Source organism: Paraburkholderia sp. FW306-02-B (assembly GCF_058782725.1).
This window is the reverse complement of the sequence record NZ_JBYSXZ010000002.1, coordinates 1-922,746: the sequence shown is the minus strand read 5'-3', so window position 1 is coordinate 922,746 and position 922,746 is coordinate 1. Positions and strand designations below refer to the sequence as shown.

Annotated in this window: 815 protein-coding genes, 4 tRNA genes, 3 rRNA genes, 44 pseudogenes and 1 riboswitch (1 of these 867 only partly in view); of the genes and pseudogenes, 367 read left to right on the top strand and 499 right to left on the bottom strand. The window is 61.1% G+C overall.

What is annotated here, in order from left to right; translation table 11 throughout:
* A protein-coding gene (locus AC3WOG_RS25195) for a LysR family transcriptional regulator (protein WP_492580606.1) crosses the window boundary here: on the bottom strand, positions 1 to 101 show its start. Its footprint begins 865 nt before the window's first position; the window shows 101 of its 966 coding nt (coding positions 1-101); it begins with the start codon at positions 99 to 101; its stop codon lies off the left edge, out of view.
* A gap of 186 nt (positions 102 to 287) precedes the next feature.
* Here AC3WOG_RS25195 and AC3WOG_RS25190 point away from each other — a divergent pair, with 186 nt between their 5' ends.
* From AC3WOG_RS25190 to AC3WOG_RS25175, 4 genes are all read left to right on the top strand, one after another.
* A complete protein-coding gene (locus AC3WOG_RS25190) occupies positions 288 to 1,475 on the top strand; it encodes an NAD(P)/FAD-dependent oxidoreductase (protein ID WP_492580605.1) in 1,188 nt (395 codons plus the stop codon).
* 31 nt (positions 1,476 to 1,506) lie between these two features.
* Positions 1,507 to 2,280 carry an electron transfer flavoprotein subunit beta/FixA family protein gene (locus AC3WOG_RS25185; protein WP_492582443.1) on the top strand — a complete coding sequence of 258 codons (774 nt, stop codon included), beginning with the start codon at positions 1,507 to 1,509 and terminating at the stop codon, positions 2,278 to 2,280.
* Positions 2,277 to 3,218, top strand: a complete 942-nt coding sequence (locus tag AC3WOG_RS25180; protein WP_492580604.1) for an electron transfer flavoprotein subunit alpha/FixB family protein — start codon at positions 2,277 to 2,279, stop codon at positions 3,216 to 3,218. Before AC3WOG_RS25185 ends, AC3WOG_RS25180 begins: the two co-directional genes overlap by 4 nt.
* Before the next feature lie 89 nt (positions 3,219 to 3,307).
* Entirely contained in the window at positions 3,308 to 4,981 is a 1,674-nt protein-coding gene (locus AC3WOG_RS25175) for an electron transfer flavoprotein-ubiquinone oxidoreductase (protein ID WP_492580603.1), read from the top strand.
* Between the two features lie 75 nt (positions 4,982 to 5,056).
* On the opposite strand, the gene AC3WOG_RS25170 is transcribed toward AC3WOG_RS25175, so the two are convergent.
* From AC3WOG_RS25170 to AC3WOG_RS25115, 12 genes are all read right to left on the bottom strand, one after another.
* Positions 5,057 to 5,983 carry a flavin reductase gene (locus AC3WOG_RS25170; RefSeq protein WP_492580602.1) on the bottom strand — a complete coding sequence of 309 codons (927 nt, stop codon included), beginning with the start codon at positions 5,981 to 5,983 and terminating at the stop codon, positions 5,057 to 5,059.
* A gap of 50 nt (positions 5,984 to 6,033) precedes the next feature.
* Positions 6,034 to 6,855, bottom strand: coding sequence for an alpha/beta fold hydrolase (locus AC3WOG_RS25165; protein WP_492580601.1), 822 nt, complete (start codon positions 6,853 to 6,855; stop codon positions 6,034 to 6,036).
* On the bottom strand, positions 6,845 to 7,432 hold the full coding sequence (locus AC3WOG_RS25160) for an amino acid synthesis family protein (protein ID WP_492580600.1): 588 nt from the start codon (positions 7,430 to 7,432) through the stop codon (positions 6,845 to 6,847). Before AC3WOG_RS25160 ends, AC3WOG_RS25165 begins: the two co-directional genes overlap by 11 nt.
* Before the next feature lie 201 nt (positions 7,433 to 7,633).
* On the bottom strand, positions 7,634 to 8,317 hold the full coding sequence (locus AC3WOG_RS25155) for a GntR family transcriptional regulator (RefSeq protein WP_492582442.1): 684 nt from the start codon (positions 8,315 to 8,317) through the stop codon (positions 7,634 to 7,636).
* Positions 8,318 to 8,418: 101 nt separating this feature from the next.
* Positions 8,419 to 9,501, bottom strand: a complete 1,083-nt coding sequence (locus AC3WOG_RS25150) for an ABC transporter ATP-binding protein (protein WP_492580599.1) — start codon at positions 9,499 to 9,501, stop codon at positions 8,419 to 8,421.
* Positions 9,498 to 10,295 carry an ABC transporter permease gene (locus AC3WOG_RS25145; RefSeq protein ID WP_492580598.1) on the bottom strand — a complete coding sequence of 266 codons (798 nt, stop codon included), beginning with the start codon at positions 10,293 to 10,295 and terminating at the stop codon, positions 9,498 to 9,500. Before AC3WOG_RS25145 ends, AC3WOG_RS25150 begins: the two co-directional genes overlap by 4 nt.
* A gap of 1 nt (position 10,296) precedes the next feature.
* Positions 10,297 to 11,181: an ABC transporter permease gene (locus AC3WOG_RS25140; protein ID WP_492580597.1), complete on the bottom strand. Its 885-nt coding sequence runs from the start codon at positions 11,179 to 11,181 to the stop codon at positions 10,297 to 10,299.
* Between the two features lie 35 nt (positions 11,182 to 11,216).
* On the bottom strand, positions 11,217 to 12,251 hold the full coding sequence (locus tag AC3WOG_RS25135; protein ID WP_492582441.1) for an ABC transporter substrate-binding protein: 1,035 nt from the start codon (positions 12,249 to 12,251) through the stop codon (positions 11,217 to 11,219).
* Positions 12,252 to 12,321: 70 nt separating this feature from the next.
* Entirely contained in the window at positions 12,322 to 12,636 is a 315-nt protein-coding gene (locus tag AC3WOG_RS25130; RefSeq protein ID WP_492580596.1) for an NIPSNAP family protein, read from the bottom strand.
* Positions 12,637 to 12,646: 10 nt separating this feature from the next.
* On the bottom strand, positions 12,647 to 14,119 hold the full coding sequence (locus AC3WOG_RS25125) for an aldehyde dehydrogenase (protein WP_492580595.1): 1,473 nt from the start codon (positions 14,117 to 14,119) through the stop codon (positions 12,647 to 12,649).
* 47 nt (positions 14,120 to 14,166) lie between these two features.
* Positions 14,167 to 15,213 (bottom strand): LLM class flavin-dependent oxidoreductase, encoded by a 1,047-nt coding sequence (locus tag AC3WOG_RS25120; protein WP_492580594.1) that lies wholly within the window; start codon positions 15,211 to 15,213, stop codon positions 14,167 to 14,169.
* 296 nt (positions 15,214 to 15,509) lie between these two features.
* Entirely contained in the window at positions 15,510 to 16,409 is a 900-nt protein-coding gene (locus AC3WOG_RS25115) for a LysR family transcriptional regulator (protein WP_492580593.1), read from the bottom strand.
* A gap of 107 nt (positions 16,410 to 16,516) precedes the next feature.
* On the opposite strand from AC3WOG_RS25115, the gene AC3WOG_RS25110 reads away from it, so the two are divergent.
* Positions 16,517 to 17,812, top strand: coding sequence for an MFS transporter (locus tag AC3WOG_RS25110; protein WP_492580592.1), 1,296 nt, complete (start codon positions 16,517 to 16,519; stop codon positions 17,810 to 17,812).
* Here AC3WOG_RS25110 and AC3WOG_RS25105 read toward each other — a convergent pair.
* The 3 genes from AC3WOG_RS25105 to AC3WOG_RS25095 all read right to left on the bottom strand — a co-directional run bounded on the left by AC3WOG_RS25105 (position 17,809) and on the right by AC3WOG_RS25095 (position 20,327).
* Positions 17,809 to 18,954 (bottom strand): porin, encoded by a 1,146-nt coding sequence (locus AC3WOG_RS25105; RefSeq protein ID WP_492580591.1) that lies wholly within the window; start codon positions 18,952 to 18,954, stop codon positions 17,809 to 17,811. The genes AC3WOG_RS25110 and AC3WOG_RS25105 overlap by 4 nt on opposite strands.
* A gap of 117 nt (positions 18,955 to 19,071) precedes the next feature.
* Positions 19,072 to 20,040 carry a LysR family transcriptional regulator gene (locus tag AC3WOG_RS25100; RefSeq protein WP_492580590.1) on the bottom strand — a complete coding sequence of 323 codons (969 nt, stop codon included), beginning with the start codon at positions 20,038 to 20,040 and terminating at the stop codon, positions 19,072 to 19,074.
* Positions 20,040 to 20,327: a DUF4148 domain-containing protein gene (locus AC3WOG_RS25095; RefSeq protein ID WP_492580589.1), complete on the bottom strand. Its 288-nt coding sequence runs from the start codon at positions 20,325 to 20,327 to the stop codon at positions 20,040 to 20,042. Before AC3WOG_RS25095 ends, AC3WOG_RS25100 begins: the two co-directional genes overlap by 1 nt.
* Before the next feature lie 392 nt (positions 20,328 to 20,719).
* On the opposite strand from AC3WOG_RS25095, the gene AC3WOG_RS25090 reads away from it, so the two are divergent.
* Positions 20,720 to 21,586 (top strand): hypothetical protein, encoded by an 867-nt coding sequence (locus AC3WOG_RS25090; protein WP_492580588.1) that lies wholly within the window; start codon positions 20,720 to 20,722, stop codon positions 21,584 to 21,586.
* Positions 21,587 to 21,607: 21 nt separating this feature from the next.
* Here AC3WOG_RS25090 and AC3WOG_RS25085 read toward each other — a convergent pair whose 3' ends face one another.
* Positions 21,608 to 22,024 carry a universal stress protein gene (locus AC3WOG_RS25085; RefSeq protein ID WP_492580587.1) on the bottom strand — a complete coding sequence of 139 codons (417 nt, stop codon included), beginning with the start codon at positions 22,022 to 22,024 and terminating at the stop codon, positions 21,608 to 21,610.
* A 268-nt stretch (positions 22,025 to 22,292) separates the two neighbouring features.
* Here AC3WOG_RS25085 and AC3WOG_RS25080 point away from each other — a divergent pair, with 268 nt between their 5' ends.
* Complete coding sequence (locus AC3WOG_RS25080; RefSeq protein ID WP_492580586.1) at positions 22,293 to 22,595, top strand: hypothetical protein; 303 nt, start codon at positions 22,293 to 22,295, stop codon at positions 22,593 to 22,595.
* 262 nt (positions 22,596 to 22,857) lie between these two features.
* On the opposite strand, the gene kdpC is transcribed toward AC3WOG_RS25080, so the two are convergent.
* From kdpC to AC3WOG_RS25025, 11 genes and pseudogenes are all read right to left on the bottom strand, one after another.
* Positions 22,858 to 23,439, bottom strand: a complete 582-nt coding sequence (gene kdpC, locus AC3WOG_RS25075; RefSeq protein WP_492580585.1) for a potassium-transporting ATPase subunit KdpC — start codon at positions 23,437 to 23,439, stop codon at positions 22,858 to 22,860.
* 18 nt (positions 23,440 to 23,457) lie between these two features.
* On the bottom strand, positions 23,458 to 25,521 hold the full coding sequence (gene kdpB / locus AC3WOG_RS25070) for a potassium-transporting ATPase subunit KdpB (protein WP_492582440.1): 2,064 nt from the start codon (positions 25,519 to 25,521) through the stop codon (positions 23,458 to 23,460).
* An 85-nt stretch (positions 25,522 to 25,606) separates the two neighbouring features.
* Positions 25,607 to 27,415 (bottom strand): potassium-transporting ATPase subunit KdpA, encoded by a 1,809-nt coding sequence (gene kdpA / locus AC3WOG_RS25065; protein ID WP_492580584.1) that lies wholly within the window; start codon positions 27,413 to 27,415, stop codon positions 25,607 to 25,609.
* Positions 27,412 to 27,507: a potassium-transporting ATPase subunit F gene (locus tag AC3WOG_RS25060; RefSeq protein ID WP_492580583.1), complete on the bottom strand. Its 96-nt coding sequence runs from the start codon at positions 27,505 to 27,507 to the stop codon at positions 27,412 to 27,414. Before AC3WOG_RS25060 ends, kdpA begins: the two co-directional genes overlap by 4 nt.
* The gene (locus AC3WOG_RS25055; RefSeq protein ID WP_492580582.1) at positions 27,504 to 27,608 is read right to left on the bottom strand and encodes a potassium ABC transporter ATPase; all 105 of its coding nucleotides are present in this window, start codon (positions 27,606 to 27,608) and stop codon (positions 27,504 to 27,506) included. The genes AC3WOG_RS25060 and AC3WOG_RS25055 overlap by 4 nt, the downstream gene beginning before the upstream one ends.
* A 183-nt stretch (positions 27,609 to 27,791) precedes the next feature.
* Positions 27,792 to 27,992 (bottom strand): DUF2905 domain-containing protein, encoded by a 201-nt coding sequence (locus AC3WOG_RS25050; protein ID WP_492580581.1) that lies wholly within the window; start codon positions 27,990 to 27,992, stop codon positions 27,792 to 27,794.
* Between the two features lie 224 nt (positions 27,993 to 28,216).
* Positions 28,217 to 28,669 (bottom strand): annotated as a pseudogene (locus AC3WOG_RS25045) (transporter substrate-binding domain-containing protein); the annotation flags it as partial.
* Between the two features lie 38 nt (positions 28,670 to 28,707).
* Positions 28,708 to 29,175, bottom strand: a complete 468-nt coding sequence (locus AC3WOG_RS25040; protein ID WP_492580580.1) for a hypothetical protein — start codon at positions 29,173 to 29,175, stop codon at positions 28,708 to 28,710.
* A gap of 513 nt (positions 29,176 to 29,688) precedes the next feature.
* Positions 29,689 to 30,606, bottom strand: a complete 918-nt coding sequence (locus tag AC3WOG_RS25035; RefSeq protein WP_492580579.1) for an NAD-dependent epimerase/dehydratase family protein — start codon at positions 30,604 to 30,606, stop codon at positions 29,689 to 29,691.
* A gap of 57 nt (positions 30,607 to 30,663) precedes the next feature.
* A pseudogene (locus AC3WOG_RS25030) lies at positions 30,664 to 30,810 on the bottom strand (carboxymuconolactone decarboxylase family protein); the annotation flags it as partial.
* Between the two features lie 42 nt (positions 30,811 to 30,852).
* Complete coding sequence (locus AC3WOG_RS25025) at positions 30,853 to 31,269, bottom strand: cupin domain-containing protein (protein WP_492580578.1); 417 nt, start codon at positions 31,267 to 31,269, stop codon at positions 30,853 to 30,855.
* A gap of 93 nt (positions 31,270 to 31,362) precedes the next feature.
* On the opposite strand from AC3WOG_RS25025, the gene pdxR (AC3WOG_RS25020) reads away from it, so the two are divergent.
* Positions 31,363 to 32,769 carry a MocR-like pyridoxine biosynthesis transcription factor PdxR gene (pdxR, locus tag AC3WOG_RS25020; RefSeq protein WP_492580577.1) on the top strand — a complete coding sequence of 469 codons (1,407 nt, stop codon included), beginning with the start codon at positions 31,363 to 31,365 and terminating at the stop codon, positions 32,767 to 32,769.
* 278 nt (positions 32,770 to 33,047) lie between these two features.
* Here the strand turns inward: pdxR (AC3WOG_RS25020) and AC3WOG_RS25015 are convergent, their stop codons facing one another.
* The gene (locus tag AC3WOG_RS25015) at positions 33,048 to 33,512 is read right to left on the bottom strand and encodes an Lrp/AsnC family transcriptional regulator (RefSeq protein WP_492580576.1); all 465 of its coding nucleotides are present in this window, start codon (positions 33,510 to 33,512) and stop codon (positions 33,048 to 33,050) included.
* Between the two features lie 103 nt (positions 33,513 to 33,615).
* Here AC3WOG_RS25015 and hppD point away from each other — a divergent pair, with 103 nt between their 5' ends.
* Together hppD and AC3WOG_RS25005 are read left to right on the top strand one after the other, a co-directional pair.
* The gene (gene hppD, locus AC3WOG_RS25010; RefSeq protein WP_492580575.1) at positions 33,616 to 34,656 is read left to right on the top strand and encodes a 4-hydroxyphenylpyruvate dioxygenase; all 1,041 of its coding nucleotides are present in this window, start codon (positions 33,616 to 33,618) and stop codon (positions 34,654 to 34,656) included.
* Between the two features lie 38 nt (positions 34,657 to 34,694).
* On the top strand, positions 34,695 to 35,114 hold the full coding sequence (locus AC3WOG_RS25005; protein ID WP_492580574.1) for a RidA family protein: 420 nt from the start codon (positions 34,695 to 34,697) through the stop codon (positions 35,112 to 35,114).
* Positions 35,115 to 35,329: 215 nt separating this feature from the next.
* On the opposite strand, the gene AC3WOG_RS25000 is transcribed toward AC3WOG_RS25005, so the two are convergent.
* Positions 35,330 to 36,028: an immunity protein Imm33 domain-containing protein gene (locus tag AC3WOG_RS25000; protein ID WP_492580573.1), complete on the bottom strand. Its 699-nt coding sequence runs from the start codon at positions 36,026 to 36,028 to the stop codon at positions 35,330 to 35,332.
* A gap of 286 nt (positions 36,029 to 36,314) precedes the next feature.
* Positions 36,315 to 36,881, bottom strand: coding sequence for a hypothetical protein (locus AC3WOG_RS24995; protein ID WP_492580572.1), 567 nt, complete (start codon positions 36,879 to 36,881; stop codon positions 36,315 to 36,317).
* 941 nt (positions 36,882 to 37,822) lie between these two features.
* On the opposite strand from AC3WOG_RS24995, the gene AC3WOG_RS24990 reads away from it, so the two are divergent.
* Both AC3WOG_RS24990 and AC3WOG_RS24985 read left to right on the top strand, forming a co-directional pair.
* Complete coding sequence (locus AC3WOG_RS24990; protein WP_492580571.1) at positions 37,823 to 39,793, top strand: lytic transglycosylase domain-containing protein; 1,971 nt, start codon at positions 37,823 to 37,825, stop codon at positions 39,791 to 39,793.
* Between the two features lie 956 nt (positions 39,794 to 40,749).
* On the top strand, positions 40,750 to 40,938 hold the full coding sequence (locus AC3WOG_RS24985; protein WP_102636823.1) for a hypothetical protein: 189 nt from the start codon (positions 40,750 to 40,752) through the stop codon (positions 40,936 to 40,938).
* A gap of 431 nt (positions 40,939 to 41,369) precedes the next feature.
* Here the strand turns inward: AC3WOG_RS24985 and AC3WOG_RS24980 are convergent, their stop codons facing one another.
* On the bottom strand, positions 41,370 to 41,759 hold the full coding sequence (locus AC3WOG_RS24980) for a VOC family protein (protein ID WP_492580570.1): 390 nt from the start codon (positions 41,757 to 41,759) through the stop codon (positions 41,370 to 41,372).
* Positions 41,760 to 42,089: 330 nt separating this feature from the next.
* Between AC3WOG_RS24980 and AC3WOG_RS24975 the strand changes: the two genes are divergently transcribed.
* The 10 genes from AC3WOG_RS24975 to AC3WOG_RS24930 all read left to right on the top strand — a co-directional run bounded on the left by AC3WOG_RS24975 (position 42,090) and on the right by AC3WOG_RS24930 (position 51,777).
* Complete coding sequence (locus AC3WOG_RS24975; RefSeq protein ID WP_492580569.1) at positions 42,090 to 42,362, top strand: hypothetical protein; 273 nt, start codon at positions 42,090 to 42,092, stop codon at positions 42,360 to 42,362.
* A 34-nt stretch (positions 42,363 to 42,396) separates the two neighbouring features.
* Positions 42,397 to 43,278: a M28 family peptidase gene (locus AC3WOG_RS24970; RefSeq protein WP_492580568.1), complete on the top strand. Its 882-nt coding sequence runs from the start codon at positions 42,397 to 42,399 to the stop codon at positions 43,276 to 43,278.
* A gap of 132 nt (positions 43,279 to 43,410) precedes the next feature.
* Positions 43,411 to 43,803, top strand: a complete 393-nt coding sequence (locus AC3WOG_RS24965; RefSeq protein WP_492580567.1) for a hypothetical protein — start codon at positions 43,411 to 43,413, stop codon at positions 43,801 to 43,803.
* Positions 43,804 to 44,328: 525 nt separating this feature from the next.
* Positions 44,329 to 44,682, top strand: coding sequence for an SH3-like domain-containing protein (locus AC3WOG_RS24960; RefSeq protein ID WP_492580566.1), 354 nt, complete (start codon positions 44,329 to 44,331; stop codon positions 44,680 to 44,682).
* Between the two features lie 193 nt (positions 44,683 to 44,875).
* On the top strand, positions 44,876 to 45,607 hold the full coding sequence (locus tag AC3WOG_RS24955) for a protein-L-isoaspartate(D-aspartate) O-methyltransferase (protein ID WP_492580565.1): 732 nt from the start codon (positions 44,876 to 44,878) through the stop codon (positions 45,605 to 45,607).
* Between the two features lie 108 nt (positions 45,608 to 45,715).
* Positions 45,716 to 48,217 (top strand): spermine/spermidine synthase domain-containing protein, encoded by a 2,502-nt coding sequence (locus AC3WOG_RS24950; RefSeq protein WP_492582439.1) that lies wholly within the window; start codon positions 45,716 to 45,718, stop codon positions 48,215 to 48,217.
* Positions 48,218 to 48,715: 498 nt separating this feature from the next.
* On the top strand, positions 48,716 to 49,936 hold the full coding sequence (locus AC3WOG_RS24945) for an RtcB family protein (protein ID WP_492580564.1): 1,221 nt from the start codon (positions 48,716 to 48,718) through the stop codon (positions 49,934 to 49,936).
* Between the two features lie 45 nt (positions 49,937 to 49,981).
* A complete protein-coding gene (locus AC3WOG_RS24940) occupies positions 49,982 to 50,197 on the top strand; it encodes a CDGSH iron-sulfur domain-containing protein (RefSeq protein ID WP_492580563.1) in 216 nt (71 codons plus the stop codon).
* Between the two features lie 496 nt (positions 50,198 to 50,693).
* On the top strand, positions 50,694 to 51,086 hold the full coding sequence (locus AC3WOG_RS24935; RefSeq protein WP_492580562.1) for a cupin domain-containing protein: 393 nt from the start codon (positions 50,694 to 50,696) through the stop codon (positions 51,084 to 51,086).
* Positions 51,087 to 51,291: 205 nt separating this feature from the next.
* Positions 51,292 to 51,777: a RidA family protein gene (locus AC3WOG_RS24930; protein ID WP_492580561.1), complete on the top strand. Its 486-nt coding sequence runs from the start codon at positions 51,292 to 51,294 to the stop codon at positions 51,775 to 51,777.
* Between the two features lie 115 nt (positions 51,778 to 51,892).
* Here the strand turns inward: AC3WOG_RS24930 and AC3WOG_RS24925 are convergent, their stop codons facing one another.
* The gene (locus tag AC3WOG_RS24925; protein ID WP_492580560.1) at positions 51,893 to 53,050 is read right to left on the bottom strand and encodes a pyridoxal phosphate-dependent aminotransferase; all 1,158 of its coding nucleotides are present in this window, start codon (positions 53,048 to 53,050) and stop codon (positions 51,893 to 51,895) included.
* Between the two features lie 506 nt (positions 53,051 to 53,556).
* Between AC3WOG_RS24925 and AC3WOG_RS24920 the strand changes: the two genes are divergently transcribed.
* Positions 53,557 to 53,778 carry a dodecin family protein gene (locus AC3WOG_RS24920; RefSeq protein ID WP_492580559.1) on the top strand — a complete coding sequence of 74 codons (222 nt, stop codon included), beginning with the start codon at positions 53,557 to 53,559 and terminating at the stop codon, positions 53,776 to 53,778.
* A gap of 146 nt (positions 53,779 to 53,924) precedes the next feature.
* Here the strand turns inward: AC3WOG_RS24920 and AC3WOG_RS24915 are convergent, their stop codons facing one another.
* From AC3WOG_RS24915 to AC3WOG_RS24905, 3 genes are all read right to left on the bottom strand, one after another.
* Positions 53,925 to 54,215: a hypothetical protein gene (locus AC3WOG_RS24915; RefSeq protein WP_492580558.1), complete on the bottom strand. Its 291-nt coding sequence runs from the start codon at positions 54,213 to 54,215 to the stop codon at positions 53,925 to 53,927.
* Between the two features lie 387 nt (positions 54,216 to 54,602).
* A complete protein-coding gene (locus AC3WOG_RS24910; RefSeq protein ID WP_492580557.1) occupies positions 54,603 to 54,986 on the bottom strand; it encodes a VOC family protein in 384 nt (127 codons plus the stop codon).
* A 265-nt stretch (positions 54,987 to 55,251) separates the two neighbouring features.
* A complete protein-coding gene (locus AC3WOG_RS24905) occupies positions 55,252 to 56,016 on the bottom strand; it encodes an SDR family oxidoreductase (protein ID WP_492582438.1) in 765 nt (254 codons plus the stop codon).
* A gap of 139 nt (positions 56,017 to 56,155) precedes the next feature.
* Here AC3WOG_RS24905 and AC3WOG_RS24900 point away from each other — a divergent pair, with 139 nt between their 5' ends.
* The gene (locus AC3WOG_RS24900) at positions 56,156 to 57,073 is read left to right on the top strand and encodes a LysR family transcriptional regulator (RefSeq protein WP_492580556.1); all 918 of its coding nucleotides are present in this window, start codon (positions 56,156 to 56,158) and stop codon (positions 57,071 to 57,073) included.
* Positions 57,074 to 57,538: 465 nt separating this feature from the next.
* Here AC3WOG_RS24900 and AC3WOG_RS24895 read toward each other — a convergent pair whose 3' ends face one another.
* Positions 57,539 to 58,042 carry a DUF1993 domain-containing protein gene (locus AC3WOG_RS24895; protein WP_492580555.1) on the bottom strand — a complete coding sequence of 168 codons (504 nt, stop codon included), beginning with the start codon at positions 58,040 to 58,042 and terminating at the stop codon, positions 57,539 to 57,541.
* A 276-nt stretch (positions 58,043 to 58,318) separates the two neighbouring features.
* Here AC3WOG_RS24895 and AC3WOG_RS24890 point away from each other — a divergent pair, with 276 nt between their 5' ends.
* A complete protein-coding gene (locus AC3WOG_RS24890) occupies positions 58,319 to 59,221 on the top strand; it encodes a LysR family transcriptional regulator (protein WP_492580554.1) in 903 nt (300 codons plus the stop codon).
* Positions 59,222 to 59,296: 75 nt separating this feature from the next.
* On the opposite strand, the gene AC3WOG_RS24885 is transcribed toward AC3WOG_RS24890, so the two are convergent.
* A complete protein-coding gene (locus tag AC3WOG_RS24885; protein WP_492580553.1) occupies positions 59,297 to 59,815 on the bottom strand; it encodes a winged helix-turn-helix transcriptional regulator in 519 nt (172 codons plus the stop codon).
* A 274-nt stretch (positions 59,816 to 60,089) separates the two neighbouring features.
* On the opposite strand from AC3WOG_RS24885, the gene AC3WOG_RS24880 reads away from it, so the two are divergent.
* The 6 genes from AC3WOG_RS24880 (at position 60,090) to AC3WOG_RS24855 (ending at position 69,023) form a co-directional block, all read left to right on the top strand.
* Positions 60,090 to 61,340 (top strand): efflux RND transporter periplasmic adaptor subunit, encoded by a 1,251-nt coding sequence (locus tag AC3WOG_RS24880; protein ID WP_492580552.1) that lies wholly within the window; start codon positions 60,090 to 60,092, stop codon positions 61,338 to 61,340.
* A complete protein-coding gene (locus tag AC3WOG_RS24875) occupies positions 61,337 to 64,528 on the top strand; it encodes an efflux RND transporter permease subunit (protein ID WP_492580551.1) in 3,192 nt (1,063 codons plus the stop codon). The genes AC3WOG_RS24880 and AC3WOG_RS24875 overlap by 4 nt, the downstream gene beginning before the upstream one ends.
* Positions 64,525 to 66,003: an efflux transporter outer membrane subunit gene (locus AC3WOG_RS24870; RefSeq protein WP_492580550.1), complete on the top strand. Its 1,479-nt coding sequence runs from the start codon at positions 64,525 to 64,527 to the stop codon at positions 66,001 to 66,003. Before AC3WOG_RS24875 ends, AC3WOG_RS24870 begins: the two co-directional genes overlap by 4 nt.
* A gap of 118 nt (positions 66,004 to 66,121) precedes the next feature.
* On the top strand, positions 66,122 to 67,297 hold the full coding sequence (locus tag AC3WOG_RS24865) for an MFS transporter (protein ID WP_492580549.1): 1,176 nt from the start codon (positions 66,122 to 66,124) through the stop codon (positions 67,295 to 67,297).
* A 42-nt stretch (positions 67,298 to 67,339) separates the two neighbouring features.
* The gene (locus AC3WOG_RS24860) at positions 67,340 to 68,137 is read left to right on the top strand and encodes an isocitrate lyase/PEP mutase family protein (protein ID WP_492580548.1); all 798 of its coding nucleotides are present in this window, start codon (positions 67,340 to 67,342) and stop codon (positions 68,135 to 68,137) included.
* Positions 68,138 to 68,282: 145 nt separating this feature from the next.
* Positions 68,283 to 69,023 carry an SDR family oxidoreductase gene (locus AC3WOG_RS24855; RefSeq protein WP_492580547.1) on the top strand — a complete coding sequence of 247 codons (741 nt, stop codon included), beginning with the start codon at positions 68,283 to 68,285 and terminating at the stop codon, positions 69,021 to 69,023.
* A gap of 360 nt (positions 69,024 to 69,383) precedes the next feature.
* Here AC3WOG_RS24855 and AC3WOG_RS24850 read toward each other — a convergent pair whose 3' ends face one another.
* The 3 genes from AC3WOG_RS24850 to AC3WOG_RS24840 form a co-directional block, all read right to left on the bottom strand.
* Entirely contained in the window at positions 69,384 to 71,072 is a 1,689-nt protein-coding gene (locus AC3WOG_RS24850) for a long-chain-fatty-acid--CoA ligase (protein WP_492580546.1), read from the bottom strand.
* Positions 71,073 to 71,908: 836 nt separating this feature from the next.
* Positions 71,909 to 72,556, bottom strand: a complete 648-nt coding sequence (locus AC3WOG_RS24845) for a DUF6675 family protein (protein ID WP_492580545.1) — start codon at positions 72,554 to 72,556, stop codon at positions 71,909 to 71,911.
* Positions 72,557 to 72,714: 158 nt separating this feature from the next.
* Positions 72,715 to 72,954, bottom strand: a complete 240-nt coding sequence (locus AC3WOG_RS24840) for a hypothetical protein (protein ID WP_492580544.1) — start codon at positions 72,952 to 72,954, stop codon at positions 72,715 to 72,717.
* A gap of 514 nt (positions 72,955 to 73,468) precedes the next feature.
* On the opposite strand from AC3WOG_RS24840, the gene AC3WOG_RS24835 reads away from it, so the two are divergent.
* Positions 73,469 to 73,993 carry a ferredoxin reductase domain-containing protein gene (locus tag AC3WOG_RS24835; protein ID WP_492580543.1) on the top strand — a complete coding sequence of 175 codons (525 nt, stop codon included), beginning with the start codon at positions 73,469 to 73,471 and terminating at the stop codon, positions 73,991 to 73,993.
* Between the two features lie 748 nt (positions 73,994 to 74,741).
* On the opposite strand, the gene AC3WOG_RS24830 is transcribed toward AC3WOG_RS24835, so the two are convergent.
* Positions 74,742 to 76,430, bottom strand: a complete 1,689-nt coding sequence (locus AC3WOG_RS24830; protein WP_492580542.1) for a sialidase family protein — start codon at positions 76,428 to 76,430, stop codon at positions 74,742 to 74,744.
* A gap of 803 nt (positions 76,431 to 77,233) precedes the next feature.
* Positions 77,234 to 78,700 (bottom strand): hypothetical protein, encoded by a 1,467-nt coding sequence (locus tag AC3WOG_RS24825; RefSeq protein WP_492580541.1) that lies wholly within the window; start codon positions 78,698 to 78,700, stop codon positions 77,234 to 77,236.
* 672 nt (positions 78,701 to 79,372) lie between these two features.
* Here AC3WOG_RS24825 and AC3WOG_RS24820 point away from each other — a divergent pair.
* A pseudogene (locus tag AC3WOG_RS24820) lies at positions 79,373 to 79,515 on the top strand (IS66 family transposase); the annotation flags it as partial.
* Between the two features lie 274 nt (positions 79,516 to 79,789).
* On the opposite strand, the gene pdxR (AC3WOG_RS24815) reads toward AC3WOG_RS24820, so the two are convergent.
* Positions 79,790 to 81,319 carry a MocR-like pyridoxine biosynthesis transcription factor PdxR gene (gene pdxR, locus AC3WOG_RS24815; RefSeq protein WP_492580540.1) on the bottom strand — a complete coding sequence of 510 codons (1,530 nt, stop codon included), beginning with the start codon at positions 81,317 to 81,319 and terminating at the stop codon, positions 79,790 to 79,792.
* 189 nt (positions 81,320 to 81,508) lie between these two features.
* On the opposite strand from pdxR (AC3WOG_RS24815), the gene AC3WOG_RS24810 reads away from it, so the two are divergent.
* Together AC3WOG_RS24810 and AC3WOG_RS24805 are read left to right on the top strand one after the other, a co-directional pair.
* Entirely contained in the window at positions 81,509 to 82,261 is a 753-nt protein-coding gene (locus AC3WOG_RS24810; RefSeq protein ID WP_492580539.1) for an SDR family oxidoreductase, read from the top strand.
* 104 nt (positions 82,262 to 82,365) lie between these two features.
* Positions 82,366 to 83,076: an SDR family NAD(P)-dependent oxidoreductase gene (locus AC3WOG_RS24805; protein WP_492580538.1), complete on the top strand. Its 711-nt coding sequence runs from the start codon at positions 82,366 to 82,368 to the stop codon at positions 83,074 to 83,076.
* Positions 83,077 to 83,348: 272 nt separating this feature from the next.
* On the opposite strand, the gene AC3WOG_RS24800 is transcribed toward AC3WOG_RS24805, so the two are convergent.
* Positions 83,349 to 83,582, bottom strand: coding sequence for a hypothetical protein (locus tag AC3WOG_RS24800; RefSeq protein WP_492580537.1), 234 nt, complete (start codon positions 83,580 to 83,582; stop codon positions 83,349 to 83,351).
* Positions 83,583 to 83,796: 214 nt separating this feature from the next.
* A pseudogene (locus AC3WOG_RS24795) lies at positions 83,797 to 84,087 on the bottom strand (alpha-hydroxy acid oxidase); the annotation flags it as partial.
* A 49-nt stretch (positions 84,088 to 84,136) separates the two neighbouring features.
* Here AC3WOG_RS24795 and AC3WOG_RS24790 point away from each other — a divergent pair.
* A complete protein-coding gene (locus AC3WOG_RS24790; RefSeq protein WP_492582561.1) occupies positions 84,137 to 84,262 on the top strand; it encodes a hypothetical protein in 126 nt (41 codons plus the stop codon).
* A gap of 28 nt (positions 84,263 to 84,290) precedes the next feature.
* Here the strand turns inward: AC3WOG_RS24790 and AC3WOG_RS24785 are convergent, their stop codons facing one another.
* The gene (locus AC3WOG_RS24785; protein ID WP_492580536.1) at positions 84,291 to 85,211 is read right to left on the bottom strand and encodes a LysR family transcriptional regulator; all 921 of its coding nucleotides are present in this window, start codon (positions 85,209 to 85,211) and stop codon (positions 84,291 to 84,293) included.
* Positions 85,212 to 85,460: 249 nt separating this feature from the next.
* On the opposite strand from AC3WOG_RS24785, the gene AC3WOG_RS24780 reads away from it, so the two are divergent.
* Positions 85,461 to 86,234, top strand: coding sequence for an SDR family oxidoreductase (locus AC3WOG_RS24780; RefSeq protein ID WP_492580535.1), 774 nt, complete (start codon positions 85,461 to 85,463; stop codon positions 86,232 to 86,234).
* A gap of 144 nt (positions 86,235 to 86,378) precedes the next feature.
* Here the strand turns inward: AC3WOG_RS24780 and AC3WOG_RS24775 are convergent, their stop codons facing one another.
* Positions 86,379 to 86,753 (bottom strand): VOC family protein, encoded by a 375-nt coding sequence (locus AC3WOG_RS24775; RefSeq protein WP_492580534.1) that lies wholly within the window; start codon positions 86,751 to 86,753, stop codon positions 86,379 to 86,381.
* An 80-nt stretch (positions 86,754 to 86,833) separates the two neighbouring features.
* Between AC3WOG_RS24775 and AC3WOG_RS24770 the strand changes: the two are divergent.
* A pseudogene (locus tag AC3WOG_RS24770) lies at positions 86,834 to 86,980 on the top strand (tyrosine-type recombinase/integrase); the annotation flags it as partial.
* Between the two features lie 207 nt (positions 86,981 to 87,187).
* Here AC3WOG_RS24770 and AC3WOG_RS24765 read toward each other — a convergent pair.
* The 5 genes from AC3WOG_RS24765 to AC3WOG_RS24745 all read right to left on the bottom strand — a co-directional run bounded on the left by AC3WOG_RS24765 (position 87,188) and on the right by AC3WOG_RS24745 (position 90,992).
* The gene (locus AC3WOG_RS24765; protein ID WP_492580533.1) at positions 87,188 to 87,883 is read right to left on the bottom strand and encodes a phosphatase PAP2 family protein; all 696 of its coding nucleotides are present in this window, start codon (positions 87,881 to 87,883) and stop codon (positions 87,188 to 87,190) included.
* 419 nt (positions 87,884 to 88,302) lie between these two features.
* Entirely contained in the window at positions 88,303 to 88,872 is a 570-nt protein-coding gene (locus AC3WOG_RS24760) for a glycine zipper 2TM domain-containing protein (protein WP_492580532.1), read from the bottom strand.
* Between the two features lie 325 nt (positions 88,873 to 89,197).
* Positions 89,198 to 89,410: a zinc-binding dehydrogenase gene (locus AC3WOG_RS24755; protein ID WP_492582437.1), complete on the bottom strand. Its 213-nt coding sequence runs from the start codon at positions 89,408 to 89,410 to the stop codon at positions 89,198 to 89,200.
* A 117-nt stretch (positions 89,411 to 89,527) separates the two neighbouring features.
* Entirely contained in the window at positions 89,528 to 89,809 is a 282-nt protein-coding gene (locus AC3WOG_RS24750) for a hypothetical protein (RefSeq protein ID WP_492580531.1), read from the bottom strand.
* A gap of 364 nt (positions 89,810 to 90,173) precedes the next feature.
* On the bottom strand, positions 90,174 to 90,992 hold the full coding sequence (locus tag AC3WOG_RS24745; RefSeq protein ID WP_341316587.1) for an IclR family transcriptional regulator: 819 nt from the start codon (positions 90,990 to 90,992) through the stop codon (positions 90,174 to 90,176).
* Positions 90,993 to 91,145: 153 nt separating this feature from the next.
* On the opposite strand from AC3WOG_RS24745, the gene AC3WOG_RS24740 reads away from it, so the two are divergent.
* Genes AC3WOG_RS24740 through AC3WOG_RS24725 form a run of 4 tightly spaced genes read left to right on the top strand, consistent with a single transcriptional unit; the run spans position 91,146 to position 94,643 of the window.
* A complete protein-coding gene (locus tag AC3WOG_RS24740; RefSeq protein WP_492580530.1) occupies positions 91,146 to 91,910 on the top strand; it encodes a substrate-binding periplasmic protein in 765 nt (254 codons plus the stop codon).
* A 29-nt stretch (positions 91,911 to 91,939) separates the two neighbouring features.
* Positions 91,940 to 92,596: an amino acid ABC transporter permease gene (locus tag AC3WOG_RS24735; RefSeq protein WP_492580529.1), complete on the top strand. Its 657-nt coding sequence runs from the start codon at positions 91,940 to 91,942 to the stop codon at positions 92,594 to 92,596.
* Complete coding sequence (locus AC3WOG_RS24730; protein WP_492580528.1) at positions 92,593 to 93,342, top strand: amino acid ABC transporter ATP-binding protein; 750 nt, start codon at positions 92,593 to 92,595, stop codon at positions 93,340 to 93,342. The genes AC3WOG_RS24735 and AC3WOG_RS24730 overlap by 4 nt, the downstream gene beginning before the upstream one ends.
* Before the next feature lie 8 nt (positions 93,343 to 93,350).
* Positions 93,351 to 94,643 carry an NAD(P)/FAD-dependent oxidoreductase gene (locus tag AC3WOG_RS24725; RefSeq protein WP_492580527.1) on the top strand — a complete coding sequence of 431 codons (1,293 nt, stop codon included), beginning with the start codon at positions 93,351 to 93,353 and terminating at the stop codon, positions 94,641 to 94,643.
* A 21-nt stretch (positions 94,644 to 94,664) separates the two neighbouring features.
* On the opposite strand, the gene AC3WOG_RS24720 is transcribed toward AC3WOG_RS24725, so the two are convergent.
* Complete coding sequence (locus AC3WOG_RS24720; RefSeq protein WP_492580526.1) at positions 94,665 to 95,312, bottom strand: helix-turn-helix domain-containing protein; 648 nt, start codon at positions 95,310 to 95,312, stop codon at positions 94,665 to 94,667.
* Positions 95,313 to 95,415: 103 nt separating this feature from the next.
* On the opposite strand from AC3WOG_RS24720, the gene AC3WOG_RS24715 reads away from it, so the two are divergent.
* Genes AC3WOG_RS24715 through AC3WOG_RS24705 form a run of 3 tightly spaced genes read left to right on the top strand, consistent with a single transcriptional unit; the run spans position 95,416 to position 99,496 of the window.
* Positions 95,416 to 96,702: an MFS transporter gene (locus AC3WOG_RS24715; RefSeq protein WP_492580525.1), complete on the top strand. Its 1,287-nt coding sequence runs from the start codon at positions 95,416 to 95,418 to the stop codon at positions 96,700 to 96,702.
* Between the two features lie 15 nt (positions 96,703 to 96,717).
* Positions 96,718 to 98,244, top strand: coding sequence for an amidase (locus AC3WOG_RS24710; RefSeq protein ID WP_492580524.1), 1,527 nt, complete (start codon positions 96,718 to 96,720; stop codon positions 98,242 to 98,244).
* Positions 98,245 to 98,263: 19 nt separating this feature from the next.
* Positions 98,264 to 99,496, top strand: a complete 1,233-nt coding sequence (locus AC3WOG_RS24705; RefSeq protein WP_492580523.1) for an NAD(P)/FAD-dependent oxidoreductase — start codon at positions 98,264 to 98,266, stop codon at positions 99,494 to 99,496.
* A 67-nt stretch (positions 99,497 to 99,563) separates the two neighbouring features.
* Here AC3WOG_RS24705 and AC3WOG_RS24700 read toward each other — a convergent pair whose 3' ends face one another.
* The 3 genes from AC3WOG_RS24700 to AC3WOG_RS24690 form a co-directional block, all read right to left on the bottom strand.
* Positions 99,564 to 99,932, bottom strand: a complete 369-nt coding sequence (locus AC3WOG_RS24700; RefSeq protein ID WP_492580522.1) for a DUF190 domain-containing protein — start codon at positions 99,930 to 99,932, stop codon at positions 99,564 to 99,566.
* 165 nt (positions 99,933 to 100,097) lie between these two features.
* Positions 100,098 to 100,427, bottom strand: coding sequence for a DUF190 domain-containing protein (locus AC3WOG_RS24695; RefSeq protein WP_492580521.1), 330 nt, complete (start codon positions 100,425 to 100,427; stop codon positions 100,098 to 100,100).
* 93 nt (positions 100,428 to 100,520) lie between these two features.
* Positions 100,521 to 101,000, bottom strand: coding sequence for a GNAT family N-acetyltransferase (locus AC3WOG_RS24690; RefSeq protein WP_492580520.1), 480 nt, complete (start codon positions 100,998 to 101,000; stop codon positions 100,521 to 100,523).
* A gap of 48 nt (positions 101,001 to 101,048) precedes the next feature.
* Here AC3WOG_RS24690 and AC3WOG_RS24685 point away from each other — a divergent pair, with 48 nt between their 5' ends.
* The 5 genes from AC3WOG_RS24685 to AC3WOG_RS24665 all read left to right on the top strand — a co-directional run bounded on the left by AC3WOG_RS24685 (position 101,049) and on the right by AC3WOG_RS24665 (position 105,013).
* Entirely contained in the window at positions 101,049 to 101,474 is a 426-nt protein-coding gene (locus AC3WOG_RS24685) for a hypothetical protein (protein WP_492582436.1), read from the top strand.
* Positions 101,475 to 101,656: 182 nt separating this feature from the next.
* The gene (locus AC3WOG_RS24680; protein WP_492580519.1) at positions 101,657 to 101,860 is read left to right on the top strand and encodes a hypothetical protein; all 204 of its coding nucleotides are present in this window, start codon (positions 101,657 to 101,659) and stop codon (positions 101,858 to 101,860) included.
* 205 nt (positions 101,861 to 102,065) lie between these two features.
* The gene (locus tag AC3WOG_RS24675) at positions 102,066 to 103,004 is read left to right on the top strand and encodes a S1C family serine protease (RefSeq protein ID WP_492580518.1); all 939 of its coding nucleotides are present in this window, start codon (positions 102,066 to 102,068) and stop codon (positions 103,002 to 103,004) included.
* Positions 103,005 to 103,022: 18 nt separating this feature from the next.
* Positions 103,023 to 103,691 (top strand): response regulator transcription factor, encoded by a 669-nt coding sequence (locus tag AC3WOG_RS24670; RefSeq protein WP_492580517.1) that lies wholly within the window; start codon positions 103,023 to 103,025, stop codon positions 103,689 to 103,691.
* A gap of 176 nt (positions 103,692 to 103,867) precedes the next feature.
* On the top strand, positions 103,868 to 105,013 hold the full coding sequence (locus AC3WOG_RS24665) for an alpha-hydroxy acid oxidase (protein ID WP_492580516.1): 1,146 nt from the start codon (positions 103,868 to 103,870) through the stop codon (positions 105,011 to 105,013).
* 40 nt (positions 105,014 to 105,053) lie between these two features.
* Here the strand turns inward: AC3WOG_RS24665 and otsA are convergent, their stop codons facing one another.
* Both otsA and AC3WOG_RS24655 read right to left on the bottom strand, forming a co-directional pair.
* Complete coding sequence (otsA, locus tag AC3WOG_RS24660; protein ID WP_492580515.1) at positions 105,054 to 106,481, bottom strand: alpha,alpha-trehalose-phosphate synthase (UDP-forming); 1,428 nt, start codon at positions 106,479 to 106,481, stop codon at positions 105,054 to 105,056.
* A 286-nt stretch (positions 106,482 to 106,767) separates the two neighbouring features.
* Positions 106,768 to 106,932: an FmdB family zinc ribbon protein gene (locus AC3WOG_RS24655; protein WP_492580514.1), complete on the bottom strand. Its 165-nt coding sequence runs from the start codon at positions 106,930 to 106,932 to the stop codon at positions 106,768 to 106,770.
* A gap of 342 nt (positions 106,933 to 107,274) precedes the next feature.
* On the opposite strand from AC3WOG_RS24655, the gene AC3WOG_RS24650 reads away from it, so the two are divergent.
* Positions 107,275 to 107,760: an adenosine-specific kinase gene (locus AC3WOG_RS24650; RefSeq protein WP_492582435.1), complete on the top strand. Its 486-nt coding sequence runs from the start codon at positions 107,275 to 107,277 to the stop codon at positions 107,758 to 107,760.
* A gap of 77 nt (positions 107,761 to 107,837) precedes the next feature.
* Positions 107,838 to 108,758, top strand: a complete 921-nt coding sequence (locus tag AC3WOG_RS24645) for an ATP adenylyltransferase family protein (RefSeq protein WP_492580513.1) — start codon at positions 107,838 to 107,840, stop codon at positions 108,756 to 108,758.
* 149 nt (positions 108,759 to 108,907) lie between these two features.
* On the opposite strand, the gene AC3WOG_RS24640 is transcribed toward AC3WOG_RS24645, so the two are convergent.
* Positions 108,908 to 109,225: a hypothetical protein gene (locus tag AC3WOG_RS24640; RefSeq protein WP_492580512.1), complete on the bottom strand. Its 318-nt coding sequence runs from the start codon at positions 109,223 to 109,225 to the stop codon at positions 108,908 to 108,910.
* 172 nt (positions 109,226 to 109,397) lie between these two features.
* Between AC3WOG_RS24640 and AC3WOG_RS24635 the strand changes: the two genes are divergently transcribed.
* Positions 109,398 to 109,556: a hypothetical protein gene (locus tag AC3WOG_RS24635; protein WP_492580511.1), complete on the top strand. Its 159-nt coding sequence runs from the start codon at positions 109,398 to 109,400 to the stop codon at positions 109,554 to 109,556.
* A 216-nt stretch (positions 109,557 to 109,772) separates the two neighbouring features.
* Here the strand turns inward: AC3WOG_RS24635 and AC3WOG_RS24630 are convergent, their stop codons facing one another.
* Positions 109,773 to 110,126, bottom strand: coding sequence for a DUF1428 domain-containing protein (locus tag AC3WOG_RS24630; RefSeq protein ID WP_492580510.1), 354 nt, complete (start codon positions 110,124 to 110,126; stop codon positions 109,773 to 109,775).
* Between the two features lie 278 nt (positions 110,127 to 110,404).
* Between AC3WOG_RS24630 and AC3WOG_RS24625 the strand changes: the two genes are divergently transcribed.
* The 4 genes from AC3WOG_RS24625 to AC3WOG_RS24610 all read left to right on the top strand — a co-directional run bounded on the left by AC3WOG_RS24625 (position 110,405) and on the right by AC3WOG_RS24610 (position 114,746).
* A complete protein-coding gene (locus AC3WOG_RS24625) occupies positions 110,405 to 111,277 on the top strand; it encodes a M24 family metallopeptidase (protein WP_492580509.1) in 873 nt (290 codons plus the stop codon).
* Positions 111,274 to 113,088 (top strand): SDR family oxidoreductase, encoded by a 1,815-nt coding sequence (locus tag AC3WOG_RS24620; RefSeq protein ID WP_492580508.1) that lies wholly within the window; start codon positions 111,274 to 111,276, stop codon positions 113,086 to 113,088. The genes AC3WOG_RS24625 and AC3WOG_RS24620 overlap by 4 nt, the downstream gene beginning before the upstream one ends.
* A gap of 28 nt (positions 113,089 to 113,116) precedes the next feature.
* Positions 113,117 to 114,019 (top strand): metal-dependent hydrolase, encoded by a 903-nt coding sequence (locus AC3WOG_RS24615; protein ID WP_492580507.1) that lies wholly within the window; start codon positions 113,117 to 113,119, stop codon positions 114,017 to 114,019.
* 103 nt (positions 114,020 to 114,122) lie between these two features.
* Positions 114,123 to 114,746, top strand: a complete 624-nt coding sequence (locus AC3WOG_RS24610) for an ABC transporter ATP-binding protein (RefSeq protein ID WP_492580506.1) — start codon at positions 114,123 to 114,125, stop codon at positions 114,744 to 114,746.
* Positions 114,747 to 114,772: 26 nt separating this feature from the next.
* Here the strand turns inward: AC3WOG_RS24610 and AC3WOG_RS24605 are convergent, their stop codons facing one another.
* Positions 114,773 to 115,351 (bottom strand): TetR/AcrR family transcriptional regulator, encoded by a 579-nt coding sequence (locus tag AC3WOG_RS24605; protein ID WP_492580505.1) that lies wholly within the window; start codon positions 115,349 to 115,351, stop codon positions 114,773 to 114,775.
* 203 nt (positions 115,352 to 115,554) lie between these two features.
* Here AC3WOG_RS24605 and AC3WOG_RS24600 point away from each other — a divergent pair, with 203 nt between their 5' ends.
* Positions 115,555 to 116,331, top strand: coding sequence for an SDR family NAD(P)-dependent oxidoreductase (locus AC3WOG_RS24600; protein ID WP_492580504.1), 777 nt, complete (start codon positions 115,555 to 115,557; stop codon positions 116,329 to 116,331).
* Between the two features lie 132 nt (positions 116,332 to 116,463).
* On the opposite strand, the gene hpaI is transcribed toward AC3WOG_RS24600, so the two are convergent.
* Genes hpaI through AC3WOG_RS24585 form a run of 3 tightly spaced genes read right to left on the bottom strand, consistent with a single transcriptional unit; the run spans position 116,464 to position 120,178 of the window.
* Positions 116,464 to 117,240 (bottom strand): 4-hydroxy-2-oxoheptanedioate aldolase, encoded by a 777-nt coding sequence (gene hpaI, locus AC3WOG_RS24595; protein WP_492582434.1) that lies wholly within the window; start codon positions 117,238 to 117,240, stop codon positions 116,464 to 116,466.
* Positions 117,227 to 118,570 carry an MFS transporter gene (locus tag AC3WOG_RS24590; RefSeq protein WP_492580503.1) on the bottom strand — a complete coding sequence of 448 codons (1,344 nt, stop codon included), beginning with the start codon at positions 118,568 to 118,570 and terminating at the stop codon, positions 117,227 to 117,229. Before AC3WOG_RS24590 ends, hpaI begins: the two co-directional genes overlap by 14 nt.
* A gap of 60 nt (positions 118,571 to 118,630) precedes the next feature.
* Positions 118,631 to 120,178, bottom strand: coding sequence for a UxaA family hydrolase (locus AC3WOG_RS24585; RefSeq protein WP_492580502.1), 1,548 nt, complete (start codon positions 120,176 to 120,178; stop codon positions 118,631 to 118,633).
* A gap of 310 nt (positions 120,179 to 120,488) precedes the next feature.
* Between AC3WOG_RS24585 and AC3WOG_RS24580 the strand changes: the two genes are divergently transcribed.
* Complete coding sequence (locus AC3WOG_RS24580; RefSeq protein ID WP_492582433.1) at positions 120,489 to 121,457, top strand: LacI family DNA-binding transcriptional regulator; 969 nt, start codon at positions 120,489 to 120,491, stop codon at positions 121,455 to 121,457.
* Between the two features lie 19 nt (positions 121,458 to 121,476).
* Here the strand turns inward: AC3WOG_RS24580 and AC3WOG_RS24575 are convergent, their stop codons facing one another.
* From AC3WOG_RS24575 to AC3WOG_RS24530, 10 genes are all read right to left on the bottom strand, one after another.
* Complete coding sequence (locus AC3WOG_RS24575) at positions 121,477 to 122,172, bottom strand: SDR family NAD(P)-dependent oxidoreductase (protein ID WP_492580501.1); 696 nt, start codon at positions 122,170 to 122,172, stop codon at positions 121,477 to 121,479.
* A 45-nt stretch (positions 122,173 to 122,217) separates the two neighbouring features.
* On the bottom strand, positions 122,218 to 122,985 hold the full coding sequence (locus tag AC3WOG_RS24570) for a DeoR/GlpR family DNA-binding transcription regulator (RefSeq protein ID WP_492580500.1): 768 nt from the start codon (positions 122,983 to 122,985) through the stop codon (positions 122,218 to 122,220).
* 136 nt (positions 122,986 to 123,121) lie between these two features.
* Positions 123,122 to 124,309 carry a sialidase family protein gene (locus AC3WOG_RS24565; RefSeq protein WP_492580499.1) on the bottom strand — a complete coding sequence of 396 codons (1,188 nt, stop codon included), beginning with the start codon at positions 124,307 to 124,309 and terminating at the stop codon, positions 123,122 to 123,124.
* A 25-nt stretch (positions 124,310 to 124,334) separates the two neighbouring features.
* The gene (locus AC3WOG_RS24560) at positions 124,335 to 125,759 is read right to left on the bottom strand and encodes a sodium:solute symporter family protein (RefSeq protein ID WP_492580498.1); all 1,425 of its coding nucleotides are present in this window, start codon (positions 125,757 to 125,759) and stop codon (positions 124,335 to 124,337) included.
* A gap of 132 nt (positions 125,760 to 125,891) precedes the next feature.
* Positions 125,892 to 128,213 carry a 4-hydroxythreonine-4-phosphate dehydrogenase PdxA gene (gene pdxA / locus AC3WOG_RS24555; RefSeq protein ID WP_492580497.1) on the bottom strand — a complete coding sequence of 774 codons (2,322 nt, stop codon included), beginning with the start codon at positions 128,211 to 128,213 and terminating at the stop codon, positions 125,892 to 125,894.
* Positions 128,210 to 129,379: an iron-containing alcohol dehydrogenase gene (locus AC3WOG_RS24550; protein WP_492580496.1), complete on the bottom strand. Its 1,170-nt coding sequence runs from the start codon at positions 129,377 to 129,379 to the stop codon at positions 128,210 to 128,212. Before AC3WOG_RS24550 ends, pdxA begins: the two co-directional genes overlap by 4 nt.
* Before the next feature lie 54 nt (positions 129,380 to 129,433).
* Complete coding sequence (gene dapA, locus AC3WOG_RS24545) at positions 129,434 to 130,321, bottom strand: 4-hydroxy-tetrahydrodipicolinate synthase (RefSeq protein ID WP_492580495.1); 888 nt, start codon at positions 130,319 to 130,321, stop codon at positions 129,434 to 129,436.
* 70 nt (positions 130,322 to 130,391) lie between these two features.
* Entirely contained in the window at positions 130,392 to 131,552 is a 1,161-nt protein-coding gene (locus AC3WOG_RS24540; RefSeq protein ID WP_492580494.1) for a porin, read from the bottom strand.
* Between the two features lie 252 nt (positions 131,553 to 131,804).
* Positions 131,805 to 132,149, bottom strand: coding sequence for a hypothetical protein (locus tag AC3WOG_RS24535; RefSeq protein ID WP_492580493.1), 345 nt, complete (start codon positions 132,147 to 132,149; stop codon positions 131,805 to 131,807).
* 237 nt (positions 132,150 to 132,386) lie between these two features.
* Positions 132,387 to 132,611, bottom strand: a complete 225-nt coding sequence (locus AC3WOG_RS24530; protein WP_492580492.1) for a CDGSH iron-sulfur domain-containing protein — start codon at positions 132,609 to 132,611, stop codon at positions 132,387 to 132,389.
* 176 nt (positions 132,612 to 132,787) lie between these two features.
* On the opposite strand from AC3WOG_RS24530, the gene AC3WOG_RS24525 reads away from it, so the two are divergent.
* A complete protein-coding gene (locus AC3WOG_RS24525) occupies positions 132,788 to 133,171 on the top strand; it encodes a DUF2784 domain-containing protein (protein ID WP_492580491.1) in 384 nt (127 codons plus the stop codon).
* A gap of 28 nt (positions 133,172 to 133,199) precedes the next feature.
* Here AC3WOG_RS24525 and AC3WOG_RS24520 read toward each other — a convergent pair whose 3' ends face one another.
* Together AC3WOG_RS24520 and AC3WOG_RS24515 are read right to left on the bottom strand one after the other, a co-directional pair.
* On the bottom strand, positions 133,200 to 133,937 hold the full coding sequence (locus AC3WOG_RS24520; protein ID WP_492580490.1) for a BON domain-containing protein: 738 nt from the start codon (positions 133,935 to 133,937) through the stop codon (positions 133,200 to 133,202).
* Between the two features lie 82 nt (positions 133,938 to 134,019).
* Positions 134,020 to 134,505 (bottom strand): aminoacyl-tRNA deacylase, encoded by a 486-nt coding sequence (locus tag AC3WOG_RS24515; protein ID WP_492580489.1) that lies wholly within the window; start codon positions 134,503 to 134,505, stop codon positions 134,020 to 134,022.
* Between the two features lie 208 nt (positions 134,506 to 134,713).
* On the opposite strand from AC3WOG_RS24515, the gene fusA reads away from it, so the two are divergent.
* Positions 134,714 to 136,765, top strand: a complete 2,052-nt coding sequence (fusA, locus tag AC3WOG_RS24510; protein WP_492580488.1) for an elongation factor G — start codon at positions 134,714 to 134,716, stop codon at positions 136,763 to 136,765.
* Positions 136,766 to 136,822: 57 nt separating this feature from the next.
* Here fusA and AC3WOG_RS24505 read toward each other — a convergent pair whose 3' ends face one another.
* The 5 genes from AC3WOG_RS24505 to AC3WOG_RS24485 all read right to left on the bottom strand — a co-directional run bounded on the left by AC3WOG_RS24505 (position 136,823) and on the right by AC3WOG_RS24485 (position 143,246).
* Positions 136,823 to 137,674, bottom strand: a complete 852-nt coding sequence (locus AC3WOG_RS24505; RefSeq protein ID WP_492580487.1) for a carbohydrate ABC transporter permease — start codon at positions 137,672 to 137,674, stop codon at positions 136,823 to 136,825.
* A 10-nt stretch (positions 137,675 to 137,684) separates the two neighbouring features.
* Positions 137,685 to 138,683 carry a carbohydrate ABC transporter permease gene (locus tag AC3WOG_RS24500; RefSeq protein WP_492580486.1) on the bottom strand — a complete coding sequence of 333 codons (999 nt, stop codon included), beginning with the start codon at positions 138,681 to 138,683 and terminating at the stop codon, positions 137,685 to 137,687.
* Between the two features lie 65 nt (positions 138,684 to 138,748).
* Complete coding sequence (locus AC3WOG_RS24495; RefSeq protein WP_492580485.1) at positions 138,749 to 140,002, bottom strand: ABC transporter substrate-binding protein; 1,254 nt, start codon at positions 140,000 to 140,002, stop codon at positions 138,749 to 138,751.
* Between the two features lie 74 nt (positions 140,003 to 140,076).
* Positions 140,077 to 142,062 (bottom strand): beta-galactosidase, encoded by a 1,986-nt coding sequence (locus AC3WOG_RS24490; protein WP_492580484.1) that lies wholly within the window; start codon positions 142,060 to 142,062, stop codon positions 140,077 to 140,079.
* A gap of 11 nt (positions 142,063 to 142,073) precedes the next feature.
* Entirely contained in the window at positions 142,074 to 143,246 is a 1,173-nt protein-coding gene (locus tag AC3WOG_RS24485; RefSeq protein WP_492580483.1) for an ABC transporter ATP-binding protein, read from the bottom strand.
* A 192-nt stretch (positions 143,247 to 143,438) separates the two neighbouring features.
* Between AC3WOG_RS24485 and AC3WOG_RS24480 the strand changes: the two genes are divergently transcribed.
* Positions 143,439 to 144,479, top strand: a complete 1,041-nt coding sequence (locus AC3WOG_RS24480) for a LacI family DNA-binding transcriptional regulator (RefSeq protein ID WP_492580482.1) — start codon at positions 143,439 to 143,441, stop codon at positions 144,477 to 144,479.
* Here the strand turns inward: AC3WOG_RS24480 and AC3WOG_RS24475 are convergent.
* The 4 genes from AC3WOG_RS24475 to AC3WOG_RS24460 form a co-directional block, all read right to left on the bottom strand.
* On the bottom strand, positions 144,430 to 145,245 hold the full coding sequence (locus AC3WOG_RS24475) for a hypothetical protein (protein ID WP_492580481.1): 816 nt from the start codon (positions 145,243 to 145,245) through the stop codon (positions 144,430 to 144,432). The genes AC3WOG_RS24480 and AC3WOG_RS24475 overlap by 50 nt on opposite strands.
* A gap of 35 nt (positions 145,246 to 145,280) precedes the next feature.
* Positions 145,281 to 147,395, bottom strand: coding sequence for a TonB-dependent siderophore receptor (locus tag AC3WOG_RS24470; protein ID WP_492580480.1), 2,115 nt, complete (start codon positions 147,393 to 147,395; stop codon positions 145,281 to 145,283).
* 220 nt (positions 147,396 to 147,615) lie between these two features.
* Positions 147,616 to 148,272 carry an NrsF family protein gene (locus tag AC3WOG_RS24465; protein WP_492580479.1) on the bottom strand — a complete coding sequence of 219 codons (657 nt, stop codon included), beginning with the start codon at positions 148,270 to 148,272 and terminating at the stop codon, positions 147,616 to 147,618.
* Positions 148,269 to 148,796 carry an RNA polymerase sigma factor gene (locus AC3WOG_RS24460; protein ID WP_492582432.1) on the bottom strand — a complete coding sequence of 176 codons (528 nt, stop codon included), beginning with the start codon at positions 148,794 to 148,796 and terminating at the stop codon, positions 148,269 to 148,271. The genes AC3WOG_RS24465 and AC3WOG_RS24460 overlap by 4 nt, the downstream gene beginning before the upstream one ends.
* Before the next feature lie 291 nt (positions 148,797 to 149,087).
* On the opposite strand from AC3WOG_RS24460, the gene AC3WOG_RS24455 reads away from it, so the two are divergent.
* The 4 genes from AC3WOG_RS24455 (at position 149,088) to AC3WOG_RS24440 (ending at position 152,662) form a co-directional block, all read left to right on the top strand.
* On the top strand, positions 149,088 to 149,393 hold the full coding sequence (locus AC3WOG_RS24455; RefSeq protein WP_492582431.1) for a BufA1 family periplasmic bufferin-type metallophore: 306 nt from the start codon (positions 149,088 to 149,090) through the stop codon (positions 149,391 to 149,393).
* 104 nt (positions 149,394 to 149,497) lie between these two features.
* Positions 149,498 to 149,878 carry a hypothetical protein gene (locus AC3WOG_RS24450; protein ID WP_492580478.1) on the top strand — a complete coding sequence of 127 codons (381 nt, stop codon included), beginning with the start codon at positions 149,498 to 149,500 and terminating at the stop codon, positions 149,876 to 149,878.
* A gap of 329 nt (positions 149,879 to 150,207) precedes the next feature.
* Positions 150,208 to 152,124, top strand: a complete 1,917-nt coding sequence (locus tag AC3WOG_RS24445) for an SMP-30/gluconolactonase/LRE family protein (protein ID WP_492580477.1) — start codon at positions 150,208 to 150,210, stop codon at positions 152,122 to 152,124.
* A gap of 394 nt (positions 152,125 to 152,518) precedes the next feature.
* Positions 152,519 to 152,662 (top strand): hypothetical protein, encoded by a 144-nt coding sequence (locus AC3WOG_RS24440; protein WP_492580476.1) that lies wholly within the window; start codon positions 152,519 to 152,521, stop codon positions 152,660 to 152,662.
* Positions 152,663 to 152,711: 49 nt separating this feature from the next.
* Here the strand turns inward: AC3WOG_RS24440 and AC3WOG_RS24435 are convergent, their stop codons facing one another.
* Positions 152,712 to 153,692: a LysR family transcriptional regulator gene (locus AC3WOG_RS24435; protein WP_492582430.1), complete on the bottom strand. Its 981-nt coding sequence runs from the start codon at positions 153,690 to 153,692 to the stop codon at positions 152,712 to 152,714.
* Positions 153,693 to 153,992: 300 nt separating this feature from the next.
* On the opposite strand from AC3WOG_RS24435, the gene AC3WOG_RS24430 reads away from it, so the two are divergent.
* On the top strand, positions 153,993 to 155,420 hold the full coding sequence (locus tag AC3WOG_RS24430) for an aminotransferase-like domain-containing protein (RefSeq protein ID WP_492580475.1): 1,428 nt from the start codon (positions 153,993 to 153,995) through the stop codon (positions 155,418 to 155,420).
* Here AC3WOG_RS24430 and AC3WOG_RS24425 read toward each other — a convergent pair.
* From AC3WOG_RS24425 to AC3WOG_RS24395, 7 genes and pseudogenes are all read right to left on the bottom strand, one after another.
* Positions 155,404 to 155,643 (bottom strand): hypothetical protein, encoded by a 240-nt coding sequence (locus AC3WOG_RS24425; RefSeq protein WP_492580474.1) that lies wholly within the window; start codon positions 155,641 to 155,643, stop codon positions 155,404 to 155,406. The two genes, AC3WOG_RS24430 and AC3WOG_RS24425, sit on opposite strands and share 17 nt — an antisense overlap.
* Positions 155,644 to 155,688: 45 nt before the next feature.
* The gene (gene moaA / locus AC3WOG_RS24420; protein ID WP_492580473.1) at positions 155,689 to 156,792 is read right to left on the bottom strand and encodes a GTP 3',8-cyclase MoaA; all 1,104 of its coding nucleotides are present in this window, start codon (positions 156,790 to 156,792) and stop codon (positions 155,689 to 155,691) included.
* A 244-nt stretch (positions 156,793 to 157,036) separates the two neighbouring features.
* Positions 157,037 to 157,948 carry a bestrophin family protein gene (locus tag AC3WOG_RS24415; protein WP_492580472.1) on the bottom strand — a complete coding sequence of 304 codons (912 nt, stop codon included), beginning with the start codon at positions 157,946 to 157,948 and terminating at the stop codon, positions 157,037 to 157,039.
* 38 nt (positions 157,949 to 157,986) lie between these two features.
* Entirely contained in the window at positions 157,987 to 158,994 is a 1,008-nt protein-coding gene (gene cydB / locus AC3WOG_RS24410; protein WP_492580471.1) for a cytochrome d ubiquinol oxidase subunit II, read from the bottom strand.
* Between the two features lie 4 nt (positions 158,995 to 158,998).
* Complete coding sequence (locus tag AC3WOG_RS24405; RefSeq protein WP_492580470.1) at positions 158,999 to 160,387, bottom strand: cytochrome ubiquinol oxidase subunit I; 1,389 nt, start codon at positions 160,385 to 160,387, stop codon at positions 158,999 to 159,001.
* A 35-nt stretch (positions 160,388 to 160,422) separates the two neighbouring features.
* A complete protein-coding gene (locus AC3WOG_RS24400; RefSeq protein WP_492580469.1) occupies positions 160,423 to 162,699 on the bottom strand; it encodes an FdhF/YdeP family oxidoreductase in 2,277 nt (758 codons plus the stop codon).
* 193 nt (positions 162,700 to 162,892) lie between these two features.
* Positions 162,893 to 163,123 (bottom strand): annotated as a pseudogene (locus AC3WOG_RS24395) (encapsulin); the annotation flags it as partial.
* Between the two features lie 397 nt (positions 163,124 to 163,520).
* Here AC3WOG_RS24395 and AC3WOG_RS24390 point away from each other — a divergent pair.
* On the top strand, positions 163,521 to 164,195 hold the full coding sequence (locus tag AC3WOG_RS24390; RefSeq protein ID WP_492580468.1) for an HAD family hydrolase: 675 nt from the start codon (positions 163,521 to 163,523) through the stop codon (positions 164,193 to 164,195).
* On the opposite strand, the gene AC3WOG_RS24385 is transcribed toward AC3WOG_RS24390, so the two are convergent.
* Positions 164,192 to 164,569: a TraR/DksA family transcriptional regulator gene (locus tag AC3WOG_RS24385; RefSeq protein WP_492580467.1), complete on the bottom strand. Its 378-nt coding sequence runs from the start codon at positions 164,567 to 164,569 to the stop codon at positions 164,192 to 164,194. The two genes, AC3WOG_RS24390 and AC3WOG_RS24385, sit on opposite strands and share 4 nt — an antisense overlap.
* Positions 164,570 to 164,821: 252 nt before the next feature.
* On the opposite strand from AC3WOG_RS24385, the gene AC3WOG_RS24380 reads away from it, so the two are divergent.
* Positions 164,822 to 165,268, top strand: a complete 447-nt coding sequence (locus AC3WOG_RS24380; protein ID WP_492580466.1) for an SRPBCC family protein — start codon at positions 164,822 to 164,824, stop codon at positions 165,266 to 165,268.
* Between the two features lie 322 nt (positions 165,269 to 165,590).
* On the opposite strand, the gene AC3WOG_RS24375 is transcribed toward AC3WOG_RS24380, so the two are convergent.
* The 5 genes and pseudogenes from AC3WOG_RS24375 to AC3WOG_RS24355 form a co-directional block, all read right to left on the bottom strand.
* On the bottom strand, positions 165,591 to 166,577 hold the full coding sequence (locus tag AC3WOG_RS24375) for a M14 family metallopeptidase (RefSeq protein ID WP_492580465.1): 987 nt from the start codon (positions 166,575 to 166,577) through the stop codon (positions 165,591 to 165,593).
* A gap of 31 nt (positions 166,578 to 166,608) precedes the next feature.
* The gene (locus AC3WOG_RS24370) at positions 166,609 to 167,955 is read right to left on the bottom strand and encodes an MFS transporter (RefSeq protein WP_492582429.1); all 1,347 of its coding nucleotides are present in this window, start codon (positions 167,953 to 167,955) and stop codon (positions 166,609 to 166,611) included.
* A gap of 179 nt (positions 167,956 to 168,134) precedes the next feature.
* Positions 168,135 to 169,043, bottom strand: coding sequence for a LysR substrate-binding domain-containing protein (locus AC3WOG_RS24365; protein WP_492580464.1), 909 nt, complete (start codon positions 169,041 to 169,043; stop codon positions 168,135 to 168,137).
* 117 nt (positions 169,044 to 169,160) lie between these two features.
* Positions 169,161 to 169,267: pseudogene (locus tag AC3WOG_RS24360) on the bottom strand (IS110 family transposase); the annotation flags it as partial.
* Positions 169,268 to 169,485: 218 nt separating this feature from the next.
* On the bottom strand, positions 169,486 to 170,319 hold the full coding sequence (locus AC3WOG_RS24355) for an SMP-30/gluconolactonase/LRE family protein (RefSeq protein ID WP_492580463.1): 834 nt from the start codon (positions 170,317 to 170,319) through the stop codon (positions 169,486 to 169,488).
* Between AC3WOG_RS24355 and AC3WOG_RS24350 the strand changes: the two genes are divergently transcribed.
* Entirely contained in the window at positions 170,318 to 170,509 is a 192-nt protein-coding gene (locus tag AC3WOG_RS24350; RefSeq protein WP_492580462.1) for a hypothetical protein, read from the top strand. The genes AC3WOG_RS24355 and AC3WOG_RS24350 overlap by 2 nt on opposite strands.
* Before the next feature lie 142 nt (positions 170,510 to 170,651).
* On the opposite strand, the gene AC3WOG_RS24345 is transcribed toward AC3WOG_RS24350, so the two are convergent.
* Positions 170,652 to 171,881 (bottom strand): LysR family transcriptional regulator, encoded by a 1,230-nt coding sequence (locus tag AC3WOG_RS24345; RefSeq protein WP_492580461.1) that lies wholly within the window; start codon positions 171,879 to 171,881, stop codon positions 170,652 to 170,654.
* A gap of 143 nt (positions 171,882 to 172,024) precedes the next feature.
* On the opposite strand from AC3WOG_RS24345, the gene AC3WOG_RS24340 reads away from it, so the two are divergent.
* The 4 genes from AC3WOG_RS24340 to AC3WOG_RS24325 all read left to right on the top strand — a co-directional run bounded on the left by AC3WOG_RS24340 (position 172,025) and on the right by AC3WOG_RS24325 (position 176,480).
* Positions 172,025 to 172,876 (top strand): amidohydrolase family protein, encoded by an 852-nt coding sequence (locus tag AC3WOG_RS24340; protein WP_492580460.1) that lies wholly within the window; start codon positions 172,025 to 172,027, stop codon positions 172,874 to 172,876.
* Positions 172,877 to 172,911: 35 nt separating this feature from the next.
* On the top strand, positions 172,912 to 173,823 hold the full coding sequence (locus AC3WOG_RS24335; RefSeq protein WP_492580459.1) for a substrate-binding domain-containing protein: 912 nt from the start codon (positions 172,912 to 172,914) through the stop codon (positions 173,821 to 173,823).
* A 67-nt stretch (positions 173,824 to 173,890) separates the two neighbouring features.
* Positions 173,891 to 175,249: a C4-dicarboxylate transporter DctA gene (gene dctA / locus AC3WOG_RS24330; RefSeq protein ID WP_492580458.1), complete on the top strand. Its 1,359-nt coding sequence runs from the start codon at positions 173,891 to 173,893 to the stop codon at positions 175,247 to 175,249.
* A gap of 190 nt (positions 175,250 to 175,439) precedes the next feature.
* Positions 175,440 to 176,480: a porin gene (locus tag AC3WOG_RS24325; RefSeq protein ID WP_492580457.1), complete on the top strand. Its 1,041-nt coding sequence runs from the start codon at positions 175,440 to 175,442 to the stop codon at positions 176,478 to 176,480.
* Positions 176,481 to 176,675: 195 nt separating this feature from the next.
* Here AC3WOG_RS24325 and AC3WOG_RS24320 read toward each other — a convergent pair whose 3' ends face one another.
* The 20 genes from AC3WOG_RS24320 to AC3WOG_RS24225 form a co-directional block, all read right to left on the bottom strand.
* Positions 176,676 to 177,116 (bottom strand): SET domain-containing protein, encoded by a 441-nt coding sequence (locus AC3WOG_RS24320; RefSeq protein WP_492582428.1) that lies wholly within the window; start codon positions 177,114 to 177,116, stop codon positions 176,676 to 176,678.
* Between the two features lie 157 nt (positions 177,117 to 177,273).
* Complete coding sequence (locus tag AC3WOG_RS24315; protein ID WP_492580456.1) at positions 177,274 to 177,894, bottom strand: ANTAR domain-containing response regulator; 621 nt, start codon at positions 177,892 to 177,894, stop codon at positions 177,274 to 177,276.
* Positions 177,891 to 179,066: a transporter substrate-binding domain-containing protein gene (locus AC3WOG_RS24310; protein WP_492580455.1), complete on the bottom strand. Its 1,176-nt coding sequence runs from the start codon at positions 179,064 to 179,066 to the stop codon at positions 177,891 to 177,893. Before AC3WOG_RS24310 ends, AC3WOG_RS24315 begins: the two co-directional genes overlap by 4 nt.
* A 32-nt stretch (positions 179,067 to 179,098) precedes the next feature.
* Positions 179,099 to 180,397 carry an amidase gene (locus tag AC3WOG_RS24305; RefSeq protein WP_492580454.1) on the bottom strand — a complete coding sequence of 433 codons (1,299 nt, stop codon included), beginning with the start codon at positions 180,395 to 180,397 and terminating at the stop codon, positions 179,099 to 179,101.
* 33 nt (positions 180,398 to 180,430) lie between these two features.
* The gene (locus AC3WOG_RS24300; protein WP_492580453.1) at positions 180,431 to 181,138 is read right to left on the bottom strand and encodes a branched-chain amino acid ABC transporter ATP-binding protein; all 708 of its coding nucleotides are present in this window, start codon (positions 181,136 to 181,138) and stop codon (positions 180,431 to 180,433) included.
* Positions 181,135 to 182,997, bottom strand: coding sequence for an ABC transporter permease subunit (locus tag AC3WOG_RS24295; protein WP_492580452.1), 1,863 nt, complete (start codon positions 182,995 to 182,997; stop codon positions 181,135 to 181,137). The genes AC3WOG_RS24300 and AC3WOG_RS24295 overlap by 4 nt, the downstream gene beginning before the upstream one ends.
* Entirely contained in the window at positions 182,990 to 183,823 is an 834-nt protein-coding gene (locus AC3WOG_RS24290) for a branched-chain amino acid ABC transporter permease (RefSeq protein WP_492580451.1), read from the bottom strand. Before AC3WOG_RS24290 ends, AC3WOG_RS24295 begins: the two co-directional genes overlap by 8 nt.
* Before the next feature lie 75 nt (positions 183,824 to 183,898).
* Positions 183,899 to 185,068 (bottom strand): substrate-binding protein, encoded by a 1,170-nt coding sequence (locus AC3WOG_RS24285; protein WP_492580450.1) that lies wholly within the window; start codon positions 185,066 to 185,068, stop codon positions 183,899 to 183,901.
* 63 nt (positions 185,069 to 185,131) lie between these two features.
* Entirely contained in the window at positions 185,132 to 186,028 is an 897-nt protein-coding gene (locus AC3WOG_RS24280; protein WP_492580449.1) for a nitrilase family protein, read from the bottom strand.
* A gap of 917 nt (positions 186,029 to 186,945) precedes the next feature.
* Positions 186,946 to 188,034, bottom strand: coding sequence for a YncE family protein (locus AC3WOG_RS24275; protein ID WP_492580448.1), 1,089 nt, complete (start codon positions 188,032 to 188,034; stop codon positions 186,946 to 186,948).
* A 117-nt stretch (positions 188,035 to 188,151) separates the two neighbouring features.
* Positions 188,152 to 188,688 carry a hypothetical protein gene (locus tag AC3WOG_RS24270; protein ID WP_492580447.1) on the bottom strand — a complete coding sequence of 179 codons (537 nt, stop codon included), beginning with the start codon at positions 188,686 to 188,688 and terminating at the stop codon, positions 188,152 to 188,154.
* Between the two features lie 247 nt (positions 188,689 to 188,935).
* Positions 188,936 to 189,400 (bottom strand): hypothetical protein, encoded by a 465-nt coding sequence (locus AC3WOG_RS24265; protein ID WP_492580446.1) that lies wholly within the window; start codon positions 189,398 to 189,400, stop codon positions 188,936 to 188,938.
* A 6-nt stretch (positions 189,401 to 189,406) separates the two neighbouring features.
* Positions 189,407 to 190,627: a PstS family phosphate ABC transporter substrate-binding protein gene (locus AC3WOG_RS24260; protein ID WP_492580445.1), complete on the bottom strand. Its 1,221-nt coding sequence runs from the start codon at positions 190,625 to 190,627 to the stop codon at positions 189,407 to 189,409.
* 58 nt (positions 190,628 to 190,685) lie between these two features.
* On the bottom strand, positions 190,686 to 191,915 hold the full coding sequence (locus tag AC3WOG_RS24255; protein WP_492580444.1) for a PstS family phosphate ABC transporter substrate-binding protein: 1,230 nt from the start codon (positions 191,913 to 191,915) through the stop codon (positions 190,686 to 190,688).
* A 9-nt stretch (positions 191,916 to 191,924) separates the two neighbouring features.
* Complete coding sequence (locus tag AC3WOG_RS24250) at positions 191,925 to 193,109, bottom strand: PstS family phosphate ABC transporter substrate-binding protein (protein ID WP_492580443.1); 1,185 nt, start codon at positions 193,107 to 193,109, stop codon at positions 191,925 to 191,927.
* Between the two features lie 3 nt (positions 193,110 to 193,112).
* Positions 193,113 to 194,156 carry a PstS family phosphate ABC transporter substrate-binding protein gene (locus tag AC3WOG_RS24245; RefSeq protein WP_492580442.1) on the bottom strand — a complete coding sequence of 348 codons (1,044 nt, stop codon included), beginning with the start codon at positions 194,154 to 194,156 and terminating at the stop codon, positions 193,113 to 193,115.
* Positions 194,157 to 194,171: 15 nt separating this feature from the next.
* On the bottom strand, positions 194,172 to 195,170 hold the full coding sequence (locus tag AC3WOG_RS24240; RefSeq protein ID WP_492580441.1) for a PstS family phosphate ABC transporter substrate-binding protein: 999 nt from the start codon (positions 195,168 to 195,170) through the stop codon (positions 194,172 to 194,174).
* A gap of 10 nt (positions 195,171 to 195,180) precedes the next feature.
* Positions 195,181 to 196,314: a PstS family phosphate ABC transporter substrate-binding protein gene (locus AC3WOG_RS24235; RefSeq protein ID WP_492580440.1), complete on the bottom strand. Its 1,134-nt coding sequence runs from the start codon at positions 196,312 to 196,314 to the stop codon at positions 195,181 to 195,183.
* 73 nt (positions 196,315 to 196,387) lie between these two features.
* Complete coding sequence (locus tag AC3WOG_RS24230) at positions 196,388 to 197,554, bottom strand: PstS family phosphate ABC transporter substrate-binding protein (protein WP_492580439.1); 1,167 nt, start codon at positions 197,552 to 197,554, stop codon at positions 196,388 to 196,390.
* A gap of 102 nt (positions 197,555 to 197,656) precedes the next feature.
* A complete protein-coding gene (locus AC3WOG_RS24225; protein ID WP_492580438.1) occupies positions 197,657 to 199,783 on the bottom strand; it encodes a TonB-dependent siderophore receptor in 2,127 nt (708 codons plus the stop codon).
* Positions 199,784 to 200,566: 783 nt separating this feature from the next.
* On the opposite strand from AC3WOG_RS24225, the gene AC3WOG_RS24220 reads away from it, so the two are divergent.
* The 4 genes from AC3WOG_RS24220 to AC3WOG_RS24205 all read left to right on the top strand — a co-directional run bounded on the left by AC3WOG_RS24220 (position 200,567) and on the right by AC3WOG_RS24205 (position 204,263).
* On the top strand, positions 200,567 to 201,577 hold the full coding sequence (locus tag AC3WOG_RS24220; protein WP_492580437.1) for an ABC transporter substrate-binding protein: 1,011 nt from the start codon (positions 200,567 to 200,569) through the stop codon (positions 201,575 to 201,577).
* Between the two features lie 11 nt (positions 201,578 to 201,588).
* Positions 201,589 to 202,410: an ABC transporter ATP-binding protein gene (locus AC3WOG_RS24215; protein ID WP_492580436.1), complete on the top strand. Its 822-nt coding sequence runs from the start codon at positions 201,589 to 201,591 to the stop codon at positions 202,408 to 202,410.
* Positions 202,411 to 202,436: 26 nt separating this feature from the next.
* A complete protein-coding gene (locus AC3WOG_RS24210) occupies positions 202,437 to 203,306 on the top strand; it encodes an ABC transporter permease (RefSeq protein WP_492580435.1) in 870 nt (289 codons plus the stop codon).
* 81 nt (positions 203,307 to 203,387) lie between these two features.
* Entirely contained in the window at positions 203,388 to 204,263 is an 876-nt protein-coding gene (locus tag AC3WOG_RS24205; protein WP_492580434.1) for a transporter family protein, read from the top strand.
* Between the two features lie 23 nt (positions 204,264 to 204,286).
* Here the strand turns inward: AC3WOG_RS24205 and AC3WOG_RS24200 are convergent, their stop codons facing one another.
* Together AC3WOG_RS24200 and AC3WOG_RS24195 are read right to left on the bottom strand one after the other, a co-directional pair.
* Positions 204,287 to 205,663, bottom strand: a complete 1,377-nt coding sequence (locus AC3WOG_RS24200; RefSeq protein WP_492580433.1) for an ATP-binding protein — start codon at positions 205,661 to 205,663, stop codon at positions 204,287 to 204,289.
* The gene (locus AC3WOG_RS24195; protein ID WP_492580432.1) at positions 205,660 to 206,325 is read right to left on the bottom strand and encodes a response regulator transcription factor; all 666 of its coding nucleotides are present in this window, start codon (positions 206,323 to 206,325) and stop codon (positions 205,660 to 205,662) included. Before AC3WOG_RS24195 ends, AC3WOG_RS24200 begins: the two co-directional genes overlap by 4 nt.
* A 218-nt stretch (positions 206,326 to 206,543) precedes the next feature.
* Between AC3WOG_RS24195 and AC3WOG_RS24190 the strand changes: the two genes are divergently transcribed.
* Positions 206,544 to 207,698, top strand: a complete 1,155-nt coding sequence (locus AC3WOG_RS24190; protein ID WP_492580431.1) for a PepSY-associated TM helix domain-containing protein — start codon at positions 206,544 to 206,546, stop codon at positions 207,696 to 207,698.
* Positions 207,699 to 207,902: 204 nt separating this feature from the next.
* Here AC3WOG_RS24190 and AC3WOG_RS24185 read toward each other — a convergent pair.
* A pseudogene (locus AC3WOG_RS24185) lies at positions 207,903 to 208,118 on the bottom strand (ISKra4-like element ISBte2 family transposase); the annotation flags it as partial.
* Positions 208,114 to 208,233 (bottom strand): annotated as a pseudogene (locus AC3WOG_RS24180) (IS6 family transposase); the annotation flags it as partial. The pseudogenes AC3WOG_RS24185 and AC3WOG_RS24180, both read right to left, overlap by 5 nt.
* On the opposite strand from AC3WOG_RS24180, the gene AC3WOG_RS24175 reads away from it, so the two are divergent.
* From AC3WOG_RS24175 to mdcH, 9 genes are all read left to right on the top strand, one after another.
* Complete coding sequence (locus tag AC3WOG_RS24175) at positions 208,174 to 208,341, top strand: hypothetical protein (RefSeq protein WP_492582560.1); 168 nt, start codon at positions 208,174 to 208,176, stop codon at positions 208,339 to 208,341. The pseudogene AC3WOG_RS24180 and the gene AC3WOG_RS24175 overlap by 60 nt on opposite strands.
* A 151-nt stretch (positions 208,342 to 208,492) precedes the next feature.
* On the top strand, positions 208,493 to 210,148 hold the full coding sequence (gene mdcA, locus AC3WOG_RS24170) for a malonate decarboxylase subunit alpha (protein ID WP_492580430.1): 1,656 nt from the start codon (positions 208,493 to 208,495) through the stop codon (positions 210,146 to 210,148).
* Entirely contained in the window at positions 210,148 to 211,050 is a 903-nt protein-coding gene (locus AC3WOG_RS24165) for a triphosphoribosyl-dephospho-CoA synthase (RefSeq protein WP_492580429.1), read from the top strand. Before mdcA ends, AC3WOG_RS24165 begins: the two co-directional genes overlap by 1 nt.
* An 8-nt stretch (positions 211,051 to 211,058) precedes the next feature.
* Positions 211,059 to 211,367: a malonate decarboxylase subunit delta gene (locus AC3WOG_RS24160; RefSeq protein WP_429260136.1), complete on the top strand. Its 309-nt coding sequence runs from the start codon at positions 211,059 to 211,061 to the stop codon at positions 211,365 to 211,367.
* Between the two features lie 5 nt (positions 211,368 to 211,372).
* Positions 211,373 to 212,224 carry a biotin-independent malonate decarboxylase subunit beta gene (locus AC3WOG_RS24155; protein ID WP_492580428.1) on the top strand — a complete coding sequence of 284 codons (852 nt, stop codon included), beginning with the start codon at positions 211,373 to 211,375 and terminating at the stop codon, positions 212,222 to 212,224.
* The gene (gene mdcE, locus AC3WOG_RS24150) at positions 212,221 to 213,048 is read left to right on the top strand and encodes a biotin-independent malonate decarboxylase subunit gamma (RefSeq protein WP_492580427.1); all 828 of its coding nucleotides are present in this window, start codon (positions 212,221 to 212,223) and stop codon (positions 213,046 to 213,048) included. Before AC3WOG_RS24155 ends, mdcE begins: the two co-directional genes overlap by 4 nt.
* 90 nt (positions 213,049 to 213,138) lie before the next feature.
* Complete coding sequence (madL, locus tag AC3WOG_RS24145; protein ID WP_429260133.1) at positions 213,139 to 213,534, top strand: malonate transporter subunit MadL; 396 nt, start codon at positions 213,139 to 213,141, stop codon at positions 213,532 to 213,534.
* 14 nt (positions 213,535 to 213,548) lie between these two features.
* Entirely contained in the window at positions 213,549 to 214,316 is a 768-nt protein-coding gene (gene madM, locus AC3WOG_RS24140) for a malonate transporter subunit MadM (protein ID WP_492580426.1), read from the top strand.
* A 122-nt stretch (positions 214,317 to 214,438) separates the two neighbouring features.
* Entirely contained in the window at positions 214,439 to 215,368 is a 930-nt protein-coding gene (gene mdcH / locus AC3WOG_RS24135; protein WP_492580425.1) for a malonate decarboxylase subunit epsilon, read from the top strand.
* A gap of 21 nt (positions 215,369 to 215,389) precedes the next feature.
* Here the strand turns inward: mdcH and AC3WOG_RS24130 are convergent, their stop codons facing one another.
* The 7 genes and pseudogenes from AC3WOG_RS24130 to AC3WOG_RS24100 form a co-directional block, all read right to left on the bottom strand.
* The gene (locus AC3WOG_RS24130; protein ID WP_492580424.1) at positions 215,390 to 216,304 is read right to left on the bottom strand and encodes a LysR family transcriptional regulator; all 915 of its coding nucleotides are present in this window, start codon (positions 216,302 to 216,304) and stop codon (positions 215,390 to 215,392) included.
* 78 nt (positions 216,305 to 216,382) lie between these two features.
* Entirely contained in the window at positions 216,383 to 218,389 is a 2,007-nt protein-coding gene (gene acs / locus AC3WOG_RS24125) for an acetate--CoA ligase (protein ID WP_492580423.1), read from the bottom strand.
* 212 nt (positions 218,390 to 218,601) lie between these two features.
* Positions 218,602 to 218,814: a hypothetical protein gene (locus tag AC3WOG_RS24120; protein ID WP_492582559.1), complete on the bottom strand. Its 213-nt coding sequence runs from the start codon at positions 218,812 to 218,814 to the stop codon at positions 218,602 to 218,604.
* Positions 218,815 to 218,993: 179 nt separating this feature from the next.
* A complete protein-coding gene (locus AC3WOG_RS24115; RefSeq protein ID WP_492580422.1) occupies positions 218,994 to 220,223 on the bottom strand; it encodes a hypothetical protein in 1,230 nt (409 codons plus the stop codon).
* Between the two features lie 668 nt (positions 220,224 to 220,891).
* Positions 220,892 to 221,053 (bottom strand): transposase, encoded by a 162-nt coding sequence (locus tag AC3WOG_RS24110; protein WP_492580421.1) that lies wholly within the window; start codon positions 221,051 to 221,053, stop codon positions 220,892 to 220,894.
* A 214-nt stretch (positions 221,054 to 221,267) separates the two neighbouring features.
* Positions 221,268 to 221,348 (bottom strand): annotated as a pseudogene (locus AC3WOG_RS24105) (hypothetical protein); the annotation flags it as partial.
* 52 nt (positions 221,349 to 221,400) lie between these two features.
* Positions 221,401 to 221,799, bottom strand: a complete 399-nt coding sequence (locus AC3WOG_RS24100) for a nuclear transport factor 2 family protein (protein ID WP_492580420.1) — start codon at positions 221,797 to 221,799, stop codon at positions 221,401 to 221,403.
* Between the two features lie 80 nt (positions 221,800 to 221,879).
* On the opposite strand from AC3WOG_RS24100, the gene AC3WOG_RS24095 reads away from it, so the two are divergent.
* The gene (locus AC3WOG_RS24095) at positions 221,880 to 222,821 is read left to right on the top strand and encodes a LysR substrate-binding domain-containing protein (RefSeq protein ID WP_492582427.1); all 942 of its coding nucleotides are present in this window, start codon (positions 221,880 to 221,882) and stop codon (positions 222,819 to 222,821) included.
* Positions 222,822 to 222,901: 80 nt separating this feature from the next.
* Positions 222,902 to 222,991: pseudogene (locus AC3WOG_RS24090) on the top strand (transposase); the annotation flags it as partial.
* A gap of 41 nt (positions 222,992 to 223,032) precedes the next feature.
* Here AC3WOG_RS24090 and panB read toward each other — a convergent pair.
* From panB to AC3WOG_RS24045, 9 genes and pseudogenes are all read right to left on the bottom strand, one after another.
* Complete coding sequence (gene panB, locus AC3WOG_RS24085) at positions 223,033 to 223,947, bottom strand: 3-methyl-2-oxobutanoate hydroxymethyltransferase (protein ID WP_492580419.1); 915 nt, start codon at positions 223,945 to 223,947, stop codon at positions 223,033 to 223,035.
* Positions 223,948 to 224,269: 322 nt separating this feature from the next.
* A pseudogene (locus AC3WOG_RS24080) lies at positions 224,270 to 224,494 on the bottom strand (DDE-type integrase/transposase/recombinase); the annotation flags it as partial.
* Positions 224,495 to 224,859: 365 nt separating this feature from the next.
* Entirely contained in the window at positions 224,860 to 225,642 is a 783-nt protein-coding gene (locus AC3WOG_RS24075) for a class II aldolase/adducin family protein (protein ID WP_492580418.1), read from the bottom strand.
* A 104-nt stretch (positions 225,643 to 225,746) separates the two neighbouring features.
* Positions 225,747 to 226,679 (bottom strand): electron transfer flavoprotein subunit alpha/FixB family protein, encoded by a 933-nt coding sequence (locus AC3WOG_RS24070; protein WP_492580417.1) that lies wholly within the window; start codon positions 226,677 to 226,679, stop codon positions 225,747 to 225,749.
* Between the two features lie 22 nt (positions 226,680 to 226,701).
* Positions 226,702 to 227,451: an electron transfer flavoprotein subunit beta/FixA family protein gene (locus AC3WOG_RS24065; RefSeq protein WP_492580416.1), complete on the bottom strand. Its 750-nt coding sequence runs from the start codon at positions 227,449 to 227,451 to the stop codon at positions 226,702 to 226,704.
* A 94-nt stretch (positions 227,452 to 227,545) separates the two neighbouring features.
* Positions 227,546 to 228,262 (bottom strand): ABC transporter ATP-binding protein, encoded by a 717-nt coding sequence (locus AC3WOG_RS24060; RefSeq protein ID WP_341314510.1) that lies wholly within the window; start codon positions 228,260 to 228,262, stop codon positions 227,546 to 227,548.
* On the bottom strand, positions 228,262 to 229,035 hold the full coding sequence (locus AC3WOG_RS24055; RefSeq protein WP_492580415.1) for an ABC transporter ATP-binding protein: 774 nt from the start codon (positions 229,033 to 229,035) through the stop codon (positions 228,262 to 228,264). The genes AC3WOG_RS24060 and AC3WOG_RS24055 overlap by 1 nt, the downstream gene beginning before the upstream one ends.
* Positions 229,036 to 229,076: 41 nt before the next feature.
* Positions 229,077 to 230,246 (bottom strand): ABC transporter permease subunit, encoded by a 1,170-nt coding sequence (locus AC3WOG_RS24050; protein WP_492580414.1) that lies wholly within the window; start codon positions 230,244 to 230,246, stop codon positions 229,077 to 229,079.
* Positions 230,247 to 230,265: 19 nt separating this feature from the next.
* Complete coding sequence (locus AC3WOG_RS24045; protein WP_492580413.1) at positions 230,266 to 231,216, bottom strand: branched-chain amino acid ABC transporter permease; 951 nt, start codon at positions 231,214 to 231,216, stop codon at positions 230,266 to 230,268.
* 521 nt (positions 231,217 to 231,737) lie between these two features.
* On the opposite strand from AC3WOG_RS24045, the gene AC3WOG_RS24040 reads away from it, so the two are divergent.
* The 7 genes from AC3WOG_RS24040 to AC3WOG_RS24010 all read left to right on the top strand — a co-directional run bounded on the left by AC3WOG_RS24040 (position 231,738) and on the right by AC3WOG_RS24010 (position 240,092).
* Positions 231,738 to 233,837 carry a hydantoinase/oxoprolinase family protein gene (locus tag AC3WOG_RS24040; protein ID WP_492580412.1) on the top strand — a complete coding sequence of 700 codons (2,100 nt, stop codon included), beginning with the start codon at positions 231,738 to 231,740 and terminating at the stop codon, positions 233,835 to 233,837.
* Between the two features lie 14 nt (positions 233,838 to 233,851).
* Positions 233,852 to 235,534, top strand: coding sequence for a hydantoinase B/oxoprolinase family protein (locus AC3WOG_RS24035; RefSeq protein WP_492580411.1), 1,683 nt, complete (start codon positions 233,852 to 233,854; stop codon positions 235,532 to 235,534).
* A gap of 10 nt (positions 235,535 to 235,544) precedes the next feature.
* Positions 235,545 to 236,375 carry an NAD-dependent epimerase/dehydratase family protein gene (locus tag AC3WOG_RS24030; RefSeq protein WP_492582426.1) on the top strand — a complete coding sequence of 277 codons (831 nt, stop codon included), beginning with the start codon at positions 235,545 to 235,547 and terminating at the stop codon, positions 236,373 to 236,375.
* Positions 236,376 to 236,413: 38 nt separating this feature from the next.
* Positions 236,414 to 237,610, top strand: coding sequence for an NAD(P)/FAD-dependent oxidoreductase (locus AC3WOG_RS24025; protein WP_492580410.1), 1,197 nt, complete (start codon positions 236,414 to 236,416; stop codon positions 237,608 to 237,610).
* 35 nt (positions 237,611 to 237,645) lie between these two features.
* Positions 237,646 to 238,386 (top strand): SDR family oxidoreductase, encoded by a 741-nt coding sequence (locus tag AC3WOG_RS24020; protein ID WP_492580409.1) that lies wholly within the window; start codon positions 237,646 to 237,648, stop codon positions 238,384 to 238,386.
* Positions 238,387 to 238,410: 24 nt separating this feature from the next.
* Positions 238,411 to 239,163, top strand: coding sequence for an SDR family NAD(P)-dependent oxidoreductase (locus AC3WOG_RS24015; RefSeq protein ID WP_492580408.1), 753 nt, complete (start codon positions 238,411 to 238,413; stop codon positions 239,161 to 239,163).
* A gap of 176 nt (positions 239,164 to 239,339) precedes the next feature.
* Positions 239,340 to 240,092 carry a FadR/GntR family transcriptional regulator gene (locus AC3WOG_RS24010; protein WP_492580407.1) on the top strand — a complete coding sequence of 251 codons (753 nt, stop codon included), beginning with the start codon at positions 239,340 to 239,342 and terminating at the stop codon, positions 240,090 to 240,092.
* Between the two features lie 215 nt (positions 240,093 to 240,307).
* Here the strand turns inward: AC3WOG_RS24010 and AC3WOG_RS24005 are convergent, their stop codons facing one another.
* Together AC3WOG_RS24005 and AC3WOG_RS24000 are read right to left on the bottom strand one after the other, a co-directional pair.
* Positions 240,308 to 241,444, bottom strand: coding sequence for a porin (locus tag AC3WOG_RS24005; RefSeq protein ID WP_492580406.1), 1,137 nt, complete (start codon positions 241,442 to 241,444; stop codon positions 240,308 to 240,310).
* 131 nt (positions 241,445 to 241,575) lie between these two features.
* On the bottom strand, positions 241,576 to 242,748 hold the full coding sequence (locus AC3WOG_RS24000; protein ID WP_492580405.1) for a branched-chain amino acid ABC transporter substrate-binding protein: 1,173 nt from the start codon (positions 242,746 to 242,748) through the stop codon (positions 241,576 to 241,578).
* A gap of 375 nt (positions 242,749 to 243,123) precedes the next feature.
* Here AC3WOG_RS24000 and AC3WOG_RS23995 point away from each other — a divergent pair.
* Positions 243,124 to 243,354 (top strand): annotated as a pseudogene (locus tag AC3WOG_RS23995) (IS6 family transposase); the annotation flags it as partial.
* A gap of 266 nt (positions 243,355 to 243,620) precedes the next feature.
* Here AC3WOG_RS23995 and AC3WOG_RS23990 read toward each other — a convergent pair.
* The 7 genes and pseudogenes from AC3WOG_RS23990 to AC3WOG_RS23960 form a co-directional block, all read right to left on the bottom strand.
* Positions 243,621 to 243,713, bottom strand: a tRNA-Sec gene (locus AC3WOG_RS23990).
* 27 nt (positions 243,714 to 243,740) lie between these two features.
* Positions 243,741 to 245,654, bottom strand: a complete 1,914-nt coding sequence (gene selB / locus AC3WOG_RS23985; protein WP_492580404.1) for a selenocysteine-specific translation elongation factor — start codon at positions 245,652 to 245,654, stop codon at positions 243,741 to 243,743.
* Positions 245,651 to 247,102 carry an L-seryl-tRNA(Sec) selenium transferase gene (gene selA, locus AC3WOG_RS23980; RefSeq protein WP_492580403.1) on the bottom strand — a complete coding sequence of 484 codons (1,452 nt, stop codon included), beginning with the start codon at positions 247,100 to 247,102 and terminating at the stop codon, positions 245,651 to 245,653. Before selA ends, selB begins: the two co-directional genes overlap by 4 nt.
* A 14-nt stretch (positions 247,103 to 247,116) precedes the next feature.
* Positions 247,117 to 248,112 (bottom strand): formate dehydrogenase accessory protein FdhE, encoded by a 996-nt coding sequence (fdhE, locus tag AC3WOG_RS23975; RefSeq protein WP_492580402.1) that lies wholly within the window; start codon positions 248,110 to 248,112, stop codon positions 247,117 to 247,119.
* A 90-nt stretch (positions 248,113 to 248,202) separates the two neighbouring features.
* Positions 248,203 to 248,850, bottom strand: a complete 648-nt coding sequence (locus AC3WOG_RS23970) for a formate dehydrogenase subunit gamma (protein ID WP_492580401.1) — start codon at positions 248,848 to 248,850, stop codon at positions 248,203 to 248,205.
* Positions 248,850 to 249,590, bottom strand: a pseudogene (gene fdxH, locus AC3WOG_RS23965) (formate dehydrogenase subunit beta); the annotation flags it as partial. The gene AC3WOG_RS23970 and the pseudogene fdxH, both read right to left, overlap by 1 nt.
* A 5-nt stretch (positions 249,591 to 249,595) precedes the next feature.
* Positions 249,596 to 250,785, bottom strand: a pseudogene (locus AC3WOG_RS23960) (molybdopterin-binding domain-containing protein); the annotation flags it as partial.
* A 79-nt stretch (positions 250,786 to 250,864) separates the two neighbouring features.
* On the opposite strand from AC3WOG_RS23960, the gene selD reads away from it, so the two are divergent.
* From selD to AC3WOG_RS23940, 4 genes are all read left to right on the top strand, one after another.
* Positions 250,865 to 251,929: a selenide, water dikinase SelD gene (gene selD / locus AC3WOG_RS23955; RefSeq protein ID WP_492580400.1), complete on the top strand. Its 1,065-nt coding sequence runs from the start codon at positions 250,865 to 250,867 to the stop codon at positions 251,927 to 251,929.
* A 126-nt stretch (positions 251,930 to 252,055) separates the two neighbouring features.
* Positions 252,056 to 253,123: a tRNA 2-selenouridine(34) synthase MnmH gene (gene mnmH / locus AC3WOG_RS23950; RefSeq protein ID WP_492580399.1), complete on the top strand. Its 1,068-nt coding sequence runs from the start codon at positions 252,056 to 252,058 to the stop codon at positions 253,121 to 253,123.
* Between the two features lie 23 nt (positions 253,124 to 253,146).
* A complete protein-coding gene (locus AC3WOG_RS23945) occupies positions 253,147 to 254,202 on the top strand; it encodes a permease (RefSeq protein ID WP_492580398.1) in 1,056 nt (351 codons plus the stop codon).
* Positions 254,203 to 254,367: 165 nt separating this feature from the next.
* On the top strand, positions 254,368 to 254,502 hold the full coding sequence (locus tag AC3WOG_RS23940) for a hypothetical protein (RefSeq protein WP_492580397.1): 135 nt from the start codon (positions 254,368 to 254,370) through the stop codon (positions 254,500 to 254,502).
* A gap of 132 nt (positions 254,503 to 254,634) precedes the next feature.
* Here AC3WOG_RS23940 and AC3WOG_RS23935 read toward each other — a convergent pair whose 3' ends face one another.
* The 7 genes from AC3WOG_RS23935 to garD all read right to left on the bottom strand — a co-directional run bounded on the left by AC3WOG_RS23935 (position 254,635) and on the right by garD (position 263,084).
* The gene (locus AC3WOG_RS23935; RefSeq protein ID WP_492580396.1) at positions 254,635 to 255,834 is read right to left on the bottom strand and encodes a porin; all 1,200 of its coding nucleotides are present in this window, start codon (positions 255,832 to 255,834) and stop codon (positions 254,635 to 254,637) included.
* A gap of 73 nt (positions 255,835 to 255,907) precedes the next feature.
* Positions 255,908 to 257,260, bottom strand: a complete 1,353-nt coding sequence (locus AC3WOG_RS23930; RefSeq protein WP_492580395.1) for a TRAP transporter large permease — start codon at positions 257,258 to 257,260, stop codon at positions 255,908 to 255,910.
* A gap of 6 nt (positions 257,261 to 257,266) precedes the next feature.
* Complete coding sequence (locus tag AC3WOG_RS23925) at positions 257,267 to 257,737, bottom strand: TRAP transporter small permease (RefSeq protein WP_492580394.1); 471 nt, start codon at positions 257,735 to 257,737, stop codon at positions 257,267 to 257,269.
* A 145-nt stretch (positions 257,738 to 257,882) separates the two neighbouring features.
* Entirely contained in the window at positions 257,883 to 258,875 is a 993-nt protein-coding gene (locus tag AC3WOG_RS23920; protein WP_492580393.1) for a TRAP transporter substrate-binding protein, read from the bottom strand.
* Between the two features lie 728 nt (positions 258,876 to 259,603).
* Positions 259,604 to 260,524, bottom strand: a complete 921-nt coding sequence (locus tag AC3WOG_RS23915) for an SMP-30/gluconolactonase/LRE family protein (protein WP_492580392.1) — start codon at positions 260,522 to 260,524, stop codon at positions 259,604 to 259,606.
* A 5-nt stretch (positions 260,525 to 260,529) separates the two neighbouring features.
* Positions 260,530 to 261,372, bottom strand: a complete 843-nt coding sequence (locus AC3WOG_RS23910; RefSeq protein WP_492580391.1) for an NAD-dependent epimerase/dehydratase family protein — start codon at positions 261,370 to 261,372, stop codon at positions 260,530 to 260,532.
* Positions 261,373 to 261,494: 122 nt separating this feature from the next.
* Positions 261,495 to 263,084, bottom strand: coding sequence for a galactarate dehydratase (garD, locus tag AC3WOG_RS23905; protein ID WP_492580390.1), 1,590 nt, complete (start codon positions 263,082 to 263,084; stop codon positions 261,495 to 261,497).
* A gap of 203 nt (positions 263,085 to 263,287) precedes the next feature.
* Between garD and kdgD the strand changes: the two genes are divergently transcribed.
* The 3 genes from kdgD to AC3WOG_RS23890 all read left to right on the top strand — a co-directional run bounded on the left by kdgD (position 263,288) and on the right by AC3WOG_RS23890 (position 266,636).
* The gene (gene kdgD / locus AC3WOG_RS23900) at positions 263,288 to 264,205 is read left to right on the top strand and encodes a 5-dehydro-4-deoxyglucarate dehydratase (protein WP_492580389.1); all 918 of its coding nucleotides are present in this window, start codon (positions 263,288 to 263,290) and stop codon (positions 264,203 to 264,205) included.
* A 205-nt stretch (positions 264,206 to 264,410) separates the two neighbouring features.
* The gene (locus tag AC3WOG_RS23895) at positions 264,411 to 265,760 is read left to right on the top strand and encodes an MFS transporter (protein WP_492580388.1); all 1,350 of its coding nucleotides are present in this window, start codon (positions 264,411 to 264,413) and stop codon (positions 265,758 to 265,760) included.
* 132 nt (positions 265,761 to 265,892) lie between these two features.
* Positions 265,893 to 266,636 carry a FadR/GntR family transcriptional regulator gene (locus AC3WOG_RS23890; protein WP_492580387.1) on the top strand — a complete coding sequence of 248 codons (744 nt, stop codon included), beginning with the start codon at positions 265,893 to 265,895 and terminating at the stop codon, positions 266,634 to 266,636.
* Between the two features lie 75 nt (positions 266,637 to 266,711).
* On the opposite strand, the gene AC3WOG_RS23885 is transcribed toward AC3WOG_RS23890, so the two are convergent.
* Positions 266,712 to 268,295, bottom strand: a complete 1,584-nt coding sequence (locus tag AC3WOG_RS23885; protein WP_492580386.1) for an aldehyde dehydrogenase (NADP(+)) — start codon at positions 268,293 to 268,295, stop codon at positions 266,712 to 266,714.
* Between the two features lie 237 nt (positions 268,296 to 268,532).
* Here AC3WOG_RS23885 and garL point away from each other — a divergent pair, with 237 nt between their 5' ends.
* The 3 genes from garL (at position 268,533) to AC3WOG_RS23870 (ending at position 272,543) form a co-directional block, all read left to right on the top strand.
* Entirely contained in the window at positions 268,533 to 269,318 is a 786-nt protein-coding gene (gene garL, locus AC3WOG_RS23880) for a 2-dehydro-3-deoxyglucarate aldolase (RefSeq protein WP_492580385.1), read from the top strand.
* Positions 269,319 to 269,341: 23 nt separating this feature from the next.
* Positions 269,342 to 270,256, top strand: coding sequence for a 2-hydroxy-3-oxopropionate reductase (locus tag AC3WOG_RS23875; RefSeq protein WP_492580384.1), 915 nt, complete (start codon positions 269,342 to 269,344; stop codon positions 270,254 to 270,256).
* Between the two features lie 256 nt (positions 270,257 to 270,512).
* Positions 270,513 to 272,543 (top strand): glycoside hydrolase family 28 protein, encoded by a 2,031-nt coding sequence (locus AC3WOG_RS23870; RefSeq protein WP_492580383.1) that lies wholly within the window; start codon positions 270,513 to 270,515, stop codon positions 272,541 to 272,543.
* Positions 272,544 to 272,715: 172 nt separating this feature from the next.
* Here AC3WOG_RS23870 and AC3WOG_RS23865 read toward each other — a convergent pair whose 3' ends face one another.
* Positions 272,716 to 274,008: an MFS transporter gene (locus AC3WOG_RS23865; RefSeq protein ID WP_492580382.1), complete on the bottom strand. Its 1,293-nt coding sequence runs from the start codon at positions 274,006 to 274,008 to the stop codon at positions 272,716 to 272,718.
* Positions 274,009 to 274,037: 29 nt separating this feature from the next.
* Positions 274,038 to 274,874 (bottom strand): NAD-dependent epimerase/dehydratase family protein, encoded by an 837-nt coding sequence (locus AC3WOG_RS23860; protein ID WP_492580381.1) that lies wholly within the window; start codon positions 274,872 to 274,874, stop codon positions 274,038 to 274,040.
* 248 nt (positions 274,875 to 275,122) lie between these two features.
* Here AC3WOG_RS23860 and AC3WOG_RS23855 point away from each other — a divergent pair, with 248 nt between their 5' ends.
* From AC3WOG_RS23855 to AC3WOG_RS23845, 3 genes and pseudogenes are all read left to right on the top strand, one after another.
* Positions 275,123 to 275,323: a 3-hydroxyacyl-CoA dehydrogenase NAD-binding domain-containing protein gene (locus AC3WOG_RS23855; RefSeq protein ID WP_492580380.1), complete on the top strand. Its 201-nt coding sequence runs from the start codon at positions 275,123 to 275,125 to the stop codon at positions 275,321 to 275,323.
* A 9-nt stretch (positions 275,324 to 275,332) separates the two neighbouring features.
* Positions 275,333 to 275,476, top strand: a pseudogene (locus AC3WOG_RS23850) (muconolactone Delta-isomerase family protein); the annotation flags it as partial.
* A 12-nt stretch (positions 275,477 to 275,488) separates the two neighbouring features.
* Positions 275,489 to 275,785, top strand: coding sequence for a YciI family protein (locus AC3WOG_RS23845; protein WP_492580379.1), 297 nt, complete (start codon positions 275,489 to 275,491; stop codon positions 275,783 to 275,785).
* A gap of 21 nt (positions 275,786 to 275,806) precedes the next feature.
* On the opposite strand, the gene AC3WOG_RS23840 is transcribed toward AC3WOG_RS23845, so the two are convergent.
* The 9 genes from AC3WOG_RS23840 to AC3WOG_RS23800 all read right to left on the bottom strand — a co-directional run bounded on the left by AC3WOG_RS23840 (position 275,807) and on the right by AC3WOG_RS23800 (position 284,423).
* A complete protein-coding gene (locus AC3WOG_RS23840) occupies positions 275,807 to 276,598 on the bottom strand; it encodes an SDR family NAD(P)-dependent oxidoreductase (protein ID WP_492580378.1) in 792 nt (263 codons plus the stop codon).
* A 234-nt stretch (positions 276,599 to 276,832) separates the two neighbouring features.
* Positions 276,833 to 276,909: transfer RNA gene (locus AC3WOG_RS23835), tRNA-Val, on the bottom strand.
* 74 nt (positions 276,910 to 276,983) lie between these two features.
* On the bottom strand, positions 276,984 to 278,474 hold the full coding sequence (locus AC3WOG_RS23830) for a M81 family metallopeptidase (protein ID WP_492580377.1): 1,491 nt from the start codon (positions 278,472 to 278,474) through the stop codon (positions 276,984 to 276,986).
* The gene (locus AC3WOG_RS23825; RefSeq protein WP_492580376.1) at positions 278,471 to 279,751 is read right to left on the bottom strand and encodes a Zn-dependent hydrolase; all 1,281 of its coding nucleotides are present in this window, start codon (positions 279,749 to 279,751) and stop codon (positions 278,471 to 278,473) included. The genes AC3WOG_RS23830 and AC3WOG_RS23825 overlap by 4 nt, the downstream gene beginning before the upstream one ends.
* A gap of 33 nt (positions 279,752 to 279,784) precedes the next feature.
* Positions 279,785 to 280,486, bottom strand: coding sequence for an ABC transporter ATP-binding protein (locus tag AC3WOG_RS23820; protein WP_492580375.1), 702 nt, complete (start codon positions 280,484 to 280,486; stop codon positions 279,785 to 279,787).
* Positions 280,483 to 281,250 carry an ABC transporter ATP-binding protein gene (locus AC3WOG_RS23815; RefSeq protein ID WP_492580374.1) on the bottom strand — a complete coding sequence of 256 codons (768 nt, stop codon included), beginning with the start codon at positions 281,248 to 281,250 and terminating at the stop codon, positions 280,483 to 280,485. The genes AC3WOG_RS23820 and AC3WOG_RS23815 overlap by 4 nt, the downstream gene beginning before the upstream one ends.
* On the bottom strand, positions 281,247 to 282,290 hold the full coding sequence (locus tag AC3WOG_RS23810; RefSeq protein ID WP_492580373.1) for a branched-chain amino acid ABC transporter permease: 1,044 nt from the start codon (positions 282,288 to 282,290) through the stop codon (positions 281,247 to 281,249). Before AC3WOG_RS23810 ends, AC3WOG_RS23815 begins: the two co-directional genes overlap by 4 nt.
* A complete protein-coding gene (locus tag AC3WOG_RS23805; protein WP_492580372.1) occupies positions 282,287 to 283,147 on the bottom strand; it encodes a branched-chain amino acid ABC transporter permease in 861 nt (286 codons plus the stop codon). Before AC3WOG_RS23805 ends, AC3WOG_RS23810 begins: the two co-directional genes overlap by 4 nt.
* A 67-nt stretch (positions 283,148 to 283,214) precedes the next feature.
* On the bottom strand, positions 283,215 to 284,423 hold the full coding sequence (locus tag AC3WOG_RS23800; protein ID WP_492580371.1) for an ABC transporter substrate-binding protein: 1,209 nt from the start codon (positions 284,421 to 284,423) through the stop codon (positions 283,215 to 283,217).
* Between the two features lie 276 nt (positions 284,424 to 284,699).
* Here AC3WOG_RS23800 and AC3WOG_RS23795 point away from each other — a divergent pair, with 276 nt between their 5' ends.
* Both AC3WOG_RS23795 and AC3WOG_RS23790 read left to right on the top strand, forming a co-directional pair.
* Positions 284,700 to 285,545, top strand: a complete 846-nt coding sequence (locus AC3WOG_RS23795) for a FadR/GntR family transcriptional regulator (RefSeq protein ID WP_492582425.1) — start codon at positions 284,700 to 284,702, stop codon at positions 285,543 to 285,545.
* Between the two features lie 354 nt (positions 285,546 to 285,899).
* Positions 285,900 to 286,364: a hypothetical protein gene (locus AC3WOG_RS23790; protein ID WP_492580370.1), complete on the top strand. Its 465-nt coding sequence runs from the start codon at positions 285,900 to 285,902 to the stop codon at positions 286,362 to 286,364.
* 181 nt (positions 286,365 to 286,545) lie between these two features.
* On the opposite strand, the gene rrf is transcribed toward AC3WOG_RS23790, so the two are convergent.
* The 5 genes from rrf to AC3WOG_RS23765 all read right to left on the bottom strand — a co-directional run bounded on the left by rrf (position 286,546) and on the right by AC3WOG_RS23765 (position 291,965).
* Positions 286,546 to 286,658: ribosomal RNA gene (rrf, locus tag AC3WOG_RS23785) — 5S ribosomal RNA — on the bottom strand.
* 270 nt (positions 286,659 to 286,928) lie between these two features.
* Positions 286,929 to 289,810, bottom strand: a 23S ribosomal RNA gene (locus tag AC3WOG_RS23780).
* 324 nt (positions 289,811 to 290,134) lie between these two features.
* Positions 290,135 to 290,210, bottom strand: a tRNA-Ala gene (locus AC3WOG_RS23775).
* A gap of 70 nt (positions 290,211 to 290,280) precedes the next feature.
* Positions 290,281 to 290,357, bottom strand: a tRNA-Ile gene (locus AC3WOG_RS23770).
* A gap of 78 nt (positions 290,358 to 290,435) precedes the next feature.
* Positions 290,436 to 291,965 (bottom strand): 16S ribosomal RNA (locus tag AC3WOG_RS23765).
* Together the 16S, 23S and 5S rRNA genes with 2 tRNA genes alongside form the textbook arrangement of a ribosomal RNA operon.
* Positions 291,966 to 292,775: 810 nt before the next feature.
* Between AC3WOG_RS23765 and rpoD the strand changes: the two genes are divergently transcribed.
* Together rpoD and AC3WOG_RS23755 are read left to right on the top strand one after the other, a co-directional pair.
* Positions 292,776 to 294,770, top strand: coding sequence for an RNA polymerase sigma factor RpoD (gene rpoD, locus AC3WOG_RS23760; protein WP_492580369.1), 1,995 nt, complete (start codon positions 292,776 to 292,778; stop codon positions 294,768 to 294,770).
* A 262-nt stretch (positions 294,771 to 295,032) separates the two neighbouring features.
* Positions 295,033 to 296,079, top strand: a complete 1,047-nt coding sequence (locus AC3WOG_RS23755; protein ID WP_492580368.1) for a VTT domain-containing protein — start codon at positions 295,033 to 295,035, stop codon at positions 296,077 to 296,079.
* Between the two features lie 79 nt (positions 296,080 to 296,158).
* Here the strand turns inward: AC3WOG_RS23755 and AC3WOG_RS23750 are convergent.
* Together AC3WOG_RS23750 and AC3WOG_RS23745 are read right to left on the bottom strand one after the other, a co-directional pair.
* Positions 296,159 to 296,727: pseudogene (locus AC3WOG_RS23750) on the bottom strand (diguanylate cyclase); the annotation flags it as partial.
* A gap of 59 nt (positions 296,728 to 296,786) precedes the next feature.
* On the bottom strand, positions 296,787 to 297,680 hold the full coding sequence (locus AC3WOG_RS23745; protein ID WP_492580367.1) for a CHAD domain-containing protein: 894 nt from the start codon (positions 297,678 to 297,680) through the stop codon (positions 296,787 to 296,789).
* A gap of 347 nt (positions 297,681 to 298,027) precedes the next feature.
* Between AC3WOG_RS23745 and AC3WOG_RS23740 the strand changes: the two genes are divergently transcribed.
* Together AC3WOG_RS23740 and AC3WOG_RS23735 are read left to right on the top strand one after the other, a co-directional pair.
* On the top strand, positions 298,028 to 299,614 hold the full coding sequence (locus AC3WOG_RS23740; protein ID WP_492580366.1) for an inorganic phosphate transporter: 1,587 nt from the start codon (positions 298,028 to 298,030) through the stop codon (positions 299,612 to 299,614).
* Between the two features lie 37 nt (positions 299,615 to 299,651).
* Positions 299,652 to 299,804: pseudogene (locus AC3WOG_RS23735) on the top strand (VOC family protein); the annotation flags it as partial.
* Between the two features lie 30 nt (positions 299,805 to 299,834).
* Here AC3WOG_RS23735 and ppk2 read toward each other — a convergent pair.
* A complete protein-coding gene (gene ppk2, locus AC3WOG_RS23730) occupies positions 299,835 to 300,761 on the bottom strand; it encodes a polyphosphate kinase 2 (protein ID WP_492580365.1) in 927 nt (308 codons plus the stop codon).
* Between the two features lie 194 nt (positions 300,762 to 300,955).
* Positions 300,956 to 301,354, bottom strand: a complete 399-nt coding sequence (locus tag AC3WOG_RS23725; protein WP_492580364.1) for a VOC family protein — start codon at positions 301,352 to 301,354, stop codon at positions 300,956 to 300,958.
* A 183-nt stretch (positions 301,355 to 301,537) separates the two neighbouring features.
* On the opposite strand from AC3WOG_RS23725, the gene AC3WOG_RS23720 reads away from it, so the two are divergent.
* Entirely contained in the window at positions 301,538 to 302,575 is a 1,038-nt protein-coding gene (locus AC3WOG_RS23720; RefSeq protein WP_492580363.1) for a S1C family serine protease, read from the top strand.
* A gap of 107 nt (positions 302,576 to 302,682) precedes the next feature.
* Here the strand turns inward: AC3WOG_RS23720 and ggt are convergent, their stop codons facing one another.
* The 9 genes from ggt to ehuR all read right to left on the bottom strand — a co-directional run bounded on the left by ggt (position 302,683) and on the right by ehuR (position 313,985).
* A complete protein-coding gene (gene ggt / locus AC3WOG_RS23715) occupies positions 302,683 to 304,416 on the bottom strand; it encodes a gamma-glutamyltransferase (protein ID WP_492580362.1) in 1,734 nt (577 codons plus the stop codon).
* Between the two features lie 138 nt (positions 304,417 to 304,554).
* On the bottom strand, positions 304,555 to 305,952 hold the full coding sequence (locus AC3WOG_RS23710; protein ID WP_492580361.1) for an aspartate aminotransferase family protein: 1,398 nt from the start codon (positions 305,950 to 305,952) through the stop codon (positions 304,555 to 304,557).
* Positions 305,953 to 305,993: 41 nt separating this feature from the next.
* Entirely contained in the window at positions 305,994 to 307,514 is a 1,521-nt protein-coding gene (locus tag AC3WOG_RS23705) for an NAD-dependent succinate-semialdehyde dehydrogenase (protein WP_492580360.1), read from the bottom strand.
* A 145-nt stretch (positions 307,515 to 307,659) separates the two neighbouring features.
* Positions 307,660 to 308,151 carry an Lrp/AsnC family transcriptional regulator gene (locus AC3WOG_RS23700; RefSeq protein WP_492580359.1) on the bottom strand — a complete coding sequence of 164 codons (492 nt, stop codon included), beginning with the start codon at positions 308,149 to 308,151 and terminating at the stop codon, positions 307,660 to 307,662.
* Between the two features lie 7 nt (positions 308,152 to 308,158).
* Positions 308,159 to 309,184, bottom strand: coding sequence for a N(2)-acetyl-L-2,4-diaminobutanoate deacetylase DoeB (gene doeB, locus AC3WOG_RS23695; protein ID WP_492580358.1), 1,026 nt, complete (start codon positions 309,182 to 309,184; stop codon positions 308,159 to 308,161).
* A 5-nt stretch (positions 309,185 to 309,189) separates the two neighbouring features.
* A complete protein-coding gene (doeA, locus tag AC3WOG_RS23690) occupies positions 309,190 to 310,422 on the bottom strand; it encodes an ectoine hydrolase DoeA (protein WP_492580357.1) in 1,233 nt (410 codons plus the stop codon).
* A 9-nt stretch (positions 310,423 to 310,431) separates the two neighbouring features.
* Positions 310,432 to 311,433, bottom strand: a complete 1,002-nt coding sequence (locus AC3WOG_RS23685; RefSeq protein WP_492580356.1) for a cyclodeaminase — start codon at positions 311,431 to 311,433, stop codon at positions 310,432 to 310,434.
* On the bottom strand, positions 311,430 to 312,434 hold the full coding sequence (gene eutB, locus AC3WOG_RS23680; RefSeq protein WP_492580355.1) for a hydroxyectoine utilization dehydratase EutB: 1,005 nt from the start codon (positions 312,432 to 312,434) through the stop codon (positions 311,430 to 311,432). Before eutB ends, AC3WOG_RS23685 begins: the two co-directional genes overlap by 4 nt.
* Positions 312,435 to 312,587: 153 nt before the next feature.
* A complete protein-coding gene (gene ehuR, locus AC3WOG_RS23675; protein WP_492580354.1) occupies positions 312,588 to 313,985 on the bottom strand; it encodes a MocR-like ectoine utilization transcription factor EhuR in 1,398 nt (465 codons plus the stop codon).
* A gap of 210 nt (positions 313,986 to 314,195) precedes the next feature.
* Between ehuR and ehuB the strand changes: the two genes are divergently transcribed.
* From ehuB to ehuA, 4 genes are all read left to right on the top strand, one after another.
* Entirely contained in the window at positions 314,196 to 315,050 is an 855-nt protein-coding gene (gene ehuB / locus AC3WOG_RS23670) for an ectoine/hydroxyectoine ABC transporter substrate-binding protein EhuB (RefSeq protein ID WP_492580353.1), read from the top strand.
* A gap of 100 nt (positions 315,051 to 315,150) precedes the next feature.
* Entirely contained in the window at positions 315,151 to 315,810 is a 660-nt protein-coding gene (gene ehuC, locus AC3WOG_RS23665; RefSeq protein ID WP_492580352.1) for an ectoine/hydroxyectoine ABC transporter permease subunit EhuC, read from the top strand.
* Entirely contained in the window at positions 315,807 to 316,466 is a 660-nt protein-coding gene (gene ehuD, locus AC3WOG_RS23660; protein ID WP_492580351.1) for an ectoine/hydroxyectoine ABC transporter permease subunit EhuD, read from the top strand. The genes ehuC and ehuD overlap by 4 nt, the downstream gene beginning before the upstream one ends.
* 62 nt (positions 316,467 to 316,528) lie before the next feature.
* A complete protein-coding gene (gene ehuA / locus AC3WOG_RS23655; RefSeq protein ID WP_492580350.1) occupies positions 316,529 to 317,356 on the top strand; it encodes an ectoine/hydroxyectoine ABC transporter ATP-binding protein EhuA in 828 nt (275 codons plus the stop codon).
* Between the two features lie 82 nt (positions 317,357 to 317,438).
* Here ehuA and AC3WOG_RS23650 read toward each other — a convergent pair whose 3' ends face one another.
* The 5 genes from AC3WOG_RS23650 to AC3WOG_RS23630 form a co-directional block, all read right to left on the bottom strand.
* The gene (locus AC3WOG_RS23650) at positions 317,439 to 318,842 is read right to left on the bottom strand and encodes an MFS transporter (protein WP_492580349.1); all 1,404 of its coding nucleotides are present in this window, start codon (positions 318,840 to 318,842) and stop codon (positions 317,439 to 317,441) included.
* Between the two features lie 194 nt (positions 318,843 to 319,036).
* Positions 319,037 to 319,801, bottom strand: coding sequence for a phosphocholine cytidylyltransferase family protein (locus AC3WOG_RS23645; protein WP_492580348.1), 765 nt, complete (start codon positions 319,799 to 319,801; stop codon positions 319,037 to 319,039).
* Between the two features lie 25 nt (positions 319,802 to 319,826).
* Positions 319,827 to 320,846: a flippase-like domain-containing protein gene (locus AC3WOG_RS23640; protein ID WP_492580347.1), complete on the bottom strand. Its 1,020-nt coding sequence runs from the start codon at positions 320,844 to 320,846 to the stop codon at positions 319,827 to 319,829.
* The gene (locus AC3WOG_RS23635; RefSeq protein ID WP_492580346.1) at positions 320,843 to 321,664 is read right to left on the bottom strand and encodes a HalD/BesD family halogenase; all 822 of its coding nucleotides are present in this window, start codon (positions 321,662 to 321,664) and stop codon (positions 320,843 to 320,845) included. Before AC3WOG_RS23635 ends, AC3WOG_RS23640 begins: the two co-directional genes overlap by 4 nt.
* Positions 321,661 to 322,365: a CDP-alcohol phosphatidyltransferase family protein gene (locus AC3WOG_RS23630; RefSeq protein WP_492580345.1), complete on the bottom strand. Its 705-nt coding sequence runs from the start codon at positions 322,363 to 322,365 to the stop codon at positions 321,661 to 321,663. The genes AC3WOG_RS23635 and AC3WOG_RS23630 overlap by 4 nt, the downstream gene beginning before the upstream one ends.
* A gap of 236 nt (positions 322,366 to 322,601) precedes the next feature.
* Between AC3WOG_RS23630 and AC3WOG_RS23625 the strand changes: the two genes are divergently transcribed.
* Entirely contained in the window at positions 322,602 to 323,036 is a 435-nt protein-coding gene (locus AC3WOG_RS23625; RefSeq protein WP_492582424.1) for a hypothetical protein, read from the top strand.
* A 193-nt stretch (positions 323,037 to 323,229) separates the two neighbouring features.
* Here AC3WOG_RS23625 and AC3WOG_RS23620 read toward each other — a convergent pair whose 3' ends face one another.
* Entirely contained in the window at positions 323,230 to 323,766 is a 537-nt protein-coding gene (locus AC3WOG_RS23620; protein WP_492580344.1) for a hypothetical protein, read from the bottom strand.
* 627 nt (positions 323,767 to 324,393) lie between these two features.
* Here AC3WOG_RS23620 and AC3WOG_RS23615 point away from each other — a divergent pair.
* The 3 genes from AC3WOG_RS23615 to AC3WOG_RS23605 all read left to right on the top strand — a co-directional run bounded on the left by AC3WOG_RS23615 (position 324,394) and on the right by AC3WOG_RS23605 (position 326,854).
* Positions 324,394 to 325,545, top strand: a complete 1,152-nt coding sequence (locus AC3WOG_RS23615; protein WP_492580343.1) for a porin — start codon at positions 324,394 to 324,396, stop codon at positions 325,543 to 325,545.
* 148 nt (positions 325,546 to 325,693) lie between these two features.
* Positions 325,694 to 326,191 (top strand): hypothetical protein, encoded by a 498-nt coding sequence (locus tag AC3WOG_RS23610; protein WP_492580342.1) that lies wholly within the window; start codon positions 325,694 to 325,696, stop codon positions 326,189 to 326,191.
* A 156-nt stretch (positions 326,192 to 326,347) separates the two neighbouring features.
* Positions 326,348 to 326,854, top strand: coding sequence for a metal-dependent hydrolase (locus AC3WOG_RS23605; RefSeq protein ID WP_492580341.1), 507 nt, complete (start codon positions 326,348 to 326,350; stop codon positions 326,852 to 326,854).
* Between the two features lie 1,171 nt (positions 326,855 to 328,025).
* On the opposite strand, the gene AC3WOG_RS23600 is transcribed toward AC3WOG_RS23605, so the two are convergent.
* The 10 genes from AC3WOG_RS23600 to AC3WOG_RS23555 all read right to left on the bottom strand — a co-directional run bounded on the left by AC3WOG_RS23600 (position 328,026) and on the right by AC3WOG_RS23555 (position 344,883).
* Entirely contained in the window at positions 328,026 to 328,832 is an 807-nt protein-coding gene (locus AC3WOG_RS23600; RefSeq protein ID WP_492580340.1) for a YfaP family protein, read from the bottom strand.
* A gap of 22 nt (positions 328,833 to 328,854) precedes the next feature.
* On the bottom strand, positions 328,855 to 329,634 hold the full coding sequence (locus AC3WOG_RS23595; RefSeq protein ID WP_492582423.1) for a YfaP family protein: 780 nt from the start codon (positions 329,632 to 329,634) through the stop codon (positions 328,855 to 328,857).
* A gap of 110 nt (positions 329,635 to 329,744) precedes the next feature.
* Entirely contained in the window at positions 329,745 to 331,508 is a 1,764-nt protein-coding gene (locus AC3WOG_RS23590; protein ID WP_492580339.1) for a DUF2300 domain-containing protein, read from the bottom strand.
* Positions 331,509 to 331,519: 11 nt separating this feature from the next.
* Positions 331,520 to 336,346, bottom strand: coding sequence for an alpha-2-macroglobulin family protein (locus tag AC3WOG_RS23585; protein WP_492580338.1), 4,827 nt, complete (start codon positions 336,344 to 336,346; stop codon positions 331,520 to 331,522).
* On the bottom strand, positions 336,343 to 337,053 hold the full coding sequence (locus AC3WOG_RS23580; RefSeq protein ID WP_492582422.1) for a DUF1175 domain-containing protein: 711 nt from the start codon (positions 337,051 to 337,053) through the stop codon (positions 336,343 to 336,345). The genes AC3WOG_RS23585 and AC3WOG_RS23580 overlap by 4 nt, the downstream gene beginning before the upstream one ends.
* A 90-nt stretch (positions 337,054 to 337,143) precedes the next feature.
* Positions 337,144 to 338,952: a DUF2138 domain-containing protein gene (locus AC3WOG_RS23575; protein WP_492580337.1), complete on the bottom strand. Its 1,809-nt coding sequence runs from the start codon at positions 338,950 to 338,952 to the stop codon at positions 337,144 to 337,146.
* 467 nt (positions 338,953 to 339,419) lie between these two features.
* Complete coding sequence (locus AC3WOG_RS23570; RefSeq protein ID WP_492582421.1) at positions 339,420 to 340,616, bottom strand: aminotransferase-like domain-containing protein; 1,197 nt, start codon at positions 340,614 to 340,616, stop codon at positions 339,420 to 339,422.
* 133 nt (positions 340,617 to 340,749) lie between these two features.
* Complete coding sequence (locus AC3WOG_RS23565) at positions 340,750 to 341,922, bottom strand: NAD(P)/FAD-dependent oxidoreductase (protein WP_492580336.1); 1,173 nt, start codon at positions 341,920 to 341,922, stop codon at positions 340,750 to 340,752.
* A gap of 133 nt (positions 341,923 to 342,055) precedes the next feature.
* Entirely contained in the window at positions 342,056 to 343,555 is a 1,500-nt protein-coding gene (gene amaB, locus AC3WOG_RS23560; RefSeq protein ID WP_492580335.1) for an L-piperidine-6-carboxylate dehydrogenase, read from the bottom strand.
* A gap of 440 nt (positions 343,556 to 343,995) precedes the next feature.
* Complete coding sequence (locus tag AC3WOG_RS23555) at positions 343,996 to 344,883, bottom strand: LysR family transcriptional regulator (protein ID WP_492580334.1); 888 nt, start codon at positions 344,881 to 344,883, stop codon at positions 343,996 to 343,998.
* A 172-nt stretch (positions 344,884 to 345,055) separates the two neighbouring features.
* Here AC3WOG_RS23555 and AC3WOG_RS23550 point away from each other — a divergent pair, with 172 nt between their 5' ends.
* Both AC3WOG_RS23550 and AC3WOG_RS23545 read left to right on the top strand, forming a co-directional pair.
* Complete coding sequence (locus AC3WOG_RS23550) at positions 345,056 to 345,805, top strand: electron transfer flavoprotein subunit beta/FixA family protein (RefSeq protein ID WP_492582420.1); 750 nt, start codon at positions 345,056 to 345,058, stop codon at positions 345,803 to 345,805.
* A 22-nt stretch (positions 345,806 to 345,827) separates the two neighbouring features.
* A complete protein-coding gene (locus tag AC3WOG_RS23545) occupies positions 345,828 to 346,763 on the top strand; it encodes an electron transfer flavoprotein subunit alpha/FixB family protein (RefSeq protein ID WP_492580333.1) in 936 nt (311 codons plus the stop codon).
* A 445-nt stretch (positions 346,764 to 347,208) separates the two neighbouring features.
* Here AC3WOG_RS23545 and AC3WOG_RS23540 read toward each other — a convergent pair whose 3' ends face one another.
* Entirely contained in the window at positions 347,209 to 348,588 is a 1,380-nt protein-coding gene (locus tag AC3WOG_RS23540) for an MFS transporter (protein WP_492580332.1), read from the bottom strand.
* Between the two features lie 586 nt (positions 348,589 to 349,174).
* Here AC3WOG_RS23540 and tnpC point away from each other — a divergent pair.
* Positions 349,175 to 350,593: an IS66 family transposase gene (gene tnpC, locus AC3WOG_RS23535; RefSeq protein WP_492577202.1), complete on the top strand. Its 1,419-nt coding sequence runs from the start codon at positions 349,175 to 349,177 to the stop codon at positions 350,591 to 350,593.
* A 130-nt stretch (positions 350,594 to 350,723) separates the two neighbouring features.
* On the opposite strand, the gene AC3WOG_RS23530 is transcribed toward tnpC, so the two are convergent.
* The 13 genes from AC3WOG_RS23530 to AC3WOG_RS23470 all read right to left on the bottom strand — a co-directional run bounded on the left by AC3WOG_RS23530 (position 350,724) and on the right by AC3WOG_RS23470 (position 364,647).
* Positions 350,724 to 351,536: an HpcH/HpaI aldolase/citrate lyase family protein gene (locus tag AC3WOG_RS23530; protein WP_492580331.1), complete on the bottom strand. Its 813-nt coding sequence runs from the start codon at positions 351,534 to 351,536 to the stop codon at positions 350,724 to 350,726.
* Positions 351,533 to 352,909 (bottom strand): MmgE/PrpD family protein, encoded by a 1,377-nt coding sequence (locus AC3WOG_RS23525; RefSeq protein ID WP_492580330.1) that lies wholly within the window; start codon positions 352,907 to 352,909, stop codon positions 351,533 to 351,535. Before AC3WOG_RS23525 ends, AC3WOG_RS23530 begins: the two co-directional genes overlap by 4 nt.
* 82 nt (positions 352,910 to 352,991) lie before the next feature.
* Positions 352,992 to 354,170, bottom strand: a complete 1,179-nt coding sequence (locus tag AC3WOG_RS23520; RefSeq protein WP_492580329.1) for a CaiB/BaiF CoA transferase family protein — start codon at positions 354,168 to 354,170, stop codon at positions 352,992 to 352,994.
* Positions 354,171 to 354,189: 19 nt separating this feature from the next.
* Positions 354,190 to 355,353, bottom strand: coding sequence for an acyl-CoA dehydrogenase family protein (locus tag AC3WOG_RS23515; protein WP_492580328.1), 1,164 nt, complete (start codon positions 355,351 to 355,353; stop codon positions 354,190 to 354,192).
* An 18-nt stretch (positions 355,354 to 355,371) separates the two neighbouring features.
* Positions 355,372 to 356,214, bottom strand: coding sequence for an HTD2 family dehydratase (locus tag AC3WOG_RS23510; RefSeq protein ID WP_492580327.1), 843 nt, complete (start codon positions 356,212 to 356,214; stop codon positions 355,372 to 355,374).
* A 135-nt stretch (positions 356,215 to 356,349) separates the two neighbouring features.
* On the bottom strand, positions 356,350 to 357,138 hold the full coding sequence (locus AC3WOG_RS23505; RefSeq protein ID WP_492580326.1) for a citryl-CoA lyase: 789 nt from the start codon (positions 357,136 to 357,138) through the stop codon (positions 356,350 to 356,352).
* Between the two features lie 56 nt (positions 357,139 to 357,194).
* Positions 357,195 to 358,064: a MaoC/PaaZ C-terminal domain-containing protein gene (locus tag AC3WOG_RS23500; RefSeq protein WP_492580325.1), complete on the bottom strand. Its 870-nt coding sequence runs from the start codon at positions 358,062 to 358,064 to the stop codon at positions 357,195 to 357,197.
* Positions 358,065 to 358,079: 15 nt separating this feature from the next.
* Positions 358,080 to 358,871, bottom strand: coding sequence for an enoyl-CoA hydratase/isomerase family protein (locus AC3WOG_RS23495; RefSeq protein WP_492580324.1), 792 nt, complete (start codon positions 358,869 to 358,871; stop codon positions 358,080 to 358,082).
* Positions 358,868 to 359,998: a lipoate--protein ligase family protein gene (locus AC3WOG_RS23490; protein ID WP_492580323.1), complete on the bottom strand. Its 1,131-nt coding sequence runs from the start codon at positions 359,996 to 359,998 to the stop codon at positions 358,868 to 358,870. The genes AC3WOG_RS23495 and AC3WOG_RS23490 overlap by 4 nt, the downstream gene beginning before the upstream one ends.
* Positions 359,995 to 361,167: a phenylacetate--CoA ligase family protein gene (locus AC3WOG_RS23485; protein WP_492580322.1), complete on the bottom strand. Its 1,173-nt coding sequence runs from the start codon at positions 361,165 to 361,167 to the stop codon at positions 359,995 to 359,997. The genes AC3WOG_RS23490 and AC3WOG_RS23485 overlap by 4 nt, the downstream gene beginning before the upstream one ends.
* Positions 361,168 to 361,225: 58 nt before the next feature.
* Complete coding sequence (locus AC3WOG_RS23480; protein WP_492580321.1) at positions 361,226 to 362,422, bottom strand: acetyl-CoA C-acetyltransferase; 1,197 nt, start codon at positions 362,420 to 362,422, stop codon at positions 361,226 to 361,228.
* 27 nt (positions 362,423 to 362,449) lie between these two features.
* On the bottom strand, positions 362,450 to 363,739 hold the full coding sequence (locus AC3WOG_RS23475; protein ID WP_492582419.1) for an acetyl-CoA hydrolase/transferase family protein: 1,290 nt from the start codon (positions 363,737 to 363,739) through the stop codon (positions 362,450 to 362,452).
* 2 nt (positions 363,740 to 363,741) lie between these two features.
* Positions 363,742 to 364,647 carry an SDR family NAD(P)-dependent oxidoreductase gene (locus AC3WOG_RS23470; protein ID WP_492582418.1) on the bottom strand — a complete coding sequence of 302 codons (906 nt, stop codon included), beginning with the start codon at positions 364,645 to 364,647 and terminating at the stop codon, positions 363,742 to 363,744.
* A gap of 211 nt (positions 364,648 to 364,858) precedes the next feature.
* Here AC3WOG_RS23470 and AC3WOG_RS23465 point away from each other — a divergent pair, with 211 nt between their 5' ends.
* On the top strand, positions 364,859 to 365,761 hold the full coding sequence (locus tag AC3WOG_RS23465; protein ID WP_492580320.1) for a LysR substrate-binding domain-containing protein: 903 nt from the start codon (positions 364,859 to 364,861) through the stop codon (positions 365,759 to 365,761).
* A gap of 20 nt (positions 365,762 to 365,781) precedes the next feature.
* Here AC3WOG_RS23465 and AC3WOG_RS23460 read toward each other — a convergent pair whose 3' ends face one another.
* The 8 genes from AC3WOG_RS23460 to AC3WOG_RS23425 all read right to left on the bottom strand — a co-directional run bounded on the left by AC3WOG_RS23460 (position 365,782) and on the right by AC3WOG_RS23425 (position 374,352).
* Entirely contained in the window at positions 365,782 to 366,483 is a 702-nt protein-coding gene (locus AC3WOG_RS23460; RefSeq protein ID WP_492580319.1) for an ABC transporter ATP-binding protein, read from the bottom strand.
* The gene (locus AC3WOG_RS23455) at positions 366,476 to 367,204 is read right to left on the bottom strand and encodes an ABC transporter ATP-binding protein (RefSeq protein WP_492580318.1); all 729 of its coding nucleotides are present in this window, start codon (positions 367,202 to 367,204) and stop codon (positions 366,476 to 366,478) included. The genes AC3WOG_RS23460 and AC3WOG_RS23455 overlap by 8 nt, the downstream gene beginning before the upstream one ends.
* Positions 367,191 to 368,147 carry a branched-chain amino acid ABC transporter permease gene (locus AC3WOG_RS23450; RefSeq protein WP_492580317.1) on the bottom strand — a complete coding sequence of 319 codons (957 nt, stop codon included), beginning with the start codon at positions 368,145 to 368,147 and terminating at the stop codon, positions 367,191 to 367,193. The genes AC3WOG_RS23455 and AC3WOG_RS23450 overlap by 14 nt, the downstream gene beginning before the upstream one ends.
* Entirely contained in the window at positions 368,144 to 369,016 is an 873-nt protein-coding gene (locus AC3WOG_RS23445; protein ID WP_492580316.1) for a branched-chain amino acid ABC transporter permease, read from the bottom strand. Before AC3WOG_RS23445 ends, AC3WOG_RS23450 begins: the two co-directional genes overlap by 4 nt.
* Before the next feature lie 61 nt (positions 369,017 to 369,077).
* Complete coding sequence (locus tag AC3WOG_RS23440) at positions 369,078 to 370,262, bottom strand: ABC transporter substrate-binding protein (protein ID WP_492580315.1); 1,185 nt, start codon at positions 370,260 to 370,262, stop codon at positions 369,078 to 369,080.
* A 59-nt stretch (positions 370,263 to 370,321) separates the two neighbouring features.
* Positions 370,322 to 371,476, bottom strand: a complete 1,155-nt coding sequence (locus AC3WOG_RS23435; RefSeq protein WP_492580314.1) for an acyl-CoA dehydrogenase family protein — start codon at positions 371,474 to 371,476, stop codon at positions 370,322 to 370,324.
* Between the two features lie 46 nt (positions 371,477 to 371,522).
* Entirely contained in the window at positions 371,523 to 372,713 is a 1,191-nt protein-coding gene (locus AC3WOG_RS23430; protein ID WP_492580313.1) for an ABC transporter substrate-binding protein, read from the bottom strand.
* A 100-nt stretch (positions 372,714 to 372,813) separates the two neighbouring features.
* Positions 372,814 to 374,352: a class I adenylate-forming enzyme family protein gene (locus tag AC3WOG_RS23425; RefSeq protein WP_492580312.1), complete on the bottom strand. Its 1,539-nt coding sequence runs from the start codon at positions 374,350 to 374,352 to the stop codon at positions 372,814 to 372,816.
* Positions 374,353 to 374,609: 257 nt separating this feature from the next.
* On the opposite strand from AC3WOG_RS23425, the gene AC3WOG_RS23420 reads away from it, so the two are divergent.
* Both AC3WOG_RS23420 and AC3WOG_RS23415 read left to right on the top strand, forming a co-directional pair.
* The gene (locus AC3WOG_RS23420; protein WP_492580311.1) at positions 374,610 to 375,398 is read left to right on the top strand and encodes a 2OG-Fe(II) oxygenase; all 789 of its coding nucleotides are present in this window, start codon (positions 374,610 to 374,612) and stop codon (positions 375,396 to 375,398) included.
* 358 nt (positions 375,399 to 375,756) lie between these two features.
* A complete protein-coding gene (locus AC3WOG_RS23415; RefSeq protein WP_492580310.1) occupies positions 375,757 to 377,667 on the top strand; it encodes an FUSC family protein in 1,911 nt (636 codons plus the stop codon).
* Between the two features lie 1,175 nt (positions 377,668 to 378,842).
* Here AC3WOG_RS23415 and AC3WOG_RS23410 read toward each other — a convergent pair.
* Together AC3WOG_RS23410 and AC3WOG_RS23405 are read right to left on the bottom strand one after the other, a co-directional pair.
* On the bottom strand, positions 378,843 to 379,592 hold the full coding sequence (locus tag AC3WOG_RS23410; protein ID WP_492580309.1) for a CbtA family protein: 750 nt from the start codon (positions 379,590 to 379,592) through the stop codon (positions 378,843 to 378,845).
* An 11-nt stretch (positions 379,593 to 379,603) separates the two neighbouring features.
* The gene (locus tag AC3WOG_RS23405) at positions 379,604 to 379,825 is read right to left on the bottom strand and encodes a CbtB domain-containing protein (RefSeq protein WP_492580308.1); all 222 of its coding nucleotides are present in this window, start codon (positions 379,823 to 379,825) and stop codon (positions 379,604 to 379,606) included.
* Positions 379,812 to 380,017: riboswitch (cobalamin riboswitch) on the bottom strand. It overlaps the preceding gene by 14 nt.
* A 46-nt stretch (positions 380,018 to 380,063) precedes the next feature.
* On the opposite strand from AC3WOG_RS23405, the gene AC3WOG_RS23400 reads away from it, so the two are divergent.
* Positions 380,064 to 380,642, top strand: a complete 579-nt coding sequence (locus AC3WOG_RS23400) for a histidine phosphatase family protein (RefSeq protein ID WP_492580307.1) — start codon at positions 380,064 to 380,066, stop codon at positions 380,640 to 380,642.
* 27 nt (positions 380,643 to 380,669) lie between these two features.
* On the opposite strand, the gene AC3WOG_RS23395 is transcribed toward AC3WOG_RS23400, so the two are convergent.
* Positions 380,670 to 381,110 carry a hypothetical protein gene (locus AC3WOG_RS23395; RefSeq protein ID WP_492580306.1) on the bottom strand — a complete coding sequence of 147 codons (441 nt, stop codon included), beginning with the start codon at positions 381,108 to 381,110 and terminating at the stop codon, positions 380,670 to 380,672.
* 126 nt (positions 381,111 to 381,236) lie between these two features.
* Positions 381,237 to 382,313, bottom strand: coding sequence for an alpha/beta hydrolase (locus AC3WOG_RS23390; protein ID WP_492580305.1), 1,077 nt, complete (start codon positions 382,311 to 382,313; stop codon positions 381,237 to 381,239).
* Positions 382,314 to 382,776: 463 nt separating this feature from the next.
* On the opposite strand from AC3WOG_RS23390, the gene AC3WOG_RS23385 reads away from it, so the two are divergent.
* Genes AC3WOG_RS23385 through AC3WOG_RS23365 form a run of 5 tightly spaced genes read left to right on the top strand, consistent with a single transcriptional unit; the run spans position 382,777 to position 388,208 of the window.
* Positions 382,777 to 383,337: a MarR family winged helix-turn-helix transcriptional regulator gene (locus AC3WOG_RS23385; RefSeq protein ID WP_492580304.1), complete on the top strand. Its 561-nt coding sequence runs from the start codon at positions 382,777 to 382,779 to the stop codon at positions 383,335 to 383,337.
* A 6-nt stretch (positions 383,338 to 383,343) separates the two neighbouring features.
* A complete protein-coding gene (locus AC3WOG_RS23380; RefSeq protein ID WP_492580303.1) occupies positions 383,344 to 385,446 on the top strand; it encodes an FUSC family protein in 2,103 nt (700 codons plus the stop codon).
* A gap of 46 nt (positions 385,447 to 385,492) precedes the next feature.
* Entirely contained in the window at positions 385,493 to 385,702 is a 210-nt protein-coding gene (locus AC3WOG_RS23375) for a DUF1656 domain-containing protein (RefSeq protein ID WP_007176114.1), read from the top strand.
* Positions 385,699 to 386,712 (top strand): efflux RND transporter periplasmic adaptor subunit, encoded by a 1,014-nt coding sequence (locus AC3WOG_RS23370; RefSeq protein WP_492580302.1) that lies wholly within the window; start codon positions 385,699 to 385,701, stop codon positions 386,710 to 386,712. Before AC3WOG_RS23375 ends, AC3WOG_RS23370 begins: the two co-directional genes overlap by 4 nt.
* The gene (locus AC3WOG_RS23365) at positions 386,709 to 388,208 is read left to right on the top strand and encodes an efflux transporter outer membrane subunit (protein ID WP_492580301.1); all 1,500 of its coding nucleotides are present in this window, start codon (positions 386,709 to 386,711) and stop codon (positions 388,206 to 388,208) included. Before AC3WOG_RS23370 ends, AC3WOG_RS23365 begins: the two co-directional genes overlap by 4 nt.
* Before the next feature lie 280 nt (positions 388,209 to 388,488).
* On the opposite strand, the gene AC3WOG_RS23360 is transcribed toward AC3WOG_RS23365, so the two are convergent.
* The gene (locus tag AC3WOG_RS23360; RefSeq protein ID WP_492580300.1) at positions 388,489 to 388,950 is read right to left on the bottom strand and encodes a (2Fe-2S)-binding protein; all 462 of its coding nucleotides are present in this window, start codon (positions 388,948 to 388,950) and stop codon (positions 388,489 to 388,491) included.
* Between the two features lie 38 nt (positions 388,951 to 388,988).
* Entirely contained in the window at positions 388,989 to 391,259 is a 2,271-nt protein-coding gene (locus AC3WOG_RS23355) for a xanthine dehydrogenase family protein molybdopterin-binding subunit (RefSeq protein ID WP_492580299.1), read from the bottom strand.
* 495 nt (positions 391,260 to 391,754) lie between these two features.
* Here AC3WOG_RS23355 and AC3WOG_RS23350 point away from each other — a divergent pair.
* A pseudogene (locus tag AC3WOG_RS23350) lies at positions 391,755 to 392,860 on the top strand (TIGR03118 family protein).
* A 58-nt stretch (positions 392,861 to 392,918) separates the two neighbouring features.
* Here the strand turns inward: AC3WOG_RS23350 and AC3WOG_RS23345 are convergent.
* Positions 392,919 to 393,806: a LysR family transcriptional regulator gene (locus AC3WOG_RS23345; protein WP_492580298.1), complete on the bottom strand. Its 888-nt coding sequence runs from the start codon at positions 393,804 to 393,806 to the stop codon at positions 392,919 to 392,921.
* 104 nt (positions 393,807 to 393,910) lie between these two features.
* Between AC3WOG_RS23345 and AC3WOG_RS23340 the strand changes: the two genes are divergently transcribed.
* Complete coding sequence (locus AC3WOG_RS23340; RefSeq protein WP_492580297.1) at positions 393,911 to 395,353, top strand: aldehyde dehydrogenase family protein; 1,443 nt, start codon at positions 393,911 to 393,913, stop codon at positions 395,351 to 395,353.
* 24 nt (positions 395,354 to 395,377) lie between these two features.
* On the opposite strand, the gene AC3WOG_RS23335 is transcribed toward AC3WOG_RS23340, so the two are convergent.
* The 4 genes from AC3WOG_RS23335 to xylA all read right to left on the bottom strand — a co-directional run bounded on the left by AC3WOG_RS23335 (position 395,378) and on the right by xylA (position 400,748).
* Positions 395,378 to 396,577 carry a sugar ABC transporter permease gene (locus AC3WOG_RS23335; RefSeq protein ID WP_492580296.1) on the bottom strand — a complete coding sequence of 400 codons (1,200 nt, stop codon included), beginning with the start codon at positions 396,575 to 396,577 and terminating at the stop codon, positions 395,378 to 395,380.
* Positions 396,574 to 398,142, bottom strand: a complete 1,569-nt coding sequence (xylG, locus tag AC3WOG_RS23330; RefSeq protein ID WP_492580295.1) for a D-xylose ABC transporter ATP-binding protein — start codon at positions 398,140 to 398,142, stop codon at positions 396,574 to 396,576. Before xylG ends, AC3WOG_RS23335 begins: the two co-directional genes overlap by 4 nt.
* Positions 398,143 to 398,221: 79 nt before the next feature.
* The gene (gene xylF, locus AC3WOG_RS23325) at positions 398,222 to 399,250 is read right to left on the bottom strand and encodes a D-xylose ABC transporter substrate-binding protein (RefSeq protein WP_492580294.1); all 1,029 of its coding nucleotides are present in this window, start codon (positions 399,248 to 399,250) and stop codon (positions 398,222 to 398,224) included.
* Between the two features lie 175 nt (positions 399,251 to 399,425).
* Positions 399,426 to 400,748, bottom strand: a complete 1,323-nt coding sequence (gene xylA / locus AC3WOG_RS23320) for a xylose isomerase (protein WP_492580293.1) — start codon at positions 400,746 to 400,748, stop codon at positions 399,426 to 399,428.
* A gap of 311 nt (positions 400,749 to 401,059) precedes the next feature.
* Between xylA and AC3WOG_RS23315 the strand changes: the two genes are divergently transcribed.
* The 5 genes from AC3WOG_RS23315 to AC3WOG_RS23295 all read left to right on the top strand — a co-directional run bounded on the left by AC3WOG_RS23315 (position 401,060) and on the right by AC3WOG_RS23295 (position 406,219).
* Positions 401,060 to 402,277, top strand: a complete 1,218-nt coding sequence (locus AC3WOG_RS23315) for a XylR family transcriptional regulator (protein ID WP_492580292.1) — start codon at positions 401,060 to 401,062, stop codon at positions 402,275 to 402,277.
* 32 nt (positions 402,278 to 402,309) lie between these two features.
* Positions 402,310 to 403,380: an aldose epimerase family protein gene (locus AC3WOG_RS23310; protein WP_492580291.1), complete on the top strand. Its 1,071-nt coding sequence runs from the start codon at positions 402,310 to 402,312 to the stop codon at positions 403,378 to 403,380.
* A 175-nt stretch (positions 403,381 to 403,555) separates the two neighbouring features.
* Complete coding sequence (locus AC3WOG_RS23305; RefSeq protein WP_492580290.1) at positions 403,556 to 403,885, top strand: DUF4148 domain-containing protein; 330 nt, start codon at positions 403,556 to 403,558, stop codon at positions 403,883 to 403,885.
* A gap of 768 nt (positions 403,886 to 404,653) precedes the next feature.
* A complete protein-coding gene (locus tag AC3WOG_RS23300; protein WP_492582417.1) occupies positions 404,654 to 405,730 on the top strand; it encodes a polyamine ABC transporter substrate-binding protein in 1,077 nt (358 codons plus the stop codon).
* Between the two features lie 48 nt (positions 405,731 to 405,778).
* On the top strand, positions 405,779 to 406,219 hold the full coding sequence (locus AC3WOG_RS23295) for a cupin domain-containing protein (RefSeq protein WP_492582416.1): 441 nt from the start codon (positions 405,779 to 405,781) through the stop codon (positions 406,217 to 406,219).
* Between the two features lie 108 nt (positions 406,220 to 406,327).
* Here the strand turns inward: AC3WOG_RS23295 and AC3WOG_RS23290 are convergent, their stop codons facing one another.
* The 5 genes from AC3WOG_RS23290 to AC3WOG_RS23270 form a co-directional block, all read right to left on the bottom strand.
* On the bottom strand, positions 406,328 to 406,792 hold the full coding sequence (locus AC3WOG_RS23290) for a hypothetical protein (RefSeq protein ID WP_492580289.1): 465 nt from the start codon (positions 406,790 to 406,792) through the stop codon (positions 406,328 to 406,330).
* A gap of 840 nt (positions 406,793 to 407,632) precedes the next feature.
* Positions 407,633 to 408,289 (bottom strand): MAE_28990/MAE_18760 family HEPN-like nuclease, encoded by a 657-nt coding sequence (locus AC3WOG_RS23285; protein ID WP_492580288.1) that lies wholly within the window; start codon positions 408,287 to 408,289, stop codon positions 407,633 to 407,635.
* 11 nt (positions 408,290 to 408,300) lie between these two features.
* Positions 408,301 to 409,407: a GmrSD restriction endonuclease domain-containing protein gene (locus tag AC3WOG_RS23280; RefSeq protein WP_492580287.1), complete on the bottom strand. Its 1,107-nt coding sequence runs from the start codon at positions 409,405 to 409,407 to the stop codon at positions 408,301 to 408,303.
* A gap of 637 nt (positions 409,408 to 410,044) precedes the next feature.
* Positions 410,045 to 412,495 carry a P-loop NTPase gene (locus AC3WOG_RS23275; RefSeq protein ID WP_492580286.1) on the bottom strand — a complete coding sequence of 817 codons (2,451 nt, stop codon included), beginning with the start codon at positions 412,493 to 412,495 and terminating at the stop codon, positions 410,045 to 410,047.
* A gap of 863 nt (positions 412,496 to 413,358) precedes the next feature.
* On the bottom strand, positions 413,359 to 414,591 hold the full coding sequence (locus AC3WOG_RS23270) for a hypothetical protein (protein WP_492580285.1): 1,233 nt from the start codon (positions 414,589 to 414,591) through the stop codon (positions 413,359 to 413,361).
* Between the two features lie 1,176 nt (positions 414,592 to 415,767).
* On the opposite strand from AC3WOG_RS23270, the gene AC3WOG_RS23265 reads away from it, so the two are divergent.
* Genes AC3WOG_RS23265 through AC3WOG_RS23255 form a run of 3 tightly spaced genes read left to right on the top strand, consistent with a single transcriptional unit; the run spans position 415,768 to position 419,664 of the window.
* A complete protein-coding gene (locus tag AC3WOG_RS23265; RefSeq protein WP_492580284.1) occupies positions 415,768 to 417,237 on the top strand; it encodes an OmpA family protein in 1,470 nt (489 codons plus the stop codon).
* A gap of 20 nt (positions 417,238 to 417,257) precedes the next feature.
* Positions 417,258 to 418,799 carry a hypothetical protein gene (locus tag AC3WOG_RS23260; protein WP_492580283.1) on the top strand — a complete coding sequence of 514 codons (1,542 nt, stop codon included), beginning with the start codon at positions 417,258 to 417,260 and terminating at the stop codon, positions 418,797 to 418,799.
* A gap of 10 nt (positions 418,800 to 418,809) precedes the next feature.
* Positions 418,810 to 419,664, top strand: a complete 855-nt coding sequence (locus tag AC3WOG_RS23255) for a hypothetical protein (RefSeq protein WP_492580282.1) — start codon at positions 418,810 to 418,812, stop codon at positions 419,662 to 419,664.
* A 214-nt stretch (positions 419,665 to 419,878) separates the two neighbouring features.
* Here the strand turns inward: AC3WOG_RS23255 and AC3WOG_RS23250 are convergent, their stop codons facing one another.
* The 6 genes from AC3WOG_RS23250 to AC3WOG_RS23225 all read right to left on the bottom strand — a co-directional run bounded on the left by AC3WOG_RS23250 (position 419,879) and on the right by AC3WOG_RS23225 (position 426,466).
* Positions 419,879 to 420,427, bottom strand: coding sequence for a hypothetical protein (locus AC3WOG_RS23250; protein ID WP_492582415.1), 549 nt, complete (start codon positions 420,425 to 420,427; stop codon positions 419,879 to 419,881).
* A gap of 544 nt (positions 420,428 to 420,971) precedes the next feature.
* The gene (locus AC3WOG_RS23245; protein WP_492580281.1) at positions 420,972 to 421,235 is read right to left on the bottom strand and encodes a DUF4148 domain-containing protein; all 264 of its coding nucleotides are present in this window, start codon (positions 421,233 to 421,235) and stop codon (positions 420,972 to 420,974) included.
* Between the two features lie 344 nt (positions 421,236 to 421,579).
* Positions 421,580 to 422,764 (bottom strand): phosphate ABC transporter substrate-binding protein PstS, encoded by a 1,185-nt coding sequence (gene pstS / locus AC3WOG_RS23240; RefSeq protein WP_492580280.1) that lies wholly within the window; start codon positions 422,762 to 422,764, stop codon positions 421,580 to 421,582.
* Between the two features lie 168 nt (positions 422,765 to 422,932).
* A complete protein-coding gene (locus AC3WOG_RS23235; RefSeq protein WP_492580279.1) occupies positions 422,933 to 423,598 on the bottom strand; it encodes a response regulator in 666 nt (221 codons plus the stop codon).
* Positions 423,579 to 425,249 carry an MASE1 domain-containing protein gene (locus tag AC3WOG_RS23230; RefSeq protein WP_492580278.1) on the bottom strand — a complete coding sequence of 557 codons (1,671 nt, stop codon included), beginning with the start codon at positions 425,247 to 425,249 and terminating at the stop codon, positions 423,579 to 423,581. The genes AC3WOG_RS23235 and AC3WOG_RS23230 overlap by 20 nt, the downstream gene beginning before the upstream one ends.
* A gap of 578 nt (positions 425,250 to 425,827) precedes the next feature.
* Entirely contained in the window at positions 425,828 to 426,466 is a 639-nt protein-coding gene (locus AC3WOG_RS23225) for a TetR/AcrR family transcriptional regulator (protein ID WP_492580277.1), read from the bottom strand.
* A gap of 228 nt (positions 426,467 to 426,694) precedes the next feature.
* Here AC3WOG_RS23225 and AC3WOG_RS23220 point away from each other — a divergent pair, with 228 nt between their 5' ends.
* Both AC3WOG_RS23220 and AC3WOG_RS23215 read left to right on the top strand, forming a co-directional pair.
* A complete protein-coding gene (locus AC3WOG_RS23220; RefSeq protein ID WP_492580276.1) occupies positions 426,695 to 427,096 on the top strand; it encodes a nuclear transport factor 2 family protein in 402 nt (133 codons plus the stop codon).
* Between the two features lie 43 nt (positions 427,097 to 427,139).
* Positions 427,140 to 427,895 (top strand): SDR family oxidoreductase, encoded by a 756-nt coding sequence (locus AC3WOG_RS23215; RefSeq protein WP_492580275.1) that lies wholly within the window; start codon positions 427,140 to 427,142, stop codon positions 427,893 to 427,895.
* A gap of 742 nt (positions 427,896 to 428,637) precedes the next feature.
* Here AC3WOG_RS23215 and AC3WOG_RS23210 read toward each other — a convergent pair.
* Positions 428,638 to 429,681 carry an acyltransferase family protein gene (locus AC3WOG_RS23210; protein WP_492580274.1) on the bottom strand — a complete coding sequence of 348 codons (1,044 nt, stop codon included), beginning with the start codon at positions 429,679 to 429,681 and terminating at the stop codon, positions 428,638 to 428,640.
* 465 nt (positions 429,682 to 430,146) lie between these two features.
* Here AC3WOG_RS23210 and AC3WOG_RS23205 point away from each other — a divergent pair.
* A pseudogene (locus AC3WOG_RS23205) lies at positions 430,147 to 430,361 on the top strand (VOC family protein); the annotation flags it as partial.
* Positions 430,362 to 430,475: 114 nt separating this feature from the next.
* Here the strand turns inward: AC3WOG_RS23205 and AC3WOG_RS23200 are convergent.
* Together AC3WOG_RS23200 and AC3WOG_RS23195 are read right to left on the bottom strand one after the other, a co-directional pair.
* Positions 430,476 to 431,213: a hypothetical protein gene (locus tag AC3WOG_RS23200; RefSeq protein ID WP_492580273.1), complete on the bottom strand. Its 738-nt coding sequence runs from the start codon at positions 431,211 to 431,213 to the stop codon at positions 430,476 to 430,478.
* Between the two features lie 37 nt (positions 431,214 to 431,250).
* Complete coding sequence (locus tag AC3WOG_RS23195) at positions 431,251 to 431,532, bottom strand: DUF3303 domain-containing protein (RefSeq protein ID WP_492580272.1); 282 nt, start codon at positions 431,530 to 431,532, stop codon at positions 431,251 to 431,253.
* Positions 431,533 to 431,679: 147 nt separating this feature from the next.
* On the opposite strand from AC3WOG_RS23195, the gene AC3WOG_RS23190 reads away from it, so the two are divergent.
* Positions 431,680 to 431,907, top strand: a complete 228-nt coding sequence (locus AC3WOG_RS23190; RefSeq protein ID WP_492580271.1) for a hypothetical protein — start codon at positions 431,680 to 431,682, stop codon at positions 431,905 to 431,907.
* A 178-nt stretch (positions 431,908 to 432,085) separates the two neighbouring features.
* On the opposite strand, the gene AC3WOG_RS23185 is transcribed toward AC3WOG_RS23190, so the two are convergent.
* The 4 genes from AC3WOG_RS23185 to AC3WOG_RS23170 form a co-directional block, all read right to left on the bottom strand.
* Positions 432,086 to 432,913 carry an SDR family oxidoreductase gene (locus AC3WOG_RS23185; RefSeq protein ID WP_492580270.1) on the bottom strand — a complete coding sequence of 276 codons (828 nt, stop codon included), beginning with the start codon at positions 432,911 to 432,913 and terminating at the stop codon, positions 432,086 to 432,088.
* 205 nt (positions 432,914 to 433,118) lie between these two features.
* Complete coding sequence (locus AC3WOG_RS23180; protein ID WP_492580269.1) at positions 433,119 to 434,090, bottom strand: LysR family transcriptional regulator; 972 nt, start codon at positions 434,088 to 434,090, stop codon at positions 433,119 to 433,121.
* 242 nt (positions 434,091 to 434,332) lie between these two features.
* Positions 434,333 to 435,025, bottom strand: a complete 693-nt coding sequence (locus AC3WOG_RS23175) for a phosphatase PAP2 family protein (RefSeq protein ID WP_492580268.1) — start codon at positions 435,023 to 435,025, stop codon at positions 434,333 to 434,335.
* Between the two features lie 188 nt (positions 435,026 to 435,213).
* Positions 435,214 to 435,501, bottom strand: coding sequence for a hypothetical protein (locus AC3WOG_RS23170; protein ID WP_492580267.1), 288 nt, complete (start codon positions 435,499 to 435,501; stop codon positions 435,214 to 435,216).
* A gap of 654 nt (positions 435,502 to 436,155) precedes the next feature.
* Here AC3WOG_RS23170 and AC3WOG_RS23165 point away from each other — a divergent pair.
* Positions 436,156 to 436,419, top strand: a complete 264-nt coding sequence (locus AC3WOG_RS23165) for a hypothetical protein (protein ID WP_492580266.1) — start codon at positions 436,156 to 436,158, stop codon at positions 436,417 to 436,419.
* Between the two features lie 419 nt (positions 436,420 to 436,838).
* Here the strand turns inward: AC3WOG_RS23165 and xylB are convergent, their stop codons facing one another.
* From xylB to AC3WOG_RS23130, 7 genes are all read right to left on the bottom strand, one after another.
* Entirely contained in the window at positions 436,839 to 438,299 is a 1,461-nt protein-coding gene (gene xylB, locus AC3WOG_RS23160) for a xylulokinase (protein WP_492580265.1), read from the bottom strand.
* A 49-nt stretch (positions 438,300 to 438,348) separates the two neighbouring features.
* On the bottom strand, positions 438,349 to 439,227 hold the full coding sequence (locus AC3WOG_RS23155) for an AraC family transcriptional regulator (RefSeq protein ID WP_492580264.1): 879 nt from the start codon (positions 439,225 to 439,227) through the stop codon (positions 438,349 to 438,351).
* 44 nt (positions 439,228 to 439,271) lie between these two features.
* Positions 439,272 to 440,447 (bottom strand): ABC transporter ATP-binding protein, encoded by a 1,176-nt coding sequence (locus tag AC3WOG_RS23150; protein WP_492580263.1) that lies wholly within the window; start codon positions 440,445 to 440,447, stop codon positions 439,272 to 439,274.
* A 3-nt stretch (positions 440,448 to 440,450) separates the two neighbouring features.
* Complete coding sequence (locus AC3WOG_RS23145) at positions 440,451 to 441,485, bottom strand: NAD(P)-dependent alcohol dehydrogenase (protein ID WP_492580262.1); 1,035 nt, start codon at positions 441,483 to 441,485, stop codon at positions 440,451 to 440,453.
* A 10-nt stretch (positions 441,486 to 441,495) separates the two neighbouring features.
* Positions 441,496 to 442,308 carry a carbohydrate ABC transporter permease gene (locus tag AC3WOG_RS23140; RefSeq protein ID WP_492580261.1) on the bottom strand — a complete coding sequence of 271 codons (813 nt, stop codon included), beginning with the start codon at positions 442,306 to 442,308 and terminating at the stop codon, positions 441,496 to 441,498.
* Positions 442,296 to 443,174: a carbohydrate ABC transporter permease gene (locus AC3WOG_RS23135; protein ID WP_492580260.1), complete on the bottom strand. Its 879-nt coding sequence runs from the start codon at positions 443,172 to 443,174 to the stop codon at positions 442,296 to 442,298. The genes AC3WOG_RS23140 and AC3WOG_RS23135 overlap by 13 nt, the downstream gene beginning before the upstream one ends.
* 107 nt (positions 443,175 to 443,281) lie before the next feature.
* Positions 443,282 to 444,502 (bottom strand): ABC transporter substrate-binding protein, encoded by a 1,221-nt coding sequence (locus tag AC3WOG_RS23130; RefSeq protein WP_492582414.1) that lies wholly within the window; start codon positions 444,500 to 444,502, stop codon positions 443,282 to 443,284.
* Positions 444,503 to 445,354: 852 nt separating this feature from the next.
* On the opposite strand from AC3WOG_RS23130, the gene AC3WOG_RS23125 reads away from it, so the two are divergent.
* Together AC3WOG_RS23125 and AC3WOG_RS23120 are read left to right on the top strand one after the other, a co-directional pair.
* Positions 445,355 to 445,489: an entericidin A/B family lipoprotein gene (locus AC3WOG_RS23125; RefSeq protein ID WP_492580259.1), complete on the top strand. Its 135-nt coding sequence runs from the start codon at positions 445,355 to 445,357 to the stop codon at positions 445,487 to 445,489.
* Between the two features lie 138 nt (positions 445,490 to 445,627).
* A pseudogene (locus AC3WOG_RS23120) lies at positions 445,628 to 446,043 on the top strand (DJ-1/PfpI family protein); the annotation flags it as partial.
* An 18-nt stretch (positions 446,044 to 446,061) separates the two neighbouring features.
* Here AC3WOG_RS23120 and AC3WOG_RS23115 read toward each other — a convergent pair.
* Complete coding sequence (locus AC3WOG_RS23115; protein ID WP_492580258.1) at positions 446,062 to 446,964, bottom strand: LysR substrate-binding domain-containing protein; 903 nt, start codon at positions 446,962 to 446,964, stop codon at positions 446,062 to 446,064.
* Between the two features lie 139 nt (positions 446,965 to 447,103).
* Here AC3WOG_RS23115 and AC3WOG_RS23110 point away from each other — a divergent pair, with 139 nt between their 5' ends.
* The 7 genes from AC3WOG_RS23110 to AC3WOG_RS23080 all read left to right on the top strand — a co-directional run bounded on the left by AC3WOG_RS23110 (position 447,104) and on the right by AC3WOG_RS23080 (position 453,058).
* Positions 447,104 to 448,426 (top strand): NAD(P)/FAD-dependent oxidoreductase, encoded by a 1,323-nt coding sequence (locus AC3WOG_RS23110; protein ID WP_492580257.1) that lies wholly within the window; start codon positions 447,104 to 447,106, stop codon positions 448,424 to 448,426.
* 94 nt (positions 448,427 to 448,520) lie between these two features.
* Positions 448,521 to 449,285, top strand: a complete 765-nt coding sequence (locus AC3WOG_RS23105; protein WP_492582413.1) for a substrate-binding periplasmic protein — start codon at positions 448,521 to 448,523, stop codon at positions 449,283 to 449,285.
* Between the two features lie 64 nt (positions 449,286 to 449,349).
* Positions 449,350 to 450,156, top strand: coding sequence for an amino acid ABC transporter permease (locus AC3WOG_RS23100; RefSeq protein ID WP_492580256.1), 807 nt, complete (start codon positions 449,350 to 449,352; stop codon positions 450,154 to 450,156).
* Between the two features lie 26 nt (positions 450,157 to 450,182).
* The gene (locus AC3WOG_RS23095) at positions 450,183 to 451,520 is read left to right on the top strand and encodes an NAD(P)/FAD-dependent oxidoreductase (protein ID WP_492580255.1); all 1,338 of its coding nucleotides are present in this window, start codon (positions 450,183 to 450,185) and stop codon (positions 451,518 to 451,520) included.
* A gap of 24 nt (positions 451,521 to 451,544) precedes the next feature.
* Entirely contained in the window at positions 451,545 to 451,682 is a 138-nt protein-coding gene (locus tag AC3WOG_RS23090) for a hypothetical protein (RefSeq protein WP_492580254.1), read from the top strand.
* A 57-nt stretch (positions 451,683 to 451,739) separates the two neighbouring features.
* Positions 451,740 to 452,204, top strand: coding sequence for a GNAT family N-acetyltransferase (locus AC3WOG_RS23085; protein WP_492580253.1), 465 nt, complete (start codon positions 451,740 to 451,742; stop codon positions 452,202 to 452,204).
* Between the two features lie 161 nt (positions 452,205 to 452,365).
* Positions 452,366 to 453,058, top strand: a complete 693-nt coding sequence (locus tag AC3WOG_RS23080; RefSeq protein WP_492580252.1) for a hypothetical protein — start codon at positions 452,366 to 452,368, stop codon at positions 453,056 to 453,058.
* A 216-nt stretch (positions 453,059 to 453,274) separates the two neighbouring features.
* Here the strand turns inward: AC3WOG_RS23080 and AC3WOG_RS23075 are convergent, their stop codons facing one another.
* Positions 453,275 to 455,089: a methyl-accepting chemotaxis protein gene (locus AC3WOG_RS23075; RefSeq protein ID WP_492580251.1), complete on the bottom strand. Its 1,815-nt coding sequence runs from the start codon at positions 455,087 to 455,089 to the stop codon at positions 453,275 to 453,277.
* 495 nt (positions 455,090 to 455,584) lie between these two features.
* Positions 455,585 to 456,208, bottom strand: a complete 624-nt coding sequence (locus tag AC3WOG_RS23070; RefSeq protein ID WP_492580250.1) for a TetR/AcrR family transcriptional regulator — start codon at positions 456,206 to 456,208, stop codon at positions 455,585 to 455,587.
* 134 nt (positions 456,209 to 456,342) lie between these two features.
* On the opposite strand from AC3WOG_RS23070, the gene AC3WOG_RS23065 reads away from it, so the two are divergent.
* Positions 456,343 to 456,828 carry a DinB family protein gene (locus tag AC3WOG_RS23065; protein WP_492580249.1) on the top strand — a complete coding sequence of 162 codons (486 nt, stop codon included), beginning with the start codon at positions 456,343 to 456,345 and terminating at the stop codon, positions 456,826 to 456,828.
* Between the two features lie 202 nt (positions 456,829 to 457,030).
* On the opposite strand, the gene AC3WOG_RS23060 is transcribed toward AC3WOG_RS23065, so the two are convergent.
* Positions 457,031 to 457,426: a hypothetical protein gene (locus AC3WOG_RS23060; protein WP_492580248.1), complete on the bottom strand. Its 396-nt coding sequence runs from the start codon at positions 457,424 to 457,426 to the stop codon at positions 457,031 to 457,033.
* Between the two features lie 846 nt (positions 457,427 to 458,272).
* Between AC3WOG_RS23060 and AC3WOG_RS23055 the strand changes: the two genes are divergently transcribed.
* Positions 458,273 to 458,860, top strand: coding sequence for a hypothetical protein (locus tag AC3WOG_RS23055; protein ID WP_492580247.1), 588 nt, complete (start codon positions 458,273 to 458,275; stop codon positions 458,858 to 458,860).
* A gap of 24 nt (positions 458,861 to 458,884) precedes the next feature.
* A pseudogene (locus tag AC3WOG_RS23050) lies at positions 458,885 to 459,681 on the top strand (IS3 family transposase); the annotation flags it as partial.
* Positions 459,682 to 459,810: 129 nt separating this feature from the next.
* Here AC3WOG_RS23050 and AC3WOG_RS23045 read toward each other — a convergent pair.
* Positions 459,811 to 461,184, bottom strand: coding sequence for a hypothetical protein (locus AC3WOG_RS23045; protein ID WP_492580246.1), 1,374 nt, complete (start codon positions 461,182 to 461,184; stop codon positions 459,811 to 459,813).
* A 557-nt stretch (positions 461,185 to 461,741) separates the two neighbouring features.
* Between AC3WOG_RS23045 and AC3WOG_RS23040 the strand changes: the two genes are divergently transcribed.
* The gene (locus AC3WOG_RS23040) at positions 461,742 to 462,377 is read left to right on the top strand and encodes a cytochrome b (protein WP_492580245.1); all 636 of its coding nucleotides are present in this window, start codon (positions 461,742 to 461,744) and stop codon (positions 462,375 to 462,377) included.
* A gap of 98 nt (positions 462,378 to 462,475) precedes the next feature.
* Here the strand turns inward: AC3WOG_RS23040 and AC3WOG_RS23035 are convergent, their stop codons facing one another.
* The gene (locus AC3WOG_RS23035; protein ID WP_492580244.1) at positions 462,476 to 463,348 is read right to left on the bottom strand and encodes a transcriptional regulator GcvA; all 873 of its coding nucleotides are present in this window, start codon (positions 463,346 to 463,348) and stop codon (positions 462,476 to 462,478) included.
* Between the two features lie 134 nt (positions 463,349 to 463,482).
* On the opposite strand from AC3WOG_RS23035, the gene AC3WOG_RS23030 reads away from it, so the two are divergent.
* The 7 genes from AC3WOG_RS23030 to AC3WOG_RS23000 all read left to right on the top strand — a co-directional run bounded on the left by AC3WOG_RS23030 (position 463,483) and on the right by AC3WOG_RS23000 (position 468,467).
* Positions 463,483 to 464,091: a LysE family translocator gene (locus AC3WOG_RS23030; protein ID WP_492580243.1), complete on the top strand. Its 609-nt coding sequence runs from the start codon at positions 463,483 to 463,485 to the stop codon at positions 464,089 to 464,091.
* A gap of 267 nt (positions 464,092 to 464,358) precedes the next feature.
* The gene (locus AC3WOG_RS23025) at positions 464,359 to 465,072 is read left to right on the top strand and encodes a hypothetical protein (protein ID WP_492580242.1); all 714 of its coding nucleotides are present in this window, start codon (positions 464,359 to 464,361) and stop codon (positions 465,070 to 465,072) included.
* Between the two features lie 192 nt (positions 465,073 to 465,264).
* Positions 465,265 to 465,585, top strand: a complete 321-nt coding sequence (ppnP, locus tag AC3WOG_RS23020; protein ID WP_492580241.1) for a pyrimidine/purine nucleoside phosphorylase — start codon at positions 465,265 to 465,267, stop codon at positions 465,583 to 465,585.
* A 352-nt stretch (positions 465,586 to 465,937) separates the two neighbouring features.
* Positions 465,938 to 466,447 carry a DUF1993 domain-containing protein gene (locus AC3WOG_RS23015; protein WP_341317844.1) on the top strand — a complete coding sequence of 170 codons (510 nt, stop codon included), beginning with the start codon at positions 465,938 to 465,940 and terminating at the stop codon, positions 466,445 to 466,447.
* Between the two features lie 304 nt (positions 466,448 to 466,751).
* Positions 466,752 to 467,426 carry a nitrile hydratase subunit alpha gene (gene nthA, locus AC3WOG_RS23010; protein WP_492580240.1) on the top strand — a complete coding sequence of 225 codons (675 nt, stop codon included), beginning with the start codon at positions 466,752 to 466,754 and terminating at the stop codon, positions 467,424 to 467,426.
* A complete protein-coding gene (gene nthB, locus AC3WOG_RS23005; protein ID WP_492580239.1) occupies positions 467,423 to 468,094 on the top strand; it encodes a nitrile hydratase subunit beta in 672 nt (223 codons plus the stop codon). The genes nthA and nthB overlap by 4 nt, the downstream gene beginning before the upstream one ends.
* Positions 468,066 to 468,467: a nitrile hydratase accessory protein gene (locus tag AC3WOG_RS23000; RefSeq protein WP_492580238.1), complete on the top strand. Its 402-nt coding sequence runs from the start codon at positions 468,066 to 468,068 to the stop codon at positions 468,465 to 468,467. Before nthB ends, AC3WOG_RS23000 begins: the two co-directional genes overlap by 29 nt.
* A gap of 216 nt (positions 468,468 to 468,683) precedes the next feature.
* Here AC3WOG_RS23000 and AC3WOG_RS22995 read toward each other — a convergent pair whose 3' ends face one another.
* The 3 genes from AC3WOG_RS22995 to AC3WOG_RS22985 are packed head-to-tail and all read right to left on the bottom strand — an operon-like array spanning position 468,684 to position 469,877.
* Positions 468,684 to 469,109: a DUF6691 family protein gene (locus AC3WOG_RS22995; protein ID WP_492580237.1), complete on the bottom strand. Its 426-nt coding sequence runs from the start codon at positions 469,107 to 469,109 to the stop codon at positions 468,684 to 468,686.
* Position 469,110: 1 nt separating this feature from the next.
* Entirely contained in the window at positions 469,111 to 469,545 is a 435-nt protein-coding gene (locus tag AC3WOG_RS22990) for a YeeE/YedE family protein (protein WP_492580236.1), read from the bottom strand.
* Positions 469,542 to 469,877 (bottom strand): ArsR/SmtB family transcription factor, encoded by a 336-nt coding sequence (locus AC3WOG_RS22985; protein WP_492580235.1) that lies wholly within the window; start codon positions 469,875 to 469,877, stop codon positions 469,542 to 469,544. The genes AC3WOG_RS22990 and AC3WOG_RS22985 overlap by 4 nt, the downstream gene beginning before the upstream one ends.
* A gap of 87 nt (positions 469,878 to 469,964) precedes the next feature.
* Between AC3WOG_RS22985 and AC3WOG_RS22980 the strand changes: the two genes are divergently transcribed.
* Positions 469,965 to 470,825 carry an MBL fold metallo-hydrolase gene (locus AC3WOG_RS22980; protein WP_492580234.1) on the top strand — a complete coding sequence of 287 codons (861 nt, stop codon included), beginning with the start codon at positions 469,965 to 469,967 and terminating at the stop codon, positions 470,823 to 470,825.
* A gap of 130 nt (positions 470,826 to 470,955) precedes the next feature.
* Positions 470,956 to 471,072, top strand: a pseudogene (locus AC3WOG_RS22975) (AraC family transcriptional regulator); the annotation flags it as partial.
* Between the two features lie 26 nt (positions 471,073 to 471,098).
* Here the strand turns inward: AC3WOG_RS22975 and AC3WOG_RS22970 are convergent.
* The 6 genes from AC3WOG_RS22970 to oxlT (AC3WOG_RS22945) all read right to left on the bottom strand — a co-directional run bounded on the left by AC3WOG_RS22970 (position 471,099) and on the right by oxlT (AC3WOG_RS22945) (position 477,692).
* On the bottom strand, positions 471,099 to 471,341 hold the full coding sequence (locus tag AC3WOG_RS22970; protein ID WP_492580233.1) for a hypothetical protein: 243 nt from the start codon (positions 471,339 to 471,341) through the stop codon (positions 471,099 to 471,101).
* Positions 471,342 to 471,363: 22 nt separating this feature from the next.
* Entirely contained in the window at positions 471,364 to 471,795 is a 432-nt protein-coding gene (locus tag AC3WOG_RS22965; RefSeq protein ID WP_492580232.1) for a PAS domain-containing protein, read from the bottom strand.
* 107 nt (positions 471,796 to 471,902) lie between these two features.
* A complete protein-coding gene (gene frc, locus AC3WOG_RS22960) occupies positions 471,903 to 473,153 on the bottom strand; it encodes a formyl-CoA transferase (RefSeq protein WP_492580231.1) in 1,251 nt (416 codons plus the stop codon).
* Between the two features lie 26 nt (positions 473,154 to 473,179).
* Entirely contained in the window at positions 473,180 to 474,922 is a 1,743-nt protein-coding gene (gene oxc / locus AC3WOG_RS22955) for an oxalyl-CoA decarboxylase (protein ID WP_492580230.1), read from the bottom strand.
* A gap of 402 nt (positions 474,923 to 475,324) precedes the next feature.
* Positions 475,325 to 476,041, bottom strand: a complete 717-nt coding sequence (locus AC3WOG_RS22950) for a GntR family transcriptional regulator (RefSeq protein ID WP_492580229.1) — start codon at positions 476,039 to 476,041, stop codon at positions 475,325 to 475,327.
* A gap of 316 nt (positions 476,042 to 476,357) precedes the next feature.
* The gene (gene oxlT, locus AC3WOG_RS22945) at positions 476,358 to 477,692 is read right to left on the bottom strand and encodes an oxalate/formate MFS antiporter (protein WP_492580228.1); all 1,335 of its coding nucleotides are present in this window, start codon (positions 477,690 to 477,692) and stop codon (positions 476,358 to 476,360) included.
* A gap of 296 nt (positions 477,693 to 477,988) precedes the next feature.
* Here oxlT (AC3WOG_RS22945) and AC3WOG_RS22940 point away from each other — a divergent pair, with 296 nt between their 5' ends.
* Positions 477,989 to 478,957: a LysR family transcriptional regulator gene (locus AC3WOG_RS22940; protein WP_492580227.1), complete on the top strand. Its 969-nt coding sequence runs from the start codon at positions 477,989 to 477,991 to the stop codon at positions 478,955 to 478,957.
* A gap of 144 nt (positions 478,958 to 479,101) precedes the next feature.
* Positions 479,102 to 479,491 carry a hypothetical protein gene (locus tag AC3WOG_RS22935; RefSeq protein WP_492580226.1) on the top strand — a complete coding sequence of 130 codons (390 nt, stop codon included), beginning with the start codon at positions 479,102 to 479,104 and terminating at the stop codon, positions 479,489 to 479,491.
* 150 nt (positions 479,492 to 479,641) lie between these two features.
* On the opposite strand, the gene AC3WOG_RS22930 is transcribed toward AC3WOG_RS22935, so the two are convergent.
* Positions 479,642 to 481,876 carry a LamG-like jellyroll fold domain-containing protein gene (locus tag AC3WOG_RS22930; protein WP_492580225.1) on the bottom strand — a complete coding sequence of 745 codons (2,235 nt, stop codon included), beginning with the start codon at positions 481,874 to 481,876 and terminating at the stop codon, positions 479,642 to 479,644.
* A 299-nt stretch (positions 481,877 to 482,175) separates the two neighbouring features.
* Here AC3WOG_RS22930 and AC3WOG_RS22925 point away from each other — a divergent pair, with 299 nt between their 5' ends.
* Together AC3WOG_RS22925 and AC3WOG_RS22920 are read left to right on the top strand one after the other, a co-directional pair.
* Entirely contained in the window at positions 482,176 to 482,403 is a 228-nt protein-coding gene (locus AC3WOG_RS22925; protein WP_492580224.1) for a hypothetical protein, read from the top strand.
* Between the two features lie 303 nt (positions 482,404 to 482,706).
* Positions 482,707 to 483,342, top strand: a complete 636-nt coding sequence (locus AC3WOG_RS22920; RefSeq protein WP_492580223.1) for a helix-turn-helix domain-containing protein — start codon at positions 482,707 to 482,709, stop codon at positions 483,340 to 483,342.
* 31 nt (positions 483,343 to 483,373) lie between these two features.
* On the opposite strand, the gene AC3WOG_RS22915 is transcribed toward AC3WOG_RS22920, so the two are convergent.
* Together AC3WOG_RS22915 and AC3WOG_RS22910 are read right to left on the bottom strand one after the other, a co-directional pair.
* A complete protein-coding gene (locus AC3WOG_RS22915) occupies positions 483,374 to 486,376 on the bottom strand; it encodes an FAD-binding and (Fe-S)-binding domain-containing protein (protein ID WP_492580222.1) in 3,003 nt (1,000 codons plus the stop codon).
* A 47-nt stretch (positions 486,377 to 486,423) separates the two neighbouring features.
* On the bottom strand, positions 486,424 to 487,461 hold the full coding sequence (locus tag AC3WOG_RS22910; RefSeq protein ID WP_492580221.1) for a DUF1338 domain-containing protein: 1,038 nt from the start codon (positions 487,459 to 487,461) through the stop codon (positions 486,424 to 486,426).
* 164 nt (positions 487,462 to 487,625) lie between these two features.
* Here AC3WOG_RS22910 and AC3WOG_RS22905 point away from each other — a divergent pair, with 164 nt between their 5' ends.
* Positions 487,626 to 488,558 (top strand): LysR substrate-binding domain-containing protein, encoded by a 933-nt coding sequence (locus AC3WOG_RS22905; protein ID WP_492580220.1) that lies wholly within the window; start codon positions 487,626 to 487,628, stop codon positions 488,556 to 488,558.
* Here the strand turns inward: AC3WOG_RS22905 and AC3WOG_RS22900 are convergent.
* Positions 488,555 to 489,688 carry a 4-hydroxyphenylpyruvate dioxygenase family protein gene (locus AC3WOG_RS22900; RefSeq protein WP_492580219.1) on the bottom strand — a complete coding sequence of 378 codons (1,134 nt, stop codon included), beginning with the start codon at positions 489,686 to 489,688 and terminating at the stop codon, positions 488,555 to 488,557. The genes AC3WOG_RS22905 and AC3WOG_RS22900 overlap by 4 nt on opposite strands.
* 224 nt (positions 489,689 to 489,912) lie before the next feature.
* Complete coding sequence (gene pcaQ / locus AC3WOG_RS22895) at positions 489,913 to 490,905, bottom strand: pca operon transcription factor PcaQ (protein WP_492580218.1); 993 nt, start codon at positions 490,903 to 490,905, stop codon at positions 489,913 to 489,915.
* Positions 490,906 to 491,012: 107 nt separating this feature from the next.
* Between pcaQ and pcaH the strand changes: the two genes are divergently transcribed.
* Together pcaH and pcaG are read left to right on the top strand one after the other, a co-directional pair.
* A complete protein-coding gene (gene pcaH / locus AC3WOG_RS22890) occupies positions 491,013 to 491,717 on the top strand; it encodes a protocatechuate 3,4-dioxygenase subunit beta (protein ID WP_492580217.1) in 705 nt (234 codons plus the stop codon).
* A 3-nt stretch (positions 491,718 to 491,720) separates the two neighbouring features.
* Entirely contained in the window at positions 491,721 to 492,308 is a 588-nt protein-coding gene (pcaG, locus tag AC3WOG_RS22885) for a protocatechuate 3,4-dioxygenase subunit alpha (RefSeq protein WP_492580216.1), read from the top strand.
* Positions 492,309 to 492,463: 155 nt separating this feature from the next.
* Here the strand turns inward: pcaG and AC3WOG_RS22880 are convergent, their stop codons facing one another.
* Positions 492,464 to 492,742, bottom strand: coding sequence for a DUF971 domain-containing protein (locus tag AC3WOG_RS22880; RefSeq protein WP_492580215.1), 279 nt, complete (start codon positions 492,740 to 492,742; stop codon positions 492,464 to 492,466).
* A complete protein-coding gene (locus AC3WOG_RS22875) occupies positions 492,739 to 492,909 on the bottom strand; it encodes a HEAT repeat domain-containing protein (RefSeq protein WP_492580214.1) in 171 nt (56 codons plus the stop codon). The genes AC3WOG_RS22880 and AC3WOG_RS22875 overlap by 4 nt, the downstream gene beginning before the upstream one ends.
* A 544-nt stretch (positions 492,910 to 493,453) precedes the next feature.
* On the opposite strand from AC3WOG_RS22875, the gene AC3WOG_RS22870 reads away from it, so the two are divergent.
* The 3 genes from AC3WOG_RS22870 to AC3WOG_RS22860 all read left to right on the top strand — a co-directional run bounded on the left by AC3WOG_RS22870 (position 493,454) and on the right by AC3WOG_RS22860 (position 495,096).
* Positions 493,454 to 494,089: a LysE family translocator gene (locus AC3WOG_RS22870; RefSeq protein ID WP_492580213.1), complete on the top strand. Its 636-nt coding sequence runs from the start codon at positions 493,454 to 493,456 to the stop codon at positions 494,087 to 494,089.
* 298 nt (positions 494,090 to 494,387) lie between these two features.
* Positions 494,388 to 494,591 carry a cold-shock protein gene (locus AC3WOG_RS22865; protein ID WP_012428559.1) on the top strand — a complete coding sequence of 68 codons (204 nt, stop codon included), beginning with the start codon at positions 494,388 to 494,390 and terminating at the stop codon, positions 494,589 to 494,591.
* Positions 494,592 to 494,871: 280 nt separating this feature from the next.
* On the top strand, positions 494,872 to 495,096 hold the full coding sequence (locus tag AC3WOG_RS22860) for a hypothetical protein (protein WP_492580212.1): 225 nt from the start codon (positions 494,872 to 494,874) through the stop codon (positions 495,094 to 495,096).
* Between the two features lie 64 nt (positions 495,097 to 495,160).
* On the opposite strand, the gene AC3WOG_RS22855 is transcribed toward AC3WOG_RS22860, so the two are convergent.
* Entirely contained in the window at positions 495,161 to 496,792 is a 1,632-nt protein-coding gene (locus AC3WOG_RS22855) for an acyl-CoA synthetase (RefSeq protein ID WP_492580211.1), read from the bottom strand.
* Positions 496,793 to 497,017: 225 nt separating this feature from the next.
* Between AC3WOG_RS22855 and AC3WOG_RS22850 the strand changes: the two genes are divergently transcribed.
* On the top strand, positions 497,018 to 497,764 hold the full coding sequence (locus AC3WOG_RS22850) for a Crp/Fnr family transcriptional regulator (protein ID WP_492580210.1): 747 nt from the start codon (positions 497,018 to 497,020) through the stop codon (positions 497,762 to 497,764).
* 182 nt (positions 497,765 to 497,946) lie between these two features.
* The gene (locus AC3WOG_RS22845; RefSeq protein ID WP_492580209.1) at positions 497,947 to 499,506 is read left to right on the top strand and encodes a methyl-accepting chemotaxis protein; all 1,560 of its coding nucleotides are present in this window, start codon (positions 497,947 to 497,949) and stop codon (positions 499,504 to 499,506) included.
* Between the two features lie 82 nt (positions 499,507 to 499,588).
* Here the strand turns inward: AC3WOG_RS22845 and AC3WOG_RS22840 are convergent, their stop codons facing one another.
* On the bottom strand, positions 499,589 to 499,942 hold the full coding sequence (locus tag AC3WOG_RS22840) for a transposase (RefSeq protein ID WP_492580208.1): 354 nt from the start codon (positions 499,940 to 499,942) through the stop codon (positions 499,589 to 499,591).
* Positions 499,943 to 500,246: 304 nt separating this feature from the next.
* A complete protein-coding gene (locus tag AC3WOG_RS22835) occupies positions 500,247 to 501,380 on the bottom strand; it encodes a porin (protein ID WP_492580207.1) in 1,134 nt (377 codons plus the stop codon).
* A gap of 1,102 nt (positions 501,381 to 502,482) precedes the next feature.
* Between AC3WOG_RS22835 and AC3WOG_RS22830 the strand changes: the two genes are divergently transcribed.
* The 6 genes from AC3WOG_RS22830 (at position 502,483) to AC3WOG_RS22805 (ending at position 509,545) form a co-directional block, all read left to right on the top strand.
* Entirely contained in the window at positions 502,483 to 503,394 is a 912-nt protein-coding gene (locus AC3WOG_RS22830) for a LysR family transcriptional regulator (protein WP_492580206.1), read from the top strand.
* Between the two features lie 281 nt (positions 503,395 to 503,675).
* Complete coding sequence (locus AC3WOG_RS22825; protein ID WP_492580205.1) at positions 503,676 to 504,884, top strand: CaiB/BaiF CoA transferase family protein; 1,209 nt, start codon at positions 503,676 to 503,678, stop codon at positions 504,882 to 504,884.
* 309 nt (positions 504,885 to 505,193) lie between these two features.
* Positions 505,194 to 505,511 (top strand): DUF485 domain-containing protein, encoded by a 318-nt coding sequence (locus tag AC3WOG_RS22820; RefSeq protein ID WP_492580204.1) that lies wholly within the window; start codon positions 505,194 to 505,196, stop codon positions 505,509 to 505,511.
* 3 nt (positions 505,512 to 505,514) lie between these two features.
* Positions 505,515 to 507,200 carry a cation acetate symporter gene (locus AC3WOG_RS22815; RefSeq protein WP_492580203.1) on the top strand — a complete coding sequence of 562 codons (1,686 nt, stop codon included), beginning with the start codon at positions 505,515 to 505,517 and terminating at the stop codon, positions 507,198 to 507,200.
* Between the two features lie 373 nt (positions 507,201 to 507,573).
* A complete protein-coding gene (locus tag AC3WOG_RS22810; RefSeq protein WP_492580202.1) occupies positions 507,574 to 509,031 on the top strand; it encodes an NCS1 family nucleobase:cation symporter-1 in 1,458 nt (485 codons plus the stop codon).
* 130 nt (positions 509,032 to 509,161) lie between these two features.
* A complete protein-coding gene (locus AC3WOG_RS22805; RefSeq protein WP_492580201.1) occupies positions 509,162 to 509,545 on the top strand; it encodes a hypothetical protein in 384 nt (127 codons plus the stop codon).
* 223 nt (positions 509,546 to 509,768) lie between these two features.
* On the opposite strand, the gene AC3WOG_RS22800 is transcribed toward AC3WOG_RS22805, so the two are convergent.
* Positions 509,769 to 510,227 carry a hypothetical protein gene (locus AC3WOG_RS22800; protein ID WP_492580200.1) on the bottom strand — a complete coding sequence of 153 codons (459 nt, stop codon included), beginning with the start codon at positions 510,225 to 510,227 and terminating at the stop codon, positions 509,769 to 509,771.
* Between the two features lie 287 nt (positions 510,228 to 510,514).
* Positions 510,515 to 510,884, bottom strand: a pseudogene (locus tag AC3WOG_RS22795) (LysR family transcriptional regulator); the annotation flags it as partial.
* Positions 510,885 to 511,177: 293 nt separating this feature from the next.
* Between AC3WOG_RS22795 and oxlT (AC3WOG_RS22790) the strand changes: the two are divergent.
* From oxlT (AC3WOG_RS22790) to AC3WOG_RS22770, 5 genes and pseudogenes are all read left to right on the top strand, one after another.
* Positions 511,178 to 512,476: an oxalate/formate MFS antiporter gene (gene oxlT, locus AC3WOG_RS22790; protein WP_492580199.1), complete on the top strand. Its 1,299-nt coding sequence runs from the start codon at positions 511,178 to 511,180 to the stop codon at positions 512,474 to 512,476.
* A gap of 291 nt (positions 512,477 to 512,767) precedes the next feature.
* Entirely contained in the window at positions 512,768 to 514,324 is a 1,557-nt protein-coding gene (locus AC3WOG_RS22785) for a porin (protein ID WP_492580198.1), read from the top strand.
* Between the two features lie 113 nt (positions 514,325 to 514,437).
* Positions 514,438 to 514,631, top strand: a pseudogene (locus AC3WOG_RS22780) (hypothetical protein); the annotation flags it as partial.
* A gap of 884 nt (positions 514,632 to 515,515) precedes the next feature.
* Positions 515,516 to 516,028: a DUF3455 domain-containing protein gene (locus AC3WOG_RS22775; protein WP_492580197.1), complete on the top strand. Its 513-nt coding sequence runs from the start codon at positions 515,516 to 515,518 to the stop codon at positions 516,026 to 516,028.
* A 60-nt stretch (positions 516,029 to 516,088) separates the two neighbouring features.
* Positions 516,089 to 516,232 (top strand): annotated as a pseudogene (locus AC3WOG_RS22770) (aminotransferase class V-fold PLP-dependent enzyme); the annotation flags it as partial.
* Positions 516,233 to 516,272: 40 nt separating this feature from the next.
* On the opposite strand, the gene AC3WOG_RS22765 reads toward AC3WOG_RS22770, so the two are convergent.
* Positions 516,273 to 517,958, bottom strand: a complete 1,686-nt coding sequence (locus AC3WOG_RS22765) for a purple acid phosphatase family protein (RefSeq protein WP_492580196.1) — start codon at positions 517,956 to 517,958, stop codon at positions 516,273 to 516,275.
* 259 nt (positions 517,959 to 518,217) lie between these two features.
* Here AC3WOG_RS22765 and AC3WOG_RS22760 point away from each other — a divergent pair.
* Positions 518,218 to 518,445: pseudogene (locus tag AC3WOG_RS22760) on the top strand (phosphate acyltransferase); the annotation flags it as partial.
* 90 nt (positions 518,446 to 518,535) lie between these two features.
* On the opposite strand, the gene AC3WOG_RS22755 reads toward AC3WOG_RS22760, so the two are convergent.
* Positions 518,536 to 518,775: a hypothetical protein gene (locus AC3WOG_RS22755; protein WP_492582412.1), complete on the bottom strand. Its 240-nt coding sequence runs from the start codon at positions 518,773 to 518,775 to the stop codon at positions 518,536 to 518,538.
* A gap of 288 nt (positions 518,776 to 519,063) precedes the next feature.
* On the opposite strand from AC3WOG_RS22755, the gene AC3WOG_RS22750 reads away from it, so the two are divergent.
* Positions 519,064 to 519,342: a hypothetical protein gene (locus AC3WOG_RS22750; RefSeq protein WP_492580195.1), complete on the top strand. Its 279-nt coding sequence runs from the start codon at positions 519,064 to 519,066 to the stop codon at positions 519,340 to 519,342.
* A gap of 178 nt (positions 519,343 to 519,520) precedes the next feature.
* Here AC3WOG_RS22750 and AC3WOG_RS22745 read toward each other — a convergent pair whose 3' ends face one another.
* From AC3WOG_RS22745 to AC3WOG_RS22720, 6 genes are all read right to left on the bottom strand, one after another.
* The gene (locus AC3WOG_RS22745) at positions 519,521 to 519,766 is read right to left on the bottom strand and encodes a hypothetical protein (RefSeq protein ID WP_492580194.1); all 246 of its coding nucleotides are present in this window, start codon (positions 519,764 to 519,766) and stop codon (positions 519,521 to 519,523) included.
* A 594-nt stretch (positions 519,767 to 520,360) separates the two neighbouring features.
* Positions 520,361 to 521,362, bottom strand: a complete 1,002-nt coding sequence (locus AC3WOG_RS22740) for an NADP-dependent oxidoreductase (RefSeq protein ID WP_492580193.1) — start codon at positions 521,360 to 521,362, stop codon at positions 520,361 to 520,363.
* A 149-nt stretch (positions 521,363 to 521,511) separates the two neighbouring features.
* Complete coding sequence (locus AC3WOG_RS22735) at positions 521,512 to 522,321, bottom strand: oxidoreductase (RefSeq protein ID WP_492580192.1); 810 nt, start codon at positions 522,319 to 522,321, stop codon at positions 521,512 to 521,514.
* 115 nt (positions 522,322 to 522,436) lie between these two features.
* Entirely contained in the window at positions 522,437 to 523,045 is a 609-nt protein-coding gene (locus AC3WOG_RS22730) for a TetR/AcrR family transcriptional regulator (protein ID WP_492580191.1), read from the bottom strand.
* Between the two features lie 645 nt (positions 523,046 to 523,690).
* Entirely contained in the window at positions 523,691 to 523,957 is a 267-nt protein-coding gene (locus tag AC3WOG_RS22725; RefSeq protein ID WP_492582411.1) for a hypothetical protein, read from the bottom strand.
* Between the two features lie 5 nt (positions 523,958 to 523,962).
* Positions 523,963 to 524,190 carry a hypothetical protein gene (locus AC3WOG_RS22720; protein WP_492582558.1) on the bottom strand — a complete coding sequence of 76 codons (228 nt, stop codon included), beginning with the start codon at positions 524,188 to 524,190 and terminating at the stop codon, positions 523,963 to 523,965.
* 174 nt (positions 524,191 to 524,364) lie between these two features.
* Here AC3WOG_RS22720 and AC3WOG_RS22715 point away from each other — a divergent pair, with 174 nt between their 5' ends.
* Positions 524,365 to 524,733, top strand: coding sequence for a hypothetical protein (locus AC3WOG_RS22715; RefSeq protein WP_492580190.1), 369 nt, complete (start codon positions 524,365 to 524,367; stop codon positions 524,731 to 524,733).
* A gap of 1,181 nt (positions 524,734 to 525,914) precedes the next feature.
* On the opposite strand, the gene AC3WOG_RS22710 is transcribed toward AC3WOG_RS22715, so the two are convergent.
* Entirely contained in the window at positions 525,915 to 526,166 is a 252-nt protein-coding gene (locus AC3WOG_RS22710) for a hypothetical protein (protein WP_492580189.1), read from the bottom strand.
* 153 nt (positions 526,167 to 526,319) lie between these two features.
* Between AC3WOG_RS22710 and AC3WOG_RS22705 the strand changes: the two are divergent.
* Both AC3WOG_RS22705 and AC3WOG_RS22700 read left to right on the top strand, forming a co-directional pair.
* Positions 526,320 to 526,475, top strand: a pseudogene (locus tag AC3WOG_RS22705) (hypothetical protein); the annotation flags it as partial.
* Complete coding sequence (locus tag AC3WOG_RS22700) at positions 526,465 to 528,234, top strand: glycoside hydrolase family protein (protein WP_492580188.1); 1,770 nt, start codon at positions 526,465 to 526,467, stop codon at positions 528,232 to 528,234. The pseudogene AC3WOG_RS22705 and the gene AC3WOG_RS22700, both read left to right, overlap by 11 nt.
* Positions 528,235 to 528,333: 99 nt before the next feature.
* Here AC3WOG_RS22700 and AC3WOG_RS22695 read toward each other — a convergent pair whose 3' ends face one another.
* From AC3WOG_RS22695 to AC3WOG_RS22675, 5 genes are all read right to left on the bottom strand, one after another.
* Complete coding sequence (locus AC3WOG_RS22695) at positions 528,334 to 529,497, bottom strand: patatin-like phospholipase family protein (protein WP_492580187.1); 1,164 nt, start codon at positions 529,495 to 529,497, stop codon at positions 528,334 to 528,336.
* Between the two features lie 263 nt (positions 529,498 to 529,760).
* Positions 529,761 to 530,243, bottom strand: a complete 483-nt coding sequence (locus AC3WOG_RS22690) for a cupin domain-containing protein (protein ID WP_492580186.1) — start codon at positions 530,241 to 530,243, stop codon at positions 529,761 to 529,763.
* A 79-nt stretch (positions 530,244 to 530,322) separates the two neighbouring features.
* Positions 530,323 to 531,210, bottom strand: coding sequence for a DMT family transporter (locus tag AC3WOG_RS22685; protein WP_492580185.1), 888 nt, complete (start codon positions 531,208 to 531,210; stop codon positions 530,323 to 530,325).
* Positions 531,203 to 532,018, bottom strand: a complete 816-nt coding sequence (locus tag AC3WOG_RS22680; protein ID WP_492580184.1) for a DUF2182 domain-containing protein — start codon at positions 532,016 to 532,018, stop codon at positions 531,203 to 531,205. The genes AC3WOG_RS22685 and AC3WOG_RS22680 overlap by 8 nt, the downstream gene beginning before the upstream one ends.
* Complete coding sequence (locus AC3WOG_RS22675; protein ID WP_492580183.1) at positions 532,015 to 532,617, bottom strand: DUF1326 domain-containing protein; 603 nt, start codon at positions 532,615 to 532,617, stop codon at positions 532,015 to 532,017. The genes AC3WOG_RS22680 and AC3WOG_RS22675 overlap by 4 nt, the downstream gene beginning before the upstream one ends.
* A gap of 348 nt (positions 532,618 to 532,965) precedes the next feature.
* On the opposite strand from AC3WOG_RS22675, the gene pdhA reads away from it, so the two are divergent.
* From pdhA to AC3WOG_RS22660, 3 genes are read left to right on the top strand one after another with little or no spacing between them, the layout of a single operon-like run.
* Positions 532,966 to 534,054, top strand: a complete 1,089-nt coding sequence (gene pdhA, locus AC3WOG_RS22670; protein ID WP_492580182.1) for a pyruvate dehydrogenase (acetyl-transferring) E1 component subunit alpha — start codon at positions 532,966 to 532,968, stop codon at positions 534,052 to 534,054.
* The gene (locus AC3WOG_RS22665) at positions 534,047 to 535,027 is read left to right on the top strand and encodes an alpha-ketoacid dehydrogenase subunit beta (RefSeq protein WP_492580181.1); all 981 of its coding nucleotides are present in this window, start codon (positions 534,047 to 534,049) and stop codon (positions 535,025 to 535,027) included. The genes pdhA and AC3WOG_RS22665 overlap by 8 nt, the downstream gene beginning before the upstream one ends.
* Before the next feature lie 4 nt (positions 535,028 to 535,031).
* Positions 535,032 to 536,147 (top strand): dihydrolipoamide acetyltransferase family protein, encoded by a 1,116-nt coding sequence (locus AC3WOG_RS22660; protein WP_492580180.1) that lies wholly within the window; start codon positions 535,032 to 535,034, stop codon positions 536,145 to 536,147.
* A 155-nt stretch (positions 536,148 to 536,302) separates the two neighbouring features.
* Here AC3WOG_RS22660 and AC3WOG_RS22655 read toward each other — a convergent pair whose 3' ends face one another.
* Positions 536,303 to 537,127 (bottom strand): DUF2182 domain-containing protein, encoded by an 825-nt coding sequence (locus AC3WOG_RS22655; protein WP_492580179.1) that lies wholly within the window; start codon positions 537,125 to 537,127, stop codon positions 536,303 to 536,305.
* 8 nt (positions 537,128 to 537,135) lie between these two features.
* Positions 537,136 to 537,903: a DUF899 domain-containing protein gene (locus AC3WOG_RS22650; RefSeq protein WP_492582410.1), complete on the bottom strand. Its 768-nt coding sequence runs from the start codon at positions 537,901 to 537,903 to the stop codon at positions 537,136 to 537,138.
* A 133-nt stretch (positions 537,904 to 538,036) separates the two neighbouring features.
* On the opposite strand from AC3WOG_RS22650, the gene AC3WOG_RS22645 reads away from it, so the two are divergent.
* Together AC3WOG_RS22645 and AC3WOG_RS22640 are read left to right on the top strand one after the other, a co-directional pair.
* The gene (locus tag AC3WOG_RS22645; RefSeq protein ID WP_492580178.1) at positions 538,037 to 539,257 is read left to right on the top strand and encodes a helix-turn-helix domain-containing protein; all 1,221 of its coding nucleotides are present in this window, start codon (positions 538,037 to 538,039) and stop codon (positions 539,255 to 539,257) included.
* Between the two features lie 45 nt (positions 539,258 to 539,302).
* The gene (locus AC3WOG_RS22640; RefSeq protein WP_492580177.1) at positions 539,303 to 539,935 is read left to right on the top strand and encodes a Vgb family protein; all 633 of its coding nucleotides are present in this window, start codon (positions 539,303 to 539,305) and stop codon (positions 539,933 to 539,935) included.
* 54 nt (positions 539,936 to 539,989) lie between these two features.
* Here AC3WOG_RS22640 and AC3WOG_RS22635 read toward each other — a convergent pair whose 3' ends face one another.
* The 11 genes from AC3WOG_RS22635 to AC3WOG_RS22585 form a co-directional block, all read right to left on the bottom strand.
* On the bottom strand, positions 539,990 to 540,574 hold the full coding sequence (locus AC3WOG_RS22635; protein WP_492580176.1) for a PqiC family protein: 585 nt from the start codon (positions 540,572 to 540,574) through the stop codon (positions 539,990 to 539,992).
* Positions 540,574 to 542,193, bottom strand: a complete 1,620-nt coding sequence (locus AC3WOG_RS22630; RefSeq protein WP_492580175.1) for a PqiB family protein — start codon at positions 542,191 to 542,193, stop codon at positions 540,574 to 540,576. The genes AC3WOG_RS22635 and AC3WOG_RS22630 overlap by 1 nt, the downstream gene beginning before the upstream one ends.
* A complete protein-coding gene (locus AC3WOG_RS22625; RefSeq protein ID WP_492580174.1) occupies positions 542,186 to 543,475 on the bottom strand; it encodes a paraquat-inducible protein A in 1,290 nt (429 codons plus the stop codon). The genes AC3WOG_RS22630 and AC3WOG_RS22625 overlap by 8 nt, the downstream gene beginning before the upstream one ends.
* Positions 543,472 to 544,962, bottom strand: a complete 1,491-nt coding sequence (locus tag AC3WOG_RS22620; protein WP_492580173.1) for an efflux transporter outer membrane subunit — start codon at positions 544,960 to 544,962, stop codon at positions 543,472 to 543,474. The genes AC3WOG_RS22625 and AC3WOG_RS22620 overlap by 4 nt, the downstream gene beginning before the upstream one ends.
* A gap of 1 nt (position 544,963) precedes the next feature.
* Positions 544,964 to 548,191: an efflux RND transporter permease subunit gene (locus AC3WOG_RS22615; protein ID WP_492580172.1), complete on the bottom strand. Its 3,228-nt coding sequence runs from the start codon at positions 548,189 to 548,191 to the stop codon at positions 544,964 to 544,966.
* Positions 548,192 to 548,204: 13 nt separating this feature from the next.
* Positions 548,205 to 549,422, bottom strand: a complete 1,218-nt coding sequence (locus AC3WOG_RS22610; protein WP_492580171.1) for an efflux RND transporter periplasmic adaptor subunit — start codon at positions 549,420 to 549,422, stop codon at positions 548,205 to 548,207.
* A gap of 27 nt (positions 549,423 to 549,449) precedes the next feature.
* Positions 549,450 to 549,923, bottom strand: coding sequence for a glycine zipper family protein (locus tag AC3WOG_RS22605; RefSeq protein ID WP_492580170.1), 474 nt, complete (start codon positions 549,921 to 549,923; stop codon positions 549,450 to 549,452).
* Between the two features lie 192 nt (positions 549,924 to 550,115).
* Positions 550,116 to 550,676, bottom strand: coding sequence for a lipid-binding SYLF domain-containing protein (locus tag AC3WOG_RS22600; protein WP_492580169.1), 561 nt, complete (start codon positions 550,674 to 550,676; stop codon positions 550,116 to 550,118).
* A gap of 152 nt (positions 550,677 to 550,828) precedes the next feature.
* Positions 550,829 to 551,215, bottom strand: a complete 387-nt coding sequence (locus AC3WOG_RS22595) for a response regulator transcription factor (protein WP_492580168.1) — start codon at positions 551,213 to 551,215, stop codon at positions 550,829 to 550,831.
* A 161-nt stretch (positions 551,216 to 551,376) separates the two neighbouring features.
* A complete protein-coding gene (locus AC3WOG_RS22590) occupies positions 551,377 to 552,012 on the bottom strand; it encodes a response regulator transcription factor (protein WP_492580167.1) in 636 nt (211 codons plus the stop codon).
* Positions 552,009 to 553,583, bottom strand: coding sequence for a sensor histidine kinase (locus tag AC3WOG_RS22585; RefSeq protein WP_492580166.1), 1,575 nt, complete (start codon positions 553,581 to 553,583; stop codon positions 552,009 to 552,011). The genes AC3WOG_RS22590 and AC3WOG_RS22585 overlap by 4 nt, the downstream gene beginning before the upstream one ends.
* 639 nt (positions 553,584 to 554,222) lie before the next feature.
* On the opposite strand from AC3WOG_RS22585, the gene AC3WOG_RS22580 reads away from it, so the two are divergent.
* Together AC3WOG_RS22580 and AC3WOG_RS22575 are read left to right on the top strand one after the other, a co-directional pair.
* Positions 554,223 to 555,371 carry a patatin-like phospholipase family protein gene (locus tag AC3WOG_RS22580; RefSeq protein WP_492580165.1) on the top strand — a complete coding sequence of 383 codons (1,149 nt, stop codon included), beginning with the start codon at positions 554,223 to 554,225 and terminating at the stop codon, positions 555,369 to 555,371.
* 39 nt (positions 555,372 to 555,410) lie between these two features.
* Positions 555,411 to 556,151: an acetoacetate decarboxylase gene (locus AC3WOG_RS22575; protein ID WP_492580164.1), complete on the top strand. Its 741-nt coding sequence runs from the start codon at positions 555,411 to 555,413 to the stop codon at positions 556,149 to 556,151.
* Positions 556,152 to 556,269: 118 nt separating this feature from the next.
* On the opposite strand, the gene AC3WOG_RS22570 is transcribed toward AC3WOG_RS22575, so the two are convergent.
* Positions 556,270 to 556,575, bottom strand: coding sequence for a hypothetical protein (locus tag AC3WOG_RS22570; protein ID WP_492580163.1), 306 nt, complete (start codon positions 556,573 to 556,575; stop codon positions 556,270 to 556,272).
* 292 nt (positions 556,576 to 556,867) lie between these two features.
* Between AC3WOG_RS22570 and AC3WOG_RS22565 the strand changes: the two genes are divergently transcribed.
* The gene (locus tag AC3WOG_RS22565) at positions 556,868 to 557,704 is read left to right on the top strand and encodes a transporter (RefSeq protein ID WP_492580162.1); all 837 of its coding nucleotides are present in this window, start codon (positions 556,868 to 556,870) and stop codon (positions 557,702 to 557,704) included.
* Between the two features lie 50 nt (positions 557,705 to 557,754).
* Here AC3WOG_RS22565 and AC3WOG_RS22560 read toward each other — a convergent pair whose 3' ends face one another.
* Entirely contained in the window at positions 557,755 to 558,516 is a 762-nt protein-coding gene (locus AC3WOG_RS22560) for a bestrophin-like domain (RefSeq protein ID WP_492580161.1), read from the bottom strand.
* Positions 558,517 to 558,876: 360 nt separating this feature from the next.
* On the opposite strand from AC3WOG_RS22560, the gene AC3WOG_RS22555 reads away from it, so the two are divergent.
* Both AC3WOG_RS22555 and AC3WOG_RS22550 read left to right on the top strand, forming a co-directional pair.
* Positions 558,877 to 561,402 carry a hypothetical protein gene (locus AC3WOG_RS22555; RefSeq protein ID WP_492580160.1) on the top strand — a complete coding sequence of 842 codons (2,526 nt, stop codon included), beginning with the start codon at positions 558,877 to 558,879 and terminating at the stop codon, positions 561,400 to 561,402.
* A 118-nt stretch (positions 561,403 to 561,520) separates the two neighbouring features.
* Positions 561,521 to 564,826 carry a mechanosensitive ion channel domain-containing protein gene (locus tag AC3WOG_RS22550; RefSeq protein ID WP_492580159.1) on the top strand — a complete coding sequence of 1,102 codons (3,306 nt, stop codon included), beginning with the start codon at positions 561,521 to 561,523 and terminating at the stop codon, positions 564,824 to 564,826.
* 82 nt (positions 564,827 to 564,908) lie between these two features.
* Here the strand turns inward: AC3WOG_RS22550 and AC3WOG_RS22545 are convergent, their stop codons facing one another.
* Entirely contained in the window at positions 564,909 to 565,319 is a 411-nt protein-coding gene (locus AC3WOG_RS22545) for a hypothetical protein (protein WP_492582409.1), read from the bottom strand.
* Positions 565,320 to 565,608: 289 nt separating this feature from the next.
* On the opposite strand from AC3WOG_RS22545, the gene AC3WOG_RS22540 reads away from it, so the two are divergent.
* Entirely contained in the window at positions 565,609 to 566,253 is a 645-nt protein-coding gene (locus tag AC3WOG_RS22540) for a hypothetical protein (RefSeq protein ID WP_492580158.1), read from the top strand.
* 32 nt (positions 566,254 to 566,285) lie between these two features.
* Here the strand turns inward: AC3WOG_RS22540 and gltS are convergent, their stop codons facing one another.
* The 5 genes from gltS to AC3WOG_RS22515 all read right to left on the bottom strand — a co-directional run bounded on the left by gltS (position 566,286) and on the right by AC3WOG_RS22515 (position 572,477).
* Entirely contained in the window at positions 566,286 to 567,485 is a 1,200-nt protein-coding gene (gltS, locus tag AC3WOG_RS22535) for a sodium/glutamate symporter (RefSeq protein WP_492580157.1), read from the bottom strand.
* A 454-nt stretch (positions 567,486 to 567,939) separates the two neighbouring features.
* The gene (locus AC3WOG_RS22530) at positions 567,940 to 570,054 is read right to left on the bottom strand and encodes a phosphocholine-specific phospholipase C (protein ID WP_492580156.1); all 2,115 of its coding nucleotides are present in this window, start codon (positions 570,052 to 570,054) and stop codon (positions 567,940 to 567,942) included.
* 27 nt (positions 570,055 to 570,081) lie between these two features.
* Positions 570,082 to 570,261: a hypothetical protein gene (locus AC3WOG_RS22525; protein WP_492580155.1), complete on the bottom strand. Its 180-nt coding sequence runs from the start codon at positions 570,259 to 570,261 to the stop codon at positions 570,082 to 570,084.
* 326 nt (positions 570,262 to 570,587) lie between these two features.
* Positions 570,588 to 571,088 carry a lysozyme inhibitor LprI family protein gene (locus AC3WOG_RS22520; protein ID WP_492580154.1) on the bottom strand — a complete coding sequence of 167 codons (501 nt, stop codon included), beginning with the start codon at positions 571,086 to 571,088 and terminating at the stop codon, positions 570,588 to 570,590.
* A 306-nt stretch (positions 571,089 to 571,394) separates the two neighbouring features.
* Positions 571,395 to 572,477 (bottom strand): LacI family DNA-binding transcriptional regulator, encoded by a 1,083-nt coding sequence (locus AC3WOG_RS22515; protein ID WP_492580153.1) that lies wholly within the window; start codon positions 572,475 to 572,477, stop codon positions 571,395 to 571,397.
* A 117-nt stretch (positions 572,478 to 572,594) separates the two neighbouring features.
* Between AC3WOG_RS22515 and AC3WOG_RS22510 the strand changes: the two genes are divergently transcribed.
* The 13 genes from AC3WOG_RS22510 (at position 572,595) to AC3WOG_RS22450 (ending at position 587,626) form a co-directional block, all read left to right on the top strand.
* Complete coding sequence (locus tag AC3WOG_RS22510; protein WP_492580152.1) at positions 572,595 to 573,611, top strand: Gfo/Idh/MocA family protein; 1,017 nt, start codon at positions 572,595 to 572,597, stop codon at positions 573,609 to 573,611.
* 21 nt (positions 573,612 to 573,632) lie between these two features.
* The gene (locus tag AC3WOG_RS22505; protein ID WP_492580151.1) at positions 573,633 to 575,225 is read left to right on the top strand and encodes an acyl CoA:acetate/3-ketoacid CoA transferase; all 1,593 of its coding nucleotides are present in this window, start codon (positions 573,633 to 573,635) and stop codon (positions 575,223 to 575,225) included.
* Positions 575,218 to 576,000: an enoyl-CoA hydratase/isomerase family protein gene (locus AC3WOG_RS22500; RefSeq protein ID WP_492580150.1), complete on the top strand. Its 783-nt coding sequence runs from the start codon at positions 575,218 to 575,220 to the stop codon at positions 575,998 to 576,000. The genes AC3WOG_RS22505 and AC3WOG_RS22500 overlap by 8 nt, the downstream gene beginning before the upstream one ends.
* Position 576,001: 1 nt before the next feature.
* A complete protein-coding gene (locus AC3WOG_RS22495; protein WP_492580149.1) occupies positions 576,002 to 577,552 on the top strand; it encodes an aldehyde dehydrogenase family protein in 1,551 nt (516 codons plus the stop codon).
* A 91-nt stretch (positions 577,553 to 577,643) separates the two neighbouring features.
* Positions 577,644 to 578,900: an ABC transporter substrate-binding protein gene (locus tag AC3WOG_RS22490; protein WP_492582408.1), complete on the top strand. Its 1,257-nt coding sequence runs from the start codon at positions 577,644 to 577,646 to the stop codon at positions 578,898 to 578,900.
* Positions 578,901 to 578,976: 76 nt separating this feature from the next.
* Entirely contained in the window at positions 578,977 to 579,945 is a 969-nt protein-coding gene (locus tag AC3WOG_RS22485) for a carbohydrate ABC transporter permease (RefSeq protein ID WP_492580148.1), read from the top strand.
* Between the two features lie 72 nt (positions 579,946 to 580,017).
* Positions 580,018 to 580,881, top strand: a complete 864-nt coding sequence (locus tag AC3WOG_RS22480; protein WP_492582407.1) for a carbohydrate ABC transporter permease — start codon at positions 580,018 to 580,020, stop codon at positions 580,879 to 580,881.
* A gap of 3 nt (positions 580,882 to 580,884) precedes the next feature.
* Complete coding sequence (locus AC3WOG_RS22475) at positions 580,885 to 581,991, top strand: ABC transporter ATP-binding protein (protein WP_492580147.1); 1,107 nt, start codon at positions 580,885 to 580,887, stop codon at positions 581,989 to 581,991.
* Positions 581,992 to 582,039: 48 nt separating this feature from the next.
* Positions 582,040 to 582,819, top strand: coding sequence for a 3-ketoacyl-ACP reductase (locus AC3WOG_RS22470; RefSeq protein WP_492580146.1), 780 nt, complete (start codon positions 582,040 to 582,042; stop codon positions 582,817 to 582,819).
* 11 nt (positions 582,820 to 582,830) lie between these two features.
* The gene (locus AC3WOG_RS22465; RefSeq protein ID WP_492580145.1) at positions 582,831 to 584,453 is read left to right on the top strand and encodes a GMC family oxidoreductase; all 1,623 of its coding nucleotides are present in this window, start codon (positions 582,831 to 582,833) and stop codon (positions 584,451 to 584,453) included.
* 11 nt (positions 584,454 to 584,464) lie between these two features.
* Positions 584,465 to 585,649, top strand: a complete 1,185-nt coding sequence (locus tag AC3WOG_RS22460; RefSeq protein ID WP_492580144.1) for a dihydrodipicolinate synthase family protein — start codon at positions 584,465 to 584,467, stop codon at positions 585,647 to 585,649.
* Positions 585,646 to 586,278: a heme-binding protein gene (locus tag AC3WOG_RS22455; RefSeq protein ID WP_492580143.1), complete on the top strand. Its 633-nt coding sequence runs from the start codon at positions 585,646 to 585,648 to the stop codon at positions 586,276 to 586,278. The genes AC3WOG_RS22460 and AC3WOG_RS22455 overlap by 4 nt, the downstream gene beginning before the upstream one ends.
* Before the next feature lie 16 nt (positions 586,279 to 586,294).
* The gene (locus AC3WOG_RS22450; protein WP_492580142.1) at positions 586,295 to 587,626 is read left to right on the top strand and encodes an MFS transporter; all 1,332 of its coding nucleotides are present in this window, start codon (positions 586,295 to 586,297) and stop codon (positions 587,624 to 587,626) included.
* Between the two features lie 168 nt (positions 587,627 to 587,794).
* Here AC3WOG_RS22450 and AC3WOG_RS22445 read toward each other — a convergent pair whose 3' ends face one another.
* The 6 genes and pseudogenes from AC3WOG_RS22445 to AC3WOG_RS22420 form a co-directional block, all read right to left on the bottom strand.
* On the bottom strand, positions 587,795 to 588,832 hold the full coding sequence (locus AC3WOG_RS22445) for a ribonuclease Z (protein WP_492580141.1): 1,038 nt from the start codon (positions 588,830 to 588,832) through the stop codon (positions 587,795 to 587,797).
* Between the two features lie 551 nt (positions 588,833 to 589,383).
* Complete coding sequence (locus AC3WOG_RS22440; RefSeq protein ID WP_492580140.1) at positions 589,384 to 589,872, bottom strand: SRPBCC family protein; 489 nt, start codon at positions 589,870 to 589,872, stop codon at positions 589,384 to 589,386.
* A gap of 543 nt (positions 589,873 to 590,415) precedes the next feature.
* Positions 590,416 to 590,487, bottom strand: a pseudogene (locus tag AC3WOG_RS22435) (hypothetical protein); the annotation flags it as partial.
* A 117-nt stretch (positions 590,488 to 590,604) separates the two neighbouring features.
* On the bottom strand, positions 590,605 to 591,375 hold the full coding sequence (locus AC3WOG_RS22430) for an SDR family NAD(P)-dependent oxidoreductase (RefSeq protein WP_492580139.1): 771 nt from the start codon (positions 591,373 to 591,375) through the stop codon (positions 590,605 to 590,607).
* Between the two features lie 95 nt (positions 591,376 to 591,470).
* Entirely contained in the window at positions 591,471 to 592,655 is a 1,185-nt protein-coding gene (locus AC3WOG_RS22425; protein ID WP_492580138.1) for an acetyl-CoA C-acyltransferase family protein, read from the bottom strand.
* Between the two features lie 139 nt (positions 592,656 to 592,794).
* Positions 592,795 to 593,046 carry an enoyl-CoA hydratase/isomerase family protein gene (locus tag AC3WOG_RS22420; protein WP_492580137.1) on the bottom strand — a complete coding sequence of 84 codons (252 nt, stop codon included), beginning with the start codon at positions 593,044 to 593,046 and terminating at the stop codon, positions 592,795 to 592,797.
* 377 nt (positions 593,047 to 593,423) lie between these two features.
* Here AC3WOG_RS22420 and AC3WOG_RS22415 point away from each other — a divergent pair, with 377 nt between their 5' ends.
* Both AC3WOG_RS22415 and AC3WOG_RS22410 read left to right on the top strand, forming a co-directional pair.
* Complete coding sequence (locus AC3WOG_RS22415; protein ID WP_492580136.1) at positions 593,424 to 594,065, top strand: TetR/AcrR family transcriptional regulator; 642 nt, start codon at positions 593,424 to 593,426, stop codon at positions 594,063 to 594,065.
* An 80-nt stretch (positions 594,066 to 594,145) separates the two neighbouring features.
* Positions 594,146 to 594,337: a hypothetical protein gene (locus AC3WOG_RS22410; RefSeq protein ID WP_492580135.1), complete on the top strand. Its 192-nt coding sequence runs from the start codon at positions 594,146 to 594,148 to the stop codon at positions 594,335 to 594,337.
* A 223-nt stretch (positions 594,338 to 594,560) separates the two neighbouring features.
* On the opposite strand, the pseudogene AC3WOG_RS22405 reads toward AC3WOG_RS22410, so the two are convergent.
* The 6 genes and pseudogenes from AC3WOG_RS22405 to AC3WOG_RS22380 all read right to left on the bottom strand — a co-directional run bounded on the left by AC3WOG_RS22405 (position 594,561) and on the right by AC3WOG_RS22380 (position 601,559).
* Positions 594,561 to 595,352: pseudogene (locus AC3WOG_RS22405) on the bottom strand (enoyl-CoA hydratase/isomerase family protein).
* A gap of 484 nt (positions 595,353 to 595,836) precedes the next feature.
* The gene (locus AC3WOG_RS22400; RefSeq protein WP_492580134.1) at positions 595,837 to 596,982 is read right to left on the bottom strand and encodes a porin; all 1,146 of its coding nucleotides are present in this window, start codon (positions 596,980 to 596,982) and stop codon (positions 595,837 to 595,839) included.
* Positions 596,983 to 597,883: 901 nt separating this feature from the next.
* Positions 597,884 to 598,828: a nuclear transport factor 2 family protein gene (locus AC3WOG_RS22395; RefSeq protein WP_492580133.1), complete on the bottom strand. Its 945-nt coding sequence runs from the start codon at positions 598,826 to 598,828 to the stop codon at positions 597,884 to 597,886.
* 274 nt (positions 598,829 to 599,102) lie between these two features.
* On the bottom strand, positions 599,103 to 599,495 hold the full coding sequence (locus AC3WOG_RS22390; RefSeq protein ID WP_492580132.1) for a YciI family protein: 393 nt from the start codon (positions 599,493 to 599,495) through the stop codon (positions 599,103 to 599,105).
* Positions 599,496 to 599,709: 214 nt separating this feature from the next.
* Positions 599,710 to 600,651, bottom strand: a complete 942-nt coding sequence (locus tag AC3WOG_RS22385; RefSeq protein ID WP_492580131.1) for a quinone oxidoreductase family protein — start codon at positions 600,649 to 600,651, stop codon at positions 599,710 to 599,712.
* Positions 600,648 to 601,559, bottom strand: a complete 912-nt coding sequence (locus AC3WOG_RS22380; RefSeq protein ID WP_172175093.1) for a beta-keto acid cleavage family enzyme — start codon at positions 601,557 to 601,559, stop codon at positions 600,648 to 600,650. Before AC3WOG_RS22380 ends, AC3WOG_RS22385 begins: the two co-directional genes overlap by 4 nt.
* Before the next feature lie 547 nt (positions 601,560 to 602,106).
* On the opposite strand from AC3WOG_RS22380, the gene AC3WOG_RS22375 reads away from it, so the two are divergent.
* The 4 genes from AC3WOG_RS22375 to AC3WOG_RS22360 all read left to right on the top strand — a co-directional run bounded on the left by AC3WOG_RS22375 (position 602,107) and on the right by AC3WOG_RS22360 (position 603,888).
* The gene (locus AC3WOG_RS22375) at positions 602,107 to 603,054 is read left to right on the top strand and encodes a LysR family transcriptional regulator (RefSeq protein ID WP_492580130.1); all 948 of its coding nucleotides are present in this window, start codon (positions 602,107 to 602,109) and stop codon (positions 603,052 to 603,054) included.
* 91 nt (positions 603,055 to 603,145) lie between these two features.
* Positions 603,146 to 603,364: a helix-turn-helix domain-containing protein gene (locus tag AC3WOG_RS22370; RefSeq protein ID WP_492580129.1), complete on the top strand. Its 219-nt coding sequence runs from the start codon at positions 603,146 to 603,148 to the stop codon at positions 603,362 to 603,364.
* Between the two features lie 32 nt (positions 603,365 to 603,396).
* A complete protein-coding gene (locus AC3WOG_RS22365; RefSeq protein WP_492580128.1) occupies positions 603,397 to 603,627 on the top strand; it encodes a hypothetical protein in 231 nt (76 codons plus the stop codon).
* A 27-nt stretch (positions 603,628 to 603,654) separates the two neighbouring features.
* Positions 603,655 to 603,888 (top strand): hypothetical protein, encoded by a 234-nt coding sequence (locus AC3WOG_RS22360; RefSeq protein ID WP_492580127.1) that lies wholly within the window; start codon positions 603,655 to 603,657, stop codon positions 603,886 to 603,888.
* 105 nt (positions 603,889 to 603,993) lie between these two features.
* On the opposite strand, the gene kce is transcribed toward AC3WOG_RS22360, so the two are convergent.
* The 4 genes and pseudogenes from kce to AC3WOG_RS22340 form a co-directional block, all read right to left on the bottom strand.
* Positions 603,994 to 604,920 (bottom strand): 3,5-dioxohexanoate:acetyl-CoA acetone transferase, encoded by a 927-nt coding sequence (gene kce, locus AC3WOG_RS22355; protein ID WP_492580126.1) that lies wholly within the window; start codon positions 604,918 to 604,920, stop codon positions 603,994 to 603,996.
* A 14-nt stretch (positions 604,921 to 604,934) separates the two neighbouring features.
* Positions 604,935 to 605,975, bottom strand: a complete 1,041-nt coding sequence (locus AC3WOG_RS22350) for a VOC family protein (protein ID WP_492580125.1) — start codon at positions 605,973 to 605,975, stop codon at positions 604,935 to 604,937.
* 33 nt (positions 605,976 to 606,008) lie between these two features.
* The gene (locus AC3WOG_RS22345) at positions 606,009 to 606,980 is read right to left on the bottom strand and encodes a fumarylacetoacetate hydrolase family protein (RefSeq protein ID WP_492580124.1); all 972 of its coding nucleotides are present in this window, start codon (positions 606,978 to 606,980) and stop codon (positions 606,009 to 606,011) included.
* Between the two features lie 632 nt (positions 606,981 to 607,612).
* Positions 607,613 to 607,738, bottom strand: a pseudogene (locus AC3WOG_RS22340) (IS3-like element ISKpn18 family transposase); the annotation flags it as partial.
* Positions 607,739 to 607,898: 160 nt separating this feature from the next.
* Here AC3WOG_RS22340 and AC3WOG_RS22335 point away from each other — a divergent pair.
* Positions 607,899 to 608,990, top strand: a complete 1,092-nt coding sequence (locus AC3WOG_RS22335; RefSeq protein WP_492580123.1) for an integrase core domain-containing protein — start codon at positions 607,899 to 607,901, stop codon at positions 608,988 to 608,990.
* Between the two features lie 151 nt (positions 608,991 to 609,141).
* On the opposite strand, the gene AC3WOG_RS22330 is transcribed toward AC3WOG_RS22335, so the two are convergent.
* The 3 genes from AC3WOG_RS22330 to AC3WOG_RS22320 form a co-directional block, all read right to left on the bottom strand.
* Positions 609,142 to 609,756 (bottom strand): tyrosine-type recombinase/integrase, encoded by a 615-nt coding sequence (locus AC3WOG_RS22330; protein ID WP_492580122.1) that lies wholly within the window; start codon positions 609,754 to 609,756, stop codon positions 609,142 to 609,144.
* Positions 609,757 to 609,969: 213 nt separating this feature from the next.
* Positions 609,970 to 610,275 (bottom strand): hypothetical protein, encoded by a 306-nt coding sequence (locus tag AC3WOG_RS22325; RefSeq protein WP_492582406.1) that lies wholly within the window; start codon positions 610,273 to 610,275, stop codon positions 609,970 to 609,972.
* A gap of 68 nt (positions 610,276 to 610,343) precedes the next feature.
* A complete protein-coding gene (locus AC3WOG_RS22320) occupies positions 610,344 to 610,754 on the bottom strand; it encodes a hypothetical protein (protein ID WP_492580121.1) in 411 nt (136 codons plus the stop codon).
* Between the two features lie 233 nt (positions 610,755 to 610,987).
* Here AC3WOG_RS22320 and AC3WOG_RS22315 point away from each other — a divergent pair, with 233 nt between their 5' ends.
* From AC3WOG_RS22315 to AC3WOG_RS22305, 3 genes are read left to right on the top strand one after another with little or no spacing between them, the layout of a single operon-like run.
* Positions 610,988 to 612,442: a 2-hydroxymuconic semialdehyde dehydrogenase gene (locus tag AC3WOG_RS22315; RefSeq protein ID WP_492580120.1), complete on the top strand. Its 1,455-nt coding sequence runs from the start codon at positions 610,988 to 610,990 to the stop codon at positions 612,440 to 612,442.
* An 8-nt stretch (positions 612,443 to 612,450) separates the two neighbouring features.
* Entirely contained in the window at positions 612,451 to 613,260 is an 810-nt protein-coding gene (gene dmpE, locus AC3WOG_RS22310; protein WP_492580119.1) for a 2-oxopent-4-enoate hydratase, read from the top strand.
* Positions 613,245 to 613,757 (top strand): FAA hydrolase family protein, encoded by a 513-nt coding sequence (locus tag AC3WOG_RS22305; protein WP_492580118.1) that lies wholly within the window; start codon positions 613,245 to 613,247, stop codon positions 613,755 to 613,757. Before dmpE ends, AC3WOG_RS22305 begins: the two co-directional genes overlap by 16 nt.
* 48 nt (positions 613,758 to 613,805) lie before the next feature.
* On the opposite strand, the pseudogene AC3WOG_RS22300 reads toward AC3WOG_RS22305, so the two are convergent.
* Positions 613,806 to 614,021: pseudogene (locus tag AC3WOG_RS22300) on the bottom strand (acetaldehyde dehydrogenase (acetylating)); the annotation flags it as partial.
* On the opposite strand from AC3WOG_RS22300, the pseudogene dmpG reads away from it, so the two are divergent.
* From dmpG to AC3WOG_RS22200, 20 genes and pseudogenes are all read left to right on the top strand, one after another.
* Positions 614,011 to 614,580 (top strand): annotated as a pseudogene (gene dmpG, locus AC3WOG_RS22295) (4-hydroxy-2-oxovalerate aldolase); the annotation flags it as partial. The pseudogenes AC3WOG_RS22300 and dmpG overlap by 11 nt on opposite strands.
* Before the next feature lie 3 nt (positions 614,581 to 614,583).
* Entirely contained in the window at positions 614,584 to 614,775 is a 192-nt protein-coding gene (gene thmT, locus AC3WOG_RS22290; RefSeq protein WP_492580117.1) for a 2-hydroxymuconate tautomerase, read from the top strand.
* Positions 614,776 to 614,848: 73 nt separating this feature from the next.
* Positions 614,849 to 615,715, top strand: coding sequence for a VOC family protein (locus AC3WOG_RS22285; RefSeq protein ID WP_492582405.1), 867 nt, complete (start codon positions 614,849 to 614,851; stop codon positions 615,713 to 615,715).
* 91 nt (positions 615,716 to 615,806) lie between these two features.
* Positions 615,807 to 616,817: a CDP-6-deoxy-delta-3,4-glucoseen reductase gene (locus tag AC3WOG_RS22280; RefSeq protein ID WP_492580116.1), complete on the top strand. Its 1,011-nt coding sequence runs from the start codon at positions 615,807 to 615,809 to the stop codon at positions 616,815 to 616,817.
* A 77-nt stretch (positions 616,818 to 616,894) separates the two neighbouring features.
* A complete protein-coding gene (locus tag AC3WOG_RS22275) occupies positions 616,895 to 617,368 on the top strand; it encodes a VOC family protein (RefSeq protein ID WP_492580115.1) in 474 nt (157 codons plus the stop codon).
* A gap of 44 nt (positions 617,369 to 617,412) precedes the next feature.
* Complete coding sequence (locus AC3WOG_RS22270) at positions 617,413 to 618,375, top strand: fumarylacetoacetate hydrolase family protein (RefSeq protein ID WP_492580114.1); 963 nt, start codon at positions 617,413 to 617,415, stop codon at positions 618,373 to 618,375.
* Between the two features lie 133 nt (positions 618,376 to 618,508).
* A complete protein-coding gene (locus AC3WOG_RS22265; RefSeq protein WP_172175147.1) occupies positions 618,509 to 619,201 on the top strand; it encodes a class II aldolase/adducin family protein in 693 nt (230 codons plus the stop codon).
* Between the two features lie 189 nt (positions 619,202 to 619,390).
* Positions 619,391 to 620,344, top strand: a complete 954-nt coding sequence (locus AC3WOG_RS22260) for a LysR family transcriptional regulator (protein WP_492580113.1) — start codon at positions 619,391 to 619,393, stop codon at positions 620,342 to 620,344.
* A 520-nt stretch (positions 620,345 to 620,864) separates the two neighbouring features.
* Positions 620,865 to 621,881, top strand: coding sequence for a SphA family protein (locus tag AC3WOG_RS22255; RefSeq protein WP_492580112.1), 1,017 nt, complete (start codon positions 620,865 to 620,867; stop codon positions 621,879 to 621,881).
* 57 nt (positions 621,882 to 621,938) lie between these two features.
* Positions 621,939 to 622,403: pseudogene (locus AC3WOG_RS22250) on the top strand (transposase); the annotation flags it as partial.
* 409 nt (positions 622,404 to 622,812) lie between these two features.
* Positions 622,813 to 623,796, top strand: a complete 984-nt coding sequence (locus AC3WOG_RS22245) for an NAD-dependent epimerase/dehydratase family protein (RefSeq protein WP_492580111.1) — start codon at positions 622,813 to 622,815, stop codon at positions 623,794 to 623,796.
* 332 nt (positions 623,797 to 624,128) lie between these two features.
* Positions 624,129 to 624,542 (top strand): cupin domain-containing protein, encoded by a 414-nt coding sequence (locus AC3WOG_RS22240; protein WP_492580110.1) that lies wholly within the window; start codon positions 624,129 to 624,131, stop codon positions 624,540 to 624,542.
* A gap of 366 nt (positions 624,543 to 624,908) precedes the next feature.
* Complete coding sequence (locus AC3WOG_RS22235) at positions 624,909 to 626,339, top strand: IS1182 family transposase (RefSeq protein WP_492580109.1); 1,431 nt, start codon at positions 624,909 to 624,911, stop codon at positions 626,337 to 626,339.
* Between the two features lie 405 nt (positions 626,340 to 626,744).
* Entirely contained in the window at positions 626,745 to 627,197 is a 453-nt protein-coding gene (locus AC3WOG_RS22230; RefSeq protein WP_492580108.1) for a DUF2000 domain-containing protein, read from the top strand.
* A complete protein-coding gene (locus AC3WOG_RS22225) occupies positions 627,194 to 627,928 on the top strand; it encodes an enoyl-CoA hydratase-related protein (RefSeq protein WP_492580107.1) in 735 nt (244 codons plus the stop codon). The genes AC3WOG_RS22230 and AC3WOG_RS22225 overlap by 4 nt, the downstream gene beginning before the upstream one ends.
* Positions 627,921 to 628,643 carry an NAD(P)H-dependent oxidoreductase gene (locus tag AC3WOG_RS22220; RefSeq protein ID WP_492580106.1) on the top strand — a complete coding sequence of 241 codons (723 nt, stop codon included), beginning with the start codon at positions 627,921 to 627,923 and terminating at the stop codon, positions 628,641 to 628,643. The genes AC3WOG_RS22225 and AC3WOG_RS22220 overlap by 8 nt, the downstream gene beginning before the upstream one ends.
* Positions 628,644 to 628,693: 50 nt before the next feature.
* Positions 628,694 to 629,473 (top strand): AraC family transcriptional regulator, encoded by a 780-nt coding sequence (locus AC3WOG_RS22215; RefSeq protein ID WP_492580105.1) that lies wholly within the window; start codon positions 628,694 to 628,696, stop codon positions 629,471 to 629,473.
* 27 nt (positions 629,474 to 629,500) lie between these two features.
* Positions 629,501 to 629,643, top strand: a pseudogene (locus AC3WOG_RS22210) (ABC transporter substrate-binding protein); the annotation flags it as partial.
* 161 nt (positions 629,644 to 629,804) lie between these two features.
* Positions 629,805 to 630,710, top strand: a complete 906-nt coding sequence (locus AC3WOG_RS22205) for an SDR family oxidoreductase (protein ID WP_492580104.1) — start codon at positions 629,805 to 629,807, stop codon at positions 630,708 to 630,710.
* Between the two features lie 32 nt (positions 630,711 to 630,742).
* Positions 630,743 to 632,383, top strand: coding sequence for an acyl-CoA synthetase (locus AC3WOG_RS22200; RefSeq protein WP_492580103.1), 1,641 nt, complete (start codon positions 630,743 to 630,745; stop codon positions 632,381 to 632,383).
* 493 nt (positions 632,384 to 632,876) lie between these two features.
* On the opposite strand, the gene AC3WOG_RS22195 is transcribed toward AC3WOG_RS22200, so the two are convergent.
* Together AC3WOG_RS22195 and AC3WOG_RS22190 are read right to left on the bottom strand one after the other, a co-directional pair.
* A complete protein-coding gene (locus AC3WOG_RS22195; RefSeq protein ID WP_492580102.1) occupies positions 632,877 to 633,170 on the bottom strand; it encodes a hypothetical protein in 294 nt (97 codons plus the stop codon).
* Positions 633,171 to 633,449: 279 nt separating this feature from the next.
* Positions 633,450 to 634,244 (bottom strand): LysR family transcriptional regulator, encoded by a 795-nt coding sequence (locus AC3WOG_RS22190; RefSeq protein WP_492580101.1) that lies wholly within the window; start codon positions 634,242 to 634,244, stop codon positions 633,450 to 633,452.
* Between the two features lie 80 nt (positions 634,245 to 634,324).
* Here AC3WOG_RS22190 and AC3WOG_RS22185 point away from each other — a divergent pair, with 80 nt between their 5' ends.
* From AC3WOG_RS22185 to AC3WOG_RS22170, 4 genes are all read left to right on the top strand, one after another.
* On the top strand, positions 634,325 to 635,992 hold the full coding sequence (locus AC3WOG_RS22185; RefSeq protein WP_492580100.1) for an alpha-keto acid decarboxylase family protein: 1,668 nt from the start codon (positions 634,325 to 634,327) through the stop codon (positions 635,990 to 635,992).
* Between the two features lie 39 nt (positions 635,993 to 636,031).
* Positions 636,032 to 637,468, top strand: a complete 1,437-nt coding sequence (locus AC3WOG_RS22180; protein ID WP_492580099.1) for a coniferyl aldehyde dehydrogenase — start codon at positions 636,032 to 636,034, stop codon at positions 637,466 to 637,468.
* Between the two features lie 1,058 nt (positions 637,469 to 638,526).
* A complete protein-coding gene (locus AC3WOG_RS22175) occupies positions 638,527 to 640,851 on the top strand; it encodes a sialidase family protein (protein ID WP_492580098.1) in 2,325 nt (774 codons plus the stop codon).
* 246 nt (positions 640,852 to 641,097) lie between these two features.
* A complete protein-coding gene (locus AC3WOG_RS22170; RefSeq protein WP_492580097.1) occupies positions 641,098 to 642,633 on the top strand; it encodes a sialidase family protein in 1,536 nt (511 codons plus the stop codon).
* A 513-nt stretch (positions 642,634 to 643,146) separates the two neighbouring features.
* Here the strand turns inward: AC3WOG_RS22170 and AC3WOG_RS22165 are convergent.
* The 17 genes from AC3WOG_RS22165 to nac all read right to left on the bottom strand — a co-directional run bounded on the left by AC3WOG_RS22165 (position 643,147) and on the right by nac (position 658,761).
* Entirely contained in the window at positions 643,147 to 644,166 is a 1,020-nt protein-coding gene (locus tag AC3WOG_RS22165; protein ID WP_492582404.1) for a D-cysteine desulfhydrase family protein, read from the bottom strand.
* A 263-nt stretch (positions 644,167 to 644,429) separates the two neighbouring features.
* Positions 644,430 to 645,284, bottom strand: a complete 855-nt coding sequence (locus AC3WOG_RS22160) for an urea carboxylase-associated family protein (RefSeq protein WP_492580096.1) — start codon at positions 645,282 to 645,284, stop codon at positions 644,430 to 644,432.
* Between the two features lie 308 nt (positions 645,285 to 645,592).
* Positions 645,593 to 645,985, bottom strand: coding sequence for a GntR family transcriptional regulator (locus AC3WOG_RS22155; RefSeq protein WP_492580095.1), 393 nt, complete (start codon positions 645,983 to 645,985; stop codon positions 645,593 to 645,595).
* A 260-nt stretch (positions 645,986 to 646,245) separates the two neighbouring features.
* On the bottom strand, positions 646,246 to 647,001 hold the full coding sequence (locus AC3WOG_RS22150) for a glucose 1-dehydrogenase (protein WP_492582403.1): 756 nt from the start codon (positions 646,999 to 647,001) through the stop codon (positions 646,246 to 646,248).
* Between the two features lie 112 nt (positions 647,002 to 647,113).
* Positions 647,114 to 647,962, bottom strand: coding sequence for a transporter substrate-binding domain-containing protein (locus AC3WOG_RS22145; RefSeq protein ID WP_492580094.1), 849 nt, complete (start codon positions 647,960 to 647,962; stop codon positions 647,114 to 647,116).
* Between the two features lie 86 nt (positions 647,963 to 648,048).
* The gene (locus AC3WOG_RS22140) at positions 648,049 to 648,777 is read right to left on the bottom strand and encodes an amino acid ABC transporter ATP-binding protein (RefSeq protein WP_492580093.1); all 729 of its coding nucleotides are present in this window, start codon (positions 648,775 to 648,777) and stop codon (positions 648,049 to 648,051) included.
* A gap of 27 nt (positions 648,778 to 648,804) precedes the next feature.
* Entirely contained in the window at positions 648,805 to 649,554 is a 750-nt protein-coding gene (locus AC3WOG_RS22135; protein WP_492580092.1) for an amino acid ABC transporter permease, read from the bottom strand.
* A 1-nt stretch (position 649,555) separates the two neighbouring features.
* Entirely contained in the window at positions 649,556 to 650,257 is a 702-nt protein-coding gene (locus tag AC3WOG_RS22130) for an amino acid ABC transporter permease (RefSeq protein WP_492580091.1), read from the bottom strand.
* 336 nt (positions 650,258 to 650,593) lie between these two features.
* Positions 650,594 to 651,604 carry a 2-hydroxyacid dehydrogenase gene (locus AC3WOG_RS22125; protein ID WP_492580090.1) on the bottom strand — a complete coding sequence of 337 codons (1,011 nt, stop codon included), beginning with the start codon at positions 651,602 to 651,604 and terminating at the stop codon, positions 650,594 to 650,596.
* A 170-nt stretch (positions 651,605 to 651,774) separates the two neighbouring features.
* On the bottom strand, positions 651,775 to 652,533 hold the full coding sequence (locus tag AC3WOG_RS22120) for an SDR family oxidoreductase (RefSeq protein WP_341317691.1): 759 nt from the start codon (positions 652,531 to 652,533) through the stop codon (positions 651,775 to 651,777).
* A gap of 145 nt (positions 652,534 to 652,678) precedes the next feature.
* Positions 652,679 to 653,446, bottom strand: coding sequence for a LamB/YcsF family protein (locus tag AC3WOG_RS22115; RefSeq protein ID WP_492580089.1), 768 nt, complete (start codon positions 653,444 to 653,446; stop codon positions 652,679 to 652,681).
* A gap of 84 nt (positions 653,447 to 653,530) precedes the next feature.
* Positions 653,531 to 653,998 (bottom strand): biotin/lipoyl-containing protein, encoded by a 468-nt coding sequence (locus AC3WOG_RS22110; protein ID WP_492580088.1) that lies wholly within the window; start codon positions 653,996 to 653,998, stop codon positions 653,531 to 653,533.
* A gap of 3 nt (positions 653,999 to 654,001) precedes the next feature.
* On the bottom strand, positions 654,002 to 655,009 hold the full coding sequence (locus AC3WOG_RS22105) for a 5-oxoprolinase subunit C family protein (protein WP_492580087.1): 1,008 nt from the start codon (positions 655,007 to 655,009) through the stop codon (positions 654,002 to 654,004).
* Positions 655,006 to 655,677, bottom strand: coding sequence for a 5-oxoprolinase subunit PxpB (gene pxpB, locus AC3WOG_RS22100; protein WP_492582402.1), 672 nt, complete (start codon positions 655,675 to 655,677; stop codon positions 655,006 to 655,008). The genes AC3WOG_RS22105 and pxpB overlap by 4 nt, the downstream gene beginning before the upstream one ends.
* An 83-nt stretch (positions 655,678 to 655,760) precedes the next feature.
* Positions 655,761 to 657,113 carry an acetyl-CoA carboxylase biotin carboxylase subunit gene (gene accC, locus AC3WOG_RS22095; protein ID WP_492580086.1) on the bottom strand — a complete coding sequence of 451 codons (1,353 nt, stop codon included), beginning with the start codon at positions 657,111 to 657,113 and terminating at the stop codon, positions 655,761 to 655,763.
* A gap of 6 nt (positions 657,114 to 657,119) precedes the next feature.
* Positions 657,120 to 657,608, bottom strand: a complete 489-nt coding sequence (gene accB, locus AC3WOG_RS22090; RefSeq protein WP_492580085.1) for an acetyl-CoA carboxylase biotin carboxyl carrier protein — start codon at positions 657,606 to 657,608, stop codon at positions 657,120 to 657,122.
* Positions 657,609 to 657,834: 226 nt separating this feature from the next.
* Positions 657,835 to 658,761: a nitrogen assimilation transcriptional regulator NAC gene (gene nac, locus AC3WOG_RS22085; protein WP_492580084.1), complete on the bottom strand. Its 927-nt coding sequence runs from the start codon at positions 658,759 to 658,761 to the stop codon at positions 657,835 to 657,837.
* Between the two features lie 274 nt (positions 658,762 to 659,035).
* Here nac and AC3WOG_RS22080 point away from each other — a divergent pair, with 274 nt between their 5' ends.
* The 3 genes from AC3WOG_RS22080 (at position 659,036) to AC3WOG_RS22070 (ending at position 662,668) form a co-directional block, all read left to right on the top strand.
* Complete coding sequence (locus AC3WOG_RS22080) at positions 659,036 to 660,244, top strand: aspartate transaminase (protein ID WP_492580083.1); 1,209 nt, start codon at positions 659,036 to 659,038, stop codon at positions 660,242 to 660,244.
* Positions 660,245 to 660,367: 123 nt separating this feature from the next.
* Positions 660,368 to 661,477 (top strand): porin, encoded by a 1,110-nt coding sequence (locus tag AC3WOG_RS22075; RefSeq protein ID WP_492580082.1) that lies wholly within the window; start codon positions 660,368 to 660,370, stop codon positions 661,475 to 661,477.
* 156 nt (positions 661,478 to 661,633) lie between these two features.
* Positions 661,634 to 662,668: an L-idonate 5-dehydrogenase gene (locus tag AC3WOG_RS22070; RefSeq protein ID WP_492580081.1), complete on the top strand. Its 1,035-nt coding sequence runs from the start codon at positions 661,634 to 661,636 to the stop codon at positions 662,666 to 662,668.
* A gap of 162 nt (positions 662,669 to 662,830) precedes the next feature.
* On the opposite strand, the gene AC3WOG_RS22065 is transcribed toward AC3WOG_RS22070, so the two are convergent.
* Both AC3WOG_RS22065 and AC3WOG_RS22060 read right to left on the bottom strand, forming a co-directional pair.
* A complete protein-coding gene (locus AC3WOG_RS22065; RefSeq protein WP_492580080.1) occupies positions 662,831 to 663,499 on the bottom strand; it encodes an RraA family protein in 669 nt (222 codons plus the stop codon).
* A 306-nt stretch (positions 663,500 to 663,805) separates the two neighbouring features.
* On the bottom strand, positions 663,806 to 664,471 hold the full coding sequence (locus AC3WOG_RS22060; RefSeq protein WP_492580079.1) for an SDR family NAD(P)-dependent oxidoreductase: 666 nt from the start codon (positions 664,469 to 664,471) through the stop codon (positions 663,806 to 663,808).
* A gap of 213 nt (positions 664,472 to 664,684) precedes the next feature.
* Between AC3WOG_RS22060 and AC3WOG_RS22055 the strand changes: the two genes are divergently transcribed.
* Positions 664,685 to 665,617: a LysR family transcriptional regulator gene (locus tag AC3WOG_RS22055; protein WP_492580078.1), complete on the top strand. Its 933-nt coding sequence runs from the start codon at positions 664,685 to 664,687 to the stop codon at positions 665,615 to 665,617.
* A 145-nt stretch (positions 665,618 to 665,762) separates the two neighbouring features.
* Here AC3WOG_RS22055 and AC3WOG_RS22050 read toward each other — a convergent pair whose 3' ends face one another.
* Complete coding sequence (locus tag AC3WOG_RS22050; RefSeq protein WP_492580077.1) at positions 665,763 to 666,704, bottom strand: AraC family transcriptional regulator; 942 nt, start codon at positions 666,702 to 666,704, stop codon at positions 665,763 to 665,765.
* A gap of 267 nt (positions 666,705 to 666,971) precedes the next feature.
* On the opposite strand from AC3WOG_RS22050, the gene AC3WOG_RS22045 reads away from it, so the two are divergent.
* The 4 genes from AC3WOG_RS22045 (at position 666,972) to AC3WOG_RS22030 (ending at position 671,326) form a co-directional block, all read left to right on the top strand.
* Complete coding sequence (locus AC3WOG_RS22045; protein WP_492580076.1) at positions 666,972 to 667,712, top strand: SDR family oxidoreductase; 741 nt, start codon at positions 666,972 to 666,974, stop codon at positions 667,710 to 667,712.
* Positions 667,713 to 667,741: 29 nt separating this feature from the next.
* Complete coding sequence (locus AC3WOG_RS22040; RefSeq protein WP_492580075.1) at positions 667,742 to 668,503, top strand: SDR family NAD(P)-dependent oxidoreductase; 762 nt, start codon at positions 667,742 to 667,744, stop codon at positions 668,501 to 668,503.
* Between the two features lie 71 nt (positions 668,504 to 668,574).
* Positions 668,575 to 669,423 carry an SDR family oxidoreductase gene (locus AC3WOG_RS22035; RefSeq protein ID WP_492580074.1) on the top strand — a complete coding sequence of 283 codons (849 nt, stop codon included), beginning with the start codon at positions 668,575 to 668,577 and terminating at the stop codon, positions 669,421 to 669,423.
* 229 nt (positions 669,424 to 669,652) lie between these two features.
* Positions 669,653 to 671,326 (top strand): FAD-dependent oxidoreductase, encoded by a 1,674-nt coding sequence (locus AC3WOG_RS22030; protein WP_492580073.1) that lies wholly within the window; start codon positions 669,653 to 669,655, stop codon positions 671,324 to 671,326.
* Between the two features lie 290 nt (positions 671,327 to 671,616).
* Here AC3WOG_RS22030 and AC3WOG_RS22025 read toward each other — a convergent pair whose 3' ends face one another.
* The 3 genes from AC3WOG_RS22025 to AC3WOG_RS22015 all read right to left on the bottom strand — a co-directional run bounded on the left by AC3WOG_RS22025 (position 671,617) and on the right by AC3WOG_RS22015 (position 674,442).
* A complete protein-coding gene (locus AC3WOG_RS22025; RefSeq protein ID WP_492580072.1) occupies positions 671,617 to 672,216 on the bottom strand; it encodes an NADPH-dependent F420 reductase in 600 nt (199 codons plus the stop codon).
* A 76-nt stretch (positions 672,217 to 672,292) separates the two neighbouring features.
* Complete coding sequence (locus tag AC3WOG_RS22020) at positions 672,293 to 673,270, bottom strand: zinc-dependent alcohol dehydrogenase family protein (RefSeq protein WP_492580071.1); 978 nt, start codon at positions 673,268 to 673,270, stop codon at positions 672,293 to 672,295.
* Positions 673,271 to 673,425: 155 nt separating this feature from the next.
* Positions 673,426 to 674,442, bottom strand: a complete 1,017-nt coding sequence (locus tag AC3WOG_RS22015; RefSeq protein ID WP_492580070.1) for a zinc-binding dehydrogenase — start codon at positions 674,440 to 674,442, stop codon at positions 673,426 to 673,428.
* A gap of 180 nt (positions 674,443 to 674,622) precedes the next feature.
* On the opposite strand from AC3WOG_RS22015, the gene AC3WOG_RS22010 reads away from it, so the two are divergent.
* The 3 genes from AC3WOG_RS22010 to AC3WOG_RS22000 all read left to right on the top strand — a co-directional run bounded on the left by AC3WOG_RS22010 (position 674,623) and on the right by AC3WOG_RS22000 (position 676,627).
* The gene (locus AC3WOG_RS22010) at positions 674,623 to 675,207 is read left to right on the top strand and encodes a TetR/AcrR family transcriptional regulator (protein WP_492580069.1); all 585 of its coding nucleotides are present in this window, start codon (positions 674,623 to 674,625) and stop codon (positions 675,205 to 675,207) included.
* Positions 675,208 to 675,367: 160 nt separating this feature from the next.
* On the top strand, positions 675,368 to 675,499 hold the full coding sequence (locus tag AC3WOG_RS22005) for a hypothetical protein (RefSeq protein WP_454743288.1): 132 nt from the start codon (positions 675,368 to 675,370) through the stop codon (positions 675,497 to 675,499).
* Between the two features lie 771 nt (positions 675,500 to 676,270).
* Positions 676,271 to 676,627 (top strand): septal ring lytic transglycosylase RlpA family protein, encoded by a 357-nt coding sequence (locus AC3WOG_RS22000; RefSeq protein ID WP_429358717.1) that lies wholly within the window; start codon positions 676,271 to 676,273, stop codon positions 676,625 to 676,627.
* Positions 676,628 to 677,046: 419 nt separating this feature from the next.
* On the opposite strand, the gene AC3WOG_RS21995 is transcribed toward AC3WOG_RS22000, so the two are convergent.
* Complete coding sequence (locus AC3WOG_RS21995; protein WP_492580068.1) at positions 677,047 to 677,535, bottom strand: NUDIX domain-containing protein; 489 nt, start codon at positions 677,533 to 677,535, stop codon at positions 677,047 to 677,049.
* Positions 677,536 to 677,934: 399 nt separating this feature from the next.
* Between AC3WOG_RS21995 and AC3WOG_RS21990 the strand changes: the two genes are divergently transcribed.
* Positions 677,935 to 678,567: a LysE family translocator gene (locus AC3WOG_RS21990; RefSeq protein ID WP_492582401.1), complete on the top strand. Its 633-nt coding sequence runs from the start codon at positions 677,935 to 677,937 to the stop codon at positions 678,565 to 678,567.
* 186 nt (positions 678,568 to 678,753) lie between these two features.
* On the opposite strand, the gene AC3WOG_RS21985 is transcribed toward AC3WOG_RS21990, so the two are convergent.
* The 5 genes from AC3WOG_RS21985 to AC3WOG_RS21965 form a co-directional block, all read right to left on the bottom strand.
* Complete coding sequence (locus AC3WOG_RS21985) at positions 678,754 to 680,463, bottom strand: tetratricopeptide repeat protein (RefSeq protein ID WP_492580067.1); 1,710 nt, start codon at positions 680,461 to 680,463, stop codon at positions 678,754 to 678,756.
* A 58-nt stretch (positions 680,464 to 680,521) separates the two neighbouring features.
* Positions 680,522 to 680,722 carry a BON domain-containing protein gene (locus tag AC3WOG_RS21980; protein WP_492580066.1) on the bottom strand — a complete coding sequence of 67 codons (201 nt, stop codon included), beginning with the start codon at positions 680,720 to 680,722 and terminating at the stop codon, positions 680,522 to 680,524.
* A gap of 82 nt (positions 680,723 to 680,804) precedes the next feature.
* Positions 680,805 to 681,290, bottom strand: a complete 486-nt coding sequence (locus AC3WOG_RS21975; protein WP_492580065.1) for an aminoacyl-tRNA deacylase — start codon at positions 681,288 to 681,290, stop codon at positions 680,805 to 680,807.
* A gap of 406 nt (positions 681,291 to 681,696) precedes the next feature.
* Entirely contained in the window at positions 681,697 to 682,719 is a 1,023-nt protein-coding gene (locus AC3WOG_RS21970) for an SGNH/GDSL hydrolase family protein (protein ID WP_492580064.1), read from the bottom strand.
* A gap of 475 nt (positions 682,720 to 683,194) precedes the next feature.
* Positions 683,195 to 684,379: an NHL repeat-containing protein gene (locus AC3WOG_RS21965; RefSeq protein ID WP_492580063.1), complete on the bottom strand. Its 1,185-nt coding sequence runs from the start codon at positions 684,377 to 684,379 to the stop codon at positions 683,195 to 683,197.
* A gap of 884 nt (positions 684,380 to 685,263) precedes the next feature.
* Between AC3WOG_RS21965 and AC3WOG_RS21960 the strand changes: the two genes are divergently transcribed.
* Complete coding sequence (locus AC3WOG_RS21960) at positions 685,264 to 685,536, top strand: hypothetical protein (protein ID WP_492580062.1); 273 nt, start codon at positions 685,264 to 685,266, stop codon at positions 685,534 to 685,536.
* Between the two features lie 329 nt (positions 685,537 to 685,865).
* Here AC3WOG_RS21960 and AC3WOG_RS21955 read toward each other — a convergent pair whose 3' ends face one another.
* Positions 685,866 to 686,000 (bottom strand): entericidin A/B family lipoprotein, encoded by a 135-nt coding sequence (locus tag AC3WOG_RS21955; protein WP_492580061.1) that lies wholly within the window; start codon positions 685,998 to 686,000, stop codon positions 685,866 to 685,868.
* A 544-nt stretch (positions 686,001 to 686,544) separates the two neighbouring features.
* On the opposite strand from AC3WOG_RS21955, the gene AC3WOG_RS21950 reads away from it, so the two are divergent.
* The 8 genes and pseudogenes from AC3WOG_RS21950 to AC3WOG_RS21915 all read left to right on the top strand — a co-directional run bounded on the left by AC3WOG_RS21950 (position 686,545) and on the right by AC3WOG_RS21915 (position 692,899).
* Positions 686,545 to 686,748: a hypothetical protein gene (locus tag AC3WOG_RS21950; RefSeq protein WP_492580060.1), complete on the top strand. Its 204-nt coding sequence runs from the start codon at positions 686,545 to 686,547 to the stop codon at positions 686,746 to 686,748.
* Positions 686,749 to 686,887: 139 nt separating this feature from the next.
* Positions 686,888 to 687,178 (top strand): hypothetical protein, encoded by a 291-nt coding sequence (locus AC3WOG_RS21945; RefSeq protein ID WP_492580059.1) that lies wholly within the window; start codon positions 686,888 to 686,890, stop codon positions 687,176 to 687,178.
* A gap of 532 nt (positions 687,179 to 687,710) precedes the next feature.
* Positions 687,711 to 687,998 carry a hypothetical protein gene (locus AC3WOG_RS21940; protein ID WP_492580058.1) on the top strand — a complete coding sequence of 96 codons (288 nt, stop codon included), beginning with the start codon at positions 687,711 to 687,713 and terminating at the stop codon, positions 687,996 to 687,998.
* 135 nt (positions 687,999 to 688,133) lie between these two features.
* Positions 688,134 to 688,259: pseudogene (locus tag AC3WOG_RS21935) on the top strand (TIGR03118 family protein); the annotation flags it as partial.
* A 136-nt stretch (positions 688,260 to 688,395) separates the two neighbouring features.
* Positions 688,396 to 688,688: pseudogene (locus AC3WOG_RS21930) on the top strand (IS5/IS1182 family transposase); the annotation flags it as partial.
* A gap of 192 nt (positions 688,689 to 688,880) precedes the next feature.
* Positions 688,881 to 690,371 (top strand): DUF4331 domain-containing protein, encoded by a 1,491-nt coding sequence (locus AC3WOG_RS21925; RefSeq protein ID WP_492580057.1) that lies wholly within the window; start codon positions 688,881 to 688,883, stop codon positions 690,369 to 690,371.
* Between the two features lie 267 nt (positions 690,372 to 690,638).
* Entirely contained in the window at positions 690,639 to 691,769 is a 1,131-nt protein-coding gene (locus tag AC3WOG_RS21920) for a tetratricopeptide repeat protein (RefSeq protein ID WP_492580056.1), read from the top strand.
* A complete protein-coding gene (locus AC3WOG_RS21915; protein ID WP_492580055.1) occupies positions 691,766 to 692,899 on the top strand; it encodes a HupE/UreJ family protein in 1,134 nt (377 codons plus the stop codon). The genes AC3WOG_RS21920 and AC3WOG_RS21915 overlap by 4 nt, the downstream gene beginning before the upstream one ends.
* A 26-nt stretch (positions 692,900 to 692,925) precedes the next feature.
* Here AC3WOG_RS21915 and AC3WOG_RS21910 read toward each other — a convergent pair whose 3' ends face one another.
* From AC3WOG_RS21910 to AC3WOG_RS21890, 5 genes are all read right to left on the bottom strand, one after another.
* Positions 692,926 to 693,552: a HupE/UreJ family protein gene (locus AC3WOG_RS21910; protein WP_492580054.1), complete on the bottom strand. Its 627-nt coding sequence runs from the start codon at positions 693,550 to 693,552 to the stop codon at positions 692,926 to 692,928.
* Positions 693,553 to 693,555: 3 nt separating this feature from the next.
* Positions 693,556 to 694,170, bottom strand: coding sequence for a HupE/UreJ family protein (locus tag AC3WOG_RS21905; RefSeq protein WP_492580053.1), 615 nt, complete (start codon positions 694,168 to 694,170; stop codon positions 693,556 to 693,558).
* A gap of 355 nt (positions 694,171 to 694,525) precedes the next feature.
* A complete protein-coding gene (locus AC3WOG_RS21900; RefSeq protein ID WP_492580052.1) occupies positions 694,526 to 695,212 on the bottom strand; it encodes a c-type cytochrome in 687 nt (228 codons plus the stop codon).
* 178 nt (positions 695,213 to 695,390) lie between these two features.
* Complete coding sequence (locus AC3WOG_RS21895; protein ID WP_492580051.1) at positions 695,391 to 695,720, bottom strand: hypothetical protein; 330 nt, start codon at positions 695,718 to 695,720, stop codon at positions 695,391 to 695,393.
* Positions 695,721 to 696,340: 620 nt separating this feature from the next.
* A complete protein-coding gene (locus tag AC3WOG_RS21890) occupies positions 696,341 to 697,525 on the bottom strand; it encodes an NHL repeat-containing protein (protein ID WP_492580050.1) in 1,185 nt (394 codons plus the stop codon).
* A gap of 609 nt (positions 697,526 to 698,134) precedes the next feature.
* On the opposite strand from AC3WOG_RS21890, the gene AC3WOG_RS21885 reads away from it, so the two are divergent.
* Positions 698,135 to 700,507, top strand: a complete 2,373-nt coding sequence (locus tag AC3WOG_RS21885; RefSeq protein ID WP_492582400.1) for a putative bifunctional diguanylate cyclase/phosphodiesterase — start codon at positions 698,135 to 698,137, stop codon at positions 700,505 to 700,507.
* Between the two features lie 107 nt (positions 700,508 to 700,614).
* Here the strand turns inward: AC3WOG_RS21885 and AC3WOG_RS21880 are convergent, their stop codons facing one another.
* Positions 700,615 to 701,034 (bottom strand): cupredoxin domain-containing protein, encoded by a 420-nt coding sequence (locus AC3WOG_RS21880; RefSeq protein WP_492580049.1) that lies wholly within the window; start codon positions 701,032 to 701,034, stop codon positions 700,615 to 700,617.
* A 1,198-nt stretch (positions 701,035 to 702,232) separates the two neighbouring features.
* On the opposite strand from AC3WOG_RS21880, the gene AC3WOG_RS21875 reads away from it, so the two are divergent.
* Entirely contained in the window at positions 702,233 to 703,060 is an 828-nt protein-coding gene (locus AC3WOG_RS21875) for an MlaD family protein (RefSeq protein WP_492580048.1), read from the top strand.
* Positions 703,057 to 703,665: an ABC-type transport auxiliary lipoprotein family protein gene (locus AC3WOG_RS21870; protein WP_492580047.1), complete on the top strand. Its 609-nt coding sequence runs from the start codon at positions 703,057 to 703,059 to the stop codon at positions 703,663 to 703,665. Before AC3WOG_RS21875 ends, AC3WOG_RS21870 begins: the two co-directional genes overlap by 4 nt.
* Here AC3WOG_RS21870 and AC3WOG_RS21865 read toward each other — a convergent pair.
* The 13 genes from AC3WOG_RS21865 to AC3WOG_RS21805 form a co-directional block, all read right to left on the bottom strand.
* Positions 703,662 to 704,213: a cytochrome b gene (locus AC3WOG_RS21865; RefSeq protein WP_492580046.1), complete on the bottom strand. Its 552-nt coding sequence runs from the start codon at positions 704,211 to 704,213 to the stop codon at positions 703,662 to 703,664. The genes AC3WOG_RS21870 and AC3WOG_RS21865 overlap by 4 nt on opposite strands.
* A gap of 373 nt (positions 704,214 to 704,586) precedes the next feature.
* A complete protein-coding gene (locus AC3WOG_RS21860) occupies positions 704,587 to 704,838 on the bottom strand; it encodes a hypothetical protein (RefSeq protein WP_492580045.1) in 252 nt (83 codons plus the stop codon).
* A 303-nt stretch (positions 704,839 to 705,141) separates the two neighbouring features.
* Entirely contained in the window at positions 705,142 to 706,587 is a 1,446-nt protein-coding gene (locus AC3WOG_RS21855) for a YihY/virulence factor BrkB family protein (protein WP_492580044.1), read from the bottom strand.
* Positions 706,588 to 706,827: 240 nt separating this feature from the next.
* Positions 706,828 to 709,206, bottom strand: a complete 2,379-nt coding sequence (locus AC3WOG_RS21850) for an AsmA family protein (RefSeq protein ID WP_492580043.1) — start codon at positions 709,204 to 709,206, stop codon at positions 706,828 to 706,830.
* A gap of 173 nt (positions 709,207 to 709,379) precedes the next feature.
* Positions 709,380 to 710,843, bottom strand: coding sequence for a mechanosensitive ion channel (locus tag AC3WOG_RS21845; RefSeq protein WP_492580042.1), 1,464 nt, complete (start codon positions 710,841 to 710,843; stop codon positions 709,380 to 709,382).
* 833 nt (positions 710,844 to 711,676) lie between these two features.
* The gene (locus AC3WOG_RS21840) at positions 711,677 to 712,069 is read right to left on the bottom strand and encodes a DUF1801 domain-containing protein (RefSeq protein WP_492580041.1); all 393 of its coding nucleotides are present in this window, start codon (positions 712,067 to 712,069) and stop codon (positions 711,677 to 711,679) included.
* Positions 712,066 to 712,323 carry a hypothetical protein gene (locus AC3WOG_RS21835; RefSeq protein ID WP_492580040.1) on the bottom strand — a complete coding sequence of 86 codons (258 nt, stop codon included), beginning with the start codon at positions 712,321 to 712,323 and terminating at the stop codon, positions 712,066 to 712,068. Before AC3WOG_RS21835 ends, AC3WOG_RS21840 begins: the two co-directional genes overlap by 4 nt.
* Positions 712,320 to 712,736 carry a VOC family protein gene (locus AC3WOG_RS21830; protein WP_492580039.1) on the bottom strand — a complete coding sequence of 139 codons (417 nt, stop codon included), beginning with the start codon at positions 712,734 to 712,736 and terminating at the stop codon, positions 712,320 to 712,322. The genes AC3WOG_RS21835 and AC3WOG_RS21830 overlap by 4 nt, the downstream gene beginning before the upstream one ends.
* Positions 712,733 to 713,275, bottom strand: a complete 543-nt coding sequence (locus AC3WOG_RS21825; protein WP_492580038.1) for a helix-turn-helix domain-containing protein — start codon at positions 713,273 to 713,275, stop codon at positions 712,733 to 712,735. The genes AC3WOG_RS21830 and AC3WOG_RS21825 overlap by 4 nt, the downstream gene beginning before the upstream one ends.
* Positions 713,276 to 713,549: 274 nt before the next feature.
* A complete protein-coding gene (locus AC3WOG_RS21820; RefSeq protein ID WP_492580037.1) occupies positions 713,550 to 714,620 on the bottom strand; it encodes a substrate-binding domain-containing protein in 1,071 nt (356 codons plus the stop codon).
* Positions 714,621 to 714,669: 49 nt separating this feature from the next.
* Positions 714,670 to 716,052, bottom strand: coding sequence for an LLM class flavin-dependent oxidoreductase (locus tag AC3WOG_RS21815; protein WP_492580036.1), 1,383 nt, complete (start codon positions 716,050 to 716,052; stop codon positions 714,670 to 714,672).
* A 93-nt stretch (positions 716,053 to 716,145) separates the two neighbouring features.
* Positions 716,146 to 717,366, bottom strand: a complete 1,221-nt coding sequence (locus AC3WOG_RS21810; protein WP_492580035.1) for an SfnB family sulfur acquisition oxidoreductase — start codon at positions 717,364 to 717,366, stop codon at positions 716,146 to 716,148.
* Between the two features lie 4 nt (positions 717,367 to 717,370).
* Positions 717,371 to 718,609 (bottom strand): SfnB family sulfur acquisition oxidoreductase, encoded by a 1,239-nt coding sequence (locus AC3WOG_RS21805; RefSeq protein ID WP_492580034.1) that lies wholly within the window; start codon positions 718,607 to 718,609, stop codon positions 717,371 to 717,373.
* Between the two features lie 246 nt (positions 718,610 to 718,855).
* Between AC3WOG_RS21805 and AC3WOG_RS21800 the strand changes: the two genes are divergently transcribed.
* Genes AC3WOG_RS21800 through AC3WOG_RS21785 form a run of 4 tightly spaced genes read left to right on the top strand, consistent with a single transcriptional unit; the run spans position 718,856 to position 723,411 of the window.
* Positions 718,856 to 719,869: a sugar ABC transporter substrate-binding protein gene (locus AC3WOG_RS21800; protein WP_492580033.1), complete on the top strand. Its 1,014-nt coding sequence runs from the start codon at positions 718,856 to 718,858 to the stop codon at positions 719,867 to 719,869.
* The gene (locus tag AC3WOG_RS21795; protein ID WP_492580032.1) at positions 719,866 to 721,434 is read left to right on the top strand and encodes a sugar ABC transporter ATP-binding protein; all 1,569 of its coding nucleotides are present in this window, start codon (positions 719,866 to 719,868) and stop codon (positions 721,432 to 721,434) included. The genes AC3WOG_RS21800 and AC3WOG_RS21795 overlap by 4 nt, the downstream gene beginning before the upstream one ends.
* Complete coding sequence (locus AC3WOG_RS21790; RefSeq protein ID WP_492580031.1) at positions 721,431 to 722,459, top strand: ABC transporter permease; 1,029 nt, start codon at positions 721,431 to 721,433, stop codon at positions 722,457 to 722,459. Before AC3WOG_RS21795 ends, AC3WOG_RS21790 begins: the two co-directional genes overlap by 4 nt.
* Entirely contained in the window at positions 722,452 to 723,411 is a 960-nt protein-coding gene (locus tag AC3WOG_RS21785) for an ABC transporter permease (RefSeq protein WP_492580030.1), read from the top strand. The genes AC3WOG_RS21790 and AC3WOG_RS21785 overlap by 8 nt, the downstream gene beginning before the upstream one ends.
* Positions 723,412 to 723,426: 15 nt before the next feature.
* Here the strand turns inward: AC3WOG_RS21785 and AC3WOG_RS21780 are convergent, their stop codons facing one another.
* Together AC3WOG_RS21780 and AC3WOG_RS21775 are read right to left on the bottom strand one after the other, a co-directional pair.
* Positions 723,427 to 724,482: an ABC transporter permease gene (locus AC3WOG_RS21780; RefSeq protein WP_492580029.1), complete on the bottom strand. Its 1,056-nt coding sequence runs from the start codon at positions 724,480 to 724,482 to the stop codon at positions 723,427 to 723,429.
* Positions 724,479 to 725,966: a sugar ABC transporter ATP-binding protein gene (locus AC3WOG_RS21775; protein WP_492582399.1), complete on the bottom strand. Its 1,488-nt coding sequence runs from the start codon at positions 725,964 to 725,966 to the stop codon at positions 724,479 to 724,481. The genes AC3WOG_RS21780 and AC3WOG_RS21775 overlap by 4 nt, the downstream gene beginning before the upstream one ends.
* A gap of 454 nt (positions 725,967 to 726,420) precedes the next feature.
* Between AC3WOG_RS21775 and AC3WOG_RS21770 the strand changes: the two genes are divergently transcribed.
* Positions 726,421 to 726,699: a hypothetical protein gene (locus tag AC3WOG_RS21770; RefSeq protein WP_492580028.1), complete on the top strand. Its 279-nt coding sequence runs from the start codon at positions 726,421 to 726,423 to the stop codon at positions 726,697 to 726,699.
* Between the two features lie 139 nt (positions 726,700 to 726,838).
* Positions 726,839 to 727,120, top strand: a complete 282-nt coding sequence (locus AC3WOG_RS21765; protein ID WP_492580027.1) for a hypothetical protein — start codon at positions 726,839 to 726,841, stop codon at positions 727,118 to 727,120.
* Positions 727,121 to 727,305: 185 nt separating this feature from the next.
* Here the strand turns inward: AC3WOG_RS21765 and AC3WOG_RS21760 are convergent, their stop codons facing one another.
* Positions 727,306 to 727,464 (bottom strand): hypothetical protein, encoded by a 159-nt coding sequence (locus AC3WOG_RS21760; protein WP_492580026.1) that lies wholly within the window; start codon positions 727,462 to 727,464, stop codon positions 727,306 to 727,308.
* Positions 727,465 to 727,690: 226 nt separating this feature from the next.
* On the opposite strand from AC3WOG_RS21760, the gene AC3WOG_RS21755 reads away from it, so the two are divergent.
* The 3 genes and pseudogenes from AC3WOG_RS21755 to AC3WOG_RS21745 form a co-directional block, all read left to right on the top strand.
* Complete coding sequence (locus AC3WOG_RS21755; RefSeq protein WP_492580025.1) at positions 727,691 to 728,524, top strand: RNase A-like domain-containing protein; 834 nt, start codon at positions 727,691 to 727,693, stop codon at positions 728,522 to 728,524.
* Between the two features lie 8 nt (positions 728,525 to 728,532).
* The gene (locus tag AC3WOG_RS21750) at positions 728,533 to 728,823 is read left to right on the top strand and encodes a contact-dependent growth inhibition system immunity protein (protein WP_492580024.1); all 291 of its coding nucleotides are present in this window, start codon (positions 728,533 to 728,535) and stop codon (positions 728,821 to 728,823) included.
* 111 nt (positions 728,824 to 728,934) lie between these two features.
* Positions 728,935 to 729,132: pseudogene (locus AC3WOG_RS21745) on the top strand (transposase); the annotation flags it as partial.
* 94 nt (positions 729,133 to 729,226) lie between these two features.
* On the opposite strand, the gene AC3WOG_RS21740 reads toward AC3WOG_RS21745, so the two are convergent.
* Positions 729,227 to 729,571 carry a transposase gene (locus tag AC3WOG_RS21740; RefSeq protein ID WP_492582398.1) on the bottom strand — a complete coding sequence of 115 codons (345 nt, stop codon included), beginning with the start codon at positions 729,569 to 729,571 and terminating at the stop codon, positions 729,227 to 729,229.
* Between the two features lie 1,614 nt (positions 729,572 to 731,185).
* On the opposite strand from AC3WOG_RS21740, the gene AC3WOG_RS21735 reads away from it, so the two are divergent.
* Positions 731,186 to 731,443 carry a DUF4148 domain-containing protein gene (locus AC3WOG_RS21735; RefSeq protein WP_492580023.1) on the top strand — a complete coding sequence of 86 codons (258 nt, stop codon included), beginning with the start codon at positions 731,186 to 731,188 and terminating at the stop codon, positions 731,441 to 731,443.
* A gap of 204 nt (positions 731,444 to 731,647) precedes the next feature.
* Here the strand turns inward: AC3WOG_RS21735 and AC3WOG_RS21730 are convergent.
* A pseudogene (locus AC3WOG_RS21730) lies at positions 731,648 to 731,833 on the bottom strand (hypothetical protein); the annotation flags it as partial.
* Between the two features lie 50 nt (positions 731,834 to 731,883).
* Between AC3WOG_RS21730 and AC3WOG_RS21725 the strand changes: the two are divergent.
* Together AC3WOG_RS21725 and AC3WOG_RS21720 are read left to right on the top strand one after the other, a co-directional pair.
* Entirely contained in the window at positions 731,884 to 732,201 is a 318-nt protein-coding gene (locus tag AC3WOG_RS21725) for a P-II family nitrogen regulator (protein ID WP_492580022.1), read from the top strand.
* 275 nt (positions 732,202 to 732,476) lie between these two features.
* Positions 732,477 to 732,815: a hypothetical protein gene (locus AC3WOG_RS21720; protein WP_492580021.1), complete on the top strand. Its 339-nt coding sequence runs from the start codon at positions 732,477 to 732,479 to the stop codon at positions 732,813 to 732,815.
* Between the two features lie 87 nt (positions 732,816 to 732,902).
* On the opposite strand, the gene AC3WOG_RS21715 is transcribed toward AC3WOG_RS21720, so the two are convergent.
* Positions 732,903 to 735,764 (bottom strand): hypothetical protein, encoded by a 2,862-nt coding sequence (locus AC3WOG_RS21715; RefSeq protein WP_492580020.1) that lies wholly within the window; start codon positions 735,762 to 735,764, stop codon positions 732,903 to 732,905.
* A 676-nt stretch (positions 735,765 to 736,440) separates the two neighbouring features.
* Between AC3WOG_RS21715 and AC3WOG_RS21710 the strand changes: the two genes are divergently transcribed.
* Positions 736,441 to 738,654 carry a beta-glucosidase family protein gene (locus AC3WOG_RS21710; protein ID WP_492580019.1) on the top strand — a complete coding sequence of 738 codons (2,214 nt, stop codon included), beginning with the start codon at positions 736,441 to 736,443 and terminating at the stop codon, positions 738,652 to 738,654.
* Between the two features lie 114 nt (positions 738,655 to 738,768).
* Here the strand turns inward: AC3WOG_RS21710 and AC3WOG_RS21705 are convergent, their stop codons facing one another.
* Complete coding sequence (locus AC3WOG_RS21705) at positions 738,769 to 738,894, bottom strand: hypothetical protein (RefSeq protein ID WP_492580018.1); 126 nt, start codon at positions 738,892 to 738,894, stop codon at positions 738,769 to 738,771.
* A gap of 97 nt (positions 738,895 to 738,991) precedes the next feature.
* Positions 738,992 to 739,432 (bottom strand): annotated as a pseudogene (locus tag AC3WOG_RS21700) (transposase); the annotation flags it as partial.
* A gap of 222 nt (positions 739,433 to 739,654) precedes the next feature.
* Here AC3WOG_RS21700 and AC3WOG_RS21695 point away from each other — a divergent pair.
* From AC3WOG_RS21695 to AC3WOG_RS21685, 3 genes and pseudogenes are all read left to right on the top strand, one after another.
* Positions 739,655 to 739,780: pseudogene (locus AC3WOG_RS21695) on the top strand (ISL3 family transposase); the annotation flags it as partial.
* 178 nt (positions 739,781 to 739,958) lie between these two features.
* Positions 739,959 to 740,174, top strand: a complete 216-nt coding sequence (locus AC3WOG_RS21690) for a hypothetical protein (protein ID WP_492580017.1) — start codon at positions 739,959 to 739,961, stop codon at positions 740,172 to 740,174.
* A gap of 336 nt (positions 740,175 to 740,510) precedes the next feature.
* Positions 740,511 to 740,846, top strand: a complete 336-nt coding sequence (locus tag AC3WOG_RS21685) for an EthD domain-containing protein (protein WP_492580016.1) — start codon at positions 740,511 to 740,513, stop codon at positions 740,844 to 740,846.
* A gap of 87 nt (positions 740,847 to 740,933) precedes the next feature.
* Here the strand turns inward: AC3WOG_RS21685 and AC3WOG_RS21680 are convergent, their stop codons facing one another.
* Entirely contained in the window at positions 740,934 to 741,890 is a 957-nt protein-coding gene (locus AC3WOG_RS21680; RefSeq protein ID WP_492580015.1) for an AraC-like ligand-binding domain-containing protein, read from the bottom strand.
* A 437-nt stretch (positions 741,891 to 742,327) separates the two neighbouring features.
* Between AC3WOG_RS21680 and AC3WOG_RS21675 the strand changes: the two genes are divergently transcribed.
* The 6 genes from AC3WOG_RS21675 to AC3WOG_RS21650 all read left to right on the top strand — a co-directional run bounded on the left by AC3WOG_RS21675 (position 742,328) and on the right by AC3WOG_RS21650 (position 749,157).
* Positions 742,328 to 743,482 (top strand): porin, encoded by a 1,155-nt coding sequence (locus AC3WOG_RS21675; protein ID WP_492580014.1) that lies wholly within the window; start codon positions 742,328 to 742,330, stop codon positions 743,480 to 743,482.
* 13 nt (positions 743,483 to 743,495) lie between these two features.
* Complete coding sequence (locus AC3WOG_RS21670; RefSeq protein ID WP_492580013.1) at positions 743,496 to 744,494, top strand: sugar ABC transporter substrate-binding protein; 999 nt, start codon at positions 743,496 to 743,498, stop codon at positions 744,492 to 744,494.
* Between the two features lie 72 nt (positions 744,495 to 744,566).
* Positions 744,567 to 746,075 (top strand): sugar ABC transporter ATP-binding protein, encoded by a 1,509-nt coding sequence (locus AC3WOG_RS21665; RefSeq protein WP_492580012.1) that lies wholly within the window; start codon positions 744,567 to 744,569, stop codon positions 746,073 to 746,075.
* Positions 746,076 to 746,188: 113 nt separating this feature from the next.
* The gene (locus AC3WOG_RS21660; protein ID WP_492580011.1) at positions 746,189 to 747,079 is read left to right on the top strand and encodes an ABC transporter permease; all 891 of its coding nucleotides are present in this window, start codon (positions 746,189 to 746,191) and stop codon (positions 747,077 to 747,079) included.
* 25 nt (positions 747,080 to 747,104) lie between these two features.
* The gene (locus AC3WOG_RS21655; RefSeq protein WP_492580010.1) at positions 747,105 to 748,067 is read left to right on the top strand and encodes an ABC transporter permease; all 963 of its coding nucleotides are present in this window, start codon (positions 747,105 to 747,107) and stop codon (positions 748,065 to 748,067) included.
* A 127-nt stretch (positions 748,068 to 748,194) separates the two neighbouring features.
* Positions 748,195 to 749,157: an arginase family protein gene (locus AC3WOG_RS21650; RefSeq protein WP_492580009.1), complete on the top strand. Its 963-nt coding sequence runs from the start codon at positions 748,195 to 748,197 to the stop codon at positions 749,155 to 749,157.
* Between the two features lie 75 nt (positions 749,158 to 749,232).
* On the opposite strand, the gene AC3WOG_RS21645 is transcribed toward AC3WOG_RS21650, so the two are convergent.
* The 7 genes from AC3WOG_RS21645 to AC3WOG_RS21615 all read right to left on the bottom strand — a co-directional run bounded on the left by AC3WOG_RS21645 (position 749,233) and on the right by AC3WOG_RS21615 (position 756,318).
* On the bottom strand, positions 749,233 to 750,327 hold the full coding sequence (locus tag AC3WOG_RS21645) for an alkene reductase (protein ID WP_492580008.1): 1,095 nt from the start codon (positions 750,325 to 750,327) through the stop codon (positions 749,233 to 749,235).
* A 119-nt stretch (positions 750,328 to 750,446) separates the two neighbouring features.
* The gene (locus AC3WOG_RS21640) at positions 750,447 to 751,796 is read right to left on the bottom strand and encodes an MFS transporter (RefSeq protein ID WP_492580007.1); all 1,350 of its coding nucleotides are present in this window, start codon (positions 751,794 to 751,796) and stop codon (positions 750,447 to 750,449) included.
* An 81-nt stretch (positions 751,797 to 751,877) separates the two neighbouring features.
* Complete coding sequence (locus AC3WOG_RS21635) at positions 751,878 to 752,321, bottom strand: nuclear transport factor 2 family protein (protein ID WP_492580006.1); 444 nt, start codon at positions 752,319 to 752,321, stop codon at positions 751,878 to 751,880.
* 81 nt (positions 752,322 to 752,402) lie between these two features.
* Complete coding sequence (locus AC3WOG_RS21630) at positions 752,403 to 752,837, bottom strand: nuclear transport factor 2 family protein (protein ID WP_492580005.1); 435 nt, start codon at positions 752,835 to 752,837, stop codon at positions 752,403 to 752,405.
* An 86-nt stretch (positions 752,838 to 752,923) separates the two neighbouring features.
* On the bottom strand, positions 752,924 to 753,364 hold the full coding sequence (locus AC3WOG_RS21625) for a nuclear transport factor 2 family protein (RefSeq protein ID WP_492580004.1): 441 nt from the start codon (positions 753,362 to 753,364) through the stop codon (positions 752,924 to 752,926).
* A gap of 31 nt (positions 753,365 to 753,395) precedes the next feature.
* On the bottom strand, positions 753,396 to 755,045 hold the full coding sequence (locus tag AC3WOG_RS21620; RefSeq protein WP_492580003.1) for a GMC family oxidoreductase: 1,650 nt from the start codon (positions 755,043 to 755,045) through the stop codon (positions 753,396 to 753,398).
* Positions 755,046 to 755,271: 226 nt separating this feature from the next.
* Positions 755,272 to 756,318, bottom strand: a complete 1,047-nt coding sequence (locus AC3WOG_RS21615; RefSeq protein ID WP_492580002.1) for an oxidoreductase — start codon at positions 756,316 to 756,318, stop codon at positions 755,272 to 755,274.
* Positions 756,319 to 756,579: 261 nt separating this feature from the next.
* Here AC3WOG_RS21615 and AC3WOG_RS21610 point away from each other — a divergent pair, with 261 nt between their 5' ends.
* Positions 756,580 to 757,515, top strand: a complete 936-nt coding sequence (locus tag AC3WOG_RS21610) for a helix-turn-helix domain-containing protein (protein ID WP_492580001.1) — start codon at positions 756,580 to 756,582, stop codon at positions 757,513 to 757,515.
* Positions 757,516 to 757,721: 206 nt separating this feature from the next.
* On the opposite strand, the gene AC3WOG_RS21605 is transcribed toward AC3WOG_RS21610, so the two are convergent.
* Positions 757,722 to 758,069 carry an alcohol dehydrogenase catalytic domain-containing protein gene (locus AC3WOG_RS21605; RefSeq protein WP_492580000.1) on the bottom strand — a complete coding sequence of 116 codons (348 nt, stop codon included), beginning with the start codon at positions 758,067 to 758,069 and terminating at the stop codon, positions 757,722 to 757,724.
* A gap of 494 nt (positions 758,070 to 758,563) precedes the next feature.
* Between AC3WOG_RS21605 and AC3WOG_RS21600 the strand changes: the two genes are divergently transcribed.
* Positions 758,564 to 760,054 carry a purine-cytosine permease family protein gene (locus tag AC3WOG_RS21600; RefSeq protein WP_492579999.1) on the top strand — a complete coding sequence of 497 codons (1,491 nt, stop codon included), beginning with the start codon at positions 758,564 to 758,566 and terminating at the stop codon, positions 760,052 to 760,054.
* 121 nt (positions 760,055 to 760,175) lie between these two features.
* A complete protein-coding gene (locus AC3WOG_RS21595; protein WP_492579998.1) occupies positions 760,176 to 761,399 on the top strand; it encodes a porin in 1,224 nt (407 codons plus the stop codon).
* Between the two features lie 70 nt (positions 761,400 to 761,469).
* Here AC3WOG_RS21595 and AC3WOG_RS21590 read toward each other — a convergent pair whose 3' ends face one another.
* Complete coding sequence (locus AC3WOG_RS21590) at positions 761,470 to 762,417, bottom strand: AraC-like ligand-binding domain-containing protein (RefSeq protein ID WP_492579997.1); 948 nt, start codon at positions 762,415 to 762,417, stop codon at positions 761,470 to 761,472.
* Positions 762,418 to 763,456: 1,039 nt separating this feature from the next.
* Here AC3WOG_RS21590 and AC3WOG_RS21585 point away from each other — a divergent pair.
* From AC3WOG_RS21585 to AC3WOG_RS21535, 11 genes are all read left to right on the top strand, one after another.
* Complete coding sequence (locus tag AC3WOG_RS21585; RefSeq protein ID WP_492579996.1) at positions 763,457 to 765,829, top strand: bifunctional salicylyl-CoA 5-hydroxylase/oxidoreductase; 2,373 nt, start codon at positions 763,457 to 763,459, stop codon at positions 765,827 to 765,829.
* Entirely contained in the window at positions 765,826 to 766,599 is a 774-nt protein-coding gene (locus AC3WOG_RS21580) for an SDR family NAD(P)-dependent oxidoreductase (RefSeq protein WP_492579995.1), read from the top strand. The genes AC3WOG_RS21585 and AC3WOG_RS21580 overlap by 4 nt, the downstream gene beginning before the upstream one ends.
* Entirely contained in the window at positions 766,596 to 767,153 is a 558-nt protein-coding gene (locus AC3WOG_RS21575) for a MarR family winged helix-turn-helix transcriptional regulator (RefSeq protein WP_492579994.1), read from the top strand. The genes AC3WOG_RS21580 and AC3WOG_RS21575 overlap by 4 nt, the downstream gene beginning before the upstream one ends.
* 136 nt (positions 767,154 to 767,289) lie before the next feature.
* Positions 767,290 to 768,141 (top strand): enoyl-CoA hydratase family protein, encoded by an 852-nt coding sequence (locus AC3WOG_RS21570; RefSeq protein ID WP_492579993.1) that lies wholly within the window; start codon positions 767,290 to 767,292, stop codon positions 768,139 to 768,141.
* Position 768,142: 1 nt separating this feature from the next.
* Positions 768,143 to 769,357, top strand: coding sequence for an acyl-CoA dehydrogenase family protein (locus AC3WOG_RS21565; protein WP_492579992.1), 1,215 nt, complete (start codon positions 768,143 to 768,145; stop codon positions 769,355 to 769,357).
* Positions 769,354 to 769,797 (top strand): acyl-CoA thioesterase, encoded by a 444-nt coding sequence (locus tag AC3WOG_RS21560; protein WP_492579991.1) that lies wholly within the window; start codon positions 769,354 to 769,356, stop codon positions 769,795 to 769,797. The genes AC3WOG_RS21565 and AC3WOG_RS21560 overlap by 4 nt, the downstream gene beginning before the upstream one ends.
* Positions 769,794 to 770,189 carry a RidA family protein gene (locus AC3WOG_RS21555; RefSeq protein ID WP_492579990.1) on the top strand — a complete coding sequence of 132 codons (396 nt, stop codon included), beginning with the start codon at positions 769,794 to 769,796 and terminating at the stop codon, positions 770,187 to 770,189. Before AC3WOG_RS21560 ends, AC3WOG_RS21555 begins: the two co-directional genes overlap by 4 nt.
* Before the next feature lie 54 nt (positions 770,190 to 770,243).
* On the top strand, positions 770,244 to 771,884 hold the full coding sequence (locus AC3WOG_RS21550) for an AMP-binding protein (RefSeq protein ID WP_492582397.1): 1,641 nt from the start codon (positions 770,244 to 770,246) through the stop codon (positions 771,882 to 771,884).
* Positions 771,885 to 771,923: 39 nt separating this feature from the next.
* Positions 771,924 to 773,147, top strand: a complete 1,224-nt coding sequence (locus AC3WOG_RS21545) for a dienelactone hydrolase family protein (RefSeq protein ID WP_492579989.1) — start codon at positions 771,924 to 771,926, stop codon at positions 773,145 to 773,147.
* A 73-nt stretch (positions 773,148 to 773,220) separates the two neighbouring features.
* Positions 773,221 to 773,892 carry a glutathione S-transferase gene (locus AC3WOG_RS21540; protein WP_492579988.1) on the top strand — a complete coding sequence of 224 codons (672 nt, stop codon included), beginning with the start codon at positions 773,221 to 773,223 and terminating at the stop codon, positions 773,890 to 773,892.
* A 177-nt stretch (positions 773,893 to 774,069) separates the two neighbouring features.
* A complete protein-coding gene (locus AC3WOG_RS21535) occupies positions 774,070 to 775,575 on the top strand; it encodes a DHA2 family efflux MFS transporter permease subunit (RefSeq protein WP_492579987.1) in 1,506 nt (501 codons plus the stop codon).
* A gap of 40 nt (positions 775,576 to 775,615) precedes the next feature.
* Here AC3WOG_RS21535 and AC3WOG_RS21530 read toward each other — a convergent pair.
* Positions 775,616 to 775,797, bottom strand: a pseudogene (locus AC3WOG_RS21530) (hypothetical protein); the annotation flags it as partial.
* A gap of 97 nt (positions 775,798 to 775,894) precedes the next feature.
* Here AC3WOG_RS21530 and AC3WOG_RS21525 point away from each other — a divergent pair.
* Both AC3WOG_RS21525 and AC3WOG_RS21520 read left to right on the top strand, forming a co-directional pair.
* Positions 775,895 to 776,728 (top strand): AraC family transcriptional regulator, encoded by an 834-nt coding sequence (locus AC3WOG_RS21525; protein WP_492579986.1) that lies wholly within the window; start codon positions 775,895 to 775,897, stop codon positions 776,726 to 776,728.
* Positions 776,729 to 776,910: 182 nt separating this feature from the next.
* Positions 776,911 to 777,972 (top strand): cache domain-containing protein, encoded by a 1,062-nt coding sequence (locus AC3WOG_RS21520; RefSeq protein ID WP_492582396.1) that lies wholly within the window; start codon positions 776,911 to 776,913, stop codon positions 777,970 to 777,972.
* Between the two features lie 132 nt (positions 777,973 to 778,104).
* Here the strand turns inward: AC3WOG_RS21520 and AC3WOG_RS21515 are convergent, their stop codons facing one another.
* The 12 genes and pseudogenes from AC3WOG_RS21515 to thrS all read right to left on the bottom strand — a co-directional run bounded on the left by AC3WOG_RS21515 (position 778,105) and on the right by thrS (position 798,129).
* Positions 778,105 to 778,773, bottom strand: a complete 669-nt coding sequence (locus tag AC3WOG_RS21515) for a DUF799 domain-containing protein (RefSeq protein WP_492579985.1) — start codon at positions 778,771 to 778,773, stop codon at positions 778,105 to 778,107.
* 13 nt (positions 778,774 to 778,786) lie between these two features.
* Positions 778,787 to 779,149: a DUF4810 domain-containing protein gene (locus AC3WOG_RS21510; protein ID WP_492582395.1), complete on the bottom strand. Its 363-nt coding sequence runs from the start codon at positions 779,147 to 779,149 to the stop codon at positions 778,787 to 778,789.
* A gap of 47 nt (positions 779,150 to 779,196) precedes the next feature.
* Complete coding sequence (locus tag AC3WOG_RS21505; protein WP_492579984.1) at positions 779,197 to 779,880, bottom strand: CsgG/HfaB family protein; 684 nt, start codon at positions 779,878 to 779,880, stop codon at positions 779,197 to 779,199.
* Between the two features lie 111 nt (positions 779,881 to 779,991).
* Positions 779,992 to 781,749: pseudogene (locus AC3WOG_RS21500) on the bottom strand (ShlB/FhaC/HecB family hemolysin secretion/activation protein).
* A gap of 14 nt (positions 781,750 to 781,763) precedes the next feature.
* The gene (locus AC3WOG_RS21495; protein ID WP_492579983.1) at positions 781,764 to 782,099 is read right to left on the bottom strand and encodes an EamA family transporter; all 336 of its coding nucleotides are present in this window, start codon (positions 782,097 to 782,099) and stop codon (positions 781,764 to 781,766) included.
* Positions 782,100 to 782,101: 2 nt separating this feature from the next.
* Positions 782,102 to 783,271 (bottom strand): hypothetical protein, encoded by a 1,170-nt coding sequence (locus tag AC3WOG_RS21490; protein ID WP_492579982.1) that lies wholly within the window; start codon positions 783,269 to 783,271, stop codon positions 782,102 to 782,104.
* 15 nt (positions 783,272 to 783,286) lie between these two features.
* Complete coding sequence (locus AC3WOG_RS21485; protein ID WP_492579981.1) at positions 783,287 to 784,750, bottom strand: UbiA family prenyltransferase; 1,464 nt, start codon at positions 784,748 to 784,750, stop codon at positions 783,287 to 783,289.
* 397 nt (positions 784,751 to 785,147) lie between these two features.
* Positions 785,148 to 785,582: pseudogene (locus AC3WOG_RS21480) on the bottom strand (transposase); the annotation flags it as partial.
* A 98-nt stretch (positions 785,583 to 785,680) separates the two neighbouring features.
* Positions 785,681 to 786,079: a hypothetical protein gene (locus AC3WOG_RS21475; RefSeq protein WP_492579980.1), complete on the bottom strand. Its 399-nt coding sequence runs from the start codon at positions 786,077 to 786,079 to the stop codon at positions 785,681 to 785,683.
* 674 nt (positions 786,080 to 786,753) lie between these two features.
* Positions 786,754 to 787,182, bottom strand: coding sequence for a hypothetical protein (locus tag AC3WOG_RS21470; RefSeq protein ID WP_492579979.1), 429 nt, complete (start codon positions 787,180 to 787,182; stop codon positions 786,754 to 786,756).
* Positions 787,183 to 787,463: 281 nt separating this feature from the next.
* Complete coding sequence (locus AC3WOG_RS21465) at positions 787,464 to 796,625, bottom strand: hemagglutinin repeat-containing protein (RefSeq protein WP_492579978.1); 9,162 nt, start codon at positions 796,623 to 796,625, stop codon at positions 787,464 to 787,466.
* Between the two features lie 289 nt (positions 796,626 to 796,914).
* Complete coding sequence (thrS, locus tag AC3WOG_RS21460) at positions 796,915 to 798,129, bottom strand: threonine--tRNA ligase (protein ID WP_492579977.1); 1,215 nt, start codon at positions 798,127 to 798,129, stop codon at positions 796,915 to 796,917.
* Positions 798,130 to 798,526: 397 nt separating this feature from the next.
* On the opposite strand from thrS, the gene AC3WOG_RS21455 reads away from it, so the two are divergent.
* Together AC3WOG_RS21455 and AC3WOG_RS21450 are read left to right on the top strand one after the other, a co-directional pair.
* On the top strand, positions 798,527 to 799,012 hold the full coding sequence (locus AC3WOG_RS21455) for a GNAT family N-acetyltransferase (RefSeq protein WP_492579976.1): 486 nt from the start codon (positions 798,527 to 798,529) through the stop codon (positions 799,010 to 799,012).
* A 56-nt stretch (positions 799,013 to 799,068) separates the two neighbouring features.
* Positions 799,069 to 799,398, top strand: a complete 330-nt coding sequence (locus tag AC3WOG_RS21450) for a low molecular weight protein tyrosine phosphatase family protein (protein ID WP_492579975.1) — start codon at positions 799,069 to 799,071, stop codon at positions 799,396 to 799,398.
* A 43-nt stretch (positions 799,399 to 799,441) separates the two neighbouring features.
* On the opposite strand, the gene AC3WOG_RS21445 is transcribed toward AC3WOG_RS21450, so the two are convergent.
* The gene (locus tag AC3WOG_RS21445) at positions 799,442 to 800,026 is read right to left on the bottom strand and encodes a flavin reductase family protein (protein ID WP_492579974.1); all 585 of its coding nucleotides are present in this window, start codon (positions 800,024 to 800,026) and stop codon (positions 799,442 to 799,444) included.
* A 185-nt stretch (positions 800,027 to 800,211) separates the two neighbouring features.
* Here AC3WOG_RS21445 and AC3WOG_RS21440 point away from each other — a divergent pair, with 185 nt between their 5' ends.
* Together AC3WOG_RS21440 and AC3WOG_RS21435 are read left to right on the top strand one after the other, a co-directional pair.
* Positions 800,212 to 800,868, top strand: coding sequence for an aspartate/glutamate racemase family protein (locus AC3WOG_RS21440; RefSeq protein ID WP_492579973.1), 657 nt, complete (start codon positions 800,212 to 800,214; stop codon positions 800,866 to 800,868).
* Between the two features lie 6 nt (positions 800,869 to 800,874).
* Complete coding sequence (locus tag AC3WOG_RS21435; RefSeq protein ID WP_492579972.1) at positions 800,875 to 801,678, top strand: aminoglycoside phosphotransferase family protein; 804 nt, start codon at positions 800,875 to 800,877, stop codon at positions 801,676 to 801,678.
* Between the two features lie 51 nt (positions 801,679 to 801,729).
* On the opposite strand, the gene AC3WOG_RS21430 is transcribed toward AC3WOG_RS21435, so the two are convergent.
* Both AC3WOG_RS21430 and pdxR (AC3WOG_RS21425) read right to left on the bottom strand, forming a co-directional pair.
* A complete protein-coding gene (locus tag AC3WOG_RS21430; protein ID WP_492579971.1) occupies positions 801,730 to 802,065 on the bottom strand; it encodes a hypothetical protein in 336 nt (111 codons plus the stop codon).
* Positions 802,066 to 802,286: 221 nt separating this feature from the next.
* Positions 802,287 to 803,798 (bottom strand): MocR-like pyridoxine biosynthesis transcription factor PdxR, encoded by a 1,512-nt coding sequence (pdxR, locus tag AC3WOG_RS21425; RefSeq protein ID WP_492579970.1) that lies wholly within the window; start codon positions 803,796 to 803,798, stop codon positions 802,287 to 802,289.
* 105 nt (positions 803,799 to 803,903) lie between these two features.
* Between pdxR (AC3WOG_RS21425) and AC3WOG_RS21420 the strand changes: the two genes are divergently transcribed.
* The gene (locus AC3WOG_RS21420; RefSeq protein ID WP_492579969.1) at positions 803,904 to 804,644 is read left to right on the top strand and encodes a GNAT family N-acetyltransferase; all 741 of its coding nucleotides are present in this window, start codon (positions 803,904 to 803,906) and stop codon (positions 804,642 to 804,644) included.
* Positions 804,645 to 804,689: 45 nt separating this feature from the next.
* Here AC3WOG_RS21420 and AC3WOG_RS21415 read toward each other — a convergent pair whose 3' ends face one another.
* On the bottom strand, positions 804,690 to 805,223 hold the full coding sequence (locus AC3WOG_RS21415) for a GNAT family N-acetyltransferase (protein WP_492579968.1): 534 nt from the start codon (positions 805,221 to 805,223) through the stop codon (positions 804,690 to 804,692).
* 326 nt (positions 805,224 to 805,549) lie between these two features.
* Here AC3WOG_RS21415 and AC3WOG_RS21410 point away from each other — a divergent pair, with 326 nt between their 5' ends.
* The 3 genes from AC3WOG_RS21410 (at position 805,550) to AC3WOG_RS21400 (ending at position 807,696) form a co-directional block, all read left to right on the top strand.
* On the top strand, positions 805,550 to 806,512 hold the full coding sequence (locus tag AC3WOG_RS21410) for a quinone oxidoreductase family protein (protein ID WP_492579967.1): 963 nt from the start codon (positions 805,550 to 805,552) through the stop codon (positions 806,510 to 806,512).
* A 218-nt stretch (positions 806,513 to 806,730) separates the two neighbouring features.
* Positions 806,731 to 807,309 (top strand): DUF4337 domain-containing protein, encoded by a 579-nt coding sequence (locus AC3WOG_RS21405; protein ID WP_492579966.1) that lies wholly within the window; start codon positions 806,731 to 806,733, stop codon positions 807,307 to 807,309.
* 60 nt (positions 807,310 to 807,369) lie between these two features.
* A complete protein-coding gene (locus tag AC3WOG_RS21400) occupies positions 807,370 to 807,696 on the top strand; it encodes a LysE family transporter (protein WP_492579965.1) in 327 nt (108 codons plus the stop codon).
* 24 nt (positions 807,697 to 807,720) lie between these two features.
* On the opposite strand, the gene AC3WOG_RS21395 is transcribed toward AC3WOG_RS21400, so the two are convergent.
* From AC3WOG_RS21395 to AC3WOG_RS21320, 16 genes are all read right to left on the bottom strand, one after another.
* Complete coding sequence (locus AC3WOG_RS21395; protein WP_492579964.1) at positions 807,721 to 808,995, bottom strand: RNA polymerase sigma factor; 1,275 nt, start codon at positions 808,993 to 808,995, stop codon at positions 807,721 to 807,723.
* A gap of 4 nt (positions 808,996 to 808,999) precedes the next feature.
* Positions 809,000 to 809,407 (bottom strand): VOC family protein, encoded by a 408-nt coding sequence (locus AC3WOG_RS21390; protein WP_492579963.1) that lies wholly within the window; start codon positions 809,405 to 809,407, stop codon positions 809,000 to 809,002.
* 69 nt (positions 809,408 to 809,476) lie between these two features.
* Positions 809,477 to 810,004 carry an SRPBCC family protein gene (locus AC3WOG_RS21385; protein WP_492579962.1) on the bottom strand — a complete coding sequence of 176 codons (528 nt, stop codon included), beginning with the start codon at positions 810,002 to 810,004 and terminating at the stop codon, positions 809,477 to 809,479.
* Positions 810,005 to 810,053: 49 nt separating this feature from the next.
* Positions 810,054 to 810,467, bottom strand: coding sequence for a YciI family protein (locus tag AC3WOG_RS21380; protein WP_492579961.1), 414 nt, complete (start codon positions 810,465 to 810,467; stop codon positions 810,054 to 810,056).
* A gap of 153 nt (positions 810,468 to 810,620) precedes the next feature.
* Positions 810,621 to 810,974, bottom strand: coding sequence for a YciI family protein (locus AC3WOG_RS21375; RefSeq protein ID WP_410835475.1), 354 nt, complete (start codon positions 810,972 to 810,974; stop codon positions 810,621 to 810,623).
* A gap of 234 nt (positions 810,975 to 811,208) precedes the next feature.
* The gene (locus AC3WOG_RS21370) at positions 811,209 to 813,458 is read right to left on the bottom strand and encodes a copper-transporting P-type ATPase (protein WP_492579960.1); all 2,250 of its coding nucleotides are present in this window, start codon (positions 813,456 to 813,458) and stop codon (positions 811,209 to 811,211) included.
* 127 nt (positions 813,459 to 813,585) lie between these two features.
* Complete coding sequence (locus AC3WOG_RS21365; RefSeq protein WP_492579959.1) at positions 813,586 to 813,885, bottom strand: MerR family DNA-binding protein; 300 nt, start codon at positions 813,883 to 813,885, stop codon at positions 813,586 to 813,588.
* 209 nt (positions 813,886 to 814,094) lie between these two features.
* Positions 814,095 to 814,343 carry a DUF2933 domain-containing protein gene (locus AC3WOG_RS21360; RefSeq protein WP_492579958.1) on the bottom strand — a complete coding sequence of 83 codons (249 nt, stop codon included), beginning with the start codon at positions 814,341 to 814,343 and terminating at the stop codon, positions 814,095 to 814,097.
* A 55-nt stretch (positions 814,344 to 814,398) separates the two neighbouring features.
* Complete coding sequence (locus tag AC3WOG_RS21355) at positions 814,399 to 814,626, bottom strand: hypothetical protein (RefSeq protein WP_492579957.1); 228 nt, start codon at positions 814,624 to 814,626, stop codon at positions 814,399 to 814,401.
* 677 nt (positions 814,627 to 815,303) lie between these two features.
* Complete coding sequence (gene cueR / locus AC3WOG_RS21350; protein WP_492579956.1) at positions 815,304 to 815,750, bottom strand: Cu(I)-responsive transcriptional regulator; 447 nt, start codon at positions 815,748 to 815,750, stop codon at positions 815,304 to 815,306.
* 333 nt (positions 815,751 to 816,083) lie between these two features.
* Positions 816,084 to 817,943 (bottom strand): protein-disulfide reductase DsbD, encoded by a 1,860-nt coding sequence (gene dsbD, locus AC3WOG_RS21345; RefSeq protein WP_492579955.1) that lies wholly within the window; start codon positions 817,941 to 817,943, stop codon positions 816,084 to 816,086.
* A gap of 91 nt (positions 817,944 to 818,034) precedes the next feature.
* Positions 818,035 to 818,391, bottom strand: coding sequence for a copper-binding protein (locus tag AC3WOG_RS21340; RefSeq protein WP_492579954.1), 357 nt, complete (start codon positions 818,389 to 818,391; stop codon positions 818,035 to 818,037).
* Positions 818,388 to 821,594 carry an efflux RND transporter permease subunit gene (locus AC3WOG_RS21335; RefSeq protein ID WP_492579953.1) on the bottom strand — a complete coding sequence of 1,069 codons (3,207 nt, stop codon included), beginning with the start codon at positions 821,592 to 821,594 and terminating at the stop codon, positions 818,388 to 818,390. Before AC3WOG_RS21335 ends, AC3WOG_RS21340 begins: the two co-directional genes overlap by 4 nt.
* Positions 821,591 to 823,129: an efflux RND transporter periplasmic adaptor subunit gene (locus AC3WOG_RS21330; protein WP_492579952.1), complete on the bottom strand. Its 1,539-nt coding sequence runs from the start codon at positions 823,127 to 823,129 to the stop codon at positions 821,591 to 821,593. The genes AC3WOG_RS21335 and AC3WOG_RS21330 overlap by 4 nt, the downstream gene beginning before the upstream one ends.
* A gap of 11 nt (positions 823,130 to 823,140) precedes the next feature.
* Entirely contained in the window at positions 823,141 to 824,433 is a 1,293-nt protein-coding gene (locus AC3WOG_RS21325; RefSeq protein WP_492579951.1) for a TolC family protein, read from the bottom strand.
* A gap of 92 nt (positions 824,434 to 824,525) precedes the next feature.
* Positions 824,526 to 824,888, bottom strand: a complete 363-nt coding sequence (locus AC3WOG_RS21320; protein WP_492579950.1) for a hypothetical protein — start codon at positions 824,886 to 824,888, stop codon at positions 824,526 to 824,528.
* Between the two features lie 784 nt (positions 824,889 to 825,672).
* On the opposite strand from AC3WOG_RS21320, the gene AC3WOG_RS21315 reads away from it, so the two are divergent.
* On the top strand, positions 825,673 to 827,358 hold the full coding sequence (locus tag AC3WOG_RS21315; protein ID WP_492579949.1) for a phospholipase C: 1,686 nt from the start codon (positions 825,673 to 825,675) through the stop codon (positions 827,356 to 827,358).
* Positions 827,359 to 827,475: 117 nt separating this feature from the next.
* Entirely contained in the window at positions 827,476 to 828,912 is a 1,437-nt protein-coding gene (locus AC3WOG_RS21310) for a cytochrome-c peroxidase (RefSeq protein WP_492579948.1), read from the top strand.
* Positions 828,913 to 829,004: 92 nt separating this feature from the next.
* Here the strand turns inward: AC3WOG_RS21310 and AC3WOG_RS21305 are convergent, their stop codons facing one another.
* Complete coding sequence (locus AC3WOG_RS21305; protein ID WP_492579947.1) at positions 829,005 to 829,478, bottom strand: hypothetical protein; 474 nt, start codon at positions 829,476 to 829,478, stop codon at positions 829,005 to 829,007.
* 864 nt (positions 829,479 to 830,342) lie between these two features.
* Between AC3WOG_RS21305 and AC3WOG_RS21300 the strand changes: the two genes are divergently transcribed.
* Together AC3WOG_RS21300 and AC3WOG_RS21295 are read left to right on the top strand one after the other, a co-directional pair.
* Complete coding sequence (locus AC3WOG_RS21300; protein WP_492579946.1) at positions 830,343 to 830,816, top strand: GNAT family N-acetyltransferase; 474 nt, start codon at positions 830,343 to 830,345, stop codon at positions 830,814 to 830,816.
* Between the two features lie 36 nt (positions 830,817 to 830,852).
* Positions 830,853 to 831,203, top strand: coding sequence for a DOPA 4,5-dioxygenase family protein (locus tag AC3WOG_RS21295; protein ID WP_492579945.1), 351 nt, complete (start codon positions 830,853 to 830,855; stop codon positions 831,201 to 831,203).
* A gap of 31 nt (positions 831,204 to 831,234) precedes the next feature.
* Here AC3WOG_RS21295 and AC3WOG_RS21290 read toward each other — a convergent pair whose 3' ends face one another.
* From AC3WOG_RS21290 to AC3WOG_RS21260, 7 genes are all read right to left on the bottom strand, one after another.
* Positions 831,235 to 831,546, bottom strand: coding sequence for a high-potential iron-sulfur protein (locus tag AC3WOG_RS21290; RefSeq protein ID WP_492579944.1), 312 nt, complete (start codon positions 831,544 to 831,546; stop codon positions 831,235 to 831,237).
* A gap of 59 nt (positions 831,547 to 831,605) precedes the next feature.
* Positions 831,606 to 832,295, bottom strand: coding sequence for a nitroreductase (locus tag AC3WOG_RS21285; protein WP_492579943.1), 690 nt, complete (start codon positions 832,293 to 832,295; stop codon positions 831,606 to 831,608).
* 1,149 nt (positions 832,296 to 833,444) lie between these two features.
* Complete coding sequence (locus AC3WOG_RS21280) at positions 833,445 to 834,245, bottom strand: ROK family protein (protein WP_492579942.1); 801 nt, start codon at positions 834,243 to 834,245, stop codon at positions 833,445 to 833,447.
* A 35-nt stretch (positions 834,246 to 834,280) separates the two neighbouring features.
* A complete protein-coding gene (gene zwf / locus AC3WOG_RS21275; protein ID WP_492579941.1) occupies positions 834,281 to 835,906 on the bottom strand; it encodes a glucose-6-phosphate dehydrogenase in 1,626 nt (541 codons plus the stop codon).
* A gap of 140 nt (positions 835,907 to 836,046) precedes the next feature.
* Entirely contained in the window at positions 836,047 to 838,812 is a 2,766-nt protein-coding gene (locus AC3WOG_RS21270; protein WP_492579940.1) for an MGH1-like glycoside hydrolase domain-containing protein, read from the bottom strand.
* A 51-nt stretch (positions 838,813 to 838,863) separates the two neighbouring features.
* Positions 838,864 to 840,843, bottom strand: coding sequence for an amylo-alpha-1,6-glucosidase (locus tag AC3WOG_RS21265; RefSeq protein WP_492579939.1), 1,980 nt, complete (start codon positions 840,841 to 840,843; stop codon positions 838,864 to 838,866).
* 167 nt (positions 840,844 to 841,010) lie between these two features.
* Positions 841,011 to 842,126, bottom strand: coding sequence for a succinylglutamate desuccinylase/aspartoacylase family protein (locus AC3WOG_RS21260; RefSeq protein WP_492579938.1), 1,116 nt, complete (start codon positions 842,124 to 842,126; stop codon positions 841,011 to 841,013).
* A 251-nt stretch (positions 842,127 to 842,377) separates the two neighbouring features.
* On the opposite strand from AC3WOG_RS21260, the gene AC3WOG_RS21255 reads away from it, so the two are divergent.
* Complete coding sequence (locus tag AC3WOG_RS21255; RefSeq protein WP_492579937.1) at positions 842,378 to 843,298, top strand: LysR substrate-binding domain-containing protein; 921 nt, start codon at positions 842,378 to 842,380, stop codon at positions 843,296 to 843,298.
* A 64-nt stretch (positions 843,299 to 843,362) separates the two neighbouring features.
* Here the strand turns inward: AC3WOG_RS21255 and lysA are convergent, their stop codons facing one another.
* Complete coding sequence (gene lysA / locus AC3WOG_RS21250; protein ID WP_492579936.1) at positions 843,363 to 844,631, bottom strand: diaminopimelate decarboxylase; 1,269 nt, start codon at positions 844,629 to 844,631, stop codon at positions 843,363 to 843,365.
* Between the two features lie 85 nt (positions 844,632 to 844,716).
* On the opposite strand from lysA, the gene AC3WOG_RS21245 reads away from it, so the two are divergent.
* Positions 844,717 to 845,646 (top strand): LysR family transcriptional regulator, encoded by a 930-nt coding sequence (locus tag AC3WOG_RS21245; RefSeq protein ID WP_492579935.1) that lies wholly within the window; start codon positions 844,717 to 844,719, stop codon positions 845,644 to 845,646.
* A gap of 109 nt (positions 845,647 to 845,755) precedes the next feature.
* On the opposite strand, the gene AC3WOG_RS21240 is transcribed toward AC3WOG_RS21245, so the two are convergent.
* The 8 genes from AC3WOG_RS21240 to AC3WOG_RS21205 all read right to left on the bottom strand — a co-directional run bounded on the left by AC3WOG_RS21240 (position 845,756) and on the right by AC3WOG_RS21205 (position 854,487).
* Positions 845,756 to 846,172, bottom strand: coding sequence for a rubredoxin (locus tag AC3WOG_RS21240; protein ID WP_492579934.1), 417 nt, complete (start codon positions 846,170 to 846,172; stop codon positions 845,756 to 845,758).
* Between the two features lie 370 nt (positions 846,173 to 846,542).
* Positions 846,543 to 847,532 carry an alpha/beta hydrolase gene (locus AC3WOG_RS21235; protein ID WP_492579933.1) on the bottom strand — a complete coding sequence of 330 codons (990 nt, stop codon included), beginning with the start codon at positions 847,530 to 847,532 and terminating at the stop codon, positions 846,543 to 846,545.
* A gap of 160 nt (positions 847,533 to 847,692) precedes the next feature.
* Positions 847,693 to 848,931, bottom strand: a complete 1,239-nt coding sequence (locus AC3WOG_RS21230; protein WP_492579932.1) for a Rieske 2Fe-2S domain-containing protein — start codon at positions 848,929 to 848,931, stop codon at positions 847,693 to 847,695.
* 191 nt (positions 848,932 to 849,122) lie between these two features.
* Positions 849,123 to 850,574 carry a glycosyltransferase family 2 protein gene (locus AC3WOG_RS21225; protein WP_492579931.1) on the bottom strand — a complete coding sequence of 484 codons (1,452 nt, stop codon included), beginning with the start codon at positions 850,572 to 850,574 and terminating at the stop codon, positions 849,123 to 849,125.
* Positions 850,575 to 850,633: 59 nt separating this feature from the next.
* Positions 850,634 to 851,233, bottom strand: a complete 600-nt coding sequence (locus tag AC3WOG_RS21220; protein ID WP_492579930.1) for a cytochrome b — start codon at positions 851,231 to 851,233, stop codon at positions 850,634 to 850,636.
* Between the two features lie 327 nt (positions 851,234 to 851,560).
* On the bottom strand, positions 851,561 to 852,160 hold the full coding sequence (locus tag AC3WOG_RS21215) for a uracil-DNA glycosylase family protein (protein ID WP_492579929.1): 600 nt from the start codon (positions 852,158 to 852,160) through the stop codon (positions 851,561 to 851,563).
* A 15-nt stretch (positions 852,161 to 852,175) separates the two neighbouring features.
* The gene (locus tag AC3WOG_RS21210) at positions 852,176 to 852,718 is read right to left on the bottom strand and encodes a DUF488 domain-containing protein (RefSeq protein ID WP_492579928.1); all 543 of its coding nucleotides are present in this window, start codon (positions 852,716 to 852,718) and stop codon (positions 852,176 to 852,178) included.
* 212 nt (positions 852,719 to 852,930) lie between these two features.
* Positions 852,931 to 854,487: an MFS transporter gene (locus tag AC3WOG_RS21205; protein WP_492579927.1), complete on the bottom strand. Its 1,557-nt coding sequence runs from the start codon at positions 854,485 to 854,487 to the stop codon at positions 852,931 to 852,933.
* 107 nt (positions 854,488 to 854,594) lie between these two features.
* Between AC3WOG_RS21205 and AC3WOG_RS21200 the strand changes: the two genes are divergently transcribed.
* The 4 genes from AC3WOG_RS21200 to AC3WOG_RS21185 all read left to right on the top strand — a co-directional run bounded on the left by AC3WOG_RS21200 (position 854,595) and on the right by AC3WOG_RS21185 (position 858,252).
* A complete protein-coding gene (locus AC3WOG_RS21200; RefSeq protein WP_492582394.1) occupies positions 854,595 to 855,500 on the top strand; it encodes a LysR family transcriptional regulator in 906 nt (301 codons plus the stop codon).
* A gap of 44 nt (positions 855,501 to 855,544) precedes the next feature.
* Positions 855,545 to 856,609, top strand: a complete 1,065-nt coding sequence (locus AC3WOG_RS21195; RefSeq protein ID WP_492579926.1) for a DMT family transporter — start codon at positions 855,545 to 855,547, stop codon at positions 856,607 to 856,609.
* Between the two features lie 164 nt (positions 856,610 to 856,773).
* Positions 856,774 to 856,980, top strand: coding sequence for a DUF3562 domain-containing protein (locus AC3WOG_RS21190; protein ID WP_492579925.1), 207 nt, complete (start codon positions 856,774 to 856,776; stop codon positions 856,978 to 856,980).
* A gap of 168 nt (positions 856,981 to 857,148) precedes the next feature.
* Positions 857,149 to 858,252: an NAD(P)/FAD-dependent oxidoreductase gene (locus AC3WOG_RS21185; protein WP_492579924.1), complete on the top strand. Its 1,104-nt coding sequence runs from the start codon at positions 857,149 to 857,151 to the stop codon at positions 858,250 to 858,252.
* 29 nt (positions 858,253 to 858,281) lie between these two features.
* On the opposite strand, the gene pdxR (AC3WOG_RS21180) is transcribed toward AC3WOG_RS21185, so the two are convergent.
* Entirely contained in the window at positions 858,282 to 859,772 is a 1,491-nt protein-coding gene (pdxR, locus tag AC3WOG_RS21180) for a MocR-like pyridoxine biosynthesis transcription factor PdxR (protein WP_492579923.1), read from the bottom strand.
* 114 nt (positions 859,773 to 859,886) lie between these two features.
* On the opposite strand from pdxR (AC3WOG_RS21180), the gene AC3WOG_RS21175 reads away from it, so the two are divergent.
* Both AC3WOG_RS21175 and AC3WOG_RS21170 read left to right on the top strand, forming a co-directional pair.
* Positions 859,887 to 860,144 (top strand): hypothetical protein, encoded by a 258-nt coding sequence (locus AC3WOG_RS21175; protein WP_492579922.1) that lies wholly within the window; start codon positions 859,887 to 859,889, stop codon positions 860,142 to 860,144.
* Positions 860,145 to 860,194: 50 nt separating this feature from the next.
* A complete protein-coding gene (locus tag AC3WOG_RS21170; RefSeq protein WP_492579921.1) occupies positions 860,195 to 860,656 on the top strand; it encodes a GNAT family N-acetyltransferase in 462 nt (153 codons plus the stop codon).
* Positions 860,657 to 860,745: 89 nt separating this feature from the next.
* Here the strand turns inward: AC3WOG_RS21170 and AC3WOG_RS21165 are convergent, their stop codons facing one another.
* The 14 genes from AC3WOG_RS21165 to AC3WOG_RS21100 are packed head-to-tail and all read right to left on the bottom strand — an operon-like array spanning position 860,746 to position 874,107.
* Positions 860,746 to 862,149: an MFS transporter gene (locus tag AC3WOG_RS21165; protein WP_492579920.1), complete on the bottom strand. Its 1,404-nt coding sequence runs from the start codon at positions 862,147 to 862,149 to the stop codon at positions 860,746 to 860,748.
* 25 nt (positions 862,150 to 862,174) lie between these two features.
* Positions 862,175 to 863,440 (bottom strand): NAD(P)/FAD-dependent oxidoreductase, encoded by a 1,266-nt coding sequence (locus tag AC3WOG_RS21160; RefSeq protein ID WP_492579919.1) that lies wholly within the window; start codon positions 863,438 to 863,440, stop codon positions 862,175 to 862,177.
* Entirely contained in the window at positions 863,433 to 864,398 is a 966-nt protein-coding gene (locus AC3WOG_RS21155; protein WP_492579918.1) for a VOC family protein, read from the bottom strand. Before AC3WOG_RS21155 ends, AC3WOG_RS21160 begins: the two co-directional genes overlap by 8 nt.
* A 14-nt stretch (positions 864,399 to 864,412) precedes the next feature.
* Positions 864,413 to 865,903 carry an aldehyde dehydrogenase gene (locus tag AC3WOG_RS21150; RefSeq protein WP_492579917.1) on the bottom strand — a complete coding sequence of 497 codons (1,491 nt, stop codon included), beginning with the start codon at positions 865,901 to 865,903 and terminating at the stop codon, positions 864,413 to 864,415.
* A 44-nt stretch (positions 865,904 to 865,947) separates the two neighbouring features.
* A complete protein-coding gene (locus AC3WOG_RS21145; RefSeq protein WP_492579916.1) occupies positions 865,948 to 866,778 on the bottom strand; it encodes an aspartate dehydrogenase in 831 nt (276 codons plus the stop codon).
* Complete coding sequence (locus AC3WOG_RS21140; RefSeq protein WP_492579915.1) at positions 866,771 to 868,429, bottom strand: thiamine pyrophosphate-binding protein; 1,659 nt, start codon at positions 868,427 to 868,429, stop codon at positions 866,771 to 866,773. The genes AC3WOG_RS21145 and AC3WOG_RS21140 overlap by 8 nt, the downstream gene beginning before the upstream one ends.
* Positions 868,422 to 869,231, bottom strand: a complete 810-nt coding sequence (locus tag AC3WOG_RS21135; RefSeq protein WP_492579914.1) for an SDR family oxidoreductase — start codon at positions 869,229 to 869,231, stop codon at positions 868,422 to 868,424. Before AC3WOG_RS21135 ends, AC3WOG_RS21140 begins: the two co-directional genes overlap by 8 nt.
* Entirely contained in the window at positions 869,231 to 870,091 is an 861-nt protein-coding gene (locus AC3WOG_RS21130; protein WP_341317337.1) for an IclR family transcriptional regulator, read from the bottom strand. The genes AC3WOG_RS21135 and AC3WOG_RS21130 overlap by 1 nt, the downstream gene beginning before the upstream one ends.
* Positions 870,092 to 870,982 carry an alpha/beta fold hydrolase gene (locus AC3WOG_RS21125; protein ID WP_492579913.1) on the bottom strand — a complete coding sequence of 297 codons (891 nt, stop codon included), beginning with the start codon at positions 870,980 to 870,982 and terminating at the stop codon, positions 870,092 to 870,094.
* Between the two features lie 36 nt (positions 870,983 to 871,018).
* The gene (locus AC3WOG_RS21120; protein ID WP_492579912.1) at positions 871,019 to 871,546 is read right to left on the bottom strand and encodes a cupin domain-containing protein; all 528 of its coding nucleotides are present in this window, start codon (positions 871,544 to 871,546) and stop codon (positions 871,019 to 871,021) included.
* Between the two features lie 26 nt (positions 871,547 to 871,572).
* The gene (locus AC3WOG_RS21115) at positions 871,573 to 872,349 is read right to left on the bottom strand and encodes an SDR family oxidoreductase (RefSeq protein WP_492579911.1); all 777 of its coding nucleotides are present in this window, start codon (positions 872,347 to 872,349) and stop codon (positions 871,573 to 871,575) included.
* A complete protein-coding gene (locus tag AC3WOG_RS21110) occupies positions 872,342 to 873,430 on the bottom strand; it encodes an aromatic ring-hydroxylating dioxygenase subunit alpha (RefSeq protein WP_492579910.1) in 1,089 nt (362 codons plus the stop codon). Before AC3WOG_RS21110 ends, AC3WOG_RS21115 begins: the two co-directional genes overlap by 8 nt.
* Positions 873,431 to 873,479: 49 nt before the next feature.
* On the bottom strand, positions 873,480 to 873,791 hold the full coding sequence (locus AC3WOG_RS21105; protein WP_492579909.1) for a recombinase-like helix-turn-helix domain-containing protein: 312 nt from the start codon (positions 873,789 to 873,791) through the stop codon (positions 873,480 to 873,482).
* Between the two features lies 1 nt (position 873,792).
* Entirely contained in the window at positions 873,793 to 874,107 is a 315-nt protein-coding gene (locus tag AC3WOG_RS21100; protein WP_179711263.1) for a non-heme iron oxygenase ferredoxin subunit, read from the bottom strand.
* A gap of 441 nt (positions 874,108 to 874,548) precedes the next feature.
* Here AC3WOG_RS21100 and AC3WOG_RS21095 point away from each other — a divergent pair, with 441 nt between their 5' ends.
* Positions 874,549 to 875,622, top strand: a complete 1,074-nt coding sequence (locus AC3WOG_RS21095; RefSeq protein ID WP_492579908.1) for a porin — start codon at positions 874,549 to 874,551, stop codon at positions 875,620 to 875,622.
* A gap of 79 nt (positions 875,623 to 875,701) precedes the next feature.
* On the opposite strand, the gene AC3WOG_RS21090 is transcribed toward AC3WOG_RS21095, so the two are convergent.
* Positions 875,702 to 876,673 carry an IclR family transcriptional regulator gene (locus AC3WOG_RS21090; RefSeq protein WP_492579907.1) on the bottom strand — a complete coding sequence of 324 codons (972 nt, stop codon included), beginning with the start codon at positions 876,671 to 876,673 and terminating at the stop codon, positions 875,702 to 875,704.
* Between the two features lie 236 nt (positions 876,674 to 876,909).
* Here AC3WOG_RS21090 and AC3WOG_RS21085 point away from each other — a divergent pair, with 236 nt between their 5' ends.
* From AC3WOG_RS21085 to AC3WOG_RS21055, 7 genes are all read left to right on the top strand, one after another.
* The gene (locus tag AC3WOG_RS21085) at positions 876,910 to 877,197 is read left to right on the top strand and encodes a hypothetical protein (protein WP_492579906.1); all 288 of its coding nucleotides are present in this window, start codon (positions 876,910 to 876,912) and stop codon (positions 877,195 to 877,197) included.
* A gap of 111 nt (positions 877,198 to 877,308) precedes the next feature.
* Positions 877,309 to 878,997, top strand: a complete 1,689-nt coding sequence (locus tag AC3WOG_RS21080) for an acid phosphatase (RefSeq protein WP_492579905.1) — start codon at positions 877,309 to 877,311, stop codon at positions 878,995 to 878,997.
* Between the two features lie 1,355 nt (positions 878,998 to 880,352).
* The gene (locus tag AC3WOG_RS21075; RefSeq protein WP_492579904.1) at positions 880,353 to 880,712 is read left to right on the top strand and encodes a DUF3564 domain-containing protein; all 360 of its coding nucleotides are present in this window, start codon (positions 880,353 to 880,355) and stop codon (positions 880,710 to 880,712) included.
* Between the two features lie 335 nt (positions 880,713 to 881,047).
* The gene (locus tag AC3WOG_RS21070; protein ID WP_492579903.1) at positions 881,048 to 881,797 is read left to right on the top strand and encodes a DNA/RNA non-specific endonuclease; all 750 of its coding nucleotides are present in this window, start codon (positions 881,048 to 881,050) and stop codon (positions 881,795 to 881,797) included.
* Positions 881,790 to 882,050, top strand: a complete 261-nt coding sequence (locus AC3WOG_RS21065; RefSeq protein ID WP_341317324.1) for a hypothetical protein — start codon at positions 881,790 to 881,792, stop codon at positions 882,048 to 882,050. The genes AC3WOG_RS21070 and AC3WOG_RS21065 overlap by 8 nt, the downstream gene beginning before the upstream one ends.
* 229 nt (positions 882,051 to 882,279) lie before the next feature.
* Entirely contained in the window at positions 882,280 to 882,657 is a 378-nt protein-coding gene (locus AC3WOG_RS21060; RefSeq protein ID WP_492579902.1) for a hypothetical protein, read from the top strand.
* Positions 882,658 to 882,904: 247 nt separating this feature from the next.
* Positions 882,905 to 883,246: a hypothetical protein gene (locus AC3WOG_RS21055; protein ID WP_492579901.1), complete on the top strand. Its 342-nt coding sequence runs from the start codon at positions 882,905 to 882,907 to the stop codon at positions 883,244 to 883,246.
* A 141-nt stretch (positions 883,247 to 883,387) separates the two neighbouring features.
* On the opposite strand, the gene AC3WOG_RS21050 is transcribed toward AC3WOG_RS21055, so the two are convergent.
* Positions 883,388 to 884,101, bottom strand: a complete 714-nt coding sequence (locus AC3WOG_RS21050) for a Crp/Fnr family transcriptional regulator (protein ID WP_492579900.1) — start codon at positions 884,099 to 884,101, stop codon at positions 883,388 to 883,390.
* Positions 884,102 to 884,203: 102 nt separating this feature from the next.
* Here AC3WOG_RS21050 and AC3WOG_RS21045 point away from each other — a divergent pair, with 102 nt between their 5' ends.
* Positions 884,204 to 884,743 (top strand): Mpo1 family 2-hydroxy fatty acid dioxygenase, encoded by a 540-nt coding sequence (locus AC3WOG_RS21045; RefSeq protein ID WP_492579899.1) that lies wholly within the window; start codon positions 884,204 to 884,206, stop codon positions 884,741 to 884,743.
* A 29-nt stretch (positions 884,744 to 884,772) separates the two neighbouring features.
* On the opposite strand, the gene rarD is transcribed toward AC3WOG_RS21045, so the two are convergent.
* On the bottom strand, positions 884,773 to 885,669 hold the full coding sequence (rarD, locus tag AC3WOG_RS21040; protein WP_492579898.1) for an EamA family transporter RarD: 897 nt from the start codon (positions 885,667 to 885,669) through the stop codon (positions 884,773 to 884,775).
* A gap of 485 nt (positions 885,670 to 886,154) precedes the next feature.
* Here rarD and egtD point away from each other — a divergent pair, with 485 nt between their 5' ends.
* Positions 886,155 to 887,135, top strand: a complete 981-nt coding sequence (gene egtD / locus AC3WOG_RS21035; RefSeq protein WP_492579897.1) for an L-histidine N(alpha)-methyltransferase — start codon at positions 886,155 to 886,157, stop codon at positions 887,133 to 887,135.
* A gap of 115 nt (positions 887,136 to 887,250) precedes the next feature.
* Here the strand turns inward: egtD and AC3WOG_RS21030 are convergent, their stop codons facing one another.
* Positions 887,251 to 887,544 (bottom strand): acylphosphatase, encoded by a 294-nt coding sequence (locus AC3WOG_RS21030; RefSeq protein WP_492579896.1) that lies wholly within the window; start codon positions 887,542 to 887,544, stop codon positions 887,251 to 887,253.
* Between the two features lie 266 nt (positions 887,545 to 887,810).
* Here AC3WOG_RS21030 and hpnA point away from each other — a divergent pair, with 266 nt between their 5' ends.
* Positions 887,811 to 888,821 (top strand): hopanoid-associated sugar epimerase, encoded by a 1,011-nt coding sequence (gene hpnA / locus AC3WOG_RS21025; protein WP_492579895.1) that lies wholly within the window; start codon positions 887,811 to 887,813, stop codon positions 888,819 to 888,821.
* Positions 888,822 to 888,958: 137 nt separating this feature from the next.
* Positions 888,959 to 889,510 carry a hypothetical protein gene (locus AC3WOG_RS21020; RefSeq protein ID WP_492579894.1) on the top strand — a complete coding sequence of 184 codons (552 nt, stop codon included), beginning with the start codon at positions 888,959 to 888,961 and terminating at the stop codon, positions 889,508 to 889,510.
* A 94-nt stretch (positions 889,511 to 889,604) separates the two neighbouring features.
* Here AC3WOG_RS21020 and AC3WOG_RS21015 read toward each other — a convergent pair whose 3' ends face one another.
* Together AC3WOG_RS21015 and hpnC are read right to left on the bottom strand one after the other, a co-directional pair.
* Entirely contained in the window at positions 889,605 to 890,777 is a 1,173-nt protein-coding gene (locus AC3WOG_RS21015) for a glycosyltransferase (protein ID WP_492579893.1), read from the bottom strand.
* Positions 890,777 to 891,643 (bottom strand): squalene synthase HpnC, encoded by an 867-nt coding sequence (gene hpnC / locus AC3WOG_RS21010; protein ID WP_492579892.1) that lies wholly within the window; start codon positions 891,641 to 891,643, stop codon positions 890,777 to 890,779. The genes AC3WOG_RS21015 and hpnC overlap by 1 nt, the downstream gene beginning before the upstream one ends.
* 335 nt (positions 891,644 to 891,978) lie before the next feature.
* On the opposite strand from hpnC, the gene ispH reads away from it, so the two are divergent.
* Together ispH and hpnH are read left to right on the top strand one after the other, a co-directional pair.
* Entirely contained in the window at positions 891,979 to 892,923 is a 945-nt protein-coding gene (ispH, locus tag AC3WOG_RS21005; RefSeq protein ID WP_492579891.1) for a 4-hydroxy-3-methylbut-2-enyl diphosphate reductase, read from the top strand.
* Positions 892,924 to 892,933: 10 nt separating this feature from the next.
* On the top strand, positions 892,934 to 894,085 hold the full coding sequence (hpnH, locus tag AC3WOG_RS21000) for an adenosyl-hopene transferase HpnH (RefSeq protein ID WP_492579890.1): 1,152 nt from the start codon (positions 892,934 to 892,936) through the stop codon (positions 894,083 to 894,085).
* Positions 894,086 to 894,679: 594 nt separating this feature from the next.
* Here the strand turns inward: hpnH and AC3WOG_RS20995 are convergent.
* Both AC3WOG_RS20995 and AC3WOG_RS20990 read right to left on the bottom strand, forming a co-directional pair.
* Positions 894,680 to 895,810 (bottom strand): IS110 family RNA-guided transposase, encoded by a 1,131-nt coding sequence (locus tag AC3WOG_RS20995; protein ID WP_492579889.1) that lies wholly within the window; start codon positions 895,808 to 895,810, stop codon positions 894,680 to 894,682.
* Positions 895,811 to 896,663: 853 nt separating this feature from the next.
* Positions 896,664 to 897,269: an MlaC/ttg2D family ABC transporter substrate-binding protein gene (locus AC3WOG_RS20990; protein ID WP_492579888.1), complete on the bottom strand. Its 606-nt coding sequence runs from the start codon at positions 897,267 to 897,269 to the stop codon at positions 896,664 to 896,666.
* 214 nt (positions 897,270 to 897,483) lie between these two features.
* Here AC3WOG_RS20990 and hpnN point away from each other — a divergent pair, with 214 nt between their 5' ends.
* Together hpnN and AC3WOG_RS20980 are read left to right on the top strand one after the other, a co-directional pair.
* Entirely contained in the window at positions 897,484 to 900,099 is a 2,616-nt protein-coding gene (hpnN, locus tag AC3WOG_RS20985) for a hopanoid transporter HpnN (RefSeq protein WP_492579887.1), read from the top strand.
* Positions 900,100 to 900,101: 2 nt separating this feature from the next.
* On the top strand, positions 900,102 to 901,103 hold the full coding sequence (locus AC3WOG_RS20980) for an MlaA family lipoprotein (protein ID WP_492579886.1): 1,002 nt from the start codon (positions 900,102 to 900,104) through the stop codon (positions 901,101 to 901,103).
* Positions 901,104 to 901,495: 392 nt separating this feature from the next.
* On the opposite strand, the gene AC3WOG_RS20975 is transcribed toward AC3WOG_RS20980, so the two are convergent.
* The 7 genes from AC3WOG_RS20975 to AC3WOG_RS20945 form a co-directional block, all read right to left on the bottom strand.
* Positions 901,496 to 902,224 (bottom strand): phosphorylase, encoded by a 729-nt coding sequence (locus AC3WOG_RS20975; RefSeq protein WP_492579885.1) that lies wholly within the window; start codon positions 902,222 to 902,224, stop codon positions 901,496 to 901,498.
* Between the two features lie 3 nt (positions 902,225 to 902,227).
* Positions 902,228 to 904,252, bottom strand: a complete 2,025-nt coding sequence (gene shc, locus AC3WOG_RS20970; RefSeq protein WP_492579884.1) for a squalene--hopene cyclase — start codon at positions 904,250 to 904,252, stop codon at positions 902,228 to 902,230.
* Complete coding sequence (gene hpnE, locus AC3WOG_RS20965) at positions 904,249 to 905,514, bottom strand: hydroxysqualene dehydroxylase HpnE (RefSeq protein ID WP_492579883.1); 1,266 nt, start codon at positions 905,512 to 905,514, stop codon at positions 904,249 to 904,251. The genes shc and hpnE overlap by 4 nt, the downstream gene beginning before the upstream one ends.
* A gap of 4 nt (positions 905,515 to 905,518) precedes the next feature.
* Positions 905,519 to 906,367 (bottom strand): presqualene diphosphate synthase HpnD, encoded by an 849-nt coding sequence (hpnD, locus tag AC3WOG_RS20960; RefSeq protein WP_492579882.1) that lies wholly within the window; start codon positions 906,365 to 906,367, stop codon positions 905,519 to 905,521.
* Between the two features lie 252 nt (positions 906,368 to 906,619).
* Positions 906,620 to 907,558 (bottom strand): sensor domain-containing diguanylate cyclase, encoded by a 939-nt coding sequence (locus tag AC3WOG_RS20955; RefSeq protein ID WP_492579881.1) that lies wholly within the window; start codon positions 907,556 to 907,558, stop codon positions 906,620 to 906,622.
* The gene (locus tag AC3WOG_RS20950; protein WP_492579880.1) at positions 907,555 to 908,178 is read right to left on the bottom strand and encodes a chemotaxis protein CheC; all 624 of its coding nucleotides are present in this window, start codon (positions 908,176 to 908,178) and stop codon (positions 907,555 to 907,557) included. The genes AC3WOG_RS20955 and AC3WOG_RS20950 overlap by 4 nt, the downstream gene beginning before the upstream one ends.
* Entirely contained in the window at positions 908,171 to 908,539 is a 369-nt protein-coding gene (locus tag AC3WOG_RS20945) for a response regulator (RefSeq protein WP_492579879.1), read from the bottom strand. The genes AC3WOG_RS20950 and AC3WOG_RS20945 overlap by 8 nt, the downstream gene beginning before the upstream one ends.
* Positions 908,540 to 908,787: 248 nt before the next feature.
* On the opposite strand from AC3WOG_RS20945, the gene AC3WOG_RS20940 reads away from it, so the two are divergent.
* From AC3WOG_RS20940 to AC3WOG_RS20930, 3 genes are all read left to right on the top strand, one after another.
* A complete protein-coding gene (locus AC3WOG_RS20940) occupies positions 908,788 to 909,099 on the top strand; it encodes a hypothetical protein (protein WP_492579878.1) in 312 nt (103 codons plus the stop codon).
* A 131-nt stretch (positions 909,100 to 909,230) separates the two neighbouring features.
* On the top strand, positions 909,231 to 911,513 hold the full coding sequence (locus tag AC3WOG_RS20935) for a hybrid sensor histidine kinase/response regulator (protein ID WP_492579877.1): 2,283 nt from the start codon (positions 909,231 to 909,233) through the stop codon (positions 911,511 to 911,513).
* 200 nt (positions 911,514 to 911,713) lie between these two features.
* Positions 911,714 to 912,721 (top strand): hypothetical protein, encoded by a 1,008-nt coding sequence (locus AC3WOG_RS20930; protein ID WP_492579876.1) that lies wholly within the window; start codon positions 911,714 to 911,716, stop codon positions 912,719 to 912,721.
* Positions 912,722 to 912,807: 86 nt separating this feature from the next.
* Here the strand turns inward: AC3WOG_RS20930 and AC3WOG_RS20925 are convergent, their stop codons facing one another.
* The 4 genes from AC3WOG_RS20925 to AC3WOG_RS20910 form a co-directional block, all read right to left on the bottom strand.
* The gene (locus tag AC3WOG_RS20925) at positions 912,808 to 913,362 is read right to left on the bottom strand and encodes an NADPH-dependent FMN reductase (RefSeq protein WP_492579875.1); all 555 of its coding nucleotides are present in this window, start codon (positions 913,360 to 913,362) and stop codon (positions 912,808 to 912,810) included.
* 433 nt (positions 913,363 to 913,795) lie between these two features.
* Positions 913,796 to 914,065, bottom strand: a complete 270-nt coding sequence (locus AC3WOG_RS20920) for a DUF6723 family protein (RefSeq protein ID WP_492579874.1) — start codon at positions 914,063 to 914,065, stop codon at positions 913,796 to 913,798.
* A gap of 11 nt (positions 914,066 to 914,076) precedes the next feature.
* Complete coding sequence (locus AC3WOG_RS20915) at positions 914,077 to 914,361, bottom strand: hypothetical protein (protein WP_492579873.1); 285 nt, start codon at positions 914,359 to 914,361, stop codon at positions 914,077 to 914,079.
* 533 nt (positions 914,362 to 914,894) lie between these two features.
* Positions 914,895 to 915,026 (bottom strand): hypothetical protein, encoded by a 132-nt coding sequence (locus AC3WOG_RS20910; RefSeq protein WP_492579872.1) that lies wholly within the window; start codon positions 915,024 to 915,026, stop codon positions 914,895 to 914,897.
* Positions 915,027 to 915,475: 449 nt separating this feature from the next.
* Between AC3WOG_RS20910 and AC3WOG_RS20905 the strand changes: the two genes are divergently transcribed.
* On the top strand, positions 915,476 to 916,084 hold the full coding sequence (locus AC3WOG_RS20905; RefSeq protein WP_492579871.1) for an RNA polymerase factor sigma-70: 609 nt from the start codon (positions 915,476 to 915,478) through the stop codon (positions 916,082 to 916,084).
* Positions 916,071 to 916,274, top strand: coding sequence for a zf-HC2 domain-containing protein (locus AC3WOG_RS20900; protein ID WP_492579870.1), 204 nt, complete (start codon positions 916,071 to 916,073; stop codon positions 916,272 to 916,274). The genes AC3WOG_RS20905 and AC3WOG_RS20900 overlap by 14 nt, the downstream gene beginning before the upstream one ends.
* A gap of 49 nt (positions 916,275 to 916,323) precedes the next feature.
* Here the strand turns inward: AC3WOG_RS20900 and AC3WOG_RS20895 are convergent, their stop codons facing one another.
* A complete protein-coding gene (locus AC3WOG_RS20895; protein WP_492579869.1) occupies positions 916,324 to 916,614 on the bottom strand; it encodes a DUF1272 domain-containing protein in 291 nt (96 codons plus the stop codon).
* A gap of 385 nt (positions 916,615 to 916,999) precedes the next feature.
* On the opposite strand from AC3WOG_RS20895, the gene AC3WOG_RS20890 reads away from it, so the two are divergent.
* Positions 917,000 to 917,983, top strand: coding sequence for a sulfonate ABC transporter substrate-binding protein (locus AC3WOG_RS20890; protein ID WP_492579868.1), 984 nt, complete (start codon positions 917,000 to 917,002; stop codon positions 917,981 to 917,983).
* 18 nt (positions 917,984 to 918,001) lie between these two features.
* Here the strand turns inward: AC3WOG_RS20890 and arsC are convergent, their stop codons facing one another.
* Complete coding sequence (gene arsC / locus AC3WOG_RS20885) at positions 918,002 to 918,361, bottom strand: arsenate reductase (glutaredoxin) (protein ID WP_492579867.1); 360 nt, start codon at positions 918,359 to 918,361, stop codon at positions 918,002 to 918,004.
* 1,240 nt (positions 918,362 to 919,601) lie between these two features.
* Between arsC and parA the strand changes: the two genes are divergently transcribed.
* Positions 919,602 to 920,264, top strand: coding sequence for a ParA family partition ATPase (gene parA, locus AC3WOG_RS20880; RefSeq protein WP_492579866.1), 663 nt, complete (start codon positions 919,602 to 919,604; stop codon positions 920,262 to 920,264).
* A 24-nt stretch (positions 920,265 to 920,288) separates the two neighbouring features.
* Complete coding sequence (locus tag AC3WOG_RS20875; protein ID WP_492579865.1) at positions 920,289 to 921,344, top strand: ParB/RepB/Spo0J family partition protein; 1,056 nt, start codon at positions 920,289 to 920,291, stop codon at positions 921,342 to 921,344.
* A 52-nt stretch (positions 921,345 to 921,396) separates the two neighbouring features.
* On the opposite strand, the gene AC3WOG_RS20870 is transcribed toward AC3WOG_RS20875, so the two are convergent.
* A partial coding sequence (locus tag AC3WOG_RS20870; protein WP_341317286.1) for a replication initiation protein occupies positions 921,397 to 922,746 on the bottom strand: 1,350 nt, incomplete at its 5' end.

Genomic DNA, 922,746 nt, shown 5'->3' with positions numbered 1-922,746 from the left:
ACGCCCAGCTGCTTCGCGGCGCCGGTCATCGAGCCACTGTCGCAGACGGCGACGAATGCCTGCAGCGCGCGCAGATCGATCGGGGTCGGGGTTCGTCTCATGGCATGCTCCGCTCGCGTCGGTGACTTGCCGGTCATCCTGTGCGGCACGAAAGCATGGTGCCGATATTTGCAGGGCCGGTGTTCAGGATGAGAAATTGCATTGGATCGCCATAAGTTTGCCTAATACAAAATTCGCGCGCCCGGCGTTTTCCTAGAATTCGCCTCATTGCCCACACAGAGGTCCACATGAGCCACTACGATTTCATCGTGATCGGCGCTGGTGTCATCGGCGCGTCGGTCGCCCATCATCTCGCCGCACAAGGCGCGCGGAGCGTGCTGGTCATCGAGCAGGGCACGATCGGCGCGGGCACCACTTCGCAGTCGTCCGGCCTGCTGCGCACGCATTATTCGGTGCGCCAGAATGTGGAGCTCGCGCGCTCGTCCTGGTGGGCGTTCAATAACTTCGCCGACTATGTCGGCGACGACGAAGCGTCCTGCGGCCTCGTCAAATGCGGTTATCTGATCTGCTCGCCCGAGGGCGACAAGCTGGAGCCGCTGCGCGCCTCGCTCGCCGCGCAGCAGGACATGGGCATCGAAGTGCAGTTGCTCGACAAGGGTGAGGCGCACGAGCGCCTGCCGATCGCAAGCTTCGACGACGCCGCGCTGATCGGCTTCGAACCGGAAGCGGGTTTTGCCGACGCCTATCTGGTCGCCACCGGCTTTGCCCGTTCGGCGCGCCGGCGCGGCGTCAAGATCATGGAAGGCGTCACGGTAACGGGCCTCATCCGCGAAGGACGCCGGATCACCGGCGTCGAGACGAGCGCCGGAAACTTCGGTTGCGGCACCCTCATCAGCACGCAGAATATCTGGACGCCGGAACTCGCCGGCTGGATCGGCGTCCCGCTGCCGGTCAAGCCGGAGCGTCACACGGTGCTCGCGCTCGAATGCGACGGCGCCGCGTACTCGTTCAAGATGCCGGCGTTCAAGGACCTGGGCTCGGCCGGCATGCTCTATTACCGCAGCTATGGCGGCAGCCAGATGCTCGTGTCCGAAGGCGTGGTCGGCGAAACGCTGAACTCGCCGGAAACGGAACAGGGCGATATCTCGCTCGACTATGTCGCTGAGGTCGGCGCGCAGGTTGCCGAACGCTTCCCTGCTTACGAAGCCGCGGGTCTGGCTTCGTCATGGACCGGCGTCTATGACGTGACACCCGACTGGAATCCGGTGTTGGGCAAGGTCGCCGATATCGAGGGACTCGTGGTCGGCTTCGGCTTCTCCGGGCACGGCTTCAAGCTGTCGCCGGGCATCGGCAAGATCCTCGCCCAGCACGCACTCGGTCAGCCCACCGACGTTTCTCTTGCGCCCTATGCGCTCGACCGGTTCGCCAGCGGCGCGCTGCTGGTGGGTAAATACGGTTCCGGCGCGGTCTCCTGATTTCCGATCGATGGATGATCCAGTCATGACAATCAATATTCTGGTTCCAGTCAAACGTGTGGTGGACGCGAATGTGCGCGTACGGGTCGCCGCAAACGGTTCGATCGACACCACCGGTCTCAAGATGTCGCTCAATCCGTTCGACGAATGCGCGGTCGAAAAGGCATTGCAACTTAGGGAAGCCGGCACCGCATCGAAAGTGACGGTGATCACCTGCGGCACGCAAGCCAGTCAGGACGTTTTGCGCACGGCGCTGGCAATGGGTGCTGACGATGCCGTACTGATCGATACAGCGACTGCGACTTCCACGTTGGATTCGCTGGCCGTCGCCCGCCTGCTGAACGCCCACATGGCGACTCGCGCATACGGCCTCGTGCTGTGCGGCAAGCAGGCGATCGACGGCGATATCGGCGGCGTCGCCGCGATGCTCGCCGCCCTGCTCGACTGGCCGCAGGCGTTGAACGCCAGCGCACTCTCAGCGGATGGCACAGGCTGGTCCGTCACGTGCGGCGACGACACCGGCACGGCGACGTGGCTGCTCGACGGTCCGGCTGTCGTCAGCGCCGATCTGCGCCTCGCCGAGCCGCGCCGCGTAACCTTGCCGAGCATCGTCAAGGCGAAGCAGAAGCCGCTCGCGATCGTCGATGCCGCCACGCTGGCCATCGACTTGACGCCGCACAGCCATATCGTGAAGCTCAACGACCCGCCGGTTCGTCAGCCCGGCATCAAGGTCGCCGACAGCGCCGCACTGATCGCCGCGCTCACGGAACGGCGCGTGTTCGACCAGGCAGGAGTCCCCGCATGAGAAGCCTTGTCGTAGCCGAAAGCGAAAACGGCCGCGTGGCCGACGCGACGCTTCGCGTTATCACCGCGGTGATGCAACGCGGTCTGCCGGTGGATGTGTTCTTGCCGGATGCCGCGCTTGCCTCCACGGTCGAAAAGATCGCCGGGATCGAGCGCGTTCTCATGATGGCAGGCGCAGCGAGCGAGTACATCGTGCCTGAAACGCTCGCCGCACAACTGCGTGCGATGCACGGGCCGTATTCACTGATCGCCGCGAGTCATCGGACGCTCGGCCGCAGCGCCCTGCCACGCGCGGCGGCGCTGGTGGGTGGCGCGTTCATTCCGGATGTGATCGCGGTAGAAGGCGAAGGCTCTTTTGTGCGCAGCCTCTACGCGGGAAGCGTCGTCGCTAACGTGAGCACGGCGAGCGCCGTGACGTTCGCGACATTTCGGGCATCGTCGTTCGCACCTGCTGCCGACAGCGGCGGCAACGGCCAGCGTGTGATCGCCGAACCAATCGCCGGCTTTGACAGGACGAAGCTCGTCGAACGCCAGGCCTCGGCACAGACCGGCCGCGAATTGCCCGACGCGCGGATCGTCGTCGCGGGCGGGCGCGGTCTGGCATCGAAGGACAACATGGAGCGGCTCGGCGAACTGGCGGAAAAGATGGGCGCGGCGCTCGGTGCATCGCGGGCCGCGGTGGATGCCGGCTACGCGCCGAATACCGCACAGGTCGGGCAAACCGGCAAGATGGTCGCACCCGACGTCTACCTTGCATTCGGCATCTCCGGTGCGATTCAGCATCTGGCCGGGATGAAGGACTCGAAGACCATCGTCGCGATCAATAAAGATCCGGACGCACCGATTTTTTCGGTCGCGGACATTGGGCTCGTAGGCGATCTGTTCGAGGTAGTGGGCGAGATCGAAGCGCATGTCGGCGCGGGAGGCACGAGCCGATGACACTTCATCTGTCTCTCAGTCCGCTTGGACCGGCGGCAAAACTGCTGTCGATTGCGATCGAACCGCTGGCGGACCGCTAAGAGAACCCTATGGCAAGCAACGCATTGATCGAGCAGTACGGCCCGCGCGAGTCGATGGAATACGACGTGGTGATCGTCGGCGGCGGCCCGGCTGGCCTGTCCGCGGCGATCCGCCTGAAGCAGCTGGCGCAGGAAAAAGGCGTTGAAATTGGCGTCTGCGTACTGGAAAAAGGCTCGGAGATCGGGGCGCACATCCTCTCCGGCGCGGTGATGGACCCCCGCGCGCTGAACGAACTGATCCCCGACTGGAAGGAAAAAGGCGCGCCGCTGACCGTGGACGTGACCGAAGACCGCTTCCTGTTCCTGACCGAGACCGGCTCGAAGCGCGTGCCGACGTGGGCGCTGCCGGATAACTTCAGGAATCACGGCAACTATGTGATCAGCCTCGCGAACGTGACGCGCTGGCTGGGACAGCAGGCCGAGGCGGCGGGTGTCGAGATTTTCCCGGGTTTTCCCGCAGCCGAAGTGCTGTACAACGACGACGGCTCGGTCAAAGGCGTCGCGACCGGTAACCTCGGCATCGGCAAGGATGGCCAGCCGACCGAGAATTTCCAGCTCGGCATGGAGCTGCACGCGAAGTACACGCTGTTCTGCGAAGGCGCGCGCGGGCACCTCGGCCGCCAGCTGAACGACAGATTCAGGCTGCGCGAAGGCGTCGATCCGCAGGTCTACGGTATCGGCATCAAGGAGCTGTGGGAAATCGATCCGGCGAAGCACAAGCCGGGTCTGGTGATGCACACCGCCGGCTGGCCGCTCGAGAACGACACGTACGGCGGCTCGTTCCTGTACCACATGGACAACAACCAGGTGGTGGTGGGCTTCGTGGTCGGCCTCGGTTATACGAACCCGTACCTGTCGCCGTTCGAGGAATTCCAGCGTTACAAGACGCATCCGGCGATCCGCGCGATTCTGGACGGCGGCAAGCGCGTGTCGTATGGCGCGCGGGCAATCACGGCGGGCGGCCTGCTGTCGCTGCCGAAGCTGGTGTTCCCGGGTGGCGCGCTGGTCGGCGACGAGGCGGGGTTCCTGAACGCATCGCGGATCAAGGGTAGCCATGCGGCGATCAAGACCGGCATGCTGGCCGCTGAAGCGGCTTTTGATGCAGTGCAGGCCGGGCGTCAATCCGATGAACTGGCGGCTTATCCGGAAGCGTTCAAGACTTCGTGGCTGCATACCGAGCTGCATCGGGCGCGCAATTTCAAGCAGTGGATGAGCAAGGGGTTGTACCTCGGTACGTTGATGGTGGGTGTCGAGCAGAAGGTGTTGGGCGGCAATGTGCCGTGGACACTGCATCATCGGCATTCCGATCACGAGATGCTGAAGCCTGCTTCGCAGTGCAAGCCGATTGTTTATCCGAAGCCGGATGGGAAGCTGACTTTTGACCGGCTGTCTTCGGTTTTTATCTCGAACACCAATCATGAAGAGAATCAGCCGGCGCACCTCACGCTGAAGGATCCTTCAGTGCCGGTGAATGTGAACCTTCAGACTTACGCTGGGCCTGAGGCTCGGTACTGCCCTGCTGCGGTGTATGAGTTCGTCAAGAACGATGATGGTAGCGAGCGGTTGGTCATCAACGCGCAGAATTGCGTGCACTGCAAGACATGCGACATCAAGGACCCGACGCAAAACATCGTATGGGTCACGCCCGAGGGCGGTGGCGGTCCCAATTATGCAAACATGTGACCTATCCCCTTCAACACAACGAAACTACACGGAACACGCACATTCTGGAAGCCGGCGCATCCCGCTCGCCCTCCCCTACACACTCGCGAGCAGCGACTGCACCGTACCCGATTCGACATCGCCGACGTAGATACCGAACGCATCTTCGGTACGCTCCTTCACATAGCGGCACAACATCGACCGAACAGCCGGATCGCGAATCTCATCCCAAGGTATTTCGCCGAGTGGGACGTAACGGATCGCGCCGGCGGCAGGCGCCTCATCGACAATACGGCCGCGATAATAGATGTACGTGACGCCTTTATCCTCGAAGACCGCGAACAGGAAATCCAGATTTGCATTCAGGCGGTAGCCGCCAAGCACACCGCGCAGACTCGCTGCATCGGAGGCCGGTTCGAGGCGCGTGCCGGTCGGCAACTGTAGCCCCGCCACCGTTGCAACCAGTATCAGCCCGCGTGGATGTTCGAGAATCGCCCCGACCTGAGCACGCTGCGCGGTCGCGGCGAGCGCCTCCTGGGACAGACTGAAGTCCACATACGCGCCCCGGCAGTAGCCCAGCGGCGTCGCGCTCGTATTCGTGAAGTCCACCACACGGCCAATCAGAATGATGTGGTCCCCTGCATCCACCACCTGATGGGTCTCGCAATCGAAACTCGCCGCCGCGCCGTCCATCACGGGGCTTCCGGTCCTGCGCGCGTGCCAGGCGACCTGCGCGAACTTGTCCGCGCGCTTCGAGGCGAACACACCCGAGACGGGCCGCTGATCTTCGGCCAGCACGCTTACCGCGAAGCGCTGCGTTTGCGAAAATACCGGATAGCTCGACGCGGTCCTGGCGATGCATACGAGGATCAGCGCGGGGTCGAGCGAGACCGACGTAAATGAGTTCGCGGTAAACCCGCGCGGCAAGCCATCAGGCTGAATGGTCGTCACGACGGTCACACCGGTCACGAAGGCGCCCAGCGCCCGGCGGAATTCAGAAACATCGAAAGCAGATTCGCCCATGCTCTTGCTCCTCAGGATAAACAGCCCAGCTTCGGGCCGGGTCACTCGATTCACTTCACTTCGCTGAAAAAACGCAGGAGCCGCTGATTCACCACCGACGGCGCCGTCACGTTCATCATGTGCCGTTGGTCCGCGACGATCTCGGCGCGCGCGTTGGGCGCGGCGGCCGCCATCGATTGCGACATCGCCGGACTTGAGTTCGGATCGCACTCGCCGGTCATGAAAAGCGCCGGCACGGTGAGTTGCGGCAAACGGCCAACATGTGCCCGATCGGAACTGGCAAAGAGCCGGTAGGTTCGCGCATAGCCCTCCGGATTGACCGACTCCAGCAACGAACGCACCAACTCCGCGACTTCGGCGAGATGCCCGGGCACCGGATCGTCGAACCAGCGTGCGATCGTCGCGTCGATGCTCGGCTGTTCGATGCCGCCGGTTTCAAGCGACGCCGCTCGCTGCATGACTGCGGCCCGCTGCGTCGGCGTGCGGTCGTAGACCGCATTGAGCGCAACGACACTCGACACCCGCGCGGGATAACGCAACGCGAATTCCAACGCGATCAGCGATCCCATCGAATGACCGACCACGTGCGCCGACCCGATCTGTAAATAGTCGAGCAGCGCGGCCAGTTGCGCGGCGTATTCGTCGAGGGTCGGCTCGGCCGCCGGCAGACGGCTCGCACCATGTCCCAGCACGTCGTAGGACACCACCCGAAAGTGCGCCTGCAACCCGGCCACTTGCGGCGCCCACACGCTGCGGTTCATGCCTACGCCGTGAATCAGCACGAGTGCGGCACCCTCGCCTGCCACGTTGTATGCCGTGCCGTCGAACGTCCCGCTCGTCGACGCACGCTCGACGACGGTTTCATGCTTCATTGGATCCCAGCTCCTTCAGATCCTGATAACGATCGCCGATGCGGTGATGCGGCCGGCCGCCGATCGATGCGCCCAGCGCGATCACGAGTTCGTCGGGCGCGGGTGCATCGACGATCGAGAACTGGACAGTGAGGTAATGCGAGCGCATGCCTTCGTCGCCCTTGTGCATCAGCGGGATCGTCACCGGACAATTGGGGCCGCCGCGCAGATTCGTAAAGCTCAGATAGCTCTTCGCGCCGACAGCCTCACGGAACCTGTTGCCGAAGCGCAGCGTATGGATCAGCGCCGACGCATGTTCGACCTCGCCCGACGTGCCGACGATCGCCGCCTTCCCATAGCCTTCCACCGCTGCACCGGACCCGGCGATGCGCAGGATCTCGGCCGTCAGGATCTCGCCCAGTTGCGGAGCGAGCCCATGAATCTCCGGCTTCAGGTCTTCGACAAAACCGCGTCCCGCCCAGGGATTGCGCAGCACGGCGGCAGCGGCGAAGAGCTTCAGCGGCTTCGAAGCCGCTTTACCACCTTCGATAAACGTATCTTCCACATAGGTGACCAGCTTGCGAATCTCGAGCTTCATCAGACTTTCTCCGTGGGCAAATGCGCCATGGCCTCATGCGATAGCGCCTTGCATATATTATGGTATTCCATATTACTGTACGCAAGAATTTTCAGGCATCGACGGGGTTTACGCGGGGGATTGACGAGAAGGCGACGCGATTCGCGGGCGAAAAAAAGCCGTCGGAATCGACGGCTTTTTTCCCTACGGCAGGACTGCGGATCAGTCGCTTGTCGCGGCTTCCTTTTCGGCGAGCGCCGCCATGGCGATACCGGCGGTACGTCTCACGTGTTCAAGCGACGCGGCAGCCGCCGCGTCGCCATCTTTTCTGGCGATGGCGGCGAGCAACCTGTTCATCTCGCGATTCGAATCCGTACCTCGCCCAGGCGATGAAATCGTCATCGAGCGAAGCTGGTTGATTCGCGCGTTCAGCGACTTGACCACCTGATGCATCATCAGCTTCTGGCCACCGGTGAACATCGTTTCGTAGAAACGCTCGGTGTAGAGCAACACGCGTTTGAAATCCGCTTTATCGAAAGCGTCCTCGATCTCCTTGCGGATGTCGCGCAGTTGCTTCACCAGCGCTGGCGTGGCGCGCTCGGCACAAGCACGCGCGGCTTCCGACTCCAGCAACGCTCGGATTTCGTAGATTTCCTCGACCTGCGCCGGATCGAGTCTTGCGACGATCGGACCGGAATGCGAGCCGGTTTCGACCAGCCCCTCCGTTTCGAGGTGGCGTAAGACCTCGCGCACTACCGTGCGGCTCACGCCGAGTTGATCGCACAGCGTACGCTCGATCAAGCGGTCGCCGGGTCGATAGAAGCCCTGAGAAATGGCTTCGCGCAATTTCTCAAGCGTCAGTTCGCGCAACGTCGGCGCACTGCGGTCGACACGCATTTGATCCATCATGGCTCTCTCTCGTCTCCGGGCGACATCCGGATATAGTGGTTTTTGGAATCCCATAGTATCGCACAGGCGACACCTGGCAAATCCGTAGCTCGCGCTGCTCAGACGGGAAAGACCCGGGCGCTCACGCTATCCCAGTCGAGCCATGCTTGCGCACCCACCGCCAGGCTCGCTTCCCGCAAACTGGCCGGCGCGCGTACCGCGATCTCCTGTGCCCACGGCGTCGCCACCGAATAATGCAACGTATCGCCCAGATAGGTGACGTCACGCACCGTCACCGGCAGACTGCCGTCGGCGCTTTGCACGGGCTGCGCGCGAATCTTTATCTGTTCGGGACGCAGCATCAACGCGCCGTTGCTGCCGGCACTCAGCGTGCGATCGAAACTGCCCACCTGTACCGGCTTTCCGTTAGGGAACACCGCGTGCGACCCGCCATTGCTGCGGGCCAGCGTGACCGGCAGAAAATTCGAATTGCCGATGAAACTCGCGACGAAGCGCGACGCCGGCTGCGCGTAAAGATCTTCGCCGGTTCCGATCTGCTCGATACGCCCTTTGTTGAACACCGCAATCCGGTCGGACAGACGCAAGGCCTCTTCCTGATCGTGGGTCACGTAGAGGATCGTCACGCCGGTTTGCTGATGAATGCGGCGCAGCTCGGTCTGCAATTCCTCGCGCAGCTTCTTATCCAGCGCGGAAAGCGGCTCGTCCATCAACAGCACCGGCGGGTCGTAGGCCAACGCGCGGGCGATCGCCACGCGCTGCTGCATCCCGCCCGACAGCTGACCCGGCATGCGGTCGCGGCAATCGCCTAGATGCACGAGCTTGAGCATCTGTTCGACCTTCGAGTTCACCTGAGCATCAGGCAGGCGCCGCACGCGCAGCGGAAACGCCACGTTTTCGCCGACGCTCAGATGCGGGAACAGCGTGTAGCGCTGAAACACCATGCCGATGTTGCGTCGATTCGGCGCGACCGACAACAACGATTTGCCGTCGAGCAGCACGCGCCCCTCGGTGGGCGACTGGAAGCCCGCGACAATATAAAGCGTCGTACTCTTGCCCGAACCCGACGGTCCGAGAAAAGTCATGAACTCGCCTTTCTTGATGTCGAGCGAGACTTGATCGATGGCCACGACCTGATCGTAGGTCTTGCGAAGCCGTTGAATCTGCAGAAACGGGGAGCTCACGATTTACCTCGCTTGAGTACAAGTCCTAGCAACATCAACACGACGGTCAGTCCGACCAGCAGCGACGATGCAGCGGCAATCACCGGCGTCAGGTCTTGCCGCAACGTGCTCCAGATTCGCACGGGCAGCGTCTGCAGCGTCGGGCTTGCCATGAAAACGGACACCACCACCTCATCCCAGGAAGCGAGGAACGAGAAGATCGCCGCCGCGAACAGGCCGAGACGAATAGCGGGCAGCGTGACGCGCCATTTCACTTCGAACGGCCCCGCTCCGCAAATCAGCGCGGCATCTTCGAGCGTGGTGTCGAAGCTTTCCAGCGAGTTGCCGATCGCGATGATCGAAAACGGCAGCGCGATGATCAGATGCCCGATCACGAAGCCGACCAATGTACCGGTCAAGCCGATACGCAGAAAGAACGCGTACAGCGCGACCGCGAGCACGACGACCGGCAACACCATCGGCGTGAGAAAAAATGCCTTGAGCAGCGCCCTCCCGCGGAAATCGCCGCGCGTCAGCGCGAGCGAAGCGAACAGACCTAGCGTGACCGACAACACCATCACGACGAGGCCCAGCTCGACGCTGGTCATCAGCGAATCGAGCCAGCCGGGATCGGTGAGCAATAGGCGATACCACTGGAGGGTCCAGCCAGGCGGCGGAAACATCAGCCATTGCGAATTGCCGAACGACAACGCGACGATGAACAGCACAGGCAACAACAGGAATAGCGACACCGACACGCCAATGGTCAGGAGCAGCCAGCGCAGCGGTCCGAGACGGTCGAAATCGAGCAGCATGTCAGTGGACTCCTGAAGCACCGGCCGCACGCTCGGAAAAGCGCAATTGCAGTGCATAGAGCGAAAGCGTGACGAGCAGCAGGACAAAGGCCGCGGCGCCCGCGAGACCCCAGTTCAGCAATTGCTGCACGAGTTGCGCGATCAGTTCGGCGAGCATCATGTATTCCGGGCCGCCCAGCAACGCGGGGGTGACGAAGTACCCGAGCGCCATCACGAACACCATCAGCGCCCCGCTCGCAATGCCCGGCATCGCGAGCGGCACCAGCACCCGCCAGAAGGCTTGCCAGCGGCTCGCCCCGCAGATGGCGGCGGCCCGCAGCGTGGTGGGATCGATCGCGCGCAGGGTGGCGTGCAGCGGCATCACGAGAAACGGCAGCATGATGTAGGTCATGCCGATCGTGACGCCGGTCAGGTTATTGACCAGCGTAAGCGGCGCATCGATCACCCCAAGCCACATCAGCAGACGGTTGATCGGCCCGGTTTGCTGCAGCAGCACCATCCATGCAAACGTGCGCGCCAGCAGGTTGGTCCACATCGAAAGCAGCAGGATCGCGAACACCAGCTTGCCGATCCAGCGCGGCGCGATGGCCAGCAACCATGCAGTCGGAATGCCGATCACAAGAGTCACCGCCGTCACTACCGTGGCCACGAAGAACGTGTTGCCGAACACTCTCAGGTAAGTCGTCGAGCCGAACAGCTGCGTATAGTTCTGCAAGCCCGGGCTTGGTTCCAGCACGCTGTGAAGCAGCAACGACAGCACCGGCAACAGAAAGAACACCACCAGCAGCAGCACGGCCGGCAACACCAGCCGGGCGGTCCTGAATCCGGCGCCTAGCTGCAGCTTGCCCACCGCGGGCTCGGCGACGGTACTCAATGCATTCGACATGACGACTCCCTCGATGTGTTCGACCGGCAACCGCCTTATTTCGATTGCCACGCATACCAGCGCTTCGCAATCTCGTCGCGATGGTCGGCCCAGTACTTCATGTCGAGGTTGATTTGCGTTGCCTTGTACTGATCAGGCTGCGTTTTGGCGACATCGGCGGGCAGCAGCGCCGCCGATTTCAGATTGACCGGCGCGTAACCCGTTTCAGCGGCGAACTTTGCCTGCGCCTGCGGGCCGGTTGCGCTCGCGAGGAACTTCATCGCCTCAGCCTTGTGCTTCGCGCCTTTCGGCACCACCAGCATATCGGCGGCTGTCAGGTTCTGATTCCACGACACGCCGACATCCACGCCGGTCTGCTGCAGCGCATGCAGACGACCGTTCCAGAACACGCCGATCGGTGCTTCGCCCGAGGCCATCAGTTGTTGCGACTGCGCGCCGCCGCTCCACCAGACAATCTGGCTTTTGATCGTGTCGAGCTTCTTGAACGCGCGATCGAGATCGAGCGGATAGAGCTTGTTCGGCGGGACGCCGTCGGCCAGCAAGGCGACTTCGAGCACGCCCGGCGCCGACCACTTGTAGAAAGTGCGCTTGCCGGGGAAACGCGTGGTATCGAACAGGTCCGCATAGTTGGCCGGGCTGCCGCTCTTGAACGCCGCCTTGTTGTAGCCGAGCACGAACGAATAGTAGAAGCTGCCCACCGCCCCCGCCGACGTGAAGCGCGGATCCAGGTCGCTCTTGTTTACCACGGAATAATCGATCGGTTCGACGAGTCCGTCGCGCAGCGCCGCATAGGCGAAATCGCCTTCCACGTCGACCACATCCCATTGCACGTTGCCGCTATCGACCATCGCCTTGAGCTTGCCGTAGTCTGTCGGGCCATCCATCAGCACCTGCACGCCGGACGCCAGGGTATACGGCTGTGCCCAATTCTTCTGCTGCGCGGATTGCGTCGTGCCGCCCCAACTGGCGAACACGATCGGCGCATCGGCGGCGAAAACGGACGCGGCGGCCGAGACGATGGCCGTCACCGCGACTGCGCGGGCAAGACCAAGGGCTCGCCAACGTAGCATTTCTTTCATGAGGATTACTCCTTAAAGTGAAAACGCCGTCTCCGGAAAGGATCGACAGCGAACGGCTTTTTTATTTGAGCGGTGAGAACGAGGCGGGCTTCATGATCTTGCTCTCCATCGTTTCCAGCAGCGCCTGGATCTTCGGTGAGAACGCCTGCCACGCCGGATCTTCGGCGAGGCGCTGACGGCGCGCCTCGCGTTCGTCGAGACTCGGATAGGCCCACATATGAACGATCTGGTTCAGCGGCCCGATCTCCGAAAAAAAATAACCCACCAGTTCGCCGAGATGGTGCTTCTGCAACTCGATGCCCTCTTCCTCGACGAGTTTCAGATAGGCCGGAACGGCGCCGGTCCTGATCTTGTAAGTGCGGATTTCGTAATACATCGTGCCCTCTTCAGCGCATGACGAAAGGATCCGCGATCGGCTCGTCCGAAGTTCGGATCCAGACGGATTTGGTGCGGGTGTAGTCGAGTACCGCGTCGAGCCCGCCTTCGCGGCCCAACCCGCTCAGCCCGTAGCCGCCGAACGGGACGATCGGCGAGACGGCGCGGTAGGTGTTCACCCAGACAATGCCCGCGCGCAACCGGCGCGTGAGACGGTGCGCGCGAGTGAGATCGCACGTGAACACGCCCGCGGCGAGCCCGTACTTCGTGTCGTTGGCCAGCGCGACGGCGTCGGCTTCCGTGTCGAAGCTCATCACGCTCAGCACCGGTCCGAACAGCTCCTGCGCCACGCTCGGCACCGTGGAGTCAGGACAGTCGACGATTGTCGGCTCGAAGAAAAAGCCTTTCTCGTGCGCTGACGGGCGAGCGCCGCCGGTCAGCAGCGTGGCGCCCGCAGCGAGGCTGGCGGCAAGCACCGCCTCGATATGGTCGCGCTGCCTGAGCGTGGCAAGCGGTCCCATCTCGGTGGCCACATCCTGCGGATCGCCGATTTTGACGGCTTGAGCTTTCTCGACGAGACGAGCCACCAGACGATCACGAATGCCGCGTTGAACCAGGAGCCGCGAGCCCGCGACACAACTCTGACCCGTCGCCGCGAAAATCCCGGCGATCACGGCGTTGCTGACACTTTCCACGCTGGCGTCATCGAAGACCAGCACCGGCGACTTGCCGCCCAGTTCGAGCGAAGTCGCGGCCAGGTTTTCCGCCGAATTGCGCACAATATGACGCGCCGTTTCCGGACCACCGGTGAACGCGATCTTCGCCACCAGCGGATGACTCGTGAGCGCACGGCCGCAGTCCGCACCGAAGCCCGTCAGGATGTTCACCACGCCCGCCGGAAAACCGGCCTGATGCACGAGCCGTGCAAAAGCGAGAAGCGGCGCGGGGCCCTCCTCGGACGCCTTGATCACGATCGTGCAGCCCGCTGCGAGCGCCGGACCGATCTTCACCGCCGAGAGAAACAGTTGCGAATTCCACGGCACGATGCCCGCGACCACACCGACCGGTTCGCGGCGCAGAAACACGTCCATGTCGGGCTTGTCGACCGGCAAGCAGGCCCCGTGAATCTTGTCGGCGATGCCGGCGTAATAACGGTAGTACTCGGCGACATAACCGATCTGGCTGCGCGTCTCACGGATGATCTTGCCGGTATCGGTCGTTTCGAGTTCCGCGAGCGCCTGCGCGTTTGCCGCGACGAGGTCGGCGAGCCGGTACAGCAGCTTGCCGCGCTGACTCGCGCTCAGGCCGGCCCATTCCGGCGCGAACAACGCGCGGTCGGCGGCCTGCACGGCGCGATCGACGTCGGCTGCGCTCGCCGCGGGCATCGTTGCCCACACGTCGCCGGTGGCCGGGTTGATGCTCCCGAAGGTCTCGGCGGCGTCGCTGAACTCGCCGTCGATGTAATGCTGGAAAGACTTCAACATGGAATCGGCTCCTCGTGGCTGGATGTCGTAGCGAAAAACATCCGCCTTCAGCCGCGGGCCTCGAACGCGGGCATCACGTCCGAGATGAACAGTTCGAGCGACTTGCGCTTGCGCTCGAAGCTCATATTGCTGTCGAGCCAGAAGCTGTATTGATCGAAGCCGAGTTCTTCATACTGTTTCAGCCGCTCGACGACAGCCGCCGGCTGACCGATCACGAGGTTCTTGCGAATCTGTTCCGGTGCGTATTGCGGGAACGATGCGATGTCCTCTGCCGTAAGCGATTCGATGAAGCCTTGCTCGACCGGTCGCTCGTTTTTGAACCACTTGCTGAAATAACAATAGAAGCGGCTCAGATCTTCCACGGCGGCGTCCACTTCGGCCGGATCCGCGCCCACAAAGGTGTGCATCAGCATCATGATCCGCGGCCGCGGCACCTCGGGATTTGCCTTGCAGGCCGCGTTGAAGCGCTCCATCAGGCTGACCACTTCGCCATCGCCCGCTGCCAGCGACGTGACCTGCACGTTGCAGCCGTTGCGGACCGCGAACTCGTGCGAATTCGGATCGCGGGCCGCGAGCCACATCGGCGGAATGGGTTGCTGGACCGGGCGCGGCACCGGCGTGGTGGACGGCCATGACCAGAATTCGCCTTGATGCGCGTAGTCCCCTTTGAACAACTGCCGCAGCGCGGGCACTAGTTCACGCATCCGGGCGCCTGCGCCGAATGCATCGAGGCCCGGCAGCAGACGTTCATATTCGAAGGAGTAGGCGCCGCGCGCGATGCCGAGGTCCAGCCGCCCATTGCTTGCGACGTCCACCATGCCAGCCTCCCCGGCGAGACGAATCGGATGCCAGAAGGGGGCGATGACCGTCCCGGTGCCGAGCCGAATGGTTTGGGTGCGCGCCGCGAGATACGAAAGATTGAGGAACGGATTGGGCGCGATCGTGAATTCCATCGCGTGATGTTCGCCTATCCAGGCGGTCTCGAACCCGCCTTTCTCCGCGATCCGGACCAGCTCGGTGAGCTCATCGAAGAGTTGCCGGTGCGGTGTTGCCGCGTTGTACCGCTCCATGTGCAGAAACAACGAGAATTTCATGATCGACCCTGTATGCAGGAAAACGACGAATCTGTCGTGCTGCGGGCGCTGTGGACCTACGCGCCCCGCTTCGTGTCGACCGCTAGAATGTCGCGGTTGGTATTACGGTATTCCACCAAATGGCCAGGCGCAAGCATTTCAATATTATGGTATTCCATAATATTGATGGTGGATGTCTGCTGATCTGGCACCGTTAGAGTGGCTGCCCCGCGGTGGGAGTGGAATCGGGTCGGGCGTCAGTGGCGGGAGCACGTGGACAAGATTTGCACTCCGGATCAATCACCCGCGTGAAGAGGTCATCCCGGACCGATCTCGCCCGCAAGCTCAGCGAACAACGCCTCCTGCGGCGACAGTTCACCGGCGCGCAATACCAGCCACATCGCGGAGCGCGCGCCCTTCTCGCGCAGCGGCCGGTACGCCACGCCATTGACGTTGATGCTGCGCAGGGACGCCGGCACAAGCGCAACGCCAAGGCCGGCCGCCACCAAGCCTACGATTGTGGGCGCCTCCCGCGCTTCCTGCGCAACCTGCGGCGCAAAACCTGACTGTCGGCAAAGGGCGATGATCTGGTCATACACGCCGGTCCCGCTCGCGCGTGGATACATGACGAACGCCTCATGCTTCAGCGCGCCCACGGAAAGCGCCGCCCGGCTCGAAGCCAGCGGGTGTTGCGGCGGCAGCACCGCCACCAGGGAGTCTTCGAAAAGACGTGTCGCCTGTAGCGTCGGCGGCAGGTCCGGCCGTTCCGTGCCGCGCACGAACGCGACTTCCAGCCGCCGTTCGAGCATCGCCGTCAATTGCTGCCGAGTGGTCAACTCTTCCAGCCGCAAGTGCATCCCCGGCAAACGACGCCGGTACTCAAAAATCAGTTGCGGAATGATGGTGCTGAATGCGGCCGAGCCGGTGAATCCCACCCGGAGCTCGCCGAGTTCGCCACGCTGGGCGCGCTGCGTCACGATGCCGGCCCGCTCCGCCTGCGCAACCAGTGCGCGTGCTTCAGGCAGCAGTGCCTTGCCCGCCGCTGTCAACTCCACGTGCCGGTTATTGCGGTCGAAAAGCCGTGCGCCCAACTCCTCCTCGAGCACACGAATCTGCTGGCTGAGCGGGGGCTGCGCCATGTTCAGACGCACGGCTGCGCGGCCGAAATGCAACTCCTCGGACAGCACAATGAAATAGCGGATGCGGCGTAGATCCATGATATGAATTATGTATCATTTCCCGCGAAATCGATATTGGACGCCGGTATAACGAGGTTCGATCATTCATGCTTGAAAGCAACTTTTTCAGTCGGAGTGATCGAGTCATGCAACAGCAGAGCGTCGATACGGTGGAGGCGGTGATCAAGGCAGCCGGGTCCATACCGCGCGAGGTGGCCGAAAAAATCGAACATGGCACGCCCGCATTCCGGCGCACCAATTTCTCCCTGTTTGCCGCCGGCTTCGCGACCTTCGCCCTGCTCTACTGTGTGCAGCCGCTGATGCCGCTGTTCTCCGCGGATTTCGGCGTGAGCGCCGCGGGCGCCAGCCTGGCCCTGTCGTTGACGACCGGGTTTCTGGCGGTTTCGATGCTGGCCGCGGGCGTGCTGTCGGAAGCCTGGGGCCGAAAGCCGATCATGGTGGTTTCGCTGCTGCTCTCGGGTGTTCTCACGGTCGTCTGCGCCGTGCTGCCGCACTGGCCGACGCTGCTCGTCGTCCGCGCGCTAATGGGCGTGGCGCTTAGCGGATTGCCGGCGGTGGCGATGGCTTATGTCGGCGAAGAAATGCACCCGCGTTCGCTGGGTCTGGCGATGGGGCTGTACGTCGGCGGCACGGGTCTTGGCGGAATGGCAGGCCGTCTGCTGACGGGTGTGATCACCGATATCTGGGGCTGGCGAGCCGCGGTGACGGTAATCGGCGTACTCGGCGTACTGTGCGCCGCGATCCTCTGGCGCTACCTGCCGGCATCGCGTCACTTCACGCGGCGCGAGCTTCGCCTCGCGCCGCTGTCACGGGCATTCAGCACCCACTTGCGCGACGGCATCCTGCCGCTGCTGTTCGTGGAGGGCTTCCTGCTGATGGGCGCCTTCGTGACGGTGTACAACTATGTCGGCTACCGGTTGATCGCGCCGCCTTTCTCGCTTAGCCAGACAAAAATTGGCCTGATCTTCGCGGTCTATCTGTGCGGCATCGTCAGCTCGGCGTGGATGGGCAGCCTGTCGGGATGGCTTGGCCGCCGCGCCGTGCTGCCGGTCACATTGGCGCTGATGCTGGCCGGAACGCTGATCACGCTGTCCGGCGAGCTCTGGTTGATCGTCATCGGCATTGCCGTGCTGACCATCGGATTCTTCGGCACGCATTCGGTCGCGAGTGCGTGGGTCGGCGCCCGCGCGCAGACGGGCAAGGCACAGGCGTCGTCGCTCTATCTGTTTGCCTACTACCTCGGATCGAGCGTGGTCGGCTCGCTCGGCGGCGTGTTCTGGAACCTGTGCGGCTGGCATGGGGTGATCGCAATGACAAGCGCGCTGCTGCTGGCGGCACTTGCCATTGCGCTGTGGCTGCGCGCGGTCAGCGTAAGGCTCGTCGAAGCCGGCACCCGCGCCCATCCACCCCAACGACTTTAGAACTGGTGTCGAATACCCACGCGCGCGATGACCTGATTCGCCGTCGATGACGGGGCATCCGCACCCGTGATAAACGCGGTGTTAAGCGGCGCAGCGGAAGCGGCGCCTCCCGCGAGGTGTTGATACATGCCCTGCACGTACACGTCGGTGCGCAACGACAGGTTGTAGTCCGCCATCAGGCCGACTTGATGCCACTTCGGTTTGGAGTCGCCAGCCGCGCTATTGAAGTGCCCTAGCGTGTAGTTGTACATCGCGCCGACGTAGGCGTTCTTCGCAAACTGGTACTTCGCATTCAACTCGAAATTGTCGAACTTCAAGCTGCTCGCGGTATTCGCGAAGTTGCCGACATACACGGATCCCGTTGCGTTGTTAAGTGTCGTGTGGCTGTACACAAAGCCGAGCACTGTCGAGCCGATCGTATAGTTGATACCCGCTCCCCAGACCTGCTCACGGCCAGCGAAGAAGTCCGTGTCGTCGGCGGCGAGCGAACCGCCGGCGTTTCCACCAGGATTGTTGATCTGCATATACGCCGCGGCAACCGAAACCGAACTGCCGACGTATTGTGCACCGAGGCTATACGAGCGGTTGTTCGCAAAGCCGCCAGCCTGATTGCTGAAACCGTAAAGGCCGCCGAATGAAAATCCGCCGTAGGTGTTGCTCGTGTACTTGACGCTGTTGTTCAGGCGAAACGAATTGTCAGTGTTGTCGTTGTCATACGGATGCGACATCAGATAACCCGCCCAATTGCCGTTCGCGGTGAGCGGTGCGAGAAAGTCGACGACAGAATCGTATTGGCGCCCCATCGTCAACGTTCCGAATTGGGCCGAGCTCAAGCCGACATAGGCCTGCCGGCCAAACATCCGCGAACCTTGCCCAAGCGCGCCCGAATTGACGTCGAAGCCGTTCTCCAACTGAAAGACCGCCTTGGTTCCGCCGCCCAGATCTTCGGTGCCTTTCAGACCCCACCGGCTGCCTTGTGCAAAACCGCTTTCCATCTGCACAGCGGAATGACCTTTGGTGTTGTTCGTGTAGTTCAGACCTTCGTCGATCAGGCCATACAGTGTGACGCTGCTTTGTGCCATAGCCGCCATCGGAGCAATAGCACAACCGAGCGCTGCACCCGTAATGAGAAGTCGCTTCATGAATGTAGCTTCCTAAATGTGTGTAAGTACCGCACCGGCATCCCGATCGCGCGACGGCGCGAATGACTGAATGTCCGGCGACAGGTGTTCGCACTTTAGGACCTACAAAAAACGGCTCTACAGCAACTCTGTATTTCCAAAATGGTGTTGTACCCGTCCCACGGGTGCCAGGATCTTCCCCTTGTTTTCCGCCGCCCTTTGGCGGTAGCGTTCGACCACGAAGTCGACAAAACTTCTAAGCGCAAGCGCCATGTGCGGCTGTCCGGAATAAAGAAGCCATACGGTGCGCTCATCGGCGCACAATTCGACATGCGTGAGCAGCGGCCGCAATGTGCCGTCCGACAACTCGCTTTGAATCAGCGACGTTGACAGGCGCGCTATGCCGAGGCCTGCCTGCACCGCGCGCTTCACCAGAAGCGGGCTCTGCATGTTCAGGATAGGCCGCACGACCACACGGTGCGTGCCGTGCATGTCGCGGAACTCCCAGTAACGGCTAGGGGCGTCCGAGGCCACGAGTACATCATGCGAAGCGAGCTCCGCCGGTGTGCCCGGCGGGCGACGGCTCGACAGGTATGCCGGGCTCGCGACAATCACATCCCGTGTGTGCGCGAGCGGACGGCAAATCAGCGAGGAGTCGCGCAAGCGACGCTCGGCGCTGAAGCAAAGGTCGAAGTCCGTCGCGGTGACATCTGCCATGTTGTCGAATACCGTCAACTCGAACTGCATGCGCGGCTCTTGCAGCCGGTAAGCCGCCAGCACCTCCGGCAAATCGGTCGTGGCATAAGAAGACGACGACGCGATACGTAGCAATCCTCCCGGTTGGCTTGCGGTCGTTGCCACGCACTCGTCCATCGCGACAAGTTGCTTTAGCAATTCTGCGCAATGCGCCCAGTACAGTTGGCCCGCCGGCGTAAGCGACACGCGACGCGTGGTCCGGTTAATCAGGCGAACACTGAGATGTTGCTCAAGCACCGCCACGCTGCGCGTGGCGACCGAGCTCGAGATGCCGAGCTGTTTGGCCGCCTCAGCGAAGTTCAAACACTCGGCGATCCTGGCGAATATACGAATTGCCGCGAGCTGATTCATCATTCTGCAGCCGAACCATCAGAAGTCCGCGGCGCGCTCGTCGCGGCAGAAGAAGTGCTACCGCTCTGCTGGTGCCGGATAGCGTAGAGTTCCCGGTTGTGCGCGACAGTCTGAGCGCTTGGCGGATAGTCGTTTTTGAGTGCAGGAACCAACCCGTCCGCTTCAGCTTCGACGAGCTGCGCGTGAACTTCGGCGCGCGTGAGACCGGATGTCGAGGTTTGCGCGAACGCATTGGCACCGAACGGCAGACTGAGTGCCGCAAGGGCGACGGCGGTAAGCAATTTCATGATGCTTCTCCTAAGAATCGTGACGAAACGCTCTTGTTACGATTCCCATTGTTGTAGACGCACCTTGACCCGACTCTTACCCCAGGATTACGTTTTCGTTATCTTGGCAACGCGCTGACACCAGGCGTTTTCGCGGAAAGACACTTCCTTTCAGAATGTCGGCTTCGCGAGCCCCGGGTATCGCCCACTGGCCGACAGCGCCAAACTGGCCTACATTTTTCTCGATCAAAAGTTGCTAACCGCGGGAATCTTCGCTAAGTGTCACTAACCCGGCACGCGGTCACCGGCACACGCGGTCACGCTCGCATGCCTGTTCAGACCGGGAGGGGACATGGCCACCTTCGAGAGCATTTGGCGTCTGATTTTCGGTCGGCTTCGATGCGTTTTTCAGCTTGCTGCCGGTGAACGCACAGGCGTTCAAGCTCGCGACCGAATTGACGCTCATTGTTCTAATGACAGGTCTCAACCTTCGCGGCATGCGCGAATCGATCATGGTGTTGTTGCCGATTTTCCTCGGCTTCGTCGTGCTGCATCTCGGACTCATCATTTACGGAGTAGCCGCGCACGGCGATCATCTGGCCGCCGTCGTTCCAGGCGCTGTCGGGGAGGCACGCGGCATGTCGCACGCTCTCGGCCCGCTCGTCGTGGCCGTACTGGTGACGAGCGCGGTCGTGGCACTGTGTTTTCTCATCAAACGGCATTACAGCTCAACGCGTGCGCAGCTCGCGAAGGAAGATGCACTGTTTGCCGGCACGCCGCCAGAGGCAGGCAATGTGCCGGTCGCAGACAAGCCGGACCCATCGCTGCCGACGGCCATCCTGCTCGTGGGAAAGCACCGCGGCGCAAGCATGCACGCGCTGCTGTGGGTGAACCGGCTGTTTCCGGATCACTTCAAAAACATGATATTTCTTGCTGTCGGCGAAGTGGATGCACAAAGCTATGAAGGCACCGAGCACCTGGAGCGTTTGCGGCAAACGATATCGTCGTCACTCGACTATTACGTGGCGCATTGCCGCCGGCATGGCATCGCCGCCGAATACCGAATAGCCTTCGGTACGCATCCGGTTGGCGAGTTTATGAAACTGGCCGATTCCACGATGGACGATTATCCGAACAGCGTGTGCTTCGCCAGCAAGTTGATCTTCAAACAGGTCAATTTTCTGACTGCGTGGCTGCACAATCAAACGCCGGTCGAGATACAGACTCGTCTGCATTCACAAGGGCGGCAGATGGTACTGCTGCCGATGAACGTCGGATAGGGATCCCGAACCCGAACCGTCCTAGTGAACCATCGTCACCGGTGTGATCGTCCACCTCGATAGGCCGGCAAGCATCGCCAGTCTTCGAAAGAATCCCATATGACTGGCGTCGATCACCATCACGTCCGGCTGGGTCCTGGCAACGTAGGCGGCCACTGCCTTTGTGCTGTGTCCGAATACCCGCTTCCATTTGTACGGGACGCCGGCTTCTTCGAGAATCGCGCGCGCGTCGATCAGCGCGCTTAGCATGGCCTGCTTTTCATGGCGCACCAGCGAACTGCGAGTGTGAAAGGCTGCCGCGCGCCCTTGATCGACGGGCTCGAGCACTTCCAGCAATTCGACCTCGGTCACGCAACGCTCCAGAAACATGAACGCTGCAAAGCGCGCGGCCTGCACCGCGCCGCCGCGGTCGAGAACAGGAATCAGCATCCGTAACATCGAGAGCTCCTATCCTGTGTGCCAAACGAATACGATGCTTTCATTCTAATCTCTCTGCTGTGAATGCGCGGCCGCAACAACTCGTTGAACGACTGTCGCACGCCGCGTTTGTGCCGTCCTTCATCTACCTTGAGGGTAGCCAAAGCCGTGTTAACGTGGCGTAAAATTTGCGGCGAAAAGTAGCTGCATGTGATCGACCGGCAACGGCAAATCCGGCGGCGACGAAACCGTGCCGCTACGCGCGGATCGCCGAGGGATTCAGTTCAATATGCAAAATCACGAGCCACCGCTTCGGGCAGTTGTCGGCGATCTGCAAGCTCTGACTCTTGTCGCTGGCCACCTTCACGAAGCCCTTTTCACGCGCGACGCCAAACGCGCGCCGCGCATCGGACTGAAGCCAAAGCGTCAGCAATCCGCACGTTACGCAGCTAAAAATCCAGATCGTTTCGTGAGGAAGCGCTGCATCGAGCTGCTGCGCGACGTACGTAAAAATGGTCGTGAGAACCTGGTTGATCACGAAGGCGATGGCAACGACTTTGCACATCCCTCTGAACATCATGGCTTGCCTTGAGGCTGTCATCGGGCTACCTGTTTGACTGATCTGGGGACGTTAGTGGGGCTGGGATTTTTCTCGCGGCGCAACGCCAGCCTCAAAATATACGGATCGTCCGGTAAAGGCCGCGAAACGATTTGCCGAGCCGTTATAAAAATTCTGTGAAAATCACCGCACGCCAACCAGCCTGTAACCCACGCCAAAGCGCGCGCTCCATCGATTACGGGACAAACACACGCTCCTTGCACGCGCCTGCGAAAAAGCGACCGCGCAGCCACGGTCAACGCATCGGCTTGAGATCGTCCAATGCGAGATTGAGCTTCAGCACGTTCACGCGCGCCTCGCCGAAAATACCGAACTGCCGCCCGGACGTATTGCTGGCGACAAGGTTGGCGACCTGATCGGCCGTCAGGCCGCGCGCTTGCGCGACGCGGGCGATCTGATAGGCGGCGGCAGCCGGGCTGATCTCGGGGTCGAGCCCACTACCTGAGGACGTCACCAGGTCCACCGGCACCGGTTTCGACATGTCGGTACCGGCTGCTTTCAACGCGTCGATGCGGCCTTTGATTTCGTCAGCCAGCGCCCGGTTGGTCGGGCCGAGGTTCGAACCGCCCGAGTTCTGCGCGTTGTACGGCATCGGCGATGTGGCCGACAGCCGCCCCCAGAAATAGTACGGTGCGTCGAACTGCTGGCCGATCAGCGCAGAGCCGACTGGCTTGCCGTTTTTCTCGATCAGACTGCCGCTTGCCTGCCGCGCGAATGCGGCATGGCCGATTGCAGTCACGACGACCGGATAGATCACCCCGCATATCACGGTCATCAGGACGAACAGCACGAGTACGGGACGAATCAGCGTTTTCACGATGTTTACCCAGTCTGGTCAAACCCAGCCAAAGACGTTTAGAACCATGTCGATCAGCTTGATGAACGGGAATGGCAGCAGGATCCCGCCCAGCCCGTAGACCAGCAGATTGCGGCGTAGCAGCGACGCCGCGCCGAGCGGCCGATACTTCACACCTTTAAGCGCAAGCGGGATCAGCGCGACGATGATCAGCGCATTGAAAATCACCGCGGACAGAATCGCCGACGAAGGCGAACTCAGATGCATCACATCGAGCACGCGCAGCTGCGGATAGGCGGTCGCGAACGCGGCCGGAATGATCGCGAAGTACTTGGCGACGTCGTTGGCAATCGAGAACGTCGTGAGCGAGCCGCGCGTCATCAGCATCTGCTTGCCGATCTCGACGATCTCGATCAGCTTGGTCGGATTCGAATCGAGGTCGACCATGTTGCCGGCTTCCTTCGCCGCCTGCGTGCCGGTGTTCATCGCGACCGCGACGTCGGCCTGCGCGAGCGCCGGGGCGTCGTTGGTGCCGTCGCCGGTCATCGCGACCAGCCGCCCTTCGGCCTGATGGGCGCGGATCGTCGTCAGCTTCGCCTCCGGCGTGACTTCGGCAAGAAAGTCGTCGACACCTGCTTCTGCAGCAATCGCTGCGGCGGTCAGACGGTTATCGCCCGTCACCATGATGGTTTTAATGCCCATCTTGCGCAGTTCGGCGAAGCGTTCCTTGATGCCGCCCTTGACGATGTCTTTCAGCTCGATCACGCCGAGCACGCGTGCGTCACTTCCGCCCGCGTCATGTTCCGCGACCACGAGCGGCGTGCTGCCGCGGCGCGCGATGTCCGCGACCGCGGTCGTCGATTCCGTGGGGAAATGGCCGCCGTGCGCCTCGACATAGTGTTTGATCGAATCGGCTGCGCCTTTGCGAATCTGGCGGTCGGGCAGATCGACACCGCTCATGCGCGACTGCGCACTAAACGAAAGGAACGTGGCGTGCAGCGAGTGCAATTCGCGTTCGCGGATATTAAAGCGTTGCTTGGCGAGCACAACGATGCTGCGGCCTTCAGGCGTTTCGTCAGCCAGAGAAGACAATTGGGCCGCGTCGGCGAGCAGTTCTTCGGTGACGCCCGGAGCCGGCGTGAAGGCCGACGCCTGGCGGTTGCCGAGCGTGATCGTGCCGGTCTTGTCGAGCAACAGCACGTCGACGTCGCCCGCGGCTTCCACAGCACGGCCCGAGGTCGCGATCACGTTGGCCTGCATCATCCGGCTCATGCCGGCCACGCCGATTGCCGATAGCAGCCCGCCGATGGTGGTCGGGATCAGGCAGACGAGCAGCGCGACGAGTGCCGTGATTGTCACCGCGTGCCCCGCCTTCATCGAGGCGACCGCGAACAGCGAGAAAGGCAGCAAGGTCGCGGTAGCGAAAAGCAGAACGAGCGTCAACGCGACCAGCAGGATCGTCAGCGCGATTTCGTTAGGCGTCTTCTGACGCTTCGCGCCTTCGACCATCGCGATCATCCGGTCAAGGAAGGCCTCGCCCGGGTTGACGCCGACTCGCACCACGATCCAGTCCGACAGCACGCGCGTGCCACCCGTTACCGACGAAAAATCGCCACCCGACTCGCGGATCACCGGCGCGGATTCTCCCGTGATCGCCGACTCGTCAACCGACGCGACACCTTCCACCACTTCGCCGTCCGCCGGAATCACGTCGCCCGTCTCGACCAGCACGACATCGCCTTTGCGCAGATCGGTCGCTGTGGTGATGCGGATCGGCGACTTCGGGTGCGCCTCCTGGAGTTTTTTCGCCATCACATCGCGCTTCGCGCTGCGCAGCGACGCCGCCTGCGCTTTCGAGCGGCCTTCGGCGAGGGCCTCCGCAAAATTGGCAAACAGCACGGTGAACCAGAGCCAGAGCGCGATCGCCAGGATGAAACCAGCGGGCGCCTCAGCCTGTCCGGACAGTGCGGCTATCCAGAGGACGGTCGTCAGGATGCTGCCGATGTAGACGCAGAACATCACCGGATTGCGCAACTGATGACGCGGCGCGAGCTTCCTGAACGAATCGACCAGCGCCGGCCGGGCAATGGCCGGATCGAACATTGAACGCGCCGCGTTGCGTGCCTGACCGATGTTGCCAGGTTGATGAACCGGCGGTTGGATGCGGTTGCTCATGCTGTCCTCGCAATCAATGGCTCGCGACCATCATCAGATGTTCGACAACGGGGCCGAGCGCCAGCGCCGGCACATAGGTCAGCGCGCCGACCAGCACCACCGTGCCGAGCAGCAGCACGACGAATAGCGGGCCATGCGTTGGCAGCGTCCCTGCGGTGGCCGATATGCGTTTCTTCGCCGCAAGCGATCCGGCGATGGCGAGCACCGGCACGATCGAACCGAAACGACCGAACCACATGGCGATTGCCAGCGTCGAGTTGTAGAACGGCGTATTGACCGACAGGCCGGCAAAAGCGCTACCGTTGTTATTGGCCGCCGAACTATAGGCGTAGAGGATTTCGGAAAATCCGTGCGGCCCGGGATTCGCGATCCCCGCCGTGCCGGCGGCCGTCAACACGCCGATCGACGCGCCGACCAGCACGAGCAGCGGCGTCAGCAGCACGGCGATCGAAACCATCTTCATCTCATACGACTCGATCTTCTTGCCGATGTACTCGGGCGTTCGCCCGATCATCAGGCCGGCGACGAATACGGCGAGCAGCGCGAAGACGAGCATGCCGTAGAGACCGGAGCCGACGCCGCCGAAGATCACTTCGCCAAGCTCGATCAGCAGGAGCGGAATGAAGCCTCCCATCGGCGTCAGCGAATCGTGCGCGTTGTTGACGGCGCCGCAAGACGCGGACGTGGTCGCCACGGTAAAGATGCCGGATTGCGCGATGCCGAAGCGGGTTTCCTTGCCTTCCATGTTGCCGCCTGCCTGCAAGGCGGACGCGGTTTGATCGACATGTAGCGACGTAAACAGCGGATTGCCGCTTTGCTCGGCAGAAATTTCGCCCCAACCGCCGATTGCGAATGCGATCGTCATCGCGGCGAGTACCGCATAGCCCTGACGCCGGTCGCCGACCATCCGGCCAAACACGAGGCACAACGCTGCCGGGATGACCAGCATCGCAATCATCTGAACAAAGTTCGCGAACGGCGTCGGATTCTCGTACGGATGCGCGGAGTTGCCGTTAAAGAAGCCACCGCCGTTGGTGCCGAGCATCTTGATGGCTTCCTGCGACGCAGCCGGTCCCATTGCTATGGTCTGCTTGTCGGCCTTGTTGTCCACCATCACCGGGTTGCCCTTCGCGTCTTTGACGGGATTGCCCTGGGCATCGGTTTTCGGCGCCCGATACGTTGTCACCTGTACCGTTGCGACGTCCTTATACGATTCGAAGTTCTGGATCACGCCCTGACTGATGAACACGAGAGCGATGACAGTCGCGAGCGGCGCGAGAATATACAGCGTGATGCGCGTCAGGTCGACCCAGAAATTGCCGATCGTCGCCGCCGTATGGCGCGCAAAACCGCGAATCAACGCGACTACGACCGCAATGCCCGTAGCGGCCGAAAGGAAGTTTTGCACGCTGAGCGCGGTCATCTGCGTCAGGTAGCTGACAGTCGATTCCGGTGTGTAGTCCTGCCAGTTCGTGTTGGTCACGAAGCTGACTGCCGTATTGAACGCGGCGTCGGGCGTCATGGGGCCGAAGCCCTGCGGATTCGCCGGCAACCATTGTTGCAAGCGCAAAAATCCATACACCACGAGCACGCCGAAGGTATTGAAGGCAAGTACGGCCAGCGCATAGTGCTTCCATGACATTTCAGCATCGGGGTTCACACCGGCGAGTTTGTACAGCACGGTTTCAACCGGCCGGCCGACGCGACGAACTACGACCGATGAGCCATCCAGCACAGCGGTCATGTAGCGGCCGAGCGGGATGGCAAGCGCGATCAGCACGACGATATACAGGCCGGGCTGAAACAGGTTATTGACGTTCATTCGAGGGCCTCCGCGCGCAGCAACGCATACACGAGGTAGGCGAACAGAATCAGCGCCGAGGCCGCCGCGAGCCACGTCATCCAGGTCGTCATGGCCGGCCCCCTGGGGCACGGCGCAGCTTGTCGCAACCCACCACGAACGCCGCGACAAGACCGCCGAACGTTGCGATTGCGATGAGGTAGAGCAGATCCATGGCTTCGTCTCCCACAACGGACTCCCGCACCATGGAATTTAGGAAAGGCCGCGTAAACGCAGCGTTAAGACTTGGCGGATTCTTGTAAAAAATGAGGGTGTGGTCCGCGACAGTGTGAGATGAGCGTCGGCTGGAAGCGGGCAAACCTGACCGACGCTCTATGGCTCTGACGCGGAGCCGCGCTCAACGCCGCAAGAACCACAACAGCGCGGATACCACGACCGAAATCACGATACATGTGACGATCGGGAAGTGAAAGTTGAATCCGTCCCGGACGATATGGATGTCGCCAGGCAGCCGGCCGAACGGGATGCGCGCGAGCCAGTGCCACCCGAGGCCGGTAAGAATGCACAGCATGCCAACAACGATGAGGAAACGGTTCATGGGGCGCAGTCACTCACGGTAGCCGATGGGGTCATCATAGGCCCACTCAGGCGGACCGGCCAGAGCCCGCTGGGGCAGCGTGTACGCGGCGACGAATATCTGTTCCCGGGCGACACGACCGGCTCTCGACGACGCTTTTCTGCCGTCAACTGCCCGAGGCGTCCGTCCGCAACTGGCCGAACTCAGTCCGACGTCTGGAAGCCTTCTGGCAGCCGTGCGACTCAGCCCCCGGGCTTCGCTTCTATTGCGTCGGACTGCTGATCGAAGATGACGATCTGCTCCTCGCCCACGCCTGACGCTCTGGCCGACTCGTGTTGCACCTGCCCGGCAATAATGCCTAGCCGGGCATCATGGCGTTTCGCGAGTAAGCCATAGCTATTGAGCGCTTTCGGATTTCCTGCCCGGACCAGAAAACCATCGCCGATCGCCCACACGGGCAAACTGAACGCAACCTGGCTGGCCCGTTCAGGCGTAACGAAGAGTGGCACGTTCATATCCCAGCGGCCCGCCTCGACGCCGGGCAGCAGTTCGCTGAACGTAGTCAGGTGATGCTCGATATGGGTGACGCCGATCGCCCGAAGGACGGCTTCCGCCAACTCAATGTCCGCTCCCGCCGCCTGATTTGATTCTGTCCAGCCGAATGGGGGTTCTTCGATGTACGCGATCGCTACCTTCATTGCTTCGCCTCGCTAAAAGGGAACATGACGATCGATGCTTATTTGAAGGGAGCCTTTTCCGGTTCGGCGGCATACTTGTCCCGGATCGCGTTCACGCAGGTGGTGAACCGCGTGCGGAAACCGACGGGATCGGTGCTCGGCGGTGTGAGTCCGTCCGAAGTAACTTTCCATCCGTCGGACGCACGGGTGACATCAAGATCGAAGGAAGCGCCCGGCTCGTCCTCGAGAATCACCGTCACGCGCACGTCGCGGCCCTCGGAGCGGATGATCGCCTGGCATCCCTGGTGAAGCCGGCCCGCGGTATGAGCGCTGCTGCCCGGGGCGATGCTATCCGGGGCGGCGCCGTACATCCGCAGTGCTTCGAATTGGGGCGGCGTCCCGGCGGTAACGAATGCGACGTCAGCCTCTGACATCCCGTCGCTACAGCCGGTTACCAAGCTGGTAATCGCAGCCAGCAGGATGCCGGCGAAAGCGCGTCGGAGACTCGATGTGTCGTGGCGTAGCATGGTTGGCCCAGGAATTCGCGGTGCGTGGTGGTAAGCGTCATGTCAGGTGCTGGCCCTACACGTCGGCCTGTCAGTTGTCAGCCGAAGTCAAAACCCGGCCACCTGGAAGCGGAGAGCCGTGAATGTCCCGGTGTATTGACGTCACTGAGGTTTTATTGGCACGGTGCGGAGGCCGGAATCCTCGACGGCATATATGCGGGCATCTCGCCTCTACACCGTCCATTGCGGCAGTAAGGATATCCGATAGTGATGTCAATGATCTAGCCGCCGATGTCGAATGACCGGGTGTGGCCGCACCGAGACGGATGGGTGACCGTCTCGGGTCGACCCTGAGCAGCCACTCGCGACCACTGAGTGATTGACCGTTCCCGTGCAAAAAGCCGTCGCATGTTGCTGGATGATCGATCCAGGCGTTCTCCCGCAAAGCGGGCGTGACGCAAAGCCCTGAGGCGGATGTTTCTGATACGCAGCGATGCTGTGGCTGACGAATTGGCGATCGAATGTCGCGAGTACCTAAGCTGCGCAATTCTTCCAGAGGAGCGGTCGTGGTGTGAACCCCAGTTTCGCCTTGGCCCGGCTGTTCGAAGCCCCGGTCAAGCGCGTGTGGTAATAGACGGCTTCCTCGCCAGCTACCTTCAGCGCGTCTTCTACGCCGAGTCGTGGCGGCCGCGGTGCATCGACCCAACGGGCGAAGGCCGGCAGCCATTCAGCAACGGGCAGAGGATCGTCATCGACGACGTTGTAGACTCCTGGATCGGACGTCAGCGCAGCGACTGTCGCCGCGATTGCGTCATCGATATGAATGAACGACCAGACGGCATTGCCTTCGCCGATGATCACTGCCTCGCCCTTGCGCACCTGATCCGCAATGGCGCCGCCGGGCCGGTACCAGGTGCCGGGACCATAGAAGAAGCCGTAGCGCAGGACGACGCCATCGAGTGACCGAGAGGCAAGTACCTTGTCCTCATACTCGCCGATGGTACGCGCACTGTCACCGATTTCGCCAGGAGCGTCGTACCGGAGCCTGGCTGTCTCGTCTGCGAGCTGTCCCGCCGGAGCATCCAGGTAAAATCCGCGAGATTGCACGATGTAGCGGCCGACACCCAACTCCTGGGCTGCCGTGAGCAGGCTTGCGCCTCCCTCGCGATGAAGGCGGGTGTCGTTGGGCATCGACTTGATAATGTCAGCGGGGCTGGCGGGAAGCCAGGTCAACTGGTCGATTACCACGTCTGGCGACGCCGCCTCGATAGCGGACCGTACCGCCCTGGCGTCAAAGGCATCGGCACAAGACGGGACCGCACCGAGCTCCCGTAGACGGTCCACGCCTGCGCCCGCCCGAGTCATGCCGGTCACCTGATGGCCGAGTGCACACAATACGCGCACGAGCGGCAAGCCTACGGCGCCCGTAGCGCCTGCAATGAAAATCTTCATGAGTCTCTCCTTGCTACAGCACTTCAACTCAAACGCCGTGGAATGTATCACCGAGTCTCACTGCCCCAGCGCAGCCTGAGGCGTGTTCCGAAAGCTGATTGCCATACGGTTATAAGTGTTCATCAGGCTGATTGCGATCGTGAGATCCACGAGTTCCCGCTCATCGAACACTACACGGGCTGCTTCGTAGGCCTCATCGGGTAGTCGAGACGCTTGCTCACATGTTTGCTCCTTGAAGCACTTGATTTACTTGACCGGTGTGGTCAGGGCCTTGTCGTTGGTATCCACCACGAACACCGCAAGCAGTTTCGCGGGCCTGGTCTTGCTCACATTGCGACTCACACGGTGAAGGGAACCCGGCTCCTCGTCGAAGCTTTCACCGGCGTGATAGATCCGCTTCGTGCCATCATTCACTTGTGACTCAATGGCACCTGAGACAACATAGGCATAGATAAAAGCCGACTTTGCGTGCTCGTGTGAGGGCGACGCTCCGCCGCGGGCATAGTCGACAACCACGGCGGTCAATGACTTGCCAGGAATGTTGGGGATGGCGTGCTCGAAGTTGGGTGTGACTGTTTCACCGGTCCCATGCGCAGTAGCAGGTATTGAGATGGTGAAGGCAACGGCTGAGCACGCAGCACCGAGGACAGATCGAATGTTCATGAGGACGTTTCTCCTTATGGCCCTTGTATTGTGGCTGCGCGCTGGGCCACAAGAAAGTACCAGAAACGAACATTTTTTATGTACCAGCAAACAATGACCAAGCCGCTGCAAATACAACTCGATCGGTCAGCGAAGACGCCATTGGCCGAGCAGATCCGCAAAGCAATCGGCACTGCAATTGAGAGTGGGGTGCTTGCGGCGGGAGCACGTCTGCCGTCATGGTTGGACCTCGCAGCCCAACTTGGCGTTGCCAGGGGCACAGTGCGCCTGGCATACGATCGACTTGCCGACGCTCAACTCATCGTTGCTTCCCGGGCGACCGGAACCCGGGTGGCGGATCGGCCGCCCGCTCCCGTTCTGGTGGAAGAACGGCCTGATCCGGGTTCGTTCATGGAGATGTACGGGGAACTAACCGCCGGCCCGGCGATTTTCCAGATGGGCGTGCCCGCGCAGGAAACGCTACCTGCCAAACTTTTCACAAAAGTTCGCTCATTCGCTCTGCGCGCGGAGTCCAGCGCCTCAGTCGTTTATCCCGATCCTCGCGGCGAACTGGAACTTCGGCGCGAAATAGCTGCCTACCTGGCCATTGCGCGCGGCATCTCGTGCTCACCCGCCCAGGTCTTCATCACTAGCGGGTTTAGCGGTGGACTCGGACTGGCGCTACGCGTACTTGGCCTCGAGGAAAGAAAGGCCTGGGTGGAGAACCCGGGTTTTCCGTTCACCCGACACGGGTTGGAACTCGCGAATATGTCACTTTCGCCCATACCCGTAGATGCGGAAGGGATCAATATCGATTACGGCCTTCAACATGAGCCGAATACGGATCTGGTCGTCCTAACCCCCGGGCAGCAGGCACCGCTCGGTCCGACGCTCTCGCTCGACAGGCGTCTGCGCCTTCTCGACTGGGCTGCGAAAGAAGGAGTCTGGGTCATTGAAGACGACTATCTGAGCGAGCTACAACTGACGGCACGTGCCGCGCCGGCGCTCGCGTCGCTTGATCGTGGCCAGCGCGTTATTCATATCGGCTCCTTCAGCAAAACGATCAGCCCGGCACTGCGATTGGGATTCGTTGTCGCGCCCATGCCGCTGGTGTCCCGGTTTGCAGAGGTGGCAGCTTGCCTCGCTCCGGCACCTTGGCCGTCTGTGCAACTTGCTATGGCGCAATTCATGCGCGACGGACACTACATGCGCCATCTTCGACGCATGAAGCGCCTTTATTCCACTCAACGCGACGCGTTGCTCAAATGCCTAGAGCAGCGCGCTTTCGAGACAATGACTGCTGGTCTGGCCGTACTCGTGCAATTGCCTGACGGCGTCTCGGACATCTCCATCGCGAGAGAGTTGTTAGCGTTCGGATTGGGTCCCGCACCGCTGTCACCCTGGTATACGTCGCCGGCCTCTGCGAGATCAGGACTTCTGTTGGGTGTCGCGACCTCACCGGAGAGAAACCTCGCCAGAAACTGCGACCGGCTGTATGAGGTGATAAGACGCTACGCATGAAGCAGCGGCATTGCTGCGTCAGAGCCGAATGCGCCAGCGGCCGTTTTTCGACCTGTTTCCGACATCCGCGATATTCACACCACCGACAGCAAGTGGCCCTACTCCGGCCGTTCCGGCTGGCGCGAGATCAATGGCGACTTCCAGGTGCGGATTCAACCGGTGGATGCAACAAATTGATGAAATCGTTCGGCGGACGTCCCGGCTTTTCGTCGCGCGCCGCCAGGCAGCTATCAACTGGGCAGCCGCTTGATCACCTTGCTAGTCAGCCTAAAGCAGGCCTACAGCACATCGCTTATGCGTTCGGCCGCAGGCACGGGTATCGAGAGCACAAGGGAAGTGGTGATTGTGCCAAAGCTGCCGATCCTATCGATGACAGCCTCCAGTTCCACGCTTGACCGGGCCAGCACCTCGAGGATGTAGCTGTCCGACCCGGTTACCCGTAGTACCTCCACGACGTTTGGCGTCTCGCGAAACGTCTTTAAAAGACTCGCGCCTCTCTCGGCTGAAGCGCCGATCCGGATCACCGCGTTGATAGGGAAGCCAAGGCGCGTCCAGTCCACTTCGGCGCGATACCCCTTTATGACCCCCCGCTCCTTCAGGCGGCGGACCCGCTCAGCGCACGCCGGGGCCGTGAGCCCGACCTCGGCTGCAAGCGACTTGTAGGGCGCCCTGCCGTCACGCAGCAGAATCTTGACCAGCTTCAGGTCCGTCGCATCGAGAAAGTTTCGGTCAGCGTTTTCCATGAAAAAATAAGAACAAATACATGCATGCTTTCGATTCTAAAGCATGGACCGAGTCAATATGAAGCAAACTTGATCCATTGCTAACTTATTTGCGGACGGTCGTATGCGGAACGTCACTACTTCGGGATTTGCCTTCGTTGAGTTTGTGGGCCCAGGCCAGGAGGCGCTCGTTTCCCTGTTTGAGAAATTCGGGTTCAGGGTGCTCGGGCAACATGAGCGGACAGGCGCCGTTCTTCTGCGTCAGAACGAGGCTGTCTTCATCGTGAATCCCACGCCAAACCCGTTCCGCAATGTCCACGGCGCATCAGCGCGTGCGATCGGGATCAAGGTGGATAGCGCGGCGAATGCGTTGGCGCAGGCCCTCGAGGGTGGGGCGCGTTTGGCGACGCCCGCCGATTTTGGCGAGTACGTCGTCGACTCGCCTGCCATTGTGGGTATCGGCGACAGCCTGGTCTACTTTGTCGACCACGACTTCATGTCAGAGTTTTCGGTTCCGGATCGGCCAAGCCAATCTGGAGCGGTTGTGGACACTGCGATCGAAGCGATCGACCACACTTCGAATATCGTGCGGCCAGAGAACCTCGATCGGTGGGCCGGCTTCTATAAGGATACCTTCACATTTGTCCAGAAGCAGTATCTGGATGTGAGGGGCAGGCAAACCGGTATGCGGGCCAGGTCGATGGTCAGCCCCTGCGGGAAGGTATCAATCCCAATTGCCGCTGCCGCACATGACCAGCCCGGCGTGTTGAATCAGAACGACGAGTTCATCCGCGACTACCACGGAGAGGGCATTCAGCACATTGCTCTTCTGTCCTCGAACATCGAGCTGACGATCGAGGCTTTGGAAGCGGCGGGAATCGAGTTCATGGACGCACCCCCGAAGGCATATTACCAAAGCCTCGACGCACGGGTTCCTGGCCACGGGCAGAAGCTGGCCAGCATCGAACGCCGAGGGATCCTTCTGGACGGCAAGGGGGATGGAAGGATCTTGCTGCAACGGTTCACGCGACGCCAGATCGGACCGATCTTCTTCGAGATTATCGAGCGACGTGGCGAGGACGGCTTCGGCGAGGGCAATTTCAAGGCGCTCTTCGAATCGCAGGAGCAGGACCAGGTTCGTCGCGGATTACTTAACGCCTCGTAGGTCAGCCAATACTCTTGTTCCTCTCCAAGGTACTCATCATGCACCCTTCCAAGACCAGCTTCGTCCTTTCGAATCCCCATCCGGTTCTCGGCAGCACCGAGGTTTTCAAGACGTTCAACTACGCTCCCGCTGTTGCCGCAGGTGGTCTGCTGTTCGTCGCCGGCCAGATTGGGATCCGGGCTGACGGGGCTATTCCCACAAACGTCGAAGAACAGATCGATCTCGCATTTCAGCGGCTGGGCGCGATCCTGCAAGAAGCGGGGCTTGGCTTCGATGATCTCGTTGAGCTCGTCAGCTATCACGTCGGTGTTGACAGGCAGCTAGCGGCATTTCGCGAGATCAAGGACCGCTACATCAAGGAGAACGCTCCGGCATGGACCATTCTCGGGGTGGCGGCATTGGCCAGGCCAACCCTCTTCGTGGAGATTAAGGCGGTTGCTGCGATACGCAGCGTGTGAGCGGTCGAGAAAAATGCACTAGCCGTTGATACGACCGCGACTCTCGCGATGGCGCAGGATCTCATTGCCAGGATTCGCGGCGTGTTGTCGGCCTGCCGAACGGCTGCTTACTGGCGCGAAGCAGGCGCCCGAGCGTCCGTGTGCGGATACAGACGAATGACCGTATATGGCCGTTGGCCGCATCCTGCCCGATGCTCAACCGGAAATGTGCCGAGTCAATTTCCGCCTTGGGTCATGCGGCGATTCAATTCACCGAGATATGACCCGGGAATCAGGGAAAGCGCTCCGTTCGGGCCAGAGACGCGCGTTCGATGATTGTCTATCGAGACTTCCAGCATCGGCGGCAACGCGAAAAATTTGATCAGTTCTGGCCTGTCCATGCCCAACTGATATAGCGATGTCGTCAGGAACCGCGCCGGGTCGCGCAAGCCAGCCGAATCCTCCGCGTCCGTGATAACCCAGCCGGAGCTTGCCCCTTCCGCCACTTTCCGCGTCAGCGAGACGGAGGTCGCGTGTTTGTAGTTGACGTGGACGACAGCACTTTGCACTAGCGATGGGAAATACGAATCGATTGCCGGGAACAGGCTTCGAACTACGTCGTTTTGGTTTCGCAAATGGACCAGCGTACGATCTACGGAATCGATAAAGTTAACCGGGAAGCTTTTCATATCCGGCTCAGTTAATCGCAGCGATCCTGCCTGGCCTTCCTCGACGCGCCCAAGCATCCATCCAACCTGCATGGTTTCACCGATGTTTAGGCGGGCGCCGGATGCGATGTAACTCTCGATAAAGCCAAGAAGCCAGGTAACGTCTACTTCGGGAATCGCGGGATTTGACACGCGAATCTCGCATTCCGGATGATCGAAGCGCTTACAGCCGGTTGTTGAATGTATTGTTGCCACGGTGTCTACCACGCTATCGTTTTCGGCCAATCAAGCTGTTAAGAATTCCACAGGTCCGGCGCCGATTGTCGACGAACAACGCCGCGATGTCGAATGGCCGCTCGGGGCCGGTCATGGTCCGATGCAACCGTCGCGAACGGTCACGATTCAGCGCGGCTCGCGGTCGGCAGCACCCGACCTGGAGCGGTCTTCCGCGTCCTTCAAAACCAGACATTCGTCCCAAGGAATTCGCCGCTGCGGTCGTGGTACCCGAAGAGAGTTCGACAATCAACACCGAAATCTTCCTCCTGCGAAGACCCTAGTGAAACACGATTGCGCCATTGTTCGAGCACATCTCAAAGGCCTTCATCCAGTCACTGTAAGACTCGTAAAAGTATTTATCAGGTACTTGGGCCGCCTGATTGCGATACTGGACGAAATCCTGGTAGACCTTTCGGCACACCTCTGGGCCGATCACGCCTTCCGAGTCAGAGAAATCGATTAGCTCCCAAAATGGTCCATGATTGTCTTTCCATGCCGTTTCGTCGTATCTCACTTCGATGGCTTTGTTCCGAAACGACACGCTTGGCGGATATCCGGCGAGCTTGGCCAGTTCATTTCGCCAAATGTTGTAGCCGGAATAGGAGCCAGCTCTGAAGTCGAAAGACGACCCGAACTGGTACACCTTGCCACTCTCGAGTCCGCGGAACCGGTCAGGGAAATCGACTGGAGACAGAATGACCTGATTCTTTGCTTGCGGCCATCCGTCGGATGACAGGACCGGCGAATCAACCACAGTCAACCCACTGTACGCGGTGACATCGAGTCCAGCGTGTGCCACCGAGGTGAACAGGAACAGAATCGGGGAGAATAGCGCTCGCTTCATGACTTAGCCAAAATATCTGTGAACGGGCACTTGCCCGCCAAACTATTATCGGCACGGAAAGGCGATTCCTGAGCAATTTGATGGTGTTCAGTGTCAGCGCGCTCGTTGCTGGCGAAGTAATCTCGACTGTCAACGATTCACCGAACGTTGTCGAACGACTCAAATTGGCCGGGTGCCGCGTCATGCAACAGGCATACGCAGCTTGATCCCCGCAAGGCTGCGATCGGCAGCACGCGACCCTTCTCTGCCGCTCGACGCTCGGCCGTCTCAATGTCTCTTACCAAAGCTGAACCGCCGGTCGAATGACCTCGCGCCGACGAGAGCGAACTGCTGCAATTGGCCGTCTATCGTCGCAGACTACCGTGTTCCGCTAAATACCGACGCAGCGCGCAAAGCGGTCGTATAAAGACTTGCTTCGAACGTCACGGCCTTTGACGATGTAGATCACAAACTCGGCCACGTTCGTCGATCTCGACTTCCCTCCGACTAGCCAAGGTCTCGGCCGTGCCCCCCCGCGCTCGCTGCCTGGCTACCGTGGTTGGGTCCAACAACCACCTCACTCGCAGCACTCGTGAGCTCTAGCCGCGCCGGTCAGTCAAGAGTCTTTCTCGACATAAGCGGAGGAATCTCCACCCAGGTGGGTGCCCGTTTCATTTAGTCCTCGCCGCTCTTTGACGACCCTCCGCTCCCCCCCCCAGAAGCGAGCATCCCGGCCAGAACGACCAACACCGCGTTCAAGACCTTCTGGATCGCATTGCCGAATCCAGCTCCCGGCCCACGCTACGAAACAGCGGACATGCAAGTGCCGATGTGACCCAGGCATCCGGCTCGCAAAGAGCTGAATTGCGGGTTGAATCCTGTGTTTTTCGAAGCTTCGCTTCGCCGGGTAGCGGCCTAAGCTTTGGTTCAATGTTCTGCACTGAAACAACGAGAAAACAGCGATGTCCACACGACTTCACCGGGTGTCTCGCACGGTCGGCCTTGCCCTTGCCGCCGTGACATTGGTCATGTCTGGCACGGTGCTAGCCAGACATCCCACCCCGTTCACCTCGTTATCCGCCGACGATCAGATTTTCATCAAGTTGCATGACGCTGCACGCGACAACGATCCCGCGCGCGCAGCGCACCTGGCAAGCTTGATTCCGAATTATCCGGCGCCGGCTTATCTCAGCTATTTCCAGATCAAGCCGCGTCTGTTCAACGGCGCGGGGCATGCGAATCTCGACGCGCCGGACGCACCGGTGCTGTCATTTCTGCAACGCTACGACGGACAGGCGATTGCCGACCGTCTGCGCAACGACTACCTTCGCGTGCTCGGGGCGCGCCACGACTGGCACGATTTCGATTCGCAATATTCAAAGTTCGTCCTGGACGACGACACGCAGGTGAAGTGCTATGCGCTCGAGTCCCGTGCCACGCGAGGCGAAAATGTGGCCGACGCGGCGCGGGCGCTGCTCGTCGAGCCGAACTGGTACGGTGACGGCTGCGTCGATCTGATCACCGCGCTCGACCGTAACCAGCAGTTCACTCCGGACGATGGGTGGCAGCTGATTCGCCAGGCCTATGAACAGGGCGCGAGGACGACGGGCGGCAGACTGGTCGATGCGCTGGGCGCGGCGCGCCCGGATCAGCTGCTCCTCGAGCAGGCGACGAACCAGCCACGCCTGTTGCTCGCGAAAGGCATCCAGCTGGACGCAGCGTCCCATCAACTCGCGCTGCTCGCCATCACACAGTTGGCGGTCGGCGATCCGGAGGCCGCCGAGGCCACCTTCACCGTAATCGCACCGTCGCTCACCCTGGCAGAACGGGCTATCGGTTGGGGCACGATCGCCTATCAGGCGGTGCTCAGGCAGCTACCGGGCGCGGTGAACTGGTACCGGCTGTCGGCGAACGCGCCCCTGTCGAGTCAGGCCTACGAGTGGCGCACGCGCAGCGCGCTGCTGGCCGGGGATTGGACAATGGTGCGCTGGTCGATCGAGCAGATGCCGGCCGCGCTGCGCGCACAGCCAGCATGGGTCTACTGGTACGCGCGCGCGTTGAAGCAGAGCAGCGAGGTGGCGGCAGCCGACCAGGAATTCCGAACGATCGCGGGTAACTACACCTTCTATGGCCAGTTGGCCTCCGAGGCGCTCGGCCGGCAGATCGTGATCCCGCCGCAGACCAAGGTGACCGACGAAGAAGTTGAGCGGGCTGGCCGGACACCAGGCTTCGAGCTGGCAGAACGCTTTTACGCGCTGCACCTGCGTACGGAAGGCAACCGTGAGTGGAACTGGCAGCTGCGCGGCATGACTGACCGACAACTGCTCGCAGTCGCCGAGTACGCGCGTCGCATCGAGCTTTATGACCGGGCTGTGAGCACTGCCGACAGGACGCAGACGGAACATGATTTTTCGCTGCGCTACCTGGCGCCATTCCGCACGATTGTCGAGCGCGATGCGCGGTCCACCGGGTTCGACGTCGGATGGGCGTATGGCCTCATTCGCCAGGAGTCGCGCTTCATTATCAATGCGCGCTCGGAGGTTGGCGCGGGCGGCCTGATGCAGGTGATGCCGAACACCGCTGAGATGGTCGCGAGGAAGATCGGGCTCGGTACGATCTCGCGGGCCAGGATGAACGACATCGACACGAACATCCTGCTTGGCACGTACTATCTATCGATGATTTACAACCAGCTTGACCGTTCTGCCGTGCTCGCGACCGCCGGCTACAACGCCGGCCCTGGGCGCCCGCGTAAGTGGCAGGCCAACCTGCCGCGACCGGTGGAAGGCGCGATTTTCGCGGAGACAATTCCATTTAACGAAACCCGCGACTACGTCAAGAATGTATTGTCGAACACGGTTTACTACGCGGCGCTGTTTGATGGCCACCCGCAATCGCTGACGGAGCGGCTTGGCCAAATCGAGCCCCGATGATATCGTCCGCAACGCTGATCCGCGGATCGCTCGGGTGCAGTAAGTGCGGCTGCATACGCGACACTGTATAACGATCCTTCTATCTCTGGATGACCTCTCAACACGGAACCGAGAAGGTGAAGCTGAATTTCGCCAGCCGCGATTTAGCGACACGATACACATACTGAAGTCATGCATGTATGTCATGTCAACGTTCGCCAACGGTTTTTATATCAAACGGCCACACCCGACTCGCCCTCCTGCCTCGCCCGTGATGCCCGCTGATCGGCCGAAGCAGCCGTTCAGCAACCATTCCGACGACGACCGAAATGGGTCTAGAGTACGCATTCGCTCAAAGCGAGTGCGACATTCGCCAGCACGGGCATGCGAATGTCGCAAATGTAACTTGGAGCTACCTCACAAACGCCGACAGCCGAACGGCGGCTTTGGCCGACGTGCTCGCGTTGGCTGTCAGCAGGGAAACGCCCGCCGAAAAATCGCCCGATCCTGCTGTAAAACGACTGTGCTATTTTCATCGCACTAGAAACACCTCAAGCTCACGCGGTGCGCAGGCGCAGTTTGTTAGCAACGACCCACAGCAGCAGTGACGTCGACGAAATCTACACCATGGTCAGCGATGTCTGCGATGACGACTTCGTAAAGGGGCGGAGTACCTCGAGTCGACGCGCTTATCTGAACGGTAGAAGTGGGTCCGTCAACCGCCTATCGCTGAGCTTTCCCTTTGGCGCGCGACGGAGAGCCTCTAACGTAATTGCGATAACGGGGGATGCCGAATCGTCCGGAACTGGATTTGCGAAATTTGACTGCCGGGTTGCGTACTGAATCGCAGAATGACGCACGGACAATCGAGGCGTGAGTGCATTCGGGGAGGCATTACGGGAAGGACTCAGCGAACCGCCCGCAACCCTTCCCGCCTGCTAGACTGGAAGCTACCCATGCAAACCATGGAGGGTGACATGATGTCCGTCTACGTGGTGAAGACCGGTGAGCAGTTCCTATGCACCGCCGAGGACGGCGACATCGGCATGGCATCGGCGATTGAAAATGCCACGTCCTTTCTTTCGTATGAGGAAGCGGAAAAAGCGGCAAACGAGCACGCCGACCCCGGATACGAAATCGTGGCCGTCTGCGTTATCAGACACTGACGCGGAGTCCGCTGGCGGGCGCTCAGCGAGGGAGGCCACTACCAATCTCTCTAGCCACGCGATATGGTGCTCCGGTTGACAGCATCCGAAATCATCTGCGAATGGGCCTGCCTTGCGCATTGAGATTCGCACGGCGGTCAACGCGCGCGTTGATCGCCTTCATCACAGGCTCATGCCCGCCGAACGAGGAACCGTCTTCCGCGAAAGCTCCCAAAAGCACGGCAAGCCCTCCATAACTTGCGGTACCGAATGGGGCGCATGGAGACCCGTCACCCTTGCTATTCACCCAACACCCTACCGCGGTTTCCGTGGTGTGATGAATACCGCCACTGGGTGGCCGCCACGGTCTCGCGCGCCTCTTGAGCATGGCGCTGCTTTGTCTCAGTGCGGCCGATTCTGTTTGAAAAACTCTCCGAGAATCTACGGGCCTGTCACGGCGAAATGTCGCTGCTGTATGGGCGCGTAATGATCTCGAGATTGTGGCCGCTCGGGTCCTGGAAGTAGACGCCTCGGCCGCCGTCGCTCATATTGATTTCGCCCAGCCGGCGATGAACGGGATCGGCCCAGTACGGCAACCCGCGACGCTGGATGCGGCCCAGAATTTCGTCGAATGCCGGTTCGCCCACTAGAAACGCGTAGTGCTGCGACTCAACCTCACGACCGGCCCCGTAAAAGTCGAGCGTGACGTCGTTACCGAGTCGCACCGCAAGGAACGAGCCGAACGGAGTCGCGTCGGGAAGGCCGAAGATCTCCGTGAAGAATTTCGCCGCGGCGTCCCGGTCGCGCGAGTGCACGATGGTGTGATTCAGCATGATGCTCATGTCCGCGATCCTCCTTGCGCCGGCTATCCGGCGGGACAGGATCAGCATTGCACGTTTCGACTTCGAGCACCAGCCAACGAACTACGCGGCTCCGATCGGCTTCAGCATGTTGCTTTGCGGGAAACGTGAGCCGGCACGGAAACGCCAACGCAAATCGCGTCACGCCTTCGCTGCTGTTTGCGCGCCAGGTTTCGCCGTGCAGCGACACGATGCTGCGAACGATCGATAATCACGCGACGGTTTCAACGCGAAGGACAGCCTGTCAGATCACACGCGCAACGATTCGGTCGATAATGAAGTTCCGTAGCGATCGTCAAGGCCGCCACAGGTATGAAGGAATCGCCCTATCCCGGCCGTTACTGGCACTTTCTGAACGACGGACGCATCGAGTGCGACCTGTGTCCGCGCAACTGCCGCCTGCACGCCGGACAGCGCGGCGCCTGCTTCGTGCGCCAGCGCGTCGATGACCGCATGATTCTGACCGCTTATGGCCGCTCATCGGGATTCTGCGTCGATCCGATCGAAAAGAAGCCGCTGAACCATTTCTATCCCGGCACCAGTCCATTCGGTCCGCGGCGAATCCCCATCCGCATCGACATCTAGCGCGCGGATCGCGTTCGACAGAGGAGTGAAACGCATGCTGACACTGGACGTCTCCGACTTGCCCGCAGGATTGGAGCGTCACGTAAGAGTTCTGGCCGGCGAAATCGGCGAACGCAATGTGTTCCGGCCTGGTGCGCTCCACGCGGCAGCCGACTATATCGAACGGCAATGGACTGCTTATGGCTGCACAGCGACGCGTCAGGAATATAGGGTACGCGGTGTCCCCTGCGCGAATATCCAAGTCGAGACCGCGGGCAGCGTTCAGCCTGACGAACTGATCGTGCTGGGCGCGCACTACGACACCGTTCGGAACAGCCCCGGAGCTGACGATAACGCCAGCGGTATCGCGGCGCTGCTCGAGATCGCCAGGATGCTCCGGACACTCTCGCCTCCGTATACCGTGCGCTGCGTCGCGTTTGTGAACGAAGAGGCGCCGTTTTTCTTCCGCGGCGACATGGGCAGCCTCAGATACGCGCGCGCCGCGCGGCTGCGTGGGGATCGCATTCGCCTGATGCTTTCGCTCGAAATGCTTGGCTACTACCGGGACGAGCCTGGCACTCAAAGGTATCCGCCTCTGCTGCGTTACTTCTATCCAGCCCAGGGCAACTTTATCGGCTTTGTGTCGAATCTACGCTCGGCGCGTCAGCTGCGATGGCTTGTCGACGCATTCGAAGCCTCGTCCAGTTTTCCGCTTGAAGCAGTGTCACTGCCGTGGTGGGTGCCGGGCGTCGCATTGAGCGACCACTCGTCTTTCTGGCGCCAGGGTTACCCCGCCGTGATGGTGACGGACACTGCTTACCTGCGCAATCCGCACTACCACACCGCGCAGGATGTCCCGACGACGCTTGATTTTCGTCGCCTGAGCGAAGTGACGCTCGGATTGGCCGCGAGCGTCGTGTCGCTGTCGCCTTGGTAGCAAGCAGCCACGAAATATGCGGCGGCGCGTAGAGCGCAGGCGCGTACGACGCACGCCAGCAGCTCGCAGTGCCGCGATGTCGGGAAGTCCGTCGACCGCCATAAGCAGATCCGCCGTCTCGCTTTCGGCAGCATGGATTACCAGACCGAACTCCAGTTGCCGCCGGAAGAAATGGTGGGCTTGATCTATCCAAGCTCAAGAATGGTCATCGCTTCCCGTGCCGCCGGTCTGTCCGCCCCTATCTCGGGTGCGACTGAAAACATCGCCGACATGGAGGTATTCGAACGCTCAACGCGCTTCGAGCGAAATCTCGGGTTCCTTGGAAAGCTATGTGTGCATCCCACACAGCTCACCGCAGCTCGTAGGATTTTTGCTCCTTCGGCGGCTGAAATCGAGTGGGCCAAACAAGTAATCGAAGCAACGCGCGATTCACATGCGGTCATGACGGACGGACGCATGATCGATAGGCCCGTCATCGACCGAGCAAAAATAATCTTGAGTCGCGCCGGCATGACGCCGCGCTGAGCCACTTGATTACTCCCCTTGTCGGACAGCTTCGTGCTCCAGACGCCCAGTCGAGGAAACTTCGCTTCCACCCAATGGGGTCACTGATCGGCCTATGTTTGGACGTTGCGTAAGTAGCGCAGGGCTCGTCTTCTCTTTCACAACGTTGACAGTGTTCGTCGACGTGCACATACAAGCTCGTCGTCGTTTGCGACGCATGACCGAGTTCGACCCACTCCGGTCGGTAGCGCGAGACCACCAATCGGCCGCTATCGGACCGACACGAGACAGTCGCGACAAGCGCATCGGTAATCCGCTGTTCGGCCCTTATAGCGGCCATTGGCCACACTGCTGGAGAAGCGCCGCTGGCATGCTAGAGCGGGACTGGTCCTAGGACTGGGCAGGCGTGCTCAAAACGCATTTCTGGTCGCCGGCATAGTAATGACGCAGACGTTGCCCTTCGTCGATGCCCCGTTCTTGAGTATGTATGAGCAGGTCGAGCGGGCGGTATATGCAGGCTGACTGACTCGGCAAGTTGCCATTGGGATGCTGGCGCATCCGTTGCATCCATTTACGCATACGCGACTGCCGCGCTATTGCCGCGGCAAACGAGGAAGGATTATCGCCGTGGATGGCGCGCACGTCTTTCCTGATACCAACGCGATCGGGCTGGGGCAAGCGACGCACCTCCCATTCATCGGGCCAAACACGATACGCCTGGCAGTGGCAACGGTAGCTCTCGTCAAATCAACAACTTACGCTTGGGCACGGACATGGGACAAGGAGCACCCATGCTGCCCTGCAAAAGATGCAAGGCTCAAAGCGGAAGACCCGGATATTTTCCGCCGCATCCCGATCTGGTGTCGAGCGCGGTGCTGCCGGCTGGGCAATGCGGGATGAGTTACACAGGACGTGCGGCTGCGCCATGGTACTTCAATCACTCAGCGCGGAGGATGCGGACGTTTGCCAGTTCGGAAATGGCGAGAGGCCGGCCTGATGCATGACAGGCCGCCGGACGTGTTTGACGCGAAGCCAGCCCGCGCATGAGCGTAGAATTAAGGTAGGTCAGGCAACAGGGACCATTGTGAAACCGATGACGCTCTGGCTGCGCATCCTGATTCCGGCAATTGCATTGGTGTGGCTGTATTCCGGTGTTCACGCCGCCGACGATTTTGCGCTACGCCGGGAGAGAATGGTCAAGGAGATCGCAGCACTGACTGCTGACACCGGCACCGAAACCGGCAGGCATGCCATCGATGCGCGCGTGATGGCGGCCATGGAACAGGTGCCTCGCCACAAGTTTGTTCCGCCCGAGCAGGAGCACAACGCATACGAGAACAGGCCGCTTCCCATCGGCTATGGTCAGACAATCTCGCAGCCTTACATTGTTGCCCTGATGACCGACCTGATGATGGTTAAGCCCACTGATGTTGTGCTCGAGGTCGGCACCGGCTCCGGCTACCAGGCGGCAATCCTGGCAGGTCTGGCACGAGCGGTATATACGATCGAGATCGTCGAGCCCTTGGGAACGCAAGCGCAGGAGCGTCTGCAACGGCTCGCGTACAAGCAAGTGGAAACCAAGGTGGGCGACGGCTATTACGGGTGGGAAGCCCACGCGCCCTACGACGCCATCATCGTCACCGCCGCTGCCAGCCATGTCCCTCCCCCCCTCATGCGGCAATTGAAGCCGGGCGGCAGAATGGTTATTCCGGTGGGCGCGCAGTTTCTGACCCAGTACCTGCTGCTGATCGAAAAATCGGACGACGGAACGGTTTCCACCAAACAGATCTTGCCCGTCAGATTCGTGCCATTGGCCGGGCACTGATTCAGGGATGAGATGTGACAGGGCGAATGGACATGACGATCCCGTGCACCTGCCTTGTCTCTGGTCGAGCGCTTCCTTTGTGCCACATCCATTCCAATTCACGCGATCATGCCCGCTGCGCCTTTGCTCGCCCTCTCCCTGCTCTCGGCCGCAGCGCTCGGCTACGAGATCCTGTTGATGCGCCTGTTTTCCATCATCCTTTGGCACCACTTCGCCTATATGATGATCAGTGTCGCCCTGCTGGGATACGGTGCAGCCGGTGCGATGGTGGCGTTAGCGCAGCGCTGGTTGGCGCCCAGGTTTGTGGCCGTGTTCGCTGGCGGCGCCATTCTGTTCGGCGTTTCCTCGGTCGCCTCTTTCGCGCTCGCCCAGCGCGTCGCGTTCAACCCCCTGGAGATTTTGTGGGATCCGCAGCAGCCGCTGCGCCTGCTCCTGATTTATCTGCTCCTGTTCGTCCCTTTCTTTTGCGCCGCGACCAGTGTCTGTCTCACCTTCACACGGTTCAATGATCAGATTCCCCACATTTACAGTTTTGATATTGTGGGAGCCGGATTAGGCAGCCTAGCCATCATCGTTGCGCTATTTGTCCTTGCTCCGCTGGATGCGCTCCGACTTCTGGGCGGTGTGGGTCTGGCGGCAGCGGCGCTGGCATGCATCGAGTGCCGCTGGCATCGACCCTGGTTGCCGGTGCTGTTGGTGGGAGCCGCGGCCATTTTGCCGACCATCCTGCCACGCGACTGGGTCGCGCTACGGCCGTCCGAGTACAAGGAATTGAGCCAGACCCTGCGCATCAAAGACGCACACGTGGTCGCTGAAAGCTCGAGCCCACTGGGTCTCATCACGGTAGTGGAAAGCCCTTTGATTCCTTTCCGCCACGCACCGGGGCTAAGCCTCAACGCGACCATGGAGCCGCCGCCACAGTTGGGAGTGTTTACTGATGGTGACGGGCTATCCGCGCTCAATCGCTATGACGGACAGCGCGAGCCGCTCAGTTATCTGGACTACCTCACCTCCGCGCTTCCCTACCACTTACTGGAGCGCCCCAGAGTCTTGGTACTTGGCAGCGGCGCCGGGGCCGATGTGTTGCAGGCGCTTTACCACCAGGCGAGCGCAATCGACGCGGTGGAACTGAATCCGCAGGTGATCGACGCGGTGCAAGGCCGCTTTGCCGACTTCTCCGGCAAGCCTTACAGCGCACCCAACGTTCACGTCTTTACAGGCGAAGCACGCAGCTTCATCGCTGGGCACGGCGAGCGCTATGATCTCATCCAGGTCGCGCTGCTGGATTCGTTCAGCGCCTCGTCGGCCGGTCTTTACGCGCTTTCCGAGAGCTATTTGTACACGGTGCAAGCGTTCCAGGACTATCTTCGCCATCTCAACCCTGGCGGCATGCTGGCAATTACGCGCTGGGTCACGCTGCCGCCACGTGACATCCTGAAATTGTTTGCGACGGGGATGCTAGCCATGGAGGGCGTCGGCGTGGCGCAACCCTCCCGCCGGCTCGTGCTGATCCGCGGCTGGAAGACTACGACGCTGCTGGTCAAGAACGGGGAGTTCAGTGGCGCGGAAATCGTCGCACTGCGGGGCTTCTGCCGTGCCCGCTCATTCGACGTCGGGTACTACCCCGGGATGCAGGCCGCGGAAGCGAATCGCTACAACGTGCTTGAAACGCCATACTTCTTCGAAGCCGCGCAAGCCTTGCTGAGCCCCGATCGCGACAAGTTCTGGGCACGCTACAAGTTCGATGTTCGACCCGCCACGGACGACAAACCGTACTTCTTTCACTTCTTCAAATGGCGTTCGCTGCCCGAACTCCTCGCCTTGAAGGAGCAAGGCGGCATGCCTTTGCTGGAATGGGGCTACCCGGTGCTGATCGCAACCCTGCTTCAGGCCACGTTGGCAGCTTTGATATTGATCCTCTTTCCGCTCTGGATGATAAGGCGCCGCCAACGCTTGGCTCACAGTTCGCCACCGTCAACGACAACCCTTGTCGGCGACGCCACTGCATCAGCGGCCTTATCCGGGCGGCGAGTTGCTATCTATTTCCTCGCGATTGGTTTCGCCTTCATGTTCGTCGAAATCGCGTTTATCCAAAAGTTGATCCTGTTCTTGGGTCACCCTCTCTATGCTGTCGCGGTGGTGCTATGCGCGTTCCTTTCGTTTGCCGGACTGGGGAGCCGATATTCGCAGCGCCTGCAAGGGGGCGGAGCGCATCTACCCAGCCCTGCGCCAGGGTCGCGCTGGAATAGAGGTCGCCGGTCCCTGCTGGCAAGGGCCGCCTTCGCGATCTCCCTTATCTCCCTGCTCTACCTAGCCATCCTCCCCACCCTGTTCCGGCTGCTGATTTCCCTACCCGATCCAGCCAAGATCGCCATCTCCGCGCTGTTCGTCGCACCGCTCGCGTTTGCGATGGGAATGCCCTTCCCACTGGGACTCGGGCGCGTTGCCGCCAGCGCCGAAGCGCTCGTGCCCTGGGCGTGGGGCATCAACGCCTGTGCTTCCGTAGTGGCTGCGGTTCTGGCAACGGTGTTGGCGATCCATCTTGGATTTACCGCAGTGGTAATGATAGCGCTCTTGCTATATGTCGCGGCGGCGGCCGTTTGTCCCTAATTCCGCTCTGAACGAGCCTACCCCGATGTCGACCGCGACCGCTGCCAAAGCCGCGCATGCGGCCAAACTCCACAGCCGTCGGCGTAGCCGACCGAGCTCCGTCCCTGGCCAAAATCCAATCGGCATTGAAGAACGGCCGCTCATGAAACTTGGGCAGTGGGTTGTTCTTGGTTTTCGGCCGGTAAGCTAACTCGTTCGGGTCAGGCATCGTCGTCATGCTTATCGCTTAGTGTTGCGCGAGCAGCCTTCGAGACGACGAATCCCCGTCCCTTTCTAATTGACGTCTGAACGGGTCCCGCCTCGAAACGCGCAGAGCGAAAAAGCAGGTGACAGAGGCCGGATTAAATACCGAAACGCCACCAGAGACTTCTTGTCGACCCTTTATGAAGATGCGTGTGACGTGCAGGTTGTCGAACCGGAAAAACCGGCTCACGCTAACGTCATACGCCGCGCACTGACACCCGTGCCGATGAGCGAAACTGACGAAGGGACAGATACATGAGTCTGGTCGATTATCAACTGATGGAAGTGGCAAGCGGCAAGGCAGTGAAGATGTGGACACAGGGCGTTGCGATTGAGGAGGCGGCTCGCCGGCAACTGAGAAACACGGCCCGCATGCCGTTCGTGTTCAGGCACCTTGCCGTGATGCCGGACGTGCACGTGGGCAAGGGGTCGACGATCGGCAGCGTGATTCCGACAGAAGGCGCGATCATCCCGGCGGCGGTGGGCGTGGATATCGGCTGCGGCATGATGGCGGTTCGCACGACTCTGACGACCGCGGACCTGCCCGATTCGCTCTCGGGCGTGCGCGGCGCGATCGAGCGCGCGGTGCCCCACGGCAGCGCGCCGAGGCGACGCGACCCGGGCGCATGGTCGCGTCCGCCGCCGGCCGTCGACGAGGCCTGGAAACTGCTGGCGCCCGGTTTTCAGCGCATCGTCGACAAGTATCCTTCCCTCGCGCGCACGAACAACCACACGCACGTCGGCACGCTCGGAACCGGCAATCACTTCATCGAGGTATGCCTCGACGAAGATGACGGCGTCTGGTTCATGCTGCACAGCGGATCGCGCGGCGTGGGCAACGCGATCGGGAGCCTCTTCATCGAGCTGGCTCAGGCCGACATGCGTCAACACCTTGCGAATCTTCCGGACAAAGACCTCGCGTACTTCAAGGAAGGCAGCCGGCACTTCGACGACTATGTGGAGGCGGTCGGCTGGGCACAGGACTATGCGCGCCGCAACCGCGAGATCATGATGAATGCCGTGATCGGCGCGGTGCGCACGACTATCGGCAAACCCTTCACCATCGACAAGCACGCGGTGAACTGCCACCACAATTATGTGCAGAAGGAACGGCACTTCGGCGCCGACGTGTTCGTGACGCGTAAAGGGGCGGTGTCGGCGCGAGCGGGCGAGCTCGGTATCATTCCGGGTTCGATGGGCGCGAAGAGCTTCATCGTGCGCGGCCTCGGCAACGAAGAGAGCTTCTGCTCATGCAGTCACGGCGCCGGGCGCGCGATGAGCCGGAAGGAGGCCAAACGGCGCTTCACGGTCCAGGATCAAATCAGGGCGACGGCGCACGTCGAATGCCGAAAGGATGCGGGAGTCGTCGATGAAATTCCGATGGCCTATAAGGACATCGACGCCGTGATGGTCGCGCAGCGGAGCTTGGTCGAGGTGGTTCATACGCTGCGGCAGGTGGTCTGTGTGAAGGGTTAGGCTCTGATTGGCTTGCGACGGTCAGTCGATTCGTGGGAAGTGGATATGGCAACGGCAATCATCACCCCGAGGAATAACGGTCCGTCTGACATTAAAGGTGATTTCACGATCACGACGCAAGGGGGCAGGCAGATTCAAATCGAGAAAGATGAGGTCTGGCTCTACCGCCGCGGGCATTCGAATAACAAGCCGTTTTGCGACGGGTCGCATTGGAAGGTGGAGTTTAAGAGTGGTCTGGATGAGGGGGCGCGTAAGCAATAGATTTGCACCGTCGCGAATCTCGTTGACGTGCGGGGTGGCGTACTATCGCAGCGGATCGTGCCAGGGCGCGCATTTGTAACCGGGTGACCCGCGCGCTACCCGGCGCGGGATGAACGTGAATGACTCTTTTCAGCGCCATCGAAGGACTCTTCCCGACCCATTGCGGCCCGTCGACCCAGCGCGACATCTACGGCGGCTTTCAAGGTACAACGGCCGTTCGTCGACTCGCATAAGGAGACGGGAGTTCGGCCATTCCGGTCATCCGCACCTCATCCGGTTCCACGCGCAGCGAATGGCCGCTTCCATGGTAGGTCTAAGACCGGTATCGGACCCGTTGCGGCCCTTCGCGTCCCATCGAAGCGGACACTCTTGGACGTCGCCGGACTTCCATAACTGCTCGGTGAAACCCGGCTGTTTGACGTGCCAAGGGGACGGGCGTATGCTTTTTTTCTATGTTTCCCGGAGGGGGTCAGATGGAAACTACGACGAACAATAAGTGCGGACGCGTCGTATCCGGGTCTGCCAGTTATGTGAGCAGACAGGGATCAGAATACGCCCCAGGCATCAGTCAAGAGACAGTCGGATCGCAAGTACTGCTTCTTGGAATGGTGACGATCCCCCCGAAGGACGAACCAAGGCACACATTCACGAACACCACGAGTCAGCGTTCTATATGCTGAGCGGCGACGAAGTCGAGCTGTGGACAGGCGACGCGCTGGAACACCGCGAGGTCGCGCATCGCGGGGACTATCTCTACATCCCCGCAGGCATTCCGCACGTGGCAGTGAATCGCGGCAAGACACCGGCAGTCTTTATCGGCGTGCGCAATGAACCGACAGCCCAGGAAAGCGTGGTGATGTATCCCGAGCTGGATGCCCGAGTGCCTTGATGCGCTTCATGGGCAAGGCGTGAAGCCGTTGGCAATGAAGCCAGCCTTCATCCGGCAACTGATCATGCCACGCGGTGCTGACCGTTCGCCAGACGCATGGCAACCGATATACCTGGTCATCGGCGTTGTCTGTCACGGTCGATTGCGTGCGCGCACGCTGCACGCGAATAATGGAAGGCATCCGATACCCGAGGAGGATGTCCCCATGGCAAGGATTGAATCAAAGCTCGCGGAAATGGGACTGGTATTACCTCAACCGCTTCAGATGCCGCCAGACATTCGAATGCCGTTCGCCTGGGTCCGCGTCCGAGGGAATCGCGCATTCATTTCTGGGCATATTCCGCAGAATCCGGATGGCACCGTTGCGCAGCCACTCGGGAAGGTAGGGGCGGAGGTCTCTCCAGAACAGGGCTATCATGCCGCCCGGCTCGTGGCGCTCGCTCATTTGGGAAGTCTGAAGCGAGCGCTCGGCGACCTGGATCGAATCACCGCCTGGCTTCGAGTCTTTGCAATGGTCAATGTCGCACCCGGTTTCAACGAGACACCGCGCGTGACTAATGGCTACTCCGATCTCATTCTTGAACTTTATGGCCATGAGGCAGGCATGCATGCCCGCTCGTCGATTGGTATGATGATCCCGCTCAACGCACCTGTGAATTGTGAGGCCGAGGTAGAGATCGATGGGCGCTGAAGCGCCCCACATCAGGGTGCTGGGCAGGGGAAGTCGATCATCAGCGGATGCCCGCAGGAGTTAATTGATATACGGAGCGAAGCTCGCGAGTAGCCTTTCATCCTACCTGTACGTATCAAAGCTCCCAGGACAGGCGAATCCGCTCGCGAATTTCGGCCAGGCGCTGGACGGGCTCGTTTGCAAATACAAAGCGCAGGTATCGACTGCCGCTTGGCCCCCAGTTGTCCATCGGTGTGGCGGCCACCTCGCCTCGCGCGAGCAAGCGCCTTGACGCTTCGGCTGGTTCAAGACCAAGCCGCTGCGTATCGATCAGCAGCGACCACCCGCCGTGCGGTCGCATCACGGGGAGGTCCGCCAGCGCGGTCAGTAGCGCATTGCGGCGGGCTTCCCACTCCGCAGTCGCCGCGGCCACGCCATCGTCGTCGGCATTCAGTGCGGCCGTGGCGCCCGGCATGGCGATGCCGACCTGACAAACGACGTTTGACAAGCTGGTCAGTCGCACATCGGCCATAAGCTGTGCTGGCCCGACTATCCAACCGACTCGCCAACCGATCATCCGATATTCCTTGGAAACCGAGCCCACGGTGATGGTCCGCTCGCGCATACCAGGCAGGGAAACAGGGTGGACGACCTTCCGGCCGTCAAACAGGATTCTCTCCATGGCAGCGTCATAGACCAGCCACGCACCGGCGCGCTCGCAATGCCGGGCGATCTCATCCCATTCCGCCGCCGACACGACGAAACCAGTCGGCATCGAAGGCGACATGATGAGCAAGGCCCGTGTGCGATGACTGATCACGCTCGCCAGGCTCTCCAAGTCGAGTCGCCATCCGTCGACTCCCGGCGCGAGCTGTGCGAATCTCGGCACGCCACCTGCCAGATACACGCGATTGATCAGGCCAGCGTAAGTCGGATCGGTAATTACAACCTCGTCCCCGGCTTCAAGCGTCGATAACAGGACATTCAGGATCCCTGCCAGCCCACCCGCAGAGATAATGCACTCGGTATCCGGGTCATAGACGACGCCGGAAAACCGTCGGACCCGCTCGACTGCGGCTTCGCGCAGCGCACGCTGACCCATGAACGGCAAATAGCTGTTGGCGGCATCGTCGTCGATTGCTTCGTGCGTGCGCCGGATCGCCGCGGGTGGCGGCCGCAGGTCGGTGTCAAGATTCTCGAGCCGCAGGATGTTGGCATTGCGCATCGAGTCCGCGGTTTCGGCCATCCTGTCGACCCCGATACCTGGGATGTTCTGCAAGCGTGTGACGGCCATACTGTTCTCCTTGTCCATACCAGTCCATTAAAGCGCGAAAAGCTCCCCAGTGGAAAGGTCTGCCATGCGTCAGCCGTGGCACGTCTGGGCGAACGGGATCCTGGCGTTCAATTCAACACTTTCACGAAGCCGCACCAATCCGCATCGCTACGGCAATGTGAACCCCTGGCAGCAGGCTGCCAAGCTGTGGAGCGCCGCAGCGAGAGCGCTGCGCCGCCGCCGGGCGCTGTTTGTCCGCTTTCGGGCGCGAGGGCCAACGTCCGAAAGTGGCCGGTTGTTGCCCGTCGCGACATGACGAAATCGTGCCGAAGGCGACGCCCGTACTCGCGCAACTTGATAAACAGGGGTGCGCCCTGCGGTTAAGCTAGCGTCCATCTCTCGATTGACGAAGCGCAGGCGAAAACCAACGTCCACTGCGAATTCAAGCGACGCCTGCCACGCAGACGGCCTATGATCAAATCATCGAGCGGCGTCACTTGCGCCTCTTATCCCACAGGAGCGAGAACATGGCCAAGAAGAAGACCGAATCCGTTTACCGTGTCACGGAAATCATTGGCACGAGTTCGGTTTCGTGGGAGGACGCGGCAAAAATGGCTGTGGAGACGGCCGCCAAGACTCTGCGTGATTTGCGCGTCGCCGAAGTCAGCAAGCTCGACATGAAGGTCGATAGCGGCAAGGTCGTTGAATACCGGGCGCGAGTGTCTTTGTCGTTCAAGTATGAAGCCTGAACCGATGACTCACCGTGGCAAAGCACCACAGGCCGTCGCGGCCGAACAGCTTGAGCATGCCGAGAACGCAAAGGGCGTCCTCACGGTTACGTATCTGCCAGTCCGGTCGCTGAACTCACGCGCTGCCATTCCCCAGCCGAAGTTCCTTACTTCAGGTGAATGAGGACTGATCCCTCCGATATTTCCGGCCCGGTCGTGCCGGTGTCTCCGGCGTTTTTGGCGATCCAGTCCTTCGCCTTTTGCACGCTTTCATCAATACCTGCCTTGTCCTGGCAAACAGTCACCGAGAATCCGCCATCGCCGCTGCGTGCGAGGGTGTAGCCGACAAAGCCTTTGACCGAACGCATCAGTTCTTCGACGTCAGCCGTTTTCTTCTCCAGTAGATCGAATAACTCCTTTGCACCCTTTCCGGAATACCGCCTTATAACAGTCTGCATGATTGGGTCCTCCTGTTTGATGGACCAACGGGACGAGTACCCCGCACAAACAATGTGTGCGGGCTCTAACTGCTCTTTCCGAGAGCGTGGAGTGCGCGCAACTCATTGAGACGGCCGCGCACCGGATATCCGCGACCCTTACCAACCTTACTAAGTGTAGTAACTCTGCCGTCGTAGTAAACCGGGCAAGCGGTGCAAAATCCTGGTGCATTCAGCCAGTCCGCAATTGGCCCGGCCTCTGCCTGTCGGCCACTGGCGGCACGCAGACGCGGACCGGCCAGATCATTCAGCGGAAAGCAGCCATTCAACGTTTGAGCTCGGAGCCCGTTAAAAGCCAACACGTCCGCCACGAAGTGTGGGCGCCGATCCCCGTTGAACTTCAATCCGCTAGGCGCCAATCTTATAAGGGCGGGTCATGACCTCAAGAAAATGACCGTCAGGATCGTCGAAATACAGTCCCCGGCCGCCGTTGTGCAGATACGTTTCGCCGGCACGCTGCTTGCTGGGATCTGCCCAGTACTGAAGTCCTCTGTCACGAATACGAGCGAAGACCCGCTCGAACTCGTCCTCACTGATCAGAAACGCGTAATGCTGCATGGAAATCGCGCTGTCGCTTTCGAAGTAGTCGAGCGAGACGCCATTTTCCAGTTGAACGACCAGCATCTGCCCGAACTCAATGGGACTCGGAAGCCCCAGGATGTCCATGAGGAACCTTGTCGACTTCTGCTTATCGCTGCACCAGACGATAGTGTGGTTTAGCTGTACGCCCATTGCGACCCTCACTGAATGTGGCCGAGTATGCCCTTCTGGCCAAGACGGGGCTCTTGTCTCGCCATGGATCCAACATAGCCGACGCCTGATGGCATTCAAGTGAAATGTAACTACGACCGGCAGATGATGGCCCGACAACTGCCGGACGCAGTCGGTGGCAGCAATCAATACTAGCGGCCATTCATGCCAACACTCGACTCAAGACGTTGACGTCGACGAAATCTTAATGCGAAGTGTCTTGAACGTCAGACTCCACCAAGGGCGTTCACGTACGCGTAATCGATGCGCCGCCATCGACTAGCGAAGCGGTACCGGTCACGAAGGACGAGTCATCGGACGCGAGATAAAGCACCGAGCGGGCGAGTTCTTCCGGCCGTGCGACCCGCTTGAGCGCATGCAATCCGGTCACGAAGGCCTGCGACTCGGCGGTGTCGTTCATGCTGCGATACATCGGTGTGTCCACCGCGCCGGGCAGAATGGCGTTGACGCGCACACCTTGCGGTCCGTACTCGGCAGCGAGCGCCTGCGTCAGCCCTATCAACCCGGCCTTGCTCGCAGCGTATGCTGCGGTGCCCGGGAAAGCGAATGAATAACCGACGAACGTCGACGTGAAGATGATTGATCCACCGCCTTGCTTCAGCATTTCGGGGATTTGATGCTTCGCACCCAAAAAGGCGCTCGTCAGATTGGTCGCCAATGCGGCCGACCAGCCAGCCTCCGACACGCCCGTGGTCGGGCCCATTTCGCCCAGGGTGCCGGCGTTGTTATAGGCGATGTCAAGACGGCCGAAGCGGCTGACTGCGAGCGCGACCAGCGCTTTCGCAAAGTCCTCTGACTGCACGTCGCCCGCGAGAAACGCGGCCTCACCGCCTGCGCTAACGATCTCGGCAACGAGCGTTTCAAGTTCAGCTTCGCGGCGCGCCGCGATCACCACTTTTGCGCCTTCTGCGGCGAACAGTTTTGCGGTGGCACGGCCAATTCCCGCACTGGCGCCAGTCACGATCGCTACTTTTCCTGTCAAGCGTTGCATGTTCAATCTCCTGCTGCAGTTTGTTGGCCAGTGCCTAATGCCTTGGTCCGTGACAAGCAATATAGGCTTCAGCCCCGAATGCAAAAAGGCATAAAACATGGGTATATCATTCAGCATTTGTGAATGATCGAGGAAGCACATGGATCGGCTGCGCGCTTTTGAAGTCTTCGTGACCGTGGTGAGCCGCGGCAGCTTCACGCGCGCAGCCGATGCGCTCGAGACGTCGCCCGCCAACGTGACCCGCTACGTGAATGAGTTGGAAGCGCATCTGGGCACACGCCTGCTGAATCGCACCTCACGCACACTTTCTCTCACCGAGGGCGGCGAGACCCTCTATGCCCGCTGCAAGTCCATCCTCGACGACGTCGCCGAAACCGAGGGGCTCGTGTCATCTGCGTCGGTCGAACCGCGCGGACGGCTGCGCATCAATGCGCCTGTGAGCTTTGGGATTCTGCATCTGGCGCCGCTATGGCCCGAATTCATGCGCAAGTATCCGCGAGTGGAACTCGACGTTGCGCTGATTGACCGCGTCGTCGACATCGTCGATGAAGGCTACGACCTCGCCATTCGCATCTCACGCGCCGGTTCAACCAACCAGGCAGCCCGCAAGCTGGCGACATCGAGAAATATCCTGTGTGCGTCGCCAGCCTATCTGGCGCGTTGCGGATACCCCGCTGCGCCAGCGGACCTGATCGAGCATCGATGCATCGGCTACTCGTACGCTGCCACCGGCGACGAGTGGCAACTGATCGACAGTGACAGCAAGGCTCACGCCGTGAAGGTCAACTGTCACATGCATAGCAACAATGGCGATACGGCACGCGCAGCGGCGCTCGCTGGGCAAGGCGTGATCTGGCAACCCACGTTTCTGGTCGGCAACGACCTACGCCTCGGCAAGCTCGTTCAGATATTGCCCGAGTATCGCTTGCCCGACATCGACGTACTTGCGTTGTACCCGAGTCGCCGGCACCTGAGTGCAAAGATACGCGCAATGGTCGATTTCCTGGTCGATGCGTTCGGCGGTGTGCCGCCGTGGGATCGGGCTGACGGAGGTTGAGCGGATGTCACGCCGGCTCCGAGCTGAAGGCGCTTTCAAAACTGCGTCAAGCGCGCTCCAACAGTGCGGTTCGAGCCGCGAGGGATCTGTCCGCGGTGCCGGTCCGCCTCCGCCCAACCGCGACTGCCTGGAAAGGCCGAAAGATGATGGGACGACCTTATTCGATACGTGACGGTCAGCAATATGGGCAGGATCCGACGTTCGAGTGGCTCGTACACTGATTGGACGAACGGCTGCAGATGGCCGAACCCAGTCCAACGCAGACCTCGATCGATCGCTGATCGCACCAGGTATGCGAAAGGCATAAACCGACCCGGAGCGGACAGTCGTCTTCTGGAAGTCAAAGTCCGCTTTCGATTGACAGGCGGTCGCTCATCGTACTGAGATCATTAACAGATCATCTTCGAGGAAAGCTGACGCTTTCCTCGGTCCGCATCTTGAGCAACGACTCGGGCCGCCCGCTACTCAGGCGTCGAAGGCATTGACTGGCCCAATGAAGTCCATCTTTCCAACGTCGATTCCATTCGTACGCAAAATCGCATAAGCCATTGCTACATGGAAGTAGACATTCGGAATCACGATCTGCAGCAAATAGTTTTCTCCAGTTAGCTTACCCTGCACCCAGGACACTTTTACGATTTGATTGGCTGCTTCGGCGTACCGGTCTACCGACACGCTTTCAACGAAGTCGACCGTCTTACGAATGCGCGTACGCGCTTCGTCAAGCGTTTGCTCATTGTCTTCATGTCGCGGTGGCTGCTGTCCTGAAAGCCAGGCGGCCCCACCCTTCAAATAGTCGCAAGCGCTTTGTATCTGATAGAGCAACCCTCTCATGTCGGGAGCTAGACGCGTCGACAACAGAACGGCAACGTCGAACTCCTTCGCATTCGCAAAGCGCTCCGCCTTGTCGAGATAAGTCTCCATTGCTCTTACTGCTTGCACGCATTGCGCGATAGCCTGTGCATACATCGGCGTCTCCAGGGACATGTGTTGCCGTGAACTCACGCTACGACATGACACCGCGAAGGATCGGCTTCGGGTCATTGCGTGGCGAAAGATACTCGCTCTCAATCTTGCATTTTGCTTTCAATTCTGTTTTCCAGCGCGGCCATCCATATCGATTCCGCAGCGGCGCGCTCCCCACGATGCGTGGGCGCTTGGGGATCAAGCTTCTGCGCGGCCATTTCCCATACAATACTGCGACCTGATCTTACGTGAGCAAACGCGTTGGACCGACTAGAAGCCATGGAAATGTTGCTGACCGCGGTGGACGGGGGAAGCCTGTCGGCGGCAGCTCGTGAACTGAAGATTCCTGTTAGCACGCTCACTCGCAAGGTTGCCGATCTCGAGGAGATGCTTGGAACCCGGTTGCTGATACGAACCACGCGAAAGCTGACATTGACCGACGCGGGCATGTCATACGTCGCGGCGGCGCGGCGCATCCTTGACCTCGTGCGGGAACAGGAGCATGAAGCCACGGGTGAGTTTGCGACAGCAAGAGGAGAACTGGTCGTTACCGCACCTGTGCAGCTTGGTCGTCTGCATGTTCTGCCTGTCATCAATCAGTTCCTCGCACAGTATCCGGACATCACAGTTCGACTCCTTCTCTCCGACCGAAACATCGACCTCATTGATTCGCACGCCGATCTCGCAGTGCGGATCGGAGAGCTCCCGGACAGCAATATGATCGCCACGCGCATCGGTTCATTGCGGCCGATCGTCTGCGCAAGCCCGGCGTTCCTCACCAAATACACGCCTCCGCGCGAACCCGACGACCTCGTGCAGTACTCATGCGTCGTCTTCAACAGCCCGTATCTGTCGCCGTGGCGCTTCCGTCTTCCCACGAGCAACAAGATGTATATGCTCGAAGTGAAGCCCCGGCTCGAGGTCACTTCGCCCGACGCTGCAGTCAGCGCCGCAGTGGACAACGCAGGCATCACATTCGTCTTCGAACACGATGCCGATGAAGCGATTCGGAACGGACAGCTCGAGATACTCCTGCCAAAGTTTGAGATTGAACCAGTGCCAGTCCATCTGGTTCACGTGTCGAGAAATCTCATGCCCATAAAACTGCGGCATTTCATCGATTTTGCGGCTCCCAAACTCAGGGAATCGCTGTCCAGATTCGGCAAGCAAAAGCAGCGCTAGCGCTTTTCCGCTTCCCTAAGCGTACCGTCACGCTCGGGCCACCCGCTGCGACGATCTGCCGACAGCCGTCGGCTCTTACGACTCCTCGGTCTGTTTACCAAGTACCCGATCGTTCCGGTTCTCGATGACGTCTCGCGTCGTCTTCGTGGCGCCCGGACCGGCAGCAAATCGAACGTCCTGGTACGTCAGCGCCTGCCCGCTCGTTGTGCGAACCACCACGACTTCTACTGGACGCCCACTCGCATGCTCCACCAATTTGATGGGCGGCTTGTCGTTCGGTCTGAGCCACTTGTCTCCCCATTGCATGAGCGCGACCAGGACCGGGTATAAGTCCGTTCCTTTCGAGGTTAACCGGTAACCGAACGTGTTTGCGCGTTCCGCGATCGGGAAGCGTTCGAGAATGTCCAGTTCGATCAACCGCTCCAGTCGTGCGGCAAGGATATTACGGGCGATACCGAGCCCGCTCTGGAACTCGTCGAAGCGCCTGCTGCCCTGCGTACATTCGCGCACGATCAGCAGCGTCCACCACTCGCCCACCTCGTCGAGGGCGCGAGCAATCGAGCAGTCCATTCCATCGAAGCGTTTTCTATACATGATGGAACGGATCCTAACTCAAGTTTCGTCACGCAACTTAACCAGTTTGCGGGGAACAGCTTCCCGGTTTCGGCCAGTAGCGTGACGCAACGGTGTTCCCTATAGTTGCGTCACGAAACTTAGCCGACAGTTCCCCGGGAAAGTCACCCCGGATCGCTGCCACATTCTGGATTACCGCGCTGTCTGCACACGAGACAGCAACGATTGATCACCTGACGGGCGAGCTGGGACACATCTCATCTTCGCACAGCCTTTCAACATACTTAGGAATGCCATGAATAACCGAATTGACCAAACCGAGGCAGGAGTGACCACTCCCACACGCCTGGCGAGATCCGGCTCCGTTCGATGGGTCGGTAAAGGTGTTGCTACCGTTGTGATTGCCGCCGTGGCTGCGACGGCGTTTCACATGCACTGGTCGAGTGCCGCGCGCGTTGTCGCACCGCCCCCGCCATCGGTCACCATCAGCGCGCCTTTGCAGCGCGATATCGAGGGCCGGCTCGGCTTCCTCGGCCAGTTCTCGGCCGTAAATCGTGTCGAATTGCGCGCCCAGGTCGGTGGCACGCTTACCCAGATCCACTTCAAGGACGGCGATATAGTTCACAAAGGTGATCTGCTGTTTGAAATCGACCCGGAACCCTATCAGATCAAGTTGAGCGAAGCGACAGCCGAGCTCGAATCTGCAAACGCACGGCTGGTACTTGCCACGCGGGAGCTTGCCCGGGCGCAGGAACTCCAGCGCTCCGAGGCCGGCACAGTTGAAAACGTCGACCAGAAAGTGGCTGAGCAGCGTGCTGCTGAGGCGGCTGTAGACAATGCAAATGCGCTGGTGCGTGACGCCCGATTCGACCTGGATCGCTGCAAGATCACGGCGCCGTTTACCGGCCGCATTGGCACACATCTCGTCTCGACCGGCAATCTGGTGTCCGGCAGCCGCGCCGGCAGCGGCCCAACGACGCTGCTTGCGACCATCGTCTCGCTCGACCCGCTCTATCTGGACTTCGACATCAGCGAAAACGACTACGCCGCTTTCCAGCGTTCCCGTGAAAGCCAGAACGGGCCGTTGGCCGACACAGTGAACATTTCACCGACTGGCGACGGTGGGTTTGGACGCACAGGCACGCTCAATTTCATCGACAACACGCTCGATCGTGCGAGCGGGACGATTCATGCGCGTGCAACGATTCCCAATAGCGACCTGTCACTCACGCCCGGTGGCTTCGCTCGCATCCGGTTGGCAACGACTGCACCGCAACCGGCCTTGCTCGTCCCCGATGCGGCCGTGCTCGACGATCAAACCGACCATATGGTGTACGTCGTTGGAGACGACGACGTGGTCAGCCCTAGAAAAGTAGAGATTGGCGACCTTCGCGGCGGTCTGCGGGTGATTCGATCGGGACTTTCCTCGACCGACCGGGTCGTGATCGACGGCATTCCCGCTGTCCGCCCCGGTTCAAAGATTTCCCCCCACGCTGGAACGATTCAGTTCTCGGCTGAGCAGGGTGAAGAAGGAGCAAAATCATGAAACTGACGCACTTCTTCATTGAGCACCCGCGCTTTGCAGCGGTGCTCAACATATTTGTTGTTCTCGTGGGCCTGGCAACCATGGTGTCGCTGCCAGTCGCTCAATATCCGAACATCGTTCCCACGACCATTCAGATCACGACCTCGTATCCGGGTGCGTCGGCCGATACGATTGCACGCACCGTGGCAACGCCACTTGAGCAGTCGGTCAATGGCGTCGAGAACATGGATTACATTTCGAGCCAGTCGACCAGCAATGGCGAGCTGACGATCACGGTGATCTTCAAGGTCGGCACCGATCCAAATACGGCTCTCCTGCTGACGCGCAGCCGTGTGGAAGACACCTTGTCACGCCTGCCTGTCGAGGTGCAATTGCAGGGGGTGCAGGTGAAGAAGACCATCCAGGCGCTGCTGCTGGGCGTTCACGTCTATTCACCCGATGGCTCCCGTAGTCCCGAATACCTGTCGAACTACATGCTCAAGGTTCGCGATCAGATCGCGCGCTTGCCGGGCGTGTCGGACTTTCAGTTGTTCGGCGAGCGGCAGTACGCGATGCGAATCTGGATTGATCCGGACAAAGCGGCTTCGTACAACATCAGCGCCAGCGAAATACTTGCTGCGCTCCGCGCGCAGAACGCCGCCGTTTCCGCAGGCGTGCTCAATCAGCCTCCTGTCTCGAACAATGGTACGGGTGCCTACCAGATCAACGTCGACGCGCTTGGCCGTCTCAGTACGCCCGAACAGTTTGGCGATGTCGTCGTCAAGTCGGATTCGCAGGGGCGTGTCACGCGCATTCGCGATATCGGCCGTGTCGAGCTCGGCTCTGTTGACGACGGCTCCAAGGCTTATGCGGACAAATACGCCGCAACCCCATGGTTCGTGATTGCCACGCCCGATGCGAACGTGGTGAAAGTCGAGCATGACGTCTGGGCCAAAATGGCCGAGTTGAAAAAGAGCTTCCCGTCCGGTGTCGACTACATCAAGATTTACGACCCGACCACGTTTGTTTCGCAGTCGATCCACGAAGTCGCCAAGACCATCATCATCGCCATTCTGCTGGTGGTGGGTGTGGTGTACCTCTTCCTGCAGAACTGGCGCGCCACGATCATCCCGGTTGTCGCCATCCCGGTGTCGCTGGTTGGAACGTTTACCATCCTTTCGCTGTTCGGCGCGTCGATCAATAACCTTTCGTTATTCGGATTGGTGCTGGCCGTCGGGATTATGGTGGACGATGCCATCGTGGTGGTCGAGAATGTCGAACGAAACATGGCGCTCGGCATGTCGCCGCGAGAGGCTGCACATCAGACGATGAACGAGGTCTCGACGGCCATCATTGCAATCGCGCTCACGTTGTGTGCGGTGTTCGGGCCCACCGCATTGATGTCCGGCATCTCGGGGCTGTTCTTCAAGCAGTTCGCCATCACGATCGCGGCATCCACCGTCATCTCATGCTTCGTCTCTCTCACGCTGAGCCCTGCCCTGTGCGCGGTGCTGCTCAAGCCCCACGAGATGGAGAAGTCTCATCGTGGATCGACTGCGCTGGGCCGCCTGCATCACGCGGTGTTCGGCAGATTCAACGCGTCGTTCGAATGGCTGTCGTCGCGGTACGGAAAGATGACTGGCCGGTTCGTGCGCACGACGTCTGTCATGCTGATCGTCTATGCCGGCCTGATTGGGGCCACTGCATTGCAGATGTCGAGAATGCCCACGGGTTTCATTCCGGATCAGGACATCGGCTATCAGGCTGTCATTGCTTTCCTCCCTCCTGGGTCCAGTCTCGAGCGCACCGACAGGGTGGTCCGCGAGATCAACGACATCGTGCTCACCACGCCCGGACTTAAAGGCGTGACTCACACGTCCCCTGTGTCCGGCTTTGATGTCACCACCGGCACGATTGCACCTAACGTAGGGACACTTTTCTACGGACTGCCTTCGCTGTATGGCAAACATGTGCCTGGCGTCAATGCAGCGTCGATGCTGGTCGAACTGCGCAAGCGTGTTGCCGGCGTCAAGGACGCGGTGGTCGTCGTGATCAATCCGCCGCCCGTGCAGGGACTGGGCTCAGCGGGCGGCTTCAAGCTGATGCTCGAAGACCGTGGCGGGCTGGGACCGCAGGCACTCGCCAATGCAGCGCACACGCTCGTGACCGCTGCCAACGAGGACAAGACGTTCGGGGGTGTTTTCACGCTGTATAACGCCGGCGCACCGTCGGTCTATGCGGACATTGACCGCCTCAAAGCGGAAAAGATCGGCCTCACTCCGACCGATGTGTTTTCGACGATGGAGCTGTACCTGGGCTCGCAGTACGTGAATGACTTCAATTTCATGGGCCGGACGTATCAGGTGCGGGTTCAGGGCGATGAAGCATTCCGGCAGACACCGGAAGACATTGGAAGGCTCAAGGTGCGCAATGCGACCGGCGACATGGTGCCGATCAGCAGTGTGGCGACGTTCAAAAACACCACCCAGCCGTATCGCGTGCCGCGCTACAACATGTATCCCGCAGCGGAAATCATGGGCGCGGCCGGCCCGGGGTTCTCATCGGGAGAAGCCATTCAACGGATGGAACAGCTCGCTGATCAGGTTCTTCCAAACGGCATCACGTATGAGTGGACTGACCTTGCTCACCAGCAGAAAGAGCAGACCATGTCGCCGCTCGTGATCTTTGCTGCTTCGGCGCTGTTCGTGTTCCTCGTGCTCGCTGCTCAGTACGAAAGCTGGAAAACGCCGCTCGCAATCGTGCTGATCGTGCCGATGTGTCTGCTCGCGGCGGCGATAGGCCTGAATGTGCGAGGCATGCCGATCGACATTCTTGCCCAAATCGGCTTCGTGGTGCTCGTGGGGCTTGCTGCCAAGAACGCCATTCTCATCGTCGAGTTCGCCAAGCAGAGGCAGGAGGAAGACGGAGTCAACGCGGAAGACGCCGCTACCCATGCGGCGCACGTGCGGCTGCGGCCCATTCTGATGACGTCGTTCGCTTTTATAGCAGGCGTGGCGCCACTCGCCATTGCCAGCGGCGCCGGCTCGGAAATGCGGCAGTCGCTCGGCACAACCGTGTTCTTCGGCATGCTCGGCGTGACGATCTTCGGGCTCGCCTTCACCCCAGCGTTTTATGCCTTCGTTCGCAAGATCGGTATCAGTGACATGCGCGCCCTGCCCCGCAAACTCGGTAGTGGAGAAGCAAAATGAACGACTTCTTATCCCAGACTTCGAAAGCGATCGCGGGTAGCCTATTCGTCAGCGCATTCCTGGCGGCCTGTGCGGTTGGGCCGAACTATGTGGCGCCCGACACCCAGATGGAACCGTTCCACAACGCGAAGGTCGTCGCGGACCGGCAAACCACGCTGCCGGCCCCGAACCTCGATAACTGGTGGACCGGTTTCAATGATCCAGAGCTGGTTAAGGTGGTGCAGCGGGCGCTGGATCAGAACCTGAGTCTTCAGGCGGCAATTGCACGCGTCGCCCAATCGCGTGCCGCAGCTCAGGCGGCAGGTGCCCAGTTGCTTCCGACGGTCGATGCCAATGCGTCATATACGGCAGAACATCAGAGCGTGCAGAGTCCCCTGGGCGCGATTGCGAGCGCATTTCCCAATTACAGTCGCGACCAGAAGCAGTATGTCGCGGGTGCGACGGCAAGCTGGGAAATCGATGTGGCCGGCGGCCTGAGACGCGCACACGCGCAAGCCACGGACGAGGAACAGGCCGCCGAGGCCGCCCAGCTAGGAACACGCGTGACGGTTGCCGCTGACGCTGCCGACGCTTACCTGCAGATTAGGGGGCTGCAGTCGGAGCTGGCCGTCACCCAGGATCAGGTGAATACGGACGCGCGTCTGCTGGAACTCGTGAAAGCGCGCAAGCAGGCTGGTGCGTCTGACGAACGCGAAGTGGCTCAGGCGGAAGCCCTGTTGCGTGGGGCGCGCGCCACCGTTCCAACCTTGCGCGTAGGGCTCGAAGCACAGCTGAACCGACTCGATGTGCTGATGGGCGCGCAGCCTGGGACGTATGCAGCAGAACTCGGAAATCAGGCCAGTGCCGTTCCGGACGTGCCTGCAATTGGCAGCGGCGATCAGCCCGTGGACGTTCTGCGCCGCCGCCCGGACATCATTGCGGCGGAGCGCCACCTGGCGGCTTCCAATGAGGCAATCGGCGTGGCACTGGCCGACTACTATCCAAAGATTTCACTCGCCGGCGCACTGGGATTCGACAGCGTCACAGGCAGTCATTTCCTGAGCGCGAAGTCATTCGAACCAGTCGGGACAGGTGCGCTGCATTGGCGGTTGTTTGATTTCGGCAAGGTGGACGCCGAAGTCAAAAATGCGCGCGGGTCGTACGCGGAAGCACTGGCGCAGTATCGGGAGGCTGCGCTCAAAGCGACGGAAGACGTCGAAGACGCCTTTATGGCGCTCTCGCAAACGGAAATTCGAGCGCAGGAAATCCAGCAGGAAGTCGACTCGTTGACGAAGGCACGGGATCTCTCGGAGAAAGCGTATCGCGCGGGTTCGATCACGTTGACCGATGTCCTCGACGCCGATCGGCAACTGCTCGAGTCGCGCGACGATCTCGATGCGACGAAGGCCGACGCTGCGCGCGCCGCAGTGCGAACGTTCCGTGCATTGGGAGGCGGATGGGATGCCCCGCAGCAGCAGGTTGCCCAGAAAGACTGACCCGACTTATCCAGTTTATGGGGAACAGCTTCCCACTTCCGGTCGGTAGTGCGATCTACCCCGCTTCCCTATAGTTTCGTCAAGAAACTCAACTCGCCATCCTTACGGAGAAGTCCACATGGATCGCCGCCTTTTAACGCTCGCACTTGGTATGTTTGCGCTCGGCACCGATAGCTTCGTTTTCGCGGGCATCCTGCCTGAAATCGCCCACTCGTTTGGCGTGAGCATCGGAGCGGCGGGCCAGCTGATTAGCGTCTATGCCCTGAGCTATGCCTTGCTTGGCCCGACCATCGCAGCGCTTGCCGCGAACGTTGCGCGAAAGCGTCTGCTGCTCAGCGGCATTGGACTGTTTGTCATTGCCAATCTCGGTACCATCGTGGCTCCGAACCTCGGCATCGCATTGGCCACCCGCGCTTTCGCGGGTCTTGGCGCGGCCATGTTCTCACCGACTGCCAGCGGAACCGGTGCGTCACTGGTGCCGCCAGAGCGTCGCGGATATGCCTTGTCCATCATTGTAGCGGGTTTGACTACTGCTACCGCGCTGGGTTCGCCCATTGGTGCCGTGATTGGCGGGCTCGCAAGCTGGCACTGGACCTTGGTTCTCGTCGCTGTGCTCGGTGCAGGCGCATTCGCCGGTATCCTGGCGTTCTTGCCCGAAGTGCCGTTGCCGCTACCCATCTCGCTCACCAGGCGTCTGTCTCCGCTCAACGATTCTCGCGTCGGACTCACGCTCGTCACGACCGTGCTTGCCCAGATCGGCACCTTCATCATTTTTAGCTACTTCTCCGTCGTGTTTGATCGTGCTACTGGCCACCGCGCCATGGTGCTGGGTGGACTCCTGGTGCTATGGGGCCTGGCGGGAACCTGCTCGAATCTGCTGACTGGACGAATTCTCGACAGGATCGGTACGCACAAGGTAGTGCGCATCAAGCTTGCCATCGTCGCAATCGTCATGCTCACTATGCCGATCACAGGCGCACACCTTTGGAGTGCTGCGATCGCGGTCACGATCTGGGGGGCGTGTGCATGGGGCGTTCTGGTGCCACAACAGTTCCGCCTCGCGAGCCTTAATCCGCCGATGACCGCGGTGCTGGTCGGTCTGAACACCTCAGCGACCTATATTGGTGTGTCCATCGCTGGCGCCCTCGGCGCTGCAATGATCCCGGTCATCGGCAGCCACAGCCTGGGCTACCTCGCCAGCATTCCCGTGGTCATCGCGATCCTTGTCTCCGAGCTCGCGACTCGCCGCATTGCATCGTTCGCAAATACAGCAAAACGCGTTGTAGCGGCGTAGCGCTATGCACGTCTCCTCCAATCCCGATATGAGAAAAAGTCAATGTCTAACGCAAGCACATTCCATCAGCTACACGTCAATTCAACACCGCTCCGGTTGCCGAATGTCTGGGATGCCGGTAGTGCACGTCTCGTCGAGGCGTTGGGCGCCCAGGCGATCGCCACGACAAGCGCAGGTTTTGCGTGGGCATTAGGTTATCCAGACGGGCGCATTCTTCCTTTCGATGAGGTTGTTGCCTCTGTCCGACGGATCATCCGCGTTCTGAACGTGCCCTTGTCGGTCGACATCGAGAATGGCTATTCCGATGACCCAAAGACCGTTGCGGGACATGTCATGCAACTGGTGGATCTCGGCATCGCCGGCATCAATATTGAAGACGGCTCAGACGCAGCGTCACTTCTCGCCTTGAAGATCGAGGCGATCAAGGATGCCGTTGTGAGATCGGGTTCGGACCTCTTCGTCAACGCACGCAGCGACGTGTTTCTTGCAAGTCTGGTTGAAAAATCGAAGCAGCCGGAAGAGTCGATTGCTCGAGGCAATCTGTACGCATCGGCGGGCACGGATGGTCTTTTCCTTCCGGCTCTTGTGCAGCCATCCGATATTGAAATGATTGTCGGCGCAATCCGGCTACCTGTTAACGTCATGGCGGTTCCGGGGCTCGCCGATGCAGCGACACTCGGGAAGCAGGGGGTTCGTCGACTCAGTGCCGGCAGCGGCATCTCGCAAGTCGTGCTCGGCAAGGCGAAGGCCATCGCGCGAGATTTTCTGGAGAATGGTCGCTCTGAATTGCTCAATGACAAGCCCTTGCCGTATTGCGAGATTCAGGGCCTTTTCGCTTAACTGACGAACCCGCCAGGGGCAGGATGCCCCGAAGCTTCGATTGCCGCTCAAATGCCAATATATTCGGTGATCGACATTCAACTTTATTTAGGTATGCTGATGTCAATTCATAACTGTCTGTATCGATTCACACACAAAGGAGATTGTGATGATGCTTAGTGGCAAACGCGCCCTGGTTACCGGGGCAAGCAGGGGTATCGGGGCTGCAATCGCGAAGGCTTTGGCAGCTGCCGGCGCCGATGTGGCGATCACGTATGAAAAGTCGGCGGAACAGGCCGCCAGCGTCGTGAAGGCGATCGAAGCAGAAGGCCGGCGCGGTATTGCAATCCAGGCCGATAGCGCAAGTGCAACGGCCGTTCAAGCGTCCGTGCAGAAGACTGTCGAAGCACTGGGCGGGCTCGATATCCTGGTGAACAACGCCGGCATTCTTCGGATGGGCGATGTAAAGGATATTTCAATCGAAGACATCGACGCGACGCTTAACGTCAATGTGCGTGCGCCGATTGTGGCCGCAAAAGCCGCGATTCCCCATCTCAGGACGGGGGGGCGGATTATTTCAATCGGCAGCTACTTTGCCGATCGCGTCCCGGCCTCGATGCTCGGTGTATACGCTGGCTCCAAGTCCGCTCTCGTCGCGTTCACCCAAGGCCTCGCGAGAGAACTCGGCCCACAAGGGATTACGGCAAATCTCGTCCAACCTGGTTCCATCAACACAGACATGAACCCGGTCGAAGGTCCGTTCGCATCGACATTGAAATCGCTGACGGCCACGGGCGACTACGGCAAAGGCGAGGACATCGCACAAGCAGTGGTCTTCCTTGCGAGCGCCAGCGCCAGTTACGTCACCGGCGCCACGCTTACCGTTGATGGTGGTGCCAACGCTTAAGACACAACACCTGCGTCGGCGCGGGCGACATTCGCGCGAGTAGAGCTTCGTTCTCGAAAGCGCGTGGTGCAGGCGCTAGAGAGATATCACGGGCGAAAGCGCTGCCTGCGAGTTGTGCTCGGTCGCGCCATCTCGCTGCTGAATGGCCATCCTTGAAAGTCTGATAAACGCGACGAAGCGGTCGTTGGCAGGTGAATCTTGAGCGGCCCCTATTGGCCGAACGCGGTCCGACGTCGAACAGGCGGCGTGGTCCCCCGTTGATCGATCCGCATCGGGCAGCAGTCGACCCGGTTCGGCCGTTCGACACGCCGCAACATAAACGGCAGCTTTCAAGGTACAACGGCCCTCCGCGTGGTCACGTTAGCTGGCGAGTAAGGGGGACGCATTTTCCCGCTCCTGCAGCAGCCGCCATTGAACCTTTCCGCTGCCCGTTCGGGGCAGCCCCAGAACGAATTCGACGATCTGGGGTACCTTGTACGACGCCATATGCTCGTGTGCCCATTCAATGATCTGCATCGCTGATACATCGGCGCCGGCGCGTAGGACCACGAATGCCTTCACGATCTCACCCTTGCGCGCATCGCGTGCTGCAACGACACATGCTTCCTGAATCGCAGGGTGTCCAAACAGCAAAGTCTCGACTTCCGCAGGCCATACCTTATAACCGGACACATTAATCATTCGCTTTAGCCGGTCGACGAAAAAGAAATATCCGTCCTCGTCGATATAGCCGAGGTCACCAGTGCGCAGATAACGTATCCCGGCAACCTCGACGAAGGCGTCGCGCGTGGCCTCAGGACGTCCCCAATAGCCCGTGAACACCTGCGGTCCGCCGACCAGAATTTCACCCGTTACACCCGGATCGAGGACCTCGAACGTTTTGGGATCGACCACAATCGATTCCGTGTCCTGAATCGGTATGCCCAAACACTGCTGCTTGCAGCGCTGCGGAGGGTTGAGATGGGTCGCACCAATTGTCTCGGACAACCCATAGCCCTCCACATAGGGAACGGCCAAACGTGCTGCCATGCGCTGCGCCAGTGCCCTCGGCATTGCAGCGCCACCGCCACCCACGATCTCGATGGAGCTTAGGTCGAAACGGTCGAGATCGGGCACGCTCATGAAGTCAATCATCATCGTCGAAATGGCGCTCCAATAACTTATGCGGTAGCGTTCAATCAATTGCGCGGCACAGTGACTGTCCCAACGTGTCATCACGACCATGGTCGCCCCGAGGAAGAGCGCCAAATTCATGGTGTGTTGCATCCCGCTGACATGAAACATCGGCATCGAGCATAAGATGACTGAGTCCTGCGACAGACCACACCATTGCGCAGACGCGGCGACAACATGATTTGCGCTTCGATTCGTATGCATGCATCCTTTCGGGGCAGCGGTGGTGCCCGACGTGTAGGGGATTACCGCGAGGTCCTCGGGCGATGCGACGTACGGCGACGGCTGCTGAGCGGCCGCAAGTGCGGCACGCCAGCGCACGGCTCTCGGCGCGATAGCTACGGAGAACTCGGGGTGGACATCGAGCTCGGGGACGGCCTCAGTCAGCACAGCCGGCAGCGGCAGGTCGGTGCTGTCAGAAAGATAGTCGGCATAGCGCGCCACGATCACATGGCTGATCGCGTCGCCGAGAAGGGGCCGGGCATTCTCGTAGAGCTCCTCACCCAGCAGAGCAACCTTGGCACCGCAGTCCACAATGATGTGCCGAAGTTCGGCAGTAGTGTTCATCGGATTCACGGGCACCACCACTGCATCGGCTCGCAAGATTGCGTAGTAGCCGATGAGATATTGTGGGCTGTTCTGCATATACAGCGCCACGCGATCGCCACGCGCGATGCCGCATTGACGCTGCAGAAAGCCTGCCAGCGCCTCTACTTCTTGCCGCAATTGCGCGTAACTCAACGCCCCGCCGTAGTAGTGAAGCGCCGTCTTCCCGGGATATCGGCCGGCAGAGGTTTCGAGGTTTTCGTACAGTGAAGGCTGCGGCGATGGCAGGTGATGCGCAAGGCTGTCGGGCCAGTATGGCGAATAGTTCACGTTTCCCTCCTTTAAGGGGGCGCTCCTGTTGCCTTCAATGGTTGATGCCGTTGAGTCGGCACCTTTGCCGTGGCATTCGTTATGTGCGACTGGGAATGCCAACTGCGTTATAGAGCTTCATTTGTGCGTTCGAGTCCGTCTTAAGCTTAGTACGCCAGTGACCATGCGACACAATGTCGACGGCTGTCTTGCGAGCGCCTTCAGTGTGGGAGGAGGTATCGCACGGAGCAGCGCTACGGCGACGCCCGGGGCTTTCCGTAGCTGTTTAATGGGTGCCTTTACGATGCAGTAGCCGTGTGGAGACGTGCCCTCTGCTTCGGATCGGCCGTGCATTGCACGCATGCCGCAGCTGTGGCGGGAGTTCCAGAAGGTAGCAGTATCAGGAGGAAACGACGATCAGCAATGCCGTCATCATACGAATGACAGTTCAGGCGTGCGTGCTGATCAGCTCAGAACAAAAAAAGGAGGTAGTCGAGTCCGCTATCTAATGCGAAGCTGACGTTCGAATGTCCAGCTGAGGGCGCGCGCGAACGGCCGAAGCTGGCCGGGTGCTGCCGTACGTAGAGAACAGCGGCCGATACGCGCCGTTAGCGCGAACTGCTCGTAGTCGGACGTGGGAATTCCGTAGCCCCTGGTCAGAAAATGGGTGGGAGAAAATGAGTTCGCACAAGCGGGGATTATTGTGAGCTACTGACAGTTTTCGACCCAGACGAACAACACCGGGAAATGTGAAACCGTACACCGCGGCCGCGGCCGCGTACTGCAGGAAAGCGCGCGAGAGCGCCGCAGCAGGCGTTTGACGCATCGACGAGGGGCCTGTTGCGTCACGACCCAAGTCATCGCACGGCCGGTGGTTCCGCGTCGGTCGGGACGCCGGCCAGGTACCGGAACAGTGCCAGCGCCCGGTTCGCCGTAGAGGCCTCGTGCCCGCTCGCAATGAAACTGCTGGCTTGCCGGTCGATGCGCGCGAGAATATACAGGCCCCATACGTCGTTCGTCTGGCGCTGTGCGAACACCACCGTCTGCAGCGCAGCCGGCTGAAACAGTGTCAGTCCGAAGGCACGGACCGGCGACACATTTTCCTCGGCCAGCGCCATCCGCTGCGGGCTGTGCTCCAGCACCCGCATCCGGTACACCAGGGGGCCGGAGCGGCTGTCGCGCACCCAGAAGTACAAGGTTCGACCGGCTTGCAGTTCAGACGGACGGAAATCACCCCGCCGGTCCCCGCCCTCGGCGGGTCCGGCCAGCGCTGCGGCATCCAGGAACAAGGGACGCCACGTCTTGTCGGTTGTGGACCAGTAGCGCATGCTGCGCAGGGTGGAGACCGCCCCGGCACGTGCCAACAGCGTCTCGGGACCGCCAGCGACGTGGACCAGCCCTGCGACCGCGACGACAACCCGGGAGCGGGACGCGGCAGGCCATCCGGTACACGAGGACGGCCGCCACACACTCGCATCGAGCTCCTCGGCGCCCAGGATCGCCATTGCTGGTTGCACGCCCAGCGACGCGTAGGCCGGCACCGGCGGTGTCCCGCACGGCGGCGTTGGCAACGGGGTTGCCACGGCGAAGCCGGCGGCAGCCGCCAGCGGTGCGCAGCGGGCGGCTGCCTTCAGGCAATACGATCCGCGAGGACGCGCAACGTTCATCTGGGCTTGCCTCCCAGCAGCGGCTCGGTCAGGAACTTGACGACGTAAATCGATGCGGCTCCGATGTTGAAATACCTCAGCGCGACGTAGCGGCGCATCAAGGGGCGAAAGATCCCAAAGCCTACATCCGAGATCGCCCCGGCAAGTCGTTCGTTCGCCGGCATCCCTTTGACGTTCAGGTCCTCCATAACCACCGCTTGGTTCTCGCGGCAGAGCCGAGTCGTGAGCTTGTGCATGAAATCCGCTCTGACGTGCGCGATGCGTGGGCAGCCTTGCCAAGGATACAGCTGTCTTCATCTATTGACGACGGCGAAAACGATTCCTCGCTCGCCTGTCTGCAGTGGTCGAACGTGACGCCTCGTTGCGGGTCGACAGGCCTTGTACAGCGGACGGGAAGCTATAGTGCCTTCTCCCGCCCACAAGATAAAGTTGAAGTTTCTTATCGTGTGCATTAGCGATCGTGCATGGATCGGTGTGAAAGCAGCAGCATTGCCTTGTCACCCTTGATGGACATACCGTTCCCAAGTGCATTTACTATGCTATGCCAAGTATCGTCAACGTGATGTAATCGATAATCAAAAAGTACGTTCTGGAAATACCATCCTTGCACTAATCGCTCAACGCCTTTAACCACGCGGGTTTCGACGCCCGATCATCACTGCGGATTCGCTACAACCCGGCTCCCCTCTCCATCCCTTACGCGGTATCGGCTAGAGTTCCACCTGTGAAGCAGGTCCTATTGGAGAAGACATGCGCGACAACCTGATTCCCGTCATCGTGGGCCGAAAATGGCAAATTGCTAAGGGGTACCATGCCGTTGAACTTCGAACAATGTCCAAATCGGCGCTTCCGCCGTTTAACGATGGGTCGTGCGTCACTCTCTTTCTGAATAGCGCTGGCGACAAGCAAAGAATCTATCCTTTGCTCGGTGTTTCGTCCCTGTCCGATGGTTACGTGGTAGGCATGAGACAAGAAGGTGATGGCAGAACGGATAGTCTGCTATCCAAGTTTCCGTTGAATGAACGAGACGAAGTGTATGTCGGCACCCCCAAAAGCCCGCCGACAATTTTGGACGATCGTGCGCGATCTATCCTTTTTGCTGGCGGAATAGGCGCAGCATCGATCGCGGGAATCGCGAAGCGGCTTGCATCGGCGGGTCAAAGGTTCGAGGTGCACAACTTCGCCCGATCGGCCGACCGCGCAGTTCTTCGAGAAGAATTTGACGCGCTTCGAAGTCACGGTGAGGTCTATCACCATTTCGGCCTGTCCCGATGATCTATTCGCGCAGAAGAGTTCCCACGCAATGAGTCCAACTCATGCCAACACACAGATTTACTGCAGCGGCCCCCCTGCTTTCATGGATCTCATAGAGCGCCAAGCCCGCGAATGGGTGTATGCAGCGAACGTTCATAAAATCGCCCTTGGCGACCAAAAGGCATGGTCAGCGGCAGTGTGACGGCACGGTAACTGAGGCGCGCTTTCCGCAGCTGATGCACAATCGCTCGTCGGTCCCGCCCGCTCACGCCTATCTGGGGCTGTGGAATACTCGTGAGCCGCTTGGACGGTTCTAGAACCGTGGGTTGACGTCATGCGCATCTGACCGGTGGCGACCCATTCGCGCCCTTCAGCTAATTCTTGCGAATGTCATTATCACGCTCCAGAGCGGCCGCTCTGGCTAGACTAGTGCCGACCGTTCGGCGTCACTGAAGGCCCCCGAACCGAGGTCTTTGTCGACGCTCACGGGTGTTGTGTCCAATAGCCACCGGCGTCCGCTTAGCACACCTGCATGGCGTGCCTTATCTGCCCGCAGCTCAGCGGGCTTCGACCAGCTTACGCTTGCCCTCCGATACCTCCATACATAGTGGCAAAAACTCAGACTCATCATTGATCATGGATTGCGTCCGCATTGCTTCGTTGCGGACGCAATCGTGGTCCTTCTGGGCCACTGAAGCTAGGTGCGCCGAATCGCGCGCTTACCGTCCCGGATGAATGGGCGGCGACTGGAGGTCGCCGCCAGGTGCGCTCACGGCAAATTCGAGATTTGGCGGGTGTATTCGGCCGTCACGTTGGGACCCGTGGCTATGCCGAATACCGGGTATACGGTCTGCCCGCTAGCAGCCAGGCCCATGTAATCGCCAAGGAAATGGCCACCCGCCACCGGAGCGTCCAGTATGTTGAACGAGGTTGTGGTCAGTTGCTGCTCATGGCCCCAGTTGGCGGGGTCCGTGCACGGCTTGGAGGGGGAGGGAGAGCAGAAGAGCGCGAAATAGTCGGTGCCCTCGATGCCAGATGTCTTCCCGTCATTACGAAAGTCGTAGTATGTCACCACGATCGTCTTGCCGTCGCCCGTCGCCACCACCGCGGGGATGAAGGCCTGCTGCCGGCACGGGTTCGTGGCATTCGCCGGCGTCTTGTTGATCATCACCGGCTCCGTCCAGTGGAGCCCGCCGTCAACCGACTGGCTAAAGACGATCCCGTCGATCGGGATTGAGCCAGTGGGCGTGGTGCAGGTGGCTGTCGAAAAGCGATCGTCCTGCCAGGCGAGATAGATTACCCCCGTGGCTCGGTTTACCGCGACACTGTAGAGAATGGAGGCATCGCGTACCAGCTGGCCGGTGTCCGGAGTGACCACTTTGACCACTTTAATCTTGCTGGCGAACGCCTGCCCCGACCAGCTCGCGCCCTTATCCGTGGACGCTATATAGCCGATGCTGAGAACCGCCGGCGCCGACGGGACATTGATCGCGGTGAAGAAATCGAGCAGGTTCCCATTGGGCAACACCTGTACGATGTTGTCGATCGTCTGTGCGTTCGTGCCCGTCTGGAAGATCGGGGCGGCCGTGCTCCAGGTCACGCCATTGTCTGTGGATCGCGAGAAGAAGGTCGGGCCGGTAAAATTAAACTTGAAGGACGGGGCACCGCCCTTGCACGGCGGATTCGTGAACGGCTCGCACACCGCTGTCGAATTAAGCAATTTGCGCGCGATTTCGACACCATCGTTTTCCGCGAGCAACTGAGCACCGTCCTGGGTTGGCGGGAAAACGCTCAGCTGATCCCACACCGCATAGACGAAACCGTTCGCGGTCGGATCGGCGGTGAGCGAGTTCTTGTCATTTAGCACGTGCGACGAGTTGTTGCGGATCAGCGTAACCGGAGTTTGCCACGTCGCGCCGTGGTCGACGGACCGGCTGACCAGCATCCCGCTGTTTCGGTCGCCAAACGGAGTCGTCGGCTTCGCGTGGTCCACCGCCAGCGAGAAGAAGAAGGCCGTTCCGTCTTGCGCAAAGTCTACCCAAGGATCGGAGGCGCGACCGAATTTACCCCCGGTGCACTCGCTAACGCCGGTCGGGATCGAATTGGTCCAGGTGCTGCCCGCATCACTGGAAACGACGCCGACGAGTCCACGTGAGCCACCGTCGTTCCAGCGGTCCTGCTGGTGGCCGACGAGGAGGTTAGACGGGTTGGTCGGATCGGCCGCCACCCATGGCTCGATCGACGTGGCTGGATATAGGATGCTCCCGTATGCGGTCTCCTGCGCGTGCACGTTGTCGGCAGTGCATCCGCTGAATGGATCGCCTGCGGCCACCGGGACGAGCTGGCCGAGTGTTTGCGCGTGGGCGCCTGGGCCGATCGCGCACGTGAGCGCGATGACGCCGCCACCTGCAAGGCTCCGGGAAACAAAACGGGATAGGCCTTTGAAAACGGATTTCATTCTTTGCCTCGACGAAAAGGGTTGAAACGCCTTTGCACTCGGCTGGCCCCGCCGTCAAACCACCGCTCGCTGCCGCCGAGAGATGCACCTTGAAAATAGGCCGCGGCAGCCGAAGTTGTGTGAAAATTTCTTTGTGGACGCCAACTCGTCCCGCAGCGTCCAACCCTATTGGCGTGGCATAAGGCTTGCAGAAGAGGGGTCAGAAACTGCATGTAGCCGCTTGCAGAAGAATGGCGCCCCACCGCCGCGTGATCCATCGTCCCGCTAGGCGATGAACGTTCTGCACATGCCTCCGTTTTCGACGATTTTTCTCTTTAAAATCATGGGCCACACTATGCAATCGGCCCTCTCCTACCGGGACTAGGAGGAAATCCTTTGGAATCAAGGCGGGCGCACTATACAAGATTGTTTTTTCACAACACGATGGCCAATCACGGATCGACGCGCACCACGCAACGCTAACCAATATTCGAAGGCAGTCCAGCTTGAAGTGGTCGAGCGAATTTCTTTATAGAACGTGGATAAGATATTCAGCGTCGAATCTACGCCGGACTTCGGCCATTCGCTCGTGTAAATCGAATGTCTCTTGATGGCCCGGTTCCTGTCTGTCGCCGATCGGCAGCACGCGACCCACAGCGGCCCTTCGACAATGTGCGAAGTCAACGGCTGCTTCTGTTTGTAGAATGTCTGGCGTCAATAGGGCCGCCTTTTGGGCGGTCCTATTGTCTACCTGGAGAGCGCACAGTACGGTTTGAACGCATCTCGCAACTCAGGAGGCATCCCGTCAGGTCGACGAGTTGCCTTCAACGGTCGTCGCTATCGCGACCCGCAGACGCCGGCCGAGGCGGGCTTACGGTTATGGCGGCACCAGTAAGTACCCAAGCCCGCTGGCTGGGCGCGAACCGCGGTGCCAGGGAGCCGTCATTGATTTCGCGCGTCACGGCAAAGCGACGGAACGAAGTCGCCGGTAAGAACAGGCGGGAATTGTCCGGGAACCCATCGCTGGCAGTATCCACGTCTCCCTCGCGTGCCGATATTACGCCGTCGCCATTGGTATCGACCCGTTTGACTTCGGCCACATAGGCGTCGTACAAGCGCTGCGGGAATGGCGTGCCCTGCTCGAACGATGCCACTCGCACATAGGTGTCCAGGTAGATTTCGTGGGCCAGCCCGCTCGGGATGAAGCGCTGGCGGTATTCCCGCTGGTTATCGACGTTCGCGTCGAATCGGTCGGGGTCGCGCGGACCTGCACCACCCAGCGGAGCCGCATTGTTCGGATCGTCACCATAGTCGATCGGACTGTTCTTCACGCCTGCCGGTCCAGAGCCAGGAATCAGTGACGAGAGCGCGCCAACTTTGCCGGCTTCAAAGGTACCGGGGATACCGCCGGTAAAAGGCAACTCGTAGAGTGGATGGATCCAGTTGGTCGTGTAGTTGAATTCCCAGTAGCCGTGACAATCAGACTGCTGCATGCAGTTGAGCGCCCCCATGCTTAGCTGGATCGGCACGATATTGGTCTGGCGGTCGGGGAAGTGGTCTGAAGCTTCGGGCAAATGCGGTGCCCTGCCATCCATTGTGAACAGCCGGCCCGGCACGTTGTTGTGTGTGCCCATCGCCCGCAAGGCGGCCGCGTCCGCGGCTGTCATTGTGCCGAACTGGGCGTGCCCGTCGGGTCGGGGTGGTGCGACATCCGGCACGTGTAAATCGTGGATCATCCAGCCCTCGTACCAGCCGCTTTCGTTGTTAATCACAAACAGATATGACAGGTCGGTAAATACATCGATGAAGGCGCGAACGTTGTTGGGATCAGTGGGCAGCCCAGGCTTCGGTTCGACCACCAGGCGCACCGCACCGATGGTTGGCAAGCCGCAGTTGGCGCCAGTTGCCGTCAGCATCGCCTGGTCGTTGATGCCCGGGAATCGTGCCGTGAACGGATTGGGTTCGAATCCTGTAGTGGACAGCAGGTAATACTGGAACAGCTGGCTCGGTTTGTCGGCCTCGGCAAAGGCCTGAATGGGCAAATAGGAATGGGGCCGCTCGGCCATCCTTTGGAGGAGATCCTGCAGCGAGTCCGGCAGCTGCGCGATGTCGCCGCGCTGACGCACCAGCGCGCCGTCAGCGGCAGCGTTCGGATTCGGATGGCAAGGTGGCGGCGGCTGTTCCGACCATGCCTGGCCTGCGGCCAACGCGGCGATGAAGGCGGCAGCGGACAGGCTGGCAGCACGAGAAACCAGTGGTCTGAAGCTGCGGGGCTTGAATAACGATTTCATGACTCCTCCTGAGGTTGACCCGCTTCGACGGACAGATCTGCAGTTAGGTAATGATGTGTGGCTTAACCTCCATTGAAAGTTGAGTAGCGGGGTGTCCATGGTCGGGCAGCGGGTCGCCTGTCACAGAGCATGACGCTGCCTCGCGGTGGGCAACCCGCGATGCGATGTAGCTGGGTGAAATCGGCAAATCGGATGCCGTGAGAGACGTGTTGAGTAAACGGGTTGGAGGATGAGATATTCCGGGCGCGGCTAAAGAATGCAGCGGCAGTCATGCCTGTCGGAGTCCATTGCGCGCCCGTGGAAAGCTTTTCGAGGTCGGCAACCGGCGGTAACAGTGCTCACTGTCGCTCCAAGTTCGTCGTCGCAACCTGTACGTGATCCATGCCTCGCGCGGATTGCGTCGCGACGGGCGACCGGAGATTCACAAGTTGGCGATACGACCGCGGGGTGGGTTCCACGACAGAGCAAGCTTACGAAGCAAGCGCGTATGAAGCGCTCCGCGTACTTGCCGCAACACCCGGCTGTATTCGCGCACTACCTGAAGGCAGGCTGAAGAAGTCGCCGATCGTCGTCGCAGCAGCGGCAAAGTTGCGTCAGGTTGCAGGCGTAACGGCGTCGCCGTCGTTTGATCGCGCCACGTTGCCCTCGGCCGAAAGGCCGATTGCTTCCTTTGATGGAGCGCTCGAAATAGGCAATAACGCTGCTGAACGAGCGTTGCGGGTCGTGGCCCTCGGGCGCAAAACTTTCTGCACTTCGGCCTTCACAGCGGCGGCGAACGAATTGTCGTGATCTACACATTGGTCGCGACCGCCAAAGAACGGCCCTGATCGGACGCTTGCGATTTTTCATTGTTGACGATCTATGCGGCTCAGTCGAATGTCGCATCTTGGCCGCGTGCTGCCTCATACAAAGGGCATACGCAATGTGAACCGCGCAAGTGGCCGGCAGCGTGCGAGCATGGCGGCAGGTACGGCTGCGCCGCGCGCATAAAGCACGCCTGACGGGATGCGTTCCGAAAGCATCCTTGTCGCATCGTGCGAAGGCGTACCGCGCAGCGCCTATTCGAGATCTGGACACATGCCCCGCGCGTCAACCGTCCAGACACGCGCGCAACGTTCGCGCGAGACGGCCTGCGTCACCCGCATCGGCGATGTTCGCGAAGCCCATCACAAGGCCGCGCAGCGTGCGCCGCGCGCGGCCATTCGCGTACCAGATCGAAAGCGGCAGCACCGCGAGGCCCGCCTCGCGGGCGCGCGTGGCGACGGCGACGTCGTCGACCGGGCCATCGGGGCCTTCGGCGAACCGCGCCGCGAACTGGATTCCGCCCGGCGGCAAGTCGACAATCAGCCGTTCGCCAAACGCCTGCTCTAGCGCGTGCACGATCAGCATGCGCCGCTCGCCGTACAACGCACGCATCCGCTTCAGATGCCGCGCAAAATGCCCCTGCCCAATGAAATCCGCCACGGCCGCCTGCAATAGCGTCGGCGATCCGGCGTTCATGCTGCGCGCCACCCGCCCGACGCGATCGACGGCTCGCTCCGGCACCACTACATACGCGAGCCGCAAACCGGGAAACATCACCTTGCTGAACGTGCCGCAATAGATCACGCGATCGCGCCGGTCGAGGCTCTTCAAAGCCGGCAATGGCCGGCCCAGATAACGGAACTCGCTGTCGTAGTCGTCTTCGATGATCCAGCTGGACGCTTTCTCTGCCCAGTCCAGCAGCGCCATGCGTCTTGTGAGCGACAGCGTGTGCCCGAGCGGGCTCTGATGCGACGGCGTGACCACTGCGAAGCGCGCCTGCGCATCCAGCAGTGTGCCGCGCTCGACGTCGATCCCTTCGCTATCCACCGGCACCGGCACAAGCTGCACGCCGGTCTCGGCCAGAAAACCGCGCGCGAGCAGATAGCCGGGATCCTCGAACCACATGCGATCGTTCGGGCGGGCGAGACTGCGCAACAGGAGTTCGAGCGTCGCACGGTAGCCGCCGGTAACGAACACCTGTTCCGGCAGGCAGGTTACACCGCGCGACAGCCCGAGATAGGTGGCGATATGTTCGCGCAGCGGCCGGTATCCGGCCGGATCCGGGTACGCGAGCATCGCAAGTTCGCCACTGCGCGCGCGACGCGAAACGAGCCGGTTCCATACCTTGCCCGGAAATGCGTCGAGCGCGGGCAGCCCTGGTTGCAACGGCCGCGGCTCGCCGCTCATGGCGACGGCGATGGCTAACTGGCGCGGAGCTGATTGACCACCAAGCGATTCGCCTGGCGTCTGCGGCGTGCCCGTTCCTTCAGTGCTCTGCCTACCGCACGCGACCTGAACGCCTTGCGCACGCGACGAACGCATCACCGATGCCGGCAGCGACGGCGATACGAACGTGCCCGCCGCGCCGCGCATCTGCAGGTAGCCCTCGTCGACGAGGATCGTGTAGGCGAGCTCGACCGTGCCGCGCGCCGTGTTCAGCTGCGTGGCGAGGCCACGCAGCGCGGGCACGCGATCGCCGGGACGCAGATGCCCCGCGGTGATCGCGGTCCTGAAGCGCTCGCAGATCTGCAGATAGATCGGCAACTGCTGCTGCCGATCGATTTCGATGGTCAATGCGGGAGTCGGTACGGTCATGACAGTCTCGCAGGCAGGGAGCGCGGAAACGACTTGGACTAGTCGAATCGACAATTCTTGGCACTTTTCGATAGAGCATGATTTTTCCACAATAGCCTTACGCGATGCGACGGCGGTGAACACTTTCACCCGATACGACACCCGCCAGTCGCGCCGCGCGTTCATTTACTTTCATCTGGGGAATCTGCCATGAAGATCGTCGTAATCGGTGGGTCCGGCCTGATCGGCTCGCGTCTCGTCACGCTGCTCCGCGAGGCGGGCCATGATGCGCTCGCCGCGTCGCCGCGTACCGGTGTGGACGCCGTCACGGGCGAAGGCCTGAGCAACGCGCTCGCGGGCGCGGACGTCGTAGTGGACGTGACGAATGCGCCGTCATGGGAGCCACAGGCGGTGCTCGACTTCTTCCGCGCCTCCGCGCGCAATCTCGGCAAGGCCGAAGTGGCCGCAGGCGTGCGCCATCACGTCGCGCTGTCGATCGTCGGCTGCGACCGCACGCCGGAGAACGCGTATTTCACCGCCAAGGTCGCGCAGGAAGAGGTGATCGAAGCGGCGGGCGTGCCGTACACGATCGTGCGCGCGACCCAGTTCATGGAGTTCATCGGCGGTATCGCGGATTTCGGCACGGACGGCGGCACGGTGCGCGTCGGCGACGGCCTGTTTCAGCCGATCGCCGCGGACGACGTCGCGGCGATCCTCGCGCAGATCGCGCTCGCCGCGCCGCTGAACAGCACGGTCGAGATCGCCGGCCCGGACCGCGCGCCTTTCGCGGAGATCATCACGCGTTATCTGAAATCGGTAGGCGACCCACGCCCGGTGGTGATGGATCGCGAGGCGCGGTACTACGGTGGCCGTGTCGAGGAACAGTCGCTCGTGCCGCTCGGTGACGCGCGGATCGGCCGCCTCAGTCTCGACCAATGGCTGGCGCAGGCTAAAAAGGCTTGATTGCAGGTTTATGCGAAACCTGAATCAACGTGTCCACATTTGCGTTGATCGGCGCCTTCGGCCCGATCGGCGTTGAAGCCGAACAAAAATTTTCTGGGTAAAGCATGAGCACGTCACAAAAGGTTGTCGTCGTTACCGGCGCATCGCAAGGCATAGGCGCCGAAGTCGTCAAGGCGTTTCGCAAGCTCGACTACCGCATTGTTGCGACCGCACGTTCGGTCAAGCCGTCGGACGACGCGAACATCCTGACCGTCGCCGGCGATATTGGTGACCCGGCAACCGCCCGCCGTGTCATTTCCGAAGGCGTTGCACGATTTGGCCGGATCGACACGCTGGTGAACAACGCCGGCATATACATCGGAAAGCCTTTCACCCAACATACCGCCGAAGACTACGCCGCGGTAGTGAATGTGAATATCGCGGGTTTCTATCACATCACGCAACTCGCCATCGCCGAAATGGAAAGGCATTCGAGCGGCCACGTGGTTAGCGTGACCTCCAGCACCGTTGACGCTGCAATCAGCGGCGTGTATTCGATGCTGGCGGCCCTGACGAAGGGTGGTCTGAACGCCGCCACGAAGTCGCTGGCGATTGAGTACGCCAGGAAAGGTATTCGCGTGAATGCCGTCGCACCGGGGATCATCAAGTCGCCGATGCACGCGCCGGAAACCCATGAAGCGCTGGGCGCCTTCCATCCGCTCGGGCGCATGGGCGAGATGAGCGATATCGCCGACGCGATTCTGTTCCTTGATTCCGCACCGTTCATCACGGGAGAAATCCTGCACGTCGACGGCGGCCAGAGCGCCGGTCACTAAATTTCCTCGGGCACTGCAAGCCGGTGCCCTTTCGTATCCCAACAGCAATTACATCATTCGAGCGTTCCTGGAATCACGCTTTGCACGCGTCAATCTTCTTCGTGCGAAATCCATGCCGAATCCCGTTGCCGGAAATGTTTATTCGCATGCCAGAACCGACCGGCGCGCCATTTCCTGTCGAAGGAAGCAGCGCTCGCTTGTGAACATCGCGGAGAGCGCACGTCGGAGGATCGGACCGCATCCCGTCGGTGCCACTCTCCCGGCCCTTTAGCTCATGCCTTGACAAACTGCAGGCCGCCAAAATTCTGGATGGTGGGAATCTCGACCTTCGTGTACGTGTCGGTCTGGGTGACCGGCGCCACCACGATGGCCGGGCTGGCGAAGCCGCCGCCATACGCAGCGTTGAGGTTTGCGACGTTGTAGTTGCTGCCGCCGCGGACAGCCGAAAGGGCCTTGGCGGACAGTTCTTCGGCATGTGCGAGGTCTTTGATCATCAGCGAGGTCATGGTAAATCTCCTGGGTTTGCTTCGGTTTGGGAAAGAGCACTATTCGTTGCGCTCACAGACACAAACGCATAGGGTGTGCCATGCTCAAATCGCGAGCCGTGAAGAATCGCCTAACCGCATGAAAACAAATAAAAATAAATATTTCGCATGCGCTGTTGCGAAGCATTCCGAAGGGCTGGAGGAAAACGATGTCCTGCTATGACAAACAGATCTCTCAGTGACTGTCTGTTTTCGAACAACAGGTCCGCGACAGAATCTCGGCATTCACGAACCTGATATCGGTGTACCCGCACAACGCCATGGTCGTGTCGAACTCGCGCGCAATGATGCCCAGGCTGCGCCCGACCCCCGCCTCGCCCAGCGCGGCGAGGCCATAGAGAAATGCTCGCCCGATCATCGTGCCACGCGCCCCCAGCGCCATAGCCTTCAGCACGTCCTGACCCGTTCGAATACCGCCGTCGAGCCATATTTCGGCATGCTTTCCGGCGGCGTCATGAACGCGCGGTTCATGTCGTCCAAATTGGGCCGCAGCGGTGAATGAATACGAAACACGGATGTTCGCACGCGTTGTCGAGTCCGCTGAAGGAGCGGCTGAAGGTGCGGCCATCCAGCTGACGCACGACGGCGAGGCGCTAACGCTGGAAATGTATCGGAGTCACCAGGGCGTATCGTCCGCCTGAGGCGCCAGTCAGGCGCCCTCTGCCGGCTTCATTTGCTTGCGCCCGCATCGCCGACGAGTTGCCCTTTCAACAGCGCCTCGAGCCAGTCGGCGAACACCTGAACTCTGCGCGACAGATGCTGCCGATGCGGATAGAGCAAGGTCATCGGCATCGGCGCCGCCCGGTATTCGGGCATCACCTCGATCAGTTCGCCGGCGCGCAGATGCTGCTGCACGTCGTAGGCAGGAATCTGGATCAAGCCGAGTCCCGCAAGGCAGCACGCGATATACGCCTCGGCGCTGTTGACGCTCACTCGGCCTTGCGTCGGCAACGTCCTCACGGTTTCGCCGTCGAGCGATTCCCAGGGCGTGATACGGCCGCTCGATGGCGACGCATAGTGGACGGCCTGGTGGGTTGCCAGGTCGCCGGGCGTGCGGGGCGTGCCGCGCTGGGACAAATAGAAAGGGCTCGCAACATTGATCAACGGCAGATTGCCGATAGGCCGCGCGATCATGCCGGAATCGTGCAACTTGCCTACGCGCAGCGCACAATCGACGCGCTCTTCGACAAGGTCGATCGCGCGATCGGTCAGGCCGAGCGCGACGTCGATTTTCGGATAGGCGACGAGGAATTCCGGCAGCGCGGGTGCGATGATCAGCCGGCCTACACGGCCTGGCACGTCGATGCGCAGCACGCCGCTCGGTCCTACCGATGTCTGCCGGAACAGGTTCTCGGTCTCCTCGACATCGGCGATCAGGCGCAGGCAGCGCTCATAGAGCGCAGCGCCGTCCTCGGTCGGCGACACCTTACGCGTTGTCCGATGCAGCAGCCGGGCGCCGATCCGGCCTTCCAGCTCCTGGATCGCCGCGGATACCGACGAGCGAGGCAAACCGAGCGTGTCCGCCGCGCGCGTGAAATTCGCGCATTCGACAACGCGCGCGAAGACGCGAAACAGGTCAATACGATCCACGTTCGCTCTCACCTTCGCGAGCGCGCAGCTCGACGTCGTATCGAGCTTGCTGCGCGGGATGCAGTCCGTCGGTCCGGCATGCGCGCGCGCCGCCGGTCTCGTTCGCCGTCATGTCCAGACACCCTTTTCCACTGTTCGACTTTTCTGACCAGTGATGTCAGAAACAGTAGATTTAAATGAATTTCCTGGAATATATCATTCAGCAGGATGAGAGGCTGCATGGGGCGGCTTCGGTACTGGGGATGAACCATGACAAACCACAGCATCAAAGGCAAAACCGTCGTGATTGCGGGCGGAGCGAAAAATCTCGGTGGACTGATTGCACGGGATCTCGCCGCACAAGGCGCTAGAGCAGTGGCGATCCACTACAACAGCGCGAGCTCGAAGACCGCAGCAGACGAGACACTTGCCGCGATCGAGTCGGCGGGTGCCAAGGCGGTCGCTTTCCAGGCCGATCTGACCTCGGCCGGCGCGGTCGAGAAGCTGTTTTCTGATGTCGTCGCCGCCGTCGGCCGCCCCGATATTGCAATCAATACGGTAGGCAAGGTGTTGAAGAAGCCGTTCGTGGACATCACGGAGGCTGAGTACGATGAAATGACGGCGGTAAATTCCAAGTCCGCGTTCTTCTTCCTCAAAGAAGCAGGCAAGCACGTCAATGACAACGGCAAGATCGTCACGCTCGTCACGTCGCTGCTCGGCGCGTTCACTCCGTTCTACGCCGCCTATGCGGGCACCAAGGCGCCGGTCGAGCATTTCACGCGCGCGGCGGCCAAGGAATTCGGCGCGCGCGGCATCTCGGTGACAGCCATCGGACCCGGACCCATGGATACGCCGTTTTTCTATCCCGCCGAAGGCGCGGACGCGGTGGCTTACCACAAGACCGCCGCCGCACTTTCACCGTTCTCCACGACTGGTTTGACCGACCCAGGGGATGTGGTGCCCTTCATCCGCCATCTGGTCAGCGACGGGTGGTGGATCACCGGGCAGACCATTCTGATCAACGGCGGGTATACGACGAAATAAGCGAGCGAATGAGCGACCAGGTTAGTAAGCGACTGGATCGACCCATAGCGGGCGCTCGAAACGCCCAGCAGACCGCCGAATAACGGACGCTCAACGTTTGACATGAGAGGCGGCCTAGCCTCGCGAGGCCGCTCGATGGAAGGGTTAGGCCTCGGGTTGGTGGCAAACCACTTCGATGTTGTGCCCGTCCGGACCAATGACAAAAGCTGCATAGTAGTTCGCGTGGTAGTGCGGGCGCGGACCAGGCGCACCATTGTCTTTGCCACCCGCCTCCAGAGCCGCGCGATAGAAAGCTTCGACTTGCTGGCGATTCTCGGCCATGAACGCCAAGTGAAGATGCGCCGGCTTCTCCTCGGTTTGGTACAGGCACAACGAAGCCTTACCCTGTGGGCTAAGCTCGACACCGTACGTCGGTGGCCCCTCCGAGACAACAGCTACGCCGAGCGGTTCGAGTGCCTTGAGGAAAAACGCTTTGCTCGCTGCATAGTCGCTGACTCCGAATTTGACGTGGTCGAACATGAGTTCTCCTGAAGTGTGTTGGCCTGCGCGAGGCCTAACGTGATTTAGAGATCACCGCGATGTTGCCACACGTAGCCACAAGTAGCCACCGGTGGCAGTCGGGGTATGACATCCGCACGGTTCAGGAGTTGCTCGGGCACGCAGACGTGACCACCACGATGATCTATACGCACGTGCTGAAGGTTGGCGGTGGAGGCGTGCCGAACCCACTGGGCTCGTTGCCTTGAAGGCGGGCAACCGCAAAGCAGACCGCGGCGAAAGACCGCAAATGGCCGATCTGCGAAGTTCAGGAAGGGCCGAACTCAACCCGTTTGAGTCACTCATGCGTCATTCCGCTCGACACCCTGTAGCCCTCAGAACTCTGCATGGAACCCCGCTCCGCGACGGCTTATCCTTGATCGCCGACGCCGCAGCAGCAAGGCAATCCCGCACGCTCATAACGCTTTTAAGCCCGCCCGCAAGAACAGGAGCAGTTCGTCGAACTGGGTAATCAGTTCAAAACACAAAAGAAACGCCAACGTGTAACCCGGCCCGGGAGACCTGTTCATCCATTGCAGGATCGGCGCCGCAAAACGCGCCCTGACAGCGTCCCGGGTCGCCATATAGGTGATGGCTATACCGAGCGCCGCGCCCGCGAGTACATCGGTCGGATAGTGCAACCCAAGATAGACGCGCGGCAGGCATATGAAGACGGCCGTGTACAGCAGCGCGAACACGCCGGCACGGCGGCTGATGAGAAAGATGCCTGTCGCAATCGACATCCACAGCAGCGCATGGTCGCTCGGAAAGGAGCTCCATGTGCGCACTACGGCCTCCTGCAGACCGACTGACGGAAAGTCCAGGTGCAACTCGGCGTTATAGAGCGGCCGCAGCCGAAACGGCAAGTAGTACGCAAGAAGCCTTCCGCCGGCAAGCGACAGAAGGCCGCTCACGATCGTTGCGATGATCATCTCACGCTCCCATTCAGTACGCTGACTGGGTCTGAACCACAACCAGCACAAGATGGGTATGAGTACGAGGCCCTTGAACATAATCTGGCCCGCGACCACCCTGATTGCGTGATTCATCGCCGCCGAGCGAAGAGCGTGGTCCGTCAGGAAAACCTGGATCCATGTATCGAAACTGTTCATTTCAACACCTCCGTTTCGATGTGCAACAGTCAGTCCGCCGGGGAAACCGACCTGAATCGAACTGCTCGATGCGTGTCACGACCCACAGGCGTGGATCGCCTACTTTTATGCATTGCCATCAGGCGATGGCTATGATTAGAACAACTACAAGTTCTATCGCGGCTCTCGCATCCTGAGTGACGGGATAGAGCGCAGAGACGCGACGCCGGATTAGCCGTCGCCTGATTTCGAGCAGATTTATACGCGCATGCGATCCTGGCGCAGGCACACGCCAGTCAGTGCGTATGCAGAAGCGGGCAACTCACCGTGCTCCGGGGTCAGGGAATACTGGACGGCGCGTGCGGCGTCGGAACGACTGGCCCGCCAATGGGAAAAACCCGGCGCGGCACAGGAACCTGTCATAGCGGCACGCAGGTCGATCAGGAACGGTCCAGCCGGTTACCGTCGATCCGTACGCGGTCGCCCGGACGGAGGTCGCCGGGTGTGGACACGTCGAAGGAGCGCGACGATCCGTCATTGAGTTGCACAACGATTCGGTAAGCGCTCGCGGTCGAACCGCTGTACTGCTTCGCGATCTGATTGCCGGCCACCGCGCCGCCGAGCGCGCCCACTACGGTCGCAACGTCGCGGCCATGTCCGCCCCCAAACTGATTGCCGACCACACCACCGACGACCGCGCCGACCACTGTGCCCATTACGCTTCCCGGGCTCAGCGAATTGGCAGCGGCAAGAGGCTGAATTGCCGAAATAACGCCGTACTGAACGCCGTAACCAGAGCTCGCGGGCCCATAGGCGCTTGAACTATCGACTGGCTGGGGATAGGCGGGCTGCGCATAAGCCGGCTGGGCGTACACGGGTTGCGCATAGGCTGGCTGCGCGGGATTCGAACCGTACGGCATGTTGGGTCCAGGAACCACGCACCCACTCAGAGGCAAAGCTGCGCACAGCGCGATGTAGAAGATTGGTTTGGCAAATTGAGTGTTGTACATGATGCTCTCGACATCCTGACGCCGCATGTCAGCAGGCGAAGTTGAGGTTCGGTATGGAGTATAAGGAAGTGTTGCCGAATATTTTCACCGCGCCGCGTAACAGTGTGTAAATTGTTCCGCTGCGAGCGCTCAACGCAGTGGGTGCTGTGGCGGATGCTGCAGCCGGATACGTTGTGCAAGGACCGAGACCAGAAGCGAAGTCGCCTCGACAGCCGATCCATAAGACCGATTCCCCTGATGATAAGGATTCCTTCTGTTATAAGGCCGACCAGGGAACGTGACGAATGGACGCCGGCTGCGTCAGCAGGTAAATGGACGCACGGAATCAGAGGGTCATGTCGAGAACGATCTTGCCAGGAGCATGCCCAGTCCTGTTTCGCTCGATCGCAGCAGCAAGCCCGGACAGGTCGGTCACTTCGGCGATCGTCGACCGCAAGACGCCGCGGCCGACCGCGTCGGCATTCTTTTGCAGTTGCTGGTAGTCCGGTTTCATCATGAACCACACGCCTTTGAAACCGGCCGGTGTACGCGCGGCGATGTCGGGCTCGGCGGTACTGACGATGGTGCCACCTGGCGCCAGGACTTGCCAGAGTCGGTAAAACAGCCGCTGGAACGGACTTGCGTCATTCCTCGCGGCCGTATTCTGAAACGCAGCTTAGCACTCGCCCTTTTTCGCGTGCCCCGGCGGACAATGATCGGGCCCATGCCCGTGATGGTGACGATGCTCTTCCCATTCGTCGCGATCCCAGTAGCGGCGTCCGTCCCAGTAACGGTCGCCTTGCCAACCCGGCGACACGACGACCACCGGCGCCGGTGCGACCACGACGGGCGGTGGTACGCCAATGTTGATACCGACCCCGACGTCGACAGCATTCGCAAGTCCCGACGCTCCGATTCCGATACTTGCGAACGCGGCGACAATAAAGAAACGTTTCATGTTATCCCCCTAGACAAAGCAGCAATACGCTGCCGGCTGGCCACGTCACGCGCAGCCGTCGTTTGTTGATCGAACGCAGTGTGGATCGTTGCCACGCCTGCTTCAACGCGAACTTGTAACGAATTGTTCCCCCTGATCGCTAACCGGTCGGCAAAGACGCGCGTCGCATGGAAACGAAACGTCCAAACATGCGTTCGTTTTTACCGCCGGCGAACCGGCCATCGCCTTGCATCGCATTACGTAAGCGTGACTGTCAGTTACAAAGCTTTCGCGCCAGCAGGAGCCACGGTCTGATTGTAGAGGAGCGGGATAGGGCAAATACACCGCACCCGTGGGTTATGCCGGGCAATAGCGCCGCATCGACCTACCCCAAGGTCCGAATCGAATTGCTGATCCCACGAGCGCAATCGATCACCGCCGGCGCCAGGCGTTGCTCCGCATCGGCGAGCGTCCAGCGGCTGGTCGGCGCGACCACATGCACCGATGCTACCGGCCTTCTCTCGCCATCCAGCACCGGTGCGGCGATCGTCATGTCGCCGATGAACAGTTCCTCGCGATTCGACGTATAGCCATTGCGCCGCCCCTGCGCAAGCAGCGCCTCGATTTCTCCAATGTCCGTCACCGTGTACTGCGTATGCACCACGCGCTCACTTGCTTCGAGCAGCGCGCGCGCTTCGTCGTCGGCAAGCGCGCCGAGATAGGCACGGCCGGAAGCGGTGCAATACATGGGAATGCGGCTGCCAATGGGCATGTGGATCGGCACGAATTTCGTACAGACGAAGCGCGCGACATACAGCATCTCGACGCCGTCCGGTTCAGTAAGACTCGTGGTCTCGCCAGTCAGGTTCGTGAGTTCGGATAGAAACGGATTGGCGACGTCGATCAGAGTATCCGCAGCGACATAGTTAAAGCCGATCTGCATCACACGAGGCGTGAGTTGATAGCGCTTCGTGCGCGGATGCTTGCGCACGTAACCCAGCTTTTCGAGCGTGTAGATCATCCGCTGCGCCGAGCTCTTCGTGATCGAAGTCGCCTCGGCCACTTCCGGCAGGCTCATCGTCCGGCGTTGCGCGCTGAAAGCGCGCAACACGGCAATGCCTTTCTCCAGCGACTGGTTGAAAAGCGCGTCCGGCGCTTCCAGCGCCGCCGCCTCATTTGCGTGTTCCGCGCCTTTGCCGCTCATGGAAATACCCAATTGTGAATAGTTATGCTCGACACTAACATATCGAATATCGATACGCAAATAATGTTATTCGATATTTTTGACTCGAATATGATTCCCACACGCTATCTACCGATACCTCAACTGCTGTCTCTTACTGTCGCGGAGAGTCTCATGATCCAGTTTGTCAAGCGTATTGCCGGCGCCGCCATTGCCGGATTGGTCATCGCAGCAACGCCGGGTCTGGCGCAAGCCGCGCCGTCGTATACGGTCGGCGCCACCGCCACCGGCGTGCCGTTCACCTTCCTCGACGTGAAGAGCAATTCGATCCAGGGCCTGCTCGTCGATGCGATCACGGCCACCGGCAAGGCCGCCGGTTTCGACGTGAAGGTGGAACAGACCACGTTCGCCGCGCTCATCCCGTCGCTCACCACGAAGAAAATCGACGTGATCTCCGCCGCGATGCTGAAGACGCCCGCCCGCCAGCAGATCGTCGATTTCTCGGACACGGTCTATTCGTATGGCGAGGGTCTCATCGTGCGGGCCGACGACAAGAACACCTACACATCGATGGACGATCTCAAGGGCGAAGTCGTCGGCGCGCAAGTGGGCACGGCGTTCGTCGACGCGCTGAACAAGAAAGGCATCTTCAAGGAAGTGCGCACCTACGACTCGGTCGCGGACATCATGCGCGACGTCGCGCTCGGGCGCATCAAGGCGGGCTTCGGCGACCATCCGATCATCGCGTATCAGTTGCAGAAGAATCCGAATCCGCAGTTGCGTCTCGTCGATGGCTATCAGCCGTCCGTGAAAGGCCAATTGTGCTTCGTCGTGAGAAAGGGCGACAACGAGACGCTCGAGAAGCTGAACGCCGGCATCCGCAAGATCAAATCGGACGGCACGCTCACGCAGATCATCAAGAAATGGCAAGTGGAATGACACGGCTACCTGATTAAGGGGAACCCGCCATGTTCATCCAGAACGCGCTCGACTTCCTGCCGATCCTCCTCAAGGGCGCGATTGTCACGGTCGAGATCACCTTCTGCGCCTTTCTTCTGAGCACGATCCTCGGCCTCGCGCTCGCGCTGATGCGCGTGTCGGAGAACAAGGTGCTCTCGCATGCCGCGGCCACCATCGTCAACGTGATCCGCGGCCTGCCGATCATCGTGCAGCTGTTCTACATCTACTTCGTGCTGCCCGATCTCGGTGTGCAACTGAGTGCGTTTCAGGCGGGTTTCATCGGGCTCGGCATCGCATATTCGGCGTATCAGGCGGAGAACTTCCGCGCCGGGATCCAGGCGATCGATCACGGGCAGATCGAAGCCGCGCAATCCATCGGCATGCGCGGCGCGTTGATCATGCGCCGCGTGATCCTGCCGCAAGCATTTCGTATCGCGCTGCCGCCCTACGGCAACACGCTCGTGATGATGCTGAAGGACTCGTCGCTCGCGTCGACGATCACCGTCGCGGAAATGACGCGCGCAGGTCAATTGATCGCGTCGTCGACGTTCCAGAACATGACGGTATTCACGCTCGTCGCCCTGCTCTATCTCGCGCTCAGCCTGCCGCTCGTCTACGGCTTGCGGCGTCTCGAACGACGTCTCGGTCTCAAGGGAAAACGATGATCGAAGTTCAATCCATTCACAAGCGCTTCCACGATCAGGAAGTGCTCAAGGGCGTGAGCCTCAGTGTCGACGCGGGCCAGGTGGTGTGTCTGATCGGACCGTCGGGGTCCGGCAAGTCGACACTCCTGCGCTGCATCAACGGCCTCGAAACCTACGATGCGGGCACGATCACCGTCGAAGGCGAGCGCGTCGACGCGAAGTTGAAGCAGATTCACGAACTGCGCACGCATGTCGGCATGGTGTTCCAGCGCTTCAATCTGTTTGCGCATCGCACGGCACTCGAAAACGTCTGCGAAGGACCGCTCTATGTGAAGAAGGAATCGCGCGACGCGGCACGCGAAAAGGCGCGGCACCTGCTGGACAAAGTCGGCCTCTCGCACCGGATCGATGCGTATCCGGCGGAACTGTCGGGTGGCCAGCAGCAGCGCGTTGCCATCGCGCGTGCGCTCGCCATGGAGCCGAAGGCGATTCTGTTCGACGAACCCACCTCGGCGCTCGACCCGGAACTCGTCGGCGAGGTTCTGAGCGTGATGCGGCAATTGGCCGACGACGGCATGACGATGATCGTCGTCACGCACGAGATGGGATTCGCCCGCGAAGTCGCGGATCGCGTGTGCTTTCTCTACGACGGCACGATCTGCGAGCAAGGCCCGGCCGCCGATCTGCTCGAGCGCCCCGATCACCCGCGCACGCGAGACTTTCTGCGCCGCATGCTTGCCCCTGCCAACGCAGCCATCTCGAACTGAACAGCAAGATGAAGATAGTCCAAGCTAGCAAGCCGTTGCCGCCGTCGCTCTGGGCCGCGACCGCCGAACCCGCCGTGGAAGCGCCGCCGCTTGGGGCGTCGAAGCGTGTCGATGTCGCGATCGTCGGGGCGGGTTATACGGGCCTATCCACCGCGCTGCATCTCAGCGAACTCGGGATCGACGTCTGCGTCATCGACGCGAACGAGCCGGGCTGGGGCGCATCGGGCCGCAACGGCGGACAGGTGATCCCCGGCCTGAAATACGATCCCGCCGAACTTGTGCGGCGCTTCGGTCAGCGTGACGGCGAGACGCTCGTGGACATGGCGGGCGGCGCCGCCGACACGGTGTTCGGCCTGATCGAGCGTCACGGTATCGCGTGCGATGCGAAGCGCGCCGGCTGGATCCAGCCCACTCACTCGACGAAGCTGCTGGACACGCTGCATGCGCGAGCGCGCCAGTGGGAATCGCGGGGCGCGCATGTCGAATTGCTCGACCGCGCACAGATCGCGCAGCGGCTCGGCACGGCGGCCTTCGTCGGCGGATGGGTGGACCGGCGCGCGGGCAGCGTGCAACCGCTCAGTTACGCCCGCGGTCTCGCACGCGCAGCGATTGCGCGCGGCGTGTCGATCCATCGCGGCACGTGCGCGCGCAAGCTTGAACAAAGCGCGAACGGATGGCGCATCCACACCGCAAACGGGCCGATCATCGACGCGCGGCAGGTACTCGTCGCGACCAATGGCTATAGCGATTCGCTCTGGCCCGGCCTCGCGCAGTCGACGATCGCGGCGAACAGTTTCATCGTGGCGACGCGGCCTCTCCCCGCCGATATCAGCGCGAGCATTCTGCCTGGGGGCGAAGTGGCGTCCGATTCGCGGCGTCTCTTGCTGTACTTCCGGCGGGACGCCGAAGGCCGTCTGCTGATCGGCGGTCGCGGCCCGTTTCGCGAACCGCGCGGCGCGTCGGACTGGGCGCATCTCGAACGCGCGGCGCAACTTCTCTACCCGCAATTGAACGAGGTCGAATACGAGTATCGATGGGCGGGGCGCATCAGCATCACGCGCGATTTTCTGCCCCATGTGCATCTTCCGGCGCCGGGACTGACGATTGCACTCGGCTATAACGGCCGCGGCATTGCCATGGCGACGACGCTCGGCAAGCATCTCGCCGCACACCTGGCGGGCACGGCGCAGGGATTGCCGTTGCCGCCGACCTCCATCAAGCCGATTCCGCTTCACGCGCTACAGCGCTTTTACATCAGCGCAGGCGTAGCGTGGTACGGACTGCTCGACGCACTCCCCTGATGCGGATCGCGCGAAGCGCCCTTATATGGCGCCGCGCGGCCGGTTATCGTCCGTATCCACGCAGCACACCAATACTTCGGCATCCTCTTTACTCAGGCTCAAATACACATGCCCAAGCGAGCTGTCGAAGTAGAGACTGTCGCCTGGCATCAGCTTGAACGCCTTGCCGTTCTCGAAGCGCAGCTCCAGTTTTCCACTCAGGAGAAAAACGAACTCCTCGCCTGAATGCCGGATGAATTCCGGAAAATCGGATACCGCGCGTGCGCGGATGTGAGCTCGCATCGGCACCATCCGCTTGCCGGTCAGATTGTTCGCCAGCATGCCGTACTCGTAGTTCGGCGTGTCATAGATCGCCTGCTTGCCGGATGCCGTGAACGTTGGCTTCAGCGGCCCCGCAGCCGCTTTCCTGCTCCGGCCGAAAATCGCATCGAAGTCCAGTTCCAGTGAATGCGCGAGCGCCGCGAACTTGTCGTAGGTCAGCGCGATATCGCCGCGCTCCGCCTTCGATATGGTCGACACGGCAATGCCCGAGCGCTCCGACAACTCCATGAGCGTCAGCCCACGCTGCTTGCGCGCCTGGCGAATATGCGCGCCGACTGTTTTGTGATCGAGCGCCGGCGGCGCGGCCTGCACGCTCGCCGCCACTTCCGCTATCGCTGCTTTTGCCATTGCACCTGCTTCCAAAGTTCGATTTTTGTCGGATACGAGAATTTTATTTTTTCTCGTATATGATAACTTACATCGATCCCACCCTTTTCGACGGGGGCATATTGTGTCTACGCTCGTACTCAGCAAGTCCGGTCTGACGAAGAAGCACGTCATCGCGGCCACGACCATCGGCACGGCCCTCGAATTCTACGACTTCACTATCTACAGTTTTTTTGCGATTCAGATTGGACAGCTGTTTTTTCCGGGCGCGTCGCCGGTCAATCAATTCCTGCTGTCCATCGGTGTATTCGGCGTGGGGTTCGTCGTGAGACCGCTCGGGGGAATCGTGATCGGCGCCTACGCGGATCGCGTCGGACGCAAGAAAGCAATGGTGCTCACCATCATGCTGATGGCGCTGAGTTGCGCGATGATCGCCTGCGCGCCGACTTATGCCGTCGCCGGCCTTGCGGCACCGTTCATCGTATTGACCGCGCGGCTGATCCAGGGATTTGCGGCAGGCGGCGAGTTCGGCCCGGGCACGACGCTACTGATTGAATACGCGTCGAACCACACGCGCGCCTTTTTTGCCAGTTGGAACTTTGCGGCCACCGCCGCGGGTCTCGCACTCGGCGCGGCCGTCGCGACGCTCGTCAATGTGTCGCTGCCCAAGGAGGCCGTGCTCGAATGGGGCTGGCGCATTCCATTCCTGCTCGGCATTGTCGCGGCGCCCGCCGGCATGCTGATTCGCAAACGGCTCGCGGAAACACTTGTCAGTCATGCCACCGATGCGACGCGGCCACAAGGCGCGCTGAAAGCGGCGCTGACCACTCACCTCAAGCTGACGATTCTCGGCACGTTCGCCGAACTGGGCGGTTCCGTCTCGGTGTACATCGTCGCGTTTTTCCTGCCGAGCCATGCGGTCCGCGCACTGCATTTATCGCCCACTACGGCCGTGACTTCGGGTATCGTCAGTTCGCTCGCGTTATTCGTCGCGGCACCTCTCGCGGGCATCCTTGCCGACCGGTTCAGCCGCAAGCGCGTGCTGGTCGCGTCGCGGGTAGCGATGCTGCTGCTCGTCTATCCGGCGTTCGCGTTCCTCGGCACGCATCCGTCGGTTATGTCATTGTGCGTTGTTTCCGGCGTACTTGCCGTGCTCGTGGCTGGACAGATCGTGCCGGTGCTCGTGACGATCCCCGAACTGTTCCCCAAGCACGTTCGCGCGACGGGAATCGCGTTGACTTATGTGGTCAGCGCATCGTTTTTCGGCGGCTTCTCGCCGTTTATCGCGAGTTGGCTGGTCGCGCAGACGGGCAATCCGCTGGCCCCAGCATGGTATGTCGCCGCCGCCTGCCTCGTGTCGCTCGTCCCGGTGATCTGGCTCAAGGACCGCACGGGCGAAGCGCTCGGCTAACACGGAGATGATGCAATGAGTCGTAACGACGAACTTGTCGGCCTGAGCGCTGTGGAATTGCGGCGAATGATCGGCGCCAAAGAGATCTCGCCGGTCGAACTGCTGGATGCGTGCATCGAACGGATCGAGGCCATCAATCCCGCCGTGAATGCCGTGACGGCAACGGCTTACCCCGAAGCCAGGAAAGCCGCGAAGGAAGCGGAACGGCAGGTTCTCGACGGCGCGCCGCTCGGCTTGCTGCATGGCTTGCCGCTCGGCGTGAAGGACCTCGAAGATACAGCGGGTCTGCTCACCACCTATGGCTCGCCGATGTCGCGAGGCTACGTGCCCACGCGCGACGTCGTACTGGTCGAGCGCCTGCGTGCGGCAGGCGCGATCCTGACCGCCAAGACCAATGTTCCCGAACTGGGTGCGGGCGCGAACACGCGCAATCCGGTGTGGGGCGCGACCGGCAATCCGTTCAATCCGGAACTGAACGCGGGCGGCTCGTCAGGTGGCTCAGCGGCGGCGCTGGCGTGCGACATGCTGCCCGTCTGCACCGGGTCCGACACGGGCGGCTCGCTGCGGATACCCGCATCGAAGTGCGGCGTGGTCGGCTTCCGGCCATCACCCGGACTGGTGCCGAACTCACGCAGATTGCTGGGATGGACACCGATTTCGGTAGTGGGTCCAATGGGTCGAACCATCGCCGAGACCTGCTTGCAGCTTGCCGCGACAGCCGGTGTTTCCGCAGGCGATCCGCTGACCTGGCCGCTCGATCCGTTGAGCTTTGCATTGCCTGCCGCTATTGATCTGAGCACGCTGCGCGTGGGCTGGACCGAAGACTTCGACAGTTGCGACGTCGATCAGGACATCAGGCAAATCTTTCGCGAGCGCATGGCGGCACTCAAGCCCATGGTCCATACCTGCGAGGAAGTGAGCTTCGATCTGGGCAACGTGCACCGCTGCTTCGACGTCATTCGCGCCGAGAGTTTTGTCGCGGGATTGCGCGATGCCTATATGCGCGATCCGGGCCAGCTCGGACCGAATACACGGGCCAACTACGAACTTGGCGCAAGCATGAGCCTTGCGGACAGCGCATGGGCGCAGGCCGAGCAGACGCGCATCTTCAAGAAATTTCAACGCGCGTTCGAACACTACGATGTGATCCTTTCACCAACCACGCCGGTCACGCCATTTCCGTGGCAGCAACTCTACGCCGAGCGGATCGACGGACGCGAACAGGAAAATTACTATCGATGGCTCGCGCTGACTTATGTGGTCACGCTGACCACGCACCCGGCAATTTCACTGCCGTGTGGCGTCGATCGTGCCGGCATGCCGTTCGGATTGCAGATTATCGGGCCGTTTCAAGGCGACCGGAAAACGCTCGCCGTCGCGCATGCGCTGGAACAGGCCTTCGAACCCTCTCCCGTGTTGCGTCGGCCACGGCCGGATTTGTCGAAGCTCGCTCAAGCGAATCCTTCGCTGACCTCCATTGTTACGGCGCCGCCTCTCTTCAATCAAGCCGGCGACAGCCAGGCCGGCACCTCAACGGTCTAGGAACGTGACCGGAAGCCCAATGAAATTCGATACCGTCGTACTCGGCGCGGGCATTGTGGGTGTGTCAGTCGCCGTGCATCTCCAGAAACGCGGTCGCAAGGTGGCCCTCGTGGACCGCAAGCTGCCGGGCAACGAGACCTCGTTTGGCAACGCCGGGTTGATTCAGCGTGAAGGCGTCTATCCGTATGCATTTCCGCGCGATCTCGGCACCCTGCTCCGCTATGCGCGTAACGAATCGCTCGACGTCCGCTATCACGCCGACGCCATGCTCAAGGTAGCGCCATTCCTGTGGCAATACTGGCGCAACTCACACCCGGCGAAGCATGCAGCTATCGCGCGGTCTTACTCGACGTTGATCGAGCACTGTGTGAGCGAGCACCGGGCGCTGGCGGCCGAGGCGGGCGCCAGCGAATTGCTGCGTCCGATCGGATGGATAAAGGTCTTTCGCACCGCGGCGAAGCAGGACGCGGAAACAAGGCTCGTCGAGCAATGGCGTCAGGAATATGGCGTGGCGTTCGAGTCGCTCGATGCAACCCGCTTGCGGCAAGTCGAGCCTGATCTCGATACCGCTTTGCTGGGGGGATTGCGCTATATCGAATCGGATTCCGTCAGCGATCCCAATGCACTCGTCACTGCTTACGCGAAGTATTTCGAGCAGCTGGGCGGACGCTTTTTTTTCGGCGATGCCAACTCGCTTCGTCCTCTTTGGGAAGTCGATACGGACGAGGGGACGATTACGGCGTCGGAGGCGGTGATCGCTTTGGGGCCGTGGTCGGATCAGGCGAGCTCGCGGCTCGGGTATCGTCTGCCGCTTGCCGTCAAACGCGGCTATCACATGCACTATGCCCCGCGGGGGGCGGCACGCCTGAATCATCCCGTGCTGGATGTCGAAAACGGCTACCTGCTCGCACCCATGAGGCAAGGAATCCGGCTGACCACGGGCGCTGAAATCGCCCAGCGCGATGCACCCAGGACACCTACGCAACTCGCCGCGGTGGAACCGATCGCGCGCAAACTGTTTCCCTTGGGCGAGCGTCTCGACGACGAACCGTGGATGGGCCGTCGTCCCTGTACGCCCGACATGATGCCGATTATCGGACCGGCGGGAAATCACAAGAATCTGTGGTTTGCTTTCGGACACGCTCATCACGGACTGACGCTCGGACCCGTGACGGGTCGGCTGATCGCTGAAATGATGACCGGCGAGCAAACGATCGTTGACGCTCACCCGTTCAGGGTGGATCGGTTTTAGCGGCCGTTTCCAGCAACGTCCTGCAAAGCAGATAACGCAGCGGCACATGCAAGGTCGGCACTTCCTTTTATCCCGCCGACTTGCCGAAGAGGGAAAAATGTTTGGACGGTTCGCGCGGCACGTCATCGCCGATCTGACCGAACTCGATCGGAAAACGCATGTAGAAAACGTGTATGTTTTCCGCGCGCACAAGGTCCAGTAGACGCTCGGCCTCCTCTTCGGTCACTGCAAGAATGATCTGCAGCGGCTGGTCGGCAAGCTTGAACATATGCGCCGCGTGATGCGCGCCCGCGTGACCGATGCCTTCGGCGCAGTTGATGACGGTCGCGCCTTGAATGCCCAACTGGCGAACCTCGTGCAACAACCATTCGCATACGGTCTGATGGCCGTGCTTCCGGTTCTGCTCGGTATAGAACGTCAGTTGATAGCCTTGCATCGCCCGCCTCCACCTTCGCGGCGCCTCGCAGCGCGGTCATCGCCTCACCTGATTAATTCTAGTTCATGGAGGACCGCGAAGCGCGATTGTGCGGCGCAATACGAGCCATCGGCACGAGTACTTCAGCACGAGTACTTCAGCACGGCCGGATGCCGTTGAGGTCCACTACTGCGCGCCCTCCGCTCCGAGCATTTCGTATTCGACGGGACAGCGCGTATAGAAGAGTTGAATACCCCCGCGCTTGAGGCTCCCGAGCAGCGCATCGATGTGCGCGTCGTCGGCGGCAATCATGACCGCAACCGGCTGGTCGACCAGTTCGAAGAAGCGCGCCGCGTGGTACTTGCCGCGCGCGTCAATGGCTTCGGCCGCTTCAATGACCGTCGCACCCTGAATACCGGCCTTCTTCGCCTCGTCCACGATCCAGTCGGCCACCGACATATGATTTTTCCGGTGGCTCTGGTTGGCCGCAAACACCGTCAAATGACTGCCATTCATGGGGACCTCCGCCTGGCCTGGGAAAAGCGCCAAGTACCGCTGTGCGCTCTGGCCGAGGTGTGCGGGCCCACGCACGCGGCGATGATATGCAGCTTAATTGGCCCACCCAGTCAAATCAAGTTCCATAAATCTGGTTCCAGCGACCGGGTTGAACGTGTAGGCAGCGACAGCCTTGAAACCTAATGACACGTAGAGTTGCTGCGCCGCTTGCATGCTGGGAAGGGTATCGAGAACGATACGCGCGTAGCCGGCCTCTTTCGCGATTCGACAGATGGATTCACCTAACCGCCGTCCAAGCTGTTGGCCACGTCCGGCAGGTCGTACATAGAGGCGCTTCATTTCGCAAGTCGTTGCATCTAGCGGGCGCATTGCTACACAGCCGATGACGTGCCCATTGCTCGAAGCGAGAAGAATTCGACCTTGGGGCTCGGCGTACCTTCCGGGCAGATCGGCCAGTTCTGCCTCAAAATTCTGGAAACACAGGTCGATGCCGAGGCCGTCCGCGTATTCGCGGAAAATCTCCCGAACAACGTCAAGGTGCTGAGGGAATCCAGCTGTTTCAATTTCAGTCATGTTGAAAATATCCGCTAATGTACGAACGCGTCGAAGCGCGAGGTGAACATGAACGACACATGGCAATTCCAGATCAGGATCAGCGTCTCGGCCGAGCTTGCCGCCAGCTTGCACGAAGACCCAGCGTGTACGGTACACGACCCGCTTCATGATGTTATGCGCAGACACAACGCATCCGTGAGGTGCCAGTTCGACGCTTTCGCCGATTACGTGAGCGAAGCTCAAAGACTCGGCACGGAAAAGTATCCGCTGTATCAATGGACTAAGGACGCGATTGAGAACCCGGAGAAAAAGGCCAGGTACCTGCAGTCCTTCACTGTCTATGTAGACGGCAAGGAGGTCTACGGCAAAGACATTGCCGACTTGCTGCAAGCGGAACTATCCGCGCTAATCGGCAACGCTGGAATCAGAAGCGTAATCAGGTTCGACACCAACCCGGCGAACAACCCGCAACCGCCTGCGCGTGGGCAGTAACACGCGTCCTCCCCCAGTTCGCGAAATCACGTGTCAGTCAGCCGGCAGAGCGGCACATCGTACGTGGAGCGTCGCAGAGCGTTGGGCTATCGGGCCGTCGGCGCCGGACCGGTTTCGCACGCTTGCCACCACTTCCCATGTGGATCAAGATCAAGTCGCCGCATCAGCAATCAGCGATCCCCATGACAGACAACCCCAACCCCAACCCCGACCCCGACAAACTGAAAGGTCCAGGCGGCCTGACGATGCGCGAGATCCACGAACAGGTGCAAAAGAGCGTCGAGCGCGACCGGGAAGCACAGGCCGCGCGCCGTTCGCTCGCTCCGCCACAAAGCCGGTGGCAACGTTGGGTGCGCTACGTGTGGGGCCGCAGCGGACGTCGCTAGTGCCGGCTGACCCGCGACATCATCATTCGACGCCGCAGTGCGCTCGCGCAGCAGACTACCCGTTCGGGTGGTGTGCGCCCACCGTCGTTCTGTCATTCTGAGTTCGTTCGTCGCCGCTTGACTTGCAGAGGATGCGTCCGCAATGGGCGGCGTGAGGCACGAGTGGTTCGTGTCGCGAACGACTGGAGCATGCAGGAGAAATCACATGGAAACCTCAACATCCAGCGGCAATCCGTTACAGGATCTCTCCGACAATCTGGCGGCAATCGTCGAGCGGGTCGGGCAGAGCGTCGTCGCGGTACACGGCCGGCATCGCATTCCGTCAAGCGGGGTAATCTGGCGGCACGGTGTTGTCGTCACGGCTGCACACACGCTTAGACGCGCGGAAGGAATCGACGTTACGCTGGCCGATGGCCGTACGGTCCCCGCAGTCCTCGCGGGCCGCGATACCGGTACCGACGTTGCCGTGCTGAAACTGGACGGTGTGGACCTGGACCCAGTCGAGTCCGGCGATGCCCGCTCGCTCAAGGCGGGCCATTTTGTACTCGCGGTCGCGCGGGGAGACGGGTTCGGCACCAGCGCCGATTTTGGCGTGATCGGCAGCGCAGGCGGTCCCTGGCGCACCTGGCGGGGCGGTCAGCTCGATGCGTTCGTGCGGCTCGACGGCGGCCTGCATCCGGGTTTCTCCGGCGCGGCACTCGCGGATGTGCGCGGGCAGGTCATGGGCATTTGCACGTCGGCGCTTGCGCGTGGCGCGGGCATGGTGATCCCCGGGGTGACCGTGGAGCGCGTCACCGAAGAGTTGCTGGCTAAAGGGCGCGTCGCGCGAGGCTACCTCGGCATCGGCACGCAGCAGGTGAACCTGTCGGATGCGTGGGTCGGGAAAATGAGCCTGTCCTCCAACCATGGATTGCTGGTCAATTCGCTCGCGCCGGGCGGTCCTGCGGAAGTAGCGGGCGTGCTGCTGGGCGATGTGCTGATCGAACTGGACGGCAAGCCTTGCCGCGACGTGGACGACGTGCACACTGCGCTTGGCTCCGGGAGCATCGGACAGCAGCTGAAGATCGCGCTGATCCGGGGCGGTGAACGCAGCGAGTGTTCGGTCACCGTGGGTGAACGCCCGCAACGGGATTCGTGCCGGTGAAGTCCAGGAACCGGTCAAATGTCGGATGGACAGATGGCACAGATGAGCCCCGTCCGGGTCGCGATCGTTGCTGATTCGCCGCAGGTGCGCGCAAGCCTGCAAGCGCTGGTCGACGCGAGTCCGGCACTCAGACTCGCGGGCAGCGCGCCCGACGTTGGCATGCTCGCCGACAGTCTTGCCGGTTCAGTCCCGGATGTGATCGTGATCGACGTGGAACCCGGGGCAAGCGACGCACCCAAAGCCGGATTCGGCATAGGGCACACGCCATCGGCGCTCGTCATGCTGACCGACGAGGCGGACAGCGAGTGGCTCCTCGAAGCTTTGCCGGGTGATGCGGCGGCGATTCTGCCGCGGAACGCGTTGCCAGGCGAGATCGTCGCATCTATCGAAGCGGTGGCCGCGGGCCTTTACGTACTCTCGCCGGATATCCTCGGGCGATTGCTCGGTGCACGGACACCGCCGCGGCAGGCGGCGTCCGGTGCGCCCTTCGAAACCCTGACGTCACGCGAGATCGAAGTACTGACGATGCTCGCCGAAGGGCTCGGCAACAAGGAGATCGCGCGGCAGCTCGATATCTCGGACAACACCGTGAAGTTCCACCTTGCCTCCATTTTCGGCAAGCTGGGCGCGACCAACCGCACCGAAGCGGTGATGCTCGGGATGCGGCACGGATTCATCATGGTGTAGCACGTCGCTTATTTGCCCAGCCACTTCGCGCTCATTTACGCATATTCGCGATTGGCTTTGCTCAAGTGCAGCCACTGGTCGACCAAGCGTTTGAATTTTTCCCAGGAATTCCCAGAATACCGCGCGACTGTCGCGAGCACGTACACTCATCGTTCTTCCCTGCGCTGAGAGAAACCGTGCCTGCCATCACCTGCATCGAGGATTTACGCGTACTTGCCCAACGGCGCGTGCCGCGCATGTTCTACGACTACGCCGACAGCGGCTCGTGGACCGAGAGTACCTACCGCGCGAATGAAAGCGACTTCCAGCGCTTGAAGCTGCGCCAGCGAGTGGCGGTCAACATGGCGGGCCGCAGCACGCGCACCGAGATGGCCGGTCAGGAGGTCGCCATGCCCGTGGCGCTCGCGCCGACGGGATTAACCGGTATGCAACATGCCGACGGCGAAATTCTCGCGGCGCGCGCGGCCGAGAAGTTCGGCGTCCCGTTCACCTTGTCCACGATGAGCATCTGCTCGATCGAGGACGTTGCCGCCGCGACCAGCAAGCCGTTCTGGTTCCAGCTTTATATGATGCGCGACCGCGATTTCATTGTGCGGTTGATCGAGCGGGCTCGCGCGGCACGGTGCAGCGCGCTGATGCTGACGCTGGACCTGCAGATCCTCGGTCAACGCCATAAGGACATCAAGAACGGGCTGTCGGCGCCGCCCAGACTGACGCCCGCGAACCTCGTCAATCTGGCGACCAAGCCGCGCTGGTGCCTCGGCATGCTCGGCACCCGGCGGCACACTTTCGGCAACATCGTGGGTCATGCGAAGGGGGTGGGCGATCTGTCGTCACTGAGTTCGTGGACCGCCGAGCAGTTCGATCCTGCGCTGAGCTGGGCCGACGTCGAGTGGGTCAAGAAGCTGTGGGGCGGCAAACTCATTCTGAAAGGCATCATGGATGTCGACGATGCGCGCCTTGCCGCCGACAGCGGCGCCGACGCGCTGATCGTCTCCAATCACGGCGGCCGTCAACTCGATGGTGCGCCCTCTTCGATCTCGGCGCTCCCCGAGATCGCACGCGAGGTCGGCTCGCGCATCGAGGTGTGGATGGATGGCGGCATCCGCAGCGGACAGGACGTGCTGAAAGCCGTAGCGCTCGGCGCCAAGGGCACGCTGATCGGCCGCAGCTTCCTTTACGGCCTGGGTGCGATGGGAGAGGCGGGTGTCACACAGTGTCTGCAGATCATCCACAAGGAACTGGACATCACCATGGCCTTTTGCGGCCACACCGACATCCGTCAGGTGGACGAACGGATCCTGTTGCCTGACAGGCGTTGAAGACCAGCGCCGGGCGCCACGCCTGGGCGGTGGATGGGGTTCAGCCAGAGGTTCGGCGAATACCGTTCGCCGCCTCTTCTTGCGGGCCGCAGTCTTGCAACGCTTGCAGAAACGTCGAACTCCACCAGTGCACGTCGAACGTGCGGATCCGGTGAAGAAGCGCCTCATGCCGGTTGATCCGCTCGTCGAGCGACATCGTTAGCGCCCGCTGAATGGCCTGCGCCGTACCTTGCGTGTCGTAGGGGTTGACCAGCAGCGCTTCCTTCAATTGCTCCGCGGCACCGGCAAAGCGCGAGAGCACCAGCATGCCAGGGTCGGCGGGGTCCTGTGCGGCGATGAATTCCTTCGCGACCAGGTTCATGCCGTCCCGCAAGGGCGTAACGAGCGCGACCCGACTCGCGCGATAGAGGCCCGGCAGACGCTTACGGGCCACGTTGCGATGAATGTAGCGCAGCGGCATCCAGTCCAGTTCACCGAAGTCGCCGTTGAGCGCACCACACAGGCTATCCATCTGACGCCGCAGATCGTCGTAGGCGCCGACGTCCTCGCGGCTAGGAGACGCGATCTGGATCAGCGTCGCGCTATCGCGGTTTTCCGGATAGTAGGTCAGCAGTTCGCGGAAAGCATGGATGCGTTGCGGCAGCCCCTTTGAGTAGTCCAACCGGTCGACACCCACGAGCAAGCGCCGCCGCGAATATTCGTCGCGCATCCGGACAAACATGTCCTGTCCTTCCTTCGAATTGGCGAGACGAATGAAGTCGTCGACGTCGATGCCGATGGGATAGGCGCCGACCCGCAGCGTTCGATTGAACGCCTGAAGGCGATCCGGACTTAAGCGTTGCGCCTGCGCTTCCGATTCGACGTAGTGAGAAAAATGCGTCAGGTCGGCTTCGCTCTGGAAGCCCACCAGATCGTATGCGAAGAGCGAGCGCATCAGCCATTCGTGTTCCGGAATCGCTGCCATGATCAGTGGCGGCGGCATCGGAATATGCAGAAAGAAGCCGATGCGGTTGGTACATCCCATGGCGCGCAATTCCGCGGCGAGCGGGATCAGCTGGTAATCGTGAACCCAGATGAGATCGTCCGGCTTCAACAGCGGCAGCAACTTGTGCGCGAATAACTGGTTGACCCTGCGATAGCCCGCTGCGAATCGCGTGTCGAAATTGGCCAGGTCCAGCCGGTAGTGGAATACCGGCCACAAGACGTCGTTGGCATAGCCCAGGTAATACGTGTCGTGATCTTCCCGGCTCAGATCAAGTGTCGCAAGCGTGACATTGCCGGCCGTTTGGACATGAACGTCACCATGGCCGGCTGGTGCGACATCCGCGGCTTCCCGGATCTTGCCGCTCCAGCCGAACCAGAGCCCGCCGGTTTGTTGCAGGCTCTCCCGTAACGCTACGGCGAGTCCGCCGGCTGCGGGCTTTCGAGGATCGGCAGTGCGATTTGAAACGACGACGAGACGACTCATGAGGTCCTTGTGCTGTTGCGTTCACATTGCGATATCCGGCACGGCAAAGGGGGACATCACGTCCCCTGCCGGCGCACGACGAACGTGCACGGCTTTTGCCGAGGTCAGCGCAGTGGGGCCGCTCGTTCCTGAAGCCTCGAACTCGCGGAGCGGCCGGCCATGCCGGACAAGGGTCACGTTCTGAATGAGTCAGTTTACTATGTCGTTAACACATGCTCACGCCTGCGCTTCGCGTGCACGCTTCATCCGCGGAAATGAAGCGCCGTCACTGAAACGAGGCAGGGTCTCAGCTCTTTTTTGTGGTCATGGCGACAAACGGTGTCGGTACATGCTGACACGCCTCGCTTCCGCACTTCGGGCAACGCGGATGAGCATCCGCGTGTTCAGCGAGATGTTCGGCATGCTCGAACAACTCGCCACACTTCTCGCAACGATATTGGTACGTCGGCATTGTGTTCCTCCAAGACGAATCCCACCCGTGCCGGCCAGATATCACTCACCAGCACTGTGAAAATCCATTCTAGTGCAGGAAATACACAGCCATGCGCCTCATCTCAGCCAGTGCGCACTGGATACGACGACGGCGCGCAAGCAACACGCGCGCCACCTACGGGTGGGCGATTTCACATCGCCGCGCTATTGCGCGGATCCGCGCTTCCGCAAATGGCCGTTTGTACTAGGCTTGATTAACGAAGCAAGGCCGTCGCCGTCCGGCGAACCCGACGAACCGACATCCGCTGACGAAAGCAGCCTCTCCCCCCAGTACTTCTGGTGCCACAGAGTGAGGTCCGATATGCAACTGCTTACGGTAACAATCGTCAAACCCGAGGCGACGAACTTCATCCTGGGGCAAAGCCACTTCATCAAGTCTGTCGAGGATCTGCACGAGGCCATGGTCGGCACCGTTCCGGGCATCAAGTTCGGTTTGGCCTTTTGCGAAGCATCGGGTAAACGCCTCGTGCGCCAGTCCGGTACGGACGCCGACCTGATCGAGTTGGCGTGCCAGAATGCCATGGCCATCGCGGCAGGCCACTGCTTCGTGATCTTTCTCGGCGATGGCTTTTACCCGGTCAACGTTCTGAACGCGGTAAAAACTGTGCCGGAGGTATGCCGGATCTTCTGCGCGACGGCGAATCCCGCACAGATTCTGGTTGCCGAGACAGACCAGGGGCGCGCTATTCTCGGCGTGGTCGACGGGTTCACGCCGCTCGGCGTGGAGAACGAAGAGGACGTTCAGTGGCGCAAGAATCTGTTGCGTGCCATCGGTTACAAAGCGTAGGCACGGTTGCGCTCATTTGGCGAAGTGCGTGTTTGCGAAGTGCGCGTAGGCGACATGCGCGCCGGTCCGGTTGATCCATGAAACATCTATGTCTCCAGCCCGGCACCCTATGGCCGACCATCCTGCGCCAGACCGAGCATGCGCTGCGTCGTGGTGCACTGCGACCGATCGAGACAACCCAGGCACTGGTCGAAGATCGTGGCATACGCTTCCTTGTCCGCCAGGTCTCAAGTCTCGCTCGTAAGGAGGAAACCCGACACGCGTCCAGGGTCAAGACAGGAGCATCCAGCGCGGTCAATCCGTTCCTTCCTTATGACCCCAACCTCTTTGTGGCCGATCTCTCTGACACTCACGTCGCCTTGCTCAACAAATTCAACGTCATCGACCATCATCTCCTGATCGTCACCCGTTGCTTCAAATCCCAGGACACGCTGCTCGATCTCGCGGACTTTGCTGCATTGATCGCCTGCATGGCCGAGTTCGACGGACTGGGTTTCTACAATGGCGGCGCAGACGCCGGCGCGAGTCAGCACCACAAGCATCTGCAGATCGTGCCGCTGCCGCTCGGCGAATCAGGTCCGCCGCTCCCCATTGAATCCCTGCTTGCGTCCGCGTGCATGGAAGGTCCAATCGGCACCTTACCCGGCCTGGCTTTCCGGCACGCGTTCACTCATCTGGAACTGGCTCCTGCCGCCTCGCGGCACGCAGCACACGCCGCTTTAGATTGCTACCACGCGTTGCTCGAAGCGGCTGGCGTGCGAGAGATCGAGGTGAATGGCGAACTGCACCAGGCGGCGCCGTACAACCTGCTGGTCGCCCCTGGATGGATGCTGCTCGTGCCAAGGTCTGTGGAATGTGTCCAGGGAATTTCGGTGAATGCGCTGGGGTTTGCGGGATCGCTCTTCGTGCGCGACGCAGCACAGATGCAAGTCATCAAGCGCCTCGGCCCGATGACCGTGCTGGAACGAGCCGCGGTCCCTGCGGTCATGGGGCAATAGCGCTTATCTGCAACGCTTATCTGCAACGAGAAAAGCCAGCTGAAAGCAAAGACCAGATCGGCTGGGACGCTCGCGATCCCTGCATCGATAATGCCAGGCGGGCCCACAATGCGCCGGATCAGTCGCCGCGGCAGCGCGCTGCCCGCGCTTCAACGCCTGGGTCCCCTCATAGCCTCCGCTTCGATGGCGGCTTGGCGTTCCTCGCCGGCCTCAATGGGGTCCATGGTTTCATCGATGAAAGCAGTCGCGCGTTCTGTGGCCGCCGTCGCTTCATCGACGGTAGCGTCGAGTTCGCCATCGTCGTCGCTCGGCGGTTCCAGCATGTCCCGAAGCATAGCCTCCAGCTCCGGTGTATCCCACGGCTCGCCATGCTGCTTTCTTTTCTTTATGTAGTGCCTGACTTCTGCGTCTTGCTCCGGTGTCAAGGGCAGACCGTGAAAGGTGCTTTGGGGGGTAGCGTCGGCCATGGTATCGCTCCAGGGTTGGACTCGTTTCGAGTGTACCTCTGCTGCGCTCAAAGGGCCTCAATTATCGTTCCGCGCAGCGGCTCCGAAACAGGTGTCGGTAAATGGGAATGCCGTCGCTATTTCTCCGGTCACCTAAAATACAAACATGGTTCTGACCTCAAAGGAGGTTGCCATGACTGAGTCAATGATCAGTTTTGTAGTGGGAATCGCGGTGCTGCTATGCGTCGTGATATTTACGGCGGCGCGCTACAGGCGGGAACACAAGGACCAGCCGGCTGCCCGTTGGCTGGACACGCATCCGATCAAGGACTGGCTGCGTCATAAGCACTGAATGGCGCCAAGTGATTTCTGGCAAGCGCCGGGGTGCGCAAGTGTTATTTCTCTACGACGTTATCGTCTGCTGTCAATCGAGAACGACGCTTCTACGCTACCCCGGTTCGCTCGGAGATTTCGAATCCGGCTAGCCCAGTGCCCCCCAATGCCGGAGAGGAAGCACCACACGGAAATGGATTTTGTCCATTTTCGGCCAGTGCCGCCCCTTTGGCTGTCATACATCCACGATGACTTCGAAGCCACCGTAGATCAGCCGCTTGCCGTCGAAAGGCATCGGATTGACGTCAGGCTGCAGCCGCGGATCGGCCATCACCGCTTTCATGCCTTTATCCCGCGCCTGACGCGACGGCCAGACAACCCAGGAGAACACCACGGTTTCGTCCTCCTTGCGTTTGACGGCCATCGGAAACGACGTCAGCTTGCCCTCCGGGACGTCATCGCCCCAGCATTCGACCACCTGCAACGCGCCGTTCTCCTTAAAAACGCCCGCGGCCATTTTGGCCTGTTTTATATATTTTTCGCGGTCGATCCTGGCTACCGGCACGACAAATCCATCGACGTAATTCATGAGCACGCTCCTTTCGGATTAAAAATCGAATAGGGGACGGAAAGCGACGATATTCGGACCCGCGCCGCCGTACCGCAACCCTATAAGCACGACGAACGACACGCCACGAAATCGACAGCGATCTTGTCGCCCTTCAATCCGGCCACCAGGGAAACAACCAGTGGACGGGTCAACCTCATGGTGTAGCATTCGATCGTTACATTATTAAATGTAACAATAAAAAATGTCATCATGACGGCAGCCACAGGCCCGTCGGACAGCCTATTCGGGAGGCAGGTATGGGTGGCAAGGACATTCCACACGTCAACGTGGACGAACTGGCGCAGTTCCGCGAAGTCCAGCAACTGGCTTATCGGTGCGTTGAGAACGTCGGCGACATGCTCCGGCTGGGCATGACGGAAAAGGACGCCGCCCGGCTGCTGACCGAATGGTTGCAGGACCACGGCGTGCGTGACTGGCTGCACAAACCCTTCGCCTGGTTTGGCGACCGTACCGCCTTTGAGGGCTTTTCCGGGCTGTCGCACATGGCCGGCTTTAACCTGGCTTTCTTCCCGGGTTCGCGGCGGCTGGAAGAGAACATGCCGGTGATTCTCGACGTGGCGCCGGTGCTGAACGGTGTGATCGCCGATGTCGGCTACGCCACCTGCATCGGTACGAATCCCATTCTCGAACAGCTGAAAGACGACCTGGCAGAACACCGCGAGCTGATCGTCAGCATGGTGAAGCAACGGCACACGCTTGCCGATGTCGCGCGCGCGGTCGACCAGTTGTGCAGGAAACAGGGCGTGGAGCCGCGCCACAAGGCTTATCCATTCAAGGTACTCGCGCATCGTGTCGCGAAGCTGCACAACCCCGCCAAGCCGCGCTTCGTCGCCCGCTTCGGCCTGAACGCCACGCGCAATCTGATCCTCGACCAGGCTGGCGCAGGCAGGAAGGAAGGCTGGTCGCCGCTGTGGTCGATCGATCGCCGCTCCGATCACGCGCCGACGCCCGGCCTGTGGGCCGTCGAGCCACATCTCGGTTTTCAGGGTGTGGGCGCCAAGTTCGAAGAGTTGCTGGTCATCACCGATGACGACGCCTACTGGCTCGACGACGACCTGCCGCATGTGCGCCGCTGGGCGCAGCGCGGGCGGGCGTTGGTCGCTGCATGACGGAGGCGCACGTGCAGCTTTTGACCGAACCCGCAGCGCCCACGCCAGACGGGCCGCCACCAGCCATGCAGCACACCGGCTTCACGGTGCGCTCGGGCGACGTGACCCTTGCCGCCAAGGCATGGGGTGACCCCACCCGGCCCACCGTGGTGCTGGTGCACGGCTACCCCGACAACAGCGAAGTCTGGGACGCACTGGCCGGCTTACTGGCCGACGATTTCCATGTGGTTGCCTACGATGTTCGCGGCGCGGGGCAATCCACTGCGCCAACGGGTACGAGGGCTTATCGCCTGGGAAAACTCACCGACGACTTTATCGCCGTCATCGACGCCGTTAGTCCGGATCGCGCCGTTCATCTGGTCGCGCACGACTGGGGCTCGATCCAGGGCTGGGAATTCGTCACCGAAGAACGCTTGCGCGGGCGCATTGCGTCGTACACGTCGTGCTCCGGCCCTTGCCTCGACCATGTCGCTGACTGGATGCGAGCACGGCTGCTACGTCCCACGCCGCGGTCGATCGGCAAGGTGCTCGGTCAGCTGGTGCGCTCATGGTATGTGCTGCTGTTCCACTTGCCGGTGCTGCCCGGCTTGACCTGGCACTGGTGGCTCGGCCGCGCATGGCCGCGGGTGTTGCGTCGTGTGGAGAAGACACAGATCACGCCTCGCCCGACGCAAACGCAGGATGGCATACGCGGCGTAGCGCTGTACCGCGCCAACTTCATCCGCTGCCTGTTCACGCCGCGCAAGCGCTACGCGCACGCGCCGGTCCAGGTGATCGTGCCGACGCTGGACAAATACGTCAGCCCGGCACTGTCCGAAGACCTGTCGCGATGGGTGCCGACCTACTGGCGCCGTGAGCTGGTCGCGCGTCACTGGGTGCCGGTCACCCACCCGGAACAGATGGCCCGGATGGTGCGTGAACTCGTCAACCACACCGAAGGCGGCGCCGAACCGGACACCCTGCAACGCGCCCGTATGCACGCCTCCCGCCAACCGCTCAGCGGCAAGCTCGCGGTCGTGACCGGCGCGGGCAGCGGCATTGGGCGATGCATCGCACTGGAATTCGCGAAGCAAGGTGCGTGCGTGGTCGCGGTCGATATCGACGCGGCAAGCGCGGAACGCACTGCTACGCTGGTCAGGTTGTTAGGCCAGCACGCCTACGCACGCAAGGTCGACGTAGGCAGTGCAGAACAAATGGAAGCGTTGGCAGACTGGATCGGGACGGAACTCGGTGGCGCCGATATCGTGGTCAACAACGCCGGCATCGGCATGGCAGGCGGCGTGCTCGATACCTCGGCACAAGACTGGGAACGCATTCTTCACGTCAACCTGTGGGGCGTGATTCACGGCGCACGTCTGTTCGCCCGGCAGATGGTGAAGCGCGGCAATGGCGGCCACATCGTCAACACCGCGTCAGCCGCAGCCTTCGCGCCCTCGCGCGACCTGCCCGCCTATGCGACCACCAAGGCTGCCGTGCTGATGCTCAGCGAGTGCATGCGCGGAGAACTCGCCTGTCACGGTATCGGCGTCAGCGCCATCTGTCCGGGCTTTGCCGAGACCGGGATCATGGCCGCAACCCGGTATGTCGGCACCAGCAGCGAGGACCAGCAACGCATGCGCCAGAAAGCCACGACGCTCTATCAGTTGCGCGGCCTGCAACCGGAGACGGTCGCGAAAGCGGCGCTGCGCGCGGTATTGCACAACAAGCCTGTTGTCGCCATCGGCATCGAAGCGCATTCCATGCGTTTCATCTCGCGCCACCTGCCCTGGCTAGGCCGGGTGATCGCCCGCATCAGCATGATGCCGCGCTGATATCGCCAACCGGACGCCGGAGACCCTCATGACCGAAGAACAAACGCCGTACAAGATCAAGGCACGCCATGTGAAGTTCGACTGGAGTCGAACGCCTATCCAGTGGATTCCCGGCGACCCGTCGAGCACGCACATCATCAATGTGCTGAACCTGTTGTTCCCCGCCGGCGAACTATGGTTCTGCCGCGTCTACAACAAGGCGCTGCCGCAGATCACCAACCCCGCGTTGCACGACGACGCCCAGGGGTTCCTCAGACAGGAAGCGGTGCATTCGCGCTCGCACGGCGGTGTGCTGACGCACTACTACAAGGCCCACGGCATCGACACGCAGCCCTTCACGAGGAAACTCGACTGGCTGTTCGGCAAGCTGCTCGGCGAACAACCGCTTGGGCTGAAGATCGGCAAAACGCGCTTCTGGCTGCGCCAGCAGCTCGGCATCATCGCCGCGCTGGAACACTTTTTCGGTTATCTCGGCAACTGGGTGCTCAATGCCAACGGGCTCGATGCCGCCCATGCCGACCCCACCATGCTCGACCTGCTGCGTTGGCACGGCGCCGAAGAAGTGGAGCATCGCACCGTGGCTTTCGACATCTTCCGGCATATGGGCGGCACTTACTTCGAACGCTGCTTCCACATGCTGTCGACCATCATGCTTCTGCTGTACTTTCTCACGCACGGGGCACGCTTCATGCATCAGCGCGATCCCGACGCCGGTGCGTACCGAGGCTTTATCCTCGCCTGGCGCGCCGGGGCGCGGCGCGGTTGTCTGCCGTCGTTCCGGAAAATGATCGCCGCGGCGCTACGCTATTTCAATCCTCGCTACACGCCGCATCACGAAGGCTCCACCGAGCAGGCGCTCGCCTACCTTGCAACCTCGCCCGCTGCGCAGGCCGCGGCGCATGGGGGCAACTGGGTGCGCGATGCGAATTGATACGGCAACTGATACGGCAACTCGCTCGCCGAAACCGGAACTGTCTGGCATGATTCAGGGCGCCTTCGCGCGGCCAATCTTCGTCTGACACACACTGCACTTCATGCTTCGATTCGAGAATCTTTGCAAACGCTACGGCGAGCGCATCATTTTTCAGGGACTGCGTTACAGCACCGGCGCAGGATGCGTGGCGCTCAACGATGAAACCGGCAGCGGCAAGTCCACCTTGCTCGGCATCCTCGCCGGTACGATCGAGGCCGATGAAGGCGAGGTGTGGCTCGATGGGCATTCGCTGCGTACCGCGCCGCTCGAGGCAAAATCGATACTCGCGTATATCCCCGATGACTGCATAGCGTATCCGCTTCAAACCGGTCGCGCGTTTCTCGAACATGTCGCATCGACCAGAAAGACGGTAGTCGACAGCCGCACGCTCGATCTCGCGCACCGCTTCGGGCTCGCGCCGCATCTCGAGAAACGCTTCGAGCAAATGTCGTTTGGCACCCGCAAGAAGATGTTCCTGACGGCGATCGCGCTGGGCAAGCCCACCGTCGTCATCGCGGATGAGCCGGCTGGCGGGCTCGACGCCGCTGCGCGCGCTGTACTGATCGATTGGTTCAAAACGTTAGCCGAAGACCGCACGGTCTTTTTCTCGAGCTACGACACGGCGCTGACGCAAGCCTGCAATGCGACACTGATCGGTTTCGCCGATCTTGGTATGAGCGTTTAACAAGCTACTGCGAGGCGCCCGCGAGCTTACTGCGCGCCGTCCTGGGTCATGACCAGCGCGAGCGATGCGGAAAGAATCGATTTCGCCAGCTTGTCGTCGTCCACTGCGCGCGCAAGCGTAATGGCTCCCACGATGGTCGCGACGACGCCCAACGCCGGCTGTTCGCTCTCAGTGGATGCGGCTTGTGCTATTCGCGACGCCAGCTTGCGCACGTACTCCGTGAGCTGTTCCCTGACGTCCGGATTCGCATGGCGCGCCTCGCCGGCGAGTGCGCACAACGCACATCCTTTGCCGGGATTCTTCACGTGACGCTCATTGAGAAACGCCTCGGCGATGGACTGCAGAGGCGTTTCCCCACGCTTTCCCGAACTGGCTAAGAGAGACGCAATGCGCTTCTCGCTCTGACTGACCGCGTGCTCGAGCGCTTCCAGAATCAACGCATCACGCGACGAAAAATGACCGTAGAACGCGCCGTGCGTGAGCCCCGCGCTGCGCATGCAGTCGGCGACGCCGAGCGCCTCGATGCCGTGTTCGCGGATCTGCCGTGATGCGCTCTCCAGAACCCGCTGCCTGCTCTCAGCCTTTTGTGCCTGCGAATAACCCATTTTTTGCCTCACCACCCTTGACAATCTGCATGATGACTATAATACTGAACTTCTGCATGACGATCAACATACAGAATGAGGTGTTGACGACGCTCATGCTGGTTTGGATGCGGCGGCTGCCCTGCGCTGCGTAACAGGACTTGGCGCCGTCAGCAGGCGCGACTTTCGACTCGATCTCGCGCCGTAACACACAGGAGAAGGATATGCGTTTTACTGGAAAGACAGCGCTCGTCACTGGCGGCAACAGCGGCATTGGTTTTACTGCAGCGAAGCTTTTGATCGCCGAAGGCGCCCGTGTTGCGATCACTGGCCGCGATCGCGCAAAACTGGATGAGGCGGTATCCGCGCTCGGCGAAAACGCGCTAGGCATAGCGGCTGATCTCGACGATGAAACCGCGATCGAGTCGATGTTCAAGCAGATCCAGCAAGCATTCGGGTCCCTCGACATCGTTTTCGCCAACGCCGGGATCTCCGGTCCGACGCCGCTCGGCGGCACGACCGCTGCTGCGTTCGAGGCGATTCTTCGCACCAATCTCACTGCTGTCTTTCTCACGGTTCAATCGGCCCTTCCGTTGATGAGCGCCGGCGGCGCGATCGTATTGAACGGCTCCGTGATGCGCGAGTTAGGCTCGCCGGGGTCGGCCGCTTATTCCGCTACGAAGGCGGGCGTCACCGGCATGGCGAGGGTGTTTGCATCCGAACTCGTGCAGCGTGGCATTCGCGTCAACACCGTGATTCCAGGCGGCACGCGCACGCCGATCTGGACGCGCGGCGCACGGGCCGGCGCGACGCTCGACGGGACCGAAGAAGCGCTCGCGCCGCGCATTCCGCTGGCTCGCCTCGCTACACCTGAAGAGGTTGCCAAGGCCGTACTTTTCCTCGCGTCCGATGACGCTTCCGGAATCACGGCGGCGGAAATCGTCGTCGACGGCGGCACAATCGGTGCGCCGTGGGGGGCGCCTATCTTCCGCAAGGGGTGAAAGCTGGGCGAACGTGCGCATGCGGCGATCCAGCCTTGGAGATAAGCCGCATGCCGGCGAAAGTCCGGATAACGTTGGCTCAACAATGCTCGCCTAACGACGGCGCCACTTCCAGGTGTCGATGCGAATCGCCTATTCGATCTGCGGTCCAGCAAATTCCTGGGCCAGCTTGCGCGCCGCGTTGGCGAACATCAGGATGTCAACGCCCGTGGCGACGAAGGTGCAGCCCAGTTCGAGGTAATGTCGTGCAAGCGTGGGATCCGAGGTCAACGTGCCTGCGGCTTTGCCTGACTCGACGATGGTGCGCATGGCGGCCTCGATCGCACGTTGGACTTCAGGATGGCCCGGCTTGCCGCGATAGTCCATCGAGGCGGCCAGATCGGCCGGGCCGATGAACACGCCATCGACACCCTCGACTGCGCAGATCGACTCGAGATTCGCCAAAGCGGTCACGGTCTCCGCCTGCACCAGCACGCAGATTTCGCTGTCGGCGACGTCCAGATAATCGGTCCGCGCACTCCAGCGCGAGGCCCGGCCAACCGCGCTGCCCACACCGCGAACGCCATGTGGCGGATAGCGCACGGCGGACACGACCGCCCTCGCCTGCTCCGCGGTGTCGACCATCGGCACCAGCAGCGTGCGTGCGCCGATGTCGAGCAGACGCTTGATCAGTGCCGGGTCGCTGTTGACAGGCCGCACCACGGCTTCTGCTCCATAAGGCGCGACCGCCTGCAACTGCGCGAGGATGCTGCGCAGGTCGTTCGGCGCGTGCTCGCTGTCGATCAGAAGCCAGTCGAAGCCGGCGGTCGCGCTCACTTCGGCCAGATACGCGTCGGCCATGGAAAGCCAGAAACCGATCTGGCGGCGCCGGACGGCAAGAGCGGATTTGAACGAATTAGGCGCTGGCATCTGCATTGCGTTGCTCATGGCTCTCGAACTCCACGGGTTTGTCGTCGAACTGGATCGGTTCCACTTTGCCAAGCAGGAACACGTAATTGAGGATGGCGATCGCGATCAGCACCGATGAAAAAACCAATGCAGGGATGAACGATCCCGTCGCACCGACAATGGCGCCCGTCACCACCGGACCGACCACACCCCCCATGTTCGACACCGTGTTCTGGACCCCTGCTACCATCGACACCATGTTCCGCGGCGCGACATCGGCGGGAAGCGCCCACACCTGGGATGCGGCAACCGTCGTGCCTGACTTGGCGATACAAAGCAGAACCACGGCCGTGACCGCGGATTGCGCAAAGGCCGCGAGACCGATGCTCGATGCCATGACGAGGCCGATGACGAGAAAGAGCTTGCGGGTTGCGGTGAGAGAAAGCTTGCCGGAGCTGTATACGCGGTCGGACGCCCATCCCGCCAGCACTTCGACAAACATCGATATCACGAGCGGCAGCGATGCCATGAAGCCCATCTCCATCAGACTCATGCCGCGCGCCTTGACCAGGTAAGTGGGCAGCCATGTGATGAAGAAGTACGAGTTGTAGTTGATCATGAAGAAGCCGATGCACATCGCCCAGATGTTCCGGTGTGCGAATAGCCGCTTCCAGGACGCGCCCGGCTTGCACGCATCGACGGCCGCCGGGCTCTGCTCATCACGGATGTAAGCGAGTTCCGCCGCGTCGACCCGCTTGTGATCGGCAGGCGAGTCCTTGAATGCGAGCTGCCACACGACGCACCAGATCAGACCCAGCGAACCGGTAATCGCAAAGGTGATTTTCCAGTCGAAGGTCGCCAGAAGGTAAGCGATCAACGGCAGTGCAATCGCGCCGCCGAGCTTCGAGCCGCTGTCGAAGATGCCCGCAACCGTCGCGCGCTCCTGCTTCGGAAACCATCTGGATGCGATACCCGCGTTGCTCGGATAAGCGCCCGCTTCTCCGATGCCGAGCGCGACGCGCAGCGCGACAAGCGACTTGAATCCGCTGGCGAGCCCGGTGGCGGCGGTCGCCAGCGACCACCAGAACACGGCGAAGCCAAGGACCTTCTTCTGGCCGAACCGGTCGGCCAGCATGCCGGCCGGCAATTGCAGCAGCGCATAGGACCAGAAAAACGCCGACATCACGATGCCCATTTCCATCGCGCTCAGATGAAACGCCGTCTGAATGTGTGGCGCCGCGGCGGACAGCACGGTGCGGTCGATATAGTTGATCGCGATCGCCGCCCACATGAGGCCGGCCACCAGCCAGCGCACCTTCGATCGTGACGCCCTTTGCCAGTCGCTCTGCATGTCTTGTCTCCTGTTCTGTATTGGCACTTCCGGTTGCGCATCGCGCGACGCTTCGAGGCGTCAGCTCACAATACCCATATGCCACGGTACGAATTCGTGATCTCCCAGGCCCAGCAATTCGCTTTTTGTCCGCTCGCCCGACGCGGTACGCAGGATATGCTCGAAGATATCCTGTCCCATCTCCTGCACGGAGCGCTCGCCGTCCATAACGAGTCCACAGTTGATATCCATATCCTCGCCAAGGCGCTTGAACATCGGCGTATTGCTGGCGAGCTTGAGGGTCGGCGCGGGCTTCGAGCCGAACATGGAGCCGCGGCCGGTCGTGAAGCAGATCAGGTTTGCACCGCTCGCGATCTGACCGGTCACCGCAACCGGATCGTAGCCGGGCGAATCCATGAAGACGAAACCCGCGCGGTCGATCGGTTCGGCGTATTCGTAGACGGCCTGGAGCGGCGTGGTACCGCCCTTCATCGCGGACCCGAGCGACTTTTCGAAAATATTCGCGAGGCCGCCCTGCTGATTTCCCGGGCCGACCACGCCGTTGAACTGGCCGTTGTGGCCACGCGTATAACGCGCCCACCAGGCGAGCCGGTCGAGCAGCTTCTGCCCGACTTCGGGTGTTACCGCCCGGCGGGTCAGCATGTACTCGACACCGTGAATCTCCGGCGTCTCCGAGAGGATCGCGGTGCCGCCGTGGCGCACCAGCAGATCCATCGCCGCGCCCAGTGCGGGATTGGCCGTGATGCCGGAAAAGCCGTCCGATCCGCCGCATTCCAGACCGATCTTCAGATGGCTCGCCGATACGCGACGCCGCTCGATGTCGTTCGCTGCCGGCAGCATCTGCTCGATGGCCGCGACGCCCGCCTCGATTGTCGCGCGGGTGCCGCCTTCATTCTGCATCACGAGCGCGCGCATCGTCTTGCCGGTCGCCAGCCCCTGCGACTCCAGCAGATCCACCACCTGGTTGCGCTCACAACCGAGACCGACCACCAGTACGCCGGCAAGATTCGGATGCCGCGCGTAACCGGCCAGCGTGCGCCGCAGGACGTCGAAATGCTCGCTCGGCGAGGACATACCGCAGCCGCTTGTCTGCGCGAACGCCACCACGCCGTCGACCTTCGGGTAGCGGGCGAGACGCTCGGGCGTGAACCACGCGGCAATGTGCCTGATGACCGTCGCAGAGCAATTGACGGAGGCGAGGATGCCGATGAAGTTGCGGGTGGCGATGCGCCCGTCAGGACGCACGATGCCGAGGAAGGTTGCTCGCTGAGCCTCCGGAACGTAGTCAACTGGGCGAACGTCCTGACAAAAACCCGGATCGCGCTCGAAGTCGATCAACTCGATGTTGTGCGAATGAACGTGCTCGCCCACCTCGATATCGCGCGCTGCCCGGCCAATCACCGTGTCGTACTTGCGTATCGGCTGGCCAAGCAGGATGCGGGTGGCGGCGACCTTGTGGCCCGGCGAAACCTGCGCACGCATGCGCAGCTCGATATCGCCGAACCGCAGCAACTGGCCGATCGCCAACGTCTCGCGCGCGATCAGCACGTTGTCCGCCTCGTTAAGCCTGATCAGCGGGCCTGTGAAGGCCGTGTTTGCCTGCAACATCCTCTTCGTCCTCCGTGGCTGGCTTTCGAGGGCTTGTACCCGAACGTCCCAGCCGTCACTTGCCGCTTGTCGCCTGCCGCGGTTGATGCAAGCGGTGTCTCAATGTCGATATTAATGGGTTGACGCTGTAATGTTACCGGTTTATGTAACCGGTAACATTACAGCTATCGTAGTATGCTTTTGCGATAATTGCCAGCCACCTTTTCAATTCGACGAAAAATTTCCTGTGATCAAGACCCGGACCGACTTCAGCACGCCAGCAGAGCACGCCGCCTCTCGCCGCGCCCGCAAGAACACTGGCCGCGTCACGCTGAGCGATCTGGCGGCGCTGGTGGGTGTCACGAAGGTCACGGTCTCGCGAGCGTTGAACACCCCCGAACTCGTCTCGACCGACACGCTCGAACGCGTGCGCGAGGCAGTGCGGCAGACGGGTTACACGCCGGACCTGATTGCGGGGTCGCTGGCTTCGAATCGCAGCCGCCTGATCGTCGCGCTGATTCCGGCGATGGCGGGAAGCGTCTTCCAGGAAACCTTTGCGGCGCTGACCGCCGAACTGGCCGCCGCGGGTTATCAGTTGCTGATCGGCCAGAGCGGCTACGACGAATCGCGCGAAGACGCGCTGCTCGACGCCATCGTGGGCAGGCGCCCCGCGGGTATCGTACTGACCGGCGTGATTCACTCGGAACATGCGAGGCAAAAGCTCCAGGCTTCAGGCATTCCCGTCGTCGAAACATGGGACATCACGCGGGCGCCGCTCGACATGCTGGTTGGCTTTTCTCATCAGAAGGTCGGCAAAGCCGCGGCGCGTTATCTGCAGACACGTGGTGCGCAACGGCCGGCCGTGGTGACGCCGAGCGATCGCCGCGCGCAAACGCGCACCCACGCGTTCGTGAAAACGTTCGGTCCGGCGGCCAGGATTCCCGTCGTATCGGTCGAGTCGCCTGCCAATCTGGGTGACGGCAGGCGCGCGTTGAGCGCCCTGCTCGATCAGCACCCCGACATCGATGCTGTGTTCTGCGGCGCCGATATCCTTGCGCTGGGCTTGCTGATGGAGGCCCGAAGCCGGGGCCTGTCGGTCCCGCAGCAACTGCGGGTGATCGGTTACGGCGATCAGAACTTCGCACCGGACACGGACCCGCCCCTCACCACCATCCGGATCGACGGCACCCGAATCGGCAAACTGGCGGCGTCCATGCTGGTTGAAAAAATAGAAAGCGGCGTCGAAGCGCACCGTATCGTCGACGTCGGTTTCACGCTGATCGAGCGCGACAGCGCCTGATAGCGGTCTGGGCGCCAGTTCAGAGAGAGGAACCACCGCACACCATAATCTGCTGCCCGGTAATCGCGCCCGCATCCGGGCCGAGTAGAAACGCGGTCAAGGCGGCGACTTCCGACGGCTGAACGAACCGGCCGATTGGCGGCATTTTCGGCGGAGTTCCGGCACGCGCGGGATCGCTGAGCAACGGTGTATCCGTTGCGCCGGGCGCCACCACGTTGACCGTGATACTGCGCGGCGCGAGTTCGGCGGCCCATGATCGGGCCATGCCGATCAACGCCGCTTTTGTCGCCGCGTATTGACTGCGAGTGACGGCGCCATTCGCCGTCCGGCTGCCGATCAGCACGATTCGGCCGCCCGCAGGCATCTTCGGCATCAACGCATTGGCGAGAAAGGCGGCTGCGTCGACATGAATCCGCCACATCGCCGCGCCGTCGCCCGCGGCCAGTTCGCCGAGCGGCGCCGTGCGCATGAAGCCGGCCGCGTGCACGAGCGCATCGCATGAGCCGATTGCATCGAGAGCAGGCTCGAGCACCGTGAAATCCGTCACGTCGACAGGTACGATAGTCAAACGCTCGACGGTCTCCCTAGCCGGTGTCCGGCACAAACCGGTCACGCGCCAGCCATCCGCCAACAGGCGCTCGACAATCGCGAGGCCGATTCCCGATGACGCGCCCGTCACCACCGCATGCCGTTGCACCACAGATTTCGCTGCCACGCCGTTTCCCCTCGAAAATCGGTCACGCGGAGGCGTCGCGAACGCTTATCGAACCGTCACGGTCTCCACCGTCACCTCGCCCCGCTCGTCGAACAAGGCGAGTTCCTGCGGCTGCGCCGCGTCATCGGTAATCAACGTCCAATCGCGTTCGAGCGGCGTCCAATGTTGCTGGCTGGCGCGGCCGAGCTTGTCGGCGGTGACGAGCACGAACACACTTGCCGCCTGCCGGATCACGCATTCCTTCAGATACGCCTGCTCGGCAGTCGCTTCACACAGACCGCGTGTTGCGGTCACGCCATCAGCACCGAGAAACGCCTTGTCGAAACTCAGCCGGCTCAGCGCAAGTTGCGCCAAGGGTCCGAGCGTACTCATGCTCGACGAGCGGATATCACCGCCGATCAGCGTCACCCGCACTTTGCTCGATGCCAACGCGCCGACCGCCAGCAGGTTGTTCGTCACGACATGAACCGAACGATGGCCGATCAATTGCCGCGCAAGCGCCGCGGTGGTCGTGCCACCATCGAGGAACAGCGTGTCGTCGTCCTGCACATGGGCGAGCGCGGCGCGCGCGATCGCTTCTTTCTGTTCGCGGAAGCTCTCGCTGCGCTCGTCGAGCGATGCTTCCGGTTCGTGCGCGCTGACCGCCGCCGCGCCGCCATAGGTACGCAGAATCTGGCGATCGTCCGCGAGCGCCCGCAGGTCGCGCCGCACGGTCGCCTCGGACATGCCGAAGTGCTCGCACAGCGTACCGACATCGGTCATCCCGCCCAGCACAGCGTGAAGCATCGCCTCGCGGCGTTTCGCAACTTTCATGATCTTGGATCGGAGGAACCGGTTAAGCCACAGCGCGCCATCAGCGCGCGAAAAAGTGCGCCTAGTGTAGCGAATTTCCATCGCACGCCGTGTCCCTTTCCGGTCCGCTCACAACCGGCTCCTCGCTTTTACTGCTTCAGCCACGCACCCACGTTTCGTCGACGCTCACGTACTTGATACGCTGACGGAAATAGGTGAAAGCAATATGCAATGCGCCGTCACTCGATTGCACGATCGACGGATACGAATACTCGCGGTTGCGCTGCTCAGCCGAATTGTTCGTCATGCAGTAGCCGTCGCCGATCTCCAGATTGCGCCGGCGCGTCCATGTGTGCCCACCGTCTTCGGAAATCGCCAGCGACATCGGCGCACGCGGCGCGCCCCAGAATGCCGTGCCGTGCGACGAGGCACCTTGATCGCGCAACTCGCCGCTATCCTCGGAATCTTCGATATCGTCGTACAGCGATGCGCGCCGCCCGGTGCTATGCGACGCGCTGCTCTCGTTGAATACCAGCGCGAGATGGCCATTCCTCAACGACACGAACTGGATAGACGAATTGTTGTTCGGCAACGTGGTCGCTTGCGGAGCACTCCACGCGCGGCCGTCGCTCGAACGGCTCGCATAGATGAAGTCCGCCCAGCGGCTGCGGAACAATGCGAGCAGCGAGCCGTCGGCGAGTACCTGCACATTCATATGCACGCAGCCGACACTATTGGGCACCTGATGCTCGTACCACGAACGCCCTTGGTCCTCCGAGATCAGCACCGCGCTGATGTCGTTGTTGCCGACCCAGCGCTCGCCGAGTTCGGTGCGGCACATAAACACCGGGCACAGCCACGCGCCGTCGGGCAGCACAACGATCGGCTGACGTACGAACGTCCCCGGCCGGTCGAACAGCGTCTCGATCGCCCCCCACGTCACGCCGCCGTCGGACGAGATGCGCCGCCTCACGATCGCGGTGTTCTGGTGCCCGGACAACTGCGCCGTATACGTGAGCCACAAACAGCCGTCGGGCGCAGTGAACAACACGGGGTTCTGTTCGGAGCGCGTCGGGTCGTTCGACAGTTTCTCGGGCTCGGACCAGACGTCGCTACCCGCACGCAGCCGCGACATGTAGATCGACACGTCGGGAATACCTTCCTGCGTGCCGCCGAACCACACGCACAGCAGGTCGCCGTTGGAAAGCGCATGCAGATTCGCCGCGTGGTTCTGCACGCACGGTGACGGCAAATACGCGTCGCGGCGCTGTGCGTCGGCATAGGCCACTCGCACCTGGCTGTCCCACGTCGTCGAGGTCGGGGCTTCTGCGAGGATGGAAGTCATCCAGGGTTCTCCTGAGTACGTCACGTCAATGTGATTCATGATGCGCGAGGCGCTCGCCGCTGGCGCCCACCGGTTTCGATCCGGACGGAAACAGCAGCTTCTCCAGCACGATGACGACGGCCGGCGTCACCAGCGATACATACATATTGTCGACGCCGAGCGGATTGCCGAGCAGATACCAGATCGTCGTCGTGATGGTAGCGACGATCAGGGCGGCCATCGCGCCACGGCTGCTGTTGAAGAACGGCAGGTAGATACCCATCAGCGCGACCACCGACACCGTCAACCGCAAGGCGCGCGTGAAGAACGACAGCGCGAGGATCTGTGGCACGAACAGCACGAACACGAGTGGCGCGCCCCCGACGAAGAGCGAAATCCAGCGCGTCATGCGCAGTTCGACATCGGGTGCCGGACGATAGCGCGGCACGTAGAAATCCTTGACGATCAGCGACGCAATCGCGAGCGCCACCGTGCACACGCTGACGAAAATCGACGCGACAAGCGAAGTCGTCACCACGCCGGCCAGCAGCGGATTCATATGCTGCAGAAAGACGGGCAGCGCATAGAGGCTCTTGATGTTCGGAAACAGGTACTTCGCCGCCACGCCGAGAAAGCCGAGCGCGATCGAAATCGGCACGCACAGCACAGCCGCGAGCAACGACGCGTTGCGCGCCGCCGCGGGTGAGCGGGTCGCGGAAATCGCCTGAATAATGAACTGCGTCGAGAAGATCGCGCCCGCTGTGCCGATGATCCACGCGCCGATCGTGCCGTTGCTGAGCGAGCCGTTCCATGTGAAGTAGTGCTCGGGCATTTGCGCCATCATTGGCTTGACGCCGCCCGTCATTTGCCAGGCGATGACCACCAGAATCGCAATGCCAATCAGTTTGACCGCGCTATGCACGATGGTCAGATACGCGACACTCTTCAAGCCGCCCCACGCGAAATACACCGTGCTGACAATCGCAGTGATCACCGCGGCGGTCGGCAGATTGATGCGCATCACGGTCGAGATCGCGGCCGCGCCGCTCACATAGTTGCCGACGTTCACGAGGAACAGTGCATAGATCATGATCGCCGACACGATGAGCTTCGCGCGCTTGCCGTACTTCATCGCAATGAAGCCGGAAATCGTGAACTCACCAGAACTGTAGAGACGCTTCGCCATGAACAGGCCGAAGAACAGAAAACCGATCGACGCGGCGATCACTGACCACGACGCCGCAATGCCGGCGCTGAATGCTTCCTGCGACGTGCCCACCGTCGACTTTGCGCCGATGAACTCGGACATCAGCAACACCGCGACGACTACCGCCGGCATCGAGCGCGAGGCCACCATGAACTGTTCGGAATTGCGGCTGCGTAGCCGTATGCTGAACCAGCTCGTCAGAAGAATGTAGAGCACGACCATACCGATGATGATCGCTGTGTCCCAATAGCCGAAAGTTGCCATGGTGTCTCCGAATGTATTTTGCCGACGTCTTTGCATCGAAATATCCGGCTGCCGGGCGTGTGCCCGCCTTCTCGGCAACCGTGTGTTGCTTGCGCCGCAGCGGCGTGTGTCCTATCGGTTCGCGAGGCGCGCTCAGGCTTCCAGTTCGGAATGCCGCGTCGCGAGATCGAGTGCCTGTTTTAGCGCTTCGAGCATGCTGCCTTCGTCGGCGATTCCCTTGCCGGCGATGTCGAATGCCGTGCCGTGATCGACAGACGTGCGAATCACCGGCAGACCCACCGTCACGTTGACGCCTGCCTCGAGGCCCATCACCTTGATCGGGCCATGGCCCTGGTCGTGGTACATCGCGACGACCACGTCGAAATCGCCTCGGCCGGCGCGGAAGAACAGCGTGTCGGCGGGCAGCGGGCCCTCGACGTCCCAGCCGCGTGCCTGCAGCAACTGAACCGCCGGTACGATCTTTTCCTCTTCCTCGCCGTAGCCGAACAGGCCGTTCTCGCCCGCATGCGGATTGATCCCACACACGCCGATGCGCGGATTGTCGATCCCGGCGCGCACCAGCGTTTCGTGCGCGCGCTCGATGGTCCGCTGCACGAGGCCCGGCTCGATGCGGCGAATCGCGTCGAGCAGGCCGATGTGCGTCGTCACGTGAATCACGCGCAGCTTCGGCGCGACGAGCATCATCGACACTTCGTCGATGCCGGTCAGATGCGCGAGCATCTCCGTATGGCCGGGGAAAATGTGGCCGCCCGCGTGCAGCGCTTCCTTGTTCAGCGGCGCGGTGCAGATCGCGTCGAGTTCCCCCGCCGATGTCAGCTGGACGGTGCGCGCGACATACTGGTAAGCGGCATCGCCCGCGACCGCCGACAGCTTTCCATACGGCAGATCGGCGGGAATCAGTCCGAGGTCGATGCAATCGACCACGCCGCACTCGAAACCCGCGTCCGCGGGGCGGCTGACCGCACGCACGTCGAGCGTAACGCCCGCACGTTTGCCGGCATCGCGCAGACGCGCGGCGTCGCCGATCACGAGCGGCCGGCACTGTTCGTACACGGAGGCATGCGCCAGCGCTTTCATGACGATTTCCGGGCCGACGCCGGCAGCATCGCCCATGGTGATGCCGATAACTGGACGATAGGTCATTGTGGTCAGTCCTCTTATGATGGCCTCGTGAGGCCGGGCGATACGTTGAACGCCGGCGAGTTGCCGCCAGGCAAGATGAAGCGTGTCGGGACGACCGAAGCCGCCCGCTTTGGTGACGACGCAAAGACGGCGTCCGTTATGAAGCGCATGCAGCAGCGGCACGCCGCTTTCGATTTCTTCGACGATGCGCAGCTCGCCGATGCCGGCAGCGGACAACAACGCGCGCGCCGTCTCGCCGCCGGTGGCGATCACGCTGCCGGCGAATGGCAACGCGGGCACGAGCAGCGCCGCGAGACACCGGCAAAACAGCAGTCCGTCGACGACGCTTGTGCGATCTGTCTGACTCAGCGAGATGACGACGTGCCGTCCCTGCCGAAGCGCTTCGCTCACCGCCCGCGTGAGATTCGAATGCGCACGCGTAGCCGTATCGGCACGCAGCGTCCTCGTATCGATTTCGAACGAAACAAGCGCATTGCCCGCTTCCGTCCTGAGCCGGGCGACCTGCGCATGTGAAACGCTCGACATGCTGCCGACCACGGTTAATACCGGCTGGCTCGGCGTGTGTTCGTTCGGTGGAGTCGGCTTCGTGGTGTCGGTCAGTTTCAATGCGCTCATCAGGTCGCGTGCGAGCCCTGCGGAGCCGACCCAGAACACGCCTCGCAGTTGCGCCGACGCGTGGGCGACGCGCCGCAAGTCGTCTTCCGTTTCGCTGTCGCAAACCACGGCCTGAATGCCGGCGTGACGCAGTGTGTCGAGGCGGTCCATCAACGCGGCGTCGCCCGCCCGAACCTCGGCCAAGGTCAGCGCGACCGTGCCCACGCCGCATCCGGCGAGCATCGACGGAATATTCGCCTCGCCACCAATGCCTTCGTTGCGCCACACTTCGGTTTGTTCGACCAGCACGCCGTTCAGCCATTGACGGCCATCGCGCGTCGTACGGCCGGCGGCCGGAAACGCCGGCGCCACGATCGCCATACCGGCGAGCGGCACAAGTGCGGCGACCTCGGCGGCGAAGTTGCCGCGCAGCGTCGAATCAATCTTCTTGTAGAGCCGCGTGTCCGCGTGACCGAGTTCGCGCCACACGTCCACATTGCTGCGCGCCGCCGACGCGGCGTCGAGCCGGCGTGAATCGGCATCGACCGCGAGCACATCGACCGTGTCTTTCATGCCGGCTGGCGAAGGTGCGCGTGCATTCAGCGTCACGACGCTGCGCAATCCCAGGCGCGCGCCGGTCACGGCGCAGTCGGCCGTGCCCGACAGATCGTCGCCGATGATCAACAGCCGCGGGCGGCGCTTGCAAGCGGTGTTCATGGCAGCAGACGGCGATAGATCGCCTTCATGTCGTCGAGCGAAAGCGGCTTCGGGTTGTTGCCGAGCAGCCGTTTGACTTTGGCCGCGGCCACCGCGAGCGCATCGAGATCGTCTTCGCCGACGCCGAACTTGCGCAAATCCTGCGGAATGTCGACGGCCGCGGTCCATTCGACGATGCGCTCGATCAGCTTGCCGGCGGCCGTCTGCTCATCGTCGTCGTGTGCGCCGAGCGACAGCGCGCGCGCCACGTCGGCGAGCCGGCCGACGCACGCGTCCATGTTGAACGCCATCACATGCGGCAACAACATGGCGTTCGCGACGCCGTGCGTGATGTTGAACATGCCGCCGAGCGGATACGCGAGCGCATGCACCGCGGCCGTGCCGGCTGCCGTCAACGCCAGACCGCCATACATCGAGCCGAGCATCATCGCCTCGCGCGCCTTGATCGACTCGCCGTGCTCGTAGGCTTCGATGATGTTCGCGCCGATCAGCCGCATCGACTCCATCGCGAACATGTCGCTGACGGGATTGGCCTTCGTCGAGATATAAGACTCGAGCGAGTGCACGAACGCGTCCATGCCGGTCGCCGCGGTGATCGGCTTCGGCAGTTTCAGCGTGAGCGCGGCGTCGAGAATCACCAGTTGCGGCAACAGATGACGGCTCACGATGCCGACCTTCAACTCCTCGTCCGGCAAGGTGACGATTGCGTTCGGCGTCACTTCGGAGCCGGTGCCCGCGGTGGTCGGCACGAGAATCAACGGCACGCCCGGTTTTTGAATCAGATCGATGCCGAGCCATTCGCGCAGCGGTTGATCGTTGGTCAGACGCACCGCGAAAAGCTTCGCTGCGTCGAGCACGCTGCCGCCGCCGATCGACAGGATCGCGTGCGGCGCAAACGGTGCGATCTGTTCGCTGAACACGCTTTCCACATTGTCGATAGTCGGCTCCGGTTCGACGTCACGCACAATCAGCACCTCGATATCTTTGCCGGCAAGACCGGCAATTACGCGATCGATCACGCCGAGCGCTTCCATCGCAGGCTGCGTGATCAGTGCGATGCGCTTGACCGGCGTGTCGAGCAACGCGAGTTTCTCCGCCAGCAGATCGAGGCTGTGCGCGCCGTGCACGATATGCTTGACGGTCTGGAAGTGATAGGTCGTGGTCATGGCGATATTTCGTTTGCGGATTCGTTTGCGATTGAGTTGCGTGGCCGATGGGCTTCAGCGGGTCTCGCGGTACACCGCGAGCGCCTGTTCGAGACGCGCGCGCGCATTTGCATCGAGCGGCTGGGCGGGCGAGCGCGCCGGGCCCGCCGGCATGCCGAGTATTTCCGCGGCGGTCTTCAGCACCACCGGCATGGTGCCGAGTGCAAACGCGTCGCGCAACGCACGGAGCGACTCCTGCGCGTTGCGCGCGGCCGCGATGTCGCCGGCGTGAAAGTGTTTCCAGATCGACGTGACGACGGCCGGCACGGCGTTGGTCGTCGCGGCAACCGCGCCGTCGCCGCCCGCGATCAGGGACCACAGAATCATCGAGTCGGTGCCGGTGAACACGGCGAAGTCGTCGCGTCGCAGGTTGATCAGTTGCAGCAGACGGTCGAAGTCGCCGCCGCTATCCTTGATACCGCGGATGTTAGGTATCTCCGACAGGCGGCGCACCGTGTCGATGGTCAGCGTGACGCCGGCCTTCGCCGGGATCGTGTAGAGCATCACAGGCAGCGTCGTAGCGTGGGCGATCCGCTCATAGTGCGTGAACAGCTCCTGCTGCGTCGCGCCATTGAAATACGGCGTGATCACGGATACCGCATCCACGCCCACGTCCAGCATCTTGCTGTTCAAGCCGATAACATCACGCGTCGCGTACGCGCCGGTGCCGGTAATTACCGGCACGCGCGAGCGCGCCTGATCGACCGCGATCTTCGCGATCCTCAGCTTCTCCGCTTCGTTCAATGCGATGAATTCGCCGTTGGTGCCGAGCACGAACAGCGCATGCACGCCGGCCTCGATCAGGCGTTCGATCAGTGTGCGCAAACCGGCTTCATCGACTTCTTCCGATGCCGTCATCGGCGTGATAAGTGCGGGAATGATCCCTTTGAACAAGACTGTCATGCTCGACTCCACTTCTACGAAGGAAGGCATGCCGCCCTCCCCTGTTGTTTGATCAGATTGCTCGAACCGGTCAGAACTTGTGACGCAAACCGAGCGCCGCCACAAACTGATGCGATGTGCTCGACGCGGTGATCGGCCACAACGCCGCCGTCGCCGTGCGCCCCGTCGAATCGATACCGCTTGCTGCCTGCCAGCCTGTAGTCAGATAAACGTCCGTGCGCTTGGACAGGAAGTAGTCCGCGCCGGCATTCACCTGGTTGTAGTGCGCGTCGCCCGCGCCGTGCGTGCGGGTGTAGTTGTATGAGACGCCGGCCAGCAGCGCCGGACTCACCTGGTAGCGGAAATTGGCTTCGACGTTGTCGAACGTCGCGGTCGCGCCGACAAAGCGCGCGACCGGTGCGGCCGCCGCACCTGAACCCAGATCCTTGAACTTCGAATTCGAATAAATGAGACCGAAGGTGGCCGCACCGAACGTGTACGCGCCGCCGACCGCCGCTACCTGCAACGTACGCGCCGAGGTGTAACCGGAGTAGATCGGCGTGTTGTTCGGCGAGATCGCCGCCGCGCCGGCCGTGCCGTCGAACAGACCGGTATTCGGCGTTGTGGCGTTCAGGTACGAAGCCGCGACCACGAACGGACCGTTCGCATACGTGGCGCCGACACTCCAGACGCGATTGTTCGAGAAGTCGCCGGCGGTGCCGCCGAAGCTGAACAGGCCGCTGAAGCGGAAGCCCGCATAGTCGTTGCTGGTGAACTTCACGCTGTTGCTGATCCGCTCGTTCACGTAGAGATTGTCCGTATCACCCGGATGCGCACCGAGACCGCCCGCCCATTGATTCGCCGCGACCAGCGCGCCGAGGAAATCGGCGGCCGAGTCGTTCTGCCGGCCTGCCGTCACCTTACCGAAACCACCGCTCAAACCCACGTAGGCTGCACGTCCGAACTCACGGCCGTTCTGGCCGAGCGTGCCCGTCGTGCTGCTGAAACCATTTTCAAGGACGAACAGCGCGCTCATGCCGCCGCCCAGATCTTCCTGACCGCGCAACCCCCAGCGGCTGCCGGACAACGCACCGCTCGACATCTGAATATTCGAGTGGCCTTTCTGGCTGTTCGAATAGACAAGCGAGGTATCGATCAATCCATACAGGGTGACGCTGCTTTGCGCGTGCGCGGTGGTCGTGGCGGCACCGAGTACGCCCAAAGTGGCCAAGACCTGGAAGGAACGCTTCATCGATTGTGTCTCCGTGATTTTTCTTGATGGCAAGCAATGGCGCTTCGGCCACTCTAGAACGATCGACGTCAGCGGAATGATTTATTCGAGCAAAATAACGACCGTTTCGATCACTATAGTGATCGAAACGGTCGGTTGCAAGTGTTTTTCTCGATTCAATCATGTTTATGACTGAATCAATCAAAATCTGGTATGAACGGAGAACGCTCCTGAGGACGCGAGCATGGGGTTATATCGCGCTACTCAGCGCGGTCAATGAGGCTGGCCGAGGCAAGCGTCAGCGACATCGACAATCGGCTCGCTGTCTGTGTGCGCTTCGTAAAAACGGTCGACGCACCTTATCTGATCGAAAGTCCACCACGTTCCCGGCGGATCGTGACCCAGCCACATCACCGTGGCCGCCGCCTTTGTCCGAAGCCCCCATCGTTGCCAGTCAGAGCCTGTCGGCGAAAAATGGCCCTGCTTATCCATGTACGCGTTCAGCTCCAGGCCGTATCGCTTCAGGTATGGCGGGTTAAGGCGATCCTCGATAGCAGGTTTTTCGCCACGGGAAATTCGTGCGTTGTCCGTGGCCTCGTCCAGACGGAAATCGCTCACGGCACGGCTTATCACCGACAACTCGTACAGCAGCGTTGCGCCAATTGCCAGACACGTCGCGCCTATGCAGAGCACGAGCACAACAAGAACGTGCCTTCCGGTTATCGATCTCCGAGACATTGGCGCCCCTTCGTCCGCTTTTCCTATGTGCCTGCGCGCGCTCTGGCGGCGTGACACCACGCACGCCCCGACGACCGAAGGACGCCCGCGCCGAACCTGCCTATAGCAACGGATGCCTCAGGGCGTTTCTCCTTCCTGCGGCTTTTCATCAAGATTGCTCCTGAACGCGTCCTTCTTGTGTGAACCGTCGCAGAATGGTTTGTTGTGCGAATGGCCACACCGACATAGCCAGACCTCATCCTTATCTACCTCGATATTTTTCCCGCCCTGAGTGGTAATCTTGAAGTCGCCCTTGATGTAATACGGGCCGTCGTTCCGGGGGGTGATAATTGCAGTTGCCATTTGCGCCTCCGATGAGGGTGAATCGCGCGGTCCCGCACAGGTTCGGGACACTTGATGCGGCAACCTGAATACAGGTCGAATTTCAGTCTATATCCGATACCGCGCCGAGGTGCGGCGCGCGTCGCGGCATCGCACAAAAGCCTGTCGAAATTCGCCGCGGATGGTGTGAGGACATCATGATCTGGCTCGCCGATGCGGTGCTCGTGATGCACGCGCTGATCGCGCTTTTTATCGTCGGCGGACTCGCGGCGATCTGGGTCGGCTCGGGCCTCGATTGGGAATGGGTACGCAATCGGCTGTTCCGGCTCGCTCATCTGTTCGCGATCGGCCTGGTGTCGATCTTGTCGCTGCTGGGCGTAGCCTGCCCCTTGACGGTGCTGGAAGACTGGCTGCGCACCGGCTCAGTTGGAGCGCAAGGCTTCATCCAGCGCTGGGTGAGCCGCCTGCTCTATTACGATGTGCCGGTCTGGGTGTTCACGCTCGCGTACGTGGCGTTCGCTCTGGTGGTGCTGCTGACCTGGCGCAGGGTTCCGCCCCGGCAACGCACGTCATGCACGTAATGCACATAACACACGTCATGCAAAGGGATCAGGCCCGCACCTGGATGCGATTGACGACGCCATCGATCGCATCCAGACACCAGGCGTCCTGTTCCGCCTGCCGTCTTTCGGCTTCGGTCGCCACCCAACCTGCTAGCGTAATCCTGTGGTTTTCCACGCTGATGGTGATCTGCTCGGCGCGCACACACTGATCGGTTTCGAGCACCAGGTGCAAGGCATCGGAAATCTCATCGTCGCCGTCCACTTCGGCGGGCACTAACTCCAGCAGGTTCACCACGTCGCGGCAGCCGCCGACCCACCAGGCAGTCACACTCGCCAGGCGCCTGTGAGACAGGCTGACCACTTGCCCCGTCAAGGTCACCACACCGTCCTCGACCGTCACTTCGACGACGCCGCTGCCTTCGTTGCCCGCCTCGTCCATGGTGCCGCGCAGCACTTCGAGCTGACCCTTGACGCGCGCACAGATCACGCAGTTGCGGAACTCCACCGCCTGCGCCAGCCGTTCGCCGATCCGTGTGCGCAGCTCGCCGTCACCGACCGGCGGGTTGGCGGTGACACGCAGCCGGTCGACCAGACGCGTCCCCTCGCTGTGTATCTGGGTCAACTGCAGAAGGCGTTTCTTGGATGCGATATCCGGCACCTCGCCTGCCACGGTCAAGGCGCCGCCGTCGAAAGTCATATGAATGGGATGATGCTGGAGCTTCAGGTGTGATTCGCGTTCGAAGGCTGCCATCACCTGCTTCAAGACCGTATCGCTGCGTTGCATGATCTGCCTCGCGCAAAGGTTGGGTGGCGCAGCGCGCTTGATGCCACGCTGCGCAAGCCTTGCCGCACCGGGCGGGAGCCGCTCAGCTTGGCATACCCTGCATGCGACGGGCGAAGCGTGCCCGCTCGGCCCGGTCCATCAGATCCAGAAATTGTTTCGTGCCCATGTGAATCAGCACTTCATGATCGCCGGCCTCGAAATAGACGTCCGGCTGATGGGCGAGGCTCTCGTCAAGATAGGTGTACATGCCGTAGGCAGTACACACCGGCGGAAGCGCTCCTACGTCGCAATCCTTGAACAGTTCCCGCAGATCGACCTCTTTGGCCAGCAGGAGGTGGCGTCCGGTCTGCGCCCAAAGCTCGGACAGCCGCACGGCGTAGGTCGATGGCAGCACCGCCGCCACATAGCCGTGCTCGTCTTCAAGAAGCACGGTCTTGGCGAGACGATCGCCGGGAATATGCGCTGCCGCCGCGGTTTCGATGCTGGAATGGCTGTGCGGATGATGCACGATTTCGTACTGCGAGCCCTTGCTGAGCAGGCAGTCCTGGAGAGTGGCAGACATTGACATGACGCACCTCCTCTGGAAGGAAGGAAACGGGAGATTACTGCGCGAGATTCCTTAAGGATAGTTCGCTTTCGCTCGCGCGTGAAAAACATGCGGACGGCCGCGCCGTGACCGCGTGGGCGTGACGGCCAATGGGACGATGTCCCCTTATGGCACACGGGTCCGTTTTCGCCAATAATGGCCCCACATCCACTACTGGACGAGGGCGGCCATGCGTTACAGCCCCGACGCCATCCGTACCATCGCCCTGGTCGGGCATGCCGGATGCGGCAAGACCTCGCTTGTCGAAGCCCTGCTGCATCAGGGCGGCGCGTTACACGCGCCCGGCAGCGTGGAGCGTGGCACCACGGTCTGCGATTTCGACCCGCTCGAGCGCAAATATCACCACTCGCTGAACTCCGCCGTCGCCCACCTCCACTACCGGGATACCCGCATTTATCTGCTGGATACGCCCGGCTATCCGGACTTTTCCGGGCTGTCGATCAGTGCCCTGCCCGCGGTGGAGACTGCCGCCATCGTCATCAATGCGCAGACCGGCATCGAAATGACTACCCGGCGCATGATGGCGTGGGCGGCGCAACGCAAGCTCTGCAGAATGATCATCGTGAACGGTATCGATGGCGAAAAGGTCGATCTTCCGGGGCTTCTAACGCAAATCCAGCAGGCCTTCGGCAAGGAATGCCTGCCCATCAACCTGCCGGCGCAAAGCGGCCGCCAGGTGGTGGATTGTTTTTTCAATCCTGCCGGCGACGCCGATTTTCTGTCTGTTGCGGCCGCGCACAATGCGCTGGTCGATCAAGTGGTCGAGATCGATCCCGCCTTGATGGAGCTTTACCTGGAGCAGGGCGAGGCCATCAGTCCGGAGCAGTTGCACGAGCCCTTCGAGCGGGCGCTGCGCGAAGGCCATCTGGTGCCGATCTGCTTCACGTCGGCGGCCAACGGCGCCGGCATCGCAGAATTGCTCGACGTGTTCGTCCGGCTCCTGCCCAATCCCATGGAAGGCAACCCGCCGCTCTTCTACCGCGATGCCGGCGGCCGCCAGCAAGTCGTGCGCGCCGAACCGGACGCCGACAAGCATGTATTGGCCCACGCCTTCAAGATCGTCATGGACCCGTACATCGGCAAGATGGCCGTGTTTCGCATCCATCAGGGCACGATCAGGCGCGATAGCCAGCTCTATATCGGTGACGGGCGCCAGCCGTTCAGGGTCGCCCATCTGATGATGCTGCAGGGCAAAGAGCACGTGGACGTCCCGCAAGCCGGCCCAGGCGATATCTGCGCCACGGCCAAGGTCGACGCGATCGGCTTCGATGCCGTGCTGCACGACGCCCCCGAGGACGGCAACATCCACCTGACCCCGCTCGACTTCCCCACGCCCATCTACGGTTTGGCGATCGAGCCTGCGCGCCGGGGTAACGAGCAGCGCCTCTGGGAGATTCTGCAAAAACTGGGGGCGGAAGACCCGTGCCTGCGCATCGAACACCCGGTCGGCACCAACGAGACGGTGGTGCGAGGTCTGGGCGAATTGCACCTGCGCCTCATGCTGGAGCGGCTATCCGAACAATACAAGCTCGAGGTCGTGACGCGGCCACCGAAGATCGCCTATCGGGAAACCATCGGCGCCAAAGCCGAGGGGCATCATCGTCACAAGAAGCAAACCGGCGGGGCCGGGCAATTCGGCGAAGTGATGCTGCGCGTGGAGCCACTGCCGCGAGGCACGGGTTTCGAGTTCGTCGACGCCGTCAAGGGTGGCGCCATCCCCGGCCAGTTCATGCCCGCCGTGGAAAAAGGCATCCTGCAGGTCATCGATAGCGGGCCGCTTGCCGGCTTCCCGATGCAGGACGTGCGAGTCACCGTCTTCGACGGCAAGAGCCATCCAGTCGACTCCAAGGAAGTGGCGTTCGTTTCCGCCGGGCGCAAGGCCTTCATCGATGCGGTGCTGAAAGCCCAGCCCATCCTGCTCGAGCCCATCGTGGACATCGAAGTGATGACGCCGGAAGCCGCGATGGGCGACATCATCGGCGACCTGTCCGCCAAGCGCGGGCAGGTCCACGGCACACGCACGGCCGCCGGCAACGCCGTGGTCGTGGCGGGGCAGGTGCCGTTGTCCGAACTCAACGACTATCAGTCGCGTCTGAACGCCATCGCCGGCGGGCACGGCAACTACAGCATCCAGCTCAGCCACTACGATCCGGTGCCCCCCGCCCAGCAGGAGCGGATGGCGTCGCAGCACAAAAAACAGGGCGACGGCGCGGCGTCATGAGCGGCATGCCGGTCGCGTCGTCAGGATCAGGCAAAGGCCAACTGAAAATTGTCTTCCTCAGCCTTTTGTCGCACCGAACGTCAGCCCCGCCACAAAATGCTTCTGCATCGCGAAGAACATCGCCACAGAGGGAAGCGCGGCAAGAATCGACCCAGCCGACACAAGATTCCACGCCGTGGTCCACTGCCCTTTCAACGCGGCGACACCGACGGTAATCGGCGCCGCCTCGTCGCCTTGTGTCAGACACAGCGCCCAGAAGTAGTCATTCCAGACGAACGTGAACACAAGAATCCCCAGCGCGGCAAGCGCCGGCCGAATCAGCGGAAGCACGATCCGGTAAAAGACCTGCCATTCGGTTGCGCCTTCCACACGGGCCGCTTCGACAAGCTCGAAGGGCAGCTCCTTAATGAAATTACGCAGGAAGAGCGTGCAGAAACCGGTCTGAAACGAGAGATGAAACAGAATCAGCGCGCTCACGGTGTTGAACAGACCAAGCTGCAACGATAGATCCCGCACCGGAATCATCAACACCTGCACCGGCACGAAATTCCCCGCGACAAACGTCGCGAACAAAGTCGAATTGCCGCGAAACCGATAGGTAGCAAGCGCGAATCCCGCCATCGCCGCAAGCGCGATCGACGCCACGACCGCGGGCACCGTGATCAGCACGCTGTTCCAGAAGTAATGCAACATCGGCGAGGTAGTCAATGCCTCCCGATAGTTGTCGACCATCGAGAAGTGCTTCGGCCAGCCCCAATAATTCCCCTCGCTGAGTTCTTCCGTCGAGCGCACCGACGTGACGAGCACCACGATCATCGGCAGCAGCCAGATCAGCAGCGCGAGCGGCAAAGTCAGTTTGTACACGCGGCGCGTGGCCGGCTTCCATTTGTCGATGGCGATCGGAAACATGGTCGGCTCCTTATTGCTCGGCGCGCAGCATCCGCCGCAAGTGATAAACGATGTACACCAGCATGATGCCGAACAACACCACCGCCACCGCGGCGGAATAGCCGATGCGGTAATACTTGATCGCCTGGTCGTACATGTAATACGCGAGCACGGTCGAACTCTCGAACGGTCCGCCACCGGTCATCACCGAGATCAGATCGAAGCTGCGCAAGGCGCCGATCACGGTGACGACGATCGCCATGAACGTAGTCGGCCGTAATTGTGGCAGAATCACATGCCACAAAAGCGACCAGCCGCGCGCGCCCTCCATCCGCGCGGCTTCGATCTGTTCGGCGTTCAGCGACGTCAGGCCGGTCAGGTAAAGAATCATGCAATAGGCGGTTTGCGGCCACAGTGCCGCGAATACGATCCCGAAGGTCGCATAGCGGGCGTCGCCCAGTACCGGCACGCCGTGGCCGAGAATCAGCGCGAGCAAGCCGAAGGTCGGATCGTAGAACCAGGAGAAGATCAGGCCGACCACCACGCCCGAGAGCACGAACGGCGCGAAAAACAGCGATTTGACGATGCGGATGCCGGCCACGGCCTGATTCAGATACAGCGCCACGGCGAGTCCCATCGGCGGAGCGAGCAGGAACAACAACAGCCAGATGAGGTTGTTTTTCAGCGCCGTATAGAACGTCTGCGCATGGAACAACTCGACGTAGTTCGCGAGGCCGACAAAGGCCGGCTCGGTCATCCCGTCCCAGTTGAAAAAGCTCAGGCGGATGGTCGACAGGATCGGCCACACCACATAGATCGCCACCATCACGCAGGCCGGCGCGAGAAACAGGAAGGCAGCACGCCGATGCCGGCGCGCAGTCGGTGATGGACGGCGCCGGCGCGCCAGGGAAGGCGACCCGCCGCGCAATGCACCGCCCGAAGCCGGTACGCCCGATGCCGGTATGCCCGAAGCCGGTATGCCTGAACCGGCAGAACCGGGGACCGTGTGACGGGTAACGGAGTGCGACACGATTACTCTCCCGATCGAACGTGGCGGGTGGTGGCCAAGGCAGGCGGCCCGAGGGCCGCCACCGCTTACTTCTTGTAGATTCGCTTGCGCGTCTGCTCGAGTTGCGCGAGCACGTCGTCGAGCTTCGAAGGATCGGAGACGAATTGCTGCATCCCCTTCATCCCTTCGTCGGCCATTTCCTTGGTCATATCGCGATCATAGAACTGTGCAATACCGCCCTTCGTGTTCGCGAGAATCTGGAAGCCGATTTTCGAAATCGGATCTTCGGGTTCCGGCGACTTGCTGTTCGCCGACAGCGAGCCGAGACCTGTCGCCAGTTTCGCGCCGATTTCAGGCGTCTCGATGAACGCGAGGAAGGTATGGGCATCCGCCTTGTTCTTCGCCTTCGACGGAATATGCAGCGATTCCACCGGACCGTCTTCGGCGGTCGGCACCTTCGCGTCGATGATCGGGAACTGGAAGTAGCTCATTTCCGCTTTCACATTCGGCGGGAAGCCGCCGGTAATGAATGTGCCCATCAGCATCATCGCGGCCTTGCCCTGGAACAGGAACGGCTGCACCGCGTCCAGATCGTAGGAGAGCGAATTGTCGATAAAATAGCCGGCGTCGATCAGCTGCTTCCAGGCCGTATACACCTTCTTGACCCGCGGATCGGTGTACGGCACTTCGCCCGCCATCAACTTCTGATGGAACGCGTTGCCGTTCAGGCGCAGATCCAGATAATCGAACCAGCCCGCCAGCGTCCACGCATCGCGTCCCGCGACGGCGATCGGCGTAATGCCGGCCGCCTTCAACTTCTTGCAGGCGTCCAGAAACTGGTCCCACGTTTTCGGCTCGCCGGCAATACCCGCCTTCTGGAACAGGTCCTTGCGATAGAACATGCCCCACGAGTAATACACGGTCGGCGCGGCGTACTGCTTGCCTTTGTACGACGACGCTTCCTTGGTCGACGCGTACGTATCGTTCCAGCCGTTCTTCGCCCAATCGCCGCTCAGATCCTCGAACAGGCCGCGTTGCGCGTAATACGCCATGCGCTCGCCGTCATGCCAGTTGACGATATCGGGCGCGACCGTCGACAGCCATCCAGGCAGTTGAACCTTGTAGGCCTCCTCGTCGACGAACGACACCTTCACGTCGATATCAGGATGCGCTTTCTTGAACTCGTCGATAGTCGACTGCCAGACCGCGCGCTGGCTGGCGCCCTTGAACGCGATGTTGACTGCGAGCGTGCCGGCCTGCGCGGTACTAACGACGGACATTCCCGCGGCGGCCGCGGCCAGCGCGAATGCGAGCAGAATTTTGCGTGGTTTCAGTGTCATGCTGCATGTCTCCTTTATTCCTTGATTTTGCGTCGTTGTCGTTACTGCATGGAATCCTTCGGCCAGCTAGCTTGTCAGGTCGATCGATACACCGCCACGCCCTGCGGGGCGATATTGCGTGAACCGATCACGAAAGCGTCGTCGGCCACGCCGGCAAGCGGGTAAATCTGCGCACCGTAATTGAATACGTAAGTCAGCGCGCCGCGCCGGCTGATCCGCACGCTGTCGCCGAGCGGTGTCGTCTCGACACCTGCCTCACGTGCGATCTGCGCGAACAGACGAACCGTGAGCGCATCGTCGAACAGACTCGCGAAGTAATGGAACGCGCCGCTTCGCACATACGCCGGATGGCCGTCCGCAAATCGAGCCCGCACGTCGAGTGAAGCCGCTCCGTCGCTGTCGACGAAATCGCGCCAGTGGCGCGCGAAGCCGTCGTCCACGGCAGCGTCGCTGCTGTCAGCAAGCCGCACCGCTTCGGTCACGTTCGGCCGCATCGATTCGACGCGCCACACGCGCAGCGGCAGCACCGAAGCAAACGCACCCGGCGGCAGGTTCGCCGGAATCTGCAGATCTTCCGTCTTCGAGCCGGTGCGCGGGCCGAGCACCACCTGCGCGCCCGAGCTTGCGAGCCGCGCGGCAAAATCGGCCGGCACGACCGGCAGCGGCGGCACGACGATTACACGGTAGCCATCGAGCGGCGCATCGACCGGAATCACGTCCACATCCAGCCCGAGTGCGCGCAGCGCCGAGTAATACTCGAACGCGAAACGCGGATAGTGAAAGTCCGCGCCCTGCGGATGAATCTCGAAGAGCCACTTCGCTTCGTAGTCGTAGACGAGCGCGACTTTCGCGCGAATCGCAGCATTGGCGCCGGCGTCCGCTGCGAGCACCGTGCGAATCTCGTCGGCGATCTGTGCGGCCTCGTTGCCGCCGACGTCGAGCCGGTTATCGGGCGTATTCAAGCCGGCGTGCATCTGCTCCTGCGCAAACGGCGCCTGGCGCCAGCGGAAATACGACACGCAGCCCGCGCCGTGCGCGAAGGCTTCCCAACTCCACAGCCGTACCATGCCCGGCAGCGGCGCCGGATTCCACTGCGCCCAATTCACCGGACCCGGTTGCTGCTCCATCACCCAGAACGGCAGCTTCGACATGCCGCGGTAGACGTCGTGATTGAACGAAGCGAAGTCGGGATGCCCGGTGCGCAGCCAGCGCGCCTTGACGTCCGGCGCAAACCATTGCTCTTCGAGCGCGCCCAGCGGATAGCTGTCCCAGGCCGCGACATCGAGATCGGCGGCGACCTTGTAGTGATCGAACTCGGTAAAGAGCTGCATGAAGTTGTGCGCGACCGGCCGTCCGGGCGAATGCGCGCGGATGATCTCGACCTGCATCCGGTTGTAGCGCGCGAGCTCGTCGGACGCAAAGCGCCGGTAATCGAGCCGGTGCGACGGATGGGCTTCGGTGACGGTCGCCACCGGCGCATCGATCTCGTCGAAGCTGCGGTACTCCATGCTCCAGAACACCGTACCCCACGCGCGGTTCAATGCATCGACCGTTTGATAACGCGCCTTCAGCCATTCGCGAAAGCGCCCTACTGCTGCCGGCGAATAGCTGACTACCGTGTGATGGCAACCGAATTCGTTATCGGTCTGCCAGTACGCGACCGCCGGATGCTTGCCATATCGCTCGGCAACCGCGGTGCAGATCCGCTGCGACGCCGCGAAATACGATGGCGAGGAGAAATCGTAGTGACGGCGTGAGCCGAAGGCGCGAGGACGTCCGTCCGCCCCGACCGGCAGGATGTCCGGATGACAGTCGATCAGCCACTTGGGCGGCGTCGCGGTCGGCGTGCACATGACCACCTGCAGCCCGGCCGCGCCGAGTACGTCGATCGCGCGATCGAGCCAGCCCCAGTCGTATTCGCCAGGCGACGGCTCGATCCGGCTCCACGCAAATTCGGCAATCCGCACCTGCTCGATGCCGAGCGCTTTCATCCGGCGAGCGTCGCCTTCCCACATCGATTCCGGCCAGTGTTCCGGGTAATAACAGACTCCTAGGCGCATCCGAATATCCTCTATGCGTAGTGTTCGACGAATTCGAGCGAAGCGGCAGCAAAACCGTCTTCGGTAAACAAATGGCAAGCGTGGCTGGGGACGCGCAAGCCCGCGCGATCACCCGGCATCAGGCGCGTGTCGCCCGGCGCTTTAGCGATCAGCGTGGCGCCGCCAGGCTGATCGAGGTGGACGTAGCTGTGCTCGCCAAGATGTTCGACGAGGGAAACGGTACGGGTCAGAATGGCGTCGTCCGACATGGCCGGGGCCGTGTTCCTAGAAACTGCGGAGTCGATGAATTCGAGGTGTTCGGGACGCACGCCGAGTGTGACGGGTTGCAACGGCTGCAGTCCGTCGCCGCTCACCGGCACACGCACGTTTTCGGCCGTGTGATCGAGCGTGACGGTCACGCCATGCGGATCGACCGACGCTACGCGTCCCGGCAGAAAATTCATCCGCGGCGAGCCGATGAAACCCGCCACGAAGCGGCTCCTCGGCCGGTGGTACAACGCGAGCGGTGCGCCGACCTGCGCGATGCTGCCGTAGCGCTCGGTGTCCTTCCCCGCGTGCAGCAGCACAATCTTGTCGGCGAGCGTCATCGCCTCGACCTGGTCGTGCGTCACGTAGACGACACTGGCTTTGGCGAACTGCTTGTGCAGACGCGCGATCTCGATGCGGGTCTGGCCGCGCAGCGTCGCGTCGAGATTCGAGAGCGGTTCGTCGAATAGAAACACGCCCGGCTCGCGCACGATGGCTCTGCCGATCGCCACGCGCTGCCGCTGACCGCCGGACAATGCCTTCGGCCGGCGCTCCAGCAGCGCCTCCAGTTGCAGAATGCGCGCGGCTTCCCGCACCTTGCGGTCGATTTCGTCCTTTGGGGTTTTAGCGAGCTTCAGGCCGAATGCCATGTTCTCGAACACGGTCATATGCGGAAACAGCGCATAGCTCTGGAACACCATCGCCACGCCGCGCTGCGCCGCCGGTACGTCGTTGACGAGGAGGCCGCCGATCGACAGGTCGCCGTCGGTCACGTCTTCAAGACCGGCGATCATCCGCAGCAAGGTCGACTTGCCGCAACCGGACGGACCGAGAAACACGCAGAACTCGTTCTCGCCGATCTCCAGATCGACATCGCGGATCACCAGCGCGCCGTCGCCGTACGCCTTCTGCACGCCTCTCAACGAAATACTCGCCATCGCATCGACTCCGTGATTTAATCGGCTCGAAGTCGGAGATTAAGCGCTTAATCAGCAGGCTGAAAAAAGTCGGTCGCACGCGACCGTCTAGCCTTGCCTGTCTCCGATATCGTTTTGTCTGTGCGGCAAATGGTGCCGCGCCTTTGGCTGCATTGCAAATGTCGAACATGCGTCCCATATATTGAAGACATCATGCCCACACTCAGCGAAGTCGCGCGTCATGCCGGCGTCACCCCGGCCACCGTGTCCAACGTGCTGCGCAATCGCGGCCGGGTCGGCGCGACCACCCGGCAGCGGGTACTCGACGCTGTCGACGCACTCGGCTATCGCCCGCATCTGGCCGCCCGCGCCCTCGCCGAGGGTCGCGCGCCGACGCTCGCGCTGATGGTGTCGAGCATCGCCAATCCGTTCTATCCGGAGTTCGCGCTCGCTGTCGAACGCGCGGCGCGCAGCAGCGGCCACTTCGTGATCATCTGCAATACGAACGAAGATCCGCTCTCCGGCCGGGCGTATCTGGATCAGATTGCCGGGACGCTTTCCGAGGGCGTACTCGTGACGAATGCGAACCTCGATTTCGCGGATCTTCACGCCACCGAGTCACGCGGCACGCCCGTGGTGCTGTGCATGTGGGAACGTCCGAACGAGCCGCCCGGGCTGCCCTGCGTCGCGGTCGACTTTCATCTGGCCGGCGAGCTGGCCGGCGCGCACCTGTTCGAGCTCGGCCATCGCCGGATCGGCGCGATCGTCGGCAGCAAGGCCTCGGGCATTCACGCGGCCCGCTACGAAGGCTTTGTCGATGCGCTGCGTGCAGCCGGCGCGCCGAAAGCCCCGGTCAAACATGCAGCCGATACGATACAAGGCGGCTACACCGCGGCGCGCGCGTTGCTGGAAACCGATCCGAAGCTCACCGCGATCTTCGCGACCAACGATCTGCCGGCGCTCGGTGCGATGCATGCCGCGGCCGATCTCGGCCTTAACGTGCCCGGCGATCTATCCGTAATCGGCATCACCGACATTCAGCTGGCGCGCGATTCGCGGCCCGCGTTGACCACGATCGCCGTGCCGACCGTCGAAGTCGCTGAACTCGCGGTATCGCTGTTGCGCGACTTGATAGAAGCGGCGCCGCGTGCCGAGAGCATGCGCACCATTGGCCCGTCGGTGCGAATAGCGTCCAGTCCAAAACTCATTGTGCGCGCGTCGACTGCTGCCCCGAGGCGTGCACGCCCAACTTAGAATCCGACACCGCCCAGTCGATCGCCGCGTCAAACAAGGCGGAGCCATCGGAACTCAGCTTTTCGAAGCTGCGGTTACCCAAAAACAAGGCGACCCGCCGCGCTGGCGCGATGAAGTCATAGTCCATCGTCGCGCCCTTTTCGTACGCAAACAGCACCGCATGTTGCGGCTCGCCGGGGATCGTCGCAATGACGGTCGCGCCCGGTGCCGGCTTGCCCCAGCCCATTTCGTCGTCGCGCGGATAGACCCAGCGCTTGCCCGCGGGCAACCCGCCCGCAAGCGGACTCGGTGCGTTCACGACGTTGATGTAATGCTCCTTGTCGACCTCGCCGAAGTCCTCGCCTTTTTTTGCACCGGTAAAGCGCAGCGAATCGAAGAGATCCGCCTCCCAGGTAATCAACGGCACGGTGACGTCCTTGTACGAAGTGCCCACCATATCGCGCGCACTGACCACCGACGAAATGATCACAAGATCTTCACCGTGAGCCGCGCTTGACGGCGTGGTCTCGTCGACCATCGTCACGATCATCCCGCGCTTCTCCAGATAGGCCCGTACCTTGTCGTCGATCTCCCAGTCCCGATGCTGGAGGCGGGTGACATACAAGACCTTCTTCGGTGCGAGTGCCTGGGCCTCCGGCTGCTGTGCATGCACAACCGGCACGCACAGCATGGCGGCAAGCGTGCCCAGCGAAATGAGCTTGCAAAACTGCACGTTGAGAAGGCGGCGGACGATAGAACGGCGATGCAAAACGCTCAAAACTGCCATGAAAACGATCCTGTGAAATTGTGCGATGGAGTCGATCAGAACTCGATCGTTGAAGTCAACGCAAGCGTGCGCTCCAGCCCGACGGCAAGCTGGCTCGAACCGGCCGCGCTCCAGTAGTGCCTGTTGGCTGCGTTCTCGAGGTTGGCCTGGAAAGTGGCCCGCTTACCGAACAGACGCGTCGAATAGCGCGCGCCAGCCGACAACAGCGCGTAGCCACCAATGGTCGCCTGATTGGCGTCGTTCACCGGACGCGGCCCGACGTAGTAAATCCCGCCGTTGAACGACAATCCGGCAAGCTGCGGCACACGGTAGGTAGCGAACAGGCTGCCCGTTACATGCGGCGTGTTTTCCGGCGTTTTACCGACCAGCGACGTATCCGACGAATCGACAATGCGCGCATCGAGCAGCATGCCGGTTGCGACCACGGACATGTTGCCGGTCAGATCACCCTGAAGCGAAAACTCGAGCCCTCGATAGCGGGCGTTGCCATTGAGCGCATACACGTTGTCAGCGTTAGTCCCGGCCGACGGCTGACGCAGGTTGAACAACGCCACCGACGCCAGGGTGTTATTGCCGAAGCGATGCCGGATGCCGATTTCCTCCTGGCGGCTAACCGCGGCCGGCAGCACCTGATAGGCGTTCGATGCCGTCGCGGGAGCGGCGCCACTCGATTCGAGCCCTTCGATATAACTCGCGTACACGCTGGTCTGCGGCGTCACCTTGAAGACCAGACTGGCCGACGGTGTGGTTTTGCTCACGTCATAGGTCGCCGTACCCGCTTGCGTGCTTCGATATTCCGAGCGTCGCAAGCCTGCGACGAACTGCCATTTCGGCGTCAGTTCGATTCGATCGAACACGTAGACGCCGCGGTTGTTGACGTGCTGCGCGTAGAACGCCTTCGAGCCTGCGGCAGTCAATGAGGTTATGCTGACCGGGTTGTAGAGATTCTGCCGCGCCGTGTAGTAATAGGTCGTGAAGTCCGGCTGGAACAGCCAGTTGTCGACCGCGCCGAAGGTCACGTCATGGCCGAACGAACCCGTCTTGAAGAACCCGTTCACTTCGAAGCGCACGTTCTTGTTCTCGTACATCTGGCCGTTTTGCTTGCTGCCCTGCAGCGTGCCCGCACCGGTGTCGACGTTGTACTTCTGGAAGATCCACAGCCAGCGGTCGCGGCGCGTAATCGACTGGCCGACGGTAAAGCTCGCGCTCCAGGTATCGGAGAACAGATAGTCGGCACGCAGGATCTGACTGGTCGCGCTGGCGTTGGTCGGTTTGTCGTTCGGCGAGAGCAGACGGGTGGCATCGGGCAGTCCAGGCAGGCTGATGACACCGTTTTTTGCGGCGAGCGGCACAATGCCCGCCTGCTCGACCACACGTTGCTCGATATGCTCCAGGTCATATTTGAACGACAGTTTGCGGCTCGCTTTCCAGTCGAGCGCAACGCTCGCGAACTTGCGATAGCCACGATCGCCGTCGATCGGTGTTTCCACGTGCTCGTCCATCGCGTTGACGCGGATGCCAAACTGATTGTCAGGTCCAAAACGGCGCGCGATATCGACATGCGCGCCGATCGAGCCGTTGGTATCGCCCAGCAACGAGACACTGGTTATCGGCTCGCTGCCCGCGCGCTTCATGACCATGTTGACGATGCCGGCTGGCACCGCGAAGCCGTAGTACAGGGCGGACGCGCCCTTGAGCACTTCGACGCGCTCCTTGTCCTCCATCGGCATCCAGATGTTGTTGTCGATCGGCAGAACACCGTTCAGGTAATAGCTCGAACGATTGTCGAGCGCGATGCCCCGGATTGCCAGTTGATCGTACGCCAGGCCGTTGAGTTGTTGCCGGGTCACACCCGCCACGTTGCGCAGCGCGTCGTAGAGTCCGGTATCGCCCTGTTCATCCATTACTTCGCGCGTCACGACGTTCACGGTGGCCGGCACATCCAGCGCATCGAGGCCGCGATACGGGCCGGTCTCGACCGTGGCGGGCGCATAGCCGCTGTGATCCTTGCTTCCGGTGACGCGAACGGGTGCGAGTTGTCGCGCGCTCGACTCGGCTCCTGCTCGAACCGCCTCGGTTGCGCTGGTGTCGCTAGCCTGCCCGTATGTCGCGACAGGACACCCAACCCCGATGAACCCAACTGCTGCCAACGACCGAAACGCCTTCGATGTCCAGAATCGACCTTTGATTCTGTTCAATTCACCACGCTGCATGACTTCCCCGCTAATCGGCGTTTCGCGCGTGGCGAAACATCCTGTTGTTTTATCTTTCAATCGCTAATGCGAATCGTTCGCATTTATAGCTTAAATGTTTGCGGATTTCAAGGGGAAAAAAACGGCGCGAGAGGCCGGACGTGTGCGTTGCGCCCTGCTATCCCTTCAGTGCCACCCAGCCAAAGAGCCGCCGCCCGCCCAAACCGCTAATCGTTAGAAATAGAACCGCCACGCCGACATTCCACAGCAGGATCATGGCTGTGGCATCGATAGGATGAAACAGCGATAGCGCGACCGCTGTCATCGCCGCAACGGCGAGACTGGCCATCATGGCAATGGGCGTGGGAGCGAGGCGTGCGACGTGGCGCAACATGATGAGCATCGTCAGCGAGAGCGGAATGCCGGTCAGCGCCAGGGTCGCGAAGCATCGCGCGGTCTCTCCGGGAGACATGCCTTCCGGCCCGATGCGGACCCAGTTCGTCAGGCACCCATAGCTGATCGTGGAAAGCCACACAGCAAGCGCGGGCACAGGCAGCAACAGCCAGCGCGATGACCGGCCGGGCACGCTGACAATAAACGCGGCCAGCGCCGCAAGCGCACCGGTGATCAACGCGGCGGCAACACTGATGACAAACGCGGGCTGATGCAGCTTGAGCATCAGATCCGGTCGGACGCCATGCCCGACCGCAACAAGGACAAGCATCGACATCGCAAACAGCAGCCAGCAAACGGCCCGGACCGATGGCGGCCCAAGGCGGCGCACGGGCTTCGCGTCCGCGACAAGGGAGTCGATCAGACTGGAAGTTGTCCTCATGACTTGATCCCTCGTCTTTCAATCAACTTGCGCAGATTTTTCATCGCTCGATGCGTGGCGACCTTCAACGAGGCGATCGACGTCCCGGTTGCTGTCGATGCTTCCTTCAAGGACAGCTCCTCCAGCTTGAGCATACGGATCGCGTCTCGTTGTCCCGGTGGCAACGCTTCAACGGCTTCATGCAGCGCGCGGGCGTCGGACGCGCGCTCTACCAGGTTCGCTTCAGGCATCGCGAAAGTTTCATGGTCAGGATCGAACGGCGTCTCGTGCGCATCCAGACGGCCCTGATGCCGCAAACTGTCGACGATGCGTCGCGCCGCGACGGCCACGAGCCAGGGGCCGAACGGACGCGCCGGGTCATACGTATGCCGCACGGTGTGGATGGTGAGAAGAATGTCCTGAACCGTGTCTTCGACATCATTCCTGTTGTTGATCTTTCTCGCGGCCAGGGTCCTCAAGTATGGCGTGATCGCTTCAAGTAGTAACCGGTAGGCTTCCCGGTCGCCGGCCTGTGAGCGGATCATCAGCATGGTCCAGTCGAGGCTGCCATCTGCGCGGCTTGCGGGCGTGCCACCCGGAGGATCAGACGCGTCCCCGCCCTGACGGTTTTCGACAAGCGTCAGCGGTGAGCCGGGCCGGTGGGTTCGGGAGCGCATAGACGAATTCTGCACTTTTACGCGGAAGTTTTCGCAACAATAAATTTTTCGATCCGCGTAACTTTTTGCGATCCCTGGCGAATCTTCCTGCGGGTTGCAAGTGGGCAACCTCCATCCCCAGGAGAACGCAAAGTGAGCAAGCAATTGAACAGCCCGTTGATGGCAGTGTCGACCCTGTCTGCCGCCGTCGGTCTCGCGCTCGCCATTCAGGTCGCGCCGGTGCAGGCACAAACGACGAAGGACATGAGCGCCATGCCACAGGCGGTCAAGGACAACATGGCGCGCATGGAAAAGGAAAAGCTGGAGAAATGCTATGGCGTCAACGCGGTCGCGAAGAACGACTGTGCACAGGGTGCACATTCCTGCGCGGGCCAGGCCACGCAGGCGCGCGATCCAAAGTCGTTTGTCCTGCTGCCTGCCGGTGACTGCTTGAAGATTCAAGGCGGGAAACTTAAGGCAAGCTAGGCGGCCGGTGAGCCATGAAATTCGCTGACGCCACGGCGCGCGATGGGTGTCGCCCCATATAAGCATGGGCGAAAATCTAAAAATCGAATTGCGGGGAAAACACCTTGGGACGCAATGCGCATTGGCTAGATCGGGAACGCCTCACACATTATCCCCACATCATATTTACGCTGTTTCTTGTCATTGGCATTGCCTGGGTTCTACTGTCGAAACACATGGTAGATGTGAAAGGCAAGCCGCTCGGTTACGATTTCATTACATTCTGGGCAGCGTCGCATGTCGGCCTGGCAGGACATCCTCAGGATGCCTACAACATCCTCTTACTGTTCAATGTGGAGAAGATTGCCGTACCCGCATCGCAAAGCGTCTTTGTGTGGTACTACCCGCCCCCGTTCTATCTGGTCATTCTGCCGCTGGCGTTGCTACCCTACCTGGTGGCCCGATCGCGTGGCTGGCACTGGCCGGGATGCGGGACGGCTGGCTAGGCGGCGAGCGCGAGGTACTGGTGGCCGCCTGGCTGCTACCGTTGGTCATGTCTCCCATCGCTACCGCTGTGTCGGTTCAGGTAGGTCCGCTGGTACTCGGCGCAATGTTGTTCATCGCGATGCGCCGTGCATCTTTTCCGGTCGCCTGTCCGGCACAACGCTACCCATTGCGGGTTGAACAGCTACAGTAATGGTTCCACTGTGCGGGATGAGCAAACCGCGGCCTTCCACGCGAAAGGGTCGAGCAACGATTTGCTCATCGCAATCACCAATGTTTCACACCCTGCGATGTACAGTTTCGAGGAACTACCGTCAGGAGAGCATCGCTCATGGTTAAAAAACAAATCCTCGCTGCGTTCCTTGGCGCCGTGATCGCGATGATTGCGCCAGCTTGTCAGGCGCAATACACCACCGACTGGCTGGCGAACACATTCGGAACGCTTGCCGCTCATGTGGGTAACACCGCGCGCTCGATGTGGGTCGCGCCTGAAGGCGTCATCTATACGGCATCCATGTGGGACGAAAACGAGGGCGGCGTCGCGATATACCAGAACGGCAAGAGCATCGGTTCAATCGGAATCAACAGTGAGTTTCAGGGCTCGGCCATTACGGGAAATGCCACTTCGATCTTCGCGGCGTTGCAGTTCAGCACCTCGTATGGCAGCGGTTCGGTGGGGCGATATAACCGGACCACTCAGAAACGCGATCTCCGCATCCCCGTCAGCACATGGACCGCGGTCAAGCGGGCCGATGTCATCACCGGACTCGCAACGGCGGGCTCGCTCCTCTATGCAAGCGACATTCTTGGCAATCGCGTCCGCGTCTACACCACCGACGGCGTCTGGCAGCAGGACATCAACGTCTCAAGTCCCGGCGCACTCGCCGTGGATAGCGCAGGAAATATCTGGGTAGCCCAGAAGAGCGCAGGCGCGATCGTCGAATTCAGTCCGGCCGGCGCTCAGCTGAACACCATCCAGATGTCCGTGGCCTCGCGACCGTCCGCGCTGTATTTCGATGCATCGTCCGGGCTGCTCATGGTCGGCGACCAGGGTCCCGACATGAACATCAAGCTCTACAACGTCTCGGGCACGCCGACACTGGCAGGCACGTTCGGCATTCAGGGCGGCTATCTCGACACCACCACTGGAACCAAAGGCCAGGTTGGCGACAAGCGCTTCACCCGCATCGTCGGTATCGGCAAAGACACCGCCGGCAACCTGTATGTGCTCAGCAACCCGTGGGGCGGAGGTTGGGATCTCGGCCGCGACGGCGGCACCGACATTCACGCGTATGACAGTGCCGGCAACCTGCAGTGGAAGCTTCAGTCTCTGAACTTCGAGGCGGTCGCCGCCCCCGACCCGGCTACCGACGGCGCCTACTTCTATAGCGGCACCCACATCTATACCGGCGCCGCTGGCGGCACCTTCGTCGCGAACACCGTCAATCCGTTCGACTACCCGTCGGATCCACGCCTCAACATGAACGATACCCAGCGCGACGAGCACTTCGGTCAACTCGTCACCGTCGGCGGCAACCGGATTCTCGTGGCGTCCGGCCAGAACCCCGGTATCTTCTACTTCTTCCATTTCAACGCGACGAATGGCTACATCGCCATACCGGACGCGTCGATTCCGGGTACGGCGTTCAATACGACCAGATCGGTCACGGGCGGATTTTGCATCGACAGCAGGGGAGACGTGTGGGCCGGCCTGGACAGGACGAACCACATCTACCACTACCCGCTGACCGGCTTCGACGGCTACGGCAAGCCGACATGGGGAGCAGGCATCGCCATCTCCATTCCGCTGAGCATCCGGCCATTGACGCGCATCATCTACCTGGCGGAGAGCGACACCATGATCCTCGCGCAGGGCATTGCCGGGAGCTGGGACTGGACGGCGATGAAATCGCGGATCGAGGTGTATCACGGCTGGAGCGCCGGCAACACCACCAGGCCCGCTCCGGTGATCAACCTTACCAGCGCCAATCCCAAGTCGATCACGGCAGCCGGCAACTATCTGTTCGTCGGATACGTGCACACCGCGCCCAACATCGACGCATTCAATCTCACCACAGGCAGCCTCGACACCACGCTGATCAACACGAGTACCAGTACGGTGGATGTCGGCAACGACGTGGATTCGATGTACGGCCTCAGAACGTACCTTAGGTCGACCGGCGAATACGTGATCACGAAAGACAACTACAACGGCTCGAGCATCGTTGTTTATCGCTGGACGCCGTGATCGGGTGTTCAGGAAAGACCTCTGCTGTCCGCGCGCAATGTCGAAATTGGCGCGCTCATGCGCTGAATCTGATCCGGGACCGGTACCGGTACCCGAATTTTGGACTCCGCGACCGGAAAGTAGCGGAGATTCGCTCAATCCGCCAGGCTATCCAGTGACCTAAAATGAAATCACGCAACCTAGGCGCCGCTAAAGATTCATCTGGACTAGCGTCGATGTAGATGTGATTCTGCCCCGTCGAAAAGTGCGTGAGGTTTCAATCGGCGTTGACGGTTTCGCGTACGAACGATGCCATTGCACCGATTGCCCTGGTGTGCGCAACGGCCGGTTACCGGGTCTTCCGGGAAAAGGTGCAACAGGGGAGCCAGTATCACTAGCCTATAGGAGGGATGCCATGTCACCAAAAAACGATGAGCCCGATCAAAAGTTTCGCAAACGCCTGTTGTGGTTCGTTGCATTGTGGCTGCTCGGCATCACCGGGACCGCACTACTCGCGCTACCGTTTCATCTTCTGGTCGCTGCAGCAATGCATCACTAGCATGCTCCCTGTTGGGGAGCCAATGAACCCACGCGCTCTGCGCACGTGATCAGACAAGTTTTAGAAGTGCGGAAACGTCATCGTCGTGAAGTACTTCAAAGCGATTTGCCACTTCGCGGCAGTCGACGTGTACTCTCCCCAGGATTTCCGAAGTGCACTTCTTTAACATCGTCACGATCATCCGCACCCGTGGCGGCACCGGACGTTGCGCCTGGATCAGCACATTCAGATCGAAAGGTCGCACCTCGAATTGCGGCAATATACGGACCAGCCGGCCGGCTGCAAACGCATCGACACACGCCGGCTCCTCCAGTACGCCAATGCCGACACCCGAGATGATCATTTCATACATGGGCCGCCAATGGCTGGTCTTGATTGCGGTATGAATCGACGCGCTCTCCACGACGGTCGCCACGTGTCTGAGCCGCAACTGGTCCGTGTCGAAACTACCCTGGACCCGGATGAACGGGTGTTTTACCAGGTCGGACGGCTCAGTAATCGGACCGTGCTGGCTCAGATAGCCCGGCGCAGCAACGAGGATGCGCCCAACCTGACCGAGCGGACGGGCAATGAATGCCCCTTCTCCGAGTTGCCCAAGACGGAAAGAAATGTCCACGCCCTCCGTCACGAGATCGACGACCCTGTCGTTCAGGACCAGTTCCAGATCCAGCTGCGGATAGGCTGCACGAACGAGCGCCAACGCCTCCGGCACGACCGTCTCGCCAAAGCAGTGTGGCGCCGCGATGCGAATCGTTCCCCTGAGGACCTGCTCGTCGTTCGACACTTCAGCGACCGCCTGTTCCACTGCGTGCAGAATCCTCTTGCTATGATCGTAGAAGGTGACGCCGTCGGGCGTGCAATTGAACGCGCGGGCACTACGGAGCAGCAGCCGGCAGCCAAGGTACTTCTCGAGCCGCTCGATGCGTTCGCTCGCGGCTGGCTGCCCTATATTGAGGTCTCTCGCCGCGCCGGAGATACTCCCGCGCTCGACCACCCTGACGTAAATACGCATGGCTTCTAGCAGATTCATCGTGCCCAACCTGCCTGTGCGCCGATGTTGGTTGTTCCCTTCGGTTTTGCCTCTTTCATGCTTTGGCTCCAATCGTTACGCATCGCAAGGTCCTGGCGTCGGGACCCGGCACCGTGCATTCAATGGAGGAAAGAGTAAGACCGGAGCGTCAGTCGCCGAGTGCACAGATCGGACCGGCTCGCGTCAGTACAGTTCTGCTACGATCTCGGCACCGGGCGACGGCATGTCGGCGCGAACCCGCGCAAGCCATGAGGGCGGCCGGTACAACATGCCGCAGCGACGCGTCAGGGGAATCGTCCGATGAATCTCTATGAGAAGCTTGCAGACGATATCGAGAGGTTGATCCGGCAAGGCGTGTACCGTCATGGCGAACGCCTCCCGTCGGTACGGCAGACCAGCCAGCAGCATCGGATCAGCGTCACTACGGCTATCCGCGCGTATTTGTTGCTCGAAAGCCGTGGCCTGGTGACGAGCAGGCCCCAATCGGGCTATTTCGCTAACTTCCGGAACGACGAGGGCGAGCGGAAGACGCTCGAGCTCCGGCCGTCGAAACCGATCCCGATTTCGTCACCGGTCGACGTCAGCCGGTTGGTGCTCTCGACGCTGCGCTCGATCGGTGTCGACGATGCGGTGCCGCTCGGTTCGCCCTATCCCGACCCCAGCCTGTTTCCTTTCGAAAGGCTCAACCGATACGCCTACGACGCGGGACGGGGCAAGGCGCTGTGGGGCGTGACGGACGCGCTACCGCCCGGCAATGCGAAGCTCGTGCGCCAGATCGCGCGTCGCTACCTCGAGAACGGCATGGCGATCGATCCGAACGAGATCATCATCACGGTCGGCGCGACCGAGGCGATCAATCTCTGCCTGCAGGCGGTCGCGAAACCCGGCGATGTGATCGCTGTCGAGTCACCGACGTTCTACGCGATGCTCCATGCAATCGAACGGATGGGCATGAAAGCGATTGAGGTGTCGACTCATCCGGAGCACGGCATCGATATTGAGGCGCTTGCTGCGATCGTGGAGTCGCAGCCTGTCACCGCCTGCATGATCATGCCGAACTTCCAGAATCCGCTGGGTTTCCAGATGCCCGACGAACGCAAGCGCGAACTGGTCCAGTTCCTGACGAAGCGGGACATTCCGGTCATCGAGAACGGTGTCTACAATGAACTGCACTATGACGGCACGCACCCGAGCACGTTGAAGTCCTTCGACACGAAGGGGCTGGTACTTCATTGCGGTTCTTTCTCAAAGACCCTCACGGCAGCCTACCGGATCGGCTGGGCGTTGCCGGGCCGCTATCGCGATCAGGTCGAGAAACTCAAGTTTTTGAACACATTGACCTCGCCGTCGATTCCTCAACTGGCGATCGCGGAATTCCTCGAGCGCGATGGTTACGAGCATCACCTGCGAAAGGTTCGGAAGGCGTATGCGCAGCAGGCCAATCTCATGAAGGCGATGGTTTCGCGTTTCTTTCCCGATGGGACGCGCATGTCCAACCCTGCGGGCGGATACGTGCTGTGGGTCGAACTACCGCCTAAGGTCGACGGGATGCGGCTCTATAAACTTGCTCTCGAGCAAGGCATCACCATCGGGCCGGGCTACATGTTCTCGATCTCGGAAGCGACCTATCGGAACTTCATCCGCCTCAATTACAGCAGCCCATGGTCGAGCGAAATCGAGCAGGCGGTGATTACCGTCGGCAAGCTCGTCGCTATGTGCGCCCGCTAGCGGCACGCTGACCGCTGCCTGAGCTCCCCACGTTTGGATTGCGCATGATCGGCGCAATTTCCGACTGGATATCGATCGGCTGGTGCTGGACTCGCACTTCCAGGCCCGATGCGACGGCGACCTGCGCATGCGTCGGACCGCTTGCAGTATCGTCGACATACGGGGCTTCAGGGTGTGCCCGATCATTGGGCGGTGTGGCGGTTCGTTGGAGCTGTGTCGTCATGGCGGCTCTCCAGTCTGTGCCTGCTTCGCAAGAGTTGGCCAGGCGTCAGCCGCCGACCAGCGACATGCGGACCGTTGGGTAGACTTTTCCCGATCCCGGCCTGCGCTGTGTCGAACGAAGCTCGGAGTAACGGTCGTCGCGCTGGAGCCACTGGCTGCGAACGGCCACGGCCAGTTGCTCGATTGAGGCGGTGTCAGTGAGCCAGGGCCTGAGGTCCGTGCCATCTGTGGCGAACAGGCATGAATAAAATTGGCCGCCGGCCGATACGCGGGCGCGCGAACACGTCCCGCAGAACGGTTGCGATACGCTCGCGATGAATCCGACTTCGCCTGCACCGTCGGCATGGCGATAGTTGACGGCGGTGCCCGTCTGTTCACGAACGGCTATGGGGACCAGAGGGAACGCCGATTCGACGATGTCGCGCGTCTCGCGAGCCGTGATCACCTTCGTGTTCGACCAGCCGCCCGCGCCGCCAACGTCCATGTATTCGATGAAGCGCACGGCCACGCCGGTGCCTTTGAACAGTCGGACGAGCGGCAGGATCTGGCTGTCGTTCGCGCCTCGCTCGATCACGGCGTTGACCTTGATCGGCTCGAGTCCGACCGCGCGCGCTGTCTCGATGCCGTCCAATATCCGCGACACAGGCAGGTCGACGTCACTCATCCGGCGGAACACGGCGTCGTCCACCGCGTCGAGGCTCACCGTCACGCGGCCAAGGCCGGCATCGCGCAACGAGCGCGCCTTCGCGGCAAGCAGGGAGCCGTTTGTCGTGAGCGCGAGCTCCATCGGTTTGCCGCTTACGGTCGTCAGTTTCGCAAGCTGTTCGATCAGGGATTCGAGCCCACGCCGCAAAAGCGGTTCGCCGCCGGTGATGCGTATTTTCTCCACCCCGAGTAGAGCGAACGCGCTCGCGAGCTTAACGATCTGCCCGAACGACAGGCGTTCTGAAGACGGTAGGAATGGGTAGTCTGCGCCGAAGACGTCGCGCGGCATGCAGTAAGTACAGCGGAAGTTGCATTGATCGATGACGGACAGACGCAAGTCCCGCAGCGGACGATCGAGCTTGTCGAGGGTGGGCGTGGCACCGCCGACGGATACGCGATCGCGGGCTGCAATATCTGCGAGTATTGGCTGGTCGATGATATTCACGATCTATCCGATGGTGGGCAGCGTGCGGTGGGGCAAGGAGCAACGGCAGTCATCGTTCTGATCGGAAGCGCGCCGGCCCGTGAATGACCTGCTGGCAGGATAGTGCGTCGGTCCTGCGTAGGGGACGCACAGTCTGTGCCGAATTCCAGGAGTACAGTTTGTGCGCCGCATCTGGTGCGTGGCGGCCAGGCAACCGACGCGCGTACCGCTGAGCAGGATGACCGGATGCGTCGATAGACACACCTTAAGTCAGTTGATAAGAGCGCAGTGGTACAACCTCGTCGGGAAGTTCACATCCGCACAGTTCGAGAATCGATCGTTCGATGTTGCGGGTCATGGCGTCGAGCGCCAGCGCATTCGGCGCGACACTGAACGGCTCGGCGACTTCACTGGCAATCGCTTCGAGCGCGATTAGCGTATAAGAAATGAAAACACAAAGAAGAGGTGTGAAGAACTCCGTCGAATCGACGAGACCGAACGGCAGCAACACGCAATAGGCGTAGACGGTGCGGTGAAGCAACACACTGTACGCAAACGGAATCGGCGTGGAGGCGATACGTTCACATCCTCCAATCGTCCTGCCCAATTCGTTGATCTGCGCGTCGAACATCCAGAGCTTCGTATCCGTTGCCAATCCCCGATCGTGCAGATCGGCGAAGTCGCGGCGAATCTCATTGAGAAGCGCAACCGGTTTGTAGCAGGTGTGCCGCAACGCCTCGGTTCGCGTGCGGCCGAGAAAACGAAGGAGATCCGCAGTCGGGTCGGTCCCGCGCAGTTGGTGCTTCAGCGCATAGACGCACGCAATCAGGGTATGGGCCATGTAAAGCTTGTCAGCGCCCTGCGGGACATAACACAGCCTCTGCGAGGTCAGCGCGCGCGCCGAGATCAAGAGGCTGCCCCAAAGATGGCGCGCCTCATTGAACCGCTCGTAGCTTGCGTTATTGCGAAACGCAAGGAAGATCGCGAGAGCAAGGCCGAATAACGTGAAGGGCGCCGTATTAAGCGGAATCTTCTCGCCGAAAATGCGTCCTTGCGTCACGACAGCGAGACTGCTGACAATCGCCATGAAAGTCAGCTGCGGAATAATCGACTGCAGCACGGAGCCGTTCCAGACAAACAGCAATTTGAACCAGTTTTGCCCTGGCCTAACAATCATGACGTGCTCTTTTTAGTGTACTGACTGCGCCGTCACCATCAGTGGTAGCCGGCGTCCCCTTCCCGCACCTTGCCCCGGAATACGCGATACTGCATGACATTGTAGACAAGGATAACCGGCAGCACGATCACTGTGCCGACCAGCGCAAACAACTGGCTCGAGTGGCTCGACGAGGCGTCCCAGATAGTCAGGGACGGCGGCACGATGTACGGCCAGATGCTGATGACCAAGCCGGTGTAGCCGAGGAAACAGATTGCGAGCGTCAAGAGGAACGGCATGGCTTCGTGTTGCAGCCGAATAGAGCGGAAGATGCCCCAGACGCAGAGAATCACAAGTATCGGCACGGGCAAAAACCATCCGAGATTGCCGCTTCCAAACCAGCGCTGCGCTACGGCAGGCAATCCAACTACTGTCCACAGGCTGACGATAGCAATAGTTGCCAGAAGGACGCTCACGAGCGGCCGCATTAGCTCTCGCATCTTGCGCTGCAATTCCCCGTCCGTCTTCAGAATGAGCCAGCCACAGCCGAGCGCCGCATAGGTCATGAGTACGCCGATGCCGCAGAACAGGCTGAACGGAGAAAGCCAGTCGAACGGGGCGCCGGCGAAGCGGTTGCCGACGATCTTGATGCCTTGCAGCAGTGACCCCAGCACAATGCCCTGGCAGAGCGCCGCGAGCGCCGAACCGCCGATGAAGGCGAGATCCCAGGCGTGCTGGGTCCGGGTGGCCTTGGCACGCAACTCGAAGGCCGCCCCGCGGAAGATCAGGCCCACGACCATCAGGATCAGAGGGAGATAATTCGCGGGCAGGAGCGTCGAATAGACCACCGGGAACGCGCCGTAAAGCCCGGCGCCGCCAAGCACGAGAAACGTCTCGTTACCGTCCCAGACCGGTGCGATGGTATTGAGCATCACCTGCCGATCGCCTTTTGCCTCGAAAAACGGAAACAGCAGGCCGATGCCGAGATCGAACCCGTCGAGCATCACGTAGATAAAGACACCGAGTCCGATAATGATGGCCCAGACGACAGGAAGATCGATTGGCATGGCGTTATTCTCCTTCCAAAGCGTCCAGTGCGCGGTTGTGCAATCCCGGGTACTTCATCGATTCGCTGCTTTCGAGGCCCGCCGCCGGGCCCTTCTTCATGATCTTCAGCATGTAGTAGACACCCATGCCGAACACCAGGAAATACACCAGTACAAAGATCAGCAATGAAACGCCCACTTGCTGGGAGCTGATCGGCGAGACGGAGTCCACCGTCCGCACGACGCCGTAGACTGTCCAGGGCTGGCGGCCCACTTCCGTCGTGATCCACCCGGCCAGCAGCGCCAGGATGCCGGACGGACCCATGCACAACACGAACCATTGATACCATCGGGTCTCGTAAAGTCGGCCGCGCAGTCTGAGCAGCAGGCCGATGAGCGCGGTCAATAGCATCAGCATGCCGAGACCCGCCATGATCCGGAAGGTCCAGAACACGATGGGCGAATACGGGCGATCCTCAGGCGGAAACGCCTTCATGCCGCGAATCTCGCCGTCCCAGCTATGCGTCAGGATCAGGCTGCCGAGATGCGGTATCTGGAGCGCGTATCGCGTGACCTCCGCGTCCATGTCGGGCAGACCGAACAGGTTGAGCGCGGTGCCGCCGTGCTCGGTTTCCCACAGCCCTTCGATGGCCGCGATCTTCACAGGCTGATATTCACGCGTGTTCAGTCCATGCGCGTCACCGACGAAAATCTGTATCGGCGTCAGCAACAGCAGGATCCACAGCGCCATCGAAAAGCTGCGCTTGACCGGCACGTCGCGCCGTTCATGGAGCAGGTGCCAGGCGCCGCATGCGGCGACGATGAAGGCCGCCACGATGAACGCGGCAATCGTCATGTGCGCGAGCCGATAGGGAAACGACGGGTTGAAAATCACTTTCAGCCAATCGACAGGGACGATGCGGCCATTTTCGATCGCGTATCCCTGCGGCGTTTGCATGAAGCTATTCGACGCGAGAATCCAGAACGTCGAAATCAGCGTGCCGACCGCAACCATCAGCGTCGCGAAGAAATGCGCACGCGGACCCACGCGATGCCAGCCGAACAGCATGACGCCGAGAAATCCGGCTTCGAGAAAGAACGCGGTCAGCACCTCATAGGTTAGGAGCGGCCCGGTGATGTTGCCGGCAATCAAGGAGAATCCGCTCCAGTTGGTGCCGAACTCATAGGCCATCACGACGCCGGAGACGACGCCCATCCCGAAGCCGACCGCAAAGATCTTCGACCAGAACAGGTACATATCCTTGTAGGCCTTGTCACCGGTCAGCAGAAAGCGCCACTCCAGCACGGCGAGGAAGCTGGCCATGCCGATGCTGATCGCCGGAAAGACGATATGAAACGACACCGTGAACGCAAACTGCAACCTGGCGAGATGAAATGCGTCGAAGATTTCCATGATGAGTCAATAGCTCCAGGTGACGACGGCATGCGTCAGTTCGTCGCTGCGCGAACGACATGAACTGGAACAGACTTGTAAGAGGGCGTACCGCTCTCCTTGTCAATGTAGTCGAGCGGAACCAGAACGTTTGCTTCCGGGTAATACGCCCCCACCGAACCCTTCGCGATGTTGTAGATGATCGCGGTCAGGTTCTTCATCCGAAGCTGCCTGCCAGAGGTCACCGTTTCGATGTCCACCAGATCGCCGTGTTCGATTCCGTACGTGGCCATGTCCGCTTCGTTCATGAACAGGACGTCACGCCGCCCGAATACGCCTCGATAACGATCGTCCATGGCATAAATGGTGGTGTTGTATTGATCATGGCTACGGAGCGTGATCAGACGCAGCACGTTTTCCGCACCGAAGACGTCGGCGTCCTCCTTCACGCCGCCGTACACCGAGAACATCGCCTTGCCCGATGGGGTATGCCATTGGCGCTCTGTCGGCGGAAGTGGTAGCCGGAATCCGCCAGGCGTTCTGATGCGCGCGTTGAAGTCTTCGAATCCTGGAACGGTCTGCTCAATCAGATCCCGGATCCTGTCGTAGTCGGCGATAAGCTCCATCCACGGCAGCCTGGTGTTCGGCAATGTGGCACGCGCCATACCCGCGACGATTGCAGGTTCCGAACGCAAGTGCTCGGACGCCGGCGTGAGCTTCCCGGCCGATGCGTGGACCATTGACATCGAGTCCTCCACCGTGATCGATTGCCGTCCTCCCGTCTGGATATCGAGCTCGGTTCGGCCGAGGCAAGGGAATAGGTACGTTTCCTTCGAGACCAGCAGGTGCGTACGATTGAGCTTGGTGCCGATATGCACGCCCAGGTCGAGTTTGGCCATCGCGGGGAAGGACTGTTCGGAGTCGGGCAAGGCGACGGCAAAGTTTCCGCCCAGACAAATGAGCGCCTTCGCCGTGCCGTCGATCATCGCCTGCATGGCCTGGACCGCATCGTGCCCATGATCGGACGGTGGCGTGAAGCCACACGCGTTCTCAATCAGCTTGAGGAACTCCTTGGACGGCTTCTCGGTAATGCCGACGGTACGGTTGCCCTGAACGTTGGAGTGCCCCCGCAGCGGGCAGATGCCGGCCCCGGGCTTGCCGAAGTTGCCGCGCAGCAGTAACAGGTCAGCAATCAGGCGGACGTTGGCTGTGCCTTTGTTGTGCTGTGTCACGCCCATGCCGTAGGTGACGATCGTCGCGTTCGACTTTGCATAGGCGATGGCGACGTGATCGAGGTCCGCGCGCGTGAGGCCGCTTGCCTTTTCGATGTCGTCCCATGAGGTCGCTTCGAGGTCTGCGGCGAAGGCATCGAATCTTTCGGTATGCGCCGCAATGAATTCCTGGTCAAGAACGTTCCCCTGCCCGGCCTCCATCTGGAGCAACGACTTCATGATCCCCTTGAGTGCGGCCGCGTCGCCGCCCGCGTCGACCTGGAAATAAGTCGACGCAATCCGGGTCGACCCAAAGGTCGCCATCTCCATCATGCTCTGCGGATCGGCGAAGCGCTCTAGCGCGCGCTCGCGCAGCGGATTGAACACGATGATCGGGACGTCGCGCCGCGCTGCTTCATGGAGCGTACCCATCATGCGCGGGTGATTCGTGCCGGGATTGTGGCCGATCGAAATGATGAGTTCCGCCGAGTCGAAATCGTCTAACGAAACCGTGCCTTTGCCGATGCCGATCGATTGCGGCAGGCCCACGCTGGTGGGCTCGTGGCACATGTTCGAGCAATCGGGGAAATTGTTCGTACCATATTCGCGGGCGAACAACTGGTACAGATACGCGGCTTCGTTCGAGGCGCGCCCCGACGTATAAAACTCGACCTGATCCGGTGATAGCGCACGCAGAATCTCGCCGATGCGCGCAAACGCATCCTCCCATTCGACGGCGCGAAACGTATCAGTCGCACGGTCGTACACGAGTGGATGCGTGAGCCGGCCCATGTCCTCCAGTTCGTAGTCGGTCTTTTGCAGAAGCGACGTGACGGTGTTGCCAGCGAAAAATTCCGGCGGAACGCGCTTGGTGGTCGCTTCCCACGTGACGGCTTTCGCGCCGTTTTCGCAGAACTGGAACGTGGAGCGGTGCTCCTTGTCGGGCCATGCACAGCCGGGGCAGTCGAAGCCGTCGGGCTGATTCGTCCGCATCAACGTAATCGGCGCCTCGATGCTTTCCATTTGTGTCCGGACGGCTTGCGCTGTCGCCCGGAGCGCCCCCCAACCTCCAGCGGGTCCTTCATACGGTCGGATTCCCGGCACTTCGCGTCGCGTGGTCATATGAGACTCCATGAACTGCCCCAGGGGACCTGGAGACTATCTTGCTTGGGAGATACGCCGCATCACGGCGTAAGGCTTAAATTGCGTTTCAGTCTAGTTGGGTTGAGACGCCGCGAAAGGTACAGATCGAGCGGTGGCGGGCGTGCACAGTCAACGGTGCCCGGCTGGGAGTCCGTACGCCGTCAGCGCGCAGTCAGCGATTAAGCAGCGGCGTCTCGCGCAGATAGCGGAGCACTACCGTGTCGGTACGGCTCGCGTAGCCGAGATCGACAGGTCTTCGCCAAGATGTAGTTCGAAGTCGCCGCCGCGCATGGACAGCACGCTGCCGCCTTCGAGCGCGGGCGCCCAGATGATGTCGCCGCACGATCCGCTTGATGGGCTCGATGACCGGATCACCCTGATCGCGTGCCTCGTCGAGCGCTGTGCTTTGAGAGAGCCAATATTCAGCGCGTGCATAACCTGCTTCCCAGCAAACAGAACTTGAGCGCGGGTGGCATAACGAAACCCCAAATACGTCCTTGAATTCTATGGATGGATCGTGAATAAGGGAACGTTGGTTTTTCCGATGATAGGCATTGGTGAAATGCCGCCAAAGGCGTGCCGCGAAGACCGGCGAACGGGTTGGCTATGTGATGAGCGAGCGTATGACGAAGCATCTGGCGACGCAGGCATTGTTCCGTGCGGTCACGTCGCAGTGTCACACAGTGAGCCAAAACATCGAGATATGCTACAACCGCCAACGCACCCAGACCCGTCTCGACCACGTGGCATCTACGCGGCGCTACTTTTCTTGACGGAAGCAGTTATCGAAGGAGCCCATTATGCGAATTCAAACATCATTTCTATTCGATCTCGACGGAACGCTCGTTGATAGCGTTTATCAGCACGTGCTGGCCTGGAAAGAGGCGCTCGACAGCGAAGGCATTCCGCTGTCGGTCTGGCGAATTCATCGCAAGATTGGCATGAGCGGCGGCCTCTTTACTGCCCAGCTTCTGCGGGAAACGCACCATGAGATCAGCGCCGAACTGGGCGAGCGGCTTCGTTATGCCCATGCTGCCGCCTATCAACGATTGCGCGCCCAAGTGTGCCCGCTGCCGGGCGCTCGAGAACTGCTCGACGCGCTGACGCAGGCCGGAACCCCGTGGGCGGTGGCGACCAGCGGCCGCATGGAGACCGCGGCGCTCAATCTGGAGGCGCTGGGTGTCGATCCAGCGAAAGCCGTTGTCGTGACACGCGATGACGTCAAATACGCGAAGCCGGACCCGGACCTGTTCATTGCGGCAGCGGAGCGCCTTGGCGTACCGATCGAGCAAGCGGTCGTAGTGGGCGACAGTATCTGGGACATGCTCGCCGCCCAGCGATGTCGCGCGCTGGGCGTAGGGTTGCTGTCAGGCGGATATGGCACCGATGAGCTGGAACGCGCAGGCGCACTACGCGTCTACGACGATCCCGCCGACCTGCTGGACCACCTGGACGAGGTTGCCGCGCGGCCTTAGCGGGACTCACGGCTACGCTGCTCCTCAACGGTGAGGCTAGCCTCAGGAGTTGATTCGAGCCGGGCTTTCGGTATCGGCTGACCACTAGCATCGGAGAGACCATAGGTACCATCCGCGATCTTCTGCAGCGCCCGCTCGATGTCTCTGAGGCGCCGGTGGTTCAGGTCACGTAGCGCCTGGCTGACCTCACGCTGCGCCATTCCTTGCGCCTCGTCCTCGAGCTCCTCGGCCTCGTCGCCATGCTGCTCCTGCGCCGTCCGCTCGTTTGCGAGCGTATTTTCCCCTCCGCCCAGTAGTTCCCGGCGCAGTGCCTCAAGGCGCTTGCGCTGCTGCGCGATGAACGCCTCGCTCAAAGTGACCTGGTGCCCAGACATTGCTCCCTCCTGCGCCATGGTTGACGTGCGATTCGACAAGTCAGCGAAACGCAGGTGTCATGGACCAGGCTCGCGGACTATCTATTCAAGGTTTCGACGATCAAACGGTGTAGGTCATCATGCACCCAATTCCTGAGCGGGTGAACTTACCGGTGCCTACGGGTTTTTCCTGGTCTTAACCTATGTCGATACCGGCGTCGCCGAATCGTCGTAGGAGTATGTTCAACTTCTCTAGTGAAAGGCGAGCACACCATGACTACCGGAACCGTCCGTCTCCAACGCGTCTTGCGCGCTACTCCCGAACGCATCTATCGAGCCTTCCTCGAACCCGATGCGATAGCGAAGTGGCTTCCTCCCTACGGGTTCACCTGTCAGGTCCACCATATGGATGCCCGCGTTGGCGGCACTTACAAGATGTCCTTCCGTAACTTCGGCACCGGCAATAGCCACTCGTTCGGCGGCGAGTACGTCGAACTGGTGCCGTTCGAGAAGATCCGCTACTCGGACCGGTTCGACAACCCGAACCTGCCCGGCCAGATGCACGCCACCATTTCATTGCGGCAGGTATCGTGCGGAACCGAGCTCACCATTGTGCAGGAGGGCGTGCCCGAGGTCATTCCTGTAGAGATGTGCTACCTCGGCTGGCAGGAGTCGCTTGTTCAGTTGGCAAAGTTGGTCGAGCCCGATATTCCTGACTGACGACGCCGGCACAGGTATGCACGCCGTTGCCCGAGGCCGCCAGCGACGGGGGCATTGCACGCCAGGGCGTCGTTCACGTCCGCGCATCGCAGCACAGCGCCATCCCTTTATGGATCGCCTCTTGCGCTGCGCTCGAAAAGCATCGATATGGCGTCGCCCCACCAAGGCCGATGCTCGTGCTCGGCGAAGCGAATGGCAACGCGGCGGGAATCGGTGCCGCGCTTGTGCCGTTGAAGGAATGTTTCTTCGAATGAATAAGGCTGCGAGATTGCACGCGGTGTGTTCCGCTTGTTCGCGAAGCGCCGGCATAGCCTCTCTGAAATCACGCCGAGTCGTCCATCTTGCCGAGCCTGACCACGGTGACTCCCTTGCTGAGATGGCGCAGAGACGGCTGCAACAACACGCAGTTGTCGTAAGGAGTGACGATCCGGCGCGCGCCGTCGACGGCGATCAGCGTGCCTGCCTCGGCAATCACTTCCATGCCGCGGAAGTCATCGGTGAAGCGGAAGTCCGTCGAGTCCGCCGCGACCGCGTGAGTCACGCGGATGCATTGTGGCCGTAGTGGTGAAGCCGACTTCATCCATGGTGCGACAGACGCCGAATCGATCACGCCGGTGCTTGTCAGGAACCGGCATACAGCATCAAGCGCAACGTCCCGGCCCGCTTTCTCAAAATGCTGTCCGCATTCGATCAGCAGCGCGTTTCTGTCGCTGTCCGGATCGCCGAAGCCGCCATAGTCGCGCAAGCGGCGCCCTGCGGCATGGCCTTCGTCGATCATCAGATGAGCTGGCGCCGCCATCTGCCGCGCTAGCGCTACGCCCTTCGCGAGCGGGCCAGTGAGAATCAGGGGCGCCGACTTCTCGTGCATCGAATGAATGTCGAACAGAAAGTCCACGGTATCGATGAGCGGACGCAGTTCACGCGCCCGGCGCAACTCGAGATTGTCGTCCGGTCCGTCCAGCCTTTCAGGCGCCCACAGGCGGTTCATGTCTTCATCGATATAACGCGTGGCGTCTGGATCGGCCGGATCGAATCGGTCGTACGCCGCCACGTTCGCGAACGACAGCGTCAATCGTCCCCGGCTCGGTCGCAGGCCCGAAGCCAGCAAGATGTCGAGCGCTATTGCACCGCACATCTCGTTGCCATGAGTGAGTGCGTTGATCATCACGTGTGGGCCGGCCACCCCACTGTCGAAACTTTGGACATAGTCGATACCGTCCTGACCGGTCCGCCAGCGGCGAATATCAGGCTTATCCAGCTCGATCGGATAGCTCGGCAACGTGGCGCGAAGCGCTGCTAGTGTCGTCATTTTTAGTTTTCCCAAAGAACGTGTCGTCGCGTCAGTCGGTGCCGTGCCGAAATGCGCTGCGGCGGCGCAGCAGCCACAACGCGGCGAGGCTGATCAACGTTGTAGCCAGCACGTAGAAACTGGGCGATGTCTTGTTGTGTGTCGTTCCGATCAGCCAGGTCACGATCAGTGGCGAAAAGCCGCCGAAAATCGTCACGGACAAGTTGTAGCTCAGCGCCAGTCCGGTGCCTCGGGTACGGGTTGGGAATATCTCGGAGAGCAGCGCCGGCAAGGGCGCGAGAATCGCCGCAAGCAGCACGCCAACGATAGCCTGGGTCACCAGCAGCGTCGCAAAGGTCGGATACGCGACCATGGTGGAAAACATCGGATACGTGGACACGGCGATCACGATCATCGCGATGGCAATCACGCGGATGCGCCCATATCTGTCCGACAGCAAACCAAAAAACGGGGCCATCACCATCAGCATGACGCCGGTTACCATCGTACAGACCAGCGACGCACTCGTTGCGATATGCAGCTGCTTAACGGCATAGGTGGGCATATACACCTTTTGCACGTAGCTGAACGCCGTCACCGCCACCACTACGCCCGCACCGAGCAAAATACCGGGCAAGCCGATCGTCAGCGTATCGCGTAACGGAGAAACCTCGCGTCGATCGCTTCGGCTAGTCGCCTGCAGCGCAAGGAACTCTGGCGTTTCCGGTGTATAGCGACGGATGTAGAGGCCGATCGGCCCGATCAGCAAACCGAACAGGAAGGCTGCTCGCCAGCCCCAGGCATCGATCTGCTGCGTGCTGAGCGTATAGGTCAGTACCGTACTAAGACCGGCGGCAAGGACGGTCGCGAGACCTTGAGTCGATGCTTGCCAACTGCCGTTGTAACCCAGCCGCTTGCCATCGGCGTGCTCGACCATGAAGGCCGTCGCGGCGCCGAATTCGCCGCCAGTGGAAAATCCCTGCAGCAACCGCGCGACGATCACGAGCGCGGGGGACCACAGTCCGATACGCGCATAGGTCGGTGCGAGAGCGAGCATCGCTGTGCCGATCATCATCAGCAGGATGGACCAGGTGAGTGCAGCCTTGCGCCCTGCGCGGTCCGCATAGCTACCCAGCACAATGGAGCCGAGCGGCCGCATGATGAACGAGATGCCGAAGGTGCCGACGGACAGCATCAGTGAAGTCCAGTCGTCGCCGGTTGGGAAAAAAAGCTTGCCGATGGTGATGGCGAAATAGCCATAGATCAGCAGATCGTAGTATTCGAGCGCGTTTCCGACGCTCGCCGCCAGCACTGCGCGCCAGGCGGCTGGTCGCTGTGACGTCGCGGTGGTGTTAAGCAACGCGTCCTCTGGACGATCCGCGTTGTCGCCATCTTTCATGCCGAGCGTTCTCGCGAGCATGGTTCTCTCCTCAAAGTCTCCCCGCCAGGTTTGTCCGTCTAGTCGGCGAGGGGTTCGAAGGAGTCTATGGAGCGCAAAAAGACCGTCTGTGCCGTTTTGGCACAAGGTCGGGCTACTTTGAGCAACCGCCGTTGCGTACGGGTGGCGAGCGTTTGTTGCTAGCCCAGCCGCTGTGCGTTGGAGATGGCAAGCTTCCAGACCTCGTCCAGCAATGCGTTCTGATTGCTGCGTACGCGGTACATGCTGATGTCAACGCGGATGTTCCATTCCTTGACGCCCGCAAGACACAACGCGCCAGCGCCGAGGTCGTTCTTTACCAGCCGGTGCGGCAGCCACGCCATGCCGAAACCCCGCAAGGCCATTTCCTCTACAGCCTCATAGAAATCGGCCTGGAACACGGGCGTTAGAAAGGCTTTCTGGTCAGCCGCTGCGAGATGACTGTCGAGGATTTGCCGAAGCGTCAGGCCGCGGGAAAACGCAAGCCATGGCAACGGCGAGCCGGCCGAACCGGGCAGCCTGAAACGCGGATGTCCGCGCTTATCGGGAATGCTGACCGGTACAAGCGTCTCGCTGTCTAACCGGCAGTGGTCGTATTTCCGCGGATCGAGCAACGCATCGGCCTGCGGACTCGCATAGGATATGAGCAGGTCGGTCGTGCCGTCGGCGAGTTCCAGCACGCCTCCCTGCGTGCCACCGGTCGTCACGCTAATCGGAAAAGGGCCGCGCTGCTCATACAGGTCCTGATACCAGCCCGGTACGAACGTGCGCGCAAGGGTCCTGCCCGTACCGATTTTGAGCGCGACCGGGAGTTCGACTTCACGCAGTAACCAGCGTGCTTCATTCAAGTCATCAATGGCATTGGACGCAGCATCCAAAAATAGCCGCCCAGCTGGCGTCAAGGCGACCGGCTGCACGCCGCGGTCGACCAACGCTGTCCCCACCCATTCCTCTAGCGCCCTGATGCGTCGACCGAAGGCCGGATGGGTAACGCTACGATTTTCGGCTGCACGGCTGAAACTGCGCGTCTTTGCCAGTTCCCTGAAATCTTCCAGCCATTTGATCTGCATGCGCGCTCTTTGCCGGTTTCAACTGCACTCGATAATTCGCATTATCCAGTAAATCGAACTAGTCGCGAGCCAGTGCATCACGCATGCCGTCCCACGGTACCAGTGTGAAAGTCCCGGGTGCTGCCGTATCAAGGCTTCCATGACTACGGTGCACGGTTGCAAAGTGGCGAAGAACTCGACCAGTTGCTTGCGCGGCCCACCTGCCTGCGAAACACGGCTTTGCCGTGCCGATAAGGAAATACTCCGCAAGCGTAACCCGCTCGTGGGGCGGGGGTGGCCATCCTTAATCCGTCGACTGCTTTCTGAAGGTTGCAACACCCCAACCATCACCTCGACTCACTCTCAGCAACTTGACAGAGCCGAGTAGCCCTCTGTCGGCGGGATACATCGTCATGCGGCGAGGTTCGACTTTCCCACAAGGCTCATGGTGTTACTCCCGGAATCAGCCGGCGTATCGCGGCTCCGGCAAGCCCCGCGCGCCCAACCCGGAGACGGCGAACAGCCCGCCCTTGTTCTTTTCCTTCTGCGGAATACCCCAAATCGGCCGCCCCATCGTCGTGACGTAGAGCACGTCGAGGTTCGGACCACCGAACATCACGCTCGTCAGGTTGCGCACGGGAAACGGCACAACCCGGTCCAGCCTTCCGTCCGGCGCGAAACGCAGGATGCGCCCACCGAACACGAGCGCACTCCAGACATAGCCTTCCTCGTCGACGGTCGCACCATCGAATGTACCGGCCATCTCGCGTGCTGACGCGAACACGCGCCGGTTCGTCGCCGCGCCCGTTTCGATGTCATAGTCGTACGCGTACATCAGTTTCTCGTAGGTGTCGGTGAAATACAGCGTTCGGTTATCCGGGCTCCAGCACGGTCCGTTCGAACAGCTGATGCCGCCATCGAGCCGGGTCACCGATCCATCGGTATCGAGCCGGTATAGCGCGCCGCTGCGCGTCGGACGCTGGCCACGATCCGCGTCGTAGCGGTCGTGATCGTAGGCCATCGTACCCGCGATGAAGCGGCCGCGCCGGTCGACCTTACCGTCGTTGAAGCGTGTCTCGGCTTCATCGCGCTCCGGGTCGGCGATCAGCCGCACGGTCTGCGCATCGAAATCGTAGAAATGCAGGCCGTTCGCCAGCGCGACGATCGCACCGCCCTGCTCCCTCAGCGCCATCGAGCCGATGTGGGTCGGCGCGAAGTAGCGCCGCACATCGCTGCCGTCGGCACGGCAACTCGCGATTTCCGCGGCGGTGCTGTCGATCCAGTACAGGCGCGGCATGATGCCCGACGCCGGATGCGAGCGTCGATATCGGCTGCCGGAGCAACTTATCTCCCTGCCTTCGCTATATGACGACAGAGGTGTGGTGCGCGGCGGCGAGTCGCACTGGAAGATGTGGGCGAAGTTCGCGCAAATCACTGCCCCCGACGAGTCCATGGGCCACCATTTCGCGCATGCGATGACCGCGTAGGAAGCGGCGGTCGACGACATGGGGGTGGTGGTCGGCGCACCCGCTCCAGCGTTATCCGCACAGACTGCGTAGAAACCTTGGAAGCATTGTTGGAACATGGCTCCCGACGCGGGGAAAATCAACCGCACGTCATAGCCTGCGGTCAGATTCGAGACGCACATTCCTCGCGCAGATGCTCAACAAAGGCCTGCTGGACGGCGGTGCCGAGCCAGTCGGTACGCAAGGTATATCCGACCGCCCGGCTTGCCTCAGGCGTCTCCAGCTCCAACGCGACCATCTCGCTCCCCGGATAGGCCTCGCGAATCTGCGCACGCGACAGGAGCGTGATGCAATCGCTTTCCACCAGCATCGCTATCATCATCGCGAGCGAACTGGTCTCGACCACCAGCGGCGGCTTGACTGGCAGCCGGGCGAAGAGCGAATCGATCACCGCGCGTCGCGGCACATTGCGCTGTGGCACGACCCAGTCGTAATTGGCAAGGTCGCGAGCCGCGACGGTTTTCTGCCCGGCCAGTCGATGTCCCTTGCGGACGGCCACCACGTAAGGGTCGGCAAACAGCTCCGTCTCCTGCACGGACCCCGTGAGGCGGGGCTCGCGCAGCCCACCGATGATGATATCGATCGCGCCAATGCGTAGTTCGCGCAGGAGACGCGCATGGGAGCCTTCATCGACTGTGACGCGCGCAGCAGGATAGCGGTTGCGCAGTCGCTGAATGGCGCGCGCGACGAGGCGTGGCGGCAGTAACGGCAAGACGCCGATCGCCACTTTCCCGGTGAGCTGCCCGCGGGCGTATGCCAGATCCTCGCTCGCCTGCGCGATTTCGTAGAGCGCCAGACTCAGACAACGCGCGAATTCGATGCCTGCGGGATTGGCCGACACACTGTGCACACGCCGCCGGTAAAGCGACACGCCGACATTCAGCTCGATCTGCCGCGCCGCCCGATGCACAGCCGGCTGCGAGATGCCCAATAACCGGGCGGCCTCTGCCGCCGATCCCGCATTTGCAATCGCGACGTGGCAGCGCACCTGCGTATCGGTCAGATGGCGGCAAATCTTGCCCACGTTCGCTGCCGTCGATTGGCCAGTCAGGCTCGCAACCGCACGCTCCATCTGGTCGAGCATGCGACGCACGCGCCGTTGCAGGATCACGCCCTCCTCCGTCAATTCGCTGCCGCCGAAACCGCGCTCGAACAGCTGACCGCCGAAACTCGCTTCCAGCTTGCTGATGGCGAGGCTCACCGCAGGCTGCGTGCGCCCCGAGCGGGCCGCCGCCTGTCCTATCCCACCTGCTTCGCACACTGCATCGAACAGGAAGAGACGCCTTAATCGCGTCAGATCGTCATCCGATGACGTACGCTCGATTACACCCATCGACTCTCCTGAGTTGCTATGTAAAAACCCGTAGCTTAACCATAATTTATGCCTATCGGCGCACTTCATATTGAGGGCTTCGACTACATCTCACTTACAGTAACGCCCATTCGATCAAGAAGTTTCCAGTCAGGAGCACGTTCATGTCCGTCGTCATTGACACGCACACTCACGCAATTTCCCCAGATAAACAACGCTATCCTCTCGCGCCGGTCGGCGGTCACCAGTCGGAATGGTCGGCGAAGCGTCCCGTCAGCTTTGAAGGCCTGCTCGCGTCGATGGACGAAGCCGGCATCGATCGTGCGGCGGTCGTCCAGGCCTCGACGGTGTACGGCAACGACAATAGTTATGTGGTCGAAGCGGTGCGCAGCCATCCCGGCCGCTTCGCAGGCGTGTTCTCGGTCGACGTGCTGGCAAGCGACGCCGTCACGCGGATGCAGCGCTGGCTCGACGCAGGCCTCTCCGGGCTGCGCCTTTTCACGACCGGCAGCACGATGCCCGGCCAGGCGGGCTGGCTCGACGACGAACGCTCGTTCCCGGTGTGGGAATACGCACAGCGCCACAACGTGCCGATCTGCCTGCAGATGACCGCGCAAGGCATTCCCGCGCTCCTGAACATGCTCGCGCGCTTTCCGGAGATCCGGGTATTGCTCGATCACCTTGCACGTCCCGAACTCGCCGGCGGTCCGCCGTACGAAGCGGCTGCACCGCTCTTCAGCCTCGCGTCGCATCAGGGCGTGTATCTGAAACTCACGAACCGCACGATCGCCGAAGCCGCGCGTGGCGCCTCGACGCCCGCCGCCTTCTTCCCGCGCGTGCTCGACGCATTCGGCGCGCATCGCATCGCGTGGGGTTCGAATTTTCCGGCTGCCGAAGGCGCGCTGCCGCAACTGCTCGCCGATGCCCGCGAGAGTCTGTCGATGCTGCCCGCCGATGCGCGCGAAGCGATCTTCGGCGGCACCGCGCGCACGATTTATCCGGCGCTCGCCGCTTGATACGTCCGCTTCGAACGAAACAGGAAAACACGACCGTGAGTACCTCTACGCAACCGCTGCGCCTGAAGACAGCGCTGAAAACCTATCCGCACACGCGGGCGCTGAAAGCCGGCGAACTGACCGACCCTGCCGTCGAATTCGTGTTTGAGGACGTCGAACCGATTCACCGCGCATTCGCACCGATGGCGCGCCGTCAGGTGTACGACGTCAGCGAAATGGCAATCGTCACGTATCTGCAGGCGAAAGCCTACGGCAAGCCGGTCGTGCTGTTGCCTACGGTCGTGGCCGCGCGCTTCCAGCAAGGCTGCATTATTTATAATGCCCAGCGCGGCAAACTCGATGTCGGCACTCTCGCGGGCAAGAAAGTCGGCGTACGCGCCTACTCGCAGACCACCGGTATGTGGGTGCGCGCCATTCTCGCGCAAACCTACGGCGTACCGCTCGATCAGATCGAATGGGTCACGATCGAAGGCGCGCATCTGGAGGAGTATCGCGATCCGCCGTTCGTGCACCGCGCCGAACCCGCCAGGCAACTGTTGTCGATGCTTCGCGCGGGCGAACTCGATGCCGCCATCCTCGGCAACGATTTGCCGGACGAGCCGGGGCTCGAACCGCTGATCGACGATGCGGCCGCCGCCGACCGTGCGTGGTACGCCCTCCATCGTTATGTGCCGATCAATCACGTCGTCGTGGTAACGAAGGCGCTGGCCGACACACAGCCGCACGCCGTGCGTGCGGTGTATGACCTGCTGTGCCGCGGCAACGCATCGGTCGCCGCGGAGAACGCCGGCAAGCCGGACAAGCTGCTGTTCGGCTACGACGCGCTCCGCGGTCCGCTTGAGGAAACTCTTGCGTTCTGCGAGCAACAGCAGTTGCTGCCGCGCACGCTAAGTGTCGACGAAATCTTCGCCGATAGTCTCGCCATTCTGGGCGACGCCGCGCGCTAACGCCGCATCCGTCCGTTCACCATTCTTGAGCGAACCCGAGTTCGCCGCCGCTTGACAAGGAGACACCATGAGCTTGCCCGGCAAGTCCGCCGCCACGAAACCCAAGGCACGTCAGCCGTTCTATCGCGACCTGTCCTTCCAGGTGCTGGCCGGTATGGCACTGGGCGTCGCCACGGGCTACTTCTTCCCGAAGTTCGGCGTCAATCTGCAGCCCGTCGGCGACGCCTTCATCCGCATCATCCAGATGCTGATTGGACCGATCATCTTCTGCACCGTGTGCAGCGGCATCGCGGGCGTCAACGACTTCAAGAAGGTCGGCCGCGTGGCGGTCAAAGCGCTTTTCTATTTTGAAGTGGTGACCTCGCTCGCGCTGGTGCTGGGCCTCGTGGTAATTAATCTGCTCAAGCCCGGTGTCGGCATGAACGTGGACATGCACGGCGTGCACTCCGCCGCCGTCGACGCGTACGTCGCGAAAGCGCACCACGTCGTCACGATGAGCGAATTCCTGCTGAATGTAATTCCGCACACGGCGATCAGTGCGTTCGCCGGCGGCGACGTGCTCCAGGTGCTGTTCTTCTCGGTGCTGTTTGCATTCGGCCTGGCCGCAATCGGCGAGCGCGCACAGCCGGCGTTGAACCTGATCGACGCGGTCTCGGGTTCGCTCTTCTGGGTCATCGGCCTGACGATGAAAATCGCACCTCTCGCCGCGTTCGGTGCGATCGCCTTTACGGTCAGCAAGTTCGGCTTCGGCACGCTGCTCTCGCTCGGCAAACTCGTACTCGAGTTCTATCTGACCTGCGCGCTCTTCATCGTGCTGATCCTCTGGCCGATCGCGAAAGTCAACGGCTTCAGCCTGCTACGCCTGATGCGCTACATCGGTGCGGAGTTGCTGCTCGTGATCGGCACGAGTTCATCGGAGACGGTTTTCCCGCAACTGATCGACAAGCTCGAACGGCTCGGCTGCGAAAAATCGGTGGTAGGTCTGGTTCTGCCGACAGCGTACACGTTCAATCACGACGGCACGTGCCTGTATTTCGCCGCAGCGGCCGTGTTCCTCGCTCAGGCCACCAACACGCCGATGAACTGGCACGACCAGCTGGTACTGCTCGCCGTGTTGCTGCTCACGTCCAAGGGCGCGGCAGGCGTGTCCGGCGCGGCGATTGCCGTGCTGGCAGCGACACTCGCCGCATCGAACACGATTCCGGTCGAATCGATCGCCCTGATTCTCGGCATTCACAAGGCGATGTCCAGCGCCTTCGTGTTCACCAACATCGTCGGCAATAGCGTGGCGACCATCGTGGTGGCGAACTGGGAAAAGGCGCTCGACCGCGTCGCGCTACGCCATGAACTGAAAACCGGCTTCAAACCGGTGGACCCGCCGCCGGGGCGCCTCAACCAGACGAGCAGCGGTCAGGCAGGCAACTAACGACATATGGCCCAGGGCCGGCAGCGCGGGATGAACGACCGCCGCCGGCTCAGAACGACCGCCGCCGGCTCAGCCAGAAATCGATAATCGGAGTTGGAAACATAAATTTACTTAGTCATACGAATCTTGTGGCGAGGCTGTGCCATCGCTATAAGGTTCACAACACACGACATCAGATCGGAGACATTCTATGAAAAGAAAGGTTTGGAGAACCCTCGGAGCTGGATTATCGGCTGCGGCCGGCGCGCTGTGCGCAATGCCCGCACATGCGCAATCTAGCGTTCAGCTATACGGTACGGTGGACGGCGGCGTCCGTTACCAGACGAATGCGGCAAAGGGCGGTGGCACGGTGGTGACGATGAATTCGAACGGCTACTACAGTTCGAACAAACTCGATTTCCTCGGAAAGGAAGACCTTGGCGACGGCTGGGACGCGCACTTCCTGCTGGAGAGCGGCTTCAACCTCGGCAACGGGCAGTTCGACAATACCACCGGCACGGAATTCAACCGGCAGGCGTTCGTTGGCGTTGGAAACGCAAAGTACGGATCGCTCGACCTTGGCCGTCAGTACACGATCTCGCACGACATCATCAGTATCTACGATCCGTTCGCCTTCCACTTCACGCCGATCCTTCCGTTGACGACCGCCTCGGACGGCACGCGCAACAACAACGACGTCAAGTACAAGAACGTCTTCGGTCCGTTGCTGTTCGAAGTGGACAACTCGTTCGGCGGCGTCGCGGGCGATTTCAGCAGCGGAGCGACGCGCGCAGTCGGCATGAGTTATAGCGCGGGTCCGGTTAGCCTCGGTGGCGTGTACGGGCATCGCAACATACTGACCGGTACTACCTACGTCGGCGACAGTTATTACATGGCCGGTGCCGCCTACAGGATCGGTCCGGTACGACTGTCGGGCGGCTTCATGTCCGAGGATCTGCAGAATCCGGCCGCACCGCACCAGGTGACAAACAACGCCTTCGGCGGTATCTCGTGGACCGTCACGCCGAACATGGTTTTCGATGGCGGCTACTACCAGACCACCGTATCGAACGACAAGGCCAGCCGCCGTGGTCTGTCGGTGCTCTCGTTCGCCTATCTGCTGTCCAAGCGCACCACGCTCTACAGCGAAGTCGATTACACGTCGTACAAGCACGCGGTGGTCAGCACGCTCAACCCGGCCGGCACGTCCAGCCAGACAGCGGTCACCGTCGGTATCGACCACCTGTTCTAGTACGTCGGATTCACACCCTGGCGCGCGTGATTCGACTTCGCCGGAAGCATCCCGCATCGACAGCGGCGGTTTCAGCGCATCGCGATGGAAAGCCACATCTGCGGCGCTCCTGACAATGCCATCGGCAGAAGGCATCGGCGCGTCGCTGCTTTTCAAATTGGCGTGGGTGCCCCTGCACAGGATCAACAACGCTATTCACGCGACATCCGCCAGCATCGACTGACGACAGCCCGCAGCGGAACACCGGCACGCATATTGGGCCCGGACGTCCTCATCCAGCGGATCGTCAGTCGCCAGCAGGTATTCAATAAAAAGTTCTTCGCCCGCCTCGATTGGGCGGAGCGTGTGGATGAAGATGCGGCCAACGTCCTCGATGGTCTCGCAGTTCGGCGCGCATGCGTGGTTCAGCCATCTCGCGCTGTTGCCGCCGCGGCTGCCGTCGATCACGCGCCCATTCGACAGCCCAAAAAGGAAGGTGTGCCCGGCGACGCCTTCGCGTCGATGCCGGCGCACGGCTTCCCGCCAGCTAATCAATTCGCCTCGGTATTCGAGCACGCGCTCACCTGCTGCGAGCGGCCGCATTGCGAACACGCCCTTCCCGTGAACTGACGACCGCCTGACGATCACGCGCCGCATACTGTTCCTTTGACTGATATTCGCGTCAGTATAAGAGCAGCAAATTTCCGCTTCCACTGTTTCATGATATGCGATTCGTGGCCGGGAGGTGGACTCGTTGGCGGAGTTGAACTGGGCGACGACGCGCACGAAGCGCGCCCTTTAGCGTCCCTATCACTTAAGGCTTCGATCCCTTGGTAAGACCCAGTTTTTCCATTGCCTCATGCGCATCGATCACCAACGTAGCGATCTCGCCCACGGTGACCCGCAGGTTCGTCGCGCGTGAACGAATGTGCTCATAGGCTTCGTTTTCGCCGAGCTGATGCGCCTCCATCAGAATGCGTATCGCCTTCTCGATGTGGCGTCGCGCCTTGATCGCTTCCTCGAGCTTGGCGATCTTGCTATGCAATCGTTGCTGATAACCGGAAGCCGCGCGTGCGAGTACGAGGGTGCTTAGAATGCCGGTAGAACGGTAGGGCTTCGTCATCACGCCGTGCGCCTGCGAATCCACCAGCATCTTGAGTACCGTTGGATTTTCGTAGTCGGACAACGCGATCAAAGTTGCGTCGGTGTCGGCCGCACACCAGTTTCCCGCGCTGCGGGTTTCCGGGCCGACGAGAAAGAAAATCGCGTCGACATCGGTGGGCAGTTGCGACGGAAACGGCCAGAGCACAAGCACCGGACAGCCGATGCGGCGCAACTGCTCTTCCAGAACATTGCGGTCGTCGCCCGGCGGATGAATCACCAGGACACGCAGCGTGCGTAGATCGTCGAACAGACGACGGGCCCACGTGCTCATGTCGACTCTCCGTCGAGCCAGAATTCAGCAAATCCGTACGAAGTCAGATAGGGGTCGGGTTTGACCGGGCTCCGTCCCTCCCAGACGATGTCGAACGTGCCGTCCGGACGGCACACGGCAATGCGCGGCGTCAGAATCGCATGATTGTTCTCCGGGTCGATTTTCAACACTCCTTCCGGTGAATCGAATTCGACTTGATGCACCGCTTCCACCAGCTTTGCCGTATCGAGACTTCCACTGCGTGCCAAGGCCAGCGCAAAGAGATGCACCTGGTTGTACGCCATTTCCGACCACATGCTGGCCGGCTGATCTCCGAATCGCGCCTGCCACGATTTCAGGAAGCGCTGGTTACTCGCGTAGTTCAGCGTGTTCACGTAACTGGCCGAGACGATGTGGCTGCCGCACAGTTCCGGGCCGATCATCCGCGTTTCGCCTTCCGTCATCGTCAGGCTTGCGATCGGAATCCGCGCGGGATCAATGCCGTGTTCGCGATACAGCTGATAGAAGGCACGCGCGCCTCGCCCGATCAGCGTCGAGAAAACCACGTCGGGCTCGACGGCCTTGATCTGCCGCACCACCTCTTCAAGAGCTGCCGGTTCGGCATCGCTCGGCAGATAGAGTTCTTCGACGATTTCGCCACCATGCTCCTCGACCATGTCGCGCATGATCCGGTTCGATTCTCGCGGATAGATGTAGTCCGCGCCAATCAGAAAAAAACGGCGGCCATGATTGCGCAGCAGATACGCGGCCAACTGCATGCTGTTCTGGTTCGGCACCGCGCCGGTGTAAATCACGTTCGGCGAATATTCGAAACCTTCGTAAATCGAGCAGTACCACAGCAAGGCATTGTTGCGCTCGATCACCGGCAGCACCGCCTTCCGGCTCGACGACGTCGAACAGCCGAATATCACCGTCACGTCGTCTTCCTGCAGCATCCGCGTGGCAAGCCGGCGATATTCGTCCGGATCGCTCTTCGGATCGTAGACGACTGGGTCCAGCAGACGTCCGTCCACCCCCCCGGCCGCATTGACTTCTTCGATCGCGAGGGCGGTGCCGAAAAAATGCTCCGACTCGGTCGCGGAGGTCACGCCTGTGCGCGAATACAGCACACCGACGCGCCATCCGTCGTCCGCCTCGCTCTGATTGAGCGGCCGTCGCGGATTTGCGTCCATTCTGCTTCCTCCTTGCATCGATGCGCAGTTCCCTACGTGGTGTGAGAACGTCCGACCGATGCGGCGATCGCCCGCTCGACGAACGCGGCGGCGTCGAGGCATCGGGCATCGTCCCATGGCCGGCCGATGACCTGCACGCCGATCGGGCCGCCTCGCGCACCCCAGAGGCCCGGTACGTTCACGCACGGGCAACCGAGCAATGTCCAGTTGCGATTGAACGCGGGATCGCCGGTCGAGCCAAGGCCGTCGGGCGCTTCGTCCGGCGCGCTCGGCATCAGCAAGCCGGTCAGGTCGTCGAACAGCTCCGAAAGCTGGCCCTTCGACTGTGCCATCAGCACGCACGCTGTGACATAGCTCGCCGTTTCGATTCCCGCCGCGCGCTCGAGAAAGCCCGCGAGCATCGGCGACAGACCGGCACGATGATGATCGTACTCGAAGCCCAGCGCCCGATATGCTTCGTAGCTCTGAATCGTGTTGTGCGCGGCGACCAGGTCGGCCATCCACGGGGCGAAGCGCACGCGCCGCACGCTTCCGCCCGCGTGCTCGATAGCCCGCACCGCCGTGTCGAGCGCGGCGCTGGCATTCGCGGACGGTTCGGTCCATGGGTAGTTGTCCGGCACACCGAATACCGGGTTGGCGGATACGCCAGCTACGGCCAGTTGGCGGCCCGACAGCACCTGCGCGAGGTAAGCCACGTCGCGCACGCCGGCGCCAAACAGGCCAATCGTATCGAACGACCACGAAAAGCACTTCATGCCGACGGTCGGCAGCATGCCGAATGTCGGCTTATAGCCGGCGATGCCGCAAAACGAGGCGGGCCGGATGGTCGAGCCGCCGGTTTGCGTACCGATCGCGAACGGCACCATGCCGGCCGCCACCGCGGCGGCCGAGCCGGACGACGATCCCCCCGGGGTACGCCCAAGGTCGCACGGATTGCGGGTGACCGGCGGGGCCATGTACGCAAACTCGCTGGTGACGGTCTTGCCCAGGATGACGCCACCGTTGCGCCGCAACAGGGTGACGATCGCGGCGTCGGATTTCGGTTGATGGTCCTCATAAATGGGCGAGCCGTAACGGGTGGCGATGTCGTAGGTGTCGACGATGTCTTTCACCGCGATCGGCATCCCCGCGAGCGGGCCCTTTGCCAGCCCCGCCGCAGCCAACGCGGCTTCGCGCGGCACCACGGCCGTCATGGCCCGGACCTCCGGTTCAACCGCCTCGATGCGCGCCAGCGACTCGACCACGATGCGCTCGCGCTCGCGAGGATCGCGGGCGGTTCGCTCAAGCAGGTCCAGTCCCGAGCAGGGGCGATAGAGTGAGTATGTGCTCATCGTGCCTCGGATAGTGTGATGGTGGTCCTGACGTCAGACACGCAGGTGTTCAAAGATCGATGCCGCCGCCGTTTCACGCTTCGCATTGCCGTCGTCGATGATCTCGCCCTGCTTGAGCACGGCATAACGGTCGGCGACTTTCAGCGCGAAAGGCACGTTCTGCTCGATCAGCAGAAGCGTCGTGCCGTGCTGGTTGCGTTCCCATAGCAGCGCGTCGGCGAGACGATCGATCACGGACGGCTGCAAACCTTCCGTGATCTCGTCGAGCAGAATGATCGATGGGCGCATCATGAGCGCGCGCGCCACCAGCAGCATTTTCTGTTCACCGCCGGACAACGTGCCGGCGAACTGCTTCAGCCGGCTTGCGAACACCGGAAAAACCGGCTCGATTTCGGCAAAACGTTCGTCGAACACCGACGCCTTCGCGAGCCCGAGGCGCAGGTTATCGCGAATGCTGAGATCCTGAAACAGTGCATGTTCCTGCGGCGCGTAAGCAATGCCCTCCCGCGCGATCCGATGGGGCGCCATGCGTGTAATGTCTCGCCCGCGCGCGTGGATGGCGCCCGCTTTCTTCGGCAGATAGCCCATGATCGCCTTGAGCAACGTGGTTTTGCCCATGCCGTTCTTGCCGAGCAGCGCGACGGCCTCGCCGTTGGCCACTGTCATCGACAGCTTGCGCAGCACGACCGAGGCCTTGTAGCCGCTGGTCACGTCCCGAAGTTCCAACGCGATCCCGCTCATGACGCCTCCCGTTTTTCGCTCTGCTCGCCGGCCCCGGCGTTTTGCGCGGTACCCGCATAAATCGTTCTGACCAGCTCGGAGTTGACAACTTCGCTGAAGTTGCCTTGCATCACGATACGCCCCTGATGCAGCACCACGATGCGCGTGGCGATCTCGGCGACAAAGTCGAGATCGTGCTCCACCAGCAGACAGCAGAGCTGATATTGGTGTGCCAGCGCGGCCAGCACATTGCCGATTTGCGTGCGCTCAGTTTTGGTCAGTCCCGCGGTGGGCTCATCAAGCAGCACGATGCGTGGCTCCAGTGCGAGCACCATCGCCAGTTCCAGCGCCTGCTGCTCCCCGTGCGAAAGATCTCTCGCGACCGCCCCGAGCTTTTGATCCAGCCGGGTGGTGCGGATCACTTCCATCGCGTAGGGCGGCAATGCAACCGTAGCGGAGCGCCGGAACAGCAGGGGCCGCTTGATGATCGTGCCAGCGATTCGCAGGCACTCCGCCACCGTGAGCGTCTCGAAGATGTTCGCGTTCTGGAACTTGCGCCCCAATCCGAAGTGCACGCACCGGTCCGGGGGCACTTGCCGGATATCGTTGCCGCACAGCACGACCGTGCCGGCGGAGCGTTCCGCGCCGTCGCTCATGCAACGCATGAGCGTCGTCTTGCCGGCGCCGTTCGGACCGATGACGCCGACCAGTTCGCCCGCGTTGGCGTTCAGGTCGATACCTTGCAGCACTTTCAGGCTGCCGAATTGTTTGGCGACACCGTTCATCTGCAGCGCCGGCTCGGATGACTGTTGCCGGTGATCCGCGCGCCCGGCGCGCTCCACCAGTTCCGGCTCAGCGCCGTAGCCGGCCAGATCGCGCAACGGCTTCAGCAAGAGCGGCACGAGACCTTGCGGCAATAGCACAATCACAGCCACGAACGCGGCGCCGAGAATCAATTGCCAGGCGAACGGCATGCTGCCACTGAGATAGGCGGTCCCGACGTTGATCAGAAGCGCGCCGATCACCGGTCCCCACAGCGTTCCCCGGCCGCCGAGCGCAACCCAGATGATCAACTGGGTGCCAAGGACGAACCCGGCCAGCTCAGGCGCCACCACACCGCTAAACGAGCCGTAGCCGAATCCCGCCAGACCGGCGATGGCAGCGGTTACCACGAGCAAGACGATCTTCACGAGCGACGTGTTGATGCCGAGGTACGAGCAGCGCGACTCGTTGTCGCGAATCGCAGCCAGCACGCGGCCGCCGTCGCTGCGTACGAAGAGCCATGCGATCGTGGCGACGGCCAGCAGCGCCGCGCCGGCGAGCCAGTACCAGGCGTGCAGCGAAAGATCGAACGTCTCGTAGCCAGTCAGTCCCGAACTCGAACCGGTCCATGCGCCGCCGGAGAGCAGCAACTGGCTGAGAACGATCGGCAAAACGAGCGACATCACCGTGGCGAAGAACGGCGACGCGCCGCGATAGAACGACAGCCAGCCTAGCAACGCGGCGACGGCCGCGGTCACCGCGACAGCCGCTCCCATGGCGAGCACCACATAACCCGCCGAGAAACCGCCGTGCGTAAAGACAAGCCCCGCCGCGTAGGCGCCGAGACCGAAGAACGCCGATTGCCCGAACGTCAGATATCCGGTGTATCCCCACAGGATGTCCACTGTCACTGCCACGATCGAAAAGAAGAACGCCTGAATGAGGACATTCAGCAAATACGAGCCGAATACGAGCGGCCCCGCGGCCAGCAGCACGACAGCCAGGCCGCCGCCCATCAGCAGACCGCGTCCATGTACGGCTCGCCGGCTGCGCGCCCGCTCGACGCTGTGCACGGACCGGACACCGGCCCGATGTGGCGATGCATCAACTTTAGCCATGAGAAAACCCCTTCGGACGAATGCGCAGCGTAAGCGCGGCTAGCACGGCAATAGTCAACCCGCCCAGCACCGGACTGACGAACGTGCTGACCAGCACCTGGCAAGCGCCGAATACGAGGCATGTCAGCAGCAGGCTGAGCATCGAGTGTCCTGAAACCATCACCAGCATGAACGCGCTGACAAGCCACGGCAGTCCCATGTCCGGGTCTACGCTGGACAACGGCGTAATAAGCGTGCCGGCGAGCGATCCCAGCGCGGCGCCCAGGCTGAAGGTGATGAAACGGATGCGACCGGAATGAATGCCGAGGCCTCGCGCGAGGTCCTCGTTCATGATCACCGCGCGCGTCTTGATGCCAAAGCGTGTTCCCGTGAGCAGCGCGGTCATGAGGGCACAGAGACCGAGCGCGACCGGGATCAGCAGCAAACGGTAAGCGGAATAGTCCGTCCCCGCGATGGTGACGGCCCCTTTCAGCGGCGTCTCCACAAACTGTGCCTCGCGGCCGAAGGTCATCACGACGAGCTGCCCGATCACGATGCCGAGACCCCACGTGGCGAGAATCGCGTCGAGCGGACGCTTATAGAGCGGCCGCACAATCACCAGTTCGACGAGCATGCCCACGACGGTACCGACCACGATCGCGAGCGGCAAGCCGACCCACGGATTCAGCTTCAACTGCGTGACGACGAAGCTCGCGTAGGCGCCCAACGTCAGTAGCGCGCCGTGGGCGAAATTGACGATTTTCATCACGCCGAAAATCACCATCAACCCGGCCGTCACGATGAACAGCACCGCCGCCGTTGTGAAAATGTCGAGTGCCAGAATCATTGTCTTCTCCAGTCACGTCCGCCTGGGCGTCGGATGCGTCTACGCCTCAGGCGAATGCGGTATGCCGAACCGCCTCTACTTGATGCTCGGGCATTGCGCGCCCGGATCCACGTCCGGAACAGTCTGCAGGATCGTGACCGAGCCGTCCGGCTGAATCTGGCCGAGGCGCATCGCGAGCGGCGTGTGGCGACTCATGTTCATGGCGACCAGTCCACGCGGTCCGTCGAACGAGACCTGCCCCAGCGCCTTGACGACCTTGTCGGCATCGGTGGAGCCGGCCTTTTCTACCGCGGCCTTGTAAAGGAAGAAGGCTTCGTACTGCGGTTCGGACAGTTCGTTCGGCGTCTTCAGGTCCTTGCCGAACTTCTTGTCCATCGCGGCCAGAAACTTCTTGTTGCCCGGCGTACCGATACTCGTCAGGTAGGAGCCCGACATGTACATGCCCGCGGCGACGTCGCCCATGCTCTTCGCGGTGCCTTCGTCGATTGCGAGGTTGCCATAGGGCAGCGTCATGCCCGCCCCCTTCAGCTGCTTGGCGAGCGATACATTGGGCGCGCCGCCGGCCGTCGCGCTGATCAGCGCATCGGGATGAACCGAGCGGATCTTGGAGAGAATCGGCGTCCAGTCGGTGCCGTCGATCGGCAGATATTCCTCGCCGACCACCTTGCCGCCGTGCTGCTCGATGTACTTCCTGGTAAAGCCGAGCATACCGCGGCCAAAAACGTAGTCGTTGCCAACCAGATAGAAGGTCTTGGCGCCCTTGGTTTTCGTGAAGTAATCGACCACCGGCGCGACCTGCTGCTCCGGCACCCAGCCGTTGACATACATCCACGGGCTGCACGAGCGGCCCTCATAGAACGACGTGTAAACGAACGGCTTCTTGCCGCGCGCGACGATCGGCAACGCGGCATTACGCGCGGCACTCGTTTCCATGGAAATGATCGCGTCGACATTCTTCTGGAACACGAGCGCGTCGTACGCCTTCTGGGCGCCGACCGCTCCCGATGCGTCGTCGGTGATGTCAAGCTGAACCTGGCGGCCCAGGATGCCGCCGGCGGCGTTGATTTCCTCGACCGCAAGTTGCGATGATTGCACAACGGCCGGCGCGACAACGCTATTGGCGCCGGACAAGCCTACCGATACGCCGATCCTGATCGGGTCGGCGGCGAGCGCGCTGATGCAGGTGCAGGCGGTGGCGAGCGCCACGATAGCGCCGGCAAGGATGGGTCTGTTGAACGGAAGCATGGATTTTTTCCTCACAGTAGTCGAATGAAATGCTTGTATTTCATACAGGCGCGATGGGATGCCTCATGAACGTGAGGCAGGCCAACCGGTGCCCAGCATCGGGTCGTACACGTCCGTGCGCCGGTCGCGCAGCACGTGGTTGAAGGTATTCAGCGTGCGCGCCGCACGGGTGCGCGTCAGATCGATGGCGGCATACAGAATTTCTTCGCGGTCGACGCTGGCCGGCCCTGCGACAGGCCAGCCGTTGCCATTCACGATCAGGCTCTGGCCGACGAACGGTTGACCACGTTCAATGCCGATGCGATTGGCGCATGCGATCACCACGCCGTTGCTATGCGCGGCCGCCATGGTCAGCGTCGTCGCCATGGCGGGACGATCATCCGGTTGCGCGGGCATCGGTACCCAGTTGGTCGGCACACACACGAGGTCCGCGCCTTGCATCGCGGCGAGGCGGTATGTTTCGGGAAACCAGCCGTCGTAGCAGATCGCGACGGCGATGCGTCCCAGCGGCGTGTCGAACACTGGAACGCCAAGGTCGCCCGGTTCGAAGAATCGATGCTCGTCATTCCAGAGATGCAGCTTGCGATACACGCCGACGTAACCCGAGGGACCGATCAGGATGGCTGAGTTGTAGAGTTGTTCGCCCGAGCGCTCGGCGATGCCGGCGACGATATGAATACCAAGACGCTGCGCCGTTTCGGCGAGCAGCAGCGCGGTTTCGCCGTCCGGAATCGGTTCGGCCAGCGCGAATACTTCGTCGCGATCCTTGAACACGTAGCCGGTGCTGACCAGTTCTGGCAACACCACCAGCGACGCGCCGTGATGCGCCGCGGCTTCGATGTGGCGGACACATTGCGCCACGTTGTGGCGCTTTCTGCCGACATGAGGTTCCATCTGAACGCATGCGATGACGAGGCCCTCAAGGCCACGTTCCGCGGAGTGGTACTGCAGCGTCACCATTTCTTCTCCAAAAAGCAAAAAGCCCCCGAACCTGCGTTGGACGCGAGTTCGGGGGCTGCATAGCCTTCCATATGTGGCACGGCAACGTTGCCGTGGAGCCGCCAGAAAAAAATGACGGTTCAGTGGGAGTGAATTTATGAAGTCAAATTCACGATGTCAAGAGATTTGACAGCCCATAGGGTAAGTACTCGCGGGTCGTGATCGCAGGGCCGCAAGGCGCTGAAATGTCCATGCCCAGTCGGCTTTTCTGACGGCCAGCGCGTTTTCACTACGCTCCGGGCTCGACTCGGTCGTGTCTTAAGGGCCGAGTCTCGGCTATTGATCTTTCCAATATGCGTGACACCGAAGAAATTGTGCGGGACCTTACTGGAAGCAGCAAGCACGTCGCTACCCATGAATCGCTTTAAAATCGGTGATCTACAGGACGTCTACGGAAGATTGTAGAGGAACTCGATTGGCTTCCGAAAAATGAACCCAATAACTTCCGTTTCAGTCGCCCAGGCACGGTTTTTCGAGGTTGGAAGACTCAACCAGTTAACCAAATAACCTCCAGGTTCGACGTTTTTTAACCATATGGAGTGTCAGGCACTGTGCGACGTTGGACCTGGACATCGCCTGCCCATCGCGATTGGGCAGCAATGCCGCCTCGTCATGGAGTGTCGGATTCAGGCGTAGCCAGGCGCGGATTTCTTGCACAGTGGTCTTCCACAAAGGTACTGATCGCTGCTTGCGACCCTTGCCGGGGAGTGCTTGTTGTTCGCATCGGGTCGTTGATAGGCCGGGACCCGCGAGCAGCCCCCGACCCTTACCGTCACCCAGGCTATGTCGGCAGTAGGCGATAAAGAGAGTTTGGGCTGCACAGGCATTTTCTTTGTGCGCCCTGGAACAAGACTGACCGTTGCCGCCCGCCGCTGCGGTTACTTGCCTGCAACGGAATCCTGCGGGCTCCCGGCGTTGACGGTGAACCACAGGAGTGCCCCGCCGACCTTTTCGTCACCCGGCGAAATCGCGGCGTACACGCGATTGAGCGCGGGTACGAGAATAGCCGTCTTGGCTCCCCTCGCGGACGACACGTGCGCCAGTTCCTCATAATGATCGGCGTCCTTTTGCTGGATCACGCCGAGGTAGTCGTCACCGGCGAGATAGATTCGGCGGTTCGCCACGTCGAACAGCATTTCGTTGGTTCGTTCCGGCGCCTTGAAGCTGGTGACCTCTGCTCCCGTGTCGGCATTGAGCACGAACAGTTTGAAAGGCTTGCGCGTCACGACGAACAGCCGATGATGGTCTTCATCGAGCGCCATCGGCGCATTCATCTCGCCGTCTTTAATGGGCCAGGTTTCGATGACGGCGCGCGTGTCCTTGTTCACCACCGCGATCTCGCTCTTGCCGGTCAGATTGATATAGAGCCGATTGCCCTTTTGTTCAGCCGCCATCGATTCGGTGAAGTCCGTATCGAACTTGATGTCGCCGATCCGCTTGCCGCTCGCCGGGTCCACCTCCGAGACGACCGTGTCCGCCATCTTGACCTTGGCGTTCTTGCCGCCAGTCACGATGTAAAGGCGCTTGCGGGACGGGTCATAGCGCATGGAATCCGCCCCCGGCGTCAGCTTGATTCTTCCGACGATCCGGTAGGTGGTGGCATCCACAATCTTGGTCATGCTCTCGCCGCTATCGGTGACGATCAGACGATTTCTTTCCGGCAGATAGAGGATGGCATGCGGCTGCTCAAAACCTGTTACCGTCCTCACGTGCTGACCCGTTTTCAGATTGAAAATTTCGAGCGTGCCGCCGTCTTCGCCGGCGAGGAACAGGCGATTTCCCTTCAGATCGACGGCGAAGTGATCGAAGTCTCCGGTGTAACCCGGCAAGGCGCTGCGACCCGCCAGCGTGAGTGGCGCATTTGCCGACTCAGTTTGGGCGGTGCCCCCGGCATAAGACTGCCTCGCGTAGAGCGCAGGCGCGAGGAGAATCGCGAGGGACAACATCGCGGAAAATCGTGCGCGCATTTTCCGTCTCCTTGATAACGGTGATGTAGTCTTTAGAGACCTCTGGAATTTCGTTGCCTACCGAGGCGGCCAGGCAACGAAACCTCGAGGGCCGAAGAGGATAGTCCGCTCCCGGTGTTACCTGGCCGGCTCGTACAGTGCCGCATAGCTCGGAATCTGCTTCTCCAGACTGTCGCGCAACGCAGTGGATGCCAGGAAGTAGTCCTTCTCGCCCTTACCGCTGTTGGCGTCGTTCTTGTAAGCGATCACGATTTCGCCGATATTTTCGCCGGACGCGTCGCGCAACGGCAGCATCATGACAAATTTCTTCACCGTGTCATTCGTGCGATGCCATCTCGGGTCGACGATCGTAATGCCCTTTTTGCTGATGTCGATGTCGTCCGGATCGTCCGCATTGCCGATGCGATCCGGATAGGAGCCGGCGAACATCGTGTACTTATCGGTGGCGCCGGGCGGGATTCCATGGAACGTCACACTGAGTAACTCCGGATGCTGCGCCATGATCTGATCGGACAGCGTTTGTGCATAAATCTTCTGCGACGGCGGTGTCCAGTTCTTGGTGTTTTCGGCATGCGCCGCTTCGGCAGTCCAGAGGGACGTGACGCACAGCGCGCCGAAGGTCGCTGCAAACGCGATTTTCTTCAAAGGTTTCATGTTTATCCTCGATAACCAACAAGTCGATACCGGTCAAACGGTGAGTCTGATTCTAGGTTCGATACCTTGAGCGGAAATGAAAGAGTCCTAAATAAAAATTCAGCTGGTCTGAAACCCAGGATCGTGGTGCATGGGCGCTTTATTCTCAGGGTTCGGCAACGGCGTGTTGAGGTGCGCGACGCCCCCTCAGGTGCGTAACCCGCCTGCGTAAAGTAGAAACGGAGTGGTGACTAATACAGCCCCGTGTCTATCGGGACCGCTCGAACAGCTTCTCCAGCGATGGGGTTTGGTCAGCCAACTCGTCCCGAATCTGCTCCGCCAGTTTTACTGTTTTTGACTTGTCATCGCCGGCCTGATATTTAAACGTCGATCCGATTACGCCGATCGTTTGCCCGGCGGCATCGCGCATTAGCACTTCCACTGACAAGTCACCGGTTTTGGTCATTTCAACGCGCGGCTTTCCTGTATCGAGCACGCTCAGATCGTCGGCGTCGGCTTTCTTGCCGATGCGGCCGATATTCGACGCGATAATGATGTTGTCGGTTTCCGCCGGCGGGGTAACGTGCAAAGCCAGCACCGTCAATTCGGGATGCGCCGCCAGGGTCTTGTCGACCAGCTGTTGCGCAAAAATATGATCGGTGGACTGCGCACACACCGGCAACGCCAGCACGAAGGCCGCTGACAGGAAGAAGGTTCGCTTCATCTGGTTCAATCTCGCTCAACCCAATTTATCAAGCTGCTCGCGTGCTGCATCGGCAGTCAGCGGCAGATATTTTCCATCGCGCTCGACGGCAGCTTGCCCTTCCCTGCTGAGAACGTAGCGAAGGAATTCCTTTACTTTAGGATCAGTTGGTTTGCCTTTTTCGCGCTTCAGGTAGTAGTACACGTCGCGCGTCAGCGGATACTGGCGCGCCTGCACGGTCTGGAGCGTGAGGTCGACATAGGGTCTGCCGGTCTTCGCGGCGACCGCCAACGCCTTGGTTTGCGGCGTCTTGAATGGCATTCCCGTGTAGGCGATCCCGTACTTATCCTTCGAGAGGTCGTTCATCATGAGTTCGCCCCCTCCGGTCAGCGTGCCATCCGTCTTTTGTCCCGCCATGTTCGAGTACATGCGCAGTTCTTCATTCCACTTGCCCGATCCCTTCAACACCTTCTTGTCGATTTCATCGGCGAAGTGATACTTGAAGTTATAGCCGTACACGTGAATCGGCTTGTCGGCCCATTCACCGGTCAGGCCGAGTTGGCCCCAGGTACGGATGTTCTTTTCCGGGCCGCGCGCGTATTCCGGCCGCCACGTCAGTCCGTCCCACCCTCCGGCGCGCTCGGCACCGAAAATCCCGTCGAGTTGCTCTAACGTGACCCGGGAAAGGGGATTGTCCTGATGCACGAAAATGCCCAACGCGAAGGTCCAGCCGCGCACGTCGTAAGAGCCTGTGGCCATCACGATCTCCACGATGTCGACGGCGGCGGAGCCTTCTGCGCCGCCCTCGGCGCCCTCGCGCTCGAATCCCTTCAATTCGTCCCACAGCGCCTGGCGCCCCATCGGCGCCAGGTCAGCGACACCCGCGATCAACCCGGGAAACGCGACCGACGAACTCGACAGGTTGTCTTCGAACCTGACAGCGGGATGGAATTTCTGAAAGGCCTGTTCCCATACCTCGACGAGCGGACTGTCCTGGATATAGTTATTGCCCCACTGCCGGATTGTGCCCGTCACGCGCTGCGCGGGCGCGTATTCGGGCAAGCCGCTCAGGTCGAACTGAGGTTGGTAGAACTTGCGCACCGCCCGCTTCTTCGTACCGGCGGCTCGGGCCTTCGACAAGGTCGCGGCATCGGTAGTCGGGGCGACAATGTCCGCGGCCCAGACGGATCGCGGTGCAAGCGACGCGGCGGCCAAAGGTGCCGAGCAGAGTCCGGCGAGCACGCTCCTGCGCTTCATATTGCAACTCCTCTGGGCTTCTTGAGCCCGCTATGTGCGATATCGACGGTGACACCGTTCATTTCTCGAGCGCATCGAGCTTCTGCAACCCCGCCCTGGCGACTTCGGCGGTAAGCGGCAGATACTTTCCATCCTTTTGCACCAGTTCCTGACCTTGCCGGCTCAACACGAAGCGCAGGAATTCCAGCACGCCCGGATTCACCGGCTTACCGGCCTCATGGTCCAGATACGCAAAGATCTGGTCATAGAGTGGATAGGACCGGTTCTGAAGTGTCTCCAACGTATAAGCGACGTAAGGTCCGCCATTTCTCCAGGCCACCGGCAGGATCTTCTGCGTCGGCTCAGACGCGCCGCCGGTCAGATTGGTCGTGGGCGCCGCAACGATGCCGATGCCGTAGGGATCATTAGCGAGGTCCTCGTTCATCCCGCGCTCCAGCTTGCCGGTCTTCGACACGTAGTTCGCATAGATCGTGAGATGCTCGTTCCACTTGTCGCTGCCCTTGAGGATGCGATCGGAAATCTCGGTCGCCTGGTGATACCGCAGTGTCAGTCCGTACACGTTAATCGGCTTGTCGGCCCACTCGCCGTCAAGTCCAAGCTGACCCCAGGTGCGGATATTCTTCTCCGGGCCGCGCGCCCAATTGGGACGCCAGCTCGTCCCCTCCCATCCGCCGGTGCGCTCAGCACCGAAGATGTCGTCAAGCTGTTCCATAGTGATCCTGGTGAGTGGGTTGCTCCTGTTCACGACGACGCCGTATCCGGGTTGCCAGCCGGGAACGTCATAGGACCCGGTCGCAATGTCGATCTCGACCGGCGCATGATTGGTGGATCGCTCGAACAGCTCCTGCTCCTGAAACGTGATCTTGCGTCCAATGCCCACGTCGCTGATCCCGAGAGCCAGCGAAGGCACCGCGGACAGCGTCGTATTCATATGCCAGTCAATCGTGGCATCAGGGTGGTACTTTTTAAACGCAGCTTCCCAGTAGCCGCCGAGGAAGCCGTCCGTGATGTAATTGCTTCCCCATATACGGATCGTGCCGCTCACTTTCTGCTTCGGTGCGTAGTCGGGCAGTCCGGACAGATCGAACTTCTTCGTGTACGCGACGTGCCGACCGCGTGCGGTCATCATCTTCGCGCGGGCAGCCTGCATATCCAGACCTTCAGTGGACTCGCCGTCCCGCTGTCCTTTTACGGGTGAGTCGGTGCCGGCGAACACCGTCGCCGAAGCGGTGATACTCATCAGAAGCGCCAGGCTCAGCGCGGCGCCAGCGAATTTGCGATTCATCATCTGATCTCCTCAATTAAGTTTCTTCAGTTCGTCACGTGCTGCTTCAGCGGAGAGTGGAAGGTACTTGCCGTCCCTCTGCACAGCTTCCTGCCCCTCGCGGCTCAGAACGAAGCGGATGAATTCGCGCACCTTCGGGTTCATCTTTTCGCCGGGTTTGACGCTGACCCAGAACGACTGGTCTCCCCACAGCGGATAGGTGCGGTTCTGCAGCGTGTCGATGGTGTAGTCGACGTAAGGACCGTTGTCGTCCCTGGCGACGGCCAACACCTTGACGTCCTTCGGAAAGCCATCGTGGTATCGCACATAGCCGATTGCCGACGGGTCCTTGCTCACCTGGTCGGTGATCTGGTCCGCTTCAAGGTAGGTGGTGCCGTCGGCGCGACGATAGTTGGCATAAGCGTGCAAATCGCCATTCCACTTGTCACTCGCCCGCAGAACCTTGTTGGAGAACTCGATCGCGGTCGCGTAGCGCAGGCTGTAGCCATGCGGATGGATTTTTTCGTCGGCCCACGATCCGTTCAATCCCATTTGGCCCCAGGTGCGAATATCGCCTTCGGGTCCGCGGGCGAACTCCGGGTGCCAGGTCGTGCCGACCCAGCCGCCGTCGCGTGTAGAACCGAAGATCCCGTCGAGTTGTTTCATCGTGATCCCGATGATCGGGTTGTTCCTGTTCACGATGATCACCATGTTGTTCTGCCAGCCCACATAGTCGAATGAGCCGGTGACCACGGAGATTCCAATCGGCTCATACCCTTTCAGACGCAAGTGTCCGAGGCTGTCGTAGAAACTCGGTGCGTGGTTGATGCCGATTTCCGCGCGATCGAAATAGAGGCACGGAACCGCGATCGCGGCCGTGGGCAGGTAGTACTCGATCTTGATGCCTGGCTGAAATTTCTCGAACTCCTGCTTCCACCAGCCGCCAAGCGGCGCGTCGCCGATGTAGTTATTGCCGCAGATATGCAACGTCCCCTTCAGCTTCTGCTCCGGCACGTAATGAGGAAGTCCGGAGAGATCGAACTGCTTCGTATACGCCGGCCGATTGGCTCTGGCCGACATGCGAGCCTTACGCTCGGCCGCCGAGCCGATCGGAAGTTTTTTTGATGCTTCGGTCGGCTGCGACTGCCAGGTATTCTGTGCCACCGCAATCACGGACATCAGCGAAAGCACGAGCGCCGCAAATGATCTTGTCACCATCCTTCAGTTCTCCAGTTTGCTCAGTTCCTGGTCGGCGAATGGCGCGAGCATCGGCAAATAGCCCTGACCATCGCGCAGCACCGCTTCCTGCCCTTCCCGGCTCAACACATAGCGAAGAAATTCTTCGAGTTTGGGATCGACCGTCTGGCCCGGCGCCCGATTGAGGAACATCGTGATCATCCGTTTGAGCGGATAGGTGTGGTCGATGACGCTCTGCTTCGTCGGCTCGACGAACGGGCCGTTGTCGGCGACACCCAGCGCGAGCGGCTTGACGTTCGGGTTGTGATAAACCAGACCGGCATAGCCGACCCCCAGCGGGTCTTGCGCCAGCGCGTCGAGCATCATCTGCCCACCATCTGTCGCGCCGCCTTTTGAACCTGGCGCATCGGCGAACTCACGCAGGCCGGGATTCCATTTCCGCGCACCCAGAAAAACAGCGTCTTCAAAGTACTCGGCAAAACCTCGCGCGGTCGGCAACCCGTAGAGATGAACCGGCTTGTCGCGCCATTCGCCGGTCAGGCCGAGGTCCCCCCAGGTTCGCACCGGTGCCGCCCCCCGGCGGTGATCGACGCTATACAGCGCGTCGAGTTGCGCGAGCGTCAGACGGGTCAGCGGATTGGCTTTGTTCACAAAGACCACGATCGCATAGCCCCGGTTGCGAACGTCGAAGCTGCCGGTCAATACGTCCACGCCGGTCGGCGGGTAGTGGAAAACCTCCTTGAACGCCGCGACCTCGTTAGGCCAGATCTCGCGGCCCATCAGAGCAAGGTCGCCCGTGCCTGTGTACAACGCCCCGATCGCCGATGCGGTGCCATGCAGTTCGTTATCGAACTGCACATCAGGTTGATATTTCCGAAAACCGGCTTCCCAGGCGCGCACCAGCAATTCGATGAAATCGGTGGCGTTGCCGTACGCACCATGCCCCCAGATGCGAATGACACCGGAAACGTGTTGCCGGGGCTGGTAGAGCGGTGGCAGGTCCAAGCTGTCCGCGCAGGCGTTGCCGGCAATCAGAAAAAGACAGAGCAGTAACGATAGGACACGCATGATCATTTTCACCGACTAGTCGAGCCGCTGGAGTTGCTGCTGCGCGCTTTCAACGCTCAGCGGAATGTAAGCACCGTCGCGCGCAACGGCGGCTTGCCCGTCCCGGCTCAGGATATAGCGGAGAAATTCCTTCACCTTTGGATCGATCGGCTTGCCCGGTGCGCGGTCCAGCACCATCGTGATGACGCGCGCAATCGGATAGGTGCGTTCCTCGACGTTGCGCGCCGTCAGCGGATAAAAGGGACCCGAGGCGTCGCTTGCCAGCGCCACCGGCTTGACTTCATCGTTACCCGCGCTCAGCGGCGCAAAGGCGATTCCCGCGGGGTCACGCGCCACTGCGGCAAGCAGATCCGGGCCTTCCGCAGAGATTTCCCGATAGCCCGCATTCCATTTCTGGCTGCCTTTCAACACTGCATGGCGGATAAAGAGCGCAGGAATGCTGTCCACCGCCGGACCATAGACGTCGATCGGCTGGTCCATCCACGCGCCCTCGAGGCCAAGCTCACCCCAGTGACGGAAGTTCGCCTGACCGCGTTTGTGCTCAGCGCCGAAAATCGCATCGAGTTGTGCCAACGTGAGTTGCGTGATCGGATTGCGCTTGTTGACGAAGATCGCCAGGTTCGCGCTGGGCCGCCCGGCACGCAAGCCGGCGTTGGCAACCTGGATGCTGACGGGCTTGTGCAGATGCACCCATTCAAATGCCATGCTCTCCACCGGCAGACGCATCTCGCGCCCCATGAACGCCAGATCGGCAACGTCGTTGTACACTCCCGCCATGGTCGATTCCGGTCCATGCAACTGCTCGCTGAATGTCACCCCCGCCTGAAACCTTTTGAAGCCGGACTCCCAGTCTTTAAGCAGCGAACCATCGGCCGGACTTCCCCAGATCCTGATTTCCCCGCTCACCTGCTGAAGCGGTTCATATCGATCGGGCGCAGCCGTCCTGGCTGAAGCCGCGCAGGCCGCCATGGAGACCGCAACGACAAAGCTGAGAGCGTGAAGGCCGACTTTCATGGGAGGTCTCTCAATTGAGCTTTTTCAATTGCTCAGCGACATACGTGGCCGGCAGCGGCGCATAGACACCGGCGTTCTGGATAATCTGCTGGCCGTCGCGGCTGAGCACGAATCGCATGAACTCGCGAACCTTGGGATCGAGTGCCTGCCCCGGCGCGCGATTGACGTAGATGTACGCGTCGCGCGTGAGCGGGTAGCTGCGGTTCTTGACGTTGTCGGGCGTTAGTGCAATCGCCGCGCCGTTGTCCGTATTCGAAATGGCGAGTACCTTGACGTTCGGATAGTCTTTGACATGCATCAGCGCCGCCCAGCCGATGCCGTATTTGTTCTTGCTAAGGTCATCCAGCATCCGCTCGCTCGCAACCGCCTTGCCGGCTGAATCGGCGGTCGCCTCTTTCTCTTCGACGTATTCCTTGAAGTTCGGATTCCACTTATCCGACCAATGCATGACCTTGCGCTCGAAATTGACGGCGAAGCCTGGTGCGATATACCCGTAGGTCTGGATTTCCTTGTTCGCCCAATCTCCGCTCAGGCCGAGTTGTCCCCACGTGCGGATGTTGGTCTCGGGGCCGCGCGCGTACCTGGAGGTGTACAGAAGATTGTTATTTGCGTCGGCACCGATCTCCCAGCCACCGGTGCGCTCGGAGCCGAAAATCCGGTCCAGTTGTTCCATCGAAAGTTTCGCGAGTGGATTGTCCTTATTGACCACGATTGCCCAAGCGAACAGGGTTCCACGTTTGTCATAGCCGCCGGTCGCAATGGAGATTTCCGTCGGAACATGCCGGAACGTGTTGTAGAACGGCATTTGATCGGTAATCTTTGCATCGTCGCCCATCGGCGCGACGTCCGACACGCCTGCGTACATCATGCCGAGCGCGCCTTCGCTACTGGTCATGAAGTTGGTGGAGATCATCGCGTCCGGGTGGAATTTCCTGAACCCCTCCACCAGTAAGTCGACGTTGCCCTTCAATTCGCTACCGGCAATGCGCAAGCCGCCTGTCACCTTGTATTCCGGCTTATAAGCGGGGAGCTGATTCAGATCAGGCGTTTGCGCGCCGGCATGCGCAGCGGAAAGCGTCAGCCCCGCGAAAACAAGCAGCGCGAATGCTGATCGGTGCCATTTCGATAATGACGCTAGCTTCATGAACTCCTCCTGTTTCGACTTTATGAACGTGTAAAAATTATCGGTTGTACCCATAGCGCCTTATACGCAGACGCTATTCAAGTCTCCTGAGTTGTTCGCTTGCCACTGCCGCGGTAAGCGGCAGATAGTTGCCATTCTTCACGACGGCTTCCTGACCGTCCCGGCTCAGGACGTACCGTAAGAATTCCTTCAGCTTCGGGTCGATCGGCTGGCCCGGCCGGCGATTCAGATAGATATAGATACTGCGCACGAGCGGATAGGCGCGGCTTTGAAAACTCGCCCTGCTGGGAACGACGAATGGCCCGCCCCCGCGCGCCGCCAACGCAACTGGCTTGATCCCGGACACGTTGCGCGCCTGCGGAACCACGGTCCACGCAATACCGTAGGGATCGTGCGCCAGCTGATCGGCCAGCATGTATTGCAGCCCGCCGTGTTGCGTGACGCGATCGTCGTCCGCGATCATCTTGCTGCCTGTTTCGACGAACTCCTGATAGTTCGGATTCCATTTGTCGCCGTTCCTTAGCACCTTCCACTGAAAGAAGCGCGACGTGCCGGACGGCGCATGTCCATAGGTGTGAATCGGCTTGTTGGCCCACGGTCCCTTGAGCCCCAGCTGACCCCAGGTGCGAATGTTCTCCCGCGCATCGCGGCCGTCGGAAAGGGTCCATTTGAAGCCGCGCATACCGGCAGTGCGCTCGGCGCCGAAGATCCCGTCGAGCTGTTCGACCGTTAGCCTGCTAATCGGGTTGTCCTTGCTGACATACACAACCGGCCCGTTAGAGCGGCCCTCCACGTCATAGGCGCCACTCGCCACCGTAATATCGGTCACGTGGTATCCATAGGTTTCGAAGAACGACAGTGTTTCGGTCAGGGTCGCTTCGCCGCCATCCGGCGCGAGATCGGTGACGCCGGTCACCAGTGCCGGGATTGCCGCGTCGCTGGTCGGAAGCTTGTCGTCGAAATAAACGTCGGGATGAATTTTCCGGAACCCATCCTCCCACTCCTTCAACACGCCTCCCAGGCCGAAACCGAAGTTCCTGATCGTGCCGGACACCTGTTGTTGCGCCCGATACGCAGACAGGCCAGTCAGATCGAATTCGGGCGCATCCGACGCCTCGCCCGATGCCTGCCGGGCAGCCGTATTGCCGCCGGACTCATTGCCCGCCGGCGCGCCTCTGGAGCCCATGCAGGTCGTCGCGAGCAGGATCGCGGCAGACAAGGTGAGAAGACGTCGCATCATTGATTAACGCTCCTTCGAAACACATTACGCTTCAGCTTGATCGGTCGGACCGCCATCGAACCAGCCGCATGACGACTGTCTTCACGATTCACGATGAGCCAGTTAAAAGTAGATCTTCGCGCTGCCTCTGATCATGCGCTCCATGCCTACACCCAGGTCGCCATTGACCGCGGAACTCCAATAGCGTTTGTTCAGAAGGTTGGAAGCGCTCAGATTGAAGTTGACGCGATGATTGGCGATCGTGGTTCGATACCCGGCAGCAAGCGAGAACAGCGTGACGGACGGGATCGTTCCCTGCCCCTGCGGATTGATCGGGCGAACCCCTGTGTACAACGCTCCCAAAGTAACCGAGAGCCCGTAGATCATGCGGGGGTGCCAGCTCACAGCGACGTTGCCGGCAAATTTGGGCGTATTCTCCGGCGAGCGTCCATTGATCGCCCGGTCGTCTCCCGAATACTGCACCGCGTGCATGACCTGCCATCCCGCGTTGACCGTCCAGTCGGGGTTGACGTCGTAACTTGCAGTCGACTCCAGACCTTCGAAACGGACCGTGCCGTCAATCCCGAAGATGTTGGTGACCGGATCGACGATTGCATTCGCGCGGTCAATCCGGAAATACGCGAGCGTGGCGGACAGACCGTGGATATTCGTTGCTCGCACGCCCAGCTCGGCCTGCGTGGACCGAGCCGGCGGCAGAATCTGGAATTGATTCGCGCTGCCCAACGGTGCCTGAGCCGTTTCTTCAAGCGCCTTCATATAACTGACATAGACAGACGTTTTGGGCGTCAGATCGAATACCGCGCCCACTGCCGGCGACCATACGTCGGTCGTGTTGCCAGTCTCGCCGCCGGACTTCGCGCTCTCCGCGTGATAAGTCGTATGCCGCATACCGCCCAGCAGATGGAAGCGTTCGAACATGTCGAGCTTGTCGTATGCGTACAGTCCGACGTCGCTGCTCTGCTGCGGCGCATAAGTCACCGGTGCTGCCGGCCCCGGCGCCGGTAGCGCCACGGGGTTATAAAGGTTTTGCGCCACGTTGACGACGGTCGTGCTCGGATTGTTGAAGTCGCGCTCGTAGCGATCAACGCCGATGTTCAGCGTGCTGGTAAAAGCGCCGAACGTTTCCCGGTTTTGTGCCTCGACTTTCGCATATTTGTTCACGTATTTCTGGTCATTCACCAGCGTGATCTTTTCGGTGCCCTGCCCGGTAACGAGGTTGTAATTCGTGAACCGTGAGAGATGCCGACTCACGCGGTTTGCTTCGGAGTACCCCGTCTCGGCCAGCACCTTCCAGCTATCGGAAATCTGATAGTGCACACCTGCCAGAACGTTCAGGCCTCTCGTTCGATAGCCGGCCCACGGGCCCGACAATAACCTGGTAGGATCCGGCACGCGCGGCAGCGGTACTACACCGTGGACCGGTTTCAACTGGCTCACCACCGTCTGCTCAATCACGTACTGATCGTATTGCTCGAAATCGAGCTTGAATTTCAGCCGGTCGGTCGCCGCCCAATCGAGCGCCAAAGCGCCGAACGCCCGCGTTCCGTGTGCACCCTCTACGCCCTTCTGCAACACACCGCCGGACAGGTTTGCACGAATGCCATATTGTTGCCGGTCGCCGAACTTGCGGCCGACATCGGCCGCGGCGATAGCCTGGCCAAACTGATTGAGGGAAAGCGACAACGAGGCAATCGGCTGATCCGTGGCGCGCTTCATGATCATCTCGATGATTCCCGCCGGCGGTGCAATCCCGTACACCAATGCGCCCACGCCTTTCAGCGCTTCAATGCGCTCCTTATCTTCGAGCAATGGAATGTTGCTATACGGCGCAAAACCGCCGTCGACCCGATAACTGCTGGATGAGCTCAGATGAATGCCGCGAATCTGCAGGTCGTCTGTCGCCCCACCTTTGGTATCGGCATCCACCACACCCGGCACGTTCTTGATCGCGTCATAGGCGTTTTGCGCATTGACGGAATCCATCGCATCGCGCGAGATCACACTCTTGCTCGTCACCGCGCCCTTCTCATTGACCACCGTGGTTCCGGCTGGACTGGCCTGGTCCGGATTGTCTTGCGCCGGCCGTGATTTCGATGCATCGGCCGGTGCCACGACTACAGGCTCATTACCCTGTTCATCTGCGTACGCTGTCGAATATCCGGCCGACAGGGAAATCATCCCTATCGTCGCTTGAACCGCGATTGTCAGGCGGTGACGCTTGAGTTTCATCGTGTCCCCAAAACTTTGTTTTTTCGCCTATGCCATTTCCACCAGCCTTCCTGTGAGCGGCGAACCTGGCAGTCGATCGGGCCGCGCCGAGGCCGGGCCTGCGCGCGGCGACGCCGCCTATTCGTTCGCGGGCTTGTCCGGTCGGTGCTGAGAGGGGGCAGGCGAAAAATGCTCGAGCCATTGCGTCGAACCTTGCTGCTGTCGTGCGCTGTTCATACTGTCTCCGATTTTTGGGTTACACCGCTCTGGGGCGGATGACATAGCCGCGGGCCGGGCCGCTACCCTGGGCCGCCCGGCTATCGCGCTACCGGAGAACCGGCAGGTGGCGTGGCGGGATCGGGACAGTGCGACGCATACGGGGAGTGGCTATGGATGACACGTTACGTACCCAACCTGAAGTCAGCGTGAACGATTTCTGAAATGGCATTCAGTTAAGAGCGGCAGTCGCGCCAACGCTACAGGGACGTTAGCCGCGTTCATCGTAGCGTCGGTACAGACCGGTTGGTAGTGGGATCGTTGTGGGTGAAAACCCTCACCCCGCTACACCGCATCGTGGCTGCACGGAATGCATCGTTAAGCAAAGGCTTCTGATTCTCAACGCGATCGAAACGATGCGAGCGCCCAGCCTGAACGGACGTTCACGTTCGATTCAGTCTGATTTTATGGTCGGTCGATATAAATGAACCATGCTCGCGGCAGATGGGCCGCCGGCGACGCGCGGCATCGACAGATCGCCCCGCCATGTTTCGCCTATTCATACCCAATCGACAAGGAGTCGGATCAATGAAGCACTTCGTTTTGCGCTTGACGATGAGCGCACTCGCGCTGAGCACCCTGAGCCAGGCAGCCCACGCCGCCGATGACAAGATCACACTGATGGTCGGCGGCATGGAGAAGCAGATCTATCTGCCCGCCAGGCTGGCCGAACGGCTCGGTTATTTCAAGGAGCAGGGGCTCGACGTCGAACTGCTGAACGAACCCGCCGGCGTCGATGCTGAGAACGAACTACTCGCCGGCGCCGTGCAGGGCGTGGTGGGTTTCTACGACCACACGATCGATATCCAGGCGAAAGGGAAATATCTCGAATCCGTCGTGCAGTTCAGTCACACACCGGGTGAGGTCGAACTGGTTTCGACGAAAATGGCCGACCAGATCAAGTCGCCAGCCGACTTCAAGGGCAAGACGCTCGGCGTGACCGGATTGGGTTCGTCGACCAATTTCCTGACGCAATACCTTGCGGTATCGCACGGCGTCAAACTGAGCGATATCACCTCGCTTCCGGTGGGTGCCGGCAACACGTTCATCGCCGCCATGCAGCAGGGAAAGATCGACGCGGGGATGACCACCGAGCCGACGATCTCGCGCCTGGTCGACACGGGTCAGGCCAAGGTTCTGGTGGACCTTCGCTCACCGGAGAGCACGCAAAAAGTGCTTGGCGGCTTCTATCCGGCCGCGAGTCTGTATATGCAGACGAAGTGGGTCGACGGGCACAAAGCCCAGGCGCAGAAGCTGGCGAACGCCTTCGTCAAGACGCTGCAATACATCCATACGCATAGCGCCGAAGAGATCACGCAGAAGATGCCGGCCGACTATTACGCCGGCGACCGCGCCGCGTATGTCAAGGCACTGGCCGAAGGCAAGAATTCATTTATTGCGGATGGCCGCATGCCCGATTCGGGTCCGGCAACTGTGCTCAAAGTGCTCTCCGCATTCGACAAAACGGTCAAGGGACATCCGATCGATTTGTCGAAGACCTACACCACCGAGTTTGTCGCCGCGGTAAAGACACAATAAGGGATCCGCTTATGTTCGCTCTACACTCAATCGGCACATCAGGTTGTGCATTGGTCAATGCCCCTCCAGCTATCGAACTCGATCGCGTCAGCCGGCAATTTATCAGTCCCGCGGGCAAGGCGATCATGGCGCTGCGCAACTTCACGATGAGTGTCGGCAAGGGAGAATTTTGCGCGGTGGTCGGCCCGACCGGCTGCGGCAAGTCCACGACGCTCAGTCTCATCACGGGGCTGGCGCGCCCCAGTTCGGGCTCGGTGAAGGTTCTGGGCCGGCCGGTAGAAGGTATCGACCCGCGCATTGGCTTCGTCTTCCAGGCGGACGCAGTCTTCCCGTGGAAGAGCGTGCTCGACAACGTCTGCGCTGGCCCGCTTTACCGGGGGATGTCCAGGGATCGGGCGAAGGACAAGGCGATGGACTGGATCCGGCGCGTCGGCCTGTCACGCTTTGAACACCACTACCCGCATCAGTTGTCGGGCGGTATGAGGAAGCGCGTTGCACTGGCGCAAACGTTTATCAACGAACCGGAAATCCTGTTGATGGACGAACCGTTCTCCGCGCTCGACGTACAGACCCGCGCGCTCATGCAAGACGAGTTGCTGCATCTGTGGAGCACGAATGGCGCGTCGGTTGTCTTCGTGACACACGATATCGAAGAAGCGATTGCTCTCGCAGACAAAGTCTTTGTGCTGACCGCGGCGCCGGCCACCATCAAAACATCCTACGAGATCGATCTGCCGCGCCCGCGCGTCGTCGCCGAGGCGCGCTACTCGCCGCGATTCATCGAACTTTCGCGTCAAATCTGGAGCGATCTGAAAGATGAAGTGCACATCTGAATGCCCCCAAAGTCACGAGGTCTGACATGAATATCCCAACGACTGAATCTTTCGCGCAGGAAACCGAACTGCGCCAGCTGGAACTTGGCGCACAAACCAGGCTGCGCTTGCGCAAAAGCCTCGTCCATGTGCTGCGCCTCGTCGTACTGGTCGTGACACTGGGCGGCTGGGAGCTGGCTGGACGGATGCACTGGATCGACCCGTTCTTCTTCTCGATGCCGTCGCAGATTGTCGATCAGATCTGGGTGTGGCTGACCGACGGTACATCGCAAGGTCCACTCTGGGTACAGGTTCTGGTTACCCTTGAGGAAACCGCTCTTGGGTTTCTGATCGGCGCCATAGGTGGCGTCATTGCCGGCATCGCGCTGGGACGCAACAAGTTGTTGGCGGACGTCTTCAGTCTGTACATCAAGATCGCCAACTCGGTACCGCGAGTGGTCCTGGGCTCTGTGTTCATCATCGCGCTCGGGCTCGGCATGGCTTCGAAGGTGGCCCTCGCAGTGGTGATGGTGTTCTTCGTCGTCTTTGCCAATGCCTTTCAGGGGGTGCGTGAAGCCGATCGGAATCTCATCGCGAATGCTCATATTCTCGGCGCATCGAAGCGCCAGGTGACCTTCACCGTGGTGTTGCCTTCCGCCATGAGCTGGATTCTCGCCAGTCTGCATGTGAGCTTCGGTTTCGCGCTGGTCGGTGCGGTGGTGGGTGAGTTTCTCGGCTCCAAGCAAGGCATCGGGCTATTGATCTCCACCGCGCAGGGTGCATTCAACGCGGCGGGCGTATTTGCCGCGATGATCGTTCTCGCCGTGGTGGCGCTCGCGGCCGAATATCTGATTACCCGCCTTGAAGACCTTCTGTTGAAGTGGCGTCCGCCGCAATTCACTGAGATAAGTCACTAGCCGTTTATTTGTTCGACCCAATACCCACACATTCATGGCGTTTCCAAAGCGCCATGAACCAATCAATTATTTCGTATACCTATGGATATAAATCCATCTGCATCGATAAATCATCGAAAGAAAGGATCTACAAGGACATGTGTTGGAAGCGCGACACGCGTCAATCCACGCCGACCATTTCCGGCACGCATGTTGAGTCAACGGCCAAGCTTGCTGGTAAGCGTCGCCCTGCTGTGTTCGACGTGGTTCGCGTGCGGCAACGCGTTCGCGGGACCTCCATTCGTCACCGACGATCCGGAGCCCGTGGAGTATCGCCACGTTGAAATCAATGCCGACGTGGAAGGCACCGTTCGACATGAGCGAAGCGACGGCGCATTGCCTGGCATCGAAATCAACTATGGTGTGGCGAACAACCTGCAAGCCAGCGCGAAATTAGCGCTCGCGTTTACGCATCAAATGGGCGAGCGCCTTCATCAGGGCATCGGTGACGCGGAATTCGCGCTGAAATACCGATTCATGACTGAAGCTGAGGACGGCATCCGACCGCAAGTCAGCTTTGCTCCCGGCGTGGTGCTGCCTACGGGCAGCGAGATCCGCGGACTAGGCGATGGGCACACCCGCATCGTACTGCCGCTGTGGGCGCAAAAGTCCATCGGGTCGTGGACTACCTTTGGCGGTGGCGGTTATGTCCTGAATCGGGACAGCGTCGGCAAGAATTATTGGGTGGCGGGATGGGCGGTGCTGCGTCAGATCAACGAGAAGCTGCAGCTCGGCGGCGAGCTGTTCTACACGGGCGCGGCCAACGCGAATGAGCCGGCTTCGCTCGGATTCAACGTCGGCGGGAGTTACGGTCTACGCAAGAATGACCGCGTTCTATTTTCAGCGGGGCGTGCGTTGACCAACGTCACTCGTACCAACGAATTCTCGTACTACGCCGGCTATCAGATCGACTTTTGACGTCAAGCGCGGCGAGGCGCCTGTCATTCCGCGTTCGCGACGCAATTCGCAGCCGGAATTTCGAACACCACCCGCAACCCACAGCCACCCGCGCCCGCTTCGGCGATAATCCGCCCGCCATGCAACTCGACGACGCTGCGGCAAATGGCGAGACCCAGTCCGCTGCCCTTATCCTCGGCACCCGATCGAGTGAGTCGTACGAACCGCTCAAAAATGTGTTCGCGCTGTTGAACGGGTACGCCCGGGCCTTCGTCTTCGATGCTCACTTGCCATACCCCGTCGAGCAACGATGAACGCAGCGTGATGCGCCCATCAGGGGGCGAGGCGGCGAGCGCATTGGTCAACAGATTGAGTAGAACCTGACGGAGCCATTTCTGCTCGAACGCTACGCAACCGTCGCCGTGATGCGTATGAAAAAACCGGCGTCCATGATATTCGGCCAAAACGCGCGCGTCCTGAACGAACCCTTGCAGGAAACCCTCGGGATCTTGCACCTTCAAATCAAGAGTGATCGCGCGTGCTTCAGCGCGAGACAGGAACAGCAGTTCCTCGATAATCCGGGTGAGCTGGGCGAGTTCCTTGATCTGCACTTGCACAGCCTGCTCTTGTGCGGGCGCCAGATTGCCCTCGACAAGCAGTTTCTCTGCCTGCAGTCGGATCAGCGTCAGCGGCGTCTTCAATTCATGAGACGCTTCCGCGGTAAAGCGGCGAATCTGATCGAATGAAGATTCGAGGCGATCGAACATCTGGTTCAGCAGGCGTGCAAGGTCTGATATCTCGTCTTGTGCGCCAGAGACGGGAATACGTTCGCTGAGGTTATCCGAGCGGATACGGTTCGCGGTTTCCTCGATGAGCCGAACCGGACGCAACGCCATTCTGCTCAACCCATAGCCGATCGCGCTGCTGACCACGACCATCAGCGCCAACAGGCCATAGAAGGTCTGTTCGTAACCTATCATGACGTCGCGCACGTGGCGCTTCGACGTCGCGATCACGATGTTGAGCGGCCCGAGCACAAAATCGCCCGCGCGCAGTTCGCCGAGCCCGTTGACATTGGCATTGAAGGCTTGCCTGCCTGGTTTCGTGAAAATCGTGCGCCCATGCAGATTGTGCGAGCTGAACAACACCTGCCCGTCGGCTTGATGAATCTCGATATAAAAGAGATTGAGATCATCTGTCGTGGTTTCGCGCATGCGCTGCTGGATAGCGGTCAGTGTGGGCGGTTTATCGATAGGTCCCAACCGGCCTTTGATCTGCTCGAACTCGGATTCGTTGAGCAGATCGAGCGCCCGGATGGCATGCCGTTCCATGAAATAACGTCCCGTCAGGAACAACGACGCGAACGTTACCGTCGACGCCAGGACGTACCAGACAGCAAGCCGGACACCGATTGACTTCATAAGAGCTGGTATCCGACGCCGCGCACCGTCTTGAAGATCTGCTTGCCCAATGGGGCTTCAAACTTGGCTCTAAGCCGGCTCATATACACATCGAGGAGATTGGTGTCGACGTCGTAGTGCGACTCCCAGATCTTCTCCGAGATGAGGGTGCGCGTGAGGATGCGTCCCGGGTTTTGCATGAATATCTCGAGCAACGCGAACTCGCGGCTCGTCACATCGATCAGCTTGCCGTTCAAATGCACGGTGCGACTCAGGAGATCGAGCTTGATACCCTGATGCTGCAGAACCGTTTCCTTCACCGACGATTGACGTCGCAGCAGCGAGCGCATGCGCGCGAGCAGTTCCTCGATGCTGAACGGCTTGGGCAAATAGTCGTCAGCCCCGACATCGAGCCCTTTGATACGATCCTGAACTGCGTCGCGCGCGCTGAGAATGAGTACCGGCTCGTTAAAGCCACCGCTGCGCCATTCCCGCAGCAAATCGAGGCCGTCTCCGTCGGGCAACCCCAGATCGAGCACGATCACGTCGTAGCTCGTTTCGCACAACGCTTCACGAGCCTCGGCGCAGGTCGGTACCCAGGTGACGGTATAAGCGCGTTCCGCGAGGGCCTGCTTCAGAAACGCACCGAGCCTGCGTTGGTCTTCGACTATCAAGATCTTCATGTTGGACGGTTCCGTCGCATTGCCGCCGAGTGCGGTCGATTAAGCCTATAGCAGAGCTTTGGCGATGGCAATTGGGTGGATCGCGCACGTGGATCGGCAGGCATGACGTACCTGAATCGGCGTTAAGGAATCTTTCAGGCTCGCTTCAGATTGCGCGCGCATGGTACGTCCGGCGACGACTTCGCGCGTGACGCGCGCTCTTTGATAGAGACATTTCCATGACTGCCATCCTGCGTAGACGTCTTCTGCCTTTTCACCGGTGGGCCGGGCTTAGCGTCGGGATTGTCACGACTTTCATGGCAATGACGGGCGCCGGTATGATCTTTCGGTCGCAGCTCGATCCGGTGATCAACCGCGAGGTGCTTGATGTGACGGCCTGTTCCACGCGCCTTCCACTCGACGAGCTGGCGCATAGCGCCCGTCTCGCCCATCCAGGCGGCCAACTCGACTACATTCGCGTCTTTGGCCGACGCAACGCGGCAGCGCTGCTCCGTTTCAGCACCAGGGACGGCAAGGAAATCGTCTACGTGGATCCTTGCACGGGTCGAGTGCTGGGGCAACGGGGCCGCTACGAGGGCGCTTTCGATCGCCTTGAACAATTGCATCGCTTTAAATTCATGAAAGGCGGCAGCCTCATCACGGGCACCAGTTCTCTTGTGTTTGCGTGCGTACTCGTGGTCGGCGGCCTGGTTATCTGGTGGCCACGCACGCTGCGTGCGCTGTCCCGCGTCGCCAGGCTTAGTCCCGGTCTAACCGGTCATGCGCGCATGGCCAATCTGCACAGGACCATCGGTTTCTATTCCGGTCTTATCCTTCTCACAAGCGCGCTCACCGGATTGCCGCTGGCATTCGACTGGTATCGAAACGGCATCTACGCGTTAACGGGTTCACCGCTGCCCGAACCTGCGCCGAGAACGGCAATCGCAGCCGGTCAGCAGCCGCTGTCCATGGAAGCGGCGTGGCAACGTGCGCAGTCGTTGACTCCCCGTCCTTCTGAAGCATTACTGCATTACCCGCAAAAGCCGGGCGATTCGATTGAAATCGATTTGCTCGAACGGAATCTCCCGCATCCCAACGCGTTCACGTATCTGTATCTCGATGCGAATACCGGCAACGTATTGAGCTACAGGCCGTACGCGACAAGCAGTGTCGGAGATAAGCTGCTGGCGTGGGCCGATTCGCTGCACAAGGGCGAGATCGGTGGCCTATTCGGCCAACTTCTGCTGCTCGCAGGTGCGCTCACCGTCCCCGTGTTGGCCTATACCGGCATCAGCGGCTATCTTCGCCGCAAGCTGCGCCGTGCCGCAGCGAAGCCCGGAGCTCCGTCCGCAGGCGCGACATCACGTGCATCCGCGCCCCAAGAATTGTTGTAATTGCAGACGACGCCAACGCGCCAGATCTCGGTTAGTGTCGCCCACGTGAGCGCTTCAAAGTTGTTGAGCAGATCGTCAAGCGCCTCTCCGAACCGATGAACACAGGGTCGTCCCCGGGGTGTGAAAAAAAGCGTGAGGTTCCGCTTCTGCCGCCCGCTGCATGAACTCGAGTAAACGGGCCACGTCCTCAGGTACTTCGTCGATGTGCGCTCGATACGTCGCAAGCCTGGTTGCCAGATCGCCATTGATCACCGCGCATCGCACCCGGGCTAGCAAATGAGCGCCCCGTGGCGTCCAGCGCATGTGCTGGTACTTGCACATGCGTGCATTGATCGCCTGGTTCACCGCTGACTCCGCCGTGGCCGTCGAAATCGGCCCGCGCTCGCGATCGTGTTTCCCGTAGGCGATCGTTTCGGCGCCGAAACGCTTTCTCCAGCACCGGCAACAGCTTGATGGCCCAGCGGCGGACCGTCGAATGATCTACATCAATCCCACGTTCGGCCATCATCTCTTCGAGGTGCCGCAGGCTCGGCGGCGTGACGAACGCTTCGTCGAGACGTCGCGTGGTGCCGGGCATTCGACGCCCAGCCCGAATACGCTGAAACGATGCGCTCTCACGTTGAACGGGAAAACCCCTAAGTGACGAGGTCAAGCCCTCGCACCCAGTCCTTTCACGGTTCTAGCGGCTCCGCCCGAAAGATCATTACCCTTGGGATAACGGACTCGCCCCGAACGTGATTGAACCGATACCCCTCGCTCCATAGACTCATCTCATGTCCAGAGCGAGAGCACACATGTCCAGTCAGAGTCCGTCCCATTGGGCCACGCGGCGTGCGGAAAAACATCGCCGCCTCGCGCGCGTCGCATCGATCGCGGATGGCGTGGTATTGCCCACCGAGCGCATCGTCGACGTCCTTCAAAACCTGATCGCGCCGGGCGACCGGGTTGTCGTGGAGGGCAACAACCAGAAACAGGCCGATTTTCTGTCGCGGGCGCTCGCCAGGGTCGATCCGGGCATCGTCAACGGCCTGCACCTGATCATCCCGAGCGTGAGCCGCGCCGAACATCTGGATCTCTTCGAGCGCGGCATTGCCAGAAAGCTCGACTTCGCCTACGCCGGTACGCAAAGCCTGCGCATCTCGCAGTTCCTTCAGGACGGCATTCTCGAAATCGGCGCGATCCATACCTACATCGAACTGTACGCGCGGCTCTACGTTGATCTGACGCCCAACGTCGTACTCGTGGCCGGCTACAAGGCCGACCGGCAAGGCAATCTCTACACCGGCCCGAGCACGGAAGACACGCCTGCGCTTGTCGAAGCCGCCGCGTTTCGTGACGGCATCGTGATCGCGCAGGTCAATGAAATCGTCGACGATCCGAAGGACCTGCCGCGTGTGGATATCCCCGGTTCGTGGATCGACTACGTCGTCCAATCCGACAAGCCGTTTTTCATCGAGCCACTTTTCACGCGCGATCCGCGTCTCATCACGCCCATCCACGTGCTGATGGCAATGATGGCGATTCGCGGCATCTACGAGCGGCATCAGGTGCAGTCACTCAATCACGGCATCGGTTTCAACACAGCGGCAATCGAACTGATCCTTCCGACCTACGGCGAAAAGCTCGGCCTCAAGGGCAAGATCTGCAAACACTGGACCTTGAACCCACACCCGACCTTGATTCCGGCAATCGAAACCGGCTGGGTCGAGAGCGTGCACTGCTTTGGCGGCGAACTGGGCATGGAAGCTTATGTCGCGGAACGCCCGGACATCTTCTTCACGGGCCGGGACGGGTCGATGCGTTCCAATCGCGCGCTGTGCCAGCTCGCGGGGCAATACGCAGTCGACATGTTCATCGGCTCGACCCTGCAGATGGATGGTCTCGGCAATTCATCGACGGTGACGCACGGTCGGCTGACCGGCTTCGGCGGCGCACCGAACATGGGACACGACCCGCACGGCCGCCGCCACGCGTCCCCCGCCTGGCTCGATCTGCTGCAAACCGACAGCCCGCTCGAACGTGGCCGCAAGCTGGTCGTCCAGATGGTCGAGACGTTCCAGGCGGGCGGGCAGCCGACCATCGTCGAATCAATCGACGCGGTCGAAGTGGGCCGCGAAGCCGGCATGCCACTCGCGCCGGTCATGATCTATGGCGACGACGTCACCCATGTGCTGACGGAAGAAGGCATCGCCTACCTCTACAAGGCCCGCTCCATTGAACACCGCAAGGAGATGATCGCCGCTGTCGCCGGTGTCACGCCGGTTGGCCTGACGAGCAGCGCAGACAGGCTCGCGGCGCTGCGTCGCGATGGTTTCGTCGCGCTGCCCGAGGATCTCGGCATTCACCGCAATGAAGCCAATCGCTCGCTGCTGGCCGCAAAGAGCATGGCGGATCTCGTCGACTGGTCCGATGGGCTGTACGCCCCACCCGCTCGCTTCAGGAGCTGGTGATGCGCGACAGTTTTGCAAAGGCTCCCGCAACGGTCCCGCAGTTGCAAACCGCCGAGCGGGACCGGCTCGCCGAACATCTAGGTGGGCACGTGGCCGCGGCACTCATCGAGGAAGTCACGCTCGCGCCGAAGCCCGGTCTCGTCGATATTCGCAGCCGCGGCGCGCACGACGACCTCGACTGGCACCTGATGTGCGCGTCGGCCCATGCGTTGGAGCCGACCTTTGTGGAACTGGCTCACGCGGCCATCGAAACCCGGCCGATGCTTGCGCTTCGCGAGCGCATCGGTGCAATCGGGCGCAACGGCGAAGTCCGGATGCTGCACGCGACCGGTGGCGTCAACACCCATCGCGGTGCGATCTGGGCGCTCGGGCTGCTCGTGACCGCTGCAGCGCGCGAGCCGACGGATCTCACACCGCATGGCGTTACCTCGCGTGCCGGATCGATCGCGCGTCTGCCCGACCGCCACGCGCCCACGCTGACCGGTCACAAGGGCGAGCAGGCGTGTCTCGACTATGACGTCGGCGGCGCGCGTGGTCAGGCGCAGGCAGGCTTTCCGCACGTGGTCGAGGTTGCGTTGCCGGAACTCGCGAGTTCGCGCCTTCGAGGCGACAGTGAAACGGCAGCCCGGCTGAACGCGTTGCTCGCCGTTATGGCGAGTCTCGACGACACCTGTGTGCTCGCACGAGGCGGACGCAGCGCCCTCGCCGAGACGCAAGGCGGAGCACGACGCGTACTGGAGCACGGCGGAGCCGCCATGCTTGCGGGCCGCCGTCACCTGAAGGCACTGGACCGGCGGCTCATCGAACTTCATGTGTCACCCGGCGGTGCCGCCGATCTGCTCGCCGCCGCCCTCTTTCTCGACAGGCTTCAAAACGAAGCCCCTCACACGACGAAGGCATAGGAAAGCAAATGGAAACCATCGTCCTTGATTTCCCGGCGGGCGCCCCCGCCCGAGGCCGCGCACTTGCAGGCGTCGTCGCGTCCGGGGACCTCGAAGTACTGCTCGAAACGAACGACGGGAACCGCACTGTCGTGAACATCACCACTTCGGTGGATGGCATGAGCCGCGTCTGGGAAGCCGTGCTCGAGCGCATCTTCAGTGACGGCTCGTTGCCTGCCGCAAAGCTCGAAATCAACGATTTCGGCGCGACGCCGGGCGTTGTGCGCATGCGCGTCGGGCAGGTGTTCGAAGCACTGACTCAAACCGGTGGAGCGTGAAGAACATGGATGCACAGGAACTGCTCGCGCGCGAAAGCTTCATTGAACTCAATGCGCGCAGCCGCGCGAAGAAGCTGCTCGACCAAGGTACCTTCAGCGAATTGCTTGATCCATTCGAGCGCGTGAGTTCGCCATGGCTTGCGCGCCAGGGCATCGTGACCCAGGCCGACGACGGCACCGTAGTCGGCAGGGGAACCATCGACGGACTGCCCGCCGTCGTGCTCGGCATCGATGGCAGCTTCCAGGGCGGCAGCATGGGCGAAGTGTCGGCGGCGAAGATCGCCGGCAGCCTGGAACTCGCTGCCGAGGATAACCGCAACGGCATCCCGACGCGCGCCGTCATTCTCTTCGAAACCGGCGGCGTCCGGTTGCAGGAGGCGAACCTCGGGCTCGCGGCGATCGCGGAGATCCACGCGGCCATCGTCGATTTGCGGCGCTACCAGCCGGTAATCGGGATTACGGCGGGCCCGATCGGCTGCTATGGCGGCATGTCGATCGCAGCCGGCCTGTGCAGCTATCTGATCGCGACCCGCGAAGCGCGCCTCGGTCTTAACGGACCGGCCGTCATCGAGCAGGAAGCGGGGATCGCGGAATTCGACTCACGCGACCGTCCGATGATCTGGAGCTTCACGGGTGGCGAACAACGGTATCGCACGGGTCTGATCGATGTGTACGTCGGCGACGACGCCGATGCGATCCGGACCGCTGTGATCGAACGCTTCCGCGCGGGCCGTCCCGAAGCGTGCCGCAGCGAACGTGTCGCGGGCTTTCTGCAGCGGCTTTCCGAAATCGATCCGAGCGAGCAGAGCAGCCCGGAAAATGCGGTCGCCATCTACGGCAAGGGGTTCCAGTCATGAACACAGGCGAGTTTTCGAAGCGCGGCGCCGTCTGGCTGGATGCGCTCACTTGCAGCACGCCGTTGCAGCCGGACTACCGGCCTTCGGTGCGTGTCGCCGACGCACGGCTGGGCGACCAGCCGGCGCGATTTATTGCCGTGGTGCCGGACCCCGAGAATCCCTTTCCGCGTGCACGCAGCGGCGAGATCGGTCTCGTCGAGGCATGGGAGGTCGCCCGGGCGGTGCGCGAAGTGGTCGATGTCGATGCTCAACAGGACGACAAGCGCCGCGAGAAGCGCGCAATTGTCGCGGTCATTGACGTCGCGAGCCAGGCGTATGGCCGACGAGAGGAAGCCTATGGCATCCATCAGGCTCTGGCCGGCGCCGCCGATGCCTACGCGAGCGCGCGCCTCGCCGGCCATCCGGTGATCGGTCTGATTGTGGGGCGTGCGATGTCGGGTGCATTTCTCGCGCATGGCTATCAGGCAAACCGCCTGGTAGCGCTTGCGGATTCACAGGTCATGGTTCACGCGATGGGCAAGGAATCCGCCGCGCGGGTCACGCTGCGCTCGGTTGCCGATCTCGAAGCATTCACGGCCCGCGTGCCGCCAATGGCCTATGACATCGACAGCTACGCCTCGCTCGGATTGCTTTGGAAGCTACTCAGCGTGAGCAACGCCGATGCACCGACGGGCGCCGATCAATCCATCGTAGAACAGACGCTGCAAGCCGCACTCGATGACATCCGCGCCGACCCGTCGCGCGGCCTGGGCGGTCGGCTCGGCAGCGTACACCGCGCGGCCTCGGTGAAGGTGCGTCGGAAGCTGCGCGAACAATGGCGCTGAACGCGCAGCGATACCAGTGTTGATGCGCCCCCGCGGCGCAAACAAATCCGGCCGACTTCGAGCCCATAAAGCTACTACAGGAGACGCAACATGATCATCTATGGAACTGCACTGCTCGCGTTCTGCCATCTGGCGGGACTCTTTCTCGGCGACCTGCTCGGGGTCGCGATCGGCGTGAAGACGAATGTCGGCGGCGTCGGTATCGCCATGCTGCTGCTGATTTTCCTGCGTCTCTATCTGCACAAGAAGGGGCTGCTGCCGAAGGAAACTGAAGCCGGCGTGGGCTTCTGGGGTGCGATGTATATCCCAGTGGTGGTCGCCATGGCCGCCAACCAGAACGTCGTTGCCGCGCTCAAGGGCGGTCCAGTCGCGCTCCTTTCGGCATTGGGAGCCGCAGCCCTCTGCGCATGCTGCATCGCCGTTCTTTCCCGCACCGGTCACGACAGCACGTCGTTCGTGAACGCTCCGCAACTTGAAGAAATCTGAAGCAGGAGTGCGTCATGTTGCATATGCTCGATAAAGTACTGATCCAGAACGGCCTTGTTACCTCGTTTGCGCTGGTCGGCCTCATCATGTGGGTGTCGTCGCTGATTTCGCGCAAGCTGACGTTCGGGCGCGTGCACGGCTCGGCCATCGCCATTGTGATCGGTCTCGCGCTGGCCTATGTTGGCGGTGTATTCACCGGAGGACAAAAAGGTCTCGCCGACCTACCGCTCTTCACCGGCGTTGGCCTGATGGGTGGAGCGATGCTGCGGGACTTCGCCATCGTCGCGACAGCGTTCGAGGTGCAGGCCACCGAGGCGCGCAAGGCCGGGCTCATCGGCGTAGTGTCGCTGCTGCTCGGAACCGTGTTGCCATTCATCGTCGGCGCGAGCATCGCTCACGCATTCGGCTACACCGACGCGGTCAGTATGACCACCATCGGTGCGGGAGCGGTCACCTACATCGTGGGGCCGGTGACGGGAGCCGCAATCGGTGCCAGTTCCGACGTGATGGCGCTCAGCATCGCCGCAGGATTGATCAAGGCGATCATCGTGATGATCGGCACGCCGCTCGCAGCTGGCTTCATGGGACTGAAGACGCCGCGCTCCGCGATGATTTTTGGCGGACTGGCGGGTACCGTCAGCGGCGTGAGCGCGGGGCTCGCCGCGACCGACCGGCGCCTCGTCCCCTACGGCGCGCTGATCGCAACGTTTCACACGGGCGTCGGCTGCCTGCTCGGACCGTCAGTCCTGTTCTTCGCGACGAAAGCGTTGATGGGCACCTAAAACACTAAACCCTGCATGTGCGGCGTGAAGGAGAATCGCTTGTCCATCCCTGAAACCATCGACGGCCTGCTCCTGCCGCACGATCTCCTGCTGGTAGCGGACCCGTGGGCCGCCGGTGCATCGTGAGCGTGCTATTCACGTTCCCTGGCCAGGGCGCGCAGCGCAGCGGCATGCTGCACGCGTTGCCGGATCACGCCGAGGTTGCTCACGCACTCGAAGAAGCCAGCGACGCGCTGGGCTACGACGCCCTGTCGCTTGACGACACGAACTCGCTGCGCTCCACCGTCGCGGTCCAACTTTGCCTGCTGATCGCGGGCGTCGCCCAGGCGCGCGTCATCAGCGCCTTCGGCCACAAACCCGATATGGTCACGGGCCTTTCGATCGGCGCCTATCCAGCCGCCGTGATCGCAGGCGCTCTGCGCTACGCCGACGCCGTCAGGCTCGTCGCATTGCGCGGCCAGTTGATGGAACGAGCCTTCCCGCGCGGCTACGGCATGACCGCGATCGTCGGCATGACGCAGCGCGCGCTCGAACGATTGATCGCGGAAGTGAACAGCCCGGCCATGCCGGTCTTTCTGGCAAACATCAACGCCCAGACGCAGATGGTGGTCGCGGGCAGCGATGCCGCCATGCAACGCCTTGCAACACTTGCGGGTGAGCACGGGGCGCAACGCTATGAGCGTCTCGACGTGGCGGTCCCTTCGCATTGCGCCTTGCTCGACGCGTCCGCGACTGCGCTCGCCGATGCCTTCGGCCAGGTCTCCGTGCACGCGCCTCGCCTTCTGTATCTGAGCAGCAGCATTGCACGCCCACTTTTCGATGGCCCGCGCATCGCGGCCGATCTTGCCGGCAATATGGCGCGGCAGGTGCGCTGGGACGATACAGTGAGGCTCGCATGGGAACGAGGCGCGCGCCTCGCGATCGAGATGCCGCCATCCAGCATGCTGACCCGGCTGAGCAGCGCGATTTTCACGGGGGGGATCGCGGTATGCAGCGCGACCTCACTTCCGGACCTTGGCACGCTCATTGAGCGGGAACAGGCGCGCCAGTAATGGCAGCCTGAGGAGTGGCGGTCAGTCGACGCTTCTCGTGCGAAGACGGCAGACGGCCATGAGCGCGAGCAGGTTCGGATCCCGTTCGCGTGCACGCAGGAAGCTCACGCCAATGGTCTGGCGCATCAGGTATCGCGGCTGCAGCGGAATGAATTGCACCTTGTCGCCGAATACACCGCGTACACGCCCCGGCAAAAGCGTATAACCGACCCCGCCGCTCACAAGGTTCATCAGCGAAAATATATCGCCGACTCTCATGGTGACGTTCGGCGTGAAGTCCGCGACGCGAAACGCCTCCAGAAAGCCGCGATACGTCACAAAGCCCTCGCCCAGTGAAACGAATGTCTCGTCGCGACAGTCTCTCAAATCGACGGCTTGCTGATTAGCGTAAGGCGATCCGGCGGGCGCTGCGAAAAAGATGTCATCTTCGAACAGCGGAATGGATTCCACTTCGGGCTCGGCGTCGGGCACCGCCATCAGGGCGGCATCGATGACGCCCAGCTTCAACTTCTCCAACAGTTCGGCATTCGGTCCAAGCACGAGCTCGACCTGAAGCGTCGGCCGCCGCACCTTGATATCGATGACGATGCCGGGCACGGTCTTGATGGTCAGCGAGTACAGGGAGCCAATCTTCAGACGATGCGACGAGTAACCCGCGGCCTCACGCGTCGCGCGAATGCCATCGGACATCAGCGTGATCACCTCCTGTGCTACATCGGCAAGCATCTGCGCGGCTTCCGTCGACTTCAGGTTACGGCCCTCGTGCCGGAACAGCGAACACCGCACGCCTTGTTCGAGCGAATGCAGCGCCCGGTGCACGCTGACCGTGCTCACATTCAGCGCCTCCGCTGCCTTCGACAGATTGCCGGTGTCCATAAATGCGAGCAGCACTTCCAGCTTGCGAAAGGTGATTTCGTCGTCGATTCGGTCGCGCATCTTGAACTGTTAAATGATCTGATTCGACGATTATCGGCTCGTCTCCGCTTCTGACATATAGCGTTAATCCCGCATTCACTAGAACGCCTCGCCCAGTTGGTCCAGAATGGACGGATTCTCGAGAGTCGAGACATCCTGCGTGATCTTTTCGCCTTTTGCCAAGGAACGCAGTAATCGTCTCATGATCTTTCCCGAGCGCGTCTTAGGCAAGTTGTCGCCGAACCGGATGTCCTTCGGTTTGGCAATGGGTCCGATCTCCGTGCCAACCCACTTACGCAATTCCGCGGCGAGCTGCCGGGCTTGCGCGCCGGACGGGCACTCAAGCTTGAGTACCACGAAGGCGCAGATGGCTTCCCCGGTCACTTCGTCAGAGCGCCCCACCACGGCCGCCTCCGCGACCATAGGGTGAGCGACCAGTGCGGACTCGATTTCCATCGTACCCATCCGGTGGCCGGAGACGTTGAGCACGTCGTCGATGCGTCCTGTGATGGTGAAATATCCGCTGTCCTTGTCGCGGATCGCCCCATCCCCGGCGAGATACACGTCCCCTCCGAGTTCCGCCGGGAAATAACTCTGCCTGAACCGTTCGGCATCAGCCCAGATCGTTCGGATCATCGATGGCCATGGGCGCTTGATGGCGAGGAGGCCGCCGCTGCCGTTGGGCAACGCCTGCCCGGTTTCATCGACGACCGACGCCATGATGCCCGGCAACGGAAGCGTGCACGAACCTGGGACGAGCGGGGTGGCGCCCGGCAAAGGCGCAATCATGTGCCCCCCCGTTTCGGTCTGCCAGAATGTATCGACAATCGGGCAGCGGTCCCCACCGACGTGATGGTAGTACCACATCCACGTATCAGGGCTGATCGGTTCGCCAACGGTGCCCAGTAGTCTCAAGCTCGAGAGGTTATAGCCCGCAGGATGAATTTCAGCATTCGCTTCCGCCGCCTTGATCAGTGACCGGATAGCTGTGGGCGCGGTATAGAAAACGCTTACCTTGTGGCGCGCGATCATGTCCCAGAAGCGACCCGCGTCCGGGTAAGTTGGCACGCCTTCGAACATCACTTGCGTCGCGCCCGCTGCGAGCGGCCCGTACGCGATATAAGTATGCCCTGTGATCCAGCCGATATCTGCGGTACACCAGAACACGTCGTCGACCTTGATGTCGAACGTCCATTTCATCGTGAGCATCGCCCACAGAAGGTAGCCGGCCGTGCTGTGCTGCACACCCTTGGGCCGCCCGGTGGATCCGGAGGTGTACAGGACAAAGAGAGGGTGTTCGGCGTCTACCGGTTCGGCGTCGCAAATATCGGACTGGTCTGCCGAAATTTCGTGCATCCAGCGGTCACGATTTTCTGTCCACCTGATCCTGCCGCCCGTTCGCCGGTAGACGATCATGTGACGCACGGATTCGCAACCTCCCAGTTCGATCGCCTCATCCGCAATCGCCTTAAGCGGGAGTGCTTTCCCCGCCCGCATCTGTTCATCTGCCGTGACAAGCGCTACTGCACCGAGATCCGCGACGCGCTCCTGCAGCGCCTTCGCGGAAAAGCCACCGAATACCACCGAATGCGTCGCTCCGATCCGCGCGCAAGCCTGCATCGCCACTACACCTTCGATCGACATCGGCAGATAGATGACGACACGATCACCCCTGGCGACGCCAAGGTCCTTGAGCGCGTTCGCGAAGCGGCAGACTCTGGCATGCAACTCACGGTACGTGACGCTCGTCAGGGTCCCGTCATCGGCCTCGAACAGGATGGCCAACTTGTCGCCGTTCCCATTGTGGAGGTTGCGGTCCAGACAGTTGTATGACGCATTGAGCTGGCCGTCCCCAAACCATCGATATAACGGTGCGTTGCTTTCATCAAGGACTTCGGTGAACTGCTTCGACCACAACAGATTGGCCCGGGCAAGGCGGGCCCAGAATCCTTCATAATCCCGTTCGGCTTCGGCGCAGAGCGCGTCGTAATGTTCCATACCTGGGATTGTCGCCCCCTTTGAAAACGCATCGGGTACGTTGAAAACGCGGCTCTCTCGCGTCATTGATTCGATGTCGGGCAAGTTCTCTCCTCCGAATGGCTTCATGTGGGTGTTTCCTCGGACAATCTTCGCCGTATGTCATGCCACGCTCTTCGATACGGCTCGCGTCCTTGTTCTTCGCGTTCGCACCGTAACCTGCGCGCCTCCGCAGATCAATTAACCAGGGTGGCAGATATTTACCTCAGTTGAAAAGCCCACACTGTCCGCTTCAGAGATAACGTCAAGAGTGGTGTACGGGCAGTTGATGGCCAACGACGTCAAGCGGCGAGTCTCTGCTGAACCGGTCGATCGTCCGGTTCGCCGTCCTTGACGGCAATGCCCTCCAGCAACAGCTTGATCTGTTCGGGGCCGTTGCTGCGGCGCCAGGTTTTCCCCAACAGAATGCCGCGCTTGTAGAGGAGGCGGCGGCTGCCGCGCACGCCATGTCCGAACAAGCCCGGGGATTGCGCGAAACTGTCGTCGGCGCTCATGCAGAACCACGGCCCGCATCGTCGAGCGACGCCACGCTCAAAAGGCCCCGACTCCCGCCGCTGCAGCCTGGCTTGAGCCGCCGACGCACACTGCGTTCTGGGCGACCTCAGGTGGCCGGGATCTGGGCGCCTGTTAGCGCTCCAGCCCCGGCTATATCGATCGCCCGCTCGCCGTGCTGCTATCGGGCGGCAAACACCGATACCCCTCCGTTGACAAACCCGTTCGATGCGCAGTCAGGACAACCAGCCGGCAGGGTGGCAGAAGAGTAGGGAACAAAGACGAGCCCAGTTGCGGGATCAATCGCGACCGAATGCGCATTGTTGCCGGTGTTCAGCCGCGCCGTAACGCTGCGCGAGCCAGCGTCGACGATCGTGAGCATCGGTTTGCACGGCGACGCCGCGGTGCACGTTCCGTTCGCTGAAGCGTTGCCCGATGCAGTCCACCGGCTTGTCGCGTTGTAGTATCGGTTCGTCGCGGCGTCGTATTCGAGTTGATCGCCGCCGCCCGCGTTAAGTGAAGCGACGAGCGCGCCGCTTGCCCGGTTGAAGATTTGCATCAACAGTGGCGAGCCTGTAGTCGCCTCGCGGCACCCAACGGCGATGTCGGTGCCCGGCCCTAGCGCAAGACCGGTCGGATCGCAATTGCCTTCCGGGTACATCGCTACACCCGAAAGGGCCGTGTAATTCTGCGTCGTCCCAGACGGTATCGCGCGAATCGCTGCGCCCGGCAGCTTGACCAGTTCGCCATGCGGATTTGCAGTGCTTCCATCGACGTTGACATAGAAGTTGTCGCTTGCCGCGTCGTACACGCACGCCTCCAGCCCCGCAGTGGGTTGACCGGCCGCGTCCGTGAAGGTGACTTTCGCGATCACACTTTGAGTGGTTGTGCTGATGAACGTCGCGAATGGCGTCGGCTCTTCGGGACTGGAGATCATGAAGATGCCGTGCGTCGAGTCGAGACAACCCTCGTCCGCCCGCACGCCGGTGGCGCTGACAGGGATGTTGGTGAGCACGGCGCCCGCAGCAGGATCGACGATTTTCACGGAGTTGACGTCACCGGTATAGATGAGGCTGCCGACCGGCGTTGCGCCATCGGGCCCGGACGTCGAATTCGAGCCCGACCCAAGACCTGCGAAGGCGAGATTCCCGCTGCCCTGGATCGACTTGACAAAGGTCTTGGTCGGAATGTCTATCACGTCCAGAGCGGCGTTATTGCGATCGGTGAAATAGTAGCGGTTGCCGTTCGTGATGCCGATATCGAACGAAAAGTTGCCCCCTGCTTTCACGTTCGGTACCGCAATGTCGGCGACAAAGTGTGGTCCTGTTCCCACGTTATCATTGCCGCCACAACCGGCCAGCGCAAACACCGCGCTTACGACCGAAGCCTTTACCCATGCTGACCTGTGCATCTTATATCTCCTATATTCTCGTTACTCACTGGATGACCGCACGCGCGATGCGCGTCCGGAGCAAGCGCGGAACCTTGCCTACGGATACGAGAAATGCAACGTATCCATGTGCTCACTACTGTCGCTTTCCTGGGTTGGCGTTCGCGATAATGGCCGAAGCTGCCGACACGTGTCCGCTTTTCGGCGACGAATTTCAACTTCCATATGTCTGCTACGGGTGACCCGAAGCAGACACTGGCGAGGCGGCGTTAGAGAAGGCCAGGTAGGCTGTAGTAGCAAGAATTCGCCGGCGTTTTGTGATCTGGCGAACTCCCATATCGCCCGGAGAAATCAGGTTTCGAACGACACCTACGATTCAGTCGATCGGCAATACCACCTCATCCGTGATCGAACCGATGGGCGGCAGTCGGCGATGTTTTTCCGCGAGACGGGTGGCCGAGCCGGAATGGGACGGACTTTGATTGGACATACCACTCTCGCTGGAAACTTGAATCGAGTCTATGGTGCGAGCGACATCGGTTCAATTACGCCCGACGGGAATTCGTTATCTCCGAGCTAACGATCTTGTTAAGGTGAAGGAAGAAACCGTGACAGGATGGGCAAGACGGTCATCGGCGTGCGCCTTAGGGGTTATCCCGCGTTTGATCGCTGCTTGAATCGGGGTGGACTCAGGATTCACCCCAACGTACGTTAGCCACGTCGCGCACGAGCGCGAGGAGCCGCTGGTTGGAGATGGCGACGCGGTGGGTATAGTGCGGCAGGCCCCCGCCAGGGACGATGCCATGCAAGTGTGGATAGTGCGTCAGTGCCGAGCCCCACGTGTGCAGCACGAGCTAGGCACCGATCTGTGCGCCCAGACGCCCCGGATCGGCGGCGATAGTGCGCAGGGTTTCGGCGGCGACATCGAACAGCAGGCCGCAAATCACCAGCTTGTTGTACCAGGCAATCGCACTGATCGCGGCGGGCAGCGTAAAGACGACTTGGATACTCCGCGGGCAGCAGATCGGCCTGACACGCCTCGAGCCACCGGTGTGCGGCGCTCGCCCGGCACCTGGGGCAATGGCGGTTGCGGCACGTAATTGTAGGTGACCTCGACCTGTGCGCAGCCGGAACAGCGCAACACATGTCCAACCCAGCGCGGCACTGTTCAATCAACTCTGCGCATGCGCGGTCCACACTACGCGTACTTATCGCCGACGGTGCTGCGGATCGGATAAGTGTCGTACACAATTATCATGCGCTCGACCAGCCCGTTTGCGTCGAACTCGAACACATCGACGCACTCGAAGCGCACGGCGGAACCGTCTTTCAGCACCCAATCGTAGATGAAGTAACCCGTCGCACGCCTGGCGCCCGCTGTGCTGACACAGATGTCGATAGGCGTAATCTTGCTCTCTCCCGACGCCTCGCTGACTTTGGCAAAGAACGGGGCAGCTTGCATCCAGCCGAGAAACGGCGAGAAAATCTGTGCGTCCGGTGCAAACAGTGCGCAGATCGCGGCGACGTCGCCGCGCTCCAGCGCTTTGAGGTAAGCGCGAACCTGCTGCGTATAGAGTAATTCAGGCGACGACACCACAGTAACCTCCGATAATTCGTTAAAGACGCTGCCCGGTCAAACGAGCATGCACCCGGTTGAAACACGATAGCGACGCACAGATGACCGAACAATCGAATAATCCGCAAGCCGGGTATGCGACCGGAACATACCCCTTGGCCGATCTGACTCGCCTGCTACCAACGCTAACCGGGTTTCAGGCGTTCGTCGCTGCGGCATATCTCGGCAGTGTCAGCAAGGCCGCAGATCATCTGTGCCGCACTCAGGGAGCGGTCAGCCGCCAGATCCAGCAACTGGAAGCGCATTATCAATGTGCTCTGTTCGTGCGCCACGCATCGGGCCTCGCGTTGACAGCCGAAGGAGACACGCTGCTTGCGGTGGCGGTCCACGTGCTGACGCAACTCGTTCAGCATGCTGATATTCAGCATGACGCGGCGCCGGTGATCACGGTGCGATTACCGTCCACGTTTTCAATTCGCTGGTTGCTGCCACGGCTGGCAGACATCAACAATGCGCTGGGCGGCACTGAACTGCGCATCTCGACATCCGCTGACGACATGCCGGATTTCACCGCGCCGGATGTCGACGCCATTGTCGTGCGTGGCACCGGACAGTGGGTGGGCGTTGAAGCGGTACCGCTGTTTGTCGAGACGCTCACGCCCATGTGCGCACCCGCGTTGGCTGCGTCACTCAAATCGGTAGCCGATCTTGCGGATGCCACCCTGCTACATCCCGGACCGGGTTATGCGGAATGGTGTTGTTGGGTTGATGGCGTCGGGGCGACGCAAATCAATGCCCGGCGCGGGCTTGTATTCGATACCCTCGAGTTGACGCTCACCGCCGCGGCAGAAGGCCACGGGATTGCAATCGGCGATCCACGCATGGCAAAAGAACGACTCGCAGCAGGTTCGCTGATGACGCCGTTTCGCGAGGTGGTGCAAAACAGTGCGTCGTACTTTCTGGTATATCCATCTCAACGTGCGGCTCAGCCGAAGATTCGTGCCCTAGCCGACATCCTCGTGCGGCTGGCGCAAGAAGAATGACTCACGCGAGTGTGCCGATGGCCAGCGCCGTACGCAGCGTTTCCTGCGATTGCGGCACACCGGCCGACACGCCGGGTCGTTCGATTTCCGAACTGCCGGGCATCGGCTGGCTCACTGCCACTACATTGGCCGCAACAATTGGAGATGCGAGGACATTCAGGTCCGGACGCTCGATTCAATGCGGTCACCGTCGATCTAAGCGTTGGTCCGCCTACCAGGCGTGCTGTTCGTTGTTGGGAAACGATCCATCCCTGACGGATGCGACATATGCTGCGAACGCGGCACCCACGTCGCCCGTTTCCTGCATGAAATTCCGCACAAATTTCGGCATGCGTCCAAGATTGATCCCGAGCATGTCGTGCATGACCAGAACTTGACCCGCCGTACCATTCCCCGCGCCGATGCCGATGGTTGCGCACGATGTCATTTCGTCCGTGATACTTTTCGCCAACGGAGCGGTGATCATTTCAAGCACCATCATTGTCGCGCCGGCGGTTTCGAGCTCCAACGCATCAGTGCGTAAGCGATCGGCGGCATCCTTTTGGCGCCCTTGGACGCGATAACCTCCAAGCGCCGATACGGTCTGTGGCGTGAGCCCCAAATGTGCGCAAACGGGAATTCCCCGGTCAACCAGGAATCCGACCACTTCGGACGTCCAGCCGCCCCCCTCAAGCTTGACCATGTGGGCGCCAGCCTGCATAAGCTGCACTGCCGATGCGATAGCTTGCTCGCGCGATTGCTGATAGCTGCCAAACGGAAGGTCCGCGATGACCATGGCAGCTCCTTGGGAGCGTGCAAGCCCTTGGGATACACATTTCGTGTGATATGCCATCTCTTCCAGCGACACTCCGACGGTGCTTGTCATGCCCTGACATACCATTCCCAGAGAGTCTCCAACCATGATGCAATCGACGCCCGCGGCATCTGCAACTGCGGCGAACGTGGCGCCATACGAGGTGAGCACCGCGATCTTTTCATTTCTCGCACGCATTTCGGCGATGTGTCCCGTGGTGACCTGTCTTCGCTTCCTATCGGTGTGGCTCTGGTTGATTCCATACGGGGCGGATGTATGCTCCGCAGCCTCCGGAAGAGAGGCTGGCGTATTCCCAATTGAGCTGTCTGACATATTGGTAGAACCTGAGAAGAAAGAGCGGGTACTGGACCTGCGTTCCAGCGCCTTAACGGGAAATGGGAGCGTTGTACGCTCCCATTCTTGTCGTCTGCTGGATCCGGAAGGGACAGCCTTGAAGCCCAAGTAAGACGCGTGTAGCGACCGGAAACTCACCTGACGACAAAAACACTGCCAGCGTTTTTACCACAAACGAGACGCAAGTGGATAAGGGCAACGTCAGCGCGGGCGCAACGCGCCGAAGCGTGCGACAGCCTCTTGTAGCGTCTGGTGCAAACAGCGGCGGTCAAGGAGAAGCGGCGTGCTCACCGTTACCTTATCAAGCTGAAAGAACCGTCTTCCAGACAGCAGACACAGTGAGATCTTTGAGATGCAGACTCGTGAGATCGAACTGTGCTTTGCGAATGCGATGCGCCAGCTCGATGCCAGCGATCGTGACGGCCGCGTTTCTGAACCGTTTGAAGCCGAGCATGACATGGGTCCGGGACTTGACGTTGTGGTGGTCCTGCTCGATCAGATTGTTGAGATATTTCGAGGATCGGACCTTAGGTGCGCCGCGCACAACTCACAGGGAGCGCGTCAATAAGCTTCGGGACGGGATCCGAAATACTTGCAGGTTGTCTTTAGCGCGTCTTCTTTCGCCGTGATTGAGACCACGGCTCCGGGCGCGATCTCAAATGTGCCATCGGTGCGACTGGCTCGCAGCAACGCGTTAAGTGGGCGGTATCGCCTAAGCGCCGAATTGATAAGCCAACACATCAAATCAACGCTGCTCGCTTGCCACTCCCGAACGACGTGACTCACCAGGATCGGGAACAACTATTCAAGCGCGACACGTACCCTGAAGCGGGCAACGCATCGCACCGCACACGGGCCGACGGCCACTGCAATATCTGCCCGGTAGATTGATTAGACCTTGTAGCTTCCGCTGTCCCGATCAAGAAGCCGCAGCAATGCCGTCCATTCCCGGTCGAGGTGCACCGTGTCAAGGTATGCATAGTCATCGTGCTGCTTGGCCGCGTGCTCGCAAACCTCCGGTGAAGGAATGACGACTTTCTGTCCGGCCGACAACGTTGCAACCTGAATTTCGCAGGCCTTGTTAAGGTAATACATACGGGTGAATGCCTCGGCAACTGAGCGGCCCGTCGTCAACAGGCCGTGGTTACGCAAGATCAGGTAATCCTTATTGCCGATCGACTTCACAATGCGCTCACGCTCGTCAAGCTCGAGCGAAATGCCTTCGTATTCGTGATAGGCGACGCGATTATAGAACTGCATGCTGATCTGATTCAGCGGCAGGAGGCCGCATTCCATCGCGGCAACAGCCATACCGTAGGTTGTGTGCAGATGCACGACGCATTCGACATCGTGACGCGCCTGGTGCAACGCACTATGAATCGTGAATCCTGCCGCGTTGACTTCGAACCGGTCGTCATCGATCGGATTGCCGTTCACGTCAATCTTGACGAGCGACGACGCCGTGATTTCGTCGAAGAACCAGCCGTGCGGGTTGATCAGGAATTGGTCGTCCGTCCCGGGCACTCGGGCCGAGATGTGGGTGTAGATCAGATCGGTGAGTTCGAATTTGGCCGCCAAACGGTACGCGGCGGCGAGCTGGACACGAGTCTCCCACTCTGCCTGGGAAATGTTTCGGGGTTTGCGATTGACGTGCGGATCTGTGGTGGAAATCATGCTGAAATCTCTCTGTGTTTAAGATTAACAACTAGTCACGAGCAATTCATTAGCTGGGGAGCGACGCATCCAGCTGTTGTTCGGGTTGGTGAGTTGGGGAGGCTCTACAGTTCGGCGACAAGAAGCGGCAATGCTTCGAACAGATCGCCCACCAGACCGTAATCGGCCACGCTGAAAATCGGCGCTTCCGGGTCCTTGTTGATCGCCACGATCACCTTCGAGTCCTTCATGCCGGCCAGATGCTGGATCGCACCCGAGATGCCGACTGCCACGTACAGCTGCGGTGCGACGATCTTGCCGGTTTGTCCCACCTGGTAGTCGTTCGGCACGAAGCCCGCATCGACTGCCGCGCGCGATGCGCCCAGTGCGGCGTTCAGCTTGTCCGCCAGCGGTTCCAGAACCCTGGTGTAGTTCTCGCCGTTGCCCAGCCCCCGGCCACCCGACACGATGATCTTCGCCGACGTCAGTTCCGGACGGTCCAGCTTCGTCACTTCACGGCTCACGAACTGCGTGATGCCTGCGTCCGCTGCCGCTTCGATCTTCTCCACCGTTGCGCTGCCGCCAACGGCCGCGACCGCGTCGAAACCCGTCGTGCGGACCGTGATGACCTTGATCGGATCTTGAGATTGAACCGTTGCGATCGCGTTACCGGCGTAGATCGGACGTTCGAACGTATCCGCCGAATCCACTGCCGTGATGTCGCTGATCTGCGCGACGTCCAGCTTCGCGGCGATACGCGGCGCGATGTTCTTGCCGTATGCGGTGGCCGGCGCGAGGATGTGCGAGTAATCCTTCGCAATGTTCATCACCGTCGCTTCAACGTTTTCTGCGAGGCCCGCTTCAAGTTGCGGCGCGTCAGCGAGCAGCACCTTCGAAACCCCTGCAATCTTCGCCGCGGCATCGGCCGCCGCCTGTGCGTTGTGACCTGCCACCAGCACGTGAATGTCGCCGCCAATCTTCTGCGCGGCTGCAATCGTGTTCAGCGTCGCGGCCTTGATCGACGCACTGTCGTGTTCTGCTATTACCAGATTCGTCATTTGCTCTGTCTCCGCGTATTACTTAAAGCACCTTGGCTTCGGTCTTCAGCTTCTCGACCAGCGTCTTCACATCCGGCACCATCACACCGGCGGAGCGCTTCGGCGGCTCGGCGACTTTCAGCGTCTTCAGGCGCGGCGCGACGTCGACACCCAGGTCTTCCGGCTTGATGACTTCCAGCGGCTTCTTCTTCGCCTTCATGATGTTCGGCAGCGTCACGTAGCGCGGCTCGTTCAGACGCAGGTCGGTGGTGACCACAGCCGGCAGCTTCAGCGACAGCGTTTCGGCGCCGCCGTCCACTTCGCGCGACACGGTTGCCTTGCCGTCCGCGACGACAACCTTCGAGGCAAACGTCGCCTGCGGCAGATTAGCCAGCGCGGCGAGCATCTGGCCGGTCTGGTTCGAATCGTCGTCGATCGCCTGCTTGCCCAGAATCACGAGCGAAGGCTGCTCCCTGTCGACCAGCGCCTTCAGCAGCTTCGCAACGGCCAGCGGCTGCAGCTCTTCATTGGATTCGATCAGGATCGCGCGGTCCGCGCCGATCGCCAGCGCCGTGCGCAGCGTTTCCTGCGATTGCGCGACACCCGCCGACACGGCGATCACTTCGGTCGCCACGCCCGCTTCCTTCAGACGAACCGCTTCTTCCACCGCGATTTCGTCGAACGGATTCATCGACATCTTCACGTTCGCGATGTCGACGCCCGTGCCGTCCGACTTCACCCGGACTTTCACGTTGTAATCGACCACTCTTTTCACTGGCACCAATACCTTCATCACCGTTCCTTTGCATTGCCGTCATTGCACCAGTCGGAAGCAAACACCCTGCTCATCCGACCTTTGTGTCATTCACCCAGCCTACTTTCTTAACTTATTCACCCAGATACGCTGCCCGCACCTTCGGATCATCCAGCATCTGCTTCGCGTCGCCCGACATCGTCACCAGACCTGAGTCCATCACGTAGCCGCGATTCGCCGCCTGCAACGCGAGACGCGCGTTCTGCTCGACCAGCAGCACCGTCATGCCTTCCGCCGAGATCGACCGCACCACCTCGAAGATCTTCTCGACCATGATCGGCGACAGGCCCATCGACGGTTCGTCGAGCAACAGCAGCTTCGGCTTGCTGATGATCGCGCGCGCCATCGCCAGCATCTGCTGCTCGCCGCCCGAGAGCGTGCCCGCATACTGCGTCGCACGTTCCTTCAGGCGCGGGAAAAAGCCGAACATGCGATCGACGTCCGCCTTGATGCCGTCCGTATCGTTACGCAGATAGGCGCCCATCTGCATGTTTTCGACGATCGACATGCGCGCGAAAATACCGCGGCCTTCCGGCACCATCGCCAGACCGCGCTTGAGCAGTTCGTGCGCGGGCATGCCCTTGATCGACTGGCCCATGTACTCGATGTCGCCTGCCGAGTACGGCTTCAGACCCGTGATCGCCTTCATCGTCGTGGTCTTGCCCGCGCCGTTCGCGCCGATCAGCGTCACCAGCTCGCCCTGCGCGACTTCGAGGTCGATACCCTTGACTGCCTGAATGCCGCCGTAATTGACCTGCAGGCCCTTGATTTTCAACATTGCCGTAGCCATCAGTGGACCCCCGCACCCAGATAAGCTTCAATCACCTTCGGGTCCTTCTGCACGTCATGCGGCAGACCCTGGGCAATCACCTTGCCGTAATCGAGCACTGTCATCTGATTGCACAGGCCCATCACCAGTTTCACGTCGTGTTCGATCAGCAGGATCGTGCGGCCGTCGCTGCGGATCTTGTCCAGCAGCTTGGTCAGCTCGACCTTCTCCGTTGCATTCATGCCGGCGGCCGGCTCATCCAGCGCCAGCAGCTTCGGATCGGTCGCCAATGCGCGGGCGATTTCCAGACGACGCTGGTGGCCGTACGACAGGTTGCGCGACGTGTAGTCCGCGTACTGCGCAATGCCGACGTACTCCAGCAGTTCGACCGCGCGCTCCTTGATCTCGCGCTCTTCGCGGCGCTCGGACGGCGTCTGGAACACCGCACCCAGCAGGCCGTGCTTGGTGCGCACGTGACGGCCGACCATCACGTTTTCCAGCGCGGTCATGCCGCCGAACAGACGGATGTTCTGGAACGTACGGGCAATGCCCGCTTTGGCCACCTGATAGACGGCGGTCGGCGTGTAGGCGGCGCCGTCGAGCTTGAACTCGCCCGAATCCGGCGTGTACAGACCCGTGATCACGTTGAAGAAAGTCGTCTTGCCGGCGCCGTTCGGGCCGATCAGGCCATAAATCTGGCCCGACCCGATTTGCAGGCCGACGTCAGACAGCGCCTGCAGACCGCCGAAGCGCTTGTTGACGCCCTTCACTGACAGTCGAATGTTATCGCTCATATGTACTTCTCCTTACTCTGGTCCCATGCTCTGCCCGGCCGTTACGCGCGCACCGGCTTCTTGCCGCTGCGCTTCACCAGTTTCGCGATCCTGTCTTCATGCTTGGGCGACGGCCACAGCCCTTCAGATCGATACAGCATGATCAGCACCATGGCGAGTGCGTACACGAGCTGACGGATCACTTCGGTATCGACGACTTCGTGACCGAAGAGAAGATGCTGCAGCGGCCCCATTGTCGAGCGCAGGAATTCCGGCAGTACGGCGAGCAGCACCGCACCGAGAATCACGCCGGGGATGTGGCCCATCCCGCCCAGCACGACACAGGCGAGTACGACGATCGATTCCTGCAGCGTGAACGATTCCGGCGACACAAAGCCCTGGAACGAACCGAACATCGCGCCCGACAGGCCGCCGAACGATGCGCCCATCGCGAAAGCCAGCAGCTTCACGTTGCGGGTGTTGATGCCCATTGCCTTGGCGGCGATTTCGTCTTCACGGATCGCGGCCCATGCACGGCCGATCCGCGAGTGCTGCAGACGCGTACACACCCAGATCACCAGCAGCGCGCACAGCACAAAGGCGTAGTAATACAGATACACCGAAGGGAACTCGAATCCGAACAGCGTGTGCGTCTGCGCAAGACTGAAGCCGCCCACCGACACCGGGTCGATCCCCGTGATCCCCTTCGGACCATTAGTGATGTTCACCGGGCGGTCGAGGTTGTTCATGAAGATCCGTACGATTTCCCCAAAGCCCAGGGTCACGATCGCGAGGTAGTCGCCACGCAGACGCAGCGTCGGTGCGCCGAGCAGCACGCCGAACAGCGCGGCCAAACCCATCGCGCAGGGCACGATGATCAGGAACGGCACGTGCAGCCCGTTCGGCGCGAGATGTGCGATCCACTCGAACTGCGCCGGGAGGTGCGGCGAGCTGAGCAGCGCTGCGACATAGGCGCCGACCGCGTAGAACGCGATGTAGCCCAGGTCCAGCAGGCCGGCAAAGCCGACCACCACGTTCAGGCCCAGTGCCAACATCACGTACAGCATCGCAAAGTCGAGTACGCGGACCCAGTAGTTGCCGCCGGCTGCACCGATGATCATCGGTGCGGCGATCACGAACGCCGCAGTCAACAGTGCAACCAACACTCGCGAGCCAACCGTTTTCTCCGGCACAAGAGTTGTCGAGGGTTCAATACGTTGGATGGAAGTCATGATTCAAGCGTCTCCGGTCTTATGCGCGATCTGCAACGCGTTCGCCGAGCAAGCCGGACGGACGGAACACAAGGACGCAAATCAGAACGACGAACGCGAACACGTCCTGATAGTTGCTGCCGAATACGCCATCCGTGAGGTTGCCGATATAACCCGCCCCTAGCTGCTCGATCAGACCGAGCAGCACCCCGCCCACCATTGCGCCGCCGAGATTGCCGATCCCGCCCAGCACCGCCGCGGTAAAGGCCTTCAGACCCGGGATGAAGCCCATATAGAAGTGTGCGTTGCCGTATTCGGACGCGATCATCACGCCGGCCAGGGCGGCCAGCGCCGAGCCGATCATGAAGGTCGCCGAAATCACGAAATTCGGGTTCACACCCATCAGGCTTGCGACACCCGGGTTCTCAGCGATTGCACGCATCGCGCGGCCCAGCTTGGTCTTGTGAACCAGCAACAGCAGACCGCCCATCACGAGGAACGCCACGACCATGATCACGATTTCAGTCATCGAGATCACCGCGCCTGGCGTCGTGTCGGTGGCCTTGATCACGTTGATCGGGTCGGTGGGCAACAGCTGCGGAAACGCCAGCGGGTTGCGCGACCAGATCATCATCGCGAGGGTTTGCAGCAGGATCGACACGCCGATCGCTGTGATCAGCGGCGCCAGACGCGGTGCCTTGCGCAACGGCCGGTACGCAACCCGTTCGATCGTGTAGCCGACGGCAGCACATACGATCGCGGCGATCGTCAACGCAATCAGCAAAGTCGGGATTTTGCCCAGTCCTGGGAAGTGATTCTGCAGCACCGAGATGGCCGATAAAGCGACCAAAGCGCCAACCATGAGCACGTCACCGTGCGCGAAGTTGATGATGCCCAGAATCCCGTACACCATCGTGTAACCCAGTGCGATGATGGCGTAAATACTGCCCAGCACCAGCCCATTCAAGATTTGCTGAATAAAGATATCCACCGACACCCCACTACGCTCCAGCTGCGGGAGCAAACTGATCGATCGCACCATGAGTCACGCTGGCGCGACGCCGAATACCGAAGACAAAAGGTGCCTCGCAAACCAGCCTCGAAACGCACCAGCCAGGACAGCCTCACTTCTTCAAAAATCCCCTAAAAACATAATTTTTTTGCAGATTTACCTACTGCAGGTATAGTGGTTTACCGGTACCGTCCGGCCCGGAATCACCATGTATAAAGTCACATAAATTATTTATAAAACAATGCCTTACAATAACAACACCAGAGAGATGAATGACCCCAATCACGAAATTTAATTTGTTCGTGTTGACAGCACTGTAGGACGTCACTCATCATATGTCAACGGGCAAAAATAAAGACTTCAACGCTCATCGACATAGGCGGTGAGATGCCTGGCAGGGCGGTGCTGCGTGCTCCCCGCGTACGCCTTCCAATGTTCGTCAACGGGATTTCTCGCTAGGCGTTTGCCCAGCGCATGTGATGGTTTTAAACAGGAGAGTCATGGTGGCCAGTCACGACAAGGCACGGGTTGGTGTGGACATTGGTGGGACGTTCACCGACGTCGCGCTTGAACTCGGTGGAGAGCTTTTTTCCACCAAGGTCCTTACGGATTACACGGCGCCCGAGCGCGCCATCATCAAAGGCATCGGCATCGTCGCAGACAAGGCCGGGATCGAACTGAAGGACATTGGCGTCATCATCCATGGCACGACCCTCGCCACGAATGCGCTGATTGAACGACGTGGCGCGAAAACCGCCTTCGTCACGACTGAAGGTTTTCGCGATACGATCGAGATGCGAACCGAAAACCGGTTCGAACAGTACGATCTGAACATCAAACTCCCCCCTCCCCTTGTCGAGCGCTGCGACCGGTTCACCCTGAGCGAACGCGTCGACGCTCAGGGCGGCGTGCTGCTGGCGCCGACAGAAGCGCAGATCGCCGCCATCGTTCAGCGCATCGAACAGGGTGGTTATGAGAGCGTCGCCGTAGGCTTCATTCACGCGTATGTGAACGGCGTGAATGAACGCATGATGCGTGATGCGATCGAGCAGCGTCTGCCGAATGTCTCCGTGTCCATCTCGAGCGAAGTGTCGCCTCAGATCCGCGAATTCGAGCGTTTCAACACGGTCTGTGCGAATGCCTATGTTCGCCCGATCATGAAGTCCTATCTGGACCGCCTGCTCGGCAAAGTTCGGGAAGCCGGCGCAGTGTGTCCGATCTTCATCATTCACTCGGGCGGCGGTATTGTCTCGGTCGAAAGCGCATCCGAGTTCCCTGTGCGTCTGGTGGAATCGGGGCCAGCCGGCGGTGCAATTTTCGCCGCGCATATTGCCGCGCGCTACGACCTGAATACCGTTCTCTCGTTCGACATGGGCGGCACCACCGCCAAGATTTGCCTGATAGACGATCTCACGCCGAAAACCGCCAACACCTTCGAAGTAGCCCGCACCTACCGCTTCAAGAAAGGCAGCGGCATGCCGATCTCCATTCCCGTCGTGGAAATGGTCGAAATTGGCGCCGGCGGTGGCTCGATTGCCTCCCTCGACGTCATGCGCCAGATCCGGGTGGGCCCGCACAGCGCCGCCTCCGAGCCAGGTCCCGCGTGTTATCAGCGTGGCGGCACGCAGCCGACAGTGACCGACGCCGATCTGCTGCTCGGACGCCTCGACCCCGCGAACTTCGCAGGCGGATCGATCCCGCTGTCGATCGATGATGCAGCCGGCGCGATGGTCAAGCAGGTTGGCGGTGCGATCAACCTGAGCCCGGAAGAAACGGCCTACGGTGTCGCTGAAGTCGTCGACGAGAACATGAGTAATGCCGCGCGCGTGCACGCGGTCGAAAGCGGCAAGGATATCGGCGACTACACGATGATTACGTTTGGCGGTGCAGGTCCGCTTCATGCGGCGCGCCTGTGTGAGAAAAGCGGTATCAAGAAATTTATCGTTCCGCCGGGCGCGGGCGTCGGCTCCGCAATCGGCTTTCTGCGCGCACCGTTCGGCTATGAAAGCGTGCGCAGCGCCAGCATGCGCTTTAACGAGTTCGATGCCGACGCACTCAATGAAATCGTCGATCAACTCAGCGAGGAAGCCGTGCACTTCGCGCGCCAGGGCTCAGGTGACGCGGAGCCGATTGTCGAAATCAAGACCTTCATGCGCTATGTCGGCCAAGGCTGGGAAATTCCTGTCGCCGTCCCGTATCGGCGCTTTAACGCTGAAGATCGTGTCACGTTCGCGGAATCGTTCACGAAGGCGTACACGCAGTTCTTCGGTCGCCCGATCGACGGTCTCGACATCGAAATCGTCAGTTGGGCCGTGAAGGCAAGCTCGCCGTTGCCGCCTGTCGAGCGTCTACAGCTTATTACGTCTCGCGACGCGGTCGTTGCGCCGAAAACCCGCAAGATTTTCGATGCGGCATTGCATCGCTTTGTGGACGCCGCCATTGTCGAACGCGGTTCGCTGAAGATCGGCGAGAGCGTCGCAGGCCCGGCCATCATCGTCGAGCCGGAAACGTCGACGCTCGTCACGTCGTCCTTCGACGCCATGGTGCAGCCCGATGGCTGCCTGCTCGTGGTCGCCAAAGAACTGAACGCCGCCAAGTAATCAGGAGCAGAACCATGTCCCTCAGCAACCTTGACACCATCCACATGCAGGTCATGTGGAACCGCCTGATCTCCGTCGTCGAAGAACAGGCTATGGCCCTGATCCGCACGGCGTTCAGCACCAGTGTTCGCGAAGCGGGCGATCTGTCCGCCGGTATCTTCGACAAGCGCGGCCGTATGCTCGCGCAGGCGGTCACGGGCACGCCGGGTCACGTGAACACGATGGCCGAAGCCGTCGAGCACTTCATGAACGTGATCGGCACGGACAACATGTACGAAGGTGATGTGTACCTGACCAACGATCCGTGGAAAGGCACCGGCCACCTGCACGACTTCACCGTCGTCTCCCCTTCGTTCCACCATGGCGAGTTGATCGGCTACTTCGCCAGCACCGCGCACGTGGTGGACATCGGTGGCCGCGGGTTTGGTCCGGACTCGCGCGAAATCTACGAAGAGGGACTGTTCGTGCCGATCATGAAGCTGATCGAGCGCGGCGAAGTCAATCGCGATCTGATCAATATTCTGCGCAACAACGTGCGTGAAGCCGACAAGGTCGTCGGCGATCTGTACGCGCTCGCCTCGTGCAACGAAACGGGTCATAAGCGTTTGCTCGAGATGTTGAAGGAATTCGACCTCAAGGACGTGGAAGGCATCGGAGAATTCATTCTGGCGCGCAGCCGCGAAGCGACCCTCGAGCGTATCGCCGCGCTGCCGAAGCAAACCGAGACCAATCAGATGACGCTCGACGGCTATGACACGCCTGTCACGCTCAACGTCACGCTCACAGTCGGCGACGATCACCTGATGGCGGACTTTGCGGGCACTTCTCCGGCCAGCCCGTACGGCATCAATGTGCCCCTGCTTTATGCGAAAGCCTATGCCTGCTACGGCCTGAAATGCATCATCGCACCCGAGGTGCCCAACAACGCGGCGTCGCTCGAACCGTTCCGCGTGCAGGCGCCTGAGGGCTGCATCCTGAACGCCCAGCGCCCGAGCCCGGTTGCAGTTCGCCATGTGCTGGGCCACTTCGTGCCCGATCTCGTGCTCGGCGCATTGCACAAGATCCTCCCGGGCCGCGTACCTGCCGAAGGCTCCGGTGCACTGTGGAACCTGCATGTCAGCGCGCGACCGGTGCGCGAAGGTTCGGGCCTGAAGGGCAGTGAAATCCTGATGTTCAACAGCGGCGGCACGGGCGCACGTTCAGAGCTCGACGGCCTGTCCGCAACCGCGTTCCCCAGCGGCGTGCACGCCATGTCGGTAGAGGCCACCGAACAGGTCGGCCCGATCGTCGTCTGGCGCAAGGAAATGCGCTCGGGCTCCGGTGGTGCCGGCAAGCTGCGCGGCGGCCTTGGACAGATCGTCGAAATCGGACCGCGTGCTGGCTATCAGTTCCGCTTCAACGCGATGTTCGATCGCATTGATCACCCGGCACGCGGACAGTCCGGCGGCAAGTCTGGTGCCGCCGGCCAGGTCACCCTGTCGGACGGCACCAAAATGAAGGGCAAAGGCACGCAGATGGTCGCGGAACATCAGCGCGTCACGCTGTCGCTGCCCGGCGGGGGCGGCCTCGGCTCTCCGGCAGAGCGCGACAGGCACGCGCTGCTGCGCGATATCCGCAACGAATATATCTCTGAAGCGCAACTGCGTGACGACTACGGTGTAACGACCGCAGAGCTTTCAGCCTCGAACAAAGAGTAAGGAACACGCCATCATGAACATTACCAAGCCACCGTTCAAAAACATCCTGATCACCGGCGCGGGCGGGGCATTAGGCTCGGTGCTGCGCGACTCATTGCGCCCCTATGCCGAGACCCTCAGCCTGAATGGCCGTCAGTCGTTGGGCGAAGTTCGCGAGAACGAAAAACACTTCATTTGCGATCTGGCCGACCGCGACGCGGTGTTCGAGATGCTCAAAGGCGTCGACATGGTTATTCACATGGGCGGCGCACCTCGCGAAAACACCTTCCAGGTCATTCTGGATTCGAACATCGTTGGCAGCTACAACATCTACGAAGGTGCGCGACAGGCCGGCGTTAAGCGCGTGATCTACGCCAGCTCGGTCCATGCCATCGGATTCTATGAGTGTACGCAAACCATCGATGCCAATGCCCCGCAACGTCCCGACAGTCTATACGGCGTTAGCAAGACATTCGTCGAGAATCTGTCGCGGTACTACTTCGACAAGTTCGGCATCGAGTCCGTGTGCCTGCGGATCGGCTCCTGCTTCCCGAAACCCGTCGACCGTCGCATGCTCGCCACCTGGCTTTCCTACGATGATTTCTCGCACATGTGCATTCAGTCGCTCATGACGCCCAGCGTCGGACATATGATCGTGTATGGCAATTCGGCCAACAGCGCCAACTTCTGGGACAACACGCAAGCCGCTTATCTTGGATACCGGCCGAAGGATTCGGCTGACGTGTATCGCGCCGAGGTCTACGCGAATACGTCTGTTCCCGATCCGCGACATCCGGCGGTCCGCTTTCAAGGCGGGCAGTTCGCCGCCGACGGTCATTTCGAAGATCCCAAGACCGAGTAAGCACAACTACCCTGATTGACTTACTGGAAAGCACCAAAATGGCACAGCAAGCATCAAAGACCCACTACGACGTGGTGATCGTGGGCGGCGCAGTCGTAGGCAGCGCCACCGCCTATTTTCTGGCGAAGAATCCCGATTTCAACGGCTCGGTCCTGGTCGTGGAACGTGACTGGTCATACGCACAGTCTGCGACTGCCCTGTCGAGCGCATCGATCCGGCATCAGTTCTCCAACCCGTTGAACATCAAGATTTCGCAGTTCGGCACCGAGTTCATTCGCCATTTCCATGAACTCGTCGAGGTTGATGGAGACGCGCCAGAACTCGGCTTCAAGGAGAACGGCTACCTGTATCTCGGCGACGCGACCGGGGCGCCGATGTTCGAGCGCAACTACGCGACGCAGAGAGAAAACGGCGCCGATGTCGTGTTGCTCGATCAGGAAAAGCTCAAGGCCCGCTTCCCCTGGCTTAACACCGATGGACTCGTCAACGGCGTCTACGGCCAGACCGGCGAAGGCTGGTTCGACAGCTACGGTTTGCTGCAAGGCATGCGACGCAAGGCACGCGCTCTCGGCATCGAATACATCGAGAACGAGGTGGTCGACATTCGCCGTGAAGGCTCGAAGATCACCGGCGTCGTGCTCAAGAGCGGCGACACCATCAGCTGCGGGACGATGGTCAACGCCGCCGGCACGCGTGGGCCGGCGATGGCCCGGCTGGCAGGCCTGGATATCCCTGTCGAACCGCGCAAGCGCTGTCTTTTCGTATTCGATTGCCGTACGCCGCTGCAGGGCACGGTACCGCTCACGATCGACACAACAGGAATCTTTTTCAGGCCCGAAGGAAAATATTATCTGACGGGCTGCTATCCCGATCCGGATCCGCTCGCCGACGTGAACGATTTCGACGTCATCCATTCGGAGTTCGATGAGGTCATATGGCCGGCCCTCGCCGAACGGATTCCCGCATTCGAAGCCATCAAGGTCGTCAATGCGTGGGCAGGACACTACGACTTTTGCATGCTTGACCACAACGCGGTGGTTGGACCTCATTCCGAGGTAACGAACTACCTGTTTGCAAACGGATTCAGCGGTCATGGCCTGCAGCAGTCGCCTGCCGTAGGTCGCGGACTGAGTGAACTCATCACTTACGGCGAATACCGTGCACTCGATCTCGCGCCGCTGGGTTATCAACGTGTGGTTGAGAACAGGCCATTCCTTGAAGAAGGCGTGATCTGACGCTGGCCCTTCTTACCCGTTAAATCGACACACAAATGAACTCTCATCCCTACCGTGCCGCACTCGTGACTGGCGCTTCGAGTGGTATTGGTCGAGCAGTTGCAAGCCGGCTCGTGAAAGAAGGCTTGCATGTCTACGCGCTGGGTCGTGACGCCAGCGCGCTCGAAAGCCTGGCGCAGGAAGGCAATGTCACGCCCATCGCCATTGATCTGCGTGACACGTCTTCGCTGCGCGAACTCTTCGAGCGCGTCGAGATCGACGTCGTCGTCAACAATGCCGGACTCCTGCCGGCAATCGTCAAATTCGACGAATGCGCGACCCAAGATATCGACGACATGGTCGACATCAACCTTCGCGCGCCGTTGCGTCTCGCACACATGGCCCTCAACGGCATGTTGAAAAGAAAGCGTGGGCATCTTTTCTTCATCGGCTCAAGTGCGGGTCGTTTCCCGCATCCGAACACTGCCGTTTACGGCGCGACCAAAGCCGCAATCAGCATGTTCTGTGATTCGCTGCGTTGCGACCTGCTGGGCAGCAAAGTCCGCGTGACCGAGATCGCCCCGGGGCGGGTGCAGACGAACCTGTATCGCACCGCGCTTGGCGAGCAAGGCGCAAACGAGAAACTCTACGAGGCTTATCGCTCGATACAGCCTGAGGACATCGCGGAACTGGTCGCGACGGCGATCAAACTTCCGGACTCTGTCGACCTGTCGCGTATGGAAGTCTTTCCAACCGATCAGGCACCCGGTGGGTCGCAGATTGTCTCGGTGAAGTAACTTCTAACTGGAATAACCCGAACCATGAAGAATCAAAGAGCGGTAATCGTTGGCGGCGCCTCAGGCCTTGGTTTGTCTGTCGCAAGACTCATGCTGTCGGACGGCGCGGAAAGTATCGCGCTGATCGACAAGAATGGCCCCCTGCTCGAAGAGACCGTCGGTCAACTGAAGAAAGAAGGCCACAACGTCTTCGGAGCGGAAGGCGACATTACGCGCAAAGAGTCCGCACATGATGTTTTCCAGCGAACCGTTGCAGCGCTCGGCCGTGTCGACTGCCTGATAAACAGCGCCGCGATCTATCCGCGCCGGCCAATCCTGGAGATTTCCGACGACGACTGGGATCTGGAAAACGCGGTCAATATCAAAGGCACGTATCACATGATGGTCGCGGCGATCGAACACATGCGCAACCGCCCCAAGGTAGAAGCTCACGTGGCAGGCCGCATCGTCAACATCACATCGGTCGACGCTTTCAAGGCGCATCCGCAGAATGCTCACTACGCGGCGACAAAAGCCGCCGTTGTGAGCCTGACGAAGTCGTTTGCGGCCGAAGTTGCAAAGGATGGCATTCTCGTCAACTCAGTCGCGCCGGCCGGCTTTGCAACTGAAAAGGCGAAGAAAGCGGGTTTCCTCGGCGAGCTTGCGGCGGCAAATCCATTGGGACGCGCGGCCGAACCTGAGGAAATCGCGCAGTGGGTCGTCATGATGGCAAGCGCGCGTAACACCTATGCAACGGGCGAGAATGTCATCGTGAGCGGCGGCTATATCTACGCTTGAGCGACATCAACATCTCACCCCATGTCGTCAGTGGGGTGAGCCGCGACCGTAACATGACTGTGGTAAAGTCATACTATGTCATACGGCGCAGGTCAGACAGTTTTTACCCGCGCCGGCGCGGTATGTCTGCATCCGTGAATTGCAGAGCTCTCCTGACCCGGTGTGGAGCATTAGGAATGACTCTGGACGCTGAAACTTTACTGAAAAATGCTGCCAGTTCTGGAAAACGCCGCAGCCTGACCGAACTGGTCATCCAGGCACTGAGCGACAAGATTGAACGCGGCGAATACGCTCCAGGCGCGAAGCTCCCAACTGAACCCGAACTCTGTAACGAATTTGGCGTGAGCCGCACCGTGGTTCGCGAAGCCGTGGCGTCGCTCAAGCTGGGTCGCCGGCTGATCGCGCGTCACGGCGTCGGCGTATTCGTGGCGGATGGCAAGGGACCGTTGTCAGAGCCCGGTTATCTTGACACCGCTACGCTGAACAATTCAATGTATGTGCTTGAATTGCGTACGGGCGTTGAAACGGAATGTGCGGCCTACGCAGCCCAGCGCCGATCCGAGGCGCACCTTCGAGCCTTGAAGGAAGTCTATGCACGCATGGAAATCGTTGCCATAGACGACGATGCAGAATGCGCACGGGCCGACTTCGAGTTTCATCTGGCGGTTGCCACATGCTCGGAAAATCCGCACTTCGCGTCAATCCTGCGCACGCTGGGTCAGGAAATCATCATCGACCTGCGTCTGAAACACGGCAAAGCCAATCCCAAAGAGCGCAAGACGTATATCAGGCGGATCCAACGGGAGCATGGCGATATTCTCGACGCGATCGAACGCAAGGATGAGACTGCGGCGCGCCGGGCCATGCGGCGCCATCTGAACGAAAGTCTCGAACGCTACCATCACCTATCGAGCACGCGTTCTGAATGACGCTCAGGTCCTCGTGTTAGTTCGAGGATCTGATGTTCTCACTCACGTATCTGTCGAATCTCCACGCATCGGCCCCTGTCCGGTCAACGCCACCGCTCATGCGCTGACCGGTGCTTACTAGCCAGAGAACCAGGATCGGGAAAACCGGTATCGTGACCTGACTTTCCGTCCTTGAATCACGAAAAGTCAGGTGCACGGCCCGGGTGAAGATGGTCTTAGAACCGGTGGCGCAGGCCCACCGTTGCGACGACCTGAGAGCTCTTGCCCGAATCGACGTCAAGCGAACCAATCACAGCCTGTGCCTGGCCTGCACCGTTCTGCCCGCTTGCATGGCCGTAAGACACCACGCTGTAGACATCCGTGCGCTTACTCAAATTGTAGTCAGCACCCAGACTGGCCTGATGATACTTGGCCGACGAGTCGCCCAATGAACGCAGGTAGTTATAGCCAATTTCAGCCATGAGCGTCGGGCTGATCTGCCAGGCTCCGTAGACGGACCCGTTGTGATATTTTTCCGCGCTTCTGAACGTCGAACTCGCATCCGGGTTGTATTCGGAAAAACTGTAGTAGCCACCCAAGGTAAACGAACCGATCACATAGTTGCCGCCTGCGCGCGCGACGTTGATCGACCGCGCTGACGCATAAGCGGCGTTGACGCTGCTGTTGAAAAACGAATCGGAGGACGTGACCGCGCGCCGGGACTGGATCGCATTTCCGTTATCGACATGCAGATAGCCACCGGCCACCGCGAGCGCGCCATTCGCGTAGGACACAGCGCCGCTGTAGGTTTGCCCCGAGCCCGTTGCACCTGCTACGCCACCCAACGAATACATCGTCGAGAATTGCAGGCCGGCCCATTGAGGACTTGACCATTTGACCGCGTTGTTGATACGCACGCTGTTGTCGGCATTGTCGATATCGCCAGGCGACGAAAAGAACCCGCCGAGATAGTTGTCGCCCTGGACCGGCTGAACGAGGTCGATCAACGGGTCGTACTGACGACCAAGCGTCACCGTACCCCAGCTATCCTTGCCGGAAAGACCCACATAAGCCTGGCGGCCGAACATACTGCTGCCTTGCCCAAGGCCGCCCGACGTGGAACTGAAACCATTCTCCAACTGAAAAACCGTGCGCAGTCCGCCGCCGAGATCCTCACTGCCCTTCAGCCCCCAGCGGGAACCAGACTCAGTGCCACTTGCCATCAACCATTGCGACGTCTGGCCGCCGCTGTTATGGATGTACATAAAGCCAGTGTCAACGACACCGTAAAGCGTTACCGAATTTTCCGCGTACGCGTGCGATGCGACAAATGCCGCTGAAAATATCAAAGCTCTACCATACGTAGTACTCATTTAATTATCCAAACCTGCTGTTGTTGTTTCGTCATTGGAATGATTACTGCCGCACCTTCTACAACCCTGATCGCGTTTCCATCTGTTGCGCCGGCTCAGCCTTCACGGCGCCCCACTTCCTCAGATTCCCGTCAGTTGGTAAATGATTCGACCTTGTCGCCCGTGGCAATAGCCTGAGGAACCCACTTGCCGCCTACTACCTTGTAGAACGTTGCAGTCGGGTCCTTCATGTCGCCATTCGGCATGAACGCGATGTTTCCGGAGATACCGGTGAACGAGACGGATTTTACGAACGGGCCATACACCTTCGGGTCGGTTGAGTTGGCCTTCTGCATGGCATTGATCAGCACCCAGGTGGCGTCATAAGCGGACGGCGCATAAGCAACAACGCCCTCGTTGTATTTCGCCTTCATCTTCTCGTCGAACTCCCGACCCGTCTTCATCTTCGACAGTGGAATCCCGTAGTCCCAGGACATCGCGCCTTCGGCGGCATCACCGGCGACCTTGAGGAATGTTTCGTTTTCGAAGCTGCCGCCGCCCAGCATGGCCGCCTTGATGCCGAGTTGCCGCATCTGCTTCATCAGCAGACCGGCTTGCTGATCGAGACCGCCCCAGAAAATGACGTCCGGGTTAAACGACTTGATGCGCGTGAGCTGCGACTTGAAGTCAACAGCCTTGTCTGTCGTGTACTCACGGTCGATGACCTTGCCGCCTGCCGCCTGCACGCCCTTGACGAACTCGTCGGCCATACCCTGCCCGAATGCCGTGCGGTCATCGATGACCGCAATGCTTTTGCCCTTCAAGGCCTGGACGGCGGAGTGTCCCGCGAGCTGTCCCATCTGCGCGTCGGAGTTGACGACACGGAACACGTTGTTGAACCCCTGCGACGTCAGCGTGGGATTGGTGGCGGTCGGCGAAACCATTGGAATGTTCGCGGTGTTATAGATGCGCGAGGCCGGGATGCTGGTGCCCGAATTGAAATGGCCAACCACGCCCGCCACCTTCGAGTCGGCCATCTTCTGCGCAACCTGCGAACCCATACGCGGATCCCCCTGATCGTCTTCGGCGTCCAGGACGAAATGAACCGGCTGCCCGCCGATGACGAGCTTCTTCGCGTTTGCATCGTCGAGAGCAAGTTCGACGCCGCGCTTCAGATCCACGCCGTAATGCGCCGAAGCGCCCGTCAAGGGGGCGGCAAAGCCAACCGTTACGTCACCGGCGTAGGCCGCAGACGTGGACAGAGATGCGCCGGCAGCCAGTGACGCAGCCAACGCAAAGCGCGTGATTGAAAGCGGGGTCTTCATTTGATACCTCAACGGTTTTCGAATTGATCAATCGACCAAAGCCCTGTGCTGTCGCGATCGGGCATCGGCGTTTTCGGCGTATGAATGGGTAGAGTCGCGCGTCCCGCGAGTCGTCGTCACCTGTGCGCCTTTCGTCAAGGTATTAGGTGAGACGTCATATGTCAACGAGTAAAAAATACGCCGCAGGCTAGGGTTTTCGAGAGGAGAAAAACGGCATTCCGGCCGAGAAAGCATGCTGCAAGGCACTCCGGCTGTGAAAACGGCCAGCCGGCATCATCGGGTTTCCGGATGATTATCGGGCACAAAAAATCGGGTTCTTTTGCAGTAAGGCGTTCCGCTATGACGCGCGGAACGGCATAACCGATTGAAAGCTCAATGAAGGCGTTGAATCCTGCGGTGGCCCGAGTGCTCAAACGCCTGCACTGTCCGCTCGACGTGATCCTGCCTTGCGTGCGCTGGTGCGTGGCCTATCCCCTGAGCCTGCGGCACCTCGAAGAAATGATGGCTGAGCGCGGCGTTTCGGTTGATTACTCGACAGTGCACCGCTGGGCCATCAAGCTGCTGCCGGTCCTGGAGAAAGCGTTTCGGCGACGCAAGCAGCCACTGATCAATGCTACAACCTTGTAATATAAGTAGTGCTTTACATAGCGATCGCTGTTCCTTTGCGCTCCTTACCGCGACAAAACCCAACTGTCGCCCTGACATGGTTCCTCCTACCCACGTAACCATCTTCCTACCCATACTTCATGCGGGAATTGTGCGGGACCCAGTTGGAAGCAGCAAGCACGTCGTCAATCACAAACCGCTTTGGAATCAGCGATTTACGGAACGTCTGTGGAAAGATATCGGAATGCCCGGGAAACCTTGCCCGGCGGAAGGCAGCCGGAGTCGAACCGACCTGAGAGCGTCTGACGCCCTCAACTGGGTTTGAAGCCCAGCCGCACCACCGGATACGGATGCCTTCCTACGGTGATCAAATCATTCGTTGCGAATCAGAGCAGATCGAGCCAACGACTATCCGTGCGCATCAGATGCAGGCCACGGTGGAAGCGAGTATAACCAACCCGGTCGAAAAACTCTAAGAGCTGAATCGCACGCTTTCGTCCAAGACCGGTGACATCGCGAAACGGCGCAGCAGCCACTGTACCTGCGTTCTTATCCGCTTCGGCGGCCGCAATCGAGGCCAGTTCGCGAATCGCGTCAGAATGGTAAAAGAGGTCGCGCACGACCTGATAAATCTCTCCCTGCCGCGCAAGCTTGCGCATCAACTGACGCACGCGGTCCTCGGATACGCCATGCGCGCTCGCCAGATCTCGCACCCAGGGAGGATCGAAGCGCCCTTCTTTCACAGCCGGCAGCAACACCGCCGCGAGCGCGCGATCCGCGTCGTCGAGCGTCACCGCGTGGCCCGGGAGATGCAACCAGGGCCCGTGTCTGACGATCTCGCCGCGCGCCTCGGCATCGTCGACCAGCGCGCGCCACACCGCCTCGTCAACGAGCGGCGCCGCAATCCGCCGCAGGCGCGATGCATCCGGGCCTAGTTCGTCAGGCACGCGTTCGTGGTATTGCTTCAGCGCCGCAGTCAATCGCGCAGCCAGCGCTTGCCATGCGGCGTTTGCAACGAGCAATGCGTCGTCGCCGGGAAGCTCGACCACGCGTGTGTCGAGCGGCAAATCAAGCGCCGCGGCCGGCATGCCCGTCAATCGCTCCAGCAAAGAGCGTGACAGGCCATGAGGCGCGCGAGCGAACATGGCGTCGAGCGTTCCAGTCTCCAGCATGATCTGCATCGCATCGAGCCATGCGAGGCGTTCAGCGGAACGACGCTTGCGCGCCGGCGCGAACGGATCGAGCACATGACCGCCGCCAATGGTGCGATTAGCCTGCGCATTCCTCACGACGAAGCGGTCGCCGGGAAGCGCGCATACCGGCCGTTCGAACACGAATTGCACACGCCCGCGCTGACCGGCGGCAAGCGTCGCACTGTCGAGCAGCGCGCCATGCGCGACCTGATGCTGCGTGCCCAGATGCACGTGCAACGGCGCCCAGTGCTCCAGCGTGAGCGGCGCGTCGGCAAGCAGCGTCAACATCACATCGATACGTTCCGACGCCTGCGACAGACGCGGATCGACGATCCAGTCGCCGCGATCGATTGCGCTCTTGTCGATGCCCGCAAGATTCAGCGCGCAGCGCTCCCCTGCTCGCCCGGCTGTGGCCTGACGATTCTGCGAATGAATACTGCGTACACGCACAGGCTGATTTTTCGGCACGAGCAGCATCGTATCGCCGACCTTGACGCGCCCCGCCGCCACAGTCCCCGTCACGATCGTCCCTTGCCCCGCGAGCGTGAAGACCCGGTCGACGGCGAGACGGAACAGGCCATCGTCGCGTTTCATCCGCCAGTCCACGGCTGCCGCGAGCAGATGCGCCTTCAACGAAGCGACACCGGGATCATCGGCACGCATCGCGCAGGTGTCGAAGACAGGCGCCTCCTGCAGCACGCTGCCGCGCAGAAACGACGCAATTTCCTGACGCACGTCCTGCAACCGCTGCGCGCCCACGCGATCGACCTTTGTCAACGCTATCGCGCCACGCTTGATGCCGAGCAGTTGCACAATGGCCAGATGTTCGCGCGTTTGCGGCATCACGCCGTCGTCGGCGGCGATCACAAGCAGCGCGAAATCGATACCGCTCGCACCCGCGGTCATCGTGTGGACGAGTTTTTCGTGACCCGGAACGTCGATCAGGCCGAGCACGTCGCCGTTCTCGAGCGGCACGTAGGCATAGCCCAGTTCGATCGAAATGCCGCGCGCCTTTTCTTCCTTCAGCCGGTCGGTATCGACGCCGGAAAGCGCTCTCACCAGACTCGTCTTGCCGTGATCGATATGCCCCGCCGTACCGACGATCATGCGCGCGTGCCCTTCGGTTGCTCAAGCAGTTGCTCGATCAGTTGCGCTTCATCGGCGGCTTCCAGACAACGCAGATCGAGGCGCAACGCGTCGTCCGCGATACGGCCGATGACGGGCCGCGCCATGTCGCGCAGCACCGTCTCCAGCGCGAGCAGCTGACGGCCGCCGCGCTTTCCATCAGTCATCCTGACGACAAGGCCATAGCTCGCCAGCACGTCGACAGGCAACGCGCCGCTGCCGATCTGGCTGAACATCGGCTCCGCCGCGACCGCATAACGCTCGCCAATCGCACGCTGCAATGCGGGCTGCACCCGTTGCGCGGCGAGTCGAATGTCGTCCGCGGGACGCGTGAGCAAGCGCAGCGTGGTCAGCCGCTCGGCGAGATACTCCGGCGCCCGATAGAGTCGCAGCACCGGCTCCAACGCTGCAAGCGTCAGTTTGCCGACCCGCAGCGCACGTTTGAGAGGATGCTTCTTGATTCGCGCGATCAGGTCGCGTCGGCCGACGATCAAACCGGCTTGCGGGCCGCCGAGCAATTTATCGCCGCTGAACGTGACGAGGTCGGCGCCGGCTTCGATGGTTTCCAGTACCGTGGTCTCGCGCGGCAAGCCCCATTGCGCCAGCTCGACCAGCGTGCCGCTGCCGAGATCCACGGCAACGGCAAGACCTCGCGAATGGGCGAGCGGCGCGATTTCACCGACACCGACCTCTTTGGTGAAGCCGTTGATTGCGTAGTTGCTCGCGTGGACTTTCATCAGCAGCGCGGTGCGCGGGCTGATGGCTTCCTCGTAGTCCTTGAGATGCGTGCGATTCGTCGTGCCGACTTCGCGCAGCTTCGCGCCCGCGCGGCTCATGATGTCGGGAATGCGAAACGCGCCGCCGATTTCAACCAGCTCGCCACGCGACACGATCACTTCTTTCTTCAACGCGAGCGCTGACAGCGTGAGCAACACAGCCGCGGCGTTGTTGTTGACCACGGTCGCCGCTTCCGCGCCGGTCAGTTCGCAGATGAGTTCATCGATCAGATCGTCGCGATCGCCGCGCTTGCCTGTCGCAAGATCGAACTCGAGGTTGGCGGGCTGCGTGAGCGCCTTCACGACGGCGCGCACCGCTTCGTCAGGCAGCAACGCGCGGCCGAGATTGGTATGCAGCACCGTGCCGGTCAGATTGAAGACGCTGCGCAAGCGGGCCTGGTTGCGCTTGCGAAGCGCCGCCTCGACCGATACCGCGAGTTGCGCCGCATCGAGCGCGCGTACGTTCGCCTTGGACGCGTCGCCCGACTGCACGCTAGCACGCCAGCTGTCGAGCGCGTGACGCAACGCATTCAAAACCTGCGTGCGGCCGAACTCAACCACGAGCGGTGCAAACTCAGCCGACGCCATCACCTTCTCCACCGATGGCACACGTCCCATCAGCGCCCGCAATTCAGCGCTCGTCACATCGCTCACGGGACCATCCTCTTTTAATCGAACTCGCTTGAAGGGTCAGCAGCGGTATCGGCCTGTTCCGGCCAGAGCCACGGGTGCGGCGACGCTCGCCTGTAACCTTGCTCTCCCATCAACAAGTCCAGCGTGAGACTGGCGAGATCGTCCGCGAACGGATCGAAATCGTAGTCCTTCGACTGATAACCAATCTTCCGGTAAGTATGGCATTCGTCACACGATTCCGCTTTCAAAGCCGCTTTGCTGGATTCGGCTTCTTTGGTGACGGCATCGGCGTCCGGCGAGCCGAGCGTGTGATACGCAATGCCCTTGGTCGAGTCGCAATTCGAACATTTCGACCGGACCATATGCCACTCGGTAGCGCACAGGCCGCATTGCAGGTAGCGGTAGTTGTCGTGGACGCCGCCTACCCGAACGGTGCTCGCCACCGGATGAGCGCCGCAAACGGGACACAGGCCGAGCGTTTCGAGGTACGGGACGTCGCGTTTGTCGATATCGGCCGCGAGGTCGGTCCAGACCACCTGGAGTGCGGCCATGATGAACGGCGCACTCGCCGGATCGACTTCGGCGAAACGCTGCACGAAGATCGCGTCGGCCTGGGATTCGAGCGTGGCGGCATCGAGCGTTCTGAGCTTTGCGATGAGCGCTTCGAGCAACGGCGTGAGCGGGCCAGCGGCTTGCAGCTTGTCGAGCAACTGAATCAGAACCTCGTGCCACGCCGGGTCGCGCACGCCGGACAGCGCCGGTATCAGCGGCATCGAATGCTGTTGCGCGCTCGCGATCAATTCAGCGCTGGGCGGCTTTGCCTTGAAGCCTGTCATGACTGCTTGCTGCGCGTCGGCAAGCGCGGCCATCAGCCGCAAGTAGCCGGCGATCGGATTGCCGAGCGCAGCCAGCTGGCGCAGCCGCGCGGCACGCGCCGAAAATACCGCCAGGCGCTCCGGCGTACGAATGCGAGGAATGGCCGAGTGATCGAACGACTCGATATCGCCGGCTTCAAGAATGCGTTGAACCAAAGTATCGACCTCTGAAAACTGAAGAGCCGCCGCAGTTCATCGAACAAAGACGGCGGCCCGGGTGCAGTGCGATAAAAAAGTCGCGCAGCGCTACTTGCCGATCATCTCCTTGAACCAGTTCGGATGATGCTTTCTCGCCCAGCCATGCGTCACGGTGCCGCGTGTCATCGCGCCGATCGATCCCTTGACCCACAAGGCCGCATAAATATGCACAACGATGCCGACGATCAGCACGAACGCAGTTGCCGCGTGCACAACCGCCGCGAGGCGGATGATATCGATCGGAAAATAAATCGAGAAATACCGCCGCCAGATCACGATGCCGCTTGCCAGCAACAGCAGCAGACAGACCACCATAGTGAAAAATAGCAGCTTTTGACCGGCATTGTACTTTCCGATCGCAGGAAGTTTTTCCTCGCGATTGTTGAGCACGTCGCCGATCTGCTTCATCCACTGGATGTCGGCGCGGTCGAGATAATTGTGATGCCAGAAGCGCAGCGCAAGAATCAGGAACGAGATGAACATCACGCAGCCGACGAACGGATGCAAAATCCGCGTCCATTGCCCGCCACCGAAGATCGCGTAGAGCCAGGACATCGCCGGATGAAACATGGCGAGTCCGGAGAGCGCCAGCAAAATGAACGTGATGGCGGTGATCCAGTGATTCGTCCGCTCATTCGGCGTGTAGCGCACGATCAGGCTGTTGCCCTTCACGTCTTTCAGGTCAGTGTGTTTCATCAGACGACTCCCGGGAACGGCGACGCTTCGTCGGCTTCGTGCTGCGCTTCGGCTTCTTCCGCCTCGGTCACCTCGTTCGGACCCACGCGCGTGTAGTGGAAGAAACCCGCCACGGCCGCGAACGCGATGCCTGCCAGCGCCAGCGGTTTCGCGAGACCCTTCCAGAGCGTAACCATCGGACTGATCTTCGGATTCTGCGGCAAGCCGTGATAGAGGTTAGCTTTATCGGCGTGATGCAGCACGTACATCACGTGCGTGCCGCCCACCCCGGCGGGGTCGTACAGGCCCGCGTTCTGGAAACCCCGTTCCTTCAGATCGACAATCCGATCCTCCGCCTGCTGCTTCATGTCCTCTTTGGTGCCGAACATGATCGCGCCGGTCGGGCAGGTCTTCACGCACGCCGGTTCCTGACCGACAGCCACACGGTCCGAACACAGCGTGCACTTGTACGCGCGGTTGTCCTTCTTCGAAATGCGCGGCACGTTGAACGGGCAACCGGTCACGCAATAACCGCAGCCGATGCAGTTTTCCTCGTGAAAATCCACGATGCCGTTGGTGTACTGCACGATCGCGCCCGGCGAAGTACAGGCCTTCAGACAGCCCGGACCCTCACAATGCATACAGCCGTCCTTGCGGATCAGCCATTCGAGATCGCCTTCCGTATTCCCGTATTCCGAGAAGCGCATGACGGTCCACGAATGCTCGCTCAGATCGCGCGGGTTGTCGTAAATACCGGTTGAAACGGTCTCTTATAAGCCTTGCGGATGCGCAGCCACAGCCCCGACATGATTTCCAGATCGCTCTTCGATTCGCCCGGGCCGTTCGCGCCCTGCCTGTGCCACTGCAGCACCCGGCTCGAACTGACCAGCGAACCGCGCTCTTCCGCGAAACACGTGGTCGGCAGACGGAAGACTTCCGTCTGGATCGACGATGAATCGACGTCGTTGAACTCGCCGAAATTCCTCCAGAACCCAGACGTTTCGGTGGCGAGCGGATCCATGATGACGAGCCACTTCAGCTTGGCCAGACTCGCGCCGATCTTCGCCTTGTTCGGCGCCGCGGCAAGCGGGTTGAAGCCCCGCGCGTTGTAGCCGGTCATCTTGCCCTGATTCATCAGCTCGAAGATCTGCTCTGCCTCGAGCGGCAAGGTCATATAACCCGGCAACAGGTTCGACATCAAGCCGCGGTCGGTCAAGCCCTGGATGTTCGAGTGACCGCGCAGCGCATCCATGCCGCCGCCCGCAATGCCGATATTGCCGAGCAGCAACTGCACCATCGCGCCGGTGCGGATGATCTGCGAGCCGACCGGGTGGTGCGTCCAGCCGAGCGCGTACAGGATCGTGCCGGCGCGTCCAGGAACGGCCGTCGACGCGAGCATCTCGCAGACCTTCAGGAACTTGTTCTTCGGCGTGCCGCAGATCTTTTCAACCTGCTCGGGCGTATAGCGCGAGTAGTGCTGCTTCATCAACGGATAGACGCAGCGCGGGTGTTCAAGCGTGGGATCGATCTTCGCGAAGCCGTCGTCACCGCGTTCGTAGTCCCACGAGCGCTTGTCATAGCTGCGCTTGTCGGCGTTGTAGCCGGAATACAGACCGTCCGTGAACGAGAAATCCTCGCGGACAATGAACGGCATGTCCGTGTAATTCTTGACGTACTCGTGCTGGATCTTGTCGTTGGTGAGCAGATAGTTGATCACCCCGCCGAGGAACACGATGTCCGAGCCAGTCCGGATCTGCGCGTAATAGTCCGCAACCGATGCCGGTTCGTCATCGCTCCACGGCCAAACGTCGGGGCAAGACCTGCCACCGTCGGGCCATGTCAGACACGCGCCTGATTGTCGAACGCGAGCATCCCAAGACTACGGATAGTCTTGTGAGTCAGATAGCCGACTTCGTTGCTACCGGCCGATGCGGCGAGCATGCCGGTGGTCAGCCAGCAGCGTATGTCCGCCGTCCCTGCGCCGGGCCGAAACAACCATCATAATGTGGTCATATCACGCTCGAAATCCGCACCAATGACCGATACCGCCACAAACGCAACCCATTCCCCGCGCCTGACCAGCCTTTCGCATGGCGGAGGGTGCGGCTGCAAGATCGCCCCCGGCCTGCTCGCCGACCTGCTCAAGCGCAGCGCGCCACTGCCCTTCTTCCCCGACTTGCTGGTCGGCAACGATACCGCCGACGACGCCGCCGTCTACAAGCTCAACGACGAGCAGGCGATCGTCGCGACGACCGACTTTTTCATGCCGATCGTCGACAACCCGTTCGATTTCGGCCGTATCGCCGCGACCAATGCCCTGTCCGACGTTTACGCCATGGGCGGCAAGCCCATCATGGCGCTGGCGATCGTCGGCATGCCGATCAACGTGTTGCCCCACGACGTGATCGCGGCCGTGCTGAAAGGCGGTGAATCCGTGTGCGCCGAAGCCGGCATTCCGCTCGCGGGCGGCCATTCCATCGATTCGGTGGAACCCATCTATGGCCTGGTTGCGCTCGGCGTGGTTCATCCCCAGCGCGTCAAACGCAACGCAGCTGCTCAGGCGGGCGATGTGCTGATTCTCGGCAAGCCGCTGGGCGTGGGCGTCCTGTCGGCCGCGTTGAAAAAAGACCGGCTCGATTCAAACGGCTACGCCGCCATGATCGCGGCCACGACCAAACTCAACCGGCCGGGCGCCGAACTGGCAACGCTAGACGGCGTCCATGCCCTCACCGACGTCACCGGTTTTGGCCTGCTGGGCCATACGCTGGAGCTGGCCCGCGGATCGAATCTGACCGCGCGCGTGCGCTATGCAGATTTACCCTGGCTGCCGGACGTGGTCGGGTTTGCAGAGGCCGGGATCTTCACCGGCGCTTCGGGACGCAACTGGGCTGCGTACGGAGACGATATCGCCTTGACATCGTCCTTGCCGCCGACGGCCCGCACCCTGCTCACCGATCCGCAAACCTCCGGCGGCCTGCTGGTTTCGTGCGCGCCTGAAGCGGTCGACGACGTTCTCGCCATTTTCCGCGCCGATGGATTCGGTCAAGCGTGTGTCATCGGCGAGATGGTCGACGGTGCAAACCGCGTCGAAGTGATCTGAGCAAGCGCCTGTGATGGGCGATGCGCGATGCCGGTCCGGCCATGCTCCTACGCGGTTCGCAGCCGGCAATGACGCCGCGTGCGATAATTTCACCCCGCCCGCCGGCCTGCTTCGACCGTATCCCCCTTGAAAAATCTTCTCGTCAGCCTCGATAAATCAGGTGATTTCGATGAAATCATCGACGTGCGCACGCCGCTTGAATTTGCTGAAGACCACATTCCAGGCGCGCTGAACGCGCCTGTGCTGAGCAACGAAGAGCGTGTGCTGGTCGGCACCATGTATAAACAGGTGTCGCCTTTCGAAGCCACCCGGGTAGGCGCGGCGCTGGCGGCGCGCAACATCGCACAGCATCTGGAAACGACCTTCGCCGACCGGCCGCGTAACTGGCGGCCATTAATCTATTGCTGGCGCGGTGGCAAACGTTCCGGTTCGGTCACGACGCTGTTCAATATGATCGGCTGGCCGGCGCGGCAGCTCGACGGCGGCTATAAGGCTTATCGACGGGCGACGCTCGACACCCTCGTTTCGTTGCCGAAGACGTTCAAATATATCGCGCTGGTGGGCCCGACCGGTAGTGGCAAGACCCGCCTGCTCGATGCGTTGAGCCAGGCGGGCGCTCAAACGCTGGACCTCGAAGCGCTGGCTTCGCACCGTGGGTCCCTGCTCGGCGCCTTGACGGGCGTCCCACAGCCTTCGCAAAAGCGCTTCGATACGCTGCTGGTGACTGCGCTGCGCGCGTTCGATCCCGAGCAGCCGGTGTTCGTCGAAGCGGAGAGCCGGCGGATCGGTTCAATTACGTTGCCGCTCGCGCTCCTTGAGACGTTTCATCAGGGTGCATGCATCGAGGTGTTGTCGAACCGCGAAGATCGTGCGGCGTTTCTGCTGCACGACTATGCGCATCTGTTCGACAATCCCGAATCGCTGAAAGGACAGCTTCAAAAACTGATCGGGCTGCACAGCCGTGAGCGTGTGGCAAGCTGGCAACAACTCGTCGACGAAAACAGGCGCGCCGAACTCGCTAGCGAGTTGATCGAACGGCATTACGATCCGGCGTACACGCGCAGCAGCCACCAACATTTCGTACAACTGCCGCACGCGATGCAAATGAATTTTCGGCCCAATGACCCCGATGTCGTTGAACAGGCGAAGGCACTCCTTGCCCGGCTAGACAGCAGCACACTCGCCTCGATCTGATTCAAATCTATATGAACGCCCCTATGCAAACAACGCTTCGGCAACCCCGCGTCGCGCTCGGCTGGATCGTGTTCCTGTTGATCGCCGTGATCGGCCTCTTCTATGTGAAGTGGTTCCCTTACTACAACCGCGCTTTCGTCGCCGCGAGCCAGCACTCCATCGGCAAGTCGATCCTGATGGGAACGTCTTCGAGTGCGCCGGCGGCATCATGGCAGGCAGCCTTCGACTATGCGCTGGTCTACGGCAAGGCGATCTGGCAAGCGATGGTACTGGGGCTTCTGCTGGGCTCGGCCGTGCAGGCGCTGATTCCGCCGCAGTGGGTTGCGCGCGCGCTCGGCCGGTCCGATTTCAGCAGCGTGGTCAACGGCGGGCTGATGTCCCTGCCCGGCATGATGTGCACGTGCTGCGCGGCACCGGTTGTAGCGGGCTTGCGCGCCCGTCAGGCTGCACCGGGCGCTGCGATCGCATTCTGGCTTGGCAATACGGCGCTCAATCCGGCCACGCTGATCTTCATGGGCTTCGTGCTCGGCTGGCAATGGATGGGCTTGCGGCTGGCGCTGGGCCTCGTGATGGTGTTCGGCCTCGGCTACCTCGTGAACAGAATGGTCACGCCGAAGGAAGCCGAAGCATCGCGCGAAGCCATGGCGCAACTCGTTGCGAGCGACGATCCCGGTACCGCTTTCACGCGCTGGGTGAAAATCCTCGGAAGAATGACGATCCGGCTGGTTCCCGAATACATCGTGCTGGTGTTGATTCTGGGCGCAGCGCGGACGTGGCTGTTCCCGCACATCGGACCGGACATCGATAACAGTCTGCTGTGGATCGTCGGGCTCGCCATCGCAGGAACATTGTTTGTGATTCCGACCGCGGGCGAAGTGCCGATCATTCAGGCAATGCTTGCCTTCGGCATGGCGGCCGGCCCGGCTGGCGCCCTGCTCATGACGCTGCCTTTGATCAGCGTGCCGTCTATGGCCATGCTCGGGCGTTCGTTTCCCAAGCGCGCGTTGACGGTGGTGGCTTTAGCGGTAGTGGCTTGCGGGATCGTGAGTGGATTATTGGCGATAGCCTTGGGGTTTTGAAAACGCAGCGTTGAACGGCACGGTACGTTGGGCACCTGCGATACTCGGGCAGGGCGCCCCGCGCACAGTCCAACACGCAGCCCGCCACTTGCATTTCCCCGCCGGTTTTATAATCTCGACTCCGCAGCACAAAGCATTCGAGCCGCCGTTCGCCGCATTCACCTCATGAAACACATCGCAGCATTCTCTATCGCGACCTGGTCGGCCGCGGCCATTCTTTACTTCGGGCAGCACTCGGTGTCGCTGATCGTCGTAAGCGGGGTTGTCGTGCTGGCCGGTTTCGATCTGTTCCGCCCCTAATGCAACCGCAGGTAGCGGTTCGCCTGAACGTGACCGAGCCGGTCAAATCAGGTGCGTGCTGGTAAGCAACGTCTATGTGAAACGTATCGCCAGGGTGGCGGCGTCAATAGACGCCGCCACCACACTACCCGATTAGAACCGGTGAATGATACCTACACCCGCAGCAAACTGACTGCGTGACGACGACGGCGCGCTGTTCTGGCCATCGCCAATATCCGCAGTTGCTTTGATGATGCTCGCACCGTTCGTTCCCAGCGTCTGGCCGCCCGCACGTTGATAGGCCTCCAGCGCATACAGACCGGTACGCTTGGACAGGCTGTAGTACTGCGAGAGGTTGAACTGCTGATAGCGAGCCGAGCTCGAGATGCCGTTCGCCTGCGTTGCACGCGTGTAGCTATAGCCCGCGGCCAGATCCAGCACCGTCAGCGGCTTGAAGTGCAGCACTGCGCCGGCAGTGTTGAAGATCGCCTCGTTATGGAACTTCGAGTTGATGCCCGGGATGTATTGCACGTTCGAATACGAGAACGAGACGTCCCATTGCGAAGAGAATGCATAACCACCCGTCACCGCGACGCGTTGTTGCGCCTGCGCGGTCTGGTAGCCGTTGTTAATCCCCGACACGCCCGGCTGCGCGCCCGCATTCGACGCGGTGGAGTCCGCGCCCCACGCGCCGCCGCCCGGCGTCGAGTTATTGATGCGCTGGAAGCCTGCCGCGATACCGAACGGACCGTTCAGGTACTGCACTGCCGCGCTCCACGTCGACCCGGCATTCGTGCTGCCCGCCACGCCGCCTAGCGCATACGATCCGCTCACGGTCAGGCCGTGCAGGCTCGGGGACGTGTACACCAGCGAGTTGTTCACGCGGTACAGCGTATCGAGCGAATCGATATCGCCCGGGTGTGCGCCGTAGGCGCCGGTCAGCCACGTGGTCGGGCTATACGGCGACAGCAGCGTGTAGTACGACGTGTACTGGCGGCCTGCCGTCAGCGTACCGTAGGTGGTATTGGCCACGCCGACATACGCTTGACGGTTGAACGCCAGGCCGGAGACGGACTGTGCGCCGGTTGCGCTGTTAAAGCCCTCTTCCAACTGGAAAATCGCTTTCGTGCCGCCGCCCAGGTCCTCGCCGCCCTTCAGGCCGAAGCGGCTGCCGGCCCAGATGCCGTTGACCATCTTGACGACCGAGCGCCCGCCCGAGGTCGAACCGAGCGACGTCTGGCTGCTCTGGTAGCCAATCCCCGCGTCAACGATCCCGTACAGCGTCACGCTGCTCTGAGCGTGCGCGCCGAGGGCGACCAACCCTAGGGCGGACGTTGCCAATGCCTTTTTCATTTCTGCTCCTCTTTAAAAAACTTATTGTTCATCTCTGGCGTTGTCTCGACATCGCCGATTCCAGATCCGCTCGTCAAAACACCGGATGTCCATTGATCAGGCTAGGCAACCACGTCGAAAACATCGGAACATAGGTCACGATGTTGATCGCGCTGAAGATAGCCAGGTAATAAGGCCATGCCACCTTGGTAGTTTCACCAATCGACACATTGCCAATTGCACAGCCGATAAACTGCACCGACCCGATGGGCGGATGAACGAGCCCCAACGCACAGTTCAGCAGGATCATGATGCCGAACTGCACGGGACCTACGCCGCTATGCATCGCCATCGGCAGGAACAATGGCGTGGTGATCAGGATGTGCGCTGCCATGTCGACAAACGTGCCGAGGAAGATCTGAATGATGTTGATGTACAACAGCATCAGCCAGGGGATGGTCGTCGCGCCATCTAGCAGACGTTCGATGGCGTCGGGAATCTCCAGATACGCCATCTGGTAGCGCAGCATATTCGACACGCCGATCAGCAGCAGCACCACGCCGGTGGTTTTGGCCGCCTTGGAGAGCGCCACGAACAGCTTATTCAGCGTCATCGTGCGATAAACGATGATGGTCAATACCAGCGAGTAAGCCACGGCAATCGCTGCCGCCTCCGTCGCGGTCGCAATACCTCTGGCCACGCAGACCAGGATGATCGCGATCACCATCAGACCGGGCAATGCGCCGAGGAACGTGCGGCCCACCGCGAACCAGCCCGGAAACCGCTGCAATTCGGTCGAGCCGTCGGGGCGTCGCGGATAGCCGTAGCGAACCGCTTGCCAGTAGGCGGCAATCAGCACGAAGCCCATCACCCACAGCACCGGCAGCAGACCGGAGAATAGTAGATCGCCGATCGAGACGCCGCTCATCGGGTGCCCGTTCAAGGTTCCCGTGATCCCTTGGGCGGCGAATGCATAAATGATCATGTTTGTCGACGTCGGCATCAGCGCACCCGCCAGCGACGAGTGCGTGGTGACATTCACCGCATAGGCCGCGCTATAGCCTTCCCGTTTCATCAGCGGAATCACCACGCCGCCCATCGCCGACGTATCCGCGGTAGGCGAACCGGACACGCCGCCGAACAGCGTGCACGCGACCACGTTGGCCATGCCGAGGCCACCGCGGAAGTGCCCCACCGTGGCCTGCGCGAAACGCAGGATGCGATCAGCGATGCCACCGTGCAGCATCAACTCGCCGGAGAAAATGAAGAACGGGACCGCGAGGAACGAAAACGCGTTCATGCCCGAAATCATCGACTGCATCGCCGTGGCAGCCGGCAGGCCTTCATACAGATAGGTCAGGACACACGACAGTCCCAACGCGAAAGAAACAGGAACCCCGAAAACGAGGAAAACGAGGAAGCTAACGGAGAGGATGGCAAGTTCCATGATGGTCTATTTTTGTTTCTGTGCGAAAAGCGCCAGCAGGTGCTCGAACGAGAACAGAGCGATACAGCCGCTGGCAATGACCGGAATGAAGTACCGCAGGGCTTCGGGCAAGCCCAGAATCGGGATCCGGTCTTCCATCGTGGTTTCCGCCATCTGCAAACAGCCCAGGAAAATCGCCACGGACAATGCGATCAGGCAAATTTGCTGGAATGCCTCCGCGATTATCTGACCTTTCGGTGGCAATTTCTTGACAAGTGAGTCGAGCCCGATATGGCCGCTCTCGCGAACTTTAAGCGCGGCGCCGAACATGGCGATGACGATCACCAACAGCAAGGCAATGGGTTCGACGAAATCCGGTGCATCGCTGAAGACATAGCGCATCACGACGCTATAGACGACAAGCAGGCATAGCGCGGCCAGGCTTATCGACGCGACGATAACCAGCACGCGGACGAGAAAATCGTTTGGGCGTTTCATGAATCTCATTGACCCCATCCTTGCACACAACGCATTTATCTTTAATCTTCAGGAATTCTGTTCGACGTCACCGATTCATGAAACCGCGTAGGAAAAGCCGGCAGATCATTCTGCCGGCCTCTTCACCGCCGCTGATTTCCGAACCTTATTTGACCGCCTGGATTTCGTCGACAAGCTGCTTCATCTGCGGCGTCTTTTCGTACTTGGTCCATACCGGCTGCATGACTTTGACGAAAGCAGCACGATCGATCTGCGACGACGCGAGGATCGTCGCGCCGCCCTTGGTGACTGTCTTGCCCGCGTCGCTTTCGCGCGCAGTCCACAGCTTGACGTAGTAAGGCACGGAGTCAGCCGCGGCTTTTTTGATGATGTCCTGCTCCTGAGGCGTCAACGTATCCCAGACCTTTTTGGAGAACACCAGCACTTCCGGCGTCATCGAATGCTGGGTCTCGGAATACACGGGTGCGACTTCGAAGTGCTTGGTCTCTTCGTAAGACGGCAGGTTGTTTTCCGCGGCATCGACCAGTCCCGTCTTCAGCCCCGTATAAACCTCGGCGAACGGCATCGGCGTCGGCGTGCCGCCCATCGCCTTGATCTCGTCGACCATCAGGTCAGACGGCTGAACGCGCACCTTGAGACCCTTCATGTCGGCGGGCGAGTGGATGGCTTTTTTGGTGTAGATCGAACGCGCGCCGCTCTCGTAGAACGTCAGCGCGATCATGCCCTTCGCCTTAAAGGCGTCGAGAATTTTCTGCCCTTCCGGGCCGTACATCACCTTGCGGAAATGGTCGATGTCGCGAAACAGGAAGGGGAGCGATGGAATCATCGACTCGGGAACGATCTCGTTGAACGCAGCACCATTGCAGCGGGCCATGTCCAGTGCACCAATGCGCACCTGATCGATCGTGTCGTTTTCGGAACCCAGCGAGCTGTTGCCGAAGACCTTCACCGAATCCTTGCCAGCGGTTGCCTTGTTGATCTCTTCGCCCATGTACTTCACGGCCATGTTGGTCGGATAAGTATCGCCGTGCACATCCGCCACGCGAAACACCCGCGCTTGTGCGGCGCCGGTGCTGAATGCCAGCACAGAGGCCGCGATGATCATCGGAACATGGGAAGAGGCAAACTTCTTTTTCATTGTGACATTCCTTGAAAAATAGACCATCCGATCGATTACGTATGCTGCGGGATGGTTTTTAACGCGTATTTCGGTCTCAGAAAAATCCGCTTTTTGTTTTATCAGCCATACGATCGCCACCCTCCCGGGTGACGAGGTCTTTGCCGTGTTGACGTGTTCGACATCGCAGGCACACGTGCACCCCCCACCTGTTCAGCAGCCGAAATATTTTTGAAATAAAAATCGCTAGACCGGCTTGTTGTACGACGACGTATGAAGTCTATAAAACCAGGTTGTCGTTGTACAGACGGTATTTACCCGCACAGTAAGTATTCTGCAAGACGCACTGTGCAGCGTGCGCCATGGGGCAACAAGCGTGCTGCGTCGATCGTCGGGCCTGCCAAGGTGTGCTGGACACTCTATTTTTCGTAGATCCAATCGAGACCACACGGTGGCGTCGGTTTCCGTTAAGTTGTACGACGAGCGATGAATTATGGACCATTCGACGAAACGGAAGGCTTGAACGACCGTCGAGAAAGGCGCCGCGAGGTTGCCCGAGCAAACAAATCAACCCTGCCGCCGGCCGGCAATTCCATTTATTGAGAATGCGACGCTAAAAGCGTCCGGAGTAGCGATCTAAAAGAAATTCGAAAATCGCACCGGGCCAATTTGAGTTTTCTTAATATCCGACCCGGCTTGCCGCGAACACTTTAGTGCGGCAACGCCCGGCGCCCTGCTCACTCACCGTTTTATAGTTCGCCTGCGTATTCGGGCTCGACCATTCCGGTCACGCCCGGACGAACCGCAAACAGATGCCCGTCGTGTTCGGTCGCGCCCGCAGCGGGACGGATCGACGTCACGAACAGCGTATCCAGATCGCGGCCACCGAATGCGCACATCGACGGTTTCGCGGCCGGCACGGCAATCTGCCGGTCCAGCTTGCCTTGCGGCGTGAAGCGCAACAGCAGGCCGGCGTCGTTCGCGCAAATCCAGTAGCAACCGTCGGCATCCACCGCTGCGCCGTCGGGACGGCCGCAATAGTGATGCAGATCGGCAAACACACGCCGGTTGCGCGGCTCGCCCGTCTCCATGTCGTAATCGAAGGCCCAGATCAGCCGGCGCGAAGGGTGCGAATCGGACAGATACATCGTCGCGCCCTCGGGAGACCACGCAAGACCGTTCTGCACGATCAGCGCGTCGACGACTGGCGCCGACAGCCCCCCGCGCGCATCGAAACGATACAGCGCACCGGCAGGGTTGGCCGCCGCCATGTCCTGCACCATCGTGCCGGACCAGAAGCGCCCTTGGCGGTCACAGCGGCCGTCGTTAAAACGCATGCCGGCAAACGGAAAGACCGGCGCGGCAAGCTTGTTTCCCGTCACCGCAACCGGCTCGCCGCCGGCTGCGCCTCCAATCAACCTGATCGCAAAGAGCCCCGTCTCGCAGCCGGCCAGCACCGTGCCGCGATGATCGAACGCGAGACACGCGACCTTCTCCGGCAATCTCCATTCGGACCGCTCACCCGCGTCGAAACGCAACCGCACGATCTTCTGCGCCGGGATATCCACCCAGTACAGCGCCTGTTCCGCCGCGCGCCACACCGGGCTCTCGCCGACCCATGCCGGCAACTGCCCTGCTGCCTCGACCCTCTCCACTCGTGCGTTTTCCATCGCGCTCACCGCTTCGGCTCCATCGGACCAGCAAGCACGAACGGGCCGCCCTGAAAACGCTGCGTCGGGTCATCCAGGTCCGCGGTGGGCGCACTGGCCGGAAAGAGGTGTTCGAACTCGACCGAACTGTCCTGCGGACGAAAGCCGAGGAACGCCGCCTTGGTGTTGTCCACCCACTTGGTGCGGTTGTCCGACACGCCATAGACGATCGCGTGCCCCACCCGGTTGGTGAACAGCGAGCAGCGCACCAGTTCGATCAGGTCGCGATAGCTCAGATAGGTCACGAGCATGCGGGGATTTTTCGGCTGCTCGAACGACGATCCAATCCGCAGACACACCGTCTCGAGACCGAAGCGGTCGAAGTAATAGCGCGACAGCGATTCGCCGAAGCACTTGGTCACGCCATACAGGCTGTCGGGGCGCAGCGGCGCGTCGATATCGAGCACCGACGTCACCGGATGAAAACCCACCGCGTGGTTCGAACTGGCATACACGATGCGCTTCACGCCTTGCTTCTGCGCGGCCGAATAGAGGTTGTACAGGCCACGTATGTTCGCTTCGAGCAAATCTTCGAACGGCGCCTCGACGGAAATGCCGCCAAGATGAACGACCGCGTCGACGCCTTCCAGCAGCGCGTGAACGGCCTGTTCATCGGCGAGGTCGACGATCGATGCTTCTTCATGCGCGGCCACATCGCCAAGCGGCGCGATGTCGGTCACTCGCACAATGTCGGCCCACGCGGCGAACGCGCCGCGCAACTGCTGCCCCAGATTTCCGGCCGCACCGGTTAGCAGAAGACGCCGGAAGGGCTTTTGTGTCACGGGGCGCTCAAGGGTCGAGTCGGTCATGTCTCTGTTTGTTTTGTGATTACTTTTTGCTGGCTGCCTGGCTAGCGGCACGGCCTGCATGTTTGATTCCGTACGCGCTTCAAGTGGCCAATGCCGGCCGCGCGCGTACACCGACATGGCAATCAGGTCACCGGCGCCGGATTGAACAACGTCAACGCGTTGTGAAGCTTGAGTTTCTCCGCGCAGGTTTGCTTGCGGCCGCTCGCCACGTCGAGCATCAGGCGGAACAGCTCCCAACCCACGTCTTCGATGGTTGCATCGCCGGTTGCAATGGTGCCGGCGTTGATATCCATCAGGTCATGCCAGCGGCGGGCGAGATCCGAGCGCGTCGCCACCTTGACGACGGGTACTTCCGCGAGACTGTACGGCGTGCCGCGGCCGGTCGTGAACACGTGCAGGTTGATACCCGCGGCGACTTGCAGCGTGCCGCAAATGAAATCGCTCGCCGGCGTTGCCGCGTAAATCAGGCCCTTCTGCCGGACCTTCTCGCCGGGCGACAACACGCCCGAAATGGCCGAGTTACCCGACTTGATGATCGAGCCCATCGCTTTTTCGACGATGTTCGACAAGCCGCCCTTCTTGTTGCCCGGCGTCGTGTTGGCGCTGCGGTCGGCGCCGCCGCGCTTCAGATAATCGTCGTACCACTGCATCTCGCGGATGATCGCCGCGGCGACCTCCGCATTGGCCGCGCGCGCGGTCAGCTGATCGACACCGTCGCGCACTTCGGTGACTTCGGAAAACATCACCGTCGCACCGGCGCGCACCAGCAAGTCCGTCGCGAAGCCCACCGCGGGATTCGCGGTCAACCCGGAGAATGCGTCGCTGCCGCCGCACTGCACGCCGATCACGAGGTCGGAGGCCGGGCAGGTCTCGCGACGGCGATTGTTCAGCCGCTTCAGATGCCCTTCGGCCATTCTCATGATCGACTCGATCATCGACTGGAAGCCGACGTGTGCTTCGTCCTGAAGCACGACGACGTCGCCGTTCAGGTCCGCCTCAACGTCGCCAATGTCGGCGACTTCAGCGACATTGGCAGCCGCAGCAATGGGGATCGTGCCAGGCGGCATCAAACGCTCCGGCTGCAATTTCTCGCAGCCAAGGCTGACCATCATCACTTCGCCGCCGAAGTTCGGGTTCAGACTGATGTTGCGCACGGTGCGGATCGGCACCATCGCGTCGGGCGCGTCGATCGCGACGCCGCAACCATAGGTGTGGCCGAGGCCGACCACATCGTCGACATTGGGGTACTTCGGCAACAACTCAGCCTTGATCCGCGTCACTGCGTGCGCTACCACATCGGCCACGCATTGCACCGTGGTCGTAATCGCCAGAATGTTGCGCGAGCCGACCGAGCCGTCCGCATTGCGGTAGCCCTCGAACGTGAAGCCCTCGAGCGGCGGCATGTCCGGCGCCTTGATGGTCGCGATCGGCAGATCTTCGAGTCCGGGAGGACTCGGCATCCGGATCACATGTTCGTTGATCCAGCTTCCCTTCGGCAAAGACTTGAGCGCGTAGCCGATCACCACGTTGTAGCGAATGACTTCGTCGCCTTCCGAGAAATCGGCAAGCGCCACCTTGTGCCCTTGCGGCACACGCTCGCGCAGCACCAGGCCGTCGGGAAATACCGCGCCCTCACCCAGGCCGCCGTCGTTGACGACGATCGCGACGTTGTCGTTGGGATGAACGCGAATGTAGAGCGGGGAATGTTCCATTGCATCGATCCTTGTGGCGATTTCACGCCTATCATGCCAAATTCATACGTCATCCTACAACATGAAAGCTTGTGCAGACGTTCCGTATTTACCCTATAACCCGCATTATGCCGCGAAATCATCGTTGAGTTCGCCAATTTCTTGTTGTACGATGACATATAAGAAATCTCCATTTCTAAGACTTAACGCCCAGGATACTCATCATGACGACACCGCAGGAACTGAAGCAGATCGTTTCGGAAGGCCTTCTCTCCTTCCCCGTTACCGACTTCGACGAACAGCGCGACTTTCGCGCCGACACCTACGCCGAGCGCCTCGAATGGCTCGCCCCTTACGGCGCCTCGGCGCTGTTCGTCGCAGGCGGCACGGGCGAATTCTTTTCGCTGACACACAACGATTATTCGAACGTTGTGCGCACGGCAACCGAAGTCTGCAAGGGCAAGGTGCCGATCCTTGCCGGCGCGGGCGGTCCGACGCGCGTGGCGATCGCCTACGCGCAGGAAGCCGAGCGTCACGGCGCGAACGGCATCCTGCTGATGCCGCACTACCTGACCGAAGCTTGCCAGGAGGGCATCGCCGCGCACGCCGAACAGGTGTGCAAGTCCGTGCCGAACATGGGCGTGATCATCTACAACCGCGCGAATTCCAAGCTTAACGCCGACATGCTCGAAGGCCTGGCCGAACGCTGCCCCAACCTGATCGGCTTCAAGGACGGCGTAGGCGAGATCGAAAACATGGTGTCGATCCGCCGCCGCCTCGGCGACCGCTTCTCCTATCTCGGCGGCCTGCCGACCGCGGAAGTCTATGCCGCGGCTTACAAGGCGCTGGGCGTGCCGGTGTATTCGTCGGCGGTATTCAACTTTATCCCGAAGACGGCGATGGATTTCTACCGCGCAATCGCCGCGGACGATCACGCCACGGTGGGCAAGCTGATCGACGAATTCTTCCTGCCATATCTGGCGATCCGCAATCGCCGCGCAGGCTACGCAGTCAGCATCGTGAAGGCCGGCGCAAAGCTGGTCGGCCATAGCGCCGGACCGGTGCGCGCGCCGCTGACCGATCTGACCGAAGAAGAAATGAGCCAGCTCGACGCACTCATCAAAAAACTCGGCCCGCAGTAAGCGCCCTGCTGCCGTGCGAGCCTGGCCGTGTACATGGCACCGCACATAGCGCCCGGGACGGCAACGTCGCCGGGCGTTTTTTAAAGCACCGGATCGCCACGCGGCGCTTGCCGTGGAGCGCCGGCTGATCGGCAAGAAGCGCCGCGGCTGACTGCGCCACAAAGCCTGGGAGCGTTCTCCCTTGCATAAGATTCAGGAGATGATCATGGAAATGAGCCGCACGGCGAGTCCCGCCCACGCCGCGAAGCGCACCAGAGTCCGCTACACGATTCTGCTGCTGGTCTTTATCATCACGACGTTCAATTACGCGGACCGCGCAACGCTCTCCGTGACCGGCTCCGCGATGCGCGCCGAGTTCGGCTTCGACGCGATCAGGATGGGATACATCTTCTCCGCGTTCAGCTGGGCGTACGTTCTGTCGCAACTGCCGGCCGGCTTACTGCTCGACCGGTTCGGCGCGCGGCGCGTCTACGCAGCGAGCATTTTCCTGTGGTCGTTGTTTACGCTGCTGCAAAGCTCGATCGGTTTGCTGGGAAGCGCCGCCGCCGCTGTCACGGCGCTGTTCGTGCTGCGCTTCGCCATGGGCGCTGCCGAATCGCCGGCGTTTCCCGCCAATGCCAAGGTCGTCGCCAGCTGGTTCCCGACGACCGAACGCGGAACCGCATCAGCCATTTTCAATTCAGCTCAATACTTCGCAGCGGTTATTTTCACGCCGCTGATGGCCTGGCTCACTCACGCATTCGGCTGGCATCAGGTCTACGTCGTGATGGGTGTGGCCGGGTTCATACTTGCCCTCACCTGGCTGAAGGTGATGAAGAATCCCGCCGACCACCCACGCGTCTCGCGCGCCGAACTGGACCACATCGAACAGGGCGGCGGCGTGGTCAATGGACACAAGAGAGCGCAACCCGCCGACATCGCCAGTGCCGGGAGCTGGTTTCTCGTACGTCAGTTGCTGACCAATCGCATGCTGCTCGGCGTCTATCTCGCCCAGTACTGCATCAACGTGCTGACTTACTTCTTCCTGACCTGGTTTCCGATCTATCTCGTGCAGGCTCGTGGCATGACGATTCTGCAGGCAGGCCTGGTGGCATCGCTGCCCGCCATCTGCGGATTCTCCGGCGGCGTACTCGGCGGCATCCTGTCCGACTCGCTGATCCGGCGCGGCCATTCGCTCACGATCGCGCGCAAGGCGCCGATTGTCGGCGGCATGCTGCTGTCGGTGTGCATCATCGGCTGCAACTACGTTACCGCCGACTGGCTCGTCGTCGCGCTCATGTCACTCGCATTCTTCGGCAAAGGCCTCGGGGCGCTCGGCTGGGCTGTCGTCGCCGATACGTCGCCCAAAGAGGCCCTCGGTCTTTCGGGCGCCATCTTCAACATGTTCGGCAACGTGGCCGGCATCGTGACGCCCATCGTGATCGGCTATCTCGTCGCGAAGTCCGGATCGTTCAACGGCGCGCTGGTTTTCGTGGGTGTGAATGCATTGCTCACCGTGTTCAGTTACCTCGTGATCGTGAAAGACATCGAACGGGTCGAGTTGCGCCGACGGTAGCACGCAGCCGGCGCATGCGATGCCATGCGCCGGCGTCGAAAATGATCGCGCGCTTGTATAATCAGTCGTCAGACAACGCTATAATGAAACGCAGAGAGTGTCTGCAACTATTTGATTTAAGGGGCGTTTTCGATGGCTACACCAATGGCTTCCGCAGCACCGCCGCGACGCGCTCGTAATCTCGCCGAGTTTGTCGTCAGCTACGTGACCGAACAGATTGCGTCCAACGCCTTGAAGCCAGGCGACAAACTACCGACGGAATCGCAGTTGATGGTCACGCTGAGCGTGAGCCGCACCGTCATCCGCGAGGCCATTTCGCGCTTGCAGGCGGGCAAGATCATCGAGACGCGGCACGGCATCGGCAGCTTCGTGCTGGAACCGCCGCGCGAAAAACTGGGTATCGACATGGTGCCGGCCACCACCTTGCGCGACGTGCTGTCGATACTCGAACTGCGCATCAGCCTCGAAACGGAATGCGCGGGTCTGGCAGCGCAACGTGCCAAACCGGATGACCTCGCACGCATGCGCGCCGCGCTCGACGCGATCGAGGCCACCCGGCGCAACGGGCTCGACAGCGTCGATGCCGACCTCCAGTTCCATATCTCCGTGGCTCGCGCAACCGGTAACCGGTATTTCGTCGACATCCTCACGCAGATGGGCAGCGCGCTCATTCCGCGCAACCGGCTCGACTCGGCGGGAATCGCGCATGCGGACCCGGACTCTTACCTGTCGCTCGTGAACCTCGAACACGAAAGCATCCTCGAGGCGATCACACGACACGATGCGGAAGGCGCGCGCGCGGCGATGCGCATGCACCTGTCCAATAGCCGCGAGCGGCTGAGGCGCGCCAACGAAGCTGCTGAAGCGAACAGCTGAATTGAACTGTCGCCGCTCAAAAAAATGGCCGGGAATCCCCGGCCATTTTTTTGTCCTGCCCGCGTGGTTGCGCGCTTAGCTGCGCGTCATCTCGCCATCGCGGCGACGCCACAAGTCCAGCGGATTGCTGTCTGCCAACGGCTCGGGCAACAGGTCGGCCGGGAAATCCTGATAACACACCGGACGCAGGAAGCGTTCGATGGATGTCGTACCGACCGACGTGGCACGGCTATCGGATGTGGCCGGGAACGGACCGCCATGCACCATCGCGTGCGAAACCTCGACACCCGTCGGGAAACCGTTGACCAGAATCCGCCCAGCTTTGCGCTCGAGGATCGGGACCAGCTTTTTCGCCGTCGACAGATCGCCGCTGTCCATCTGCACCGTGGCGGTGAGCTGGCCGGCAAAGTGCCCGGCCACCGCCAGCATTTCCTGCTCGTCCTTACAGCGCACGATGGTCGACGCGGGGCCGAAGACTTCGTCTTCCAGTTCGGGCGTCGCGAGGAACGTTTGAGCGTCGGTCACGAACAGTGCGGCGCGCGCTTGCGTCGGGCCCGTAGTGTCATTGCCGCGCGCCACTGCCTCGACGCCCCTGGTAGCCGCCAGCTTGCCTTCACCCTCTTCATAGGCAGCATGAATGCCGGCGGTGAGCATGGTCTGGGCAGGCTTGGAATTCAGCGCATCGGACGCCGTTGCAACGAAGCCTTCGAGCGCATCGCTGTCGACGGCAATCGCGAGACCCGGGTTGGTACAGAACTGTCCTGCGCCAAGCACGAGCGAATCGACAAAACCACGCGCGATACCCTCGCCACGCGAAGAAAGTGCGTTCGGCAACAGGAAAACCGGATTGATGCTGCTCATTTCGGCGTAGACCGGAATCGGCTCGGCACGAGCCGCTGCAACGCGCATCAAGGAGGTGCCACCGGCACGTGAACCCGTGAAGCCGACCGCCTTGATCGCCGGATGCGCGACCAGCGCTTCGCCGACCGAATTGCCGGCGCCGACGATCATCGAGAAGACGCCGTCCGGCAAGCCCATTTCCAGCGCGACGCGCTGAATCACGCGGCCAACCATCTCCGACGTGCCGAGATGAGCCCGATGCGCCTTCACCACCACCGGGCAACCGGCGGCAAGTGCCGCGGCCGTATCGCCACCCGCCACCGAAAACGCGAGCGGAAAATTGCTGGCCCCGAACACAGCGACCGGACCCAGCGGAATCTTTTGCATACGCAGATCCGAGCGCGGTAATGGCTTGCGCTCCGGCAACGGCGAATCGAGCGTTGCAGCGAGCCATTGCCCCGCCCGTACGACTTGCGCAAACAGCTTGAGCTGCCCCGTCGTACGACCACGCTCGCCTTCGAGACGCGCCTTCGGCAAACCGGACTCTTCGTGCGCACGCTGGATCAATGCGTCACCGAGCGCCGTGATGCCGTCGGCGATGCGCTCGAGAAACTCGGCACGCACCGTGAGCGGCAGTTGCCGGTAAGGGTCGAACGCTTTCTGCGCAAGATCGCAGGCGAGATCCACATTCGCTACCGTGCCCGAACCGAAGACCGGCTCGGCGATCTCGGCGCCCGCGGTGGGATTGAACGCACGCAAAGGTTTTTCGTCGCCGCGTACCGCCTTGCGGCCAATCAGCATTTCGCCGGTGATAGACATTTCGCTTCCTTGGATGACTGCATTTGATATCGGTCATCCTATAACATAAACAGCACACGCTGCAACCTGTCTCACGCGTACTTTGGGTAGATTCGGGTTTACGCGTCTGCCGCGCAAATCCCGCATAGTGCTAATCTTGAGTAAGACGTACGACGACCTATAACATATAATCGCAACAGACGTCGGAACTTGTCCCCATCGCTTGTCGCCATCAATCGCAGTTTGAGGAACATAGCCATGACAGCCGCAACGCCGTATCAGCCCTTACCCAACACCTTTCGCCGCGCCGTCTGCGGCGGCGAAACCCTGATCGGCTGCTGGGCCTCGCTAGCGAGCCCGATCACCACTGAACTGCTCGGCATCGTCGGCTTCGACTGGTTGCTGCTGGATGCCGAGCATGCGCCAAACGACGTGCTGACGCTGATTCCCCAACTGATGGCGCTCAAGGACAGCCCAAGCGCGCCCGTCGTCCGGCCGCCGGCCAATGACAGCGTCTTCATCAAGCGGCTGCTCGACAGCGGTTTTTCGAACTTCCTCGTGCCGTTTGTCGACAGCGCCGAGGACGCGGCCCGCGCCGTCTCGGCGACCCGCTACCCACCTCAGGGCATTCGCGGCGTCTCGGTGAGCCAACGGGGCAATCGCTACGCGAGCGTGCCGAACTACTTCGACATCGCTAACGATAACGTCTGCGTCATCGTCCAGATTGAAAGCCGCAAAGCGGTCGAGGCGATCGACGAGATCCTCGCCGTCGACGGAGTCGATGCCGTTTTCGTCGGACCCTCCGATCTCGCCGCCGCTTACGGCCACATCGGCAATGCCGGCCATCCCGACGTGCAACAGGCGATCGCGCGCGTGTTCGAACGTGCGCAGGCCGCCGGCAAGGCGAGCGGAATCCTCGCGCCGGTTCAGGCGGATGCGGAGCGCTATATCTCGATGGGCTGCCGCGTCATCGCGGTCTGCGCGGACATGGGACTGCTGAAAGGCGCGGCGCAGACGGTTCAAAAACACTTCATGCAGAAATGAGCGGGCCAGCAACCACGGCCGCCATGACACCCCCGGAGAACATCATGCAAAAAGCAGGCTTTATCGGACTCGGCATCATGGGCAAGCCCATGGCCGCCAACCTCCTTAAGAATGGCGTCACCCTCGCCGCGTTTACGCGCAGCGGCTTACCTGATGATCTCAAGCGGGCAGGCGCAATTGCGTGCGATAGCCCGGCAGCGGTTGCAGAGCATGCCGACGTGATCTTCATCATGGTGCCGGACACGCCGGACGTCGAGCGTGTTCTGTTCGGCGAACAGGGACTTGCCGGCGCGTTGCACGCGGGGCAAACCGTCGTCGACATGAGTTCGATTTCGCCGATGGCCACCCGGGACTTCGCCGCACGTGTGCGCGAACGCGGCGCGGAGTATCTGGACGCGCCGGTTTCAGGCGGCGAGGTCGGTGCAAAAGCCGGTTCGTTGACCATCATGGTCGGCGGCACGACAACCGCCTTCGACAACGTCAAGCCGCTGTTCGACATGATGGGCAAGAACGTCACGCTGATCGGCGATGTCGGCGCCGGACAGGTGTGTAAAGTGGCCAACCAGGTCATCGTCGCGGCGACGATCGAGGCGGTCGGCGAGGCCCTGCTGCTCGCCTCCAAGGCAGGTGTCGATCCGGCGCGCGTGCGCGAAGCGCTGATGGGGGGTTTTGCATCCTCGCGCATCCTCGAAGTGCACGGCGAGCGGATGACGAAGCGCGCGTTCGACCCGGGGTTCCGGATCGAACTCCACCAGAAGGATCTGAATCTCGCGCTCTCCACGGCGCAAGCGCTCGGCGTGTCCTTGCCCAACACCGCCACCTGCCAGGCGCTCTTTAACGCATGCGTCGCGCACGGCGGCAAAGCATGGGACCACTCCGCGATGGTGCGCGCGCTCGAAATACTCGCCAATCACGAAATCGGTCAACCGGGCGCATAAATCAGTCGCACCGAACGGCAAACCCCACCAGCAACGCCGCTCCGCTTGCTCTGAGCAATTAGAGAGGACGGAGCGGCGCATGCGCGCATGCTCGACAACAACCCGCCACAGCCATTGATAAATGGCTTATTCACAACACTAAGGACGACTTACTGACACTTTCGACACCCGTGCATATATACGCAGGATCGACAAACCGTAGCACACGCGGCACTGACGATTACTCATAGAGCCCGCAAAGGGCAAGGAGACATCCGTGGCAACACACGATAAAAAGAACGGCAGGCAGGCGACGTCGAGAATCAGCAACCAGCGCGAACCGAATTCACCTGCGCGCAGAGCGTTTATCGTGCTCGCAGGCACATCCGCAGGCGCAACCCTGCTGGGCGGACTGTCCGCCTGCGGCTCCTCCGTCGACTCCCCATCCACGCCAACGCCGACGCCGACGCCACCGGTCGTGCAGGATCCGATCTGGGGCACCTCGGGCGCCGCGACGCAGATCGTCGCGTCGCTGCAGGGCATTACCCAGTCGATGTTTGCGGCCCGCGATTTTGTGGTCACCCAGTATGGCGCGCAGACTTGCGCCGTGGTCGCCGCGACCAATCCGTATACGGGCGCGTCATCGCTGACGAGCCCCGGCTCGACACAAACCAACGCAGCAAATGCCTTCGACTCGCGACCCGCGTTTCTCGCCGCGATCCAGGCATGCAATGCGGCCGGCGGCGGCCGCGTGATCGTGCCGTCCGGCACGTGGTACTGCGCCGGGCCAATCGTGCTGCTCAGCAATGTGAACTTCCACCTCAGCGCGAACTGCACGATCTATTTCAGCCCCAACCCGGCGGACTATGCGAAGGACGGCCCCGTCAATTGCGGCGCGAACGGCAACCTCTTCTACAGCCGCTGGCAGGCGAACGATTGCCTCAACTACGGCGCGCCGGTCTACGCGCGCAATCAGACCAACATCGCGCTGACCGGCGAGGATTCCACCTCGATTCTGAATGGCCAGGCCATGACGCCGTTCGCCGGAAGCGGCAACACCAGCACCTGCTGGTGGACCTACAAGGGGTCGAACGGCGCCTACGGTTGCGTGAATGCGTCGACACCGTCACAGGCCTACAGCAATCCGAAGAACGTCGACCTGAGAAACGCCGCGCCCGGCATTTCCGATGCACTCTACGCGCTGCTCACGAGCCCCACGACACCCTGGCAGCAGGACCAGAACTACCTGCCGGCGCTTTCCGAAGCGGGCGTGCCGATCGCGCAGCGCATTTTCGGCATCGGGCATTATTTGCGTCCGTGCATGGTCGAGTTCATTGGTTGTACCAACGTGTTGATGGAGAACTATCGGACCAACAACACGCCGTTCTGGCAGCATCATCCGACCGATTGCAAGAACGTCGTGATTCGTGGGGTGACGGCGGACAGCATCGGCCCGAATAACGATGGCTTCGATCCGGACGCCTGCAACAACGTGCTCTGCGACAGCGTCACGTTCAATACCGGCGACGATTGCATCGCGATCAAGTCCGGCAAGGATCTCGATACGCAGTATGGCCCCGCGCAGAATCACGTAATCCAGAACTGCACGATGAACAGTGGCCACGGCGGCATCACGCTCGGCAGCGAGATGGGCGGCGGCGTGCAGAACATCTACGCGCGCAATCTGCAGATGCTCAACCAGAACTGGGCCACCAATCCGCTGAACATCGCGATTCGCATCAAGACGAATATGAATCGCGGCGGCTTCGTGAAGAACTTCTACGTCGATACGGTCACGCTGCCCAACGGCTTGAGTCTGAAAGGCAGCGGATACGGCAATGCACTGTTGGCCGGCAGTCCGATCAACAGCACGGTGCCGCTGGGTGTCGTCACGGCGACGGCGGGCAATCCGTCGGCGGCACAAGGCGGCTTGATTACGTTCGACTGCGACTATCAGCCGGCCAACGACGCGATCCGCACCCGCCCGGCCGTGATCCAGAACGTGAACATCTCAAACGTGCAGGCGAGCAACGTCACGCTCAATGGTGTCACGGGCTCCTGTTTTCAGGCCATCGTGGCGCAGGGGCCGGTCGCGTTCGACTACAACGGTCCGAGTCCGGCGCCGGCCGTGCCGCCTATCAGTAACGTCACAATCTCGAACTGCAACCTGGGGACGGCCGTTTCCGCCGGCCCGGCGACCGCAACGACACCCGGGCCGATCTATGCGTACAACGTCAACGGCATCACGTTGAACAACGTGGTGATCGGCTCGACGACTTACAACACGACGGTCGTCGATCAGCGCTAATCGGGAAGAAGAAAGGGGCGAGGATGATTCTTCGCCCCTCCGCAGACAAGCTAGCCCGGTTGCCAAACGCACCACACGCATCGGACAGGCCATGAAACGCAAAGCGGCGCCCGTGGGCGCCGCCAATAGCACACACTGCACTACTCTGCTTTCTCTCACGGCTACCGATTGTTTACTTGGCCGAGAAGCTCGCTACGGCCCAGCGCGGCTCGGGCGTACGTTCGCCGCTTCTCGCCAGCAGACACACCACGACGGCCGCGACGATGTCGAGCACCGCCAGCACGACAAACAGCGGGCTGTAACCGATCTGCGTGACCAGCACGCCGAACAGTGCCGTGAACGCCGCGGCCCCGAGGTAGCCCGCCATTCCGCCCATACCCGTGGCGGTCGCGACTTCGTTCTTGCCGAACATGTCGGAGGTGATGGCGTACAGCGCGCCCGACAAGGTCTGGTGAGCGAAACCGCCGACGCACAGCAGCGCAACGGCTGCGTAAGGGCTGGCGACCAGTCCGACGCATGCCGGTCCGATCATGCATAGGGCGCCGAATACGAAAACCATCTTGCGCGACGTGAAGAGCGACACCTTCGCATACTTATGGAACAGCGGACTAAGGTAGCCGCCCAGCACGCAACCGATATCCGCCGCCAGGAAGGGCATCCAGGCGTACAACGCGATTTCCTTCAGGTTCATGTGACGCTCGGTCATCATGTACAGCGGAATCCACGCGTTGAAGGTTTGCCAGGCCGGCTCGGAAAGAATCCGCGGGATGCCGATCGCCCAGAAGTTGCGGCTGCCGAGCATTTCAGTCCAGCTGCGCTTGGCGCCGCCGGCATCGCTATGCTTTGCCTCCTGCCCGCTCAGGATGTAATCCCGCTCCGTTTCGCTCAGCAGCTTCTGCTTGCGCGGGTGCTTGTAAAGCAGCATCCACAGTGCGCTCCAGACGATGCCCGCCACACCGACGATCACGAACGCCAATTGCCATTGCCCGCGCAACAAGGCCCAGACGACCAGCGGCGGCGCGAGCAGCGCGCCGATCGACGAGCCGATGTTGAACCAGCCGATCGCGACCGAGCGCTCCTTGGCCGGGAACCATTCGCTCGTGGCCTTGACACCGGCCGGGATGCCGGCCGCCTCGGCGATGCCGAGCAAGCCACGGAAGAACGCCAGGCTGCGCCAGCCCGTGGACCACGCTGCCGCGGCACAGGCCACAGACCAGGCCAGCGCAAAGGCCGCAAAGCCGATCTTGGTGCCGACCGTGTCGAGCAAATAGCCCGCGACGGGCTGCATGAACGCGTAGCACAGCTGCCACGCAACCACGACATGCGAGTACTGCTCGGTGCTGATATGGAGGTCGTTCATCAGCGTCGGCGCTGCCACTGACAGCGTGTTCCGCGCGAGATAATTGATGATCAGCCCGGCCGCGACCAGGCTGACCATCCACCAGCGAATGCCTTTGACTTTCATTGCGTTGTCTCCTCGATGTTTGTCGTCAATCAGTCGGGCCGGACGGCAGGGGCGTTAGACCTGCCGGCCTCGCCATCGGCGCGCGAGTAGTCCAGGCCGACGAAGCTGCCGCCCTGGTAGCGTTGACCCAACGTATCGAGCGGGTTCGGTTTTGCCAGCACTTCCGCGGCGTAGACCTCGGCGTCCTGTTTCGGCTGGTAGCCCAGACGTTCGGCGCCGCTGTTGTCCCACCAGCTGCGCTTATTGGCCGAGACACCCCAGACAGTCATGAACCCCACGTCCTCGGCCTCGATACAGCGATCGAGGAAATGCAGCAGGTCGCTGTGCCCGAACCAGGTGCTCAGGTGCCTGGGTTCGGTCGGCCGCTCGAGACAACTGCCGATGCGCACGCAGATACTTTCGATGCCGTGCTTGTCCCAATACATTCTTGCGAGGGCTTCGCCCCACACTTTGCTCAAGCCGTAAAAACCGTCCGGACGCAGCTCGCAGTCGAGGTTAAGGTGTTCGGTGACCGGGTACATGCCGATCGCGTGATTCGAGCTGGCGAACACCACACGCCGCACACCATGCCGCCGCGCACCTTCGTAAACCGCGACCAGCGCGCGCAGGTTGTTCTCGATGATCTCGGGCAGCGGACGTTCGACGCTCGTGCCAGCGAAGTGGATCAGTACGTCCACGCCGTCCAGCAGGCAGTCGACGATCGCTGGATCGCGCAGGTCGCCGTGCATCAGGTCCTCTCCTTCCACCAGGGGAGCCAGAGGTCTCGAGCCCGCGGCCGACCGCAACGGGATACCGCGCGCGATGAGCGCAGTCCGTACTACCGAGCCGAGCTGACCGCCGGCCCCACTCAGGGCAATCTTCTTCATAAGGGTCCTTTACAGCATTGCGGGCGATCTGGCCGTTGTGCGGGAGGGGGACTCAGCAAACTTGTTTCTGTGACCGGCGGACGGGTGCGCTCTCAATCGGCCAAGTTTTCGCCAATTCGCCTTGTTGTACGATAACGTACTATCAACTATGACCAATCTAATTTCAACCAGGCATTTACCCGTATAAATTAGCTCTAATTGGGGCGCCATACCTCATAAACAGATGCAGGCGTCATGTTTGTTATGCGATGTCGTATAACAAACGAAAGAGCCAACATCAGGAACGCAGCGCCTGGCTGCGCAAGGGATTACCAGCAATGCTCGACGCAGCCGCTGCGGATGCCGATCTCATGCAGGAATGCGCGCCGGAGCAAGAAGAAATCAAGTGCGAGCTGTTTCAGCAACTCGAACACGTCGTCATTCCTCGCGGCGTCACGTTTCGTCGATGAAAAGATGCCGGGCAGTACGCGAATTACAGCGTGTTCGACGTCGAATCGAACGACGCGCCTCATACGCTGCTCAGTTCGCTGCTACTCTTTCCGTATATGGCCGTGCAGGTCACGCCGCTCGCGCAGCATCCGTCCACAATCGCACCGAACTGAACAGGAACACGCATGCCCTACATCATCGAAACTTTCGACAAGCCCGGTCACGCCGACGTCCGCACGCGCGAGCGCGACGCGCATCTGGCGTTTCTGGAAAAGAACAAGGCGCTGCTGCTGGCCTGCGGCGCGAAACTGAACGAAGACGACAGCGGCGCGGGTGGTGGCCTCTACATCGTCGATCTGGAAACGCGTGAAGAAGCCGAGCGTTTCATTGCCGGCGATCCGTTCTCACTGGTCGAGCTGTTCGAACGTGTGACGATCACGCGCTGGCGCAAAGCGTATTTCGACGGCGAGTGCTGTTTGTAAGCGCAGGCTCGCCCGTCACATTCACACGGTCTTCAGCATGCCGCCATCGACAAAATAGGTCGAACCGACGCTGTAACTCGCGCGCTCCGAACATAGAAACACAATGAAGCTCGCGAGTTCGGCTGGCGTGGCGAAGCGGCGAATCGGCGCGTGCTCGTCGGCAACCTGTTGCAGGTGACCCTCCCAGTCGCCGCCCGAGCCTTGCGTCAATTCCTTCGCCGTTTTGATCCAGTCGGGCGTCAGCACAAGGCCCGGGTTGATCGTGTTGACGCGGATGTTGTCCTGGATGAGTTCATTGGCCAGATTCTTCGACAACATCATCAAGGCCGCTTTCGTCACGTTGTAGATCGGTTCGTAACCCAGCGGCTGTGTTGCGCAAATCGACGCGTTGTTCAGAATCGCCCCACCGCCGCGCGCTTTCATCAACGGCACGAGACCGCGCGCGAGACGCACGGCGGCCATCACGTGCAAATCCCAGTAGGCCTGCCATTTGGCGTCGGGCGCGTCCATGATGGTCTCGTTGCTGCCCGTGCCCGCGTTGTTAAAGAGGATGTCCGCGCCACCGAAATGCGTGCGTGCCGCCGCCACGAGCGTGTCGACGCCCTCGACGGTGGCGACATCGCAGGCAACCGGTAGCGCCTGCACGCCGAAGGTCTGGGCAATACCGGCCGCGGCTTTCGCCAGCCGGTCCTCGGTGCGCGCGGCGAGCAGCAGGTTGGCGCCTTCCGCAGCGAATGCCTCCGCGACCGCCAATCCAATGCCGACGCTCGCTCCCGTCAAGACCGCCACCTTGCCGCGCAGATTCAGGTCCATTGCCTCGTCTCCCGTCATTAGTCGATAGATGGAAGCATGACTGTACAGCGCATTGGCATAACGCAACGTAAAGCGACGCGACGACCGTGCTCATGCAAGCGAGACGTGCTGGGACGAAATGACGGCAGAGGGGAAACTGGAGAATACGATCGCGATGAAGACGTGCGCCGATGCGATGCGAGAACATGACCGTAGACGAAAGCTGGACCGCTTCCGTCTACGTCACATATGCGTTGGTAGGCTCGATTGGATTCGAACCAACGACCCCCACCATGTCAAGGTGGTGCTCTAACCAACTGAGCTACGAGCCTTTAGAGGCGCGAATTATAGAGACTCTGCACGCGTGGCACAAGCCCTCTTTCTTGCTCGCTGGCGTGTGCCTTGCTCAACGCGGTTGCGACCATTCGGTCCGCGCATCCAACGGATAGACCGGCCGCCTGACATGCTCGAACGCGAAGAGTCCGAAGTCTGAACTCGTCACGCCACGGCTATCGCACTCCACCAGCGCCGCGGCGATCGGCACGAAAACCGGCCGGCAATACATACGCGACTTGAGCAACAGAAAACGCGCGCGGCGCGGATCGATACCGACGCTCTCGAACACACCGAGGTCCCACGGTTCGTGCGTACGTTCGGTCATCACGAGCTTCACCGTGCCGGTGTCGAGCACCGCCGCGCGCCCCATGAATGCACGCTGGCCTGTGTAGGTCGGACCGCTGATCACGTATTCACCGTCGGTCAGCGCGCGCACTACGCCGGTCACGGCGACCGGCGGCTTTGGCGTCACCGCTTTGCCGGAGAGCTTGTTGCCGATCGTCACCGTCACCGTGCTGCCGACACCCGCCGCCATCAGTGCCGCGACCGCTTGCGGGTCGCACAACGGTCCACTTACGATGCCTTCGAGATTCTGCTTCAGCGCTTCCTCGAGCAGGTCCATCGTGTCGCACGTGCCGCCCGACATGCAGTTGTCGCCGTGATCGAGCATCAGCACCGGCTTGTCCGCCCCCTGTGCGAGCGCTGCCGCCTGCGCGACCGACTCCGCGAGCGGTGCGCTGCGGTAAACGAAATCTTCGCGATCGTTCCAGATCTGCCGCGCGATGCGCTTGGCCACCGCTTCCGCCTTCGCGCGATCGCCATTACCCACGACCACAACACTGATACACGGCGCCTCGATATCGGCGAGCGAGAAGCCGGACAGCACCGACACCGCGAGCATGCCATCGGCCTCGGCCGCACGCGCGGCGTCCACGGCGCGTTTCATCGCGCCTTCGGCTGTCGCACTGCGCAGCGTATGCGTGAGCAGCGGTGGTTGACGCCATGCAACCACCGGCTTCGTCTTGCCATGAACCAGATCGAACATCAGACGCGCCGCGTGCGCACCGGTCTCATACATATCAACGTGCGGATAGGTCTTGAAGCTGACGATCACATCGGCGTTGTCGATCATTTTCTGCGTGACATTGCCGTGCAGATCGAGCGCGACTGCAATCGGTGCGCTGGGCAACGCGGCGCGCACGCGCTCGAGCAGATCGCCCTCGCCGTCGTTCGAATTCTCCGCGACCATCGCACCGTGCAGATCGAGCATTACTGCGTCGCAGCCCATAGCTGCATCAACGATCGCGTTGCAGATCGTGTCGTATGCGGCGGCGGCGACCGGACCGCTCGGATTCGCCGATGCCGACACCGGCGTCACGATCTCGGCCCGTTCGCCCTCGGCTGCGTCGATGAACGCGGCCATTGCCGTCTGCATGCCTTGGTTCTCGTTGAACGCATCTTCGCCGTAGCTCGGGCCGTCGCGGCCGAACGCAGCGAGCGGTGTGTCGACCGGCGAGAATGTGTTGGTCTCGTGATTCATCCTTGCAATCAGGATTTTCATGGCCGTGCGCTCCCTGCCGTTTGCGCGGCATTCAGCATTGCCTTTAGCAACACGTTGCAACCGGCTTCCAGATGGTCGGCGCGCGCGTCCTCGATTTCGTTGTGACTGATGCCGTCTTTGCACGGCACGAAAATCATCGCTGCCGGCGCGACTCGCGCGAGATAGACGGCGTCGTGACCTGCACCGCTGATGACGTCCATCGACGAAAAACCGAGCGCGTCCGCGCCCTGCTGAACCGCTGCGACCAGTTCCGCGGCGAATGGCTGCGGCGCGAAATGCACCACTTGCTCGACGTCCACCGTGATACCAGCCTTTGCGCCGGCCGCCGTGCACGCGGCACGCAATGCGGCGTCCATCGCCGTGAGCGCGGCATTGTCGGCGGCCCGCAGATCGACCGTGAGTGTCACACGGCCCGGAATCACGTTGCGCGAATTAGGATGCACGTCGAGCCAGCCAACCGTGCCGCGCCCATGCGGCGCGTGATCGAGTGCGATGCGATTGACCGTATGAATCAGATCGGCCGCGACCAGCAGCGCATCGCGACGCAGTTCCATCGGCGTGGGCCCCGCGTGCGCTTCCATGCCGTGCACCGTGACGTCGTACCAGCGTTGGCCGAGTGCGCCCTGCACGACGCCGATCGTCGTGTCGTGCGCCTCCAGGACAGGTCCTTGTTCGATGTGTGCTTCGAAATACGCACCGACCACGTGCGGCTTTCCGTTCTCGCCTGCGTAACCAATCGACGAGAGCGCGTCGCGCACCGAAACGCCCTCGCGGTCGCATTGTTCCAACGCATGCTCCAGCGTGAAAGCGCCAGCGAAAACGCCGGAGCCCATCATCACCGGCACGAAGCGCGAGCCTTCCTCGTTGGTCCACACGGCGACTTCCAGCGGTGCGAGCGTTTGAACGTTTGCATCGGCGAGCGTGCGCAATACTTCGAGGCCGGCGAGCACGCCGTAGTTACCGTCGAACTTGCCGCCGGTGGGTTGCGTGTCGATGTGACTGCCGGTCATTACCGGCGGCAGGTCGTCACGCAAACCGGCGCGACGCGCGAAGATATTGCCGATCGCATCGACCCGTACGCTGCAGCCGATCTCGCGCGCCCATGCGACAAAGAGGTCGCGTGCCTTGCGGTCCAACCCGGTCAGCGCGAGACGGCACACGCCACCTTTATCCGTCGCGCCGATTTGAGCGAGTTGCATGAGACTGTCCCAGAGCCGTGCGCCGTCGACGCGCAGATCGGCGAGCGTGCTGACGGTTGTTGATTCATGAACTTGCATCGATGCTTCCTCGTATTGAAGACAGCGCGTGCGTCAAACGACGCCGACGCCCAGATAGCGGTCCTTGATCGATTCATCCGCGGCGAACGAAGCGTTATCGCCTTCATAGACGATCACGCCCTGTTCGATGATGTAGTGGCGATCCGCGAGTTGCGTGCAGACTTCCAGATTCTGCTCGACCAGCAGAATTGCGACGCCCGCTTCGCGGATCAGCTTGAGCTGCGCGACGATCTCTTCGACGATCACCGGCGCGAGCCCCTCAACCGGCTCGTCTAGCATCAACAGACGTGGATGGTTCATCAGCGCGCGGCCGATCGCCAGCATCTGCTGTTCGCCACCTGAGAGTTGCGCGCCACCGTTCGTGCGCCGTTCCTTCAGGCGCGGAAAAATACGATAGATATCGTCGAGCTGCCACGGCGAATCCTTGCGCGCACCGAGCCGCAGGTTTTCCTCGACCGTCAACAGACGAAAGATGCCGCGATGCTCGGGCACGAAACACACGCCACGCGAGGCGATCTTGTGTGGCGGCATGCCGCCGATCGCAGCGCCATTGAACGTCACCTTGCCGCGTTGCGGCGCGACGACGCCTGCAATGGCTTTTAGCGTCGTCGATTTGCCCGCGCCGTTGCGGCCTAGCAGGGTGACGGTTTCGCCGTCGTTGATCTGCAGCGTCACGCCCTGCAGAATGTGGCTCTTGCCGTAGAAGCCGTGAATCTGCTGCACGTCGAGAATCATGCACGGCCTCCGGTGATCATGTTGCCGAGATAGGCGCTGCGCACGCGCTCGTCGCCGCGAATGTCGTCGGGGCGGCCTTCCACCAGCACGCGCCCTTGCTGCATGACGGTAATCGTGTCGGAGATGTCCATCACGATGCCCATGTTGTGTTCGATCAGTACGACCGTGTAGTCGTCGCGCAGGCCACGGATCAATTGCTTCATGTCGTCGAGGTCGTCGATACCCATGCCTGAAGTGGGCTCGTCGAGAAAGATCGCCTTGGGCCGCGCGGCGAGCGCCATGCCGACTTCGAGGCGGCGTTGCTGACCGTGCGAGAGCGCGCCCGCCGATGCTTCGCTAAAACGCTGCAATGCGAGGCGTTCCAGCACGCTGTCGACAGTGTCCGCATGCGTGAGCGCACCGTGCGGCGGCGCCCATGCGTTCAGCGCACGCACGGCGTCGACACCTTGCGCGGCGAGCCGCAGGTTTTCGCGCACGCTCAGATTGGCGAACAGGCTCGTCACCTGGAACGAGCGCGCGACGCCGCGACGCACGCGCTTGTGGTCCGGTTCATGCGTCACATCGTGTCCGTCGAAAACAATCTTTCCCGCCGTGATCGGCACCGTGCCGGTCAGCACATGAAAGAGCGTCGTTTTGCCCGCGCCGTTCGGACCGATCACCGAATGCACGGTGCGCGGCATGATACGCAGATTGACTTCGGAGAGCGCCGTGAATTTGCCGTAGCGTTTCACTACACCGCTCGCTTGCAGAATCGCCTCGCTCATACGCGCTCCTTGCCTGCATCTGCGGATTGGTTGCGCCGCAACGATTGCCAGATGCGTTCGCCCAAACCCCACAGTCCACGCTGCATGAACAGGCTGACCGCGATCAGCACAATGCCTAGCAGCAACAGCCAGCGCGGCCATAGCGTCGATAGCCAGTCGGCAAACAGCACGTAGAACGCCGCGCCCAGCACGGACGCGAACAGATTGCCTGTGCCGCCGATCACCGTCATCACGAGGATCATCTCGCTCGTGTGGTAATCGATGTTTGAAAGCGGCGCGATGCCCGTCATCAATGCGTGCAGCGCGCCGGCCAGACCCGTCACCGCGCCGGAGATCACGAACGCCATCAGCTTGAAGCGCTTGACGTCGTAGCCGACTGCGGCGGCGCGCGCTTCGTTGTCGCGAATGGCCAGCAACGTGCGGCCGAACACCGAATGCGAAACACGCATCAACAGCCAGAACACCACCAGAAACAGCACTGCGACGAAGCCGTAGTACTGCCACGGCGAAGTCAACGATACGAGTGCTTTGCCGAACAGCGAGAGCGCCGGGCGCGGAATATCGAGCAAGCCGTTGTCGCCGCCGGTGAGATCGGGCGTCGTGTAAGCGAGAAAGTAGAACAGTTGTCCGAACGCCAGCGTCAGCATCACGAAGTACGTGCCACGCTGGCGGATCGAGAACCAGCCCACCAGCGCAGCCGCAGCCGCACCGATCGCTACTGTGGCAAGCAACGCTACCGGTATCGGCAACGCCGTTTCCGTGAGAACCAGACCCGCGCAATAACTGCCGAGTCCGAAGAAAATCCCCTGCCCGAACGACAACAAACCGGTATGGCCAAGCAGCAGATTGCAACCGAGTGCGGCGAGAGCGAACACCAGCACTTCCGTGGCAAGCGATCCCGAACGCAGCGTCAACGGCAACACGCAAACCACCAGCAACGCCAGCAGCAGAATGCGATAGCGATGCAGCGAGTGCCGCCAACTGCGTTTCGCCGCGTGGGGAGAAGCGCTTTGCACGATAGGCTTCGAGGTATCGATCATGCCGCTCTCCCGAGCAAGCCGTTCGGCCGCAGCAACAGAACGGCAGCCATGGCGACGTAGATCATCAGTCGCGCGCCTTCCGGCCACAACGTACTCATCACGCTTTGCACGATCCCGACCAGCAGACCGCCGACCAGTGCACCGAGAAAATTCCCCATCCCGCCGACCACCACCACCACGAACGCGACGCTGAGCGCCTCGATGCCCATGAACGGATCGACGCCGCGAATCGGCGCGGCAAGCACGCCGGCGAGCGCGGCAGTTGCTGCACCAAGCGCGAACACCAGGCTAAAGACACGCAGCACGTTGATGCCGAGCAGCGACACCATCTCGGTCGATTCGCTCCCCGCCCGCACCGCGCTGCCAAGCCGCGTACCTTCGAGTACCCACCAAAGCAATGCGGCTAGCACAGCTGTGAAGCCGATCACGAACAGACGGTACTTCGGATACACGAAGCTGCCCCAGATCACCACGCCGTTGAGCACGTCGGGAACCGGCACGTTGTCGCCGAGCGGCCCCCAGATCAGGATCGCGCACTCTTGCACGACCAGCGCCAAGCCGACCGTCACGAGAATATGAAACTCATGCTGCTGCGCGTAGACGTGCCGCAGGATCACCTTTTCGACGACCCAAGCAAGCGCGCCCACCACGATCGGCACGACTATCAGCGCGGTCCAGAAACTCATCGACCACTGCATCGCCTGATAGCAGAAATACGCGCCGAGCAGATAGAACGCGCCATGCGCGAAATTTACGAAACGCAACAGGCCGAACACGATCGACAGGCCGACCGCGAGCAGGAAATACAACATCCCGACTCCGATGCCGTTGACGATCTGCAGGAGATAAACGTTCATGGCGTCCGTCTAAAGGGTATTGCGATGGAGCGTTGCTGCAACGTGCAATGCACGCGGCACGAATGCATCAAGCCAGCTTGCAGCCGGTCTTGTCGAGCGGCAGGAACGACTGGCCCGAACTGACGATATCCGCGTAGTCGTCGGCGTTCTTCATCCTGCTCTTCGACTTGCCCTTCAGCAGATAGTAGTTCTTCAGAACCTGGTGATCGCCATTGCGCACTTCTTCCGGGCCGGTCAAGCCGTCGTATTTCATGCCTTCGAGCGCTGCGACCACCTTCTTCGGATCGACGTTGCCGGCTTTCACGATGCCGTCGAGCAGGATCTTCGTGCAGATATATGAACCCGCAAGACTGTAGTTCGGGTTGGCTTTGAACGTAGCCTTCGTGCGTTTGACGAGATCGCGATTGAGTGGCGAATCGATGTCGTGCCAATACTGTGCGCCAAAATAGACGCCTTCGCACAGGTCCGCGCCGAGCGATTCGAACTGCTCGAGGCCGGAGGCCCACGCCAGCAGAATTGTGCAATTGTTCTTCATGCCGAAGCTCACGGCCTGGCGCAACGTATCGGACGATTGCGAACCGAAGTTCAGAATCAACAGGACGTCAGGCTTTGCGGCAACCGCATTGGTCAGATAGCCGCTGAATTCCTTTTCGTTGAGCGAGTGGTAGCTGTTGCCCACATGCTCGATGCCCTTCTCTTTGAAAATCGCCTTGGCCGCCGACAGCAAACCTTCGCCGAATACATATTGTGGCGTGATGGTGTACCAGCGCTTCGCTTTCGGCAGCGTCTGGATCAACGGGCGCACCGTCTGCTCGATCGCACCGAAGGTCGGCACCGACCAGCGGAACGTCGCATCGTTGCAGTCCTTGCCGGTGATTTCGTCAGCGCCAGCCGTGGTGATGAAGACGCCGCCGGCTTTCTGGACTTCCTTGCCCATCGCCAATGCTTCGGATGACAGAATCCCGCCGGCAAAGAAACGCGCATTCTTCTGTTGCGCGATTTCCTGCACACGGCGCACTGCCGTTGCGGGCTTGCCTTCCGTATCGAGCACTGTGTAGGCAAGCGGCTCGCCGAGCACCTTGCCGTACTGCTCGATTGCGAGCTTCATGCCGAGATCGGCGTACTTGCCGTTCGCCGCGAACGGGCCCGACATCGGTACCGGACAGGCAAACTGCAAGGTGCCGGTCTGGGCGAACGCGCTACGCGCGACCAGTGAGCCCAACGTCCCCGGGACGGCCGACAACGCGGCCAGCTTCAACATATTTCGGCGATTCAAAATGACGCTCCTTAAGAAAGAGACACGCACTGACCGACTGCGAAACTGAACGACTGCTCGAACGACTACATGAGCTTGCTGGCCGCCGTGAAGTTTTCCACCACATCGGCTTTGTTCTATTTATCATGATAAATAGATTGAACTTGATCGTAGGTACAATAAATTCGAGTGTCAATAAGGCAAAATTCCTGGTCGCCGCAAGGCGGCCTTCCGCACCGTTAAAGGCTTGGCGGACCGATGAAAGATCGTGCAGGACAAAAACTGGGAGTATCGAAGATGGCCATGGATCGAGCCAAGGCTGGCGCCGCGATTGAAATCAAGCAGCAAAAGCGCGGCGATCTGGTAGCGGAGGAAATCAAGCGGCTCATCACGGAGAAGGATCTGAAACCGGGTGACCGCCTGCCGCGCGAGGTGGAGTTGCAGCAACTCTTTTCGGTGAGCAAGAGCACGATTCGCGAGGCGTTGAAGTCGCTCGAGGTGCAAGGTCTCATCAAGGTGACGACCGGTCCGAGCGGCGGTGGCATGGTGGTGGAGGTGCCGCTCGACCGCACGCTACAGCTTTTGCAGAACTATCTGTTCTTCAAGGACGTATCGATCGACGACATTTACACCGTGCGTAAGCTACTGGAGCCGGAGTTGGCTGCGGGCGCGGTGCCGCATCTGACGGAACAGGATTTTGACGCTCTCGAAGCGAGCATTGCGTGTTGCGACCGGCCGGCTTCGGCGCATGGTGGGCAGGACATCGTGCGGCAACGTCAGGAGGACGTCAATTTCCACGACATCCTCGCTGCGGCGAATCCGAACCCGTTCCTGCGCTTCAGTTGCGAGTTGATCAACGAGATGATCCGGCAACTGATCGAGTTTCGTAACGATACGCCGCAAGCAGAACACGAGCGTTTCGGTCAGGCCAACGTGAAGATCCACAAGGCAATCACGAAAGCGGCGCGAGAACGCGATGTGGAGAAAGTGCGTGAGTTGATGGTCGTTCACATGACGGAAGCGCCACGCTATGTGAAGCGGATGAAGGGAAAACTGCGCGGCCGGCTGATCCTCGATTCGGAGATCCGCCGACGTGTGCGAGCGCGCAGCGTTGCGCCAGTGGATGAGACGGGTGAGGAGTAACCACGTAAGCGCACGGATCTGTTGGCGCGGCTCGCGAACGCCGGCGTGTTTCTGCTACCAATCAAATTGCCCGGTCTGACTGTCCAGCAGTTCTGGCGCGCCCGGTATCACAACGAGGCAGGACACCGATGGTTCAGAGGGCTTGCCAACGAAACGCCGCGCCAGCCCGTGGGCAAAGTGAAGGTTGTCGAGCATGTGGATTGACGAAACGCGGGTGTTTGTTTGAGCCGGGCGGGGCGAGAGGGCAGTTGGGCGGGAGAATTGAGCTATCGCCGGGCGACGTACGCCGAAGGGCTCAACCTTTTACCGCGCGCGCCGTTATTGCATCTGCAAAGGCACAAACAGTGGACCTTCATGGCACAAGTTATTCCGCTTTCCCGTCACACCGGTGCTGCGCGTGCGCGGCATGCAAAGGTGATGCTGTTGCCGATCGCCCGGCAGACCGCCGATGAGCTCGCGCTGCGTGTCCATCTGGCGCTCGACGCGTTGCGGCGCGGCGCCGGCGGCGTGACCGATGCGCAGACGCTCACGCAAGTCATGCTGCTGACCGGTTTTCTGGCTGAATCTGGCTTCGGCTCCGCGACCAGCGAGCAACTCGGGGCGGCCGAGCGTGCGGTGTCGGCGGTTTTCGATATCGGCCGGGAGACCGGCGAGTGGCGGCTGGATAGCGCAGCATTCGAACTGTTCGCCGCAATCGCGACGAATTATGACCGGCAACTGCACCGCGCGCCGCTTTGGGCGATCACCGATGCCAGCGAACGGCTCGATCGCTTTACTGCAGGTATGTCGCACCAGATGCCGGTGCGGAGCCGGGCTTAATTGCGTGAAAGAGATTTAAGGCGACGATGTATGTATGCGTCGCCTCCTGCTGCGGTACCGATGCGGGGGTTATGTGGGGCGAGCTGGTTGACCGGTTTGACGGCAACGAGCTGATGGTTTTTACCGGCGTAAACGCAGAAACCCCACCGTTGCGGGGTGGGGTTTCTGGTCTTGCATGGGAGCCTGACGATTACCTACTTTCACACGGGAATCCGCACTATCATCGGCGTGGAGTCGTTTCACGGTCCTGTTCGGGATGGGAAGGGGTGGGACCGACTCGCTATGGTCATCAGGCATGACTTGTTGCCGTGCTGTTCTTTGGGAACAGCACAACCAATCGGGAAGAAGTAGTTTCTGGTGATGCTCACCAGAGGGAGTTGTGTTGTTTCCGGCACAACATCGATCTCAACCTGTGTGTTCTGCTACCCCATCTGGGGGTTCACACGCATCCCCTTCGGGGATCGGACCAGCGTAAGGGCTTTGCATGGGCCCGGAGCAAGTGCTAAAGCACTCACCTCCGGCCGACAGCTAAAGCGCTAACGCTGGTCGAGACACACCTGTTATAGGATCAAGCCTTACGGGCAATTAGTATCAGTTAGCTTAACGCATTACTGCGCTTCCACACCTGACCTATCAACGTCCTGGTCTTGAACGACCCTTCAAGGGGCTCGAAGCCCCGGGGATATCTCATCTTAAGGCGAGTTTCCCGCTTAGATGCTTTCAGCGGTTATCTCTTCCGAACATAGCTACCCGGCGATGCCACTGGCGTGACAACCGGTACACCAGAGGTTCGTCCACTCCGGTCCTCTCGTACTAGGAGCAGCCCCCTTCAAATATCCAGCGCCCACGGCAGATAGGGACCAAACTGTCTCACGACGTTTTAAACCCAGCTCACGTACCTCTTTAAATGGCGAACAGCCATACCCTTGGGACCGGCTACAGCCCCAGGATGAGATGAGCCGACATCGAGGTGCCAAACACCGCCGTCGATATGAACTCTTGGGCGGTATCAGCCTGTTATCCCCAGAGTACCTTTTATCCGTTGAGCGATGGCCCTTCCATACAGAACCACCGGATCACTATGACCTGCTTTCGCACCTGCTCGACTTGTCGGTCTCGCAGTTAAGCACGCTTATGCCATTGCACTATCAGCACGATTTCCGACCGTACCTAGCGTACCTTCGTACTCCTCCGTTACACTTTGGGAGGAGACCGCCCCAGTCAAACTGCCTACCATGCACTGTCCCCAGTCCGGATCACGGACCAAGGTTAGAACCTCAAACAAACCAGGGTGGTATTTCAAGGACGGCTCCACGGAAACTGGCGTTCCCGCTTCATAGCCTCCCACCTATCCTACACAGATCGGTTCAAAGTCCAATGCAAAGCTACAGTAAAGGTTCATGGGGTCTTTCCGTCTAGCCGCGGGGAGATTGCATCATCACAAACACTTCAACTTCGCTGAGTCTCGGGAGGAGACAGTGTGGCCATCGTTACGCCATTCGTGCAGGTCGGAACTTACCCGACAAGGAATTTCGCTACCTTAGGACCGTTATAGTTACGGCCGCCGTTTACCGGGACTTCAATCAAGAGCTTGCACCCCATCATTTAATCTTCCGGCACCGGGCAGGCGTCACACCCTATACGTCCACTTTCGTGTTTGCAGAGTGCTGTGTTTTTATTAAACAGTCGCAGCCACCAGTTTATTGCAACCCCTTCACCCTCCTGGCGCAGGCCAGTCAGGCTACAGGGGCGTACCTTATCCCGAAGTTACGGTACCAATTTGCCGAGTTCCTTCTCCCGAGTTCTCTCAAGCGCCTTAGAATACTCATCTCGCCCACCTGTGTCGGTTTGCGGTACGGTCCTGTTAAACTGAAGCTTAGAGGCTTTTCTTGGAACCACTTCCGATTGCTTCTTCACCGAAGTGAATGGCCTCGCACCCTTGAATTCCGCGCCCGGATTTGCCTGAGCGCCTTCTCCAATGCAAGGACCGGGACTTCCAACACCCGGACAACCTTCCGCGATCCGTCCCCCCATCGCATTTAACAATGGTGCAGGAATATTAACCTGCTTCCCATCAGCTACGCATTTCTGCCTCGCCTTAGGGGCCGACTCACCCTACGCCGATGAACGTTGCGTAGGAAACCTTGGGCTTACGGCGAGGGGGCCTTTCACCCCCTTTATCGCTACTCATGTCAGCATTCGCACTTCCGATACCTCCAGCGCACTTTTCAATGCACCTTCGCAGGCTTACGGAACGCTCTCCTACCATGCACATTACTGTGCATCCGCAGCTTCGGTATATTGCTTAGCCCCGTTACATCTTCCGCGCAGGACGACTCGATCAGTGAGCTATTACGCTTTCTTTAAAGGATGGCTGCTTCTAAGCCAACCTCCTGACTGTTTTAGCCTTCCCACTTCGTTTCCCACTTAGCAATATTTGGGGACCTTAGCTGGCGGTCTGGGTTGTTTCCCTCTTGACACCGGACGTTAGCACCCGATGTCTGTCTCCCGTGATTGCACTCTTCGGTATTCGGAGTTTGCTATGGCGTAGTAATCCGCAATGGACCCCACAACCATGACAGTGCTCTACCCCCGAAGGTGATACACGAGGCACTACCTAAATAGTTTTCGGAGAGAACCAGCTATTTCCAGGTTTGTTTAGCCTTTCACCCCTATCCACAGCTCATCCCCTAACTTTTCAACGTTAGTGGGTTCGGACCTCCAGTACGTGTTACCGCACCTTCATCCTGGCCATGGATAGATCACCTGGTTTCGGGTCTACACCCAGCGACTGAATCGCCCTGTTCGGACTCGCTTTCGCTACGCCTGCCCTAATCGGTTAAGCTTGCCACTGAATGTAAGTCGCTGACCCATTATACAAAAGGTACGCCGTCACCCCTTCGCAGAGGCTCCGACTGTTTGTATGCATGCGGTTTCAGGATCTATTTCACTCCCCTCCCGGGGTTCTTTTCGCCTTTCCCTCACGGTACTGGTTCACTATCGGTCGATCACGAGTATTTAGCCTTGGAGGATGGTCCCCCCATCTTCAGACAGGATTTCACGTGTCCCGCCCTACTTGTCGTACACCCAGTTCTTCCATTCTGTTTTCGTCTACAGGGCTATCACCTGCTATGGCAGCACTTTCCAGAGCTTTCGACTAACAGTACGGATAAAGAGTACAGGCTGGTCCCATTTCGCTCGCCACTACTCTGGGAATCTCGGTTGATTTCTTTTCCTGCGGTTACTTAGATGTTTCAGTTCACCGCGTTCGCTTCACGTAGCCTATGTATTCAGCTACGGATGACCCATACGGGCCGGGTTTCCCCATTCGGATATCGGTGGATCAAAGCTCGTTTGCCAGCTCCCCACCGCTTTTCGCAGGCTACCGCGTCCTTCATCGCCTGTGATCGCCAAGGCATCCACCACATGCACTTGTTCGCTTGACCCTATAACGGGTGTGTCTCATGTGTCACCCACTGGGAATGACACGTTCGTCACAATCGCTACAGGTTGAGTATTCGTGTTGCGCCGTATTCCAAAAGCGATCTTTCGATCTCTCTTTTCATACATTGATACAATCACAACCCTGATTCACCTACTCAGCACCCATCTCTAAGTGCCTTTCGTGAATCTCTTTACTACTTCTTCCTGATTGTTAAAGAACGACAGCCGATATCGCAGTTGCTATAACCACGTATCACTCTGACTGGCTCAATCGCCAATGCGAAACGCTCTGTGCTTTTAAACACAGAACCCTGCGCATTGAAGATTGGTGGAGGATGACGGGATCGAACCGACGACCCCCTGCTTGCAAAGCAGGTGCTCTCCCAGCTGAGCTAATCCCCCAGTCACACAGATAACGCAATCTGATAGTCCCGGGGTCTTCACCGGTTAGCTGCAGCCACCGCAGAAACAGTGGTGGGTCTGGATGGATTCGAACCATCGACCCCCGCCTTATCAAGACGGTGCTCTAACCAACTGAGCTACAGACCCCTGAGTCTGTCTGCGTATCTGTCTTAATTTCACAGCCGATAAGCGTGAGCGCTCAACGCATTGACACGTTAGCTCGAGAAAGGAGGTGATCCAGCCGCACCTTCCGATACGGCTACCTTGTTACGACTTCACCCCAGTCATGAATCCTACCGTGGTGACCGTCCTCCTTGCGGTTAGACTAGCCACTTCTGGTAAAACCCACTCCCATGGTGTGACGGGCGGTGTGTACAAGACCCGGGAACGTATTCACCGCGGCATGCTGATCCGCGATTACTAGCGATTCCAGCTTCACGCACTCGAGTTGCAGAGTGCGATCCGGACTACGATCGGTTTTCTGGGATTGGCTCCCCCTCGCGGGTTGGCGACCCTCTGTTCCGACCATTGTATGACGTGTGAAGCCCTACCCATAAGGGCCATGAGGACTTGACGTCATCCCCACCTTCCTCCGGTTTGTCACCGGCAGTCTCCCTAGAGTGCTCTTGCGTAGCAACTAGGGACAAGGGTTGCGCTCGTTGCGGGACTTAACCCAACATCTCACGACACGAGCTGACGACAGCCATGCAGCACCTGTGTTATGGCTCCCTTTCGGGCACCCCGGCCTCTCGGCCAGGTTCCATACATGTCAAGGGTAGGTAAGGTTTTTCGCGTTGCATCGAATTAATCCACATCATCCACCGCTTGTGCGGGTCCCCGTCAATTCCTTTGAGTTTTAATCTTGCGACCGTACTCCCCAGGCGGTCAACTTCACGCGTTAGCTACGTTACCAAGTCAATGAAGACCCGACAACTAGTTGACATCGTTTAGGGCGTGGACTACCAGGGTATCTAATCCTGTTTGCTCCCCACGCTTTCGTGCATGAGCGTCAGTATTGGCCCAGGGGGCTGCCTTCGCCATCGGTATTCCTCCACATCTCTACGCATTTCACTGCTACACGTGGAATTCTACCCCCCTCTGCCATACTCTAGCCCGCCAGTCACAAATGCAGTTCCCAGGTTAAGCCCGGGGATTTCACATCTGTCTTAGCGAACCGCCTGCGCACGCTTTACGCCCAGTAATTCCGATTAACGCTTGCACCCTACGTATTACCGCGGCTGCTGGCACGTAGTTAGCCGGTGCTTATTCTTCCGGTACCGTCATCCCCCCGCCGTATTAGGGCAGAAGTTTTCTTTCCGGACAAAAGTGCTTTACAACCCGAAGGCCTTCTTCACACACGCGGCATTGCTGGATCAGGGTTGCCCCCATTGTCCAAAATTCCCCACTGCTGCCTCCCGTAGGAGTCTGGGCCGTGTCTCAGTCCCAGTGTGGCTGGTCGTCCTCTCAGACCAGCTACAGATCGTCGCCTTGGTAGGCCTTTACCCCACCAACTAGCTAATCTGCCATCGGCCGCCCCTGTAGCGGGAGGTCCGAAGATCCCCCCTTTCCTCCGTAGAGCGTATGCGGTATTAATCCGGCTTTCGCCGGGCTATCCCCCACTACAGGACACGTTCCGATGTATTACTCACCCGTTCGCCACTCGCCACCAGGATTGCTCCCGTGCTGCCGTTCGACTTGCATGTGTAAGGCATGCCGCCAGCGTTCAATCTGAGCCAGGATCAAACTCTTCAGTTCAAACCTGTTACTGTTTTTCGGTTCTCGCAGTTGCCTGCTTATGAACCGGTCGCTCACTCAACGTACTGACGAATGATCAACCTGCCGGCGTGAATCCACCCCGGCAGGAAAACCTTCCTTTAATACTAGTGTGAGACTTGATACTTTCGCTTATGCCGGACCCCGAAAGACCCGGCGCGCGTCGCGCATCAAGCGCCCACACTTATCGGCTGTTAATTTTTAAAGATCGATTACGCATTCACCACCGTCACAGCACCGCGCGTCGTCAACCTCACAACCACCCGGCACCGCTTCGTTCTGCGTCGCTGCATCAGCAGCAGAGAAACGAGATTATGGAGAACGACCGACGTGTCGTCAACCCCCTTTTGTGAATTTTCTTTTGGGTAAGTGCGAATCGACGCTAAAAGTTGCGTCCCCTACATATAGCAGGAGTGTCTGCAGCGATCGTATCGTGTGAGGACGAACAAGTTCATCTATAGTGAGGGGTCAGTCCTTGCACGTGGCGTACTGATGATGCGGCCCTCAGACAAGCACCTGCCCGACACTTGCACAAACCGCAAACGAGTCCACCATAGGCGCGTGCACGAATTGATGTGCTCACATTGCGCGCAATGGCGCAAGCTCGTATATAATGCGAGCCGCGCGAATTTCGCGCATTTCTATCGGCCCGCTTCGCGCGGGCTCATCTTTTTTGCTCCCCAGAGCACAGCCAAACAACCGCGTTGAGTCACTCAGGTGATGTTGAGCCATGCTCGAAACGCCTGACGGTCGCGTCTTGCGTCTCATAGCGAAGCCTCTAGAGGAGAATACGTGAACCCTTTTGATCGCGAAGATTCGCAACACGAAACGGGCGGATACGCCGCCAAAGCACCCGCAGGCCGTACCGGCAAAGGCAAGAGCGCGGGCAAGGCGATCCCCGTCGCAGCCGAGTTGCAGCCGCAACAAGCCGAAGAACGCCAGCGGCAGATGCGCGCGCTGATCCAGTTGGGCAAGGAGCAAGGTTACCTGACCCACGCTCAGATCAACGATCACCTGCCCGACAACTTCGCGCAAACCGCGGCGATCGACAGCATCGTCAGCGCCTTCAACGACATGGGCGTGCAGGTCTACGAGCAGGCTCCTGATGCGGAAACCCTGCTGCTGAACTCGAACACGCCCGCCGTGGTGTCGGACGACCAGGCAGACGAGGAAACCGAAGTCGCGTTGTCGACGGTCGACTCCGAGTTCGGCCGCACGACCGATCCCGTGCGCATGTACATGCGCGAGATGGGCGCGACCGAGCTGCTGACCCGTGCGGGCGAGATCGCGATTGCAAAGCGCATCGAAGACGGTCTGCACGAAATGGTGCAGGCGATCGCCGCTTGCCCGCTCGCGATCTCCGCAATTCTGGCCAGCGCCCAACAGGTCGTGGACGGCGAGCTTCGCATCGACGAACTGGTCGATGGTCTGAATGAAGATACGGCGGCAGCGGAAGTAGATACGAGCGCGGACGCAGTGGCCGACGTCGACACTGAAGCCAGCGATGACGAAGACAGCGATAGCGACGACGACATCGCCCCGGCCGATTCCTCGGCGGCGGACGAAGCGCGTCTGAAGCAACTGACTAGCGATTGCCTCGAGATCTTCACGCGGGTTGGCATCCTGTACGACCAGTTGAACGCGTCGCACACGCGAGGTGACGTCACCTCGAAAGCTTATCTGCGTGCCCGCGAGGAGATTCAGCAGAACCTCGCGAAGATTCGCTTCACGGCGCGCACCATCGACCGCCTGTGCGGCGACGTGCAGCACCAGGTCGCGCAGGTGCGCGAAATCGAGCGCCGCATTCTGCAAATCGCCGTGACGAAGAGCGGCATGCCGCGAGAGCAGTTCATCGAATCGTTCAAGGGTCACGAAGCCGACCTCGGCTGGACCGAGCGCTCAGCACGCGGGTCGTCGTCGTTCGGTGCGGCACTCGAGCGCAATCTGCCGGCCATTCAGTCGGAACAGCAAAAACTGATCGACATCGAAGCGACGGTTTCGCTGCCGCTCAAGCATCTGAAAGAGATCAATCGTCAGATGGTCGCGGCTGAATCGAAGATGCGCAAAGCCAAGAGCGAGATGATCGAGGCGAATTTGCGCCTCGTGATCTCGATCGCGAAGAAGTACGTGAACCGCGGCATGCTCTTCCTCGACTTGATCCAGGAAGGCAACATCGGTTTGATGAAAGCGGTCGACAAGTTTGAATATCGGCGCGGCTGGAAGTTTTCGACGTATGCGACGTGGTGGGTTCGCCAGGCCGTGACGCGTTCGCTCGCCGATCAGGCGCGCACGATTCGTGTGCCGGTGCACATGATCGAAACGATCAACAAGCTCAACCGCATTTCGCGCGAGATTTTGCAGCAGACCGGCCAGGAAGCGCATCCTTCCGTGCTGGCTGAACGCATGGAACTGTCGGAAGAGAAAGTGCGCGGCATTCTGAAGATTGCCAAGCAGCCGGTTTCGATGGAAACGCCGGTGGGTGACGACGGTGACGCTACGCTCGGCGACATGATCGAAGATTCGGCCGCGTCCTCGCCGGCCGACGCAGCGATGCAGGCCGACTTGCGTGCCGCGATCGACGACGCGCTCGACTCGCTGTCGCCGCGCGAAGCGAAGGTGCTGCGCATGCGCTACGGCATCAACACGAAATCGGACCATACGCTCGAAGAAGTCGGCAAACAGTTCGACGTCACGCGCGAGCGGATTCGCCAGATCGAAAGCAAGGCGATGCGTAAGCTGATGCATCCGAGCCGCGCCGATCGCCTGAAGTCGTTCCTCGACCGCTAAGCAGACAATTGCGCTTGTCGTGCGCCATGCACGGCAAGCGCAGGCCGCGAATCTCATTCGCGAGCCGCATTTCACACCCGCATCTCACACCGATAGTGATTCCCGCGGCGAGCCAACGCCCCGCGGTGTGGAACGCATTGCGGTTTGCCTGACTGAGGTTGATTTGTTTTGCCTTCGCGTATTCTCATCAACAAAGCCCCCTGACGGGAACACACGCACCACGGTAAAACCCCAAAAACCCCAACCAACAGGAGCATCCCAATTGGTAGAGTTTCCGTCTTCGGCGGTTTCAACCTGGGGCGCCGCAGTCGTATTCCTGAACGTCCTGTTGACACGCCTCGGCGTGCCGATCCCCGCGGTCCCAATGCTACTGTTCGCGGGCTCGGCGATCGCCGCCGGCTCGCTGCCTTTCTGGCCGGTCTTCGTCGCCGCCGTCCTCGGTGCGCTCATCGGCGATGGTGCATGGTTCACGGCGGGCCGCATCTACGGCCGCAAATTGATCTTCGTGCTCAGCCGGCTGTCGCCCGCCATCGATTCGAAACTCGGCAAAGCACGCTCGCTATTCGAGCGCTTCGGCGTTCCGCTCGTGTCGATCTCGAAGTTCGTCCCCGGGCTCGGGCTCATCACCCCGCCGTTGATGGGCACGACAGCCGTCGATGCACGCATCTACGCAGCGTGGGACATCGCCGGAGTGACGGCGTGGGCCACCTTCTGGCTACTCGGCGGCGCCGCGGCAGAACGGCAGCTGCATATGCTGCTCGCGTTCGTCAGAGCACGCGGCGGCACGGTCATCGATATCCTGCTGACAGCAGCATTGGCGTACCTGGCGTTTCGTCTGCTGCAACGGCGCCGCGAGCGTCGGCGGTTCGCACCCGCCGCAGCCGATGCCGATTCGGAAGCAACACCCGCCGGACGGCGCCGCATCGCACCGCCCATGGTTCTGGATGCGCGTCCAGAGGCGCCGACGCATGAAGCGCCGCGCCGCATCCCCGGCGCGCTGGCGCTCGATCCGCACTCGCCCGAACAGATCGACGGCGCGCTGCTCGTCTATGACACCGTCATTTACTGCATCTGCCCGGACAGCGCGACCGCCGTCGACATCACGGAACGGATGCGCCGCAACGGCTACACGCGGATTCGCGCACTAAAAGGCGGCCTGGACGCGTGGCAACGGCGCGGCTTTCCCGTCGAGCCGCTATCGCCGGTTGACGAACTGACGAACGGCCCACGCGTCGCAAAGCCACCCGGCGACACGCGCGGCGCAGTCACGCTGCGCGGATTCGCTCCACGGCGCAACGAAAGCGCCTGAACACGCGACGCAACAACGCCGGGCTATCGAATCCGGCGCCGCCGCTCACGACGGTGAGTCCCGCGCCATCGAACGCCTCGTCCACTGCCGATGCCCCGACATACGCGCCCGACTCGTGCTCGGCCATCACGTGGAAGGTCGGCGACTTCGCTATGCTCAAGCCGGTATCACGGTCCGAAAACGGCTGCGGGCAAGCATGGCGCCGTCTCGTCCATCACGACAAACACCGAACCCAGCCTGCCGGGGTTGATCCGGTCCAGCAGACGCTGAAAGTATTCGATGCGAATCGCCAGCAGCGCAATGCCGCCAAACGTGCCATCCGCTTCGTCGATGCGCCGCGTAAGCCCAATCGAAAGTTTTCCGTCGCGCAGTCGCGAGCGAAACGGATGCGAGAAATACAAGCCGATGGCAGGACTGCGTTGATGAACCAGGAAGTAGTCGCGGTCGGCAAACCGGACCGAGGCGTTGACCTCACCGTTCTGCGACGCGATCACCCGAGCATCCGGACCGATCACATAGGCGCCGCAGGTAGGCCGCAGTCGTCGTGCGGTCGAATAGCACCGCTTGCCGGAGGTCTACGGGGAGCTTCCATGTGTCCCGGTGCCTTGCACCGTCGACCATCGCCTGGCGAGTCAGGTCCAGGCGCATCGCGAGATATTGTTCTTTCAGCCCTTTTTCTCAAGCGCGCGCGGCGCCAACCCGTTGCTTCACAACTTGCGCAGCAGCCCCGCGGCCGACCGCAGCCGGCGCTTGCGCTCCCTCCCGAACCAATGAAGCACCGCATCGGTATCGCCCGAACCGGCCAGCAAGGCTGCATTGTCGCGCAGCAGCATCTCGCTCGCGACAACATCGTTCAGCGCACCGAAACGTTTCTGAATCTGCTTAAGCAGTTTAAGCGTACGTTTGTGGCCTCCGTGCAGAACCGGCCTGAAAAATTCGAGCAGATAACGCAGTTTTTTCCCGGCCTTTCTGACGTCATGAAACGATGTGTAATTGGAGCGCTTCGCGTGAGACGCGCGCTTCATACGCTTGCGTAGCGAACGTTCGGACGCGGCCACGCGTTTGTCGGCAAATTTGCTCAGCGGCACCCGCTCATGCGCGGTGTTCAATTCCTTGGCGGCGCTAGTCAAGGCGTCGCGCAACAGATGCCTGACGTCCGCGTTCGAGAGCGTTTCGCGACTCGTTGCCAACGCGCCGCTGCGGGCCTCTTCGAGTTTCGGTGCAATCGCTCGTGCGCCGGCGTCGTTCTGCGTAATCAGTTCGATCAGAATGTCCCAGTCGCGCGTTTTGCCCGCCGCCGCCGCCAGATACTTGTACAGCGCCCGTTGCCGCTTATTCTCGCCCTTGTCGAGCAGCGGCTCGAACGCCCACCACAACGAGCGCAGACGTCGCAACGACACGCGCAGTTGGTGCAGCGCTTCAGGCGACGCTTCCTCGCGCACTGCGGCTGAGTATTCGATGGCGCGATCGACCAGCGGCACCGCATACGACACGAACGCCGCCTCCGCGGAGAGCTGTTCGCCGGCCGGCTGGTTATCTGCAGCGCGTTTGTCGGCACGTTTGTCGGCGCTTTTTTCGACCTTCCGGCTCGCGCGTTTCATCGAACATCCTTCAAAACACCCTCTTGGCAGCGTAGCAAAAAAAGGGGCCGGTGGGTATGCACGCAATACGCATAACCCAGCTACAAGGCGTCGCCAGGAATGATTCTTGCGGTGTTAGCGGCAGTTCGACTGGAGAATCCTTCCCGGCTGCGCAGCCGGTATTTTTCGGATAGCTAAGCGTTAAAAGCCGCCACGTCTCTAGCAACGCATCCCCACAGTGCGTGGAAAATCTCCGCGAACTTCCCGCCAGGCCCCGTCCCGCATAGGCGTCGCACCCGGTGTCATCATTGCGACACACGGCCCGCTCAGGATCGAATGCTCCGCGACAAACTTTGAGGGCACAGGCCATGCCGGAACTTTCGTACCCGCAACCGGACGCTGCAAGTGGAAAGGGGCGCAATCTCGGCCTCATCATTTTCCTGGTTGTGATCGCTGCGGGTGCCATTTATTGCGCCACGCATTTGCTGGACGACTTGCAGTCGGTTCGCGAAGTCTCTGTTCTGCCTTATTTCCTGCTCGCCATCGCACTCCTGATCGCACTCGGTTTCGAGTTCGTCAACGGCTTTCATGACACCGCGAATGCCGTCGCCACGGTGATTTACACACACTCGCTCGCACCCAACATTGCGGTGGTCTGGTCGGGCGCATGGAATTTCCTCGGCGTGCTGACTTCAACCGGTGCGGTGGCGTTCGGCATCCTGCAACTGCTGCCTGTCGAGTTGATCTTGCAAGTGGGCAGCAGCGCCGGCTTTGCGATGGTCTTCGCGCTGCTGATCGCCGCGATCATCTGGAATCTCGGCACCTGGTATTTCGGACTGCCGTCGTCGAGCTCGCATACGCTGATCGGCTCGATTATCGGCGTAGGCCTGATGAATCAGCTGGTGCATGGCGCGTCCGGCACCAGCGGCGTCGATTGGAGCCAGGCGCTCGGCGTCGGCAAGTCGTTGCTGTTTTCGCCGCTGGTCGGCTTTCTGGCGTCCGGTTTGCTGCTGCTGATCCTGAAGGCCGTAGTGCGCATTCCAGCGTTGTATACCGAGCCGAAGGGCAAGGAACCGCCACCGTTCTGGATTCGCTGCCTGCTGATTCTGACCTGCACGGGCGTTTCATTCGCGCACGGTTCGAACGACGGCCAGAAAGGCATGGGCCTCATCATGCTGATCCTGATCGGCACGGTGCCAACAGCGTACGCATTGAACAAGGCGGTTACGCCGGCCGAAACGCAGACCTTCCTCGCGGTCTCGCAGCAAGTCTCGGCGACGCTCGCCAGGTACACCAACAGCGCGGCGCCTTCCGCGAATCCGCGCGCCGAGGTGGAAGCCTATGTACGCACCCGCCAATTGACGCCCGCGACGTTGCCGGCCTTGCAGCAACTGGTCGGTCTGATTGGCCAGCAAGTCGGCGCATCGGGATCGATGGCGGCCGTGCCGCAAAGCATCGTCGATAACGTGCGCAATAATATGTATGTCGCATCCGAAGCGATCCGTCTGATGGACAAGGCCAAACAACCCGCCTTCTCCGCGGACGACGCCAAGGCCATTAACAACTTCAAGGTGCAAACCGATCACGCCACCAAGTTCATCCCGACGTGGGTCAAGGTTGCGGTCGCAATCGCGCTTGGTCTGGGCACAATGGTGGGCTGGAAACGCATCGTCGTGACGGTCGGCGAGAAGATCGGCAAGCAGCATCTGACGTATGGCCAGGGGGCATCGGCTGAACTGGTGGCCATGCTGACGATCGGCGCGGCCGACGCGTACGGCTTGCCGGTCTCGACAACGCACGTGTTGTCGTCGGGCGTGGCCGGAACCATGGCGGCCAACGGCTCCGGCTTGCAGTGGGCCACCGTGCGCAGCCTGATCCTCGCGTGGGTGCTGACGCTGCCGGTTTCTATCGCCCTGGCCGCGGGCTTGTACTGGTTGTTCCGCATGGTGTTCTAAACCGCCGGGGCCTGTCAGGCGATCGGCCCCCGGAAGCGATGGCGAAATCGCCATGCAACATGACGCGTTCCTGATTAGCGACGGTGCGGGCGAAACTTTTCTGCACAACGGTGGCCGCGGCGTGTATTTCGACGATCCCGACGGCCACCTGCTCGAGGACAAGACGCGCCCCTACAAAATTGGCGCGTAGAAGCTTTTTCCGTTTTCGCCGCGCCGGCAATCAATACACTTCCGGCACGATCATCGATTGCGGCACCGGCTGGCGGCTGTATTCGTCGTTATAGACCCGTGCCGGCAGCTCGATACCCGGGTGCTCGATCTCGTGATACGGCACCTGGCTCAGCAGATGATGAATGCAGTTCAGCCGTGCGCGCTTCTTGTCGACCGCCTGCACGACCCACCACGGCGCTTCGGGAATGTGCGAGCGTTGCAGCATGACTTCCTTGGCCTGCGTATAGGCTTCCCAGCGGCGCCGGCTTTCCAGATCCATCGGGCTCAGCTTCCACTGCTTGAGCGGATCGTGGATACGGTTCTGGAAGCGGATTTCCTGCTCTTCGTCGGTGATCGAAAACCAGTATTTGAGTATCTGCACGCCGCTTCTCGCGAGCATCTTTTCGAATTCCGGCACCGAGCGGAAAAATTCCTCATACTCTTCGTCGCTGCAAAAATTCATCACGCGCTCGACGCCCGCGCGGTTGTACCAGCTGCGATCGAACAGCACCATTTCGCCGCCTGCCGGCAGATGCGAGACGTAGCGCTGGAAATACCACTGCGTGCGTTCGCGGTTATTCGGCGCCGGCAGTGCTGCAACGCGGCACACGCGCGGGTTGAGCCGCTGCGTGATGCGTTTGATCGCGCCGCCCTTGCCGGCCGCATCGCGTCCTTCGAAAATCACCACGAGCCGATGACCGGTCTGCACGATCCAGTCCTGCAGCTTGACGAGCTCGCCCTGCAGCCGGAACAACTCGCGGAAGTACATCTTGCGCGCCTCGCGATGCTCGGGCGTGAAGCCGTCGGCGCCGTCGATGATGCGGTCGTCGACCTCCATTTCGAGCTCCTCGTCGTACGCATCGATGAGGTCTTCCTCGAAACGGCGCTGCCGCTCTGCCAGCAATTCGGCCTCGGGTCTCGAATCCAGCTCTTTCATCGCGGTTCTCCTGGCAACGGAAATGGGTAGGCGCACGCGCGAGCGCAGCGCGCACAAATGCGTCGATTATCGAAGCACGAGGTGTCAGCCGTGTTACTGGGCGGGCGACCGCGCGCTTGCATGATTAGCACGCGCCGAAGGTCTGCACGCCTTGCTGACAGCCATGATAGCCAGTTTTGTGCGCCGATCCGGCGCTAGCGCAACGGCCTTGCGAAGCTCAGCTCGTGACCGTCCGGATCGGTAATGTGAAAATATCGCTCGCCCCACGGCGCATCGGACGGTTCGAGCGACGGCTTCAGCCCTGCCGCCAGCGCTTTCCGGTAGAGCGCATCGACATCCGAGACATAAATGATGACGCGGCCCCACCAGTTGACCGGCGCACGCGCGTCGACGATCAGATTCAGATACGATCCGCCGAACGCAAACGACGTAAAATCTTCCTGCGGACCGCCGAATTTAATCGGCAAACCGAGCGCTTCATAAAATTGCACCGCGCGCGGCATATCGCCGGTGGCGAGGGTGATGGCGCTGAGCGATTCGATGTGCGGTTCCGGCTGCACGATCGCTGCGACCGAGGTGGCGGGCGAGTTCATTATGGCTGTCTCCTTGGCATGGCAAGCCCGACGCACCGGGCGACGGGATTTCCGCAGGCGCGGCGGCGCAAGCTGGCGCAGGAAAGTGTCTCACAGGCAGCGCCTGCGCACCGAGGATTGCGCCGCTCTTGAAAACCCACGCGACGCCCCGCATCTGCGTTCCCGATCATCCGGAGCATCGCCATGGGAAGCCGCCCCAGCTTCATCGATGACCTGCCGAGCGCCGCGTCCGACGCCCCCGGGCCACCGACACTCAATCCGTTATCCGACGACGCGCTGCTCGACGCCTATTCCCGCACCGTTATCGGCGCGCTGGAACGCGTCCAGCAGGCCGTCGCCTTCATTTCCGTCGAACGCCGGCTGCCGGGCGAAGCGGGTCGCCGCAACACTCGCGGCGGCACCGGCTCCGGCTTCCTGTTCACGCCCGACGGCTACCTGCTCACCAACAGCCACGTCGTGCATGGCGCCACGCACATTCGCGTCACGCTCGCCGACGGCGCGCAATACGATGCCGATCTGGTGGGCGACGACCCGGGCAGCGATCTGGCCGTGCTGCGCATCGGCTCGCCTGAACCGTTGCCGCACGTCGAACTCGGCGAATCGTCGCGGCTCAAGGTCGGCCAGATTGCGATCGCGGTCGGCAATCCGCTCGGGCTCGCGCAAACCGTCACTACCGGCGTGGTGTCGGCGCTCGGCCGCTCGCTGCGCTCGAACTCGGGCCGCATGATCTACGACGTAATCCAGACCGATGCCGCGCTCAATCCGGGCAATTCGGGCGGTCCGCTGATCAATTCGGCGGGCCAGGTCATCGGCGTGAACACCGCGATCATCCCCGGCGCGCAGGCGATCTGCTTCGCCACCGCGATCGACACCGCCAAGTGGGTCATCATGCAGATCTTCGCGCACGGCCGCGTGCGGCGCGCGTACATCGGCGTGGCGGGTACGACGAGGCCACTGTCGCGGCGCACGCAGCGCTACTTCGGCTTGACGTCCGGGAGCGGCGTGCAGGTGATGGAAATCGTCAAAGGCAGTCCTGCCTCGCTCGGCGGCCTGCGCACCGACGATACGATCATCGCGATCGACGCACTCGCGGTGCATGACGTCGATAGCCTGCAACGCACGCTCGATTCCTCGCGTATCGACAAACCCGTCGACATAACGGTTTTGCGCGGTGCGCAACGGCTCGAATTGACCCTGACGCCGATTGAGCAGACCAGTTGATTTACCGCTTCCTCCGCAATCAAAAAGTCTCGCGCGAAATCAGCGCGAGGCTTTTTTGTTAAACGCGGCACGTCGCCACGACGCACCGTCCGGCTTAAATCAACCGCTTACTGGATCACCCGCGTCACGCCACGGCCACGCGGATCGGCGGCGGCTTCCGGCGTATCGCCGTTGACTTTGATCGCCTGGATGTCGCCGCTGAAATCCTGTCCCTTCAGCGTGTAGCCCCTGGCTTCGATCTGCTTGGCGAGTTCGCCGTCGATCGGCTTGTACGGCTCCCAGAAGATCGTGTTCGGCGGCAACAGCTGATGATGGAAGCGCATCGCGCCGACCGCTTCAGCCAACGGCATGTTGAAGTCGTAAATGTTGTTGATCACCTGGAAGATCGACGTGAAGATGCGCGATCCGCCCGGCGTGCCGATCACGAGCGACACCTTGCCGTCCCTGGTCAGGATGGTCGGGCTCATCGACGACAACGGGCGCTTCTTCGGTTCGATCGAATTCGCGTCGCTGCCCACCACGCCGAACATATTGGCAACGCCCGGCTTCGCGGAGAAGTCGTCCATCTCGTCGTTCAGCACGATGCCGGTACGGTCCGCCACCACGCCCGAGCCGAAGTAGCCGTTGATGGTGTACGTGTTCGACACCGCGTTACCCCACTTGTCGATCACCGAAAAGTGCGTGGTTTCCGCTTTCTCCGGCATCGACGTGCCGAGGCCAGCCTGGATGCTCTTCGTGTCCGAAGGCGCGGTCGGATTGACTTCGCCGGCACGCCTGGCGATGTATGCGTCGTCGGTCAGTTGCGCGATCGGCACCTTGTAGAAGTCAGGATCGCCGAGATACTGCGCGCGGTCGGCGAACACGCGCTTTTCGATTTCCGCGATCAGATGCACGTATTGCGGAGAATTGAGCTTGACGTCCTTGAAGTCGGGTGCAATGTCGGCCTTCATCTTCAGCAGTTGCACGAGACCGATACCGCCCGAGCTCGGCGGCGGTGCGGTGTAGACGCGATAACCGTTCCAGTCGGCCTGGATCGGCTCGCGCCACACCGCCTTGTACTGCTGCAGGTCGGCCTTCGTAATCAGACCGTGACCGCGCATGGAAGCCGCGATCAGATCGGCAGTCTTGCCGCTGTAGAAGTCTTTCGCGCCTTGATCCGAAATGCGCGTAAGCACTGCGGCGAGATCGGGCTGTTTGAAGTTGACGCCCTGCTTCAGATTGCCGAAGTAGGTGTCGAAGTTGGTCTTGCCGGCGAAGTCTTTCGCCGCGTCGTCGCGACGATCCTGCAATTGCTGGCTGACTTCAAAACCGTCGCGTGCATAGTGAATCGACGGTGCGAGCACCTGCTTCCACTTGAGCTTGCCGAAGCGGCGCTGCGCCTGCCACATCCCGTCGACGGTGCCCGGCACGCCGACCGCGCGATAGCCGAACAGGCTCATGCCCTTGATGACTTCGCCCTTGTCGTCGAGATACATGTTCTTCGTCGCTGCCAGCGGCGCACGCTCGCGGTAGTCGAGGAAGTACGGCTTGCCGTCGACATACAGCGTCATGAAACCGCCGCCGCCGATATTGCCCGCTTCCGGATACGTCACGGCAAGCGTGAAGGCAATCGCGACTGCCGCATCGACGGCATTGCCGCCTTCCTTGAAGACCTGCTCAGCGGCGTCGGCGCTGTACTTGTCGGCGACCGCAATGGCGGAAGCCGTGAGAACGGCCGGTTGAGCTTTCGCGGGCGGCTTCGCGACTGCGGGCGTGGCCTCGAGAAAACCGGTGGAAACGGAGACGAGTGCAACCAGCGCGAACCCGCTGGCGGACGACCTGGCGTTGCGGAACAACTTCATTGAATATCCCCCATGACGACTCTTTCATACGACAAATAAAAAAGCTGTCTTGGGCTTATAACATGCGAACCGTCCCTTTGCGAAGCCGCAGCATCCGTAGTACGCATGCTGCGGCACACAAACGGGCCTGTGGGAGCGTCAGGCCGAAGCGGCCGGCGCCAGCACTTGTGACGCCACTTCATCGACGGCCGCGCGCGCGAGTTTCACGATCTCGTCGACATCGCTACGCGAAGTGACCAGTGGAGGCGCGAATCCAAGGATGTCGCCGTGCGGCATCGCGCGCGCGATCAGTCCGCGCTGCAACGCAGCAGCCGACACGCGCGGACCGACTTTCAGCGCGGCATCGAAAGGTTGACGGCCGTCCTTGTCAGCCATGAATTCGAGCGCCGCCAACATGCCCGCGCCGCGTACTTCGCCGACGAGCGGATGAGCGTCGAACGCCGCATGCAGTTGTTCGAGCAGATACGCACCGGTTTGCGCCGCGTTCTGCGTGAGGTTTTCGCGCTCGATAATATCGAGGTTCGCCAGCGCCGCGGCCGCGCAGATCGGATGGCCCGAGTAGGTCCAGCCATGTCCCATCGCGCCGAATTCCTGCGATGCCTTGTCGATCACGTCCCACACGCCTTCGCTCACAATCACGCCCGACAGCGGCGCATACGCGCTGGTGAGCCCCTTTGCCACGGTAATCAGATCCGGGGTGATGCCGTAGTGTTGCGCGCCCATCTTCGAACCGAGCCGGCCGAAACCGCACACCACTTCATCGGCGATCAGCAGGATGTCGTGCTTCTTCAGAACCTGCTGGATCGCCGCCCAATAGCCTGCCGGCGGCGGCAGGATACCGCCCGTGCCCATCACCGGTTCGGCGATGAAGGCGGCGATCGTATCGGCGCCTTCCTGCGCGATCAGCTTCTCGAGTTCTTCGACGCAGTACGCGACGAACTGCGCTTCATTCATGCCCGCAGGCGCATGCCGATACCAGTGCGGGCACACCGTATGTTTGACGCGCTCGATCGGCAAATCGAAGCATTGGTGAAAACTGGGCAAGCCGGTCAGACTGCCGGTGACAATCCCCGAGCCGTGATATCCGCGCTGACGCGAGACGATCTTCTTCTTGTTCGGGCGCCCCTTGACGTTGTTGTAGTACCAGACGAGTTTGATCTGCGTTTCGTTCGCGTCCGAACCGGACATGCCGTAGTAGACCTTCTTCATGCCCTGCGGCGCCCAATCGACGATCCGCGACGACAGTTCGATGATCGTATCGGTCGAGTGGCCGACATACGTGTGGTAGTACGCGAGTTTCTTCGCCTGCTCGTAGATCGCTTCGGCGACCTCGGTGCGGCCGTAGCCGATGTTCACGCAATACAGGCCCGCAAAAGCGTCGATATACGACTTGCCCTGATGGTCTTCGATACGGATGCCTTTGGCGCCCGTCACGATGCGGCCAGGCAGCGCGCCGCTCGCATGGTCGTGAGCGTGCGTCGAAGGATGCATGAAATGCGCGCGGTCGGCGTCGAAGAGTTGGTCCAGTTGAGTCATCGTGTGCTCCTTCGTTTGATCGATGAATGTGATGTGTTGGCTCAGGCCGTCGCGGCCGCCGTTGTGGCAAACGCGCGGTGCGCGGAAACGCTGTCGGTCACCGGCAAGCCAAGTTGACCGAGGCAGAAATAGCGGATTTCGACGAACGGCTCGAAGCCTTCGGCGCCGCCTTCGCGACCGAGGCCGGATGCCTTGATGCCGCCGAACGGAATCGGCGCGCCGGTGAATTTCGCGCCGTTGACGGACACCATGGCGAAGTCGAGGCGGCGGATCACCTGAAACACGGTGTTGAGGTCCTTTGCACAAAGGTAGGCGGCGAGTCCGTACTCGGTGTCGTTGGCGCGTTCTATCGCTTCATCGAGCGAGTCGAACGGCGATACGGCTGAGATCGGCGCGAAATTTTCTTCGTCGTAGATGCGCATACCGGGAGTGGCGTCGGCGACCACGGTCGGCTCGAAGAACCAACCGCCGCGCTCATGCGCCGCGCCACCGACGGTAATGCGCGCGCCCTTCGCCTTTGCCTCTGCTACACGCTCTGCCGTCGTATCTAACGCGGCTTGGTGTATCAACGGACCGACATCCACGTCCGCTTCGAACGCGGAGCCGACTTTCAGAGCTCTAACCGCATCGCTATATTGCGTGACGAACGCTTCGTACAAAGGCCGCGCGACGAAAATGCGATTCGCCGCGCAACAGTCTTGACCGGAGGTCTGAAACTTCGCGGCGATTGCCACGCATACGGCCTGGTCGAGATCAGCGTCTTCGGTCACGATGAACGGCGCGTTGCCGCCCAGTTCCAGCGCTGTTTTCTTGATGCCGGCCCGGGCCGCAGTCTGCATCACCAATGCGCCGACGCGCGTCGAACCGGTGAAGCTCACCGAGCGTACCCGCGTATCGCGCACCAAGGTTTCCATCGCCATTTGTGGCTCGCCGAGCACGACGTTGAACACGCCCGCCGGAAAGCCCGCTTCTTCGGCGAGTTGTGCGAGCGCGAGTGCCGAGAAAGGCGTTTCGTGCGCCGGCTTGACTACAACGGTGCAACCGGCGGCAAGCGCGGCGGCCGCCTTGCGCGTGATCATCGCGCAGGGGAAATTCCATGGCGTAATCAGCGCCGCGACGCCGACCGGCTCGATCACGGTGCCCAACTGCGCACCGTCGATATGCGTGGGAATCGTGCGCCCGTTCAGACGCCGCACCTCATGCGCAAACCATTCGACGAAACTCGCGCCATACGCGATTTCGCCGCGAGCTTCCGCGAGCGGCTTGCCCTGTTCGAGTGACAGAATCGCGGCCAGATCATGCTGATGACGCAAGATCAGTTCATGCCAGCACAGCAGCAATGCTGAGCGCCTGGCAACCGGCAGCCAGCGCCATGTCGAGAACGCACGATGCGCGGCGTCGACCGCTTCCGTGATCTGCGACGCATCGAGCATCGGCACGTGGCCGAGCACCTGCTGATCGGCGGGATTCTGCACGGCGACGCTTGCTGCACTCGCGCTGTGCACCCAGCGCCCGTCGACGTAGCACAGCGATTTGAATAGAACCGGATGACCCAGCAACATGACGACCTCCTGTCTGCAATGTATGTCTGTCACTGTACGTTCAGCGGCGATGCGTTTTTTTTGGTTCGGGCGTCTTCATGTGAGCGTTTTTTCTGAAATTCGCCGTGCCATTTCGCGATTTTTTTGGCGACGTCGCGATAAGCATCTAGCTGCCGTCGCTGACAGCTTCATCCGCCCAGTCGGGCAAACCCTCCGGCATGCTCTTCACCACCTTCGTGACGATGTAGGTGAAGTACTTTTCGATGCCTGGTTCATCGATCAGCAGCGAATCGATAAACCGCTGGTAGTGATCGATGTCGCGCGACATCACGTGCATCACATAGTCGACTCCGCCACCCGTCGCATGGCATTGCACGACCTCCGGCGCCGCAACGATCCGTTCCTCGAAGCGCCGCATGTCCTGCGCGGTATGCCGCGCGAGCGTTACTTCAACCACCACACGGTTGCCTTTGAAAGCGCGCACCCAGTCGATGTCGGCGCGATAGCCGCGAATCACGCCGCTTTCTTCCAGACGCTTGACGCGCTCCCACGCCGGCGAAATCGACAGATTGATCTCTTCGGCGAGACGCGACTTCGTCATGCGTCCGTCGCGCGCGAGAATACGCAGAATCGCGAGATCATAGCGGTCGAGTTTCATCGCGCGATCAGACCGTCACCGGTATGCCGCGCTCGACAACATCGGCTACCACCGCGACCGTGTCGCCGATCCGCACGAGGCCGGGGAAATGCCGTGCCGCGAGCAAACCGCTGCGGCGCGCACGATATTCGACCGGCGCGACGCCTGTGCGCGACGCATCGTAAATCCGCGCGATGACTTCTCCGCTTTCGACCATCTCGCCGAGGTCCTTGCACAGTTCCAGCAGACCGTCGTGCTCGCTCGTCGTAAAGCAACTGCCGTCAGGCATGTCGAGCAGCGTCGTGGTGCGCCGTGCTTCTTTCTCCGCCTCGTGTTGCAAGAGAATGTCTGCGTGCTGAAGAAAACCACGCACGCCACGCGTCGCCACCGCGACGCTTTGCACCGAAGCGGTACCTCCGCCGCCCAGTTCGGTCGACACAAACACCTTGCCCGCTTCTTCAACCGCCGTATCGAACAGGCCGAAACTGTCGAGTTCGAGCATCCGCATCGAATACGGCGCGCCGAATGCGCGCATCGCCGCTTCGCACTGCGCCTGCTGGCGCGCGTCCGGTAGCAGGTGAATCGCCGCAAACGGCACGAAGTCGAGCGTACGGCCGCCCGCATGCAGATCGAGTACGTAATCGGCGAGCGGCAGCAGATAGCGCTGAAAATAATCCGCGATCTTCTCGGTGATCGTGCCGTCCGGCTTACCGGGAAAACTGCGATTCAGATTGCCGCGGTCGATCGGCGACGTGCGGCTGCCCGCACGGAACGCCGGGTAGTTCATGAACGGCACGATAATCACGCGTCCTTTCACGTCCGCCGCTTTCAGCGTCGCGGCCAGCTTCGACAAGGCGATCGGCCCTTCGTATTCGTCACCGTGATTGCCGCCGGTGAGCAGCGCGGTCGGCCCTTCACCGTTGCGGATCACGGTGACCGGAATCATCTCCGCGCCCCACGCCGAGGCGTCGTGCGAATGCGGCAGCTTCAGAAAACCGTGCTGTTCGCCGCCGGCAGCGAAATCGACCGTCGGTTGAATCGGGGAAGCCCGCATATGCGCTACTCCTTCACGAACAGCTTGCGCGGCGTGTTGCAGAACGTCTCGACGCCCGACTCGGTAATCAGAATGCTTTCGGTGATTTCGAGTCCCCAGTCGTCGAGCCACAGCCCCGGCATGAAGTGAAACGTCATGCCGGGTTCGAGGACCGTCTTGTCCCCTGGGCGCAGACTCGCCGTTCGTTCGCCCCAGTCCGGCGGATAGCTCGCACCGATCGGATAACCGCAGCGGCTGTTCTTTTCGATGCCGTATTTGTGCAACATCGCGAAGAAGGCGTTCGCGATGTCTTCGCAGGTGTTGCCCGGTTTGGCGGCGCCAAGACCCGCTTCGATACCTTCAACGACCGCGCGCTCGCCGTCGATAAAATGCTTCGGCGGTTTTCCAAGGTACACGGTGCGCGATTGCGGACAGTGGTAACGCTTGAAGCAGCCGGCGATTTCGAAGAACGTGCCGGCATCCCTGGCGAACGGCGTGTCGTCCCAGGTCAGATGCGGGGCGGCGGCATCGGCGCCGGTCGGCAACAAAGGCACGATCGCCGGATAGTCGCCGCCGTAACCGTCGACGCCGGTAATTCCCGCCGAGTAGATCTCGGCCACGAGGTCGCTCTTGCGCATGCCGGGTTCGATCCGCTCGACGATATGCGCATGCATCTTCTCGACGATACGCGCGGCAATGCGCATATATTCGATCTCGCGTGGCGATTTCACCGCGCGCTGCCAGTTGACCAGCGCGGTTGCATCGCGCCACTGCGTTTTCGGCAAATTACGCATGAGCGATGCGAAGGCAGCCGCGCTGAAATAGTAGTTATCCATTTCGACGCCGGTGCGGCAGTTTTGCCAGCCGCGCGCCTCGATCACTTCGCGTGCGAGGTAATCCATCGGATGCCGCTCGGTGGACTGCACATAATGATCCGGATAACCGACGATCTGCTCGTGCTGCATGAACACGGTACGCTTCGCACCGTTTGCGTCCTGGCCTCGGCCGAACCATACCGGTTCGCCGTCGAGCGCCAGCAGCACGCATTGATGCACGTAGAACGACCAGCCGTCGTAACCGGTCAGCCACGCCATGTTGGTCGGATCGGACACGATCAGCAGATCGATCCCAGCTGCCTGCATCGCGTGGCGCGTTTTACCGATACGTGCGGCATACTCAGCACGTTCGAACGGCAAACGCACGACCGGCGCTTGAGCAGCCACGCTCGCATTCCGTTCCAGTTGTGTTGTCTCAGACATCGTTCCCTCTCAGCGCTTCACATCGTTGCGGAAAATCGTTCCAGCACCAGCGGCGCGCGCACGCGTTAGCGCGAGCGCTGCGATTGCGGTGTCCTGCGCGCCGGTGCCGGTCAGGTCGCAGATCGTCACGTCTGTTTCATTGACGCGGCCCACGGCCTGTTGTGCGATCACCTGGCCCAGTTCGGTAATGACGGCGTCGGCACGGATCACGCCGGCAGCGAGCGCGTGGTGCAGCTCGCCGAGCACGCGCGTTTGCTGAGCGCGGTCGCACACGTAGCGCGCCGCGACCAACGCGGCCGGCGCGATCTCGTTCTTGTGCTCGGCGTCCGAGCCCATCGCCGTGATGTGCAAACCCGGATGCAGGTCAGCGGCTTCGATCAGCGGCGTACGGCTTGGCGTGGTCGTGATCGCGAGATCCGCTTCGGCGAGCGCGTGATGAACGTCGCGCGCGATGTCGCATTGCACGCCGAGCGGAGCGGCCGTCTCTTCAGCGAAACGCTGTGCGCTGGACGGATTGCGTGCCCAGGCGGAGACATGTTCGACACGGCGCACCAGCATCAATGCCTGCAATTGCAAACGCGCCTGTTCGCCCGCGCCGATCACCGCCACGTGTGGCGTGTGCTGCTTCGCGAGCCAGCGCGCTGCGACGGCGCCGGCGGCCGCCGTGCGCACCGTCGTCAGATAACCGTTATCGAGCAGCACGGCTTCGGTCATGCCCGTCTTCGCCGACAGCACCAGCATCAGCCCGTTAAGACTCGGCAAACCGAGTGACGGATTGTTAAAAAAACCGGGGCTCACCTTGATTGCAAAGCTGTCGAAGCGCGGCAGATACGCGGTCTTTACGTCGACCTCGCCGTGCTGCTCGGGCAGATCGAGGCGCAGGACCGGCGGCATCGCGACAGCTTCGGTTGCGAGTGCGAGAAAGGCTGCTTCTACCTGGTCTATCGCCGCCAGATCAAGCGGCACGAGTTCGCGAAGCTGCGCTTCGCCAAGGAGCGAGATCGAAGTCATAGGGAGTTATGCGAGTCGGGCTGCATCGGCGACGTGCCGACGATGCGGCGATGCTGATCCATATCGATGTTGACGCCCGTCACGACGAGCACCAGCGGCCCACGTGCAAGACGCTCCGTGGGCAACATGCCGTCGAGTAGCGCAGCGATTCCAACCGCCGCCGCGCCTTCGACCACTAGCCGTTCGTGCCGGTACGCATGCACGATGCCGCGCGCAATCGACGCTTCGTCGAGCAGCACGATTTCGTCGATCAGATCGCGCGTGAGTGCATACGTATAGCGGTTTTCGAGTCCGATGCCGCCGCCGAGCGAATCTGCAAGCGTTTCGACTTCATCGACGAGTACGGGCCGGCCGGCCGCGAGACTTGCATGCATCGCGGCGCCGCGCGCCATCGTCACGCCGGTCATGCCGATCGCCGGATTCGCGCTGCTGGCCGCGAATGCAACGCCCGCAAACAGGCCGCCGCCGGACAGCGGCACGACGATGTTCGCGACATCCGGCAACGCTTCGACGATTTCGAGTCCGATCGTCGCTTGCCCGGCGATCACCTGCAGGTCGTCGAACGGCGGTACATGCGCGAAGCCTTCGTCGCGAACGAGCCTTAACGCTTCATGTTCCGCATCGTCCTGGCTTTTGCCGACAATGCGCACTTGTGCGCCGAGTGCTCGCACCGCATCGACCTTGTTGCCCGGCACGAGCGCGGACATGCAGACCGTCGCGTCGATACCCAGTGCGCGGGCCGCGTGTGCGACAGCACGGCCGTGATTCCCGGTCGATGCGGTCACGACCCGGCGGCAGCCCTGTTCGGCGAGAAGAGCGAGTGCGTTGGTGGCGCCGCGCAGCTTGAAGCTGCCGGTCGGCTGCACGGTTTCGAGCTTGAGAAAGACGGGGGTGCCCGCGATCGCCGACAACGTCTGCGATTCGACGAGCGGCGTATGACAAACGCGCCCCTCGATACGGCGACGCGCGCGGTAGACATCGGCTAGCGACAAAACGGACATGAACTCGGCCTTGCACGAAAGGGTTCAATTCCGATGCTGTCGCGCCTGCGCTGTTACGCTGGTTGCGGCCGCATCGTTTTCAATGCAGCCCAGTCTAATGTTCTAAAAAACGATTTCTATTGTCCTAGTTCATTTCGCGCACACCGTATGAACTCACGTGAAATCGTGCACTTGCGGGTACTGCTCGAACACGTCACACATCGTTTCCAGCGCGGCTTTATAGGTCTCTTCGCCGACCTCGGCGCCCACGCATACGCGCACCGCATTCGGCCGGTCCGCGCCGCGCACGAGGAAAGGATCCGGCGAGGTCACGGCGATGTCGCGGTTGCGCAGCTCTCTGACCAGCCGGTCCGCTTGCCAGTGATCGGGCACACGCAACCACGCGGACAGCGCCTGCGGATGAGCGCCGAGCACGTAGTCGCCCAGCGTTTGCTTCAACAGCGCCTGACGCCGCTCCAGACGTGCGCGCTGTATCTGCACGAGCCGTTCGGCGGTGCCGTCGAAGATCCAGCGCGCCGCCACTTCGGCCATTGGCGAAGTCGCCATCCAGCTGCTCACGCGCAGTACGCTTTCGGCGCGCAATGCGAGCCGCCGCGGCGTGGTCAGATAGCCGATGCGCAAACCGGTCAGCACCGACTTCGTCATGCTCGTGCAGTAGAACGACAACTCGGGAATCAGGCTCGAAATCGGCGTGGCGGCTTTGGCGGGCAAGGGACCATAGACATCGTCCTCGATCAAGTAAACGCCGTAACGCTCGGCGATTCGCGCAATCGCGCGGCGCCGCGAGTCGGGCATCATCGCAACGGTGGGATTGTTCAGTGTGGGCGTACAGACAAGGGCGGTAATGCGCTCGCTATCGCACATCTCTTCAAAGTGTTCGGGGTGAATGCCGTACTCGTCGATCTCCAGCCCCTTTAGCGTGAAGCCCAGCACATTCGCCGAACCGATCACGCCATGGTCGGTGAGGCTTTCGCACAGCACCGTATCGCCCGGCCCCACCAGCGACGCCAGCGCCAGAAAGATGCCGTGCGCGGCACCGTTCGTCACCAGTAGCGTATCCGGCGAAGCCGGCATGCCCAACGACGCAAGCCACGCGATCCCTGCCTGCCGATGGTGTTCGAAGCCCGCTATCGGCCGGAACGCACGAATCCACGGCTGGTCGTCTAACGTGGATAGCGTCGCGCATACCTTGCGCCACATCGCGTCATGCTCCGGTGTATGGATAATGCGCGCGATCGAAAAGTCGACCACCGAACGCTCGGCCGTGTCGAGCATATAGCTCGACATGGTTTCGGTGACGCGCGCCGCCACGAAGCTGCCGCGCCCCACTTCGCAGCGGATCAGCCCTTGCCGCTCCAGTTCCTTATAGGCATTGGTCACCGTCTGCACGCTGATCGCCAGTTCCGCGGCCACGTCGCGCTGCGGCGGCAGGCGCGCGCCCGCCGGCAACGACGCGCTTTCGATGTCGCCCGCAATCGCCTTGACCAGCCGTTTATATTTCGACTCCACGCCGTGCACCGGGCGCACGGCCTCCCGCCACTGCTCGATCACCGCTGCTCTCCATTGTTTTCGCACTCAATAGTGCGACCAAACGGTGCGGGAAAATTATTGTCCTAGAGCAATCGCAACAAAAAAATGGCTTTGTATGCTGCGTTCATGGGTGCGATGCCACGCAAGCAAATTGCAGGCAGCGCCAGCCCTTCGCCCTGCTGCGGAGCATGATGCACCGCGGCATTCACCACGCCACAGAACGGGATCGATATGAAAGCGAAGCGCACTTCAGGACTGCTGGGAGCCCTCTGCGTCGCCGCAGCGAGTCTGGCGATGCACACGCAATATGCGTCGGCGGAAACTACGTTGCAGCGCATCCAGCGCACCGGCGAAGTGCGCATCGGCTATGCGAACGAAGCGCCGTTTGCCTATACAACGCCTGACGGCAAGGTGACCGGCGAATCGCCGGAGATCGCCCGCAAGATTTTCGCCAGAATGGGTGTGAAGAAAGTAGACGGTGTGCTGACCGAATGGGGCTCGCTGATTCCGGGCCTGCGCGCGGGCCGCTTCGACGTGATCGCGGCCGGCATGTACATCACGCCGGAACGTTGCAAACAGGTCGCGTTCGCCGATCCGCAATACCAGATCCAGGACACGCTGCTGGTGCTCAAGGGCAATCCGAAGAATCTGCACAGCTACGGCGATATCGGCAAACAGGCTGACGCGAAGCTCGCCGTGATGGCCGGCGCTGTGGAACTCGCCAATTCGCGCGATGCGGGCGTGAAAGATGCTCAGCTGTTGCAGGTGCCCGATACGACTGCGCAACTGCAAGCCGTGCGCGCACGTCGCGCCGATGCGGCCGCCGGCACGGCGCTGACGATGAAAGGACTGGCCGCCAAAGATGCCGACCAGGTCGAAGCCGTCGCGAAGTTCACCGACGATCCGAAGCACACCGGCTACGGCGCGCTCGCGTTCCGTCCGGAAGACGCCGATCTGCGCGATGCGGTCGACAAGCAGTTGCACGCGTGGCTCGGTACGCCCGACCATCTGCAAACAGTCGCACCGTTCGGCTTCGACAAATCGAATCTGACGACGCGCACCGCCGCGGACATCTGCGGCAGGTAACCGAAGTAATCCGCAAGTAGTAGCGAAGACCGGCACGCGCCGGTCATGATGCTCCGGGCGCGCGCAACCGCACACGCCGTCATGCAAGCGAGGAACCGCCATGCGTGAACTGTTTCCCCTGCTGCTCCAGGGTACGCTCGTCACGATCGAGATCGCCGCCTGCGGCACCGTGCTCGCCATCGTCATGGCATTTGTCGCGACCGCCGCCAAGCTCGCACCGTGGGCGCCGCTGCGCTGGCTCGGCAATGCGTACGTCGAGATCTTTCGCGGCACGTCGTTGCTCGTGCAACTGTTCTGGTTTTTCTTCGTGCTGCCGCTGCCGCCGTTCCGGATCGAGATGACGCCGTTTGCCGTCGCGATCGTCGGGCTCGGCCTGCACTATGGCGCATACGGCTCGGAAATCCTGCGCGGCGCGTTGCGTTCGGTGCCGGGCGGCCAGTTCGAAGCGGCACTGGCGCTCAACATGTCGCCACTCACGCGCATGCGCCGCATCATCCTGCCGCAAGCGATGATCAATGCGTTGCCGCCCGCCACCAATCTGATGATCGAACTGCTCAAGGGCACTTCGCTGGTGTCGCTGATCACACTGTCGGATCTGACGTTTCGCGCCCGGCAACTCGATGAGGCAACCTTCAAGACCGCGCAGATTTTCGTGCTTACGCTGGTCATCTACTTCGTGCTCGCGCAGATCCTCGTCGCCGTGATGAGGCATTTCGAGCGCCGCGTGAGTCACGGCATCATCCAGAGGGCCGTCCGATGAACAGCTTCTTCGATCTGCACTACGCGGCGCGCATCTTGCCTGACCTGCTGCGGGCGTCGATGTACACGATCCTCATCACATTGATCGGTTTTGCGATCGCGCTGGTGCTCGGACTCGTGCTGGCCGTGCTGCGGCGCAGTCCGATCAAACCGCTTGCGCGGATCGTCGGCTTCATCGTCGAATTCATTCGCAGCACGCCGCTGCTGATTCAGGTGTACGTGCTGTTCTATGTGCTGCCGGTGTACGGCATCACGATGTCGGCTTTGACGGCCGGCACGGTCGGTATCGCGCTGCATTACGCGTGCTACACGTCCGAGGTTTATCGCGCCGGTCTGAACGGCGTGGCGCGCGGCCAGTGGGAAGCGGCTTGCGCACTGTCGCTGTCGCCGTGGCGCACCTATAGCGGTGTGATCCTGCCGCAGGCGATTCGCCCGGTGATTCCAGCGCTCGGCAATTATCTGGTAGCGATGTTCAAGGACACACCGGTGCTGTCGGCGATTACCGTCGTCGAGCTGATGCAGCAGGCGAAGAACATCGGTTCGGAAACCTTTCGCTACCTTGAACCGATCACGCTGGCGGGTCTCTTCTTCCTGCTGATCAGCATCACGTTCGCGCAACTCGTGCGGCGGCTCGAAATCGGATTGAGGTTGCCATGACCGTGAAGACCGACCTCGACGTCCGTACCCCGCTGCATCCGGACTTATCCGTGGAGAAACAGATGAAACGAGACGATCCCGCCGCCGTACCTGGGCCGCAGGCCGGCACGCCAGGCGAGGCGCCGATGGTGCGCTTTGCCGGCGTGACAAAGCGCTACGGCGCGCTGACGGTACTCGACGAACTCGATCTGGAAATCGCCCGCAACGAGAAAGTGGCGATCATCGGCCCGAGCGGTTCGGGCAAGTCGACGCTATTGCGCGTGCTGATGACACTCGACCCGCTGACCGACGGCATGATCGAGGTCGATGGCGAGCCGCTCACGCACATGCACAGGAACGGCGTGCTGGTGCCCGCCTCGGTGAAGCATCTGCGACGCGTACGCAGCAAGATCGGCATGGTGTTTCAGAGCTTCAATCTGTTCCCGCACATGACCGCGCTCGCCAACACGATCGAAGCGCCGATTCGCGTGCTGGGCCTCACGCGCAAGGAGGCGACCGATCGCGCCCGCGATCTGCTGTCGCTGGTCGGTCTCGAGGACAAATGCAATCACTATCCTTCGCAGCTATCCGGTGGCCAGCAGCAGCGCGTGGCAATTGCACGCGCATTGGCGATGCGGCCGAAAGTGATGCTGTTCGACGAAGTGACCTCGGCGCTCGATCCCGAGCTGTGCGGCGAAGTGCTGAACGTGATCCGGCGCCTGGGCAGCGAGCACAATCTTACGATGCTGATGGTCACGCACCAGATGGGCTTCGCGCGCGAATTCGCGGATCGGGTGTGCTTTTTCTCGCAAGGCAAGATCATCGAGCAAGGACCACCGCAGCAGTTCTTCGCGTCGCCTCAGCATGAACGCACGCAGCAGTTCTTGCGGGCGGTGAAGGAAGCGGTTTGAGGTCTTTGTCAACGCCGCAACGAAGCATGGAGGGCGTTAATAAGCGGTGGCGTGCGGCGCACTCACGCCGCACGCCGGATGTTCAGGCGCGGCCCCGGTTGCCGCGCGCGATTTCATCGCCGGCGCCATGCGGCAAACGCGCAGTCACCGGAATCGACATGAACGAGAACAGGCCGACCACGAGAAACGCCGGCCAGAAGTCGGAGAAGACGATGGTCGAATGACCCTGTACGTCGTGCGAGATTTGCAGCACAAGGCCTGCAATCGTCACGCCGAGCCCCAGCGAAATCTGCTGGATCACGCTCGCGACACTCGTCGCGCGTCCGACATCGCGGCTCGGAATATCCGCATACGCCAGGGTGTTCAACGACGTGAACTGCAACGACGGAAAGAAGCCGCCGAACAGCACGACACACCAGATCAGCCAATGCGGCGTACCGGGAAAGAACAGTCCGTAAACCGCAATGGCGAGCCCAGCACAGCCCGCGTTGAACATCAGCACCGTGCGGAAACCGAAGCGGCCAAGAATGCGCGACGCGGCCGCCTTCATGAAGATCGACCCGAACGCGGACGCGCAAGTGATCGACCCAGACTTGAACGCAGTCATGCCCAGCCCTTCCTGCAATGCAAGCGGCAACAGAAACGGCACCGCCCCGAGGCCGATACGAAACAGCGAACCGCCGACCACGCTAGCGTGAAAACTTGGAATGCGCAGCAGCCGCAAATCGAGCACCGGCAATTCGACACGGCTCGCATACAACGCGTAAATCAGCAGCAGCACCAGGCCAAGCACGCACATGCCAATCGAAACCGCGTTCGACACCAGCTCGCCGCCCACCAGCGACAAGCCCAGCATGAACAGCGACGCCCCGCTCGCGGACAGCACGAAGCCGGTCCAGTCGAGCCGCCCAGGATGCGCTTCGCGCACGTTCGCGATGTGCCTGTTCGCGAGCCAGATGCCGAGCAGGCCAATTGGAATGTTGATGAAGAAGATCAGACGCCAGTGCAGATACGTCGTGATGAAGCCGCCGAGTGGCGGCCCGACCACCGGCCCGAGCAGTGCGGGCACCGTCAGATAGTTGACCGCGCGAATGAAGTCCGACTTCGGCACCGAGCGGAAAATGATGATGCGCCCGACCGGCACCATCATCGCGCCGCCGATGCCCTGCACGAAGCGGGCAACCACGAAGGTGCCGAGCGACGTGGAAGCCGCGCACATCAGCGAACCGGCCATGAAGATGCCGATAGCCGTGCGAAACACGGTGCGGGAACCGAAGCGGTCCGCGACCCAGCCGCAGATTGGAATGAAGACGCCGAGGCCGATGACATAAGCCGTCACGGCGAGCTTGAGGGTGATGGGATCCTGGCCGAGATCGCGCGCCAGAACCGGCAGCGACGTCACGATGACCGTGCCGTCCACGTTTTCCATGAACATCGCACACGCGACGATCAACGGAACAATGAAAGTGCCTAAAGCGAGAGGCATTGGCATGACGACGGCGTGCTAAGCCGTCGGCGTAAAGCCGCGATTATCGCATCGCATCGACAACAGATGTTGTTGAGCGGCTTGTTCAGGGAGCGAAAAGCAGGAACTTCAGACGCGCTCGTAAGCCGGCATACAGCCGGCATCACGATGCATGACATGCGTGCCTTACAGCGGCAATGATTCAGGAACGAGCCTTAGCGCGACGCGCTGACCAGCGGTTGCAGCTGCGGCAAAATCTCGGTGCTCGCACGTGCGACGTCGTTCGGGAAGTCGATTTCGATCCACGGCGCGCCGGTCGCGTCAGCCGTATCGAACACCTGGCTGCGTTCCAGCAGCAGGTCGCGCACCGCTTCTTCGTGCGGCATGTTGGCCCGGCCGCTATCGACATAACCCGCAACGATCTGCGCAAAGCGCCGAGCAGTTTCTTCGCGGAAGCGGAAGAACCCCACCGATTCGCCGATCGTGTCGTACTCGAGATTGACCGCGAGCTGCTTGCGCAATTCGACCGGCACGCCGTCTTTCAGGCACAGCTTGACGGGTTCGTCGCCGGCTTCGAAGTCACGGTCGATCAACAGACGGTTGACCGTCTCGCCCGCCACCAGTGCGCTGAGAATGCGCTCGTCGTACAGCACGTCGGCGTCCATCAGCAGCACGTCGCCGCCGCGCGTCAACGCCTCGGCTACCGTGTGCACCGTCAGCACGCTGCCCAGGTCGAAACGCGGATTCAACACGGTTTCCACCCGATGCGGCCAGTTGATCCGCCGCAGTTCCGCTTGCACCGACTCCGGCTGGAAACCGAGCGCCAGCACGACATCCGTCACGCCGGCCGTTTCAAGCATTTGCAGATGCCGTTCGAGCAGGCTCATGCCGTCGAACTGCAACAGACACTTCGGGAACTGTGCTTGCGGCGGTTGCTGGAGACGCAGGCCGAGGCCCGCTGCGAGGATGATGGCACGCATGCGCGGTCCTTTGAAAAAGTACGGATTAGTCGACAGCCGGCACGCGCGTCGTGGCGCGTCGCCGTTGCCAGCTTCGTTCGTTGAAGTGCAAAACCAGCAGACCCGGCAGGCCTAGCAGGATTTCACGGGCGCGCTTGGCCAGCGACAACGCCAGCGCCGCATCCGGCGGCAAACCGACCAGCGGCGCAAGCAGCAGATAACCGCCCTCCTGCACGCCGAGCGAGCCGGGAATCATGAACGCCGCGCCGCGGATCGCCTGCCCGAGGCTTTCCAGCAGCAGCGCATCGACCCAGCCGACCGGATGGCCGAGAAAGCGCAGTGCGAGCCACACCTCGACCGTGCCGACGATCCAGCCCAGCAGGCTCAGCGCGAAACTGACCGCGACGCGGCGGCGTTCGCGGTAGATCGCCTGCACGGCGGCGTCGACGGCTTCGGCGCGCGTCATGAGCGTTGACCAGTCGCGCTTGCCGAACATCTTCGAGACGACGCCCAGCAAACGGCCGAACAAGCCGCGCCGCTGCGCGTAGTAGAAGCCTGCGATCAGCGCGGCCAGCACGCCGGTGGCGATCAGCGTTGCGGTTCGCAGATCGTGCAGCGCGTCGTGCGCGGCGTAGGCGCCGAACAGCAGCAGCCCGAGCAGTGCGAAAACGATTTGCGCGAGCGCCTGCGCGGTCGTGCTGACGGTGATCGCGGCCGCCGCATCGCGCATGCGCATGACGCGCTGCGACAGTTGCCGCACCATTACGACCGGACCGCCGATCTGGCCGGCCGGCAACAGGCTATTGACCGACTCGCCGATCCAGCGCGCGAACAGCGCGTCGCGCAGCGTCAGATCGTGATGCACGCCGTCGCGATGGCGCTGGAACAGCACCGCGATAGCGCCGGCGTCGAGCACCAGCGGCACGAGGTGGAACGCCGCGACGACCGCGAGGCCCCAGCCCGCCGCGAGCAGCGTCGAGGCGACGGAACCGAAACCCTGCCATGCAAGCAGGCCGACAAAGAGCGCCGTCCCGATCGACAGCAGAATCAGGGCCACGCGCGTCATGCGTGGTCCTTGCCGCGCCTGGCCATCTGACGGAAAACCTGCCGGAAACCGAAGTACGCGATCGCGTCCTTCATGTTCGAGATGAAACGGCGCCACGGCCGCATGTTCGGGTCGGTGACGTATTCGAAAGTCAGCGACACGCGCATTTCGTTTGCGCCGGCCGGTGTGATCCGATGACGCAGCTTGTCGCCGTCGAAGAACACCAGACCGCCCGGCGGGATCCGCACTGAACCCGGCTGATCCGGCACATCCGGATTGCGCGTATGCAATTCGTAGTCGAGCCGGCACGACGATTCGTCGATCACGCCGAGCAGCAGCGTGTAGCGGCGGCCGTCATAGTACGAAGTGTCGTAGTGCCAGCCGATGTGGTCGCCGGCGCGGGTGTAGTAGTACAGCGCGTATGCGTGCGGATCGTCCGCGGGCGACACCTGCAGCTTGTCGCCGCTCAGTTGCTCGAGCCAGCCGATCAACTCTTTCGAACGGTACAGCTCGGCGATGACCGGCGCGAGGCGGTCGATGGTATGACGGCTCACGCTGCCGCCCTGCTTGTGACCGGGCAGATAGTTGCGGTTCACCTCGTCGAGAAGCCCGCGGGCGCTCTGGACGAGCTGGGCGGTGACGTCGGGCGCGAGGAAGTCTTCCAGATACAGGAACGCATCCTGATCGGCGAAATCCTTGCGCAGACGCGGATTGTCGAACGTGCGCGTGCGGCTTGCGACCGCGCGGTCGGCATTGGGTGCGGTGGTGGTCGGAGACGAGCCTGGTGAACGTTCTAAAGAAATTGGCGAGATCACGTCTTCTTCGGCGTGCGTACTCATTCGCTGGCCCACACTTGACTGGTTTTAGAAGCGTCAGAAGCGCTGGTGGCAGTCGCTGCCGGACGCGCGGCCCGGCGCGTGGTGCGCCAGAAGTCGACAACCACCCAGATTGCAAAGAGCGGCGTGCCGATCGCCGCTGCCACGATAAATGGCGTCGCGACACTTGTCAGTGTGACAATCGGCAGCAGATACAGCACGTCTTCGGTTTCGAAACCGCCGACCGATGCCTGCGTGGTGCCCGCTTTGCCCGCCATTTCCTCGATGCGCATGCGCAGGAAAAAAATCAACGCGACCGCGACGCCGGCAACAGCGCCCAGCAAACCGGGCGCGACTGCCAGCTCGCCGGAGTGCGCTGCCCCGACACCCATGCCGACGAACAACATGACAGTCACGACTGCGTCACACGCGAGGTCGTAAAAATGACCGATCCGGCTCGACTTGCCGCCGATGCGCGCGAGTTCGCCGTCCGTATGATCGACGAAGTTCGACAGCACGATCAGGAAAGCACCCGCATTGGCCCATGCAAAGCCGCCATGAGCGAGGCACAGCGTGCCAGCGACGCCGATCAGCAAGCGTAGCGTGGTGAGGTGATTCGGCGTGACCCACGTGTTCACGAGCGGGGTCACGAGCCGGCGAGCGAGCCGCGCGTCCCATGTTCTGGGCGGCGGAACGCTCATAGGAGTTTTCTGTCGCGAATTCATAATCCGGAAATATATACGGGATTTTGAAAGCTTGCTTTCCCCCGCACGTTTCCCGGAGACCCATTCGTTACTACAGCGTGGTAGCGGCAAAGCAAGATTTGCCGAATCGAGATAAAGTGCGAGTCCAGTTGCGCCTGTAACGCCGGATTTTTTCGATGCGCAACGTCCTCCGGGTCTCGACCAATAGCCGCCCGTTGCGAACACACCACATCGAATACGGGTCGCCATCCACGCTTATGAAACGCTTCTTCTCTTCTGTACTCCTTGCGCTGTCTGCTGCGGCGCTACCGCTCACCAGCCATGCCGCCGCACTCGATGCACCGTTGACGTGCAATGAGACCGGCCACCAGTTCATCGCCGACCTCGCTCAGCAGCAGATGATCGATCCGACGCCGATGCGGGTGGAGAGCAATTCGATCAACGCATTCTCGCCGGCCCAGGGCGCCGAGCTGACCGCATTCGGTTTTCGCGTGTTCGCGGTGGTCGGCTACGAGAAAGACGACCCGATGTTTCGCGTCGGAGATGGCGAACCGGTAGCCCAATCCGCTTACGGCGTAGTGGTGTTTGGCGGCGAGTCCAAGGTGCAGAGCGCGATTGCCGGGGCCGGCAGCACGGCGATCGTGCACCGCGTGGCGCCGCTCGTGACGGCGATTTTCTGCAAGCGGAGCTGAGGGGCGGCGGTTGGCTGTCAAGCCGGCGAGGATTCACGACACAAGCGCCCGCGAAGTGATGAGGCCCCCACGTGGGGCCTCACCTGTTTCTGGCGAGTGCTCCGCGAGCCTATGCCGCACGCACCGCCCCACTCTCCCGCTACAACTTGATCCCCACCGGATCCGCCGTCAGGTACCCCACCGATGCGCCGGATTAGCCCGGCCGGCGAAACTCGTTTTCGACCCACGCAGCGGCGCTTGCCTTGCTGAGCTTGAAGTTCGGCGCGACCTGCACTTGCGCGAGCTGTTCGCCGAAGGCGTCGAGCGCGGTCAGCAGCGCGTACGGCTCGTCTTCATCGGGGACGATATCCAGCGTGATGTCGAGTTCGTCGTCGCCGTTGGCGCTGGCCACCCGCACCTCTTTATGTAACTGCGCGCGCAATTGCTGCTCATGACGGCGCAGCACTTCCGACGCGGTTTTCACGAGCGTGTTGAACGCCGACGTGTCGAGCGGCTTCGGATCTTTCTTGTTGCGGCCCATGGTCCACGGGCCGACGAGCGCCGGTTCCGGCTCGCCGTCCTTGATCATTTCGACGGCCCAGCCGTCGTCGTCCTCGTTCTTGATGACGCGCGCGGTCCAGCCATCGTCGCGCCACAGACGCGCTTCGTGCTGGGTTTCGGGCATTTCAGACGAGCCTTCCGTCGTGGAATCGGCAGCGGTGTCGGACGAAGGAAGGGGTGTATCGGTCATTGCAGGTTCACTCACGGTCGCGGGGCTAAAGCACATCTCAAGCACGCGATTCTACCCGCCCCGCACGCGCCGAACGCGGCGCTATGACGAACGGACAAGTCCAGAAGAGAACACCGTTAATCGAAATAATCTATTTCGCCTCTTTGTTGGAACTTATAAATCAATTATAAAAAGATGAAAAAAACGCGGCTCGAAAGCCGCGTATAGAAAGATGAAAAAGACACCCTTGGTCAAAGGGTGAGGTGAATTGTAGAACCGGATGTCGCAGAGAAAGACCACACGAATTGGAAGAGTGCATTGCAGAAAAACGGGGGAATCGTACATTGTGAAATATTACGCCCCAATCCATGCAGGACAAAGCGCAACAAGGCCGTCGCGATCGAGCAACACCAGCAAGATTGACAAGCCACTCGCAAAAGGCGGCTCAAACATATTTTTTCTTTATTTACCCGCACTTACACAATTCAAATTCTCTATTCCGCATTCGCCAATTCATTATTGCGCCATATGCGCTTAAAGATATGAATGGCAAGAATACACTTCGCAGCGGATCGCCAGGCTGCCGGCGGGATCGGCGGTGAGCACTGAAATGCGATTCTCTAATGCACTGTTTCGGAGTTACCAAACATGAAAAAAACCCTCATCGTCGCGGGCATCATGGGCGCGTTTGCCGTCACCGCTCACGCGCAAAGCAGCGTCACGTTGTACGGCACGCTGGACGCCGGTCTCGTCTACTCGAACAACCAGGGCGGCCACAGCAACTGGCAGCAAGGTAGCGGTTCGGTGTCGAATACCTACTTCGGCCTGCGCGGCAGTGAAGACCTTGGTGGCGGTCTGCATGCGATCTTCACGTTGGAAAACGGTTTCAATCTGAACAACGGCCAGTACTCGGAAAGCAGCACGATGTTCAATCGTCAGGCTTTCGTCGGCTTGAAGAGCGACCAGTACGGCGCGCTGACGCTCGGCCGCCAGTATGACTCCGTGGTCGACTTCCTCGCGCCGCTGTCGGAAGCCGGCGCGGGCTACGGCAACAACCTGGCCGCTCACCCGTTCGATAACGACAATCTGGACAACTCGTTCTCGATCAAGAACGCCGTGAAGTACACGAGCGCGAATTACGCCGGCCTCAAGTTCGGTGGCCTGTACGGCTTCAGCAACTCGGCCGGCCAGTTCTCGAACAACCGCGCGTGGAGCGCCGGTGCTTCGTATGACAACGGCCCGTTGAGCGTTGCGGCCGCTTACCTGCAACTGAACAAGTCGGGCAGCTCCAACCTGAGCGGCGCCGTGTCGCAAGGCGACGGCACCGCGGCTGTCGCGGCCAACCTGCAACGCACGTTCGGCGCGGGTATCAACTACTCGTATGGCCCGGCAACCGCTGGCTTCGTGTACACGCATACGCAACTGGACGGCATCACCGGCGTGGACGTCGGCGGCACGACGCTGCCTGGCGTGGCGGGGACGAACCTGCACCTGGACAACTACGAGCTGAACGGCCGCTATGCGTTGACACCGGCTCTGAGTCTCGCGGCTTCGTACACGTTCACCGACGGCAAGATGTCGGGTTCGAACGGCTCGGGTGATCCGAAGTGGCACACGGTGTCGCTGCAAGGCGACTACTCGCTGAGCAAGCGTACCGACGTGTACCTGGAAGGCGTGTACCAGCACGCATCGGGCCAACTCGGCAACTTCGGCTCGAACGTCGCGGCGATCAACACGCTCGCGCCGTCGTCGACCGGCAACCAGGTTGCCGCGGCTGTCGGCCTGCGTCACCGCTTCTAGGTTTTTCAGGTGGTACGTGCAGGCCGGATGTACCGATCCGGTTTGCAATCCAACCCGCGCGTGACACGATCACGTGCGGGTTTTTTCATGGGACTTAGGTATCGACACGTTACGTTTCGACACCTTGTGGTAGCTGCGGCGCAAGCGCGTGGTGGGTATACTGGGCGCGGCTGCCTTCCTCGCCGCGAAGTCGTTGCGGCTGAACGGCGGCTTCGTCGCGAAGCATGGCGTTACGGTGAATCTCGTCGCGCTTCGCCCGCGCCCCAAGTTCCCGTGCACGACCGGGGACGCCGACGATCGGACCATGAAAAAACTCCTCCTGCTTGCTCCCGTTGTTCTACTCGCCGCCTGCGGTTCTTCCGGCGGCCCCGCCAGCGATGCGTCCCAGCCGATGATGTATGTGTCTTCGCGGCGCGCGCCTGCCGATATCGCCGATTGCCTCCAGGACCGCTTGTCGCGCGTGCGCATGTCGCGTGCCGGCGGCGCGACTGAAATCGCGGTCGGCTCGGATTCGAACAACTCATATTTCGTCACGCTGACGCCGTTGAACGCCGGCTCGGTCATCAAGGTGACGCGCCCGGCGAATGCACCGGACGATCCACCGGAACCGGAAATGCGCTTCGATATTGCGCGTTGCGCGACCTGAGGTTTTTGCCGCGCTGTTTTGCAGCGCTGTTCGTCGTGTACCGCTCGCGCCGGAGCGTGGTTTTTTGAAGTCGCGCTTCGGCTATTTTTTTACGCGTGCATCTGCGAACATAGCCGCCCTTTATCTTTCATGCGGCGCGTTGCGTCGCGAGCTTCGATGGCATCCAATAAAGCACATCACGCTACTGGTTTTGCGGCCGGCGTCATCGCGGCGGCTATCGTTGCGCGCACGGGCGGCGGCGGGTTGTTTCATATCGGCGTGCTGTTGAGTTTCGTTGCCGGTGTGGCGGGGAGCACGGCGCCGGACTGGCTCGAAGTGGCCTGGTGGTCGCGGGCGCGGCGGCTGTGGATTACGCATCGAACGCTGACGCATTGGGGGGTTGGCTGGCTGGCGCTGCTGGCTTTTTCTTATCACTGGCTTGGGCATTCGGTATTTGCTGCGCCGGCTTTTGGGTTTGCCTGCGGTGGGTTGATGCATTTGCTTGCTGATTGGCCGAATCCGCTCGGCGTGCCGTGGGTTGCCGGGCGTCATTCGTTGAATTTGTGGAATAGCGGGCACTGCGATTTGATTGTTGTTGCCGCTTCGTGGGTTGCCGCCTGGTTTGTCGGCGAGCATTTCTGGTTGCATGGGTTTTCGTTGCTGCGGCATTTGAAAATGGGATAGATGGTTTGGTTTTTGCCTTTGGCGGCGGCATGGGTTGGGTGCCTACGGTGGTGGCCTTTTCTTGGTCTGTTTGCCTGCTCGGCGCTTTAAGTGTGTGTGCCTACGGCGTTGGCTTTTTCTCTTCTTTTTGGTTTATTAGCGTTCCCCCTGTGCGGGGGGGCACCTACTTTTCTTTGCCTGCCGCAAAGAAAAGTAGGCAAAAGAAAGCGGCTTTACACCGCCAGCTCTTAAGCGGGTCCCCTGGCTTGGAGGAGGCAGTGGAGCATCTGGAATCAGTGTTCTCGCACACTCCGCGTGAGTGACAAGGCAGTCATTCTTCCGGCGGCGCTACGCGCGCCGTGGCGGTACTTCTCAAAACCGATGGGGCGTATGCGCTTCCCGCGTCATTCTTCCCGCCTCGCACTGCGTGCTCGCCGGAACGGTCTGCCAGAGAAACCAGGGGCTTCGCTTTGGTTCGGTGAGAGCCATCGGCTTTGCCTCGGCGAGGCGCCCAAGTGTACGAGTCCGAGCTACCACTCCCAGCGAAACGCTAGCGCCTCGACGAGGCACTAGGGACGTGAGTGCGAGCCACCACAGGCATCGAAAAAGTGCCGAACGAAACGCAGTCGCGAGTTACGCTAGCACAGCAAACACAAGCCATGGCGCCTGTACAACCACAGGCGCCAGAAGCACCCGACGGTTTTGTGAAGTACCGCGTCGGCGCGCGCAGCGCCGCCGGAAGTATGACGGCCTTGTCACCAGCGCGGAGTGTGCGGGAACACCGATTCCAGATGCTCCACTACCTCCTCCAAGCCAGGGGACCCGCTTAAGCGCTGGCGGTGTAAAGCCGCTTTCTTTTGCCTACTTTTCTTTGCGGCAGGCAAAGAAAAGTAGGTGCCCCCCGCACAGGGGGAACGCTAATAAACCAAAAAGAAAGCAAGGAAAGGCCAACGCCGTAGGCACACAGAACAACACCAACATCAAAGGCAAAAAAACCAAAATCTCCATTGTGGACTTGTCCACAGAAACTGTTCGCAAGCCTGTGGATATCCTGCGCACGAGTCACGCAAGTGATTGACCGCATTCAGATTCCACCCTCTGCCCACAGCGAGTCTACAGGTCGAAATCGCGGTGAGTCCGCCGCTCGAATCACAGCGCGTCTATCGCTCAAATCGACCGGAGCGACAACACGTTATGGCAATACAAACGTCTTCACGAGCGTCAGCTCACCCGGCTTCCTCATTGGCGCCCGAATCGTCTCGCTCTTTTCATTCGGCGTATTTTCATTCGTGATGATAGTAACCTGTGCGACGGTGATATCGGCGCCGCTATTCCCGTTACCGTAGTAGTTCACATAAACCAGATAAGTGCCATGCAACGGCGCAGCCGACGAATAAATCTCCGGCCCGTACCCGGTGGTCACATCCACATCGAGCGCGCCGCCATTCGGCGCGACCCGATCTCCGTACCACGTGTGCACACCATCGGGCGATACAACGTGCAAATCGAGGTCGGTGCCGTCGGTGTCCCAAGCGAGCACAATCCGCAATTTCGGCTGGGTCTTGCCGCTATAAGCATCGTAGAACTGCACGCGCTTTCGAGTGCCGTCCGGCGCGCGCAATTCAACGCCGTTACTCCCCGCGGGAAACGCGTACGGCCGCGAAAACTTGCCGTCCTCCTCCACACGCTGCGGCAGCGGCGTACCGTCGACCACCAGCGTGCCCACCGTGGTGCCCTTCTTCTTCGGCGCGTGGCGGATCTGCCCTTCGATCAGCGCGAACTTCGACTGACCTTCCGGCGTCGCTACGGACACCGCCGGGTAATGCACGTCCTGCGTATAACGCTCGCTGTCGCCGCTGGTGTTGCGCCAGCCGTTCAACGGCGCGGCGAAGTCGATATCGCTCGCCTGCGCCGACTGTACGTGCAGCGCGGCCTGCAAACAGGCGACGGCGAGCAACCTCCAGCCAGCCTTCATCCACCGCGTCGTCTTGACCTTCATCGTCACTGCTCCCATCCCGCCTTCAGAGTCGCTCGCTCTTCACGAGCATCAGGTCGCCGATCTTGCGCAGCGGCACGACCATCGTTTCGCGCCGTTCGTTCGGCGTATTCTCGTTGAACACCAGCGTCAGCGTCGCGGTAATCACGTCGCGCTCGTGCGCGGCGGCGGCGAAGTTGTAGCCGGTCGAATCGAAGTTGCCCCAGTAATTCAGAAAGAACAGCCACGTGCCGTGCTCGGGCGCCGCCGACGAAAAAATCCCCGGCCCGGCGCCATCCACTGAATCGACGTCGAATCCGCTACCGTCTTCCAGCGTCGGATTGGCGAAGAAAGCGTGCAAACCACCCGGCGTTATCACATGCAGATCGACTTGCGCCTTCGGATCATCCCATGTGACGATCGCGCGCAGCTTCGCCTGCGGCTTGCTTCGGTCAGCCTCGTAGAACTGCATGCGCTGGCGCTGTTTGCCGTCGGCGGTGATCAGCTCGATGCTGTTCGAGCCCGCGCCGAAAGCCCATGGGCGTGCGAACGCGCCTTCGTCGTCGGTATAGAGCGGCGTGGGATTGCCGTTGACGACGAGCGTCGGCGGCTTGCGCGCACGTTTGTCGATGTGTTTCAGGCGACCTTCGATCAGCGTGCGATAGCGCTGCGCGCCGCGATCGACCGGGGGCCGCGGATACGCAGCGACGAAGTGCTCGCCTTCGTTGGTCAACCCGCTATGGCGCCAGCCGCCGAATGCGCCAGTCAGATCGGCTACCGCGCCATCCGCTCCGGCGGCCCGCACGTTCGTCGCCGTGCACGCCATCAGCGCAGCCGCGGCCAGAGGCAGCGCACGCCCAAGCGGCGCGCAAGCGCGAACGGCACGCACAGGAAGCGGCATGCAGAACAACGATGAAGGCGAACCCGAGGCGTGTTTCATTGGATCGAATTGTCAGTGCGGATCAGCGTGCGCGCGGCGCGTTCTACAAACGCCTCATCGAGGCCGCGCGGATGATGCTGAAACGCGAGGTGAATGTACTCATGCGCGAGCGCGATGCGGTCCTCTTCGGTTTGCAGCCGGTACACGTACACGCGATTGCGCTGCGCATCCGCATACGGCCGCCCTTCGCGCACCGCGCACACGGCCGGCAGATCCGGCGTCTCGTAGCCCGCGGCGCGGTCCATGCGCCGCGCCCACAACGGCGCGTTGCGTTGCAGCCATTCCCGCGCGCCGGCCACTGCGATGCAATCGCCGGCCAAAGGGCTCTCGAACGAAGTCAGTGTCGCTTGCGGCCAGGTGCGCGCGAGGATTGCGTCGAAGGCGAGGCCGGTTTGCGCGGAAGCCTTCGCGGCCAGCCAGCTCATCTGGCCCGGCGCGGCCTTGTCGTGGTGATACTGAACCGGCACACCGGTCAGCACCAGCGCGTCGGTCAGATCGGCCGCACGGCGCGCCGCGGCGGTGGGCGCGCGCGGCAGAACGCGCTGCGTGTTGCTGCTGTCGTCGATCCGGAAGCATCCGTGATCGTGCTCGCCGTGCTGTACGACATACGTGCGCGCCGCCACGGCCAAAGCCTTGGCGGCTTCCGGCTGGCTCGTGTCGCCTTCGCGCTCGACCACCCGCGCGACATAGTCATTCAGACCAAAGCGGCCGATCACTTGCGGCGCACCTGCGGCGTCGCGATCGAGCATTAGTTCGCCATGGCTTTCCACGCGCGCCCAGTTGCCATTGGCGAAGCCGATCCGGAAGTTGCCACGCAGCGGGCCATCCGGCACCGCTGCCGAGCCCTTGTCGCCCAACACCTGGCGAATCGGATAGCGGCTGAAGAAATCGACCAGTACGCAGGCGGTGTCGTCCGGCACGGCGACTTGCATGAGCAGCGGCGCGATACGCGGCGCGGCAGCCGCCAGCACGCGCGCACTTCCGCCTGAGCCGCCTAGCCATACCGGCGTGCCGTCGGCAAGCCAGCCTGCCGCGCCGCCGATCGATGCGCCGGGCCGCGCCGGGTCCGGCATCGTCCATGTCTTCGCGCGCAACACGCTGCCGTATAGCGACACGGTGCCCTCGCCGCGCCCGCTTGTCAGCACGGACACTAACGTGCTCGCCGCCGCTTCGCGCGGCCGTGCGGGCATCGCCTGCAAGGCGGCGAGCAGGTCGGTGACCGGCACGCGGCGCGTGGGTGTCATCGCGTGAAGGTCGCGCAGCCAGACGGGCGCATGCGCGGCCGTCCAATACCTGCGCCAGTCGGCGGCATCGAGTTGCAAACGCGCGGGCTCGAAGAAACGGCCGCACGATTGCACCAGCGCATGCTCGCGGTCGACGTGGCCGCCCGTCATGCAGCAGTACACCTCTTCAGGATCGCCGCCGCTGCAGGTGTAATCCGGCGTGGCGATGTTGCGGTCCACGAGATAACCGTAGACAAACAGCTTCCACACGCTGCCGAGCGGCGTCTCCAATGATGCGGGCAACGGCTGCGCGGACTGCGGCGAACTGCCGTCGAGCGTACCATCGGCATTGCCCTGCCAGAGTTGGGCCTGACCGTCGCGCAGCCACGCAAAACGCAGTGTCTGCGCGGACGATGCCGCCGGCGCCTGGGCGCCCTGCGCCGCCCCGCCGATCGACACACAGCCCATGCTCACGGCGAGCGCAATCCGCAGCGTGGCTGCCAGACGATCGCGCGTGCGCCGGAGAACAGGGAACATGGCGGTCTCGCTTACTGGATCCGCATGGTCGTCACGCGATCGCTCTTGCCGCCTTCGAACGCCTTCGCGTCCGGTTGATACATGCGGAAGTAGCGCGCGGGCGGCAACGCAAACGTGCCCGGCAACGCGAAGCGCACCAGTTGCCGCAGCGTCACCGGCCGATCGAGCAAAGGCACCGGCTGGTGATAAGCCAGTTCACCCATCTCATACGATGCCACGCGCTGGAACGGCTGCGGACCACTGGCGCCTTCCTTCACACCTGGCAAACCGTCGATCGAGACGCCCCAGCTGGTCGCCTCGACATTGCCGCCCGGCGGCAGCGGCACATCGAGCAGACCGTAGTGGTAGGCGTTGCCCGAGCGCGGCGTGAGCATGACTTCGTCGACGTACAGCGCATTGCTGTCGATCGCATCGCCTGGCTTTACGAGACGCGCGGTGAACGCCGAGCGCCCCAGTTGGCTTTCGGTGCCGCCCTTCTTCGGATCGGTTTTCACTTCGAGCGGCTCCAGCTTGTAGAAACGGCGCTCCACCGTGATGTTCAGCCGGCTGTCCTCGCTGGTATGACTGCGGAACGAGACCAGCGCGTTCACGTCGGTGCGCGCAGCACCGGCATCGAGCGAAGCCGGCAATCCCCCAAGGGGACTTCCTCCGGAGCGTGCGGCGCCGGTCCACTTCCAGAGCGGCGCGCCGGTCGGCGTCACGGCACGCGTCCAGCCCGCGCCTTGCAGCGACGGCAGCGATGCCGGCGCCGTGTCGCCGCCGAGTGCCTTGCGCACCCACAGCAGTGTCAATGCGCGATCGAGCGTCGGATAGTCGGCGCTGCTTTTCGCGAGCAGTGCCGATGCATCGACCGCCGTGCCGCCGTCGCCACCTGTCACGTACAGCAGGCTTTGCACAAGCGGCGCGGGATCGTTGGCCAACGCGGTACGGGCAGCGCCGGCTGCCGCATCGAAACCATCCGGCAATTGAGCGCTCGTGCTGCGCGCCATATTGGCGACCAGCAGCGTCGCCATCTGCTTGCCGCGCGGCGAATCGGCTTGCGCGAACACGATGCTGTCCGACGCGCCGTACCTGCCCGTACGCGCCGTTGCATTGGCCGATGCCGCCGCATCGCTCAGCAAGTCACCTGCGACGCCCGACACCGGCGTCGCGACCGGCAAGCCCATCTGCTGCATGAACCACAGCGCCAGCGCGCGATGCAGCAACGGCTCTTTCGCGCCCGCGTCGCGATAGACGTCCATCGCATGCTGCCAGTTGTCGGCCGGCAGCGAAATCCCGAGGCTGCGGCTCGCGAGCCAGTCCGCGTAATACGCGTAGGCGGTGATCAACGCACTGCCGCCGGTCGTATCGCCCCACCAGCCGAACGTGCCGCCGACGCCCGCCAGCATCGCCAGACGTTGCCGCTGATTGCGCAGCAGCGCTTCGAGCCCTTGCGTCGAACTGACGTTGTCGCCGCGGCCGATGGCATCGTGTGCGAGCGCGAGCGGGATCAGGCGGCTCGACGTCTGCTCGGCGCAACCGTACGGATAATTGATCAGATCGTCGGCAACGCGCGCGAATTCGCTCGCCGCACTGCCGATGAAACGCACGCTGACGTCCTGCGCATCTTGCGGCAGATTGAGCGGCTTGTTCGAACCGTCGAGTGCGACGGTGTTCTGATGCAGATCGAGCCAGCCGCTCGCATCGAGATGGATCGTGGTCTGCAAACTATCCACGTCCTTACCCGCACGACGCAACGTCGCGTTGATCACGCCGGCCTTCAGCGCGCCGTTCGGCAGACGCAGATAGTTCGCGCCGCGCTTGAGCATGACCTTCTGATTCAACGACAAACCGCCGCCGTCGACCACCCACTCGGCGTCCATGTCCGCGCCGGTCTGATTGAAGGCGATCATGTCGATGGCCGGCTGATCGTTGACGCGGAAATGCGACGGCCCGCTCCACTTCAGATACAGCGCCTTGTCCGAACGCACGTACGCAGTGCGCTGACCGACCATGCCGTCCGGCGCCGCCGCGCGCACGGTGACGCGCCAGCGCGCCAGCGAGTCCGGCATCCTGAAGGTCATCGTCGCGTGACCGTTCGCGTCGGTCTTCAGATTGCCTTCCCACGCGGCCGTGTCCTGATCGTCGCGGCGCGGCCGTTCGAGCACCTTCACGCCGCGTTCGTTGTAGTTGGCGCGTTGCGGGCCGCCCGGCGCACCCTTCAACGGCGAGCGCGCGAGATCGTACGTGATGAACGACAGGCTCGACGAGGTCCGCACATTGTTGCGGCGCGGATGATAGAAAAAGTCGACGATGTTCGGCGCGATTTCCGGCTGCAACACGTAGACCATTTCATCGACCACGCTGACCGTCAGGTTCGCCGTTTCCGGCTTGCCGTTCAGCGTGCTGTCGAAGTTCAGCGTGACCGTATCGCCCGGACCGTACACCGGCTTGTCGCTCTTCACATTCAGTTCGATCTGCGGCTGCGCGACCACGATACCCGCATTCTGGAACACGTATTCGCCGGCATGCACGTACAGCACCGAGAACGTCATGTTCGGCGCGAAATCTTCGCCGACCTTGATACGCGCTTTCCATTGCGACGGCGCGATGCGTTGCAGTTGCAGCCAGTCGCCGCCTGCCGTCAGCAAGGCGCGGCGTTCGACGTTGTCGCGCTCCAGGGTCAGCAATGCATCGTCGACCGGCATCGGGAAGGTGATTAGCGCTTCAGCGGTGTCGCCGATCTTGTACCTGTCGCGATCGAACACGATCTCGACGCTGCCCGGAATCGCCTTCACGCCGTCGCCCGCGACCCAATGGCTCGCGGCGGCAAGCAGATTGCCCGTGTCGTCCTTGACCGACAACATGTACGAACCCGGCTCGTCGAACTGCACCGGGAACGACAGCTTGCCGCCGGCTGTTGCGCCCTTCAAAGCGCCTTCGCCATGCGTTTGCGATTCGAGTCGGATCCACTCCCACCTGGCCGGCGCGCGCGACGCAGGGTCGAGCGTACCGAGCGCTTGCAGATCGAAGTTGATCGTTTCCTTCGGTTGCGAGAACGACTTCGCCGTCGACAAACGATAAGGCGTCGCGCCACGCGCGATCAGCACTTCACGCGTTACCCGCACCTTGTAGGCCGCACCGTCCTGCGCGAACAGCGTCAACGCATAACGGCTCGGCTCTTTGGCGGCCGGCAGCGTGAGGCTCGCGTTGCCGTCGCTATCGGTCGTCAGTTCCTGCTGTTCGAGCTTGACCGGGAACAGCCCCGCATAACGCAATTCGCCATCGACAATCGTGACTTTCTGCGCGCGCAGCGTGACGGAGACTTTGCTGTCGCGCACCGGCTTGCCATCCGGATAGCGCAACTGGATCTTGCCCTTCAGTTGCTCGCCCGTCGCATAGTCGGCTTTGTCCATCGACAAGTTGACGTCGAAATGCGGCTTCACATATTCGGCGACGCGAAATGCGCTGCCGTATATATCGCCGTTGTAGTCGAAGCGCAGCGTATAGCCGCCCGCGGTGGCATCGGCGGGGAGCGCAAACGACGTATCCGCGCCGGTGTCGGACGCGAAATGCACCTTGCTGTTAGCCACTGGCGCGCCGTTCGGATCGAGCACGTCGAGCTTGATATCGGCATCGGCCGGTGCGGACGATTGCGTCGCGTTCCGGAACGTGCGGCCGATGAACTTCACATGCACCGCATCGCCCGGCCGGTACATCGGACGGTCGGTCACCGCGTAGATCTTCGTGTTGTAGATCTCGCTGTCGTAATAGAAATTCTCCGACACGAACACGCCGCCTTGCGGATCGGTGCCGAGCACATAGCTGCGCTCGGGGCTCACGTGTTGCAGCACCAGCGCGCCGTCGCCGCCGGTGGTGCCGCTTTGCAACACGCCGACGCCGTCGGTCCAGTTCACTTCGGTGTTCGCCACCGGCTTGCCGTTATCGCGCCGCGTGGTCCACACGAGCATCCCGCTCGACGCCGCCTTCACGACCGCAACCGTATCCGACACGAACAGCAGCGCGTGCGCACGATAGTTGCCGATCACCGCTTCGACGATATACAGCCCCGGCGGCAGCTTGCCGACCGGAATCATCACGTTGCCCGAACTCGCTTCGATAAAGTTACTGCTGCTGCCTTCGAGATTCACGCCCTTCGGCGGCTGGATCACCTTCGCATCCCAGATCGGATAGCGAAAGCGCGCGACCAGGTCGTAGCCCTTGAGCGGCGCGAACTGCGCGTTCTGCTGGAATTGCGTCTGCCTGCCGGGTTGTTCGCCGAGCTTGAATTGCGGCGCGGCTTCGGTCGCCTTGCTGCGTGTCGCGAACGACAGCACGCGCTGCCAGGCACGGCGCGCTTCGGTGAGCCAGCGGTCCCACAGATAAGCCAGCGTGTTCGCGAGTCCTTCGCCCTGATAATTCGGCGCGACGTTCAACCGATGCAGATTCTTCTGCGCCTTCAGAAAGTCCAGCGGCTTCGGCACGCGATACACGACGATGTCCGCGCCGCCGTAGGCCTGCAACGCGTCCTTGAATTCGCGGCCGGGCGCTTCGAGGCGCACCTGCGCCAACTGATCGCTGCCGAAGCTCGCGTCCGAGAGCAGGAAGAACGGCTGGCCATCGACCTTCTGAGAAGCGAAATTGCTCGACGGCGCCGCTTGCAGTGTGGGATTCGCGGCGATGTTGCTATCGGCCGAGGTGCCCGAGGCATCGCCGTCCTTCGCCGCGGCGTCGTCGGCATAGGCCGGCGCGATGGCCAGCGTCATGGCCGCGAGCAGCGCCGCCACAGTGAAGGCCGCGCGACGGCGCGCGTTGCCGGGCCAACCGCTCGAAGTGGTGACGGAAATCATTCGGGTCATGGTGTCAGAAAGTCCAAACGAAACACGCCAACGAAATTCGGATTGCCGTCGAGCGGCTGCCAGCGGGAATCTTTCCATTGCATCAGGTCGGAGACGGCCACGGCGCGCAGACCGGTATCGGTCGGCGTAACGGTGCCTGTGTGATAAGCGATGTAGCGATCCAGCCAGATCATCAGATGCTGGTCGTCGCCCTGGTCGAAGAACAGCAGGTCGCCGGGCAGCGCCTGGTTGACGTCCTTCGAAACAAAACGGCTATTGCGTTGGATCAGCGCGATTGCCGACGCGTACGCGCCGGTGGAACCGTCGAGTTGGGTCCAGCGATTCGACAGCGTGCGTTGCGACGCGGATAGCTGCAATTCGGGCGGCATGCTGCTGGTGTCCGCAAGACTGGTCATGCCGTTGGCACGCAGCCACTTGCTGTCGTGCGGCTTGAGGGTCTCGCCGACAGCGAAGCGCACGAGGCCCGCGCAATCGCGCTGCGTCCAGCGCGGCGTCGGGCCGCGCCGCATCTGCTGATCGACGATGCGCACGAACCATGCGCGAAAGGCTGCCGATTGCTGCGGTGAAAGCGCGTCGGGATCGGGCGCGGCAGTGGTGCTGGTGAGCGCATTTGCGTACGGCGCGAGGCTGGCCATGACGAGCGCCGAGGCTGCGCGCGCGAGCCACGTGCGGCGTGCGGCGGCAGGCGTTTCGTACGTGTGGGCGATTGCATGCGCTGCGGGTACGCGCTCAGGCGCGTGCACCGCTACGCGCGCATCCGTCGCGAACGCCACGTCGGGGACGTGAAGGTGGCGCACCTAGTCGCCCTCGGTGCCGGGCTGATCTGCTGGCGAATCTATTGCACCCGCCGCCACACCCGCAGCCGCACCGGCATCCGACCCGGCGCCCGCCTTCGCGCGATCGAACCACCACTCGACCGGCACCCAGCCCGTCGACCCCGGCAACTCTTGCGGCAGCGTCAACGAAACCGGCGGATAGTGCGCGAGCGCATGCAGCTTCGGCACGAGGTGGGTACGCGACGCGTTGCGGAACACCGACTCCTGATCGGCCGGCAACGCCGCGCCCGCTTCGCGCTCGATCAGCGCAGCCGCGGACGAAGGTGTCAGCGTCAGAATCGTGCGCGGCAGCCGTTGCGGCGCGAGCGTATCGGCGAGCGCCGGATAGCGCTTGTCGAGCACGGCGAGCGTATCGTCGACCAGACGCGCATCAGGAGAGAAGATCAGATAACCGTGCGCCAGCGCGAGTGTCACCGGAAAATACCGTTCCGCCGACAGTTGCGACGCGAACGCCGCCTTGCTCGACAGCGCCGTGCCCGCACGCGCGCTGACCGGACGTTGCCACACGGTGACATCGGCGCCTTGCTCGTGCGTCGTGACCGGCAGGCGGCGATAGTCTTCGCCAGCGTCGCCGGATTTGGCGGCCTTCGCCTCATACGCGCCGATCACATCGCCAAAGGTCTTGCCGAGCGCGGTCTTCAGCGCGGCGATGCTCGCCGCGTCCTGCGTCTTCACGCGAGCGACGAACACCGGCGCGACCAGCGTGGACTTCGCATACCAGCAGACGGCTGCCGGGCCGGCGAGCTGATCGCCGATCGCAGCGCCGCCTTGCGCACCCGCGTCGGCCACCTTGGCCAACAGACCCGACGCTTGCTTCCAGTCCGCCGGCAAGCTCGTGCACGCCGCCGGATTGGCCGGCAACGCGCGCCACAAGTCGGCGCTATTCCATTGCTGCGGCAACTTGTCCGGCTCGATCAGCGCGGCGGTTTGCCAGCTCGCCGCCGCGCTGCCGTTCGGCGAAAAGTCGAATCGCAACGCGTCGATACCGGAGAAAAACGCCTGATAACCGAATGAAAGGTAATTGGCCGACACCACCAGCCGGTGCCCCTTCGGTGCATCGCCCGGCGCGTCCAGTCGATAGACGCGCGCCGCATCGTCGCGGCCTGAGGACAGCATCTCCGACACCGCGTCGGCCCGCTCGCTCAGCAGGCCGCCCTTCGCGTCGAGCAGCACACCGGGGGCGGACAGCACGACGAGGCGATCGTCTTTCGTTGCGAACAATATTGTGCGGCCGACCGCCAGCTTCAATGCGTAGACCGGCACGTCGCCGGACAGCCTGGCGACCTGGCTCAACTGCGCATCGCTCGCGGCAACGTTGCCGAAGCCTTGCAGCAGCTTGGCCAGCCCGTTACGGCGCATCGACATCACCCAGTAGCCGAGGCGCCCATCCGGCGAGCGCCACAGCAGCACATGCGCGGGCTCGTCGAACACGCGGCGGATCAGTTCGTCGCGCCAGTCGAGTTGATGTTCGAATGCAAGACGCCGCAGCGCGCCCTCGGCGGAGAGCCGCGTGTTGTTCGACTCGTAATAGTCGATGAAGTCTTGCGTCAGCACATCGTGCAGCAGCGGCACGCGTAGTAAGTCGCGCGGCAAACGCGAGAGCGCTTCGCTGTCGATCACCGCATCCGGGTGATGAATATCGAGCACGACTTCACCGGTTTCGGCGGCTTTGCGATGAGCAAATGGACGCCAGACCGCCTGAATGATCACGCCGGCCACGACCAGAAGACCGACTACCAGGATTGCAATCTTTTTACGCGACATCTTCATCTGATTTTTTCTGGTTCGATGCGACGGTATTAACGATGATGGCTGCGGAGATTAACTCGCAGGGATCATTCGCCGAAGGCAACGATGATACCTGAGATTTTTAGTTAAAAACCAGCGGCGATCCGCATTTAACAGTCGGCAATGTTTCAGGTGTTTGATGGCGGAATTGTGTCCACATCGGATTAAGCAATTAGCCACCACGTCTAATTGAAGCGGCAGTTTGAGTTAAACCGGCATGTGAGCGGTTCGGGCCATAAGCGAAGCAGTGCGCGCGTGCCCCTGGCTCGAGCAGGCGCCGAGCCAGGGAGTATAGCGCGGCCTTGTCCGGCATTAACGGATTGGCACGCTTATGCTAAATCGGCGCGATTAACCGCGCGCATAAGAAAAGCCCGGCTGCACTGTATGGCGCGCCGGGCTATTTCCAGTATCGCTGTTACCGCTTTGCTGAGATTACGCTTTAGCCACCGTCAAAAGCGTTCGAGCGCCTGTTTCATTCGTTGCACGCCGGTTTCAATATCGGCCACGCCAGGCGCCGCGAATGACAGCCGCAGCGCTGCTGCATCGATATTGTCTTTATAGAACGCGACGCCCGGCACGAACATGACGTTGCGCTCGATACAGGCGCGCAGATAATCGGACGCATCTTGCCCACCCGCCAGTCGCGCCCACACGAACATGCCGCCACCTGGACGATGAAACGCGATGCCGCCGGGCAGGTGCGTGTCGAGCGCGTCGCACAGCGTGCGGCATTTCACGGCGTATGCGTCGATGATCCGTGGCAGATGACGCTCCAGCGCGCCGCTCGCGAGGTATTCAGCGGCGATCGCCTGGGTCCACGGCGAACTGCACAGGTCGACGGTCTGCTTCGCGACCACGCAGCGGCGCAGAATTTCCGCATGCGCGACCATCCAGCCCACCCGCAAACCGGGCGCGACGATCTTCGACAAACTCGAAAAATGCACCACCCAGTCGCGCGAGCCCGGCACCTGTTCGGAGAGCGCGAGCAGCGACGGCAATGCCGTGCGGCTGAAGCGCAGGTCGCCATAGGGATCGTCTTCAACGATCAGGAAGTGGCGGCGTGCCGCCACTTCTAACAACGCCGTACGCCGTTCCAGCGACAAGGTCGCGCCGGTCGGATTGGCAAACGTGGGCACGGTGTACAGCAGCTTTGGCGGCCGGGCCAGGGTGCCCGCTTCGAGCAACGCAGCGAGGGCAGCGACGTCGAGTCCGTCCTGATCGACCGGCACGGTCACCACGTCGGCCTGTTGCAGCTTGAGCGCCTGCAAGGTCGCCGGATAAGCCGGTTGTTCGACCAACACGACATCGCCCGGCGCGACCATCACGCGCAGCAGCAGATCGAAGCCTTGTTGCGAACCAGTCGTCACGAGCAATTCCTGCGGCGTGCAGGCCGTGCCGCGACGTGTCATCAATTGCGCGAGCTGGTCCTTGAGGATGGCGAGCCCATCGGTCGGGCCGTATTGCAAGCAAAGCGTGGTCTGCTGCGACGCACGCGCCGCGGCGGCGTCGAGCCCTTCGCGGTCGAACAGATCGCTTGCCGGATAGCCGCCGGCAAACGAAATCATGCCGGGTTGCGCCAGGTACTTGAACAGTTCGCGGATCGGCGAACCGGTTGGCGCTTCGAATACGGGGTTGAACGTGAACATGGTGACGGGCCGTTTCTCTGTCGATGGAGGATCGGCGTCGATTGTGGCCATCGTCCGTGTGCGCGGCAAACGATATCTATGCACTACGTATTGCGTTTTCTGCATCATCTGCAGCGTGCTGCCCCGAGTGTACCTAGACCACGTTCTTCTCCACAATCGGCCGGTTTTCGAGCACGCGAGCAAAGCTGAGCGCGCCGAGATCGAGCGTCGTATAGCGGCCGTGCAGAATTAATTCGCTGACGCCGCGGCCGGTTGCCGGGCCTTGCTGCAAACCATGGCCACTAAAGCCGTTAGCGAAAATGCAGTTATCGACGTCCGGGTGATAGCCGATGATCGCGTTCTGGTCGAGCACGTTGTACTCGTAATAGCCGGACCAGCAGTTCTGCACGCGCAGCGCTTCGAATTGCGGCACCCGATGCGCGAGCGTCGGCCAGATCACCTCGTCGAAAAGCGCGTGATCGACTTCGTCGAGCGGCAAGTCGTCGGGATCGTTATCCGCTGAAGGCGAGGTGCCGCAGATATACGATTGGCCTTCAGGACGGAAATACACGCCAGCCGGGTCGATCAGCAGCGGACAACGTTCGAGCCGCGCGGGCGAACTGACGTTAAAAATACTGCGGCGGCGCGCGAACACCGGAAGGTCGATGCCGACCATCTGCGCGACTTTGCGTGACCAGGCGCCCGCGGCGTTCACCACCACGTCGCATGGGTAGGTTTCGCCGCTCGCGGTCTGCACTTGCGTGACGCGTTTGCCGTCGCGCTGCAGCGCGGTGACGTCGGCCGCGACATAGCGTGCGCCGAGCGCCTGCGCTTTTTTGCGCAGCGCCTGCACGAGACCGTAACCGTCGAACCAGCCTTCGCCGCTTTCGCCATACGCGCCGGCCACGAGGTCTTCTGTATTGAGCCAGGGAAAGCGCGCTTGCAATGCGGCTTTGTCGAGCAGACTGATATCGGCGCCCAGACTTTTTTGCAGCGCGTGATTCTCGCGCAGCGTTGCCTCACCGGCGGGCGTCGCGAGAAAGAGGTAGCCGCCTTCGTGCAGATCGATCGACGGTTTCGCGCCGTCGATCTCGAGCCGCTCGCCGATCGAGCGCAGAAACTCGATGCCGAACAGCGACATCTGAATGGAAAGCGGCGTGGAGAATTGCTGACGAATCGACGCCGCCGATAACGCCGACGACGAGCGCGCATAAGTCGGATCGCGTTCGATCACGGTGACGCTGACCGTCGGGTCCGACGCCCGCAGAAAATACGCAATCGAGCTGCCGATCACCCCACCGCCGACGATCACGACTTTGGAACTCACGTCCTACCCCACGAGTAGCGTGGCCGCTCTGAAACGGCGGGCGGCGCAAACGGATTGTTGAAGAGATGTTGTGCGCAGCGGCGCGTGAACGCGCCGCTGCTTTCTGCTGAAGCTGCTGAAGGCTCTACCGCTGTCAGCCGATATTGAAGTCGATGCCCTGCGCGAGCGGCAATGCCGACGAGTAGTTGACCGTGTTGGTCGCGCGGCGCATGTACGCCTTCCACGCATCCGAGCCCGACTCGCGGCCGCCGCCGGTTTCCTTCTCGCCGCCGAACGCGCCGCCGATTTCCGCGCCGCTCGGTCCGATGTTCACGTTAGCGATACCGCAATCGCTGCCCGAGTCGGACAGGAAGCGCTCCGCTTCGCGCAGGTCGGTCGTGAACACGCATGACGACAGACCATGCACCGCCGCATTGTTCGCCTCGACTGCGTCCGCGAAATCCGAATAGCGCAACACGTAGAGAATCGGTGCGAACGTTTCCTTCAACACCACCGACGTTTGCGACGGCATTTCAACGAGTGCCGGACGCACGTAATGACCGCCTTCATAACCCTTCACTTCGACACGCTCGCCGCCGAACACCTTGCCGCCCTCGGCGGTGGCCTGCTGCAACGCTTCCTGCATGCGCGCATACGCTTGCTTGTCGATCAGCGGCCCCATCAGCGTGCCCTTTTCGAGCGGATTGCCGATCGGCACCTTGCTGTACAACTGCTTCAGACGCTCGATGGTCTTGTCATAGACGCTCTCGTGCACAAACAAACGCCGCAGCGACGTGCAGCGCTGCCCTGCCGTGCCCACCGCCGAGAACAGGATGCCGCGCATCGCGAGTTCGTGATCCGCGGTTTGCGTGACGATACCGGCATTGTTGCCGCCGAGTTCGAGCAGCGAGCGGCCAAAGCGCTTCGCTACTTCCACGCCGACCGTGCGGCCCATTTCCGTGCTGCCCGTCGCGCTGACGATCGACGCGCGCGGATCGGCCACCAGCTTCGCGCCGACATCGCGGCCGCCGTTGATCAGCGCGGTCAGGCCGGCCGGTGCGTCGCCGAATTCCTTCAGCGCCTCATTGAGAATCTGATTGACGGCGAGCGCGGTCAGCGGCGTCTTTTCCGACGGCTTCCAGATCACCGCATTGCCGCACACCAGCGCGAGCGCCGCATTCCACGACCACACGGCCGCCGGGAAGTTGAACGCGGAGATCACGACGCAGGTACCCATCGGGTGCCAGGTTTCGGCCATCCGGTGGCCCGGACGCTCCGAGGCGATCGTCAGTCCGTACAGCTGACGCGACAGACCGACGGCGAAGTCGCAGATGTCGATCATTTCCTGCACTTCGCCCATGCCTTCCTGCAGGATCTTGCCGGTTTCGAGCGTGATGATGCTGCCGAGCGCCTGCTTCTTTTCGCGCAGACGGTTGCCGAGCAGGCGCACCAGCTCGCCGCGGCGCGGTGCCGGGACGTTGCGCCACGCGGCGTAGGCGTCTTTCGCATTGGCGAGAGCCGTGTCGACTTCTGCCACCGTGTTGCTGGCCACACGGCCGATGAGTTCGCCCGTAATCGGCGAATGAACCGCGATGTCGCCGGCTTGCGCCGCGTGGGCGATGCCGAGGTCGGCGAGGATGGTGGAAGCGTCCATGAGAATCCCTTTAATTTCCAATGCGAAACAAGAGTAAGTTCGGAAACTATACACGCGGGTTTTTGTGGCGGCAAGGGTATTTGCCCGGGGCTGACGGCCGAATCACGCTTCCAGGCCGTGTCAGCCTGTGTTGACCATGCGGATCACGAACGCGGAACGGCGGCCGGGCGCGCCGTCGCCGACGCTTCGGCGACGCCTCGCTGCGAACCCACTCGTTTCTTATTGGAAATAACTGCCTTTCACAACGAACAGCCGAACGAGCGCCTGCGCCGCCCTATGCAAGGGCGCTCGGTCTGCTACCGCGCCGACCCGCAAAGCCTGGCCCCGTTGATCGACTGGATGAGTCTTTATGCCGCCTTCTGGCGCGACCGGTTCGATCGCCTCGAAACACTATTTGCGGAGACCGCAATCTCCCGTGCCCCCACACCTTTGCCGCGCCCTCAAACGCCCGCCATCAGCCTGTCGACCAGCACTCGGGCAAACGGCGGCAAATCCTTCACGCTGCGCACGCATATCTTGAGCTTGCGTTCGGCCCACGCGTCATTGAGCGCGACGATGGCGATCTGCATCGTCTTCTTGTGACGCAGCGCGACTGACTCCGGCACGATGCCGATGCCCACCCCCGCCTCGATCATCCGGCACGCCGCCTCGAAGTTGCCCACCTGAATACGCAGCTTCAGACGAGCGCCGAGTGCGTCGGCGGCGCTGGTGACAAATGCGTGGATTGCGCTGGACGTGGGCAGGCTCACGAAGTTGGCGTCGAGCAATTGCGCGAAATCAACCGAGGACTGCTTCGCCAGCGCATGATCGGATGAGGTGACCAGCACCAGCCGATCGTCGCGATACGGCAGCATTTCCAGATGTTCCGCGTGCACGTTACCCGCGACGATACCGATATCCGTCGCGCTATCCGCCACCCCTTTGACGATTTCACCGCTCAGCACTTCGCGCAGATCGATGTTGACGTCCGGATGGTCCCGCAGAAAGTGGCTCAGCACGGCGGGCAGAAACTCGCTGATCGCGGTGGTATTGGCCCAGATGCGCACGTGGCCCTTGATACCTTCGCCGTACTCCTGCATGTCGCCGGCCAGATGCTCGACCCGTTCGAGCACGAGCCGCGCATGATGTACGAAGGCTTCGCCGGCGGGCGTGAGCGTCACGCCCTGGCTGGTTCGATAGAGCAGCTTGAAGCCGAGCTGCTCTTCGAGATTCTTGACCCGGTTGCTCGCCGCCGGCGCCGACAGATGCGACCGCTCCGCCGCGCGCGCGAGATTCTGCGTGTCGGCGATGTTGAGGAGCAAGCGCAAATCCACGAAATCGAAATGCATGATGAAAGCCAGAGATGAAGCGCCAATGGACGCTCGCAATGCAAAGGCCAATCTTAACCGGGCGCGAAGCACGCGTTCGAAAAAGCCGAATTCCCTGCGGGCGCCGACTCTGTCAGAGTGAACCGATTCGCGCTTCGGTTTGATGAAAGCGCTTTATTTTGGGGAGGCAGTGTTGAAGATTCTGGTGCCAGTCAAGAGAGTGGTCGATTACAACGTGAAAGTCCGGGTGAAGTCGGACGGCACGGGCGTCGACATCGCGAACGTGAAGATGTCGATGAATCCGTTCGACGAAATCGCGGTGGAAGAGGCGGTTCGTCTGAAGGAAGCGGGCGTGGCGACCGAAGTGATCGCCGTGTCGGCGGGTGTCGCGCAATCGCAGGAAACGCTGCGCACGGCGCTGGCGATCGGCGCGGACCGCGCGATCCTGATCGAATCGAACGAAGAGCTGCAGCCGCTGGCGGTCGCCAAGCTGCTCAAGGCGCTGGTCGACAGGGAGCAGCCTTCGCTCGTGATTCTGGGCAAGCAGGCGATCGACGACGATTCGAACCAGACCGGCCAGATGCTCGCTGCGCTGGCTAATCTGCCGCAGGCGACGTTTGCCTCGAAGGTTGTCGTCGCGGACGGCAAGGCAACCGTGTCGCGTGAAGTGGACGGCGGCGCCGAAACGCTGTCGCTGAAGCTTCCCGCCGTAGTCACCACCGACCTGCGTCTGAACGAGCCGCGCTACGTCACGCTGCCGAACATCATGAAGGCGAAGAAGAAGCCGCTGGAAGTCATCAAGCCGGAAGACCTGGGTGTCGACGTCGCGCCGCGCCTGAAGACGCTGAAAGTCGCCGAGCCGCCGAAGCGCTCCGCCGGTGTGATGGTGCCGGATGTGAAGACGCTGGTCGAGAAGCTGAAGACCGAAGCCAAGGTGCTTTAAGTAATACGCGGAGACAGAGCAAATGACGAATCTGGTAATTGCAGAACACGACAGTGCGTCGATCAAGGCCGCGACACTGAACACGATTGCAGCCGCGCAGAAGATTGGCGGCGACATTCACGTGCTGGTGGCAGGTCACAACGCACAGGCGGCGGCCGATGCCGCGGCGAAGATTGCAGGGGTTTCGAAGGTGCTGCTCGCTGACGCGCCGCAACTTGAAGCGGGCCTCGCAGAAAACGTCGAAGCGACGGTGATGAACATTGCGCAGGATTACTCGCACATCCTCGCGCCGGCCACCGCATACGGCAAGAACATCGCGCCGCGTATCGCCGCGAAGCTCGACGTCGCGCAGATCAGCGACATCACGGCAGTGGATTCGGCGGACACGTTCGAACGTCCGATCTACGCCGGTAACGCGATCGCAACGGTTCAATCTCAAGATCCGATCAAGGTCATCACGGTCCGCACGACGGGTTTTGACGCGGTCGCGGCCGAAGGCGGCAGCGCAACGGTGGAGAAGATCGAAGCGGCAGCGGACGCAGGCATCACGCAGTTCGTGAGCCGTGAAGTGACGAAGCTGGACCGTCCGGAACTGACGTCGGCGAAGATCATCGTGTCGGGTGGCCGGGGGCTGGGCAACGGCGAGAACTACACCAGGGTTCTGGAACCGCTGGCGGACAAGCTGAACGCCGCACTGGGCGCATCGCGCGCGGCAGTGGATGCAGGCTTCGTGCCGAACGACTATCAGGTGGGACAAACCGGCAAGATCGTCGCGCCGCAACTGTATGTGGCAGTGGGCATCTCGGGTGCAATCCAGCATCTGGCCGGCATGAAGGACTCGAAGGTCATCGTGGCGATCAACAAGGACCCGGAAGCGCCGATTTTCAGCGTGGCCGATTACGGTCTGGTGGGCGACCTGTTCACGGTCGTGCCGGAACTTGTAGGCGAAGTAGCCTGAAACGAAGCGGGGGGCGCGGCGAGCTAGCCGCGCCTGATGGACCGTTCCGACGAGCACGCGGTGCGAGGCGGGAAGAATGACTGCCTTGTCACCAAGTCCGAATGTACGAGAACACGGATACCAGGCGCAGGCGCCCAAACCGCCTGGCGGTTTGATGAAGTACCGCCACGGCGCGCGCAGCGCCGCCGGAAGTATGACTGCCTAGTCACAAGCGCGGAGTGTGCGAGGGCACGGATTCCAGATGCTCCGCTGCCTCCTCCAAGCCAGGAGACCCGCTTAAGAGCTGGCGGTGTAAAGCCGCTTTCTTTTGCCTACTTTTCTTTGCGGCAGGCAAAGAAAAGTAGGTGCCCCCCGCACAGGGGGAACGCTAATAAACCAATAACAAAAGAAAAACCCAACACCGTAGGCACAACAACCCATGCCGCCGCCAAAGGCGAAAAAAACCTTATATCGATCTCTCCACCAATCCCCCACTCTGCGCAGCATCGACATCCGGAGAGATATCCTCAAGCGTCTGCTGACTAGTCTCGATCCGCAAAGCGAGAATAGCGATACTAAGCAAAAGCAAAACCCCACCAACCATAGTCAACACGCCAGTCACGCCAAAGCGCGTATACAAAAGCAAGGCCACATACGGCGTAGACATCGAAGCCGCCCGTCCACAGGTACCGGCAATCCCGGTCCCCCGCAACCGATGCGCGGTCGGAAACAACTCCGGGATATACCCAAACAACCCAAGCGTACAAACCGTATAAATCGCCGTCACCAGAGCAAACCCAACCACCGAAATAGCCGCCGGCGCCCTCATCTGCACATAAACAAACCCAAGCACGATCGTCACGAGCGAGAAAAGCACAATCCCATTCCGCCGCCCAATCCGGTCGGTGACAAGATACCCAACCACAGCGCCGGCAGGCGCACCAAACGACATCAGCAGCACAAACCCCAGAGACTGCACAATCGTCAGCCCCTCCTTGACGAAAAACGTCGGCAACCACGCGACAAACCCATACAGCGACATATTGATCGCCATACACGTCAACGCAGCCACCAGCGTGCGGCCAATCATCCCCCGCGCGAACAGCGCCGACAACGGTGCAGCCGGCACCTCGTGACTCACCACGCGCGCCACCGGCGGCAACTTGCCCACGCGTGCTTCTACCTGGCGTTCGATCGCCGAGACAGTCGCCTCGGCCTCGTCGAGCCGCCCGACCGTTTCCAGCCAGCGCGGCGACTCCGGCATCCGATGACGCAGGAACCAGACGATCAGCGCGCCGATCCCCGCAATCGCAAACATATAACGCCAGCCGAGATGCGGAATCACCCAGTAGCCAATCGCCGTCGCACCGAGCAAACCGGAATTGATGATCAAGGCAAGTAGCGATGTCCAGCGGCCGCGCGTCGCCGGCGGCACGAACTCGCACAGCGTGCCGGCCGCGACCACCAGCTCAGCGCCCAGCCCGATGCCCATGATGAAGCGCAGCAGGATCAACCAGTCGATGTTCGGTGCAAAACACGCGGCGATCGAAGCAACGCCGAAGATCGCCAGGTTCGCCTGATACGAATAACGCCTGCCGAAGCGATCGCCGAGATAGCCCGACAAGCCCGCGCCGATCATCATGCCCATGAACGTTGCCGAGATGAAAAACGAGCCGAGCCGCAAATCGGTAAAGCCGCTCTTGACCATCGCCGCAAGCGCGCCGTTGGCCAGATAGATATCGAAAGCATCGAGAAAGGCGCCCGCACCGATCAGGCCGAGGATGTTCCAGTGGAAGCGGGTGATAGGCAAGCGGTCGAGCCGCGCGCCGGAATTAACGGTTGCCAAATTGTGTCTCCTGATAATCTGCGCGCGGCTGGCCCGCGAACGCAAAGGGTCCTGCACGGCCGCCTTTCTTACAGCGACGGCTCTAATGCAATGTGTCAAATGGCACGGTTCAAACTAGCCGTGCCGCTTGATGCTAGACGCCAAGAGTGCGATACCCGAGGCCGCGAGGGAATTGGCATTATTGGAAGCCGATGTTTCGTCGCGGTTAACGTCCAGCAAGAACGAGCAGGGGCAAAAAAGCGGCGTAGCGCCACTCCATGTAGCGGAAGTCTCATTGCAAGCGCCAGCGATGGGCCCGCCGTGCAGTAACGCGCCGCATCGCCAAGCCAACCAAGACACCAAACCGCCTTGCGGTTTGACGAAGTACCGCTGCGGCGCGCGCAGCGCCGCCGAAAGGATGACGGCCTTGTCACCAGAGCGGAGTGTGCGGGAACACAGATTCCAGATGCTCCACTACCTCCTCCAAGCCAGGGGACCCGCTTAAGAACTAGCGGTGTGAGCCGCTTTCTTTTGCCTACTTTTCTTTGCGGCAGGCGTAACTATTCAGCGCTTGTAAACTGCTGCCAGGCTGTGCATAGTGAGGGACATGACGAAGATGCCTGACATCAAGGACCTGACACCGGAGCAGAAAGACGCACTCATCATTGATCTGGTGAGGCGTCTGAACGAGCTTGAGGCAAAGCTTGAGAAGGACAGTCATAACTCCAGCAAGCCGCCGTCAAGCGATGGTCCGCAGCGCAAGCCGAAGTCATTGCGGGGCACGAGCGGGGCAAAGCCTGGCGCGCAACCGGGGCACAAGGGCAAGACGCTCAAACGCGTGACCCAACCCGATCACATCGAGATTCACCCGGTAGCGCCGGTATGCGATGCATGCGGCGAACGCATCGAACCGGCCCGCATTGCCGTGTTGCCCGAGGGACGTCAGGTAATCGATCTGCCGCCCACGCGCCTTGAGGTGACGGAGCATCGCGTGCAGATCGCACAGTGCCGCTGCGGCAAGCACCATTCGGGGGTGTTTCCCGAAGGCGTGAGCCAGGCGGTGCAGTATGGCCCCCAGGTGCGCGCCGCTACGGTCTATCTGACGCAATACCAGCAGTTGCCCGTGGGGCGTACGGCCCAGGCGCTCGAAGACCTGTTCGGTCTGCGTGTGAGTACGGGTACCGTGCAGCACAGCATTGACCAGGCCGCCCAGTTGCTGGCGCCGGCGGTCAGACAGATCAGCCAGGCGCTGCGTGAGCAACCGGTGGTGCATTTCGATGAGAGCTGCATGCGCGTGGGACGCAAGACTCACTGGCTGCATAGCGCCTCGACGCGAGCGCTGACCTGGTATGGCGCGCACAACAGGCGCGGTCGCGAGGCGCTGGACAGCTTCGGCATTCTGCCCGGCTTTGCGGGAATCGCCGTGCATGACGGCTGGGCAGCCTACGCGCAGTATGAGTGTGAACATGCGCTGTGCAATGCCCACCATCTGCGCGAACTGGTGTTTGTACTGGAGTCCACGCAGCAGGCCTGGGCCCAGCAGATGATTGATCTGCTTTGCCAGGCAAAGCGCGAGGTCGAGCTCAGTCTGGCTTCAGGCAACACAGCGCTGGGTCAATCGCGCCAACGCTATTACGCGCGACGCAGTCGGACGCTGATCGCCCAGGCGCGCAAGCTCAATCCGCAGCAGGCACGTGAGCCCACGCGCCGCGAACTGCGCGGCAGGATCAGGCAAAGCTTTACCTACAACCTGCTCGGACGCCTTCACAGGCATGCGCGCGAGGTGTGGCGCTTCATTGCAGATCACCGTGTACCGTTCGACAACAACCAGGCCGAACGCGATATCCGCATGCCCAAACTCAAACAGAAAATCTCGGGATGCTTCCGCGCGATATCGGGCATGGAGGCGTTCTGCACGATCCGCTCCTACCTCGCCACCTTGCGCAAACAGAACCGTTCGCTGATCGATGCGCTGGCCTTGAGCTTTGCCGGATTCGTCGTTTCGCCTCTGACTGCCGCTGAATAGTTACGCGGCAGGCAAAGAAAAGTAGGTGCCCCCCCGCACAGGGGGAACGCTAATAAACCAATAAGAAAAGAAAAAGCCACCACCGTAGGCACACACCCACAGCGCCGCGCAGGCAAAAAGACAAAAAAACCTACCTATCCTCCACAATCCGCCGAGCCTTCAAAATCACCGGCAAATCAACCATCTTGCCGTCAACGGCCACCGCCGCGCCGTCGCTCGCCTCCACTGCCGCCAACACCCGCCGCGCCCACGCCTTCTCCCCCTCGGTCCGCGCATAAGCTCGATGCACCGCATCAACCTGCTTCGGATGAATACAGAGCTTGCCGCCGAAGCCAAAGCGCCGGCCACGCCGCGCGTCGGCTTCGATCGCTTCGATATCAGTGATGGTCGTGGACACGCCATCCACCGGCGCGCCAATGCCGGCCAACCGCGACGACAGCACGATCTGCGAGCGAAACAGGTGCAACTCCTCATCGTCGCCGTCGATACCGAGATCGATCTGAAAATCGAGCGTCCCGAACACGATACGGCTCACGCACGGCGCCGCGCACAGCACCGCGAGATTCGCAAAGCCGCGCGCGGTTTCTACGATCGGCAATACGGTCAACGCAGAATGCGCATGGGCCAGCACAACCTCGATCTGCTCTCGCGTCTCGGCCTTCGGCAACACGATGCCGGCAACACCCGGATGCGCGACCAGTGCTGCGATGTCGTCGCTAAACCACGAAGTATCCGAGCCATTAATACGCACCCATGCACGGCGTGATACATCGTCCGATACAGCGGCGAGCACCGCCGCGCGCGCCGCGGGTTTTTCATCGGGCTGCACGGCGTCTTCGAGATCGAGAATCACCGCGTCCGCGCCGGCTGCGTGCGCTTTCTCGAAGCGCTCCGGCCGGTTGCCCGGTACGAACAGGTACGAACGCGGCAACGCGGCGCTCATGCGGCCACCGTTTCTTCGAACACCGATTCGACCCGTGCCCGCTCGGCAATATGCCATGCGTTGCCGAGCAACCGCGCGGCCTCGCCTTCGGTCGCCGCGCCGGAAAACGCCGCCAGCCGATGCAGCTTGGTCGCGATCTCATCGCGCGACAGCGTATTGCCCGGGTCGCCCTTCGGTTCGTCGACGCGCCCCGTCAACGTGCGGCCGTCGCGTGTCGTTACCGTCACCTTGCCGATCCAGCGGACCGGATAGGCGGCATCGACTTCGGCGTCGAAGGCCATCTCGACGTTGTCGCGGAAGGCGGCGATCGAGTCTGCATCGAAGCCCTGCTCGAACTCGGTCACGCCCGCATAACCGTGATATGCGACGAGCCCCAGCACCGTGCCCATGTTGAACTTCGCCTGGTGCACGGTGCGCGGCGTGACGACCGCGCCGAGCACGTCGATTGCGCCCTGGTGAACGTGCGCGACCACCTTCGCGATGTCGCGCGGTGCGAGCTTATGTTTCTGCACCACCGCGAGCAACGCATCGGCGGCAGGATGCGTATGGCGGCACGCGGCGTGGTACTTGAACGAGGTCTCGGCCGTCGCCCAGCGCGCGCCGAGACGGTCGACGAGACGCGCGGGATCGGTGTCGCTCGACATGCCCGCGGCCATCCCTTGCGCGCCTTCGAGAATATGCGTCGCGCCCTTGAAGCCGTCGGCAGCGAGTTGGGCGGACATCAGGCCGTTGGCGGCGGCCATCGCCGTGTGCAGTTGCTTGGAATCGGCGGCGTCGCGCAAAAACTCCCACAAGCCGCTCGCTTGCGTGCCCGCCGAGCCGAACGCATCGAGCATCTGCGCCGGCGACAATCCGAGCAAACGTCCGGCAGTGGCTGCCGCCGCGACCGTGCCGACAGTGCCGGTGGTATGAAACACCTTGTAGTGCGAGCGTCCGAGGAATTCGCCGATGCGGATGCCGACTTCATAGCCCGCCACCGCCGCCGCGATGAAGTCCCGGCCCGACGCGCGGTTGGCCTGCGCCAACGCAAGCGCCACCGGAAACACGACGGTCGCCGGATGAAACACCGAACCGTTGTGCACGTCGTCCTGTTCGGCGAAATGCGACGCTGCGCCGTTGACCATCGCCGCGAAATACGGTGTGGTGCGGCTACGGTCGATCAGGACTTCGCACGGGTCGTCCTTGGCGCTGCCACCGGTCTGGCGCGCAAAACGCGCGATCGTTTCGACCGGCCGCGCGCCTTTGCCGGCCAGCGCCGAGCCGAGCCAATCGACATAAAGGTTGACGGTGCGCTCGACCACCTCTTTCGGCATGCTGTCGAAATCGAGTTGAGCGGCGAAGGTCGCAAGCGTAAGGCTGGGATGGTCGGTCATAGCGAGGTTGCTTTAGAGTCGCGTCAGGTTCGTTCAGGTCGTCGGCGTGGAATCCTTCACACGTCGAAACAGAAGGCACAGTTCAAATCGTGCCGGCTTCGCGCAGCGCGTCGATCCGTTCGCGGTCGTAGCCGAGTTCGCGCAGGATGGCGTCGGTATGCTCGCCAAGTGCGGGTACGGGGTCCATGCGCGGGTCGAAGCCGGTCGGCAAGCCAGGCGGCAATAAGGCGGGCACCGTGCCCGCCGACGTGCCGACTTCGTGCCAGCGCTCACGCGCCTTCAACTGCGGATGCGCCCACACGTCGGTCAACGTGTTCATCTGCGCGTTGGCGATACCGGCGTTGTCGAGCCGCTCGATCACCTGCGCGGCGGTCAGCTTCGCGAACGCGGCGACAATCGCGTCACGCAATGCCCCGCGTGCCGACGTGCGTTTTGAATTCGATGCGAAGCGCTCATCGGCAGCGAGTTCAGGTTGCACGAGCACGCGCTCGCAGAAGAGTTTCCATTCGCGCTCGTTTTGCAGACCGAGCATCACCGTCTTGCCGTCGCCGGCAGGAAAAGGTCCATACGGATAGATGGTGGCGTGAGCGGCGCCGGACAGCGCGGGCGGCTGTTGACCATCGATCGCGTAGTACAGCGGATAACCCATCCACTCGACCATGCTCTCCAGCATCGACACATCGATCCGGCAACCGCGCCCCGTGCGGCCACGCAATAGCAGCGCGCTGAGAATGTTCGAATACGCGTACATGCCGGCAGCGATATCGGCGATCGAGCAACCGGCTTTGGCCGGCGCATCCGGCGAACCGGTGATCGACAGAAAGCCGGATTCGCTCTGGATCAGCAGGTCGTACGCTTTCTTGTCGCGATACGGGCCATCGGCGCCATAGCCGGAAATATCGCAGACGATCAGCTCCGGGTACTTCGCGCTCAACCCGTCATAACCGAGCCCGAGCCGGTCGGCCGCACCGGGCGCGAGGTTCTGCACCAGCACGTCGGCATCGGCGACCAGCGCATCCAGGATCTCCGCCGCCTCGGGCTGCTTGAGATCGAGCGCGAGACTTTCCTTCGAGCGATTGGTCCAGACGAAATGCGAAGACAGTCCATGCACGCGCTCATCGTAGCCACGCGCGAAATCGCCGACACCCGGCCGTTCGATCTTGATCACGCGCGCGCCGAGATCGGCAAGCTGACGCGTACAGAACGGCGCGGCAATCGCATGTTCGAGCGTGACGACCTTGATACCGTCGAGTGGTCTCATGTGTGTGTCAGCCCGGAAATCAGAACGAACGCGGCAGCCCGAGAATATGCTCGGCCACGTACGAGAGAATCAGATTGGTGGAAATCGGCGCAACCTGGTACAGACGCGTTTCGCGGAATTTGCGTTCGACATCGTATTCGCAGGCGAAGCCGAAACCGCCGTGGAATTGCAGACATGCATTGGCCGCTTCCCACGAAGCATCGGCGGCGAGAAGTTTCGCCATGTTCGCTTGCGCGCCGCACGGCTCGTGCGCATCGAAACGGCGCGCCGCGTCGAAACGCATCAGGCTCGCCGCTTCGACGTTGATGAACGAGCGCGCGATCGGGAACTGCACGCCCTGATTCTGGCCGATCGGGCGGCCGAATACGACGCGTTCTTTAGCGTACGCGGTGACCTTGTCGACGAACCAGTAACCGTCGCCGATACATTCCGCGGCGATCAGCGTGCGCTCCGCGTTCAGGCCGTCGAGGATGTATTTGAAGCCTTGCCCTTCTTCGCCGATCAGATTCTCGGCGGGGATCTCGAGGTTGTCGAAGAACAGTTCGTTGGTCTCGTGATTGACCATGTTCAGAATCGGCTGCACCGTCATGCCGTGGCCGATCGCTTCGCGCAAGTCGACGATAAAGATCGACATGCCTTCCGATTTCTTCTTCACGTCCGAGAGCGGCGTGGTGCGCGCCAGCAGGATCATCAGATCCGAATGCTGCACGCGCGAGATCCACACCTTCTGGCCGTTGATCACGTAGCGGTCGCCGCGTCGCTCGGCAGTGGTCTTGATCCTGGTGGTGTCGGTGCCGGTGCTCGGCTCGGTCACGCCCATCGATTGCAGACGCAGATCGCCGCTGGCGATCTTCGGCAGATACTTGCGCTTTTGCTCCTCGGAGCCGTGACGCAGCAGCGTGCCCATGTTGTACATCTGGCCATGACACGCGCCGGAGTTGCCGCCGGCGCGATTGATTTCTTCCATGATGACGGACGCTTCCGTCAGCCCCAGTCCCGAGCCGCCGAAGTCCTGCGGAATCAGCGCGGCAAGCCAGCCGGCTTTGGTCAGCGCGTCGACGAACGCTTCGGGATAGCCGCGTGCTTCGTCGATCTTGCGGAAGTACTCGCCGGAGAACTGCTGGCACAGATCGCGAACGGCCTCGCGAATGTCCTGGAAGGAATCCTGTTGCGTGGTTTGCATAATCGAATCTCGTGTAGTTCAGGCCAGCGCGGCCGTCGCGCGCATCGTCAGATAGCCTTCGTGGTCTTTGGCCCACAGGTCGATGGTCTTGCCGTCGGCGGAAGGTTTGCCGCAGACCGTGAAAGGCTGGCCGGCGAAGGTCGGGCGCAGCGCCTTGAACGCGAAGCTTTGCAGCGTCGCATTGGGCTGTTCGCGGCGCACCAGGTCGACCAGCAAGGTCGCAATCAACGGACCGTGGACGATCAGGCCCGGATAGCCCTCCACCTGCGTGACATACGGGTAGTCGTAATGGATGCGATGGCCGTTGAAGGTCAGCGCGGAGTAGCGGAACAGCATCACCGCGTCTGCGTCGATGGTGCGCCGCCATGTTTCGCCTTCCGGCGCAAGCGCCGGCTGCGGCGGGCGGGCGCCCTCTTGCGGCGCGTCGCGATAGACGATGTCGTGTTCCTCTTCGAGCTTCAGTTCGCCGTCGGCTTCGATCGCATGCTGCACGGTGACGAACACGAGACGGCCCGACCGGCCGGTCTTGTCTTCGATATTGGCGATGGTGGAGGTCCGTTTGGCGTGCTCGCCGACTTTGAGCGGCGCGTGAAAGGTCAGGCGGCCACCGGCCCACATGCGGCGCGGCAACGGCACTGGCGGCAGGAAACCGCCGCGCCTGGGATGGCCGTCCGGCCCGACCTCGGACAAAGGCGCGGTCGGCAGAAAGTACAGCCAGTGCCATAGCGGCGGCACCGTATTGCCGCTTTCTGTCCGATCGAGCGTGGCGGCCATAGCCGTCAGCGGAAAGGCCGTGATGTCGTCCTCGGTCACCGCCTCCTTGTTGAGCCAGTCGTCGAGTTTCTCGGGGGAGGCAAACATGTGCGAAGTCTCCGAATACGCTTATTGGGGTTTAATAGGGTCTTACTATGAACCCGGCGCTGCGTTTCGCGAAGTTTGCATTTTTGAACCGGGCCTTTTCCTTTGCTTAAGACGCCCACGCGGCGGGCGCTCCGGCTACGCTTCGCCGCGCAAATGGGCGGACGCTTCGTCTTCGATGCGCTGCCAGATTTCGATCGCCATCGGCTTTTCGCCTTCTTCCATGATGTGGCCGACCAAACCGATCGCGCGCGCCATCACGCCGAAGCCGCGCACGATCCGCCACGGGAAACCGAACTCGCAGCAGATCGCGCCGAGCGCGCCCGTCGCGTTGATCGGCAACGCTTTGCCCGATGCGCGTTCGGCTTCGGCGCCGATCCGTTGCATCAGCTTCACATAGTCGCCGGACATGCCGTTCTCGGCGGCAAGCTGAAACAGACGCGGCGTGCGCGGGTCGATCGGCTTGTGCAGCGGGTGGCCGAGGCCCGGCACGGCGGCGCCACGTGTGCGATAGGCGGCGACAGTGTCGCGCGCGATCTGTTCGAGGTCGGCGTTGGCGGTGCCGGCTGGCAGCGCTTCGGACAACATCCGGCACGCACCTTCCATACTGCCGACGAATACCGAGCCGAGCCCGCACAGCCCGGCCGCGACCGCGGCCTGCAACGACTCCGGCGCACCGGCATAGGTCATACGCGCGGCAATCGCGCTAGGTGTCATGCCGTGTTCGACCAGCGTGATCAGAATCGCGTTGAACATCGCGGACTGTTCCGGCGTGGCCGCTTTGCCGGTCAGCTGCAGGTACGCGAAGTCACCAAGGTTCATGTGACCGAGCACTTCGTTGGGCAGATCCTTGCCGCGCACGACGATGCGATCGGGCGTGCTGTAGGCAATATCGGAGCGGATCAGAGGTTTGGGCGTTCTGGACATGATCGTCGTGAATCCTGTGGTCGATTCAATGGAAAAGGCTTTGCGCCAGCCAGCATTCAGCTTAGTTCAGCTCGCCCGTGGTTGAGCACCAGCACGTCGCGCTCCAAAGCAAGCGAGCGGAAGTTCACCACGCCGTTGTCGAGCCAGAGTTCGGTACGGATCGTTTCTCCCGGATAGACCGGCGCTGTAAAGCGCGCGTACAACGACACCAGCTTCTCCGGCGCGCCGGCGCAAGCGGTTTTCAGCACCGCGTGACCGGCAACACCCCACGTCGCGAGACCGTGCAGAATCGGCCGTTCGAAGCCCGCCGCGCGCGCGACAGCGGGGTCGGCATGCAGAGGATTGTCGTCCCCGGAAAGGCGGTAGATCAATGCCGTTTCGGGGCGCGTCGGCAGATCGCAGACGGCGTCCGGCGCGCGCTCAGGCATCGGCGGCGGACCCGGCAACGGCTCATCGGAAGGTTGACCGTTCGCGCTGAAACCACCGTCGCCGCGGCAGAAATTCAGTTGCTCGACGGTGGCCAGGAGCTCACCGCCGGCTTTGTCCGTGACGGTACGCTCGATCAGCACCAGCGCGCCCTTGCCCGGACCTTTATCGACGATCCGCGCCACCTGCGAGCGTCCGACGATGGTTGCCGCCACCGGCAAAGGCCGATGAATCCGCAGCCGCTGCTCGCCATGCAACAGCTTCACCCAGTCGATGCCGGTGCCGGGATGCTTCGCCCAGAAACCCGGATAGCCGAGCACGACGGCGAAGGTCGGCGGCACGCGCAATGCCTTCTCGTAGACGAACGGCAGATCGTCGGGATCGAGCGGATCGCTGCCGTAGCCAAGCCCGAGGCTATAGAGGATCGCGTCGCGTTGAGTGTAGGTCTGTTCGATATCCTCGAACGGCCAGTTGCGCAGCGTGTGGTAGTCGATCGTCATGATGGTTGCTGTGACTTAGGCAGCCGGCCACTGAAACAGCGGCGTCGATTTGTCCTTGAAGCGCTGCACTGCTTCACGATGGAAGTCCGTTGAAAACGCGATTCCCTGCGCGGCCGACTCGATCTCGAGCATGCTGCGCAGATCGACCCCTGGCGACTGATTCAACGCGCGCTTGGCAAGCCCGAACGCAACCGATGACGCGCCGGCCAGGCTACGGGCGATTTGCATCGCGCGTGCGTGCAGTGCTTCCGGCTCGACAATTTCAAACACGGCACCCATGCGTTGTGCTTCTTCGGCATTCACCTCGCGTGCCGTGAACACCAAGTCTTTCGCCCTTGAAAGACCGATCACGCGCGGCAGCGTATAGAGCGCACCGCAGTCAGGGACGAGCCCGACCTTCATGAACGGCATGCAAAACCGCGCGCGCGACGTGGCCACGACGAAATCCGCAGCCAACGCGAGGCTGAAGCCCGCGCCGTAGGTGACGCCGTCCACTGCGGCAATCACCGGACGATCCAGATCGAGCAGCATGCTGACCCAGCCATGCAGATCGTCGATGCGATTGCGGCCGGCTTCGGCGCTTTCGACATTCATGCCGCGCACGTCGCCCCCCGAACAGAAATCCTGACCGGCGCCGCGCAGCACGACCGCACGAATCGAACGGTCCTGACGAATTGCGTACACGGCGTCGCGCAAGCCGGTGCGCATCGGCATGTTCATCGCGTTCTTCTGCTCGGGACGGTTCAACGTGAGCGTCGCGATGCCCGCGTCGGCATCGACGTCGAATAACAAGGCGCTGTCGCTCATGCCGCGACCTCCGGCTGATCGAGACTCGCCAGCGCGAGATCGAGCGCTTTCAACAGATGCGCGGCTTCGACGCCGGCAAACTCGACGTCGCCGCGCGCGAGAAACGCTTCGATGTGGCGCTCGCACACTTCACGCGTGGCGGGCAGTCCAGAGAAACCGTCCTCAAGCCATTCGACCGAGCAGATCGGCCGCGGATGCCAGTCGCCATTGACGATCGCGCGCACAACGATGCCGTCGCGTACCAGCAGACTTAGCCAGATCAGCCCGGCGGGCGCTTTTTCGCGGCCCCGGCCGACGCGGTCGCCGTCGCGCATCAACGGGCCGTAGCGCACCGCTTCGCTCTTCTCGTTGAACCAGCTATCGCTCGTCAATTCCTGCGCATACTGCCGAGCCAGCACCTGCTCTTCAGGCATCAACGCGCCGTCCTGCAGCGGCGCGCTGTCGAACGCGCGCCGCATGCACGCGGCGACCCATGCGATCAACTCTTCATGTGTGATCGAGCGCTCAAGTTCCTTCTCCAGAAACGTGTAACGCGAGCCGAGATCCTTGTGCTTCTTGTCGCGGGTCTTCTCGGGTGCGAGCGGCATCGCCTGCGCGGCGATCTCCGTGTTGATCGCCTTGATGTTCAACAGGATGCGGAAGGTCAGCACGCCGCCTTCGATCTTCAAGGACGTCGCGACCAATTTACGGCCGTCGATTTCGACATCGTTCAAGGGCCGGTACGACGCCGACAGATCGAACACGTCACGCAAACTCCCGGCGACGTGGCTGAGAATCGTCGGGAATGCGATTGCCGCGGTGAGCGGCACGCCGGGCACGCTGGTCGGCAGATACAGCGCGAGAAACGCCGAACCCTTGCCTGCATAGATCGCTCCGCCACCGTTCACGCGGCGCCGCGTCAGCACGCCATTGCTGCGACAGAACGCGAGATCGAGCACTTGATTCGGGTCTTCGTTGACGCCGATCGTGATGCTGTCTTCGTTGAAGATGTTCAGATAAACGGTAGGCGGTGCGATGCCGTCGGCCACGGCACGCTCGACAGCAGGCGAAACCGAAATCGAAAAGTCCGCATAGCTGTCATGCCCGACGATGAAACGCCAGGGCGCGCGGTTCGCTTCACTGCTCATGCTGTGCTCCTTTGATCGGTGACGATATGAGTGCCATCGAGCTTCGCGACCGCTTCAACGGCGTCGGCGCTGATGAGGGTTTGCTGTTTGAACCGGGCCGCAATTGCGTCGACGGCGGCAGCCGCCGGCGAGCCTTCGAGTTGCAAGGTCAGGTGATCACCGCCGTGCGAATTGCGCGACACGACGAGGCGGTAGGCGCCGCTCAACCCATCGATACCAAGCAACACGGTCCGCAATTCGGACGGATACACCTTCACGCCCTTGATCTTCAGCATCGAATCGGCGCGGCCGAAGACGACGCGCGGCAGCGAAACCGTGCGGCCGAATAGCGGCTCGGTGCGTTGCAGCACCGTGAGGTCACCGGTGCGATAGCGCACCAGCGGTTGCAATTCTTTCATTAGATGTGTGAGCACAAGTTCGCCGCGCTCGCCTTCCGCGACCGGCTGGCCGCTATCCGGATCGATCACTTCGGCATGGAGCAATTCGTCGAACACGTGTACGCCGGTGCCGCCAGGAAACGTTCGAGCAACCGGCAGACATTCGGATAGAGAAAAACTGTCGATCAGCAGCGTGCGGGGCATTGCTTCACGCACGCGCCGATATAACGCTTCATTACCCGTGAATGCCTCGCCACCCGCGAAAAACACGCGCGGCACCGGACAACCGGCTTCGATCAGCTTGAGCGCGTGCGACGGATTGCCCGTCAGTACAGTGACGCCGCAGCGGCGTGCGATATCCGCCGCGCGTTCCGTTTCGCCCGGACCATGCGGAATACACGCGACGCCGCGCGCTTCCATCTGACTTTGATAAAACAGTCCCGCGACAAACAGGTGGTATCCGAACGTAACCAGGCAAACATCGCCGGGGCCGATGCCGCATGCGTCGAGATGCTGGCCGCAGGCTGCTTCGATCGCACGCAGATCGGCGGCGCTGTACAGAATCGGCACGAGCGACGCCCCCATCGGCGTGAGATGCACCCGCACCGGCGGCACATGTGGCGCGAACGCGCCATAACCGGTTCGACTCATCTCGGCGACCAGATCCGCGCGCGACATCGACGGCACGCGCTCCGCGAATTCCGCCGCACTCGTCACGCGGGACGGCAGACGTCCCGCGTAAAACGGATGCTGTTGCAGCCGCTTGAGCTGCGCGTTCAATCGATCGAGCATGTCTCCTGCTCCTTGTTGTTTTGACTGCGTTTGCTACGGCGTGAATCGCACTGCGCTATCAGGCCCGCTCGAAAATCGCCGCGATGCCCTGGCCACCGCCGATGCACATCGTCTCCATGCCATAGCGGCCCTTACGGCGCTGCAACTCATGCAGCAGCGTGGTCAGCATACGTACGCCGGTCGCGCCGATCGGATGGCCGAGCGAAATGCCCGAGCCGTTGACGTTCAGCCGCGACTCGTCATGCCAGCCCCACCCCTTCAACACAGCCAGCACCTGGCAAGCGAACGCTTCGTTCAGTTCGACAAGGTCGAGTTGCTCGAACGACAAGCCGGTTTTCTGAAAGAGCTTCTGCACCGCCGGCACGGGGCCGATGCCCATCGTCGCCGGCTCGCAACCGGTCGCGGCCCAGCCGACCAGATAACCCATCGGCGTCAAACCGAGTTCTTCGAGCTTGTCTTCCGCGACGACCAGGCATGCCGCCGCCGCGTCGTTCTGCTGGCTCGCGTTGCCCGCGGTCACGGTGCCGTCCTTTATCAACGGCCGCAGTGTTGCGAGCGATTCCACAGTTGCGTCCGGTCGCACGCCTTCGTCGCGCGAGAACATCAGCGCGTCGCCTTTGCGTTGCGGCACCTGCACGGGCACCACCTCGTCGGCGAACTTGCCCGATTCCCACGCGGCCGCGGCTCGCTGATGACTACGCACCGCATACGCATCCGCTGCGTCGCGCGTAATGCCGTACTGCCTGGCGAGGTTCTCGGCGGTTTCGATCATTCCGGCGATGTAGCCGAAGCGCGCTTCCGGTTGCGAACGCTCGCGGCCACGATCGAGCCGGTCGTGCAATTTCACCGAGCCCGCGCGCGAGCCCCAGCGCATATCGGTGCTGTAGTACTCGATATTGCTCATGCTTTCGACACCGCCCGCGATAACGGCATCGGCGGCGCCGCTTTGCACCATCATCGCGGCGGTGACGATCGCCTGAAGGCCGCCGCCGCAGCGTCGGTCCAGTTGCATGCCGGGCACATGCACCGGCAAACCCGCTTCGAGCGCGGCCCAGCGTCCGACGCACGGCGTTTCGCTATTCGCATACGACTGCGCGAACACGACGTCTTCGATACGCGCCGGGTCGATGCCGCTCTTCGCCAGCGTCGCGCGAATCGCGGTGGCCGCGAGGGCTTCGACAGAAACCGGCCGCAGGCTGCCGCCGAACGTGCCGACTGGCGTGCGAACCGGTGCGACGATCGCTGCTCGTTTCATCTCGGATGTCCTTATAGGAATGGGGTGTTATGAGGAAATGGCTTCGCTGGGCACGCGGCCGTGATGCGATGCCGCGGCTAGCGCGTCGCGCGCTTCGGGCGGGGCGATGTCGAGCATTCGTTTCACGCGCTGGCTCAACGAGAGTCCGCGCAAATCGGCCACGCCGTATTCGGTGACGACCAATCCGACGTCGCTGCGCGGTGTGCTGACCGGACCGGAGAGCTGCGCGACGATCCGGCTGCCATGCCGCGAACGGGCGGGCAGCGCGACGATCGGCAAGCCGCCGCGCGAGCGGGCGGCGCCACGTAGAAAATCGACCGCGCCGCCTACCGAACCTAAATACTGTCCACCGGCCACTTCGGCGTTGACCTGGCCGGTGAGGTCCACTTCGATCGCCGAGTTGATCGCGGTGAAGCGATCGATCGCGGCCAGCACGTCGATATCGTGCGTATAGGCGGTCGAGCGAAATTGCACCGCCGTATTGCGATGCGCGAAACCGTAAATCTTGCGGCTGCCCATCATCGTCCCTGCGATCGTGACGCCGCGGTCGTTGCGCTTGCCTGCATTCGTGATGACGCCATGCGCCATCAGCATCGCCACCGCATCGCCGATCGCGCCGCTGTGAATGCCGAGATCGCGGCGGTCGGCGAGATTCGCGAGTATCGCTTCAGGCAACGCGCCGAGCCCGAGTTGCAGCGTGGCGCCGTCTTCGATCAGCGTGGCGACGTGCTGGGCGATGCACGTTTCTATTTCGCCTGGCGCGGTGCGCGGCGTTTGGAGCGGGGTGCGGTCGGTATGGATCAGCACGTCGAAATCAGCGTCTGTCAGCATGCGCTCGCCGTACGTCCACGGCGCGGCCTCGTTCACTTCGGCGATGACGATGCGCGCTGAGTCGAGCAGCGGCACCAGGTATTCGTGCGCGATCGAAAAGCTGTAACGGCCATCGGCATCAGCCGGCGCGACTTGCAGCAACAACACGTCGACCTTGCACGGACCCTCGGCTAATGCGCTGCGCAATGCCGAGTAATGCGCCGGCACAATGTCGAGCACGCCCGCCGCCGCCAGCTTGCGATTCGTGCCCGAACCGCAATACGCGGTCAGATCGATCACATCCGCATGCTGCGGCAGCAATGTCGCCGACCACGACGCCCCGAAGAACACCTTGAAGCGCCCACCGATCGAGTGCCGCTGCGCGACCAACGCTTCGGTCAGCGTGCAGGGTTCCGCGCCACCTTGTCCCCAGCACACCCTGTCGCCGGGGCGCACAAACCTTGCGAATTCGAGCTGCGGCGCGTCGAGCTTGAGCGCGCTGCGCATTGTCACACCGGATCCCAGCTGAACACATCGGCCGACACATCGAGCGAATGGAATGCCGAGCGCAGCGCCGGCATTGCGTGCTCGGCAATGCTCTCGGGCGTCCAGCCTTCGCCGCGATGCACCGAGCGCACCGGCCGCGGCTGACTGATCACGAAAATTTCGTTGTTGCGCACGGCAAAGATCTGACCATTGACCTCGCGAGCCGAATCGCTGGCGAGATACACCGCGAGCGGCGCGATCTTGGCAGGCGTCATCTGTTTGATCTTGCCGACACGTGCTTCCTGTTCCGCGGAATCGACCTTGATCGAACTGATCATGCGGCTCCACGCGAACGGTGCAATGCAGTTCGAGCGCACGCCGAACTTCTGCAGATCGAGCGCAATGGATTTGGAAAGGCCCGCAATGCCGAGCTTCGCAGCGCTGTAGTTGGCTTGCGCGAGGTTGCCGATCAGACCCGAGGTCGAAGTCATATGCACGAACGCGCCGGAACCCTGTTCCTTGAAATGGCCGGCTGCGGCGCGCGATACGTTATACGTGCCGTACAAATGCACCTTGAGCACCGCATCCCACTCGTCGCTGCTCATCTTGTGAAAGAAGCGGTCGCGCAGGATGCCCGCGTTATTGACCACGCAATCCACGCGGCCGAACACGTCCAGCGCGTTTTGCACGATATGTTCCGCGCCTTGCGCATCGGCGACGCTGTCGGTATTGCTCGTCGCGCTGCCGCCGAACGCCGCGATTTCGTCGACCACGCTTTGCGCCGGCCCTGCATTGCGGCCTTCGCCTTCCAGCGTCGCGCCGATGTCGTTGACCACGACCTTCGCGCCCTGACGCGCCATCAGCAACGCGATATCGCGGCCGATGCCGCCACCCGCGCCGGTTACGATCACCACCTTGCCATCCATCATCTGCTGCGTTGCCATGCAGTTCGCTCCTCTGTCTCCTGTGTCGACCCGGTTTCGGTTCGATTCGATTTCGATGCAGCTTGACGCATCGTTCGCACAAGGACAATTTGGATATGCCGAATCCCCAATTCGGCTAGCATTAACCCGTAGTTCGCCTAGTGTCACAAAGCGCACGGCAGCGCAATAATGGGCCTGCACTCCCTTGGACAACTCCATGCATTTCGATCTCGTCGATCTCAAGCTCTTCATTCACATTGCTGAAGCAAGCAGCCTGACACGCGGCGCGGAACGGGCACATCTGTCGCTGCCGGCGGCCAGCACGCGGATCAAGAATCTGGAGGAACAGGTCGGCGTCAAGCTGTTGAGCCGCACGAGCCAGGGCGTCACGCTCACCCCGCCCGGCGAAACGCTGCTGATGCACGCACGGCGCGTGTTCCAGCAACTTGAAAAGCTGACTGGCGATCTGCAGGAATACGCGGAAGGTGTGAAGGGCCACGTGCGCGTATTCGCCAACACCACCGCGATGAGCGAGTTCCTGCCCGCGGTCTTGCGCACCTATCTCGTGAATCACCCAGACGTGTACGTCGATATGCACGAGCGTCTGAGCCCCGATATCGTCAAGGCGGTGCAGGAAGGCATCGTCGATATCGGCATCGTCGCGGGGAACGTGCGCACCGATGGACTCGAAGTCATGCCTTACCGGCGCGACCGTCTGGTGCTGGCAACGGCATTGAGCCATCCGCTCGCACAAAGCAAAAAGATCGATTTCGCCAATACGCTCGATTACGACTTCGTTGGCCCGCCTGAAGCGAGCGCGATCTACGGCTTCCTGAAGCGCGCGTCGGCCGACTTGCAGCGCTCGATGCGCTGGCGCATCCAGGTCAGCAACTTCGAAGCCGCGTGCCGGATGATCGAAGCGAACATCGGCATCGGCGTGCTGCCCGAAGGCACCGCACGCCGCCACGCGCGGACCATGGCCTTGCGCATCATCCCGTTGACCGACGAATGGGCGGTGCGCAAGCTGCAAATCTGCGTCGCCGATCGCCAGGCGTTGCCGCTCTTTGCACGCAAGCTTGTCGATCTGCTAGTGGCCGACGGTATTGGCCGCCTCGAATAAGCGCTTTCAGCTATCAGCTTTCAGCGCGCGAAATACATGTCGTGCAGCGTTTCCACATCCACGTCAGCCGCACGCGCAGATAGCGTGACCTTGCCGCCCTGCATCAGATACACCTGATCCGCAACCCGCAGCGCCATATTGGTGTTCTGCTCGACCAATACAATCGTGCGCCCCTCTGCTTTCAGCCGCGCGAGAATCTCGAACACTTCCTGCACCACCACCGGCGCGAGCCCCAACGACGGTTCGTCGATCAGCATCAATTGCGGCGACGACATCAGCCCGCGCCCCAACGCCAGCATCTGCGCCTGACCACCCGACAAGGTTCCCGCGGGCAAGGCGCGGCGCTCCTTCAATAGTGGAAACAGAGCGAACACTTCTTCGAGCTGGGTTTTCGCGGCACTGCGGCGCGCTTTCGGAAACGCGCCCATCATCAGGTTCTCCTCAATCGACATGTCGCGGAAAATCATCCGCCCTTCCGGCACCATCGCGATGCCACGCTCGGGCAAGTCCCATGTGGGAACGCCGGCAAGCGATGCGCCCTCGTACACGATCTGCCCGCGCTGCGACGGCAGCAAGCCCATGATCGCGCGCAGCAGCGTGGTCTTGCCTGCGCCATTCGGTCCGACGATGGCAGTCACTTCGCCGCGCGCCACGGTGAGCGACACATCCCACAGCACGTTGATCGCGCCGTAGCCGGCTCGCACTGCATTCAACTCAAGCATCGATCACCTCTCCGGTATAGCTCTTCACGACCGCTGGATCGCGAAACACTTCGGCGGGCGGTCCATCGGCGATCAGCTGGCCGAAGTTCAGCACGCACACACGGCGGCACAGATTCATCACCGTCTCGATGTCGTGTTCGATGATCAGGATGCCCACGTGGTAGCGCTCGTGGACGTCCATCAGCGTCTTCATGAAGCGGCGCTTGCTGGCGGTCTCGAGTCCGCCGAGCACTTCGTCGAGCAACAGCAGTTTTGGACCGGTGGCGAGCGCCTTCGCCACTTCGAGCGCTTTCAGTTCAGTCAGCGCCAGTTCTGTGGCGGCGTTGCGTTCCGCTTTGCCGCTCAAGTCGAGGAACGCGAGAATCTCGTCGATGCGCGCGTGATCCACCTGCCCTGCACCGAAGCGTTGCGCGACGATCAGGTTCTCGCGCACAGTAAGTTCGTGCATCGGCTGCGGCACCTGGAACGTGCGGCCGATGCCGAGGCGCGCGCGACGATGCAGCGATGTCTTCAGCATGTCCGCGCCTTCGAAACTGATCGAGCCTTGCGTGGGCCGTACCAGTCCGGAGATCGCATTGAAAAGCGTGGTCTTGCCCGCGCCGTTCGGACCGACGAGACCCACCAGATCGTTCTTGCCGACTTCCATCGACACGTCGCGGACCGCCGTGATGCCGCCGAAGCGGATCGTCACGTTGCGCAATTGCAGTTCAGCTTGCGGCATACGCACCTCGTTTGGACTTTCTGAAAGCCATCGCCGTGAGGCCGGCAGGACTGACGATGATCATCGCGACCAGCAGCATGCCGAGCACGATCTGATGACCGGTGGGCAGCAAGCTCTTCAGAACCAATTGATCGGCCAGATACACGACGACCGCGCCGACCAGCGGCCCGACGATCGTGCGGTAGCCGCCGAAGATCGCCGCGATGATCGGCACCACCGCCCACGTGGCGTTGAACGCGTAGTCGGGTTCGAGAAAGTTGATGTAGTGCGCGTTGAAAGCGCCGACCAGTCCCGTCATCAACGCGGACAGCATCAGCATCGACAACTTCAGCAGCACACTGTTCACGCCGACCACGCGCGTTGCGTCTTCGGACTCGTGCATCGCGCGCAGCGCGAGGCCAATGTAACTGCGCCGGAGAAAGTGATAGACCACCGCGAAAATCAGCACGAGCGTCAGGATCACCAGATAGCCGCCGGTCTTCGAGCCGAAGTCGAAACCGGCCGCCTTCGGCAAACTGGGAATACTCGACAAACCGCTCGAACCGCCGGTGAGTCCCGAGAACTGCGTCGCGAGAATGCGGAAGATCTGCGCATACGCGAGAATCGCCAGCGCGAAATACGGGCCTTTGAGCCGCAGTGCAGGCAACATCGCCACCGACGCGACCACCGCGCCCGCGCCGCCCGCCAGCATCGCGGGAAACACGGGCCAGCCTGCTTTGAGCGTCAGCAACGCGGAGATATACGAGCCGACGCCGAAGAACGCGCTGTGCCCGAAGCTCACCATGCCGCCGAGATTCCCGAGCAAGGCCCACGCGAGCGCGACACCGGCGATCGTCAGAGAAGCGACCGCGAGACTCATCAGATACAGGTCGTGCCCGAGCACGAGCGGCACGCCGAGATACAGCGCGACAACCACCACGGCCAGCATTAGATTGCGAGTCATCCTCTTCTCCGGGCAACACCGAACAAACCGTTCGGCAGCACATACAGCACCAGCAGAAACAGCAGCATGCCCGCCAGTTCCTGCAACGCTGAGCTATACAGCGTGACCGTCAACGCCTCGGCAATGCCCAACAGCATCGCGCCGAGCAGCACGCCCGGAATCGAGCCGATACCTGCGAGCACGGTGATGATGAACGCCTTCACCGTCATCGCCTCGCCGATCGAAGGCTGGATTGCGCTGCTCGCGTACATCGCGACGCCCGCGCACGCCGCCAGCACGCCGGCGACGAGAAACGACACGAGTTCGGTTTTGCGTGGATTGATGCCCATCAGCCGCGCCGCGTCGCGATTGCTGGAAATCGCCCGCACCGCACGGCCGTACCATGAGTGCGACAGCCACCACCACAACGCACTCATCAGCACGACGCTAATACCGAACGACAGCAATTCGCTGCGCATGCTCAGCAAGTTTCCGAGCATCACGCCGTCTTGCAGCCACGCGGAATTGGTCGAACGGACATCCGCGCCCCAGATCAGCAATACGCCGTTGGTCAGGATGATGCCGAGCCCATAGGTGAGAATCAGCGAATTCAGCTCACGGTCGCGCGCGATCCGGCTGACCAGAAACCATGCCGCGCCCGCCGCCGCGCACACCACCGGAATCACGACGGGAATCGCGAACACCGGATTGATGCCGAGCCGCGTTTCGAACGAGTAAGCGATGTACGCGGACAGCAGCACCAGTTCGCCGTGCGCGAGATTGATGATGCGCATCGAGCCGAACACCAGCGCAAGACCGAGCGCGACCAGCGCATACGCGCCGCCCACCAGCACGCCGGAGTAAAGCGACTGCAAGATCAGATCGGTCATGGCAACTCCTGAGTCGGCACGCTGTTCGGACGTCGCGCCGGTTGGCGCAGCGAATGCGGTATCACCATGGCTGCGCCGGGTAATTCAGCTTGCCGGTGGCTTTGTCCTTCGGCCACACCACGACAACTTTGCCGTCCTGGATCTGCGCCATATTGTTCAGGAACGCGGGGTTGTCGCCCTTGCTGTCGAAGTGCACGGTGCCGATCAGCGTGTCGAACGGTTGCGCGCGCAATTCGGTGGCAATGCCGCCGTTCTTGAGCGTGCCCTTTTCCGCGGCGCTCGCCAGCGCCTGGAACAGCACCATCGATTGCACGTACGAGAACTCGGCTAGATAGTCCGGGTCCTTGTTATAGGCCTTCTGATACGCGGCGACGAACGCCTTGCCTTCCGGCGACGCGAATTGCACCGGATGCGGCAGCATCGCGTTGCCGACCGCGTGGTTCACCAGCTCCGGAAATTCGCTTGCCATCTTCGGCGTGGCGAGCGACCAGCAGCCGACCACCGCCTTCAGTTGCGGCTTGAGCACTTTCGCCGCGCGCAGGATACCGATGTAGTCGTTTTCGTAGCCCATCATCACCATCACGTCGGGCTTGTCCTGCAACTTGATCTTGTTGACGATCGGCTTGAAGTCGGTCATCGCCGGGTCGAACTCGTGCACCGTGACTTTGACGCCCTTTGCGGTCAACGCGGCGGAAACGTCTTTCGAGAGATCGGTGGTGGCCTGTTTGGTCGACGATACGATCGAGACCGACTTGACGTTCATGTCGGTGAGCAAGCCCACCATCGCTTTCGAATAGCCTGACGCGGGGCCGACGCGAAAGAAATTCTTCAGCCCACGCGAGGTCATCGCGCTATCCACGCCACCCGACGTGATGTACACGAGTCCGGCCTTTTCTGCGGCTTCAGAAGCGGGACTGACCGAGTTCGACCCGTAGCCGCCGGTAATCGCCAAGACGCCTTGCGACGCGAGCTTTTCCACCGCGGAGACCGCTTTGGCGGGCTGCGCTTCGTCGTCGACGACGGTGAGCTTTACCGTGTGTTTGCCGCTGCGCCGATTGAACACGTCGGCTGCGACCTGGATGCCTTCGAGCTGCGCGTTGCCGGCACGCGCCATGCCGCCGGTCAACGGCAATTCGACGCCGACCGGCAATTCGGCGGCCTGCGCCCATGAGGCGAGCGCGACCGTCGACCAGGCGGCCAATGTTTTGACTAGCCCAGTGCGAGGCATAGTATGGCTACGTTTCATGCGTGTCTCCTGCTTTTGTATTTCTCGAACCGTCGATCTGTCGAGCACAGCGGTCACAATCACTGCCCCGCCGCGCGCATCATGTTGCGTGCAATCACGATCTGCTGAATCTGGCTGGTGCCTTCGTAGATACGGAACAGGCGCACGTCGCGATAAAAACGCTCGACGCCGTAGTCGGCCATATATCCCGCGCCGCCGTGAATCTGTACTGCGCGATCCGCGACCCGTCCACACATTTCCGATGCGAACAGCTTCGCGCACGACGCTTCCGTGCTGACGTTCTGGCCCGCATCGCGTTTTCCCGCCGCATCGAGCACCATGCAGCGCGCCGCATACAGTTCCGTTTGACTGTCGGCAAGCATCGCCTGGATCAGCTGAAACTCCGCGATCGGCTGGCCGAACTGCTTGCGCTCCATCGCGTAGCGCAATGCATCGTCGAGCACACGTTGGGCCACGCCGACGCAGATCGCCGCGATATGAATCCGGCCCTTGTCGAGCACCTTCATCGCCGTCTTGAAGCCGACGCCTTCCTTCCCGCCGATCACGTTCTGCGCCGGTACGCGGCAATTTTCGAAGATCACGTCGCAGGTATGTGCGCCCTTCTGGCCCATCTTGCGGTCGCGCTTGCCGAAGCTGATGCCCGGCGTATTCGCCTCGACGATAAACGCCGTGATGCCGGCCGCACGCGGCTCATCTGGATTGGTGCGCGCCATCAGCGTGAAAATGCCTGCCTGCGGCGCGTTGGTGATGAAGCGCTTGGTGCCGTTCACCACGTAGTGATCGCCCACACGTTCAGCGCGCGTTCTGAGCGACGCCGCGTCCGAACCCGACTCCGGCTCCGTCAACGCAAACGATGCGATCGTCTCGCCGCTCGCGAGCTTCGGCAGCCATTGTGCTTTCTGCTCCGCGGTACCATCGATCACGATGCCCTGCGAGCCGATGCCGACCGTCGTGCCGATGATCGAGCGAAACGCGGGCGAGGTTTTGCCGAGTTCGAACATGACCAGCACTTCCTCTTCCATCGTCAGATCGAGGCCGCCGTATTGCTCGGGAATCGTCAGACCGAAGAGACCCAGCGCCTTCATGTCGTCGACGATATCGGCGGGAATTTCGTCGGTCTCGGCGACGCGCTCTTCGTTCGGCACGAGACGTTCGCGCACGAAGCGCGCCACGTTGTCGAGCAGAACGTTCATGGTTTCCTGATCGCGGATCATCGCTGCTTAGCCTCTTTCGTGAATGCGTATAAGTGCGGCACGCGGCTTACCACGGCACACCGGGGTAGACGGGTTTGGCCGTCGCATAGTCGGCGGGCCACACCACGGCCAGCTTGCCGTCGTGCGTGAACTGGCCCATGTGCGCGACGTAGCCGGGGTTGTCGCCGCGTGCGTCGAAGCTCACCTTGCCGAGGAAGGTGCCGTCGGCGGCGCTTTGGCGCAGGCTGTCGGCGAGGCCGCCTTTATCGAGCGTGCCTGCCTCCTGCGCTCGGGCAATCGCGTCGAACAGCAACTGCGCGTAGGCGAACGACGTTTGCGACTGATAGTTCGAGTCGGTCTTGAAGAGCCGTCGATAGGTGTCGGAAAACTCACGCTGATCGGCCGAGCGGTAATCGGCAGGCGACGCGAGCACGGTCGCGCCGTACACGTTCGGCACCAGATCGGGAAACGACGCGGCCATTTTCGGGCTCGCGAATGCCCACGGGGCGGCAATTGCTTTCAGATTCGGCTTGAGCACTTTCGCGGCGCGCAGGATGCCGACGTAGTCGTTTTCATAACCGATCATTGCCATCGCGTCCGACTTGTCCTGCAACTTGACCTTGTTGATGATCGGCTTGAAGTCGGTCATCGACGGATCGAACGCGTGCAGCGTGGTCGTCATGCCTTTCGCTTTGAGCGCGGTGTCGAGTTGCTGTGCGAGATCACTGGTGGCGTCCCTGGTCGAATACACGATCGACACCGACTTCACGCCCAGTTGTTCGAACAGGCCGAGCATGCCCTTCGTATAGCCCGGTGTATTGCTGACGCGAAAGAAATTCTTGAGACCGCGGCGGACCATGTCGTCGCTGGTGCCGCCCGAGGTCACATAGACGATGCCGGCCTTGCTCGCGGCTTCGGATGCGGGTCCTGCGCAATTCGAATTAGCCGCGCCCGCAATCGCCACGACGTTTTGCGACGCGAGCTTTTCGACGGCGGCCACTGCCTTGGCCGGATTCGATTCGTCGTCGATTGCGACCAGCGTGACCTTGTTTTGCGGATTGTGACGGTTGTAGACATCGGCGGCGACCTGGATGCCGCGATACATCTCGGTGCCAGCCTGGGCGAGCGGGCCGGTCAACGGCAACTCGACGCCGACGCGCCACTCGGTGGCGTTTGCCTGCGCTTGCACGCCGGCGAATAACAGGGGAAAAGCGCAGAACCCAGCGGCCAGCCGGCCGCGTAGCGCGAACTGTTTCATGTCTCCTCCGTGGCCTTTGGCGGCCTGTTTTTCGGGGTTACGTTGTGCCGCTTTGTGTTGCCACGCGGCGCAGCGCATGTCACTCGTGCTATGCGTGCATTTATTCGTGCACTTGCAGTTCCTCGGCCAGCGCGCGCAGCTTCTGCTTGAGCAGCTTGCCGCTCGCGGTGGTCGGAATCGAATCGATGCGGACGATCTGCGCGGGCCGCTTGTATGCGGACAGCCGGTCGGCCAGGTAGTCCTGCAAGTCTTCGACGTCGAATTCGACGTCTTCCTTCAGCTCGACGAAGGCGATCACTTCTTCATTGCCGTCGCCGGTCACGCGACCCACCACCGCCGACTGCTTGATCGACTCATGCGTGTTGATCACCGACTCCACCTCGATCGGGTAGACGTTGAAGCCCGAGCGAATGATCAGATCCTTGGTACGGCCGACGATGAACAACGCGCCGTCGTCGCCCAGGCGACCGATATCGCCGGTGTTCAGCCAGCCGCCCGGCCGCAATGCTTCCTCGGTCTGTTCCGGCGCGCGGTAGTAGCCGCGCATCACGCCCGGTCCTCGCACCCACAGCTCGCCTGGCGTGCCGGGTTCGACGTCTTCGCCATCGGCATCGACGATGCGCAGTTCCGCGCCCTCGACGATCTCGCCCGACGAGCAATCCTGACGCGGCCGGTCCATGCGGGTGATGAACAGCGACCCCGCGTATTCCGTCATTCCGTAGCCGTGATGCAGCGGCTGGCCGAACAACGCCTCGACGTTCGTCTTCAGCGTCGGATCGAGCGGGCCGCCGCCGGTGTACAGATAACGCAGCTTCGGCGTGAAGCGCACGCCACCCTGTTCGTGCACATGCGCGACGATGCGCGTGAACATGGTCGGCACGCCTTGCAGGATCGAGATTTCATCGGCGGCGAGCGCGGCCAGCACTTCTTCCGCGCTGAAGCGTGCGGCGAGCAGCAGACTCGCGCCGGCCTGGAAGGTGGCGAGCAGCAGTGTCGCGAGGCCGAAGATGTGCGAGATCGGCATCACCGCATAGGCGCAGTCGGCCGAAGTCATCTTGCGTGACGTTGCCGAGACCCGCGCGAAATGCAGCAGACCGCGATGATTCGCCATCACGCCCTTAGGTTTGCCGGTGGTGCCAGACGTATAGATCAGCAACGCCACCTCGCGGGCCAGTGCTTCCGGTTCGCGCGCCGTAGTGGTGTCGCGTGCGCCGAGCATCAACGGACCGAGTCCAACCGGAGCAATTTCGCGAGCGCGATAACGCACACCGTGACGCACCGCATCGGGTGACGCTGAATGCGTGAAGATCATCAGACGCGGCGTGCTATGTTCGCGGATCGCCTCGATCTCGCGCTCGGACAAACGCGCGTTGACGATCGCGGGCCATGCGCCCAACTCCGACAGCGCGAACAGCAGCGTAATCACCGCAGTACAGTTTTCCGCGACGATCATCACGCGATCGCCGCTATCGACGCCCTGCTCGCGCAGAAATTGCATTGCCGCTTCGACGTTCTGCCACAGACGTCCAAAGCTCAACTGCGCGCCGTCTTCACGAATCGCGACCGCGTCGGGCGTGGCGGCGGCCCAGTAACGCGGAATGTCGCTGATCTTGTGCGGCTCCAGTCCAGCCAATGTCATGTTCCTTATCCCCTGTGCTGCGCGGCGCCTGAAATGCGCCGCTCGACTGGATGCCAGTGTGTTCGAGCCGCGCGGCCCTAACAATTTGTTTTCAGCGAAGTGGGGATTCGGCGTGGCTTAACCTGGTAGTTTTACTGACGCCTCGCCGGCGCTGCTCGCCAAACGCAGAGAATTGGAGAGCAAGAGTCGGAGTGCGTGGAATTGAACGCGTGCTTACACTCCGTCATCGCTCGATGATCGCCTGACGGAGAATGCTCATGAATACTGTTGCGAAACGCGCGCGTTCGCTGGCGCTGGAATTGGAACCGGAGCGTCCCGCTGAGCGGGGTGTCGGCATCGGCTCGCCGACGCAGCGCGTGGACGCGATCGACTGGTTCGATGTCGAAGAAGAGCTGAACGGCTACGGCTGTGCGATCCTGCGCAATCTGCTCACGCGCGACGAATGCGACGCGCTGACCGCGCGCTATCCGCAAGACGACCTGTACCGTAGCCGCGTCGTGATGGCGCGGCATGGTTTCGGCCGCGGCGAATACAAGTACTACGCGTATCCGCTGCCACCGCTGGTGGGCGGTTTGCGCAGCGCGCTCTATCCGCGTCTGGCGCCCGTCGCGAATCGCTGGAACGCGGTCATGGCTATCGACGTCCGCTATCCGGCCACGCACGCTGAATACATCGAGCGCTGTCACGCCGCCGGCCAGCCGCGCCCGACGCCGTTGATCCTTCAATACGCCAAGGACGATTACAACTGTCTGCATCAGGATCTGTACGGCGAGCACGTGTTCCCGCTTCAGGTCGCGATTCTGCTGTCCGAACCGGGCAAGGACTTCAGCGGCGGCGAGTTCGTGATAACGGAGCAGCGTCCGCGGATGCAATCGCGCGCGGAAGTCGTGCCGCTCGGCAAAGGCGACGCCGTAGTGTTTGCGGTTCATCATCGGCCGGTGCAAGGCACGCGGGGGGCGTATCGGGTGAATCTGCGGCATGGCGTGAGCCGGCTGCGGTCGGGCCATCGGCATACGCTGGGGGTCATTTTCCACGACGCGACCTGACTCTGTCCGACCCGGCGAACCGCCAGCCGCGGCAGCCGCCACGCTGGTGCCGCCGCCTGACTCCTATCTCCGTCCTTGCCGGGCGCAGCGCTGCTGCGCCGCCGCAAAAAATCGACAACGGTAATTTTGAACCGGTATCATCCGGGAAAACCCGAGTCCGCCGATGCGCTGCGCCACCCTTTGCAGCGCGTCGGCGGGCCTGTTCGTGAGTTCATTGCCCGTCGTCGGACGGGGCTTTCAGCCGGTGATCCCGGCATGGCAGCCCTATTCGGCGATATGAAGGTGGCGGGCCGCACGCCCGCCCTGTCGCAATCGGTCAAAAGCCGGTCGCGGTCATTTAGCCTGGATATCATCGATCATGATTGCTGCCGCGTTTTCGCGCGTCGCCGACCGCCTGCTGGTTGCGGACCCGGGGCTCGTGCGTCTCCATACCGCGCTGCGCGCCGCGCTCGCCTGCCTGCTGACCGGCATTGCCAGCACCGCGTGGACCGTCTCTCATCACCAGCCGATCACCCTCGCCGCGCCCGGCGTCCTGTTTGGGATGGTTGCGCCGCTGTTCGTGCGCGATGCGCGGCGGCCAGCATGGTTTGGCACCCTCTTCTGCCTTTATCTGTGCGCCTGCGTGTGCTTCGCCGTGGCGGCCGTGTTGAGCCGCTATCCGCTGGCTAGGAATGCGGGCTTTCTCGTCGTGATGTTCGCCGGCATGCTGTGCCAGGCTTGCGGGCCGCGCGCGCTCGGTTGCGCGATGCTGGGGGTGGTGTGTTTCTACCTCGGCTTGTATCTGCATCCTTCGTCTGGTCATCTTGTGCAGAGTCTTTGGCTGTCGACGTTCGCGCCGCTGGTGGTGGCGCTGGTCGGCCGCGTGATCGTGCCGATGCGGGCGGTTGCCAGTTTCCGGCTTGCCATTCATACGGTGACGCTGCGCGCATCGCGTGTACTCGTCGCGCTAGGCACGGCACATCTTTCGGCGTTGAACGAAGCGGCGCTCTCACTCGAAGAACAATTGGCGTTGCTGAATCCGCCCGATGCCGAGACGATTCGGGAGCGGATTGTCGATGTGGAAATCGCGGCTGGACAGCATGCGTTTGCTTTGGCGCCTGCACACGGCAGTGCCGATGTGCTGCGTCACGCGGTTGTGCGGCTCAAGGAGATCGCGCATCGAGGTCATACGCGTCGCGCTTCGCCTTTGTCAGCGCACGGCACTGCTGCTCCGTCCGCGGCGCAACGAATCGCCGACTTACGCACCAAGCTCTGCTGGCTGCCTGCCACGCGCGCCACGACAGCCGCGTTTCTCGCGATGCTGATCGGGCACTCGCTTTCTCCAGAGCGCTGGTTCTGGGCGGTCATCACGACGTTCGTGGTGTTTCTCGGCACGCGATCCCGCGCGGACACGGTCTATCGCGGCGCGCAGCGCCTCGCCGGGACGCTGGCCGGCGCGCTCGTCAGCGTGTTGCTGATTGCGCCGCTGCACGACTCGCCGGTGCTGCTGGTCGCGGCGATGGTGCTATGCGTATTCGGCTGGGCTTACTACATCCTGAGTGCGTATGCGCCGGGGGTGTTTTTTATTACCGTGCTGGTTGGGCTTGTGTACGGCGAGTTGGGTTTCGCGATGGGTCCGCTGGTCGAATTGCGGATCGAAGAAGTTTTGGTGGGTTGTCTCGTGTCGTTTGCGGTCGCGATATTGATGATGCCGCTAGCGGCGACCCGGCATGTCGAGACGAGGCTTGGTGCCGCGCTTGGCGCGCTGAGGGATGTGGTGCGGATGACGGCCGGTTCTGTCGCTGACGATCAACCGCGTGCGGCGGTGGTGGCGATGCGCAAGCTCGATCGCAGTTGGCATGATCTGCGCATCGCGCTGAGGCCGTTGCAGACGCAGCGTGTGGTGGTGTGGAATCCCGATGTTGAGCTCGCTACCGGTTCGCTGCTGTGTTGTTTGCATTGGGCGCGGGTGCTGAGTGATCCTTTGCGGCGCGGCGCGTCGGGGGATGTGGCGCTCAACGCTGCGGCTGTGGGCGCTGCCCATGCGGAATCGATCGTTGCGCGGCTTGATGTGTTGATTGCGCGGTATAGCGGCGGTTTGGGTGATGCCGCGCGCAGCGAGTTGAATGAAGGTGCAGCGGTACCGGATGATTTCGATGTTGATCCGGTTATGGCGCCGGCGCTCGCTCAGCTTGATGGCGCTGTCGCGCAGTTGTTTGATCGCCTGACGCAGCCGGTTGCTGAAACGCGGCGGGTGTTCAACTGGGCACTAAGAGGTAGAAGCGCGTAGGCGACGACGGGGATTCGGTTTTTTTTGCCTGCGGCGTTGGACGATTGTTGCTCCTGTGGGCTGTCTGTGTGCCTGCGGCGTTGGCCTTTTCTTGGTTTTTTTACCTTCGCGGCGCTTTGTGGTTGTGTGCCTACGGCGTTGGCCTTTCCTTGCTTTCTTGTTGGTTTATTAGCGTTCCCCCTGTGCGGGGGGGCACCTACTTTTCTTTGCTGGCCGCAAAGAAAAGTAGGCAAAAGAAAGCGGCTTTACACCGCCAGTTCTTAAGCGGGTCCCCTGGCTTGGAGGAGGCAGTGGAGCATCTGGAATCGGTGTTCCCGCACATTCCGCGCTGGTGACAAGGCCGTCATTCTTCCGGCGGCGCTGCGCGCGCCATGGCGGTACTTCTCTAAACCAATTGGGTGTACGCGCTTCCACATCACGCTTCCCGCTTCGCACTGCGTGCTCGCCGGCACGGTCTGCAAGGGGAACTAGTGGCTTCGTTTTGGTTTAGCGGGCGTCGTCGGCTTTGCCTCGGCGAGGCGGCCAATTGTGCGAGTGTGGGCTACCACTCCGAGTGAGACGCTAGCACCTCGGCGAGGCATGGGGGACGTGAGGGAGAGCCACCGCAGGTACCGAAGAAGTGCCGAACGAAACGCAGCCGCGAGTTACGCTAGCGCAGCGAAGACAAGCCGTTACGCTTGACAACCGCAGCCACCGGAAGCACCCTACGGACCCGTCAGTTTTGTGAAGTACCGCCACGGCGCGCGCAGCGCCGCCGGAAGAATGACTGCGTTGTCACTAGCGCGGAATGTGCGGGAACACCGATTCCAGATGCTCCACTGCCTCCTCCAAGCCAGGGGACCCGCTTAAGAGCTGGCGGTGTAAAGCCGCTTTCTTTTGCCTACTTTTCTTTGCGGCAGGCAAAGAAAAGTAGGTGCTCCCCCGCACAGGGGGAACGCTAATAAACCAACAAGAAAGCAAGGAAAGGCCAACGCCGTAGGCACACAGACATAAAGCGCCGCGAAGGCAAAAACAAACCTCACCCATTACCCCGTGGACTTGTCCACAGAAAATGTTCGCAAGCCTGTGGATAACATCCACACAACCGCGCCAAGTGCTTGATGTAATTAAACTCTTGCGCGCTGCACGCAAGCGAAAGCGAAAGCGCAACCACCTCAGCGATTGCGCACCCCACATCAGAGATAAACAGACTTAGTCGCCGCACGTCCCCTCGCGGCCAACAACCGGCTCCGCTCCACCATCGCGCCGAACAGCAGCCCGATCGTCGTCCACATGATCACCTGCATCCCAATCGCCGCGACGCGAAACTTCCATAGCAGCACAGCTGGAAAACCGGCCGGCACTTCGTTGATAGCCGGCATCGACAACTGCACAGCAGCAATGATCACGATAAACACCGCCCCCGCCACAATCGACCCATTCCACGCGCCCAACTTCATCACCGCGCGACGCCGTACCTTCAGCGAAAACACCATCGCGGTCAGCGAAACAGCAATCATCAGGAAGAACAAACCGGTTCGCGTCCCGATCGTCTCAGGATCGCCCACCGACGGTGGATTCGCCGGATACTTGATGTTCGGGACGATCACCAACGCAATGAACGCGCCAAGTGCAAGCCATGCAGACAACGCGCGCGCACTCAACGTACCAGCCCGGCCATACGCATACGCGAACACCAGCGAGAACAGTCCGCCGAACGCCGCGCCATACGTCACCACGCCTGTCAGCAACCCCAAACCCGCTTGCGTGCCGCGGCTCACCAGTTCGTCGTGTTCGTGCGCGTCGCCGCTCGCTACTACTGCCTTTTCCTCGAACGAAATCGCCTGCTCGACCTGCGGTTCGCCCACGACTCTGGCAAAGCCGAACGTGAGCAGTCCCGCGGCGATGCCTGCAAGCATGCCGCGTACCAACAATTTACCAACCATGTTCGACTCCGTTAGTGGCAGGGAAAGCCCAGCAAATGACGGCCATCGTGCACGAACTCATGCACATACATGCCGGGAATCAGCGACGTAGCGCCCTGTTCCGCACCAACGAAATAAAGCGCGAGCAACAGCAGCAAGCCGCCGAACACGACCCAGGGCAGCAGCTCGCGCAGCGGTATCGGCGTGGGTCGAGTGGCAGGCTGAGCAGCCGGATCGAAAACAGCATCGGTCATGATGGACATCTCCTGGGGGGTAACGCGCCCCGATAGTCGATTGAAGAGGAATGGTGCGAAGCTCAGGTCTGGCTTTCGGCGTGTGAATCACCGATTACAGTGGCGCGACCGCGCCGGGCTCTCACCGGCTTCCGCGCTTCGCAGTCCCGCTATTCTACGCGCTAAACTTTGCCCCTCGGTAGCGCAAAACATGCACGCAGCGTCCGGCTTTTGCCCGGCTTCTAAGGAAAGGAACTGAATGGACATCCGGCTGTTACTGATCAGCCACGCGTCGACTGCCGCTATGCGCGCAGGCCGCTTCCCCGCCGACGATCCACTCGACGAGCGCGGCCTCGCCGAAGCCAGCGCCGCGCGTGAGCGTCTGTCGATCGCTCGCGACGCGACGGTTTTCGTCAGCCCGGCCCTTTGTGCACGCGCTACGGCATCGGCATTAGGGCTCGCGGCGACGGTCGCGTCCGAACTGGCCGATATCGACTACGGACAATGGCATGGCCGGCGCCTCGCGGACCTCGCCGTCGAGGCACCGCAGGACCTCACCGCATGGACGCGCGATCCGGATGCGGCCGCGCATGGCGGCGAGTCGTTTAGTCAGCTCGTGAAACGGGTAGGCCAATGGCTCGACGCGCCAGGCGATGCACCAAACGATGCACGCAGCGTCGTCGGTGTCACGCATGCGCCGGTGATCCGGGCCGCGATCGTTCACGCGCTGGGTGCGTCGCCCGCAGTGTTTCCACGCATCGAAATCGCGCCGCTTTCGGTGGTCGAGTTGCGACGCTCGCAGCGCGGTTGGGCGTGGTGGCCAGCGCGGCAGCAATAGCGGCCGCGTGGGCAAGCAAAACAACACTCACTTGCCCGAGACGACCAGCCGCAGTTTGTTCGATCCCGCCGGCGTCGCGGTAATCTCGGTCCGCTTGCCGGGTGTGCCTACATAAAAGTGTTGACGTCCCGGCGAATTCTGATCGTGCGTCGCCTCCGGCAAACATGATGCGATGTCGGCCGCGACGGCTTGCAGCGCGTCCGCGTTCGAACCGGCATCGTGATGCGGCGTCCACATACATTGGTAGCTGCCGTGGCTCGCGGAACACTGCGCGTCGTCGCCGTAGGGTTGCGCGACACCTTTGCCGTCCTCCGGCGTCAGCGAGGCCAACCCGCCCGGCGCGGCCGCAACGATGCGTTTGAGCGACGCGCAGGGACTAGGCGCATCGTCGGCATTCGCACTGAACGGCAGCAAGGCGCTTAGAGATACAGCGGCAATCGCCGCAGCGAATATCCTGGTCTTGTTCATCTCGACACAGTCCTTCAAAAGGGGGCTCTAGCGTAGCAGCACGGTTCGTGCCCATCGCGTGCCGGTGACGTGCCCTTGAGGACAGTCCGCTGTCCGCGCCGTCACGCTGATTCAGCGCCACCTCGCTCATTGTTCACATCCTTTGGTGTCGAACATCGCCGCTAGCGCGCATACCGACGTAAGCATGTGTGCGCCGTCGTGACCGACGCCTGGCACGATGTGAAAGCGCTGCTTCATACCGTCCGGATGACGCGCGGTGATATAGCGGTAATACGCCTGCGCCCGCGCGACACGTTGCGGGCCTTGCGCTTCGGCGGCGCAGGTTTTATCGAGCGCTTTTTGCTGGGGATTATCGTCCGCGCCGCCGACGAGGTAGTCGATGCGGCGCGCCGCATACGCCGCTTCCAGTTGCGCGGGCGAACGGTCGTCGAGATACGGCGGCCGATTGTCCATGCCGTATTTCCACTGGTTGAAGTCGGCGCATTGCGAAGCATCGAACGGCGCGGCGACGCCTTGCGCATCCGGCCGTTGCGCATCGAAATACGCATACGTCGACGGACTTGCCACCACATAGCGCACGTGGACGCCCTCATCGGTCAGCGCCGCGATGTTGCGCACCGCGACCGCATGACGCTGCACGACCTGCGCGCCGCCGGAATGCCCCACGAACACGACATGCCGCAGATTCGGGAACAGCTGGCGATCGGCGAGCCGCGTCACGATTGCGTCCAGTACCGCGAATGAACTGATGGGCACCGGCGCTTGCGCGGCTTCGCCGTCCATCCACGCGTTGCCGGTCCAGTGCAGCAGATCGGCCGGTTCGTTATGCACGCGCGCATCGAGCGTGGCCAGAAACTGCGGCGCGATCAGCAGCGTGGAGTCAGCGTCCGCGCGAGCTGCGTCGCGTGCATTGTGCGCGGTGCGAAAGTACACGTCCGCGTTGCGCAACTTGCCGTGAATCACGATCACCGCACGCGTGACTTGCGGCTGCGCGACATTCCAATCTTTCGACAGATACAGTGGAAATTCAGCGTGTCCTTGCGGCGTATCGATCGCGAACCGCGTGTCCGCGATCGTCGCAACCGGCTTCAGATGCGGCTCGTCACCATGCACCGCGAACGCCGGTCGCACGAGCGTCATCAGCGCTGCAACGCTTGCTGCCGCGCTCAATAGCGCGAGACGTCGTGAGAGATTGAAAATCATGCAGCTTGCTCCTGATAGTCCGACACGTTGTCCGCCTAGCTGCTCTGGCAAGCCCGTTTAAGCACCATCCATACATATTGAGTATGGCAACGCAAGGGCAGCCCCCAGAAGAAGTGAACTGCCACCGCTGAAGTACCGTTCGGCGCGCGCAGCGCCGCCGGAAGCATGACGGCCTTGTCACCAGTGCGGAGTGTGCGAGGACACTGATTCCAGATGCACCACTACCTCCTCCAAGCCAGGGGACCCGCTTAAGAGCTGGCGGTGTAAAGCCGCTTTCTTTTGCCTACTTTTCTTTGCGGCGGCAAAGAAAAGTAGGTGCCGCCCCGCACAGGGGCAACACTAATAAACCAATAACAGAAGAAAAAGCCACCCCCGCAGGCGCACAACCAACAGCACTGCGCGAAGCAAAAAAACCCCAATTCAATAGTTTGCTAACGAATATATTAGAAATACAATACCGCCCATGCCGACCCTCGACACCTTACGCCGCACAGTCAGCAGCACCTTGATCCTAGCCGCCAGAAAATGGCGGCGCACAAGCCATGACGTGCTCACGGCCTTCAACGTCTCCGAAGCATGCGCCACGCCGCTGCTAACAGCGAGCCGCCTAGGCGAAGCAGTACGTCAGGTAACACTGGCCGATCTAATCGGCATCGAAGGCCCATCGCTAGTCCGGCTGCTCGACCAACTATGCGCAGCGGGCCTCATGCGCCGCGACGAAGACCCAGACGACCGGCGCGCGAAAACGGTCGCCCTGACCGACGAAGGCCGGGCCGTCACCGCGAAGATAGAAGAAGAACTGGTCACCCTGCGCACGCGGGCTTTAAAAGACGTCACGCGCAGCGATCTCGAAGCGACCTTGCGGGTACTGGCCGCCTTCGTGGCCGACACCCCCGCCGATCGCGACGATTCCCAAGACAACACGAGCACCGCAGCGAAGCCAGCCAAACCGACCAAAACAAAAAAATTAAACAAAGACAAAGCAAACTCAGCAGCGCCACACGACACCAGGAACACGGCGTAACCGTCTATGGTCTACCCCACCATCCGCGACTGGCTGTTCTCGGTCAAGACTTTCGCCGCAGCCATGCTCGCGCTCTACATCGGTCTGGCGCTCGAACTACCGCGGCCGTACTGGGCGATGGCCACGGTCTACATCGTGTCGAATCCGTTTGTCGGCGCGACCCGTTCAAAGGCGCTCTATCGCGCGCTCGGCACCGCGATCGGCGCAGCAGGCGCGATTCTGCTGGTGCCGCCGTTCGTCGAATCGCCGTATCTGTTCAGCGTAGTCGTCGCGCTATGGACCGGCACGCTGCTATATCTGGCGATCTCCGACCGCACCGCGCGCAGCTACGTGTTCCTGCTGGCGGGCTATACGCTGCCGATGATCGCCTTGCCTTCGGTGACCAATCCGGGTGGCGTGTTCGACCTCGCGATCACCCGCACCGAGGAGATCACGCTCGGCATCGTGTGCGCGAGCATTGTCGGCGGGGCGGTGTTTCCGAGCCGGCTCGCGCCCACTATCATCGAGCGGACCGACGCGTGGTTTCGCGACGCCGCGTTCTATGCGACCGAAACGCTCTCGGGACGCATTGCCGGCTCGGCGATCTCGGCGGCCCGCCAGCGGCTCGCGGCCACCATCAACGGGCTGGAACTGTTGTTGAGCCAGCTCGCCTACGACCACACCCGGCCCGACATCCTGGCGCGCGCTCACGAGCTGCGCGGGCGCATGCAGTTGCTGCTGCCGCTGATGTCGGCGCTGGCCGATCCGCTGGTCGCGCTGTACAACAGCGGCCGGCATTCATGGCCCGAGGGCCTTGAAGCATTACTCGCCGACGTCATCAAATGGTTCAATGCGCCGGTTCCGGCGGGCAGCAAGGGCAATCACCCCGACCCCGTGGCCGACGCGCTGCGCGAGCGGATCGCGGCGATGCAGCCGCCGCCGGCAGCGATGGCGAGCTGGGATGGCGCGCTGCTGTCGAGCGCGCTGTGGCGCCTGAAGCAGGTCATCAATGTCTGGCAGGACTGCCGCACGCTGCGCATCATCATCACGCGCGAAGAAGGTTCGTGGCGGCCGCGTTTCCGCCATTGGCGCCTGGGCGGCACCGAACGCTACTTCGACCGCGGCATCATGCTGTTTTCGACCGGCTCCGCAGTCGGCGCGATCATCCTCGCGTGCAGTTTGTGGATCAGTTCAGGCTGGGCGGACGGAGCCGGCGCGGTGACGCTCGCGGCGGTCGCCTGCTGCTTCTTCGCCGCGCTCGACGAACCCGCGCCGATGGTCTTCAAGTTCTTTACGTCGACCGCGGCCAGCGTCGTGTTCGCGGGCCTCTATCTGTTCGTCGTGCTGCCGCACGTGCATGACTTTCCGATGCTGGTGGTCATGTTCGCCGCGCCGTTCATTTTCGTCGGCACGCTGATCCCGCGCCCGCAATTCAATCTCGCCACGATGCTGGTCGCCGTCAACACGGCCACCTTCATCAGCATTCAGGATGCCTACGACGCCGACTTCCTGGTGTTCCTGAACAGCAATCTCGCAGGCCTCGCCGGGCTGCTGTACGCGTTCCTGTGGACCCGCGTGACGCGCCCGTTCGGCGCCGAACTCGCGGCGGCGCGGCTGTTGCGTTCGAGCTGGGCCGACGTGGCACTGACCGCGTCGACGCGCACCATCGACGATCCGCGCAATCTCGCCGCGCGCATGCTCGACCGCCTGATGCAATTGATCCCGCGCCTCGCCGCCACCGACGATCATCGCCATCCGTCGATCGAAAGCTTTCGCGATCTGCGCATCGCCTTCAACGCGCTCGACCTGCGCCGTCTGACCCGCAAGCTCGGCGGCGAAGCGCCGGCCGCGATCGACCACGTGCTCGAAGGTGTGCGCGAACACTTCGAAACCTGCGTCGACCGGCGCGTACGCCAACCGGTGCCCGACAGCCTGATGTCGTCGATCGACGCAGCCGTGGCGCGCGTCACCGCACAGGGGCTCGCCAATGTCGGCGCGCCGAGCGCGACCTCGCAGACCTCGGCACGGCAATTGCGCGACGCACTGCACGCGCTGGTCGGCTTGCGTCTGTCGCTGTTTCCGGCCACGCTAACCACGCCCTCGCCGCCCGAACCGGAGCCCGCCGCCTGATGCGCCCGTCCCGCAACCTGTTGTTCTTCCTTACTCACTCCCCGCGATGATCGGTGAAATCGATATCTTCGGCGTGTTCGTACCGGCCGTGCTCGTGCTGATGTTGATCGCTTATCTGATCAACCTGGCCATCCGCACAGTGCTCGCACGCGTCGGCTTTTACCGCTTCGTCTGGCATCGTTCCATTTTCGATCTCGGCATCTATGTGCTGGTGCTGGGCCTTGTCGTCGTCGTTTCGCACAGACTAATAACGTGAAAAAAACCTGGTTCTCCGTCGGTCAAATTCTGCTGACCCTGATCGTCGTCGTGATCGCGGCCCTCGTGCTGTGGAAACTGGTCGGCTATTACATGTTCGCGCCGTGGACCCGCGACGGGCACGTGCGCGCCGACGTAATCCAGGTCGCGCCGGATATCTCGGGGCTGATTTCATCCGTCGACGTAGTGGACAACCAGCAGGTCAAGCAAGGCCAGGTGTTGTTCGTCATCGACCAGGCGCGTTACACGCTCGCGCTGCGCCAGGCACAAGCCACCGCGCAGCAACGCCGCGCGACGCTCGAACAGGCACGCCGCGAAGACGCACGCAATCGCAAGCTCGGCAATCTGGTCGCGGCGGAAGTCGCCGAAGAAAGCCGCTCGCGTGTCGATCAAGCCGAAGCCGCGCTCGCCGATGCGAACGTCGCGATCGATACGGCCAGGCTGAATCTGCAACGCACCACGATCGTGAGTCCGGTCGACGGTTATCTGAACGACCGCGCGCCGCGCACCGGCGAGTTCGTCGCGGCGGGCCGGCCGGTGCTGGCGGTGGTCGATATGCATTCGTTCCGTATCGACGGCTACTTCGAGGAAACCAAGCTGCGCGGCATCGACATCGGCCAGCCGGTCGATATCACGGTGATGGGCGAGCCGAACGTGCTGCGCGGTCACGTGCAAAGCATCGTCGCCGCGATTGAAGACCGCGACCGCACGCAAGGCTCGAATCTGCTGCCGAACGTGAACCCGGCGTTCAGCTGGGTGCGGCTCGCGCAGCGGATTCCAGTGCGCGTCGCGCTCGACGAAATCCCCGCCGACTTCCGCATGATCGCGGGACGCACCGCGACGGTGTCGGTGCGCGATCTGTCGCCGGCCGGCAAGCCACGCCGCATTTCCGCCACTACGGGCACGTCGGGTGCCGTGGAAGCCCCGGTGACTTCGTCTGCGTCCGCTGTTCCGGCTGCCTCTGCTGCACAGGCGGCGTCCGCCGCTGTCATCTCGGGCGCCTCGCAATGAAACGCTCGCGTGCCCTGCCCTTATTGCCGCTGTTGCCTCTATTGCCGCTCGCCCTCGCGCTCAACGGCTGCGTCAACGTCGGCCCCGATTACTCGCTGCCGAAGCAGGCGCTGGTCAACGCGCCGCTCGCCAACGCACCGCTCGAAGGCGCCGACACCACCTTGACGTCACGGCAGAACGTGCCGGCCGTGTGGTGGAAGCTGTACGACGATCCGGTGCTGAACAGCCTCGTCGACGAAGCGCTGCAATCGAACACCGACTTGCGCGTCGCAGCGGCGAATCTGGCGCGCTCGCGCGAAGCGTTGGGCGTGGCGCAGGCACAGGGCGGTTTCTCCGGCAAGACTTCGGCCGCGATCGAGCGTGCGCAGGAATCGGCCGAGCAATTTCTGCTCACGAAGAAACTGCCGGTCGTCAATGAAGGCGACATCGGCATCAGCATCTCGTACGAAATCGATCTGTTCGGCAAGCTGCGGCGCGGTGTCGAAGCGGCGCAGGCGGATACCGAGTCCGTGCAGGCCGCCGGCGATCTCGCGCGGATCACGGTGGTCGCGGACGTGGTGCGCTCTTATGTCGAACAATGCTCGGCGGCCGAGGAACTCAGGATCGCGCAGCAATCGCTGGCGTTGCAGAAACAGCGCGTGGACGTGTCGCGCCGTTTGCGCGACGCGGGCCGCGGCAATCAGACCGAAGTCACGCGTGGCCAGACGCAGGTTGATACCCTGGCAGCGGATATTCCGCGCTATACGGCGCGCCGCAAGATCGCACAATACCGGCTGGCTGCCCTGCTCGCGCGCGCACCGTCCGATCTGCCGCCGGCGGTGCTGGCTTGCAATACGTTGCCGCAAATCCGTCAGCCGATTCCAGTCGGCGACGGCGCCGCGCTGCTCAAGCGCCGCCCGGACGTGCGCGAGGCCGAGCGTCAACTGGCGGCTTCGACAGCGCGAATCGGTGTCGCGACCGGCGCGTTGTATCCGACGGTGAGCATCGGTGCATCGGCCGGTTTGACCGGGGTCCTCGAAGACCTCGGCACTTCGCCGACCGCGCGCTGGGGCTTCGGTCCGCTGATCAGCTGGACCTTCCCGACCAACGGTGCGCGCGGACGTGTGCGCGAAGCGGAAGCATCGAGCAATGTGGCGTTGGCGAAATTCGACGGCGTGGTGCTGACCGCGTTGCGCGAGACCGAAACCAACCTCGCCACCTACGCCGCCGACTACGCCCGCACCGACGCATTGCGTGCCGCGCTGAAGTCGGCTACGGAGTCGGCGGATGAAACGCATCGGCTATATCTCGCCGGACGCGAATCGTTCATTTCGGATCTGGACGCGACGCGCACGCTAACGTCGACGAAGTCTCAGGTGGCAGCGGCGCAAGGCCAGGTGGCGATCGATCAGGTCAACCTGTTCCTCGCGCTCGGCGGCGGCTGGGAAACCAATCCACAGACGGCGCCTGCCAAGGCCGTGCCGACCGCGGCAGCGGCCACAATCAAAGCGCCCTGACCCAGCCTCAATCGCTTCTGGCGACGGGCCGTGCTAGCGCGGCGGCGGCACCGCGCCTCGCACACTGACCCAAGCCGGTCCAGAGTTATTTTTGAAAAGCTTTCTTTTACCTTTCAATTCAGTTTAAATACGAGCCTTCAACTACACGTTTCGGGGGCACGTATGTCGAACTTCATGCAAGGCGCAGCCACGTTGGGCGGCTGTATCGGCGTTTTCACGGTGGTTGTCGCGATGGTGGAGATGCTGGTGAACTGAGCGGTATGCGTCTGCGGCGGCGGTTTCAGGCAGCCCGCCGCTTCGCCGCTGCCTGGTGAATTGCCGCCCGCACCCGCGGATAAGTGCCGCAACGGCACACGATGTTCGACATTGCCGCGTCGATGTCGGCGTCGGTAGGGTCGGGCTTCTGCTTGAGCAACGCACAGGCCGCCATCAACTGCGCGCTTTGGCAATAACCGCATTGCACCACGTCGAGATCGAGCCACGCCGCCTTCAGCGCCTGCGCCTCGGCGCCCTGCACCCCTTCAATGGTCGTCACCTTCTGCGTGTGCAAGCTCGACATCGGCGTCTGGCAGGCGAGGCACGCCTTGCCGTCCAGATGGATCGTGCACGCGCCGCAAATCCCCACGCCGCAGCCGAACTTTGTGCCCGTCATGCCGAGTTCGCAGCGCAGCACCCACAGCAGCGGCATATCCGGCTCGGCTTGTACGGCCACCGCCCGGCCATTGATGTTCAGCGATCCCATGCTTTTCTCCGTGAGTGCGGTAGGCTTCACCATGAGCGTCACGCGAGCTTCAAAGGCAGCGCGCGCAGCCGCTGGCCGGTCAGCGCGAACACCGCATTGGCGACTGCCGGCGCGATCGGCGGCGTACCCGGTTCGCCGACGCCTTGCGGGTGCATCTGGCTCGGCATGATGTCGGTTTCGATCACCGGGCAATCGTTCATCCGCACCACCGGGAAGTCGAGGAAGTTCTTCTGCTGCACCTGGCCGTCGACGATCGTGATTTCATCCTGCAACGCGGCCGATAAACCGAACACGATCGCGCTCTCCATTTGCTGACGGATCAGGTTCGGATTCACCGGCATTCCGCAATCGATCACACAGACCACGCGATGCACGCGAATCCGTTTGTCCGGCCCGAGCGACACCTCGGCCACTTGCGCAACGACGCTGCCGAACGCCTCGTGCAGCGCAACGCCGCGCGCTTGCGGGACGCCATCTGCGGTGTGCTTCAGTGGATGTCCCCAACCAGATAGTGCCGCCACACGCCGCAGCACAGCCAGATGGCGCGGATGCTGCATGAGCAGCGCCGCGCGAAACGCGATCGGATCCTGGCCGGTGGCCGCGGCCAGTTCGTCGGTGAAACTCTCGGTGAAAAACGCCTGGTGCGAATGGCCGACCGACCGCCAGAATCCGACCGGCACCGGCAATTCCACGATCTCGTGCGCCACACGTGCCGTGGGCCATTCATAGGGCTGATCGAAGGCGCCTTCGCAGGTGGTCTTGTCGATCGGAATGCGCGGCAGCCCGTAGTAACGCGCGAGCGAATCCGGCACGATCGCCTGGCTCGCCGAGGTGCTGTGCCACGCAACCAGCTTGCCCGCGCCGTCGAGCCCCGCCTTGAAGCGCGACAGGCACGCCGGGCGATAGAAGTCGTGCGTGAAGTCCTGCGCGCGCGACCAGATCGTTTGCACTGGACGGCCGCCGCCCTCGCGCGCAATCGCCGCCGCCTGCGAAATGAAATCGAGCTCGAGACGGCGCCCGAAACCGCCGCCGAGCAGTTGCGTGTGCATGTCGACTTTGTCGGCGTCGATGCCCAGCACTTTCGCGGCGTGGTGACGCGCGAGGGCGGGCATTTGCGTCGAGACCCAGACGGTGGCCGCGCCGTCCGCGAATTGCACCGTGCAATTGATCGGTTCGACCGCCCCGTGCGCGAGATACGGCGCGTAATACTCGGCCGTGATGGTTCGCGCCGCGCCGTGCAATGCGGCATCGACGTCGCCGCGGTGGTAGTAGGCGAAGCCGTCGCCATCATCCAGCGCTTGTGCGAGGCGGCGGTTCACGTCGACGGTAGACAACTTGGCCGCGGCGCCGTGATGCCACTCCACTGTGACGGTATCGACCGCGTTCATCGCATGGAACGGATTGTCGGCAATCACCGCGACGCCGCCACTGCCGCCGTTGTACGGCTTCAACGAGAACGCCTTGATGAAGCCAGGCATTTTCATCGCAGCCGACGCATCGAAATGCGACACGGTGCCGCCTAACGTTGGGCACATGACTACGCTGGCGTACAGGAGGCCGTCGGGCAACGCGTCGATGCCGAAGCGCGCCGTGCCGTTGATTTTCGACGCGGCCTCGATGCGCCGCACCGGTTTGCCGATCAGCTTGAAGTCGGCGGGATCTTTCAGCGCGACTTTGCGCGGCAGCGGTTGCTGCGCGGCCGATGCCGACAGTTCGCCGAAGCTCGCCTTGCGGCCTGATGCGTGCAACACGTGGCCCGCTTCTGCGCGGCATTCGCCGGCCGGCACATGCCATTGCGCGGCCGCCGCGCCGATCAGCATCGCGCGCGCCGAGGCGCCGGCTTCGCGCATCGGCGTCCACAGGTCGTTGATGCTCGACGAACCGCCCGTCATCATCGTGCCGGCGTCGCGCGCCACTTTGCTCGTCAGCCAGGCCGTGGTGCGCTTGATGGCGCTGTCGTCGTCCGGGCGAAACGGCAGATCGTCGACGATGCTCTGCACGCTGTTATAGATCTTGTCGATCGGCGAGCTCTCCACCCGCACCTGCGACCAGTCGGCGTCCAGTTCTTCGGCGAGCAGCATCGCGAGGCCGGTGTGAATACCCTGCCCCATTTCCGCTTTGCTCATCATGATCGTCACGCTGTTGTCGGCGGCGATCTTGACCCAGCCGTTCAGCGCCACCTGCGTGCCTTCGGCCGGTAACGGCGTGGACGTGGTCAGCCGCTGGCCCGGCGGCAGCACCGACCAGCCGACCAGCAGCGCGCCGACAGCGCCGGCGCCGCCGAGCAGGAAGGTTCTGCGCTTTAACATGACATGGTTCGCTGAGCGTGCACGATGACAGAAAAGCTGTAAGGGCGCAGATAGGCGCCGACCACTTCTTCGGAACAGTAATAAGACGTGCGAGGGCCTGCTCGACTGAAACTCCCGCGTTCAGGCCATTTCCGCGCGACTCCGGCAAATGGCATCGGATGGCGTCGGATGTCAGGCAAGCCGTGTGTCGTTTCATTAAATGACATTCGTGACAACACGGCACGCTGCATTGCAACTGGCTTGAACGGCAAAACGGCAAGACGTGGCGCATTTTCGCTAGCGCCCGGCATTGCACGTCGCATGGAATAAACGCGCGACCCGCACGTTCAGTATTCCAATGACGGCTCACACTACCTGGACGAACCTCACGGACATTTCATGTCCGGCGCGTTCGGCGGAAAGGTGCGCGCGTTCAGAACAGCGCTTGCCTTCCGATTGCGGCGCGATACGTCGCATGGTCATGCAAGCCGCTCATTAATCGATCAGGAGACTTGCATGCGCAATCTTGCAATCGCGCTATCGCTCGCCGCAGCGACAGCGTTAGGCGTGGCCGCGTGTGGCGGCCATTCGGATTCGGGCATGGCCAGCATGTCCAATATGAGTGTGCCGACTGCCGGTAAGTACAAGACGACCACCCTCGTCTCGGACGGCAGTGTCACCGCAGCGAATATCGACGCGAATCTGAAAAACGGCTGGGGTATCGTGTTCAATCCGACCGGCTTTGTCTGGGTATCGGATAACGCCACGCAGAAGTCGACCCTGTACGACGGCAACGGCGTACCGCAGTCGCTGGTGGTGACGATTCCTCCTGCGGCGAGCGGCCAGGCGGCGGGACCGACCGGCATCGTGTTCAATAGCAGTGCCGACTTCATGGTTCACGCCAACGGCTTTTCGGGGCCGGCGGTATTCCTGTGGGCCACCGAGGCAGGCACGATCGCCGGCTGGTCGCCGAAGGTGCTGGCCACGCAAGCCGTCACCGCGCACGACGACGGTGTGGGCGGCGCTGTCTACAAAGGTCTGGCGATCGCCAGTAACAATGGCGCGAACCTGCTGTACGCCGCGGACTTTCATAACGCCAAGGTCGACGTATTCAACACGACGTTCGCGAAGGTTCAACTGGCCGACAATTTCAGCGACCCGGGCATGCCGTCCGGCATGGCGCCCTTCGGGATTCAGACGATCGGCACCACGATCTATGTGACGTTCGCGAAGCTCGGCACGGATGGCCGCACGCAGGTGAACGGCGCGGGCAATGGCGTGGTGGATGCGTTCGATACGTCCGGACGGTTCGTCAGGCGTATCGCTTCGGGTGGCATGCTGAACTCGCCGTGGGGGTGGCAATGGCGCCGTCGAATTTTGGCGCGTTCAGCAACGATCTGCTGATCGGCAACTTCGGCGATGGGACGATCAATGCGTTTGATCCGGTTTCGGGCGCGTCTAAGGGCCCGCTGACGCTGGCTGATGGGTCCAGCATCAAGCAGCCGGGACTGTGGGGGATGGCGTTCGGCAATGGCGTCAGCAACCAGCCGACCAACACGTTGTTTTTTGCTGCGGGGCCTACGCCGACGACGGGGGTGTATGGGAGGATCGATGCGTTGTAGGGAGGAGTTGGGCGGTGCCGTTCGGGATGCGTCGGGTTTTGAACGGCACCACACCAGATCACCCCCGCTCCCGAATCATCTCGATCAACGCCCGCAGCCCCGCCGGCACATGGCGTCGCCCGGGATAGTAAAGACACAGCCCTTCGAACGACGGCGTCCAGTCTTTAAGCACGCGCAGCAACGTCCCAGCCTCAAGATCAGCAGCCACATTCCACTCGGTCATATAAGCTAGCCCGAATCCCTCCCGCGCCGCCTCCATCACCAGCGTCGGTTCATCGAGCGTCAGCTTGCCTTGCACATCCACGCTAATCGTCTCGCCGCGGCGCTCGAACTCCCAGTGATAAATACGTCCGCTCGGCATGCGCAGCCGGATACAACGGTGCGCATGCAAATCATCCGGCGTGCGCGGCTTTGGATGCTCGGCAAAATAAGCCGGACTGCCAACTACCGCGAAACGCTGCGGTTGATTGAACGGCACCGCGATCATGTCCTGCGGAACGCTCTCCGCCAGTCGAACACCGGCGTCGAATCCTTCGACCACGATGTCGATCATGCGCCCTTCGGTGACGAGGTCGAGTTTCATCTCCGGATAGCGGCGCAGATATTCCAGCAACAAAGGCATGATCTGCCGCGCCGCGCCTGTGGATGTATTGAGGCGCAGTGTTCCCGCCGGCGTATCGCGATAGCTGCCGGCCTGCTCGATAGCCACGCGAATGGTCGACAACGCAGGCGCGACGCTTTCGACGAACTGCGCACCCGCCTCGGATAACGACACACTGCGCGTGGTGCGGTTGAAGAGCCGTACGCCGATGCGTGCCTCCAAAGCTGCAACCGCATGACTGAGCGCCGACGTCGACACGCCGAGTTCCGTCGCCGCCGCGCGAAAGCTGCGACGGCGCGCCACCGCGAGCACGCCTTCCAGTTCGCTCAAACCGGGCGTTTTCATTATCCCATCCTGCTCAACGAATCATCTTTGATTATATGGCTAGTCAGCTCAATCCTCGAGGACTATCGTGAAGGCAATTCGTATTCCCCACGGCAGGAGCTTTCATGCGACAAATCGACAAGATTTATATCGACGGCGCGTTCGTCACGCCGCACGGCGAGGAATGGTTCGAACTGTTCAACCCGGCAACCGAAGCGGTAATCGGCAAGGTCCGGCTGGCTGACGAAGAAGACGCGCGCCGCGCGATCGCAGCCGCCAGGCGCGCCTTCCCGCAGTTTTCCCGCACCCGCACAGCAGAGCGGATCGCGCTGCTCGAACGCATGCACGACGCGGTGCAAGCCAGAGAAGACGACCTGTTCGAAGCGATAGTCGAAGAATACGGCGCACCGGTTTCACGGGCGCGCTGGATGGCGAAATATGCGGCCGACGTGCTGGCGGAAGTTATCAAGGTGCTGCGAACTTATGACTTCACGCGCCGCGCCGGCAGCGCCGATGTCGTCATGCAACCGCTCGGCGTAGCCGGCCTGATTACGCCGTGGAACAGCAATGCCGGCTTCATCTGCGGCAAACTGGCGGCGGCGCTTGCGGCCGGTTGCACGGCCGTCGTCAAGCCGAGCGAGATGAGCGCAATCCAGACGCAGATCGTCACCGAGGCATTGCACGACGCCGGTTTGCCCGCGGGCGTCTTCAATATCGTCACTGGCAGGGGCGAAACCGTCGGCGCGGAAATCAGCGCGCATCCGGACGTCGCGAAGATTTCCTTCACAGGGTCCACGGCTGTCGGCAAGACCATTCTGCGCACCGGCGCCGAGACGTTGAAGCGCGTCACGCTGGAGTTAGGCGGCAAATCGCCGATGCTGGTACTGGACGACGCGGATTTCGCCGAAGCGGTGCCATTGGCGCTCCAGGCGGGTTACATGAATAGCGGTCAGGCGTGTATCGCCGGCACGCGAATTCTGGTGCCGCAAAGCCGCCTCGCGGAGTTCGAAGAACGGGTACGCGACGAAGCCGCGCGCACGCAAGCCGGCGATCCGCGCGACCCGGCCACGCAGATCGGTCCGATGGTCAGCCGCAAGCAATGGGAGCGTGTGCAGCGTTATATCCGTATCGGCATCGACGAAGGCGCGCGCTTACTTGCTGGCGGCGAAGGCCGACCGGAAGGCCTCAAGAGCGGCTGGTTCGTGCGGCCGACGGTGTTCAGCGGCGTTAGCAACGACATGACGATCGCCCGCGAGGAAATCTTCGGCCCCGTGCTGTCGATCATCGCGTATCGCGACACCGAAGATGCGATTGCGATTGCCAACGACACGAGCTACGGCTTGCAAGCCTACGTGGTCTCCAGCGACGCGGCGCGGGCTCGCGCAGTCGCCGCGCGTATCGATGCGGGACGCGTGTTGGTCAATACGCTGGCGCACGAACCCGCCGCGCCGTTCGGCGGGTTCAAGCAATCGGGCATCGGGCGGGAATACGGGACATTCGGGCTGGAAGCGTTCATGGAACCCAAGTCGATTCTCGGCGTGAACCGAGAATCCTCGGCATCGGCCTAATGCACCGTTGACACCGTTGAAGGGTCAACGCCGGTTCGAACCCGACACCACATCGATCCACACCGCAAGCACGAGAATGCTGCCCTTCACGATCATCTGCCAGTAAGCATCGACGTCGAGCATCGACATGCCGTTGTCGAGGCTCGCCATCACCAGCGCGCCGATCAATGCCCCGTAGACCGTGCCGGAGCCGCCGCGCATCGACGTCCCGCCGATAAAGCACGCCGCGATCGCATCCAGCTCGCCCATCGAACCCGCCGATGGCGAGCCGGCCGCGAGCCGGGCCGTGTTGACGATACCGCCAAACGCGCACATCAACCCCATCAGCGCGAAGATCGCCAGCTTCACACGGTTGGTGTTCACACCGGACAGCCGCGTCGCTTCGAGATTCGAACCCACGGCATAGATGCGGCGGCCGAATACGGTCTGGGTCGCGATCCACGTGAAGACGCCGAGCAGCGCGAGCAGCAGCAAAACCGGCACCGGTATGCCGCCATAGCGATCGAGCGTGGCGACGAACGCGGCCAGAATCACGCCCGCGCCGACAACCTTCACGACGTCCTGCCAGACAGGCACGACCGTCAACTGATAGCGCTCGCGGTTGCGCCGCTGCCGCACCGTGAGAAAGGTCAGCAGCAGAAACAGCACGACGGCGAGCGTATCGCCCGCAAGCCGCGGTAAATATCCTTGACCGACGAAGACGAAACTGTCGGAGACCGGTGCGATGGTCGAGCCGCCCGTGACGCCGAGCAGAATGCCGCGATAAGCCAGCATGCCGCCCAGACCGACAATGAACGACGGCACGCGCCGGTAGGTCGACCACCATCCGTTGAACATGCCCATGAGCACACCGAGCAGCATCACAACAGGCAGCGTGACGCCGATCGGCCAGTGGCGATTGACATCGAGAATCGCCGCGACGCCGCCGAGCAGACCCAGCAACGAGCCCACCGACAGATCGATCTCGCCGGCGATGATCACGAACACCATGCCGCACGCGAGCATGCCGGTAATCGACATCTGCCGCAGCAGATTCGACAGATTGCGGGGCGTGACGAATGCACCATGCGTGAGAAATGAAAAGAACATCCAGATCGCGGCTACAGCGATCAGCAACGCAAGAATCTTGTAGCGCGCAAACAGTTGCTGAATGCGCTGCGGGCCGCCGAATGCGCCTCGCGGCGCGGCATTGTCGGCACGTTGGGTAGTGGCGTCGGGAGTCATGCGGCACTCGCTGCGGTTGGTGCGGTTGGGTTTAGGGATCGCTGCACGGGACGGATCGCGGCGCTGAGAATGTCCTCCTGCGTGAGGCCGTCGTTGATGAAATCGCCGCGCAATTCGCCTTCGCCGATCACCAGCACGCGATCGCTGATACCGAGCACTTCAGGCAATTCGGACGACACCATCACGATCGACACGCCGCGCTGTGCAAGCTGGAAGATCAGTTTGTAGATTTCGTATTTCGCGCCCACGTCGACGCCGCGGGTCGGTTCGTCGAGGATCAGCACCTTGGGGTCGGTCAGCAGCATGCGCGTCAGCACGGCCTTCTGCTGATTGCCCCCCGACAGACTCGCGATCGACAGCATCGGATGCGCGGCGCGCACCGACAGCCGTTTCATTTCCGTGTGAATCGTATCGAGCTCGGCGGCGGAATCGATACGGCCACCGGTCGCAAAGCGCTGCAACACCGCGAGCGTGATGTTGTGACCGACACTCAGATTCGGCACGATGCCATGCCGCTTGCGGTCCTCGGGCACCATGCCGATGCCCGCACGAATCGCATCTATCGGCGCGCGAATTTTCAACGGCTTGCCTTCCATCACAACCGTCGCTTCGCTCACCCCCGGATACGCGCCGAAGATCGCCTGCATCAACTCCGTGCGCCCCGCGCCAACCAAACCGGCGACGCCGAGAATTTCGCCGCGCCGCAGCGCAAACGACACATCGTTCACACGCTTGCGACGCGGATTGGTGACATCGAAACAGGTAACGTGGCGCGCTTCGAAGATCACGTCGCCGATCGGATGAGGTTCGCGCGGAAACAGGTTCTTGATTTCCCGGCCAACCATCATCGCGATGATGCGCTCGGTAGTCAGCGCACGCATCGGCTCGGTTCCGACATGCCGGCCGTCGCGAATCACGCTGATCGTGTCGCACACGGCTTCGACTTCGTCGAGCTTGTGCGAGATATACACGCAGGCCACGCCGCGCCGCTTCAGATCGCGCACGATATCGAGCAGAATGCGCGTTTCCGATGCCGTCAGCGACGACGACGGTTCATCGAGAATCAGCAGCTTCGCGCGCTTGTTCAAAGCTTTGGCAATCTCGATCAGTTGCTGATGTCCGCCGCCGTAGTTCATTACCGGTTGCGCGACGTTGATGCCGCCGATATCGAGTTCACGCAGCAACTCGTCGGCGCGCTGATACATCGCGGCGTAATTCATCCGGCCACCTGGCAACGTGATTTCATTGCCGAGGAAGATGTTCTCCGCCACCGACAACTCCGGCACCAGCATCAATTCCTGGTGAATGATGATGATGCCGGCCCGCTCGGTGTCGCGTACGCTCGCGGCCTTCAGCGGCTCGCCTTCCCAGATGATTTCACCGTCCCAGGTGCCGTATGGATAAACGCCGGACAGCACTTTCATCAGCGTCGATTTGCCCGCGCCGTTTTCGCCGCACAAGCCGATGCACTCGCCCGGCGCGACCGTCAGGTCGATGCCGTCGAGCGCCTTCACGCCGGAGAATGCTTTGACGATGCCGCGCATCGTCAGTAAGGGTTGCGTCATTCGCTATGCCTCGCTGCAAGGCGCGCGGCGGCACCGGTGCGCGTAATACGCACCGATGCCCACCGCGCACGCGTTACGCTCATTGGCTCGCGAGCTGGGCCTGGGTATAGAAGCCGTCCTTGACGACGACATCGACATTGCTCCTGGTCAGCAATGTCGGTTGCAGCAGTACGGTGTCGACCTTCTTCTTGCCGTTGTCGTACTGCGCGTTATAGGCCGGCTTTTGGCCCTTCGCAAGCGCGACCGAGAGTTTCGCGGCTTCGCCTGCGATCAGCTTCAGCGGTTTGTACACAGTCATCGTCTGCGTGCCGGCGATCACGCGCTTCACCGCCGCGAGGTCCGCGTCCTGCCCCGAGATCGGCACCTTGCCCGCCATATGCTGTGCGGCCAGCGCCTGGATCGCGCCGCCCGCAGTGCCGTCGTTCGACGCGACGATCGCATCGATCTTGTTGTTGTTCGCCGTCAGCGCATCCTCGACGATGCGCAACGCCGTCGACGCACTCCATTCCGGCACCCACTGCTGGCCGACCACCTTGATGTCGCCTTTATCGATGGCGGGCTTCAACACTTTGAGCTGCCCCTCGCGCAGCATCTTCGCGTTGTTGTCGGTCGGCGCGCCGCCGAGCAGGAAGTAATTGCCCTTCGGTTGTGCGTTGAAGACACCCTGAGCCTGCATTTCTCCCACTTTCTCGTTATCGAACGAGATATACGCATCGACATCGGCATCGAGAATCAACCGGTCATACGAGACGATCTTGATGCCCGCCTTCCTCGCTTCGGCGATCACGTTGCCGAGCGTCTTCGAATTGAACGGCACGATGACGATCACGTCGACGCCACGCGAAATCAGGTTTTCGATCTGCGAGATCTGTCGCTCCTCGCTTGCGTCGGCCGACTGCACCGACACTTTCGCGCCGAGCTTTTCCGCGGCCGCGACGAAGTAATCACGATCGCGCGACCAGCGCTCGACGCGCAGATCGTCGATACAGAAGCCAATTTCCGGATGATCCTTGCTTGCATGCGCGAGCGGCGCAGCAAGCGACAGGCTGGCGAGTATCGCTCCACATACGAGCGAACTCAGAACGGTACGGCGCGTTGCGAATTTCATGTCTGTCTCCTTCTTCTTTCTGATAGCCGGAATACCGGATTGGACGGCCTGCGCTGCGAGCCACACAGCCGACGAACGACAACCCAAAACTCCTGTCTCCGCGCGGTCAACGTGGCCGCGCGATTCTTTTAATTTTTTACTGGCCGCCTTTCGCGGCCTTCACTACCTATGGGCTTCAGCGCACGCCATAAATTGCCTGATTCACCACGTTTTCCAGCCGTTCCTGCTGGCCGCTTGCATGCTGCGGATTCAGGCCGCGAGACAGCGCGTCCGTGGCCAGCGTCGACAGCGAGTAGCCGCCGGACAGGATCTTGCGGCCGAACTCCGTGTCCCAGCCCGCATACCGCTGACGCTTGAACTGTTCGAGACGGTCGTTCTCGATCAGCGCTGCTGCGCGCTCGACCGCGAGCGCCAGATTGTCGATCGCGCCGATGTGGCCGTAAAACAGATCCTCGGCATCGACGCTCTGTCGCCGTACTTTGGCATCGAAGTTCATGCCGCCGGTCGTGAAGCCACCGTGCTTGAGGATCTCGTGGAAGGCCAGCGTCAGTTCCTCGACGCTGTTCGGAAACTGGTCGGTATCCCAGCCGTTTTGCGGATCGCCGCGATTCGCATCGACGCTGCCGAAAATGCCGAGCGCAAACGCCGTGGCGATCTCGTGATGAAACGAGTGGCCGGCAAGCGTCGCATGATTGGCCTCGATATTCACGCGGATTTCGTCCTGCAGCCCGTATTGCAGCAGGAAGCCATGCACGGTCGCCACGTCGTGATCGTATTGATGCTTGGTCGGCTCCTGCGGCTTTGGTTCGATCAGCAGCGTGCCTTTGAAGCCGATCTTGCGTGCATGTTCGACCACCATGTGAAGAAAGCGGGCGAACTGGTCGCGTTCGCGCACGAGGTCGGTATTGAGCAGCGTGTCGTAACCTTCACGGCCGCCCCACAACACATAGTTCTCACCACCGAGCCGTTGCGTCGCATCGAGCGCGTGGCGCACCTGAGTCGCCGCAAAGGCGAAAATTTCCGGGTCCGGACTGGTTGCCGCCCCTGCCGCGTAACGCGGATGCGAGAACAGATTGGCCGTGCCCCACAGCAATTTGATGCCGGTGTCCTGCTGCTTGCGCGCCAGATAGTCGGTAATGCGCGCGAAGTTCTCGCTGTATTCCCTCAGGCTCTCGCCTTCGGGCGAGACATCGGTATCGTGAAAGGTGTAGTAAGGCGTGCCCAGTTTCGTGAAGAATTCGAAGGCGGAATCGGCTTTTTGCTGGGCCCGCTCCATAGCGTCGCCGGCTTGCTGCCATGGACGCCGAAACGTTCCCTCCCCGAAGATATCGACACCGGGCCAGACGAACGTGTGCCAATAGCAGACGGCGAGACGCAAATGTTCTTCGAGTGTCTTGCCAAGCACACGCTTGTTCTTGTCGTAATGGTGATACGCAAGCGGGTTATCCGATTGCGGACCTTCGTAGCGAATTTCGGGAATGTGTTCGAAGTAGGACATCAGCGTCTCCTGTGTCGACCTGAGTTAGCGCTTTAGCGCTTACTCAGGTCCCATGTTGCATTGCAACCTGCGCAATATCCACGCGCGGGTCGACAACGTGACGCCATGCTGACGCTTGCGACAGGTACCGGCAATTGCGAAATTGCACAGCGTGCTTGATGTTTCTTACCGCTTATGCGTTTGGTCCACACCGATGCGATCGTCAGGGCCTAGAATAACCAGACGCTTAAAAAACCCGTGCGGCGTTCGATGCCCACCCAACAGGAGACGATGGCGCAGCGGTTCCTGACGATCCGCCCGCCGCCACTGCCATGACCCGCCCTCAAACGCCACAGACGACCCATCGGATCGCGCTGCTGTTCAACGCGAACAAGGTGTACGACCGCGAGATCATCACGGGCATCGGCAATTACCTGCTGTCGACGCGCGTGGCATGGGACCTGTTCCTCGAAGAAGATTTTCGTTGCCGGCTGGCGGGCATCGAGCGCTTCGACGGCGACGGCATCATCGCGGATTTCGACGATCCCGCGGTGGGCGAAGCGCTGCGCGACTGTCCGTTGCCGGTCGTCGCGGTCGGCTCTTCGTTTGAAGATCCGGCTCACTATCCTCCGGACTTACCCTATATCGCGACGGACAACGCGAAGCTCGTCTCGCTCGCTTATACGCATCTGATCGGCGTGGGTCTGGAGCACTTCGCTTTATATAGCCTTCCGCAGGCGCAGCAGAACCGCTGGGCCCAGCAACGCGAGTTGGCGTTCGCTCATTTGCGCAGTGCGGACGGCCACAGCGCAAAGCAGATCGACGCCGAAATCTATCGCGGCCTGTCGACCAGCGCGCCATCATGGAATCAGGCAACCGAGCAACTGACGGCATGGCTGCGCCAGTTGCCGAAGCCGGTCGGCATCGTCGCGGTGACCGACGCCCGCGCGCGGCATCTGCTGCAAGCGTGCCTGATCGCCGGTATCCCGGTTCCCGAAGAAGTGGCGATCATCGGCATCGACAACGATCCGCTCACGCGTACGTTGACCCGCATTCCGCTTTCTTCGGTGATTCAAGGCACCGAAGAAATGGGCCGCACCGCCGCTCACCTGCTGCACCAGATGCTGCGCGGCGCGCGCTTTCCGGGGCGCCGCATTCTCGTGCCGCCGGTCGGCATCAATGTGCTCGAATCGACGAAACACCAGCCGCTCGCGAGCCCGTATGTGATGCGTGCGCGGCACTTCATCCGGCAGTACGCATGCCAGGGGATTCGCACCGAACAGGTTGCCGATTACGTGGGCGTATCGCGCTCGTCGCTCGAAGAATATTTCCGGCGCGAACTGCAGTGCACCGTGCATCAGGAAATCCTACGTCATAAACTCGATGTCGCGAAGGCGCTGCTTGCGAAGCGCGATGCGTCGAGCGCGGAGGTCGCGATTCGTTGCGGTTTCTCGTCGCTGCAGTACATGTACGCGGTATTTCGCCGGGAACTGGGCTGCACGCCGCGCGAGTATCAGGATCGCGCGAATTCGGCGGCAACACCCGGCTGAAACTGCTTTCTTCTTTTATTTCGACCGACGACATGATCAGCATCGCACCAATTTCCTCCGAGCCGTGGGGCACATTGCCCGGTGGCGATCCTGTCCGGCTCTTCACGCTGCGCAATACGCACGGCATGAAAATCGCCATCAGCGACCTGGGCGCGACGCTGGTCTCGTGGCATGCACCTGACCGCGCCGGACGGCTCGGCGATATCCTGCTCGGGCACGACACGCCCGCCGACTATGTCGCGGCGACCACCTACATGGGCGGCCTGGTCGGCCGGTGGGCGAACCGCATCGCCGATGCGCGCTTCACGCTCGACGGCATCGAGTACACGCTGGATCGCAACGAAGGGAGCAACCTGTTGCATGGTGGCACACAGGGCTTTCATCGCGCGCTATGGGACGTCAGCGAGGACAACGGCTCGCTGGTGATGCGGCTCGAATCGCCGGAAGGCGACGCCGGTTTTCCGGGCAACGTGACGGTGCAGGTGCGCTACACGCTCGGCGACGACGGCGCGTTGACGATCGCCTATGAAGCCGTCACCGATGCGCCGACGCCGCTCAATCTGACTAGCCATCCTTACTTCAACCTGTCAGGTCGGTCGGGCAGCGACATCCGCGGCCATGTGTTGTCTATCGACGCCGATACATTTTTTGAAGTCGATGCGGCACTGATTCCGTGCAAGCGTGCAGACGTAGCAGGCAACGCATTCGACTTCCGGCAAAGCGCGCCGATCGGCGCGCGGTTGGACTGGCCGCATGCGCAGCTTGCACGGGCCGGCGGCTTCGATCATTGCTACGTGCTGCGTGACATCGCCGACGGCGAATCGGAGGTACGCCGCGTGGCCTGCGCATACGATCCTGGCAGCGGGCGCGAACTGACCGTGTCGACCGATCAGCGCGGCTTGCAGTTCTACACCGGCAATGCACTGAATGGCAAGGCAGGACGCGGCGGCATCGCATACCCGCCTCACGCCGGGCTTTGTCTCGAAGCGGGCGGCTTTCCGAATCAGGTCAACATGGCTGAACAGGAACAGGTCGTCGTGCGGGCCGGCAATGCGTATCGTCAGGTGACCCAGTATCGGATCGGCGTACGCAGCGGCGTTTAAGCCGATACCTCATGCTTTAAAACAGGCTTCCTTACAATTCCGACTTGCTATTTCCTGCAAGACTGAATTACGAGATCAGGGGTTTCCCCTGGGACGCCCGCTTCCTAGAATCTGTTCATCGGTCGCCAAACATGTGTTGCGGCGCCGGGCAAAACAATTCTCGGAGGGAAGCATCATGAAATCACTGATCAAAGCAGTGGCGCTGGCGGTCGTTTTTGCCGCCCCGGTCGCTTCGTTCGCGCAATCGGAGCAACCGCTCACGCGTGCGGAGGTCAAGGCTCAATTGCGTCAACTCGAGCAAGCAGGCTACAACCCTGCCGCCACAAACGACTCAAGCTACCCCGCGGACATTCAGGCTGCAGAAGCACGCGTTGCGACACAAAATGCCACCGCTCAAGCCGACACTACCGGCTATGGTCCTTCAGCGAACGGTGCGTCGCAGGCCGGCCACAACGGCGACGCTGTGAACGCGAATCCGCAAGAGCCAGTCATGGGCGGCCAGTAAGGCGCTGCCGTCGCGCAGTTCGATGCGAGCCATGCTTCACGCATGCGCTCGCGTAGGCACATTCCACCGCGCATGACGATGACAGCACGGTGTCAGAAAAACCTTTGACGAAAATAATGGCTCATATATCCTAAGCCGGCAGTTCGATGGTTCTTGCAGTGTGGTCGATCCGCATCAGCGAGGACTTCTACTCAACGTCGCTTCGGGTTCCATCGTGAAAGTCCGTGGTCCATTGGTGAGATACCAGCCTGGTCGGGAAAGAACGTTCCTGTCTGGCTGCTCGATCGCTCATCAGGGGAGCAGCTGCGCTTCGCCATCCCGCCCCCTGTCCATCGATACCGTGTTGTCGCGTCGCTCCGTCCGGCGGCACAACGTCATTGCAGCACCTGCAGCCATTGCGGTGCGAACCGACGAAATCGCGTCGCTTCTGCCTTAGTCCTCTTCTCTTTTCGCGAGTCAGCGTTGCATGCGATGGACCGTTCGTTAAGCGGTCAAGCGCCTGTAATGCGTTTGCCTGTCCGTGCATCGCAAGTTTTTTTGCCGACGCTCGACGGCTCATAGCACTCGCCCATCCGAATTTCTTTTAGCTCTGCTGTGCGCTTGCGCTGCGGCAGGCGGCGTCACGTTCGTTTTCGTCCGCATGCTTGCGGGGCGCGCTGAACGTGTGGACCGTCACGCGTCTGCGCTGCGTCGAAAACTGAAGATTTAAATCCAGGAGATCGCGAAATGAAGATTCGTCATGCCAAGCTTCTTTCGCTCACCGGCACGATGCTGTGCTCGCTGACCGTTTTGACCTGGATGGACCCTGCGTGCGCCGCGGATGCTTCGCTCAATGTCTATAACTGGTCGGACTACATCGCCAAAGACACGATTGCCGACTTCGAAAAGCAATCAGGTATCACGGTGAAATACGACAACTACGATAGCGACGACACGCTGCAGGCCAAACTGCTTGCGGGCAGCTCCGGCTACGACATTGTGGTGCCGACATCGAGTTATATGGCGCGCCAGATCGAGGCCGGCGTGTATCAGAAGATCGACAAATCGAAGATGCCGAACCTCGCGAACCTTGATCCCGGCTTGATGAAACTGATCGCCGACGCGGACCCTGGCAATCAATATGGCGTGCCCTGGGCGTGGGGCACCGATGGCGTCGGCTATAACGTGCAGGCAGTGAAGAAAGCGCTCGGCGCCGATGCGCCTGTCGATAGCTGGTCGCTGCTGTTCGACCCGGCCTATCTGTCGAAGGTCAAAAGCTGCGGCGTGTCGTTCCTCGACTCGGCCGCCGATGTTTTCCCCGCCGTGCTCCAGTACATGCATAAGGACCCGAACAGCGCAAATCCCGGCGATTATCAGGCCGCGTACGAAGTGCTGAAGAAAGTGCGGCCGTATATCACGCAGTTCAATTCGTCCGGCTACATCAACGATCTGGCGAACAACGACATTTGCGTGGCGCTCGGGTATTCGGGTGACGTGGGGATTGCGCGGAGGCGTGCATCGGAGGCGAAGCGCTCGTACGAGGTGAAGTTCTCGAATATCAAGGACGCGGGCTTGCTGTGGATGGATGTGATGGTGATTCCGAAAGATGCGCCGCATCCGGAAGCGGCGATGAAGTGGATGAACTATATCGAGGATCCGAAGGTTAGCGCTTCGATCACGAATGAGGTGTTTTATCCGACTGCGAACCGCGCGGCGCGGCAATTTGTGACGCCGGCGATTGAGCAGGACGCGAATGTGTATCCACCCGAGGCGGTGCTGAACAAGATGACTTTGATGCGGCCGCAGACTGCGCCGATCATGCGGCTTGAGAATCGGCTGTGGGCGCAGTTGAAGTCTGGGGGTTGAGGGGTTTGGTTGTTGTGCTTTGCTGCTGTTAGGTGACTCGTTTTGAGCGTGGCGCATGCAGTGGGTGTGTGTGCTGCGCCCTTTTTTGAAGCTTTGATTTTTAACTCTGTTTGTATTCGAGCCATTATGAGTATTTTGAACATTGTAGATTTTGCGCAGCCTGCTAAGGAAAGTGTTGAGTACATGCCGAAAGCGGAAGCGGTTCTTTCGGGCGATCCTGTGCAAGCGGTTCATACGCACTTTGCTAGTCCGTGTGGGCAGCTCGCGGCGGGTGTTTGGGAAGGGGCGTGCGGTAAATGGAACGTGAACTTCACCGAGAGCGAGTACTGCGAGATTCTCGAAGGTGTGTCGGTGATTCGGGATTCGGACGGGACGGCTAAAACCGTGCGCGCCGGGGATCGGTTCTTGATTCCGGCGGGGTTTAAAGGGACGTGGGAGGTTGTTGAACCGTGCCGGAAGATTTTTGTTTCGGCGGAGTTTAAGGCGTAGGCGGCTGCGGTTGTGTTGCGGTGGTCGTGGCGATGTCGTAGCTGAGAGAAGAAGCGCAAACTATGCGCCTCTTCTTGTTGGCACGGCACGTTGACCGCTATTGATGGTTTAGTGCTGCACAGCAACCGGCTGCTGCGCCTCTGCTCTCACGCTCGTCGCGCTTTTAGCGGGTGTCCGTTTGCGCTGTACTGCGTTCGCATTAGCTGGTGTTTCCCTCGCCGACTGTGCGGCCTCTTCAAGAAGACGCACGGCACGACTCGCCGTGATGCGGCTTTGAGGGATTCCCTTCGCATCGAGCGCGATGACCTGGAACAGTTCGCGGTCGCACTCGCGTTCCTGCTGATACTGCTCCGCAGTGTCGAGGAGCAATTCAAGCAGCGTCTGCCGACGTCGTCTTTCCTCACTCGTCATGGCAGGATTCCTACATATTGAGGCCGCAAGTGTGACCAGCGTGTCTAGTTGGCTCAACTGCCGTTCGCATAAATCAAAGGCAGACAGCGCAAGCTTTTCGTACTGGAGTGCGTCGACAGGCGGGCGTGAAGCGGGTTGTGATTGTTTTGCGGATTTGCTCATGGTGCGATCTCCCTAATACTTCCTCGGATCGCCCGACACTCGCTTGCAAGGTGGGTGAGCGGGCACGAAGCGGGGTTAGCAGACCGGTGTTACGTCAAGCCGGCGAGCCTTGCGGCTCCCCCACCACGGCCCGCCCATTGGAATATAGACGTGCAGCGGCAGACGCACACCCGCCTGGGCGGGTGTGCGGACGTAACAAGCAGGCTGCTAAACCTGGCCGCCGGGTGTTTCCCGATGGCTTGATGATTATAAATCAGAGCGAGGGGGTAGGTTTCAACCGAGTGCGCTAAACGGTCAAGTTTGGCCGATTGGATAAGGTTTCGACTGACCTCATCCGCGCGGTATTTCAAGTTTGGCAGGGCACGCAGACGACTGCACAGGTGCTCGGGGCGTCGGCGGTCAAGCCGCTGCTTTGGTCGAGCGATGGCTCCACTCTCTGCGGAGCCGAACGCAAGCAGATGGATGAAAAACAAACTTGCGGCACGTTAGCCCGCACAGTTCAGAATGGCCGGCAGCGGCCCTCCGCATCCGGCGGAGGCGGTCAACACGCTACATTAGCTAACTAGGAGACGCTTTAGCCGACGTTCCGTTTATTCGGTACGGCCACCGGCGGGTCATCGGCCGGAGCTGCCGTTCGTGTATCGACGGTGATATGCCCGCTCACTGCTGCAGACCGGTCGTTCGACGAGGGCAACGGCCACCGACCGCTACCGACTTCGACGAATGCGTACTTTCGACCCTGAAGGAGGCGCTTGGGCCAAAGACCCTCGGTCGCCCGCTTTTGGGCGCTGAGCGGACACTGCAGAAAAGTATCAGGCGGCGCGCCGCTTACTTCGATGTCTACACTTCAGCCTGTGTAGGCCTTTTGTAGCTTTTCATCGAAGCTGCGTTCTGCAAGTCAGTTTTGTAACTGCGCATCAACTGAAGAACCTCGTCGACGAGATCTGCGAATTCCTTGCCACCCAGATCCAGGTATTCTCCATGCGCCACTTTATTGCGTCGGCTAACTAGACTTTCATCTATGAGATTAAATCTGGTTTCATAGTTACTGATGCTTATGTCCAGCGAGCTAGCGATGTTGGCGAATACCTTCGACGTGAGGTTCGATTCGGTGTCGATTGCGGAGGACATGTGCATGCGCGCGGGCTGCCCCATCTCGGAAAAAATAAAGTTGAAAGCTTCGATATTTGAAGCTGACTTCCTAGACGTGGATAAGGTTTGCAGCTTACCTTTCAGCCCAAAAACTGCAAAGCAACTCTTCAACTCAAGATAGGTATGGCCTTGATTGCGCACAAAGGTCAAGTAGTGCTCAGACGCAGCCTTTATGAAACCCTCCCAATGAGCATATACGAGCGCGACCCCCGCTCGAATATAAAACTTCCTCTCTGGACTGTTTCCCTTAGAAGCCACTCTAAACGCCCCGATTTCTTTCACTCGCCAGCCCATTTCCTGATCCAGAGTGTCCTGCAGTTGGGCCAAGGTGCGGATATCCGGCATAGACCTAACCTTTACGGCCTCAGCATGGCGGCCGCGATTGGCAGCAGTCGCGACAATCGCGTCGTGCCTCGAATACCAGCGCCGGAATTCTGAATGAAGGTTTGGTTGCTCCAAAGATCTCGGGCGGCCCGCTTGATGAAGTCTTGTCGTGCTTGCGGCTGCAACGCTTCGAGTGCGCCTACGTTGTGAGACACGCCGGTTGCGATGACCTCAAACACGGACATCAAAAACTTGCCCGAAAAGGTATGGCCATTCCAACGCTTAAATGCTGAGTCGCCGAGCGCTTCGTCGAGGTATCCAAATGTCTTCGTGAAGACCTCAGATTCCGTCGCCATGTCGAAGTTCGGATCCATCGCAATCTTCATCAAAGCATCGTCAAGATATTCATGAACATCCAGGCCGGCATCGTAGGGGACAGACCGGAATGCTACGAAGCGCAGTGCCAACTCTACACCGGCCTGCGATTCCAGTGCGGCGTCAGTTTGGTTTGTCGTTCGAACAAATGCTTCATCGGCCGAGCGTTCGATCAGCCAGTCATAGAACCGCCGATTTAGTGAAACTGCGATGCTGTTCCTGACTTCCTGTTCAGTTAGCTCGGCCCCCCCCGTATTCAGACGCTGGAATAGCTCAAACTTTGCTGAAAGGTCGCTATCAGACTTGAGTATTTCGACCCTCACTCGAGCTCGCTTGATCTCGATCTGCAGTGCTTGGCCGATACCGTCGTTCGCATCAGGCGACGATTCCTTCCAGCGTTTGCCATCCAAACTTGGCAAAAAGCGCGTGCCGTTGAGGATGAGCGGTCCCAGTTGTTCGGCCCGTTCCCCCTTTAGATCTCCTGTCAGCTGTAGCACTGTGGACAGTCTCTGCAGACCATCAATAAGCTCCCAAACTCCATTGTCGTCCTGATAGACGAAGATCGGAGGAATCGGAATACCCAGAATGAGGGACTCGATAAACCGCGTCTTGCGTTCATCTTCCCAACGATACAATCGCTGAAATACTGGATCGATTACCAGTTCCTCATCTTTGTAAAGATTGATGATCTCGCCCAGCGACATCTCATAGCCGTCTGTGATGACCTTCTTTCTTGCTGCCTGGATCTCGTCTACCAGCGCCATCGTTCCCCCCAATCTCGGCACTCCGGCCGGTCAATGTTTTTGATGATTCTATCCACGTTGCCATGCAGCGTAGATATCGGTGAAGAGCTGATGCCTTAGAACGCGCGAGTCTATCACCCATCGAGCTAACTTGAATATGACACGCCGCCCGTCTCGCGCTAGATGGGGCGGCCGTCGCAAGACTGACGTGATATCTGACTAGTCCCTGCAAAGGCATCCTCACTGTCTCGAACCGCCGACACAGGACCGGTACGATTGGTACACCAAGGTCCATGTGAATGTTTGGGCCACTGTCCACTCATGGCCGACGGCGGCTGCCTGTAAGCGGTGTACCCGTAAAACTGCCCTTCATCGAAATGTGCAGCTCGCCCACTGTCCGCTTTTTGCAAACATTGGGAACCGTGGCTCCCGGCCAGGAACGGTCCTTCGCAGTCGTATGCCGGACGTCTGCTGATATCCGACGAGTCGCCGTTTGGTGAAGCGGGGGCGACCGACGACTCGTCGAATGCGAACCAGCTTCACTTTCAAGCGCTGACAGCTGCAGCTCAGACTTCGATGGCCACTCTGGGCGGCGACGCATTCCGATGGAACAATTCGTCGCTCTCGACAAAAATCAGATTTGACCTATTTCTATTCATTACTCGACCCACGATCCTGTCGCAGCAAATTTAAACAAACGATCATGACATTCGCGGAGGCGCATGTTATCCGGTTGCGCCTCACATCTCACCGACACCGAGGGTATATATGATTTCGCAATGCGTCGGGCCTCATCGTCGCCCTCAAATTTCCGGACAATTTTAGTGTGCCCTTCGGCAAGCGTAACAATCGGATACGTATCGTCACTATCGATCGTGGCATCAAGTGGCTCAAGGAGCTCCCGTGCCTCATCGACATAGCGCAACGCAATTGCTTTATCAGCAGCCTCTTCCGCCAGAATCAACAATTGCTGTCCCAGCGCATGTTGAGTGTGGGGCATTGCATAGGCGTTGAATGCGGTGCGCAGCTTCTCCAAAGCCTCATCGTTATCGTGAAAATCGCGAAGCGATAAGCCATATTGCAACCAAAACAAGCCGTCTAGCTCGAATGATTTTTCCAGGTTTTTATACAAGCTAATAATTAGCGTTTCACGCCCCTTCAAAACTTCCCACAAAAATCTATGATTAATGAGTCCCTTGTAGATTGCGGCCTCAGTCTTCTTCAGATGCCTAATCACCGGTGCCTCATAGTGAGAAAAGGCGCTTAAAAGCCCACTAATTGCCGTTGCCGTCAATTTTGGATCAACCACATGTTCAAGCAAATGCCTAACGTAGACTGGGTGCCGCGCAGTGAGCTTGTCGCCGGACGCCTTTACAACAATCCCAGCAAGATTGTCTGACAAGACAGTCGATTTTGCCAAAATTCCAAGACAATTTAATGCGCGGTCTACGAGACCAGCAGGCGCTTCAAAATGCCGCTCTGTTATTACTCCAACAGTAAGTAAAAACAGTCGCTCTTCCTCTGATGCCAAAGACTTATAGTCGCTCTCGATTATCTCTTCGAATCCTCGACCGTAGGTAGCTTCCAACAATGCAATCAGAAGTTGCTTTTTCGCGCGAGAAAGCAATGTCTCAAGCCTCTTTCGTTCCGACATTTGCCCCAGAATTGTCCAGGAGCCATATTTTTGAAGCTTCTCTAAGATATTTTTTGCATCCGAATCGGTAAATTCTCTTACTACGGTCGGACCGACGGAGTGCGATCCAATTTTATGTTTCGTACGCCGATTCCAAATATTCTCTCTTTCTGCGCAAAGGATTCGCGTCTTTTTCAGGCGATGCGCGTTCAGTGCCTCTGCGAGCTGATCCGAGACCACGTCGACATTATCTATAGCAACGAATATCTGGCTGGAATCCTTGGAGGATTCTTCAAGAGCATCCAATGTCTTTTTAATTTCTCCGTTGGGTTCTTGAATGTAATAAACTCGCACCCCCTCTAGGCGGCAGATTGAATAACAAAGCTGCATTAGAAGCGTAGTCTTGCCAGAGCCTGCGGGCCCAATGAATGGAATGATAGTATTCGGGTTTGTACCTTCCTTGATTCGTTCAATGCTTTCAGCCAAAACCCCGAGCTCCGCAGGAACTCCCTCAGCAATATCGTTCCACGTCGGCTGAAACCCTTTATAAAACCTCCGAATGGTGCCATCCGCTTTTTCCGGAGCAACCATGTCGGGCGTCACAAGACTAACGCCCTCAAGGACATTGGCGTAAGCTTTTGGATCGGGAGCAGCCAAAAATCCTGCATATTGAGGAAGACTCGCTTTAGCCAATTGAATTGCCGAGATACCTTCCCCGAATTCCTGCGTCAACCAATTCGTAAAATCAGATAGTGTTCCAGGTATATGAACAATATTGAATTGAAGAAGTGATGCTTTTTGTATGGCGGTCGCAGAAGGCGTAATAACAAAGCTTCTTCCGGGGCCTTTTCCATTAATCGATTTGTATCGCTCTATGTGAAATTTTAGGAGCGGCTCATTGATTTTTGTGCCAACAAACAAGAATGACGACCTGACGAAGTCCGAAGCGCATTGCTCATACCAAGGCAAGGTTCGATTCGTTGCCTGAGCGTATTCCGAACTGGAGAATATAATCCCCTCTTTTAATCTATCGACCGATCCATTCAGCTTAATCAGATCGAGTCGCCTAAAAAAAACATCCCTCTCCACGACAGAATCAGCAGCGAGTCTAACGCATAAATTCTGATCCGAATTTCTGAATGCTCGCTCCAACCCGTCATCAATGTTTAATGTATAAATTCGCCGCCAAGCGTACTGCCCTAGGACTTGATATTCAGCAGAGGGGCGCGTGTGACGAAATAGCTCTTCGAGAGTCGCGTCCATTCTCGCACCGAGCTCGGCTTGAGCCGCAGCGTAGGTGTCGTCAAGGCTTTCGTCTGAATAGGGGATATTTGCGCGTCTAGCCAGCTCCTTAGCCAATGCGCTCCCATCCAAGGTCGATGCTTCCGAAGATGACTTGCAGTTTCTTGAGGCACCTGCTCCTAGAAAGAGAATAAGGTCGCCTCTCGCTATCGCCGATTTGATGATTTCGTTCACACGTTCCCCCGTTTAGTTGTGGTGCTTCGCCCTTCGCGGACGAAAGACAAATTTCGCTCTCTGCGGAATCTAATACCAAAGCATTCCAGTGGCAACCAAAACCAAACACGGACGGCAAAATACATTGGGCCTCCGGCAAGGCCGGTCCATCCAACTGATTTCGTCCCACCGAGCAAAAAGGAAAGTAGGTCGAATCTGCATACAATCGCATCACCTGGTGCGCTGTGAGCAACGGCGCAGCAGAGTTCTCGTCTGGATGCGGCGTTTGTGAAGGCCGGTGACGGTCTGACTCCGGTCGTTCGGCAGAGTACGTCGAAAGTCCGCACAGGGTCGAAAGTACGCATTCGTCGAAGTCGGTAGCAGCCGTTCGCCGTTGCCCTCGGCGAATGGCCGGTTTGTAGCAGTGAGCGGTTATTTCCGTGTCGATAGACGAATGTCGGCAATGGCCGACGACCTGCCGATTACCAACTGACATGAAAGGTGGTTGATCGGCTTTTGCGGTCACTCGCTGCCCGTGCCCCAATGCCCAACGAATGGCTGCTTACGCAGCGAAGCCTATAGGGGCGATGTCAAACGGTCATCTGCTTTCTCGCGCATATCGGCAGCTCGGTGGACGGAGCCACTTGAGTTCAACTGGTAAGTGTTTGACTTGAGTCCAATGCCGTCTAATCCGGCTCGCACATGGCGAGATTGTCCGCCGGTATGAATCGAGTTGAAATGGGCCGCCCTCTGTCCCGCAAGAATTGCCGCCCTAAACCGGATCCAGGAAACCGTGAGCAGGCGATCTCTTACACGCGGTCACAGCGGACTACCGGTTTCTTAGCTATTGATAGCTTTCATTCACGGAGGGGCGGTTTCTATTATTAGAGAAACTTCATAAGTGCGCTGGCGCTACGCGGATTTTTACCTGCGCCGACCTTAAAGAAGATCGTCATATCCCCGTCCGCACTCACTTTGGCTGGAGTACCTCCCCAGAGAAAAGCCGATTTTGCCGCAGTGGTCCTCGCACCTGTCTCACTGCCAACGTTTGGATGTGGACTGATCATCGCGCCAACAGCGAGAATATTTTCTTTATCAAACACCACGGCGCCATCGATCCCGGCGACTTCCAGGAGCAGACGTTTTCTCCGCTCTTTATAGCTCCTCCTGGCCATCGCGATACTCCCAATCCGCTCGCGAAGCATCTCCCTCGCTGCGTCCGCACTGTTGGTACCAGGGGCGATTATTGATTCCTTGTTCACTATGTTCGGCAACACGGCATGACCGGGATCAAAAACCATCAATGCACCGTGCCTGCGATAGCTTAAATCAAGCAATACATCGACTACGTTACAACCGACGCGGTAATTATCAAGTCCACCAAATGCGTACACGAACGCATTTTTAAGGCTAACGTTGTCATAGATAAACCACCTGCCCTTCCGTTTTGTTGCGACAGGACCATACTTATCCATGATCACGACATCGTGCCGTCGATTTACGTGGACTGAAAAATCGTTTTCCTCGAGCGCCCAGCGATATGGCTCCAGAAAATCTGGATTGAACTTATAGTCCTGCGTTAATTTCGCCTCGTCCCAACTCACCTCGCAATAGTCTATAAACTCTAGTTCAGGTGACACTTTCATGTACACGTGTTGCGAACTCGCGAGCGAATCTAGAATTTTCTGTAGATGCGGGAGTGTGATATCAACAGTACCAAGCCCGTTTGTAATCACCAAATTCAGCGAAATCGCTTCATTCTCATATGTTCTATCCGTAATTTCATCAAGGTAGGCAAATAGCTTGCCCCAAGCAACGGAGGAATTGGAATTTTTCAACCATACCAAAGCGACGTTTTCCCGCAATCCCCGCATAAAGCTAGGTGTCGGTGCCTCTGGCGAACTTTCCGTCCATTTAATAAAATTTTCAGACAAGAATTCTTTAATACGCCCCAGATTTTTGTTATTACCGTTTGGGTTGGCATTAAAAATTGTTATCGATCTGCCATCAGCAATCTCCAGCGCGAAACTGGAAGGTCCGATTTTCGGCTCAATATACCATTGCGGAATACCCTCGACGACCCCAGACAGAATTTTTATTTCCTTCTCGCTTAGCATTTTTGATGGCACCTGTTTTTGTCGCACGTGAATATAAAAAAAATTAACTCTGGTTCAGCTCCGAACCTCGGGCGAATACACCTGATGAAGCCACTCCGAGGTAGCCAGATAAGACTTACGACCCAGTATAACGGCGCCATTTGTTGAATACTTGAGGGAGATACGCGGTTATGCGACATGCATCCCCCTCCGCCTCCAAAAGGAGATGCTTCGTAAGCATCAGAAGATCGGCAGAAGGGGCACTTACAGCTTTCCAATTCGAAATTGGTATCTACGATTCGCGATATCCGGTGCGCAATGAAACGTCGAGATATTCCTGCCAGATTGTGCATAGCCGTCGTTCACGAGTAAATCTGTCGATCAAAGTTTTTTCGTGTCAAGGCCTATAACCTTATGCCCGAACCAGTGCATCCAGCGTCCCAGGAGCATCTCGATGCGTCACCCGCGAGAGCGATGTCGACTTGATCGGAGTGTCGGCGTCGAAGACACATTTTTGGGGCGGCTGGATGACTGCGTGAGTCGGCGAAATCGATTGTTGCGGGAAGCAGACGTTCGAGGCGTATTGCACCTAACATCTTCGCGAATGACCGCTCCGGCCGATCAAGAGCCTCGCGCGCCCCGATAACGATACGCAATGCCCGCCGACTATGCGAAACGAATAATCGACACTAGTCGCCCAGCTGTGATCGTAGCTCCGTACTTCCACACGGATACTCGACTCCCTCCTCCACCGTAGCCACGAACATTCGAGCACCTGACGCGCCATCAGCATTGCGCCCATCCGCCGCAATTACCTCCCCCCCTGAAACATTTCTAAAGTTCACCGCACCTGTGCCGTTATCGATATGGGAGCGCTTGTTTCGATAACCTGGATGGCGCTTCTTTTGCCGACGCTCACGTTGGCGCAACTAAAAAATAAATCGACCGAGGGGTTTCTCAGTGAGAGGAATAGGAAAAGCGAGGCCGCTTTGGCTCGCTACGATCACCGTTTTCGCATTGTCCGGCTGTGCCAATCCCGGTGGGTTCCAGCAGACGAGCGGGACAACCGGTGATCCGGAGAAAAACGGCGACTTAAATGTGTTCGAAAGCACATTTGCAAACCCCGATCCATGTGCAAACAGCAACCGGAACATTGGCATCGCAGTCGGAGTGGGGCTTGGTGCTGTTCTAGGAGCAGTGATCGCCAACAAGAACAAGGTTGCGGCCGCGGCGATCGCTGGCGCCGCAGGCGGCCTGGCCGGCGGCCTCATTGGACATGCGGTCGATAGTCGGCGCTGCGCATTGTCCAAAATCGCCGCCAAGCACAACCTCACGTACACGGCGACCGCGCTCGAGACGCGTGCTCCGGATACTGGCAAGACTGAACAGGTCGGCAGCTCTTTTGCGATCGTCGATACCGCGCGACACACGCAATTTGAAACGGGGTCGGCCCAATTGACACCAGATGCGGTGGTCTACTTCGGTGAGATCGCCGAGCAATATCGCACGTCCAATCGCGTGGCGGAGGCGTCCAGCACCGCGGACAAAGCAGCTGCGGCTCAAACGAAAATCCTGCTCGTCGGTCACACAGACGACACCGGCAGCTCAGAACTTAACGCAGACCTGTCAGAACGCCGCGCTCGCGCCGTAGCACGCCTGTTCGCGGATCACGGCATTGCGCCGGAAAATGTGTTCTATCAGGGCGCCGGGGAGACGTTGCCGATTGCCGACAATCATACGGTGGAGGGGCGCTCGGCTAACCGCCGGGTTGAGATCGTCGATCTCAGCGGTGCCAGGCCCGACATTCTGCAGAGCTACGCAAGTAGCCGCGTGCCTAAATACCAGTACTACCGTGCGGTGACGGTTCAGCCCGATCAATCTCCGGCGGGTGTGGCGCCTGCGACATCGAGCGGGACGAGCGCCAAAGCGCCGCGTCGAACGGTCGCCTCCGGAAACCGCACTGCTACAGAGACTCCGGTGGCCGGAACGCCCCCCGCGCGTTCGACGTCAGCCGCAGGATCGGCGAACACTGCCGCTACATCGAACCCCGCGCCTGCCACGCCGATTGCGTCCACTCATTCCGGGCCATCCGACGGCATCGATTTCGGATGGCATGAAACACCGCCCGCGACACTCGGCCTCCAATTCGCCGCCGCGCCGGCACCGTCCTCGACATTCTCGTTCCTGTCTTCGGCGGTCGCCGATGAGGTGCCGGTATCGAAGAGCTGCGTGAACGACCGGCCGCGCGTTTCGCGGGCGATGAAGTCCGTCGCCGATGACCGGGCGGTTCCGGTGCGCGATCACTTGCCGAATCTGTATGGAAGCAGTTGGGGCGCAACGCTGAACGGACAGTATCTTGCGCTCAAGGATGTCTCCGTCCTTCGAAACGGTGCCACTGCGGGCGCAAAGCCAACGCTGCTAGTGTGGAAAGACATCGACCGCAACGCTGGCCTGAACGGCTCGCCGCAGGTGACGTTATCTCCTGACGTGAATGCCTATGCGGTGAAGGGAGGCGTCCTGTATCGGGTCTTCGTCAACAACAGCGGCGTGTTCGACTGCGCCGACATCATTTTCTCCAACGGCAAGGCGACGTCCGGTGAGCTCGTTCGCCGCAAGAGCAGTCAGTATTTCACGGTGAATTACGTGCCTGTCATCGCACGCACCTAACAAGAGGGTAATAAACGATCATGATGGACTTTATTCAGGCCAATCTGGGCTCCGCTATCTGGTGCGTCGTCGTGGTGCTGCTCGCAGTGGGCGCATTTTCGTTCCGCTCGACGCTCGAGTTCTGGCTGAATCACTGGAAATACACGTTTCCCGTTCTAGGGAAGACTGCGCGCCTGTCGCGCCACGGAATTCACGGAAAAGACGGCTGGACTGATTCCGAACGCACGCTGTGCGGCGACTACAACAAGTTCATCTCATACCTGTCAAAAGCCGAATTCAGCAAGCGCAATGAATACCTCGCGAAGGCAGACGACAGCGGACGCTCGCCTACGCCGTTGTGGCTCCTGACGCTGCTAACCGTGCTCGTGATCGCAGAGGGTCTCGGTTTTTCGTATCTGCTCGGCAGTTGGATGGCCCGCGAGGGCAGCGCGAATACTCATACTTTGCTGATGGTGGCCATCGTGTTCGTGCTGTGCGTGATTATGGTGTTCTTGACGCACGTCGCTGGACATCAGCTCTATCGTTCTAATCTCGTTGCGCGATGCCGGAAGCAATGGAAGCAGGACAAAGCGCAGGAGCGCTTTTCGAGCCGCAAGGTCAAACTCGACGACGATCAGTCCGTCGATGATGGCGAACCCGACTACACGCAGGTTGCGAATCGGGTCGGCACGAGTCACAGCTATTTCATGGTGGGATTGACGGTAGCCGTCATTATCGTGATCGCGGGAACGTCGACGTGGATGCGCTGGAGCAACCTCAACGCGGAGCAGACGCGTGAAGCGATGGGCGTGAGCCAGGGTGCTGACGCCGGCAATCCATTCGCGGCAACAGGTTCGATGCCGGCCGAACTCGTTGCCAGCCAGAAAGCGGCCGACGACCGCGCGAAAGCAGAAGAGTCGTCGTCGACCCGAAGCGAAGGCGCTGCGGCTTTCATCACGCTGGCTGTGATTTTTGTCGTCACGCAGATCGTGGGCATTTTCGGTGGCTTCGCGTGGGGTTTCGGTGGCCGGGAAAGTCTCGCCGCATGGAAGACGACAAAAGGCTTCAAGACGTTTGAGGACTACAACAACTACTACGCACCGTTCCGGGCAATCGCGCAGTCGCAGCTCGAAAACCTCCAGAAGCGGATGGCTGAGAACGCTGACATCTCGGGCAAGACGTTCTCGAAGACGTTCAGGGATTACGTGCTCGAGCATCGCAATTTCACGGATCTGGAAAGCGGCCTGGTTCGCCCGGCAGCCGGCGCGACGACTCTCGATGCACTCCAGTCTCAGGTGACAGCACCGCACACCGAAGCTGGACGCGTTGTGACCGACGCGCCTGCGAAGGTAGTCGCAGCATCAGCAACACTGGCCGATGAAGTGTCGACGAACGCAGCAATCGACACGCTGGTCGCAAAAATCGAGGCTGAGTCCGACGTGGCACGCAAGAAGGAACTGATATACAGCCTCGATGAGTCCGTGCGAGTCGAGGTCGTCAACGAGATCAAGCTCCGTAAAGAGCGTGCTGAGAAAGCAAAGCTTGCGCTTGAGTCCGAACTCGATGATCTTTTCAAGGCCTGATCTCACGCTCATGTTCATGTTCAAATATCTGACTTACGCAGTCGCGGCAGCATGTCTGACCGCGGTAGCAGTGTCGGCACATGCCGGCGTCACGAACGATATCCCGAGCTGTTACGCCGCCAACCACATCAAGCCGGCTGCAGGCGGCGCCGATCACGAACTTTTCATCGCCATCGACCAGACGACGGTTTTCGACGAGAAGTTGCAGGCACAGATCGCGGAAATGGCCGGGAAGTCCGTCAAACCAGGGGGCGCCTATACGCTGTTCGATTTTTCGGCTTTCTCGCAAGGGCATTACACGGAAGTTGTGACGCGCGGTGTCATCGAGTCACCGATACCCGAGAAGTTGCGAGACGACATCAGCGAACGTGCGTTGCGTAGCTTCGACGCGTGTATGACGGGGCAGTCTGCCTACGCGAAGAAGGCATTGCTTGCCGCGATCGTGCGTGTCGAGTCGGTCGCGACCAATGATCTCGCGAAGTCGGACATTCTGGCGGCGTTGAAGGATATCAGCGACAAGGTTCGGACTTCGCCTGCTTCCGATAAGGTCGTGCTGATTGCCTCGGATATGCTTGAGAACAGCTCGGTGTCGAGCTTCTACTCACACAACGCTGTTCGCCGTATCGATCCTCAGGCGGAGATGAAGAAAGCGACGGCAGCCGGTCTAATCGGCGATTTCGGCGGCGCTCGAATCTATGTGATCGGCGCTGGTCTCCTGGCCGGGGATGCGAAGATAAAGAATGTCTACCGCGATCCGCAGACGATGAGCGCATTGAAGCAGTTCTGGACACTTTACTTCCAGCAGTCGAATGCAACCGTCGGTGAGTTTGGGTCGCCAGCACTGCTCGGGGCGGTTAGTTATTGACGCGGTTGGATTGAGGGCGTGGGTCATGCGTTATGAGGGCGTCGGCGACGTCGCTGTTTTTCGACGCATGTGTTCTGCGGGTAGTCGTCAATCGACGTGTGCGCTAATGTCGGGGGATGTCAGCGACGGCACTCGACACTGGCCGCGGCAAAAGCCGGCCGGTGCGCACATTTGGAACGTCAGTTGTGCGCACCAGCCAACTTCGACATCTGGATCAGTGGCTAGCCCACCACTCAGTCGCTTTTTGCTTATCCCAAGCGGGAAGCACGCCACGATCAATGGACGCATTGCTCAGCGCCGGAAAGTCCTTTTTGAATGCCGCAACGTCGTCGTCGTACTGGTCTGACACACGGATGTCCCAAGTGCCGCCGCTAAACCCTGTTGCCGCCTGATCAATTAGCGGAATGACCGGCCCTGCGCGCAACTCGCCGTCGTTGCGTTCGACAACCGTGGCGTCGACGTGACCAAGGTACACGATGGAATTCGGCTTGACTTCGACGACTTCGTGAAGCGGTGTGAAGAACATGCCGTGGAACGGGAAGATGCCACTTTGGCCCGTGATTCCGCGCATCGTGTACTTTCCTGGGGCAAGCGGAAGTCGAATGAAATAGTGATTGCCGGAATCGGCCGTCCCTGTTTTCTGATCGTCAAACTTGAAATTCAACCGGTCTTCACGACTGTCTGCCGTTCCACGTTCCATGTTCACCACGATGGGGCTCGGCTGATAGCTGGTGTGATACGCGTTTTTTAGCGTTACGGTCATCAGCACGTACGAGTTCTTCGCTGTATCGACGGAACTCGTCGTTGTTGTCGGTGACATTGGCGCAACAGTCGCGCAGCCGGAAGTAAGTAGCGTGCCTAGAATGGCGCAAATTGCGATGTACGTTCTCATTGCAGATTGGATTTGTTGGAGTGGTTAAGATCTTGTCCAGACTTTGAATTTGCCGAGCGGCGGAATCGCCGGCGTCGATTATGCGGCGCAAATGATTTGGCACGCGACGCATGCCATGTAAACGACAGGAAGGAAAATAACTTGAGTGTTTCGTCGATTTTTGTATCTGATCTACGGCCATTGGACCACGCAGCCGCCCGGTCATTCGAATGTCGGCTCCGCCCCAGACACCGGCTGTTCGTGCGCGGGTTATGTCGGTCACATCGTCGGCCTTAGGCGAAGCGTTTCATAAGGCCAAATCCCGGCCGACCCTCTATAGCGACCGTTCCCGGGGCTGTGGCCCCTCGCTCCAATTGTTGACGTCGTCTCCCGGGACGCTGTGCGGCGCGCACCGCACCGCATCCCGGGCATCTGCTCACTGCCCGCCGTAGAGCGCGTTCAAGCGATCCAGCGTGCCGTCCTTCTGGGCGCGCTGCAATTCCTGAACGACCTCCGCGCGGGTCTTGCCGCGGAGGGCACCGCTCCCGCTACTGCCCGCCGGCGTACCGCCGACTGCGTCCGACGTCATCGCTGCGTTGCTGTCGGAGGCCGTCGTGGATGTGTCGGTGTTGTCACCCGCATAGGCGAGCGTGGTGCACAACGTCAATGCGGCAATGGGGATCAAAGTCAGAGTTTTCATCGTATTCTCCAGCATGGTGCATAACATGCCCGACGCCAATCGAATCATGCAGTTTGCGCCGGGATTTCGTGCCGCTTCGAAAGGGACCAAAGGTTCTTGCAATGACTCGGCACGCTCTTGTAATACCAGGGCAGAATTTCCTTCATTCCCGAGTTGGCTCCTTTTTTTTGTATCGCGACCGCTCCAGGATAGGACCCAGGCATCCAGCCTGGATCTATTTTCATCACCTGCAACTTACTCCCTTGGTGTTTATGGATGTTCTGCTGGTTGTTCCAGTTGGAACGATATTGGAATTATTTTTCTGATCTGTAAGCAGAACGTCGGCGTAGCGCACGCAAGCTAGCTCAAGGCTCCGTCCGGATGGGCAAGTCATATCTCCCACGGCCCATCATGCTTGTCCGGCTCTTTGGCGAGCCGACGGCGGCGACTCCGATGACTTGCCCGTTGGTCAGGTTCCGGGCCCAATACGCTTCTATCTCCCCGACCAGGTCCGGTGGCGGGGTGCCGTAGTTTTCAGCGGCTGCCTCTTCCCGACCCTCAATGAGGGCCCACCGGAAGAGCGCTAGCGCAGCGTTCGCGCCAGCCTTGTCCCCGGAGTCGGCTTTCATCAAGATGAATACGACACCAGGAATCGGCCAGGCTTGGCCGCCCGGCGGATTGGTGACGATTTGGTAGAAATCGTCTTCACGGCCCCAAGCCACTGTTTCCACCGCAGCCTTGAAACTCGCGGCCGACGGCTCGACAAACGCGCCACTTTTATTCTGAACGATCGCATAGGCCAGGTGCGCCGGCGTGGCGTAGGCCAGTTCAACATAGCCGATCGCGCCCTTGATCCGTTTGACATAGGTGGCGACGAGCGGGCTGCTCGTGGCGTTGACCCCCACGGGCCATTTGACCGTCAGGCCGCTGCCCACCTGTTCGCGCCATTGCGCACTCACCGCGCACAGGTAGTTCGTCCAGTTGAAGGTCGACCCGGAGCGATCGCCGCGATGCACCACGACGATTTTCAGATCAGGGAGCGTAAGGCCGGGATTGACCGCCTTGATGGCCGCGTCATTCCATCCGGTGATCTTGCCCAAGTAGATGTCCGCCAGCAGCGCACCCGTCAAGTGAAGCTGTCCCGCGCCAATGCCATCGAGGTTGACCACCGGCACGAGGCCACCCGCCGCCACCGGAAATTGGATGAGTCCCAATGCGCGCAATTCGTCCGGTTTCAGCGGCATGTCCGAGGCGGCAAAATTCACCGTAGCCGCTTTCAGCCGATCGATGCCGTTCCCGGAGCCAATCGGATGAAAACTCACCTGCTGGCCGGTTCTGTCGTAATAGGAGGCGGCCCACTTCTGCACCAGGGGATCGAAGAAGCTCGAGCCGGCGCCCGTGATTCCTCCTGCCGCCTGCGCTGTCAGCGCCTGACTCGCGACGAGGCACGTAACCGCGACACATCGAAACACCGGCCACAGGTTGCGGGCCGTTCCAGGAATGAGTGCAGAGATCAGAACGACAACGGTTCGCTGGAATTTGGTGTTCATGGCGGCGATCCCCATGGAGCTTTTGGGTTGCGCCTGCCCACCCCGCCCAAGGATTGCGGTACGCCGGCAGGTACCACTGCACTGTATGCGCTGAGCGCATGCGCATGAATAAGGCACTTTTCCTAAACGAGGCTAGGGGATTGCCTTATTCAGCGACCGGGCTCCGCCCTATTGGCTCTCGATCCACTGAATTGCGAAGCGCATCAGCTCCTTGCCGTTACGGATATTCAGCTTTTCTTTGATGTTGGCCCGGTGTGCCTCGATGGTCTTGACGCTCCGATTCAGTTTCTCGGCGATTTCGCGGGTACTGAAGCCGAGTCCGATCAGCTGCAGGACCTCGAATTCCCGTTCCGAAAGGCTCGCAATTGGGCCCGCCGGCATTTTTTTGGGACCCGCGAAGGCTCGCGCCAGCTTTTCGTGCATGGTGACACTCAAATAAATATTGCCCGCCAGCACTTCGCGGATGGCGCTCACGACATGCTCTGTGGCCTCGAGTTTCATCAGATACCCGTTTGCCCCGGCCCGTAGTGCGCGTTCGGCAAACAGGCTTTCGTCATGCATGCTGAGGACGAGGATTGCCAAATTTGGGTAGCGGTGGCGGAGGGTCTTGACAAGATCCAGGCCGGAGTCCGATTGCAGACTGATGTCCACAATGGCCATGTTGGGCTGGCAGGCCATCGCGACCAGGGCTTCTTCGGCGCTGCCGGCCGCACAGCAGACGTGCAGATCCCCTTGCAGATTCAGCAAGTGCGTCATCCCCTCCCGGATGATGGGGTGGTCATCCACGATCAGGATTTGAGTCGCGCGGCCTGGGCTAGACGAGTTCCTGTGCATGGTCCGGGCGCTCCGGTATCGGATAGCGGATGGCGACCGTGGTGCCACCCCAAGCATTGCGGGTCACAGTGCAAGAGCCGCCCAGAAGGCTCGCCCGGTGACGCAGGTTGTGGAGTCCCAGTCCTGAGGCACGCTCCATTTGTTCCGGGCCGACGCCCACCCCGTCGTCACTGATTGAAAGCGTCTGCAAACCGCCTACGCGCTCCAAGTCGATCCAGATGTGGCGGCCTTCGCTATATTTCAGCGCGTTGTTGACTGCTTCCTGTGCCGCACGGTACAGGTTGATCTGCGTCGGCGGATCCAGTAAGTCCACATCTGGCTTGATCCGGAGCATGCAATCCACGCCATTAAGCGTGCGAGCCGTCTCCGCCAGCACCTGCAGTGCGGCCGCAAGGCCACCATATTCCATGGCGACCGGGTCCAGGCCGTGGGCAATCCTGCGGGTCATCAACGACGCCTGCTTCACCAATCCGACGATGGTAGCGGCGTCGGCGGCGGCTGGGTGGCCCTGGGTCTGCAATTTCTGATTCATGGCGGCACAGTACAGACCGAGGCTGGTCAGGTGTTGCCCAAGTCCGTCATGCAGCTCCCGGCCGAAGAGTCTTTGCTGCTGATCGCCAATCTGGATCAGTTCTCCTTCCAACAGACGGCGCCGCGCCATCTCCTCCTTCAGTTCATTGTTTGTCTTCTCCAGGTCTTCGGTTCGCTCCTGGACGCGCCGTTCCAATTCGATGTGGGATGCCTGCAGCAGGTTATGGACGCGCTGCTCCTGAGCACGTACCGCCACCAGCAGCAGTCCGGTTACCGCCACGACGTTCGCGAAGGTGCACCACCTCGCGAGGCTATCCACCGGAGATTCGGCGGCGAAGGGGCCGGTGCCGTGGGTGGTACCCCAGATGGCCACGACTGAGACCATCAAGGTCGCGATGCTGGTGCCCAGGTGATCGAAGCGCAGCGCCGCCCAGATAATGAACGGAAAGATCGCCAGGGCTGCAGGATAGTAGCCGTGCCCGGCAAGCTGCGGGGCGCCGAAGATGAGGTAGCTCACCCAGAAGGTCGCAACGGTCAGTCCGCACGCCTCCACGGCCTGCTCCGCCGAGCGGATGGGGTTCGGATACGCGAGCAGGCTGAGCAGGGGCGGAGCCACCACCAGCACGCCCATCATGTCACCGAGCCACCATTTCAGAAAGGCTGCGCCGTACTCGGCGACCGGCACCAGGCCCCCTCCGAGCAGCGCGGTCGCGCCAATCAGCGCACCGACTGCCGTGCTCACCACCGCGGCCAGGCCGATGAAGGCCAACACGTCACTGATGCGGTCGAGGGTGATCTGGAATCGGGCCGCGCGGTTCAACGATATTGCTGCCGTCAAGGCTGCAACTGTAGCGCCGGCGCCAAGCACCGCAGCCACTGGTAAGGGCACGCCCACCGACACGTTGGCGAGGAAGGAGCCAATCGCAATTCCGGGGGCAACCTCGAAGCCCAGAGCGAGCAACGCAACCAGGGCGATACCGCTGGAAGGCCACACCAGAGAGACTGCGCCGCCCACCACCGCGTAAGCAAGTCCTACTTTTGCGCCTGCGTAGTACACCAATGCCACAAACCCGGTGTGCAGGAAGAGCCTGAACCTGGAACTGCCCCGAATGATGACCATGGTTCGCTTCACCCCCCTACGCGAGCGATGACCCACGCGTCCTGGCACAGCCCGCAAGCAGCAATCCTGATGAACCTATCAATATGGCGAATTTGATGCCGGGATTATGCAGGTCATATTCCTCGTATCAAGACGACCAAAACTACTATGAACCCACGTCAGAATTCTTCTGCGCGCCATCGCACATACGAAGGACCATCATGGCGGTACAAGGTGAGTTCGTTCAGGCGGGTGTCGTCCTGCCTGACCAGGACTTCAAGATCGAAAGAGGGTGATTTCCGATCAAGGGACCATGCCCGGATTCAAGGAGGCTCCGGATAATCGGGAAGAATCGCCAAAGAGCCGTTCCGGCCGACGACGTGCTGACCGGCACAACGGCTCCGATGACCGGTAGACGCCGAGAACAGCCATAGCTGCGGTGCCAGGACGAATGACGGTTGTGGGTCGACTCGTGCCTGACGCAGACAGACCTGCGGCGGACCGTCTCATCCATTCAGCATCGGACCGTGTCCGACCAGGAGCAGCCTGTCCCGGGCGGGGATCCAATGGCAGCGCTCCTGGCGGAAACGGACGTTGGGTTACTGCCGGCGCGAGCGTTTGCGTGATTGAATTCCGGGTAGCGTGTCCACGGCGGCGAGGAGATGCTGGCGGCCCTCGTCAAGAATTTCATCCGCGAGCGCCGGGTCAATGTCTGCAACAGCACGCGAAAGCAGCAGCGCGCCGACCATCTGACTGAACAAAGTGATCGCCTTCCTGCGGCTGCCTTTGCTGAGCCCCTTCGTCTCTTCGATGACCTTGGCGAATCGTTCGAGGTTCGCCGCTAGACCTTGTGCGTAAGAGTCGCGCGCCACGTCGCCGAACCGGCGGGCGTCGCCTACAAAACCCGACAAGGGGCAACCCGCCTCGATATTCGCGCGATGCTCGGGGGACAGGTACCACTGAATGTTTTGCTTGACCGGGTCAGCGTCGGCTGACCTGGCGTTTTCGATTTGGGAGGCAAAAGCCTCTCCCCCTTCTGCCATCGCCTTTTCCATCACTGCGGCGACGAGCGCGTCTTTTGATTTGAAGTGGTTGTAGAAACCACCCTGCGTAAAGCCCGCCGCCTTCATCAGCTCGGCGAGCCCGACTGCGTCGACGCCGCGCTCGCGAAACAGCTTCTCGGCGGCTGCCACGATCGCGCGCCGGTTTTCAACCGCCTGCTGCCTGGAAACACCCATTCCCCCTCTCTTCGGCCGACAACGACCCAATAAGACCCATCGAAAAATACAATGTCGATCACCATTGACATTGCTGAAGCGGACGCCCACAATCCGTCGCAATGACAATGTCATTCACCATTGTCTTAAGTATAGCCTTCTTTACCTGAACGTTCAGGCAGCAGGGGGCACAACGGCTATCTGACGCCTGACCGCGTCGCCACCTGAATCTTCAAAGAGGACCTCGAGATGACGAAGACAACCCCTGAACAGAACAAGGCGCTAGTGCTGGAAGCATTCGACACCCTGTTCAACAAGCGCGACTACGCTGCAGCTGAGCGCTTCTGGTCCGACCGCTACATTCAGCATAGCGCCCATATCGCGCCAGGACGCGACGGCCTGTTCGACCTGGTTCGCGCGCTGCCTGACACCGCGCGCTATGAGAACCAGCTGATCGTGGCCGAGGGTGACTATGTCATCGCACATGGCCGCTTCAGTGGGATCGGCAGGCCCGTTGCGTGGATTGCAGCCGACATTGTCCGCTTTGAAAACGGCAAGCTTGCCGAGCACTGGGACGTCCTTCAGGACGAAGCAACCAAGGCGCAATCCGTGAGCGGCTTGCCGATGTTCGGCGACCGGTTCCCTGCCTGACCACGCAAGCATCAACCACTGAAGCATCAACTAGGAAACGATCATGAAACTGACCGGAAACACGATCTTCATCACGGGTGGCGGTTCGGGCATTGGCCGCGGGCTAGCCGAGGCGCTCCACAAGCGCGGCAACAAGGTCATCATCGGCGGCCGCCGGCGCAGCTATCTCGACGAGGTGGTGGCGGCGAATCCGGGCATGGCTGCAATCGAGCTCGACATCGCCGATGTAACCAGCATCGACAGGGTGGCGGCGCAACTGATCGCGGACTATCCCGATCTCAACGTACTGGTCAATAACGCAGGGATCATGCAGCCCGACCAGGCTGGCGGCCAGATCGACGACGCGCTGATGGTGTCCACCATCACGACCAACCTCATGGGACCGATCCGCATGACGTCGGCGCTGATCGATCATCTCAAGACCAGGAACGACGCTGTCGTCGCCTATACAAGCTCGGTGCTTGCCTTCGTGCCGTTGGCCGCGACCGCAGTGTATTCGTCGACCAAGGCGGCATTGCATTCGTACATTCTTTCGCAACGCTTCATGCTGCGGGACACGAAGGTTCGCGTACTCGAGATCGCGCCGCCCTGGGTGCGCACGGACCTCATGAACAGCCGCGAAGCCGAACAGGCGATGCCGCTTGAAGCGTTCATCGACGAAACGATCGCTGTCCTCGGAACGGATGTGGATGAGGTTCTGGTTGAAGGTGCGAAGCTGTTCCGCGGGAATCCTGGTCCCGGTGAACACAGCTTCGTCAATGGCTTGAATGCCCAGATGATGGAAGTGCTAGGTGGGTGAATCGCTGCGTGCCGACATGATTATTCACGGCGCACGCCGACTACGGTCGTTCGACCGCACGCCTGGACGGACGTTCGAAGGTCGGCTCGGCTCCGACAACAGACGTTCGGGCGCAATTCGGGCGCAAACCAGTTTCGTCGCGTGGTTGGCCTAAGCCATCGTTCGGATTGCCAACGAAATGGCCTTTTGCGAGTAGCGACTTTCGAGAAGATCAAACGGTCTGGATCGACCCACATGCGCAGGTCGAAACTATGCGCATGTGGGATGAGGCCACAGTTCCAGCCCGGACCGGGTGATGACTCGGGCCAGCTCCGTCTGCGCGCGAATCGAATTGCTCAACTCCGAAGGCGCGAGCGTCACCAGTCTTTTCTATTGTGCCCGGGCAACCAGGGGGTTTCTCAACGGCGGGCACCTCGGGCAGTTTGCGATGGGCTTTCCACGGTCGGGGCGTTCTGAGATCTGCTCCGATGTACGAATCCTTCACCCTGGAACGGGGACGATCACTGCCATGCCTGCAGAACAACCGGCATTAGCGAGACAGGGCTGCAACTGCCCTTCGCGCCTACCGCTTGCGCTGCCAGTCTTCCCGAAAATGCTTTTACATGCTGTTTCATGCGCGAGCTCGACAGGAAGATCAGAGCGTTGCCGAGTGACGACGCATAAAACATCGAAGCAATCCTGGCTGCAAAGGAAGTCGAAGGATCGAACGGCAACCCACAATGGGCAAGCGCGCACCGCACGATCAGGGCTGTACGCCTGCCTCCAACGGAACTGTCACGACCGGCACCCGGTAGTGCGCCTTCAATTTGAGGAACCGCTTTTCGACGTACCAGAACGAGATGGCCGCAACCGGGTATGACAGCAGCGCGAGCGGCAGCGTAAGCATGCTCGGCAGATGGACATGCGCGCGTATCATCAGAATGATCGGGTAGTGCCACAAGTAAAGGCCGTACGAAATCTTGCCCGTGTAAACTAGGGGCCGAAGCGACAGCGTTCTCTTCAACCAGCCGTCTTCGAGCGCCGCGGAGATGATCCATGCGGTGCACAGTGCAGCGAGCGTCAGTCCGATGGTTTGCGCCGCGAGCGTGCGAAGCCCGACGGTCGCGAGTATCGCGGCGATGCCGAGCACCGGCAGCACAGCCGTTCTTTGTGCAAGCCGGGCAAGCCGCTTGCCCGGCTTGAAGAGCGCGAGCGTACAGCCGATAAGCAGTGCGTCGGCATGCGTGTCGAAGCCGTTGTAGGTTCGTTCGGGATCAGCGCCCGATAAGGCCAGGTGCACTCGCCATACGGTGATAACGACAATCAGCGACATCGTCCAGCGGATTGCGTGCTTCCGGCGGATCAAGAGCAGCAAGAGCGGCCACACAATATAAAACTGCTCTTCCATCGACAGCGACCACGTATGCCCGAGTATGTCCTGGCCGACCCAGCTGAACGCACGATTCCAGTTCATCAGGTACACCGCCGCGATGCCGATCGATTCGAGGATCGACTGTCGATGCGCGCCGTCGGCCGTGGTGACCGCGCGCAGCGCCATGAACGCGAGCAGGCAGGCGAACGCTGGAGCGAGCCGGAGAAAGCGGTTGAAATAGAATTGCTTAAGATCAACCCTGCCCGTACAGTCGATTTCGTTGGCGAGGATGGTTGTGATCAGGTAACCGCTCAGCACAAAGAATATGTCGACGCCCGCCCAGCCTCCCGGCAGTGCGGAAAATGAAAAATGATAAACGAATACCGCGGCGATTGCGACGGCACGCAGGCCGTCGAGGGACGGTTCGTATTTCATATGGCTGTTCTTTTCGAATTCCCGGCAGTGCGATTGTGCGTGAGGGCCGCAACGGCGGCGGTCGGGCGACAGGCAAACGTAGCAATCATAGCGGGAAGGTGATCACGTTCCGTGCACCAAGCCACAGATCGGAGCGAACGGCTGTGCGGGATTGTCTTGACGGCGCGCTGTAGCTTCGATGCATCGCCTGTCGAGGGTATCCGACACGTCGATCACGAATCGGTCTTCAGGACGGCGCCGCACGGCAGGATGTAGTGCTCCCACCTTTTCCCGGCAGATGAATCCCGGCGGTTCGATGATGTAGCGTAAGGCCCCCGCAGATGATGCACATGCAAGTGCGACACGCGCCATAGACTTGTCAAGCGCCAGACGCCAGACTGGTAGCAATGGCCACTGCCCCTGGAAGCTGCCGTTGCGTTCGAACTTGTGCGAACGGCCGAAGCGGGTCGCAAGCGGCTATTCAACGACAGTGCGATTTCCATGCGGCATTACGCGTTTCTGATTAGTGAAGACGAATTCGACCAGGTCTTCTTTCGCATTCGTGACCGACGGCTTATGTACTGGGCCGATCCCGGCAAACAACGTGCCGGCGAACCTATCCGCACAACGATGGCCGGAGAGTGTATTTCGACGATCCCGACGGTCATTTGCTTGAGGTCATGACCCGCCCTTATAAATTGGCGCCTAAAGGCGCACAAGCGCATTGCTCCTCTAAAGCGATGCAAATCGTTTCGTCGCGAAAGCCACACAAAGCGGCGCATCAATGTGGCCTCTCGAGCGAGCTGGCGCGTCGCTCATCGCTCGCCGGCGACGGCGTTTGTCGATGAAACGGCATGGCCAAGCGACAGATAGCTCCGGTGCAGTAGCGATTCAATGGTTGCCCAATCGGCGTCGGTGACGCTGCCCGCTTCTTCACGGGCGTCGCGAAGCAGCATCGCTTGCGCGCGCAACTGGCCGTGTTCGAGTGTCGAGCCCGCGGGCACCCTATACAGCGATGCGGCAGCTTCAGCACACGCGCTGCCCAACGCGCCGGGCGGATAACGTTCACGCTGCCGGTGCACGATCCACCATTCCAGTTCGAGCGCGGTGGTGCGCGAGACATCGAAGTCGCGGTTCCCCGTGTTGCGGATCAGGCTGAAATAGGTTTGCAGCGCCGGCAACGCTTTTTCGTAATCGCTGCGTTCCTTGCCCTCCTTGAAGGTGAACGCGGCTGATGCGCCGTAGTAAGCGCCGACGTACGACCTTAGCCACGGAAAGTGGTATTGCGTGCGCAGGGTTTGCGCCAGTTCAAGAAAGAGCGCCACGTGCTGGCGGTCATAGTAGGAGCGCCATATTTTCGTTTCGAGTGTCCCCGTCGCGATGGGATCGAAGCGGCTCAGGTCACGGTGCAACGGCCAGAAGAGATCGGCGGCGGCATAGCCGATCAGAACGACAAGCAGGGCCAGGATCGTCCGTCGCCAGCGTCCTGGCCCGGCTGCAAGGATCACGCGGTGCCGCAGGCCGTGGCTGCGGGCGCGCCCGGTTGTGTTCATGTCGAATAGCGTCGATATCGAACGTGCGTTGAACCCTCTATTTCACTACGCGCCCCAGCACCTCGCTCAGCTCGGCGTCGTCAAGCACTGGGACGATGTCCAGCTCCATCAGATCGCTCCACTGATAGGCGAACTCGGTGATTTTCTTCATATCATCTGTTTCGAGCAGATCGAATCCTGCACCCAGATCGGCTCGCGTCCACCGGCCCACCAACCGGACGCCGTCAGGCGGGAGCCCGCCGGTTCGCTGAAAGCGCGCGATGGCTTCGGCACGCTGTTGGGTATCCGGTGCCCAGTGGAAGGTCATCATGAATTTCATGGCTGTGTCTCCTGACGGTGGCTCGTCCACCTCCTTCAATATATACGCTTGCTGGAGGCGATACTGGGGTTGCTCTGCATGGAGTTTCAGCTGCAACCGCACCCCGGATCTGGAATGAGAATCTGGGGGCATTTCGAGGAAACGCAGATGCTTCCTGAACACATGTGGGTGACATGCACGGATCAAAGGATCTACGACAAGATGCCGGACACATCGGTCAGGCGCGATACGAACCAGCGAGGGTTAAATCCTCCCTCGAACGACGGCGTACTGCCTGCCTCCGTTGTCGCCTCCATTGAGGTGGCAGCGTTTGCCGCCGGAACCCAGGCCGTCGTCACTGCTGCCGGCCATCTCTGGGTCAACGGGCTGGGCTAAGTCTGCCAGTCGATATCTCGTTGTATTCGCAGGATTGACAATCGCTCCGGGACGGCAAACCTACCGGGCCCCAGGTGCGTGTCGCTTCATCACGATCAGTGCAGCAAGAAGCATCACTGCCGACTCATTCAGGGGTTGAGAGCACGGGCGAAGACTCAGGGAACGGGCGCGCCTACCCTCACTTCGGCGCAAGGTCACCGTACCAGTAGGCCGCTGTGACTCCGCCGTCCACGAGGAAGTCGCTCCCGGTGATAAAGGTACCGTCCGGCCCCATCAGCAACGCCCCAAGGTTGCCAATCTCATCGGGGGTCCCGGCGCGCCCGGCCGCGCACAGGTCGATCATGCGGCGATACCCTGCGCCGCGCGGACCAGAGAGTTCATCGTTCGCCAGCGGCGTGATGATGATGCCGGGGCTGATGGTGTTGACCCGGGCGCCGCGTTTACCCCAACGCACGGCTTCGGCCATGACCCGCAGCGAGTTCCCTCGCTTGGAAAGCTGATAGGCATGCAGCGGGTCCGTCACCTGATCGGGCTGTAGCATCGGAAGCGCGAGCAGCGCTTCAGTCGGCGTCACGGCCAGGGCTTTGTCTTGCTCGGGCGTCAGCGCTGGAAGTCGATGTCCGGATTGCGACGCGATCACAACGCCCGATCCGCCACGCGCTATCACGTTGCCGAACTCTTCCAGCACCAGCGCTGTGCCATAAAGGTCCACCTTGAGGATGATGGCGGCGGGTGCCTGCGTCGGCGAGACGCCCGCGGCATGGATCACGCCGGTGACGGGGCCAATCGCCTGTGCCATCTCGACGAGCGCGTGCACCGATTCGCGCAAGGAAACATCGACGCTGGCCGTACTCACTTCGAAACCGGCATCACTGAGCGTCTTGGCCGCAGCGTTGGCATTGGCTTCCCGGAGATCGGCAAGCAGCACATGCTTGCCTACACTCACGCGCCTCGCGATCGCTTGACCAATGGACCCCGATCCAATGACCACGACGACATCCTTCATGGAATTCTCCTTCCCGACCAGGGCCTGTCAGACATGTTGAAATCAACTGATCGCCGGCGCAGGGCAGCGGCATGCTCCAGGCCCCAGTGAGCAATCTGCGCTCGCGGCAATCGCCGCGCCAGCGGCGAAGCTTCCAATATAGGATGCGTCGACATGTCGGCCTAGGGCCTCAAAGCTTGAAACATCATCAAGCTGAAGTTGATACTCAAGCGCCGCGAGACCTGCGTTTGAGTTTCGGTACGGCTGCCGCCAGTTCTTCGGCCGACAGGATGAACCGCGGGTTGTCGGCCAGGCGTTGAACGGTCAGGTCGATAAACTGGCGCACCCGCGTAGGCTGGGCCTTTCGGCTGCCGTAGTAGAGGTAGAGCCGCATGTGGTCCGTCATGTGCTGGGGCATCAGCGGTACCAGACGGCCGGCGCGGACGAGCGTCGCAACGGACATCGCGGATACCTGCGCCACCACCTGGCCTGTGAGTACGGCCTGCAGCTCCAGTTCGGTATCGTTCGTCGTCACCGTCGTCGGGAAGTGCCGCTGGACGATTTCCCCATCGACGTTCAGGTACCAGGGGAACGCCTGCCCAGTGGCTGGGTGCCGGAACACACTGCACCGGTGGGATGCCAGATCGTCGAGCGAGCGCGGGACGCCGTGACGCTCGAGGTACGATGGGGCGGCACAGATGATCAGTTGCACCGGGAACAGCGGTCGCGCAATCAGTCCTTCCTCAGGCGGGCCCCCAATGCGAAAACCCACGTCGACCCTGTCGAGCACCCAGTTGCCGATACCGTCATCGAGCTGCACATCCGGCTGCACCTCGGGGTAGGCGTTGCAAAATTCATCCAGCACCGGCCACAGAATGGGCGAGAACGACGAGCGCGGCCCCACGATGCGCAGCGGTCCCGCGATCTCATCCCTGGCCGACCGCACCCGCTGCAGTGCCCGCTCCAATGTGGCGAGCGCCGGTCGCGCCGCCTCCAGCAACTGTTGCCCCTCGTCCGTCAGCGACAGGCTGCGTGTCGTCCGATGCAGCAGCCGCACGCCCAGATGCTCTTCGAGCTGGGCGACCGCCTGGCTGGCGGCTTGCGGGGTTACGCCTTGGGCGGCTGCCGCGCGGCGGAGACTTCCAAGTTCGACTGCCCTGGAGAACATCTCGATGGCGCGCAGTTCGTTTACTCGCATGGCTTCCTCCCGGTTTCGGCACTGCGCGGCCGTCGGCGGCGAACATGTGGCAAGAATGGGACCTGAAGGCCAGTGCGACGCGAGCGCCGCTCAGGTGGTTCGCGTCACCGGGCTGCTTTGCAATGATTGTCGTTCCGCCGGGGTCATCGGCGTGCAAATACGGCGAAGCGGTTGCGTACCGGTCTTCGAGTTCAACGCGTCTGCGTTGCAGGCTTTTCTGAACCGAGCCAGGATGAAAGGAATCAAAGAAATTTGGAAGCGGAGCTCACGAACTTCCGTAGTTCGTCGAACTGGGTGACCAGTTCGAGACAAAGGACGAACGCCAGCATCGAAAACTGTCCTGGGTAGCGTTCAATCCATCGCAACGATTGAGTCGCATAACGCGCTCTAACGGAGTCCCGCGTCATGACGTAGGTAATGGCGATCCCAATCGCGGCCCCCGCGAGTAAATCGGTCGGGTAGTGATAGCCGAGATAAGCGCGCGGAATGCAAATGAAGATAGCGGTGTACAGAAGCGCCAGCAGACCAACTCGGCGCCAGACAATGAAAATGCCTGTCGCGACCGACATCCACAGCATTGCATGATCGCTCGGAAACGAACTCCACGTTGCCAGATTGGCGTCCCGTTGCCAGTCAGATGCAAAGTGCAGATGGAGGTTGGGGTCGTAGACAGGACGTACCCGGAATGGCAACAAATCAGCGAGAAGTCTTCCCATGGCGAGTGCCAACAGACCGCTCACGATCGTTGCGATGACCATTTCGCGCCGCCATTCGCGACGCTCGCCAGGTTGGAACCATATCCACCACAAAACGGGGATGAGCACGAGACCCTTGAACGTATACAGATCTGTGACGGCTCTTATTGCATGGTTAAATAGAAAGCCAAAGCTCAGCTTTGTAAGAAATGTCTCGATGACCGTATCTAGGCTGTTCATATTTTGTAGTCAATATGGGAGCGGTGCGAGCAGAACGGGGCCGCGCCCCTCTCCTGGAGGCGGTCTGGACAGTAAGTCAGCGCAAACGTAAAACCCGGAGACCGCGCATAAACTATTTCCGAGATCCGATAACTAGCGCGGGGCTTTGGTCGAGTGACCACTACGAGCCCCCTTCGGACATTCACACATCAATTCCGAGTGGCGGTTTCGGGTCGACCACGGAGGTTCAGCGTCGACGCGGGCTCGATCGGCCTGGCGCGGGCGGACTGATCGTCAATCCACGCAATTGCCCATTGGCGCGCGAACTCAACCGCCTCGTCCTCGCTGTCGAACCACGCGAGGTCGCGGCCTTCGTGCATTTCGGCGTCTGCTTCAGGATCGGGCGACGCTCGGGTCAGTGCCGCACGCGCGAAGAATTTTCCAAGGGAAAAATCCGGTATGGCGTCGATGGTCCAGCCACCGTACTCGTACAACATGATGTCCTCCGATACCCAGACTAATCGACATTCGAAAAGACAAAGCATGGATTCGTGACGGGTGCACACGGCCCTCCATCTTGTCAGCCATGGTAGCGCCGGCCGGATTCAACCGATGAGAAGTTTTGTAAGAAATTTTTTGAATTTGTAAATTTACAAACGCGACCTGCGCGCGCTGACGCCAGCGGAGCATCGTGGCCTGTTGCGCAACCAGAATCATCAGATTTAATGATGCAAAAAATACTTTGGGCGCTGTTACAAACGAAGATTTTTCATCTTGAGTCGAAGAAGGACGAACGATATCTTCAAGTCACTCGTGCGGTCTATCCAGTCCCGCGGGTGTGTGTTTCAGCGGCGTCCCGATTCCGATCTGGTGACGCCGCCTTTTATGCCCCCGGCGTTCCGATTACCGCGTTGCAAAGTGCGAGCCGTCGGCAGTCGCCACGCTGGCCGCTTTTTGTCATCTTCTTAATTTATTCGTATTACATATCATTTATGAGTGCGTCGCGCGTGTGGTTCGACAAACAGTTAAAGCCACGCGGACCATAACGCCATGGATTGATGCGGCGTCGCGCCAACAGGATTCGAATGCACGGTCTGGACCGGCCGTTGCAAAGAGGCGTTCATCCGCCGCCCGAGCACTGAGGAGGAGACATGAGCAATCACACCTGCCAACCTTACCGGGGCCTCGGAGTGCACCTGCGCGTCGCCGAGAACGCCGCGCTTTCCTTCAACGGTGTCGAGCCACGTTATGCCGTCACCTGGTATGTTCATGAGGAAGGTCACTTCTTTCCGGAAAACGTGATTGCAAGTTATGCAGAGCCGCTTGAATTTGCATATTCTGAGGAGGCTGTCGCCTACGGCCAGCGTCGTGCGCATACTTTCGTCGATTGCGCATTCGTCGTCTCGAGGGAGTGACGTCATCATAGTGAGCGACGTATGTGGGTCGAACTCAGTCCGTCATCGAACTTCCGAGTCCAGCGGCCATTCTCGGCCGTTCATCCACAGAGTGGAGCGGACGTTTGAACGTCTGCGTCAACCCAGACAGCGCTCATTCGTTGTCCGCTATCAACCGTGAGTAGCGTCGAACCGAGGTCGTCCAGATGGCCGCGTACTGCCTGACGCAACCGGCCCACAGTCAGGTGCAACGCTCGTCCATGCTTGATCGCCCACAGGCAAGTTGGAATCGAACGCCGTGATTTTCACGACGCCTCGCGCACCTTCGCCAGCAATCTTGGCCATGGACACCGAAACAAGCAACGGCGCGACGGGAAGGCTGGCAAAGACATAAGCAATCTCAATCCGGAACGCCGAGATACGCGGATCTGGATGAACATCTATCTGGAAAATTCATCTTTAAGTGCCGCGTATATTCTGCGATATCGCGCGAGCCGGTCCCCGGTCACGGTCCGGTGCCCTGCGTCGGGCTCACATACCTCGATCGTTGCCGGAGACGTACACACCTGCGTGACGTTCTCCTTCGTGACGGCCAGCCGCGCAAGCCGTGCAGCGCCCAAAGCGGCGCCGACATCTCCGCCATGATGGCGGCGCATTGCAACGCCAGTGGCTGTTGCACAAAGCCTCGCCCAGAAACGGCTACGCGAGCCGCCTCCAATGAAAGACGCCGTGTCCAGCGCCGTCCCGGCACCTTGTAGCGCCGCGTAACCGTCGGCCATCGCGAAAGCCACGCCTTCCATCACACTGTACGCAAGGTCGGCCTCACCGTGAGCGCCGGTTAGCCCCCAGAACACACCCTTTGCATTCGCGTCATTGTGAGGCGTACGCTCACCGCTCAGGTACGGCAGGAACAGCGGCGCGCCCCGCGCGTCGGCCTTCTCGGCGAAGCCGGCAAGCTCGGCGACGTCCTTCTTAAGCACGTCGGACAGCCACGCGAGACTTGAAGCCGCCGACAGGATGACGCTCATCTGATGCCAGCGGTCCGGCAAGCAATGGCAGAACGCGTGCACCGCCTGCGCGGGATTCGGCGCAAACCGGTCAGTCCCGGCAAACAGCACGCCAGACGTGCCCAATGACAGGAACGCGCTACCGGCGTCGGCCACGCCCATGCCGATCGCGCTGGCTGCGTTATCACCCGCACCGCCGCAAAGGAGCACTGGGCTAGCAATGCCCCATTCGCGCCGCAATGTATCGTTTAACTGTGCCGCAGCCTCGCTGCCTTCTACCAGCCTGGGCATGTGCTCACGCGAAAGGCCGGTCGCGGAGAGCATCCTGTCCGACCAGTCACGCTTCGCGACGTCGAGCCACAGCGTGCCCGACGCATCGGACATGTCGGAGACGAACTCGCCAGTTAGCCGCCATGCCACGTAGTCCTTCGGCAACAAGACCTTATGCGCTGCGCGGAACACGGCCGGTTCGTACTTAGACAGCCAGAGCAGTTTCGGCGCGGTGAAACCCGGCATCGCAAGGTTGCCGGTAATCGAGCGCGACTCTGGAACCAGTGCCTCGAGCTCCACACATTCGGCAAACGCCCGGGTGTCGTTCCACAGGATCGCCGGGCGTAACACCTGACCGGCGCGATCAAGCAGGGTCGCGCCATGCATCTGTCCAGATAACCCAATACCGCGTAGCGCCGAAAAGCCAGCGGGATTGGACGCCCGCACCTGCGCGATTGCATCAAGTGTGGCGTGCCACCAAGCCTGCGGGCTCTGTTCGGACCAGTGGGGGTGAATTTTCTCGACTTCAAGTCGTGCACTGCCGGTGGCGATCGTGTGCGATTCGTCGTCTGTGAGTAGCGCTTTTACCTCGGAGGTCCCAAGGTCGATTCCAAGGAAAGTCAAGAGTGTCGTCCTGGTTCTTGCGGCCGGCTCGTCTTGCCGAAGCAAAACGTCAAGCCGCGATCATGGGTTCGTTAAGCTGATGCAGCGCGCGAAATTTCGATGGCGGCATCGCCTTCGTCGAAAGGAATTGACGATTGAAGTTCGACAGATTGTTAAAGCCAACGCGATAGCAGATCTCCGTCACGCTAAGCGTCGAACACATCAGCAGTTCACACGCTTCGTTGATCCGGAGCCGGTTCTGGTACTGCACAAACGTACATCCTGTATGTCGTCGGAAAAAGCGTGTGAACGTGCTCACGCTCATGCCGGCAAGCTCAGCGACATCAGCTTCGCGCAATGTGCCCGGGAGGTTCTGCTGAATGTACGAGAGCACCTGATTGATCGTGGACTGCATGTAGCGATGCGCGTTGACATCGTATGCGGGTCCCGCCAGCAAGGTGCGCTCGGTGCACGACGACAACCTGTCGAAGATCGACATCAACAATTCGACGCGGCGGCAACCGTGTGAAACAGCAAGCTCCAGCATCATTGGCGCAATGGCCAGACCCACCACATCCGGAAACTGTATCCCGCGCGCTGCATCGTCGACCAGGCCGACGATCGAGTGCAACTCGGTGAACGCGGCCACCATGCGTTCGACCGCGTCACGCGAAAACTGGAGAACCACGTCGCGTGACGGCACGGTTTCGCGCTCGCCGACTTCGCTGATCCAGTTGTGCGGTAAATTCGGCCCGGTGATCACCAGGTTGCCTGGCGCGAAGTCGCCGATGAAATCGCCGACAAAAAACTTGCCGGTCGACGCCCGGATGACGTGAATCTCATACTCCGGATGAAAGTGCCATTTCGCTACCGTATGCGGATAGTCGTGCGCCCAGGCACGGAACGACTCGTCCCGTCGCGTGTGCACCAATTCCAGGTCTGGATTCATACCGATTCTCCTCCTCGGCTGTCTCGACGCCGCGTCTTCTTCTGTTAATGCAAAGCCGCTCCCTGTACGCCCGTGTCTTGATGTGGCGGACTGGCGACAGTTGTTCTGGTGCTCTGAGGAACGGGCAATGAGACGTTTTGCTCCGTCTGGGTATCGAAAACGTGCAGGTCGGCTACTTTGAACTGAAACGTTACCACGCTATCCAGTTCGGGCAGGTCGCCCGCCGGCACCAGGGCGGCCAGGCGTTCGCCGGCGAATTCGAACGTGACAAGCGCCTCCGCGCCCAGCAGTTCGATCAGCTCCACCTTGCCGCGAAGCCTTAGCGAGCCGAACTCATCGTCCGCGGACGCCACCTTCAGATAGTTCGGCCGGATCGCCAGTTTCACCGCCTGGCCGGGCTGCAGCCCCGCGAAACGCGGCCCGACAAGCGCCCAGCGCTGGCCCTTCACCTGGACGAAGCACGTTTCACCTGTTCGCTCGACCGTCCCGGATATGAGATTCATGGCGGGTGTGCCGATGAACCCCGCGGCGAACAGCGTATGCGGGAAATGGTAGAGATCAGATGGCGTGCCGGCCTGCTCAATCCGCCCGCCCCGCATCAGGATCACACGGTCGGCGAGCGTCATGGCCTCGAGCTGGTCGTGCGTGACATACACCGTCGTGGTCTTCAGGCGCTGGTGTAGCCGCTTGATATCGCCTCGTAACTGGGCTCGCAGTTTCGCGTCGAGGTTGGACAGCGGCTCATCGAAGAGGAATACCTCAGGTGTCTTGATCATTGCCCGAGCGATCGCAGCGCGCTGCTGCTGGCCGCCCGACATTGCCCGCGGTTTGCGATCGAGCAATGTGTCGAGGTTCAGCATCGCAGCGACTTCTCGCACGCGACGGTCGATCTCCGCAGCCGGCACCTTCAGCCGGCGCAAGCCAAACGCGACGTTGTCATACACTGTCATGTGCGGATACAGCGCGTAGTTCTGGAACACCATCGCGACGTTACGCTCGCGCGCCGGCAAGTCGTTCACGACGGTGTCACCGATCGCAAGGTCCCCGCCCGTGATACCTTCGAGACCCGCAATCATGCGAAGCATCGTGGACTTGCCACATCCGGATGGCCCGAGCAACACCACGAACTCACCGTCGTCGATTTCCATATCGAGTGGATGCAGCACCGGCGGCCCGCCGTCGTAACGCTTCGTGAGGCCTCTGCAGACGATTTTGGCCATGGCTCAGTCCATCTCGATCTGGATCTTGACGTCGTTCGGGCGCCCTGCTGCCGCCTCTTCGAACGCCCTGAGGCCGTCGGCGAACGCGAACTTGCGCGAGATGAACGGCTTCACATCAATCATTCCCGAGCTGATCAGCGCCAGCGCGCGCGGGAACACATTCGCGTAGCGGAACACCGATTCGAGGCGCGCTTCCTTCGCCTGCATGGCGACTACGTCGAGCGGCACGCGGTCGACCGGCATCCCGACAAGGACCGCACAGCCACCCGGGCAAAGGAGATCAAACAGGTCATCGTAGACCTTCGCGTTGCCACTCGCTTCGAACACGACGTCGGCACCCCAGCCCGCGGTGACTTCCCGAACGACATCGGCCGGCCGTTGCTCGTGCACATTAACTGTCGTAACTGCTGGATTGCCGGCGAAGAGAGCCAGTTTTTCCTTGATCACGTCTGCCAGAATGACGCGCGACGCGCCGCCTGCCAGTGCGGCCAGGGCGGTCATCGCGCCGATCGTCCCCGCGCCGATGACGACTGCGACGTCTCCCGGCTTCATCGAAGCCTTCTTGGCAGCCTGCAGCCCGATCGACAGCGGCTCCACAATGGCGCCCTCTGCGAACGACACATTGTCGGGAAGCCGGAACGTGAATGCCGCAGAATGCACGACATAAGGCGTCAGGCAGCCGTGAATCGGCGGCGTCGCCCAGAAACGTACCGCGGGGTCCAGGTTGTAGAGACCGCGCATCGTCGCCGGCGAGTCGAATTGCGGGATGCCCGGCTCCATGCAAACGCGGTCGCCCACACGCAGGTGCGTGACCTCACTGCCGGTTTCGACCACCGTCCCGGACGCTTCGTGGCCAAGCACCATGGGTTCTTCGACCTTGAACGGACCGATGCGCCCGTGTGTGTAGTAATGCACGTCACTACCGCAAACACCGACCGTGTGAATCTTGATCTTGACGTCACGAGGACCGACTTCGAGCGGCAGGTCGATATCGCGAAGCGCGAGCTGGCGAGCTTCTTCGAGTACGAGAGCTTTCAAAACTTTCTCCTTACTTGCCTTTGAGCATTGAGTTCAACAGCCGGCTCAGGACGCCGACGAAAATGATCGGGGGTAGAGCGAGCAGGACGGTGGAGGCGTTGATCACGCCCCACGGCACCTCCTGCCCGAGCGACGTGAACGCGGAAGCAACGACCGGCAGCGTCGCGCTTCTCGACGACGTCAGTGCGAGCGCGATCATCAGTTCGTTCCAGACCAATACGAAGCTGAACACGATGCCCCCCATCAGCGTGGTTGCGCTGATCGGCAATGCAATCCGCCAGAAAACCGCGTAGGGGCCATACCCGTCCAGCGTGGCGGCCTCTTCGACTTCGCGCGGCAGACGCTGAAATACCGGAATGGACAACCATGTAATGGTTGACAGCGTGACGAGCAGATACGTGACGACCATCGACAACTTCGTGTCGTAAAGTCCGAGGTCGACCCAGATAGCGATCAACGGTATGGCGACCGCGACCGGCGGCAGGAATCGCAGCGACAAAAGGAAGAACTGGATGTCGCGCTTGCCCGGCACGTGATAGCGCGCGATGACATAGGCAGCGGGAACGCCGAGTAGCGCGCCGAGCACGACAGCAAAACCTACGATGGAGAGGCTGTTTCCGAGTCCAATCAGAACCTCGGGGCTCGACACGACCTGCCGGTAGTTCTCAAGCGTCGGCGAAAAAATGAAACGCGGCGTCGGCGTGACGATGTCGAGCAAATTCTTCAGCGAATTGAGAAACGCCCAAAATATCGGAAACACGGCAACCGCTGCGAGCGCCATGCCGAATGACCATGTGGTACTTCGCGAAATCAGTCTTCCCATTTGTTCACCCGCTTCCAGATGAAAGTGAAAATCAGCGTGGTCGCAACCATCATCAGCACGGCCATACTCGACGCATAGGAGACCTTTCCGGACAATCCGATACCTTGCGAATACGCATACATGTCGAGGGTTTCAGTCGTGATCCCCGGTCCGCCTTTCGTCATCACATAGACCAGATCGAACGAGCGCAGCGATTCGACCATCTTGATGAACACCAGACTCATGATCGGCACCTTCAGCATCGGCAATGCGATATACGCGTAGACCTGCCAGGTGCGCGCATAGTCGAGCCGGGCGGCCTCGAGCGGCTCGGGCGGCAGCGTTTCAAGCAGTTTCAATACGACGACCGAGAAGAACAGCCCCCACTGCCAGATGTCTACGAGCGCCACCGCGTACAGCGCCAGGTGCGGATCGGATAGAAACGCCGTGTTCTCGATTCCCAGCAGGCCAAGAAACCAGCTAAGAATGCCCGTAAGAGGCGAATACATGAACTTCCAGATGAAGGCCGCCGACACTCGCGGTAGAAGCACGGGCACGATCAGCAACAGCGAAATGACGCTGCGCATCCGGCCATGGATCTGCTCGAATAGATAGATCGCAATCAGAACGCCGACCACGACCGCGCCGACCACCGTGGCAATTTCCCAGATCGCCGACACCTCGATGGAATTGAGGAACCGTCTGTCCGAGAACAGCCGGAGGAAATTGCGCAGCCAGACGTACTCGCTGTCCGGGTAGCGCAGCACACGATTCTTCAGCGCGAGGTTGATTGCCGCGACGGTAGGCACTAGACCGAGGACCGCCATCACGGCAAGAGGCGGTCCAAGAAATACGAACGGAAGGCTGGTTTTGCCCCGATTGAACATTGACTTCTCCAACAGCGTAGAGTCCGCGAACTCAGTGTTCCCGTGAGACCACGACCGGATCTGCAGTGCCCCTTGCCGCGCAAGGCGTGCAGCAAGGGGCGCCCACGTTACTTCTTCACGCCATGTTCCATCGCGTCCTGAGCGTACTGAACGGCGTCGTTCAACGTTGCCTGAACGTCCGGCTGCGTACCCGTGAACACCTCCTCCAGTGCGATACCGAGGTTGTCGCCGATGTCCGGCCACTGCGGGCTTGACCAGATCGTGACCTTCGTCACCGGGTTGGTATCGTTCAGGCCGGCGAGAATCTGCGGCTTGACGTGCTTCTGGAAGTAATCGCTCTTGATCGTGCTCGAGCGGTTGTAGTCGCTAAAGACGTTGTCGCGAAGGCGGGCCTGCTCCTGATCCTTGCCCGTCGCCCAGGCAATGAACTTCCCTGCGGCCTGACGCGTGCATTCGTCCTTGGCGCCGACAGAAGAAATCGCGAGGCCATGACCATAGGCAGCCGACGGCAACGGCGTCGGCGGCCTGACGTATCCCACCTTGTCCGCCACACTAGACTTGGTCGGATCTTCCATCCAGTCGGCGAACGGCGTCGATTCGATCATGAACGCGACCTTGCCGGAACGGAACGCTTCGAGCGCGTTGCTCCAGTCGTACGTCGCCGAACCCGGGGGCGCGTATTTGAAGAGGTCCCGATACAGTTGCGTCGCCTTCACCGCGCCCGGCGAATTGAAGGATGGAGCTTGGCTCCTGTCGGTCCAGGTACCGCCCTCGGCGAGCATGAACGGCGCCCAGCGCCACACGTTCATGCCCGACCCGCGTTGCCCGCGTGCAACCCAACCGTACATGTTAGGCGGCGCATTGAGCTTCTTGATGTCCGCAACGAGTTCGTCGAGCGTTTTCGGCACTGGCAGATGCGCTTTCTCGAGAAGGTCACGACGGTAGAACAGGAAGTCGCCTCCGCCGATCAGCGGAGCGAAATACGCGACGCCCTTATAGCTTGCCACCGCGCGCCGGCCCGGCAGGAAGTCGTCGTAGTCGGCGTCTTTCGGGTAGTACTTCAGCAGCGGTACGACCCAGCCCGCTGAGGCAAACTCGGCGACGTTCGCCTCATCGACGTAATAGATTTGATAGGAACCCGCGCCCGTTGACGCGTCGAGTCGTGATTTCGAACGACGGTCGTTTTCACCAAAGTAGTTGATTTCAATCTTGGTGCCGCTGCGCTTTTCATAGTCGGGCAGCGACTTCTCCATGACTGTCAGGCCGAGGCTCTTCTGGGCAAGCACCTTGAGCACGGGAACGTTGCAGGTCTGTGCCGTCGCTAGCATGGGAAGGCTTGCGCCCAGGAACGCACAAGCTGTCAACAATTGAATTGGTTTCACTCTCGTCTCCGCTTTTGGAATGTTCTTTGGCATCGCCATACGGGCGCTGCGATTGAGAGCAGAGCAAGCGTACGGTGACGAGAACTGTAGTGGTCGCGGCCACTGGCCAGCCACTGCAAAAGACGGAAGCCGTTGATACTTTTTGCTCGCACTTTGGGTGCGGTGCACAAAATGTGTCAGTGACCGAAGCGGCCCCGTAAGTGCTCACGCCGTGGAGGACTCCAGTCAGCAGGTCGCTTCGATCGCTTTTTCGTCTCGAAAGTACAGGTGACGAGTGCTGGACAGATCTGTTCCGGCGTACATCGAACGAGTTGCGGTCGGCGTTGTTATGAAAGCAGTCATTCACGGATGGTCGTTTTCGGCGGACTTGCGTGTTCGCAATGGACGAGGATCTCGGCGGATTCGCTGGCGCGTGCCAGGCGTAATCGTCGCGACCAGGATTGCCGCAAGGAACGCGGTATAGATTCGTTTCACAAACATGAGTGGTGCTCTCTTCAGCACCGGTCAGTGCCGCGCGGCAGAGGGTCGATCCACGCGCAACGGAGTCAAATCCTGGGTCCGGATTCGGCGCAGTAAATAACCCGTTAATGGCGAAGATGGCGCGCGCTTTTGAGCGCCATAGGGAATCGCGTTTCGAACCGCAAGTCTTCCGTAAGTTTGATGCCACCGCGGGCCCACGTCTCGCTTACAATAAGATTCATGCATGCATGCTTGCGGTGGTTCCGATGAACCCGCGACATCCATGCCGGTCTGGTGTCGGCACGCGTCCAACGCCAGGAACCTCTCGAAGGAGCCAACATGACACGACTCATTGCTTTGCTTCTAATCGCCGGTACTGCTCTCCTCGCGGGCTGCAACACGGTAGCTGGAGCCGGCGAGGACATATCGAAAGGTGGCCAGGCCATCCGTAACTCGGCCGAGCAAGCCAAATAGGCGACGCTCGCGCCACGCGCCAACTGCCCGACATCGTGCCGCACCGTCGCGCGCCAGCCCCTCTCTGCCCGTTTGGTTTATGGAAGTAGGCATCTGCTCGACCAAAGGCGGGCCGTGGCTGTTTAGTGAAGTCCACGAAGGCCGGCTTCGCTAGGCGGCGCATGTTCCGATGTCGCGAAGGCGCACGTCTCCCTGCTTGAGGCAAGTGCCGCCGATGCGGTCATCGTGGGCGGCGGCATGCACACGCGTGAAGTCGTCGCCGACCCGGCGATGATGGCGCAGTCGCGGTTCGATCCATCAAAACAGTTGCTCGCCGCGCAATGCTCCGGGACGCTGGTGCTGGCCAAGCTTGGGCTGCTCGAAGGGGTGCCGGCTTGTACCGACCTGACGACGAAACCGTGGGTCCAGGAGGCCGGAATTGACGTCTTGAATCCGCCTTTTTTGCCAACGGTAACGTCTCCACCGCGGGTGGGTGCCTCGCTTCACACTACCTTGCCGCCTGGATTCTGGACCGACGACGACCAGCGCGGATTGTCGCTTCGCCTATCCACTACCGGGACATGTCCGTCACATTATTTTGCCCAGTGTTTTGCTTCAAGCATCATTGTGTCGTCCGTGATCTTCAGAAAACTGTCGACGATCGGATTCGTATATTGAAGCTGGGGACACACTGTGAATCCACGAAACACGATGTCCGGTGAAAACGGCCGGAACTGGATCTTCGTGGTATTGGCATCGAAAGTCGCAAGCGGATTCACGATGCCGACGCCCAAACCTCGCGACACCATCGCGCAAATCGTCGCACCGTATGGTGTTTCAATCGTCGGCACCTGATTGACTTCCGCCTGACGCAACACGCGATCCAGCGACGAACGCGTGTCGTCCGCATACGAGGGCAGGATCAGGCTTTCACCGCGCAGATCGCGCGCGTGGATACGTTTGCGCGCAGCCAGCCGATGCCCGGCCGGTAGCGCACACACACCGGGCAACCGGTATAACTCGGCGCTCGTCACACCGAACGCATCGGGCGTCGTCGTGGCGAATCCGATATCGCAATAGGCCGATGAAGCCCACCGCTGGATCGTGCCTTCGCTGCGCATTTCCAGCGATATCGCGATGCGCGGATACGCGGCAAGAAAACGCTCGATCACCATAGGCACGAATGACAACGCCAGCACCGGCGCCGCGACGAGCCGCAGACGGCCACTGCCGAACTGGCGGATTTCACGTGCGGAATGCGCGAGTTTTGCGAGGCCCACAAAACTCCGGTCCACTTCACGATAGAACGCGCTCCCCGCGTCCGTGGCCTGAATACGCCCGCCGTTGCGCGTGAACAGCGCCAGTCCCGTCGACGTCTCCAGTTCTGCAATCAACCGGCTGATGCTCGGCTGCGACGTGCCGAGCTCCTCGGCGGCGGCGGTCATCGAACCGCGCAACATGACCAGCCTGAACGCTTCGATTTGCCGTTGATTCATCCGCTCGCCTCGTCTGCTTTCGTCGATCCGATTCTCAGCTTGCCATATCAAAATTGAATGGCAGGCGTTTTTGGTCGTATTTGACCGGATGGACGACGAAAACCTAGACTGGCTCGCATCCTGTCACCGGCGATGCGCGATGCGTTCCGATACCCTGCTGTTTCATGACGATTTTCGCGTGGCCCCGTACTGGTGGGACGCCGCGCCGCCCGAGACGGTCCGCGACGCGTTGCCGTCCGGCGTCGACGTGGTAATCGTCGGCAGCGGGTATTGCGGCTTGTCGGCGGCCGCGGAAGCTGCGCGGCGCGGCGCGAGCGTCGCCGTGCTCGATGTCGCGGAAATCGGCGCGGGCGGCAGCACGCGCAGCGGCGGCATGGTGTCGAGCGGACAGAAGCTCGCGCTGACTAATGCGATCCGTGGGGTATCGGCAGAACGGTTGGGACGGCTGATGCGCGAATCGATGGCGAGCTTCGACTATCTGAAGCGCCTTGTCGCCGACGAATCGCTCGACGCCGATCTGCAGATCACCGGTCGCTTCTTCGGCGCATTCACCCCGCGTCACTTCGACCGTTTGCGGCGCCAGGGCGATCTGCTGCGCGACAAGACCGGCGTGACAGTGCATATCGTGCCGCGCGCGGATCAGCATGCGGTGATCGGCTCCGACTACTACTACGGCGGGATTCTCGTCGATGAATACGGCGGTCTGCATACGGCCAAATATCATCGCGCGCTGCGCGATCTCGCACGGCGTTGCGGCGCGACTTTGCATTCGCATGCAGGCGTGGAACGGATCGAACGCAATCGCGCGGGTTTTAGGGTTCACGCAACACGGGGGAAAATCGACGCGAAGCATGTGCTGGTCGCGACCAACGGCTATACCGGAGGGCTGCTGCCGTTCTTCTCGCGGCGCGTGCTGCCGGTTGCGAGTTACCAGATCGCGACGGAACCGCTGCCGCCTGGACTCATGGCCGTGCTGAATCCGGGGCGACGGATGATTAGCGATTCGAAGCGCAATCTGTTCTACACGAGGCCGTCGCCCGACGGCACGCGGATGCTGTTCGGCTCGCGCCCGGCGATCCGCGAAGTGAGCGAGCGTGAAGCGGCGAGGATGCTGCACGCGAAGCTGATCGAGTTGTGGCCCGCGTTGCGCGACGTGCGCATCACGCACGCGTGGAAGGGTTATGTCGCGATGACGGGCGACAAGCTCGCGCATATCGGCGCACAGGACGGCATTCACTACGCGCTGGGTTGCAACGGCAACGGCGTCGCGCTGATGAGCTATCTGGGCGCGCGGGTCGTGAAACACATGCTCGGACTCGACGCGCTGCCCGGCGCATTCGGCGAAGGCGCATTTCCGGTCAACCCGGCCGGCATGGCGAGCCGCCTGAGCGTGCCGGTCGGCACGGCGCTCTATACGTTCGACGATCTCTGGAGCGGCCGCGTGCGCGCCGCCCTTTCCTGACTTTCTTGCCATCGCAGGTCCTTTCGACGGAGCAAATATCATGCGTTTTCGCCATCTTCTCAGCCTCATCGCTGTTGTCGTGCCCCTATCGTTCATGTTGACAGGCAACGCGCGTGCCGACGACGTCGGCACGCTGACGCCCGGCAAGCTGGTCGCCGGCGTCGACGCGAACAACAAGCCGTATTCGTATATCGACAACGGCAAGATGACGGGCTTCGACGTCGAATTGCTGCGCGCCGTCGCGGCGAAGCTCGGCCTGAGCGCCGAGTTCCGCGCGCAGGATTTCAGCGGACTGCTGCCGAGCGTCGCGAACCAGCAGATCGATCTGGCCGCCGGGTCGATTTCGATCACGAAGGAACGCCTGAAGATGGTCGATTTCTCAGAGGGCTATCTGACGGGCCTTCTGAGCGTAGCAACCTTGCCCGACAGCACGATCACGAGCGATCCGTCATCGGTGAAGGGCAAACGGATCGGCGTCGTGCAGGGCACCATCGAGGACACGTATTCGGACAGCTACCTGCCGGGCGCGCAGATCGTGCGCTTTCCGAACCTGAACGCGGGTTTCCTGGCGATGCGCTCGAAATACATCGACGGCTACTTCGTGGACAAAACGCTCGTAGAGGGCTTGCAGGGCAAGTATCCGCAAATGAACATCGCGGACAAGCTCGACATCTCGGCAGTCAATCTGCCCGCCGGCTTCCCGGTGCATAAGGGCAACGCGAAGCTCGAGGCGGCACTGAACAAAAGCATCGACGAACTGGTCGCGGACGGCACGTGGGTGAAGCTGTACCTGCAGTTCCACCCGGGTTATTCGAAGCCCGCGAGCCTGCCGCCGTACGCGATGAAGCCCGGTAACTGATTGAGTCCGGTCGCCTGCGGACCGGTGGCTAAACCCGCCGCCGACGCTCAACAAGGAGCGCACCATGGATGCTTTCTTGCAGAACTTTCTCGACTGGCCGTTGCTGATCTCGTCGATGCCGTCGTTGCTGTGCACAGGCCTCGTCAACACGCTGGTGCTGTCGGTGTTTTCGACCGTGCTGGGGATCGTCGCGGGCATGGTGCTCGCGTTGATGGCGGTGTCGCATACGCGCTGGCTGATGCTGCCCGCGCAGGTGTTCATCGACGTGTTTCGCGGCCTGCCGGCAGCGCTCGTGATCCTGCTGGTCGGCCAGGGACTCGCGCCTGTGGGGCTGGCGATCTTCGGACCCAATCCGTATCCGCTCGCGATCGTCGCACTTGGGCTGATCTCGTCCGCGTATATCGCGGAGATTTTCCGCTCCGGCATTCAAAGCGTGGGGCGCGGACAACTGTCCGCGTGTCAGGCACTCGGCATGACGTACTGGAGCAGCATGCGTTACGTGATCGTGCCGCAAGGCGTGCGGCGCATCTTGCCGGCGCTTGCGAACCAGTTCATTTCGATCGTCAAGGATTCGAGCCTGGTCTATTTTCTCGGCCTGCTGACGTCGCAACGCGATCTGTTCACGATCGGCCAGAACACCTCGGTGAACACCGCGAACCTGTCGCCGCTGGTGGCCGCAGGCATGGTGTATCTGCTCGTGACCGTGCCGCTTACGCACGCGATCAACCATATCGACCGCTGGACCAACCGTCATTCGAATCCGGCGCGCAGCAATTCCAGAACGGGATCGTCGCGCCGGCAGCGCGAGGCGCAGGTTTCGGCCAATTCGGCCGTCCCGGTCAGGACCGGCATCGCCGATCAGCATAACTAGTCTTCACAGGCAGGACACCAGCCACAATGGGACCCAAAGTAGAAACGGTCGCTGACGACACCACCTTGCCTGCTCAAGTCGACGTCGTCGTCATCGGCGGCGGCATTATCGGCGTGAGCACGGCCCTTTATCTGAGCGAGAAAGGATTGCAGGTCGCGCTTTGCGAGAAAGGCCATATTGCGGGCGAGCAATCGAGCCGAAATTGGGGCTGGGTGCGCGTCACGCACCGCGACATGCGCGAGTTCGAGCTGAGCATCGAAAGCCTGAAGCTGTGGCGGAAGATGGATGCGACGCTCGGCATCGACACGGGCTTCAATCAATGCGGCATCCTTTACATGACCGACGAAGACACCGTGATGGACAATCATCGCGTATGGCTCGGCAAGGCGCGCAACGTGGCAGGCGACACGTTCGACACACGCGAGGTCGACGGGAGGGCCGTTGCCGAGCTGCTGCCCGGCGCGACGAAAGGGTTCAAAGGCGGACTCTACACACCCGGCGACGGCCGCGCCGAACCGCAAAAAGCCGCGCCCGCAATCGCGAATGCGTTGCGCAAACGCGGTATCAAGATTCTGACGCCATGCGCCGCACGTGGCATCGAAACGAGCGCGGGGTGCGTCAGTGCGGTCGTCACCGAGCACGGCACGATCCGCTGCAAAAGCGTCGTCGTCGCGGGCGGCGCGTGGTCACGGTTGTTTTTCGGCAACCTGGATATCGATGTGCCGCAACTGCTGGTAAAAGCCTCGGTGCTACGCACCGAGCCGCTCGACGGCGGCCCGACCTGTAGCGCGAGCAACAAGACATTCGCGTTTCGCAAGCGCGCCGACGGCGGCTACACGGTTGCATTCGGGTTCCGCACCTATAGCGATCTCACGCCCGATTCATTTCGCCTGTTCTTCAAATATATCGAAGCGCTGAAGAGCCAGTTGGGTTCTTTGCGCATCGGCATCGGCGCGCGCTTTTTCGATGAGTTGCGCCGTCCACGTCATTGGGCGCTCGACCGTCCCACCGCATTCGAACAGGTCCGCACGCTCGATCCCGAGCCGATCGCCAAGTACACCGATGCCGGCTTGCGCGAGTTCACCAAGGTCTTCCCGCATCTGGCGCACGCGCGAATTGCGCAGCGCTGGGCTGGCTACATGGATGTGACGCCGGACGCGATTCCGGTGATTTCCGGTGTCGATACGGTGCCCGGCCTGTTTATCGGCACTGGCTTTTCGGGGCACGGTTTCGGCATCGGTCCGGCGGCCGGAAAGCTGATGGCGGATCTGGTGACAAACGACACGCCGCTCGTCGATCCGCACGCGTTTCGCCTCAACCGTTTCAGCGACGGTACGAAAATCGTGATCGACGCGGGCTTCTAAGGCAATGCTTCCGCGGAGATGTCCATGCAAAAAGTCGCGATGATTTCCGGCGCCAGTCGCGGCATCGGGCTGGCAATCGCAACCAAGTTGTCGCGACGCGGCTATCTGCGTCCGCTGGGCGCGCGCGCGATCCGTCGACGTTCGCCGGCCGCAACCGATTGATGCCGATCCCCTGTATCCGGTACTCTGGCGAAGACCTGCTTATCGCGATCGGCGGTTATGATGAATCTGGATTTTCGGCAAGCCGTACCCGAAGACTCGGAATGGCTATTCGACACGTATCGGCGAACGATGAAAGGTTTCGTTACCTCAGCGTACGGCTGGGACGACGACTTGCAACGGGCGGGGTTTGCAAAGAGCCTTCGCCAAGGCTCTTGTCAAATAGTGACATGTGAAGGCAACCGATGCGGGTTTGTGCACTGGGACGTCGAACCGGATCTCGTATGGCTGAGGATGCTTTGCATCGTGCCGGAGATGCAAAACAAGTCGATCGGCAGTGCAGCGATTGCCAAGGCGATGTCGTTGTCCAGTTACTTACAAAAACCGCTGTACTTGAATGTCTTCGTATGCAACCGAACTGCCTATGACTGGTACAGCAGAATCGGTTTTGTCGAAATCGAAAACGACGGCAAGGTCTCCACTTTGGTGCTTGCTCCTTCGTCGCTACCGGCCCTTACGGCGTGACATGTGCAGTCTTCCAAGCACCATGTCCATAGCGAATACCGGAGTCTCGTTAATCGGGATCACCCCGACGCCCTGTCATATTGGGCCTAAAATTAAAAACAGCGCCGGTCCCTTTGCGTGGGACCCGTCGCCTTGTCCCCTTCCATCAACAGCTGGCGGCCATGAACACTCACAATGCGCGTTTCGTTCGCCCGGTGCTGGCTGCACTGTGCGTGGCTTCGCTCGCAACGCTCGTCGCGTGCAGCGGCAGCTACTGCGTCGGCTTCGACGGCTGTGGCGGCGGAAACGGGTTGCAAAACGTCGCAATATCCGGCACGGCCGCCACCGGCAAGGCACTCGCCGGCGCGATAGTCAGCTTCAGTTGTGCACAGGGTTCGGGCTCCACCCTGTCGGACGGCGGCGGACGCTACAGCCTCACGTTCAACGCCACGCTTCCCTGCATCCTCACCGTGACCTCCGGCGGCGCGACGCTGCATTCGCTGGCATTTGCCGGAGGCACCTTCAATGCGACGCCCGAGACCGAACTGATGCTCGTCTACCTCGCTTCGCAACTTGGCACGAACGAGACCAGTCTGATAGCGGGCCTCCCGAGCAACTTACGGTTCCAGCAGGTGCTGGAAAGCCAGACCGATGTGCTGGCCGCGCAATCGGCAGTTGTCACGAGTCTGCAGCAGCACTATGCGCTCACGCTGACGGCACCGGCGTTTCTGACGACGCCGTTTATCGTCGGGCAAGCGGGCGTCGACAGCGATCTCGGTGCGCTCGCGAAAGCGGGTGCGATCGACGCGGATGGCATGCCCGATCCGGTCGCCGTCGCGCTGCTGTCAGCGGCGGGTCTCGCTCATCCGTTCTAAACGACGTCCACACCTTCATCCGGCACTGGCGGCACAGGCAGCGCCGCCGGCGGCATGATGTGAACCGAGGGAGCGGCTGGAGAACGTGCGCCGGGGAGCGCACGCTCGATCTGTCGCAGTTGCGCTATCAGAACGTTGTCGGCACCTATCGGTAAGCGCTGGTGCAGACCAACCTCTGCGCGGCGCAAGCCTCGCAGATAGCGTCATCGGTGCAAGTTATGCGCGTGCGTCGGCGTGGCGCAGCTTGAACAGCGCCACGATGCCCGACAGGCCATGCGCCTGCTCGTTCAGCGTCGCGGAGGCAGCGGTCGATTGCTCCACGAGGGCGGCGTTTTGCTGCGTCGCCTGGTCCATCTCGGCGACGCTGCGGTCGATCTGGCTGATGCCGGCGCTCTGCTCATTCATCGCGCCGTCGATTTCGCCGATGACGCGATTCACGCGATCGATCCCTTCGACGATTTCCTGCATCGCCGCGCCGGCGGCCTGTACGCGCTGCGCGCCCGTGCCGACACTGGCTTCCGAGGCTTGAATCAAGTCCTTGATCTCGCGCGCGGCGGTCGCGCAGCGCTGCGCCAGCGTGCGCACTTCGCCCGCCACCACGGCGAATCCGCGGCCGTTCTCACCGGCCCGTGCCGCTTCGACGGCAGCGTTCAGCGCAAGAATGTTGGTCTGAAACGCGATGCTGTCGATCACGCTAATGATTTCGGTAATGCGCGCAGAGGACCTGGCGATGTCGTCCATCGTGCTGACTGCGCTCGTCACGACTTCGCCACCGCGCGCCGCCGCCTGGCTCGCCGAGGTCGCCAGCCGCGTGGCCTCCATCGCGGCTTCGGCCGACTGCTTGACGCTGGCGGTCAACTGCGTGAGCGCAGCCGAGGTGTTCTGAAGATTGCAGGCGGACGTTTCCGTGCGCTGCGACAGATCGCGGTTGCCCATTTCGATTTCGCTGGTCGCCGTCTTCATGTTCTCCACGCCGGCACGCACTTCCAGTAGCACCGTGCCGATCTTGTCGACAAAAGCGTTGAACGACGCGGAAATCTGCGCGACTTCGTCGCGGCCCACCACAGGCAGGCGATGCGTGAGATCGCCGCTGCCTGAGCCGATGGTATCCATGGCATCGCGCACCTGCGAGAGGCTGCGGAACGAATGCGAGGTGAAGAACGCGGCAATGCCCACCGCCGTCAGCGTCAGCAACACCATCGCCACACCGAGCGCTTGCAGGACGTTGGCCAGACCCGCCGTTGCCTCCGCCTTGTCGAGTGCGATCACCAGATACCAGTCGGTGCCCTGCACCGGCTGCGCCTTGAGCAGCTTCGCAACCCCGCCCAGATCGACTTCCATCGGCGCACCGGCTTGCGCGAGCGAGGCCAGCGCGTCCGGCGTGAGCGCTGCGGTGATGTCGGTCGCCGGCTTGAGGATCAACCTGGCATCCGGATGCGCGATAACCTGACCGTCGCGCGTCACCACGAAGGCCAGGCTCGAAGGCGTCGGATGCACGGCGGCGACCACTTCGCGCACCCCGTCGAGCGGTACGGCGCCGCTCAACGCGCCGGTCGCCTCGCCGCTACGGATCATCGGCGCGGAAAACGAGACGTAGGGCACGCCCGTCGACACGTCGCCATACGGCTTCGTGACAATCAGCGTGCCGGCCGCGACAGCCGCCTTGTACCAGGGCCGCGCGGTCGGGTCGTAGTCCTTGGGCGTGGTGCTGCTGGTCGAGAAATAGGTCTTGTCGGTCCACCCGACTGTGGTGATCGGAAAGCCGTCCGCACGACTCATATGCTTGACGAAGCCTTGCGGATCGCCGTGCTCGACCTCTTCGGCGGTCGCCTTCACGGCCTGCGCTTTGGCAGCCACCCACTTGTCGATGGCCAGCGCATTGGCGCCGGCGATGGCGCCTAGGTTCTGCGCGATGGTCTCCATCGTGTTGGCGCGCACTGTGGTGTAGGCCGCGGCTCCCGAGAGCGCGAGCGCGCCGATGACTGTGGCGGAGGAAATGATCAGGATGCGGGTTCGGAGTGAGGAAATCATGATTTCCGTGAAGAGTGAAAGGGTGCGGCACGAATCGGAATGCCTGCTGCTACACCTCGGCACGACCCGAGCCGGGTCACGGTTTTAGGGCCACCTTCACGGACTACGGCGAAAAAAGGAAGAACTTGAGGCGCGCGGTGAGCGGCGGGCGCGGCGCGAGGCCAGGTTTGGCCAGGAGCAGATCGACGGGGAAGTCCCTCACATTTGAAAAAGTCGCTGCGTGATTTTTTCAATTCGCTCGCAAGAAAATCGACCTCTCAGATCGACCCACAAACCGCTCGCGAACGCCGGTCAAGGGTAAGAAGACTCCCGAAAACCTCACGACGAAGACGGATAGCGACTTTTTCAACGGTATCGGCCAATAGCTGTCAGTCGATGGCGTGGGCTTTCGGCCGGAGAAGAGACACTCACTCGTGGCCTCTACATCGGAAGGTGACGCGATCGGAACCCGAACCCCTCCGCGAGTGCTCGCGTCTCACTCGTCAACCACGGCGCCTACTGCAGATACCGGACTATGAGCCGTGTCGCTTCGTCGACGAGCGCCGCAAACGCTTCGTCCGAGAGGCTTTCAGAAAGGTGCAAGACCGCTGTATGCGTCAGCGCCTCTATTGATGTCACGCACACGAACGCCGCAAGCCCCAGGTCGACCGCGCGAAACTCATCGCAGTGGGCCTCGAGGTAGGCCCTGAACAGGGCATAGGTTTCCCCGTTTAAGACTTCCGTGTTTTCAAGCCTTCCTGTGCGCGGAATCTGCTCCGCAAACACGCGATGTAGCTCGGGATCGATGCGATGCGCCTCGATCGCTGCGACGACAAGCGTGCGCACTGCTTGCTCCAACGGGAGTGCCGCAGCCTCTGCCAGCGCGCCACGTACGAACTGCATGACGTCCCAATTGTGGCGCTGCATGACGGCGGTAACGAGCGCCTCTTTGCATGGGAAATATTGGTAGAGCGAGCCAACGCTCACGCCCGCTTTCTCTGCGATACGGTTCGTGCTGGCTTTATCGAAACCGTCCCTGACCAAAATGCGAGCTGTCGCTTCAATCAGGGCATCGACCGTCGCGCGCGATCTCCCCTGGGAGGCGTGTTTCCTGGGTTTCGTGAGCGGTTTTCGCGGCATTTCTCGCGCTCCAAATGCGAGTAGGTAAATATGAGTTCTTACTCGTATTATGCATCTGACGAATCGAATAGCAACGCGGAAGCCAACCTTGATCGAACGCGCATCATAACTTCGACGGTGAAAGGAGACATCTCATGATCCATCAGCCTTACTCAAAACTTGTCGCCATCAAACGATGGGCCGATCGCGGCCTCTACGATGTGGTCTGCCAGAATTTCGACCGGCTGAGCAGCGAGGATGCGTCGATCATGCTCCGCATCCTCGACCATATACATGTGGTCGACAGAATCTTTCAGCATCACCTGCAGGGACTGTCGCACACGTTTCAGGCGCCGCGATCGGAGAAGATGCCGGAACTCGAAACGCTTGCGAGCAGTGCGCGAGAGCTCGACGACTGGTACGCGTCTTATGTGGATGGTTTGACAGAACGCGATTTCGAGCAGCCTGTCGATTTCGTCTTCACCAGCGGAAAACCGGCGCGCATGCGGCGAGGCGAGATGATCCTGCATGTGTGCCTGCATGGAACTTATCATCGGGGCAATGCTGGCGCCGTTCTTCAGTTGAAAGGCATCACCCCGAGTCGTGACGCGATCACGGACTTTCTCGAATACGTGACGTGATGCAGGCTGGTAACCGCGTGATGTCCGATTCGGCGGTTCTGAACGACGGCTACGTGGCAGGGGCGTTGTCGCCTATGGGGCTGATACGGAAGTTCGGCATTCGGCCAAAGCCAGTGACGTTCGGATTGACCGCGCACTACCGGGTTGGCGTAACTGGGGACGGTCAGCAAAACACGTGGTCCATTCTGGACGTACTTACGTTTCAACGTACCAGAAGGATTGTTACTGCCAGTTTATACAGTGACTGCTGGGAAATGCGTTCAACATTTCCTTCTAACCGAATCAGGGCCACTAACATCTCCTCGCCGTAGACGATCATTTGATCTACTAGTGAGGCGATCACGTCAGGACTATTTTCCGACTTGTGGAGGAGCAACTTGAGTAAGCCTTCCAGCGACGACAGCAAATAGAACAACGACGTGCGGAACAGAACCACGTTCATAGCCACTCCTTTCCCGAGCAATGCCGCATCTCGGTCGCTAATGAACGATTTCGAGTCAGCAAGCAGGCTGCGGTGTTCGCCTATGCTGCGGGTATTTATCGATTTTCTCGGCGACCGTTTCAGCGGTGGCTTTTGAATCGCATCTGACTGATGCATTTTGCAGTTGAATAAGCGTGAGCGCATCGGTCATTCTGTCCGCAAAATCGATCCTCGATATTATTCTGAGCGGGCGAAATTTCCCTATTCAGCATATCAATATGCTCACAACGTGAATGGCAGAATGCGACCCCTTAAGCGCGTGTCTCGCCCAAATGTAAGAAGACGTTACTCGTCGAGTGGCGACGAAATCGAAGGCGCCACATCGCTTCGCACTCCGGATTGGCGGAATCGCGCCCATGTCTGACGATTTTGCCAAACTCCATTTCTCGCTCGCCGCGGTCATTGCATTTCGTAACAAGTGGCGTTGATCGTGACGGCTACATGCTCTAAATTTTGGGCGTCGACCAGCGACATCCGGCAGCTGGGCGATGTTTCATTCTGCAAATCACGACATGCCGGATACCTGGATGGTCAGCCATCCGACACTGCAAGTCTGCACGCCGTGCGGACTTGACCAAGCGGTCGAACTCGCAATGGGTATCAATTCGACCATAAGCAGCCCGATGAGACCCGACGCGCCGTAGTGGGCTCGCCGAGTTATTCGTGTCATGCCGGCCCGGAGCCAGCTTGACAGTGGCATCCATGGTTGAATATCGACATTCGAGTCGTACTCCTTAAAGCATTGCAGGTGGGAAGTCAAGGTCAATAAGGTGCAAACATCCAATCCGAGCGTTCCACGCGCGACGGCGCCGCCGCGGCTGTCCCGCTTCTTCGGAGGTCAGATGCTACGACCGCTTATTCCCCTTTGCAGGCATGCTGTTGCGGAAGTTCATCCTGATTTGCGACGGTACAACTTAACAATGCGCAACGCGCGAAAAAGGTAAGGTAATGGAATTCGTACGAATGGGTATCCTCTATATTCATCTCATAGCCTGCTGTGTCGCGATTGGTCTCGTGCTGACCAGTGACATTGCCATGGTCAGGCGGCTTTTGGATACTGCCCCGCCCGCCGATCTTGACCAGGTCCACCTGCCCAGTCTGCAGCGCACCGTCACGCTGGCGCTGGCGGCGCTATGGGTCACCGGCATTGTTATCGTTTCGCTCGATGTGCGGACTCAGGGTCTGGCATATCTCCAGAATCCCAAACTTCACGCCAAGGTAGCCATCGTCACCTTGTTGACCTTTAACGGCATCGCTTTGCACTACACGGTCCTCCCGGCATTGCAGAAAGCGGGATCCCTGCTGAAGCTGTCCCTCGAACGGCGTTTGGTTGCCATTTTCGCGGGAGTGGTTTCCGGAGTCTCGTGGTTCTATGCGGCGCTGCTAGGCGTTGGACGTCCATTGAGCTGGAAGTATTCGTTGATCGAGATCCTGGCAGCTTACCCAGCGCTGATTGCGGGCGGAATCGTCACAATGTTGCTTATAACGGCACTAGCGAAATCCAGGAAGCGCGGCGAACGGCGGAATGCCGACGGGGCGGCGGCCTATTGATCGCCGACACCGGGGGGATGCGCCCTGTTCGCAGCAGTGAGCATCCTGTCGGCACAATATCCGCGCTACGGCTACCGTCGGATCCAGATTATTCTGGGGCGGCAGAGTCACCAGATGAGCTCGGACTGGGCATGGCGACTGTGGCGCCTTGCTGGCCTGCAAGGGCCGCGCAAGCGTCCGCGCAGACACGTGTCGGTTCGTCGGCCCGGGCTACAGCCAGCGTCGGCGGCCCGGCACGTCTGGGCATATGACTTCGTATTCGACGCGTGCGCCAACGGTCTGCAGTTGAAGTGTTTGACAGTGATCGACGAGTACACGCGTGAGTGCCTGGCGATTGACGTTGCGGGACCGATCCGGTCAAAGCGCGTCATCGAAGTCCTGTCGCAACTGGCCAGCGTTCACGGTGCGCCACACTATCTGCGTTCGGACAACGGCCGGAATTCGTGTCGCGGGCCATCCTGAAGTGGGCTGCCGAAAACGGCACGGAAATGGCGCTCAGCGATCCAGGCAAGCCCTGGCAGAACGGCGCGGATGAGAGTTTCAACGGCCAATTCCGCGACGAATGTCTGAGCCTTGACTGTTTTCGGACTCGCGCCGTGGCGAAGGTAGTGATCAAACAGTGGCGGCGCCATTACAATGCTATCCGACCAAAAGAGATTCCGACGTGCCAACAGGTCGGCATCACGACGTATGTATCGCTACCGATCACGTCTGGCAGCAGGATCGAGGGGCGTTTCGGAAAAACGGATTTCATCTACATCGCGCGCGACGACGAATATCAATGTCGTGCCGGCCAACGCCTGAGATGGCACCAGATGTGAGGGCGGCGCCCCTCACCTATTTGCCGCGCGTCGAACGAGATCGCGAGAATCCGGTCGACGAATTACTCGGTCCGACCCAGTAGGTCCGGATACCAGCCAGGACCGATTCGTGGCACCGAAAGTGGTTGATCAGAAACCGTTCTGCAATGCGAAGCAAATGCTACGGTTGGTCTCATCGTCCTTCGGGACGGACCCATGTCTTTTGGCTTGGGATTGATATCCGGGCTTCGCACCTGGTTTTGTGGGTGACCAGACGGTTCTTGTGGTTTGAACGAATTCGATAACTGCACGGATATCGGCGTCGGTATAGGGTGCCGCCCCTTTCCAGTATCGCTGCATCCCGACCAGCGGCTTATCCGCATTCGGGTCGGCCTCGCAGAGCGATGAAACGAGATAAAGCAGTGACTTGTTGTAGATCAATGGCACCTCCCAATAGGAACCCTCGGTCTTGTTATCGAGCCCGAAGACCCGGAGCCCACTGACGCGCTTGCGCAGTATCGATAATCCAGCACTCATCCGGTCGAATGTGATGGCCGCCGCCAGCATGATCACCTCAACGCGCAGCGTTGAGGATGCCGGGAGTCGCGCATCGAGTGCTTCGATGAACCGCTGCACGTAGATCGCACCAGCACTGTGACCAATCAGGGTGACCCGAAGCCGCGGATTTTTGTCCCACGCGTCGCATAAGTGGTTCAGAAACGCTGTGCCGCCGGCGTCGGCGTCATTCGAGAACGAGTCGTCGATGAACTGCTTCATCTCTCCCCAGATTGGCGACCCAAGGTACTCGGCCAGCCCCGCCGCGATGAAGAGTTCCTCGACAACTGTCGTATATAAGCCGTGATCGTGGCCCGAATTAAGCCGTTGAATGATTCTTGCAAGAGGATTTTGCGGCCCGCGGAGACGTTTGGGGGAAAACAGCCGGCGCTTTCCAGGAACTGACTTCTCGGCAGCTACCAACCGTTGCGCGAACTGATCCAGGTCGCTGCTCGAACAGGCGAGCTGCGCACCGGCGCGTCTCGCCCACGCTTTGTCGTAGAGTTTGGTGAAGGACGCTAATTCCTTGAGGGTCATTGGCGCCGCCTTACGGATTTTGGTCGATGGTCGCCGCCCCTTGAGCGATCGATCAGTGTCGAGCGCAGCGGTGATCTTGAGGGCCACCGTATTCACTGCGTAATTGGCGGCATTCACGAAACCTGGATTGTCGCGATAGGGTTCGAGAATCCCTTCTACTGTAGTAATGAGATCGGACTTCCAGAGGAAGAAGAACGGGTAGGCGCCACTGTCGGTGTAGCCCTTGATCAACTTACTGGCAGTGCTGAGGCCGTCCGCTTCCGATACCAGCCCGCCGTGGAAAAACACGCACAGATGTCCCGACTGCGCGTGATTTTTGAAGTTTTCGAACGCCTTGCTGAGGTCGAGGGCCGTGGTCCCATTGAACCTGCCGTATTCCAGATCGATGTCGTGAAGCGGATCGATCGGAAGTGGCGCGGACGCTATCTGCATGACGTTCCCCCTTCACTACCAGTATGGACTCGCCGTGTCTGGCGACTGGAGCAGTCTTATATTGCTGTACCCGGTTATGACCTTAAAGGATTGCCAACGCTGTCCCCGCGGTTGGGGCCGCAACGCCATAGTTAGTTCATCATAGTATCTTTCGATCGACTTGCCTGCTGCCCCAGCACTTGCAACAGGTTTCCTGCCTCACGTCTGACCAACTCGCAAAACTGCGCGACCCACTGATCGGTAACGCGCGATGGCATGTGGTGGACCTGACAGGTGAACCCATAGGGAGGAAGTCCGCACACGCAAACTCGGATCCCTCAACCCCAAGCAACAGGGCCTCGGCGCAAGCCCGATGAAAGTCACGCGAATAAGTTTGTAAATGCAGATGATTGTTATTTGCATTTTTATTGACGCGCCTATGCACGATAGGTACGATGCGCTGCTGCATGGGCAGTGGGTGACCCGGCGCTGAGTGCGGACAGCGTTCGCCAGGCAACAGGCAATGCGCGGAACGCGCATCGACGTTTCGAAACGGCTTAACGATTTTGGACTTGAACATGTCTGTGAACTGGATGCCGCGAGAAGCAACACATGGCCGCGGTCATACAGGCGAGCCGCGCGCCGCGGCCGCGCGGAACGGTCTGCTTGACGGGCGCGACACATGCCCGCCGAAGAGCGAGCGAGGCTACGATCGCTACGATGGCCTCACGCGATTTTTCCATTGGTCTTTCGCCGCCGTCATTATCTATACGAGTGTAGCGGGCTACGCGCTGGCTCACATTGCTGGCGGAGCAGTACACGATTTCCTGTCGCGACTGAATATGTCGATCGCTACGGTACTGATCGTGCTCTTTCCGCTACGGGTGGTTTGGAAGTTCGTCCGGGTCGAGCCTCGCGCGCTGCCCGGCACGCCCGGATGGCAGCGTTCGCTGGCAACCGGCATCCACAATTTGATTTACGTAACGATCTTTGCGGTGCTGGCGAGCGGCTTCTTGATGGTCCCGAACGGCTATTCGTTCTTCGGCCTGATCGAGATTCACACGCCTTTCCCGAAAGGCGCGCTGACCGACGAACTCTTCACTGTGCATCGCGCGAGTTGCGCACTGCTGGCCGGGTTGGTCGCGCTGCACGTGCTCGCGGTCATCAAGCACCAGTTGATCGCGCGTAACGACGTCTTGCGAAGAATGCTTTGAGCAGGAGAGGTCGCCTACGAGAGCGTCTCCGTCGTTTTACTCGCAGCGCTTGTGGCAGATGCTTTCATGTTTCAGCGCGCTCCATGACATCTGTCTCCTCATGCCTCCGACAACAGCCATGTCCGGAACGCCGCGGCGTTAGGACGGGTCAGTGATGCCGGCGGATAGACAAGCCAGTAACTGTAGTCGTTGGGCAGCACAACGTCGAAAGGCCGTACCAGTCGGCCACTACGAAGATCGTCCTGAGCGAGCATGAGTCGGCCTAACGCAACTCCCTGTCCATCCACTGCGGCTTGCAATGCGAGGCTGGCGTCGTTAAACGAAGCGCCTGTATCCAATTCCAGTCCATCCACCCCGGCCTCGTCGCACCAGCGTCGCCACCCCTGTCCCGGTGTGTCGTGCAGCAAGCGGACGTAGCGCAAGTCAGCCGGAACACGAATGGCAGGCGGCCCATCGACGAGCTTCGGACTACAGACCGGACTCAGTGTTTCCCGAGCGATCAGGTCGGCCTTCAGGCCTGTCCATTTCCCAAGTCCTGAGCGAATGCCAAGATCGAAGCGTTCAGTGGCAAACGTCCAGACCTCTGCCGAACTATCGAGGCGCACGTCGATTTCCGGATGCAAAGCGCGAAACGCTTCGAGACGCGGCACCAGCCATCGCGAAGCGAACGACGGCAGAACGGTAATGCGCAACGGTCGCTCATCAGGCTCCATTAGGCGCAGGGTTGCCGACGCGATGCGATCGAGTGCGCCGGCCAGTTCCGGAAGATAGGTTTGGCCCTTTGCGGTGAGCTTCAGCGCATGCCCGCGACGCTCGAAAAGGCGGAAGCCTAGCCAATCCTCAAGCTGACGGATCTGATGACTGATGGCTGCCTGCGTCACACACAGTTCGGCAGCAGCGCGGGTAAAGCTCAGGTGCTTCGCCGCTGCCTCAAAGGCACGCAGCGCACCTAGCGGAGGCAGGCGTCGCATGGACTTGTCGATTACTTTGTTTTATCGAGAGGATGAAGATAACCCGTTTGTGACGTAGGAGGAAGTCGCTTCTAATCACACACTCCGTGGGCCGACATAATGCCCCTGGCTCCCTGCCGACATGAGGCTAATCGATGATTGCATGGCACATCTGGATCCTGTTTCTTGGCTACACTGTACCGATGGTCGTAAGCCCCGGTCCCGGTAACACGGTCCTCGCGACCGCTGGCGGCCGCTACGGCGTGGCCGGTTCGATTCCATTCTGGGCCGGCTTCGAGATAGCAAATGGGGTGCTGTGCCTCGTCTATGGAATGGGCTTGGGCAAAGTATTGCATGGCCACCCTGAAATCCAGATGGTGCTCAAGTGGGCGGGCACCGTCTATCTGCTCTACCTTGCCTGGGGCTTTTTTCGTTCGTCAGCAGAATCCGCCAACAGCAGCGAGCAGGATAATGCGCGCCTGCGTACCGGGGATGGATTTCTATCCGTGATCCTTAATCCCAAGATTCACTCGATGATTCTCGTGATGTTTTCGCAGTTTCTCGACCCAGCAAAACCGCTGCCGGCACAAGTCTTCGAATTCGCGGCTGCGTTTCTCGTCGTGTGTATGGCCTGCCACTTTCCATGGATATATGGAGGACAGTTGATTCTCCGCCGGTTTCGATCAGCACGTGCGTTGCAGATTCAGGGACGAGTGTTCGGCATCTGCATGATCCTCGTGGCCGCCTATGTCGCCTTCGCTTGAAGTGCAATGCTGCAAGTGTGCATCACAGCTTCACGACGTCAGGCCCGGCACAAGCACACATGTCAATTCGTACGAAGCGTCACACGCTGCGTCTGCTGGCGGCTGGCTACGCGAGACAATCTCGATGGCATCCGATATGCGCGGAGTCGCCGTTAAAACGGCTGCGTGAAAGCGTGGACCAACGATCGAAGATGGCCGATTTGCGCCGAAGTGATCCCCTGGAATCGTTACAATGGCCCAGATGAATCCCTCCCTCAACGGCATCGAATGCCAGACATCCTGACCTCCTATTTCTGGAGTGGCGACGCCATCCGCAGTCGGCGCGTGAGCGACATCGTGCTATCAGGCACGGTCGACGTGCCTGTGCCCCCTGCACGTCTGCTTGCAGATTGGGAAAGGGAGATTTCGTCGCGCCTGGTTCTGGAGACTGGTGACGTCGAGGCGATGCCTTTGGCGCGAGCGCGGGCGCGCTGGCCGGACTACACGCGCTGCGTGCAGGCAATGTCCGATTGGACGTGCGCGCTTGGACTGCCCGCGGTGCTTGCCTCCAGTGACGTCGCCCTCATGGCCTGCCGCGGCGCGAAGTACCACCATGACGGCGCGCAATATGGCGGTGCGGCCTTCTGCAATCTCTTCCTGAGCGAGGACAGGGGGCTGGACTTGCATTTCCCCTCTTTGGACCATCGCATTCCTCTGACCCGGGGAACGGCTGTGATATTCGATACGGGCCAGCCGCACGGCGTAATTCGGCGCGGCAGCAGCGGTTTTAATGTGGCCGACTTCGCGCCGGACCAGGATTACATCCAGATATTCCTGACCTGGGAGCTTCCCATCGAAGATGCCCATGTCGGGCACGCACTTAAGGTTGCCTTCGACATCGCCCCTTCGACCCCGTTGCAACTGGATGAAGAGCAGGTCTTGCTGAACGGCGAACGGGCTAGTGTGTGCCCAGATTCTGGTCGTTGGTGCCGGGCTGACTAATCGTCAGGGTCACACCGCGGTGTTGCCCTGACAGGCACGAGGGTCACCGACCGGCGACGCCGACCGCCTGTATGATGGCGGACTTGCGCCCGACCGAAAGCCCGCGCAGGCGGTCCGCGCAGATCGCGCACCGCCCGCTGCCGCTACGCGGCGCCAACGCATCCATTCACGATGACCCAGAGGAAGATCACCATGACGGCCGCAACGCAATTCGATCAGGTTTCCATTATCAAACGAGCCAACGTCTACTTCGACGGCAAGTGTGTCTCGCACACCGTTCTCTTCGTCGACGGCACGCGCAAGACGCTCGGCGTGATCTTGCCCGGCGCGCTCAACTTCGGCACCGACGCGCCGGAACTCATGGAGGTGCAGGCCGGCCAATGCCGTATCCGCCTCGAAGGCAGTGACGAGTGGAAGACGTATGGCGCGGGCGAGTCGTTCTCGGTGCCCGGCAAGAGTCGCTTCGATATCGACGTGATCGAAACGCTCGACTACATCTGCAGCTATCTGTAAAGACGGACGGGCGCATGGTGCCCGACGATGCACGCGACTTCGCGCGCGGCGCCCCCTTGTGCGAACCAAACTCAAACGACTGCTCGCTAATGCCCGGTAGGACCGAAACAGCAGTCATTCGGTTCGCGTTTGGGAAAGTCAGTAAATGGCCGCCTGCCGTCTTTCGCAACGACGAGCACGTAATCGCATCGTATCTGTGCGAGTAACATGTTCATTCGCTCTCCAACGCCCTTGGGGCGCAGCGACTCGAGCGCTCCTCCGTTAGTCAATCAATTCAATCACTAGCCAAACATCTAACCGGCCGGCGCGGCATCTTCCGCGCCAGCATCCACCACCGACCGAAAGAGTGATCATGACAAGTTCCATCTACAGCGCATCCGTCCCAGTTTTCAAGCAAATGCTGACTGCATTGTCCGAGGTGCTGAAGAAAGCCGAAGCACACGTCACCGAAAGGAACATCGATCCGAACGCGCTACTGCAGGCGCGCCTGTTCCCGGACATGTTTCCCCTCGTGCGCCAGGTGCAGATCGCCGCCGATTTCGCCAAGGGCATCAGTTCGCGCCTGGCCGGTGTGGACGTGCCGTCGTGGCCCGACACTGAAGTCACGTTTGCCGACCTGCAAGCGCTTATCGCCAAGGCGTTGGCCCACATCGGCGCGCTCGACGCCGCCCAATTCAACGCTAGCGAGAGCAAGGAAATCGTCCTGCGTCCGGGCACGCCGAAAGAGAAGAAGCTGGTAGGCAGCGCCTATCTGCAAAACTACGGCCTGCCCCAGTTTTTCTTCCACGTCACAACGGCCTACGCGATTCTGCGCCACAACGGCGTTGATATCGGCAAGCGCGACTACATGGGATCTTACTGATCGTCGGCGCGTGGGTCGGCGAGCCACCGGTCGGCGGTAGCTTCAGCGGCGCTTGCCGTCCGACCCGCATGTCCTTGTTCGATGGCTCGCGTTTGCCGGAAGCGGCGTTAAGCGGTTCCGCGATCATCCCCTTACAATCGAAAGGAATGGCAGGCTGCTTTCGTCGACACCCGGAGGCACCACCCGGCCTCGCCGGACAGTCGGCCATCCGGCCCTGCCCGGCCGGCAGCTGTCCGGCCAGTTTGCATTTGCGCATTGAGCCAACCATACTGGTTCTGTCAGGCAATTTCCAAGGCGAACTTCGATGAGCGATTCTCAAGGGAACCGACCAGAGCATCGGCACCGCGATGCTGACGGCCATCACCACGACCACCAGGGTAGTGAAGTGTCGGAGATGGACTTGCGCGTACGCGCACTGGAATCTTTGCTCGTCGAGAAAGGATATGTCGATCCCAAGGCACTGGACATCCTGATCGAGACTTACGAGCACCAAGTCGGACCGCGCAATGGTGCGCGCGTGGTCGCGAAGGCCTGGAGCGATCCGGCATACAAACAATGGCTGCTCGACGACGCCACTGCGGCGATCGCCTCGTTGGGCTATACCGGCCGGCAGGGCGAGCACATGGTTGCGCTGGAGAATACGCCCGCCGTGCATAACATGGTGGTCTGCACGTTGTGCTCGTGCTATCCATGGCCAGTACTCGGACTTCCGCCCGTCTGGTACAAGTCGGCGCCGTATCGGTCACGCGCGGTCATCGACCCGCGCGGCGTGTTGAAGGAGTTCGGTTTCGAATTGCCAGCTGAAACGGAGTTACGCGTATGGGACTCCACGGCGGAAGTTCGCTATGTCGTGTTGCCAATGCGACCTCTCGGGACCGACGGCTTGTCCGCGGAGGCGCTTGCGGAACTGGTGACTCGTGATTCGATGATCGGCACAGGGTTGCCGAGCTTGCCCGAATCGAAACAGGGGGCTGCATGAATGGCGCGCAAGATCTCGGTGGCATGCAGGCGTTCGGCCCGATCGAACCGGGGGCCGACGTTGCGTCCTTTCACGCCGACTGGGAGCGCAGGGTGATGGCGATCACGCTGGCGATGGGAGCAACCGGCAAGTGGAACATCGACACGTCTCGAGCCGCGAGAGAGAGCTTGCCGCCAGCACAATACCTCGCAAGCAGCTATTACGAGATCTGGTTCGAAGGACTAAAAAAACTGCTGCTGAATACGGGGCTAGCGACAGCGGCGGAAATCGAAACGGGCGAGTTGGAGCTCGCGAAGACGCCGGTCCCTCGCGTCTTGACGGCCGACCAGGTGGCGGCCGTGTTGCTGCGAGGTAGTCCGGTCGATCGCCCCGCCTCCGCCGACGCTCGCTTTAAAGTTGGCGATATCGTGTGGACCCGTCAATTGCATCCATGCACGCACACGCGCTTGCCGCGCTATTGTCGCGGCAAACGCGGGCAGATAATCCTCGTGCATGGTGCGCACGTCTTTCCCGATACCAATGCGATCGGGCTAGGCGAACAACCGCAATGGCTCTATACGGTGCGCTTCGATGCCTCCGAACTCTGGGGCAAGGACACGACTGCAGCCTCTGTATGCGTCGATTGTTGGGAACCCTATCTTGACTACTCAAACGTCGAACCGGCCTGACATGACTTCCGCCAGACTGAACTCGCGTGAATTGCGCGTGGCTCTGCCCGAATTGCCCTGCGACGACGCAGGGCCCACCTTCAACGCGCCATGGGAAGCCCAGGCTTTTGCGATCACACTGACCTTGCACGAACGTGGCATGTTCACCTGGGCAGAATGGGCGGACTATCTGAACCAGGCAATCCATGACGCCCACGCCGCTGGCGACCCCGACCTTGGCGACACCTACTATCGACATTGGCTGACCGCATTGGAGCGCCTTAGCACTGCCAAGGGATGGGTGAAGGGAGACTTGCTCCTGCAGCGTCGAAATGAATGGGAAGCAGCAGCGCGGCGTACCCCGCACGGTCAGCCGATTGAGCTCGGACGATAGCGTCCCCTTCAATGCCCGCGAGAAACTTGGGTGCTGCGCAATTCCAGGTTCGTCTGCGCATTCAGGAACAGTCCTGGCCTGACTGTTCTTTGGCAGTTCGGCCACCCAGGCAAAGTTCGTGGCCGTCCGGTCTTGGGCTGACATGAGACGGCTGCTGTAATGCTCTGCGTTCGACTCATCGGCTGGTCGCACGCGCGAATGTGAGCGAGGTTACGGTCAGTTGGTTTGGGTAGAGCGTTGCTCGGCCAGAGAGAAAATCTTCATACCAACGAGCATGGCGATGACGAACAGCATCGCTTTAAACTCGCCGCTGCCGGCGCTCACGAGGGACGGTCCCGGGCAGAAACCTGCCAAGCCCCAGCCGGCACCGAACATGGCGCTGCCAGCAAGCAGGCGGCGGTCAATGCGCGTTGCGGTCGGCAGCCACATTGGCGCGTCGAACAGACTGTGCTTGAGCCTACGCGCGATCGCGAAGGCGACGCTGCCGATTGCGATTGCGCCGGCCATGACGAACGCCAGTGACGGGTCCCAGTTGCCGGCGATATCGAGAAAGCCCAGCACCTTCGCAGGGTTGGCCATGCCGGAAACGATCAGTCCTGTGCTGAATATCAGCCCGGCCAGCAGCGCGTTGAGAATCAGCATGTCAAAGCCCCAGCAGATGGCGGGTAACGAAAACGGTGAAAAAGCCCACTGCCATGAACGTCGCGGTGGCGGCAAGCGACCGGATCGAGCCTCTTGAGAGGCCGCATACGCCGTGACCGCTGGTGCAACCGGACGCATAGCGGGTGCCGATGCCGACGAGCAGGCCGGCCACCACGAGCACAGGCGGCGATGACGCAATCGTGACGGCCGGTAGTGCCGTGAAAAGCTTGAATATCCAGGGCGCGGCGAATAGTCCGAGCACGAATGCAGCGCGCCAGGCGCGATCACTGGATGTGGTGTCGAACAGGCCACCGAGAATCCCGCTGATGCCAGCGATGCGGCCGTTTCCGAGCACGAGCAGCGCTGCCGCGAAGCCGATCAATAAGCCGCCGGCGAGCGCGGGAAACGGCGTGAAGTGGGCGAGGTCGATGCTCATTTCAGGCGTCCTTTGACTTTGCCGCAATAGAGGCTCGACAACGTCTGCATAATGCTCAAGACTTCGACGCTCGCGAGGCTGTAGTACATGTACTTTCCCTCGCGCCGCGTACTGACGAGACCTTCCTCGCGCAGCACGCCAAGATGCTGCGAAAGGCTCGGTTGATGAAGGCCGACCGCCGCTTCCAGTTCTCCGACGTTATGTTCGCCTTCGATCAACTGGCACAGCAGCAGCAGACGGTCTTCCTGCGCCATGGCTTTGAGAAGGGCGCAGCATTTCGTCGCGGATTGCCGCAGCGCGTCGAGCGCGGCGGGAGATAACGGCGTGGTCATCGATCAGGGCCCCTCTGCCTAACAATCTATTGATCAACAATATATATAAATATATATTATTTTTCAATGTATTGATCGGAGTGTGCGATGAAGCCGCTGGTAGAAGCGTTCTTTGACCGAACCACCTGTACCGTCACCTATGTCGTTCACGCCGGCGATGGCTCTGCGTGTGCCGTGATCGATTCGGTGCTTGACTACGACCCGAAGGCCGGCCGTACCTCGACTCAATCAGCCGACAAGGTCGTTGAATTTGTGCAGGCGCGTGCGTTGCATGTCGAATGGCTGCTGGAAACGCATGCCCACGCGGACCATCTGTCGGCCGCGCAATATCTGAAAGCACGACTGGGCGGCAGGATTGCCATCGGCGAGAGCATTCGCGTGGTGCAGGGCGTATTCAGGCGCGTTTTTAACCTGGGTGCCGACGTGCCGGACGACGGCCAGCATTTCGATCATCTGTTCGCAGCCGGCGAGACGTTCCAGATCGGCGCGCTGAGTGCGCATGCCATACACGTGCCCGGACATACGCCGGCTGACATGGCGTACCAGATCGGAGACGCGGTTTTTGTCGGCGACACGATGTTCATGCCGGACGTAGGTAGCGCACGCTGCGACTTTCCGGGTGGCGATGCGCATGCGCTTTATCGCTCAGCACACAAACTGTTGTCGCTACCCGAAGAGACCCGGCTCTATATGTGTCACGACTATCCCCCGCGGTCGCGTCAACCGCAGTGGCAAACCACCGTGGCCGAGCAGCGCAGGAGCAATATTCATCTGCATGACGGGAACGCCGAAGAGACGTTCGTCGCGATGCGCACCGCACGCGACCAGACGCTTGATATGCCTACGCTCATTCTGCCGGCTGTCCAGGTCAACATTCGTGCAGGCGCATTGCCTGAACCCGACGATAACGGCACGCGTTATCTGAAGATTCCACTCGACGCGTTGTAGAGCGCCCATTTAGGTAAACAGCGCCGATTCACGATCCGCTCAAGGGGACATTGTTGACCGGCCGTTAACTGGCAGCCGTGGCACAAATGAGTCCTTCGGCATTCCATAGATGGTGGCAGGAGCCGCCAACGTTGAAGCGGCTGCCTGGCAAGTGGGCTATGAAAGTCCATCGCAATTCAGCCGTGAATACTCGCGCATGTTTGGAGCGCCACCCCGACGTGACATAGCCACATTGAAGACGGCATAACCTGGCCGTCGTTTGCCCGCCTGGTGTTAGCGTTTGCGGCTCGCGGGCGTAAGAAGCGCCATCGCGACACGACGCGCGCCGGCAATCGCCGCCGCCTCGGTTTCAAAGACGGCTTCATCGACGACCTGCTGATACGGCAGCAGGTCGGGCTGTGCCGGGTGATCGTCTTCAACGGTGCGAATCGCCACGTAGGCGGCCCAGCCGCCGTTATGGATCCACTGCCTCGCGGACAACTCGAGCCGGTATTTTCCCAGTACCTCTACGTGCATCGGAAATCTCCTGTCTGGCCGCTCACGCGCCTGCGGATGCTTCCAGTTCCGAGAGACGCTTGCGCAGCAAGCGATCTTCCTGGAAGCGGCTGGTTTCGTCGCGGATCACTGCGACGATGCCGGTGAGCTCGTTCTGCGGCGAATGCAGCAACGCAACCGTAAAGGCAATCGACAGTGCCCGCCCTTCCTTATGCACGGCGGGGACACGCAGCACCTCGTTGCCATAACGGGTTTCGCCCGTTGCCATGGTCTTGTGATAGCCGTCCCAATGGCGACCGCGCAATCGTTCCGGAATGATCAGGTCCAGCGACTTGCCCAGCGCCTCGCTTTGCGTAAAGCCGAACATGCGTTCGGCCGCGGGGTTCCACAATGTGATGCTGCCGCCGGCATCGGAAATGATGATCGCGTCGCCGATTGCGTTAACGAGTTGCTGGAAGTCGATGGCTCTTTGCATGGCGCTCCCCGAATGAAAAAACGCAGATCCTTAAATCGGATACGGCGCCGCCAGGGGCGCCGTATCTGCAGGCCCGAGCATACAAACGGGCCCGCGGCGTGACACCGTTAAACCGCTTTGACTTCGCGCAGGTTGAAGATTTCCTGCTGGCTGTAGCCTAGACCCGCCAGCACTTCGTCCGTGTGTTCGCCGAGCAGCGGCGACGCAGTGACTTCCGGCTTCATATCCGAGAACTTGATCGGGCTGCCGACCGTCAGATACGTGCCGCGTTTCTTGTGCGGCACTTCGACGATCGTGCCGCTCGCGCGCAATGACGGATCGTTGGCCAGTTCCTTCATTGTCAGCACCGGCGCGCACGGAATGTCGAACTTGCGCAAGATGTCGACCGCTTCGAATTTGGTCTTGTCGGCGAGCCAGGCTTCGATGGTTCCGAAGATCTCGAAGATATGCGGTTGACGTGCTTCAGCGGTCTTGTAAGCCGGGTCATCGATCCACTCGGGTTTGCCAAGTGCCTTGCAGATCGGCTCCCACGCATGACCCTGGATCGTGAAGTAGATATATGCGTTCGGATCCGTTTCCCAGCCCTTGCACTTGAGCACCCAGCCCGGCTGACCGCCGCCGCCCGCGTTGCCGCCGCGCGGCACCACGTCGCTGAATTCGCCGTGCGGATATTGCGGATACTCCTCGAGATAACCCACGCGCTCCAGCCGCTGCTGGTCCCGCAGCTTCACGCGGCACAGGTTCAGCACGCTGTCCTGCATCGACACCGCGACCTTCTGGCCCTTGCCGGTCTTGTCGCGCCCCAGCAGCGCGGTCAGAATGCCGATCGCCAGATGCATGCCGGTGTTGCTGTCGCCGAGCGCCGCGGCGCTGATGGTCGGCGGACCGTCCCAGAAGCCGGTGGTGGACGCCGCGCCGCCTGCGCATTGCGCGACGTTTTCGTAGACCTTCAGGTCGTCGTAGTGATGGCCGTCGCTGAAACCCTTCACCGAAGCGACGATCATCTTCGGATTGAGTTCGTTCAGGCGTTCCCACGAAAAGCCCATCCGGTCCAACGCGCCCGGACCGAAATTTTCGACCAGAACGTCAGATTCGCGAATCAGCTTTTCGAGTACTTCCTTGCCTTCGGGCTTTTTCGTATCCAACGTGAGCGACTTCTTGTTGCTGTTGAGCATCGTGAAGTACAGCGCGTCGGCGTCGGGGATGTCGCGCAACTGGTTGCGCGTGACGTCGCCCGAACCCGGTCTTTCAACCTTGATCACGTCGGCGCCGAACCAGGCGAGCAACTGGGTGCACGCGGGGCCGGCTTGAACGTGGGTGAAGTCGATAATCTTGATGCCTTCGAGAGGTTTGGTCACTTTGATATCTCCGTGGTTGCCCTGGATTACTTTTTCATCGCCGCGCTTTGCGGATTCAGATTGGTCAGGCGGCCGCTTTCGGTGCCCGCCGCTTCATCGATGACGGCGTTGATCAAGGTCGGCTTGCCCGATGCAATCGCTTCGACGAGCGCCTTTGTCAGTTCTTCCGGTGTGGTCGCGTTGAAGCCGACCCCGCCGAATGCCTCGATCATCTTGTCGTAGCGCGCGCCCTTCACGAACACGGTCGGCGCGACGTCCTTGCCGCCCGTCGGGTTCACGTCGGTGCCGCGATACACGCCGTTGTTGTTGAATACGATCGTGCAAACCGGCAAGTCGTAACGGCAGATGGTTTCGAGTTCCATGCCGCTGAATCCGAACGCGCTGTCACCTTCGATCGCGACAACCGGCTTGCCGCTCGTCACCGCCGCGCCGATCGCGAAGCCCATGCCGATGCCCATGATTCCCCACGTGCCCGAATCGAAGCGTTTGCGCGGCTCGACCATGTCGATGATGCTGCGCGCGTAGTCGAGCGTGTTCGCGCCTTCGTTGACGACGTTGATGTCCGGGCGCGTCTTCAGCACATCGCGGATCGCGCGCAACGCGCTGTGGAAATTCATCGGCGACGGGTTCTTGTCGAGCGTTGCAGCCATCCTGGCGAGATTCTTGTTCTTGCGCTCGGCGATCGCGCCGGTCCACTCAGCGCCCGGCTTCGCGAAGCTCGCATCGAGGCCTGCGCGCAGTGCCGCCACGCACGAGCCGATATCGCCGATCACCGGCGCGGCAATCGCGACGTTGCTGTCGATTTCGGTCGGCGAAATATCGACCTGGACGAACTTCTTCGGCTCCTCGCCCCATGTTTTGCCCTTGCCATGCGACAGCAGCCAGTTCAGACGCGCGCCGATCAGCACGACGACGTCGGCTTCCTGCAGCACGAACGAGCGCGCCGCCGACGCCGATTGCTCGTGCGTATCGGGCAGCAGGCCCTTGGCCATCGACATCGGCAGATACGGAATGCCGCTTTGTTCGACGAACCCGCGGATCTCCGCGTCAGCCTGCGCGTACGCCGCGCCCTTGCCGAGCAGAATCAGCGGACGCTTCGCGCTCTTCAGCACATCGATCGCACGCTTGACCGATTCCGGCGCCGGCAACTGACGCGGTGCGGCGTCGACCACGCGCACCAGCGACTGCTGCGCCTTCACGGCATCCAGCGTTTGCGCGAGCAGCTTGGCCGGCAAGTCCAGATACACGCCACCAGGACGGCCCGACACCGCGGCACGGATCGCACGCGCCACGCCGATGCCGATGTCTTCCGCATGCAGCACGCGATACGCGGCCTTCGCGTACGGCTTGGCCGCATTCAACTGATCCATTTCTTCGTAATCGCCCTGCTGCAGGTCGACGATTTCGCGCTCGCTCGAGCCGCTGATCAGGATCATCGGGAAGCAGTTGGTGGTCGCGTTGGCGAGGGCCGTCAGGCCGTTCAGAAAGCCCGGCGCCGAGACCGTCAGGCAGATGCCCGGCTTCTGCGTCATGAAACCGGCGATGGCCGCTGCGTTGCCCGCGTGCTGTTCGTGACGAAAGCCGATAAAACGCATTCCTTCCGCTTGTGCAAGCCGCGCCAGGTCGGTGATGGGAATGCCGACCAGTCCAAAGATGGTGTTGATGTCGTTCAGTTTCAGCGCATCGATGACGAGATGGAATCCGTCGGTCGTCTCGGTCGCCTGCTGCTTCAATGTCTCTTCTGCTGTGGTGCTGTCGGCTTCTGCCATGACGTCTCTCCTCCGTGGCGGGGCGTTGTGTGGTTCGTGATATACAATATTCCACACACAGTATTAGTCAAGTGGGTTTTTTTAGGAATGGCGAATTGCTGCATTGCAGCTTGTCTGCGCGGGCCTGTATTTAAAGGCCGGTACGGGGTGCAAGCGTTTGCGCCGCACAAATTGCCGGCGGAGCCGAAATTGCGCGGGCGCTGCATTTTTGGCCACGGGTTTTGCACGCGTCGGGCGCGAAAGAGGAAGTTGGCCGGCGCTCTTGTCGAGGTCCGGCCCCATGCGCGGGAGAATAAAAAAGCACTGCAACGCTCAATGCGGTGCAGTGCCTAGCGATGCTTAGAGGTGCGGCGACCGGCTCCTATAGGAAGCCTTTATGTCGCGCCGAGGACGATTTCAGGCTCAGTCGAGGAAATCGCAGTTCGCTTCGACGAACGCCGCCAGCTCGAGCGAATGCTGGCGCACGAGGCTCTCGACCAGTTCAGTATCGCGCCGCTCCAGCGCCTCGATGATGCGCATGTGATCGACAATCGAGCGCGATGCACGGTCGCTCTGTGAGATCGTCATTTTGCGAATCGCGCGGACATGGACGAACAGATTCTTCATCGTATCGAGCAGAATCTGCGATTGCGATAGCTGCACGATCGACTGATGGAACGTAATGTTCGCTTCCGAATACTCTTCGATATGCTCGGCCGGCGTGGTATCGCGGAAGTCGTCGAACATGCGCCTGAGCGCCGCGATCTCGTGGTCGGACGCGCGCTGCGTGGCGAGACGCGCCGCCATGCTTTCGAGCGCCGCCCACATGTGGATCATGTCGACGATCTCTTTCTTCGTCTTGCGCTGGATGTAGATACCGCGGCGCGGCACCGTGCGCAGAAACCCTTCCTGCTCGAGCAGCGTCATCGCTTCGCGAACCGGCGTACGACTGACGCCGAGCGCCTCTGTGAGCTCTTTTTCGTCGAGACGGATCTCTTCGCGCGAGCGATAGATGTCGGCTTCGGCAATCGCCTGCTTCAACTTCGCGTAGGCCTGGTCGCGCAATGAGGCGGTCGCGTTGATCGGCACGAGCGTCAGTGGCAGAGCCGCTGAAAGAACATCGGTTTGCGTATCGGCCATTGACAGTGCTTCCCAGTTTGAGAGGATTCGTTGCTAGGGACACGCGAGCGAGTCATTTCAATATATTTAATACCATATATCACATACAGCAATTAGTCCAGTTAGCGTAATCCGCCGGTTTTAGCCGACAGGCGCATGCCGTTCCGTACGCGCTATACGTATTAGTTAGGGAAGCGCGGAAAGCGACCTTGCAGCAAGCTGCAGGTCGCGACGCAGCACCGTCGAACGCGGTGCGAAGGCAGGGTTGCCGCAGCAGCCTACGCCGCTGCGGCAGGCGAACCCAGTTGGCTCGTGAGCTACGCGCTCACGTTGTCATTCATTCAGGCGAGCCGCCGGACATTGGCTGCAGCCGCGCTTCAGCGACGACCACGCCAGCATCCGGCGTGCCCGAGTTCTCGATCCAGCGCTTTCTCATGGGTGCGAGGATGAACTTCGCGGACACGGCTGCCGCGATCGACACGACCGCCGCCGAGATGAACACTGTGCCCCACCCGCCGTTCGCCGACAGCACCGATGCTATCGGCACCAGCATCGATGCGGTCCCCTTCGCGGTATAGAGCGTCCCCGCATTGGCCGCGGCGTATTTGCTGCCGAATGTGTCCGCGCAGGTCGCCGGGAAGATCGAGAAGATCTCGCCCCAGCACAGGAACACGGTGGCCGCGAAGAACATGAATGCGTACGGATTGTGGCCGAACTGCATGAGCCCCAGCAGCGCGACGCCTTCGCCGAGAAAGATCATGAACATCGTGTTTTCGCGGCCGATGCGGTCCGACAGAAAACCGCACAGGGGACGCGTGAAGCCGTTGCACAGATTGTCGATCGACAGCGTCATCGTCAACAGCGGCAGGGTGATGCCCATCAGATTCACCGGCAGCTTGGCAAAGCCGAATTCCTTCGCGATCGGCCCAAGCTGCGCGGTCGCGATGATGCCGCCGGCCGCGACGAACACGAACATCAGGTACAGCACCCAGAAGAGCGGCGAACGGATCATCTCGCCAGGCGTGTAGTCGATCTTGGTTGCGACCACGCGTTTGGCCGCGACCGCGGTTTTGGGCGGCTTCGGCCGTATCAGCATGGTGGCGAGCAGCAGAATGCAGACGCCCTGGAAAATGCCGAAGAACATGAACGTGTGCTCGTAGCCCGAACGCTGGATCATGTTGGCGATCGGAATCACGGTAACGGCCGCGCCGGCGCCGAAACCTGCCGCCGTCAAACCGGCCGCGAGACCGCGCTTGTCCGGAAACCATTTGAGCGCCGTGCCGACGCAGGTGCCGTACACGCAACCCGCACCGATACCGGCGATGACTGCCGCGACGTATAGCGCGGCGAGACTGCTCGCATGCGCGTCGATGATCCAGCCGAGCGCCGCGCATAGCGAACCGCCGATCACAACCGGGCGCGGCCCGAACTTGTCGACGAGCCAACCTTCAACGGGCACGAGCCACGTTTCGGTGACGATGAAGATAGTGAACGCGGTCTGGATCGCCGCCTGTCCCCAATGGTGCGCGTTGTCCATTGGTACGACGAACAGCGTCCACGCATATTGCAGGTTCGCGACCAGCCCCATGCACACGATGCCGATCGCCAGTTGCACCCAGCGGTTATGCCTGAACGCCGTACTGGCACTCCCGGCTACGTTGGAATATCCCATGTCTGCGTCTCCTGCAGGGTCCGTCGCGCTCGATCGGCACGTTGGACTTATGTAATCGAATCGCTTTATCGCCGGTTTGCGTGCTGGCAATGAAGCGCCACTGGTCGGCCAGAGGGAATTGCATTAACGAAAACCCTTACCTGGTGAATCGCGCAACAGATGAAGAAAAGGTGTTGCGCGTGCGGCGGGTCTGAAGGCATGCTGCGCGAGAACGGCAATCAGTGAAAGTTAAAACATTTTATGGTTTGTATTAGGCATCCCAAATACATGGGGTTGCTATCCCGGAGTATGGGTTCATGAGAAACGCGACTCTGCGCCAATTGAAAGTCTTCGAGACGGTGGCCCGGCACCTGAGTTTCTCGCGTGCGGCCGATGAACTGTTTCTCACGCAGCCGGCTGTCTCCACACAAGTCAAACAGCTCGAAGAGCATGCGGGTCTTGCGCTCTTCGAGCAACACGGCAAAAAAATTTATCTGACGCCCGCCGGCTCTGAAATGCTTTATTACGCGCGCTCGATCATTGATCAGTTTCGCGAAATGGATGGCGCGATGGGCCGCTTGCAAGGTATCGCCGGCGGCCAGCTCAACATTGCGGTGATCAGCGCGGGCGACTATTTTTTCCCACGCCTGTTAGGCGAATTTACGCGCCGCAATGAAGGCGTGCGACTCAATCTCGCGGTGCACAATCGCGAGGCGCTGCTGCATCAGCTGACGCACAATCTGACCGATCTGGCGGTCATGGTGCGCCCGCCGCGCGATCTCGATACGCGTAACGAATCGTTCGCGCCGCATCCTTACGTGATCGTTGCGCCCCCCGGGCATCCGCTGGTCGGCAAGAAGCACATTACGCTTGCGACGCTCTGCAAAGAACCGTTCATCGTTCGCGAGAAGGGCTCGGATACATGGCATTCGATGGAAGAAAGTTTTGCCGGCGGCATTGGCCGGCTCAATATCGTCATGGAGATCCGCAGCACCGAGACGATCAAGCAGGCCGTGATTGCCGGCATGGGTATCGCGTTCCTGTCCGCGCATACGATCAGCCTTGAACTGCAGGTCGGCAATCTCGCGGTGCTGGACGTAATCGGCTTTCCTGTGATGCTCGACTGGTACGTGGTGCACCGCAAGAACAAGCGCCTGCCTCCCGTCGCGGTTGCGTTCAAGGAATTTTTGATCAACGAAGGCGCGGCGCGGATTGCGGAGATCACCCAAATCGACGCGGGTCTGCCGCGCAGCCAGCCCGATGGCGCATTGAGAGCGACCGGTTAGGCTTGCAGATTTCGTCGTGGTCGTAGTTCGGGGAAGCGAACATACATAAACAAAACACTATCGTTATTCACAATAACTTTAACTGTTGTTTATTTATGCTCGCTCCTATTCTTGGTCCATGCCATCTGCCTGAAGGAGACGACCATGACCCCCTCTCAATTCGACACTTACGACAGCACGCAAAATGCGGAAGTCCGGGCGCAACTGTGCGCCTATAACACCGCTTTCGACGAACTCGGCCTGCGCTTCCGTTGGGATGCGCGCACGCTGGCATCGCTGGCCACGATCGACGGCGAAGAGGCGCGGATCACCGCGTACATCGAAACGCACCATGCGCATTTGCTGAACGCGTATAGCGCCGAGTTTCTGAGCCGGGCCATTCTCGAGAAGAAGAATGCACGCTATCCGGCGTGCTTGCCGGTGCACGTCGAAAGCGCACCGCCTCGGAGCCACGTGGCACCTCAGCCACAGATGAGCAGCCGGCGCGAGCGCGTGTCGTACGACGCAGAGTTGCCGGCGCTGGCGGGTGTTTAGACGCACCATGTCAAGCGACACGCGTCGCGTCGCGTAACGGAAGCGCGCTCAGGCTGCTGCGACGACGTCGATGCGCAACGCTTGCAAGAAAGCGGGCACGTAATCGAGCTTACCCTCGCTACATCCCGCCCAATTTGCATCCGCCGCGCGCTACCCACCCCGATACAGAGCGACGATCTGATCAGCCGGCATCGCGCCGCCGTAGATACGGAACTCATCGATCAAGCCGCTGAAATACGGATCCGCCGCGTACTGCGACCGTCCGATCCAGTTTTGCGCGGTCGGCCCGAGGCGCCACGGCGTGAAGATCACATCGGACGCGCTGCCGATCACGGCGCCGTTCAGATACAGCGTCGCTGTCGCCGCCGAAAGCGTGACGGCCACGTGCGCCCATTGGCCCGTCGGCAGTGCAGCGTTACCGTTGATGCCGCGCTCGCCATGCACGCCGTTGACCGCAATGCCGAAGCGCATGACACCCGCTGAACTCTTCGGTGTCAGGAACATGTACCGTCCGGTTCCGGCGCCGAAATCGAAGATGCGAGTCCATGATTTCCCGCTGTTGCCGTTCCAGTAGACCCAGGCCGCGATAGTGAAATCCGCTATGTCAGCGACGATGCTGTCCGGCAGGCGGACATAGCCGGTCGAACCGTCGAGCGACACTGCGTTGCCGTTCTTGCCGGCTGCGAACGTCGCGCCGCCCGTCAGCGCGGCCGTATGTCCATTACCGCTCGCATCGGCTGCGCTCGTGCCGCTCGACTCGTCGAACGGCAGATACGTTTGCAGCTTAATGGTTGTCGCCGCCACGGCTGCCGTGGAATTCGCGCTCTCCCCAGACGACGTCTGCGCGCTCACAACGTAGTACCACGTACCGGACGGCGGACTGTCCGTCCAGGTCAACGGATCGACGATGCCGCTCGTGACAGTGGTGTAAGGCCCACCGACGCTGGCTGCTCGCTTGACGTTGTAGCTCGTCGCGTTCGCGATCCCCCACCACGACAGCACGACCCGACCGGCACTCGGGAACGCGGTCAGTCCGCTGGGGGAGGCCGCGGGCGCGACGGCATCGCGCGTGCACGTGAGCGTGCCATAGCCAAGCTGATCGTAACCACCGCTGTTCGGACCGTAGTTGCCGCCACCGCCTTCCGGTTGGATGGCGAGCGCGAACTTCGTCGACCATGGCGCTGAAAGCCCTTTGCGGTTGACGTAATGGTTGTAGACGAGCGCCCAGCAAGGTCTGATCGTGCCCTGCGCGCTCGTCGAAAAAGCCGTTTGCGTCACGTCGACATTGGCATAAGTCACGTACGGAACGGCAAGGTAAGTGCCGCCCGACTGAACGAGATTCGCTTTCGCCACGTATTCCGCTCCGGTGAGGAAGCGGTTGTTGTCGTGGCCGTACAGGTCGATGCCCTGATTCCAGGCCATTTCGCAGATTGCACCGCCAAGCGCGATGCCGAGCGTATTGTGGCCCTGGTCGCGGCCGCTCTCCTGCCATTGCCCAAGATTGCCGGGATGCACGTAATAAACCGCTTGTGCGATCGCGCCGTTGCCGGGTCCGTCGAGGAAATAATTGACCGCCTGGTCGAACATCGTATGGTCGTCGCACAGCACGCCGATCGCCATCATCGACGCGATGTTGCAAAGGTCCCAGTTCGCCCAGTAGTGGGTGATGTCCGTGTTGTTGTGCCGGTTCAGGAAATCGATGTTGATCGGGTAGAAGACGTTGGTCATCATCGTCTTGAACGCGGCGAAATCGGCCGATGCCCAGCCCGAATAGTTGCGCATGATCTCGCCGGCGTTCGCAAACTCGTAGCCGTAGATGCCGGCCGCGAGATCGACGTTGGTGTCGCCGCCGAGCCGCTGTAACGTGGATGACCAGGCATTCATGATCTGTACCGCCTTGTTGGCGTAGGCGGTATCGCCGCTCACCTTCCAGCGCAGCGCGCATGCGTAGGCCGCCGCAATGTCGTTGTACAACAGCGGATAATTCTGCGGGCCGCTCCCGCCGCGATCGATCTCTACCTGCGGGCGTGGCGTCCAGGACAGGCCCGCGTGGCTGTTGGCGATCAACACCTTCCAGCCGTCGTACCACGGCGACGCCTGCGCGGCGATTTTCTGCGCCATCCGGTCGAAGTCAGTCTGCGTGTGCAGCAGCCCGGGATGAACGAATGCACCGCTTGTCGTCACATCCGTCGCCCCCGTGGAGACAAGCGCAAGTTGCGCGTTCGAGACTATCGTCTCGCTCGCGGCGTTGCCCACGACGGCCTGTGCCGACCCCTTGCCCTCGCCTGCGCCACATGCTGAGAGCGCAAGCGCACCGAGGCTGTACAGGAAGGTGCGCCGTGAAATGCTTGCGGCTGGCTCGTTGTTGCCTTTCATATCGTCCATATTCGTTGGTTTCTTGAATGAGTCGTGTCTGAATGATCGGTGTGTGCTGACTACTGCCGCTGACGTTCATGCGCCCTGTTCGAGGGTTTGGGTCAACTTGGGCTTCCGCGGATCGATCTTCCGCAAACGTTTGCTTTCGCGGCTGACAAGAGGAAAGAAGCACGACCGCGCCCACCGTATTTAACGACAGGAAACCCTGTGCATTGCAGTGGTACCTGCGTCAGGAAATGCGGAAATTGGGGTAAGGAAAAACTGATCGCGAGTCGTGGGAAGAGCGTCGCCGAGCCACGCTGCTTTTCGTGTCGAACTGGGGACATTTCTTTGTCGTTATCGTGATGGCATCGTCGACGGCCTCGGTGATCGGCGTGCCGGAACTTGTCAGTCGCTGCAACACCGCAATCAACGTGATCGGCAAGACGGAAGCGATGCTGTGGGTGTACCTCTACGCGATGACCTGGTTCTTTCTGTTTTGCTATTCGACAACGGCGCTCATCCTGAAGCTGTCGCGCCGACTGGACGGTGAATGACCGGTTTGGCCGAGAACCCAATCAGCCAGGAGATATTTTTCGTCCACGACTTAAAGCCGGATCCGATTGCACGACGCAAATTTCTGAGAACAACGTTTCCGATAAGAAAGGTTGCTCGGCACCTCACACGCACCCACTTTGCATACGCGTCATATCCATCCCAGCGGCACGTGATCGATCAAATCACGAGCCTCAAACCTGCCGGCGATCCGCCACAGCCCCCTCAATCTCCCCCATCCACCTCAAATGTTATGATCGGAAACACCGAACGCCTCTAAAAGCGCGCATTTGAGCCACGCCCCCATGGACACCCACCTCACCAAACCCGCCGACCAATCCACGACCGACCTCGGCCGACGCGTCCGCGCCGCGCGCCAGGCGCAGGACTTGACGCTGGAAACCGCGAGCCGCCTCTGCGGCGTCTCCCGCTCGACGCTGTCAAAAGTCGAAAACGGACTGATGTCCCCCACATTCGACGTATTGCAAAAAATCGTCCTCGGTCTGAAGATCGAAATCGGCGAGCTGTTCGGCTCCACGCCGAAAGTCAGCGCCAGCGGCCGTCGCGCGCTGACCCGCAAAGACGCGGGTCAACGTCACGCCTACCGCGGCTACCAGATGGAATTGCTCGCTACCGACCTCGCGCACAAAGCGATGCTGCCGTTCCGCATCCGCATCTCCGCGCACACGCTCGACGCGTTCGACGACTGGGGCCGTCACGAAGGTGAAGAATTCCTGTACGTGATCAGCGGCAGCGTGTGCCTCTATTCCGAGTTGTACGCGCCGACGCATCTGAACGCCGGCGACAGCCTCTACTTCGACAGCCGTACCGGCCACGCCGCGGTGTCCACCAGCGACGAAGACGCCGAAGTGTTATGGATGGCGACCAGCGCGGACATCCCGCAAGTACCGGCGTCCGGCACCGATTCACCGAAGAAATAAAGCTCGCGCTTGAGCGGCGCTTTAACGTGTTTTAACGCGTCGCCAACGCCCGCTGCGCCAGTTGCGCAATATGCAGCGCATGACGTCCAGTGCCCTGTTCGATTTGTTCGCGGCAACTAAAACCGTTGGTCAACACGATCGTTTCCTTCGATGCACCACGCACTAAAGGAAACAGCTTGTCCTCACCGATCTTCTCCGACAGCGCGTGATGCCCGGCGTTAAAGCCGAACGATCCCGCCATGCCGCAACATCCCGTATCGAGCAATGTCCATCTGACGCCGAGCTTCGTCAGTAGCGCAGTATCGCCTTGCATGCCGAACTGCGCCTTCTGATGACAATGCCCATGCACGACCACGTCCGCTTCGAGCGTCGGCCAATCGAACGGCTGGCGCGCGACAAAATCGGAGAATAGAAAAGTCTGCGCCGACAGCTGTTTGGCCAGCGCGTGATCGGGGAGCTGCTTGAGCAATTCGTCCTTGAACACCGACAGGCAGCCCGGTTCGAGACCGACCAGCGGCACACCGGCGGCGATGTCGTCGGCGAGGTCGTCGAGGATGTTCGTCAGCAATTCGCGCGCGCGTTCGAGCAAGCCGAAGTCATACAAAGGGCGCCCGCAGCACAACCGGTTCTTCGGCAACACGACGTGCCAGCCCATTTGCGTCAGCACATCGGCTGCGGCCTGCGCGATCGCGGGCGTGAAATGATCGTTGAACGTATCGACCCACAGAATGACTTTCTTCGCTTCTTCGCGGCCGCGAGCGGCACGCTCATCCTGTGGCGAGCGCCGCGCGAGCTGCCGATACGTTTGCGTCGCAAACTTCGGCAATTCACGCGCTTGCGCCACACCCGCAACCCACTTGCCCACTGAAGACAAGCCCGGCGCCGACGTCATGAAGTTCGTCAAACGCGGAAAGCGCGCCGCCCACGGTGCCCATTCTCCGATCCGTCCCATGAACAGTGCCTGACGCGGGCGACGGTTCGTCTCATAGTAATGCGAAAGAAATTCCGCCTTGTACGAAGCCATATCCGTATGCGTCGGACAATCGGATTTGCAGCCCTTGCAGGCAAGACACGTATCGAGCGCTTCTTTCACTTCGCGGCTTTGCCAGCCATCTGCGATCACTTCGCCTTGCAACATTTCCCAGAACAGATGCGCGCGGCCACGCGTCGAATATTTCTCTTCACGGGTTGCGCGGTAGCTCGGGCACATCGTGCCGCCTTCGAGCGAACGGCACTTGCCCATACCGATGCAACGCTCGATCGCGCGCTGGAAACCGTCGCCCTCCTGACTGGCGAACGTCAGTTTCGTTTGCAAAGTCACTGGCTTATAGGCGGGACCAACGCGCAGGTTTTCGTCGGCGCGATACGCATGTACGACCTTGCCGGGATTCAGGCGGTTGGCCGGGTCCCAGATCGCCTTGAACTGCTCCATCGCCTGCATTAGCTCGGGGCCGAACATGATCGGCAGGAACTCGGCCCTGGCCTGGCCGTCGCCGTGTTCGCCCGATAGCGAGCCGCCGAACTCGACCACCAGCTCAGCCGCTTCGCGCAGAAACTTGCGCCACGTCGCGACGCCTTCCGCGCTGCGCAAATCGAAGGTAATGCGTGCATGCACGCAACCGTCGCCGAAATGGCCGTACAAGCTCGTCTCGTAGCCATAGCGATCCACCAGCACCTGGAACGCGCGCAGATAATCGCCGAGGCGCAACGGATCGACCGCCGCATCTTCCCAGCCGACGAGCGGATCGGGCGTGCCCGGATCGACCGACAACGCCACCGCCGATGCCCCCGTTTCGCGGATCGACCACACCTTCGCCTGCAACGCGCGGTCCTCGACGAGCATCGCGGAGACGTTCGGCCCCGCTTCGCCGGATGCAAAATAGGCTGCCGCCGCTTGCGCCTGACGCACCGCATCCTCCTGCGTGTCCGCGCCGAATTCGAGCACGACCCATGCGTCGCCTGCCGGCAGCAACGCGATCTCGTCCTTCTTCAAACCGCGCGCCTGCAGGCCGCGGATGATCGCGCGGTCGAGTCCTTCGATCGCGATCGGCGAACAGCGCATGAAATGCGGTACGGCGTCCGCGGCGGTGTAGATGTCGGTGAAGCCGGTCACGACGATCACGCGTTTCGCCGGACTCTTCACGAGCCGCACTTTCGCCTGCAAGGTCACGGCGCAGGTGCCTTCGGTGCCGACCAGCGCACGCGCGACGTTGAAGCCGTTTTCCGGCAGCAGTTGATCGAGATTGAAGCCCGATACGCGCCGCCTGATTTGCGGGAATTTCGCGCGAATCAGATCGGCGTAGGTGTCACCCAGTTGCTTGAGGGCGGCGTAGATTTCGCCCCGGCGGCCGCCGGCCGCGATGATGCGCGCAAGTTCATCGTCCGGGGTCGGGCCGACCCAGAAACGCGCGCCGTCGAAGGTCGCGATTTCCAGCGCCTCGACGTTTTCGACGGTCTTGCCGGCCATCACCGAATGCGCGCCGCACGAGTTGTTGGCGATCATGCCGCCGAGCGTGCAGCGGCTGTGCGTGGCCGGATCGGGCGCGAACGTGAGGCCGTGTTGCTCGGCTGCGTCGCGCAAGGTATCGCAAACCACGCCCGGTTCGACGACGGCCACGCGCGCCGCCGGATCCACCGACACCACGCGATTCACGTATTGACTCGCGTCAGCGACCACCGCGACGTTCACGCATTGGCCGTTCTGCGAGGTGCCGCCGCCGCGCGCGAGGAACGGCACGTCGTTGCGGCGGCATGCGGCGACTGTCTCCAGCAAATCGTCGACGTCGGCGGGCACCACGACGGCGAGCGGGACTTGCCGATAGTTCGACGCGTCCGACGCATACAAGGCTTTCGAGCCTGGGTCGAAGCGCACTTCGCCCCGTACGTGGCGGCGCAGATCGGCTTCGAGCGCCTGCATCACGGCGGTAGTGCCTTTAAAAGGCCGCGCGACCGGTTCCGCTTGCGCCGCGTGACGCTCTGCATCGTCCATGACGTTCACGCTCGCGCCTTGCTCTTCATCGATTGATGTTCCCACCGCGTCTGTCATGTCTCGTGCCCAACGCTCGTCCTGCCGCCCTGCACTCACGCAGCCTGGCTAGCGGTCATCTTGAAGATGCCCTGTGCGTTGCCCGCATCGAAACGCAGGTCCGTTTCCCAGCGGCGTGCGTCCTGATCGAAGGTGCGCTTGCGCTTGATGAACTCGTAAAACGAACCCGGTACCTCACGCATCACCATGCTGCCATCGGCCGCACGGAATTCGCGCCGGACGGTGTCCGCGCGATAGGCGGTCTGAAACACGCGGCCCGAACGCGAACGCTCGACTTCCGGCTTCATCGGACGACCCTTCGCCTTTTCGTCGTCGGAGAGTTTGAACACGTCGGCGACGCGGTCGGTAGCGTGATTGAACGCGTTGCCTTCGGTCGCGATCCACGCCATTTCCGCCGATTCCTTCAACAATACGTCGTAATCGGCTTCGCGTGGCGTCTCGTGCTGGCGCGCAAATGCGCCGACGATCACCGGCAACAATGCATGCGCCGCGTCGAGCGGCAGTACGCCTTCGCGTTCGAGTTCCCACAACTGACCGACGGCTTGCGGCGTCAACGGATCGCGCGACGCGCCGATCACATTCGTCACCGCCTGCTGGAATTCCGCCGAAAAACGCTCGGGATGCAATTCGCTGACAAAGAACTGCGCGATCTCATCGGGCGCGTCGTCATGGGTCCACGCGCGACCGGTCATGCCGAGACGGTCGAGCGGATAGCGACCGTTGATGCAGAAGCCGAGCGGACGCAGGATGCGCGCGAACGCGGCTTCGCCCGGCGGCAGCGCACCGCTGTGCGGCCAGCGCACTGTGCGCAGCGCGCCGTGGTCGAAGTACACGCTGCCGCCGGCGGCGATCGTCTCCTGCGTGTATTGGCGGCCGTTCGCGGAGCGCGTCAGCAGGTCTTCGAACAGCGCCATGTTCATCGCCTGCGCGAGTTCGGCGCGCGTCACGACGCCGTCTTCCCATTCGTTCAGTACCTGCGGATGGTTCAACGTGGCGAACAGCGTCGCCGTCCTGTCGGCGCCGAGCAGTTTCAGCAGCAGTTGTTCGACATTCGCATTCTTGATGTTTCGCATATCGGTTCTCGGGTGACGCGTTCGCGCGGGTTCGTTCGCTTCAAGGGGCCTGCCGGCGTGGCTTCAAGGCGCAAGCGCGGCATCGTTCGAGCGAGATTATTCAAATTCGCGAGAACGCCGTAAAGCGAGATAAAATCGCCACTTGATGCGTTTTTGGAATTAACGTGCGAAAGTTCAAGATCCCCAACATGGGCGCGCTGCTCGCTTTCGAGGCCGCCGCACGGCACGAGAGCTTCACGCATGCGGCGCGCGAGTTGTTCCTCACCGAAAGCGCGGTGTCCCGGCAAATCAATACGCTGGAGAGCAATCTCGGCGTGCGGCTATTCGTGCGCGTCAAACAGCGCGTCGTACTGACGAAGGCGGGCAAGGTTTATAGCGCGCAGGTGCGGCGCTCGCTGGAACAACTCGACCGCGACACGCTGTCGATCATCGCGCACGGCAGCGGTGGCGGTTACCTGGAACTGGCGGTGCTGCCGACTTTCGCGTCGCAATGGCTGATTCCGCGGCTGGCGGAATTCAACGCGCAGTATCCCGACGTGCGCGTCAACATGGGCGTGCGCACCGGCACCTTCCCATTCGCGGACACGCATTTCGAAGCGGCGATTCACTACGGCAAACCGACATGGCCGGGCACGTCGGCGGATTTTCTGTTTCGCGAGGAAGTCGTGCCGGTGTGTGCCGCAAGTCTGCTGACGCGGCCAATCGAGTCAGCCGCCGATCTGCTCGACTACCCGCTGCTGCACTCCACTACCCGTCCCGACGGCTGGGCGTCGTGGTTCGCCAACCTGGGCGTGGAAGATAACCGGACCATGCAAGGGGTTCGCTACGAACTGCATACGATGCTGATCAGCGCCGCCGCGGCCGGTCTCGGCATCGCGCTGGTGCCGCGTTTTTTCGTCGACGCGCAGCTCGAGCAGCTTGGGCTCGTGATGCCGCTCGACGCACCGGCGGTCGCGGACTCGGCGTATTACCTCGTCTATCCGACCGAGTTGAGCCACGGCAAGCCGCTTGCCAGCTTCCGCGAGTGGCTGCTGCGGGAAGCAGCGGCGTATAGCGCGGTCAATCCTGAACTGGCCGGCAACAGCGAAACCGATTAAGCGCCGGTCGCCTCGCGCGCTTGCGCCAACGCGCTCAGATTGCCTTCGCCGAAACCGTGGTGACCTTGCCGCTGCACGATCTCGAAGAAGATTTCCCCCGCGCGGCGCCGCACAAACGTCTGGAAAAACAGTAGCGGTACGCCGTCGGCGCCGATCTCGCCGTCCACCAGAACGTGCGTGCGCTTGAGCCGTTCGACATCGAGCCCGTGGCCCGGCAGGCGCGCATCCAGTTGCTCGTAGTAGCGCGGCGGCGGCTCGACGAATTCGACGCCGTTCGCCAGCAATTGCTCGACGCACGCGAAGATATCGTCGGTGGCGAGCGCGATGTGCTGCACGCCCTCGCCCGGATGATCCGGCAGATACTCGTGCATCAGGTTCGTGCGGCGTGTGCCCTCTTCATACAGCGGAATGCGGATCGCGCCGCACGGCGACACCATCACGCGCGATTCCGCCGACACATGCCAGTTCGCGTGCAGTTCGTGAATCTCGCGGAAATTGAGCAGATCGCGATAGAAGTCGAGCCATTCCTGCATCCGGCCCGCGCCGACCGTTTGCGTCAGATGATCGACCGCGACGAGGCCCGTGCCCACATGGCTCAGGTCGGCTTGTGCGGTATCGATCTCGATCGGCCGGAAGTCGATGTCGAAGATCGAGATGTCGCCGAGGCCGCCGCGCTGGCCGCCACGGCCGCGCCAACGGTCGACGAAATAGATATGCGAGTCGCCGATGCCCTGGATGGCCGGAATCAGCAGTTCGCCCGTGCCGATCTTCTCGCCTTCGAAGGCCCATGCGCCGAGTTCGATCGCGCGGTCGAAGGCGCGCTGCGCATCCGCCACCCGGATGCCGATCGCACAAATGCCCACGCCGTATTCTTCGGCGTAGCGCGCGGCGAACGAGTCCGGCTCGGCGTTGAGCAGAAAATGCATCTCGCCCTGACGATACAGCGTGACGTCCTTGCTGATATGGCGCGCAATCGCCTTGAAGCCGAGTTGGGTGAACGTCTCGCTGAGCACCTGCGGCTCGCGCGCGGCGAACTCCACGAATTCAAGGCCGGCGGTGCCGAGCGGATTGTGCTCAGGAACCGATACTGCGCGCAGCGCGGCCTCCGGGGTGGGCAAGTCGCTGGGCATGGCATTCTCCTTGTACAGTCTTTCGACGCTTTTGCAGATGTTCGGTGCGGGCCGCCAGCCGTCACACGCGGGCAACGTGGCAGTGCGTTCGTGGTGTGCCGCAACAACGCGGCCAGCAACGGCTTTCGCACCGTGTTTGTACACCGTGTAGCGGGGCGTTCGCAACCTGCATTTTGTACTGAATGGTTCATGCCGGAATCATGCCGGAACGATCGGGGCGTATTTCAACGCGCCTTGCGGTTGCGCCTCGGCGCAGGCTTGCCACCGGCCTTGTCCGCCGCGGCGGCAGCCATGCGCTGGCGCGCAACCTCGCGCACCGCGTCGATCAGCGCCCGGCCCACCGGCGACGGCTGCGTGTCCGAACGCCGGATCAGTCCGACCGGCTCGTCGGTGCCGGCGAACGGCAAGGGCAAACGCACCAGCATGCCGTGCGCCAGCTCGTAATCAACCGCGCTTAACGGCACGAACCACACCGCGTCGTTCTCGAGCGTCAACGCGCGCCCCGTGGACACCGACAGCACTTCCACAAACGCCGACAACGGTGGCACGCCCCACGCGCTCAACAGGCTCTCGGCCGATTGCCGGATCAGCGTGCCGAACGGCGGCAGCACCACCGGAAAATTTTCCAGCGAAGTGGCCGGCAAGCCGGCCCTCGCCGTCAGCGGATGCCCGGCGCGCACCACGGCGATCAACGGCTCGCTGAACAGCTGTTCGAAACTGAGCCCGACCATCCGTTCCGGATCCGCCAGACGTCCAATCGCAAATTCGATCGCGCCGGCTTTCAGACGCTCGAGCAATTCGGGGTTGGCGCCGGTCGCGAGGCGCACGATCACGCGCGGCCACTGCACGGCGAAGCGCTTGAGCACCGGCGGTATCAGCGCAACCGCGACGGTCGGCAGGATGCCGATTTCCAGCGTGGCCGCGGCGGCGCCTTCCGCGCGCGCCAGCAAGTCGACGCCCTGCCGCAACGCGCTGACGCAAGCGCTTGCATGCGGCATGAAGAGCTGTCCCTCGCGGGTCGTCACGGCGCCGTGGCGGCCGCGCTCGAACAGCTTCACGCCGAGTATCGCTTCCAGTTCGGCGACCGTCTTGGACACAGCAGGCTGCGTAATCGACAAGCTTTCGGCGGCCCGCTGCACGCCGCCGAACTGCGCGACGGCCAGAAAGCACTGGAGATGACGGAATTTGACGCGGCTGTCCGCGAGGCTGCGTTGCATAACGAGAGGTTATACGAAATGGGCGAAAACGTCATTTTGCATAACCTCTCAGGTTGGATAAAGTCGCTTCATACGCTGTATCCCACAATTCCCCGAAGGAGACACTGATGGACGAGTCCTTTCTCACCGCGCGCGACTTCGCGTCCCACCCGGCGTACATCTACCCCGGCTACGGCTCATCGGTAAAACGCGGCCCGACGCGCCCGCTGATTCCGCTGAAGGAAAAGCTGCGCGACCAGCGCGTGCCCGTCTACGGTACCGAAGACCTCGGCGCGCTCGATCACGATCTGACGCGCAATGCCGTGCGCAACGGCGAACCGCTCGGCGAGCGCATCATCGTGACAGGGCGTGTGCTCGATGAGGGCGGTCGTCCGGTGCGCAATACGCTGGTCGAGATCTGGCAAGCCAATGCCGCCGGCCGTTATGTGCACAAGAACGATCAGCACGATGCGCCGCTCGATCCCAACTTTCTTGGCGCCGGCCGATGCCTGACCGACAACGACGGCCGCTATCGCTTTCTGACGATCAAGCCGGGTGCCTACCCGTGGGGCAATCACCCGAACGCGTGGCGTCCGAATCATATTCACTTCTCGCTGTTCGGCGATCATTTCGGCTCGCGCCTCGTCACGCAGATGTACTTTCCGGGCGACCCGCTGCTGGCCTTCGACCCGATCTTCCAGGGCACGCCCGAGCACGCACGCGACCGTCTGATCGCGAACTTCTCGCTCGATACGACGCAAGAGGCCTACGCGCTCGGCTACGATTTCGACATCGTGCTGCGCGGCCGCAATGAAACTCCGATGGAGCGCTGAGCCATGACCACTCTCAAGCAAACGCCTTCGCAAACGGTTGGACCTTACTTCGCCTACGGTCTGTGCCCGCAGCAATACGACTTCAGCTTCAAGAGCCTGTTTACGCCTGTTCTGGCCGACCGCGAAGCGGCCGGCGAGCACATCACGATCGTCGGCCAGGTGTTCGACGGCGACGGCAAGGTGGTCGGCGATGCCATGCTGGAAGTGTCGCAAGTGGACGCGCAAGGCCACTATCCGGAATCGCGCGCGGAAGTCGAAGCAAGCGGTTTTCGTGGCTTCGCCCGGGTCGGCACGGGCACCGATCCGCAAATGCGCTTTGTCGTGGAGACGGTGAAGCCCGGCCGTGTGAGTCCGGATGAAGCACCGCATCTGAATGTGATCGTCACGATGCGCGGCATGTTGCTGCACACTTTCACACGCATCTACTTCGAGGACGAAGCCGAAGCCAATGCGAGCGACCCAGTGCTGTCCGCCGTGCCGGCGGACCGTCGCGGCACGCTGATCGCCCGCCGCGAGCCGAATATGGCGAACGTGTACCGCTTTGACATCCGTATGCAGGGCGACAAGGAAACCGTCTTCTTCGATCTGTAATGCGGAATTTCTATACTTTCATATTGCTTTCACATACACTGAATGCGATCCGTCTGGCGACTGGATCGCGAAACTCCGAGTAAAGTTCAAAGCCCGCTTCGTGCGGGCTTTTTTTTGGTGCGCCATTTTGTACGCCATTCGGCCTGGTTCATCCATCACGGCAGTGCGGCCAGGTAGACCCACGGGTAAACACCTTGATCGTGACCATCGCTGAATACGAGCTGCACGCCGTTGCCCATCGATTGCACGTCGACAATCTTGATGTCCTTTTCAGCCCGCACCGCGACTCCTGTCAGCGACAGCCGGCGGCAAGCCGAACACGGACAGCGTTCTCTTAGTGCGGCGTTGTCGATGTGCCGCGTTTGCCCGGCGCTCCACGTCAGCGACAATCTGCGCCCGGCCACATCGATCTCGACGCGCTCGGGGACGCTCATCGCTTCGCGCTGCCGATCTGGCTCAGTGCGATCCGCACGGTCTTGCGCGTTTCCGGGTCAGCGTCAGCGCTGGCCGTTTGCAAGGCCGGCAGCGCCTGCACGTCGCCGAGTTCGGCGAGCGATAGTTCGGCGGCTTCCGGATCGAGGGAATCGGGGTCGAAGGTCAACGGAAGCGAAATATGGTTATGAGGTAAGTCGCGATTAACGCAGCAGATAGCGCTTCGGCGAGGCATTGGGTATGCGAGGGCGAGCCACCGTGGCGAGCGAGACACAGGTGCAAAATCCAGCAAGCGGTTTTGTGAAGCACCGCCACGGCGCGCGTAGCGCCGCCGGAAGTATGACTGCCTTGTCACCAGTGCGGAGTGTGCGAAAACACAGATTCCAGATGCTCCACTACCTCCTCCAAGCCAGGGGACCCGCTTAAGAGCTGGCGGTGTAAAGCCGCTTTCTTTTGCCTACTTTTCTTTGCGGCAGGCAAAGAAAAGTAGGTGCCCCCCGCACAGGGGGAACGCTAATAAACCAATAACAAAGCAAGGAAAGGCCAACGCCACAGGCACACAACCAATGCCGCCGCCAAAGGCAAAAAAACACAAAGCGCTACGCAAGACAAACAGAACAACCAAACCCGCCGGCAAGGCAAAAACCCCGACCCTTCTCGATCATGCTATTTTCCAGTGACTCACTGCCTCCAACCGTCAGGAGAAACGCAAAATGTCCGCATCGACTGCCATCGCCACAATTCTGGCCGCACTGCTATTGGGCGCCGTGAGCCCCGGACCAAGCTTCGTGATCGTCGCCCGCAATGCGATCGGCCTATCCCGCGGCGACGGCCTCGCATCGGCCGCGGGCATGGGCATCGGCGGCGTGTTTTTTAGCGGCATCGCGTTGCTGGGACTGTATACGTTGCTCGCCACAGTCGAGTGGCTATACGTCGGCCTGAAAGTGGCAGGCGGCCTCTATCTGATCTACCTTGCATCGAAAATCTGGCGCGGCGCCGCCAAACCGCTCGCCTTCGATGCCGCGCAAGCCGCCGCCACCAATGTGCGAAAATCCTTCTGGATCGGATTGAGCACACAACTCAGCAATCCGAAGACAGCCGTCTATTACGGCAGTATTTTCGCGGCCCTGCTTCCGCAACATCCGCCGCTGTGGTGCTACTTCGCACTGCCGCCCGCGATATTCGCCATCGAAGCCGGCTGGTACACGGTGGTCGCATTGTGCTTTTCGAGCAAACGGCCGCGTGAAATCTACCTGACGTGGAAAGCCTGGATCGATCGCGTCGCCGCGGGTGCGGTTGCCGCGCTCGGATTGCGCCTGATCCTGACGGCACACAAAGTGGGCATCTGAAACGTCGCCGCGATTCAACCGGCTTGTCACGCCATGCTTGACAAGCCGGCAATCAGGGCCCCAACGCCGGGTGAGCGCGTGCATGCAATATGGGCGCACCCGGTGAAACAGTTACAAGATAAGTGTTGACGCTGACACGGCCCGGCGGTTACTGTGACGTCCGAAGTTCAAGAAGTTCGATTGCTGTTCATCAATTGCTCGCTCCCTCAGCGGTATTCGTTGTCCTCTCCCTCCTTGATGCTTCACGCGCTCTCATCAACAGAGCAAATCTTTCTATTTTTTTCCTCAAGGATTCTTCATGGATACCGGTACCGTTAAGTGGTTCAACGACAGCAAAGGCTTTGGCTTCATCACCCCGGACAAGGGCGGCGACGACCTGTTCGCGCACTTCTCCGAAATCAGCGGCGACGGCTTCAAGACGCTGGCTGAAAATCAGAAGGTGAGCTTCGAAACGAAGCAAGGCCCGAAGGGTCTGCAAGCGGCTAACATCAAGCCGCTGTAAAGTTTGAAGGGCTCGGTGTCCGGCAACGGACACCGGGTTGCAGCGACATCCTCGCGGAGCTTTTGTCTCCCACAGTTGGCGCGATCGCTTTTAGCTGCTTCTGTTTTCAGCAGCAAGCCCCAAGCGCCAAACGCCTCGTTGCACCTCATTCTCCCCTCTGGCTTTAACGCCCTTTTTCCGCTTTCCGACTGCGTTGAGATTCGGCTCGCAATGGCTTGAATCAGCTCGTCCGTGCAACATTCGCACGGCATGCGCGCACTCGAACATCATTAAAATTAAAATGCAAAACACACATATTCATCACTACAACGGCTATGCCGTCCAACCCTCGGCGCATCGTTTGCCCGACGGAAGCTTTTCGTCCAACCTGCTGCTCAAGCGCGCCGGCAGCGCGCGTGCCGAAGGGCGCTACCAGTTCTATTCGCTCGATTACTTCGCGAACGAAGAACAGGCATTGCAGCACTCGGCACGTTGGGCACGCCACTGGGTCGATACGCGCGGTTAAGCGCGAGTCCCCCTTTAAGCACCACATAGCGCACCATCGGGCGCGCTAGAAAACCACGCGCGGTCTATTCGCTTCCTTCCGACTTGATTCGCGCGCGCAACTCGAACTTCTGGATTTTTCCCGTCGATGTCTTCGGCAACTCGCCGAAGCGCACTGCTTTGGGCAGCTTGTATCCCGCAAGAAACAGCCGGCAGTGCGCGATGATTTCCTCCGCGGTCACCTGAGCGCCTTCCTTGAGTTCGATGAAGGCGCACGGTACCTCACCCCACTTCGGATCGGCCATCGCCACCACGGCGGCAACCGAGACCGCGGGGTGCCGGTACAGCGTGTCTTCGATCTCGATGCTCGAGATGTTCTCGCCACCCGAAATGATGATGTCCTTGCTGCGATCGCGGATACGGATATAGCCGTCAGGCATCCGCACGCCCAGATCGCCGGTATGGAACCAGCCGCCGCGGAAGGTCGCTTCCGTGGCGCGCTCGTTCTTCAGGTAACCCTTCATGCAGATGTTGCCGCGGAACATGATTTCGCCGAGCGTTTCGCCGTCGTTCGGCACCGGCTCGAGCGTGTCCGGGTCGAGCACCGTCACCGCTGCTTGCAGGTGATAGCGCACGCCTTGCCGCGCGTTCAGTTCGGCGCGCGCGTTGTCGTCGAGCGTTTCCCATTGAGTTTGTTTCGCACAGACCGCGGCCGGACCGTAGGTTTCCGTGAGCCCGTATACGTGCGTCAGGTCGAAACCGATTTCCTTCATCTTCGCGATCACAGCCGGCGGCGGCGCCGCGCCCGCCACCATCGTCGACACGCGATGCGCGATGCCCTCGCGCCACTCGGCCGGCGCATTGGCCAGCGCGCTCTGCACGATCGGCGCGCCACAATAGTGCGTAATGCCTTCGCGGCGAATCAGCTCGAACACCGTCTTCGCGTCGAATTTGCGCAGACAGACGTTGACGCCCGCACGCGCGGCGACGGTCCATGCGAAACACCAGCCGTTGCAATGAAAGAGCGGCAACGTCCACAGATAGACCGCATGCTTGGGCATGTCCCATTCGAGGATATTGCTGAGCGCATTCAGATAGGCGCCGCGATGGTGGTAGACCACGCCCTTCGGATCGCCGGTCGTACCCGAGGTGTAGTTCAGCGCAATGGCGTCCCATTCGTCGGCAGGCGGCGTCCATGCGAACTCAGGGTCGCCGGATTGCAGGAACGCTTCGTAATCGGTCGCGCGGATGAATTTGTCCGCGTCGGCGGGCATTGCGTCGGCCACGCTGATCACCCGCAACGCCGGGAATTCCAGCGCCGCGCGATGTGCAAATTCGCTGTACTCCGTATCGACGATCAACGCCTTCGCCTCGCCATGCCGCAGCATGAACAGCAAAGACGACACGTCGAGCCGCGTATTCAGCGTATTAAGCACGGCCCCGGCCATCGGCACGCCGAAGTGCGCTTCGATCATCTGAGGAATGTTGGGAAGTAAAGCCGCGACCGTATCGCCGCGTTCGATGCCGGCCCGCTGCAATGCGCTGGCCAGCCGGCGCGTACGCCCGTAGGTTTCGCGCCAGTTGCGGCGAATCTCCCCATGGACGACCGCGGGCCGCTCACCGTAGACTTCCGCTGCGCGCACGATGAAATCGAGTGGCGTCAGCGGGACATAATTGGCCTCGCGGCGCTCGAGTCCTTCTTCGAACATGTGCTTCATTGCATCGTCTCCTGTGTCGACCCGAGTTGGCGCTTTAGCGCTTACTCGGGTCCCATGCAACATGGTTGCTGAAGCGCCGGTCGCGCCGTCGATTATTCTGTTTGATGAACTAGCCTAACAATTGTCATGCTGAACCGTCTGTCATTCAAATGACAGAGTGGCACGCCTTAACGCCCCCCAAGTCACATTAACTCGCCTGAAACCGGATACGCCCTCGGGCCGCTTATGGATGATGCTCCGCTCACCGCCCTCGCAGGCGCCCGTTCGCACCGGCCGGAGCGGGTCGCGCGTGCCGGCCTGCCGCAACTGTTCGCCACCTGCGCGTGGTTCCGCGCGTTGGCCGACGAACATCAGGCGATGGTCCTCGCCAGCTCGTACGCGGAGCACCTGCAAGGCGGAGCGTGGATCGCGCGCCGCCAGGAACCGTCGGATTACTGGATCGGCGTGCATTCCGGACTCATCAAACTCGCTATCTACAACGCTTCAGGACGCAGTTGCACGCTGTCCGGCGTGCCGCCCGGCGGCTGGTTCGGCGAAGGCAGCGTCATCAAACGTGAATTGCGCAAATATGACGTGGCCGCGATTCAGCCTTCGCTCGTGATGTTCGTGCCGTCGGAAACGTTTCATGCGCTGCTCGGCTCGAGCCTGCCGTTCACCGGCTTCGTGATCCGGCAGTTGAACAACCGGATGGGCGAATTCATCGCGTCGATCCAGAATAGCCGGCTGCTCGATGTGGATGCGCGCGTCGCCCAATCGCTTGCGCAACTGTTCAATCCCGACCTGTACCCCGATACCGGCCGCACGTTAGCCATTTCGCAGGAAGAAGTCGGTCTGCTGGCCGGCGTGTCGCGGCAACGGATCAACCAGGCACTGCAAAACCTCGAGAAACTGGAGATTTTGCGCCTTTCGTACAACCAGATCGACGTGCTCGATCTGGAACGCCTGGGCGCGTTTGGCCGGGAGCAGATCTAGAGCAAGCGCCACTTGCGCCTTCACACCCTCTTTCAGCGGCCGCCTAAGGGCGGCCGCTTCACATGTCGCCTGAATTTCAGGCGACGGAATAAAGAATCTGCCGCCACAGCCGTTAAGCGAACTATGCAGCGCAGATTGCAGCCCTCCCCCATTCCGAGCTCAACGCATCGTCGAAACCGATAATGAACCGTCTGACACTGAAACAGAAATTGTGGGTGCCGTTGCTTCTGTGCTGGGCGGCGCTCCTGATCGTCACTGTTGTGAACGCGTTAGATGCACGTAACGGTCAAATGGACGCTCGGCGCGCGGATCTGGCCGACGTCACCGACATGGCGGTGTCGATTGTCGCGGACTACGCGAAGCAGGCCGACGCCGGCAAGCTCTCCGTCGACGACGCCAAACAGCAGGCCATTGCCCGCGTCAATGCACAGCGCTACGGCGCGTCCGGCTACGTTACGATCGTGCGCAGCGATTCGGTGATGGTCGACCATCCGATGAGCCCGAAGCTGAACGGCAAGGACATGAGCGGCTTTCGCGACGCCAAAGGCAACGCGCTGTATCACGACATCGCCCAGGCGGGCGGCTCGGCGGCTGGCGCCGGCTATCTACGCTACTGGTGGCCGAAACCCGGCGAGACGACGCCGAGCGAAAAGATTGGCTACGTGAAACGCTTCGGTCCGTGGAACTGGGACTTTATCGCGGGCGCCTACATGGACGACATCCAGGCGCAGTTCTACACCGCGCTTGAGCGTTCGGCCGCCATGCTGGTGCTGCTCGGTGTGCTGGTGTCGTTCGTTGCCTCGCGGGTAGTGCGCAACGTATCGCGTTCGATCGGCGGAGAGCCGTCAACGGCCGCAGCGATCGCGATGCGGATCGCGCGTGGCGACCTCGCCACCACGATCGAACTGCGGCGCGACGACAATTCGAGCCTGCTGTTCTCGTTGCGCGAGATGCGCAATCAACTCGCCGCTACCGTCGCGCGGATCAAGACGTCCGCCGAGACGATCACGGTCGCCTCGAAAGAGATCGCCGCGGGCAACCTGGACCTGTCGAGCCGCACCGAAGAGCAGGCTGCCTCGCTGCAGGAAACTGCCGCCAGCATGGACGAACTCACCAAGACCGTCACGCAGAATGCCGACAATGCGGCAACCGCGTCGGAACTGGCGACAGACGCATCAAATATCGCCGCGCGCGGTGGTCAGGTCGTCAACGACGTGGTCGAGAAAATGGCCGGCATCACCGATAGCTCGCGCAAGATCGGCGAGATCATCAGCGTGATCGAAGGCATCGCGTTCCAGACCAATATCCTCGCGCTGAACGCCGCGGTGGAAGCCGCGCGCGCCGGCGAGGAAGGCCGCGGTTTCGCGGTGGTCGCGGGTGAAGTGCGCAACCTCGCGCAGCGCAGCGCGACGGCAGCCAAGGAGATCAAGGTGCTGATCGATCAGTCGGTGGTGCAGGTCGGCGAAGGTTCGACGCTGGCCGGCAAGGCGGGCAGTACGATCGGCGAGGTGGTCGACGCGGTGCGCCGCGTGACGGCGATCATGAACGAGATCTCGGCGGCCTCGAAAGAACAGAGCTCGGGAATCGGCGAAGTCAATCTCGCGATCCGCCAGATGGACGACGTGACGCAACGCAATGCGGCGCTCGTCGAGCAGGCGGCGGCCGCAGCCGGCTCACTCGATGAGCAGAACGAACGGCTGCGACATGCAGTATCGGTGTTCAAGATCGAACAGCATGCCTGATCGCCGCACGCATGCGCAAGACAGAAAGACGAAGGCCGTCACCTGGTGACGGCCTTTTTCATTTGCGATGCAAATATGGAATCTAGACGGCGCTCGTGTCGCCTTTGCGCGCCACGGGCCGGGTCAGCATGACATCGGTATCGAATAGTGCGAAGGCGATGTTAGCCAGCACACCTGATCTTTTCCAGCGCAAATAGTAGCGATGCGCAGTCTGATAAGGCGGATAGCGCTCGGGCATCGCGCTCCACGCCTTGCCCGTATGCAGCACCCACAGCACGCTGTTCACCACGCAACGGATATCGATGCAGGGACGGCCGCGCCGTGGTCCAAGATCTTTCATTTCAGGCAGCAGCGGTACGATGCGGTGCCATTGCTCGTCGGTCAGATCATGAATAGCCAGCGAGCCGGCGAGGTGATTTGAAGCGGGAGTATTCATGCAATAAGAACGCGCATTTGCAGCACACGTGCTAGCGTTGCAGCGAGAAAATAGCCTAAAAATCAATTTATTGAGACTACTCCAAGCGCGCTTTCGCGAAAGTTAAATCTTGTCAGATGCGCGAGTGCAATCGTCAGAAATCGCAATAATTTATTGCGTCAAAGGATTTTTGGTGCTGTGAAGGTTGTGATCTGTCATCGGCGCGCGGCATCCGGCATGTGTGGCGGATGCTCCAAATGCCGCGCCCATAAAAAAAGGTGCCGTTCGCGGCACCTTTTTTACTACGACCCGCTTCTGTTGAAGCTTAGAAGCGGTGACGCAGACCGACCGTAGCAGCCGTCTGGTTCTTCGACGACGACGGCAGTTGCGTCACGTCGCCGCTGTAGATCGAAGCCACACCGCCGTCGCCCATTGCGTGCTGGTACACGGCTTGAGCGTAGACGTCCGTACGACGCGACAGCGAGTAGTCAGCTTGCAGGCCGATCTGGTGGTAGCGCACCGACTCCGAACCACCGTTCGCGCCGACGCCATAACCCTTGCCGTCGGTGAACGTGTAAGCAACGCCCAGGCCCAGAGCCGGGGTCACGTTGTACTTGCCGTTGACTTCGTAGTTGTTAGCGCGCAGCGATTGATGGCCTGCGGTGAAGTTATCCGAACGCGATTGCGTCCAGGCCACACCGACAGCAGCCGGGCCGAATGCGTACGAAGCAGCTGCGCCGAATTCACGTTGACGGAAGCTGCCGACGTTGCCAGCGATAGCGTTGACGTACGAACCGTCCGAAGCGCCGCCGTTCGTTGCACCCGGGTTGTTCTGCTGTGCGTAAGCAGCGCCCAAACGCAGGCCTTGCCACTGGTATGCAGCACCAACGCTGTATTCGCGGTTGTTTGCGAATGCGCCAGCCTGGTTCGAGAAGCCGTACGTGCCGCCGAACGTGAAGCCTGCGTAGTTAGCGCTCGAGTACTTGATCGAGTTGTTGACTGCGAAGCCACCGTTCGTGTTCAGGTTGTCGTTGTTGAACGGGTGAGCGAAGTACGTACCGCCCCAGCTGCCCGTTGCCGTCAGCGGTGCCAGGTAGTCTTGTGCTGCGTCGTATTGACGACCCAGCGTGACCGTACCGAATTGCGCGCTCGACAGACCGACAAACGCTTGACGGTTGAACATGCCATTGTTGTTAGCGAACTTGCCGTTGTTGATGTTGAAGCCGCTTTCCAACGTGAAGATTGCCTTCAGACCGCCGCCCAGATCTTCCGAACCGCGCAGACCGAACATGCTTTGGTTGATGCCGCCGCTACCTGCTGCCCACTTTGCGTTGTGGTTGACATTGCTGGTGTACGTCAGGCCGGCATCCAGCAGACCATACAGCGTCACGCTGCTTTGTGCGTGAGCGACGGAAGCGAACGATGCGGCAACCGCAACGACGATGAGACTCTTTTTCATGCGTGGGACTCCAGTTCGATAAATTTACGCGGGGAGCGAGACCTGCCTCGGCAGCGCATGCATCGCGCTGCCGCCCTGTTCGCTGAACCGCTTCGGATCAGCCGGGCACCCTTGAAACGAAGCGTGAGTGTAGGGGGACACCCTAATAGCGACATGCGCAATTTACGCAACAGGATCTTTCAGAATTCGCAACAATCCAACCGGCGCGGACATTAAGTCTTTGTTTTTCCGACACATATCGCAAAATAAGACATGCTGCGCGCCTCCTCTGAACAGATGAAATTTGCAACCTCTCAATAATGAAAGTTGTGTGTATGCAACAGCGTTTTAATATGCCTGACGTAATCTGGTCTGAACGATCAAAAAATGAGCGATATCTGATTGCCTGAAAATCAGGCAAATGCGCAAGAGGAATGCGGCATGGAGTAAATTTATTTCAGAAAACCGGGAACTTAACTCGATTAATCAAGTCGCTAATTTTGCGCGGATTATTCGGCATAACGGTTAGACGCTGTTCGATCGATTAACAGACGGCATTTAAAAAACCGGATTGAATTCCGACTCGCCCTCCATGTAGCCGCCGTAGCATGGCCTTGTGCAGACACACACTAATGAAAAAACCGGTCACATGTAGTCATGGCTGTCGGCTATGCATTCAAAGCGCTAGCGCTTCAAAACGGACACCACCGAAGAAGTGAAGCCTTCAGCACGGGCATTGCCCGGGGGTGAATTGCGGCGCCAGCCGCCGCGTGACAAGAAACCCGTGCTGAAGGCGGATGGCATACATCGAACAGCCTTCCGCATTTGATTAACGGTGCAGCCGTCAGCCTTTTTACACGGAGTTTCCCTACTTTCCAGCGGTCCGCCGTTGTGAATGCGTTGTGACTGGTCGAATTCGCCTTCATCCGCGGAGCCGAACAGCAATGCGAACGGACATCGACACCGATAAACGCCGTCGTGAAAGCCGTTCCCACGAGCAGTCGAGAATCCGCTCGTGAGCGACTTCGACTCGCGACGGCGTCCTTCGGGGCGACCGATCTCCAGGCGGCGACAATAGGCCTAATATAGCGGCACCTGTTCAGGCTGAATTGACAAATACCCCATGGATTTAAATCTGATCGGCCTGTTCGTCGAGATTGTGGAATCGCGCAGCCTCAGCGCCGCGGCGCGCAAACTCGGCATGACGCGCTCCAACATCAGCCAGCGGTTGAAGCTGTTGGAACGCGAAACCGGCGCGCAACTGCTGCGTCGCTCGACGCGAAGTCTCGAACTGACGCAAGCCGGACACACGCTGTACGACTGCGGCCAGCGGATGCTCGATGATCTGGGTACAGCGCGCGCATCGATCGACAGCCTCGGGCAAACACTGCGCGGCCGGGTGCGGATCAGCGTGCCGACCGGCTTCGGCCGGATGTTTATCGGTTCGAAGCTGCTTGAATTCGCGCGTACGCATCCGGGCATTACGCTGAATGTCACGTTCAACAACCGGATCGAGGACCTGATCGCCGCGGAAGTCGACGTGGCGGTGAGAATCACGTCGACGCCGCCGCTGGACTACGTGGCGCGCAACATATGCTCGATCGACTGGAACCTGTATGCAGCGGCCGCGTATGTGGAGAAGCACGGTCCGATCGATTGTCCCGCCGACCTCGAACGGCAGACGCTGGTCGCATCGCCCTACCCGGGCCGGCGCGTGACGATGACGCTCACGCACCGGGAGAACGAAGCCGACGTCCACACGATCACGATGCAGCCCGCGTTGCAGTCGTCGGACTACCCGTTCCTGGCTGAGGCCGTGTGTCAGGGCATGGGTATCGGGCTGTTGCCGGTCTACGTGCCGCATGCGCCGATGAGCCGCGGACTGCTGCCGATCCTGCCGCAATACCGTGTCGCCGGTCAGCAGAACACCCTGTATATCGTCACCCTGCCCAATCGCTATCCATCGCCATCGACGCAAGCCCTGATCGACTACCTGCGCGACGAAATCCTTTCGCTCGCGCAAACGTGGGTTTGAAGACGTGCGCTCGGACGGTCGGTCACCGCGCTCGATGTCAAGCTGTAGTTAACAGTCCGTCAACCTCCAGTGGAATTGTCAATACGATCGGCCCATCCCACAATGAGCCCATACGAAAAGCCAATACACGGAGACTGGGACAATGACCCCCCAATTGTCTGACGACATCGCCACGCCCGAACTGCGCGGCCAGATTCTCATCGTGCCTCTCAGCAACACGGCCGCGCATTCAAAGTAGAAGCGGCGTCCTCGTCACGCCCCCCTGACAATCTGGATTTGCCATGTCGAACCTGACTTCCTCGCTGCCGCTAGCCGGCGTTCGCGTCCTCGATCTCTCCCGCGTGCTTGCTGGACCGTGGTGCGGCATGGTGCTGGGCGATCTCGGCGCCGAAGTCATCAAGGTCGAGCACCCGACGCGCGGCGACGACACTCGTGATTGGGGCTTGCGAGTCGGCTCGACCGAGACGGCCTATTTCAACAGCGTCAACCGCAACAAGCGCTCGGTGAGTCTCGACCTGCAAACCGCCGAGGGCCAGCAGATCGCGCGGGAACTGGCGCAGAAGAGCGACGTCGTGATCCAGAACTTCAAGTTCGGCGGCGCGGAAAAGCTGGGCCTCGGATACGAGCAACTGAAGCAGGAACATGAGGACCTGATCTACTGCTCGATCTCCGGCTACGACCGCACGGGACCGGAAGCCGCGCGTCCCGGCTACGATCTGGTGGTTCAGGGCGAGGCCGGGCTGATGGCGCTCAACGGCGAAGCCGATCAGCCGCCTCTGAAGTTCGGCGTTGCCGCTGTCGACCTGTTCACCGGGATGTACTCGGCCCAGGCGGTGCTCGCAGCGCTGTTCGAGCGTCAGCAGACCGGCAAGGGACGCCACATCGAAATGGCGCTGTTCGATTGCGGCCTGATGATCACGTCGTATTACGGGCTGGAAGCGCTGATCATGGGCGAGGACCCGCCGCGCTACGGCAACGCGCATCCTTCGATTGTGCCCTACGGCGTATTCGACGCGGCCGACGGACCGCTCGTCATCACGGTCGGCAACAACAGTCAGTTCGCGCGCTTCTGTCGCGATGTGATCGAACGCCCCGATCTTGCAGAAGACGACCGGTTCCAGACGAACATCAACCGTGCGACGAACCGCGAGGTGCTCGTGCCCGAACTCAACCGCGAGATCGGTCGAAGAAAGCGCCAGGTGCTGCTGCAACGCCTGACTCAGGCCGGCATTCCATGCGGCGAAGTGCTCGGTCTTCACGAGGCGCTCACCTCGAAGCGCGCGACGGACGGCGGGCTCGTGACGACACAGTCGCATCCGGAAGCCGGCAGCACACATGTCCTCGCTCCGCCCTATCGCTTCGACGGTGTCCGCTTACCGGTACGAAGCGCGCCGCCGCAACTCGGGGAAGGCACGAAGGATGTTCTGCAATCGCTGCTCGGCCTGTCGGACGAACGACTGTCACGGTTGAAGGCAGACGGCGTCGTTTAACGTCGCATTGCGCCTCATTGCAACGGCACTGTGCCATGGCGCCGATTTTCGGCGTCGCCCATTCCGGCCTCCCAGGTGACCTGTTCACGCTCGTGCCGGAACGGGTGAGCGAACTGGGCCAGGCATCATAAACGCAGCAAATCAGGTGCGTAACGGCTGCGCCAAAACAGCCACCCCGCCGCACCTGGCGCCCGACCACAACAACAAGCGCTGCCCGAAGGCAGCCGGCAAAGCAGTCGCATCGAGCCAGCGGGGCTCATTCGATTCACCACCACAACGAAATCAGCCAGTCACAGGTTGGAGACATCCATGCAGCAGGCCCTCATCGATTCAATCAAAGCGAGTCCCGCCTACCGGCAGCTCGTCACTTCACGCCGCCGCTTCAGCTTCACGCTGACGGCGTTGATGATCTTCACTTACTACGGCTTCATCCTGTTCGTCGCCCTCGCCCCGAAAGTGCTCGCACATCCGTTGTATGCCGGCGCCACGACGAGCGTGGGGATCGTCGTGGGCGTCGGCATCATCCTGATCGCGGTCTGCCTGACGGGCGGATATGTGCTGCGGGCGAATCGCCGGTTCGATCCTTTGATGAGCGCGCTTCTCGTCAAAGCCCGGCAAGGAGACTGAACGATGAAACTCATTCGCGCCTTCTTCTGCGCGGGCCTCGCATCGAGCGCCGCGCTCGCTCATGCCACCTCCGTCACCGGCCCGGTGCCGGAGCATGTTGAACTGAATCCCGTCGCGATCGGGATGTTTCTGCTCTTCGTGCTCGTCACGCTCGGCATCACGCGCTGGGCATCGCGCAAGACCCGTACGACGAAGGATTTCTACAGCGCGGGCGGCGGCATCACCGGCTTCCAGAACGGGCTCGCCATCGCGGGGGACTATATGTCCGCCGCTTCGTTTCTCGGCCTTTCCGGCATGGTTTTCGTTTTCGGCTTCGATGGCCTGATCTATTCGATCGGCTTTCTCGTCGGCTGGCCGTTCGTGATGTTTTTGCTCGCCGAACCGTTGCGCAATCTCGGCAAGTTCACGTTCGTCGATGTCGTCGCCTACCGTTTCGAGCAGGCGCCCATTCGCCTTCTGACGGCGAGCACGTCGCTCGTCGTCGTGATCTTCTATCTGGTCGTGCAGATGGTCGGCGCGGGCAAGCTGATCCAGCTGCTGTTCGGATTGCAGTACTGGATGGCCGAGGTCGTCGTCGGCGCGCTGATGGTGATCTACGTGTTCTTCGGCGGCATGACGGCGACCACCTGGGTGCAGATCATCAAGGCCGTGCTGCTGCTCTGCGGCGCGACGTTCATGGCCGTCACCGCGCTCGCGCAATTCGGCTTCAGCCCCGAGGAGATGTTTCGACGCGCCGTCGACGTCCATCCCGGCGCGCTGAGCATCATGGGCCCCGGCAAGCTGCTGAAGGACCCGTTGAACGCGCTCTCGCTCGGCATCGCGCTGATGTTCGGCACCGCCGGGTTCCCGCATATCCTGATGCGCTTCTTCACGGTGCCCAACGCGAAGGAGGCACGCAAGTCCGTGTTCGTCGCCACGGGCTTCATCGGGTATTTCTATCTGCTGACCTTCATCATCGGCTTCTCCGCGATCGCGCTGCTCGCCCAGCATCCCGAGTTCTTCAAGACCGCCGCCGACGGGCATTTCAACCTCACTCGCGACCTGCTCGGCGGATCGAACATGGTCGCCGTCAAGCTGGCACAGGCGGTGGGCGGCAACCTGTTCTACGGTTTCATCGCCGCCGTGACATTCGCGACGATCCTGGCGGTCGTGGCGGGCCTCACGCTCTCCGGGGCGACCACCGTGTCGCACGACCTGTACGCCTGCTGGCTCGCGCGCGGCAAAACCGACGAAGTCCGGGAAATGCGCATCTCCCGCGTCTCGACGTTGGTGCTGAGCGTGGTCGCGATCGGGCTCGGCATTCTCTTCGAGCACATCAACGTGGCATTTCTGGTCGGTCTCGTAGCGGCGGTCGCGGCTAGTGCGAACTTCCCGGTGCTGGTGTCGTCGATTTTCTGGCGCGGCATGACAACGCGTGGCGCGGTGATCGGCGGAAGCCTCGGGTTGATTTCCGCAGTGCTGCTGACGCTGTTCTCAAAGTCGGTATGGGTCGACGTCCTGCATCACGCGCACGCGCCGGTGTTCCTCGATAACCCAGCGCTGGTTTCGGTGCCGCTTGCGTTCGCCGGCATCTGGGTATTCTCGATGCTGGATCGCAGCGTGCGTGCGGAACAAGAGCGGGAAGCTTTTGCGCTGCAGGAGTTCTATGGACAAACGGGCATCCTGTCGATCAGGGCCGTCGATCATTGAGTTGATTACGGACGTGCATCGACGACGATGCGCGTCTGCGCCGCTGTGCGAGGTTGACGCGGCTTGCGGATTTTCTTCGCAACAGCACATGACAGCGCTTGTGTCCGAGCGGATCGGTACAACACCGTTGCGCTTCAGAAAGTATGCGCGGTAGCCGTATATTGTTTCATCGACGCTCGGCGCAGCAAGTTGAGCCACTCGTTGTCCGGCAACGCCGCACCGGCGGATTCTCGACCAGGGTTAACCCACTCAGAACTGTGCGGCAAAGTACATACAGTTCTTGCATGCGAGCTTGCTTCAGACGCGGGGGTATCGCCGCCCAGGGGCGTCTGGCGGTGTTTCCTCAGTTCCACGAACTCAAAGGAGATGACAGATGGAAATCCGCGATCCTTCCCCCGGCCTCTACAACGAAGATCTCGCGCCCGCCAGGGTGCGCAACTGGGGTGCCTTCAGCATCTTCAACGTCTGGACCTCGGACGTGCACAGCCTCTGGGGCTACTACCTCGCCGCCAGCCTGTTCCTGCTGTGCGGCAGCTTTACCAACTTCCTGCTGGCGATCGGGCTCGGCTCGCTGGTGATTTTCGCGCTGATGAACCTGATCGGCTACGCCGGCGAGAAGACCGGCGTGCCTTACCCAGTGCTGGCACGCGCCTCCTTCGGCGTGTGGGGCGCCAACCTGGCGGCGCTGGTGCGCGCCGTGGTGGCCTGCTTCTGGTACGGCGCGCAGACCGCAGCGGCTTCGGGCGCGGTGGTCGCGCTGCTGATCCGCAGCGACAGCCTGATGGCGTTCCACAAAGGCACGCACTTCCTCGGCCACTCGGGGCTGGAAGTGATCTGCTACGCGATCATCTGGGCGCTGCAGTTGCTCATCATCCAGAAGGGCATGGAAACGGTGCGCAAATTCCAGGACTGGGCCGGTCCGGCGGTGTGGGTCGCGATGCTGATCCTGGCGATCGGCCTGTGCGTCAAGGCCGGCGGCTTCTCGTTCGACCATGGCATTCCGATGAACGTGCTACTCGAGAAGACCAGCGACGCCGGCGTCAGCGGCGAGCCCGGCTCGTTCTGGGCGCTGATGGCAGTGGGCGCGACCTGGATCACCTACTTCGCGGCGCTGTACCTGAACTTTTGCGACTTCTCGCGCTACGCGAAGAACCGCGACGCGGTAAAGAAAGGAAATCTGTGGGGCCTGCCGGTCAACCTGATCGCGTTCTCGCTGGTCGCCGGCGTCACCACCATCGCCGCCTTCAAGGTGTACGGCGAAGTGCTGCTGCACCCCGAGCAGATCTCGGCCAAGTTCGACAGCTGGACGCTGGCACTCATCGCGGCGCTGACCTTCGCAGTCGCCACGCTGGGCATCAACGTGGTGGCCAATTTCGTCTCGGCGTCGTTCGACATTTCCAACGTGTTTCCCAAGCAGATCAGCTTCAAGAAGGGCGGCTACATCGCCGCTGCCATCGCGCTGGTGCTCTACCCGTTCGCGCCGTGGGAAGGCAACGCCGCGCACTTCGTCAACGCCATCGGCGCCACGATGGGCCCGCTGCTAGGGATCATCCTGGTGGACTACTATCTGGTGGCCAAAGGCAACGTCAACGTCGCGGCGCTCTACCAGGAGCACGGCGAGTACCGCTACGAAGGCGGCTGGAACGTCAACGCACTGGCCGCGGCGGCGGTCGGCAGCGTGTTTTCGACCTTCCTGCCTAACTTCACCAACCTGCTGCCGGTCTGGTGGAATACCTATGGGTGGTTCTTCGGCGTGGTGATCGGCGGCGGCATGTACCTGATCATGGCGACGCTGCGGCCGCGTACCGCGATCGCGCCGACCCGCGCTTGAGGGTTTTCCTGGCGAGCGTGCAGGGGGTAACTCCCGGCTTCTAGCGCGTGGAACAGGCACGGCAACAATGCCGATGGTTGGCTGTCGGCGGTCATGCTAGGATTTCTCGCAAACAACTCCGGAGACTGCTATGCCGTTCATCTGCGAAAACGTTGAATGTCGCGCCGTGCTGGCCCGCGGGCAGGTCAGATCCATTCGCGAGAACGAGGGGTGGTGCTTCTACTGCCCAGACTGCAAAGTGAGGAACGCGTTGAACGATATCGGCGTGCCGGGCGGTCCTGTTGAGTTGATTCAGCCGAACAGATCCGATCTCCCGCACAAAGTGATTGCAACTGCTCGACCATTGGAGGACGGCAGGTACGCGGCGCAATTGCGCGTACAGAGGGCACTCGGTATGAAGGGGACTTACGCGGTCGAAGAACATTGGGAACAGCTCGGCGTGTTCCTTAACGCGCACGAGGCCGTCGCGCATGCAAAGTCTATTGCGGCAGACTGGCTGGACCAGAAGGCATAGTCCCGAGTGCAACGCGGGATTGAGCCGTGCGCACCGTGCGCGGATCTTTACGGCCGGCCCGCGACCGTAGATCCGCACGACAACCTGGTGCTGCACGGCGCCGGTGCCGTGAAGGTAACGGTTCAGCTTTCAGTACGCTCAATAGGCGACATCAATGGAACCGCTTCACGCTGAAACACGCCGCTAGACACGATGTTACTGGTTTGAATTCATACAACATCACTCACGAAGCTTCGGCGGGAGCGAGCTTGACAAATAGTCTGGCTGCTTCGTTGCCATGGGACAAAGCGCGCAGTGCAAGGGAGAGCGCCAGCTGCGCATCGTGGGCGACTGCGCTACGGTCCTGATCGAAGAGCTTGACGGCGTGGCGCATATGCAGTGCCGCTTGCTCGTGAAGCTCCGCTGCCGTTGCGTGATGTTTTGCCGCGTTTTCGCTGTTTGCGCCAGAGCCGGTCGATGCAAGCGTTATCGGCGGCGTACTGGCGCTGTGTGCACCAGCGTCGTGTGCCTGATCGATCGCGTGCAACGCGTGGCCATGGGCCATCATCGCCTGGTGTGCGGCGTGGGCATAGTCTTGACCGGCCTCGAAATGCCGCGACGCCTCGCGGTGATATCGCGCTGCCTGCTCGTGATGTGACGCGGCGGCCTCAAGATGTCCTTTTTTGCTGTGCTTCGTGTTCATACCGGCTCCTGTAAGACTGTAGAACCGACTCCGATGACGACCGATTCGAAGACGCAGTGGCGGGTCGGAAACCACTGGATCCGAATTTACACGCACTTGCGCTCTCGACGACGTTTTCGTCGCGCGGAATATCAGCATCGAGTTCGGCCGGCTCCTCGACCGGGAGTGCATTCTCCGTATCCGCCTGCGAGGAAATGCCCGTTGCCGATGGTCTTGTTCAGATGCAGCAGTAAGCAGATGCGAGCTTCCTCCAATCTGCTCAAACGGGTCGACTCCGGTCCTAAGCTTCGCGTGTAAGCAGCCGCTCGTCGAGCATGGAATTTGGTGAGGTGCGGGTGACCGCTTCCCGCGCTGCTTACCGCAATGTTCAATTGGCCGCCCGTAACGTCTTGCAGGCGGGCCATCGCTTCGTCCATTTCGCGGAATTGCTCGACGATCGAGCGCGCGTAAGAGCGCATTTCGGAACCCGCCGGCGTCAGATAAATTTTCCAGCCGAGTTGCTCGAACAGGGCCAGGCCGGCGTGCGCCTCCAAGCTGTTTGACCTGGATTGAGACTGCCGGCCGCACCAGGTACAACTCGTCTGCCGCGCACGAAAAGCTCAGGCGCCGGGCAACTGTTTCGAAAATATTGAATTGGCGCAGGGTAGCGCTTTTCATACTCGAAATTCGTTGAAGGCCGCCGGCGTATACAGGATGCCTGATGCAAACCATAAAATGTTTTAACTTTCACTGATCGCTGTTCTCCCGCAGCATGCACTCAGATTCCGTGAAGACACAACGACTTTTATGAGACCGTTTTGCGTGCCCCCGCAGGTCTTTCGTTGGTGCGATCTCCATTTGACCGACCACTAGCGCTTCATTGCCGACGCACATGCAAGCGATGAAGTGATTCGACACGTCAGTCGACACGCCGCTCGCGCGCGATGAATTCTAAAAACGGAGATGGAGACATGGGACATTCCAACGTGGACGAACCGGGCAGCACGGCACTACGGCATAACCGGTGGGTTCAATTGGCAATCGGCATCGTTTGCATGGGGCTGGTGGCGAATCTGCAGTATGCGTGGACCTTGTTCGTCGTGCCGATGGACGCGGCGCATCACTGGGGGCAGGCGGCAATTCAGACTGCGTTCACCATTTTCATCGTCACGGAAACCTGGCTCGTGCCAGTCGAAGGATGGCTCGTCGACAAGTTCGGGCCGCGTCCTGTCGTCATTGGCGGTTCGCTTTGTGCCGCACTCGGCTGGATCATCGACGCACACGCAAGCAGCCTGGGTGAATTGTATGTCGCGGCAGTCATTGCGGGTGTTGGTGCGGGGTGCGTCTACGGCACCTGCGTCGGGACGGCGCTCAAGTGGTTTCCCGATAAACGCGGTCTGGCGGCGGGTCTGACTGCGGCTGGCTTTGGTGCCGGTGCGGCGGTTACGGTGATCCCGATTGCCAACATGATCCAGCGTTCCGGCTACGAGCACACGTTCATGTTCTTCGGCATTTTCCAGGGCGCCTGCATTCTGCTTCTGGCGACTTTGCTGGTGCGCCCGAAACCGCCTGCGAACGCGGTCGCCGCCAAACGCGTGGTTGCCACCAAATTCGACTACACCCCCGGTCAGATGGTCCGCTCGCCGCTTTTCTGGGTGCTTTACCTGATGTTCGTCTTCGTGGCGGCAGGCGGAATCATTGCGACCGCGCAACTCGGCCCGATCGCCAAGGAATACGGCTTCGCAAAGTTGCCGGTTAGCCTGATGGGCATCACGCTGCCGCTTCTGACGATGACGCTGTCGATCGATAACCTGTGCAACGGTTTCACGCGTCCGCTGTGCGGCTTTCTTTCGGACAGGATCGGCCGCGAGAACACGATGTTCATGATCTTCCTCGGCGAAGGTCTCGCGCTGCTTGGGCTGATGGAGTTCGGCCACAACCCGTACGCGTTCATGTTCTTCGCCGCGGCGGTGTTCCTGTGCTGGGGCGAGATTTTCTCGATCTTCCCGGCGACCTGCGCGGACACGTTCGGCAGCAAATATGCGGCGACCAATGCGGGCACGCTTTATACCGCAAAGGGCACGGCGTCCATGCTTGTGCCGATCGCTTCGGTGTTGTCGGCGCATGGCTCGTGGAACGCGGTGTTCATCTGTGCAGCGGCCATATCGATCGTAGCGGCGGTGTGCGCGAAATTCATCCTCGCTCCGATGAGACGGCGCTGGATCGACCGTACGGTCGCGGTTGGCGCGCTCGCCAAGGGATATCTCTGATTACCGGATAGGGACATGGAAGGTGGCGCGCAACCCGAATCGACTGATTCTGCGCGTGATTCTCATCGGATCGAAATGGAGGTTTTGGCTGCGATATCTATTTTTCTTATTCATTAGCATTATTAATTAATATTGGAGGAGACGATGAGAATAAGGAATCTGAAACCGCGTCACGCGGCGGCTTCGCTATGCCTGTTTGCAGCTGGCAGCGTGACGTGTTCGGGAGGAGCATTCGCTCAGGCAACTGCCGCGGATGACGACAAACAACAGATCCAGTTGTTGAAACAGCAAATGGAAGCGCTCAATAAGAAGCTCGATGCGCTTATGGCAAAGCAAACCCAGACAGCGAACAGTCAGCAAGCGGTCAGTCCCGCTGTCGCAAGCACAAACGCAGGTACAGGATCGGGTACAGGCGCAAACACGGGTACAACCTCAGGCGCGCAAAAAACATCGGATGCCGACGCCTCCGGATGGGGCGCCGGCATGCCGCCCAAGCTTAAGTCGTTGCTGGCCGCGCTGGGGGATATGGAGTTCTACGGCAATCTCGATCTTTCCGTGGACTATGCGACCAAGGGCCTCAAAGACTCGTATGTCACGCCGGGCGGGACTGTCGTCTCGCCTAGAGGGCATATGGGCTGGCAACCCGACGTCTCATCCAATCTTTCCTATGTCGGCGTTCGCGGCAAGCGGCCATTCGGTTCCGACGCCAGCCTGGCCTTCGTCTATCAACTGGAAACCCAACTAGACATTTCGGCAACCTCAGGGTCTTCCAATTCGAACTCCGCTCAGGATTCGACCGTCAAGGGCGCCCTGACGTCACGCAACAGCTTCATCGGCGTAGCGTCGCCCGCCTGGGGCGCGTTGAAGATCGGCAAGACCGATGCGCCCTACAAAACGTCGACCGCACGCATGAATCCGTTTTCCGGCATGCTCGGCGATTACTCCGTCATCATGGGTAACACGGGCGGCGACAATCGCGTCGAATTCGGTACGCGGCTGGACCATGCAATCTGGTACGAGTCGCCCAGTTTCCATGGCTGGTCTCTCAACGCACTGGTTTCGCCCGGGCAAAACCGCGGTTACGAAAATTCGGTGCAAGCTTCGGGTGAGTCGAGTTGCACGGGCGGCAACGTCCCTGGTAGTGGTGGAAATCCGATTGCGTGTAACGACGGCAGCTACGGGTCGGCCTACAGCGCGAACCTCGCCTATAGCAACGGCCCCCTGTACTTTACGACAGCCTATGAGATACACCTCGGCGTGAATCGCTCAAGCGATGTCCTGAACACGCCTGCTGCGCTGGCTTCGCCTGATGGGACGGACCCCAACGATATCGGCAACGAATGGGCATTCAAGGTCGGTGCGCAATATAAATTTCCCACTCTGACCACAGTGAGCGCAATTTATGAAGTGATGCGCAGAAAGATTCCGGCCTACCTGCAAACACAGAACGAGCGGAGCCGTAATGGCTTCTGGCTCGCCCTGACGCAGGAAATCACCCCCAATGACAGCGTGAGCGTCGGTTGGGCGCACGCCAATCGCACGCCGGGTGACCCGGGGCAACACAACACGGCTCCAGCCGACCCGAACGCTATTGGTATCCCGAATCCTTCCAACGGCGCCAATATGGTCACTGCGATGTACAAGCATGCGATCGACAAACATGCGACTGTGTATGCCGACTATGCCATGGTCATCAATCAAGCGGCGGCGCACTATGCGCTGGGCGCAGGCGGGCGAAGCGTCACCGTCGATTGTCATGACGGCAGCTCGATCTCGCAGGGTGCGCCGTTTTGCTACGCGGGCGGCAGAGAAATGGGTTTCTCCGTCGGGCTGAATTACAAGTTCTGAAAGCACTGCCAACCTGGCGGAGGCGGAGGCGTAAGCAGTCGGAGGCGTATCCGGGGTACTCAGGATTCGGCTTCCATCGCTGCAGCGTCGCCGCTTTCCACCGCCACCCACACCAGACAGACGGAAAACTCGATCGGAACTGGCTCAAAGACACGCTCGCAGATGCGGTGCACGCGATGCTGTGCGGCGCAGGTCACAGGTCACAGGTCACAACCTGAGGATGATCCTCCGGGAGCTGCGCCTTCTTTGCGCCTTCGTTCTCGCTGCCTGGTTCAATCGCAGCATTGCCGCTGAAGTGATGGTGTGACGCCGGCGGCACGAGCAACGAATTGTTCAGGGTCGACTCGATGGTGGACGTTCGCGACAACGTGGAGTTCCGATTCCCGACTGGCCGCTTCGGCCGAAGACCCGCCGATCGCCGACGCGAAGTGACAGACCGTTGGTCGGCCGAGGCCGACATTCACATGCATGCAGTGAACGCAAGCCGGCAACGGCCATTCTGCGGGATTCGAACGCGTCGCGCCGCGCTACCTCTCATTTACCTGCACCTATCGGCTCAATACAGGTAAGAACCAGTGTGCTACCTCGTCCAGCCTTTGGACTGAGCACGGCAATATGAGACTCCCCGCTATTGCATTGCCATTCCGCACGAAAGTCTTTCGAGCAGTAGTCGCCGACATCGACAGCGATCCCCGTATCGAGCACGTAGTCACAGGTTTCGCGACCGTTGCATTTGCTTGTAAGGTCACGCGTTGCGTTTCCCGGATGAGCCCCGCAGTTTTGCCCGTACGTGCCTGAAATAACTGAGATTAACCGCAGCGATGCGGCTGAGGATATCGGAAAAGAGAAAACACCGAATACGATGAAAGCACGACAGAACGCGGCAACAAAGACCGCTGCCTTGCCCCGTCTATAGACTGTCGATCCGCGCATCGCCCCTCCTCCGGGCCCACAGAATCACCTGGGGCCGTCTGAAAAACAGTATAGGGCGCCAGGAAGCCAACTAATCAGGCGACAGCCCGTGCATCGATACGCAGTGTCGATGTGGGCTGCCTTCCGTGGTCGGGTTGGCGCAGTTCAACGGCGCCCGACGTATGGGATCGCGCGTACTATCTCGACTATCGAATTCGCCCGCCCGACTCTCTGGTTGCAACGGCTTGCGTCGCGCTTCATCCATTCAAGGTGAGACCCATGTTCAGGAATTTTTTTCGCTTAGGCTTCGCGACCGTCGTCGCATCGATGCTGGGGGCGTGCGCAACGGCGCCGGCAGGTCCCACCAGTTCATCCATCGATCCGCCTCAGGCCGAGCGCGTGATGACACTGGCTGCGTCCGGCGTACAGACTTATTCGTGTGAGTTCGACGCGCAGCATCGTCTGGGATGGGTGTTCAAGAGCCCACAAGCGACGCTGTTCGACGCGAGCGGCCACGCCGCGGTCCGGCACGGCGCGGGGCCATCCTGGGAAGCGGAAGACGGAAGCAGGATCGTAGGGCGCCTGCTCGCACAGCAGCCCAGCGAAACCCGGGCGAGCATACCGAAACTGTTGCTCGAAACGCATAGCACGTCCGGTAGCGGCACGCTTTCGGCTGTGCGGTATGTGCAGCGCGTGCATACCGTCGGCGGGTTGATGCCGGCGGCCCCGTGTTCGACGGAACACGAAATCGGAAGCTCGCCCTATCTTGCCGACTATGTTTTCTACCGGTAGTCGCTGTCGCTCAGTGCCGCCCCGGATCGAGCAGATTCGAGCTGAAATCGCAACACTGCGCGGGTTGCCTCAAGCCTGTACTCAGGCCTTATGCTGAAGTCGTTCAATCTCACGGGCGCGGTGCGGATATCGCCGCTGCACTGTCACGCGCCGCGCGACATAGAACGCTTTCTCGAGATTACCGAGGAACTGACGGCACTCTAAATATGAATATGCGGCCCGGATCCTCCCGGGCCGCGAAACCTCACTCCCGCCGCTTCTTCTTCAACTCAATCGTTTCAAACAGCTCATAGGTCTGAGTCGGCGTTTGATCCGCACCCGGCGCGTGATAGTAGTTCATCGTAATCGTCGTCTCGCCACCCGGATGCCCCGGATCATGATCGAACACCGCGATACCGTAGCCGGTACCAGTATCCCGCTGCGCCGACCAGATCGCATCTTCAACAGCATCCGCACTGGTCCGCACAAAAGTGCCCGCGGTCGTCCCAGTAACCGGACGATTAGGCCGCGTGAAAATGCGTGCCTGCGGCAGCCCGGTACCGAGATCCGTCCCATAGACATCCAGCGGCGCACTCGTTCCCCCGCCGCCGAGAATCAAATGAATCGTCCCATGACTCGTATCGAACGACGACGCCCCCGCCCCTGCCGACATCACCGGCCGCGGCTGCAACGTATCGACCACCCGCCCCGTGGCAATATCGGTGCCCTTGTTGTGATTGCAGCCGCGCACGGGATAGCTACGCTCGTAGTCGTGGTCATGGCCGCACAGCACCAGGTCGACGCCGTAGCGGTCGAACAGCGGCAGCCAGGCCTCGCGGATGCCCTTGTCGGAACCGTTGCCGGTCTTCGATGAACTCAGCGCGTCCTGGTGCATCTGCACGACGATCCAGTCGGTTTCGTCGTCTTCAGCCGCCCGGCGCAATGTCTTCTCGAGCCAGCGCGTCTGCTCGCCGCCGCTATATCCGCGGACATAAAGCGAAGTGCCCGGCTGAATAGGCTGATTGCCGGTGCTCGCGACCGGCACCAGCGGATTCGGACCCGCGACGAACGCAGCCGCGTCCTGATACACAACGTCATCCGCATCGAGCGAGATGAACAGCACCGAGCTGACGCGAAAGCTGTACCAGCGGCCCTGAAAGCGTGTGTGATTCTCGGGCAGCGTGTAGCGCGCGAGATACGACGCGAGACCCTGCTCGCCGTTGTGGAATTCGAGTTCGTGATTGCCCGGACACGGCATCCATGGGCGATTCGATGCCGAAGTCTGGCAGTTGTTGCCGAAATCACGCCACACTTCCGGCTGATGCATCGGGTTCAGATTGGCGTAGCAGAGGTCACCATTGAGCAGGTGGAACAGCGGCTGAAAACGCTCGACGGCCTGAACCGCAAAGCGGCTCTGCGGCGACGACAAGACCCAGCCGGTATTGGGCGTCGCGAGATCGCCATAGCTCGTCCAGCGGAATGGCGCGCGGCCTCGCGGCGCGGTGCGGAAGCTCGCGGTGAAAGGCTGAGCCGCGTTGGAGTCGTTCTCGGCAGTCACCTCGTACTCGTAGCTCGTATCGGCCTTCAGGCCAAGCAAACGCGCGTGATAGGTGAACACGACCTCGCCGTTGATGCCATCGGTATACGTGCTTTGCACACCATGTACCGTCATTTTCCCTTCGCCGGCGCGGGCCACTCGCACCTGCGGGTTGAGCGCGGGCGCCAGCGACGCCCACGACACGATGACCTCGTGCGTCGGATCGTTGCCCCATGTCAGGTGGATCTGCTCCGGCGTGCCGTCGGGTGCGCTGTTCGCGGCCCGCACCGCCGATGAAAGACTGCCCGCGGCCGTAGCGAGGCTGGATGCACCGGCCAACTTCAAAAACCCACGGCGCGAGACGGTGGCGGCCTGATCGGTCGGCGAAGTGTTAGCGTTTTTCTTGTTCGACATGTCTGTGTGTCTATGCGGTAGGGGAAGGACGCCAACGCGTACGATGGACACACGGTGCTAGGCAAGCAGCGAGTGAGCGCTGGACCAGGGCGTGACGGACGTGACCCGTTATCCTAGTCGGGGAGCGATGACAGCGCGATGAAATGGGCGGATGCGGCAAGTAGCAACATTGACGATCTTCGTCTGATCGCGATTCTTGTAGGTCGCGTGTACCGTATAGCGGCCGGGACTCAGCTTGACCAGCACGAACGGGCCTTGCGAATCGGCGCTCGAAGGCGGCTCGAACCTGCCGGTGCTGCCGAATATTGACGGACGCGGCCAACATCTCGTACAAGCTGCTGAAGACAGCGGCGGGCAACAACGTCGCGATCGGCCCGATTCTGCTTGGTGCGGCGCAGCCGGTGCACGTGTTGACCGCCACGGCGACGGTTCGACGGATCGACGGATCGTCAACATGACGGCGCTACTGGTGACGGACGCTGGCGCATTACTGAAGCGGTGGACCGTCGAGAGCCAGGGTAGGCTGGGATCGGGCCGTGAGGCCCGTAAAAGCAGTTTGGCTACTATGCGATGTTGTTTAGCACTCGCCCTTTTTAGCGTGTCCCGGAGGGCAGTGATCATGATCGCCATGGTGACGGTTATGATCTTCCCACTCATTCCGTTCCCAGTAACGATGACCATCCCAATACCGGTCGCCGTGCCACCCCTGCTGAATAACGACGGGTACCGCGACTACAGGAGCCACCGTGCCGATATTGACGTCTACATTGACGGCGTGGGCCGCGCCGGATAGGCCCCCCGAGTCGATAGCGCACAGTTGCGAGCTGCGAGTGGCTGCTTTGCGACATCTGTGCGCGTCACGTCGCCAGACTGCATAACCACTGAAAAGACGGCCAAAATATGCCGTGATCCTTGAATTGCTTTGCGCGGCGCGGCAGTAATCTTCCTTCATGTGGCGCCAGTAGTCGGGCAACGCCAGGTCTACGCATTTGACCTGTCAATTTGATAGGTAGCAATTCACGAAAATTGACCTAGAGTATTCTTCAGATGTAAAGAAAAAAGGGCATCGGCAAACAAGCAAGCAAGACCATTTTCGGGGGTAAGCGTGATTACTTTAATTGACCGGGACATCGCACATATCGCCCGCGTCATGCGGCCATCGTTGGTCGGGGATCTCGGTGGTCCGATTCTGCCCGTCGCATACTGGCGAAAACGCCTCCACCACCTTCTCGACGTCGACCACCTGACGAAGGCCCAGTTTTGCGCGGTGGATCGCCTGCTGCTGGAACTGGACGATTTTGACGTCACCCCTGCTTCCGCTCCCCGACAAACAACTGGTGAGGAAATTTCACGGACGTTCTCATTCGCGGAAGTGCTGCGGTAAACGCGGTCGCCCCCCATTGACGGCTAGCCGCAACGCGAGTCGTTTCACACTGCAATGTCTTTCCCGGGTATGTGGGAGAGTCGACGTTAAGGCAGTGTGAGCGCGAGACGAGGCGTTCGCAATGACGCGGCTACCTTCAGATCGCGGCCCCCTTATAGACTTTCGGTCCGCGCTCTCGTCACTGTTCTGGAAGCTCGACCGTTGATTGAGTTCCGTTCGCACAAATCGCCGCAATAAACTCGGCGACAGTCACCTGATAGCGGACTTCTCGACGAACACCCGGCGTTCTGCGGTCGATATCGGTCAGCACGACAACGCTACCGTCTATCGATGCCTCCAGACGCAACGTGCGAATCTCGCGCGTGGATGTGGCGTCTGTCTCGGACAAGAGCGTCATCGCGCCTGTCGCACCGTGGCTTGGCATGGCCAACTCCTTCAGTTTTCTAGGTCAACGCAGCGCCGGTGACACGCGATACGAATTTCAGTGAAATCGTTGCTTTCGTGAACATGCGAATTGCATCGGGGCATCGTACGAAATCGAAATGCGACCGTCAATATAAATGCGAACGATTCGCATATGTATTACTAAATCGTAATCTTCTGCTTTTGCTGCTATCTGATCGCGAAGGTCGGCATTGAAAATTTCGTGCAATCCGCCACGTCGGAGATTGATGACCAAGGCACCTCGATAATATGTTGTGCGCCTATCTATGCTGTGCCGCTCACGAACAATTGACTCAGATCGCTTCCAAAGCTGACAGGCGATGGCGATGTGCGGGTGTTTCAAGCGGGTCGAACCCGGTCCTTCGCCGAACTTCCGAGTTCGGCTAGTGGCCATTCCACTTGATTACTACGCGGACGTTTGAAGGTCGGCTCTACGCTGGCAACGGACGATTGACTTTCCACGTTGCAAGAATTGACGTCGAGGAGATTGTCATCGTTTCTTTTCCTACGAGGTGAACTGCCCTGGGGACCAGCGCCGCGACCTCTGCGAGGAAACAAACAGGCATAGCTCCTTCTATTGGATCTTGATGACAACCTTACCCTTTGCACGTCCCGTTTCGACGTAAGCCAAAGCCTCTTTGGTTGACTCGAACGGGAAAACCCGATCGATCACGGGCCTTATCGCAGCTGCGTCGATAAGCGTAGCGATCTGGCTTAGCTGGTCCCCGTTGGCACGCATGAAAACAAATGAATAGCTGACGTCATGACGTTTCGCCGCTTTTCTGATGCGATAGCTCAGAAAGCGGATCGCCGTTTTCAGGAACCAGGAGGCACCCATCTCTTTCGCAAAATCGAGATCAGGCGGTCCGGCGATCCCGATGAGTTTGCCACCCGGCTTGAGCACTCGCAGCGACCTCTCGAGGGTATTTCCGCCCTGCGTATCCAGCACCACGTCGCAGTCTTTCAGGACGGCGGCAAAGTCATCTTTCTTGTAATCGATGACGATATCCGCACCGAGTTGCTTCACCAATTCGGCATTCCCCGCGCTCGCTGTCGTCGCGACGTTCGCGCCCACATGCTTCGCCAGCTGAATGGCAAAGGTGCCAACGCCGCCCGAGCCGGCGTGTATGAGTACTTTTTGCCCTTTCTTCAGTTGCCCTTTTTCGATCAGCGCCTGCCAGGCGGTCAAGCCCACCAACGGGATTGAAGCCGCTTCTTCCATCGTGAGTGCTTTGGGCTTGAGGGCCACGCCGTCTTCCTTGACCGCGATGAATTCCGCGAAAGTACCGATCCGATCTTTGTGCGGTCGCGCATAGACCTCATCGCCCGGCTTGAATCGCCGCACGCGCGATCCGACGCGGACAACGACCCCGGCAAAATCGTTGCCCAAAATCAGCGGCAAACGGTAAGGCAGAATGAGCTTGAACTCCCCGTCTCTGATTTTGGAATCGAGAGGATTCACGCCAGCGGCGTGAATCTGGATCAATACGTCGTCCTCGCGGAGCTCCGGGACCGGCATATCGCCGGCTCGTACGCCATTCTTGCGTCCATATCGATCGACGACGAATGCCTTCATCACGGCTCCTTGTTCCTTGTCAGTTTCTCGTTGCGTCAAGTATGTAGCGCTGCAGATCGGTCACAGCCCCGTCATGCGTTGACGTCGACGACTACGCCAGCACGTCCTTGTAGTCTGCCCTTTGAACAGGGAGGGGGCAGTAACGCCGTCTACGTTGCAAGCCGCAGATCTTTGCGAATACCGGCGTCTACCAGGCCTGCGGGCGCAAATCTGCGTAGCAATCGCAGACGGCCGGCGAGTCCACCGGCCGCATAGCGGAGTTTCGGACGAGCCGCGGTGGCGGCCTGCAATACGGTCTCGGCTACAACCTCAGGACCGTCAGCGCCCTCGACCACCTCCTTCACTCGCTTATCCACGGCCGAGCGCACCTCGCGGTACTCGTCGAGGGGGGCGTCGGGCGCCATGAAGTTCGCGTCGAAAGGCGTCTTGATATAGGCAGGTTCAATGACCGATACCCGGATGCCCATCGTGCGCAACTCGTGGTCGAGCGACTCCGAATAACCCGCGACCGCGTGCTTGGTGGCGCAATACAGCGCCATATAAGGCATCGGTAAGAAACCCAGCACAGAGCCGATGTTGATGATGCGGCCGCTGCCTTGTTGCCGCATATGGGGCAACACGGCACGCGTCATGCGGATAATCCCGAAGAAGTTCGTATCGAAGATCGCGCGAGCCTGGTCAATCGAACTCTCTTCTGCAGCGGCAGGGGCGACGCCGAAGCCAGCGTTGTTCACCAGCAGGTCGATGCGGCCGTGTAGGCGCAGTACTTCCTTGACGGCAGCTTCGACCGATTCTTCGTTAGTCACGTCAAGTGGCAGCATCTCGAACGTCCGCTGGCCGGCTTGTGCGCCGCGCCGGCTGGTGCCGTAGACCTTGTATCCGGCCTTCGTAAGCCGCTTTGCCGTGGCTTCGCCGATTCCTGACGAGGCGCCCGTCACGAGCGCTATCCTGGTTTCCATGATGTCCTTCCGATATTGAGGGATGTCTTTACGGGGTTGGTCGGGCATTCATTTTGTCAAAATATGATTATCGTCATATTTTAGGCCCAACGAAAACCGGCACCGGCCGGTGGGTTTACGTGTCAGTGGGCGCGAGTTGTTTCAATGCTGCTTCGAGAAAACTTTCCGACAACTTGGGGTCGTCAACGGCACGCGCCAGCACCATGGTGCCAACCATGGTGGCAACCGTTACAAGTGCCTGTTGGTGCGCGCCCGGTTGGCCCCAATCAGGCAATTGGCGCGCCACGACATCGATCATCTCCTTGATGCGGCGGGTGGCCGCGCGCCGCACGGCCGGCGCCTGGCGCGGCATCTCCGAGCCGAGGGCGGAGACCGGGCAGCCAGTCTCCATGTCTTCAAAATGCTCCTTCGACAGATAGGCGCGCACCATTGACGGCAATGCTTGCTCCGGCGGCACGGAGGCGGCGATTTTCTCCGACAGGGCCACGGCTTCAGCACCGGCGCGGTCCGCAGCTTCGGCAAGCAGCACCTCGCGCGATGGGAAGTGCGCATAGAAGCCGCCATGCGTCAGGCCGGCCTCCTTCATGATGTCGGCCACTCCCGTCCCGTCGTAGCCGCTGCGCCGAATCGCGCGCGCGGCAACCTCGACGATGCGCTCGTGCGTGATTTCCTTACGGCTGACGGTTTTCCGATGGATTGTCGACTTTTTCATGACGGCCATCATATAACATTACGGCGCAATTTGCCGCACGGGCAATGTCGATGGCGATCAATGCGCCTCCCAGACAGCGCCGAGCAGTGCAACTAGCTCCAAGACGCTGAGCCCGAGCTCGGTGTTTGCCTGGCGGTGGTCTTGGCAAGTGTTACGGTCTCGCGCGCGGCTGCCGGCTAACATCTGCGTGGATTTGGCCGACGACTCCTCGTCCGGCTTACCTGGGCGTGGCCGTTCTACCCGGAATCCCGCCATTGACTCCGAGCCTGCCCAAAGGACTGCTCAGGGTCGAACCCGGCCGTTCTGGAGTGGCGCTCATCGACCGTTGAGAGTGGTAGCCGGTTGTGGTAGCAAACCGCTTCCCGTCTCTGACGAAACGAGGAGTTTGACCATGCTGCGCAGCATCAAGGCGGGCATGGAGTCGGATGCCTCATAGGGACGCGATCCGACGCATCAGGACGCGGCCTACTACTGCGTAAGCGCGACGCTGCGCGACTGGTTTGGAGAAATGCGACTGGCCAGGACGGGCCGCGTGCTGCCAATCGCAACAAGCAGCGGCTGCGCAAAAGCTGGTTTGAACTCGATGCGCGCCGAGGCATAGGCGCGTGTCGCATCGGGCGAGGCGATACCGCTATGCAGCGGCGCGTCAGCCCCACGTCACAGATCATCGGCCGAAAGCGTTATCCGTTCGCCGCTGCCTGGTAACGCTTTCTGCGCTACCGCGTGCAGGAGTCGGCGTTTGCCAAGTTCAAAGGCGAGCATCAATTGTTTCGGGGTCTCGTTCGCAGCGCCGAGTTTTTCGCAAACCACGTCAGCAGGCAGCTCAAAGGCACTGTATCCCCAGCCGAAGCCATACGCCGAAAACCACACAGCCGAGTCCGCGGAAAGGATGGGTGCCGTGAGACTGTTACCGGGTTGAGTCATGGTAATCACCGTCCTGTCCGATAAGAGCGCGCATGAATTTTCGCACAGTCAGCGACTGGCGGGGCACCTCGACGACAGAAGGCAACCAGCCATGAAGAGACAAGAGCTTTGATGCGCTGCCAGAACGCCACAAATTTATGCGGTTCGCGGTCACGCAGCGCGAGCATGGCGTCGTAGTGGACGCGTGATTCCTGGACGTGCGGCAGTTGCGATACGAGGAGGCCAAAATTCATGATATTTTTCCGAGCGTTTGGCTTAACGCGGTTCGCGGAAAGCCAGCAGACATGGAGGTCGGGCGCACTATGCGCGCAGTGACGAACGTCTACTCGCTTCCCTCAGGTAAAAGGTAAAGGTGAGCGGCATATGGGGTAGTAGACGTCGCGAAGACCCTAGCCTTCATTTTCGGCTTGCTCATCGTCGCCGTCGGCGTTTGCGGCATCATCGCGCCCGCTGGCCTCGTCTGGGTCGCCGAACGCTCTGCCACTTCCGGCGTGTTCTATCTCGTCGCCACGGTCCGAGTCGCCTTTGGTCTCGTTCTGATTTCGGTGGCATCGTCTTCCCGCACCCCAAGGACGCTCCGCGTTTCGGGTTACATCATTCTGATCGTCGGGATCACGACCGCTCTGACAGGTTTGGTGGCAATCGAGGGCGCTCACGCCATGATCGAGTCGTGGTTGCGGCAGGGATCAGGCGTCATCCGTCTTACTGGGATTCCGCTGCTGGCCCTCGGAGGATTTGTTGCATACGCTTGCGCTCCCACTCGACGCGCAGTCTGAAGAGGCATGCCAAGTTCGTTTTTCCGCAACGTGCTGTTCGAGGAGAGCATGCAGGATTAACAATGCAGAGGGATTATGTTGATCTTGAAACCGTCGATTAGTCAGATGATTGGTTGCATTAAATGATCTGATGAAAGGCGATATGAAGTGCTTTCCACGCTTCGTCGAATTCGTACTCCTGCCATCAGGGTTACAGATTTGCCAAGCGTGCACGCCAATTTATATTAATAATACTAAAGGCGCGTAAATGTCATTTGCTTCGTCTAAGTTGGTGCCATCCGCTGATAAAAATCAAGATCTGCCTTTTCCGAGTACAGATGGGGCAGAGCTCTTCCGTTTTCCCTCTTTTCGGAAAACCGTCGGACGCGTGCCGTGGACGATTCTTCAAATTATTACTTATCATCACCAGCCGCCACCTCGTTACACGAATGAAACGTTTATAATTCCTCTGCCAAAAACGCCTGTAACTAATGCCGGGCGCGCGCCGAAACTCCGTCGATTCAGTAGGAATTGCATGGGCAGGCGTGGCGCTGGGTAAGTGTTTCCGCCATGCGACACGTGTTGGCAATCGAGTCGGGTTGTCAAGAGTGAAGAATGACGGATTTGGCCAAGCTGTCAGGTGTCCTCAATTTCCTGATTGCATGTGTTGAGCGAATGTCTGTTTGTCACATATAGGGTGCGCTGGACTGCCAGCGTGATCCTTACCAAGTGTTGCTGCCGCGCCGTCTGCATGTCATGACCCCTTGTGCCGGTTTTTTTGGCCGTGCGCTCGAAGGTTCGTTTGAAGCTAGCTGGGAAGTCGACTGAGCCCTTCATGCAATGGGTGCCCGCGGTCGACGCTACATGCTGCGCTTGATGCCTGACGTTGCAGATCCAGGGGTGTAGTCACTGATAACGTTTTGCCGAATGAAGCTTGCGAAGTAATTAGTAAGGAATACGTAATATTAGCGCGCTTTGCCGGTACCGAGTCGACATGTTGAGCTCGCTGTCGTCTGACAGCGGTCAGCGCACCTTCGAATATCTAACGGTATCTGCCGGCGGATAACGGCACATCGAAGCACCAGATTCATCAGCAATGAACGCAATCAGCGCGTTCTCAGGTTCACCTCTCTCTGTACTCAACAACGCCAAAGCGGGACGACTTTGATCGATCTTGCTGCCTCCTCGGGGAAAACCTGCTTTTAGCGATACACGCGGACAATGATGAGATATTTGAAATTACTAGGTGTTGCATCGGCAACAGTGTTGGCATCGTTTGGTGCGGAAAACGCGCAGGCCCAGGCCAGCACGATCACCGTCGCAGGCCAGCAATACAAGTTGTGCGGCGTAGAGAATGGCAATTGCTCATTCCTGGGAACAGGCTCGGTGGTGTTCGGTGCGGTTCCGCCCGACGCACCGTCGGTGATGTTGACAACGCCAAGTACCTTTAGCAACGGGGTCGGTTGCTATGTCGGCGCGGTCTCGCAGACAGATCCAGCATTTGGTTACGGCAAGGCATGCTGGGTTAGAGCGGTTGCCGCCAGCCCGGCTCCGGCCCCGGCTCCGGCTCCGGCTCCGGCTCCGGCTCCGGCTCCAGCTCCGGCCCCGGCTCCGGCTCCGGCTCCGGCTCCGGCTCCGGCTCCGGCTCCGGCTCCGGCTCCGGCTCCGACACCGACACCGACACCGACACCGACACCGACACCGACACCGACACCAACTCCGACTCCGACTCCGACTCCCGGCAGTTCGACCATGTCGTGCGGCACACCGACACAAACAACTGGCGGAAGTCCCAACGGGTCGATCAGCGCCGACACCCCCACCACCGACGGCTTGCGCGTCTTCCAGAACAACGCACCGTTCAAGCTGGCGATTACGACGAACGCGCCGAGCGCGGATACGGTCATCTGGTCTGTCGCGGACTCGAATGGCGCGATCAAGACGCAGGGAAGTTTTGCGGTTAAGTCTGGTGTGCAAACCAGCACGATTCCGTGCACCTCAACGTGGTCCGGCTATGGCGCGCTTACCGCGACGCTGCGCTCGAATGGCGGCACGTTGCCGAACACCGGTACGCGTCCGATGGGCATTGCAACGTTCGGTGTGTTGCCAAACCTTCAGTCGGTACTGGGCACCGTAACGTATGCACATCAGGATCAGCACCGTTTCGGCATGCAGGGCTTCAACGGCAACATCGCCGCGCTGCATGCTCTGGGCATCTCGTGGACGATCGACGACCGTGAGGTATCGGCCATGGAACCCAATGGCCCTAACACGTACACGCCGAGCGTGAATGACCTCGATCCGTTCTACAAAGCTAATCCTGATCAGATGCGCATTGTGCGTCTTGATGGACTGCCTGCATGGGATTCGAAAACGGGCCAGTTCAACGACAGCTACTATGCGCCGTCGAACATGCCTGAGTTCCAGAGCTTCATGGCCAAAGTCGGTACCGATACGAGCCAGATCCGCGCTGCAAACTACCCGAACCAGCAAAAGAACTATTATCAGGTGACGTGGGAGCCGAGCCTCGGTTGGGCGGATAGCGACGCGAACTTCGTCGCTATGTACAAGGCGGCTTACCAGGGCATTCACTCGACCGATCCGAATGCCGTCGTGATGGGCACCGGCAACCCGTTCCCGTCGAATTGCGACACCTGTACAACCGGCTATCTGCAGAAGTTCGGTGCGCTGGGCCTGTGGAATTACATTGATGCAGTCTCAACGCATGGCTACTGGAATGCGGGCACCTATCCGGCTCATCCGCCTGAATTGCAGGACTCCGATCCGGATCCGGCGAACCAGGCGAACGCGCTCGACAACCAGATGACGCAGTTGCGTTCGGTGATGCAGGCGGGCAAGCCGAACATGAAGCTCTTCTTCACCGAAGCAGGTACGAGCTACGATCCGGGTCTTAACTACGGCCCCACGGTGCCGTCGCAGAACCAGTTGTTTGCTCATGCCGCGGTTGGCGTGCGATCGCACATTATCGTGCTTGGCGGCGGCGCACAGTTGACGACGTTTTTCTATGGTCCTGACTATCCAGGCGAAGTGGGATACGGCTCATTCTTCGACCTGAATGACGCACAAGGCGCGTTCGGTGCAACGAACCTCTCGCCGAAGCCCGAAGCGATGGCCTTCGCCACGATGACCCGTGTCCTCGACGGCACGAATACCTTGGGGCGGGTCACGGGTACGCCGTCCGGAACCTTCGCGTATGCGTTCCAGCAACTCGGCAACGGCAAGGTGGTGACTGCTGCGTGGGCGCACAACAACGCGCAGTGGCCTGCCAGCAATGGCCTTTATAGCCAGACGTACTCGACCAGCTATTCGCTCCAGGTCGACAACGCCGGTACGTCGGGCAATGTGACGAAGATCGATGGCTACGGCAATACCAGCACGGTTGCCTATACCAACGGCAAAGTCACGCTGACCCTTACCGAGGTGCCGCAGTACATCGTGTCGAACAACGCGACGGTTGCCAAGACCAATGCGACTGTTCCGCTCGGCTATACGGGGCAATAAGCAATAAAGACTATTGACGCGCCGCTGGAAGAATAGCGGCGCGTCGATAAGCCTTTTAACCAGCAGAACTGCCGCGTCTGATTGCCGTGATGACGCGAGTTATCTCTGGCCTTCCACGGGGGCACTTCGAAAGACCGAGATGCCCTCCATCGGGTCCAGTGTTTCGCGCCAGGGCGCCCGCTCGAGTAAGCGGGTCGTGTCTTCATAACCGGCGGCCCAGCGCTGCTCGATACCATTCGACGAAAAATCGATATCCTTGTTCAAGTCGTCGTTATTGAATGCCGGCGCATCGAGTTCCAATACCTGCATCGTCGTGCCACAGCCCCACCCCATGAGCTGCTGAACCTCCGGCGTATCGCGCTTCTCTTCGGGGATATATTGGCTGAGTTCGCGAATCACGTGACGCAGCCGATGAATCTGCTTCTGTCGGTCGAGGTGGCTTTCCGCGCGACTCGAATACTGAATGTCGCGCTGCCGGCTCATTACCTGCAAGATAGATTCGGGCTCCGGACCGCTTGAGGGCCACAATTGCACCGCAAAAATCACCGAACTGCGCCGCGGCCGGTCATCGAGCACGGCCTCGAGTGGCGTGTTCGAGTAGATGCCGCCGTCCCAGTATGATTCGCCTTCCAGTCGCACCGAAGGAAAGCCGGGTGGAAAAGCGGCGGATGCCATCACGTGTTCGACGTCCATCGGCGCGTCGCGATTGGTGAAATACCGCATACGTCCGCTGCATACGTTGACCGTGCCAACGGTCAATCGCGTCGTCTTTCGATTCAGGTAATCGAAATCGACCAGTGAAGACAAGGTTTCACGCAGTGGCCCCGTCGAATAGAATGCCGCCCGGTCCGAGCCAACGCGCGCCTGAATACTCGCCCAGGACTCCAGCTGTGGGGTGAAGAATGACGGCACGCCTTGAGTGACGATCGCCAGGTCGCGCGCCCAGTTTGCGAGTCCTGGCAACCAGCTTGCCGCATCGACGCCACGACGCGCCACGCCGTTCCAGAACTGGGTTAATCGCGCAATTCGGTTCTCGGGTGGATTGCCGGCGATGATCGCGCCGTTTATCGCGCCGATCGATGTGCCGATCACCCAGTCGGGTTTGACTTTGCCGTCATGCATCGCCTGATAGACACCCGCCTGGTACGCTCCGAGGGCACCGCCTCCCTGAAAGACCAGGACAACCTGGCCGGGAATGTCCGCTACGGCCTCCGACCGGCCGGCTGGATTAGCGTCGCGTTCGCCGTGCGTCTTGTTGCCCATGGTAGGTCTCCCGGACGAATGCTGCCGTGCCGGTGATTTTGCCACGGGTAGGATCGACGTGGCGTGAAAGCCGATTTTGTGATCAGAGGCGCAGCCATCTGCGAACGCCTCGCATGGAGACGAAGTTCATTCTGACGAATTGCAACTGCGTTGCGCCGTCAACTGCGTTTGCAACGGCACGACACGAGGTTGTAATACGACGGCACTGAGGTGTCCGCCCGAAGCTTATCGCCCTCATTGAGATGATCCCGCAGAAGGATTGCTCAGTCCGGCATCCCGTTATGGTCCCCGAGCGGTCTGGCGGGCCAGTCCACCCAGCGGTCCGCGCGGGTAAGTTCGTGCGCTTCGTTGAGCGGGTAACGAATACGGTTGTCGTCGCGCGGACGTTCGCCGATCACCATCAGCCTGACTTCGTCCTTCGTATTGTTGATGAAGGTGTGACAGATTCCAGTGCCTGCCGGAAACGCGACGGAATCGCCTTCAGCAACGGGATGAAGCACGCCGTCGATCCAGACATCGGGCTTGCCTTCGAGCACGTACACAAATTCCTGCTCGGTACTTTCGGCGTGCGGATATGACGTCCGCCGGCCGGGCAGAAGCCTCACATGATGAATGCCAATACGCGTAATGCCGAGCGCGGCGGAAAGCGGCGCGTCTAGCGCCATTGGCTCGGTATCGCCGCGATAGGAATGTGCTTCCGGTTCTTCCAGTTCAGTCCAGTGTTTGATGAAATCTGGTCGGCTCATCGGTTGTTCTCCTTTAGGACGAACGTCGATGATAGCGGCTTACAGAAAGGACAAAAAGAACGGCAGCCTGTACCCAGGTTCACGATGCACGCTTTGGGCGCGGCCGCTGCGATCTGCTGAACAGCACCATCGCAATGCCGCCAAGGATCGCCGCGGAGGCGGCAGCCAGGCGCGGTGTGATCGCTTCCGACAGGAACACCACGCCGCCAAATGCAGCAATCAGCGGCACCGACAACTGTACAGTGGCGGCTCGCATTGCGGAAAGCTTGCTCAGCGCGGCATACCAGATGACATACCCGATGCCGGACGTGAGCGCACCGGAGGCAATGGCCAGGACGACCCCGGCCGCGTCCGCATAAGCGTTAGCAAAGAAAAGCAGGCTCAGCACGAGGGCGAGCGGCGCCGCCCGTACGAAGTTGCCTGCCGTGGCGGCTAACGGATCGGCCACGCCGCGACCGCGCAGCGAGTACACGCCCCACGCCACGCCGGCGATCGCCATCAACGCAGCACCGAGTGGCGGAGGCGCGGCGACACCCGGCGACACCAGGTAGACAAGCCCCGCGACAGCCAGAGCGAGACCAAGCCATGCGATGGATCCGAACATCTCGCCCGAGCGCAAGCCCCCGCCTAACATCGTCAATTGAACCGCGCCGAACAGAATCAATGCGCCCGTGCCCGCAGGCAAGGTTAGATAGGCGAAGGAAAAGAACGCGACGTACGCAAACAGCATGGCCGCAGAGCGCCAGTCGGCATGGCGGGGCGAGGACCGTTCCGACCTGAAGCGTACGATGACGGCGAGCGCGATCGCTCCGGACACCAGCCTGATGCTGGCAAAGCTGGCCGGATCGATGCCTCGTTGCTGCAAGGCGAGTCGGCACAACAGTGAATTGCCCGCGAAGGCGAACATCGCCGCCGCGGTCAGGACGATCGTCTGAAAGGTGGGCAAGCCGCTGCGCTCTTCATGCATGGCTCGCCACCAGGACGACGGCCCACGACAGCAGTACCACACCGAGCGGCTTGCCGACACGCCGGCCCCAGGGAACGTTCTTTTCGATCGCCATCACGGCCGCAAGCAGGAGCATCCAGCCGAGGCTGCCGGCGCCGAGCGCGAACATCAACAGCATCAGCGCCCAGCAGCATCCGACGCAGAACAGGCCGTGCCGCACGCCAAGCACGAACGCGTGCCGCGCTTGCGCATGCCCACGCCAGTGCTCGATAACGAAACTCAATGGCGTGCGGCACTTCTCCAGGCACTGGTACTTGAGTCGGCTGAACTGAAATGCGCCGGCCAACGCAATGGTCGCGGCGCCGATCACCCAGCCATGCCAGGCCAAGGTGGGCGCGCTGGCGAGCAGGGCCAGCACTGCACTGTGAAGTGCGTGCGCCAGCAGCCCGAAGGCGCCCCACACCGTCATGTAGCCGAGGACGAGCAGCATGAGGAGGCGCCCATGGTCCGGGCGCTGGACCGTCAACCGGTCGAAGATGTTGAACAACGGCAGGATGGTGGGCAGCATCATGGCCGCAGTCATGAGTATCCATGCCGCGGCGTAGAGCACCACGGGCACGATCACATCGCCGCCAGGAACGGCACGGCACAGAAACGCCGCCGGCCCTGACGCTGTCCAGTCACCGTGCTCGAGATAGCGTCCGTACGGGCTGCGCGCCCATGCCCACAACGTCAACCACGCAAGCGCTATCAGCACGGCCAGGACCGGCACGAACACGTGATAGTGGCGCGAGGCGCCGGGCGGCAGCGCGGCCGGCGTCGGGCTCATGCGTCAAACACGAACGTGCTCTGCAGGGCGTTGTGGTTCTTGATGTCGAGGTCGATGCCGAGGGCGGCGTTTTTGGATCGATAGCTCGGGGCCTTGCCGACAAACACTGGCGCGCCCGGTACCGTCGAGAACACAGTGTCGGAGAGGGTGGTCTGGCCGCCGGTCGCGCCGAGATAGGGCTCGAGTTCGGCGTAGTAGTTCGTGCCGATCTCGAGTTCGCCCTTGCCTGCGACGACAGTGAAGCGGATCGGCGCCCGCTCCACCGAGACGACCTGGCCGATGAGCTTGGCGAGCTCGGCGACGGGTCCGCCGGCCTGCCCGGTGTACACCTTCAGCAGTGCCTCTTCCTGCGCCTTGGAAGCCTGATCGTCGATGTAGATCGCGGCAGTCCAGTTGCCTTGCAGGATGTTGCCGGGCACATGAGCCACAGCCGCGATGGTGGTGCCACCCACATCGACACCTTCGATCGTTCCCTTGTCTACGTGCCACGCGACAATGGTGTCGCAGGTGCCATTGTCAGGATCCTCGCCGATCCAGCAGGGGCATAGGACATTGCAGTTACAAACCTCTAGCAGACGACCTTCCAGGTGATAGCTCATACAGACCTCCGTTGAAGGCACGCGCACATCCACTTATTGCCGCGGTTCACCGCGACGGTGCACACGTCATTTTCCCAGAAACAATATGGCTTCTCTGTGCGGTAGGCCTCAGCCGGACAATCATATCTGGAAGCATAGCTAATCTAATCCATCTATCAAGCGGGACACGCCTAAGCGGGTCCCTTATGTCAGACGATAGGCCGCGTCTTCGTCGCACCGAGGTCGAAAATGGGACCTTTTGCACGCGCTGCTGTTCGAGTGCGTGAGCGCAGCAGTGTTCGTGCGGTAGCGCTCGTGCGTGCCGGCCCCGGCGCGTATACGATATCTAGATGAGCATGGAGGTCGGTCATGAGCACGGCTGCCAGTTTTCATATCGGCTACACGCAATATCTTGGCCCCGGCGGCGAGCCGGTTCAGCCGTTGCCTGCGTTTGCGCGGGACCCGACGGCGCTGCTTCCGCTCTATCGCGCGATGATGCTGACGCGGGCGTTCGACACGAAGGCGGTTGCCCTGCAACGCACCGGCAAGCTCGGCACCTTCGCGTCGTCGGTCGGGCAGGAGGCGATTGGCGTCGGCGTCGCCAGCGCGATGCAGTCCGACGACGTGCTGTTTCCTTCCTATCGCGATCACGCCGCGCAATTGCTGCGCGGCGTCACGATGACGGAAAGTCTGCTCTATTGGGGCGGCGACGAGCGCGGCAGCGACTTCAGCGTGCCCCGCCACGATTTCCCGAACTGTGTGCCGATCGGCACGCAGGTGTGCCATGCCGCCGGCGCGGCGTACGCGTTCCTGCTGCGTCACGAGCCGCGCGTCGCGGTAACGATCTTCGGCGACGGCGGCACGTCCAAAGGCGACTTCTACGAGGCGATGAACATGGCCGGCGTCTGGCAGGCGCCGCTTGTGCTCGTGGTCAACAACAACCAGTGGGCGATTTCGGTGCCGCGCAGCCGCCAAAGCGCCGCGCAAACGCTCGCGCAAAAAGCGATCGCCGCAGGAATCGACGGGCTGCAGGTCGACGGCAACGACGTGATCGCGGTGCATCATGTGGTCCACGCGGCACTCGCCAAGGCGCGTCGCGGCGAGGGCCCGACGTTGATCGAAGCGCTCAGCTATCGGCTTGGCGATCACACGACAGCCGATGACGCGACGCGCTATCGCGACGCCGAGGTCCTCAGCAAGCAATGGGAATATGAACCGCTGCTGCGGTTGCGCACGTACCTGATGCACATGAACGTCTGGAACAAGGCGCAGGACGAGCAACTCGGCCGCGCGTGTCTTGCGCAGGTCGAGCAGGCCGTCGATGCGTATCTGGCGATACCGCCGCCGGACACCTCCGCCATGTTCGATCACCTGTACGAGACCTTGCCGCCGGCGATGCGCGAGCAACAGGCAATGGCACAGCGTTTCGCGCCGGCTACGGGGAATCGCCATGGCTGAGCTCAACATGGTCGAGGCGCTCAATCAGGCGCTCGCCTACGAACTGACCCACGACCCGGCCGTCGTGCTGCTCGGCGAGGACATCGGCGTGAACGGCGGCGTGTTTCGCGCGACGGTCGGGTTGCAGGCTCGATTCGGCGCGCAGCGGGTGATCGATACGCCGTTGGCCGAAACGGCGATTGCCGGCACGGCGATCGGCATGGCGGCGATGGGCCTGAAACCGGTCGCGGAGATGCAGTTCAGCGGGTTCATCTATCCGGCCATCGATCACATACTGAATCATGCGTCGCGTCTGCGACATCGAACACGTGGACGGCTCAGTTGCCCGCTCGTGATCCGTGCGCCGTGCGGCGCAGGGATTCACGCACCGGAGCATCATTCCGAAAGCCCTGAAGCGTTGTTCACCCACATCCCCGGATTGCGTGTCGTGACGCCGTCCTCGCCGGCACGCGCGTACGGCTTGCTGCTCGCGGCGATCCGCGATCCGGACCCGGTGATCTTCTTCGAACCGACGCGACTGTACCGGCTCTTCAGGCAACCGGTGGAGGACAACGGCGAAGCCCTGCCGCTCGACAGTTGCTTCATGCTGCGCGATGGGTCCGACGTCACCCTGGTGAGTTGGGGCGGCGCGGTGCAGGACGTGCAGGCCGCGGCCGATCTGCTCGCGCAGGAAGGCGTGACAGCCGAGGTGATCGACGTGGCGACGCTCAAACCGCTCGACATCAACACCATTCTCGCGTCGGTCGCGAAAACCGGCCGCTGTGTGATCGTGCACGAAGGCTCGCGCACCGGAGGGGTGGGCGCGGAGATTGCCGCCAACATCGCCGAGCGCGGACTGTACTCGCTGCTCGCGCCGGTGCAGCGCGTCACCGGATATGACGTGGTGGTGCCGCTGTACAGACTCGAGAATCAATATATGCCGTGCACAGAGCGCATCGTCGCGGCGGTCAGGCAGGCTCTGGAGGCGTCGTAAGGCCATGAAAATCTTCAAACTGCCCGATCTCGGCGAAGGCTTGCAGGAAGCGGAGATCGTCGAGTGGCACGTCAGGAGCGGCGACGAGATTCGCGTGGATCAACCGCTGTTGTCGGTCGAAACGGCCAAAGCGATCGTCGAGATTCCGTCGCCTCAATCCGGCCGCATCGCAAAGCTGTTCGGACAGCCAGGCGACATCGTGCATCTGGGCGCACCGCTCGTCGCCTTCGAAGGCGCGGACGACGAAGCCGATGCCGGCACCGTGGTCGGCCATATGGAGGTCGGCCAGCATGTCGTGCAGGAAGCGCCGGCGGCGTCCGGCGGCGGCATGGGCACGGGTGCCGGCGTGATCAAGGCGATCCCGGCGGCGCGGGCGCTCGCGCGCAAGCTGGATGTCGATCTGGCGATGGTCACGCCATCGGGTCCCGAGGGTGTCATCACGGCGGCCGACGTGCAGCGCGTCGCGAAGGTCCTTGCCGAGCTCGGGCCGCCCGAAGTGCTGCGCGGCGTGCGGCGCGCGATGGCGCAGAACATGGCGCGCGCGCAAAGCGAAGTGGCGGCGGCGACCGTCATCGACGATGCCGACATTCATGCGTGGCCGCCACATACCGATGTCACGATCCGCCTGATCCGCGCGCTGGTGGCGGGATGCCGCGCCGAACCGGAGCTCAACGCATGGTTCGACGGACATACGGGACGGCGCCACGTGCTGCAGAAGATCGATCTTGGCATCGCCGTCGATTTGCCGGATGGCCTCTTCGTGCCGGTGTTACGCAACGTTGCGCTGCGCGACCCGGCGGATCTGCGCGGCGGGCTCGACCGGATGCGTGCCGACATCCGGGCACGCAAGATTCCCCCGGAAGAACTGCGCGGCAATACGATCACGCTGTCGAACTTCGGCATGATCGCCGGTAAATATGCGGCTCCCGTGGTGGTGCCACCGACTGTCGCGATTCTCGGCGCAGGCCGCATTCACGAGCAGGTCGTGGCGGCAGCCGGCGTTCCCGCCGTGCATCGGATCTTGCCGCTGAGTCTGACGTTCGATCATCGTGTGGTTACGGGCGGTGAGGCGGCGCGTTTTCTTGCCGCCACCATTGCGGATCTGCAGATGGCGCAGTAGCCGTGCTCGTCTGTCCGGATGCTTGCGCATCGTGTCAAAAGGTACCCCGCAAGCAATCGATCAGACACAGGCTTCCGGGTTTGCGCTCGCAGGTCGACGCGGATAATCCCACGCTCGCGCGCCAGGCGAAGTTCAGGCGCACCATGCGCGACGAGTCATCCGAGCCCGACCGCTCGCGCGATCATGAACACCCCTGCCCCGACGACGACGGCGCCGATAGCTCGCGCGACGCGCTCACCGGCTGGTGCGAGACGTTCGACAGTGACCGCTGTCGTGACGAGCGCCATCGCACGCAGATCCATGACCCCTATGACGAGCAAAATCACCGTCAGGCCGGCACAGCAGTAACTGCAGTGGACGCCGAGGCGCAAGCCGTGTCGCCAGGCCGTGCCTGCGTCCGCCGGCAACGTACGGCCGCGCCCCGGTGCCGCCTGGCAGCAGGCAAGGTGATGCGCCTTCCACGCGGTGAACTGGAGCGCGCCGCCGATCAGGACGACCACACCCACAGCGATCGGTACGGCGCGCGCCAGCGCCGGGACCTGCATCTCGAGCGCAGCCAGCGCGGCGCCCAGCGCGAAGGCGACCATGCCGAACGCGGTCCACACGACGAAGTACCCCGCGGCCACCAGCACGGTCAGCCGACCCAGGCGCGTCTCGCCGGTCCTGCCGACGGCCCGGCGATAGCGCGACAGCATGGGCGTGAGAGATGGCAGCATCATCGCCGCCATCATCGCGATCCACATGCCGAGGAACGACGCCGCGACGCCGGGCCACGTCTGCCCGCACATCCGCATCCACGCCATCGACATCGTCCAGCCGCCGGGCATCGGCATCCCGCCCATCGCCGACATGGACGCGCTCCAGACGACCGTCATCGCTGTGCTAGCAGCGAAGAGCAGCGCCGAGACGCCGAAGAAGGTCCGCTGGGAAACCCCACTTGGCGAGATCTCCCGTCCCTTGGTTGCGCTAACGTCACCCATGACCCGGTTCAACCTTTGTCGTACTCGTCGTGACGCTTCCACCAGACGCCTGTCTCGTTGCGCCCCCTGGGCGCGCGGTCGAGCCACTGGTACATGCCCCAGATGCCGTCCACGCCGCGCGCATAGGTGGAATACGCGTGGTAGACGACGCCGTCCTCGAGTACGAACGTGCTCAAGCCCGGCCTATCGCGCGTGTACGTCGCCACGTCGGTTCCGCAGGTGGCCGCGAACCGGGCGACCGGCTCCGGGACCTGGGTCGTCGCATCCATCGCGTGGCCGCCGCGCTCGTAGTTGTATTCGATGCTCCCTTCGCGCTGTTGCGCCTCCGTGAACGCGATGTTGAAGTCGAAATTGAAGTCGCTGCCGTACGAGGACGCCCAGGGAAACGTCCACCCCATCCGACGTTTGTACGCTTGCAGCTTCGCAAGCGGCGCCCGCGATACCGCCGAAAGCGTGACGTCATGGTTCGCCAGGTGCACGACAATCCTGTCGAACCCGTCCGCGATCGCCGAGCACGACGGGCACCCCGCCTTGTAGTCGGGCCCGAACATGAAGTGGTAGACGAGAAGCTGCGAGCGTCCTTTGAAGAGGTCGGCCAGCGAGGCGCTTCCTTCATCGGTTTCGAATCGGTACGTCTTGTCGATTCGAACCCAAGGCAGCGCCTGCCGCTGCCGAACCAGCTCGTCGCTCTGCCGCGTCAGCGCCTTCTCCGCCTCGAGCAGCTCGAGCCGCGCTGCCAGCCACGCTTCGCGTGAGCCGGTCATGTGTGTCGTCATCATGCTTTCCTCCGTTAGGTGTCCTTCGTCGTTCGTTCGGTTGTCGATACGACGTACTGGTTGGTGGTCGTGCTAGATTAGTACCGGGCATCGAACGGTGGGAGTGACAAGTGTGGCGGGATTTAAATAGACCATGGACTCGCTGATCACGGCCGCGGCGCGTGCGCTCGCGGCAGGGGACCCGCTCGGCGCGCTGAACCGGGTCGCCTTGCGCGACGACGCGCCCGCGCTCGCGCTTCGCGGCATCGCCATGGCGCAGCTCGGCGATTTCGTTCGGGCAAAGGCCCTCGTGCGAAGCGCGGCGCGCGCCTTCGGCCCGAAAGAGGCGGTGGCCCGCGCGAGGTGTGTGGTCGCCGAGGCCGAGATCGCGCTCGTCTCGCGCGACCTGAGTTGGCCTGAGAAGGCGCTCGACGCAGCGCGGGCGACGCTCGACGCGCACGGCGACCGCGTGAACGCCGCGCATGCCCGATATCTCCAGGTCCGGCGCCTGCTCCTGATCGGGCGCCTCGACGAGGCCGAGCATGCGCTCGCCGAGCTCGCCCCCGCGCCTTTACCACCCGCGTTGAGGGCCGCCCACGAGCTGGTCGTTGCAGGGATTGCGATGCGCCGCCTGCGGACCAGGACTGCGCGTCCCGCGCTCGCCCGGGCCGAGCGCGCGGCGCGCCACGCAGGTATCCCCGCGCTGACGGCGGAGGTCGAAAGCGCATCCCTCATCCTGAACACGCCCGCGGCGCGCCTGATCGCATCTGGCGAGGAGCGGTTTCTCCTGCTCGAAGAGGTCGAAGCCTTACTGACGTCGAGGGCGCTCGTCGTGGACGCATGCCGTCATGTCGTGCGTGACGCAGGCACGGTGGTCTCGCTCGCCACGCGTCCGGTGTTGTTCACGCTCGCACGCGCGCTGGGCGAAGCGTGGCCGGAGGACGTGCCGAGGGACACGCTCATCGCGCTGGCATTCCGGGCGAAGCACGCCGATGAATCGCATCGCGCCCGGTTGCGAGTCGAAGTCGGGCGGCTTCGCACGATGCTTCGGACGCTGGCCGGCGTGAGCGCGACGAAGCGAGGATTCGCGCTGGTGCCGCGCCGCGCGCACGAGGTCGTCGTGCTGGCGCGGCCAGTCGAAGGGGATCATGCGGCGGTGCTCGCCTTCCTCGCCGACGGTGAGTCGTGGTCGAGCTCGGGCCTGGCGCTTGCGCTTGGCGCCAGCCAGCGCACCGTGCAGCGGGCACTCGACTCGCTGGCGGAAGCAGGCAAGGTGCAGTCGTTTGGTCGCGGGCGGGCGCGTCGCTGGATGACCCCGCCCGTGCCGGGATTCACGACGACCTTGTTACTCCCCGCTCCACTGCCAAGTGATTAGGATGGGAGCATGAATCGTCCAATACCGGATAACCAGGATGAAACCATGAAACGATCAACGGCTGAAATCGTCCGTGAATATGGACCCTTTCCGGGTGTCGACCACGTGCATGGCGTCACCTATGACGGCCAGCAAGTCTGGTTTGCTACCGGAAACAAGCTGAACGCCCTCGATCCTGCGAGCGGGAAGACGCTGCGCTCGATCGATGTCGCCGCGCATGCGGGAACGGCCTTCGACGGCCAGCACCTGTTTCAGATCGCCGAGGATCGCATCCAGAAGATCGATCCTGAGACTGGCCGTGTGCTTGCCACGATTCCGGCGCCCGGCGGCGGTGGCGACTCGGGGCTCGCGTGGGCCGAAGGGACGCTCTGGGTCGGGCAGTACCGGGATCGAAAGATCTATCAAATCGATCCGCAAACAGGGGCGATTCTTCGCACCATCGAGTCCAACCGCTTCGTCACCGGGGTCACCTGGAGCGACGGAGAGCTCTGGCACGGCACCTGGGAGGGTGACGAGAGCGAATTGAGGCGAATCGATCCTCGAACCGGGGAGGTCCGGGAGGCGCTCGAAATGCCGCCGGGAGTGGGCGTATCGGGGCTCGAAGCCGATGACAGCGATCAGTTCTTCTGCGGCGGCGGAAGCAGCGGGAAGCTGAGAGCCGTGCGCCGGCCCAAGTGAGGCTCCGGGACCCCGGCGACTCTGCGAGCGAGTAGCCGGCAAATAAGCCGCAATTCATGGCGATGCCGCCGAGCGAATCGATGTGGAGATATCGCGGCTGATTGTGGCGAAGGCCTGGCTGTAGGCAGCCACCACCGCATCGTAGCCGGCGCCGGCACAGGGCTCGCGCACGGTGTTGCGACCGCTGAGCGGCGCACGTTTGCCGGGCGGCGACACCGACCACAACGCATCGACCGTGACCGCGTCGCCGAGCGTGGCGTCAAAGCGCTGGACGTCGATCTGCACACGATAAACCGCGGCCTGATCGCCGGCCATCGGGAATGCAGACACGCGCGGGCTGTTCAGTTCCTGTGCGAGATCAGCGGCAATCACACGCGGGATCTGGCTCTTCAATGAGTCTGCCCAGCGGGCGAATTCATCGATCGTCACCTGATTGGCGCTGGCGCGCACCACGATCTGCGGCCGGTCGACGAGTTCGGGCACGGTGACCGAACCGATCAGGACAGTGACCGGCATAGCAGGCGCTGTCCTTTCGCCTGGCGCTTGCGGGCTCAGTGTGTAGAAGGTAGCCTTTGGCGAGGCACAACCGGCCAGCGTAGCGACAGTCAGCGCAATTGCGAAGGGTAAGGATAGGCGCATCACTTGTTATCCCCCTGTTTGCCGCGGATGAGCGCCTCAGGATGACGTTCGAGGTAATCCGCCAGCGTGCGGAACGCCGCCGCAGTGCGCGCGAGTTCACGCATCGCATCGGTGGTGCCCTGCTGCAACTGCGAGTTCGGCTGCAACGCGCCGTTCGCCGAGTCCAGCGCCGTCTGCGCGGCGGCGAGCGTGTCCCGGGCCTGCGGCATCACCTCCGTGCGCAACTGCTTGAGTAGCGTATCCGCATCCGCCAGCGTCTTTTGTGCGTCTTTGCCGATCCCTTCGAACGGGATCTTGTTCAGCTTGGCGACCAGACTGGTGACCGAATCCTGTAGCGATTGCAGTCCGCCAGGCACGGTCGGAATTTCCGGCGGCGTCGCGTTCCAGTTAACCTCGGCTTTGGGCGCGGCAGGGAAAAAGTCGAGCGCGACATACAGCTGTCCGGTCAACAGGTTGCCGGTTCGCAGCTGCGCGCGCAAGCCGTGCTCGACCAGCCATTCCGCCATCTGGTGGGGATCCGATGCGAGCCTGCCTCCGGTCACACCCGACTTGTAACGCGACGTGAAGCGCTCCGGATAAAGACGCACCTCGACCGGAATGCTGAACAGCTTGTTGGCTGGATCGAAGCGCGTGTAGATCGCTGCCACCTCGCCCACCACGATGCCGCGGAAATCGACCGGCGCACCGACCGTCAACCCCCGCACCGAGTCGTTAAAATTGAATACGTAGCTATCGACAATGCGATCGTGACGCTTCATCGCCTCCGTACGATCGTGGAACAGCATAAATTCGGTACGAACGGCAGCCTCGGGCTGATCGGCCGTCTCATCCGGCGTCTGGAACGCAAGGCCGCCGATCAGGATCGCGACCACCGATTGCGTGTTGACCTTGACGCCATCGGTACTCAGCGACACGTCGACGCCGCTTGCGTGCCAGAACCGCGTATCGCTCTGCACGTACTTGTCATAAGGCGCGTTGATGAAGACCCGCAGCGTGACGCCCTTGCCGTCCGCGTCGAGCGAATACGCGGTGATCTGTCCGACCTGCAGGCGTCTGAAGAAGACGGGAGAGCCGACATCGAGCGAGCCCATATCCTCGCTCTTCAGCACGAACTCCCGCCCCGGTACGCCGCTGGCGAAAACCGGCGGCGTCTCGAGTCCGACATAGTCCCGCCGCGACTTCGTCGAGGCGCCCAGGTCCATGCCGATGAACGAACCGGACAGCAGCGTGCCGATGCCCGATACCGTGCCTCCGGAAATGCGCGGGCGCACGACCCAGAAGCGCGTATCGTCGACCAGCATGTTCGAGGCGTCCTTGACAAGCTCAGCGGTCGCGACGACGCTGCGGTGGTCCCTCGACAAGGTCACGCTCCTGACCACGCCGACGTCCACGTTCTTGAACTTGATCTTGGTCTTGCCGGCTTCGAGACCTTCGCCGGTCGCGAAGCTGATGGTGACCGTCGGCCCTTGCTCGAGGACGGCCTTCACGGCCAGCCAGCCGCCGATCAGCACCGCAATGATCGGCACCAGCCAGACGATCTGCATGCGCCAGCGCGAGCGGGGCGTGGCCACCGCTTCGGGGAGATCGGGGGGCTCCGGCCGGTCGGGAGGGTTAGCCATGATGGGCCTCCGTCGCGTCCCAGGTCAGACGCGGGTCGAACGACATGGCCGCGAACATCGTCAGCACGACCACCGCGCCAAACGCAACGGCGGCCGGCCCAGCCTGGATCGTCGCGAGCGCATTGAACTGCACGAGCGCAACGAGAATGGTGATGACGTAGATATCGAGCATCGACCAGCGGCCGACGAGTTCCACCAGCCGGTAGATGCGGGTTCGTTGCTGCAACAGCGTGGTCGAGCGCCATTGCGCGGAAATCACGAGGTACACGAGCGCGATGATCTTGAGCATCGGCACAGCGATGCTCGCGATAAACACCACAGCGGCGAGCGGCCATGCCCCCGAGGTCCACAGATAGACGACGCCGCTCAGAATCGTGTCTTTCTCCGAGCCGAACAGCGAACTGGTGTTCATCACCGGCAACACGTTGGCGGGGATGTACAGCACGATCGCGGCAATCAGGAACGCCCAGGTTCGCGCGAAACTCTCGGGTTTGCGCGCGTGAAGATGCGCGCCGCAGCGCGGACAGTTGGCGTCGTGCAGATGGGGGTTCGAGTGGACCAGCAGCCCGCAGCTATGGCAACTCAGCAGACCGCAACGCATTGCCGTGGGTGCGGATGAAGCTGCGGCCTCGTGCAGATCGGCAGCAGAACCGTGGCGCTCGCCCATTCGCTGCCAGAGCGCGCGCGCATCGAATGCCGCATTGGCCGCCGCCAGCAGCAACATCAGCGCGCCGAACGACCATAACGCGACGCCCGGTACGACGCTCGCAATATGTGCCAGTTTGACGAGCGCAACCAGCATGCCGAGGATCAGGACCTCGGTCATTCCCCAAGGCCGCGCCAGATGCATCATGTGAAACACAATGTCGGCCCGGTACGGCCGCCGGTGAAGCCACAGCGGCACCAGCAGATACGTCATCGTCGCCATTTGCAGCAGCGGCATCAGGAACGTCGTCGCGAACACCAGTCCCGCAAGCGGCCACATGCCATCGTTGTACAGAATGCGAACGGCACCCAGTAAAGTCGTTTCCACAAGGTCGCCGTTGACCGCCAGGCCGACAATCGGATACATGTTGCTGATCACGAACAGCACGCCCGATGCGAGCGTAAAAGCCAACGCCCGGTCGATGCTGTCCGGATGCGTGCGATACAGTTCAGCGCGGCAGCGGCAGCAGCGCAGCACGCCGTCACGCGGCAACGCCGTTTCGCGTTGCAGCAGATCGCATTCGTGGCACGCGATGAGACGCCCGCTTGTCGCTGGCGTGGTCGCTGGGGTTGTCATTGCGGCTGCTCCGTCGCGGCTTCATTCTTTCCACGCACCGCAGCGCCCTGTTGCATCACCTGGCCTGTCATGCCCTCGGCCTGTACAACCCATCCGCCGCCCATTGCCTTGTAGAGACCAATCAGCGAGTTGAACACCACACCATTGGTTTGCGTATAGCCAAGTTGCGCGTTGAAGAGACTGCGCTCGGCGTCCAGCACCTCGATGTAACTCGTGTAGCCCCCTTCGTAACGCAGCCGCGCGAGCCGTGAGTAGGTGCGCAACGCATCCACCTGACGCCCTTGCACGACCAGCTGCTCGCGTGACTTTTGCAGGGCGATCAGCGCATCGTCGACTTCCTGGAACGCCACCTGGATCGACTGCTGATACTGGAACAGCGCCTGTTGCTGCTGCGCTTCCGCCTGCTTCACCTGACCGCTGATACTGCCCGCGGTAAAGATCGGCACCGTCAGCGAGCCGGCATACGACCAGACGCGAGCGGGACTGGTGAACAGTTTCGAGAACTGCCCGCTGACCGATCCAAACAGTCCGGTCAGCGAAATTGACGGAAAGTACAGCGCGCGCGCGGCGCCGATCAATGCGTTGGCGGCGATCAGGTTTTGCTCGGCCTGCAGCAGATCGGGGCGGCGCTCGAGCAGGTCGGACGGCAGACCCGCGGGTACGGCGGGCACCGCCAGTTCGGTCAGTTCGCGGCCACGCAGGATCGGGCCGGGATTGCGGCCGAGCAGGACCGAGAGGGCGTCCTCCTGCTGGGCAATCTGCGTCTCGATCTGCGGAATCGTCGCGAGCGACGCCTCGTATTCCGACTGGCTTTGTGCGAGCTCCATCTGCGAGACGTCGCCGCCTGAAAAACGTGCCTGGAAGACTTTCACCGAGCCCGCGCGGCTGTCTGTCGTCGCCTTGGCGATCGTCAGTTGCGCATCGAGATCGCGCAGATTGATGTACGCGGTGGCAACTGAAGCGACCAGCGACAGGATCGTCGCGCGGCGGCCCTCCTCGCTCGCCAGCAGGCTCGCGCGCGCCGATTCGGTCTCGCGCCGTACCCGGCCGAACAGGTCGATTTCCCACGCGACCATTAACGGCGCCTGAAATTCGTTGAACACCGGCCCGACGCCGGGCGGCAACGGTGTGGGGCCGGCCTGCGAAGCACGCTGGCGAGAGGCGTCGAAGCCGGCGCTGAGCTGCGGAACGAGTGCCGAGCGGGTGGTGACGAACTGTCCGAGGAACTGGTCGACGCGAGCGGCAGCGATCTTCACATCCTTGTTGTCCGCAAGCGCGGCCAAAATCAGATCGTTCAACACCGGATCCTGAAATTGCTCCCACCAGCGCGTATTGGCGACGTCGGCCGCTTCGCTGGTTTCGAAGCGAAACGTTGCGGGTGTCGCCACGTTCGGCCGCACGTAGTCGGGGCCGAGCAGACAGCCGCCCAGCGCCAGCACTAAGGGCAATGCAGGCATCAGACGCAGCAGGGACGCTCGGCCACGCATGTCAGTCGTCCTCACGCCGTGCGGACGGCGTTATCGCCGGGCCGCCGGAACCAGATGGCGTACCGGGCCCTTGCCCCTCGACTCCACCGCTCGCCCCGGGGGTCTTCTTGCCGCCGCTCTTTTCCGACATCGACTCGAGCACGTAGAAGAACATCGGGATGAAGAACACCGCGATCACCGTCGCGCCGAGCATCCCGCCAATCACACCTGTGCCGATCGAATGCCGGCTGTTGGCCGACGCCCCCAACGCAATGGCAAGCGGCACGCAGCCGAGGATGAAAGCGAGCGACGTCATCACGATCGGCCGCAACCGTTCGGTCGCCGCCGTGACAGCGGCGTCGTATACCGACTCGCCCGCTGCGCGGTTCAGCACCGCGAACTCGAAAATCAGGATCGCGTTCTTGGCGGCGAGCGCGACCAGCATCGTCAGGCCGATCTGGAAGTACACGTCGTTCTCGAGGCCGCGCAGCAGGATCGCCAGCAGCGCGCCGAACAGCGCGAACGGCACGGCCATCAACACGCCAAATGGCAAGCTCCATTTCTCGTATTGCGCCGCGAGAATCAGGAACACCATCACAAGGCCGAACACGAACACCAGGCCCGATGTGCTGCCCGACTGCCGGGCCTCGAAAGCCTCCCCGCTCCAGCCGACGCCATAGCCCGGCGGCATGACCTCGTCGGCCACGTCCTCGAGCGTCGAGATGACCTGCCCGGAGCTATAGCCCGGCGCGCCGTTGGCGGTGATCTTGACCGCCGGAAAGTTGTTGAAGCGCGTGATGAGGTCGGGGCCGGTGACGTACTTCGACGTCACCACGGCCTTGAGCGGCACCATGTTGTTCGTCTTGCTGCGCACATAGAGCTGGTTGAGATCCTGCGGCGTGAGCCGGTATGACGGCTCGGCTTGCAGAATGACCTGCCACAGCCGGCTCGACCGGTTGAACTGCGACACGTACAGCGAGCCGAACATCGTCTGCATCGCGCTATACACCTCTTCGATCGGCACGCCGAGCGTTTCCGACTTGTCGCGATCCACATCGACCAGCAACTGCTGCGCGGACGCATTGAAGGTGGAGGTCACGCGCGCCAGTTCGGGCCGCTTTTTCGCCTTTTCCAGGAAGTCCTGCACCACCCCCGCGAGCTGCGCAATGGTCGCGTCGCCCTTGCTCTGAATCCACATCTCGGTGCCGCCCGTCGTACCGAGCCCCGGAATCGACGGCGGATTGACCGGCAGGATGATCCCCTCCTTCACTTTCGAGAGGTTCTCGTACGCGCCGATCAGCACGGCCCGTGCGTTCTGCGTCTTGATGTTGGCGAACTTGTAGCGTTCGTCGAAACCCTTGAAGCCGATGAAAAACGCGCCCGCGTTGTTCTTGTTCTGGCTGTCGAGCAGACTGAAGCCGTCGATCACCGTCACGCTGCTCACCGCCGGCTGCTTCATGAAGTAGTCGGTGACATGCTGCGAGACTTCGCCGGTGCGGTCGAGGCTCGCAGCGTCCGGCATGATGACCGCGCCGAGCAGATAGCCCTGGTCTTCGGGCGGCAGGAATGACGTGGGAATCGTGCGCATCATGACGACCGCCAGCGCGATCATCCCGCCAAACAGCAGTAGCGCGACCACGAAGCGCTTGATGACCAGTTTGACGACGTTCGTATAGCTGTTCGTCATCCTTTCAAAGCGGGTGTCGAACCATTTGAAGAAACCGCGTTTTTCGTGGTGGCCCGGCTTGAGCAGCAACGCGGCCAGCGCCGGCGAGAGTGTCAATGCGACCACGCCCGAGAAAATCACCGAGATCGCGATCGTGATTGCAAACTGCTTGTACAACTGGCCGGTGATGCCACCGAGAAACGCCACCGGTACGAACACCGCGCACAGCACGAGCACGATCGCGACGACCGGGCCCGCGACTTCGTCCATCGCCCGCTTGGCGGCATCTTTCGGGCTCAGCTTGTGCACCGTCATGTTCCGCTCGACGTTCTCGATCACGACGATCGCGTCGTCCACCACAATGCCGATTGCCAGCACCATGCCGAACAGCGTCAGCATGTTGATCGAGAAGCCGAGCGCGAGCATCCCCATGAAGGTGCCGAGGATCGACACCGGCACCGCCAGCACCGGAATCAGCGTCGCGCGCAGGCTTTGCAGGAACACGAACACGACAATCACGACCAGCACAAGGGCTTCGAAGAACGTGTGGACGACATCCGTGATCGACGCGCGGGTGAAGTCGGTCGTGTCCATCGCGATGCTGTAATCAAGGCCCTCCGGAAAGCTCTTCTTCATCTCGGTGAGCGTCGCGTGAACCTGCTTCGACACATCGAGCGCGTTGGCGCCAGGTTGCTGATAGACCGCGATGACGGTGGCCGGCTTGCCCTGAAACTTGCTGCGAATCGAATAGTCCTTCTGACCGAGCGCAGCGCGGCCGATGTCCTTGAGCCGCACGATCGCCGCGTTGCCGTTCGCCGCGCGAATGATGATGTTGTCGAACTCGGCAGGCTCGCTCAGACGGCCGGTGGTCGTGACCGCGAACGACTGCTCGACTGGCGCGCCGGTCGGCGACTGGCCGAGGCGGCCGACGGCAAATTGCTGGTTCTGGTTGGCCACCGCCCGTTGCACGTCGCCCGCCGTAATGCCCAGTTGCGCCATCCGATCCGGCTTCAGCCAGATCCGCATCGCGTAGTCGGGCGTGCCGAAGATGCTCGACTGGTTGGCGCCCGGAATGCGCTTGAGCGCATCGAGTACGTAGATGTTCGCGTAGTTGGCGATGTAGGTGGCGTCGTAGCGGTCGGTCGGTGAAAAGATCGCGATCACCATCATGAACGCCGACGATTTCTTCTGCACCTGAATGCCTTGCGACTGCACCGATGATGGCAGTTGCGGCAGCGCCAGATTCACGCGATTCTGCACGTCGACCTGCGCGAGCTCCGGGTTGGTGCCGATCTGAAAGTACGCGTTGACGGTCAGGTTGCCGGTCGACGAACTCGACGAGTTCATGTAGATCATGTTGTCCGCGCCGTTCACCTGCTGCTCGATCGGCGCGGCCACGTTGTTGGCCACCACGTCGGCGCTCGCCCCCGGGTAGTTGGCGGAGATCGTGATCTGCGGCGGCGTGACGTCCGGGTACTGCGCGATCGGCAGATTGAACATCGCCACGGCACCGCCGAGCGTGATGACAATCGAGATCACCGACGCGAAGATCGGGCGCTCGATGCAGAAGTGAGAGAGATTCATGTCGCTGGCCGGCTCACTTCGCCGCCATAGTGTCGGACGTGCGCTCCCCGGCCTTTCCTGCTCCGCTCGCCGGCGCATCGGTTGCGGCGGGTGCCGCGGGCGCCGCCGGGGCTGCGACGATCTTCAGCGGCGCATCGGCGGCAACGCGGATCGCACCGTCGACGACCACCCTTTCACCTGGCTGCAATCCCTGCGAGATGAACCAGTCATCGCCGTGCCACTCGCCGACCTCCACCACCCGTTGATGCGCCTTCGAATCGCTGTCGACGACCCACACAAAGTGACTCTTCGCGCCCTGCAATACCGCGCGTTGCGGCACGAGAATCGCGTTCGGGCGCGTGGCGCCGGACACCCGCGCACGGACGAACTGCCCAGGGCGCAGCGTGCCCTTCGGGTTCGCGAACGATGCACGAACGAGGAACGTGCCGGTTTCCGTGCTGAAGGCCGGATTAGTGAAGTTGATATGGCCACGGTCCGGAAATTCAGTGCCGTCGGCCATAATCACCGTCACTTCGAAGTCGTTATTGGCCGGAAACCGCAGATGGCCTTTGCTGGTCTCTTCGCGGTACTTCAGCAGTTCATTCTCGGAAATGCTGAAGTTGACCCACATCGGATCGAGCTGATAAACGTAGGTCAGCAGTCCCGTGGCGGCGGCCGTGACATAGCTGCCGTCCTGCTGCCTGGCGAAGCTCGACAAGCCGGTGAGCGGAGATTTGATCGTCGTGTAGCTGAGGTTTAGCTGGGCGGTTTGCACCTGTCCAAGCGCGGCGATCACCGCGGCTTCCGCCTGCTTTTCATTGCCGGTCGCGTCGTCGAGATCCTTCTTGCTCACGGCGTTCTGCGCGGCCAGCGGGATCACCCGGGCGAGGTTCGCCTTCGTGACGCCGAGCCGCGCCTGCTGCTGCGCAAGCTCGCCTTTTGCGGTTTGCAGAGCGGCCTCGAATGGTTTGGGGTCCATCAGAAAGAGGGTCTGCCCGGCATGCACCAGTTGCCCTTCGGTATAGACCCGCTTGTCGAGAAAACCGTCGACGCGCGCGCGAATCTCGACTTCGCGGGAGCTCTGGGTTTGCGCGGTAAATTCGAAATCGACCGGCGTATCGCGCTGCGCGACCTGCATCACGGTGACTTCGATCGGTCCGGCTGTGGGCAGCGTAGGTGCTTTGTGACAGGCGACGCACAGCGCGAGCGCGGCGAGTGCGGCAAAGGCGAGACGTAGGCGGTTCCTGCTCATGGATGTCTCTCCCGTCCCGATCGATGTCTACTGAACCGTGTAGCCGCGCCCGGTCATGCACGCAGCAACTGCGCGATTGAATGTCGCCATCTGCTGAGACGTCTGTTGCTGACCCGCTTTCTGCTGTTCAGCTGCGGCCTGGTTGGCGCGACGCTGACGCATGCCGCCACCCGCCGTCCCGGTCACCGCACCGATCGCCGCGCCTTTTCCGGCGTTGCCCGCGATGGCACCCACTGCTGCGCCTACGGCCGCGCCGCCGGCTGCGCCCTTGACCGCTCCGCCTTGCTTCGGCGCAGCGCCCGGCTGACCGGATTGCTGTGCAATCGCGACCGGATCCACGCCGGTCGTCTGCTTCGCCCACAACTGGCATTCGGCGGTATCCGTGTTTTGCTTCTGCGCGCTCTGCCCCTTGGCCGGATAGATGATCGGCTGCTGCGCGGCAGCGGCGAATGTCAGCACCCATACCACCAAACCCATTGCGACTCGCTGCATTCGTTGCATGGCTTGAGGTCCTCAATGTTCTACGGTCGACCTGATTACTGGCTACTAGCGGTCAATGTCTGCGCAACGCGCAAACAATTTCCCGGTTCCCCCGAGCAGGTCTCCCGATCGCGCGTCCGGCTCGGCGTGCATTACCGAGGCGATTCGCGTAAGAGCATCGGTGGCTATGACCGCGCGGGGATATTGCGCGCTTCACTGGTCAAACTTGACAATTCTCTGCCCCTGAACGCCCAGACCGGCCATCAAACCCTGCTGGCCGAAAATGAACGCATAGACATCCGATTTCAATGTCGTAGTTGTCATCGATTTGGCCATCCCTGCATCCACCACCACGACGCTCGGTCCCACGCCAACGGACAATCCGGTGCCACTCGTGAGCTCAGTGATTGCCGTGTCGGTCATTAAAAACATCGCCTCCGAAAAGGTTTGCGCGCCTGCTTGCAACCCGTATGAAACCCCGCGCGCCCTGTAGTACCCAAGAATCCTGCCGTCCGGACTAAACATCACGCCCTTTCCACCTTGCGCACCGACTAGCAACCCAGCCTTGACGATGCTCGGAAACACGACGACGGCTTTCGCCTGGAATTGGAGATCCTTCGCCTTTGGCGTGTTGTCGAATAGTTGCTGTAGTGCCTGACGTGCTTGCGCGTCTAACTCGGGGTCCCCACCTTTGGCAACAGTCGGGTTCGTCGAACACGCCACGGCAAACAGAAAGAGGGGAACCGCGAGAATCAGCCGAAGGTACTTGATCATGATGCGTGCTCCATTCAGAAATTGACACCACGGTATGAAACGCGTTTCCGCCTTAAATTCTTCGCAGGCAACGTGAATAGTGGTGTTTGCGTCCCGCTAAAACAATTGGCCTTTGGTCCCATATCGCGTGAATGCGCAAACGCGCGCTTGCGCTACGGCGGCTGATCGCCTTCAAGGGCAGTGCGTACAGTCTTGACGAACAATTCGTCGTTGAACGGCTTGCGCAAATAGGCGACCGCGCCGGCCGCGAGCGCGTGCTCGCGCACGCCGATGTCGTCGTGGGCGGTGATGAAAACGACAGGTATGCCGCTACCGGATAGACGTCGCTGGACTTCCAGTCCGTTCAGCCCCGGCATCTGCACGTCGAGAATGACGCAGTCAGGGCGATATGACGGCATGGACGACAGGGCCTCGAGGAACGCGTCGCCGCTTGCGAACGTGTCGGCGGCGATTCCGATTGAGCGCAATAGCCGCTTGATCGCTCGGCTCACCGATTCATCGTCATCGACGACGACAACGAAGGGCTTGGCTTTTGCCATGGTGAATAGTCCAGTGTCCGGGAATGCATGCGCAAGCGCATTCCCCCATACGACAGCCTACGAGTCAGACAGGTTTGCCGATATTGGACCTTGGTCCCGAGTGGACACCGGAAAGCGAAGCGCGTCGGCACGGAGCGCCATGCGCACCAGATTGCCGCTGCTTAGCGCGATGCGCGTGTTTCAGCAGCACCACCGAGACCGAGCTTGTCCGCGACGCGGACAAGCTCGGCCAGCGACGTGACTTCCATCTTCGCCATCACGCGCGCGCGATGCGCCTTGATCGTTTTTTCGACCGTACCCAGTTCGCCGGCGACCTGCTTGTTCAGACGGCCGGTCACGACGAGCGCCATCACTTCCCGCTCGCGAGGTGTCAGCCGTCCGAGACGCACGCGGATTGCATCCAGTTCGCGATGGACTGCGTACGTTTGCGCCAGGCGCTCGAACGCCTGTCCGATCGCACGCAGCAGATCGGTATCACGCACCGGTTTCGGCAGGAAATCGGTTGCCCCCGCCTTCATTGCTCCTACGGTCATGGGGATATCCCCGTATCCGGTGATGAAAATGATCGGCAGCGCCGCATGGAGCTCGCGCTGCAGTTCCAGACCGCTGAGATCCGGCAATTGAATATCCAGTACCAGGCACGCAGTGCAGGTATCAGCGGACATCCTGTCGAGAAATGCGTGTGCCGAACCGAATGTCTCCACCCGATAGCCGGCGGACTGGATCAGACGCGCCAGCGCACGGCGCACAGAATCGTCGTCGTCGACGACGAACACGAGCGAATCAGAATCTGTCATGGCCAGTATCGCGACTCGTCGTGCCCCGTCGCAGCCGTATCCTCTGCGGGCAGAGCGACATAGAACGTCGCGCCTCGATCGATGTTGTTTTCGGCCCAGAGTCGCCCGCGGTGCATGTCGATGATGGAGCGGCTAATCGACAATCCCAAACCGAGCCCCTGGGGTTTTGATGTAAAGAACGGCTTAAAGATCTTGTCGAGCTTGTCGGAAGTCAGTCCATGGCCCCGATCGCGAACGGCGATGCAGACCATGCCGTTGTTCTCGGGCCGGAGCGTCACGGAGACCACACGATCGAGCGGCGGCACATTGTTCATCGCATCGAATGCGTTGAGCAGGAGATTCAGGATGACCTGCTGCAACTGCACCTTGTCGGCGCGCACCGGCGGCAGATCGCCGTCGATGTCGAGTGTTACGCGCATTCCGCGCACAATCGCGTCGCTGTGCACCAGAAGGATCACGTCACGGATCACGCCCGCGAGGTGGAGCGGCGCGACCTCCAGATCGCCTTTCTTGACGACTGCGCGAATGCGCCGAATCACTTCGCTTGCGCGGTAGTCATCCTGAACGATGTCATTCAGGATCTCCCGAACCTCGCCCAGATCGATCGGATCCGTAGCCATAAACCGCTGCGCGGCCTGCACGTTGCTCAGGATTGCGGTAAGCGGCTGGTTCAACTCATGGGCTAGCGATGAGGCCAGCTGGCCCATGGTGGACACGCGCGTCAGATGCGCGAGCTCCTGGCGGTTGCGGTGTAACTCATAGCGATCCGTCCGGTCGATGATGAAAGCGAGCGTTACGTTGTCGTCGTCGAAGCGAAATGCACCAAGGCCGATTTCCACGGGAAACTCCGTGCCGTCCTTGCGCCGCGCAGACAGTTCCTGCGAAGGCACCAGGTCGTGGGATTGCTGTAACGCGGACGGGGCTGCCCAGAAGCGGGCATTGCTGTCGAAGTGCAGGTCAGGCACCAGCAGTTCGACAGGTTTCCCGATTATTTCGTCGCATTCGTATCCAAACAGCTTCGCAGTTTGCGGGTTGACCATCACCATGAGGCCATGCTCGCCCAGCATCAGAATCGCAAACGGCAATAGCGCCAGTGCCTCACGAAAGTAGCGCTCACCGCTCCCTCGCTCGATCGCGCCAGTGCGTGGACCCGCCGGGTCCACCGATCGTCTGCCGCTCCCGGAAGGTTCCCGGTGAACGACTCTCGCGGAAGCCGTGGTGCGGAGTCGCTCTGCAAATGGAGGCCCGGCGCGAGTCCCACGTTGACCCGCTTCCGGCACGCGGGGAGCTTCCGTGTCGCGAAGGTTCTCCGAGCGTGTCTCGCATGTCTCTCCTGACGAACCTGTTTTCGCCAACGAGTCGAAAGCACTGGCTCTCCTGGCCATCCTCGATAAGCGTGTCCACATCACACGCAGGCCGAGCATGGCGCGGGCAGCGTAACGCGCTGACAGAAGTGGCGAAATATGACTAGCGATCGATGTCGTCGCCCGCTGGCGTCGCGCCAGCACCGTCAGCAACCACAGGATGGCCGCCGTTTCCAGCACGACAGTGACTGGCATGACGATGCTCATGGCCGAACTGCCTCTCAAGGGTCGGCACCGCGAGATGGGCTGACAAGAACTCGCTCTGGATTTCCATAAGAGGCAAAGCCCCTTGACCCGGAGACTGGTTACCGCCGCTAGATGTTACGAAGCCGGCCGGAAACTCAGAATCGTGATTCGCTCGTCAGTGCGCGCTCCAAGCCTGCGTCATGGGCAAGCTTTCGAGTCGTCACCTTTGTTGTGCGTTGCTCGTCCGGCGATTTGCTGGCGTGGCAGATGGCAGATGGCAGGGCTGGACGTGGACACCGCCAGCCAGATGGAAATCCCAGTAAAAACTTCCGCGACCGGATAAGACCGAACGGCAAATTAATCCTAGTACGCAATGAGAAAATAGCAAATGACGTGCACGTATATTCTTCTACATCTCAACTCGGTACCTCTGTTCTGGACAGCCGTTGCATTGGACCAAAGTCCAATTGTTCACGCCTCGCAGAGCATGTAGCTTGAATGACGTCATCGTTGAATCCGAAAGAACCGGAGCCATGCCGATGTCGGCTCGCTGCAGATATACGCTCACTACGTGCAATGCTTAAATAAACCAGGGCTGCAAAGAAAAGGCTGTTCGGCTTGGCCGTGGTGCGCAAACATCCCTCCACTTGTGGGTTCGTCATGGCAAAGGCACACGAGGACCAGGTTAAACCCTCAAGCGCGACCACAAGCTGGGGCAAGTTCGACCATACCGTCATGGTCCTGCAAGGCGGTGGCGCCCTAGGGGCCTACCAGGCCGGCGTTTATGCCGGCCTCGCCGAAGCGGGCGTCGCGCCCGACTGGATCTCCGGCGTGTCGATTGGCGCGATCAATGCCGCGCTGATTGCAGGTAATCTGCCTGAGCAGCGTGTAAAGCGATTGCGGGAGTTCTGGGAACGCGTATCGGCACACGCCCCATTTGTGCCGCCACTATCGCTCGATCCGATGCGCCCACTATTCAATTTCATGAGTGCGGCATCCTCAGTCGCATTTGGCGTGCCGGGTTTCTTTTCGCCACGGATACCGGCGCCTTTTATTTCGCACGAGGGAAACTTCGAGGCGTTAAGCCTTTATGACACAGGCCCGCTCAGGGCATCACTTGAAGAACTGGTCGATTTTGAACTGATCAACCGGAAAGTGGTGCGCCTTTCGCTAGGCGCCGTCAACGTGCGCACCGGTAACTCAGTTTATTTTGACAATAGCAAGACACGGATCGGCCCCAAGCATGTGATGGCAAGCGGTGCACTGCCCCCGGGTTTTCCCGCTGTTCAGGTAGATGGAGAATGGTATTGGGACGGCGGTATCGCGTGCAACTCGCCACTTTGGTACGTTCTGGACGAGGACTACAGAATGAGCGCGTTGATCTTGCAGGTCGACGTATTCAGCGGCGCCGGCGAACTGCCCAAAACCCTCAGAGAAGTGCAGGAACGCACCAAGGACATCCAGTACTCGAGCAAGACACGTTTCAATACGACCCGTGTCAGCGAAATCGAAGAACTTCGCAACTCGCTGCACCGCCTGCTCGACAAGCTGCCACCCTCGCTTCAAACGGACCCCGACGTCCAGAAACTTGGCGCCATCAGCACTCGAGGCGCCGTCGCCCTTGTCCATTTCATCAACCGGCACAACACGCGCTCGTCGAACTTTAAGGATTACGAGTTCTCACGCGCGACCGTGATGGAACTGTGGGACTTCGGATACGGCGATGCCCAAAAGTCGATCGCCAACCCGCAATGGCGTCAAGCCACCGATCTGGGCAATGGCGTGCGCATCTACGACCTGACCGCGTAACACGTCGGACTATCGCAAGCGAAATAGGGAGCGTGCAACATGACCGAAACCGACGTAAAGAAGCGCGCATTTGCCATGCCGCTCACCAGCCCAGCGTATCCGCCCGGTCCTTATCGATTTGTCGATCGGGAGTTCCTGATCATCACTTATCGGACCGATCCGGACGCACTAGCCGAAGTCATTCCAGCCCCCCTCGAAATGACCGAACCGCTCGTAAAATTCGAATTCATCCGGATGCCCGATTCAACGGGCTTTGGCGACTACACTGAAAGCGGCCAGGTCATTCCGGTCAGCTTTCAGGGCCAGCGGGGCAGCTATGTCCACGCCATGTTTCTCGACGACGAACCGCCGATCGCCGGCGGCCGCGAAATCTGGGGATTTCCCAAGAAGCTCGCATCACCTGAGTTGCGGATCGAAAAGGACACCATCGGCGGCATCCTGAGATATGGCCCGGTGCCGATCGCACTTGCGACGATGGGTTACAAGCATCGCGCGCTACCGCACGACCAGATCCTCGCGTCGCTGTCCGCGCCCAATTTTCTGCTCAAGATCATTCCGCACGTGGATGGCTCGCCACGCATCTGCGAACTGGTGCGCTATTTCTGCGAGGACATCACGGTAAAGGGGGCGTGGGGAGGTCCTGCCGCGCTTGAACTGCTCAACCACGCACTCGCGCCCGTCGCGTCGCTGCCTGTCCTTGAAGTGATATCTGGCGTGCACATCCTGTCTGACCTCACACTTGGCCTTGGCACCGTTGTGCACGACTACCTCGCTGAATGAAGGGCCGGGTCGCCGAAAGGCCCACGATCGGTCGGCGGCCTTTTATCGACTGGATTAGCTGCGCGCGAGGAAAGCCACAGTAGCACCGCGCGCGCAAACGGCTAGCAGCTTCATACATTCAATTGCATCCCTGACTGTTGGCGCTCCGATAGCATGTCTTCCCACTCGGGCTTTTATACACGCCCTTACCGTTCTTTGTCTTGGCCTCTCCGCCCTTGCTTGTCTGGGTTGTCGTGACGCCGTTCTGATTCTTTTGGGCCTTCCACGCGTTACCCGTATTCGGGTTATAGCCGCCGGCCGCCTGTCCGTTGCCGCAAACGGTCTCGCCGCGCGCGTTAGTGGCACAGTTCGCGAATGCGTTCGACGACGGCACGACGCATGCCAACGTAAGCAGAACCGTGAATGTGCGTACAGAACTCGTCATGACTCTCTCCCAGGAACGGCGCGACCGGACTCGCGCATCTTCCAGATTAGTCGGATGCAGTCATACGCACATTGGACCTTGGTCCTATTGCGAGCACCGATGGTCCAGCCGTCTCATACATCAATCGGGAACGAACGTCGCGACAATGCCGAAACCATCGATCGACTCGAAGCACACAGTCAAATCGGGTTGCAAGGCTGACATCCGTTCGGCAACGCGCGCTGCCCGGCGCTTTCGGCCGGCACGTGTCGGTGTGGCTTTGCTCTGGCCCGCGTTGGCAAGTGCTCAGGAAATGGAACCACGCGCCTATTCGGCTGCGCCGGTCGGAACGAATTTCGTGGTGGTCGGCTATGCACGATCGAGCGGCGGCTTCTCGGTCGACCCTTCGTTGCCGATTGCCAATGTGCAAGCCAAAATCAACACGTATGCATTCGGCTATTCGCACAGCTTCGGCGTCGGTGGCCATACCGCGAGCGTCGCGGTGTCCGTCCCGTACGCGAGTGCGAATGTAACCGGCGACGTCGAGGGTAGGCCGGCGCATGCCTATCGAACGGGACTGGGCGACGTGCGGTTCAGGGTCGCCGTGAATCTGCTGGGCGATCCGGCGCTCACACCGGAGGAATTCGCGCGGCGCAGACCCTCCACTGTCCTCGGTGTCAGTGTGAGCGTGGTTGCACCGACAGGCCGGTACGTACCGTCCCGCCTGATCAACGTGGGGTCGAACCGATGGTCGTTCAAGCCAGAAATCGGACTGTCCCAGCCGATTGGCAACTGGTTCGTGGAGGGCGCAGCGGGCGTGTGGTTCTTCACAGACAACAACGATTTTTTTGGCGGACGGAGGCGCAGCCAGGATCCGATACCCGAGTTCCAGTTGCATGGCGGCTACACCTGGCGCCCCGGGCTTTGGCTCGCCGCGGACGCGACGTATTTCACGGGCGGCCGGACAGGCGTGAACGGCGTCCAGGATCAGGACCTCCAGCGCAGTGTCCGCTACGGCGTCACGCTGTCGGTGCCGCTTACCGAGAAATGGTCCGCAAAGCTCGCGTGGTCGCGTGGGCTGATAACACGCGTCGGCGGCAATTTTCAAACCTTCTCGGTCGCTCTCCAATACCACTGGTTCAATCGCTGATCGTGCTTGAGTGCGTGGCCGACAGAGCCAACGCCCCCGCAATCGAGCGGCTACTCGCCAAGAATGGCGAGCGCAGCGCGCATGGGCTCAAGCGAGATTTTGACTACCCCATCGAGCGGCGTGTTCATTTCCACGATCAGAAAAATTGCGCCGGCAGTCGACAGTGCACCCATGACTAACACTGTGATGGTCGTACCGTTGCGAGGGGCAAACAAACCAAACGTGCCGAAGAGAATGGCTAACCAGGACACCAGAACCACCAGTAGCGGTATGGGGATTGAACCCTTCTGTTGTAGTAACGCCAACCAGCGCGCGGCGAACACTTCATCGACGATCTGGAGGGCGCGTATCTGCAATTGACTTTGCGCAGCGTTGTGCGGCGAGAGTTCCTCCACCTTGCGCTGGAAGTCTTCCCCCCGTCCCACTGCCTCTGGCCCACTCAGTCGCGCCAGCTGCGACGGATCGCCGGAAGCGAGTACCTCTATCGACGTGGCGGTGATACGTTTAAGCAAGCCGCGAACCTCCCGCGTTTCCGGTCCATATCTGGCCAGCACGCGATCAAGGCGCACGATGTTGGCGGCACTATGCACAATCTCGCTATTGGTCGTGTCGAACGAGCCTTTCGCCGACGAGATCAGCAGGCCAAGCACTAAGGCGGCCATGGTAGCGATCAGGCCGGTCGCCAGTTTGACGACATCGGTTGATTCATCGCTAAGGTGGTGTTGCGGCAGCACGACGCGCAAATACGAGCCAAGCAGCGCGCTGCCAACAACGCATAAGAACACAATCAACGCGATGACGAGGTGGTTCACCCGGCAATCCTCCGTCTCTGGTTCTGGTATTGCACATAGCGCCCGTCTTCGAATCGGAGCGCTTACCGGCCCCGCGTCTTCGCGGCGCCGACGTTACCCCTGTTTCCACGAATCGCGCGATTGACGAAGTCTGGTCATTCCCTCTTACTGTTCCGCATCTTGCTCGCTGCGCGGCTGCATGCAATTGGACCAAGGTCCAATTGCATGCACGCTTTGGTAAACCTATCTTTCTAGCTGCGCTACTGACGGCAACAGCGACCCGGCCGCCAACATCTGTACCCCGTGTCTGCTCATTCGCCTTCCGTCCATGGCACGGGCCGCGCTGCGGAAGTACCGTGAGGCGGACAGGAGCAAAGCATCGTGACTTCCAGACTGTCCATCCGAATGTTGGCGCTGGCATTGGCGTTATCGGCCATGCAGCCGGTCCGCGCCGCGACTCAAGACCCTGGGTGGCCGCGTGAAATTGTCCAGGGCGACGCGACCCTCACCTATTACCAGCCGCAGATCGACGACTGGAAAGACTTCAAGGAACTGACCGGTCGAATGGCGATTAGCATCACCCAGCGCGGCGGCAAGCCGCAGGTGGGCGTGATCACGTTGCAAACGCACACCGACGTGGATATCGACAGTCGGAACGTACTTTTAAGCAATCCGCAAATTACCGGTACCGCTTTCCCCGGTGCGGACGAGGCAACGAGCCAGAAGCTAGACCAGCTGGTGCGAAAGTTTCTCAATCCGCAGGCGTCGCTGACCTTGTCGATGGATCGGCTGGTGGCGAGCATCGACAAAAAGAAGGCAGCACCGGTCGCACGCATCAAGAGCGATCCACCGGCAATCTTCGTCAGTTTCGGGCCGGCAGTCCTGCTGTTTGTGGACGGCGACCCAGTACCCGCGCCAATCCAGAATTCAGACCTCTCATTCGTCGTCAACGCCAGTTGGCCGCTGTTCGTCGATAACGCCGCCCACCAGTACTACCTGTTTACCGGTCAGTCATGGATGACGTCGACCGACATGAAAACCGGATGGGCGGAAACGAAGACACTCCCTGCTAAGATGACGAAGGTTCCCGCCGACCCCACCTGGACGGACCTGAAGCCCTTCATTCCGCCATCTGCGAAGCAAGCTGCGAAACCGCCGGCGGTCTTCTTCAGCAGCACGCCGGCTGAGCTGATCGTGTTCGACGGCCAACCGGTCTACGCCGCGATTGCCGGCACCGGGCTGGTATTCGCGAAGAATACCGACAGCGATGTGTTCGTCTACGCGCCGACAAAGACCTACTACTATCTGACCGCGGGCCGGTGGTTTTCGTCGCCCAGCCCCAGTGGGCCATGGACGTTCGCAACGGACCAACTGCCGGCCGATTTCGCCAGAATTCCTCGCGACAGCCCAGCCTCGCGAGTCCTCGCTTCCGTGCCCGGCACGCCGGAAGCCGACGATGCGGTGCTGCTCGCGCAGATTCCGACGACCGTTGAGGTGAACCCTGCCGCGGCCGCTGCCGAGATCAAAGTCGCATACAGCGGCGAACCGAATTTCGCACCGATCCAAGGCACGACGCTCGCCTACGCAACCAACACCCCCGACAAGATCATCAAGGTAGAGAATCGCTATTACCTCTGCTCACGGGGCGTATGGTTCGATTCGCCGTCGCCAGCCGGACCGTGGCAAACCAGCAGTTCAGTGCCCCAGGTGATTTATACGATCCCGCCGGCGTCGCCCGTTTATAACGTCACTTACGTGACGCAACAGGTCGTGCCAGGCGGGTCTGTCCAGGCTAGCTACACCGCCGGATACCTCGGCATGTTTATCGCAGGCGCGGCCGTCGGCGCAATCGTTGCACAAGGCAACGGCTACTACTATCCGCCCTATGTCCGCGTGGGCTACGGGCCGTATCCGGTCTATTACCCGCGTCCGGCGCCGTACGGATACCCGACCTACAACCCCTATACAGGTGCGCGCGGCGTACGCGGCAGTGCCTATGGCCCGGCGGGTAGCGCGCAATGGGGCGCATCGTACAACCCTTATACCGGTACCTACGCGCGCGGCGCCACGGCTTCCGGGAAGTACGGCAGCGCAAGTGTCGGGCAGGCTTATAACCCCTACACCGGCGCCTATGCCGCTACCCGCCAGGGATCGAACGCGTACGGCCAGTGGGGAAGCTCTGTGGTGACGAAGGGGAACCAGTGGGCGGCGACGCAGCACTCCACCACAGCGAAGGGCTCGGTCGGGAGTTATCAGAATTCGGCAGGCGGCAAGGCGGTTGCTGGAAGCGCGGCCAACGGCAGAGCCGTAGCGGGTAAGACAGCAAACGGCGACCTTTACGCAGGACGTGATGGCAATGTGTACAAGAACACGGGTGGGAGCTGGCAGAAATACGATAACGGTTCCTGGTCCAATGTGAACAAACCGACACCGCAGTCGTCGCCGCAAAAAGCGCAATCCGCGCAGCCCCAGCGAACGCCCACTACGACGAACACCGGCGCTACTCAGCAAAACGCGCAGAGCTATCAGCAGCAGCGCGCTGCAGGGGCACAGTCCGGTAAGGCCGGAGCCACTCAGCAAAGCGCCCAGAGCTATCAGCAACAACGGTCCGCAGGAGCCCAGCCGGCGAATCCCCGGCCCGCTCAGCAAGGAACCCAGAACTATCAGCAGCAGCGCACCACGCCAGCACCGACGAGCAGGGCCACTGCCCAGCCTCAAAATGCTGCTGGTGGAATCAACCGGACCAGCGAACAGCCCTCCTTTGGAGGGCTGAACAACGACATGCAGAATCGTCAGAGAGGTGCGATCCAGAGTCAACGCTACGCACAATCGGGAGGCGGTGTCGAACGGAGAGCCAACGGCGCGGGCGGCGCAAGGGGTGGCGGTGGTGGTTTCCGTCGGCAGTAGTCCAGGCAAAACCCGTCTGGTTGGTCCCCTGACCATCGCGCGACTGTTGCTGGTCGGCGCAACCGTGACGGCTGTGGTCGCGCAGGGGGAGCCTCCCGTGGTTCGTTCGAACGCTGACTTGACCGTCGAACAGGTGCGGCGCACGGCCCGGGAAGCAGAGGTCCGCAAAGACATCGATGTGCCCACCAAGGCACGCATAGTGGAACTGTCCCGCGCGGCGCTCGTGGATCTGGAGCGTGTTCCCGAGCTGCGTGCCCAAGCGGAGACCGATCGTCAGTTGATGCGCGATGCGCCGGACCAGATTCGTGACCTGGAGCGGACGCTGGAAAAACTGCGCGCTGAATCAGACCAGGTGGTTGCCGGCCCTTCGAGTTCCGGCAGCACACTCAATGAACTGGAGCAGGCGCTGGCCCAGGCCGAGACTCGCCAGGCCTCGGCGCGCGCCGAACTCGCGATGCTCGACCTCGAAATCGAACGTGTCGACACGGAGCCCGCGGAGCTGCGCAACACGCAGCGCGAGGCGCAAGCCGGTCTGGAGCGGTTGCGCGAAGAGATCCAGACTGCTTCAGGTGCGCCACGTCAGACTTTGCTCACCATGACGGAGATGCAGGCCAGGCGAGCCGCGCTGCTGGTTCGCGAAGCTCAGGCTGACGCCTTGCGCAGCCGCATCGATGCGCAACCTCTATTGGCCCGTTTGACACAGCTGCGGCGGGCAGTGATTCGGACGCAATTGCAGCGCGACGATGCTGACCTGAAGCGGCTGGTGGCTCTCGTCGATCAGCGCCGAGTCGAAGACGCACGGCGGGCCGAAGAGGAGGCCTCCGAACGCCAACGGCAGTTGGTGGACCGCAGTCCCGCCTTGAGTCGATTGGCGGCGGCCAATGTGCAAAGCTCTGCACAGCTTGCCGAGACGGCGAAAGAAATCGAGTCGTTACGGCAAGCTCGCGATCGGCGCACGGCGGAGGCGGAGCAGCTGGCGGTCGATTTTCAGCGCGCGCGCCTCAGCCTGGAGCGCAGCAAGCTCACGGAATCACTGGCCCGGGTGCTCGCGGAGCGCGCTGCCGCGCTGCCTGAAGCGGAGCAGTTCCGTCGCGCGCGCGGCGAACGGGCGCGGGCTGCTGAGTCAATCGCTGCGGCTGCGTTCCAGGTCGAGCGCGAACAACGTCGCCTTGCGAACCCGGACCAGGAACTCGACGCCGTCATGCGCGAAGAGGCTGCGCGCACGCGCCCGGCAGAGTTCGCGGCCCTGCGCGACGAAGCGATGGCCCTGATTGCGGACCGCAAGGAACTGCTCGATCGGCTGTTGACCTCGCAGCGAACCTACCTGAACACACTGGACGAACTCGTCGCCGCCGAGGACCAGCTCCTGAGCACCGCGCAAGACTATCGCAGCCTGATCAACAAGGCGCTGTTCTGGGTGCCTGTGGCCCCCCTGTCTGAACGGTCTTTCAGTAATTTGCCGCAGACGCTGCGGTGGCTGGCCTCGCCAAAGAGCTGGCGCGAGGTAGGCGAAACCATCGAGACCCAGGCGCAGCAACGCTCGCTGCAAGTGCTTGTCCTGTTTGGCGCCGTGTTCGCCATCCTGGCTGCGCGAAAGCGTCTGCTTGCGCGTCTGCAGCACCTCTCCGAACGCAAGGGTGCAGGGGACGATCCCAACGTCGCCTCCACCGTGCAGGCCCTCGGCACCACCCTGCTCGTCGTTGCGCCGCTGCCGCTGGCCATCTGGACGGTCGGCAACCTGATCGTCGTCTCGTCGACGGCTTCAGAATTTGCCAATGCTGTCGGCGAGGGGCTCGGCCTGACTGCGTGGGGTGTACTCGTAGGGATGTTCTTCTCGCGGCTTTTTCGTCCCGCTGGCATTGCCGAGGTGCATTTCGGACGGGACGCCCGGTCAGCGCGTGTGTTACGCCGCGCATCACGCGTGTTCACGCTCCTCGTGGTGCCGCTGGGCTTCGTCAACCTGGCCGCGTCCCACTACGACGATCTCATCGTGCGGGCCTCGCTTGGGCGCCTAACGCATATGCTGTCGCTCATCGTGTTCGCCGGAATGATCGGCATGACCTTCCGGCCGGGTGGCCGGGTTCTCTCGCGATATTTCGGTCCAGGCGCGGAGGACCGGAATGTGGCCATGAAATATGCGGCCTACGGGTTCGCTTGTGTGGTGCCGTTATCGCTCGCGGTACTGTCAGCGGTTGGCTTTTACAATGCTGCGCAGGTCTTCGGTCGGCTCACGCTGATCAGTTGCCTCGCTGCGGCAGCGATCGCGCTGTTCCATACGCTGACCGCGCGCTGGTTGCGCGACCGACGCGACGAACTTGAGCGCGCGCGGACGCAGGGCATGGATCGGGAGGCAGAAGTTCTCATCGACGGGGCGCGCAAGAACCTGGAGCGCCCCGACCTGGCCTCGATCGGAGCCCAGGCGACGCGGTTGTTGCGTGCGTTATCCGCGATACTGCTGGTGGTTGCCGTGCTGGTGGTCTGGCACGGAGCATTGCCGGGTCTGAGCCTGCTAAACGAGATTTCTCTCTGGACCTATACCGATGTCGAGGAGGGGCAAACGGTGGAGCGCGCCGTCACCCTCGGGGGCGTGATGCTCGCCCTGACGATAGGATTTGTCGCTGTCGTTGCGGTCAAAAACATCGGCGGCTTCCTTGATATTGCGTTCCCAGATCGGGCACGTCTCTCAGGCGGCAGCCGCTATGCCATTAGAACCGTGGCCCGCTACGTCATTGTGGGTGGGGCGGTGGTGACGGTGTTTAGTGTGCTGGGCGGCAACTGGTCCCGGATTCAATGGCTGGTCGCGGCCATGGGCGTGGGCCTCGGCTTCGGCCTGCAAGAGATCTTTGCAAATTTCGTCTCCGGTTTGATCATATTGTTCGAGCGGCCGATCCGTATCGGCGATACCGTGACTGTCGCAGACGTGACCGGCGTCGTGACCCGTATGCAGGCGCGCGCCACGACAGTGACCGATTTCGATCGCAAGGAAGTGGTGATACCGAACAAGACCGTCATCACGGAGCGAGTCGTCAACTGGACGCTGAGTGATCACATCACGCGGGTAGTGCTGAAGGTCGGCGTCGCCTACGGATCCGACACTGAGGCTACGTGCAAAACGATCCTGAAAGCAGTGCGCTCAGTGCCCTATGTCCTCACGAATCCCGCCCCTAGCGTATTCTTCCTCGCTTTCGGCGACAGTTCACTCGATTTTGAGGCGCGATTCTTTATCGAGGGCGTCAATCAACGAATTCCCGCCACCCACGATGTGCTCACGGCGATCGAACGTGAGTTGCGCCAGGCGGGAGTTGAAATTCCGTTCCCGCAGCGCGATGTTCATCTCAAGTCCGGACTCCCGGCGCTGCCGGCGCACGACGCGGCACCGCGCACGGAGGATGGAACCGCAGCGGGTGCCACCGCCTCTCGTTAATCAATGGATCACGCGTCATAGCGAGCCTTCTGATGTTGCCGAGCGCCAGATCTCCCGCATTCACGGAAACGCCGGGCTCGAGCTACTTCGTTTGACCTGGCTCATCCGTCCGCGGCAGCGTGCCGGGCCTCTTCGCACTCAATCCCGATGCGCCGCTCGATGTCGTCCTGCGTTGACTCGTGAGAACGCCATATTCGTCGAACTCGAACACGACTGTCGAAGATTGCGTGTCGGCCCCGCCGAAGAGCGGACCGATGAGCGGGATAAAGCTTTCGGGACGAGGCCGGGATGTGACGAATGAATAGATCAGCACAGTCGATCCATCGCTTAGCGTGGTCTGTGCCGTTGGAGATCCAAGCACGGCGACAACCTCGTCAAGGCCTGTCACGCCTTGCTTGAAGCTCGACAGTTGCTCTGGTTTGACGTCGACGCCCGCCGATATGCAGGCGGCCAACGCACTGCAAAGCACAATCAGAAGGTAAATACGCTTCATGTCATCACCGCTACGACTCAAGGCGCTGCGACCGGAATCGCTGAACCCACCTTCCATGCTCGCGTGTTCGGTGCGACTGCGACGCCCTATCCGAAGGATACATCCGGGCCGTGATCCAGCAGCTTAATAAAATGGGTTATCAGTTATTTGCCCCACCAAAAAAGACGTTTACTTCCTCCGTTTCCGGGCTTAGCTTCACGCACCAGGATGCAAGCGTTTCGGGATCATTGGGCTGTGGCTGACGCTCCCGGCCCGGCCGGGGTATGTGACGCAACCAGGTCGTGTCCACATGGTCGATCATGAACAAAACTATCGGACTGTCATGACTTTCATCAGCGGAAAGTGGAATCGGAAATTGGTGCTGCTTCGCGTATTGTCGATTGCAGTACCGTTTCTGACTTTGAGTCTTTCGCCCGCCGCAGCACGGGCGGACACGACGGTCGCCACTGAAGAAATCTGCATGCCTGAGGGGACGTATCCAATGTTCGGCGGTGGCACGACCGTCTTCTCTTACAACAAGACCTGCTTTAGCCGCCCCGCAACCGACACCTATCCGTGGGAGAAAAAATCCCCGGGCGCGACGAAAGGCGCCCCAGACCCTTTCAATGGATCACGGGTGGTGCGCTACGACTACCACGACGCGCTGTACCACTGTGCGAAGCGCGATATGCGGCTACCGACGGTCGATGAACTGAAGGCGCTGTTCGCGTACGCGAACACTGATAACAGTACAGGTACGGGGAGCAAATACGCGATCGTCGCGCCAAAAAACGATTCGCGCTATCCAGGTGGTCTCTATGGCTGGGGGGGCGGCAGCCTATATTGGTCACACACCTTGGCCGGCAAGGGATTCCACAAGGCGGTCAATCTTGGCAATGGCCGAATAAGCAGTTACTACGATTCGCATAAAAGCTACGTATCGTGCGTACGGTGAAAGGGTTCACCATGCAGTCGGCCCGGCTGCCTTTATCGATAAATCGGCAGTAGCAGAAACAACTTGATGACGATTGCATTTGCGATGTCGATAAAGAACGCGCCTACCATCGGCACCACCAGGAACGCCAGGTGGGAAGGCCCGAACCGATCCGTAATGGCCTGCATGTTGGCGATCGCGGTCGGCGTGGCGCCGAGGCCGAAGCCACAGTGTCCGGCTGACAGCACCGCCGCATCATAGTTGCGTCCCATGATTCGAAAGGTGACGAAAATGGCGTAGGCGGCCATCGCGATCGCCTGCACGACCAGGATGGCGAAAAGCGGCAACGCAAGCGAGGCTAGGTCCCATAACCGTAGGCTCATCAGCGCGATCGCGAGAAAGAGTCCGAGGCTCACATTGCCGAGCAGCGACACTGCAAGCTCAAGGACCTGATACCAGCCGAGCATGGCGAGGCCGTTGCGCAGGACGACACCGACGAACAATACGCACACGAACGCGGGTAGCTCGAACGCAGTGCCGTTTATCCAGGATGCGAGCGCCGAACCGACTGCAAGGCAAACGGCGACCAACGCGATTGTCTCGATGAGGGCCTCGGCCGTGATCGGGCGAACAGCTTTGGGTTGCTCGAAACCGGTTGCGGCTGCAACTTCGGGTTCCGGCTTGGGGGCAAGGCCATGATGCGTGATCAGAAAACGCGCAACCGGCCCGCCGACCAATCCCCCGAGTATCAAGCCGAACGTGGCACAGGCAATCGCAATTTCCGTTGCTGAAGCGAGCCCGTGACGCTCCGCGAACACTTTCGCCCATGCCGCGCCAGTGCCATGACCGCCTGAAAGGGTCACCGACGCCCCTAGCAGGCCGAGCAGGCGATCTTGCCCCAACGCCCAGGCGAGGGCGATACCGAGCGCATCCTGCATCACGAGCAAGCCGACAACTACGCCGAGAAAGACCATGAGCGCACGCCCGCCTGCTTTCAACCCTGCCAGATCTGCGTTAAGACCGATGGTGGCGAAGAAAGTGAGCATCAGCGGCGCTTGAAGCGTCGTATCGAAACGCACTTCGATATGTGAGGTGCTGCGTAATGCAAAAACCAGCAACGCTACCAGTAGGCCGCCGACCACCGGCTCGGGAATGCTGTAGGTTCGCAATATGGATGTCCGGGCAAGGATCTGCCGCCCGAGCAGCAGAACCAGCGCGGCGGCCATCAGCGTTTCCAGCGTGTCGAGGCTCACGATGTTTTTCCCCCGATGAGAGGCCGATTAGTTGACCCCGCGCGAAGCGGGTATCCTGGCGTGACCCGATGCGAACCTGAGAAGCAGACAACCGATAGTGCCCGATAGCGTTGCGCCGCGATTGTGTCCAGCCGAACGGAGCGAAGCATTCAGGGCTGTCGAACGCGGGCGAGCCGATGAACAGGCTCATCGTAAAGCCGACGCCACGGCCTGCGGCGATGCCGAGTGTAGGTACTTTCCCGGCGTCGAGCTAGTGTGCGGCGCGCTTCGTCGTCAGAGCACGCGCGCCGAAATCGCCGCGTTCGAAAGTTTCGCTCTTAAGTCCTGGCGAGAAGAAAGCGCTCGATGGCCGTCACGAGCGCGAGGGGGTTTCATTCATCGGATAGCGTCTGGACCATGCATGAGGGGTTCGTTCCACCAGGCTTTCGATGAACCGAATCCCCAACCCACGCTCTTAAATCGCTTTCGTCACCGGCGCAGTCGCGGCCGGATCGGTAATGCTGGCCTTGCCAGTTTCCACATGACCCGCTATCCGCCGCAACCAGCCCGCATTGCCGGCAACCGTCAATTGAAAGTCATACCACTGGCTGCTGCATGACAGGTCCCAGTGCGCCTCCACGCTCTTGCCCGGCGGAACCGTCAAAGTAAGCGGCGGCTGGCCGTAGGCGACGTCGGCAGCGGTCACCGTGAGCGCCGTAGTCCCCGCGTTGGACAGCGTGACATAGACGTTGCCGTTGGCCACGTCGTAACAGGTCACGACGTCCGGCTTGGCGGCGGCATCGGCGCTGGACGAACCCGCGAAGCGCCGGAAATAGCCGTTCGGGCCGTAGACGTTCACCATGTAATTGCCGTTCGCGTCGAATGCCCACGTATCGGTCAGCTGCTTGCCGGCCTCGACGGTGTAGCGACGCGGCATCGCCGTCGGATCGCCCGTATATACCCAGAAATGCGCGCCTTGCGTGCCGGTGTTGGCAAACGTCAGCGCATACGCTTGCGCCTGCAACTGACCGTTCACATGCAACTCGTACGGCAGTGCCCGCGCGGGCCGCGTGCCCGCCTCCTGCGCCGCCACGACTTGTTGAGCGGTGCTGGCCGGCGCGGCCTGCGCCGTCGAGCGCGCGCATTGCAAATCGGCCTGAGAGACGTATGTCTGGGTGCTCGGCAGCGACGGCACCGCCGGGTCCGGCTTCGAAAAATCGAGCGCCGTGGTGAGGTCGCCGCAGATGGCGCGGCGCCACGGCGAGATATTGGTTTCCACCACACCGAAACGCTTTTCGATGAATTGCAGCACCGACGTGTGATCGAACACCTGCGAGCAGACGAAACCGCCCTTCGACCACGGCGACACGACCGTCATCGGCACGCGCGGCCCGAGGCCGTACGGCAGGTTGTCGGCGGTGTATGTGCTGCTCTGCGTCGCGGTCACGACGTTATGCCGTTCGAGCGTGATGTCCACGGTGCTCATGCCCGAGCCCGGCAGCGTCGGCGCTTGCGGCGGCACGACGTGATCGAAGAACCCGTCGTTCTCGTCGTACATGATGAAGAGGACGGTCTTGCTCCAGACGTCGGGATTCGACGTCAGCGCATCGAGGATCGTGGAGATGTAGTTGGCGCCGTAGAGCGGCGTGAACTTCGGATGCTCCGAATACGCGGCGGGCGGCAACAGCCACGACACCTGCGGCAACGCATTGGCTTGCACGTCCGCCTTCAGCTGCGTGAGCGTGCGCGTGCTCATCCCCCGGGTTTGCAGTGACGAGCCTGCCGGTGCGTTCACGAAGTTCTGGAACGAGGCCAGCATGTTCGTGCCGTAGTTGCCGCTGAAATTGTCGAAGCCGGTACCCTGCTGGTAGATCTGCCAGGAGATGCCGGCCTGTTCCAGCCGCTCCGGATAAGTAGTCCAGCTGAAGGGCTGCAGTTTGATGCTGTCGAACTGGTTGTCGATGAAATCGGTGTTGTCGAGCAGCGGGCCGCCGCCCGTCCCCAGCGGATCGACCATCCCCGTCATCAGATACATGCGGTTCGGGTGCGTATTGCCCGGGATCGAACAGAAGTAGTTGTCGCACACCGTGAAGGCATCGGCGAGCGCGTAATGGAACGGAATGTCCTCGCGCACGTGATAGCCCATCGTCATGTTGGTCTTCTGCACCGCCCACTTGTCGGCACGGCCACTGTCGATCGCGCCATGCGTCGTGCTCCACGTGTGCGGCAGGCCACCGATGCACTGTGCGTTGACGTTCGGATTGCTCGTGTCGTACCGGAACGGCGCGATCACCTTCGCCGGATCCTCCTGGCGCGGCTGGAACCACACCGGCTGGCCGTTCGGCAGTGTCACGGGAAAGCGGTCGTTATAGCCGCGCACGCCGCTCAGGTGACCGAGATAGTGATCGAACGAGCGGTTTTCCTGCATGAAGACGACGATGTGCTGAACATCCTGGATCGTGCCGCTGACCGAACTCGGCTCGATAGCCAGCGCCTTGCGAATCGATTCAGGAAACAGGGTGGTGGCGGCTGTCGCCCCGGCCAGTCCGGCGGACAGCTTCAGAAAATCTCGACGAGTTTTGGCGACCATACGATGGACCTAATTTGAATTCTGACGTCAGGAGGCAGGCGGGGTAAAGCCCGGCGGGCAGCTCATTCGAGCATTGGCAACAGTGGCGTTGCCACACGCCGACTTGGCCGGTGGATCGGACGATACGCCGTCGCCGCACGCGCCGAGCAGCGCTGTCGAGGCAAAGAGGGCGATGAGCGCGAAAAGCCGGAATGCCGAAGTCGGCATGAGTGTCTCCGTGGAAATGATTGACGGACGCGATCGCGCGTCGACAAACGCCGCGCTCGGGCGCAAGCGTTGCCGAGAAGATAGTTTCAGTTTGTTACATGCGAGTGTCGTGTCGGAAAGCAGGGGGACGAGCGCGTGGACGTCCTTCCAACAGCATTGACCTGGCATGGGGGCTTTCGACGTCGGGCGACGTCGAGGCCTGCCTCGATATGCACCTCGGATGTGCGCCTAAGTGACGACTTCGGGGGTCCGCGAAACCGGAGAGAGGCGCGTGCACGCGCACGGGTGTGCGCGTGCGTTCCTTATAACAAAAGGCTCAGATTCAACTACTGCGTGCTTGCGGTCGTTGCATTCGCAACGGACGCGCCTTTCATGCTCCGAACTGCTTCAGCAGCCGAAGGCGCGAGTTTTTGTACGGCGAGCGACGCTTCGAAGGCGTCGCGACGCGCCTGCTTCGCCTGTTCGTAGTCAGCTTCCAATTCGACGATCCGACGGTCGTACCAGTTCTTCACGCAAGCCTTATCGGTGCAGTTGTGCTGGCGCCAGATCCATTGCTGGGTGCGCGCCGCTTCGAGCGCTGTGGCGTCGAGCGTAGTGTCCTTTGCACGTTGCCAGGAGGCAGCGAGACGGTCGTCGAGTGCCGAAAGTTCCGGATCATGACAGACGATCTTTTCCGACGCGGATAACTTGCTCGTGCACTTGAAGCTTGCCGCAGATGCGTCGACGGCAAGCAGCGCGCCTGCCGTCAAAGTGCCAATCGACAGCAGTACTGACGACTTCACGAAGTACGTGAGAGTGCGGGAGAAAGCAGTGTTGAAAGTGGACATACCGAGCCTCTATTCAGGGAAGTAACCAGGCTGAGGCGTGGCGCGACATCGTCACGGCCTGCCGCCATGCATTCAGGGATGCGAGTCCTGTGAGAACAGGATAGTGCGGACAGCCTTTTGTGATGGCGGGAGAAGGCCCCGTGATTCGAAAGTGATTACAAGATATTGCCGCACGGAGCGAACCCGGCAGCCGCTCCTTCAACGCCAGAGATCAAGGGCTTCTTGCGCCGATGAAACCCGCTTCACAGCCGACAGGTTTTAGCTATATGCGCCAGAAGAGTGACACCAAGGACGCGCAGGCAGAGTTCATCGCTCACCAGCGACAGGCCCCCGCTTTCCTGCCGTCCTGGACGTTGCGCTTGCACGGCTCGCGCCGGCTCCTACGCTCGACTCCCTGACCACCAGTTCGGGCACCGCGAAGTATTGCACCGTCGGCTTTTCGTCCTCCGCTGTTTCGCTCAGCCGGGCCAGCAGCGTCTCGCTCGCGATGGTGCCGAGCTTGTCCGCGCCGGCGAATAGCGTCGTCAATGGCGGGTTCGTGTGCTCCGCCGCCACGACATTGTCACAGCCCACAACGGCCAGCGCTTTACCCGCGCGCTTACCCATCCTGTCGAGCTCATGCAATACACCGATGGCGACCTGATCGTTGTAGCAGACCACCGCCGTTGGCCTCGACTTCATCTCGAAGATCGCACGAACCGCCTTGCGGCCTCCCTCCGGCGTCAACTCGACATCGACAATCCAGTCATCGCTGACGGCCAGCGAATGCTTCGCCATCGCGGACAAGTAGCCCTGACGGCGTTGGTTGGCAACGGCATAGCCTTTCCGGTTGCCGGCGAAAGCGATTCGCGTATGCCCCTGCTCGATCAGATGCTCAGTCGCGAGCGCAAAGCCGTATTCGTTATCGACGCCAACCGTGTCGACGTCGGTGCCCATAGGACGCATCACAAGAACAAGGGGAATTCCCCACGACTGAATTTCAGCAGGCAATTGATCGGGCGTACCCAACGCAGGCGACATGATGAGGCCCGCGACATTCTGCTCGCGCATCGACCGCAGAACCCTTGTCTGCGTTTCGAGGCTTTCAGCAGTGTGTGCCATCAACGTCGTATAGCCCGATTGCGCCAGTACCCGCTCGATTGCAACCAGCAACTCGACAAAGAAGGGATTGGTCAGGTCGTTGATCACCATGCCGATTGTCGTGCTGCGCCGTCCTCTGAGCGTGGCTGCGCCCCGGTTGTAGACATAGCCCAGTTCGTGAGCCGCCTCGCGCACCTTTTCCGCGGTTTCCGCCTTGATCCGCGGGCTCTCCTGCAAGACCAGGGAAACCGTAGATTTGGAAACGCCCGCCTTGGCGGCAATGTCCTGAATAGTCGGACCAGATTTCATGTTGCTATGCACAATTGGAACGTTCCAAAAAGTGTTTGACAGCGTGATTTGAGTCTACTACAGTTTGCTGGAACGATCCAATAACCACAAGTTGGAACGTTCCAATGGAGGGAGACAATGTCCAAAATCCGCTGGGCGCTGATAGGCGCCAGTACCATCGCCGACGAGTGGATGGTCAACGCGATCAAGTCGCAGCCGGACGGTTCGGTAGAAGCCGTCGTCAGCGGCGATGCCGGCCGCGCCCGTGAATTCGCACAAAAGCATGGCATTCCAATGGCATCGGCGGACCTGGACGCTGTCCTCGCCGATCCAGCCATTGATGCCGTCTACGTCAGCAGCACCAACGAAAAACACCTGCCTCAAGTCCTCGCCGCAGCGAAAGCCGGCAAGCACGTCCTCTGCGAAAAGCCCCTCGCCCTTTCGGAAGTCGAGGCGGCACAGATGATCGAAGCCTGTGCCGCAAACAAGGTGATGCTCGGCACCAACCACCATCTGCGTTGCGCAGCGTCGCATCGGAAGATGCGCGAACTCATTCGCGCCGGCGCCGTTGGAACGCCACTTTATGTGCGGGTGTTCCACGCGGTCTCTCTGCCGCCGCATTTGCGCGGCTGGCGGATCGAGCGTCAGGACGCAGGCGGCGGTGTCATTCTGGACATATCCGTGCACGACGTCGACACCTTGCGCTTTCTTCTCGACGACGAACCCGTGGAAGTCAGCGCGATGACCGCCTCAGGAACGATGAGTGCCGCCGGCCTCGCCGACGGCGTGATGGCCATCATCCGTTTCAAAAACGGCGTCCTTGCACAGATCCACGACGCCTTCACTGTCCCCTACGCGCCGACGGGCCTGGAAGTTCACGGCACGGCAGGTTCACTGTTCGCGCGGGACGTCATGACCCAGCGCGCCATTGGCCAGATCGAGTGGCGATCCGCCGGCGGCACCGAGCTCGTCGATATCGCACATGGCGATCTGTACGTCACGGCCGTAGCCCAGTTTCATCGCGCGATCACAGAGGGAGAAGACCCCGCAGCGAGCGGCATCGACGGGTACCGCTCCCTGATCACCGCTCTGGCTCTCGCGAAATCCGCCGAGACAGGCGAGCACATGCCGGTTCCTACTCAATTTGCGCGTTAAGAAAGTCCGAGGAGATTCACTGTGGGTTCTAGCAAGGTAGTTTCGCTGGCAACGGCCGCGAGTCTGATCAACGACGGCGACGTGGTGACCGTGAGCTCGTCGAGCGGGCTGGGATGCCCGGATGCAATGCTCGCCGCAATCGGCGCGCGCTTCGACAAACAGAGCCATCCGCGCAATCTCACGCTGCTTCACCCGATCGCTGCAGGCGATATGTATGGCATCAAGGGCATCGATCATGTTGCGAAAAAGGGGTTGATCGATACCGTCGTTGCCGGTTCGTTTCCCAGTGGTCCATCGAGCCTGCCCATGCCAGACATCTGGCACATGGTCGTCGACAACGATATTCGCGCCTACAACCTGCCGAGCGGCGTGTTGTTCGACATGCATCGCGAGGTGGCCGCCAAACGTCCTGGCGTGTTGACCAAGGTCGGACTCGATACTTTTGTCGATCCGTCCCGGCAAGGCGGCGCAATGAACGCACGGGCCGCGGAACATCCAATCGTAGAGAAGGTTTCGTTCGACGGGGACGAATGGCTGCACTACAGGAACTTCGTTCCGCAGGTAGCCATTGTGCGAGCCACCACGGCTGATGAGCGCGGCAACCTCTCCTTCGAACACGAAGGGGCGCTCCTCGGCGGACGGGATCAGGCACTGGCCGCCCGCAACAACGGCGGCATCGTGATCGCACAGGTCAAACGCGTGGTCAAGGCCGGCTCACTTCATACCCAGGCGGTCCACATTCCCTGCAACCTTGTGGACTATGTCGTCGTCGATCCTGAACAGAAGCAGACGACCCAGATCGAATACGACCCGGAAATCAGCGGCGAAGTGAAGTTGCCAGATAGCGCCTTTGCCTTTGCGGAGTGGAATGCGGACAAGGTCATCGCGCGGCGTGCCGCGATAGAGCTCGCGCAGAACGATGCGGTGAACCTCGGCTTCGGCATTTCAGCGAATGTCCCTCGCATTCTGCTCGAGGAAGGATACCGCGATGACGTGACGTGGGTCATCGAGCAAGGCGCGGTCGGTGGCATTCCACTGCTCGGCTTCGCGTTCGGCTGTTCCGGCAATGCGGACGCGATCATGCCGTCGCCGTCACAGTTCGTGTACTTCCAGGGCGGCGGATTCGACGTTTCGTTGTTGTCGTTCCTGCAAGTCGACCGCTTCGGCAACGTGAACGTGTCGAAGCTGCCGAGCAAACCCTATCTGACTGCGGGCTGCGGCGGATTCATCGACATCACGACACACGCGAAGCGGCTGGTGTTCAGCGGCTACTTTACCGCTGGCGCCAAACTCGAAGTGGGCGATGGTCGCCTGACGATCCTCAAGGAAGGAAAGAAGAAGTTCATCGCTGACGTGGACCACGTCACGTTCAGCGGCCGCATGGGCCGGCAGCGCGATCAGGAAGTGCTTTATGTCACGGAACGCTGCGTGATCCGGCTCGGCTCCGACGGACTCGAGGTGACCGAAATCGCACCCGGCATCGATCTGCAGAGAGACGTGCTGGATCAGTCAGACATCGAGCTTGCGGTTTCGCCGGCGCTCAAAACCATGGACGCGTCGATTTTCACGGACTCGCCGTTTGGTTTGAAGCTCAAGGAGGCCCGCCATGTCTGATCAGCCACTCATCCAGATCGAAAAGATAGGACCGGTTGCAGTTGTCATGCTCAATCGGCCCGAGAAGCTGAACTCCCTCACGCCTTCCATGCTGAACCAGCTGGAGGCCGCTGCGGGAACGCTCGAAGCGGATGCGACCCTGCGTGCCGTCGTACTCACAGGTGCCGGAGAGCGGGCATTCTGCGTCGGCGCCGACATCAACGAATGGGCTGCTCTTGCCCCGCTCGATATGTGGCGTGTGTGGGTCACCCGCGGCCATCGAATCTTCGATCGTTGGGCTGCACTGCGGCTGCCGGTTGTCACAGCTATCAATGGCCCAGCGTTCGGTGGCGGTCTCGAGCTGGCGGCGGTGGCGGATGTGCGCGTGGCTGATCCGGCGGCGACCTTCGCGCTGCCTGAGGCAAGCATTGCCACCTGCCCTGGTTGGTCAGGCACACAACGGCTGGTTTCGCTGATTGGTCCCAGCCATGTGAAATCGCTCGCGCTCACGGCTCGCAGGATCGACGCGCAACGCGCATACGGAATCGGACTCATCGACGAGATCTCGCAGCCGAAGGAGTCGCTCACCGCGGCCATCGCCGTCGCCGAAAAGATTGCGACGCTGGCGCCTGTGTCCGTGCAACTGACCAAACAGCTGATCAACGCCGCCTCTGGACACGGAGCCGGCGCAACCCTGGAAGCGATGGCCGGCGCATTGTCCGCAACGACACATGACGCCCGCGAAGGTATGGCCAGCTTCCGCGAACGCCGCAAGGCGCAATACGAGGGTCAATGACATGACGAACGAATCTGCAAATTCCACAGTGCCCGCCGCTTCCGCGCTGCTGACCGGAGCTAACGCGCCAACGCAGGATGCCTATCACGGCAGGATGTACATCGATGGCACGTGGACCGAATCGCAGGACGGTGCGCGCTTCGAGCGTCGCAGTCCGGCGCATGGGCACGTCGTGAGCACGTTTCCGGAAGCAACTTCCACCGACGTTGAAGCAGCGATCAAAGCCGCTGATCTCGCATTCCGGAAGGGACCGTGGCCGAAGCTCAAGGGCGTCGAGCGTGCGCGGATTCTTCTCGCGGTCGCCGACGGGATCAAGGCCCGCGTCGAAAAGATGTCGCTCCTCGAATCGCTCGAAACGGGCAAACCGCTCTCGCAGGCTCGCGGCGAAGTGTCCGGTTGTATCGACCTATGGCAATACGCGGCCAGTCTCGCGCGTACGACCAGCGGCGACGCCTACGACACGCTTGGCGAAGACATGCTCGGCATCGTGCTGCGCCAGCCGATCGGTGTAGTCGGCCTGATCACGCCGTGGAATTTCCCACTATGGATTCTTTCGCAGAAGCTGCCCTTCGCGCTCGCAGCCGGCTGCACATGCATCGTTAAACCGAGCGAGCTGACGTCGAGCACCACCGTGATGCTCATGGAAGTGCTCGAAGAAGCCGGTGTGCCTCCAGGCGTCGTCAATGTGGTAACCGGCAAAGGCCCGACGGTCGGTCAACCGCTCGCGGAACACCCGGCCATCGACATGCTGTCGTTCACCGGTTCGACGCGGGTCGGCAGCATGCTCGGCGGACTCGCCTCGAAGAACCTGAAGAAAATCGCGCTGGAACTCGGCGGCAAGAACCCGCAGATCGTGTTCCCCGATTGCGACTGGGAGGCGATGGTCGACGCAGTCGTGTTCGGCGTGTATTTCAATGCGGGCGAATGTTGCAACAGCGGCAGCCGCGTGCTCGTCCATGAATCCATTGCGGAGCGCTTCGCGCAGGCAGTGGTTGAACGGGCCAGACAGGTTCCGGTCGGCGATCCGCTGCATCCGGATTGCAAGGTCGGCGCGATCGTCAGCGAAAACCAGTTGAGCGAAATCCTCGGCAATATCAGCAAGGGGGTCAACGCCGGCGCGAAGCTACGCCTCGGCGGCAAACGCTACGACGCGAAAGGCCTCTATCTCGAGCCCACGATCATCAGCGACGTCACGCCCGACATGGGTATCGCGCGCGACGAGATCTTCGGTCCGGTCCTCGTGATCATTCCGTTCTCCGATACCCAGCAGGCGATCGACGTCGCCAACGACACCGCCTACGGCCTTTCCGCTGCCGTGTGGAGCAGCGACATCGACACGTGCCTGACCGTTGCGCGCGGCGTCGATGCCGGGACGGTCTGGGTGAACACATTCCTCGACGGTTATCCGGAGTTGCCATTCGGCGGCTTCAAGTCGAGCGGCGTGGGACGTGAACTCGGCAAGCAGGCGGTTGAAGACTACACCGAGACCAAAACGATCCAGCTTCACATCGGAGAGCGGAAGAACTGGTGGTTACCGCGCCCGGCGGCTTAACCCTCATCACCACCATCACCTGGCCACGGCGCTATGTCGCCGTGTAATCGAGAAGAGACCCCATCAAGGGAGCGTAATCATGGAGACGAAGATGTTCAAGAAGCGCATTGTTGCGATCGCCGCCGGACTGCTTGCCTGCCACTGCATGTCTGCCGTTGCGGCCGATACCAAGCAGGTGGAGGCGATGCACTGGTGGACTTCCGGCGGCGAAGCCAAGGCACTGAGCGTGCTCAAGGACGACCTGAAGCAGAAGGGCTACGCATGGAAGGACAGCCCGATCGCCGGCGGCGGCGGTGAGGCTGCGCGAACCGTGCTGCGCGCACGCATTGCGTCGAATAACCCACCGGATGCCATGCAGATGCTCGGCTTCAGTGTTCAGGATTACGCGGAACAGAGCCTGCTCAACCCGCTCGATGGCGTGGCGACCAAAGGCGGTTGGGACAAGCTCGTGCCTGCTCCGATCCAACGCTTTTCGAAAGCGGATGGTCACTGGTACGCCGTGCCGATCGACGTGCACAGCACCAACTGGATCTGGGCGAACAAAAAGATTTTCGATGAGCTCAAGCTGACGCCCCCGCAGACCTTCGACGAACTGGTGGCCGACGCCGACAAGATCCGCAAGGCGGGGTACGTTCCGCTCGCCCATGGCGGGCAGGCATGGCAGGAAGCGACGATCTTCGACAGTGCTGTGATGTCGGCCGGCGGACCGAAGTTCTACACGGACGCGATGGTCAATCTCGACACCAAGGCGATTGGCTCGAAGACGATGGAAAAGGCCTTCGACCAGATGCGCAAGCTGCGCGGCATGGTCGACCCTAACTTCTCCGGTCGCGACTGGAACCTCGCGACCTCGATGGTCATCACGGGCAAGGCTGCCATGCAGATCATGGGCGACTGGGCCAAGGGCGAATTCACGAATGCAGGCAAGAAGCCCGGTGTCGACTATCTGTGCATGCGCTATCCGGGAACTCAAGGCGACTTCATCTTCGTGACCGACCAGTTCGCCACGTTCAAGGCTGGCGCCGACCGCCAGCCGGGTGAATATGCTTTCGCGGAAGCCGTCATGGACAAGGGTGTGCAGGCCAGATTCAACCAGGTGAAGGGTGCGATCCCGGCACGCCTCGATGTTCCCTCCGACGGCTTCGACGAATGCGGTGTGAAATCGATGAACGACATGCGCACCGCGTTGAAGAACGGCACGATGGTCGGCAGCTTCGCTCACGGCCAGGCAATGCCGGAATCGTCGAAGACCGCCATGTACGACGTGGTGACCCACTTCTTCAACTCGAATCAGTCGTCTGCCGACGCAGTGAAAGCGCTTGTGACGGCCGTACAGAACTCGAAGTGATCGACTAGCCGGTGACGCGGGATGTCGCCAGGTATCCCGCCCGTGTATTCGTTGTACTTGATGTGCAGGTGATGCCATGCTCTTACACAATCGCGCCCATTCCGTTGACGCGGCTGGCCCTTTGAACCCGCCCGCCGGACCGGTTGCTAAAAAGCGCTCCTTTCGCAACCAGTTCGAAGCCATTCTTCCGAAGCTCGTTCTCAGTCCGACGCTGATCGTCACGCTCGTTTTTGTCTACGGCTTTATCGCATGGACGACGATTCTCTCGTTCACCCGCTCTCGCGCGTTCGCCAACTTCAAATGGGCGGGTTTTCTGCAGTATGGCCGCGTCTGGGAGCATCCGCGCTGGCACGTGGCCGTGACGAATCTGGGTATCTACGCATCGCTGTATGTGGTGCTTTGTCTCGTGATCGGTCTCACGCTGGCCATCCTTCTAGACCAGAGAATCCGCGCCGAAGGTGGTCTGCGCGCCATCTTTCTCTATCCGATGGCGCTGTCGTTCATCGTCACCGGTACAGCGTGGAAGTGGATTCTCAATCCGGGGCTCGGACTCACCAAGCTCTTCCATGACTGGGGATGGTCCAGCTTCCAGTTCGACTGGATCATCACTGACGACATGGCCATTTACACGGTGGTGATCGCCGCGGTGTGGCAGGCCTCCGGCTTTGTGATGGCGATGTTTCTTGCAGGCCTCCGCGGAATCGATCAGGAGATGATCAAGGCAGCGTCGATCGACGGCGCGCGTATGCCGGCGATCTACCGCCGCATCATCATCCCGCAGTTGCGTCCCGTGTTCATTTCCGCGCTCGTCATTCTCGTGCACCTTGCCGTCAAGAGCTACGAGCTGGTGATCGCGCTAACCGGAGCAGGACCGGGCTACGCCACCGAACTGCCGTCGACCTTCATGTACTCGTTCACCTTCACGCGAAACGAGCTCGGCATGGGGGCTGCCAGCGCCGTGATGATGTTGTGCACCGTCGCGGCCATCATGGTGCCGTATCTCTACTCCGAAATGCGCCCCCGCCGTACCGCGGGTGGGCACTAAGCGAATCACCAAGCCGAATCATCAAGCCTCAAGGAGACAATGATGGCTGCCAAATCATGGGACTCACCACAGATGGTGGTGGGCAAGCATAACTACATCTCGCGCATCGTGATCTACTCGATGCTGGCTATAACAGCCGTGGTGTACCTCGTACCGCTGCTTGTCATGCTTTTGACTTCGTTCAAGCCGCTGCCGGAAGTCTACGCGGGCAATATCCTCGCGCTGCCTCACGAATGGACCCTGGCCGCGTGGGAAAAAGCATGGGGCACGGCGTGCGTGGGCCTCGATTGCTCAGGGGTGAAAGGCTTCTTCTGGAACTCGTTCCGGATGGTGTTTTCAGCCGTGGCGCTCTCCACATTGATCGGCGCACTGAACGGCTACGTGCTGACCAAGTGGCGTTTCAAGGGCGACAACGTGCTGTTCGCGCTCGTCCTGTTCGGTTGCTTCATTCCGTTTCAGATCGTCCTCATCCCGATGGCGTCGTTCCTCGGGAAGGTCGGGCTTGCACAGTCGATTCCCGGCCTCGTGTTCGTTCACGTCGTGTATGGCCTCTGCTTTACGACGCTGTACTTTCGCAACTACTACATCGCGTTTCCGGACGAACTCGTCAAGGCAGCGATGATCGACGGCGCCCGCTTCTTCCGGATTTTCTTCCGGATTCTGCTTCCGAACTCGGTGCCGATCATCACCGTCACGGTGATCTGGCAGTTCACGAATATCTGGAATGACTTCCTGTTCGGCGCCTCTTTCACGACCGGCAGCACGGCGCCGATCACGGTCGCGCTCAACAACATCGTCAATACGTCCACCGGTGTGAAGGAATACAACGTCCAGATGGCAACGGCAATGATCGCTGCCTTGCCGACGCTTCTGGTCTATGTGATCGGCGGTCGTTACTTCGTTCGCGGTTTGATGGCCGGTTCGGTCAAGGGGTAAAACATGTCTTCTCTGCACGTATCAAATGTCCGCAAGGCCTACGGCTCAACTGAAATCCTTCGTGAAATCAATATCGATGTCGAAGACGGGGACTTTCTCGTTCTGGTCGGCCCCTCCGGTTGCGGCAAGTCCACCCTGCTCTCCCTGATTGCGGGCCTCGACACGCTGAGCGGCGGCGAGATCCGCATCGGCGACGACAAGGTCAACGACCTGCATCCCAGCGAACGCGACATCGCGATGGTGTTCCAGAGCTATGCGCTCTATCCCAACATGACGGTCGGCCAGAACATCAGCTTCGGCCTCGAGATGCGCAAGGTGTCGAAGCCGGAGCGCGAGAAGGCCGTACAGGATGCGGCGCGCCTCCTGCAGATCGAGCATTTGCTGGACCGCCGCCCGGCCCAGCTTTCAGGTGGCCAGCGTCAGCGCGTCGCAATGGGCCGCGCGCTGGTGCGACACCCGAAGATTTTTCTGTTCGACGAACCGCTCTCGAATCTCGACGCCAAGCTTCGCGTCGATATGCGCACCGAGATCAAGAAGCTGCATCAGCGGCTCGGTGCAACGATCGTCTACGTCACACACGACCAGATCGAGGCGATGACGCTTGCTACTCGGATCGCCGTGATGAAGGGCGGCATCCTTCAGCAGCTCGGCACACCCGCTGAGGTCTACAACACGCCCGCGAACACGTTCGTGGCCACCTTCATGGGATCGCCGTCGATGAATCTGATCCCGGCTCGTATCGAGCGGAAGAACGGCACGCTCAATCTGCAGATCGGCAGCGGTCAGGATGCCATCGACCTGGCATTACCGCCCCAACCGGCGGCCGTGGAGCGGTATGTCGGCAGGGACGTGATCGCCGGCCTGCGTCCCGAAGCGATCGGCGTCGAGAACGAACGCGCCACGTCCTCCATCCGTACGGTGCCCGTGAAGATCAACGTGCTCGAGCCGACCGGTCCTGACACGTTGGCCGTTCTGGAGTTTGGCGGCATGGAAGTATCGGCGCGCTTGGGCGCCGATATGCCTCACCAGTCCGGGGAGCGCTGCGATCTACGGGTGGACCTGTCGAAACTCGTCCTCTTCGACGCAGAAACGGAAGCCCGGATTCATTGAGCCATGCATGGCGCTGCGGCGCTTCGAGCATAGATAGATGGTGTAGCCATGAGCAAGTCAGAGAGAAAGTACCCGACCGCACTGGTAACCGGCGGCCGGCGAGGCATCGGTCGGTCGATCTGCGTCGCGCTCGCGCGCCGCGAGTTCGACGTCGTGCTGACGGATGTCGTGCAGGATGAAGAGGCAGAGCACACCTGCGCACTGATCCGGCAGGAAGGTCAGGATGCACTGTTTGTGCAGAGCAACCTGAGTGATCTTGGTTCGCATGCGAAGGTTGTCGATGAGGCCACCCGTTTCAAAGGCAGCATCGAGTGCCTGGTGAACAATGCCGGCGTGGGTTCACCAAGCCGCGGAGATCTGCTCGACGTCTCGGCCGAGGCATTCGATATGGTGGTCGGCATCAATCTGCGCGGAACGTTTTTTATGTCGCAGGCAGTGGCCCGTCACATGACAGCCACACCGTCCGACCTTGCCCGCTCGATCATCACGGTCTCGTCGGTTTCCGCCGAAATGGCCTCCCCCGAACGCGCGGAGTACTGCCTGTCGAAATCGGCCTTACCCATGATGACCCGGCTTTTCGCGCTACGCCTGGCCCGCGCGAATATCTCCGTCTTCGAGGTCCGTCCCGGGATCATCAGAACACCGATGACGGCGGGCGTCGCGCAAAAGTACGAGGCACGTTTCGAACAGGGCCTCGTCCCCGCCGGACGCTGGGGTGAAAGCGACGAGGTCGGCCAGGCGGTCGCGACGCTGGCCGAAGGCTCCCTCCCGTTCGCCACGGGGAGTGTACTGAATGTGGACGGTGGCCTGTCCATCCCCGCTTTTTGAAGCCGACTGACATGAAAACGACAACATACGACTACGTGATTGTGGGCGGCGGCTCGGCGGGCTGCGTACTTGCCAATCGCCTGAGCGCCGACCCCTCGGTGAAAGTCCTGCTGCTCGAAGCGGGCGGCTCGGACCGCCATCCCTTCTTTGCGATGCCGGCGGGCTTCGCAAAGATGACCAGGGGCATCGGCTCATGGGGGTGGTACACCGTGCCGCAAAAGCATCTGAATAATCGCGTCCTGCGCTTCACCCAGGCCAAGGTGATCGGAGGCGGCTCGTCCATCAATGCCCAACTTTATACGCGCGGCGTGGCTGCCGACTACGACGAATGGGAGAGCAAGGCCGGCGCCACCGGTTGGTCTTATCGCGACGTTCTGCCCTACTTCAAGCGCTCGGAGAACAATCAGCGCTTTGCCAACGAATATCACGGCTATGGCGGCCCGCTCGGGGTGTCGAATCCGATCAGCCCGTTGCCGATCTGCGAAGCGTTCTTTCAGGCCGGACAGGAACTGGGGATTCCTTTTAACCCCGATTTCAATGGAGCGAGCCAGGAGGGACTCGGGTACTACCAGCTCACCCAGCTCGATGCCCGGCGGTCCTCCACGGCGACCGGCTTTATCAAGCCTGTGCTCGACCGGCCAAACCTGACTGTCTGGATGCAGGCGAGATCGCTGCGCGTTCTTGTCGAGGCGAATCGCGCAGTTGGCGTCGAACTCGTCGTAGGTGATAGTCGCGATCCGCAGGTAGTGCGTGCCGAGCGGGAGGTCATTGTCTCGTCGGGCGCAATCGGCTCGCCGAAACTGTTGATGCAGTCCGGCATCGGTCCGGCTGATCACCTGGAATCGGTCGGTGTCAAAGCCATTCATAACCTCGGTGGTATCGGCGGGAATCTGCAGGATCACCTGGATCTCTTTGTCATCGCGGAGTGTACGGGTGATCACACTTACGACAAGTACAACAAGCTGCACAACGCAGCATGGGCGGCATTGCAGTACCTGGTGCTGAAGAAAGGGCCTGTCGCCTCGAGTCTCTTCGAAACGGGGGGCTTCTGGTATGCGGACCGCGATGCTGCGTCGCGTGCCCGCTCGCCCGACATCCAGTTTCACCTCGGTTTGGGATCGGGTATCGAAGCAGGCATGGCGAAACTGAAAAACGCAGGGGTGACGTTGAATACTGCGTACCTTCGCCCACGCTCTCGAGGCACCGTGCGCCTGTCGAATTCCGATCCGGCCGCGGCTCCCCTGCTCGACCCCAACTACTGGTCCGATCCTTACGATCGCGACATGGCGATCAAGGGCCTTCGGCTTGCGCGCGACATCATGAGCGCGCCCGCCATGAAGCGGTATGTGCAAAGTGAAGTGCTGCCTGGGCCGCGTGCGAACACGGACCAGGAGTTATTCGAATACGCCTGCGCAAACGCTAAAACCGACCATCATCCGGTCGGTACTTGCCGCATGGGCCCCATGAGCAATCCGGATAGCGTCGTGACGCCCGATCTACGTCTGATCGGCCTCGACGGCTTGCGTGTGGTCGACGCGTCAGTCATGCCGTTCGTACCTTCGTGCAACACCAACGCACCGACAATCATGGTCGCAGAGAAAGCGGCCGACATGATCATTCAATCCAGACATTGAGAGAGGGTCTCATGAAGATCAATCTGCCAGCTCACGACGGCACGATTCAAGCCTATGCCATGCAACATCAGGAAAACGCGACGCCGCCCGCGACGATCCCTGCGTTTAACCGCATTGCGTACGCAGCGGCACACGTCGTCGTCGATCCGCGCGCCGCGTACGAACCATGGAGCGACGCACCGCGCATTGACTGGGACAGCACGCTTGCGTTTCGCGAGTACCTCTACAGTCTCGGCTTCAAGGTCGCGGAAGCGATGGACACGGCGCAGCGTGGCATGGGCATGGGCATCGGCTGGCCGACTGCTGCCGAGCTGATCCGACGCAGCATCGCCCATGCTCGCGCCATACCGGGCGCCGACCTGGCCTGTGGGGCGGGCACCGATCATCTGGATAATGCGCGCCGCCACACACTGTCGGACATCATCAATGCATACAACGAGCAGTTCGAGGTAGTGGAGTCCGCGGGCGGCCGCCCGATCATGATGGCAAGCCGCGCGCTCTGTGCGGCGGCCCGCTCTGCCGACGACTACAAAAACGTCTATGACGCCGTGATCTCCTCGTCGCGCAACAAGGTCGTTCTGCACTGGCTCGGCGAGGCGTTCGACACATCGCTCTCGGGCTACTGGGGCTGCAACGATGTTCAGACTTCGACGGCAACGGTCCTCGACATCATCAGACAGCACCGGAGCAACATCGAGGGGATCAAGATTTCGCTGCTCAATGCCGAATACGAGCGCCAGCTACGGTCCCAGCTTCCCGAAGGCGTCGTCATGTATACCGGCGACGACTACAACTACGGCGACCTGATCGCGGGTGACAGCACCGGGAAATCGCACGCGTTGCTCGGCATCTTCGATCCGATCGCGCCGGTCGCGTCCCGAGCGCTGGTGGCGCTTGCGGCAGGCGATCTCGAACGCTACCACCAGTTGATTACGCCGACGGTCGCCTTGTCGCGCGAGTTGTTCGTCGCGCCGACGCAGTATTACAAGGCAGGTGTCGTGTTTCTCGCATGGCTGAACGGCCATCAAAGTCATTTCTCGATGGCGGGTGGCATGCAGTCGGCCCGTTCCGCCCTGCACTACGCCGAGGTATTCAGAAAAGCAGATGTAGCTGGCGTTCTGATTCGTCCGGAACTGGCGCGTCGCCGGATGGGCGAATTCCTCAATCTCCATGCCGGAATTGAGAACCAGAAGTGAGTCTCGCCGCATTGAACGCCAGTGGCGTCGTTCGGCGAGTGGAAGAACGAGATGCGGGACGTGAGGCCGTCATGCCAACAGGAACAGCTTTTTCCGATCAGCTACGTCGCCTGCGAAGGCAGGCGCGTACGACCATCTTGCCTCGACTCGATGCCGTTGCGTCGAGAGCCATCGGGGAAATTGCCATCAATCTTGCATTGCGACGAGGGCTGTCCGTAAGCGTTTGCATCGCAAGACCAGGGCAGACATTGTTTTTTTGCGCGCTGGACGGTTCCGGCGCACTCGATGAGACACGACTGCAGGCGCGAATGAAGGCGGCGTTGGCGTTCGGACAGAGTTCGATGGAAGTCGGTCTTCGGCTTCGTCAAAGCGGCCGTTCGCTGCCGGATTTCGGATTCGACAACGAAACGCTCAGCATCGAGGGCGGAGCCATTCCGCTGTTCGTTCGCGAGCAGGGACTGGAAGGCGCGGCGGCGATAGCCGGACTCACCAGCGAAGCCGATCATGAACTTATCGTCGAGGCAGTCTGCTGGCATGTCGGTGTTGAATACGACCGCAGTTTTGTCGGTTCACCGTTTCAAAGGGCGGCAGCGCAATCGCGGATTCGTAACAACGGTCTGAGAATCTAGGGACAAGGAGACAAAAATGACGGGACAGATAGCCACAAGCATCTCAACGAAACACGAGCCGGATATTGCCGTCGGCGGCAAAGATCTCAGACGGGTCATCAGCGCCAGCGTCGCCGGCAGCGCGATGGAATGGTACGACTTCAGTATCTACGGCACTGCGTCGGCGCTGATATTCTCGGACCTATTCTTCCCCGGGCTGGACAAGGCAGCGGGACTGCTGGCGATATTCGGCGCGTATGCCGCAGGCTTTTTCGCGCGCCCCTTCGGCGGGCTTTTTTTCGGCTGGCTCGGCGACAAGTACGGTCGCAAGAGTGTACTCGTTGCGACGGTACTGCTAATGGGAGGGTCGACATTCTGTATCGGTCTTCTACCGACCTATCACGAGGTCGGCGTCTGGGCAGCGGTGTTTCTGGTGGCGCTGCGACTGCTGCAGGGCTTCGGCGCCGGCGCGGAGCAAGCCGGCGCCTCCTTGATCGTTTCAGAATTCGCACCGCCCAAGCGACGCGGTTTTTACGCGGCCCTGCCATTCGCGGGATGCATTGTCGGCATCTTGTTGGCCAACGGGATTTTCACCGTCGTGCAGCGCTTGCCTAAGGAAGAATTTCTGAGTTACGGATGGCGCGTGCCGTTTCTGTTTAGCGCCGCTGTGATCGTCGTCGGCATTGTTATCCGGATGCGGGTGAAAGAAAGTCCTGTGTTCGAGGAAATCAAAAAAACGGGTCATGCGAGCAAGCGCCCGGTCCGCGATCTGATGTCTGAGGCACGCGGCACGTTGCTGGTCGCGTTCTGTCTTCGAGTTGGCGAGAACGGCTCCTCCTACCTCTACCAGGTGTTCGCATTGAGCTACCTGACCAAGGTGTTGCTGGTCGACAAGTCGGTCGGCACGATCGGGGTCACGATTGCGGCAGCGCTTGCAGTATTGACTATCCCGTTGATGGGCTGGCTCTCCGACCGATTCGGTCGGCGCCTGATGTATCGGCTCGCCGCTCTCTTTACCAGTCTCTGGGCATTCCCTGCATTCTGGCTGTTCAGCACAAAGGATCCCGTGCTGATTGTCGTCAGCATGGCGATGGCGATCGGAGTCGGCGTATTCGGAATGTACGGCATCCAGGGCGCGTACTTCCCCGAACTTTTCAATGCGCGCTATCGGTATACCGGCATTGCCGTGAGCAAGGAGTTCGCGGCAGTCGCATCGGGTGGTATCGCACCGTTCGTTGCCACGGCCTTGCTGGCCTGGGCACAGGGTGCGTACTGGCCGATCGCGACGTACATCGCCGTGCTGGCTGGCATCAGCTTCGTGGCCACTTTCTTCGCGCCGGAAACGCGCGGAATCAGCTTGCGGAAGTGAGGAGCAGTTCGGGAACGGCAGCCGAGGTAAGGCCGCCATTCTCTGGAACTGGCCGATTCCCGACTATTATTCCAAACTCAACAGGACGTCGTAATCGTGGCGTGAAATAGGGTGACCCAAGTAATCCCTGGACGATGAGCGAGCAATCGGTTGTGAAGCTTCCCTGATCTAATCAGGCCTTTCGCCAACCAGAACCGACGTAGCGGACCATGCCGCCTGCACTTCTGCAATCAGTGCTGCCGAGCGTCCTTCGTAACGCGGCGAAAAGTGGAACGGCACTACCGCTCGGGCTCCGATCCGGCGCGCGATCAGACCGGCCTGGCGGGCCGTCAGGTGATTCTTGCGCAGGCCATGGCTCTTGTCCTCGTCAAGAAATACGCTCTCGATAAAAAGCAGGTCCACGTCGTGCATCAATTGCGACAGGGTCTCTACGTTCGGTTCCGTGTAGCGCAAATCCGTTACGTAGCCAATGCGCCGCCCAGGAATGATGTCGAGAATCAGGTGACGCAGTTCGCCGACCTGTCGGGTCATGGCGTGCCCGCCATGCCGATCGCGCCACCGCACCTGGATTGGCGCCTCGTCAGGGGCGCCGGTCAGCACCGCATGTTTCAGTTCGTGCAGCCACGCCCCCGTCGACACCCCCAGCGCCGCGAGCCTGTCCTTCGCGACGTTGACGCGTGCCTTCTCCTCGATCATGTACGCAACGCACGGGATGTCATGATCGACAAAGCGGCCACGCACGCGAAAGGTTGCTTCGTCATGCAACACGTCATCAGCTGGTTCAAAGGATGGCCCGGCTTCGCGGGCGAACCGTCTCCGACTGGAGAAGAGTGCGCGCTGCCCGCCACCGTCCACTCCGATTTCGCGCGCGTCGATCACCAGCTCGACCTCATAGCGATGCACCACGTTCCAGGTATAGGCGCTCAGCTTGTGTTCGACTTGTGTGAGAAAGTTGGGGCCGCCAAACATCACGATGCCAGCCTTGCGCCCGAGCATCACGCGCAAGAGATGATCGAAGCCGGAAAAATGGTCCATGTGCGTATGGGTAACAAACACATGTGACAAACGCATCAGGTGGCGGGGCAGCAGCCTGGCGATATCGCCAAGATCGAAAAGGAGAGCACGCCGTTCGTCGCAAAAGTCCACGTATAGACCTGGGTCGCCAAACGCGTCATTGACAAGCCATGGTTTGAAGAGGGCATGCATGAATCTGTCAGGGTGGCGTACGAATGGTTTTCAGGCGAGTGCTCAGCAGACTTCGAGGCGCAGCGCCGCGTCGTTTAAGTAGCTACTCCGATACGGGGCTTGTTACGCGCAGTCAAACGACAACTCCTCTCGCATGTTCCATCCGTCAGGTGGATGAACGTAGTATGGATCTTCTTCGTGCTATGGCAAAAATCAGAACTGTCCGCGGCCTCAGTCCCGGCTCGTAAAGACCGTCAATACCCCGGTATAGCCGTAAAGGTGACGCCTTGCAATCTCGCCGCCGGCGAAGAATCCCACCAGCGGCTGATAGAACAAAAGCGGCATCGCCGTAGGACGTATTGGCCGTGATTCGGCGGCCGCATCGGCGACGGAAATTCACAGCACGCGCAGCGTTGGCGAGCGACCGATGGTTGATCGCCATCCGGCGGCGCCTGGGTTCAAACTTCAGTCTGCTCCACGCGCTCAAGCGCATCATCTGCCTCGATGCCAAGAGATACCATCGAGGTAAAGGGGGAACGTTGCAGAGCGTTCAATTCATTGCCGCGCTGGCTTCATCCATGCTCGATGCCAAGCAGCCGCGCGTCCAGCCGCCGCGCTAGCGCCGCGCCGCCTTCGCGCATTACTGCATCGTGGTTCCATTGGAAAACCGGTCGCAACAACGGCGCCAAAGCATTCATCCATGCGCGGTTCGTATGCACGCACCAGTCATAGCGGACCACGGTAAGGTTGCGTCCGTCGGTCGAAAAGCTCCACCGGCCGGCGCCTTCGACGTCGCCACTGGCTTCCCCCTCTAGCGCGACCAACGGGTCGACGCGCGTCACCCGCATATCGAACACGAGGCGGTAGGGCAACCAGCCTTTCCACGTATAGCGTTGTACGGCGCCCACGCCCTGATCGGAACCCGCCGCTAGCTGGTCCACGCGCTCGACGTTATTCCACCACTCGGGCCAGCGCGCCGAATCCTGGATTGCCTCCCAAACTTCCTGCACTGGCGCATCGATGCGCCAAATGGTGGAAAAGCGGTATTCGACCGTCTGCAAGCTGCCTCCATTCTTAGTATTCTTCTAGAGATTTTGTCAGATGCTCACTGCACTTGCCACCACCGGCGAAACAGCACCGCGTTTCCACCCCTCGATATCTCGTCGAGCCATCTGCAACAAAACGTAGGACAGCTAGAGGTAGCCGGCCAGTGCACGATAGCCGACGACCGAGAGCTTCACCTCAGCCAAACCCGGCCGACTGCGGCCTGACGCGACCGCCTCATGTCGACCCATTGCGGCCCGTCGACCCAGCGCGACATCTACGGCGGCTTTCAAGGTACAACGGCCGTTCGTCGACTCGCATAAGGAGACGGGAGTTCGGCCATTGCTGACATTCGATCCTCGTCGATCGTGAGGCAGGTTCGTGTCGCTCTTCTGCCATTCGGATCTCCGTAACAGCGAAGGCGCCGTTGAAAAAGATACAAAGCCCGCTTCAATCGATTTCATGCGCGGGTACTCGCCTGGTGTCTGCTGGTAATCATTATCGACGGCTACGACCTCGCCGTAGCCGGTGCCGCGCTACCGTCGATCATGAAGGACATGGGCGTCCAGCAGCGTCACGACGATGCGCGCGCCGCTGGCGCCAATGGGGTGGCCCCGCGCACAGGCCCCGCCGCCGGGCCTCGACCGCTGCACGGATCTTGGAGACAAACTCCTCCCGCGAGATGACTCTGGATCTTCCGGTGCCACGTCTGGCCCAATTTCTTGCGGGTCTCCCCCGCACAGCGGCCTTTACTTCGGCTGCAATCGGATTCCGGCATCGAGCCGGATACACTCACCATTCACATAGCCGTTCTCGACAATGAACTGGGCCAAATGCGCAATCTCATCGGGACGGCCGAGGCGCTTGGGGTACAGCGGGCTGTCAGACGGCGCACGCACGGCATCGCTCGGCAACGAATTGAACATTGGCGTGTGAATCAGCCCGGGAACGATGGTGTTCACCCGGATTCCATAGCGCGACAGATCGCGAGCGATCGGCAACGTCATCGACACGACTCCGCCCTTCGAGGCGCTGTAGGCGGCTTGGCCGATCTGGCCTTCGTAGGCCGCGACCGACGCCGTGTTGATGATCACGCCACGGTCGCCGCTGGCGTCGTCGGGTTCGTTCTTGGCCATCTCCATAGCAGCCAGACGCAACACATTGAACGTACCTACTAGATTTACGTCAATGACCTTCTGGAAATCCGCAAGCGGGAAAGGGCCGTCCTTGCCGATCGTCTTGATGGCATTGGCAATGCCGGCGAAATTGCAGCACACGTGGATGGCACCGAAGATCTTGACCACCGCATTGATGGCCTCTTGAACGCTGGCCTCGTCAGAGACGTTGATTCTCGAATATATGGCGCGAATGCCAAGCTCGCCGACAATTGCCTCGCCGCGCGCGTCATCAAGGTCCATCACCGCGATCTTGGCGCCCAGCGCCGCGAAGCGGCGAACCGTCGCTTCTCCCAGACCGGACGCGCCGCCCGTCACGACAACCACCTTGTTAGCAATATCCATAATTCAGTGTCCCGATCTCCAGAAGTGGCTTGCAATCGCCCGGGAGGCTCTCCCGGCTGAGGGTAAACTTGATGGCACCGTCTCGTCCGCCTGGCTCAGGCACGCTCAAAGATTGCGGCGATACCCTGTCCACCGCCGATGCACAGCGTGACCAGCGCATATCGGCCGCCTGTACGGTGCAGTTCAGCGATCGCCTTTGTGGTGATGATCGCGCCAGTGGCGCCCACGGGGTGACCCAGCGAAATTCCCGAGCCATTCGGGTTGACTTTGGCCGGGTCCAGACCCAGTTCCCGGATCACGGCGCAGGCCTGGGCGGCGAAGGCTTCGTTGGCTTCGATAACATCGATTTCCGACACTTTGAGGCCCGTGCGTTCCAGCACCTTGCGCGTCGCGGGAACAGGCCCGATACCCATGTAGGCAGGCTCCACCCCCGCGTGCGCATATCCCACCAGGCGCGCAAGCGGCTTGAGGCCCAGCGCCATTACGCGTTCACTCGTTGCCAGCACCACGGCGCCAGCGCCGTCGTTGATGCCCGAGGCGTTACCCGCTGTCACCGTGCCGTCCTTTTTGAACGCGGGTTTCATGCCGGCTAGTACCTCCACCGTCGTGTCAGCGCGCACATGTTCGTCGGTATCGAACAGCACTGTGCCCTTCCGGGTCCTTACCTCGACGGGCACAATCTGTCCTTGGAAGCGACCTTCCGCAATAGCCACTGCTGCGCGGCGCTGGCTGTCGGCTGCCAGCGCGTCCTGCTCCTCGCGCGAGATGCGGTAGCGGGCGGCGACGTTCTCGGCGGTAATGCCCATGTGCATCCCATCCCACGGGTCATGCAGGATGCCGATCATATAGTCGATCAACGCCGCGTTGCCCATGCGGGCGCCATGGCGTGCGGCTGTGTCGAGATAGGGCCCGCGGCTCATCGACTCTGACCCGCCGCCGACTGCGATGTCGCAGTCGCCCTGCCCGAGGGCGTGCGCCGCTGAGACGATGGCCTGCAGGCCCGAGCCGCACAGGCGATTCACATTGAACGCCGGGGTTTCGACAGGGCAGCCGGCATCGATGGCCGCCACTCGGCTCAGATAGGCATCTCTGGGATCGGTGGGAATCACGTTTCCCATCACCACATGGCCGACGGCGTCAGGCGCCACGCCACTGCGTTCAATCGCGGCGCGCACGGCGGTCATGGCGAGGTGGGTGTTGGGCACATCCTTGAGGGCGCCGCCAAAGGTGCCAATTGCGGTGCGGGCGGTCCCGACAATGTAGATGTCGCGCTGGGACATGGCTTTTCTCCAGATTGCTTGAATGAATCAGTCAATTGCCACCAAAGTGGGGGGCTTCCCTGGCGTAGAAGGCTTCCACGCCGGCCCTGAAATCCTGCGTGCCCGCGCACCGCTCAAAAGCGGCGGCTTCGGCATTGAGCTAGTCGGGCAGACTGCGGTCGAACGACTCGCGCATCAGGCGCCTCATCGCACCGTAGGCAAGGGTCGGGCCGCACGTCAGATGCTGCGCCAGCACATCAGTCTCGGCCTCGAACCGACCCGCGGGCACGACCCGGTTCGCCAACCCCAGGCGCTCGGCGTCGGCAGCACCGAGGGTGTCGCCCAGCAGCACGAGGCTCAACCCGGCGCCTGCTGTCACACCGTGCACCTGGGCAATCATGAGGGCATTCATGACAATGCCTTCTTGAAGTGCCGGTGTTCCTACCGTCGGCCGCTCCCTCCCTGAACGTAGCCACGTCGCTACTATAGCCTTATGTTACTCATGAGTAAACATAGTACCCGCCAGTATACAGTGGACTTTTTGGTAACATGCTTATGGGGCGCTGACACCGCCAGCCGAGTAGCCCTCCAGTACGTATCGAAGCAATCTCATGGAGACGTTTGCTGACAACTAACCTGCGGTCGACAGTGCGCCGTCTCTGCTAACTAGTCGGCTCACCGGATCAAACTGCAAGCGCTGCCAACGGACCGAAGCAGGCGCTGGCTGAGTCGGCCGGAGTACGCTGCGTTCGGCTCGGCCGGGAACGTATGACAAATAGGAACCAAAAAGTGAGAAATACCGAGCAGGCGTCGCCTTGGCCAAGCCAGACGGAGCGCCAAAGGGAACGGGAAATGAAGCGTGAGGCCGTGCTTCGTACCGCCGCGCAGGTATTCAACGAGAAGGGGTTTCACGCCACCTCTCTTGATGAAGTGGCTGAACGCTTGCACGTCACTAAGCCGACGTTGTATTACTACGCAAAAAGCAAGGACGAAATCTTATTCGAGTGCGTTCGGATTGGATTGGAGATGACGCAGGCGGCAATCAACAGGGTATCCGAGTCGGGGGGGACGGCGGTCCAAAAACTGCAGGCCGCGATGCTCGAGTACGCCAAGATAGTGACCATGGATTTTGGAATGTGTCTCATCCGCGTGGGAGAAGAGGCACTGGTTCCAAAGAGTCGGAAAAGGCTTCGTCACCTGAAGGGAAGTATTGACCGTGAATTTCGTGGTCTCATCGAACAGGCAATCGCCGAAGGGGCATTGGCACCCTGCGATCCGAAAATTGCCGCATTCGTTGTAGCTGGAGCGCTGAGTTGGATCGGCCGCTGGTACCGCCCAGATGGCTCTCTTTCCGCTGACGAAGTTGCCCAACAAGCTGTTGCAACACTCCTAAACGGCCTATACGCTCGCGCCCCAAGCGCGCGCAATTAAAAGCGCGGTGCTCTCGTCAAAAAACCGGTTTCGCCTTGGAGCTTGTCTCGGGCGTACGCAGTGCCGGAGTGCCGTTCCCGATGACGATTCGGACAACCGGCTTGCCCGGCTACTACACCGCCAGCCAGATAGCGCGGTCCGCCGAGTCGCTCGTATTGTCGATGCTGAATGCTTTGACGAAATTCGCCACCGTCGGTTTTCCTGACGACCCAGCTTTGCCAGTGCTCGCGCCCAATGTCGCACACCCACGCAGTTCCATGCCGATCAGGTAACCACGTACTTGGCGAAGTACTCTAGAAACGGAGGCCGCCTGATGGGCCTTGGCGTGAGGCTTCCGGACCCGGTTCGCCTGTGACGGCCTCAATGAGCTTCCATCATGGGCACCCTGATGCCATTGCCCCGTGAGAGCCCCACGTCGTGCGTTATCGTTCCCTCCGCTCACTGGCGGGAGGCTTTCATATCATCCACCTGAACCAAAACGGTTACCGGCCCCCGCTAGCAACCAGTGAACGACGCTGGGCGTTTCTCGAAAAAGGCGTCCAGACAGACTTTGAAGTCGGTGGACGAGGCACACGCCCGGAAAGCTGCCGCCTCAGCATCGAGTTGGGTGCCTAGGTCACTGCCGAACGAGCTACGCATGAGACGCCGCAGATAGCCGAGGGCCTTCGTTGGGCCCTTCGCCAGGCGCTGTGCGAAAGCCTTGACCTCGCTATCTAGATCGGAGGCAGGTACCACGCGATTGACGAGGCCCAAGCGCTCGGCCGCTTCCGCGTCGAAGGTTTCACCGAGCAATGCGATTTCAAGTGCCCGGCGTCACCCTACCATCCGGGGCAGCGCCCAAGATGCACCGGCGTCACAACTGGCACCAATGTTCACGTAGGCCAGGTTGAAGCGCGTACCCTGCGCCGCAAGTACGAAGTCAGCCTGCAGCATGAGGCTCAGTCCTGCCCCGGCGGCAACGCCATGTACCTGTGCGATTATTGGTGCATCCATTGCTGCAAGCACGGTGAGCGCCTCGTGCAATGGGCCTATCAAATCGGCCGCGCCCTGCAGTGGATCGGCCTGCAAGGTCGCAAGGTCACCACCTGCCATGAAGCCCCGGCCCCCGCCACAAAGCACGACAGCACGAACAGACATGTCGTCGGCCAGAGTGCGGATGGAAGAAAGGAGGGCATGCGCCATTGGCACATCGATAGCGTTGAGTGCATTCGGTCTGTTGAAGCGCAGTGTAGCGATGGCGCCATCGCGCTCCAGTAGCAGGGGCGGGGGAGTGGGAATTTTTTTCATATGCAGATCACCTTTACCTGTGTTTGAGAATGTTCATCTATCAAAGCAGAGCGATACTTTGGTTCGGAGTATCCACGACTGCGACATTGTGTCGATGCCGATCAGGTCGGCCAGAGCCAGCGGCCCAATTGGATGATTGTAGGCTCACCGATCTCTTCGGGTAGCCTGAGCCCCTCGCCGAGCACTTGGAACGTCTCGCCGCTCCATGGGTAGACAAGGCGGCCAACGAGACTACTCTTTACGCTAACCGGCTGCTTCCCTATCAACCTGGACAAGACGCCTCTATTAACGCGCGTTGTCTCATGGCTCGTATCCAGGCAAAAAGTTTTCCCATAGTTCCATTACGGCGAACTAAAGGTCTGGGATTCATACTGCTTAGCTGTTAATGCGCCCAGTGAGGGGTATTTGGCCCGTTCGCCAACTGCGTTCGCACGGGGTGACACCCCCTGATGCCACCGCCTTCCTATCGCGCGGCAACGGCCATTCAGAACAAGTGGCGAATACCCACCATCACACCGGTTTGATTCACGCCTGGCAGCGGCGTCGCAGCAGGCGGGATCACCGAGGCGTCGAGCGCGAACGTTCCGTGGCGTTGGTTGAACATACGCCCTGCGGTGACATACGTCGCCGTTTGCTTGGACAAGAAGTACATCGCGCGCGCTGCGATCACGGAGGCTCCCGAGTCGCTACCGCTCACGGTCAAATGGCCGAACTGAGCGTCAAGAGCGATATCGGGACGAAGAAGATAGGTTCCACCGAACCACCAGAAGTTGCTGATTGCGTTGAAAACGGTCGCCGTTTGCGCTCCATGATTGATTCGATGGACAAATCCCGCGCCGATAGTCGAGTTACCAAACATCGCGTAGCCGTCGATGAGGATACGCGTATCGGTTTGCGAGCTACTGGGCAGAGGCGAGCCAGTGCCGCCCCCACCGTAGTTGCGATCGACGGCAGCCGCGACGCTCCACTTTTCCGTCTCATACTGCAACCTGGCAGACATCGCTTTGCAGGCCCGCCAGTCCGTGACCGATTGGGCGCAGCCTCCTGCCGCTGCGGAGGCTACCGTATCGCGGCCGAAGGAATACGTCGCACCCGCAGTCAGCCCAGATGACGTGAAGGTATAGGCTACCGCATTGTCCTTTTGCGAGGCTGCGAAGTAGGTATCCAGATCGAGGGCGCCAAAGACGTTCGGCCCCATCGTGTTGGCCTTCAAAGCCCAGTAGGCTTGTGAATACTGCCGACCGAAGGTTAACGTGCCCCACGGCCCCGAGATTCCGACATAGGCCTGCCTGCCGAAGAGACGCCCCCCTTGATTCAGCGTGCCCTGTGTTGGGGAGAAACCCGACTCCAAGTTGAACACTGCGCGAAGACCACCCCCCAGATCTTCTTTGCCTTGGAAACCCCATCGCGATGGAAGTGATCCCGTGAGCGGTGTCATGTGCACAAAGTTGGACCGCTGGGGACCGACATTCGTCACATACGCGACGCCTGTATCCACGACCCCGTATAGGCTGACAGAACTCTGTGCTTGCGATGTGGTAGACGCACATGCCGCGAGCGATGCGACCCCACACCAAACCAACCGACACCGTGCCAGGTTACTCCTGGGCCGATTCAGCCGTAAACGCATTCACTTGCCTCCATTTTACTAGTACACGTTTGATGGTTGGTAAATGTCTGACATCTGGTTCAAGCATATATAGACCGAAACTTAGCCGTAGTTGGTAAGGCATTACTTCATGGCAATTATTATTTAGGAATACATATCACATATGTTGTTGCTCTCGACCGGCAAGATACTCCGTCGTCAAACGTGAGGGCGATCGGGAAGGTGCGTATCTAGGTCGTACGAGGTATCAGCCTCCATTGGGCGTCACTCCCGTTGCCTTCTGTAATCGTCTGCTCGAGATTCGTGGAGCAACTTCCTTAGCAAAACTAGAGGAGTTTTGACTCGACACCAGTTAGTCTCCTCTGCTTTTCGGACTCGCGCGGGTACCGCCCAAGAAACAGGAAAGTAAAAATGAAAACGGTCGTCGATGCTGCGAGGATTTCAATAGCAAGCTCGTATCCTCCGGTCGGCACCATCCAAATGCGCGTGACAAAGGCTCTTTGCTAGCGATGACTCTTGCGCTGTCTCCTCTCTTAAAATGTTTAACTGATCTTTTAAGTAATTTACAAAGTTCGTTAATTAACGAACAACTTTGGATCGTTATTCTTGACATTAAGATCGCAACATCGATGCCATCCCACCGTTCCAGCAACAGTTCTTAAAAAGTATCTTGGGCATAGCCAGTGCCGAACCACCGGCGTAGGCGGCTCCCATAAAAGTCTCCAGCGTCGCCGCTAACGGCAAGACGCCTGGAAATGAAACCCCGAAACTGCGGCTAGTGCGTCCACGGGCTCCTGTAAAGTGAACGGTGGAGATCCAGTCAGCGAGCGCCGCCCTGGTGAGAGCCGTGCCGGCCATCTGCGCCGCACGGCCACTCGCCTCGAGTGAGGCGGCAAGGTCGCTCTCTAATCTAAATGTCGATCTATGGCTCCCGAGACAAGTCAACAAGTTTTAATACGAGATCCTTGGGAAGCTGACGACTATCGTAGACCGTCGTCAACCGCGAAATGTACCCAGTATTATCCAGCTCGAGGGTGGTGACGCCCACCTTAAGAGCTGAAGAGGGGCCCGCCCGCCATTCAAATCCACCGCCAAGGTCTCCCCCCACTATGTGGCGAAGCTGAGATCCAACTCCGAATGGTGCATCCGGAAGTATGCGATTGAGGTATCCCTCAATCGCCGAACGGCCAACAATCTCCGACCTGAGTGCACGGTCCTCGTAGATTGCGTCGTTGCTGAACAAGGAGGCGGCAGATCTAGCGTCGTCATTTCTGAACGCATCCGCAAGTTGTTGCGCAACGTTCCTTATTTTTTCCGAAGCCATCTCGCCGACAGCGTTTTCTTTGAAGTCTGTGGGAAATTTGTCTGAAGGCGTCCGCAGCTTATTGTATAAATTCGTGTCAAAAGTACTAGCGTCCAAATAATCTATCCATCGAACGATCTTTCCGTCTCTGATGTCAACCACGCCAGTAGCCGGGATTTTGCTGCCGAACCATTCAGGTGTATCCACGAATTCGACAATCGCGCTTTCCGGTCCGCCAACAATACGAATAGGGTACGACACGGCAGCTGGAGGAAGTGTTGCCATATAAGGTACCAAAAAGTCCTTAAACGCCACGAAACTAGGCCATTCATAACCGAGCACCGCATCGCTGTACGTAGCCATGTTGGGCGAAAAAAAACCAAGCAAACCATTGGCATCATGCGAGGTCTTCTCTATGAAGTATGATTTGAAGAAATTTTTGATAGGTGGAGTCGCGTGATCCGCCTGTACTATCGGAGGACTTACGGGTTGCGCTTTTGCCGGCGACAAGAATGTCGTCGTTGAAATGACGGCAGCAATTAGAACATCATAGAACCGTGACATGGAAAGTCTCCTTATGAGTTTTATACAATTTCATTTCCTCGCACGATTTCTCAATTTCAACGCAGATACTGGGAAACGCGAGATCAATTTGCTGCACCTTGCTCAACGTTCGGTCTAAGGTAAGTGCGATGCTCAGCCCTCGTGCGCTCACGCAACTCGAACTGCCCCGCCTTGTCGAAACACAGTCAAATATAAAGCTTTACACTCCTCCAGTGATCTCCGTGCCATGAGTACCTTGGACCGAGTCCTCAGTACTGGCATCGAATGGATGCCATCAATCCAACGTCACTCTCCCTGTCGAAAACTCGATTCGCAGGTTAAGGCTACCTTCATTAACAAGCCATGGCCGAACGGTGAACGAACGAGCGCCATGCTGATGCATGGGATCCGAGGCGGCGATTTCGCGCGCGTGCTCCATGGAGGAGGCACGGATTACGAACATTCCATCGCCGTCCCAGTATTTTTCATCGTCGGTCCATTGAGGCCCGGCGGCGACCAGAATGCCATCACGCTCGATTTTGCATTGATGTTCAAGGTGGGCTGGAAGGTTCTCCATGACCGGACCAATACCGTTGGTCGGCCTCGAAAAGACCACATAAAACTGCTTCTTGAGCATATCCTTGCTGGCTTCAAGAACCTGCTCTCGTGTAACACGCTTCGCTTCCACAATTGTCTCTCCTCTTAATAGGATTACTTAAAAATTTAACAATTCCCCACTTCGACCTATAACTCGGTCTTCTTTGGCTGAGAGGGACCCGCACATGGTGACGCGGCGGAGATGAATGAGACGCGGCACTCGATGTACGTTCCCCGTGTGCTTGAATCGGCGTTCCTGGCGGGCAATCTCTAGGGGGCGGCCGGGGCCGCGAGCGGGGTCACATCTAGTCCGGCTGGCTGCGGAGGTCGACGATGATCTTCCCCGGCGCGTCGGCGCGAAGCGCCTCAAAGGCGTCGATTGCGCTGTCGAGGGTGTAACGGCGTAGCAGGGGCGCGATAAGCAACCGACCGTCGGCCGCGGCCTCCATAGCGCTTGTGACGCACCGTGCATGGGCTTCAGGTTCCTCCAGGCCGCTGTAGCCGCGAAGGGTGATGCACTTGCGGTAGAACTTGAGCGTGTCGATCGTCGTCGGCCCGGCCAGGGCGCCGAAGCTCACGATGCGGCCGCCCACGGCGACGCGCTCCACGGCCACGCTCGTCCAGGCGCCGCCCAGTGGATCTACGATGACGCTGGGGACGATCTCGCCGAGGGCGTCGGTGAGATCGACCGGGTTGCCGGCCACGATGGGCACTCCGCCTGCGCGCCGCACGACCTCGGCCTTGCCAGGGTCGCGGATCTGACCAAGCGCTCGCACGCCGGCGTTCGCCAGCAGCGAGACAAGCATGGCGCCGATGCCGCCGGCGCTCGCGTAAACGAGCACGCAATCGCCAGCCTTGACTTCCGCGAGTTCGAACAGCCGCATGGCAGTGGCGCCGGCGGCGCCGCAGACTGCTGCGTACTCCAGCGGGAGGTCGCGCGGCGCCGGGAAAATAGCCGACTTTGGGACGACGGCACGCTCGGCCGCCACGCCCCAGCGCCGCACTCCCGTTCCGCTTCCGAACACGAGGACCGGTCTACCGTCCACCCAGCCTGAGCCTTCCACGCCCGGAACGTGGGGTGTTGGCGGGCGGAGGCCGCCGACGCCGAGCCACAGTTGGGCGTCCATGGAGTTGAGGCCGGCGTAGGCCATCTCGACTAGAACCTCGTCCGTCCCGGGAACGGGGTTCTCAACTTCGACGACGGCCAAGGGCGCCTGAGGCTGGAGGTACTGGAGCGCTCGCATCATGCAATCTCCGGTTGGCGTTGAAGGTTGAGGATCTGGTTCGTTTCCCGGCGGGTCGCCACGGGCCGGCCGACCTTCTTCGCCAGGGCGACGGCGCGCTCAACGAGCTCGACGTTGGTGGGTGTGTCGGCAGCGCGATAGTCCTCCAGCCCGATCCGCAGATGCCCGCCCCGTTCCATTGCGTATTCCGCAAAGCCGTTCTCGAAGGCGTTGCCCCCGAAGATGCCGACGTTCCAAGGTATGCCCGCGTCTTGAATCATCTCGAGATAGAGGTCAAGCGACGCGCGGGCACCGGGCAGGCCCATCAGCGTACGCGGGCCGCCGAACACAAGGCGGAAGATCGAGCCCTGAGGGATCTTGCCCGCGCGAGCGAAGGCCATGGCCGTCCGCAAGAAGCCGGGCTCGATGCAGCCGATCGAGGCTCCGATCCGGTTCCGGATGCAGAACTCGAACATGTAATGGGCGTCCGAGTTCGTGTTAATGAAGAGTTCGTCCGAAGACCCCGGAAGGCCGTCTTCGCCCAAGAAGGACATGTTGCTGGTGCCCATGTCGATCAGGCCCAGTCGCAGCAGCCCCGCATCCACCAACTCCTGCATATGCTGCGTGCGTGCCTCGATCGTGGTCTCGCCGCCGCCGCCCTGCATGGTCGGATAGAAGATAATGTCGGGATAGCGATCGATAACGGGCGCCCAGGCGTCGATGAGTGGCCTGGAGTCGTGTCGGCCGCTTCCCGGTGCGATCACCGGATCATCCGTGTGGGAGTGGAGGATCGTAGCGCCGGCCGCGACACAGGACAGAGCGTCGGCTGTCACCTCCTGAGGCGTCCGCGGGACGTGCGGCTGCACCTCTCGGGACGTGACGCCGTTGAGACAGACTTCGATGATCACGGGAGGATGGGACGTTGAATACATTGAATTTCTCCAGGTGTTTCCGTCAGATTAAAACCGGTGGCGGGCCGGCGCGAACTTGTTAGCCAGTCGGAGCGCACAGCAGGCGGTGACACTGTGCTCCGCCGTGGCGGAGAGGTGTTTGTTGAAAAGACTCTCACGACGCACGGCGATGTGCTGGATGGAGGAAGCCGACCGGTTCAAGCAAGCGTGCGTTGGCTAATGGCCCCGCGTCAATCGCATCAAAACCGAAGGGCCGGGCAGCTGCGGAGCAGCGTCTTTCGTCTTTGTGTCGTCGCAAGCAACGAGTTACGATTCGGGCGCCGGGCAAGCTTCTCTGTAGCTCCTCTAGCCCACGTGCGAGCGCGCTACCGACATTGCCTTTGCCATATTGGAGATGCCCATTTGAGTTCCTTTTCCAGAGCGCCACGATTGCGAACCATTTTGCACATAAAATATGCCGGCCCTCGGGAGCGTCAGGTTTTCAATTTACAGGCTCTCCGATATCGCAATCAACATGCACTTTATTGATGCGCCGTTTCCTAAAAGTTGATGATCCATGGACACTCTGATGAGCCTTCGAGTCTTCAGTACTGTTGCGGAAGCGAAGGGCTTCGCCGCCGCGGCGGACCGCCTAGGCATCTCGCCAGCGATGACTAGCAAACATGTCATACATTTAGAGGGAAAGCTTGCGACTCGGCTGCTACATCGCACCAGCCGTCATGTCAGCCTGACAGAAGCCGGCGTACTCTATTTTCAACAGGCAAAGGCGCTATTGGACGGGCTGGACGAAGTCGAGGCGGCGATGGCTAATGTTACGGTCGTCCCTAGGGGAACTTTAAGGTTCAGCGCACCCGTATGGTTCGCCAACACGAATTTCGCACGGATGGTCGCCAAGTTTAGTAGTCGATATCCAGACGTCGTCTTTGACATCGATCTCACCGGGAGGATCGCTAATCTCGTCGAAGATGGGCTCGACCTCGCACTTCGAACAGTCGATCCGATGTCGCTGGATCCCAGTCTAGTGGCGCGTCGTCTCGGCGATGTGTCGTTTCAGCTCGCAGCTGCGCCGACTTACCTCGATCGTGTGGGCCGCCCATCGAGAATCAGCGATCTGAATGGCCATGCCTTGCTGCGCTACAACGCGATGCGCGACTATCAGCATGTAATCATTGAAGGGCCGAACGGTCCTGAGACCGTTGGTTTCAGGTCGGTGATGGAAAGCAGCAACGATACTATGCTTCAACTTGCCGCAATTGAGGGGATGGGTATTGTATTTCTGCCCAGATGGATGATTGAGCAAGAGGTTGCGGATGGGCGGCTAGAAATCCTCTTTCCAGAGAGCGCTCAGATAAGAAGAAGCATCTTCGCCGTGTATCCCAGCCGAAAATACTTATCCGCCAAGGTTCGGCTTTTCATCGAATTCCTTGTGGATGGTGCGGGTCTCGGCGGTCCTTTTAGGACCGCCAGGCGCGAATCTCACGGCCCGAGGAGCGATCCCTACAACGACGCCGAATAGATTTACGCAAGCCAACAACGACACCGGCATCCAGCGTTGCAAACATGAGGGTAACCATGGATCATTTTCCATTACCTGAGGCGAGCCCATCATGGCATCTCGGAAACCAACGCTGGCTCTCGAACCACCACAATCGGGTCAACGCAAGAAGGGGCTGTCCACCCGGCAACGGATGCTTGAAGCCGCCGTCGAGCTATTCGCGGACCGGCCTTTCGACGATGTGCAGGTCGGTGAGATCGCAGAACGTGCCGGCGTGACCCATGGCCTGATGTTCCACCATTTCGGCACCAAGCGTGGTCTATCTCGATAGCGTTGCATGAAATCTCGCGCCGGCTATTCGACTTGAGCGTTCCCGATCCGAACCTGCCGCCTTGCGATGAGATACGGCAGCTTCTTCTCGATCATTTTCAGAATATTTCGGATAACGAAACATTGTTGCTTGACTATATGCGCGGCTCAAACGCCATGGCAGCTGACCCCGAGGCATGGCCCATTTTGGATCGTCATCGCGTCGAAATGGAACGGTGGGCGCTCAAACTGGTCGGCTTCTCTCAGAAATCCCAACCGCTGTGACTGGCGATCCGTACGGCGGCATCGGGAATGGATCAGCTCAGCGTCCGCTGGCTCCAGGAGGGCCGGATCCAGAAGATCGACGTACTGATCGAGGCCACGATCGAGCTGATCATCGGTGGGTTCCGCGCTGCCACCAAATTCGACCCGACGCTCGATGTCGAGACCGGTATTCGATTGTTGTCGGAACGAGGCGGTGATTCGGCCCGAACCAAGCGCGCGGCGAGCCCTACCATAAAGCGGAAGCGGGCCAAATCGGGCTGATCCCTTCCGCTCCATTGCCTTAAATGGAATTTTGTCGTAGCCGTGATCGCGTCGAGATCACCGATCCGAACGCCGGCGCGAAGCGGTGTGCTCGTTTCATCGCGGCTAGAAGCCGACGTTATCGCTCCCCTTGAGCGCCAGGATTTGACGCGCCTCGGTCGGGGTCGCCACCTCGAGCGAAAGCGGCTCGAGGATTGAGCGGATCAGCCGCACCTGCTCGGCATTGGACTCGGCGAGCCGCCCCTTGCGGGTGAACAGCGAGTCCTCCAGGCCCACTCGGACATTGCCACCGTTGATGGCGCCCATGGTGAGGAAGGGCATCTGGTGCCGCCCGGCGGCCATGACCGACCAGCGATAGTCGTCGCCGAACAACTTGTCGGCGATGCGCCTGGCGTGGAACAGGTTCTCGGTATCGGCGCCCTGGCCTCCCAGCAGCCCAAAGATCGACTGCACGAAGAGCGGTGGCGTCACCAGCTTGCGATCGAGAAAATGGGCGAGCGTGTAGAGGTGCCCTGTGTCATAGCACTCGAACTCGAACCGGGTGCCGTGGCGCTGGCCCAGCCGCTCCAGCACCTGCTCGATATCCTTGAACGTGTTGCGAAAGATCCAGTCGCGCGACGATTCGAGATAGGTCGGTTCCCAGTCGTGTTTGAAGGTCTTGTAGCGACCCAGCATCGGGTACATGCCGAAGTTCATCGAGCCCATGTTGAGCGATGCGAGTTCTGGCGACGCGCGTTCCGCGGCCGCCAGCCGATCGTCGAGGCTCATGCCCTGGCCGCCGCCGGTCGTGATATTCACGATCGCGTCGGTCGACTCCTTGATCCGTGGCAGAAACTGCATGAACAACGCTGGGTCCGCCGAGGGCTTGCCGGTATCCGGATCGCGGGCATGGAGATGGAGCACCGACGCTCCGGCCTCCGCTGCCTCGATTGCCTGCGTCGCGATCTCGTCGGGTGTGATCGGCAGATAGGGGCTCATCGACGGAGTGTGGACGGAGCCGGTGATGGCACAGCTGATAATGACCTTGGACATCTGTTCTCTCTCCTTCAGCGCATCCAGGGGCGTGGCGGCGTCAACAGCGCATCGACCACTGCGCGGGAAAAGGGGGGCGCCCCTTCCGGCAGCGGGCCGGGCGGTCGCAAGGATTCGGGCAGATCGTCGCCCCAGGCCCAAAGCCCGCCGCGGGCGAGCGGGTGTTGACCCGTCGGATAGTCGGCGGTCATGAGATCGCCGTCCGCATAGTGCTCCCACTCATCTCCGGCGGGATCCTTCCAATAGTCGAAGAATTGGCTGCCAAGGACATGCCGGCCGGTGCCCCAGGCGTGGGTCCAACCCCGGGCGCGCAGATGTTGCTGGCCCTGTCCGACGGCGTCGATGTCGATCGTCTCGGTAGATACGTGAAGGACCGCGGGCGCGGGGCCGGCGAGGAATGCGAGGCTATGGTGATCGGCAGGCGTGTCGCCGCGGTCGAGCCGGAAAAAGCCGAGCGCCGGCGTTCCGTCTGCGACCGTGCAAAGATCCGAGGCGATGAAGCCAAAACGGTGCATGTACCATTCGGCGGTTCGCTGGAAGTCGGGGGTCTGCAGCACGACATGGCCCATCCGCAGCACCGGCGACGGTTCCGCGGACGAGCGTATCGGCGCATTCACGCGCACGTTCCGGTTGGGCGTGTTGATGCTCACGAACGGCGCGCGGATCGGTAGGGGGTCAAGTTCAGCTATCTCAGCCAGCAGATCGACACGCCGCCCGTCCGGATCGGTCAGGCGAACGCGCAACCCGCCGCCGGGACCATCGTTGGGTTCGATCGCCACGCCCTCGATTTGAGCCAGGCGTTTCAGATCGGCGACATCCTTCGCCACTAGCGCGAAGCCGACAAAGCTGTCCTCATCAGCCGGGATCACCTCGACGCAGAACGGTGCTTTCCCATAGCCGCGATAATGGCGGCTCCTGCCGCTCGTCTCCAGCGACACGAAGCCGAAATCGCGCAGGAAGCGGTCCATCGCATCGGGATCGCGCCGGTTGAAGACGACATGAGTCAGCCGATCGGCATGCAGGATCGGATCTTGATGACGGAGCAGGCTGTTCACTGGATGGATCCTCTCATATGGTTCGCGAACATCTCAGACAATGCGGGTTTCTTGGCCGCCGATCAGCTTACCGCTGCGCGTATCGCGCATCGTCAGCCGTAAAACGTCGCCCGGTTGCAGGAAGGTCGTGCGCGCTGTCATCTCAGCCCGAAGCGCGTCGCGACGCGTCTCGTCGGCCATGAGGTGGGCGGCCAGGATGTCGACTACCATAGGCGAACCCTTCGCGAGAACCCCGCCCGGGGTGCCGGTCAGGATCATGTCCCCGGGCGCGAGATCCATGATCTCCGACAGCTGGGTGATCGTCTCGGCGGGACGGAAGATGAGCTGATCGGAGCGCGCCGACTGCCGCTGCGTATTCCCCCAGTCGAGCGTAATCTCGAGTGCGTTCAGCGTCTCCGCCACCTCGTCGGGGTCCAACGCGAGCAGGATGGGACCTGCGGGGCAGAAACCGCGATAGCTCTTGCCCTGAAACCATTGGAGAAAGGACGCCCCGAACATCGTGTCGCGCGCGGAAACGTCGTTGCACAACACGACGCCGGCCACATAGTCGCCAATCGTTTCGTCGGTCACTTTGCAGGCTCCCGTGACCGCGCGCCGCATCACCACGCCTATCTCGACCTCATAGTCGAGCAGCTCCACCTCCCGAGGACGCACGATGTCGGCATAGGGGCCAGTGAGGCTTGAACTCGCCTTCATGAAGAACAGGTTCTGCCGCCGTAGGTGATGACCCGATTCGCCCGAATGCTCGGCATAGTTGAGGCCTTGGCAGACGAGCTGACCATCGCTCGTTACCGGGCTCAGCAGACTAGAGGCTGGCAGCCGGAAAGGAGGTTCCTCATGCACGGTCCCGCTCGACAAGGCATTGAGCAGCTCGCTGGTCTTTTGGGCATTCGTCAGAAGAGGCGCCACCTCGATCGTATCCGACGCGCTGCGAGGCGCATCGCCGACCAGGCGCCCCCAGCGAAAGGATCCGGCATCTTGATAGCGCAATAGGGATTCAGCCATTTTGGGTACTTTCTTCAGATAATTTATGGGTAGGAATACGTATTAGCTGGATCGACCGGGCGTTGACGTATTCATCTCAATGTTCGACGGTTGGGAATTACGGAACAGGAGCGCGCTCAGGTGGGCGTTCGAGGATTCCTCGAGCAACGCTAGTCGCTTGCTCACGGCGACGGGCCGAGATGCTCGCGCAGCGCTGCAGCGGCGTGCGTTGGCTAATGGCCCCGCGTCAATCGCATCAAAACCGAAGGGCCGGGCAGCTGCGGAGCGGCGTCTTTCGCCTTTGTGTCGTCGCAAGCAACGAGTTACGATTCTGGCGCCGGGCAACCTTCTCTGTAGCTCCTCTAGCCCATGTGCGAGCGCGCTACCGACATTGCCTTTGCCATATTGGAGATGCCCATTTGAGTTCCTTTTTCCAGAGCGCCACGATTGCGAACCATTTTGCACATAAAATATGCCGGCCCTCGGGAGCGTCAGGTTTTCAATTTACAGGCTCTCCGATATCGCAATCAACATGCACTTTATTGATGCGCCGTTTCCTAAAAGTTGATGATCCATGGACACTCTGATGAGCCTTCGAGCCTTCTGTACTGTTGCGGAAGCGAAGGGCTTCGCCGCCGCGACGGACCGCCTAGCAGGTTCAGGAAGAACCGCTCCATCACCGAGTTATCCCAATAATTTCCCTTGCGGCTCATGCTGCAAACCACGTGATGCTGCCTGAGCAATGTCTGGTATTCATCGCTCGCATACTGGCTGCCCCGGACGCCCTTCTAAATGTCAAGTTGGTTCGTCATTTTTCTGAACGCAAAGCGGCGCGCTTCAGGGGTGGGAGCGGGTTGCCCACCTGTCCTCCGCAAAAACTCGATCAAGACAGGGCGAGGGTGTTCAGCGGCGCCGCATCGCATATGACATGATGAACACATGATTGCGCTCATCAGGATTGTTGTTCAACTGCTATCGGACGTGTGCCGATTCGCCGTCCTGCTGCTTCGTCCAAGCGGTGCCCTGGCGGCCGAAAACCTTTTCCTGCGCCGCCAGCTCGCGTTATATCAGGAGCGCGGCATGAAGCCACACCGCGTCGATGCGGCTATGCGGATCGGTCTGACCTTGCTGTCCCGGCTGTTCGACTGGCGCGCAGCGCTCGTGGTGGTACGTCCCGAGACGCTCATTCGTTGGCACCGCGCCGGCTTCCGGTTGTTGTGGCGTTTCAGATCACGTCTGGGGCGCCCGCCGATTCCATTGGAGCTGCGCCAGTTGATCCGGAGGCTGGCGGCCGAAAATCTGCTCTGGGGCGAAGAGCGCATTGCCAACGAACTTCTGCTGAAATTCGGGCTGCGGGTTTCGCCACAGACGGTCAGGAAGTACATGCCCCGGCGCGCGCCGGGTCTGCAGCGTGGCGATCAGCGCTGGTCGACCTTCCTGCGCAATCACGCCGATGCGATCGTTGCATGCGACTTCTTCCTGGTCGTCACCGCGACCTTGCGCCAGCTCTACGTGTTCGTGGTGATCGAGCATGCGTCGCGCCGGCTGGTGCATGTGAACGTGACACCTCACCCTACGGCAGCCTGGACGCTGCAGCAACTGCGGGAAGCAACCGGTTTCGGGAACTGCTACCGGTACCTCCTCCATGATCGCGATAGCATCTTTGCGAAGCATCTGGACGATTCCATCAGCCGACTCGGGCTGACCGTGCTGAAGTCACCACCCCGGACGCCGACGGCCAATGCGATCTGCGAGCGGGTCATCGGCACAATCCGGCGCGAGTGCCTGAACTGGCTGATCCCGCTCTCAGCGTCGCATCTCAGATCGATCCTGAAAAGCTGGACGGCGCATTACAACCGCGGGCGTCCTCATATGTCTTTGGGACAGGGTGTCCCTGATCCGCCGGCCGATCCTGCACTGCCTCCCCATGAGAATTCCGGTCACCATGTCGACCGGTGCCTTGTTGTGCGCGCCAAACCGATTCTCGGCGGGCTGCACCACGAGTATTCACTGTTAACCGTTGGCACCTGATCTGGATTTTGCGGACCACAGGACCGGCCGTTCGCGTAACGGCGTAGAAGGATCGACGATCGGCAACAACTGGCCCGGATTCGCCCAGCACCCGAAGGCGGCCGCACGAACCCGGACGGTTCATCGTTTCGCGCGGCCAGCGCAGGCCGCTCTAGATTTCAGTCTGCTCCGAAATCTCAAGCGCGTCATCGACTTCAATGCCCAGGTATCGGATCGTGCTTTCAATCTTGCTATGTCCGAGCAACAACTGGACGGCCCTGAGATTCTTCGTGCGTTTGTAAATCAGGGTTGCCTTGGTACGGCGCATCGAATGTGTACCGTAGGCTGTCGGATCAAGTCCCGCCGCATCCACCCATCGACGTATCATCCGCGCGTACTGCCGGGTTGAAAGATGTGGTGACACCGATAGTCGACTTGGGAAGAGATACTGATCAGGCTTCAAGACAGCCTTCTCAATCCATGCTCCGACCGCCTTCCGGGTCGACTCGGTGAGCTCAAACTGGACCGGGCGTTGAGTCTTTCGCTGAATGATTTGCGCCCGCGCCAAGACTTGATTGCCGTGCGTAACATCGCGGACTTGCAGATTGACCAGATCACAACCGCGGAGCTTGCTGTCGATTGCAAGGTTGAACAGGGCGAGGTCGCGGACAGCATGAGCGTTCTGAAGGTAGATCCGGATAGCCCAGACGTCTTTGGGCCTCAGAGGTGGCTTCTGGCCGACGAGTTTGCCTTTGTTCCACGCCTCACGGGTTTGTTCGGTCTTCATGGCAGACTCCCACAGGGATGATGGGAGTTCAATTGTGGTACCCGGCCTCGACGCCGGTTCTTGGGTGGAATTGCCCGAGGCTTACACGCAGCCAACTATTGCCACCATCTTTCGAATCCGTCCCGCGAACGGCTGGTCCGCACCAAAATCCTGCCCGTGAACCCACGGGTAAATTTCGGCCATTGCCGACATTGAGATGCGCTGGGTTCTACGTCAGCAATTTGGTGGATTGCTGACAGTGGGGGCATCGAGCAGTCGGACGGCAGCTTCCTGCATCAGCGAACTCACGCTCCCGACCCTTCTGAGCCATTCAGTGAAGATCGAGGATTGGCCGCTCACGGAGTGATAGCAGACATACCGTGAACGCGTGGCCATGAAGCTGGCCAGCGAGCGGTTTTCGATGCTCATTGCGACCCGCTGCCAGAACCTGATCAGATCGAAATCCTGGGCGTTGGCCCGGTAGCTGGATTCGGTCCATGAGCCCGTATCGACATAGTCGTAGAACATCATGCGGGGCACGCGCCGCTGCGCACGCTGGCACAGGTCCTCGATACTTGTAATCAACAGACATCCGGGCCATCCAGAAGTTAACGTGTTTCCTGCAAGGTACGCGCCGGCATCCCCAGGAGCACCGCCAAGCCACCCGCGACCAGCAAGGCGGCCATGACGTAGAGCCCGCTCGTGAAGCTGCCGGTGGTGGTCTTGGCCCAGCCGATGATGGCCGGGCTGACGAAGCCGCCGGGCGGCGCCAAGCTGTTGATGACCGCGATGCCGCCCGCCGCCGCGCTGCCGGACAGGTAGGCCGTGGGAATCGCGCAGAACACGGGCATGCACGCGAAAATCGTCGCCGTCGTCAGTGCCAGGGCCGCCAGTGCCCGCGTCGGGCTGGAGGTGGTCGCGGACACCATCACCAGGCTCGCGGCGCCGATGAAGGCGCACGCCGCCAGGTGCCAGTGCCGCTCCATGCGCGCACCAGAGTGCCGGCTGATCAGGACCATGCCCAGCCGAGCCGACGAAGTGCATGGTGTCAGTGATTGACGCCGTGCCTGCGCGACTTGTTCATAGGGCAACGGGTGAATCCAAATCGGCTTCGTGAATAGTCGATATAAAGAATGAAAGTTTCCCCAACGGCTCGCGAATATCCACAATGAGTTCACCTTGGTCGATACGTCAACCCCATCAGGGAGCGTGAATCCAGGTTGTCGTGCAGATATAAAGAGAGGAGCTGTTTGTGGTCCACAACTTCATCAATGGCGAGTTTGTTGAGACGGCCGGCGGCCAGACTTTCACCAAACGATCGCCTGTCGATAACACGGTGCTGTACTCCGTGTCCGAAGCCAGTCAACGCCATGTCGACGCAGCAGTCAATGCGGCTCGTGGTGCGTTGAATGGCGAATGGGGAAATCTCAGTACCGAGCAACGTGTGGATTTGCTCTATGGCGTCGCCGACGAAATCACGCGTCGCTTCGACGATTTCGTGGAGGCCGAAATGGCTGACACGGGACAACACCGTCATGTGATGGAGCACGTGTTCATCCCCCGTGGCGCGGCCAATTTCCGGGCATTCGCGGAGACCATCAAGACCGTATCGTCCGAGTCGTTTCAGACGGCGACGCCGGATGGACGAGGCGCGATCAACTATGCGATTCGAGTACCGAAGGGTGCGATCGCGGTGATCTGCCCGTGGAACGCGCCCTTCATGCTCATGACCTGGAAGGTTGCTCCTGCGCTCGCGTGCGGCAATACCGTCGTCGTCAAGCCGTCGGAAGAGACGCCCGCTACCGCGAATCTTCTGGGCGAAGTGATGAACGTCGTTGGCGTGCCGCGAGGCGTCTACAACGTTGTCAACGGCTTCGGGCCGGATTCCGCAGGCGAATGGCTTGCCAGCCATCCGGGCATCGATGCGATCACGTTCACGGGCGAGACGCGCACTGGCGCCGCGATCATGAAATCTGCCGCGGAAGGCATTCGCGACGTTTCGTTCGAGCTGGGTGGCAAGAATGCGGGCATCGTGTTTGCCGATGCGGATTTCGATGCCGCTGTCGAAGGCATCTATCGCGCCGCATTCCTCAACTCCGGTCAGATCTGCCTCGGTACCGAACGTGTCTATGTCGAGCGCCCGATCTTCGACCGCTTCGTCAATGCGCTGAAGGCGCGCGCGGAGTCGGTCAAGTACGGTCGGCCGAGTGATCCGGGCGCCACCTATGGCCCGTTGATCAGTCAGGAGCATCGAAAGAAGGTCCTGTCGTACTACGAGCGGGCGCGAGCGGACGGTGCCACGTTGGTGACCGGCGGCGGCATTCCCGGTCTGCCGGCCGATCTGGCGAGTGGTGCCTGGGTGCAGCCGACCATCTGGACTGGCTTGCCCGAGACCTCTGCCGTCGTGCGGGAGGAGATTTTTGGACCGTGCTGCCATATTCGGCCGTTCGACAGCGAGGGCGAGGTGATCGGGCTTGCTAACGACAGCGAGTGCGGCCTTTCGACCACGATCTGGACACAAAACCTCTCTCGCGCGCACCGGATGGCAGCCCGGATCGATGTCGGAATCTGCTGGATCAACAGCTGGTTCCTACGCGACTTGCGCACGCCGTTCGGCGGAGCGAAGCAATCGGGGATCGGCCGCGAAGGTGGCGTGCATTCTCTCGAGTTTTATACCGAAACACGCAATATCTGCGTGAAGCTGTGAGGTCGATCATGAGCAGTGAAAAAATTCGGCGTTACGGAGACGAGCTGTACGACGCGCTGGTGACGCGCACGCCGGTGGCACCGCTGACGGATCGCGACCCGACGTTGACGATCGAGGATGCGTACCGCATCCAGCGGCATATGGTCGAGCGTCGCGTTTTGGCCGGCGAAACCATCATCGGGAAAAAGATCGGCGCGACGAGTAAGCCGGTGCAGGAGCGACTCGGCGTCCATCAACCCGACTTCGGGCAACTGACCTCCGGAATGGCTCATCGCGAAGGCGACGCGATCGACCTCTCCGGTCTCATCCAGCCATTCGTCGAAGCTGAACTGGCGTTCGTGCTGAAGGAAGACCTGAACGGTCCGGGGATCACGGCAATGGACGTGATCCGGGCGACCGACTACGTCGTGCCTTGCTTCGAGATCGTCGACTCACGAATCGATGACTGGAAGATCAAGATCCAGGACACGGTTGCGGACAACGCATCGTGCGGTGTTTTCGTATTGGGGAACACGCGCGGCGACCCACGCAAGCTGGACATCACGCTCGCAGGCATGGTGCTCGAGAAGAACGGCGACGTGTGCGCGACTGGGGCGGGTGCGGCGGTACAGGGCGGGCCCGCAAATGCTGTCGCCTGGCTCGCGAATACGTTGGGCGCACTCGGCATTCCGTTCAAGGCGGGCGAAGTGATTCTGTCCGGTTCCCAGTCGGCACTGATCCCGGTCGCTGACGGCGACGAGTTCGTGTGCACGATCGGTGGCCTTGGTAGCTGCCGGATGACTGTGATGCGAAAGGAGGCCGTATGGCAGGCGCATTGAAAGAGAGTGTGATCGCTCAGCTCGCGGACCAAGTCGAGAGCGCGCAGCGCGAAGCGCGTGCGATCGCCAAGCTGACTGATCAATGGCCCGATCTGACCGTAGCCGACGGCTATGCGGTCCAGGCGGAATTGCGACGCCGTTATCTCGCGGATGGTCAGCGTCTTGTGGGGTGGAAGGCAGGGCTGACCTCGCGGGCCAAGATGAAGCAGATGGGTGTCGATCAGCCGTGTATCGGCTTCTTGACGAACGCAATGGCGCGTCCCGAAAGCTCGGCGATCTCGACGGCCGACCTAGTGCATCCCCGTGTCGAATGCGAGGTTGCCTTCGTCACCGCGAAGGATCTGCAAGGTCCTGGCTGCACTGCGGAAATGGTGCTCGAGGCGACTGACTACGTATTACCTGCCGTCGAGATCATCGACTCGCGATATGCGGCCTTCAAGTTCGACCTGGCGAGCGTGATCGCCGACAACTGCTCTTCTGCCCGCTCGGCTGGATGACCCAGTACCGCAGCCGCCGCGGCCACGGCGACGATTTCGCCGTTCTTCTCCATCACGTTCCACATGGGGCAGCAGCCCGTCGATGCCTTCCGCGGTCGTCTTCAGGCCGAGCTCACGGGCGCGTGCGAGCCCCTCGGATCCAGGATCGATACCCACCATCCAGACGGGCTCCAGTACCGGACTACGCGCAATCTTGTAGATCAGGTCCGTGCCGATATTGCCGGACCCGATCAATGCGCACTTGACACAGACCGTGTATGTCACCGATTCGGCGGGTTACATGCTTCCGGATGACGTCCGTGCCCGCGTCCGCGCGCTGCGCGCGGTGCTGAAGCCGGAAACCGAGATCGGCTTTCACGGCCATCACAACCTCGGCATGGGCATCGCGAACTCGATCGCGGCGATCGAGGAAGGTGCGAGCCGTATCGACGGTTCCGTCGGCGGTCTCGGAGCCGGCGCCGGCAACACCCCGCTGGAAGTGTTCGCTGGTGTCTGCGAGCGCATGGGCATCGAAACGGGCGTCGATGTGTTCAAGCTGGTCGATGTCGCAGAGGACATCGTGGTCCCGATGATGGATCAGATGATTCGCGTCGATCGCGATTCGTTCACGATCGGGTACGCCGGCGTGTACTCCACGTTCCTGTTGTTCGCCAAACGAGCCGCTGCGCGATATGGCGTGCCCTCACGCGACATTCTGCTAGAGCTGGCCCGGAAAAAGATGGTGGGCGGGCAGGAAGACATGATCGAGGATACCGCGCTGACGTTGGCAAAGGATCGCGGTCTGCTCAAGGTCGCATCGTCGGTCGCGGGGCAGGAGGGTTAAATAATGCCATTCGCCCAAATCTATCTGGTCGAAGGTCGAACCGAGGAACAAAAGGCGGCGGTAATCGAAAAGGTTACACAGGCGCTCAGTGACGCGGTCGGCGCACCCAAAGAGAACATTCGTGTCTGGATCCTCGACGTTCCCAAGACCAACTGGGGGATCGCCGGAGTCAGTGCCAAGGCACTGGGACGGTAAGCGACACGTAGCTATGCGATATGCCTTGGAGCATATCGAATCAGACATCAGATCATGCATAAAGGAGGAGACGATGCTTGATCTACACGACATCCGCTATGTGCGTCTGGGTACAGCGAACCTGGATCAAGCGGAGGAGTACGCGACGAAGATCCTCGGAATGGAAGCGATCCGGCGCGAGGGGAAATCGCTCTACCTGCGTTCCGACAGCCGGGACCATACGCTTTGCTATTTCGAGGGAGACCCGAAGGAGCAGACGGTGGGATTTGAGGTTGCGTCGAAGGGCCGCCTCAAGAAAGCCGCCGACCTGCTCGAAGACAGCGGCTATCGGGTCCGTTCGGGTACCAGTGAGGAATGCGAACAGCGGCGCGTGTACGATTTCGTCCATTTCACGGATCCTTCGGGCACACACTTCGATCTCGTGCTGCGTCCGGATGACAGCGGCCGACGCCATTTTTCGTCGCGCGACGCGGGTATCACGGGTTTCAGTCATGTGGGGCTGTACAGCAGTGACCCGAAGCGCGACGAACAGTTCTGGACCGAGATTGCAGGTGCCAAAGTCAGCGACCGGATCGGTGATGCAGCGCTTCTGAGAATCAATCCGGTTCATCACACGCTGGCGCTCTTTCCGTCCAACCATGGCGGCGTACAGCACATCAATCACCAGGTCGAATCGATCGACGACATCCTGCGCGCCTATTACTTCCTGAAGGAGAAAGGTGTCGAGATTCGCTTTGGGCCTGGGCGGCACGCGACTTCCGGCGCGTACTTCCTCTACTTCGCGGGCCCGGACGGAATGACGTTCGAGTACTCGTGTGGTGTGCGGATCTTCACGGAAGAAGAAGAGAAGACACATCGCCCACGACAGTTTCCGATCGAACCGCGATCGTACTGCATCCTGGGGTCGAAACCGACCGGGATCGCGGGATTCGAGAGCTGATCTTCACTGGCGACGCGCCGTTAACGCGTCGACGAGTACGCCGATCCGGGGTCCTCGTGGCGGCACACAATTTGAAATGCGAAACGAAATCATGAGTTACAACGTTCGACTGGAACCGACCGGACATACCTTCGAAGTGGCGGACGGCAAGACCGTACTGAAGGCTGGGATGGATGCGGGTCTGCTGATGCCCTATAGCTGCCGTGCTGGAGGATGCGCGACGTGTCGCGGGAAGATTCTCGAGGGATCTGTCGACTACGGTCCGATCATTCCGGGCGTGCTGCCGGAGAGTGATCGCAAGGCAGGCTACGCACTGATGTGCGTGGCGAAACCGCTGACTGACCTGGTCGTGGAATTGCGCGAGCTCGACGGAGTTGCTTCGGTCAAGGCGATGACTTTTCCCTGCCGTGTCGTTCACGCGGAGCGAGCAGCACCGGATGTGATGGTCGTCCGCTTGAGAATCCCGATGAACTACACGCTCTACTTCATGCCGGGACAGTACATCGAGGTACTGCTGAAGGACGGACAGCGCCGTAGCTACTCGGTCGCAGTCGCACCCCGTCATGACGACCTGACGCACCTCGAACTTCATATCAGGCATTCGCCCGGGGGCATGTTTACGGGCCACGTTTTCGGTGCGATGAAGGAAAACGACATGCTGAAGCTCGAAGGTCCGTTCGGCACGTTTTTCCTGCGCGAAGACTCCGACAAACCGATCGTATTCCTCGCAGGCGGGACCGGATTTGCACCGATCAAGTCGATCATCGATTACATGAACCTTCACGGTATTCGGCGACCGGTCACACTCTACTGGGGTGGACGGACGCGGCGCGACATCTACATGATGGATATCGCGAAGCGTTGGCAGGAAGAGTACGACCACATCCGGTTTGTACCGGTCGTTTCGAATGCAACACCGGAATGCGAATGGGAAGGTCGGCGCGGCTTTGTGCATCAGGCAGTGATGGAGGACCTTCCGGATCTCTCGGGGCACCAGGTGTACGCATGCGGAACGCCGGCCATGGTGAATGCCGCGAGAAAGGACTTTGTCGAGCAATGCAAGCTGCCGGCGAACGAGTTCTTTGCCGACTCCTTCGTCTGAACCCCACACCACGTCGTTTGAAAGGCCGGGGCACCGGCTTGTTCATATGCGCCTTTTTTCGGATACCGGAGTGTACGATGCCGCAAATTCCTGAGGTCACCACCGTTCCCGTGAGCAACGGGGATTCGATCGTCAAGCCTTACGTTCTGGGTCATGGCACCCTCGCATGTCGTGAAATCAACGAAACCCGCAAGTTCTACAAGGAGTTCCTCGGTCTGGAAACGGTGCGTCACGGCCCCCGTTCCTTCGCCGTGCGCCTTGGCATGAAGTTCCACATCTTCTGCGTCGAGATCGGTGACGAGATCGAGCCGGTGCCGTTCCTGAATCACTGGGGACTCGATGTCACCAGCAAGGAAGAGGTGGACGCCGCCTACGCCAAGACGGTCGAGTTGAAGGATAAGTACAAGATTCGGCAAATCACCGAGCCGGCATTGCAGCACGGTGTGTACTCGTTCTATCTCGAAGACATGGATTACAACTGGTGGGAAGTCGAGTATTACGAAGGCAACTTCCAGGATGAGGACCTCTTCGATTTCGGCGATCTGTTCTGATTGGTCATACAACGCTGTATAGAGAATGTGAAGAGGACGATCCCATGAAAACTGAATACAAGCTGCTCACCTACGAGAGCGACAACGGGGAAGCCCGTGCTGGCATCTTGATCGACGGACGAGTGTTCGATGCCGCCTCGGCCTTGAGTGAGGTAGGCGAGACGCAATTCAAAACGTTGGCGGTCATCGATCTGCTGGGTGAGTGGGACGCGTTTCGACCGATGCTGGAAAAGGTTGCGGCTCGGGTTGCGCAATCCGACTCTGCCGCCGGGATGGGCGTCGCCGTCAACGATGTGACTTTGCTCGCGCCGATTCTGTTTCCCAATGTCGTGTTCGGCGCGGGAGCCAACTTCTCGGACCATGTCGAAGAGATGCGACGAGCGTTCAACTTGCCGGCTGAAGCGAGCCCGCGTGAGAACGGCGGCAATCCGTGGTTCTTCGTCAAATCGCCGACACGTAGCGTGATTGCCAATCCGGGCGCCACGATCGAGTTGCCGGCCTACGCGAAGTCCGTCGACTACGAGATCGAACTTGCCGCCGTCATTGGACGCCGCGCTCGGAATGTCACGGCAGCTGAGGCGCTTGATTATGTCGCCGGCTATACCGTCGCCAACGATTTGTCGGCGCGAGATGGCCTGAGACGCACCAATTTTTCCGAACAATCGCCGTTCCGATTCGATTGGGTATCCCACAAGTGTTTCGATCGCAGTTGTCCGATCGGCCCGTGGATCAGTCCGGCGGAGTTCGTGGGCGATCCGCAAGCCTTGGGAATGAAACTCTGGCTGAACGGCGAGATCCGCCAGTCTGGATCGACGAGCTCGATGATTTTCAGTGTTGCCGAGCAGATCGCATTCCTGAGCACTCGCACGACGCTCGAGCCGGGGGACATCATTCTCACGGGAACGCCTGCGGGTGTCGGGGCGGCGCGGGGCGAGTTTTTGAAGAGCGGTGACGTAGTCAAGATGTGGATCGAGAAGATTGGGGAAATGACCCAATCGTTCGTCTAATAGCGAACACGCCACGCAACCTCGTGGCGTGTTCCCGGCAATCGACGCGCCGCGCGTGCGGCGATTGAAGTCGAGATCTTCGTGTAAGTCAGGTCCATTCGCTCATCTCGCGAAGAGGGCCTTGGACATCGGTATGACAGTAGACGACTCCATAGATACGGCATTCCAACGAGAGGTGCGAGTTGCGGCTCGTGCATTGGCGCGCGCCGGGCTCGTGCACGCGTATGGCCACTGCAGTGTGAGGATCGGTCACGATTGGTTTCTGGTTTGTACGGCAAAGCCGATGGCTCTAATTGTGCCGAACGACAACGGTACAATCGTCGCTATCGATGAACCCCTTCCAGCGGGGGTCCTCGGTGAAGTGCGCATTCATCAAGCCATCTACCGGTCGCGGCCGGACGTTTCGGGAATCGCTCGTACGACACCGGGCGATCTGATGACGCTTTCCGCTGCGAGATGTACGCCTCGTCGGAGGCACGGCTTCGGCGCCTACTTTCCAGAGTCGATTCCGCTTTGGGATGACGTCCGATTGGCTAGAACCGACGAGCGCGCGCGCGGCATTGCTGAAACAATCGGAGCAGGTAACGTTGTCGTGATGCGAGGCAACGGCGCGGTCGTTGCGGCGGCTTCGCTAAAGGAGGCGGTCGTGTTGAGCCGCTATCTGGAAGATGCCGCACGCGTGGAGTTGCAACTGCGTATGGCGGGCCTCGCGACCGAAGCGTGTGTGTTGACCGAGGCCGAGGCGACCGAACGTGCAGTTCGGGGTGGTGGAATCATCGAGCGCATGTGGGAATACATGACCTCAGGTGATCCGGAGTCGGTCTGAGCGAAGTGAACACGTTCGTCGAAGAAACGTGCCGAGTTGGTCGAGCGGCAGATCCCACAGCAAGCATATCAATAGGAGATAGTGCGGGTTGTGGCCGGCGATGCAACACCGTACTCTGTGTGGTTAGACCGGCAGCCGTGGTCAAAGCCGACGGAGATGCCTGTCCGTCGGCTTTGACGCAAGCAAACTATGAAACTGGATTTGAATCTCCTCCGAGTGTTGGTTGCCGTCTATGAGACGCGCAACATCACCTCGGCGGCCACGTTGTTGAGTGTCAGCCAGCCTGCGGCCAGCGCGGCCTTGGCGCGGTTGCGCGATGCGTTCAACGACCCACTCTTTGTGAGAACACCGGGAGGGATGGAGCCGACGCCGCGAACGCTGAGTATCATCGAGAAGGTCAAGGAAGTGCTGACTTCGATCGATCAGGATATCTTGTCGAGCCAGACGTTCGAGCCGCTACACGCAACGGATGAGTTCGTGCTGTGCATGACCGCGATCGCTGAATATGTATTTCTACCCCATCTGGTATCGGTGACGAATCAGCGCGCTCCGCTGATTCGAATGCGATCTCTATCGCTGGCGCCGCAGGACCTGCAGGAGAGCCTCCTGAACGGAAAGGTGAATCTGGCGATCGGCTTCTATCCTGATCTGGTGTCTGCCGACATTTATCAGCAGCGGCTTTTTTCTCACCGACTCGTATGTTTGGTCAGGCAAGGACATGCGATAGCCGGAGACCGCATGACACTCGACGCGTTCGTCAATGCCGGTCACGTCGACGTGAGGGATGGCAGCCGGACCAGTGAGATGTTCGAAGAGTCGTTGTCGAACAAAAAGATCCAGCGCAACATCGTTCTGACCACGTCGCACTACATGAGTATTCCGCGGATCCTCGCGGAATCGGATCTGATCGCGGTCGCGCCGCTCATCGTGGCCAAAATATTTGCCCAGCAGTTTGGGCTTCGGGTGATGTCGCTGCCGCTCGAACTACCCGACTACGATCTCAAGCAGTATTGGCACCGAAAGTATCATCACGAACCCAAACTTGTGTGGCTGCGGACACTGATACAGAGTGAATTTTCTGATGCATATGTAGCGGGCCTTCTGCGTAAGCTCGGTACTGACTATTCGGAAATGGGAGACTGAGGTTGTTTGGCGTATGGCGCTGCGCTGTCGTGCGGAATAGCAGGGGACCCGTGGCGAGGGGCGTGGCAGAACCGGTACGTACGCGATCGTGACCCTCGTTTCACATGGAATCGTAGAGTGATGATAGTGCCGTGTTAAACAGAGAGCCTCGATGTTGGGCCGATGCTTGCCGGGGATCGAAGTCGTCGATCGAAACTGTAGGAGATCGTCGTGGCGCATGCAAATACGGAGTGCGCTATGAGTCGAATGCAGCTTATCGATTGAGACTGAAGAATCCGTGGGCGACGATTCAATCTCTCGAGGGTGATGGTGTGAGCTGTTGACGGGAAATTGCTTTCTTCGATGCCGTGAAGCTTGCTGATAATAGTACGGGAGGTTGAGTTTCTATGTAATTTGGATTGCTGATAGTGCGTATAAGGAAAGATAGTTGGCGAGGTTTTCGCCCCGCGCGGTAACGTTCCTGCGAATGAAGGACGGCGTCGTTTGAGATGCGTCCGTACTCGAACAACCAGGAGACGACATGAAACCGGTGCGGCGTTGGAGGCACTCCGTCAATATTCGTGAGCAGCGCGCAGAGATTCGCTTCGGCGCGATCTACAAAGGCGCTCTCCAGGCGACAAGGCCTTTGGGAATTGTCCTGGCCGTCGCAGTGTGCTTTGCGTCGCCGCTCGGCGCGACTGAGGGCGGAGGCTCGTCCTATGCGCCGGGGGTGAACACAGTATGGTCCGGAATGATGCCGCCACCGGGCCTGTACGGCTACGTGTATCTGTCCAACTACAATGCTGCGCACACGCTCGATCAGCATGGTGACGACAAGTCTGGAATCGAGAATTTCAATCTTCACGTCCAGGCGGCATCGATACGCGTCGACTTAGTCTATCCGAGGATCAAGTTCCTTGGCGCGGACGTCGAATCGCGGATCGCACTCCCGTACATCAACGGAAATGTGGAGTTCAACGCGATGACGCCCAGAGGCCCGCTCTACCGGAGTGGACGGGCCTCCGGCTTCGGTGATCTCACGCTATCGCCGTTGTTGTTGGGATGGCATGGCACGTCGCTGCACCAGATCGCGGGGCTGGATATCTTTGCGCCGACTGGCGACTACGACAAGTCACGGTTGTTCAATCCCAGCCGGCATTACTGGTCGGTTGGTCCGTGGTATGCATTCACGGTGTTTGCTGGAGACCGTTGGGAATTCAACGGCAAGGCGATCTACCTGTTCAATTTTCGCAACGACGCGACTGACTACACGTCAGGACAGGAACTCAACCTCGACTATGACGCCGCCTACAACATCAATCGAACCTGGCAGCTTGGTGTAAGTGGGTATGTTTATCGGCAGATCACGAACGACAAGCAAGGTGGTGGTATCGCTCCTGTCGACGGCAATAAAGGACAAGTGCTTTCGATAGGTCCCTTCGTGAAGTTTCAAGGCGGAAAGACCTGGGGGGTTGTGGTCAAGTGGCAACACGAGGCATTCGTGCGCAACCGGTCGAGGGGAGACCGAATCTGGTTGCAAGCCGCTGCCAAGTTTTAGTTTTACTATTTAGTATAACGGATAAAATGTCTGAGGATGGGCGATTTGCTGCGGCGGTATCAGGTGGTCGCCAAATGCGGCCGGGAGGTGATCGACCGGGTGCCGGTCGATGAAGCCAATCGGCTCAGGCATGATCGCCCGCGGCGGCGCGTGGTTAAACGGGCGCGCTGGCTGTTGTCGCGCAACCGCGAGAATCTGTCGGCCGAACACCAGATCAAAGTACGTGAACTGATGCAAGCCAATCAGGCCCTGATGACCGTCTACGTCCTCAAATCGTTGCTCAAGGAACTCTGACAGCCGATGGCCGCGTGGCAATGGCGTCGAGCCTGGCGGGCTTGGCTGGCGCAGGCCTGCGCTAGCGACATCGACCCGCTCCGGCGCTTTGCCGACGAGCTCGCCAAGTACTGGCGCGGCATCCTCTCCCGCGTGCGCTGGTCGATGCATACCGGCCAGCTCGAAGCTATCAATAACCGCATCAAGGTCATGAAGCGCATGGCCTACGGCTATCGCAACAGCGCCTACTCTATGAGGCGGAAAGCCGTGGTTGATCATAGGGGATGCCAAAGTAAAGTCAAATTAAGTCTACAGAGTGTGAACGTCCGAAGGCGAATTCTTTCCGGTCATTCTGGTGAAAGCCGCGATTGGCGGTTTGTGGCCGACTGTACGCGTTGAGCCCCTTCGCCGTCAGCCTCCGGTCGAAAACATTCGCCTTGGGCAGCGGCAGCTTTTTGCGTCATATCTCAGCGGGTGCAACCGGCCAGTTTGAGTCGCTCGGGCAAGATTTGCGACCGTCGGCTCTCCGGCCGACATGAGACGGTCACTGATGACGCTTTGACATTCCGTTCCAGTCCCGCAGATCTCCAAGGCATAATGCACGTCTGGGCAACCTTCCTCATTTCGCTGTTTTCTCATAGGAGATCGCGACGAGCCCATGACGAATATGGCCACTGTGTTCTTGACCGGCGCAAGCGGATTTCTGGGTGGGCATTTATTGCGCGAGTTGCGCGCGGCTGGCTTCGAGGTCCGGGCACTGTCGCGTCGTGCGGAGTCCGACGAGGCCATCGCCAGGCAGGGCGGCGTTCCGGTTCGCGCCGACCTGGCGGACGTTGCATCTCTGAAGGCAGCACAGGCCGGTTGCGAAGCGGTGTTTCATGCGGCGGCCAACACCAGCATGTGGTGGCCGCAGGCAGCGGCGCAGACGGCCACCAACGTGCAAGGGACCGAAAACCTGCTGCGAGCGGCCGAGTCGGTGGGGGTGCTGGCCTTTGTGCACACGTCGTCGGTTTCGGCCTACTCGCACCTCGCGCACGGCACGCTGAACGAGTCAGTGCCGCAGCGAGGCGCCGAGAGCTGGATCAATTATGAGCGCACCAAGTTCCTGGGCGAACAAGCCGTGCGGGGCTCCAGCACGCCGTGGATTGTCTTCAATCCCTCACACATTCTGGGTCCCGGCGACCGTCACAACTGGGCGCGCCTTATCATGCTGGTGGACCGCGAGAAGCTGCCGGGCATTCCACCAGGCATCGGTTCATTCGCCGATGTGCGAGAGATCGCCAGTGCGCAGGTACGTGCCTGGCAACAGCGGAGGTTCGGCGAGGCCTACCTGGTCGGTGGCGAACACGCAAGCTTTGTCGACCTTGTACACCGGGTGGGCACTGTATTGGGCAAGCGCACACCTCGTAATGCCATGCCTGTCTGGGCATTGATGACGTACGCGCGCCTTGCCGATGCATGGTCGAGAGTGACCGGAAAGGAACCCGACGTGACCCCCGAGAGTGTAACGCTGGCCTGTGGGACCCTCCGCGTGGACTCGGCCAAGGCGAAGCGCGAGCTGGACTACGTTGAAACTCCGCTGGACGCGCTGCTTACCGATACCCTGGTCTGGATGAGGCAGGAAGGTTTGATTGGGCGTTGAAGACGATCCTCGCGGTACGGGTCGTTGACGTGTCGGTTATCGCTGCGACGGCGATCTTGAAGGCAATGGGTTGAAACCCGACCGTGTCGGACATGTACGCGAGCCGCAACGGCGCGAGCGACGATGGAAAACCCTTCGTGGTAGCGAACGTCGAAGAATACCGGTCGGCGGCAAGGGGGCGATGGTAACTAATCGGCGAAAGCGCATTCCGGTGATCTGCGGACCGCACGCGTAGAATCTCCTGTCAGGGCGTCCAGGCTTCGGCATGCCTTCAGGCGTTGAATCGAAGCGAACGTAAGCGACGTCTTCCCAGGATTTCGGGAGTGGCAAACATGCGGGACCGTTCACACGATGTTCAAGCGCCGCTGGTCAAGGTGCATCCCGATCGGGAGATTGCAACAAGCCAGCGTTTGCCCTACTTCGTGGGCATATCTGCGATCACCACAGGCGCTAAAGGACTGTCGATGTACGTCGTCGTCCCGCCGGGCGGACACGCTGAACCTCACGTGCACTGCGGCCATGAGACAGGAATCTACGTGCTGGAGGGATGTGTCGAAACCCGATACGGGCCCGGACTCCGCCAGTCGGTCGTCACCGAAGCGGGTGACTTCCTGTTCATTCCACCCGGGGTGCCACACCAACCGTTTAATCTGAGCGAGACAACACCTGCTAGAGCAATCGTCGCGCGCAACCAGCCCGACGAACGCGAGCAGGTTTTGCCGTACGATCCGGCTAACGAGAAATAGACGTGTCGTGTTCAGGCTCCGGATGCCGACCAGGGACAGCGTGCGCACCCTCGACGTTCACTTTCTGCCGGAGCGGCTGCTGCCTTCGGGTCGAAGACACCTGTTCGCGGTACACAGAAGCGGATACCTTTGATTGGTCGCAAATGACATAGCCCGAACGGCAGGTATGGCTGATGAGGGGATAACCTGACCGTCGCCTCCGGACGTCCGGTTTGCGACCGCTCAGCGCACATTCACCGCCTTGCGCGACAGGCAACTCAGGGGCGCGCTGTGCCGGTCGGCAACAGGCAGAGGCCGGCCCAGAGCGTGTCAAAACGCTTTTTTGAATGGCTAGAATATCTCGTCCGATAGCGGAGGGTGAGTGAGATGAAGCGGTTCGTTCAAGGCGACAATCGTACTCAAACCATCCTTCTTCCTGAAGCGCTCGACGACTATGTGACGGACACGAACCCTGTGCGCGTAGTCGATGTCTTTGTAGATGAACTTGATCTTGAGAAGCTTGGGTTTGAAGGCGTCGAGCCAGCACTTACAGGCCGGCCTTCATATCACCCTGAGGTGATGCTTAAAATCTACATCTACGGTTACCTGAACCGTATTCAATCCAGTCGTCGTCTTGAGCGCGAGGCCCAGCGCAACATTGAATTGATGTGGCTCACGGGCCGCTTGGCACCGGACTTTAAGACCATTGCGCGGTTTCGCAAAGACAACGGCAAAGCGATCCGCAGCGTCTGTCGTCAGTTCGTTGTGCTGTGCCAACGCCTAGATCTATTCTCTGAAGCTCTCGTTGCGATAGACGGGAGCAAGTTTAAGGCGGTGAACCATCGCGACCGCAACTTCACGAGCGCAAAACTAGAACGGCGAATGCGGGACATCGAGGCAAGCATCAGCCGTTATCTAGTGCAAATGGACACCGCCGATCGTCAGGAGCCTACGATTGCGAAGGTGAAGACAGAACGGCTCCAAGACAAGATCGCGGCTCTCAAGGAGCAGATGCAAATCCTCAAGCAAGTCGAAGTTCAACTCGACGCGGCACCGGACAAGCAAGTGTCGCTCACGGACCCGGACGCGCGTTCGATGAAGACGCGGGGAACAGGAGTCGTCGGCTACAACGTCCTGGTAGCGGTCGATGCAAAGCATCATCTGATTGTTGTGCACCAGGTCACCAACGACGGCATTGATCGAGACCAACTCACCTCGATGGCCAAGCTGGCACGCACGGAAATGGGTGTAGATAAACTCACGGCAGTTGCCGACCGAGGCTATTACAAGAGTGAGGAGATACTCGCATGCCACGAGGCCGGCATCACGGTGTTTGTTCCCAAGACGAAGACCTCGGGCGCGACCTTCGACGGTCGCTTCGGCAAAGAAGATTTTATTTACGATGCTGAGACAAACGAGTATCGATGTCCGGCGGGCGAGCGTCTCATATGGCGCTACAAGACAACCGAACGTGGCCTGAAGTTAGATCGCTACTGGAGCTCGCAGTGTCAGCAGTGCTCGTTGAAGGACAAATGCACCCCAAGCACCGAACGCCGGGTAACGCGCTGGGAGCACGAAGGATTGCTCGAAGAGATGCAGGTCCGGCTTGATCTCGCCCCCGACATGATGCGTATCCGACGACAGACCGTCGAGCATCCCTTCGGCACGATCAAGGCCTGGATGGGAGCGACTCATTTCCTGACACGCACTATCGAGCGGGTGAGCACGGAGATGAGCTTGCACGTCCTCGCCTACAACATGAAGCGGGTTATCAAGCTACTTGGTTCAGAAACGGTTATGAAGGCGATGCGGGCGTGAAGCCCGCACGCGGCTGACTAGTCCTTGCAATACGTTCGGCGCTGACTTGACGTTTTCGGTGCCGCAATCGATACGCCGCGATCTGCCGCCGAGACAGCGTGCCGACAAATTCCCAGTGGCTACGCGTTTTGACACGCTCTGGGCCATCAAGAGCCGTTCGTGCACGATTTGCGACCGTCTGTTACCGGACCGGCACGAGACGATCGCTGAAGTCGCTTGCCCCCGCTCGTCGGTGTCGACCTACCTGAAATGCCACTGGCGTTGGGTTGTCCCCCACAAATGAGGTGGAGGTTCGAGCGTGTCATTGTCGCCGACACGACCTCGGTTCGCTGCAAGATCGTTCAATACTTTTGGCCTGAATCTACCTAGCATTCCCTCCACCGCTTATTTTTCTGGAGAGATGCTTTGTTATTACAAAACGAACCAGGCGGCGATAACGCCATTGAAGCCCCGCCCGAGCCGGAGCGTTGTGTCATCGTCGTGGACGAAGCGCTCCCGCCCGGTAAAGCCTCGAACGCCGCTGCAGTGGTGGCGTTCACGCTGGGCCAGCGCCACAGCCATCTCGTCGGAGAGCCCTTGCGGGACCAGGACGGCACGGCGCACCCTGGTCTCATTCCCATTGGCATCCCGGTTCTCAAAGCCACGACTGATCAGTTGAACGCGCTGCGCCAGAAATCGCTGGCGCACTGCGACGTGGTTGACTTTCCTGTGCAAGGACAGGCCACCGTCGACTACGACGCCTTTCTACACGCAGTGCGCGTGCAGCCGGGCGAGTCCCTCCAGTACCTGGCAGTCGGGCTGGTCGGGCCCAGGAAGAAGGTCGGCAAACTGGTCGGTGGTCTCGCCCTGTTCGCATGATGGGCGCAAACCTCACCTCGGAGCTCCGCGGCCAGGTCTGGTCTGTGGGCATCGACCGTCCGGGAAAGTGCAACGCGCTGAACGGCCCTCTGTTCGAAGCGTTGGCAAACACCTTGCGCCAGGCGCATGGAGACGTGCGCGTTCATTGCGTGCTGCTGCACGGAACCAGCGAATGCTTTTGCTCGGGCCACGACACGGCCGAGTTCGGTTCCTTGTGGCCGCAGGCAGCCGACGGCGCGGTCGTGCGCTGCATCGAGGCCTTCGCGGACCAGCCGAGGCCGCTCGTGGCAGCTGTCAATGGCGCGGCGGTCGGGTTTGGTGCCACGATGCTGCTGCACGCCGACTGGGTGGTTGCTGGCGAGGGGGCCATGTTCCGCTTTCCGTTTGCCGATCTCGGTATCGTGCCTGAAGCCGGCGCAACCGCATTGCTGGCCCGCCGGGTGGGCGATTTGTGCGCACGTGACTGGCTCATGAGCGGCCGGCCGATAACGGCCGCGGAGGCATTGCAGCGGGGCTTCGTTTCGCGCGTGGTGCCAGACGCGGATGTGCGCGCAACTGCCGACGAATACTGCGCGCTGCTATCCGCCAAGCCGCCGACAGCGTTGCAAAGTATGCGGCGTCTGTTGCTGGAGGGCGCCACGCTGCCAGCCAGCGAAGCCATCCAGCGCGAGCTTGCCGACCTGAACGCCTTCATTCCTGCCGTTACCTGGCGCTCGATCCCTCATGCATAAAGTTCACGTCGTCCACGCCCACCCGGAGCCGCGCTCCTTCTGCACGGCCATGGCCCATGAAGCCCGACGCCTGCTGGAGGTGCGCGGCGACGACGTGAGTTTTTCAGACCTCTACGCGCTCAACTTCGATCCCGTGGTGCGCGCCAGCGATTTCGCCGAGCGCGCCAACAGCGACTACCTCGTCTACGCCAAGGAGCAGCGCCACGCACGTGAGCGCAACGCCCTTGCGCCCGACGTCCAGCGGGAGGTCGACGCGCTGCTGGCCAGCGATACGCTGGTGCTGGTGTTTCCGCTCTACTGGTTTTCGGTGCCTGCGCTTATCAAGGGATGGATCGACCGCTGCTTCCTGTCCGGCGCGCTTTACGGCGGCAAGCGCATCTACGGTCGCGGCGGCATGGTCGGCAAGCGCGCGGTGATCGGGGTAAGCCTGGGCGGCCGGGAGCACATGTTCGGACCGCAAGGGATACATGGCGAACTTGCAGGCGGCATGCTGCGTCACCTGCTACAGGGGACCTTGGGTTACGTCGGTTATGAAGTGCTCGAGCCGTTCTTTGCCTGGCACATTCCTTACTGTTCGCACGCTCAGCGAGTCGACACGCTCAAGCGTTGGAGCGACTTCGTCGCCCGCCTCGACGAGCAGCCGCGCATGCCGATGCCGCGGCTGGAGGAATATGATGAAATCTTCCAGCCACTTCCAGGGGCAGCCTCACCATGAACACCACTGGACCGACGAAGTCGATCAAGCTTTGGCACGCGCCAGACGTCATGGACGCCGTCATGCTCAGGGGCCAGTTCGTCGGCCACCGCTATCCGCCGCACACGCACGACACGCATTGCCTCGCGGTGATTACGGGCGGGGCGCTGGCGGTCGAAGTTCAGGACCAGCGACGCGTGTGCCGCCGTGGCGACGTGATCGTCATCGATGCCGACGTGGTGCACTCCGGTTCGGCCGCCGACGATGGGCAGTGGAAGATGCGCGTGGCACATGTGCAGCCCGCAGCTCTGGCCGCCTACTGCGAGAGGCTCGGTATTCCCCGACGCGAGCGGTTCGACATGCCGAGTCCGTTCGTCGTCGACGCTGAACTGTCACAGCAGCTCTACGGCGTGAACTGGTGTTCCGAGGTGGACGAGGACTGCTTCAGGCGCAGTGAAACACTGGCCCGCGCCGTCATCGGCTTGCATGCCCGACACGCGGGCCGGTCTGCAGCCCTGCCCGTGGTGCGCAGCGAGCCTGCGCTGGTGCGCGCGATCAAGTCCCGCCTGCGCGACGAACTGCACGCACACCCGACCTTGTCGACGCTTGCATGCGAGTTTGGCGTGACGCCTTTCGTGCTGCTGCGTGCCTTTGTGCGCGACGCGGGATTGAGCCCGCATGCCTTCCAGCAACAGGAGCGCGTGCGCAGTGCGATGCCGTTGTTGCGAGCCGGCAGGCCCATTGCGGAGGTGGGCGCACTAATGGGTTTTGCCGACCAATCGCACTTCACGCGCGTGTTCAAGCAGCAGACTGGCGTGACGCCGAAGGTCTATCAGGCCGCCTTCTCATGATGCGGCGTTTCCGCCACCGTCTCCGTGTGGTGCAGGTCCCCTATCCGCCCAGATGGAAGCATGATTCACGATATGTATCTGATGCGGGTTAAAACGCCTGCCGGGCCACTATCCCTGGCGAGCAGGCCTTTACCACCAAGACAGAGACACGCTGCAAACTATGGAATTAATTTCTCGTATTTTAGGTCTTTAAAGGTACTAATTTGCAGGCAAAGCTCGGACTGTGATCGAGCAACATGAGTGCGCCCGCAGCCGATTCACGGAGTTCCTTTTTTACGGAGCAATCGGCACCAAAGGCCGGGCGCCCGCATCGCCAATTCGGAGAGACGATATGAAGGACCGCGAAAATGAATCAGTCAGTGCCCGCTACCGTTCGGTGTTTCGACCGGGCCTGTTTGATGGAAAAGTTGTGATGGTAACCGGTGCGGGAAGTGGCCTTGGTCGCTGCACGGCGCATGAGCTTACCTCGCTGGGCGCGACGCTGATCATGGTCGGACGGAATCCGGACAAACTGACTGCGGTTCGTGACGAGCTTAATGTGGACTATCCGGAAAGTGCAGACCGAATCGGCTTATATGCTTGCGATATTCGCGATGAAGCCAGCGTGAAACAGACCGTTGCGGCGGCTCTCGCGGACTTCGGCCACATCGATGGCCTGTTTAACTGTGCCGGTGGACAATTCCCGGCAAAGCTGGAAAAAATCTCGCTGAATGGCTGGGACGCTGTAGTGCGTAACAACTTGCACGGGACATTCCTCATGTCGCGCGAGTGCTTTACCCAATGGATGGCGGGTCACGGTGGTGCGATCGTGAATATGCTCGCGGATATTTGGGGGGGCATGCCCGGGATGGGTCATTCGGGCGCCGCACGGGCGGGCGTTTGGAATTTGACCGAGACGGCAGCCTGTGAATGGGGGCATGCCGGCGTTCGGGTGAACGCCGTGGCGCCGGGGTGGATCGCCTCCGCAGGCATGGACAGCTATAACGAAGAGTACCAGGCATTGCTTCGCCAACTGAAGCATAAAGTGCCGCTTCAACGTTTTGGTACCGAATCTGAGCTCGCGAGCGCTGCGGTTTTCCTACTCTCGGAGGCCTCGGCCTTCATTAACGGTACAGTGATCCGCGTGGACGGCGGGGTTCCCAACGCCCGACATTCCTGGCCGCTCGCCAACGCTGAGCGAATCACCGAATATAACGGGTTCCCTCGCTACGAGCCGCCTAAAGGGCTCCAGGACTAGCACAGAGGGCACTTTGATGGTTGGGGGCGGAGATGAAGCTAGAAGGACAGACGTACGAGAGTGTTACAGCGGACTTTGCTTGGAATATCCCTGCAAACTACAACATCGGTGTGGACACCTGCGACAAGTGGGCCGACGGTAGCGGGCGCGTTGCCCTCATTTATGAGGACCATGATGGGAAGGCGACGAAGTATTCGTTCGATCAGCTGAAATCGCTGTCGGACCGTTTTGCAAATTCGCTTCTGCGTCATGGTGCGCGCCGTGGTGACAGGGTCGCGATTTTCCTTCCGCAGTCTGTTGAAACGGCGATAGCGCATCTGGCTGTGTACAAAGCGGGCATGATTGCGGTTCCACTCTTTGCCTTGTTCGGCGTCGATGCTATTGAGCACCGCTTGGGCGACAGCGGCACCGTCGCGCTAATTACCGATCTTTCAGGCATCGAGAAATTACGGGACATCCGACAGTCGCTGCCAGAACTGCAAATCATTTATAACGTCGACGGTGGGGAGGCGGGAACTCAAGCAGGGATTTATTCGTTCTGGGGCGAGTTGCAAGCTGCGTCCGGTGATTTCACGCCCGTCGAAACGACGGCCGATGACCCCGCCGTCATAATTTATACGTCTGGAACTACCGGAAAATCTAAAGGGGCGCTTCATGCGCATCGGGTGCTGCTGGGACACCTTCCGGGCGTCGAGCTTTCACAGCAAGGATTTCCGGCCGACGCAACCTTGATGTGGACCCCTGCTGATTGGGCCTGGATTGGGGGGCTCTTTGATGTTCTGCTCCCGGCGTGGCATCACGGCGTCCCGGTGCTCGCGAGGCGATTTTCGAAATTTGATGGGGAGGCGGCATTCGATCTGATGGAGCGTCACGGTGTATCGCATACGTTTCTTCCGCCGACAGCTTTGAAGATGATGCGTACTGTGGAGCGGCCGGAACGCTGGTCGTTGTCGCTTAAATCCGTTGCAAGTGGTGGTGAGACTTTAGGCGAGGAGCTGATCGAGTGGGGTAGGAACACGCTGGGTGTGACAATCAACGAGTTTTACGGTCAGACCGAGTGCAACGTCGTTCTCTCATCTTGCGCTGCCCTCTACGAGCCACGCATTGGCGCAATCGGTCGGTGCGTGCCGGGGCATCGCGTTAAGATCGTTGATGATGCGGGACAGGAGCAGCCACCCGGAACGATCGGGAATATCGGCGTCGAGAGCCCTGACCCTGTCATGTTCCTGGGCTACTGGCAACATGAAGCAGCGACCCGCGAGAAGTATCGGGGCCGGTATCTCGTCACGGGAGATCTGGCGACCTGCGATCAGGATGGTTTCTTTCGCTTCGTCGGCCGCGACGACGACGTTATAACGAGCGCAGGATACCGCATCGGACCCGGAGCAATTGAGGACTCTTTACTGCGCCACCCTGCTGTCTATATGGCTGCGGTTATTGGGGCGCCCGATAGTGCGCGCACAGAGATCGTGATGGCGTTTATCGTCCTCAACCCAGGGTTTGTCGGTGATGAAAATCTGGCGCGTGATATCCAGCAACATGTGAAAACCCGGCTTGCTGCTCACGAGTATCCTCGTGAAATTCGCTTCGTTGAAACCTTGCCAATGACCGCCACCGGTAAGGTAATGCGGAAGGAATTGCGTCTGCAAGTTGTCAGCGAAAATGGGACTTAGTCGTCCAGCGTACTCTCTGTTCCGAGCAGTCGAAACATCTAGGTGCAGAGGAAATCATCGAGCAAAAAAGGCCGCCTACAAACGCTTTCCTCGCTCAGCGTTTTACTAGCGCTCAAAGATGTGATGGGAGACGTCATAGAGACCTGACCGCTCGCGTAGCTGTCACGCGGTAGCTCGGGGAGTGGTCCCCGGGCGCATCGCACACGTTGCAAACGCCTGTAGGTAACGCTCCGGTCGAGCGGATAGGCGCCTTGATTCCAACGGCCGGAGTCCGACCATCACCAGCCATTCGACGCGAGTATAGCCACCGGCTGCAAAGGGTCGTCGAGCGCCTGTCGAGTCAAGAAACATCTTCAGAAGGTCGGCCCGGAGTTCGGACAGTTCGAGAAGGCGACGCGCGCGAGTGAGGGCGACGTACAGCCAGCGACAAACAGAAGGAGCGACGCCGTCAATTACCCGCTGACAATCCGAACGGAGCGACAACCATGCCCAGCTAAACAGCGACAATCACCTCGGCCGACCGGCCAAGATGTTTGTCGGTAAATTGGACGTCCTGCTTGACGCTGTCCACCCGATCCCATTCGAGTCCCTTCGCTCGGTGGACCGTTGAAACGACGTAATCCGCCTGCGCTTCATCACTCACGCTTGACAGCAGTTGGCGAAGGTAGTCGGTTCCTTCAGAATCGATGATCTGCCCCGCTAGTCCGAGCCGGCGCTGCGAGGAGACTGGCGTGTGATCGGAGTTGAAATAAATGGAAAAGTCGCGAATCAGACCGGGGTTTGCCAAGACAGCGGGGCAGCTATCGGTTCGACTGACCTGCCTATCGGATGCGAACTATGTAACACTGCGGCAAGCGGCAATTCTCGATGTCAGGATGATGCCCAGACGGTCCAGTTGAGAGTTGTGCATCGATCTTGATCGAGGGTTAGGCGACGAACGACGGGCTGAGGTCAAACCCTAGCACCTCCGCCGCGATATCGATCCAGGCACGACCGCACCGGCTCAAATATGCGTCCCGGTGACGAACCAGCGCCAGTTCATAAGACATTACCGGATTGGCGATCGTCACAACGGCAAGTCGGACGGAGCGGGTCTTCCGCATACCGTTTCCGGCAATAAGGCAACCCCCATGCCCGACGTAACCATCGAGACGACCAGATCCAGGTGACTGCTACGGCCGGCGACAGTCGGAACGAAGCCTTGCATACGACAAAGCCTGTCGATCAGATCGTTCACTTTAAAGTCGTCAGTAAATGCGACGAAGGAGTCACCGGCCAGATCTTTCAGGGCGATCTTTTTGCGCGCCGCCAGCGGATGCTCACGGGAACACAGCAGTGCGAGCCGGCCGCGCACAAACGTCTGCGTCAGAAAACCCTCATCCTCCATCGGCAACATAGCGGCTGCGATCTCGACGCGCCCATCGGTCAACGCACTCTCCAACTGATTGGTCCCATATTCAGCAATATGAAGCTGCACGCCTGGATAGCGGCGACGGAACTCCGTAATCACGTTACCGAAGAAGGTTGAGCCGGTCGCCGCCGGCAGGCCAATACGCAACGTTCCAGTAACCATTGAGCGTAGATCCCTCAACTCACTCGTCAGGTTCTCTGCCTGCCGCAGGATCAGCCCGGCGTGCCGATAGAGTACTTCCCCTTCTGGCGTCAGCCGTACACCGCGCGGCTCACGAATCAGGAGGTTCATTTCGAACTCTTCTTCCAGTTGCTGGATCGCGCGGCTGATCGCCGGCTGCGTGACGTGCAGCGTACCGCCGGCTCGGCGGAAACCGTTCTGGCGAACTACCTCGACAAAGTACCGCAACACCTTCATGTCCATAGACTTTATGTGATAAAAAATCAGCATCAACTGGATGATAATAAAGCATTTCCATTATCGATGACGGCGCCCGATACTCAGCTCGTACCTTTCGGAGGGAGTATTCCATGCGGGAAATTTCTACTATTGGGGAGCACCTGGTCAGCCGCCTCGACGAGATCGGGATCGAGCATATGTTCGGCGTACCGGGTGACTACAACCTTGCGTTTCTCGATTACGTCATTGCCCATCCGACTCTGCGCTGGGTCGGTGCAGCAAACGAGCTCAACGCGGCTTACGCCGCAGACGGCTATGCGCGTTGCAAGGGCGCTGCCGCACTATTGACCACCTTCGGCGTGGGGGAGTTGAGTGCAATCAACGGTATCGCCGGCAGCTATGCCGAGTATCTTCCCGTACTGCATATCGTAGGCGCCCCGTCCACCGCTGTGCAGCGTGACCGCCTCAAGATGCATCACTCTCTGGCAGACGGTGACTTTTCGCACTTTTCCAAGATGAGCGCCGAGGTCACTGTCGCCACGGCGGAACTCACCGTCGAAAATGCCGTGGACGAGATCGATCGAGTACTGCGCACCATGCTGCATCAACGCCGACCGGGGTACATTGCGTTGCCAACAGATGTTGCGTGTGCTCCCCTGCCTGTCGTACCGGGGTCCTTCCATCGTCAGGAGGCTGCATGCGACAGCGCACAAGTGGAAGCATTCTCCCGACATGCAGCACAACATCTGCGTGCCGCCAGAAGAAAGACGGTGCTTGCGGATTTTCTGGCCGCCAGGTGGGAGTGCGAAGAAAAGCTCGAAGAGTTGATCCGGCTGGGCGGTATCGAAAGCGCGACCATGATGATGGGCAAGAGCACGCTCGATGAAACCTTGCCCGGCTTTCTTGGCGTCTACGCCGGCGCCGCGAGTGAAGCCCGTGTGCGCGAGGCCGTCGAATCGGCGGACGCGCTCATCACGGTGGGCACGCTCATTTTTGATATTGGGACGGCTGGTTTCAGCCACAGGATTGACCCGACATGCGTCATCGATATCCAGCCCTTCAGCGCGAGCGTAGCCGGTGTCCATTACCCGGATGTGCCGATGGAACGCGCGCTCGACTGCCTGATCGCTGAGATCCGCCGCATGGGCGTGCAGCCTGTCACATTCCAGCCTTCAGCAGCGACCGTGCCCGCCCAGGCCGATGCTGGCGAGCTGCTGACCCAGAGCAACCTTTGGCCAGTCATCCAGGATTTCCTTCGTCCCGGGGACATCGTCATAGCGGAGCAGGGCACGTCGTTCTATGGTGTGGCCCCGCTCATGCTGCCTAGGGACGTCAAGTTCATCGGTCAGCCTTTATGGGCATCAATCGGATACACGATCCCGGCGGCCTATGGGGCGCAGTTGGCAATGCCGGGGCGACGGGCGCTCCTGCTGGTTGGTGATGGTTCTGCCCTGCTGACCGCACAGGAAATCGGTTCGATGCTGCGTGATGACACGAAGCCGATCATTCTCGTCCTGAACAACAACGGCTATGCGGTCGAGCGCGCGATTCACGGCCCGAAGGAACGGTACAACGACATCGCGCTGTGGAACTGGCAGCAGGTAGCCAGCGCAATGGGTCGAGACAAGCCGTCGACTACGTTGTACGCGGAGACAGTTGGTACGCTGGTCTCGGCGCTCCGCGTGGCCGCGGATACCGACCGCCTGACGCTGATCGAGGTCGTTTTGCCCGAACTCGATGTTCCGTCTCTGCTCGGCGCAATCACCCAGGCCGTAGCTGCGAAAAACGCTGGCCGGTGAATATTGCCAGCGTCCAATGACCGAAACATGGTGTAGAACATGCCAAAATTCCAGCTTCCTCGTGACCCTTCCAGTGAACTGATCCGCCAGCAGCTCGATGTGATGAAGCAGGCCCACATCGAGGCGGGACCGCCGTCCGGGGAGATCCGGAAAGACCGGATTGACCGCGCGATTGCGCTGTTGCGTGCGCACGCCGAAGCGTTCTGTAATGCCGTGAGTGCAGACTTCGGCAACCGGAGCCGCCAGCAGAGCATGCTCGCCGACATCTACACATCTATCGACGAGCTACGTTTCAACCGCGATCACCTCGACGACTGGATGGGCCAGCAACCCTTCCTGGAGCCGTTTCCTGGCACGCGGGCATGGGTCCAATACCAGCCGCTCGGTGTGGTCGGCGTGATCAGCCCATGGAACTTTCCGGTCCTGCTCGCTTTCGGACCGCTCGCGAACATCTTCGCGGCCGGGAACCGGGCGATCCTGAAACCATCGGAGCTCACTCCGCAGACCTCCGAGTTGCTCGCCGAGCTGATTGCAAGCTGCTTCGATGCGGATGAGGTTACGACAGTTCTGGGCGGCCCCGAAACGGGAGCGGCGTTCAGTGCGCAACCTTTTGATCACCTGATTTTCACGGGCAGTACGTCGATAGCCCACCACATCATGCGCTCGGCATCGGACAACCTCGTCCCGGTGACGCTGGAACTGGGGGGCAAGTCGCCGGTCATCGTCGCGCGCGATGCCGACGTGCACCTGGTTGCTGAGCGGATCCTGACTGTCAAGACGTTTAATGCCGGGCAGATTTGCCTTGCGCCTGACTACGTGATGATTCACGCGGATCGCGTACCGGAATTTGCCGATGCAGCCCGCTCATCAGTGGCCCGGATGTATCCGGCGATCCGGAATAACCCGGACTACACATCGATGGTGAATGTTCGCGGATTTGAGCGGCAGCAAGCCTTGATTGCCGATGCAGCCGGGAAAGGAGGTTCGGTGATCAGCCTCGGAACAGCAGGTGAGGATCTTTCCGATCCGGCAATCCGCAAGGTTGCTCCGACACTGGTACTTGGTGCGACTGATGAGATGCGGGTGATGCAGGAAGAGATTTTCGGTCCGGTTCTCCCTGTGATGACTTACCGGACGCTCGATGAGGCGATTGCATACGTCAATGCACGACCGAGACCGCTTGCACTTTATTTCTTTGGGGACGACAAGGGTGAGCGTGAACTTGTCAGTGCCCAGACGACATCGGGAGCGGTAGTCGTCAATGACGCGATGACGCACGTTTTCGTGAATGCCCTGCCATTCGGCGGTATAGGTGCGTCTGGAATGGGTCATTACCATGGGCAGTATGGATTCCGTGCGCTGAGTCATGCCAAACCCGTGCTTCTTCAGAGCCAATCCGGTGATTCCAACCGACCGATGCAGGCTCCATATGACGAACAGGTCGACCGGCTCATCAGGGACATGATCTGGTCTTGACGGCGTGCCGTCTGTTATCAGCTATGCGTCCAGCCAGTACGGCATTGGGGCGTCATTCATGAAGTGGGCGAGATCTTCGCATGGGATTGCGGACCATCGCCACTAGGCGAGCGTCACGAGTGCCATCATGACTTTGCGCGGCGAGCGCGCCCAGGGGCGTTGAATGTACAGCCGACAAAAAAGGTAATCATCAGCGACCATGCCGTGAGCGTGGCAGCCGCCACGGAGATTTGCGAGCGTCCGCTTACGGTCGGGTCAGAGACGGACAAATAGCGACAGAGAAAGGCTGATTCGGGTCGGGAGTGTGAGTTCGCTGATGCAGGAAGCTGCCGTCCGACTGCTCGATGCCGCCACTGTCGGCAATGCGCCCCATTGCTGACGTAGAACCCGGCTCTCACCAATGTCGGCAATGGCCGATGAAGGAGCGTTCGTCTTTGACAATCGGACGGCCGGTTACGGGGCGGAGCCGACGCCTGAACGTCCGACCGACGACGCATGTGAACGGCGGTTTGTGGCCGCACTGAGTCCGCCGACGACCGGCTCAGTTCGACCCTCTCCGGCCGTTGGAGCTAGCGCGACGCGAACGGCGGCTTCCGAGGTCCAGCAGTCATTCGTGCACGCGTGCCGCCCGTCAAGTCATCGGCCATTGCGGTCCTTCGTACCTCAGCAAGTTCGAGCTACCGTGAATGGCCGGTTCCGGGCACTTCGAACAGGCGCTATCGAATCGTTTCGGCCATTGGACTTTCTCGTCAGCAGACGACCACGCCGATACAGGGAATGGGCGCGCCGGTGCGAGACGATATATATGGCACGCGAGTACGCCCGCACCGTGCGTGACACCTACCGACCACCGCTCCCCTATCGGGGTCGCCCGGGTCATCGAAAAATTTGCGGTGGTCGACTGCGAATCTAGCCGGGTCAGTTCGTCTTAGAGCTAACAACAACGGGGATTCGTAGTCCAATCCCTCTCCGAGTGTCGACCACGGACGCAAAACTATTTCCCGAGGTGGATAAGAAAATAGAGAGGCTACCGCCAATGGCGTTACCTAGGAGGAACGATGCTCCCGCTCATTCTTGGACCACGATACAACATCCGCGTCACCTGCGATGCCAGCCCCAGCAATGACCGAAGTGAATCGACGATAGAAGTCAATCCGACCAATCCGTACAACATGGTCGCGTCGTCCAAACGATTCACCGACCCGCACACCTATGCGTTCTCGCTCGCCGCATATTCGACATTCGACGCGGGCCGATCGTGGCAGGAGGCTGCGCCTCTCGGGCTCCTCGCGGGCTGGGACGGGGTTTCGGATCCGACAGTCGCCTTCGATGATGTCGGAGGCGCGTATCTCGTCGCTCTGCCGTTTCAGGGAGCCGAGCCGATGGCCATAGCGGTGTACAAGTCTACGGACGGCGGTTTGACCTGGTCCGCTCCGAACCTCATTCACTCGGCGCCTGGCGATGACAAGCAGTCGGCCGCAGGCGATACCAATCCCGGCAGCCCCTATCATGGCCGTGTTTACGCCGCCTGGGACGGTCCGGGTGGCATGCTCTTCGGGCGCACGATCGACTACGGGGCCAGCTGGCGCGGGACCGGAGCGAACCCGGTCGGAACGTCGCTTGCTCCGGCCTCGTTCGGACCTCAGGTCGTCGTGGCGGCGGACAGTAGCGTCTACATCTTCTTCATCGCCGGCACCGACATTCAGTTCGTCAAATCCACCGATGGCGGGGATTCGTTCTCGAACCCGGCCACCGTTGCGAGCGGAATCACGGGCTTGCCCGGCCAGCTACCCGGTGGGACGTTCCGGACGCCCACGGTCGCGACGGCGTGTGTTGGGGTCAACGCGACCGACCTGGTTGTTGCCTGGGCCGACTATCGACAGGGAGTCGCCCGCATCTACTATGCGCGCTCCAGCAATGGCGGCGCCGTCTGGCAGGCGGGCAGCGGCTCCGGCATGCCGCTGATGAGCGGCGGCGCTGTCTCTGCCCCTGATCAACACGAGTTCCAGCCGCAGCTTGCCTGCACGCCACAGGGAGACGTCGGCTGCGATTTCTATCTCTTCGGACCGAAGGGCGGCGGCACGACACCGCTGATCGACGTTGTCCTGACAGCGTCGGCCGACAACGCGGCGACCTTCGTGGATCGGGCCACCGTGACCGAGATGCCGTGGGACCCCACAGTGGATGCCGTCTGGGCGCACGGAGATCCCAACATCACCTTCATTGGCGATTACTTCGGTCTGGCCGCGAGCCCGCTCGGGTTCTTCCCGTTCTGGATGGACACTCGCACCGGAACCCAGGAAATGTTCACCGCGCGCGTCGCGGTCCGGCCCGCGAACGTCTACATCAGGGACTCCTCGAGCGACACAGGAACGGTACCGTCACCCGGCAATCATTGGGAGGCTCCGGATCTGATCGTGCGCCGGCAACAGGACGGCAACGCTGTCTGGGTCGATCAGGATCTGCTGCGCGACGGGGTGACGGACCATTTCATCTACGGCAAGATCACCAACCTCGGGCCCAATCCCGCGGAGAATGTCACGCTCGCTGTCACCGTTGGCAACTATCCCGCGCTCGATGCGCTGCCTGGGCTGGAGTTTCGTTATCCGCAGGATTGGTATCCGGGCGACTGGCAGACGGCTGCGGTCCAGCAGAGACACCTGTATCTCGGTGAAAGTGCGCCGATCAATCTGGCGGTGGGCGCCACCCGTATCTTCGGACCCATTCGCTGGTCCGCCGCTCAGATTCCTCAGGAGGGCACCTGGCACCCATGCCTCCTGGCCGAGGCGCGTGGGGACAACAACGACTCCGCAGGCGGCCTTGATGGCGCGCCGCTGCTGGTCGCGCCCGGTACGTGCGATTACGGCAGCTACTTCTGGGGCGACAACAACGTCTGTCAGCGCAACCTGTCATACGCACATGTCTTCGCCGACGCCGAGAGCCTGATCGAGTTGCCCTTCATCATCGGCAGTCCGTACAGTCACGCAAAGCTCGTCGAGGTCATCGTCCACAAGGACTACCGGCTCGACGACGTTCCGATGATTCTCGAAGTGCTTCCGCCCGGGAAGGGGGAGAAGCCGCCTGTACCTGACAGGAATCACATGCACGGCGCCAAGCTTACTGGCAAGCATTGGAACCTGACCCATCGAGTGGCTGGAGTCGGCTTTGCGGTTGAACCAGGGCAGACGCTTCGCCTGAAGCTGTCGGTCAAGCTTCCTAAAGAATTCGATCTCGACGCGCCGACGAAGCTGACCATCTTCCAGCGCAATGACGGCCATGTCACCACCGGCAGCGCCATCCTCGAGCTCGTTCGCGGCCACGTCAGGCACGCGAACTCCGAACGGAAACAACGTGCTTCTTCGACGCGCAAATCGGGGCGATGACGCCGCGCACCATCGGACTCCAGCTTTTACTGCACGCACTTTACAAAATCGGCCTGCCTGTGCCGTTTTGCTTACACGTGATTTTGCGAGGCACCTTTTCCGAGCTGGGCTATCGAGCTCCATCGGCCAGCTGTTACCGCCCGGGGCCTTTTCATTCTGCTGGTCGTGTCTTCGTGACCAGCCCATGAATGAAGGTTTCGCGCCGGGCGATCACTCGACCTTTCGAATAATCGATAAGGGGGAATCATGTCGAATATCCAGGTCACGCACGATACGAGCGTGAATAACGCGAGAAGCGAAAGCAATATCGCCGTCAACCCAAACAACCCGACGCAGATCGTAGGAGGGTCGAAGAAGTTCCGGGACGTTCACAATTACGACTTCATTCTGGCCACCGAATACTCCACGGACGGTGGCCTCTCCTGGCATGATTCGGCCGCCCTTGCGCTACCCGGTTTTACCCTTCTTACCGATCCTGCGCTTGCATGGGACGACGTCGGCAACGTCTATCTGGTCGGTCTGTCAGGCAACAATCCGCCGACCTTCGACACTGTCGGGATCGTGATCTACCAGTCGTCGGATGGCGGACAGACCTGGAGCGCTCCGCTGCCGATCCACAACAGCGCTGGCGATGACAAGCAGTGGGCGGCGGGAGACACGAATCCGTCGAGTCCGTTTCGCGGCCGCGTCTATGCAGTCTGGGACGACGGATCCGACATGCGGTTCGCACGCACCACGAACCATGGTGCAACCTGGATCGGTGCGGGACCTGGCGTGACACCCGCCGGTACGGTGCTCGTCAATGATTCGTTTTCACCGGACATAAGAGTCGCGGCCAACGGTGACATCTATATCGTCTGGATCGCGGGAAGCGAGATCAAGATGATCGTGTCGACGGACGGGGGCGACAGTTTTGCGCCGGCGGTATCGCCGGCCACGGGCGTGACGACGCTCAATGCCGGATTGCCGGCCCCGCATGGGTGGCCGGTGTTTCCGGGCGGAAACTTTCGCGTGCTGACGATCCCATCGGTCAGCGTCTTCGGGAACACGGTCGCCGTGGCATGGGCCGACTTCCGCGCAGGCGTGTCCCGTATCTACTGCGCAGTGTCGCCTGACGGTGGCGCTAGCTGGCCCACCGGTCTCTCGGGAAAACCGTTGCTGGCAGGACCGCTACCCTCGGGTTTGCAGCACTTTCACCCGCAGATCGTCATTGATCCCAACGGCGTGATCGGGTGCGCCTTCTACGAGTTCGGACCCAAGCCGTCGACGCCACTCATCGATGTGATGATCGCCCAGTCGGTTGATGGCGGGATCTCGTTCGATCGTGCCACCGTGACGGACCAGCCATGGGATCCGGCCATCGACGCACCGTGGTCCCATGGAGATTCCAACGTCACCTTCATCGGTGACTACTTCGGGCTGGACGCCAGCACGCGGGGATTCTATCCGCTCTGGACGGACACCCGGACTGGTATCCAGGAACTCTGGACCGACATCGTGCCGGCCCGTGTACAGGTCAGGATTCCACCCGGCCTGTATGGGCAGGTCGCCCAGATTCTGGACGGCATCATTCAGGACGGCGGTGGCGACGAGATCGTGGGCGGGCATATCGTACATATTCCGCCCTGGGGACCCGAACTGGATATTCTGCTGGGCGTCGCGATCCAGCGGATCGCCACGCTTGTCGCCAGTCCCGGGGGTATCGGCATTCAGAGAGCAGCCATGGCCATGGTGGCGCATGTAGCTCAACAGGAAGTCAAGCGTCTTGAAGGCAAAGGATAGGCGACCCGCGCGCGGTGCGAGAGTTCACCAACGTGGTGACTTATATCGTGGCGGCGGGGACGAGATCGTCGGTGGACATCTCGTTCACATTTCCCCGTGGGAGCCCGAGCTAGACATTTTGCTCGGCGTTGCAATTCAACGGATCGCCACTCTCGTCGCCAGCCCAGAGGGCGTCAAAATCCAGAAAGCTGCCATGACCATGGTGACCAGCGTGGCCCATCAGGAAATCGGGCGGCTCGAAGTCAACAGATAACTGATCATGGAATGCACGCGTGGGGCTGGGCTGTTTTGCGATGTCAACTTATCTGGCTTCCGGAGGGGACGGATATCCAACACCTGCTCCCGAGTACTCCCAAGACCTTCAATGCGACTCAAGACGGGGGTTGCCCATGCGCTTACCGGTCGGCAGCTCCTGGCCGCTCGACCGCTTACGCGGAACACGAGAGGAGGCAACGGGGTCGATAGCGCCGAGTCGCTTTGCTCGGGAGCGGTCATTCCAAAAAGCCGCTACCGTTAGAACTCGCTTCGGTAGGCAAACAACCCGGGAAGACCACCGGTCATTACAAACAGGATATTTTGTCCCACAAGATAGTTTCCGGAGTCGACGCTTTCCACAAGACCCGCGAACGCCTTTCCGCCATATACGGGATCGAGGAGGAGACCCTCCGTCGATGCCAGCAACCGAACAGCCGCACGCATACTGTCGGTTGGGATTCCGTATCCCGGCCCAAGTTGCGCTTCATCAATCGAAATCGCACTACTATCAACGCGCAAATTCGCATCGATGAGTCGGGCTGTTTGATTTGCTTTATCCAGTGTGATGGACTGAGCCTGCTCAGCATTCCGATACACGGTAAACCCAGCAATGAACGACGGATTCAGGCCGAGAGCGACAAAACCGGCGACGAGTCCAGCGTGCATTCCACCGCTTCCGTTGGGCACTACGATACGATCAAAGGATAAACCCTCGGCACTCGATTGAGCGATGATTTCAGCCGCGCAATCTGCATATCCCAGACATCCGACGGGACTTGAGCCACCGAGCGGGCACACGTAAACGTTTCGGCCCTGCGCACGCAGCTCGTTCGCGCGTTCTTCGGCGAAATGCAGGGAGTTCGCGGAACCCGGCAGATCATGCACGAGCGCATCAAACAAGTCATCGAGCAGGATGTTTCCGTTGTCGATATAGTCGGTGTCGAAACGCGGCACCGCCCGCGTCAGGACAAGTTCGCATTTGAGACCGACACGCGCCGCTGCTGCGGCCGTCAGCCTGGCGTGATTCGACTGCCGGGCGCCGACGGTAATTATCGTATCCGCGCCGGCTGCCAGTGCCTCCCCGATGAGGAACTCAAGCTTTCTCAATTTGTTACCACCGCCACCCAAGCCGTTCAGATCCTCTCTCTTGACGAAAACATTCACACCACCAAGATGAGCGCTCAGGCGGGGAAGATGCTGAATCGGAGTCGGTCCCTCAAGAAGGGCACGACGCGGGAACTTTGAAAGATCGAGCTTGGGTACTGAGGCAATGGTCATTGGCTTCGGGATTGCGTTGGATTCCACAGCGAGAGTTGTCCGCGGCCGCATCTGCACAGACTTCGAATGATATCCGATGAGCGGCGGCGTTCGAGCGAGTTTGAATGCTCGATGACCGCGTATGGCCAGATTCCAAATACCGATTGAAACGATCCGGGCGGCCATGTCGAACGGCCGAACCCGGCCGACGGTTGTCTGACGGCGATCGGCAGCACGCGACCCACATGGTGGCCATCGGCCGTGCATGCATGGATGATCGATCATCAACAACCGCATTTCCATGTCGGCTGCTGCAGTGTCATTCCATGCTGTCCCTTGTACGCAGCGACGGATGGCGGTACCCATCCATCCAGCATCTGCGGTGCGAGCCGGTAAATCTCGATGCCGAGCGGTCGGCACACCTCCAGCGGATCGCGCGCGTCCGGCCCCCACATCGGCAATGAGAGATCGCCGCCCGGACAGGTCGACAGCGCGCACAGCAAGTCGATCTCGGCAAAGAATTCGAGGTAGTCGCCCTTCTTTGCCGGGCATGCTTTCATGAAATATTTGTCTTCCAGATTCAGGCCGGTGCACTGGAAGACGTTGAGCACGTCGTGCACGTCGTATTCGGTCAATCCGTACGGAGCGATCGCGCGTGTGAGGTTGGAGTGGCAGTGGAAATGGAAATCCTCGCCGGTCAGCATCCGGTTCACATAGGGATCGCACCGCGTACCGAGCAGATCGTGGACGCGGCCGCCATGCTCGTCGATGCCGTAGCCGGCGAGACTGTCATCCGTGATCGTCACGATCGGGCGCAGGAACGGCAGCGTCGACCACAGACGGTCGAACGTGCTCACGTGCGCCTGCTGCAACTGGCGCGTGCGCGAGGCCCACATGCGCTCGCGCGGGTTGTGCAGGCTCCACATATTCAGGTCGGCCACCTGCGGACCTTCGATCGTCACGATGCGAAACACATGGCCGGCCGGCACGGTCCACGCCTGACCCGAGCGGATCGGCACGACGATCGATTCGACCAGCGTGCGGGTGTCGTGCTGTGAAGCGACGCGTTGATAGAACGCCTTATCGACGTCGAGTGCGGAACCCTTAGTGGATTGATAGGCGGCAGGGTAGTTCAACATGCTGAATTCTCCTTCATGAGCCTGGCGAACAGCCCGCACGCAGGCACGCGGTGGCGTACGGGCGGAGGCGTTCGATGTCGGGTGGAATGAATCAAAGATAGTCGATCAACGCGTGTTGGGGCATCGTACTTTCCGTGCAAAATCTGGCGGTAGCTGCGCAGAGCCGCTTGCTGCAAGGTTCTGCCGTCCGTTCGCTTTCGCGCAATCAGCAATTTCGCAAGCTCTTGATCAATATAGCTTTTCAGGATAAAACCGCCAGATTTTTCACGGAAAATAGGACGCCCCCTATTCGCGCCAATCGGAACCGGTCATTGCGAAATGGTGGCAGTTGGGAGGGTACGAACGGCGGGTTTGGCCGACGAAGCATCGTTCATCCTCGCGAATTGGATAGCCGCTTGCTGGGTGGATCCGACATCTGAACGTCCGAGCAACGGTGCCTGCGAATGACGCGTCACGGCCGAGGCCGGCTGCGGCCTGGCGCCGAACCCCTTGCCCTCTACTAGCCCGCGTCGTGCGAGTTCCGCGACCGCACCATTGACCGTATCGACGTGAATCGCCAGGAGATCGGCGATCAGACGCTGGGTAGGCAACGTTTCACCGGCACGGAAAACGCCCGATCGGACGGCCGCTTCGATCGAATTCGCCAGCGTGTCACGGATACGGCCGCTTCGTGCGGTCAGATCTGGCAGCCAGTCGTGCATGACCGGCTACCGTTCACCCTGAAGGGCACCTTTCGAGACCAATCGCCGACGAGCCGCATCCTTCCCGGAGGGAAGCAATAGCCAGACGACGATGGCACCGAGCACATCGAACAGTGCCAGACACACGAACAGTAGGTTATATCCAATCGTAGTGGCCACCGCACCGATGGACCGGGGAAAAGCTGATGCTGCCGAGCCAGGCTGCGATACCAGTCAGACCGTTGGCGGTTGCGACTTCGTTCTTGCCAAAGCAAGTCAAACTACAGCGTGGCAGTCACTCCCCCATCCACATACAGAATGTGGCCGTTCACGAAGTTCGAAGCGTTGCTCGCCAGGAACACTGCGGCGCCGATGAGATCCTCCACGTCGCCCCAACGCCGCGATGGCGTGCGTCCGATCAGCCAGTTGCTGAAGGTCTCATCCTTGACGAGCGCCTCGGTCAACTCGGTCTTGAAGTAGCCCGGTCCGAGGCCATTGACCTGGATTCCGTATTGTCCCCAGTCGATCGCCATGCCCTTCGTCAGCATCTTCACCGCGCCTTTGCTTGCGGTGTATGCGGCAATGTTGGGACGGCCCAGTTCGCTTTGCACGGAACAGATGTTGACGATCTTCCCACGCTTGCGAGCGATCATGTGCCGCGCTACCGCCTGGCCGACAAGAAACACACTGTCGACGTTGGTCTTCATCAACTCTTCCCATTGACCATGGGAAAACTGTTCGAGCGGCGCACGACGCTGCATGCCGGCGTTGTTGACGAGAATGTCGATCGCGCCGATTTCGCGCTCGATATGCGCGATTGCAGTGTCGACCTCATTGGCCGACGTCACATCGAAACTTGCGGCGTGGACGGTCGCCCCCTCATCGCGCAGGCGGCTGACAGCCTCTGCCAGCCGGGCCTCGCTACGACCATTCAGAATGACTTCAGCGCCGGCGCCGGCCAATCCTTTTGCCAGCGCGTAGCCGATACCGGTACTCGACCCGGTGACCAGAGCACGACGCCCCGACAGGTCGAACATCTTCAGATTACTGTTCAAGTCAACGCCTCCTCGACGCTAATTCGTCCGACTTCGATCCTACACCGCCCGGTGCGCAGACACCCGCGCACCGGTACAGCACACGCTATCCGCTTCAGGACACCGGCGTGAACTTGAGCTGGTCGATCGGCGTGACCTTGTCGGTACGGGTCAGGCCATACGGCGTCTTCGGTCCGAGCCACTTGTTGAAAATATTGCTCATCTCGCCGCCCTGCTCCATCGCCGCCAAGGCCTTGTTGACCGCGCTCAGCATGGCTGGTTCGTTCTGGCGCAAGCCCACCGCGATCGGCTCGATCAACATCGGCTCCGCAGCAATCGCCACTGCGCCGTCCGTGCCGTCGACCTGTTTCGCGATCTTCGTCGCCGTCATCTGATTCGTGACGAAGCCTTTGACCTTGTTCTGCTCGAGTGCGAGAAACGCTGAACTGGTATCGTGAAAGGTCACCGCCTGGCCATCTTTGATCGAGATCGGGATCGACTGCGCGGACGTCGAGCCATCGGCGGCACTGATCTTCTGCCCCGCGAAATCAGTCAGCTTCTTGTTCGCGTCAGCCTTCTTCACGACAAGTACTTCCTTGGTCGAGTAGTACGAATCGCTAAAGGCGATCTGCGTGGCGCGCGTTTTCGTGTAGGCAAGGTTTGCAACCACGATGTCGACACGCCCCAACTTCAGTTGAGGAATGCGCGCTTCGACGGCCAACGGTTCGAGCTTCGCCTTCACGCCGAGCTGTTTCGCCACGGCGTTGCACAGGTCCACATCCATGCCCTCGAGCTGACGCGTCTGCGCATTGGGATACGAGAACGGCTCGACATTCGAATACACGCCGCAGGTCAACTCGCCGCGGCTCCTGATATCGGCCAACTGATCAGCGTAAGCCGGGGCAATCGATGCAACAGCACCGCCAATGACCCACATCCCCGCGAAAATCTTCTTTACCTGCATGGTGATGCTCCTGAAGTTTATGTGTAAAGCAATCGACTGCTGATCAAAGGTGGTCAATTCGAATCGCCGAGGCGTTACCGGCCGCCTCAATGCGTGCGAAGATCGGACAGGAATCTCTGGGCACGCGCGTGTTTCGGGCGCGAAAAGAATTCCTCCGGCTCGGCTGTTTCGAGAATCTTCCCTGCATCCATAAACCAGACACGGTCAGCGACTTCGCGTGCGAACCCCATCTCATGCGTGACGCACATCATCGTCATACCTTCCTGCGCGAGACTCTTCATCACGTTCAGCACTTCGCCGACCATCTCCGGGTCGAGCGCGCTGGTGGGTTCATCGAACAGCATCGCCGGGGGATCCATCGCCAATGCTCTCGCAATCGCGACGCGCTGCTGCTGACCACCGGACAATTGCGCAGGATAAGCACTGGCTTTGTTCGATAGACCGACGCGCGACAGCAGATCCGCCGCCTTGCGTTCAGCATCCGCGCGTTTGAGGCCGTTCACGCGCATCGGCGATAGCGTAATGTTGTCCAGCACCGACAGGTGCGGAAACAGATTGAATTGCTGAAACACAAAGCCGACACGGCTGCGGTATGCATTCAGACCCAGCTTCCTGTCGTGAATGTTTTGACCGTCGAAGAAGATATGCCCACGATTGATCTCCTCCAGCCGATTAACGGTGCGAATCAAAGTCGACTTACCCGATCCGGATGGCCCGCAGACAACCACGACTTCGCCTTTGCGAACCTCGGCATTCACGTCCACGAGAGCGTGATATTCGCCGTACCATTTGTTGACACTGGAAAACTTGATCATGCGAATGACCTCGAAGTGAGTGAACGCCTAGTTCTCGGTGGGTAGCGGATCGGCCAGCGCGACAGCGCCTGCCTGCTGCGACTTCGCCATTACGCCGGCCCGCTTGCGCGTCACGCGCCGCTCCAGATACTGCGCAAGCTGTGTCAGCGCGTAACACAGGGCGAAGTAGCTCAAGGCCAGAATCAGGTACACGGGAAACGGCCTGGTCATCAACCGGTTGTTGATCTGATCCGCCGCGAAGGAGATCTCCTGAACGTTGATGATGTAACCAAGCGAGGTCTCCTTGACCGTCGAAACGAACTGCGTGACCATGCTCGGCACCACGTTATAAAGCGCCTGCGGCAGGATGACCGCCCGCATGGTCTTCAGGTAGCTCATGCCGAGCGCCCTGGAGGCTTCGGTCTGCCCTTTCGGCAGTCCCTCGATGCCCGCACGGATGATTTCCCCGAGATAGGCGGAGTCATAGATCACCAGCGCGCACAGCATCGTGACGAACCCGGTGACCGGATAACCGGTCAGGACGGGCACGAGAAAGTACACCCAGAAGATCACCATCAGCAGCGGAATGCCGCGCACCATGTAGACGAGACCCGTGGCCGGCGCCCGCAGAAACGGGAACGGGCTGATGCGAGCCAGTGCGACCAGGATACCCAAAGGAAATGCGATGACGAGCGCTGAAAGCGACAGCAGTATCGTCAGAACGATGCCGCCGAGCGGTCCGTGCGGATACTGCCCGATGAGCAGCAGCGTCCAGTTGTCGCGCAGGATGTCGAACATGTCACTTCACTCCCGGAATGCGGTAGTGCATCGCGATCCTGGCGCCGCCCAGCATGATGACAAGGGAGAGGCCGAGATAAACCACCGTGGCGACAAAATACGACTCGAAAGACAGGAAGGTTTCGTTCTCGATTTGCCGCGTGACATAGGTCAGCTCTGCCGCGCCGATCGCCATCGCGAGACTCGTATTCTTGAACAGCAATACCGCGTGATTGACCATGGGCGGAATCGCATTGCGCAGCGCTTGCGGAAGGACGACATAACGCATGCCATTCAGGAAGTTCAGACCCAGCGCGCGCGAAGCTTCGTACTGGCCATACGGAATCGCACGCAATCCGCTTCGAATATCCTCGGAGAGATAGGCCGCGCTGCACAATCCGATCGCGATGACCGCAAAAACGAACTGGCCGTTGTAGTGGTTAAGCAGCGCCTGCAATGATTCCGGCAAGATGTTCGAGATGCCGAAGTACCAGAACAGAATCTGGACCAGCATCGGCACGTTGCGGTGGTAGGCAACGAACGCCGCGACAAAGCCCGTTGCGAATCGATTGTTGGTCATGCGGATCAGCGTGAGGAGAATGCCCACAGCCAGCGAGAGTACCCACGCCAGTGCGGCCATCGCGAGGGTGAGCTCGATCCCATGGAGAAGCAGCGCGCCATAGTCGCCTTGCAGCACCGTCGCCACGTCAAAATGAAGTTTCATGTTGCACGTCCCAATGATTCGGATCGAAGCGATGATCCCGGTCTTACTCGACCTGCGGCTACACCGTTATCCACTCGGAAGGCGTCATTGACTTCCGTGTTGAATTGATACTAGCTCGCAAAAAAAGGCCGTTGCAGATGCCTTTCTTCTGGTGCAATAAGTTTCGGGAATGATGAATCGGGGCGGCTTCCGGCAGCGGAACAGGCGTGGTCCGGCATGGTGTTTGTCTCCAGTATGCGGCGCCTCTGCGGGCGCCTCATCGGTTTGCGCGCTCCGCTATCGGAGCGCAAATTTTCGCGATTCGACGCCGGCGCAGCAGGCTGCGCCGGTCATCGCTCACGCAACGGCTATCGGGCGCGTCAGCACCTGCGGATTCACCGGGGTCGGCGGCTGTCCGGCCAACGGGCCATGGCCGAGCGCGGCAATCAAATTGTCTGCACAAAGTGCGGCCATCGCACGCCGTGTGCTGACAGACGCGCTGCCGATGTGCGGCGTCAGGACCACGTTCTTCTGGGCAAGCAGAGCTGGACAGATAACCGGCTCACCTTCGAAGACGTCCAGACCGGCCGCCGCGATGCTGCCTTCGTTCAGCGCCACCGCCAAAGCGGCATCGTCCACCACGCCGCCGCGCGCGATATTGGTCAGCGTGGCCGACGATTTCATCTGCTTGAGTTCCGCCGCGCCTATTGCGTGGTGCGAGCTGGCCGAATACGGCACCACGATGATCAGATGATCGGACTCGCGCAACAGCGCCTCCTTGTCGACATAGCGCGCCTGGCAGCCTGCCTCGACATCGGGGGCCAGTTGCGAGCGATTGTGATAGATCACGCGCATACCGAAGCCGAGTGCGCCGCGCCTCGCGATGGCCTGACCGATACGTCCCATGCCGAGAATGCCGAGCGTCGAACCATGCACGTCGCCGCCGACGAACATGTCATAACGGCCCGTCCTGGTCCACTCGCCGCCGCGCAGAAAGTGTTCCGACTCCGTGATACGCCGGGCAGTGGCCATCATCAGCGCGAAACCGAAGTCGGCGGTGGTATCAGTAAGGACGTCTGGCGTATTCGTCACCAACACGCCACGCGCGGTACAGGCTTCCACGTCGACGTTGTTGTAGCCGACGCCGATATTGCACACGGCCTTCAGCTGCGGGCAAGCGTCGAGCAAGGTCGCGTCGATCCGATCGCTGCCCGCCGTCATGGCTCCCACCTTCCCTTGCAGCTGGGCAATCAGCTCCGGCTGTGTCCAGATCGTGTCTTCAGGATTGTCGGTCACGTCGAAGTTCACACGCAGGCGATCGACGATGTCCGGAAATGACGCACGGGTAACCAGTACCGATGCACGCATGAAAAACCTCCTTGTTGGGTTCGGGTGATGTTCGCGCGGGGATATGACATCGAAGGCGATCGACAGCACCGGATTGCCGGACGGATCACCGCTCGCCCAAGCCCGCGTGCGGGCCGCTCAAGCAGGCAGTCGGTCTGCCGGTGCGGCAAGATTCGAAGACAAACTTGCGCTTACTCGTCGTGATCGGCCGGCTCGCGTTTAATCGTCGTCAGTCCGCCCGGCACCTGCAAAGTCGGCAGGATTTCCATATTGCTGATGTTGACCGCCAGCGGTGCGGCGATCGCAAAAGCAATGGCATCGGCGATATCGGACGGCTGCGGCAACTCGAAGCCGTCGATAAATTTCTTGCGTGCCTCCTCGATATCGCCGTGCACATGGCCAAAGATATCGGTGGCGACACGGCCCGGACAGATTTCCGTCACGCGTACGCGCTTGCCGGTCGCATCGACGCGCAACTGGCGCGACAGCGCATGGATCCCAGCCTTCGTCGCGTGATAGATGGAGTTGCCGTTGAAGTTGTAGATCGCCGCGATCGAACTGATGTTGACGATGTGACCGCGATCCCGGGCAACCATGCCCGGCATGGTGAGCCGCACGAGATGGAGAACGGCTTGCAGGTTCACTTCCACCTGCACGTCGATGTCCTCGACACCGGCGTCCAGAATCGAGCCTTTGCGCGATACGCCGGCGTTATTGACGACGATATCGAACGGCACTTCCTGCGTCAGCTTCGTCACCGCCGCCAGATCGCACACGTCGATCGCGTGCGGGATGCAGCCGGTTCGCTCGGCCAGCTCATTCAGACGATCGGCGTTGCGCGCGAGCGCATGCACTTCGAGTCCTTCACGGCAGAAGCGCTCGACGATCGCAGCGCCCATCCCGGTCGAAGCGCCCGTCACCAGCGCGGTCTTATAGTCTGAAAACGGCATGAATGACCTCTATCTGTAGTTCTGAAATGTCGCCCCTGGAGGCGAGTGAAAAGCCTGCTTTCAATGTATACGCCGTGCAAACGCGCGGCAAAGACGGATTGATTTTGTAGCGATAAGGTTGGCTTATGCCTGGCCGGTGCGCCGCCTAGCGTACGAGCTTCGATACCGGCACGACCCGGCCGCCCGCCGATTCGATCACGCCGCGCACCGTACGGGCGAGTTCGACAGCGCCGGGTGTATCGCCGTGCAGCAGGATCGACTGGACCGCGAGCTTGAGCTTGTTGCCCGCGATCGTCATGATCGTGCCTTCTTCCAGCAGCTCCTTGACACGCGCAAGGACGGCTGAGCGGTCCTTGATGACGGCACCGTCCAGCTTGCGCGACACGAGCGCGCCCTGATCGTCGTAGGCCCGGTCGGCGAGAAACGTGTTTGCCGTGCGAATCCCGACGTGATCGGCGGCTCGTTCAATTTCGGTGTTCGTCGAGACGCTGATGATCAGATCGCGATCGAATTCGGCCACCGCGCGCACCAGCGGCTCAGCCAGTTCATAAGATGCGGCCGCCATATTGCCTAGCGCGCCATGAAAGCTCATGTGCGTGACGCGATGTCCCGCCGCTTTCGCAATGCCGGCGAGCGCGCCCATCTGATACACCACGTAATTCGCCAGTTCCAGCGGATCGGCCTGAATCTGCCGCCGGCCGAAACCCATCAGGTCGGGAAAACCGACGTGCGCGCCGACGTCGATCTCGCGCGCCAACGCCATCCGCACCGTCTTGTCCATGATGACCGGGTCGCCCGCGTGATAGCCGCACGCCACATTGGCGGACGACACGATATCGAGCATCGCTTCGTCCTCGCCCATACGGTAGGGCCCAAAACCTTCGCCAAGGTCCGCGTTCAGGTCGATTTCCACAATCCACTCTCCGTACTTTGATCTGTCTGTACCAGGCGATCCGTAGCGGACCACCCAGTTCAGCTTCTGTCTATCGATGCGCGTCTACGCCGATGGCGAAAGCTCGAGCAATGGCGTTCCGTAACCGACTGTCGTTCCATGCGCGACGAGCAGCTGCACGACCACGCCCTCCGCTGACGCGACCACTGGCACACACAGCTGCGCGATCTGTAGCAAGCCGACTACGTCACCCCGTTTGACGTGAGCGCCCGCACCAGTCAGCGGCGTTGAACGTGCCGGATGCATTGCCAGAAAGATGCCTGCCGACTTCGCGCAGACGCTGACGGCCTGCTTGCGCAACGAAGTTTCCGGAACGCTCACTCGTCCAGCGGCAGCGACGGGCGCAGGCGGTTGCGCCGATGCGCTCCTGCTAACGGCATAAGACTCCTGCTCCATCGTCAACCGAATCGTCGCCCCGGGTTTTCTGATTTCGATGAACTCGATATCGGCCGCTGCCAGCCACGACGTGATTTGCCGCAGCTCGCCGATATCCACTTCGATTTTTTGTGTCATGTTTCAATGTCTGGAAGGACAAAAGAGCCCAACGAGATTGCGCACCTTCAGGAGATAGCCGTCCAGTTCTTCCAGTGCTGCGACGGCTTCTGAGTACGTCGTCTGGACAAAGCGAATCTTCGTACCAATGCGCGCCTGCGCGAGCCGCCACAAATCCGCTTCGATCACGGTGCCGATCTTCGGATAGCCACCCGACGGCTGCGCATCCCGTAGCTGAATGATCGGCTGTCCGCTATGCGGCACCTGGATCACGCCCGGTACGATCCCGTGCGAGCGCTTTTCAATCGCATGTGTCGCATTCAATGTCGGACCGGCGAGGCGATATCCATACCGATCGCTCTGCGGGGTGACTTTCCACCCTTCACGCCAGAACGCTTCAAGCGATTCCGGCTGGTAGCAGTTGTATTCCGCTGCGGGCAGCACGCGCACCACGGTTTCCCCGGCGTCGGCCGCGGGACTGGATAACGGCGCCGGCAACGCGTACTCGGGCGGCACGGTTCCGAACCCCGCCGCGTGCATGGGATCTTCCGGCGCGGCACGGTCGGCGAAGCCCACTGCCTTCAGCACGTCACCCTTTTGCAACTGACGGCCGTTGTAGCCACCGAACTGGCCTCGCAGCTGCGTGCTGCGCGAGCCCAGCACGACCGGCACGTCCACGCCGCCCGCGAGCGACAGATAGCAGCGCGTGCCGCTGGTCGGCACGCCGATCGTCAGTACGTCCCCCTGTTTCGCGTGCACCGTCCACCATGGCAGCACGGGCCGCTCGCCCAGCCGCGCGGCGCAGTCGGCGCCGGTGATGGCGAACGCAAGGTCTTCGAGGAAGCGGATGCGGAAGGGAAACATCGGAATCTCGATGCCGGCCGCGTCGTCCGGGTTACCGAGCAACAGATTGCCGACCGCGAGCGCCAGCCGGTCCATCGCTCCGGCCGTTCCGACGCCGTAGCGCAGATAGCCTTCGCGCCCCTGATCCTGCACCGTTGCCAGCGCGGACGAAGACAATATCTCGATCATGGAACGATCCTCTCGACGCGAAACCGGATCATGTCGCCGGGCGCGAGCGTAGCCGGGTTCTCACGCGCCGGATCGAAGAACGACATCGACGTGTGGCCGATGGTGTTCCAGCCGCTCGGACCCGCCGATGCCGATACGCCCGTTTGCACCCCGCCGATCGACACCGCGCCGCCGGGCAGCCCCAGCACCGGAACCTTGCGCCGCGGCGTGGCGATACGCGGGTCCATTCCGCCGAGATAGCAATACCCAGGATGGCTGCCGAGCGCATAGACGGTGTATAGCGGCGCGCAGTGCAATTGCACGACCTCATCGACAGACAGCCTGGTGTGGTTCACGACGTCCTGCAGATGCGGCCCGAATTCGCCGCCATATTCCACCGGCAACTCCACCACCTTCCCTTCTATCTGCAACTCGTTCGCCGCAGCCCACGCGTCGCGCAAAGCAGCGCCCAGCGAGTCCGGATCCGCGGGCGGCGTGGAAAACGTCAGCATCAGATTGGTTACGCCCGGTACCGCTTCGCGCACGCCCGGCCATGATTCGACCTCGCGGGCAAGCGTCCAGATGCGACGCTGCGCACGCAGATCGAGCGCGCCAGGGGCTTCGAACAGCATCGCCGTCGTACCCAGCATGCTGATGCAAAGCGACGGCTCCGATTCGTCCTGTTTCATTGCAAGGGCGGTGCTCCGTGAATCCGGCCGTAACCCCCCGGCTGCGTCCGTGTGCGCGATCGACGCATGCTCAACGATCAGCGTCATGTCTGTTTCCTCTTTGCGAGCCAGCGCTCCAGATGATGAATATCGACCCCGCCCGCGCGAAATCCCTCGTCCTCGAGCATCGCCTGATGCAATGGCACGTTGGTGCGAATGCCTTCGACCCGCATCTCCGAGAGTGCGACGCGCATGCGCGCCACGGCCTCATCGCGGGTGGCGCCGTGTGTGATCACCTTGGCGATCAGCGAGTCGTAATACGGCGGCACGACAACGCCGCCGCTCACGTGCGAGTCCACCCGTACGCCGTTGCCGCCCGGCAGTTCCCAAACGGAAATCTTCCCCGGGCACGGAACGAATGAGAACGGGTCTTCGGCGTTGATCCGGCATTCCAGAGAATGGCCCAGCGTGCGGATGTCCGACTGACGAATGGTCAACGCGTGCCCTTGGGCGATACGAATCTGCTCCCGCACGATGTCGATACCCGACGTCATCTCCGTCACGGGATGCTCGACCTGCAACCGCGTGTTCATTTCGATGAAGTAGAACTCGCCATCCTCGAAGAGAAATTCGAAGGTACCCGCTCCGCGGTAATTCGTCTGCCGGCAGGCCTCGGCGCAGCGTTCGCCCACTTGCCGGATCAGTTCCGGGTCGATGCCGGGCGCGGGGGCCTCTTCCAGCACCTTCTGATGGCGCCGTTGCAGCGAACAGTCGCGCGAACCTAGCCACAAGGCATTGCCGTGCGTGTCGCACAAGACCTGAATTTCGACGTGACGCGGATGCTCGAGAAACTTCTCGACATAGAGTTCGGGCTTGCCGAAAGCACGGCGTGCTTCCTCGCGCGTCACCGACACCGCCTCGAGCAGTTGTTCGGGCCCCGGCACCACTCGCATGCCACGGCCGCCTCCGCCACCCGCCGCCTTGACGATGACCGGAAAGCCGATCTCCTCCGCGACCCGCAAGATCTCGGCCGGGTCATCCGGCAGACCGCCGTCCGGGCCCGGAACACATGGCACGCCGGCCGCGCGCATGGTCCGTTTGGCGGCCACCTTGTCGCCCATCGTCCGGATGGAATGGGATTCGGGGCCGATAAAGGCCAGGCCCGCCGCCTCGACCTGCGTGGCGAATTCCGCGTTTTCCGACAGAAAGCCGTAACCGGGATGAATCGCCTGCGCGCCGCTGACGTGCGCGGCGAACAGGATCGCGGCCCGGTTCAGATAGCTTTCGCCAGGCGCAGCGGGCCCAATACACAGCGCCTCGTCCGCGAGCCGCACGTGACGCGCATCGGCGTCCGCTTCGGAATGGACCGCCACGGTTTTGAGGCCCAGTTCACGGCAGGCGCGCTGGATTCGCAGCGCAATCTCGCCACGATTGGCGATCAGTACCTTGTTGAACATGGTCGCTCAGCCGATTCGAAAGAGCGGTTGCCCGGATTCCACTTCGCTGCCCGGAGCGACAAGAATCTCCCGGACGGCGCCGCCGAATTCAGACTCGATCGCGTTGAACATCTTCATCGCTTCGATCGTGCACAGCACCTGGCCTTCGTCGATCGTGTCGCCGACACACACGAACGGCGCCTCGCCAGGCGCCGGTGTCAGATGGACGATGCCGAACATAGGCGCACGAACGAGGTGCAGCTCGCTTGCCGTTGCGGGCGCTGCGCGGGTTGCGTCGACGGATTGCGCCGGCTCGGCGAGCGGCGATTGAATCCCTTGGGCATCCGGGGCAGGCGTCGAGGCAGCGCGTTCATCGCCCGATGCCACACCAGCCCGGCTGCCTCGCCGCTTTGCCTTGACAAGCTTGACCCTTTCTTCGCCCTCGATGACTTCGAGCTTGGCCAGCGGAGATTCCGCCAGCAGGTCGATAAGCGCCTTAATCTTCTGGAGATCCATCTTTGAGTCCGTGGCCGGTTAGACGCTCGCCGGCAAACTGGCGGGCGCGAAGCGCCGCTGCTGCTGCTGCACGACAAGCGGAACCACTATCCGGTTGTCTCGCCCGCGTGACGGCAAGCCTCGTCGCTCCGGCTCCCTTCGAACCGGGCGATCGACGATGGACTCAATGTATCCGGCGCATAAAAATTGCGCCAAGACGGTTTGGCTTTGTAGCGATAAGGCGCGCTTATGTATCGGCGCCGGACTCGGAGCGCACGTCGAGCGCAAGGTCTCCCGCCAGCTCCAGCAGGATGTCCTTGACGGCCGCGGCGGGCTCGGAAAGAGGAAGGTGATCGGACAGACAGACCGAAAGCGGAATCTTGATGACGGGTGAAACGATACGACACTGCACGATGTCGCCCGCCGCCGCCACCACGCGCGCGGTGGAGTCCGGCAGAATGGTCGCGCCGATCCCCGCGCTCACCGCTGCCGACAACGTCGACGCCGATTCGATCTCGGCCACCACGTTCGGGATCATCTGCACGCGCGCGAATCCTTCGTCGACGTACTTGCGCAAATAGTTGTACGGACGCGGCAGCAGAAGCGGAACATCGCGCAATTCAGTCACGCCGATCTGCTCCTGCGTGATCCCCATGCTGCGCGGTGCGACCAGGAACAATTCCTCGTTCATCAGAAGCTGAAACGACAGGCCGTGTACGGGCTTATCGCCATACAGCACGGCCATGTCCATTCGCCCGTTCATGATCAGTTCGCTAAGCGTCGTGCCGAAGTTCTCGTTGATGTAGAGCAGGATATCCGGGTGCCGGGCACGTACGGTACGCAATAGCGGCAACGACAGTGCCGACGCCCCGGTGCCGGGCGCCAGTCCCACCGAGACCTGGCCCGACAGGGTCTGGCCGGCACTCTTCACGTCGGCCTGCGCCTGTTCGTACTGGCGCAGGATCAACTGTGCGTGGCGATACAGCGTGGCGCCCGCTTCCGTGGCCGTGACGCCCCGCTTCGTACGCACGAGCAGTTGCTGCTGGAACTCGTCCTCGAGCGTGATCAGCTGCTGGCTCAGCGCCGGCTGGGCGATATGAAGCACTTCGGCGGCCTGAGTCAGGCTGCCGATATCGACAATCTTCACGAAGTACTTCAAACGCCGCAGGTTCACGGTAGTCGCGTCTCAACGTTAAGGGATTGCAACAATGATAGGGCAAGCGCCGCTCAACGGACAGTGCTTAAAAAAACCCTCTCTCGCACCGTGGCAACGCGAAAAAACCGCGGGTCAGCGTATTCCCTCATGGACCTCGGTCAGCGAAACCGAACGCCCACGCGTGCCGCCACGTCATAAGTGGATGTTATTGCACCAGCGGAAAGTCATCTTGGCTTGAACTTTTCCGCGCCCTTAATGTGAAGGCTCATCAAATGCCGTTCAGGAGTCAAGTGTGAGTGCATCGCGCATCGCCGCCCGCGTCCAGCGAATCAAACCTTCGCCGAGCAGTGCCGCGGCCGACCGGGCCGCAGAACTGCGGCGGCAAGGAAAAGCCATCGTCAACCTCGTGGTTGGCGAGCCTGATTTCGATACGCCTGCGCATATTCGCCAAGCCGCCTTCGAGGCGATGGAGCGCGGCGAAACACGCTATACGCCAACAGCGGGCACGCCAGCGCTGCGTGCCGCCATCGCCGCGAAGCTGCATCGTGAGAACGGTCTTTCGTACGATCCCAAGCACATCATCGTGACGTGCGGCGCCAAACACGCGATCTTCAACGCGCTCGCTGTCACCGTCGAAGCGGGCGATGAAGTATTAATTCCCGCCCCTTACTGGGTGTCCTACCCCGACATGGCACTCGCCTGTGACGGTGTGCCGGTCATCGTGGCCTGCACCGAGGAGGACGGCTTCAAGCTGACGTCCGCCACCCTCGAAGCGGCGATTACGCCACGCACGCGCTGGCTGATCATCAATTCGCCGACCAATCCGACCGGCGCGACCTATAACACCAGCGAATTGCGCGCGCTAGCGGATGTGCTGCTGCGTCACCCGCAAGTGCTGGTGATGATGGACGATATCTATGAGCACATCCGCTTCGAAGGCGAGGCGTCGCAGCACCTGCTCTCTATTGAACCCGCGCTCAGCTCGCGCACCCTGGTTGTCAATGGCGTCTCCAAGACCTACGCGATGACCGGATGGCGCATCGGCTACGCAGCCGGGCCCGCCGACCTGATTGCGGCAATGGACACGCTCCAGTCCCAGTCCACCAGCAACGCCAGCTCGATCAGCCAGGCTGCGGCGCTGGCCGCGCTGAACGGCGACCAGACGTTTGTGCAGCAATCCGTGCAGACCTACAAGGCGCGCCGCGACCACGCGCTCGAAGCCCTCAATGCGATTCCAGGCATCAGTTGCAAGACGCCGGGCGGCGCCTTCTATCTGTATGTCAATTGCGGCGGCATGATCGGCCGCACCACGCCGCAAGGCAAGCGCCTCGAAGGCGACGCCGACGTCGTCCTGTACCTGCTCGAGCACGCTGGAGTTGCATTGGTTGCCGGATCGTCCTATGGCGTCTCACCGTTCTTCCGGATGTCGATCGCCACGAGCATCGAGATCATCGATGAGGGTTGCAGGAAGATCGCAGCCGCAGTAGCCGCATTGAATTGAGAGTACGGCGACAACGTTGATACACAGCGGCGTCGCCTCGTAAAAAAGACATGCCGCGCCGACAGGACGCGGCAGTCGGTTTGGAGCTTTCCATTTTTCGTCAATCTGCAAGGGGATCTACTCGTGAAAAAGCATACATTAGGCATACTAACTGGATTTGGACTGGCAATTTCAGGCATCGCGCACGCGCAGTCGAGCGTGACCCTATACGGCATCATCGACGAAGCCGTGCGCTTCGATACGCACCAGAACAAATCCGGCGGGAAGCTTTTCACGATGGGCAGCGGCGGCGAGATTCAGGGTAGCCGCTGGGGCCTGCAGGGAACCGAGGATCTCGGCGGCGGCATGGCCGCGATTTTCCAACTCGAAGGCGGCTTTACACCGAATACCGGCGTGACACAGCAATCCACGCCGTCCGGTGCCGCCCGCCTGTTCGGCCGTACCGCGATGGTCGGACTCAAAAGCCCGTACGGCACAGTGACGATGGGACGTCAATACACGCTGGTGCATGAAATGGGATGGACGCACGATATCTACGCGTTCGCCAATTACACCGGCACCATCGGCTTCCAGGGCGCCGGATTGACCGGCGGTGGGCGTCTGGACAATACCGTGCGCTATACCTCGCCAACGTTGGCCGGCTTCACCCTCAAGGGCGCGTACACGTTCGGGCAGACGGCGGGCAGCATTCACCAGAACTCGTCGCCGGCCGTCAGTCTTTCCTACGATAACGGCCCGTTGAGCGTCGGCGCGGCGTATCAGGTCGTCAACGACATCGGTGGCCTGACGCCTTCGACAAGCGCCTACGGCAGCACCTACTTCGGCGTGACAATTCCGGACAGCTCACAAAAGATCTTCACCGCGGGCGCAACCTATAAATTCGGCGCGGCGAAGGTGTTCGGCTCGTATATCTACAGCCACGTCTATCCCGCCGATTACCGCAACGACTCCTTCTCGACCGCGGTCCAGTACTACATCACGCCGGCGCTCGTTCTCGACCTGCCGTTCTACATCGACTTCGTCCACCATGCCGGCCGGAGCGGCACGCGCATCACCGGCGGCCCAACGCTCGACTACTTCCTGAGCAAGCGCACGGATGTCTATGTGGGCGTGGACTACAACCACCTCACTGGCGCATGGACGACCCTCGCCGCGGCCTCCGGTTCAAACCAGCCGTTTTACGGCTACAACTCGGTGTTCGAAGCGGCAATCGGTCTGCGTCACAAGTTCTAACGTCTATGGCACCCCGTGACCGTTCGGCGTTGCCCGATAAGTGAGCATCCATAAGCGGCGACTATCGGCCCAGACAACATCGGTCTTTGTCGACTGGGTCTTTCGCCGCTAATGTATAGCGTGCTGATCCCGCATTCACCGTTATAGGCACTTACCATGCACGCACTTGTCATTCACGCACCACTGGATTTGCGCATCGAGGACGTTCCCACACCTGAACCGGAAGCAAACCAGTTGCTCGTGCGGGTTCGGGCCGGCGGTATCTGCGGCTCCGATCTTCACTACTTCAATCATGGCGGTTTCGGCACTGTTCGCATCAAGGAGCCCATGGTGCTCGGCCACGAAGTTTCCGGCGCCGTCTCGCGTGTGGGACCTGGCGTGACGGATATGCCAGCCGGCACCCGGATCGCCATCAGCCCTAGCCGGCCATGTGGTCTGTGCCAATACTGTCAGCAAGGGCTGCAGAATCATTGCCTGGATATGCGCTACTACGGCAGCGCGATGCGCACGCCGCACGTGCAAGGCGCATTTCGCCAGGAGATGGTGATCGACCGTTCACAGGCGCACGTCGTGGCGGACTCCCTGAGCGATGCGGAAGCCGCGATGGCCGAGCCGCTCTCTGTCGCGCTTCATGCCGTGCGACGCGCGGGTCCGCTGCTCGGCAAGCGTGTGCTCGTGACCGGATGCGGACCGATCGGCGCGTTGATCGTGGCCGCTGCGCGCAGAGCCGGCGCGGCCACGATCGTCGTCACCGATGTGAATACGCTGCCGCTCGACAGCGCGAAAAAGGTCGGAGCAGACCTTGCGCTCAACATCGCCGAGACACCGGATGCGCTCACGCCGTTTACCGCCGGCAAGGGCAGCTTCGACGTGCTGTTCGAGGCGAGCGGCAACGCAGCGGCACTGCGCGGCGCATTCGACGTACTCAAACCACGCGGCGTGATCGTCCAGGTCGGACTCGGTGGAGACATTACCTTGCCGATTAACGTGATTGTCGCCAAGGAATTCGATCTGCGCGGCGCGTTCCGCTTCCACGAAGAGTTCGCCGTGGCCGTTGAACTGCTGAACAAAGGGCTGATCGACGTGAAGCCGTTAATATCCGGCATTTTCCCGTATCAGGATTCGGTCAAGGCATTCCAGACCGCCGGCGATCGTTCCAGATCGATGAAGGTGCTGGTGACTTTCGATTGAACGTGTGCGCCGGGCGGCGACTGTCGCGCAGCATGCCGCGATCGTCGTCGGACAGACTGACGAGCAAACCAGGCTCGCCGCCATCATCGCCACGGGCCAGAAAAAAACGGGCCGACGTCGAGATGCAGACGTCGGCCTTTTGAACTTCTCGCTGCGCCTTGCTCAGTTGTTGCAGCGCGCTTCGAGTGCATCGATAAACGCGCGGTTCCAACGGCCCTCCTTCATCGCACGCATGGTTTCGGCCTCTGCTTCCAGAACGGCTAGCGCCTTTTCAATGACATGTTCGGCATCGTCCTGCGGAATAGCCAGCAAGCCGTCCTGATCGCCGACAACGATGTCGCCCGGATTGACCACCATTCCGCCGACCGATACCGGCACGTTGATCTCGCCCGGACCGTCCTTATACGGCCCCCGGTGCGTGACGCCACGTGCGTAAACGGGAAAATCCCGATCGCGGATTTCCGCGACATCGCGGATTGCGCCATCGACCACCAATCCGACCACGCCGACGCCGGCCGCGTAGAAAGACAGAATGCCACCGACCACGGCGTTGTTGAGGTCGCCCCCCGCATCCACCACCAGCACGTCACCGGGACGGCAAAACTCCAGGGCGCGCAGGTAAGTCAGATTGTCGCCGCCTCGCGAGCGCACCGTAACCGCGGTGCCGGCCATCGTCTTCTTGCCGGGTCGCTGATAGGGATGGAGTCCTACGCTGCCGATGTTGCGATGCATGTTGTCGCTGAGAGCAGATACGGGAATATCACGCAATGCGGTAAGAATCTTGTCGGCAGCTTGAGGCGCCGAAGGGTTTTTCCTGATGGCTTTGTACATGGTCAGTCTTCGCTTCCGGATGTAAGGGGAACCGCTCTTGCAGGTTAGGACCGAGGAGGCAAAACGAAGGGCTCATCCGGAAACATCACATCAGTTCGAGGACGGGAACCGATTTGCGCCTGTCGACATGTGGACGCTTACTGGTTGTCCTGCCGCCTGAACTATCGTGATTGCCCGAGCACGCTTCATTGGCTTCCGTGCAGCCGCTGTAGCACGGATATAACGGTATATCGCCCCTGCGAATAACGCCAAGACGGGTTCGTTCTTGCACGATAGGAAACGCTTATGTAACCTGATTTTTAGAAGTCAGACCACCGCGGGCGTCCCGTTTCCGGCGGACGGATAACGAGGACACGTTGAGTGCAAGGGGAGTTGCCGCAGAGGCGTCGCTTCGTCAACCCCGAACAACGCCCAGTGGCGGCTGTTTCTTCGAAAATATCGTGATCGGTCGCAGTTCGACCCGTTGTGGACAATCAAGAGACTGTACGGACGACCGTAGTCGGCCGGCACTCTGCCTCGTAAGAAAAGAATCGAACCGCGGCCGAGGGGCGCAAAGCGCCGCGCGGCCTCGCGACCCACGAGGAACCCGCCAAAACAATTCAGCCGCCAGAACGATTCGAAGACCTCCGCTTCCATCGTGCGCAGGTCCAGAGGTTGGTTGTTTCCCGCGTTGTATGCGACGAGGTCGGCGCTGCTGCCATTTTCGTCTGCCCGCATCGCGACGTCGAACAACCGGATCACATCCGCTTCGCGCGTCACATCCATGACGAATATGCTCGCCGAGCCACCTGACTCGACAATGCTCTCGCGGACCCGTTCGATCTTCGCTTCGGTGCGCCCTGCGACGATGACGTGACGACCCTCTGCTGCGAATCGGCGAGACAGACCGGCGCCGAGCCCGTGCTCCGGCCCCACTCCGATGACCACCGCCTTCGGGCGGTCCGCGACATGCGTTTCTGCAGTGATGGACATAGCTATTTTCCCTTTACGAAATGAACATCGGCGCAGCCGTGAAAGCGGCACGAGTGACCTGCCTGGTCCAATCGAAGCGCCGTTTAAGTTCGTCAACGATTGCGATGGGTGAACGATACCGAGCGCGTGCAAAGGGATAAACCGCTGCTACGATGCCACATTGTTTCTTCTGTGAAACAATGCAGACCGAGTGGGAAAGCGAGGAGTCGGATCGTGGACAAGTTTCAGGCCATGCAGGCGTTCATTCGAGTGGTCGAGAGCGGGACCTCCACGAAAGCTGCGCAGATGCTCGATTTACCCAAGACGGCTGTCAGCCGTCTGATCGCGTCGCTCGAAGTCGAATTGGGCACGAAGCTGCTCAACCGGACGACGCGCAAGGTGTCGACGACAGCGGATGGCGCCGCGTACTACGAGCACGCGCTGCAGTTGATGAGCGATCTCGCGGAGCTCGAGGGCTCGATGTCGCGTGCGAAGAGCAACCCTCGAGGACGCCTGCGTGCCGATCTGCCTGTGCCGTTGGGTCTGTCCGTGATCCTTCCCGCGTTACCGGCGTTCGTCGAGCGTTATCCGGACATCGAGTTCGAATTTGGACTCAGCGACCGCCCGGTCGACCTCATTGCAGAGAACGTCGACTGCGTCGTGCGCGCGGGGGAGATCTTCGATCAATCGCTCGCGGCGCGACAGATCGGCGCCGTCAAGCAGATTCTGTGTGCGACGCCTGCGTACTGGGACAAGCACGGGCGGCCTTCGCATCCGTCGGACCTCGAGCATGGCCATGTCGTCATCCGAACCATCGCTTCGCGAACCAACCGCCCCTTTCCGATTGTGGTAACGAAAGATCGTGAACGCGTGGACGTGCAGAATCGGCGCGGACTCACCTCGAACGACATCATGGCGTGCCTGACCATGAGCCTGGCCGGTCTCGGTGTCGTACACGCGTTGACGTTTTCCGCCACTACACACCTTCGAAGCGGCGCGCTCGAAGCCGTCCTGAACGACTGGGTATCGGATCCCGTTCCCGTTTTCGTCGCGTATCCGCCAAACCGGCACCTGAGCACGAAGGTTCGCGTGTTCATCGACTGGCTCGCCGCACTGTTTGCGAGCAATGAATCGACCGCGAAGAGCGAGCGCAGCGCGAAGACGTAGCGGATGCCAACCTCCGCAACGCCGCCGACCACGGTTGATCGGCCTCAATGGCGCCGCCGTGACGGAAAGTACAAACCTGAGTGAAGCGGACTCAGACATCACAGACTTGAACGCTGTCAACGGGCGTGCCATACGAAGTCGTCAGTCAGTGAGATCCAGCGAAATCGTCGATCTTTGCAGCGGGTGAGAGCGCGAACGAGGCCCGCATATCTCGAGTCTCATCGGCAGGCGAGCGCCCGAAAAACCGCTTGAACTCGCGGCTGAACTGCGATGGACTTTCGTAACCGACCCGCGCCGACGCGGATGCGGCCGTCAAGCCGTCGCGAATCATCATGAGGCGCGCCTGATGCAGACGTGTCGACTTGATGTACTGGATCGGAGAAGTCAACGTGACGGCTCGAAAATTGGCATGAAAAGTCGGCACGCTCATTCCAGCCTCGTCCGCGAGACAGCTGACATCTAGCGGCTGGGCAAAGTCGGTGTGGATCCGCCGCAGTGCCTTCGCTACCCTGCCGAAACGGCCTTGATGGGCGAGCGCCGCTCGCATCGCCGCACCACGTTCCCCGACCAATACCCGATAGCAGATTTCGCGCACGATCGCTGGCCCAAGCACCTGGGCGTCGAGCGGTGAAATCAACGCCCGGAGCAGGCGCAACGTGGCGTCGGCAAGATCGCCCTCCAACGGCGTGGATACGATCCCAAGCGGCGTGCCTTGCTGATGGCGGTCCGACTGATCGATTGTCAGAATCAGATCGGTCAGATCGGTGAGATCGAGCCGCAACGACACGGCCAGCATCGGCTCGGACTCGCTTGCCTCGGTTTCAGTTGAAAACGGCAGCGGCACGGACAAGACCAGATAATGCTGCGCATCGTAGACGTACACCTCGTCGCCCAGAAAGCCCAGCTTGCGCCCCTGACACACGATCACGATGCTGGGCTCATACAGCACGGGCGTGCGCCCCAGCGGCCGGTTCGAGCGCATGAACCGCACGCCTTCAAGCGCGGACTGGGTGTACCCCTCATTCGGTGCCAGACGCTGAAGCAGGCTCGCCATCTTTGTGGAAACCGGGTTGTCGGCAACTGTCACGAGGACTCCTCTTGCACCAGATCAAGTGGAGTAATTCTACTGGACGCGATCGACGGACAGCAGCCCACTTCAATAGGAATAGGCAATACCGCCATCGTTGCGTGTATTCGCGCGCAGGCGTCCGGCTCATAAGATGGGTTATCGGTTGCACGGTGCAGCCGAAGCACCCGGGAGACCGCGCCGCGATTGCCTTGCCGCCTCGTGCGCGGACTTCGTAACCTCTTCCTCAGACAAACCCGCACGAATTATCGGAACGGAGAACGCAACATGACAAAGCAAACCAACCACCCCAAGGTCATCCTCATCACCGGGGCAAGCAGCGGCATCGGCGAAGCGACGGTCCGGCTGCTCGCCGCGCAGGGGCACCAGCTCGTAATCGGCGCGCGGCGCACCGATCGGCTCGCGGCGCTGGCCGAAGAAATCCAGGCGAGCGGCGGCTCGATTCGTTACCTGGCACTCGACGTCACTTCCGCTACCGACGTCAACGCTTTCGCCCAATTCGCACTGGACGCCTTCGGCCGTATCGACGTGATCGTCAACAACGCCGGCGTGATGCCTTTGTCGCCCCTGAACGCGATAAAAGTGGACGAATGGAATCGCATGATCGACGTGAACATCCGCGGCGTGCTGCATGGCATCGCCGCGGTCCTGCCGACCATGGAGCGCCAGGGGTCCGGCCAGGTCATCAATATCTCCTCGATCGGCGGCCTGTCCGTCTCACCGACGGCCGCCGTGTACTGCGCCACCAAGTTCGCCGTGCGCGCCATCTCGGACGGCCTGCGGCAGGAAACCGACAAGATTCGCGTGACCGTGATCTGCCCGGGCGTCGTGGAGTCGGAGTTGGCCGATTCGATCTCCGACGAAACCGCGCGGGCAGCGATGCGCGACTTCCGCCGCATTGCGCTCACGTCCGACGCTATCGCTCGCTCGATCGCCTATGCGATCGAGCAGCCGGCGGATGTCGACGTCAGCGAAATCGTCGTACGCCCGACGGCGAGCCCTTTCTGACCACCTTCATCTCCAAGGAGAAATTCATCATGACTTCACATGCATCCGCAGACCAGCCGTTCGCCGGCAAGGTCGCCATCGTCACCGGTGCGGCAAGCGGCATCGGACTCGCCACCACCGACCTGCTGCACGCGCAAGGCGCCAGCGTGATCGCCGTCGGGCGCGGCGCCAACGTCGAAGCGTTGGCCCGCCCGGGGATCGTCCCGCTCATCGCCGACGTCGCGCACGAGGAAAGCGCGGTGCGCGCCGTGTCCACCGCAATGGAACGCTTCGGCAAGCTGGACATTCTGGTCAACAACGCCGCGATCATCATCAACAAGCCGGTCGTCGAAATGACGCTCGATGACTGGAATGGCATTCAGGCGGTCAATTCCACCGGGGCATTCCTCTTCTCGCGCGAGGCAATGCGCGCAATGATGCCGGCGAAGACCGGCGCCATCGTCAACGTTGGTTCATACGCGTGCTATCAGGCGTTTCCGTTGATCGCCGCCTACGCGGCGTCGAAAGGTGCGCTCGCCCAGCTGACGCGCGCCATGTCGCTCGAGGCAATCGATCACGGCATTCGCGTCAATGCGGTGGGGTCCGGCGATGCGGTGACGAATATCACGAACCACCTCCACGAGGATGGCCCGGCCTTCCTTGCCGAGCACGGCAAGAACGCGCCGATCAAACGGGCGGCCGAGCCGCGGGAAATCGCTGAAGTGATCGCCTTTCTTGCATCTGAGAAAGCCAGCTATATCGTCGGCGCAGTGGTAATGGCGGATGGTGGCATGAGCGTGGCCCTCAAATAACGCCTTCGCCGAATTATTTTAGAAGTCGTTTTCACTTAAATTTGTACTACTAATATCTAAAGGAAATCATCATGAGCAAGTCCGCAAAAACCTGGTTCGTCACCGGTGCATCGAAAGGCGTCGGCCAACGACTCGTGCGACAACTCCTCTCACGCGGCGATCGTGTCGCCGCTACCTCGCGAACCGTGGCGTCGCTGACGGACGCGATCGGCCCCGCCTCCGCGCAGTTTCTGCCTATGCAAGTGGATCTGACCAACGACCAGAGCGTGCAGTCCGCGATCGTGCAAACGATCGAAACCTTCGGCAAGGTCGATGTGATCGTCAACAACGCCGGCTACGCGCAACAAGGCACCGTCGAAGCCCTCTCGGACGAGGAGCTTAGGCAGAACTTCGACGTCAATCTGTTCGCGCCGCTGACGGTCCTGCGACACGCGCTTCCGCATCTGCGCGAACAATGCGGCGGGCATGTGATCAACATCGCGTCAATCGTCGGTTATCAGGGCGGATACGCCGGCTGGGGCAGCTATGTGGCGAGCAAGTTTGCACTCGCCGGCCTGACGGAGTCGCTCGCCGCCGAGGTCGCCGAGTTCGGTATCAAGGCAACGGTGGTCTATCCGGGTCCCGTACGCACGGAGTTTCTGTCGAGCGGCGCGCTGGCAGTCGCCAAACGGCAGATCGATGACTACACCGAAGCCAAGGCATCGCTCGATCTGCATCTCGGCACGCTGCACGGTAATCAGGCTGGCGATCCGGACAAACTGGCCATGTTGATCATGCAAGCCGTGGACGTAGCGGAACCACCGTTGCACCTGTTCGCCGGCAAGATCGCCAACGAACTGGCAGTGCAAAAGGCCGCGGCGGTCCAACACGACATCGATGCGTGGAGAGGCTCATCCGAAGCGACGGACTTCGCCGGGTAACGGTGGCGAACGCCCTCGGATGGCCGCCGCGGGGTTTCCGCAGCGAGCACAATGCACGCGATTCACCTTCTCTCGCGCACTTTACTGATTGTGGAAGTCAGGCGCACAATCAGTGCGGATATTGCAGCCCGGAGACGTTTCCAGTCTTCCTGATTGTTCGCGCCAACTGGGTATTCCATAACAGGCTCACCAGGGCCGCAATGTGCGCCCTCCCATTCGGAACGCCCCCATGAGCAATAATTCTTCAGGCAGATTTGAAGAACTGGTGTCAGGCGGCAGCCGTCACCATCAGATTTTTCCAAGGCTGGATGAAAAGCAGTTTGCGCTATTGGAGCGATACGGCGAACGACGCAAACTGAAAACGGGCGATTTACTGTTCTCGGAAGGTGATCGGCACATTCCCATGTTCGCCATCGTCTCGGGCTCAATCGAGGCGACAAGAGGCTCCGGAGACGGTCTCCATGTTCTGGGCGTGCACGGCCCTGGCAGTTTCACCGGTGAGGTGGGAACGCTTGCCGGCCGCGCCGCGGTGGCGACCGCGCGCGCCACCTGTGATTGCGAGGTTATCGCTATCGACGAGGAATCGCTACGCGAGCTCGTCATTGCGGAAGCGGAGTTGAGCGAAACGATCATGCGCGCGTTTATCCTGCGGCGCGTCGCGTTCATCCAGGATCAGAATGGGGGTGTTCTGGTCATTGGCAGTTCGGCTTCTGCGGCCACGCTCGGTTTGCGGCATTTTCTGAGCCGCAACGCCCAGCCGTCGGCCTATTTCGATATCGTCGAGCATGAAGAAGCAAAGGCGCTCCTTGAGCGTTATGGCGCGACGGACGCTGACATACCGGTGCTCATTACGTTGCAAGGCGTCGTGCTGAAGAGTCCGACCAACCGGGCCGTGGCTGATGCGATCGGCCTGAGCCCCGACAGGTTGAATGGCGAGCGGTTCGATGTGGTCGTGGTCGGCGCGGGACCGGCAGGTCTCGCGGCCGCGGTCTATGCGGCATCCGAAGGATTGCGGGTCGCGGTTCTCGACACCAAGGCCCCGGGTGGCCAGGCGGGTACCAGCTCGAAGATTGAAAATTACTTCGGGTTTCCGACAGGTATCTCGGGACAAGCACTTGCCGGCCGCGGCTTGTCTCAATGTCGTAAATTCGGCGCCGAAGTCGGCGTACCAATCGAAGTACTCGGCATCGAATGCCACGAGGCGCCACCCTTTCACATCCGTCTTAATTACGACGAGCACGTGTATGCCCGCGCTATCGTCATCGCAACCGGCGCTCGCTATCGAAAACCGTCGCTGACCCGCCTCGAGGATTTTGAGGGACGCGGAGTCTATTACAGCGCAACGTTCATGGAAGCTGCGTTCTGTGCCAACGAAGAACTGATTATCGTCGGCGGGGGAAATTCAGCCGGCCAGGCCGCGGTTTTCCTGGCGGGATTTGCGCGTCACGTCCACATCGTGATTCGCGGCGACGGACTCAACGCGAGCATGTCGAACTATTTGATCAGGCGGATTGACGCCGCTGCGAACATCACCGTTCATCTACGAACACAGATTGTCGAGTTGAAAGGCGAGACACAACTTGAATCTGTCATATGGGACAGGCAGGGGCATATCGAACCGAAGCCCTTCCGCCACATCTTCCTGTTTCTTGGTGCGCAGCCCAATACGGGTTGGCTCGGCGATTGCGTTGCGCTGGACAAGAACGGCTTTGTGCTCACCGGTCCCGATGCAATCAACAAGTGGTCGTCAGACCGCCCTCCTTACTATCTGGAGACGAGCCGACCTGGCATCTTCGCAGTGGGTGACGTTCGCAGTGGCTCGGTGAAGAGGGTTGCGGCCGCCGTCGGAGAAGGAGCTGCCGCCATTCAGTCTCTTCATCAATATCTAGCTCTGTATGAGTGACGTCTGATTACAAGCGTCAATGCAAGATTGCTGAAGCGTTCGGCGAGAAGTCCACACGCAGCGAATACGTGGGGCCGCTGGGCGCTATCCGACTCGACATATTTCGGGTCATCAAACATCAGGGTCAACTTTGAGGCGCAGTGCAGTCACTCAAAGCACTAACGCTGACCGTCGCTTCATGGCCGACGTTCGAAGTGGCGTCCCGCCAACGGCAGATCACAAAGATAACCGGACATCCAGCCGCTCTGCTTCCCGAAATAACGCGACATTGGTTTGCATACCTTGCAGTCCTATGCGACGACCCAGTCGTGGCCAGCAATCGGACCACCCGCTTGCTGCATGCGACCGCCCGAAACCAGACCGCCAAGATCCACTGGTGCGTAGCCAAAATCGTTGACGAGTCCGATCACCACCGCCTTTGCGTCCTTGTCGTCACCGGAGACGAAGATCACGCGCTTTCCGTCATGAAACTTCGGGCCCTTGTCGTAGTGCTCCATGCGGATAGCATTGAACGCCTTGACGACGCGAGCCTCCGGCGCGTGTGCCGCGACGATCTCGCTGGCGCCCGTGCCCCCCAAGTCCGCCAGAACGAGCTCAGGCTCGAGTTGCGTAAAAGGGTTAGTGGTATCCACCAGAATGCGACCTGCCCAATTGGGCAGCCCATCCAGGGCCGACGGGACTTGAAGCCATGGAACGGCGAGCATGACCAGCTCGAGCCGGGCCACCTGCTGGACCGTATCTGCCGACGCGTTCCGACCGAGTCCGGCCACGATATCGCCCAAAACCTGCGGCCCACGACGAGCGCTCAAGACAACCTCATGTCCTGCTTGAATGGCACTCCTGGCGATGGACTGCGCTACAGCACCGGCTCCAATAAAACCAATCTTCATTTCGACACCTCAGCGGCAACGTAAGTCAACGAAGCCATGCTCGTCCAGGAGCACGGCACTTGGGAGAACAGCCAGGTCAGTTCGATGAGCGCAAGTCGAGCAGCACCTTGCCACCCTTGATTGCGTGAGCGACGGCCTTTTGGTAGTCCGCAAGCGGATAGACGGCAGCCACAGGCAGGTCAAGCTCGCCGCGAGCCATCAGTTCGGCAGACTCCTTGATTGCGTCCATGATGTACGGCAGGTATTCGGGAAGGTCGATGTATATGCCGCGCACGACGATGCCGCGCAGATGCAGGTCCACGACCTTGAGCGGCGTGACCAGCTCGCCGCTTGTGAACGCATAGCTCACCAGCGTACCGTTTTGCGACAGCACGTCGATCAGGCGCACCGCAGCCGAACCGCTCAGGCCGTCGATGGCCAGACGAACGTTGCCCGGACCGACCGCGGCCCTGGCTTTGTCGATGGCGCCTGGCTCATCGACGAGAACGACGTCCCCACCAGCTTCTTCCAGTTCCTTGACCAGTTCCGGACGACGTACGAAGTTGATGGTCCGCAGGCCACGCTTCTTCGCCAACGCGATCACCGTGCGGCCGATGCCGGAGTTGGCCGCGTTTTGCACGATCCAGTCGCCTTCCTTGAGGTCAACGAAGCGCCCGAGCAGAAGTACGGCCGTGGGAGGATTGATGCGCAGCATGGCCAGTTGACGTGGATCGACGTTGGCAGGCAGCGCAATCAGCCCCTTGGCCGGGATCACCAGGCGCTCGCGCCAGGTCAACGCATAAAGCGGGGGCAACACGCGGTCGCCGACCTTCACGCTGGAGACATTCGAGCCTACCTGCAGAACTCGCCCGACGCCTTCGTTGCCCACGATCGAGGGCAGTGGAGTCGAGTAGGCGAAGCGATTGGTGATGACGGCCAGGTCATTGCCGTTGATGGGGGCATACTCCATCGCGATCAGGACTTCATCCGGGCCGGGGTTGGCCGGCTCCGGAAGGTCAACGAGTTTCAGCGTCTCGACGGGGTCGCCGAAAGCGGTGTTCTGGATAGCACGCATGGCTTACGTCCTTTCATAAGATGTTTGACTGGAAAGCCGGGAGGCAATACTTCGGCACTCGGGGCTCATTTCGAAATCGTGCAAAAACCGGGGTGAACGCTACCAGGCCGCCCCTCATCACGAGGAGCGCCTCACATTGCGCAGGACGCGTAGCGCTAGAACGCGAGCAGCACCATGCCGGTCCTTCCCCTGCGGTACGTATGTTCGAGCGCTCCCAGGTAGTCGCTCGCCTGATAGCGTTCCGCTACGGGGAAAAGGCTCGGGAAGTTGCGTGCGAGCTCGAGCGCCTTGGCCACGTCTGCATCGTGCACCGCCGCGGCTTCGAATTGCCAGCTGAACAACGACACACCCTTGATGGTCAGCGCTCGAGGGGCGATGGAACGAATGTCCGTCGTAGCGCCACCCAGGGAACCGTAGCTAACGATCGTTCCACCGCGAGCGAGGAAGCTCGCTACGTCGGGCAAAAGCGCGCCGCCGACGCCATCGAACGCCACGTAGACGGGCTTGTTCGCAAGCGCATCGCGAAGCTCGTCCTTCCAGCCCTGGTTCTCCGTGACAATGACAGAAAGGTTGGGGCGAGCAGCTTTAAGCGCTTGCGCGCTCGCCGCGGAGCCGACGAGCAGGATCGGATTGACGCCCACTTCGACGAGCAGATGAGTGAGCAGCTTTCCGACGGCGGAATTGGCAGCCGTCTGAATAACCGTGACATCTTCGCGCTTGTCTTCAGGCAACGCGTTGTGACCAGCCCGCATCGCAAGGCGTGCAGTCAACGTGTTGACCAACATCTGCGCTGCGACCTCATCGCTCACTTCATCGGGCACGGGTATCAGCGACTGGACAGGCGCGGCGATCCTGGCGCTCCAGGCGCCGTTGACGGGAAAGAAGGCCACACGTGTGCCGACCTGAATCCGGTGTGAAGGGTCGATGTCAGCGGCCAGCGCTTCCACCACCCCTACACCTTCGACGCCGGGCACTCGACCTCCCCTCGGGATGAGGGGAGCCGCCCCGAAGGCGGGGGAAGCAGAGACGCCCAGCAAGTCGCCCGGATGAACCGGTGCGGCGGACACACGCACAAGCGCCGCTCCGCTCACAAGAGAAGGGGCATCGGAAAATGCTTCCAGCGTGAGCACCTCGGCGGGCTCGCCATGGCTGGTGTGAACAATTCGCTGCATCACAGACTCCTTCCGCAAGAATTTGATTATTGGAGCGATCGCTCCGTTATGGCAGAATAGATTCACCTCTACAACTTGTCAATTATTTTTGGAGCTATGACTACAAAAAAAGATACGCAACCCCGGCGCAGCCGCGGCAGGCCCTCAACCTTTGATCGTACGGAAGCTCTGAACCGGGCCATGAAGCTCTTCTGGGAGCAGGGATACGAAGGAGCCTCCTTCGACCAGTTGATCCAGGCCATGGGGATCAGCCCCTCGAGCTTCTATAACTCGTTCGGCAGCAAGGAGCAGCTCTACAAGGAAGCGACTGACGCATACCTGAGCATGGCCGAAGTCTGGTTCGCTGGCAGACTGTTCGGCACGGCCGACGCGCGAGAAGCATTCACGAAGCTTCTCGATACTACCGTCGTGGAATTCACTCGAAACAGCCACCCATCGGGCTGCATGATCTCTCTGGCCGGCACTCACCTGCCCCCCGAACTCGCTTCTATTCGTGAGACGATGACCGAGCACCGCGCAAACGCTGAAGAGATGATGGCGCAGCGGTTGCGCAAGGGGGTCGAAGACGGCGACTTACCGCCTGACACCGACGTGGCCGCACTTGCTGCCTTCTACAGCGCCGTGACCCGCGGAATGGCCGTCCAGGCACGAGACGGAGGCGGCCCGCAAAAGCTGAAGGCGATCGCAGATGTCGCCATGCAAGCATGGCCAGCTCAAAGCGGTCGGGCAAGATCTGCAAGACCCCGGGGAACTCGCGTTGTTTGACCGGCCGTGCTGCACGGAGTGATCCAGCACCGGCGCCCGCAGGGCGTCGATTTGGAGCGTCATGCTCTGCTTCCTTTCGTGGACTGACGCAGCATCGGCACGCCGTGGGTGAGTGCGTATCCTTCGGTGCTCAGAATCCAGTCGGAGGTAGGTCCGAGTTATGAAGCTCACGCTCGACCACAATGTCATCATCGACTTAGCAAGTGGCTCTATCAATATCGCCCGCCTTCGCGAGATCCTTGCAAAGAGCGAGCAACGTAACCTGTCAGAAGTCGCTGCCCGTAGTCAGTAAGACTGGAATGTTCGCCGATTCAGACGATGGCGACGCGAGTTCGAGTGACGACTGAAAGTCCGCTATCCGGGCGGAGCCGACGCTTGAGTGTCCGTCTGAGCGCGCAGACGAACGACTGGAGTTGGCCGGCCACTGCCTAACGGCGATCGGCAGCACGCGACCCAATTCGGCCGTTCGCCTCGTATAAACGCCACGGCAGCTTCCAGGCTATAACGGTCGTTCACGCGGTCATCTCTGCCAGCGCGTACTCGACACTGAGCGGTCCATCGCACCGCAGGTGATAATTTCCGTTGAACCTTAAGCAGACGCATTACTCACGAGTTGCCTTGCAAACCCGTTCGACGTCCGGAACGTTGTGGACGTTGCATCGTGGCGAGCAGCCCGAACAATTGAGCGGTGCGGCGTGTAACTTCGCGCACCGGGCGAGATCGGTGGCCGTTATGATAGCCATGTGGCCCCCGGCTTCATGTATTTTCGTCAAGGCCAGTACCAATCGCATCGGCGACACCTGCAATGAAATCAGGGTCGGACTGACAGACCCACTGCGTGAGATCTAAAAAAATTGTCAAGATGTTATGTCACCCGGGCACGCGGCTTGCCTGATCTTTTTAAGAACGTTAAAACCACGCCTCATTAACTGACATGTGGTCTATGGTGCTATCACTCCGCTATTTGGGAGTTTTGGGAATCTGCGCTTTGTTCGCGGCTTGCGGACAGATTGCGTCCGAACATGCTGCGTGCAGAGTTGATTCCTGTCGCATGCGACACGAGATGTTGCAATCCGGCGAGGCGTCATGGTATTCGGCAACGTTCCAGGGGCATCTGACCGCAAACGGAGAACGCTATGATGGCGGCGCATTAACGGCTGCCCATCGAACATTGCCGCTCGGCAGCTATGTGCGCGTCAGTTCGTTGGCAACAGGAAAGTCGGTTGTCGTGCGTATCAACGATCGTGGACCATACATCAAACACCGAATTATCGATCTCTCTTATGCCGCGGCGAAGACCTTGGGTTTGACAGACGCACGGTCGATGCAAGTACGGATTGAACGTGTAGAGAGCACGGCGAGCACACAGACGGAGTCGGACGGCGGCGGAATCTTGACGACGGGAAACGGCAGTCGGTAGAAAACACGCGGGGCGTCAACGGCGTTGTGGTTCCGGGTCGTAAAAAAGCACCCCAGCGACTTCGCCACCAACAGTAATGGCGTCGGACATTGGAAGCGAACGCAAGACCGTTCAGTGCGTGTGCCCAGCCATGCTGCAAACGGGCACATCGCAGGTCTGCCAGATCGCGGGTGCTCTATCGTAATGGTCCGCTCCCTGTGTAGAACGGACGTCTGAGTGTCCAACTGGGTCGATTGGCAAATGGCTGGAGATGGCCGACAATGGCCTGTTGACGGCGGCGCTCTCCCCATTGCCCACGGTCCTCATCGCGTTGCCGGTGCTTTTCAGGCCCCCTCTTTTCGACGCATACGGGCGGGGACTGGCCGGCTGCCTTCCCGTCACCATGACCCGTCGAGATGTCCCGAAAGGAAAAGGGCCAACTAACAGCAGAGATCTCTGCCGAGATACGCAGCGACCGCCTTTGTCAACGCGATGCCGTGCAATTCCTCCGGCGATGCCAGATGCGCGGCGACAATCTCACGATTATCAAGCCGCAGCTCGGGTATGCAATCGAGGTGCAGTTCAAAGAAATGCACCCGGTCTCTTCGCCCGTCCCAAATGCCGCAGGCGCTGCCCGCGGGGAGTAATGGGTACGACGACAGACCAATCTCCTCCTCCATTTCACGCTGCGCCGCTGCATCAGGCGTCTCACCGGGCCGGACACTACCGCCGGGAAAATTCCACTCGGCCCGGTACGATGATTTCACAAGCAACAGCGCCCGCCCGACGTAGATTGCTACTAGCGCGCCCTCATGGCGAGGCCGTCGAAGATACCACCAGGCGCGAGCGAACCGGAATCCGAGGCGAAGCGCCATGCGCCAGACAGAGTCGATAAGCATAGCCGGTCGCACTCGCTCAAGGCTCGACATGAGGTCTCTCCTTTCCTTTCATGGTCAGAGGATCTTCCGGGTCGCCGCGTTAGTGCGGCTTAGGTCATTCAGCGTCTGTCACGCCACTGCTTGGAAACCGTAGTTTAGCCAGCAGCTGCTCTCGCTGGGGATAGCGACTGTCAACAATTCAAGGGCGTGTGTCGACCGGCCGTTCATGGCCGGTCACCGCCTGACGGCGATCGGCAGCACGCGACCCGAAGCTGCCCGGCGCATCGCTCGTTAGCGGACACCGACCGGCCACGATGCCGGGCTATCAATTTATGTCCATGCAATAATTTCATGCCCGAAGTGGCCGAGCAAAGCGGCATGGAGCCGTCGAGCCCCGTCCAGAACCGGCACGGCCTCACGCGAACGTTCAACCCCACTCAGAGGAAGGTTATGCCAGATTTCACACACCTGTTTATGTTCGCTCTCGTGGCGTTAGGAATGGTCCTTTCTCCCGGGCCAAACATGATTTACCTGATTTCCCGCTCTATTTGTCAAGGCAAGCGTGCAGGACTTATTTCATTGGGCGGTGTCGCCATTGGCTTTGTGATCTACATGCTCTGCGCGGCATTTGGAATCACAGCATTGATATTCGCGGTGCCGTACGCTTATGACGCCCTCCGCTTTGGGGGCGCGCTGTACCTTCTGTATCTCGCCTGGCAAGCAGTTAAACCTGGCGGGCGGTCTGCTTTTGCGGTACGCGATCTTCCAGTTGATACCCCGAGGAAGCTTTTCGCGATGGGGCTCGTCACAAATCTCGCAAACCCGAAGATCGCTGTCATGTACTTGTCGCTGCTCCCACAATTTATTACTCCGGGCCACGGGAGTGTTCTCACCCAATCGTTGGCACTCGGCAGCGTCCAAATTTCGATCAGCCTCGCAGTAAATGCTCTCATCGCCGTGATGGCCGGATCGATTGCCTCATTTCTTTCGGGACGCCCTCTCTGGCTTTTGGTGCAGCGCTGGCTCATGGGAACCGTCCTTACAGGGTTAGCTGTACGAATGGCATATGAATCTAGAAAGTAATGTTCGAGTCCTGCCCATCGGGAGACTTTGATGGTCAAGGGGGCCATGCTTTGGCGGCTGGGTCGATCTTGAAACGCTCCACGCAATGCCGAGCGTTACCACGCGCTCCGATTGAAAATCATCTAGCGGGCCTCCACCGCCGCCCTGACCGACGACAGGCATCCCCGCTTCTGCCGATTGTGCGATCTACGGCGCTTCCGTTGAGTCGAGAAGACGGGCGGCTTCACGCCTCGCCTGCTCGGCCTCACGCGGTCGCTGGATCTGACTGTAGAGCGTACCCAGGTTGCCGAGTGTCCGTGCTTCATCCTGACGGTAGGCCACGGGATTATCTCGCGACAGAGTCCGGTAAAGATCCAGCGCGTTCCGGTAGGCGTCTTCCGCCTCGCGCGGGCGCCCGGTGTGACTGAATAGGACACCTAGATTGTTCAGCGTTCGCGCCTGGTCCGGCTGGTAGGCAGTGGGGCTTTCTCGCGCGAGCGCGCGATAGATTTGCAACGCATCCTGATAAGCCTGCTGCGCTTCCTTCGGCCGTTGCGTGGCACGATAGAGCGCGCCAAGATTGGTGAGCGTGCGCGCCACGTCGGGCCGATAGAGTGCTGGACTCTTCCGGGCAAGCTGCTGCCGGATCGTTAGCGCTTCCTTGTAGGCATGCTCTGCTTCGGGGCGTTGCTGCATAGCGCTATAGAGGTTCCCGAGATTGTTGAGCGTACGCGCGAGAGCCGGGCGATAGGCCGCGGGGTTGCCGCGCGCGAGAGCTTGCTGGATATTTAGCGCCTCGCGATATGCCTTCTCCGCATCGCTCGTGCGTTGTGTGGCGCCGTACAGGATGCCGAGGTCGTTAAGCGTCGTCGCGATATCAGGCTTGTAGGTCGTGGGGTCGCGATAAGCCAATGCACGGTCGATGTCCAGCGCTTCGCGGTAGGCATCCGCGGCTTCCTTCAGGCGCTGTGTATCGCGATATAGGACGCCGAGGTTGTCAAAAGTTTCTGCCACAGCGGGCCCATAGGCCACTGGGTTCTGTCGCGCCAGTACCCAATAAATCTCCAGCGCGCGCAGATACGCGAGCTCCGCCTCCTTGGGCCGTTGCATCCCAACGTATAGGTTGCCAAGCTTGTCCAGCGTGCGCGCAATCTGGGGTTGGTAGGCGGCGGGCTTCTCCTGCGCAAGCACGTGATAGCGCGACAGCAGCGTGCGGTAAATCGGTTCCGCACGTTCGAACTCGCGTTGCTCTTGCAAAGTGTCGGAAAACGCAGTCGCAATGTCGGAGTCTTCCGGTTGCAATGCGTAGGCCTTTTCCAGATACGGCAGTGCATTCTGCGGCGTGAAGCGCAGCAACTCGATTTCGCCAGCCTCATAACAATGCGCCGCGAACACCTGCACGGTCCTCTGTGTTTCGGCAAGCAGCCTGGTCATCAGTTTTGATGCACTGTCCAGATCGACGCGCTCGAGCGCTTCGTATATCTGCGGTTCAAGAGGGTCGGAACTTCGTGCGATCGACGATCTGCTCAGCAGATCCTCGTAACGTGCGGCCCATTTCCGGGCTTCGGCTACCAGGTCTGCATCGGGCCGCGCCCTGATTTGCTCGGCAAGGTGCTCGATTAGCGGTTCGATGTTGGTGAACGCGGTATCGGTCTTGCGCTCAATGCGGCCCGATCGCGCATGTACGGCAGCCAGCATCACGTTCGCCGCTCTCGCGAGCGAGACTATCTGGGCACTGGAGAGTCTGGCGCCCTTCACCGCGTGGTTCAACTTGGTGGTCATGCGGTTGAAGGTTCGGACGGGGAATCCACAATCGGCCTGTACCTTGAGGCCGTCCTCGACATCGACCTCGGACAATGCCGGAGAACACGAACTCGCAGCGTCCGCAGCCAGGTATCCTCCGGACAGCACGGCCATCGCCAGACCCGACAGAATCTTGCGCGCACTCATTTCCCTACGCGGGCCTGCAGTCAGATCAGGCCCGCACCTGCATACGATTGACGACGCCCCCGATAGCATCCAGACACCCGCCGTCTTGTTCCGTCTGCCGTCTTTCGGCCTTGGTCGCCACCCGACCTGCTAGCGTGATCCTGTGGTTTTCCATCTGGAACTTCAGGTGTGGTTCGCGTTCGAAGGCTGCCATCACCTGCTTCAAGACCGTATCGCTGCGTTGCATGACCTGCCTCGCGCAAAGGTTGGGTGGCGCAGCGCGCTTGATGCCGCACTGCGCAAACCTTGCCGTATCAGGCGGGCGCCGGTCAGCTTGGCACACCATGCATGCGACGGGCGAAGCGTGCCCGCTCGGCCCGGTCCATCAGATCCAGGAAATGATCCGTGCCCATATGAATCAGCGCTTCATGATCGCCGGCCTCGAAATACACGTCCGGTTGCTGGGCGAGGCTCTCGTCAAGATAGGTTCGCATGCCATAGGCCGTACATACCGGCGGCAGCGCTCCTACGTCGCAATCCTTGAACAGTTCCCGCAGATCGACCTCTTTGGCCAGCAGGAGGTGGCGTCCGGTCTGTGCCCAAAGCTCGGACAACCGCACGGCGTAGGTCGATGGCAGCACAGCCGCCACATAGCCGTGCTCGTCTTCAAAAAGCACTGTCTTGGCGAGGCGATCGCCGGGAATATGCGCTGCCGCCGCGGTTTCGATGCTGGAATGGCTGTGCGGATGATGCACGATTTCGTACTGGGAGCCCTTGCTGCGCAGGCAGTCCTGGAGCGTGGCAGAAATCGACATGACGCACCTCCTCGGGAAGGAAACGGGAGATTATTGCGCGAGATTCCTTAAGAATAGTTCGCTTTCGCTCGCGTGTGAAAAACATGCTGGCGACAGCGCCGTAACTGCGTGGGCGTGACGACGAATGGGGCGATGCCCCCATACGGCACACGGGTCCGTTTTCGCCAATAATGGCCCCAGATCCACTACTGGACGACGGCGACCATGGGTTACAGCTTGGCTGTTCTCGCTGTTGCCCCTATGGTTTCCGCAACATCTGTTTGGACGTGGTACACCGATCCTCCCAATCCTCTGCCACCTGCTGGATTTTGGCAGACGGTTCATTCGATCGTCCCCGTATTCGCTGTGGCGGGTGCCATTGCAGGCCTGACATTCTGGCTCGCGGCCGGTCGGCATTTCCCCAGGCTCAGTGACCAAGACCGCTCTTGGCGATCTGCTGCTCCACGAACTGGGCGAACAGTGCATGCAGACGCGTCGTCGGATGAAGGTCGTCGGCGAACATGTACGTCTGGTCGGCATTGGGCGCCACGTAGGTAATCGGCGAGCACAGCAATGCCGTCGCATCGGGTGTTTTCCCAGGGTCGCAGGCGACGCTAGTGTTTGGCACTACGAAGCCATTGGCCTGAAAGTTCACGATGATCTGGTTCACCCATGTATAAGAATCGATCTGGACGACCTTGCCTTGCAGGCCATTGGCCTGCAAGGCTGCGTTTAAGCTATCGTTGAAGATTTGCGATAACTGAGTCAGGTTTGCCCCGCCATCGGGCGAGGCAACGCCTTTGGGCGATAGTCCGACATTCGGAACATTGATCACCACGACGTGAGTGGCGCCGTTCTGGACGATCTGTCCGACAACTTGAGCCAGGGTGGTTGCCGCCGTCTGAACGGTCTGCGCCGCAGCCGGCAGCGCCCCGGCGCGAAGCACGTCGTTCGAGCCAGCCCAGACCAGCACCAGTTGATTGGAGCTAAAGCTCCCGTGGGCGGCCAAATAGCTCGAAACCTGCTGATTGACGGGCATTTCGATGTCGCCGATTACGTCGGCAAGAAAGTCGTACTGGTTTGCCGGCGTTGCCACCGTGGCGCCACCCTCCGCATAGCCGAGGCCGCTTTGCGCACTCAATTTATGAGTGATGTCGATGGTAAACGCCGCGCTTAGCGTATCGCCGTAGTATTGCGCGACATCCTGAGTCCACACTTGCCCAGGGTTGGTCGTGAAACGCCCCCCGCCCAGCGCGCTCGCGATCGGCGCATAGGTCCCGACGTCCGACAGGCTGTCGCCGAACGAGACAACTTGCAGATGAATGCCGCCCGCCGGGATGGCCGCGCCACTGCCGTTACTCGAGCCGCCTCCATGCCCGCCGCACGCGGTAAACAGCGAAATCACCACGGCAAGAATTGCAGCACGTACCTTGTCGTTTCTTCCCTGCATAGCTCCTCCCCGCTGGTCGGCCGGACAGTTGCCCTCACGTGGCGGGCTTATCGCCAGCCTGCATATCGCTCTTGCGATAAGTTACCTTCGTTGAGCAAAAAGGATGCCCTATCGTCCTGATTTCACACTTCCTGCGGGCATTGAAGGGGCGCCCATCTGCGAAAAATTATCGAAGATGCCCTGCGCCGGGCACCCGCTAATGGGTGTCGACGATCTTGGCCGGAGCGTCGACCGTCCCTTCGTGGCCGGTCGCTGCCTGTCGCCGGTCGGCGGCAGTCGACCCTCAACGGACGGTGCACCAGGCGGCACCTAGTCGGCAGCTTACTGGGTACAACGGTCATTCACTCCTTCGAGTCGCTCTGCAGGTCACCGGCCAAGCGGCTGTTCGCGACAGCAACACGACTTGGCGAATGTCCGCTGAGGGGCCGCACGCGGGCACCTTCATTGCGTGATGCGCCGCATGCAGATTTATGCCTCATTGGCCCGCGTTCTCGAATGGCAGCGTCCAGACGGTCACAGTGTTCGTGTTGTCGTCGACCGCCGCAAAGCGCACGAACTCATGCTGCGGCTGTGCGAACGCGATTCCAAACGCACCGTCTGGCGCCGGGTCGATGGAAAGCTGCGCGACAAAGCGGCCTTGCGGCGTGAATTCGACGATTTCGCTCGGCTGTTTCGGATCGGCGTTGACCGCGTCGCCGTTCGCGACGAACAGATGGCCGTTCGGTCCGAGGGTCATCGCGATCGGGCCGCGCAGATGGGCGTTGTCCGCGTAGATCACCACACCCTTGCTGCCGTCGTGCCGCGAGTTGCCCGCACCGAAGACGGCGAAGATCGCGTTGTCGGCGGTCGACGCGACATACAGCACGTCGCGCTGCGGATCGTAGGCGAGTCCGGTCGGTCCGACGACCAGTGCTGCCGGATCGCTGCGGAATGTGTAGCCGGAGGCGATCTTCGTGGCATGGTTCAGATGAACGCCGCCGCCGTCGACGCTGACGTCCAGCCTCGTGACGGTACCATCTAACACGTTCGACACAAATACCTTCGCGTGATCGCCCTGATCGAAGATCGTCAGATCCCAGGGACCGTTGATCTTTGCCATCGTGGGCGTCCATTCCGCAATTTGGCTGCCGCTTCGATTGATCACCAGCAGCGAGCCGGGCTGGATCGTTGCGGACGTGCCGTCCTTGGTCGGTACGCTGCCGACCAGCACGAAGCCGGCCCTGAGCACACCGAGCGCGGTGCTCAGACCGAGACGCGCAGGACCCTGGAAGAACGTGACCGGTTGGTCGTGCGGCACGATCTTGACGATGGTCGTGCCTTTGCCCTGAAGGTTGCCGGCGCTCTGCGCGTTGTTGAAATTGGACACGAGCAGATCGCCTGCGGCGATCGTGCCGAAGCGGGGGAAGCCGTCCGGCACAAAGACGGCGCCGTACGGATTGAGGTCGCCGTTGGCGGGCACCGTCGATGAGGTGACGAACGAGGGCGGCAGCAGCGGCATGAGCTCATCAGCAACAGCGGCGCCCGCTGCGGAAAGCGCGAGACCAGTGCCGTATAGCGTGACCAGCAGCAGGCGTTTCAGTGCGCGGCCTTTTCCACGGGCAACGCGCTGGCAGGGTTGCCGGTCGATTTTCGGAGTAAGACTTTGTATGACGGGATTCATGACTTGGCTCTCCACGAAAGCTGCGGGGCGGACGCGTCTGTTGTCGCTGCACGCATCGCGTGCCGGCCGCCGCTAGCAAATTTCGCCCGTGTCCGCGCAACGGACACTAGCACCGCAGTCCTGCGACTCAAACGCGGGTCGCACAGCGTCGGCAGCGGTGGGGCGAATCACGCAAACCAGGCAAAAGCAGACCCGTTGCCAGCGGGAGCGCTGCGAGCGAGGCATGCGTCATGCGCAACGAGAACTGGATCGTCCGCTGGCAAACTCGAATGCGGGCGAAGCGTGCGCAGTAAACGGCTGGCACGGGCAAATATTCCAGCGTGACTGGCCACACCGGGGTCGCTTGCCACGCCAATTTTTGAGTTGATGCAGTTGTTTGCCGCTATGGATCGCGACGTTCGCCCGGTTACGCCCGCCTCCTCGCGCGAATACATCGCCCGTCATCTCGGGTTCTGATCCATGCGCCGGCGTTGGGCGTTCGTAACCTGCAAAAGCGCTTTCGCGACTCCAGTTTTCTCGATAGCAGATGCTCGCTGACGATCAGTTGCTCGTCACCTTCGTGCTAAAACGAGCCCTCTATTACGCTCACGAATGTCTCGTCGGAAGTGCGTTGCTTACGGCAACACGCCCCGAGAAGGCTGTGTTCCGGCTGGACCGCATGGGCGCTTCGGCCCCGTCTGCCAGGAAGGGCATCTTATCTTTTGATTGTCAATGTGCTGGAGCACTAGCGCGGATCTATAACAGTATTGCGGCCCGAAGACAACGTGCTGCCTGCTCGCCGGCCCCGGCGTCGGCAATTCAACCTTGGAGGTTTAGCGAATACAGCCTGATGAATCCATGCTTTGTCGGTTCGAATCTCGATTAGCCAAGTATCGGAGGTAATCATGGAGTTCGAGTACCGCGGCTGGGTCATTGACGCAACCCCGGATTTCTTGCTGGGTCAGTTCTTTGCGCACGCGCGACTGATCCGCGCGTCACCTGACGATGATGCGGACACTGAAATGCACATCGAGCGCAATCTTGCCTGGTTCGAAAATCAGGACGAGGCGATCCAGGTTGCGCGCCAACGGGCAATTGAGTGGATCGACGCGCGCGAAGGTAACATTACCAGCCCGGACACTGATTCATCTATACAGACCAAGACCCTGGTCAAGTGAAAGTCCGGATACATCACCCTGGTGTCAGACGACTGGCCCTGTGGCCATTCGGCAACGCCCGCGGCCGCGATTAAGATAGGCCCGCCCCACGGTAGATGCGGCAATGCGGCCTCCCGCATATATTCAGACGAGATACCTGATTGCTTCAGAAACGCGGATGTGTACGATGGAACCACCGTCAGCGCCCCTTGCGCGACGTGTGTGTTTCGGGCCGCAGCACTGTCTGCGGCTTTTTTTACAGGCGGAATCTCTTCAGCGCTTACCAAACGTTGCCGGGAGGGGCCGGCGTGCGACGATGTCGGCCAGTTGGCGCGTGGGGCTAGCGTCGTCTATTTGGCTTGTTCGGCCGAGTTATGGATGGCCTGGCCACCTTTCGATATGTCCTCGCCGGCTCCAGCTACCGTGTTGCAACCCGCGAGGAGAGTGGTGCTGGCGATCAGAAGCAATGCAATGAGTCGTGTCATGTTGCCTCCTTCGAGAAAGCCTTGGTGTCGGCATCGGCGCCGACACCAGATGGGCATGGGTGTCGAGGGTTCATCGGGACCACCGCATGCAAGCATGCTTGCATGAATCTTATTCTAAACGCGACGTGGGCCAGCAACGGACTTACGTAAGACCTGAGGTTCGAAACGCGACTCCTTATGGCGCTCAAAAGAGCGCGCCATCTTCGCCCTTAACGGTTCATTTACTGCGTCGAATCCGGACCCGGGAATTGACTCCGTTCGAAAGGCTGACAGCCCACTATGCCCGGGCGAAAGCTCCCTTGTCCGCCCCCTTTCGAATATCACCGCTGACCGGCCGGTTCTGGCCGTTTACACCTATTCAATCTGTCGCTGGCCATTCTGGGTATCGTGGTGCTGAATTCGTTTCGCACTATCCACGATCGATTGGTGCCGTTGAATATGAGGCACGCAATTTGCTGCTGTCTCAATGACCGGCTGGAGTCCATGGTGCTGCTAATCCGACGACCAGGTCCGGGGTTCTAGACAGTCCCAGGAGGAATGGGTGATGAAACTCACCAGGAAACACATTGCAATCGCGGCGTCGGTCGTACTGCTGGCGATCGGTGCGCCTGGATGCAAACGGGCGGATAACAGCACCGATGCCGGCGGCGCAGCGACAGGGTCCAGCGGAACGATGAACAACCCCGCAGCCGCCGGAGCCATGAGTTCGGGTGGCGGCGCGGCAGCAGCCTCGGGCGCAAGCCAGTGACAGGGCCAACTGGGGGCGCCCGGAGGCGTCACTCACGGCACGGTGCCAGGGCTGTATTCCGCAGTCGTACACGACATCTCCGGGCGACCGACAAGCGGAGGAATCGCGGTCTCCCGGGCTGGAAGCAGGAGATCGCATCATGAAATCCAGATTCCACTATCAGGCCAACATCTGCGGTGGCGATTTTCAGCACGTCAGAGACTGTTTTGTCGAATGGAAGCGGCAACCGCTCGTGTATCACCAGAGTCAGCCGATGTTCGAAGGCAAACAGGAAGTCCGTCCGCTGTCGGACAGCGCGTTCGGTAATGGGGAAGTGGCGCACACCGTGCTCACGCAAGTGTGCGATCCGCGAGACCCGTATGCATTGGCAGCTGAAATCCGCGACGGCGAACGCGACATGTGGCTTGTCATGGCTGCCTACGACGAATGAGATTCCGGGCAGCGGATGAGGCTTGCGTTGAACGCGCCGTTTTCTCCCGATACGCGGGATGACGGCAGTTCCATTTTCCGTCCGAAGATTGCCATCCCGGTCGGGTCCGCAAGGCTGCTATATGCCGGCGTTGAGTATGAGGTGGAGTTGCACGCAGCTCTCACGCAGGTGCATCCGGTACGTCGAGAAGCGTATCGTCGACCATCCGGTTCGATGGAGCATTCGCCTTGCTGCGTCGTCGGGTCTCCCCGTCCGGAGAGACATTTTCTGACCTGTTCTTACGGGCATTGCCGCACAACGTTCCGTTTCACGATTTCCATCGCGTAACTGCTGATCTGGTGGTCGGAAAAACGGTTGGGAACGCCACACCGCGAATCCAGCGACGTGTCGTGATGGGACTTCGCCACCCGCGACACCCGGATGAACAGAGCCGACCGTCGTCTGCGATTCCCGGGTACCGGGGTGGCTCGCAATGTGCTGCAAGCCTGAAAAGCGGACCGGGCTGCCGGTTACCGAAACGTGGGAGAAAGCCATGCCATCTGGAGCAAAACATCCCTCCGCTGTAGATCTGGCGCGTTGCCAGATTGAGTATTTCGTTGAACTGGCGCGGGCCAGTTCGCACATTGCCAGTACGCACTCGTCCGCCACGCAACGGGCAGCGATCGCCGAGACGTTCAGTGAATTTGTGGAGTGCCACGGAGCGCAGGATTTTTCGGTGTTTGTTGAACTCCTCGCTCGCCGCCTCGAGGAAAGGCGGAGTCCCGAAGCAGCGAGCGCAGTTCGCCACGACCTTCGCCTGCATCTCAGCGTAGCGCTGTAGTTTCGCAAACCAATCTGCGGAGTGCCCGGCAGACCCATGGAAAGTCGGGACGTCGACCGGCACGCGTACCAGACGCTGCGCGTGAGCCGCTGAAGACCGCGCGCAGCCGGACGCGCTTTAGCCTGCGCGAGGCGGGCGCTGGTTTCGGATGACGCCGTCCCCGCGCCGCACACCGACGCGAACCTGAAAAACCCCTAGGGCATCGCTTTCAATCCGAAGGGCTTCTTCTGGGTCGCGGACAATGCAACGTTGGTCGCCACCCCCGAACACCATCTTCGGAATGTGGTGAAGGCCTGCGGAGTCATGTTTGTCAGGCATCGAACTCCGCCAGGAGTTGGCAAGCCGGATATTTGCATCACAGCCCTTTCATATTCCCGTCCGGACATCACCGACCGTCAAGACGGTCGGTGCCTCCAAGGCGTACGACACGCGAGACTTCGTCCAACATTGCCGCGCGCAACGTGACGCCGCACGTGGCACGCAGCGATGAGTGCCGGGGTGGCAGGCAGTGCGAACGATGGCCGCGCTTCGCGGCACGCGAACTACCATGTGAGCCAGGTCCCCTGGACACGCATCGAAGAACATTTCCGCTGGAGCATCACCGTTCACCGGAGTTGCCAGACTATATATCGAGGGATGAGGTGCGTCGGTCAGCACTTCGTTCTGACGATAGTGTGGCCAGCAAGCTGACGTCGCGAATACTGAGCGCGATGCCACGAGAGCGGCGCGATGAGCCGCCGACATGCACACGCCACGCGACACCATCCCGCTACTTGCCTGCGGGAAATCCATATCGCAGCAACGAATCTTGCCTATAGTGAGACAGTGTCCTCCTTCCTGTGACGAACCGCCGTTTCGGCGTCGTATCTTTGAGGAGTTGCCATGCTTACTTCAAGACTTAATCTTCGGCCTGCTTACTTCGCGTTGAAGCAAGTACTCGCCGCAGGAATTCTGTTGTGCGCCGCCGCGAGCGTTGCTTACGCGTCGAGCCATCGCGAGGCGCCGCTGATTGCAACGATGCCGAAGGTGGATGGCACCGACTTCTACATGTTCAACAGCTATGAGCCGAACCGACGCGGCTACGTGACGCTGATCGCGAACTACTCGCCTTTGGAAGACGCCTACGGCGGCCCGAATTACTTCGCCCTCGACCCCAACGCGCTGTACGAAATTCACATCGACAACGTCGGCGACGGCAGAGCGCACCTGACGTTTCAGTTTCGTTTCAAGAATACAGTGGGCAACGTCGCACTGAACGTCGGCGGCAAGCAGGTGGCGATTCCGCTCGTTCAGGCGGGCCCGGTGTCAGCGGGCGATTCATCGAAGCTGAACGTTAACGAAACGTACACGCTCAAGGTATTGCGTGGTGCCTATCACGAAGATTCTGAGGAAGTGGTCACGGGCCCGGGCGGCATTACGACCTTCACCAAACCAACGGACTTCATAGGGACCAAGACGTTTGGCAGCGTAAGCGGTTATGCCAGCTACGCGCGGCAATATGTGTACACGATCAACATTCCCGGGTGCGGTGCTCCAGGGCGCGTTTTTGTGGGCCAGAGAAAGGAGTCGTTTGCGGTGGCGCTCGGCAAGACGTTTGACTTGCTTAACCTTAATCCTCTGGGTCCCCTAAACGGTAACCCGAACGATCTGTCCGACAAGAACATCACCTCGATCGCGCTCGAGGTTCCGACCCAGTGTCTGATCGGCGAGCGCGGCACGCCGGTTATCGGTGGCTGGACGACGTCAAGCATTCGCAAGGAGAGGCTGAGCGATAACGACGCAGCAGGAATATCAGAGAGGGGCTGGACGCAAGTTTCCCGGCTCGGTATGCCGCTGGTTAACGAACTCGTGATCGGCTTGAAGGACAAGGATAAATTCAATAATTCAAAGCCCGCGAACGACGGGCAGTTTGCGGACTATGTGACGAATCCCACGCTTCCCGCGTTGATCGAGAGCCTTTTCCCGGGGGCCAAAGCGCCTACAAACTTCCCGCGCCTCGATCTGGTTTTCACATTCCTCACAGGATTTCAGGGACTCAATCAGCTGAGAACGGTCACACCATCCGAAATGTTGCGTCTGAACACGTCTATTCCGCCCACGCCCAAAGGCAGTCAGAAGAATCTGGGGGTCCTGGCAGGCGACAACGCGGGATTCCCAAACGGACGGCGGCCAGGGGACGACGTCGTCACGGCATCACTCAGGGTGGTGATAGGCGTGCTGTGTACGTTCAATAAGCCGGGAATTTTCGGCTGCTCGCCGTCCGACGCTCTGGCCGGAGCGGCTCCGCTGACAGACGGCGCGGCAATCGACGACAGCGTATTTGACAATTCCTTTCCTTATCTGACCACACCGATCCCGGGTGCGATGAATTGATAACCGGGCAAGCGCAACCTGAATGGGTCGCAGCAGACCATGATGCGGCGCGGGGTTCACCCTGTCGCCGCATGGCAGACCGAGGCGGCCATGGCGCTAAAAAGATCGACCGCCCTCAAGGTACTACGGGCCTATCGTTCGAACCGGACGCGTGTCGTTAAAAGGGAAACGAATGTGCGCCGCATCCTGTGCGTATCGTGCCTCTTCGTTGGACTGGCAGGCGCGTTGGTGAACGCGGCTCCAGTGCGGCCGCAACAGGACTCACAGGTGCTGGAAACGCTCCCGCCCCGTGCGCACGACGCACTTAACTCGGCCATCGCGAGCATGCACGCAGCCCTGGCTGCGGGCGGTCATAACTTCGAGCTGGCGGCTGAGCTCGCGAAGCGCCACCTGGAGCGTTTTCGGCGCGATCAAGACCCGCGCGACCTGGGCCAGGCCGAAGCCGCAATCGAACCGTGGCTCCGGCAGCCAAACCCACCGCCGCGCGCATTGGTGTTGCGTGCGAGCGTTCGGCAAAGCAACCATTTCTTTGCGAGCGCGCTCGACGATCTCGATCGCGCAATTCATGCCCAGCCGGACAACGTGGATGCGTGGCTGATCCGCGCGAATATCCTGCAAGTGCAAGGCCGCTACCTGGAGGCCCGGCAGAGTTGCGGTCGGCTTATCCTGATGAATACCGCCATCGCGGGGATATGCCTCGCCAATGTGGCAGCGGTCAGCGGCAGGCCCGAGCAGGCTTATCTCCTTTTGCAACATCTTGCCGCCCAGATACCGCCCACAGATTCGCTCTACACCTGGCTGATGGTCAGTCAAGCCGAAACGGCAGTCTGGATGGACAAGCAGGAAGCCGCCGAACAGTTCTTCCGCAAGGCGCTGGTCGCCAATCCGCGCGACGCATACCTTAAAGCAGCCTGGGCTGACTTCCTGCTCGACCGGAACCGGCCCAAGGAGGTCCTCGCCCTGCTCGCGGCCGACGTCCGCAACGACAACCTGCTCCTTCGCCTGGCGCTGGCAGAGAAACAGGCAGGGCTGAATGCTGATCTGGCGCCTCACGTCGAAGATTTGCGAAGCCGGTTTGCGGCATCCGCCGAGCGGGGTGATCGCGTGCATCTGCGTGAGGAAGCCATTTTCAACCTGAAACTCCTTAACGACCCGGAGAAAGCGCTCAGCCTGGCCGAGGCTGACTGGCAGGTGCAAAAGGAGGTCGCGGATTGCCGGATCCTGATGGAGGCGGCAATCGCCGCCCGGCAGCCTGCCCGCGCCGCTCCCGCGATGACGTGGCTGAAGACCGCGCGATTGCGCCATCCGGTCTTGACGTCACTCGAGGCGCGGCTGGCAAGCCTTGTCTTTGGGACCGGGTTCGCGATGCAGGCGACGCGCGGCGAGCCGTCTGCATGAAACCGCGAGCGTCCGGGTGGGTTGCTCTCTTCATGTTGTGCTGGGCTGCCGCGGTGCAGGCGCACAAGCCGAGCGACAGTTATCTGACGCTTACAGTCAGCGACAAAACCATTGTGGGTCGATGGGATATCGCACTTCGCGACCTGGACAATCCGCTTATCCTCGATGCCGACGGGGACGGCGCGCTGACGTGGGGAGAGGTCCGCGTCCGCGAAGCGGACATCAAGTCGTATGCCTTCACGCGGATCAAGCTTACCGGTGACGGGCGAACGTGCGCGATTCATCCCGGCGACATGCTGATCGACCACCACAGCGACGGCGCGTACGCGGTGCTCGCATTCGAGGTGGCCTGTCCAACTCGACCGACCCGGCTCGGCATCGACTACCGTTTGTTTGCCGACGTCGACACACTGCACAAGGGCCTAGTGCACGTCGTGAGCAACGGCGCGACAACGACGGCTATTCTTGGGCTCAGTCATCCGACCGAGATTCTGGACATACGCGGGAAGGGAGTCGGGCGCGCCTTCATCGATTTCGTTGGCGAAGGCATGTGGCACATCTGGCGCGGCTTCGACCACGCCTTATTTCTCCTGTCACTGATGTTGCCGGCCGCTTGCGTGTTGCACGGGAAAAAGTGGTTCCCTGCTGCCTCCCCGGGTGCCGTGTCAATCGATGTATTGAAGCTCGTCACCGCGTTCACGGCTGCACACGCAATCACGTTGTCTCTTGCCACGCTTCAGGTGGTGGCACTGCCGTCGCGTTGGGTGGAAGTCGCTATTGCCGTGACGATCCTGCTTTCCGCGCTCAACAATATTGTTCCGCTGGTACGCAGGCGCCGTTGGCTGGTCGCGTTTTCTTTTGGCTTGATCCACGGCTTCGGTTTCGCAAGCGTGCTCACCGATATGGCCCTCCCGAGATCCCTTCTTGCGGCCGCCCTTGCCGGGTTCAATATCGGTGTCGAATTGGGGCAGATCTCACTGGTCCTGCTGCTATTGCCCATTCTTTACATCTATCGGTCAAGTCGTTGGTTTCGCCTCACTACCCTGTACGGCGGATCGGCAGCCATCACGGTTTTCGCGAGCTTGTGGATTTATGAACGAACGACCGGGCTGACAGTGCTTGCACTTTAGATGCCATTGACGGCCATTGAGATGACCTAGGAGAGGAGCAACGCACGTTGAGTGATACTGAGAACGAGAAGCCCGATTGCCGCGACCCAACTGCCCGCGACGCGCACGGCAATGGCGATCCAGGTGGGCCTTAGCCGCAGCACGAACGAGGTCGCCGCAACCGTGTAGGCGATCAGGATGAAGCTCGCGACCACCATGCCCGCGATGAAAACACCTGGGCGGATTTGACCCACGATGGCCAATCCGTTTCCGTACCCGTGGGTCAGGCCGAACCCGACCGATAAAATCAGGATCAGCCATGACGGCAGCGTAAAGGCAGCCGCAAGGAGGGAACCCAGCAACACGGCCGAAACGACGTTGAACAGGAGAACACCGCGCAGATCCGGAACTGAAAGGGCGGTGCACGCGCCGGCCGCCATGGCGGCCGGAAACGCCCAAAGCACGAATTCACATCGCTTCAGGCCGTTCTGCCCGGCCAGCGCGCCGAGCACCAGCATGGGCAATACATGTTCCGGCGACGTCAACGGATGCAGCATCCCGGCGTAAAAATCGCCCGCGCCCTGGTACACCGCGTGTGCTTCGGCTGATGCAAGCAACATCAGCGCACTCAGACCAGCAGCGGCTTGCCGGACCATCCGGTGCAATGCGCGCATGCGTCACGCTCCCCGAATCGCATACGTGAGGAAATAGACACCGCAGCCGGAGATGAGGGCTCCGCCTGCCCGCAGTGCATAGCCGCCCGCCTTCCAGCGATTGACTGTGCCAGTCAGGATGCCGAGTGCATGAAGTGTGCCGGTGGCCGCAACGAAGCCGATCGCGTAGGTCATTGCGTTCGCGGACCCGGGTAGTTCCGCTCCGTGTGCGTGTCCATGGCAGATGGCGAACACGGCAACCAGCAGACCCGCAATCCAGAGCGGCGGCGTCAACGCAAGTGCCACCGCCGCACCGAGCGCCAGTGCCGATAGCGCGATGCCGACCTCGATCCCCGGAATCGGGACGCCCAGGCCGCCGAGAACAGCGCCGAAGGCCATAACGATCGGGAACGTGACCGGCAGCACCCAAATCGCCGGTCTCCCCAGCTGGGCACCCCACAATCCAACTGCAACCATCGCGACGACATGATCCAGGCCGGAAATCGGGTGTCTGAAACCGGCGAGCAGGCCGCCGGATATGTCGCCTTGGCCGATATGCGCGAATGCGATGACCGGAAAAAGACACCCATATCCGAATACAAGTCCCGCGTGGATCGCGCGTCGCATTCCGAAAGTCATGATGATCCTTTCGAGGTGTCTGCACCCGCCTGACACCGGACTGAGCACGCATCGGACCTGGCTTTTCCCGGCTTCGTCAAGTCATCTGCTGGGGCGTCATCCGTGGACTATCCAGCGTTCCCCAACACTATAGGTCGCCTGCAGCGAGTCGCCAACGGCGTTGGTGTGCGGATCGGAATCTGGGAAGGTTGTGAGGCAAACTTCCGGCTTGCCAGCTCCTGCCGGAATTCAATGCCGAACAAACACAACGCTGCGCGCCGGCACCGCATGCCGACGATATCGTTCGGGGTGACGATCCGGCGGGCCTATAAAGACGGACTGAAGCAACGGGGCAGCCTGGCGCCTTTGGGCACCCCTAGTTATGGACTGCTCTTCGATCGGTGGGCGTGTCGGTCGGCATCCCCGTCCCGGACGGAAGCGCCTCCACGTAAGCAGCTACTGCGCGAAATTCCTGCTCCGACATGTTGATGCAGATCGCCTTCATGGTTGTACCACGGGGCCTGTCTTCGGTGCGCTGGTAGACCAGCAGCTGCTTCACGACATAATCCGCATGTTGACCAGCGAGGCGAGGAAATGGACCCGCCCCCTCGCCGTGCTGTCCGTGACATGAAATGCATGCCGCCACGTTTCTGTCCGGCAGGCCGGATGCGAATATCGTCCTCCCCTGGTCGATGAGCATGCGATCGCCCGGCTCACCCGGAGCCGCGGGCTGATCCGAAAAATACGTGGCAATCTCCTCGATCTGCGCGTCGCTCAAGTGAGTAAAGCCCCACATGAATCTTTTGGCATTCGGATCAGCCCGGCTATGCGACTTGAAGTCCGTTAACTGATCGATAAGGTATTGCCGCTGTTGACCTGCCAGCTTGGGAAACATCGGTGACACCGAGACGCCGTTCGCGCCATGACAGTTCGAGCAAACCTGCAGGGCTATTGTCTTTCCGGCGACCGCCGGGTTGTCGATCGACCGGGACCGTTCGAGGTCGTGACAACCGGACCCCGCCAGCAACGTCGCAAGCGAAACGAATTGCACTACTTTTCTCATGTCACGAGCCCCCTGCCACCGATACCGCCTTTGGGTCGCCGCCGCTGCGCGACAAGGCGCAGCGCGGCCGGCTCCACCGTTCAACGACTCGCGTTCGTTTCTTATTCCGGGCGCACGAAGGTCCTTCAGGTTTCAGAAGAATGTCTCGACCAGGCGAGTCGGGAAGGTTGGAGAAATCTCACCATGACGCGGCCCACACATATAGAAACAGCGTGTCGTTATCTCCTGCGTTTCGCCCGTTACCGTCATAGTTAGTAGCGGCGCCAAGGTATTTAGTGAGGTGTGTGTACTGCAAGCCAACGCGAACGTATTGCACCGGAATCCAGAATATCTCGGACGTCCAGCCTTGCGTGTTGGGATGAAAATTCGCGCTGTTGGCGTAAGCCACGCTGTCGGGGCTGCCCGTTGTATTGAAGAAGGAAAGGCTCATGCCGTACTTCGACTGGTAGACGTACGACGCCTTAATCCGCAGCGTGTTCAGATTCGCCGACGTACTATCGCCGACCACGAAATTGTTCGGGTCGTGGATGTTCTCTCGAACATAGCGCGCTTGCGCGGTGATCGTGTGCGGTTCCAGCAGGTACTCGTACTTATAACGGACTAAACGATAGGCAACGCCGTTCTATTCCATCCGGAAATTGATTTTTTAGTAGGAGTCCTAGGCGAGTAGATGGGAGATCCGACCATCGCTTGCGCAGGGCCGCAAATTGGCCGCGGGGAAAGTGCACGACAGCTGCACGCACGATGTCAAGCTTCGCTGCTTGCAACGCGTTCAAGTACGCAACTGACAAGCGATGTGTTTGTTGCAGCTTACGACTTCAGCATTGACCTGATAGAGGCCAGGTGGCCCGGACTTTTCGCCACTCCTGAGAGGTCATCCTGTGGATCGGCTGGAGCGCGGCCGTCGCAAACGCGTCGCCACGCGCCTTTGCGACGGCGGCGCTCTCACGTTCCTGGCAGGGATGGCTTGTGAGTTTGCATATTTGCAGGATCCGGAACTTATTCATTCCCGCGCAACTCGCCGTCAGTGACGAGGCTGGTCCGTCCGTGCCACTGCCGGCCTGGCTGCGTCCTGTGGAACGATCTCCTCGGCCATAGAGAATGGCAAGGGCTCGGCAGGATCTCGTATTAGCGCCCGGCTTCATCGACGTGAAGAAGCCAGTCGGTAATGTTAGGCACATTGTCATCAACTGCCGCAAAGTGCACGAAATCATCGCGGATCTGCGAAAACGCGAGCCCGAATGCACCACCTTGCGCTGGGTCCACCGAAAGCTGCGCGACGAAGCGGCCTTGCGGTGTAAATTCCACGATCTCGCTCGGCTGATTCGGGTCGGAATTGATCGCGTCGCCGTTGGCCGTGAACAGATGGCCGTTCGGTCCGAGCGCCAGTCCGAGCGGGCCGTGCAGATGCGCGTTGTCCGCGTAGATCACGACACCTTTACCACCATCGTGGCGGGCGGTTCCGGCGCCAAATACGGCGAAAACCGCGTTGTCGACGGTGGAGGCAACGTAAAGCACGTCTCGTTGTGGATCGTAGGCGAGCCCGGTCGGACCTACGACGAGCGCTGCCGGGTCGCCGCGAAACTGGTAGCCGGATGCGATCTGGGTTGCGCCTTTCAGATTCACGCCGCTCTCGCTTATGCCAACGTCGAGCCGGACGACTGTGCCGTTGAGCACGTTCGATACGAACACCTTCGCCATGTTGCCCTGATCGAAGATAGTCAGGTCCCATGGGCCGTCAATCTTTGCCAACGCAGGCGTCCACTGCGCGACGACGTTACCGGTCCGGTTCAGGATCAGCAGCGAGCCCGCCTTGACCGTCGCTGAAGTGCCATCGGTGGTGGGAACATTGCCGACCAGCACGAAGCCAGCCTTGAGCACGCCCAACGCAGTGCTCAGGCCAAGGCCGGGGCCACCCTGGAAGAACACAACGGGCTTGCTGTTGGGCACGATCTTGACAATAGTCGATCCGGTGCCTTGCAGGTTGGCCTGATTGTTGAAGTTTGATACCAGCAGGTCGCCGGGACCGATTGTTCCAAAGCGAGGAAATGTTTCGGGGACGAAGGCGACACCGTAGGGATTGACATCTCCGTTTGGCGGAACCGTCGACGATGTCACCATCGACGGCGGCAACAGCGGCGTGAGGCCGCCGCCCGCGTAAGCGGCCTCGGGCAGCAAAGACGCAAGGCCTGCGCTGCATAGTACGAACAACAGCACGCGCTTGAACAGGTTGCACGCGCGACGTGCCGTACTGTAGTGAAGCCGCAACGAAATGAAGCGGCTGCTTTCTGCTACGTTTGTGGCGGATTCCATGACAGGGGTCTCCAGATGAACCGCAGGACAAGCAGGTCCACTCTCGTGGCGTACGCAGAAGCCTCGACTGCCGCATTGGACCTTCGCGCGACGGCGGTGCCGCTGCACTGCAAACGCCCGGGGTCCGGCTCTATGCACCGCCGCTCGCAGGCGTGCTGCCGCCGCCACCGCCACCTCCGCCCCCAGCGAGTTGAGGCTGACGCGCGCACTGGCAGGCATGGATATTGTCCGCAGGCTCCAGCCGGACGGCACGCCAGCCACTGCAATCCACCCACGCGAGACCTTTAGAAAGACCAGAGCGTGCCGTTAACAAGCGGTGGTCCAACAAAACGTGGACCGGGATCGGAGTCGTCCGTCAATTACTACCCGGTTCGGGGTCAACCAACGAACCGCGCCATGCTTTGGGCCACGACTTTCGGATGCGCACGTCGTCTACGGGCACACTGACCTCTCCAGTTTCCTTCTGCCCAATCTGCTCGAACAGATCACCCCGTCGACGTGCCGTTCCACATCGGAGCAATCGTGACCAGACAGAAAGGTACCCCAAGGCGTCGATACCTGTGGCGACGCAACGCAGGAGCAGACCAAGTCGAGCAGACGCCGTTGAACGTGCCCCCCGCGCGGCGCACCGCAATATTTGGTCTCGTCCTCGTTCTGTTGAGCGTGCCGCTTCTGGCCTTCTGGGGCGCCTATGAAAGCTTGAGCGCGGGTTTCGCCGCGCAAGCTGCCAACGAGGCGGATAAAGCGTTCGAGGAAGCCCGCTACTGCGTCGCCTGGGAGGAATCGGCCGAACGCAAGTACTTCCTGGACCCACGTCCGGAGGTTCTACGCGAGCACCACGAGGCCGGCCAGGCACTTGATGCGTCGCTGAAGAAGGCGATGGCACTTGAACCTGGCAGCAGCACGATGCTGCTCGGCCTACTGGAGAAGCACGCGAAGTATCAATCGTTCGCCAAGCCGATGTTCAAGGCCGTCGACGATCACGACATCGCGAGAGCCAATGAGATCGACAAGGATTCGGCCGATCCGCTTTTCGACAATATCGAGCAAAAGGTCCTCGCAGTAGCGGCACAGCACCGCGACGACGCGACGATGCAACTCGACCGGCTCGTTGCCGTGCAACGGATCGTCCTGATATCGACCCCTGTAGTCCTGGCGATCGGCGTGGGGCTCACGCTGTTGTTTCTTCAGATGCTGCGGCGTATTCGCAAGAACGCCGATGCGGCAGCCCAGGACGCGCTACGCACGAGCGAACAGAGGCTGCAGGCGCTCGTCGCCAACACGTCGGATGCAATACTCGTTTCCGACGTCAACGGGACCGTGACTTACGAGGCGCCGACGCGAAGACCGGATCCCTTGAACAACATGGGCCAGCTCGTCGGCACCAGTCTGCTCGATCCGATCCATCCCACTGACCGTCCCACGCTGCAGGGACTGTTGGAGACCGTGTCGTCGACGGCTCAATCCACGAAATCCATCGAGATCCGTACTCGAGGCGAGGGCGATGCGTGGCGCTATATTCAGCTTACCTTGACGAATCTGCTCGACGAACCGGCTGTCGGCGCGATCGTGGCGACAGCGAGCGACACCACCGAAAGAAAGAACTTCGAAGAGCAGCTCGCGCGACGGGCGTTCTACGATACGCTCACCTCGTTACCGAACCGCGCACTGCTGCTTGATCGTATTAGCCAGGCCGAAGCGCGCGCGGGTCAACGTAATGCGATGATCGGCGTCATTTTCATCGACCTGGACAACTTCAAGCGGGTGAACGACAGTCTCGGGCATCACGTGGGGGACCGGTTGCTGATCGCAGCGGCCAAGCGCCTCGAAGGATGCGTTCGCCCGACCGACACCGTCGCGCGGCTGGGCGGAGACGAGTTCGTCATCCTGCTGGAACACCTGGGGAGTGAAGCGACGAGCGAAGGGACCCTGGTCGCGGACAACATTCTTGCGCAATTCAGTCAACCGTTCGATCTCGACCACAAACAGTACATCGTCAGCGCGAGCGTCGGGCTGGCATTCGCGCACGCTGGCCGCGGCCGCGGCGATGCTGACACGTTGTTGCGGGACGCCGACGTCGCCATGTACCGGGCCAAGAACGGCGGAAAAGGCCGCTACGTGGTTTTCGAAGAGAACATGCACGCTGAAGCAGTCAAAAAGCCGGAGATTGAAACGGACCTGCGTTACGCGATCGAGCATCGCGAATTACGCGTGTATTTTCAGCCCATCATGCAGCTTCATGCGGCAGGGTTCCGTGAAATGGAAGCGCTCGTGAGGTGGCAGCACCCCACGCGAGGTTTGTTGCCGCCGTCCGAGTTCATTGCGATTGCAGAAGAAAGCGGCCTGATCATTCCGCTCGGACGATACGTACTGGAAGAGGCTTGCCGGCAAGTCGCCCGCTGGCAGCGGGAGTTCCCAACAGAGCCGTCACTGCAGATCAGCGTCAATCTCTCGCCTCGGCAGTTCGATGATCCCAACCTCGTTGCCGACGTGGCTGCGGCGCTGTCCGGTGCTCACATCGGCGCTGCCTCGCTGAAATTGGAGGTCACGGAGGGCCTGATCATGCGGGATACGGCAAACAGCATCGAGACGCTCCGAAAACTGAAAGATTTTGGTGTAACGATCGCAATCGACGACTTTGGTACGGGCTACTCATCGCTGAGTTATCTTCGCAAGCTGCCGCTGGATGTGCTGAAGATCGACCGATCCTTTGTTCAGTGCATTGGCACGAGTGCCGAGAACGACGCAATCGTTCGAGCCGTCATCTCCATGGCGCAGTCGCTTGGACTGTCCGTCACGGCCGAGGGCATTGAAACGAGCGAGCAGGCAAGGCTCCTTCGGGAATGGTCCTGCCAGGCTGGACAGGGCTATCTTTTTTCGCGGCCTCTGCCTGCGGAGGAGTTCACCGCCCTGTTTCGTACGCGTTCCCCCGGTTCCGGCCGCAGCCATTCCGCGGAGGACTTCGCCACGGAACTGCTCTGACCCACGAGCGGGTGCTGCAGGTTGAGCGTGTATCGGTCACCTCTGCCGCATCGCGATCTCACGAACCGCCACGCAATCGGATGTGCGGCTCCCATCGTGACCATAAGTCAGGGCAAGACGAGCAAAGACGTATGCAAGCCCATCGAGTAATGACCAGGTTTGTTGCAGAGTAGAACGTAGCGGCCCGGTGTCAACTTGAGCGTCATAAGTTTGCTCGCGCCAGGCGCGATGTCCTCTACCTCTCCTATTTTCTTGAACTGGCTCTCTGGCACTTGCCCGTATTTGACTGGCAGCTTATCGGCAGCCAGGTCCGTTTTGAGGACCACCAGTTCATGTGTCAGACCGGTGTCCGGCGCGTTGCTTACCTCGAACGTGACTGAGCCCGCCTTGACGCGACTCGTATCAAGCTGGATCGTGTTGTTCTTGAGCAACGTGGCTTTGATCGTCTCCGCCGCGTAACCAGGGCTGCACACGAGACCGAGCGCGACCATACCAAGGAATACCACAGTACGTGAACTGGAGATCATGACGTTCTCCTCTACAGATCGCCGCGAGCATCATGCGTGTCGCCGATCGCTCTATGCATGATGCCAGGGGCGGGCGTTGCATGGCCAGGGTCCAGACGCGGCGCCGGGAAGCGACGTGCCATCGATCAGCATCAACGTGATGTCAATACCCGACATTGGGGCCTTGCTCAGACCGCCGTCTGAGTAATAGTCGACACGCAGGAAGATGAATTTCATGCTCGAATACGCGTCGAGCGCTGATCATGCAACCACCTGCCGACTACGGTATAAAAACGTCCGGTCCAGCATTTTTATTCCAGTTTTTTTACGGCTACAAGGTCGGTTCCATCACGCCAACCGTTCACCCGCCCCGAATGGAATAGAGCCGTGCCACAGGACGTTTACCTGTCGTGATCGCGCGATGCGCCACGCATTTCCCCCTCTATGGATCGGTCGCGGGCCAAGAAGGAGCACTACACCGGGCACGTCGATCTTGCTGCCCGCGGCACGGATCTTGTTGCTACGGCGTTCGACGGGAACGCCCAGGGCGGAAGGCCAGAAAATGGATCGACGAAGACGGCGAGAACCCTCACGTTTTCGACCCGGACGCCGTGTCTGGAGAGGTTCGTGCGACGGCGTCCGCCACGCACACCGCCCTGAAGCGCTGGCGGACGGATTTGGCAAAGGCGGCCACACCTTGGAGTTTCATCGAAAGTAGCAACGGAAAATGCCCGTGAGCAAACGAGCGGCACCTCTGTTCCGGTTAGCCTTGGACAAGAAGCCGTCGACACGAATGATGACCGCTTTGAGGGCATATGACACATGACAAAGCCCATAGTCGGGCAATGAGCGCTAGTCGCGTCCACCGGAGATCAAGATGAAAACAACCAGACTATTAGCAGCATTCCTCATGGTTTTGTCGGTCACCTTAACGGGATGCCCATCAGACGCGAGCACGCATGGCGGCAGTGCGGCGTCGAGCAGTGGCGCCAGCAGTAGCAGCAGTGGTGGTGGATATTAACCATTACGGACACGTCGCAAGCTGGATGCCGTCAGGATTCGGAAGCATACTTTCGCCAGATGTCTGGACGGCCCTGATTCGGACGGATCCGAACGGGTGAGTTGGGCTGCACTGGCCAGTCGGTCATCGCGGATCAGGTCGGCACCGGCCCCAGGCCTACGTCTGGCGAAGTCAGGGTAGCCATGGAGGCAATGCACGATGAAAAACGATATCAACACGAAAGCGAGACTCGCGTTCGCGGCGTTCCTGCTTGTCTCGACTGTCGCTGGGGCAGGCTGGTATTTTTCTTCCGTAAGCCAATACGCGACCTATCAGATCTATACCCAGGAGTCGGTCTCCGGTCTCATTGCCGATGCTCCGGTCGAATTCCACGGCGTCGATGTGGGAAAAGTGAAAAGCGTCAGGCTGGTCAACCCGCATTCAGTGAGCATCGTGTTGAGTATCGACAGGACCGCGCCGGTTACTTCGGCGAGTGTGGCGACGATCACATCCCGAGGCCTTGCGGCACGGGGATTTACTGGCTACGTTTATATTTCTCTCGAAGACGTCGGCAGCGATTCCCGGCCACTGACCACACGGCCAGGCGAGCCTTATCCGATCATACCGACGACACCTTCGAAAGCCGTGACACTCGATACGGCGATGAATCAGGTAAACAAAAATTTTCAGGTCGTCACGGAACTGCTGGAATCAATACTCGACAAGACGACCGTAGCTTCGCTGAAGCAATCGGCCGACAACTTGGAGCAGGTAACCAAAGTACTGGCGGAGAATACCGGGAAGCTGAACGCTATCGTTGCTAACACGGAGCGCGCCAGTCATCGTTTTGAGCCGCTGCTGGAATCGAGCCGTGACACCGTGACAGCGCTCCAGACACAGATCTTGCCGGAAACGCACAAGGCGCTGTTCAACCTTGACAATCTGTCCAGTTCCGTCACTGACTTAGCGACCAGGATCAATCGGGATCCGTCAATCGTGATTCGTGGCGCGGCGCCGCCACCACCCGGACCGGGCGAACGGAAATGAAAATCGATATGGGCAGGGCGGCTTTCATCGCGCTATGCGTCGTCTCGTTGTCGGGCTGCACGCTCTTCTCGCCGGTCAGGATTGATACGAAAAAATATGTGCTGAACAATATCCCGCTCGATCTGCGCAGCGAACAGACGCATTCCGCGACCCTGTTGGTCCTGGTCCCCGAGGCCGAGCCGATCTACGCCACAACGCAGATGGCGTATACAACCCACGCGTATCAGGTCGCGTATTTCAGTCAGAATGAATGGGCGGAAACACCAGCGCAGATGATTCAGCCTTTAATTATAGAGTCGCTTCGACACACGCACTATTTCAGCGAGGTTTTGTCGCCCCCTCATTTCGGCCGGCACACTTTCGCGCTTCGCACCGAAATCCTGGAGCTTAAGCAGGACTTCACTTCGGACCCTGCGAAGCTGCAGCTCGCGATGCGCTTCACTCTAAGCCGCGAGGCAGCGAACCAGGTGATAGCGACGAGAGAATTGTCGGTGCGGGAACCCATGCGGGAGGGGAACGCTGCCGCAGGAGTTGTGGCGGCCAATGAGGCTATGGCAAAACTATTGCGGGAACTCGCCAGGTTCGTGGTCGAGAAAGCACATTAAGGCAGCATTCTGCGTAAGGTGTCGTCCTTGAGCATGAAATGATGCAACAGCGCCGCGCCCACGTGGACGCATATGAAAAGGATGAGTACGTAACCCAACCATTTGTGGACGTCGATGAGTCGTTGAAACAGATAGTCGTCGCGAGCAAGGAAATCAGGCAGCGTGAAGAGCCCGAAAAACGATACCGGGATGCCAGCGGCGGAAGACATCAGCCAACCAGTCACCGGCAACGCGAACATCAGTGCGTAAAAGGAAAGATGGACGAATCGGGCCGCGATTTGTTGCCAGGCAGGCAGGTGTGCAACCAGTAGCGGCAGTACCTGGGTTAAACGCCAGGCCAACCGCACTACGAGTAGAACGAGTACCGACAAGCCAATCTCCTTGTGGTAGAGAATCAGCATGATCTTTTTCGTATCGAACCCGACATCGGGAAGCCGGACCATGTAAAGACCCAATGCCGCAAGTCCAATGATAAGAACCGCCATGGACCAGTGGAGCAGGATCGCGACCGCTCCGAAGCGGTCTTCGGTGTTCTCAATCGGCATCATCGCTCGTGTTCCGTTCATTAAGCATCGTGTCGGCGCCAGGCTGATCCAGTTTCATCTCTCGGTGCAGGCGAGGCAGACATCGTTTCCGTTATCGCCCCGTCTGCGTACGCGGGGCTTCAGACGACTCCAGCAGTGGCCAGGCATAGGCCGACTGCGGTGGTGCGCGCGCTGGAGATCATCGCCGTCCCCCTCAAATTGGTGTGGGCATTCGCGTGTGGCTGGTTGCCCATGGGTCAATTGCTTGCTACGAAAGCTAAACGTTCAGCCCACCCGGCTTATTCCGGGGTTCCCGAGCGATTGCCACCTTCGCCTGCGTCCGATCGTTCGCGCGTTTTCCGCGGTAGCACCTTCGGCGGAAACCCTGCGGTTGCGATTAGAAGGACGGTCGATTTATCAGCCGGTGCGCCAGCGCCTTGTTCGTCGCGCCTCCTGCCGCGACTATACAATCGACAAACGTATGGGCGCGGGCTTCGGCATAGTCCAGCGCTTCGTCGACGCACGTAAATTCAACTGGCTCAGCAAAGCTCGCAATGACGTTTGACCGCAGTCCGCCCCGATGGATCGACCACGCGACCGTGTAGCGCCATTGCGCCCCGATAAAGGAGGCGATTTCGAGTTCCGTCATCGTAAGATGAATGCCGTATCCGCGGTACGGCGCGCATAATCGGCAAAACATACTTCCTCCCGACACCCTTTAAGAAGGTGGATACCCATAAACGTGCAACAAGCATTCCTGAGCGTGGGTGCCGAACGACGACTCAGACACTGCACGAGGACTCGTGAGTGCTGTTGAACGAAATGCATTCAATAGGTGAGGAGGTGTACGGCGAATGCGGTCCCCGGTTGACGTGGCAACCGGATGAACACGGATGCCCCGATGCCCTGATGGTGCGGAGAGCGCGTGGGTCACGCGGCCCGGCGACGACCCTCAGGAAGCGTTCCCTTCCGAGCGGCTCCGCACTCCAGCGCGCTCGCTCTCGAAGCGGGAGGAGGCAGCCGCTCGCGAGAATGGGGAAGCATCCGCGGGCAAACGGATTCCCAAGCATTCCTCGATGCGTGACACATATTCCTCCGCATCACTTCGGGATAGCCATGGCGCGTTCGCGTCGCTAAAGAAGCAGTCCGGCATACCGTCCAATGCGCCATAGGCAGGCCGTAACAGCATGGACACACTCGCTGTGGCCAACCCGGGCGCATCGAATTCGACAAGTCTGAATGAATCGTCCGCGCCAATCGGTTTGTCATAGCTGTTCAACAGCAGGATCAGGCCGTCCGCTCTCCGATAAACGGTACGCGGCAGCACCTTATGAAGGACCCGCACGGCGGCCTTCGAACGATGTTTGAGACACAACATCGCACCCCAGGTGACCAGATTCTTGACGTACTGGTCTTCGTATGAGTGGTGAAGCATGACTGATTGCCTCTGGCGGAGCCGGTCGTGCGGCAATTCAGCATGCTCGCGCACCGCGTGGCTGCGGACATGGGCCGGCTGGCTTTTCTGGCGGCCAACCTCGGCGGCGATTTCGGCGGCGATTTCGGCGCCAAGCAACAGCACCGCTGCCGAGAAGTACAGCCACATCATGAGCGCCGCGAGTGAGCCGGCTGCACCGAATGCGTTGGCTGTTCCGGCGTGAGCAAGATAGAGGGCGAACAGCTTGCGTCCACCGGAAAACAGCAACGCCGACACGACCGCGCCCGACCATGCGGTCCGCCAGCGCACGGGCGCGTCAGGCAACATTTTGATCAACGCTGCGAAGGCCGCGCTCAACACGGCCAGGCCAAAAACAAGCTGTGCGATCTCGCCGACGACAATCAGCGGCGAGTTGCCGAACAACCTTGCGCCGATAAAGCTGATGGTCGTGTCCAATACGAGCGAAACCACCAGCAGGAAGGCGACCCCCATGACGAGGCCGAACGAGATGAGCCGCACCTTGACCAGCAAGGCAATACTGCTTACCGCGCCGAACCGCGCTGCGGCTGGAAACACGACGTTTAACGCGGTATTCAGCGAGGCAAAGGTTGCCGATGCGCCGAACGCGAGAAGGACGGCCGAAAGAAGGGCGGCTGGACCCGCCGTACTGGGGTGTCGGGCATGCTCCACGATCGCCTGGACGGCCGCGGCGGCCTCGTTGCCCAGCAGCCCATTGATCTCGCCAAACAGCTGGCCGCGCGCCGCGTCGGCGCCGAAAAACCACCCGGCGACAGCCAGCACGATCAGAAGGGTCGGCGCCAGCGAAAAGGCGCAGTAGAACGCAATGCTCGCGGCCATCATGGTGCAGCGGTCCGTGCTGAACCGTTGACCCACGCCAATGGCCAGTGAGAGGAACGAAGGTATCGCGGTAACCGGAAGTCGCCGACCATGTATGAGCGCCATCTACGTCTCCGCCACGGAGGATCGCCCTGAACGTCAGGCACGCAAGTAACGCGCCTGCCTCCAGTTGACTTCGCGGTAAGCGCGGGCGGCGGCCCCTCAACCCAACCTCATCCGTTCCGGTACCGTGCCTGCGGACGTTGCCTCAGAGGCCTGTTGATAAGCCCAGCTCCTCCAGGTCGTTGATCGAAAGGCGCTCATCGCCCGCTCGTGCGAAAAGCGCGTCGCGCATCACATACAGGCTCAACGTCCCCGGTACTGCGCCTCGCTGGCTGCCGCCGGACCCGCAGGCGCCGTCTTCCTTGCCGCCTGCGCGCGCGCGGAGCTGCCCGGACTATCCTCTGCCGGACCCGCTGCGCCCGACGCCAGGTAAGCCGGTGCCGCCTTCTCACGCTGCTTCTGCCCCGCCGGCGGTGCGCTCGGCGCCGCGCGCATGTCGGCGAGCAGCTGCGCACATGGCAGCGGCTTGTTGTTGCTCGGCGCGATCAGCGGAATCAGCGCCGCGACCGGATTGATCAGCCCGAGCCCCACCACCGCCCCGCCGCGCACGGCCAGCGCGCCGGCATTCACGCCGACGTGCGGGTTCTTGAACGTCCCCTTCGCATAAAGCGGCGAGCGCAGCGTAACTACCCTGAGGCCCTTGGTATGCGGATGAATCCCGAGATCCATCTGCTCGGTCTGCAAATCGATGTGACCGTCCACATTGATCACGGCGTTGTCGGTGTCGAGGGCGAACACGCGCGATTCCAGCACGCCGTTCGTCACCACAAAGTCCGCCGCCGCGCAGTTGATCTTCACATCGCGCTTGCCGAAGAGCTTCTCGTAGACGACGTTCAACACGTTCAGCCCTGCCGCTTCCATGTAGAGACGGCTAACCGTGCCATCGGTGATCAGCGCCTTCACTTCCCCATTCGACGTCGCCGCCAGCGCCGCGGGAGAATTGCCCGTTGCCGACAACGCCGCGTCGCCATTCACTTCGCCGAGCGCCGACTGCATCGTCTTCACGGTCGGGAAAAGTTGCTTGAGCTTCAGGTGCCGCGCCTGCGTCGCAAAGCGTCCCTTGAGCGGCGCCGTGCTGCCATCGAGGTGAATGTTCGATGCCAGCGTGCCGCCCGCCACGCCGAACTTTAACGGCTCGAACGTCAGCACGCCGTCCGTCATGATCACGTGGGTGTAGAGATCGGTGATCGGCAGAGCCGGGTCCTTGATGATGCGGCGGCCGGTGAACTTCACGTCGGCATCGATGGCCTTCCAGCGATCCGTCTTGAATTGCTCGACCGGCAACGCCTTGTTCGACGGCTGCCGGGTTTGCTCGCCGCGCTTCGCCTTGCTCGCATTGGTGTCGGCGCCGATGATCGGAGCGAGATCGGAAAATTGCAGCAGATTGGACACGAGTTCACCCGACAGCATCGGCCGCGGCTTCTTACCCACATAAACCGTCGAGCCGTTCAGGTCGCTGCCGCCGACGCGGCCCGTGAAGTTCTCATATTTGAAGACGTTGCCGTCTTCCGTGAACTGTCCGACGAGCCGCCCTTCGGTCGCGTACGGCGGCGTTTCGGGCAATGGCACGCCAGCGATCGGATAGAGATGCGCCATGCTGACGCCCTGCAGCCATAGCTTCAGGTCGAGCGCGGCGAGGTGCGCCGGGGCGGTCACGGTACCGGCCAGCGCGATATGCGTATCGCCGATCTTCACGTCAGCCTGCACGGGGAACGGCCGCGTCGTGTCCTGCAACGCGAGCACGCCTCCCACCTTGCCGCTGCCCGACACAGCCGTCTTCTTGTAGGTGCCCTTGACCGTCCAGCCGAGACCATAAGGCGGCACCGACGGCTTCGACTTCTGCTGACTGGTCGTGCCGGTATTCGCCGACGTGCTCGCCGGACTCGCCGGCCCGCTGCTCTCGGCCGCGGCAGAGGACGCCGCCGATGCTTCGACCTGCTTGGCTTCGACCTGCTTGTGGAGCCTGGTCGCGCCGCTCTTGCCGACCACCTGCGCCGACGATTTGCGCGACGCCTGCTCCTGCTGCTTCATGACGTCACCGATCGGCACGGGCTGACCGAGCGTATCAACGACGACCTGCATGTCGGCCTGGGTGATCTGGTCGGCGTACGCAACTTGACCCGTCGTAAACGCGATGTCGTGCAGTTTGAGATTCCACGTGGACGGCTCGGTCGGTTGGTTGAACCTGAACGTCCAGTTGTTGCGGCTATCTTTGAGGCGTTCGAGATCGATCGACGGGTTGACCAGGTTGATCGTCGGAATCACGATGTCGCGTGCCAGCAGCGGGAGAACCTCAACCTGAAAATCGATCTCGTCGAGGGTGGCGAAGTATTGCTGTTTCGCCCAGTCCGGATTCGCGACAGTGATTTTTTCGGCGGAAAAGCGTGGCCACGGCACCCAGCGCCGCCAGCCGGTTTCGCTAGGCGGACGCTGCCAGCCGACCTTCAGGTCGCCGGTGATCTGGAACTGCCGCCCGATCGCCTGCGTGACCTTGTCGTCGATCCACGGCCGCGCGCGGTTCCAGTCGAAAGTCAGGAAAAGGACGACGAGTGCCGCAATCAGTACCGCCAGCACGGCAACAAACCATGCAGCAATTTTTCCGATTGGCAGGCGCTGCGCCATGACGGCTCCATCATTTTTCCTGTTGCGCTTCGAGCAGCACGTAGTATGCCCGGTGGCCGCAAGTGCCCGGCCAGCCGATTTCCTCAGGATGACGAATCCGGTCCGCCTTGCCGAGCCTACGCGCCCCGCATGTGAACCGCACCGCCAACGCGGTGCGGTTCAGGCGGGCGCCGCTACTTCTTGTCGCCCCGGGTATCGAACCAACGTTCGAGCAGCTTGCCGGCCGCTTCACGTCCGCCAAGCCCGAACGACAGCGCCACGGCCACCGCGATCCCGCCGAGTACCAGGGCGAATGCAAGTTGCACGATTTCGTTGGCAATACCCATTGCGCGCAGTCCCATGGCGAACACAAGTCCGAGGATCGCGAATTGAGCGATGCGGGCAAGCAGCACGCTGTGCTCTCGATCGGCCTGCTCGATCACACGCCGCGCAAGACTCGACAGCCAGAAACCGATGATCAGGATCACGCTGCCCATCAGGATGTGTCCGCCGAACTCGATAAAGAGCGTGACCACGTCGCGGACCTGGCCAAAGCCCAGGCGATTAGCAGCTTCCACCACGGCGAACAACATCGCGAAGAAAACCACGAGTCGCGAGGCCAGCACCGACGGCTGCAACGGGCCGTACAGCACCTTGTCGAGACCGAGCACCGCCGGCAACCCGTCCACACCGGCCGTCACCAACAGCTTCTGTACCAGTGCCGCGACGAAGCGTGCAACATAGAAGGTCGCGAGCAGAATGACCACGGCTGCGACGATATCCGGCACGGCGCTCAGGAACTGATCGAGCATATGCGTGGCGGGTCCTGATATCGCTTCGATCTTCAGTGCGTCGAGTGCGGAAATCAGCGTCGGCACGAACACGAAGATGTACACCACCGTTCCGACCAGACTCGACAGCCGCACGGGCGTCGGGCTGTCGACGTCCTGTGTGAGCTTGTCCGCACCGGCCGCCGCGAGCAGATTGGTGACAAGGCCGCGCAGGATCTTCGCGAAAATCCAGCCGACAATCCCGATCACGGCGGCCGCGAAGAGATTCGGCACGATCGCAAGCAGCTTGTCGATCATGCTCTGCACGGGCGCGAGCAGGCCGTTCAGATCGAATGCCGCGAGCACGGCCGGAATGAACAACAGGATGACGAGCCAGAAGAGCACGTCACCTACATACGCGCTCATCGGACGCATGCCGGCCGTCTCGGACAACTTGCCGTCAAGCTTGCTCGCGCGCAGCGCCCTGTCGGCCACGGCACGCAATAGCGACGCGATCAGCCATGCGACCAGCGCAAGCACGGTGCCGCCGATCAGGTTCGGCAGATAGTTGACGATCTTGGTGACAAGGAGCGAAAACGGATTGGAGACCGCATACAGGTTCAGGACATTGAAGACCCCGACGGCGGTCACGAGCAGAACAAGCCAGAACAGGCCGCCGGCAATGACGTTCTCCACCTGCGCGGCCTGCTTCGTGCTGTCGGCAATGCGCTGATTGACCTTGAGCGCAGAGAGCAGCTTGCGGGCACCGGCCCGGGCGATTACGGCAACCAGCCAACCGACGATCAGAATGCCGAGCGCACCGGCGATTTTAGGCAAAAAGCCACTTAGCGCGTTTTCCAGCGTAACGAAAAAACTGGTTAAATCCATTTTTCTCTCCGAAAGCTTTGTGATGCGGTTATGGACCTGCTTTCTGCCTTCGACGACACCGACTGAACCCGCCCTCTCATGTCCTCCTTGATTCTTTGCGTCAATGTTAGTTCATCGGCATGCCATTGCCATGACCAAACCTGACCAAAAATCCGGCTACCGTCTCACGACGTCGAGTTCTGGACCGAACGGGTCGGGTTGGCGAGGAAGGAAGCGTTTAACGCGATTGCACACCATCTCGCTATCGGTTTTCATGAAAGGAAACTGACTTTTGCTTTCTGTGGCCGACTACGGCGAATCGCTTACTCGTAGTTTCGCCGCCATTAGAATGTCAGCAACCCGCCGCTACGGATTCCCAGGCAGGTTGTAAAGCTGGAGTCCATTCTTCGACGCTTCGGCCCATACGCCGGCCGCGCCAGGGAATGCCCCGATGGAGTCGTTCTCCCAACCCAGCGCTGCTGGAATACGGGACGACGGCGTTGCAGCTTTGATTTCGCGTTCAGCGGTCCCGTCGCTCGCGAGAGCGGTCAGACAAAGGTCCGCTCGTGGCCGAACCCGGTCCGACGCAGACCTCAATCGATCGCTGATCGCGGTAGGTATGCGAACGGCATAAATCGCCCCAAACCGGAAATTCGGTGCATGTATTTTTGATGCCCGAAAGCAGGCCATCAACGTCGGCGCCCGGCTGCTGTGGATGATCAAGAAACCTTGAGCTTTTTTGTCACCAACGCCTATGCAGGTGTGACGTCAGGATAGCCTGTGTCCGCCATGGCCGTTTCGCGCAGTTCGCCGCTTCCAGTTTCGTGATCAGCCTGCTCAAATCGGCGTGATCATCAACGCGCTGAATGTTTGTTCAATTCCGCGGCTGCTTGAATCAGGTAGGTCAGCGCTGGCTGATTCACCTCATCGCCTTCGCGGAAGTCGATGGCTCGGCGAACCTTGCCGTCCAGGCTCGAATTGAAGAGGCGGGTCGGGTCTGGCAGGGAGGCACCCCGAGCGAAGGTGAGCTTGACAACCTGTTTGTAGGTTTCGCCGGTGCAGACCAGGCCGTGGCTGGACCAGGCTGGGGTGCTCCACTTCCATTCTTCGACCATTGCGGGGTCGGCTGCCCGGATGAGGCCCCGCAGGCTGGAGAGCAGATTGCCTCGCCAGTCGGGCAGCGACTGAATCCGGGCGTCGATGAGTTCGGACGCGGACTCGACGTGCACGATGGGGGGGTTCTTCATGCGAGTGGCGCCTCCCGGTCGCCAACAGAACGCTGCAGGCTGTGACGGGTGCGGTGGCTGCTGAAGTAGGGCAGCACAAACAGGTAGAGCCCCGTGAACAGCAAGAGGGCCAGCGGCAGCAGCGGCGCGTAGGTGATCCAGGGCGGCGGAGGGCCGTTTCCCTGGGCCATGGCGACGAAGTTGGCGAGAACCGTCAGCGTGAAGATGACGGATACCCACCGGTGCAACCGACGAATCCAGGTACTGGCGCTCATGCCGCGCTCCTCGGGGCCTGGATCATCTTCCAGCCGTTGCCAGCGGGATCGCGGAAACCGGCATCGACGCTGCCGAAACGGTCTACCGGCTCCTGGGTGAATTCCACGCCGCGGGCTTTCAGTTGGGCATAGCTGGCGCGACAGTCGGCCACAGCGAGGACCAAAGGCGGCATAGCCCCCTTGGCGACCATGGCGCACAGGGTTTGCGCGGTGGCTTCGTCGTGGATGGGCGGGCCGGGTGTGAAAAGGCCGAGCTGGAACGAGGGCTGATCCGGATGCTGGACCGTGAGCCAGCGGTAGAGACCGTTGCGCACGTCCGTGTGGACGCGGAAGCCGAGCTTGTCGACGTAGAACGTGAGCGCTTCGTCCTGGTTATCGACGTACAAGCCCACCACATTGACACCTTGGTTCATGGCACCTCCTTGGTTGATGGCCGGAATGTACCCTTGGCCACGCGGCGGCGCTTCTCCAAAACTGCGATGGTGAGGTCGGGGCGCTGCGCGGCCTTCAGGACGCAGGCGGGCACGCGGTCGAGTTGACGCATGTCGGCCTGGGTCTCAACGCGCATGGCGCTGGGGCTCTGGCCGGTGATGTCGTGGAAGGTGCGGCCGAAGGTGCCCAGGCTCTCCCAGCCGGTGGCGAAGGCAATTTCCGTGATGCTAAGCTCGGTGTCGCGCAGCAGGGTGGTGGCCTGCTCGATACGCCGCGTCAGCAGGTAGCGGTGCGGTGGGACGCCGAAGGCTTGCTTGAAGGAGCGCGCGAAATGGGCTTCGGAGACGCCACTGACCTCGGCCAGGCGCTTGACGGGCCAGGCTTCGTGCGAGGCTGCGTCCATGCGGTCTTTGGCGCGTAGCAGGCGGCGCAGCAGGGCCGGGTTTTGCAATGTGTCGGCGCCGACCGATGCAGGGAACGAGGCAGGCGGCTGGGCGTTATGGTCTTCGCGAGGGGGCATGAATTCCGAGGGGGCTGGCCGTATGCGGGTAGTTTAGGCTCAACACTGGTACGCGCATAGCGGTGCGCCGGCGCTTGCCGAGGCGATCGCCCCCGCAGGACTACCGGCCGCGGTGCAAGCCACCGGCAGACGCCACTGCTTCCGACGAGCCTTGTCGATATCGAGCAGGAAGGCCCGTGGCCGACGCCCAAGAAATATGACGGGGTCAGCGTTGGCGCGACACTCACGTTTTTCCGCGCGAACGGGTTGGACAACCGGGTGTTCCTACGACGCTTCAATCCGGAGCCGGGATCCACGGTGCCGTAGCGGCGTCGCTCGCGCGGAATGCCGGAAATTTTGCGCCAAGCTCGGCGATCGTTGTGATGTTGTTCTTTACCAGATCGTCGCGCGTGATCAGGGTCGGCTTCACGACGATCCGGTGCCCGGGATCCTGTCCGGCCACCAGCAACGCAGCAGCACGCACGGACACCGCACCGACAACCGCGGGATTGGTTGCCGCCGTCGCCACCCATGCGCTGCCGGGCGCACGGATCGCCTCGATGTCGGCGGTCGAGATGTCGGCGCTATAGATTCGGATCTTCGATGACAAATTCGCTTCGTCCGCCGCCAGCTTCGCGCCTCGCGCGAACTCGTCGTAAGGCGCGAATACCACGCGAATGTCAGGATGCGCGCGATAGGCCGCGGCCGCCTCGTTCGCGACCGATTGCGCGATCGGATTGTCGACCGTGCCCCAGCGCGCCTTTTCCTGAATCTTCGGATGGGCACGCTTGAAGTCCCGCCACACCGCATCGCGTCGATCGAGCGGCGCAAAGCCAGCCACATACACGTAACCGGCCGCAAACGTATCGCCGTTATCCTTCACCGCTTGATCGAGCAGCAGCGCCGCCAGGTCGCGGTCGCTCTGCTCGATCTGCGGCACCTTCGGATTGCCCAGGTCGACATCGAATGCGACAACCTTGATGCCTTTGTCCAGCGCGCGCTGCACGACGTCCTTCAGCGATTCCGGCAAGCCGTGATTGACGATGATCGCCGACACCCCAAGGCTGATCGCCTGCTGGATCTGTTCGCGCTGTTCGGCTGCATCCTGGCGGCCCTCATAGATGCGCAAATCGACGCCGAGCGCCTTCGCCTGCTTCTGCGCGCCGGCTTCATAGGCCTGGAAGAAATCGCCGGTGGACAGATAGTTGACCAGCGCGATCTTGACACCGCCCTTTTCGAACGGCGCGGGCGCACCTTTAAGCGGTGCGGCATGTGCGGCCAGCCCTGCCAACAAGGCCGCCGAAAATAGCGTGAGTGCGCCGAGAAGACGGCTCAAGTAAGACTTGCGAAGAAGAAGCGATCTCATGAATGATCCCCAGCCCGATGAATAACGTGGTTATGAATAGTAGGAACGGTTATTCGGCATGCGCGGTACGGCGCGCACGATAACGCGCGCCCGGATGCGGATCGGCCAATCGTGCACCACCGCCGTGCAGCTTTTCGCGCAACGAGCCCTCTGCGTAATCGGTCTTGTACACGCCGCGCCGTTGTAGTTCAGGCACCACGAGGTCGACGAAATCGGCAAAGCTCTCGTGCGTCAATGCGTAGGCGAGGTTGAAACCGTCGACGTCGGTCTCCTCGACCCACGACTGCAACTCGTCGGCGATCTCCTGCGGGCTGCCTACCGAAAGCGGCCCCAAACCGCCAATGCCGCCCCACTTCGCAATCTCGCGCACGGTCCACACGCGCGTGGGGTCCGCGCTCGAGAGCGCCTCCACCGCCGATTGCACTGCGTTGCTCTCGATATGGCGCAGCGGTTCATCGAGGTCGTATTTCGACAGATCGATGCCGGTCCAGCCCGACATCAGCGCAAGCGCGCCTTCATCGCTTGCATAGCGACGGTAGTCGGCATGCTTCGCATGCGCTTCCGCCGACGTCTTGCCAGTAATCACCGTATGCAGATTGAAGATGAGTACGTCGTGCGGATCGCGGCCGAACGATTTCACGCGTGCCCTGATATCGGCGACAAAGTTCTTCAGGATCGTGCGCGACGGCGCCGCGATGAAAATGCACTCGGCGTGCTGCGCGGCGAAATCTTTGCCGCGTTTCGACGCTCCAGCCTGATAGAGCACCGGCGTACGCTGCGGCGACGGTTCGCACAGATGGATGCCCGGCACGTCGAAATACTGGCCATGGTGCTCGATCGGATGCACCTTCGACGGCTCGGTGAACACCTGCCGCGCGGCGTCGCGCACAACGGCGTCGTCTTCCCACGACGACTCCCACAGCTTGTAGCAGACGTCCAGATATTCCTCGGCAAGCGAATAGCGTTCGTCGTGATTTGCCTGAGCCGGCAAGCCCACGTTACGCGCGGCGCTGTCCAGATACGACGTGACGATATTCCAGCCGACGCGGCCGTTCGTCAGGTGATCCAGCGTCGACATGCGCCGCGCGAACGGATAAGGATGTTCGTACGACAGCGAGCAGGTCACGCCGAAGCCGAGATGTTCGGTGACGTTCGCCATCGCCGAGACCAGCAGGATCGGATCGTTGACGGGAACCTGTGCGGCCTGGCGGATCGCGGCTTCGCCGTTGCCATTGAAGACGTCGTAAATGCCCAGCACGTCGGCAATGAAAAGGCCATCGAACTTCCCGCGTTCGAGAAGTTTCGCGAGGTCGGTCCAATAATCGAGATGCTTGTAGCGCCACGACGTATCGCGTGGATGCGCCCACAAGCCCGGCGACTGGTGCCCGACGCAGTTCATGTCGAATGCGTTGAGGCGGATCTGTCTGGCCATGATCGGAGTCCGGTTTCGGATAATGGTGGGAACGTTGCGGCGTGCGCAGCCGAAGGGCTGCATTACGCCTTGATGCGCGCTTTGAGTCGCGCCTTAAAGCGCGCCGTGGCGCGGCGGCAGCACGTCGTTCAGGAAGTAGTTGCCGACCGCGATGTATTTCCAGCGCACGGGGTCGTGCAACGTATGCGTGCGGGCATTGCGCCAGTGGCGATCGAGGTTGTGTTCGGCCAGCGTCGCCTGCGTGCCGCCGAGTTCAATGAGGCGTGTCGATGCCTGCAGCGCGATTTCGGTGGTCGCCGCACGTGCTTGCGCGACGGCAATCGACGCAGCGGCCACAGTCTGCTCGTCCGATTTTTCGGCCGCCGCATCCACGCGCCGGCCGGCTCGCTCGAGAAGCGCGCTCGCGGCTTCGAGTTGCAGCGCGAGCTTGCCGAACAGTTCGAGCGTGAGCGGATCGTCGCTTGCCCGTTCGACGCCGCTGTCGATCCACGGGCGCGAGCGTTCCCGCACGAAACGCCGCGCATCGGCAAAGGCCGCGCGCGCAATGCCGAGATCGACCGCCGCATGAATGATCTGGCCGACGGGACCGACGGTCGTCGGGCGGGCATCGAACGCGGCGCTGTACGGCACCACCGCCGCTGCCTCGACGAATACGTTATCCAGCGTCGTCGTGCCGCTGCCGGTGGTGCGCTGGCCGAAGCCCGACCAGTCGTCGACAACCGTCAGGCCCGGCGTCCGCGCATTCGCGAACGCGACATACAGCGTCGCGTCGCCCGCCTTCGCGACGATCGGAATCCACTGTGCAAACAGCGCGCCGGTCGAATAGAACTTCGTGCCGTTGATGCGGTAACCGTCGCCGTCCGGCGTCAGCGTCGTGTGGTAGTCGCGTACCGTTTTGGTGCCGCGCTCGGACAGCGCGTTGCCGAAACGCTCGCCCGCCAGCGCCCGCTCGAAATAGAACGCCTGTTGCTCACGCGTACCGTTCACGCGCAGCACGTCGAGCATGAAAAAGTGATTCTGCGGAATCTGGCCGAGCGCCGGATCGGCTTCGGAGATGATGGCGGTCACTTCCGCAAGCGTCGCGAACGACACCTGCGCGCCGCCGAATTCGCGTGGCACTGCAATGCCCCACAAGCCGCTTGCCGAATATGCGTCGATTTCCTCGTACGGCAGGCGGCGTTCGCGGTCGCGCAGGGATGCCTCTTTGGACAGTGTGCCCGCAAGTTCGCGGGCGACGTCGAGCGCCTGCGTGTCGTTCTCGATGCGTACCGCGCGTGGCGTTTCGCGCGCCACGGATTTTGCCAAAGCGCTCATAGCGTCAATTCCACGGATGACGGGCCGGTTTGACGCCGTTCAGATAATAGTTGCCGACAAGGTGATACTTCCAGCGCACTGGATCATGCAGCGTATGCGTGCGCGCATTGCGCCAGTGGCGATCGAGGTTGTGTTCGGTCAGCGTCGCCTGCGTGCCGGCGAGTTCGAAGAGCTTTTCGCTCGCGAGCAATGCAATCTCGGTGGTCAGCACCTTCGCTTCGCCCACCGCGACCGAGGCGCGCGCGACGTCGTCTTCGGCCGTCTCGCCTTGCGCGGCAATCTCGTCGATCACACGCGCGGCGCGCTCAAGCAGCGCTTCGGCGGCATGCAACTGGATGTGCAGATGGCCGATTTCGCGTACGGTAAGCGGATCGTCGCTCGCACGCTCGACGCCACTGTCGATCCACGGCCGCGAGCGCGTGCGCACGAACGTCAGCGTGTCGTCGAGCGCTGCCTTCGCAATGCCCGCGTCGATCGCGGCCTGAATGATCTGCGAGATCGGGCCGTTGAGCGTCGGAAAATCGGACACGCGATGTGCCGGAAATACATGAGAGGCGGGTACGCGCACGCTTTCCAGCACCACCGTCCCGCTCGCCGTCGTGCGTTGGCCGAAGCCCGACCAATCGTCGATCACATTCAGCCCCGGCGTGCCCTTCGGAATGTAGGCGAGCCAGCCCTTGCGGTCGTCGTCGAGCCCGAGCACCGGTACGAAGTGCGCGAACAGCGCGCCCGTCGAATAGAACTTGGTGCCGTCGACCACATAGCGCTCGCCGTCACGCCGCACGCGCGTCTTCAGATCGAGCACGTGTTTTGTGCCCTTCTCCGAAAAGCCGTTGCCGAAGCGCTTGCCGTTCAATACCTGTGCGAAGAAATACTGCTTCTGTTCTTCGGTTCCCGTCAGTGCAATCACGTCGACGAGGCCGAAGTGGTTCTGCGGCAACTGTCCAAGCGAAGGGTCGGCCGCGGCGACGATCTTGACGACCTCGGTCAACGTAACGAACGACACGCCCGCGCCGCCGTATGCCTTCGGCACTGTGATCGCCCACAGGCCGGATTGCGAGAACCATTCGATCTCTTCGTGCGGCAAACGACGCGCGCGGTCCCGCTCCGCCGCGCCTTGCGCGAGGCGAAGCGCAAGCTCGTGCGCGACCACGATCGCCTGTGCGTCATCGGCGATGACACGCACTGCATGGCGAGCCGCGCCGGTCGTGTGCGATGAAGCCGCTTCGTCAATCTCTGCCATGGGAATCTCCGCTTCAATGACTGTTCGCACAATCTATCAGCGGATATCGCACGCGCAAACTGAACGATTCGGCAATCGATATTCCTTCGGATGGCAAACGGTCAGCAGCGGCCCAATTTCCATTCGACGATAAGCACTGCAGCACGCGACTGATAACCATAGCGACAATCGATGGTTTCAGGCACAGGGCGTTGTTGATTAGAGTCGTCGCGAGATAAATCCATTGGTCCTTCACTCTTCGACGACATGACGCCCTTTCATAAAACCCTCGCAACGCTTGCCGCCGCCGCATTGACGATTGCCGCCCTCAGTTCTTTCTCCGTGGCGCATGCACAGGGTGACGCGGCCTCCGGCGACAACACCGTGCCGTCGCTGAAAGGCAAGCGCATCGGCATCACCGCGGCCGGCACGGATCACTATTGGGATCTGAAAGCCTACCAGGGTGCGATCGAGGAAGTGAAGCGCCTCGGCGGCACACCGATCGCGCTCGACGCCGGGCGCAACGACAACCGGCAGATTGCGCAGATCCAGACACTGATCGCGCAGAAGCCGGATGCGATCATCGAACAGTTGGGCACCGCGACCGTGCTGGAGCCGTGGTTGCAGAAAATCCGTCAGGCCGGCATCCCCCTCTTCACGATCGACACGGCTTCGCCGTCGAGCATCAACGACACGACGTCGGATAACTTTTTTATCGGCGAACAGCTCGCCCTGAAGCTCGTCAACGATATTCACGGCGAAGGCAATATTCTCGTTTTCAACGGCTTTTACGGCGTGCCCGTGTGCGCGATCCGCTACGATCAGTTGAAGGCCGTGCTGAAGTACTACCCGAAGGTCCACATCATCGAGCCTGAACTGCGCGACGTGATTCCGAACACGGTGCAAAGCGCCTACGCACAGGTCAGCCAGTTGCTCGCGAAGTATCCGAAGGGACAGATTGCCGCGATCTGGGCGGCATGGGACGTGCCGCAAGTCGGCGCGACGCAGGCCGTCGATGCCGCGCATCGCAACGAGATCAAGACCTATGCCGTTGACGGCAGTCCGGATGTCGTCACCCTGGTCAAGGATCCGAAGTCGAGCGCCGCTGCCGTGGTCGCGCAACAGCCATCGTTGATCGGCAAGACCGCAGTCGATAACGTCGCGCGATATCTGGCCGGAGACCGCACGCTGCCGCTGTACACCTATGTGCCATCGATCCTCGTGACGAAGGACAACGCCGGCTCGATCCAGCAGACGCTCGGCCAGCTCAGCGCGAAATGAACGCGGCAGCTCGCCCGGCCGCGCTCGAATTGCGCGGCATCGTCAAGCACTTCGACGGCATACCGGCGCTGCGCGGCGCCTCGCTGGACGTCGCGCGCGGCACCGTGCACGGCCTGATCGGACAGAACGGCGCCGGCAAGTCGACGCTGATCAAGATTCTCGCCGGTATCTACGCCGCGGACGCCGGCACGATCGCAATCGACGGCGTCGCCCGGCCGCTTGCCGCCCTGGCAGGCCGCACGCCATCATCTGAAATCGGGTTCATTCATCAGGAACGCCTGCTGCCCGCTACGTTCACGGTTGCTGAAGCACTCCTGCTCGGCAACGAGCCCGCAATCGGCGCGCGCGCAGCAGGTCCGTTGCGGCTGCTCGACGTGCGCCGCATGCAACGGGACACGCGCGAAGCGCTGCTGACGCACTTCGGCGTCGACTTGCCGCCGAACCGGCTGATCGCCGAACTGAGCGTCGCCGAACAGCAGATCGTGCAGATAACGCGGGCGCTGATACGCGAACCCCGCATCCTCGTGTTCGACGAGCCAACCGCTGCGCTCGTGAGCCGCGAAGTCGACCGTTTGCTGCAGACCATCGACCGTCTGCGGCAACGCGGTCTGACGATCCTGTACGTGTCGCACTATCTGAACGAGATCGCCGCCATCTGCGATCGCGTCACCGTGTTGCGCGACGGCGCCGATGTCGCGCACGTCGACGCACGCACCACGCCGACCGAAACGCTCGTCACCGCGATGATCGGTACGCAGGCGGCGGCACGGACGCCTGCCCCGTCACGCACACCGGGCGAGCCGGTGCTGAAGGTGCGCAATCTGCGCGTACCCGGACGCTTCGACGACGTTTCGTTCGACGTGCGGCGCGGTGAAATCGTCGGCGTGACAGGGCTGCTCGGCTCCGGGGGCAAACAGGTCGTGCGCAGCCTGTTCGGTCTCGAGCGCGGCGTGCGCGGCGACGTCGAGATCAACGGCAACGCCGTACGGCTGCGCCGTCCGCTCGATGCGGTGCGTCGCGGCATCGCGTTCGTGCCGGAAGACCGCCGCGCACACGGGGTGGCACCGTCGTTGTCCGTGCGCGAGAACATCACGCTCGCGAGCCTCGCGCGCTTCAGCCGCTTCGGACTCCTCGCGCGGCGACGGGAGACCGGCATGGTGCGGCACCTGATCGAAGCACTGGACGTGCGCACGCCCGGACCGGAGGCGCCGGTGCGGCATCTGTCCGGCGGCAATCAGCAGAAAGTGGCGCTGGCGAAATGGTTGAGCCGCGGCTCAGACCCAGCTTCGTCGGTTTATCTGCTCGACGAGCCGACGGTCGGCGTCGACATCGGGGCAAAGATGGAGATCTACCGGCTGCTCGACCGGCTCGCGCAAGAAGGCGCCGCCATCCTGCTGTTTTCCAGCGACCTGATCGAACTGCTCGACGTCACCGACCGCGTACTCGTGATGGCACGCGGCCAGATCGTGCGGGAACTCGTGTCGCGCGAGACCGTTAGCCAGGACGTGCTCGCATGGGCGACCGGTGCGCGCGGCACAGCGCAGCAACAGGAGAACGCCGCATGAGCAAGGTGCTCGAAGGCACACGGCACGGCGCGAGACTCGAACTGCCCGCAGGCTGGTTCGGCGCGCAGTTCTGGCTACGATGCGGCGCCGCGCTGGCGTTCGCCGCGGTGTTTGCGGTTTTTGCCGTCAGCTCGCCGCTGTTTGTCACCGTCGCGAATCTCGCGAATGTGCTGCAGCAATCCGTTGTCGTCGGGATTCTCGGATTCGGCCTGACGGTCGTGCTGATCGGCGGCGGTTCGGATCCGATCAAAGGCGGCCTCGATCTCTCGGTCGCGGCGAACATGGGCCTTTGCGCGGCGGTTTATGCGGTCGTGCTACGCGAAGGCGCGCCGGAAAGCGCGGCGCTCGCCCTGACGATTGCCGCTGGGGCTGTCGTCGGCGCGCTCAACGCATTCGCCGTGATCGCGTTGCGCATCTTCCCGCTGCTCGCCACGCTGACGACAATGAACCTCTGCGCCGGTTTCGAACTGGTGCTGACGCAGAACACGTCGGTCCCGGCGGCGAGCCCGGTGCTGACATTCCTGCTGGATAGCGGGCCGTTCGGCGTGCCGCATCTCGCGTACGCGCTCCCGATCGTCGCGACCCTCTTCACCGTACTGATTCACTACACGCCGTTCGGCCTGAGGCTTCGCGCAACCGGCGCGCATCGTGACGCCGCGCGGGCCGCCGGTGTGCCGACGAACGTCTACGCCGCGGCCAGCTACGTGTTGAGCGGCATCGCGGCAGCGCTCGCCGCGTTGACGTCTGCCGCGCTGCTGAGCGGCAGTTCGCCCGGCGCCGGGGAAAATCTGCTGGCGGTGGTCGCTGCCGCGCTACTCGGGGTCGTGTTCTCGCGGCGGCTCGTACCAACCATTCCGGGCACGCTGCTCGCAGTGCTCTTCATCGGCATCGTCAGCAACGGCTTTCAGCTCGACAACGTGTCGAGTTATTGGGTCAACGGTGTCGAAGGCGCGTTGATCCTGTTTGTCGTGGCGACGACCGCCGTCATCCGGCGCCGGCACACAGGAAACCATGCCAATGATTGAACAGATTGCACGCCTGCAGCGCTTTGCGCTCGTCGGCGCACTGCTTGCCGTGATCGCATTCTTTGCCGCGTTCGCGCCCGGCTTCGCGCGTCCCGGCAATCTCGCCGACGTACTGCTGAACAACTTCGCGCTGCTCGCCATTGCCGCGCTCGGGATGACACTGGCGTTGTCGATCGGGGCAATCGACCTGTCCCTCGGCACCTCCGTGGATGTCGCGAGCCTCGTATTCGTGCTGTTGAGCATGCATCAGGTCGGCGTGTTGCCTGCTTTGCTCGGCGGCCTTGCCGCGGCGCTGCTGGTCGGCGCGTTCAACGGCGTGCTGATTGCCGGGCTCGGTATCGCGCCGTTTCTCGCAACGCTCGGCACGCTGTTCATCGGCCAGACCGTCCAGCAACTCGCGACCGATGGCGGACAACCGGTTTATCTGCTGAATGTCACGTTGCCGCCGCTCTTCAGCGAACTGGCGCACGGAACTTTGGCTGGCTTGCCTGTGCCGTTGTGGATCGTCGCCGTGCTTGCCGTTGCCGTTCATGTGACGCTCGCGTGGTCCGTCTTCGGACGGCAGAGCGTAGCGCTTGGCGCTCAGCCGGGCGTCGCGCGCTATTCAGGGTTGCCGGTTGCGGCGATCACGGCCGTGACGTTCATTGCCAGTGCGCTGATTTATGGCGTTGTCGGTCTGCTGCTTTCATCGACGGTCAAAGCCTATGTGCCGCAGGCCGGCAACGGCTATCTGCTGAATGCGATCGGGGCGACCTTCATCGGCACGACCCTGTCGCCGGCGCGCCGGCCTGGCGTAACCGGCACCCTGCTGGGCGTATTGCTGATCAGTCTCGTCGCAAACGGGCTGTTGCTGATCGGCTGGAATTTTTACTGGCAGCAGGTCGCAACCGGCGTGCTGATCTTTGCCGTGCTGGCTGTGAGCTTCGCGCAACGGCACGGCCGCTATGCATGAGCCGGCACGTGTGGCTTATGCGCGTGAGTCAGCGCGCCCTCCGACGCTGAATGTGAACGCCAGTGCGAGCACCAGCAGCACGCCCTTGATGAAATCCTGCATGTAGTACGGCGCGTTCAGCATCGTCAGCCCGTTGAGCAGCACGCCGACAAATACCGCGCCCACCACCGTGCCGAACACGTTGGGCCGCTTCGCGCCCCACACCGCATACCCCACCAGTGCCGCGGCCACCGCATCGAGCAGCAACGAGTGTCCGGCGCTGACATCGCCGCGGCCAACGCGCGCGGCGATCAGCACACCGCCCAGCGACGCGATTGTTCCCGACGCGACGTACGCGGCAATCCGGTAGCGCGCAGTGGGCGCGCCGGCGAGCCGCGCGGCCGTTTCGTTGCCACCGATCGCATAGATCACGCGGCCCCAGCGCGTCGTCTCCATCACGATGCAGGCCAGCACCGTCAACGCAGCGAGAATGAGCACCGGCAGCGGCACGACGTCGAAAAGACGCAGACGCCCCAGCGCAAGAAACGTATCGGAGAAAACACCGGTCGCTTCCGTGCCGTCGGGCAACACCGTGCCGGCTGCGAGCGAACGCCCGCCCGTGGGGATCAGTTGCAGACCGGCCAGCAGGAACAACGTGCCGAGCGTCGCGAGTTGGTCGGGCACGCGCAGGCGTGTGATGAGCAGTCCGTTGAACAGACCGGCTGCGACGCCGAGCCCCACGCACGCGAGCACCGCCGCAACCGCACTGCCATGCCAGACGATCAGCACATAGCTCGCCGCCATCTGCGTCGATGCGGCCACGCTGCCCACCGACAGATCGAAACCGCCGGCCGCCAGCGTGACCGTCACGCCGATGCCGAGCAACGCGACGATCGATACCGCCTGCAGAATGCTGAACAGATTATCGACGTTCAGAAACGCAGGTTCCTTGATGGCGAACACGGCAATCAGAATTGCAAGCACGAGCAGGATGCCGGTGCGTTCGAAGTGCTCACGCAAACCGCTCAATGCGGGGCGTGAACGCGTGCCGGATACGGCGTCTGAAGCGAGAGAGGATGTGCCGGGTTTCATCGATGGATGTGAAAAGTCATATCAGTAGTAGGTGTGCGATCGAGCGTCGCGCGATCGAAGCGCACGACGCGATCCGCGATCTCGAACGCCTCGTCGAGATCGCTGACGAATACGAGCGTGGCGCGCTCATGTGCGTGCCGCCGCAGCGTATCGACGATATCGGCGCGCGCGCCGGCATCGACACCCTGAAACGGCTCGTCGAGCAGCAACAGCCGGGCGCGTTCCGCATGCCAGCGCGCGAGCACGACCTTCTGCTGATTGCCGCCGGACAGGCGTGTGAGGCGGTCGTCGGGGCCGGTGCAGCGAATGCCGAAATTCGAAATCGCTTCGATGGCGGCATCGCGCTCTCGTTCGCGGTCCACGGCGCCGCGCTTGAACCAGCGCGACAGGAACGGAAAGCTGAGCGTGCCCGCGATCGACGCGAACGGCACGCTATCGGGAAACAGCGACGTGCGCCGGCGATCCTCGCCGGCAAGGAACACGCCTGCGCGAATCGCATCGGCGGGCGAGCGCGGACGCCATGGCTGGCCGTCCAGCATCATCTCGCCAGCGGCGGCGCGTGTTGCACCGAAAATCGCACGCGCAAGGCGCGACTTTCCTCCGCCCACCGGGCCCGCTATCGCGACGATCTCGCCGCGCTGCACGTCGAGATCGAACGGGATGCTGTGAGGCGTCACCTGAAAATCGCGCACGCTGAAGCAGGGTTCGAGCGACGCCGCGTCTGCCGCATCTTGAGCGCGATCTTTGGGTATGGGCCGCCCGATCATCGTTTCGACGGCGGCATCGAAATCGATGGGCGGCTTCAGGTCGGCGACGATACGCCCGTCGCGGACGATCGTCACCCGATCGGCGATACGCCGCAGATCGCCGAGTCGATGCGATACCAGCAGGATCGCCACACCCTCCTCGCGCAGCCGGTCGAGCAGCGCGAAGAGCCGTTCGGCTTCCGGGGCGGACAGGCTGGCGGTCGGCTCGTCGAGAATCAGCAGCGTGGGATGCGAGGCCAGCGCACGCGCCAGCGTGACGAGCTGCTGAGCGGCGAGCGACAGCGACGCGAGCGGCGCCGACAGATCGACATCCAGCCCGACTCTTGCAGCAAGCGGTCTGGCGGCGTCACGCCGCGCCGCAGGCGGCACGCGCCAGGGCGACGCCGGATCGCACAGCCGGTCGAGCAGCAGGTTATCGGCGATCGACAGCGCCGGCACGACCGCGTCGGCGATCGATTGATGAACCGTCGCGATGCCGAGCTGTTTTGCTGCCTGGGGAGAAGCTGGCCGATACGGTTCGCCGCGTAACGTCAAGGTCCCGCTGTCGGGCAGATACACGCCGCTCAGGATCTTGACGAGCGTCGACTTGCCCGCACCGTTCGCGCCCATCAACGCGACGACTTCGCCGGCACGAATCGAGAGATCGAGTTTCGACAGCGCGACGGTGGGACCGAAGTGCTTTGCCACGGCAACTGCCGTCAGGATCGGCGACGACATCGTGAACCGGCTCTCGCCGGTAGTCAGGCTTGTTGAAAGCTGGGAAGCGTTCGTCCACGGCGTGCCTGGACTCTGCCGATCGATAACGCCGCGTGGCCTGCCCATCTGGTTCTCCTTGTGAAGGGCGCGTCGCACCGCCACCCGTTTCCTGTGTGCAATAGCCGACAAGATTACGGAGGCGCGCGGCGCCGGGGAACCAACGATTTTTCATTTGGATTCTTTCGGAACGCCGGATCGGGTCGTTCAAACACGTTTCTCGATGCTTCAGCGAAAGTCCGACCTGATGACTTCGGCCGCCCACTTCTGGGCAGTTTTCTGAAGCCCACCCACCTCGAAATATTCGGTTTCAGAACTCACAAACCCTTGGTCAACATGACGGGCGTCTGCAGCGTTAAGGAAATGAACGGTGAGAAACCGTCCAGGTACCTGAACGGGAAACGTGCTGGAGCGGAACATGAAAAACACTAACGAGCAGTCCCTGCGTTGTCAGGTCGAAAAGTGGCTCGCACCGGGTCCCGCGACACCCGTTCATGTGACCAGATTCAGTCGCACCGGATGGAATGGGCGGCGCTACGTGTGCGTCGAGACGTCGTCACCAGCCGGAGCGCGCGCGTTGTTCTTCTTCAGGCACGATGACGGCAGCTGGTGCGTATTCCCGCCCACTGCCAACGGGCGGAAGCCGACCGCAGAGCACCCTCTCGTGCAGGCGACGGTCGCAAGCTTGCAGAGCTGAATCAAGGCGCTCGCGTTTCAGCGTGGTGCATAGGCGGGTGCGCAGCTCGCGCACACGCTCTGCATCGCTGGCGCCGTCAACGACCAGCATTACACTCTCAGAACGATCGGCGACGGCGACTTATAAGGAGACAGATGTCGTGGAACGCGCTGAATTCCTCGCCGCCACCCGACAACTGGCAGCCGCCGCCGAGATTCTAGCCAAGGCCGGTCCCCAGGATTGGCGGTTCGATGCGTTCCAGATGCTCGCGTTCTTTCGCCGATACGACCATCCTGGTCTCGGCTTGAATGCGATCGCAACGTCCGACGACGAACTGTTCACGCGCACAGGCCACGCCGCACTGACTATGGCCGGACGCAATGAGTTTGCCGCGTCGCACGCGCTTCTCAAACAGGCCCGGTCGCTTTTGCACGCTACATGAAAGCCGCTGCGGCGAGCTGGAACTGCACCTGCGTCAGCATCCGACGCGGTACCGCCTGAGGTGCGCAAGCGTCATCATCGAAGAGCGATTGATGCCAGTAGCGGCTCCTATATATCGGCCACTGGCCAAATCCGCCAGACGGCCGGCATTTAAACATCGATTGGCGTTAAAAGCAGCTTGCAAATTCACGGGCGGCGCTCGACGCAAATATTCACTAAGTCCTTTCTGGTTGAATCATTCGTATCGTCGGCATCGTGCCGTACGGCGGGCAGTTGCTTGAGCAGCTCTGGCGCGCCCCGGGCATGATTTTCACTCGATAGAAAAACCAGCACCGTAGCATTCATGGTGGCTTGCAGATACAAGAAAGTCGGAAAAGCGCGGCGGTTACGTCCTCTGCCCAGGGCGATTGCATGAAACGTTACAGATGGTGGCGGGACGGTTGTAAACCCGGTTGGCCGTTGTTCAAGCAGCTAGGCTGACCGCAACTGGAAATCCCGACTATCCCAAAAAACAGCATGAAATCAATCTGTTAGCATCCAACCTTTCATTCATTGAAAGGAAATATTCAGGATGACTCAAGCTTGCGAAACTGAAGGAGTACGCGTGGTGCTGAGCGCGCCGCAACTCGCGGCCGTGCTGTCGAACCAGTCAATTAGCCCGAGCGAGATGCTGAGCAACCGGCTATGGGGCGGTTGGCAAGTGGTCGGCGGCGTGCTGGAAATGGCGGGAGCGGCGGCGCTGTGCATTGCGCCGGAGCCCACGGGCTTGACCAAGCTGGGGTGTATTGCGTTCGGCGTGCACGGTTCGGACACAGTAGCGGCGGGGGCGCGTCAGATGTGGACGGGGCGGGATACGATCACGCTGACGCAACAGGGTACGAGCAAACTGGCTGAGGCGATGAAGGCGCCGCCGGAGATGGCGAACAACATTGGCTTGTCGCTAGACATCGGGGTGTCGTTTGGTGTCGCCGGGATCGTGAAGGCAACGCGTGTTGGCAGCGTGACGATGGGCCGAATCAATTTGCTGCAGCATGAGGCGACTGCGGCCAATCCCCGGCTTGGCGGGCATACGCTTCTTAAGCATGTGGCACGAACAGATGATCAATTGCACGCTAGACTGAAGGCGGAACCATTGAGGAATTTTGTTTCAACATTCACAAGTCGAGAATCTGCTGAATGGGCTATTTCTGAGATTCTGCGAACCGGAAACAGTCAGATAAGGGCATGGGCAAGGTCATCTTTACGAAGCCCTTTGCCACTTCGCGGAAGCGTAAGTAAAGATGTAGGGCGCGTTCTTTCCAGGGAAACCGGAAAAATAACAAGCGCAAGAAAGGTAACTGTGATTCTGAATCTCGAGGTCTACAATGGAATGCCGTATTACATACTTACCGCGTTTGTGAGGTGAATTTATAAATGAACAATTCGCGATACGAAAATCTATGGAATATCATTGTTGGATATTTTCACGAGGATTTTGATTTGTTTGGGAAAGATTTATTTGAAATAATTGATTACCACAAAAGCGTTTCCAATGAAATTCAAATAAAATCCGCGATAGATGAAATCGATAAATTTAAATCAAAAAACCCAGATAGCCTTGATTCAGCCTTCAAGCATGAATTCGGAGACCAATTTAATCCCCGGACGTGGGGATATACAACTGAATCATTCCTTGATGAGCTAAAAAGACTATTGCAAGAGTAGTTGCTTGCCTGGATGCCGCCGTAATCCGCGCCGACCAAATGCGCGCCTCGTCAGAACTGCTGAATCGCGAGGAAGTGAAAAAGCAGTTCAGGGCATGCGGTTACCCGGCAACGCTGGCTGCTCGATCACAAGGCGTTCCTGTTCTACCTGCCCGCCTACAGCCCCGAACTGAACATGATCGAGATTGTCTGGCGGCAGCTGAAATACAGATGGCGACGCTTTGTTACCTGGACTCGGGACACCATCGACGCCGGCCTCGATGAACTGCTACGCGGCTACGGCATCGATTTTCAAATCAAATTTTCGTGAACACTTACAAATGGTGTCGTCGTTTTATGATAAAAGAGCAGCGGAGCGAGAAATTTCTGAAATAATGCAAAAAAATTCGACACGTATTAAGCTTTCAACAAAAAGTGAATCTGTAGTCTGCCCCGAATCCCTGAAGGATTGCATCGACATCAGCTTCAAGGGTTTTGGTGTCGCGGGCCTTGAAGGCCAGCCACTCGTATTTCATCTTGCGCCAGAGCTTCTCGATGCGATTGAGCTCCGGGCTGTACGGTGGCAGGAAGTACAACGTCAAGCCATTCGTCTGTAGCAGCCGGAGATAAGGCCGCAGTGCGCGGGCCGTGTGGGCCGAAGCATTGTCGAGAATCACGGTCAGCGGCTTGCCGACGTGTTCGACCAGCAGGCCGAGAAATCCGACGAACAGCATCGAGGTCATCGTCTCCCACAACTTCACCGCAAACAGCCCTCCCGAGGACAGTAGACACCCCTTACCGTAAGGATCACCTGAGCGTGTAGCCGGCTTGAGTGGCCGTAGTTTTTTACAAGCAGTATCAACCAGGCAAGACGTCCTGTCGAAAGGTTGCGTTGGCGATCAAGTGTGATGACAAAACAGGTAGGACCGGGACTCGCTAAACCTGATGAAGCATCGGAGCTTCGAGCTCGCCAGCGGAATGAGGTACGAGTCAGCGGATCTCATAGAGGCCCCGCAGCACATCAGGCTGCAACAAGGCCGGATATAGAGGTGCAGCCCATCCTGTTCGTCAACATACGTGAAATCCTGGCGCAAAGGGGGCCGTTCATATAGATGCTTCAGGTTGATCTGTTCTCGCAGCGGATGCCGGAAGAAATCTTGTTCCGGCACAGGCGTCTTCGGACCCATCTGCACCTCATCGAAAAATGCAGGACTCTCGCGTTAATGTGCCAGGTTCCTGCAAATCTCACAACACCATTTCAGCCTCAAAGCTCCGTCGCACGAGGCGCTACGGGTTATTCAGGGCGAACTAATGAGCTTACCGCGTCGCACGCGCTTCTCAAGCAGGCCCGGTCGCTTTTGCCCGCTACATGAAAGCCGCTGCGGCGAACCGGAACTGCACCTGCATCGGCATCCGACGCGATACCGCCTGAGGTGCGCAAGCGTCATCATCGAAGAGCGATTGATGCCAGTAGCGGCTCCTATATATCGGCCACTGGCCAAATCCGCCAGACGGCCGGCATTTAAACATCGATTGGCGTTAAAAGCAGCTTGCAAGTTCACGGGCGGCGCTCGACGCAAATATTCACTACCGCTCCGGCATCGCACGCCCTATAACGTATTTGCAGGGCGATTATTACGTGTCGAGGGTCCACAAAATCCGTTGACACTGCCAGTTCGCACGCCACCTTGCGCCTCGGAACCTCGGTTCGGCGCACTGCTTCCCTTACATTCCCGACGACCTAGAACTTTGGCATCGGCCGGTTGGCCCGCTGACCCGAAGAGCGCTTTCGCGCGTCCGAAAATTCCGTTTGGATGCCAAATTCGGGGCACACGAATAGCGCAGCGAATGAACGGAAAATCCAACCTAATTAAGGAGCGAACGTGAACTCAAGAATGTTGATCGCTTCCGCGGCAGGGTTGTTTGTCATCGCCGGCTTTGCACATTCGCAAGGCATGCCGCAGACGCCACAACCCGCCCCACAGGAAAACGCAGCGACTCAGGATGCCGCCCCCGGTGCGGGGACGCAGGCGTACGGCGGCGTGTCCGACACGAAGATGCAAGGCGGCGTAAAACATGCCAGGCCCTGTGGCACTGACCCACAATGCAACATCTTTTTCGGAGGGAGCTAAAAATCAGGTAGTGATGCACGGGACACCAACAGAAAACCGGGGGGTGGCCACAGCGGGTGAGTTGACCGACGTTGTCCGTGTTGCGGCCGCGTTCACCGGCCGCTCGCCCCTTCTTCACCCCACTGAGGCCGCCGAACAAGAACACTGTTCTGGATGCGAGTCGCTTACGGACTTCTTGAACGGCAAACAGGAGACGAAAAATGACCCGCAAATTCTGGGTCAGTCACAAGGTATTACGTGGAGTACATAGATATGAAACCCCTCAAATTCGCAGCAGTTATTGCCGCTGCTCTCGCGTTCGGGTACGTTCAGGCTCAGGATACGTCGCCTAAAACGCAGGCCACCAGTCCCGCTGTGTCTTCGACAGACTCTTATGGCGGCGTCCCTGCCAGGACCAGCGACACAGGCATGTCAATGGGTAAAACCCGGGCCCAGGTCAAGCAGGAGTATCTGCGCGCGCGTCAGTCGGGTGAACTCGACAAGATAAACCAGCAGTATGGCGGGCAATAAAGACAGAAGTGTGCGATTCCGGAGCAGCGGCCAGCCGCTGCTTTGTTACCGTCGACAAGCGTTGCAATCAAGTCCTGCCGGATTGCCTCGGCGGCGTCCGGTTGAGCGGCCACACGGACTCGTGGAGCGCCACCGTGCAGCGATGCATGCGCAACGGTAGCGCTGTACCTTGGCTACCGTTGTCGCTGGCGTTTGCAATAGGCGTTATTGCCCGATTTGCCGGCTTACGCGGTTCTGCTGCTGGTTCAGCGCGTAATCCTCGTGCCTGGTGATATGACTGCCGTTCTGGCTTGCCATGTCACGCTCCTCCTGGCGAATCTGATGGTCATCGCGATGCAGTCTCGCCGCCTCGGCGTGCGACATTTCACCCGCTCTTACTTCCTGATGCAAGGGTTACCAGGAGCAGACTCTTTCAATAATCGAGCATTTAGGAGGAAGACATGGAACTGAAATGCGTTGTTGCCATTGTCAGGCCTGATGTAGTTGAAGTACTGGAGCGAAAGCTTGGCGCCATCCACATCCACGGCGTGACCGTTACGAGAGTACGAGGATTCGGCGCGCACCCGAATCTCTTCGCCAATGATTGGACAACGGAGCACGCCAAAGTCGAAATCTTCGCGCAGGCGGAAAACGTCGATATGCTTGTGAAGACCATCATGGATATCGCGCATGTCGGCGCAATTGGAGACGGAGTCGTTGCGGTCATCCCGGTGGAGAAATTCTTCCGCGTTCGCAGTCAGGCGGAGGCGATACCTTGACTCAATGGCAAGTGTCCGACCCGCAGGAGAAGGGGCTTTTTTCTGTCCTTCTGGACGGCACTCGCGCTTTACACTGCGGGAAGGTCTAAGCGTACAGATGGACGACAGGCTGTTTCGCGGATACGCCCGGGCTTAATTGCTGTCCGCGTTGGTAAACGTGCAACGACGGTTGCCAATGTATTCCGACTTGAGGCATGGGCGCTTATAGTGGAACCACGGTCGCCCTGAGGCGATCTTTCTGTTCAGGACGGGCACCTTTGACGGGGGACGGCAAGATGGCTATCGCTTCTGGTTTGGCTTACGGTTCGCAGGAACAAACGCCCGAGTCATTGCTGACACTGGTCAAATATCTCGAGCTCGCGCTCGACGAGGGGAAGTGCGTCGTCATGATGCGGCACGGTCCAGACGTGTGTGCCGTCTACATTGGCGACCCCGCGGACGAGGACAACGAGTTGACTGGTCACGGCACGATTACGACGAGCGTGGCTGACGAGATACTCGAGTTGACGCAGGCAGGCGTAAACGGGATAACAGCCGGCGACCAGACGTACCGCTTTGTTCGAAGCTTCACGCACATCGCCGACGTTGGGGCTGTCGTATTCGCTCCGGCGTAGACCTGTCCGGGAGCGTTTAAGCCGCGGAACCGAACCCTGACGAGTGGCATCATCAAGACCGAAGGCGTTCAGCGTCACGCCATTCGATCACTCTCCAAGTTGGCCAATACCCGGCAATTGCGCGAGACGGCTGTCGCGCAGTTGTCGCAAAAGCGCGGCGCCCTCTTCCCTGAGTCGGGCGCGCGCCACCTCGTTCGCCGGACTGATTGCGTTCATCGCCGCAACCGCATTCATCGCGCGAGGCGTCATCGCCCTATCGTGACGTTGCAGTAGTCGCCGGCCAATCTCCGTGACATCCCTGACCAACTCATCGTCGCGCGCTCCCGTCGCCGCGAGCGACGGGTTCGCCAGCGCCAGCGTATCCACCACGCGTCCCAGTAAATGCGGCGGCAAGCGATCGGCGAGCGTGTTGAAGAGCCGTTCGAATTGCACCTGGTGATCGTTTTTCGGTAATGCCAGGAACCGCTCGGCGATAGCCTCCAGCGCAACCGCGATTTCCTCCGGCGTGCGCGCGGAGTCCCGCAGCGCCGACTCCAGCGTTTTTAGCGCGCCGGGGCTCCGGTGGTCCGCGCCGCCACTGGCAATGAACGGCTGATCGAGACCCGGCCTCGTCACCCGTCCGCCGGCAGCCGGACGCGGCACCCCGAACTCTTTCGCCAGCGCTTCGAGCCCGCGCCCGACTGCGCCTGGCCCCCCGAGCTCCATCGCCAGTTGCCGCCGGGTTGCATCGCCGATGGCGAAATCGCGGAACAGGTCGTCGATAATCGACTTGCGTACGTCGGCCGGCGCGCCTTCTCCGGCGATATGGCGCAGCACCACCGTTTGCAGTTCTGGCGCAAACGTGGGCAGCGCGCCCAGCAACTGACTCGCGGCATCGCCAGGCACCGGAACACGGTCCGCGTGCGCCTCCTGCGTGTCGAAATGAGGATATGCCTCACCGGCAATCGTTGCGAAGAGCCGCAGCGTATCGCGTTGTGCGCTATCCAGCGGTATGCGCTGCCGGATGCGGCGCAAGGACGTCAGCACGGCGGCGGCCTCCGGCGCCGGCAAGGTCGCGACGCGCGTCAGCTCGGCGCTCAGCACGTCGGCCAGCACCCGAGGGTGGAGCTTGCGTGCCGCGCCGACGAAGCCGTCGATCAGCGTTTGCGGCAGACGGCCGCCGTGAGCCATCACGTTGGAGACGAGATCCGAAGCATTGGCGCTGGGCAGATCGCGGATTCGGCCCAACACCGCGTTGACGATGCGGCCGCTCTCTTCGTCGCTTAGCTTCGAGCGCATGCGGTCATCGGCGACAGTGTTCTCAATCAGCTTGATCGCCGCGCTGACGAACTGACCGGGCTCGCCCAGGTTCGAAACCACCGCCAGCACCATATCGCGGCCTGCGGGCGTCGCCTCGTCGTAAGCGCTGAACATGTCGCTGAGCGCGGCCTCCTGGTTCGTCGGGTTCAGGCGCGACCACCCTTGTTCCAGCAGTTGCAGAAGCTCGGCGGCATCCCGCGGGTTGCCGGCGAAATGCGAGAGACCGACCGCGAAGCCCAGCAACGGCAACTGCCGCTGTGCCGCCGGCGTGCCGTGCGGCGCGGGCGCCTGCGGCAGTCCGGCAAGCAGCGCCGTCTTCAATGCGTTGCGGGTTCGCGTGTCGAGGAACGAATACGCGGAAACCAGCAGCGGCATGTGCTTCGCCGCTTCGCGCGCGTCCTCGGGTGCAAGCGCGTTTTGCAGCGAGGCAATGGTTTGCCCCGCCGTGCGCAGCACCAGGCCAGGCTGGATCGGCATCTGGTCACGCTGTGCCTCGCGCAGCATCGCTTCCAGCACGGCTTGCTGTCGCGCGTCGGTCATGTCCACAGATTTGCTCGACACGGCGCGGTTGATGGCCGCGTGCGCCGCGTGCAACTCAGTTTCGCTCAGGCTGCCGGCCCCGGCGGCAATCAGGTTCTGCAGGTAGCGCGCCGCACCCAGGCGCGCGACGGGGTTGGTCGCCGCACCGGTCCTGTCGTTCACCGCCCGAGTCAGAACCCGCGCCACCGCTGCACGCATCGCGGGGTCGTCGCCCAGCACATCCGAGATGAACTGGTTGCGCTGCGACGCATTTCCGCCAACCGGCAAGCCGCCTCGCACGATGCACGACAGCGTGCGCGAAAGACCGCGCTTGTCGAGCTTTGCACCGGGTTGCCCAGCGGCGGCAAACATCTGTCGCAGCAGTTGCCCGTAGACCGGGATCAGCTCGGCAGCCGCCCGCTCACCAACTTGGTGGGCCCGTTCGAGACGCGCTTCGAGCGTATCGAGTACCAACCGGAGTGCCTCGTGCCGCGGGCTTTTCCGCCCGATGGCGGTCTGGACCGCATACGTGGCGGCGTTCATTGCGCCGATAGGCGGCAGGATCGACGACAACGCAAAGCTCAGCTTCTGTCCCCGGGTTCGCGGCAGTTGCCCGCTTGCGCTGCGCTCCGCGCTCCACGACTCGCTCGACGCAAGCAGGTGCCGCAGCAGCGTAACAAGCTGCTGCCCCTGCAGATACTTCAGTCCCGCCTTGATCGCGTCGAGCGCATACGACTGGGCCGCGCCGCTTGCGCTGAAACGGCTTGCGGAGAGGTGTCCGGTGACGGCAAGCAGATCCTTCACCAGGCGCGCCTTGTGCCGCGGTGCCAGATTCCTGCTGTCCAGTTGCTTGAAGACAAGCGACAGCACGTCGCTGACCGTCTGCTTGTCTCCGGCTGCAGCGCCGAATTGCGGCAGTTGCACCACCATCGCCTGCAGCAGCGCGAAGCGCTGCGCAGAACCGACCGCCGGCCTGTACCCGGCTTCGATGTGGTCGTCATCCTGCTGGAACAGGTCCTTCACGAAGGCGACAAAATGATGGCGATGTCCGCGCAGCCTGTCGCTGTCCGACGCGAGTGCGATAACCGGCACGAACGCGGTCTGATTGTCGACATGCCCTGCCCCCGCCATGACGCCGTCGTGGCGCCGGCCGCCACAGAGTTCCACATAGGTGCGCGCCCAATGCGTCCGCTGTGCGCTATCGGCGCTTGCGGCGAAGTTTGACCGTTCAGGCGAACCGGCATCTTGTTAGAAATCGACGACCTCCTCGCGATTCACATCGGAATAGATGTACTACGCTGTCTCGGGGTGGGTCAAATTTAGATGAAAACGGCGGGTCAGAATTCGGGGGAAATCAACAGCCTAATGGCAAACGATATTTCCAAGCTTGTCGGCAATGTTGAGCAGTCCGTGACCGTTATCAAGGCTCGCTCAGCCTTCCAACGATTCGAGGTTAACCTTCGCCGACGCATTCCTCATCCCTACGTTTCAACCACTACTCATCGTGCTGAATGCATTGGGCTTTGCGCGTTCAACGCGTTTAATCGCCAATAGTTTTTAACGGGCAACCATCATTCAGCATAAAAACGCATCGTATTAGTAAAAGTACTGATGCTGTAGTCAGACTACATTCTTACATTACTCAGCACGGAGAGTCGTTACAGTCAATCCGATGGTCCCGATTCCGTTCGGGCAGGCAAACGTTTGCGCAGCCACCCTGCGTCGCCAGCCTTCGTGTCCGGTGTGAACCTGTCGGACTCGCTCCGCTTCCGCATTCCAACAAAAGCAGAATCTCGGAGAGACAGATATGCAGAAGAAACTATGGCCAGCGGTCGCGTTAGTGGCGGCCGTGTGCGTCGCTGCCCGTGCGGATGTACCCGACTTCCCACTCGATTTCGCACCCACTTCAACTGCGATGAACGCGTTCGGATCGGCGGCCGCGCATCGGCGCGCCGACACCCTCGTCAGCAAGATGACGCTCGGCGAAAAGCTGCAGTTCATTCATTCGGAATACGCAATGTCTGCCGTGCCGGGAGGTGGTGCGGGCTACATTCAAGGGGTACCGCGCCTCGGCATTCCTGATCTGAACATGGTCGACTCCGCGACGGGCTCCGGCAGCACGTCGCAGGCCAGCACGACCTTCCCGGCAACGATCGCGCTTGCGGCAAGCTGGGATCGCCGCCTGTCTTCCAATTTCGGCAGACAGGTTGCGATAGAACTGCGTGCACAGGGCTTCGGAATGGGACTTGGCGGCGGCACGAATCTCGCGCGCGAGCCGCGCGGCGGCCGGCTGTTCGAGTATCTCGGCGAAGATCCGGTGCTCGCCGGCGAGATGCTCGCAGAGCGCACCGACGGCACGCAGCGTGAGAAGGTCATCGCCACGATCAAGCACTACGCCGGCAACGAGCAGGAACATAACCGGGGGGGCGGCAACAGCCAGATCGACGAGCGCACGCTGCGCGAACTCTATCTATTGCCGTTTGAAATTGCCGCAAAGCGCGCGCAGCCGGGCAGCGTGATGTGCAGCTACAACCGGCTCAACGGCGACTATGCGTGCGAGAACGCGCATCTGCTCAACGACGTGCTGAAGAACGATTGGCACTTTGAAGGACAGGTCCAGTCGGATTGGGGGGCGACGCATAGCACGGCTAACGCGATCAACGCAGGCCTCGACGAGGAAGAGGACGTCGGTTCCACCGTCTATCTGACACCCACGGCAGTTCGGCAGGCGATCGCGAGCGGCTCGGTTTCGACCGCGCGCCTCGACGACATGGTGCGACGCAAGCTGTACGTGATGATCCGCATCGGCGTGATGGATGATCCTCCGAAGGGCGGCACCACGATCGACTTCGCTGGCGCGAACGCATTCGTGCAGGCGGTCTCCGAGCAGTCGATGGTGCTGCTCAAGAACGACAACAACCAGTTGCCGCTCTCCGCAGCCTCGCTCTCACGGATTGCGGTGATCGGCGGACACGCTGATGCGGCCGTGCTGACGGGCGGCGGGTCAGGCAATACCCGTGATCCGGTCACGGGGGCATTCGCGGGTTGCGGCGGCTTGACGTTCGGCACATCGACTGGGTGCAGTTGGTGGGCCAATCCGTGGCTGAAGCTGAGCACACCTATTGTTGCAGCGATTCGCGCGATCGCGCCGTCGGCGCAGGTGAGCTTTGCCGGCAACAGCGATCAACAGACGCCGTTTCGCGCGTACACGCAACAGGAGATCGACCAGGCGGCGGCGCTCGCGGCCCGCTCGGATGTCGCAATTGTCGTCGTCGCGCAGCCGGCGGGCGAAGACTTCGGCGATTTGCAAAGCCTGAGCCTTGCGAATCCGTCGAACCAGGATGCGCTCGTCGACGCGGTGGCCCATGCCAATCCCCGCACGATCGTCGTCGTGGAAAGCGGCAACCCGGTGCTAATGCCGTGGAAGGATCGCGTGGCGGCAATTGTGGAAGCCTGGTATCCGGGTGAAGGCGGCGGCAATGCGATCGCGAACGTGCTGTTCGGCAAGGTCAATCCTTCCGGCAAGCTGCCCGTCACCTTCCCCGTGCGCGATCAGGATACGCCGACGTGGGGGCAAAGCGGCGCGTTCGAGCCGGATCCCGTCTACGCAGAGAAGCTGAACATGGGCTATCGCTGGTACGACGCGAAAAACATCACCCCGATGTTCGAGTTCGGATACGGGCTGTCGTACACGCATTTCTCGTACTCGGGGCTTTCCGTCAAACATCGCCCTGACGGCGCGATCGACGTGTCGTTCACGGTGCGCAACGATGGCCGAATGGCGGGCGCGGAAGTGCCGCAGGTGTATCTCGGCGTGCCCTACCGCGACGAACCGCCGCGACGTCTGGTCGGCTGGGAGAAGATCGGCCTGAACCCCGGCGAAGCACACCACGTTCGCATCACGGTCACGCCGCGCATGCAGAGCGTGTGGGACACGTCGCGCAATGGCTGGCGGTATGTGCCTGGCGGGACGGTGTACGTCGGGGCGTCGTCGCGTGACATCCGGCTGCAAGGGAGCTAAACCTCGTACTCCCGTCACGCACCCGGGCGCGGCATGTTCCGCGCCCGGGGCAATGGGCTGAACCGCTTGCCAACAGGGCATGGCGAGCGGCGAGCGCCGCGGGCCATCATCGGCTCAAGCCGCTTTCCAGCGAAGTGCGGCTTGTTCGAGTTCGCGCGCCAGCGGCAGTACCTTGCGCCCGAAGTACTCCACATCCTCGATGAAATGCAGGAAGCCAGCCGGTACAAGGTCGACGCCCACCGACTTCAGTTCAACTGACCCGCTCGGCGATTTGCTGCGGCGTGCCGATCAGATTCGTGCGAAAGCCATCGTTGTACTGGACGAGATCGTCGAAGCTCGACGTCGCCCACCGGCGCAACATCTTGGAGATCACATGGATTTGCTTGCGATCGAGTATCTCGCGCAGCTGCTCGCGGTACATCCAGGCACGGGCGGTGCGGTTGGTGGTGTACTGGCTGATCAGCGCCTCGAGATCGGTCAGTTGCGCGAGATTCAGCTTGTCAGCATCTTTGAGCAGCGACCAGCGCATGCCCTTCAGTGCAGGATCGGTCTTCTGCTGCTCGCGGCGCACACCATCGAGTGCTTTGGACGCGTGCGCCACCACATGAAACTTGTCGAACGTCACACGCGCATCGGGCAGATGCTCGGCCACGCCCTTGATGAAGGCGGGCGACATGTCGATGCTGACCGATTTGATCTGCGCAGGCGTTGTGTTGTGTTGCTCCAGGTGATTGGCAATCCGATAAGCAATGCGTTTCTTGTTTCCGTAATGTATGAATCTCCTGATGAGTTCGTCGCGGAAGTAAAGGAATCAACGAAAATGAAGGGCTCGCATCTATCAATCGATATGCTTCTTTCGAAGTTCGAGTGGGTGCGCTTCCGGGTCAAGTGCGGGCGCAAGCCCGGCGAAGCGAACACTTGACGCGCGCGGGGTAAATAGGCTGGTGCAGGGCTGGTTGCGGCAGAATGCGGCAACCAGCCCTGCAAGACAATGCGAACAATGACGAATCAAACCCAACTCTTTGAGGCGGCCTTGGGAATCAACGCGCCGTGGTATGTGCAAGGCGTCGATTTCGGCACGGAACTGACGATTGCCGTGGACTTTGTCGCGGGCAGCCGGTTTGCCGCGATGGTGTCATCCGTAGAAAGCAGTCCGGACTCGTCCAGCATCGTGACCAAGGAGCGACCTTCGGCCACGGATTGGCGCGCAAGCTTGCTTACACGAGCGTATCCTTGTCGAACCACCTAACGAGCCGGAGGCGCTCACGCGTATTGCCGCGCTGATCAGGCAGCAAAACGCCAAATTGACCGCATTGATCAGCCAAGGCATCGACGAAGGGTGGGTGCATGCCGACGTTGAACCGGAACATGCCTCGACGGCGCTGTGGGCGATGATGAATGGCGTTATCAGCCTGATGTGGCGCCCAGACGACCTTCGATTGGACGCCAATCAGATCGACGGCCTGCTTGGCACAGCGATCTCGTTGTTGACCGACGGTATTAGAGGGCGGGGCGACTGACGCATCGCCGCGCTGGCGTTGCGGTCACAGAGGCCGAATCTATAAAGGTTGAAAGCAATCAACCTGCGGAATGCGGATGACGCGCGCCGAACCAGAATGAATTCCCCTACTTTGCGTACGGCTCTAATACGGCCGTTGCGCGCGCGATCGCATAAGTTCCTGCAGACGATTGTCGGTCATCGGAATGTCGCTGAAGTGGCAGTTCGAGGCTAACGCGTTGTCACCCGCAGTCAGGCAATCAGCTTTTCGTCCCCTTACTCTTATCGTCAACCCGTCGCGGACGGTTGGATACCGAGTCATATCTCCGAATCAGCATTTCACAACGCAGGACACACTATGCATACCATCGCGTTCCTCTTTAAACGCAAGCCCGGCATGACGCGAGAAGCGTTCGACCACCACTACAAAGAAATCCACGCTCCTATAGCGGCCAAGTTGCCTGGGCTTGTCGAATACAGACATTATCCGGCGCGCGAAGCGAACCGGGGCGACGTACACGCACACATTCCGCATGGATTCGATGCCCTGTCTGTCTATACGTTCGAAAGCGAAGAAGCCGCCGCAGCAGCATGGAACTCGCCGGAAAACGGGCCGGTGCAAACCGACACGCTCCTGTTCATTGATGTCGAGACGATGATTACGTTGCCGCTGACATTCCGAAAAGTGGTCTGATACCTGGCAAACCGAACTGTGCCGGTTTAAATGCGTGGTCAACGGGAATGACGACTGGGCTGCGCGCCGCAGTCGTCATTCCCGTCATCAATGGAGCTTTTGCAGCAGGCTATGCGGCACGATGCCGAAAGCCTTTTTGAAGGCCCGCGTGAAATGCGAGAAATCACTAAAGCCGCAGTTGATCGCCGCTTCGGACACCTGCTTCGCCCGCCCTTCCGCAAGGGCACGATAGCTCGCCGCTAGCCGCTGCTGCCACAACCAACGAATCGCCGTTGTCCCTTCTGAGGCAAAAAGCCGATGAATCGTTCGCGGCGCGACATGGCAATCGGCGGCGATCACTGTGATGTCGAGTTCCGCGTCGCCGAGTCGATCAAGCATATACCGCTTGATCCGTTCAATCTGCACCGCCTGTCTCGACTCATCGCCTCTCCGACCCAATAGCTCGTGCTCGAGTGCGACTGCGACGATATCGACGACAGAGCCACTCAAACGCGCGGCGAGCTGTTCGTCAGTGGCATGCCAGATATTCACCGTTTCACGAATCACTGAGTTGACGAGCGCACCCAGACGCGAATCACCGGCAAATTTAAGTGCCATCAACTTGTCAATATCGGGAATTCGCGCCGCAAGCACCGGGCGTGGAAATTTCAGGATCAGCGAATGGTACTGCTCACCGAAATTCAATGAAAACGGTCGAGCCGCATCGTACAAGCCGATATCGCCCGAGCGCAGCGCGGCCTCGCGCCCGTCTTGAGAGATCGAAACACTCCCGCTCCGAATGAGGCAAAGCTGCAGATCGTCGCTCGGCGATTGGCGAATGTTGTCAGCCGTTCTCGCGTACGTCATCGCCGTTGAAGAAATGTCGCTAAGCTGCCCGGTGCCAAATGCATGCACCGAGACGCTCGCATCCAAATCCCGTTCGAGCGACGAACACGACACCGCCACATACGTGCGGCAAACGACGTCTCGCCAAAACTCAATGCGACTTTGCGCGGACACTTCGGAGGTAGAAAAATGTGTCGTCATATCGCTGAAAACCTTCATCCAAACCCGTAACAGTAGCAAGCAATATTTAAGCCAACGATCAACCCCGCACAGCACAGGGTTTCAGTGGTCGCGGCTACCCCTCAATTTCATTCCACGTCAATACACCGCGCCAGTTATGTGCGCCAAGCGCACCAACTTAGGCAACTTTGCCGTCCAAAAACGACGCTCACGGTCAGACCGATCAAGCGTTGTTGAGACTCTTCACCGAAGGGACCCCGGGCGCAAGGCGGGTTTCCCCCCCGAACGACAGATCAGATGAAATTCCACCATAGCGATTGGCGAATCCAGTCCAGCGTATGGCGTTTGTGAGCGAGTACCGCGAATTTCGCCTTCATACATTGCGGGCCATACCAGTCTTTTTCTTCACCGCGAATCCATCTGATCTGAGGACCTGTATGCAAGCAAAAATCCGTAGGCGTATCCCAAACCGTCACATGTCCGCAGCAGTGACGGAAAACGCCGCAGTCCGCAGTCGAAATTACTTTCTTGCTGCTGCCGCGGTAACGCTCGTCAGCGCGGGAAACGCACACGCGCAATCCAGCGTCACGCTGTACGGCGAGGTTGACGCAGGTGTTCGCTACGTCTCGGCATTCGACGGCGAGCATAGCAATGCTTATCTGTCCTCCAGTGGCATGAGCCCAGTCTTCTTTGGCCTGAAGGGCACTGAGGATCTCGGCGGCGGTATGCGCGCCATCTTTGCACTTGAAAATCAGTTTTCAGCCGCGAACGGCGCAGCATCGCCTATCAGTACTGGCCCCCAACTATTCGGCCGGCAAGCCTTTGTCGGCCTCGACACAGACAACTACGGGACATTGACCGCCGGTCATCAGTACAACGCCCTCAACGTATTTTTTAACTACGCACCGATCTGGGTCGATGGCGCCTCGCCGTTCTACGTTGGCGGCGACAACCTCGTGCTCGGATACCGTATGAATAGCAGCGTTGTCTACAAGAAATCTGCAGGACCGGTCTCTTTCCAGCTTGATTACGGTTTCGGCGGACAACCTGGAAGCCTGGCCAAAGGCGCTACCGCCGGTGCGAATGTTGCCTACCACTTTGCCGATGCAATGCTCGGCGCAGCCTACGAGCAGTTCAAGAGCGCCGACGGCGCAAGCATGGCGCAAAACTGGACCGCTGGTGGGCGATATGCTTTCGGCAAGGCGACGCTGTTCGCCGGCTACATGCACAACTCGGTCAGCGGCACGGAAAGCCAGCGCCGCAGCTTGTACTTCGGTGGTGCACAGTACACGGTGAGACCCGACATCCTCCTGTCTGGTGGCTACTTCTACTACCAGCAATCGTCTTGCACCGGCACTTGCACGGCCGGCCAGACTGTCGCGGCGGGTAGCGCTGGCAGCACCCAGTACGGGATTAGTGGCGGCGGGGGTACCGGACACGCCAACATCCTTGCGATCTCAGCGAAATACCTCCTGTCCAGGCGCACGAGCTTGTACGCGGAGGTCGACACCTATCGGCTCAGAGGCGGCGCAGCAAGCGACCAGATCTATTACTGGACCGGCACCGACAACAAGAATCTGAAGTCGGTAAATCAGAACGCCGTGATGATCGGCATGACCCATTCTTTCTGACCGAGTACCTATCATGCGAACTTCCAAAGCCATCACAAATTTCCTGCGCGACGCAGCCGGCATCCTTGCACTGCTGGCCGTATCGGTCGCCCCTGCCCACGCTGCCGCGGCTAACGCAAAAGTTATTCTCCTTGCCGCCGACGACGTTTGCGGATACTGCGCCGCGTACAACGCGACCGCCCAGCAGTATGCAAAGGAGAAAGGAATCGATCTGAAACTGGTCACCAACAAATTCGATCCCGCGCAGCAAGCCGCCCAAGTCGACCAGGCGATTGCGCAGAAACCGGCAGCGATCCTGCTCTGGGCCATCGACGGCACAGCACTGCTGCCATCAATGCACAAGATCCAGCGGGCGGGTATCCCGCTATTGCTGACAGACGTGTTGCCTGACCAGAAGTACGACACGCTCTGGGCGCAATACAGCGGCGGCGACTACGAAGCGGAAGGTCGTGCCGCGGCTCATCTGATGGTGGACGGCTTCAAGGCCAAGGGTTACGGAAACACTGGCGACGTCATTGAAATCACCGGCTATGTTGGCCAGGCCCAGACGATCTCGCGACAAAAGGGCTTCCAGGAAGAACTCGCGAAAATCGCCCCTGGCATCAAGGTCGTCGGTACTCAGCCTGGGAACTGGGACCAGGGAACTTCGACAACCGCCGCTTCGGGCCTGTTCACCAAGTTCGGCAAAAACGTCAAGGGCGTCTATGCCCACGAAGATGCCATGGCCGCAGGCGCAATCGTCGCGGCGGAACGCGCAGGCCTCACCCCGTCGAAACTCGCCGTGGTTGGCGTCGGTTGCGAGCCGGTCGGGGTCGACCTGCTGAAGTCCGGCAAGCTGTACGGCACGGTCCTGCAGTCTCCGAACGATGAAGCGCACTACGCGATCGACAGCGTCGTCGATCTGCTCAACGGCAAAAAGCTCGACAAGCTGCGCTACGTTCCGATGCCGTCCGTCACCGCGAAGGACGACATCGACCGCATCTGCAAGCCGTGGACGACCGCCGCCCGCTAAGTTCATCACGCCTCCACACGGCCCATGGGCGGCTTCAGGCCGCCCATGGCCATCCGATAGAGCGTCAACACCATGACCGATTCCATTCTCATCGCGCAACATCTCAGCAAACGCTACGGCGGCGTGCAAGCCCTGCGTGACGTTAGCTTCGAACTGCAGCGCGGCGAAATTCACGGGCTATGCGGCGAGAACGGCGCGGGCAAAAGCACCATCGTCAAGATACTCGGGGGAGTAGTCAAACCAGACACCGGCACGATCGTCGTCGACAACGAACGGCTCGCGCTCGGCGAACGGGTCGATCCACGCCTCATATCGATCGTTCATCAGGAACTGTCGATCGTCCCGCATCTTTCGGTACTCGACAACGTGATGCTTGGCGCGCCGGAAGTCGGTGCCGTTTACATCCGGCGTCGTTTCGAGCGTATCGTCCGCGAACATCTCGATGCCGTCGGCTTGCCGCACATCGATCCGGCGCAGCCCGCCTCGACGCTCAGCCTCGCTGAAAGGCAGCTTGTCGAGATCGCACGTGGTGTCGCGCGAGGCGCACGTGTGCTACTGCTCGACGAGCCCACCGCGACGCTTTCCGATGCGGAAATAACGCAGGTTTTCGGCGTGTTGCGCAAGCTGCGCGACGCCGGCGCGTCGCTCGTCATCATCAGCCACCGGCTCGACGAGATTTTTGCGCTAACGGACCGCGTCACGGTGTTTCGGAGCGGACAGCACATCTGGACGCGACCGACCGCGGACCTGACCAGCGACGAGCTTGTCCGGGGCATGATTGGCCGCGATCTGGTGCGTGGCGGTCATTCGCCGCTCGCGCAATCCGCGTCGGAAAGGCTGACGCGATTGCGGACGCGCTCGCTCGCGGCACAGGGCCGATTCGCGACATTCGATCTCGCGGTTGCCCCAGGGGATATCGTCGCGATTGCCGGGCAATTAGGCTCCGGCGCCGATGCATTTGTCGAGACGCTTGCGGGCCTTCACCCCGAATACAGCGGTCATATCGAGCTGGACGGCAACCCGGTCGCCTTGCGCAGTATCGACATGGCGCACGCCGCAGGCATTGCGTACGTGCCCGAAGACCGGGCCGGCAAGGGTGTCTTTCTCGACGCGCCGATCGGCATCAACCTGACTTCACACGTGCTGTCGTCAATCAGCCCTAGTGGATGGCTTTCGGCAGCGGCCGAACGCAAGCTCGCCGTTCGCCTTGCCACGCAATTCCAGATCGACCCCGATCGGATTCCTCATGACGTGTCGACGCTTAGCGGTGGCAACCAGCAAAAGGTCGCAATCGCGAAGGCGGCGGCCGCAGGTCCCCGGTTGCTGCTGCTAAACGAGCCGACCCGAGGCGTGGATATCGGAGCCCGCGCGGAAATTTACGCCCGTCTGCGCACGATGACGCAGGCGGGCATGACCGTGGTCTTCTATTCGACGGACCTGGAGGAAATCATGGAGGTTGCGCAACGCATCGTAACCGTCTATCGCGGCAACGTCGTGCGCGTGCTCGAACGCCGCGACACGACCGGCGACGACATCCTTCAGGACATCCTGCACGGATCGCCAGTTCCGGAGGCCGCATGAGAACGCTCCACTCACCCATCACCGACCCCGCCGGACCATCCCGGCCGAAGCTTCCTATGTGGATCCGTCATCAATTCAGCTCGACCCGAGTCCAGGCAACGTCGATACGGTTCTTGTGTATTGTCTTGCTCGTTGTCGCGGGCATTGCCGTTCCGCGTTTCGCGTCGCCGGCCAATCTGGCCGCGATCCTTTACTCGACCGCCGCCATTGGCATGGCGGCCATCGGTCTCGCTGCCGTCACCCTGTGCGGACAGCTGTTCCTGCTATCAACCGGCGCGACCGCGGCATTCGCCGCGATCGTGTTCGTGTCGGCTCTGGGTTTCGGCATGATCCCGGCTGCAATCGCCGCGATCGCGACTGGCGTCATACTCGGCGCAGCGCAGGGACTCGCGATCGGCGTGCTGCGCTGCAATCCGATCATCGCATCGATTGCCGCCGCCTCGGTGATCACCGGCATCGCCTCACTGCTCACTGGTGGCCGCACGATCATCGGCGACGGAGATGCGTCCTGGCTCGGGCTCGGCGTCCTGTTCCCCGGCCTTCCCCACCAGGGCCTGTTACTCGTGGTGGCGACCCTCGCAATCGAACTGATCGTGCAACGTTCGCGCTTCGGTCGCGAATTGCGGCTCGTCGGCATCAACGGCGCCGTGGCTCGGATTGCCGGACTGAGAACGCGCGCCACGGTGCTGGCGAGCTGCGTGTTCGCTGGTGCTGCCGCCGCCGCCGCCGGCGTTCTCATCGCGTCGCAATCCGGTACGGCAAATCTGCTCGTCGGCAGCGACCTGAACTTCAGCGCCATCGCCGCCGTGCTGGTGGGCGGAATCGGTATCGCCGGCGGACGCGGCCGGATTGCAGACGCGGCATTCGGCGCGCTGTTCCTCGCGATCATCAGCAACCTGCTGATCGTCAACAATCTGCCGTACGAAGCCCAACTCGCGGTCAAGGGGGCAGCGGTGCTGTTGTCGGTCGCGCTTGGCGCCCTCCTCGGTGGCAAACGCCGTTAAACACCAACCGTCCCACGCCAACATCATGACCCTGCTCCTCAATCGTTCCTACTGGCGGTTCGCACTCCCGATCGCCCTGCTATTGATCTTCCTCGCAGCCGATCCTGGCTTCCTGTCTGCCGGCAATATCTATGCATTGCTGCAGGCATTTGCGCTGCTCGGCCTCGTCACGTTGGGCATCTCACTGACAATGATCGCTGGCGAGTTCGATTTGAGCGTCGGTGCAGTCTCCGCCGTCGCCGGGCTCGTGCTGGTCAAGGTCGGTGGCTCGCATCCGGTGCTCGGCATCGCGCTCGCATTGCTTGCTGGCGCAGTCATCGGTTTTGCAAACGGCGCTCTGACCCGGGCATTGCGCGTCTCCTCACTCGTCACGACGCTCGGCTCCATGATCCTGCTGAATGGCTTGGCCGTATGGCTCGAAGGCGGTCAGGTGCTGGCTTACGATAATTTCGATGAGGCGGACCTGCTGGACCAGTCGATCGGCGCCATATTTTCCGTGCGCAGTCTAATTACGCTCGGCACTTTTGTACTGGTTGCGCTTATGCTGTCCCGCACACGCGTCGGCCGGGATATTCGCGCGGCAGGCAGTCACCGCAAGGCGGCAGAAATGGCCGGCTCGAATGTCTCATTTGCGCTATATGCCGCGTTCATTCTGTCGGGGACGCTCGCCGGTCTGACCGGTGCATTGACGTCCATCAGTTTGTCGACAGCGTCGTCCCGATTTGGAACGGATCTGGTGCTTCAGGCAGCTACCGCGGCGATTGTCGGCGGCGTGACGCTGAATGGTGGCGTCGGCAGCGCGACAGGCATCGCGAGCGGCGTGATGACTCTGACCATCCTGAACAATGGTCTTAGCCTCCTTGGAGTGCCGTCGGCGACGATCCTGCTAGTGAATGGCGCGCTATTGTTCATTGTGTTGATGTCCGACGGCCATGGGCGACTGCCGCGCTGGCTGTCTGCCCTGCCGGGTCGGCATCGGCGCATGTAATCCGCGCACCACTCGCGCGCCTCGATCCCTGTCCGGGTCGAGGTGGTCTCCCTTCCATCCCCGTCACGGTTTCTTCCCGTCAGTCGCGTGCCGTATATTCCAGCGACTGGCACGTCGAAGCAACTACTTGACATTCGCGGTCGAGACGCACGCCTCTGTTTCTGTGAATCTGTCCTTTTCCGGAGAAAATGACATGTCCCCGACCGAGCGCACCACGACGCTTCGCCTGCTCATGCCGCAATGGCAAGGTGGCAACAACCCACCGTATCACTTCGGCGCTCAACTGCTTGCCTGGCTCGCGCCTCCTGCAAGCGGTCCCGTCGAAACGGTCGACATAGAACCCCCCGCTTCCGGCGCGCTGACGATCGAGGATGGCATTGTTGGCCGCCGCGCACTGCTTGCCCAACTCGATTCGGCAAAGCAATGCATCGCGCGTCATAACCCGGAACGCATTGTGGTGCTCGGCGGAGACTGCCTCGTGGATCTCGCGCCGTTCGCCTACCTGAATGAACGCTATGACGGGAAACTGGCTGTCCTCTGGATCGACGCGCATCCCGACATCATGACGCCGCGCGATTTTCAACATGCGCACGCGATGGTGCTGGGGAATCTGCTCGGTGAAGGTGATCCGGATTTCGTGAAGGCGGTTAGCCGTCCGCTGGATCCGTCGCGCGTGATGTATGCGGGACTCAAGGAAACGCTACCCGTCGAGAGCGATTTCATCGCTCGCACCGGTCTACGCCACGCCGGCCCCGTCGATCTGGCAACGGACAGCCAGCCGGTGCTCGAATGGCTGGAAGAGATCGGTGCACAGCACATCGCCATCCATTTCGATCTCGATGTGCTTGACCCAATCCAGTTCCGGTCACTGCTGTTCTCGAACCCTGCGGCACCAGAGGGCGCTTTCGACGGAATCGCACAGGGCTCGATGACCATTCCTCAGGTGGTCAGGCTCATCAATGACGTATCGAAAGTGGTGGACGTGGTCGGTCTGGGCATTACCGAGCATTTGCCTTGGGATGCATTGGCGATGAGAGATATGCTGCATCGGCTACCGCTGCTCGGACAACCGCGGGAGGCCGCCATCTGACCAGAGCTTGCCCGCTGCAGAAAAGCCGGAAATAGCGCGTCGTGCCGCAAACCTGCGGCACGATGTCATTTCATTTCAGCGATAACGCGGATAGTCGGTGTACCCGCTGGCACCGCCGGCGTACAGGCCCTCCTCACGCACCACGTTCAACGGCGCACCCGCTTTCAATCGACTCACGAGATCCGGGTTCGCAATGAAGTGCCGGCCAAACGCGATGAGTTCCACGCGGCGATCGTTGACCAGGGCCTTTGCGTCATCAACCGTCAATCCGCCGTTCGCAATCAGAACGCCGGTATATCGCGGCCGGACGATGTCCAGAATCCGTTCGAGATCAGGTGCGCCATACCAGCCGTTCACATCGGCGATATGGATGTAGCTGACGCCACGATTGTCGAGCGAGGTCGCAACGTGGGCGTACATTTCCGGAACCTGATCGTCGAGCGCATTGTTATACGACGTGTAGGGCGAAATTCTAACGCCTACGCGCGACAACGGCATCACAGCACCAACTGCGTCAACGATTTCCTCCAGAAATCTCGCCCGATTCGCCACTGAGCCGCCGTATTCATCGTCGCGCCGGTTGACGTGCGCCGATAGAAACTGGTGTGGCAAGTATCCGTTGGCAGCGTGAATCTCAACGCCATCGAATCCCGCTTCCAGCGCGTTCGCCGCAGCTTGCCGGTATTCCTGAATCGTTGCGCCCACCTCCTCGATTGTCATCGCGCGGGAAGGCGTCGCACTAACACGCACGTAATTGCGGTTATCCAGCAGCCCCCAGACATGCAGGCTGTCGACATCATCATTGAAACCGGAGGGCGATACTGGTTGCTGCCAGTCGAGCAGCCCCATCGCGCCTACGCGGCCACCATGCCACAACTGCGCGAAGATACGCCCACCCGCGCGATGCACGTCGGACGTCACCTGCTTCCAGCTTTCGACCTGCTCCGGGGTATAGAGGCCCGGCGCCCGGTCGAATGGGCGAGACATCGGGCTTACGTTGGTCGCTTCCGAGATGACGAGCCCCGCCTCCGCACGTTGTGCGTAGTACTCGGCCATCAATGCAGTCGGCACATCGCCATGATCTGCGCGTGCGCGCGTCACCGGGGCCATCACAAGTCGATTTGACAGTTGCAGGTCGCCCAATTGGAATTCGTCAAACAAACCGCCCATTACACCACTCCTTCAAACGAAAATCGGCATCCGTTACGGCGAGGATGCCTATGGAATGAATCAATCACGCGTACACACAAACGAAGTGCATCCGATCCGGCACGAGGACGCAATTGGCTCTACTTCGTCGCGACCGAATCCGCGAGCGCAAGATTTACCTGCCTCCGGCGGCTGTCGTAGAACCAGAGACAAGCGAAGAACACGAGTGTCACGACCGGCATCACGCTGCCGTCCCTGAAAATTGTCGACGCTGCAAGCACCATAGTCCTGTCGAATCCCGGCGTGCCGGGTGCGACATGCTGGAATGCCTCGGCTCCGCCTGCCGCCTCGATCTTTGCGGCGTCGAACATGCGACCAAACACCGGCATCATTACGTACGTTGAAAGCATGCCTGCCGACGCCATCGTCCCAATCGCAAAAGCGCCGCCCGCTGGGAAACGCTCCGAGGTTGCCGCAAGCGTCGTCGGCCACATGACCGCCGTGCCGATTCCGAATACGAGCGCCGCGCACAAACCGCTCGCCGGTGTATTCGCCTGACTCAGCATCAGCAAGCCCGCGACAGCGAACAACGAAGCGACCATCAGGAGTCCGGCGGAACCGAGATATCGATTGAGTACACCGGCACAGCTCTTTACCACCAGATGCACCGTATAGATAAATGCGACCAGCCAGAAACCCTGAATACCGACGATTTTCGTCAGCGTCAGATCGATCCAGCTGCTTGTCACGAGCTCCGTCGCGGCTGTCAGGAACATCGCGCACAGGCAGAAGTAGAAAAGCGGACGGTTCAACGTATGACGGAACATGTCGCGAAACGAAATGCCGTGGGCGACACGCTCGCTTGGCGGATAGCTCAAGCGCGCCACGAGAAGCAGCGCAACGCATGCCGGCACGAAGACCACGCAAAGCTGCAGCTTCCATCCCAGCGAATAGTGCTCGACCAGAACACACACCGGCGCAGCCACAAGCATGCCCAATGCGTACGCGGCGTGAAACAGGTTAAGCCGCGCAACCTTGCGTGTGGGATAAATGCTGACAACCAGAGGATTCAGTACGCTTTCAAGCGCGCCCCACGCCAGTCCTTGCAACAACGAGCCTGTCCAGAGAAGCGCGTAGGCATACGGCGCGCCGGGCTGCGCGAGACAGATGGTGGCCGTACCGGCAAGAAATCCAAACACGCCGAGCACATGAAGCCGCCGCATACCGACTGCATCGACGAAAGGCGCCATGACAAAGTTTGCAATCGCGAAACCGAGAAACAGCACGCCCAGAATCTCACCAATATGCGCGCCCGACGTCAATGGATCGACTGCGTCGAAGAAACTGGTTTTGATCGGCGTGGCGGCATTGATTCGCAGCAGCACTTCCAGCCCAATGCAGAACTGGGTGATAAATGCTGCAACGAAGATCTGTGTGACCCTCACGTCGTTGAGGCCGTCCGGCGTTCTGCTTTGGTCAATCGTGTTCATCTCGTGTCTCCCGCCGTATCCTGGTCGAGCTTTTTGTACCCGTCTTGCCCAAACTCGCGCGCAACAATGTATCCGCGGCGTTTACGCCGCTATGTCGCAATCGAGTATCAATTCAAGTCGATCAATCGCCCATCTGCCTTCCGCTCTCGATACCTCGGCGCGATATTCGCCCGTTGCAGCGATCTCGGGAGTCTGGCCGCGATCGCAGGTGAACAACGAAAGGTAGGTCCGCATAGTGGCGCGCGTGTCACCGATGGTCGCAAACAAAGGCGTCGTAAGTTGCTGACTGCGCCATCGCGAATGTGATTCACGCATGCCGATCAACCCGTCCACAACCCGGTTGCGGCCGTGCCACTGTTCAGTCGCCACGTTTCCGGCGACTTTTACAAGTGCTTCCACATTCTCGGCGAACACGTCACGCATCTTTTCTACTTCTGTCTTGTCCAGACACCATGCGTAGTGATTGAGCAGATCGATAAGCTCCTTCATCACTGCCTCGCCATCGCCCATTGCCATTGCATTCATATCGTTCCTGTTCAATAGATCGCGGCGGCAGTCAACGCAAAACCACCTGCCGCACGACGTGATCGAAGATCACACCGGTCATCAGAAGGATCCATCCAGTTCGGCATCCAGCGCCACGATCTTCCATGCGCCATCGAGCTTCTTCAGAGAGGCACGATAATGACCCGTGGTCACCAGACGCGGCGCAGCGCCTTTGGGAACGCCCAGCAGCGACAGATATACGTTCACGACCGCTTCGTTTTCCGTCAACGAGTGGAAGACTGGCGTGCTCAGCTGATGCCGCCGTCGATCGGTCTGAAGCTCCCGAATCGCTTGCAGTCCCTCAACGATTGCCCGACGGCCCTTCCAGGGCCCCCAGCCGGCGCCGGTATCGGCGACTCTCCCACCCGACACGGCTTCCTCCGCAAACGCGGACGACAGGAGTTCGACATCGTTTTCGTCGTAACCCCATGCGTAGCTATGCACAACGTTCAGTACTGCCTGAGCGTTCTGCCTGCCACTCGATTCCCGTTTCATAGTCCCTTATCCTTTCCTGTTCGCGAACCGGTTGCTGTTTCTTCACGCGGATCCGGTCTGATGGACCCTGCCCCGCCCGGCCAGAGTCAGAATGGCGACTCCAGCACTTCATCCAGCGAATCGATCAGCCACCCTTGTTCATGCACCGAGGCATTCATGACGTATTCGCCGGTCGTCACGAGATGGGGGACCTTTCCGTTCCCATAGGAGAACAGCGACAGATACACGCGCAATGTTGCGCGATCCGCACTCACCGACTCGAAAACGGGCGACGTAATCACGTGACGCCGCCGATCGGGTTGGGAACAGCGAATCGCGGAAAGCTCATCCCTGATCTTCTGTCGCCCTTGCCACTGTCCCCAGCTAATCGCCGTGCCGGCGACCACGCCGCCCGTACTGCCGTTCTTGCTGAACACGCTTTCGAGCAACGGCATATCGTTAGTGTCGTACGCCCATGAGTATTGATAGAGCAGCGACAAAACCGCCTGCCTCGGGTCCTGATGATTGACGTCTGAGATACTTTCCATTCGCGATAACCCCTGTCAGTTCGATTCGCAGCTACGCAGCGCAGGGAAACGCCCTACGGTTCGCCGCCTCTTCGTGCATGAATTCTGCGGCGCGTTCCGCGATCATGACGACCGGCGCGGTGGTGTTGCCGCGCACGAGTGTCGGCATGATCGACGCATCGACGACGCGGAGCCGTTCAATGCCGCGGACGCGCAGACGCGTGTCGACAACCGCATCCACGCCGGTTCCCATTGCACAGGTACCGGCAACGTGAAACGCCATCTGCACATGGTTCCGAACGTACTGTTCAAGTGACTCGTCGTCGTCCGCGATATGCGCTCCAGGCATGATTTCCCGTGTCATCTGCATCGCGAGCGATGGTGCCTTTAGAATCTGGCGCGCGAAGCGGACACCACGGATCAGATTGCGAACGTCACGATCGTCCTTCAGATAATTGGCGATGATCATCGGCGCATCGGCGGGATCGTCACTACGCAGGCGGACCGTGCCGCGGGAGTAACTCGTCAGGCAGCACGGGGCCACGGAGTAACCGTGAATCTTGTTGTCGGCCTCGAGTTTTCCCCACGCGGTCGACGCCATGGCAAGCGCATGCAACTGGATCTCCGGCCGACCGTCTCCGTCGAGGTCGAGAAATCCACCTGCTTCGACGAGGTTCGAACTCAGCAAGCCGCGGCGGAACATCAACCAATTCAGGCCGTGACGAAACGCATTCCAGCCGAGATCCTGCCCAAGCAGGCTGATCGGACGATTGAGTTCGCCGTCGACCGGCGCCACGAGATGATCCTGATAGTTTTGTCCAACCCCCGGGAGATTGCTGTTAACGGCGATTCCGAGATCCTGCAGATCCTGCCCGTTACCGACGCCAGACAGCATGAGCAACTTCGGCGATATGACCGCTCCCGCCGACACGACCACTTCTTCCCGTGCCTCAATACGCCTTTCAATGCCCCGCTGATCCCGAATCAGCACGCCTGTCGCCCGGCCATTTTCGATGGCAATGCGCAGCACCTGCGTATCGGTCTCGACGACAAGGTTTGGCCGTCCTTGCGCACTTCTCAGATACCCTCGCGCCGTGCTGCAGCGCTCACCGTTACGGCTCGACGTCTGGTAGTAGCCGACGCCCTGTTGGGTTGCACCGTTGAAATCGGCGTTCTCATTTACGTCGATGCCGGATGCGCGTCCCGCCTCACGCGCGGCAGCGACAAACGCCTCGCTGAGTTCATGCCGATAGCTGTTGTCGGAAATGACGAGGGGGCCGTTGTTGCCGTGATACTCGTCTCGCAGGCGGAGGTTGTTCTCTGATTTTCGAAAATAGGGCAACACGTCGCTGTAGCGCCAGCCCGTGCAGCCGGCGTCGCCCCAGCCATCGTAATCCTCGCGTTGTCCCCGGACGTACACCATCGCATTGATGGAATGACCGCCTCCGAGCGTACGCGCCTGCATCACCTGAATCGGACGATTGTTCGTGTACGACTGCGCCTCGGTGAAGTACTGAACCGTTCGCCGGGTGCCCATCGTACGAAAATACGCCCCATTTGCCTTGATCGACATCGTCCTGTCGTGGGGACCCGCTTCGAGCAACAGCACGCTCTTGTCTGGGGCTTCGCTGAGTCTCGCCGCGACGGCGCAGCCAGCCGCGCCACCGCCCACGACGATATAGTCGTATGAACTGGTTTCCATTGTCTCCTGCTCCATGTCCTGCTTTTATTGATGCTTCGGAACCAATTTAATCGACAGCGATTCAATATTCTCGGACGGGAGCGCCAATCTTTCGACCGGGCGCGCCATTAACCATTAACGGCCGCCATATCTTGCGTCGCGGAATTACCCGCTTGCGCGCCCATCAATCTCGCTCCGGCTGCTTCGATCCAAAGACAAGGAGGGATCTGGCTACTCCGGCGAACACTCAGTGGCCGCGCTGATACGGCCCGGTCGCGCGCGCGTAGGTGGGAATCGCGAGCTCAGGTTCCACACCGATTTCGCGAGCGACGCCTAACAGCCAGAACGGATCTCGCAACAGTGCGCGGCCGATGTAAACGAGGTCGGAAGACGAGCTATGGAGAATCGATTCGATCAACTCGCTGGACGTGATAGAACCGTTACACGCCGTTGGCACCTTCAATTCTTTCTTTAGCGTTGCCGCGTACTCGACCTGATATCCCGGGTAAATTTCGCCGTCGAAAACTGGCGACAGACCGCCCGCCGAAACGCTCAGTAGGTCCGCGCCGGCTTGCTTGAGAGCGGCCCCCAGCATCATAGTGTCCGCTAGAGCCGTACCGCGTTGCCCTGCTTTGTCCTCGGCGGAAATCCGCACGATCAGCGGCTTGTCATCCGGCCAGACAGCTCGCACCGCCTCCACAACCTCGACCAGGAAGCGTTGCCGATTCTTCAGCGCCCCGCCGTATTCGTCGGTTCTCGTATTGCTGAGTGGGGACAAAAACTCGTGCGCCAGATACCCGTGCGCGGCATGGATCTCCAGGCAATCGAAGCCGGTCTCGACAGCGCGGACAGTTGCCGACCGATACGCATTGATGATCTCGCCAATCTGCGTGAGCGTTAGCGTGGTCGGAACGCGCGTCGATCCGGCATACGCGATCGCCGACGGGGCGAAAATCGCCCCTTCCACCTGGGACTTTCGTCCGGCATGCGCGAGCTGGAGGCAGCTTTTGGCGCCGCAAGTTCGAATGAAATCCGCAAGGCGGCGCAGTCCGCCAATCTGCGCGTCGCTCCAAAGCCCCAAATCCCGGTGACTGATGCGTCCGGAAGGATCCACCGCAACCACCTCGGTCGTAATCATCCCGACACCGCCCAACGCCCTCGCTCCGTAGTGAGCGAGATGAAGATCGTTGACCCGACCGTCCTCCTGGCTCGTGTACATCAGCATAGGCGCCATTACGATCCGGTTCTTGATGGTCACGCTACGCAATGAAAACGGCTCAAAAATCGCACTCATGATTGCCTCAATGTTGTCTTTTTACGCTACTGCTGTCGCGCTAACGGTCTGCCGCATCATCCATGCGTTGGTTTGAGAGCGGACAATCGTTCGAAACCGACTGCTCAAAAACTTACCCTTGCCGTCACAAGCCGGCTCTGCTGAGCGCGCCAAATGATCGACTCCCAGCGCCTAGGTGTTCACCTTGATTGACAGGCTATCTCCGCTATTTCATCGTGCATAACGGCTTAAATGAGCGACACATAGTCTGGAAACCCAAGCATGACGGCATCCCCCCTCAACCTCGGCGAAGTACCCTTTCCGCAACGATTCAAATGCTGGCGGGAGGCAATTTGCGAGACCTATCTCACGGTCGACTGCGAAACGCTCAGTCACGATGTTCTGACCGGACTCATTTGCGCACGCCGGTTCGGTTCGCTTGAGATCAGCCAGGTGACATCGCCACCCATGGCTTACCGAAGGGGGGGCGAAGCGCTACGCGACAGCAGGGGGGACTGCTTTCAACTCGTGCTGTCACTCGAGGGCCACGGGGTCGTCGAGCAGGGTAACAAACGCACCCAGTTTGGTTCCGGCGACATGGTGATCTACAGTTCGTCCGAAGAATCCACGGTCACCTATCCGCAAGGCTCGACGACCCAGGTTGTTAAAATTCCAGGTGCCCTCCTTCTCGATCGACTTGGAACTGCAAACGGGATCGGGGCCACGCTGCTGGAAGGCTCGACGGCGCTCGGCTCCATGGCTCGGAGCCTGATTCGTGAATGTATGAAGTTATCCTTATCGAATCAGGCGGACGACGTTCGTCTTTGTCATGGCACGCTGGACATCCTCGCCGCAGCGGTCGAAAGCCGTCTCTCTGCTGCAGCTGACCGCAATAGATCCGGGCCGCTGGCAACAATTCAGCGATATATAGAGGCAAACCTGGCGGATCCCGAACTCGACATTCAACGTATCGCTTTTGACAACGGCATCTCAGTGCGGACGTTGAACCGCGTCTTTGCGGCAGAGGGACTGACAGTGAATGCGTGGATGTGGAACCGCCGGCTTGCTGCCAGCTACCGATTGCTCAGCGAAGGTAGTGTGAAACGTGTCAGCCAAGCGGCATTCGACTCAGGTTTCAATGACCTGTCACATTTCGGCAGAGCTTTCAAGAAGCGCTATGGCTTGCTCCCGTTCACCCTTCTGCACAACGGTCATTGAGGCCACTTTGACCTGTGAATTGGCCATTGACTGACCGTTGCCCGACAAGATGTAGTTAGCGACCAACGCCGTACGTGCCAACGACTATTGCACACACGCGACGATTAGGCCAGTCCGACGACCACTTCACGAATCACATTCGCTGCTGTCTGGCCGATTGGACAAGCCGTCCGTCGCTAAGTCCGATACGAAGTCGGCCCGACGCGTCAATAATAATCCTCATCAATCGCTGCAATCAGATCGTCGACGACGCCACGCAAGCGCCCGCGAGCCGCGATTCGATTGAACCCGCGTGGGAACAACACCAGCTGTCCCGCCGCGAAAACCGCGACGCGCGTCTCCTGGCGGAATCGGGCGCTCGATTCAACGACGCCGGCGCCTTCATTGCCGAGCACCAGTGGGGCTTTCAATCCAGCAATGCCACCGGAGCGGACCGTATTCGAAAGCTGGTTTATCGTCGCAACCTTCATGCGTACGAGCGTGAAACCTTCCTTCTGCGCAGGCCGATGACGCTCCTCGACCATCATCTGTGGTGGCCGCCCGAACTGCTTCACGACAAGTGATTTCATCCTTCCCCTCGCATCAATACTTCACCTTCGATCCTCAATCTTGTTTTCGTTCTATCACACACAAGGTTCTGGACCGCGTGAAACCCAATTTAGGCATTTCCGGCGTATAGGCTGGCACGATCAGCAGGATTTCGAATAACTCACAAATGGATTGAATCGTGCCGACGAAACGTTCGTTGGAAGGCGTAACGTCGCGAGATGCCCGGATCCTGAATCAAGCTGTAGCTGGCACTACTAGACGATTCAGCTAGCACACACAGCGGAGCATGCTTATTTTGACGCCCATACGCTCCGGAAAAGACTAAACGATCCAGCCTTGAGTCACGCGGCAAGTGTCATAGACCTTCCTCTGCGAGCGCATTACCGGACAGTCGCTCGGCCGAGGCAAATTCATGACATGCATTCCTCGAAACGAGAATCATCGTAAAAATTTACCAGTGTTGAAACACCTGGACGATATACCCCCAAAAGGAGAATCCGTGAGCCAGTCAGATATCGTCGAATCGCGTTCATTCGACCACGTCCCAGAAAATGAACGACACGGCAACGTTGCGAACCAGGTTCAGTTATGGTTCATGGTCAACGCTACATTGATCACGCTGTTCACGGGCGCAGTCGGCCCGCTTTACAAACTCGATCTCGTTTGGACTCTAGCCGCAATAGTTCTTGGAAGCGTCTTTGGCACGCTCTTTCAAGCGTTTCATGGCGCGCAGGGTCCGCGTATGGGTCTACCTCAGATGATTCAGTCGCGAGTCCAGTTCGGATCGCGCGGCGCTGTCATTCCGCTGATGGCTGCGATGTTGTGCCAGTTCGGTTTCGCAATTTTCTATATTCAGACAGGCGCTCAATCGATTGTAGACGTCACACGAATCAACCACGTCTCTACCCTCCAGACCGCATTTGGAATTGCCGCGATGGTCATCGCTATCGTCGGCTATAGACTTGTTCTGCGTGTCGAAAAATTTGCCTCGTATGCAACGCTGACGAACCTGGTTTTTCTGACAATAGCCGCAGCGACCGTCTTGCCGATCCGGTCCATGTTGTCTCATAGTCATTTCGCGTTCGTTCCGTTTCTGGCGCAATTCGGCGCAGCGGCGACGTACCAGATCGCGATCGCGCCGATGGTCTCCGATTACACGAGGTACCTCCCGTCGAAGACAAAGGGTAGCGCGGTGTCGGCTGCAGTCTTCTGCGGTACGCTGCTTTCGGCGATTTGGCTCGAGAGCCTCGGAGCCGCACTCTCGGTAGCATTTCCGAACACGGACGTTATCGCATCGATCCGGAATATGGGCGATAGCTTCGGCTTTGGTCTCGGCGCCGCGACGATGGTCATTTCGGCAATTTCGTGTCTCATCACTTGCGCCATCACGTTTTACAGCGGCACGGTCGCACTTCTGAGTGCCGCCGAAGCTTTCCGCCCTATTCGCTCAACGGTTGGGTTGCGCGCCTGTACCATCATTGGTGCCGGACTACTCGTTATCATCGCCGTTTTGTCTCTCTCTTCCGACATCCTCGACTCGTTCTCGGCCTTTCTGAGCATTCTCGCCTACTTCCTGATTCCATGGACCGCCGTCAATCTGACCGATTACTATTTCGTGCGGCGCGGTGCATTTTCAATATCCGACATCATGCGCCCTGACGGCGGGATCTACGGGCAATGGAACAAAGCTGGGATCACGAGCTATGCGTGCGGGTTTCTCGTGATGATTCCGTTTTTCAGTACCTCGATATACACGGGACCCGTAGCAATTTTGCTAGGTAAAGCCGACATCGCTTTCTCCATTGGCCTGCTTTTCTCAACGGCAATGTATCTCTTCCTGGTTCGAAATTTTGATTTCGAAGCCGAATTGAAATTAGTTTCACGCGCAAAACTCAATACGCTAGATGAATCCGACCTGCTCAATCCGACCAGTCCAGACCGCCATTCAATGCCACACCCTATTGCAGACACCAGCATAGGTAGACATTGACGAAACATTCAGCCCCGGCTGAATAAACCAGCTCAGACCGGGGCTGTCTCAACTTCCACATCTTCAAAGTCACCCCACACGCAGATTCTGTTGAGGATAACAACCGGAACGCGCCCGCGACGTGGATGACCTGTTTCTCGAAAACCATCTTTCACATATCTACTTGTCTACGACGAATTCATCCTCAACTTTTCAGCAAATTGCTTTTACTATGAATACCAACATTTTGCTTATTGCCGGATTTCTTGCCTTTTCAGCAAATGCATCTGCACAAAGTAGCATTACGCTATTCGGTGTTCTTGATGAAGGCCTCAATCTCACCAGCAACACCGGAGGAAGTCGTGCTTACCAGATGGCGAGTGACGACGTCGCCATCAGTCGCTGGGGTTTAAAAGGTACAGAGGACCTTGGCGGCGGACTGAACGCTATATTCGACCTCGAGAGTGGATTCAACGTTGAGAGCGGGACACTCGGATATGGTGGTCGTCTCTTCGGTTACCAATCATATGTAGGCCTTCAATCGGACACTCTCGGCTCGATAACTATCGGCAGACAGTTCGATTCAATATCCGATACGGTTGGGCTTCTAACCGCAAATGGCAACTGGGCCGGCTTCCTCTTCTCTCATCCGCTGGACAACGACAATACCGATTCGACGTACCACGCAAATAATTCGATCAAATTTACAAGCAACACGTATGGTGGTCTTTCCGGAACGATTCTTTATGGTTTCAGCAACCAACCTGGAAGCTTTGCAAAAGATCGAGAGTTCTCGATGGGGATGAAATATTCGTACAACACACTGTCACTTGCAGTGGCCTTTGCCAACCTCTCAAACCCGGGCGCAGCGACGACAGGCTCGATCGCCGCAGATGACTACGGACTACAAAGTACAAGTCAGAAAACATATGGGTTTGGCGCCGACTACGGCATCGGCAACGTAACGCTTGGGGCAGTCTACACGCACGTGAATGTCGGGCGTGCAACCTCATCGATTTACGTGGGTGGGCTTGGCACTCCAACGCCGGACATCCGGTTCGACAACGTTGAATTGAATATTAAATACGACGTTACGCCGCTGTTCTTCGTCGGTGGCATGTACACCTATACGCGATCAAAGGTCAACCAAGGTGGCCCGGAATCTTCTTTACATTGGAATCAAATTGGGCTGATGGCTCAGTATAGTTTGTCGAAGAGAACTGCTCTTTACAGTCAGCTCGTATATCAGAAAGTATCGGGCGGTGACGACACGATTCTGTCGGAGGCCTATATTCCCGGATCCGCAGGCGTGTCGTCAAATTCACACCAGACGGTCGCACGCATTGCAGTAACGCGTTCTTTCTAGGCTGATTGCACCGCAGTCGTTGCTGCCGGGCGATCGACTGCGGTGGACGCACTACTACGTCCAAGGAAAATTATTTCAACCGGGATCGAAGCAACGATTGAGGCAGTACGCCGAACGTCTGCTTGAAAGATCGTGCAAAGTGAGAAAAATTGGTGAAGCCATACATCATTGCAACATCGCTGACACGGCTACTTCGCCCGACTGCCAGTGCCTTGTAACTCGCGCACAAGCGTTGCTGCCAGAGCCAGCGCATCACAGTCGTGCCTTGCTGCGCGGCAAATAACCGATGCAAGGAGCGCACCGAGACATTGTTGGCTCGAGCGATGGCCTCAACATCCAGTGTCGAATCGGATAGATTGTCGAGTACGAATGTCTTGACCTGTTCCACGAGGTTCGGCCGGGTGCAGCGAACGGAAACTCTCGATCCCATCTCGACGTCAAAGGCGGTCGCAACCATATCAACGACGGCAGTGCCAAGCCGTGCGGAAAGAGCTTCTCCTGCCTCAGCGCCCACCGTCTCAATGTCCTGGAACATCTTTCCTACAAGCCCCCCGAATGTTGATTTTCCGTTCAGTAAGGTGCACGTAAAGCTGTCCGCATTCGGCAGATATTCCCGCAACAACACGCCAGGAATATCCAGAACAATCTGATCATCTCCTTCAGGTAGCAGGTAGTCAAAAGGGCGGCATGTATCGAACATGACAACATCGCCCGGATTCTGAACAATCTCGTTCCCGTCTTGCACAAAAATGGTTCTGCCGGACAGAGTCAGCGACACTTCAAACACATCTCCGGGATAGCGACTGATCTCACGCTGCCCGCGGACATAACGTATCGGTGTCGATCGGAAATGACGCAGTAGTACTGCACCCAATTGGGTTGTCTTCAATTTCCCGTTGAACGGCATCTCCCCGACGGGGAGCGTTTGAACTGAGACTTGCGTACCACAAACAACTTCTTCCCAACGCGCCAGGTTGTTCGAATCATCAGTCTGGACCGGAGTTTGAACGATATCCATCGCATCCTCGAAACACATTACTACGCTTGTGACAAATCCCGCAAAACGTTTTGCACGAATCGCGGGCGCGCTGCTGGACTGGGCCTGGATCTCGTCAGGCTAACAAGTGGCTGGACGCCGAACTTCGTAGAAGTAGTGACAGCCCGTTTTTCGCCGTCCGGGCGCGCCTGTTATGAGCCACAAGTCTACCGGCGGCAAAGCCGCTTTCACCGTCAGCGGAGAATCGCGAGCGTCTGGGTGATCAAGCGGCTTCGACGATCCAGAAACCACTTCTGCATTCCACAATACGACATTCCGAGTGGTCACTATCTGGCAAACCTGCATCGCAGACTACCTCGATTCATTTCATGCAGCTATGCTGAGAGCGCCAGTCCAATAGGCTCAAAATGCCATTGAGACCATTTCGAGACACTCCTACGAAGACTTTATGACGTCACCGGCCGCCTCTCTGAAAAAGGGGGGCCACGTTGTGGCGGCACAGCAATGCAGATTCGGCGCCCCGGATTGCATGCGCGAACTCAACTCCATAATCCCGACGGTCCCCCACACCACAGTGTGGTGCACCGGCCTGGTTAGGATCGAGTTACAGAAGCTGGCAATGGGAGCGTCGTGTTGCTGCATGCTTGAGTGCGTACCCGTCGAAAATCTCATGGATCGGCCGAGAAAGGTTTATGCGTAAACGTTTCTAATTTCGCTTGGCAAAATCCTCTCCGTCGTCGGCCACCAGCTCCACCGTCACTGACGATTCGCCAGATTCCGCCCAGTCTCCACACGTCGGGACTTCATCGCAAAACCACTCGCGTTTCTTACCGCCACTTCACAACGCGGGAACCATTTAGTCCAAGTGAGAAAAGACTCGTGAGGGCGTTCCCCCTGCGGACCACCGGCCTCCGACCGTCTATATTTAACTCCGACCGACTTTATTTCTTCTGATCACGATCACCTTTACGTCGCCAGGACTACGTCGATTTTTACTTGACACCTAAACTATCGAGGCCTAAATTACCCCCCATAGCAGAGTCCACATTGGGGAACCAGCATGCGCATCGTCTGTATCGGCGGCGGCCCGGCCGGGTTGTACTTCGGCTTGTTGATGAAGGGCCGGAACCCGGCGTATGAAGTCACGGTCGTCGAGCGCAACCGCCCGTACGACACGTTCGGCTGGGGCGTCGTGTTCTCCGACCAGACCCTCGGCAACCTGCGCGCAGCGGACGCCCCAAGCGCGGACGCGATCCTCGACGCCTTCAATCACTGGGACGACATCGAGATCAATTTCCGCGGCAGGCAGATCCGCTCTTCGGGTCACGGCTTTTGCGGCATCGGCCGCAAACGTCTGCTGAATATCCTGCAAGCGCGCTGCGAAGACCTCGGCGTCAAGCTGGTCTTCGAAACCCAGGTAACCGACGACACCGCTTACGAAGCCGACCTGATCGTCGCCTGCGACGGCGCCAACAGCGCCATCCGCCAAAAGCACGCGGCCACGTACAAACCCGGCATCGACATGCGCGATTGCCGCTTCGTCTGGCTCGGCACCAAAAAACTATTCGACGCCTTCACCTTCGCCTTCGAAGAAACCGAATTCGGCTGGTTTCAGGCGCACGCGTATCGTTTCGACGATCAGACCTCGACCTTCATCGTCGAAACACCCGAGCGCGTGTGGCGCGCGGCCGGTCTCGACGAGATGAGCAAGGAAGACAGCATCGCCTTCTGCGAAAAGCTCTTCGCGAAGTATCTGGACGGCAACGCGTTGCTATCGAACGCCGCGCATCTGCGCGGTTCGTCGCAATGGATCCGTTTTCCACGCGTCGTCAACGAGCAATGGGTGCATTGGCGCGACAACGCCGACGGCACCCAAACGCCGATCGTCTTGATGGGCGACGCGGCGCACACGGCGCATTTCTCGATCGGCTCAGGCACCAAGCTCGCACTTGAAGATTCGATCGAACTCGCGAACAGCATCGGCGCGCACCCCGGCGATCTGCCCACTGCGTTGAAGCATTACACGGATGTGCGCAGCATCGACGTACTGCGTATTCAGAACGCCGCGCGCAATTCGACGGAATGGTTCGAGCACGTCGACCGCTATACGTCGTTCGAGCCTGAACAGTTCGCGTATTCGTTGCTCACCCGCTCGCAGCGCATTTCGCACGAGAATCTGCGTGAGCGCGACGCGCATTACCTGTCCGAATTCGAAGACTGGCTCGCGCGGCGTTCGGGCGTAGAACGCGCACCGGAAAAACATTCCGTCCCGCCGATGTTCACGCCGTTCAAGCTACGCGGCGTCACGCTGAAGAACCGCGTGATCGTCTCGCCGATGGCGCAATATTCCGCTGTCGACGGCATCGCCGGCGACTATCACCTCATGCATCTCGGCGCCCGCGCGATGGGCGGTGCCGCGCTGGTCATGACGGAAATGACCTGCGTGTCGCCGGAAGCGCGCATCACGCCCGCTTGTCCCGGCATGTATGCGCCGGAACATCTCACCGCGTGGAAACGCATCGTCGATCTCGTGCATCGCCAGTCGGATGCGAAGATCGGCATGCAGCTCGGCCATTCCGGCGCCAAGGGTTCGACCCGCGTCGCGTGGGAAGGCATCGATCAGCCGCTCGCCGACGGTAACTGGCCGGTTATATCGGCATCGCCACAGCAATATCTGCGCGGCATCAGCCAGCGCTCGCGCGAAGCGACCCAGGACGATCTGCGCGAAATCGAAGCGCAATTCGTCCGCGCCACGCACATGGCCAACGAAGCCGGCTTCGACTGGCTCGAACTGCACTGCGCACACGGCTACTTTCTGTCGAGCTTCCTGTCGCCGCTGACCAACCACCGCACCGACGAGTACGGCGGCTCGCTGGAAAACCGCCTGCGCTATCCGTTGCAGGTCTTCAAAGCGATCCGCGCAGTCTGGCCGCAAGACAAGCCGATTTCGGTGCGCATTTCGGCCCACGATTGGGTCGACGGCGGCACGACGCCCGACGATGCGGTTGAAATCGCACGCGCGTTCAAAGCCGCCGGCGCGGACATGATCGACGTTTCGTCGGGTCAGGTCAGCAAGGAAGAAAAGCCCGTATTTGGCCGTATGTTTCAGACGCCGTTCGCGGATCGTGTCCGCAACGAAGCCGGCATCGCGACGATCGCGGTCGGTGCGATCTCCGAAGCCGATCACGTGAACAGCATCATCGCGGCGGGCCGTGCCGATCTCTGTGCGATTGCGCGTCCGCATCTGGCAAATCCGTCGTGGACCTTGAACGAAGCCGCGAAAATCGGCTATTTCGACGTGATGTGGCCCAAGCCTTATATGGCGGCAAAGTCGCAACTCGAACGCAATCTCGAACGTGAACGCGCGCAGGCTGCCGCCAATGCGGGCCTGTCGCCACAAGAACGCGCGCAACGCGCTGAAGGAACCACGTGAACACGAATACCTCGACGCTGGCCGGACAGCACGCCGTTGTCACCGGCGGCGGCAGCGGCATCGGCGCGGCAGTCGCCGAAGCACTGCTGCGAGCCGGCGCGCGTGTCACATTGATGGGCCGCAATCCGCAGCGTCTCGATACACAGCGGGAGCAATTCGAAGCGCTCGGCGAGGTCGCCTGCATCAGTGTCGACGTCACCAGCGAAGACTCGGTAGAAAAAGCATTCGCTCAAGCCGGCGCAATCGACATCCTCGTCAACAACGCAGGCCAGGCGCAAGCCGCCCCCTTTACGCACACCGACATGGCGCTCTGGCAGCGCATGCTCGACGTCAACCTCACGGGCGTATTTCTCGGCACGCGCGCGGCCTTGCCGGGCATGCTCGAACGCGGCCACGGCCGCATCGTCAACGTCGCGAGCACGGCGGGACAGATCGGCTACGCGTACGTCGCCGCCTACTGCGCCGCAAAACACGGCGTAATCGGCCTGACGCGTTCGCTCGCCCTGGAAGTCGCGACCAAGGGTGTGACGGTCAACGCGGTGTGCCCAGGCTACACCGAGACCGAGCTGCTGCACGCATCGCTCGAACAGATCACCAGCAAGACCTCGCGCACCGAACAGCAAGCACGCGACACTTTGCTGCGCTCAAATCCGCAGCGTCGCTTTGTCAGTCCTGAACAGGTGGCCAACGCCGTGCTCTGGCTCTGCCAACCCGACTCGAACGCGATCACGGGCCAATCCATTTCCATCTCCGGTGGAGAAGTAATGTGAGCAAGTCATCGAACGTCAAAAAGCCCGCAGCGGCAGAGACTAAACCGCCGCGCAAAGGCATCGCCAATCCTGCGGAGAACGTCGTGGATCTGGAAATGAGCACGGGCGCCGATAGTCACATGGGTTTGCGTTTGTGGCTGCGCATGCTGACCACCACCAATCTCGTGCAAGCCGAACTGCGCAAGCGCCTGCGCAACGAATTCGACACCACGTTGCCGCGTTTCGACCTGATGGCGCAACTCGAACGCTATCCAGAAGGCCTGAAAATGACGGAGTTGTCGCGCCGTTTGATGGTCACAGGCGGCAATGTCACCGGCATTACCGATCAGCTCGAAAAAGAAGGGCTCGTTTCGCGCGATACCGATCCGAACGATCGCCGTTCGATCAGCGTCTGCCTGACGCCCGCGGGCCGCAAGGCGTTCGACAAGATGGCGGTCGCGCACGAGCAATGGGTCGTCGAATTGTTCGGCGGCCTGAGCCTCGATGAAAAATCGCGTACCCATCAACGCCTCGGCAAACTCAAGAAACATCTGCTCGACAGTCTGAAAGACTGATCCGCACCGAACCGGGCAACCATCTTGCACGGGACCAGAGTAAGTGCTTTGCATCAACTCTGGTCGACCGCAACGAATTGCATGGGACCAGAGTAAGACGCTAAAGCGTCAACTCTGGTCGACACAGGAGATATTCATGACACGATCCAACGCCGACGCATTGCTGGCCGGCAATCGCCTGACGCTCGCCGGCTACGAGGCGCAGCACTTCGGCTGGTCGGTCGCCGATAAGGTCGCGACAATCACGCTGAACCGGCCCGAGCGCAAGAATCCGCTCACCTTCGAATCGTATGCGGAGCTGCGCGACCTGTTCAGGCAACTCGCGTATGCGACCGACGTAAAAGCCGTGGTGATTCACGGCGCAGGCGAGAACTTCTGCTCCGGCGGCGACGTGCACGACATCATCGCGCCGCTGATCGATCTGCCGATGCCGGAACTGCTGCTGTTCACACGCATGACCGGCGATCTCGTCAAGGCGATGCGGCATTGCCCACAGCCTGTGATTGCCGCCGTCGACGGCGTATGTGCCGGCGCCGGCGCGATTCTCGCAATGGCGTCCGACATGCGGCTCGGCACCGCGCGTAGCAAGCTTGCCTTTCTGTTCTCGCGAGTGGGTCTCGCAGGTTGCGATATGGGCGCGTGCGCGATCCTGCCGCGCATCATCGGCCAGGGACGCGCCGCCGAATTGCTCTTCACCGGCCGCTCGGCCAGCGGCGAGGAAGGCTACGCATGGGGTTTCTACAATCGTTTGTGCGAACCGGCAGCGCTCCTTGAAGAAGCACACAAGCTCGCTTCAGACCTGGTCGCGGGCCCGACTTTCGCGCACGGCATCACGAAGAAGATGCTGCACCAGGAATGGAGCATGAGCATCGACGAAGCGATCGAATCCGAGGCGCAAGCGCAGGCGATCTGCATGAGCACCCGCGATTTCGAGCGCGCATATAGCGCGTTTGCCGCGAAGTCGCGCCCAGTGTTCGAAGGAGATTGAGTTGAGCGCTCACGTAGATCTGCACAGCGCGCTGGCGTGGCCGTTTTTCGAACCGCGTCATCGCGAACTGGCCGCCGGTATCGAGGCATGGTCCCGCACGAATCTCACGCACGTCGAACACGATGACGTCGATGCCGCCTGCCGCAAGCTCGTGCGTGAACTCGGCGCGGCCGGCTGGCTGAAATACGGCGTCGGCGGCGTCGCGTATGGCGGGCATGGCGACACGATCGACACCCGCGCCGTTTGCCTGCTGCGCGAAACGCTCGCCAAACATTCCGGTCTTGCCGATTTCGCTTTGGCAATGCAAGGGCTCGGTTCAGGCGCGATCTCGCTCGGCGGCACGCATGAGCAGAAGACGCGCTACTTGCCGCGCGTGGCGAACGGCACGGCTATCGCCGCGTTCGCCTTGTCGGAGCCGGAAGCGGGATCGGACGTCGCCGCGATGGCGCTTTCCGCCCGCAAAGACGGTGACGCCTATGTGCTCGACGGCGACAAGACGTGGATTTCGAACGGCGGCATCGCTGATTTTTATGTGGTGTTCGCCAGAACCGGCGAAGCGCCGGGCGCACGCGGCATTAGCGCATTCATCGTTGACGCCGGCACGCCGGGGCTGGAAATCGCCGAACGCATCGACGTGATCGCGCCGCACCCGCTCGCGCGTCTGCACTTTGCCGGCGCGCGCGTGCCGCGCAGCCAGATGCTCGGCGCACCAGGCGAAGGTTTCAAACTCGCGATGCGTACGCTCGATATTTTTCGCACGTCGGTGGCGGCGGCGTCTTTAGGCTTCGCACGTCATGCGATGGCCGAGGGTCTCGCTCGCGCAGCGTCGCGCAAGATGTTTGGTCAGACGCTCGGCGATTTTCAACTGACCCAGGCGAAGCTCGCGCAAATGGCGTTGACGATCGACAGCAGCGCATTGCTGGTCTATCGCGCGGCATGGTTGCGCGATCAGGGTGAAAACGTCACGCGTGAAGCCGCGATGGCGAAGTGGCACGCGAGCGAAGGCGCGCAGCAGGTGATCGACGCCGCCGTGCAACTATTCGGTGGCATGGGTGTGCAGAGCGGCACGGCCGTCGAGATGCTGTATCGCGAGATCCGGGCGTTGCGAATCTATGAAGGTGCGACTGAAGTGCAGCAGCTGATTGTCGGCCGCGATCTGCTCAAGGCGCACGCTGCCGCTGCCCTCAAGGACAACAGTGAGGGCAACCCGAAATGAACGCGAGCTTCGAAAGACCCGTTCGCATCCGCTTCTCGCACTGCGATCCGGCGGGCATCGTGTTCTTTCCGCAATATCTGGTGATGACCAACGCTTTGGTTGAAGACTGGTTCAACGAAGGCTTGCATATCGACTACGCGCACATGATCGCGCAGCGCCGCGTCGGCCTGCCGATCGTCAAGCTCGATTGCGAGTTTTCGCGGCCGAGCCAGATGGGCGAAACGATCACGCTTTCGCTCGCCGTGCTTGCAATCGGACGCCGCTCGCTAAGCATCGACATCGTCGGCTATTGCGGCGACGAAACCCGCTTCCGCGCGAAGCAGGTGCTGGTGACGACCTCGCTCGAAAGCGGCACATCCATCGACATCCCCGCCGACATCGCGAGCGCGCTCGCGAAGTTTGCCCCACAGCCCGAACCCATCGAGGCACAACGCTCATGAAAACAGCTCTCCTCCCCGCCGGTTGGGTCAAGCCGCGCGGTTATGCGAACGGCGTCGCGGCCACCGGCACGCAAGTGTTCATCGCCGGCCAGATCGGCTGGGACGAACAGGCGCGTTTCCAGACCACCGACTTCGCCGTCCAGGCCATTCAGGCGCTCAAAAACATCCTGGCCGTACTGCATGAAGCGGGCGGCTCGCCTCATCATCTGGTGCGCCTGACGTGGTACGTCACCGACAAACGCGAATATCTGGCATCGCTGAAAGAGATCGGCCGCGCGTTTCGCGAGTTGATCGGCGATTACGACATTGCGATGAGCGCGGTGCAGGTCGTCGCGTTGATCGAAGACGAGGCCAAAGTCGAGATCGAAGCCACAGCAGTGATCCCTAACTAAGACCGCCAAGCCAACCGAAGTGCATCAAGCCGGCTCAACACCCGGGAGACCATGATGGAACCGTCAGCACACGTCGATACCTTCGCGCGCGACAATCTTCCGCCGCAGGATCAATGGCCCGTTTTTCTGCTCGACAATCCCGACGTTGCATACCCCGCGCGCTTCAACTGCGCGACGGAATTGCTGGACCGGACCATCGAAGCAGGCCATCGAGATCATCCGGCAATCTGGTCCGAGGTGGACGGCAAGCCTCAAGCCACCACTTACGGCGAGCTCCTCGCGCTGGTGAACCGCAGCGCGCATGTACTGGTCGACGAGATGGGTTTGCAACCGGGCAACCGCGTGCTGCTGCGCGGGCCGAACACGTTGCAGATGGCGGTGACCGCACTCGCCGCGCTGAAGGCGGGCCTCGTCGTGGTGCCGACCATGCCGTTGCTGCGTGCGAAAGAGCTGAAGCAGATCATCGACAAGGCGCAAGTCGGCGCGGCGTTATGCGATGCCCGTCTAACCGAAGAACTCGCGCGCTGCAACGATCCTCAAGACGAGTTCTATTGCGCGGGCCTGAAGCAAACACGCCTGTTCCATGGCGACGCCGCCGATTCTCTCGAGACGCTCGCGATCAACAAGCCGGACCAGTTCACCGCGTGCGACACCGCCGCCGACGACGTCTGCCTGATCGCTTTCACCAGCGGCACGACCGGCGCGCCCAAGGGCTGCATGCACTTTCATCGCGACGTCCTGGCGATGTGCGATCTGTTCCCGCGTCACGTGTTGAAACCGTCTTCGAGCGATATCTTTTGCGGCACGCCGCCGCTCGCCTTCACGTTCGGGCTCGGCGGCATGCTGTGCTTTCCGCTGCGCGTCGGCGCGTCGACGGTACTGATCGAGCGGCTCACGCCCGAGACCTTGCTGCAGACCGTCGAGCGCTTTCACACCACCATCATGTTCACCGCGCCGACGTTCTACCGGCAGATGGCGCCGCTGGTTGCGCACCACGACGTTTCGAGCCTGCAAAAGACGGTGTCGGCGGGTGAAGCGCTGCCGGATTCGACGCGTCATCTTTGGCGCGATGCCACCGGCATCGACATGATCGACGGAATCGGCGGCACTGAACTGATCCACATTTTCATTTCGGCGCAGGGTGATGAGATTCGTCCGCATGCAATCGGCCGCGCGGTGCCGGGCTACGTCGTACAAGCTGTGGACGACGCCATGCAACCGGTCCCGCCCGGCACGATCGGCAAACTCGCGGTGCGCGGGCCGACCGGCTGCCGCTATCTGGCCGACGCGCGACAAGCGAAATTCGTCCGCGACGGCTGGAACCTGCCCGGCGACTCGGTCTACCTGGACGAAGACGGCTACGTGTTCTACCAGGCGCGCGCCGACGACATGATCGTCTCCGCCGGGTACAACATCTCCGGCCCGGAAGTGGAAAGCGTGCTGATGCAGCATGACGCGGTGGCCGAATGTGGCGTGGTCGGCGTACCGGACGAAACGCGCGGGCAGATCGTCAAGGCGTTCGTGGTGTTGAACCCGGGCTACACGCCGGATGACAAACTGGTCGCGCAACTGCAGGATTTCGTGAAAAATAGCGTGGCGCCGTATAAATATCCACGCGTCATCGCGTTCATCGACGCGCTGCCGCGTACCGAAACCGGCAAGCTCAAACGCTTCGCGTTGCGTACGCTCGGGTAGCCCCTCATGTAGCCCCTCTTTCTTCGCAGGAGACACCGCATGGCCGCCTCTTTCATCGAAGTCGTCGCCCAGGATGGCGGCCGTTTCAACGCCTACGTCGCGCGTCCGGCACAAGGTTCAGGGCCAGGGCTCGTGCTGCTGCAGGAAATTTTCGGTATCAACGACACGATGAAGTCGATGGCCGACCGCTTCGCCGAGGAAGGCTACGTGGTGCTGGTGCCGGATCTGTTCTGGCGAATGAAACCTGGCATCGTGCTCGGCTATGACGAAGCCGACATGAAACAGGCGCTCGATTACCTCGGGCGTTTCGACATCGATCTCGCCGTCGACGATATCGCGGCGACAGTCGCAACATTACGCACGTTGCCTGAGCAGGCCGGCAAGGTGGGCGCGGTCGGCTACTGTCTCGGCGGACGGCTGGCGTTTCTGAGCGCGGCACGCACCGACGTGGACTGCGCGGTGAGCTACTACGGCGTGGGCCTCGAAGCGTATCTGGATGAAGTGCCGGCCGTTCGCTGCCCGATGGTGTTTCACTTCCCCGAAAACGATGCACTCTGCCCGCCTGAAACACGCGAGCGGATCAGCGCTGCCTTGCGCACGCGCCCGCAGATCGAGCAATACGTGTACCCGGGCTGCGATCATGCGTTCGCCGCGTCCTCGCGCCCGCAATACGACAAACCCGCCGCGCTGATGGCATATTCGCGCACGCTCGCGCTGCTGCGTAAGGTGCTGGGCCCGGTCTACGATTTGAACACGCTGTGGGAGCAGCACTGCTACTACGAATTCGCGACGCGTGACGTCGAAGCAGTGATGCCGACGATGGTCGCGCAACCGTACGTGAATCACGTACCGACAATGACCGGCGGCGTAGGCCACGACAACCTCAAACGTTTTTACACGCATCACTTCGTCAATTCGAACCCTGTCGATACGAAGCTGATTCCGATTTCGCGCACGATCGGCGCGGATCGCATCGTCGACGAATTTATTTTCAGTTGCACGCATACGTGCGAGATCGACTGGCTGCTGCCTGGCGTGGCGCCGACCGGCAAGTATTTCGAAGTGCCGATGCTGGCCGTGGTGTGCTTCCGCGGCGACAAGCTCTATAACGAGCATATCTATTGGGATCAGGCTTCGGTGCTGGTGCAGGTCGGTTTGCTCGATCCCGAGGGCCTGCCGGTTGCCGGCATCGAGAGCGCGCGCAAACTGCTCGACGAGACGCTGCCGTCGAACCGGTTGATGGGCAACAAGTCACGCGTGTGAGGTACGACTAGAGTCACGCCTCTGCACAACATCCCTATGATGTGACACTCCACAGGCCAACGTCCCTCGCCCCATGCTGACCGTCCATCATCTGAACAACTCCCGCTCGCAACGCGTGTTGTGGCTGCTCGAAGAACTCGGCGTTCCGTACGAGATCAAGCGCTACCAGCGCGACCCGAAAACGATGCTGGCGCCGCCGGCGTTGCGCGCGGTGCATCCGCTCGGCAAATCGCCCGTGATTACCGACGATGGCCAGACCCTCGCCGAATCGGGCGCAATCATCGAGTATCTGATCGACAAGTACGGTCAAGGCCGCCTGGCGCCCGCGGCGGGCACACCCGAGTGGCTGCGCTACACCTACTGGATGCACTATGCCGAAGGCTCGGCGATGCCGCCGCTGCTGCTGAAGCTGATCGCGCTGCGCATCGCCGGCGCGCCGATGCCGTTCTTCGCCAAGCCGATCGCCCGCAAGATTGCGGCGACGCTGCAATCGAGCTTCATCGATCCGCAGTTGAAGCTGCACCTCGGCTATGTCAACAATGAATTGAGCGCGACCGGCTGGTTCGTCGGTAACGACTTCACGGCCGCCGACATTCAGATGAGCTTTCCGCTCGAAGCCGCCACCGCGCGCGGCGGCATGGAGGGCCAGATTCCGGCTGTAGTCGAATTTCTCAAACGCATTCATACGCGGCCGGCTTATCAGCGCGCGCTGGAACGCGGCGGCAAGTACGAACTTCTGAGCTGAGGCTGGCAGGCGGCCTCAACTAGCGAGCCGATGCCGGGCGACCAGGAATTCGTAGTTGTAGTCCGGCACTACCGGGGCTAGACTCGAAAATCCCCATTGCCATCAACGAGTTGCCGACGTCTCGCGAAGCGGCGGCGCGTCCGGCATCCGACTGAGCGCGGCAAAGGAGTTCCCTGCATGACCTATTCCATCCACGGCAACAAACGCTGGCTGGCGCTGATTGTTCTGTGCCTCGGCGTGCTCATGATCGTGCTCGATACGACGATCGTGAACGTTGCGCTGCCGTCGATCGCGGCGGATCTCGGCTTCAGCGAGACTTCACTGGTGTGGGTGGTCAACGCCTACATGCTCACGTTCGGCGGCTGTTTGCTGTTGGGCGGCCGGCTCGGCGATCTGTATGGGCACCGCAAGCTGTTCCTCGGCGGCATCACACTGTTCACGCTTGCGTCGCTCGCATGCGGAATGGCGAACTCGCAAGTGCTGCTGGTGTGTGCGCGCGCCGTTCAAGGTTTGGGCGGTGCGATCGTCTCCGCCGTTTCGTTGTCGCTCATCATGAATCTGTTCACCGAGCCCGGCGAACGCGCGAAAGCGATGGGCGTCTACGGTTTCGTCTGCGCGGGCGGCGGCAGCATCGGCGTCTTGCTCGGCGGTCTGCTGACGAACCTGCTGAGCTGGCACTGGATCTTTCTCGTCAATCTGCCGATCGGTATCGCGGTCTACGGGCTATGCGTCGCGCTGTTGCCGTCGGCGCGCGGCCACGCGCACGGTGAACGACTGGACGTCGCCGGCGCCTTCACGGTCACCGTTTCGCTGATGCTGGCCGTGTACGCGGTCGTGAATGGCAATGAAGCAGGCTGGACCTCGCCGCAGACGCTCGGTCTGCTGTTCGCGGCGCTGATGCTGCTCGCGGTGTTTCTCGTCATCGAAGCGCGCGTGCAGCATCCGCTGATGCCGCTCGGGCTGTTCCGCCTGCGCAATGTCGCGACCGCCAACGTGGTCGGCGTGCTGTGGGCGGCGGCGATGTTCGCGTGGTTCTTCATCTCCGCGCTGTATCTGCAACGCGTGCTCGGCTACCGGCCGCTGCAGGTCGGGCTCGCGTTTCTGCCCGCCAATCTGATCATGGCGTTCTTCTCTCTGGGTCTGTCGGCGCGGGTTGTGATGCGCTTCGGTCTGCGGGTGCCGCTCGCCGTCGGTCTGCTGGTCGCGGCGGCGGGACTCGCGCTGTTCGCGCGCGCGCCGGTCAACGGCAGCTTCGTGCTCGACGTGTTGCCCGGCATGATGCTGCTCGGCTTCGGCGCGGGCATCGCGTTCAATCCCGTGCTGCTGGCTGCGATGAGCGACGTCGATCCGAGCGATTCGGGCCTCGCGTCCGGGATCGTCAATACGTCGTTCATGATGGGTGGTGCGCTGGGGCTCGCGGTGCTCGCGAGTCTCGCCGCCGCGCGCAGCAGCGCCGCGCAGGCTTCCGAAAATGCAGTGATGGCGCTCAACAGCGGTTATCACGTCGCGTTCCTGTTCGGGGCGATTTTCGCGGCAGCGGCGGGCGTTCTTGGCGGATTGCTGTTGCGGCGAGGGCAGCCGGGCGGCGCTGGCTCGCACGAAGGCGTACATGGCCAAAAGGTGCCGGAAGCGGACGGACACTCAAGAGCCGCTGGGAACCAGGCTGCAACGGAAAATTATTGAGCGGCCCCCAGACCTGTCGGTTCGCGTCTGGCTTACTGCACTACTGCCTGTCGAGTGGCCGTTGCGTAACGGTCATGTATTGCTTGATGTCCGGCTGACCCAGCGCAATCAGATTGAGCACGCCACCCCAAACCAACGCGCGAATTCGTCGTCAAGCCTGAAATCGAATTCGTCTAGCAGGATCGGCGCCTCACGTGTTCCAGCCAGGAGCGGGGCCAGCTTGTCATCTTGAGGTGACTGATTTGCACAACCGCAAGCGCGATCAAATGCGCCGGTTCGCCGCCCGCTATGCTGGCTTCATGCTGACATGAGAGCCGATATGAGCCCCGTCGGAAGAGCACTCTGGTTTATCGAAAGCCACTTTGCCCGCGAGCTGACGCTCGAGGACATCGCCGGCTGTGGATGCGTGTCGCGCTTTCACATGGCGCGCGCATTCGAAGCGGCCACGGGGTTTCCGGTCATGCGCTATGTCCGCGCGCGGCGCTTGAGCGAAGCGGCGCGGCGCCTCGCCAACGGCGCACCGGACATTCTGACGATCGCACTCGACGCCGGATACGGCTCTCACGAGGCATTCACGCGCGCGTTTCGCGAGCAGTTCGGGCTCACGCCCGAAGCGCTGCGCGCGCGTGGTCATCTGGACAATCTTGCCATCGTGGAGCCGATCAAAATGGACCAAACCCTTCTCGCCCATCTGGAACCGCCGCGTTTCGAAGACGGCAAACCGTTTCTCGTCGCGGGCCTGAACGAGCGCTACTCCTGCGACACCAGCCAGGCCATTCCCTCGCAATGGCAGCGCTTTGGCGCCTACTACGGCAAGGTGCCGGCGCAAGTGGGCGGTGTCGCCTACGGCGTGTCCTACAACGCCGACGACTCGGGCAATTTCGATTACCTGTGCGGCGTCGAAGTCAGCGACTTCTCAACGCTGCCGGCCGAATTGAGCCGCGTACGCATTCCCGCACAGCGCTATGCGGTATTCAGCCATCGCGAGCATATCTCGACGATCCGGCGCACCTGGAACACGATCTGGAATCAGTGGCTGCCGGCGTCGGGACACGTGCCCGCCGATGCGCCGAACTTCGAGCGCTACGACGAGAAGTTCGATCCCGTCAGCGGAATGGGTGGGCTCGAAATCTGGTTGCCTTTGAAGGCCTGATTTGCGCCTTTGCAGGCCGCCAGTTCCATCACGGCGATGCACGAGCGCGGTGCGTCGCCGGTAAGCGCCGGTGACGCCTTGCACCATGTCATGCGTCGCCAAACGTTTGCCGCGTGCATGGCAGCCTCCGCAGTGCCCACTTCATCTGCCCGGCCCAATGCTTGCTTTTATGCAGGCATAACATTGCCAGGAACCGGGACCACGTCATGTCGAATCCGCTTGAAATTGTCGAACTGACGCATCACGTCAGGAAGCTCGCCACGGGCAAAATCTCCGATATCAACGATATCAATCGCGAGACCACCTTCCTCGCGCTCAACGCGCTGATCGAGGCGGCGCGTGCGGGCAACGCGGGCCGCGGCTTCGCGGTGGTCGCCAATCAGGTCAAGCATGTGTCGGCGCGCATCGGCGAAATCACTACCGTGCTCAACCGTGAACTCGCGGGTTCGCTGACCAAATTGACCGACCTCGGCGACAGCATGATCGAACGGCTGCGCTCGCACGAAGGCCAGCGTTGCGCCGACCTTGCGCTGAACATGATCGACGTAATCGACCGCAATCTGTACGAGCGCTCATGCGACGTGCGCTGGTGGGCCACCGACTCCGCCGTGGTGAACTGCCTCGCCGATGCGAACGCCGGCACGCAGGCGTATGCGTCGCGCCGTCTGTCGGTGATTCTCGACAGCTATACCGTGTACCGCGATTTATGGATCGTCGATGCATCGGGCAACGTGATCGCGAACGGGCGGCCCGATACGTACGCGGTGCACGGCCGCAATGTCGCCGACGCGAGCTGGTTTCGCGAGGCGATAAAAACGCCTTCTGGCGCCGATTTTGTCGCGGGCGATATCGAAGCGCTGCCGCTGCTGAAGCACGCGCAAGTCGCGACCTATGCCACGGCGATTCGCGAGAACGGCGCAGTCGACGGCAAGCCGCTCGGCGCGCTGGTGATCTTTTTCGACTGGGCGCCGCAAGCGTCGGCGGTCGTCAAGGGCGTGCGTCTCACGGATGAAGAATGGCGTCGCACGCGCTGCATGATCGTCAACGCGTCGCATCGCGTGATCGCCAGCTCGGACGACAAGGGCGTGCTCGACGAACAGTTTCGCCTGACGATCGACGGCAAGCCGACCGGTTTCTATCGGCTGACGGACGGCCGCACCGTATCGTTCGCCGCCACGCCCGGCTACGAAAGCTATCGCGGGCTGGGGTGGTATGGCGTGGTGGTGCAGTCGCCGCCGGCTTAAGCCTTCGCTTTGGGCGAGGCGTTAGCCGTAGCGCCTGGCTGCGCGCCGTTCTCAAAATCGAATAGCGTATCGCGCAGGCGCTTGCCGGTCAGCTTGAATCGGGTTCGCTGCATCGAAACTGCACTCCTTCCGTCAGTCGGTACCGTACTTCGGAGAATGCGGTCCGTACAGAAGGCCATTTGGAGGCCCGGCGGACAGCAAACGTTGGCTAGTCAGCCCCGCTACCGCAAAGCTATCGTCTGACAGGTTGTGCACCACTTGCTTGACCGCTGCCTGCACGAGCGCCTCGATGAATCCGGCATTCACGCCGTAATTCCCCAGCTCTTTACCCGAAGCGCTCCCGGAGCCCTGCCAGATCACATCGCCTGTTTTCAGATCAATGAGCTTCGCCGAAGCAGTCACGACTGTATTGCTATCTATCACGGTGTAAACGGAGCCGTACTGGGTGACCTTCGAATACAGCGCTGCGTCCGCGCCAAAGATAGAACGGAGTTTGGCCGCGGAGATCTGTTGAATATCCGCCGGGGTGGTCAAACCATTCTGTTTGAAAGTCTCGTCCATCACGGCGACGGGCAAAACGTAATACCCGGCTTCCGCAATCGGCTTCGTCATCTGGGCCAGCATTCCCGAAGTCGCCTTCACATCCGACGTTTCATTCAAAGGCGGCAGTACCAGGATCGAGCGCGGCTGGCTTTTTTTGAAGGCCGTGTAGTCGGCACGCTGGACGGGCGCCGTACATGCGGCAAGCAAGGCCAGGACCGAAATCGCTGCAGGCAGTCTGAGAAAAATGGATTTGAACATGGTTATCCTCTTATTATTGTTTGGACTTTTTCAGTAGAAAGTCCATGTAGGTCGAAGACTCCGGGAACGACTGCTTTTCCGCCTGCAACTCCTGTTGCGCCTGTTGATCCTTACCAACGCTCGCGTACAACATCCCGAGATGCGCATGGAAGCCAGGCGGCGGCATGTTGCCTTTGGCCCGAATCTGCTGAAGTGCCTTTTCGAGCGCATCGATCTGCTCTGCCGAGCTCTTTTGCCCCTTGAAGTACTCATAGACCTGCGGCTGATAGCCGTCCCACTGATACAGCGTCGGCGTAGACGTCGCGCATCCCGCCAGCAATGTTCCGGCTACCATCACCGGCAACCAGATCGTCCTCGTTATTGTGCTGTTTCTCATCGTTTTCATGTCCAGGTATTGATCTGCCAATGTGGTTCGAATGGTGCTCATTTGTTCACCGTCAATGCTCCGGCATCAACCTGCTCAGCCAGATGATTCACCGCTTGCTGGATTGCCAGATCGAGCACCTTGCCGTTCAGTGTCGAGTCATAGCTGGCCGTGCCACCAAAGCCGATGATTTCGCGGTTGGACAGGCTGTATTCCCCAGCGCCCTGGCTCGACAGCACCACTTCGGATGTCGTCGCGTTGACGATGTTCAGATTCACCTTCGCATAAGCCACCTGGCTTTTACCGCGCCCCAGGATGCCGAACAGTTGCTGGTCGCCGACTTCCTTACGACCAAATTCGGTCACGTCGCCTGTCACGACGAAATTGGCGCCCTTGATGGTTTGCACTTTTTTCGTGAATGTCGCTTCCTGCCTGATCTCGTCCAGATTGTCGCGATCCAGCACATTGAAGCGGCGGCTCTGTTGCAGGTGGGTAATCAGGATGGTTTTGGCCTGACCGCCCAGGCGATCGATCCCATCCGAGAAAATCCCTCGCATATAGCTCGAGCGGTTGTCGAACTTGCCTACGGCGATCTCCACCGGTTTGCCCGCATACGGTGTCTGGGCGCTGCTGACGACCGGCACCGGTAATGCTCTTGACGATTCGGTTGCGCATCCGGTCAGGGCAATAGTGACGGAGGCTGCGATCAGCACTCCATATTTTCTGATTGACTTCAATTGCATCGCTCCATGAAAAGGGGGCAGTGGGGAAAACGCTATAAATCAGTTAAATCACGTGGTTCGTGCCACGCGGCATAGGCGAGGCGGCCCGAAAAAGTCGACGGGCTGTTTGGGTCAAAACTGAGCCATCATCTGGAAACCGAGCGTGACTCGTGCGGTGGGGAATTCGGATGGTTTATAGATCGGCGTGCCCGCAAACAGGTCGTAGGAGAGCCTTGCGATCCGCGCCGGCATGCTGCCGCAAATGCCTATGACCGCACCCGCCAGTTGCGTGCCCGCCAGAAACGCCGTATTCGGGCCGAACACGCGCCCGTAGTCGATCCCCACATACAACGCCTGTCCGGTCTGTCCGATCGGCATCTGTAATTCGTTGCGCCAGTAAAAACCCTTTTCCGCGGCAAGCATCGTTTCGCCGTCGAAGCCGCGCACGGTGTAGCGGCTGCCAATGGTCAGGTCGTCGATGTAGAACAGTGTGCTGTTCGTGAACTGGCCGTGTACTGTTGTCACGTAGCGCAGGTTTTGCTGCGCGATCTGGAACGGCACTGAGAGGTTTGCGTCAAGCACGGCCATGTGAAAGCAGTACGTCGGTCCACTCGCGTACGGATCGGGTGTCGCGCCGAATGCATTGATGCCCTGGCGATAGGCGAGCGTGCCGTCGAACTGGGCATCGCCGAAGTAGTGACGGTCGGTCAACCCGGCTTCGATGAACATGTTGTTGCGGTGCTGCTGCGGTATCGCTGTGTCGTCGATGAAGCTCTCGCCGAAGCGCTTCGATAGCTGGAACTCGACGCCGAGCACGTCGCTCTGACTGCGGCTGATGACGCGCTGCAACTTCAGGCCGGCTGTCTGCGAATTACCGCTTGAGATGAACGCCTGGTCTGCGCCCGCGATCTGTTGATAGTAGGTGTTTGTGTTACCCGACAGCGTCGCGGTCCAGTAGCCTCAGGGAATTGAGTACGAGCTGTTAAAGCCGTGCGAGCCCAAGCCCTTGTCGCCGAATTCAAGGTCCTGGTTCGCGCCGACAGTGAACACATCGTTCAATCCGAGCGGGTTGTCGATGCCGATGCTCAGGTTGCCTTGCAGCTTGCCGGTCGCGCGTGAACCCGAGTTGTCGACCGACGCGACGACGCTCCACGATTTTGCGCGCTTCACCGTGACTACGACGTCGCTTTCGCCCGGTATATCGGTCGGCTCGATCTTCATGTCGACGTCCTGGCTGCTGACGCGCTTCATCTGCTCCAACCCTTGCTCCAGATCGCGCAAGTTCAGCATGTCGCCGCCGCGGACGGGGAATGCGGATTTCCATGTGCCGTGCGTCGATGGATCGGCAAAGCGTAGCTGGCGGACGATGCCCGGGACGAGCGCGAATGCCAGTCCGCCGGTCGACAGGTCCTGTCCGGGCAACAGCACACGCGTCGTGATGTAGCCGCGATTCAGGATCGTTTGCTGCAATCCTTTCGTGAGCGTGTCCAGTCCCTGTTTGCCGATGCACTGGCCCACGTAGTGATCGAGCCATTCGCGGGCGAACGCGAAGCGGTCAAGCGGTAAGGCCGACGCACCCTGCGCCCGCACCTCGTCTGAAAGAGTCGATGGCACGTCCAGCATGAATGCGCGGATCGGAAAGCAGGGGGCTTCTGTCGGTAGTTGAGGAAGGACCACCGGCGGCACGGCAGCGGAGCGTACCGCCGGGGCGTTCACGGTCTGTTCGCGTTCGCGGGCTTCCTGCTGTTGCCGGGCACGTTGATCCTGTTCGGCTCCGGTTCGGACAGCAGCCTGAGCAGCAGGCACCTGCTGGGCACGCAAATCAGAAGCGGTCAGCGACAAGAAAGCAACCGATAGTGGAAGGATGGACAGCGCCTTGCCCACCTGCATACGTTGTGGTCTGGTCATACCTGTCTTGTTACCAACCAGACACCAACAAAAATCACTGCCGCGCCGACTATCTGGGTCGGCTTTAACATCTGCTCATGCAGCGCCGTGAACGCGAGTACAACGAGGATCGAGACGGCGACCATTAACGGATAGGCGAGGCCCAGACTGGCTTTGCGAAGCGCAAGCGCATAGAGCACAAACCCGATGCCATAGGAGCCCATTGCGGCTGCTCGAAGCAGAAGCGGCACCCATTCAGCAGACGGTGCCGCGGCCCGGAGCGCGGCGAGCCGTAGCAGGACACTCGCCAGTCCGCTCAACATACCGCTGGCAATCAATGCGATCAACGACATGATCAACCCGCCACGGCCGAGCGCTGGCGCGTTTCGACCTCCGCCTGATCGGCGTTCCCAAGTGAAAAAATCTGCCCAAAACGGCTTGCCGCATTCAGTGCAACGAGTACGATCGCAGGGAACGCCAGTGAGAAGTTACGGGCTTCGTCGATATAGCCGAACAGCACAAACAGAATGGCAACCGGCAGGAAAGCGGCGAGGAAATACCGCCTGTAGCGCGCGCCGGTCTCCCGCCACGCCTGGCGAAAGAAGACGACCGCAGGTATGAGGATCAGCGGATTCTGCAGGCTCGGCGTGAAAATACCCTTGGCAATGAGGTTATAGAAACGAACGTATGACGCCGGGTTAAGCCAGAACAGCAGATTCTCCTTTGCGTGAAACTCGATGAAGCCCCCGCCATTCAGTTCGTAGCCGCTCATGATGAAAACCCGACTCGCGAAACAGCACGCCAGTTGAACGATCAGCCACCCGATCCGGTTGCGAATCGGAACCTCCTGCTGATGCAGGAAAAACAAAGCGAACGGTACGAGGAAAAAAGTTTCCTTATTGAACGAAAAGAATGCAATGGCCAGCGTGCAGGGGATCATCCACCGCTTCAGCAGGAAATAGCATGCGCTGAATACGCCGAGTATTTCGATGAAGTCGTAGTAATACCCACCCTGCTGGAACGTGAGCGGATAGATAAAGCTAAAGCCCGCCAGGAACCCCAATGCCTGCCCGAACGACAAGCCGCGCATTCTTGCGAGCGCATAGACCAACCATAACGTCAGCGCCATCGACAACACTACGAAGAAATAGACGACGTGATAGCTGATCGCCACCGTCGTCGTCCAGAACACGTCCGGGACGCCGTTGAAGTAGCTGTGGTGCAGCGAATCGTAGCGGGTAATAGACTTGAACAGCTTCTGCTGCAGGCTCGGGCTGAGCTTCTCTGACATTCGCTTCGCGACCTTGGCGAAGGTAGAACGATAGACGTACGGCTTCGGGGCGGTCCCCTCCATCATGCTGACCAGCGTAAGGCTTTGCGCGTAGCCATCGAGCTTGTGATCGTCGCGAAATCCGAACTTCAGCAACACGCTATTGGTTACGTTTCCGCTGCAGACCAGCAGCAACACGAATACGATCGAGAACCGGCAGAACGCAAGCATCCTGTTTCTGTTTTTTTGATTCATTTTGTTGATGACCTGTCAAAGCTGTACAAAATGGGCCGCCATCATGATCGCGACCATAAGCAGGATAGTGAGAAGACTGCCGCGATCTTCAATCAGATAGACGACCGGGTCGTCATCCATCGCACCGCGTACAGTCTTGATCCACAGCCGCGCGAACAGGGAGATCAAACCGAGCGCGACTAACCACAGCAGATCAGGTAACGCATATCGACCGGCCGTGTCAGGCGCGTTAATGAAAAGACCGAAGACGACCACGGCCGCGAGCGATGCTCCGATGCCGAGTGGCCACAGAACCTCGAGATCGGCGACCTGATAATCGCGGCCCACCGTTGCGGTATCACCGCTCGCACGCAGCGACACCAACTCCGAACAGCGTTTGACGAGGGCGAGGTTCAGGAACGTTAAAACAGAAAAGGCAAGCAACCAGCGGCTCGTGTTGATCTGAACCGCTACCGATCCCGCTAAAATTCTCAGGGTGTACAGCAGCGACAGCATGATCACGTCGATCATCACGCGAGTTTTCAAAAACCAGCTGTAGGCTGTGGTCAGGATCAGGTACAGCACCACCATCGCTGCGAACTCAACCGAGACTGAGAACGCCAGGACTAGCGACGCAATGAGAAGCGCAACAGTGGACAGAAGTCCGCTCGATATCGTCAGCGTTCCGCTTGCGAAAGGACGATACTGCTTGCGTGGATGCCGACGGTCGCTTTCCAGATCCCAGATATCGTTTGCGATGTAGGTTGCGGAAGCGCCCAGCGACATCGAAATAAACGCCATCGCGAGCGTGACCAGCTTGTCAGTATCGAAGAAAGAAAATGCCGTCAGCAGCGGCACGAACAGCAACAGGTTCTTGAGCCACTGATGAACGCGTAGCGCCTTCAGCCAAACGTGAAGACCGGTTTTCCTGTTTGTGAATTCACGCTCGACCGGAACGTTTTCGCGGACTAAAGCGGCCAGACGCGGCGAAACACCAGCCAGAATGGCCGCCTGTGAGCCAAGCCACACCGGTAGATCGGCATAACTGTCGCCGACATAGACAAACGGCTCACCGACGCATTCGCGTACTTTCTCAAGTTTCGCCACTCCTTTCAGGTTGATGCCTTCCTTTGTAGCCAGCACTTCGTCGAACAGCCCTAGATGTGCAGACACGCTCGAAGCAATCGAACCATGCGCGGCAGTGGCAAGAATGATTCTTCGGCCGCGCATTTTTTCGGCGATCAAAAAGTCGATCAATGCTGTGCGATACGGGAGGTATTCCGCTGAGAAATTGGAGCGGGCGGCAATCTTGTGCTTGAATGCCGAACGTCCTTGCAACAACCACGTCGGCAAACGAATGATGTTCGACGGATTGCGCTTCACCAGCTGAATCACGGACTCGGTCAGCGTGTCAGTCAATGTCAGCGTTCCGTCCAGATCCACAACCAGCGGCAAATTGTTTGTCTCTTGCACTAGTTCGTAATCGTCAAAATTGTTCAAGGGAACCGGATCTTGTTGCCGCTTGATGGCTTGTGGCGACGAGATCGCTCCATTCGATTCGGCTGTTGGTTCAATGCTGAATCGATGCGGGGAATGCTCAGACTTGTTATCGTGATTGGGGGAAGTTTGCCAGAAGATTCATTCTGGTCATCTCGATATGTTTGCATAACTAATCGACCCGCTAAACTTATATGCCGAGATCGAGCTGCGATAGCCCGCGGACCGGATTGTTGCCGCATGACGAACAGCTCGCTCACGCTGGTTTCACAGTGTGTCGCCTCTGTTTCAGCGCAATGCTGCATCACATGCGGCGGCGACAGATCTTGTTTCTTTGTCACCATGCACCACACCGAGCCTGACTCATCGCGGCCAAGCGGTGGTACACATTCGTCGCCTTCTATATCGACGAGAGCGACGTGTCCTTCCCGTGCGACATGCAACGCATCGCCGCTCTCTGGATGCAGGTCATCGATGCCATGCTCGAACATGCCGGCTTCCTGCCTGGGCACCAGGTCTCGCTCAGCATCGACGGCTTGAGTTCCTGATAGCTGGTTTCGATCTGCCAGCGGCGCTCGTAGCAGGCGACGATATCAGTGGGTTTAAAGCGTCGGCGATCACTCAATGAGGTCAGCAACACACGTTCGCGCTCGCGCGCATCGATGGCACGAATCGCCTGCGGTGAGGCGCGCATGCGCACCATCGCATCGTCAGCCGTGCCGGCGATCACATCCCAGAAGGTGTTGCGCTTTGCAGGAGTCAGGAAGTGACGGCTACGCCCGTTCATCGTCAGGCCGCACAGGATCTCTGTGGCCATAAAGTCCCTGTCGAATACGGGCTGCCAGCGAGGCAGAGGCTATTAATGGCAGAAGCGATAGCCTCTTTCCGATCTTCATTGTTGCTCAAATCCTGATGATTCCGGCAAAAATCCAGTTATTTCGCCTTCGCGATACCGAGCTGACGCGCCTGTTCTGCGAGGATCACCGCTTCCTTCTTTACGTTGGCTTCCTTCTGAGTGAGCCACACGCTCTCGCGCTTGACGATTGCCTCCGTTCGGGCGAGATTTGCCTCGCTGCGGCTCATTTGGTCTTCGGAGCGGCGGAATAACCGCTCCTGCATAGCAACTTGCTTTTGGTACTCGGCATCTTGCTGCGCAGACCTTTCCTGCAATTTCTGCCGTGCTGAGACTTGGGCGGTTTGGACCTTTGCCTCCTTCTCTTCATTGAGCCTTTGAGACACTGCAAATAACAGGATTGCCACGGCACTAAAAACGACGCTAAAAACTATCGAGAAAGCGAACGACTTAAGAAGAAAACGGACGACGGGTTTCATAGACATCTTTTGAGTTAGGTATTGCGTTGATTACCGAAGAAATGGGATCAGTATTCGTGGGTTTCCGCAACGAGGATTGAATCTGCATTTGCGAAGGTTTCGTAGTGGAATTTCGTCGCTGTTTCAAACATCGATTCTGCTCGTCAAGCGCCGAAGCAGGCGGACAAGGCCCGCTGCCGGCAAGGTCACTATCCGAGAGAGTAACGTGTCTGTTAGTTCGATCCATATCGAATTTCCTTCGGGCAAGGCGGTTTCAATCGATGTGCCAATGAAGCGCATTAGGTCGCCATAACTTGCGGAACATCAAGCGACACAATGTTGACTACGTCGTCCTCTGTCAACACGACGTAGTGGCACAAGGTATCGACCGAACGGACGCCAAAGCTCTCCTCAATGAACCAATCGAGTAAGTCCGAACGACGTGCCTCGATCAACGTAAAGCCAAGACAGGATTCGTGCATTAGCAGGGCAAGCTTCACCCTCGTCCATCTGGTTGTAATAGATGTGTCCATCGAAGCATACGCTGACGATCCGCCCGTCTGTTCCCTGTAGCCGCAATGTAAGCAGTCCCGCTGCGTCGGTAAGAGAAATGAGAACGTACGGCGCAGCATCCAATAAGGCATGTTTAACCGGCAAAAATTCGCTCGTGATCCGTACCTAACCTTTTCCTTGTTCTAGCCATTTTGGATTTCAAGAGTTGGCCTGCCGTCCGAGCTGTCTGGCCGGGCAACCACCGTTCCGCCATCGGGTAGCTGTCCAACTCGACCGCCGTTGGGTAGATCGCGGACGTCCGATGGTTGCAATTTATCAAAGCCGGCTTTGCTGACCTTATACAGGTCGTCGATGCCGTTCTGCCCGATCGTCTGCGTGCGGCCGATCTTTTCGGCGCCTGGCACGATGTTATCGATTGTGGCGCTACCGAGCAATTCGCCGACCATCCCCTTCTGGGCGTTAGTAAGCGTGGCGAAATCCATCGAGTGCTGCCTTTGCCATGAATGGACGAATTGAACAGAAATTTCAATCTTAGCAGTCTTAATGATATCTCCCGCGGCATCGTCACTCAGACGCAGGACAAACAATATGCACCAGTCCGTAAACTCCATCGTGTTCGCGAGGAAACCATCCGTAGTTATCTGAAACAATCTCCCCACCGCAAAGAAAGCACCGGGTTGGCCAACCGTGAGCACGCCAGGACGCTATCACCTCAAAGGGCGCACCGTGGGCGTGAGCTGTCCATTCTTTTCTTGAGAATCCGAGCATTTCCACGACCGGTGAATCAGCAGCCGTCAGACTATCCATGTACCAATCGTAGACCCTCTCCGCTTCGTCGGGCGTTATCCTCTGCGCGATCAAATCATCAAGAAGGTTGCGTTTTTCCAATTTATCACCGATTTAGTGTTCTGCCTGGGACGGCCGGTTTATACAGGTCGCCAGTAACAGGGTCTGCGGAACCAAGATGACGTCCGCGTTTATCGTAGATCTCAATATCATTGTGAGTGTAATCCCACTCATAAAATCGACTGCCGTCTGTTTTAACGCCATTGCCCGCACTGCGCAAACCTTGCCATACTGGGCTGTCGGCCTTTGACGGATTCACCTGTCTAGAATCGTCACCGCTTCCATTTCCACCGACCGACGTTGTGACATGGTCAACCAGTCCCTTAACCGCATCCCCGACCGGCGTAAAAATCTGCTCGATCAAGCCCGGCCCAGGAAGGGGCGTCACCAGCGGACCCGCCTTGATCGTCGGATCAAGCTCAGTCGCCGGATCGGCAATGACGCCGTCGCCTTTCTTCGTGGTCTCGCCCGTGTAACCACCGAGCGGCGGCAACTTCGGCGCGGCCTCCATGATCGAAAACTGGTTATTCTCTCCTTCAATCTGTCCTGCGCCTGCTGCCGTCGCCGCATTCGTCCCCGATGCCGCCGCGATGCCCGCTACCAGACTCGTCACCAAGTTTTCACGGGCCTGGCGATCTTCGTCCGACATGTCAGTGGTTGGCCCGAGCAGACTGCCAATCACCGAACTGGCGGACGCGCCCAAGGCACCCGCGCCGCAGCTCTGGCTGCTTGCCCCTGCACCCGCACAACCGACAATCGCATGCAGGGCGGCGCGAGCCTCATCACTACCAAGACTGTCGGCGATCTGCTTGACCTGATTCGTCGCGAGTTCCTGGATATAGGCAATCGTGGCATTCTGCGTGAACTGACCCATGCTACCCGTGACGTTGCCGCCCGCCGCAACAGTCAACGCTGTCAACACCTGACGATAGTTGCCGCCCGGTCCCCATTCCGTATTCAGCCTGTCCGCCTGCTGCTGGGCCTGCGCGCGCTGCTCCGGCGTCAGGTTCGGATCATTGGCCGCTGCTTTCGCGGCGTCAGCTTCCTGCGCCCTGTTATTGACGAACGTGCCGACCTGATTGATGAACTGGCCGGTAATGTCGAAACCCGCCTGAACTTTGTCCTTGTCAAAGATCGGCGCAATCGTCCCTTGCGTATCGCTCGTATCGCGGTTGATACTGGCAACCGCTTCTGCCGCCGTCTGCCCGGTCAACTGCTGCTGTTTCACACCATCGGTGATGGTGATGGCCCCGCCACTGATCCCGCTCTTCGTCGTCCCGCTCGCATCGCCTGACGCGCTCATGACGATCGGCGGCGCCATCGAGATTCCACCGCTCTTCGGCAGGGTCGTACCAGGAACCGGATTGACGTTGTCCGCTGTATCGGTCTGGCTCTTGCCGATGTCGCCGCCGTAACCGCCACTGATGCCCACCGACTGGCCGCTGTATTCGGCGGTGTTCTGGATGTCGCTGTGCGTGAGCGTCACGGTCGTCAGGCTGTTGACGCCGTTCTGTACCGCTGCATCGCTGCTGGTGATCACGGCGCCCTTGAGGTCCGTGTTCCCCTTCACATTGACCTGGAAACCTCCATCGCCCGCCTGGATACCCGACTGCTCGGTCACACTCGCGTAGTCGCTGTTCATCTTCGTCTGGCCAAAACTGCCCGATACGCTCGAACGGCCGGCACACAACGGCGGCACGCACACGCTCGCAGAAATTCCCGCGCTCTGCTGTTTCGAGTCGTAGTGGTCGGTGTCCTGCAAGCTCTCGATGTTCAGGTTGCCGCCTGCGTTGGCGACGACCTGCTGGCCCGACACCACCGCGCCCTTCAGGTTTGCGTCGCCGCCCGACTGGATCGTGAGGGTGTCGCCCGCAGCAACGTGAGTATTGGTCCACGTAGTGGAATCGCCATCGGCATTCCCGCGATTACCCGATACGCCCACCGTGAACGCGATCCCGCTTTGCGAACCCACTCCGATCGATACGCCTACTCCAGCACTTGCGCCGCTGCTGGTGGAGTGCTGGCTGCTGGTGTTCTGCGCGGCCTGCAGGTTCACGTCGCCTTCTGCGGTCAGCAGCGTGTTGTTGCCCGCCGAGATGTTGCTGCCGACGATGTTGATGTTGCTGTCCGCCCCGGCGCCCGCTGCCGCAATGTTCACGTTATGCCCCGCCGACAACGTGCTGCCGATCGCTGTGCTCGACTGCGCCTGCGACTGGCTGTCGCTCTTGCTGGCGCCCAGCGAGATATTGATGCCGACGCTGGTTGCTGCCTTGACCGGATCGCCGCCAACTGCATCATAGGTATTCTTCGCCGCCAGACCGGTCGTAACCGCCGCGAGCGCGGTCAGTCGGGCGTCGCCGTCCACGTGTTGCGCGGCATCCGCCATCTGCCGGCCGGTCTGGACTGCAGAGACGACCGGGTTGGTGATCCCGACCGTCAGACCAGACTGGCGGAACTGCTGCTGCTCCGACTGCGCCGTGGTGTCGTAAGCGGAATCGATCGTCACCGTTTTGCCCGCCAGGTTCAGATCGTTGCCCGCGTGCAGAATGCTGCCCGTTGCATGCAGGTCGTTGCCGGCGGTAACTGTCAGGTTGCCGTTCAGCGAGCCGATCACGCCGCCGTTGTTGCTGACGTCCGTTGCCTGCTGCTGGTCCGATATCGAGCGCGAGCCGATCGATACCGACAGCCCGCCGTTCGACATGAAACCGGACTCTTTCTTCTCGTAGCTGCTCGACGAATCGACCGTGTTCTGCGAGGTGGTGATGTTCGCATTCCCGACTGCACCCAGCTTCACGTCGTTCGTGCCAACCACATTGCTGCCCTGAATTGTCAGGTCCTTGCCGGCCTGCACGGTTACCGAATCCCCCGATACCGTGCTCGCCACGCCAATATTCACCTGCGTGTTCTGCGACGTATCGGTGGTCGAGCCGCTGATAAAACTACCGCGCTTCGACTCAACGGCAACGGCGCTATCGTGTTCCTCGCGTGTCTCGTTGATGGTGACATTGCCGGATGCCGCAATCGTCGCCGCGCCCGTGCCGTTATTCACGCCATCCGTCACACCCGCTGTCAGCGATGACCCGGTCAGCGTCACATTGCCTTTGCTCGCATTCGTCGTATTGACTGCGGCCAGCGTCGCATTCCCAGCCGCCATAAATCGCGTCCCAACCGCCTGCTCGTCATAGGCATGATCGACTTCCTTGCGCGTGCGGTCGTCGGTTGCAACGTTGTCATACATGGCGGTGTCAGTCACCGTCGTCGCCGTCAGGTTGCCGCCAGCAACGACAGCCATGTCGTCGCCAGAACTGACGGTCGCCCCCTTGAACGTCATGTCATTGCCGCTTTGCATCGCGAGACTGCCGCCAGCGGTAATGGCGCTCGTCTCATTGGTCGTGCCCTCCGCTTCCCAATGATGGTCAGCATTCTTCGCGACTGACTGCGACGTGTCCGACTGCACCATATCGACCGTGATATCGTGGCCGGCCGCGACCTGCGCGTTGCGGTCCGCGGCGATGTTCGCACCGTGTACAGTCAGGTCGTTGCCTGCCACCACTACAATGTCACCCGTGGACGCAATCGTGCCCTGTGCGCCGAGCAGCGTCTGGCTGACCTTGCTGTTGCCGACTGTCGAACTGACGCCAACGGTATCCACGAGCGTCGTGTTCACAATGTCATGACCGGCGAGCACCGCAACCCGATTGCCCGTGATCCGTCCCGATGCGTTGACCACGTCGTTGGTCGCCGAGACGACCGTTGTGCCATTGTCTGCACTGCTGCCGATCGAACCACCCCGGTTCAGGATGTTAGTCGCGCTGATAACTGTCTGCGTGCCGCCCTTGATGACCCCCGAGTTAGTCGCGTTACCGGTGGCGTGAATCTCGACATCGTCGGCTGCAATCAGTGCGCCGGTCGGTTGCAGGTCGTTCGCGTGAGCGTGCGCCAGATAGACAACCGGCGCGAGCACCTGCTGCGTGCTGCCGTCCGGCAGCGTGACGCTCTGACTGACCAGCCACACAATATCGCTGGTGAGCGCATCCATCTGCGCAGCGGTCAATGCCATACCCGGAACAAGGTTGAACTCCTGCGCGACATGCACGCCGTTGTTCATCAGCGCCCGGTACTCATCTTCGTTACTCGTGTAACCCTGGAGATAGACACGACCCGTCAACTGTGCGATCTGGTTGCGTACCATCTGTTCTTCGTACACGCCATCACCCAGCCGCTTGATGGTCTTCGACGGGTCGAGCCCAAGCTGTCCGAGCATGTAGTCGCTCGAAATGAAATTCGTATAGCTGGTCAATCGGGGATCGGTGACGACCAGATACGAAGCGCCGGGTGCAGTGTTAACGGTGTACAGGCCGCTCGACGGCAACGTGATGTTGAGTGCGCCGGTCGGCCCCGCGACGGACTGCGGCGCGTTGATGGTCTGCATCTGACCGGTTGCGAGGTTGACGGTCTGCGCGCCGCCCGTAATGCCACCCACGGTCCCGTTCGCGCCGAGCGTGCCGCCGGTCGCGCCGGTCGCCGAGTTTGCCGCCGCAACGTTTGTATTGTTGATGTCCGTGCCGATGATCTGCACCGCGTTGTTCGCGATGATCGTGCCGCCGGTACCGCCGATGGCAACGGGCGAAAGCACAATCGACGGTTCGACCACCGTCCCCACGTCGCGCGTGATGTTTTCGTTCCACGCGTAAGTCGAGACGATGTCCTGCTTCTGATACTGGTAAAGCGTCTGGCCGGTGTTGTTGACGAGCGTACCGCCGTGGTTGCCACTGCCGTTACCAATCGCGCCGTCCTGCCCGCTGGAGCCGATCTGGATGGAACCGCCCGCGCCGATCGCGCTGTAGCTGTTATTGAGCGTGCCGACGTTCGCCAGCGTCATGTTGCCGCCCGCGAGTAGTTGCGCCTGCTGCGCCTGCTGCTCTGTTACCTGATCCTGCTGCGTGGTGGTCGTCGTGTCCCGTGCTATCTCGACGCGCTGGTAGCCTTTGTGTCCGTCGCTGCGCGTCGCGTACTCGGTAGCGGGATCGTAATTGACGTTCGGGTTGTAGCCGTCCCAGTAGCTGACGGCGAGCGTGCCGTCGGCATTGGTCGTGAGCGTGTTGTAGTAGATTGTTTGCGGCTTGCCATTGATGTTGACCACCAGTACGCGGTCGGTCGCATTCGGCCCGCTCTGGCTCGATACGATATCGGCGCTGCTGTAGGTCGCCGTTACCGGCGATTTGTAGCCGCTGTCCCACGCCGACTGCGAGCACCCGGCTTTCCCGTTGGCGTTAGTCGTCGCGCAGCCGACGTACTTCTCGCGCTTGGTCTGATGATCCGTGTCGACACCGGTCGTCGCTGTCTCGACTGTGGGAGCGGGGCGCGTGTTCGTCAGCGTCTGCGCCGCGATTTCCAGATTTCCTTGTGCCTCGATCGTCGACTGATCGTTCGTCACGGAATTCGCGCGGTTCGCGAGCACGCCGTTGGCGTCGCGCGCTGCATCGGCCGCGATGTTGATGTCGCCGAGACTGAAGATATTTGCGCCGCCCGTGTTCGTTATATCGCCCGGCGCGTACAGGTTGACCGCCGACGCCGCCGCTACGGCTGCCGCCGCGCCGGTGTTTGCGATCGAACCGGTGTTGAGCGTGACCGTGTTACCAACGATCGTTGCAGTGTTGGTCAGCGACGCGCTGTACGTCGTCACTGAATCGCCTTCGATACGGCCTCCGTTCGTGATCGCGTTCGCCGCATTGACCGTCGTATTCGACGAATTGATGTCCGCACCGACCTGGTTATCCACGTTCGCAGCGTTCAGAGTCAGCGCATTCACCGCGCCGAGCGTGCCCTGATTCGTGAACGTGCCCGCTGTCGTGAAAATCAGGTCGTGGTTCGCCTGAATCTGGTTGGTGCCGTTAAGCGCGTAGTCACTGCCAATCGTGATCGCGCCGTCGTTCCCGGCGACGATGCGTCCGTCGCCCGTCAGCGTACCCGTCGCCACGCTCAGGTTCTGGTCGCTGCCGATCGCACCGTTCTGGTTCGCAAGCGTGCCGGTATTGACGGACACCGAGCCGCCGCTACCCGTACCGTTGCCGATGCGCCCGCTGGTGTTATCAAGCGACGCTGTGTTGAGTGAGACAGCACCGTTCCCGTGTATTGAGCCGCCCGCATTGACGAGCGCAGCGTTCGGACCGTTCAGCATCACGTTGTTCGCGCCCGACAGTGTCGCGTTCGTGTTGTCTACAAGTTGCGCGACATTCAGCGTCACGTCATGCCCCGCAACGATCTGCGCGCCGTTCGTGTTAGACAGGGTCTGCGCGTTGACCGTCACGTCGCCGTTGCCGCCGATGGTGCCCGCGCCGGCGACGCCGCCCGTATTGCTGTTTGTGATTCCGGCCGCGCTGACTGTGGTCGCGCCCGATCCTGTGTTCGCGATGCGGCCATTCGTGTTGTCGAGCGACGCACCTGTGACGGCAAGTGTCGCGGCCGTGCCGTCCGCTTCGATCTGTCCGCCAGTATTGTCGATCGCGCCTTGCGCTAAAGCCGACACATTGCCGTTGCCCTGGATCATGCCCGCCCGGTTGTCGAGCGTGCTGCCGGATTGCACCGTCGCCGCGCCGCCCGCTGTCATCGTGCCGCCTGCGTTGCCAATGCTGCCGCCCGATACCGATACCTTGCCGTTACCACCAATCAGGCCGTTCTGCGTGTTTGTGACCGCGCCGCTGGCGCTCACCGTCGTCGTGTCTGTGCCGCCGTTCGCGATCGAACCGCCGTCGTTGGCAACCGACTGCGCGGAGACTGAAAGCGTGTCGTCCGCCTGGATCGTGCCGCCTGCGTTGTTGAGTGCGCCCGTGTTCGTGACCGAAACTGTCTGCGCGCCGACGTAGCCGCCCGCGCTGTTGTCGAGCGAGCCGACATTGAGCGTCGCGCCCGTCTGCGCGGCGAGCGTGCCGCCTCGATTCGAAGCCGCGCCCGAGCGGACATCAAGGCTGCCGTTCGTCGCGATGGTCCCGCCGTTGTTCGAGAACGTGCCAGCATTGACCAACAGCGTTCCGGTGCCGGAACTGCTAATCATGCCGTTTTCGTTCACGAGCGTGGCGGGGCCGAGAGCAAGGCTGTCGCTGTTGGTCTGAAGGGTGCCGCCCGAGTTGTCGAGCGCGCCGGTCACGTCGACGGTCGTCGCGCCCGAGCCCGTCTGCGTGATACTGCCGCCGTGGTTGATGAGGTTCGTCGCGTGCAGCGTGAACTGGTCCGCGTTCGTCGTGCCCTGGCTGTTGTCGAATGTGGCGGCGTTAAGGGCTGCCGTTCGACCGGCTGCTATCGTGCCCGCGTTCGTCAGCGTCGTGCCAGCCGAAGCGTTGACGTTGCCATTCGCCGCCAGCGTGCCGCCGTTGAACAGCGTCTGCACGGCCGTCGCAATCAGGTTCTGGACGGCCGTAATCGAACCTGCGTTCGCGATCCGTCCGGCCCGTACAGTCACATTGCCATTGCCGCCAATGGTGCCAGCCCCGGTGTCACCCGCGCCGTTGTTCAGCGAACCGCCCATTGTCAGCGTCAGGCCGTCCTCGTTCAATGACGCAATATGACCGCCTGTGTTGTCGAGCGAACCGGCTGTGACGGACAGCGCGCCCGCCGCCTGCACCGTCCCGCCCTGGTTCGCGATGGAGCCAGCAACACTTCCCGTCAACGCGCCGCCCGAAACAATCTGGCCATTGCGGTTCGACAGCGCGCCGGCCGTGATGGTCTGCCCGCCGCCCGACGACATCGCGCCGCCGTCGTTTGTCAGCGTCCCGCCCGCGCGTGCGTCAAGCACGCCGCCCGCCGTCGTCGTCGCGCCCGACAGGTTCAGGTCGCCACTGTTTGCCGTGAGCTGGAGTGAACCATTAGCCGATGTACTGCTTCCTCCGAGATTGACCGCTGCGCCGCTCAGGGTCGCATTGCCGCCCGCCACATTGCGGCCGGTCGCGGCGAGTGTGCCGTCCGTCGTCACCGACAGGTCGCCGGACTGCGTGAGGCTCCCGTCGCCGTTCACGCCCGCACCGAGTGTGCCCGTCGAAGTGACGCTGGCCGCGCCGACGGTCGTGTTCTGCTGCGCGGCAAGCACGCCGCTGTTCGTGAGCGCGCCCGACGTATTCGCGCTGACGTTCTGCTGGGAGTAGGTCGTCCCGCTGTTGTCGATCCCGTCACGCGCGGACAGGGCGAGGTTTCCGCTCGCGTTGGTCTGTCCGGCAAGGATGAGCTTGCCCTGTGTTGTCAGCTTCAGGTCACCCGCCTGCGCGGCAAGTACGCCTCTGGTGGACACGCCGACGCCGTTCTCTGTCCCGACGAGGACGATGCGATTCGCGTACATGCCGCCCAGGTTGCTCACGTCGATCGACACACCGGGTGCGGGACCGTTGCCCGCGACAGGTGTCGCATTCAGCGAGTCATGGTCGATGCTGTTCGCGCCCGTCACGACGTTCAGGTTCTTCGCATGGATCGCGGCGTTCGCCTGTACCGCGCGTGAGAGCAGGTCAACCTGATCGGTATCGCCCGCATTGAGTCCCGCGCCCTGGATAGTGATGTTGCCACCCGTCACGTTGAAGCCGGTCAGGCTGCCGTCGGCACCGAAGTTCGGCGCACCCGTCGTCAGAATCGCGCGCGACGTGTTGATGAAGCCGCCGCCGTTCACGCTGATTCCGGAACCGTTTGCGATGACGACCTCAGCCCGCCGTCCGGCGACTTCAAGATGGCCGTTGATCTGGCTCGCGGCGCTGCTGTTGACCTGGTTGACGATAATGCGCGCGGATTGTCCAGGACCAAGGTTCGGATTGCCATTGATATAACCCGCCTGCTGCGTCTGTACGAGCGTCGGCGAGTTGTTCAGGATTGCACCATTCTTCTGAACGTCGAATTGCGAATACGTGTTCATGGACACGCCAGCGCCCGACGGACGTTCAATGTTCACCTGCGGAAGCCCGCTCTGAGTCTGGATGACGCCGGGCGCGTGCGCGCCCGATGGCACAATCTGCGCCTCGGTATGCAAAGGCACGGTGCCGATCAGCATCAGCGCCGCAAAGGCGATATGCCGGAACGCGAACGACGACACGCACTGCGCACCAGACGCGCCTCGCCCTGCTCCTATGGTTTCTCCCCGATTGCTGTTGCCGGTTCCCGCAGCGGTCTCCTCGATCGCGACCAGCATTCCCCAGAGCCGGCTGAAAACCAGCCGATAGGTTGTCTTATTCATTTTATTGATACGTTGTACGGACTAAAGCCGCATAACGTATTCGAAAACTCCGGCTGCAAGCATCAACATTTGTAAAACTTCCGCGCCAGTACAACACTGTGCACAAGTTCGGACTCGTCCGATTGTGCCCAAGGCGAAATGAAGACCGACGAAACGGGCTAAAAAGATGTGAGAGAGGCGGGAGGGTGACGTGGCCGCACGTGAACATTCATGCGGCCGCATCATCATGAAAAACGACAGGTCAATTTGCGAAATCTCCGCACCGCGACCGTCGCAGCCGCGGACGAAGTCACAGATTCAATCGCGTCGCGGGCGGCAACGCGGCTAGCCGTAATCGCTCGACGCCCTCCGCCATCGCAAGCGTCGATTGCTGCCCGTCGCGCATGCGAATGCTGATGGTCCGATCGCGTTCATCGCGTGAACCTACCGCGACCAGAATCGGCACCTGCTTTTCGCGCGCATCGACGATCTTCTTTTCCAGCCGTTCCGGCCGGTTGTCGAGCAGCGCTCTGATACCGGCGGCGTCGAGCGCTTGCATGAGCTGTTGCGCGTAGGCCGTATTGGCGTCGTTGATCGTCGCGATCACGACTTGCTCGGGCGCGAGCCACACAGGCAACCATCCCTCGTGATGTTCCAGCAGCATTGCAATGAAACGCTCCATGCTGCCGAGCACCGCATGATGGATCATCACCGGACACTCGCGTTCATTCCGCTCGCTGACGAACGCCACATCGAGCCGGTCTGGCAACACAAAATCGAGTTGAATCGTGCCGCATTGCCAGCTGCGCGCGCGGCTGTCCGTTAGATGAAACTCCAGTTTCGGCCCGTAAAAAGCGCCCTCTCCTTCGAACACATCGAATTCGAGGCCCGCCGCGCGTGCCGCGTTTGCCAAGGCGGCTTCCGCGCGATCCCACGTTTGCTCGTTGCCCGCGCGCATCGCAGGCCGCGTGGCGAGCACTACTTTGAAGGCGGGAAAGCCGAGGTCCGCATAGACCGTGCGCAACAACTCGCAGAAGCGGCCGACTTCGGCCTCGATATGCGCGTCCGTGCAGAACACATGCGCGTCGTCCTGCACGAAGGCGCGCGTGCGCTTCAGACCTTCGAGCGAGCCCGAAGGCTCGTCGCGATGACAGGCGCCGAACTCGCTATAGCGAACCGGCAACTCGCGATACGAACGCACGCGCTGATTGAACACCTGCACATGGCACGGACAACTCATCGGTTTCAGGCACAGCGCGCGCCCTTCTTCCGCATCGGCCAGCGAATACATCGCCGCGCCGAACTTCTCCCAATGGCCGCTCTGCTCCCACAACGAGCGCGCCAGCAATTGCGGCGTGCGAATCTCGCGAAAACCGGCGCGCCGCATACGGGCGCGAATGTAGTCTTCGAGCACGCGGTAAAGCGCCCAGCCGCGCGGGTGCCAGAACACCATGCCGACGCCTTCTTCCTGCTGATGGAAGAGGTCGAGTTTATTGCCCAGTACACGATGATCGATGTCGTTCACAGTCACACTCCGTTTGATTGATGCCGCGGGTTGATGCCGCAAACGGAGGTCCAGAAACGCCAAAGGCCCCATCCGTTTCCGGCGGGGCCTTTGGTGGTTTGCCACTGCTTCGTGCCTCTAGCGCGTGCAACCTCCAGACGACCCGCCTGTGAAGGTGGTCGTCGTGGTGGTGACGGCAGCGAAGGGAATCGAGTGGAAGTCCATGGATCGACAGTAAGCGATTTTGCGACGACGCGTCAATCGTAATCTCGACATACGCTTGCTCGCTCTGTCATATTGTGAGCCGGCGTCTGCTGGCCAGGACAACACGATAAACGATACGATGCAGACTTGATTCGAAGCCGATGCATACTCGCGAAACTTCGAGCGACATTCAAAACCGACCGAGCACCTTACCTTGAGCATCCACATCCGCCCTGCCCACGCATCCGACGCCGCTCTGATTCTGCGCTTCATCACCGAACTCGCGGTGTATGAGAAAGCGGAGCACGAGGTTGTCGCCACCGTCAAAGATATCGAAGCGAGCCTGTTCTCGGCCGAATCCACCGCGAAGGCTTTGATCTGCGAGATGAACGGCGAGCCCGTTGGCTTCTGCGTCTACTTCTTTTCTTATTCGACGTGGCTCGGCAAGCAAGGACTTTATCTGGAAGACCTGTACGTGTCGCCGAAGTCGCGCGGCAGCGGCGCGGGCAAACAGATGCTGCGCCACCTCGCACGCATTGCATGCGACACGGGCTGCGGCCGCTTCGAATGGAGCGTGCTCGACTGGAATGAACCCGCCATCGGCTTCTACGAATCGATCGGCGCGAGCGCGCAGAGCGAGTGGGTCCGTTACCGGCTGGCGGGCGACGCGCTCAAGGCGTTTGCCGATGGCGATGTGTGAGGACTTGGCCAGCGTGACTTACGATTTCACTCGATTAAAAGCGTAGCAGGTGTCCGGTGATACGAGCCTTGTTTATCTGCAGCAAGAACCGCCTGCGCAGCCCTACAGCCGAGCAGGTGTTCGCCAGTTGGCCCAACGTCGAGACCGATTCAGCCGGTCTCGGCACTGACGCCGCCGTGCCGCTTTCACCCGAGCAGATTCGCTGGGCCGACATCGTCTTCGTGATGGAGAAGGCTCAACGCGCGAGGCTGTCGGCAAAATTCCGCGCATGCCTGCACGGCAAGAAAGTGGTCTGCCTCGACATCCCCGACGACTATGCATTCATGCAGCCTGAGCTCGTCGCGCTGCTAGAGCAAAAAGCAGGCAAATTCCTGCGGCAAAAATAGCGAGTAGTGCTGGGCTGACAAGACGCAGACGCACAGCCGCTACTTATTCCGTCGCGCCGTTCGTCACTGGCGCGACTTCGAACGCGTCGCCGGTGGCAAAGAATGTTCCGCCTGCAACGTAATGACATGTCCGCAGATCGGGGTCGTCGCCGAAGTGCCAGCGGTTGTTCGAATACACGCGGCGGTCCGCGTACGCCGCCACGACTTCGCCGATGATCAGATCGTGCCGCTGGCTGTCGTCCGGAATCACCTTGCACTCCATCCACGTGATGCAGCCGGCCAGCATCGGTACGTCGATGTTTTGCGCCGGGAAAGTTTCAAGGTCGAAGGCGGCGAACTTGTCGAGTTCGGCGCCGGCGTTCGAACCCACCGCCAGCGTCTGCGCGGCAAAAGCGCGGCTCGGCAGTTGCAATCCGAACACGCCGCTCGCCTCGATCAGTTGCCGCGTCAGCGTGCGGCTGTCCACCACGACGACGACCTTCGGCGGGTTGAAATCGAGCGGCATTGCCCACGATGCCGCCATCACGTTCGAGCGCCCGTCGTGCGCACTGGTGATGATCGTGACCGGTCCATGATTCAGTAATTGCGTCGCCCGTGGCAATGCCACGGTTTCTCGAGTGCCTTTCATACGTCCTTTCCGCGTCGATGGATTGGGTCGATTGTAGCGGGCCGCGCGCGGTGTTGTTGACACCGCCACCATGCACGGCGCTCGTGCAAGCCACCTCGTGCTGGGCATAAGCGGCCGGCCACGCTCAACCTGCATGAGCCGTTTCCAGGCGAGAATGCGACATCATCAAAGGCGTTGGAGTGACAATGCGCATCGTCTGCCTGCATACCGCTGACAGCAATATCGCCGTGTTCGACGCGGCAGCCCGCGCCGCCGGCTGGCAAGCGCACGAGTTGAAACACGCGGTCCGTGCGGACCTGCTAGCCGCCGCCGAGCAAGCCGGCGGTTTGACCGATGAAATCGCGGCGCAAACCCGCGCTGTGCTCCTCGCGCTCTGTCACGACGCGCACGCCGTGTTGCTCTGTTGTTCGACACTTGGCCCTGCCGTGGATGACGCCCTCGCCGCGCAGGCCGCTCCGGTGCCGGTTCTGCAGGCCGACGCCGCACTGGCGCGGCGCGCAGTCGAAGCCGGCGGCAAAGTGATCGTGCTATGCACCGCACCGACGACGCTCGAACCGACCACCCGTCTCTTCACAGAAGCCGCCACGCGCACCGCAGCCGACGTCGAGGTGCAGTTGGTCAACGGCGCCTGGGACCGTTTCAAAGCGGGCGATACGGCGGGTTATCTGTCTTCGATCGCCGCCGCGGCGGATGCTGCTTATGCAAACGGCGCGCAGGTTGTGGCGTTGGCGCAAGCATCGATGACGGATGCCGGCGCGTTAGTCACCCGCGGCGAGAAACCGCTGACCAGCCCGGCCACCGGACTCGCCGCCGCCGTTCAGGCGGCCGCGCTGCTGGCCTGATTCGCGATGTTCGCCGAGTACATCGTCAAGTGGGATTTGCTGCCGGACGGCGAGCCGATCCGCACGCACAGCAGCCGGCTTCTGCCGGTACGCCGGCACGGCGTCGCAGCGATGCTGAAGGTCGCGCTGGAAGCGGAAGAGAAATCCGGCGCGCAGCTGATGCTGTGGTGGGACGGCGACGGCGCGGCCCGCGTGCTGGCGCACGATGCCGTCGCGATACTGCTCGAGCGCGCACAAAATAGCCACGCGCTCGCGGACAAGGCCCGCACGGGTGACAGCGACGACGACGACGCCACCGAGATTCTCTGCGCAGCCGCTGCACGACTGCACGCGCCCCGTAACAAGCCGCTACCCGAACTAACCGGATTGCCACGCTGGTTTCAAAGTCTCTGGCCGGCAGCACAACAATACGGCGGCTGGCTCGCCGACAGTGCCGCCGCAGCGCAAGCGCTGCTTGCCGCCCCACAGGACCCGGTCGTGCTGCACGGTGACATCCATCACGGCAACGTGCTCGATTTCGGCCCGCGCGGCTGGCTGGCAATCGACCCGAAAGGCCTCTACGGCGAGCGCGGTTTCGACTACGCGAACATTTTCTGCAACCCCGACCGGCAGTGCGCATTGGCACCAGGACGCTTCGAGCGGCGCGTCGAACATGTCGCGCAATTGGCCGGGCTCGATAGACGCCGTTTGCTGCAATGGATTCTGGCGTGGTCGGGACTGTCCGCGGCGTGGATTCTCGAGACAGGCGAGACCCCGGACATCGATAGGGACATCGGCAAATTGGCTGCCGACGCGTTGAAGCTGGACTGAGAACCCAGCGGATCCAGGACGGCAACCGCCAGGCCGCCGCCCAGGCTTGCATCAATGCGTGGCTTTACCGTTGGGCAACGCATCCAACGGTTTGTGCTGTTCCTCGCCGAGCCCCGGGAAGAACACGTTCCAGGCGGCGCGCACACCTTGCGCCGCCGTGGCTTCCGCGCTGATCGATTCGGCTTCCTCGCCTGCGGGAACGCTCGCCGGATCGACGGACAGGCCGCGCCAGTGCGTGAACACCAGCAACGGTTTTTCGGTCCATACGCCGTCGCCGAATTTCGCAAATGCCGTGTCCCCGCTCGTCAATTGCACCTCGTACCAGCCTTCACGAACGGGCGTATGGACGGCAAGCTCAAACCATGGGGTCGGTTCGATTTCCTTCATGTCTTCTCCGGTCTGATAAATCGTCATAGACAACCACAAAGGCATTCTTCATGCCCGAGCCCGGCAGCGGCCCGGCGTGCACGCCCACATTTCACGCGATGGTGCAGTGCGGCGCGCTGAGCATGACCTGCGGGCGATTCGCCAACCTCGCGCACCTGGAAAATCGCCGCGCATAAACGACACGATAGCGCGACATCGGCCGCGCGGACAAACGTAAAAACTTACACGCCAGGTGCACCCGCCATCTCGCCCGCCAGGCCGGCAAGCCTGGCCAATACACCGATGGCGGGCGCCAGCTGTTCGGCGGGCGTGCTGCCGTAGCCGATCACCAGCCCGTTCGTCTCCTCGCGAGGCTGCAACGCGAAACCGGACAGCGCCCGGGGATTGAGCCGCGCGGCGAGCGCACGCGCGGCGAGCACCTGATCCGATAGGTGCGGCGGCAGGCGAAGCGTCAGATGCATGCCGCAATTGCCGCCGAGAATCTGCGACGGTTCGAAATGCGCGGTCAGCGCATCGCGCAGCGCCTGCTGCCGTTCCCGATAGAGGCGTCGCATGCGGCCCAGATGGCGCCCGAACTCGCCGCTTTCGATGAAATGCGCCAACGCCAGTTGTTCCAGACGATGTCCGCCGCGCAGCATCTCCTGCAACGCGACTGCAGCGCGCTCGGCGATCGCGCCCGGCAGCACCACGAAGCCGATGCGCAGCGCCGGAAACATGGTTTTGCTGAACGAGCCGACGTACAACACCGGTGCGTCCGGCACCAGCCCCTGCATGCTGGCGATCGGCTCGCCGGTGTGGCGGAATTCGCCGTCGTAGTCGTCCTCGATCAGCCACGCGCCGCTGCGGCGCGCCTGCGCGATCAACGCCAGCCGCCGCGCCACCGACAACACCGAACCGGTCGGATACTGATGCGCGGGCGACGTGTAGATCAGTTTCGGCGGATGCGTGCGCCACGCGTCGGGCGGCACCGCGATGCCTTCCAGATCGACCGGCATCGGCAGCGTGGTCAGATCGCCGAGATTGAACGCCGCCTTCGCGCCGCGATAGCCGGGATCTTCGACCCATCCGATGTCGCCCGGATTGGTGAAAAGCCGCACGCACAGGTTCAACGCTTCCTGCGCGCCTTCGGTAATCACCACCTGCGAGCCGTCGCAGCGCACGCCGCGCGACATGCGCAGATGCGCGGCGATCGCGTCGCGCAGTGCCGGCTCGCCAGTCGGCGCGCCGTAGCCGAGCGCCAGCGGCAACGCGCGTTCCATCGAACGCTCGAGCGCGCGCCGCCACGCGCCGAGCGGAAAGCGATCCAGCGCGGGCGTGCCTGGCGTCAGCGGCAAGGTGTTGTCGGCATGCGTGCGCGTTGCGGCGAATTGCTCGACGCGCGCGGCATAGACCGCCTCGGCCGTGGCGGGCTGTGTCTGATGTTCGCCACGCGCGGCCGGGCTGGAGAGTGCGCTCACGCGCGTGCCTTTCTTGTCGGCGACCACGTAGCCGACCGCGGCGAGATGCTCGTAAGCGATCACTACCGTATTCCGCGACACGCCCATCTCCGCCGCCAGCAAACGCGACGACGGCAGCAGCGAGCTCGCCGGCAGACGCCCGGCAAGAATCGCCTGCTGCAAGCGCTCGATCAATTGCTTTTGCAGCGGCGCTGGTTTTCCGCCGACGGTGTCGGCACCGCTCACGGTGGCTGGCGCGGTGGCCGGATGAGTGAGCGGACCAATGATTTCGATCATCGCTGCTGGACCTATCAAATGCGCTGAGACTGGATCTTTTTAACATACCACGTTTGCCGTATCGTTCTCTCTGACAATCGACCGATTGAACCAAGGAGAGCAGACATGGAACCCAGACGTAACGCGTTCGACCAGCCGATCGGCGCACCGGTGCCGGGCTGGAACGGCGCGCAGGCGCCGGGCCGCGAGCCGCTGGTGGGCCGCTATTGCCGGATCGAACCGGTAGACGTCGAACGCCACGCCGAAGACCTCTTCGACGCATACAGCTCGGCAGCCGATGGCCGCGACTGGACCTATCTGATGGTCGGACCGTTCGACAGTCTCGCCGCGTATCGCGAACATTTGACACGCATGGCGGCGTCGGTCGATCCGCTGCACTACACGGTGATCGATCTGGCGACCGGCAAGGCCGTCGGCACCCTCGCGCTGATGCGTATCGACCGTGTGAACGGCGTGATCGAAGTCGGGCACGTCACGTATTCGCCGCGCCTGAAGCGCACCCGCATCGCCACCGAAGCGATGTTTCTGCTGATGAGCCACGTGTTCGACGACCTCGGCTATCGCCGCTTCGAATGGAAGTGCGACTCGCTCAACGGCCCATCACGGACGGCGGCACTGCGCTATGGGTTCACGTTCGAAGGCGTCTTCCGCCAGGCGATCGTCTATCGCGAACGCAATCGCGATACCGCGTGGTTCTCGATAGTCGACGGCGAATGGCCCGCGCTGCGTCCGTGCTACGCGCGTTGGCTCGACGCCGGCAATTTCGACGCGCAGGGTCAGCAGGTTGAACGGCTGGCGGATCTGATCGCGCAACAGCGGGCGGCGGCGAGTGCGGCTGGTCAATAAGCTGCGAGCTGGCGACGACATACAACCCGCACGGCGCGCGACGTCTCAGGCACCGCCTGCCGCGCGCCGCAAGACGATGGTCGGCTGGCCTTTGTACGTCGTGCGGAGCCGCTCGCGATAGCCGCACTTATGCGCGACGCGCAGCGACGGCAGATTTTCCGGCGCGATGATGCAGGCGGTTTCGGCGTCCGGCCACTGCTGGTCGGCCCAACTCAGCGCGGCGCGCACGGCTTCGGTCGCGTAGCCGCGGCCATGCACCGCCGGGTCGAGAGCCCAGCCGATCTCAGGGGTGTTCATCAGCGAAGGCTCGATCTCGCGGTGGTAGTCGGCAAAGCCGACTTCGCCGAGGAACCGGCCGCTCTCCTTTTCTCGAACCACCCAGTAGCCGTAACCCAACATCGCCCAGTGCCCGGCGTAACGCAACAGGCGCGCCCAGACTTCTTCGCGCGTGAACGGCTTGCCGCCGATGTAGCGGATCACCTCGGGATCGGACCACATCGCATAGCTCTCGAGGAAATCGTCGCGCGTGTGCGGACGCATGATCAGACGGTCGGTGGTGAGGAGCGTGGGGGTGGACATTGAAGAGGGGCGAGTGGTTGGGTTGGGAGACTTTGAAGCGTTGAAGGCGTGCGTGGGATGATCGCAGATTCGGCCGACTCAAGAAACCGTGCCAAACACGGATTCCGATCCGCGCGGCACGCTGAGCGAAGAGGCTGCGGCTGCGGTAGCCGAGCAGGTAAAAAGCGGCGCATCCGCGGCCTGTTAAGCGATTGAGGCTTCGCATCGGAGTCCGTCGCGGGTTGTCCGGCATTCGAAAGTCTTGTCTTAACGCCGTTGCGTCGGCCACGTAGACTACGCTCATCCGCTGCACGACGCAGCGCACGACCCAGCAGGAGCGACACGCGATGAAAGCGATTCAGTTCAAGACTTTTGGCAGCCCCGAGGTGCTCGAATACGTCGATCTGCCGACGCCGCAAGCCGACGCGGACAGCGTCGTCGTGCAGGTCAAGGCGGCCTCGGTGAACCCGAGCGACGCCAAGAACGTATCCGGTCATTTCGAACACACGGTACTGCCGCGCACGCCGGGCCGCGACTTCAGCGGCGTGGTGGTGGACGGCCCGCAGCAATGGCTCGGCGCCGAAGTGTGGGGCACCGGCGGCGATATCGGCTTCACGCGCGACGGCACCCATGCCGGCTTCATCAAGATTCCGCTCGGCGCGCTGTCGCGCAAACCCGCGACGCTCAGCCACGCCGAGGCGTCGGCGATCGGCGTGAATTTCGTGGTCGCCTGGCTCGGCACGGTCGAATACGCGCGATTGCAAGCCGGCGAAACCATCGTGGTGATCGGTGCGGGCGGCGGGGTCGGCGGCGCGGTGGTGCAGATCGCGAAAGCGCGCGGCGCTCGCGTGATCGCCGTCGACCGCCATCCGCTTTCAGCCGATTCGCCCGCGGGCCGGCTCATCGACGAGTACGTGCCATTCGACGAACACGTGACCGAGCGTGTCAAGGCGCTGACCGGCGGCGCGGACGTGGTGTACGACACGGTCGGCGGTGTGGCGTTCGAGACCGCACTGAGTCTCGTCAAACGCCGTGGCCGGGTGCTGGAAATCAGCGGGACCGGCAAGCGCCGCGTCGAGTTCGACCTGATCGATTTCTACCACAACGAAACGCAACTGCTCGGTGTGGATAGCGCGAAGCTGGGCGTCGCCGAATCGGCGCCGTTGATGACCGCGTTGGTGGAAGGCTTCGAAAGCGGCAAGCTGCAAGCACCGGTTATCGCCCAGCAGTTCACGCTCGAACGCGCACGCGATGCATACGAAGCTGTGGCCGCGGGCACGCGCGGCCGTGTCGTCATCACGATGCCGTAAGCGAAACGACCGGCGGACGTGGTTGGCCTCCAGCATTCATTGATTGATAGCTCCGGGCGTTCGTCGCCGTAACGGCGATACCTTTTCCATCACGGCGCGCCTCACGCTAAGATTGAGGCCGCCGGAAGCTCTCGCCGCACAGCTGTCAATGCCAGCACTTTGTTCGCGTCTGCGAGCGCCATCCGGAATACAAGAAAAGCTTTACCTCGGAGAATGAGATGCCTGAAGAATATGAAGTGCATGGTCCGCACGACCACGCGGTCGAGCACGCCGGCCACCACGACGCCGATCCGTTCGCGAGCCGCATGGCCGTGATGACGGCGATCCTCGCGACGATCGGCGCGCTGTGCGCGTACCAGAGCGGCAATAGCGAAAATCTGGCGCTGTACTACAAGAACGAAGCCGCCATCAAGAAGACCGAAGCGTCGAATCAATGGAGTTACTACCAGGCCAAGGGCGAGAAGCAGAATCTCGCTGAACTCGGCGCGGCGTTGTCGATCGGCAATACCGACGCGCACGCCAAGTTCGTCGCCGACGTCGAAAAATACACGCAGCAGAAAGAGCCGATCCGCGCGAAGGCTGAAGCGATCGAAAAGGAAGTCGTGTTGAACGACACTAAAAGCGAGGCGCTTCTGCACGGCCATCATCGATGGGCGCAGGCCACCACACTGATCCAGGTCGCGATCGCGATGAGCGCGATCACGTTGCTCACGCGCAAGAACTGGCTGCGCAATCTGTCGTTCGGTGTCGCGACGGCGGGCGTGCTGATGAGCGTCTGGGCGTTTTTCTCGGCATGATGCGTGCACCGGCAGGCAAGCACATTCAGTGGCTGCGCTGCGCGAATAAAGGAGTGGTCTGTGATTGATGGGCCCGCGGTTCTTGGCGTTTTCTCCGTGTATGTGGCCGGTGTGGTGATTCCCGGCCCGAACTTCGTGGCGGTCGCGCACAAAGCGGCATCGGCGACGCGGCTCGAGGTGCTGGCGATGGTCGCCGGTATCGTGCTGGTCAACCTGTTCTGGGCGAGCTGCGCGATCCTCGGCGTCGGCATCGTCTTCACCGCGTTTCCGTGGCTGGCGCTGGCGCACTCTCGGATTGCATCGGCGTACCGGCGCTGCAAGGCGTGGATCGATCGCGTGTGCGGCGGCTTGATCGTCGCGCTGGGTGTGCGGCAGTTGATACGGTAAGGTCGGTACTTTTCGACCCGCCGCTCAATGCGCCATCTCACGCGCCCGCGCAAGCAACAACTCGCGCTCGCGCGCATTGCGCGTCATCGCCGCGGCGCGTTCGAATTCGGCGCGCGCCTCGGCCACGCGCCCGAGCTTCGCCAGCAGATCGCCGCGCACGCTCGGTAACCAGTGGTAGTTCGCGAGCGTCGCATCGGCAGCAAGCGCATCGACGATCTCCAGACCCGCGGCCGGCCCGAACGCCATGCCCACGGCCACCGCGCGATTCAACTCGACCACCGGCGAAGGCGCCACTTGCGCCAACGCGTCATACAACGCGACGATCTGCGCCCAGTCGGTGTCCTCGGCACGCCGGGCGCGCGCATGACACGCCGCCAGCGCCGCTTGCAGCGCATACGGTCCGCTCGCGCCGCCGAGCGCGTGCGAGCTGCCGAGCGCGGCCAGCCCGCGACGGATCAGGAGCGGATCCCAGCGGCTGCGGTCCTGCTCGAGCAACAGCACCGGACGGCCCTCGGCATCGGTACGCGCATGCGTGCGCGACGCCTGAATCTCCATCAACGCAACGAGCCCGTGCACTTCGCTTTCGTCCGGCACGAGACCGCTCAGCACGCGCCCAAGCCGTAGCGCTTCCTCGCAAAGCGACGGACGCATCCAGTCGTCACCGGCGGTCGCCGAATAGCCTTCGTTGAAAATCAGATAGATCACTTCGAGCACCGACGCGAGCCGCGGCGCACGCGCATCTGCTTGCGGCACTTCGAACGGCACCTTGGCTGCCGACAGCGTGCGCTTGGCCCGCACGATGCGCTGCGCGATGGTCGGCTCGGGCACGAGGAACGCGCGCGCGATTTCGTCCGTGGTGAGGCCGCCGAGCAGGCGCAGCGTCAGGGCGACGCGTGCATCGGTCGACAACACCGGGTGACACGCGGTGAACACCAGCCGCAACAGATCGTCGCCGATATCGTCGGCACGCGCGGCATCGAGGGCATCGACGAAATCCGGCACGAGGTGAGCCTCCTGCGCATCGAGATCGTGGCCGAGCTCTTCGCGCTTGCGGGCATGCAGCGCTTCCTGGCGCAAGCGGTCGAGTGCGCGGTTCTTCGCGGTCGCCATCAACCACGCTCCCGGGTTATCAGGCACGCCCGCGTCGGGCCAATGTTCGAGCGCCGCCACCAGCGCGTCCTGCGCCAACTCTTCAGCCAGCCCCACATCGCGCACGATCCGCGCGACGTGGGCAATGACCTTGGCGGACTCGATCCGCCAGACCGCCTCGATGGCACGATGTGTGGCCGCCGTCGTCACGGCCTCAGCCCGCCGCCTTGGCGTTCGGGTCCATATAGATCAGCTCCCAGATATGCCCGTCGATATCTTCGAAGCCGTGTCCGTACATGAAGCCGTGGTCCTGCGGCGCGCGCGGCGCCGTGCCGCCGGCGGCGATCGCCTTCGCGACCAGCGCATCCACCGCTGCGCGGCTCTCGCACGACAGGCCCAGCAGCGCCTCGGTGCTTTCTTGCGGATTGCAGAGCGCCTTGCGCGTGAAGGACTTGAACAGATCCTTGACCAGCAGCATCGCGTAGATGTTTTCGCCGAGGATCAGACACGCCGCCTGTTCGTTGGTGAATTGCGCGTTGAAAGTAAATCCGAGCGCGCTGAAAAATGCCTTCGACCGTTCGAGATTGTCGACGGCGAGGTTCACGTAGATCTGCTTATGCATGACGGAGTCCATTAATCGAGTAATGTGCGGGCTGCACGGGCGCCAAGGTGCGCCGGGTTTGCGGCGCCGTCAGCTCGCCTCGGCAAGCGCTTTCAGATTGCCCAGACCGTCTTCGAAATCCTTGCCGACCATTTTGTCCATGCTGAAAAAAACCTGGATCAGCTTCGACAGAAACGGTGCCGGTCCGTGCATCGCCCATGTGACCTGAGTCGCATCCGCATCGGGCTTCAACGTGAATTCGGCGATGTTGTGCGCCTCGAATGGCTTGAGGAAATCGAGGTTCATCGTCACGCTCGACGGCGCCGCCGTATCGGCGATCTCCATCTGCCCCACGCCGACCTTTTCGCTTCGCCACGCGTAACGCGCACCCTTGCCGCTCGTCGAGCCGCTGTACGTGCCTTGCGTCGTGGGATCTTTGCGCAGGTACGGATTCCACAGGTTGAACTGATGCAGGTTGTCGATCAGCGCGTAAACCCGCTCGGGCGGCGCCTTGATGCGCACGCTGCGCTCGATGCGAAAGCTGTCGGGGCGCGTCGCCGCGTAGATCAGCAGCAGCCCCACGGCCGCGACGATGGCGATCAGAATAGTTTTGAGCATGACGATTCCTTTCGATGTAGCTGGATCGGCGCTTGAATCAGCGTTCCGATCAGCGCCTGGCCGCGTTCAGTTCGCAGAAGCGCTCCACTTCGGGGCTGGGCTCGAAGTCTTCGAGTTCATACAGTTGCCGGACTTCGATTTCGCCGTCGGCGTGCTCACCGAACGGCGCTGGAAAGCGCCGCGCCCATTCCATCGCTTCGTCGCGCGTGCGCACCTGGATCAGCGTGTAGCCGGCAATCAGTTCCTTGGTTTCCGCGAACGGGCCGTCGAGCACCGTGCGCTTGCCGCCGCTGTAGCGGATGCGCCAGCCTTTGGAACTCGGTTGCAGGCCGGTTGCGTCGAGCAGCACACCGGCCTTTGCCAGTTCCTCGTGGTACGTGCCCATCGCGGCCATCAGGGATTCGTCGGGCGGGCCGCCGGCTTCGCTGACGGCGGTCGCCTTCACTATGATCATGAATCGCATCGCACTTGCTCCTTTCGCTGTAAGTGGAAAGCCGCGGCTTGTTTGCTGGCTCCTTACTCACACGACGAGCGGTACGCGACCGGATCGACACCAATTTTCGTCGCTCAGGGAAAACCCTGGACTAACAGCGCCTACGCGTAGGATGTGCGCGGCTTACTCGAAACAAGGCCCGAGCTTGCGGACTTCGACCGTGCACCACGACGCCGCCGGGCAGGCTTGTGCGATCGCAACAGCTTCTTCGCGGGTTTCACAATCGAGCAGGAAGAAGCCGCCGATCATTTCCTTGGCTTCGGCAAACGGGCCGTCGAGCAGCCTCGCACGACCTTCGCGCACCTGCACGCGTACGGCGTCACTGGTCGACGTCAGCGATTCGACTGCGAGCAATTTGCCGCGTTCTTTCAGATCGGCGGCGAAGCGCACCATCTGGTCGTAGACTTCGCGCCCGGCACGCTCACCGCGTTCAATGCGTTGTTCCGGGGGTTCGACGATGAGCAGCATGTAAGACATAGAGTCTCCGATTGATCGTGCCGCAGACGTGAACGCCCGGTAGGCGTATGACGGCAAAAACGCGCTTGCGGATAGCTTGCGAGAGGCAGTCTAACAAGCGCGGAGGACTCCAGCAAACCCGTTTCAGCGCTGGGGCCGCGGCGAATCGCACGCCCTACGGACACTCGTAGCGCGGACACGGCATGTGGATTGCTTGTCTTGCTCGCCATTCTTCGCCGCGCGATACAAAACCGTTCACTTTACTGCTCGAAGCCGAAGAGCATTCGCAACCACACTCACCGAGGACAGCGCCATTGCAGCAGCCGCAATGACGGGCGATAGCAGAATACCGAAGATCGGGTAGAGCACACCAGCCGCAATCGGCACACCAACCGCGTTGTAGACGAAGGCAAAAAACAGGTTTTGCCTGATATTGTGCATCGTTGCCTGCGAAGCTCGTCTCGCGCGTACGATACCCATCAGATCCCCCTTAAGCAAGGTAATGCCGGCGCTTTCCATCGCAACGTCAGTACCCGTCCCCATCGCGATACCCACGTTGGCCGCTGCAAGCGCCGGTGCGTCGTTGACACCGTCTCCGGCCATTGCCACCACCCGGCCCTGTGCCTGAAGGTGCTCAACAACAGCCCCTTTGTCGTGCGGCAACACTTCCGCGATGACTTCGTCGATGCCGAGTGTTCGTGCAACAGCCTGCGCGGTCACCTTGTTATCGCCGGTCAGCATGATGATCCGGACGCCTTCACGATGTAGCGACCGGATTGCCTCCGGTGTCGATTCCTTCACCGGATCCTCGATTCCCACAAGGCCGGCATATTGCCCGTCGACACCGACATAAATCACGGTCGCGCCCTCAGACCGAAGCGTCTCGCCTGGGTCATCGGATGGCATCGCGATGTTCTGTTCGAGGAGGAATTTCGCGCTGCCGCAGACAATTTTTCTGCCTTCGACTGTCCCGAGAACACCCCTGCCAGCGGGAGAATCGAAATCCGTTGCCGGCAGAATCGCCAGGCCTCTTCCCACTGCCGCTGAGACAATTGCAGCAGCCAGGGGGTGTTCACTGGCCCGCTCCACGCTCGCCAGTAGTTGCAAAAGCTCGCCTTCATCGCGCGTCCCGTCTGGCTGAATCGCGACGACCTTGGGGCGGCCCTCAGTCAGTGTCCCGGTTTTGTCGACGACAAGCGTGTCCACCTTCTGCATCTGCTCAAGCGCTTCGGCATTCCGGATCAGCACGCCGAACTGTGCTGCACGACCGACGCCGACCATGATTGACATGGGGGTCGCAAGGCCCAAAGCGCAAGGACACGCGATGATCAATACTGCAACGGCCGAAATGATCGCGTACGACAACGCGGGGCTTGGTCCCCACACTGCCCACGCGACAAACGCAGCGAGCGCAATGAGAATCACGCCAGGTACGAACCAGCCCGCAACCCGATCCGCCAGACGCTGGATGGGTGCCCTGCTTCGCTGTGCCGACGCGACCATCTGGACAATCTGTGCAAGCAGCGTATCGGCACCGACTCTTTCCGCCCGCATGACGAAACTGCCAGTCTGGTTCAAGGTGCCGGCGGTGACCTTCGATCCAGGCGCCTTGGTTACAGGAATCGGCTCGCCTGTCACCATTGATTCGTCGACGGTGCATCGTCCTTCGGTGACAACGCCATCCACCGGGACTTTCTCACCCGGGCGGACGCGAAGCAGATCGTCAACCTGCACGGATTCCAGGGCTATCGTTTCGTCTGTCCCGTCAGGACTCACCCTGACACCTGTCTTGGGAGCGAGATTCAGCAGTGCCTTGATCGCGCCGGAGGTCCGCTCCCGCGCACGCAACTCGAGCAACTGGCCCAACAGCACGAGCACGGTAATGACCGCTGCGGCCTCAAAGTACACGGCCACCGCGCCGCTTGTACGGAAGGTCATTGGAAACAGCTGTGGCGCCATTGTCGCCACGATACTGTATGTCCAGGCCACGCCGGTACCGAGTGCAATCAGCGTGAACATGTTCAGGCTACGGTTCACAACCGACGTCACCGCTCTCAGAAAGAAAGGCCAGCCGGACCAGAGAACCACCGGCGTTGCCAGCACTAGCTGCAGCCAGTTCGATACCTGTGGCGCAATAAAGTGATCGAGCCCGAGCAGATGGGCGCCCATGTCAAGAATCACCACGGGCAGGGTCAAGGCAACGCCAATCCAGAAGCGTCTCGTGAAGTCGCGGAGTTCGTGGCTTTCCTGGGCATCCGCCGTGACGGCGACTGGCTCCAGGGACATGCCGCAAATCGGGCAGTTTCCAGGCCCCAGTTGACGCACCTGCGGGTGCATCGGGCAGGTGTACTCGACACTGGCAGGATCAGCTTGCTGCTCCCGCGCCAGTACCCGGGACTCAACGTGTGATCCGGCATCGTGGCGGTGCTCCAAAGCCTTATGCGAATCATGCGCGTGGTTCGCGCGGCGCGTTTCCAGTGTTTGCAAGTCGGACGATTCTTTCATGTTGCCCGCCTTAATCGAGAGATGACAAAGAGAACCATAGACCCTCCCATGAAGGGAAAATCAAGGTTCCGCTTGATCTGCGTTCCTGAAAAAAGCACCGTCCCGGCAGAAAAACCGCGCAGCCTCGTCATCTGCTGCCGGTGCACCAAAGGATGTCGCCCGCGCATTGCTGCACCAGCTTATCGAGTGAATCGCGCATGGCCAACAATTCGACTATCTGCATGTTCAGCTCGGCGAGATGCTTCAGGGCGACCGCCTTGACATCGGAACTCGCGCGATCTTCATCGCGCCACAGGGCCAGCAGCTCCCGGATTCGTTCGATCGAAAATCCCAACGTGCGCGCCTGCCGGATGAAGCGCAGAACCTGAACGTCGCTATCACTATAGATCCGATAGCCACTCGCAGCACGTCCGCGTGGCTGGATCAAGTGCACGTTTCAATCGACGGCCGCCAGCGTATGCAGGAGCGCGTTGCTCCCACACTGATGCTGCTGGTCGCCACTGCGACGCGGACCGCGACAAGCACCCTTCTCAAGCATGCAATCGAAAAAAGCATTCCTCGCAGCGGCTTTGCCGGGCGAATGCGCACAATTGCGCATTCGCCCGACGTGACTGCTTTAGATGAAAACCATCGGGATCACTGTTTGCTGATCTGCGACTGAGGTTGCTGATCGCGTGATGTCTCGACCGTCGACAAACGATGATCGTCGTTGCTGGAATGCATACCTTTCATCATGAAGAGCATGGACAGTGGACACAGCAGAAACAGCAGGTAGGGTCCGGCGCTGACTACAAGCGTCCGGAACTGGGGAAACGCCGTATAGGCGAGCGCCAGGGTAGCCAGCAAGGCGACGCCCGTGACAACCATTGTTTTCGTGCATTTCATGGCATTGCTCCTTGATCAAAGTTCGGTGATTGCCTGAATCAACAGGCGCTATGTGTCATTTCGCGGCCGGGGCCTGAATCTTGTCGGCGTACTTGAGCATGATGTCGCCCATCGCCTTCATCATTTCCCCGTGCATCTGCATGGCCAGTTTTTCGTTTCCTGGCGGGAGTTGCCCCATCATCGGGCAGTTGCGCATCATCTCCCCACCCATCATTCCTCCGCCCATCATCGAGCTTCCACGATCGTGCATGGCCGATTGCGGCGTTCCAGCCGCCGCGCTCAAGCCACTCACTCCTAACAGTGCAACTGCAAGCGATACGGCAGCCAGGTGTCTGGTACGCATAACAACCTCCTTCGTTAATCCGGAAATCGAGAATTGAAGATCGTCTGATCACCTTCCCGGGCGTCACACGAATATCACTGGCTTTAAATCATCACGCCGGGATATCGCCGTGCCGGCTCGAGACCGTACGCGCGCGTTGACGCCTGCGTACGGTCTTGACGCCCAATGCCAGCGAAGGGAGTTACAGAAACTGAGGGGGGCCGCTGCGGAAGGTCGGGGATGAACTGCGGAAGAAGCGTGGCGTCGAATGACGTGTAGACGTGCATAGTCGGAGCGGCAACCACTGCCACCGCGGTTGACGGTATCGCCGCATGATTGCAGCCAGCGCTGCCCATACTGCCGTGGCAATCGGACTGGTGCATGATCGATACGGCAGTGGCCGCATGCGTCGCAGTCTTCGCGACCATATGCTGCGCTGCCGGTGGGTGCGTCGTCACAGGCGATGTACCCGTCATTGTGACCGGCATGCGCGGACAAATTGATACCGACGTGGCAAACCCCGTCAGGGGCAGCCATGCGATCAGCAGATACAGTATCAATTTAACGGCGTGTTTCACGTGTCGGTTCAGACCCGGAATAATGAGTTTAATCAGGCAACGCTCTTGCGAGGATTCGCGTCACGATGCGAGCGCCACATGACGGTCTGCAGTTTTGCAATCCTGCACCTGCCGGGTATCAGCGCGGTCAATTCCCTCCAGGATAGGGCAGCGAGGCCGGCTGTCACCCGCGCAATGCTTCGCGAGGTAGGAGAGCTTGTCGCGCATCACAACGAGTTCGGCAATACGGGCGTCCAGCTCGCCGATATGTCGTTTCGTAATTGCCTTGACTTCCGCGCTCGCACGATCCCGATCCTGCCATAACGAGAGCAGTTGCCTGATCTGCTCGATCGGGAATCCCAAGGTACGGGCTTGCCGGATGAAGCGAAGCAGGTGAACGTCGCTGTCGCCGTACGTCCGGTAACCACTGTCGGATCGCGCGGCGACCTGTACCAGGTCGATACTTTCGTAGTAGCGGATCATCTTTGCCGAAACACCCGATGCGCTGGCTGCCTGTCCGATATTCATTCCACACCTCACCCATTACATTGCAGTGACTTGCCAACGGCCATGCCGCAGCGTCACAAAGCTACGCGGCCCGCTCTGGAATGAGCGGACCCGGCGAAAACCCGTAGCAGCAATTCCATCTATTACCTCTAGCCTGATTTCACTCTAGACCTTCCAGTTACGGGAATGTCAAGGTCTTTTTCGGGCGAACATTGGACACCAAAATTTCATTGCGATACCCTGGCACACAGCGCAGTCGACCGCCATTTTGTCTTCGAAGCATTGCAAATTGGATAGGCGCTGGCGTTGCACGTCGCCACGATATGGCAACGTCCCTGGCAGACGTTTCCTGATCTAGCGATCCCATTGCTTGAGGTGCACGAGGAACGCGTCGGCACCTACAAACCCGACCAGTTGCGCGTTGACCTGCTGACGGCCATTGCGGTCGTAGAACATCAGCGCTGGCGGGCCGAAGAGTCCAAAGCGCCGCAGCATTGCGGCGTCTGCAGCGGTGTTCTTCGTCACATCAATACGCAGCAGTTTCCAGTGCGCGAACTCGCTTACCACACGAGGGTCGCTAAAGGTGAATCGCTCCAGTTCCTTGCAACTGATGCACCAGTCGGCGTAGAAATCCACCATGACGGGCTGGCCATGTGCCGCCTGAAGCGCCCGGTCGAGTTCGTCGGTTGACTGTATCGGTTCGAACCGCGCGACACTGACCGTTCCGGCGGGTGTCCCCTGCGTAATACTGCGAAGCGGCTGAAGCACGTCGAAGTTTCCCGACACCACGCCCACCAGTTCGGCGATTGCAACAACCAGCAACAGTACGCCGAGTGCCTTGCCTATGCGGAAAACGCCATGAGCATCTGGCGGCAACGGGTCGATGGCGCGCAGCATCATGCCGCAACCGGCCAGCAGCAATGCGACCAGCACCATCAGCAGCCAGCCCGGCAGCAACGAATAGACGAACCACAGGGCTGCAGCCAGCAGCATGACACCCAGCGTGTTCTGCACCGCGACCATCCAGTGGCCCGACCTGGGCAGAACGTGCGCCCCGAACGTGCCAACCAGCAACAGCGGCAGTCCGATTCCGATGCCCATCACATAAAGGGCCAGCGCTCCGCCGATCACGTCGCGGCTATTGGCGATATACAGCAGCGCACCCGCCAGCGCCGGGGTCGAACACGGCCCGACAATCAGCGCGGACAGCATGCCCATCACGAACACCGGAAAAATCCGGCCACCGGGCAAACGGTTGCTCCATTCGGTCAGGCGCGTTTGCACGCTTGCGGGTAACTGCAGCCTGAACACCCCGAACATGGCAAGTGCAAAGAGCACCATGAGCACGCCGAAGCCGGCCAGTATCCAGGGTTTCTGCGTCAGGGCCACCAACGGAATGCCGGCGAGCGCCGCAGCGGTGCCCGCCAGCGCGTAGGTAAGCGCGAGCCCTTGCACGTAGGCGAGCGACAGCACGAAGCCACGCCACCGGTGCGGCCGTTCCTGGGCGCCGCCGATAACGGCGGTCACGATCGGGATCAACGGATACATGCACACCGTGCCCGCCATCAACAGGCCGGCAAAGAGGAAGCCGAGTAATTCAGGCACACCAAGACCATTCGCGGGTCGCAGGTTCAGACCGAAACCCGGGAGCCTCCGATTGTCAACGCCGACTTTGGTTTCATCAGAGTCTGTCGTTGCTGTTGCGTTCCCGTCATGCGCGATGCTGGTGACAGTCCCGTCGGGCGTTATCCGGTAGGTTCGCGTCAGCGGCGGATAACACACGCCTAGGTCCGCGCAGCCCTGCGACGTGACTGACAGCACGATGCTCGACGCGACGACACGAGGCAACGGAAGCTGGAGTTGCACCGGCCGGTGATAGACCTGCACCACCCCGAACGTCGGGTCATTCTTCGATTCTGACGCTGGCATCTCGGCTGCTTTTATCGGCACGCCATCCACAGCGAAGCTGAAGCGATCCCGGTACAGGTAGTACCCGGGTTTTGTACCGAAGTCGAGCGTCACCTGCCGCGGCCCACTGAGGCTGACCATCAATGGGAAAGCCTCAGTGGGTGACAGCAGATCGGACTCGTTCACTGCATGCGCAGCGAATGGGGTGAGCACAAGCAGAAAAGCGAGCACCATGCGCAACGCCCGGCTCAGCGTGCCCGCCAGACAACGCATGCCGCGGCGTGTGCTGGATGATGTCATTCGCATGGCAGTACTCCTGCTCACAGGACGTGAGCGAAAACGCGACCACAGGCCCGCCGTTACGCGACGGACCTGTGGTGATGGTGTCAGCGCCCCATCACTGCTGTTTTTCCAGTTTCACGATGGTCAGCGTGCCATTGATGCTTTCAACGCGGACCTTGACCTTCTCGCCTTCCTTCGCTCTTTTGACCATTGACGCGTCCTTGGCCTTGTACGCCATCGTCATCGCCGACATGCCGATGTTCTTCAGGTCGCCGTGCTGGAGCGTCACCATGCCGGTCGACGGGTCGACCTTCTTGACCACCGCGTCAGTGAGTGCGGTGTCTGTCGATGACGCTGCGTCCTTGGTACCTGTCTTCATTTTCATACCCGCCATGTCGTCGGCTGCCAGCGCGGTGCCGGCAAACACGCTAGCGGTACAGAACAGAGCGGATACGATAATCAACTTCTTCATTGGTTTTCTCCAGGGAGGGTTTGCGGCACGGGCGTGCCAAGAGGTACTGCATGAGATTGAGATGCTTTTCTGGTGCGAATGACGCGCCGGCGTTGCAGTAGAAACCACGCGGCCGGAATAATTAACATCGACAGGAGCGGCGCGGTCACCATGCCGCCCACCATCGGCGCGGCGATGCGCTGCATGACTTCCGACCCCGCACCGTGGCCCAGCATGATCGGAATGAGACCCGCCAGCACGACCGCAACGGTCATGGCCTTCGGTCTGACCCGCAGCACGGCGCCCTCGCGAATAGCGTCCACGAGTGTCGCTTCCGTGAACGCTTCGCCTCGCTCGAGCCGACTGTTGAGCGCCCCCTTCAGGTACAGGAGCATCACGACCCCGAACTCGGCGGCGACGCCTGAGAGCGCGATGAATCCCACGGCCGTCGCGACAGATACGGCGTGACCGAGAATCCAGATCAGCCAGAAGCCGCCGACCAGCGCGAAGGGCACGGTCGACATCAGCAGGAGCGCGTCGGCCGCCGAGTTGAACGTCAGGAAGAGCAGCACGAAAATAACCACGAGCGTGACAGGAATCACCGTGCGCAACTTGGCCGCCGCCCGCTCAAGGTACTCGAACTGGCCGGACCAGGCGATCGAATAGCCCGGCGGCAATACGACGTTCTGCGATACGGCCTGCTGCATCGCCTTCACAGCCGATTGAAGATCCGTATCGCGAATATCGACGTAGACGTAGCCCGACAAACGCGCGTTCTCACTACGGATCATCGGCGGGCCATCGGTAATCCTGATGGCGGCTACGTCACCCAGCGTGATCTGCGCGCCCCGGTCCGTGACCACCGGCAACTGGCGCAGATTATCGACCGAGTCCCGGCTCTCGCGTGGATACCGGATATTGATCGGGAAACGCTCGCGACCCGCGATGACTTCGCCGACGTTGTCGCCGCCGACCGCCGACGACACGACCGACTGGATGTCGGCCACCGACATCCCGTAGCGGGCTGCCGCCAGCCGGTCGATGTCGACGTCGATGTAGTGCCCGCCATTCAGCCGTTCCGCCAGCGCGGATGTGACGCCCGGAACGTTCTTCACCGCAGCCTCGACCTGTGTGGCGATCCGGTCGATCTGGCCGAGATCCGCGCCGGATATCTTGACCCCCACGGGTGTCTTGATGCCGGTCGACAGCATGTCCAGCCGGTTGCGGATGGGTGGCACCCAGACGTTCGACAGGCCCGGAATTTTCACCCGCGCATCGAGTTCATCGACCAGTTTCTCGGGCGTCATGCCGGGGCGCCATTCACTGCGTGGTTTGAACTGAATGGTTGTCTCGAACATCTCGAACGGCGCAGGGTCGGTCGCCGTGTCCGCGCGGCCTGACTTGCCGAATACGGTTGCCACTTCCGGCACGGTCTTGATCAGGCGGTCCGTCTGCTGCAACAGCTCGGCGGCCTTGTCTGCCGAGATACCCGGTAGCGCAGTCGGCATGTAGAGAAGATCGCCCTCGTCGAGCGGCGGCATGAACTCGCCACCGAGCCGCGACACGGGAATCAGCGTGATGGCAAGCGCGACGACCGCCAGCGCGATCGCGCCCCACGGCCGGCGCAGCGTCGCTTCGAGCAGCGGGCGGTATAGCCGGATCAGCACGCGGTTGATCGGATTGGCGTTCTCGTGCGGAATCCGGCCCCGGATCAGATAACCCATCAGCACCGGTACGAGCGTCACCGACAATCCGGCGGCAGCCGCGATCGTGTATGTCTTGGTGAACGCCAGCGGCGAAAAGAGCTTCCCTTCCTGACCTTCGAGCGAGAAGACGGGGATGAACGAGAGCGTGATGATCAGCAGCGAAAAGAACAAAGCCGGCCCGACTTCGGCCGCGGACTGCGCGATCAGTTCCCATCGCTGCGCCGTTGTGATCGGCATATCCGGGTTCTTGTGGTCGTACGCTTCCAGATGTTTGTGAGCGTTTTCGATCATCACGATGGCAGCGTCGATCATCGCGCCGATCGCAATCGCAATGCCGCCCAGTGACATCAGGTTCGCGTTGACGCCCTGATAGCGCATCACGATGAACGCAGCCAGCACACCCAACGGCAGCGACAGGATCGCGACGAAAGCACTGCGCAGGTGGAACAGGAACACCGCGCACACGAGCCCGACGATGATGAACTCCTCGATGAGTTTGTCCTTGAGGTTGTCGACAGCGCGTTCGATGAGCTGGGAGCGGTCGTAAGTCGTCACGACTTCCACGCCAGCCGGCAATGACCGCTTCAGGTCAGCCAGTTTCGCCTTCACCGCGTCGATGGTCGTCAGCGCGTTCTTGCCGGAACGCATCACGATCACGCCACCCGCGACTTCGCCTTCGCCGTTCAGCTCAGCGATGCCGCGGCGCATCTCTGGCCCGATCTGGATGCGAGCGACGTCCCCTAGCAGGACCGGCGTGCCCCTATCGTTGGTGCGCAGCACGATGTTGCGGAAGTCATCTAGTGAACGGAGATACCCGGACGACCGAACCATGTACTCGGACTCGGCCAGCTCCACCACCGAACCGCCCGACTCCTGGTTGGCCTTCCCCAGTGCGTCCGCGACGGCGGCTTGCGTCAGGTTGTAGGCTCGCAGTTTGTCCGGGTCGAGGACGACCTGGTATTGCCGCACCATGCCGCCGATACTTGCGACTTCGGAGACGTCCGGTACTGACTTCAGCTCGAACTTCAGGAACCAGTCGTTCAGCGCGCGAAGCTGCCCGAGATCGTGTTGTCCGGTCTTGTCGACGAGTGCATATTCGTACACCCAGCCCACACCAGTTGCATCCGGTCCAAGCGAAACGGTCGCACCGGGCGGCAGGCGACTCTGTACCTGGTTCAGGTATTCGAGTACCCGCGAGCGGGCCCAATACGGGTCCGTCTTGTCGTCGAACAGCACGTAGACGAACGCATCGCCGAACGACGAATACGCGCGGATCGTTTTAGCGCCCGGCACGCCGAGCAGCGTCGTCGTGAGCGGATAGGTGACCTGATCCTCGACGACCTGCGGCGCCTTGCCGGGATACGACGCCTTGATAATGACCTGCGTGTCCGACAGGTCGGGCAGCGCATCGAGCGGTGTCTGCGTCACGGAATACACGCCCCACGCGGTAACGAGCAAGGTCGCGAGCAGCACCAGAAACCGGTTGTGGATCGACCAGCGAATCAGGCGGGCAATCATTTGGCACCTCCGGCTGGTTCGACCTTCGTCAACTGGTATCCGTCATCCGACTGCCTGAAGACGAAGTGCACGACCTCGCCCGGCTTCACGTCCGGGAAGGCCGTCGGCGACGGCTTGCCAAACGTCATCGTCATCGCGCCCCAGCCCAGTGCCGGCACGGGTTGGTGCGAGAACGTGATGTCGCCGGGCGTGACCTTTTCAACCTTGCCGGTCGTTTCGTAGGTTTGGGCAGCCGTCGCGGCGGCGCCGGAGACAGGCACCGCTGCAGACGCGCCGCTGGGCGCGGCGGTTCCTTCCAGCTTCGGCAGCACGGACTTCAGGCTCGCTTCGGAGTCGATCAGGAACTGACCCGATGCGACGACCTGCTGGCCTTCCGTCAGACCGCCCGTCACTTCCGTGCTGTCCCCGGCATCGTTGCCGATCGTGACAGCAACGGGTTGCAGCCGACCGTCGCTGTTCCTGGCGATCACGACGGACCGCTTGCCGGTGGTAATCACCGCTTCCGAAGGTACCAGCAGGCGCGACACAGGTTTCGCCGCACCGACACGCACGCGCATCAGCATCCCCGGCGTCAGCTTCAGCCCGGCATTATCGATTTCGAGACGCGCCTGGAGCGTACGACTGCTCGTGCTGATGCCCGGCAGAATTTCGCGGATGTGTCCCGTGAAATGTTGTGCCGGGTCACCGGCAAACACGGCGTCCACGCTCATGCCCGGTCGAACCTGAAGGGCCAGCGCCTCGGGTACCTCAACCACGAGCCACAGCCTGTCGAGTCCGGAGACTTTCGCAAGCGTCTGACCGGGCGATACCATCGCGCCATCGCGCACGTTGAGTTCGGTCAGCACGCCGGTTTCCGGCGCCGATAGCGTGACGTGAGTCTGGGCCTTGCCGGTCCGCTCGAGGCTGGCAATAACGCCCTCTGGAATCGACATTGCCCGCATACGCGCGCGGGACCCTTCCAGCATGCCACCGTCCATGCCGCCACGCTTCAGCGCCAGATACTCTTCCTGTGGCGCCAGCCAGTCAGGCACGAACAGCGACGCAATGGGTGCGCCCTTCGCCACACGCTGCATCGGGGCACTCGCGTAGAGGCGGTCGATGTAGCCCGTTACCCGCGACTGCACAACATCCGCCATCGACTCGTCGAACTGTGTCGTACCCACCGCGTCGAAACTTTCTTCAGTATCCTGGCGCCGTACTGTTGCGTATCGAATCCCCAGATTCTGCTGCAACCCCGGGTCAATCCTGATGCCGTTCGAACCGCCTTCATCGGCATAGACCGGCTCCAGCTGCATGTTCATGAAAGGCGACTTGCCCGGCTTGTCGAAATGCTGGTTCGGCACCATCGGATCGTGCCAGTACAGCACCTTGCGACCCGTCTTCGGGTCGGTTTTGTCGCCGGTGGCGGATGTCATGGCGACCGCGGTCGAACCGGTCGCCGAAACACGGTAGGTGCCCGCAACATAACCACCACCCAGCAATGCTGCCGCGACAAACGTCATAAGGGCCGCGCGTGCCAGTTGTTTCTTTTGCATGTTGTTCTCCTTCACTGGCTGACGGACATCGAGGCGGGCACCACCTGGTATTCCAGCTGGGCCCAGGTCTGGGAAACGTCACGCTGCAGGTCGAGCACCTGCAGTTGGGCGTCGAGTTGCGCACGTTTGGCAGCGAATGTGTCGGCAAGCGACGCGGTGCCTGTCCTGTAAGCCGCAGCAGCAAGTTGCACGCGCTGGTCCGCAGCCGGCAGCAGCGAGTTGGTGAGATTGGTGATGCGTTCACGGCCGTTGGCCAGGGTTGCCGACAGCGTGCGGATGTCCGCTTCGACCTGTCGCTGCGCGTCCTCGTACATCAGTCGCGCCTTTGTGCCGAGTTGCGCTTTCTCGGCAGCATCCCGATCCTCGACATTCTTCCGGTTGATTGGCAGCGGAATACTGACGCCCACCGACACAAACCGCGAAGAGCCGCCCCCTTGCAAATAAGAGACGTTCCAGGTCCAGTTCGTACTGCGGTTGCTGTTGGCAACAGCGGTATCGGCGTCCGCTACTCTCATGTCCGCCGACGCGGTAACGAGCGCCGGCTCCACTTCGCGAAGCTGGTCGGGCGGAAGCGAAGCAACCACGGATTGCGGCGCAGGCGGCTCGCCGGCTACGTCGGTGACCGTACCGGCGGTCCAGCGCGACAGGCTGATGAGCGCTGTCTGTAAAGTCTGCTGGGCCTTCAGTAGCTGGTCCTGCGTTTGCGCCAGCATGAGCCGGGCTTGCGCGACATCGCTTGCGGACGCCTTTGCGCCCCTATAGGAGGCTTGCGTGGCAGCGAGCTCGTGCGTCATGTGCCCAACCAGCTCCTGCTGCAACGACACCGCCTTCTTTGCATAGGCTGCGTTCAGCCATGCCGTCGCAGTTTGCTGGCGCACATTGACAAGCTGTGCGAGAAATCCCGCCCGTTCGCGGTCGACGACCTGGTTTGCCAGCGTGGAACGAAGCCGGCGCTTTTCCGGCGAGACCCATTCCTGCTCGACGCCGATGCGGCGCATCGTGAGAATGTTCTGGCCAATCGTGAACCCCTGCGGGCCATTGATCGGCAGGTTGTCGATGCCCGCCGCGAGCATCGGGTTGGGTAACTGTCCGGCCTTGACGGCAGCTTCCGAACTGGCGCTGACGGACGCTTGCGCCGCCCCCATGGCGGCAGAGCGGTCGGTAGCGGACTGGAGTGCCGCATCGAGCGTGACGGGCATTTCCTGAGCGCGCGCGGTGACGCTCACGAGAATCAGCGCGGCAAAAAGCGAACGCGCGCGCAGTGGTACACGCCGGCATGACGGCGTGCCAATAGTTAAAGGCATGTTCTAACCCCAACGGCGGACTCCCAAAGGGCGTCCACGTCCTGAACGCAGGACGACCTCACCGCAAATGCGGTGAACCTGTCAGCAAGGGATTAGATGGCGCGAGGAGGTCGCCAGAGTCCGGCCGGTTCACGGACGGGGAGCGACTGCGCGTAGTGGAACACGACTGGACTGGCGAGCCCCGCCGGGCGGGTTACTTCAGTGGCGGAGACGGGGTGATACAAACTGCCGACCTGGCATTGCGCCGTTACCTTGCAGGAAAACCCTTTGGTCTTCCCGACTGGTACAGGCTTCATATTTTCGCAGCCGGACATATCCGGTGACATGGCGCTGCTTTCATCTGCGCCCATACTCATCTGCATCGGACACGCTCCCGTCAAGCCGCTGGCTGCCAGCCCACTGATGGGCAGCGCAGCGCAGAGCAACAGAAGGAGCAATGTCCGGAGGAATTTCATGGCGGGAATTATAGCGTGAAAAATATAGTCAGTTTGTAGCGATCCCTACCGATTGCCCCCCGATTTGGTAAAGGGTGGGCGCATGATTGCCCGGTGAAAAACCGTGTCGACATCGATACCGCGCCAGCCTGACGCCTCAAGACCTCGACGCTGGCGCGTTCGTGGCCACCTGCCCCTCGCACGCCTGCGGCTTGGGGTATTGCCCCCTGTGTGTTTGGGGGAATGCACTGCGGCGTCTTTGGGTAAATGCATTTATATGGCAACTTGGAGCATCGTCTGGTGACAGGTTGCGGTTCGGCAAGGGCAAACATACTGCTTTCGAGCTTCTTCGTCGTACGGACTGTCGACCGCCAGCCGGTACAGAGGTCAGGCTGTACTTCATAGACAGGACGGTACGCAAATGTACGCGCTTCAGCACGCCTTCGCACGTGTACTCAGTGAGTTCAAACTTCACTATCGAGCCAGGTAGGCAAGTCGGACGATTCATGGTGGATCGCGGGATTATCCGGGCATTAGCGGTCGTTCTATCTGGTAGCCAGTGAACAAACGGAAGCCCGCGGCTGACCGCCTGCTGCTTGTCACTCCTGTCTCTCCGCGAAGTCCTTCAATAAGCTTGATATCGCACCAGCAACGTAATAGCCGGGTAAGCAAAGCGCCATTTCACGGTAACGCCCAGATGCTCCAATGTGCGTGGGTTTTTAAACGGTCCCCGCGCGCCCGCTGAATTCGCCACGAACAGCGGTCGAAAAATAACGAGCAAAAACGATACCCGGAGTTAAAACGTATGCTTTCCCGAGCCTTCCTGTTTGGCGTATCAGGCATCGCTATGGCGGTCGCGCTATACGCGTGCGGTGGCAACAACGGCAATTCGCTCACCCCCGTGTCGGTGCAGAATCAGTTGACCACGTCGACGCCCATCAAGCATGTGGTCGTGATCTATAACGAGAACGTCTCGTTCGACCATTACTTCGCCACCTATCCGAATGCGACGAATCCGGCGGGCGAACCTGCGTTCACGGCTGCAGCCGGCACGCCGACGGTGAACGGCCTGAGCGGCACGCTGCTGACCGCCAACCCCAACTTCACGAACACCGCGAACGGCACGGGCGCTGCGAATCCGTTCCGGCTGGACCGTACTCAGGCCGCGACGGCCGACCAGAACCACGCGTACACCGCGGAGCAACAAGCGTATGACAACGGCGCAGCCGACCTTTTCCCGCAGTTCACGGGTAAGGGGTCGAGCGGCGGCGCAGGCGCCTTCGGTACGACTGGCCAGGTCATGGGCTATTACGACGGCAACACCGTGTCGGCGATGTGGAACTGGGCGCAGCATTTTGCGATGAGCGACAACGCTTATACGGATACGTATGGTCCGTCGACTCCGGGCGCACTTGAAGTGATCTCCGGCCAGAACAACGGCGTGCAGCTCGTCAAGACCAGCCAGCAGCCATTCAATCTGTCGACTGCATCGCACTCGTATTACGTCAACGACGGTCAAGGCGGCATCACGCTGATCAACGACGCCGACCCGGCTGCGGACTTGTGCTCCAGCACGACTGACCAGATCCTGATGTCCGGCAAGAACATCGGCGACCTGCTCAACGCGAAGAACATCACGTGGGGCGGCTTCATGGGCGGCTTCAACCTCGCGACCACCAACAGCAACGGCACGGCGGGCTGCAAGCGCAGCACGGTGTCGCCGGTGGTCGGACAGGCAACGGCCGACTATATCCCGCACCACAACTGGTTCCAGTACTACGCATCGACGGCGAACCCGCAGCACTTGCGCCCGAGCGCGACGGCAGCCATCGGCTACACGCTTCAGTCGGACGGCAAGACGGCTGACCCGGCCAATCACCAGTACGACTCCGACGACTTCTTTGCGACGGTGAAGGCAGGCAACTATCCGTCGGTCAGCTTCATCAAGGCGCCGGCGTTCCAGGACGGCCATGCGGGCTACTCCGACCCGCTCGACGAACAGGCGTTCACGGCCAAGATCGTCAACTTCCTCCAGCAACAGCCTGACTGGAAGAGCACGGCCGTGATTGTCGCGTGGGACGATTCGGATGGCTGGTACGACCATGCCTATGCGAATCCGACGACTTCGTCGTTCGATGCTCAGGCGGACCAACTGAACGGCGCCGGCAAGTGCGGCACGGGAACGGCGCCGGCCGGCGTGAACGGCGCTGCGGTCAACGGTCGTTGCGGCCCTGGCACGCGCATCCCGTTCCTCGTGATTTCGCCGTGGGCGAAGGTCAATTATGTCGACCATACCCTGATTAGCCAGGCGTCCGTGGTGCGCTTCATCGAAGATAACTGGCTGGGCAGCCAGCGAATCGGCGGCGGCTCCTTCGATGCGACGGCGGGCAGCATCATGGGCCTGTTCAACTTCAACGGCGGCGGCAACAACCCGACTTTGTTCGTCGACCCGAACCTGGGCACGCCGGTCTCGTCGGTCCCTGCTATCTAGGTTCCGCGGTTTGCGTCGGCGCTCAGGCGCCGACGCAAAGCTGGACAGCACCCCGTGTTGCCAACCTTTTCGAGGTCGGCAACATTTTTCATTTTTAGCTTCCTTGCCGTTGCCTCTATGCCCGCTTCCGCAGCACGTCCCGTCGAATCACGTCCTCCCCAGCATCAGTCGCGATACAGCGCCCGGCGCATTCTGGCGCTGCTCGTCGTCACCGCGCTTATCGCGTCGATCGGCTTTTGTGGCTGGGCGCTGGCGTACCCGTCGCGGGTTCCAGCCGCAGTCGGCGCGCTTGTCGAGGATCTCACGGGGGCGAATGCAAATCCCGTCGCGCTCCAGCGTCCGGTCGCACCGGCTCAACTGAGTGCCGTGGCGCAACTCGGCAAGAAGATATTTTTTGACCCGACGCTTTCAGCATCCGGTCGCCAGTCATGTGCGTCGTGCCATAGCCCGGAGCACGCGTACGGGCCAGCGAACAATCTGGCTGTTCAATTAGGCGGACCCGCTCTGTCGCAGCAAGGCTACCGGCCGCCGCAGTCGCTCATGTACCTCTACCGGCAGCCGAATTTCAGCATCGGCCCGGATAGCGGCGATGCGGACAATGCGCCCGATCTGGCGCAGATCGCGACTCAGGCGGCGGGCGTGGAAAAGGCTCAGAAGAACGCGGGGGTTGCACCTGCGGCACCTGCGCTGGTGCCGCAAGGCGGCATGTTCTGGGACGGCCGCGCCGACACGCTCCAGGCACAGGCATCCGGTCCGATGTTGAACCCGGTCGAAATGGCGAATGCGAGCATAGCCGACGTCCTGGCGAAGCTTCAACGCACGCCGTACAGGAACGACTTCATTCAGCTATTCGGTCCGCACGTTTTCGAAAACACGGACCTCGCGATGTCAGAGGCCATGTTTGCCATTGCGCGCTACCAGGTGGAAGAGCAATCGTTTCATCCTTACACCAGCAAATACGACTATTGGCTTGAAGGAAAAGCGCGGCTCAGTCAGGCGGAACTGCACGGGCTGCGTCTGTTCAACGACCCGAACAAGGCGAACTGCGCGGGCTGCCATCTTTCGAAGCCGGGTTCCGACGGCCTGCCGCCGATGTTGACGGACTATCAATACGAGGCGCTCGGCGTGCCACGGAATGCCAGCCTTGCCGCCAACCAGGACCACAGCTTCTTCGACATGGGCATCTGCGGGCCCTTCCGTACCGACCTGAAGGACCAGACGCAGTATTGCGGGATGTTCCTCACGCCGACGCTGCGCAACGTCGCCACACGCCAGGTGTTCTTCCACAACGGTGTTTATCGTTCGCTCGAGGACGTCATGGCGTTTTACAACGAACGCAATACCGCGCCGCAGAAGTTCTACGCGCACGGCCCTGATGGAAAGATTCAGAAGTACGATGATCTGCCGGCGAAGTACCAGGCAAACATCGACGACAAAGACGCGCCGTTCGACCGCAAATTCGGCGACAAGCCCGCGATGAGCGATGAAGACATTCGCGACATCATCGCGTTCCTGAAGACGCTGAACGATGGGTACAAGGTTAGCGCGCGCTGAGCAATAGTGATAACGGCCGACTCCGGAATCAAAAAACGCCCTACTTAGGGCGTTTTTTGTTTCCGGGTTCTACGGAGCGAAGAACGGTGTGGCTAGACCGTCGCTTCGGCGGTCGCCAGTTTCCGGGCCGATCTCATCAGCCCTTCGAGCATTTTCGCTTCCGCGTTCGCGATATCGCTCAGCGAGGCGATGGACAGTTGCCCGTCCAGAATGGCCAGCGCAGTGCAAAGGCGCGAATATTCGCTGTCCTCGAGTGTCCAGACGCCGTCGCGATGCTCGCGGACGTCAAGCTGAACCATCGCCGCATGTGCGCTTTCAATGTCGGCAAGCAGGTCCGCCCCGAACCCGAGACGCGAAAGCTCTTGCGACACCAGCAAATGCCGGCTCAGCGTCATGTGCAAATTCCGCGAGCCGTGGCCGTGCCGGAATGCATCGAGAGCGGTGTAGCACTGCAACAGCATCGCCTCGGTGACTGGCTCGTGTGCGGTGCGGCTATAGGTAAGCGCGCGCAACAGCGGCGACATTGCTGGCTGACTGTGCTTGCGGCTTCGCGATTTACTGGACATATCGGTTCAACCTCCTTCGCTAACTCTCGGCTTTGCCACCGGAATTTTGTTGTCCGGCGACAAACGCCGCCGATGCGCCGGCGGCCTGACAGACTCCGAATGTGAGTCTGTGTCGCTATCATGGCAAGTAACTATTAAGACAGACTTAAGCGAATACAAGTCGCAAGGTGCTGCACCGACGAAAAAAAACCCTGTTCCGCAAGGGAACAGGGCCGGACAGGATGGAGGAGTCGCGCAGGCGCGTGGATGCTTGCCGACCGATACCCACCACTAACTAACAACGCTGCTGCTACTTCAATTGCAACTTCAACTTCAACTGCTACTGCATCACAGTTCGGTCCCTCGTTTTACTGCACCTCGCTGCAATCCCCTGCTGTTTCCAGCGCCTATTGAATCGACTGCGCGCTGTTCCGATTGCTTCTACTTCCTACTGCTTTCCTGCCCTGCCGCTTTCGACAACCGCGGCAAACTGCTATCAACGGTACGGTTCAAAACAACGCGGGGGAAGACCGCGTCGATGGGCTCGATGACCTGTCGCTCCATGGAAACCAGTTTATGCGAGTGAGCGCGAATGCAATTGCGCGAAACGAGGGGAAATGGCGGCCCAATTTGGCGAATCGCCGGCGCTCGGCGATTTCGATCAATAGGCGCTGAAAAGATCGGATTGTTTCAGCTACGCCGCCAAATAGTGCTTGAAGCAGCGTGCTTGCCGGCATCGACGCGGATCATCCGTAGCAGAATCGAAGCGCCCGCCGAGCCATGAAGTCGATCGGCCGAAACATGACCGCGTGGAAAAAAACGCGGACGGCGCGACAATTCACGACAATTCTTACTAGCCGCCTGCGCACCGGGAACGTTTCCAGCATGCCCGCACCAGAACCTGTCCTCACCTTGCGTCCGGCACTGAACGCCGACGAAAGCTTTCTCTTCGAACTGCGCAAGGCGACCATGACCGAGCATCTGGCGCGCGTCGGCGAACCGGCGGACGACGCCGAGCATCGCGCGCGTCTGCTGCATCGCTACGACACGGCGCGGGTGATTTGCATCGACGGCGCGCCGGCCGGTTTGTTGAAAGCACATCGCACCGACACCGAATGGGTCGTCGTGCAATTGCAGATCGCGCCGGAGCATCAAGGCCGCGGCATCGGCGAGCGCGCATTGCAAACGGTCCTGCAGGCCGCACAAGCCGACGCGTTGCCGGTCACGCTCAAGGTGCTCAAGGGCAATCCAGCGAAGCGCCTGTACGAACGTCTGGGCTTCGAGACCGTCGACGAAGACGAAAGACAGTTTCACATGAGGCGCTTACCGCGCGCGTCGACGGAAACTCAAGCAGAATGAAAGTCTGATAAAGACTGGTATGCAACGGACCCTGTTATGACCTTTCGCGACACCTCGGCCATCGCAAGCTGGCACGCCCATATCTACTTCGACTCAAGCAGCCGCGACGCCGCATGGGCTTTTCGCGAGCAGATCGACGCGCATTGGAACGGCAAGCTGCAATTGGGCCGCTTTCACGAGCGTCCGGTTGGACCGCATCCGATGTGGTCGTATCAACTCGCATTCGGCCAGGAGCAGTTCGCCGAGATTGTCGGCTGGCTCACGCTGAATCACGGCTCGCTCGATGTTTTTCTACACCCGAACACCGGCGACGCCCTGCGCGACCATCGCGACGCGGCCGTGTGGATCGGCCACTCGCATCAACTGCTGCTGGACGCGTTACGCTGACATGCGCGCGGGCGGCGCGCGTTCGTTTACATCAGATGTTTGAATACGAACTGCACCAGCCGCGCGCGGCGACCTGCTTGTCGCCGAACAGCGTGCAGCCGCCATAGGCGTCCGTGGCTTTACCCTGGAACAGCGAGCAGTTGCCGCACGTTTGTCCGGCGGTGTAGTCGGGGAATTTCGCCTTGTCGACCTTGGCAGCGTCCTCTTTATAGCCGACGGCTTGCGCCTTCGGATCGGCTTCGCTGAGCTTGCCGCCTGTGTCAGCGAACGCGGCACGCGAGAGCACCAGCGTCGAGCCGACGCCCACGCTCAGCATCAGAAAGTTTCGGCGCGATGTTTTCATGGTGGTCCGGTGGAAAGTAGTAGTGGATGATGGCGAGCGACGACACGCGGCAACGTTCTTCAATCGAGGAAGCGGGTAAAACGTTCGACCGGTTCACGCTCGGTGCGCAACGTGTTGACCAGTGCGCTTTCGTCGGCGAAACCGAGCGACATGCCGCACACCAGTTGCTCTTCGTCCGGCAGGCCGAGATGCACGGCGATGACCCGATGAAACGGCGTGAATGCGGCCTGCGGACAGGTATCGAGGCCGCGTCCGCGCGCCGCCGTCATGATCGCTTGCAGGAACATGCCGTAATCGAGCCAGCTGCCGCGCTCCATCACACGTTCGATCGTGAAGAACAGGCCGACCGGTGCGCCGAAAAACCGATAGTTCTGCGCGTGCTGTTCGTGCATGCGCTCCTTGTCGCCTTTCTGGATGCCTAGCAGGCCGTACAGATCCCAGCCGATTTTGCGGCGGCGGTCGATGTATGGGGAGACCCACTGGTGCGGGTAGTAGCGATATTCTTCCTGGTACAGCGCGTCGCGTTCGGGATGGTTGTAAGCGTCGAGCAAGGCCTGCGACAGGCGCGCGAGTGAATCGCCTGTTACCACGTACACCTTCCACGGCTGGGTGTTGGTGCCGGACGGCGCGCGGCTGGCTGCTTCGAGGATTGCTTCGATGTCGGCGCGTGCGACCGGCGTGGGAAGGAACGCGCGAATTGAACGCCGCGATGTTAGTGCGGTTTCGATTTCGTTGGCTGGTGTGGGCATTTGGTGGCATCCCGGTGGGGCCTAACGGGTTGGCGGTCTCAGATGATTTTAGCCCGACGGGGCGGTTTCTCGCTTGCAGGCTTGCTGAGTTACCTGCGGTGCTGGTCTTTGCTTGCTTTGTTTGCCTGCTCGGCGCTTTAAGTCTGTCTGCCTACGGCGGTGGCTTTTTCTCTTCTTATTGGTTTATTAGCGTTGCCCCTGTGCGGGGCGGCACCTACTTTTCTTTGCCTGCCGCAAAGAAAAGTAGGCAAAAGAAAGCGGCTTTACACCGCCAGCTCTTAAGCGGGTCCCCTGGCTTGGAGGAGGTAGTGGAGCATCTGGAATCGGTGTTCCCGCACACTCCGCGCTGGTGACAAGGCAGTCATGCTTCCGGCGGCGCTGCGCGCGCCGTGGCGGTACTTCATCAAACCACTCGCCGGTTTCGACGCTCTGCGGTACTGCATCAAACCACTCGCCGGTTTCGACGCTCTGCAGTACCTCACAGAACCGACGGGCCGCTCGGGCGCTTCCGGTGCCTGCGGTTGTTCTAGCGTAGTGGCTTGCCTTTGCTGCGCTAGCGTAACTTGCGGCTACGTTTCGTTTGGCGAAGTAGCCCACACTTCCACAGTTCAGCGCTTCGCCGAGGCAAAGCCGATGGCCCCCACCGCGCGCACGAAGCCACTGGTGTCCCTGGCAGACCGTTCCGGCGAGCACGTAGTGCGAGGCGGGAAGGATGACTGCCTTGTCACCAAGGCGGAATGTGCGAGAACACCGATTCCAGGCGCAGGCGCCCAAACCGCCAAGCGGTTTGATGAAGTACCGCAGAGCGTCGAAACCGGCGAGTGGTTTGATGAAGTACCGCCACGGCGCGCGCAGCGCCGCCGGAAGCATGACTGCCTTGTCACCAGCGCGGAGTGTGCGGGAACACCGATTCCAGATGTTCCACTGCCTCCTCCAAGCCAGGGGACCCGCTTAAGCGCTGGCGGTGTAAAGCCGCTTTCTTTTGCCTACTTTTCTTTGCGGCAGGCAAAGAAAAGTAGGTGCTCCCCCGCACAGGGGGAACGCTAATAAACCAATAAGAAGAGAAAAAGCCCACGCCGTAGGCAGACAGACATAAAGCGCCGAGCAGGCACAAAAACACAGCCACAAAGCACTACGCAAGAAACCATATCACTTGAACGGGCCAACCCGTTGATTAACCTCCGGCAACTGCCGCGTCTCCCGAACAGACTTCGGATGCCACAACCGCGCCCCACCCTCGATACCCGCATCGTTCGATACAGTCGCGACATTCGCCGGCAACTCAATCGTCAGCCGCGCAGCATTCCCACCCCCAACCCAAAGCTTGTCATAATTCACCAGCGAAGCAAGAATCCCGATCACCTTCTCGACACGGCGATTCCACCGCTTGTTCCCAGCCTTCTCGCGCGCCGCCTCACCGATATACTCGTCGTACGCCACACCCTTCCTGCTAACCGGATGATGCGCAAGCTCCAGATGAGGCATCAACTCGCCATCGCGAAAGAGCGCCGTTCCCGCGCCGGTGCCCAGCGTCAGCACGAACTCAATGCCGTGGCCTTCAATCGCGGCAAACCCTTGCATCTCGGCATCGTTGATCATCCGCACCGGCAAACCGCCCAAGCGCCGCGCCAGCGAATCGGCCAGCGGAAATTCATGCCAGCCTTCAACGCCGAAGTGCGGCGCGGTCAGAATGCGGTTGTCGCGCACCACGCCCGGAAAACCGATCGACATCAGCGTCGGCGGCGCCTTCTCGACGAGCGGCTCCACCAGCTTCACCAACGCATCCACCAGTTGATCCGGCGTGCACGGATGCGGCGTCGCTACCCGCAAACGCTCGGTTTTCATTTGCCCGGCATCATCGATAATCGCGGCTTTCAACCCAGTTCCGCCGACGTCGATTGCCAGAATCCGCTCGGTGCTGCCTGTCGCTTTCTTCTTACGTCTCGCCATGGTGTCCCCCTATTGTGTCGCTGCGTCTCATGGAATTACTTCTTCTCGACTGCATTCTTTTGCAAAGGCCGCCATGCATGTCCGTCGCGCGCGAGCAGCGCGTCCGCTTCCGCGGGGCCTTCGCTGCCGGCCGCATACCCGTGCACCGGTATTGCGCCGCCGGTCTTCGGATGCAACACGTCGTCCACCGCGGCCCAACTCGTTTCGATGCTGTCGGCGCGCTGGAATAGCGTCTCGTCGCCAAGCATGCAGTCATACAGCAACGTCTCATAGCCGACGTTAGCTCGCTCGGCAAAGAAGTCGCCATAGTCGAACGACGACTGCACCGCGCCCACCTGCATCACCGGCCCCGGCGTTTTTACGTTGAAGTCGAAACTCGTGCCATGCGCGGGATCGATGCGCAAGGTCAAAACGTTCGGTGTCAGCGCATCGACCGGCGTGTCCCGGAACAGGCGGAACGGCACGGGCTTCAGTTGCACCGCGATCTCCGTGCGGCGTGCGGCGAGCCGCTTGCCCGTACGCAGATAGAAAGGCACCCCCGCCCACCGCCAATTCTCGACGAACACGCGCGCGGCGGCATACGTTTCCGTCGTGCTGTCCGGCCCGACATCCGGTTCCTCGCGATACCCGACGCCTGCCGGACCCTTTTCGTATTGACCGAACACGACGTCGTCGGCGGTCAGCGGCAGAATCGCGTCGAAGATGTCGGCCTTCTTGTCGCGCACGGCTTCGGCATCGAACGAATTGGGCGGCTCCATCGCGACCATGCCGAGCAGCTGGAACAGATGATTCGGCAGCATGTCGCGAAACGCGCCAGTCTGTTCGTAGAACTTGCCGCGCCCTTCAACGCCGATCGTTTCGGCCGCGGTGATCTGCACGCTGTCGATATACTCGCGCCGCCAGACCGGCTCGAACAGCGCATTCGCAAATCTCACCGCAAGAATGCTCTGCACGGTGTCCTTGCCGAGAAAGTGATCGATGCGATACACCTGCGATTCTTGCGCGTACGACAGAATGTGTTCGTTCAGATCGCGCGCCGACTCAAGATCGGTGCCGAACGGCTTCTCGATCACAATGCGGCGGAAACCGCCGCTTGCGCCATCGCCTTCTTTCAGCAAACCCGCTTTGCCGAGATGCTCGACGATCGGTTTGAAAAAGCGCGAGCTGACCGCCAGATAAAAAATCACGTTGCCGCCCGGCAATTGATCGATCTTCTGCTTGAGCTTCGCGAACGTGTCGTCGGTTTCGAATTCACCGGCCATGTATTCGAGCCGTTGCGCAACCCAATCCCACGCTTTGTCGTCGAGCTTGCCGGCGTGGAAGGTGCTGGCTTTGTCGGCGGCGAACTGCTGCAGCGAATTGTGTAAATCGTCGCGCCATGCGCTCGTCTCGCGCTCGCCGTGATTCACGCCGACAATCTGCATGCCGCCGTCGAGCAGGCCATCCACAGCCAGGTTGTACAGCGCGGGCATCAGCAGCCGTTTGGTGAGGTCGCCGCCCGCGCCGAAGATGACGAGCGTGCAAGGCGGCGCAGGCCGCTTGCCGGCCGGCGACGGCGGCGCATCATGCGGGCTCGCGCTGACTTTGCAGCTGGCTTCGGGGTTCGCTCCAGCGCCGGAAGCAGGTTGGGCGGATGGCGAAGCGTTCGGAGTAGTCGACATGGGATTCGCTTAAGGAAGCCAATGAAACGGACGTGGCGATAGGTAAAAGACCACGCTTGAACCCGCACAGTTCAAAACAACCGCTAAACCCGCATAGAACGCGTGCTGTATGGCTTGGGTCACTTCGTATGCCTGTTTAACTACTTCGCCGCCGCGGTTGCCAGCGCAGGCTCAGGCGTGCGTGCCGGTGCGCGAGCCGGTTCCGGTTCGCCGGTCAACGGCACATTGCCCGATCCGGCCATCGCTCTCGGTTGCAGCAGCAGCGCGACCAGGCCGCTCCAGCCGGTTTGATGTGAAGCGCCCACGCCGCGCCCGTTGTCGCCATGGAAATACTCGTGGAACAACACGAGATCGCGCGAACGCGGGTCCGCTTGCAATAGCGGATACGCGCCCATCACCGGCCGCTCGCCGTCCTTGTCCTTGAGAAACAGTGTGGTTGCGCGGCGCGCCAGTTCGTCGGCGATTTCGCACAACGAAAACTTCTGGCCTGAGCCGGTCGGATACTCGACGCGGAAATCGTCGCCGTAGTAGCGATGAAATTCATACAACGATTCGATCAGCAGGTAGTTCACCGGCATCCACACTGGCCCGCGCCAGTTCGAATTGCCGCCGAACACGCGAGAGTCCGACTCGGCCGGCAAATACTTGACGCAGAAACTGTGGCCGTTGAGGTCGAGCTCAAACGGCTTGTCGCGATGGACGCGCGACAGTGCCCGCACACCGTGATCGGAAAGGAATTCGCTTTCGTCGAGTGCTCGGCGCAGCAATGCTTTCATCCGATGCCCACGCAACACTGACAGCAAGAGGCTATTGCCCTTGCCGGGCTCATTCCAGCGCGACACCAGCCTCGCCAGATCGGGCCGATGCTGGAGGAACCAGACGAGCCGCTCACGCAAACCCGGCAAGCCGCCATGCAGACGTTCTTCCAGTACGTGTACGGCAAACAGCGGAATCAGCCCGACAATCGAGCGCACCCGCATCGGTACGTTGCTGCCGTCCGGCAGGCGCAGTTTGTCGTAGAAGAATTCGTCTTCGCTGTCCCACAGACCGGTGTCGCAACCGTCGTCGCAACTGACGGCTTGGGCGATATACAGGAAGTGCTCGAAAAACTTCACACCGATATCGACGAACACATGGTTCGCATACGCCAATTCGAGTGCAATGCGCATCAGGTCGAGCGCGTACGCGGCCATCCACGCCGTGCCGTCGGCCTGATCGATGTGCCCGCCGGTCGGTAGCGGCGACGAGCGATCGAAGATGCCGATGTTGTCGAGACCGAGAAAGCCACCCTGAAAAATATTGCGGTCGTCGGCGTCCTTGCGGTTCACCCACCAGGAGAAATTCAGCAACAGCTTGTGGAACACGAGTTCGAGAAAATCGCGATCCGCCTTGCCGGTCAGCGCGCGGTCGATTTCATAGACGCGCCATGCGGCCCATGCATGCACGGGCGGATTCGCATCGCCGAACGCCCATTCGTACGCGGGCAACTGGCCGTTCGGATGCTGGTAGCGATCCTTCACGAGCAGCAGCAACTGACGCTTCGCAAACGCCGGATCGATCAGCGCGAAAGCGGCTGCATGAAACGCCAGGTCCCACGACGCGTACCACGGGTATTCCCACTTGTCGGGCATCGACACGATGTCCGCGTTGCACAGATGCCGCCACTCTGCGTTGCGGCCGTGCTTGCGGCTCTCGGGCGGCGCGGGTTGCAGCGGATCGCCTTCGAGCCAGCGATGCACATCGAACTGGTAATACTGCTTGGACCACAGCATGCCGGCCAGCGCCTGACGCTGCACGAGGCGCGCATCGGGATCGTCAATCTCATGCTGCAACGCGCCATAGAATTCGTCCGCCTCCGCGATGCGGTGAGCGAATACCGCGTCGGCGTCGAGCAAGACCTCATCCGGACTCGACTCCGGACGCCAGCGCAGGTACACCACGGCGCGGCCATGCGGCGCGAGTTCGAGCGGCGCGTGCGCGGCGGCCTTGGTGCCGGCGTCGTGGCGCACCGCTTGCGCGTCGCCGTGCACGAGGTAATCGTTGAAACCGTCTTTGAACGGGCCCGCGCCGTCCATGTTGAACAGGCGCTTGACGTTGGTGTCGTTCTCGCAGAACAACCACGTCAGTTGCGGCGCATCTTTCGACCACGCAGTCACGACGATCGGCTCATGACCATGCTGACGGCCGACCACATGCATCTCGCCGCTGTGGTCTTCGCACGCAACCAGCGAAGGCTTGTCCTTGTTTTCCTTCCACGACCACGAATTGCGCGCCCAGATCTGCGGCAGCACATCGAGCGATGCCGGCCGGTCCGCGCGATTCTCGATCGTCACGCGCATCAGGATGTCGTCGGGCGCATGTTTCGCGTACTCAACCTGCACGTCGAAATAGCGCGAATCGTCGAACACGCCGGTATCGAGGATTTCGTACTCCGGCATGTCGGCGCCGCGCCGCGCGTTTTCCTGAACCAGATCGTCGTATGGAAAGGCCGCTTGCGGGTACTTGTAGAGCATCCGCATGTACGAATGCGTGGGCGTGCCGTCGACGTAGAAGTACAACTCCTTCACGTCCTCGCCGTGATTGCCCTGCGCATTCGTGAGGCCGAATAACCGTTCCTTGATAATCGGATCGTTGCGGTTCCACAGCGCAAGCGAGACGCACCAGCTGAGCTTGTCGTCGCCGAAACCGGCGATGCCGTCTTCGCCCCAGCGATACGCGCGGCTGCGCGCATGGTCGTGCGGGAAGTGGTCCCATGCGGTGCCGTTCGCACTGTAATCCTCGCGCACCGTTCCCCATTGACGCTCGCTGAGATAGGGCCCCCAGCGTTGCCAGTGGTCACACTCGGCAGAATGCAGGCGTGAACCTTCAGTAGTGGCGAGCAAATTGGCAGCGCGCAGCGGTGGCATGAATACGTCCTTGCGTCGAGCTTGGCGGCGGGACTCATATCGTAGCGCGGTTTACGCGGCGATGGGCTTCATCCGGGCAAGCAGATTTTCAATGCGTAACAGCTCGCCCAGCGACCACGCCTGAAACGGCGCGCCGGCGGGCGTGTGCGGCGCGTCGCCGTCGGCGATTTCGGAGAGGTGGTCGAGACCGGCGTGGTCGAGATGTGCGTACAGCGGGTCGAGAAAGCGCGCTTTGGCTTGCGCGCAGACATCGTGCCCGGTCGCGTGAACCCGCAGCCACGCTTCTATAAACGGGCCTAGTAACCACGGCCAAGCCGTACCTTGATGATAAGCGCCGTCGCGTTCCAACGGCGTGCCGGCATAGTGGCCCCGATAGGCGGGATCGGACGGCGCGAGCGTTCTTAAGCCTAGCGGTGTAAGCAGTTGCGCTTCGACGTGATCGACCACCGCACGCGCCGCCGCGCCGTCGAGTAATGGAAACGGCAGGCCACCCACGGCGAAAATCTGATTCGGCCGGATCGAGCGATCGACAGTGCCTTTTATGTGATCGACGTCAATATTGTCGAAAAGCGCTTGCGTCGACGGATCGATAAAGCGTTCATGAAACGCTTGCAACGCTCGCTCGGCCGGTTGCTGCCACTGCGGATTCCACATTGCTGCAATGCGCAATGCGTTGATCCAGAGGGCTTGTACTTCCACTGGTTTGCCGATGCGTGGCGTGACCACCCAGTCGCCGACCTTTGCGTCCATCCACGTCAGTTGCACGCCGGACACGCCCGCGCTCAGAAGTCCATCGTCAGCGGATGCTTTGATCCCGAAGCGCGTGCCGTTCGTATAGCCCGTGAGGATGGTTTCTATTGCCTGCTGCAAGCACGTGCGCGTGGCGGCGGTGGCGTGATGAGTCGCGAGATAGTCGTGCACAGCGACGACGAACCACAACGACGCATCGACGGAGTTGTATTCCGGTGTGTCGCCATAGTCGGGGAAGCGATTCGGCAGCATGCCTTCAGACAGCGTGCCGGCCCATTCGAGCAGGATCGCTTCGGCGTCGCTATATCGGCCCGATGCAATCAGTAAGCCACGCATGGCGATGAACGTATCGCGGCCCCAATCGGTGAACCACGGAAAGCCGGCGACGATTGTACGGCCTTCGTTACGCGTGACGACATACGCATCGGCGGAGCGCTGGAGGCGGGAGCCTGGCGCGGTGCGGCGTTGTTGTTCGATGGTGGCGAGTTGCGTGGCGTGGGCGATGGCGGGTTCAATGTTTGCAGTCTGAGCCGCAGCCGCAATGGATGCGCTCAGGATCATCACCGCTTCGCCATCGGCGAGATTGAAGCTGAACACGCCGGGCGCCGCGAGATCCTCGCTGAAATCGAGGCCACGCTCGCGCTCGCGGACGTAGCAGAAGTTTCGATACCAGTCGGGTGCATGCGTGTAGGCGCCATTCGTTGCGGCTTGAATGGTCGGCAAGTCGCCGTAGGGTTGCCAACTGACGCGCGCTTGCTCGTCACTCGTTTGCGCGTTGAAGTTGAACGCAGGATTTTCATGGTGCAGCGCATGATAGTCGCGGCCGGAAAGCAACGGCCTGACCTTCAACGTGAACGCGTGCGCGTTAGAGGTTGGTTCGGAACCCTGCGTGCGCCAACGCAAAACCGTTTCGCACGTTGTCTTGCTGACGAACACTTCGGCCGTCAGCAGCGTTTGCGCGTCGAGTTGAAAGCGCCATGTCGGCCACGGCTGAGTGTCGAAGTCCAACAGGCTCGCCGTCACGTCCGGATAGATCACGTCCGGCACATAGCGCTGCATGCTTAGCGGATAGCGCTTGCCGTTGGCTTCGAGCCATGCCTCGACACCGTTGACGAGAACGACGCGCCCGCCCGGGGCACGTGTAGCGGTCAGCAGCAGCGCGTGATAGCGGCGCGTGCGTAACATGCCGGCGGTGCCCGATGCGAAACCGCCGAAGCCGTCTGCTTCGAGCCATTCGTCTTCGAGACGCGTCATGTCGAAGGGTCTGCCGATGCGTGTCATCGATTTACCAAGGTTAAGCAAACCGCAAATCTTTCGGTTGCCTGGACTTCAGGCGTGTGGCGCTATCGTGAACATTCGCCAGCTTATCGCTTTCCGTTGCCTTTCGAGAAACCGACGCGAATTGTTAAGCTGCGGCGCGGACGACTCCGCATCGGTGTCTTCATCGCCTAGGCCCCCAACAAAACCCCAGTCCTAAAAGCCCGCGCACCAGTCACGCGACCCAACGGGGCTCCAGCCGTAACAAACCGAATAGCGCGCCGCATATAAAACACACCTTCGGTTTGACTAGAAACAGTAGTAATCTCATCAGCCAACGGATCGACGATATCAAACAAAGCTTGCCCGACACGAATCGTGTCCCCAATCGTCGCGCGATGAACAAGAATCCCACTAACAGGCGCATAAAACTGCTCACTACCGGCGAGCGGGGTAGCAGGTGCCAGCAGCTTGGGCAAAGGCTTAGCATCAAGCTTGATAGCCTTCCGCCAAACAAGAAAATCGACAATGGCATCAGCATCCTGCCGAGCAACAGAATAAGAAACATCCCGCTGCCCGCGGCATTCAACAGTCACAGCAATCGCCCCATCGGGCACCGGCTTCCCGACGGGCATCTCCTGCTGCAACTGCCACCACGACAAACTATGCGTCTCATCGAACGACTCACCACCCGAGTTAGTGGCAAGCAACGAAGCCTGCGCCCCAAGATACCGAGCCAGAGGTTCGAACTCAGGCCAAGCCGCCTCACTGGTATAGAGATGCATTGCCGCTTCAAGCGAACAATGCAGATCGATAACAACATCGGCATCGAAAGAAAGCTTCAGCAATGCCAATTGAAGTGACTCGAACTCAATCAACGGCTTCTGCTGCGCAAGCTCCTCAGCGATTAACGCCCGAACGATTCGAAGATTCTCCGAAGGATCAGAACTCAAAACCTCCTTAGCCCGCGCGGCCAGCTTCGAAAACTGCAAGAAGTGTCGATTGAAGTTCTTGCCACTGCCAAGATCGAAGCGCCCAAGAAACTGCCCGAGCACGTACTGCCCAAGGCCGACCGGATTAGCCACAGGGACCAAAACGATTTCAGCCGCCAGCGCACCCTGCTTCTCCAATTCAAGCAAACGACGCTTAAGCAAAACAGCCGTCAGCATCGCCGGCGTTTCATCGGCATGCAGCGACGACTGGATATAAATCTTTTGCCCACTATTCGAGGACCCAAAATGAAATGAAACCAGTTCACGGTGCGTGCCGATAGCCGGCGAAAGAAGCGGAATCGATTGCTTGTTCATGAGCGGAAGGTCTGTAGAGAAAGAGGAAGTAAGCGGGAAATCAATTGCCGTACGGATCGAAGTCGAAGTACTTCCACGCAAACTCATCACTGCTGAAAGCCAGTGCGGCGCTCAAGATCATCAGCGGGATTTTCATGGGGGACGGGTGTGAGTTGGGCGGATTGCTACAGGCCATCCTATGCTTCTGCCGCGCCTCAAAGAAGTTCCGAAAGTAATATCATGATCACTTTTACCGATCACAAAGATTCTTCATGGCGTTGACGATCTCCCAGTTGCGCGCGTTCACCGCCGTGGCCGAACACGGCAGCATCCGCGCGGCGTCGCGGGCGCTCGGCATCGCCCAGAGCGGCATCACGCAGCAGTTGCAGAACCTCGAATCGATGCTGGGCGCGACCTTATTCACCCGCACGAACCGCGGGATCGCACTGACCGCGCTCGGCCAGCGCCTGTTACAGCGCGCCGGCGCGATTCTCGGCGAATGCGAGCGGGCCGAACAGGAGGTGCAGCAACTGCGCGGCGACTACGCGGGCGAGGTCACGTTCGGCATGACCACCGAGCCGCTCGTCGATGCCTTCGCGCCGGTGCTGATGGAATTCCGCGCGCGCTTTGAGCGGGTCGCGGTACATCTGCGCACCGGCACCTCGCGGATGATGATTTCGTGGATCCGCGAAGGCACGCTGGATTTCGCCGTCGCGCTGGTGTCGAAACACACCGACACGGCCGATCTGTCGGTCACGCCGCTGTATCCATCCGATCCGGTGATCGTCTGCCGGCGCGGTCATCCGAAAGCTGCTGCGACCTCGCTTGCCGAACTCACCGATTGCACATGGGTGGCCACGCGCTCGCCAAATCTCACCGACGATCCGCAAGTCAACCGCCTGAGCCATCTGTTCGAGAGCCACGGCTTGCCGCCGCCGAAAATCATCGCGACGGTGGAAGGCTTGTTCGAGGCGCTGCATCTGGTCGGCGCGACGGACTGTCTGTCGCTGGAGTCGTCGATCGTCGCGAAGCGCGGGCCGTTTGCGAGCACGCTCACGTCGATCGACGTACGCGAGCGAGCGGTCGAACAGAACGTATGCCTGCTGCAGCGCGCGGCGATTCCCGTCACGCCCGCCGCGCAGGAACTCGCGACGATGATCGCGTCGTACACGCGCACGGTGCGAGCGCGATGAGGCCAGATTCATGCAGTGTGGTGCTGAACGTCGACGACCTGCACGCCGCACTGCCCCATCTCGCTCAATACAGCGTTTCTAGCGCGATCAACTCCTCGATGGTTTGCCTGCGCCGAATCAAACGCGGCTTGCCGTTCTCCAGCAACACTTCAGGCGCCAGCGGCCGGCTGTTGTAGTTCGATGACATCGACGCACCGTACGCCCCCGCATCGTGAAACACGATAAAGTCCCCCACTTCCGGCGTCTGTATGGAGCGGCTCGTGACGACGCCACCCGCGTCCTGCGTGAACACATCGCCCGCTTCGCACAACGGCCCAGCCACCGCGAAAGAGCCAACCGGCGTTTCGCTCGGCATGCCATTGCCTTTCACCACCGTCATCTCATGATGACTGCCGTAAAACGACGGCCTCATCAGATCGTTGAAGCCCGCATCGACCAAGGCGAACTGCCGGTTCGGCCGCCGGTTCAGCGCGTGCACCTCGCCAACCAGCACGCCCGCTTCGGCGACCAGAAAGCGCCCTGGCTCGATCTCCAGTCTCACGCGATGCCCGAGATGCGCTTCGATCTGCCGCCGCGCCGTGTCCCAAAGACGAAAATAATGCTCGGCGTCAATCCGCGGTTCGCCTTCGCTATACGGCACCGACAAACCGCCGCCAGCCGAAATCGCTTCGATATCGTGCCCCAAGCTTTGCACCGCTTCGACCATCGCATCGCACACGCGCGATAGATGCATGTAGTCGACACCGGAGCCGATATGCATGTGCAGCCCGACCAGCTTCAGGCCATAACGCCGCACCATGGCTATCGCCAGCGGCACGTCGTCGAGCCAGATGCCGTGCTTGCTATGCTCGCCGCCCGTGCTGGTCTTGTTGCTGTGTCCGTGGCCGAAACCGGGATTGATCCGCAGCCACACACGGTGACCTTCAGGCGCATGCTGCCCCACGCGTTCAAGCATATCGAGCGACCCGGCGTTGACCGTGATGCGGTGCTCGATCACCGCAGCCAGCGTCGCGTGGTCGACGAGATCCGCCGTAAAAACCACGCCCTCAGGATCGCCATCCGGTGTAAAGCCCGCCGCGAAACTGCGGGTAATTTCGCCCAAAGACACCGCGTCGGCCATCGCCCCTTCGTCTCGCATCAGCTTCAGGATATGCACGTTCGAACACGCCTTCTGCGCATAGCGGATCACGTCGAAGCGGCGCAATTCGGCGATACGCCGGCGAATCACGTCGGCGTCGTAGACCCAAAGAGGCGTGCCGTACTGACGCGCGAGTTCGACAAGTTGTTGTGGATTGAACGTGGTCACGATTTGCGGCTCTCTATCTCGAAGCATGGGTGTGAGCAAGATGATGCCGAGAATCGATCATTCAGTAAAATACCTATTCTTCTAGAATCCATTCATTTCTGATATAGACACCATGGCGCTCACTCATCGACATATCGAAGTTTTCCGCGCGTTGATGACGGCAGGCAGTGTCACTAAAGCAGCCGAGATGCTCTTCACCTCGCAGCCCACGGTAAGCCGCGAACTTGCGCGCATGGAACAGAGCATCGGCTTTGCCTTGTTCGAACGCGTGCATGGTCGATTGCGTCCAACCATGTCCGCACTGACGCTGTTCGACGAAATCAAGCGCGCATATGTCGGGCTCGAAAGGGTGGCGTCCACGGCGGCAAGCCTGCGCGAATTTCAGGGCGGCCAGCTTTCCATCATCGCGTTGCCCGCGTTTTCGCATTCGATCCTGCCCGGCGCATCGAAACGTTTCCACGATGCACAGCCCGGCGTAAGCCTCTCGATCGCGACGCAGGAATCGCCGTTCCTCGAAGAATGGCTGACCGCGCAGCGCTACGACCTCGGCTTGACCGAACACGGCGCGCCGCCCGCCGGAACCCGCCTGACGCCGTTGCTCGAAGTGGACGAAGTCTGCGTGCTGCCCGATGAGCATCCATTGCTCGCAAAGCGCGCGATCGAACTGAAGGATTTCGCGAATCAGCCATTCATCAGCCTGTCGTCGAACGATCCGTACCGGATTCAGATCGACGAGACCTTCACGCAAGCTGGCATCGCGCGCCGCCAGATGATCGAGACGCCCACCGCCGTCTCCGTTTGCAGTTTCGTGCGGCAGGGCCTCGGTGTGGCCATCGTCAATCCGCTTACCGCGCTCGATTTCGCGGGCCGCAATCTGCATATCCGGCCGCTCGCCGTGTCGCTGCCGTTTCGCGTGAGCGTGGTTCATCCGGCGCATCGTCCGCGCCATCCGCTGGCTGGCGCGTTCGTCGAAGCGCTGCAAAGCGAAGCCGACACGCTACGACTACAGTTAAAAACCCACACAAGACGTAGGCAGCAGTAAGGGCGCTGCTCGACGATCAATCCGCGCCACGTTGGCCCATCAACAGGAGTGTCCTAAATGATGAATCGAGACAACCCCGTCTGGCTGATGCCGGGCTTAAAAGCCGGGCTTAAAACTCGACCAACGCAAAATCTTCCTTGCCCACGTCGCACAGTGGGCAGCGCCAGTCGGCCGGGACATCTGCCCAGCGAGTGCCCGGCGCGATACCTTCTTCCGGCAAGCCGGCGGCTTCATCGTAGATCCAGCCGCAGATCACGCAGACCCATTGTTTGAAGTCGTCCGCCGAGGCCGCGCTTTCTTCTGACGCATACGACGCAGCGACCGCTTGCGACGCCGGCGTCTCGTCGAGGCTCACCACCAACGGCGCGGCCGTACCTACGCTACTTTCAGCGACGCGTGCCTGCAGGCTTTCCAGCAGCCGTTGCGCTTCGACCTGCGTCAAATCGATCCAGTACGGATCGCCAGCGCCGTCGTTGAGCCGCTCGGGGGAAAACTGGATTTCTACGGCTACGCCCTTCTTGTACATGGCAAATCGGAATGTCGATGAAGCCGGCGGCGAGCACCGGCATAGGGTTGGATGCTTGAACCGAGGGCTTCGTGGCGGGGGGTCGGTTAGGCGAACTGGTTCAGCACGATGGCTGCGATCAGTCCGGCGGTGCCGATGAGGCCCAGCAATTGCAGAAGAGTGAGGGATTTACGGGATGCAGTGGGGATTTGTTGCGTAGTCACGGGGTGTTCTTAAAGATCGGAAAAAGCGAAATGGTACACGGGTCGAAGGCCGGCGCATCTCGATTGGCGCAAACCCAAGTGTGTTACATGCCATTATCGCTGCTCGATCAGCCTGGATTCCCCTCCAGGTGGAGATGGACTAATTCCCCACCGGGTGGAAAGCCAGCCTACGAAAAAGCCGCCTCGCCGGCATGCTCAGACACCGCCGCTACAATCGCGGCGACGGCCGCAGCATCGAGTGTCAACGCGATATGCGCCACGCCAGGCACGATCGTGACCGGCACCGCACGCCCCGCTTCCTCAAAGACCTCGGCAAATTTCTCGGCGTGAAACGCCTCGTCATCCGCGCCGACCAGCACTTCAACCGGTTGCCGCGTCGCGCGGATATCCGCGCGGTAATCCTCATGCGGACGAAAGTTCTGCATCAGGTTGTACGAGTACTGCGGCGTGAGCTTGGCTGCCGCCTCAGGCGACAGTGCATAGGCCACGGTCGGCAGATGATTGAACAGCGTGACGTGCAGCTTGTTGAGGATCACCAGCACGATCACGCGTGGCAACCCGACATTCACCCACCCGCCGACGGAAGGCGGCGTTGTCGGCGCGTTCTGATGAATGAACGGCGCAAGCAGCACATAGCGGTCGAATGCCATTTGCCGCGCATCCCCCGCAAACCGCAGCGCGAAACCGCCGCCTGCCGAAAAACCGGCCAGCGTGCGCGGGCCGGCCGGCTGAACCGCGTCGAGAAAATCGCTCAGATCGTCTTCAAGCTGGCCGATATACGCGATCATGCCTTTCTTGCCCGATTCGCCATGCCCGCGCATGTCGGGCACGTAGACGTCGTAACCGGCCGCGGCGAGCGCCTTCGCCAAGGTATGCAAGCTCACGCCACTCGCCGACGAGCCGTGAATCAGCACCGCGCTGCCTCGCACCGGCGTTATCCGGCTCGCATAACGCCGGTACGCGAGTTCCGCGTTATCGCGTGCGGTGTGGCGTTCAATTGGAGGTAAATCGGAAGTATCGACCGACTTGAAAGGCTCATTGATCGACGCGAGCGGCGGCGGCTGTTTGGGGCCGCCCTTCACAAGCGCCACCGCCATGATGGCGAGGCCCACCAGGAACACGACAACCGGCATCACTGCATGCAGTTCGGAACTCATCGAATGGACCCCTCAGGCGATTCATTATGATTTTGGATTTCCCGATCGATGAGCCTGCGCTTTATGCGTTTTACCCGTCTTGCTGTAGCCGATGCCGCCGGCTCACCGCTCATCGTCGCCGACGATTGTACGATCCTGCGCGGCGTCAAAAACTCGAGTATCAGGTATTCGACAATGAGTTGCCGTGACGCGAATCCCAGAAGCGGATCACCGTTGCGCCACCCGTGCCGGCGCCCACCACCTGATCGGGCGCGCCGCTCTCCCGCAGCAACGCGCGCAGTTCGTTGATGACCGGAAACACCTCGTGATTCCAATCCGCGCCCTGCGTGTCGTGCGCGCGTTGTTCGGCTTCGACGATGGCGCGGTCTTCCTTGAAGATACGTTCGGTGAACCACACGAGCAGCGGCCACGCGAGATTCAGCACGCCAGGAATACCAGGTTTGCGAATCGACAGCAGGCCGAACGTGCGGTTCGTGCGCTGCTCGCGATCGAGCGGCACGTAGACGATCCACAAATCCATCACCAGCGTCTGATCGGACGTGCGGATCTGCAGCGTCTGATACGGATACTCGGTGCGGATCGTCATCACGTCTTTGTCGTTGTCGCCCCCGGTCTTGCGGCTTTGGCCGAACACGATCGCTTCGCCGATCGGCTGCTGGCCAGCCATGCGCGCAAACGTGTAATCGACTTCGACCCAGCCCTCGCCGCGCCGGCGCCCCACCGAACGCGCGCGCATCTGCCCCATTTGCCGGCGATGCAGGAACTGATGGTTCATGTCCATCAGGTTCTCGTGCATGAACGAATAGTGGCAATTCACCGGACGACCGAAACGGCGCGTCTTGTACTTCTTGTCGGATACGGAGCCGAACGCGGGTAGCGGTCGCTCTTCAGCCAAAGCGGCGTCGCCGGGAAACACGAAAATCAGTCCTTCGACTTCGCGACACGGATAAGAACGCACGCCATTCGGCAGCCGTTCGCGGCCCAGATACGGCACGTCGATGCACGTGCCCGAGCAGTCGTAGGTCCAGCCGTGATAGCCGCAACGGATCGATTCACCGTCCACCACGCCCTGATGCAACGGCACCTGACGATGCGCGCAACGATCTTCGAGCGCGAACACCTTGCCGGACTCCGTACGCGCCAGCACGACCGGCTCACCCGCGAACGTCACACCGTGCGTCTTGCCCCGCTTCACTTCATGCGACCACGCAAGCGGATACCAGTAGTCGGGGTGAATGCCGACGCGGCGCAGATCGCGAACCGGGGCGTCGTTGGCGGCCTGATCTGGCGCATGTGCATTCCCTGCTGCAGGGGCGTCGGTTTGCGCGGCTGCATGTGCAAGCGACGCATCGACCGGCGCGTCGACGATGTCTTGTTCGAGCGGGGGAACAGCATGCATGAGTGGAGCCTCCGTGCACGAGCGGTCAGAAGGTTGCCGCCCTGCAATTCGCAGGCCGACATCGTTGCACAGTCTACTCGAACCCGAAGCGGCATGGTTCCGCCGACCGCACGCCATGCCCCGCTGCGCAGCCCATGGGCGCAATCGCGCCTGTCTGCCACCCCGCGTGCGTCAAATAAGGCTATCCGCCGCTAACTTTCGTCGCGCGCCACGAGGCCGGAGCGACGTTGCACGCCCCACGAACGTCCGCCGCGCAGGAAATGCAGCCAACCGAGCAGTGCGCCGACATGGCGCACCAGCTGGAACGTGAACGGCTCGGCGATCGCCGCGAGGACAGCCATCCGCAAACTCGAGCCGGTGCGCTCACCGGTCCAGCGGCGGTACAGGTGGATGCACCACAGATAAAACGCGAGATCGATCGCGGTCTTCAGGCCGATCACGCTGAAAATCGACACGACGATCGCGCCATGCCCGCCGAACAGAAACCCGAGCAGCAGCGCGAACGCGGTCAGTCCGTAGATGGGCTGCATCGTATCGATCGCCTTGACCGGCAGCATCAGCATGCCGAGCGTGCCGTAGCGCGGATTGCCGGTCATGTCCCGGTTCCAGTACTGCGTCTGCAGGAAGCCCGCGAACCAGCGGCGGCGCTGCCGCAGGAAACTGCTGAGGTTGCCTGGCGCGTCGGTATGCGCATGCGCGTTGCCGACCACGCGCACGTCCCAGTCGAGGCCGTGATCGACCGAATAGCGGCGCAGCCGATGAATCAGCTCGTAGTCTTCCACCAGACATTGCGGATCGAAACCGCCCACGTCGACTAGCGCGTCGCGCTTGAACGACGCGAACGCGCCTGAAATCAGCAGAAGACTGTCGGCACGCATCCATGCAAAGCGGGCGATGAAGTTGCGCATGTACTCGTAGGTCTGAAACCACTGGAACACGCGGCCCGCAACCGACTTGCCGCAGACCGGCACCAGAATGCCCGCCGCCGCGACCAGTTTCGGTTCGCTGGCGAAGGCAGCGCGCATCGCGTAGGTGGCGTCGTCGTCGAGCAGCGTGTCGGCGTCGACGGTCATCACCGTGTCGGTCGTCATGACCGCGATCGCGGCGTTCAGCGCGCGCGCCTTGCCCGCGTGCGGCACGCGCAGCCAGTAGAGATTCGGGTAAAGCGAACTCGGCGCGCTCAGTACGCCTTCGGCTGCGGCAGTGAGTCCGAAGCGTTCGGTGAGCAGTTCGCCGGTGTGATCGGTGGAACCGTCGTCGGCGATCACGATTTGCGCCAGACCGTGCGTCTGACGCAAAAGCGCGGCGAGCGTCACCGGCAACACCGCCGCCTCGTTATGCGATGCAACGATCACGCCCATGCTCGGCAAATCGCGCTGGTCGAAGTCGGGTTCGAGCGGCGGCGTGGGACGCATCAGCGGCAGCGTTTTCAACGTGACGAACGCGAGCAGCAAGGTGTCGTACACCACGTACGCAATGCCGGTCGACCATGCCACCACCCCTTGCAGAAAGAACGCGCGCGCGAACAGCAACAGCCACAACGCGACGACGCTGACATGAATCAGCGTGCTCGACAGCGTAGCGGGACGCGGCAGAATGCGCGGCGATGCGAGAGCAAGCGCCTGTTCCAGAGTTTTCTTCAAAATAACGGCTGAGTCCGTCGAGAGTGCGGTTAAAAGATTGGACGTGCTGGCTGCGGCGCTTACGGCGCCATGCGCTTGAGAACCGACTTGCGATCGATCCATTGGTGTTTCAACGCGCCGCCGATATGCATCGCCAGCAACGCATACAGCGCGTAACCGAGCCACGTATGCAACGCGCCGAAGCGGTCGTGCAAGGTCTCCTTGAGCGCCGGATCGAGACTCATCACATAGCCGACGCGCGGCCACGGAAACAGGTTGAACAGGCGCATGGGATGGGTCGCCGCATCTTTCCAGGCCGAATCGTGCAGCCAGCCGGACAACGGCAACGCGATCATCAGCAGATACAGCAGGAAATGCGCGACGTGCGCGGCAATCTTTTCCCACGACGGAAACTCACGCGGCAACGGCGGCGGCTTGTGCGACACGCGCCACAAGATGCGCATGAGCGCGAGCCCGAGCACCGTGATACCGATCGATTTGTGGGTATCGACCACCGGACGCACCCAGTCGTCGGGCAATGAATCCGCGCTCAGGCCGAGCACGACATTGCCGATCATCAGCAGCGCGATCAGCCAGTGCAGCAGCATCGCCGTGCGGGTGTAACGCAACGGCAGGGGTGTGCCGGTCGAATCGGTAAGGGTGTCGGCGTGGGTGTTCATTGGTGGTTCCGTCGGCAAGAAGGTGTTTCTGCGAAAGCTGTTTGAAATACGGCCATGCCGAAGCATCGTTGATTGCGCCGCCGGCATAAGGCATACGTATTAGTGTGCCGTTTTATTCCGTCAAACGCTTAAATGGATATTTCGGTTTATTTCGCCGGCGCACGGCGCAACAGCCGGGGCGATAGCCCGCCAGCCGCTGACCTGCCGCCGCTGCGGGAACCGGCACACCGCCGAAGCAATCGAGCGCGTAGCGCGCGGCCGGACGCTTATGCGATAGCGAGTCCAAGGACTTGAAGGCGGCAGCGGCGTCAATAGACCCCGGCGGAATTATCCGTTCAACGCCGCGAATACCCGCTCCCGCAGCGTCGGCAACATCTCCGCTTCGAACCACGAATTGCGCTTGAACCACGCGACATTGCGCGGCGATGGATGCGGCAGCGGCATGACGTTCGGGCCATACTCGCGCCAGCGCAGCAGCGTATCGGTTAGCGTCGGCCCGAACCCGTCGCCGAGACCGAAGCGTTGCGCGTATTGACCGATCAGCAACGTGAGCCGTACGTCGCGCAACTGCGCCAGCAAGGTCCGATGCCAATGCGCGGCACACTCGGGCCGCGGTGGTAAATCCCCGCTTGCGCCTTTGCCCGGATAGCAGAAACCCATCGGCACGATCGCGAATTTCGACTGGTCGTAGAAAGTCTCATCTGAGACATCGAGCCAGTTGCGCAGGCGCGCACCGCTCGCATCGCTCCATGGAATTCCAGAGGCATGAACGCGCGCGCCGGGCGCCTGGCCAATGATCAGAATGCGCGAATCCGCGGACGCCACAACGACCGGCCGCGGCGCATGTGGCAGCATCGGCGCGCAGATCGTACAGGCGCGGATCTCGCGCAGCAGCGTATTCAGTGAAGCGAGTTTTCTGGCGTTCATGCCATGGCGCAGAGATCAGGACTCGGTTTCCGGTGGATAGATCAAGGTGCCGCCGGGTTGCGCTTGCGCGCCCGGCGTCATCGTTGCGAGGTTGGTGTGGTGCGTATCCATGATGTGCAACACGGTCTCGCCGCGCAGCAGCAAATAGTCGGCGATGATACGCCGGTGGCAACGCCACCATACCGCTTCCGAACACATGATCGCGCAACGGCGGCGGTGGCCGAGGTCGAGCAGGCGTGCGAGGCCTTCCTGAAATGCGGCCGTCGTCGCGTAGTCGGCATAGTTGCGAAACGCGGGATGCGTCCAGTAACCGTTCGGCGACGGCGCATCGCCTTTGTGATGGCTGCGGCGGCCACCCAGTTCGCTCAGGTGAAGGTAGTCGATATGCGCCGGCGCGAGCGAGCCCGGCAGCGTATCGCGATTGAATTGCGGATTGGTGCGCGAGCGAGGAATGCTGCGCACGTCCACCAGTGTGTCGATCTCCGATGCTTCAAGCAAATCGATGAACTCGCGCAGTGGACGCGTGGAATGACCGATCGTGAAAAACGGACGCGTCATCGTAGGTCCACCCGGGCGTTGGCGGCGATGCTGTACGTTTACGCCGTACACGGTACCTGGTCAACCACAGCGCCGCCGTCGAGCGCTTTATCGCGCCACCGCTGGCGCTTCAACCGACACATGCCGCGGGCGGATCACGCCGTCGAGTAGCCGGCCGCGTTCACAGCTTTATCAGCGCAGTCGTCGCTGGTTTCAGCCAGCGCCTGCGGCGGCTAGGCGTCGTCGCAGGCGGGCGCGATCGGCGCCGAATGCGTGTCGCGAGCAACGGCGTCCGCGCCGAGATAACGCAGCGTCGCCAGCGCGGCGAGCACTGTAATGGCAGCCAGCCCGTATGTCAGCAAGCGGAAGGCTTCCGAATACTGCTGCTCGAGCAGCGCGAGCGGCATGCCTGGCAGCAGCGCCGCCGCACCGTGCAGGTCGCCGGTTGCAAGCCGCTCGGCCGCGCGTGAGACGGTGCCGGCGGCAGTCGCCGTGCTGCTTGCCGGCGCAAGCCGGCGCGCCGTGATGCCGGCCAGCGCCGCGCTGACCATCGCCAGCGCCAGCCCTTCCCCGGCGACGCGCGTCGTGCTGAAAATGCCGGTCGCCATACCGGCGCGCGCCTTCGGCACCACGCTGACCGACAAGCCATCCATCAAGCCCCAAGGCAGCCCCGCGCCGATACCGATCAGCACCATCGGCGGCAAAATCGCTGCCGGCACGGCGCCAGCCGGTATGCCGCCGAGCCACAGCAGACCCGCGGCAGCCACCAGCAAGCCGACGCCCGAAATCCATCCCGCCGACGCGTGACGGCTCAGGCGCACCGCCAACATCGGCATCACCAGCATCGGTGCCGATAGCGCGATCATCATCAGACCCGCCACGAGCGGCGCATGTCCTTCGATACCGACGAAGCGGAGCGGCAGCAGCACCAGCAACACGACAAAGCAATAGCAGGTCGCAATCGGCAGCAATTGCACGCCGATAAAGCGCGGGTAACGGAACAGCGAAAGGTCGAGAATCGGCCGCGCGGCGCGCCGTTCGATCACGATGAACAAGGCCAGCGCGACCGCCGCCGCCACCAATAACGCCCAGATCGCCGGATGCCGCCAGCCGATTTCCGGCGCTTCAAGAATCGCGACGGTAAAGAGCGCCAGCATCGCCGTAAAGCTGATGATGCCCGGCCAGTCCACGCCGGCCGCAGCCGGATCGCGCGTTTCGCGCATCCGCGGCGCAGCGAGCCACAGCGACACGGCGCCGAGCAGCGCCGTCGACACGAACACGGCGCGCCAGCCGAAGACTTCGAGCAAGCCGCCGGCCAACACGGGCCCGAACGCCAGGCCCACGCCGAAGGTCGTGCCGAGCAGGCTGAACGCGTGCGTGCGCGCGTGACCGTCGAATTCCTGCGCCAGCGCCGCCGAGCCGCCCGCCAGCGCGGCAGCCGCCGCCACGCCTTGCGCCGCGCGCAGCAGATCGAGCCAGACGATGCCCGGCGCGAGCGCGAGCAAGGTCGAAATCATCGCAAACGCCGCGACGCCCGCCATGAACACGCGGCGCCGCCCGAAACGGTCCGCGAGCGTGCCCGCGGCCATCAGGCAACTGCCGAACGCGAGCATGAAGGCGTTGGTGATCCAGTTGAGCGCGACCGGCCCGCCGCCGAGGATGCGGCCGATCGCCGGCGTGGCGATCGCGCCCGCCGAGAAACTGAGCGGCAGGATCACCGCGGCGAGGCAGACAGCGGCCAGCACGGCGGAGCCGCTCGAAGGACGTTGCATAACGGTACTGACAGACATGGCGCTTCCTGAGAAGGAGATCTGCCAGAGCTTAATTGCGGAGTTCAACACGATAAATACTGATAAAGTCGCCACACTCCGGACTTCAATTCTCGAATCGACCCATGGTGGAAAACCTGACCGGCATCGTCGCGTTCGTGCAAACCGTGGAGGCGTCGAGTTTCGTCGGCGCGTCGCAGCGGCTTGGCTTGTCGCCTTCGGCGGTGGGCAAAAGCGTCGCACGGCTCGAACAGCACCTCGGCGTGCGGCTGTTGCAGCGAAGCACGCGGCGCGTCAGCCTGACCGGCGACGGCGAGCGCTTCTATGAGCGCTGCCGGCAGATTCTCGACGCGCTCGGCGAAGCCGAGTCGATGATGCTGCAAGCCAACGCCGCGCCGCGCGGACGGCTGCGCGTGAGTCTGCCAACCATCGGCTATCGCTTCCTGCTGCCGATCCTGCCCGAGTTCGCAGAACGCTATCCCGAGGTCGATCTCGAACTGGATTTCAACGACCGCATCGTCGACGTGATCGAAGGCGGTTTCGACGCCGCCATCCGCAGCGGCGATCTGCCCGATTCGCAATTGATGGCCAAACGGCTCGGGCCGTTCCACTTCGTGCTGTGCGCATCGCCCGCCTATCTGCAACAGCACGGCGTGCCGCTCACGCCGGCCGATCTGGCGAAGCATGCATGTTTGCGCTTTCGCTTTCCGACCTCGGGCAAGCTGCAACACTGGGCGTTTCGCGGACTGCCCGAGGATGCGGCCGCGCGCTTTCCGACCGCGCTGACCTGCAACAACATGGAGGCGCTGCGCGCGGCGGCGCAATTGAGCCTGGGCATTGCGTACATGCCGGACTTTCTGGCGCGCGACGCCATCCGCGCAGGCACGCTGCGCACCGTTCTCGAAGACCATCTGGCGCACACGGGACAGTTTTCGGTGCTATGGCCGTCGAGCCGGCAGTTGTCGCCGAAACTTCGGGCCTTCGTGGATTTTCTGTCGGAGCGGTTATTTCCCGAAGCGTCGGCGGGCGGATAGCGCTATCGTGTCGGCAGCGCTCGCTTCAACCGGATTTCCAATTCATGTCTACCCGCTTTAACGCAGCTTTCACCGCTTTGCTCGCCGCCGCGCTGTTCGGCGCAACCACGCCGCTCGCCAAGGCGCTGCTCGGTTCGTTGTCGCCGTTTTTGCTCGCCGGCCTGTTCTACCTCGGCAGCGGCACCGGCCTTGCCGTCGTGATCCTGATGCGCCGGCTGCAAAGCCATGTCCGCGGCCAGCAAGTCAGCCACGACCGCTTCCCTTTACGCGAAGTCCCATGGCTCGCCGGCGCGATCGCGGCTGGCGGCGTCGCCGGTCCGGCGCTGTTGATGCTCGGTTTGCAAACGACGCCCGCGGCCACCGGTTCGCTGCTGCTGAATCTCGAAGGTGTATTCACCGCGCTGATCGCATGGGTCGTGTTTCGCGAGAACGTCGACGTGCAGGTGTTCCTCGGCATGGTCGCGATCGTCGCAGGCGGGGTCGTATTGTCGTGGCAGCCTGGCGCCATCGGCCTGCCGCCCGGCACCCTGCTGCTGGCTGCCGCGTGTGCCTGCTGGGCCATCGACAACAATCTCACGCGCAAGGTGTCGGCTAACGATGCAATGTTCATTGCGTGCGTCAAAGGACTCGTGGCCGGTTCGGTGAATGTCGCGCTCGCGCTCACCCTCGGCGCCGCGTGGCCGAAAGCCGCAACCCTCGCGCTTGCAATGCTGACGGGTTTCGCCGGCTACGGCGTGAGCCTCGTGCTATTCGTCGTAGCATTGCGCAATCTCGGCACCGCGCGCACCGGCGCTTATTTCTCGGTCGCGCCGCTATTCGGCGTGACCTTGTCGTGGGTACTGTGGCCCGACATGCCACCGCTCATGTTCTGGGTCGCGGCTGCGTTGATGACGCTGGGCGTCTGGCTGCACATCCGCGAACGTCATGAACATCCGCACACTCATGACGCGCTGGACCACACGCATCGTCATCGCCACGACGCGCATCATCAGCACGAACATGATTTCGCGTGGGACGGCAACGAGCCGCACACCCACCCGCATCGCCATGCACCAATGACGCACGCTCACGCGCATTTCCCAGATATTCATCATCGACATACACATTGATTTCTCGCATGACGGCGTGTCGCAGGAATGCGCGGCACCGCAAGACAAAAATCTCTGTGGGACAGTTCACGCGATAGACCGATTCAATTGGCATCAACGCGCATCACGGCCTCTAATGAAACTCCTGTTGTCCGCGGTTCATCCTGCCTACTCCGGAGAGATCCATGTCCCACCAGCCCGAGCCCAATGTCGACGAAGTGGTGAAAAACATCGCGGAAGAAACCGATACGCCCGCCGAAACAGTTTCGAAGATGTACGCCGATACCTTGGCCGACTATCGAATCGACGCGCGCGTCTTCGACTACGTGCCGCTCTTCGCAGCGAAGAAAGTCCGCGACCAGCTGCGGAATTCGTCGAATCGAAAACATTGATACATTGGCGCGCGGAGACCACCGCCTGCTTTACGCCTTGCTTTACGCCGTTTCGCACGAGGCACTAGCCTCGCTGGTTTGCGCGCGCTAATTCGCACGAACGCGCACCGACTTAATTTTCACGCTGCTAGACTCTGAACCCAACGCACCGATTTGGGGGGAGCAGTTATGCGGGTGACAATCGTAGGCGCGGGCATTGCGGGCTTGAGCACGGCATGGGCGCTCGCGAAGTTGGGACATGACGTGACGCTGATCGAGCAAGGCTCGATTCCCAATCCGCTGGCCGCATCGGGCGACCAGCACCGGATGATCCGCCGCGCATACGGCGACGCCGACGGCTACGCACACACCATCGCTGAAGCGTTCGATAGTTGGGATCTGCTGTGGAACGACCTGGGCGTTTCGCACTATGCGAACTGCGGCGTGCTCGGCATTTCGCAATATGCGGGCGACGGTGCCGAACTGTTCCGCGCCGGCCTCGACCGGATGGAATTCGAATACGAGCGGCTCGACGCACGCGAAGCGGCCGAACGTTATCCGTTTCTCGACCCCGCTACCTTTCGCTACGCTTACCTCGACCATGACGGCGGCGCGCTCTTCAGCGAACGCATAGCACGCGATGTCAAAGCGTGGCTCAAGATGAGCGGCGCCGAGATTCGCATGCATGCAAAAGCGCTCGCCGTCGATCCGGCTACGGCGTCAGTGCGACTCGAAGACGGCAGCACCGTTCGCGGCGACAAGCTCGTGATCACCGCGGGGGCCTGGACCTTGCAATTGTTCCCCGCCCTCGCTGAAAAGCTGATGACTTATCGCAACGCGGTCGCCTATATGGAGCCGCCCGCGGACTTGCAGGACGCGTGGTCGAACGCGCCGGCGATTGTCGATATCGGCGGCGATAGCGCCGGCTACGTGCTGCCGCCGATCGACGGCGTCGGTCTGAAGTTCGGCGCGGGCGTGCACAAGACACTTGCCGCCGACCCCGACGCCAATCGCGTTGCCGCGCCCGGCGAAGGCGACAGGTTGCGCCGGCTATTCTCGCCGCCGTTCGGCCGCATCGACGAATATACGGTTACCGAAGTAAAGACTTGCGCGTACACGTTCACCGCCGATAGCCGCTTCTTTTCGCAGCGTATCGGCAATACGCTGGTTGTTTCGGCATGCTCGGGCCATGGCTATAAATTCGGCGCGGCGGTCGGGCAGCGTATCGCGCAAGCGCTGCATACGGACGACGACGCCATGCTCGCGCGCTGGCTCAGAGCAGAAATGGCATAGCGGCCGTTCGTCACAACAAACACGCCGCTCTAGCGCCGCGTACGTTCGCGATCCAGTCCACGCACCACGGCGGCGAGGCGCGCCACCAGTGCATCGGCTTCGTCTGGCTTGATGCCCGCGTAGCCGAGCATAAAACCGTTGTAGTGCGCGGCTTCCTTTGCGGGCGGTTGGCAGAACGCGCTCAGCGCCGCGATATGCAAGCCGTGTTCGCGCGTGGCCGCGCTCACGTCCTGATCGCGCAGCGGCGCATCGAGCCGCACCGTCAGATGCATGCCGCCGCCATCGGACGAGATCGTCACCAGATCGCCCATGTGCCGCTCGATCGCGTCGACCAACGCGGCTCGGCGCTGCTGATAGAGCCGCCGCATGCGCCGCAGATGCCGCGCATATTTCCCGCTATCGATGAAATCCGCCAACGCGATCTGTTCGGCCACGCGACCCTGCCGCGCGATCTCGCTGAGCGCCTCGTCCACCTCAGCGACCAGATGCGCCGGCACGATCATGAAGCCCATTCGCAACGCCGGAAACATTGTCTTGCTGAAGGTGCCGAGGTAGATCACCGGCGTATCGGCCGCGAGCCCCTGGATCGACGGTAAAGGCGGACCGCTGTGGCGCAGTTCGCTGTCGTAGTCGTCTTCGATGATCCACGCGCCGCGCGCCACCGCGTTCTCGATGATCGACCAGCGCCGCTCCAGGCTCAACACACTGCCGAGCGGATATTGATGCGACGGTGTGATGTACATCAGGCGCGGCGGTGTCTGCCGCCAGTGATCCGGTGTGGGGGCGATGCCCGCGGCGTCGACGGGAATCGGCACCAGCCGCAAACCGGCCGCCTGAAACGCGGCCTTCGCGCCGTGATAACCGGGATCTTCGACCCACACGCTATCGCCGGGGTCGGCCAGCATGCATGCGCACAGATCCAGACTCGCCTGGGTGCCCGCGGTAATGAACACCTGTTCGGGCGAACAACGCACGCCGCGCGACACGCGCACATATTCAGCAATCGAGCGGCGTAACGCGGGATGTCCGGAATTATTGCCGTAGCCGAGTTCGTTCGGCTCGACCGAGCGCCACGCGCGTTCCATCGAAGCGCGCCATTGCGCGAGCGGAAATTCATCGAGCGCGGGCACGCCGGGACGAAACGGTGTGGGGTCGTCCGGGCTGCTGCGCTCGCGCGGCAGCCCGGTGACACGATGCGACAGACGGTTCGCGGGTGCGTGTACGCCGCCGCTGGCCATGGTTATCGACGCGCCCGCGCCGCTCACCATGCTGACGATGGAGCCATGCCGGCTCGTGGTAATGAAGCCTTCTTCGGTCAGCCGTTCGTAGGCGTACAGCACCGAATTTCGCGCGATGCCGAGTTGCTCGGCGAGCGCACGCGTCGGCACGAGCTGGCTGCCGTGGCGGATGGCGCCATCGAGAATCGCGCGGCGCAGGCTCTCGTACAGCACATCCTGCTGCGTCAGCTTGCGGCCGCCTGGTGCCCGCTCGACGCTCGACATCAACAGACCGTAGTCCAAGTTCGTGGCTCCAAATTCTGACCGCCTTGTGGAGCTAACAATGGTGCCACAAATTTCTTATGCTGATGGCTGTCGGGTTGCCAACACACGGCCGCAGCCGGAGAGGCCGATACGATGAATACGCACACACGTAACGCTGTGACCGCAGCCCGAAGCTATGGCGCCGGGGCAAAGTGGTGCGTGGCGCTGGCGTGCGCCGCTCTCGCGTACGACGTGCTGAACCCCGCAGCAACGGCCCGCGCGAGGCTGGACGCTTGCGTCACCGCAAAACTGGCGGAGCGCGGCAGCGTGGCCACAGCTGACCCCGTCAGCAAAGAAGACCGCGAGCAGGCGTTGAGCGCAGCCCTCTACGCTTGCTCGACTCAGCCGTAACGGCGCGAACCGCTCGCCCACAACCCATAACCAGACAAGGAGCCACAGTCATGTCCGAATCGATTCAAATCCGCCCCGTCACACCCGCCGACTTCGACGCGTGGCTGCCGTTGTGGGACGCCTATAACGCGTTCTACGGCCGCTCGGGCGAAACCGCATTGCCGCGCGAAATCACGCGGATTACGTGGGGGCGTTTCTTCGACGGCTACGAGCCGATGCATGCGATGGTCGCCGAGCGCGACGGCAAATTGCTCGGCCTCGTGCACTTCCTGTATCACCGTCATACGACGATGGCGGGCCCGACCTGCTATTTGCAAGATCTGTACACGCTGGAGACGGAGCGCGGCAAGGGCGTCGGCCGGGCGCTGATCGAGGCGGTGTATGCGCGGGCAAAAGCCGACGGTTCGCAGCGCGTCTATTGGCAGACGCATGAAACGAATCAGACGGCGATGCGGCTCTATGACAGCGTTGCTGAACGCTCGGGCTTCGTGGTGTATCGCAAGGCGTTGTAACGCTGCCCCAAAACAAAGGGCGCACCACCCAGTGCGCCCTTCGTCTTCATGCTACTGCTTCACTTCCACATCTACCGCCCACCAAACCGTCAAGCCTCGAGTTGTTCCAGCACCTTGCCTTTGGTCTCGATGCCGAGCAAGTGCACCGTGATCGCCGCCAGAAACGGCACCGCCGCGAGGATATAGAACGCGACCTGCAGATTACCGCCGATCATCGTCTTCGACACGATCGCGGGTGCGAAGATCGCCGCCACCTTGAGCCACGCGCCGCCGACACCGCAGCCCATCGCGCGGATGCTGGTCGGATACAACTCCGGCGTGTACACGTATGCCGTGATGAAACCGCAAGCGAGGAAGCCGAGCGAGAATGCGCAGCACGTCGCGACCACATACACCGATGACGCGTGGAACACGCCAGCCAGCAACAACGACAGCGCGCACAACACGAACGACAGGTTAATGATCGGCTTGCGTCCCACCTTATCGACCAGCAATGCGCAGGTCAGCGACCCCACCACGCCGAGTACCGAAGCGGCCACCGCCAGATTCAGCGCCAGTTGCAACGGCGCGTGATAAACCGTGCGATAGATCGTCGGCAGCCAGGTCGACAGACCGTATTGAATGAAGCCGCAGGTGATCCACAACATCGCCACGGCCAGCGTGCGCTTCAGATACGCCGGGCCGAACAGGTCGCCCATGCGGCGTTTCGGATGACGATTGGCCATCGCTTCGAATTCGGCAGAATGAGCCACCGGCGGCAGCGGACCTTTCGCGGCACGCTCGAACGCATGCACGGCCGCATCGGCGTCGGCCATCCGTTCGCGCTCGGCGAGCCAGCGCGGCGACTCCGGCACCAGCTTGCGCAGCACGAAGAACAGGATCAACGGCATGCCGCCGATGAAATACATCGCTTGCCAGCCGAAGCGCGGCACGATCCACGCGCCCAACGCATTCGACGCGAGCAGGCCGACCGGAAAAACGATTTCATACAGCAGCACGAAACGGCCACGACCATGCGCACGGCTGATCTCGTTGATGTACGTCGCGGCCACCGGCAATTCGCCGCCAAGCCCCAAGCCCTGAATCACGCGCAACACAACGAACGCGGCGAAAGTCGGCGCAAAACCGCACGCGATGCTGGTAATGCCGATGATCCCCGAGCTCAATGCAATCGCCCTGACACGGCCCTTGCGTTCCGCGTACCACGGGAACACGAACGCGCCGATCAACTGGCCGACCGAGCCGGAGCCGATCAGGAAGCCGATTTCCCACGGCGTCAGATGCCACTTCGCGATCAGGATCGGTAGTGTGGCCGCGATCGCGATCACGTCGAAGCCGTCGAAGAACGTCGCGAGACCGATCAGTATGCGCGCGCGCACCTGCATCGAATTCTTCGGCAACCGCTCGAGACGCGCGATGATCGAGCCCCGGGTCACAGGGCCTGAGACACCGGCGCTGCTGCGGTCCCCCATGGTGTTATCGATGGTTCTCATGCCGTGGTGCCGTCCGTAGGTGTGGTTAGGCAAGCGCCGTTGAGGCGTCGGTCAGTGTGGCAAGGTCGATGGTCCGGCCTTGGTTCATCCACTTGCGCGACAGTTTCAGTTCGCGTGGATTGTTGATGGCGATCACGCCGCGAATCGCGTTGTCTTCCAGATAGAAGAGCGTGGCGCGTTTGCCCGGCAGATCGCCGCGTACGGCGAGTTGCGCATCGGCCGGAATGTCGCCGAGGATTTGCAGATTGACGTCGTATTGATCGGACCAGAACCACGGAATATCCGCATACGGTTCGAACGTGCCGAGCAAGGCTTTTGCCGCGCCGATCGCCTGGTTCTGCGCGTTCGCCCAGGATTCGAGCCGTACGCGGCGCCTGAGCCACGCGCTCGGATGATTCGCGACGTCGCCACACGCGAAGATGCGCGGGTCTTCGGTCGCGCCGAAATGGTCGACGACGATGCCGTCCTGCACCTTGAGGCCGGCGGCTTCAGCCAGTGCGGTGTGCGGCGTGAGGCCGATCCCGGCGACGGCGAAGTCGGCGTCGAGTGTCGAGCCGTCGGCGAAGGTCGCGCGGATGCGGTCGGCGTCGTTCGGGCGATCCGCGAGCGATACCAGCGATGCGTTCAAGCGCACATCCACACCGTTCGCGCGATGCAGATCCAGCAGGAAGTCCGACACCATCGGCGGCAACGAACGGGCGCACAGACGCCGCGCGCCTTCCACGACCGACGCTTGCACGCCGAGCTTGCGCGCGGTCGCCGCGACTTCGAGACCGATCCAGCCGCCGCCGATCACCAGCACACGCTTGCTCTTGCGCAGCCGTTCGCCGAGTGCGACGGCTTCGTCGAGCGTGCGCAGATAGGCGATGTGCGAAGTCTTCACCAGTGCATCCGGCAGACGGCGCGCCGCGCCGCCCGTGGCGATCACCAGGCGGTCGTATTGCACTTCGCGGCCCGATTGCGTGCGCACGATGCGTTGCTCGCGATCGATCGACGTCGCGCAATCCGGCTGCCATGCTTCGACGTTCAGCGCCTCGAAATCGTCGGGCGTCACCAGACGTACGGTTTCGATATCCGCTTCCCCGGCCAGCACGGCCTTCGACAACGGCGGGCGCTCATACGGCAGATGAATCTCATCGGCGATCATCACGAGGCGGCCGTCGAAGCCTTCCTTGCGCAAGGTCTTCACGACCCATCCCGCCGCCTGGCCGCCGCCGATCACAACGATCGTGCGCGGCGCTTCGAGTCCGGCGTGCGCGGCTTGCGCCTTTGCAGCAGCAGCGTCAGTCATTTTTTCGCTCCGTCATGAACTTGCCTTCCGGCGCCTTCGCGTTCTTCTGGCGACGCGTATTGCCGTCGATGCCGCCGTCGATCGCCCATTCGGCGAACACGGTCGGACCCGGTTCGAAATCGCGCGGCTGCCATTCGGGCGTCAGCTGGTCTTCGTCGGCGTAGTACTCGATCAGGCCGCCGGCCGGATTCTGGAAGTACCAGAAATACGCGGACGACACCGGATGACGCCCCGGGCCAAGTTGCGTATCCCAGCCGCAACGGCTGACGTGCATGCCGCCACCGAATACTTCGTGGATATCCCGCACGGTGAACGCAACGTGATTCAGGCCGCGTTTGCCGCCAGGGAGCGCCAGCAGGAAGATGTCGTGGTGGCCGCCATGCGGCGCGCAACGCATGAATGCGCCACGGCCCGGATAGCGGTCCGACATCTCGAAGCCGAGCAGTTCCTGATAGAACTTTTCCTGTTCCGCGAGGCGGTTCGTGAAGAACACCACGTGGCCCACTTCGACCGGTTCGGCGCGCTCGTAAATCGGCGACGGCAGATCGACGCGCAGCGTTTGGCCCCACACGTTCGACGGCGAACCGTGAATATCGAGCGCACGCTTGCGCGTCACTTCGACGCGAATCGCCATGCCGTTCGGATCGATACAGCCGAGCGCGTCGTCGGTCTCGAAGTGACCTGGCTGGCCGGCGAAACGGCCGCGCAGTTCGTCGAGTTCGGCTTTCGTCGCGACGCCCCACGTCACCTCACGCAGCGTCGGACCTTCTTCGAAGGCGGGCGGCAGCGACGGATCGTTCGCATCGACGGCGAGAATCGTGCAGCCGTTCAGCGTTTCGAAGCGCGCGTGCTTGTCGTCGTGCCCGGTCTCTTTCAGGCCCCAGTCCGCGAAAAACCGGCGGCAGGTGGCGAGATCCGTCACGCCGTAAATAATCTGTTCAATGCCGAGAATCGTCATAACGTGCCTCTTGCCTAGTTCGCCCACGCCAGTGGCGCGTCGTTCAAGCCCCAGTAGAGGCTCTTCTGCTGCATGTATTCGCGGATGCCGAGCCGGCCCTTCTCGCGTCCCATGCCGCTCTCTTTCCAGCCGCTGAACGGCGTCGAGATCGAGAACAGCTTGTAGGTGTTGATCCAGATCGTGCCGGCTTCGAGCGCGCGGGCGATCCGGTAGGCGCGTTTGTAGTCGCGCGTCCAGATGCCGGCGGCGAGGCCGAACACGCTGTTGTTCGCTTCTTTCAGCAGCGAGGCTTCGTCGTCGAACGGCATGGCGACCAGCACCGGGCCGAAGATTTCTTCCTGGCAGATGCGGGCGTCGTTCGTGAGACCTTCGAGGATCGTCGGCTGGAAATAGGTACCTTCTTCGCGGCCGTCGCCGACCGGACGCTCGCCGCCGCACAGCAGTCGGCCGCCTTCTTCCAGACCCAGCGCGACGTAACGTTCGACGGTTTCGCGATGCGCCGCCGTGATCAGCGGACCCATTTGCGTTTCAGCGCGCGACGGATCGCCGACGCGCAGCTTGCGTGCGCCTTCCGCGAGACGCTTCATGAACGCGTCGTAAATCGAGCGCTGCACGAACAGGCGCGAACCGGCGATGCACGCTTCGCCCGACGAACTGAAAATGCCGTACAGCACGCCGTTCACTGCGTGATCGAGATCGGCGTCGTCGAACACGATGGTCGGCGATTTGCCGCCGAGTTCCAGCGACACCGGCATCAGCTTGTCCGCTGCAATGCGCGCGATGCCACGGCCCACTTCGGTGCCGCCCGTGAACGACACTTTCTTGACCAACGGATGGCGCACCAGCACGTCGCCGATCACCGAACCCTTGCCCGGCAGTACGCTCAGTACACCTTTCGGCACGCCGGCTTCTTCGCAGATGCGCGCCAACGCAAGAGAAACCAGCGGCGTCACCTCAGCGGGCTTCAGCACCACGGCATTGCCTGCTGCCAATGCCGGCGCGAGCTTCTGCGCATCCGAGGCAATCGGCGAGTTCCACGGCGTGATCGCCGCGATCACGCCGATCGGCTCGTGAATGCTCATCGTCAGATAGTCGCCGCGCGAAGGCGTCACTTCTTCATCGAGCGTTTCGAGGCACGCAGCGAAGTAGCGGAACGTGTTCGCCGCGCTCGCCACCAATACGCGCGTTTCACCGATCGGCTTGCCGTTGTCGCGGCGCTGCAATTGCCCGAGCGCTTCGTGACGCGCCATGATCAGATCGGCGATGCGGTGCAGAATCAGCGCGCGTTGATGCGGCTTGAGGCCGGACCAATTGGCTTTGCGCCATGCGATATCCGCGGTTTCCACCGCTTCGCGGGCGTCGTCGGCGTTGGCCGTCGAGATTTCCATGTTGACCGACTGATCCGCCGGATACAGGCTTTTGTATGGGTTGCCACGCCCTTGCCGCCATTCGCCGCCGATAAAAATGTCGCCGGTGGGCACGAGGCTGGTATCGAAGTGAGTCATGTCGGTCGTTCCGGTGTGCTTCAAACTAGCTTCAACTTGAGGACTTAAATCACGCAGCGCGCCGCGCGATTGCGTAGCGCACGGATCGCGCTGTACGCGGTCAGTGCGGACGTCTTGGGGTTGTCCGGCAGCGGCTTGCCGCACATCTCCAACGACATCTCGCCGAATGCGCCGCGCGCCACGATCCGATGCACGTTGCGCGTCACGTTCGGGTCGGCGATCAGGCGCACGCTGGTCTGATCCAGACCAAGGCCAGCCAAAGCGATCGTCGCGGCGACGTTGGCGTTCTTCGGATATAGACGCGCCGCTTCACGCGCGCTGCCTTCGAAAATCACGGTCTCTTCGGTCAGCGCGTTCAGATTGCAGACCTGTTCGGCCGGCGTGCCGAGCCAGCCCGCAGGCGGCTTGCGGCCCGTGTACAGCACTTCGTCGAGACCACCGAGCTTCGCCGCAGCCAATGCATCCACGCCGCCAATGGCGCCGGACAGCAGCGTCAACGTCGCGTCGCCTTCATCGGCCGCTGCGGACAGTGCGTCGAGTAACATCATGTCGGACAGCGCGCCGATCGAAGCAACCGCGCAATCCGTGCCCGCTTTCAGCAACGGCACCACGTGATCCACCAGCGCGCTGTGTCCCGCACATTCGAGCGCGAAGTGCGGCTTGCTGCTCAACGCCGACACCGACGACACCACGTCCACCGATGCGCCCACCACTTCGCGCACCGACGCCGCATGGCGTTCCGGCACGATCACGTGCGACACGCGCACGGTCGGATCGGCGGCGACCGAGCGGTACACCGCCTGGCCAATCGCGCCGAAGCCGATCATCGCGACGTCGACCGGCGCGTGATGTCCGGCGTAATCGGCATCACGCATGTTCCGGCTCCTGTTCCTTGACCGGCGGGCCCGCGAACGCGGTGGCGAACGAGCCGACCGACAACATGTCCACTTCGACCAGCACCGGCCCCGTCTTCGCCATGCCTTCGCGGATGATCTCTTCGGCCTGGTCGAGCGATTTGATGCGGTAGTGCGTCAGCTTCAGGCTCTCGCAGAACTGCGCGAAATCCGGCTGATGCAGATCGACGTAGCAGCGGCGGCCGCCGTATTGCGCGTCCTGAATGTTGCGGATCACGCCGTAGCACTGGTCGTTCATCAACACGATCATCACGTTGGCGTTTTCCTGCACGGCGGTGGCGAGTTCGCCGACGTTGACCATCAGGCCGCCGTCGCCGACGAGGCACACAGTCTTCGCCGCGCTGCCGGCGAGCGCCGCGCCGATGCCCATCTGCATGCCCTGGCCGATGCCGCCGCCGAGTGCATGGACACCCGCACGCGGCGAGAAAATCTTCAGCATGCGGTTGCCCCACGTGCTGTTCGAGATCGTGACGTCGCGCACCCAGTTGTAGTCGCGGCCCACCGCTTGTTGCAACGCGTCGACGAGGCGCTTGTACGGGCCAAGGCCCTTGCCCACATCGGCGACGGCGCTCTCGCGCGCGGCGGCCAGGTCCTGCACGAACGACGGATCGACTTTCAGGCGGCCTTCGAGCAACGTCGCCAGTTCTTCAAGCACCGCCAACGCATCGCCATGAATGAACATTTCGTTGCGATAGCCGCGGTTATCGGCGAGCGCGTCGGCGTCGACGCGATACAGCGGTTGCGGCAGCGCCAGCTTGTACTTCAGCGTTTCATTGCCACGCAGACGCGAACCGACCACCAGCAGCGCGTCGCAGGTCTTGTAGAAGCTTTCGACTGCGGCATGCACGTTGAATGCGCCGAGCGTGGCCGGATGATCTTCCGGCAGCACGCCACGGCCCTGCACGCTGGTCACCACGCCGAAGCCCAACGCCACCAGACGCTCGACCGCCGCACGCGCATGGCGCGTCCCGCCGCCCAGCCACAGCAGCGGACGCTTCGCCTTCGCCAGTTGATCGGCGAGTTGCGCGACACGCTTGCTGCAATGCGTAAGCGTGGTCACGTGCGGTGCGGCCAGATCGGCGGGCCATTCGATTTCGGCGGCTTGAATGTCGATCGGAATTTCGACGCTGACCGGACCGCTCGGCGCGGTTTGCGCGACGCGCACCGCTTCGCGGATCGTCGGCAATGCGGTTTCGACCGAACGCACGCGGAACGCGGCCTTCGAAATCGACGACAGCATCGACAGTTGGTCCGGCGCTTCGTGGATGTACGCGAGGTCCTGATCGAGGTACTCGGTTTCGATCTGGCCGGTGACGTGCAGCAGTGCGGTGCCGGCGGTCAGGGCTTCGACCATCGCGCCCGCTGCGTTGCCCGCCGCGGTGCCGGTGCTGGTGAACGCAACGCCGAGACCACCGGAAACGCGCGCGAGGCCGTCGGCCATGTTCACCGCGCCGGCTTCGCCGCGCGCGCCGACGTAGCGGATCTTGCCGCGGTTATGGATCGCATCGAGGATCGGCATGTTGTGGATCGAGATCACGCCGAATGCGGTTTGAACGCCGCATTGTTCGAGAAAGGCGGCGATCAGCTCGCCAACGGTGGTTGTGTTAGACATGTCGTGCAACGCCTCCAGAAACATCGATGTGACTGCCCGTCGTATAGGACGACAGCGTCGTAGCCAGGTAAAAGAGCGCTTGAGCGGCTTCTTCGGGGCGACCGAAGCGGCCTAGCGGAATGTTTTTCTTGCGCGAAAGGTCGGCGGTCCAGTCTTCCCAGCTCTGGCCCGGCTGCGCCTGCGTGGCGAAACGGCGGCGCCACTGCCCCGATTCGACGATGCCGATCAGAATCGAATTCACGCGAATGCGTTGCGGCGCGAGTTCGACCGCGAGCGACTTGATCAGGCTGAGCACGCCGGCCCGCGCCGACGAGGTCGCGACCATGTGCGGCTCCGGTTGCAATGCCAGCAGCGAGTTCACGCAGACCACCGCGGCGGTGTTGTCCGACCCGGCAGCGTCGCGCAGCATCGGCAGAAACGCGCGGGTCGGGCGGATCACGCTGAAATACTTGAGGTCGAGTTCTTCGCGCCAGGCGTCGTCGGTGGTGTCGGCGAAAGTGGACACGCGGCCCTGGCCGGCGTTGTTCACCAGCATGTCCGTGCGGCCGAAGCGCACTTGCACGGCTTGCGCGAATACTGCGACTTCGTCGGCGTCAAGCACGTCGCAGGCATGCGCCAACAGCTGCGCATCAGGGAACTGCGCCTTCAGCGCGGCTTCCGCTTGCGCAAGACGTTCGGTATCGCGGCCGCAGATCGCGACCGACGCGCCGGCCCGCAGAAACAGTCCGGCAGTCGCGAGGCCGATGCCGGACGAGCCGCCCGTCACCACCGCTACCTGCCCGGTCAAGTCGATTTGAATCATCAGAGCCCCAATGCCTTCATGTATTTCGTGCCGGAGGACGGCCGATAGTTGAGCCGTTGCGAGAGTTCGTCGGCGGCTCGACGGACCTTGTCGATCAGACCGCTGTCGAGCAGCGACGCGTCGATCTCGTGGCGCGGAATCGTCGTCGTGATCACCGCGACGATGCGGCCCGTGTCGTTACGCACCGGCGCGCTGACCACCGAAATGCCGCGTTCGAACGACGACTCGCTGATCGCGAAACCGCGCCGCGCGTCGTCGCGAATCCGTTCGTACAGGTCGTCGATCGTGGCGGGCGTTTGCTTCGTGAAGCGTTCGAGTTCCGGTTCGGGATAGAGCTTCTTCAACTCGTCGAGCGTCATGTCGCCCATCAGCACCTGGCCGTGGGTCGTCGCGTAGGCAGGCAGGCGCGTGCCGACGTTCACTTTCACCGAGCTGAAAATCGGCGCGTGACTCTGTGCCTTGGCGACGAACACGACGTCGCGCCCATCGCGAATCACGATGTGGCTCGTCAAGCCGGTGTCGTCGCGCAGTGCTTCGATGATCGGCAAGCCGAGGTCGGTCAATTCGAGCGAGCTCAGATATTCGAAACCGAGCCGCAGCACCGCGACGCCGAGGCGATAGTTGCGGTCCTTGTCGGCGCGCTCGAGAAAGCCGAGCGATTCGAGTGTTTGCAGCAGACGGAATACCGTCGTGCGGGGAATCTTCAGGCGCCTGGACAATTCCGGTGCGCCGAGAACCGGCTCGCGTGGCGAGAACTCCGTGAGAATCTTCAGACCGCGTTCGAGACCCGGCACCCGGTAACTGGTGTCGTTGCGGTCGTCGTCCGCGTCGCGCTCGGCGCTAATCGTGTCGGGCGTCATTCATTGGCTCCGTTGTCCGTCGCAAGTGCGGCAGAACGTGTCGATGATCGCGGTGTACGCGGCGGGTGCTTCGATATAACCGGCGTGCCCCGCGCGTGGCACGACCTGCAATTGGGTGCCCGCTGCCAGTGCGATTCGCTCGCAGGCGTCAGGGGGCGTAATGATGTCGTCGGCGCCAACCGCCACCTTGATGCGGCCTCTGTAACGCGCGAGGTCGGCGGCGAGATCGGCGTTGGCGAGCAGATGCGTCGCCTGGGCGTAGCCGTGCGGGATCACGCGCGACATGTTCCAGCGCACCCAGGCGCGGGCTTCGTCGCTTGCGTGAGCGGACAACATATTGGTGCTGCGCTTTTCGGCAAGGCCAAGCGGGCCGAGCTCTTTCAGCATGGCAAGACGCTGGTCACGTTTCGTTTCGCGTACTTGCGCCGATGCCGCGGCATAACCGCCGGCGGGCGACAACAGCAGCAGGCCGGCCACGCGCTGCGGATGCACGGCAGCAAACGCGCCGGCGATGATCGCGCCGAGCGAATGGCCGAGCAGCACGCAGCGTTCGATGCCAAGCACATCGAGCCATTCCTTCAGCACCGTTGCGTAATCGCCTGCGGCGGGTGATTCGGCCGCTACCGGCGTGGATGCGCCATAACCCGGCGCATCCCACGCTAGCACACGGCGCGTTGCGCCGAGCACTTCGAATTGCTGCACCCACGAAGCCGCGCCCGAACCGATACCGTGCAACAACACCAGCGGCAACGCACCGCTGCCGGCGCTGTCCACTTCGCGATAGCTCACGGCGCGTTGCGATGCCAGCCAGATCTGCTGCGCCGGAAAGCGCGCAAGACGCGCTTCGAGCGTGGCGTTCTGATCGGCGGTGACGGACGGGACTGCGGACATGGATTCTCTTCTCAAAGTGAGCGGCAGTGCGAACGCTTAGCGCTTGAGCTTCGCCAGCGGCGAATCCGGCGGATACGTCGGCGTGATCGGCTTCGGTGAACCGAGCATGACGCACATCAACGCGTCTTCTTCACCGATGTTCACCTCCGTGCGATACACGCCCGGCGGCACCGAAATCAGATCGCGTTCGCCGAGCACGGCTTCCCACGTTTCGCCGTCCTTCTCGCAGATCACTTTCATCTTGCCGCGCAGCACGAAGAAAATTTCTTCGACATCCCTATGAATATGGCTTGGTCCGATGTTGCCGGCCGGGATCACCATCGTCGAGAACGTGAAACCGCCCGCGGGTACCGTGTTCGCGTCCTTCGCGACGCCCGTGCCGCCCGTGCCGACATAGCGCATTTGCGCGCGGCGGTATGTCGGGTCGTAGTCGGCCTGGAACTTGAGTGCGTCCCAGTCATAGCGACGCGTTTCCAGGCGCGCGACGCGGCTGTCCAGCCACTGGGCAAAGCTCGCGTCCGCGGGTTGGTCCCACGATTTGCGTTCGAATTCGGCGTCCGCCATCTCTTTCTCCTTACGATTCGACAAGATCAATTCATCACGAAACCGCCGTTGACCGGCAGCAACTGGCCGGTCACGAAGCGCGCGGCGTCAGACAACAGGAACAGCACCGGCCCGGTGACATCGTCGGGCACTTGTGCGCGCGTCAGCGCGCGGCCTTGCAGGTAATACTGGTGACGCTCGGCGGGCACGTACGCAGTCGCTTCGACTTCGGTCAGGCCCGGCGCGATTGCGTTGACGGTTACGTTGTGCGCGCCGAACTCGCGCGCCAGCGAACGCGTCATCGAAATCACCGCGCCCTTGCTTGCGACATACGCGAGCAGCTTCGGCGCACCCCACATCGCCGTATCCGAGGCGATGTTGACGATGCTGCCGCGGCCCGAGTCGCGCAGGTACGGCAGCGCCGCGGTGCTCATGAGCCACGTGCCGCGCACGTTGACGTTCATCACGGCGTCCCACGTGTCGACCGACAGCTCGTCGGCAAACTTGCCGCCGGAGTGGGTGATCGCCGCGTTGTTGATCAGCGCGTCCAGGCCGCCGAGCCGGGCTGCTGCTTGTTCAGCGAATTGCTTGATGCTGGCGGGGTCGGCGAGATCGAGCGGCAGATACGTGACCGCATGGCCTTGCTCGACGAGCGATGCCGCCAACGCCCGGCCTTCGTCGTGCAGCACGTCGCCGAACACCACTTGCGCGCCGGCCTGCGCCAGCGCGCGGACGAATGCCGCGCCGAGACCGCGCGCGCCGCCCGTCACGAGGACGCGCCGGCCTTTGAGCGCTGACAACGCCGGTGGCGCTTCGTTATGCATGGCTGTGGCCTGCTGCTTCGGTTTGAGCGCTTTCAGCCTGAGCGCGATGCGCGTCCAGCTCAGCGAAATGCTGTTGCGCGCGCTGACGCAGCATGCGGCGCACACGCGTCATGCCGACGTCGTGCTGATAGAGGAATTCGTGTTCGCGTGCATTCGGCGCCATGCTTTCGAGCACGTAACGGTCTTGCTCGAGCACGGCCCAGTGCAGCCCTTCCAGGCGGTTGCGGTACATGAAGCGCCATGCGTCGCGCTGCCAGCCCGACACCTTGCGGGTGCGCCAGAAGTAAACCTGGCAGTTGTTTTCGTCGACCGGCGTAGCAAAGCCGATGATCCCGAAGTTGCCACCCGGGCCGAACTTCTTCTTGTACGGAATCGCGAGGCGCATCCACAGCGTGCCGGTTTCGCCGAGTTCGACCCAGTCGAAGTTCACGTCGCGCTGGCCGATCTTTTCGAACATCAAGCCCGTTTCGGTCTTGCGCACGCGCATGTCGGCCTGCTTGTCGCCTTCGGCCATCGAGTGCGAGGTCGCGTGCAGATACGCGCCGTGCATCGGGTCCATCACGTTGTCGATCGCGTACTGGTAATTGCACTTCCAGTTCGACATGCACAGGAAGTTCGCGTACGCCTCGCCGACCAGTTCTTCCGGCAGCACGAGCGGCATGGGTTCTTGATGAGCGTCGTCGCCGAACCACAGGAAGATCGCGCCGGCGTGCTCTTCGACCGGATATGACTTCACGCACTTCTGGCCTTCCAGCGGACAGTTCGACACAGCCGGCACTTTGGTGACCGTGCCGCCGCCGTCGATTTCAATGCCGTGATACCAGCACGCGACGCTGCCGCCGAGGTTCCAGCCGAGCGACAAACGCGCGCCGCGGTGCGGGCAGCGGTCTTCGAGCGCGCGGACTTTGCCTTCCTTGTCGCGCCACAGCACGATCTGGTCGCCGAGGCGCGTGATGCCGACCGGCGCGTCGCCGACCTGCCAGCTCGGCGCGACCGGATACCAGTAGTTGCGCAGGCCGCGGTCCAGATAGGACTGAATCGGGTCGGCCGCGCTTTGAGTCGTTGTATTGGGGGACGTCATGAAGAGACTCCGGATACGGATGCGATGGAACGTGTTCGGGAACGCGCGCCTAGTCGGCGAGCAGGCGGAATTCGGCGGCGAGGCCGTCGGCGTCCCACGCATTGCCCTCGGGTGTGCGGAAACCCACGCCATTCAAGCCGTCGACGACTTCCTGCAACTCCATCGCGCCGGCTTCGAAGACTTTTTCGAGCGCATCGCCGAAGTCGTTTTCGTACTGGGTCGGCTCGGCCTTACGCGTTTGCCAGATGAAGTTTTCGGTCTCGCCCGGCTTTTCGATCACGCCTTTGCCGGCGACGTTGTTCGGCTGCGGCGCGAGCCACGGCTTCAGGAAGGGATTGAAGTTCACGGCTACCTCTCGCATGTCATTCCACCTTGATCTGGATTTCTTCGCCGGCGAGACGTACCGAGTACATCTTCAGGTCGCGGCCACCCGGCTCTTTCAGGCATTTGCCGGTCGGGATATGGAACACGGCTTCGTGCAGCGGGCATTCGACGGTGTCACCGTCGACAAAGCCCTGCGTCAGCAACGCGTACGCATGGGGGCAGACGTTTTCCAGCGCGTACAGCGCATCGCCCACCTTGTAGATGCCGATTTCGGTGCCGTCGAGCTTGAACTCGATCGGCGCGTCGTCGGACAGGTCGCCGGCATGGCCGGCGCAGCGCCATTGTTCAGTCATTTCTCGCCTTTCTCCTGAAGCTCTATGTTCCATACAAGGAACATCAGTTCGTGTATGGATAATTATAGGATCGGCTTCGGCGAGAAGAAATAAAAATCGCGGCAGCTAGGGGAAAACACCGAGTGTGGTACCCACAACACAACGTTGCGTGGACTGATGCGAGTGGCCGCGCTGCCATCAGAGCCTTTCCAGGCATGGGTTTTCGGCTTATTTCCAGACAAATGCCGAGGCGCTCATGCGGGTTTGTACGGGGTCCGAAAATTTATTTTGACCACTTCCAGACTCACTATACTTTTCCATAGGCGATACAGACGCCCATAGGTGGAACATAAAGCGTAGCAGTTTTGGCGCATAAACCCAAAGCTGCATCAACCCACAGTACGGATCAGGGATGACGGAATCGCGAAAGCGCTAACCGTCGTGTGATCAGGAGAACCAACGGTGAAGCACATCATTGCAGCCGGCGTAGCGGCAATCTGCGCAACGACAGGCGCCTGGGCGCAGAGCAGTGTCACGCTATACGGCAGCCTGGATGCCGGTGTCGCGTATATCAGCAATGCGGGTGGCCATTCGAAGTGGATCGAGGAACAGGGCAACATGCAGCCGGACCGCTGGGGCCTGAAGGGTGTCGAGGATCTGGGCGGCGGATTGAAGACGGTCTTCCAGCTGGAGAACGGTTTTTATACGAACACCGGTAACTTCGCTAAAGCCGGCACGCTGTTCAATCGCCAGGCTTTTGTTGGACTGAGTTCGGACAAGATCGGCACGCTGACGTTCGGCCATCAGACGCCGTTCAGCTTCGACGTGCTGGGTCCATTGAGCACGGCTTATCTGGCTGCGAGCTGGTACGCGTTCCACCCGGGCAATATCGACGAACTCGCCGACACCGGCGTGGTGCCGTTCGACAACTCGATGAAATTCCGCTCGGCGAGTTTCGGCGGTTTCTCGTTCGGCGCGATGATGGGGCTCGGCAACACGACCAACTTCTCGACCGGCAAGACACTGAGCTTTGCGCTTAGCTATGCGAACGGTCCGTTCAAGGCCGGCGCGACGTACGCAAACGAGCATGACCGCACGCCGTCGATCGTAACGACGGGCATCACCAACTTCCAGGGCGTGGCGGCCGCGAACTACACGGCGAGCAAGGTCGAAAACATGGGCGCGGGCGCGTCATACCAGTTCGGCAAGCTGCTGGTGCACGGCCTGTACACGCGCGTGAAGCTGGAATCGTCGGGGCATTCGGACACGTATCAGAGCTACGACGTCGGCGCGAATTACCAGTTCACGCCGTTCAACAGCGTGGCCGGCGGCGCCGCGACGACAACGATGGCCGGCCATCGCTGGACGCAGTTCGAGATCGGCGATATTTACGCGCTGTCGAAGTCGACGCAGTTGTACGTCAATGCGCTCTATGAGCGCGCGGGCTCCAACACGGACGCCGCATTCTTTACGGCGGGCGTGTCGAGTGGCCGGAACCAGACGATTATCCTGACTGGCATCCACCACTCGTTCTGATGCAAGTGATGTCGATAGTGTGAAGCAAACGGCCCGGCTGTGAAAAAAGCCGGGCCGTTGAACATGGGCCGACGCAGAATCAGTTCGCCGCGACGGGTTTGCGGCGAGCTTGGGCCGCGGTCGGATCATCCGGCCGTGGGCGATAGCTGAGCCGTTCGGACAATTCGAGCGCCGCCTGGCACACCGCGATGACGAGCGGTTCGCGTTCTTCCGCTTCACCGATATCGGAACGTGGAATGGTGACGGTCAGCGCGGCGACGATCCTGCCGCTTTGGTCGCGTACCGGCGCGCTTACCACCGAAATCCCCCGCTCGAACGATGCTTCGCTCAACGCGTAGCCGAGCGCCGCGCTTTCGCGCACTCTTCCGTACAGCTCTTCGACAGTCGCCGGCGTGCGTTCGGTGAAGCGTTCGAGTTGCTGTTCGGGATACAACTGACGCAATTCCTCGAAGCTCAAATCGCCCATCAGCACCTGCCCATGGACGGTGGCATGCGCCGGCAAACGCGTGCCGACATGCACCTTCACCGAACTGAACATCGGCTCATGGGTCTGCGCCTTGGCAACGAACACCACGTCACGCTGATCGCGAATCAGCAGATGCGTGCTCAGGCCGGTCACATCGCGCAAGCGTTCGAGAATCGGTGTGCCGACGTCGGTGAGTTCGAGCGAACTCAGGTATTCAAAGCCGAGCCGCAGCACCGCGACGCTCAGGCGGAAATAGCGGTCGCCATTGACGCGCTCGAGAAAGCCGAGGGCTTCGAGCGTCTGCAATAAACGGAAAGTGGTGGTGCGCGGAATCCCGATGCGCTTCGACAATTCGGGCGCGCCGAGCACCGGCTCGCGCGCGCTGAATTCGGCGAGGATGCGCAGGCCGCGCTCCAGCCCCGGCACGAGGTAGGTCGATCCGCCGGTACTCTCTTCATCGGCGGAATCGGTGGAATCAGCGCTGTCCGCCCGGGACAACGCCGCGTCGTCTTGCGGAGTCGGCGCTGCCGCGCCGCGTGGCCTCGCGTGCTTGCGTCCCGCTCCTGTCTGGTCTTCTTTTGCCATCTTGGCTGCCGTTTCTGCTGTTCATCGTTTACAGATCAGCATGATAGCGCGAAGCATGGGACGGTCATTTATCTGGCGAGCGGCGCGGCGGGCGTAGCGGGCGCTTATTTGCGGCGGCTGGCAATGCAGTTTGTGCACCGCCACCATTTCGCGCGGTGCTATCCTTTGATGCGGTTCGTAGCGCCGGGCCGTCTCGCCGCGCTTTCGCTCCTCGCACGCGTCCGGAGGGCACGCTCATGTCCGATTCCATCCAGATTCAGGTCGATGACTCGCATCTTTATCCGGGCTGTGCGGTGCGCATCGCGCACCTGCCCGAGCCGGCCCGCGCGGCCGCCGCGATAGTCGAATTCGCGGACGGCTCAGGCGCACACGCCACCTGCCATCGCCGCGCGCCCGACGAACTCGAATTGACTGTCGACGGCTACGCCACGCAAAGACGCCATCCCGTCGACGCCAGACATTGGCTCCTGCTGGCCGTTGACGCGACGCACAACAGTTGGCGTGTCAAGCGGCGTCTGCCTTAAGCTGGCCCGGCCGGGCCAGTCCAAACCTTAAACCGTCGTCGCGCGCACGCCGCCGCGAGCAGCGCTTTAACGCCCGCTTTGACACCCGTCACGCAAACTGCGAAAACACCGATGACCGACAACGACTCCGCCCTGCCGCCCAATCCTGACGACGCCCCTGACGATCCCGAGCGCCGCCGTGTCCTGACCGGCCTCGCAGCGGTTGGCATGGGACTCGCTCTCGCCGGCTGCCACACTGCTGACCAGAGTGCGGCGAACGGCGCCGCGCCGCGCAGTGCCGCCGACTTGCGACTCGACGCCGCGCTGCGCGACCAGGTCCGTCATATCGTGGTGATCTACGCAGAGAACCGCAGCTTCGCTAACCTGTACGGCAATTTTCCCGGCGTCCAGTATCCACTCGATGCAGTGACAGCCGAGCGTTACCTGCAACTCGACCGCGACGGCAAGACGCCGCTGCCGCAGTTGCCGAAGATCTGGGGCGGCCTCGTGCCGCAGGCGCAGGAAGTGGACGGCAAGCGCTACATGATTGGCGAGCGCGATATCGGCAGCTTGCACAACCGGCCGTTCAACATCACCGACGCGCAGGGGGCGCCGCTGCCGAACGGTGTCATTACGCGCGATCTGGTGCATCGTTTCTATCAGAACCAGATGCAGATCAACGCCGGGCGCAACAATCAGTTCGCCGCATGGAGCGATTCCGGCGGCCTGGTGATGGGCCACTACCGCAATTCCGCCGACACGCTGCGTCTGTGGAATCTCGCACGGCAGTACACGCTATGCGACAACTTCTTCATGGCGGCCTTCGGCGGCTCGTGGCTGAACCACATTTTTCTGATCTCGGCGCAGGCGCCGTTCTACCCGGACGTGCATAACAGTCCGGCGAAGAAGCTGGTGTCGGTGGTCGAAGGCGACGACCCTACCGGCACGCGCCTCAAGCTGGCGGCGGATTCGCCCGCATCCGCGCTCGACGGTCCGCCGAAATACGTCAACGATGGCTTGTTCACCGCCGACGGCTACGCCGTCAACACGATGGCGCCGCCCTATCAGCCGAGCAACGTGCGTGCGGCGCAGGGCGGCGATCCGACGCTCGCCGACCCATCGAATCCGCGCGTCCTGCCGCCGCAAAAGTTCGCGACGATCGGCGACCGTCTGACGGACAAGGGTGTCGATTGGGCGTGGTACAGCGGCGCGTGGCAATACGCACTCGAACATCAGGACACCGGTGCCGTACCCGACTTTCAGTATCACCACCAGCCGTTCAACTACTTCGCCAACTACGCGCCGGGCACTGCGGCGCGCCGTAAATATCTGCGCGATGCGGGCTTGGGCAACGAAGCGGCGACCAATCGCCTGCTCGCCGATATCGATGCGGGGCGCCTGCCGGCCGTCACGTTCTACAAACCGCAGGGCGATCTCAACATGCATGCGGGTTATGCGGACGTCGAATCAGGCGACCGGCATATTGCGCACGTCATCGAGCATATTCAGCGCAGTGCGCAGTGGGCTAACACTGTGGTGATCGTCACCGTCGACGAGAACGGCGGCTGGTGGGATCCTGTCGCGCCGCCTAAGGGCGATCGCTGGGGGCCGGGGTCGCGGATTCCCGCAATTGTGATTTCGCCGCTGGCGAAGAGAGGGTTTGTCGATCATACGGTGTATGACACTAACTCGATTCTGCGGTTTATTAGTCGGGTGGGGGGGCTGGCGCCGCTGGATGGGGTTGTGGCGAGAGATCGCGCTTTTGCGGAGAATGGGTTGGCGCCGCTTGGCGATTTGACTAATGCGCTTGATCTTGGCTGAGGGCTTGGGGTTGGGCTGTGCTTTCGGTTTTGCCTTTGGCGGCGGCATTCTTCTGTTTGCCTGCGGCGGTGGCCTTTCCTTGAATTCTTAGTGGTCTATTAGCTTCGCCCCTGTGCTGTTTGCCTGCGCGGCGCTTTTTGGCTGGGTGCCTGCGGGGTTGGCCTTTCCTTGATTTGTTAGTGGTCTATTAGCTTCGCCCCTGTGCGGGGCAGGCACTTACTTTCTTTGCCGCCGCAAAGAAAGTAAGCAAAGAAAGCGGCTTCACACCGCTAATTCTTAAGCGGGTCCCCTGGCTTGGAGGAGGCAGTGGAGCATCTGGAATCAGTGCTCCCGCACACTCCACGCTGGTGACAAGGCAGTCATTCTTCCGGCGGCGCTGCGCGCGTCGCAGCGGTACTTCTCAAAACCAATGGGGTGTACGCGCTTCCGGCAGCATCCTTCCCGCCTCGCACTACGTGCTCGCCGGAACGGTCTGCAAGGGAAACCCGTGGTTGGTTTTTTGCTCGGTGGGGGCCATCGGCTTCGCCTCGGCGAAGCGCCCAGGTGTGCAAGTGCGCGCCTCCATTCCAGGTGAGACGCTAGCACCTCAGCGAGGCATTAGGGACGTAAGGGCAAACCATCGCAGGCACGGAAAAGTGCCGAGCGAAGCGCAGCCGCGCGTTACGCTAGCGCAGCAAAGGCAAGCCACTACGCTTGAACAACCGCAGGCCCCGGAAGCACCCTACGGGCGACGGACCCGCCGGTTTCGTGAAGTACCGCCACGGCGCGCAGCGCCGCCGGAAGTATGACTGCCTTGTCACCAGGGCGGAATGTGCGGGAACACCGATTCCAGATGCACCACTACCTCCTCCAAGCCAGGGGACCCGCTTCAAAGTTAGCGGTGTGAAGCCGCTTTCTTTGCTTACTTTCTTTGCGGCCGCAAAGAAAGTAAGTGCCTGCCCCGCACAGGGGCGAAGCTAATAGACCACTAACAATTCAAGGAAGGGCCAACACCGCAGGCACCCAGCCAAAAAGCGCCGCGAAGGCAAACAGCACAGGGGCGACGCTAATAGACCACTAACAAAACAAGGAAAGGCCAACCCCGCAGGCACCCAGACATAAAGCGCAGCGAAGGCAAACAGCACAGGGGCGAAGCTAATAAACCACTAACAATTCAAGGAAAGGCCAACCCCGCGAGCTGCAAAAATCGACGCAACATGACACGCCTCCGCGAACATCACATGGACGCCGCTATCGTACAGCCGCAGGCATCGCGTCAAGCTTTTTCGTGCCAGATTGCCGTACCTTTGGCTTGCATAACGCGCGTCGCGGCGTAGACTGATAGAGCAATACTTCGCAATTTGTACGGAACTGCCATGCGCCTGACCATCCTGATCAACGGTTCCGATCCCACCGTTAGCCACGATTACGCTGTGCTATGGCTCGACACCGAAGAGCACCGGTGGTCGAGAGAAGCGCATCAAGGGATCGATCTGCCCCCGTGGGGCGAATTACACGACGACAACGGCGTCACCACGCTCTGCGCGCCGAGCGCGGACGCGCCGCTGTGCACGCTGCGCGGATTACACGTGGACCGCAAACAGCAAGTAAGTGCAGCGCAAGGCGCCGCCGCATGGACAGCCGTGCCGACGCACGCGCAAACGAGCGGCTTCTGGCGCCTGCAAGCCGTCGACCGGCAAACGACCCACGCCGAACACAGCGTGTTCGGGAATTAGCTTCCCGCGCTTTCTTGTCGAGCGAACGATCGTACGAATCGAACGGCGCCGCCTGAGCGCAGGCGGACTTGTACGCCCCATCTGCAGGCAGTTCATCCGCCGCCGCACTTTTGCCGGCGTTTAAGCCGTTCTTAAGTTTGCGTGCGTAGAGTTGGAAATCCACGCATTAGGGTCGCTGCAAGGCGGCCCATTTTTTTTGCCCAAAGCAGTTCCGGTTTTCCTGGGCGCTCCGCACAAATCCCCTCAATTTCCGTTGTGTTTTCGTGCGTCCCACGTCGCTCGAATCGGGTTCGCAACGCTATACTTGCGCCCCCCATCCCTCGACCAATTAACTCATGAAGAAGTGGTTCGCCTGTCTGTTGTTTGCCGTCGCCGCTCACGCGAGCGCGGCGCCCTCCTGCACCCAGTTCACACCAAACGCGCAGTGGCCGGTGCTGACCAATCAGAAGATGGCGCCGAGAACGCGCATGCTTTGCTACACCGATTTCGCCGTTCTGCATTCCGGTATCACGCATGGTCCGCTGTGGTCCGCCGAGCATCTGACGCGCGATCACATCGAAGCCGCCAAAGACATGGTGCGCACCAACAAGTTCTTCGAAGATGCGCGCCTGCCCGACGGCGAAGGCGCGACGCTGGCGGACTATAAACGCAGCGGTTTCGATCGTGGTCATATGAGCCCGGCCGGCAATCGCTGGAATCAGGAAGCGATGGCACAATCGTTTTCACTCGCCAACGTGGTCCCGCAAAACCGCGAGAACAATCAGCGCTTGTGGGCGCGTATCGAAACCTCGGTGCGCAAAATCGCGATGTCGTACGACGATACCTACGTGGTCACCGGGCCGATTTTCAACGGCCAGCAATTGCAGACCATCGGGCCGACGCGCGTTTTCGTGCCGACGCAATTGTTCAAGATCGTCTACGTGCCGTCGAAGCGGATGGCGTTCGCGGTGGTGGTGGACAATGTCTCGACCAACCGTTACGACATCAAGACGATTCACGAACTCGAAACGGCGAGCGGTATCCGTTTTCCGGGCATTCCGGAGAATCTCAAAGATCAGCGACCGGGAGGACTGAAAGGTGTTTAAACCCTATTCGAACGATGACGACGTGCTCAACATTCAGGGCGATGCGCTCACCGTGAGCAACGGCACCACCCGCGTCGTCCTGAACGGAACCCTGGAGCTAACGCAGGACCAGCGCGGACTCAAGGCGGCGCTCGCGCTCAAGGAAGCGGTTGATGCGATCGTCGCCGCGTTGCAAGCCCAGACCAATCTGCCCGCCAAGGTAAAGGACGAGCCGGATGCGAAACCGGGCGTCGTGCAGAATCCGTTTCAATAACGTTACCGCATCGCCGCGCACGCAGCACAAAGCGGGCGCGGCGCGCACCCTGTTTATTTCGATCGCGCACGGTGCTGGCGGCCGTCGACGCAACCCGGCTTGTTTCAACCGTTACGTTTTGTCACCAGCGCATCGTCAACTCCTGTCTTCCGGTCAACGTTAAACCGGCAGCGCTGAAAAATCTCAGCCGCCACACAAGATTCAACCGGTTAAACCAAGGAGTTAAACCATGAAGACGCTTTTCGCCGCTCTCGCTTCCGCTCTGCTCGTGTCGACCGCTTTCGCGCAAACCGCCGCACCGTCGACCACACAACCGCTGCAACCCGCGCAAACGCAACCCGCTGGCCAGGCAAATCTGAAGGCAAGCACGGCTGTGCAAACCGGCGCCGCCGAGACCGGCACGGCCACGACGAAAGCCACGACGAAAACGCATGTGAAAAAGGCCTCCACCGCTCACGCCGCGAAGAAGCCGGTCCATAAAACCAGCAAGAAGAAAGACGCTGTCGAAGCAGGCGCGGACAAGACCAAAACGGGTAGCGCGAACGAGGCCAGCAATGCCCCGGTTAAAGCCGACGGCGCAAAAACCGACACGACCAAAACGCAATAACACGTGTCCGGTTTTCGGCACGCACCGGCAAGGCATGTGTAGTTAATCAAAGCCGAACTGTGCCGTTCAGGGAGGGCGAGTCTTATGACTCGCCTTTTTTTATGCGCTTCTTTATCCATCGCTTCTTCTCGCCGTGCGCAGCGCGCATCATTTTTTCGCTCGGCTCTTTAATTTTTGCACTGTGTTTACTCGGGGACGTCTACTCTCGAAACTGTCTTGACCAACCATGGCGTCTACGCCGCATCGCATGGCACTCACCCAATCACTCGACAGCTTCGACACGCAGCTGCTCAACAAATCAACCGTTCGACGTAGCAACGTCATCCCCTTTCCCGCGACGCGTGCCCGCTTGCAGGTCACCCTTCCTCACCAGTCGCACGACCCTGCAGGCACCGAACTCCGCACGCTATTGCACTCGCCACTCGGCGTGTACGTCGTCAGCACTGAGGTGGTTCGCGACGAGGTTCGCTTGCAACTCGACATCGCGCCCGACGACCTCGACTTCACCCTGCACACACTGATCAGGACGCTTTCCGCGGCGTTGATCGGGCCGCTCACGCGACGCAACGTCGTCGCAAAGGCGTGCTAGTCATGTTTTCAGGCATCTGATTGCCCATCGTTACGCTTCGGCGCAACGGCGAAGTCGACATCGATGCGTTGCAGCGCCTCGCCGACTACTACCTGCGCACCGGGATGCCGTTTGCGTTTTTTGCGTAAGCGAGTGACGCCGTCAATCCGAAACCGGATTCAGAACGGCGAGTGCGCCGAGTTTTTGCACATCGGCAAGTTCGATTTCCGCGTAACGCAGCTTCAACGCACCTTGCGTTTCGAACTGCTTAAGAACCTGATTGATGGTCTGCCGCGACAGCGCCAGCATCATCGCAAGATCTTCCTGCGGCACTTTGAGCACGCGCCGCAATGCGCCGGGTTCGCCGTAGCCACCCGCCATCAGCAACAGGCGCCGCGCGACACGCGGCGCGGCAGGAAGCAACGCGGCCTCTTCGATGGCATCGAAGGCGAGACGCAACTTTTGCGTCAGAAGCAAACCGAACACGTGCCAATACTCGGGCGTGCGCTCGAGCAGCGCGGCGAGTGCGGCGCGCGGCACATGAAACAGTTTGGAATCGCGTTCGGCATACGCGTCATGGGTTCGCGGGCGATTGTCGAACAGCGCGATCTCGCCGAACCAGTTCACCGGCTCGATGACCGCCAGCAACGCTTCCTTGCCCGCCTCACTGGCCGCGCCGATTCGCACTAGGCCGTCGAGTACGCAGTAGAGGCCATCGTCGAGATCGCCCCGCGTGAATAGCCGTTGACCTGCAGGCAGGCGCTCGATACGGCCCGCTTCGATCAGTTGCGCCTGCATCATAGTGGGCGCCGAGCGAAACCACGCGCCGCGGCCAAGCACCGCGGCAAGCTCACTCGATGAAAAACTCGCAGTCATAGGATGGCATCCGTGCCCGATTGCCGGCTGATTGTCGGCTACCCGATGGTTTCAAATTCCGCTGCCCGCGATTATGCTGATTTTGATTGAGGAGCGGCATCCATGAGAACGCTGACCGAACAGCTTACGCAATACGCGGCCTACCATCGTGACCGGCGCAATATCGCCACGCATTTCATCGGCATTCCGATGATCGTGCTGGCGTTGGCGGTGCTGTTGAGCCGGCCCGCGTTCATTTTCGGCGCGTTGCCGTTTTCGCTATCGCCCGCGTGGATATTGTTCGTAGCGGCAACGCTCTATTACTTCATGCTCGATGTGCCGCTCGGCGCGATGATGACGGTCGTGTCGGTGTTGTGCGTCGGGTGCGGTCAGTGGCTGGCCGCGCATTCGACGCTCATCTGGTTGGCCTCGGGCATCGGCCTGTTCGTGGTCGGCTGGGTGTTTCAGTTCATCGGCCACGTCGCGTACGAGCATCGCAAGCCGGCCTTTGTCGACGACGTGATCGGGCTTCTGATCGGCCCGCTGTTCGTGCTTGCCGAAGCATTGTTCGGTTTCGGCTGGCGGCCTGCGCTGCGCGAAGCGATCGAAGCGCAAGTCGGCCCAACGCGTATTAACCCGGATCGTGCGGCGGCGCATCGTTGAACACGCGCGCCGCATTCGGCCGGCACCGCTCAGCGCGGCGCGACGCGTACGAGCCGCACGCTATGCAACGCGGTCAGCGCGACCGCGATCCAGATCGGTATGTAGGTGGCCAACTGCTGTGCGCCCAGCGTTTCGCCGAGCAAGGTCACCGAGACCACCACCAGCAACACGGGCTCGACATAGCCGAGAATGCCGAACAACGCGACCGGCAACAAGCGGCTCGCCTTCAGATACGAAGCCAGCGCGACGGTGCTGAGCGCGCCAAGGCCCGGTAACAGCAGGCACCACATGTCGAGACGGCCGGCGATCTTTGTCAGCGAGCCGCCGCTGATGACGAGCATGATCGCCACCGGCAGCAGCACCGACATCTCCACGGTGAACATCGCCAGCGAATCATGGTTGATTTTGCGGCGCAGCACGAAATACGGCGGATAACCGAGTGCGACGAGCAAGGTCGGCCACGAGAACGCGCCTGTCACCCAAAGTTCATGCACGACGCCCCATGCGGCGCAGGCGACGGCCAGCCACTGCAAGCCGTCGAGCCGCTCGTGATAGTAGAAGCGTCCAACCAGCACCATCACCAGCGGCAACAGGAAATAGCCGAGCGACACTTCGAGCATCCGGCCGTGCAGCGGCGCCCATAGAAACACCCATAGTTGCAGACCGAGCAGCACCGCGCCGGCGATCATCGAGAGGCCAAGCACCGGCTCGCGGAACATGCGGGCAATCAATTGCCGGAATATCGGCAGGCGTTGGCGCAGAACGATCAGCAATAACGCGCCCGGTACGGTCCACACGATGCGCCACGCGAAGATGTCAAGGCCGCTGAGTGGCGCGAGAAGTTTTGCGTAACCCGACAGCAATGCAAATAGCGCAGACGCGCCCACTGACAACGCAATCCCGCGCTTCGGGTCATACTGGTTCATTCGGCGGCCTGCTGCGAAATCGGGAACGTGTGCAGCGCAGCATGCAAGGGCGTGGCCTGGGTTGTTGTCATTAAGTTTGGTTGTCTCTACCGTGCAGCAAGCAGATCAAGCACTGCGCGAGCACTGCGATTTTTTGTCGATATTCGATGCAAGCCGGCATTCTAGACGGGTTATCCGGCGACAGCACACGTACGTTTTCCGCAGCGTGCCGCATTTATTTCGTGCGCATCGCGCGCCGATGCACTAGAACATAACTTCACGCGCAACCGGCAATGCTGAAGTCGTCACGCCGAAGCTCGTCGCACAAGCGCGAATCTTGCTACGAGTCTTGCTGCATCAATCCTTCGGTCCGGGAATAAATGCCATCGCATCACGGCGAATCCGGTCCGCTCCTCTTTCAGCGGCATGTATCAATTGCGTTTCGCCGCGCACGCCGCCGCCAGGTCAGCAACCCCCGACCACCGAATGTGACTACTGGAGCCAGCATGACCCAGCCAGCCCTCTCGTACGACGTATCACCCGACCTACGCTCCGCCTTTGCCGCCGCCGTCCGCGCCGGACTCACCCACGCACCGCAGAAGGAACTGCCGTCGAAATATCTGTATGACGAAGTCGGCTCGGCGCTGTTCGAGGTGATCACCGTGCTGCCCGAATACGGCGTGACGCGCGCCGAAGAGCGCCTGTTGGCGAAGCACGCCGCGGACATCGTCGCGCACCTGCCGCATGACGTCACCGTCGCCGAACTCGGCAGCGGCAGTGGCCGCAAAACGCGGCGCATTCTGGAAGCGCTGTGTAAAAAGCGCCCTACTTCATACTGTCCGATTGAAATTTCGCGCAGCGCTTTGCAGTTGTGCAGGCGCGAGCTCGGCGACATCGAACGGATTTCGATTGTCGGTTACGAGCGCGATTATCTGGCGGGCCTCGCCGAGGTCAGCAAGAACCGCGCATCGGACGAACGCTTACTTGTACTGTTTCTCGGCAGCACCATCGGTAATTTCGGCCGGCTCGCGGCCACGCGTTTTCTGCGCGACATCCGCAACATGCTCGCACCCGGCGACGCGTTGCTGCTCGGCACCGATCTGATCAAGCCCACGCCGGTGCTGGTGGCGGCTTATGACGATTCGATCGGCGTGACCGCGTCGTTCAATCTGAACCTGTTGGCGCGGGTCAATCGCGAACTTGACGGCGACTTTCCGCTCGACGCGTTCGAACACGTCGCACGTTTCAATCCGGACGCGCGCAGCATCGAAATGCATCTGCGCGCAAAACGCGACGTCACAGCCCACGTGGGCGCGGCGCAACTGACGGTCACGCTGAAGGAAGGCGAAACGATCTGGACCGAGAGCAGCCACAAATATCGCGCCGACGAAGTGCCCGCGATTGCGGACGACGCCGGCTTCGTCTGCAGCCATCAATGGATCGAAGGGGAATGGGGTTTTGCGGAGAGCCTGCTGGTGGCGCGTTGAATTTATCGACTCAGCGACCGACGTAGCTACCGACGCAGTAATCTACGCAAAAACGGCAAGGCGGCCCGACATCAGCATGATGCCGCGCCGCCCTGCCGTTCCATCACGCGCGTTCTCAGTGCTGCTCGAAACGCTCGTAACGCTTTTCCGTCACGCGCTCTTCGCCGGTGACCTCGGTCACCCGCGCCGCCGGCGGCCCGTGGCGCAGCCATGACAGCATCCGGTCGACCTGGTTGGCCGATCCTTGCAAGATGGCTTCGACCGAACCGTCGTCGAGATTCGCCACCCATCCCTTGATACCGAGCGCGTGCGCCTGCCGCATGGTCGCGTGGCGAAAGCCGACGCCCTGCACCATGCCGCGCACCCGCACGTAATACGTTTCGATCCGCGAATCCAGATCCGGGGCCATGCCGTCTTCTCCTGTGTCGACCAGAGTTAGCGCTTTAGCGCTTACTCTGGTCCCATGCAACCCGTTGCGGTCGACCGGCGTTAGCGTGTCGACCAGTTAGCGCTTCAGCGCTAACTCCGGTCCCATGCAACGCAATCTTTCAAGCCGGCATTCTAGCCGCGTCGCGCCGAGATTGCTCGGCGGCTTGCTCGCCGACTACGCGGGGCGACACGCGCCGCGCGCGCCACGTACAATCCGTCGACTGTCACGCGGGGAATGGAAAGAGAATGACCGAACAGAATCGCGATCTCGTGCTGGTGACCGGCGCATCCGGCTTCGTCGGCTCGTCGGTGGCGCGCATCGCGCAGCAGAAGGGTTTCAAGGTGCGTGTGCTGGTGCGCGCCACCAGTCCGCGTCAAAACGTCGAGGCGCTGGATGCGGAAATCGTCGTCGGCGATATGCGCGACGAAGCGTCGATGCGCGTCGCGCTGCGCGGTGTGCGCTATCTGCTGCACGTCGCCGCCGACTATCGCTTGTGGGCGCCGGACCCGAGCGAAATCGAACGCTCGAACCTCGAAGGCACCGAGGCCACGATGCGCGCGGCGTTGAAAGAAGGCGTCGAACGCATCGTCTACACGAGCAGCGTGGCCACGCTGAAGGTCACCAGTTCCGGCCAATCCGCCGACGAAACCTCGCCGCTCAAAGCCGACCAGGCGATCGGCGTCTACAAGCGCAGCAAAGTGCTGGCCGAACGCGCGGTGGAACGGATGATCGCCGAGGACGGCCTGCCCGCGGTGATCGTCAATCCGTCCACGCCGATCGGTCCGCGCGACGTCAAGCCGACGCCGACCGGACGCATCATCGTCGAAGCGGCGCTCGGCAAGATTCCCGCGTTCGTCGATACGGGTCTGAACCTCGTGCACGTGGACGACGTGGCCGCCGGCCATTTTCTCGCGCTCGAACGCGGCAAGATCGGCGAGCGCTATATTCTCGGCGGCGAAAATCTGCCGCTGCAGGCGATGCTCGCGGATATCGCCGCGCTGACCGGCCGCAAAGCGCCGACGCTGAGTTTGCCGCGCTGGCCGCTCTATCCGTTGGCGGTAGGCGCTGAAGCGGTCGCGAAGTTCACGAAGCGCGAGCCGTTCGTCACCGTCGACGGCTTGAAGATGTCGAAGAACAAGATGTACTTCACGTCGGCGAAGGCGGAGCGCGAGCTCGGCTATCGCGCGCGGCCGTATCGCGAAGGCCTGAGCGATGCACTCGAATGGTTCAGGCAAGCGGGCTATCTGAAGCCCTGACGCTTGCATGAAAATCAGGCCGGGCCGCGCGATTCGGCGCGGCCCGCACGCATTTTGTTACAACGTCACTTTGTTTGCGACAGGTAAAAGCCTACGCGCAGCAGGTAAAATCGTGGGTCTTACCAGAGAAACCTCGCATGAATCTTCATGAACAGCTCGGCGCGCTGGAAATGGGCGTCGATCAGCTCATCCAGGCTGTCGTGGCCCCGCAGGCCGAAAACATCCCCGAGACACCCGCAGAAACTGCCGCGCCGCAAGCGCCGGTGGATCACGTCGCCACGCCGGCATCCGTAGCGGAAGACGCTGCGCCTGAAGCACAGGCAGCAGAAACATCGGCGCTAACCGAACAACCGGCCGCGCAAATCCAGCCGACGCTCGAAATCAACCGCCCCGCTCAGAACGAAATCACGATGACGATCGGCGGCCAGACGGTCGCATTGCGTGCTGAGCAGATCGGGCAACTGATCGAGGAATTGTCGAACGCGCGCGCGTCGATGACGCCGGAGCCGCCTCCGGGCATTCCGCCGGGCTGGCGCTTCGTCTCGACGAAGAACCCGGTCATGGCGGTGCAGAAACAGTCGAATGGCGACCGCCTGCTGGTTATGCGCCACACCGGCCACGGCTGGGTGCCGTTCACCTTCTCGCCCGACATGGTGATTCAGCTGTACATGCTGCTCACGAAGGGGTGATATGAAAAAGCGGCGCCCTTGAGCGCCGCTTTTTCATCCGACAAATCCGCGTCATCGCGTCATTACGTATTCGCGCGCGCTTCAGTGCTCCTCTTCAGCGCTCCTGCACCGGCGCCTGCACGCGCGCCTTCCATTGCCCGCCCTTGCCGCGCCAGTACCGCACCGCCGACGCAAACGTTGCGCCCACATAGAACAGCGCGACCAGCGGCAGGAACGGCGCCCACAACGGCGAGCGGCGGTAGTAGCGCAGCATCGGCGCATAGGCGCAGCACATCGCCGCCCAGGCAAGCCACGCGGGCCAGCCTGTCGGACCGAGCAGCAGCGCGGCGACGGGCGGCATCAGATAGATGATCGTCATGCCCGCCAAGGTGCCCACCAGCAGCAACGGCGAGTAATGCAGTTGCGTGAATGCGGTGCGCGCGATCATGTTCCAGATCTCGCGCCAGCTATCGTATGGACGCAGCGACACGCTGCGCGCCGCCACATCCAGACGAATCGGATGACGCCCGGCGCCGCGATGCTTGATACGCGCGGCGAGGCTGCAATCGTCGATCAGTTCCGCACGAATCGACTCGATGCCGCCCGCTTCTTCGAGCGCGCTGCGCCGGACCAGCATGCAGCCGCCCGCCGCCGCCGCCGTGCGATTGCGCGGGTTGTTGACCCACGCGAACGGGTACAGCTTGGCGAAGAAGAACACGAAGGCCGGAATCAGCGCCTTTTCCCAGAACGAATCGCAACGCAGACGGACCATCAGCGAGACGAGGTCGCGCTTTTCCGCCTCCGCTCGGGCAATGAGCTGGGAGACAGCGTCGGCGGGATGGCCGATGTCGGCGTCGGTCAATAACAGGAAATCGGCCGGCAGATCGAGCGTGCGCACCGCCTCGATGCCTTGCGACTGCGCCCATACCTTGCCGGACCAGCCCGGCGGCAGCGGTTTCGCGCTCAGCACCGTCAGACGGTCCGCGCATTGCAGTTGCAATGCCGCGGCGCGGGCGGCGTCGGCGGTGCCGTCGGTACTGTGGTCGTCGACGACGATCACGTGGAATTCGCCAGGATAGTCCTGCTGAAGCAAGGTGGTGACGGCCTCGGCGATCACATCGACTTCATTGCGCGCCGGCACGACCGCCGCGACCGCCGGCCATGTTTCGCGCGGCTCGAGCGCCAGCGGCGCGGCAGGACGGGCCCGCCAGAAACCGCCACGCGCGAACAGCAACACGCACCAGATCAACAACGACAGACACGAAAGAAGAAACAGAACCACCGCCATTAAGCATTACCCTCGATTGAACGCGCCTGCGCGCCGACGCGCCGCGACAGCCACATAGCGACGGTGCGCGCCGCCACAACGCACCAGTCAAAACTGCTCAGCACAGGCCGCTCGCGAAACACGTCGTAGCCGGCCATTTCGATCCGCTCGAGGATGCGCAAGCCGCCGTGCACGGCGCCGCACAACGCGAGGCCCAAACGCCCTGGGATACGCAACGCGAGCGGCGCGCCGCTTACGAGCATCGCCCGGACCGCCGAAATTTCTTGGGCCATCAGCGCCCGCCATGCATTGTCGACGACGCCGTTGGCGATTTGCGCTCCGGTCACATTGAAGCGTTGCAGTTCCGCGAGCGGCAGATAAACGCGGTCTTTTTTCCAGTCCGTCGCGACGTCCTGCCAGAAGCTGACCAGTTGCAACCCCGTGCAGATCGCATCGGAATCAACCAGATTCGCCGGCGTGGCGCCGCCCATCAGATGCAGCATCAGATGCCCGATCGGGTTCGCCGAGTGGCGGCAATAGTCGAGTAGCGCGCTACGGTCCGCGTAACGGCGGGTGTCGATGTCCTGATCGCAGGCCTGCACCAGCTCGTAGAACGGCGCGAGCGGCAGCTTATACTGGGCGACTACGCCGGCCAGCTTGCCGAACAGAAGCGGGTGCACTGGCGCGGCGCGACCGGCCGCCACGGCGTCGAGGCCGGCGCGAAAGTCGGCGAGGCGCGCATGCCGCTCCGCCGGGCTCCAGTCGCCTTCGTCGGCGATGTCGCCGGCGGTGCGGGCAACGTGATAGATAATGCCGGCTGGCGCGCGCAGCGCCTTTGGCAGCAACACACTCGCGACCGGAAAATTTTCGTAGTGATCGACGTCCATCCAGCGAGCCTCGGATTCATTCTGTATTGCGGCGGCAAACGTGTGCCGCAGGACCTCGTAGTTTAAGGGTTCCGATAAACCGGTGCAGCGTGTAATCATTGCCGCGCGAGACGCGGATGCCCCGCCGGACGGCGAGCCGGCGGTTGCGGCGCCGGCCCAACACCTGGGCGGGCGCGCCAAAGCAAAGCGGCCGCGATAGCGTTAGAATGCGCGTTTGGTTTTGCTGTACCGGCCTTACGCCGGACTCAAAACACCAACTAAATATGATGGTCGCGGCGATAAAGTCATTTTTACCGACTTGTTCGAAACCCGCGTCAGTCGGAGTTCGCCAACTTATGCGAGTCATCCTTGCTCAACCCCGCGGCTTTTGTGCGGGTGTTGTTCGTGCGATCGAGATTGTCGATCGCGCGTTACAGCAACACGGCGCACCCGTGTACGTGCGCCACGAGATTGTCCACAACCGCCATGTGGTCGACAATCTGCGCCAAAAGGGTGCGCGCTTTGTCGAAGAGCTCGATGAAGTACCGCAAGGCGCCGTGGCGATTTTCAGCGCTCACGGTGTTGCGCAAACGGTCGAGCGCGACGCGGAACAGCGTGGCCTCGACGTGCTCGACGCGACCTGCCCGCTGGTCACCAAGGTTCATGTGCAGGGCCGCCAGTATGTGGCCGCGGGGCGCACGCTGATTCTGATCGGCCACGCCGGGCACCCGGAAGTCGAAGGCACGATCGGACAGATTCCCGGCGCGGTGCTGCTGGTGCAGAGCGAAGCCGAAGTTGCGCATCTGGATCTGCCCCTCGATACGCCGCTCGCCTACGTCACGCAGACCACGCTGTCGGTCGACGACACCCGTGGCATTATCGACGCCCTGTTGCGCCGCTTCACCGACATCGTCGGTCCTGACACGCGCGATATCTGCTACGCGACGCAAAACCGTCAGGCGGCGGTTCGCGAGCTGAGCAAGCAGGTCGATGTGCTGCTGGTGGTGGGCGCAACCAACAGTTCGAACTCGAACCGGCTGCGCGAGATCGGCAGCGAAAGCGGCGTCGCGAGTTATCTCGTCGCCGACGGTTCGGAAGTGAAGCCGGAGTGGTTTGCGAACGTGCAAGCCGTCGGCATCACGGCGGGCGCTTCGGCGCCGGAAGAAATGGTGAAGAACGTAATCGATGCGCTGCGCGCATTGGGGTCCGTCGAGGTCACGACGATGGCGGGCCGTGAAGAAACAGTCGAATTCAAGTTGCCATCGAAACTGATGCAACCACTCGCTGCACGCGAAGTTTAAGGAGGACGTCTTGTCTATTCCGCTGCTACAGAAAGTCCGGGTTGGCTCATACATCATGCGTCAGCATCTGTCTGGCAACAAACGCTACCCGCTCGCATTAATGCTGGAGCCGCTGTTCCGCTGCAATCTTGCCTGCAATGGCTGCGGCAAGATCGATTATCCGGATCCCATCCTGAACCAGCGTCTGTCGCTCGAAGAGTGCCTTGGCGCTGTCGACGAATGCGGCGCACCGGTGGTGTCGATTGCAGGCGGCGAGCCGCTGCTGCACAAGGAAATGCCGCAGATCGTGAAGGGCATCATCGCGCGCAAGAAGTTCGTGTACCTTTGCACGAATGCGCTGCTGATGGAAAAGAAGATGGACGATTACGAGCCGAATCCGTACTTCGTCTGGTCGGTTCACCTGGACGGCGACCAGCAGGCGCACGATCACTCGGTGTCGCAGGAAGGCGTGTACGACAAGGCTGTCGCTGCGATCAAGGAAGCCAAGCGCCGTGGTTTCCGCGTGAACATCAACTGCACGCTGTTCAACGACGCGGTGCCGGAACGTGTTGCAGCGTTCTTCGACACGCTGGGCCCGATGGGCGTGGACGGCATCACCGTCTCGCCGGGTTATGCGTATGAGCGCGCGCCGGATCAGCAGCACTTCCTGAACCGCGACAAGACCAAGCATCTGTTCCGCGAGATTTTCAAGCGCGGCAACAACGGCAAGAACTGGTCGTTCAGCCAGTCGGCGATGTTCCTGGATTTCCTGGCCGGCAACCAGACGTACGAGTGCACGCCGTGGGGTAATCCGGCACGTACCGTGTTTGGGTGGCAGAAGCCGTGCTATCTGGTCGGCGAAGGGTATGTGAAGACCTTCAAGGAACTGATGGAAACCACGAACTGGGATAACTACGGTACCGGTAACTATGAGAAGTGCGCTGACTGCATGGTGCACTGTGGGTTTGAAGCTACCGCGGTGATGGATACGGTTGCGCATCCGTTGAAGGCTTTGAAGGTTAGCCTTCGGGGGCCTAAGACTTCGGGTGCTTTTACCAAGGATATTCCTTTGGATAAGCAGCGTCCTGCTGAGTATGTTTTTTCTCGACATGTCGAGATCAAGCTGGATGAAATCCAGCGGGCTGGTAAGGGTAAGAAGGTGCAGACGGCTTCTGCACACTGAGATTTGGTTTATAGGGGCGGTTTTGCATGCCCCTTACCCTGCAGGTTTTTTGAAAGCGCGGTGGCTTTGTTGCTATCGCGCTTTTTTTTGGTCTTTTTTGCCTGCGCGGCGCTTTATGGCTGTGTGCCTGCGGTGTTGGCCTTTGCTTTCTCTTTACCTTCGCGGTGCTTATCTCTGTGCGCCTGCGGTGTTGGCCTTTCCTTGAATTCCTGGTGGTCTATTAGCTTCGCCCCTGTGCGGGGCAGGCACTTACTTTCTTTGCCGCCGCAAAGAAAGTAAGCAAAGAAAGCGGCTTCACACCGCTGATATGACTCCCGGTGTCAATCGGGATCGGTTTTTCGGTTTCTCAAATTCATATTTACCTGAATTTCCTGAGGGCGACGTAGCAGTACATCTCGACGGTGGATCACGCTGATATCCGCGGGTTGGGTACCGCATTACAGAGGTCCGCCCAATGAGCCTGCCGCAATCTAAAGCCGCAAGTCGGATGCAATCCGTTGCGTAGCGGTGTCGCGGGTTACTCGTGTGCCGGGCTACGCCGCCTTCAGGAAACTCCTCCAGTGTCAGGTTGGGGCAACGGGGCTGGATGTTGCATCATGCCAGGCGCACCTCGTGCGGTACGGCCAGCGACATCGCGAGCCGGCTGACGTCCCAGATAAAACCTGCCAGTTCGCGGGCAACCGCGACCACCGCGATGTTCTTCTGCTTGCCGCGCGCGACCAGCTTGCGATAGCGTCGGCACAGGCGCACCTGTGCGTCCCAGGCGCGATCAACGATCGGCTTGGGGATGCCTTCGTGGCGGCGCTGGATGTCGGGACTGACACGGGCCGTATGCCGGTAGCTCCAGGCAGCTTCGACGAGCAGCTTTCTCGCGTAGCTGTTGCCGTTCTTCGTGATACTGCCCTGACGGCGCTTCTCGCCTGACGAGTGTTCCGAGGGCGTCACGCCCAGCCAGGCCATCAACTGGCGCGGGTGTGCAAAACGCGACAGCTCACCCAGCTCCGCGAGCATGCCCACGGCCGTGGTGAACTGCACGCCGCGCATGGTCTGCAGGGCCAGCACGGCCGGATAGAAGCGCCAGTTGACGACGGCCTCGCGCAGCGCGGCTTCGAGGCGCTCGCATTGCGCGAGGCGGTCCTCGATCGCGCGCCGATGTTCCTCGAACGCCAGCTGCTGCCATGCACTGTCGAATGCATACGCGCCCAGCCAGCGCCGGTGCGCCGCTCCCCAGTCGGCGCGGCCTGTATAGCGCACCCCATGCGAGAGCAGAAAGGCTTTCAGCCGTTGCCGCGCACGCTTCAGATCGTCTTTGGCACTGACCCACGCACGTGAGAGATCGCGGAACGCTTCATCCTCCACGGTGGGCACGTACACGGCTGACAGGTCGCCAGCGCGCAGTGAGCGCACGAGCTTCACGGCATCACGTCGATCGGTCTTCACACGTTCACCGGGCTTTCTGGGAATCAGTGAAGGTGCGCACACCATGCAGTCGAACCCTTTCTGGATGAGTTGCCGGTAAAGCCCATAGCCGCACGGGCCCGCCTCGTAGACGACGCGGATGCGGCGCGCCTTTGACTGCAGGCGCTTGCACAGGCGATCGATATCGGCCTGCCTCGTACCGGTCTTGCCGAGCAGTTCAACCTCACCCGCATCGAGTGCATAGGCAACCGTGATCGAATCCTTGTGAACGTCGCAACCGACGTACAGCGTGCTATCGTGTTCCATGCTGGCCTCCGTGCCGGAATTCGCCGGGTGCGGCCCGTCCGCACCGTGCGGCTCTGGTAGCAATGCTAACCCGCGTTTGATTCCTCACGGCAGGCCAGCCCTTGCCTCACGGGAGTCATACTGTCTAACGCTTAAGCGGGTCCCCTGGCTTGGAGGAGGTAGTGGAGCATCTGGAATCAGTGTTCTCGCACACTCCACCCTGGTGACAAGGCCGTCATGCTTCCGGCGGCGCTGCGCGCGCCGTAGCGGCGCTTCTCAAAACCGATGGGGCGTGTGCGCCTCCGGCATCATCCGTCCCGCCTCGCACTGCGTGCTCGCCGGAACGGTCTGCCAGGGAAACCGGTGGGTAATTCTTTTTCTGTGGGGAGCCATCGGCTTCGCCTCGGCGAGGCGCTGAATGGTGGACGTGCGGACCACCACTTCGAGAGAAACGCTAGCGCCTCGGTAAGGCAAGGGGGACACGAGGGCCAGGCATTCGGGACGTGAGTGCGAGCCACCGCGCCGAACCAGGCGCAGGCGCCCAAACCGCCAGGCGGATTGATGAAGTACCGCATCGGCGCGCGCAGCGCCGCCGGAAGTATGACTGCCTTGTCACCAGGGTGGAGTGCGCGAGAGCACCGATTCCAGATGCTCCACTATCCCCTCCAAGCCAGGGGACCTGCTTAAGAATTGGCGGTTTGAGCCGCTTTCTTTTGCCTACTTTTCTTTGCGGCGGCAAAGAAAAGTAGGTGCTCCCCCGCACAGGGGGAACGCTAATAAACCAATAAGAAAACAAGGAAAGGCCAACACCGCAGGCACACAACCCATGCCGCCGCCAAAGGCAAAAAAACCAATCAGGCGCTACGCGCAAAAATCACCCAGCGCTCCGCGCATTATGAGCAGTCAAAAATTTAATCAACCCATCAACCCCGCCTTTAGAAAGCTGATCGGCAAACTGCGTTTGATAAACCTGAATCAACCAGGCCCCCATCATATTGATGTCATAAACCTTCCAGCCGGAGGCACCCTTAGTAAGCCGATAATCGATCGAATCATCACCGCCATTACTAATAACGTGCGACTGCACCACCACATCCTTAGCGCCGGCAGGCACATTAACCGGTAAGAACTTAAACTTCACATCCTGATCCCGCAGCTGCGACAACGAAGAAGCATACGTCCGCACGAGCAGGATCTGAAACTGCTCATACAACTGCTTCTGCTGCTCAGGCGAGGCAGTACTCCACGCCTTGCCTACAGCAATTCGCGTAGTACGCTGAAAATCCGTCGCGGGCACAAATCGCGTTTCCACCAATTCGGTGATCTTGTTCATATCGCCACCGCGCGCCTGCGGATCAGCCTTCATCGCGGCAACAGTGCCTTCAACAGCACTCTTCACCACCGCATCAGGCGCGCTTTGTGCATACGCCGCCGTGGACATCACAGCCGCAGCCAGAAAAGCAGACAAATAACGTTTCATACGCTCGTCAACACCTGAGAAGTAAGCCCCGGCAAGCCAACAAGCCGGCAGCAAAAGCAAGATAGACCAGTATACCGAGATTGCGTTCCCGCCCTGGCCCCTTAAGCCCAGCGTCGCACTTGCTGCCGAATACGAGCCGGATCGCGCCGGCTCTGTATACTTGTGCACTTTCGTCAAAAACACCATCCGTGATAAGAAGGCCCCCTCCGCCTACATGCTGAAGTCATCTATCGTCCGTCTCGTCGCCTATTCGGTGCGCCATCCGATAAGCGTCATCGTCCTCTCGCTCGTGCTCGCGGTTCTGAGCAGCTTTTACGTCGTCCATCATTTCAAGATCAACACGGATATCAGCCGTCTCGTCGAAGCCGACAAGGAATGGTCGTCGCCCGGCGATGCACTGGACGCGGCCTTCCCCCAGCGCGGTCAAACCGTGCTGGTCGTGGTCGAAGCCCGCGCCCCCGAATTCGCCGATGCCGCAGCCAATGCGCTCACCGCCGCGCTGAAAGCCGACCCGAAGGAGTTCGTCGCGGTCACGCAACCGGCCGGCGGCCCGTTCTTCGAACACAATGGCCTGTTGTTCCCGTCAACCAATGACGTCATGTCGACCACCTCGCAGCTCGTCCAGTCCCGGCCGCTGGTCAACGCCCTTGCCCACGATCCGAGCCTGACCGGCCTCGCCGGCACGCTCACGACGAGCCTGCTGTTGCCGCTGCAAATCGGTCAGGTGAAGCTCGCCGACATGAGCCATCTGCTGTCGCAAAGCGCGACCGTGCTCGATCGCGTGCTGGCCGGGCAGCCAGCGGCGTTTTCGTGGCGCGCGCTGGTCGACAGGAGCACCGCCACCGATCCGGCGCGCGCGTTTGTTACCGTGCAGCCCGTCGTGAACTACGACGCCCTCGAGGCAGGCGCAAGCGCGTCGAAGGCAATTCGCGACACCGCCGCATCGCTGCACCTGGATACACGCTACGGCGCAACCGTCCGTCTGACCGGCGAACAGCCGCTCGCCGACGAGGAATTCGCGTCGGTCCAGGACGGCGCGGTGCTCAACGGCATCGGCACCTTTATCGTCGTGCTGGTGATCTTGTGGCTGGCGTTGCGCTCGGGCCGCATGATCCTCGCTGTGTTCATCACGTTGTTCGCCGGTCTCGCAATCACCGCCGCGCTCGGCTTGATGATGGTCGGCGCGCTCAACATGATTTCAGTTGCGTTCATGGTGCTGTTCGTCGGGCTCGGGGTCGATTTCGGCGTGCAGTTCGGCGTCAAATACCGCGAGGAACGCAATCGCGACGACCGCCTCTCCGCCGCGCTCGTCCACACCGCGCATAGCATCGGCGTGCCGCTCACGCTCGCGGCGGTCGCGGTCGCGGAAAGCTTCTTCTCGTTCCTGCCGACGGCTTATCGCGGCGTGTCGGAGTTGGGCAAGATCGCCGGTGTCGGCATGTTCGTCGCGTACTTCACCAACATGACGCTGCTGCCGGCGCTGCTGAAAGTCTTCAACCCGCCGGGCGAACCCGTGTCGCCAGGTTTCCCGCGACTCGCGCCCGTCGACGATTTCCTCGATCAACACCGCAAGCCAGTGCTGATTGCGACGCTTATCGTCGTGATCGGCGCAGCGCCCCTGCTCACGCATTTGCGCTTCGACTTCAACCCGCTGCATCTGAAGGACCCGCACACGGAATCGATGGCGACGCTGCTGTCGCTGAAGGATTCGCCGGAAGCGGCGGTCAACAATGTACAAGCGCTGGCGCCGTCGCTGGCGGACGCGGAGCGCATGGCCGCGCATCTGCAAACGTTGCCTGAAGTGGGCCGCGTGACCACGCTCGACACCTTCATTCCGACTGAGCAGCAGCAAAAGCTGATGCTGGTCGCGAGCGCCGCGCAGCAACTCTTGCCCGCGCTGACGCAGCAGCCCGCGCCGCAAGCCACGGACGCGGTGCGCGTCGCCGCGTTGAAACGCGCGTCGAACCAGCTCGCGCTCGCCGCCGACGATCACCCGGGCCCCGGCGCCGCCGAAGCCAGGCATCTGTCGGCGACGCTGCAAAAGCTGGCCGCCGCGGACGCCGCCACGCGCGACCGCGCCGAAACCGCGATGTCGGAACCGCTGCGAATCGCGCTGAAGCAACTGGCGGATCTGCTGCAACCGACCGAAATCACCCGCGACAACCTGCCCAAGGAGATCTCCGGGAGTTGGGTTTCCAAGGATGGCCGCGCGCTCGTCGACATCGCGCCGAAGGTCAAGCCCGGCGCCGATCCCAACGACGACGCGATGCTCGCCCGCTTCGCGCACGCGGTGAAGAAGGCCGAACCGGGCGCGATCGGCGGGCCGATTTCGATCCTGCATTCGGCCGACACCATCATCAAGGCGTTCATGCAAGCGGCCGGCTACGCGCTGCTGACCATTGCGATTCTGCTGTGGATTGCGCTGCGCCGGATCGGCGACGTGCTGCGCACGCTGGTGCCGCTGCTGGTGTCGGCGCTGGTGACACTGGAATTGTGCGTGGTATTCGGCATGCCGCTGAACTTCGCGAATATCATCGCGTTGCCGCTGATGCTGGGCGTCGGCGTAGCATTCAAGATTTACTTTGTCATGGCGTGGCGCAACGGTCAGACTGGCCTCCTGCAGTCGAGCCTCACGCACGCCGTGCTGTTCAGCGCGGCGACCACGGCAACAGCGTTCGGCAGCCTCTGGCTGTCGCACCATCCGGGGACGTCCAGCATGGGACGCTTGTTGGCGCTCTCGTTGTTTTGCACGCTGATCGGCGCGGTGGTGTTCCAACCCGTACTGATGGGCAAACCGCGGCCACGTCGTCCGAAGAAAAAAGGAATTTAAGCATGAAGCTGCGAACCACCGCGCTGGCGCTCGTCGCCACCGGTCTGATCTCTGGCTGCGCGACCGGTCCCGACCGCAAGCCTGGCGACCCGTTCGAACCGGTGAACCGGGTCGTGTTCAACTTCAACGACGGCGTTGACCGCTATGTCGCTGTCCCGGTCGCGAAGGGTTATCAAAAGGTCACGCCGCAGCCGTTGCGCACGGCGGTGAGCAACTTCTTCTCGAATCTCGGCGACCTGACCAACGCCGCGAACAACCTGTTGCAGTTGAACATCACCGACGCGACCGAAGACATCATTCGCTTCGCGTTCAACTCGACCTTCGGCCTGGGCGGTCTGCTCGACTGGGCGACGCCGGCCGGCCTGCCGAAGCACCACCAGGACTTCGGTCTGACGCTCGGCCACTGGGGCATCCCATCGGGCCCGTACCTCGTCTTGCCGCTGTTCGGTCCGAGCACGGTACGCGACAGCATGGGTCTCGTGGTGGACGTGAAGTTCAACCCGCTGAACTACATCGAGCCGGCGGAGCGCAATCCGCTGTACGTGTTGCAGTTCGTGAGCGTGCGCTCCGACCTGCTGGGCGCGACGGACCTGCTGCAACAGGCCGCGCTCGACAAATATTCATTCGTTCGCGACGCCTATACGCAGCAACGCAAAGCGCGTCTGCGCGCCACCGGCGAAGGCGCGGCGCCGCCGCCGAACTACGACGACCAGGACGACTCCGGCGCATCCGCGGCGCCCGCCAAGGGCGCGGCAGCGGGCGCACCGGCGGGCGTGCCAAACTACACAGACCCGGGTGACGCAGGGCAAGCGCCAAACGCCGCCTCCGGAAGCGCCGCAGGCGGTCCGGCGGGCGTACCGAATTACGCCGACCCGGGCGACACGCCCGCGAGCGGCGCGGGTGGCGTGACGCCGGGTGCCCCGGCGGCGGCACCGGCCGCGGCCTCCGGCGCGACAACGCCGACGGACAACAAACAGCCGGCCGCGACACCAGCAGTCCAATAAGCGTCCAGGCACGGCCTCTGCGCGCGCCGCGCGGGGGCGCCCGAAAGCGGGACGCCGCGTAAAACGCGGCGAGTCATGGGGAACGGACTACGGCTTACGAAAGCGAAGACGAAGACAGGCGCGCAGCCCAGGAAGTACCGCCACGGCGCGCGCAGCGCCGCCGGAAGAATGACTGCCTTGTCACCGGCGCGGAGTGTGCGAGAGCACCGATTCCAGATGCTCCACTACCTCCTCCAAGCTAGGGGACCCGCTTAAGAACTAGCGGTGTGAAGCCGCTTTCTTTGCTTACTTTCTTTGCGGCGGCAAAGAAAGTAAGTGCCTGCCCCGCACAGGGGCGAAGCTAATAGACCACTAACAAAACAAGGAAAGGCCAACGTCGTAGGAAAACGGCATCAGCCCCCCATCCGAAAGGCCCCAGCCTCGCCAATCGCATGCCGCGCCTGAACCAGCGAAGTCCGGGCCGCCCGGGCATCGACAGCAACCTGAATCAGCGCCCCAATCTGCGACGGCTGCCGCAGCAACTCCCGCAGAATCGGCGCAAGCGCAGTACTCCCATCATCCCGCAAGCCAGCCGTAGCCGCCGAAGGCAACGTCCGCCAGGCCGGATCGACAATCGCCCGGCACACGGCAAACGGCAAACCATGCGCCGCCGCAGCAGCCCCGGCAATATGCGATTCCATATCAACGGCCAAAGCACCGGTCGAGCGATGCAACACGCGCTTATCGTCAGCGCTGACCAAAGGCGCACTAACGGCAGCCATCGAGCCGCGCCGCAGCCGCGCCACAAGCGGCCCAACTGCCAACGCAGCAGCCAGCCTATCCGCCCATCGCGGATCGGTTTCGAGCCGCCCAAACGGCCCTTCGACCGCGTCCGCGACGATCAGCGTGCCCGGCTCCAGATCGGGCGCCAAACCACCCGCCGTGCCAAAACTAATAATCCCCGAACACCCACGCGCAACCGCCGCGCTCAGCGCGCGCTCGAGCAAATCGGCGCGCGCGGCGTACACCACCTCGACGCCCTTGCCGCGCGCGATGCGCGCCTCGAACGCCATGCCCGTCACCGCGATCACCGGCAAGGTACTGCTGCCGGCGTCGGACAACGGCGTTGTCGAAAGAGGCATCCGTTACATCCCGACCGCGACGCGCGTCAGCCCGTTACGTTTCAGATGCCGGAAGCGTGCCAGCGCCCACAGCGGGAAGAACTTGCGATAGCCGTGGTAGCGCAGATAGAACACGCGCGGGAAGCCGGTCGCGGTAAAGCGCGTTTCGTCCCACAGACCATGCTCGCGCTGTTCGCGCTGCAGATACTCGATGCCGCGCGCGACCGCCTCGTGATTCACCTCGCCTGCCGCCATCAAACCCATCAGCGCCCATGCCGTTTGCGACGCCGTGCTCAGCGCGCGCTCGTAGCCGCGGTAGTCGAGCTTGTAGCTCTCACCGCCCTCGCCCCAGCCGCCGTCGTCGTTCTGGATCGACAGCAGCCACTGCGCGGCGCGCTTGATGCGCGGGTCGTCGTGCGGCATGCCCGCGGCGTTCAGCGAACACAGCGCGGTCCATGTGCCGTAGATGTAGTTCAGGCCCCAGCGCCCGTACCAGCTGCCGTCCGATTCCTGTTCCTTCAACATGTAATCGAACGCGCGTTGCGCCGGTTCACTGCCCACCGGCAGTTCGCCGAGTTGCGCGAGCATCGACAGACAGCGCCCCGATACGTCCGCAGTCGGCGGATCGAGCAACGCGCCGTGATCGGAGAACGGAATGTTGTTCAGGTAGTACTGCGTGTTTTCCGGTTCGAACGCGCCCCAGCCGCCATCGCTACTCTGCATGCCGACCACCCATTCGCGCGCACGCGCAATGGCTTCGCGATCGACATCGGATTGCGTCAGCGCCGCCGAACGCTGCATCGCCATCGCCACCACGGCCGTATCGTCGACGTCCGGATAGTATGCATTGTTGTACTGGAACGCCCAGCCGCCAGGCCGCACGTTCGAACGGCGCGAGATCCAGTCGCCGCGCACGTCGAGAATCTGCAGCGGACGCAACCATGCCAGCCCACGTTCAGCGGCCTGCTCGGCGTGCGCTTCGCCGGTTTCGAGCAACGCATGCGCGGCGAGCGAGGTATCCCACACCGGCGACAAACACGGCTGGCAATACGCTTCGTCATCCTTGATAACGAGCAGCTTTTCGATCGACTGGCGGGCAATCGCGCGATTCGGATGATCGGCCGGATAGCCGAGCACGTCGTACATCATGACCGAATTGGCCATCGCCGGGAAAATCGCGCCGAGGCCGTCTTCGCCGTTCAGCCGTTCATCGACGAAAGCTACCGCCGCGCGCACCGAGCGTTCGCGCGTCGCTTTCGGGAACAGGCCGTCGATCGCGCGCAGCACCACGTCCACACCGCGGAAAAAGCGGAACCAGCCGAGGTGTTGATGCGGTGCTCGCTCACGCATGCCGGTATTGACCGGTGCGCCGCGGAACAGCTCGTCGATGCGCACGCGGCGCGGATTGCGCGCGACCGGCCGCTTCGCGTTGAGCACCAGCAGCGGCACGATCACCGTGCGGGCCCAGTACGACACCTTCGACAGATGGAACGGGAACCACATGGGCAACAGCATGATCTCGACGGGCATCATCGGCACCGCGCGCCACGACACCACGCCGAACAACGCGAGCAGAATCCGCGTGAACACGTTCGCCATTTCCGCGCCGCCGTGCGCGAGAATCGCTTCGCGCGCGCGGGCCATGTGCTCGGCGTCTTCAGGATCGCCGATCATCTTCAGCGCGAAGTACGCCTTCACGCTGGCGCTGATATCGAGCGCGCCGTCGGTAAAAAGCGGCCAGCCGCCGTTCGCCAGCTGGATGCGGCGCAGGTAGCGGGCGATCTTCTGTTCCAGCTCCAGGTTCGGCGTTTCGCCGAGGTAGTGAACCAGCAACACGTATTCGGCGGGAATCGTCGCGTCGGCCTCGAGTTCGTAGACCCAGTGGCCGTCCGGCCTCTGCGCGGCGAGGATCGCATCGGTCGCGCGCGTGATCGCGGCGTCGAGCGAGGCTACGGACGCTTGCGGCGCAACGGCCGGCGCGTCAGGCGACGCATCGGCGAATTCAGGCAGGACGGCGCCCAACTGCTGGGCTTGAGATAAGTCGTTCATCGGCGTTCCATCGGTTGATTCAGCAGCATATCCGCGGCCTTCTGACCGGAGCGGATCGCGCCTTCAATCGTCGCGGGCAAGCCGGTGGCCGTCCAGTCGCCTGCGAGCATCAAGTTATTCCAGCGAGTACGCGTGCCGGGCCGCAGCGTTTCCTGATCAGGCAACGCGGCAAACGTCGCGCGCTTTTCCATCACGACTTGCCAGGCCGGCATCGGTTCGGCCGGCAAACTGGCCGCCTGGGCTACTTCGGCCCAGACGGTTTTCACCAGTGCTTCGTGTGGCGTGTCGAGCCATCGATCCGCGGCGTGGATCGTCACGGAGAGCCGGCCATCGAACGCGAACAGCCAATCGGCAGTTGCATTGAGCAGCCCTGTGATCGGCGGCAAACCAAACGGCGGCTCGACCGCGAAATGCACGTTAGCGGTCGCCGCGAAGCGATTGGGCGCGCGCAAGCCGGGCACGAGCGTCTGTGCGATCTCCGGTGACACCGCGAGGACCACGGCCTGGTTCGCTTCGATCGCAATGCTTTCATCGGCGAAATTCAGCGACGACACACGGCCGGCGTCGGCAAACACAATGTCCTTCAGACGCGAACCGAGCCGGATCGCCGCGCCGCCATGTTGTAACAGACGCAACGCCGGATCGACAAAGGCGCTACCCAGTCCGTTACGCGCCACCAGAGGCCGGCACGCCTGACCGCCGGCAATGACAGTCTCCCTGACCATCGCGGCCGCCAGCTCCGCGGAGGCTTCACGCGGCTCGACGTTCAGCATCGTGAGAAACAACGGCCGCAGCAAGCGGTCCCACAGCGCGCCGTTACAGCGCATGGTCTGCGCCATGCTGCGGCCAGGTTTGGCGAACAGCAGCGGCGCGAGCGCCAGATAGTCGGTCGGGCCTGTGTTCGGCACGCGTGCGTTCGGATCGAAGATCCACCAGGGCAAGCGGCCCGGCGACATGCGCACGGTCCAGCGTGCCCGCGTGGCCAGATCCACGAACGGATAGTCGGGCTGGGCCGGTCCGGTCAGTTCATCGGCGGCGCCGATCGCACGCACGTAGTTAAGCGTCGCGTAGTTGCCGGACAGGACCAGATGGTTGCCGCTGTCGATGGTCGCGCCCAACGTACTGTCGTAATACGAACGGCAACGGCCTCCCGCCTGGGGCAACGCTTCATGCAGCACGACTTGCGCGCCGCGGCGCTGCAATTGCACCGCCGCGGCCAGACCGGCGAGGCCCGCGCCGATCACATGTACGAGCTTTTGCATCAGCTCAGAAGAGCGCGTAACGCGCGACGATCCACAGCAGGCGCAGGCGCGGCTTGCTGACCTTCGTACGCGGAATGTCGAAGCCGCGATCGAGCGTGCGTTCGAGCAGCACGCGATAGACGCCCGACATGATGCGCGGCGCACGGACGTGATTGCGCGGCTCGCGGTCCATGATTGCGTCGGAGGCGGCGAAATGCTTCTTGGCGCGCTCGGCGAGCGTCGCGCACACGCGCGGCAGCGACGGATCGTCGGCGATCTGCGTCGGGCTCGTCACGGCGATGCCCTCGCGCGCCAGCAATTCGTGCGGCAGGTAGCAGCGGTTGATACCGGCGTCTTCGTCGATATCGCGCAGGATGTTGGTCAGTTGCAGCGCGCGGCCCAAGTGGTGCGACAGCAGGCGGCCGGGCTCGTCCTGCATCCCGAATATCCTCACAGATAGACGGCCGGCTGCGCTCGCGACACGGTCGCAGTACAGATCGAGCGTGGCTTCATCGGGCGCGCAAATGTCGGCGGCGGCGTCCATCGCCATGCCGTCGATCATCGCGTGAAAATCTTCGCGCTGCAGGTGAAACGTATGAATGTGCCGCGTCAACGCGCGCAACGAAGCGCGCGGCGCACCGGCATAGCACGCGTCGATGTCGGCCCGCCAGCGCTCGAGCGCGGCGGCGCGTTCGGCGCGCGGCATGTCGCTGTCGGCGATATCGTCGACAGCACGGCAGAAGGCGTAGACCCGATACATCGCGTCGCGCTGCGCGGCCGGCAGGATGCGCATCGCGAGATAGAACGAGCTGCCGGACGTGGCGGCAGCGGCGTCGATTTCTGTATCGTCCACGACAAGATTGGAAACAGCCAAGACGATCTCCGCTGGAGGCGCCCGCTGAAAGGCGTTCAAGAAGTTTTAATGCCTACCCGCAGGGCAAGCGGCCCGCGCGCGCGGACACGCGCGAAACACCCGGCAGGGATGCCGGAAACGGCGAAAAGTATAACAACGTTTGTGAGATGCCGCAGTTCTGGGGACGAATAAGGGGTCTGAAGCGGGCCCGCACTTGGCGGCGGCCTCGCATCCGATCGCACGCGGCGCGGGCAAAAACCGCCGGCGTCCGCGTCAAATAAATGCAACCGACCGGTTGCGCCCCTGCCGCTTCGCGCTGTAAAGCGCCGCGTCGGCTTCGTTGATCAGCACGTCGTACGCCGGCACGCCCACGCGCGCCGCCGCGCCGCCGACACTCGCCGTCACCGGCACGCTCGTGCCCTGCACTTCGACCGGCGTGTCGCTAATCGTCTGGCGAATCTTTTCCGCCACCCGCATCGCGTCTTCGAGCGGCGTACACGGCAACAGCAAGGCGAACTCCTCGCCGCCGAAACGCCCAAAGGTGTCCTGCGCCCGCACCACCTCGGCGACTCGCTGCGCCATCACGCGCAACACCGTATCGCCGACACCGTGACCGAACTGGTCGTTGATCTTCTTGAAGTGATCGAGATCGAATAGCAGCACGGACATGTCGCCGCCGTAGCGCTGCCAGCGCGTGTATTCGTCGCGCAGGCGCGCTTCGAAGTAACGGCGATTGGCGATACCCGTCAGACCGTCGCGGTCCGCATATTCCTGCAGCTTCGCGACCGCCTCCTCGCGCTCGCGTTGCACGATGCTGACGTGCGTGACATCCGAGATGGTCACGCATACGGCCACCACTTCGCGATCGCGCATAAGCGGCATGAACGTGCAGTCCTGCTGCATGAAATCGACGCCGCCGGTAATCGGCCGGTCGTGATCGAACTTGAACAGATACGGGCGCTGTTCCCATGAACTGAACGCGAAACTGCCAAGCTGGAACACGCTTTCGATCTTGCGCGACAGCCACACGCGCGGCAGTTCGGGAAAATGCGTGAAGAGCGATTTGCCGACCACCTGTTCCGGCGACAAACCGCTGTGATCCTGCATGAACCGATTCCACATCAACACGTTCATCTCGCGATCGAGCACGAAGATGCCGAAGCCGACACGTTCGACTACCAGATCGCTCAACGAATCAGCGGACACATTCATAAGCTGGACAGGAGGGCGTCGAGCGCCTCGTTCATGTGGCGGATCGATTCTTCGGCCATCAGCATCACGAGATGCGCGCGGAAGCTCTGGTCTTCGAGGGCGAAATTCACTTCGACCAGCAACGCGACTTCCCATTGCAGCACGCCGGGCTGGAACACGTCGTCGAGCGTCATGGCTTCGCCGAGCAGACCGGGCGCCGAGAAAACCGGTGTGCGGCCGAGCTGGTCGAGAATGCACGACACGCACGCGCCCGTCAGCACGTTCGCGACATCGAACACGAGTTCGTTCTGGCTCACCGTCTCGTAGGTGGAGCGCGCGTACGGGTCGCTCACAAGCGAACACAGCTGCTCGATGCTGTCGCTGCGGCAGATCACCAACGCCTCGCCCTTGATATCGGAGCGAAAGCCCTGGCGCACCGCGCTGACCGTGTCTTCGATCCCGGTCATCTCGCGCAGCGCCTGCGCGGCTTCGCTCACCGCCACCATCTTCACACGCGGCACCGACAATTCGATGAACGCGTCGAGCAGCCGGGCGAGGCGCGTCGCGGCTTGGCCCATCGCCAGATTGGCGACCTCTTGCAGCGCGTCGCGCCGGTCTTCGTTGAGGACTGGCTCAGACATACAACCCGTACTCCTGGAGGATGGGTAGTACCGCCTCGGGCGTGACGGGCTTGGCGATGAACGCCGCGGCGCCGAGCGCGCGCACGCGCGACTGGGCCATCGGCTGAACATCGGCGGAGACGACGATCACGAAGGTGTTCAGATCCTCATGCTGCAATGCTTCCAGCACCTGATAGCCGGTCATGTCCGGCATCGTCAGGTCGAGGAACATCACCGACGCTTTGCCTTCGCGATACAGAGCGAGCGCCTCGCGCCCGTTCGTTGCGTAGGTCACGTCGACATCCCAGTCCGGCGGCAATGCCTTGGTGAGCACCTTTCGGGCAAGCAACGAATCATCGGCGATCACAATAGGCAAAGGCATGGGCAGGTCGGGAAAGCGAAATTAGCTCTTGCGCGTTAACGGCGGGTAGCGGCGATTTCTTTAGCGCGGGGTCTGTCGACCGGCGGCAAGAAGGACTGATAGAACTGATGCTTGCGGGAATTCAGGTTGCGGACGGCCGGGGAGCGCGCGCCGCGAGGCGCTTATGGTGGAACCGCAGGGCACGCATGAATGCGTGCGCGCACGATGGACGACGGCTATGACCGGCATGTTCGAAGCCTACCCCGTAGATGAATCTGCGCGGCTTCGTGGATCGGGCTGGTCCTCTTGCCGCGCGCGTGATTCCGCAAACGCCGTCCGTCACGCGTTGTGCGCGTTGTCTGGCGGCCCTCGCGGCAAATGTGTCCGAACATGGCGAACGCATTATTTATCGTGGCGTCGATTTTCGAAGTAATTGCGCGGAAAGGCAACACGCCAATTTAGCCTACACTAATCAGATTTCCCCATTTAATGCTATTTTTGAAAATATTTTATTAGGTCTCGGCAGCTTTCTTTTGCCTTTATACTTTTGTGTACGTTTGCGCTTGTCGATTCGTCGCTGATTCAGAAGGCAGACAAATCTGTACAGCCATTAGCCGTAGCAACGACTCGCGTCGCCACGAGTCTATGCTTCTCATATGATGATGCCGGCTTCCAGTTTTTTCGTCTTGAACGACCGTAGCGTTAATCGAAAATGACACCTGACCGGTTCGACCCGCCTCAAGCGAACCGCCTTTCCGCTAACCGGCAGGACAAGGCGTTATTCCCAGCCGTGCCGGAACAGAATTTCCACGTCCGGCGCATAACGCTGATCGCGTTGCTGATCGCAGCGATCGTCCTGCCATGCGTGTACGTGGCGGCGATGGCGTTGAACGATCTGCGCGCGCGCGAGGCCGACGCCACCGACATGACGCTGCGCACGGTGCGGGTCGCCGAAGAACACGCGCTGAAGGTGTTCGACATGAACGAGACGCTAGATTCGCGCATTGTCGATCTCACGCAAGGACTCGACGACAACGGCATTCGCGCCGGCGAATCCGCCATTCACGACAAGCTGCGCACGATGGGCGGCGGTTATCCGCAGGTGGCCGCCGTGTCGATCTTCGGTCGCGACGGCGATTTGCTCGCCAGCAGCCGTTTCTATCCGGCGCCGCCGATGTCGATTGCCGAGCGTGAAGATTTCACCGGGATTCGCGGCGGCAAGGACATCGAACACGTGTCGAAGGTGATGACGGGGCACGTTGCCGGTGAACAGGTGTTCAACATGGGCGTCGAGCGGCGCACCGCCGACGGCGCGTTCGCCGGGGTCGTGTCGGTCGCGCTGCGGCCCAGCTATTTCAGCGCGTTCTACCGCGAGCTGCTAGGCGGCAGCGACGACACGCCGATGACCATGAGCCTGATCCGCACCGACGGCGCGATCCTCGCGCACTATCCGCGCAGTCCGCGCGAGCCGGTGACAGTGTCGCCGCAGTCACCGCTCGCCCAGGCGCTGGCGCAAGTGCGGCGGGCCGGCGTCGTGAGGATGCGCTCGGACATCGACGGCGACAATCTGATCCTCGCATACCGGCGCGTAGGCGCTTATCCGGTGTACGTGTCGTGCGGCTATCGCGCTTCGGCGATCTGGGCCGGCTGGTACCGGCATCTCAGCGTTCTGATCCTGTCGATGTTTACGCCGTCGGTCGTGCTGTGGTGCGTGATCTGGTTGTCGCTGCGGCGCCTCGGCGCCGAAGAGGAGGCGTGGGAGCGCTGGCAGGCTGAGGCGTCGATGCGCCGCTCGATCGAATCCGCGTATCGTCAGTCGCGCAAGATGGAGGCGCTCGGCAATCTGGTCGGCAGCGTCGCGCACGACTTCAACAATCTGCTGATGATCGTGTCGGCCAACGTGCAGATCGCGCGGCGGCGCGGCGCGCCGGGGCTCGACCGTGAGCTGTCGGCCATCGAGCGGGCGCTCAAGAGCGGCCAATCGCTCACGCGGCAATTGCTCGGCGTCGCACGTAAGCAGCCGTTGAGAAACGAGACACTTGCCCTCGAGCGCTGGCTGCCGGCGTGCCGCGAATTGCTGCGCGCGTCGCTCGGCGCGAAGATTTCGCTGGTGATGGATATCGGCGTCGAAATCTGGCCGATGCGCGTCGACGTGGCCGAGCTCGAACTGGCGCTGATCAACATCGCCGTGAACGCGCGCGACGCGATGCCCAACGGCGGCCGCTTCACCGTGCGGGCCACCAATATCAATTTCCGTCACGAGGACGGCTTTCCGCTCACCGGTGACTTCGTGCAGTTGTCGCTCGAAGACACCGGCGGCGGCATGCCGCCTGACGTGCTCGCGCGCGCCTTCGAGCCGCTTTTCACGACCAAGCCGAAAGGCATGGGCACGGGTCTCGGGCTGCCGCAGGTGTTTGCCTTCTGCGAGCGCTCGGGTGGCCTCGCGGCGATCGACAGCGCGATCGGCGCGGGTACGTCGGTGCGCCTCTATCTGCCGCGCGCCGCCACGGCGCCTGAGGCTGAACGGCCGGCTGAACCGGGCGTCGAAGAAACCGGCGCGCCGCACGGTCTGCGCATTCTGCTGGTCGAGGATAACGACGAAGTCGCCGCCGGCACCGAAGCCTTGCTGCAGATGATGGGTCACCAGGTCACCTGGGTCTTCAATGCCGACACCGCGCTGCGCCTGTTCGACGACGCCCACGCGAAGCAGGCCCGCACCGGCGAGCCGCTGCCGTTCGATCTGGTGCTGTCCGACATTCACATGCCCGGCACGATGAACGGCATCGATCTGGCTGAAGCGGTGCAGGCGTTCGATACCAGGCTGCCGGTCATTCTGGTCACCGGCTACGCGGAAGAACTCGACCGCGCGCGGCATGTGGACGTGCGCGTGCTGTCCAAACCCTTCGATATCGCATTGCTCGACAAGCTCCTGCAAACGATCCAGCGCAATCTGGCGCAGTCGGGTACGCACCCGGCGGCTCACCCGGCTAATTAAGGCTCTTCAGAGATGACCACGATTTACCGGAAATTGTAAAAACGCAGCGGCCGCAACCGGCGACACGCCACGTTTTTTGCCTTCCAAACGGGCGCGCACGGGCATTGGACAGTTCCGGCACGAACGTTGCAGCACGGTTAGGGAAGGAGAGCGGCGCGTGCCCGCGCTGTCCACTCCGCTCAAGACGTCGGGAGACTGCCATGCGACACACCGTGATTGGTTTATTCGACACCTATTCACAAGCGGAAGCCGCCCGTGACACGCTTGTGCAAACCGGTTTTGCACGCGAAACGATCGAGTTGCAGGCGAACCCGGAACCCTCCGTCGGCTCGGCAACCGATGAAGTCGCCAGCGCGGGTGTGCTGGCCAACATCGAACGCTTTCTGGCCAACCTGTTTGCCAGCGGCCCGCGCGCGTCCGAAACGGCCCGCTATGCCGAGGCCGTGCGCCGCGGCGCCGTGCTGGTGTGCGTGAACGCGGCGAGCGAATCGCATGCGGAACTCGCTCGCAATACCTTGAGGAGACTGGGCGCTACCGACATCGGCGAGCGCTCGCCCGACGGGGACACGCCGCCGAGCCGTGACCATTCCATCCTCGACGAACTGGGCATTGGCGCGATGACAGTGGGCACGCCTCGCACATCGAGCGTCACCACGCCGGGCGCAACCACCCGGCCCGCGACGCAGGCCGATCCGCAGTATTCACCGCCGCCCGTGGACGCCGGCGCCGGCACGGCCAAACCTTTTACGCCGCCACCGCGGGCTGAGCGGCCGGTCACCGATCCGGTGAACGAGCCCATATCCGATCCGCTGGTCGGCGATGCGGGACGCAGCGCGATTGCCGCCGGTAGCATGCCGGGTTCGGGCGCCATCATGCAGCCGTCAGAGGTCGTTCCCGAAGCGCGCCAGCCAACCGCCGGCATGGGCGAGCAGATTCCGAACGAGTATCTGGAATACGAAGAAGATTTCCGCAGCCACTACGACGAGGAGTACGCGACCGACAATTCGCGTTTCGAGGATTACGTGCCGGCCTATCGCTACGGCGCGGACATCGCCCGAGACACGCGTTATCGCGACAGGCCGTGGGACGATGTCGAACCGGAAGCCCGGCGCCATTGGGAAACCACCTCACCGGAGAGCACGTGGGAGCGTTTCAAGCTCGCCGTGCGTCACGGCTGGGAACGTGTGACGAGGCATCACCACGTATAAACGGGGGAGCGGCAGCGTCGGCGTGCCGTCAGGTTGCGGCAACGCCGGCGCTTTTCGTTTACCCAATCGCTTTCGCGGCAACGCCGTCAGGCGGCGGTATGCAACTTGACCCACGCGACGTAGCGCTCGACGAATGTCTGCAGGAACTTGCGCGTGCCGTCGTTCAGGATCTCGCCTTTCTCGTTGATGACCGCCGCGTCGTGCTTGATGAACACTTCGGGCTGGCCGAGCGTGGCGACATCGAGATACGCCAGCACATTACGCAGATGCTGTTGCGCCAGCGCCGTGCCGGTCGCGCCGAGGGACGTGCCGATCACCGCGCCGGGCTTGTTGGCCCATGAATTGGTGCCCCACGGACGCGAGCCCCAGTCGATTGCGTTCTTCAGTACACCAGGCATGGAGCGGTTGTATTCGGGGGTGACGAACAGCAGGCCATCGGCAGCTTCAACGCGCTGCTTCAACTGTTTCGCGACTTCGGGATAGTCGGCGTCGTATTCCTGGCTGTAAAGCGGCAATGAACCGATGTCGATAAATTCGAAGGTGAAGTCGGCGGGCGCGAGCGAAATCACGGCGTGAGCCAACTGACGGTTGAAGGACTCGCGGCGCAGACTGCCGACGACGACTGCAATGTGATGGGCCATGTCTCGTTCCTTGGGTGTGAGGCGCTTGACGCGCGAAAAGGGTCCGAACTGACAATCATAGGCAAAAGCCGGACGAGATGACGGCCGCGGCGACAAAACCGCCGGCGATCGGGAAAACGGGGAGCAAACGATGGCAGTTGCAGTTAGTGGATAACCCGGTAGCAGCCAAAGTTATCCACAGTTTCACTGAATAACCTTGTGGATAAGTAGTACTTTTGCCTTGTCAATCAAGCCTGCTTCCGGTGTATGACGAATTGAGGCAAATGGACGTTCTACTTTGCCTGCCCGGATGCAAATCGACACGTCTGGCATAAACGGCTGATGGCGGCCGCCGGTGCGCTGCATGGCAAACGGCGTGCCACGCGAGACGCCAAGGCCGATGGTCTGGCGTCTGGAAACCGTCCGCGCTCAGCCGGCGCGAGCGGTCATCCGGTCATTCCGGCACGGCGATGTCGCCATCCACAAGCTGCCAGCCGTAGGTCTCGGCGAACACCTGGGCGGCGTCGGCGTTGTCGAAAAAAGGCATGTCCGCGTGGCCCTGGAACGGGTAAATCACCCGCTCGTCGCTCAAACGGATGACCTTCAGCGTCGGTACGGTGCCGCTCGACGTACGGCGCGACGAGACCACAACCTGATAGTTCGCGCGGCCCGTGAGGGTTGGGGGATCCGCGCGCTGCGAGCGCCTGGAAACGAGACTTGCCATCGATGCGCTCATCAGAGTCCGGCAATCGACTGGCCTGCAACCATGCCGTCGATCACGCGCTCCGCATATCTGGCTGACGCAATGCGCGCGTCGCCGGCCGCACCAAATGGCGAACGGCTCGGCACGCGAAACACACGGCTGCTGGTCAATGTATCGTCGGTGCCGCGTCGGCAGATTCGCACGGCTGCGTCAAAGCCCGCATCGTAGTGACGGGCGCCGTCAAGGCTGCGCGGTTGATGTGGATAAACCAGCGGATAAATCTCAAGGCCCCGGTAACTTCTGATCGTGTTGCTCATGGTGGTCGTCTCCGGTGAAGGCTTTTCGCGTAAAACGTGTCGCTGTGGCTTCGGCTGAAGCAGGGCGAATTACGCCGTTTCTGCGAAAAAAATGCTGATCGACGATGCGCGCAAAGAGCGGCCGCTTCAAGGAAGCCGAGCCGACGACACCGCAAAGCTGAGTAGAAGGAAAGGACCCTGTTCAAACCAGGGCGCTGTGACGAGAGACTTTTTTGCGTCTGGGACTGCGCAGGACACGCAGGAGAACTGCAAGCTGTTGGCTCACTGTAACACGTAAGTTGAGCGAGCATTAGACGCATTTGGCCGCCGGGCGCGGGCGTTGCTTCGTGGTGCCGCGTAAGGTGTACCGCTGGCTGGGAGCGGTGTCGCACAGGTCCGTTACAGCATTTGGCGGCATGCGCCGCACGCGCCGCAAATAGGTTGGCCGTGAATGCAAAAAAGGCGCCGTTGTCGGCGCCCTTCTTTTACTTCGTGAGTCCGTTTCGTTGGCAAGCTTTGCGCCGGAATTTCGTCCGACCGTGCCCGCCAGGCGATCAGTTACCGAAGAACACGTTGCAGTACGATGCCGGACCGCTGCATTGTGCCGGCGAGGCAGCTTGGGCCACGCCCGAAGCAGCGGCAAACAGAGCGACGGAAGCGATCAGGGCGGAAAGAATGCGTTTCATGGTGCTACTCCTCTTCAGCGTTTGGTTCGCGATCTGGTGCGATCGATGTAGTGAAGAATAGCGATTCAGCGTTCACCTAAAAACATCGAAGTCGAGAAGACATTTTTTCAGATAATGAAATAATTGATGTCCCGTGTGGCTAGGGATACGCATCCCCGTCAACTTCAGCCACAGCGCATATGCTTCAGGCCCCGGGTTAATCCCGAGGTTTTGCTTTCAATTTACGCAACAATGTATTTCGCTGTCATATAAGCCTTTCCGGCGCGACTAAAGTCATCGAGTCATCGCTTTCCGGCGGGCACATGTTCAATACCGATTCGCTTGCGCAGGAACGTGCGGGAGAATGGCGCACGAGTCCAAAAACAGCGCGAGGAAAGTCACCCGCTCATGAACCACAACAATTCAATAGAAGACGTGCGGCAGCCGTTGGCGCGCCGACGGAGCACGTCATGGCGCAGATAAGCGGGCTCGCGCTCGACGATCCCATCTATCTGACGCAGTTGCGGCGCGACCTGTTGCGCTTCGCCCGTTTGCAGCTGCGCGATGCCGCAGCCGCCGAAGACGCCGTGCAGGAAGCGCTGGCAGCCGCGTGGACGCAAGCGGACCGGTTCGCCGCGCAGTCGGAACACAAAACGTGGGTGTTCGGCATCCTGCGGCACAAGCTCGTCGATACCTTGCGCGCCCGGCAGCGCACGGTGAACCTGTCGGCGCTCGAATCCGAACTCGACGGCGAGGCGCTGCTCGACCGGGAGCTGTTCAAGGACAACGGCCACTGGTCGCGCGAGACCAAGCCGCAGCCGTGGCCGACGCCCGAAACCGCGCTGCGTCAGCAGCAGTTCTGGACCTTGTTTGAGATGTGCCTCGAACATCTGCCCGAACACATCGGGCGCGTGTTCATGATGCGCGAATTCCTCGATCTCGATACCGATGCCATCTGCGCGGAATTGCAGATGACCGCCAATCATTGCAGCGTGCTGATCTACCGGGCGCGGCTGCGCTTGCGCACTTGCCTGAGCGAAAAGGGCCTATCCAGAGAGGATGCGAATGGGGAAGTGTAAAAACATCACGCGCCTGCTGTCCGATGCGCTCGACCGTCGATTGACGACCCGCGAATGGGTCGCGATCCGGCTGCATCTGCCGACCTGCAGCGGCTGCCGGAACTACCGCAAACAGATCCGTCTGCTGCGGGTGGCCGCGCATGCGGCAAGCGGGATTGAAGCACCGGGCGCGGCCGGAGCCGATGATTGATGTGCGGCCAGAGTCTGCGCGTTAGCAGCGCGTCAACTAGGCGCCTCGCTTAGCGCTCGCCCGGCGGCGTGTTGCGGTAGCGGGCGAAGAAGTTCGCATGCGACGCTTCGTCAATGGCGACGGGATGCGGGTCAGTGCGAGCCGGATGCCTGGCGAGCTGCGCCCGCGTACGGATCGGCCGATGCTGGAAATTGCCGCCGCAGTTCGGACACACATTGCGCAGCGTGCTGAGCGCGCACACTTCGCAGAAGGTGCATTCGTAGGTGCAGATCATCGCGTCGGGCGCGTTCGGCGGCAGTGATTTGCCACACCCTTCGCAGGATGGTCTCAGTTCAAGCATGGTTCCTCCGCATCGACAGGAGAAAGCGAGCGCGTATGTCGCGTCAACCGCGCTTGCCGGATACGGAGCAGTGTAAGCGGCAAGCGCGATGCAGAATTGACAGCAGCGCGTCAATTCCTGCCACCACGCCCGCTCGTGCGCGCCGGCAATCGCGCCCAATGCCTATGCCGCGGTCGGGTCAACACCGTCCACATCACAAGCGTCAACGCGAGGCCGACGTGGCGCAGTGAAGCGGGTGGACGGCCGGAGTGGTAGCGCGCCATGACGGCTGCCGCCTCCGGCGTGATTTGCTTATGCGAATTTATCGGTTCGTCCAGGTTTGCAGACGGCTTATCGTCGGCGGCAATCGGTCCGTTTCGCGTCCGTCTTTTTAACGAGCACTGCTATGTCCCGTCATCCGCTGCTTACACGCCGCGCATTTATCGCCGGCGTGGGCGCCTCGCTGGCCGCCGCGGCCCTGCCCATCGTCTCCACCTCTGCCTTCGCCGCCGATGCGCATGCGAAGGAATTTCGCATTGGCTACCAGAAAGCGGCCAACACGCTGGTGCTGCTCAAGGCGCACGGCACGCTCGAAAAGCGGCTCGCGCCGCTCGGCATCACGGTCAAATGGACTGAGTTTCCCGCCGGGCCGCAGTTACTCGAAGGCTTGAACGTCGGCGCCATCGACTTCGGTTATGTCGGCGAGGCGCCGCCGGTATTCGCGCAAGCGGCCGGCGCGAACTTCGTCTACACCGCCTACGAAATCCCCACTCCGCACGCGGAGGGCCTCCTCGTGCATCAGGACGCACCGATCAAAACGCTCGCCGACCTGAAGGGCAAGAAAATCGCCTTCAACAAGGGTTCGGACGTTCAGTGGTTCCTGGTCGCGGCGTTGGAGAAGGCTGGCGTGAAGTACAGCGAAATCCAGCCGATCCATCTGGCGCCCGCCGACGCGCGCGCGGCCTTCGAGCGCGGCGCGATCGACGCATGGGCCATCTGGGATCCGTTCCTCGAAGCGGCGAAACGGCAATCGAACGCGCGCCTGCTCACCGACGGCGAAGGTATCGTGAATCACCATCAGTTCTTTCTGAGCGCACGGCCGTTCGCGCAGCAAAACGGCGATGTGCTCGCTATCGTGATGGACGAAGCCGGAAAAGAAGGCGCCTGGGTGCGCGGCCATTACAGCGAAGCAGCCGCGCAGCTTGCGCCGATTCAGGGCCTCGAAGCAGGCGTGATCGAGGCCGGATTACGGCACTACGCGCACATCTACAAACCAATCGACGCGAACGTGCTCGCCGAGCAGCAGCGTATCGCCGACACGTTCAACGAACTGCGCATCATCCCGACGAAGATCGTTACGAAGGACGCTGTATTGGCTGCGAAGGCCTAGATCATTTCGTTTGGACGGTCAGGCAAACAGCGCTTCGACATTCTCTGGCGGGCGGCCGATCACGGCCCGCCCGTTTCGCACGACGATCGGGCGTTGCAAAAGGACCGGATGCTTGGCCAATGCTTCGTATAACTGAGCGTCACTCAGAGTGAGATCGGAGAGCTGAAGTTCTTTGTACTCGGCTTCTGTGTCCCTGATCATCTCGCGGACCGTACAACCTAGCTGCACGTTGAGTTGCTTCAGTTGCGCAATTGTTAGCGGCTGCTTCAGGTATTCGACGATTTCTGTCGGTTCGTTTGTGCTGTTGTAGGTGCTTGCGATCAGCTCGCAGGCGGCACGCGATTTTGAACAGCGCGGGTTGTGGTAAATGGTGATCATGGTGGTGTTTGCGGTCGCGGTTGCTGGGTGTTTTTTCGTGGTGGATTTTAGCGGCTGTGAGCGGTGAGGTGGTCTTTGATGAGATCCGGTTTGTCGATGGGTTGCGCGTGATTGATCGCTGGTGGGAAGCGCTCTCCGGGTCCGGCGAGTATGAGGGGTTCAGCAAGGCCAGTCCCTGCGCTAGCGATAGACCCGGATCGCTGCTTCAAACTTGCCGCTATATTTTCTGTTCTATTTATTGTTCTTACTCCAGTGCGAACGGCGCGGTTTGGATGACGCTTCGTTGAGTCGCGCCCAGAACAACGTAGCTCGTCGGCGGTGGGGGGCTTCGGTGCCAGTCGATGGAATCTGATGTTGCCGGAAAGCATAGGGTGACACGGCGTGGGGCGGCCTGTTCAGTAGCGAACTGTGAAAGGCAAGCTGCATTGGCGGTCACCATCTGATCGATAGTTCTCTCCGGGCTTAGGACCTCGACAATGCGGGTGCCAGACCCAGCGGCGATGCTTCGCATTGTTTGCTCGTTAATGATTGAGCGTATAGAAAGCGGATTGTCTTGCTGAACGCGAGCATGGGACGGAACACCACCGGGTGCCTGCTCTTCGCGCCCGGTGACGGAGTGAAAGCGAGTGGTAGTGCATGAGAGCGTGCACGAGAGGCGATGTAGAACCGCCCGCTCGCGCTGCTGCGAGAAGCATATCGCTTTATGCGCATAAAGCGCGGACCTGTCGCGGGAGCCTCTCGATTGGCGCGCACCCGGTCGCACATGCCGGCATTTCTCAGGCCGTTGAAACGGGCCTGCTCGGTAAGCACGAGTGGAGCGGCCTCGTTGCGACCATCACCAAATCGTCGAATACGGTTGCCGCCGAGACGAGGTATCGATCCGGCGCGTCAAGACACCGCTGCGCGGCCTCGCACGTAATCGGTTTCGGGAAGCACGTTTATGCGCATAAAGATCGGCCCGTTATCCGATCGAAGCCCCCAATCCAAAACACCACGAGCATCCGAGTCCCCCGGACTGAGTCTAGCCGACTTGAGAACGAACACGTTCGGAATATTCCGAAATGGCGTGCGCCGCTCATCTCGTCCAACGTCGCCTCACAGTGTCCGCGCTGCGTCCTCCAACGTTTATGCGCATAAACCTATCCCGAATGGCTATTTCTTCGCGTGTTTACACAAAATCGATTGAAATACGAATTCATCCAGGTAAAATCCATCTGCGTCTAAAAAGAGGAGGTGAAGATTGGCAGCAGAAATCATCGCGGTAACTCAGCAGAAAGGCGGTGTCGGGAAGAGCACTATCGCGATGCACCTCGGCGCTGCGTTCCATGAGAAAGGCAAACGCGTCCTCGTCGTGGACGCAGATGGTCAAAACACACTGATCCATTGGGCCAGTGCCTCATCCGATGGCGAATCCGGCATCCCGTTTCCAGTCGTCAACCTCTCCGAAGCCGGCAGCCAAATCCATCGCGAGATCAAGAAGTTCGTCGCTGATTACGACATCATCGTAGTCGACTGCCCGCCCTCCATCACCGAGAAAGTGTCCGGCGTTGTGTTGCTCGCAGCGAGCGTCGCCGTTATCCCGACCTCATCCTCGCCCGCTGACTATTGGTCAAGCGTCGGTCTGGTCAAACTTGTCCAGCAAGCCCAGCTCATGAACGAAGATCTGCGCGCAGTCTTTCTGCTCAATAAGACCGAAGAGAAGCGGATGCTGACGCGTGAACTGAAGCGCGCGTTGGAAGAACTCGGATTCCCGTTACTCAAAACCCAGATCCCAACCCGCGAAGCGTACAAGCAGGCAATGGCGTTAGGGCAAACAGTACTTCAGATGAACGATCGCGGCGCCAAGCTCGCCGGCATCGAAATCCGGGCGTGCGCCAACGAAATCGCCGCCCTGCTTCCGTGAATTTATGCGCATAAAGGACCCTGAATGAAACCCTCCCAATTCGCCAAAGGCTTTCAAGCACGTCCTGATACGACCAGCAGCGAAAAGCGAACCGCTCTCGACCGCCTGAATGCCATCGACGGTTTGGTTAAGAATGGCCCCACGAGTAACAATGCGCCGGGCCGTATGAACCAGCCTGTGATGCCGCAAGTCGTCGCGGAAATCGAATCGGCTGACACCGCCAATGAATCGTCGGCCTATCGCGCGTGGCGCATCGAGCACGGCTACCGGCCGGGCCAGGTCATCGATCTCGCGCTCAAAACGATCAAGCCGAGTCCGTTTAATCCCCGGCATTTCTATCTGAAGTCGTCGATTGCCGAGCTTGCCGTCAATCTGGCCAAGCAGGGGCAGCAACAGGCCATTCACGTCATTCCGGATTACGACAATCCCGGCACGTACTTCGTCAGCGACGGCGGCCGGCGTGTTCGAGCGCTGAAAGAAGCGAACAAGGAATCGGTGAAGGCGATCGTTATCGATCTGCCGATCGGCATCCAAAGCTATAAGCTCGGCTACGACCTCAACGTCCAGCGCGATTCGCAGACGGTATTCGATAACGCCGTCGTGTGGAAACGCTTTCTGGAGGATCGGCATTTCCAGAGCCAGAAGGAGCTCGCCGAACACCTTGGACTAGACGAGTCGACCGTTGCCGTCGCCTTGTCGATTGCGAAGCTGCCCGAAGTGGTGATGCATGAGATGGTCGCGAGACCTGACCGGTTCGGCTCGAACATGGCCTATCAGGTAGGCCGCTATCACACCGCCCGCGGCGCCGATGCGACGCTGCGCCTGATCAACAAAATCCTTTCGGATGATCTGAGCACGAGGCAAGTCGCCGACATCGTGAAGGGCAGGGCAAGCGCGCAGGAAAGCACGAAACCGGCGGGCCGGCAGCGCTATGCGCAGCGTCTGGAAATCAAGCTCGGCGGTGTTTCGGTCGGCGATCTGAAATCGTATGGCGACGATCGAATCGAACTCCGCCTGAAGGGTCTCTCACGCGAAAAGCGCGACGACATTCTTCGTCAGATCGAACAGATGTTGAAATAAGAGAAGAGCAAGTTACGGCGGCGTTGAAGCGTGGCCGCCGTCCTGCTGCAAGTTACGCCGCGCGCGATTGGCTCAGCGTGAAGGCGAGCAGGTCGCCATCGGTGGGCTCACCCCACGTCTTGCGAGCCAGCCAATCGAAGAACGCCGTTTCGACAATCTTCGAATCCAGTCCGCGCCGACGCCAGTCGTCCCGCATGTGCGTGCCGAGCCCCGGCAATTCGTCTTCTTCAAACGACTGCCGGGCGATCTCCCGCTCAGACTCACCTTGTTCGTCGTAAAGCTCGCGCGCTTCCTTGCGGCGATACGCCGAGTACTCGCCAAGCAGACGGGCTTTCAGATCGTCAGCCGGCGCAGCGACCGCCGCCTTGCCACCGCCAATGGACGGCACCGCTTCGACCGGTGGCGCATAGCCTTTCTTCAACGCATCTTTGAACAGTGCAGGCGCGCTGCGCACAGGCGGCAAGGACGTGCTGCGCATGCGTTGCTCAGTCATTTGCAAAGCTGCGCGAATACGATTTTCTTCGCTATCGGCGTACAGCGTTTGCGCTTCCTTCAACGGAATGCCGATCTTCACCATACGGTCGACCAGCGTGCTGTCGAACACGTTCGGATGTTCGTCGAGCGCGAGCATCGGCTGCTTGCGCTCCGTCACGCGGAACTGGATCTCGGCGACTCGCCGTCCTTCCCGATGCTCGATCAACTCGACAAAGATATTGGTGACGGCGTTCACTTCGGCGATTGCCGGACGCAGATAATCGCGCTTGAAATACTTGTACTCGCGTTTCGCTTCGTCGCCGGCTTCCGTGTCAGGCGTGCCTGAGAGGATAGGGCGCCACCACTCCCACGTTTCGCGCATCGTCAGATGACTCGGGTTCGTCAGGTAGCGCACGCAGATTTCGTAGAGCGCAAGGCCCGCGCTGCTGCGCAGCTGGCTCTGGAACTGCAGACTTAAGCGTGCGTACTGGACTGGATCGAGCAGCTTCTTCTTGATCTTCGGCGCAAACGAGAACTCGACCCACACGCGGCGGGTGGTGGGGTCTTCGAGAATTTCAGCGTCAGCGATCAGCGTGGAGATACCCCATTTGCGGCCTGGCTTCTGGCTCGACGTACCGGTACTCCACTCGACCTGCACCGACACCATGCGCCGCAAGTGTTCCTTCACGAGCGCGGTGTCATTCGAATCGAACGCAGAATTGGCGACGATGTCCGACAGCAATGCCCGATAGGTGTCGCCGGACTCGTCCGCTTGCTGAGCGACGGCGAGGAGCACGTTGAACAGCTTACGGGTGAGGAGTGTTATTTTGCCGCTCTTGGGCTGGATGGCGATCGCCTCGACGGCTTTTCGCAATTCGGCCGAACTCGGGCTCACAACATCGGTCTTCTTCGCGCGCTTCGTGGCCAT

Coding starts and splice junctions, on each gene's coding strand:
- AC3WOG_RS25190 (WP_492580605.1), top strand. CDS start 288: ATGAGCCACTACGATTTCATCGTGATCGGCGCTGGTGTCATCGGCGCG.
- AC3WOG_RS25180 (WP_492580604.1), top strand. CDS start 2,277: ATGAGAAGCCTTGTCGTAGCCGAAAGCGAAAACGGCCGCGTGGCCGAC.
- AC3WOG_RS25175 (WP_492580603.1), top strand. CDS start 3,308: ATGGCAAGCAACGCATTGATCGAGCAGTACGGCCCGCGCGAGTCGATG.
- AC3WOG_RS25170 (WP_492580602.1), bottom strand. CDS start 5,983: ATGGGCGAATCTGCTTTCGATGTTTCTGAATTCCGCCGGGCGCTGGGC.
- AC3WOG_RS25165 (WP_492580601.1), bottom strand. CDS start 6,855: ATGAAGCATGAAACCGTCGTCGAGCGTGCGTCGACGAGCGGGACGTTC.
- AC3WOG_RS25160 (WP_492580600.1), bottom strand. CDS start 7,432: ATGAAGCTCGAGATTCGCAAGCTGGTCACCTATGTGGAAGATACGTTT.
- AC3WOG_RS25155 (WP_492582442.1), bottom strand. CDS start 8,317: ATGGATCAAATGCGTGTCGACCGCAGTGCGCCGACGTTGCGCGAACTG.
- AC3WOG_RS25145 (WP_492580598.1), bottom strand. CDS start 10,295: ATGCTGCTCGATTTCGACCGTCTCGGACCGCTGCGCTGGCTGCTCCTG.
- AC3WOG_RS25140 (WP_492580597.1), bottom strand. CDS start 11,181: ATGTCGAATGCATTGAGTACCGTCGCCGAGCCCGCGGTGGGCAAGCTG.
- AC3WOG_RS25135 (WP_492582441.1), bottom strand. CDS start 12,251: ATGCTACGTTGGCGAGCCCTTGGTCTTGCCCGCGCAGTCGCGGTGACG.
- AC3WOG_RS25130 (WP_492580596.1), bottom strand. CDS start 12,636: ATGTATTACGAAATCCGCACTTACAAGATCAGGACCGGCGCCGTTCCG.
- AC3WOG_RS25125 (WP_492580595.1), bottom strand. CDS start 14,119: ATGTTGAAGTCTTTCCAGCATTACATCGACGGCGAGTTCAGCGACGCC.
- AC3WOG_RS25120 (WP_492580594.1), bottom strand. CDS start 15,213: ATGAAATTCTCGTTGTTTCTGCACATGGAGCGGTACAACGCGGCAACA.
- AC3WOG_RS25115 (WP_492580593.1), bottom strand. CDS start 16,409: ATGGATCTACGCCGCATCCGCTATTTCATTGTGCTGTCCGAGGAGTTG.
- AC3WOG_RS25110 (WP_492580592.1), top strand. CDS start 16,517: ATGCAACAGCAGAGCGTCGATACGGTGGAGGCGGTGATCAAGGCAGCC.
- AC3WOG_RS25105 (WP_492580591.1), bottom strand. CDS start 18,954: ATGAAGCGACTTCTCATTACGGGTGCAGCGCTCGGTTGTGCTATTGCT.
- AC3WOG_RS25100 (WP_492580590.1), bottom strand. CDS start 20,040: ATGAATCAGCTCGCGGCAATTCGTATATTCGCCAGGATCGCCGAGTGT.
- AC3WOG_RS25095 (WP_492580589.1), bottom strand. CDS start 20,327: ATGAAATTGCTTACCGCCGTCGCCCTTGCGGCACTCAGTCTGCCGTTC.
- AC3WOG_RS25085 (WP_492580587.1), bottom strand. CDS start 22,024: ATGTTACGGATGCTGATTCCTGTTCTCGACCGCGGCGGCGCGGTGCAG.
- AC3WOG_RS25080 (WP_492580586.1), top strand. CDS start 22,293: ATGCAAAATCACGAGCCACCGCTTCGGGCAGTTGTCGGCGATCTGCAA.
- kdpB (WP_492582440.1), bottom strand. CDS start 25,521: ATGTTCGATCCGGCCATTGCCCGGCCGGCGCTGGTCGATTCGTTCAGG.
- kdpA (WP_492580584.1), bottom strand. CDS start 27,415: ATGAACGTCAATAACCTGTTTCAGCCCGGCCTGTATATCGTCGTGCTG.
- AC3WOG_RS25060 (WP_492580583.1), bottom strand. CDS start 27,507: ATGACGACCTGGATGACGTGGCTCGCGGCGGCCTCGGCGCTGATTCTG.
- AC3WOG_RS25055 (WP_492580582.1), bottom strand. CDS start 27,608: ATGGATCTGCTCTACCTCATCGCAATCGCAACGTTCGGCGGTCTTGTC.
- AC3WOG_RS25050 (WP_492580581.1), bottom strand. CDS start 27,992: ATGAACCGTTTCCTCATCGTTGTTGGCATGCTGTGCATTCTTACCGGC.
- AC3WOG_RS25040 (WP_492580580.1), bottom strand. CDS start 29,175: ATGCTACGCCACGACACATCGAGTCTCCGACGCGCTTTCGCCGGCATC.
- AC3WOG_RS25035 (WP_492580579.1), bottom strand. CDS start 30,606: ATGAAGATTTTCATTGCAGGCGCTACGGGCGCCGTAGGCTTGCCGCTC.
- AC3WOG_RS25025 (WP_492580578.1), bottom strand. CDS start 31,269: ATGAACATTCGATCTGTCCTCGGTGCTGCGTGCTCAGCCGTTGCCTTC.
- pdxR (WP_492580577.1), top strand. CDS start 31,363: ATGACCAAGCCGCTGCAAATACAACTCGATCGGTCAGCGAAGACGCCA.
- AC3WOG_RS25015 (WP_492580576.1), bottom strand. CDS start 33,512: ATGGAAAACGCTGACCGAAACTTTCTCGATGCGACGGACCTGAAGCTG.
- hppD (WP_492580575.1), top strand. CDS start 33,616: ATGCGGAACGTCACTACTTCGGGATTTGCCTTCGTTGAGTTTGTGGGC.
- AC3WOG_RS25005 (WP_492580574.1), top strand. CDS start 34,695: ATGCACCCTTCCAAGACCAGCTTCGTCCTTTCGAATCCCCATCCGGTT.
- AC3WOG_RS24995 (WP_492580572.1), bottom strand. CDS start 36,881: ATGAAGCGAGCGCTATTCTCCCCGATTCTGTTCCTGTTCACCTCGGTG.
- AC3WOG_RS24990 (WP_492580571.1), top strand. CDS start 37,823: ATGTCCACACGACTTCACCGGGTGTCTCGCACGGTCGGCCTTGCCCTT.
- AC3WOG_RS24985 (WP_102636823.1), top strand. CDS start 40,750: ATGATGTCCGTCTACGTGGTGAAGACCGGTGAGCAGTTCCTATGCACC.
- AC3WOG_RS24980 (WP_492580570.1), bottom strand. CDS start 41,759: ATGAGCATCATGCTGAATCACACCATCGTGCACTCGCGCGACCGGGAC.
- AC3WOG_RS24975 (WP_492580569.1), top strand. CDS start 42,090: ATGAAGGAATCGCCCTATCCCGGCCGTTACTGGCACTTTCTGAACGAC.
- AC3WOG_RS24970 (WP_492580568.1), top strand. CDS start 42,397: ATGCTGACACTGGACGTCTCCGACTTGCCCGCAGGATTGGAGCGTCAC.
- AC3WOG_RS24965 (WP_492580567.1), top strand. CDS start 43,411: ATGGATTACCAGACCGAACTCCAGTTGCCGCCGGAAGAAATGGTGGGC.
- AC3WOG_RS24960 (WP_492580566.1), top strand. CDS start 44,329: ATGCTGGCGCATCCGTTGCATCCATTTACGCATACGCGACTGCCGCGC.
- AC3WOG_RS24955 (WP_492580565.1), top strand. CDS start 44,876: ATGACGCTCTGGCTGCGCATCCTGATTCCGGCAATTGCATTGGTGTGG.
- AC3WOG_RS24950 (WP_492582439.1), top strand. CDS start 45,716: ATGCCCGCTGCGCCTTTGCTCGCCCTCTCCCTGCTCTCGGCCGCAGCG.
- AC3WOG_RS24945 (WP_492580564.1), top strand. CDS start 48,716: ATGAGTCTGGTCGATTATCAACTGATGGAAGTGGCAAGCGGCAAGGCA.
- AC3WOG_RS24940 (WP_492580563.1), top strand. CDS start 49,982: ATGGCAACGGCAATCATCACCCCGAGGAATAACGGTCCGTCTGACATT.
- AC3WOG_RS24930 (WP_492580561.1), top strand. CDS start 51,292: ATGGCAAGGATTGAATCAAAGCTCGCGGAAATGGGACTGGTATTACCT.
- AC3WOG_RS24925 (WP_492580560.1), bottom strand. CDS start 53,050: ATGGCCGTCACACGCTTGCAGAACATCCCAGGTATCGGGGTCGACAGG.
- AC3WOG_RS24920 (WP_492580559.1), top strand. CDS start 53,557: ATGGCCAAGAAGAAGACCGAATCCGTTTACCGTGTCACGGAAATCATT.
- AC3WOG_RS24915 (WP_492580558.1), bottom strand. CDS start 54,215: ATGCAGACTGTTATAAGGCGGTATTCCGGAAAGGGTGCAAAGGAGTTA.
- AC3WOG_RS24910 (WP_492580557.1), bottom strand. CDS start 54,986: ATGGGCGTACAGCTAAACCACACTATCGTCTGGTGCAGCGATAAGCAG.
- AC3WOG_RS24905 (WP_492582438.1), bottom strand. CDS start 56,016: ATGCAACGCTTGACAGGAAAAGTAGCGATCGTGACTGGCGCCAGTGCG.
- AC3WOG_RS24900 (WP_492580556.1), top strand. CDS start 56,156: ATGGATCGGCTGCGCGCTTTTGAAGTCTTCGTGACCGTGGTGAGCCGC.
- AC3WOG_RS24895 (WP_492580555.1), bottom strand. CDS start 58,042: ATGTATGCACAGGCTATCGCGCAATGCGTGCAAGCAGTAAGAGCAATG.
- AC3WOG_RS24890 (WP_492580554.1), top strand. CDS start 58,319: ATGGAAATGTTGCTGACCGCGGTGGACGGGGGAAGCCTGTCGGCGGCA.
- AC3WOG_RS24885 (WP_492580553.1), bottom strand. CDS start 59,815: ATGTATAGAAAACGCTTCGATGGAATGGACTGCTCGATTGCTCGCGCC.
- AC3WOG_RS24880 (WP_492580552.1), top strand. CDS start 60,090: ATGAATAACCGAATTGACCAAACCGAGGCAGGAGTGACCACTCCCACA.
- AC3WOG_RS24875 (WP_492580551.1), top strand. CDS start 61,337: ATGAAACTGACGCACTTCTTCATTGAGCACCCGCGCTTTGCAGCGGTG.
- AC3WOG_RS24870 (WP_492580550.1), top strand. CDS start 64,525: ATGAACGACTTCTTATCCCAGACTTCGAAAGCGATCGCGGGTAGCCTA.
- AC3WOG_RS24865 (WP_492580549.1), top strand. CDS start 66,122: ATGGATCGCCGCCTTTTAACGCTCGCACTTGGTATGTTTGCGCTCGGC.
- AC3WOG_RS24860 (WP_492580548.1), top strand. CDS start 67,340: ATGTCTAACGCAAGCACATTCCATCAGCTACACGTCAATTCAACACCG.
- AC3WOG_RS24845 (WP_492580545.1), bottom strand. CDS start 72,556: ATGGCGATCCTGGGCGCCGAGGAGCTCGATGCGAGTGTGTGGCGGCCG.
- AC3WOG_RS24840 (WP_492580544.1), bottom strand. CDS start 72,954: ATGCACAAGCTCACGACTCGGCTCTGCCGCGAGAACCAAGCGGTGGTT.
- AC3WOG_RS24835 (WP_492580543.1), top strand. CDS start 73,469: ATGCGCGACAACCTGATTCCCGTCATCGTGGGCCGAAAATGGCAAATT.
- AC3WOG_RS24830 (WP_492580542.1), bottom strand. CDS start 76,430: ATGAAATCCGTTTTCAAAGGCCTATCCCGTTTTGTTTCCCGGAGCCTT.
- AC3WOG_RS24825 (WP_492580541.1), bottom strand. CDS start 78,700: ATGAAATCGTTATTCAAGCCCCGCAGCTTCAGACCACTGGTTTCTCGT.
- pdxR (WP_492580540.1), bottom strand. CDS start 81,319: ATGACCGTACCGACTCCCGCATTGACCATCGAAATCGATCGGCAGCAG.
- AC3WOG_RS24810 (WP_492580539.1), top strand. CDS start 81,509: ATGAAGATCGTCGTAATCGGTGGGTCCGGCCTGATCGGCTCGCGTCTC.
- AC3WOG_RS24805 (WP_492580538.1), top strand. CDS start 82,366: ATGAGCACGTCACAAAAGGTTGTCGTCGTTACCGGCGCATCGCAAGGC.
- AC3WOG_RS24800 (WP_492580537.1), bottom strand. CDS start 83,582: ATGACCTCGCTGATGATCAAAGACCTCGCACATGCCGAAGAACTGTCC.
- AC3WOG_RS24790 (WP_492582561.1), top strand. CDS start 84,137: ATGTTCGCACGCGTTGTCGAGTCCGCTGAAGGAGCGGCTGAAGGTGCG.
- AC3WOG_RS24780 (WP_492580535.1), top strand. CDS start 85,461: ATGACAAACCACAGCATCAAAGGCAAAACCGTCGTGATTGCGGGCGGA.
- AC3WOG_RS24775 (WP_492580534.1), bottom strand. CDS start 86,753: ATGTTCGACCACGTCAAATTCGGAGTCAGCGACTATGCAGCGAGCAAA.
- AC3WOG_RS24765 (WP_492580533.1), bottom strand. CDS start 87,883: ATGAACAGTTTCGATACATGGATCCAGGTTTTCCTGACGGACCACGCT.
- AC3WOG_RS24760 (WP_492580532.1), bottom strand. CDS start 88,872: ATGTACAACACTCAATTTGCCAAACCAATCTTCTACATCGCGCTGTGC.
- AC3WOG_RS24750 (WP_492580531.1), bottom strand. CDS start 89,809: ATGAAACGTTTCTTTATTGTCGCCGCGTTCGCAAGTATCGGAATCGGA.
- AC3WOG_RS24745 (WP_341316587.1), bottom strand. CDS start 90,992: ATGAGCGGCAAAGGCGCGGAACACGCAAATGAGGCGGCGGCGCTGGAA.
- AC3WOG_RS24740 (WP_492580530.1), top strand. CDS start 91,146: ATGATCCAGTTTGTCAAGCGTATTGCCGGCGCCGCCATTGCCGGATTG.
- AC3WOG_RS24735 (WP_492580529.1), top strand. CDS start 91,940: ATGTTCATCCAGAACGCGCTCGACTTCCTGCCGATCCTCCTCAAGGGC.
- AC3WOG_RS24730 (WP_492580528.1), top strand. CDS start 92,593: ATGATCGAAGTTCAATCCATTCACAAGCGCTTCCACGATCAGGAAGTG.
- AC3WOG_RS24725 (WP_492580527.1), top strand. CDS start 93,351: ATGAAGATAGTCCAAGCTAGCAAGCCGTTGCCGCCGTCGCTCTGGGCC.
- AC3WOG_RS24720 (WP_492580526.1), bottom strand. CDS start 95,312: ATGGCAAAAGCAGCGATAGCGGAAGTGGCGGCGAGCGTGCAGGCCGCG.
- AC3WOG_RS24710 (WP_492580524.1), top strand. CDS start 96,718: ATGAGTCGTAACGACGAACTTGTCGGCCTGAGCGCTGTGGAATTGCGG.
- AC3WOG_RS24705 (WP_492580523.1), top strand. CDS start 98,264: ATGAAATTCGATACCGTCGTACTCGGCGCGGGCATTGTGGGTGTGTCA.
- AC3WOG_RS24700 (WP_492580522.1), bottom strand. CDS start 99,932: ATGCAAGGCTATCAACTGACGTTCTATACCGAGCAGAACCGGAAGCAC.
- AC3WOG_RS24695 (WP_492580521.1), bottom strand. CDS start 100,427: ATGAATGGCAGTCATTTGACGGTGTTTGCGGCCAACCAGAGCCACCGG.
- AC3WOG_RS24690 (WP_492580520.1), bottom strand. CDS start 101,000: ATGACTGAAATTGAAACAGCTGGATTCCCTCAGCACCTTGACGTTGTT.
- AC3WOG_RS24685 (WP_492582436.1), top strand. CDS start 101,049: ATGAACGACACATGGCAATTCCAGATCAGGATCAGCGTCTCGGCCGAG.
- AC3WOG_RS24680 (WP_492580519.1), top strand. CDS start 101,657: ATGACAGACAACCCCAACCCCAACCCCGACCCCGACAAACTGAAAGGT.
- AC3WOG_RS24675 (WP_492580518.1), top strand. CDS start 102,066: ATGGAAACCTCAACATCCAGCGGCAATCCGTTACAGGATCTCTCCGAC.
- AC3WOG_RS24670 (WP_492580517.1), top strand. CDS start 103,023: ATGTCGGATGGACAGATGGCACAGATGAGCCCCGTCCGGGTCGCGATC.
- otsA (WP_492580515.1), bottom strand. CDS start 106,481: ATGAGTCGTCTCGTCGTCGTTTCAAATCGCACTGCCGATCCTCGAAAG.
- AC3WOG_RS24655 (WP_492580514.1), bottom strand. CDS start 106,932: ATGCCGACGTACCAATATCGTTGCGAGAAGTGTGGCGAGTTGTTCGAG.
- AC3WOG_RS24650 (WP_492582435.1), top strand. CDS start 107,275: ATGCAACTGCTTACGGTAACAATCGTCAAACCCGAGGCGACGAACTTC.
- AC3WOG_RS24645 (WP_492580513.1), top strand. CDS start 107,838: ATGAAACATCTATGTCTCCAGCCCGGCACCCTATGGCCGACCATCCTG.
- AC3WOG_RS24640 (WP_492580512.1), bottom strand. CDS start 109,225: ATGGCCGACGCTACCCCCCAAAGCACCTTTCACGGTCTGCCCTTGACA.
- AC3WOG_RS24635 (WP_492580511.1), top strand. CDS start 109,398: ATGACTGAGTCAATGATCAGTTTTGTAGTGGGAATCGCGGTGCTGCTA.
- AC3WOG_RS24630 (WP_492580510.1), bottom strand. CDS start 110,126: ATGAATTACGTCGATGGATTTGTCGTGCCGGTAGCCAGGATCGACCGC.
- AC3WOG_RS24625 (WP_492580509.1), top strand. CDS start 110,405: ATGGGTGGCAAGGACATTCCACACGTCAACGTGGACGAACTGGCGCAG.
- AC3WOG_RS24620 (WP_492580508.1), top strand. CDS start 111,274: ATGACGGAGGCGCACGTGCAGCTTTTGACCGAACCCGCAGCGCCCACG.
- AC3WOG_RS24615 (WP_492580507.1), top strand. CDS start 113,117: ATGACCGAAGAACAAACGCCGTACAAGATCAAGGCACGCCATGTGAAG.
- AC3WOG_RS24610 (WP_492580506.1), top strand. CDS start 114,123: ATGCTTCGATTCGAGAATCTTTGCAAACGCTACGGCGAGCGCATCATT.
- AC3WOG_RS24605 (WP_492580505.1), bottom strand. CDS start 115,351: ATGGGTTATTCGCAGGCACAAAAGGCTGAGAGCAGGCAGCGGGTTCTG.
- AC3WOG_RS24600 (WP_492580504.1), top strand. CDS start 115,555: ATGCGTTTTACTGGAAAGACAGCGCTCGTCACTGGCGGCAACAGCGGC.
- hpaI (WP_492582434.1), bottom strand. CDS start 117,240: ATGCCAGCGCCTAATTCGTTCAAATCCGCTCTTGCCGTCCGGCGCCGC.
- AC3WOG_RS24590 (WP_492580503.1), bottom strand. CDS start 118,570: ATGCAGAGCGACTGGCAAAGGGCGTCACGATCGAAGGTGCGCTGGCTG.
- AC3WOG_RS24585 (WP_492580502.1), bottom strand. CDS start 120,178: ATGTTGCAGGCAAACACGGCCTTCACAGGCCCGCTGATCAGGCTTAAC.
- AC3WOG_RS24570 (WP_492580500.1), bottom strand. CDS start 122,985: ATGAAAGTTGCGAAACGCCGCGAGGCGATGCTTCACGCTGTGCTGGGC.
- AC3WOG_RS24565 (WP_492580499.1), bottom strand. CDS start 124,309: ATGACTTCCATCCTCGCAGAAGCCCCGACCTCGACGACGTGGGACAGC.
- AC3WOG_RS24560 (WP_492580498.1), bottom strand. CDS start 125,759: ATGGCAACTTTCGGCTATTGGGACACAGCGATCATCATCGGTATGGTC.
- pdxA (WP_492580497.1), bottom strand. CDS start 128,213: ATGAACACCGCTTGCAAGCGCCGCCCGCGGCTGTTGATCATCGGCGAC.
- AC3WOG_RS24550 (WP_492580496.1), bottom strand. CDS start 129,379: ATGACCACGACCTATCACTTCCAGACCGTCAAGCATATCGTGCACGGC.
- dapA (WP_492580495.1), bottom strand. CDS start 130,321: ATGACAGTCTTGTTCAAAGGGATCATTCCCGCACTTATCACGCCGATG.
- AC3WOG_RS24540 (WP_492580494.1), bottom strand. CDS start 131,552: ATGAAGCGTTCCTTCCAGGTCTTGGCCACTTTGGGCGTACTCGGTGCC.
- AC3WOG_RS24530 (WP_492580492.1), bottom strand. CDS start 132,611: ATGGCAACTGCAATTATCACCCCCCGGAACGACGGCCCGTATTACATC.
- AC3WOG_RS24525 (WP_492580491.1), top strand. CDS start 132,788: ATGATCTGGCTCGCCGATGCGGTGCTCGTGATGCACGCGCTGATCGCG.
- AC3WOG_RS24520 (WP_492580490.1), bottom strand. CDS start 133,937: ATGCAACGCAGCGATACGGTCTTGAAGCAGGTGATGGCAGCCTTCGAA.
- AC3WOG_RS24515 (WP_492580489.1), bottom strand. CDS start 134,505: ATGTCAATGTCTGCCACTCTCCAGGACTGCCTGCTCAGCAAGGGCTCG.
- fusA (WP_492580488.1), top strand. CDS start 134,714: ATGCGTTACAGCCCCGACGCCATCCGTACCATCGCCCTGGTCGGGCAT.
- AC3WOG_RS24505 (WP_492580487.1), bottom strand. CDS start 137,674: ATGTTTCCGATCGCCATCGACAAATGGAAGCCGGCCACGCGCCGCGTG.
- AC3WOG_RS24495 (WP_492580485.1), bottom strand. CDS start 140,002: ATGACACTGAAACCACGCAAAATTCTGCTCGCATTCGCGCTGGCCGCG.
- AC3WOG_RS24490 (WP_492580484.1), bottom strand. CDS start 142,062: ATGCGCCTAGGAGTCTGTTATTACCCGGAACACTGGCCGGAATCGATG.
- AC3WOG_RS24485 (WP_492580483.1), bottom strand. CDS start 143,246: ATGGCGAGTATTTCGTTGAGAGGCGTGCAGAAGGCGTACGGCGACGGC.
- AC3WOG_RS24480 (WP_492580482.1), top strand. CDS start 143,439: ATGCCCACACTCAGCGAAGTCGCGCGTCATGCCGGCGTCACCCCGGCC.
- AC3WOG_RS24475 (WP_492580481.1), bottom strand. CDS start 145,245: ATGGCAGTTTTGAGCGTTTTGCATCGCCGTTCTATCGTCCGCCGCCTT.
- AC3WOG_RS24465 (WP_492580479.1), bottom strand. CDS start 148,272: ATGAGGACAACTTCCAGTCTGATCGACTCCCTTGTCGCGGACGCGAAG.
- AC3WOG_RS24460 (WP_492582432.1), bottom strand. CDS start 148,796: ATGATCCGCTCACAGGCCGGCGACCGGGAAGCCTACCGGTTACTACTT.
- AC3WOG_RS24455 (WP_492582431.1), top strand. CDS start 149,088: ATGGCAGTGTCGACCCTGTCTGCCGCCGTCGGTCTCGCGCTCGCCATT.
- AC3WOG_RS24445 (WP_492580477.1), top strand. CDS start 150,208: ATGGTTAAAAAACAAATCCTCGCTGCGTTCCTTGGCGCCGTGATCGCG.
- AC3WOG_RS24440 (WP_492580476.1), top strand. CDS start 152,519: ATGTCACCAAAAAACGATGAGCCCGATCAAAAGTTTCGCAAACGCCTG.
- AC3WOG_RS24435 (WP_492582430.1), bottom strand. CDS start 153,692: ATGAATCTGCTAGAAGCCATGCGTATTTACGTCAGGGTGGTCGAGCGC.
- AC3WOG_RS24430 (WP_492580475.1), top strand. CDS start 153,993: ATGAATCTCTATGAGAAGCTTGCAGACGATATCGAGAGGTTGATCCGG.
- AC3WOG_RS24425 (WP_492580474.1), bottom strand. CDS start 155,643: ATGACGACACAGCTCCAACGAACCGCCACACCGCCCAATGATCGGGCA.
- AC3WOG_RS24415 (WP_492580472.1), bottom strand. CDS start 157,948: ATGATTGTTAGGCCAGGGCAAAACTGGTTCAAATTGCTGTTTGTCTGG.
- cydB (WP_492580471.1), bottom strand. CDS start 158,994: ATGCCAATCGATCTTCCTGTCGTCTGGGCCATCATTATCGGACTCGGT.
- AC3WOG_RS24405 (WP_492580470.1), bottom strand. CDS start 160,387: ATGGAAATCTTCGACGCATTTCATCTCGCCAGGTTGCAGTTTGCGTTC.
- AC3WOG_RS24400 (WP_492580469.1), bottom strand. CDS start 162,699: ATGACCACGCGACGCGAAGTGCCGGGAATCCGACCGTATGAAGGACCC.
- AC3WOG_RS24390 (WP_492580468.1), top strand. CDS start 163,521: ATGCGAATTCAAACATCATTTCTATTCGATCTCGACGGAACGCTCGTT.
- AC3WOG_RS24385 (WP_492580467.1), bottom strand. CDS start 164,569: ATGTCTGGGCACCAGGTCACTTTGAGCGAGGCGTTCATCGCGCAGCAG.
- AC3WOG_RS24380 (WP_492580466.1), top strand. CDS start 164,822: ATGACTACCGGAACCGTCCGTCTCCAACGCGTCTTGCGCGCTACTCCC.
- AC3WOG_RS24375 (WP_492580465.1), bottom strand. CDS start 166,577: ATGACGACACTAGCAGCGCTTCGCGCCACGTTGCCGAGCTATCCGATC.
- AC3WOG_RS24370 (WP_492582429.1), bottom strand. CDS start 167,955: ATGAAAGATGGCGACAACGCGGATCGTCCAGAGGACGCGTTGCTTAAC.
- AC3WOG_RS24365 (WP_492580464.1), bottom strand. CDS start 169,043: ATGCAGATCAAATGGCTGGAAGATTTCAGGGAACTGGCAAAGACGCGC.
- AC3WOG_RS24350 (WP_492580462.1), top strand. CDS start 170,318: ATGATGCCCGACGCCGGATGCGAGCGTCGATATCGGCTGCCGGAGCAA.
- AC3WOG_RS24355 (WP_492580463.1), bottom strand. CDS start 170,319: ATGCCGCGCCTGTACTGGATCGACAGCACCGCCGCGGAAATCGCGAGT.
- AC3WOG_RS24345 (WP_492580461.1), bottom strand. CDS start 171,881: ATGGGTGTAATCGAGCGTACGTCATCGGATGACGATCTGACGCGATTA.
- AC3WOG_RS24340 (WP_492580460.1), top strand. CDS start 172,025: ATGTCCGTCGTCATTGACACGCACACTCACGCAATTTCCCCAGATAAA.
- dctA (WP_492580458.1), top strand. CDS start 173,891: ATGAGCTTGCCCGGCAAGTCCGCCGCCACGAAACCCAAGGCACGTCAG.
- AC3WOG_RS24325 (WP_492580457.1), top strand. CDS start 175,440: ATGAAAAGAAAGGTTTGGAGAACCCTCGGAGCTGGATTATCGGCTGCG.
- AC3WOG_RS24320 (WP_492582428.1), bottom strand. CDS start 177,116: ATGCGGCGCGTGATCGTCAGGCGGTCGTCAGTTCACGGGAAGGGCGTG.
- AC3WOG_RS24315 (WP_492580456.1), bottom strand. CDS start 177,894: ATGAGCACGTGGGCCCGTCGTCTGTTCGACGATCTACGCACGCTGCGT.
- AC3WOG_RS24310 (WP_492580455.1), bottom strand. CDS start 179,066: ATGGACGCAAATCCGCGACGGCCGCTCAATCAGAGCGAGGCGGACGAC.
- AC3WOG_RS24305 (WP_492580454.1), bottom strand. CDS start 180,397: ATGAGCACATACTCACTCTATCGCCCCTGCTCGGGACTGGACCTGCTT.
- AC3WOG_RS24300 (WP_492580453.1), bottom strand. CDS start 181,138: ATGAGCGGGATCGCGTTGGAACTTCGGGACGTGACCAGCGGCTACAAG.
- AC3WOG_RS24295 (WP_492580452.1), bottom strand. CDS start 182,997: ATGGCTAAAGTTGATGCATCGCCACATCGGGCCGGTGTCCGGTCCGTG.
- AC3WOG_RS24290 (WP_492580451.1), bottom strand. CDS start 183,823: ATGATTCTGGCACTCGACATTTTCACAACGGCGGCGGTGCTGTTCATC.
- AC3WOG_RS24285 (WP_492580450.1), bottom strand. CDS start 185,068: ATGCTTCCGTTCAACAGACCCATCCTTGCCGGCGCTATCGTGGCGCTC.
- AC3WOG_RS24280 (WP_492580449.1), bottom strand. CDS start 186,028: ATGGTGACGCTGCAGTACCACTCCGCGGAACGTGGCCTTGAGGGCCTC.
- AC3WOG_RS24275 (WP_492580448.1), bottom strand. CDS start 188,034: ATGCGCGCACGATTTTCCGCGATGTTGTCCCTCGCGATTCTCCTCGCG.
- AC3WOG_RS24270 (WP_492580447.1), bottom strand. CDS start 188,688: ATGAAACCTTTGAAGAAAATCGCGTTTGCAGCGACCTTCGGCGCGCTG.
- AC3WOG_RS24260 (WP_492580445.1), bottom strand. CDS start 190,627: ATGAAGCGCAGGAGCGTGCTCGCCGGACTCTGCTCGGCACCTTTGGCC.
- AC3WOG_RS24255 (WP_492580444.1), bottom strand. CDS start 191,915: ATGATGAATCGCAAATTCGCTGGCGCCGCGCTGAGCCTGGCGCTTCTG.
- AC3WOG_RS24250 (WP_492580443.1), bottom strand. CDS start 193,109: ATGGTGACAAGATCATTTGCGGCGCTCGTGCTTTCGCTGATGTCCGTG.
- AC3WOG_RS24245 (WP_492580442.1), bottom strand. CDS start 194,156: ATGCGTGTCCTATCGTTACTGCTCTGTCTTTTTCTGATTGCCGGCAAC.
- AC3WOG_RS24240 (WP_492580441.1), bottom strand. CDS start 195,170: ATGAAAGTCGGCCTTCACGCTCTCAGCTTTGTCGTTGCGGTCTCCATG.
- AC3WOG_RS24235 (WP_492580440.1), bottom strand. CDS start 196,314: ATGAAGCTAGCGTCATTATCGAAATGGCACCGATCAGCATTCGCGCTG.
- AC3WOG_RS24230 (WP_492580439.1), bottom strand. CDS start 197,554: ATGATGCGACGTCTTCTCACCTTGTCTGCCGCGATCCTGCTCGCGACG.
- AC3WOG_RS24225 (WP_492580438.1), bottom strand. CDS start 199,783: ATGAAACTCAAGCGTCACCGCCTGACAATCGCGGTTCAAGCGACGATA.
- AC3WOG_RS24220 (WP_492580437.1), top strand. CDS start 200,567: ATGAAGCACTTCGTTTTGCGCTTGACGATGAGCGCACTCGCGCTGAGC.
- AC3WOG_RS24215 (WP_492580436.1), top strand. CDS start 201,589: ATGTTCGCTCTACACTCAATCGGCACATCAGGTTGTGCATTGGTCAAT.
- AC3WOG_RS24210 (WP_492580435.1), top strand. CDS start 202,437: ATGAATATCCCAACGACTGAATCTTTCGCGCAGGAAACCGAACTGCGC.
- AC3WOG_RS24205 (WP_492580434.1), top strand. CDS start 203,388: ATGGATATAAATCCATCTGCATCGATAAATCATCGAAAGAAAGGATCT.
- AC3WOG_RS24200 (WP_492580433.1), bottom strand. CDS start 205,663: ATGAAGTCAATCGGTGTCCGGCTTGCTGTCTGGTACGTCCTGGCGTCG.
- AC3WOG_RS24195 (WP_492580432.1), bottom strand. CDS start 206,325: ATGAAGATCTTGATAGTCGAAGACCAACGCAGGCTCGGTGCGTTTCTG.
- AC3WOG_RS24190 (WP_492580431.1), top strand. CDS start 206,544: ATGACTGCCATCCTGCGTAGACGTCTTCTGCCTTTTCACCGGTGGGCC.
- AC3WOG_RS24175 (WP_492582560.1), top strand. CDS start 208,174: ATGATCTACATCAATCCCACGTTCGGCCATCATCTCTTCGAGGTGCCG.
- mdcA (WP_492580430.1), top strand. CDS start 208,493: ATGTCCAGTCAGAGTCCGTCCCATTGGGCCACGCGGCGTGCGGAAAAA.
- AC3WOG_RS24165 (WP_492580429.1), top strand. CDS start 210,148: ATGCGCGACAGTTTTGCAAAGGCTCCCGCAACGGTCCCGCAGTTGCAA.
- AC3WOG_RS24160 (WP_429260136.1), top strand. CDS start 211,059: ATGGAAACCATCGTCCTTGATTTCCCGGCGGGCGCCCCCGCCCGAGGC.
- AC3WOG_RS24155 (WP_492580428.1), top strand. CDS start 211,373: ATGGATGCACAGGAACTGCTCGCGCGCGAAAGCTTCATTGAACTCAAT.
- mdcE (WP_492580427.1), top strand. CDS start 212,221: ATGAACACAGGCGAGTTTTCGAAGCGCGGCGCCGTCTGGCTGGATGCG.
- madL (WP_429260133.1), top strand. CDS start 213,139: ATGATCATCTATGGAACTGCACTGCTCGCGTTCTGCCATCTGGCGGGA.
- madM (WP_492580426.1), top strand. CDS start 213,549: ATGTTGCATATGCTCGATAAAGTACTGATCCAGAACGGCCTTGTTACC.
- AC3WOG_RS24130 (WP_492580424.1), bottom strand. CDS start 216,304: ATGCGCGACCGAATCGACGACGAAATCACCTTTCGCAAGCTGGAAGTG.
- acs (WP_492580423.1), bottom strand. CDS start 218,389: ATGAAGCCATTCGGAGGAGAGAACTTGCCCGACATCGAATCAATGACG.
- AC3WOG_RS24120 (WP_492582559.1), bottom strand. CDS start 218,814: ATGAGCGCCGACGACAGTTTCGCGCAATCCCCGGGCTTGTTCGGACAT.
- AC3WOG_RS24115 (WP_492580422.1), bottom strand. CDS start 220,223: ATGCACAGGTCAGCATGGGTAAAGGCTTCGGTCGTAAGCGCGGTGTTT.
- AC3WOG_RS24095 (WP_492582427.1), top strand. CDS start 221,880: ATGACCGAACAATCGAATAATCCGCAAGCCGGGTATGCGACCGGAACA.
- panB (WP_492580419.1), bottom strand. CDS start 223,947: ATGTCAGACAGCTCAATTGGGAATACGCCAGCCTCTCTTCCGGAGGCT.
- AC3WOG_RS24075 (WP_492580418.1), bottom strand. CDS start 225,642: ATGATTTCCACCACAGATCCGCACGTCAATCGCAAACCCCGAAACATT.
- AC3WOG_RS24070 (WP_492580417.1), bottom strand. CDS start 226,679: ATGACGAATCTGGTAATAGCAGAACACGACAGTGCGTCGATCAAGGCC.
- AC3WOG_RS24065 (WP_492580416.1), bottom strand. CDS start 227,451: ATGAAGGTATTGGTGCCAGTGAAAAGAGTGGTCGATTACAACGTGAAA.
- AC3WOG_RS24060 (WP_341314510.1), bottom strand. CDS start 228,262: ATGGCTACGGCAATGTTGAAAATCAAGGGCCTGCAGGTCAATTACGGC.
- AC3WOG_RS24055 (WP_492580415.1), bottom strand. CDS start 229,035: ATGAGCGATAACATTCGACTGTCAGTGAAGGGCGTCAACAAGCGCTTC.
- AC3WOG_RS24050 (WP_492580414.1), bottom strand. CDS start 230,246: ATGACTTCCATCCAACGTATTGAACCCTCGACAACTCTTGTGCCGGAG.
- AC3WOG_RS24040 (WP_492580412.1), top strand. CDS start 231,738: ATGGTGGCCAGTCACGACAAGGCACGGGTTGGTGTGGACATTGGTGGG.
- AC3WOG_RS24035 (WP_492580411.1), top strand. CDS start 233,852: ATGTCCCTCAGCAACCTTGACACCATCCACATGCAGGTCATGTGGAAC.
- AC3WOG_RS24025 (WP_492580410.1), top strand. CDS start 236,414: ATGGCACAGCAAGCATCAAAGACCCACTACGACGTGGTGATCGTGGGC.
- AC3WOG_RS24020 (WP_492580409.1), top strand. CDS start 237,646: ATGAACTCTCATCCCTACCGTGCCGCACTCGTGACTGGCGCTTCGAGT.
- AC3WOG_RS24015 (WP_492580408.1), top strand. CDS start 238,411: ATGAAGAATCAAAGAGCGGTAATCGTTGGCGGCGCCTCAGGCCTTGGT.
- AC3WOG_RS24010 (WP_492580407.1), top strand. CDS start 239,340: ATGACTCTGGACGCTGAAACTTTACTGAAAAATGCTGCCAGTTCTGGA.
- AC3WOG_RS24005 (WP_492580406.1), bottom strand. CDS start 241,444: ATGAGTACTACGTATGGTAGAGCTTTGATATTTTCAGCGGCATTTGTC.
- AC3WOG_RS24000 (WP_492580405.1), bottom strand. CDS start 242,748: ATGAAGACCCCGCTTTCAATCACGCGCTTTGCGTTGGCTGCGTCACTG.
- selB (WP_492580404.1), bottom strand. CDS start 245,654: ATGATCGTCGGTACGGCGGGGCATATCGATCACGGCAAGACGAGTCTG.
- AC3WOG_RS23970 (WP_492580401.1), bottom strand. CDS start 248,850: ATGAAACACACTGACCTGAAAGACGTGAAGGGCAACAGCCTGATCGTG.
- selD (WP_492580400.1), top strand. CDS start 250,865: ATGACCGATACCGCCACAAACGCAACCCATTCCCCGCGCCTGACCAGC.
- AC3WOG_RS23945 (WP_492580398.1), top strand. CDS start 253,147: ATGCAAACAACGCTTCGGCAACCCCGCGTCGCGCTCGGCTGGATCGTG.
- AC3WOG_RS23940 (WP_492580397.1), top strand. CDS start 254,368: ATGAAACACATCGCAGCATTCTCTATCGCGACCTGGTCGGCCGCGGCC.
- AC3WOG_RS23935 (WP_492580396.1), bottom strand. CDS start 255,834: ATGAAAAAGGCATTGGCAACGTCCGCCCTAGGGTTGGTCGCCCTCGGC.
- AC3WOG_RS23930 (WP_492580395.1), bottom strand. CDS start 257,260: ATGGAACTTGCCATCCTCTCCGTTAGCTTCCTCGTTTTCCTCGTTTTC.
- AC3WOG_RS23925 (WP_492580394.1), bottom strand. CDS start 257,737: ATGAAACGCCCAAACGATTTTCTCGTCCGCGTGCTGGTTATCGTCGCG.
- AC3WOG_RS23920 (WP_492580393.1), bottom strand. CDS start 258,875: ATGAAAAAGAAGTTTGCCTCTTCCCATGTTCCGATGATCATCGCGGCC.
- AC3WOG_RS23915 (WP_492580392.1), bottom strand. CDS start 260,524: ATGGAAAACGCACGAGTGGAGAGGGTCGAGGCAGCAGGGCAGTTGCCG.
- AC3WOG_RS23910 (WP_492580391.1), bottom strand. CDS start 261,372: ATGACCGACTCGACCCTTGAGCGCCCCGTGACACAAAAGCCCTTCCGG.
- garD (WP_492580390.1), bottom strand. CDS start 263,084: ATGGAACATTCCCCGCTCTACATTCGCGTTCATCCCAACGACAACGTC.
- kdgD (WP_492580389.1), top strand. CDS start 263,288: ATGACGACACCGCAGGAACTGAAGCAGATCGTTTCGGAAGGCCTTCTC.
- AC3WOG_RS23895 (WP_492580388.1), top strand. CDS start 264,411: ATGGAAATGAGCCGCACGGCGAGTCCCGCCCACGCCGCGAAGCGCACC.
- AC3WOG_RS23890 (WP_492580387.1), top strand. CDS start 265,893: ATGGCTACACCAATGGCTTCCGCAGCACCGCCGCGACGCGCTCGTAAT.
- AC3WOG_RS23885 (WP_492580386.1), bottom strand. CDS start 268,295: ATGTCTATCACCGGCGAAATGCTGATTGGCCGCAAGGCGGTACGCGGC.
- garL (WP_492580385.1), top strand. CDS start 268,533: ATGACAGCCGCAACGCCGTATCAGCCCTTACCCAACACCTTTCGCCGC.
- AC3WOG_RS23875 (WP_492580384.1), top strand. CDS start 269,342: ATGACACCCCCGGAGAACATCATGCAAAAAGCAGGCTTTATCGGACTC.
- AC3WOG_RS23865 (WP_492580382.1), bottom strand. CDS start 274,008: ATGAAAGTCAAAGGCATTCGCTGGTGGATGGTCAGCCTGGTCGCGGCC.
- AC3WOG_RS23860 (WP_492580381.1), bottom strand. CDS start 274,874: ATGAAGAAGATTGCCCTGAGTGGGGCCGGCGGTCAGCTCGGCTCGGTA.
- AC3WOG_RS23855 (WP_492580380.1), top strand. CDS start 275,123: ATGTCGTATAACAAACGAAAGAGCCAACATCAGGAACGCAGCGCCTGG.
- AC3WOG_RS23845 (WP_492580379.1), top strand. CDS start 275,489: ATGCCCTACATCATCGAAACTTTCGACAAGCCCGGTCACGCCGACGTC.
- AC3WOG_RS23840 (WP_492580378.1), bottom strand. CDS start 276,598: ATGGACCTGAATCTGCGCGGCAAGGTGGCGGTCTTGACGGGAGCGAGC.
- AC3WOG_RS23830 (WP_492580377.1), bottom strand. CDS start 278,474: ATGAAAATCCTGATTGCAAGGATGAATCACGAGACCAACACATTCTCG.
- AC3WOG_RS23825 (WP_492580376.1), bottom strand. CDS start 279,751: ATGCAAGTTCATGAATCAACAACCGTCAGCACGCTCGCCGATCTGCGC.
- AC3WOG_RS23820 (WP_492580375.1), bottom strand. CDS start 280,486: ATGATTCTCGACGTGCAGCAGATTCACGGCTTCTACGGCAAGAGCCAC.
- AC3WOG_RS23815 (WP_492580374.1), bottom strand. CDS start 281,250: ATGAGCGAGGCGATTCTGCAAGCGAGCGGTGTAGTGAAACGCTACGGC.
- AC3WOG_RS23810 (WP_492580373.1), bottom strand. CDS start 282,290: ATGATCGATACCTCGAAGCCTATCGTGCAAAGCGCTTCTCCCCACGCG.
- AC3WOG_RS23805 (WP_492580372.1), bottom strand. CDS start 283,147: ATGAACGTTTATCTCCTGCAGATCGTCAACGGCATCGGAGTCGGGATG.
- AC3WOG_RS23795 (WP_492582425.1), top strand. CDS start 284,700: ATGGCCATGGATCGAGCCAAGGCTGGCGCCGCGATTGAAATCAAGCAG.
- AC3WOG_RS23790 (WP_492580370.1), top strand. CDS start 285,900: ATGGCACAAGTTATTCCGCTTTCCCGTCACACCGGTGCTGCGCGTGCG.
- AC3WOG_RS23745 (WP_492580367.1), bottom strand. CDS start 297,680: ATGAAACGCGCGAGCCGGAAGGTCGAAAAAAGCGCCGACAAACGTGCC.
- AC3WOG_RS23740 (WP_492580366.1), top strand. CDS start 298,028: ATGCCGGAACTTTCGTACCCGCAACCGGACGCTGCAAGTGGAAAGGGG.
- ppk2 (WP_492580365.1), bottom strand. CDS start 300,761: ATGAAAGAGCTGGATTCGAGACCCGAGGCCGAATTGCTGGCAGAGCGG.
- AC3WOG_RS23725 (WP_492580364.1), bottom strand. CDS start 301,354: ATGAACTCGCCCGCCACCTCGGTCGCAGCGATCGTGCAGCCGGAACCG.
- AC3WOG_RS23720 (WP_492580363.1), top strand. CDS start 301,538: ATGGGAAGCCGCCCCAGCTTCATCGATGACCTGCCGAGCGCCGCGTCC.
- ggt (WP_492580362.1), bottom strand. CDS start 304,416: ATGAAGTTGTTCCGCAACGCCAGGTCGTCCGCCAGCGGGTTCGCGCTG.
- AC3WOG_RS23710 (WP_492580361.1), bottom strand. CDS start 305,952: ATGACTCAACTGGACCAACTCTTCGACGCCGACCGCGCGCATTTCATG.
- AC3WOG_RS23705 (WP_492580360.1), bottom strand. CDS start 307,514: ATGTTGCTGGGTCATCCGGTTCTATTCAAATCGCTGTGCTACGTCGAC.
- AC3WOG_RS23700 (WP_492580359.1), bottom strand. CDS start 308,151: ATGAAACTCGACCGCTATGATCTCGCGATTCTGCGTATTCTCGCGCGC.
- doeB (WP_492580358.1), bottom strand. CDS start 309,184: ATGCGGGCTTCCCCGATTCAACCGACGGTCGATTTCGCTGCCGGCGGC.
- doeA (WP_492580357.1), bottom strand. CDS start 310,422: ATGTCTGAGACAACACAACTGGAACGGAATGCGAGCGTGGCTGCTCAA.
- AC3WOG_RS23685 (WP_492580356.1), bottom strand. CDS start 311,433: ATGACTTCGATCTCGCTCCTTGGCGAAGCGCAGCTTCGCGAACTCGTG.
- eutB (WP_492580355.1), bottom strand. CDS start 312,434: ATGTCCGTTTTGTCGCTAGCCGATGTCTACCGCGCGCGTCGCCGTATC.
- ehuB (WP_492580353.1), top strand. CDS start 314,196: ATGAAAGCGAAGCGCACTTCAGGACTGCTGGGAGCCCTCTGCGTCGCC.
- ehuC (WP_492580352.1), top strand. CDS start 315,151: ATGCGTGAACTGTTTCCCCTGCTGCTCCAGGGTACGCTCGTCACGATC.
- ehuD (WP_492580351.1), top strand. CDS start 315,807: ATGAACAGCTTCTTCGATCTGCACTACGCGGCGCGCATCTTGCCTGAC.
- ehuA (WP_492580350.1), top strand. CDS start 316,529: ATGAAACGAGACGATCCCGCCGCCGTACCTGGGCCGCAGGCCGGCACG.
- AC3WOG_RS23650 (WP_492580349.1), bottom strand. CDS start 318,842: ATGCCTCTCGCTTTAGGCACTTTCATTGTTCCGTTGATCGTCGCGTGT.
- AC3WOG_RS23645 (WP_492580348.1), bottom strand. CDS start 319,801: ATGCGTGCCATCATCCTCGCAGCGGGCCTCGGCCTGCGTCTCCAGCAA.
- AC3WOG_RS23640 (WP_492580347.1), bottom strand. CDS start 320,846: ATGACGCGCGTGGCCCTGATTCTGCTGTCGATCGGGACGGCGCTCTTT.
- AC3WOG_RS23635 (WP_492580346.1), bottom strand. CDS start 321,664: ATGAGTACGCACGCCGAAGAAGACGTGATCTCGCCAATTTCTTTAGAA.
- AC3WOG_RS23630 (WP_492580345.1), bottom strand. CDS start 322,365: ATGAATTCGCGACAGAAAACTCCTATGAGCGTTCCGCCGCCCAGAACA.
- AC3WOG_RS23625 (WP_492582424.1), top strand. CDS start 322,602: ATGAAACGCTTCTTCTCTTCTGTACTCCTTGCGCTGTCTGCTGCGGCG.
- AC3WOG_RS23620 (WP_492580344.1), bottom strand. CDS start 323,766: ATGACCGATACACCCCTTCCTTCGTCCGACACCGCTGCCGATTCCACG.
- AC3WOG_RS23615 (WP_492580343.1), top strand. CDS start 324,394: ATGAAAAAAACCCTCATCGTCGCGGGCATCATGGGCGCGTTTGCCGTC.
- AC3WOG_RS23605 (WP_492580341.1), top strand. CDS start 326,348: ATGGCATCCAATAAAGCACATCACGCTACTGGTTTTGCGGCCGGCGTC.
- AC3WOG_RS23600 (WP_492580340.1), bottom strand. CDS start 328,832: ATGAAGGTCAAGACGACGCGGTGGATGAAGGCTGGCTGGAGGTTGCTC.
- AC3WOG_RS23595 (WP_492582423.1), bottom strand. CDS start 329,634: ATGGCGTGCACGGCGACGAACGTGCGGGCCGCCGGAGCGGATGGCGCG.
- AC3WOG_RS23590 (WP_492580339.1), bottom strand. CDS start 331,508: ATGTTCCCTGTTCTCCGGCGCACGCGCGATCGTCTGGCAGCCACGCTG.
- AC3WOG_RS23585 (WP_492580338.1), bottom strand. CDS start 336,346: ATGACCCGAATGATTTCCGTCACCACTTCGAGCGGTTGGCCCGGCAAC.
- AC3WOG_RS23575 (WP_492580337.1), bottom strand. CDS start 338,952: ATGAAGATGTCGCGTAAAAAGATTGCAATCCTGGTAGTCGGTCTTCTG.
- AC3WOG_RS23570 (WP_492582421.1), bottom strand. CDS start 340,616: ATGTTCACGTTCAACCCCGTATTCGAAGCGCCAACCGGTTCGCCGATC.
- amaB (WP_492580335.1), bottom strand. CDS start 343,555: ATGGACGCTTCCACCATCCTCGCCGACCTCGGCATCGCCCACGCGGCG.
- AC3WOG_RS23555 (WP_492580334.1), bottom strand. CDS start 344,883: ATGCATTTCGATTTCGTGGATTTGCGCTTGCTCCTCAACATCGCCGAC.
- AC3WOG_RS23545 (WP_492580333.1), top strand. CDS start 345,828: ATGACGAATCTGGTAATTGCAGAACACGACAGTGCGTCGATCAAGGCC.
- tnpC (WP_492577202.1), top strand. CDS start 349,175: ATGACGAAGATGCCTGACATCAAGGACCTGACACCGGAGCAGAAAGAC.
- AC3WOG_RS23530 (WP_492580331.1), bottom strand. CDS start 351,536: ATGAGCGCCGCGTTGCCGCGTTCGTACCTGTTCGTACCGGGCAACCGG.
- AC3WOG_RS23525 (WP_492580330.1), bottom strand. CDS start 352,909: ATGACCGACCATCCCAGCCTTACGCTTGCGACCTTCGCCGCTCAACTC.
- AC3WOG_RS23520 (WP_492580329.1), bottom strand. CDS start 354,170: ATGAGACCACTCGACGGTATCAAGGTCGTCACGCTCGAACATGCGATT.
- AC3WOG_RS23515 (WP_492580328.1), bottom strand. CDS start 355,353: ATGCAAACCACGCAACAGGATTCCTTCCAGGACATTCGCGAGGCCGTT.
- AC3WOG_RS23510 (WP_492580327.1), bottom strand. CDS start 356,214: ATGTTTGCCTCCCCCGAGAAACTCGACGACTGGCTCAACAAGGAGGCG.
- AC3WOG_RS23505 (WP_492580326.1), bottom strand. CDS start 357,138: ATGTCCAGAACGCCCAAACCTCTGATCCGCTCCGATATTGCCTACAGC.
- AC3WOG_RS23500 (WP_492580325.1), bottom strand. CDS start 358,064: ATGACGATCGACTACCACACGCTGCGCAACTGGCCGTTCGAGGATATC.
- AC3WOG_RS23495 (WP_492580324.1), bottom strand. CDS start 358,871: ATGAGCGACAGCGCCTTGTTATTCGACGTCGATGCCGACGCGGGCATC.
- AC3WOG_RS23490 (WP_492580323.1), bottom strand. CDS start 359,998: ATGAGCAGTGAAGCGAACCGCGCGCCCTGGCGTTTCATCGTCGGGCAT.
- AC3WOG_RS23485 (WP_492580322.1), bottom strand. CDS start 361,167: ATGCTCGATCGATTGAACGCGCAGCTCAAGCGGCTGCAACAGCATCCG.
- AC3WOG_RS23480 (WP_492580321.1), bottom strand. CDS start 362,422: ATGAAACGAGCAGCGATCGTCGCACCGGTTCGCACGCCAGTCGGCACG.
- AC3WOG_RS23475 (WP_492582419.1), bottom strand. CDS start 363,739: ATGCGCAGCGCGCTCAAGCTCGACGCGCCGCAGCTCGAATTCGCAAGG.
- AC3WOG_RS23470 (WP_492582418.1), bottom strand. CDS start 364,647: ATGATGGATGGCAAGGTGGTGATCGTAACCGGCGCGGGTGGCGGCATC.
- AC3WOG_RS23465 (WP_492580320.1), top strand. CDS start 364,859: ATGCATTTCGATCTCGTCGATCTCAAGCTCTTCATTCACATTGCTGAA.
- AC3WOG_RS23460 (WP_492580319.1), bottom strand. CDS start 366,483: ATGCTTGAGTTGAATGCAGTGCGAGCCGGCTACGGCGCGATCAACGTG.
- AC3WOG_RS23455 (WP_492580318.1), bottom strand. CDS start 367,204: ATGCCGCAAGCTGAACTGCAATTGCGCAACGTGACGATCCGCTTCGGC.
- AC3WOG_RS23450 (WP_492580317.1), bottom strand. CDS start 368,147: ATGACTCGCAATCTAATGCTGGCCGTGGTGGTTGTCGCGCTGTATCTC.
- AC3WOG_RS23445 (WP_492580316.1), bottom strand. CDS start 369,016: ATGACCGATCTGATCTTGCAGTCGCTTTACTCCGGCGTGCTGGTGGGC.
- AC3WOG_RS23440 (WP_492580315.1), bottom strand. CDS start 370,262: ATGAAACGTAGCCATACTATGCCTCGCACTGGGCTAGTCAAAACATTG.
- AC3WOG_RS23435 (WP_492580314.1), bottom strand. CDS start 371,476: ATGATCCGCGATCAGGAAACCATGAACGTTCTGCTCGACAACGTGGCG.
- AC3WOG_RS23430 (WP_492580313.1), bottom strand. CDS start 372,713: ATGAAACAGTTCGCGCTACGCGGCCGGCTGGCCGCTGGGTTCTGCGCT.
- AC3WOG_RS23425 (WP_492580312.1), bottom strand. CDS start 374,352: ATGACATTGGCTGGACTGGAGCCGCACAAGATCAGCGACATTCCGCGT.
- AC3WOG_RS23420 (WP_492580311.1), top strand. CDS start 374,610: ATGAATACTGTTGCGAAACGCGCGCGTTCGCTGGCGCTGGAATTGGAA.
- AC3WOG_RS23415 (WP_492580310.1), top strand. CDS start 375,757: ATGATTGCTGCCGCGTTTTCGCGCGTCGCCGACCGCCTGCTGGTTGCG.
- AC3WOG_RS23410 (WP_492580309.1), bottom strand. CDS start 379,592: ATGGTTGGTAAATTGTTGGTACGCGGCATGCTTGCAGGCATCGCCGCG.
- AC3WOG_RS23405 (WP_492580308.1), bottom strand. CDS start 379,825: ATGACCGATGCTGTTTTCGATCCGGCTGCTCAGCCTGCCACTCGACCC.
- AC3WOG_RS23400 (WP_492580307.1), top strand. CDS start 380,064: ATGGACATCCGGCTGTTACTGATCAGCCACGCGTCGACTGCCGCTATG.
- AC3WOG_RS23395 (WP_492580306.1), bottom strand. CDS start 381,110: ATGAACAAGACCAGGATATTCGCTGCGGCGATTGCCGCTGTATCTCTA.
- AC3WOG_RS23390 (WP_492580305.1), bottom strand. CDS start 382,313: ATGATTTTCAATCTCTCACGACGTCTCGCGCTATTGAGCGCGGCAGCA.
- AC3WOG_RS23385 (WP_492580304.1), top strand. CDS start 382,777: ATGCCGACCCTCGACACCTTACGCCGCACAGTCAGCAGCACCTTGATC.
- AC3WOG_RS23380 (WP_492580303.1), top strand. CDS start 383,344: ATGGTCTACCCCACCATCCGCGACTGGCTGTTCTCGGTCAAGACTTTC.
- AC3WOG_RS23375 (WP_007176114.1), top strand. CDS start 385,493: ATGATCGGTGAAATCGATATCTTCGGCGTGTTCGTACCGGCCGTGCTC.
- AC3WOG_RS23365 (WP_492580301.1), top strand. CDS start 386,709: ATGAAACGCTCGCGTGCCCTGCCCTTATTGCCGCTGTTGCCTCTATTG.
- AC3WOG_RS23360 (WP_492580300.1), bottom strand. CDS start 388,950: ATGGGATCGCTGAACATCAATGGCCGGGCGGTGGCCGTACAAGCCGAG.
- AC3WOG_RS23355 (WP_492580299.1), bottom strand. CDS start 391,259: ATGTTAAAGCGCAGAACCTTCCTGCTCGGCGGCGCCGGCGCTGTCGGC.
- AC3WOG_RS23345 (WP_492580298.1), bottom strand. CDS start 393,806: ATGAAAACGCCCGGTTTGAGCGAACTGGAAGGCGTGCTCGCGGTGGCG.
- AC3WOG_RS23340 (WP_492580297.1), top strand. CDS start 393,911: ATGCGACAAATCGACAAGATTTATATCGACGGCGCGTTCGTCACGCCG.
- AC3WOG_RS23335 (WP_492580296.1), bottom strand. CDS start 396,577: ATGACTCCCGACGCCACTACCCAACGTGCCGACAATGCCGCGCCGCGA.
- xylG (WP_492580295.1), bottom strand. CDS start 398,142: ATGACGCAACCCTTACTGACGATGCGCGGCATCGTCAAAGCATTCTCC.
- xylF (WP_492580294.1), bottom strand. CDS start 399,250: ATGAAATTCGCAACGCGCCGTACCGTTCTGAGTTCGCTCGTATGTGGA.
- xylA (WP_492580293.1), bottom strand. CDS start 400,748: ATGTCCTACTTCGAACACATTCCCGAAATTCGCTACGAAGGTCCGCAA.
- AC3WOG_RS23315 (WP_492580292.1), top strand. CDS start 401,060: ATGACCCGCCCTCAAACGCCACAGACGACCCATCGGATCGCGCTGCTG.
- AC3WOG_RS23310 (WP_492580291.1), top strand. CDS start 402,310: ATGATCAGCATCGCACCAATTTCCTCCGAGCCGTGGGGCACATTGCCC.
- AC3WOG_RS23305 (WP_492580290.1), top strand. CDS start 403,556: ATGAAATCACTGATCAAAGCAGTGGCGCTGGCGGTCGTTTTTGCCGCC.
- AC3WOG_RS23300 (WP_492582417.1), top strand. CDS start 404,654: ATGCTGTGCTCGCTGACCGTTTTGACCTGGATGGACCCTGCGTGCGCC.
- AC3WOG_RS23290 (WP_492580289.1), bottom strand. CDS start 406,792: ATGAGCAAATCCGCAAAACAATCACAACCCGCTTCACGCCCGCCTGTC.
- AC3WOG_RS23285 (WP_492580288.1), bottom strand. CDS start 408,289: ATGCCGGATATCCGCACCTTGGCCCAACTGCAGGACACTCTGGATCAG.
- AC3WOG_RS23280 (WP_492580287.1), bottom strand. CDS start 409,407: ATGGCGCTGGTAGACGAGATCCAGGCAGCAAGAAAGAAGGTCATCACA.
- AC3WOG_RS23270 (WP_492580285.1), bottom strand. CDS start 414,591: ATGCTAAGCGAGAAGGAAATAAAAATTCTGTCTGGGGTCGTCGAGGGT.
- AC3WOG_RS23260 (WP_492580283.1), top strand. CDS start 417,258: ATGATGGACTTTATTCAGGCCAATCTGGGCTCCGCTATCTGGTGCGTC.
- AC3WOG_RS23255 (WP_492580282.1), top strand. CDS start 418,810: ATGTTCATGTTCAAATATCTGACTTACGCAGTCGCGGCAGCATGTCTG.
- AC3WOG_RS23250 (WP_492582415.1), bottom strand. CDS start 420,427: ATGACCGTAACGCTAAAAAACGCGTATCACACCAGCTATCAGCCGAGC.
- AC3WOG_RS23245 (WP_492580281.1), bottom strand. CDS start 421,235: ATGAAAACTCTGACTTTGATCCCCATTGCCGCATTGACGTTGTGCACC.
- pstS (WP_492580280.1), bottom strand. CDS start 422,764: ATGAACACCAAATTCCAGCGAACCGTTGTCGTTCTGATCTCTGCACTC.
- AC3WOG_RS23235 (WP_492580279.1), bottom strand. CDS start 423,598: ATGCACAGGAACTCGTCTAGCCCAGGCCGCGCGACTCAAATCCTGATC.
- AC3WOG_RS23230 (WP_492580278.1), bottom strand. CDS start 425,249: ATGGTCATCATTCGGGGCAGTTCCAGGTTCAGGCTCTTCCTGCACACC.
- AC3WOG_RS23225 (WP_492580277.1), bottom strand. CDS start 426,466: ATGGGTGTTTCCAGGCAGCAGGCGGTTGAAAACCGGCGCGCGATCGTG.
- AC3WOG_RS23220 (WP_492580276.1), top strand. CDS start 426,695: ATGACGAAGACAACCCCTGAACAGAACAAGGCGCTAGTGCTGGAAGCA.
- AC3WOG_RS23215 (WP_492580275.1), top strand. CDS start 427,140: ATGAAACTGACCGGAAACACGATCTTCATCACGGGTGGCGGTTCGGGC.
- AC3WOG_RS23210 (WP_492580274.1), bottom strand. CDS start 429,681: ATGAAATACGAACCGTCCCTCGACGGCCTGCGTGCCGTCGCAATCGCC.
- AC3WOG_RS23200 (WP_492580273.1), bottom strand. CDS start 431,213: ATGAACACAACCGGGCGCGCCCGCAGCCACGGCCTGCGGCACCGCGTG.
- AC3WOG_RS23195 (WP_492580272.1), bottom strand. CDS start 431,532: ATGAAATTCATGATGACCTTCCACTGGGCACCGGATACCCAACAGCGT.
- AC3WOG_RS23190 (WP_492580271.1), top strand. CDS start 431,680: ATGCTTCCTGAACACATGTGGGTGACATGCACGGATCAAAGGATCTAC.
- AC3WOG_RS23185 (WP_492580270.1), bottom strand. CDS start 432,913: ATGAAGGATGTCGTCGTGGTCATTGGATCGGGGTCCATTGGTCAAGCG.
- AC3WOG_RS23180 (WP_492580269.1), bottom strand. CDS start 434,090: ATGCGAGTAAACGAACTGCGCGCCATCGAGATGTTCTCCAGGGCAGTC.
- AC3WOG_RS23175 (WP_492580268.1), bottom strand. CDS start 435,025: ATGAACAGCCTAGATACGGTCATCGAGACATTTCTTACAAAGCTGAGC.
- AC3WOG_RS23170 (WP_492580267.1), bottom strand. CDS start 435,501: ATGTTGTACGAGTACGGTGGCTGGACCATCGACGCCATACCGGATTTT.
- AC3WOG_RS23165 (WP_492580266.1), top strand. CDS start 436,156: ATGAGCAATCACACCTGCCAACCTTACCGGGGCCTCGGAGTGCACCTG.
- AC3WOG_RS23155 (WP_492580264.1), bottom strand. CDS start 439,227: ATGAATCCAGACCTGGAATTGGTGCACACGCGACGGGACGAGTCGTTC.
- AC3WOG_RS23150 (WP_492580263.1), bottom strand. CDS start 440,447: ATGGCCAAAATCGTCTGCAGAGGCCTCACGAAGCGTTACGACGGCGGG.
- AC3WOG_RS23140 (WP_492580261.1), bottom strand. CDS start 442,308: ATGGGAAGACTGATTTCGCGAAGTACCACATGGTCATTCGGCATGGCG.
- AC3WOG_RS23135 (WP_492580260.1), bottom strand. CDS start 443,174: ATGTTCAATCGGGGCAAAACCAGCCTTCCGTTCGTATTTCTTGGACCG.
- AC3WOG_RS23130 (WP_492582414.1), bottom strand. CDS start 444,502: ATGCTAGCGACGGCACAGACCTGCAACGTTCCCGTGCTCAAGGTGCTT.
- AC3WOG_RS23125 (WP_492580259.1), top strand. CDS start 445,355: ATGACACGACTCATTGCTTTGCTTCTAATCGCCGGTACTGCTCTCCTC.
- AC3WOG_RS23115 (WP_492580258.1), bottom strand. CDS start 446,964: ATGAATCAACGGCAAATCGAAGCGTTCAGGCTGGTCATGTTGCGCGGT.
- AC3WOG_RS23110 (WP_492580257.1), top strand. CDS start 447,104: ATGCGTTCCGATACCCTGCTGTTTCATGACGATTTTCGCGTGGCCCCG.
- AC3WOG_RS23105 (WP_492582413.1), top strand. CDS start 448,521: ATGTTGACAGGCAACGCGCGTGCCGACGACGTCGGCACGCTGACGCCC.
- AC3WOG_RS23100 (WP_492580256.1), top strand. CDS start 449,350: ATGGATGCTTTCTTGCAGAACTTTCTCGACTGGCCGTTGCTGATCTCG.
- AC3WOG_RS23095 (WP_492580255.1), top strand. CDS start 450,183: ATGGGACCCAAAGTAGAAACGGTCGCTGACGACACCACCTTGCCTGCT.
- AC3WOG_RS23090 (WP_492580254.1), top strand. CDS start 451,545: ATGCAAAAAGTCGCGATGATTTCCGGCGCCAGTCGCGGCATCGGGCTG.
- AC3WOG_RS23085 (WP_492580253.1), top strand. CDS start 451,740: ATGATGAATCTGGATTTTCGGCAAGCCGTACCCGAAGACTCGGAATGG.
- AC3WOG_RS23080 (WP_492580252.1), top strand. CDS start 452,366: ATGAACACTCACAATGCGCGTTTCGTTCGCCCGGTGCTGGCTGCACTG.
- AC3WOG_RS23075 (WP_492580251.1), bottom strand. CDS start 455,089: ATGATTTCCTCACTCCGAACCCGCATCCTGATCATTTCCTCCGCCACA.
- AC3WOG_RS23070 (WP_492580250.1), bottom strand. CDS start 456,208: ATGCCGCGAAAACCGCTCACGAAACCCAGGAAACACGCCTCCCAGGGG.
- AC3WOG_RS23065 (WP_492580249.1), top strand. CDS start 456,343: ATGATCCATCAGCCTTACTCAAAACTTGTCGCCATCAAACGATGGGCC.
- AC3WOG_RS23060 (WP_492580248.1), bottom strand. CDS start 457,426: ATGCATCAGTCAGATGCGATTCAAAAGCCACCGCTGAAACGGTCGCCG.
- AC3WOG_RS23055 (WP_492580247.1), top strand. CDS start 458,273: ATGGGTATCCTCTATATTCATCTCATAGCCTGCTGTGTCGCGATTGGT.
- AC3WOG_RS23045 (WP_492580246.1), bottom strand. CDS start 461,184: ATGCAGATAGCGTCCGCGCCACTTCCGATCGATCCGCTTCACGACATC.
- AC3WOG_RS23040 (WP_492580245.1), top strand. CDS start 461,742: ATGTCTGTGAACTGGATGCCGCGAGAAGCAACACATGGCCGCGGTCAT.
- AC3WOG_RS23035 (WP_492580244.1), bottom strand. CDS start 463,348: ATGCGACGCCTGCCTCCGCTAGGTGCGCTGCGTGCCTTTGAGGCAGCG.
- AC3WOG_RS23030 (WP_492580243.1), top strand. CDS start 463,483: ATGATTGCATGGCACATCTGGATCCTGTTTCTTGGCTACACTGTACCG.
- AC3WOG_RS23025 (WP_492580242.1), top strand. CDS start 464,359: ATGCCAGACATCCTGACCTCCTATTTCTGGAGTGGCGACGCCATCCGC.
- ppnP (WP_492580241.1), top strand. CDS start 465,265: ATGACGGCCGCAACGCAATTCGATCAGGTTTCCATTATCAAACGAGCC.
- AC3WOG_RS23015 (WP_341317844.1), top strand. CDS start 465,938: ATGACAAGTTCCATCTACAGCGCATCCGTCCCAGTTTTCAAGCAAATG.
- nthA (WP_492580240.1), top strand. CDS start 466,752: ATGAGCGATTCTCAAGGGAACCGACCAGAGCATCGGCACCGCGATGCT.
- nthB (WP_492580239.1), top strand. CDS start 467,423: ATGAATGGCGCGCAAGATCTCGGTGGCATGCAGGCGTTCGGCCCGATC.
- AC3WOG_RS22995 (WP_492580237.1), bottom strand. CDS start 469,109: ATGCTGATTCTCAACGCGCTGCTGGCCGGGCTGATATTCAGCACAGGA.
- AC3WOG_RS22990 (WP_492580236.1), bottom strand. CDS start 469,545: ATGAGCATCGACCTCGCCCACTTCACGCCGTTTCCCGCGCTCGCCGGC.
- AC3WOG_RS22985 (WP_492580235.1), bottom strand. CDS start 469,877: ATGACCACGCCGTTATCTCCCGCCGCGCTCGACGCGCTGCGGCAATCC.
- AC3WOG_RS22980 (WP_492580234.1), top strand. CDS start 469,965: ATGAAGCCGCTGGTAGAAGCGTTCTTTGACCGAACCACCTGTACCGTC.
- AC3WOG_RS22970 (WP_492580233.1), bottom strand. CDS start 471,341: ATGCACGTAGAGGTACTGGGAAAATACCGGCTCGAGTTGTCCGCGAGG.
- AC3WOG_RS22965 (WP_492580232.1), bottom strand. CDS start 471,795: ATGCAAAGAGCCATCGACTTCCAGCAACTCGTTAACGCAATCGGCGAC.
- oxc (WP_492580230.1), bottom strand. CDS start 474,922: ATGGCAGAAGCCGACAGCACCACAGCAGAAGAGACATTGAAGCAGCAG.
- AC3WOG_RS22950 (WP_492580229.1), bottom strand. CDS start 476,041: ATGGCCGATACGCAAACCGATGTTCTTTCAGCGGCTCTGCCACTGACG.
- oxlT (WP_492580228.1), bottom strand. CDS start 477,692: ATGGGATATTCCAACGTAGCCGGGAGTGCCAGTACGGCGTTCAGGCAT.
- AC3WOG_RS22940 (WP_492580227.1), top strand. CDS start 477,989: ATGAGAAACGCGACTCTGCGCCAATTGAAAGTCTTCGAGACGGTGGCC.
- AC3WOG_RS22935 (WP_492580226.1), top strand. CDS start 479,102: ATGACCCCCTCTCAATTCGACACTTACGACAGCACGCAAAATGCGGAA.
- AC3WOG_RS22930 (WP_492580225.1), bottom strand. CDS start 481,876: ATGGACGATATGAAAGGCAACAACGAGCCAGCCGCAAGCATTTCACGG.
- AC3WOG_RS22920 (WP_492580223.1), top strand. CDS start 482,707: ATGGACACCCACCTCACCAAACCCGCCGACCAATCCACGACCGACCTC.
- AC3WOG_RS22910 (WP_492580221.1), bottom strand. CDS start 487,461: ATGCGAAACATCAAGAATGCGAATGTCGAACAACTGCTGCTGAAACTG.
- AC3WOG_RS22900 (WP_492580219.1), bottom strand. CDS start 489,688: ATGCCCAGCGACTTGCCCACCCCGGAGGCCGCGCTGCGCGCAGTATCG.
- pcaQ (WP_492580218.1), bottom strand. CDS start 490,905: ATGCAACGCAGCCTCGCGGACAGCCGCGTCAAATTCCGTCATCTCCAG.
- pcaH (WP_492580217.1), top strand. CDS start 491,013: ATGGACGAGTCCTTTCTCACCGCGCGCGACTTCGCGTCCCACCCGGCG.
- pcaG (WP_492580216.1), top strand. CDS start 491,721: ATGACCACTCTCAAGCAAACGCCTTCGCAAACGGTTGGACCTTACTTC.
- AC3WOG_RS22880 (WP_492580215.1), bottom strand. CDS start 492,742: ATGAGCGTCCCCGAGCGCGTCGAGATCGATGTGGCCGGGCGCAGATTG.
- AC3WOG_RS22870 (WP_492580213.1), top strand. CDS start 493,454: ATGTCCGCATCGACTGCCATCGCCACAATTCTGGCCGCACTGCTATTG.
- AC3WOG_RS22865 (WP_012428559.1), top strand. CDS start 494,388: ATGGATACCGGTACCGTTAAGTGGTTCAACGACAGCAAAGGCTTTGGC.
- AC3WOG_RS22860 (WP_492580212.1), top strand. CDS start 494,872: ATGCAAAACACACATATTCATCACTACAACGGCTATGCCGTCCAACCC.
- AC3WOG_RS22855 (WP_492580211.1), bottom strand. CDS start 496,792: ATGAAGCACATGTTCGAAGAAGGACTCGAGCGCCGCGAGGCCAATTAT.
- AC3WOG_RS22850 (WP_492580210.1), top strand. CDS start 497,018: ATGGATGATGCTCCGCTCACCGCCCTCGCAGGCGCCCGTTCGCACCGG.
- AC3WOG_RS22845 (WP_492580209.1), top strand. CDS start 497,947: ATGAACCGTCTGACACTGAAACAGAAATTGTGGGTGCCGTTGCTTCTG.
- AC3WOG_RS22840 (WP_492580208.1), bottom strand. CDS start 499,942: ATGAATACTCCCGCTTCAAATCACCTCGCCGGCTCGCTGGCTATTCAT.
- AC3WOG_RS22835 (WP_492580207.1), bottom strand. CDS start 501,380: ATGAAAAAGAGTCTCATCGTCGTTGCGGTTGCCGCATCGTTCGCTTCC.
- AC3WOG_RS22830 (WP_492580206.1), top strand. CDS start 502,483: ATGGATTTAAATCTGATCGGCCTGTTCGTCGAGATTGTGGAATCGCGC.
- AC3WOG_RS22825 (WP_492580205.1), top strand. CDS start 503,676: ATGTCGAACCTGACTTCCTCGCTGCCGCTAGCCGGCGTTCGCGTCCTC.
- AC3WOG_RS22820 (WP_492580204.1), top strand. CDS start 505,194: ATGCAGCAGGCCCTCATCGATTCAATCAAAGCGAGTCCCGCCTACCGG.
- AC3WOG_RS22815 (WP_492580203.1), top strand. CDS start 505,515: ATGAAACTCATTCGCGCCTTCTTCTGCGCGGGCCTCGCATCGAGCGCC.
- AC3WOG_RS22810 (WP_492580202.1), top strand. CDS start 507,574: ATGGAAATCCGCGATCCTTCCCCCGGCCTCTACAACGAAGATCTCGCG.
- AC3WOG_RS22805 (WP_492580201.1), top strand. CDS start 509,162: ATGCCGTTCATCTGCGAAAACGTTGAATGTCGCGCCGTGCTGGCCCGC.
- AC3WOG_RS22800 (WP_492580200.1), bottom strand. CDS start 510,227: ATGAACACGAAGCACAGCAAAAAAGGACATCTTGAGGCCGCCGCGTCA.
- oxlT (WP_492580199.1), top strand. CDS start 511,178: ATGGGACATTCCAACGTGGACGAACCGGGCAGCACGGCACTACGGCAT.
- AC3WOG_RS22785 (WP_492580198.1), top strand. CDS start 512,768: ATGGAAGCGCTCAATAAGAAGCTCGATGCGCTTATGGCAAAGCAAACC.
- AC3WOG_RS22775 (WP_492580197.1), top strand. CDS start 515,516: ATGTTCAGGAATTTTTTTCGCTTAGGCTTCGCGACCGTCGTCGCATCG.
- AC3WOG_RS22765 (WP_492580196.1), bottom strand. CDS start 517,958: ATGTCGAACAAGAAAAACGCTAACACTTCGCCGACCGATCAGGCCGCC.
- AC3WOG_RS22745 (WP_492580194.1), bottom strand. CDS start 519,766: ATGCCAAGCCACGGTGCGACAGGCGCGATGACGCTCTTGTCCGAGACA.
- AC3WOG_RS22740 (WP_492580193.1), bottom strand. CDS start 521,362: ATGAAGGCATTCGTCGTCGATCGATATGGACGCAAGAATGGCGTACGA.
- AC3WOG_RS22735 (WP_492580192.1), bottom strand. CDS start 522,321: ATGGAAACCAGGATAGCGCTCGTGACGGGCGCCTCGTCAGGAATCGGC.
- AC3WOG_RS22730 (WP_492580191.1), bottom strand. CDS start 523,045: ATGATGGCCGTCATGAAAAAGTCGACAATCCATCGGAAAACCGTCAGC.
- AC3WOG_RS22725 (WP_492582411.1), bottom strand. CDS start 523,957: ATGACTCAACCCGGTAACAGTCTCACGGCACCCATCCTTTCCGCGGAC.
- AC3WOG_RS22720 (WP_492582558.1), bottom strand. CDS start 524,190: ATGAATTTTGGCCTCCTCGTATCGCAACTGCCGCACGTCCAGGAATCA.
- AC3WOG_RS22700 (WP_492580188.1), top strand. CDS start 526,465: ATGTCGTGCGGCACACCGACACAAACAACTGGCGGAAGTCCCAACGGG.
- AC3WOG_RS22695 (WP_492580187.1), bottom strand. CDS start 529,497: ATGGGCAACAAGACGCACGGCGAACGCGACGCTAATCCAGCCGGCCGG.
- AC3WOG_RS22690 (WP_492580186.1), bottom strand. CDS start 530,243: ATGAGCCGACCAGATTTCATCAAACACTGGACTGAACTGGAAGAACCG.
- AC3WOG_RS22685 (WP_492580185.1), bottom strand. CDS start 531,210: ATGCATGAAGAGCGCAGCGGCTTGCCCACCTTTCAGACGATCGTCCTG.
- AC3WOG_RS22680 (WP_492580184.1), bottom strand. CDS start 532,018: ATGAGCCCGACGCCGGCCGCGCTGCCGCCCGGCGCCTCGCGCCACTAT.
- AC3WOG_RS22675 (WP_492580183.1), bottom strand. CDS start 532,617: ATGAGCTATCACCTGGAAGGTCGTCTGCTAGAGGTTTGTAACTGCAAT.
- pdhA (WP_492580182.1), top strand. CDS start 532,966: ATGAGCACGGCTGCCAGTTTTCATATCGGCTACACGCAATATCTTGGC.
- AC3WOG_RS22665 (WP_492580181.1), top strand. CDS start 534,047: ATGGCTGAGCTCAACATGGTCGAGGCGCTCAATCAGGCGCTCGCCTAC.
- AC3WOG_RS22660 (WP_492580180.1), top strand. CDS start 535,032: ATGAAAATCTTCAAACTGCCCGATCTCGGCGAAGGCTTGCAGGAAGCG.
- AC3WOG_RS22655 (WP_492580179.1), bottom strand. CDS start 537,127: ATGGGTGACGTTAGCGCAACCAAGGGACGGGAGATCTCGCCAAGTGGG.
- AC3WOG_RS22650 (WP_492582410.1), bottom strand. CDS start 537,903: ATGACGACACACATGACCGGCTCACGCGAAGCGTGGCTGGCAGCGCGG.
- AC3WOG_RS22645 (WP_492580178.1), top strand. CDS start 538,037: ATGGACTCGCTGATCACGGCCGCGGCGCGTGCGCTCGCGGCAGGGGAC.
- AC3WOG_RS22640 (WP_492580177.1), top strand. CDS start 539,303: ATGAAACGATCAACGGCTGAAATCGTCCGTGAATATGGACCCTTTCCG.
- AC3WOG_RS22635 (WP_492580176.1), bottom strand. CDS start 540,574: ATGCGCCTATCCTTACCCTTCGCAATTGCGCTGACTGTCGCTACGCTG.
- AC3WOG_RS22630 (WP_492580175.1), bottom strand. CDS start 542,193: ATGGCTAACCCTCCCGACCGGCCGGAGCCCCCCGATCTCCCCGAAGCG.
- AC3WOG_RS22625 (WP_492580174.1), bottom strand. CDS start 543,475: ATGACAACCCCAGCGACCACGCCAGCGACAAGCGGGCGTCTCATCGCG.
- AC3WOG_RS22620 (WP_492580173.1), bottom strand. CDS start 544,962: ATGCGTGGCCGAGCGTCCCTGCTGCGTCTGATGCCTGCATTGCCCTTA.
- AC3WOG_RS22615 (WP_492580172.1), bottom strand. CDS start 548,191: ATGAATCTCTCTCACTTCTGCATCGAGCGCCCGATCTTCGCGTCGGTG.
- AC3WOG_RS22610 (WP_492580171.1), bottom strand. CDS start 549,422: ATGAGCAGGAACCGCCTACGTCTCGCCTTTGCCGCACTCGCCGCGCTC.
- AC3WOG_RS22605 (WP_492580170.1), bottom strand. CDS start 549,923: ATGCAACGAATGCAGCGAGTCGCAATGGGTTTGGTGGTATGGGTGCTG.
- AC3WOG_RS22600 (WP_492580169.1), bottom strand. CDS start 550,676: ATGATCAAGTACCTTCGGCTGATTCTCGCGGTTCCCCTCTTTCTGTTT.
- AC3WOG_RS22595 (WP_492580168.1), bottom strand. CDS start 551,215: ATGGCAAAAGCCAAGCCCTTCGTTGTCGTCGTCGATGACGATGAATCG.
- AC3WOG_RS22590 (WP_492580167.1), bottom strand. CDS start 552,012: ATGACAGATTCTGATTCGCTCGTGTTCGTCGTCGACGACGACGATTCT.
- AC3WOG_RS22585 (WP_492580166.1), bottom strand. CDS start 553,583: ATGAGCATCGTCATGCCAGTCACTGTCGTGCTGGAAACGGCGGCCATC.
- AC3WOG_RS22580 (WP_492580165.1), top strand. CDS start 554,223: ATGGCAAAGGCACACGAGGACCAGGTTAAACCCTCAAGCGCGACCACA.
- AC3WOG_RS22575 (WP_492580164.1), top strand. CDS start 555,411: ATGACCGAAACCGACGTAAAGAAGCGCGCATTTGCCATGCCGCTCACC.
- AC3WOG_RS22570 (WP_492580163.1), bottom strand. CDS start 556,575: ATGACGAGTTCTGTACGCACATTCACGGTTCTGCTTACGTTGGCATGC.
- AC3WOG_RS22565 (WP_492580162.1), top strand. CDS start 556,868: ATGGAACCACGCGCCTATTCGGCTGCGCCGGTCGGAACGAATTTCGTG.
- AC3WOG_RS22545 (WP_492582409.1), bottom strand. CDS start 565,319: ATGAAGCGTATTTACCTTCTGATTGTGCTTTGCAGTGCGTTGGCCGCC.
- AC3WOG_RS22540 (WP_492580158.1), top strand. CDS start 565,609: ATGGTCGATCATGAACAAAACTATCGGACTGTCATGACTTTCATCAGC.
- AC3WOG_RS22530 (WP_492580156.1), bottom strand. CDS start 570,054: ATGGTCGCCAAAACTCGTCGAGATTTTCTGAAGCTGTCCGCCGGACTG.
- AC3WOG_RS22525 (WP_492580155.1), bottom strand. CDS start 570,261: ATGCCGACTTCGGCATTCCGGCTTTTCGCGCTCATCGCCCTCTTTGCC.
- AC3WOG_RS22520 (WP_492580154.1), bottom strand. CDS start 571,088: ATGTCCACTTTCAACACTGCTTTCTCCCGCACTCTCACGTACTTCGTG.
- AC3WOG_RS22515 (WP_492580153.1), bottom strand. CDS start 572,477: ATGAAATCTGGTCCGACTATTCAGGACATTGCCGCCAAGGCGGGCGTT.
- AC3WOG_RS22510 (WP_492580152.1), top strand. CDS start 572,595: ATGTCCAAAATCCGCTGGGCGCTGATAGGCGCCAGTACCATCGCCGAC.
- AC3WOG_RS22500 (WP_492580150.1), top strand. CDS start 575,218: ATGTCTGATCAGCCACTCATCCAGATCGAAAAGATAGGACCGGTTGCA.
- AC3WOG_RS22495 (WP_492580149.1), top strand. CDS start 576,002: ATGACGAACGAATCTGCAAATTCCACAGTGCCCGCCGCTTCCGCGCTG.
- AC3WOG_RS22490 (WP_492582408.1), top strand. CDS start 577,644: ATGTTCAAGAAGCGCATTGTTGCGATCGCCGCCGGACTGCTTGCCTGC.
- AC3WOG_RS22485 (WP_492580148.1), top strand. CDS start 578,977: ATGCTCTTACACAATCGCGCCCATTCCGTTGACGCGGCTGGCCCTTTG.
- AC3WOG_RS22480 (WP_492582407.1), top strand. CDS start 580,018: ATGGTGGTGGGCAAGCATAACTACATCTCGCGCATCGTGATCTACTCG.
- AC3WOG_RS22475 (WP_492580147.1), top strand. CDS start 580,885: ATGTCTTCTCTGCACGTATCAAATGTCCGCAAGGCCTACGGCTCAACT.
- AC3WOG_RS22470 (WP_492580146.1), top strand. CDS start 582,040: ATGAGCAAGTCAGAGAGAAAGTACCCGACCGCACTGGTAACCGGCGGC.
- AC3WOG_RS22465 (WP_492580145.1), top strand. CDS start 582,831: ATGAAAACGACAACATACGACTACGTGATTGTGGGCGGCGGCTCGGCG.
- AC3WOG_RS22460 (WP_492580144.1), top strand. CDS start 584,465: ATGAAGATCAATCTGCCAGCTCACGACGGCACGATTCAAGCCTATGCC.
- AC3WOG_RS22450 (WP_492580142.1), top strand. CDS start 586,295: ATGACGGGACAGATAGCCACAAGCATCTCAACGAAACACGAGCCGGAT.
- AC3WOG_RS22445 (WP_492580141.1), bottom strand. CDS start 588,832: ATGCATGCCCTCTTCAAACCATGGCTTGTCAATGACGCGTTTGGCGAC.
- AC3WOG_RS22430 (WP_492580139.1), bottom strand. CDS start 591,375: ATGGATATTGCTAACAAGGTGGTTGTCGTGACGGGCGGCGCGTCCGGT.
- AC3WOG_RS22425 (WP_492580138.1), bottom strand. CDS start 592,655: ATGTCCCAGCGCGACATCTACATTGTCGGGACCGCCCGCACCGCAATT.
- AC3WOG_RS22420 (WP_492580137.1), bottom strand. CDS start 593,046: ATGAATGCCCTCATGATTGCCCAGGTGCACGGTGTGACAGCAGGCGCC.
- AC3WOG_RS22410 (WP_492580135.1), top strand. CDS start 594,146: ATGACGATTCGGACAACCGGCTTGCCCGGCTACTACACCGCCAGCCAG.
- AC3WOG_RS22400 (WP_492580134.1), bottom strand. CDS start 596,982: ATGCGTTTACGGCTGAATCGGCCCAGGAGTAACCTGGCACGGTGTCGG.
- AC3WOG_RS22395 (WP_492580133.1), bottom strand. CDS start 598,828: ATGTCACGGTTCTATGATGTTCTAATTGCTGCCGTCATTTCAACGACG.
- AC3WOG_RS22385 (WP_492580131.1), bottom strand. CDS start 600,651: ATGATGCGAGCGCTCCAGTACCTCCAGCCTCAGGCGCCCTTGGCCGTC.
- AC3WOG_RS22380 (WP_172175093.1), bottom strand. CDS start 601,559: ATGTATTCAACGTCCCATCCTCCCGTGATCATCGAAGTCTGTCTCAAC.
- AC3WOG_RS22375 (WP_492580130.1), top strand. CDS start 602,107: ATGAGCCTTCGAGTCTTCAGTACTGTTGCGGAAGCGAAGGGCTTCGCC.
- AC3WOG_RS22370 (WP_492580129.1), top strand. CDS start 603,146: ATGGCATCTCGGAAACCAACGCTGGCTCTCGAACCACCACAATCGGGT.
- AC3WOG_RS22360 (WP_492580127.1), top strand. CDS start 603,655: ATGGATCAGCTCAGCGTCCGCTGGCTCCAGGAGGGCCGGATCCAGAAG.
- kce (WP_492580126.1), bottom strand. CDS start 604,920: ATGTCCAAGGTCATTATCAGCTGTGCCATCACCGGCTCCGTCCACACT.
- AC3WOG_RS22345 (WP_492580124.1), bottom strand. CDS start 606,980: ATGGCTGAATCCCTATTGCGCTATCAAGATGCCGGATCCTTTCGCTGG.
- AC3WOG_RS22335 (WP_492580123.1), top strand. CDS start 607,899: ATGATTGCGCTCATCAGGATTGTTGTTCAACTGCTATCGGACGTGTGC.
- AC3WOG_RS22330 (WP_492580122.1), bottom strand. CDS start 609,756: ATGAAGACCGAACAAACCCGTGAGGCGTGGAACAAAGGCAAACTCGTC.
- AC3WOG_RS22320 (WP_492580121.1), bottom strand. CDS start 610,754: ATGGTCCTGATCAGCCGGCACTCTGGTGCGCGCATGGAGCGGCACTGG.
- dmpE (WP_492580119.1), top strand. CDS start 612,451: ATGAGCAGTGAAAAAATTCGGCGTTACGGAGACGAGCTGTACGACGCG.
- AC3WOG_RS22305 (WP_492580118.1), top strand. CDS start 613,245: ATGGCAGGCGCATTGAAAGAGAGTGTGATCGCTCAGCTCGCGGACCAA.
- thmT (WP_492580117.1), top strand. CDS start 614,584: ATGCCATTCGCCCAAATCTATCTGGTCGAAGGTCGAACCGAGGAACAA.
- AC3WOG_RS22285 (WP_492582405.1), top strand. CDS start 614,849: ATGCTTGATCTACACGACATCCGCTATGTGCGTCTGGGTACAGCGAAC.
- AC3WOG_RS22280 (WP_492580116.1), top strand. CDS start 615,807: ATGAGTTACAACGTTCGACTGGAACCGACCGGACATACCTTCGAAGTG.
- AC3WOG_RS22275 (WP_492580115.1), top strand. CDS start 616,895: ATGCCGCAAATTCCTGAGGTCACCACCGTTCCCGTGAGCAACGGGGAT.
- AC3WOG_RS22270 (WP_492580114.1), top strand. CDS start 617,413: ATGAAAACTGAATACAAGCTGCTCACCTACGAGAGCGACAACGGGGAA.
- AC3WOG_RS22265 (WP_172175147.1), top strand. CDS start 618,509: ATGACAGTAGACGACTCCATAGATACGGCATTCCAACGAGAGGTGCGA.
- AC3WOG_RS22260 (WP_492580113.1), top strand. CDS start 619,391: ATGAAACTGGATTTGAATCTCCTCCGAGTGTTGGTTGCCGTCTATGAG.
- AC3WOG_RS22255 (WP_492580112.1), top strand. CDS start 620,865: ATGAAACCGGTGCGGCGTTGGAGGCACTCCGTCAATATTCGTGAGCAG.
- AC3WOG_RS22245 (WP_492580111.1), top strand. CDS start 622,813: ATGACGAATATGGCCACTGTGTTCTTGACCGGCGCAAGCGGATTTCTG.
- AC3WOG_RS22240 (WP_492580110.1), top strand. CDS start 624,129: ATGCGGGACCGTTCACACGATGTTCAAGCGCCGCTGGTCAAGGTGCAT.
- AC3WOG_RS22235 (WP_492580109.1), top strand. CDS start 624,909: ATGAAGCGGTTCGTTCAAGGCGACAATCGTACTCAAACCATCCTTCTT.
- AC3WOG_RS22225 (WP_492580107.1), top strand. CDS start 627,194: ATGATGGGCGCAAACCTCACCTCGGAGCTCCGCGGCCAGGTCTGGTCT.
- AC3WOG_RS22220 (WP_492580106.1), top strand. CDS start 627,921: ATGCATAAAGTTCACGTCGTCCACGCCCACCCGGAGCCGCGCTCCTTC.
- AC3WOG_RS22215 (WP_492580105.1), top strand. CDS start 628,694: ATGGACGCCGTCATGCTCAGGGGCCAGTTCGTCGGCCACCGCTATCCG.
- AC3WOG_RS22205 (WP_492580104.1), top strand. CDS start 629,805: ATGAAGGACCGCGAAAATGAATCAGTCAGTGCCCGCTACCGTTCGGTG.
- AC3WOG_RS22200 (WP_492580103.1), top strand. CDS start 630,743: ATGAAGCTAGAAGGACAGACGTACGAGAGTGTTACAGCGGACTTTGCT.
- AC3WOG_RS22190 (WP_492580101.1), bottom strand. CDS start 634,244: ATGCTGATTTTTTATCACATAAAGTCTATGGACATGAAGGTGTTGCGG.
- AC3WOG_RS22185 (WP_492580100.1), top strand. CDS start 634,325: ATGCGGGAAATTTCTACTATTGGGGAGCACCTGGTCAGCCGCCTCGAC.
- AC3WOG_RS22180 (WP_492580099.1), top strand. CDS start 636,032: ATGCCAAAATTCCAGCTTCCTCGTGACCCTTCCAGTGAACTGATCCGC.
- AC3WOG_RS22175 (WP_492580098.1), top strand. CDS start 638,527: ATGCTCCCGCTCATTCTTGGACCACGATACAACATCCGCGTCACCTGC.
- AC3WOG_RS22170 (WP_492580097.1), top strand. CDS start 641,098: ATGTCGAATATCCAGGTCACGCACGATACGAGCGTGAATAACGCGAGA.
- AC3WOG_RS22165 (WP_492582404.1), bottom strand. CDS start 644,166: ATGACCATTGCCTCAGTACCCAAGCTCGATCTTTCAAAGTTCCCGCGT.
- AC3WOG_RS22160 (WP_492580096.1), bottom strand. CDS start 645,284: ATGTTGAACTACCCTGCCGCCTATCAATCCACTAAGGGTTCCGCACTC.
- AC3WOG_RS22155 (WP_492580095.1), bottom strand. CDS start 645,985: ATGCACGACTGGCTGCCAGATCTGACCGCACGAAGCGGCCGTATCCGT.
- AC3WOG_RS22150 (WP_492582403.1), bottom strand. CDS start 647,001: ATGTTCGACCTGTCGGGGCGTCGTGCTCTGGTCACCGGGTCGAGTACC.
- AC3WOG_RS22145 (WP_492580094.1), bottom strand. CDS start 647,962: ATGCAGGTAAAGAAGATTTTCGCGGGGATGTGGGTCATTGGCGGTGCT.
- AC3WOG_RS22140 (WP_492580093.1), bottom strand. CDS start 648,777: ATGATCAAGTTTTCCAGTGTCAACAAATGGTACGGCGAATATCACGCT.
- AC3WOG_RS22135 (WP_492580092.1), bottom strand. CDS start 649,554: ATGTTCGACATCCTGCGCGACAACTGGACGCTGCTGCTCATCGGGCAG.
- AC3WOG_RS22130 (WP_492580091.1), bottom strand. CDS start 650,257: ATGAAACTTCATTTTGACGTGGCGACGGTGCTGCAAGGCGACTATGGC.
- AC3WOG_RS22125 (WP_492580090.1), bottom strand. CDS start 651,604: ATGCGTGCATCGGTACTGGTTACCCGTGCGTCATTTCCGGACATCGTC.
- AC3WOG_RS22120 (WP_341317691.1), bottom strand. CDS start 652,533: ATGCCGTTTTCAGACTATAAGACCGCGCTGGTGACGGGCGCTTCGACC.
- AC3WOG_RS22110 (WP_492580088.1), bottom strand. CDS start 653,998: ATGACACAAAAAATCGAAGTGGATATCGGCGAGCTGCGGCAAATCACG.
- AC3WOG_RS22105 (WP_492580087.1), bottom strand. CDS start 655,009: ATGATCGAGATATTGTCTTCGTCCGCGCTGGCAACGGTGCAGGATCAG.
- pxpB (WP_492582402.1), bottom strand. CDS start 655,677: ATGAAACAGGACGAATCGGAGCCGTCGCTTTGCATCAGCATGCTGGGT.
- accC (WP_492580086.1), bottom strand. CDS start 657,113: ATGTTCAACAAGGTACTGATCGCCAATCGTGGCGAGATTGCGCTGCGA.
- accB (WP_492580085.1), bottom strand. CDS start 657,608: ATGGATCTCCAGAAGATTAAGGCGCTTATCGACCTGCTGGCGGAATCT.
- AC3WOG_RS22070 (WP_492580081.1), top strand. CDS start 661,634: ATGCACGCACTTGTCATTCACGCACCACTGGATTTGCGCATCGAGGAC.
- AC3WOG_RS22065 (WP_492580080.1), bottom strand. CDS start 663,499: ATGTACAAAGCCATCAGGAAAAACCCTTCGGCGCCTCAAGCTGCCGAC.
- AC3WOG_RS22060 (WP_492580079.1), bottom strand. CDS start 664,471: ATGTCCATCACTGCAGAAACGCATGTCGCGGACCGCCCGAAGGCGGTG.
- AC3WOG_RS22045 (WP_492580076.1), top strand. CDS start 666,972: ATGACAAAGCAAACCAACCACCCCAAGGTCATCCTCATCACCGGGGCA.
- AC3WOG_RS22040 (WP_492580075.1), top strand. CDS start 667,742: ATGACTTCACATGCATCCGCAGACCAGCCGTTCGCCGGCAAGGTCGCC.
- AC3WOG_RS22035 (WP_492580074.1), top strand. CDS start 668,575: ATGAGCAAGTCCGCAAAAACCTGGTTCGTCACCGGTGCATCGAAAGGC.
- AC3WOG_RS22030 (WP_492580073.1), top strand. CDS start 669,653: ATGAGCAATAATTCTTCAGGCAGATTTGAAGAACTGGTGTCAGGCGGC.
- AC3WOG_RS22025 (WP_492580072.1), bottom strand. CDS start 672,216: ATGAAGATTGGTTTTATTGGAGCCGGTGCTGTAGCGCAGTCCATCGCC.
- AC3WOG_RS22020 (WP_492580071.1), bottom strand. CDS start 673,270: ATGCGTGCTATCCAGAACACCGCTTTCGGCGACCCCGTCGAGACGCTG.
- AC3WOG_RS22015 (WP_492580070.1), bottom strand. CDS start 674,442: ATGCAGCGAATTGTTCACACCAGCCATGGCGAGCCCGCCGAGGTGCTC.
- AC3WOG_RS22010 (WP_492580069.1), top strand. CDS start 674,623: ATGAAGCTCTTCTGGGAGCAGGGATACGAAGGAGCCTCCTTCGACCAG.
- AC3WOG_RS22005 (WP_454743288.1), top strand. CDS start 675,368: ATGAAGCTCACGCTCGACCACAATGTCATCATCGACTTAGCAAGTGGC.
- AC3WOG_RS22000 (WP_429358717.1), top strand. CDS start 676,271: ATGTTGCAATCCGGCGAGGCGTCATGGTATTCGGCAACGTTCCAGGGG.
- AC3WOG_RS21995 (WP_492580068.1), bottom strand. CDS start 677,535: ATGTCGAGCCTTGAGCGAGTGCGACCGGCTATGCTTATCGACTCTGTC.
- AC3WOG_RS21990 (WP_492582401.1), top strand. CDS start 677,935: ATGCCAGATTTCACACACCTGTTTATGTTCGCTCTCGTGGCGTTAGGA.
- AC3WOG_RS21985 (WP_492580067.1), bottom strand. CDS start 680,463: ATGGCCGTGCTGTCCGGAGGATACCTGGCTGCGGACGCTGCGAGTTCG.
- AC3WOG_RS21980 (WP_492580066.1), bottom strand. CDS start 680,722: ATGCAACGCAGCGATACGGTCTTGAAGCAGGTGATGGCAGCCTTCGAA.
- AC3WOG_RS21975 (WP_492580065.1), bottom strand. CDS start 681,290: ATGTCGATTTCTGCCACGCTCCAGGACTGCCTGCGCAGCAAGGGCTCC.
- AC3WOG_RS21970 (WP_492580064.1), bottom strand. CDS start 682,719: ATGCAGGGAAGAAACGACAAGGTACGTGCTGCAATTCTTGCCGTGGTG.
- AC3WOG_RS21965 (WP_492580063.1), bottom strand. CDS start 684,379: ATGAATCCCGTCATACAAAGTCTTACTCCGAAAATCGACCGGCAACCC.
- AC3WOG_RS21960 (WP_492580062.1), top strand. CDS start 685,264: ATGGAGTTCGAGTACCGCGGCTGGGTCATTGACGCAACCCCGGATTTC.
- AC3WOG_RS21955 (WP_492580061.1), bottom strand. CDS start 686,000: ATGACACGACTCATTGCATTGCTTCTGATCGCCAGCACCACTCTCCTC.
- AC3WOG_RS21950 (WP_492580060.1), top strand. CDS start 686,545: ATGAAACTCACCAGGAAACACATTGCAATCGCGGCGTCGGTCGTACTG.
- AC3WOG_RS21945 (WP_492580059.1), top strand. CDS start 686,888: ATGAAATCCAGATTCCACTATCAGGCCAACATCTGCGGTGGCGATTTT.
- AC3WOG_RS21940 (WP_492580058.1), top strand. CDS start 687,711: ATGCCATCTGGAGCAAAACATCCCTCCGCTGTAGATCTGGCGCGTTGC.
- AC3WOG_RS21925 (WP_492580057.1), top strand. CDS start 688,881: ATGCTTACTTCAAGACTTAATCTTCGGCCTGCTTACTTCGCGTTGAAG.
- AC3WOG_RS21915 (WP_492580055.1), top strand. CDS start 691,766: ATGAAACCGCGAGCGTCCGGGTGGGTTGCTCTCTTCATGTTGTGCTGG.
- AC3WOG_RS21910 (WP_492580054.1), bottom strand. CDS start 693,552: ATGCGCGCATTGCACCGGATGGTCCGGCAAGCCGCTGCTGGTCTGAGT.
- AC3WOG_RS21905 (WP_492580053.1), bottom strand. CDS start 694,170: ATGACTTTCGGAATGCGACGCGCGATCCACGCGGGACTTGTATTCGGA.
- AC3WOG_RS21900 (WP_492580052.1), bottom strand. CDS start 695,212: ATGAGAAAAGTAGTGCAATTCGTTTCGCTTGCGACGTTGCTGGCGGGG.
- AC3WOG_RS21890 (WP_492580050.1), bottom strand. CDS start 697,525: ATGGAATCCGCCACAAACGTAGCAGAAAGCAGCCGCTTCATTTCGTTG.
- AC3WOG_RS21880 (WP_492580049.1), bottom strand. CDS start 701,034: ATGATCTCCAGTTCACGTACTGTGGTATTCCTTGGTATGGTCGCGCTC.
- AC3WOG_RS21875 (WP_492580048.1), top strand. CDS start 702,233: ATGAAAAACGATATCAACACGAAAGCGAGACTCGCGTTCGCGGCGTTC.
- AC3WOG_RS21870 (WP_492580047.1), top strand. CDS start 703,057: ATGAAAATCGATATGGGCAGGGCGGCTTTCATCGCGCTATGCGTCGTC.
- AC3WOG_RS21865 (WP_492580046.1), bottom strand. CDS start 704,213: ATGATGCCGATTGAGAACACCGAAGACCGCTTCGGAGCGGTCGCGATC.
- AC3WOG_RS21860 (WP_492580045.1), bottom strand. CDS start 704,838: ATGACGGAACTCGAAATCGCCTCCTTTATCGGGGCGCAATGGCGCTAC.
- AC3WOG_RS21855 (WP_492580044.1), bottom strand. CDS start 706,587: ATGGCGCTCATACATGGTCGGCGACTTCCGGTTACCGCGATACCTTCG.
- AC3WOG_RS21850 (WP_492580043.1), bottom strand. CDS start 709,206: ATGGCGCAGCGCCTGCCAATCGGAAAAATTGCTGCATGGTTTGTTGCC.
- AC3WOG_RS21845 (WP_492580042.1), bottom strand. CDS start 710,843: ATGGATTTAACCAGTTTTTTCGTTACGCTGGAAAACGCGCTAAGTGGC.
- AC3WOG_RS21840 (WP_492580041.1), bottom strand. CDS start 712,069: ATGAAGAACCCCCCCATCGTGCACGTCGAGTCCGCGTCCGAACTCATC.
- AC3WOG_RS21835 (WP_492580040.1), bottom strand. CDS start 712,323: ATGAGCGCCAGTACCTGGATTCGTCGGTTGCACCGGTGGGTATCCGTC.
- AC3WOG_RS21830 (WP_492580039.1), bottom strand. CDS start 712,736: ATGAACCAAGGTGTCAATGTGGTGGGCTTGTACGTCGATAACCAGGAC.
- AC3WOG_RS21825 (WP_492580038.1), bottom strand. CDS start 713,275: ATGCCCCCTCGCGAAGACCATAACGCCCAGCCGCCTGCCTCGTTCCCT.
- AC3WOG_RS21820 (WP_492580037.1), bottom strand. CDS start 714,620: ATGAGATCGCTTCTTCTTCGCAAGTCTTACTTGAGCCGTCTTCTCGGC.
- AC3WOG_RS21815 (WP_492580036.1), bottom strand. CDS start 716,052: ATGGCCAGACAGATCCGCCTCAACGCATTCGACATGAACTGCGTCGGG.
- AC3WOG_RS21810 (WP_492580035.1), bottom strand. CDS start 717,366: ATGAGCGCTTTGGCAAAATCCGTGGCGCGCGAAACGCCACGCGCGGTA.
- AC3WOG_RS21805 (WP_492580034.1), bottom strand. CDS start 718,609: ATGGCAGAGATTGACGAAGCGGCTTCATCGCACACGACCGGCGCGGCT.
- AC3WOG_RS21800 (WP_492580033.1), top strand. CDS start 718,856: ATGACGCCCTTTCATAAAACCCTCGCAACGCTTGCCGCCGCCGCATTG.
- AC3WOG_RS21795 (WP_492580032.1), top strand. CDS start 719,866: ATGAACGCGGCAGCTCGCCCGGCCGCGCTCGAATTGCGCGGCATCGTC.
- AC3WOG_RS21790 (WP_492580031.1), top strand. CDS start 721,431: ATGAGCAAGGTGCTCGAAGGCACACGGCACGGCGCGAGACTCGAACTG.
- AC3WOG_RS21785 (WP_492580030.1), top strand. CDS start 722,452: ATGATTGAACAGATTGCACGCCTGCAGCGCTTTGCGCTCGTCGGCGCA.
- AC3WOG_RS21780 (WP_492580029.1), bottom strand. CDS start 724,482: ATGAAACCCGGCACATCCTCTCTCGCTTCAGACGCCGTATCCGGCACG.
- AC3WOG_RS21775 (WP_492582399.1), bottom strand. CDS start 725,966: ATGTCGTCGCCGATCCTGACGGCAGTTGCCGTGGCAAAGCACTTCGGT.
- AC3WOG_RS21770 (WP_492580028.1), top strand. CDS start 726,421: ATGAAAAACACTAACGAGCAGTCCCTGCGTTGTCAGGTCGAAAAGTGG.
- AC3WOG_RS21760 (WP_492580026.1), bottom strand. CDS start 727,464: ATGAATGCTACGGTGCTGGTTTTTCTATCGAGTGAAAATCATGCCCGG.
- AC3WOG_RS21755 (WP_492580025.1), top strand. CDS start 727,691: ATGACTCAAGCTTGCGAAACTGAAGGAGTACGCGTGGTGCTGAGCGCG.
- AC3WOG_RS21750 (WP_492580024.1), top strand. CDS start 728,533: ATGAACAATTCGCGATACGAAAATCTATGGAATATCATTGTTGGATAT.
- AC3WOG_RS21735 (WP_492580023.1), top strand. CDS start 731,186: ATGAAACCCCTCAAATTCGCAGCAGTTATTGCCGCTGCTCTCGCGTTC.
- AC3WOG_RS21725 (WP_492580022.1), top strand. CDS start 731,884: ATGGAACTGAAATGCGTTGTTGCCATTGTCAGGCCTGATGTAGTTGAA.
- AC3WOG_RS21720 (WP_492580021.1), top strand. CDS start 732,477: ATGGCTATCGCTTCTGGTTTGGCTTACGGTTCGCAGGAACAAACGCCC.
- AC3WOG_RS21715 (WP_492580020.1), bottom strand. CDS start 735,764: ATGGCGGGGGCAGGGCATGTCGACAATCAGACCGCGTTCGTGCCGGTT.
- AC3WOG_RS21710 (WP_492580019.1), top strand. CDS start 736,441: ATGCAGAAGAAACTATGGCCAGCGGTCGCGTTAGTGGCGGCCGTGTGC.
- AC3WOG_RS21685 (WP_492580016.1), top strand. CDS start 740,511: ATGCATACCATCGCGTTCCTCTTTAAACGCAAGCCCGGCATGACGCGA.
- AC3WOG_RS21680 (WP_492580015.1), bottom strand. CDS start 741,890: ATGAAGGTTTTCAGCGATATGACGACACATTTTTCTACCTCCGAAGTG.
- AC3WOG_RS21675 (WP_492580014.1), top strand. CDS start 742,328: ATGTCCGCAGCAGTGACGGAAAACGCCGCAGTCCGCAGTCGAAATTAC.
- AC3WOG_RS21670 (WP_492580013.1), top strand. CDS start 743,496: ATGCGAACTTCCAAAGCCATCACAAATTTCCTGCGCGACGCAGCCGGC.
- AC3WOG_RS21665 (WP_492580012.1), top strand. CDS start 744,567: ATGACCGATTCCATTCTCATCGCGCAACATCTCAGCAAACGCTACGGC.
- AC3WOG_RS21655 (WP_492580010.1), top strand. CDS start 747,105: ATGACCCTGCTCCTCAATCGTTCCTACTGGCGGTTCGCACTCCCGATC.
- AC3WOG_RS21645 (WP_492580008.1), bottom strand. CDS start 750,327: ATGGGCGGTTTGTTTGACGAATTCCAATTGGGCGACCTGCAACTGTCA.
- AC3WOG_RS21640 (WP_492580007.1), bottom strand. CDS start 751,796: ATGAACACGATTGACCAAAGCAGAACGCCGGACGGCCTCAACGACGTG.
- AC3WOG_RS21635 (WP_492580006.1), bottom strand. CDS start 752,321: ATGAATGCAATGGCAATGGGCGATGGCGAGGCAGTGATGAAGGAGCTT.
- AC3WOG_RS21630 (WP_492580005.1), bottom strand. CDS start 752,837: ATGAAACGGGAATCGAGTGGCAGGCAGAACGCTCAGGCAGTACTGAAC.
- AC3WOG_RS21625 (WP_492580004.1), bottom strand. CDS start 753,364: ATGGAAAGTATCTCAGACGTCAATCATCAGGACCCGAGGCAGGCGGTT.
- AC3WOG_RS21620 (WP_492580003.1), bottom strand. CDS start 755,045: ATGGAAACCAGTTCATACGACTATATCGTCGTGGGCGGTGGCGCGGCT.
- AC3WOG_RS21615 (WP_492580002.1), bottom strand. CDS start 756,318: ATGAGTGCGATTTTTGAGCCGTTTTCATTGCGTAGCGTGACCATCAAG.
- AC3WOG_RS21610 (WP_492580001.1), top strand. CDS start 756,580: ATGACGGCATCCCCCCTCAACCTCGGCGAAGTACCCTTTCCGCAACGA.
- AC3WOG_RS21590 (WP_492579997.1), bottom strand. CDS start 762,417: ATGGATATCGTTCAAACTCCGGTCCAGACTGATGATTCGAACAACCTG.
- AC3WOG_RS21585 (WP_492579996.1), top strand. CDS start 763,457: ATGCGCATCGTCTGTATCGGCGGCGGCCCGGCCGGGTTGTACTTCGGC.
- AC3WOG_RS21570 (WP_492579993.1), top strand. CDS start 767,290: ATGACACGATCCAACGCCGACGCATTGCTGGCCGGCAATCGCCTGACG.
- AC3WOG_RS21560 (WP_492579991.1), top strand. CDS start 769,354: ATGAACGCGAGCTTCGAAAGACCCGTTCGCATCCGCTTCTCGCACTGC.
- AC3WOG_RS21555 (WP_492579990.1), top strand. CDS start 769,794: ATGAAAACAGCTCTCCTCCCCGCCGGTTGGGTCAAGCCGCGCGGTTAT.
- AC3WOG_RS21550 (WP_492582397.1), top strand. CDS start 770,244: ATGGAACCGTCAGCACACGTCGATACCTTCGCGCGCGACAATCTTCCG.
- AC3WOG_RS21545 (WP_492579989.1), top strand. CDS start 771,924: ATGGCCGCCTCTTTCATCGAAGTCGTCGCCCAGGATGGCGGCCGTTTC.
- AC3WOG_RS21540 (WP_492579988.1), top strand. CDS start 773,221: ATGCTGACCGTCCATCATCTGAACAACTCCCGCTCGCAACGCGTGTTG.
- AC3WOG_RS21535 (WP_492579987.1), top strand. CDS start 774,070: ATGACCTATTCCATCCACGGCAACAAACGCTGGCTGGCGCTGATTGTT.
- AC3WOG_RS21525 (WP_492579986.1), top strand. CDS start 775,895: ATGAGCCCCGTCGGAAGAGCACTCTGGTTTATCGAAAGCCACTTTGCC.
- AC3WOG_RS21515 (WP_492579985.1), bottom strand. CDS start 778,773: ATGTTCAAATCCATTTTTCTCAGACTGCCTGCAGCGATTTCGGTCCTG.
- AC3WOG_RS21510 (WP_492582395.1), bottom strand. CDS start 779,149: ATGAGAAACAGCACAATAACGAGGACGATCTGGTTGCCGGTGATGGTA.
- AC3WOG_RS21505 (WP_492579984.1), bottom strand. CDS start 779,880: ATGCAATTGAAGTCAATCAGAAAATATGGAGTGCTGATCGCAGCCTCC.
- AC3WOG_RS21495 (WP_492579983.1), bottom strand. CDS start 782,099: ATGTCGTTGATCGCATTGATTGCCAGCGGTATGTTGAGCGGACTGGCG.
- AC3WOG_RS21490 (WP_492579982.1), bottom strand. CDS start 783,271: ATGAATCAAAAAAACAGAAACAGGATGCTTGCGTTCTGCCGGTTCTCG.
- AC3WOG_RS21475 (WP_492579980.1), bottom strand. CDS start 786,079: ATGAAACCCGTCGTCCGTTTTCTTCTTAAGTCGTTCGCTTTCTCGATA.
- AC3WOG_RS21470 (WP_492579979.1), bottom strand. CDS start 787,182: ATGGAGTTTACGGACTGGTGCATATTGTTTGTCCTGCGTCTGAGTGAC.
- AC3WOG_RS21465 (WP_492579978.1), bottom strand. CDS start 796,625: ATGAATAAGACAACCTATCGGCTGGTTTTCAGCCGGCTCTGGGGAATG.
- AC3WOG_RS21445 (WP_492579974.1), bottom strand. CDS start 800,026: ATGAAAGGCACTCGAGAAACCGTGGCATTGCCACGGGCGACGCAATTA.
- AC3WOG_RS21440 (WP_492579973.1), top strand. CDS start 800,212: ATGCGCATCGTCTGCCTGCATACCGCTGACAGCAATATCGCCGTGTTC.
- AC3WOG_RS21435 (WP_492579972.1), top strand. CDS start 800,875: ATGTTCGCCGAGTACATCGTCAAGTGGGATTTGCTGCCGGACGGCGAG.
- AC3WOG_RS21430 (WP_492579971.1), bottom strand. CDS start 802,065: ATGAAGGAAATCGAACCGACCCCATGGTTTGAGCTTGCCGTCCATACG.
- pdxR (WP_492579970.1), bottom strand. CDS start 803,798: ATGATCGAAATCATTGGTCCGCTCACTCATCCGGCCACCGCGCCAGCC.
- AC3WOG_RS21420 (WP_492579969.1), top strand. CDS start 803,904: ATGGAACCCAGACGTAACGCGTTCGACCAGCCGATCGGCGCACCGGTG.
- AC3WOG_RS21415 (WP_492579968.1), bottom strand. CDS start 805,223: ATGTCCACCCCCACGCTCCTCACCACCGACCGTCTGATCATGCGTCCG.
- AC3WOG_RS21410 (WP_492579967.1), top strand. CDS start 805,550: ATGAAAGCGATTCAGTTCAAGACTTTTGGCAGCCCCGAGGTGCTCGAA.
- AC3WOG_RS21405 (WP_492579966.1), top strand. CDS start 806,731: ATGCCTGAAGAATATGAAGTGCATGGTCCGCACGACCACGCGGTCGAG.
- AC3WOG_RS21390 (WP_492579963.1), bottom strand. CDS start 809,407: ATGCATAAGCAGATCTACGTGAACCTCGCCGTCGACAATCTCGAACGG.
- AC3WOG_RS21385 (WP_492579962.1), bottom strand. CDS start 810,004: ATGCTCAAAACTATTCTGATCGCCATCGTCGCGGCCGTGGGGCTGCTG.
- AC3WOG_RS21380 (WP_492579961.1), bottom strand. CDS start 810,467: ATGCGATTCATGATCATAGTGAAGGCGACCGCCGTCAGCGAAGCCGGC.
- AC3WOG_RS21375 (WP_410835475.1), bottom strand. CDS start 810,974: ATGTCTTACATGCTGCTCATCGTCGAACCCCCGGAACAACGCATTGAA.
- AC3WOG_RS21370 (WP_492579960.1), bottom strand. CDS start 813,458: ATGAAAGAATCGTCCGACTTGCAAACACTGGAAACGCGCCGCGCGAAC.
- AC3WOG_RS21360 (WP_492579958.1), bottom strand. CDS start 814,343: ATGAAATGCACGAAAACAATGGTTGTCACGGGCGTCGCCTTGCTGGCT.
- cueR (WP_492579956.1), bottom strand. CDS start 815,750: ATGAATATCGGACAGGCAGCCAGCGCATCGGGTGTTTCGGCAAAGATG.
- dsbD (WP_492579955.1), bottom strand. CDS start 817,943: ATGCGAATGACATCATCCAGCACACGCCGCGGCATGCGTTGTCTGGCG.
- AC3WOG_RS21340 (WP_492579954.1), bottom strand. CDS start 818,391: ATGAAGAAGTTGATTATCGTATCCGCTCTGTTCTGTACCGCTAGCGTG.
- AC3WOG_RS21335 (WP_492579953.1), bottom strand. CDS start 821,594: ATGATTGCCCGCCTGATTCGCTGGTCGATCCACAACCGGTTTCTGGTG.
- AC3WOG_RS21330 (WP_492579952.1), bottom strand. CDS start 823,129: ATGCAAAAGAAACAACTGGCACGCGCGGCCCTTATGACGTTTGTCGCG.
- AC3WOG_RS21325 (WP_492579951.1), bottom strand. CDS start 824,433: ATGCCTTTAACTATTGGCACGCCGTCATGCCGGCGTGTACCACTGCGC.
- AC3WOG_RS21320 (WP_492579950.1), bottom strand. CDS start 824,888: ATGAAATTCCTCCGGACATTGCTCCTTCTGTTGCTCTGCGCTGCGCTG.
- AC3WOG_RS21315 (WP_492579949.1), top strand. CDS start 825,673: ATGCTTTCCCGAGCCTTCCTGTTTGGCGTATCAGGCATCGCTATGGCG.
- AC3WOG_RS21310 (WP_492579948.1), top strand. CDS start 827,476: ATGCCCGCTTCCGCAGCACGTCCCGTCGAATCACGTCCTCCCCAGCAT.
- AC3WOG_RS21305 (WP_492579947.1), bottom strand. CDS start 829,478: ATGTCCAGTAAATCGCGAAGCCGCAAGCACAGTCAGCCAGCAATGTCG.
- AC3WOG_RS21300 (WP_492579946.1), top strand. CDS start 830,343: ATGCCCGCACCAGAACCTGTCCTCACCTTGCGTCCGGCACTGAACGCC.
- AC3WOG_RS21295 (WP_492579945.1), top strand. CDS start 830,853: ATGACCTTTCGCGACACCTCGGCCATCGCAAGCTGGCACGCCCATATC.
- AC3WOG_RS21290 (WP_492579944.1), bottom strand. CDS start 831,546: ATGAAAACATCGCGCCGAAACTTTCTGATGCTGAGCGTGGGCGTCGGC.
- AC3WOG_RS21285 (WP_492579943.1), bottom strand. CDS start 832,295: ATGCCCACACCAGCCAACGAAATCGAAACCGCACTAACATCGCGGCGT.
- AC3WOG_RS21280 (WP_492579942.1), bottom strand. CDS start 834,245: ATGGCGAGACGTAAGAAGAAAGCGACAGGCAGCACCGAGCGGATTCTG.
- zwf (WP_492579941.1), bottom strand. CDS start 835,906: ATGTCGACTACTCCGAACGCTTCGCCATCCGCCCAACCTGCTTCCGGC.
- AC3WOG_RS21270 (WP_492579940.1), bottom strand. CDS start 838,812: ATGCCACCGCTGCGCGCTGCCAATTTGCTCGCCACTACTGAAGGTTCA.
- AC3WOG_RS21265 (WP_492579939.1), bottom strand. CDS start 840,843: ATGACACGCATCGGCAGACCCTTCGACATGACGCGTCTCGAAGACGAA.
- AC3WOG_RS21260 (WP_492579938.1), bottom strand. CDS start 842,126: ATGAACAAGCAATCGATTCCGCTTCTTTCGCCGGCTATCGGCACGCAC.
- AC3WOG_RS21255 (WP_492579937.1), top strand. CDS start 842,378: ATGGCGTTGACGATCTCCCAGTTGCGCGCGTTCACCGCCGTGGCCGAA.
- lysA (WP_492579936.1), bottom strand. CDS start 844,631: ATGCTTCGAGATAGAGAGCCGCAAATCGTGACCACGTTCAATCCACAA.
- AC3WOG_RS21245 (WP_492579935.1), top strand. CDS start 844,717: ATGGCGCTCACTCATCGACATATCGAAGTTTTCCGCGCGTTGATGACG.
- AC3WOG_RS21240 (WP_492579934.1), bottom strand. CDS start 846,172: ATGTACAAGAAGGGCGTAGCCGTAGAAATCCAGTTTTCCCCCGAGCGG.
- AC3WOG_RS21235 (WP_492579933.1), bottom strand. CDS start 847,532: ATGAGTTCCGAACTGCATGCAGTGATGCCGGTTGTCGTGTTCCTGGTG.
- AC3WOG_RS21230 (WP_492579932.1), bottom strand. CDS start 848,931: ATGCATGCTGTTCCCCCGCTCGAACAAGACATCGTCGACGCGCCGGTC.
- AC3WOG_RS21220 (WP_492579930.1), bottom strand. CDS start 851,233: ATGAACACCCACGCCGACACCCTTACCGATTCGACCGGCACACCCCTG.
- AC3WOG_RS21215 (WP_492579929.1), bottom strand. CDS start 852,160: ATGAACGCCAGAAAACTCGCTTCACTGAATACGCTGCTGCGCGAGATC.
- AC3WOG_RS21210 (WP_492579928.1), bottom strand. CDS start 852,718: ATGACGCGTCCGTTTTTCACGATCGGTCATTCCACGCGTCCACTGCGC.
- AC3WOG_RS21205 (WP_492579927.1), bottom strand. CDS start 854,487: ATGTCTGTCAGTACCGTTATGCAACGTCCTTCGAGCGGCTCCGCCGTG.
- AC3WOG_RS21195 (WP_492579926.1), top strand. CDS start 855,545: ATGTCTACCCGCTTTAACGCAGCTTTCACCGCTTTGCTCGCCGCCGCG.
- AC3WOG_RS21190 (WP_492579925.1), top strand. CDS start 856,774: ATGTCCCACCAGCCCGAGCCCAATGTCGACGAAGTGGTGAAAAACATC.
- AC3WOG_RS21185 (WP_492579924.1), top strand. CDS start 857,149: ATGCGGGTGACAATCGTAGGCGCGGGCATTGCGGGCTTGAGCACGGCA.
- AC3WOG_RS21175 (WP_492579922.1), top strand. CDS start 859,887: ATGAATACGCACACACGTAACGCTGTGACCGCAGCCCGAAGCTATGGC.
- AC3WOG_RS21170 (WP_492579921.1), top strand. CDS start 860,195: ATGTCCGAATCGATTCAAATCCGCCCCGTCACACCCGCCGACTTCGAC.
- AC3WOG_RS21165 (WP_492579920.1), bottom strand. CDS start 862,149: ATGAGAACCATCGATAACACCATGGGGGACCGCAGCAGCGCCGGTGTC.
- AC3WOG_RS21160 (WP_492579919.1), bottom strand. CDS start 863,440: ATGACTGACGCTGCTGCTGCAAAGGCGCAAGCCGCGCACGCCGGACTC.
- AC3WOG_RS21155 (WP_492579918.1), bottom strand. CDS start 864,398: ATGACGATTCTCGGCATTGAACAGATTATTTACGGCGTGACGGATCTC.
- AC3WOG_RS21150 (WP_492579917.1), bottom strand. CDS start 865,903: ATGACTCACTTCGATACCAGCCTCGTGCCCACCGGCGACATTTTTATC.
- AC3WOG_RS21145 (WP_492579916.1), bottom strand. CDS start 866,778: ATGCGTGATGCCGATTACGCCGGACATCACGCGCCGGTCGACGTCGCG.
- AC3WOG_RS21140 (WP_492579915.1), bottom strand. CDS start 868,429: ATGTCTAACACAACCACCGTTGGCGAGCTGATCGCCGCCTTTCTCGAA.
- AC3WOG_RS21135 (WP_492579914.1), bottom strand. CDS start 869,231: ATGATTCAAATCGACTTGACCGGGCAGGTAGCGGTGGTGACGGGCGGC.
- AC3WOG_RS21130 (WP_341317337.1), bottom strand. CDS start 870,091: ATGACGCCCGACACGATTAGCGCCGAGCGCGACGCGGACGACGACCGC.
- AC3WOG_RS21125 (WP_492579913.1), bottom strand. CDS start 870,982: ATGTCCGCAGTCCCGTCCGTCACCGCCGATCAGAACGCCACGCTCGAA.
- AC3WOG_RS21120 (WP_492579912.1), bottom strand. CDS start 871,546: ATGGCGGACGCCGAATTCGAACGCAAATCGTGGGACCAACCCGCGGAC.
- AC3WOG_RS21115 (WP_492579911.1), bottom strand. CDS start 872,349: ATGCATAACGAAGCGCCACCGGCGTTGTCAGCGCTCAAAGGCCGGCGC.
- AC3WOG_RS21110 (WP_492579910.1), bottom strand. CDS start 873,430: ATGACGTCCCCCAATACAACGACTCAAAGCGCGGCCGACCCGATTCAG.
- AC3WOG_RS21105 (WP_492579909.1), bottom strand. CDS start 873,791: ATGCGAGAGGTAGCCGTGAACTTCAATCCCTTCCTGAAGCCGTGGCTC.
- AC3WOG_RS21100 (WP_179711263.1), bottom strand. CDS start 874,107: ATGACTGAACAATGGCGCTGCGCCGGCCATGCCGGCGACCTGTCCGAC.
- AC3WOG_RS21090 (WP_492579907.1), bottom strand. CDS start 876,673: ATGGCAAAAGAAGACCAGACAGGAGCGGGACGCAAGCACGCGAGGCCA.
- AC3WOG_RS21085 (WP_492579906.1), top strand. CDS start 876,910: ATGTCCGATTCCATCCAGATTCAGGTCGATGACTCGCATCTTTATCCG.
- AC3WOG_RS21080 (WP_492579905.1), top strand. CDS start 877,309: ATGACCGACAACGACTCCGCCCTGCCGCCCAATCCTGACGACGCCCCT.
- AC3WOG_RS21075 (WP_492579904.1), top strand. CDS start 880,353: ATGCGCCTGACCATCCTGATCAACGGTTCCGATCCCACCGTTAGCCAC.
- AC3WOG_RS21070 (WP_492579903.1), top strand. CDS start 881,048: ATGAAGAAGTGGTTCGCCTGTCTGTTGTTTGCCGTCGCCGCTCACGCG.
- AC3WOG_RS21060 (WP_492579902.1), top strand. CDS start 882,280: ATGAAGACGCTTTTCGCCGCTCTCGCTTCCGCTCTGCTCGTGTCGACC.
- AC3WOG_RS21055 (WP_492579901.1), top strand. CDS start 882,905: ATGGCACTCACCCAATCACTCGACAGCTTCGACACGCAGCTGCTCAAC.
- AC3WOG_RS21050 (WP_492579900.1), bottom strand. CDS start 884,101: ATGACTGCGAGTTTTTCATCGAGTGAGCTTGCCGCGGTGCTTGGCCGC.
- AC3WOG_RS21045 (WP_492579899.1), top strand. CDS start 884,204: ATGAGAACGCTGACCGAACAGCTTACGCAATACGCGGCCTACCATCGT.
- rarD (WP_492579898.1), bottom strand. CDS start 885,669: ATGAACCAGTATGACCCGAAGCGCGGGATTGCGTTGTCAGTGGGCGCG.
- egtD (WP_492579897.1), top strand. CDS start 886,155: ATGACCCAGCCAGCCCTCTCGTACGACGTATCACCCGACCTACGCTCC.
- AC3WOG_RS21030 (WP_492579896.1), bottom strand. CDS start 887,544: ATGGCCCCGGATCTGGATTCGCGGATCGAAACGTATTACGTGCGGGTG.
- hpnA (WP_492579895.1), top strand. CDS start 887,811: ATGACCGAACAGAATCGCGATCTCGTGCTGGTGACCGGCGCATCCGGC.
- AC3WOG_RS21020 (WP_492579894.1), top strand. CDS start 888,959: ATGAATCTTCATGAACAGCTCGGCGCGCTGGAAATGGGCGTCGATCAG.
- AC3WOG_RS21015 (WP_492579893.1), bottom strand. CDS start 890,777: ATGGCGGTGGTTCTGTTTCTTCTTTCGTGTCTGTCGTTGTTGATCTGG.
- hpnC (WP_492579892.1), bottom strand. CDS start 891,643: ATGGACGTCGATCACTACGAAAATTTTCCGGTCGCGAGTGTGTTGCTG.
- ispH (WP_492579891.1), top strand. CDS start 891,979: ATGCGAGTCATCCTTGCTCAACCCCGCGGCTTTTGTGCGGGTGTTGTT.
- AC3WOG_RS20995 (WP_492579889.1), bottom strand. CDS start 895,810: ATGGAACACGATAGCACGCTGTACGTCGGTTGCGACGTTCACAAGGAT.
- AC3WOG_RS20990 (WP_492579888.1), bottom strand. CDS start 897,269: ATGAAACGTTATTTGTCTGCTTTTCTGGCTGCGGCTGTGATGTCCACG.
- hpnN (WP_492579887.1), top strand. CDS start 897,484: ATGCTGAAGTCATCTATCGTCCGTCTCGTCGCCTATTCGGTGCGCCAT.
- AC3WOG_RS20980 (WP_492579886.1), top strand. CDS start 900,102: ATGAAGCTGCGAACCACCGCGCTGGCGCTCGTCGCCACCGGTCTGATC.
- AC3WOG_RS20975 (WP_492579885.1), bottom strand. CDS start 902,224: ATGCCTCTTTCGACAACGCCGTTGTCCGACGCCGGCAGCAGTACCTTG.
- shc (WP_492579884.1), bottom strand. CDS start 904,252: ATGAACGACTTATCTCAAGCCCAGCAGTTGGGCGCCGTCCTGCCTGAA.
- hpnE (WP_492579883.1), bottom strand. CDS start 905,514: ATGCAAAAGCTCGTACATGTGATCGGCGCGGGCCTCGCCGGTCTGGCC.
- AC3WOG_RS20955 (WP_492579881.1), bottom strand. CDS start 907,558: ATGAATGTGTCCGCTGATTCGTTGAGCGATCTGGTAGTCGAACGTGTC.
- AC3WOG_RS20950 (WP_492579880.1), bottom strand. CDS start 908,178: ATGTCTGAGCCAGTCCTCAACGAAGACCGGCGCGACGCGCTGCAAGAG.
- AC3WOG_RS20945 (WP_492579879.1), bottom strand. CDS start 908,539: ATGCCTTTGCCTATTGTGATCGCCGATGATTCGTTGCTTGCCCGAAAG.
- AC3WOG_RS20940 (WP_492579878.1), top strand. CDS start 908,788: ATGAATCTGCGCGGCTTCGTGGATCGGGCTGGTCCTCTTGCCGCGCGC.
- AC3WOG_RS20935 (WP_492579877.1), top strand. CDS start 909,231: ATGACACCTGACCGGTTCGACCCGCCTCAAGCGAACCGCCTTTCCGCT.
- AC3WOG_RS20930 (WP_492579876.1), top strand. CDS start 911,714: ATGCGACACACCGTGATTGGTTTATTCGACACCTATTCACAAGCGGAA.
- AC3WOG_RS20925 (WP_492579875.1), bottom strand. CDS start 913,362: ATGGCCCATCACATTGCAGTCGTCGTCGGCAGTCTGCGCCGCGAGTCC.
- AC3WOG_RS20920 (WP_492579874.1), bottom strand. CDS start 914,065: ATGGCAAGTCTCGTTTCCAGGCGCTCGCAGCGCGCGGATCCCCCAACC.
- AC3WOG_RS20915 (WP_492579873.1), bottom strand. CDS start 914,361: ATGAGCAACACGATCAGAAGTTACCGGGGCCTTGAGATTTATCCGCTG.
- AC3WOG_RS20910 (WP_492579872.1), bottom strand. CDS start 915,026: ATGAAACGCATTCTTTCCGCCCTGATCGCTTCCGTCGCTCTGTTTGCC.
- AC3WOG_RS20905 (WP_492579871.1), top strand. CDS start 915,476: ATGGCGCAGATAAGCGGGCTCGCGCTCGACGATCCCATCTATCTGACG.
- AC3WOG_RS20900 (WP_492579870.1), top strand. CDS start 916,071: ATGGGGAAGTGTAAAAACATCACGCGCCTGCTGTCCGATGCGCTCGAC.
- AC3WOG_RS20895 (WP_492579869.1), bottom strand. CDS start 916,614: ATGCTTGAACTGAGACCATCCTGCGAAGGGTGTGGCAAATCACTGCCG.
- AC3WOG_RS20890 (WP_492579868.1), top strand. CDS start 917,000: ATGTCCCGTCATCCGCTGCTTACACGCCGCGCATTTATCGCCGGCGTG.
- arsC (WP_492579867.1), bottom strand. CDS start 918,361: ATGATCACCATTTACCACAACCCGCGCTGTTCAAAATCGCGTGCCGCC.
- AC3WOG_RS20875 (WP_492579865.1), top strand. CDS start 920,289: ATGAAACCCTCCCAATTCGCCAAAGGCTTTCAAGCACGTCCTGATACG.